Genomic DNA, 648,655 nt, shown 5'->3' with positions numbered 1-648,655 from the left:
GGAGTGGTGCCGTGTGGGCTGGAGTGCGGTAGGTGGCGGACTCAAGTGGTGCCGTGTGGGCTGGGAGTGCGGTAGGTGGCGGACTCAAGTGGTGCCGTGTGGGCTGGGAGTGCGGTAGGTGGCGTACTCGGGTAGTGCCGTGTGGGCTGGGAGTGCGGTAGGTGGCGTACTCGGGTAGTGCCGTGTGGGCTGGGAGTGCGGTAGGTGGCGTACTCGGGTAGTGCCGTGTGGGCTGGGAGTGCGGTAGGTGGCGTACTCGGGTAGTGCCGCGCGGGCTGGGAGTGCGGTAGGTGGCGTACTCGGGTAGTGCCGCGCGGGCTGGGACTGCGGTAGGTGGCGGATTCGGGTGGTGCCGTGTGGGCCGGGAATGCGGTTGGTTGCGGACTCGGTCTGTGCAGCTTGGGCTGGGGCGGTGTGTAGGAGCTTGTGTGGTGGGCGGGATTGTGGTGGGTGGCCGACTCGAGTGGTGCAGTGTGGCTCGGGATTGTGGGGGTGACCGGCTCGAATGGGGTCGGGTAGCGGACTGGGAATGTGGTTTCGGTGGGTTCGGGGTGGGGGGTTGGCGGTAGGTTGGGGGCAGGCTGACGTCTGGAGGTTGGTGTGCATCTGCGTGGTGTGGTTCTTCCCGGTGATCAGGAGCTCGACCTCTGGGTAGTCGACGGTGCGGTGACGTTCGAGCCGGTGGCGGGGGCCGAAACCCTCTGTCGCACTGGGTGGATCGTGCCAGGTCTGGTAGACGCCCACTGTCACGTCGGTATTCGCTACGGCGGTGGGGACGAGACGCGCGAGGGTGCGATCGAGCAGGCCGAGACCGAGCGTGACGCGGGTGCTCTGCTGCTGCGCGACGCCGGTTCACCGATCGACACCCGGTTCATCGACGAGCACGCCGAACTGCCGCGCATCATCCGCGCGGGGCGCCACATCGCGCGGCCCAAGCGCTACATCCGTGAACTCGGCATCGAACTCGACGACGAACGCGACCTGCCCGAGATCGTCGCCGAACAGGCGCGCTTCGGCGACGGGTGGGTCAAGATCGTCGGCGACTGGATCGACCGGTCGGTGGGGGACCTGCGCCCGCTGTGGAGCGACGACATCCTGAAACAAGCGATCGACGCCGCGCACGCCAACGGCGCCCGCGTCACCGCCCACGTGTTCGGTGAGGACGCCCTGCCCGGCCTCATCAACGCGGGCATCGACTGCCTCGAGCACGGCACCGGCCTCACCGACGACACCATCGAACTGATGCTGGCCAACGGCACCGCGCTGGTCCCCACCCTTATCAATATCGACACCTTCCCCGGCATCGCCGACTCGGCGACCAAATTCCCCGTCTACGCCGCCCACATGCGCGACCTGCACCGCCGCGTCCGCGACACCGTCGGCAAAGCCCACGAGGCGGGCGTCCCGATCTACGCGGGCACCGACGCGGGCGGCTCCATCCGCCACGGCCGCATCGCCGACGAGATCGCCGCCCTCACCGGCGCGGGCCTGTCCCCCCACGACGCCCTCGGCGCCGCCTCCTGGAACGCCCGCACCTGGCTCGGCCGCGAATCCATCACCGAAGGCGCCCCCGCCGACTTCGTCGTCTACGCCGACGACCCCCGCACCACCCCCGCCGCCCTCACCGACCCCCTCTGGGTCGTCCTCCGCGGCATGGTCGTCAATACCCCCAACCCGGTCACCGGCCACCGCTGAACCAACACGCACCAGGAAGGCCGGCACGGGTGACGAAGAGCGCCGAGGTTTCGCTGACCCACCCGCTGGGACCGATTGCTGTGGACGATTGGCTCGTCGGAGGCCAGCCGACCGATGGGACGCGACTCGAACTCATCTGGGGCTACCCGGTCGTCAGCCCGCCGCCAGGTGGTGCGCATCGGTGCGTCGCCGATAAGCTGCTTGTCGCGATGCGATCTGCCTTGCGAGCGGCCGACCGCGATGATCTGACGGTGCTCCGGGCCGTGCCGACCCGTATCAGCGCGCCGCTTCGCATCGCCGTCATCCCGGATGTCATCGTGACAAGCGGGTCCCCGCGCCATGTGAGCTGCGGAGCAGAGGATGTACTCCTCGCCGTGGATGTGTGGTCTCGGGACAATCCACGCGCAGAGCGCGACACCAGAATGGCCGCGTTTGCCGCGGCAAGGGTGCCCCACCTCTGGATCATCGATCTAACGGTCGGCGAGCGCGTCGGCTTCGAGGCTCTCGGACTGGGCGAATCGGGCTACCGCCGCAAGGTGTACGCCGCTGACGGTGAGACGGTTACCGCGCCCGGGCCCGTTCCGGTGCCCATCGACACCGGGCAGCTTGCACCGCGATAGCGCCCCGGCCGCAGCGGGCGATTTCAGGTGGGATCGGCCCGTCTGGCACAATGGACCACCGTCCTCCCTGGACAGTGTCAGCCCGTCTCCGGTTACGTACCGCGCGGCGGTCACGCACTTCATGCGCGAAACCGGACCCGCAGACCATGTGGGTCGCCGAATCGCGTGGTGACCAAACTACTGAAAGAGGCAGATCAGCATGGCTGTTCGCATCAAGCTCACCCGTCTGGGCAAGATCCGCAACCCGCAGTACCGCGTCGTCGTCGCCGACGCCCGCACCCGTCGTGACGGCCGGGCCATCGAGTCGGTCGGCAAGTACCACCCGAAGGAAGAGCCCTCGCTGATCGAGATCGATTCCGAGCGTGTGCAGTACTGGCTGTCCGTCGGCGCGCAGCCGACCGAGTCCGTGCAGCGTCTGCTGGAGATCACCGGTGACTGGCAGAAGTTCAAGGGCCTGCCGGGCACCGAGGGCACCCTCAAGGTGAAGGCCGCCAAGCCGTCCAAGCTCGACCTGTTCAACGCCGCGCTGGCCGCCGCCGACAACGAGCCCGTCGCCGAGGCCGTCACCCCGAAGAAGAAGGCCGCCAAGAAGGACGAGGCCGCCGCCGAGGAGACCCCGGCCACCGAGGCTGCCGAGTAATGACTGCCGTTGTTGCCGACGCCGTCGAACATCTGGTTCGTGGCATCGTCGCCAACCCGGACGACGTCCGCGTCGAGCTGCTCACCGGCCGTCGCGGACGCACCGTCGAGGTGCATGTCCATCCTGAAGACCTGGGCAAGGTGATCGGTCGCGGTGGTCGTACCGCGACCGCGCTGCGCACCCTGGTCGCCGGTATCGGTGGCCGGGGCATCCGGGTCGACGTGGTCGACACCGACGCCTAGATGGAACTCGTCGTAGGTCGGGTCGCCAAGTCGCACGGTGTGCGCGGCGAACTCGTCGTCGAGGTGCGCACCGACGAACCGGATGTCCGGTTCGCTCCCGGTGCCACCCTGCACGGCCGCATGCCGAAGTCGTCGGCGACCCGTGAGTTCACCGTGAAGTCGGCCCGAGAGCACTCGGGCCGGCTTCTGGTCTTCGTCGACGACGTCGACGACCGCACCGCCGCCGACGCACTGCGCGGCATGCTGTTCGTCGTCGACAGCGAGACCCTGCCGCCGTCCGACGACGAAGACGCCTTCTACGACCACGAGCTCGAAGGTCTGCGCGTCGAACTCGAAGACGGCACCGTCGTCGGCAAGGTCACCGAGGTATTGCATTCCGCCGCAGGCGAATTGCTGTCGGTGCGCGCCGCGGACGACGGCCGCGAAATTCTGATTCCCTTTGTCACCGCCATCGTGCCGACCGTGTCGGTCGCCGACGGTCTGGTGGTCATCACCCCGCCCGAGGGCCTGCTCGATCCGGAGTAATTCGTGCAACTCGATGTCGTCACGATCTTCCCGGAATATCTCGAGCCGCTGCGCACAGCGCTGCTCGGCAAGGCCGTCGACAAGGGCCTGATCTCGATCGATGTGCACGATCTGCGTCGCTGGACCCACGACGTGCACAAATCGGTCGACGATTCGCCCTACGGCGGCGGCCCCGGCATGGTCATGAAGCCCACCGTCTGGGGCGACGCGCTCGACGAGGTGTGCCCCGACGACGCGCTGCTCGTCGTCCCCACCCCGGCCGGGGTGCCCTTCACCCAGGCCACCGCCCAACGCTGGTCCACCGAAAAGCACCTGGTGTTCGCCTGCGGGCGCTACGAGGGCATCGACCAGCGCGTCTTCGACGACGCCGCCCGCCGCGTGCGCGTCGAAGAGGTGAGCATCGGTGACTACGTGCTCATCGGCGGCGAGGCCGCGGTACTGGTGATGACCGAGGCCGTGGTCCGGCTGATCCCCGGTGTACTCGGCAATCAGCAGTCACACCAAGAGGATTCGTTCTCCGACGGCCTCCTCGAGGGCCCCAGTTACACCCGCCCGGTGTCCTGGCGCGGTCTCGAGGTGCCGCCGATCCTGCTGTCGGGTGACCACGCGAAGATCGCCGCCTGGCGTCGCGAGCAGTCGCTGCAGCGAACCCGCGAGCGCAGGCCCGACCTGCTGCCCGACTAGTTCGCCATCACCCGCGTGGTGATGCAGAACGGATGCCCGGCCGGGTCCAGCAGTACCCGCCAGCGCGGATCCTGTTGTACCGGTGCGGGTGTGGCGCCCACCGCCAGCGCGTGCTGTTCACACAGATCCAGGTCGGCGTCGGCCGCGAGGTCCAGGTACACCGCGGGCGTGCCGGGCCATTGCGGCGGGTAGTAGCCCTCCACGTACTGTGCCGCGATCGTCAGACCCGACGGTATGCGGATACCGACGCTGTGCTCGTCGTTCCACAGGACGCGGCCGCCGAGCAGCCCCAGGTAGAAACGGGCGAGAGACTCGGGGTCGGCGCAGTCGAGGGAGAGGCCGGCCAGCTGAAAAGGCTCCGTCATCGGATCGACGGTACCGGTCGGAATCCGCGCCGAGATTGTTTTGCGCTAAAGACATTTGGGTATCACTTGGGGTTGTTCGTTGTGTGATCGTCCAGAACGAGGATTGCTGGTTCCGTCCGGAACCAGGTGCGTGACTCAGGGCAGCAGCCCGTACCGCCGCGCGGTCACCACAGCTTCCTGACGGGTGCCCGCGTCGAGTTTGCTCATCGCGTGCCGCAGATAGCTCTTCACCGTCTCCGCCCCGAGTGAGAGCCGAAGCGCCACTTCCTGATTCGTGCAGCCGAGGGCCACCTGGGCGAGCACGTCGATCTCCCGCCGCGACAGCCGAGGGGCTTCGTCGACGGGTGCGCCGGTCATCACGGCGGCCAGTCGTGCCGACACACCCGCCAGCCGATCACGCAGCGCGGCATCGTCGACGGCGGCCGACATGGCACGCAGTTCGGCGTGGATCTCGCGCAGTTCCTCGGTCGCCGGTGTCGCGGCGACCGGTTCCGCGAGCTCGAGCAACCGCACCCGTCGATCCACCTCGTCGCGCACGGCGATCTCGTTCGCCAGCCGTCTGCCCGCCGCCATGATCACGTCGGCGGTGCGATCACCGAGGGGGCTCGCGCCGCGGGTGGCCGCGTACAGCACCGCGCGCGGCCGGTCTCCGACGACTACCGGCACGGCGATCACCGAGCGGAGCCCCTCGCCCGAGACGGCCGCGTCGTAGTCGTGGGTGATGGTGGGCGCGCGGCGGTAATCGGCCACGGCCGCCGGTCTGCGGTATTCCATCGCCTGCCCGCCGAGGCCGGAGGTGCGCAGCACCGACAGCCCGCGCAAACCGGTGGTGACGGTGCCGACGAACTCCGTGAGCAGCAAGGTGTCCTCGTCGACGGGGCCGCCGAACACCACCGGGACGCTCGCCCGGCGCGACACCCAGCGGATCTCGGCGCGCAGGGCGTCGCCGTCGCGGGGACGCAACAGGGAGCTCATGGATCACCCCTTTTCGGGGGTAGTGGCGAACGTGAGGTGTGCCACATTCTATGCGAGACCGGCACGGTGTTGAGGAGAACTGCGATGAGTACCGACCTGGACGCGCGGGTACGCGACTTGCTCGACCGATACGACGGCCCCGACGCGTGCGCGGCCGAGCTGCTGTGTGACGCGCATCCGGCCGACGCGGTCGCGTTCACGATCGTCGAGCCAGACCTGAGTGCCGGTGACCTGACCTACGGTGAGCTGCGGGAGCGTTCGTCGCGGTTCGCGGCCGCACTGGCCGGGCTCGGGGTCGGCCCGGGCGACCGGGTGGCCACGCTGATGGCCAAGTCCGCCGACCTGGTGGTGGCGCTGCTGGGGATCTGGCGTCGTGGTGCGGTGCATGTTCCGCTGTTCACCGCCTTCGCCCCGCCCGCGATCGAGTTCCGGCTAGCGGCGAGCAACACCAAGGTTGTCGTCGCCGATGCCGACCAGGCACCGAAACTGCTTGCCTGCGAGGGATTTCCGTCCGGTGACCCGGCCACACCGCGTGGGCGGACCGGTGCGGATGCCGAGCCGCGGCTCGCCCCACGCGACTCGTCGGGATCGGCTGATGGGCCGACGAGCCCGCCCATCACGATCGTCGCCGGCGACGCCCTGCCCGGCACAGTGTCTTTCCATGACCTGCTCGATACGCACCGGGCCGACGACCCGCGGGCGGTTCCGGTCGCGGTCGGCGGTGACGGCCTGTTGGTCCAGCTGTTCACCAGCGGCACCACCGGCACCCCCAAGGGCGTACCGATTCCGGTGCGCGCGCTGGCCTCCTTCCACGCCTACCAGGAATTCGCCCTGGACGTTCGTGGCGACGACGTCTACTGGAACGCGGCCGACCCGGGTTGGGCCTACGGGCTGTACTACGCGATCCTGGCACCGCTGGCCACCGGCGTGCGCAGCCTGCTGCTGCATGCCGGCTTCTCCGCGCCCCTGACCTGGGAGGTGTTGCGCCGCTTCGGTGTCACCAATTTCGCCGCCGCGCCGACCGTGTACCGGGCGTTGCGCGCCGACGGGCAGGTGCCGGACGGGGTGGCGTTGCGCCGGGCATCATCGGCGGGGGAGCCGCTCACGCCCGAGGTCGTCGCCTGGTCCCGCGACGCGCTCGGTGTCGCGGTGCGTGACCACTACGGCCAGACCGAGCACGGCATGGTCATCTGCCATGCCTGGCACCCCGACCTCGACGCCGACGCCCCAGCCGGTTCGATGGGTAGGCAGTTGCCGGGCTGGGCGTGCGCGGTGCTCGCCGAGGACAGCGACACCGAGGCCGCGCCCGGCGAGGTGGGCCGGGTCGCCATCGACACCGATCACAGCCCGCTGCTGTGGTTCCTCGGCTACCTCGACGATCCCGAACGCACCTCGGCGCGGTTCACCGCCGACGGCCGCTGGTACCTGACCGGCGACGTCGGTGCCCGCGATGCCGACGGATTCTTCCGGTTCAGCGCCCGCGACGACGATGTGATCATCATGGCCGGGTACCGGATCGGCCCGTTCGAGGTGGAAAGCGTGCTGGTGATGCACGCTCAGGTCGCCGAGGCCGCCGTCGTCGGCATGCCCGACGACCTGCGTGGCGAGGTGCTCGAGGCATTCGTGGTGCCGCGCGAGGGCGTCGATGGCGACGACGAGCTGGTGGCCGAGCTGCAACAGCTGGTGAAGGACGAATTCGCGGCCCACGCCTATCCGCGACGGGTACATTTCGTCGCGAGTCTGCCCAAAACGCCCAGCGGGAAAGTGCAGCGATTCCTGCTGCGCGGCAAGGAGACCCGGTGATGTCCGAACTCAGTTACGCCTGCGGCCCCGCGAGCACTCCGCTGCTCGGCGACACCATCGGCGCGAATCTCGCCCGGACCATCGCGGCCTATCCCGATCAGGAAGCCCTCGTCGACCGGACGACGGGCCGGCGCTGGACCTATCGCGAAGTGGGGGCGGCCGTCGACGCCGTCGCGACCGGACTCGCGGCCCGCGGCATCGGGCGCGGTGACCGGGTGGGCATCTGGGCACCGAACTGCGCCGAGTGGTATCTCGTGCAGTACGCGACGGCCGAGCTCGGCGCGATCCTGGTGAACATCAACCCCGCCTACCGCAGCAGCGAACTCGAATACGTCCTCGGCCAGGCCGGGGTGCGGGCACTGATCGCGGCCGCGGAGTTCAAGTCCTCGAACTACGTGGCGATGATCGAGCAGGCACGTCCGAATTGCCCTGCGCTGGAGCAGGTCCTGATCCTCGGCACACCCCAGTGGCAGGAAGTGGCCGAGACGGCACCGGACCCGCAACGCTTGGCCACCATCGCGGCGACCCTGTCGGCCGACGACCCGATCAACATCCAATACACCTCGGGCACAACAGGGTTCCCCAAGGGTGCGACGCTGAGCCACCACAACATCCTCAACAACGGCTACTTCGTCGGCGAGCTGTGCGGTTACACCAGCGCCGACCGGATCTGTGTGCCGGTTCCCTACTATCACTGCTTCGGCATGGTCATGGGCAACCTCGCGGCCACCTCTCACGGTGCCGCGGTGGTGATTCCGGCGCCGTCGTTCGATCCGGCCGCCACGCTTGCCGCTGTCGCCGCCGAACGATGCACCTCGCTCTACGGTGTGCCGACCATGTTCATCGCCATGCTCGCCGAGCTCGACAACGGTGCGTCCCACGACCTTTCGAGCCTGCGCACCGGCATCATGGCCGGTTCACCGTGTCCGGTGGAGGTGATGAAGCGGGTGATCGACCGGATGGGGATGGCCGAGGTATCGATCTGTTACGGCATGACCGAGACCAGCCCCGTGTCCACCCAGACCCGCCGCGACGACAGCATCGAACGCCGCACCGCCACCGTCGGCCGCGTCGGACCGCACCTCGAGGTGAAGGTGGTCGACCCCGACACCGGCCGCACGGTGTCGCGCGGCGAACCCGGCGAGCTGTGCACCCGCGGTTACTCGGTGATGCTGGGCTACTGGGACCAGCCGGACAAGACCGCCGAGGCGATCGACGCCGCCCGCTGGATGCACACCGGCGACATCGGCGTGATGGACGACGACGGCTACCTCTCGGTCACCGGCCGGATCAAGGACATGGTGATCCGCGGCGGCGAGAACATCTACCCCCGCGAGATCGAGGAATTCCTCTACACCCACCCCGACATCGTCGACGCCCAGGTGATCGGCGTCCCCGACGAGAAATACGGCGAAGAACTGATGGTCTGGGTGCGCCTGCGCGAGGGCGCCGACCCACTCGACGCCGACACCCTGCGCGACTTCTGCACCGGCCGCCTCGCCCACTACAAGATCCCGCGCTACGTCCATGTGGTGGAGGAGTTCCCGATGACCGTCACCGGCAAGGTCCGCAAGGCCGAAATGCGCGAACTGTCCAAGGATCTCATCGGCTGACGCATCCCTCGCCGGAGTGGGCGAGCTCCTGCTCGACCGGCCCGGCACGCTCCCGGATCGGCCGATCACCGATTCCGAGCTCACGACGGTGCGCTGACCTGGGATCGAGCCGGGTGTCGGCGGGGAGCTGTAGTCTCTGCGGCTGTGACGACAGCGCCCGAGATCGCCCGTTCGACGTCGAACGGCACTCCGACCGACAGCACGACCATCCTGGCCAGCGTGGGCAGGCGGATCGCCGACGAATTGGGGGTGCGTGAGACGCAGGTCCGCGCCGCCGTCGAACTGCTCGACGGTGGTTCGACGGTCCCGTTCATCGCGCGCTACCGCAAGGAGGTCACCGGCGGCCTCGACGATGCCCAGTTGCGTCAGCTCGAAGAACGGCTCGGCTACCTGCGCGAGCTCGACGAGCGACGCGGCGCCATCATCGAATCCATCCGCGGCCAGGGCAAACTCGATCCGGCCCTGCACGAGCAGATCATGCTCGCCGAGACCAAGGCCCGCCTCGAAGACATCTACCTGCCCTACAAGCCCAAGCGCCGCACCAAGGCCCAGATCGCGCGCGAGGCCGGGCACGAACCCGTGGCCGACGCGCTCATCACCGATCCGACCACCGACCCCGCGAACTACACCGCCGAGCAGCTCGACGGCGCCCGCGCGATCCTGGTCGAACGTTTCGCCGAAGACGCCGACCTGGTCGGTGAGCTGCGCGAAATGATGTGGAACCGGGGCCAGGTCACCTCGACGGTTCGTGCGGGCAAGGAAGAGGCGGGCGCCAAGTTCGCCGACTATTTCGAGTTCAGTGAACCGTTCCACAAACTGCCCTCGCACCGGATCCTCGCGCTGCTGCGCGGAGAGAAGGAAGAGGTGCTCACCCTGCATCTGGAACCCGACACCGAGGAACCCGAACCCGGTGAACGCACCATCTACGAGGGCCGCATCGCCAAGGCCTTCGGCATCGCCGACCAGGGCCGCCCGGCCGACTCCTGGCTGCTCGACACCGTGCGCTGGGCCTGGCGAACCAAACTGCAGGTGAGCCTCGGTATCGATACCAGGATGCGGTTGCGTCAGGCCGCCGAGAAAGACGCCGTCGACGTCTTCGCCGCCAACCTGCGCGACCTGCTGCTCGCCGCGCCCGCGGGTACCCGCACCACGATGGGCCTGGACCCCGGCTACCGCACCGGCGTGAAGGTCGCCGTCGTCGACGCCACCGGTAAGGCCGTCGCGACCGAGGTCATCTACCCGCACAAGCCGCAGGGTCAGACCGAGAAGTCCCTTGCCGTGCTCGCCGCGCTGGTCGCCCGATTCAACGTCGAGCTCATCGCCATCGGTAACGGCACCGCCTCCCGTGAAACCGATGCTCTTGCCACCGAACTTATTTCGCGCATCCCCGAGAACAAGCCGACCAAGATCGTGGTGTCGGAAGCGGGCGCGTCGGTGTACTCCGCCTCGGCCTACGCCTCGGCGGAACTGCCCGACATGGACGTGTCACTGCGCGGTGCGGTGTCAATCGCGCGCCGCCTGCAGGACCCGCTGGCCGAGCTGGTGAAGATCGATCCCAAGTCGATCGGTGTAGGCCAGTACCAGCACGACGTGTCCGAAACACTGCTGGCGCGCTCGCTGGGCGCCGTCGTCGAAGACGCGGTGAACGCGGTCGGTGTCGACGTGAACACCGCCTCGGTGCCGCTGCTGGCCCGCGTCTCCGGTGTGTCCTCCTCGGTCGCGGAAAGCATTGTGGCCCACCGTGACCAGAACGGCCCGTTCCGCAGCCGCACCGCGCTGCTCGAGGTGCCACGACTGGGGCCCAAGGCTTTCGAGCAGTGCGCGGGCTTCCTGCGGATCCGCGGGGGTGAGGACCCGCTCGACACCTCCGCGGTGCACCCCGAGGCCTACCCGGTGGTCCGCCGGATCCTCGAGCGAACCGGTAAGCCGATCGCCGAGGTCATCGGCAACACCTCGGTGCTGCGTTCGCTGAAGCCGGTCGAGTTCACCGACGAGAAGTTCGGTGTGCCCACCGTCAGCGACATCATCGCCGAACTCGAGAAGCCCGGCCGCGACCCGCGCCCGGAGTTCAAGACCGCCGAATTCGCCGCCGGGATCGAGAAAGTCGCCGATCTGAAGCCGGGCATGGTGCTCGAGGGTGTGGTCACCAACGTGGCCGCGTTCGGTGCGTTCGTCGATGTCGGCGTGCACCAGGACGGCCTCGTGCACGTCTCGGCGCTGTCGCACACCTTCGTCAAGGATCCACGCGAAGTGGTCAAGTCCGGTGACGTGGTGAAGGTGAAGGTCCTCGAGGTAGATGTCGCGCGTCAGCGCATCGGGCTCACCCTTCGGCTCGATGACGAACCGGGCAAGCCCGCCACGGGGGACAATCGTGGAGGCGGTGCGCCGCGCGGCCAAGGTCGCCCCCAGGGTGGTCGTGGCCAGGGCGGCGCCCGCGCGCAGGGCCGGAGTCAGGCGCAACCGCGCGGCGGCAATCAGCGCAAGCCGGCTGCCGAACCGACCGGTTCGATGGCCGAGGCGCTGCGCCGGGCCGGTTTCGGCAAGTAGGTCGACGACAGGGCGGGCGGCATGCGACGGTGGCTCGAAGACGATGTGATCGCGCACGGCCGCCTGCCCCTGCTCTGTTTCCTGCTGGGGTTCATCCTCGGTTTCGTGGTGATCCGGGTCAGCGTGCGCTTGATCCGCGCGCAGGTGAAGTGGTGGCCGGGCAACCTCAAAGCCGGTGACACCCACATCCACCACATGGTGTTCGGCGTCATCACGGTGCTGCTGTCGGGCATCGGCCTGATCGCCACCGCCGAGGACTCCACCCAGGTCACCTCGAGCGTGCTCGCCGCCTTCTTCGGCATCGGCGCGGCGCTGGTGCTCGACGAGTTCGCGCTGATCTTCTACCTGCGCGATGTGTACTGGGAGGAGCAGGGCCGCACCTCGGTGGACGCGGTGTTCGTCGCGCTGGCCGTGACGGGGTTGCTGCTGCTCGGGGTGCAGCCGGCGACCTTCCTCGACTACGACGATTTCCGGGAGTCGGCCGGTGTGGGGGTGCGTGTCGGCATCGTCGTCACCGTGGCGATCAATCTCGTCCTGGCGGCCGTGGTGATCGCCAAGGGCAAGATCTGGACCGGGTTGTTCGGCATGTTCTTCACCCCGCTGCTGCTGGTGGGCGCGATTCGGCTGAGCCGCCCGGGAGCGCCGTGGGCGCGATGGCGCTACGGGCATCGACCCAAGACGATGTCGCGTGCGATCGCCCGGGAGCGGCGCTATCGTCGTCCGGTGATCCGGGCCAAGATCTTCATCCAGGATCTGATCGCCGGGAAGCCCGACGTCGAACACGCGCGCACCGCCGCCGAGGTCGAGTTGCGGCGCAAGGTCGTCGCGGCCCCGTCCGCGCCGCCACCGCACCCGCACCTGCTGCCGCGTCGACGGGCCGAAGCCGGTCCCGGCAAGCCCTCCGAGGAGTGACCGGCGCCGCCCGATTTCAGTCGTGACCACCCCGTCTGGCACAATGAACCGGTTGCCTTGGGCGAGTCATGTCCGGGAGCACCCCTGTACTGAGCACGAACCGGTCGAGCGCGAGCCGCCAGGTTCCTCTGTTCGCGCGAAGAATCCGAAAAGGTGGAAAATGAACACCCTTGATTTCGTCGACGAGAAGTCGCTGCGTAGCGATGTCCCCGACTTCCGTCCCGGTGACACCCTGAACGTGCACGTGAAGGTCATCGAAGGCTCGAAGGAGCGCATCCAGGTCTTCAAGGGCGTCGTGATCCGGCGTCAGGGCGGCGGCATCGGCGAGACCTTCACGGTCCGCAAGGTGTCCTTCGGTGTTGGTGTCGAGCGCACCTTCCCCGTGCACAGCCCCAACATCGACCACATCGATGTCGTGACCCGTGGTGACGTGCGTCGCGCCAAGCTGTACTACCTGCGCGACCTGCGCGGCAAGGCCGCCAAGATCAAGGAAAAGCGCTGATCTTCCGGTAGCTCTTTCCGGCACGGAATCTTTGACAGTAGCCCGGCACCCGACTCACGTCGGGGCGCCGGGCTACTCTGTTCGGCGTGGCAGACGAAAGTGGGTCGGTGTCGGTGTCCGATTCGGGCGACGAGGGCAAGCGGCGCAGGAAAAAGGCCGACGACAAGAAGCAACGGCCGTTCTGGCAGGAACTGCCGATACTGGTCGTGATCGCGGCGGTGATCGCCGCCCTGATGGTCACTTTCGTCGGGCGGCCCTACGTGATCCCGTCGCAGTCGATGGAGGACACACTCCAGATCGGCGACCGCATCTACGTGCAGAAGATCAGCTACTACGGTTCCGAGCCGGGCCCGGGCGATGTGGTGGTGTTCGTCGGCCCCGAATCGTGGAACGGGCACTACAAGTCCATCCGCTCCGACAACGCGGCCATCCGTGGTGTGCAGAACTTCCTGTCCTACTTCGGCCTGGTTCCGCCCGACGAGAACGATCTCGTCAAGCGCGTGATCGCCGTCGGCGGGCAGACCGTGCAGTGCTGTGACCCGCAGGGCCGGGTGATGGTCGACGGGAAACCGCTCGACGAGCCCTACATCAAGAAGGACTACCCCTGGTTCACCGACCGTCCGAACGCCGTGTACCCGGCCGGGCGGATGTTCGGGCCGGTGAAGGTGCCCGAGGGGCATCTGTGGGTGATGGGTGACAATCGCAACGAGTCGGCCGATTCACGCGCTCATGTGAGCGACGATCTGCAGGGCACCGTCCCGGTCGACAACGTGCGGGGCAAGACCGTGTTCAAGATCTGGCCGCCCGGCCGGATGGGCCCGGTGAGCTCGCAGAATCCGCAGGACAACTAGACACGGGGACAATCGAACTGTGGGGCAGGATCGGACCAGCTGGCCGCCGCGGGTGGTGATGCGCCGGGCGGGTGGCCTACGCACGCTCGAGGCGGCGCTCATCCGCAGTGGCCTCGGCCCGGTGGCCGGTGTCGACGAGGCCGGGCGCGGGCCCTGCGCGGGACCGCTGGTAATCGCCGCGTGCCTGCTCGCGCCCAAGGCCTACGACAAGCTGGCCGGGCTCGACGACTCCAAGAAACTCACCGAGGCGGCCCGTGAGGAACTGTTCCCGGTGGTCAAGCGCCTGGCGCTGGCCTGGAGCGTGGTGGTGGTCCCCGCCTGGGAGATCGACGCCATCGGCATCCACGTCGCCAATATCGAGGGGATGCGTCGTGCGGTCGCCCACCTCGGCCGTACCCCCGGCTACATCCTGACCGACGGATTCAAGGTTCCCGGCCTGCCCGCGCCCTCGCTGCCCGTGATCGGTGGCGACGCGTCCGCGGCGTGCATCGCGGCGGCCAGCATCCTGGCCAAGGTCACCAGGGACCGCATGATGGTCGAGCTCGACGCCGAGCTGCCCGGCTACGGTTTCGCCGCGCACAAGGGCTACAACACCCCCGAGCACACCGCGGCCCTGCGCGCGCTCGGTCCGAGCACCGAACACCGCCGATCTTGGCGGAATGTGCGCGAACTCGAGGTGCCGGACGGTAGCCGGGTGGCTACCCGCGCGGCTCATGCGCGATGATGTGATCAATGAACGCGGCGCTGCTAGCAGGAGGATGTCCCACCCGATGAGTGCTGAGGACCTCGAGAAGTACGAAACCGAGATGGAACTGTCGTTGTACCGCGAGTACAAGGACATCGTCGGCCAGTTCTCGTACGTGGTGGAGACAGAACGGCGCTTCTACCTGGCCAATTCCGTCGAGCTGCGGCCACAGAACGCCGACGGCGAGGTCTACTTCGAAGTGCGGATGAGCGATGCCTGGGTGTGGGACATGTACCGTCCCGCCCGCTTCGTCAAGCACGTTCGGGTGATCACGTTCAAGGACGTCAATATCGAGGAGCTGGAGAAGCCCGACCTCCGTTTGCCCGAATAAGGGGGAGTTGTCCCCAGGGGCGAGTTATCCACAGGTTTTGTGTTTCCGCAGGTCGTGGTCCCGGCGTAGATCCGCGCCGGGACCACGCTTGCATTCGTGACGGACAAACAGGCGCTCGGCGCATACGGGGAGAAGCTGGCCGCGCAGTATCTGTGCGAGGCCGGGATGCAGATCGTCGCCCGCAACTGGCGATGCCGGTACGGGGAGCTGGACCTGATCGTCCAGGACCCGTCGGTGACGGCGTTCGTGGAAGTGAAGACACGGTCCGGCCTCGGCTTCGGCAGCCCGGCCGAGTCGGTCACCTTCGGTAAACAGCAGCGGATCAGGCGATTGGCGTTGCTGTGGCTGGCCGAGCAGGACGGGCCGTGGCGGCGCATCCGGTTCGATGTGGTCTCGGTGCTCGTTCCGCGCGGCCGCAAACCGGTGATCGACCATCTGACGGGGGCCTTCTGATGGCCCTCGGACGTGCGCTGTCGGTCGCGGTGACCGGTGTCGACGGCCAGCTGGTGGAGATCGAGGCCGATATCGGCCAGGGCTTGCCGTCGGTGAATCTTGTCGGGCTGCCCGACACGGCCCTGCAGGAGTCACGCAACCGGGTGCGCTCCGCGGTGGCCAATACGGGGGAGAAGTGGCCCGACGGGCGAGTGATTCTGGCGCTGTCTCCCGCGACGCTGCCGAAGGTCGGCTCGGTCTACGATCTGGCGCTCGCCGTGTCGGTGCTGGACGCCTCCGGTGCGGTGCCGGGTGACAAGCTCGTGAAAACCGTGCTGCTGGGCGAGCTCGCCCTCGACGGGCGGGTACGCCGGGTTCGCGGTGTGCTGCCCGCGGTGATCGCGGCGCGCAATGCGGGCTGCCCGACCGTCGTGGTGCCCGCCGAGGCGGTGGCCGAAGCCGGACTGGTCGAGGGCGTCGAGGTGCTCGGTGCGACGAGTCTGCGCGCAGTCGTCGCCTGGTTGCGTGGTGAAGGGACGCTGCTGGAACCCGACGGTGTGGTGCCGGGCGTCCAGGTGCCGTGTGGGGACCTCAGCGATGTGGTCGGCCAGGACGAGGCGCGCTGGGCGCTGGAGGTGGCTGCGGCGGGTGGTCACCATCTGCTGCTCACGGGACCACCGGGGATCGGTAAAACCATGCTGGCGCAACGTCTTCCGGGGTTGCTGCCGCCGCTGTCGGAGGCCGAGTCGCTCGAGGTGACGGCAATTCATTCGATGGCGGGCTCGTTGACGGCCGAACAACCGTTGATGACGCTCGCGCCGTTCGTCGCGCCCCATCACTCGACATCGGTGACCGCCATGATCGGTGGTGGTTCCGGTATGGCCCGGCCCGGTGCGGTCAGCCGGGCGCATCGGGGAGTGCTGTTCCTCGACGAATGCGCCGAGATCGGCACCAAAGTGCTGGAGGCACTGCGAACTCCGCTGGAAGAGGGCGAGGTGCGGATCGCCCGGCGTGACGGTGTGGCTCGCTATCCGGCGCGGTTCCAGCTGGTGCTCGCGGCGAATCCGTGTCCGTGTGCGCCCGCCCGTGATGTCGACTGCATCTGCGCGCCCCTCGCTCGTCGCCGGTACCTCGGCAAGCTGTCGGGTCCGCTGCTCGATCGCATCGACATCTGGGTGCAGATGCGTGGTCAGGCGGGGGCCGCTTTCGGTGACCAGCAGACCGAGACCAGTGCTGTCGTCGCGGCACGGGTTGCCGAAGCTCGGGCACGTGCCGCGGAGCGGTGGAGCGCGGACGGTTGGGCGACCAATGCCGAAGTGCCGGGACACATTCTGCGTCAACGGTTCCGCTTGCCCGCCGACGCGATCGCGCCGATCGAGACCGCGCTGCGGTTGGGGCGGATGTCGGCGCGTGGTGCCGATCGGGCGGTTCGCGTGGCCTGGACGGTCTGCGATCTGCGCGGTGGGGAGCTGCCCAGCGTGCAGGATGTGTTGTCCTCGTTGAACTTCCGGCAGCGGGGTGGGCAATGACGGGGCAGAGCGCGATCGGCACCGTCGACCTCGACGTCGATGAACGCAGGCTGGCGTGGGTGTACCTGTCGCGGGTGGTGCAAGGTCCGTGCGCGCCTTTGTCGGCGCTGATCGCCTCGGTCGGGGTCTGTGAGGCGGCGCGAGCTGTGCGCGAGCACGAGTTGCCTGCCGCATTGCGCGGCCCCACCGCCGCGCGACGTGAAATGGACTCGGCTGCCAGAGATCTGGAGGCCGTACAGCGAATCGGTGGCCGGGTCATCACGCCTGATGACGACGAGTGGCCAGGCTGGCGAATGCTCGGTCTCGACCAGCTCGACACCGACCGTGATCGGGAAGCCGCCGTGCCGCTCGTGCTGTGGGCGCGCGGACCGCTGTCACTGCGTACCGCATCGGAACGTGCTGTGGCAGTGGTCGGTTCACGATGCAGCAGCGGGTACGGGATGCAGGTGGCCAGCGAGATCGCCTGTGATCTGGCCGGGCGCGGCTGGACCATCGTGTCCGGTGCGGCCTTCGGTATCGACGCGGCCGCCCACCGGGCCGCACTCGCCGTCGGCGGGCCGACCGTCGCCGTCCTGGCCTGCGGCGTCGACCGCCCCTACCCCGCCCAGCACGACCGGTTGCTCGCCGCCATCGCCGACAGCGGTCTGGTCGTCAGCGAATACCCACCCGGCGTCGCCGCCCAGAAGCATCAGTTCCTGGCCCGCAACCGGCTCATCGCCACCCTGGGAGACGGCGTACTCGTGGTGGAAGCCGGATTGCGCAGCGGCGCAAGGAACACCGTGAAATGGGCGCGCCGCCTCGGTCGCCCGGCCATGGCGGTTCCCGGACCGGTCGGGTCGGCGTCGTCGGTGGGATGCCATCGCATGATCCGCGAAGGCGAGGCGTTGCTGGTCACCCGCGCCGAAGACGTCATCGAGGAAGCGGGCCCCCTGCGCCTCCCCGTCGGCGAAGGCGCGCCCACCGACCCCGCCCACCACCTACGCGGCGCCGAAGCCGAGGTCTACGCCGCCCTCCCTGCCATCGGCTCCCGCCAACCCCGCGACCTGGCCGGCCAGTGCGGCCTCGACCTTGCCACCGTCCGTGCCGTCCTCCCCAGCCTGGAACTGGCCGACCTGGTCGGCTGCGATTCCGAGGGGTGGTTTCGCACCCGTCGCCCGGGATAACCGGCTTGTCGAGCTTCGCCCGTGACGAACAGCACTACCCGCCGGCCCAGCCGAGCGACCCTGATTTGCGAGGAATAGGGCTGTACGTCCGGAAGCGGACAGTTGGCGTTGGTGGGCCATTCGGGTATCCGGCGGACCGGGGCGGTGCGGCTGTTGAGCGGGAGGGCGCCAGTCCATGCCTGGATGGATGGGCGCTGGTACCAGTGCAGGGCATCGAGGGCGAGGGCGGTACTGCCGCCTCGTCGGCCAGGTGACCGCAGCGTCCTAGGCGCCGATCCCCTATCGGGATAGCGGCGGTGCCTGGTCGACGTGTGGGCGCGGGCGGAATGTGAAAGAGCGAGAGCGACGTGTCTGAGGAGGCGGTGCTTGTCCGCGGTGTGATTGCTCGGGTCAACGCCGCTGCCACTCGTCGACTCAGCGGTGTAGGTGGTGTGTGAGGGTGTGCGGCGTGGTGGGTTGCGTGAAGGAGGGGGAGGGGCGACGGTTGGGGGATGGACTCTTTGCCCGAGGATTTGACTGCTTTGCTCGGGGAGTTCGGGCGGCATCTGCGGCTGGGGCGGAATCGGTCGGCGCATACGGTGCGGGCTTATGTGGGGGATGTGCGGTCTCTGCTCGAGCATCTGTACGCGCGGTCGGCGGACGCGGCTTTGCGGGAACTCGATTTGGGAGTGTTGCGGTCGTGGCTGGCCGAGCTGGCGGCGGGTGGGGCCGCGCGGACGACACTGTCGCGAAGAGCCTCGGCGGCACGGACTTTCACCGCGTGGCTCACCGAGACGGGGCGGCTGGATATCGATCCGGGGCTGCGGTTGCAGGCCCCCAAGGCACACCGTGTGCTGCCTGCGGTGCTCGGTCGTGAGCAGGCCGCACAGGCAATGGGCGCGGCGGAATCCGGTGCGGCACAGCACGACCCGATGGCCTTGCGTGACCGGTTGATCGTGGAACTGCTGTATGCCACTGGCATCCGGGTGAGCGAACTGTGCGGCCTCGACCTCGACGACATCGACCGTGAACGCCAACTCGTCCGGGTACTCGGCAAAGGCAACAAGGAGCGCTCGGTGCCCTTTGGTGCTCCGGCCGAGGCAGCCCTCGTCGCCTGGCTGCGTGCCGGCCGCCCCGCCCTGGCCAACGAGCGTTCCGGTCGCGCACTGTTCCTAGGCCAGCGTGGCCGCCGCCTCGACCAACGCCAGGCGCGGACCGTCGTCCACGAGGTTGTCGCAGCCATCCCCGGTGCACCCGACATGGGCCCCCACGGCCTGCGCCACACCGCCGCCACCCACCTCCTCGAAGGCGGCGCCGACCTGCGCGTGGTCCAGGAACTCCTCGGCCACGCCAGCATGGCAACCACCCAGCTCTACACCCACGTCTCCGTCGAACGCCTCAAACGAGTCCACGACCAAGCCCATCCCCGCGCATGATCGCGACGGCGGCGCCGCATCCGCGCGATGCCACGCCGACGCGACAACCGCGGTGAACGACCTATTCGAGCCGATGCTTGGCCTGTCGGTTGCCGACTCTCAGCCGGATCGCCGTTGCCGCGAGCAGGTTGCGCATTGTGTGAGGACGATGAGTTCGTCGGCGGCGATCCAGCGCCGTTGCCGGGCACCGATCGGAAGCGCGTCGGTGAGCTCGACACCATCGATGGCGCACTGCACGGACTCGAGGACGTGAAGCTTGTCAGGCCACACTGATCGGCTTCGGGGGAGACCGAACTCGACCGATTGCACCGCGCAACCCGGGCACGCCACACCTCGACTCGATTGGTCAGCTCGTCGAATACGAGAGGCTGTCGAGGAGACAGCGTGGATCGTTGGCGAGTTGTGGGTCGACGCGTCGGTTGTACGAGGTTGATCGGGGATGGGCTGTCGGGGGCGCATGATGGGTGGCGGAGGTGATGGGATGACATTGCCCGAGGTCGGGGCCGAATCCGAGGACGGGGAGGGTGAGGTCGACTATCGGTTCACGCTCGCCAACGAGCGGACATTTCTGGCGTGGATCAGGACCGCACTCGGCCTGCTCGCCGGCGGCGTCGCGGTGCACACCCTTGTTCAGCCACCGCGCTTGGCCGGGTTCGCCGGTGTGATCACGCTGGCCTGCCTGGTGATGTCACTGGCCGTCGCGGTGGGCGCGTATCGGCACTGGCGTCGGGTGAATCGCGCGATGCTGGCCGGTGGGCCGTTGCCGGGCACGGTGCTGGTGCCGGTGCTGTCGGTCGGCGTCGCGGTGATCGCCGTACTCGTCTGTGTGGCGGTCGTACTGTCGTGACCGCGCCGACCCTTGCCATGGAACGCACCGCGCTCGCGTGGCGGCGCACCGCCCTCGGCGCTGCTGTCTGTGCGCTGCTCTTCGCGCACGAGGCGACCACCGAGGACGGCATGTGGATCGTTCTTCCCTGCGCCGCCGCCACCGCGGCCGTGCTGCTCGCCGGTCTGGGCTGGTATCGCGGTCGGTCGCTCGGCCGGGGCCGCTCGGTGGGCGGACACCGGCTGGTGTCGATCACCACCCTCGTGGTCACGCTGGTCGTCCTCATCGCCGTAGCCGAGGTCCTGCTCGGCGGCCGATACGCACCATGACGCCGATCGAACAACCGCCCCGTCGGCCACAGGAACTCGATCGACGGGTACCGAACAGGCAATTAGAGTCGACTCTCATGACCGCAGGATCACCGGACCAGCCCCTCACCGCGTTGCGGGATCGCCTGCGCACCGCACTGAAGCCCGCGATGAAAGCCAGGGATCGCAGCGCGATCTCGGCGCTGCGATCAGCCCTGGCCGCGATCGACAATGCCGAGGCGGTCGACGTCGGCGACGCGAAAGCCGGTGCGCTGGAAGACAGTGCCGTCGGCCTCGGCGCCGCCGAAGCCCGCCGCCGGGAACTCACCGAGGACGACATCGTCGAGATCGTCCGCCACGAGATCAACGAAAGACGCATCACCGCAGGGGAATACGACCGCCTCGGCGCGGTGGACCAGCGCGACCAGGTGACCGCGGAAGCCGACGTGCTGAGCGCCTTCCTCTGACGACCGGCCCGCGTGGGTCAGTTTCCGGTATTGCTCGGCAATGTCCGGAGGTAGCGGCGGGCGAACCAGTGTTGCAGCAGGCGCGCGGCCGGCCCGCCCAGGCGGGTGTACCACGCGGCGGGTGTCGAAAACGCGGTGACCAGCCCGTACACCGTGTCGTCGGCCGGGTCGTATTCGACCGCGAACAACTCCTCGCCCCGTTCGGGATGCCCGGGCAACGTGCCGTAGGCGAACCCGCGGCGGTTCGGTTCGGCGAGCACATAGACCACCCGGCACGGCGCATTGATGCCGAGCGGCCCGGCGCCGAGACGAACCGTCAATTCGGTCCCCGCCCTGGCGGTTTCGGAATCGGCGCGCTGAAAGATGCCGACTCCCTTCTGCATTCCGAAGGCGAGGATGTGAGTCCCCGCTCGATCGAACAGCTCGCGACCCATCCCTATCGGCCGCCGGAGCCGGAACCGGTGGTAACCGGCGGGCAGCGTGGTCGCGCGGGTGGCGCCGACGTCGGGATAGGTGAAGGGCGTTGATTCTGCGGGCACAGTATCGATTGTGGCCGGTATTCCCTGCGGCTCCGTGCCGGGTCGTCGAGGTCACAGTGCCGGTTTCAGCGGCTTCAGGCGTACCGGGACTTCGTGCAGCAGACCCAAGGGGTCGATGTATTCGCGGCGGCTGTGGATGCTGGATTCGCGGCGGACACCCCAGTGCAGACAGGCCGGTACCGGGCAGCCCTCGTGTCCGGCACCCAGGCTGCCGATCGGGGTGCCGCGACTTATCCGGGTTCCCACTTTGACCTGCGCCTGCACTGGTTCGTACGTGGTACGAAGGCCACCCTCGTGGTCGATCGACACCACAGGTTTCCCAGCGACCGTGCCCGCGAAGACGACGATTCCGTCGCCCGCCGCCAGAACCGGTTGACCCTCAGTGGCTGCCAGGTCGACCCCGCGATGGCCCGGCAACCAATTGCGCTCCGGTTTGTCGAACCGCCGTTCCACCGTCGGCCGCGGACGCAGCGGCCAGCCGAACGGTCCGGTTTCCACCGCCCCGACCGGCGCCGCCCCACCCGCGACCACCGTCAGCACGAGGGCAGCGCCCGAGATCCACGCGTACGGACGAACCCGGCTCGCCATCGTCGAGAGCCTCAGCGATGGGGCCGCGGCGCAGGCACGCGCTGCGGCACCAGCACGCGCACGAGTTCGCGCAACGCGGCAGGCAGGTCGGCCGCCGAACCGCTCCCGCCGCGCACCCGAATCTCGAGCTCCGGCGCGGAACCCCGATCCTTCTCCGGCCGAGCCCGCTGCTGGGCGGGCGCCGCCGATCCGAGATCGTGCACGGTCACCCGCACCGGAACCGGCGCCGGAACCAGCGACCCTTTCGGCATCTCCCCGGGCCGCAGTATCGGTGCCTTGCTACAGGAACCGGGTCGCCGCACCGGCAGCCGCTCACCGCCGTCGACCGGACCTTCGACACCGTCACACCCCGCCGGAATCCCGGCACCAACGCCTCCCTCGGCGCCCGCCGTGGCACACGGACCGCCGGCAGCGTCGACCCTGGTAGGCGGTGGCGTGATCGTCCCCGGCACCACGATCACAACGACGGGCCCAGGCGCGGCTCTCTCACCAGGCGGTGGCGGCGCGGCAGGCACCGAGCCCGGTGCCGCCGCCCGCGACCGTGGGGAAACGACCTCCCCGTCACCCGGTGGCTGCGCGAGGACCGCACACACCGGAGCTGGATGACCGGCCGCCGGCGCCGCTACACCCACCGCGCAGAGAAGAGGAAAGGTGGTGATCAGGACACGCGTCAATGTGTTCATGGCACAACTGTCGACCCCGCGATCCCGGAGCGGGACAACGATTTCCCGATTGTGGACAACTTCGGCACATGTGGATATCGCGCACTTCACCACGGAAATGCCCGGTCGGCGAGCAGGGCCGATTTCGGCCCTGGCCCGTCGCCGCGTAGACTGAACGAGCGGTTTGTGCTCAGCAGCAACACGTGTGCTCGGCACGGACCGACTTCGCGCGCCACCCGTGCTCGTCCATCCGGTCGTCGCTCGCAACGCAGACGGTCCGCGAGGGCATGTCAGCGCGAGTTCTCCAGCGGATGAACAGTGAAATCGCCGGCTGGTCCCGATCACGTCGATCGGGTCCGGTGGTTTCGGTGGCGCCAGGGCAGTCGATCGCCGATCGATTGCGTCAACCGGCAACGAAAGAGGGTACGGGAGCTATGGCTGTCGTAACTATGAAGCAGCTGCTCGACAGCGGCGCGCACTTCGGGCACCAGACTCGTCGGTGGAACCCGAAGATGAAGCGGTTCATCTTCACCGACCGCAACGGCATCTACATCATCGACCTGCAGCAGACGCTGACCTACATCGACAAGGCCTACGAGTTCGTCAAGGAGACCGTCGCCCACGGTGGCACCGTTCTCTTCGTCGGCACCAAGAAGCAGGCCCAGGAGTCGATCGCGGCCGAGGCGACTCGCGTCGGTATGCCCTACGTCAACCAGCGCTGGCTGGGTGGCATGCTCACCAACTTCTCGACCGTCCACAAGCGCCTGCAGCGCCTGAAGGAGCTCGAGGCCATGGAGCAGACCGGTGGCTTCGAGGGTCGCACCAAGAAGGAAATCCTCATGCTCACGCGTGAGATGACCAAGCTGGATCGCACCCTCGGTGGTATCCGCGACATGGCCAAGGTGCCCTCGGCCATCTGGGTCGTCGACACCAACAAGGAGCACATCGCCGTCGGTGAGGCTCGCAAGCTGAACATCCCGGTCATCGCGATCCTGGACACCAACTGCGATCCCGACCTGGTCGACTACCCGATCCCGGGTAACGACGACGCGATCCGTTCCGCCGCTCTGCTCACCAAGGTCGTCGCCTCCGCGGTGGCCGAGGGCGTGCAGGCCCGCGCGGGCCGCGCTTCCGGCGATTCCAAGCCCGAAGCCGGCGCAGGCGAGCCCCTCGCCGAGTGGGAGCAGGAGCTGCTGGCTCAGGCGACCCCGGCCGCTGAAGCCCCCGCCGCCGAGGCCCCGGCCGCCGAGACCCCGGCTGAAGCCGCTGCCGAGGTGAAGGCCGACCCGGCCCAGCACACCCCGGCCGACTTCTGAGCTGATCGGTAGCTCTACGTTCACCTTGCCGGCCCTTCTGAGTTCAGAAGCGGTCGGCAAGGTGGTGTTAACACCCAAGCACCCCACACACGAGGAGGCTCGCCCCCGATGGCGAACTACACCGCTGCTGATGTGAAGCGGCTCCGGGAGCTCACCGGCTCCGGCATGATGGACTGCAAGAACGCGCTGGCCGAGTCCGACGGCGACTTCGACAAGGCCGTCGAGGTCCTGCGCATCAAGGGCGCCAAGGATGTCGGCAAGCGTGCCGAGCGCGCCACCGCCGAGGGTCTGGTCATCGCCAAGGACGGCGTCATGATCGAGATCAACTCCGAGACCGACTTCGTCGCCAAGAACGCCGAGTTCCAGGAGCTGGCCGACGCGATCGTCACCGCGGCCGCCGCTGCCAAGCCGGCCGATCTGGACGCCCTCAAGGCGCTGAAGCTGGACAACAGCACCGTCGACGAGGCCGTGCAGGCGCTGGCCGCCAAGATCGGCGAGAAGCTGGAACTGCGTCGCGTCGTGTCCTTCGACGGCCCGGTCGCCACCTACCTGCACAAGCGTGCCTCGGACCTGCCGCCCGCCGTCGGCGTGCTGGTCGAGTACGAGGGTGAAGGCGACGCCGCCGCCGAGGCCGCTCGCGCCGCGGGCATGCAGGTCGCCGCGCTCAAGGCCAAGTACCTGACCCGCGACGAGGTGCCCGCCGAGACCGTCGAGAACGAGCGTCGCATCGCCGAGCAGACCGCGCGCGAAGAGGGCAAGCCCGACGCCGCACTGCCGAAGATCGTCGAAGGCCGCGTCAACGGCTTCTTCAAGGATGTCGTCCTGCTCGAGCAGGCCGCCGTCACCGACTCCAAGAAGACTGTCAAGGCCCTTTTGGAGGACGCAGGCGTGACCGTGAAGCGTTTTGCGCGCTTCGAGGTCGGCCAGGCCTGATCAGGCCATCCGACGCCCCCGATGCGCTCAGCATCGGGGGCGTTTTGCCGTGCGCCGCCGACGCGCGGACCTACCCGGCGCGGGCCGCGCGCGAGGGGGTCTTGTGTGGTGGCGGTAACCGGATAAGGCAGGATGGATGCCGCTCTGCCTTGCTGTGCGGCCTGCTCCGCGCGCCCGCAGTTCGAACCGATCTCACCTCGCCGAAGGAGACGAACACCCATGACCGACCCGGGTAACGACCGCCCTGGATATCGCCGGGTGCTGCTGAAGCTGGGTGGGGAGATGTTCGGTGGCGGTGGTGTCGGGCTCGATCCCGATGTCGTGCAGACCGTGGCCGAACAGATCGCCGAGATCGTCGAGACCGGCGTGCAGGTGGCCGTGGTGATCGGTGGCGGTAACTTCTTCCGCGGCGCCGAGCTCGAGGAGCGCGGCATGGAACGCGCCCGCTCCGACTACATGGGCATGCTCGGTACCGTGATGAACAGCCTTGCGCTACAAGACTTCCTGCAGCAGCAGGGGGTGGATACGCGCGTGCAGACCGCCATCACGATGGGCCAGGTCGCCGAGCCGTACCTCCCGCTGCGCGCCAAGCGGCACCTGGAGAAGGGTCGCGTGGTGATCTTCGGTGCGGGCATGGGCATGCCCTACTTCTCCACCGACACGACCGCGGCCCAGCGTGCGCTCGAGATCGGCGCCGACGTGGTGCTGATGGCCAAGGCCGTCGACGGTGTGTTCGACGCCGACCCACGGGTCGACGACAACGCCAGCATGTTCACCGAGATCACCCACAAGGAAGTGATCGAGAAAGGTCTGAAGGTGGCCGATGCCACCGCTTTCAGCCTTTGCATGGACAACCAGATGCCGATGCTGGTGTTCAATCTGTTGATCAAGGGCAATATTGCTCGTGCGGTCGCCGGTGAACCCATCGGCACCTTGGTTCGGTCCTGACCCCGCACTCGCGGACGATGACGATGACGACGCTGTGGAGGAACCGGTCGTGATTGATGAAGCGCTCTTCGATGCCGAGGAGAAAATGGAGAAGGCCGTCTCGGTAGCGAAGGACGATCTGGGCAGCATCCGCACCGGGCGCGCCAACCCGGGCATGTTCACCCGGGTCCTGGTCGACTACTACGGCACGCCGACGCCGATCACCCAGATGTCCAGCATCTCCGTGCCGGAGCCGCGCATGGTGGTGATCAAGCCCTACGAGCAGAGCCAGCTCGGTCCGATCGAGAACGCCATCCGCAACTCCGATCTCGGCGTGAACCCCACCAACAACGGTGACATCCTGCGCATCACGGTCCCGCAGCTCACCGAGGAGCGGCGCCGCGAGATGGTCAAGATGGCCAAGGGCAAGGGCGAGGACGCCAAGGTCTCGATCCGCAACGTCCGTCGCAAGGCGATGGAAGAACTCGGCCGGATCCAGAAAGATGGTGAAGCGGGCGAGGACGAGGTCGGGCGCGCCGAGAAGGAGCTCGACAAGACCACCGCCAAGTACGTGGGCCAGATCGACGAGCTGGTCAAGCACAAGGAAGCCGAACTGCTCGAGGTCTGAGCGCAGATCTCGCCAGTCCCGCTCGTGCGGGGGATGAACGGAACGACGAGTTGAGCGACGGGACAATCGTGGCCGAAGACGCCGCCGCCACAGGTGCGGCACCGGAACCGGAATCGCCGCCGGACACGGTCGAGCCGACCGGCGCGGCCGTGGCAGGGGACGAACCCGGCGCGGCCGTGCCGCAGGAACAGCCGAAGGCTCCGGCATCGCGGGCGGGTCGCAACCTGCCCGCGGCGCTGGCGGTCGGCTTGGGCCTCGGGTTGTCGCTGATCGCGATCCTGTTGTTCGTCCCGAAGGTGTTCATCGGCGTCGCCGGTGTCGGTGTCGGCGTGGCCATGTGGGAGGTCACCAAGCGGCTGCGCGAGGCCGACGTCCTGGTACCGCGCATCCCGTTGCTCGTCGGGGGGCAGGCGGTGTTCTGGCTCGGCTGGCCGTGGGGTGCGAGCGGGGTACTCGGCGCGTTCGCCGCGACCGCGCTGACCTGCATGGTCTGGCGACTGTTCGATCACGGCCTGAGTACCGCGCCACGGAACTTCCTGCGCGACACCGCGATCGCGATCTTCACGCTGTCCTGGATCCCGCTGCTCGCGGCGTTCTCGACGCTGCTGCTGCTCGAACCCGACGGCAACCTGCGGGTGCTCACGTTCATGATCCTCGTCGTCTGCTCCGATGTCGGCGGTTACGTCGCAGGCGTGCTGTTCGGCAGGCATCCGATGGTGCCCGCGATCAGCCCGAAGAAGTCGTGGGAAGGGTTCTGCGGTTCGCTGGTGTTCAGCGTGATCGGTGGTCTGCTCACCGTCACGCTGCTGCTCGAGGCCAACTCGATGATCGGCGTGGTGCTCGGCGTCGGCCTGGTGGTCGTGGCGACCCTGGGCGACCTGATCGAATCGCAGATCAAGCGCGAATTAGGCATCAAGGACATGGGCACGTTGCTGCCCGGGCACGGCGGGATCATGGACCGGCTCGACTCGATGCTGCCCTCGGCGTTCGTGTCGTGGCTGGTGCTCAGCGCGTTGATCTGAGGTTCTCAGGGTTGCCGGGCGGCGTGGCGCAACTGCAGGATGCGGATGCCGCCGACCAGCCCCATCACCAGTGCGCCGAGGATCACCGACAGCAGCACCATGATTCCCAGCGGTAGCGAGAAGCTCCAGAACAGCAGCGTCACCTGCACCTTGTCGAGGTTCTGCAGGATGAAGATCAGCAGAATGATCCCGAAGATCGCGGCAGCCAGCAGCGCCATCCACGTGTAGCCGGTGCGCGACCGCACCAGCGCGTCCGGCTTCGGTCGCTTGACGGGTGCGTGCTTGGCAGGCGCATGCTCGGGTTCTCGACCGGCGGTGGGCTCGGCCTCAGGCTCGCGCGCCGGTGGCGTGCCTGATTCTGCGTTCGTGGACATACCTCGATCATGGCCGACCGCTATCACCGCTGCATGCATCTTCTCGATAACGGCGCCCGGCGTGGCGGCCCGGTCGCGGCGTTTGGGACAATGGAGGAATTATGGCCACCTCCCTGCCCCTCGTGTTCGATGCCCCGCGTCGCGGTATGCCGCCGCGCCACCTCGCCGACCTCGACGCGGACGAGCGCAAGGCCGCAGTGCAGGAGCTGGGCCTGCCGAAGTTCCGTGCCGATCAGCTGGCGCGCCAATACTACGGCCGCCTGCAGTCCGACCCGGCGCAGATGACCGATCTGCCCGCCGACGTGCGCGAGAAGGTCGGCGAGACGCTGTTCCCACCCCTGCTCGACGTGGTGCGTCACCTGGCCTGCGACGAGGGCGACACCCGAAAGACGCTCTGGCGCGCACACGACGGCACACTGCTCGAGAGCGTGCTCATGCGCTACCCCGACCGCAATACGCTGTGCATCTCCAGCCAGGCGGGCTGCGGCATGGCCTGCCCGTTCTGTGCGACCGGGCAGGCGGGGCTCACCCGCAATCTGTCGACCGCCGAGATCGTCGACCAGGTGCGGGCCGCGGCCGCCGCCCTGCGCGACGGCGAGGTGCACGGCGGGCCGGGCCGGTTGTCGAACATCGTGTTCATGGGTATGGGTGAGCCACTGGCCAACTACAAGCGCGTGGTGAACGCGGTGCGCCGCATCACCTCGCCCGCACCCGACGGCCTCGGTATCTCGCAACGTTCGGTGACGGTCTCGACCGTCGGGCTTGCGCCCGCCATCCGCAAACTGGCCGACGAGGACATGTCGGTGCGGCTGGCCGTCTCCCTGCACACCCCCGACGACGAACTGCGCGACACCCTGGTCCCGGTGAACAACCGCTGGCCCATCTCCGAGGTCCTCGACGCCGCCCGCTACTACGCCGACAAGTCGGGCCGCCGCGTCTCCATCGAATACGCCCTGATCCGCGACGTGAACGACCAGCCGTGGCGCGCCGACATGCTCGGCAAGAAACTCCACAAGGCCCTCGGCCCCCTGGTCCACGTGAACCTGATCCCCCTCAACCCGACCCCCGGCAGCGAGTGGGACGCCAGCCCGAAGCCGGTCGAGAAGGAGTTCGTCCGCCGCGTGATCGCCCAGGGTGTGTCGTGCACGGTGCGCGATACCCGCGGTCAGGAGATCGCCGCGGCCTGCGGGCAGCTCGCCGCCGAGGGCTGATACTGAAACTGTTGCGGCCCAGGCGTTATCGTCGCGGGACCGCAATGATGCGCCGGTCCGAGATCGTTGACTATGGCGCGCGAAACAGCCTCTGTCACAGTCACTGTCGAGCTCGAGGCGGGTAATGCCTCGTTGATGACGCTCGGGAAGATGCTCGGGCCGACCGGTGTCCCACCGTTCGAGGTCAAACGGAAATACGATGCGGCGACGGCGGATCGGCGCGGGGAGATCATCCCTGCCGTCATCACCATCGATGCCCGCAAACGGTGGACCATGCGGCTCAAGACGCCGCCGACTGCCTCTCTCATCCGGGCCGCGCTCGGGCGGGCGGGTTCGCCGCAACCGGGGCACAAGGCGGTCGGTGCGCTCAGCCGCGATCAGTTGCGCCGTATCGCGATTCGCAAGTTGCCCGACCTCAACACCACCGATGTCGAGGCGGCGATGCGCATCGTGGCGGGTACGGCGCGGTCGATGGGTGTGCGGGTCGAAGAGTGACCCGGACCCCGATGGCGTGGTGTGGCCTGCACTAAGTTGGATCGGTAATCGATCGGTTCGACAACGGGGGATCATGCTTGCGACGGGGGACGTTTTCGCCGGGTACGCGATCGAACGACAGCTCGGTCGTGGCGGAATGGGTTCGGTGTACCTGGCCAGGCATCCTCGGCTGCCGCGCCAGACCGCGCTCAAACTGCTGAATCCGGAATTATTCTCGGACAACGAGATCCGGGCCAGGTTCGAGCGGGAGGCAGATCTGGCCGCGCAGCTCGAACACCCGAATATCGTCACCGTGTACGACCGGGGCGTCGACGACGGGCGGCTGTGGATCAGCATGCAGTTCGTCGACGGTGTCGACGCCGCCGCCATCGAGCATCCTGTTCCTGCTAGCCGAGCCCTGCACATCATCGAGGGCACCGCCGCCGCACTCGACCACGCGCACGGCAACGGCGTGCTGCATCGCGACGTGAAACCGGCCAATATCCTGCTGGCCGCCACGAACGGCCCGGAGCGCGTGCTGCTCACCGATTTCGGTATCGCCCGTCCCCGCGACGACGTTCACCACCTCACCCAGACCGGAACCTTTACCGCCACCCTCGCTTTCGCGTCTCCCGAACAGCTCACCGGCGCGCCGCTCGACCATCGCGCCGACCAGTACTCCCTCGCCTGCACGCTGTACTCGTTGCTCACGGGAGAAGCTCCGTACGAGGCGGCGAATCCGGTGCTCGTCATTCAAGGTCATCTGCAATCCCCATCGCCCTCGGTACGCAGGCACCGCCCTGACCTCCCTGCCGCGTTGGACGCGGTCCTGGCGCGGGCGCTGGCCAAGCGCCCCGCGGACCGCTTCGATTCGTGTGCGGAATTCGCAGCCGCCGCCCGCCGTGCTCTCACCGGGACGGGTGGACAACCGACGGTATTCGCATCCCCTGTCCACCAGCAGTATTCACGCCCGTCGATGCCCGCGCCGCCGCCCCCGCGACCGGCGCCGGTTCATTCCGCTCGCCCCGTTCCGGCCCGTCGCGGGCGTGGCGTCGTTCCGCTGATTCTGCTGACGGTGTTCGCCGCGATCGCAGGCGCGTCGTATTGGGTGTGGCAGGACGACAGCACCTGGGTGTCGCAGATTCTCAATCGTTCCCGTGCCCATCGCGACATCGCCGCGATGTCGGCGGCGTTCCCGCAGATGCTGCCGCCCGGTGAAGCCGATGGAACATCGCTGTCGAACCCCTACCTCACCGGAGTCGGTGCTGGCGGCCGCTCCTGCGAGGCCTATGTCAATACGACCACGCGCAACGAACTCCAGTGGGAACTGACATTTCAAGAGGCGCATGCCAAATGGTCCTGCAAACCCGCCGACATCAACGCGACCAGATTCGCCTTCTACGCATTCCCCTCCGAGGAGTCGGCGAAGGCGGCGGTCGCCCGATTCGAGCGCGAGACCAAAGATGTGGGCAGCGGATCGTCCGGCACACGCACCGACGACCACCGGGCGCTCTTCTTCAAGGACCATTACGGCAGAGACAGCTACGACATGACCGTGGTCGTCTCCACATTCAGTGACCCCGGCCGAGAACGCTGGGTATTCCTGTTCTCCCGGGATTCGGACGTGCTGGCCGAGGACCTGCCCGAACTACTGAAAGAACTGACCACCTTCCCGATGAGCTAGCGGATGCCCGCGACGGCACGAACACCGTTTTGGTAGGGTCCAGCGCGTCGGACGACGAGCGAGATTCGGGGGTCAGAGTGGTTTCTGACGGGACGGTATTCGCCGGATACACGATCGACCGGCAGCTGGGTCGCGGCGGGATGGGTTCGGTGTACCTGGCCAGGCATCCTCGGCTGCCGAGGTGGACCGCCCTGAAGCTGCTGAATCAGGAGTTGTTCTCCGACGCCGAGATCCGGGCCAGGTTCGAGCGGGAAGCCGATCTGGTCGCCCAGCTCGACCACCCCAATATCGTGACGGTGTTCGACCGCGGTGTGGAGAACGACCAGCTGTGGATCAGCATGCAATACGTCGACGGGATCGACGCGTCGATGCTCGATCCGGCGACGCTGCCACCGGATCGGGCGTTGCAGATCATCCGGGAGACCGCCGCCGCCCTTGACTTCGCGCACCGCGCGGGCGTGCTGCACCGCGATGTGAAACCGGCCAATATCCTGCTGGCCAGGTCCAACAGCCAGGAGCGGGTGTATCTCACCGACTTCGGCATCGCGCGTCTGCGCGACGATTCGGGTCACCTCACCGAGACCGGCTCGTTCACCGCGACGCTGGCCTACGCCGCACCCGAGCAGCTCACCGGTGTCCCGCTCGACCATCGCGCCGACCAGTACTCGCTGGCCTGCACGCTCTACACCCTGCTCACCGGCACCGCACCGTTCGAGGCGCCGAGCCCGGCCGCCGTCATCACCGGGCACCTGCAGTCGCCGCCACCGCCGGTGAGCCCGCGCCGGGCCGGGCTGCCGCCGAATCTGGACGCCGTGATGGCGCGGGCGCTGGCCAAGCGACCAGCCGACCGGTTCACCTCCTGCGAGGAGTTCGTCGAGGCCGCCCAGCGGGCCATGCGCACGGGGACCACCGGTGCCCGCCCGATCGCAAGACCGCCGTCCGGGGCACACGCTCAGCCGTTCCTGGGGATGCAGCCGATGCGGCCGGTGAACACCTCCGGTGCCGCGATCCCGGTCGCACCGGTTCCGCCGATGGCGCCGCGACCGGCGACCCCCGCAGCCTGGGCCCAGCCCGCGATGCGCGCGCCCATGCCGCCACCGCCGCCCGCGCGGGGCGGTTGGGGGTCGATGATCGGGGTGCTGCTGGTGGTGTTCGCCATCGTGATCGGCATCGCGGTGCTCATCGCCGTGCTGACGAACCTGTGATCGGCGCGCCGACCTGTTCGGCGCGTGCCATATTCTGATCCGAATGAGCGACTTCGACGTCACCGCCGCCGACTCCATCGACCTCGTCCGGCTGCGTCGGTTCGTCGCCGTGGCCGAGGAATTGCATTTCGCGCGCGCCGCGAAAGCGTTGCGGATTCCGCGTCAAGCATTGAGCGCCACCGTGATCGAGCTCGAGGGCGAACTCGGCACGCGGCTGTTCGTGCCCGGTGCGTCGCCGACCCAGCTGTCCGAGGACGGCGCGACCCTGCTCGAACACGCGCGGGAGCTGATCCGCGCCGACGAGCAGGCACAGCGCGAGCAGAAGCCGGACGGGCCCGCGAGCCTGCGCGTCGGTTTCGTGCCGGGGGTGACGGTGTCGAAGTGGGCGCGCGTGTGGGGCGAGCGGCTGCCCGACCACCCCCTCGAGGTGCTCGGCGTCGCGCAGAGCGAGCAGGAGAGCGCGCTGCGCGAGGGCCGGGTGGACCTGTGCTTCGTGCGGTTGCCGATGGACCGGTCCGGAATGAACGCGATCCCGCTGTGGGAGGAGACGCCGGTCGCGGTCGTACAGAAGGACGACGCGCTGTCGCTGCTCGATACCGTGAGCCCGGCCGATCTGGCCGACGAACAGCACCACGACAGCGGCGATCTGGATCAGGCCGCGGACGCCCTGGCGATGGTCGCCGCAGTCGGGGGAGTGACGATCGTGCCGCAGTCGATCGCCCGGCTGCACCATCGGCGCGACCTGGTGTACCGCCCGATCAGCGACACCGAGTTCACCCGGATCGCGCTGGCTTGGCCCGCCGACGGCGATTCGGAACTGGTCGAGGAATTCGTCGGCATCGTGCGCGGCCGCTCGGCCAACAGTTCACGCGGCGCGGAACCGGCCAGGCCCGCGCCCGAGCGTGCGCCGAAGAAGCAGGCGCCGAAGAAGCAGACCGCGCAGCGCAAACCTGCCAAGGCCGGACGCAAGCCCGGCGCGCGACGCGGCCGCTGACACGACAATGCCTGCGGCGCGATCGAATCGCGGCCGCAGGCATCGGTGCGGGTGTCTACCTCGGGATGCGCTTGGTGAGCGAATCGAGGACGAGGATCGCCGCGAGCAGACCGGCGAACCCGATGAGGAAGATGTCCTCGACGTGGCCCTGGTGGTTGCCGATGGTCATGCCGAGCAGCGCGATGACGACGAACCAGCCGGCGATGCGGAAGGTCTTGGGCGACTCGCCGCTCCAGCCCCACGCTGCCGAGGGCACCTCGGCGGGGTCGACGCTGGTGGCGACGGCGCGCTCGGTGCTGGCTTTTTCGAGGTCCGTGGCGGCCACGATCGCTCCTTAGGGCTCGAGTTCTGGTTGGGCGAGTGTGCATATCGTGGCATACGACCGTTCGTCGTAGCCAGCAGCCCTGCCACAATGGGCCCGTGTCCCACCACGCACCCCGTGCCGCGCACGGCAATACGACGTCGACCGACCGGGTGAAGGTGCTGCTCCTGGGCAGTACCGGTTCGATCGGCACCCAGGCGCTCGAGGTGATCGCCGCCAACCCGGACCGCTTCGAGGTGGTCGGGTTGGCCGCGCGCGGCGGCAATCCCGCGCTGCTCGCCGAGCAGATGGCCGCCACCGGCACCCGCAATGTCGCCGTGGCCGATCCCGCCGCCGCCCGGCAACTCGATCTCGAGCTCGGCGGGCCGGGCGCGGTGACCGAACTCGTGCGCCGCACCGATGCCGACGTGGTGCTCAACGCCCTGGTCGGTTCGCTCGGCCTGGAACCGACACTGGCCACCCTCGAGGCGGGGACCCGGTTGGCGCTGGCCAACAAGGAGTCCCTCGTCGCGGGCGGTTCGCTGGTCACCCGGGCGGCCGCACCCGGCCAGATCGTCCCCGTCGACTCCGAACACTCCGCCCTGGCCCAATGCTTGCGCGGCGGTCGCGCCGAGGAAGTCGACCGGTTGGTGCTCACGGCCTCCGGCGGCCCGTTCCGCGGCTGGACCACCGAGATGCTCGAATCGGTGAACCCCGACGAGGCGAAAACGCATCCGACCTGGTCGATGGGCCCGATGAACACGCTGAACTCGGCCTCGCTGGTGAACAAGGGCCTGGAACTGATCGAGACCCACCTGCTGTTCGGGGTGCCCTACGACCGTATCGATGTCACCGTGCACCCGCAGTCGATCGTGCATTCGCTCGTCACGTTCACCGACGGTTCCACCCTGGCCCAGGCGAGCCCACCGGATATGAAGCTGCCCATCGCCTTGGCCCTCGGCTGGCCCGACCGCCTTCCCGGCGCGGCCACGCCCTGCGATTTCGGTACGGCGTCGACCTGGACGTTCGAGCCCGTCGACGACGCGGTCTTCCCCGCTGTCCGTCTGGCAAGGCAAGCCGGTGAGGCGGGCGGCAGCGTCACCGCCGTCTACAACGCCGCCAACGAAGTCGCGGTCTCGGCCTTCCTGGACGGTGCGATCAGCTTCCCGGCCATCGTGCGCACCGTCACCCGCGCGGTCGAGGCCGCGGACCGCTGGCGTGCCGAACCCGATACCCTGGACGATGTCCTCGCGGCCGACCGCTGGGCCAGGGAGTTCGCCGCCGAGGTTATCGCCGAAGTACCGACGCCCTGACCTGACCGACTCAACAGGACCCCACCGCGGCGCCAGCCGCCGAGAACAGAGAAAGGGCCAGATGGTATTCGCGTTCGGGTTTGCCCTGTTCGCCGTCGGTATCACGATCTCGATCGCGTTGCACGAATGCGGGCACATGTGGGCCGCGCAGGCGACCGGCATGAAGGTACGCCGCTACTTCATCGGTTTCGGGCCCCGTATCTTCTCGTTCCGTCGTGGCGAGACCGAATACGGCCTCAAGGCGTTGCCGCTCGGCGGCTTCTGCGATATCGCGGGCATGACGGCCCTGGACGAGCTGGAGCCCGAAGAGGTGGACCGGGCGATGTACCGCCAGTCCACCTGGAAGCGGCTGGTGGTGATGTTCGGTGGCATCGCCATGAACTTCCTGCTCGGCTTCATTCTGCTGGTCGTGCTGGCGGTGGGCTGGGGTCTGCCGCAACTCGAGCAGCCGCCTGCCACCGCGCTCGGCACCATGAGCTGCGTCGCCCAGGAGACGCCGGACAAGAAGCTCGCACCGTGCACGGGTGACGGTCCGGCTCAGCGCGCCGGTTTACAGCGTGGCGACGTGGTGAAGGCGGTCAACGGCGTCGAGGTGACCACCTGGGCGCAGTTCCAGGCCGAAACCCAGAAGCAGACCGGCACCTTCACCTACACCATCGAACGCGACGGCGACACCCTCACCGTGCCCGTGACCCCCGAGCGGGTGATGCGTTCGCCCAAGGAGGGTCCGGCTCGCGAGGTGTCCGCGGTCGGTGTGGGACCCGATTACGCCGAACCACAGCAGTACGACGTGGTCGAGGCGATTCCGGCGACCATCGTGTTCACCGGCGACTTCTTCGTCGAGACGGTGAAGTCGCTGGCCAAGATGCCGCAGAAGGTGTCGGCGCTGTGGGAGGCCGTCACCGGCGGCGAGCGCGACCCGGAGACCCCGGTCAGCGTCTACGGCGCCAGCCGGATCGGTGGCGAGACCGCCGAGCGTGGTCTGTGGGGCATGTTCATCCTGGTACTGGCCAGCCTGAACTTCTTCCTCGGCGCGTTCAACCTGCTGCCGTTGCTTCCGCTCGACGGCGGGCACATCGCGGTGGTGCTCTACGAGAAGGTGCGCGATGTGGTGCGCTCGTGGCGCGGTAAGGCCCCCGCGGGCCCGGTCGACTATCTGAAACTGCTCCCCGTGACGTATGTGGCCGTCGTGATCGGCGGTGCGTTCATGCTGCTCACCCTCGCCGCCGACATCGTCAACCCGATCCGCCTACCCTGATCCGCAGACGCCCGCTGTCGCGCCCCTCACAGGGTGCGGCGGCGGCGTGCGCGACTAAGCTCGGAAGCAATCAGCCCAGGTCGATTCGAGATCCGTAGGAAAGAAGGCAGCCGACCGTGACCAGCACTATCGGATTGGGGATGCCCGCCGCTCCCGCTGCTGTTCTCGCACCACGGCGCAAGACCCGGCAGCTCATGGTCGGCAATGTCGGCGTGGGCAGTGACCATCCCATCTCGGTGCAGTCGATGACGACCACCAAGACCCACGACGTGAACGCCACCCTCCAGCAGATCGCCGAGCTCACCGCCTCGGGCTGCGACATCGTGCGCGTGGCGTGTCCGAGGCAGGAAGACGCCGACGCCCTGGCGACCATCGCCAAGAAGTCACAGATCCCGGTGATCGCCGACATCCACTTCCAGCCCCGCTACATCTTCGCCGCCATCGATGCGGGCTGCGCCGCGGTGCGGGTGAACCCGGGCAACATCAAGGAATTCGACGGTCGCGTCGGCGAGGTCGCCAAAGCCGCGGGCGCGGCGGGCATCCCGATCCGCATCGGCGTGAACGCCGGTTCGCTGGACAAGCGGATGATGGAGAAGTACGGCAAGGCCACCCCCGAGGCGCTGGTCGAGTCGGCGCTGTGGGAGGCGAGCCTGTTCGAGGACCACGGCTTCGGCGACATCAAGATCTCGGTCAAGCACAACGACCCGGTCGTGATGGTCGAGGCCTACCGTCAGCTCGCCGCGCAAAGCGACTACCCGCTGCACCTCGGCGTCACCGAGGCGGGACCGGCGTTCCAGGGCACCATCAAGTCGGCGGTCGCGTTCGGCGCCCTGCTCAGCGAGGGCATCGGTGACACGATCCGCGTCTCGCTGTCGGCGCCACCCGCCGAAGAGGTGAAGGTCGGCGGCCAGATCCTGCAGTCGCTGAACCTGCGGCCGCGCAAGCTCGAGATCGTGTCGTGCCCGTCGTGTGGACGCGCCCAGGTGGATGTGTACACGCTGGCCGACGCCGTCGCGGCCGGTCTCGACGGCCTCGAGGTGCCGCTGCGCGTGGCCGTGATGGGCTGCGTGGTGAACGGCCCCGGCGAGGCCCGCGAAGCCGATCTCGGGGTCGCCTCCGGCAACGGCAAGGGACAGATCTTCGTCAAGGGCGAGGTCATCAAGACCGTGCCGGAAGCGCAGATCGTGGAGACCCTGATCGAGGAGGCGATGCGGATCGCCGAGGAGATGGGCACCGAGCCGGGCGCGCAGCCGGTGGTCACCGCGGGCTGATCCCTCACGGTCCGGCGACGGATTCAGCTCGACCCGTACCACTGCGCCCGCTTTCGTGGCAGGCTGGTGCCGTGCGGAGTCTGCTGGAGCCGACGCGACGGTCCAAGGCCACCCCCGCGCGTCCGGTGACCGTGCGGGACCTGGCCGAGGTGCTACGGGTCCTCGACGCCGACCCGGTCGCCTCGTGCATGATCGCGGCCCGTGTCCAGGAATTCGGGCTCGACACCCGTTCCGGCGTGGGCGAGTTGTGGAGTCGCGGCGGCCCGGCCGACTCCCTGTGCTTCTCCGGTGCGAACCTGGTTCCGCTGCGCGGCGATCAACAGGCCCTTCGCGCGTTCGCCGATCGGGCGACCAGGTGGCCGCGCGTGTGTTCCTCCGTGGTCGGCAGGCAGGAGCTGGCGCTGCCGCTGTGGGAGATGCTGGCGCCGAGTTGGGGACCGGCGAGGGAGTTACGCGCCGACCAGCCGCTGCTCGCCCTGGCGCAACCGGCCCTCGCCCGCCCGGACAGCGCGGTGCGACGAGTGCGGCCCGACGAGATCGACCGCTACCTCACCGCCGCGATCTCCATGTTCATCGAGGAGGTCGGCGTCGACCCGCGCGCGGGCGACGGTGGTCGCGGTTACCGACGCCGCATCAAGAGCCTCATCGAATCCGGCCGCGCCTGGGCACGTTTCGACGACGGCGAAGTGGTGTACAAGGCCGAGATCGGGTCGTTGTCACGGCGCACCGGTCAGATCCAGGGCGTGTGGGTACATCCCGAGCATCGCGGTGCCGGGGTGGGGACGGCGGGAACGGCCGCCGTCGCGAATGCCGTTGTGTCGACGGGCCGTACGGCCAGCCTGTACGTGAACGACTACAACCAGATCGCCCGACGTGCTTACAGCCGTGTGGGTTTCCGTCAGATCGCCACCTTCGCGACCGTCCTCGTCGATTAGTTTTCCGCCGCTGACCCGGCGTTGTTGCGTCGTCGGCGCCCGGTTCGCCGTTACCATCTGTGCCGATGAGAACTCGGATGTTCACCACCTGTGCGGTGCTCGCGCTCGCGCTCTCCTCGGGCGCGTGTTCGACGGGTCCGCAGGGGCCGGTGCCCGCCGCCCAGGATTTCGCCGAGGCCCTGGCCGACCGCGATCTGGTCACCGCGGGTGGTCTCACGACCTCGCCCGAGAAGGCCACGGCCGCACTCACTTCCACCTGGGACGCGCTGCAGGCCGAGAAGCTCACCGTCCGCACCGGCGACGCGCGCGTGCAGGGCGACACCGCCACCGTCGACTACACCTACGAGTGGACACTGCCCAAGGGCCGCCGATGGACCTATTCGGGTGAACTGCAGATGGGCCGCAGCGACGGCCGCTGGCTGGTGCGCTGGACCGCCACCGACATCCACCCCAAACTCGGCGACACCCAAAGCCTGGAGTTACGAACCCAACCCGCGCCGCGCGCACGGGTCAACGAGTCGGCGGGCAGCGATGTGCTCGTGCCGGGCAAGGTGTCACGGGTGCGGTTCACGGTCGCCGACGCCCCGGACCCCGACCGGGTCGCGGGGGCCCTTGCCGCTGCGCTGAGCCGCATCGATCCGGTGGCCTACACCCCGCAGGCCATTCTGTCGGCCGCGCGCAAAGCCGATGGGGCGTACACGGTCGTCCTGCTCAGCGAGTACGAGGCCGAGACGCTCGGCGGCCACCTGATCGGTCTGCCCGGAGTGACGCTCACCCAGGAGTGGGACATGGTGCCCACCGATCGCAAGTTCGCCCCCGACCTGCTCACCCAGGTGCGCAAGACCGTGATCGCCGAGGTCGACGGCAAGGCGGGCTGGAGCGTGGTCACCCGCAACGCCAACGGCGCGGATCTCGATGTGCTGCACGAGGTCCCGGCCCAGCCTGCGCCGTCGTTCGCGCTCAGTATCGACCGCTTCGTGCAGAATTCGGCCCAGCACGCGGTCGACCTGCGCACCGAGCAGACGATGATGGTGGTGATCCGGCCCTCCACCGGCGCGATTCTCGCGGTGGCCCAGAACAAGGCCGCCGATCGTGACGGCCCCGTGGCAACGAGCGGCCAGTACCCGCCCGGCTCGATCTTCAAGACGGTCACGGCGTCGGCGGCGATGGCGGCGGGTATCGCGACGCCCGAGACGGTGCTGCCCTGCCCCAGCCGGACAACCATCGGGGAGCGCACGATTCCCAACTACAACCTCTTCACGGTCGGTGACGTGCCGATGGCCACCGCCTACGAACGCTCCTGCAACACCACCTTCGCGCGGCTGGCCAGCCGGCTCGAACCCGACGCGCTCACCGAGGCCGCCGCCCGCCTCGGCATCGGCCAGGACTACCGGGTGGCCGGGCTGCCGACGCTGTCGGGGTCGGTGCCGCCCGCCGACGGGCTGGTCCAGCGCGCCGAGGACGGCATCGGCCAGGGCCGGGTGGTGACGAGCCCGTTCGGGATGGCACTGATGGCCGCGGCGGTGGCGCACGGGTCGGCGCCGGTGCCGTATCTGATCGCGGGCAGGCCCACCGAGATCGTCGGTGAGCGGCCCGAACTCGCGCCCGAGGTGGTCGAGGGGTTGCGCGAGATGATGCGGATGGTCGTCACCGGCGGCACCGCCGAACGCATCCGCGATCAGGGCGAGGTGTACGGCAAGACCGGTGAGGCGGAGGTCGACGGCGGATCGCACTCGTGGTTCGTCGGCTACCGCGGCGACATGGCCTTCGCGACATTGCTGGTCAAGGGTGGCAGTTCCGACAACGCGGTCGCCGTCACCCGTGACATGTTCGCGGCGCTGCCGCCCGGTTACTGAGCGCGATACGGCGGGACGACGTAGGCGTCTTTGTCGGTGTGCTCCACCGCGTCGCGGTGGACCACTTCATAGCCGGGAGCCGGTTTGGGCGGCGCGGATTGGACTCGGGCGTCGAGCAGATCGATGGCCATGGCACCGCCGAGAATCATTCCGGCGGTGGTCAAAATCAGGGTGGAACGGCTCATATTCGTCTCCCTCGTCCAGGGTTTCGACGTGTTCCGAATGGGAGAACCGTAGAACGCGGAAGCGCTCGGCAACAGGCGGCGGCAGTAAGCGACACACAATTGTTGCCATATGTGCGGGCGTGTTCGAACGTAATCGCTATGCGACCGTGACGATCCGCCATCGCGGTCGAACACGCTGCTCAGCGGGTACGTGCAAATGAAATTGCATTGTCACGCACGTTGCAGGGTGGCGCTCAGATGATGTTGCAGGGATTCGCCGACGGCGGCCATCCGCAGCGTGTACTCGATGGTGTCGCCGGTCACATGGAAGGAACGGCCTACCGCCGTCACCGATTTCGCCGACCCGCTCAACCCGATATTCGTCGAATTCAATTCGAGCCGAATTCCGTCGACGGTTTCGGTGAGTGTTCCCTCGCAGATCTCGGTGATTCCGGTGGGGTGGGCGAGCACCAGTTCGACCTTGCTGGGTGCGGGGGCGCGCAGATAGCCCGTCTCCGCGTGCAGCGGGCGGCCGTCGTCGGCGGCTTTGGTCCGCTGCCGGTAGGTCAGGAACGGGCGGCCCAGATGACCGAAGGTGATCTCCTCGACGTAGTCGAAGGGATCGATGGTCGGGTACTCACCGTGACCTCGCCCGCGCCAGGTACCGAGCAGCGGTGCGAGGGCGGCGACGGCGGGATGCGGGGCGATGGGCGCGCTTGGTTCGACCACGCGCGACAGCCTAGACCTGCCACCACAGCCATGTTCACGGCACACCGTCACACGGGTCGGGATAAGGTCAGCGTCGCCTGAACGCCGTCCGGCGGAGGTCGAAAGGAATGAACGTTGAACGGACATGTGAGGGGCACCCGCCGGGTGCTGTCCGGGCCGGTGCGCGGTGCGGTTCTCGGCGCGGTGCTCCTGGTCGCTGCCGCGTGCTCGGGCACCGATCCGGCGGGCGACGGTGTCGCCGCCCTCGACGGCAACCGGTACAGCCAAACCGATCTGGCCGCCAGCTCCGACTCCTATCACGCCCAATTCACCATCGCCGAGATGGTCGACGCCTGGGGTCTGGCGACCCGGCCCAAGGGCGCGGGCGGACATTTCTGGGTGGGCGCGGGTGGAAAGTCGTTCCAGTTCCTCGGAGATGTCAGCGAGTCGACGGATCCGGCATTGCAGAAACTCACCAGGGACCAGTTCGAATCCGTCGCGATTCCCGGCACCGATGCCGATCCGTCCGACAAGTCGGCGGGCAAGACGACCGGTGTGGTGTTCAACCCGGCGCCGATCAATTCCGATCTATTCGCGGTGCGCGACCAGTGGGTCGATCTGAACGGAATGCCGGTCCCGCTCGGCGGTTCGGCCCGGTTCATCGTCGGCACCGATTCCGGCAGGATCAACGCCTGGACCGAGCAGGCGCCCGACGGAGCCGTCATCCGCCGCAACGGCGGCGCCAACCAGGTTTTCGACGGTTCGGCCCAGGGCATGTCGTTCCTCGGGCTCGCGCTCGCACCCTCCGGTGACAAACTGCTGGCCGCCGACTTCGGCGCCGACCCGCAGATCCGCACCTTCGACAAGTTCTGGCAGCCGGTGGCGACCACCGGCTTCGCCAACCCGTTCGCCACCGGCAAGCCCGTCGACCCCGCCAGTCCGGAGAAGGGCAACAAGGCCGTTCCCGGCGACCCGGCACCGTTCAACATCACCACGGTCGGCAGCCGGGTGTTCGTCTCCTACGCCGTGACCAAGGCCGACAAGAAGGACACCGAGGCCTTCGACAAGGGCGAGGAGGTCTCGCTCGACGCCAAGGCCGACGAAGCGGCAGGCGGCACCCCGGACAAGGGCAAGGTCGCCGAATTCGACGCCGCGGGCAAGCTGGTGCGCATCATCGACGACGGCGGGCGCCTCAACGCACCGTGGGCGGTGACGATCGCGCCGTCGAACTTCGGTGCGCTCTCGGGCAAGTTGCTGATCGGCAACTCCGGTGGCCTCGGCCGGGTCCTCGCCTTCGACGACACCACCGGAACCTTCGTCGACTACCTGCGCGACAGCGACGGCGAGCCGGTGCAGATCGAGGGGTTGTGGGCGTTGACGTTCGGCAACGGTGAGAGCGCGGGCGACGCCGACGCGCTGTACTTCACCGCGGGCCCACGCGAGGAGAAGGACGGCCTGTTCGGCAGTCTGCGCGCGCTGTAGCGCGGCGGGCACACGCCAGGCGAACAGGACAACCTGGATGTCCGCAGGCCTGTTCGCTTCCGTCTGGCATCGTGGTAGGGGACAGTGGTGGCGGAGTGTTTGCCGGGGTGGCCGAGCCGGAGGTGCCAGATGACGGTGATGCGCTGTGAGACGCGGTTTTCGGTCGACCGAACCAGGTTGCCCGGGCGTGAGCTGATGCTCGCCGCGTTCCGTGGGCTGGCCGAGGGCTACCACCCGGTGCTGCACGCGGCGGCCGAGCTCGCCGTGCTGCACCAGGTGCGCGACCGCACGCCGGCCTTCGAGGCGCCCGGCCTCGACCGTCGCCGGGCGCAGCTGATGCGCGCGATCGACCGCTGGGTGATCCTGGCCGCCCCGCTGCCCTCGGCCACCGCCGCCGAGCACTGCGAAACCCTCGGCATGCTCGTCGACCGGCTCGCCGCGCACAGCGCGCGGCTGTTCGTCAGCATGGCCGACGCCACCGACGCGCAGTTCTACGACGAGTGGGCCCGGCTCGACGACCTCGCCGAGAGCTACCAGCGCCTGATCGACGATCTGTGGGCCGGTTCCCGCTGTCTTCCCTCGGTCGTCCACTGACCGGTGCCCCCGGAATTGTTGGCTCGGTAGAACTTTCGTACGACGTACCATTTGTTGTGCGCACAGACGAGGAGCAGGCGCAGACCTGCGAGTGGTCCCGCGAGGTGTACGCCGAACCGCGACCCGCTGCCGCGGTGTCGACCGTGCTGCCGATCCGTCCACGCTCGGATTCGGTCGACGGCACACCGCTGTTCTGTCTCGCCGGTGAGGCGGGCCTGGCTTGGCCGTTCGCCTGCCTGCTCGCCCACCTCGAGCCGGAGGTACCCGTCTACGGGCTGCAGACGCTTGTCGACCGGCCGACGATCGGCGACTACGCGCAGCACTTCCTGCCCGAGATCCGCCGGATCGCTCCGCAGGGGCCGTATCGGTTGCTCGGATGGTCGGCGGGCGGCCTCGTCGCGCAGGAGATGGCAGTGCGGCTAGGGGAGGACAACCAGGTTGTCCGGGTTGTCCTCCTGGGCACGGATGCCGGTGCCGGACCGCTGTCGCCGACGGCGCCGGGCAGATTCGTCGAGCGGCTCATCGGCGTCGCGGACAACGAATCCCGTCCGCCCAACCATGAAACGGGCATTGACACGTCAGCGGCCGAATTGACCGACAGGCTGGCGGGCACGATCGCCATGACGGGCGACGAATTGCGGCACCTGATCGATCACTCCGACGCGCTCGCACGCGCAGCGTCGACCCACCCCCCACAAAGCCTCCCCGGCGAACTCGTCCTGGTCGTCCCCGAGCGCGATCGACCCGATGCGGCTGCCGCGGTGGAGGACTGGCGACGCCTGGTGACGGGCAACCTGACGGCCCATGCCGTCGACGCGACCCTCGACGATCTCCTCGCACCCGAGGTTCTCGGCCGGATCGCCGGCCTGCTCACCGCATAAGTCGTGGCTACCGCGCCCGATCCACCCCGGCCGCGATCTCGTCGCGTGCCCGCTGAATCAGCGCGGCGGAATCACGTGGGCTCAGTGCCATGGCCCGCAACTGGTCGAAGATCACGCCGAATCGGCGGATCTCCGAATGACCTTCGACCAGGTCGTGCACGGACATGCTCTCCACGTACACCAGTTCGGGGTCGACCGGATTGCGGAAGTCGAGCAGCGTGAACGACCCGGCCATGCCGGGATGCGCGCCCGCCTCGAACGGCAAAACCTGCAGGATCACGTTCTTGCGCTTGGTCTCCTCCAGCAGCCGGTCGAGCTGGCCGACCATGGTCACCGGACCGCCGACCACCCGGCGGATGGCGGCCTCGTCCATCACCACCCACAGCTCGAGCGGATCGTCCTTCGTCAGGTTCACCGCGCGGTCCATGCGCGCCTTGGCCCGGCTCTCCATCACGGAGGCATCGAGGCGCGGCATCGACGTATCGATCACCGCCGCGGCGTATTCGAAGGTCTGCAATAGGCCGGGCACAGTGGAGGTCTGGTACTGGCGTGCCGAAAGTGCTTCCGCCTCGAAGTTGATGTAGGTGGCGTAGACATCGGACAACGCGCCTTCGTACGCATGTGACATACCCGGTTTGAGCGCGTCGCTGAGCAGGCTCATGGCCTCCTCGCGCATTTTCTCGCTCACCTGGTACAGGTCGAGCATCGCGCTGAGCGTGCGCCGCTGCGGGCGCGCCTGCGCCATTTCGATGCGGTACAGCGTTGTCACGTTGATGCCGGTGCGCGCGCTCACGTCCTCTTTGCTGAGCCCGGCGGATTCACGCAGCTCACGGAGCATCGCTGCGAGCCTGCGAAGCCGGACGGTGAGTGTGGTTCGCTTGCCTGCCATGGGTGCCCCTTCGCCTGTGGCGCGTCACGTGAATCGCATTATTGCGCTGCTCGTCCATGCTGTCACGGGTTCGGGAAAGAATGCCGGTCGGCCTGTTCGTTGGTGGTCAAGTGACCCGCGGTTCTGTCAGGGCGGCTTTACTGCAGGAGTGACAACGCAATCTTGCGTTTCCCGTTGTGAGCGAGCATGATCCAGTTAGCCTGGTTGCGAGCAAGCCGAACAGAAGACCGGGATAACCGAATCGAGAGCCAATCATGTTGGTAGACAAATCTTGGGTGTCGGGTGAATTCGGGGCGTTGCGATGAGCGCGCCGGTGATGGGTGGGGTACTGCCGACGGCGCCACAATTGTTGTGCGCCTTCCAGGGGCGGCGTTTCCAGGATCGCGAATTGCTGCGATCGGCACACGCGCTCGCTGAGCTGCACGAACGGCGGGCACAGGTGCGTGACGCCGCATTGATCGCCGAAATAGATTGCCGTCGAGGAGAACTCGTCGACGACATCAACGACTGGATTGTCGCCGAGATTCCGGTGAATCGGACGGGTGCCTCGCTGCACACCGAAAGTCTCGGCGCCGTCGTCGACCGGATGGCGCGAAGCTGGGTGGATGCCAACCAGGCCATCGATCTGGACGGCGCGCGAAGCGACAGCACGCACAAACATTGGTATCACCTGGCCGAGCTGGTCGACGGCTACACCGACCTGGTCACCGATGTGATCGGTGGCAGGCGAAGGCTGCCCGAGCAGTAGGGGCTACGCGGGTTCCGGTGACAGCCTCGCCTCGAAGGCGACGCGGTCACCACGATAGAGCGAGCGCACCCGTTCGATGGGTGCGCCGTCCGCATCGACACTTCGCCTGTGCAGCAGCAACATCGGTAGTGCGGTCGTGCTTTCGAGCAGGCCCGCCTCCCGCGGCGAGGCGAGAACGGTCTCGATGCGTTCCCGCGCACCGGCAAAGCTCACGCCGGTGGCGCGGATCGCGGCGTAGAGCGACGTGGTCGGGTCGTAACTGCCACGAAGCCCGCCGAAGCGATGCAGTGGCAGATAGGTGCTTTCCAGGCCGATGCGTTCACCGTCGGCCAGCAGGACGCGTTCGAGGTGCATCACCGGCGTGCCGGGTTCCACCTCGAGATCGGTCGCGGTCTGCGCGTCGGCGGGAACGTCTTCCCAGGCGACGACTATGCGACCGGGTACGCGGCCGAGACTGATCGCGCCCTCGGTGTAGGAGCGCAGCGACAGCGGTTGGGTGAGTTTCGGCCGCGACACAACCGTTCCGCGTCCGCGTCGGCGAATCCTGCCCTCCACCAGCAGTTCCCGCAGCGCGTGGCGCACCGTCTCGCGCGCCACTCCGAAGCGGGTGGCGAGATCGCGTTCCGACGGCACCGGGTCGCCCTCGTCGAGTTCGGCGAGGATCGCGTCGATCTCGGTGCGGACGCGGAACACCTTCGGGACGCGCGTGGTGTGCGGTGAATCCATGCCGCTCAGCGTACCCGGATTGGTCTATACCAAAAGTTAACGCGGTGTTCGCCCTGGCCACACCTATCGGTCTAGACCATTTGCCACTATCGGTGCCATGCGATTGGTCATCATCGGTGGTGGGATTCTCGGCACGGCGCACGCCTGGGCCGCGATAGCCCGCGGCCACGAGGTCGTCCACCTGGAACGCGAACGCGAGGCGCGCGGCGCGACGGTCCGCAACTTCGGCCTGGTGTGGGTATCCGGGCGGTCGGCAGGCGAGCTGGAACTCACGCTGCGCTCGCGCGAGCTGTGGGAGGAGATCGGCGGCCGGGTCGCGGGCGTCGGTTTCCGGCCCGCCGGGTCCATCACCCTGGTCCGCACCCCGGCGGAGCTGGCCGTCGCCGAGGCCGCCGCGGCAGGGCCGACCGCGGCCGATCGCGGCTTCACCCTGCTCGAACCCGAGCAGGTGCTGGCGCACAACCCGGCGCTGCGCGGCAAATACCTGGCGGGCCTGCACTGTTCGACCGACGCGGCGGTGGAGTCGCGGCAGGCGTTGCCTGCGTTGCGCGCCCACATGGCCGCCAGCGGTCGCTACGCCTTCCACGAGTCGACCGAGGCCCGGTCGGTCACCGATACCGGCGCCGGTGCGGTGGTGCTCGACGATCAGGGCCGCCGTCACGAGGCCGACCTGGTGGTGCACTGCCCCGGCGCGGCGCATTCCGGGCTCACCCGGGAACTGGCCGGTGTGCTGCCGGTGCGCCGGGTGCGGTTGCAGATGATGCAGACCGAGCCGCTCGGCGAAGCGCTCACCACGGCGATCGCCGACGGCGACAGCTTCCGCTACTACCCGGGTTTCGCCGGCCCACAGGTGGATTCGCTCGCCCGCGAACAGTCGCAGACAGCCACCGCCGCCGAGCACAAGATGCAGCTGCTGTGTGTGCAGCGGTTGCACGGCGGGCTGACCATCGGCGATACCCACGAATACACCGAACCGTTCGCCTTCGACGTCGACGAATCGCCCTACGACCACCTCACCGAGGTGACCGAGGAGCTGCTCGGCCGCAAGCTGCCACGGGTGGTGCGCCGGTGGGCGGGTGTCTACAGCCAGAGCGTCGACCCGGACGCCATCGTCACCCGGGTGCGGGCCGACACCAACGTCTGGGTGGTGACCGGCCCCGGTGGTCGCGGAATGACGCTCGGCCCCGCCCTCGGCGAACAAACCGCCGACGAGATCGGACTGTGAGGATCACCATGCACCACAACAACATTCAGCTCGCCGTGCTCGACATGGCCGGTACAACCGTCGCCGACGGCGGATTGGTGCTTCGCGCCTTCGAGGAGGCGGCTACCGCGGTCGGGATCGAGTCCGACGGCCCACGTCGCGAGGCGGCCCGCCGATACGTGCTCGACACCATGGGGCAGTCCAAGATCGAGGTCTTCCGTGCGCTGCTCGGTGACGAGGACGCGGCCCAGGCAGGTAATCGCGCCTTCGAGGCGGCCTACGACGCGCTCGTCGGTGAGGCCGACATCGCGCCGATACCCGGTGCGGTAGAGGCGATCACCGCCCTGCGCGACGCGGGTGTCCGGGTGGCGCTCACCACCGGGTTCAGCCGAGGCACCCAGGACAAGCTGCTGTCCGCGCTCGGCTGGGCCGAGCTGGCCGATCTCACCCTCGCCCCGTCCGACGCCGGCCGTGGCCGTCCCTACCCGGACATGGTGCTCACCGCGGCTCTGCGCCTGCGGGTCGACGCGGTCGACCGGATCGCCGTCCTCGGCGACACCACCAGCGATATCGCGACCGGTCTGGCGGCCGGGGCGCGCATCGTCGCGGGCACCCTGACCGGCGCGCACAGCGCGGCACAGCTGCGAGAGGCGGGCGCGACCCACGTCGTCGACTCCGTCGCCGACTTCCCCGCCCTGCTCCTGGCCTGAACTTCCGTCGCGGCGACCGCCGCGGCGAATGCACCTCCGTGAAACGAAAGTTGTTGTCATCGTGCGTACTTCCCTCACCAGACGCCGCTTCGCGCGTACCGCGTTGCTGCTGGCAGGCGTCACCGCCGTCGCGTTCTCCTCGGCGTGTGGCGGCACCGGAACCGAGTCGGCCGACGGCCGCACCGTCACCGTGTACTCCGCCGACGGCGTCGGCGGCTGGTACAAGAACCGCTTCGACGAGTTCACGAAGCAGACCGGGATCGCGGTGAACCTGGTCGAGGCCGGGTCGGGCGAGGTGGTCAACCGGGTCGACAAGGAACAGTCCAATCCGCAGGCCGACATCGTGGTCACCCTGCCGCCGTTCATCCAGAAGGCCGAGCAGTCGGGCCTGCTGCAGCCCAGCGGTATCGACACCGCCGCGATCCCCGCCGCCGACAAGGATCCCGACGGCAACTACGTGACGATGGCCAACAACTTCCTGTGCTTCATCGCCAACCCGTCGGTCGATGCCGCCGCGCTCACCTGGGACGACCTGCTGAAGCCGGAGTTCAAGGGCAAGCTGCAGTACTCGACGCCCGGCCAGGCCGGTGACGGCACGGCGGTGCTCGTGCTGCTGCAGCAGTTGCGCGGCAAGCAGGGTGCGCTGGACTACCTGGCGGCGTTGCAGGCCAACAATGTCGGCCCGTCGTCGTCGACCGGCAAGCTGCAGGCCAAGGTCGACAAGGGTGAGTTGCTCATCGCCAACGGTGACGTGCAGATGAACCTGACAACGGTGAAGGAGAAGGGTTCCAAGTTCAACGTCTTCTTCCCCGCCGCCGACGGCAAGCGTTCCACCGTGGCGGTGCCGTACATGATGGGTCTGGCCAAGGGTGCGCCACACAAGGACGACGCCACCGAGCTGATGCGGTTCCTGATGGCGCCCGAGGCGCAGGCAGCGCTCGGACCCGAGGCGTTCGCGGTGTCGCCGCGGACCGATGTGCCCGCGCCCGCCGAGGGCGGTCCCGCCGCGGCGATGCGTGGTGTCGACGTGGTCCCGGTCGACTGGAACACGGTGCTCACCGAGCTGGATGCCGACCTCGCGGCATACCAGAAGGCAACCGGCAGCTGAAATCCCCTGTAAAAGGAGTCGACAATGTCCGATGGTGACGTGCGCACGGGGTCCGTCGTTTCGGCCGGTGCCACCACGACCGAACCGGCGATCGTGTTCGACCGGGTCGGTGTCAGCTACGGCCGGGGCCGCAAGGCCGCTGTCGCGCTGGCCGACTTCAGCCTGCGCGTCGCCGTTGGCGAGACGGTGGCACTGCTCGGCCCGAGTGGGTCGGGCAAGTCGACAGCGCTCAAGGCGCTGGCCGGATTCGTCCGTCCCACTTCAGGCTCGGTGCGGTTGGCCGGACGCGATGTCACCGCGTTGTCGCCCGCCAAGCGGGGGATCGGCGTGGTCGTGCAGTCGTATGCGCTGTTCCCGCACATGAGCGTGCACAGCAATGTGGCGTTCGGGTTGAAATCGCAGCGGGTGCCGCGCGCCGAGATCGGGCCGCGCGTCACCGAGGCCTTGGAGATGGTCGGCATGGGTGGCTATGCCGAGCGTCTGCCGCGGGAACTGTCGGGTGGTCAGCAGCAGCGGGTGGCGATTGCCCGTGCGCTGGCCATCCGGCCGAGGGTGCTGCTGCTCGACGAACCGCTCGCCGCCCTCGACGCGCAGTTGCGGCACTCGATGCTCGGCGAACTGCAGGAATTGCGGAAGGCGTTGCCCGACACGGCGATGCTGTACGTCACCCACGATCAGGCCGAGGCGCTCGCCCTGGCCGACCGGATCGCGGTGATGCGTGATTCCCGCCTCGTCGACATCGACACCGCCGAAAACCTCTGGCAGCGACCGCCTTCCGACTTCACCGCCGGGTTCCTGGGTGGGGCGAACCTGGTGCCGTGCACGGTGAAGCATGTCACCGGGACGGCGGCGCTGGTCACCGCGGGAACCTCGACACTGCGTGCCCAGGCGCCGGTGCCCGGTGTCGGGCAGGACGAGTGGAAGCCGGACGACGCCGCGCTGCTGTGCGTGCGCCCGCACACCATCACCCTCGGCAAGACCTCGGATCGAGATGCGTTGCGTGCCACGGTGCGCAGTGCGGTGTGGCGTGGGGCGTCGACCCGGGTCGAGTTGGATGTCGACGGGTTGCCGTCCGTGCTCGCCGCCGACGTGCCCGGACATTTCACCGCTGCGGTGGGTTCGGTCGTCGGGGTCGTCTTGCCCGATCCCGCCGGTGTCCTGATCGCGAACACGGTCGGGGCCGGTTCGCGCGGAGAGGAGGATGCGCCGTGAACTCGGTTGAACTCTGTGCGGCGGTGTGGAATTCCTGCTCGCGTACCCATAACTCCGTCGCAGCCGTCGGTCGCCCCGGCGTTCCGACTCCAGTCAGTGTGATGGTGTGGGGTCGGCACGGTATCAGGAGTCGGCGTCCGATGATTTCGTCATCCGCGACGGGCGGGAGTCGTTGCTCGGCACCGATATCGAGTCTCGAGGTCTCGGGAGCTCGGACTCGGCCGGTGGAGGTGGCGAGCGTGCTTCGTGAGTTCGGTCCGTCCTGCGATGGCGAGGTGCGACGATGAGTGCGCCAGTCCTCGATCCGCCTGCGGTTGTGAAGCCGAAATCCGCTGGTGCGCGGCGCTCGTGGGCGCCTGTCCTCTGGACGTTGCCGCCCGTACTCATTGTGCTCGGTGTCGCCGGTTATCCGATTCTGCGAGTTCTCACCGAGTCGACGCGCACGCCGACCGGACGCGGCACCGAGGTGTGGTCGACGGTCCTCGGCTCGGCGGCGTTCCGGGATGCGTTGTGGCGCACCATCTCCATCGCCGTGTGCTCGACGCTCGGCTGCCTGGTGCTCGGCACGTTCCTGGCGATCGTGCTCGCGTTCGTGCCGTTTGCCGGTTCGGGGGTGGTCGGCCGACTCATCGACACCATCCTCACGCTGCCGTCGTTCCTCATCACCCTGGCCTTCACCTTCCTCTACGGCACGGCGGGGGCGGTGAACGCGGTGATCACCGAATTGACCGGGGCGACAACACCGGTGATCGATTTCCTCACCACGCCACTGGGCGTGATCCTCGCCGAGATCACCTTCTTCACCCCGTTCGTGGTGCGACCCGTACTCGCCGCGTTCGCGCAACTGCCGCGCGAACAGCTCGATGTGGCGGCCAGTCTCGGCGCCTCGCCGTGGCGGGTGCTGCGCCAGGTGGTGCTGCCCGAAGCGTGGCCCGCGCTGGCGGCAGGCGGCAGCCTCGTGTTGCTGCTGACGCTCAACGAGTTCGGCATCGTGCTGTTCACCGGCGCCAAGGGTGTCATCACGCTGCCCGCGTTGATCTACACGCGCGGCATCGTCACCTTCGACCTGCCCGGCGCCGCCGTCCTCGCCACCGTGCAGGTGGTGCTGTCACTCACCCTGTACGTCACCTACCGGCTCGTGTTCGCCCGGTTCATCGCCCGTCCGAAGGAGGACTGATCGTGCTCGTCTGGACTTCGCGCGGGAAACTGTTGGTACTCACCATCTTCGGGCTCGTAGTGACGGTGGTCTTCGTCGCCCCGATCGCGACGGTCGTTCTCGCCGCGCTCGCGGGCACCTGGACCGGCCCGCTCCCGTCGGACCTCGGTTTCGCCAACCTCGGCAGCGCTGTGAGCGGTGAACAGGCCGCGAGCCTGTCGGTGAGCCTGCAGACCGCGCTGATCTCGGGCGCGATCGCCCTGATCGTCGGCACCTGGGCCGCCCTCGCGGCCCGCGAAGCGCCCACCTGGTTGCGTCGCCTCACCGACGCCGTCTTCCACCTGCCGGTCGCGGTGCCCTCGGTGGCCATCGGCCTCGGCGTCCTCATCGCCTTCAACGAACGTCCGCTGCTGCTGGGCGGCACCAAGTGGATCGTCATCCTGGCCCACACCGTCCTGGTCCTCGCCTACGCCTTCAGCGCCATCTCCGCCGCCCTCGACCGCCTCGACCCCGCCTACCGCCAAGCCGCCGAATCCCTCGGTGCAGGCCCGGTCCGCGTCCTGACCCAGATCACCCTCCCCCTCCTGCTCCCCGCCCTCGGCGCCGCAGCGGGCCTCTCGATCGCCCTGTCCATGGGTGAGCTCGGCGCCACGATCATGGTGTACCCCGCCACCTGGAAAACCCTGCCGGTCAGCATCTTCGCCCAAACCGACCGAGGAGAGGTCTTCGACGCCGCCGCCGCGACAACGATCCTCGTCACGGTGACCCTCGCGGTACTGGTCGTCCTCGGCCGGTTGCGCGGCCGCGCCGCCGTCCGCTGAGCGGTGCGGCCACGGCACGGCCTCGGTCGCTCCGAAGCTAGAGCAGTGCGGCGGCATCCACCGCTGTGAGGCCGCCGTCGATGCGCAGGTCGTGACCGTTGATGTAGGAGGCCTCGGCGGAGGCCAGGAAAGCGACGGCGGCGGCGATGTCGTCCACGGTGCCGACGCGGCCGGCGGGGGAGAGGGCCGCGACCCCCGCCTGTGCCGACTCGGAGAGTTCGGCGCGGAAGGCCGGTGTGTCGATGTAGCCCGGGCTCACCGAATTGACCCGAATACGGCGTGGCGCCAACTCCGCCGCGAGCGTGCGCGTCAGATTGTGCACCGCCGCCTTGCTCGCCGAATACAACGCCGCACCCGGCACACCCCGGTGCAGGCCGAACGACGCGTTGATGACGACGGAACCCTGGTCGACCAGCACCGGAAGCGCCTTCTGAATCGTGAAGAACGCCCCCTTGAAATTGCTGTCGATCACCTGCCCGAACAGCTGGTCGCTCACCTGATCGATCGACTGGAACGACCCGATCCCCGCATTGGCGAACACCACATCGAGCCGCCCGAACCGCTCGGAGATCGTCCCCATCACAGCATCGAGATCGCCGAGATCAGCCATATCCCCAGCGATCCCGACCGCCCGATCACCCAACACCTCGACCGCCGCATCCAGCCGCCCCTTGTCCCGGCCGGTCACCACAACCCGCCCACCCTCCGCGATCAACCGCCGCGCAGCAGCCAGCCCCATCCCACTGCCACCCCCGGTAACCAGAGCGATCTTCCCGTCGAACCGAAACCCGTTGTGCGTCATGCACTCACCTTGCGCCTCCGCCGAACAGACAAACAGTGCGCGTTTATCAGGGGTGTGCCACCACCACCCTGACAGCGCAGAACTTCGGATGCTCAGCCCCAGACCAGCGTCCACCCCGTTCTAGCGGGGAGCGCGGGCACAGACCCGCACAGTGGGCGGTGCGTACAGCCACCGCTGTTCGTCTTCCAATTCTCGCTGCGCCACCGCGATCGTCTCGCGTGAGACTCCGTGGACTACCAGAGCTTCGTGCGCCTGCGCCCAGGTGAGGCTCCACATGCGCGCCATCGGTGAACCACCGCGAAAGAACGGGATATCAGCGTCTGCCCGGATATCGACGAGCCCGAGCGCCGCCAACCGAGTGGGCAGGGTGCGCGCCCACGATTGGCTGGCACCCGCGGCTTCGGTGGACCGAGCGAAGGCCCGCCAGACTTCCCCGAATGCTCCCGGCATCTCACCGAGCACACCGAGCCCATCACCTTCCTCGAGCACGAGCACCCCGCCCGGTGCCAATGCCCGAGCCAATTTCTCCACTACGACTTGTCTTTCGGCGATGTGGAGCAGCACGAACCGGGTATGGACGAAATCGAAGGCGCCTGCGGGGAGAGGATCGGTGACGAGGTCCATCCGGACGGTTTCACCACCGAGGCCCGGCAAGTCGGTGAGATGACGCGGATCGGCGTCCACCGCCAGTACTCGGCCACCGGGCAGCGCGACGGTGCACAGCCAGCGTGCGAAAGACCCACCACCAGCTCCGGCCTCGAGGCAACGCCAGCCGGCAGACACGCCGAGCTGTTGCGCCAGCGCGATACTCCCTGGGTCGTACGCCGCGCCGAGCAAGCTCAGACGTTCCTCCGCAAGACTCCAGTGGTTGGGCAGCGTGTAGTCCATCCTCAGACGCTAGGACCGTCGACCTGAACGTCAAGGTGCTTCGGCGACCCCCGGCCACGTGAGTGGTCGATGCCACAGGCGACGTCACCGCTGGTCTGGCTCAGGCGGATTCGGTGAGGTGGAGGTGGGGGAGGGTGGACAGGCGGGCGTGGGTGGCTGTGCCTGGTCTCGGGTTGTAGAGGACCACGGACCAATTGGGGTTGTCGGCGACGGTGAGGGTTGTCGCGTCGAAGAACAGTTCGCCGGCTTCGGGGTGGAGTAGGGCGTTGACAGCTTGCGCTGGGACACCCACCTCGTGCCGGTCCCACAGTTGGGCGAATTCGGGTGACGATGCCACGAGTTCTTTTGCCACACGGTCGAATTCGTCGTCGTGCGGGGCGAGCGCCGCGTCGGCACGGTAGGCCGCGACAACACCCGGCGCCGCAGCGGCCCAGATCTCGGGCAGACCACGATAGCGGGGACTGGTGAAGAAGGTGACGAGGCAGTTGTGTGGTTCCCCGTCGTCGCAGCCGAAGATCCGACCGGCAAGAGTGTTGAACGCCAAGATGTTCCAGTAGCGGTCGCGCACCACGGCGGGCCCACGCTCCCACCCGTCGAGAAGCGCCCGGATTTCCGCGGTCACCTCCGTCCCCGATCCATTCGCGGGCGGCGGGTTGAGTCCGGCGAGCAAATACAGGTGCGCGCGTTCGGACTCGTTCATTCGCAGGACCCCCGCGACGGCATCCAGAACATCACCCGAGACCGAAATGTCACGTCCTTGCTCGAGCCACGTATACCAAGACACCCCGACCCCCGCCAGCATTGCGACCTCCTCGCGCCGCAACCCCGGCGTCCGCCGCCGCCCACCCTCGGGCAACCCCACCTCACCGGGAGATATCCGCTCCCGCCGAGCCCGCAGAAACTCGCGCAATTGCTCACGCCGCCGAACCGATCCCGCACCGATCATCACTCCAACGTAGTCACCTGCGCCCGTGTCGCGCTGACCGAGCAAAGGTTGGACCGCAGGCGTGCGCCTTCCCACCACGTCGGTGGTGCCGAGGTCGTGGTCGGTCCGAGCGCCACGCGGAATGGGCTCTTCGGGTGGCGCAGGCAGCGGCGGATTGGTCCCGTTCGTGATCGCGGTGCGCGCGTAGCATGGCCCGCACAGCCGGAACCATGCCGCAATGACGGCAGCGGATCGGCGGTTCGAGAAGGTGAAAAGCGTTTGAGGACAACGGGTCACGAGAAGCGCACCGACGGCATCGACGCCGAATCGCTGGACAACAGCTGGCGATTCACCGACGGTGTGCTGCACACCGGAACCACGCGAGCAGTTGTTCCCGACGTCGATTGGTTCGATAGGTGGACCTACGCCGAGTTCCTCGGTAACGACCAGCTCGTGCTTGCCCTGAATACCGGGCAGCCCTACGACGATTACGGTTCCCTCGGCAGCAGACAGGGATTTGTCATGGTGCTGCAACTGGATGCGCACCAGCGGTGGGAGCTTGTCGCCTTCGAGTGGGGGCTCAGCAGCCGTGACCACGATGAAGATTTCGTGCCCGACGCAATCGTATGGCACCGGCGTGGAGTACTGGCGTGGCTGTACAAGGGGAACCTCGAATGGCATGTCCGAAAGGCGGGGCGGGACGAGGCAATCCGCGTGGAACCGCTGTACCTCGGTGACCGCGACTTCGAGCTCGGTCTCACCGCGTATTCGGGTGAGCTGTACGACGTCGGGCATGAGATGTCGCTCGATGGGGCCGGGCGGATACTCACTGTTGGTGGTGGTGAGGGGAACCATCTGATCGATGTCGACGCGAAGATGCAGTCCACCGACGGACGCACCTGGACACCTATACCGGACGGCCTGACGTTCTCCCACTGATCGCCCGCGTAACCCGACTCCACCGCCGAATTGATGCCGCACCGGCCATGACACCAACGTTAGTTACCCGGGGCGCGGAGGTCGCGGAGTGCGCCGCATCGACCGTGACTTCGCGGGTCGATGCGGTGCGGCATGCTCGACAGGGGTCAATCGACGATTGCCGTTGCCTCGAGTTCCACCATCATGTCCGCTTCGAACAGGGCGTCCACGCCGATGAGTGAGGCGGGCGGCATCGGGTTCGGCAGGCCTATTTCCGCGGCCACCGATTCCACGCCGGACATGAAGGCGCCTGCCTGGTCGGGGGTCCAGCCCGTGACGTAGAAGGTCAGGCGGAGTACGTCGGCGAAGGTGGCGCCTGCTCCGGTCAGGCCGACGGCGGTATTGCGGAGGGCTTGGGCGACCTGTCCGGCGAGGTCGCCCGGTGCGACGGGCGTTCCGTCGGCGAGACGGGCGACCTGCCCGCTGACGTGCACGTGCCGCGATCCGGTGCCCACCGCCACGTGGTGGTAGGGCGCGGGCTGCAGCATTCCGGCGGGGGAGAAGTGCTCGACAGTCATGGTTCTTGCTCCGTTCGTTGTAAGTATCGCTAAGCTACCTAGTGCACAAAGGACACTTCAACGAAACCAGGTTTCAGCATGGATACCGCCGACGAGCTCCGCATCGACGCCGCGCACCGCGAGCTACTGGATCAGGTGCTCGACAAATGGTCGCTCAGCGTCCTCAACGAACTCTGTGAGCGACCGTCCCGGTTCAACGAACTGCGTCGCGCCATCCCCGCGGTGACGCAGAAGTCGCTCACCGCGACGCTGCGCAGACTGGAGCGCAACGGGGTGATCGAACGGCACGTGGTCGGCACCCGTCCGGTCGCGGTCGAGTACCGGATCACCCCGCTCGGCAAAACCCTGCGCCATCCGGTCGACGTCCTGCTCGCCTGGGCGGCCGAACAGATGCCCGCGATCCACCGCGCCCGCGATGCCTATGACGAGCGTGAGGAAGCAGAACTGGGTGCGAGGTGAATCCGGTGGGCCTTGGCTTATCGGGGAGGACGCGACCGCAACGTCGTCGCCTGCGGGTCTGTGTCGGTGCCCGGGCTTAGGCTGGCCACGTGTCGGTGCTGCCTCTGATCTTCACCGCTGGCTGGGCCAGTGGCATCAATGCGTACGCGGTGGTGTTCCTGCTCGGCCTGTTCGGGCGGATCGGCTGGACCGACGACGTGCCCGCGGGCTTGGAGCGCACCGATGTGCTCGTCGCGGCAGGCGTGTTGTTCCTCATCGAAGCTGTCGCCGACAAGATCCCGTACCTGGATTCCTTCTGGGATGCGGTGCACACGGTCGTGCGCCCGGCCTCCGGTGCGGTGGTGTCGGCTCTGATTGCCGGACAAGACGATTCGCTGCCGACGTTGTTCGCCGCCGCCGTGGGCGGCACGACCGCGCTGGCCAGTCACATCGTCAAAGCCGGTACCCGGATGGCCATCAACACCTCACCGGAACCGGTCACCAATATCGCGATGAGTACCGCCGAGGACTTGAGCGTCGGCGGCATCATCACGCTCGCGGTGTTCTTCCCCGTCCTGGCGGCCGTCATCGCCGCGATCCTGCTGGCGATCGGGTTGTGGGTCGTTTACCTGTGCGCCGGCCGGATCCGCCGCTACCTGCGCCGAAGAAGAGAACGGCGCGAGACGCGGGCGGTCGACGCACTCGAGTAGATCACCGCACCTGCGGCGCCACCTTGGATCCGAGCAGATCGATGGTGTGCAGCACCTTCTCCGGCGGCAGAGTGCCCACGCTGGTGTGCAGCATGAACCGATCCAGGCCGAGAGTGTCGCGGACGTCGGCGATCTTGGCGGCCACGTAGTCGGGGGTGCCGACGAACAACGACCCACTCTGGGAACGCAGGGCGTCGAACTGCTGGCGCGTCATCGGACCCCAACCACGCTCGCGTCCGATCACCGACATCGCCATCGCGTACGGCTCGTAGAAATCGGCGACCGCCTGCTCGTCGGTGTCGGCGATGTACCCGTGCGCGTGCACCGCGACCGGCTGCTTCTCGTGCCCACCTTCGGCCAGCGCCCGGTGATACAGCTCCACCAGCGGCTTGAACCGCGCGGGCTGCCCGCCGATGATGGCGATCGCCAGCGGCAGGCCGAGCAGTCCGGCGCGGATCACCGATTCGGGGCTGCCGCCGACCGCGATCCACACCGGCAGCGGCCGGTCGTCGGTGCGCGGGTAGACGGTGGCCTCGTGCAGCGGTGCGCGGAACCGGCCGGACCAGGTGACCGGCTCCTCCTCACGCAGCCGAAGCAGCAGGCCGAGTTTCTCCTCGAAGAGCGCGTCGTAGTCGCCCAGGTCGTAACCGAACAGCGGGAACGACTCGGTGAAAGACCCACGCCCGGCCATCAATTCGGCCCGCCCGTTCGACAGGCCGTCCAGGGTCGCGAAGTCCTGATACACGCGCACCGGATCGTCGGAGCTGAGCACGGTCACCGCGCTGGTCAGCTGGATCCGTTCGGTGCGGGCCGCGGCCGCGGCCAGGACGACGGCGGGTGCGGAGGCAGCGAAATCCTGGCGATGATGCTCGCCGACGCCGTACACATCAAGACCGGCGGCCTCGGTGGTCACGGCCTCGTCGACCACCTGACGCAGCCGCTCGGCCGCCGTCGGCGCGGGCCGATCGCCCGTGGGGTACCGCTCGGCGAAGGTGGTGAGCCCCAGTTCCATGTGAACCTCGTTTCCAGGTCGCGTTCTGTTCCCCAGTCTAAACGGACCGTGGTCCGATATCATTCCCGTTATGCTGGCCTCATGATCGAGGACCCCGCCGACGACCTGACGGTCACGCCACCGAAGCAGTGGGCGGTCGGTGTTCCCGCCGTGGTCAACGCGCTGAAGTACTCCCTGTCGCAGAGCACGCTGCCGCGCACCGCGCTCACCTTGCTGAACATCAATCAGACCGATGGTTTCGACTGTCCTGGTTGCGCGTGGCCGGAGCCGAAGCATCGGACCACCAACGAGTACTGCGAGAACGGCGCACGCCACATCGCCGACGAGTCGACCACGCGTCGCGTCACCGCCGATTTCTTCCGCGAGCATCCGGTCGCCGAACTCGACACGATGTCGGACTACTGGCTCAACCAGCAGGGCCGCCTCACCGAACCGATGGTCAAACGACCCGGCGCCACCCACTACGAACCCATCGGCTGGGACGACGCCCTCGACCTTGTCGCCACCACTCTGCGCGGCCTCGACTCGCCGGACGAAGCCGTGTTCTACACCTCGGGCAGACTCAGCAACGAGGCAGCGTTCCTGCTGCAACTGTTCGTGCGCGCCTACGGCACCAACAACCTGCCCGACTGCTCGAACATGTGCCACGAATCCAGCGGGTCGGCGCTCACCGAAACCCTCGGTATCGGCAAGGGCAGCGTGTCGCTGGACGACATCTACCAGGCCGACCTGATCTTCGTCGTCGGCCAGAACCCCGGCACCAACCATCCGCGCATGCTCTCGGCGCTGGAGCAGACCAAACGCAACGGCGGCACCATCATCGCGGTCAACCCGCTGCCCGAGGCCGGGCTCATCCGGTTCAAGAATCCGCAGAAGCCGCGGGGCGTGCTCGGTCGCGGCACCGCCATCGCCGACCAGTTCCTCAAGATCCGCCCCGGTGGCGACCTCGCCCTGTTCCGCATGCTGAACCGGCTGCTGCTCGACGCCGAGGACGCCGCTCCCGGCACCGTGCTCGACCACGACTTCATCGCCGAGAACACCAGTGGTTTCGACGAATTCGCTGAGCAGGCCCGCGCGATCAGCTGGGACACCGCGCTCGCCGCCACCGGGCTCACGCGCGAGGAGATCGAGCAGGTGCACCGGCGGGTGCTGGCGAGCAAGAAGATCATCGTGTGCTGGGCGATGGGTCTCACCCAGCACAAACACGGCGTGCCGACCATCCGCGAGATCGTCGATTTCCTGCTGCTGCGCGGCAATATCGGCCGCCCCGGTGCGGGAGTGTGCCCGGTGCGTGGGCACAGCAATGTGCAGGGCGACCGCACGATGGGCATCTGGGAGCGGCCGCCGCAGGCGTTCCTCGACGCGCTGGAAAAGGAGTTCGCGTTCACTCCGCCCGCCGCGCACGGCCTGGATTCGGTCGACGCCATCCGCGCCATGCGCGACGGCAAGGCGAAGGTATTCGTCGGTGTCGCAGGCAATTTCGTGCGCGCCACCCCCGACAGCGAGGTCACCGAGGCGGCATTGCGCCGCTGTGCGCTCACGGTGCAGATCTCCACCAAGCTCAACCGGTCGCACACGGTGTGCGGTGAAACCGCGCTGATCCTGCCGACACTCGGCCGCAGCGACCGCGACATCCAGGCAGGCGGCGAACAATTCGTCACCGTCGAGGACTCGATGAGTGAAGTGCACGCCTCGCGCGGGCGCCTCGACCCGGCCTCACCACACCTGCTCAGCGAGGTGGCCATCATCTCCCGGCTCGCGCGCCGCACGCTGGGAACCTCGTCGATTCCGTGGGAGGAGTTCGTCGCCGACTACGGGACCATCCGCGACCGCATCTCCCGGGTCGTGCCCGGTTTCGAGAACTTCAACGAGCGGGTGGCGCAGCCGGGTGGGCTGCGGTTGGTCAATCCGGTCAACGAGGGCGTCTTCCGAACCGCCACCGGCAAAGCGCGGTTCACCTGCAACGAGGTGACCGCGCTCGACGTGCCGCCGGGTTACCTTGTGTTGCAATCACTGCGGTCCCACGACCAGTGGAACACCATTCCCTACGGCAGCGACGACCGCTATCGCGGCATCCACCACGCGCGCCGGGTGGTGCTGGTCAACCCCGACGACCTCGCCGAACGGGGCCTGGCCGACGGAGACACCGTCGACATCGTCAGCGTGTGGCACGACGGCAGCGAACGCCGCGCCTTGAAGTTCGTCGTCGTCGCCTACCCCGCGAGTCGGGGCTCGGCGGCGGCCTACTACCCGGAGACCAACGTCCTGGTCCCCCTCGACAGCGTCGCCGACATCAGCAACACCCCGACCTCGAAGGGGATCGTCGTCCGCCTCGAACCCGTCACGACCGATGCCGACGTCGGCTAAGTACACTTCCGGTATGTCCGTGCGCACCCGTCAGCCACTCGTCCCCGGCACCCAGTCGCCGATCCGGGACGTCCCGCGTTCCATCGAGCGCCCCGAATACGTGTGGAAACCGACGGTCAACGAGGGCAAAGAGCCCTGGGTGCAGACGGCCGAGACCATCGAGAAGATGCGTATCGCGGGCAAGATCGCCGCCCAGGCACTCGAGGAGGCGGGCAAGGCGGTGGCGCCCGGCGTCACCACCGACGAACTCGACCGCATCGCCCACGAATACATGTGCGACCACGGCGCCTACCCCTCGACGCTGGGCTACAAGGGTTTCCCCAAGTCGTGCTGCACCTCGCTCAACGAGGTGATCTGCCACGGCATCCCCGACTCCACCGTGATCGAGGACGGTGACATCGTCAATATCGACGTCACCGCCTACATCCACGGCGTGCACGGCGACACCAACAAGACCTACCTCGCCGGCGATGTCGACGAGGAGGTGCGCCTGCTGGTCGAGCGCACCGAGGAGGCGACCAACCGGGCCATCAAGGCGGTCAAGCCGGGCCGTGCGCTCAATGTCATCGGCCGCGTCATCGAGGCCTACGCCAACCGCTTCGGCTACGGCGTTGTCCGCGACTTCACCGGTCACGGCGTCGGCCCCACCTTCCACAGCGGCCTGGTGATCCTGCATTACGACCAGCCCGACATCGACTCGGTCATCGAACCGGGCATGACCTTCACCATCGAGCCGATGATCAACCTCGGCGGCATCGACTACGACATCTGGGACGACGGCTGGACCGTGGTCACCAAGGACCGCAAGTGGACCGCGCAGTTCGAGCACACCTTGGTGGTCACCGAGACGGGCGCGGAAATCCTGACCCTGCCGTGAGCGGTGTGCTGCGCGGGGCACTGCTGATCGCCGGGACCACCTCCGACGCGGGCAAAAGCGTTGTGGTGGCGGGGATCTGCCGGATGCTGGCGCGGCGCGGCGTGCGGGTCGCGCCGTTCAAGGCGCAGAACATGTCGAACAATTCCGTCGTCACGCTCGACGGTGGGGAGATCGGGCGCGCCCAGGCTCTGCAGGCGCGTGCGTGTGGGCTCGAGCCGAGCGTGCGGTTCAACCCGGTGCTGTTGAAACCCGGCAGTGATCGCCGTTCCCAATTGGTGGTGCGAGGGAAGGCGATCGGAACCGTCGGTGCGCGAGACTATTTCACGCGTCGTCAGCAGTTGCGTGAAGTGGTTGCGGACGAACTCGCCTCGCTGCGTGCCGAATTCGATGTGGTGATCTGTGAGGGCGCCGGGTCGCCAGCCGAGATCAACCTGCGCGCCACCGATCTGGCGAACATGGGTCTGGCGCGTGCGGCGGACCTTCCGGTTCTCGTCGTCGGCGATATCGACCGGGGTGGAGTGCTCGCCCACCTGTTCGGCACCGTCGCCGTCCTGGAACCCGAAGACCAGCAACTCGTTGCGGGGTTCCTCGTCAACAAGTTCCGCGGCGATGTGACCCTGCTCCAGCCCGGCCTCGACCAGCTCACCGCCCTCACCGGCCGCCCCACCCTCGGCGTCCTGCCCTTCGCCGAGGACCTCTGGCTCGACGCCGAAGACTCCCTCGGCACCATCGCGGGCACCCCCGTGGGCCGCCCCGCCCCGCCCTACGGCACCGACTGGCTCACCGTCGCCGCCATCCGCCTGCCCCGCATCTCCAACTCCACCGACATCGAAGCCCTGGCCTGCGAACCCGGCGTCTCGGTCCACTGGGCCGACAGCCCCCACCAATTGACCAACGCCGACCTCGTGGTGGTCCCCGGTTCCAAATCCACCGTCTCCGACCTGGAGTGGTTGCGAGACAAGGGAATCGACGCGGCACTGCGCACACGTGCCGCCACCGGACGTCCCATCCTCGGAATCTGCGGCGGCTACCAAATGCTCGGCCGTCGCATCGTCGACGGGGTGGAATACGCGCGCGGAGAACGCCTCCCGTCGCTCACGGCTGCTGTTCCCGAGCGCAGCGCCGCCTCGACAGGCTTGCCCGGGCGTGACTCGGCTTCGGCGGGTGTGTCCGAGCGCGGTGTGGCTTCGGTGGGTGCGGCCGAGTTCGACGCCGCCCCGGGAGGTACGCCCGCAGGCGAGGGGATTCCGTCCGGGAGTCCATGGGTGGGCGACGGCCTCGGGCTGTTCGACTTGGACATCGAGTTCGCAGAGCCGAAGATCGCACAGCAGGTAGCCGGGACTGCCGTAGGCATCCCTGTCCACGGCTATGAAATCCACCACGGCCGGGTGCGGCGTACCGGCGATCCCGCTTGGCTCACCATCGGCGGTGCTCCGGAAGGCAGTGCACGAGAAGCTATCTGGGGCACACACGTGCACGGCGTGCTCGAGTCCGACGAGTTCCGCCGCGCCTGGTTGAGCGAAGTCGCCACTCGAGCGGGACGTACCGGCTTCACCGTCGCCCCCGATACGTCCGTCGCCGCCGTGCGGGAAGCCCAGCTCGACCTACTCGCCGACCTGATCGAGAAGCATGTCGACATCCCCGCCCTGGAAGAACTGATAGCGCGCGGCGCGAACGACCTCCCGATCATCCGAACGGGAATCCTCGACGTACCCGGTGAGTAGAAGCGTTCACGCCGTGGACTCGGCGGTGGTGCTGCCCGGTTTCGGTCGGCCACGGCTGAGCACGTACGCGGCGAAGCCGAACACGAGGGCCGGGGCGCCGAGTACGACGACGCCGAAGATCCAGATGTAGTCCTTGGCGGCGGTGGCGGGCGTGGTGTAGGCCTGGGTGTCTTTGCCGATGTCGATGAGAACCGTTCGGGCGTCGACTGTTTCGCCCGCGGTGACGTCGAAGAGGCGGACTGTGCGCCCGTCCTCGATGATCGTTCCGATGCCCGCGTGGCCGCTGCTCATCCCCGAGGTGGAGCTTTCCTCGATTCGGACGGTGACCTTTTCACCGAAGCCGGCGAGGTAGGCGGTGGCGTTGAAAAGATAGGCGACCCCCGTCAGCGCCCCTGCTCCGAAGACGACGGCGCCGACCGCGCACAGCACAGCCTGAATGATCCTTTTCACATGCCCCCCATGATGTCGCTAGAACTCGATGGCCATCCTATGGCGAGTGGCACGGCTGTGCCTCAGGTCGCGAGGCCGCGCGGGTGTGGGACCGCTCTCGTCCTCACCGGAAGGGCGCTCCTCTTGTGACAGGTTTGGCAATTCGGCGGTTCCCGGCAGTGAAAGCCCAGTACACGGGCATCGGACGGTCGGAGCGCCGGGGCCGAACGACAGGTGGTGTTCAGGGTGGGCGTGTACCGTAAACCGGCATGAAATCTCGGCAGATCACGGTCGGTGACCAGGCCTGGACAGTGCGGGTCGACGGGCCCTCCTCGCGGCACAATGTGCTGCTGCTTCCTGATGCGGACGACCCTGCTGACGTATTCGACAAGGTGTGCGCGCGGCTGCACGAATCCGATCTGCAGACCGTCGTCGTGGAATCCGTCGAAGGCCTCGAGCCGGCGGGGGTGCACGCCATTCTCGACGAACTCGAACTGCCCTATGTGAACGTGGCCGGACGCGGTGCGGGGGCGGCGCTCGCGTGGCGGGTGTGCGCGGGCCGCTTCGGCCGGTTCATGAGTCTCGTCGTCGCCGACCACGGCCACCCCGCCGTACCGGGAGCCGACGGCACGATCCCCGACCCGGCCTGTCCGCCCCTCGAACTCCCGGTGACGATGATGGTCACCAAGGGCCTCCCGCGCTCCACCGCCGACGCCTCCGGCCGCTTCGTCTACGGCGAATTCCGTGTCGTCCCTTTGGAAGTCGACAACATCGCCACCGAAGCAGGCCACGAACTCGCCACCGAGATCGTCCTGCGCACCAGCCTCTGGTGAACCGGGATCAGGACTTGCGATAGGCGGCGAGCCAGTCGAGCCAGCTGTCGGTCTCGGCGAAGGCGACGGCGCGGACGGCCTCCGAAGACAGGAACACGTCGTGGCGGGCGCCGTCGATGGGCACGATGGTGGTGCGTTCGCCCAGGCAGCCGGCCCAGCGCTGGATCTGCTTGACGTCGAGCACGGCATCGGCCACATCGACGGCGGCACTGTGCTGTCGCGCGAACTTGGTGACCCGCGAACGCAGGATCAGCGCGGGCACCCCGATGGTGAGCCCCTGCTGTAGCCGCGCCTGGCCCTGCCGGATCGCCCGCAACCAGCCCAGACGCACCGGTTCGCCGGTCAACGGCTTCCAGTCCAGGTTGTAGTCCCATTCACCCGAGCGGGTGTGGTGCAGGCTGTCGCCGTAGGCGGTGCTCACCCCCATGCCCGGGATCTGCGCGAACGCCCGGAACCGGCCGACGGCGTTGATGATGGGCGTGCCGACGGTGCGGTAGTACGACGGCCCCTGCAGGTCGAACCAGGGGCTGTTGAGCACCACACCGGCCACACCCGCCGCCGCGCTGCCACCGGAGGCTTCGAGCCGGTCGAGCCACAGCGGCACGATGAGGCCACCGGTCGAATGCGCCATGACCAGCACGTCGTTGCCGGTCTCCTCGCGGGCGATCCGCAGCGCCTCGCTGAGTTCCGCGTCGTAGAGCGCCAGGTCGCTGACGTAGTGCGCGCTCTGCCCTTCGCGCCGCGAGCGTCCGCATTTACGCAGGTCGAGCGCGTAGAAGCGGTGCCCGCGTGCGGCGAAATGCTCGGCCAGGTGCTCCTGGAAGAAGTAGTCGGTGAAGCCGTGCACGTAGAGCACTGTCGGCTCGTGTGCCGGGGCGGTGGCGTCGGGCAGGTAGCGAACCAGGGTGGCGACGATCTCGCCCTCGCCGTCAGGGTCGGTACCGAGCGGCAGGGTTCGCTGCTGGTACGCCGTGCCGAGGATGTCGGCCTGCCACTGCTCGTCGGTCCGGTCGGCGATCCCTTGCGTTTCGTTCGTCACACCCGCCAATCTATCGCGGGGTCACGACGACGTGCAGGGTTGGTTTACATCACATTCGGCAGGTCGGGTGCAGTGAGGCGATCTGCTGAGGTGCACAATTGAGTTCAGGTGAACGACGGGTAACCTACCCCCGGCGATTCACTGCGAGTCGCATCAACACTGCCAAGCGCCCGCGCCAAGCGAACTCACCCGCCGGTGGTTAGCTGAGAAGGACAAGGAAGTCGATCTACCCGTGCCGAACGCTGCGAAGATTGAAAAGACCGATGTAGTTCTCATCGGCGCAGGCATCATGAGTGCCACGCTGGGCGCGCTGCTGCGGCAGCTGCAGCCGGACTGGACGGTTTCGGTGTTCGAACGGCTCGACGCCGCCGCCGCCGAGAGCAGCGACCCGTGGAACAACGCGGGTACCGGTCACTCGGCGCTGTGCGAGCTGAACTACAGCCCGCAGAACGCCGACGGCTCGGTCGATGTCAGCAAGGCGATCGACATCAACGAACGCTTCCAGGTCTCGCGGCAGTTCTGGGCCTCCGCGGTCGACGCGGGCGTCCTCGGTGACCCGTCGCGCTTCATCAACCCCATCCCGCACGTCAGCTTCGTGCACGGTGCCGACAACGTCGAGTACCTGCGTAAGCGCTACGAGGCGCTGGCGCCGCACCCGCTGTTCCGCGGGATGGAGTTCATCGACAGCCCCGACGAGTTCGCCAAGCGCCTGCCGCTGATGGCCAAGGGCCGTGACTTCTCCGACCCCATCGCGCTGAACTGGACCGACGGCGGCACCGATATCGACTTCGGCGCGCTCACCAAGCAGCTGCTGGCCTACGTCGGCTACTCCGGCGGCGAGATCGCCTTCGGCACCGAGGTCCGCGACCTCGACAAGCAGTCCGACGGCTCCTGGAACGTCACCGTGCGCAACCTGCGCACCTACCGGTCGCGCACGATCAACGCGAAGTTCGTGTTCGTCGGCGCCGGTGGTGGCGCGCTGCCGCTGTTGCAGAAGTCGGGCATCAAGGAGGCCAAGGGCTTCGGCGGGTTCCCGATCAGCGGTCAGTTCCTGCGCTCGACCAACCCCGACCTGATCGCCGCGCACGAGGCCAAGGTGTACGGCAAGGCCGCCGTCGGCGCGCCGCCGATGTCGGTGCCGCACTTGGACACTCGCGTCATCAACGGCAAGAAGGGCCTGCTGTTCGGTCCCTACGCCGGCTGGACCCCCAAGTTCCTCAAGGACGGCTCCAACGCCGACCTGTTCAAGTCGATCAAGCCGAACAACATCGGTTCGCTCGTCGGCGTCGGCCTCACCGAGATGGGTCTCACCAAGTACCTGATCAGCGAGCTGCTGAAGTCGCAGAACGGCAAGGTCGGTGTGCTCGAGGAGTTCCTGCCGCGGGCCGACGGCCGCGACTGGGAGCTCATCACTGCCGGTCAGCGCGTGCAGGTGATCCGGCGCAAGGGTGCCGGTGGCGTGCTCGAGTTCGGCACCGCGGTCATCTCCGCCCAGGACGGCAGCATCGCCGGTCTGCTCGGTGCCTCGCCCGGCGCGTCGACCTGTGTCACCGCGATGCTCGATGTGATGCAGCGTTGCTTCCCGCGTGAATACGCCGACTGGACCCCGCAGCTGCAGCAGATGATCCCCTCGCTCGGCCAGAAGCTGTCGGAGAACCAGGCCCTGTTCCAGGAAGTGTGGGACTGGACCAACAAGACGCTCAAGCTCGACGAGGTCAGCGCCACCACCCAGGAAGACGCGCTCGGCTTCGCCCAGGTGCGATAGCCCGCCGTGCCGGTCGTGCTGAAACGGTCGTGGGCGGCGGACCTCGACTCCGCCACCCTGTACCGGCTGCTGACATTGCGCGTCGACGTATTCGTCGTGGAGCAGGAATGCGCCTACCCCGAACTGGACGGGCGCGACCTGCTTCCCGGCACGCGGCATCTGTGGATCGATGACGACGGCGAGATCGCCGCGACGCTGCGCCTGCTCGAGGAACCGGACGGGTTCCGCATCGGCCGCGTTTGCGTCGCGGCGGATGCTCGCAAGCGTGGCTACACGACCCGGCTGATGCAGGCCGCGCTGGCCGAAACCGGTTCGGCGACAGTGCGATTGGATGCCCAATCACATCTGGTCGACATGTACGCCAAGTTCGGCTTCACCGTCGACGGACCGGAATACGACGACGACGGCATCATGCACGTCCCGATGCGTCGCGGCTGATCCCTCGGGTATCCATCTCCGACCCCTGCGTCTGCCATGCCTTCCGGTCTGTCGAGGGACGCGCGCCACTATGGCGGGGCGCCGCTGGATGCGATCGCCGCGGGCCGCACACCGGGTGCCGCTCGTCGGGCAGTGATGCCCGGGGATCGGGGGCGAACGGGCCGCGCATACAGTGGGGGCGTGCCTGGTTTTGCTGATGTTGCCGCTGGTCCGCACACCGCTGCGCGGGGAGTGGGTGAGGCGGGGTTCCCGTTCTCCGCTGTGGTAGGGCAGGAGCGGTTGCAGCTGGCGTTGATCTTGTCGGCGGTGCACCCGGGAATCGGCGGGGTGCTGGTGCGTGGCGAGAAGGGCACCGCGAAGTCGACCGTGGTGCGCGCGCTGGCGCAGTTGCTGCCGCCGGTGGTCGACGAGACCGGTGCGCGACCGGCCCGGCTGGTCGAGTTGCCGGTCGGCGCCACCGAGGACCGGGTGGTCGGTTCGCTGGATCTCGAGCGGGTGCTGCGCGACGGGGAGCAGGCGTTCCGTCCCGGCCTGCTGGCCGCGGCCCACCACGGCGTGCTCTACGTCGACGAAGTGAACCTGCTGCACGACCACCTGGTCGACGTGCTGCTCGATGCCGCCGCCATGGGCCGCGTGCACGTGGAACGCGACGGGGTGTCGCATTCGCATCCGGCGCGGTTCGTGCTCGTCGGCACCATGAATCCCGAAGAGGGAGAACTTCGTCCGCAGTTGCTCGACCGGTTCGGCCTCACCGTCGACGTGGCGGCCTCGCGTGACGTGTCGACCCGGATGGCCGTCGTGCGCCGCCGCCTCGACTACGAAGCCGACCCCGCCGCCTTCGCCGCCCGCTACGCCGACGCGGATCAGATTGTCGCCGAACGCATTCTGACCGCACGTGACCGGTTGCCCGATGTCGTGCTCGACAATGCCGAGCTGCGCCGGATCGCGGCGTTGTGTGCGGCCTTCGATGTCGATGGGATGCGGGCGGATCTGGTCGTCGCCCGGACCGCGACCGCGCACGCGGCCTGGCGAGGCCGGGATCGGGTCACCGAGGACGATGTGCGGATCGCCGCCGAGCTGGCCCTGCCGCATCGGCGGCGACGCGATCCGTTCGACGAGCCGGGGATCAGTGAGGAACAGCTCGACGAGGCGATGCGGGCGGCGGCCGATGAGGTCGAACACGCTTCCGACGACGACGAATTCGACTGGTCGGCCGATGACCAGGCGCTCGACGGGGAGAACGCGGACGGCAGCAGCGGCGAGCAGGCCGACGATGGTCGTGCGAGTGGCGAGTCGGATGCCGATCCGGGCGGCCCCGTCGGCGACGGTTCCGAGGATCGGCTAGGGAGTGACAACGACCCGCGCGAGGGCGGTCCCGACGACAGCGACGGGCCGGATGACGACGGCCCGGACGGCGGGCCGAGCGGCCCGAACGACAGCGGTCCGGACGGTGGGCCCGGCGGTGGCCCGAATGGCAACCGCCCCAACGATGCCGGTTCGAACAGCAATGGCTCCGACGACAAAGGTTCTCGGCCGACCGCCGAAAGCCTTTCCGGCACACCCGGTTCCACTTCCAAGCCTGCCCCCCGCTGGGAAGTCCCCGGCATCGGTGAAGGCGCCCCCGGCCGCCGCTCCCGTGCCCAGACCCGCACCGGTCGCATGGTTCGCCCCCACACCGACACCTCCACCGGCCTGCACCTGCTCGGCACCGTCTTCGCCGCCGCACCGAAACAGGTCGAGCGCGGCCGGTTCGCCGGACCGCTCGCACTGGCAATCGAAGACCTGCGTGGCGCGTATCGCGAAGGGCGCGAAGGCAATCTGGTCGTCTTCGTCGTCGACACCTCCGGTTCGATGGCCGCCCGCGACCGGCTCACCGCCGTCACCGGCGCCGTCGTCACCCTGCTGCGCGACGCCTACCAGCGCCGCGACAAGGTGGCGGTGATCAGCGTGCGCGGCAGCGAGGCCGAGCTGGTCCTGCCGCCGACCTCCTCGGTCGACATCGCCGTGCGCCGCCTGGCCGGTCTGCGCACCGGCGGGAAGACACCGCTGGCGGCCGGTTTGCTGAAGGCCCGCGAGGTGATCGCCCGCGAACACGTCCGTGATCCTCGCCGCCGGCCGATGCTGGTGTTGCTCACCGACGGCCGCGCGACCGGCGGCACAGCACCCCTCCCGCGCGCCCGCACCGCCGCCCGCTTGATCGCAGGCGAAGGCCACACCGCGATGGTCATCGACTGCGAACGCGGCATGATCCGCCTGGGCTTGGCCGCCGAACTGGCCCGCGACCTGCAAGCCCGCTATCTGCGCCTGGACGAACTCACCGGCGAAACCGTCGCGGACGTCGTGCGCGGGTCGGCCCGCGCCGCCTAGCCCTGCCCGAGCCGTACCTGTGCGGGGCGGGCATGACGGCCCGTCCTGATAGAAATGATCCCGAGTCGGCGCTGTGCGGTCGGTCCGGTGGCCGTGCTGTTCGAGGCCGTGAATTGACCCGCGTGAGCGGGTCGAGAAGAGGAGTTGCTGTGCCCAAGGGTGTTCCCGAGGTCGTCCCCGCGGACGGGCTGACCACGCGGCAGCGGCGTAATCAACCCGTGCTCGCCGTGCACACCGGGCCGGGCAAGGGAAAGTCGACGGCGGCGTTCGGGATGGCGTTGCGGGCCTGGAATCAGGGGTTCGACGTTGCCGTGTTCCAGTTCGTGAAGAGCGCGAAGTGGAAGGTCGGCGAGGAAGCGGCGTTTCGGACCCTCGGCACCCTGCACGAGGAGACCGGCGCGGGCGGCGCGGTGGAGTGGCACAAGATGGGGGAGGGGTGGTCGTGGACCCGCAAGCACGGGACCGAGGAAGACCACGCCGCCGCCGCGCTCGCGGGCTGGCAGGAGATCGCACGGCGGCTCGCCGCCGAGCAGCACCGCTTCTACGTGCTCGACGAGTTCACCTACCCGTTGAAGTGGGGCTGGGTCGATATCGACGAGGTCGTCGAAACCCTCACCGAACGACCAGGTAACCAGCACGTCGTCATCACCGGACGCGACGCACCGCAGGCGCTCATCGATGCCGCCGACCTGGTCACCGAGATGACAAAGGTGAAGCACCCGATGGACGCGGGCCGCAAGGGTCAGCGCGGCATCGAATGGTGACTGGCTCCACAGCCGTGCGGAATCCAATGGTGACCGACCCGGCAGCGCTGGTGGATCGACTGGTCGCCGCGCCGCCAGCCGTGGCGGATCGAACAGCGGGCGGCATGGCGGCTGTGGTGGATCGAATGGTGGCTGGCTCGGTGGCTGTGGTGGATGGAATGGCAGCTGGCCCGGCGGCTGTGGGGGAACGAATGGCCGTTGGCTCGGCAGCCGTTGTGGAGCGAACGGGGAGTGGAACGACGGTCGTATGGGAGCGGCGACCGTGAGCGCGCCGGCGATCGTTATCGCGGCCCCGGCGTCGGGTAGCGGCAAGACGACGCTGGCCACCGGGCTCATCGGCGCGTTGCGGCGGGCCGGGCACCAGGTGGCGCCGTTCAAGGTCGGCCCGGACTACATCGACCCCGGGTATCACGGGCTCGCCGCCGGACGCCCCGGCCGGAACCTCGATCCTGTTCTGGTAGGCGAGGATCGGGTGGTCCCGCTGTACCGCCACGGCGCGCAGGGGTGCGATATCGCGGTGGTCGAGGGCGTGATGGGCCTGTTCGACGGGCGTATCGACGAGCACCGGACGGAAGCGGTGGCCGAGGGTTCCACCGCGCAGGTGGCGAGCCTGCTCGGCGCACCGGTCTTGCTGGTCGTCGACGCGCGCGGGCATTCGCAGAGTCTGGCCGCCCTGCTCCACGGATTCGCCACCTTCGACTCCTCGGTCCGTCTCGGTGGAGTGATCCTCAACCGCGTCGGCAGCGAACGCCACGAACAGGTCCTGCGCTCGGCGTGTGACCGCGTGCGCATCCCCGTCCTCGGCGTGCTACCCCGGATGACCGAATTGGAAGTCCCCTCACGCCATCTCGGCCTCATCCCCGCCGTCGAACACGGGACCGCCGCCACCCGCGCGGTCGACGCGATGACCACCCTGGTCGCCGCCCACGTCGACCTCTCGGCGATCGTCGCCCTGGCCGGTGGATCGGTGCAGGGCCCCGCCTGGGATCCGCTGGCCGAACTGGCCGCAGCCGACGATCGAGCCGTGCCCGATCGAGAGCAGTCGTCCGGCGAGCTCGGCGGGTCGCCCTCTACCGCGCGAACTCCACACGGTCCCGCCCCGGCGATGTTGTCCGAGCGATCCCCACTGCCGACCGACCCGAACGCGCAGGCCGCAACCACTCTGTCCGGCCGAGCTTTGCCATCGTCGACCGAACTCGGAGTTACAGCAGGGATGGCCCAGTCCGCGCACGCCGCGGATAGGCCGGTCGAACCTGCGCCGCCTGCTCGAACCGGGCGGACCACCACGATCACGGACGCGACCGCCGGCGACCGCCGCACCCGGATCGGGGGGCCGGTGATCGCGATGGCCGGCGGCGCTGCCTTCACCTTCGGCTACGCCGAGCACCGGGAGCTGCTCCTGGCAGCGGGCGCGCAGGTCGTGGTCTTCGATCCACTGACCGACGAATTGCCCGAGGACACAGCCGGTTTGGTGCTTCCAGGTGGGTTTCCCGAGGAGCATGCCGCGCAACTCTCGGCGAACGTACGCCTACGCAGCGCGATCGCCGACGGCGCCACCCACGGCCTCCCGATCCACGCGGAATGCGCCGGACTGCTCTACCTCACCCGCTCCCTCGACGGACATCCCATGGCAGGCGTGATCGACGCCGACGCCGAATTCGGCCCCCGCCTCACCCTCGGCTACCGCGACGCCGTCGCCCTGCACGACTCCGTGCTGTGGCAGGCGGGCGCCCGAGTACGCGGCCACGAATTCCACCGCACCCGCCTGACCAAGGCGGGCACGGCGAACGCCGCATGGGGTTGGCGCACAACACAGTCCGTCTCCGAAGGTGCGGTGGTGGGCCAGGTCCATGCCTCCTACCTGCACACCCACCCTGCCGGTAATCCTGACGCCATCCGCCGATTCGTCGACGCCGCAACGGCATTCGAATCCCGATGACGGGTCGCCGGTGACGGACGGTAGGGGGTCGCTGGACCGAGTCACGGTCGGCATCGGTCTGCGCCCCGGCACCACATCGGACCGCATCGTGCGAGCCGTCGAAGAGGTTGTCGGGGATTACCGCATCGCCTGCCTGGCGACGCTCGACACCCGAGCCGCCGAGCCGGAAGTGCGGGCGGCCGCCGCGATACTCGGAGTCGCGCTGCTCGGATTCACCGCCGAGGAATTGTCCGCGGTCGAGGTTGCGCACAGCTCACCACGCACCGAATCCGCGGTCGGTACCCCCAGTGTTGCGGAGGCCGCCGCACTACTCGCAGGGAATGGCGAATCAGCATGCGGTCGAACAATTGTCGACGGAATCGTCGTGGCGGTGGTGTACGCCGACCCGATTTAATTCACTGGGCAAGATCGGCCGTGCACAGTAACGTCTGTTCCAGCAGTCGTACGGCGGGCCGGCACTGATCGGTTACCTTTCATCCAAGCGGTCGCAGGTTCGAATCCTGTCCGCCACCGCGCGGTGGCGGTAGCTCAGCCTGGTAGAGCACTCGGCGCGTCCGGTCGGGACACACACGCCCGCCGTGCGATTGCGACGGAGTAGGGCGGGCTGGATTCGGTCGGTTATCTGGTGACCTCTCAAGTCAAGCGGGTTCGATCCCCGCGTCGGAAAGCAATTTCCGTCTCCGGCCGAAACACCACGCCTGCCCCACTCCGCATACATGCCCCGTCGGGTCCGGGGCCGAATATCGACGCCCACGGGCGTATCGGAGGGGAACAATGAATATTCTGTCGCGGTTCAACCGTCGCAGCACACCGCAGTCCGCACCGGCCGACAATCGTCAGGTCGTGAACAACGCCGGTGGCTACGTTTTCGACATCACGCCGCAGGCACGGGTGCGCCGCTTCCTCACGCTCGGCACCGAATCGGGAACCTACTACGTGAGCCCCGCGGCGCTGACCGCCGACAACGCCGAGTTCCTCGTCGAGTACGCGGCCGAGCACACCGCCGACCTGGTGCGCGAGATCGTGGAGATCTCCACCTCCGGTCGCGCACCACGACAGAATCCCGCGCTGTTCGCGCTCGCCGCCGCCGCATCGGTCGGTGATGTCGACGGCCGTCGGGCCGCCTTGGCCGCGCTGCCGCAGGTCGCGCGCACCGGCACGCACCTGTTCCTGTTCGCCGGCTACATCGAGCAGTTCCGCGGCTGGGGTCGCGGGCTGCGCCGGGCGGTGGCGAACTGGTACCTGGACAAGCCGGTCGACGCGCTCGCCTTCCAAGCGGTCAAGTACCGCCAGCGTGAAGGCTGGACGCATCGCGACCTGCTTCGCCTGTCGCACCCGGCGGCCACCGAGGACGAACGGCGCAGGTTGTTCGACTGGATCTGCGGTCGCGCAACGGAACTCGACGGCTTGGCCGTGGTCGAGGGCTTCCAGCGTGCGCAGAACGCCCCGGCCGATCAGGTGCCCGCGCTGGTTCGCGAGTACCGGCTCGGCTGGGAGATGCTGCCCGATGCCGCGCTGAACTCGCCCGCAGTATGGGAGGCGCTGCTGGACAACGGGATTCCGCAGACAGCACTGCTGCGTCAGCTCCCGCGTCTCACCCGGCTCGGCCTGCTGGACCCGCTCGGATCGCGGACGGCCGCGATCTGCGCCCAGCTCACCGACCCGGCGCGGCTGCGCACGGCCCGGGTGCACCCCGTCTCGGTGCTGATCGCTCTGCGTACCTACGCTTCCGGGCGTTCGGCACGCGGTTCGGGCAGCTGGACGCCGTCGGCTCCGGTGATCGACGCACTCGATGCCGCGTTCTACGCGGCGTTCGAGTTGGTGAACCCGACCGGTCTGCGGCACCTGCTCGCGCTCGACGTGTCCGGCTCGATGACCGCGCAGATCGGCGGTCTGCCGCTGTCGGCACGCGAGGCTTCGGCCGCGCTCGCCCTGGTCACCGCCCGCACCGAACCCCGGCACCAGATCGTCGGATTCACCAGTGGCGGAAAGGGTTGGTCGCAGTCGAACGCGCTGTCGGAGCTGGCGATCTCACCGCGTCAGCGCCTGGACGACGCCGTTCGCGCGGTGTCGGGACTGCCGTTCGGTGGAACCGACTGCGCGCTACCCATCCTGCACGCGCTGGACAAGGGCATCGAGGTCGACGTGTTCTCGGTTTACACCGACAACGAGACATGGGCGGGTTCGATGCACCCGCACCAGGCGCTGGCCCGGTACCGCCGCGAGGTGAACCCGCGAGCCAAGCTGGTGGTGGTCGGCATGACCGCGACGAACTTCAGCATCGCCGATCCCGACGACGCGGGCATGCTCGACGTCGCCGGTTTCGACGCCGCCGTGCCGTCGCTGCTGGCCGACTTCGCCACGGCCGCATAGAAGTTCACACAGCACAGAAAACGGAGCCGCCGCGACCTCGTTGTCGCGGCGGCACCTTTCCTCTCGCGCGGAAGTTCCTCACCCTCAGGGGGCGACCGAGGACCAATCGGCGAAACCGGTGGGGTCGTGGCGGCCCATGGAGGCGTGTTCGAACAGGCCCCAGCCCTCGGCGTCGCCGCAGCGGGCGTGGCCGATGTGGTCGATCACGCCGTAGGGGACACGGGCTCGGATGCCGGGGTCGGTGAGGTCGTAGGTGCTCGACAGCGACCAGTCCTCACCCATCCAGCGGCCGTGGGTCCAGTCGGGGTCGGCGCCGTATCCGCAGCCCACGTGCAGGGCGATGCCGGGGCGGGACTCGATCTCGACCTCGAGGGGCTTGCCGTCGGGGGTCGTCATGTCGAGGCGGACCGAGCGCGGGTGGCGGGTGCCCGGCTCGTAGACCCAGGTCATGCGCGGCCAGCCGAGTTGTTCCTTGCGGCCGTCGTTCCAGATGCGCACCGCGTTGTTGAGGGTGCGGGTGCCGTCGGGTTCCTCCTGCACGATCACCACGATGGCGAAATCGGGGAACCGCAGCGGCGCGTACAACCACCAGAAACCACCCATGCCCGTCGGCCTGCCCGCCGGGTCGGGTTCGCCGGAGGGACGGATGCCCCAGGAGCGGTCGCGGCTGCCGGTCCACACCGCCGGGTCGACGGAGTAGTCGCGCCCGTGCACCGCGAGAGTGCCCTCCCACGAACCCAATTGGGCGAAACGCGAGGCCTCGATGATGGGCCGCGTGCCGGACAGGATCAGGTGCGGTTGTTCCTGCACGGCCGGCTGCGCCCCGGTCCAGGTGAGGTCGAAACCGAGATCGTCGTGCTCGCACACCACGCGCAACTTCCGCAGCGGTTCGATCACCTCGATGCGGTAACCACCGACGCGGGTGTCGAGATCACGCGAGGTGAGCGCGTCGGAGAACCGCACACTGAGCTGGGTGTCGCCCTGGCGTGCGCACGCGAACGCATCGACCACACCCAGGTTCGGGTACACGCCGAACCCGGTGATGAGCATGGTGTCACCGGCGGGATCGAAGGCGTTGAAGTAGTAGCGGTCGTAGAAATTCCGGTCGCTGGTCGCCACCCGGGCCAGCGACAGCGGCGTCTGATGGACCGGGTATTCGTCCAGGGGGACGGGCATGATCGCGTTCATCGTCAGTCCCATTCGTAGGTGCCGTCGAGCAGCGCTTCGAGTCCGCGCCGGTGCATGATGTAGTCGTCGCGTTCGTCGGGCACGGTGTCCTCGCCGAAATGGATCATCCGCCGCTTGATCCGCGCCATCACGATGGCGTGGCGCAGCGCCGCGTACACGATGTAGAAGTCCAGGTCGGTGACGGTGTGGCCGGTGAGCTGCTCGTACTCGGCGACCACGTCGTCGCGGCGCAGGAAGTCGGCGAGGCCGGGCTGGTCGAACCGGGTGGCGATGTCCTGGAAGAACCGGTGGATGAAGATCAGCCAGCCCAGGTCGAGCTCGCGGGGGCCCAGGGTGGCCATCTCCCAGTCCAGCACGGCGGCCGGGGTGAAGCCGTCGAACAGGATGTTGCCGGGGCGCGCGTCACCCCAGTTGAGCACCTCGGCGCCGGTCTCGGCGGGCCAGTTGGCCTCCAGCCAGTCGAAGGCGCGCTCGATCAGCGGGATGTCGACGCCGTCGTCGGCCAGCGCCCACCGGTACCAGGCGCGCTGAGCCTCGAAATGCCTGCGCAGCGCGGACCCTTCGCCGTCGAGCGCCGGAAAGCGCTGTGCGGCACCGTCGATCGCGTGCACCTGGGCGATCACCTTGACGGTCTCGGCGGTGATGCCGGCGCGTTCGGCGGGGGTGGCGTCGAACACCCAGCCGAAGAACACGTACGGGGGATTGTCGGCGACCACCTGGCCATCGATCTTGTCCATGACGAAAAACGGGGTACCGAACAGTGATTCGTCGGTCTCGAGCCAACGCAGGGCGGGCACGGGCACCTCCGACGCCGCCGCGACACCCGACATCACCTGATACTGCAACGGCAGGTCATAGGACTGGAACACCGGAAACGACGAGTCCTCGGGCGCCATCCGCGCGACGAACGAACCGCTCTCGGCGACCCCGTTCACCGACCATTCGGCATCGAACAGAACCGTGGTGCTCGACATACCGCCGGTGGCCGGCTTGCTGAGGTTGCCGATCGTCGGCGGTGCGTCGGCGCCGACCTTGCCCGACAGCCACCCCGAGAGCCGCTCGCCGAATGCGTCGAGATCGAGCTCGGTGACGGTCAGCGACTGCTGCGCGGTGTGGTCCGTGTCGTCGGACATACGTGGGGTCCCCTGTCGGCGTGGTGAAACGTGTTCCGTACCGGCGTACCGGAAGACCGGCCGGAATGTAAGGCGGGCGTCGGTGAGCGGGATTCAGGGTTGACACCTCCAAGATCGGGGTTTCCCCCGATGCGCGCGCGAGTCGTCGTCGGTAAAGCTTGCCGGACAGCCGTTTTCGATAGGGAGGTACGTAGTGACCGCAGTCGCCGCGGAGCGCGCAGTCGAGGAGCCGGTGCGTGCGCCGGGGCCCAGGTGGCACCCGCTCACCCTGATCGCGTTCCGGTTCTGCGTCGCCTACTTCGGCCTGTTCTGCCTGTGGATGGCTCAGATCACCTTCGTCTTCCTCGGCGTGATCGCGCTGAAGATGCCCGAGGACGCCGTCGCCTGGCAGCTGCTCACGCTGGCCCCCGTGAGCAGCTGGATCGGCGAGCACGTATTCGGCGTGTACGCCGAGCTGGAGATGAACGGCAGCGGCGACCAGGCCGCCATCTGGATCCAGTGCGGGCTGGTGCTGATCGTCGCGATCCTGGTCACCGTGGTGTGGTCGATTCTCGACCGCCGCCGCCGCGCCTATCCCCGGGTGGCGAGCTGGTTCCTCACCGGCCTGCGCCTGGCTGTAGGCGGGCAGATGCTGTTCTACGGTTTCACGAAACTGGTCCCCACCCAGATGCCCGAACCGGCGCTGACCACCCTGCTCACCCGGGTAGGCGACCTGAGCCCGATGGCGATGCTGTGGACGCAGGTCGGTTCGGCACCGGCCTACGAGGTGGCGCTGGGTGCCGCCGAGGTGCTCGCGGGGCTGCTGCTGTTCTGGCCGCGCACCGCGACGCTCGGCGCCATGCTCAGCGTGATCAGCATGGCCCAGGTGTTCCTGCTGAACCTCACCTTCGACGTGCCGGTGAAGATGCTGTCCGGCCACCTGCTGCTGATGAGCCTGGTGCTGCTCGCCCCGCAGGCGCGGCGGCTACTGGATGTGCTTGTGCTGGAACGTACATCGGGTCCGATGGTGCAGCCCGCGCTGTTCCGGTCCGCGCGGGCGAACCGGTGGGCCACCGTGGCGCAGGTCGCGGCGGCGGTGTGGATCGTGGCCGGAATGATCGTGGTGACCACGGACTCGTGGCGCGAATACGGCGGGGGCGTACCGGAACCGGAGCTGTACGGCATCTGGGAGGTGTCGGAGTTCTCGATGGACCAGGTGCCGGTGGCACCGCTGACCACCGATCCCGTGCGCTGGCAGCGCCTCATCGTGGACAAGGGCTCGGCGGGCTATCAGCGCATGGACGACACGATCGTCCCGGTCATGGCCACCGTCGACCCCGCGGCCGCGAACCTCACGCTCGCAACCGCCCCGACCGCACCCGATCAGGCGCCGTCACCGTACGCGACCCTGGCCGTGGACCGCGCCGACGACCGGCTCACCCTGCGCGGCGAGATCGCGGGCAAGCAGGCCACCGTCGTCCTCACCCGCGTCGACCTCGACAGTTTCCCCTTGCGCGGCACCGGGTTCCGGTGGGTGCAGAACAATCCCTACCTGGGCTGAGCCGTGCACGGTGCGGCGGGGCGCGGGCGGAGCGGCGTCCATCGGGCCGACCGGCACGAGGCAGCGGGCCGACACCGCAACGGCCGGGTGGGTGCGGGGATCAGCACGTCACGAACTAGGCTCGGACATTGTGCCGAACACGTCTGACACCGCATCGACCCAGCCCGCCGGGGACCCGAACTACCTGGTCGGGCTCGATCTGCGTGGACGAAGAGTCGTTGTCGTCGGCGGCGGCACCGTCGCCCAGCGTCGGCTCGGGCTGCTCGTGGCCGCGGGTGCGCGGGTGCACGTGATCAGCCGGGCCGTGACCCCCGCCGTGGAGGGCATGGCAACAGCGGGGCAACTCACCGTGGAACTGCGCGACTACCGCGACGGTGACCTCGACGAGGCCTGGTACGCGATGGCCTGCACCGACGAACCCGAGACCAATGCCGCCGTGGTCGCCGAGGCCACCGCCAAACGGATCTTCTGCGTGCGCGCCGACATCGCCCGCGACGGCACCGCCGTCACCCCGGCGACCGCCCGCTACGACGGTCTCACCCTCGGCGTCCTCGCCGGCGGTGCGCACCGCCGCTCGGCCGCCGTCCGCAACGGTCTGCTCGAAGCACTGCAATCCGGTGTGGTGACCGATGATTCGGAACCCGTGACGCCCGGTGTCGCGCTCGTAGGTGGTGGGCCGGGCGACCCCGACCTCATCACCGTGCGCGGCCGCCGCCTGCTCGCCCGCGCCGACCTGGTTGTCGCCGACCGGCTCGCCCCGCCGGAACTGCTTGCCGAACTCGGCCCGCACGTCGAGGTCATCGACGCGGCGAAGATCCCCTACGGCCGGTCCATGGCGCAGGAGGCGATCAACCTCGCCCTCGTCGAGGGCGTGAAGGCGGGCAAGTTCGTCGTCCGGCTCAAGGGCGGCGACCCGTACGTCTTCGGGCGCGGGTACGAGGAGCTCGAGGCGTGCGCCGAGGCGGGCATCCCGGTGACGGTGGTACCCGGCATCACCAGCCCCATCTCGGTACCCGGTGCCGCGGGCATCCCGGTGACCCATCGTGGGGTGACCCACGAATTCGTGGTCGTGAGCGGACACGTCGCCCCGGATCACCCGGACTCGCTGGTCGACTGGTCGGCGCTGGCCAAGCTGCGCGGCACCCTCGTGCTGATGATGGCCGTGGAACGCATCGACAAGTTCGCCGCCGCCCTGCTCGACGGCGGCAAGCCCGCCGACACCCCGGCCACCGTCATCCAGGAGGGCACCCTGCGCACCCAGCGGGTGGTGCACGCCGACCTGGCCACCGTCGCCGAGCGGGTCAAGCAGGAGGGCATCCGGCCGCCCGCGATCATCGTCATCGGGCCGACGGCGGCCTTCGGCGCCGAGGCCGCCGATCCCGCCTGAGGTCACGATCACGGCGGGTGGCGCCGACGGTGTCGTTTACAGTGGTCGACTGTGCTCGAAAACCCCGCTGCCTCGAAGCAGTCCCCGGTGAAGCAGTCGGCCTTCGGGCTCGCGATCATCGTTCTCAGCGGCCTGCAGTTCATGGTCGTGCTCGACGGCACCGTCGTGATCTTCGCGCTGCCCCGCCTGCAGGACGAACTCGGCCTGTCCAGCTCGGGCGGCGCGTGGACCGTCACCGCCTACGGCCTCACCTTCGCGGGCATGATGCTGCTCGGCGGCCGCCTCGGTGACGTCTTCGGCCGCAAACGCATGCTCATCACCGGTGTCGGCCTGTTCACCGCCGCCTCGCTGGCCTGCGGCCTCGCCCAGGGCGAGCTGGCGCTGCTGATCGCACGCGCCTTCCAGGGTGCGGGCGCGGCGATCGCGGCACCGACCGCGTTCGCGCTTGTCGCCACCACTTTCGCGCCGGGTAAGGCACGCAACCAGGCGGTGGCCGTCGTCGGATCGATGGCCGGGATCGGGTCGGTGAGCGGCCTGGTGATCGGTGGTCTGCTCACCGAGATGTCGTGGCGGATGATCTTCCTCATCAATGTGCCGATCGGCGCGCTGATCGTGGTCGGCGCGATGTACACGCTCTCCGACACCGCCCACCACCGGGCGCCCCTCGACGTGAAGGGTGCGGTGCTGGGCACTCTCGCCTGCGCGCTGGTCGTGTTCGGCGCCACCGAGGGGCCGTCGTGGGGGTGGGGCAGCCCGGTCATCCTGACCTCGCTGATCGTCGGCGTCGTGCTGCTCGTGGCGTTCGTGCTCATCGAGCGCAACGAGGCCGACCCGCTGCTGCCGTGGTCGCTGTTCGACAGCCGCGACCGCAACTCGACCTTCCTGCTGATCTTCCTGGCGGGCGCGGTGCTCGGCGCGATGACCTTCTTCGTCGCCCAGATGCTGCAGAACTCGCTCGGCTACAGCCCGCTGCACGCCGGTATCGCCTGCATCCCGTTCACCATCGGTATCGGTGTCGGCGGCGCGCTGGCCTCCAAGGCGGCGTTGCTCGTGCCGCCGCGCTGGCTGCTGACCGGCGCCGCGCTCGTGCTGTCGGGGGCGCTGCTGTTCGGGTCGACACTGGATCGCCACATCGGCTACTTCACCACCCTGCTGCCGTTGCTCGTCGTCATCGGGTTCGGGGTGGGTGTGGCGATGGTGCTCGCACCGCTGTGCGTGCTGGTCGACGTGCCGCCGTCCGATATCGGCCCGCTCTCGGCGGTGGGGCAGATGTTCATGAACCTGGCGACGCCGATCGCGATCGGACTGCTCAGCCCGATCGCGGCCTCGCGCACCCTGTCGCTCGGCGGCAGCCCCGACACCAAGGTGTCGGCCATGACCGGACCGCAGCTCGACGCGCTCACCAGCGGCTACACCACGGTCCTGCTCGTCTGCTCGGGTCTGGCACTGCTGGCCGCCGTGGTGGCGCTGACCTTGCGCTTCACGCCTGCTCAGCTGGCCCAGGCACAGCACGCCCAGGAGGAAGCCCAAAAGGCCTGAGGTCAGAGGCGGCCGGTCACCTTGTACGGCGTGATCCGTACCGTCACCCGTTCGGCGTCGTCCGCCGAGGCCGGGTTGAACTCGGCGTAGGGCAGACCTGTGTATTTCAGGGACAACTCGTCGGGCAGCAAACGATCGGGATCCGGGACGAGGGTGGCGGTGCCGCGGATGGCGGCATAGACGAACGGGCGTTCGGGTGGATTGACCATCACGGTGACGCGGGGGTCGCGGGCCAGGTTCTTGGCCTGCTGGCGGGCGACGGTGGTGGAGAAGAGCAGGTCGTCGCCGTCACGTTTGATCCAGACGACAGTCAGGTGCGGATGCCCGTCGGGCCCGAGGGTGGCGACGGTGGCATACGCCTTCTCGTTGTCGATATAGGTGGACAACTCTTCGGACAGCGTGATGGTTCGGGTCATACCGGTACGAACGCGGCGGTCATGCCCGGCATTCCGGCCCGTTGTGGCAGAACGGTATTCGGGTTCTCGTGGCGGAAACGGGGTTGCCCGACAGTTGACGCGGCATGAGACTGGAGGGATGTCTGTGCTCGCGGAGAACCTGCTCGACCGGTGGATCGCCTTGGCCGGGACCGACTCCGAAGCCATCGGGATCGGCATCATCGGCCGCTACGCCGAACCACACCGCCGCTACCACACCCTCACCCACCTGTCGGTGATGCTCGCCGCCATCGACGAATTGGCCGATGCCGCAACCGATATCGACGCCGTGCGCTACGCGGCCTTCTTCCACGACGCGATCTACGCTGTCGACCGCGCCGACAACGAGGAACGCAGCGCCGATCTGGCTCGCGACGTGCTCGAATCACTCGGCGCCACACCCGAACTGGTGCACGAGGTGATGCGCCTGGTGATCCTCACCCGCGGTCACAACCCGGAAGCCGGCGATGCCAACGGCGCGGTGCTCTGCGACGCCGACCTGGTCGTGCTCGGTGGGACAGCGCAGGAGTACGCCGCCTACGCGGCCGCGATCCGCGAGGAATACCGCCACGTCCCCGACGACCTGTTCCGCGCGGGCCGTGCCTCGGTGCTGCGCAACCTCGCCGAGCAACCGCGCCTGTTCCGCACGCCGCGGGCCTATCAGCGGTACGAGGGGCTCGCTCGCGCCAACCTCGCAGCCGAACTCATCGGGTTGTCCGGCTAGTCCTTGCGCCCGGTCAGCGCGAGCGATGCGCCGAGGCCGATCATCACCAACCCGCCTGTCCCGCCGACCGCGGCCAGGCGTCGCGGTGACCGTGCGAACCAGGTCCTGGCCGAGCCGGCCGCCAGCGCCCACAGTGAATCGAACACGAGGCCGAACACGGGGATGCACAGGCCGAGGATCAACATCTGCTGCGATACGCCGCCGCGTGCGGGGTCGACGAACTGGGGGAGCAGCGCCGCGAAGAAGACGATGGTCTTCGGGTTCGCCAGGCCGACGATGAACCCGTCGCGCAATGCCGCGACCGCGTTGTCGTCGCGACCGTCGGGCCCGATCCGCATGGCATCGTGCAGTTGGGTGCGGTGCCGGAAGGCCTGAATGCCCAGGTACACAAGGTAACCCGCGCCGACGAGCTTGATCGCGGTGAACACCGTCGCCGACGCCATCACCACCGCCCCCACGCCACACGCGACGGCGACGACCTGGAGGTATACCCCGACGGAGTTGCCGACAACGTTCAGCAACGCGGTCCGCCGACCGGCGGTGAGCGCCCGTCCGATGGTGAACAACACGCTCGGACCCGGCACGAGCACGATCAGCAACGCCAGTCCGGCGAACGACGCCAGCGCACCCCAGGAGACCATGACCGCCACGGTATCCGGGCCGCGCTCAGCGCGCGAGCGCGTTGTTCGATTCGATCGCGGCGACGATGAGGTCGGCCACGCCGCGCTGTCCGGCCAGGGTCGGGTGATAGGGCAGCAGCGTGCGGTCGGCCAGGATCGGGTCGAACCAGCGCACCGACGGATCCGCGCACATCCCGAACTCGCGGGACGCGGCAACCGTGTCGACATAGATCGCACCGTGCGCGGCGGCTTCGCGCGCGACCACCGCGTTGAGCCGTTCGAACTTGGACTGGATGTGGGCGGCGTCGGCGTCGCGCAGTCCGGCCATGGCCGGGCAGCTGTGGTCGGTGAGGTAGGTCGGCCAGCCGTCGACGACGATGACGGCGTTCGGGGCGCGGCGGGTGATGTCGTCCAGCGCTGCCGCGTAACTCGGGGCGATCGCGTCGATCTTCTCGTCCCAGCCGTGGTCCGTCCCGCAACCGCCCAGGTGGCACCGGCCGAGGATGTACTGAGTCATGTCGGCGTCGTTGGCGCCGATGTGCAGTGTGACGAGCCGTGTCTCAGGCCCGAGTGCGTCCAGCTGCGGTGCTACACCCGGTCCCTGCTGCTGGGTCAGGTGCGGGATCCTCGCCGAACTGCAGGTGCGGTCGTCCAGGGTGAGTCCGAGCCGTTGCGCCACCAGCTTCGGCGCGTTCGCCGTCGAGCGAGCGCACTGCAGCGGAGCGGTGAGGTCGAGGTTCGCGGCGCCGGTGGTCGCGGCGCCGGAATCGCCGAGGGCCACATAGGCTGCCCCGCTCGCCGGTTCGGCGTGCGCTCCGGCCGAGAGTAGTGCGGACACCGAAACGGTCAGCGCCGCAACGAGAGCGCGCATGCGGTTGGTCATCGAACATCCTGGGGGTCGAGCGGTCGTCGGCGTCGGGTCGGTCGGCCGAGTTCAGGCTAGGCGGCGGCGCACCCCGTTGTCTTTGTGCTGCATCACGGTATCTGTTGGATTGACAGGCAAGTGGCCGCTTGCCTATGGTGGTTGCGGAAGAGACAAGGAGTGCTCGCCGTGAGCGATATCTTCACCGCCCTGGCGGACTCGACACGACGCGCGCTGCTCGACGAACTGGCCGATCGTGACGGTCAGACCCTGTTCGAACTGTGCGGCAGGCTCGTGACCAAGCACGGCATCAGCTCCTCGCGCCAGGCGATCACCCAGCATCTCGGGGTGCTCGAGGCGGCGGGTCTGGTTCGCACGAGCCGCGTCGGCCGCTACAAATTCCACTACCGCGACTTCACCCCGCTGCGCGAGCTGACGGCGCGGTGGCCCATTCCCCAGGAGGACACATGATCCGCATCGGCGTCACCAGCGTCTTCGTCGACGACCAGGACAAGGCCGAGAAGTTCTACACCGAGGTGCTCGGTTTCCAGGTGAAACACAAAGTGCCCCTTGGTGAGTACTCATGGCTGACCGTGGTCTCGCCCGCCGACCCCGACGGCATCGAACTGCTGCTCGAGCCCGACCAGCACCCTGCCGCGAAGGCCTACAAGACGGCCCTGAGCGCCGACGGTATTCCGATGATGATCTTCACCGTCGACGACATCGACGCCGAATACCGCCGCCTGACCGACCTGGGTGTCTTCTTCACCCAGCCGCCCCAGCCCATGGGCCAGGTGACCTCCGCCGTCTTCGACGACACCTGCGGCAATCTCATCTCTTTGAACTCGCCTGTCAGCGAATAGCGCACCGGGGCGCCGCGCAGTTTCCACGGGGAACAATCGTGGCGCCCCGTCGGTTGACCCGGCACATGACGACACTCGGATTGATCGGTAGCGGATTCATCGGTTCCACCCTGGCCCGGCTCGCGGTCGACGCGGGTCACGACGTGGTCCTCAGCAATTCGCGTGGCCCGGAAACCCTGGCGGACCTGGTGGCCGAACTCGGCCCTCGCGCCCGCGCGGCCACCCCCGCCGAAGCGGCCGAGGCCGGTGACTACGTGGTGGTCACCGTCCCGTTGAAGGCGTATCGCGACGTCCCCGTCGCCCCACTGGCGGGCAAGGTGGTGTTCGACACCAACAACTACTACCCCGAGCGTGACGGCGCGTTCCCCGAACTCGACGCCGACGAGACCACCACCAGCGAACTGCTGCAAGCGCACCTGCCCGAGTCGAAGGTGGTCAAGGCGTTCAACAACATCGCCTACGCCAACCTGGCCGAACTCGCCCGGCCCGCAGGCGCCGCCGACCGCTCCGCCCTGCCGATCTTCGGTGACGACGCCGACGCCAAGAAGCTGGCCACCGAGTTCATCGACAGCCTCGGTTACGACGTTGTCGACGGTGGTGGTCTCCCGGAAAGCCGCCGCTCCCAAAGGGATACGCCGGTCTACGTCCACCCCTACGCCGCCGACAGCAACTGGCCGCCCGCGTCGAAGCCCGCGAGTGCCGACGAGGTGCGCGCGGCCCTCGCGGCGGCGCAGATCTAACCCGTTCCCCACCTCCCCGCGGCCCGCAACCTGGCCAGCGCCGCCTGATCGGGGTGATGTTCGACCAGGAAGCGGGGCGGGAACAGGCCGGGCACGGCCCGCAAGCCGACTTCGCGATCCAGCACCTCCCACGGAACCTGGAACAGCGACGCGGTCGTCGGGTCGACCATGCTGACGACGTGTGCCCGCGGCAGCAGTGTGGGCACAGTATCGGTCCACGCGGCCACTGTTTCCTCGATTCCGTCGGCGGCCTGTACATGCAGCAGCTCGGCGGCGTGCTCGTCGAGTCGGCCTGCTTCGGCCTCGGCGCGCAGGCTCCGGTGCTGCGCGGCATGCACCGGGGCGGAGAGCGCGGCCTCAGCGGAACGGATCGCCGCCCACGCGGGGTGGTCGATCGGCACGGTGAAGGGCACCAGCCTGCCTCGCTCGTCGACCGTGTAAGGAGCCGGTGACACGGGTCGAACGGCATTGTCGAACATCTCCCGGGCGGCGGCGACCAGCTCGCAGACCCGCTCGGGAGAACTGGCCACGCCGGCGAGCACTCCGTAGCTGCCAGGCACGAAGAACAGCGGCTGCGCACCCGCCTTGTTGCCGAGCCCGGCCAGCCAGCCGTCGACCAGCGGGAGCGACCCCGCGTAGAGATCACCGTCGTCGTCCGGGAGGAACAGCACACCGTCCTCGGTGTCGAACAGCGACACGGTCTCCACCGCGAAGTCGATCATGTTGGCGCGGGCGGTGGCGAAGACGGTATCGGCATCCACACCCCACTCGACCAGATCGTCCGGCGACACTGTGCGCATCGAGGTCGGCAGATCGATTACCACGCGCTCGGTGAGGCAGGGCAGCAGCGGCCGCCACAGCATGTGGTCGCCGATCCGTTTCCCCTGGAACTCGAGGGTGAGGTCACCGGCCGGCCGCAGCACCGAGCGCAACGTCGGCGCCGCCGACAACCAGCCCGCTACGGGTTCGGTCATCACCGTTCGTGACGTCACCGCACGGCGCAGGTACTCGACGAGCAGCTGCACCGCTTCCTCACCGTCGAGGCCCTCGGCCAACCGGTACGGCGTCTGCAGGCCGTACTGCTGTATCGCGCCGTCGGCGTAGACGACATCGACGTGGAACTCGGACGCATCGAACTCCGCCGAAACCACCTCGGGAAACGCCCGCAGGATGTCGACCGCCCACTTGCCGAAAATCGCGTCCCTCGAAGCAGATTCGCGACGCCGGAACAAACCCCTACCGAAACCCATTGAGCACTCTCTCGATCACGCATGCCCGGCCGGACGCGACCGAACCGCGGAACGTTACCGGTAACCGGGCCGGCGCGCACCTCGAGCTCAGGTGATGATGAGAAGCTCTGTGGGCGAGGCGATTTCGGTGCGCAGACCGGCTTTGCTCGCGACCCGGGCCACGCCGCGGATATCGGTGGGGTCGGCGCGGGTGAGGACGAGGGCGCGGGCGAGCAGCCCCTTGTGGTGTTTGTTGAAGTGGCTCACCACCGTGCGGGAACCGTCGGGGTGTTCGGTGAGGACGTTGGCGGTGATCGCGTCGGGGACGCGGCCGAGCTGCTGGTAGGTGCCCGAACGCAGGTCGACGACGAGCTCGCCCGCGGCTTCGGCGTAGAGGGCGTCGGGGAGCACGTCACGCCACAGGGCCGAGAGGGTGGGCAGGCCGGGAAGTTTAGTGCCGCCGGAGAGACGGTAGGCGGGGATCGGGTCGCCCGCGCGGACCACACCGAACAGGGCGGAGCCGATGCCGAGCCGGGCGTAGGCCTTGGCCCGCTGCGCCTTGGTGAACGATTTCGCGTCCAGCGCGTCGTAGAGCACGCCGGTGTAGCGCTCGAGCGCGGGCCGGGTGGGGGAGGTGCGCAGGGTCGCGTTGCGGGCGATCTCGGCGTCGGCGCCCTTGCCGAGCCCGAGCACGGCAGCCGAGGTGGCTGGGTCGGCCGCCAACTGGACCACCTCGGTGATCAACTTGTCGCGCACCGCGCTCAGCTGCGGCATCGCCAGATCGTCGAGGTTCAGGGGCGCGCCCGAACCGCCGTCGGACTTGGTCTCGGAGGGAGGCAGCAGCACCAGCACGAGCGACAACGGTAATCGCCGCGTTGATCACCGCAGCGCCCCACCCCGCCGCTCCCGGCAAAGCCGCGTCTTCGTGCTCGCCGACTACGGCATCCGAAATCCCGGGGGTGCTCAGCGCACCGCTTCCAAGAACTTGCGCGTCCGCTCGTTGGTCGGCGCCTCGAAGATCTGTTCCGGCGGACCCTGCTCGACGATGCGCCCGGCATCGAACATCAGCACCCGGTCCGACACCTCGCGGGCGAAACGCATCTCGTGGGTGACGATCAGCATGGTGATGTCGGTGGTCTCGGCGATGGTGCGCAGCACGTCGAGCACGTCGCCGACCAGTTCCGGGTCGAGCGCGGAGGTCACCTCGTCGAGCAGCATCACCTTCGGGTCCATCGCGCAGCACCGCGCGATCGCCACCCGCTGCTGCTGACCACCCGAGAGCTGGGAGGGGTGCGCGTTCTCCTTGTCGGCCAGGCCGACCACGTCCAGCAGGCGCCGTGCCCGCTCGCGCGCTTCGTCTTTCGACTTGCCGAGCACGTGGATCGGCGCCTCGGTGATGTTCTCGAGCACCGTCATGTTCGGGAACAGATTGAACTGCTGGAACACCATGCCGATCTTGGTGCGCACCGTCCGCAGGTGTTTCTCCTTGGCGGGCACCAGTTTTCCGTTGCGTTCGGTGTGGGTGAGAGGTTCGCCGTCGACCCGGATGACGCCCTCGCTCACGTTTTCCAGCGTCATCAACAGGCGCAGGATCGTGGTCTTGCCCGACCCCGACGGGCCGATCAACGTGACCTTCTCCCCACGCCCGACCGTGAAATCGAGGTGGTCGAGCACGGTGAGGGCGCCGAAGCGTTTGACCACCTGATCGAATCGAATCATCTCGTCAGTAGTAGGCAAGTCGCTTCTCCAGTCTTCTGATCAGCACGGAGGTCGGGTAGCTGGCGACGAGGAAGAACACGCCCGCCAGGGTGATCGCCTCCAGGTAGGCGAAGTTGCGCGCCCCGAATTGCTGTGCCGAGGTGACCAGTTCGACCACCGAGATGGCGAACAGGAACGGGGTGTCCTTGAACATCGACACCGCGTTGGTGCCGAGTGCGGGCAGCGACGCACGGATCGCCTGTGGCAGCACCACCGCCCGCCAGGTGCGTGTCGGCGGTAGCGACAACGCGCGTGCCGCCTCCCACTGTCCCTTCGGTACCGCCTCGATCCCGGCCCGGTACACCTCGGCGAGATAGCTCGAGTAATGGATACCGAGCACGGTGATGCCGATCTGCAGCGCCGAGAACTGGGTGAGCAGGGTGTAGGCGAACAGCAACTGCACCACCAGCGGGGTGAGCCGCACGAACTCGCTCACCGCGTGGACGGGTGCGGCGATCCAACGCGGCATCGACTGGCGGATGATCGCGATCACCAGCCCCAGCACGGCGGCGAGCGCGAAACCGAGCGCGGTGGCGAGCAGGGTGATCTGGAAGCCGTCCCACAGCACCGGCAGGGCGTCGCGGGCGCGCTCCCAGCTCCATTGGGCGTTCATGCGGTCACCTTCGCGTCGTCAGGGGCGAGTCGCAGCACTTCCTTCAGCGACGCACCTCGGCCGAGCTTGGTCTTGGCGCGGGTCTCCAGGAGGTTCATGCCGAGGGTCAGCAGGTAGGCGAGAACGAAATAGATCACCAGGCCGACGCCGAAGGAGAACAGGGTGTCGCTGGTGGTCTTGCGCAGCTGCCCGATCTCGTAGGTCAGATCGTGCAGGGTGATGTACGACGCCAGCGCCGTGGCCTTGAGCAGGTGAACGAGCAGATTGGTCAGCGAGGGCAGCATGAGCGCCCACGCCTGCGGGAACAGCACCCGCCGCATCCGCTGCCACGGACTGAAATTCAGCGCCACCGCCGCCTCGAACTGGGCGCGCGGCACCGCGTTCAGCGCACCGCGCACCACCTCGGCACCGTAGGCGCCGTAGTTGAGGCCGAGCGCGAGGATGCCGCAGAACACCGGGTCGAGCTTGTAGCCGAGCAGCGGCAGCACATAGAACAGCCAGAAGATCTGCACCAACAGCGAAGTGCCACGGAAGAATTCGATCAGGACCCGGGCACCGCCACGCACCGCGAGCGAGCGGAAACGCGCGGCGGTACCGAGCGCCAGGGCGAGGACGAACGCGAGCAGCGCACCGCCGATGGTCAGTTCCAGCGTGACGACGATGCCGTCCCACAGCGCGGGGAGGGCATCGCGTACCGCGTCGAGCTTGCTCACCGGCCGATCAGATCTCGCCCTTGCAGAGTTTGGCCGTCGTGTACTTCGGGTCGGGCAGTTCGCGTTCGGTGAAGCCGAACTTGCCGACGATGGACAGATACTTGTCCTTGTCGCCGGTGATCTTGGCGAGCTCGGCGTTGTAGGCGGCGAGCAGGTCCGGATCGGTGGTGCGGAACACCGTGCCGCCGGCGCCGACCTGCGGCTTGCCGTCGATGACGGCCACGAACGACGGCGTCACATCTACCGGAGCGTCGGGGGTATGGCTCTTGAGCCAGTTCAGCGAGATCGCGGTGAGGGCGAATACGTCGGCGCGGCCCGAGGTGACCGCGTCCATGCCGTCCTGCGGGGTGGCCACCTGGGTGGCGTCGATGCCGAGCGATGCGGCGTAATCGGATTCGATGGCACCTGTCATCGCGGCCATCTTCGCTCCGCTGGATTTGATCGACTGCATATCGCTGAGGTTCATCGGATTTCCCTTTTTCACCATCAGCGCGGTGGTATACATGAATTCCGGTTCGCTGAATGCGGCCTGTTCGCAGCGTTTCGGCAAGATCGACATTCCGGCGCTCACCGCGTCGAATCGGTCGGCCTGCAAGCCGGGGATGAGGGCGCCGAACTCGGTCTGCACACCGTCGACGGTCTTGATGCCGAGGTTGGCGAAGATCTCCTTGTGCAGGGCCACGGTCGCGCCGGTGAGCTGACCGCCCTCCTCGAACGAATAGGGCGCTTCACCGGCGAAACCCACGGTGATCGTGCCCTTGTCCTTCAGCGACTGCAGGAGTTGGCCGCTCTCGGTGGTCTCGGTCTTCGTGCACCCGGCGAGCACCGCCGCCGCGAGCGCGGCACCGGCGAACACTGCTGTACAGCGCTTAGGCAGGGAAATCGTGTCCGGCATGGTCGGCCTCTCGCAGGGGTAGCGCCGCAGAATGTGCAGGTTACCGAAACTTCTTTTGTCGTCGGGAAATTCGCGTCTGTGAAAAACCTAATGCTTCGATATTTGCCGAACCCGGTTCCGTTATCGCTTTGTTATCTGCTGATTAGCGCGCGACTCCAATGGGTAACCTGATATGCGATTTCCGGCGTGGACCGGCGACGGGAACCTCCCGCGCGCTCAGGTGGTAATCGGCTGTCGGCCCCACCGGACCAGGGACTACCCTGTGCATCCGTGATCACCCGCCTCTCCCGCCTGTTCCTGCGCACCCTGCGAGACGATCCCGCCGACGCCGAGGTGCCGAGCCACAAACTGCTGGTGCGTGCCGGCTACGTCCGCCGCGTCGCCCCGGGCGTGTACTCGTGGTTGCCGCTGGGTCTGCGCACGCTGCGCAAGATCGAGGACGTCGTGCGCCAGGAGATGGACGCCACCGGCGCCCAGGAGATCTCCCTGCCCGCGCTGCTGCCGCGCGAGCCCTACGAGACCACCAACCGGTGGACCGAATACGGTGACGCGCTGTTCCGCCTCCAGGACCGCAAGGGCGGCGACTACCTGCTCGGCCCCACCCACGAAGAGCTGTTCGCGCTCACCGTGAAGGGTGAGTACAACTCCTACAAGGACCTGCCGGTCACGCTGTACCAGATCCAGGCCAAGTACCGCGACGAGGAACGCCCCCGCGCGGGCATCCTGCGCGGCCGCGAGTTCATCATGAAGGACTCCTACTCCTTCGACCTCGACGACGACGGTCTCGCCGCCAGCTACGCCACCCACCGCGCCGCCTACCAGCGCATCTTCGACCGGCTCGGCGTGAAGTACGTGATCGTGGCCGCCACTTCCGGTGCCATGGGCGGTAGCGCGTCGGAGGAATTCCTCGCCGAGAGCCCCGTGGGTGAGGACACCTATGTGCGCTGCGTGGAATCCGGGTACGCCGCCAACGTGGAAGCCGTGGTCACCCCCGCCCCCGCGCCGCTGCCCATCGACGGGCTGCCCGCCGCCGTCGAACACGACACCCCGAACACGCCGACCATCGCCACCCTGGTCGACTGGGCCAACGAGGCGAAGGTGCTCGATCGCGAAGTCACCGCGGCCGACACGTTGAAGAACGTGATGGTGAAGCTGCGTCACCCCGACGGCAAGTCCGAGATCGTCGGCATCGGCATCCCCGGTGACCGCGAGGTCGACGACAAGCGCCTCGAGGCCGCTGTCGAACCCGCGATGGTGGAACTGCTCACCGAGGCGGACTTCACCGCCAACCCGTTCCTGGCGAAGGGCTACATCGGCCCGAAGGGCTTGCAGGCCAACGGTGTTCGCTACCTGGTCGATCCCCGCGTCGTCGACGGCACCTCCTGGATCACCGGTGCCGACCAGCAGGGCAGGCACGTCGTCGGCCTGGTCGCCGGACGTGACTTCACCCCCGACGGCACCATCGAGGCCGCCGAGGTCCGCGACGGCGACCCCTCGCCCGACGGCGCCGGTCCGCTGGTGTCGGCGCGTGGCATCGAGATCGGCCACATCTTCCAGCTCGGCCGCAAATACACCGACGCCTTCGACGTGGACGTGCTCGGCGAGAACGGCAAGCCCGTGCGCCTCACCATGGGTTCCTACGGCATCGGCATCTCCCGCATGGTCGCGGTGATCGCCGAACAGCAGCACGACGAGAAGGGCCTGCGCTGGCCCGCCGAAGTCGCCCCCTTCGACGTGCACGTGGTGATCGCCAACAAGGACGCCGCCGCCCGCGACGGCGCCGAACACGTGGTCGCCGGGCTGAACGCCGAAGGCCTCGAGGTCCTCTTCGACGACCGCACCGCCTCTCCCGGCGTGAAGTTCAAGGACGCCGAACTGCTCGGCATGCCCTGGATCCTGGTCATCGGCCGTGGGTGGGCCGAAGGCAAGGTGGAACTCCGCAACCGGCTGACCGGCGAAGCCGAGGAGATCCCGGCCGAAGACGCCGTCAGCGCGGTCACCGCGCGCGTCCGCGGCTGATCTGTCCGCGACGATCGCGCTGTCTCGCCGGCCGGTGGGGCAGCGCGATCGGCGTATCCGCCGAACTTACGCCTACGTAGGGGAAACCTGCAGGTAGACGGCATAGTCGGGGGTGGGGCGCTGATAAGTTGACGGGTATGACGAGTTCGCCCAGCCTGTTGTTCAACCCCGCCACCTACGACCCGCAGCATTTCGATGCGGAGACGCGGCGGCTGCTGAAAGCCACCATCGAGTGGTTCGAGTCCAAGGGCAAGGCGCAGTTGCTGGCCGACGACCGGGACGCGCTGTGGGTGCAGGACTTCCTGGACTTCGTGGCGAAGGAGAAGCTGTTCGCCACCTTCCTGACCCCGGCCGCCTACGCCGACGGTGACCCGAACAAGCGCTGGGACGCCGCGCGCAATGCGGCGCTGTCGGAGATCTTCGGCTTCTACGGGCTGGCCTACTGGTACGCCGAGCAGGTGACGATCCTCGGCCTCGGCCCGATCTGGCAGAGCGACAACGAGATCGCCAAGCGCAAGGCCGCCGCCGATCTCGCCGACGGTCAGGTGATGGCCTTCGCGCTGTCGGAGCGTGACCACGGTGCCGACATCTACAACACCGACCTCGTCCTGACTCCGACCGAGCCGGGCAGCGCCGACGCCGAGGCGGGGATCCTGTTCCGCGCCAACGGCGAGAAGTACTACATCGGCAACGGCAATGTCGCCTCGATGGTGTCGGTGTTCTCCCGCCGCGCCGACATCGAGGGCGCCGACGGCTACGTCTGGTTCGCCGCCGACTCCCGCCACGACAACTACCACCTGGTCGACAGCGTCATCCACGGTCAGATGTATGTGAGCCACTTCCGGCTGGAGAACTACCCGGTGACCGCCGCCGACGTGCTGCATGAAGGCCCCGAAGGGTTCTCGGCCGCGCTCAACACCGTCAACGTCGGCAAGTTCAACCTGTGCCACGGCAGCATCGGCATGGTGGAGCACTCGTTCTTCGAGGCCATCACCCACTCCAACAACCGCATCCTCTACGGCAAGCCGGTCACCGACTTCGCCCACGTGCGTGGCAATTTCGTCGACGCCTACGCCCGTCTGATCGCGATGAAGCTGTTCAGCGACCGGGCCGTCGACTACTTCCGCAGCGCCTCCCTCGAGGATCGCCGCTACCTGCTGTTCAACCCGATGACCAAGTCCAAGGTCACCTCCGAGGGCGAGGTCGCCATGACCCTGCTGCTCGATGTGCTGGCGGCCAAGGGTTTCGAGAAGAACACCTACTTCCACGAGGCCTCGCGCTACATCAACCACCTGCCCCGGCTCGAGGGCACGGTGCACGTGAACGTGGGCCAGATCCTCAAGTTCATGCCGAACTACCTGCTCAACCCGGCCGAGTACCCGGCGGTCCCCACCCGGCTCGAGGCGGGCGACGAGGAGTTCTTCTGGAAGCAGGGCCCGGCGCGCGGCGCGGGCAAGGTGCGCTTCGCCGACTGGACACCGCCCTACGAGGCGGCCGCCGACGTGCCGAACGTGGGCCGCTTCTACGAGCAGGCCAAGGCGCTGCGTGAGCTGCTGCTCACCGCCGCACCGGACGAGGCGCAGCAGAAGGACCTGGACTTCATGCTCACCATCGGCCACCTGTTCTCCACGGTGGTCTACGGTCAGCTGATTCTCGAGCAGGCCGAACTCACCGGCCTCGACCGCGACGTGCTCGACCAGATCTTCGACTTCCAGATCCGCGACTTCAACACCCAGGCCACCGCGCTGCTCGGCAAGCCGTCGGTCACCGACGCGCAGCGGAACTGGGCGGTCGCCGCCCTGCGCACGCCGATCGCCGACGCCGAACGGTTCGACCGGGTGTGGCAGCAGGTGGAGTCCTACGACGGCGCCTACGCGATGCGTCCGTAGTGAACAGCGACGGTCCGGCCTGCTCCGCGGGCGGGACCGTCGCTGTGCCGTGTAGGGCGGCCATCGAGGCTCCCTCAGGTCGCGAAGTGCGCTCGAAGGCTGTCGCGCGTTCCCGTCGAGTGCCGCGACGGTTCGGCAAGAGGGCTCCCGCGACGGCTCGTCGCCCGCCGAACACGGCCGACGGACAGGTATGGCGCTGCCGGGCGACACGGGTTTGCGAGGCGGGCACCACCCTCACGGATGGACGCGGGTCGGCACGGCCGCGTCGGGCGGGCGGAATCGCTTCCATTCGCGAAGGGCTGATGCGAGGGGGCGGTATTCCAGTACGGAAGCCCGCGTGACCCGGTGGGCCTTCGGGCTATGTCCGTCCCGGGAAGCTGACGGTGACCGGGTTCGTGCCGAGGATCGCCTGCCACCGGGCGCGGCGCACCGCTGCTTCCGTGAGCGCTTCGACGGCGCCGGCCCGGACGGTCTCCTCGGTGGCCTGTTCGACCACGGCGTACCACGCTGCGGTGCAATCGGATTCGACCGCTACGGCGAGGTGTGCGGCCGGGATCGGGTCGTCGACCGGGAACGGTGGGTTGTAGGCGGCGTCGGGTGCCTCGGGTGCGGAGCCACCGGCTTCGAGCAGCTCGATCGTCGCGTCCCGGCGGGCGCGGTGCGCGGCACTGAACTCCGCGACCAGGCGCGACCGATCGCTGTTGGCGTAGGCGGCGATCAGGCCGTAGGAGTACACGGCCGCGTACTCGGTGTCGAGGGCGCGTTGCAGCGCTTCACGTTGACCGGTCATGACAGCAGAACTCCCGCCTCGGTGGCACAGGCCGCGCTGATCGAGGCCAGAAGCCCTGCGCGGTAACCGGATTCGGTGCGGGCCAAGGTCGCTGCGGCCTGCTGGGAATGCTGCAGGCGCGCACGCAACTGCTCGACGCTGATCGGCTGCTGCGCTGCGGAGACCAGATCGGCGGCGGGCACCGGCGCGCCATCGGAACCCGGCACGGTGACGACGCCGGTGCGGTGTACAGGAGTGGTTCCGTCGCCGTAGACGCCGATCACCCGGTCGATCTCGGCGCGCAAGGCGTCGGCGTGGGCGGTGCGTTCGGTGGCGACGGTCGTCAGCGCGGCCTGCGCCTGCGGTGCGAGCGCGATCGCGGCCGTCGCGGCGGCGGCATCTGCGCGAGCCAGAACCTCGTGTGCGGCAAGGGGATCCGGCGCATGCACGGTGTCGTCCTCGGCGCACGACGCCAGGACGGCGACCGCGGGCACCGCGACAGCGCCTGCTCCGACCAGCCTCAGCACCGTCCGCCGACGCCAGGTGCGCGCGGCACTTCCGGCGGCCGGTACGGGTGAGAACTCCGTCGACTTCGCGTGCCTGGCACCCGGCGCGGCAACACACTCCGTCGACGTCGAGTGCGGTATAGCGGTGTTGGCGGTCGGCGACTTCGGGTGCTGGATAGCGTGCTCTGTCGACTTCGCGTGTGGTACGGCGACGTTGGCAGTCGGCGTGGCAGCGTGCTGTGCCGACTTCGCGTGCGGCACGGCGGTGTCGGTGGTCGGCGACTGCGGGTGCTCGGCAGTCTGCGCGGCAGTGTGGGTGCTCGGCGCGACGGCGAGTTCGACAGTCGTCGCGACGGCCGAGGCGGTGGCCGACCGCACGACTTCACGCGCGAACCCGCTGGTCGGCGGGTGGGGATCGCGGTGGTCGGTGCGCATGCCGGAAGGTCGCCCGGCACTCGGCGGGACGGTATGGCGGTGATGCACGTGGACCATCGTGCCAGATCTCGCGGCGGCGGTTCGCCACGCGGCGATCGCGCCGGGCACGCCGACACGGACCGGTGCGCACCGCCCGGTGGCTGGTCCTTTACACTCTCGTGGCGCGTTACGCTAGACCTTCGGCGTAGAAATTTCCGATCGCGTCACAACTGAACCAGGAGCCGCCCATATGCCGATGCCCACCGAGGAAAGGGTGAGCCAGCTCGTCGCTGAGCTCGTCGCACGCCGGGGTTTCGACCTCGAGGGCGTCGCGATCGCGGCCGCGGGCAAGGACGAACTGGCTCCGGTTCGGGTGAAGGTCACCGTGGACAGCGACGGTCCCGCCGACCTCGACGCGATCGCCGACCTGAGCCGCGAGATGTCCGAGTCGCTCGACGCGGCGGGTGATTTCGGCGAATCCGCCTATCTGCTCGAAGTGACCACCCCCGGCGTCGACCGGCCGTTGACCACCGACCGGCACTGGCGCCGCGCCCAGGGCCGCAAGGTGAAGGTCGGCCTGGCCGACGGCGCCGAACCCGTCGAGGGCAAGAAGAAGTTCGAGGCGCGCGTCGGTCAGCTCGCCGACGACGGCACCATCGCGCTCGTGCTCGGCGGCAGGAACAAGCCGCACCGGGTGCACGTGCCCCTCGCCGACATCGCCACCGCGGTCGTCCAGGTCGAATTCAACGCACCCGGCGCCGCCGAACTCGAACTCGCCGGTGGAATCGCCGCGGGCCGCCCCGTCCCGGGCGACGAACCCGCCGACCTCGCCGCAGCAGGCCAACACAGTGACACTCCCACCGAAGGGGTTGCGGAATGAACATCGAAATCGAAGCCTTGCGCGCGATCGTCGCCGACAAGGGGATCCCGATCGAGACCGTGATCTCGGCGATCGAGTCGGCGCTGCTCACCGCCTACCGGCACACCGAGGGGCACCAGCCCAACGCCTACATCGACATCAACCAGAAGACCGGCGTGGTCCGGGTGATGGCGCGCGAACTCGACGCCGACGGCAACCTCGTCTCCGAATGGGACGACACCCCTGAGGGTTTCGGCCGCATCGCCGCGACCACCGCCCGCCAGGTGGTGCTGCAGCGGCTGCGTGACGCCGAGAACGAGAAGTCCTTCGGCGAGTTCTCCACCCACGAGGGCGACATCGTCGGCGGCGTCGTCCAGCGCGACGCGAGGGCCAACGCGCGCGGCATCGTCGTGGTGCGCATCGGCAGCGAGGCCAACGGCGCCGAGGGCCTGATCCCGCCCGCGGAGCAGGTGCCCGGTGAGACCTACGAGCACGGCGACCGGATCAAGTGCTACGTCTACGGTGTGTCGCGTGGTCCGCGTGGTCCGCAGATCCAGCTCTCGCGCACCCACCCCAACCTGGTGCGGCGGCTGTTCTCGCTGGAGGTGCCCGAGATCGCCGACGGTTCCGTCGAGATCGTCGCGGTGGCCCGCGAGTCGGGGCACCGCTCCAAGATCGCGGTCCGTTCGACTGTGCCCGGCGTGAACGCCAAAGGCGCCTGTATCGGCCCGATGGGGCAGCGCGTGCGCAACGTGATGAGCGAACTGGCGGGCGAGAAGATCGACATCATCGATTACGCCGAGGATCCGGCGACCTTCGTCGGTAATGCGCTCTCGCCGTCGAAAGTGGTTTCGGTCACTGTCGTCGACCCCGAGGCGCGCGCCGCGCGGGTGATCGTGCCCGATTTCCAGCTCTCCCTCGCCATCGGCAAGGAGGGGCAGAATGCCCGCCTGGCTGCCCGCCTGACGGGCTGGCGCATCGATATCCGCAGCGACGCCGCGCCGGAGACCGACGATTCGGCACGTCCGCAGGCGCACCGTAGTTGACGCGGACACGTCGGAATATCGGCCACCGGATGACAGGTTGATAACTTCGGAAGGGGAGGGGTTCGTCGTTATGACCGGGTCACCGGTAGAGTGGGTGAAGGACCGGCCCGCGCAATCCGTTCGAACCTGTATCGGATGCCGTCAGCGCGAGCCGTCTGCCGACCTGTTGCGGATCGTGACGCAGCCAAGGGAGGCGGGCAGTGCTACTGCCGCCGCCCCCGTGGTCATCGTTCCCGACCCGCGGCGCAGACTTCCCGGACGGGGTGCCTGGTTGCACCCCGTCTCAGCTTGTCTGCGTTCCGCAGAGCGGCGCCGAGCATTCGGCAGAGCCCTACGAGTGTCCGGAAATCTGGATATCTCAGCCCTGGAGCAGTACCTCGAGAACAGGCACGAGCACTCATGAGCACACCGTGAAGCACCAACGATGAACGTCCATCGGAGATAACCCGAGGTCGTGCGGGCCCGCCTTACCTAGGCGGCGTCACTGCTCGACCTCTCAGTGAGGAGAGCAGTGGCAGGCAAGGCCCGCGTGCACGAGTTGGCTAAGGAACTCGGTGTCACAAGCAAGGAACTACTCGCGAAGCTCAAGGAGCAAGGCGAGTTCGTGAAGTCGGCGTCCTCGACGGTGGAAGCACCCGTCGCACGTCGTCTGCGCGAATCACTCGCGTCGAAGTCCGCTCCGGCGGCCGACGCGAAGCCGGCGGCCCGTCCGGGTCCGTCGTCGGCGGCCCGTCCGGCCGCCAAGCCCACCCCCGGTGGTCCCCGTCCGGGCCCGCGTCCGGCTCCGGCGCCCGCCGCCGCCGCGACTCCCGCACCCGCTCCGGCTCCGGCGCCCGAGGTGAAGCCGGCTCCGGCCGCCAAGCCGACGCCCGCCGCCGCGCAGAGCGCACCGGCCAAGCCGGCCAACGCACCGGCTCCCGGCCCGCGTCCGACCCCCGGCGCCCCGCGTCCGGGTCAGGCCGGTCAGGCGCCGCAGCAGCCGCGTCCGGGTACCCCCGCACCGGGTGCTCAGGCCCCGCGTCCGGCCGGTCCCGGCCCGAAGCCCGGCCCGAAGACCCCCCGGGTCGGCAACAACCCGTTCAGCTCCGCTCCCGATCGTGAGCGTCCGGCGCCGCGTCCCGCCCCGCAGGGCGGTCCTCGCCCGACGCCGGGTCAGGGCGGTCCCCGTCCGGCTCCCGGTCAGGGTGGCCCGCGTCCGGCTCCCGGTCAGGGCGGTCCCCGCCCCGGTCAGGGTCAGGGTGGTCCGCGTCCGGCCGCCGCGCAGGGCGGTGCCCCGCGTCCCGGTGGTCCGCGCCCCAACCCGGGCTCGATGCCGCCGCGTCCGAACCCCGGCGCCATGCCCGCTCGTTCCGCACGTCCCGGCCCCGCGGCCGGTGGCCGTCCGGGTCGTCCCGGTGGCGCCCCCGGTGGCGGCGCAGGCCGTCCCGGTGGTGGCGGCGGTGGCGGCTACCGCGGTGGCGGTGGCGGTGCCCCCGGCGCTCCCGGTGCCGGTGCACCCGCGGCCGGTGGTTTCCGTGGTCGCCCCGGTGGCGGCGGCGGTCGTCCCGGTGGTCCCGGTGGCCGTGGTGGTGCCGCAGGCGCCTTCGGTCGTCCCGGTGGCGCGGTGCGCCGTGGCCGCAAGTCGAAGCGGGCGAAGCGCGCCGAGTACGAGAACATGCAGGCTCCCGCCGTCGGCGGCGTGCGTCTGCCCCGTGGCAACGGCGAGATCATCCGTCTCGCCCGTGGCGCCTCGCTGTCGGACTTCGCCGAGAAGATCGACGCGAACCCGGCCGCACTCGTGCAGGCCCTGTTCAACCTCGGCGAGATGGTCACCGCGACCCAGTCGGTGAACGACGAGACCCTCGAGCTGCTCGGCAGCGAGATGAACTACGTCGTCCACGTGGTCAGCCCCGAGGACGAGGACCGCGAGCTCCTCGAGTCGTTCGACCTCACCTACGGCGAGGACGCGGGCACCGAGGAAGACCTCGAGCAGCGTCCGCCGGTGGTGACCGTGATGGGTCACGTCGACCACGGTAAGACCCGACTGCTGGACACGATCCGTAAGGCCAACGTCCGTGAGGGCGAGGCCGGTGGCATCACCCAGCACATCGGTGCCTACCAGGTGCTGACGAACCTGAACGAGGAAGAGCGCCTCATCACCTTCATCGACACCCCGGGTCACGAGGCGTTCACCGCCATGCGTGCCCGTGGTGCGAAGGCCACCGACATCGCGATCCTCGTGGTCGCGGCCGACGACGGCGTCATGCCGCAGACGGTGGAAGCGATCAACCACGCCCAGGCGGCCGACGTGCCGATCGTGGTGGCGGTCAACAAGATCGACAAGGAAGGCGCGAACCCGGACAAGATCCGGCAGCAGCTGACCGAATACGGCCTGGTCACCGAGGAATACGGTGGCGACACCATGTTCGTCGACATCTCGGCCAAGCAGGGCACCAACATCGACGCGCTGCTCGAAGCGGTGCTGCTGACCGCGGATGCCTCGCTCGACCTGCGGGCCAACCCGGACATGGACGCCCAGGGTGTCGCCATCGAGGCGCACCTCGACCGCGGCCGTGGCCCGGTGGCCACCGTGCTCATCCAGCGCGGCACGCTCCGTGTCGGCGACTCGATCGTGGCGGGCGACGCCTACGGTCGCGTGCGCCGCATGGTCGACGAGCACGGCGAGGACGTCCACGCGGCGCTCCCGTCGCGCCCGGTGCAGGTCATCGGTTTCACCTCGGTGCCCGGCGCCGGTGACAACCTGATCGTGGTCGAGGAAGACCGCATCGCCCGCCAGATCGCCGACCGCCGCAACGCACGCAAGCGCAACGCGCTGGCCGCACGCAGCCGCAAGCGGATCAGCCTGGAAGATCTGGATGCCGCCCTGAAGGAGACTTCGGAGCTCAACCTGATCCTCAAGGGCGACAACTCCGGTACCGTCGAGGCCCTCGAAGAGGCCCTGCTCGGTATCGAGATCGACGACGAGGTGCGCCTGCGCGTCATCGACCGCGGTGTCGGTGGCGTCACCGAGACCAACGTCAACCTGGCGTCGGCCTCGAACGCGATCATCATCGGCTTCAACGTCCGTGCGGAGGGCAAGGCCACCGAGCTGGCCAACCGCGAGGGCGTCGACATCCGGTACTACTCGGTGATCTACCAGGCCATCGACGAGATCGAGAAGGCCCTCAAGGGCATGCTCAAGCCGATCTACGAAGAGGTCGAGCTGGGCCGGGCGGAGATCCGCGCGATCTTCCGTTCGTCGAAGGTCGGCAACATCGCCGGCTGCATGGTCACCAGCGGTTCGGTCAAGCGCAACGCCAAGGCGCGCCTGATCCGTGACGGCCGGGTGATCGCCGAGACGATGACCATCTCCTCGCTCAAGCGGGAGAAGGACGACGCCACCGAGGTGCGCGAAGGTTTCGAGTGCGGTATGACCGTGACCTACAGCGACATCAAGGACGGCGACATCATCGAGGCGTACGAGCTGCGCGAGAAGCCGCGCGACTGATATCGCACACCGTTCCACACGCCGCATCCGAGCTTTCGGGTGCGGCGTGTGGTCATGCGTGCAAACCATCTACCAGGAGGTGAGCACCGCTGTACATCGGTGCGCTCGAATTCGATCTACTGCTCGGTGACGTGCATTCGCTCAAGGAGAAGCGGTCGGTGATCCGGCCGATCCTCGCCGAGCTGCAGAAACGCTTCGCCGTGAATGCCGCCGAGGCCGGTGATCAGGACCTGCACCGCCGTGCGCTGCTCGGGGTGGCCATGGTCAGTGCGGAAACGGGACATCTCAACGAGGTGCTCGACAAATGTGAGCGGCACGTTGCCGCGCGTCCGGAGATAGAGTTGCTGGCAGTACGCCGCCGGATCTTCGGACCCGAAGACTGACAGGCGCGGCCCGGGTGTCACAGCCCGGTGCCTGCCTATGAGAGGAGTGTCCCCATGGTGGATCAAGCCAGGGCTCGCCGACTCGCCAAGCGGATTTCCGCGATCGTGGCCACCGCGATCGAGTACGAGATCAAGGATCCGCGGCTGCGGTTCGTCACCGTCACCGACGCCAAGGTGACCGGTGATCTGCGCGAGGCGACGATTTACTACACGGTGATGGGCGAGACGCTCGACGCCGAACCCGATTACGCGGCGGCCGCCGCAGGTCTCGACGCGGCCAAAGGGGTACTGCGGTCCAAGGTCGGCGCGGGGACGGGTGTGAAGTTCACCCCGATCCTGTCGTTCAGCCTGGACAAGGTGCCCGACGCGGCGCGCGAGATGGAAGAGCTGCTGGCCAGGGCTCGCGCCATCGATGATGAGGTGGCCAAGGTGGCCGCCAACGCCAAGCACGCCGGTGACGCCGACCCGTACAAGTCCGAACGCGACGACGAGGACGAGTAGGGCACCCGCGTGACCAGTGTCCGGGACGGGACCGAACTGGGTGCCGCCGTCGCGTTGCTGGCGGCCGCCCGTTCGGTGACCGTCCTGTGCCATGTGCAGCCCGATGCCGACACGGTCGGCAGCGGGCTGGCCTTGGCGCTGGCTCTCGACCGCCGCGGCGTGCCGGTGTGCGTGTCGTTCGCCGAACCGGCCGAGCTGCCCGCCTCGCTGCGTACCCTGCCCGGCGGGCAGCATCTCGTCGCGCCCGCGCAGGTTCCGCACGAGGTTGACCTGCTTGTAGTCGTCGACTGCGGCGCCCGCAGCAGACTCGGTGTGCTCGCCGACCGATTATCCGGTGCGGCAACGACTCTGGTGATCGACCATCACCGCGCCAACGACGGTTTCGGCACGGTGGATCTGATCGACGAGACGGCGGCCTCGACCACCGAGCTGGTCACCCGGCTGCTCGACGCGTGGGGCGTGCCGATCGACGCCGCCATCGCGCACTGCCTGTTCGCGGGTCTGGTCACCGACACCGGTTCGTTCCGCTGGGCCAGGCCGGGCAGCCACGCGTTGGCCGAGCGGCTGCTCGCCACCGGCATCGACGGTTCCGAAATCACCCGGTCCCTGCTCGATACCCACCCCTTCACATGGTTACCGATGCTGTCGAAGGTGCTGTCCTCGGCGGTGGTCGTGCCCGGTGCGGCGGGCGTCGGGCTGGTGTACGCACTGGTCCGGGCGGCCGACACGCACGAGGTGGGTCCCGAGGAAGTGGAGAGCGTCATCGACGTCATCCGCACGACCGCCGAAGCGGGGATCGCCGTGGTCTTCAAGGAGGCGCGCGGGCAGAACGACCGCTGGACGGTGTCGCTGCGTTCGCGCGACTCGGCCCCCGGTGTTTCCGACGGTGTCGACGTGGCGGCGATCGCGAGCCGGTTCGGCGGCGGGGGACATCGGTTCGCGGCCGGGTATACGACTTATGGGAGCGCCGAGTCCGTGGTGCGTGCGTTGGTGGACGAGCTTTCCTGACGCACCGGTGTTGTGGTCCACGGCGTCGAGGCTGTCGATTTCATGACGGGATCAGGCGGCCAGTGGCTGCGAGGGGCGGCCGGGGTGGCCACAGGCTCTCGGTGTCTCGCCGACTTGTCGGTGGTCTGTGCCAGTATCGGCGGATCGGATGCGGGTGGCGGGAGGTCGGTGTGGGGTCGATGGTGTCCAACGATGACGACGCGATGATCGAGAACGCCGGGCCCCGGCGGATTCTCGGCATCGCGGTGCCGACGCTCGGTGTGCTGGTCGCGGAACCCCTGTATCTGCTGTTCGATATCGCGGTGGTCGGGCGGCTCGGGGCGCTGGCGTTGGCCGGGCTCGCCGTCGGCGGGGTGATTCTGGGGACGGTGAGCACGCAGCTGACGTTCCTGTCCTACGGGACGACGGCGCGGGCGGCTCGGCGCAACGGTGCGGGCGACCGCGCGGGGGCGGTCGAAGAGGGTGTGCAGGCCAGTTGGGTCGGCCTCGGGATCGGCATCGTGATCCTCGCGGTGATCCAGCTGTTCGCGGGCCCACTGTGTTCGGTGCTCGCCGGCGGTGGGGAGATCGCCGACGAAGCCCTCACCTGGGTGCGGATCGCACTCTTCGGAGTGCCGTTGATCCTGCTGTCCATGGCGGGCAACGGGTGGATGCGTGGGGTGCAGGACGTTCGGCGTCCCCTGTTGTATGTCGTTGCCGGGCTGGCTCTTTCTGCGGTGCTGTGTCCGATTCTGGTGTACGGATTACTCGGCGCGCCACGGATGGAGCTGGCCGGATCGGCGGTGGCCAACCTCGTCGGCCAGTCGGTGTCGGGTGCACTGTTCGGTTACGCCTTGCTGCGGGAACGGGTTTCGTTGCGACCACGCCCGTCGGTGATGCGCGCCCAACTGGTCCTCGGCCGCGACCTCATCGTGCGCAGTCTGTCGTTCCAGGTGTGTTTCGTCTCGGCCGCCGCCGTCGCGGCCCGCTTCGGCGCCGCCTCGGTCGCCGCCCACCAACTGGTGCTGCAACTGTGGAATTTCCTCGCACTGACGCTGGATTCGCTGGCCATCGCCGCCCAGACCCTGGTCGGTGCGGCGCTCGGCGCGGGCAACGCACGGGGTGCGAAGGGCATCGCCCGGCGCGTCACCACCTGGTCGGGGATATTCGGGCTGGTCCTCGCCGGAATCTTCGCCGCCGGTGCCGGCGTGCTGCCGCTGCTGTTCACCGACGACGCGGCAGTACTCGACCGCACCCACGTGATCTGGTGGTTCTTCGTCGCCATGATCCCGGTCGCGGGCGTCGTCTTCGGTCTCGACGGTGTCCTCCTCGGTGCGGGCGACGCGGCCTTCCTGCGCACCGCCACCTTGGCGGCGGCCCTCGGCGGATTCCTGCCCCTGATCTGGTTGTCCCTGGTCTTCGACTGGGGCGTCGCGGGAATCTGGACCGGTTTGGTCGTCTTCATGCTCGCCCGGCTCCTCGCGGTCGTCGCCCGTGCCCGATCCGGACGCTGGGCCAAGGTCGGCGCCGAACTCCCACGCGAAGCCGCCTAGCCGTCCGATCAGTCGAGCCGGGTCGGGCGTTCCGAGCGGAATTCGGTTCGTCGGCGGAAATGTGGGTAGTGCCGGTTCGTCGCCGATGACCTACCGTCGGGTGGACGACCTGGACCAGACATGGAAGGCGAAACCGGAGTGCACGAGTGGATTTCGAAGACCGGGCGGGTGATCCTCGCGGTGGTCTTCGTACTGGTCGCGGTGGTCGTTGGGCTGCCCGCGACGGCACAGGCGGCACCCGAGACACCGGGTCGGCTGGTATCGCACACCGCTCAGCCCGCCGGGTGGGGCGAATGGTCGCGGGCCTCGATCGTCGAATACAGCACCGAGGCTGTCACCGGCGGCACCACGAATTCGGCAGGGCTGCTGTTGCTTCCGGACACACCCGCCCCGGATGGTGGATATCCGGTCGTCGCCTGGGACCACGGCACGAGTGGCCTCGCGCCGCACTGTGGGCTCACCACTTCCAAGGCGGCGCACGAGCATTCGCTGCTGCAGTCGTTCCTCGACCGTGGCTGGGCCGTGGTCGCTCCCGACTATCTGGGGCTTTCGGCCGGGGCGGACACCGTGCACCCCTACCTGCACACTCGCACCGAGGCGACCGCGACCATCGACCTGGTGCGCGCAGCCCAGGCAGCCGAGCCCGACCTGTCGCGCAGCTGGGCTGTGGTCGGTGGTTCCCAGGGCGGACACGCCGCGCTGGCCACCGGCAACCTCGCCGCCGATTACGCCCCCGAACTCGACTTCCGGGGGACCGTGGCCTTGGCACCGGAATCCCATTTCGAGGAGATCCTGTCCCGGCTGGGCCCCGGCGTCCCGAACCTTCCGGTCGTCGACCGGCTGGTCGGCCCGTTCGCGGGCATGCTCGCCGGGCTGCGCGCCGCCCGCCCGGACCTCGACCTGAACGGCGCGCTCACCGAGCGAGGCCGCCAGGTGGTCGACGCGATCTCGACCAGCTGTGTGCGCGAGTTCGATCGTGCGGCGGGCACCGCCTCGCTCGGGTCGCTGCTGGCCCGGCCGATCACCGAGGGCGGCATCGGCGCGGCCCTGCGCGACTACATGGTGGTGCCGACCGTCGGTTACCGGCAGCCGATCCTCATCGCGCACGGTGCCACCGACACGGTCGTCCCGCTGCCGATGACCCTCGCACTGCTGTCGCGCATGCGGGCGGCGGGTACCGACGTGGAGTTCGCCCAGTACCCAGGCGGCCACGAGGAGATCGTCGTGGAATCGCGTGATCGTGTGCTCGACTTCGTCGACGAATTACTGGCCTGACCGGCCCCGCCGGGTGAACCGGCGGGCCGCGAGAGCTAGTCGGGGTCTTTCATCAGTGAGCCCACGGCGATGGCGCCTCCGACCAGCGCGAGCGGGACCAAGCAGAGGAAGCCGAATATGTCGCCTCGCTCGTTGATGTCTTCCTGTTCGTCACGGTTGTGGCGGGCCGAGTTGTTGGTGACGCAGATGTCGTCGGCGTCCATGACCTCGGTGCCGCAGCGGACGCCGGAATCGTCCTCGCTCAGGCTCATGAAGGCGATACCGCCGAAGAACACCATGATCGCGATACCGATCACGAAACCCATCACCCGCATCGCCGGAGTCGATTTCTCGGCGGCGGCCGATGCACGAGCGGCCGGGACGGGCGGCATCGGGGGCATCGGCTCGGCCTGCGGTCTCGGCGGCATCGGCTCTGCCCGCGGCGCCGGCGTCAACGGATTCGCCTGCGGCGTCGGTGGTAGCTCGAGCCCGATGTCGCGCGCGAGCCCGGTGATCCCGTCGGCATAGCCGTCGCCGAGGTGACGAAGTTTCCACCGACCCTGATGACGGTAGAGCTCCACCGTCCTGATCAGCGTCTCGGCCGTGAAGCCGCTGCTCACGGCGACGAACTCCTCGCCGTCGCCGCTCACAACGCTGCGCACCTCGCTGCCCGCGAACCCTTGCCTGCCCGTGGCCGCGGCCACGACGACCCGCGCGATACCGGCGTCGACCAGGGCTGGATCGATTCGCACCGAACCCTCCGTGACTTCGACGGCACCGTCGGCAGACGGGTCCGCGCCGGGAACCACCAGGTCGCGGCCGTCGCGCAGGCGACCGTTGGCGTCGAGACCTACCGCGAGCACCCGCGGCGGCGGGCCGTCGACCACACCGACCCGGACCTCGACACGCCCGCCGGACAGCACACAGTTGCCCCCTTTTGCCAACAACACCAGATCCCCCGAAGCTCTTGTGGCACAACGCCATGTGCGAAAAGCCTAACCGTTGCACGCGGCGCCGGCAGGCTGTGTTCCGAAGAACCCGGACGCTCGTGACCGACGGGGATGGGCCGGTCGAAGGCCGATGTGTCACTGTGGACAGGTGAATCCGAAGTTGTGGGCGGTCAGCGATGTGCACGTGGGGCACCAGGGCAACAAGCCGATCGTCGAGCAGATCCGGCCCGACTCGCCCGAGGACTGGCTGATCGTCGCCGGTGACGTGGGGGAGAAGGCCGAGGAGGTGCGGTGGGCGCTGGAGCTGCTGCGCGCCCGCTTCGCCAAGGTGATCTGGGTGCCGGGCAACCACGAACTGTGGACCACGCCGAAGGACCCGGTGCAGATGCACGGCGCCGCCCGCTACGACTACCTGGTGGCGATGTGCCGTGATCTCGATGTCCTCACCCCGGAGGATCCGTTCCCGGTGTGGAACGGGCCGGGTGCGGAGAAGTTCGGCGGCAGCGTCACGCTCGCCCCGATGTTCCTGCTCTACGACTACTCGTGGCGGCCCGCCGGAACCAGCACCAAGGCCGAGGCGCTCGCGGTGGCACGGGAACGCAACGTGGTCGCCACCGACGAATTCCTGCTCCATCCGGACCCGTACCTCACCCGCGACGCCTGGTGCCACGCCCGCGTCCAGTACACCCAGCGCCGCCTCGACGCCCTGGCGCCGGACACCCCGCTGGTGATGATCAACCACTTCCCGCTGGTCCGCCAGCCCACCGACATCCTCTTCTACCCCGAGTTCTCCCTGTGGTGCGGCACCGACCTCACCGCCGACTGGCACACCAGCTACAACGTGGTCTGCTCGGTGTACGGCCACCTCCACATCCCGCGCACCACCCATTACGACGGTGTCCGCTTCGAAGAGGTCTCCCTCGGCTACCCGCGCGAATGGAAGCGCCGCGGCATGCCCGACCCCCTGCTGCGCCAGATCCTGCCCGAACCGGTCTACGCCGAAGGCGACCTCAACGCCTGGGGCGGCCACTTCACCGTCACCCCGGAGATGGAAGCGGCAGCCGAAGAGATGCGCGCGAAGGCCGACCGCCGTCGGGGCATCTGAACCGGGGAGTTCGGATTTGCTTAGAAGGTCCGCCACTGATTTGGTGATGCACATGGGTAACTCATCGGGTACGGGCGCACTCGCCGCCTCCGTCCCGCCAGCCGCCGAACATGCCGGTCCACCACCCCGGTCTGGCCGTGAGACTCGGGGAGGCGGGCGTGCTTGAGAAACTGTTGCCGTCGGGGGTTGCTACCTCGGAACTGCTGGCGTACCCGGAGGACCTGAAGGCGCATCCCGCCGAAGAGCACCTCATCGCGAAGTCGGTGGAGAAGCGCCGTCGCGATTTCATCGGTGCTCGGCACTGCGCACGAGTGGCGCTCGAGGAACTCGGTGAGCCGCCGGTCGCGATCGGCAAAGGTGAGCGCGGTATGCCGCTGTTCCCGCGCGGTGTCGTCGGCAGCCTCACCCATTGCGACGGGTACCGTGCCGCCGCGCTCGCGCATGCGCTGCGGTTCCGTTCGGTCGGTATCGACGCCGAGCCGCACGGTCCGCTGCCCGAGGGTGTGCTCGACTCGGTGAGCCTGCCCGCCGAACGCGAGTGGCTCGCGGGCACACCCGACGACGGGCTGCACCTGGACCGGCTGCTGTTCTGCGCCAAGGAGGCGACCTACAAGGCCTGGTTCCCGCTGACCCTGCGCTGGCTCGGTTTCGAGGACGCCCACATCACCTTCGAGATCGATTCCCGCACAGCCGATTCCGCCACCGGGACGTTCCACACCAAGCTGCTCGTCCCCGGTCTCACCACCGACGGCGGAATCCCGCTGACCACGTTCGACGGACGTTGGATGATCGCCGACGGGCTGATCCTGACCGCGATCGCGCACGGCTGATGGCGGCGCGTACTCCGGCCGTCGACCCGCTCGGCGGGTTGGTGATCGTGGACAAGGACGGCGGCTGGACCAGTCACGACGTGGTGGCGCGCAGCCGGAAACTGTTGCGCACCAAGAAGGTCGGCCATGCGGGCACCCTGGACCCGATGGCGACCGGGGTGCTGGTGCTCGGCGTCGAGCGGGCGACGAAACTGCTCGGCCAGCTGATCCTCACCTCCAAGGCGTACACCGCGACGATCCGCCTCGGTCAGTCGACGATCACCGACGACGCCGAAGGCGAGGTGGTGGCGACGACGCCCGCACTGCACGTCACCGACGCCGACATCGCCGCGGGGGTCGCCGCGCTCACCGGCGACATCCAGCAGGTGCCGGCGACCGTCAGCGCCATCAAGATCGACGGCGAACGCGCCTACGCCCGGGCACGGGCCGGCGAAGACGTACAACTGGCCGCCCGCCCGGTGACCGTCTCCCGCTTCGACGTCCTCGCCCGTCGCGAATCCGGCGACTTCGTCGACCTCGACGTGGAGGTCGACTGCTCTTCGGGCACCTACATCCGCGCCCTCGCCCGCGACCTCGGCGCCGCCCTCGGCGTAGGCGGCCACCTCACCGCGCTGCGCCGCACCAGGGTCGGCCCCTTCACCCTCGAACACGCCCGCACCCTGGACGAACTGGCCGCCGCGGCCGAGGCCGAGCAACCGCTGCTCAGCCTCGATATCGACACCGCCGTCCGCACCGCCTTCCCGCACCGCGACATCGACGAAGCCCAGGCGAACGACCTGCGCAACGGGCGCTGGCTCGACCCCGTCGGCATCAAGGGCGTCTACGCGGCCATCGACCCCACCGGCCGGGCCATCGCCCTCCTCGAGGAGAGCGGCAAACGCGCCGCCTCGGTCATGGTCGTCCGCCCCCAAGGCATCGGCGACTGACTCACGGCTGTCATGGCCTCTGGACGACGGCTAACGGGTCGACGACCTCGCTCGATAGCCTCGGTATATAGCCGACGGCGTCGTAGAGGTGGACCATGGGTGCGGTACGGAAAGCCTGGATCGGCGTTGTCGCCGGGGCGGTGGTCCTGCTTGCCGGATGTGCGTCCGACGAGCCTCGGGTGGTGAATTCTTCGCGCGTGCCGTCGACTCTGGCCCAGCCGCCGGTGGCGACGCCGCCCGATGCGGCGATCACCGTGGGGCCGATCGAGGCGACGACGGGGATGTCCGCCACGCGTACCACCGCTGCTCGGCCGAGTCCGCCGCCGACACCGGCGACGGGAACCATCGTGCTGCGCACCGAAACAGTGTCGGGTGTCGCGGTTCCTGATGTGCCGGTGCATCTTTCGCGTCAGGAACCGTGTGATCCGGCAGCCCACGACATCCCGGTGGGGGAGACGAGTGAGACCCAGCGGCTCGACGCCGTGACCGACAGCGACGGCCGCGCCGTCTTCACCGTGCCCGTCGGTTGCTACTACTTCGGCATGACCGCCCCCGTCGGGACGAATCCCGTTCCGGAGGGCATGCATTCGGCCTTCCTCACCACCGCCGGATCAACCGTCGACGGCCTGCTGCGCTTCCAGGACACCGCGGGCCCCTGCCACCCCGACGGCATCTCCGCCGACCTCGGCATGCTCGACAACGCCGCCGTCGTCGACTGCGACGGAACCTGGGCCGTCATCCGCTTCGCCACCCCCGGCGACAACCAGCGCATCATCCGCCGCGTCGACGGCACCTGGACCACCTACGTCCTGTTCCCCCACGAAACCTGCTGGGCCACCGCCGAATCCGACGGCGTTCCCGCCCGGCTCCGCCCCTACTTCACCTGCTGATCAGGCGGTCAGCCAGATGGCTTCGGCCGCAAGGGTTCCTAGTTCGGTGGGGGAGTCGGCGGTGGCGATGCGGACGGCGATGGTGCCGGCGAAGTCGCGGCGTTCGGCTACCTCGATGGGGGTGTCGAGGGCGATGCCGACGGAGTCGAAGTAGCGCAGCATCTCGGGGTCGGAGTCGGAGATGCGGGCGACGCGGCCGGATTCGCCCGCGGCGAAGTCGCTGAGGCGGCGGGCCGGGGGTGTGGGGACGGCGCCGTCGACCGAGGGGATGGGGTCGCCGTGCGGATCACGGTCGGGGTGGCCGAGTTTCGCGTCGATGCGTGACACCAGCAGCTCCGACACCGCGTGCTCGAGGACCTCGGCCTCGTCGTGCACCTCGTCCCAGCCGTAGCCGAGCTCGTTCACCAGGAAGGTCTCGATGAGGCGGTGACGGCGCACCATGGCCACGGCGGCGCGACGGCCGTGGTCGGTCAACGTGATCGCGCCGTAGCGGGCGTGCTCGACCAGGCCCTGGTCGGCGAGCTTGCGCACCGCCTCCGACACGGTCGAGGCCGACACGCCGATGCGCTCGGCGAGCAGCTTGGTGGACACCTTCTCCTGCGACCACTCCTGCGCGGTCCAGATGACCTTCAGATAGTCCTGTGCCACCGCCGACAGCTCGGGCGCGATCGTAGCGGTGACCTCGAGTCCGGCCTCTCGTTTACCTGGCACGTTGTCAATGTTAGGCATCCCTGGCCCGAATCACACATCGGCGAACCGGCCACGATCGCATCACACCGGAATTCTGTTCGCGCACCGCTTTGCGTAGGCTTCGCTCTGTGCAGAGATGGCGAAGTCTCGACGACGTGCCCGCGGACTGGGGACGTTGCGTCCTCACGATCGGCGTGTTCGACGGGGTACATCGTGGACACGCGCAGCTCATCAGCCGTGCGGTGGCCGCGGCGAAAAAGCGTGGCGTGCCCGCGGTCCTGATGACGTTCGACCCGCACCCGATGGAAGTGGTGCGCCCCGGTTCGCATCCGGCCCAGCTCACCACCCTCACCCGGCGGGCGGAACTGGCCGAGGAACTCGGCATCGACGTGTTCTGCGTGATGCCGTTCACCCAGGAATTCATGAAGCTCACCCCCGCCGGTTACGTGCACGACCTGCTCGTGGAGCGGTTGCACGTCACCGAGGTCGTGGTCGGCGACAACTTCACCTTCGGCAAGAAGGCCGCGGGCACCGTCGACACCATGCGTGAGCTCGGTGCGCGTTTCGGTTTCGAGGTCGACGGGGTGACCCTGCTCGGTGAGCACGCCGTCACCTTCTCCTCCACCTACATCCGCGCCTGCGTCGACGCGGGCGACATGGCCGCGGCCGCCGAGGCGCTCGGCCGCCCGCACCGCGTGGAGGGCGTGGTCGTGCACGGCGACGGTCGTGGACGTGGACTCGGTTTCCCGACCGCCAACGTCGCCCCGCCGATGCACGCCGCGATCCCCGCCGACGGCGTGTACGCGGGCTGGTTCACCGTGCTCGGCGCCGGTCCGACGATCGGCACGGTCGAGGCGGGCGAGCGGGCGATGGCGGCGATCTCGGTGGGCACCAACCCCACCTTCTCCGGGCGGTCGCGCACGGTCGAGGCCTATGTCCTCGACGGTGAGGCCGATCTGTACGGCCAGCACGTGGCGGTCGACTTCGTCGAACAATTGCGCGGGATGCGCAAGTTCGAGTCCGTCGACGAGCTGGTCGAGGCCATGGGCCGCGACGTCGAGGCCGCCCGCAAGGTGCTCACCGCCGCCGAGGTCTGAGGCGGATTCAACCGCTCACCAGCGGCGGTGTAAGGTGGCTCCTCGGGTTTGCTGCGGTCCGCGGTGGCGCCCATCCCGGGTGACCGGACATTCGAGCGCGGAACTGAAAAATAGGAGTCGAGCCACATGGCGCTGACCACTGAGCAGAAGTCGGCCATCCTGGCCGAGTACGGCCTGCACGAGAAGGACACCGGTTCGCCGGAGGCGCAGATCGCGCTGCTGTCGAAGCGGATCTCGGACCTGACCGAGCACCTCAAGCAGCACAAGCACGATCACCACACCCGCCACGGCCTGCTGGCCCTGATCGGTCGTCGTCGTCGCCTGTCGAAGTACCTGCAGGCCAAGGACATCAACCGCTACCGTTCGCTCATCGAGCGTCTCGGCCTGCGCCGCTGATCTGCTACGACACGCCTCCACGCTGAGGCGGTCGGCGAGTAGCCAACAGGAAGAAGTACACTTCTTTCTGTTGGCTATTCGTGTATTCGGAGACCATGGGGTTTCCGGGTGCACTACAACATGTGACAGCCGTGTGCATCCGTCCACGTGGCGTCGGTCTTCGGTAGTGGCCTTTCGGCAGGCGATGTTCTACCGCCGTCGGGCTTCGATCGATGACCGCCACCGCGTCGCCGCTTCCAAGGGGATACGGCCGGGTGCTGCGCGTGACAGCCAGGAGGGTTGTCGCGTGTCCGTGTCCGGTACGGCTGACGAAAAGCTGGTTCGCGCCCATCAGGCGAGTACGCCTGGCATCGGCCGCGCGAATCGGCGAGACGAGAGGTCGAGAGAGAAATATGACGCAGACAACTGAACGTGCATCGACTGCGGTCGAGGTAGAGCCCGGTGTTTTCGAATCGGTCGCGCTGATCGACAACGGTAGCTTCGGCACCCGCACCATCCGCTTCGAAACCGGCCGTCTGGCCAAGCAGGCCGCAGGCTCCGTCGTCGCCTACCTGGACGACGAGACCATGCTGCTGTCGGCGACCACCGCCGGTAAGCACCCCAAGGACCAGTTCGACTTCTTCCCGCTGACGGTCGACGTCGAAGAGCGCATGTACGCCGCGGGCCGCATCCCCGGCTCGTTCTTCCGTCGCGAGGGCCGTCCCTCCACCGACGCGATCCTGACCTGCCGCCTGATCGACCGTCCGCTGCGCCCGACCTTCATCGACGGTCTGCGCAACGAGATCCAGGTCGTGGTCACCGTGCTGAGCCTCGACCCCCAGGATCTCTACGACGTGCTGGCCATCAACGGCGCCTCGGCGTCCACCCAGCTGTCGGGCATCCCGTTCTCGGGTCCGATCGGTGGCGTACGCGTGGCCCTGATCAGCGGCCAGTGGGTGGCGTTCCCGACCGTCGAGCAGCTCGAGGGCGCCGTGTTCGACATGGTCGTCGCGGGCCGCGTCACCGACACCGGTGATGTCGCCATCATGATGGTCGAGGCCGAGGCCACCGACAAGGTGATCGACCTGATCGCCGACGGTGCCCAGGCGCCGACCGAGGCCGTGGTCGCCGAGGGTCTGGAAGCCGCCAAGCCGTTCATCGCGCGCCTGGTCCGCGCCCAGGCCGACCTGGCCGCGCTGGCCGCCAAGCCCACCCAGGAGTTCCCGCTCTTCCCGCCGTACGGCCCCGACGTGTTCGAGGCTGTCGAGGGCACCTCGAAGGTCGAGCTGAACCAGGCGCTGAGCATCGCCGACAAGCAGGCCCGCGAAGCCAAGATCGATGAGATCAAGGTCGAGGTGCTGTCGCGTCTCGGTGAGGACTTCGCCGGTCGCGAGAAGGAGCTGGGTGCCGCGTTCCGCTCGGTCACCAAGAAGCTGGTCCGCCAGCGCATCCTGACCGACGGCTTCCGCATCGACGGTCGCGGCCTGGCCGACATCCGTGAGCTGTCCGCCGAGGTCGACGTGATCCCGCGCGCCCACGGTTCGGCGCTGTTCGAGCGTGGCGAGACCCAGATCATGGGCGTCACCACCCTCGACATGGTGAAGATGGCTCAGCAGGTCGACTCGCTCGGCCCGGAGACCTCCAAGCGCTACATGCACCACTACAACTTCCCGCCGTTCTCCACCGGTGAGACCGGTCGCGTCGGTTCGCCGAAGCGTCGCGAGATCGGCCACGGCGCCCTGGCCGAGCGCGCGCTGATGCCGGTGCTGCCCTCGCAGGAGGAGTTCCCCTACGCCATCCGTCAGGTCTCGGAGGCGCTGGGCTCCAACGGCTCCACCTCGATGGGTTCGGTGTGTGCCTCGACCCTGTCGCTGCTCAACGCCGGTGTGCCGCTGAAGGCGCCGGTCGCGGGTATCGCCATGGGCCTGGTGTCGGACACCATCACCAACGACCAGGGTGTCGACGAGGTCCGCTACGTGGCCCTCACCGACATCCTCGGCGCCGAAGATGCCTTCGGCGACATGGACTTCAAGGTCGCCGGTACCCGTGACTTCGTCACCGCCCTGCAGCTCGACACCAAGCTCGACGGCATCCCCTCGCAGGTGCTTGCCGGTGCGCTGAACCAGGCGCACGACGCCCGTACCACCATCCTGGACGTGATGGCCGAGGCCATTGCCACCCCGGACGAGATGAGCCCGTACGCCCCGCGCGTCACCGCGATCAAGATCCCGGTCGACAAGATCGGTGAGGTCATCGGCCCCAAGGGCAAGATGATCAACCAGATCACCGAGGAAACCGGCGCCAACATCTCCATCGAGGATGACGGCACCGTGTTCGTCGGTGCGACCGACGGGCCGTCGGCCCAGGCCGCGATCGACATGATCAACGCCATCGCCAACCCGCAGCTGCCCAAGGTGGGCGAGCGCTTCCTGGGCACGGTCGTCAAGACCACCGCCTTCGGCGCGTTCGTCTCGCTGCTGCCGGGCCGCGACGGTCTGGTGCACATCTCCAAGCTGGGCAACGGCAAGCGTGTGGCCAAGGTCGAGGACGTGGTCAACGTCGGCGACAAGCTGCGCGTGGAGATCGCCGATATCGACAACCGCGGCAAGATCTCGCTGGTCCCGGTCGAGGACGAGGCCGCCGCGCCCGCCGAGCCGGCCGACTCCGAGGACTCCGCCGCCGAGTAACTCCACTCACCGCGTAAGCCCCCCGCCGCGCACGATGGCGGGGGGCTTCGTCGTGTTCGGGGTGCAGTGGCGTGAATCACTCGGATGCAACGGTGATGCAACGTTGGCTCACCTAGTGTGTCCTGACACAGTACGAACCTGTGGCGGCAGCAGTGACGTAGCCCGTGGGTACACCGGGCGGTCGGCTGCCGGTTCGGCGTGTGCGGCCGGGTTGCCCGGCGCCGCCGCATTCCGGTGAATTACTCCCGAGTACGAGATTTTGACGGAATCTGGTCCGGTTTATTATCGAAACGAATACGCTTCAGTCGTCTACGGGCGCGTGTGTCGGGTGTCGGGGTTGACGATGGAGGTCGGGAGATAACCGAGTCATTGCTGGTTGTGTGGCGACGAGCTGGAATGTCGCGATCGTGTCATAGCCGATCGCACTGAATTCCGGTGTGAGCGGGCGGATTTCGGGCAGGGTGCCCGGGGTTGGCCGTCCGCGCGCCGATCCCCGACCCGGTGCGAGCCGGGGGAGTTCCGAGAGTTTTTCGCGGCTGCGTGGCGTTACCCGCGGCCGGTAGATGGAAGGCAGTGTTGCGATGACCAACCCCACTCCGGCGTGCGCGCAGATCGATCAGCTGGCGGCGCTGGTGGCGACGGTCGCGGCGATGGAACCGGCACGGACCGCCGTCGGATTCGACGGCACCTCGGTGTCCTACGCGGAGCTGGATGCCCAGCTCACACTGATGGCGGAGCTCACCGGCGGGGCGCTCGATCCCGAGACGCTCGTCCAGGTCGTGCTCGCCGAGCTGTTCCCGGGGGTTGTCGACGCGGCCGAGGGTACCTTCGGTCGGTTGCTGAACACGTTGGCCGCCGATGCGATGACCGTGCTCGGGATCGAGACGCCCGTCGCCGGGGCGACGCTGGTCGACCGGTTCGCCGAGCAGGTGGCGCGCACTCCGGATCGGGTGGCGGTGCAGTTCGGTGACCAGAAGCTGACCTATGCCGAATTCGATGCCAGGGTCCGGGTGCTGGCAGGTCGGTTGGCTGGGCTCGGCGTCGGCCCGGAGTCGCTGGTCGGGTTGGCGATGCGGCGCAGTGTCGAGTTGATCGTCGCCGTGCACGCGATCGTGCGGGCGGGTGGGGCGTACGTGCCGCTGGACCCGGATCACCCGGTGGACCGGTTGCACTACGTACTCGAGGTGGCACGGCCCGTGGTGGTGGTGACGCGGGTGTGTGACGAACCGGACCTGGGTGGGGCGACGGTGTTGCGCACCGACGACATCGACTGGTCCGCGGTACCGGCCGAGCTCGGGGTGCATGCGCGGGCCGGAAACACGGCGTATGTCATCTTCACCTCCGGGTCGACCGGTCGGCCCAAGGGTGTCGCGGTGACCCACGGTGCGATCGTGGCGAACCTGGACTGGCGTCAGCGCAACTATGCGATGACCGAAGACGACGTGGTGTTGCAGAAGACCCCGTACACCTTCGACGTGTCGGTGTGGGAGCTGTTCTGGCCCTTGCAGATCGGTGCCCGGCTGGTGGTCGCCGAGCCGGGCAGGCACGGTGATCCCGCCTACCTGGCCGACCTGATCGCCCGGCACCGCGTGACGGTGACCCACTTCGTGCCGTCCATGCTGGCCGCCTTCGTCGGTGAGCTCGCCGAGGCCGTGACGGTCGCGGATCTGTCGTCGTTGCGGATGGTGTTCGCCTCCGGTGAGGCATTGCCCGCCGCGACCGCCGCGCGGCTGCGCAAACTGTCGGCGACGGCCCTGCACAACCTGTACGGGCCGACCGAGGCGGCGGTCGACGTCACCGCGCACGAGGTGACCGAGGCCGACGAGGTGTCGGTGCCGATCGGTGGACCCGCCGACGACACCGGGTTGCTCGTGCTCGACGAGAACCTCGACCAGGTGCCCGCCGGGGTGGTCGGCGAGCTGTATCTGTCCGGTGTGCAGCTGGCCCGTGGTTACGTGGCCCGGCCCGGCCTGACTGCCGACCGGTTCGTCGCCAATCCCTACGGCGAGCCCGGTGAACGCATGTATCGCACGGGTGACCTCGTGCGGCAGCTGCCCGGCGGTGCCGAGCTGGAATACCTGGGGCGCACCGACTTCCAGGTGAAGTTGCGTGGATTGCGGATCGAACTCGGTGAGATCGAGGCCGTGCTCGCGGCGCACCCGCGCGTCGGCAATGCCGCGGTGGTGCTGCACCGGCACGCGGCCGGTGAGGCGCTGGTCGGGTATGTGGTGAGTGTCGACGGGGAGCCGCTCGACGAGGCCGAGCTGGTGGCGCATGCGAAGGCGTCGATGCCGGAATACATGGTGCCATCGCTGCTGGTGTGGTTGCCCGCGATGCCGATCAATGCGAGCGGCAAGCTGGACCGGAAAGCATTGCCCGAGCCCGACTTCCGTGTGGCCGCGGCGGAGTTCCGTGCGCCTGTGACCGCGACCGAGCGGGCGGTGGCGGCGCTGTTCGCCGAACTGCTCGATGTGGAGACCGTCGGCCTTGACGACGACTTCTTCCGGCTCGGTGGCAACTCGCTGATCGCCACCCGTGCCATCGCGCGCCTGCACGCGAATTTCGGTGTGCGCGTTGATGTTCGAGACTTCTTCGACAGTCCCACTGTCGCGGTTCTCGCGTCGTTGATCGATGCGGGCTCTGTCGAGGAGAGTCCGGCTCTCGTCGCGGGACCGCGCCCCTCCGTTCTGCCCCTGTCGCCCGCGCAACAACGCATGTGGTTCCTGAACCGCTTCGACCCGGCCACCGGCGCCTACAACATCCCGATCGCGGTCCGCCTCTCCGGTGCGCTCGACCATGCGGCCTTGCGTGCGGCCGTCCACGACCTGATCGCCCGGCACGAAGTACTGCGGACCGTCTACCCCGAGGTGGACGGGGCCGGGACGCAGGTAGTGCTCGACCCCGCCGAGGCTTATGCGCTCCTGGTGGCCGAGTCGGCGCGCACGGCCGGTGCCGGGGCAACGGTCCCCGGCGCCGGTGGGCACGGTGCCCTGTACGTCGCTGGTCTTGCTGCGAGTGCGGAACCGGCGCTCGGCGCTGCGGATGCCGAGTCCGGTGCGGTCGGGGCAGTCGCCGATGCCAGGGCCAGGGGTGGTGCTGTCGGTGCCGCTGGTGTCGGTGGCGAAGGCGTTGGTGCGGCGCTGTTGGATCCGATCGTTGTTGCGGCGGACGAACTGCGGGAGGTGATCGCCGGGGAGATCCTGCGCGGTTTCGATGTGACGGTGGCGCCGCCGGTGCGGGTGCGGTTGTTCGAGGTCGACGGGGATCACGTGCTGGTGCTCGTGGTGCACCACATCGCGGCCGACGGATGGTCGGCGGGACCGCTCGTGCGGGACACGATGGCCGCGTATCAAGCGCGGACCGGCGGGGCGGCGCCTGCGTGGGAACCGTTGGCGGTGCAGTACGCCGATTACACGCTGTGGCAGCGGGCCGTGCTCGGTGAAGAGGACGACCCGGCTTCGCAGGCGGGGCGGGAGATCGCGTTCTGGCGGGCGGCGCTGGCCGGTCTGCCGGACGAGTCGGGGTTGCCGACGGATCGGCCGCGCCCGGCGACCGCCTCGATGCGTGGGCGGCGGGTCGAGTTCAGCCTGGACGCCGAGTTGGTCACGGCACTGAATTCTGTTGCCGCCGAACGTGGTGCGACGCTGTTCATGGTGCTGCATGCCGCGCTGTCGGTGCTCATCGCCCGCCTGTCGGGCAATGCGGATGTGGCGATCGGCAGCCCGGTCGCCGGGCGCGGTGCTGCCGAACTCGACGATGTGATCGGCATGTTCGTCAACACCGCGGTGCTGCGTACCCAGGTGCGCGCCGGGGAACCGTTCGCCGATCTGCTCGGCCGCGTCCGGGCCGACGACCTGGCCGCCTTCGAGTACACCACGCTGCCCTTCGAGCGGCTCGTCGAAGTGCTGGCGCCCGCTCGTTCGGCCGGTCGGCACCCCCTGTTCCAGGTCGCGTTGTCGCTGCAGAACCTACCGGTGACCACCTTCGAACTGCCCGGCCTGCGGGCAAGCGCGGTCGACCTGCCCTACGACATCGAGAAGTTCGACCTGTCGGTGACATTGCGCACCGCCGCAACCGATGGTCTCTCCGGCGAATTCTCCTACGCCACAGATCTGTTCGACGCGTCGACGGTCGCTGCGATGGTGCGCCGGTTCACCGGTCTGCTCGCTGCGATCGCCGCCGCACCGCATACCCCGGTAGCAGACCTGCCGCTGCTGATCGGTACCGAACTCGCCGAACTCACCACCCGCAGCGGCGGTGTCGCCGAGCCCGCACCCCTGTTGCCCGAAGTGCTGGCCCATGCCGCCGCCGACCCGGCCGCCGTCGCCATCCGCGACGGCGACCGCACTCTCACCTACGGCGAACTCGACGCCGCCTCCACCCGCATTGCCACCCGGCTGACCGGCAACGGTGTCGGACCGGGTGATGTTGTTGCCGTGAGCATTCCGCGTTCTGCTGCGTCGGTGACCGCCGTGTGGGCCGTCATCAAGTCGGGCGCCGGCTTCCTCCCGGTCGACCCGAACTACCCGGCCGACCGCATCACCCACATGCTCGCCGACTCCGGCGCCGCCGCCGGCATCACCACCGACGAGCTCCACGCCGACCTGCCCGCTGCCGTGGACTGGCTGGTTGTCGACCTCGCCGCCGTGCACACCGACGCACACGCCGGTCCCGATGTCGCCGCGCCGAGGCTTGCCGAGGGCGATGGTGGCCGGATCAGCCTCGGACACGGCCTGTCGTACCGTCCTCTGTCAGGTGCGAAACCAGATGCGGATGAAGGTGATTCGTCCGCAGTTGACCGAGCAGATGTCGCGGCTGCGACCTTCGCGCCAGATGTCCTGGGCAACAGCGATGCTACGGACCCGCATTCGGCCGAAGCCGGGAAAGCCGCCGATGGATTCGGCGCCGCTGACATTGCTATCGATGGGCTCGGAGCGTCGGGTGATGCTCGCAGACCGCATCCGCTCGACCCGGCCTATGTCATCTACACCTCCGGCACCACCGGTCTGCCCAAAGGCGTGGTGATTCCGCACGCCGCGGTCGCCGCGTATCTGCCCGTGCAGGCAGAGCGGTACCGGGCTGCGGCGGACGCGCGGGTCCTGCATGTGGCGTCGCCGTCGTTCGACATCTCGGTGGCCGAGCTGCTGCTGACTGTCAGTGCTGGAGCGACCATGGTCGTCGCGCCGAACGGGGTGTTCGGTGGGGCGGAGCTGGGTGAACTGTTGCGGGTCGAGCGGGTGACCCATGTGGTCATCACGCCGTCGGCGCTCGCGACGGTCGACCCGGCCGGGCTCGACGATCTGCGGGTCGTCGTGGTGGGTGGCGAGGCGTGTCCGGCGGAGCTGGTGGCACGGTGGACGGCGGCGATCCCCGGGCTGGTGTTCCGCAACGGGTACGGGCCGACCGAAACCACGATCGTCACCAATATCAGCGAACCACTCGGCGCCACCACGCCGATCACCCTCGGCGGGCCCGTGGAGGGGACCACCGAATTGGTCCTCGACGAGCGGTTGCGCCCGGTGCCTGCCGGTGTCGTCGGTGAGCTCTACATCGCGGGCGCGCAGTTGGCGCGCGGCTACCATCGTCGGCCCGCGTTGACCGCCAGCCGGTTCGTCACCAACCCGTACGGCGCGCCGGGGGAGCGGATGTACCGCACCGGTGACACCGTCCGCTGGGTGCGTCGCGGTGATTCCTACGATCTGGAATTCCTGGGGCGCAACGACTTCCAGGTGAAGGTGCGTGGGTTCCGGATCGAACTCGGTGAGATCGACGCGGTCCTCGCCAAGCATCCGGCGGTGCGTTTCGCCGTCACGATCGGGCACCGCACCGAGGCTGGTGCGACCCTGCTGGTGTCCTATGTGGTGCCGGTCCCCGAGGCCGCCGTCGACACCTCGGAATTGCTAGCGCATTCCGCCGCGCACCTGCCCGCGCACATGGTGCCAGCCACGATCATGACTCTGGACGAGGTGCCGCTGACTCCGGTCGGCAAACTGGATCGTTCGGCGCTGCCTGCTCCCGTGTTCGAGGCCGCCGTCTACCGCGCGCCCGTCACCCGTGCCGAACAGGTGGTCGCGGACGCGTTCGCCGAGGTTCTCGGCCTGGAACAGGTCGGTCGCGACGACGACTTCTTCGAACTCGGCGGCAACTCGCTGCTCGCCACCCGCGTGATGGCCCGCATCGGCACCGACCTCGATATCCGCATCCCGGTGCGGCAACTGTTCGACACCGCCTCGGTCCGCACCCTGGCCGACGCCGCCGACCGCCTGCGCGGCACCGGCGCCGGCCCGGCCCTCGTCGCGGGCGTGCGCCCCGACCCGCTGCCGCTGTCCCCGGCCCAGCAGCGCATGTGGTTCCTGAACCGCTTCGACCCCGCTTCCTCCGCCGACAACATCCCGATGGCCGTGCGTCTCACCGGCGACCTCGACGTGCCCGCCCTCCGCGCAGCCCTCGTCGACGTCCTCGACCGCCACGAGGTCCTGCGCACCCGCTACCCCGAACGCGACGGCCACGCGATCGCCGAAATCCTCCCCGTCCCCGGCCTTCTGCCCGACATCCACCCCGAGGTCCTCCCCACCGACGACCTTCCCGACGCGATCCGCACCTTCGCCACGACCGGCTTCGACCTCACCACCGACGCACCCCTCCGCATCGCCCTGTTCCGCGTGCGCGACACCGGGGAAGCGCCGAGTGACGGGCACGGTCCGATCGATACGTCAGCGCGCTCCGGCGAGGAACCGCTGCTTGTCGATCCCGCGAGTACCGTTGCGGCACTGCAAGATACGGGTGTATCGACGGGCGTGTTTACGATGCTCGACGGGGACGCGCCCACCGACGACGGCGTGAGGTCCGGTGCGGCGCAGGGCGGTACGGTGGAGTTCACCGCGCAGGCGCTGCTGACTGCGCAGGAGCAGTTCGGCGGAGACGCATCGGCCGGTGTCGGTCAGATCCCCGGAGAAGCACGGGAAGCTGCTGTGTCGGTTGACGGCGCAGCGGAGTATGTGCTGGCTATCGTGCTGCATCACATTGCGGCGGACGGATTTTCGTTCGGCCCGTTGATCCGCGATGTGCTCGCCGCGTACGGGGCGCGGGCTGTGGGGGAGGCTCCCGCGTGGGAGCCGCTGAGCGTGCAGTACGCCGATTACGCGGTGTGGCAGCATGCGGTGCTCGGCACCGCGGCCGACCCCGGATCGGTGGCTGCCCAGCAGCTTTCGTACTGGCGTAGGACGCTGGACGGGCTGCCGGAGCAGTTGGAGTTGCCTGCCGACCGGCCGCGGCCTGCGGTCGCCTCGCGCAGAGGAGCGGTGCACACAGTCGAGTTCGAGGCCGAAACGCACCGCGCGCTGGCCGAATTCGCACGAGCGCACGGGGTGACGGTGTTCATGGCCGTGCACGCGGTATTCGCCGTGTTGTTGGCGCGCTTGTCGGCGACCACCGATATCGCCATCGGTACACCGGTGTCGGGACGTGGGCACCGCGCACTCGATGACCTCGTCGGCATGTTCGTCAACACCCTGGTGCTGCGCACCGAGGTGACGCCCGCGACGCCGTTCGCCGAGCTGGTCGCGCGGGTCCGTGACACCGATCTGGCGGCGTTCGGGCACGCCGACGTGCCGTTCGAACGGCTCGTCGAAGCGCTCGACCCGGTGCGTTCCACGGCCCGCAATCCTCTTTTCCAGGTGATGCTGTCGCTGAACGAGGACACCGCGCGCGAACTCGTCCTGCCCGGTCTGACGGTCGGTGGCGTCGACCTGCCCACAACGGTCGCCAAGTTCGACCTGGAACTCACCCTCACCGAACGCCGCGACGAGAACGGCGCTCCCGCAGGACTTTCCGGTGCTTTCCTCTACGCCACCGATCTGTTCGACGCGGCAACCGTCGCCGGTTTCGCCACCCGCCTGCGTCGTGCTCTCACCAGCGCACTGACGGACCCCACGCGCCCGGTCGGCGACATCGACCTCCTCGACCACGCGGAACGCATGCAACTGCTCGCCACCGGGAACTGGGCTGCTGCGACCGGTTCGGCCCTGGTCACGCAGTCGACCGACCCGGCCGCGTCGGGCCCGGCCGCCCTGGCGGATTCCGATGCTGCTTCAGCCCTGGTAACGAATTTCGGCAACCACGCCGCCACCGGCCATGCCACCCCCGCGCCCGCCGCTACCGCCACCCTGGCATCGCTGTTCGCAGACCGGGTCGCCGCCTGTCCCGGCGCGACAGCTGTCATCGTCGATACCGAGCCAGTGGGAGTAGCACGTGGTGCGGATCATGCGGAGACAGCGGTGGCCCTCGATGAGCAGACCGTCGGGCCCCGCAGTGTGAATCGCACTGCGACACCGAATGTTTCCGATGCCGGGCCCAGCCGGGTGGGCGGTGTGGAGACTTCGGACTTCCGCCACGTCGAGCGAGGTGGGGCAGAGTATGGCAGTGCTGGAACCGACAACGCGGTAGCGGTGAGCGGTCCGGTGTCGGTGCGGCTCACGTACGCCGAGTTCGGTGCGAGGGTCGCTCGGCTGGCCCGGCACTTGATCGGGCTCGGTGCGGGGCCGGGTTCGCTGGTGGCCGTGGCGATGCGGCGTGGTGTCGACCAGTTGGTCGCGGTGCACGCCGTGCTCGCGGCCGGGGCGGCGTATGTGCCGGTGGACCCGGATCATCCAGCTGACCGAACCGCCTATGTGCTCGCTCAGACGGCACCGGTGTGTGTGCTCACCGTCGCCGGAAGTGGTTTCGGCGTGGGTGATTCGGTGGTCGAGGTGGACACTCTCGATCTGTCGGCACTGTCTGGCGATCCGATCGCCGACGAAGAGCGCTGTGCCCCACTGCGTCCCGAGAACCTCGCCTATGTGCTGTTCACCTCCGGCTCGACCGGTCGGCCCAAGGGGGTCGCGGTTCCGCACCGTGCGGTGGTCAACCAGCTGCGGTGGTTGCAGAGCGCCTATCCGCTCGGTGCCGACGACGTGGTGCTGCAGAAGACGCCGTTCACCTTCGACGCCTCGGTGTGGGAACTGTTGTGGCCCTTGCAAGTCGGTGCCCGACTGGTACTTGCCTCGCCCGACGGTCATCGCGATCCGGCGTATCTTGCCGCCGCAACGGCCCGGCACCGGGTGAGCGTGGTGCAGTACGTGCCGTCGGTGCTGACAGCTGTGATGGCGGAAACGGCCGGATCGGCAGGCGAACGGGCAGCCCGCTCGCGCTCGACGGTTTCCGGACCGGCCGATCCGGGCAGCCATGTCACCGAGGGGCAGCAGTCGCTGCGGCTGGTGTTCGCCGGTGGTGAGGCGCTGACCACCGAACTGGCGCGCACCGTCCGCGAACGCACCGGTGCCACTGTGGTGAACCTGTACGGGCCGACCGAAACCGCCATCCAGGTGACCACCCACCGGTTCGCCGACGATCAGGGTGCGACCGTGCCCATCGGTACCCCAGTTGCCGAAACCTCGGTGTACGTGCTCGATTCGCGCCTGCACCCGGTCCCGGCCGGTGTGCCCGGCGAACTGTACGTGGCCGGCGCCCAGCTCGCCGACGGCTACCACAGCCGCGCCGACCTCACCGCCGAGCGTTTCGTCGCGAACCCGTTCGGCACCGGCGAGCGCCTCTACCGCACCGGTGACCTGGTCACCTGGCGCACCACCGCCACCGGCCCCGCCCTGCACTACCTGGGCCGCACCGATTTCCAGGTGAAACTGCGTGGCCTGCGCATCGAACCCGCCGAGATCGAAGCAGCCCTCACCACGGTCCCCGGCGTTCGCCGCGCGGTGGTCGTCGTCCGCTCGGACGACGGTAAGCCCGACCAGCTCGTCGCCTACATCGTCCGCGACAACACCGAAGCCGAACCGGGCGCGAATGCACGATCAACCTCTGCCTCAGTCGGTGTCATCCCGGCGGGTGGTGCGCAATTGGCTTCGGCCGCAGGCGGTGTCGTACCGGCGGGTGGTGCGCAATCGGCTTCGGCCGCGGGCGGCGCCGTACCGGCGGGTGGTACGCAATCGGCTTCGGCCGCAGGCGGTGTCATCCCGTTGGGTGGTGCGCAATCGGCTTCGGCCGCAGGCGGTGTCGTACCGGCGGGTGGTGCGCAATCGGCTTCGGCCGCGGGCGGCGCCGTACCGACGGGCGGTGCGCAACCAGCCTCGACCGAGGCCGGTGTGGATGTAGGTGTCGGTGTCGGTGGCACAGTCTCGGGCGCACCCAACCGTGACACCTGCACTCCGGCGGATCTCGACGCCGCAGTCACCGCCACCTTGCCCGCCTACATGGTGCCAGGCACCTACGTGTTCCTCGACGAACTGCCGCTCACCGCCTCCGGCAAGCTGGACCGCCGCGCACTGCCCGCCCCACAGGCGCGCCGCACCGATTACCGGGAGCCCGCGACCACGACCGAACGCGTCGTCGCCGCCACCTTCGCCGGCGTGCTCGAACTGGACCGGGTCGGCGCCGACGACGACTTCTTCGCGCTCGGCGGCAACTCCCTGCTGGCCACGCAGGTGGCGGCACGCCTCGGAGCCGCGCTCGACGCGCGTGTCGCGGTCCGTGAACTGTTCGAGGCGAGCAGCGTCAGTGGCCTGGCGCAGCGTCTCGACACTCTGCGTGGCACCGGGACCAGGCGCGGACCGGTGGGTGGTACACGCCCGCAACGGATCCCGTTGTCGCCCGCGCAGCAGCGGATGTGGTTCCTGCACCGCTTCGACCCGCGGTCCGCCGCCTATCACATCCCCGTGGCCATCCGCCTCAGCGGCGAACTCGACGTCGCCGCCCTGCGCGGTGCCCTGGGCGACCTGGTCGCCCGGCACGAGACCCTGCGCACCACCTACCCCGAATTCGACGGACAGGCAACGCAATTCGTCGGCGAACCGTTCGTTCCCGAGCTCACGGTCACCGACGTTGCCCCCACCGACGTGTCCGGGGCCGTCGCGCAGGTGCTGTCGGGCGGTTTCGACATCACCACCGAGGTGCCGGTGCGTGTCGCACTCCTTCGGGTGACGCCGGCCGAGCACGTGCTGGTGCTCGTCGTGCACCACATCGCCGCCGACGGCTGGTCGATGGGCCCGCTCACCCGTGACCTGGTGGCCGCCTATGCCGCCCGCGCCACCGGCAGCGCACCGCAACTGCCGCCGCTCACCGTGCATTACGCCGATTACGCGCTGTGGCAGACCGAGGGGCTCGGCAGCGTCGACGACCCGGACGCACCGCTGGCCCGCCAGCTCGGCTACTGGCGGAACCGCCTGGCCGCGCTGCCCGATGTCCTCACCCTGCCGACGGACCGTCGCAGGCCGCTGATCGCCTCCAATCGCGGGGCCACCTTGGTCACCGCCTTCGACGCGCACTTGCACCGGGGGATCGAGGAATTGGCTCGGGCGCGCCGGGCGACCACGTTCATGGTGCTGCACGCTGGCCTCGCGGTGCTGTTGGCCAGGCTGTCGGCGGGGTCCGACATTGTGGTCGGCACCCCGGTGGCGGGGCGTGGTCATCGCGAACTCGACGACATCGTCGGCATGTTCGTCAACACGCTCGTCCTGCGCGCCGAGGTGCGCGGCGAAACCGGATTCGCCGACCTGCTCGACCAGGTCCGCGCCGGTGACCTCGATGCCTTCGACAACGCCGACGTCCCGTTCGAAACCCTCGTCGACGCGGTGAACCCCGCACGCTCACAGGGCTATTCGCCGCTGTATCAGGTGTCGCTCGCCCTGCAGAATCAGCGGCGCGCCGCGTTCGAACTGCCCGGGCTCACCCTCTCTGGTCTCGAGCTGCCGGACGCGCCGATCGAAGTCGACCTGGACTTCACCTTCGTCGACCGGTTCGGCGCCGACGGCGAGCCCGACGGCCTCGATCTCGAACTGCGCTATGCGACGGACCTTTTCGACGCCGAGACCGTCGCGGCGATGGCCACCATGCTCGAGCTCGTGCTCCGCGCGGCCGTGCAGGCTCCGGCGACACCTGTCGGAGATCTGGAACTACTCGCCGAACCCGCCCGCGCCGAGCTGGTGGCGGTACCGCACGGCGAGGTGGTTCGGCTCGACGAGGAGCTGACCGAGCTGGGCATCGGCGCACCGCTGGCCGCCCACCTGCTCGATGCGGCGGCCGTGCGCGATCCGCAGGCGGTCGCGGCCGTTTTCGAGGGCGCCGAGATCACCTACGGTGTGCTCGCGGCCAGAGCCAATCAACTGGCGCGCAGGCTGATCGGGTGCGGTGTCGGGCCGGAAACCCCGGTCGCCGTCGCTGTTCCGCGCGGGATCGAGCTGCTGGTCGTGCTGCACGGTGTGCTCGCCGCCGGTGGCGTGTACGTGCCGATCGACCCGGCCCAGCCCGCCGACCGCATCGGGCATGTACTTGCCACGGCAGCACCGCGATTGGTCGTCGCAGCTGAGGCGAGCGACCTCGATCACGTGGACGCGGGCATCCGGTCCGCCACCGCCTCGGTGCATTTCGCGGCCGCCTCGCGGTCCGGGTTCCCGGTGCTCACCGTCGCCCAGCTCGAGGATCCCGCGCAGGTCCCGGTGCCGGGCACCCCGGTCACCGATGCCGAACGCCTCGCACCGCTGCTGCCGGACCATCCGGCGTATGCCCTGTTCACCTCCGGTTCCACCGGCCTGCCCAAGGGCGTGCTCGTCACCCACCGGGCGGTAGTGAACGAATTGTGCTGGCTGCGAGGTGAATACGCCTTGACTGCCGAGGATCGCCTGCTGCAGCGCGCCACGCTGACCTTCGATGTGTCGCTGTGGGAGCTGCTGGCCCCGGCGTTGCTCGGCGCCACCCTGGTGCTGCTGCGCCCGGGCGGTCACCTCGACCTCGCCTATCAGGCTCGGGTACTGCGCGAACAGCGTGTCACCGTGGTCGAGCTGGTGCCGTCGGTGCTGTCGGCGATGCTCGCCGAAGGGCTGGGCGATGCCCTGCGCGGCCTGCGCATGCTGCATGTGGGTGGCGAGGAACTGCCCGCCCCGCTCGCGGCGACGGTGCTGGCCACGCTCCCCGTCGAGCTGCACAACACCTACGGGCCGACCGAGGTGGCGATCACGAGCACCTTCCAGCAGATCACGGCACCGGTCGAACAGACCGAAATGCCCATCGGCAGGCCCACCTGGAATGTGCGCGCCTACGTCCTCGACGAACGGCTGCACCCGGTGCCGACCGGTGTGACGGGTGAGCTGTACCTGGCGGGCGCCCAGCTGGCCCGTGGCTACCTGGGGCGGCCGGATCTGACCGCCGACCGTTTCGTCGCCGACCCGTTCGGCGCGAACGGTACCCGCATGTACCGCACCGGCGACCTGGTCCGCCGTGACCGCAACGGTGCCCTGATCTATCTGGGCCGCAACGACTTCCAGGTGAAGATCCGAGGCCTGCGGATCGAGCTGGGTGAGATCGAGGCCGCCCTCGGCGACGCACCCGGTGTCACCCACGCGACGGTTCTGCCCGCCACCGACGACGCGGGCCGACAGTGCCTGGTCGGTTATGTGGCCGGTGCGGTCGACGCCGCGAATGTGCGCGATCATGTGGCGAGCCGGGTGCCCGCCTACATGGTTCCCACGCATTTCGTCGTGCTGGACACGGTGCCGCTGAATTCGGCGGGCAAGCTCGACCGTGCCGCGCTGCCCGCTGCCGATCTGTCGGTCACCACCGCCTACGTGGCGCCACGTCCCGGCGCCCAGACCACGCTCGCCGAGGTGATCGCCGACCTGCTGGGCGTGGCCCGCATCGGTGCCGACGACGACTTCTTCGCCGTCGGCGGCAACTCGCTGCTGGCCATGCGGCTGGTCGCCCGCGCCAACGCGGCGCTCGGCAGCGCCCTCGACGTGCGCGACGTGTTCGAAGCACCGACTGTAGCCCGGCTGGCCGAACGCGCCTCTGCCGGCGAACAGCTGCCGCCGCTGGCTGCGGTACACCCGCGCCCCGACCGAATCCCGTTGTCGCTGGCCCAGACTCGCCTCTGGCTGCTGAACCGCATCGACCCCGACTCGGCCGTCTACACCCTGCCCATCGCCCTGCGCCTCACCGGTGACCTCGACATCGCCGCCCTGTGGGCCGCCCTCGCCGACGTCCTCGCCCGCCACGAGGCCCTGCGCACCGTCTTCCCCGAAGACGCGGACGGCCCCACCCAGGTGGTCCTTCCGGTCGACCAGGCCCTACCCGACGCGGTACTCGAAGAGATCCCCGAGTCGGCCTTGACCGCCGCGGTCCGCACCGTCGTCGGCGCAGGCTTCGACCTCACCACCCAGCCTCCCCTGCGCGCGGCCCTCCTGCGCCCGATCGCGGCGTCGCCGCTCTCGACTGACGGTTCCGCGCGGAACCGTGAGCATGTCTTCGTGCTGGCCGTGCACCACATCGCCGCTGACGGTGTGTCCATCACGCCGTTGGCGCGGGATCTCATCGCCGCGTATGCCGCGCGGACGGCGGGGGTCGCGCCGCGGTGGGAGCCGTTGCCGGTGCAGTACCCGGACTTCACGCTGTGGCAGCGTGAAGTCCTCGGTGAAGCCGAGGATCCGCAGTCGCGCCTGGCACGGCAGCTGGCGCACTGGCGTGACGAATTGACCGGACTGGCACCGGCTCTGGAGTTGGCGACGGATCGGCCGCGTCCCGCTGTGCGCGCCGGGGAGGGCGCCGCCGTCGGGTTCGATGTGCCAACCGAGGTCGTCGCCGGAATCGAGGCGCTGGCCCGCAGGCACGGAGTGTCCACGTTCATGGTGGTGCACGCGGCGTTCGCGGTGCTGCTGGCCAGGCACGGTGCGGGCGGCGATATCGCGATCGGCACTCCGGTCGCGGGACGAGCCGATGCGGCGCTCGACGACCTCGTCGGCATGTTCGTCAACACCCTGGTCCTGCGCACCCCGTTGGACGCGGGAGCGGCGTTCGCCGACCTGCTCGCCACCGTGCGTGCGGCCGATCTGCGCGCCTTCGCGCACGCGGACCTGCCGTTCGAACGGCTCGTCGACGAACTCAACCCGGTGCGCTCCACCTCGTACGCCCCGATCGTGCAGGTGATGCTCGCGTTCGAGCACCGCGACGACACCACCGTCGAACTGCCGGGCCTGCGGATCGATGAATTCGCGCTGCCCGCCGCGACCACGCAGTTCGACCTGTCGCTCGCCGTCAACGAAATCGCCGGTGCCAGTGGTGAACCGGGGATGCGCGGGTGGCTGCGGTACGCCACCGACCTGTTCGACGCCGAGACCGTCGCCGCCTTCGGCGCGCGGTTCGTCCGCGTGCTGCGTGCCGTGGTCGCGGACGACACGGTGACCGTCGGTGAGATCGACCTGCTCGACGACACCGACCGGGCCCAGCTCGCAGCCTGGAATTCGACCCACGCACCTCTGGACACCGACGCCACGCTCGTATCGCTGTTCGCCGAACAGGCCCTTCGCACCCCGGACGCCATCGCCCTCGAGTTCGAGGGGCAGCGAATCACCTACGGCGAGTTCGCTGTTCGTGTGGCTCGTCTCGCGCGCCGGCTGATCGCGGAGCGGGTGGGACCCGGCGCCATCGTAGGTGTCGGGCTGCGGCGCGGAATCGATCTGCTCGTCGCGCTCTACGCGGTGCAGGCGGCGGGTGCGGCGTACCTGCCGCTCGACCCCGACCACCCCGCCGACCGGATCGCCGATGTGCTCGCCACCGCGGCACCGGTCTGCGTCCTCGCCGCATCCGGCTTCCCCGAAACCGGCACGCGCACCATCGATCCCGGTGAACTCGACCTCGGCGGTTTCGACGCCCACCCGGTGACCGATGCCGAGCGTCTCCGGTCGTTGCGCGGTGCCGACCTGGCGTACGTGCTGTTCACGTCCGGATCGACCGGGAAGCCGAAGGGTGTGGCGGTGAGCCACACCGCCATCGTCAACCGTCTGGTCTGGATGCAGGACACCTACGGGCTCACACCGGTCGACACCGTGTTGCAGAAGACGCCGATCACCTTCGACGTGTCGGTGTGGGAACTGTTCTGGCCCTTGCAGATCGGCGCCACCCTGGTGATCGCCCGCCCCGACGGGCACCGTGACCCCGCCTACCTGGCCGAGGTCATCACCCGCACCGGAGTGGGTGTGGCGCACTTCGTTCCGTCGATGCTCGCCGCGTTCCTCGCCGAACCCCGCTCCGCCGACTGTGCGTCGCTGCGTCAGGTCTTCGCCTCCGGTGAGACACTGCCCGCCGCCGATGCGCAGCGCCTGCGCGCGCTGATTCCCGGTGTGGCCGTGCACAACCTGTACGGCCCGACCGAGGCCGCCGTCGACGTCACCTTCCACGAGGTCACCGACGCCGACACCGTGACCGTGCCGATCGGGGCGCCTGTCGCCAACACCACCCTGCACGTCCTCGACGGCCGCTTGCGCCCCGTGCCCGTCGGCACAGCCGGCGAGCTCTACCTCGCCGGTGTGCAGCTGGCCCGTGGTTACCTCGGCCGCCCGGACTTGTCGGCCGACCGCTTCGTCGCCAACCCCTACGGCGCACCCGGCGAACGCATGTACCGCACCGGCGACCTCGTCGTACGCACCCGCACCGGTGAACTGGAATACCTGGGCCGCACCGACTTCCAGGTGAAGCTGCGCGGCCTTCGCATCGAACTGGGTGAGATCGAGTCCGTGCTCGGCGGTATCGACACGGTCGACCGCGCCGTGGTGACCGTCCGCGACGACGGCACCGGCCCCTACCTCGCCGCCTACCTGGTCCCGTCGCGCGAACAGCACCCGACGGCCTCGGCTGCAGCGCGCGGCCAGGAGTCGCCCGGACGGACGCTACGCGCCGGCCTCGCCTACGCCGGTGCGGATATGTCGGGGGACGCGAGTGGTGAGAGCGCAGGGACCCGTGCCGGAACTTCGCCGGCAGGGGTGGGTGCGCAGGTTGGTTCGCGCCCTGCCGGTTCGTCCGGGAACGCGTCGGCCGGCGACGACATCGCTCCCGATATCGACCTCGCGGGCGTGAAAGCCCGGCTGCAGGAGTCGCTGCCGGCCTATATGGTGCCGAGCGCGTTCGTGATCCTCGAGTCACTGCCGGTGAACGCCTCGGGCAAGCTCGATCGACGGGCGCTGCCCGCCCCCGAGCTGACCGCGCGCGAGTTCCGTGCTCCCGCAACGGCGACGGAGGTTTTGGTGGCCGGGATCGTCGGGGAGGTACTCGGGATCGACGAGGTCGGTGCCGACGACGACTTCTTCGATCTCGGTGGCAACTCACTGATCGCCACCCGGGTCGCGGCGCGGCTCGGGGCAGCGCTGGACCGGCAGGTGCCGGTGGCCCGCATCTTCGAGGCGCCGGTCGTGGCCGCGCTGGCCACCGCGCTCGATACCGAGGCGGGCCCGGCCCGGCTCGCGCTGACGGCGGGGGAGCGGCCCGCCGTGGTTCCGCTCTCGCCTGCCCAGCAGCGCATGTGGTTCCTCAACCGGTTCGATCCGGATTCGGTGGGGTACAACGTGCCCATCGCCGTCCGTTTGCGCGGTGTGCTCGACACCGACGCGTTGGCTGCCGCCGTCGACGACCTGGTCGACCGGCACGAAGTACTGCGCACGTATTACCCGGAGACTGCCGATGGTCCCGTGCAGAAGATCCTGTCGGCTGCGGAAGCCGGTGTCGCACTGGAGATCCGCGACACCACCGCGGACCAGGTGCGCGGTGCGGTGACGAAGCTGGCGGCGACCACCTTCGACGTGACCGCCGGGGTGCCGTGGCGGGTCGTGCTGTACCGCCTCGACGCCGACGACGCGGTGCTGGCCCTGGTCGTGCACCACATCAGCGCCGACGGGTCGTCGGTGCCGCCGCTCGTGCGCGACCTGATGACCGCCTACCTCGCCCGCCGCGACGGTACCGCCCCCGCGTGGGCGCCGCTGCCGGTGCAGTACGCGGACTACGCGCTGTGGCAGCGGGCCGTGCTCGGCGACGAGACCGACCCCGCCTCGGTGGCCGCCCGCCAGCTCGACTTCTGGCGCACCGAACTCGCCGGTGTGCCGGACGAACTCGCGCTGCCCCTCGACCGGCCGCGCCCGGCCGTGCGAACGTTGGCCGGCGGCACCGTGCCGGTCACTCTCGACGCCGCCACCCACGCCGGGCTCACCGAGCTGGCTCGCGAGTGCGGTGCGACGCTGTTCATGGTGGTGCACACCGCCTTCGCCGCCCTGCTCGGACGGCTGTCGAACAGCACCGACGTGACCGTGGGTACCCCGGTCGCCGGACGCGGCGAGGCCGCGCTCGAAGATCTCGTCGGCATGTTCGTGAACACACTGGTGTTCCGCACCCGGCTACGGGCGGGAGAATCGTTCCGCCAGTTGCTGATCCGGCAGCGCGCCACCGACCTCGCGGTGTTCGCCAATGCCGATGTGCCGTTCGAACGGCTCGTGGAGGTGCTCGACCCGGCGCGTTCCACCGCCCGGCACCCCCTGTTCCAGGTGGGCTTCTCCTTCCAGAACTTCGAACGCGCCGAACTCGAACTGCCCGGCATCACCGTGTCGGGCCTGGACACCGACGGGGAGCTGTCGCAGTTCGATCTGCACCTGATCGTCAGCGACGACTACACGAACGACGGTGCCGCAGCCGGTGTTTCGGGCGTACTCACCTACGCCACCGACGTGTTCGATCCCGAAACCGCCGCCGCCGTCGTCACCCGCCTGGAACGGCTGCTCACCGCCGTCGCTGCGGCACCGCAGACTCCTGTGAACGCCATCGACGTGCTCGATGCCGAGGAGCGCACCCGCATCCTCGACCACTGGAACGACACCGACCACGAGATCGACCGCACGGTAACCCTTCTCGCGCCGTACCGTCACCAGGTAGCCGCGCGCCCCGACGCGACGGCCCTGATCTTCGAGGGCGAACACCTCACCTACGGCGAGCTGGACGCCCGGGTAAACCGCCTGGCCCGCCACCTCGTCGCCGACGGCGTCGGCCCCGACACCCTGGTCGCCCTGGCCATGCGCCGCTCGGTCGACCTGGTCGTCGCCATGTACGCGGTCCTCACCGCAGGCGCCGCCTACGTCCCGATCGACCCCGACCACCCCGCCGACCGCATCACCCAGATCCTCACCACCGCCCGCCCCCACATGGTCCTCACGACCAGCCGCGACCGCTTCGACATCGGCGCCATCGCCTCGGCGACGGAGCCGGCCTTGTCCGCGTCGCCCAGTTCGGGTGTCGTCGGTACCGAGGCGAATTCGTCCGCCTCGGTGCAGGCGGGCGCTGCGCCGGCGAGGTCGTCGGATTCAGCGACGGTCGCGCCCTCGGGCGCAAACGCAGCCGGGACCGCCGCGCTTCTGGACGTGGCTATGGCGAGGGTAGCGACGTCGTCGGCAGGTGCGGCGGGGATTCCCGTCGTTCGCATCGACCGGCTCAGCCTGGATCATTACCCGGCACACACCGTCGGTGACTCGGAACGGCGTGCGCCGCTGCGGGATTCGAACCTGGCGTATGTCCTGTTCACCTCCGGCTCGACCGGTCGGCCCAAGGGTGTGGCGATGAGTCATGCCGGCGTGCGCAATCAGGTGGCGTGGATGATCGAGCAGTACCGGCTCGGGGCAGGGGATGTGTACCTGCAGAAGTCGGCCGCGACCTTCGATCTGTCGGTGTGGGGGTACTTCGTGCCGCTCGCGGCGGGAGCAACGCTGGTGCTGGCCGCGCCCGACGGGCATCGTGACCCGCTGTATCTCGCGGAACTGGTCGCGCGCCAGGGCATCACGGTGGCGGACTTCGTGCCGTCGATGCTGAGTATGTTCGCCGCGCACGCGGAAGCCGAGCAGCTCAGCAGCTTGCGCCTGGTGCTCGCCATCGGTGAGGCGCTCACCCCGGATACGGTCGCCGCCTTCCGGGCGAAATCCGATGCGGCACTGCACAACCTGTACGGACCGACCGAAGCGGCCGTTTCGGTGACCGCCTGGCCCGCCGACGACACGACCGGGCCGACCGTGCCGATCGGGGTGCCCGAATGGAACACCCGCGTCTACGTGCTCGACGACCGGCTGCGCCCCGTCGCACCGGGTGTGGCTGGTGAGCTGTACCTCGCGGGCGACCAGCTGGCCCGCGGCTACCTCGACCGCCCGGACCTGACCGCCGACCGGTTCGTCGCCGACCCGTTCACCGCGCCCGGCGAACGCATGTACCGCACCGGCGACCTCGTGCGCTGGACCCGCGACGGTGTGCTCGTCTACCTCGACCGTCGCGACTTCCAGGTGAAGTTCCGCGGTCAGCGCATCGAACTCGGTGACATCGAAGCGGCGCTGCGGGCCGTGCCCGGCGTGCGTCAGGCCGCGGCTGTCGTGTCGCCGAGCCCGACGGGCGACCGCCTCGTCGGTTACGCGGTGCCGCAGCCGGGCGCCGAGCTGGACCCGGCGTCCCTGCGCACAGCCGTCGGGGGTGCGCTGCCGTCGTACATGGTTCCGTCGGTCGTCGTGGTGCTGGATGCCTTCCCGCTCAATACTTCCGGCAAGCTCGACCGGGCCGCCATGCCGACACCGGAGTTCGTGGCCCGCCCGTTCCGTGCTCCGATCACCCCGGCGCAGCGGGCCGTGGCCCAGGTGTTCGCCGAAGTGCTCGGCCGCGAGCAGGTGGGTCTCGACGACGACTTCTTCGAACTCGGCGGCAACTCGCTCATCGCCACCCGCGTCGCCGCCCGCCTCGGCGCGGCACTGTCCACCAGGGTGCCGGTGCGCACTCTGTTCGAGGCGACCACCGTCGCCGCACTGGCCGAGCTGCTCGCCGGCCACGCGGGCAGCGGCGCGGGCACCGCATTGGTGGCGGGCCCACGCCCGCCACGGATTCCGCTCTCGGCAGCACAGCAGCGCATGTGGCTGCTCAACCGCCTCGACCCGGAATCGGCCGCCTACAACATTCCGATCGCGGTGCGGCTCACCGGCAATGTCGACGCCGACGCCCTGGCCGCCGCCGTCACCGATGTGCTCGAGCGGCACGAGGTACTGCGCACCGCCTACCCGGCGGTCGACGGCATCGGCCACCAGGCGGTGTGGGAGTTCGTCCCCGCCCCGGTGGTCGAAACCGTCGATCCGATCGCGGTGCCCTCGATCGTGGCCGCCGAGATCGGCAGGGGATTCGACGTCACCGTCGCCCCGCCTGTGCGGGTGCGCGTATTGCGTTGCGCCGCCGACGAAGTGGTGCTGGTCGTGGTGATCCACCACATCAGCGCCGACGGCTTCTCCGCCGGACCGCTGCTGCGCGACACCACCGCCGCCTACCTGGCACGTCGCACGGGCACCGCACCGGAATGGGCGCCGCTGGCGATCCAATACGCCGACTACACCCTGTGGCAGCGTTCCGTGCTCGGCGACGAGCACGACCCCGAAGCCCTGGCCGCCCGTCAGGTGCGGTTCTGGCGCACCGAACTCGACGGGCTCGCACCGCTGCTCGAACTGCCCACCGACCGGCCCCGCCCCGCCGTCGCCTCTCAGCGCGGCGCCAGCGTGGAAATGGCTGTGCCGGACGAAGTCTGGCAGCGTGTCGCAACGGTGGCGCGGCGGGCGGACGCGAGTGAGTTCATGGTCGCGCACGCGGCACTGGCCGTACTGCTGGCCCGGCTCAGCGGGTCGGCCGACATCGCCATCGGCACCCCCGTCGCCGGACGCGGCGCCGCCGCGCTCGACGACCTGGTCGGCATGTTCGTCAACACCCTCGTCCTGCGCACCGGTGTCGACCCGGCCGCCTCCTTCACCGCGCTGCTGAAGGACGCCAGGCGCGTCGACCTCGACGCGTTCGACAATGCCGATGTGCCCTTCGAACGCCTGGTCGACGTACTCGACCCGGTTCGTTCGGCCGGACACAGCCCGCTGTTCCAGGTGATGCTCGCCTTCCAGAACCTGGGCGCCACACCTACCGAAGTAGTGCTGCCGGATCTCACCGTCACCACCCTCGACGCCGACGCCGCGGTCGCCAAGTTCGACCTCGACCTCGTCCTGTCGGGCACCGACGACGGCCACTGCTCGGTGCAACTCACCTACGCCACCGACCTGTTCGACGCCACCACCGCACACCGGATGGCCGAGGCGTACGTGCGGGTCCTCGACGCTGTCACCGCCGACCCGGACATCGCCGTCGGTGATGTCGACCTGCTCACCGACGCCGACCACCGGATGCTCGAAAGCTGGTGCGACACCGATCATCCGCTCGCACCGGAGACAGTGGTCGACGGCTTCTACCGGCAGGTCGCCGCGACCCCCGCGGCCATCGCGTTCGTCGACGACACGACCACCCTCACCTATGGCGAATTCGCGGCCCGGGTGAACCGGCTCGCCCGGTACCTGCTCACGCTCGGCGTCGGTCCCGACACCGCCGTGGCGGTGGCGGCGCGCCGCTCGACGGATCTGCTGGTCGGGCTGTACGCGGTGATCGTCGCCGGTGGCACCTATGTGCCGATCGATCCCGACCATCCGGCCGAACGCATCGCCCGCGTCCTCGACATCGCCCGTCCCGCCTGCCTTCTCACCACCTCGCGCGACCTGGCCGACCTGCCGACCTCGGTGGGCCGGGGAATCGACGTGGTCGTGCTCGACGAGATCGAGACGGCAGAACTCTCCGGGCTACCCGTGGACGACGCCGAACGCACCCACCCGCTGCACCCCGAACACACCGCGTACGTGATCTTCACCTCCGGATCCACCGGTCTGCCCAAGGGCGTCGGCGTGCCGCACCAGGCGATCGTCAACCAACTCGACTGGATGGCACAGGAATTCGGCTTCACCGCCGATGACACGGTGCTGCACAAGACGCCGACCACCTTCGACGCCTCGATCTGGGAACTGTTGCTCGGTCCCCGCGTCGGCGCCCGCACCGTCATCGCCCGCCCAGGCGGCCACGGCGACCCGGCCTACCTGGCCGCCCTCATCACCGAACACCGCGTCGACACAGCGCAATTCGCGCCGACCCTGTTGGCGGCCTACCTCGCACACATCGACGGCGGGGTAGAGGTGGTCTCGCTGCGGCGGATCTTCGCCGGTGGTGAAGCGCTGTCCGCGGCGCTCGCCCAGCAGGTGCGGGCGGTGACCGGGGCCGAGGTCGTGAACCTCTACGGACCAACCGAGACCGCCGTGCAGGTGAGTACCCACGTCGTCACCGACGACGACACCGTCACGGTGCCGATCGGCACACCGGTGTGGAACACCGGGCTGTACGTGCTCGATGCCCGGTTGCGTCCCGTGCCGCCCGGTGTGGTCGGCGAGCTGTACGTCGGCGGCGCCCAACTCGCCCATGGTTACGTGGGGGCAGGCGTGCTGACAGCCGAACGGTTCGTCCCCGATCCGTTCGCAGCGGCGGGCTCCCGCATGTACCGCACCGGTGACCTCGTCCGCTTGCGCGGCGAAAGGGCCGCGCTGGAATACGTCGGCCGCTCCGACCTACAGGTGAAGCTCAACGGTCAGCGCATCGAACTCGGCGAGGTCGAAGCCGTGTTGGCACGGCAACCGGGTGTCGCGCAGGCCGCGGCCGCCGTGGTGCCGGGTACAGGCGCCGACCGGCTCGTCGGGTACGTCGTTCCCGCACGGGGGCGAAGCTCCGCCGGCTCGTCCGAGGATGTCACCATCCCCGGAGCCGTTGTCGCTCAGAGCGTCTCGGTGCTCGACACAGCGGCGCTCCGATCGGCGCTGGCCGACGAACTGCCCGGTTATCTCGTGCCGTCGGTGATCATCGAACTCGACGAGTTCCCGGTGAACACCTCGGGCAAGCTCGATCGCGGCGCCCTCCCGGTCCCGAGCCTGCGCCAGGCCACCTATCGGGCACCCGTCACCGAGACCGAACAGCGGGTCGCCGCCGAATTCGCCAGGGTCCTCGACCTGGGCCGAATCGGCATGGACGACAACTTCTTCGACCTCGGCGGCAACTCCCTCACCGCGGTCCAGCTGGCCTCGCGACTGAGCGAAACCCTCGGCACCCCGGTGCCGGTGGCATGGTTCTTCACCGACCCGACCCCGGCCGTCGTCGTCGAACGCTTGCGTGGCGACGACGCGCAGGCCGACGCCTTCGCCGTCCTGCTGCCGCTGCGCACCGGCGGCACCGGGGCGCCGCTGTTCTGCATCCATCCCGTCGGCGGCCTGTCCTGGTCGTTCGCCGGCCTGACCCGCCACCTCGACCCGCAACGCCCCGTCTACGGTCTGCAATCACCCGCGCTGACCGCCGACGAACCGCTGCCCGACAGCATCGACGCCTGGGCGCGGCGCTACATCGACGCCATCCGGTCGGTGCAGCCCGAAGGGCCGTACCACCTGCTCGGCTGGTCGCTCGGCGGCTTGCTCGCGCACGCGGTCGCCACCGGTCTGCGGGCCGAGGGCGAACAGGTCGCACGACTGGCCATAATGGACAGCTGGCTCGGCGACGGACCCGAGCAGACCCCGGCACCGACGGTCGGCGACCTGCTCGGCGGCCTGGCGGGCGAGGAACTCGACTTCGGCATCGACGGACTCACCGCCGCCGCCGCGAACCTCGGCGGGCCGCTCGCCGGACTCGACCGCGCCCGCATCGCCCGCATCATCGACGCCGCACAGGCATCGATGAGCATGGTCGACGACTACCGCCCCCGCCGCTTCGACGGTGACCTCGTCTACTTCGCGGCCACCGTCGACGACCCGACCGGCACACACGGAGCCGCCACCTGGGCGCCGGTCGTCGACGGCGCCGTGATCTGTCACCGCATCGAGGCCACCCACTGGGCGATGGCGAACGAGCACGCGCTCGCCCGCATCGCGCAGGTCCTCGACGCACCCTGCCGTGGTGAACCGGCGCCGCGGCCACGGGCGACGACGAGGGTCGATGCACGGGCGGGGGCGGGCGGCGCATAGAATCGCTGAGCCGGCCGTCGTGCCTGCAGCCTGCTCCCGCGGCAGGCATCCGCGCACGTCGCCAGCCCCCGTTTTCGAGAGGTCGAGAAAAGCATGCCAGTACAGCCGTCCGGTGGGATCGGGTGACCGAGCGACAGTTGAGTGAATCCGGAACCGGCACCGCCCAGGACGTGACCACCGATGGTGGAGTGCGGCGCACCGTGCTGCCCGGTGGGCTGCGCGTGGTCACCGAACACGTGCCCGGCGTGCGCTCGGCCTCGGTCGGCGTGTGGGTCGGTGTCGGCTCGCGCGACGAAGGTCCGACCGTGGCCGGTGCGGCGCACTTCCTCGAACACCTGCTGTTCAAGGCGACCCCCACCCGCACCGCGCTCGACATCGCCCAGACCATGGACGCCGTCGGCGGCGAACTCAACGCCTTCACCGCCAAGGAACAGACCTGCTACTACGCCCACGTCATCGACGAGGACCTGCCGCTGGCGGTCGAACTCGTCTCCGATGTGGTGCTCAACGGGCTGTGCCGGGCCGTCGACGTCGATGTGGAGCGTCAGGTGGTGCTCGAGGAGATCGCCATGCGTGACGACGATCCCGAGGACCTCGTCGCCGACTGCTTCCTCACCGCCCTGTTCGGCGACCACCCCATCGGGCGTCCGGTGATCGGCACCGTCGAATCCATCGAAGGCATGCAGGCCGCCCAGTTGCGCGGCTTCCACCAGCGCCGTTACCGGCCCGAACGCATGGTCGTCGCGGTGGCGGGCAATGTCGAACACGAGCGGGTCGTCGAACTGGTCCGCCATGCCTTCGGCCCGCACCTCGACCCCGCCGCTGAACCGGCACCCCGTCGTGAGGGCAAGTTCCGCGCCCAGGGCGCACCGGGACTCGTGCGCATCAACCGTGACAGCGAACAGACCCACCTCACCTTCGGTGTGCGCGCGTTCGGCAGGCACGAGGGGCAGCAGCGCTGGCCGCTGTCGGTGCTCAACACCGTGATCGGTGGCGGACTGAGTTCGCGCCTGTTCCAGCGCATCCGGGAGGAACGCGGCCTGGCCTACTCGGTGTACTCGAGCGTCGACACCTTCGCCGACACCGGCGCGTTCTCCGTGTCACTCGGCTGCCAACCCGAAAACCTCGCCCAGGTGGCCACTTTGGCGCGCTCGGTGCTCGACGAAGTCGCTGCCGAAGGCATCACCGACGCCGAATGCGCCCGCGCCAAGGGCTCGTTGCGCGGTGGCCTGGTGCTCGGACTCGAGGACTCCGCATCGCGGATGAACCGCATCGGGCGCAGCGAACTCAGCTACGGCAACCACCGCAGTGTCTCGGCGACCCTGGCCCGCATCGACGCCGTCACCACCGACGAGGTCAATGCCATCGCCCGTACCCTGCTCGCCCGACCCTACGGCGCCGCCGTCGCGGGCCCCTACCAGCGGACTCGCGATCTTCCCGCTTCGGTTCGCAAACTCGTCGAGAACTGAATTCCCCTGGAGGCGATGCGGCCTGAGCTCCGGTCTACCGGCCGGGCAGGTCGAGCAGCCGGTCAGTCGAGAACCTGGTAATTGCTCCGGAACAACCCGTGCGGGTCACGAGCGCGTTTGATCTCGCGCAGGCGGTCGATGATGTCGTGGGAAAAGGCATCACGGGCGGTCTGTCCGGGGGTCAACATCGTGAAAGGTGTGCGCCCGATCAGCTCGGGCCCGAGAGCATCGAGGTACTTCTGGGACCGCGCCTGAATTGCCGCCGCATCATCCGGCTTTGTCTGGATCCCGAGAAACCCGATGTAATAGCGCTCGGAGATCGCCGAAGCCGGGGAGTCGGAGGGCTCGGCCAGCGCGCCGCCGAGGTGGCGGATCTGCACACTGAGCAGCGGCGCGACGGGTTCGGCAAGCAGTTTCCCGACCGCCGCATCATCGAGGTCGGCAAGGAAAGCGGCTCGGTGCCTGCTCGGTGTCGGTGTCGACGGTTCGGTGGTGATCGAGTCCAGGGCGGTGAACGCCATGGTGGACCGTGTGTCGGAGACCCGGCCGCCGATATCATCGAACTGTCGCAGCAGCCGTGAGCCTTCGGCCGCGTCCCCGAGGTAGGTGGCGTCGATTCCGACCATCGGCGGTGCTTTGGGGAATTGGAACAGACTGAACCACACGGTCAATTCGTTCGGCGCTTGCCCGGTGACGCTCCGGAACGCCGCCAGTACCTCTGGGGCCCGCTGGACAGGCCACAGCATTCGTCCGCCGTAGAGCGTGGGAGCGGGATGCAGCTCGAGCTCGATCGCGGTGACCAGGGCGAAGTCACCGCCGCCACCACGCAACGCCCAATACAGGTCTGCCTCGGTGTCGGCGGTCGCTCGCAACCGACGACCTTGCGCATCGATGACGTCGAACGCTTTCACGTTGTCAGCCGCCCAGCCGTACTTACGGCCGAACCAGCTCAACCCGCCGCCGAGCGTGTACCCGGCAACGCTGACAGCGCTGGAAGACCCCGGAGCACCTGTTAGGTTCGCGGCAGCCGAGGCGGCTTGAACCGCATTCCAGGAGACTCCGGCGCCGACCCGGGCCGATCGCGCACCGGCGTCGATGCGCAGCTGGTCGAGTTGGTCGGTGCGTACCAGGATTGTCCCTTCGGCAGCCCCTGAGGCCCCGTGACCGATGGGCTGCACCGCCAATGACATGCCGGCACTGTGTGCGTACCGGACCAGAGCGGCCGCATCGTCGGCATCGGCGATGTGGGCGACCGCTCGCACCGACTGATCGATGGTCGAGTTCCACGGCCGCGCGGCGAGGTCGAATCCTTCGTCGCCAGGCAGCAGTATCCGACCTCGAATTGCCGAGCGGAGGTCCTTGCCCGCAGCCGGTGTACCGCCCTCGGCGCCGGCCGAGCATGCAGCCAGCGTCGAGGCCACTGCGACGCCACCACCGAGGGCAAGAAAGTGTCTGCGACTGAGGTCGGAGGGGAGGTTTCGGCCTACTTTTCGTATGCTCATCTCGCGTACTCTTCCTTGACGTGTGGTTGGGACTGGCTGGCTGCCATGGTGATTCGCGGAATAGCGAGCGCGGCCGATGCTCCGGCCATCACGAGGCAGGCACCGACCCACAAGGCGGGTGCGAGACCCGCCACAAACCTCTGCCCGTCCGCGAAACTGCCCGCCGAGATGAATACCGACGACAGGACAGCGACCCCGATCACGCCACCGATCTCGCGGAAGGCATTGTTCGTACCCGAAGCAATTCCTTCGTTCTGTTTGGTGACGGCGCCGAGGACGAGATTGGCGACCGGGGCGAAGAACAGGCCCATTCCGACGCCGCTGATCACAAAAGGCGCGATCAGGGCGCGGTACGAGACAGCGGCGTCGATCACCAGTGCTATCCATGCCAGGCCGATGCCTTGCAGGCCGAGGCCTCCGGCCAGAATGCGCCCGCCGTGCAGTCGGTCGGAGGCGAAGCCTGCCAGTGGTGCTACGAGTGCAGGCATAGCCGTCCAAGGCAGTGTTGCCAGCCCGGCCTCCAGTGGGGAATATCCTTGCGCCGTCTGCAAGAACTGGACGAGCAAGAAGATCGATCCGAACATGCCGACAAACATCAGCAGCGAGGCCAGATTGGTCATCGCGAAGGCCCGATTTCGGAACATCTCGAGCGGCAGCATCGGTGTGTGCGCCCTCGACTCCCAGAAACAGAAGGCGGTAAGGACCACCACGCCGACAGCAAGTCCAGCGACGGCGGTCGGGCTCGTCCAGCCTGAATGCTGACTCGAGATGGTGGCGAATACGATGCTGAACAGGCCGACCGACGACAGTGCGACACCGGTCCAGTCCATACGCGTGAAAGCGCCACGACTCTCCGGGATGAATCGTGGCGTCAGCGCGATGACGGCAATTCCGATAGGGACGTTTATCCAGAAAATCCATTGCCAGGAAATTCCCTGGACAACCGCACCGCCGACAAGTGGCCCGATAGCGATCGCGATGCCTCCGACACCGCTCCAGGCACCGAGCAACAGGCCCCGCCGGCTGTCCGGTACGGCACCGGCCAGCAAAGTGAGCGAAAGCGGAACAACAGCCGCCGCTCCGACGCCCTGCAGTGCGCGCGCCGCGACCAGTACCTCGATCGTCGTCGCGGTTGCCGCAAGGACAGAGGCAGCCGTGAAGATCGTCATCCCGCCGAGAAAGACCTTTCGACGACCGACAGCGTCCCCGAGATTCGACGCCGCGAGCAGCAGAACCGCGAACGAGAGGATGTATGCGTTGACGGTCCATTCCAGGTCCGCCAGGTCGGCACCCAGAGATGTTCGGATCGACGGGAGAGCGGTGATGACAACGAGATTGTCGAGCGAAGTCATAAAGAGGGATACAGCCGTAAGGGCAAATATTCGCGCAACATTTGTACGCTGTAAAGTCATGGTTATGTCCTGTCGGTAACGGAACTCGGTAGCAGCGTTTCTCGGAAACTGACGGTCCGCAGGGAACGCCTCTACGGCTGATGCGTGGCATCCATCGACGCCATCATTTCTCCTGCGGTTCCGATCCCAGCTGTTCGGCGGTACCGTGCCAGAATTCTACGGCGAGTGCCTCGTAACGGAGCCCGAACTCGAGGGTTCGAAGTTCGAGTGGATCGCGTTCAGGGTCGTCGATCATCGAGTTGTACGCTTTGCGGTAACGATCCAGGCGCTCCTGATGCGCCGCCGTTTCCATCGCCGCTACTTCCGCCGAGTTGCTGACCGAGGTGAGGTTTCCGAAGTACAGCTTGAGCAGCCCGCTGTCACGGATTTCGTGGATCGATTCCCCATCGGTATGCCACCACTCGGCCAACCGGGCACGACCGCGCTCGGTGATCGTGTACAACCGGCGGCGCCGTCCGGTCGGTTCCTGGTATTCCGACAGCAGCCCCATATCGGTGAGTCGCGACGGCTCCGCGTACAGCTGGGAATGTGGGAACGACCAAAAGAACCCTATGCATCGTTCGACGCTCTTCTTCATGTCGAACGGCGTGCACGGTCCTATCCGGGCTACGATGCTGAGTACCAAATACGAGGTCGGGCTCAGTTTATCGGAGGTCAAATTCTCTGCATTCCCTTCAGTGCGCCGGTGGCATCACAGCGGCGAGATGCCACCGGCTGGTGTCAGCCGCGTTCTGCGGTAGTTTTCGTCGACTGGCTCGACTACACGGGCTGAGGCAGCGAGGGAACGTCGAGCTGGAATTCCTCGTGCATTTTCTCGACCTGCTTCTTGCCGACGATTGTCTTCATCATAAGATCACGGACTTTCGTCGCGGCAAACCCGTCCCAGGAGGAGATCAAGCCGATCTTCCACGACATCTGCTGCAATGCCTCGCTCTGGGGCCGTCGCGCTGCTTCATAGGCGGCGAATGCGCTGTCGATGCCGAGCTGATCACGGAGGCTGGTCTGGGAGAGCTGGCGTGCCAGCACAATCGAATCGAGGATCGCCTCGCCGGCACCTCGCCCCAGATTCGGTGTCGTGGCGTGCGCCGAGTCACCGAGGAAGACGATGCGACCACTGCTCCACGAGGGGAGTGGCTCGACATCGCGGACATAGTGATGGATGAGCGCGCTCGGGGGCGTTACCTCGATGACATTGCGGACAGCATCGGGGAACACGCTGAATCGCTGGAGCAGATCATCTTTGAGTCGCTCGTTCGGTTCATCGATGGCCAGCGTCGGATTCTTCAGTCCGACCAGCCAGTACAGGTAATTGTCGCCACAATCCCCGATGGCGATCCGGTTCCCGCGGCCGAAATACATCGTGAAGAGATTGGGGCCGTTGGGCGGTTCGCGTCGAGCCAGTGCCCGAACGTAGCGATAGCTCGCCGTGCGGGTGTGGACATCAGGGAAGACGGCGCGTCTGATGCGGGAATTGATGCCGTCTGCCGCGACGACGATATCCGCGCTTTCCTTGTGCCCGTTTTCGAAGGTGACGGTGACGCCCCGCGCATTCTGTTCGACGGCTACCGCCCGGTGATTGAACGAGACCGGCCCCAGATCATCGGAACCGCTCAGTGCGTCGATCAACTCAGGCCGCCTGATCATCACCGGCATCGGCGCGTTGTGCTGTCGGGCCAGGTCGGCCAACGGGGCGCGGTAGAGGGGCGTGCCCTCCGGGTTGAAGAATTGATGCTGATAGACCTCGGCGCCCCGACGGCGGATCTCATCCGCCAAGCCGAGTTCGCGGAAAGCCTTCATTCCCTTGACCCACACCTGGATTCCCGCGCCGACTTCGCCGAAGCTCGCAGATTGTTCGTAGAGATGGGCGTCGAGGCCGACGCGGCGGAACGCGATGCTCGCACACAGCCCGCCGATCCCCCCGCCCAGAATGATGATCTTTCCATTCGACTTGGTCATGTGCTGACTCCGATCACTAGAGTTGCTCAACAGTTCTAAATGTACCATTCCAAACGGACCTTGCCTAGGTTCAGGAAAGGTCTCGACGCCGAACCAGCCACAGAGTCGCCACGGCGAAGATCACGGCGTAGGCGCCGAGTGCTACCAGTGACTCGCTCCGCGACAAGATGTCGAGAACACCTGGCGTATCACCGGCTTCGACGCTGCGCATCGCACCGGCCAGCGAGCCCGCGGCGGTTCCGGGCAGGTGGTCGGTGAGCAATCGAATCGGATCGAAGATGGACGCGACGCCGCGCAAGAGGTTCTCGACCACCAGCACCCACACCAAGCCGAGCCCGACCGCAAGTGCCGGACCACGGGCCAGCGTGCCGATCAGCGCCCCCGCCAGTACCCACATCCCCAGGATGGCTACACCGGCGAGGATCCCGTGGGCGGTCTCGGCGGCACCAGGCATGGTTATCGGCTGTGACTCGACGGCGGCGATAGTCGAGGCCGCGACTAGGTCGACGGCGAACGCGACGCACACGAGGGACACGACTACGGTGGCCAGGGCGATGAGCGAACCACCGATGGTGCTCATGCGTGAAGGGCCCTGTGTGAGAACCGTTTTCCAGGTGCCCCAGCCGTACCCGCTGCCGAGTGTGAGGGCGCCGAGAATCAACACGAGAGCGCCGCCGAACAGTGCCATACCCTGCGTAAATGTCTCCGGAACCGCGCTCGGCGCCATCTGCTGGAGCAGGAGTTGCGGCGGGAGACCGTCCGACATGCGGCTGTCCGCGTCACCCGAGGTATAGGCGAGGTAGGTGAAGATATAGGCGAACGTGACGTTCATCAGAATCCAGCTCCCGAGGATGATCCAGAAGGCGGGCCATCTGCGCAGCCGTCCGAACTCGGCCATGGTGCTTGCGGCGAGGTCCGTCACCTCGTCACCTCTTCCTTCGTCATTTCGAAAAACACGTCTTCGAGCGATCGTTCGTCGGTTCGCAACTCGTGCAGATCGGCGCCGGCTTCGATGACCGCGCGAGCCAGTCGCGCGGATTCGGCCAAACCCTCGACCCGGATCCCCTCGGCAGTGAGCATCGCCGACTGATCCCCGGTCAGCCGCCGCACGGCTTGCAGTGCCACATCGGCAGGTTCCGCGCGGATGAGAAGCGTTGAGTTGCCCCGTAGTTCGGCCACTGTGGATTGAGCGAGCAAGCTGCCGTGGGAGATCACACCGACTCTGTCGCAGATGTCTTGCACTTCGCTGAGCATGTGGCTCGACAGCAGCACCGTGTGACCGTCTGCGGCCAGGGCGACGATCAACTCTCGCATCTCGGCCATGCCTGCCGGGTCGAGACCGTTGGTAGGTTCGTCGAGGATGAGGAGGTCCGGGCGGCCGAGTAGGGCTGCGCCTACACCGAGCCGCTGTTTCATGCCGAGCGAGTAAGTGCGGAACTTGTCGTCGGCGCGCGAGGCGAGCCCGACGCGTGCGAGCACATCCTCGATGTCGTCTTTGCCGAGACCGCGGTAGCGGCCCAGCACGCGCAGGTTGTCCCGGCCCGACAGGTACGGATAGAAGCCGGGGCCCTCGATCAGAACGCCGATGCGGCGCAACGCCTCCGGGTCGCCGGGTGGGTGGCCGAGCACCGACGCCGTGCCCGCGCTCGGACGGATGAGGCCGACAAGCATCCGCAGCGTGGTCGTCTTTCCGGCGCCGTTGGGTCCGAGGAAGCCGTAGATCTCTCCGGGTTCGACACGCATACTGACCGCGTCCACGGCGGTCGCGTTGCCATAGCGTTTGGTCAGCCGTTCGGTGACCACAATGGAATCTCTCATGGCACAAAGCCTCTGACACCAGCCACCGAGACACATCCGCCGAGCGGCGGCTCGTGATGTACGTATCTGGACGTACGACAGGAGCATTGGTCGCGATATATCGTGCGGTCGTGCGAGAACCTTTGTGGCGCCCGGGCGCTCGGACCTGGACGATCGTCTCAGCCCTCGCCGTCGCTGTCATCCAGATCGGTGGTGGACCGACCGCAAACGCGGAGAACGGAACCAGATCGCTCGATCTGGCCGGGTATGCCTTACTCGTCGCCGGGCCGATCGCTCTGCTGTTGCGCAGGCGCTACCGTGCATCGGTGTTTGTCGCCACGCTGGTGATCGCCGCAATTTTCGTGGGAGTCGGCTATGGCTACGGGCCGATCTTCCTCTCAGTGATCGTTGCGTTCCTCAGTGCGGCGACGGTTGTTCCGCGACGGCGTACGTATCCGGTGGTCTTGATCGGATATCTGCTGTTGGTGTGGCCTGCACCGGCGGCATACGGGTGGCCGGTCAATGGCTGGCGCGTGCTCGCGGTGAGCGCTTGGCTGTGCGTCTTCGTCCTGGTGGCCGAGGGAATTCGGCAGCAGAAGGCCATCGCGGAGGCCCGGCGCCAACGGCTCGAGGTAGCCCACCGCAATGAACTTGCTCAGCGTCAACGCGAAGAGGCGCTGCGCGAACAGCGCGCAACCGAGGAGCGATTGACCATCGCCCGGGAATTGCACGACGTCCTTGCGCACAGTTTGTCGATGATCAACGTGCAGTCCTCCGTCGCTCTCGAGTTGATCGAGCGCAAGCCCGAACAAGCCGCGAGTGCGCTGATCGCGATCAAGGCTGCGAGTCGCGACGCGCTGGGTGAGGTGCACTCGCTGCTGAACTCGATTCGGGGTGGCAGCGCGTCGGCACCGACAACTCCGACGACGGGAATCGCCGACATCGAATCGCTGGTCCAGGGTGCGCGCGCTGCCGGTTCCGATGTGCAGGTCGAGCTCGGCGGACCAGTGGAGCAACTGCCCGCGGTGGTGGCTGTCGCGGCTGCGCGGATCATTCAGGAGTCGGTGACCAATGTCGTCCGCCATGCTTTCGGCGCATCGATCACCGTGTCGGTGTTCTGCACCGCCGACCAGCTGTACGTCACAATCAACAATTCACGATCCACCGTGTCGACGCGGATAGTCACCCGGTCGGGTGGTCACGGGATGATCGGGATGGCCGAACGCGCGAAGGCACTCGGCGGTGAATTGGTTGCGGGGCATACCGCCGAGGGTGGTTTCCGGGTAGCCGCCCGGCTGCCGAGCAAGATCGGTTGACACCGTTGCCGGTCTAGTTAGCCCGCAGCGGAAGTGTCGCGGTGACACGGAATTTCGTGCCGTCGAAACCCGCGGTGAAGGAACCGCCGAGCATCGCTGTGCGTTCGCGCATGCCGAGTAGGCCGTGGCCGTGGCCTGCGTCCGCTGGCGCGGGCGGGCAGGGATTCGTGACCCGTATCTCGATCTCCTCCTCGGTGACCGCGACTTCCACAACGACTGGGTATCCCGGCGCGTGGCGGGTCGCGTTGCTGAGCGCTTCCTGCACGATGCGATAGGCGGAAAGACCGAGGGCGTCGGTGACTGTTGTCGTTTCTCCTGTGCATGTCAGGGTGATGTGGGTGCCGCTCGCGCGGACCGCGTCCACCAGCTCGGGGAGGTCGCGCAGGGTCGGCTGCGGCAGCAGTGCGGCATCTCCACGCAACACCCCAAGGATCTGGCGCATTTCGCCGAGCGCGAGGGCGGCGCCCGTGCGGATGGTGTCGAGCCGGGCAATGGTGGCGGGCCCTGGTGGCGGGTCGCTGTGTTTGGCGACCTCGGCCTGGATTGCGATCACCGTCATATGGTGAGCGACGACATCGTGCAGTTCGCGCGCGATGCGGGCGCGTTCCTCCCATCGAGTGGTGAGGAGACGTTGCCGCTCGGTTGCCTCGCGTTCGCGACGCAGGTTGCTGCTGGTGACGCCGAGTGTTCGCACCGCGATCACCGTAGAGAGCACCAGTCCCGCCACCGCAGTCGCACCGAGAATCCCCACCAGCCATTCGGCGGGGCGCAGCACTAGGGCCACGCCGGTGGCGACCGCGACCGTCGCCACCCAGCCCGCAGCGGTGGTCCGTGGGCCTGCCCGCGCCGCGCCACTGGCGAGCACGACGAAATAGCCGGTGAGCATCGGATCGACCCACAACTCCGGCTGGGGTCGGGCAAGCACGGAGGCGGCAGCCACGGCACTCAGCGCCAGTGCCCAGCCGGCCATCGGGACCCGCATGGCTAGTGTTTCGGCAATGCCGATGGCCAGTGCGAGCGCGACGACCGTCCCTACGGCCAGGTCCGTGTCGGCCAACGTGGTCGAAAGCACAGCGACGAACCCGGCCACGCCCGCCGCGACGCTCAGGCGCACCCATTGCCGCCGACCCAGCCGAGGAGGCCAGGAGTCCAGCATTCGGGCAGCGAGTGTTTCCATGCCCACGCGATTGGATCGACGGTTCCTGAAGTGGCCGACAGCCGGAGTGAACGCGAATTTCAGGGAAGCTCCGTTCGGGTGCGCTGGGTGGTGGCGACGAGACCGAGATCGAAATCGCCGGAACGGAATTCGGGTCGCGACAGGATGTCGGTGTGGAAGCTCGCGCTGGTGGTGAGGCCGTGGCCCTCCAGTACGAGCTCGTCGAGAGCGCGGATCATGCGGTCGATCGCGGCGGGTCGGTCCGCGGCCCAGACGATGACCTTCGCCAGTAGCGCGTCGTAGTACGGCGACACCGTCACGCCCGGCTCGAGGTGGCTGTCGACCCGCACCCAGGGCCCGGCAGGCGGGCGATAGCGGGTGACCTGCCCGGTCGTCGGTGCGAAATCGCGCGCCGGATCCTCGGCGTTGATCCGGCATTCGATCGCGTGCCCACGTACGACGACGTCGGATTGCCCGAAGCTCAGGGGTTGTCCCTGGGCTATCCGCAGTTGCTCGGCGACCAGGTCGATCCCGCACACAATTTCGGTGACCGGATGCTCCACCTGCAGGCGTGCGTTCATTTCCATGAACCAGAAGCCACCGTCACGGTCGAGCAGGAACTCCATCGTCCCGGCCCCTTCGTACCCGACCGAGCGGGCTCCCGCGACGGCCGCGGCACCGATCGCCGCGCGGGTGGCGTCGTCGAGCGCGGGCGACGGTGATTCCTCGAGCAGCTTCTGATGCCGGCGCTGCACCGAGCAGTCCCGTTCGCCGAGATGCACGATATTGCCGTGGCGGTCGCCGAGGATCTGCACCTCGATATGGCGGGCGCCCTCGAGGTAGCGCTCGATGTAGAGGCTGCCGTCACCGAAGGCGAGGGCGGCCTCGGTCTGGGTGCGGCGGTAGGCGTCCTCGATCTCGGCACGCTCGCGGACCACCCGCATACCGCGGCCACCGCCACCGGCCGCCGCCTTGAGGATCACCGGGTAGCCGATCTCCTCGGCGACCCGTTCGGCCTCTTCGGCACCGGTCAGCACCGACGTGGTCCCCGGCAGCAGTGGCAGACCGGCCGCGCTCATCAGCGCCCGGGTCACCGCCTTGTCGGCCAGCGCGGTCATCGTCTCCGGCGACGGCCCGACGAAGATCAGGTTCTCCTCGGCGCACACCGAGGCGAAATCCGCGTTTTCCGAGAGGAATCCGTAGCCGGGGTGGACCGCGTCGGCACCTGTGCGCAGAGCCGCGCCGATGACGTTGGGGATGTTGAGGTAGCTGCGACCGGGCTCCGGCGGGCCGATGCACACCGCGTCGTCGGCCAGTTGCATGGCGATCGAATCCGCGTCGGCGGTCGAATACACCACCACGCTGCGCAATCCGAGTTCCCGGCAGGCCCGCACCACGCGCAGCGCGATCTCACCCCGGTTGGCGACCAGAACCGTCTTGATCGGCCGTTCGGGATCGGTCACCGGGCTCATGACGCGATCTCCATCGGGGCCGACTCGTCGGGCTCGAGCAGGATCAGCTGCTGGCCGTACTCGACGACGTCACCGTCTTCGGGCAGGATCCGCACCACCCGTCCCGGACCGGGTGCGGTGATGCGGTTCATCAGCTTCATCGCCTCGACGATCGCGACCACCTGCCCCTCCTCCACGAAGTCGCCGGGGGAGACGAACGGGTCGGCTCCGGGCTCAGGGCTGCGGAAGAAGTGCCCGACCAGGGGCGACTCGATCGCGACGGCGCCGGATTCCGGCGCCGGGCTCACCGCTTCGACGGTGACGACCGGGACCGGCGCCGCGGTCACGCTCGCCGGACCGTCCGGCCATTCCATCTCCAGGTCGAATTCGCCCGCCCGCACGCGCAGCCGGCGTGGCCGGGGGTTCAGGTCGGCGACCAGGCCCCGTACCTCATCGATCATGTGGCTCAACGATTTGTCTGTGGTCATCGGTTTGTCTCCCAGGTGTGTCACGAGCCGAACTTCCGGAACTTGCGGTACCTGGCCTCGATCAGGTCGGGGCCGGGCACGGTGGACAGCGCGGTGAGCGCGTTCGACAGGGCCGCACGCAGATCGCCCGCCATCCGCACGATGTCGGGTCCGCCCTCGGCGTCCTCGGGGATGACCCCGTCGACCACGCCGAGCGACAGCAGATCCGCCGCCGTGAGTTTCAGCGCTTCGGCGGCCGTGTTCGCCGCCGCGCGGTCGCCCCAGAGGATCGCGGCGCACCCCTCCGGGCTGATGACGGAGTAGTAGGAGTTCTCGAACATCAGCACGGTGTCGGCGACGCCGAGCGCCAGCGCCCCACCGCTGCCGCCCTCGCCGGTCACCACGGTGACGATCGGCGCCGGGAGCCTGCTCGATTCCATGATGGCGCGCGCGATGGCGCCCGCCTGCCCGCGTTCCTCCGCACCCACACCGGGATAGGCGCCCGGCGTATCGATCAGGGTGACGATCGGCATCCCGAATTTCGCCGCGTGACGCATCAGCCGCAGCGCCTTGCGGTATCCCTCGGGTTCGGGCATGCCGAAGTTCCTGGCGATGGATTCCCTGGTGTCGCTGCCCTTTTCGTGGCCGATGAGCATGACCGCGCGGCCGCCGAGGGTGGCGAGCCCGCCGACGAGGGCCGAGCTGTCGGCGAACATGCGATCACCGCGCAATTCGACGAAGGTGTCGAAGGCGACCGCCGCGAAACTCAGCGTGGTCGGGCGGGCCTGATCCCGCGCGACCTTCACCACTGTCGCCGCCGGGCGCGGGGACACCTGCGCGGGGTCGGTGACGGTGACCGGTGGGAGCAGCGGGCCCAGCGGTGTGTCGGGTGCGTGTGCGGTGAGGACTTTCGCCAGATACGCGCGCAGCTGTGCGCGCGGGACCACCGCGTCGATCAGCCCGTGTGCCAGCAGGAATTCGGCCGTCTGGAAGCCGGGCGGCAGGTCCTCGCCGATGGTCTGGCTGATCACGCCCGGCCCGGCGAACCCGATCAGCGCGCCGGGCTCGGCGACGAGCACATCGCCGAGCATGGCGAACGAGGCGGTGACACCACCGAAGGTGGGGTCGGTGAGCAGGCACACCACGAGCAGCCCGGCCTCGTGCAGACGGCCGATCGCCTGGCTCGTCTTGGCCATCTGCATCAGCGACAGGCTGCCCTCCTGCATCCGCGCGCCACCCGATGCGCAGCACAGCAGTAGCGGAAGCCGTTGGGCGAGTGCGAGTTCGGCGGCGCGCGTGATGACCTCGCCGACGGCCGAACCCATCGAGCCGCCCATGAAGCCGAATTCCATCGCCGCGACGACCAGACGCCTGCCGTCGAGGGTGCCGATACCGAACACGGCGGCGTCGTATTCGCCGGTCTTGGCGCGGGCCTGCGCGAGCCGTTGCCGGTAGGACTTGTCGTCCCGGAAATCGAGCACGTCGCGCGTTTCGATGTCGTCGTAACTGCCCGGGGTCCAGGAGTTCTCGTCGAGCAGCAGGGCCAGCCGCCGGTGCGCGCCGATGCGCAGGTGGTGGCCGCAGCGGGTGCAGACCCGCAGGTTGCGTTCCAGCTGGGGTTTGTACTGGTATTCGGCGCAGGACGGGCATTTGGTCCAGGTGGTGTCCTGGTCGGTGCCCTGCCTGCCGATGGTGTCGATCACTTCGGTCATCGGAACTCTCCGTTCGGCTCTGACTTGTCGATCTGTTCGGCCAGGAACGCCCGCAGCGCGTCGGCGACGGGGCCGGGCGCTTCCGCGTGCACGGCATGGCCGGTACCGGGAACGAACACGTGCGAGCCGTCGGCAAGCAGCCCGAGCGCGCGCCGCACGTGTTCGTCGGTCATGAGCGCGCCGGTGCGCTCGTCGCCCTGGACGAGCAACACCGGACACCGCAGTCGCGACATCAGCTCGTCGGGGTCTTGTTCGCGCTGGTTGCGACCCTCCACCCAGCGTTGATTCAGTTCCGGATCGGCCATGCGCAGCGATACGGCGATCGAACGCATCGCCTGATTGGGGACCGCGTAGCCGAGCATCGCCGCGCGCTGGGAATCGTTGAGCCGGTACAGCGCCGAGTCGACGATCACCACCGCCCGCACCAGATCGGGGCGGGCGGCGGCGACCATGGCGGCGATCCAGCCGCCCATCGAATGCCCGAACAGCACCACCGGGGCGCCGATGCGCTCGGTGACGAACTGTTCGACATCGGCGGCGAAGTCGGCCAGCGCGTAATGGCCTGCCACCCAGTCGGATCGGCCGTGCCCGCGCAGATCCGGTGCGTAGACGTCCCAACCGGGGCCGAGCGATCGGACGAGCGGCCGGAAGGTCTGCCACCGTGCGCCCAGCCCGTGCAGCATGCACAGCGACGGCCTGATGTCACCACTGACGTGGGCGTATTCGAGCGTCGCCGCACTCGTGCGAAACCGGCCCGTCTCGATCGGGCCCACGGCAGGGCGCATCCCTCAGCCCGCCCAGACCAGGGTCATCCCGGCGTACTTCCACTTGCTCGTCTCGATGGCAAGCAGCAAGACGTTGTCGCCCGTCCTCAACCGGCCCGCGCGCGCTGCCTCGTCCAGGGCGAGGGGAACAGCGGCCGAACCGGTGGCGCCGACCCGTTCGATGTTCTCGTAGATCTTGTCGCGCAGGGCCAGCCACTCGTCGGTGAGCAGACCGGCCGCCTCCAGCTCACTGGTCATGTAGCCGGCGTTGCCCTCGGGGACGACCCACAGGGCGATGTCCTCGGCCTTCACTCCGCTGATCTCGAGCATCTCGCGCAGCGAGCGGGTGATCATGTGCGGGATGAACTTTCCCGACTCCACGACGTCGACCTTCAGCTCCATCAGGCGCTTGGCCAGCACCTGCTTGTGCAGTGGGGCGTGCGTCGACCCGCCGATCACCTGCATGCCCGGCTTCTTGGTGCCGCCCATCGTGACGATCGAGGAACCGAGTACCCCGGCCCGGGTCTGCGGGTCGGCCGGTTCGGCGCGCAGCACGAGCGCACCCGCACCGTCACCGAAGGTGTAGGCCACCAGCCGATCCCGCATGCGGATCCGCTCCGGGTCGATGCCGCGATACATCGGGACGAGCAGGGGCGAGATGGCCTCGCTGCCGATCACCAGGGCGGTCCGGTGCGTGCCGCGCTCGAGGTAGCCGCGCGCCACATCGGCGGCCTCCACGAAACCCGCACAGCCGGAACGGACTTCGATGGTGGTGCATTCGGCGATCCCGAGGTGTTCCTGCACGAACGTCACCGCGGGCGGCAGCAGGTATTCGGGGCTGGCCGTCGACATGACGATCAGATCCACCTCACCCGCCTCGATGCCCGCCCGCTCGAGCGCCGCGGTCGCGGCGCCCGCGGCCATCTGGGAGTTGGTCACCAGGTGTTCGCCGGTGTCGGGATCGATCATCCAGTGCCGCTCCTTGACCTGGATGCCGTCGAGAATGTCCTCGGGTACGGGACCGAGCAGTGCTTCGATCTGCTTGTTGTCGATCGGGTCGCCGTGCAGGTAACTGCCCGTGCCGACCACCTCGGCCGTGAATTCCGGTGTTGCCATAACGCTTGTAGTCCTTTGTGTTCGGATGCTCAGTCGGTCAGCGGCGCGAGCACGATGCTGATGTGGGTACCGCCCAGTGACGAGCTATTCACCAGGGCCACGCCCCGATCGGGCCGGTCACAGGTGGCCAGTGCGGCGGCGAGCAGCCCGCCCGCACCGAGTTGTTCGCCGAGCGCCCGTTTGGCGGCGATGCGCCGCGGGGCGTTGTCGCCGAAAAGCCGGTGCAGGGCCTGGTTCTCGGGCTCGTCGAAGGCGGGCAGGCCGACCTCGTTGGTCCACACCTCGGCGATATCGCCCGGTCTCAGACCCGCGGCGTCGAGTGCGGCGCGCATGGCGCGTTCCACAGCGGCGCCGGTCGGATCGGTGCGCCCCACACCGCGCGCGTCCGATGCGGTGGCATGTCCGAGTACCTCGGCGTACACGGTGGCGCCCCGGCGAACGGCGTTGTCGTACCGCTCGAGCATCACCGCGGCACCGCCCTCGGCGAGGGCGAACGTGTCGTGCGGGCCCATGGGCAGGCCGAGCCTGCGGTAGCCACGCACCACGAGCGGGGTGAGGGTGTCGGCGGCAGTGGCCAGGATCGCGGTCGCGCGGCCGAGCGAGACCATGTCGTAGCCGTAGCAGAGCGCGTTCGCGCCCGCCGCGTGTCCGGACGTCACCGTCGAGGTGGGCCCGAGCGCGCCGAGCAGCGTGGCGACACTGCCCGCCGCCGCGTTGTACACGGTGTTGGGGAACACGGCCGGGTTCGCCGCCGCCACCCCTTCCGCGCGCAGCGGGCGCACGAACTGCTCCATCGCCTCCATCGGACCGAGCCCGGTGCCGAAGACCACGCCGACCCGGTCGGGGTCGTCGGCGATCAGATCGGCACCCGCCTCGGCCAGCGCCCGGCTCGCCGCGAAGGTCGACAGCAGGCCGAGCCGGTCCATCCGCCTGGCCTCCCGCCTGGTCAGATGGTCGCTGGGATCGGTGTCGATCAGACCCAGCCGCACACCGTCGTCGACCTGGGTGCAGTCACGGCCTTCGGTGACCGCGCGCAAGGCCGCCCGCACATCGAGGCCGGCGGCACCGACGGCTCCCGTCCCCGTCACCACCACGCGCGAACGCTCGACGCGGGTCGGCTCGGCGGCGCGTTCGGAGAACACCACACTCGCGTTGGCACCCGCGAAAGCGAAGTTGTTCGAGATCGCATGGTCGATCTTGCCGACCCGCGGGGACACCGGGATGTGGTCGAGCACGCATTCCGGGTCGGCCCGAACGAGATTGGCGGTCGGCGGCAGCACGCCGTTGCGCAACGCGCCGACGGTGATGATCGCCTCGACCGCACCCGCCGCGCCGAGCAGGTGCCCGATCATCGACTTGGAACTGCTCACCGGCACGGTATCGGCGGCGTCGCCGAGCGCGAGCCGGGTGGCCTTGGCCTCGGCGCTGTCGTTGCGTGGTGTGCCGGTGCCGTGGCTATTGACGTAGCCGATGTCGCTGTCGTGCAACCCGGCCCATTCGATGGCCGAACGGATGGCCCGCGCGGCGCCGGTGCCGTCGGGGCGCGGTGCGGTCGGGTGGTAGCCGTCGGCGGACAGCCCGTAGCCGCGGATCACACACAGCGGCTCCACCTCGGCCGCGGCAGCCAGCTCGGCGCTGGTCAGGACGAGCATGCCGCTGCCCTCACCGAGCGAGAGCCCGGTTCGCTTGTCCTGGTACGGCGCCGCCGGTGTCGGCGACAGCGAACCGAGCGAGTTGAATCCCGCGTAGGCCACGTCGGACAGGGCGTCGGTGCCGCCGGCCAGCACCATGTCGGCCCGCCCGAGCGCGATCAGATCGGCGGCGTAGCCGATCGCGTTCGCCCCCGCGGCGCAGGCGGTGTTCACCGAGAACACCGGACCGGCGCACTGGAAATGCGCCGCCAGCGATTCGGCGATGGCCTGCGGCGGACCGAACATGGCGAGTTCGGGGGTGCCGGCGCCGACACCGTCGTCACCGAGCCACTCGAGGGTGCTGAGCAGGCCCGCGTTGCAGGTGCCGAGCACGATGGCCCGGTCGTGCGGCGCCACCTCGGCGACCAGGGCGCCCGCCGCCTCCATCGCCTCGGTGGCGGCGGCGAACGCGAAATCGAAAGCGCGGTCCCGGAATCCGCCTACTTCGTCGGCGATCGGTGAGGGTGCGACGGGGGAGCGGACCTCACCGCCGATCCGGGTGTTGTAGTCCGACATGGGCAGGTGCTCGACCGGGTCGATCGCGACATGACCGGCACGTACGCCGTCCCACAGCGCCTTGGCCGTATCGCCTTGCGAGGTGACGGCGCCGACAGCGACGACGACCACCGTTCGCAGGGACATGTGCTGGGTTTCTCTCGTCTTCACCGTGCACTCCTGTTCGTGGTTCCAGCGGGCTCTACAGGCGCCGCAGAGCCAGCGCCGCGGCCTGGCCCGACAGTCCCCGGCCCAGCGCGAGGCTGTAGTCCGCGCGCAGTTCGCGTGCCGTACCGGGCACCCAGTCCAGGTCGCACCGCGGCGCCGCGGTGGACAGATTCAAGGTCGGCGTCACGGTGGCCTCGCGCAGCGCCATCGCCGCCAGCGCCACATTCAAAGGGCCTGCGGCGGAGAGTAATTGGCCGAGTGCGGGCTGCACGCTGCTGGCCGCGACGGTGTCGGCCCCGGCGCCGAGCGCGGCCCGCAAAGCCCGCGCCTCGGCCAGATCGGCCCGGATCACCGCCGCGCCGTCGGTGGCCACATAGCCGATCTCGGTGCCCGCGACACCCGCCTCGCGCATGGCCGATGCCAGGGCGTTGCGCAGGCCGGTGCCGTCGCCCCAGATCTCGCCGGGCGTCACCGGATCCGAGCCACCGCCGAAACCGACGATCTCGGCGTACGGTTCGATCCCGCGGGCCACCGCGGTGTCGTAGTCCTCCAGCACGAGCATGCACGCGCCTTCGCCGAGGACGGTTCCGGTGGCGTCGCGGTCGTACGGGCGCACCGCACCCGCCTCGTTGCGGTCGGTGAGCAGGTCGAGCCGGTCCAGTTTCGACATGCACCACCAGGAGACGCCGTCGTCGAAACCACCCGCGACGGCGACCGTGGTCTCCCCGCGTGCGATGGCCCGGTAGGCATTGCCGATCGCGCTGATGCCCGCGTCGCCCGCCCCGGAGAGAAAAGCGCTCGGCCCGGCGAAGCCGAATTCCTCGGAGAGGAAGAACAATTCGGCCGAGGGCAGCCCTTCGACGAAGAACAGCGGGTACATCCGGGCCGCCTCGTGCCCCAACCGGGTCGGGTCGATCCGGCCGTCGGGCCCGCACGCCTCGACGGTCGCGTCGAGAATGTGCAGGGGATCGGAGATCTGGTTCTCGCTGGCGAGGAAGACACCGACCGAGTCGTTGCCCGAGGTGGCCGGGTCGATGCGCGCCTCCTCGGTGGCCAGCCGGACCGCGGCGTGCGCCAGCTGGTTGGCGCGCGTCATCAGCCGCAGTGACTTGCGGTTACGAACAAAGGGTTTCGCGTCGAAGTCGGTGATCTCGGCGCCGAATCGGGTGCGCAGCGAGGAGGGGTCGTAGGCGGTGATCGGGCGCACCGCGCTGCGCCCGGCCACCAGTTCCTTCCAGGTCTGGGTGAATCCGGTACCCAGGGGCGACACCACACCGATGCCGCTGATGACAACGCGATTCATGAGATTTCCCTCTCTGGACCCGCGTCACGGGTCATGGTGAGCTCCCGCGCGAGGACGACCACCGCGTCGGCCCGGGTGATGCGCCCGGTGAGGCGAGCCACCGTGCTGTCGAGTCGGCGGATGTCGACCGCCACGTGCAGCTGGTCGCCGGGGCGCACATAGTGGCGGAACTGCACCCGCCGCGCGCCGGTGAGCCGCCACCGGCCACCGTCCCGGCCGAGCAACACATCGGCCAGGTTCGCCATGCCGTGCAGCATGAGCACCCCGGGCAGTACCGGGAACCGCTGGAAATGGGTGTCGAACACGGGCAGGGTGTTGGGTACGTTCGCGAGGGCACTGGCACCCGCACCGGGCCGCAACTCGACGACGCGGTCCAGGCGCAGGCCGCCGGCCACGGCCAGGGCGTCGGGCGGCACCGGCGACCCGGCGCCGACATCCGTGCTCGGCACGGTCACCGCGGGCGTACTCATGGCGCCTGCACCACGAGTGAGGCGTTCGTGCCACCGAATGCGAACGAATTGACCAGCGCCACCGAGACATCGGCCTTTCTGGCCTGGTTCGGGACGTAATCCAGGTCGAGCTTGGGGTCCGGGTGCGTGTAGTTGATGGTCGGCGAGACCAGCCCCTCGGTGATCCCCCCGAGCGCGGCGAGCACATTGAGCGCACCCGCCCCGGCGGTGAGATGCCCGGTCATGGACTTCGGCGAGGTGACGAGCAATTCGTAGGCGTGCGCACCGAAAACGTGTTTGACGGCGGCGGTTTCGGAGACGTCGTTGCCCGGCGTGCTCGTCCCGTGCGCGTACACACAATCGACCTCGGTGCCCGCCACCCCCGCGTCGGCCAGCGCGTCGGCCATGGCGGTGATCGACCCGCCACCGTCGGGCGGGGAATCGGTGATCCGGTACGCGTTCATCGTCGAGGCGTAACCGGTGAGCCGCGCCAGAATCCGGGCGCCGCGTGCCTCGGCGATGCGCCGTTCCTCCAGCACGAGCAGCACCGAACCCTCACCGAGCACGAAACCGTCGCGCTCGGCGTCGAACGGTTTCGAGGCCTCGGTCGGATTGTCGTTGTAGCGGGTGGTGAGCGCACCGAGCAGCGAGAATCCGGCGACATCGAGCCAGGTGGTGAGCGAGTCCTGGCCGCCGGCGACCGCCATGGTGATCTCGCCCGCCTGGATCCGGCGCATCGCCTCACCCACGGCATGGGTCGCCGACGTGCACGCGGTGCTGATCCCGCTGATCGGACCACGGCATCGGCCCACCTCGGCGATGGCCATCAGGTCGACACCCTGATCGCAGCGCCACGTGCTGTCGGTGCTGCGGCGATGGATCACCGCACCGTCGCTGGTGCGCCGGGTGAGCCCGATCTCGGCGAACTCCTGCGGCTCGGGCCTGCCGACGTGGCCACCGACGAAAACGCCACGGGCGGCCTCGTCGTGCGAGCCGATATTGCCCGCCTGGGCCAGCGCCTGTGCCGCGGCGACGACACCGAAACCGCCGGACCGACTGAGCAGATCCCAGCGCTGGGTGGTCAAGAGCTCGGGCGCGGGGCTGAAGCCACGCACCATCCCGGCGATCTGGACTTCGAAGGTGCTCGGATCGAACGTCTCGATCCGGCCCACTCCGCTGCGCCCGGCGGCCAGCGCCGACCACGTGTCCGGTGCGGTGTTTCCCACGGGGGTGACGGCCCCGATACCGGTGATGACGACCTCGTTGTTCATGATCGGACCCCGCTTCGCAATAGTTCTTCGCGCATCCGCACCGACGCCGCGTCCTCGAGCATGTCGGCGTCGACCAGGCCGCACATGAGGTCGTCGACCTCGAAGACGACGCTCTCGCCCACGAGCAGCCGGCCCCCGGCCACGATGGTGTCGCCCCTGGACAGGATTTCGACGGAGGCGACGACGTCGTCGCCGGGCACGATGGCGGACCGGGTCGTCATGGCGCCGACCGACAGCAGCACCGCCCGCTGCCGCCGCTCGGTGCTGAGATAGATCAGCCAGGCCAGACTCTGGGCGAGCACCTCCAGCTGGATCGACAGCGGCATCAGCGAGCCGAAAGCCGTTGTCGACCAGTAACTCTCACTCGAACTCGTCCGCTTGACCGCCTCGACCCGCGCCCAGGGTTCGATGGTGTCGATGCGGTCGACGAGATGGAACCGCACGGGTCAACTCGCCGCGACGGTGTGTTTGGACACCATGTCCGCGAGATTGCGCACGGTGAACAGACCCATCACGTCCTCGGCGCCGAGCTTGCCGCTGAGTTCGGCCGGGTCGATCTGGGGCATCACCTTGTGCAACTGCTCGAGGCCGAGGTCGGAGACCATTCCGTCGTCGGTGCCGAATTGCTCGTCCGGGATACCGCCCTGGATTCGCTCGCTCAGCTGGGTGGTCGTGATCTTGACGCCCAGGCGGCGTTCGATTCGGAAAAGAATGTCGAGCAGATCGATCGACTCGGCGCCGACCTCACCGAACAGGGTGGCATCGGCTTCGACCTCGTCGATGTCCAAAGCGACTGCCTCGGCGACGATTTCGCGGACGGTATCGATAACGCTGATTTCGGACATGCTGGTTTCCTCCATCTGGAAGTGGTCGGATCGGGGTGGAGCGGGGGTGCCGGCTAGCGGCGCGCGGTCTTCTTGAGCGGTTTGCCGGTCAGTAGCGTCCCGGCGACCATGCCGTCGACCGGGACGAGCGCGCCGGACAGATGCCGGTTGCCGGGCGCGGCGAGGTAGGACACCAGGTCGGCCACCTCGTCGACGGTGGTCGCACCCGAAATGGGCACTTGCCCGATGACGGAGTCGCCACCGTCACCACTGAGAACGTCGGCGATCATCTCGGTCTCCACGAAGCCGGGCAGCACCGCGTTGACCCGGATGCCGAAACGGGCGAACTCGAGCGCCGATGCCCGGGTGAAGGAGTTGATCGCCGCCTTGGACGCCGCGTAGCTGGACGCACCGAACCAGGCGCGTTCGCCCATCACCGAGGAGATGTTGACGATGGCCGCGCCGTCGCTCTGGGCGAGCGCGCCGCAGGCTGCCCGCGTGCCGTTGAACACGCCGCCGAAGTTGACCCGCATGACCTCGAGCCAATCGCTCTCCGACATTTTCATGATCAATTCGTTGCGCGTGATACCCGAATTGTTTACGAGGATATCGAGTTTCCCGGCGTAGCTCAGTACGTGTTCGACAACAGATTCGGCGGTACTGTAGGTGGAAATATCACCCTGCACGGTGAACGCCATTCCGCCACTGTTTTCGATCTCGGTGACGACTTCCTTAGCGGCTTGTTCGTTACGAAAATAATTGACAGCCACAATGGCGCCGTCTGCAGCCAGGCGGCTGCAGACGGCTCGCCCTATTCCGCCTGATCCGCCGGTGACCAACGCAACTCGGCCTATATGAATTGCTGACATCAAGTACCTCCCCAGGGGGTCAGCAGGGAAGTGGTCAACAGTCCGACTCAGACCATCTCATACGCAACTTCCGAAACTGATCATCCGGCAGCTAAACGCCAGGTGCAAGCCGTGTAATCGTGTTTTACATCACAATAGCTAGCGGCTATTGACGGTCGAGGGGCTTCTTGTTACGGGGCTTGCAGATTGCTTTCAAGCGGACTTCGAACCGCAAGTTGCGAGTCTTTCGGTTGCAAATTGGCGAGACGGAATCATTGTTAACAGGAGATTAGGGTTGGATTGCCTCGGCTGGAGATGATACCGACTGGTCGGGCGTTGCAATGGGACTATTTCTCGGTATACCGATATTCGAGTTTGTTTGCGGGGTGACTGTGCATAGAATCGGGCCGTCGCGTTTTGGTGATCGTTCGACATTTCACCAATTCGTACAAGTAGCTGACACTGCAACGTTCGGTGGATCCCTGATCTGCCTTCAGGGGAGGAGCCGCATGATATCCACCGCTTTCTTATTTCCGGGCCAGGGCTCACAACGAGTCGGCATGGGCCACGACCTCGCCCAGGCCTACCCCGACCTGGTCGCACCGCTGTTCCGGACCGCCGACGAGGTGCTCGGCTTCGAGCTGTCCCAGCTGTGCTGGAACGGGCCGGAGGACCGGCTCGCACGCACCGACATCACCCAGCCCGCGATCTTCGTCGCCAGCCTGGCCGCCTACCACGTGCTGTCCAAACTCGTTCCCGTACCGGTGGTTGTCGCCGGCCACAGCCTCGGCGAGTACACCGCCCTGGTCGCGGCGGGCGTACTCGAGTGGACCGACGCGTTGCGCCTGGTCCGGCGGCGTGGCGAACTCATGGCGCGGGTCAACGAATCGAATCCCGGTGCGATGGCGGCCGCTCTCGGGCTGTCGAGTGACACGGTCGAGTGCCTCTGTGCCGAAGTGCGCGAGCAGACCGGCACTGTCGTCGAGGTCGCGAACTACAACGCCGAGGACCAGACCGTGGTGTCGGGCAGCGAGGCCGGTGTGACCGAGTTCACCACCAGGGCAACGCGACTCGGCGTCGAGGGGGCGAAGGTGAAGCGGCTCGCGGTCGGCGCGCCCTTCCACAGCTCGATGATGGCCCCGGTCGAGGCGGAGTTCGCGGCCGATCTCGCCGGGGTCCGGTTCGCCGATCCGGTGATCCCGCTCGTCGCGAATGTCACCGCGGCGCGGGTGCATTCGGGTGAGCAGGCGCGTGCGGGGCTACGGGCACAGCTCGCGGGATCGGTGCGCTGGAGTCAGAGTCTGCGCGCTGTGAGGGAATTCGGTGTCGAGGCGTTCGTCGAGGTGGGCCCGGGACGGGTGCTCACGGGATTGTGCAAACGCGCGTACCCCGAGGTGGCGAGCTATTCCGCGGGGGACCGGCGGCGCATCCGCGCGGTGGCCGACGAGGTGGGCGGTGTGTTCCCGGTCGAAGCCGTGGGCTGAACAGCCGCCCTGCGCTGTTCGATCTCACCCCAGAACTCGACGGACAGGGCTTCGTAGCGGATGCCGAACTCGAGCACGAGCAGCTCGTTGGAATCGCTGGCCGGATCACCGGAGAGCGAATCATGGGCGGCCAGATAGCGATCGAGCCGTTTCTGATGCGCCTGCTTCTCCCCGGCGGCGACCTCGACCACGTCGTCGGGGGAGGACAGGCTGCCGAAGTACAGCTTGAGCAATCCGCTGTCGCGCAGTTCGTGCGTGCGCTTGTCCTGCCCGGTGGTGAGCCAGTCCTCGAGTTCGGTGCGGCCCGCGTCGGTGATGGTGTAGATCCGGCGGCGGCGACCGGTGGTCTCCTGATAGCCGGACAGCAGCCCCTCTTCGACGAGGCGTTCCGGTTCGGCGTAGATCTGGGAATGGGGGAACGACCAGAAGAACCCGATCGAGCGATCGACCTGCTTCTTGATGTCGAACGGAGTGCAGGGTCCGGTGCGGGCGACCAAGCTGAGGACCAGATAGGACGTCGGGCTGAGCTTCCTGTCGGCCAAGCAGCTCACTCCTCTGGTAGCGGGTGACAACATCCTGGGTGAGAAACAGGAATGTTTCATTATTTGAGCCGGATATCGCGATCCGCACTATACGTTTCGGACTATGGGCTGTCAAAGGCTGCTCGCAGTCGTCCGCCGTGCGACGACAGCGTCACACGGCGGACGAAGGCTCAGGCGACCAGCGGTTTCAGTGCCTCGCCTGCCATCTCGAGAACGCCGGGATGGTGGCCGTTGGCGACCATATTGATGATGAGGCCGTCGACGCCGTGGACGAGGACGCGGTCGGAGATCTGCTCGGCGACCTGCTTCGGCGTTCCGACGAACAACTTGCCCGCCATCGAGGCACGCACCCGCTCGACCTTCGCCCGTTCGCCCACGCGTGCGGCGAACATGTCGTCGATGAGCTGTTCGGCGCGGTCGGCGTTCTCGTCCATCACGACGAAGGCGAGGTAGCTGACGTCGAGGGTCGACCGGTCGCGCCCGGCCTCGGCGCAGCGCTGGTCGAGAGCGGCCATCTTGCGCGGCAGCTCGTCGGTCTCGCAGCCGATGCTGAGATGGTCGGCGTGCCGCGCCGCCAGGGCGAAGGTCTTCTTCTCGCCCGCACCGCCGAGCATGATCGGCACGTCGTCGCGCATGCGTGGTTCGTTGATGACGTTCGCGACGCGATACCAGGTGCCCTCGAAGCTCGGGCGTTGTCCGCGGAACATCGGTGCGATGATCTGCAGTGCCTCGTCCAGCTTGGTGAACCGGTCGGTGAAGGTGCCGAATTCGTAACCGTAGGCGAGGTGTTCGAGCTCGAACCAGCCCGCGCCGATACCGAGCATCGCCCGGCCCCGGCTGATCACGTCGAGGGTGGTGACGATCTTGGCGAGCAGCGCCGGATTGCGGTAGGTGTTGCCGGTGACCATGGTGGAGAGCCGGATGTTCTCGGTGACGGCGGCGATCGCGCCCAGCGTGGTGTAGGCCTCGAGCGTCGGGCCGTTCGGCGGGCCGAAACGCTGATAGAAGTGGTCGGTCAGGAACAGAGTGTCGAATCCGGCCTTCTCCGCCGCCAGCGCCTGCGCGACGATGGCGGGGAACAGTTCGTCGACCGGTGCGCCGAAATTGAAGTCGGGCATCTGGAAACCGAGGCGGACAATGCCCCGGCCGGCGGGTACGGACATGTCAGACATCCCTTCGGAGCAGGGCGCGGCGGGCGAGGGCCGACACCCCGAGTGTCACGGTTATCACGATCGCCAGCCGGGGCCAGCCGCCGAGCGCGCCGATGAGTTCGGCTGAGGCATCGGCACTTTGGGAGAGCTTGCCGACCACGGCACTGGGTGCCTGCAGGGTCGCCAGCTTGTGCAGCTCGCCGAACGCCGTCGCCGACGCCGCCTCGGGCAGCACCACGTGCGCGGCCGCCGCGGCAACCGCCCCGGCCGAGCTGCGCATCAGGATGCCGAGCGCCGCCCCGAACAGGGCCACCGCCGGGAACACGCAGACGATGCCGAGCAAGCCCGGGAACGCGTCACCCGCGGCGTATTTCGAGCTGTCGATGGCGAAGATGCCGACCAGGTAGGTGAGCGTGGTGGCCGCGATGCCAAGGGTCGTGCTCACCGCGGTGGCGGTGAGCATCTTCGCCCCGAACACGACGTCGCGTTGCGGTGTCGCCGCCAGGACCGAGCGGATGGTTCCGGAGGTGTACTCGGTGGAGGTGACCAGCGCACCCCAGGCGCCGATGAGTGCGATGGGCAGGGTCATGGCGGTGAAGGCGCCGCCGATCACGGTGTCGGTGGTCTCGAGGCTGTCGGACAGGCCGACCAGTGCCGCCGACACCGGGCCGATCAGCAGTGCCAGGATGGGCAGCAGGAGCAGCGCCCTCGACGACCGGATCTTGATCAACTCCGAGATCACCTGGTACCGCATCACCTCCCAGGGCGGCGCCGAGCGGTTCGGGGTGGCGGTGGTGCTGGTCACGATGGTGGTACTCATGCCGACTCCTGCAGTGTTTCGCTGTCCTGGAAGGTGTGCCGACCGGAGACCAGCCGGGTGAAGACCTCTTCGACCGTCGCGGTGACCGGCGTCAGCTCGTCGAGGGCGATGTCGTGGGTGGCCGCGAGGCGCCAGATCTCGCGTGCGGTCACCCCGCGCACGGTGCCGGTGTCGCCCCGGATCTCGATGCGGTCGCCGAGCACGGCGGCCAGCCGGGTCAGCTCGTCCCCGCGCACCCGCACCCGTGGTTCGGCATTGGCGACGAAGTCGGCGGTCGGCTCGTCGGCGACGATCTTGCCCCGGCTGATCACCAGCAGGTGATCGGCGACCAGCTCGGTCTCGCTCATCATGTGGCTCGACAGCAGCACCGTGCGGCCCTCGTCGGCCATGGCCCGCAGGGTCTGGCGGATCCAGCGGATGCCCTCGGTGTCCAAACCGTTGACGGGTTCGTCGAGGATCAGTACGGCGGGGTCGCCGAGCAGGGCGGCGGCCACGCCGAGGCGCTGGCGCATGCCGAGCGAGAAGCCTTTCACCCGCATCCCGGCCACGTCGGCGAGCCCGACCCGCTCGAGCACCTCGTCGACCCGCGTGCGTGGGATGCCGTTGCTCGCCGCGAGGAAGGCCAGATGATAAGCGGCGGTGCGTGATCCGAGCACATCGCTCGCATCGAGCAGGGCACCGACGGTGTGCAGCGGGAATCGTAGGTCGCGATAGTCCTGGCCGAGCACCGTCGCCGTACCGGAGGTGGGCGTGTCGAGCCCGAGTATGCAGCGCATCGCGGTCGACTTGCCCGAACCGTTGGGGCCGAGGAACCCCGTGACCCGACCTGGTTCGACGGTGAAGCTCAGGTTGTCGATGGCGCGAGTCCTGCCGTAGAACTTGGTCAAGTTACGTGCTTGGATCATGCTTTCGAGCGTATTGAGCAGGCATTTCGGCCACATCCATCCCGGGAGCCAACTGCGCGGGTAGTCCTCGAGAGGGATGCGGCGCTGCCCGGTGCGTTCGCGCGGTGGCGATTACGCTGATGTCGCAGGGTGGTTCGGATCGGTTCGGCGCCTACCGCGCCGTCCGCACAGAGGGGCGAATTCCGTTGTCGGACAATCACTATCAGGCGCATGATGCGGCGAAGGCGAACATCCGGGTGCTGATCGCCGACGACCAGGAGCTGGTGCGCGAGGGCTTGAGCGTGCTGCTGGACTCCCAGCCGGATATCGACGTCGTCGGCCAGGTCGCCGACGGTGAGCAGGCGGTGCGCGAGACCGAGCGGCTGGCCCCCGATGTGGTGCTGATGGATGTGCGGATGCCGGTGTGCGACGGGATCGAGGCCACCCGGCGCATCACCGCCGCCGGGCCGGCCAAGGTGATCGTGCTGACCACCTTCGACCTCGACGCCTACGTGTACTCGGCGCTGCGCGCGGGCGCCTCGGGGTTCCTGCTGAAGGAGTCCTCGGCCCGTTCGCTCGGTGAGGCGGTGCGCGTGGTCGCCACCGGTGAGGCACTGCTCGCCCCCTCGGTCACCAGGCGCCTGTTGTCCGAGTTCGCCCGGCAGGGGCAGGCGGTGCGGTCGGCGGAGAAGGCGGCGGGGCTCACCGCGCGGGAGACCGAGGTGCTGGTACTCATCGCGCGGGGGTTGTCGAATGCCGAGATCGCCGGGGAGATGGTGATTTCCGAGCAGACGGTGAAAACCCATGTCGGTCGGATACTGGACAAACTGCAATTGCGCGACCGGACCCAGGCGGCGATCTACGCCTATGAGACCCGACTGGTGAGCCCGTTGTAACTCCGGTGGCGATGCGGGAGCGAACTGTCGTGGTCGCACCGTAACGTTGTGCGCGGTGGACGCCGGTCGCCGAGCGGTTCGCCTGCGACGTACCGATCACCGACAGCGGTACGACGTCGACGGGGAGGGAACGGTTGTGACGGTGGAGGGGGCGCTCGCACGCGCGCGTGCCGCCAGGCGGATCGGACGCGTCGAGGAGGCGCGCCGGGTGCTGGGGACGGCCCTGGCGCATGCGCACGACGACCCGGACGTGCTGGTCGAGTTGGCCGAAATCGCCTACGAGAGTACGGAGTTCGACAAGGCACTCGACTACGCGGGACAGGCGGCCGTCGGTGATCCCGAATCGGCGGGCGCGCACGAGATGATCGCCAAAGCGTCGGCGGCACGCGGTGACTGGGCCACCGCCTTCGCGCACGGCGACATCGTCGTGCGGCTTTTCCCCGACGACGCGTCCTCATGGCTGCTGGTGGCCTGGTTGCGCGCGTTCGGGTCGCCCCGTGATGCGGTCCGGGCGCGCGCCGCGCTGTCGGAAGCCATCGCGCTGTCGCCCGAGGACGTCGAGGTGCATCGGTCCGCTGCCGCGATCTACGCGCGCCTGCTCGACCACGACGCGGCGCGGCGACACCGCGCGGCGGGCCTCGAGATCGACCCGACACAGCCGGAACTGCTGTACCTGCAAGCTCGCTCGGAATTCACCGGGCTCAGCGGAAGAACGGCCGCCGTCGCCACGCTACGGAGCCTGCTGGCGCAGACGCCGACCTACGACTTCGCACGGCTGATGCTCGCCGAAATATGCTGGCGGGCCCTCATGCGATTGGCCGCATGGGTGTGGGTCTTCGCAGGATGTGTTGCGGCGATGGGTATCTGGGGAAGACCCTGGCTGCTGCGGTTGCTGACCGTCATATTCATCGCCGTCCTGGTCCGTGCGTGGACCGGGGTGTTCGGCGCGCTGCGTGACCAGCTTCCCCCGGACTATCTACGCGCCAGGACCAGCCGTCGTCCGGCGGTACTGCTCGCGCTGGTTCTGGCCGTCGCCGCCGGTGCGACCGTGGTCGTCGGAGCCGGGGCGATGTGGTCCGCCGACGCCGCCGTGGTCCGGTTCGGCTGCCGCCTGCTCGTGCTCGGCGCGCTCGGGGCCGCGCTCGCCCATCTCCTGATCTTCGCGGCCTGGTTCCGGCGCGGACAGGGCGACGTTCCCCCGGAAGGCGGGTCCGGGTTCGCGGGCAGGCAACTGGTCGTGTCCACGATGGTCCTGGTTCCGGTAGCGGTGATCGTGTGGTTCGTGCGGGGCTGGACACGTCAGCCCGCAGTAGCGGGGGCGTTGTCGGCTGTGCTCGGCGTCGCCTTGCTCACGTTCCTGATCGAATGGATTCGTGAGCTTCGGCCGCACGGGCCCGTACTGCGAAAGCCTCGGGTGTTCGTGCTGGTGCTGGTCCTCGTATCAGTGGCGGCCGCGACGACGGCGGCGGTGTGGTCGGGTGGTCGCGAAATCGACGACGGCGTACTGCGGAGCCGTGCGGTCGTGCGTGCACCTGCCCCGTCGCCGAGCACGGTCCCGGTGACACCCACACCGACCCTCGTCCGGCTGCCGACCGTGGCGCCTGTGCCACCGATGACGACCCCACGCGTGTTACCGATGCCGACACTGTATGTGCCGAGCTACTTCCGACTACCTGACGTCGGCCGGGCGCCGATTGTGACGCCTGATCGCTGATCACTCCGATGTTCTCGGCGTCCCGACCTGAGTCTTGATCGGCAGGTAGGGCGGCCTGAATACCTCGACGGCGGTAGTGTGCGCCGGAGGAATCCAGGGGAGGGGGCAGAGAGTCGTGCCGGTGCAGGCGGCGCTCGAGCGGGCGCGGGTGGCTTTGGAGATCGGGCGGGCCGAGGAGGCTCGGGGGATTCTGGGGGCTGTGTTGGCGCAGGCGCCGGACGACCCGGAATTGCTTGTGGCGCTGGGGAACACGGCCTTCGCGCTGGACGATCCACAAGAGGCGTTGCGGTGGGCGGGGCGCGCCGTCGGTGCCGACCCGGAACTGCCCGAAGCGCAGATGCTGGCCGCCATGTGCGCGGCGATGCTGGGGGAGTGGGGGCGGGCGCGCGAGCACAGCGATACCGTCCTGCGGTTGTTGCCCCACGAACCCGCGTCGCTGTTGCTCGCGGCGTGGATGACCGCGTTCGGACCGGCCGGCGACAGCGGCCGGGCCGCCGTGCTCGTCGGCGAGGCCGTCGAACTCGCGCCCGACGACGCCGGTGTGCACTGCTCCGCCGCCGAGATCTACCAGCGTCTCGGCGACTTCGACGGGATCCGGCGCCATGTCGGCGCGGGACTCCAGCTCGACCCGACCCACACAGACCTGCTCCGCATGCAGGCGCAGCTCGAGTTCGGCGGCGTCGAAGGCGGCAGGCAGTCGGCGGTGGCGACGCTGCGCGGTGTCCTCGCCCAGGCGCCGACGGACAGCAAAGCGAGACGGCTGCTCGCCGAAGTGCACTGGCGAGCGCTGATGCGACTCGCGGCGTGGGTGTGGTTCTTCGCGGGTTGCTATGCGGCCGTGGCGATGTGGGCGCCAGCGATGCTGCTCCGAATCGTGTCGCCGGTGCTGCTGGCAGCGATTCCGCTCGCCTGGTTCGGGGTGTTCCACAAGCTGCGCAAGCAGCTGCCCGACGGGTATCTGCGGGCTCGCGTGCTGCGCCCGCGCGTGGTGTTCGCGCTGCTCGTGGTGGTCGGCTCGGCGTTCGGTGTCGTACTCGGCGCGGTGGCGATGCGGTCGGAGTACGTGGCATTCATCCGGATCGGGAGCTGGCTGCTGGTGCTCGGCGCGCTCGGGGCCGCGCTCGCGCATCTGCTGCTGTACACGGCATGGTTGCGACCGGGCCGTGACGACCCTGATCCGGAAGACGGCTTCGACTTCGCGGCAATGCAGATCATGGTGCTCGGCATCTGCGTGGTGCCGCTGGTCGTCGTCGCCGGTCTCGCACGCGGATTCGCGCGTCAGCCTGCCGTATTCGGTGCGTTCCTCGCCGTGGTCGGTGCGGTGTTGTTCACCCTGGTCCTGGAAGCCGGAATCGGGATCTGGCGCGATCGAGCGGGATACCGCAGGCTGCCCGTGATCGCGGCGATCGTGTGCGCCCTGCTGGCCGGGGCGGGTGCGGCTGTGTGGTGGGGTGGCGGCGAAATCGTCGACGGTGAGGTGCGCGGGCGTGAGTTCGTGAAGGTGCCCGCACCACCGACGATCTCACCGCGCGAGTTCCCGACGATGCCGACCCTGCGGGTTCCGACTCTGGTCGTACCACCGACTGTCACGGGGGTACCAGCCGTGACCCCGACCCGGTGACAGCGGCAACCGGTCCGCGGGGCCGCGCGGCAGCAGGTGTCGGCTCCGGCGCTCCGTGACCGTTAGGCGCGTGGGCAGGACTGCCGCTCGTCAGCCGCGGCAGCGCTGTTGGCGGCGGCGACGACCGCGGGGAGCAATCCAGGGACCGCCGATTCGACATCTTCGGTGCGCAGGCGCTGATAGGTCTGGCCGTCGAGGGTGAGGCGCTCGATGAGACCCGCTTCGCGCAGGATCTTGAAGTGGTGTGTCGCGGTGGACTTGTTGATCGCGTCGTAGAGCGCCGAGCAGCGCAGCGGGCTGCCCGCGTTGCTCAGGCGGCGCACCATTTCCAGGCGCACGGGATCGTGCAGCGCGCCGAGTACGGCGGGCAGCTCCGCCACGGGCAGGGTGGGCGCCGCGGGGAGATCTTTAGCCTGCGTCATGATCTACCTCACTCCCGGGTTTGATAGTCATCATACCCGGCGTAGGGTCGGGTTCGTTCGATGGTTATCAAACTCACCTGATGGGGGCTGCGATGGCAGCGACAACGATGGTGCCGACCGAAACCGGTCAGCGGTGGGCCTACGGGCTGGTCCTCGCCGCCACCGGCGTGGCACTCGGTGTCTCCGGGGCGCCCGCCCCGCTGTACGGAATCTACGAAACCGAATGGCACCTGTCGCCGTTCACCACCACGATGGTCTTCGCCGTGTACGCCGTGGCCGCGCTCGGCGCGGTACTGGTGTCGGGTCGCGTGTCCGACGTGATCGGGCGCAAGCCGGTGATCGTCGGCGCGTTCGCCACCATGATCCTCGGGCTGCTGGCCTTCCTGCTCGCCGACTCGGTGCCGATGTTGCTGCTGGCGCGAGCCCTGCACGGCGCGGCGGTCGGGGCAACCGTGGTGGCAGGTGCCGCCGCGCTGCTGGATCTGCGACCCGAGCGGGGCGCGCGGTCCGGTCAGCTCAGCGGGGTGGCGTTCAATGTGGGCATCGCGATCGCGGTGCTCGGCACCGCTGTGCTCGCCCAGTACGCGCCGTCGCCGCTGCGCACGCCGTACGTGGTGATCGCGGTGATCTGCCTGGCCGCCGCGGCCGGGATCCTCGCGTTGCGCGAACCGCACGTCGCGCGCGTGAAGGGTCGCATCACGATCGCCAAACCCGCTGTCCCCCAGGAGATCAGGGCAGATTTCTGGTTCTCCGCGATCGGGGTGATGGCCGCCTGGTCGGTGCTCGGTGTGCTGCTGTCGCTGTATCCGTCGCTGGCTGCCGCGAAAACCGGCGTGCACAACCTGGTGTTCGGTGGGGCGGTGGTGGCTTCGACCGCCCTGGCCGGTGCGCTCGCGCAATTGTTCGCCACCCGCATTCCGGCGCGCAAGGCCGCGATCATCGGTGACCTCGGGATGGCCGCCGCGCTGCTTGCCACGATTCCGGCGCTGGCCACCAGGCAACCGGCGGCCGTGCTGATCGCGGGGCTGGTGCTAGGCGCGACGTTCGGGCTCGGCTTCGGTGGTTCGCTGCGCCATCTGTCGGAAGTGGTGCCGCCGCATCGGCGCGGAGAAACGATGTCGGCCTATTACCTGCTCGCGTATTCGGCAATGGCTTTGCCGACGCTCGCGGCGGGCTGGGCGGCGACCACCTGGGGAATCGCGACGGTATTCCCGTGGTTCATCGCGATCGTCGCCGTGGCCTGTGTGCTGGCCGCCCTGCTCGGGCTGCGCGGCAGCCGGGCGAAAGGCTGAGGAGCACCCCGTCCGGCCGGGGTTAAACGGCCGGACGGGGTCGGGCATTTATGTGGGCCAACCGCCGTAGGGCACGGTGATCAGTTCCAGGAAATGGCCGTTGGGGTCGAGGAAGTACACGCCTCGGCCCCCGTCGTTGTGATTGATCTCGTTGACGCCGTGCTGCTGCGGATCGGCCCAATGGTCCAGCTTGTAGCGCTGGATCTTGGCATAGGCCGCGTCGAACTCGGCTTCGGAGACCAGGAACGCGTAGTGCTGCGGCTGGATCTCGGAAACGAACGGCGGCACCTTCGCGAAATCGAACGTGACACCGTTGTCGAGCGGGATGGGAATGAACGGACCCCACTCTTTTCCTATGTCCAACCCGAGGATGTCCGCCCAGAATTCGGCGGTTTCCCTATTGTCCCGACATCCGACAATGGTGTGATTGAACTGTACTGACAGGGGATTTCTCCTTGGTTCGTGACGGCGCCGACCCTGGGCTCGGTACAAGGCGGCCGACAGGAGCACCGTCACCGGGAACGAGATTAACGCCGAATCCCGGGTCCGGCAATGCCGATGGCGCGGTAGGTTCGCGCCATGAGGATTCGTGGAGCCGTTCTCGAACGTGTCGCCGATCCGGCGCCGTTCGCGCAGTCGCGGCCGATCACCGTGTGCGAACTGGAGCTGGCCGAGCCGGGTGACGGCGAGTTGCTGGTGCGGATCGAGGCGGCCGGGTTGTGCCATTCGGACCTGTCGGTGGTCGACGGCAACCGGGTGCGTCCGGTGCCGATGCTGCTCGGCCACGAGGCGGCGGGCATCGTCGAAGCGATCGGCGCCGGTGTCGACGATGTGACGGTGGGGCAGCGTGTGGTGATGACGTTCCTGCCGCGCTGCGGTGACTGCGCGGGCTGTGCCAGCAACGGCCGCACACCCTGCGGGCCCGGCAGTGTGGCCAACAACGCGGGTGAGCTGCTCGGTGGTGGGCGGCGGCTGCGTCGCGACGGCGAGGATGTGCACCATCACCTGGGGGTTTCCGGGTTCGCCACGCACGCGGTGGTGGATCGGCGGTCGGTGGTCCCGGTCGACGACGACGTGCCGCCGGAGGTGGCCGCCGTCCTCGGCTGCGCGGTACTCACCGGCGGCGGCGCACTGCTCAACGCCGCGAAACCCGGTGCGGGAGACCGGATCATGGTGGTCGGTCTCGGTGGCGTCGGGATGGCGGCGGTGCTGGTCGCGGTGTCGCTCGGGCTCGGCGAGGTGATCGCCGTCGACACCGTTCCCGAAAAGCTGGCGCTGGCACGGGAATTCGGCGCTACCGCCGCCTTCACGCCCGCCGAGATCGTCGACAAGGGGGTGAACGCCGACGTGGTGATCGAGGCGGCGGGCAACGTTCGTGCCTTCGAAACCGCCGTGGCCGCGACGGCTCCCGGTGGTGTCACCGTGACGGTCGGGCTGCCCGCTCCCGATGCCACCGCCACGATTTCCCCGCTCGCGCTGGTCGCCCAGGGCCGAACCATCATCGGCAGCTACCTCGGCTCGGCCGTGCCCGCCCGCGACATCCCCGAGTACGTGCGGATGTGGCGCGCCGGGAAACTGCCGCTGGAACGGCTCGTATCGGCGCGCATCGGACTCGACGCGGTGAACGAGGCCATGGACGAACTCGCCGCGGGCGCCGCGCTGCGGCAGGTGATCGTTTTCGGCTGACCTCGGCGTCCCCGGCCGGTGCCTGCTCGATAGGCTTGCGGACAAGCGGAAACGACGACGAGGAGATGCGGTGACCATTCGGGTCGGAATGCTCGGAGCACGCGGCAAGGTCGGGCAGGCCATCTGCGCGGCGGCGGAGGCGGCGGCCGATCTGGAGCTGGTGGCCCAGGTCGACAAGGGTGACGCGTTGGAAGCGTTCACCGAGACCGGCACCCAGGTCGTCGTCGACTTCACCCACCCCGATGTGGTGATGGGCAACCTGAGGTTCCTGATCGAGAACGGCATCCACGCCGTGGTCGGCACCACCGGTTTCGACGAGGCACGGCTCACCGAGGTGCGCGGGTGGTTGGCGCAGCGTCCCGAGGTCGGTGTGCTGATCGCGCCGAACTTCGCCATCGGCGCGGTGCTGTCGATGCGGTTCGCCGAGCAGGCGGCGCGGTTCTTCGAGTCGGTCGAGGTCATCGAACTGCACCACCCGAACAAGGCCGACGCGCCCTCGGGCACGGCCTACCGCACCGCCGCGCTCATCGCCGCCGCCCGCGACGAAGCCGGGGTCGGGCGCAGTCCCGACGCGACGACGGCCGAACTCGAGGGTGCGCGCGGCGCCGATGTCGACGGGGTGCGCGTGCACTCGGTGCGCCTGGCCGGGCTCGTGGCCCACCAGGAGGTGCTCTTCGGCACCCAGGGCGAGACGCTGACCATCCGTCACGACTCCATCGACCGCAGCTCCTTCGCCCCCGGCGTGCTGCTCGGGGTTCGTGAGATCGCCGGACGGCCGGGCCTGACCGTCGGGCTCGACCCGTTCCTCGACTTGTGAGCGCCGATCCGGTGACCCAGGCCGAGCCGAACCGTCAGGTCGTGAAAACCGTTGCGCTCGTTGCCTTCCTGGTGCTGGCGCTGGTGTTCTACTTCGTCCGCCTCGGTGGGCTTGCCATCGCCTACATCGGCGACGGCAAGCCGGCGGGCATCGCCATCGGCATCGGCATGCTCTTGCTGCCGATCGTCGGCGTGTGGATCGTGTGGACGACCTTGCAGGCCGCCCTCGATCATCAGCGCCTGGCCCGGCGCATCCACGAGGAGGGCCGCGAGGTCGACACCTCGCACCTGGCGCGCCGCCCGTCCGGCCGCATCGAACGCGACGCGGCCGATGCCCTGTTCGCCGAGGTCAAGGCCGAATGGGAAGCAGACCCGGACAACTGGCGCAGCTCCTACCGCCTGGCTCGCGCCTACGACTATGCCGGTGACCGCACCCGCGCCCGCGAAACCATGCGCCGCGCGGTGGCACTGGAGAAACTGGAACGCGACGGAAAGTAGCTCATGGCCCGGTTGCTGATCGTCCACCACACCCCCTCGCCGCACACGCAGGCGATGTTCGAAGCGGTCCTGTCCGGTGCCACCGACCCGGAGATCGAGGGCGTGGAAGTGGTGCGCCGAGCCGCGTTGGCTGTCACCGCCGTCGACGTGCTGGAGGCCGACGGCTACCTGCTCGGCACCCCGGCCAACCTCGGCTACATGAGCGGCGCCCTCAAACACGCCTTCGACACCATCTACTACCCGTGCCTGGACTCCACCCGCGGTCGTCCCTACGGGCTGTACCTGCACGGCAACGAGGGCACCGAGGGTGCCGAGGCGAGTGTCGAGCGGATCACCACCGGGCTCGGGTGGACGCGCGCGGCCGCGCCGGTGGTGGTGTCGGGGCCGCCGGGCAAGGCCGAACTGGAGCGTTGCTGGGAGCTCGGAGCCACCATCGCCGCAGGTCTGATGGGGTAAGCGGGGTTCGCCCCGAATTCTGGTGGCTGACATCCGCGCCGGCGATACGGTAGAACTCGACCCGACGTGTTGCGGGCTGGCCGCGGATGGGTGTTCGAGATGGGGAGTGGTCGGTGACCGAGGTGCAGACGGTGCGACGGATCGGGTTGGTCGAGGACCACGAATCGGTGGCGATCGGGTTGGCCGCCATGCTCGGCCCCGAACCCGACCTGGAACTGGTCGCCACCGCCGAGACCGTCGCGGGCTTGCTCGCCGACGCCGACGACCTGGACCTGGTGGTGCTCGACCTGCGCCTGCCCGACGGATCGAGCCCCGAGGACAACGTCACCGCGCTGCGCGAGCGCGGCATCGAGGTGCTGGTGTTCACCGGCGCCGACAACGCCTTCCTCGTCCGCTCGGCCGCGAAGGCGGGCGTGCTCGGCGTGCTGCGCAAATCCGAGGGCGCGGCCACCGTGGTCGATGCCGTGCGCCGCGCCGCCTCCGGCGAACAGGTGGTCACCACCGACTGGGCCGCCGCCATCGATGGCGACCCGCAGCTGTCCGACGTGGGCCTGAGCCCGCGCCAGGAGGAAGTGCTCATGCTCTACGCCTCGGGCGAGAAGGCCTCGCGTGTGGCCCGCCTGACGGGGCTGTCGGAGCAGACCGTCAACGACTACCTCGGCCGCATCCGGCAGAAATACGCCGATGCGGGCAGGCCCGCGCCCACCAAGACCGACCTGTACAAACGGGCCGTCGAGGACGGGTGGCTGCCCGTGCCGGAGAGGCAGCAGCGCACGTGAGCACCGCGGTCGCCGCCGCGCCCGCACCTGTCGCCGAGATCGACCTGTCGCACGCGGCGACCGATCAGATCCTGCGCAGGCTCGGAGTGGTCATCGGGATCGGTGCGCTGATCGTGATGATGCTCGAATTGCCCGCGGTGCTGGTGCAACCGGTCTACCTCGCCCGCTGGCCCGAGATCCACCTCGTGTCCGCCTATGTGCTGTTCGCGGTGCTGGCGATCGTGTCGGCGCGCGGCCCGGTGCGCGCCATCCGGCGTGCGGCCGGGGCCGCCGCGGTGGTCTATCTCGCGGCGGCGGCGGTGACACCGCTGCTGTACTCGGTGACCTACATCGGCTCGTTCGCGTCCTGGCCCTACCGAGGACTGGCCGTCGGTGCGCTGGCGGCCGGTCTGGCATGGCCACGGCGGGTGGCTGCGGTCTTCGTCGCGCTGCTGGCGACGGTGGCCGCGGTGTCGAATGTGCTGGTGATCCCGGGCAGTTCGATGTGGACGCTGGTCGGTGACATCACCCGGGCGCTCGGTGTGGCCGCGCTGTTCCTGTGGTGCGTGGTGTACGCGCGGGCCGCCGCCGAACGCGTCGACCGGGAGGCCATCCGGCAGCGGGTGCGTGCCGCGACGGTCGCGGCGACCACCGCCCGCGAACGCGAAGGCGCCCGCTTCGCCGCACTCATCCACGACGCGGTGCTGTCGACCCTGCTGGAGGCCTCACGCAGTGCCGGGTCGACGCCGGTGCTGCGCCGCCAGGCCGCGCGCACCCTCGAACAGCTCGAACAGTCGCGCAACGCCCCCGAGATCGACCACTTCGACGCCGCCGCCACGGTCGAGTTCCTGCGCGACGCGGTGCGCGAAGTGGATCCCGAACTGCCCGTTCAGGTTTCCTCACGCGGTGCCGACCTGCGGCTGCCGGTGGAATCGGCGCGGGTACTCGGCGCGGCACTCATGGAGGCGGTGCGCAACAGCTTGCGCCATGCGGGTACACCCGGTCGCATCGTCCGGCGTGGCTTGTCGGTGACCATCGCGACCGGTGGCATCCGGGTGGTGCTCACCGACGACGGCGTCGGCTTCGACCCGGCCCGCGTCCCGGCCGACCGGATGGGCATCGCCGGCAGCATCCTCGGCCGCATGCGCACCCTCGCGGGCGGCGCGGCGTTCGTCGAGTCCTCGCCCGGCGCGGGCACCGTGGTCACCCTGGTGTGGGCCAGCGATGGCTGAGCGCGACCTGCCGTTCGGGATGCGTGACCTGTTCGGCCTCAGCGACGGAACCGCCTGGCTGTTCGTCGTCATCTTCGAAGCGACCATCGTGATGCACCTGCGGGTGAACTTCGGCATCGCCCCACTACTGCCCGCCACGGCCGCGCTGCTGCTGATGGCGGCGGCCGCGCTGGTGGTGCTGGTGTTCCCGATGGATCCGTTGCCCTGGCCGCCCACGGTGTTCGTCGCGGCCGCCGGACCGATGGCGATGGCGCTGACCGTGCCGTGGGTGCAGAACCCTTCGGGCTTCTCCAACCAGTTGTGGACGGCCTATCCCACTTCGTACCTGCTGGCCATGCTCGTCCTGCGCGGGCGGGTCGGTGCGGCCTGGCTCGGCGTGGCCGCGGCCGCCTCGGTGCTCATGACACTCGGGGTGTTCACCGACTGGCACGCGGAAACCGTGGTGCGCGCGCTGACCCCGATCGCGACCGTCGGCGCGGTGACGGTGTTCATGGCCATCGTGCGGCCCACCCAGCGCTCGCTGCGCGAGCTGGGATCGCAGGCGAATCTACGCGCCGCCACCGAGGCGGCCCTGCACGCGGCGACCGCCGAGCGGGACCGTCAGCTGGTCCGGCTCGACCAGGTGGCGGGCCCGATCCTGACCCGCATCGCCGAGGGCCGCGAACTCACCGACGACGAACGCGAACAGTGCAGGCTGCTCGAAGCCGAACTGCGCGACGGATTGCGCGCCCCCGAACTGGTCACCGAACGCCTCAGCGCCGCCGCACGGGGGGCGCGGGCGCGCGGCGTGGAGGTGACACTGCTCGACGACGGTGGCTTCCGTGGTGTCCCGGAATGGGTGCGGCGCAACGTGATCGAGGCCGCCGTCGAGGCACTGGACGCGGCCCGGGCGGGCACCGTCACCGTGCGGGTGCTGCCCATCGGTAGGCGCTGGGTGGCGACGGTGCTGGCCACCGGACCCGACGGTGACCGGCGCATCGAGATCGATACCGCCGGTGACGTGCGGGTTTCCACCTGACCGGAACCTGTCGTACCCCTGTGCCAGGGTGGTGGCATGCAGCGGATGAATGCGGCGGCGGCCCGGCGGATCGCGCTGGCCGCCCAGGGTTTCGGCAAACGCCGCCCGGCCAACCCCAAACGGCGGGCGATTCTCGATGTGGTGGCCAGAACCCGTCTGCTGCAACTGGATTCGGTCTCGGCGGTGGTACGCGCCCACTACGCGCCGGTGTTCAGCCGGATCGGCCCCTACGATCGCACCCTGCTCGACGGCGCCGCCTGGAGCGACAGCCCACGCGCCAGGCGCGGCCTCGTCGAGTACTGGGCACACGAGGCCGCGCTCATCCCGGTCGCCGACTGGCCGCTGATGCGGTGGCGCATGGCCGAATACGAACACGGCCGGTGGGCGGGCATGCGGAAGGCGGCCGAACGCAACCCGACGCTCGGCAAGGACATCCTCGACGTGGTCACCGAGGTCGGTGCGGCCAGCGCCCGCGAGATCGAACGGCATCTCGAACTCGACAAGCCGCGACCCAAGGGCACCTGGTGGAATCTCAGCGACACCAAACTGATCTGCGAACAGCTGTTCGCCGCGGGCGAGTTGTCCACCGCGCGCCGGGTCGGGTTCACCCGCCACTACGACCTCACCGAGCGCGTCGTCTCCGCCGACATCCGTGAGCGTGAGATCGCCGAAGCCGACGCGGTGCGGGAGCTGGTGCGCCGCGCGAGCCGGGCGCTCGGCATCGCCACCGAGCCCGACCTGCGCGACTACTACCGGCTGCACCGCCGCCAGAGTGCCCCGGCCATCGCCGAACTCGTCGACGCGGGCGAACTCGTCCCGGTCGATGTCGACGGCTGGGACGCACCGGCCTACCTGCACCCGGAGGCGAGTATCCCGCGCCGGATCACCGGTGCGGCCCTGCTGTGCCCGTTCGACCCGCTCATCTTCTTCCGGCCGCGCACGCAGCGGATCTTCGACTTCCACTACCGCATCGAGATCTACACACCCGAACCCCAACGGGTGCACGGGTATTACGTCTTCCCGTTCCTGCTCGACGGCAAGCTCGTCGGCCGGGTAGACCTGCGCGCCGAACGCGCGACCGGGCGGCTGCTCGCGCCCGCCGCGTTCGCCGAACCCGGCCACGCCACCGCCGAGACCGCCCACGCGCTGCGCGGCGCGCTGCGGGAGATGGCGGACTGGCTCGAACTCGACGAGGTGGTGATCGGCGAACGCGGCGACCTGGCCCCGCTGTTATGACCGGGTGCGCGTCACCACTTCTGCCCGCGCATCTGATCGCGCAACGCGCCGGTGACCGCACCCGAGAGCCACGAGTTCAGTGACTGCCCGTTCTGCTGGGCGGCTTCCTCGGCGCGGGACTTGAGCTGTTCGACCAGACGCAGGGTGACGCGGCTGATGTCACCGGTCATCTCCTCGAAGGTCGGGGGTTCGGCATCGTCGCCGGACGTGTTCTTGCGCACGTCGGCCACGACGTCGGTGCCGTCGAGACGCACGTGCACGGTGCGGTCACCGAGCTCGGTACTGATCTCGGCGGCCAGTTCCGACAGCGCCGACAGCAGCACCAGCCGGTGCGAACTCTCCACCGCTGCGGCCAGTGCGGCGGCGGTGGCCTGCGTTTTCTCGTCGCCGAGAGCCGCGGCGGCGAGCAGTTCCTCGCGCAGCCGCGCGGTGTGAGCGTTCAGATCCATGACATCAGCATGACGTCACATATGACATCACGCAAGGAAGGCGACCCCTACCGGCCGCGACTTCGGCCGCTAGGGTGTCGAGGCTCTCGAGCCGACCGGGTAGCCTTTCTGACCATGACGAACGGTGAATCGACGCCCACGGAGCTGCACGCATCCGGCACGGTAGGTGTCGCGATGGTGACCCCCTTCAGCGCTGCGGGCAAGCTCGACGTGGACGCCGGGGTGGCACTCGCCGCTCGCCTGGTCGATCGCGGCGTCGATCTGCTCGTCGTCTCGGGCACCACCGGCGAGTCGCCGACCACCACCGAATCGGAGAAGGTCGACCTGCTGCGTGCCGTCGTCGACGCCGTCGGCGACCGGGCCACCATCGTGGCCGGTGCCGGAACCTACGACACCGCGCACTCCATCGAGCTCTCGCGCGCCGCCGAGAACGCGGGCGCGCACGGCCTGCTCGTGGTGACCCCCTATTACTCCCGGCCGACGCAGGAGGGGCTGATCGCGCACTTCACCGCGGTCGCCGACGCCACGTCGCTGCCGGTGACGCTCTACGACATTCCACCGCGGTCGGTGGTGCCGATCGCCATCGACACGATCCGATATCTGTCCGAGCATCCGAACATCGTCGCCGTGAAGGACGCCAAGGGCGACCTCGTCTCCGGTGCCGATCTCATCTCGAGCACCGGACTGGCGTTCTACTCCGGTGACGACGGGCTCAATCTGCCCTGGCTCTCGGTGGGTGCTGTCGGATTCATCAGTGTGATCGGGCATCTGGTGCCCGAACGCCTGCGCGAGATCCACCAGGCCTACACGGCCGGTGAGGTGGCTCGGGCCAGGGAGCTCAACGCGACACTGCTGCCGCTGTACGCGGCCATGACCCGCCTGGGAGGTGTGGCGATGTGTAAGGGAGGACTTCAATTGCTCGGGATCGACGTGGGTGAACCACGGTTGCCCCAACTGATGCCGACGCCGGCTCAGCTCGACGAGCTGGCGCTGGATCTGCAAGCCGCGGGGGTGACCGCGTGACCGAACCCACTGGTCGTAAGCCCCGCCGCCGGGCCGCGTCGCGTCCCGCGGGCGCGCCGGAACCCACCCCGGCCGAAACCGTGCGCGAGACCCAGCCGGTCGCCGCGCCGCCCGCGGCCGAGCAGCCCGTTGCCGCACCCGCCGCGGTCGAGCCGGTCGCCGAGATCGTCGCCGAGGCGGAACTGACGGCCGAGGCCGAGTCGGTTCCCGAGGCGCTCGAGATCGCGCAGGACCGCGCCCCAGCGAAGAAGGCGGCGTCGCGTCGCGCCAAGGCCAAGCCCGCCGAGCAGGCCGCCGCCCAGCAGCCGAACCGTCGCGGTGGCGGCGGTGGCCGGGGCAGGCAGGGTGGCCGGGGTCGCGGTGACGCGCAGGCCGAGCCGCGCGAGAAGGCGGCTCAAGACAAACTGGGTCTGCCGCCCAAGCTGCCCAAGAACGGGCTGCGCGTGTTCGCGCTCGGCGGCATCGGCGAAATCGGCCGCAACATGACCGTTTTCGAATACAACGGCAAGTTGCTGATCGTCGACTGCGGTGTGCTGTTCCCCGAGGACCAGCAGCCCGGCGTCGACCTGATCCTGCCCGACTTCCGGCCCATCGAGGACCGGATGGACGACATCGAGGCGATCGTGCTCACGCACGGTCACGAGGACCACATCGGCGCGGTGCCGTTCCTGCTGCGGATGCGCCCCGACATCCCGGTGATCGGCGCCAAGTTCACCCTCGCCCTGGTCGCGGCCAAGGCGCGTGAGCACCGCCTGCAGCCGCGGCTGCGCGAGGTCGCCGAGGGCGAGACCACCGTGCACGGGCCGTTCGAGCTCGAGTACTTCGCGGTCAACCACTCCATCCCCGACGCGCTGGCCGTGGCCATCCGCACCCCGGCGGGCGTGGTGCTGCACACCGGCGACATCAAGCTCGACCAGCTGCCGCTCGACGGCCGCCTCACGGACCTGGCCGGTTTCTCCCGCCTCGGCGACGAGGGCGTCGACCTGTTCCTGGTCGACTCGACCAACGCCGAGGTCCCCGGCTTCGTCACCCCCGAACGCGAGATCGGCGGAGTGCTCGACAATGTGATCGGCAAGGCCCGCAACCGGGTGATCGTCGCGTCGTTCGCCAGCCACGTGCACCGCATCCAGCAGGTGGTCGACGTGGCCCAGAAGCACAACCGCAAGGTGTGTTTCGTCGGCCGCTCGATGGTCCGCAACATGCAGATCGCCCAGGATCTCGGTTACCTGTCGGTGCCCGACAATGTCGTGGTCGAAATGGATCAGGCGGCGAACCTGCCCGGCAACCGCCTGGTGCTGATCTCGACCGGTTCCCAGGGTGAACCCCTCTCGGCGCTGGCGCGGATGGCCCGCGGCGACCACCGCCAGATCAACATCCGCGCCGACGACCTGATCGTGCTCGCGTCCTCGCTGATCCCCGGCAACGAGAACTCGGTGTTCGCCGTGGTCAACGGACTGGCCCGGCTCGGCGCCACCGTCATCACCCAGCAGAGCGCCAAGGTGCACGTCTCCGGGCACGCCTCGGCCGGTGAGCTGCTGTACCTGTACAACGCGGTGCGGCCGACCAACGCCATGCCGGTGCACGGCGAATGGCGGCACCTGCGCGCCAACGCCGCGCTCGCGGTGGCCACCGGTGTGCCGGAGGAGCGGGTCGTGCTCGCCGAGGACGGCGTCGTGGTCGACCTGGTCGACGGCATCGCCTCCATCGTCGGCCGGGTCCCGGTCGGGCACGTCTACGTCGACGGACTCTCCGTCGGTGACGTCGGCGAGTCGACGCTGTCGGACCGCCTGGTCCTCGGCGAGGGTGGCTTCATCTCGATCGCGATCGTCATCGACGCCACCACCGGCAAGGCGGTGAGCACCCCCGAGATCAACGGGCGTGGCTTCTCCGACGACCCCACCGCCCTCGACGGCGCGAACGAGCTGGTCGAGGCGGAGCTGCTCCGCCTGGCGGGCGAGGGCATCACCGACACCCACCGCATCGCCCAGGGCGTGCGCCGGGTCGTCGGCCGCTGGGTCGCCGACACCTACCGTCGCCGCCCGATGATCGTGCCGACGGTCATCGGCGTCTGACCTCACGGAACACGAAAACCGCCGGGTGACGTTGTCGCCCGGCGGTTTCGTCGTTTCTCAGGCCTGGCAGGCCGCGGAGTCGAGCTTGGCCGACTTCACGATGTTGCAGGCGAAGGTGTGCGACACCTTCCAAGACTCGTCCTCGGCGACGAAGTCGATGAAGGCGTCCTGCACGGGCTGGCCGTCGATGGTGACATCGGCGTCGGCCTTGAGCTTGCCGTCGGCGGGCTCACCCACGTTGGTGATGGAGACCTTCACGTTGTTCTTCTTCGCGGCATCGACGAACTTGTCGACCAGCATCGGGTCCTGATCGGCGTCCTCGATGTAGGTCTTCTTCTCGTCGGCGGTGAGCTGGCCGCTCATCGCCTTGGTGAGCCGCGCGTTGAGTTCCTCGACGGTCGGCTTGGGCAGGTTCGGCGGGGTGGTCTCGGCGACGTCGCCGCCTTCCTCCTTGTCCTGCTTGGCCGTACCGGACTCGAAGGCGGCCGCGGTCGTGGTGGCGCCCGCGCTGCTCGACTCGGTGTCCGAAGAACCGCACGCGCTCAGCCCCAGCGACGCGACGAGCGCGACGAGGACGGCGGCGGTCTTGATCGGTCGGTTGTTCACTACAACTCCCATGATGGTGGTCGAAACGGTCGGGCTAGAGCTGGTAACCGCTGGTGCAGTTCCAGTGCTTGATCGAGGCATTGCCCGGATTGCGGTTCAGCGCTTCGCGTTTGGCGCCACCGATGGTCGAGGCCGAGCCGTAGCTCCACCAGCCACGCGAGATCGCGATGGCTCCGCAGCCGTTTCGATAGGAGACCTTCACGTCGCAACCGCCGCCGCCACCGCCGCGCCGGCAGGCGGCCATGGCGCCCGCTTCGGCGTCGGCGTAGCTGCCGTAGTCGGTCGCGTACCCGTACACCCCCGATTTGACCGACGCCGCGATGGCGCCGTAGTAGCCCGACTGCGCCTGGGCCGGTGCGATGTGCCCCGCGAACATGGTCGCGACGGTGGCACCCAGCACGGCCGCGCTGGTGAGCATTCTCTTCACTTGTTCCCCTTCATACGCATGGGTCGACGACCCGATAGAGCGCAGTCAAAGTACCGAGCGGTGCGCTGCCCGCGCCACCGCTGGCCGCCCAGATCGGCCGAAATGCTGGAAAACGGCAAGGATTCGGTAAGCGACGGGCCGCGAAACGCCCTCGATCCGGGATTTCCGCGCGTTGACCGGCGGGCCCGCGACCTGCGGGTCCGGCGCGTATCGGCGGTCACATCACCGGTGGGACCAGTGTTGCGGATGGTCTCGATGGTGTGCGAGCGGCTAGCCTGATCGTCATGGCAGGTAAGTCCCGCAGCACCACGACCTCTCGTGCGCGGGCGGGATCGAGCAGGGGGCAGACGCCGTCGGCGCGGTCTCGTTCGACGACACCGCGAGCGTCGTCGGCCGCGCGTGGGCGAACCACTCCCGCCCGTAGACCCGTCAAACGCGCCTCGAACACCGCACCGCTGGCCGTCATCGGCCGGGGCGTCACCAGCGGCTGGACGATGCTGGCGCGCGGCGTCGGCGCCACCACCCGCACGCTGAGCCGTGCGGGCGAACTCGAGCACGGGCATCGTCGCGACGGAATCGGCTTGGCGCTGATCGCGTTGAGCGTGATCATCGCCGCCGCGGTGTGGTTGTCGGCCGGTGGCCCGGTGGGGCGTTTCCTCGAGGACATCGTGCGCGCGATCGCCGGGTCGGCGGCCGCGGTGGCGCCGCTGCTGTTCGTGGCGATCGCGGTGGTGCTGATGCGCACCGAACCGCATCCGGAGATCCGGCCACGGCTGGTGCTCGGCGGACTGCTGGTGATCCTGCCCGCGCTCGGCATCTGGCATCTGGCGGCCGGGTCACCCACCGACGCGCACGGACGTTCGCGTGCCGCGGGCGCGCTCGGCTACGCCATCGGCGGCCCGCTCGGCCAAGGGCTCACCCCGTGGCTGGCGATGCCGATCCTGTTGCTGGCCATGGTATTCGGTGTGCTGTTGCTCACGGGGACCACGGTGCGCGAGGTGCCGTCGCGATTGCGCGAATACTTCGGCCTCGGCGAATACGCCGACGACAGCGACCCTTACGACCCGGCCAACTACGACGCCGACGGATTCCCGGTGCACCGCAACCGGTCCCGCCGCGGCGCCGCTTCGGCGGCCGACGATTTCGCCGGATCCGACGCGGTCACCGAGTCGCTGGGCGAGCCGCCGCTGCGCGATGCCAAACCCATCGTCGACGAGCCGCCCGCCCCAGCGCCGAAACCGGCCCGCAAGCGCCCGGCTCCCGCACCCGTCGACCAGACGCCGCCACCACCACCGGAACCGGAGTTCGTCACCGACCGCGTGGTCGACGGCGACTACTCGCTGCCGCCGCTGAGCCTGCTGCTCGACGGCGACCCGCCCAAGAAGCGTTCGGCCGCCAACGAATCGATGATCGAGGCGATCACCGAGGTCCTGGTGCAGTTCAAGATCGACGCCGCGGTCACCGGATTCGTGCGCGGGCCGACCGTCACCCGGTACGAGGTGGAGCTCGGCCCCGGCGTGAAGGTCGAGAAGATCACCGCCCTGGCCCGCAACCTCGCCTATGCCGTCGCGACGGAGAACGTGCGCCTGCTCGCACCCATCCCGGGCAAGTCGGCGGTGGGTATCGAGGTGCCCAATGCCGACCGCGAACTGGTCCGCCTGGCCGACGTGCTCAAATCGCCGCACACCCGCAACGACCACCATCCGCTGGTGATCGGCCTCGGCAAGAACATCGAGGGCGAGTTCGTCTCGGCGAACCTGGCCAAGATGCCGCACCTGCTGGTGGCGGGTTCCACCGGTTCGGGTAAGTCCAGCTTCGTCAACTCGATGCTGATCTCCTTGCTGCACCGGGCCACCCCCGAAGAGGTCAGGATGATCCTGATCGACCCGAAGATGGTGGAACTCACGCCCTACGAGGGCATTCCGCACCTGATCACGCCCATCATCACCCAGCCCAAGAAGGCCGCCGCCGCGCTGGCCTGGCTGGTGGAGGAGATGGAACAGCGCTACCAGGACATGCAGGCCAACAAGGTCCGCCACATCGACGACTTCAACAAGAACGTGCGTTCGGGCAAGATCACCGCTCCGCTCGGCAGCGAACGGGTCTACCGGCCCTACCCGTACATCCTCGCCATCGTCGACGAGCTTGCCGACCTGATGATGACCGCCCCGCGGGACGTCGAGGACGCGATCGTGCGGATCACCCAGAAGGCGCGTGCGGCGGGCATCCACCTGGTGCTGGCCACCCAGCGGCCCTCGGTCGACGTGGTGACCGGCCTGATCAAGACCAACGTGCCCTCACGGCTGGCGTTCGCGACCTCCTCGCTCACCGACTCGCGCGTCATCCTCGATCAGCCGGGCGCGGAGAAGCTGATCGGCATGGGCGACGGCCTGTTCCTGCCGATGGGCGCCGGTAAGCCGACGCGTCTGCAGGGCGCGTTCATCTCCGACGAGGAGATCCAGGCGGTCGTCGAGTACAGCAAGACCCAGGCCGAACCGGAGTACCAGGAGGGCGTCACCGCCGCCAAGGCGGGCGAGACCAAGGACGTCGACCCCGATATCGGCGACGACATGGACGTGTTGCTACAGGCGGTGGAACTGGTCGTCACCTCACAGTTCGGCTCCACCTCCATGCTGCAGCGCAAACTGCGTGTCGGGTTCGCGAAGGCGGGCAGGCTGATGGACCTCATGGAGACCCGAGGCGTCGTCGGTCCGAGCGAGGGCTCCAAGGCACGTGACGTGCTGGTGAAGCCCGACGAACTCGATGGTCTGCTGTGGTCGATCCGTGGCGGTGATCCGGCGGATTCCGGGGACGGCGAATAGCGCACTACTGGTTTGCTCTGACCGTGCCGTCAGCGAGCGGCGACGAACGAGGAGGGACCGGGGCGCGGGGTGCCGATCGCGGACAGCGGCCGGTGGCGGGTTCGGGTCAGCTGCCGATGTCGGCGCGTGACACGCGCTGCGGTCCTGCGGCATCCGCGGACAGCCGTGGCATCGCGGCGAAATGGTCGTACTCGGCGGTCACGGCTGACTCCTCTCGCGGTGCCGGTGGGTGGTCGATGTGTCGACGGTAGCAGCGGCCGTGACGAGGCGAAACGGGTTTTCGGCTCGGCTACCGGCGCGGACGGGTTCGCACGGCTGTGTGTGGAATCATGGCGGGCAATCGATCCGCAAAGTTGGCTGAAACGGACATATTGGACATGATGGACGGCATGAACCTCATCGATCGGACCACTTCATGGATGTGACCACGCTCGAATGGGTGATCACCGGCTTGGTGATCCTCGGACTGTTCGTCTTCGACTTCTTCGCCCACGTGCGCACGCCGCACGAACCGACCTTCAAGGAATCGGGCATCTGGTCGGCCGTCTACATCGGCCTCGCCCTGCTGTTCGGCGGGTACGTCGCCTGGAAATGGGGCGGCACCTTCGCCGGGGAGTACTACGCCGGTTTCGTCACCGAGAAGGCGCTCTCGGTGGACAACCTGTTCATCTTCCTGATCATCATGACCACCTTCGCGGTGCCGCGGATGTACCAGCAGAAGGTGCTGCTCATCGGCATCGTGCTCGCCCTGGTGATGCGCGGTGTGTTCATCGCCGTCGGCGCGGCCGCGATCAGCGCGTTCAGCTGGGTGTTCTACCTGTTCGGCGCGTTCCTGATCTACACCGCGATCAAGCTGCTGCGCGAGAGCGGGCACGAGGCCGAGCACGAGGAGCAACGCGACAGCCGCATCGTCGCGCTGGCCAAGCGGGTGCTGCCGACCACCGACCAGTACGACGGCGACAAGCTGATCACCAAGATCGACGGCAAACGAGTGGTCACCCCGCTGCTGCTGGCGCTGCTCGCCATCGGTTTCGCCGACCTGCTCTTCGCCCTCGACTCGATTCCGGCCATCTACGGCCTCACCGAGCAGCCGTACCTGGTGTTCACCGCCAACGCCTTCGCCCTGATGGGCCTGCGACAGCTGTACTTCCTCATCGGTGGGCTGCTGGACCGGCTGGTGTACCTGTCCTACGGTCTGGCCGCCATCCTGGCGTTCATCGGTGTGAAGCTGGTGCTGCACGCGCTGCACGAGAACACCCTCGGTTTCATCAACGGCGGCGAGCACGTGAGCGTGCCGGAGATCTCCACGCCGGTGTCGCTGAGCGTGATCCTCGGGATTCTCGTGATCGCGACGGTGGCGAGCCTGCTGAAGACCCGCCGCGCGTCTGTCTGATCGACGAGAAACAGCCCGGAACCCCTGGGGTTCCGGGCTGTTCGCGTGTGCGGGCTATTCGGAGAACGCGCCCATCACGGGCAGCCACTCCACCACGCGCACGTCCTCGATCAGGCCGAGCTTCGCGAACGGGTCCTCGGTGAGCAGTTGCTCGAGCGAGGACTTGTCCTCGGCCCGGAACAGCAGCAGGGCGCCCGAACCGTCCGCGTACGGGCCGCTGGTGAGCACGGTGCCCGCGTCGACCAGGGCGTTGAGCCAGCCCCGGTGCTCGGGCCGATTGGTGGTCCGCTCGGCCGCGGTGGCCTCGGTGTAGGTGTAGTGGACGGCGAAGATCGGCACGTCGATCAACTTTCTCGCGGTGGGTATCTACAGGGTGAGCAGCATGCGGGTGTTGCCGAGGGTGTTCGGCTTCACGAAACTCAGGTCGAGGAACTCGGCGACGCCGGTGTCGTAGGAACGGCACATCTCCGCGTACACCTCGGCGGTCACCGGCGTGCCGTCGATCTCGACGAAACCGTGCCTGCCGAAGAAGTCGACCTCGAAGGTGAGCACGAACACCCGCTGCAACTGCAGCTCCCGGGCTACCTCGACCAGCTGACGCACCACCGCGCCGCCCACCCCGCGACCCTTGACCACCGGATCGACCGCGACCGTGCGCACCTCGCCCAGATCGGCCCACAACACATGCAGCGCGCCGCACCCCACGACCCGGCCCTCGACCTCGGCAACCCAGAACTCCTGCACCGACTCGTACAGCGTGACCAGGTTCTTCTCCAGCAGGATCCGGCCGGCGTACTCGTCGACCAGACGTTTGATCTCGGGGACATCCGAGGTTCGCGCTCGTCGCACGGTGACGTCTCGAACTGGCGCCACGGTAGGCGCGGACGGGTGCGCGTCGCTGGTCGGACCACCTGCTGGTCCCCGTGAAGTCATGGGGTGCACAGTAGTCGGCCCGGTTACCGATAGTCTGAACATGTGCCGCACATCCTGTCGTTCCGCTCATCGCATCGCGCCGGGCCCGGCGACCGGGGAATACGGCACTGCACGCGTGAGCAAACATCGCGCGACACACCCGATATTCGGCGCAGTGCCGGTGAGTGCCGAGAGGGCGGGGGCATGAGAGGTCAGCGCCTGGCGGCGGAAGCGTGCGTGACCACGGAGGGCGCCCGACCATGCCGAGAAGACGCAGCATGAGCGTGCGACCCGAGGAGATCGAACGCGGGGCGGCTCGGCTACCGGGGGTGCCGGAACATCAGGTCCCGGTGGTCAATATCGCGAATGTGCTGACGGTGGCGCGCATCGTCCTGGTGCCGCTGTTCGTGCTCGCGCTGTTCGCTGACGGCGGGCACGACACCCGGTGGCGCGTGATCGCGGCGGCCGTCTTCGGCCTCGCCGCCATCACCGACCGCTTCGACGGGCAACTGGCCCGCAAATACGGTCTCGTCACCGATTTCGGCAAGCTCGCCGACCCCATCGCCGACAAGGCCCTGATCGGCGCCGCCCTGATCGGGCTCTCGATCCTCGGCGATCTGCCCTGGTGGATCACCCTGGTCATCTGCGGCCGCGAACTCGGCATCACCCTGCTGCGGCTGGTCGTGGTGCGGCGCGGGGTGATCCCGGCCGGGCGCGGCGGCAAACTCAAGACACTCGTGCAATCGGTGGCCATCGCCCTGCTGGTGCTGCCGCTGTCCGGTGCGTTCGCCGCCGCGGGCATGGTGCTGATGTACCTGGCCGTGGCGCTCACCGTGATCACCGGCCTCGACTACGTCGGCCAGGCCGCGCGGGTATGGGTGGCGGGTGGTCGCGCGCGCAACGAGTCGCGCGCGTGAGCGACCCCCTGGTCGCCGGTGCGCCGGCCGCCGAGCTGGTCGCGGCACTCACGGCCGCGGGTCAGACCGTCGCCACCGCCGAATCGCTCACCGCGGGGCTGCTCGCCGCGACTATCGCCGGGGTGCCCGGCGCGAGTGCGGTGCTGCGCGGCGGGCTCGTCGTCTACGCCACCGACCTCAAGCACCGGCTCGCGGGGGTGGACGAGGAGGTGCTGCGCGTCGAGGGCGCGGTCGCGGCGTCCACCGCCGAACAGCTCGCCGTGGGCGCGCGCGAACGCTGCGCGGCGGACTGGGGGATCGGTCTCACCGGGGTCGCTGGACCCGATTCCCAGGACGGGCATCCGGTCGGCACGGTATACCTCGGAGTAGCCGGACCCGATCACAGCGCGGTGAGCCGGTTGAAACTGCACGGTGACCGGTGGAACATCAGGATCGGTGCGGTGCACAACGCGATCGGGGAGTTATTGCGCTGTGTCGGTGGGTACGGCGATGTGACGACGGACTAGCCGCGTCCGGGAACCCCCGGCCGCTGCTCGACGTTGTGCCAGAAAGAGGTGAGCACCGCCCGAGGCGGTGACCCGAGGTGGAGGAGAACGAGATGACGCTGCTGCGGGAGGCAATCGGGGACAGTCTGCGGCGTGCGCGTCTGGCCCAGCATCGGACGCTGCGCGAGGTGTCGACCTCGGCGCGCGTGAGCCTCGGCTATCTGTCGGAAGTGGAGCGCGGCCGCAAGGAAGCCTCCAGTGAACTGCTCGCCGCCATCTGCGAGGCACTCGACGTGCCGTTGTCGCGGGTGCTGTGGGACGTGAGCACCATCATGGCCGGAGCCGACGGCTCCGCGCCCCGCGAACCCGCGCTCACCGAGCCCATGGCCGAACCCGTCGCCGAACCGGTGCCCGCCGAGCCGTCGGCCACCGCGAGCGCGCAGGCCGACGTGGACGCGCGCATCGGGATCGCCGAGGACACCCGCATCGTCATCCCGGCCCCGCGGGCCGAGATGCTGGTATTGGTGAAAGGGATGTGACGCGGCGAACCCGCGTGACGCTGCGCACTACTGGTGAGAGCGGATAGATTCTCATCAGGCGTCGAGTGGGCCGGTCATATCGGTCCGGGTGCCGCATGGTGAAGGATAAGCACATATCTGGTGCGTGACGGTCGCGCACCACCAGTCGCACGAGCGACGCACAGATGGAGGCGGGATCAATCGATGGCTAATCCGTTCGTGAAGGCCTGGAAGTACATGATGGCCCTTTTCGACTCCAAGATCGAAGAGCATGCGGATCCGAAGGTCCAGATCCAGCAGGCGATCGAGGAGGCGCAGCGTCAGCATCAGGCGCTGTCGCAGCAGGCGGCGTCGGTGATCGGCAACCAGCGTCAGCTGGAGATGAAGCTGAACCGCCAGCTCGACGAGGTCGAAAAGCTCAACGCCAACGCCCGGCAGGCCGTCACCCTCGCCGACCAGGCACAGGCCGCGGGCGACACCGAGAAGGCGATCCAGTACACCAACGCCGCCGAGGCGTTCGCCGCCCAGCTGGTCACCGCCGAGCAGTCGGTGGAAGACCTCAAGGTGCTGCACGATCAGTCCCTGCAGGCCGCCGCACAGGCCAAGAAGGCAGTCGAGCAGAACGCGATGATGCTGCAGCAGAAGGTCGCCGAGCGCACCAAGCTGCTCAGCCAGCTCGAGCAGGCCAAGATGCAGGAGCAGGTCTCGGCCTCGCTGCAGCAGATGGACTCCACCCTGTCCGCGCCCGGTTCCACCCCCAGCCTCGACGCCGTGCGCGACAAAATCGAACGCCGCTACGCCAACGCCCTCGGTTCGGCTGAGCTGGCCCAGAACTCGGTGCAGGGCCGGATGATGGAGGTGCAGCAGGCCAGCATCCAGATGGCCGGGCACAGCAAGCTCGAGCAGATCCGTGCCTCCATGCGCGGCGATGCCCTGCCCACCGGGAACAGTGCGGCCATCGACCCGGCCACGCAGCAGCCCGCGGCGCCGCAGATCAACAAGGGTGGCCAGGCGGCTCAGCAGTAGTCACGCCACCTCGGGCCGTCGGCCGACGCTCGATACTCGCGCCCGTCGCGGGCGTCGAACGCCGACCGGCGGCCCGGCCCTGTTCAGGGTGAGGTTGTCGTACCCGCGTGGCACTCTGGGGAGGTGGAAGGATCACGATGAGCGGGAGAACGCGGCGCGACCGGATCGAGGTCGCCGATCCGATGGCAGTTGTGCAGTCGACGATGAACGGCGGGGTTCCGGCGACACTGCGCGGAGTGGGCGAGCAGGCCCTCGTCGCGGTGCGGCGCTGGGCCGACCCCCGCGAGCGTGAGTTGCGGCGTCGCCGCCGGATGCGCAGGCGTAGTTTCCAGCTGGGTACGGCTTCGGGGATCACGACGGTCGGCGCGGTGGGGCTGGCCGTGGTGTCGGCGCCGGCGTGGGCGGTGGTCGTCATCGGCGGCGGCGCAGTGGCTTTCGTGACCGGCGCCGCGGTGAACGCGCGCCGCTATCTGCAGACCCGCCATCAGCCGTTGCCGCAGGCGACGTTCGTGCCGCGCAAGTCGCCGGGACTGCGCTCGGCGGCCCGCGCGCCGATTCAGCGATTGATCCGGGCTGAACGCGCGTTGCACGGGCTGGGCGCCCAGATCGCGCGCACCCGGCGGTTACCCGAGGACGAATTGCGCGACCTGCTCGCCACCGCGAGCTCCGGGGCGGCCGCGCTGCACGCCCTGGCCGCCGACATGGTCGCCATGGAACAGGCCGTCGACACGGTCGGCCGGGCGAACCCGGAGACGGTGTCGGCATTGAAGACCACGGTCACCGCCGTGCTCGCGCGCCTGGAAACCGGCGTCGTCGAATACGAACAGCTCGTCGCGGCGGCTGCTCGCATCCTGGCCGTCCCGGAGGACACCGTGGTGGCCTACCAGTTCAACGGCATCGTGGCCGATCTGCGTGAAGCCGCCGACCGCCTCGACGGCTGGGCCCATGCCCTCACCGAGATGGCCGACGGACCCGGCTTGTCGTCGCCCGATCTTCCCCGCTGAAGATCTCGCCCGCACGGATCCCCTACTCGCGCAGCGGGTATCCCGGGTCGGGCGGTCCGACTCGACAGACCTGCCGAGCAGTCCGGTTCTCAGGAGCGAATCGCCTGACGGAGGGCGGCTAGCTCCTCGGCGCGCGGATTGTCCACCGTGGACGACGCGGGGTGGTCGAAGATGCGGACGTTCTTCTCTGCCGGAGTGAACGCCGACCAGCCCGTGCTGCCATGTGTGGCGAAAGAGACCCAGGCTGCGTGGATTTCGTCGGCCAGCGGCTGCGGCGGGGTCGGCCCGGTGAGGGTGTGGGCGTTGTCCACGGCGTCGAAGACGAACGGGACTTCCAGCACATGGCAGGCGCCGAGGCCGGGCAGTGCTGTGGGCCAAGCGAACTCGTAGACGTAGGTCGCCGCGGTGGCGGCATTGGTTTCGGCGAGGTCCATGGTGCCCGAACGGAAACACCAGTCGGTGAGGATCGCGTTGAAGATCTCGGCCGGTGCGGCATCGGGGCGTTGCCGCGAATAGGTCTGTGCCACCGACGGATCGATGCCGTAGCGGGCCAGCACGAACGGCAAGCTGTCGGCATCGACGCCCGCGGTGATCCCGGTGGGCACCGTGAAGAAGCGGAATTCGTCGGCGGTGGTGCCCGCGACGAGCGGAACCCGGCGCTGCGGGTTGGCCGCGAGTACCTCGGTGGGGGTGCCCTCGACGACATCCCCGTCGACCACCGGGAACAGGCTCATGATGCCGAGGCCACGCTCGACCACCGAGGGGCCCCACCGCTGTGGGTCGGGGTCGGTCATCAGCGCGAGCGCGACGGCGTTCTGCGCCGAGCACAAGTCGGCCGGACCGAGTGCACCGAAATCCGCCGCGGTGGGGTTGATTCCGAGGTGTTCGGCCAGCGCGGCCGAAACCAGGCGCGCGTCGTCGGCCTCGGCGGCGACGGAGCCGTTGCCGCTCTGCACGATCGCCCGGCGGAACAGTCCCGCCGACTGCGGCGCCGCCATCAGCGCGGCCACGCTCATACCGCCCGCGGACTCCCCGAAGATCGTCACATTGTCCGGGTCGCCACCGAACGCGGCGATGTTGTCCCGCACCCAGCGCAGCGCGCAGAGCTGGTCGTGCAGACCACGATTCGACGGTACGCCGTCGAGCACCGCGAACCCGGAGATCCCCAGGCGGTAGTTGATCGACACCAGGACCACACCGTCGCGCGCGAACGCGGTGCCGTCGTAGATCCGGCGTGCGTTGGACCCGCGCACGAACGCGCCGCCATGAATCCACATCAGCACCGGCAGGCCCGCCCCGCCCACCTCGGGTGTCCAGACGTTCACATTGAGGTAGTCGTCGCCGGGGATGCCGTCGCTGCCGATCAGGGCGTGGATCGGCGCGGGATACGGCGACTGCGCGCACGTCGGGCCCATCCTCGTCGCCTCGCGCACCCCCTCCCAGCGCTGCACCGGTTCGGGCAACCGGAACCGTCGCGCGCCCACCGGCGCCGCCGCGTACGGCACACCGAGGAACCGGGTGACGCCGCCTTCGGTCGTGCCCCGAATCGCGCCGCCGGTGATCGTGACGATCGGTTCCATCGGTCCTCCTCGCAGTCGAACCCGATTATGGACGCTTGTCCGGTTCGGTGGGGTGCTTATGGAACCAAGGGCCCGGCCAGGACGCGCAGCCCGGCGGCGCGGTCACCGTCCCAGCGCAGACCTTGGTCCTCGGGCGGGATGCGGGCCCACAACGCGAGCAGCAGATCCGATGCCGTACCCGCCAGCTCGGCCACCGGTTCGCCGGGACCGTAGGTCCAGCGGCGATCGGTGTCGGTGGTGCGAACGCGCAGCGCCACCTCCGGTTCGGTCGCCAGGCCGCGGTGGATCATTCGGGGTGCGAACAGTTCGAAGACCTCATCGATGCCGTCCTCGGCGATCGCGCGGTCGAACGGCTCGGCCTTCCCGAGCGCGTGTTGGCCGTCCCACCGGTGCATCAGCGTCTCGTGGGCGCGGCGACGGCGCCAGAAGCCGACCGTGCGCGGCATGGCACGGGTGAAGGTCCACGCTTCCTGTTCGGGATCGGCCGACAAAGTCGCGGCGAGGGCGTCGGCGGACTCGTCGAACCATTTGCGCAGGGCCGCGGGATCTTTCGGCGCGGGCCGACCGTCGTCGTCGCCACGGAGCTCGGTGACGGCGGTGACCACCCACTGATTACCCCGGCCCAGGTGATCGACCAGATCGTAGAAGGTCCAGTCGCCGCAGGTGGTGACGGGTGCGGCGAGATCGACGTCGTCGGTGATCAGTTCGCCGAACGTGGTGAGTTCGGTACGCAGCAGAGCCAGGTAGTTCATGGATTGACGGTAGATGGCGACGGCGGCAGTCTCGGGGTGAACCCTGATCTCTACCCGGATATCCGTGCTGACCTGGTGATTTACCACGGTTGCGGTGGCAGCATCGAAGGTGTCGATCGCGGCTGTGCGGTCGCGGACACCGAGGAGTCACATCATGGTTTTCAAGGTCATCGGCATTGTCGTCGTCGCGGTCATCGCGTTCTGGATCATCGGGGCGATCCTCGAGGCGGTGCTGCCGATTCTGGTGCTCGCCGCGATCGGCACCGGGCTGTACCTGCTGTACAAGGCGGTGACGGGGTCGGGAGACAAGACGCCGGTCAGCAAGATCTAGCCCTAGCATGGGCGGGGTGGAACGGCTACCCGAGGATTGGCAGCGCGGACTCGTGATCGTCGCGCATCCGGACGACATCGAATACGGTGCGGCGGCGGCCGTCGCGCGATGGACGAAGCAGGGCAAGGACATTCGCTATCTGCTCGTCACCCGAGGGGAAGCCGGGATCGCGGGCGTTCCCCCCGCGCAGGCCGCGCCGTTGCGGGAGGCCGAGGAGATCGCGGGCGCACGCGAAGTGGGCGTGCACACCGTCGAATTCCTCGACTACCCCGACGGGCGCATCGAGGAGGGCCTGCCGCTGCGGCGCGACCTGGCCGCCGCGATCCGCAGGCACCGCCCCGAGATGGTCGTGCTGTTCAATTTCGGCGACACCTGGGCGCCCGGCTTCGTGAACAGCGCCGATCACCGGGCCGTCGGCCGCTCGGCGATGGACGCGGTCTCCGACGCGGGCAACGAATGGATCTTCCCCGAGATCGCCGATCTGGCACCGTGGTCCGCGCGCTGGGCCGCCGTCGTCGGCCCGGTCGCCACCCACGCGGTGGACGTGAGTGATCAGCTGGACAGGGCACGGGCCAGCCTGGCCGCGCATCGGCGCTATCTGCAGGTGCTGAGCACGGTCCCGGTGGAAGAACAGGTGGACGAGATCGTGGCGATGGCAACGGGCCCCAAGGATGGATTCCCCGCCGCGCACGCGGTCGGTTTCGAGCTGTTCACCTTCGCGGGCTGAGCGCGCGCCGGAATCGGTGACGCGGCCCGATTGTCTTGGGCGCGTGGGCGGGTCGGCCAGACATCGGCCGATGTGGGCCGTGTCGACGGGGTCGCGACCGTGCGTCCTGCGGATATGGCATGGTGAGGCGCATGCGAGTAGCTGTGGTAGCCGGGCCCGACCCAGGGCATGCGTTTCCCGCGATCGCGTTGTGTCTGCGGTTGCTGGACGCCGGAGACGAGCCGGTGTTGTTCACCGGTCCCCGGTGGCTCGACGCGGCACGGGCCGCGGGCATCGGCGTGCGCAAACTCAAAGGGCTCGCGCCGCGCTCGGTCGACGACGACACCGACGCCGGCGCCCGGATCCACGAACGCGCCGCCTACATCGCCACGGAGAACCTGCCCGAACTCGGTGCCATGCTGCCCGACCTGGTCGTCTCCGACGTGCTCACCGCCGGGGGCGGTCTCGCGGCCGAACGCCTCGGCGTGCCATGGGTGGAGCTCTCACCGCACCCGCTGTACCTGCCGTCGAAAGGTCTGCCGCCGATCGGAAGTGGGCTGGCACCGGGCGAGGGAGTGCGTGGCCGGTTGCGCGACACCGTGCTGCGCACCATGACCGACCGCGCGGTGCGGGCCGGTGAGCGGCAGCGTTCGGCGGCACGGGTGAGCATCGGGCTGGCCGCCGAGGACCCCGGCCCCGCCGCCCGCCTCATCGCCACCCTGCCCGCGCTCGAGCTTCCACGACCCGATTGGCCCGCCGACACCTACGTCGTCGGCCCGCTGCTCTGGGAACCCACCGATGCCGTGCTCGAACTGCCACCCGGCGACGAACCACTGGTGATGGTTGCCCCGTCCACCGCCCACACCGGGGTGGCCGGCATGGCCGAGACCGTGCTCGAGGGTCTGTCCGGACTCGGTGTGCGCGCGGCGGTTTCGATGCTCGACACCCCACCGGCAGACCTGCCCGCCTGGGCGACGGCGGGCCTGGGCCGCCAGGACGAACTGCTCACCCACGCCGCGGTGGTCGTCGGTGGGGGCGGGCACGGGTTGCTCGCGAAATCCCTCTCCGCCGGGGTGCCGGTGGTGACCGTGCCCGGCGGCGGCGACCAGTGGGAATTGGCCAATCGCGCGGTGCGCCAGGGCAGTTCGCTGCTGATCCGGCCGCTCACCCCGGACGCCGTCGCCGCGGCCGTGCGGCAGGTTCTCGACGACAAGGCGTTCGCCGCCGCCGCGCGCCGGGCCGCGGACGGCCTCGACGAGGTCGCCGACCCGGTCGAGATCTGTCATCGCGTCGGGGCCACGGTCTGAGGTAGCCGGTCGGGCTCGCAACAGCCGCATCTTCGGTTGGCCCTCGAACGCAGGCGGCACTGGACCGGCGTCCTGACGGGTGCACGACAGCGCGAGTATCTTGGGCAAGGTGCGGTTGACCGAATTCCAGGAGCTGATGCACACCGAGTTCGGCGTTGCGCGCGCCGACGCCATGCTGGCCGATCACGTCATTCCGGCCTTCGGGATGACCGGTGCGGCCGCGATCGAGGCGGGTATCGACCCGCGCGAGGTATGGCGGGCGCTGTGTGCCGACTTCGACGTCCCCAGAAACCGGTGGTGACCAGACCATGTCCGTGACAGCGCAGAACTCGTCGGCACGTCCCTACCGGTTCGACGAACGATTGCGGATGATCCCGGTCGACGCCGAATCCCTCGCCGCCCGTGTCGCCGCCGCCGATCCGCACGACTTCGGTGGTCTGCGCAGGCTCGGCATCGCGCTGATGCTGCTCGGGCGCCATGACGAGGCGCTCGACCGCCTGGACCAGGCCCTCGAACTGGCCGATACCGAGCGCCGCCGCATCACCGTGTGGATCAATCTGGCCGATGTGTACCGCTATCAGGGTGAACCCGGTCGCGCCGAGATCCTGTACCGCCGCGCGCTGGACGCCAGCCGCGCCCTCGACCCCGAACTCGTCTCCTTCGCCGCCCACCACCTGGGTAAATCGCTGGCCGAACAGCATCGGCCCGCCGAGGCGCGCGAGCTGCTGAACGAGGCGATGCGGTTGCGGGTGGCCGACGGTGACTCCGAGCTGATCGAGTCGACCAGGGCGGCGCTCGACCACCTCGACGAGCTGGCTCTGCCGTTGCCGCCAGAGGTGATCGCCTTGGTCGGACCGCTGGCCGACTGGTCCGATGAGCACGAGGGCCGCGGTGGCAATGTGCTGCGGGCGGGGGAGTACTGGATCAAACGCGGCCCGCGCGCCGTCGCCGAACACGAGCGCCTGATCTGGTTGCGCGACAAGGGCATCGCCGTTCCCGAGGTGGCGGCGTTCGCCGAGGACGTGCTGGTTCTCGCGGACGTGGGCGGTGGTTCGGTGTCGTCGCAGGCACCCGACCCGGCCGCTGCCGGTACGCTGCTCGGTTCGCGGCTGCGTGCCCTGCACGACCTGCCGGTGGCGGACTGCCCGTTCGACGCCGGGCTCGACGTCACCCTCGCACGGGCGCACCGCAATGTCGTCGAGGGGTTCGTCGACGCCGACGATTTCGACCCCGATCACCGCGATCGGACACCGGCCGAGCTGCTCGCGGAACTGGTCAGCCGTCGTCCGGCGAGCGAGGATCTCGTCGTCGCGCACGGCGATTTCACCCCGGGCAATGTGCTGGCCGGTGGCGTGCTGATCGACGTCGCCGAGCTCGGCCGCGCCGACCGCTACCGCGACCTCGCCCTGGCCGAACGCGACCTCGGGGAGGATTTCGGCGCCGAAGCGGTGACGGCGTTCCGTGCGGCCTACGGCCTGACCGAACCCGATGCGGACAAACTCGACTACTACCGCCTGCTCGACGAATTGTTCTGAACGCTCACCCGCTCTTGGCGTAGTGACGGGCGGCCTTGGCACGGTTGCCGCAGGTCGCCATGGAATGCCAGCGGCGGGTGCCGTTCTTGGACGTGTCGTAGAAGAAGAGCACGCAGTCGGGGTGGGCGCACTGGCGGATCCGATGCGGCGCTTCGGCGATCAGCCGCAGCAGGTTGTCGGCGGCGAGCCAGCCGGGTAGCCAGGCGGGGTCGGCCACCTCCGGGATGTCGCGTGGGCCGTCGTCGGTGAGTTCGCGGCGGATGCGTCCCTGGTCGAGCACCCGGTTGAGTGCGGTGTGGTCGGCGCGGGTGACCGTGTCGTATACGGCGTCACGTGCGGTGTGCAGCGCGGTGAGGGTGTGCTCGTCGGCGGGCACCCGGTCGGTCAGGTCGAGCAGCGCCAGCCAGGTCCGCAACCCGTCGAGATCGGCCAGCAGATCGCCGGGTTCGGCGCCTGCCCATCGGGTGTTGAGCAGGTCGAGAGCAGGTGGTTCGCCGGTGTGCGGACGGGGATCGCGCATGTCTGAGGCTATCAACTCGCGCTCCTAACCATCAAAAAGTATTTCAAGGGTTGACGGCAGTGCTTCATCGTCTTATGTTCTAACCATCAAAACGTTCATAGATAGTTTCCCATTCCTGGAGGACTCATGACCGCCGTCACCGCTCCCGTGCTCACCACCGGCCACATCGGGCTCAATGTCACCGACCTGGACCGCTCCGCGGAGTTCTATCGCCGTGGTCTCGGCTTCGAGGAACTCGGCAGCGGCGCCGACGGTGCGCGCCGCTGGGCCTTCTTCGGTATCGACGGCGTGCTGATGATCACGCTGTGGCAGCAGAGCACCGGCGAATTCGCCACCGGCGCACCGGGACTGCATCATCTCGCCTTCCAGGTCGCCGACCTCGACTCGGTGCGCGCCGTCGAGTCGGCGCTGCGGGAGCTGGCCACCGAGTTCTTCCACGAAGGTGTGGTCGCCCACGGCGAGGGCGCGTCCTCGGGCGGGATCTTCTTCGCCGATCCCGACGGCATCCGGCTCGAGGTGTACGCCCCGGCCGGCGCCGAATCCGCGCCCGCTCCCGCGGGTAGCGCGCCGACCTGTGGATTCTTCTGAGGAGTCGTCATGTTCCATCCGGGTGAGCTGGCCGTGCAGCAACGCCTCGGCCAGGCCGGGATCGCCGATCGCGTCGGGCGTTCGATCCGCACCGGGATCCCGGCCGTCGCCGCGGACTTCCTCGCCGAGCAGCCGATGGTCGTCCTCGCGGCGGCCGACGCGGCCGGGCGGCTGTGGGCGAGCCCGCTCACCGGACCCGCCGGATTCGTCCACGCGATCGACGACACCACCATCGACATCACCGCGCTACCCGGTGACGACGATCCCCTGTCCGACGCGTTGACCGGCGATATCGCGGTCGGGATGATTGCCGTGCAGGCGCAGCGGCGGCGCCGGATGCGCGTCAACGGGACCGCGCGGCCGCGGCCCGGTGGAGTGCGGATCACCACCGAACAGGTGTACGCGAACTGCCCGAAATACATCTCACGCCGAGAGATCCGTGCTGTGTCGGCCGGGCAGGCCGGTCCGGCGCGGCACGGCACGGAACTCACCGCCGAGCAGGGGACGATGATCGCCGCCGCCGACACCTTCTTCGTCGCCACCGCCGACGCCGACGGGCACGCCGATGCCTCCCATCGCGGCGGCAACCCCGGCTTCCTCGAGCTGCTGTCGTCGACCCGGCTGCGCTGGCCGGACTATCGCGGCAACTCGATGTTCATGACCCTCGGCAACCTCGCCGTGCATCCGCGGTGCGGATTGCTGATCGCCGCCTGGTCGACCGGTACGCTGCTGCAGCTCACCGGCCGGGCCGAAATCATCTGGGACACCGCCGATCTCACCACCGGTGCGCAATGCGCCGTCGACTACACCGTCGAGCGGGTGATCGAACGTCCCGGCGCGCTACCGCTGCGCTTCGGCGCACCCGAACTGTCACCGCACAACCCTTGAAAGGCGACACCGTGCGACCACCGCTGCCTCCCTTCGACCTCGACTCCGCCCGCGCCAAGGTGCGGGCCGCCGAAAACGCCTGGAACACCCGTGATCCCGAGCGGGTGGCCGCCGCGTACACCGAGGATTCGGTGTGGCGCAACCGCGACGAGTTCTTCACCGGCCACGCCGCGATCGTCGAGTTCCTCACCCGCAAATGGGCCACCGAGAACGGCTACGCACTGCGCAAGGATCTGTGGGCCTTCCACGACAACCGCATCGCCGTGCGCTTCCAGTACGAATGGCACGACGACACCGGTCAGTGGTGGCGCAGCTACGGCAACGAACAGTGGGAGTTCGCGCCCGACGGGCGGATGTCCCGGCGTGAGGCGAGCATCAACGATGTGCGCATCGAACAGTCGCAACGACGGATTCTGGGGCCGCGTGCCGAGGGCGACGAATCGGTGCTGCCGCAGCACTGACGACGGTCGTGGCGTGTTTGCGGGCGCGTCGCTTGACTCGAAAGAGTGTTCGACTAATCTTGGCGACAGAACTTGTCGGTGCCGCCCTCTACTGTGGGCGCCAACCAGAGAGACACTCACCTCGAGAAGGGGACCACATCATGGCACCGCAGGCCTACGATCGCGACAAAGCGCTGGAACTGGCGCTGGCTCAGGTGGAGAAGAGCTTCGGCAAGGGCGCGGTCATGCGCCTGGGCGAAGAGGCCCGCCAGCCCATCTCCGTCATCCCGACCGGCTCCATCGCCCTCGACGTCGCGCTCGGGATCGGCGGGTTGCCGCGCGGTCGCGTCGTCGAGATCTACGGCCCGGAATCCTCGGGTAAGACCACCGTCGCGCTGCACGCGGTGGCCAATGCCCAGGCCGCGGGCGGTGTCGCCGCCTTCATCGACGCCGAGCACGCGCTCGATCCCGACTACGCCCGCAAGCTGGGGGTCGATACCGACGCACTGCTCGTCTCCCAGCCCGACACCGGTGAGCAGGCCCTCGAGATCGCCGACATGCTCGTGCGCTCGGGTGCCATCGACATCATCGTCATCGACTCGGTCGCGGCCCTGGTGCCGCGCGCCGAGATCGAGGGCGAGATGGGCGACAGCCACGTCGGCCTGCAGGCCCGCCTGATGAGCCAGGCGCTGCGCAAGATGACCGGCGCGCTGAGCACCTCGGGCACCACCGCCATCTTCATCAACCAGCTGCGCGAGAAGATCGGCGTGATGTTCGGTTCGCCCGAGACCACCACCGGTGGTAAGGCGCTCAAGTTCTACGCCTCGGTGCGCCTGGACGTGCGCCGCATCGAAACCCTCAAGGACGGCAGCGACGCGGTCGGTAACCGCACCCGCGTGAAGGTCGTCAAGAACAAGGTGAGCCCGCCGTTCAAGCAGGCCGAGTTCGACATCCTCTACGGGCAGGGCATCTCCAAGGAGGGCTCGCTCATCGACATGGGTGTCGAGCACGGCTTCATCCGCAAGTCCGGCTCCTGGTACACCTACGAGGGCGACCAGCTGGGCCAGGGCAAGGAGAACGCCCGCAAGTTCCTGCTGGAGAACACCGATGTGCGCGACGAGATCGAGAAGAAGATCAAGGAAAAACTCGGCATCGGCGCGGATCTGACCGCCGAGGCCGACGCACCCGCCGACTTCTGAGCCGATGCGCACGCCGAACCCCGGCCGCGCGCGCCGCGACTCGGCCGATCCGGTCGAGGACATGCGACGTCAGCTGGCTCGCCTCGGTATCGAGGTGCAACCGCAGTCGCTGACGTCCGAGGTGACGCGCGAACCGGGGTCGGCAACCGAACTCGCCCCGGCGGCTCGTGCCGAACGAGCCGCCTCGGGCGCGAAGGGAATTCGGTCGGGTGCGGGCGATCCGCAGCGCGCGCACCCGACCGGATTCACCGACGAACACAATCGGACCGATTCCGCCCCGCGAACCGGTGTTGATCATGAAGAGTGGGGGAGCGGGGCGGCGACGCCTCGCCGCGCCCGGCGTTCTCGCCGATCCACGCGGCGCGACACAGACTCCCTGTCGACCGTCGTCGGTGGTGACGACGGGCGGCAGGTGGATCCGGTGGCGGCCGGATCCCCACCGGGAGAGCCCGAGAGGCGAGCCGGCACACGCCGGCTCGCCCCGGGTGACCGGCCCGACGCCACCGTGGAACAAGCCAAGGACGCCTGCCTGCGGTTGCTGGCCGTGCGGGCCCGCAGCCGCGCCGAACTGGAGAAACGGCTCGGCGAGAAGGGTTTCCGGCTCGAAGTCACCGCAGCGGCGCTCGAGCGGCTCGCCGAAGTGGGCCTCATCGACGACAGTTCCTTCGCCGAACAGTGGGTACACGCCCGCCACACCTACTCCGGCAAAGGGAAGAAAGCGCTCCAGCGCGAACTGCGCGACAAAGGAGTAGCCCCCGCCGAGGCCGAACAGGCTTTGTCGATGGTCTCCGACGACGCCGAACGCGACCGCGCCACCGACCTGGTTCGACGCAAGCTGCGCACCCTGCCCCGAGAACTCGACCGTGACAAGGCGGTTCGCCGCCTGGTCGGCATGCTGGCCCGTCGGGGCTACGACCAGTCCACCGCCTTCGCTGTCGTCACCACGGAACTCGATGCCGCAGGTTTCGCCCGAACCTCGGCCACCGGCGCCGATTACAGCGCGAACCACGACGGCGCCGAGCAGCCAAACACCGACGACGGCCGCGCCCGGCAGGCCCGGGCCGACACTGCCCGAGAACCCTCCCGCGGCACCGCCGCCCCCGCACGCCGCCCCCGTCCGGAGCCCGGCGACGACGAGGCAGCCGCCGACCTGGTGCGCCGCAAACTCCGCACCACACCCCCCGACCTCGACCGAACCAAACTCACCCGCCGCCTCGTCGACATGCTCGCCCGCCGCGGCTACAACCCCGCCACCGCCTACGCCGTGGTGAAAGCGGAACTGGCCGAAGCGGGGCGATGATTCGGTCGTCCTCGTGATCCGGGTCGGGGAACCGGAACGGCCACGGGTGTCGGGGTGGGGCGTTAGCATGAGGCGGAAGTGAAACGCGGGTCCGCGCAGGTGGATTCGGGTGCTCGGTGGGCCGAGGGTGTGGGACGGCTTGTTTCGCCCAGGTTGTGGGTGGGCATCTTGGGGCAGGGCCCGTTGGGCCGCCGGACGATGGGGAGGTGGGGAACCTGGACGCACTGTGGTCGTTCGTGGTGAACCGGCGTGAGCAGTTGCTGGTCGATTCGTATCTGCATGTGTCGGCGGTGGTGCAGTCCCTGCTGCTGGCGACGGTGATCGCGGTGCTCGTGGGCATCCTGGTCTACCGGAGTCCGCTCGGATCGGCGGCGGCGACCGCGACGGCGGGAGCGATCCTCACTGTGCCGTCGTTCGCGCTGCTCGGGCTGCTGATCCCGTTCCTCGGGCTCGGTGTGGCACCGACCATCGTCGCGCTGGTCCTCTACGCGCTGCTGCCGATTCTGCGCAACACCGTGCTCGGGTTGTCCACCGTCGACCCGGCCGCCGTCGATGCCGCACGTGGTGTCGGGATGGGCCGGTGGCAGTTGCTCACCAGGATCGAACTGCCGCTGGCGTGGCCGTCGATCCTCACCGGCATGCGGGTGAGCGCGCAGATGATCATGGGCATCCTCGCGCTCGCGGCCTACGCGAAAGGCCCGGGGCTCGGCAACCTGATCTTCTCCGGGCTCGCGCGCCTCGGCAGTCCCAACGCGGTGCCGCAGGCGCTCACCGGCACCATCCTCATCGTCGTGCTCGCACTCGCGCTCGACGGCGTCCTGGTTCTGCTCGGACGGTTCACCATCTCGAGGGGTATTCGTGACTGACACCAGCACCGCCGAAACCGGCGCCGCCACCGCCGTTTCCGGGGTGGAGATCGTCCTGGACCGGGTGACCAAACGGTATCCGGAGCAGCCGGACCCCGCGGTCGAAGAGGTGAGCATGACGATCCCCGCCGGGGAGATCGTCGTCCTCGTCGGCCCGTCCGGCTGTGGCAAGACCACAACCATGCGGATGATCAACCGCCTCATCGAACCGACCTCGGGCACCATCACCATCGGTGGTCGCGACGCGCTCGCCATCGACGCCGACGAATTGCGCCGTGGCATCGGCTATTCCATCCAACAGGCCGGACTGTTCCCGCACATGACGGTCGCCAAGAACATCGCGACGGTGCCGGGCCTGCTCGGCTGGGACCGGCGCCGCGTCGCCGCCCGCACCGACGAAATGCTCGAGCTCGTGGGCCTCGATCCCGACACCTATCGTGACCGCTACCCGCGCCAGCTCTCCGGCGGCCAGCAGCAACGCGTCGGCGTTGCCCGCGCGCTGGCGGCCGACCCGCCGGTGTTGCTGATGGACGAACCGTTCGGCGCCGTCGACCCCATCACCCGCGCCCTGCTGCAGGACGAATTGCTGCGCCTGCAGGGCGAACTCGGCAAGACCATCGTGTTCGTCACCCACGATTTCGGTGAGGCGGTGAAACTGGGTGACCGCATCGCGGTGCTCGGCGACCGCTCCCGCATCCTGCAGTACGACACCCCCGCCGCGATCCTGGCGGCCCCCGCCGACGACACGGTCGCCGGCTTCGTCGGCGCCACCGCGACCATCGACCGCCTCGGTCTCGCGGTCCTCGCCGACCTCGACCTGGACCAGGGCGTCGCCGTCACCGAGGACACCGACCCCACCACACTGACCGCCGCGCTCCGCCAGGCGGACCGCTCCTGGGCCGTCGTCCTCGACACCGACCGCCGCCCCCTGCGCCGGGTATCCAGAGACGAACTGGCCCATGCGGATTCCCTCACCACCGCAGGCACCCCCATCGGCGCGACCCTCCCCGCCGAGGCCACCCTCCAAGACGCCCTCGCCGCCCTCCTCACCGAACGCACCGCCTCGGCGATCGTCCTCGACCCGGCCGGCAACTACGCCGGTGTCGTCACCGTCGACACCCTGATAGACCACCTGGCCTCGTCGGCGAGCACGTCCGAAAAGGCGTCGTCATGACGACCAGGCGATGCGCAGTGCAAGCATCGGATCCGCCGGCAGCATCGCACTCGGTGGCCGCACGGCGTGACGGCGGCGCAACGAAGCACATCCGATCGGCCTCGCCCACATGGGTTCTCGTCGTGGAAAGGGCGGACTCATGGTGACCGCTACTCCCTCCACCCGCCCGGTCGTCGATCTCCCCGCCGCGGCGTCCGCACCGGCGACCCAGCGGCGCGCCGAATTCCTGCGGCTGCTGGCCCAACCGGTGATCGTGCTGATCCTGACCGTCGGCGTGCTGGTGTGGGCGTTCCGCCGTGAGCTCACCACCATTCAGCAGGCCAGCATCAGTGCGGGCAATATCGCCCAGGTCACCTGGCAGCACGTGCTCATCACAGTGGCGGTCGTGGCGATCGTCATCATGATCGCGGTGCCGCTGGGTACCCTGCTCACCCGGCACCGATTCCGCCGTCTCGCACCGTTTTTCGTCGGCATCGCCAATATCGGAGCCGCGGCGCCCGCCATCGGCCTGATCGTGCTGTGCTATCTGCTCACCCGGACCACCGGGTTCTGGGTGGGTGTCGCGCCGATCGCGTTCTGTTCGCTGCTGCCGGTGCTGCGCAATACCATTCTCGGCTATCAGCAGGTGGACCCGGCCGTTGTCGATGCCGGTCGCGGTCAGGGGATGTCGGCCGTGCAGGTGTTGCGGCGCATCGAGTTTCCGCTCGCAATCCCCTACATCCTCGCGGGGTTGCGCACGTCCCTGGTGCTCGCCGTCGGCACCGCGACGCTGTCGTTCATGGTGAGCGCCGGTGGGCTCGGCATTCTCATCGACACCGGCTACAAGCTGCGCGACACCGTCACCCTGACGGTCGGTGCGGTGCTCGCGGTGGCATTGGCCCTGTTCGTCGACTGGCTCGGCGCGCTGGCCGAACAGTTTCTCGGGCCGAGGGGGCTGCGGTGAACAAGAGCAGATGGTTGCGCGGGCTGATCCCGGTTCTCGCGGTGGTGTTCGCCGGGTGCGGTCTGCAATCGGGTGGCTCGGTGCCGCTGCCGGTGGGGCCCGGCAGTATCACCCCGGTCCCGGAACTCGACGGTGTCGCGGTGACGGTGGGGTCCAAGGACTTCACCGAGGCCAATATCCTCGGCTACCTCATCGAATTCGCCCTCACCGCCGCAGGCGCGAACGTGCGTGACCTGACCAATATCCAGGGCTCCAACAGCCTGCGCGACGCGCAACTCAACGGCCAGATCGATATCGCCTACGACTACACCGGCACCGGCTGGATCAACTACCTCGGTAACGAGACCCCCGAACCCGACGAACGCAAACAGTTCGACCTCGTCCGCGACGCCGACCGCGCACAGCACGACATGGTGTGGGCGGCCATGGCACCGATGAACAACACCTACGCCCTGGTCACCAGCAGGCGCACCGCCGAGGAGACCGGGGTGCGCACCCTGTCGGACTACGCGAAACTGCTCGCCGCCGACCCGGCCGCGGCCGCCACCTGCGTGGGCACCGAGTTCAACGTCCGCCCCGACGGCTACCCGGGCCTGGCCCAGAAATACGGCATCGACGCGGGCAGAGCGCAGAAACAGATCGTGCAGGACGCCCTGGTCTACCAGGCCACCGCCGACGCGAAACAGTGCCGCTTCGGCTCCGTCGCCGCCACCGACGGTCGCATCCCCGCCCTGGACCTGGTGCTGCTCGAAGACGACAAGGGCTTCTTCCCCAAGTACAACGCGGCCCTGGTGATGCACGGCCCATTCGCCGACGCCAACCCCCGTGTGGTCGACATCATGGCGCCGATCTCGGCCCGACTCACCAACGAGGTCATCACCGAACTCAACCGCCAGGTCGACATCGACGGTCGCGAACCCGCCGACGTCGCCCGAGACTGGATGATCGCCGAAGGCCTCGTCACAGCCAGCTGACCCGCCCCGGACCGCCTCCCCACGATGTCGACCAGCCGGGCCATGATGGACGGTGGCTACACACCGGCACACCGACATCGCTGGGAGGAACACGCATGACCATCGCATTCCGCAAGGTGACAGTTCTCGGAACCGGCGTCCTCGGTTCCCAGATAGCGTTCCAGACCGCGTACCACGGCTTCGACGTGACGTCCTACGACATCGACGACAAGGCGATCGCCGCCGCCCGCACCCGGTTCGACGAACTCGCGAAGACCTACCAGGCCGAAGTGAACGGAGCCGACACCGCCAAGACCGAGGCGACGGCCGCGGGCATCACGCTGACCACCGACCTGGCCGCCGCGGTCGCCGACGCAGACCTGGTCGTCGAGGCGGTGCCGGAGGTGCTGTCCATCAAACGCGACCTGTACACGAAGCTGGGCGGCCTCGCCCCGGAACGCACGGTCTTCGCGACGAACTCCTCGACGCTGCTGCCCAGCGACATGGCCGGTTTCACCGGGCGCGCCGACCGTTTCCTCGCCCTGCATTTCGCCAACCACGTGTGGAAGTTCAACACCGCCGAGGTGATGGGCACACCGGAGACCGACCCGGAGGTGTTCGCCTCGGTCGTGAAGTTCGCCTCCGACATCGGCATGGTGCCCATCGAATTGCACAAGGAGAAGGCGGGTTACGTGCTCAACTCGCTGCTCGTCCCGTTCCTCAACGCCGGCATGGGGCTGGTCGCGGGCGGCTATGCCGAACCGAAGGCCGTCGACGAGACCTGGCGCATCGGGACCGGCGCACCGATGGGACCGATGCAGATCCTCGACATCGTCGGGCTCACCACGCCCTACAACATCCTCACCAACGGCGGCCCGGAGGAACAGAAGCTCGCCGACTGGCTGAAACAGAACTACATCGACAAGGGCAAGCTCGGCCTGTCGACCGGTGAGGGCTTCTACCGCTACGACAGCTGACACGAACGGGGCCCGGTCCGACGTACGGACCGGGCCCCGACGGTCGGAACCTACTTCTTGGTGATGTCCACGCCGGGTGCGGCATCGGTGACGATCGAGTCGGCGGCCAGCACCGCACCGCCGCCCTTCTTGCGCCGCGACCGCAGCCGCTTCTCCAACCGGGTCGCCAGGAACGACAGCGCGATATTGAGCGAGATCATGATGACCGCGATCACCATCAGGGCCGGGATCGTGTTCTGCTCCGCCGCACCGACCTGCTGACCCGAGCGCACCAGCTCCACATAGGTGATCTGGTAGCCGAGCGCGGTGTCCTTGAGCACCACCACCATCTGCGAGACCAGCGCGGGCAGCATCGCGGTGATCGCCTGCGGCAACAGCACCAGCCGCATCAGCTGGGTCTTGCGCATGCCGAGCGCGACGGCGGCCTCGCTCTGGCCCTTGGGCAGCGACCGGATACCCGCCCGCACGATCTCGGCGATGACGGAGGCGTTGTAGACGATCAGGGCGATGACCACCGCGGCCAGCGCGAGCTGATCGGACGGGAACACCTTGTAGTCGCCGAACACGGCGAACAGGAAGATCATCAGGATCAGCACCGGGATGGCCCGGGCCAGCTCGACGATCGCGCCCGCCACCCAGCGCACCCAGGTGTGATCCGAGAGGCGCAGGATGCCGAAGATCATGCCGAAGATCAGCGCACCGATGATCGAGAGCACCGCGGCCGTGAGCGTGCCCTCGAGACCGGGCAGCAGATAGGTCTCCCAGACCTCGGCCTCGAGGAACGGCTTCCACTTCTCGGCGGTGAACTGGCCTTCGCGCTGGAAGGCCAGGAACATCCACACCGCGATCGCGACGAGCACCGCCGCTACCAGGACCGAGTAGATCCAGTGCCGCACCCGGGCCTTGGGGCCGGGAGCGTCGAACAGAACCGAAGCGCCTGAACTCACCGGACAACCTCGAATCGCTTGGCCAGCCAGCCGAAGAACAAGCCGGTCGGCAGGGTGAGCACGACGAAGCCGAGCGCGAAGATCGCACCGATGGCGAGCACCGCGGCCTCGTTCTCGTTCATCTCGCTCATCAGGAACGCGGCCTCACCGACGCCGATCACCGAGGCGATCGTCGAGTTCTTGGTCAGCGCGATCAGCACGCTGCCCAGCGGGGCGATGACGGCCCGGAAAGCCTGTGGCAGCACGATCAGGCGCAGATTCTGGGCGAACCCGAAGCCCAGCGAGCGGCCCGCCTCGGACTGCCCGATGTGGACGGTGTTGATGCCCGACCGCAGCGATTCGCACACGAAAGCCGCGGTGTAGACGCTCAATCCGATGATCGCCCACCAGTAGTTGTTGTCCTTGATCGAATCACCGGCCAGCTCCCACCGCAGCGTGCTGTAGAGGCCGAGCGAGCAGAACACGATGATCAGCGTCAGGGGGGTGTTGCGGAAGATCGACACGTAGGCGGTGCCGACCCAGCGCGCGACGGGGATGGGAGACACACGCATTCCGGCGACGATGGTGCCGAGAATCAGGGCGCCGATCGCCGAGAAGAACGTCAGCTTGATGGTCACCCAGAAGGCAGCGAGGATTCGGGAGTCATACTCCGAGATCAGGTCGAACACGGACGCGCGTCCTCCGATCGATGAGAAAGGCCAGCAGGACAAAGACCGTCGCGGTGGCACAGGGCCACCGCGACGGTGTTCGGGATCAGTAGCGGTCGACCTTCGGCGGCTCCGGGACCTTGAAACCGGTGCCGGGGAAGGACTTCTCCAGCGCGGCCTTCCACGAACCGTCGGCGATCATCGCCTCGATCGCGTCGTTGATCTTGGTGCGGGCCTCGGTGTCGTCCTTCTTCACACCGATGCCGTAGTTCTCGGTGGTGAAGGTCTTGCCCACCAGCTTGTAGGTGCCGGGCGCCTGCGCGGCGTAACCGGCCAGGATCACGTCGTCGGTGGTCATCGCGTCGATGGCACCGCCACGCAGGCCCTCGAGGCACAGCGAGTACGTGTCGTAGGTCTGCAGCTGGGCCTGCGGGTAGTTCTTCTCGATGTTCTGGGCCGGGGTGGAGCCCTTCACCGAGCAGACCTTCTTGCCCGCGAGCGAATCGGGGCCGGTGATGTCGGTGTTGTCGGCACGCACCAGCAGGTCCTGGCCCGCCACGTAGTACGGGCCGGCGAAATCGACCTTCTCCTTGCGCTTGTCGTTGATCGAGTAGGTGGCGACGATGAAGTCGACCTGACCGTTCTCGATCATCGTCTCGCGCTGCGCCGACGGGGTTTCCTTGAACGTGATGGCCTCGGGCTTCACCCCGAGCTTGTCGGCGACGTACTTGGCGACCTCGACATCGAAGCCGCTGTAGGTGCCGTCGGTGTTGCGCAGGCCGAGACCCGGCTGGTCGAACTTGATGCCGACGGTCAGCTTGCCTTCCTTGGCGTGGTCGAGCGCGCTGCCCTCGTCACCGCCGCCGCAGGCCGCCGTCACGGTGGCGGCCAGAGCCAGAGCCACAGCGCCGACGCCGACGCGCACCGCACGATTGATCCTCATCGAGTTTCCTTCTCCCTCTTGTGGTGTCGCTACAAGTCAGTGGCTGAGAATTTTGCCGAGGAAGTCCTTGGCGCGGTCGGATCGCGGTGCGGTGAAGAACGTTTCGGGCTCCGCGTCCTCGACGACCTCGCCGTCGGCCATGAACAGCACCCGGTCGCCGGCACGGCGGGCGAAGCCCATCTCATGGGTGACCACGAGCATCGTCATGCCCTCCTTGGCGAGGGAGACCATCACCTCGAGCACCTCGTTGACCATCTCCGGGTCGAGCGCGGAGGTGGGCTCGTCGAACAGCATCACCTTCGGGTCCATCGCCAGCGACCGCGCGATCGCCACGCGTTGCTGCTGGCCGCCCGACAGCTGGGCGGGGTACTTGTCGGCCTGGTTGGCGATGCCGACCCGGTCGAGCAGGGCGAGCGCGTGCTTGCGCGCTTCGTCCTTCTTGATGCCGCGCACCTTCATCGGCGCGAGCATCACGTTCTCGAGAATTGTCTTGTGCGCGAACAAATTGAACGATTGGAAGACCATGCCCACCTCGGCGCGCAGCGCGGCGAGGGCCTTGCCTTCGGCGGGCAGATCCACGCCGTCGATGGCGATGCGGCCCGAGTCGATCGGTTCGAGCCGGTTGATGGTGCGGCACAGGGTGGACTTCCCCGAGCCCGAGGGGCCGAGGACGATCACGACCTGCCCGCGGGGCACTTCCAGGTTGATATTGCGCAGAACATGGAGCTCACCGAAGTGTTTGTCCACGTTGTGCATCGAGATCATCGGCGGCGCGCCTGCAGTGGCAGCGGCGTCGGCTTTCCCGGTCGCGGGTGCGGCGTCGTCGGTCATGCTCAGAAACCTTAGGCGTTCTTCGGAGATTTGCCCTGCTTTCCGTGACTCGCCGTCTCGGCTCGCCGAGAAGACACCTGCCGGTAACCGGGCGGCAGTCTCCTCGTCGCGGTCGGCCTGCCCGACCGCGACGCAGGTCACCGGGGCGGTGGCCGTACCCTGGACGGGTGGATTCGAACGGACAGAATGCGACGCACGGCTCGGTCACCGAGGCGCGCACCTACGAGGTCCGCACCTTCGGTTGCCAGATGAACGTCCATGATTCCGAACGCTTGTCCGGCCTGCTCGAAGACGCGGGTTATGTGAAGGCCGCGCCGAGCGACACCCCGGACCTGGTGGTGTTCAACACCTGCGCGGTGCGGGAGAACGCCGACAACAAGCTCTACGGCACCCTCGGGCACCTCGCCCCGGTGAAGCAGGGCAGGCCGGGCATGCAGATCGCCGTCGGCGGCTGCCTGGCGCAGAAGGACCGCGACACCGTGGTGCGCAAGGCGCCGTGGGTGGACGTGGTGTTCGGCACGCACAACATCGGTTCGCTGCCGGTGCTGCTCGAACGGGCACGGCACAACGAGCAGGCCCAGGTGGAGATCCTCGAATCGCTCGAGGCCTTCCCGTCCACCCTGCCCGCCAAGCGTGAATCGGCCTACGCGGGCTGGGTGTCGATCTCGGTGGGGTGCAACAACACCTGCACCTTCTGCATCGTGCCCGCGCTGCGCGGCAAGGAGGTGGACCGTCGCCCCGGTGACGTGCTCGCCGAGGTGCAGGCGCTGGTCGACCAGGGTGTGCTCGAGGTGACCCTGCTCGGTCAGAACGTGAACTCCTACGGCGTGAACTTCGTCGACCCCGAACAGCCGCGCGACCGTGGCGCCTTCGCCCAGTTGCTGCGCGCGACCGGGCGGATCGAGGGACTCGAGCGGGTGCGGTTCACCTCGCCGCATCCGGCGGAATTCACCGACGACGTCATCGAGGCGATGGCGCAGACACCCAATGTCTGCCCGCAGCTGCACATGCCGTTGCAGTCGGGTTCGGACCGGGTGCTCAAGGCGATGCGCCGCTCCTACCGCAAGGAACGCTTCCTCGGCATCATCGACAAGGTGCGCGCCGCGATGCCGCACGCCTCGATCACCACCGACATCATCGTCGGCTTCCCCGGCGAGACCGAGGAGGACTTCCAGGAGACCCTGGACGTGGTGCGCCGGGCCCGCTTCACCAGCGCCTACACCTTCCAGTACTCCAAGCGTCCCGGCACCCCGGCCGCCGAACTGGCCGATCAGGTGCCCAAGGCCGTGGTCCAGGAACGCTACGACCGCCTCATCGCCCTGCAGGAGCAGGTGTCGCTCGAGGAGAACCAGGCGCTGATCGGCACCGAGGTGGAATTGCTCGTGGCCGAAGCGGGCAAGAAGAACGCGGCGACCGCGCGGATGAGCGGACGCGCCCGCGACGGCAGACTGGTGCACTTCCGGCCCGGCACCGATGCGGGGATCCGGCCCGGTGACCTCGTCGTCGTCGACATCACCGCCGCCGCACCGCACCACCTGATCGCCGACGGTGTCGTGAAATCGCATCGCCGCACGCGAGCGGGTGACGCGCACGAGCGAGGGGTCACGCCCAAGACCGCGCCGATCGGTGTCGGCCTCGGCTTGCCGCGCATCGGCACGCCCGCGGTCGAGCCGGTGGACAGCGGTTGTTCGACCGGGTGTCCGGCATGAACGCCGAGGACCCGGACTCTACTACCGGTCGTAGTGGGTCGGGTGCCGAGGACGGCGCGGGGGATGGCAGAGTGGAGCCCGGCGCACACGAGCCGAGTAACCCTGCGGACAGGAGCGACGTGAACCGGGTGGGCAACGATCAGGAATTCGAGCAGTTCCGCGGCGAGATCGACGCCGTCGAACGGCGGATCGCCGGTGAGATCGATCCCGGCGCACGGGCCATGGTGGTGGCGGGCGCGGTATTCGCCCTGCTCATCTCGCTGATCCTGCCGCACGCAGGCGCCGCACGCGGCTTCGATGTGCTGCTGAGCACCGATGCGGCCCGGCTCGAACACATCGGGCTGCCCTCCCGCGTCTTCGTGTGGCTGGTCATCGTGTTCGGTGTCGGCTTCTCGCTACTGGCCCTGACCACCCGGCGCTGGGTGCTGGCCTGGCTGGCCTGTGCGGGTTCGGCTGTGGCGAGTGTGTTCGGCGTGCTGTCGATCTGGCATCGCCAGACCCCCGGCCTCGGCAACTACGAGGGCGCCGGGCCCGGCATCGGCCTGATCCTCGGCACCCTGGCCGTCATGGTGCTCACCTTCCACTGGATCCGGGTGGTCTGGAGTCGCACCGCCGTGCAGCTGGCCGCGGAGGAACAGCGCCGCAATGCCGCCCGCGAAGCCGAGGAACGCGACCGCAAACGCCTGCTGGGCGAGGAATAGCCCCCGAAACGAAGAAAACCCCGACCGAAGGCGGTCGGGGTTTTCTCGTTCTCGTCAGAGATTGCTGACGGCGCCTTCGGCCGCTTCCGCCCATTCACGCCACTGCTTGGCCTGCTCGAGTGCCTTCTCCGCGTCCCGCTTCTTGCCCGCGGCCTCGGCCTTGGCGGCCTGCTCCTCGAACTGGGCGACGCGCTCGCGGAACTGCGCGGCCCGGGCCACGGCCTCCGGGTCGGTGCGGCGCCACTGCTGATCGGCCGCGTCGCGCACCCGCTTCTCGATCGCGCGCAGCCTGCCTTCCAGCTCCTGCATCCGCTCGCGCGGGACCTTGCCGATGGCATCCCACTTGTCCTGCAGTTCGCGCAGGGCGGCGCGGGCGGCCTCGAGGCCGTTGGCCGGGTCGATGTGCTCGTAGGCGTCGAGCAGTTCCTGCTTGGCGACGGCGTTGTGCTCGAACTCCGCGTCGCGTTCGGAGACCGCCGCGTTGCGGGCGGCGAAGAACACGTCCTGCGCGCTCTTGAACCGCCGCCACAGCGCCTCGTCCGCCTCGCGGGGCGCCCGGCCTGCCGCCTTCCATTCGGTGAGCAGGTCGCGGAACACCGCGGCGGTGCCGGTCCAGTCGGTGGAGCCGGACAGCTCCTCGGCGCGCACGCACAGCTCTTCCTTGCGCGTCTTGGCGGTGGCGCGTTCGCGATCGAGCTCGGCGAAATGGGCGCCGCGGCGACGGTTGAACGCCTCACGCGCCTTGGAGTAGCGCTTCCACAGCGCGTCGTCGACCTTGCGATCGACACCGCGGATCGACTTCCACTCGTCGAGGATCTCGCGCAACCGGTCGCCCGCGGCCTTCCACTGGGTGGATTCGGCGGCGATCTGCTCGGCCTCGGCGGCCAGGGCTTCCTTGCGCTCGGTGTGCTCGTGGCGGGCGCGTTCCTTCTCCTCCTTGGCGTGCGCGGCGGCTTCCTCGGAGTGCTCGGTGATGGCCTGCAGACGGGCGGCCAGGCCGTCGATGTCACCGATGACGGCGGCGGTCGGCAACGTCTCGGCCAATGCCAGCGCGGCGGCCTTGGTCTTGCGGGCATCGGCGCCTGCGGCCAAGCGCGCCTCGAGCAACGCCACCTCGGTGGCCAGGTCGTCGAAGCGGCGGCCGAAGTGGGCAAGGCCCTCGGCGGCGTCACCGGCCTGCCAGGAGCCGACGACGCGTTCACCGTCGGCGGTCTTCACCCAAGCGGTGCCGTCCTCGTCGACGCGACCCCATTTGCTCGGGTCGGTGGACGCGGGCACCACCACCGCGTGCGGGTGGGCCTGGTCGGGGCCGGGAGCGGGTTTCACGGCGTGCGGTTTGGGCGGACGCGCAGCCTTGCCGCCGGGCTTGGGGGTGCCGGAGGGTCGCGGGCCCGGACCGGGGGTGGGCTTCGCGGTTCCGTTGCTGTCGGTCATTGCTCTCCGTCCCTGCCGCGCGTCACGGCTGCCTGGTTACGCTCTAGCACATCCCATTGAACCCGCTTCGAGCCGAGGAAACCATCGATCCCGGGGATCGGATGCCGCGTTTCCTGGGATTTCGTCCCGGACGACGGGGGTGGTCGCATCAGAAAACACTAGCAATCTCGCGGGGCGTCACGGCGCCGGACACTCGCTGACCCCGGTGCGCTCCTCCTGCGCCGGATGCTGGTGCGCGCCACCGGTGCGGCTACGGTTACCTCGTGTTCTCGATAGCGGCCCTGGTCCCGTCGCCGCCGATGCTGGTGCCACAACTGTGCGGACACCAGGTGGCCTCCGGCGATGCTCCCGACGAGCCGGTGGTGGTGTTGCGCGCGGCCGCGCTCGAGGCCGCCGCCACCCTCGCCGACCGTGCCGATCGCTGGGTCGTCGTCGGCGCAGGCGCACGTGCCGAAACGTTCGAACCCGGTGTGCGGGGGACTTTCCGTGGCTTCGGCGCCGATGTCGTCGTCGGTCTCGGCCCGGGCGCGAACGCCGACGCACCGGCAGACCCCCAGCTTCCGCTGCCCGTCCTGATCGCCGGGTGGTTGCGGGAGCAGGCCGCGCCCGGCGTCTCCGTACGGGCGCGAGTGATCGCCGCCGACACAACACCGGGGGAGTGCGCCCGCTTCGGTGCCGACCTGCGCGCCGAACTCGATGCCGGTCCGGCGCCGTGGGCGGTGCTCGTCGTCGCCGACGGAGCCGCCACCCTCACCCTCAAATCCCCGGGCTACCTCGACGAGCGCGCCGCCCCGTTCCAATCGGATCTGGATGCGGCCCTGCGCGAGGGCTCCCGTGCCGGGCTCGCCGCACTCGACCCCGACCTGTGTGCGCAACTGCGGGTCGAGGGTCGCGCCGCTTACCAAGCGCTCGGCGGCCTGTTCGCCCCCGATCCGGCCGACCCGCGGGTCCGCACCCTCTACCAGGGCGCACCGTACGGCGTGGGCTACGACGTGAGCGTGTGGGAGGCCGGCCGATGACGAAGCGTCCCGTCGCGGTCGTCGGACCCACCGCGACCGGGAAGTCCGATCTTGCCCTCGACCTGGCCGAACGGCTCGACGGCGAGATCGTCAACATCGATGCGATGCAGCTGTACCGCGGCATGGACGTCGGTACCGCGAAACTGCCGCCCGCGCAGCGGCGCGGCATCCCGCACCACCTCCTCGACGTTCTCGATGTCACCGAGACCGCCACGGTCGCCGCCTACCAGAGCGCGGCCAGCGACATCGTCGAGGACATCATGGCGCGCGGGCGCATCCCGGTGGTCGTCGGCGGCTCGATGATGTACGTGCAGGCGTTGCTCGACCAGTGGGACTTCCCGGCCACCGACCCCGAGGTGCGGGCCCGCTGGGAAGCGGTGCTGGCCGACGGCGGTGTCGCGGCCGTGCACGCGGCGCTGCGGGCGGCCGACCCGGTCGCGGCCGACACCATCCTGCCCACCGACGGGCGACGGATGGTCCGCGCACTGGAAGTCGTCGAACTCACCGGCAAACCGTTCGCCGCCTCGGCCCCGACCATCGGCGCACCGCGCTGGGACACCGTCATCGTCGGCGTCGACCGGGAGACCGCCGCCCTCGACGCCCGCATCGAGGCCCGCACCGCGCACATGTTCGACTCGGGCCTGGTCGAGGAGGTCCGCGCCCTGCTCGACGCCGGACTGCGCGAAGGCCAGACCGCGCGCCGCGCGATCGGATACGCCCAGGTGCTGGCCTACCTCGACGGCGAATACGATCTCGCGCACGCCCGCGAACGCACCCTCATCGGCACCCGCCGCTATGTGCGACGGCAGCGCTCGTGGTTCCGCCGCGACCCGAGGGTGACCTGGGTCGACGGCGCGGACCCCGACCTCGCCGCCACCACGCTCACCCTGCTCGACGAACAGACAGGACGGACCGCGCAGTGACCCGACGAGTGAGTACCCGCAACGCCTCGGTGCAGGTGTGGCAGGCCTACCTCAACAACCGGACCAAGCGTCATCGCGACGGCCGCTTCCTCGTGCAGGGCGTCCGCCCGATCACCCAGGCCCTGGCCAACGACTGGCCGCTGGAAACGCTGCTCTACCGGCTCGGCACGCCCGATCTGTCGAGCTGGGCGCGGGAACTGCTCGACACCACCGACATTCCGCAGGTGGGTCTGGTTCCCGAACTGATGGCCGAGCTGGGGGAGAAGTCGGGCACGATTCCCGAGATCGTCGCGGTGGCCGAATCACGGCAGCCCGCTCTGGACCAGTACGAACCCGGTGAACCCGGCGAGGACTTCCCGGTCGTCGTCGTGTTCGACCGGCCCAACTCGCCGGGCAACCTCGGCACCCTCATCCGGTCTGCCGACGCTTTCGGCGCATCGGGCGTGATCGTCACCGGCCACGGCGCCGACCAGTTCGACCCGCAGGCCGTGCGCGCCTCCACCGGTTCGCTGTTCGCCGTGCCCGTCCTGCGCGCGTCGGGCCCCGCCCAGGTCGTGGAGTTCCGCGACCGGCAGGTGGCGCGCGGAATCCCCACCCGCATCGTCGGCACCGACGAACACGCGCCGTCGACCATCTACGACTACGACTTCACCGAGGCCACGATCCTGGTGGTCGGCAACGAAACCACCGGCATGAGTTCGGCCTGGTCGCAGGCCTGCGACGACCTCGTGACCATCCCGATGGGCGGCACCGCCAGCTCGCTCGGCGCCCCGTCGGCAGGCGCGATCGGCCTGTACGAGATCGCCCGGCAGCGCCGCACCTTCGCCCGATGACGGGCTCGGCGCCCGCACAGGGGACAATGGCGGACGTGTCCGACATCGAATTCAGCAAGGGCCACGGCACCCAGAACGACTTCGTGGTGCTGCCCGACCTCGAGGTGCGTCTCGACCTGAACGCCGACCGCGTCGCCGCCCTGTGCGACCGCCGTCGCGGCCTCGGCGCCGACGGTGTGCTGCGCGTGGCCAAGGCGGGCGCCCTGCGCGAAGCGGGCGTGCTCGACACCCTGCCCGACGGTGTCGCCGCCGACGACTGGTTCATGGACTACCGCAACGCCGACGGGTCGATCGCCGAGATGTGCGGCAACGGCACCCGCGTGTTCGCCCACTACCTCAACGCCACCGGCCTGGAAACCCGCACCGAGTACGTGGTCGGCAGCCGCGCGGGCGGACGACCCGTCGAGGTGCACACTGCGGGCCCCGTCGACGGCGAGATCACCGTCGACATGGGCGCCGTGCGTGAGCTCGGCAGCTCCACCGCGACCCTGGCCGGCTGGGCACTGTCCGGAATCGGCATCGATGTGGGCAATCCGCACCTGGCCTGCGTCGACGAGAGCCTGACCGCCGACGCGCTTGCCAAGCTCGACCTCAGCGTGTCGCCCGGCTTCGACCCCGACCTGTTCCCGCACGGCGTCAATGTCGAGATCCTCACCGCGCTGGGTCCCGACAACGCCGTCGACATGCGCGTCTACGAGCGCGGTGTCGGCGAGACCCGTTCCTGCGGAACCGGAACCGTCGCCGCCGCGGCCGCCGCGCTGACCGCCGCCGGAGTGCCGGTCGGGTCGGGTCGGGGCGAGGTCACCGTGCGCGTACCGGGTGGGCAGGTGCGCGTCACCATCGACAACGGGCGCGCCTGGATGCGCGGCCCCTCGGTCCTGCTCGCCGCGGGCACACTGTCGCGCGACTGGTGGAACGCGCAAGCCCAGGGATAACCGGATGCGCCGTGTCACTGTGACGTGGCAGCATGGAAGGCGTATGACGAAACCAGAAGTACCCTCAGACACCACATCGGACCGCGACACCACCGCGGCCGATGCCGACGTGGCCGCCGACCGCGGCGACGTCGACGACGCGCTGGCCCGCCACGCGGCGCGGATGCAGCGCCCGGGCTGGTCACCCGAACCGACCGTCGGTGAGATGCAGCTCGACGAACGCACCTCGCTGCGTCGCGTCGCGGGGCTGTCCACCGAGCTCACCGACATCACCGAGGTCGAATACCGCCAGCTGCGCCTGGAACGGGTCGTGCTCGTCGGTGTGTGGACCACCGGCAGCGCCGCGCAGGCCGAGGCGAGCATGGTCGAGCTGGCCGCACTGGCCGAGACCGCGGGTTCGGAGGTCCTCGAAGGCCTCATCCAGCGCCGCGACAAGCCCGACCCGGCCACCTACATCGGCTCCGGCAAGGCCGAGGAACTGCGCACCGTCGTCCTCGACACCGGCGCCGACACCGTGATCTGCGACGGTGAACTCACCCCCGCCCAGCTCACCGCGCTGGAGAAGGTCGTGAAGGTGAAGGTCATCGACCGCACCGCGCTGATCCTCGACATCTTCGCCCAGCACGCCACCTCCCGCGAGGGCAAGGCCCAGGTCGCACTCGCCCAGATGGAATACATGCTGCCGCGGCTGCGTGGTTGGGGTGAGTCGATGTCGCGGCAGGCCGGTGGTCGGGCCGGTTCCAACGGCGGTGTCGGTCTGCGTGGTCCCGGTGAGACCAAGATCGAAACCGACCGCCGCCGCATCCGTGAGCGAATGGCCAAGTTGCGCCGCGAGATTCGCGAGATGAAGACCGCACGCGACACCATGCGCGCGCGCCGCAGCGCCAGCGGGGTGCCGTCGGTGGCCATCGTCGGCTACACCAACGCGGGCAAGTCCAGCCTGATGAACTCCCTGACCGGTGCGGGCCTGCTGGTGCAGGACGCGCTGTTCGCCACCCTCGACCCGACCACCCGCCGGGCCGCGCTCGACGACGGTCGCGAGATGGTGTTCACCGACACCGTCGGCTTCGTCCGGCACCTGCCCACCCAGCTGGTCGAGGCGTTCCGGTCCACCCTGGAAGAGGTCACCGGCGCCGACCTGCTGCTGCACGTGGTCGACGGGTCCGACCCGTTGCCGCTCGAGCAGATCCGCGCGGTGCGCGAGGTCATCACCGACGTGATCAAGGAGCAGGGTACGGCGGCTCCGCCGGAACTGCTGGTGGTCAACAAGATCGACGCCGCCGACCCCGACGAGCTCACCCGCCTGCGCGGGCTGCTGCCGGGCGCCGCGTTCGTGTCGGCCCGCACCGGCGCGGGCATCGAGGAGCTGCGCGAACGCCTCTCCGAGGTACTCGGCGGGCTCGATGTCGACATCAGTGTGCTGCTGCCCTACAGCCGGGGCGACCTGCTCGCCCGCATCCACGCCGACGGCCGGATCATCTCCTCCGACCACGAGGAGGGCGGCACCCGCGTGCGCGCTCGGGTGCCACACGCGCTGGCGGCGGCCCTGTCGGAATTCGCCCATTCCGGGCCTGCGGAGTCGGCTGGTCGATAGCCGGGTTGCCGCGCGTTTGCGGCCGACACCGATGCGACACAGCCATATTCGCCGCGCTATGGTCGATTGTCGACAGCAGGAGGGTGTTATGTCGAACGACCAGAAGAACGAAGTCGAGCAGGGCGACCACGTTCTCAGTGATGGTGCGCCGTTGAATCCGGCGCCGAGCGAGTGGGAGATCCGGGCCTTCGAGGCGGTGTTCGCACCGGTGCGTGCCTGGGCCAGCCCACGCTTCTACGGTTTGGAGAACATTCCGGCCGAGGGCCCGGTGCTGATCGTGGCCAACCACAACCTGCTCGGCGGCATCGATGCGCCGCTGCTGATGCCCGCGGTCCTGCGGGAACGGGGGCGGCTGGTGCGTGGCCTGGCCGAGCATGTGCTGATGGTGCCGGGGGTGCGGGAGATCCTGCACCGTTTCGGTGCCGTACGCGGTACCAGGTCGAACTGCCTCGCGCTGCTCGAGCGCGGTGAGGCGGTGGTGGTGTTCCCCGGTGGCGGTCGTGAGGCGATCCGCCGCAAGGGGGAGAAGTATGTGCTCAAGTGGGAGGGCCGCACCGGGTTCGCGCGGATGGCGATCCAGGCCGGCGTTCCCATCGTGCCGTTGGCGATGATCGGTATCGACGATGCCTTCGACATCGTCTTCGACGGCCAGCATCCGGTGATGTCGCCGCTGCGGTGGACGTGCCAACTTCTCGGCATCAATCCCGAGCTGAACCCGCCGCTGGTGAAGGGCATCGGACCGACCCCGATTCCGCGCCCGGAACGGTTCTACTACTCGGCGGGCGCACCGATCGATCCCACCCCGTGGATCGGCACCGAAGACATCGACAGCGCAGCCGCCGACCTGCGAGACGTGGTGCAGAAAAGCCTGGAGGAGGAACTGCAGTTCCTGTTCTCCGAACGCGAGCGCGATACCGGCCGCGGCCTGATCGGCCGATTGCGGAGCGCGCTGCCCTTCTGACCCGGCCGAGCGGTGGGTGTTCGCGGAATACCCACCGCTCACCTCGCGTTACGCGCTATACGGACCAAGGTCCGCATAGTGAGAGGCGAGGTCGATGGTGGCACAGGTACAGGTGATTCCGGGCGCGGACCGCAGGTTCTGGCGCACCGAGTGGCTCGACTCGCGCCAGTCGTTCCCCGTGACCGGCAATTTCGTGCTCGAGGACTACGCGCACGGGCTGCTGCTGGTGCACAACGAGGACATCGTCGATCCGGGCGAGGGCTTCGACACGCATCAGCACCGTGAGACCGAGATCCTGACCTGGGTGCTGGAAGGCACAGTGGTGCACCAGGATTCGGCGGGCAACTCGGGGCTGATCCGGCCCGGTCTCGCACAACGGATGAGTGCGGGTAGCGGCATCCTGCACTCCGAACGCAACGGTGCAGGCTGGACGGAACGCGAACGGCTGCACGTGGTGCAGATGTGGATCCCACCGGACACCCTCGGTACTCCGCCGAGCTATCAGGAACTCGACGTCGACGGTGCGTTGCGCCGCAACTCGCTGGTGCCGGTGGCCTCCGGCATGCCGAGGTATCGAGGCGACGCCGCGATCGGAATCGGCAACCGCCACGCCACTTTCCATGTGGCGCGGCTGGACCCGGGCCACAGCATCATCGTTCCCGACGCGCCGTACGGTCACGTGTTCATCGCCCGGGGCAGCGTCGACTACGAGAACCACGGTGCACTCGGGCAGGGCGACGCCGTGCGGCTCACCGCGACGGGCGGCCACCGCGTGACTGCGACGACCGCCGCCGAGGTGCTGATCTGGGAGATGGACGCGGCGGCGAGCCGCTGACCTCACACCTTGCGGATGACGGTGACGACTTTCCCCAGAATTTGCGCGTCGTTTCCTGGGATCGGTTCGAAATGTGGGTTGTGTGGCATCAGCCACACGTCTTTGCCGGTGCGCTTGAAGGTCTTCACGGTCGCCTCGCCGTCGATCATGGCCGCGACGATGTCGCCGCCCTCGGCGACGTTCTGCTGACGCACGACCACCCAGTCGCCGTCGCAGATCGCGGCATCGACCATCGACTGGCCGACCACCTTGAGCAGGAACAGCGACCCGTCGCCGACGAGTTCGCGCGGCAGCGGGAACACTTCCTCCACCGCCTGCTCGGCCAGGATCGGCCCACCGGCGGCGATCCGGCCGAGGACCGGAACGAAGGTGGGAGTGGGGCGGCTCGGATCGGCCACGTCGTCCACGGGTTCGGCGGGCAGGGTGGTGACCGCGCGCACCGCTTCGTCGAGTCCGCGCACATTCACCGCGCGCGGCCGGTTCGGGTCGCGGCGCAGGTAGCCCTTGCGTTCCAGGGCGCGCAGCTGATGGGCCACCGAGGAGGTGGAGGTGAGCCCGACCGCGTCGCCGATCTCGCGGATGCTCGGCGGGTAGCCGCGTTCGGTCACCGAGGAGCGGATGACCTCGAGGACCGTGCGCTGACGCACGGTGAGATCCGCGCCGGATCCCGATGTGACGGTGCCGGTAGCGCTTTCGTCACCCGTGTCGTCTGTGTGGGTCACCTGTCCCGCCCTTCCGCTTGTCGAATTCGCCTCTCTCACGCTAGTCGGGCCACGCCGAAGTATCAAACATCTGTTCGAGCATGTCGGGCGTTTCGTGCTGACATGTGCGTCGCCGCGTGGTAGAAATCGAACATCAGTTCGTCGCACAGGTGTTCGAACAGGTTCGGTCATCGTCGCCTCACCTGCCCTTTCATCCAGCGGAGCACACCACCCCGGAGGTTCTTCCGATGAGCACAGCGATCAGCGCCCTGCGTTCCTACGATCCCGCCGAAGTCCCCGAACCGGTGCTGCGTCGCCGCCGAACCGCCCGCGCTCCACGTCCTTTCGCGCTCGTGCGCGGACAGGGCCGCAACAGTGCGGCGCGGCGGGAAGTCGCCGCCCGTTTCATCCCGCATCCGCCGCAAACCCCGGCCGTGCCGGTCCGGCGCTCGCGCGAGGCCGAGGTGGTTCGTGGTGCCGAGCTCCGGGCCAGGGGTGCGCGGACCTTCGACATCACCGAGGCCGAGGTGGATCTCGCGTTCGCGACCGTGCCCCGCTGGGAGTCGGCGCGATCGCGATCCGTCACCCGGGCGCTCGTCGGAGACCCGTCGCCGATCGAAGCGCCGACCCGGCGGGTGCGTGCGGGTGTTCGGGCGTCCGATCGTGGGCCGGAATTACGTGGGCCGCGCTCGGAGCAGGCGCTCTACGCGCGAGTGGTCGGTTCCGGTGCGCGCGGTGCCCATCCGATGGTGCGGGTGCGTCAGGCGCAGGCGGGCTTGGCGGCGCTGGCTCTCACGGCGCTGGTGACCGCATCGATCGTGGTGACGTTCTTGGGATTGGCCCATCTGCGGGCGGGTAGCTTCGGCGAGTGGACCGAGTCCTCGCCCGGAATCTCTCAGCCGGGTGACCACCCGCAGGTCGGCTTGTTCGAAACGCGACCCCAAAACTAGAACACGTTGCTACCGTGACGATTGTCCCTGCCGGGCGGGCCGGTCGGGGCACGGATGCGAGGTCACGTGCGCAGCTTTTGGATCGTTCTGCTCCTGGGTGTGCTGCCGGCCGTGGCGCCCGCGCCCCTCGTCCGAGCCGAACCCACCTACACCGCCTATCTGGACCTGCCCGCCGTCAACGACGACGGTGAATTCGCCGGCGGCATCCATCCTGCGCTGCCCCTGAGTGCCGAGCCCTTACGTACGGCGCTCGACCAGGCAAGAGCCGACGGGATCGCGCCGGGCCGGTATTCCACACTGCTGCATCAGTATTGGCTCGTCGTCGCCACCGACAACGCGGGCATCGACCTCGCCGGCTGGGCGCCGGAGCGTGGCGTGGCAGCCAACACGGACACCTTCACCCGCGTGTACGTGAACTACTTCCGCATCGCCGCGGCCCGCCCGGACTTCTACTGGGCCGGATTGGCGGGCATCGCGGGCGGCTCGTTCGCATCGGGATTCTTCGACGTGGGCGATATCGGCGCTCTGCTGTCGGTGCCCGGAATCCACGAACTCGGCACGGCCGTCGCCGACCTGCTGCGCGCCACCCCGCCGGAGCTTGTCGCCGCCGTACCGCCCGATATCGCCGCGCTCGCCCTGCTCGGCCCGCGCCTGACCGCCGATGATCTGGCGTGGTACCAGACCAGGCTGATCATCATGCAGCGCCACATCTTCACGGATCTGGTGCCGATGCACGAGGCCTACCTCGCCGACGGGATGGCGGCGATCGACGAGATGCACGCGGCGGGCCTGCTCGACGACGCCATGCGCGCGGCCTGGACCGGAATCGACGACGGCACCGGCCTCGCCGAGGCGCTGGTGACCATGGCCGACCGCGAACAGAACCACATCGTCCCCGAGCAGTGGAACGCCACCGCCGCCGGACGCGGCGGCTTGGGCCGGGTGCTCACTTACGTCACCACGGTCGCGGGCAAACCCGCCCTGGCGGGCGCCCGGGCACCCGGTGTGTACGCGCCCGCCACCGTGCGCTCGCCGATTCCCGGCAGCAAGCTCGGCCTGCGGATGCCGCTGCCCGCGTTCAACTGGGCCGACCGTGCCGATCGCTGGGCCTACCTCGCCGCCGACCTGGTGCCCCGCCACCTCGACCTGGCCACCGACCGCGCGCGGGCCGTGGCCGTGTACCGCGAGCCGTTTCCGGGCAAGCTCGACCGGGGCCGGTTGATCGCGCGGCTACCGGACGTGATCGCGGACCTGACCACGCAGTGGCAGGTGACCCATACCTGAGCGGTATCCTGTCAAGAGTCATGGAGTAGCGAAGTGAACTGCGCACCGACGAAGGAACCCCTCGGATGCATTGCCCGTATTGCCGTCACCCCGACTCGCGTGTCGTCGACTCGCGGGAAGTCGAGGAGGGCACGGCGATTCGCCGCCGACGTTCCTGCCCGTCGTGCGGGCGCCGGTTCACCACCGTCGAGACCGCGGTGCTGTCGGTGGTCAAGCGCAGCGGCGTCACCGAGCCGTTCAGCCGCGAGAAGGTGATCGTCGGCGTGCGACGTGCCTGCCAGGGCCGCGAGGTCGACGACGACGCCCTGAATCTGCTGGCACAGCAGGTCGAGGACGCGGTGCGCGCCAAGGGTTCTCCGGAAGTTCCCAGCCACGAGGTCGGCCTCGCCATCCTCGGGCCCCTGCGCGATCTCGACGAAGTGGCCTACCTGCGCTTCGCCTCGGTGTACCGATCCTTCACCAGCGCAGACGATTTCGAACGCGAGATCACCGAGATGCGCGCCGCCCGCGCCGCTACCGCAGCTACCGACTGAACCCGCGTCGCCGCGCCCGTGCTCGCTGCCGTCGTCTCCCGGGGCCGGCTCGCCCACTTCTCCGCGCCGAGCCGCACCCGTCAACGGCGGATGGAGGCGATCGCCTTCTCGATGCGTTTGGTCGACACCGGGTACGGGGTCCCCAACTTCTGGGCGAACAGGCTGACGCGCAATTCCTCGATCATCCACCAGATCTCGGTGACATCGCGGGCGTTGCGGCGGTTGTCGGGAAGGCTGCGGACGAGTTTGTCGTAGGCGGCGAGCATCCGGTCGACCTCCACCATTCCCTGACGGTCGCGCACCGCCGAACCGGGCAGCGATTCGAGGCGCTGGGCGGCGGCGAGTAGGTAGCGGGGGAGTTCGCGCAGGCGGGTGCGTCCCCATTCGGCGACGAAGCCGGGGAACAGCAGGTCGTCGAGTTGGTGGCGGACGTCGTCGGCTATGTCGGTCTCGGCGGTGTCGGCGAGTGCGGCGCGGGCCTGATGCGCGGCCGACAGCACCGGCGCGACGAGGCGGATCAGTTCGCTGACCGTGCCCGCCAGTTTCGGGCGAACGGCGGCGACGAGCTTGTCGAATTCCTCCGGTGTGCGCACCGGTCCACCGGCGCGCGCGATGAGCTCGTCGGCGGCGGCGACGCGGCAGTCCTCCACGAGCTTGTCCAGGGACCCGTCGGGGTTCTGGCTCAAAGCCAGCCGGTCGGCGGCCGACAGCCCGGCGGTGACGGCACGGGTGGATGTCGGGACGGCGGCGAGCAGCAGGGTACGCACCCCCGCGCGCATGGCGGCGGCCTGTTCGGCGGGTGAACTCAGCACGCGTACGGCGACGCCTTCGCCCTCGGGGACCAGGGCGGGGTAGCCGGTGACGGTCTGCCCGGCCACCTCGCGTCGCACCGTCGGCGCGACGGCACCGAGCGACTCGGAGGTCCACACGGTGGCGGGCGCGCGTTCGGCACCCGCGGTGGCACGCGCGACGGACGCCGAAACCTGTTCGGCCAGCTGGGTTTTCAGCTGCGCGAGGTTCTTGCTCTTGGCGAGCACCTGCCCGCTCTGATCGACGGCGGCGAAGGTCATCCGCAGGTGGTCCGGCAGGGCGGCGGGGGAGAGGTCGTCTGCGCTGATGGTCACCGAACCGAGCCGCGACAGCTCCCGCGCCAACCCGATCCGCAACGGTTCCGCGCGAGGCGTGAGCCCACGCAGGGCCGCCGACGCGAAGTCGGGCGCGGGAACCACCGCGCGGCGCAACGCCTTAGGCAGCGTCTTGATGTAGGCGGACGCGAGTTCCTCCCGCATGCCGGGAACCAGCCAATCGAAGCCCACCGCGCGCACGTGCGCGAGCTGCTCGACGGGGATGCGGACGGTGACACCGTCGTCGTCCTTGCCCGGCTCGAACTGATAGGTCAGCGGGAAGGAGAGTTCCCCCTGACGCCAGGCATCGGGGAAATCGGTGGGGTCGAGGGCGGCGGCACCGGCGTTGACCACGGTGTCGGTCGAGAAGTCCAGCAGCCCTGGGTCTTTGCGTTCGGCCTTGCGCCACCAGGAGTCGAAATGACGCACCGACACGATGTCGGCGGGAATGCGCTGGTCGTAGAACTCGAACAGCACCTCGTCGTCGACGAGGATGTCGCGCCGGCGCGCCCGATGCTCGAGGTCGGCGACATCGTCGACGAGCGCTCGGTTGCGGGCGAAGAACCCGTGCCGGGTCTGCCATTCACCCTGCACGAGGGCATGGCGGATGAACAGTTCACGCGACAGCTCCGGATCGATGCGCCCGTAGTCGACGGGGCGACCGGTCACCAGCGGCACACCGTAGAGCGTGGCCCGCTCGTAGGCGCGAGCCGCGCCACGCTTGGCCGACCAATGCGGTTCCGAATAGGTGCGTTTAACGAGGTCACCGGCGAGCCGCTCGGCCCACTCCGGTTCGATCCGCGCCGCGATGCGCCCCCACAGCCGCGAGGTCTCCACCAGTTCGGCCGCCATCACCCAGCGCGGCGGCTTCTTGGCCAGCGACGAGCCGGGGAAGATCATGAACTTGGCATTGCGCGCCCCGAGGAACTCCCGCGACTCCGCTTCCCGCACACCGAGATGCGAGAGCATGCCCGCCAGCAAGGATTGATGGATCTGCGCGCTCGGCCACGGCATGGCCGCCTCGGCCGCGTCGATCGCCGGATCAGTGGACCCCGCAGCGTCTTTCGCGCCGGAGCGACGACCATCGGCTGGTGGCTGCCCGGCCCCACGGCCACGCGACTTGCGGCCACCCCGCCCCGGCTCGTCCCTACCGGAACCCGCTCCGCTGCGGTTGCCCCCGGCTGTGGCGGCGCCCGTGCCTCGGACGCCGGATTCGGTCCGCGCGGAACCCGTTGTCCGGGCACGTGATTCGGCCGGTGAGGCCTCGGCGTCCGAGGCGCTGTTCCCGGCGGTCCCGGCTCCGAGGGAAGTCGTCAGAGCGCTACCGGCAGCCGTCGAATCCGCCTGGGCGCGTTGGGGTCTGCCCCGCCCGCGACGTCGGCCACCGTCCGGCACCTCCGCACCGTCGCCCGACGGCAGGTGGCCCGTGCTGTCCCACCCGAGACCACGGGTGATGGTGCGCAGCTGGCCGTGCAGGTCCTGCCACTCACGGATCCGCAGGTAGTGCAGGAACTCGTCGCGGCACATGCGGCGGAACTGGTTGGACGACAACGACTTGCGCTGCTCGGTCAAGTAGTCCCACAGGCGCAGGTAGGCCAGGAAGTCCGAACCGTCGACGGTGAAGCGGGCATGCTGGATGTCGGCGGCCTGCTGATGCTCCACGGGCCGTTCCCGCACGTCCTGGATCGACAGTGCCGCGACGATCACCAGCACCTCGTCGAGACAGCCGTTGCGGTTGGCCTCCACCAGCATGCGGGCCATGCGCGGGTCGACCGGCAACTGCGCCATCTCCCGGCCGACCGGGGTCAGCGTGAGATGCCCACCCGATTGTTCCTCGCTGCCGACAGCCTTGGAGCTGCCGTGGGCGAGTGCGCCGAGTTCCTCGAGCAGCGCGATGCCGTCGCGGATGGCGCGCCGGTCGGGGGCCTCCACGAACGGGAAGCTCTCGATATCGCCGAGGCCGAGCGCGGTCATCTGCAGGATGACCGCCGCCAGATTGGTGCGCAGGATCTCCGGTTCGGTGAACGCGGGCCGCGACTCGAAATCGTCCTCGGAGTACAGGCGGATGCAGATGCCGTCGGCGACACGACCACATCGACCCGAACGCTGCCGCGCCGAAGCCTGCGACACCGGTTCGATCGGCAGCCGCTGCACCTTGGTCCGCATCGAATAGCGCGAGATGCGCGCCGTACCCGGGTCGATGACGTACCGGATGCCCGGCACGGTCAGCGAAGTCTCGGCCACGTTGGTGGCGAGCACCACCCGGCGACCGGTGTGCGGGGCGAACACCTTGTGCTGTTCGGCTGCCGACAGACGCGCGTAGAGGGGGACGATCTCGGTCCGCGGCAGTCTGAGGTCGCGCAGCGAATCGGCGGTGTCGCGGATCTCGCGTTCACCGGACAGGAACACCAGCACATCGCCGTCGCCCTCGGCGAACAGTTCGGTGACCGCGTCGCCGATGGCATCGGTCGGGTCGCGGTCGACTACGCGGGTGTCGTCCTCGTCGTCGGTGCCCGGCAGCTCCAAAGACAGGGGGCGATAACGGAGTTCGACCGGATAGGACCGGCCCGACACCTCGACGATGGGGGCCGGGGTGCCGTCGGCGGCGGCGAAGTGGCGGGCGAACAGTTCGGGATCGATGGTCGCCGAGGTGATGATCACCTTGAGATCGGGCCGCTTCGGCAGCAACTGCTTCAGGTAGCCGAGCAGGAAGTCGATATTGAGGCTGCGCTCGTGTGCCTCGTCGATGATGATCGTGTCGTAGCGGCGCAGCAACCGGTCGCGCTGGATCTCGGCGAGCAGGATGCCGTCGGTCATCAGCTTGACCAGCGTGCGATCAGAGGCCTGATCGGTGAAGCGCACCGTGTACCCGACCACGTCGCCGAGTTCGGTGCCCAGCTCCTCGGCGATGCGTTCGGCGACCGTGCGCGCGGCCAGCCTGCGCGGCTGGGTGTGCCCGATGGTGCCGCGGATGCCGCGACCGAGTTCCAGGCAGATCTTGGGGATCTGGGTGGTCTTGCCCGAGCCGGTCTCACCGGCGACGATGACGACCTGGTTGGCGGCGATGGCGGCGGCGATGTCGTCGCGGCGCGCCGAGACCGGCAGCTGTTCGGGGTAGGTGATCGACGGGACCGCCGCGCGGCGATTCGCCACGCGGGTCTCGGCGGTGGCGATCTCGGCGTCCAGCGCGGGCAGGTCGTCGGGGCGCGCCCGGTCCAGTTTGCGCCGGAGCCGATGTTCGTCGCGCAGCGAGACCTCCGCCAGGCGGGTGCGCAGCGCGCGGGTTCCGGTGCTAGCTGTCCTGGTCATTGCGTCTACCAGCCTAGCGAAGCACGCCACCGGTTTTCCGGCGCGCCCGTCGACGGCGGCGTGCTGCACCCGGATCACCGACATCTCATGCGAAGATGCGGCATGACTAAGCACCGGTCTCGGCGCGTCCCCGCCTCTGGACTGACCGGAGGGTGCGACGAAGGAGTGCCCGGAGGGAGGAGGGGCTCGGTGCGCACGGCGTGGTGGATCAGGGCATACCGGATCGGTTTCGGAGTGCTCGGTCTCGTCGCCCTGCTGTGGATTCCCCTGCGCAACCTGGACTCGCCGACATTCTCGATCGCGAACTACTTCAGTTACTTCACCATCGAGTCCAACATCCTGGCCGTGCTCGTCCTGCTCGTGGGTGGCCTGCTCGCGCCGCAGGGACCCGGCTGGCAGGTGGTGCGCGGCGCGGTGACGCTGTACATGCTCATCACGATGGTGGTGTACGCGGTCCTGCTCGCCAATATCGACGTGATGCTCACCGACAAGTGGATCAACGACATCATGCACCGGTACCTGCCGCTCGTCCTTGTCGCGGACTGGCTGCTGGTGGCCATGGCGCGACGGCCGGCGGCGACACCGGAACTGGTGGGGAAGTGGCTGATCTTCCCGCTGCTCTACGGTGCCTACACGCTGATCCGCGGCCCGATCGTCGACTGGTACCCGTACCCGTTCATCGATCCGCGCCACCAGGGCTACCTGTCGATGACGCTCGGCCTGATCGTGCTGAGCATCGTGTTCGCGGTGCTCGCGGTTGCCATGGCGTCGCTGGGTGACATGCCCGCGTGGTGGAGGGCCCGACGAGCGCGCGAGGGCGAGCCGGTGTAAGTGTGGAGCCATGAATGCGCTCTGGCATGGATTCGCCGATATGGGTGCCGTCACTCGTGACGGTGCGTTCGTTGTCGCTCGAGGTGACGGTGCCTACGTCTACGACACCGAGGGCAACCGGTACCTCGACGCCACCGCGGGTCTGTGGTTCGCCAATGTGGGTCACGGTCGCGGGGAGATCGCCGACGCGGTCGCCGAGCAGTTGCGCACCATCGCCCACTACTCGAACTTCGGTGACCTCACCGAGCCCGCCACCCAGGAGCTCGCCGAGAAGCTGTCGGCCATCGCGCCCGTACCCGGTAGCAAGATCTTCTTCACCTCCGGTGGTTCGGACTCGGTGGAGACCGCCGCGAAACTGGCGCGGCGCTACTGGCACGAACAGGGCCGCGCCGACAAGAAGATCCTGGTCGGGCGACGCCTGGCCTACCACGGCATGCACTACGCGAGCACCTCGCTCGGCGGTCTGACCCCGAACAAGGAGGGCTACGGCGTCCTGGTCGAGGACACCCGCACCGTCGAATGGAACGACGCCAAGGCCTTGCTCGCGCTGATCGAGGACGTCGGCGCGGAACGGATCGCGGCGTTCTTCTGCGAGCCGATCATCGGTGCCGGTGGGGTGTACCTGCCGCCCGAGGGATACCTGGCCGAGGTGCGCCAGATCTGCCGCGACCACGACATCCTGTTCGTCGCCGACGAGGTGGTCACCGGCTTCGGGCGGATCGGCGGCTCCTGGTTCGCCTCCACCCGCTTCGACCTGCGCCCCGATCTGATGACCACCGCCAAGGGCCTCACCTCCGGCTATCTGCCGATGGGTGCGGTTTTCATCGCCCCGCACCTGGCCGAGCCTTTCTACGCAGGCGGTGTGTGGTTCCGGCACGGGTACACCTACGGCGGGCACGCCGGTGCGGCCGCGGCGGCGCTGGCCAACCTCGCCATCGTCGAACGTGAGGGTCTGCTCGAGGAAGCGGCCCGGCTCGAGACCACCCTGCACACCGCCCTGGCCCCGTTGGCCGATCACCCGCGCGTGGCGGAGGTCCGCAGCGGTCTCGGTGCGGTGGCGGCCGTCCAGCTGACCGACCCCTCCGAAGGCCCAGGCTTGGTGAAAGCCCTTCGTGCCCAGGGGATTTCGGGTCGTGCTGCCGGAGCGGGCGCCATGCAGATCTCCCCGTCCTTCGTGATGACCGACGCCCAGGTGGCCGAACTCGCCGAAGGGTTTTCGCGCGCCCTGGGCTGATGCGCCGCACCGGCCCGTCCGCGAAACTCGCTGGCGGGCCGGGCGATCCGCCCGATACTCTCCTGCTCCGACGAAGACAGGGGAGGGAACCACGTTGCAGGCATCCGTCACGGTGACACCGGACCAGCTACCGGAGCTACTGCTGCATGTCGCCGTGGTACGGCCCGTATTCCTCTGGGGCGCACCGGGAATCGGGAAGAGCTCGCTGGTGCGCACCTTCGCCGACTCGCTCGGCCTCGACTGTGTCACCCTGCTCGGCACCCAGCTCGCGCCCGAGGACCTCATCGGGGTGCCCCAGATCGTGGACGGCCGCAGCCGGTTCGCGCCGCCGGAACTGATCGCCCGCGCCCAGCCCTACTGCCTGTTCCTCGACGAACTCAACGCCGCCTCGCCCGAGGTGCAGAAGTCGTTCTACTCCCTGATCCTGGATCGGCGCATCGGCACCTACGAACTGCCCGAGGGGTCGGTGGTGATCGGGGCGGGCAACCGGGCCACCGACAACGCGCTGGCCCGCCCGATGGCCTCGGCGCTGGTCAACCGCATGGTGCACCTGCATCTGCGCGCCGACGTGGACGACTGGCTGAAATGGGCGGCGGTCAACGACATCCATCCGTGGGTGATCCGCTACCTCACCCAGCGCCCCGACCACCTGTGGTCGGCACCGCCCAAAACCGAGGCGCCCTTCTCCACCCCGCGTGGGTGGCACATGCTCTCCGACGCGCTGTACTCCTGCGGCGACGACATCGACGACACCACGCTGAATGTGCTGGCGACCGGCACTCTCACCCTCGGCCACGCCTCCGGCTTCCGCGCCTTCGTCAAGACGGTGCGCCACGCCTTCGACCTCGACGCCGTCTTCAAGGGCGATGCCGCCTGGCCGCGCGATCCGGCCGACCGCGACCTGCTGTACTTCCTGGCCGAGACGATGCGGGCCCGCCTCGTGAAGGAACTGCCCGGCGACCGCGAGCACACCTCCGCCTCGGTGCGCCGGTTCGTGTTGCGCGCCAAGTCGCTGCTGGTGGAGCTGGCTGAGATCTCGGTGGAATGCGCGCAGTTGGTGATCGCCGCCGATGCCGAGGGCGTGCCGGTGCTGCCGTCGTGGTTCCTCATCGAGGTGTCGCGTGACCTGCCGCGACTGGCCGCGCGGCGCTGAGCATGGGTGCGCGAAAGACTCGCCGGATCGACCCGTGGTACCAGGCTGTTCAGGACGGGTGGGCGATCGTGCGCGCCCACCCGGCGTTGCGCCCGCTGGCCGGTCAGCTCTACCAGTCGGACAAGCGCGCACCGCACGAGATGTGGGCACGGCTGGCGGGCGGCCGTCTCGAGTACCACCCGAATCGGCGTGCCACGGCGCAGGAATGGGCGTGGACCTTCGCGCATTGCCTGCTGCACGCCGGATTCGGGCACCTCGATCCGCGTAATACGGTGCCCACCAACATCATCGGGCTGCCCAGCGACGACCCGTGGTTCTCCTCGCGGGTGCGCGCACCGCATCCGGTGTACCGCGCCGCGTGCTGCGCCGCTGTCGACACCTATCTGGCGACGATGAAGATCGGCACCCCGCCCGACCCCGTGCCGCCCGCCTAGGCCGACGAGCACGCCGCCGCGGCGCGCTGGCACGATACCGCGGTGCCGGACGCGTTCGCGCGCACGGGACCTCCCGACTTCCTGCTCACCGACGCCGAGACGGCGGCCCGCGTCGACGCGCCTGCCCGGTTCGCGGCGGGGGTGTCCGACGCCGCCCGTGCCGCCCTGGCCACGGCCGGTGGCGACCACACACCCGACGGGAAGCGGCCGCGTACCCAGTGGGACGCGGCCCTCGGCTGGTTCGTCTCGTCGTTCCCGCTACTCGGTGCGCTCGCCGCCGGGATGACCGTGGTCGCCGATGTGGAAGTGGTTCGGGCCGCGGATATCTCGATCGCCGCGGTGAACGCCGACGCCGCCGAGATCTATGTGAATCCCTATGCCGGGCTGAGTGAGGAGGAATGGCGGTTCGTGCTCGCGCACGAGATGCTGCACGCGGCCCTGCGCCACGGCGAACGGGCGGACTGGCGCGACCACTACCTGTTCAATGTCGCCTGCGATTACGTCGTCAACGGCTGGCTGGTGGAGATGAATGTCGGGCAGATGCCCGAAGGACTGCTCTACGACCCGGAACTGAAAGGGTGTTCGGCCGAGGAGATCTACGACCGCATCGCCGGCGATCTGCGCCGGTTACGCAAGCTCGCCACCCTGCGCGGTCGCGGACGCGGCGATGTACTCGGCGAACCCCTGGCGCATCCCGGCAGCGCGGGCCGCTATGTCGACCTCGACGAGTACTACCGCAACGCGTTGGTCACCGGACTGGCCTACCACACGAACAGCGGTCGCGGACACGTCCCGGCCGCGTTGGAGCAGGCCATTCGCGCGCTCGATCAGCCACCGCTGCCCTGGGACGCGCGGCTGGCCCGATGGTTCGACGAGCACATACCAACCGTCGACAAACGCCGCAGCTACGCCCGCGCCTCCCGCAGACAGGCGGCCACCCCCGACATCCCGCGCCCGGCGTGGGTGCGACCGGAGGAGAACGTTCGCCTACCGACCTTCGGTGTGGTGCTCGATACCTCGCTGTCGATGAACGTCACCCTGCTCGGCAAGGGTCTGGGCGCCATCGCCTCGTACGCGCTGGCCAGGGACGTGCCACGCGCTCGTGTCGTCTACTGCGACGCGGCACCCTACGACGCGGGGTACGTCGCGGTGGAGGACATCGCCGCCGGAATGCGCGTGCGCGGCCGGGGCGGCACGGTGCTGCAACCTGCCGTCCGGCTCCTCGAACGCGCCGAGGACTTCCCGGCCGACGGCCCGATTCTCGTCATTACCGACGGCGACTGCGACCCGTTACGCATCCGCGGCGAACACGCCTTCCTGATCCCCGCGGGCACGTCCCTGCCCTTCACCCCGAAAGGCCCGGTGTTCAGGATCCGGTGACGGGCAGTTCGAGGGTGAAGAACTGGCTGTACGGGTCGAGGGTGTAGTCGGCGAACGGCTCGCATTCGACGAAGCCGTGCCGCAGATACAGGCGCCGGGCCGGGGCGAAGAACTCGCTCGTCCCGGTTTCCAAGCTCAGGCGCCGGTATCCGCGCCGCTCGGCCTCCGCGATCAGGTGGGCGAGCACCGCGGCGGCGACACCGCGACCGGTGAATCCGGCGGCGGTCCGCATGGACTTGATCTCGCCGTGCTCGGGATCCAGCTCCTTCAGGGCACCGCAGCCGACAAGCACCGGCCCCGACCACGCGCTCCACACGGTGACCGCCGGATCGCGCAAGCCGGTCAGGTCGAGGGCGTGCATGCTGCACGCGGGAGAGTTGCCCGCCATTTCGGTGTGGTGCTCGGTGAGCAGGGTGGTGATCTGCTCGCCGGTGAGGTCGTCGACGGCGAGGGTGAGCTGCTCCGCCCGGGTGGTGTCGTGCATCGGTCCATTGTGCCCGGGGCGGAAATGACGCGGGAAAACGGCACACGGCCGGGGTGGGCGATGCGACTATGAGGACGAGGGGCGAGCCGAAGGTGGTGGGGCGTGGCCGAATTCGTGGAGGACTATGCGGTTTTGCGGTGGGCCGTGGTGTCGGCGTTCGTGCTGGCGGCCGGGATCGTTGTCGTGCGGTTAAGCAGGCGCGCGGTCCGGGCGGACGCGGCGGCCGACGGTGCGCACCTGCTGATGTGCCTGGTGATGCTGGCCATGTTGGTGTTCCCGGCCGCCACCGACCCGCATGCGATACGCGGTTTGCTGACCGCGCTCACGGTGGCCTTCGCGTTGCTGCTCACCGAGCGGGTCGTGCAGTGGCGCAACGGGGCGGTGCCGACGGCCGACGGGGTGCTCGCGCTGGGATATCACACGGTGGCGGCGGCGGTGATGCTCTACGCCATGGCCGGGCACGGATCCGGTCACACCGGGATCCCGCCCGGGCCCGCGCTGGTGCTGGCGGCGCTGTTCGTGCTCGACGCGCTCGTCGCGCTCGGCACCGTCGGTCACCGGCCGCGCTGGCACCGCTTCGCCCATCCGGCAGGCACACACCCCCTGACCTCGGCCTTGGTACCTCATGTGGTGATGGATATCGGGACGGCATTCATGGTGATCGCCGCTGTCGGCGGGTGAATACCGATCCACAACCGTCCGGGCTGCGAATCGCCTTTGTGCGGACAGGAATTCGACTATGAGTGGACAACGCGTTTCAGGCATGTCACCCGGGCGTCGGGGATTCGGTACGCCCCCACCGGAAATCCGGCCGGCCGCCGCCGACCGCGAGGTGGTGCGTGCGCTCTACCGCGACGCGGGCCCTGCCGCCTACGGACTCGCCCTGCGGATCCTGCGCAGGAGGGGATCAGCGGAAGAGGTTGTCCGCGAAGGGTTCCAGCGCATCGCCGCGAGTCCGTGGATCACCGAGGGCAACGGCCATACCCCGGCCGGTGCTGCGCGCCATGACCTCGCCACGCCGTGGGGCCGTTCGGCATTCGTCGCGAACGAACCACGCACCGACCTCGGGGGCCACCCCGACCGCGCCGGCGGCGTCGACCACGTGGACCGCCCGGGTAACGCTGACCGCCGCGACGATGCCGGCCGGCGGGATCACTCGACCGGACGCGATCATGCGGGAGGCCTCGACTGTGCGGGCGGGTTCGGCAATTCGAACGGGTTCGACCGTTCGGATCTTCTCGGGCACTCGGATATGACGTCTCGTGCGGGCCGGCGCGACCACGAGGGCCGCGACGGCTGTTCAGGTCACCTCGGGGACATCGGCGGCCTCGGCCATGAGCCGAGATTCGAGGGGCCGCACGACCGGGTGGGTCGGCTCGACGACGAAGGCCGACTGGATCGAGCGGGCCGACGCGACCACGCAGGCGACCACTCGGAGGGATACGACCACAGGGGTCGCCTCGACGACTCCGGTCGCCTCGACTACGCGGCGCTGCACGACCCACGGCTCGGTTTCGCACGCCGAGACAGTGAGATGGACCCCCACAGCCGAGCGGGCCGAACGGCACACACGGGTCGCGGGGACCACGCGGGCGGACTGGATGACTCAGGTCAGTCGGGTGACGCGATCATGTTCGACGGCGTGGGTTCGATGGACGGTGCGGGTCCACTCGCCGGGTGTCTCGACTTCGCCGGTCACCCGGACGGTGCGCACTTCGATGTCACCGACCCCCTCGCCGACCCACCCCACTTCGAGACACCCGACGCGACCGGCATCCGGTACACGCCGACCCTGCACACCAGACTCCTGGCCCAGGTCCACCGCCTCGCCATCCAGCGCCTGCGCCTGGACCGCAACGACCGCATCGATATCCCCTGGCTGGCCGCCTCGGCCCGGCTCGGTTTCGACCCGCTCGACAGCCGCTGCGAAGTCTTCGTCCTCGCCTACTACGGTGGCCGCACCTACCGTTCGATCGCCCGGGAACTGGGCATGCGCGTCCCGGCCGTCACCCGTCTGCTGGCCGAGGGCATCGAACGCCTCGCCCACCAGCGTCTCGTCCGCGTCGCCGCGCGCCGCCCCTGGACCCCGCCCGGTTCGGTCCTCGCCCTCGCCGACGCCTACGCCCTCGACGCCGTCGCCGAACTCGAGCATCACCACATCGAGAACAAGCTGGCCACCACGACCACTACCGGCCTCGCCCAGTTCGACGCCAGAGTCGGCGGAGTGCACGAGCTGCTGGCCCAACTGGCCGCCGACGATCGACAGCCCCCGCCCCGCAATCTGGAACAGCGCATCCTGGCCGCGATCGACGGCCCGGGCAGACGCGGTGCCCGGACCGGCAGGCCGCCGTGGTTGCCCCGCTTCGGGAGTTAGCGGCGAACCGGAATCAGAGCACCACCACGTGGTCTTCGACGACCCGTCCGCCCAGGCGCACCCAGCCGTCGGAATCCCACTCGGTGTAGAGCTGGGACCCCTGCCCCTGGGTGATGACCAGCCCGCGCCGTAGCTTGGCGGTGAGGGCGACGGCGGCCGCGCCGGTCGCCTCGTCCTCGGCGATGCCCATGGCGGGCGCGAACATCCGGGAGCGAACGGCACCGCGCGATTCGTCGGTCCACGTCCACACGTAGTGCTGGCCCTCGGTGTAGTCCGAGGCGCGGAGCATGGCCAGTTCGTCGAGTGAACCGGCCTGGTGGAAGGTGAAATCCGGTGCCCATTCGGCGCGGGCGGTGATCCAGGTGAGCCCGTCGGTCTCCGTCACCCGAACCGGGCCCGCCGGCACGTTCAGCGTGTGCACGGGGGTGCCGCGCGCGGCCATCCACCATCCGGTGCCCACGGTGGGGTGCCCGGCGAAGGGCAGTTCGACGGCCGGGGTGTAGATCCGGACGTCGGCGACACCGTCGACAGGTTCCCCGACCACCGTGGTCTCGCTGAATCCCAGCCGCGCGGCGAGTTCCTGTTTGTCGAGCGCGACGACATCGCCCGCGCGAGCGATGCCGAGCGCATTGCCGAGCCTGCCCGTCGGATCGGTGAACACGCGGACGACCTCGACCTGGACGTCAGGGGCTTCCGGCACATCGTGTGCGTTCATGCTCGCGAGCCTACCGCGCAAGATCAACACCGCCGTCCGGGCGGTTCTCGCGCCGCGTCACGCGCGCGAACGCGAACGACCCCGACCCGGCACGCGGATCGGGGTCGTGCGACGAGCGGATCAGACGGCGGCCGCGGCCAGCGCCTCGGTGGAAGCGACTGCCTGGCCGACACCGGCCACGATCGCCGCCGCACGCAGCGACTCGAAGATCACCTCACGCGAGACACCGGCCTCACGCAGCGTCTTCTCGTGCGAATCGAGGCAGTGCGCGCAGCCGTTGATGGAGGAGACCGCGAACGACCACAGTTCGAAATCGGCCTTCTCCACGCCCGGGTTGCCGATGATGTTCATCCGCAGACCCGCGCGCAGATCGTCGTACTTGCCGTCCAGGAACGCCTTGCCCCGGTAGAACACATTGTTCATGCCCATGATCGATGCGGCACCCAGCGCGGCCTCGTAGGCTTCGGCGGACAGCACGTCGGCGGCTTCCTCGGCGATCTCGCGCAGCGTGGTGGCCGAACGGGTGGCGGCCGCGGCGGCGAGCAGAGTGCCCCACAGCTGCTGTTCGTTCAGCACGGTGGTGCGCGAAATCGAGGACAAGTTGAGCTTGAGGTCCTTGGCGTACTCGGGAAGAGAGTTCTTCAGGTTCTCGATGCTCATGGAAAAGGCGCTCCTGTCAGGGGGATCGGGTGGAGAAGGGTGGATCAGACGCTGGCGGAGAGCAACTCGCCCGCGTTGATGGTCGGGTCGCCCTTCTTCCAGTTGCAGGCGCACAGCTCGTCGGACTGCAGCGCGTCGAGCACGCGCAGCACCTCGTCGACGTTGCGGCCGACGGAACCGGCGGTCACCGAGACGAACTGGATCTCGTTGTTCGGGTCGACGATGAAGGTGGCGCGGTCGGCGACACCGTCGGCGTTGAGCACGCCGGTGGCGGTGGCCAGTTCACGCTTGAGGTCCGACAGCATCGGGAAGGGGAGGGTCTTGAGATCCTCGTGCTGCGCACGCCACTGGAAGTGCACGAACTCGTTGTCCACCGAGGCGCCGAGCACCTGGGTGTCGCGGTCGGCGAACTCGTCGTTCAGCTTGCCGAACGCCGCGATCTCGGTGGGGCAGACGAAGGTGAAGTCCTTGGGCCAGAAGAACACGACCCGCCACTTGCCCGCGTGGTCGTCGCTGGTGATCTGGGTGAAGTAATCGTCGGGCTGCTGCGCGTCGACCTTCGACAGGTCACCTCCGATGACGGCCTTGAGGTTGTATGCCGGGAACTGGTCGCCAATGGTCAGCAGAGCCATGCTCATCTCCTCGTTGATGGTGTGGTCGTGCTCGTCGTGTGAGCCCGCAAAGATCTTGCCCAAAGCCTACTGAAAGGTAAAGCCGATCGCTCGTTCTACACTGATAGGCGTGACTGATCAGACTTATCAGCCAACCCTCTCGCAGCTGCGTGCGTTCGTCGCCGTCGCCGAATACCGGCATTTCGGCACTGCCGCAGCGCGTTTGGCTGTGAGCCAACCCACGTTATCGCAGGCACTGGCATCACTGGAAAACGGCCTCGGCCTGCAGCTGATCGAGCGCAGCACGCGCCGGGTGCTGGTCACCGCCGCCGGGATGCGGCTGCTGCCGCAGGCGATGGCCACGCTCGAGGCGGCCGACCGTTTCGTCGCCTCGGCGACCGGCGACAGCCTCGGTGGCGTGCTGCGGTTGGGCATCATCCCGACCGTCGCCCCGTATGTGCTGCCGGGTCTGCTGCCCGAGCTGCGCCGCAAACTGCCCAACCTGGTGCCCCAGGTGGTGGAGGACCAGACCGCCCGCCTGCTCGACGGCCTGCGCACCGGTGTGCTCGACGTGGCGGTGCTCGCGTTGCCGAGCGAGGCGCCCGGTCTGGTCGAAATCCCGCTCTACTCCGAGGAATTCGTGCTCGTGACGCCGCGCGGGCACGAGCTGGCCGGGCGCACCGATCTGGCCGCGCCGGTCCTCGCCGACCTGCCCCTGTTGTTGCTCGACGAGGGGCATTGCCTGCGCGATCAGACACTCGAACTGTGCCGAACCGCCGAAGTGCATCCGGGTTCGGTCGGTGACACCCGGGCCGCCTCGCTGACCACCGTGGTGCAGTGCGTGGCGGGCGGGCTCGGAGTGACGCTCATCCCCGAGATGGCGGTACCGGCCGAAACCGCGCGCGGCACCCTCGAGACCGCACGGTTCGCCGATCCCGCGCCGGGCCGCACGATCGGCCTCGCCTACCGCGCGTCCTCGGCCCGGGCCGACGACTACGAGTACCTGGCGGCGGTGATCCGCTCGAAGCGGCCCTTCTGAGCCGCCCAGCTCGACTGCTATTTTGAACGTCGTTCAATTGCTTGTGCAAAGGAAGTCCGAACAGTGCCCGACCCTCAGCACGCCCCCACGCGCACCGGCCGCTTCGCCGCCCGCGACCTGGCGCAGATCGCGGTGTTCGCCGCGCTGATCGCCGCCCTCGGCTTGCCCGGCGCGATCACGGTCGGATTCAGCGGCGTCCCGATCACCCTGCAGACGCTCGGGGTGATCCTGACCGGTGCCGTCCTCGGCGCGCGCAAGGGGGTCACGGCGGTGGCGGTGTTCATCGCGCTCACCCTGATCGGTCTGCCGCTGCTCTCGGGCGGACGCACCGGCCTGACCGCGCTGGCCTCGCCGACCGCGGGCTACCTGATCGGGTGGATCCCGGCGACCCTGCTGATCGGCTGGCTTACCGCGCGAATCCTGCCGAGATACCCGCTCGTGCTCGGTCTGCTGATCAACGCACTCGGCGGCATCGTGGTCATCTACCTCTTCGGCACCGCGGGCCTGCTGGTCCGCACCGAACTGGGTCTGTGGGCCGCGATCTCGAGCAACTTCGCGTTCCTGCCCGGCGACCTGGCCAAGGTCGTCATCGCGACGGTGGTCGCCAAGGGTGTGCACCGGGCGTATCCGGGGCTGATCCGCGCGTGAGCCGATGAGTGAGATCGTCGTCGATTCGGTCGGCCACCGGTTCGGTGACCGGGTGGTGCTGCGCGATATCGACCTGACCATCACCGAACGCCGGGTCGGTTTCATCGGCGCCAACGGTTCCGGGAAGTCGACGCTGGCCCGCATGCTCAACGGCCTGTTGAAGCCGGCCACCGGCACCGTCACCGTCGACGGGATCGACGCCGCCCGCAAAGGCGCCCAGGTGCGGCGCAAGGTCGGGTTCGTTTTCACCGATCCCGACACCCAGATCGTGATGCCGACGGTCGGTGAGGATCTGGCCTTCTCGTTGCGGCGCAGCGGGCTGAGCAGAGCCGAGATCTCCGAACGGGTGCGGCGCATGCTCGACCGGTTCGGGCTCGCCGGGCACGCCGATCATCCCGCGCACCTGCTTTCCGGTGGGCAGAAGCAGTTGCTGGCGCTGGGCTCCGCGCTGATCCGCGAGCCTGAAGTGATCGTCGCCGACGAACCGACCACGCTGCTCGACCTGCGCAACGCCCGCCTTGTGTCCCAAGCCCTGAATTCCCTCGACCAGCAGGTGATCGTGGTGACCCACCAGCTCGCCCTGCTCGACGGTTTCGATCGAGTCGTGGTGCTGGACAACGGTGCTGTCGCCTTCGACGGTGCCCCGGCCGACGCCGTCGGCGCATATCGGCGCCTGGTCGAATGATCGGCCTGTACTGCCCCGGTGACTCGCTGGTGCACCGCCTGCCCGCGGGTCTCAAACTTCTCCTGCTGGTTCTCGCCATCGTCGCGATGACGATCTTCGCCCGCACGCCACTCGCCGTGGCGGTCGCCGCGGTGACGGTCGCCCTGTTGTTCGCCGTGGCGCGCATCTCCTGGCGAGTGGCCGTGGCCCAGATCCGCCCGGTGCTCTGGATGACGGTGATCATCGGCGTGTTCCAACTGTTCACCACCACCCCGGCCCGCGCGATCGCCGTCTGCGGCGTCCTGCTCGTCTCGGTGGCCCTCGCCGCTCTGGTCACTGTCACCACGCGCGTCACCGCCATGCTCGACGCCCTCACCCGCGCCCTCGCCCCGCTGCGTCGTCTCGGTGTCGATCCCGAACGAGTGGGTTTGCTGCTGGCCCTGGCGATCCGCTGCGTCCCACTCCTGGCGAGCATCGTCCACGACGTCGCCGAAGCCCGCCGCGCCCGCGGCGTCTCCTGGTCCGCCACCGCCCTCGTCACCCCGGTCGTGGTCCGTGCCTTGCGCACTGCCGACGCGATGGGTGATGCCCTCGCCGCTCGCGGGGTCGACGACTGAGATCGGTTGTGTCGGTGCGTAAGGCGAGCACCTGCGGATGAGGCGAACGCCGGGGTTGCGTTAGTAGACGACCGGTCGTATATTCGTCGCATGGCACGACCACGGCGTAGCGACGACACGCGAGCCCTCCTCATCGAAGAGGGCGCCGCCGATCTGCTGTCCCACGGCTACCACGGCACCGGCATCAAACAGGTGCTCGACAAGGTCGGGGTGCCCAAGGGGTCGTTCTACAACTACTTCGACAGCAAGGAAACGTTCGCCCGGGCGGTGATCGAACATCACTCGCTGTGCGTGCAGCGCAACCTGGCGACCGCGTTCGCGGGCGCGCCCGATGCCCTCTCCGGTCTACGCCGGTTCTTCGCCACCCTGATCGACGATTTCGTCGCCGCCGAGTACACCGGTGGCTGCCTCATCGGCAATCTCGGCGGCGAGCTGGAAGGCAGCGAGGTGCTGCGCACGGCACTGTCGGCCGCGTGGGGGTCCTGGCGGGACGGGGTGGCCGACGCATTGCGGACGGCGCAGGCCGAGGGCACGGTCCGGGCCGATATCGACGCCGTCGACCTCGCCGACCTCCTGCTGGAATCCTGGGAGGGTGCGGTGATCCGGATGAAGATCGACCGCACGATCGACCCGCTCGAGAAGTGCCTGCGGCGGCTGCTCGACGACTATTTCCGGCCGTGACCTCCTGAGTCGACCCCATCACCGCACGGCTTCTTCCGGTCGGCCATTTCAAGACGACCGGTCGTATATCGAAAGGATCAGTAGATGACAGCCAAGACGGTCATCGTCACCGGCGCATCCAGTGGAATCGGGCGCGATGTCGCCCGCGCCTTCGTCGATCGCGGGGACGCGGTCGTGCTCGGCGGACGCGACGCGGCCAAGCTCGCCGACGTCGCCGCCGCCCTGGCCGCCCCGGGCCGGGTGGCCACCGTGGTCGGCGATATCGGTTCACCCGCAACGGGTGCGGCATATGTACGGACCGCGCTGGACCGCTTCGGCCGCGTCGATACGCTGATCAACAGCGCGGGCGTCTTCGGGACGACACCGTTCGTCGACGTCACCGAGGCCGAGCTCGACCGCTATCTCGACGGCAACCTCAAAGGCACCTACCTCACCACGCAAGCCGTTGTGCGCCAACTGCTCGCCCAAGGCGAAGGCGGCAGCATCGTCAATATCGGCACGGTGCTCATCGACCACGCGATGACCGGACTACCGGCCTCGGCCGCACTGGTCAGCAAGGGTGGCGTGCACGCGCTGACCACCAGCCTGGCCGCCGAACTCGCGCCCGCGGGCATCCGGGTGAACGCGGTGGCTCCCGGCATCATCCGCACGCCGCTCTTCGGTGACGGCGACGAGCGGGCCGCGGCCTCGCTGGCGCTGCTCGACCGCATCGGTGAGGTCGCCGACACCACCGCGGCGGTGCTGTATCTGGCCGACGCCGAGTTCGTCACCGGTCATATCCTGCCGGTCGACGGCGGCTTCGTGGCCGGTCGGTCGGCCTGAATCTCACGGGATCGGCTCTCCGGCAACGGGTTCGCGCACGCAGCAGCACGCTCCCGGGCTCTTCCGCTGCACCCGTCAGGAAAGGAACACGCACATGCCGTATGTGAATATCAAGGTCACCGACGAAAACGTCACCCCGGAGCAGAAGTCACAGCTCATCAAGGGCGTCACCGATCTGCTCTTCGACGTGCTCGGCAAGGCGCCCGACAGTACCTATGTCGTGATCGACGAAGTGGCGCTGACGGATTGGGGTGTGGCCGGGGTGAACGTCGCCGAGTACCGTGCGCAACGCGCGGCGCGGGGCTGAGTGACACCGGGCGAGCCGAACGCGGATCCCGCGCCTCGGCTCCTCGGTCAGGCCGGACCGGCGAACGGCACCGAGGCGTCGAGTGCGAACCACCCCATCGGGATTCGCCGCGACCGAGTCGAGAAGTAGCTGGGGCCGAGCCACAGATCCGGTTCGATCTCGCGCAGTTCGTCGTAGATCCGCCGGGCAGGCCTGCGCGAACCCACGCGTGGGTCGTCGTAGTCGAACAGCACCGCCGACCGGCCGTCGAGCACGGAATCGCCGACCGTCGCCACGAAATTCAGGGCCCGCAACCCACCGAGCAATCGAAAGACATTGTGTCCCACGGCGACCCCATCACCGACGTGCCGCAACGACTTGCCCACCCAGAAGTACGACGGCCGGGCCATCAGCGGAGCGAGCACCCGCTCACCGGACCCGGGAAACGACCGCATCGACACATCACCGTCGAGCCGTGCGAAATCCGCGGCTGTCGGCTCCGGCGCCGCGGCGAACCGCGCGCCGAACGTCGCGAGCCCCGCCGCGGACAACCGGTCCAGCCGGGGCCGGTGGTCGGCGGGCCTGCCCACCGGCATCAGACCGTGGGCGGACAGTGGTGTCGGTGTCATGGGCGGACTCGCTTCTCCCTCGGCGCTTCGCTCTTCGCATAGTGCCGACAACGGGCGCCCACCCGCACCGGAATCGCGGTATTCGCCGCGGTGGACAACGACGAAGGCGGTGACCCGGACGAACCGGATCACCGCCTTCGGTGTCTCGAGCCCAGCTCAGCGACGCAAGGCGTACGGCTCGATCGCACCGCGCTCGAGAGCACGGGCATCGATGGTCTCGGCCTTGTAGGGGAGCAGGGCCAGGCGATCGGTCATGCCGCGCACCGGGTCCTCGATCTTCTCGTTCAGGCCGAACAGGAAGGTCCACTCGTGCTCGTCGCTGCCGTAGGGCACCACGGTGGCGAACTGCTCGTGGAACCGTCCCCACGACCGCTTGAGGGTCTCGTTGCGCCACATGGTCGCGCAGCCGGCCTGGGCCGACAGCACACCGCCGGGCGCGAGCAGTGCCTTACATCGCGACAGGAACTCCGACTCGTAGAGGCGGTTGTGCTGGGCGTCCTCGACGCGCTCGTCGGGCAGATCGATGACGATCACGTCGTAGCGGGTGCCCGCCTCCTGCGCCTTGGCCAGGAAGTCCCAGCCGTCGGCGTAGTGCACGTGCACCGGACCCTCGCCGCGCACGGCGGCGGCCAGTTCCTCCGGGGTGTACCCGTAAGGCAGGTGGCGGGCGCACAGCTCGACCTCACGCTGGTCGATGTCGACGTGGTCGACGTGGGTCGCCCCGGCCGCCACCGACATCTGCGAGGCCACACCCTCACCGGAACCGATGATGAGCACCCGGTCCAGCTTCTCCGCCAGCACGAACGCCGGGACCATCATGGCCTCGTGGTAGGTGACCTGGGAGAACTCGGTGGACTGGCGGTCGTCGTCGGAGAACAGGGAGATGCCCTGATCGGTCCGCGCGATCACCATGTGCTGGTACGGGGTGTTGGTGTCGACGATCACCTCGTGCAGATCCCAGATCCGGGTCAGGCCGTCGCCCACCGGTTCGTAGATCTTCTCGGCGCCGTGGCCGCGCTGGACGACCTTCATGCGAACTTCCTTGGGAGACAACTTGTCTCGCAGAAGTTCCACGGCCTTCGTCGCGCCCGCACCGATGCTGCCGCAGGTGAAGACGTCGACGAAGATCTCGCCGGACTCCGGATAGGTGTGAATCGAGGCGTGGGACTCCGACAACAGCGCGAGGACGGTCACCCCCTGCGGTTCGAACTTTTTGTGAACGACATCGCAGATGGTGACGCCCGCCGCGATCAGAGACTCACGCAACGCCGATTCGAGTCGTTCGAGATCGTCGCACAGGTCTGTGTCGACACCACCGAACTCGGCCAGCACATGCCAGCCGGTGAATTCCGCCGTCATGGGCAAACTCACTCTCGCTCAGCGCCCGAGACATGAACGGTCAAGGGCGGAAAACCATTGAAGGACACCGACGAATAACTCGCGGTATAGGCGCCGGTGTCGAGAATCTGGATCTGATCACCGGCTCGCAACGTGGTCGGCAGAAGGACCTTCGTGCGTTGATACAGTACATCGTCGCCGTCGCAGGTCGGACCCGCGACCACCGCCTCGCCCACCGGATCGCCGTCGCGATCGGTGACGAAACGGTAGGCGATGTACTCGTTCTCCGTCTCGGCCATACCGTTGTATCGGCCGATGTCGAGATACACCCAGCGCCGCCCGTCCGGCGCGAAACGCACGCCGACGACCTCGGCGTGGATGGTGCCCGCGTTACCGACCAGGGCACGCCCCGGTTCCACGATCAGCTCGACCGACGCGGGCAGGAATTCGGCCGCGGCCTGCGCCGCGGCGGCCGCGATCGCACCCGGTTCGGGCGCCGATTCGGCATAGGAGATGGGCAGGCCGCCGCCGATGTTCACCGCGGCGACATGAATGTCCTTGTCCGCCAAGGCCTTCACGATCTCACCGGCCTGCTCGATACCGATCCGCCAGGCGGCCGGATCGAGCTGCTGGGAGCCCACATGGAAGTACGGGCCACCGACCCGCAGACCCAGATCGCGCGCCCGTACGAGCAACCGCAGGGCCTCGCCGGGTGCGCACCCGAACTTGGTGCCGAACGGGGTGCGCGACTCCGGTGCCGAGGACAGGAACCGGCACTCCACCTCCGCGCCGGGCGCGTGCTCGGCGATGCGCTCGAGATCGTCCTCGGTGTCGAAGGCGAACCGGCGCACACCGGCGGCGTGGGCGTAGGCGATGTGGGCGGCCTTCTTGATCGGATTGCCGTAGCAGAGCTTGTCCGCCGCGATGCCGAGGCGCACGCACTGATCGATCTCACCGACACTGGCGACGTCGAACTCGGCGCCCTCGGCGTCGAGCAGGCTCAGCAACTCGTCGACGGGAGCCGCTTTCACCGCGTACCTGATCCGGGTGCCCTGCTCGCGCTGCGCCGAGACGGCGGCGGCGAGGGTTCGGTAATTGGCACGTACCCGCTCGGGGTAGATGACAAGGTACGGGGATTCGGGCATAGTTGAACTTTCGGTCGGCGGCCGGGAGAGACTATCAGCGGCGCCTACCCAACAACGAATCCGTCAAACATTCGTCATATTGGTCATATCGATCGGGTATGACTCAGCCCGGCGCTACCGTGACCTCGTCGAACACCACCTCGCCCGCGGCGTCGGACTCCTCGAGATCCACGATCGCCGTCAGCGCCCACCCATGGTCGCCCGCCGGGTCGTCGATCACCTGGCGCACGTGCCAGAAACCGGGCCGCTGCTCCACCCGGAACAGCTGCGGGCCGCGTGCGTCGGGGCCCGTGCCGATGGACTCGTACTCCTCGAAATAGGGCGCGAACTCCTCGGCCCAGTCGGGGCCCGTCCCGAGCTGATCCAGCTCGTACCAGCGCTGTCGCGAGGCCAGCTCCACCCGGCGGAACATGGCGTTACGCACCATGATCCGGAAGGCGCGTTCGTTGGCCGAGATCGGGCGCACCTGTTCGGCGCCGAAGGCGACCTGGTCGGTGTCGATCTCGGCGCCGGGGTTGGTGAGCTGTTCCCATTCGTCGAGCAGGCTCGAATCGACCTGGCGGATCAGTTCGCCGAGCCATTCGGTGAGGTCGTCGAGTTCCTCGGTGCGCGCCGCGTCGGGCACGGTGCGGCGCAGCGCACGGTAGGCGTCGGCCAGGTAGCGCAGCACCACACCTTCGGAGCGGGTCAGCTCGTAGAAGGAGATCAGTTCGGCGAAGGTCATCGCGCGCTCGATCATGTCGCGCACCACCGACTTCGGTGACGGCGCGAACTCCGACACCCATGGGTGCCCGGCGCGGTAGGTCTCGAACGCGGGCTCGATCAGCTCGGCGAGCGGCTTGGGCCAGGTCACTTCCTCGAGCAGCTCCATGCGCTCCTCGTATTCGATGCCCTCGGCCTTCATCTCGGCCACGGCGGCGCCGCGCGCCTTGTGCTGCTGGGCCATCAGCAGCTGCCGCGGATCCTCGAGCGTCGCCTCGATCAGGGACACGACATCGAGTGTGTAGGTGGGGCTTTCGCGGTCGAGGAGCTCGAACGCGGCGAGCGCGAACGGCGACAGCGGCTGATCGAGCGCGAAGTCGCGTTGCAGGTCGACGGTGAGCCGGGCCATCCGGCCCTTGGCGTCGGGCTCGGAGAGTTGTTGCACCACACCGGCATCGCGCAGCGAACGGTAGAGGCGGATGGCGCGCAGGATGTGTTTGCGCTGGGCCGGGCGCGGTTCGTGGTTGTCCTCGAGCAGGTGCCGCATGGCGTAGAAGCAGTTGCCCGGCCGGGCGATGACATTGAGCAGCATCGAGTTGGTGACCGCGAAACGTGACACCATCGGTTCGGGTTGTGCGGCGACCAACCGGTCGAAGGTCTCCTCGCTCCAGGACACGAACCCCTCGGGGGGCTTGCGGCGCTGCACCTTTCGCTGCTTCTTCGGGTCGTCGCCCGCCTTGGCGATCAGGCGGGCGTTCTCCACCTCGTGCTCGGGGGCCTGCACGACGACGGTGCCCATGGTGTCGAATCCGGCGCGGCCGGCGCGTCCGGCGATCTGATGGAACTCGCGGGCCTTGAGCCTGCGGGTGCGCACGCCGTCGTATTTGGTCAGTCCGGTCAGCAGCACGGTGCGGATCGGCACGTTGATCCCGACGCCGAGGGTGTCGGTGCCGCACACCACCTTCAGCAGGCCCTCCTGGGCGAGTTTCTCCACCAGCCTGCGGTATTTGGGCAGCATGCCCGCGTGGTGCACGCCGATACCGTGGCGGATCAGCCGCGAGAGGGTCTTGCCGAAACCGGAGGCGAACCGGAAGTCGCCGATCGCGGCGGCGATGGCGTCCTTCTCGGCGCGGGAGGCGAAGTTCACACTGGTCAGCGCCTGCGCGCGTTCCAGGGCGGCGGCCTGGGTGAAGTGGACGACGTACACCGGGGCCTGGTGGGTGGTGACCAGTTCCTCGAGGGTTTCGGTGATGGGGGTGCGCACGTACGAGAACGTCAGCGGCACCGGGCGTTCGGTGCCCGCCACCACGGCGGTCGGCCTGCCGGTGCGCTGCTCGAGGTCGGTGGCGAAGAAATCCACCTCACCCAACGTGGCCGACATCAAGAGGAATTGGGCGCGGGGCAGTTCGATGATCGGCACCTGCCAGGCCCAGCCACGGTCCGGATCGGCGTAGAAATGGAACTCGTCCATCACCACCTGACCCACGTCGGCGGCGGCGCCCTCGCGCAGCGCCAGATTCGCCAGGATCTCGGCGGTGGCGCAGATGATCGGCGCGTCGGCGTTCACGGCCGCGTCACCGGTGACCATGCCGACGTTCTCGGCGCCGAACACCTCGCACAGCGCGAAGAACTTCTCGCTCACCAGTGCCTTGATGGGTGCGGTGTAGTAGCTGCGCTGCCCGTTGGCCATGGCGAACAGGTGCGCGCCGACCGCGACCAAGGACTTACCGGAACCGGTCGGGGTCGCCAGAATGACATTGGACCCCGACGCCAGCTCCATCAGCGCCTCGTCTTGCGCCGGATACAGGGTGGTGCCCTGCTCGGCGGCCCACAGCGCGAACGACTCGTAGAGCGCGTCGGCGTCGGTACCGGGAATTTCGAGCAGGTCGGTCAGATCCACTCCGACCACCCTAGTGGTCGGGTGCGGTGCGACCGTGCGTCAGTCCCGTCCGGTGTCGTCGTAGCCGCCCTGCTCGGCCAGGAAACGCTCGAACTCGGCGCCGAGCTCCTCGCCGCTCGGCAGCTCGCCGTCGCCGGCCAGCAGGCTGGACTGGCGTTCCTGGGCGGTGACGAAGCTGTCGTACTGGCGTTCCAGCGCCGCGACGACCGTCTCGACCTCTTCGTTGCCCGCGATGTGCTCGGCGACCTGTTCGCGCACCCGCGCGGCCGCCTCGCCGAGTGCGGCGAGCGGCAGCTCGAGACCGGTGTTGTCGGCGACGCTCTCGAGCAGGGTCTGGGCGGCCTCGGGGTAGTCGGTCTGGGCCAGGTAGTGCGGCACGTGCACGGAGAACCCGAGCGATTCGTGGCCGTGCTGGGCCATCCGGAACTCGAGCAGCGACGACGCGCTGCCGGGCACCTGCAGCTCACCCGGCCAGCGCTGATGCTCTCCGAGCAGCGACCGGTCCGAGGAATGCGCGGTGACACCGAGCGGGCGGGTGTGCGGGATCGCCATCGGAATCGCCGACAGGCCGATCGTGCGGCGCACACCGAGCTGTTCGGCCAGCAGCCGCACGGCGGTGGTGAACTTCTCCCAGCGCAGATCCGGCTCGAGACCGGCCAGCAGCAGGAACGGGGTGCCCGCCGTGTCGCGCAACGCCCACAGGTTCAGTTCGGGCTCGGCGTAATCGGCGAAATGATCGGTCTTGAACGTCATCAGGGGACGGCGCGACCGGTAGTCGAGCAGCTCGTCCACGTCGAACGACGCGACCAGTTCCGATTCCAGGCTCTCGCGCAGGTGCGTCGTTGCCAGGCGCACCGCGTGGCCGGCGTCGGTGAAACCTTCCAGCCCGTGCACCAGCACGGGACCGGCGCCGTCGTCCGCGGACAACTGCGGTGCCGGAAACTCCAGTTCGTACATATGCGACTGGTCATCCATCGCGTTTCTCCTTCCTGCGCGGTCCACCAACGCTCGCGGCGGGGGAGGCTCGTCCATTGTCCCCCATGCGAGCACGACCGACGCACACGGCCGGAGGACGGCTCGTCCTGCTTCCAACAGCCGCACGCGCCCCGGCATTCCCTCCGGCGTGGCGCGCGGCGACCGCTCGGTCCGGTGGGGCACAGTGAAAGGTGTGAACGTGGCGCGCACCTCGCTCAGCAGGGCCGTTCCGACGACGGCTGGTCGTCGGCGAGTCATGGCCTGTGCCGTGCTGATGGCGGGGGCGCTGACCGGGTGTGCCGAGGCGGTGAGCGGCATCCCGGTCGCCGAGAGCGCCACCTCGATGCACCATGTCGAGGCCGCTCCCGCCGATCTGCTGCCCGGCCCACACGAGTTCCCGTCCGCCTATCCGGCGGTCGTGCTCACGCCGCAGGCCGCCTCGGCCGCGGCGGGGGATCTGGACGGCGTCGGGATGGGTGCGACCGTGAGCCCGGTCGAATGCACGCCGCCGGAGTCCGAGCCCGGTGCCGAACCGCCCGCGGTGGCGGTGGGGACCGACGAGGCGAGCCGGGCCAGTCTCACCGTCGAACTGTCGCGGACCACCGAACTGCTCGCGCGGGTGCGTGACCGGTTGCGGGCCTGCGAACAGATCCGGGTGAGCCGGGCGGGAGCGGGGTCGACCGTCACCACGGAGGTCTCCGCGCACGTACCGGCCGGCGCCGACGAGGCGATGACCTTGCGGCGCAGCGTGATTCCGGATGTCGGTGGGGCCGGTCTGACACAGACCATGTACACCTCGGTCGGGCGCGTCGGCGACATCCGGATCACCGTGACCTCGATGACCTTCGGCGCGGGCGAACCGGACAAAGCCGCCGTCGACGAGCTGTTCGCTACGGCCGTGCACTCCGTACGCACGCGCTGATCGGCCGTTACCACGCGGCACCGACATTTCCGGTGCGCCCCGACCCGCGCCCGCGGTGGTTGTGCACAGGTTCGCCGCTGTGCACAGGGCGGCGATAAGCCCAGGTCGCGCCAGCGATGCCCGGACGGCGGGCGAGGACGCTCGAGCCATGACATCTTCGACCAACCCGACCCGGCGGGCCAACCGCACCGGCCCCTTTCCCCGGGCGCTCACCTGTGCCGAGACAGGCCCCGGTTACCGGGATCTGCCCACCCCCGCCGTCCGCGTCGACGAGCCCGGCGATCTCATCGCCGCGCTCCCGGCGATGCTCGGTTTCGTACCCGAACGCTCCCTCGTCGTCGCCGTCCTGCACCCGCACCCCACGGCGGCCGCCGCGATCGACGCGGTGGTGCGCTTCGACCTCGACGCCGTCACCGATCCCGACCACTACGAGCATTTTCTCGGGTGTCTCGGGTCGATCTGCGTGCGTGAACAGGCGAGTGGGGTGTTCGCCGTCTTCATCGACGACCGGCAGCGATCCTTCTCGTCCACCGCCGCGCGCGGCCACGCGCTGCTCGCCGCGATCGGTGCGCAGGGGATCGAGGTGCGTGGGGCCTGGGCGGTGCGTGCCGTCGCCGCGGGCGCGCGATACCGCAGTCTGCTCGGGACCGGCGGCGGGTTGGTCGCCGACCCGGACTCCTCGATGGTCTCGCTGTCACATGTGCTCGACGGCAGGCAGATACGGCGCTCCCGGGGCGAACTCACGGCGCTGGTCGAACCCGACGAACAGTTGTGCGCGCGGGTTCGGCGCAAGCTCGCACCGGCCGTCGCCCGCTACCGTGGCGGGCTCGCGACGGCCGAACGGGTGGGGGAGGGTGCGGTGTTTCAGCGTCGTGCGCTGGAGTGGGTGCTGTGGCAGATCGCCGACGCCACCTCGGGGTTGCCACGCGCCGATCGCGAATTCGCCAGGCTGGCCGCCACTTTGCGTGATCGGGCGGTTCGGGACGCGCTCTACGGGCTGGCCGTCACCGACCATGCCGAAGCGGCGGAAGGGTTGTGGGCCCAGCTGGCCAGGGCAACCCCGGCGGGCGACCGCGCCGAGGCCGCCGCACTGCTCGGCTTCAGTGCCTACGTGCGCGGCGACGGACCGTTCGCGGGCATCGCGCTGGCCGCCGCCGTGGATGCCGACGGTGACCATCCGATGGCGGTACTGCTGGAAACGTCGCTGCAGTCGGGTCTTCGGCCCGAACGGTTGCGCACGCTGGCCGACTGCGGACGCCAGATCGCCGCCGATCTCGGGGTCGACCTGGGGCCGGTGCGGCCGTGAGCGGGCCGCACCGGTCGGCCGGGTCAGCGGGCGCTGTGCGCCTTGTCGCCGAGCGAACGCAGGAATTCCCAGGCGTCGGTGACGATCTCGTCGATGTCGTTGTGCTCGGGCGTCCAGCCCAGCTCGGCGATCGCCTTCTCGCTCGAGGCGATCAGGACGGCCGGGTCGCCCGCGCGGCGGGGCGCGTCGATGGCCTCGATGGGCAGACCGGTCACCCGCTCGCACGCCGAGATCACCTCGCGCACCGAGAAACCGGTGCCGGAACCGAGGTTGAGAACGCGGTGACTGCCCGGCTGCGAAGACGACAGCGCGAGCAGATGCGCCTGCGCCAGATCACGGATGTGGATGTAGTCGCGCACGCAGGTGCCGTCGGGTGTGGGCCAGTCGGTGCCGTACACCGAGATCGCCTTGCGGTGACCGAGCGCCACCTGCAGCACGAGGGGGATCAGATGGGTTTCCACCACACGGTTTTCGCCGAGCCCGGCGTAGGCGCCCGCCACATTGAAGTAACGCAGGCTCGTCGCGGCCAGCCCGTAGGCCACCGCGTAGGAGGTGATGGCGTGGTCGATCGCCAGTTTGCTCGCGCCGTAGGGGTTGGTCGGGCGGGTGGGCGAGTCCTCGGTGATCGGCACCTGTTCGGGCTCGCCGTAGACCGCCGCCGTCGAGGAGAACACCAGGCGCCCGGTGCCGGTCTCGCGCATCGCGTCGAGCAGGGTCAGCGTCTTGGCCACGTTGCCGTGCCAGTACTTGGCCGGCTGCTCCACCGACTCGCCCACCAACGACTGGGCGGCGAAATGCAGGACACCGTCGAAGGATTCGGCGCGCAGCAGGGCCGGGGCGGCCTCGGCGATATCGCCTTCGACGAATCGCGCGCCCGCCGGGACGCCGTCGGCGTTACCGGTCGACAGGTCGTCGACGACGACCACCTCGTTGCCCTGCTCGAGCAACACAGCGGCGCACACGCCGCCCACATAGCCGGCGCCGCCGGTGACCAGAAGTTTCACGAATCAGACCAGCCTCACCTGGACGGCGTGCGCCATCTCCTCGGACAATTCGAAACCGTGGTGCCCCGGAACCGTGATCAGCACCGCACCCGGCTTGGTCTCCACGGTGACGCGCGCGTCGGGAACGACACCGGCCTCGCGCAACCGGCCGATGACCTCGGGGTCGGTCTGGATGTGCTCGGCGAGCCTGCGCACGACCACCGCGTGCAGCGCGCCGTTGGGCAGATCCGAGAGGCGGATGAGCTTCTCCTCCACCGGCGGCGGGTCGGCGAGGCCGAGTTCGTCGAGGCCGGGGATGGGGTTGCCGTAGGGCGAAGTGGTCGGGTGGTTGAGCACCTCGATCAGGCGCCGCTCCACCTCCTCGCTCATCACGTGCTCCCAGCGACACGCCTCGGCGTGCACGTTCTGCCAGTCCAGCCCGATGATGTCGACCAGCAACCGCTCGGCGAGCCGGTGCTTGCGCATCACCGCGACCGCCATCGAGCGACCCTTGTCGGTCAGCTCGAGATGGCGGTCACCCGCGACGAGCAGCAGGCCGTCGCGTTCCATCCGCGCGACAGTCTGGCTCACCGTCGGACCACTCTGCTCGAGCCGCTCGGCGATTCGTGCCCGCAAGGGCACCACGCCCTCTTCCTCGAGGTCGTAGATGGTACGGAGGTACATCTCCGTGGTGTCGACCAGATCTTTCACCTGATAACCCCTTCGTCGGCACGATTCTACCCACGGGCGAACGCCGGTCCGTGCGCTGGACCGGCGGCCCTATTTCTACTGCATGTCAACGTCTCACGGGGCCCGCTGCTTCCGGCTAGCGTGGCGAGCATGGTCACTGTGCCACCGAGCCGAGAGCCGGGAACCCTCGTATGGACCGAGCGATTCCTCGGCTACACCTGGAGCCCCGAACATCCGATGAAACCGGCGCGCCTGCGGTTCACCATGTCGCTGGCCGAAAGTCTCGGCCTGCTCGACGGTATCGAACCACTCGCGCCTGCCGAGGCTACCCAGGGCGAGTTGATGCGGGTGCACAGCAATGCCTATATCCAGGCGGTTCGCCGAGCCGGTGCGGGACCTGCCACCCCGGAGGACACCCTCTACGGCCTGGGCACCGCCGACAACCCGGTCTTCCCGCACATGCACGAGGCGGCTTCGGTGATCGTCGGCGGCACGCTGGCCGCGGCGCGGGAGATCGCGGCCGGGCGTACCCGGCGCGCGGTGAGCATCGGCGGGGGCATGCACCACGCCATGCCGGATTCGGCGGCGGGGTTCTGCATCTACAACGACGCCGCGATCGCGATCTCCTGGTTGCTGGACAACGGATTCGACCGGATCGCGTATGTGGATGTCGATGTCCATCACGGCGACGGTGTGCAACGCGCCTTCTACGCCGATCCACGGGTGCTCACGGTCTCGCTGCACCAGCATCCGGCCACGCTGTGGCCCAATACGGGGTGGCCGGAGGAGACCGGGCTCGGCAGCGCCGAGGGCACCTCGATCAACCTGCCGTTGCTGCCCGGCACCCGGGACGCGCAGTGGCTGCGCGGTTTTCACGCGGTGGTGCCCGGTGCGATCGCCGCGTTCCGGCCGCAGATCATCGTGAGCCAGTGCGGGGTGGACACCCACCGCGAGGACCCGCTCGCCGATCTGGAACTGACCGTCGACGGTCAGCGCGCGGCGTTCCTCGCCATGCGTGAGCTGGCCGACCGCCACGCCGAGGGCAGATGGCTCGCGCTCGGTGGCGGTGGCTACGGGGTGGTGCGGGTGGTCCCACGGGCCTGGACGCACCTGCTCGCGGCCGCGCTGGATCGCCCCTTGGCGCCGGACACTCCGATTCCCGAGAGCTGGCGCGAGCAGGTAATCGCGTCGGCGCCGCGGATCACCCCGCCGACGACGATGAGCGACGGTGGCGACTCGACCTACCGCCCGTGGGACGGGCCGGGCGGCACCCCCGAGATCGGTGACGCCGACGAGGTCCGAGCCCAGCGCGCTGTCGACACCGCCATCTCGGCCACCCGACGGGCCAGTTTCTCGCTGCTCGGTCTCGACCCGGAGGATCCCCGTGACTGAACCACTGCTGCCCGACACTCCCGATACGCCCGCGAACCCGCCCGAGCCGCCGCCGCAGCTGTTCGGTGATGTGCTGGCGGCCGACGGCGGGGTGGTGCGGATCCGCCCGATCGTGCCCGCCGATGCCGACGCGCTCGCGGATTTCCACGCCCGGCTCTCGGATCGCACCCGCTACCTGCGCTATTTCGGTCCCTACCCGAGAATCTCGCCGAAGGACATGTACCGCACCACCCATGTCGACTATCACGACCGGGTGGGGTTGGTCGCGGTGCTCGGTACCGCGATCATCGCGGTGGCCCGCTACGAACTGCTCGACCGGCCGGGACCGCGCGCGGCCGAGGTGGCGTTCGTCGTCGCCGACGAACACCAGGGGCGCGGACTCGGGTCGATCCTGCTCGAGCACCTCGCTGGTGCCGCCGCCGAGAACGAGGTGGAGACCTTCACCGCCGAGGTGCTGGCCGAGAACGAGGCCATGATCACGGTGTTCCGTGACGCCGGCTACCAGTTGCAGCGCAGCCGCGACGGCTCCGAGGTGCACCTGGAGTTCGCGATCGACCCCACCGAGGCCCTGCGCACCGTCCGGGACGCCAGGGAGGCGGCGTCGGAGGCGCGCAGCGTGGGCAATCTGCTCGCACCCGGTTCGGTGGCGGTGATCGGCGCGTCGCCGGAGAGCACACGGGTCGGCGGTGCCGTACTGGCCAACCTGCTCGCCGGGGGATTCGCCGGCCCGGTGTTCCCGGTGAATCCGCACCGCCGGTCGGTGCGCGGGGTGCGCGCCTACGCCACCGTCCGCGAGATTCCCGACGAGGTCGACCTCGCCGTCGTCGCGGTGCCGCCCGCCGCGATCGGATCGGTGCTCGACGACTGCATGGCCAAGGGCGTCAAAGGCTTGATCGTGCTCACCGCCGGTTTCGGGGAGACCGGGCCCGCCGGGTTGGCTGCCGAACAGGACCTGGTCGCCGCCGCCCGGGGGCACGGGATGCGGGTCGTCGGACCGAGCGCGCTCGGCATCGCCAACACCGACCCGGCCGTAGGGCTCAATGCCACCCTCGCCCCGGTCCTGCCGCAGCGTGGGCGGATCGGGTTCTTCTGTCAGTCCGGCCCCCTCGGCGCCGCCATTCTCGCCGAGGCCGCCACCCGCAATCTCGGGGTGTCGACGTTCGTGTCGGCGGGCAACCGCGCCGATGTGTCGGGCAACGACCTGCTGCAGTACTGGGACACCGCCGCCGATACCGAGGTGATCCTGCTCTACCTGGAGAGTTTCGGTAATCCGCGCAAGTTCTCCCGGCTCGCGCGGCGGGTGGCGCGCGGCAAACCGATCGTGGCCGTGAGCAGCGGCAGGCTGGCCGCCGGCGCCGATATGGATCGCACAGTGGTACGTGACCTGTTCGCCCAGGCCGGGATTATCCAGGTGGACTCCATCTCCGAACTGTTCGACTGCGCCGCACTGCTGGCGTGTCAGCCGTTGCCGCGCGGACCACGGGTTGCGGTGGTCGGCAACAGCGCTGCCCTGAACTGGCTGGCCATCGACGCGGCCACCAGCGAGGGCCTGCGTATCCACCGCCCGCCCACAGCCGTCGACCGCGGCCCCGGAGCCCGGCCGACCGAACGCGGACCAGGCAGTCCAGATGGCGACGTCGGGGGTGTGACGGCTGACGGGCCGGTGGATCTCGGGCCCGAGGCGACCCCTGCCGACTACCGGGAGGCCGTGCTGGCGGCTCTGCGCAGTGAGGAAGTCGATGCGGTGATCGTGGTTGTCGCGCCGCCGGTGCCGGTGCATATGGGTGGGTTCGCGGATGCGTTGCGTGCGGCTGCGGCCGCCGCACCCGACCGGGACAAACCGGTGCTCACCACCTTCGTGGCGGAATCCGGAATTCCCGATCTGCTCGCCGTGCGGTCGACCGGAGGTGCGCCGGGACGAGGGTCCATCCCGTCGTATCCCGATCCGGAACGTGCCGCCCGTGCGCTCGCCAGAGTCGATCGCTACGCGCGCTGGCGGGATCGGCCCGTCTCACCGGTGGTTCGTCCTCCCGGCATCGATACCGCCGCGGCGACGGCGCTGGTGGAGCAGTGGTCGGCCGGGTCGTCGGGACGGTGGCTCACCGATGACGAGGCGGTGCGGTTGCTCGAGTGCTACGGCATCGACATCGTCGACTTCCGGGCGGTGCGTGACGCGGAGCAGGCGGTGGCCGCAGCCGAGGAACTGGGCTACCCGGTCGCCGCGAAGGCCACCGGTGAGCTGTGGCGGCGCAGGCCAGATCTGATCGGGGTGCGATTGGATCTGTGGGGGCCCGACGCGGTCCGTCAGGCGTACACCGATCTCGTCGCGATCTGCGGCGATCCCCTGCTGCACGTGCAGAAGATGGCCACCAAGGGCGTCGGATGCGTGCTGAGCGTCACCGACGACCCGTCGTTCGGCTCGGTCATCGAGTTCGGCCTGTCCGGCATGATCATGGACCTGCTCGGCGACCGCGCCTACCGCGCACTACCGCTGACCGCCGACGAGGCCGCCGCCCTGATCGACGCGCCTCGCGCCGCACCACTGCTCTCGCCCGGCCCAGCGGGACCGGGTGTCGACAAGGCGGCGCTCATCGAACTGGCCCAACGCATTTCGGCCCTCTTCGACGACATCCCCCAGATGCGCGAACTGTCCTGCGACCCCGTCCTGGCTTCCCCCGGCTCGGCCGAGATCATCTACGCCCGCGCCCGCATCGGCCCCCAACCCACCCGCTTCGACACCGGCCCCCGACGCCTGGCATGAACGACCACACGCCCGCGTCGGCGCACCTGGCGCCCGCTCAGTGGCGGTACATGCCACAGGCGGGGCGGTGGTGAACGGACAACGCCGACCGGTTCGCGACCCCGGAGGGGGATGGAGTCACGGACACCGGTCGGCGTTTCGGAAGACGACCCCTGAGGGCCGTCAGGTCTGGGTCAGCGCACGCAGGTGACCGTCGGCACGATGGCGGCGGATCAGCACGGCGCTGACAGGGGATCAGCTCGCGTAGGCACGCAGGCGGTCGGCGCGCTCACCCTTGCGCAGCTTCGACATGACCTCGCGCTCGATCTGACGCACCCGCTCGCGGGACAGGCCGAACAGCTTGCCGATCTGGTCGAGGGTGCGGGGCTGCCCGTCGTCGAGGCCGAAGCGCAGGCGGATGACCTGCTGTTCGCGTTCGTCGAGGGTGGCCAGGACGCTGCGGACGTCGTGGTGGAGCAGGCCCGCGATCACGGCGCTCTCGGCCGAGGTGGCCTCGGAGTCCTCGATGAAGTCGCCGAGGGGCGCTTCCTCGTCGTTACCGACGGGCATGTCGAGGCTCACCGGGTCGCGGCTGTGGTCGAGCAGGTCGGCGATCTTCTCCACCGGGATGCCCGACTCGTTGGCCAGTTCGGCATCGGTGGCCTCGCGACCGAGCTGCTGATGCAGTTCGCGCTTGATCCTGGCGAGCTTGTTCACCTGTTCGACCAGGTGCACGGGCAGCCGGATGGTGCGGCTCTGATCGGCCATACCCCTGGTGATGGCCTGGCGGATCCACCAGGTGGCGTAGGTGGAGAACTTGAAGCCCTTGGCGTAGTCGAACTTCTCCATCGCGCGGATGAGGCCGAGGTTGCCCTCCTGGATGAGATCGAGCAACGGCATGCCGCGGCCGGTGTAGCGCTTGGCCAGCGAAACCACCAGACGCAGGTTGGCCTCGAGCAGGTGCGAGCGGGCGGCTTGCCCCTCGCGGACCAGAACGGCCAGGTCACGCTTGCGGGCCGCCGATAACCGCTTGCCGGTCTCGAGCAGGTGCTGGGCATACAGGCCCGCCTCGATACGCTTGGCCAGCTCGACCTCGTCGGCCGCCGTGAGCAGCGCCGTGCGGCCGATTCCGTTCAGGTACACGCGTACCAGGTCGGCGGCGGGGCTCTGGGCGTCGATATCGGACTCGCTGGGGCGCACTCGAGTAGTGGCGGGGCTTGTCATGACTTGCCTCCTGTCGGTGGTGTCTCACTCCGATCAACGGACCCGACTTAGAGAAAGTTCCCGATCCCGTGCGCGATAAACCGCTCTGAGCTGCGGATTTATCCGTGCACGGCTGAGAAGTTCCTGAGAAGGACGCCGTCGTGGAACGCGTGCCCCGTCCGGCCCGGTCTACACCGGCCGTATCAATCCGTGGCGGACGAGACCGGCGACCACGCCGAGGGCCTGGGCCGCGAACTCGGGGGTCACCTGCTCGGCTCCGTCGGCGAGCGCGAGCAGTTCGATCAGTTCGTACAACGGCAGACCGTCGGCCCGCATTCCCGCGACGAGCGCGACGGTCGTCTCGTCGACCTCGTGCTGCCAGCGCGGACCGTCGCCGCGGTGCAACCGCGCCACCTGCTCGGCCCAGCCGTCCTCACCCGGCAGATACACCCGTTCCAGGGCAGTGGCCGGGCTCGGCGCGAAACGTGAACGCCACGCGAGGTTTTCGTCGGCGGCCACCGCTCGCAACCAGGCCGAACGGGCGAAATAGTCGCCCACTTCGGCCCCGAGCGGGTCGTCGAAGCCGTGGGTGAGGTCCTCGGCAAGCAGTTCGGTCGGCCCGTCGATGGCCCGCAGGTAGACGAAGCCGAAGCCGATACCCGCCACGTCGGCGGCCTCGAAGGCATCGAGCCAGCGTGCCGCGCGTTCCTGCGCCTCCGGGTCGCGCGGGTCAAGGCCCGCGTCGCGCAACCAGGTGCCCACATACAGTCCGGGATCGGCGACATCGCGCTGCACCACCCACGCGTCGACGCCGTGCTCCGGCAACCACGACGACACCCGCTGCCGCCAGTCCTGCCCCTCGACATGCACCCAGGCGGCGAGCATGGCCGCGGTACCGCCGGGTGCGAGCAGCCCGGCGGCCTGCCCGATCACCAGCTCGCTCGCCCCGTCGAGCGCGAGCCCGGAGTCCCGGTAGGTGTGTTCGATGCGTGCGGGCCCCACGACGAAGGGCGGATTGGCGACGATCTGATCGAACCGCCTGCCCGCCACCGGCTCGAACCACGACCCTTCGAGCAGCTCGATCTCGAGTTCGTTGAGCTCGGCGGTGGCCTGTGCGAGCCAGAGCGCGCGCGGGTTCACGTCGGTGGCGGTGATCTTGTCCGCGTAGGCGGCCGCGTGCACGGCCTGCACACCGCAGCCGGTGCCCAGGTCGAGCACGGTGCCCACCGGTTCGGTCGGGGTGGCCCGCAGCAGCGACAGCGAGGCGTGGCCGACGCCGAGAACGTGCTCCTCGGTGAGGGTTCGCCTGCGCATCGAGTCGTCGAGATCGGACAGGATCCAGCGGTTCCCGTGGCCGGCGTCGAGCGGGCGCAGGTCGAGTGCGGCGCTCACCTCGTCGCCGTCTCTGGTGAGCAGCCCGGCGGCCACGGCGTCGTCGACGCGCACCGGCGCCAGCGCCGCGGCCACGTCGGGTTCGGGCAGTGCGTCGCCGAGCAGCAGCAACCGGATCAGTGTGCCGAGCTCACCCGCGTCGCGCGCGGCACGACGCACCGGCACCGGCTCCGAACGGCCGAGTGCCGCATGCACATCCGGGCCGAGCGCGTCGACCAGCCCGTCGGCGGTGTAGTCCACCCTGGTCAGCGCCGCGCGCAGATCCGGGCACAGTGCGGTGAGCAGGGAACCGGTGGTGGTGGGGTTCGTAGGCACCCGACCACTCTGCCAGCCTCGGCGCACCGCGCCGCGGCCAGCTCAGGAAGGCTTGCGGGAGGTCACGCAGTAGGGGGTGCCACTGGGATCGGCGAGGACGATCCAGAACTCCTCGTCCACGAGACGGGTGGCGCCGAGGGATTCGTGCCAGGTGGCGACGGCGGACATGTCCGTGGCCGCGAAATCGATGTGGGCGCCGGGGTGTCGAGGCTCGTCGAGGCGTTGCAGCAGGAACTGCAGTGGTTGTGCGGGATCGCGCAGCCGTTCGAACTCGGGGCGCCGGGTCGATTCGGGGGACCACCCGGTGAGCGCCTGCCAGAACGAGGTGTCGGAGTCGAGGTCGGTCGGTGCGAGGTCGAGGCAGATCTGGTCGAGTGCCGCGACATTTCCATCGGGCGCCGTGACCCGTGCCATCGCACCGGTAGCGGGGGACGGGCCCGCGAGAGTGAAGCAGAAGGTCTGTCCCGCAGGTGATTCCATCACTGTGTAGTCGGGATCGACCAGGACGACCTGGGCTCCGAGTGCCGCCGCCTCGGCTACCGCGGCGGGGATGTCGTCGACATCCAGATCGAGGTGTGTCCCGCCTGCGCCGCCCACCCGCTGCATCTTCAGCCACGCGGGTCCGGTCGACGGCAGCAGCGTGACGAACTCACCGTGCGTTCCACGCGGCGGCGACACCGTCGACCCGGTCGCCTCTGCCCAGAACCGTACGCACTCGTCGAAAGTGGCTGCGGGCCGGTCGATGAACGCCCAGGTCCAACGAATCATTGTGTCTCCCTGGTAGATCGGAGGTTCGAGACACCGCCACGAAAGCAAGGCCCGACCGTCACGAACCCGGCAGAGGCCGTGCGGCACGGGCATCGGCGGCTCCTTTCGCACGGTATGCCGCGCGGGCCGCGCTGTCGACCGAAATGCTGGGCCCGGTGCGGGCCCCGGTCGCCGCGACCCGGCCGGCCGATCGAATTGGCCGGATATCGACGAAACGTGTCACTCCGGCCACTCGTTCGAAACGGCAACATGCTTCATGATCACCAGGGTGACCGACCTGCGCCCACTCACTCCGCCCGCCGGTGAAGTCCCGATCGAACCCGAGCCAGCGGTAGCGCGCCGGCTCGTCGACGAACCCCGCCGCGCCCTGCACCCCGCCTGGATCGTCGCGGGCGTCGGCTTCGTCGCGCTCCTCGGCGCGGCGGCGTTCCGTTCGGTCCCCAGCGTCCTGATCGAACCGTTGCACGACGAGTTCGGGTGGTCGCACGCGACGATCTCGGCCGCCGTCTCCCTGAACATGCTGCTCTACGGCCTGATCTCGCCGTTCGCCGCGGCGTTGATGGACCGGTTCGGTATCCGCCGGGTGGTGTGCGCGGCGCTGGTGCTGATCGCCGCGGGTGCCGGGCTGACGGTGTTCATGACCCAGTCCTGGCAGCTCCTGATGACGTGGGGTCTGCTGGTCGGTATCGGCGTCGGTTCGATGTCCATGCCGTTCGTCGCCACCATCACCGGTCGCTGGTTCGTCCGCAGCCGAGGCCTGGTGACGGGCATCCTGACGGCGGCGGGCGCGACGGGGCAACTGGTGTTCCTGCCGCTGGTCTCGATGCTCGCCCACGATCACGGGTGGCGCCTGCCGTCGGTGATCGTTGCGGCCGTTGCCCTGGCGGTTGTGCCGCTGGTGTGGTTGTTCGTGCGCGACTATCCGAGCGATGCGGGCGTGCGCGCCTACGGTGCCGAACCGGGTTCGGACGTCGGTGTGCGGCAGCCGGTCGCCGGGGGAGCGGGCCGGGCGCTTCGGGTGCTCGCCACAGCCGCCCGCAGGCCCGGATTCTGGTTGCTCGCAGGCGGTTTCGCGGTGTGTGGCGCGTCGACGAACGGCCTGGTCGGCACCCATTTCGTCACCGCTGCGCACGACCACGGCATGCCACCGACCACGGCGGCCGGGTTGCTGGCACTGGTCGGGGTCTTCGATGTGGTGGGCACCATCGCCTCGGGGTGGCTGTCGGACCGGGTGGACCCGCGCTATCTGCTGCTGGGCTACTACTCGCTGCGCGGACTGTCGCTGCTGATCCTGCCGTCGCTGCTCGGCCCGCACACCCAGCCGAGCATGTGGGTGTTCATCATCTTCTACGGCCTGGACTGGATCGCGACGGTCCCGCCGACGGTGCTGCTGTGCCGGGAACTGTTCGGCGCCGACGGTCCGATCGCGTTCGGCTGGGTGTTCGCCGCCCACCAGGTGGGTGCGGCGATAGCGGCCACCGGTGCGGGCTTCATCCGCGACCTCAACGGTTCCTACGATCTGGCCTGGTACCTGGCGGGCGGGTTGTGCGGCGCGGCGGCGCTGATGTCGATCCTGATCAGGCGGCCGCGGCGCTCACTCGAGGGCTTTGCGTGAGCGCGCCTCGAGAGCGATCTCCTCGCGGCGCCCGTCCCAGCGGCTCGGTTCGTCCTTGGTGCGAGGCGGCCGGTCGTTGGCGATCAGCACCGCGATCCACGGCAGCGGTACCGACGCGGCGATGATGAGGATGGAGATGAGCGGGTTCTCGAACACGCTGTAGGCGATGGCCGCGAGGATCAGGCACGGGATACGGAAACCCATGATGATCATGTAGCGGCGTACCCGGGCGCGGTGCTGCTCGTCGAGCGAGGTCGCGGCCTCGGTGATGAGCACGGGATGCTCACCGGAGTCGCGGAAGAACCCCCGCGAGGCACCTTTGCCCGGCAGGTGCACTTCGGGTTCCGGGGTCGGATCGCCGGCGCCGGGGGACTCGCCGTTGGACTGCATGCTCCCGAGTCTTCCACTTGCCGCCGCCGGGCGCACACGCGGCTGGTCAGCGAGCCACCGCCCGGATGCGGCATCATGGAAGGCATGAGTACGGACACTCTGGTACGCCCGGAAACCACGACCGACGAGACGACCGGTGACGACGTCCCCAAGTTCTTCCACTACGTGAAGAAGGACCGGATCGCCGAAAGTGCCGTGATGGGCACCATGGTCGTCGCGCTGTGCGGTGAGGTGTTCCCGGTGACCCGGTCGCCCAAGCCCGGCTCACCGGTCTGCCCGGACTGCAAGAAGGTCTACGAGCGCTTGCGCAAGGGCGGCGACTGAGCCGGTTCCGCCGTCGGTGACGACGCCGGCGCCTCCGTCGAGGCGTCGGCGCTTTCGTCGTGTTCGCTGTCGGTTTCGTCGTCACCGAGCACCTGACTGGTGATCCATTCCTTCACCTGCTCGATGCGGGTCGCGCGTGCGGGCCAGAACTCCTGCACCGCCGCGTTGAACTCCGCGCCGAGAATCACCGCGAAGCCGAGGAAATAGGTGAACAGCAGGAACGCGATCGGGGTGGCCAGCGCGCCGTAACTCACCCCGGTCTCGGTGATCCAGGACAGGTAGCGGCGCAGCAGGTCGCTGGCGGCCATGAAGAACACCCCCGCGACCAGTGCCCCGGCGAACAACCGGTGCCACGGCAGCGACTTGTGCAGCGCGAGCTTGTAGAGCGTGGTGAGTCCGACGATGAGCAACAACCCGACGATCGGGTAGTAGAACGTGTCGATCACCCGCAGCCCCGGTTCGCGCCAGGCATCGGGTAGTACCCGCCCGATCCGGGTGGGCCCCAGCGCGATCATCGGCAGCAACAACACCGCCGCCACCAGGAACTGCACATACAGCAGCAACGCGAAGATCCGTTGCCACACCGGGTGGCGGGCGTCCTGCTGACCGTGCGCCTCGACGATCGCGTCGACGAAGGTCGCCATGGCCGAGGACCCGGCCCACAGCGACAGCACGAAACCGAACGACACCACCGCGCCACGGCCACGGCCGAGCACATCGTCGACGGTGGGTTCGATCAGGTCCGACACCACCGACGGGCTGAAGAAGTCCCGGCTGAACGCGATGATCTTGGCTTCCACGATCTGCACGGTGTCGGGGCCGAACAGCCCACCCACGTAGCCGAGGCTGCCGAGCAGGCCGAGCAGCAGCGGTGCGAGCGACAGCGTCTGCCAGAACGCCGCCGCCGCCGACTTGGCGAAAATCGAGTTGTCCCAGCACTTGTGCGAGACCCGCACGATCAGCCGCCACGCCGTCCGCGACCAGGACAGCCACCGCGCGTGTTCGCGCGGATGTTGCCCGGCGGGCACGGGTACGGCCACCGCACCGCCGGGCCCAGGGGTGGGCGGCGGATACGCGGCGTCGGTCGCGTGGGCCTCGTTGTTGCTCATGTCGTTGTCCAGCATCCCGCACCGACGTCGACCATGGGGTGCGGGACGAGCATCGTGTCGGTGGGTAACAGGTAAATGGCCGGTGACCTCGGCCGGGATGTGACGCCCGTCGCGCGCGCCGCGTCGGTGTTGGCGACACGCCGTATCGGGCGGCTAGGGTCGTCTGCGTGACTGGGTCGGGTGGCGTCGCTGCGGCGAGAGAAGCGGGTACACCGGGCGATTCGACGGCGGGTGGTGCGTCGGGCGGTTCCCTGCGCGCCTGGCAGCGCCGCGCCCTGACGAAATACCTGGCCACCAAGCCACGCGACTTCCTCGCGGTCGCTACGCCCGGCGCCGGTAAGACCACCTTCGCGCTGCGGGTTGCCGCCGAGTTGCTGGCGGATCGGACGGTGGATCAGATCACCGTCGTCGCGCCGACCGAGCACCTCAAGCACCAGTGGGCCGCCTCCGCGGCGCGCTCGGGTATCCAGCTCGACTCCCGCTTCTCCAACTCCACCGGCGGCACCTCCGGCGACTATCACGGTGTGGTCGTCACCTACGCCCAGGTCGCCGCGCATCCCACCCGGCACCGGGTGCGCACCGAGAACCGCCGCACCCTGGTGATTCTCGACGAGATCCACCACGCGGGCGACGCGAAATCCTGGGGCGAGGCCACCGAGGAGGCCTTCGGCGACGCCACCCGCCGCCTCGCCCTCACCGGTACGCCGTTCCGCAGCGACGATTCCAAGATCCCGTTCGTCACCTACGAACCCGACGAGTCCGGTTTCCCGCGTTCGCGCGCCGACCACTCCTACGGGTACGCCGACGCCCTCGCCGACGGCGTCGTCCGACCCGTGGTGTTCCTCGCCTACTCCGGCGACGCGCACTGGCGCGACAGCGCGGGCGAGGAACACACCGCCCGCCTCGGCGAACCCCTCAGCGCCGAACAGACCGCCCGCGCCTGGCGCACCGCGCTCGACCCCGCGGGCGACTGGATCTCGGCGGTGCTGCGCGCGGCCGACACCCGGCTGCGGCAGTTGCGGTCCTCCGGCATCCCGGACGCCGGTGGCCTTGTCATCGCCACCGATCAGGAACGCGCCCGCGACTACGCCGAACTTCTGGAACACATCTCGGGGGAGCGGCCCGCGCTGGTGCTCTCCGACGACCCGCAGTCCTCGCAGCGCATCGGTGAATTCGCGAGCAGTACCCAGCCGTGGATGGTCGCGGTGCGCATGGTGTCCGAAGGTGTCGACGTGCCACGCCTCGCGGTCGGCGTGTACGCCACCAGCGCGTCGACACCGCTGTACTTCGCCCAGGCCATCGGGCGTTTCGTGCGTGCCCGCAAGCCGGGGGAGACCGCGAGCGTGTTCCTGCCGTCGGTGCCGGTGCTGCTGGATCTGGCCGCGCAGCTCGAGTTGCAACGCGACCACGTGATCGGCAAACCGCACCGCGAGAAGAACGCCCTCGACGACGAACTGCTCACCGAGGCGAACAAGACCAAGGACGAGCCGGGCGAGGAAGAGAAATCCTTCGTCGCCCTGGCCGCCGACGCCGAGCTCGACCAGGTGATCTACGACGGATCCTCCTTCGGCACCGCCACCTTCGCGGGCAGCGACGAGGAAGCCGACTATCTCGGCATCCCCGGTCTTCTCGACGCCGATCAGATGCGGGCGCTGCTGCGCGACCGACAGTCGCGTCAGCTGTCGGAACGCAGCGCCGCCGTCGCCGCCCCCCAGCCCGCCGCCGTAGCCGAACGGGTCGCGACCTCGGACAAGCTGGGCGAGCTGCGTCGCGAACTCAACAGTCTCGTCGCCATGCACCACCACCGCACCGGCAAACCACACGGCGTCATCCACGGCGAACTCCGCCGCGAATGCGGTGGTCCGCCAACCGCTTTGGCGACCGCCGATCAACTCACCGAAAGAATTGCGGCGCTGCGCCGGCGATAGCTCGTGCGGACATGAGCGGGTAGTTGTCGCGGCTGGGTCCGGGTTCGGTGGATCAAGCGGTTCGGGCGGCGGCGAGGATCTGCAGCGCGGAGTCGGCGGCGGCGGTGAGTTCGATGTGGCCCACGCCGTCTCGTGCCTGGACGGACAGCCCGTAGAGGACAGTGCTGAAGAAGGCGGCGAGCGCGGCGGTGTCGGTGCCCGGTTTCAGATCGCCCTCGATGACGCCACGTTCCAATCGGGCCTGGATGTCGGCCGTGGTGCGGCGGCGTGCCTCGGTGAGGAACTCGCGCACCGAGGCGTTGCGGGTGGTGTACGTGGCGCCCGCGAGGACCACCATGCAGCCCTGGGGCAGGCCTGGGTCGGTGTACATGGCGATGTTGTCGTGCAGCATGGCCGCGATCGCGGCGTAGGCGGTGGGTTGCTCGCTCAGCGCCCGCGCGGTGCGTGATCCTTCGGCGCGGCCGTAGAGCGTCACGGCTTCCCGGAACAGGGATTCCTTGTCGCCGAAGGCTGCGTACAGGCTGGGTGAGTTGATGCCCATGGCGGTGGTGAGGTCGCTCATCGACGCGCCCTCGTAGCCGCGTTCCCAGAACACCTCCATCGCCCGCCGCAGGGCGACATCCCGGTCGAAGGCGCGGGGGCGACCACGTTCTGCCATGGGAAACCTTTCTGTGCCGATCGGTAAATATACCGCGATCGCCGTAGCCCAAGATTTCTGTATCGGTTGATAAGAAAAACCTTGACGTGAGCCGGTCCGATGCGCTTCTCTCTTTATGTATCGACCACTACGGAATTGGAGCAGCCTTCATGTCGCACAGCACCACCGTCGCCCTGGTGACCGGCGCCAGCCGGGGAATCGGCGCCGCCATCGCCCGGAAACTGGCATCCACCGGCACCGATGTGGCGTTCACCTACCAGCGCGACGAGGTCGCCGCGAAGTCCGTCGCCGCCGACATCGAGGCGCTCGGCAGGCGCGCGCTGCCGATCCAGGCCGACAGCGCCGATGCCGCCGCCGTGGTCGCGGCCGTCGACCGGACCGCGCACGAACTCGGCGGCCTCCACGTGCTGGTGAACAACGCGGGCATCTTCCCGGCCAAGCCCTACGAGGAATTCACCCTCGCCGAGATCGATCGCGCCCTCGACATCCATGCCAGGGCACCGTTCGTCGCGGGCCAGGCCGCGCTGGCCCACCTCGGCGAAGGTGGGCGCATCATCTCCATCGGATCGAACCTCACCGACCGCGCCCTGTTCGGCGGCCTGGCCCTCTACAACCTGAGCAAGTCGGCCCTCAACGGCTACACCAAGGCGCTGGCCAGGGAACTCGGCCCGCGCGGCATCACCGTCAACCTCGTCCAGCCCGGCCCCACCGACACGGACATGAACCCGGCGGCGGGCGAGCACGCACCCACGCAACGAGAGTTCAACGCGCTCGGCCGTTTCGGCACCCCCGACGACATCGCCGACCTGGTCGCCTTCCTCGCGGGCCCCTCAGCCCGCACGATCACCGGCGCAGTCATCACCGTCGACGGCGGCACCAACGCCTGACCCAGCCGGCTCGAAATGCCGCCGACTATCAGGCGCCCATTCGGCACCCGCCACGCACAGCTGCCTGACGCCGCACGGCATCGCCGATGCCCTACGCCGCACTAGCTGTCGCCACGCCGCACCACAGACGCCACCGGCCAAAGCCCCGCCGCGGTGCCACGCGGTGTGGCTGTCACCACGGGGCACGGCTGGCGCCACGGGTATGACTGGTGCCATCCGGCGCGGCCGATGCCACGCGGCGCGGCCGACGTGGAGTCGACTCGGGCGGGTTCAGCCGGTGACGGAGAAGAAGCAGGCAGGGTCGAGGGTGTGGATGGGGGTCCAGGGTGACTCGGCGACGGGCGCTTCCGGGTCGTGAGTGGTGTCGAAGTAGCCCTGCAATTCCAATGCGAGACGGGGGTTTTCGTCTACCTGACGGGCGATCGTGTAGAGCACCGCGAGCACGTGGAGGCAGCGGGGTGTGCGGGCGGAGCAGGAGCAGTCCGTGCTCACCAGGGTCGGGGCGGGGGAGTGGCCCGCGTCGAGCAGGGCTCGGTGCATGTCGTCGGTGACGACGGTCGCGTCGGGAATCACCTGCTCGATCGCGGTCACCGCCGCGCGCGAGAGCGGCGCCACCTCCACGTGCGCGATCGAGGCCTGCCCGCCCCGGTGCAGGTGCGCGCGCACCGTGCGGCCCTCGATCTCGGTGCGCACCCCGTTGTTGCGGGCGACGCTGCGGGCGCGCGGCAGCAGCGGTTCGGGGCGGGTCTGGCGCAGCGGTTCGGCCAGCCGCACCCAGTCCTTACCCCACGGCGTGTACCCGAACTCGTTGTCTGCCATCAGTTCTCTCGCTTCCGTCGCAGGATGTCGACCAGGGCGTCGTCGTCGAGACGGGCCAGTTCGGCGATGCCCGCGGCATCGGACAGGTCGGTGAGGGCCGACTTGCGGGTGTGCATGCCGGCGATGTGTTCCTCCACCGTGGTGGCGCTGGTGAGCGTGGTGACGGTGACCGTGCGCGTCTGCCCGATGCGGTGCGCCCGGTCCGAGGCCTGGGCCTCCACCGCCGGATTCCACCATCGGTCGAAGTGGATCACGTCGGCGGCGCGGGTGAGGGTGAGACCGGTGCCCGCGGCGCGCAGGCTCAGGATGAGAACCGGTGGGCCGTCGGGGGATTGGAACTCGCGAACGATCGCCGCACGCTGATCGGCGTCGAGCCCGCCGTGGAAGAACGGCGCCCGCACCCCGAACTGTTCGGCCAGGTGGCGCACGAGCAACTCGCCGGTCTGCCGGTACTGGGTGAAGATCAGTGTGGGATCACCGGTGTCGAGATTGGTCGCCACGATGTCGGTACACAGCTCGAGTTTGCCCGAGCGCCCGGACAATTCGCCGAGGTCGCCGGTGACCAAGCCGGGGTGGTTGCACACCTGTTTGAGGTGCGTGAGCGCCGCGAGCACCCGGCCTTGTCGTTGCAGACCCGATCCGAAACCCTCGTCCAGGGCCGCGGCGAGCACCGTGTCGTAGGCCTTCTCCTGCTCCGGGGTGAGGTCGCACAGCAGATCGCTGTGGATCTTGGCCGGCAGCGACGCCGCCACCTGGATCTTCTTGCGGCCGAGCAGCACCGGTTCCACCGCGTCACGCAACCGGGCGGCCGCATCGGCCGAACCCTCCTCGATCGGCCGCACGAATCGGCGCCGGAACTGGGTGCGGTGCGCGAACAACCGGGGCACGGTGAGGTTCAGCAGGGCGAACAGCTCGTCGAGATGGTTCTCCACCGGGGTGCCGGTGAGCGCGACCTTGGCGTCGGCGGGCACCGCACGCGCGGCCCGCGACACCTGGGTGCGGGGATTCTTCAACGCCTGCGCTTCATCGAAGACGACGGTGGCCCAGTGCTTCTCGGTCAGCGCCGACCCGTGCAGACGCAGCGTCGGATATCCGGTGACCACAACTGTCCCCGGGTCTGCGGACACCGCACCGCCACGCCACGACACCACCGTCAGCCCGGGTGCGAACCGTGCGATCTCGTGCACCCAGTTCCCGACCAGCGAGGTCGGACACACCACCAGCTGCGGCCCAGCGGCCCGCCCCTGGAGGAACCCGATCGTCTGCACGGTCTTGCCGAGGCCCATCTCGTCGGCGAGCACCGCCCCGCCGTACGCGGCGACGGTCTCCCGCAACCACCCGACCCCACGCACCTGATACGGGCGAAGGGTCGCCTCGAGCGCCCCGGCGAGCTCCGCCGCCGCGGCTTCGGTCTCCCGCACCACCCGCACCGCCCGCTCGGCCGACACGACCGCCGTCCCCACAGCGTTGGGCACCGCATGCGCCGCGATCGGCAGCTCGAGCGCATTGGCGGCCGCCCCTGCATTCGGGGTGGGCCGTGCATTCGCGGCGGGCCGCTCGCCCGAGCCGAGGCCGGTCGAGGGCCGCCCGTCGTCCGCGTCCGCACGAGCTTCATCGGTGGTGGGCGCCTCCCGATGGTGATGGTCGACGTCCGCGCGGGCGTCGTCGAGGAGCATGCGCCAGGCCAGGGCCGAAGGGCCCAGCTCGGCGACGGACAACTCGAGCAACTCCGAACCGGTCACGACGGCGGCGGGTACCTCGACCGGCTCGAGCGCCCTGCGCTCACCGACCGGCAGCGCCAGCGTCAACGTCTCGGGGTCTCCGACGTCGCGTGGTGGGCGCCCGGCACCGAGTCCGCTCCAAGTCCACAGGGCGAACAGGTGACGATCGGGAAGATAGGTGGCCTGGATGGCGGGCAGAACATTCTCCTCTGATCGGGCAGCGCGAACAGGCTAATAACGTACACTGTACTGAATTTGTTCCCGACCGACCGGAAAAGGTTCCGCGCATGCCGACCGACGGCAGATCCACCGACCAGGCCGCCCAGCTCGTGCAGCTGCTGTGGCGTCATGCCCTGCCGGCCAAGCCCGGCGCGCGCGGCCCCAAACCCGGCCTCACGGTCGACGCGGTCGTGGCGGCGGGCATCGCCCTGGCCGATCGCGAGGGCATCGGCAAGCTGACCATCCGCGCGGTGGCCGCCGCCCTCGACGTGCGTGCCATGAGTCTCTACACCTATGTGCCGAGCAAGGAGGCGCTGCTGGTGCTGATGGTCGACGCCGTGGCCGCCGAGGACGAGCCGATCCCCGCCGAGCTGCCGCTGCGCGAGCGCATGATCGCCGTCGCGGACCGGGTCCGCTCCGAGCTCCTCGCCCACCCGTGGCTGCTCGAGGTGTCGCCGTGGCGCCAGGTTCTCGGCCCGGCGAGGATGCGCCGCTACGAGAACCAGCTGCGCGCCATCGACGGCGCGGGGCTGTCGGATCTGGCGATGGACCGCGCCATCGCGGTGCTCACCGATTTCGCCACCGGCAATGCCCGCCTCGCCGTCGCGGCGGCGGGCGCGGCCGACCAGCTCAGCGATGCCGATTGGTGGCGGGTACACGGCCCGCTGCTGGCCGAAGTGATGCCCGCCGACCAGTTCCCCCTCGCCACACGCGTGGGCACCACGGTGGGCGAGCACTATCAGGCCCCCGCCGATCCGGACGGTGCCTACGCCTATGGTGTCGCCACCCTGGTCGACGGCATCCTCGCCGACACCGCCTGACCCCGGACACCACAACAGCGGGCGCCGGAATCCGGTCGCCCGCTGTCGGGGGTTTTCTATTGTCGGATGTTGTTGTGTTCGGACGCGAGAGGAGTGGTCAGAGAGCTGGAGCCGATTCCGTGTCGATCACGGCTTCGAGCTCGCGCAAACGGTCCATGTGTTCATTCGCGTGGTGCTGGCAGAAGAGCAACTCGCCACCCGCGGGAAGAACGGCACGCACTCGGGCAGCCGCCCCGCAACGATCGCAACGATCGACCGCGGTCAGTGGGGTGCTGGTCAGGGTTCCTGGCATGACTCCTCCGTCCCGGCTCCCGGCGCTGCGTGGCCGTTCGCCTAGGTGTGGGCCCCGTGGTCACTCCACGTGGCTCGCGTCCGCTACTTCCCAGCAGTGGTACGACTACTCTGTCAGACGTTCGGGGTTCAGGCTTTGTTCCCGGAAGTGAATCTTTGTGTTTTCGATAACACGACCTGCGGTTTCGCTGAAAGCGAACATGCGCTGGTCGTCGGTCTCGAGCACCCGCCGATCACCCGTGGCGCCGTTTCCCACCTCCTGTTCGATCCTGACACTCATCGACTGTGTCGCTCGCTGTGGTGTTGCTCGTTACGCCACGAGCTCGATCACCACCGTGCGGCCCCACCGCCCACCGTGTGACAGGGTCTTCACCGTCCGAACCTGTTGTCTACCCGGAGATTACCCGTGATATCCGACACTCACACGCTTGTTCACCTGTGTTCTTTCCAAGAGTGGCAACAATTTGCGCACGACGGGCAACGCCGCCCGCCGTCGCTGGCCGAGAGCGGCTTCGTGCACCTGTCCACCCCCGAGCAGGTGCGGCTGCCCGCGAATCGCCTCTTCGCCGGTCGCACGGATCTGGTGCTGCTGTGGCTGGACCCGGCCCGGCTCGCGTCGCCGCTGAAGTGGGAACCGGGCGTGCCGGGCGACCCGGAGTCGATGCTGTTCCCGCACCTGTACGGGCCGCTGCCGGTCGCCGCGGTGCTCGACGTTTCGCCCTATCGACCGGGCTCGGACGGCGTGTTCCATACCCCACGCCGACCGGGAGTGGCGCCGGACACAACCGGGCTCTGACGGGTCTATCGTGGATATGTGAATGTCGATGTCACAGCGCTACCGGGGATCGGAGTGCGCAAGGATTTCGAGGTCAGGTCGGGGCGCCGCGTCGGGGTGGTCGCCCATCGCGACGGTGACATCGATCTGATCGTGTCCAAGCCCGACGACCCCGACGCCATAGCCGCGCAGGTGCCGCTGTCGGTGGACGAGGCCTCGGTACTCGCCAACCTCCTCGGCGCACCACAATTGGTGGCCAAGCTCAACGACGACCACCGCGATCTGCCCGGCATCACCACCCGGCAGCTCGTGCTGCTCGCCGAGTCACCGTACGCGGGACGCACACTCGGCGAGACCGGGATGCGGACCCGCACCAAGACCTCGATCGTGGCCGTGATGCGTGCCGGCCAGCTCCACCCCTCACCAGGTCCGGACTTCACCTTCACCGAGGGCGACCAGCTCGTGGTCGTCGGCACGCCGGAAGGCCTGGACGCAGCCGCGAAGATTCTCACGCACGGCTGACGGCCGTGACCGCGCAGGCCCTGGCGCTGCTCGAACTAGGCATGATCTTGTTCGCGCTGGGGATCTGCGGCCGGATCGCGGGCCGGTTCGGAATGTCACCGATCCCGCTGTACCTGCTGGGTGGGCTGGCGTTCGGGCGTGGCGGTTTCGTGGAACTGGAGGGCGCGACCGAATTCGGTCACGTCGCCAGCGAGATCGGCGTGGTACTGCTGCTGTTGCTGCTCGGGCTCGAATACACCGCACCCGAACTGATGACCGGGCTGCGCCGCTCCTGGACCGCCGGTGTGCTCGACCTGCTCGCCAACGCGCTGCCCGGCGCCGCCGTCGCCCTGATCCTGGGCTGGGGCGTTCTCGGCGCCGTGGTGCTCGGCGGCGTCACCTACATCTCGTCCTCGGGGATCGTGGCCAAACTCCTCGACGACCTCGGCCGCCTCGGTAACCGCGAAACCCCGGTGGTGCTCTCGATCCTCGTGTTCGAGGACCTCGCGATGGCGGTGTATCTGCCCATCCTCACCATGATGCTGGCGGGCCTGAGCCTGCTCAGCGGGCTGGTGTCGCTGGCCGTCGCGCTGGCGACGATCACCGTGGTGCTCGTGGTGGCGTTGCGGTTCGGGCGGGTGGTCTCGGCGGTGCTCGACAGCACCGATCGCGAGGTGTTCCTGCTGCAGCTGATCGGCGCGGCGCTGCTGGTCGCCGGTGCCGCCTCGGCGCTGAACGTATCGGCGGCGGTCGGCGCCTTCCTGCTCGGCATCGCGATCTCGGGATCGACCGCGCAGGAGGCGGCCAAGCTGCTCGAACCGCTGCGCGATCTGTTCGCGGCCATCTTCTTCGTGGCCTTCGGCCTGTCCATCGACCCGGCTGCCATTCCGCCGGTGCTCGCCTGGGCGGCGGGGCTCGCGGTGGTCACCACGGGCACCAAGATGGTCGTCGGCTGGTGGGCGGCGAGCAGGCAGGGCATCGCGCGGGCGGGCCGGGCGCGAGCGGGTGCGGCGCTCGTCGCCCGCGGCGAATTCTCCATCGTCATCGCCGGTTTGGCGGTGAGCTACGGCACCGCCGACCACCGCCTCGTCGCTCTCGCGTCGGCCTATGTGCTACTGATGGCGGTGCTCGGTCCGGTCATCGCGCGCGTGATCGAACCCGTCGTCACTCGCGGTGGGCGCCGGAGCCTTTCGGCGACGTGACTAGTCGATGACCCGGCGCGGCCAGGCACCCGCCACGTCGTAGGCCAGTTCCTCCGTGCGGTATTCGATCGGCTCCTGTATCCGCACCGGCGCGGGCATCGCCGGCGGCGGTACGGCACGCTGACGCGGCTGGTGCCGGGAGGTGAGCCACATGCGCGGCAGCGCCTCCTCGTTCTCGATCTCGGTGAGGCTCACACTGATCAGCACCAGCATGGTGACGATGCTGCTCACGCCGATCAGCGGTGCGAGCAGTTCCATCGCCCCCGCCCCCGAGGGCGGCCCGCCATGGTGGCCGGGGTGGGCCTTCATGGCCGCCATGCCGGTGTAGTGCATGCCGGTGACGGCTACGCCCATGATCAGCGAGGCACCGATGGTGGCCAGAAATCCCTTGACGCGCAACGTGAACCACAGCGCGACGATCGAGGCGACCACCGCGATCACCAGCGACAGCGTGACGATCAACGCGTCGTAGGACACCGTTGCCGTCGACTTCATCGCATACATGCCCGCGTAGTGCATGGTGCCCACCCCGAGTCCGGCGATGGTGCCACCGCCCACGAGCGAGCGCAGCGTCGGCTGCGGTTTGTTCACCATGAACAGCCCGATCCCGACGACGACCATCGCCGTGACCGCGCTGAGCAGCGTCAGGGGGACGTCGTAGCGGATCTCCGCGCCCCGGATGCTGAACCCGAGCATGGCGATGAAATGCATGACCCAGATGCCGGTTCCGCCGATCGCGATGGCGGCGCCGACGAGCCAGCTCACCCGTCCCTCGGTGGCGTTGCGTCCACGCGCGGCGCACTGCAGTCCGAGCAGGCAACCGGTGACGGACATGAAATAGGCGAGAACAGGGGTGATCCAGCCGTAGCTGAAGTGATAGATGTCGAGCACGCCGCGCAAACCCTCAATGCCGGTACCGCTGACCGGTCGGCGGTAGAACGAAAAGCTGGACGTGACGATACGGCGAAAACCCCGAATTCGGTGCCATCACAGCGCAATCGGGGAGTGTGGGTTTGATCACGAAACGATTACCGCGCGTGTTCTGTGGTAAACAGACCGTTCGGAATTCGGCGTGGGGCACAAGAAAAGGCCCGGACCCCTTGTCACAGGGTCCGGGCCTCGTCTCGCGAATGCCTAGTCGAGGTAGTCGCGCAGCACCTGCGAACGGCTCGGGTGACGCAGCTTGCTCATCGTCTTGGACTCGATCTGCCGGATGCGCTCACGCGTGACGCCGTAGACCTGACCGATCTCGTCGAGGGTGCGCGGCTGACCGTCGGTGAGGCCGAAGCGCAACCGCACCACGCCCGCCTCACGCTCGGACAGCGTCTCGAGCACCGACTGCAGCTGATCCTGCAGCAGGGTGAAGCTCACCGCGTCGACCGCGACGACCGCCTCGGAGTCCTCGATGAAATCGCCGAGCTGGCTGTCGCCTTCGTCGCCGATGGTCTGGTCGAGCGAGATGGGTTCACGCGCGTACTGCTGGATCTCGAGGACCTTCTCCGGCGTGATGTCCATTTCCTTGGCCAGCTCCTCCGGGGTGGGCTCACGGCCCAGGTCCTGGAGCAGCTCGCGCTGGATGCGCCCGAGCTTGTTGATGACCTCCACCATGTGCACCGGAATACGGATGGTGCGTGCCTGGTCGGCCATGGCACGGGTGATGGCCTGACGGATCCACCACGTGGCGTAGGTCGAGAACTTGTAACCCTTGGTGTAGTCGAACTTCTCGACCGCGCGGATCAGGCCCAGGTTGCCCTCCTGGATCAGGTCCAGGAACGCCATGCCGCGGCCGGTGTAGCGCTTGGCCAGCGACACCACCAGACGCAGGTTGGCCTCGAGCAGGTGGTTCTTGGCCCGGTTGCCGTCGCGCACGATCCAGTTGAAATCGCGGCGGGTGGTCACCGACAGCTTCTCGCCCGCCTCGGCGAACTCGCGCATCTTCTCCGCCGCGAACAGGCCGGCCTCGATCCGCTTGGCGAGTTCGACCTCCTCCTCGGCGTTGAGCAGCGCGACCTTGCCGATCTGCTTGAGGTAGGCGCGGACCGAGTCGGCGGAGGCGGTGAGTTCGGCATCCTTGCGCGCCTGACGCAGCGCCTCGGATTCCTCCTCGTCCCAGACGAAATCGCCGGAGGCCTTGTCCTTCTCGGTCGGCTCGGTGGTGTCGGCGGCATCGGCGGTGTCGTCGGCGACCTCCTCGACGATGACATCACCGTCGGTGAGTTCGTCCTCGGCGACCTCGAGATCACCGAGATCGTCGAGTTCGATCGACTCGTCGTCGAGTTGCTCCTCGCCCCCCTCGGCCGCGGTCGCCTTCTTGGCCGCGGTTTTCTTCGCCGGGGCCTTCTTGGCGGCAGCCTTCTTCGCCGGGGCCTTCTTGGCAGCGGCCTTCTTCGCCGGGGCCTTCTTGGCAGCGGCCTTCTTCGCCGGAGCCTTCTTGGCGGGAGTTACGGCGTCGTCGGCATCGGCGTCGGCCGAGTCGGCGGTCTGACGGGTATTCGTGGCTACCACGTACGCCCTTTCGTGACGGTCTCGTGCGGCGTCACGCCAGAGTGGTTTCCGGCGGAGCGGTCGGTCGGGTTGCACCGGCGGTGCGTCGGTCGGGTGCTCTCCGGTTCGTTCACCGGCTTGCTCGCGACCGGCTGAGGCCGGAAGGTTTCACCGGCTCACCGCCGGACGTGTTCCATTGTAACGATCCAACCAGGGTACTCAGTGCCACGATGCCCTCCAGGCGTTGCGGCGTCGTCCTCGTGCGCTACGGCGCGATGCCCCCGGCGATGGCCATCGCCGCGCCGACGATACCCGCGGTGTTCTTCAACACGGCCGGAATCACCGGAGTTCGGTTGGTGAGCAAGGGTATCCACTGCTCGTGATCGCGGCTGATGCCGCCGCCCGCCACGATCACCTTCGGCCAGAAGAGGTTCTCGATGTGGATCAGGGCCTTGCTCACCCGCTGCGCCCACTCCGGGTAGGTGAGGCCGTCGCGGTCCTTGATCGAGGCGGCGGCCATGTGCTCGGCCTCCACCCCCTCGACGACGAGGTGGCCGAGCTCGGAGTTGGGCACGAGGGTGCCGTTGTAGAGCAGCGCCGAGCCGATCCCGGTGCCGAAGGTGAGCAGCAGGGTGAGGCCGTTCAGGTCGCGGGCGGTGCCGTAGCTGTCCTCGGCGAGCCCCGCCGCGTCGGCATCGTTGAGCACCGTCACCGTCCGCCCGCCGAGCGCGGCCGAGAACAGGGCGCGCGCGTCGGTGCCGATCCAGGCGGGGTCGATATTGGCGGCCGTGCGGGCGTGTCCGTCGAGCACCACGCACGGCAGCGTGATCCCCACCGGTCCCTCCCAGCCGGCCAGCGCGACGAGTTCGGCCACCGCCGCCGCCACCGCCTCGGGCGTGGCGGGTCGCGGAGTGGCGATCTTGAGCCGCTCATGGGTGAGCAGACCGGTGTCGAGATCGACCACGGCCCCCTTCACACCACTTCCCCCGATATCGATGCCGAATGCGTGCCCCCGAGCGGACATGGATGAACCCCTTGCCTGACGCGGTCGATGTGCCGGACAAAGAGTAGCGGTAGTCACTGCTCGCTCGGGCTCCCGCATATGATCCGATGGCGTGGTGCCTCAACACAGTTCCGTTGCCCCCGCCACGACCGCCGCCGACGAACGACTGCGCGAGCTCGCCGTCGAGCTCGCCGAGACCGCCGCCGCGCATGTGCGTGCCCGCCGACCCGAGGTGTTCGCCGACGGGGGACCCGTCGACGGTGCCGTGGCGACCAAGGGCCACGTCACCGACCCGGTCACCGTGGTCGACACCGAATCCGAACAGCTGATCCGCGACCTGCTCGCCCAGCGCCGCCCCGACGACGCGATCCTGGGCGAGGAGGGCGGCGGCGATGTCGCTGCCACCGCGCCGGGCGCCGTCACCTGGGTGGTCGACCCGATCGACGGAACCGTCAACTTCCTCTACGGCCTGCCCGGATACGCGGTCTCGGTGGCAGCGGTGATCGACGGCGCCCCGGTGGCGGGCGCGGTGGCCGACGTGGCGACCGCGACCACCTACAGCGCCGTGCGCGGCGGCGGGGCGTTCGCCGTCACCGCCGACGGCACCCGCACGAAACTGTCCTGCACCCAAGAGGATTCGCTGTCGGTGGCACTGGTCGCCACCGGTTTCGCCTACGGCACCCAACGTCGCGCCGACCAGGCGAGGCTGCTCACCGAGATCCTGCCGCGGGTTCGCGACATCCGCCGCCTCGGCGCCGCCGCCATGGACCTGTGTCACGTCGCCTCGGGTCACCTCGACGCCTACTACGAGCACGGGCTCAACGCCTGGGACTGGGCGGCGGGCGCCCTCATCGCCGCCGAAGCGGGCGCGGTGGTGCACGTCCCGCCGGTCACCGTCGGCGGTGCCGCGGGCGAACTGACCTTCGTCGCCGCCCCCGGCATCGCCGAAGACTTCGCCACCCTCCTCACCGAGACCGGCGCGACAACACCCCTACCCGACTGAGAAGCCGGGGCCGGTTTCTCGGCCGCCTCGATCTGGACTGACCGGAGGGTGCGACGAAGGAGTGCCCGCAGGGAGGGAAGATCGAGGCCCCCCGGGCCGAGAAACCCGCGGCGCCAGCCGCCGATACCTCAGCACTTGACGGTGCGGGCGGCGTCGAGGAGGTCGGGGTCGATGGAGGACGAGCTGGCACCGGGGGCCAGGTTCTTCAGCGCGCGCAGGACCGCTTCGGCGTCGGCGCTCGGGCGCAGCGACTCGCCGAAGGCCAGGCCGAGCACCAGGTCGACCGAGTCGTCGGTGCGCGGGTCCTCGATCAGTTCGGCACAGGGCGCGACCAGCTGCACCGAGGCGGCGGCCGGCCTGCCGTTCACGCCGTAGCGGATCTGGCCGGTGCAGTTGAGGTCACCGCTGACATAGACCGGATCGTTACCGACCTGTGTCCCCGGTGCGCTCGCGAAGCCGAGGTCACCGAGCGCGGAGGCGATGTTGCCCGCCTGTCCGCTCTTGCCGTTGGCGTTGAACACCCGCACCTTGGACTCCGACAGCGCCGCCGGATCCACCTCGTCCAGGCGCGAGGGCCCGACTCGGGTGCCGAGCGGTGCGGGCTTGGGTGCGTTGGTCGCGGTCGGTGTGCTCGGCGCGTTGCACGCCATCGGCTCGTTGTTGTCCTCGCGGGTGCGGAACGCCGCCACCCACACGAACAGGGCCACAAGAGCCAGCACGAGGACCATCGCGAGCCACAGCTCGGGGCGCCGTCGCGGAAAGGGTTTGCCGTCGCGATCGGTCGCGCTGCCTTCGGTGATCAGTGAAACCACGCGCTCACTCTACGAGTCCGCCGCCGGTGCGCGAGTGCGGGAGGTCTCGGCGAGTTTCCCGGCAGGTGAAGATTCGTCGTCGGTTTCGTCGCGGCGGGGTTTTGATTGCGACATTTGTCGGTAGGTCCGCTATTGTCTGCCCGCCCAGATCGAATAATCACCCGTGAAACGGTGGTCGGTCGCGGGAACAACAAGGGCATGTCCTGCGTTAACCGAACGCTGTCGGAGTAGATCGAGCAACGATCCACCTGATAGTCGAGCGGTGTACGTGTGAGGTGCACCACCGGCGGGGCGGTCGAGCGCCGTCTCCCTGCGGGGACGTGGCAATCGAACTGATCCGGTATTTACGGAGTAAGGACTGAGGGGAAGACGACATGGCAACCGACTATGACGCACCGCGGCGCACCGAATCCGACGAAGTGTCGGAGGATTCGCTCGAGGAGCTGAAGGCCCGCCGCAACGAGGCGCAGTCCGCCGTCGTGGACATCGACGAGACCGACACAGCGGAATCGTTCGAGCTTCCCGGCGCGGACCTGTCCGACGAGGTGCTCAGCGTTCGGGTGGTCCCGAAGCAGGCAGACGAGTTCACCTGCTCGAGCTGTTTCCTCGTGCACCACCGAAGCAGGCTGGCCAGCGAGAAGGGTGGCGAGATGATCTGCATGGACTGCGCCCTCTGACGCGTTCCACGGCGAGGTAGACGGGTCAGCCCGCGCTCGGGAGTCCGAGCGCGGCCAAGACCCGGTCGGGCCTGCGCGTGCTGATCAACCAGTACGGCGTCGGGTCGTCCGGGTCGTCGAGGACGAGCAATGCCATCGGCCCGATCCAGGGCCGGTGCTGGACATAGGCGGCGGGGTCGAGCTGACGACCAAGCGCTGCGCTCTTGGCCGTCGGTGCGACGGCCGCGGCCCGCGCGACGAAGCTCACCGGCAGGTGGGCGCGGTCGACGCGCAATTCCGCCGTTCCCTCGGGGGTGACGGCCACTTCCAGCCGGTGACGGCTCATCCACAACAGAATCCACACGGGCACCGGTGCCATCAGCACGTACGGCAACCAGGCCCGCAGCCCGGGCGCGCCCATGTGGAACTCGGCGGCGATCAGCCCGGCGATCGCGAAGCCCACCGGCCACCACCACAGTGGCACCCACAGGCGCTCCCGGTAGGGCGACGCGGTGGGCGCGGCGGCCGCGCGGGCGTCGGTGTCTGCGGCGTCGGTGGTCGGAGAATGGGACTGGTCGGGCACGGTTCAAGACTAGGCGATCGTGGCAGGGTCGTGACGCGCTGGTCCGGCTCCGAGCGCGTAGTCTCGACCGATGTGAACGCACTTGCACCGATTCCGCTGCGGCGGCTCGATCCCGGCATCCCTGTGCCGAAGCGTGCCCATCCGGGTGACGCGGGCGTCGACCTCTGTACCACCGAGGATGTGATCATCGAACCGGGTGAGCGGGTGCTGGTCGGCACCGGGATCGCGCTCGCGCTGCCGGTCGGCACGGTCGGCCTGATCCACCCCCGCTCGGGCCTGGCCGCAAAGGCGGGGCTGTCGGTGGTGAACACACCGGGCACGATCGATGCGGGCTATCGGGGCGAGATCAAAGTGTGCCTGATCAATCACGACCCGCGCACCGCCATCGAGCTGCGCCGCGGCGACCGCATCGCCCAGCTGCTCGTGCAGCGGGTGGAGCTGGTCGAGTTCGCCGAGGTCGACGACCTGGACGAAACCGTGCGTGGCGCGGGTGGTTACGGGTCGAGCGGCGGGCACGCGAGCCTGACCGGCAAGGAGGCGTAATGGGTCTGTTCGGCAAGAAGAAGCGCGCACCGCGCGAGGACGACGCGGTCTACGACGACTACGGCGACGACTACGCCGCGGACGACTACGACGATTTCGCCGACACCGACGACTACGACACCGACGAGTTCCGCCGCCCCGACTTCGCCCACCTCGATTTCGACGACGCTCCCACCGACGAGCGCATCTACGGCAACTTCGACCATGCCCCCGACGCCGCCGCCGGCCCGTACGACATCACCGAAGTGACCGACGACATGATCGCGCGCAGGCTCGATCTGGGTTCGGTGGTCATCCCGGTGCCCGAGGGTGGGCAGCTGCAGGTGGAGATGAGCCCCGACGGCACCCCGCAGGCGGTGCACCTGGCCACCCAGCACGGCAGGCTCACCGTGGCCGCGTACGCCGCGCCGAAGTCGGCCGGGCAGTGGCGCCTCGTCGCGGCCGACCTGGCCGAGTCGCTGCGCGGTGACGGTGCGAGCGTCGCCATCGAGAAGGGCCCGTGGGGTCGTGAGGTGAAGGCGGTCACCGAGGGCGCCGATCTGCGCTTCATCGGTGTCGACGGACCGCGCTGGATGATCCGGCTGGTCGCGGCGGGACCCTCGGGCGCGGTCGACGATCGCAGCCCGCTCATCACCGCCGCGCGGGCCGTGCTGGCCGACGCGGTGGTGCGGCGCGGCTCCGAGCCGCTGCCGGTGCGTGACCCGCTGCCCGTGGTGCTGCCCCAGGAGCTGGCCGAACAGCTCGCCGCCGCCCATCAGCAGCAGGTGCTCGCCCAGCAGCAGGCCATGGCCGCGCAGGCCGCCGCCGCGCAGACACCGCCCTCGGCGGTGCCGCCGAAGCTGCCCGACGAACCGCGGCGCGGCGCCGACGGCTCGGCGATGCAGCAACTCGGCCTGAACTAGGTTACGGCCGAGATCTTTTCGGCCGACAGGCGGTCGAGCTCGGTGAACCCGGTGTGTCCGAGGACCGCCGGGTTCGCACCGAGTTCGGCGAGGGTGATCCGGCGCAATCCGGCCGTCGGCAGCGTCGCGGCCCATTCTTCGGCGACGGCGATCGGATGCACCGGGTCGTCGCCCGCGCCGATCACCGCGACCGGGACGGGGCAGGCGGCCAGTTCCTCGACGGTGGGCCAGGAGTAGGCGGCCGCCTCGTCCAACGCCTGCGGCAGGTCGGGCCACTGGCCGCGCCAGGACTGGGTGAGAGCCTCGGCCAGCCAGGCCGGGCTCGAGGCGCGCATGCGGGCGATCACGGCGTCCAGACCGTCGGCGCGAAGTTGCCCGGCGGTTGCCGAGGCGCTCAGAGCGGCGGGGCACGAGGTGGTTTCCGGGCCCGTCCAGGCGGGTAATGCTGTGATGACACCGACAACCGCGTCGCGATGTCCGGTGGCCCACCGTAAGGCGATCGCGGCACCCAGCGAGATCCCGGCCGCCAGGACCGGTCCGCGCGCGGCGGCGGTGTGCAAAGCCGCGGTACAGCTCGCGATCACGGCCTTCGGGTCGGGTTCGACGGCAAGGAATTCCAGGCCGTGAGCGGCCGCGGCCGGTCCGAATGCACGGGCTGCGAAATCGGCGTCGGAGCCGGTTCCGGGCAGGGCGACCACGGTGACCTGGGGTGGGGTGCGCAACACGGACCGAGCGTAGCGGCCCGGCGTTTGCCCATCTACAGTGGCGTTGAAGGCCAACTAGCGGGAGAAGCGTGCCATGTCGTCATCCACGGGCTCACACAAGTCGGGATCGGGCCCGGACTCGGGATATTTTCGTCGACTCGGACGCCGCCTGACGGCCGATATCGATCAGCTCGACGCCGAGGAACTGGCCGAGACCGCCGACGCCTCGGGCGCCCGGCGAGCCAAGGACTGTTGTCGCGGCGAGGAAGCCACCATCGTCGGCAGGCTGCGCAGTGTGGAGGCCTGTCCGAAGGCGGCCGGTGCCACGGTGCAGGCCGAGTTCTTCGACGGCACCGACGCCATCACCCTGGTGTGGATCGGGCGCAGGCGCATCCCCGGCATCGAACCGGGCAGGCGCATCCTGGTGCGCGGCCGCGTCGGCGACCGCGACGGCCGCAAAGTGATCTTCAACCCCTACTACGAATTGCGCGGGAACAGCTGACGTATGCCCTCCAGCGACGAGTACCGCCACACCGCGGACCCTGAAGCCACCGTTGCCCTGCCGGTGGTCACCGACCACCCCGTCGACCCCGACGTCGACAAGGAGACAGCCGAGGCCGAGCAGACCCTGCTCGAGCAGCTCGGCGGCATCAGCGGCCTGATCTACTCCACCCTGCCCGTGCTCGTGTTCGTTCCGGTGAACACCTTCGCCGGGCTCACCGCCGCCATCTGGGCCGCCCTCGGCGTGGCCGCGGGCGTGCTGATCTGGCGGCTCGTGCAACGCAGCCCCGTCCAGCCTGCCATCTCCGGTTTCCTCGGCGTCGGGCTGTGCGCGTTCATCGCCCACCGGGTGGGAGAGGCCAAGGGCTTCTTCCTGTTCGGCATCTACACCAGCCTCGTGTACGCGGGCGTGTTCGCGCTGTCGATCCTGTTCCGGTGGCCGCTGGTCGGGGTGATCTGGGGCGCGCTCAACGGCCACGGCACCGCATGGCGCAGCGATCCGCGGGTGCGCAAGCTCTACGACCTGGCCACCGTCGTGTGGGTCGTCGTCTTCGGCGCCCGCTACCTGGTGCAGTCCCAGCTCTACGACACCGACCACACCACCTGGCTCGCGATCGCCCGCATCGCGATGGGCTGGCCGCTGACCGCGGTCGCCCTGGTGGTCACCGTGTGGGCGGTGCGTCGCGCGGGCCACCTGCCCGTCGACAAGTCCGCTGTCGGAAGGGATTCCGCTTCCGCCTGAGGGTGGGCAGGGGTACCGCCGGAGGTGGGGAACTACCCACCCTGGGGTGCCTGGTTGCCGCCGCCTGTTCGTCGCACGATCAATGCATACCGAATTACGCAGTGATCGTGAGAGGACCGGCGACCATGATGGCAACCGAGCACCGTGCAAGCGCAGCTTCCAAGCCCGGCTCAGCCCAGTCGGAGAGCAGGCGCATCGGCGCCGAACTCGACGCCCTGATCGGTCCCGCCGCCCGCAACGACCGCGACGCGATCGCCGAGATCCTGCGTCTGGTCCACCCCCTCGTGCGCCGCTACTGCTCGGCGCGGATGGGTGCCACCGGCCACCTCACGGTCACCGCCGACGATGTCACCCAGGAAGTCCTGATCGCCACCGTCGCCGCCATCCCGCGCTACCGTGACCAGGGCAAGTCCTTCCTGGCCTTCGTGTACGGCATCGCCGCCAACAAGGTGTCCGACGCCTTCCGCCGGGGCAAGCACACCGCGTATCCGATGGCCGAGATGCCCGACACCGCCAGCGCCGAAGCGGGCCCGGAGGACTGGGCGCTCGCCTTCGAACGGCGTGCCGCGACCCGCGAACTGATGCAGGTGCTGGCCCCGAATCACCGTGAGGTGCTGATGATGCGGATCGTGCTCGGCTGGAGCGCCGCGCAGACCGCCGAGGCCATCGGTACCAGCCCCGGCGTGGTCCGGGTGATGCAGCATCGCGCGCTCAACAAGCTGCGCGCTCAGCTCGCCGCCGCCTGAGGGCGGCTCAGGGCCGGATGCCGTGCCCGGCCAGGGTGAGCCGCAGGTCCTCCTCGGCCTCCACCGAGGTGACGAACAGCAGCTCGTCGTCGCCTTCGAAGGGGTCGTCGGCCTGGGGCACGATCACCCGGCCGCCGCGCAGGATCGTCACCAGCGCGGTGTCGCGCGGCAGGACCAGGCTGCGCACCGGTTTACCGGCCAGCTGGGTGTCGGCGGGCAGGGTGATCTCGACCAGGTTGGCCTGGCCCTGGCGCAATGTCATGAGCCGAACCAGATCACCCACCGACACCGCCTCCTCGACGAGCGAGGCGAGCAGGCGCGGTGTCGACACCGCCACGTCCACACCCCACGACTCGTCGAAGAGCCATTCGTTGCGCGGATCGTTCACCCGCGCCACCACCCGGCGCACCCCGAACTCGGTCTTGGCGAGCAGGCTGTGGACCAGGTTGGTCTTGTCGTCGCCGGTGGCCGCGATCACCACCTCGTAGGTTTCCAGCCCGGCGTTCTCGAGCAGCGACAGCTCGCAGGCGTCGGCGTGCACCCACACCGCGTCGGGGATGGCGGGCGGGTCGATGTGGTCGAGCTGGCGTTCCAGCAGCATCACCCGATGCCCGCCGCGCAGCAGTTCCCTGGCGATCGAGCGCCCGACGGCACCCGCCCCGGCAATGGCCACCTTCATGTTCAGTCCTCGCTCACGGGGGCCTTGGCCGCCAGCGCGACCACCTCACCGACACTGCCGGAGGTCGCCGCGACGTACACCACGTCGTCGGCCTGGACCACCGTCTTGGATTCGGGCAGCAGGCCCCGGCCGAAGCGCAGGATGAACGCCACCCGAACGCCGAGGTCGCGTTCGAGGTCGCGCACGGTGCGACCGAACCAGTCCTCGTGCAGCGTGAGCTGGGTGACGGCCACCGCGCCGGTGGGTTCGCGCCAGGTGGTCGTGGAGTTGTCACCGATCAGCGTGCGCAGGAAACGGTCGGTCGTCCACGGCACGGTGGCGATGGTCGGGATGCCGAGCCGTTCGTAGACCTCGGCGCGTTTGGCATCGTAGATCCGGGCGACGACGCGTTCCACGCCGAACATCTCCCTGGCCACGCGCGCGGAGATGATGTTGGAGTTGTCGCCCGAGGACACGGCGGCGAAGGCGTCGGCACGTTCGATTCCCGCGCGGGTCAGCACATCACGGTCGAAGCCGACGCCGATCACTTCCTGCCCGGTGAAGCCCTCACCGAGGCGGCGGAAGGCGCTGGGATCACGGTCGATCACCGTGACCTCGTGACCCACCCGGGTCAAGGCGCGGGCCAGCGACGACCCGACGCGCCCACACCCCATGATCACTACGTACACCGTGCACCCTCGTTCCTTGCCGAACCCGTGGCGTCCGGCTTGGACCGTACCCGCCGGAGCTTCCCCCGCCCAGTTTCCCCCTGGCGAGGCGGTGCAAACAACCTCGACATCCCGGTCGGCGGCCGGGTCACGTGAGCGCGAACACATCGATGATCCCGTCTATGCTCAGCCCGGTGTCCAAGTTGACGACGGCGGCCAAACGCGTGCTGCTGGGCAGGCCCTTCCGCAGTGACTCGCTCGGCCATACCTTGTTGCCCAAACGGATCGCGCTTCCCGTGTTCGCCTCCGACGCGATGTCCTCGGTCGCCTACGCGCCGGAGGAGATCTTCCTGGTGCTGGCGGCGGCGGGCATCTCCGCGTACATGTACGCACCGTGGGTCGGTCTCGCCGTGGCGGTGGTGATGGCGGTGGTCGTCGCCAGTTACCGGCAGAACGTGCGCGCCTACCCTTCCGGCGGCGGCGACTACGAGGTCGCCACGGTGAATCTCGGCCCGACCGCCGGACTCACGGTCGGTAGCGCCCTGCTCGTCGACTACGTGCTCACGGTGGCGGTGTCGATCTCGTCGGCCGCCTCGAACATCGGCTCGGCCATACCGTTCGTCAACACGCACAAGGTGCTGTTCGCGGTGGTCGCGATCGCGGTGCTCACGGCCATGAACCTGCGCGGTGTGCGCGAATCGGGCACGGCCTTCGCGATTCCCACCTACGCCTTCATATTCGGCATGGTCGTGATGCTCGGGTGGGGCCTGTTCCGGACCTACGTGCTCGGTGACGACATCCAGGCCGTCTCCGCCGGTTTCGGGCTCCAGGCCGAGGACGAACACCTCTACGGCTTGGCCTTCGCCTTCCTGATCGCGCGCGCGTTCTCCTCCGGCTGCGCGGCGCTGACCGGTGTCGAGGCGATCAGCAACGGCGTGCCCGCCTTCCGTAAACCCAAGTCGCGCAATGCCGCGACGACCCTGCTGATGCTGGGAACCATCGCCGTCGCGCTGCTGATGGGCATCATCATCCTGGCGCAGAAGATCGGGGTCGTCTACGCGCACGACACCTCGAACCTGGTCGGCGCGCCCGCCGACTACCACCAGAAGACGCTGATCGCCCAGATCGCCGAAACCGTCTTCCACGGCTTCCCCATCGGCTTCTTCTTCATCACCATCGTCACCGCCCTGATCCTGGTGCTGGCCGCCAACACCGCGTTCAACGGTTTCCCGGTGCTCGGTTCGATCCTCGCCCAGGACCGCTACCTGCCGCGGCAGCTGCACACCCGGGGCGACCGGCTGGCGTTCTCCAACGGCATCCTGTTCCTCTCCGGTGCCGCCATCGCATTCGTGGTGCTGTTCGACGCCGAGGTCACCAAGCTGATCCAGCTCTACATCGTCGGTGTGTTCGTGTCCTTCGTGCTCAGCCAGACCGGCATGCTCCGGCACTGGACCCGCCTGCTGCGCAAGGAGACCGACCCGCAGGAGCGGTCGCGGATGAAGCGCTCACGCGTCATCAACGCCATCGGCCTCACCCTCACCGGCACCGTGCTGGTGATCGTGCTCATCACCAAGTTCTTCGCAGGCGCCTACATCGCCATCATCACGATGGTCGCGATCTTCATCGTGATGAAGCTGATCCACAAGCACTACGACTCGGTGGCCCGCGAACTCGACGAATCCGATTGGGACGGAGTGCTGCCCAGCCGCACCCACTCCATCGTGCTGGTGTCGAAACTGCATCTGCCCACGCGCCGGGCACTGGCCTACGCGCGGGCCACGCGCCCCGACACGCTCGAGGCGGTGACGGTGAACGTCGACGACGCCGACACCCGCAAGCTCGTGCGCGAATGGGAGAACAGCGAGATCAACGTGCCGCTCAAGGTGGTCGAGTCGCCGTATCGCGAGGTCACCAAGCCGGTGCTCGAGTATGTGAAGCGCGTCCGCAAGGACGCGCCGCGCGACGTGGTCACCGTGTTCATCCCCGAGTACGTGGTCGGTCACTGGTGGGAGCAGGTGCTGCACAACCAGTCGGCGTTGCGGTTGAAGGGCCGGTTGCTGTTCGAACCGGGCGTGATGGTGACCAGTGTGCCGTGGCAGTTGTCGTCTTCGACGCGGGCCAAACAGGCGGCCGAGGTGAACGCACCGGGCTCGGTGCGTCGCGGGTTCGACCGGCCGGAGCGGCGCGAGTGAGCGTGCCCGGCCGACAACGGAAGTGGGTGTGTGGCTGTGAGTGATTGGCGCGGACAGGAATTCGAGGTGCGCCTCGGTGCGCCCGGGCACGGCGGGTTCTGCGTGGGCCGTCACGAGGGCCGGGTGGTCTTCGTGCGGCACGGACTGCCCGGTGAGCTGGTGCGCGCCCGGGTCACCGAGGATCGTGGTGGTTCGTTCTGCCGTGCCGACGCGGTGGAGATCATCGAGGCCTCCGCAGATCGTGTCCCCGCGACCTGTCCGGTGTCGGGGCCGGGTGGGGCGGGGTGCTGCGATTTCTCCTTCGCGACCCCCGCCGCCCAGCGCGCGCTCAAGGCGACCGTGGTGGCCGAGCAACTGCGCAGGCTGGCCGGGATCGAGCGCGAGATCGAGGTCGAACCGATCGGCGAGGAGGTCGTCGGCGGCTGGCGCACCAGGGTGCGACTGGTGGTCGACGCGGCCGGTCGCGCGGGTGTGCACCGCTACCGCAGCACCGAGGTGATCCCGGATCTGCGCTGTCCGCAGCCGGTATCGGGCGCACTCGACGGGGTGGCCGAGCGATCCTGGACACCCGGCGCCGACCTGGTGATCGCCGTGGACGGTGACGGCGTCCGCCACATCGTCGAACTGGCTCCGGCCGCCGAGGCGGACCGCCCGGGCACCCGCCCCGCCACCCCGCGCGGCGGGTCCCGAGGACGTGGGCAACGTCCCGCACGGCACCGAGAATCCGGCCGCCCCGTCGCCGACGACCGTGGCGCGGTCCGTGACCGGGCCGCCGCCCGTAAGTCCGCGACCAACGCGCCGCGCGAGGAATGGGTGCTGGCGGGCAGCGGCCGGGCGGTGGAGTATGTCGCGGGCCGTCGCTGGGAACTGTCGGCCACAGGCTTCTGGCAGGCGCATCATGGTGCGGCGCAATGCTATTCGGATCTCGTTGCCGAATGGTCCGGGTTGGAACCGGGTGGCTCGGGCTGGGATCTCTACAGCGGTGTCGGTGTCTTCGCGGCGCGGCTGGGGGAGCAGACCGGGCAGACGGGTGCGGTGTCGGCGGTGGAATCGGCCCGCTCCGCGGTCGCCGACGGTACGGCCGCATTGCGGGACCTGCCGTGGGTGCAGTTGCGGGCGGGCCGGGTCGAACGCTGGGCTCGCGAGGCCACCTCCACCCCCGACGTGGTCGTCCTCGACCCCCCACGCGCGGGCGCGGGCAAGGAAGTCGTGGCCGCCGTCGCCGACGCCGACCCCCGCCGCATCGTCCACATCGGCTGCGACCCGGCCTCTTTCGCCCGCGACCTGGGGTTGTACCTCGACGCGGGTTACCACCTGGCCGAGTTGCGCGCGTTCGACGCCTTCCCGGCCACCCACCACGTGGAATGCGTCGCATTACTCGACCGCTGACAACCCGACGACCGCATCGGATCAACGCCTCCTGGGCTGCGGTGCACCCAGGTGCGGGTAGTTCCCGTCGGTTCGTCGGGGAAGGCGCGATGGCGGGCGTGCTATTCCAGCGCCCATGTCACCCGCACACTCGCGCCCACCTCGGTCTCGCCCGGCACGACCGGCACCGGAGAACTGCTGCGCGCGAACATGATCGGTGAATCCATCTCGGCGCTTACGTCGTAGGCGCGGGGTGTGGGTGAGGTGTCCTCGGTGATCTGCAGCACCGCGCCCAGGCGCACACCCGCGCGCGTCGCGTACTGCTCGGCCTTGGCGAGCGCGTCGTCGTAGGCGGCGTCGCGGGCCTGCACCAGCAGTGGCGCGGGGTCGGCGATGCCCCGGGTGAGCCCGCCCAGGCGCACGTCGTCGCCGCCCGCGTTCACCGCGGCGGCCACGGTCTCGGCGGGTTCGGCACCGCTGCCCTCGCGCAGCGCGATGCTGAGACCCGTGGAGGCGAGGTAGCCGACGATCTCGTTGCGGCCGTTGTCGGTGTAGACGGTCTCGGTGCGCACACTGAGCCCGCTGGTCGCCATGTCGCTGTCACGCACCCCGGCCGTGCGCAACGCCGCGACCACTGCGTTCACCCGCTGACCAGCCCGGTCGTAGGCGCCCGCGACCGTGGCGGCGCGCGATTCCACCGTCAGGGTGACGCGGATGAGATCGGGGATCGCGCGCACCGTGCCGCGTCCGAAGGTGGTGGTGCTCGGCTGAGAGGATCGTTCGCTCACCGCTGCTCCTGTCGGTCGGGGCCTGTTGTGCTGCCCAACGTCTCGCGGCGCCCTCGGGTTCCGCGCCCGGTCACTGCGTGCCGGAGATGGTGCGCACCGTGGCTTCCATCTGGGCGTACGCACCGGCCGCGAGCCGTTGCAGCAGTGCGAGTTTGAGCTTCGGATGCACCTCGGTGAGCGAGTCGAACACCGCCGGGCTCAGTACCGCCACCCGCACCTGGGTTTCGGCGATCACCGCGTTGACGAACGGTTTGCCGACCAGCATCGGTATCTCGCCGAACGACATCCCCGCCGACAAGGTCACCAGCCGGTGCGTCCGCCCGTCGGTGCCGGGGAAGGTGAGCCGCACCCGCCCGTCCAGGATCAGGTACAGCCCCGAGCGCTGATCACCGCGTTCGGCGATCGTCTCGCCCCTGGCGAAGGTTCGCTCGCCGAAATCGGCGGCCAGCCGGGCGCGGTCGTCGGGATCGAGCTCGGCCAGCAGCGGGTGCTCGTCGAGGGCGATCGAGGTGGTCGGGTGTGTTCCGGGTGGTCGGTGCCGGGCGAGCACGATGTCCTCACACCATTCGGTGGCGGTATCGCGATCGATGAACACCCGCCCGCGCGGGTCGTCGGGCCGCAGGCTCGACACGTCGTGGCCGAGCTTGGCGTCGGGATCGACCAGCGCCACCCGCACCCCGGCCGGGACGAGCTCGGCCTGCAACGCGTCGATCATCCCGCGTGCCACCACGCTCACCTCACCTACCCGGCGCAGGTCGATCGCCAGCGCGTCGAGCTCGCCCGAGGCGGCCTCTATGGCCCGGACCGCCCGTTCGGCGCCGGAGAACAGCAGGTCACCGTGCAGTTCGTAGACGCGGGCGCGGTCACCGTGCGCGGCGAGCACGGCGGCGTCGTCGGGGGAGCGGCGCATCCGGGAGGGCAGTTCCGACACCGAGTGCTCGGCGCGGATGGCGGTGCGCGCGGACCGGGTCACGTGACAGAAGTGCAGTTCGAGCCGCCGTGACAGTTCCCGGCATGCCGCCACTCCGCGCACACTGTTGCCCTGACCGTCCAGGCGTGGCGAGTACACCGAGATGCCGAGCTGCCCGGGCAGCACCGCGATGATCCCGCCGCCCACCCCGCTCTTGGCGGGTAGCCCCACCGTGGTCACCCAGTCGCCCGCCGCGTTGTACATGCCGCAGGTGGTCATCACACTCAGCACCCGTTCGGTCAGTGCCGTCGACAACGCCCGCTCGTGCGTCGCCGGGTTCACGCCGTTGTCGGCCAGCGTCGCCGCCATCACTGCCAGGTCGGCACAGGTCACTTCGATCGAGCACTGGCGGAAGTAGCGGTCGACGACGGCGTCGGGGTCCACGTCGATGATCCCCACCGAACGCAGCATGTAGCCGATCGCCCGGTTGCGGTATCCGGTGCGTGATTCCGACTGGTACACAGCGTCGTTCACGCGCAGCTCGCGTCCGGCGAAGCGCGAGTAGCAGTCCCGCACCCGTTCGAACTCGTCGGGCCCCTCGATCAGCGAGGCGGCGGTGATCGCCCCGGAGTTGATCATCGGGTTGCTCGGGCGCTGGGTGTCGGGTTCGAGCGCGATCTCGTTGAACGGTTCGCCCGAGGGTTCCACATCGATGTGGCGGGCGACTTCGTCGAGTCCCCGGTCGGCCAGGGCGAGCGCGTAGGTGAACGGCTTGGAGATCGACTGGATGGTGAACCCGACATCGGTGTCGCCGACCCGGTAGACCAGCCCGTCGGCGGTGGCGAGGCACAGCCCGAACGAGTCCGGTGCGACGGCGGCGAGTTCGGGGATGTAGTCGGCGGGCGCGCCGGAGGTGTCGTCTCGGCAGGCCGCGTACACCTCGTCGAGAATGCCCGCGACCACCCCGGGATCGATCCTGTTCGGTTCGGCCACAGCGTCACTGTAGGGGGCATTGACAACGGTTCCCGGGCGGACGCGCGGGGAGATTGTGCTCACACGTCGCGCCCGTCAGCCGGGGGTGCGCCCGCTGGTCGGCGGGCCGTCCCGGCTACCGTCGGACAGTGCGCGACACCGGTCGGGGGCTTTCGCCCGCGGCCCGGCCAAATACACTGGGCGGATCAATCGGAAGTCCGGAGGGAGCGAGTTCAGGTGGGAGTGCTGTCGCGGGTGGATTCACCCGAAGATCTGCGCCGGCTGAGCGTGCCGCAGCTGCGGGAACTGGCGGACGAGATCCGCGAGTTCCTGGTGGCGAAGGTCGCCGCCACCGGTGGTCATCTCGGTCCCAACCTCGGTGTGGTCGAGCTGACCATTGCCCTGCACCGGATCTTCGATTCCCCGGCCGACCCGTTGATCTTCGACACCGGCCACCAGGCCTATGTGCACAAGATCCTCACCGGCCGCAAGGACCGCTTCGACACGCTGCGCATGCGCGACGGCCTGTCCGGCTACCCGAGCCGTGCCGAGAGCGAACACGACTGGGTGGAGTCCTCGCACGCCTCGGCCGCCCTGTCCTACGCCGACGGCCTGGCCAAGGCGTTCTCGCTCACCGACCAGAACCGCACCGTGGTCGCCGTCGTCGGTGACGGCGCGCTCACCGGCGGCATGTGCTGGGAGGCGCTCAACAACATCGCCGGTGCCGACCGCCCGGTGGTGGTCGTCGTCAACGACAACGGCCGCTCCTACGCGCCGACCATCGGTGGCCTCGCCGACCGGCTCACCGCCCTGCGCACCCAGCCGGCCTACGAGCATGCCCTCGACACCGGGAAACGTCTGCTGAAAAGCATTCCGGCCGTGGGGGATTCGGCCTACTCGATGGTGCACGCGCTCAAGGCCGGGATCAAAGACGCCGTGAGCCCGCAGGAACTGTTCGGCGATCTGGGCATGAAGTACGTGGGCCCCGTCGACGGCCACGACCTGGTCGCGCTCGAGGCGGCCATGCGTCGCGCCAAGGACTTCGGCGGCCCCGTCGTGGTGCATGTGGTGACCCGCAAGGGCAACGGCTACGAGCACGCCGAAAACCACGTCGCCGACCAGATGCACGCCTGCGACCCCATCGACCCGCTCACCGGCCGCCCCCTGGCGGGTAAGAAGGCCAAGGGCTGGACGGCCGTGTTCTCCGAGGAACTCATCGAGCACGCCGCGCGCCGCGACGACATCGTCGCCATCACCGCCGCCATGCCCGGCCCCACCGGTCTTGCCGCGTTCGGTGAACGCTTCCCCGAGCGCATGTTCGACGTCGGCATCGCCGAACAGCACGCGATGACCTCCGCCGCCGGCCTGGCACTCGGCGGCATGCACCCCGTGGTCGCCATCTACGCCACGTTCCTCAACCGTGCCTTCGACCAGCTGCTGATGGATGTGGCGCTGCTGAAACAGCCCGTCACCGTCGTCCTCGACCGGGCGGGCATCACCGGCCCCGACGGCGCCAGTCACAACGGCATGTGGGACTTCTCGCTGCTCGGCATCATCCCCGGCATCCGCGTGGCCGCCCCCCGCGACGGCGCCACCCTGCGTGAGGAACTCGCCGAGGCGCTCTCCGTCACCGACGGCCCCACCGTGCTGCGTTTCCCGAAAGGCACTGTCGCCGAAGACATCACCGCCGTCGAACGCCTCGACGGCCTCGACATCCTCCGCCTGGCCGTGCCCGGCGCGGGCACGGTGCAGTCCCAGCACGGTGACGTCCTGCTCGTCGCCGTCGGCCCCTTCGCCGACACCGCCATGCACGTCGCCGAACACCTTGCCCCCCAGGGCATCTCGGTGACCGTGGTCGACCCCCGCTGGGTCCTGCCGATCTCCGACACCCTGGTCAAACTCGCCGAGAACTACCGCCTGGTCGTCACTCTCGAAGACGGCGGCCTGCACGGCGGCATCGGCTCCACCCTCTCCGCTCGCCTGCGCGCCGCCGGCCTCGACGTCCCCACCCGCGATCTCGGCGTCCCCCAGCAGTTCCTCGACCACGCCTCCCGCCCCGAAATCCTCGAGGACCTAGGCCTCACCCCCGAAGCCATCACCCAGCGCATCACCGCCTGGCTCGGCGCCCACTAACCTCTCCGCCTGGCGACGACCGCGAAGTTCAACGGAATTCGCGGCCGTCCGGGTGGCAATGTCCAACCCTGTTCGCAGGCAACGAGTTCCGGGAAGGCGGGCCAGTCCATATAGGGCAGCTCCCGCACCGCCTCGATCGTCAGTCCCGCGTCGAGCAGCGCTCCCACGACCTCACCGAGATCGTGTCGCCATTCGTGATTGGTGGTGTGGGTGATCTGCCCGGCGGAATCCTCGGTGTAAGTGCCCGAATCCGTGTACGTCCTCGTCCCGCCCCCACCGAGGTAGTCGTCGGAGATCTCCCACGGCTCGAACCCCATCGCGCCGAGGATCGGATGATCGTCCCGGATCGAGAACACTCCACCCGGCTCCAGCAGATCGTGGATCGACCGAGCCCAAGCCGAGAGCTCCGGCAACCACACAATGGTTCCCGCACTCGTCACCACGGTGTCGAACCGCCGCCCGACCAGCTCCGAAGCCCGCCGCGCATCCCCTTCGACCCAGGTGACGGCACACCCCGCCTCCCGCGCGATCCGCTCCGCGTGCCGCAACGAATTCGGCGACAGATCGAGCCCGTGCACATCCACCGCACCGAGCCGCACCCACGACAAAGTATCGATCCCGATATGACACTGCAGATGCAACAACGACCGCCCCACGATCCCGGACTCCGGCAAGTGCGGCGCCAGCACCCCCAGGTCGTTGCGCACCACCGACGAGATCCGCCCCGAATCCGCGACATACGCATCCACGTCATACATCCGCGACCGCACATGCACCTCGGCCCGCTCATCCCAATTCGCCCGATTGGTGGCGATCGCCTCTTCGTACACAACGATTCCTCTCGATAGTCGACACCCGACACTAACCACGATCAAGCGGCCTGTCGATCCATTTTTCGCACAGTGCTTTACGTCTTGTCGTGAAATGAACAGAGGACGTCTATTGAATATTTGGCGCCACTTCGTTCACAATGTCGGATGTCCGACGAGGATGCGTCATGAGCAGTAAGAATCTAGGGGACGAGGGACGTGGAAGAATTGGAATTTCCCGGAGTCGAGAATCGGCAACGGTTTGTGGAATTTGCGCTGAATCTGCGTACGCAGGTGATCGGCGACCCCGATGCTTTCGAGAATGCAACGATGCCGCGATTTCTGGAAGCTCTCGCGGCGTTCGTGGAAAACCGTCAAAGTATTCCTGTCGGAATCGATTGGAACTTCCTCGCGCTACTCTTGTATGCCGGACTGAACTATGAGTGAATCGCGGTCGAAAAATGAGATTCGGCGGATTGGACGCGAGTGCAGCTTGGTGGACTACCCCGTCACCCGCGGCTCTGGGCGCTTCACGGCTGCGTCTGACGAACTGAGCTACTCGACCTTCGGGGTGAGTGCCTTGGTCAGCGCCGGGACGGCGAGGGTTCGTTGCCATGGTCGTGCCCCACCTGCACGCAGGAACTCCTCGATCGCGGCGGAGAGCTCTTCGGGGGTGCCGACGTTCTTGTAGTCGGGGAGCCCGTCCCAGCACAGGCGACGCACCAGATCGGGGGAGAGGAGGTTCTCTACCGGGATGGAGTGTTCGGTGGAGAGATCGCCCATGGCGTTGCGGGCGGTGGTGAGGCGGGCAGCGGCGATGGGGTCGCGGCGTTCCCAGCGGTTGACGGGGGGTGGGCCGTCGAAGGGCAAAGTGAGGGGTGGGAGTTGTTTGTCGGGGAGGGCGCGGGCTCGGTCTACGGCGGCGAGCCAGTCGCGGGAGTAGCGGCGTTGGCGGGGGCCGCCGAAGACGGGGAGGGTGCGCAGTTGGGCGATGGTGCGTGGGTCGTTGGTCGCGGCGGCGACGATGGCGGAGTCGGGGAGGATGCGGGAGGGGGCGACGTCGCGTGCGCGGGCCAGTTCGTCGCGGGTGGTCCACAGTTCGCGGACGACGGCGAGTTGGCGGGGGCGGCGCAGGGTGTGGATGCCGGAGGTGCGGCGCCAGCGGTCGGCCTTGGGGGCGGGCGGGTCCATGGTGCGGACGTGTTCGAATTCCTCTGCGGCCCAGTCCATTTTGCCCTGGGCGGCGAGGTCTTCGGCGACGGTGTCGCGCAGTTCCAGGAGGAGTTCCACGTCGAGGGCGGCGTAGTTGAGCCACTCGTCGGGCAGCGGGCGGGTGGACCAGTCGGCGGCGCCGTGGCCTTTGCGCAGGGAACGGCCGAGCAGGTTCTCCACCATGGCGGCCAGGCCGACGCGCTCGTAGCCGGCGAGGCGGCCGCCGAGTTCGGTGTCGAAGAGGCGGGCGGGGCGCAGGCCGAGCTCGGCGAGGCCGGGGAGGTCCTGGTCGGCGGAGTGCAGTACCCATTCGAGGTCGTTGATCGCCTCGGCCAGTGGGGTGAGCGCGTCGGTGACGGGGATCGGGTCGATCAGGAAGGTGCCGGCGCCTTCGCGGCGCAGCTGGATCAGGTAGGCGCGCGCGGAGTAGCGGAAACCGGACGCGCGTTCGGCGTCGACGGCGAGCGGGCCGGTGCCCGCGGCGATGGATTTGGCGGCCGCGGCGACCTCGTCGGGGGAGGCCAGCACGGGTGGAACCCCCTCGGCGGGGGCGAGCAGGGGCTCTGCTGCGGTTGGTTCCTCGGCGACCGACATAAACGTGAACTCTACGTGGCGATCACGGTCTGTCGGTGTGGGTATAGGAGTCCGGCCGTAAATGCGTGATTCCGGCGGGGGGTAATCCGGCGGCGAAGGCGAGCACCTCGCAGAACGCCTCCACGTGACGGCGCATCTCGGTGTTCATCGCCGTCCACGACGCGCGTAGCTCCAGCTGGTGGGCGCGTGGTGGGCCGGCGATGTCGCCGTACCGCACCGAACTGGTGGCGGTGACGGTGCCGCCTAGGGCGGTGAACGGTTCGCCACGTGACTCCAGGGAGTCGACCAGCCAGCTCCACGCGACCTCCGGGAGCAGCGGGTCGGCGGCGAGGGCGGCGTCGATGTCGGCCTGGATGTAGGCGACCAGCCGGAACACGCCGTGCCAGGCCTCGTCCCCGTCGGGGTCGTGGAGCAGGATCAGCCTGCCGAAGGCGTCGCCCTCGGAGTCGGTCGGCACGACCGGGCTGTCGGGATGCACGACCTCCGCTCCGAGCGCATAGGAGAACGGCGCCAACCGCTGTGGGGGGCGGATAGGCGCCAGCTCGATTCGAGGGTGCACGGTTGCGGTGCCCATCGCATCGACCGCCGCCCGGAAAGAAGCAGGCTCGCGGGGCGTTCCCCCGGTCGGTGCGGCGCCGTCGCGGATGTCGAGCGGTGTCACGAGGGCAACCGTAGACGGTGGGTGTGCGGGGCGTGCGGAGGCGCGCCGCCTACGGCGGGCCGGTCAGGGGTGCGTTGCGGAGGGTGCATTCTCGAGCGCTTCGTGATGCGCGATGTGCGATGAGACGGGCGGTCGGTCGTATCGCGCTCGTTCGATCGAACGTTCCTCGTCGGAATGGCACCTCACCCCCCTCATCGGCGCGAGGCCGTCCGACACGTTGCCGCGTAGGAGCAGGTCGAAATCCGGTCGACGTGGTGGGGGAGCGTCGCCGGCTCGCAGCCGGGGACGGGTGAGCCAGAGGCCGCGCGACTCTACCCCCATGTGGGGGCGGAGTCGCCCACCTCGCCGCCTAGGATCATCGTGGTGAGCACCTACACCCGCCGCCGGTTGACCGATGCCCCTTTCCTGGCCGCCGCCACCGGCGCGACGCCGAGCAGGCGACCGGTCTGGTTCATGCGTCAGGCAGGCCGTTCGCTGCCCGAGTACCGGGAGCTGCGCAAGGGCATCGGCATGCTCGAGTCCTGCTTCGACCCGGAGCTGGTGTGTGAGATCACCATGCAGCCGATCCGCCGTCACGGGGTGGACGCGGCGATCCTGTTCTCCGACATCGTCGTTCCGCTCAAGGCGGCGGGCATCGACCTCGACATCGTGCCCGGTGTCGGCCCGGTGATCGCCTCGCCGGTGCGCACCGAGGCCGATGTGCGCGCCCTGCCGAGGTTGCGTCCGGAAGAGGTCGGCGCGGTCACCGCGGGCGTGCGGCTGCTCACCGACGCGCTCGGTGACACCCCGCTCATCGGTTTCGCCGGTGCGCCGTTCACGCTGGCCTCCTACCTGGTGGAGGGTGGGCCGAGCAAGCAGCACGAGCGCACCAAGGCGATGATGCACGCCGACCCGAAGACCTGGCACGCGCTGCTCGGCACCCTCACCGACATCACCATCGCCTTCCTGCAGGCCCAGCTCGCCGCCGGTGTCGACGCGGTGCAGCTGTTCGATTCCTGGGCGGGCGCGCTGTCGCTGGCCGACTACCGCGAGTTCGTGCTGCCGCACTCTGAGCGCGTGTTCGCCGAGATCGCCGATGCGGGCGTGCCGCGCATCCACTTCGGTGTGGGCACCGGTGAGCTGCTCGGCGCGATGGGTGAGGCCGGTGCCGACGTGGTCGGTGTCGACTGGCGGGTGCCGCTCACCGACGCCGTGCGCCGGGTCGGCGCCGGAAAGGGACTGCAGGGCAACCTCGACCCGGCCATCCTGTTCGCCGGATTCGACGCGGTCGAGGCGGAAGCGCGGCGCATCGTCGCGGAGGCCGACGAGGCGATCACGCTCGGCGCGACCGGTCACATCTTCAACCTGGGTCACGGGGTGCTGCCGGATACCGATCCCGGCGTGCTGACGGCGCTGGTCGAACTCGTGCATTCGCTCTGAGGCACCAGGCCGAGGCGGCCGTCTGGCAATCCTCCCTCGCCGCCGCGCTCGACGGTCGTCGATCGCGCGGGTGGGTGGCGGGCGTTCGCCGCCGGTCACGAGCCGCACTCCGGAGCTCGACGTGACACTGCTGACACAGCGTGGGTGCGTCTTATCGGTGCGTCGGCCGCACGGCTACGGTCGGAGGATGCGGATCGCGGTTGTCGGGGGCGGAATCAGCGGGCTCGTCGTGGCGTACCGGCTGCGTCAGCGCCTCGGTGAGAGCGCCGATATCGTCGTGCTCGAGCAGCGCGGGCGGGTCGGCGGGGTGCTGCACACCGGTGAATTGGCCGGGGAGCCATTGGATCTCGGTGCTGAGGCGTTCGTCGGGCGCAGGCCCGAGGTGATCGAGTTGATGGGCGAACTCGGCCTCGACGATCAGCTGGTCCGACCCGCCGGGAAACGCCCACTGGTGTGGGCAGGGGGGAGTGCGCACCCGCTGCCGGGGCGGACCTTGATGGGCATTCCCTCCGATGCCGAATCGCTGCGCGGGCTCGTCGACGACGAAACCCTGCACCGGGTGGCGACCGAGCCGGAGCGGCCGCTGCGCTGGGAACCCGGTTCGGACGTGGACGTGCAGTCGCTGGTCGCCGAACGGTTCGGTCGGCAGGTCGTCGAACGCAGTGTCGATCCGCTGCTCGGCGGGGTGTACGCGGGGATCAGCGCGTCGATCGGCATCCGTGCGGCCCTGCCGACGCTGGCCGCTGCCCTCGATCAAGGCGCACCGAGTCTCACCGACGCCGTTCGGAAAGCGATGCCCGCCCCCAGCTCCGCGCCGGTCTTCGGTGGACTCCGCGACGGATACGGTGCCCTGCTCGCCGCGCTGACCGAGGCGTCGCGGGCCCGCTTGGTGACCGATCTCCCCGCGACACGGCTGGCCCGGTCACCCCGGGGTTGGGTGGTCGACCCGCTGGGCGCTGTCGACGCGGTCGTCCTCGCGACACCCGCGCCGGTCACCGCCCGACTGTTGCACTACGTCGCGCCCGAGGCGGCTGCTCTAGCGGATGGAATCGAACTGTCGTCGTCGGCGCTCGTCGCGATGGCACTGCCGAAAGACACCGCCCTGCCGGACAATTCAGGCATCCTCGTCGCCACCGGAGAACCCTTGCGCGCCAAGGCTTTCACCCTGTCCAGCCGCAAATGGCCGCACCTGGCCGCCCGTGATGTCGCCCTCGTCCGCGCCTCGTTCGGCCGCTTTGGCGACGAGAAACCCCTCACCTGGACCGACGACGAACTCGTCGCCGCGGCCGTCGAGGACCTGAGCGCCGTCACCGGAGCCACGATCACCCCGCACGCCGCCGTCGTCCAGCGCTGGCCCGGCGGCCTGCCCCAATACGCACCCGGCCACATCGAACGGATCGACGCCTTCGAAGCCGCGATCGCCCCGCTCGAAGGACTCGCCGTCGCAGGCGCCTACCTGCGCGGAGTCGGAGTTCCGGCGTGCGTCGCCGCAGGCACCGCCGCCGCGGAACGGGTCGCACACAGCCTTCACCATTGACACGGCTGCGCATTTGCGGCGGCACGCGGCGGGCACCACGACCGCACCAGCTTCAGCGAATCAAGATCATCACGCTCTGGTGGCGTTCGCCTCTCGCGCGCTACTTACCTGAGAGCGTGGTGATCAATCGTCCAGGTTCACGACGCCCGCGGCTAGTGGTGTTGGGCGATGTTGATGACGTTCCCGTCAGGTGCGCGGACGAAGAATCGGGTGATTCCCCAGGGTTCGGTGGTGAGGGGGTGGACGATCTCGAAGCCGCGCCGCTGCGCCTCGGTCAGCGCGGCCTCGACATCGTCGACTTTGATCGTCACGACCGGATTCTCCGGAGCGCTCGCGTCCCGCGTGACGACCTGCAGGTGCGCACCCGTCTCGGGCGAGGTGAACCGTGCGACCCAGCCGAGGTTGAACTCCTCGTCGCTGAGACCGAGGTAGTCCGCGTAGAAGCTTCTGGCGGCGTCGATATCGCCCACGGCAAGATCGGCGACCACACTGATGACGCGCATGAGATCCTCCTGTGCAGAGTTGTCGGTGTCAGCGCGACCGTACGCGGCCCGAAGACTCCGGTCGACGCTGACCAGTCCCGCTGAACGACCGACCCTGATCCTCGACCCCGATCTCGGTCCCGTCGAACTACACGCGGGGGAGGCGACCACCGTGACGGCCGTCTTCCGCGCCGACGAATCCTCGCCGTGGCGTGCGGTCGAGCACCACCTGGACTGATCCCGGCCGCCGCGTGAAATCCGCGCAGTGGCACCATGGATTCATGGCGCGACTCGACTACCAGGCCCTCAATTCCACCATCCGGTACCTGATGTTCTCGGTGTTCCAGGTACAGCCGGGCGTGCTCGGCGACGACCGGGCGGCGGCGATCAAGGAGGCGCAGACCTTCTTCGACGGGCTGGCCGACAAGGGTGTGGTGTTGCGCGGCATCTACGACGTGGCCGGGTTGCGTGCCGACGCCGATTTCATGCTGTGGACCCACGCCGAACGGGTCGAGGACCTGCAGGCCGCCTACGCCGATTTCCGGCGCACCACCGAGCTGGGCAAGGCCAGCGCCCCGGTGTGGAGCAATGTGGCCGTGCACCGCCCGGCGGAGTTCAACAAGAGCCACATCCCGGCGTTCCTCGCCGGTGAGGACCCGGGCAACTACATCTGCGTGTACCCGTTCGTGCGGTCCTACGAGTGGTACCTGCTGTCCGACGACGAGCGTCGTAAGATGCTCGCCGACCACGGCAAGGAGGCGCGCGGCTACCCGGATGTGCGAGCGAACACGGTGAGCTCGATGGCGCTCGGCGACTACGAGTGGATCCTCGCCTTCGAGGCACCGGAGCTGCACCGCATCGTCGACCTCATGCGCGACCTGCGCGCTACTGAGGCCCGCCTGCACGTCCGCGAGGAGACCCCGTTCTTCACCGGCCCGCGCGTAGAGGTCGAGCAGCTGATCAACGCCTTGCCGTAGGCACTACGCTTTCGGCTCGAGCTTGAGCGCGATCGAGTTGATGCAGTAGCGCTGGTCGGTGGGGGTGGGGTACCCCTCGCCCTCGAAGACGTGGCCGAGGTGGCTGTGGCAGTTCGCGCACAGCACCTCGACCCGGCGCATGCCGAGCGAGTCGTCGGGGCGCAGGATCACCGCGTCGGAATCGGCGGGGTCGAAGAACGACGGCCACCCGCAGTGCGAGTCGAATTTCTCTGTGCTGCGGAACAATTCGGCACCGCAGGCACGGCAGGTGTAGACGCCCTCGGTCTTGGTGTCGGTGTATTCGCCGACGAAAGGTCGCTCGGTGGCGGCCTCACGCAGCACGGCGTATTCCTCGGGGTTCAGTTTGGCCCGCCACTCCTGCGGCGTCAGCTGGATGCGCGGCGCGGGCAACGAGGTATCGGAACTCATCACTCCACGCTAATGGTTTCGCGCCGCGCGCGCCGAAACGCTACTTCAGGGCGGGTTCGCGTTCCTCGACCGGTGCCACCGGATCGTCGCGGTCAGGTGCCGATGCGGGGGCGGGTTTCTCCTCGACGCCGTCGCGCGAGTCGGGCGCCTTCGCCATCCAGGCCGGGTCGATGCCGAACTCCAGCCTGCCTTCGCGGCGGGCGGCCAGGTAGCGGTCACCGAGCACGCAGAACACGACGATGAGCAGCAGACCCCAGCCGAAGGTCACCCGCAGGTATTCGAGCGCGCGGCCGGTGCTCTGCCAGCGGTCCGACAACCACTTGTCGTATGTCATGAACCCGAAGATTGCCAGCCAGGCCGGCCAGTTGCGCAGCACGGAATTGCGCAGCACCACCGTCATCAGGAACGGGAACAGCATCATCGAGTAGTACATCTGGCCCAGCGAGGGCAGCAGGAAGGAGGCCGTGAGCAGCACGCCGGAGAACGTGGTCACGAAGAACAGTTCGTCCTCGCGGTAGTAGCGCCACAGCAGCCACAGCGACACCGCGACGACACCGGCCATCACCACCTGCACCAGCAGGATCAGCCAGTGCGGCAAGCCGTAGTAGGCGCCGTTGCCGCCGACCGAGCTGTTGAAGTAGTCGCGCGTCTGTGCCAGGTAGGGCAGCACGTGGGTGAAGAACCGTTCGGGGTCCTTCGACAGCGGCCAGGCCGCCGCGGTGAGCGCGACGGGCACACCGATACCGGTGATGAACACCTTCCACTGCCCGCGCACCGCCGCGACGAGCAGCAACGGAGCCAATGTCGGTTTCACGGCGATACTCAGGCCGAGCGCGGCGCCCGCCCACAGATCACGCCGCCGCAGCAGCAGATGAATGAACGCCAGCTCGGCCAGCAGCAGACACCCGTTGACATTGGTGAACACCAACGTGTTGATGACGGTCTCGGAGGCGAACATCGCCAGCAGCAGCGCGGGCGCGGCCACCGAACCGATGCCGAACTTGAACAACCGCAGCAGCAGGTACCAGGCGAGCAGGATCGCCGCGGCGTTCAAGGCGATGAACAGCCACCGCGACAGCTCGTACTCGATGATCGCGACCGGCGCGATCACCAGGGTTCCACTGGGCGGGTACAGGTAATGGGGGTCGACCGAGTCGAAGTTGGCCGTGTACACGGGCCTGCCGTTCAAGAACTCGAACGAGGCGTTGTACACCGGGCGATAGTCGTCGGTGACGAAACCGTTGATCGCCTTGATGAAGACACGGTTCAGCACCGTCATGACCGCGAACGGCCACAATGCGAACTTCATCACCTCGGCGGCGGTGCGAGCGGTGCGGGGCTCGAGCTGTCGGAACAACACTGGGGCACGGTACACCGGATCGGGTTGCGATGGTGTCGCCGGACCCGTCCGACGCGCCGTGACGCGCCGGTCGGATGCCGATCAGGCGGGGCAGGCGCCGCCGTCGGCGGGCAGTTTCCCCTCCGCTAGATAGGCGTTCACGGCCTGCTGCGCGCATCCGGAATGCGCGACCACCGGATGCCCCCAGCCCTGCCAGGTCATGGTGGCGTGCCGGGCGCCCGCGGCACCGAGCGCGCCGGTGACCGAGGCCGCGGCACCGCCGACGACGGGGTCGGCGGCACCGGCGAACACCAGCACGGGCAGCGACAGTTCGTCGGGCAGCGGCGGGGCGGTGGAGACGGGCCAGGCCGAGCACACCATCAGCCCGATCGCGGCGGTGCGACCGAAAACCGGATATTTGCCCGCCCAGGTGTCGGCCAGTTCGCGGGCCCGATCGGGGGTGGGCGGTTGCTGGCTGTCGGTGCACCGGTTCACGAACTCGCCGTCGGACGAGATCGCCGCCGCCTCACGCCCGACCAGTGCGATCAGCGGCCCCCGATCGCCGCGGTCGGCCGCGGCGAGGATGTCGGCCAGCGCGGTGACCCGGGTGTTCTGATCACCGCGCGGGCTCGACAGGAAACCGGTGAGCGCGGTCGCCAGGTCGGCGGCCGTCACCTCGCCCAGTCCGCCGGTCGTCGCCTTGTTCATCAACCCGACGACCGTCGCGCGCGGATCGGGTCCGAGGGCACAATTGGCCGCCTTGCAGCGCTGGGCGAACGCGGTGAGCGCGGCTTCGGCGCCGGTGACGCGCGCCTCGGCCATGGTCGCGGCGTCGGCGCCGACCGGTTCCGGTGCGTCGAGGACGAGCCGGGCCAAGTGGTCGCCGTAGCGGCGCGCGTAGCTGAGCGCGACCTTGCCGCCGTTGCCCGCGCCGAGCAGGTTGATCTTCTCGACCTGCCACTGCTTACGCAGCTGTTCGATGTCGTCGGCGGCGTGCGGTGCGTCGAAGGTGCCCTCGTAGGGCTGCAGGAAGTCGCGGCAGGCGATGGTCGCGTCCTGGCTGAAACCGGCGACGGCACCGACCTGGTCGGCGTTGCCGACACCGGTCTGCCCCAGATCGGTCAGTACCGCGCGCAATTGGGCCGGGATGCAGTCGATCGGCTGGGAGGCGCCGATGCCGCGCCGATCGACCGCGACGACCGGCTGGGCGGTGAGCAGCGCGCGGTTGGGGCCGATGGCCAGACCGGCGAGGGTGGAGGCCGAGGACCGGTCGGCGCCGGAGGTCAGCACCAGCGGGGCTACATCGGTGGGGGTCTCGGGCAGCCGGGCACGCAGGGCGCCCGCGCGGAAGGTGCCGAGCACGGTGCCCGCGGTGTCGATGGGCGTCGAGAAATCGGCGCATTCGAGCACGAGCCCGGTGGGCACGTCACCGAAGGCCAGCGAGCTGATGGTCGACTCGGTGCAGTCGCGCCAGGTGAGATCGGATTTGGGGACCTCGGCCGTGCCGAGATCCTCGGTTGTCACCTCTTGCGTCGCCACTCCACCGGCGCCCGGACGTTCCACCGCGACGACGGGCCGATCCGACGGTCCCGCCCCGCAGCCCGCGAGCATGATCGACAGTGTCGCGGCCGTTACCGCGGCCCGAGTCAAGCGCATGGCTACACCCTGCCAGGTTCGGCGCCGGGTTTCATCGACGGGCCCAGCGGGCCAGCACGGTGCCGTCGTCGTCGAGCACCAACTGCTTGCGTGCCATCGAGGTACCGAATTGCTTCGCCGACAGCGAGATTCGCCCCCCCGCCCCGCCGACCAGCAGCGGCGCCGTGGTGAGGCACAGTTCGTCGACCAGGTCGGCCTCGGCCAGCTGACCGAACAGGTGCGGCCCGCCCTCGCACAGCACCCGCAGCAATCCGCGCTCGGTGAGCACCCGCAGCAGCGCCGCGGGCGTGATCGCGAACTCCGCCGCGACCACCACCTCGGCGCCCGCGTCCTCGAGCGCCGTGACGCGGTCCCTGTCGGCCTGGGCGGTGGTGAGGATCAGCGGCGGGGTCCGCGCGTCGGTGAACAGCCGCGCCGCCGGATCGAGATTCGCGCTGCCCGACACCACGGCGATCGGTGGTGGGCTGCCGTCCTCGCTGCCGCCGACCCCGTGCCGGAAATGCGCCCGCCGGTGTTCGTCGTCGGTGCGGGCGCCGCCGTAGTTCTCGGTGCGCACGGTGCCCGCGCCGACCAGGATCACGTCGGCGAGCTCGCGCAGCAGCTTGAACACCAGCTTGTCGGCCGGGGTGGCCAAGCCCTTCGTCACGCCGTCGACGGCGAGCGCGCCGTCGATGCTGCTGACGAAGTTGGCCCGCACCCACGGCCGCTCCAGGTGCCTCGGGTACGCATAGCTCCTGGCCAGTGCGTCGGCGTCGAGATCTGCGAGCTGGGTCACATTAGGGATACGCTGCATAGGTACCGATGCAACCACGTCCGTACGATTCGCACATGCAAGAACGCCTCGTCGATCGCCACCCGGAGGTCCCGGCCGACCAGCTCGTCGCCCAGATGGTGCCCCCGCCCATGTTCGACGAGGTCAGCTTCGCCTCCTACATTCCCGACCCCAAGGAACCCAGCCAGGCGGCCGCGGTTCGCAAGGCCGAGGAATTCGCCGGTCAGGTCGCCAAGATCCACAAGGCCGCGTCGAAGAAGAGCCTCTTCGGCAAGAAGAAGGCCGTCACCGGCGCGGGCCTGTACCTCGACGGTGGTTTCGGTGTGGGCAAGACCCACCTGCTCGCCTCGATCTTCCACAGCGCGCCCGCGCCGAAGTCGTTCGGCACCTTCGGCGAGCTGACCAACCTGGTCGGCGCTCTCGGTTTCGTCAACGCGGTGGAACGGCTCTCCGCCAACAGCCTGCTGTGCATCGACGAGTTCGAACTCGACGACCCGGGCGACACCACGATGGTCTCGCGCCTGCTCACCGAGCTGTCCGCCGCGGGCGTCTCGATCGCGGCCACGTCCAACACCCTGCCGAGCCAGCTCGGCGAGGGCCGTTTCGCCGCACAGGACTTCCTGCGCGAGATCAAGAAGCTCGGCGCCATCTTCGAGCCGGTGCGCGTCGACGGTCCCGACTACCGGCACCGCGACCTGCCGCCCGCTCCCGAGCCCACCTCGCCCGAGGTGCTGGCCGAACGGGCCGCCGCCACACCGGGTTCCACCCTCGACGACTACGACGCCCTGCTCTCGCACCTGAGCACCCTGCACCCGTCGAAGTACGGCGCGCTCATCAACGGTGTCACGTCGGTGTTCGTCGCCGGGGTGCACCCGGTGACCGACCAGGCCGTCGCGTTGCGCATCGTCGTGCTCGCCGACCGCCTCTACGACGCGAGCATCCCCGTCACCGTGTCCGGCGCCAAGCTCGACGAGATCTTCTCCCAGGAGATGCTCGACGGCGGGTACCGCAAGAAGTACCTGCGCGCCATCTCGCGTCTGCTCGCGCTGTCGCGGTTCGAGGCCGCTACCGCCTAGGGATCACAGCTTCCGTTCGAAGACGAAATCGTCGTGCACCTGGTTGCCGACGGTCATCGTCTTGGTGCCCACCCGCACGAACCCGTGCTTGCCGTAGAAGCGTTGCGCGCGTTCGTTGTCCTGGTTGACCCCGAGCCACACCGCGTCGGCACCCGACTCGCGCGCGGCGTCGACCGCGGCGTCCATGAGCGCACCGGACACCCCGGTGCCGTGGTGGCCGGGCAGCACGTACATCTTGCTGAGTTCGACCACCGACCCCGGGCTGACCTGTGCGTCGATGGCCGGATCGGTCGGCCTGCCCGCGATCAACATGGCGTAGCCGACGATCTCGTCACCGTCGACGGCCTTGAGGACCGTGCGATCCGGGTCGGACAGGTACTCGCCGAAACGGTCGCCCGACAGCATCTGGGTCAGGAAGATCTCGATGTCGGCCGGGTCGGCCTGCGGGGGACAGGCCAGCGGGAACGTCGCGGTCGCCACATCGCTGAGGGCTTCGGCGTCCCAGAGTCCGGCCCGGTCGACGACGACGGAGCTGTTGGTCATCGTTCCAGTACAGCACGGGCGTGGCGGTGGTAGACAGCACCGTGGGCATCGCGGCGGTGGCACCGTGACGGCGGTCCCGAGTACTCTCCTGCCCATGACTAGCGGTAGCCGCATCGGGATCGTCGGTGCGGGAGTTGCGGGATTGGCTTGCGCGAAGGTGTTGAGTCAGGCCGGGTTCCCGGTCGAAGTCTTCGATCGAGCCCCTGACGTGGGCGGTGTGTGGAGCGTCACCCGCCGCTACCCGGGCCTGCGTTCACAGAACAGCAAGCACACCAACCACTTCAGCGACCACCCGATGCCGGAGGACTACCCGCGCTGGCCGGACGGTCAGCAGATGCAGGCCTACCTCGCCGGGTACGCGCAGAAGTTCGGTCTCACCGGGAACCTGCGGCTCGGCACCGAGGTGGTCGCGGCCGACCCGGTCGACAGCGGCTGGTTGCTCGAGATCCGCGACGGGATGGGGGTGCACCGCAGCACCTGCGATCACCTGATCGTCGCCAACGGTGTGTACAGCGACCCGGTGCTGCCGGACCTGCCCGGTGCGGCCGCCTTCCGTGCCGCGGGCGGGCAGCTGTGTCATGTCTCCCAGTTCCACGACGCCGAACTGGCGCGCGACCGTTCGGTGGTCGTCGTCGGGTACGGCAAGTCGGCCTGCGATGTGGCCGAGGCGGTGAGTCATCTCGCCGACGAGACCAGCGTGGTCGCCCGCAGGCTCACCTGGAAGATGCCGCGCAAGTTCGGATTCGGCACCGACTACGAACGATTGCTGCTCACCCGCGCGGGTGAGGCGCATTTCCCGTCCCGATTCGGCCACCGCGCCGAACGCCTGCTCGACCGGCTCGCCCTGCGCGAGGCGAACCTCGACCTGCTGCAGGAACGGGTGACGCGCAAGCTGCGGCTGCGCGAGCTCGGCCTGGTCCCCGACGGTTCACTGGCCGAGATGGCGACCAGCAGCGCCGCGCTGGTCACCGAGGGGTTCTTCGATCAGGTCGAGGCGGGCCGCATCGCCGTGCATCGCGACGCCGAGATCGTCGAACTCATCGGCGGGCAGCACGGGCCGGCGGTCCGGTTGTCCGACGGGACGCTGAAACTGGCCGAGATCGTGGTGTGCGCCACCGGATATCGCCAGGAGGTACCGTTCCTCACCCCGTTCGTGCGCCGCGCGCTCACCGACGAGGCGGGCGACTTCCGGCTCTACCGCCACATCCTGCCCGTCGAGGTGCCCAACCTCAGTTTCGCCGGCTACAACAGCTCCAATGTGAGCGCCCTCAGCGCCGAAGTCGGCGCGCACTGGATCGCGGGGCTGCTCACCGGCGCCTTCGTGCCGCCGGTGGCCGAACTGATGAACAACGACATCGACGAACGCCTGGCCTGGTCGCGGGCCCGTAGCAACGGTGCGCACGCGCACGGTGCGTCGGTGATCCCGTTCTCGCTGGGCAATATCGACGAGATGCTCGACGACCTCGGCACCCCGCTGCCGCTGTCGGCCCGGCTCGGGCAATGGGTGCGCCCGGTGCGGCCCGCGACCTACCGCGGCGTGCTGCGCAACCGCAATGCCGCCCCGGCGCCGACGCCGGTCGCGGTGGTCGAGGGATAACCGACACGCGGTGCGGCCGCTTGGTGGCGAACCGGGCGTTGGTGATAATCCTCGCGTGGAAGCGCTGGATCTGAACCTGCTGCCCGCCTTGGACGCGCTGCTCGACACCAACAGCGTCACCGAGGCGGCCCGGCGACTGCACACCTCCACCTCGGCGATGAGCCGAACCCTCACTCGGTTGCGTGAGGTGTTCGGTGACCCGCTGCTCGTGCGTTCCGGCAGGCATCTGGTGCCCACCCCGCGCGCCCTGGAACTGCGCCAGGACGTGGCGGCGCTGGTCGAGGCGAGCCGGGTGCTGCTCACCTCGCACGAGGGCGGAGGTGTTCGCAGGCAGCGGGACTTCGTTGTCCGCGTGGGTGATGCGGTGGCGGCGCGGCTCGCGGGACCGCTGCTCGGCGCGGTCGGGACGCAACTGCCCGGCGTGACGGTTCGGCTGCTGGCCGCGGACCCCGCCGACAGCGCCGTTGCCCTGCGCGACGGGCAGGTCGACATCGAAGTGGGCGTGCTCGGCCGCACCGACCCCGAAACCGTTGTGCAGCGGTTGTTCAGCGACCGCTGGGTCGGTGTCGCGGCCGCCGGCCATCCCTTCGCCACCGACCGCCCCACCGTCGCCGCCTACGCCTCCGCGCGCCACCTCGAGGTGTCACCCACCGGCCGCACCCACAGTCCCATCGACGACCGCCTCGCCCTGCACGGCCGCACCCGCCGCGTCGTCGCGACCGTCGCCGACCTGGCGACCGCGTTGTTCACCGTGGCGACCACCGAGCTGATCTGCCCCGCCCCCGCGGCGTTGTCCCGCCCGGCCTGCCAGGCGCTCGGCCTGGCCACCTTCGAGATCCCACTGCCGTTGCCCGCCCCCGTCGTCGCGATGGCCTGGCATCCGCGCAATACCGCCGACGCGGGCCATCGCGCCGTGCGCGAACTCGTCGCGACGGTACTGCGCGACGCACCGGAGGCGCCTGATGTGCGCTCGGTGGGAGTCGCCGTCTAGCCGAGGTCCTGCGTCGGCGGACCGAAGACGTCGCGGCGGCCGGGTGGCAGGCCGGCGGAGCGCTTGAGCTCGTCGAGCATGGCCTGCAGTTTGTCCACGTGGGCGGCGGATTCGAGGTCGAAGGCGCGGTAGGTGCCGGTCACCGTGATGCCTGCCGGGTCGGTGGCCGTGGGGATGGGGGCAGGGCCGAGGTTGTCGTCGGCGCTCGACGAGGTGTGGGTGGCGGGCAGGTCGACCGCCGGGGCGGGTCGGCCGTGCCGGGTCCCGGTGTCGTTGTCGGAGTTGGTGAATCGCGCGGTGCTGTGAGCCGCCTGGGCCGCGAGCGGACCTGTGTTCGCGTCCTGTCCGAACGTCCGGCCGTTCTCCTCGGCGCTGTGACCGTGCGGTCGGCTGGATTGCTCGCCTCGGTCGTATCGGCCGTTCGCCGCTTCGTCGGACGGGCCGGGTTGAACACCCTGGGTGATGCGGTCCGCCTGCTGGTGCGTCCGGCCGGGATCGCCCGCCCCCTGGGCGGAGTGGCCCGCCTGATGCGGGTAGTCCGCCGGCAGCGCTGTTCCGCCGGACCGGTCGACGGATTCCGTCGCCGGGCTGGTTCGGTAGTCGGTTCCGCCGACCGACGGCTCGGACCGAGGTGCCTGGTCGAGGTGCTCCGACGGCGCGGTGGCTCGGCCCGGCACGTGCCCGGCGTCGACCTGGGCCGAATCGGCGGGTGGCGGGGCGACCAAACGCGCGGGGGCTGCCGGTTTGTCGGTGGTGGTCGAGTTGCGAGGCGTGAAGTCGGCGAAGACGGACTCGCCGCGGGAGTCCGTGGTGAAGCCGTTGCGGGCGTGACCGTTTCGCGGCGGGGTGGGAAGGGTCGTCTCCACGTCGTCGTCGAAGGACCACTGGATCCCGTTGGCACTGCCGTTCTTCGGCCCGGAACCCGGCCGATCGGCGAACCCGTTGAAGGTCGTCCCGTTCGTCACGATCCGGGCTTCGGCCGCGTGAGCATCTTCGGCCGGGATGATTCCGGCACGTTCTTGCTCACCCGGACCCGAGTGCCCACCCGTGCCGGCCATCGGTGCGCGCGCCGAGCTCGCCTGCTGGTCGTCGACGCGACCCGACGCGGAGGCGACGCGGTGCGCATCCCCCGCATCGCCGACCCGCTCACCCGCCGTGCCTGCGCCGGAGGAGCTGTGCCGCACGTCGTCCGGTCCGCTGGGATGATCGACGGAGGGGCGAAGGTCGGTCGCCCGGAGGGGGGCGGATCCGTTGCGCTGAGCCTGCGGATCGACTCCGTTGGGCGACCAGGTCACATTGCCGGAAGTGGTGTGGCGTTCGGTGCCACGGGTCTCGGTGGGGACCTTGCCGACCGGCCGGGCGCGTTCGACGCTCGCGGACCCGCCCGAAACGGCAGCGGCGTCTTCATCGTGGCGGCCGAGCTCATCGGTCGAATCCGGTAGCGGAACAGCACGATTCGCGGCGAGACCGACTCCTTGTGCCGCGATGTCGTCGGCCACCCCACGCGCCGGTGCCTCCCGCTCCGGCTGCGCGGGCAGTCGGCCGTTCACACGCTGCGCATTCGGGACGGCTTCCCGCACAGGCGCTTCCGGCACATGCGCACCGTTCACCTTCGGTCGCTGTGCGGAGTCACCGCGCGCACCGCGGGCCGCCTGGGGTTCAGGATCGCCGAGCCCCGACGACTCGACCGCGAACGCGGCGGTACGAGGCTCGCCCTCCTCGTGCGACGCGGCTCGACCACGTTCGCCCGCAACCACACCGCTCTGCGGTTCGGTCGTCGCGCGGGGGACCGGGGGAGCGGTGATGGGCCAGGTGGGATCCCCGAGGTGGTCGGGGACCGAGCGGCTCGACTGACGGCGCTCCAGCGGCGGCTTGCTGGCTTCCTCGTAGGCGGCGGCCCGCTCGGCGGCCTCGCGGACTTCTCGTCTGCTGCGCCCACGGGCGGGTGGTGGGGCCGGATCGTCGCCGCCGTCGAGCGCGTCGAGCCGGGCACTGAGCCGGGAAATGTCCTGTGACGCATGGAAAGCCCAGGCTTCGAGGCGGCGGATGCGGAGCTGGTCGGGCACGTCCTCGTCGTCACCGGGGAAGCCGGGGACCTCCTGGGCGACGCGCGCGGCGACGACATCGAGCTTCTCGCTGACCTCACGCAGCGCCGCGGCGATATTCGCCAGCATCGACCCGATGGTTTCGTCGTGCTCAGCGTGGTTCATGCACACCCTACTTCCGGTGGACGGCGAGCGTGCCCGCCTCGGCCGCCTGCGATCATATCCACCGGTGCCCGCCGACGCGTTGTAGTGATCCTCGGCCGGTGCGCCAGGCGACGCGCCGAACCTTTTCGTAATCGGGACGAAAAGGACCGGCAACCCGGGGGGTCTGTGTATCGAAATGATCAAGATCTTCGCCGGTCCGTGCGACGTTGGCACAATGAAAGGGCTTGATATACAAGCAATGTCGTCGTTGTGATCTCGATCACCACACGGCGACGCACCCGAGTGCGGGTCAAGGGGGCTGGCGGCGTGTCGGCGGCTGCGGGAACCTGAGTGCAGGTCGTGGGCGCGGGGCGTACGGCAGGCCCCTGGTGAGGGAGTGATGGTGTGAGGACGAAGCGGCGAAGCGACACCCAGGTGGTGTGCGGACGGCGGGCGCTGCTCGACGAACTCGGGATCTCCGAGGGCGGTCGTCGCGCGGCGCCCGAACGCACCGGTTACGGCTGTGGTTGCCCCGATTGCGTTGCGAAGCAATGGAATACCCAGCGGCTCGAACATTGGATCTGTGGCAGGCTGACGGCGGCGGGCGCCGACGAGGCGCAGGTGGACGCCCGGGTGGGCGATATCCCCGTAGACATCTACTGGCGCCGTGGCGAGCGGCGCGGCGTGGTCGAGGTGCGCAGCGGCCCCCTCGACATCACCGCCGCCCGCGCGCACCGCGAACACCTGCGCGAAGCGGGCATCGACGACGTGCTGTGGGTGGTCCCGCGCGGGTACTGGGTGCCGCTGGTGCCCGCGGTCGGTATCGCCGACTTCGCGCCCGCCGGTGCCGAATACCGCATCGATCAGGGCATGCTCACCGCCGGTGAGTCGGGTTTCGCCGCACCGGTGCGGGCGGGCTGGGCGCTGCGGGAGTTCCTCGAGGGCTGGGTGGCGGACGACATCGCCTGGGGTCATGTGGATGTGATGAACGGAGGGTGGGCCGAGATGGGCACCTGGGAAAAGCACACGGCGGCGCAGGCCGCGATGATCGAACGTCAGCGCAATCAATTGCGCGACCAGCGAGTGGAACTGGCGGTGTCGCGACAGGCCGTGCGCGACAAGCAGCGGTTGGTGACCAGGCTGCATCACCGCATCGAACGCGCGGCCGCGGCCGCCGACGCCCATGCCATCACCCTGGCCGGCTTGCGCAGCGAGCTGGTCGCCCAGCAGCGGACCGCGGCGGGCCTGCGCGCCACGATCACCCGGATGGATCGCACCCTCGATCAGTGGCAGTGGCTCACCTGCTGCGCGATGCTGCTGGTTGTCGCGGTGCTCGCCGGGGCGATGGTGATGCGCTGAGCCGCATCGGCAACCGGTCGAACTGCCAGTCGTTGCGCAGTACGAGGGCGGCCAGGTCGAGCAGGTCGAGGCCGGTCTCGGTGAGCACGGCGGCGAGGCCGACCCGGTCGTAGGGGCCGGTGGCCAGGTCGGTGGCGATGCGCTGTTCGGCGGCCGCGTCGACGGCACGGGTGCGCAGTTGTGCGGTGCCGATCTCGCTGCCGGTCCAGGTGAGCGCACCCCAGCCGCGTTCGTGAGCGTGGGCGCGCACCAGATCGGCCTGAAGCCTGTTGTGGTGGAACATGGTCCGGCCCAGCGGTACCACGTCGATCAGCACCGTTCGGCCGTCGCTGAGCCGGGCGGCGACCGAGGGGTAGTGCACGTGGTTCTCACCCGCGAACGTGTAGGTGAGGGCGGCGGGTTCCTCCTGGAATGCCGCGACGGCCGGGCTGGCGTCGAGCGTGCGCAGCAGGCGGGCGACCAGCGCCGAATCGTAGGCGACGTCGCGCCCGGCCTTGGCCAGGTAGAACCGGCCGCGCCCGTCGTCGTCGGCATCGGCCACCCGCGCCGAGACGGTGGGTAACGGGGCGGGGGAGCCGTCCGGCCAGTCGGTCCCCGCGAGTACGGCGTCCAGGTCGTCGATGTCGTCGTCCGGGGCGTGCAGTTTGGCCAGGATGCTCGCGGTCTTCTTCTGCCAGCCCAGGATTCGCTGCATGACGTAACCGGCGACCCGCCGGGCGTCGGTCTGGTCGTGTCCGGCCAGGCGCAGCTTCAGATACGACCACTCCATGGCGACCAGGTCGGTGTCGGTCGCGTAGGTCTCGGTGAGCAGGGTGCGCACCAGGCGCAGATCGCCCGCCTCACGCGGGTATCGGTGTGCGAACACCTCGGCGGAGCGGTGTCCGGATCGGGTGGCCTCGCGCAGGATGCGCCCGATCGCCTTGGTGTAGAGCTGACGGGCCCGGTCGCGGGCGAGGTCGTAGCGGGCGCCGACGCGGGTGAGGGTTTCCGGGCGCTGTCCGCCGATGCCCAGGCGCAGCCCGACCACCCGCGCCTCGCGTGCCGCGCGTTCGGCGTGGTCGACGAGCAGTTCGCCGACCAGTTCGTCGAGCTCCTCGAGCTCGAACGAGACGTCGGCGGCGATGTCGTGGCCCGGTTCTCTCATGATCGCGTCAGCGTAGCGGCGAACACCGACAATGTTGTGTCACAGCGACGTCAGGTACTCGCTGTAGAACAGGCACAGCCCCGTCGCCGAGGCGATGCCCGCCAGCACCCAGAACCGGATGATGACCGTGGTCTCCGGCCAGTTGTCGAGTTCGAAATGGTGGTGGAACGGCGCCATCCGGAACAGCCGGGTGTGGGTGGTGCGGAAGACGACGATCTGCAGCACCACCGACATGATCTCGGCGACGAACAGTCCGCCGAGCACCACCGCGAGCAGTTCGGTGTGGCTGGTGATCGACAGCCCGGCCAGCAGACCGCCGAGGCCGAGGGATCCGGTGTCGCCCATGAAGATCTTGGCGGGCGCGGCGTTCCACCACAGGAATCCGACACAGGCCGCCGCTCCGGCCGCGCTCACCATCGCCAGGTCGAGCGGGTCGCGGACGGTGTAGCAGGCGCGGCCGGGGGTGATCTCGCAGGAGTGGTCGTACTGCCACAGCGTGATCACCACGTAGGCGCCGAGGGTCAGGGTCATCGACCCGGCGGCCAGCCCGTCGAGCCCGTCGGTGATGTTCACCGCGTTCGACCAGGCGACCACCAGCAGCACTACGAACAGCACGAAGAACAGCGACGCGAAGGTGATGGTCGGGATGTCACGCACATACGACAGGTTGCGGCCCGCCGGAGTGAGTCCGGTGGCGCCGGGGAATCGCAGCACCAGCACCGCGAACACGACCGCCGCCGAGATCTGCCCCAGATATTTGCCCGCCGCGGTGAGCCCGAGATTGCGGTGTTTGCGCAGTTTGATCGAGTCGTCGAGGAAGCCGACCACGCCGAGCGCCGAGGCGAGCAGCAGCACCAGAACGCCCGACGCACTGGGACCCGGTGCGTCCCACAGTGTTCCGATCAGGTGCGAGCCCAGGTAGCCGCCCCACACGCCCGCACCGATGGCGAGACCACCCATCGTCGGTGTGCCGCGTTTGGTGTGGTGGCTGGCGGGCCCGTCGATCCGGATCTCCTGCCCGAAACCGCGCCGCGCGAACACCCGGATGAGCACCGGGGTGAGCGTGATGGTGATGAACAGGGCGATGCCCGCCGACAACAGGATCTGTCTCACATTGCCCCTCCGTCCCGCCTGTCCCGCCATCCGCTGCGGCCCCGGCGGCGCCGTGCCGATCCTAGGGGAGGCCACCGGGTTGCGGCGCGGGAGTGATCGGGGTTACAGGCTCTTGGGTCGCACGGTCATGGTCAGCACGTCCGGGATCGCATCGAAGGCGCGGCGTACTTCGGTGGCCAATCCTCCGGCGGTGCGGTCGTCGTGGGTGGTCCACGCGCCGAGCGCGCAGTGGAACGCGGCGACCAGGATGTCGACGGCGAGGCGCAGATGCAGGGTTCGGTCCTCGCCCACGTCCGGTTCGCGGTGCAGCAGGGTGACCGCCGCGCGGCTGGTCCGATCGCAGAATTGCAGGTTGTGTCCGGCCATCGACGGGGTGACGGCCACGAGGCGATGGCTCAGCGCGGCACGTCGTGGCCAGTCGCCGACGGCGACGCGGTCGACGGCGGCCAGTAGCGCGTCCCGGAGCACGCGCAGGAGCTCGGTTTCGCGTGGCTCGCCGCGTTCCAGCTCTTCCAGGAAGGCGAGCCAGATGTCCTGCAGTGGCGCCATCGCCACGTCTTCTTTGCCTGCGAAAGTGCGGAAGAACGTGCGCTTGGAAACCTCGACGGACTCGCACAGCTCGTCCAGGGTGACGGCATCGAACCCGCGCTCGGTGAACAGCCGGAGAGCGGAGTCGATCAACGCGTGCCGGGTTCGTAGCTTTTTCCGTTCGCGCAGCGGCAACTCGTCTATCGCTACGTCCATCGTCTCAGCCTAGCGATGACCGACAGCGAACGCCACTTGACAGCAATTGCCACTCAGTGGCACTTTTGCTGCGCGGCGGATCTGCCGCGTCGTCACAAGAGAAGGCCCTGGATATGCGAGCACTGCTGGTCGACCGTTCCGCCCCCGCTGGACTCCGCCTCGGATCGGTCCCGGACCCCGATCCGGCCCCGAATCAGGTGTTGGTGCGGGTTGCCGCGACTTCGTTGAACCACGGCGAGGTGACCCATCTCGTTCCCGGCGCCGACGCGGGCACGGTTCTGGGGTGGGATGCTTCGGGGGTGGTCGAGCGTGCGGCTGCCGACGGCTCCGGACCGGCTGTGGGCACGCCGGTGGTCACGCTCGGACCGGCCGGTGCCTGGGCCGAATTGCGTGCTGTGGATACCGAACTCGTGGGAGTCGCACCGGTAGGTGCCGACCTCGCAGCTCTCAGTACGGTGCCGGTGGCGGGCGCGTCGGCGTTGCGCGCATTGCACCGGCTCGGCCCGTTGCTGGGGCGCAGGGTTCTCGTCACCGGTGCGTCCGGTGCGGTCGGCCGTTACGCGGTGCAGCTGGCACGTCTCGGTGGTGCGGAGGTCGTCGCGATGACCTCGAACCCGGATGTGCATCGCGACAGCATGCGGGAGCTCGGTGCCGGACAGGTGATAGCGGACCCGACGGAACTCGATGGCCGCGTCGACGGTGTGCTCGACCTCGTCGGCGGATCGCAGATGGTTGCCGCCTTCGAGTCGCTCGCGGAGGGCGGGACGCTCGTCTCGGTCGGGCATGCCTCGGGTGCGCCGGAGCGGTTCCCGTTCGGCACCTTCTTCGGCGATGCGGGCAGGCACGACCGCTCGATCGTGACGTTCTTCCTGCTCGGCTGCCGTGATCTCGGCCGTGATCTCACCTGGCTCGCCGACCGGGTCGCCGCGGGCGTTCTCGACCCGCAGGTCGTCTGGCGAGGCGACTGGTCCGCCGCGGACGAGGCGATCACCGCGTTGCGCGACCGCCGACTGCACGGCAAGGCCGTCCTCGAGCTGGGCTGACCGGTCCGCGACGCAAACAAGTCAGGCCCCCTCGAAAGGGGGCCTGACTTGTGGTGCGCGATACTGGGATTGAACCAGTGACCTCTTCCGTGTCAGGGAAGCGCTCTCCCGCTGAGCTAATCGCGCGAGGTGGAGACGGGAATCGAACCCGTGTGCACGGCTTTGCAGGCCGTTGCCTCACCACTCGGCCACTCCACCGCGCAAAGGAGGATGGCATACTGCTAGTGCCTAACCTACCTCTCGAGCGGATGACGGGATTCGAACCCGCGACCCTCACCTTGGCAAGGTGATGCGCTACCACTGCGCTACATCCGCATTCACACTTCCAGAGGAGCTCGTCCCGGGGGCCTTGCTGCTCTCCGTGGTGCGATGAGAACATTAGCCGACGCGCGGCGAAGACTACAAATCGCCTGGTTAAACGGCATAAATGTGAATTACACGCGTGTGGTCCGTTGTCGCCCCGGTGGCCGTTGGCCGAACTTCGGGTGCTGTGCCACGCGCGTGCGTTCCGGTCCCTTCCGTCTACCGGGCCCGCCGCCCCGAACTTCCCGTTCACAAGGCGATTTGGTGTCTCCCGGGTACCCCGTGCTAATGTTTCGTCTCGTTCGAGAGGCCGCACAAACAGCCCCTCGCAACCATCCCGGTCCTATAGCTCAGCGGGAGAGCGTCCGCCTCACACGCGGAAGGTCGCTGGTTCGAAACCAGCTAGGACCACAGAAGAAGCAGGTCAGCACCGTTTCGGTGCGGGCCTGCTTTTTTCGTATCCCGAGGGTGGCCGCTTACGATCGCAGCGCTGTCGCGATACGGACGAGGTCGGCGACAGCCTTCGACCTGCTGTGCGGCGGCCAGCAGATGACCGTCGTCACGGGCGGGGCATCCGACACCGGCACGACCGCGAACGCGTCGCTCAGCTGAGCCCGAAGCGACTCGGGTACAACCGCGCAAGCCCGCCCGAGCGCGATCAGCTGCATCAGCTGGCTGTAATTGCGAACCTCAGGGCCGCGGCCGTCCGGGAAACTTCCATCGCGCCGAAGCCAGCGCGGTAGGGGCAGATCCGACAGGGCACCGATCTCAGCCATCCCGCTTCACCGCGCCGGTGCCTGTCGCCGAACGGATGCGGTCCGGCAACCCCCACGGCGCCGGACACGTCGCCGGCTTCGGCAACCCGCCAACGGAGTTCGCATTGGCTGCTGCCCGCCATCAGGCGGGGCGTGCTGTCGGGGTGGCCGCCCAACTGGCATCGGCCACCGCATCGGCTCGGTAGTGAACTCGCGGGTAGCCATATCGATGCTGTCTTCTGGGCCGTGAACGTGCGTTAGCCGGATTCGGCCGTTCCGCATTCTGGACCGCTATGTTTTCCGATGGGTGCGCGATGGGGGCCAGGTGACCGCGTGGACCGGCGGGGAGTCTGGCGCGGTGCGATCAATGCGGCCGGTGGGCGCCGGATCACCCGCCTCACCAGGCGTCGCGGCGGTCACACGGAGCCCATGTGAGTTCGGTACGGAATGCCCGAATTCGGCCGGGGCGTGATCGCGCCATGCCGAGGGATCCGAGATGCGTTTGCTGAAAGTGTGCTGTAGGTATCCTTTGCGCGTCCTGATAGCCAGGGCCGATCGGATATCCGTTCGGCCTCATGAGAATCGGAGGTCTGCGCGCACATGGTTCCGCAACGCTCGGTCCCGCGTCCGGCGGTACTCACGCCCGGCGCTGCGACATCGCAATTCCGTCCCGTGCTGCTCGACGCGTCGAGCCGGGAAGGACTGCGTGACCTGGAAGCGCTGGCGGCATCGGGTGCTGTCGGCGCGGTGCACGACACGATCGAAGATCAGCTCGAAGAACTGATTCGCAGCGAGGACCCTGCCGTCGCGCACTCGGCGGACTCGCTGGCGGCGGCGCGTCACCGGATCAGCGGCGGGATGCCGCTGTGGCAGTGGGGGACATGGGTGTTCTATCCGTGGAACGGCCGCCTGGTGCATGTGCTGCCACGCGAGCAATTCCAGCGGCTGCGCACCGATCGCAACCGCGACAAGATCGACCGGGCCCAGCAGCACGACCTGCGTGGACGGCGGATCGGTGTGGTCGGCCTGTCGGTGGGCAACAGCGCGGCCGTCACGCTGGCCATGGAAGGAGTCGGCGGATCCTTCCGGCTGGCCGACTTCGACAGCCTCGGGTTGTCGAACCTGAACCGGCTGCGGGCCGGGGTGAGTGATCTCGGTGTTTCCAAGGCCGTCCTGGCGGCACGCCAGATGTTCGAGATCGACCCCTACCTCGACATCGAGCTGTTCACCACCGGGCTGACCGAGGAATCGATCGGGCCGTTCTTCGACGGCGTCGACGGCACCGCTGCGCTGGATCTGCTGGTCGAGGAATGTGACACGGTGTGGGCGAAAGTCGCCGCTCGCGAATACGCGCGGCGCCGAGGGATTCCGGTCCTGATGGACGCCAACGATCGCGGACTGCTCGACGTGGAACGGTTCGATCTCGAACCCCACCGCCCGCTGTTCCACGGCCGGATCGGTGCGTCGACCTCGTCCGATGTCGCGCGGATGGACCGCGGCGAACTGCTGTCGTTCCTGCTCACGGTTGTCGACGAGCCTCGGCTGAGCCCGGCGATGCGCGACGCCATCGGTGAGATCGGCCGCAGCCTGTCCAGCTGGCCACAACTCGCCTCCGGGGTGATGCTCGGCGGCGCCCTGGTCGCGGACACGGCTCGACGCATCCTGCTCGGCGAGCTGATCCCGTCGGGACGAACCTATATCGACCTCGACGAACTCATACCCGCGCTGGGCCAGGGCATCTCGCCGGAATTCGTGCGGGCGATGGAGGAAGTCCGATGACCATCGACCTGCGCAACGTGGAACTGATCGGCGCGCGGCTGCGACTGCGCGATCTGCGTGCCGACGACCTCGACGTCTACCAGCGGATCTTCACCGACCCACAGCTGACCCGATACATGGGCACCGACAGCCTGAGCGTTCAGGCGGCCGCCGCGTCGTTCGACGCCGCCCTGCGCTCCCGGGGCGAAACGCCGCGACGCAAGTACACATTGGCGATCACCGCGCCGGACGACGACACCATGGTCGGCACCATCGGCCTGCTGGTGGAGGATTTCGGCAGCAACGCGATGATCGGCGGTCTGGTCGTCGTTCCGGAAGGCTCGCTGCGCGCGGGCGGTATCGAGGCGGGACGGCTCATGGCGGCATTCGCCTTCGGGCCGCTCGGCATCCACCGGGTCTGGGCGGGGCATCGGCACGATCATCCGGTGATGGACACGGTGATGGCGGGAGTGGGCTTGACACCGGAGGCGCGGCTACGGCAGCTGTATCGCACCCAGGGCCAGTGGCGCGACGTCTGCACCTATGCGGCGTTGCGACCTGAATGGGCTGCGACGGCGACCGCCGCCGAACGTCGAATCCTTGCATCGCGGCCCGCCGAGGCAAGGGAACACGCCGCCGCCGGGCGCTGAAATCCGTTGCGCGACCCTGCCGAATCGGGCTCCGGACTCGCCTCGGCGCGATAGCATCGCCGACTACAGGCCCCCGTGCAATCACCTTTGCCCGAATTGCCACCACCCGATGCGCGCAGCGGCCGGCGACGGGAGGGTCTCCACCGCCGGCGAGGATCCGAAGTGGAGATCACCGATGGCAGTGCTGATCGATTCCGACTACTTCACGCCGGCGGACCGGCGGGAGGCGGTCACCGCCATCCTGCAGGAAGCCGACATCGGAGCGAACCTGCGGATGTGGGATTCGCCCGCCGAAGTGGTCAGCAGGCACCAGGCCTGGATGCTCGGCCCGATCGCGCTCACCCGCTCGGAGGTATCCGGTCACCAGGTCTGGCGCACCAGGCGGCATGAGCGGACAACGCCGAGCGACACGTTGACGGTCACCGTCCAGCACGGGCAGGTCCGCAGGCACGAACAATTCGGCGCGCAAACGCTGATCGAACCCGGCGCGTGCGAAGTGATCGACCTGGCGACCACCTTCGCCTCCGGCTGGCACGGCCTCGGTGGAACGCTGTGCCTGCAGCTGTCGAGAGAACGCCTCGGCATCTCACCGGAAACGGTCGTCGCGGCGCACGGGCGGCTGGCGGCATCGCCGCTGTATCCCATGGTCACGGCACAGATCCAGCATCTCGTCCGGATCGCCGACCAGCTCGAAACCGATCCGGCCGCCGCCTCGGTGGGTGAGTCGTGCCTGGAAATGGTTCGGGCGCTGCTGATCTCGGCGGCCGGTCGCGGGCCGGGCGACGGTGCCGCCATCCCGGAGCAACTGCTGATCGAGCAGATCCTCGGGTATGTGCGGACACACCTGTCCGATTCGACCTTGAAGATCCCCGCGATCGCCGCCGCCAACAACATCTCCGTGCGGCACCTGTACAAGGTGTGCGCCCAGTCCGGGATCAGCCTCGAGCAGTGGATCATCGAGCAGCGCCTGGTCCGGGCCCGTGACATGCTGGTCGACAGGGGCTACGCGCACCGGTCCATCGGTGCGGTGGCCGGTGCCGTCGGCTTCCGCGACGCCGCGCATTTCGCCCGGCGATTCCGCGAAGCGTTCGGCATGACACCACGGGACTGGCGCCGCAGCGCCGCCGATCCGGACAACCCTCCGAAATAGCCGGAATCGGCGCCCGAATGCACGTACGTTTGTGCGTGCACAGTCAGTGGCCGTGCAGTCACAGCCTCCTTCCCGGACCGATTCCCCGATACCTTTCGAATGTGGCTGCGCGAGACCGCATTAGGAGTTCGAGTGTTCGCCGATGGACACCCGTGCCGATGCGGTCCGTGCCGAGGGCATCGAGAGAGAGGGGAGACCATGTCGGCGATCGGCAAAGCGATTCGGGCGGCAAGGATGGCCTCCGGATTCACCCAGGCGGAGTTGGCCGACTGGATCGGAATTGCGGACGGAAACCAGATCAGCCGCTGGGAACGCGGTGTGGTGACACCCAGTGCCGACAATGTCTGCGAGTTGTCGAGAGTGCTGGGTGTGCGTCTCGACAAGTCTGTCGGAGACGCGGTGTCGTGCTGATCTGAATGCCGTTGCGCCGGCTCGAGGCAGGTCGAGTCGGCGCAACGGTCGGTGTTCGCCCCAGGCTACGCAACGACCTGTGAGCTCAGGTAGCTCAGGAGGATGGGGACGTCGTCGTCGTAGTCGATGTGGGCGCGGGAGGCGTAGAAGTTGGCCATGTCGACACCTTGGCGAGCCAGTTGGACGAGTTCGTCGGTGGTGGCAGGGTCGGTGAGGCTCAGCAGGGTTCGGGTGGTCGCGTGCAGGTCCGCGCGGATGCCCGCGGCGACCGGGCCGAACACGGAGCCGGTGAGGTCGGCGCCGTTGGCGACCAAGGACGCCAGTTCGGCAGCGGCCCCGAGGTGGTCGTTGCGGTCGAGGGATTCGACAGCACGCCACAGTGTTTCTTGGGTTCGGCCCGCTCTGTCGGCGATGCCGAGCAGGTCGATGTGCGCGAGGGCGTCGGCGATGACACCGACCGCCGCCGTCCGTCCGGTGGGGTCGACGGCGGCAGCCGCGCGGACGACCTCGGCGACCAGCACACGATCCACACCCGCGGCGGCCTGGACCAAGGGTGACAGGGCGGAGTTCAGGGCATCCGCGGCCCGGCGTGCACTGCGGATATCGCCCGCCGCGATGAACTCCCGAAGGCGGGTCAGGTTGTCGGTGATGGTCGGCAGGTTCGCCGCGGTGGCAGTCCAGCCGGCCCCCATCGTGACCGCTTGCGCGATCAGATTGTTCGGATCGACCGTAGGGGGAACGAGGTTCGCGATCGGCCCGGGATCGCCACTGAGTACGCGGCCGACTACGGCGAGGAACGGGGAAGTGGCCGAATCGAGGGCGCAGTACAGATCGCCGTCGGCGCACAGAGTACGAACCCGGTCGGTCAACGCGCCGAAATCCCGGTCCCGCGCCCCGGCGATACCGTAGCCGGGCTGCGGATCACCCAGGGAGAGCGTGGTATCCGGATCGCGATGCGGATCGGCGAGCAGCCCGACACCGGCCACTCGATCGGCATCGATGGGACCGTCACCATGGCCGATCGCGGTCGCGAGATCACCGACACCGTCCGCGCCCTGGCTGTAACCGGCCAAGACCACCCTCGTCGAGTCGCACAGGCCGCGCAGCATACGGTCCAAACGGGATTCCAGGGTGCTCAGCGACTCCGCGTAGCTCAACCCCAGATCGAAAGCACTTGCGGCATAAGGAACGTAGAGCACCGTGATGTCGCGGCCGAACCGCTGGCGCAGGCCCTCACCGACCGGCCGCAGCATCCCGACGGGCACCTCGGGATCGGCGTCCGGCGTCGTCTCCCAGGTCCCCGGCGCCAGAATCGCCGTATACGGAGTACAGGGTTGCGTGCCAGGCGTTTCCGCCCGCGCGGCACCGACCGCCGCGGACCCGACTGCCACAACTGCGACGGCCGACACCACCACACTGAATCTCGACAACCTGTTCATCGACCAATTCCTCTGTTGCCGAAGGGTATTCGCGACGGTTTCGAACAGCGCCGACCGTCGTCACCAATTCTCGCCACCCGCCGCCGGTTACGTCGACACTTTCAGGCACAGTTTCATTTCAGATCGGAATTCCGGGAGCGCTGTCTGTCAGCGCCGAGCCAGCTCGAGCAGCGCCGCGCGCAGATCGGGGCGGGGGGCGGTGGCGTCGAGTTCCAGGAGGGCGGTTTCGGCGATCGCGGCGATGAGGAGGACGGCGACGGGGTGGGGGTCGGGCCAGCCGATCGCGGTCAGGTCCTCGGTGGCGATGTCGGCGGCCAGGGCGTTGCGGTGGGCGACTTCGCCGCCCAGGCCCGCATCGGTACGCGCCTGGACCAGCAGGGCTTTGGTGGCCGGGTCGGCCAGGCAACCGTCCAGGTAGACATCGATGCCGGTGCGCAGGCGTTCGGCGCCGGGTGGGAGGTCGGCGATAGCGCCCCGCACGCGGGCGAAGAGGGTGTCGTGGAACTCGCGGTGCAGGGCGAGGAGGTACTCCTCGCGGCTGGGCCAGTGCTGGTAGAAGCTGCCTTTGGCCATGCCCGCCCCGGCCGTGATGGCGTTGACCGACACCTTGCTCAGGTTCTCGCTGCCGAGCAGGGCGCGGCCCGCGTCCAGCAGGGCGCGACGCCCGGGCTCCGGAGATCTCATCGGTTCACCTCGCTGTGCGCACGCAGAAACGGTGTCACCGTATCGAGGAACAGCTGTGGCGCCTCGCAGAAGGGTTCGTGCCGGGTGGGAAGGACCGCGACCTCGGCGTGCGGCAGGGCTGCCGCGAGACCGCGCCGGTTGAGCACCCACGGATTGATCGGATCGTTGCGGCCCCACACCACCTGAACCGGGGTCTGGATCGGCAACGGGCCGTTCGCGGCCAGGTCGAGATCGGGGTCGGCGATGGTCGCCCAGAGCCTGCGGTACACCGTCAGCCGCTGCGGGTCGTCGCGCACCCGGCGTGCGCGTTCGAAGACCGGGCGTATGGCGCCGCGACCGGGCGGCCCGAGGTAGAGGCGCGCGGCGGGCCCTACCGTGCGCGCGGCGACAACGTGCGCCGACATGAACCGCGACATCGTCCGCACGACAAGGCCATGGGGCACGAACCCGGCCGGTTGCACGAGCACAGCGGCACGCACATGCTCGGGTTCGCGTTCGGCCAGCCGCGCGGCGGCATACCCGCCGACACTGTTACCGAGCACGACGACGGACCCGAAACCGTGCTCGGCCCGCAGTACTTCGAGAACGCGGCTCGCGATCATCGGCAGCACCGGCGTTCGCAGAGCCGCAGGGTCGGACACCGTCGAATCACCGAATCCGGGCCAATCGAGCGCGGCCACCGGCCACTGCTCACCCAACGCAGGCAAGACGGCGGCGAAATCACGATGGTCACCCGGATTGGCATGCAGGAGAAGCAATCCCGTCCGCCCACCCGGATCGCCCCCACTCAGATGCACGACCACTGTGCCGAACCTGGTCTCGACGGATACCCGCATGATCCCCTCCGATCGCTCGACACCAGCGTAGGAATGACCGACCGGTCGGTCAAGGGCTTCCGCGTCAGTCGTGCAGATACTTGTGGACGAGCATCACGGCCATGGAACCCTCGCCGACAGCGGCGGCTACCCGGTGGCCGGTGAAGGCGCGGACGTCGCCGGCGGCGAAGACGCCGGGGACGGTGGTTTCCAGGTGCAGGGGTGGGCGGGGGAGCGGCCAGGGGGAGGAATCGCCGACGACGGTGGCGATGTCAGGGCCGGTGAGGAGGTAGCCCTTGGCGTCGCGGGCGAAAGCGGGGCCGAGCCACGTGGTGGCGGGGTCGGCGCCGATGAAGGCGAACAGCCAAGTGGCGGGGACTTCTTCCAGTGCGCCGGTGCTGCGGGTGTGCAGGGTGAGGCGTTCGAGATGGGTGTTGCCCGCGGCGGCCGCGATCTCGGTGTCGAGGCGGACCTCGATGCGCGGGTTCGCCTCGATCTGCTCGATGAGATAGGCCGACATCTCGGCGGCCGGCGACGAGCCGCGGATCAGCATGATCACCCGGGCCGCACTCTCGGCGAAGTAGATCGCCGCCTGCCCGGCCGAGTTCGCGCCGCCGACGATGTACACCACGGACCCCGCGCACAGCGGTGCCTCGGTGAGCGCCGAGAAGTAGTACACGCAATCTGTGCTCGTCGTGCGAGGTAGAGGCCATTTTTCGAGGGTAGTCCCGGCCGCTGCGACGTCCGGGGAAGCACGACGTCGAGCATGTCGGCGTGGGTGGTGCCGCCCGGCCGATCACGGCGGTCGCCGAGAGATGAGATCGCCGCTGCCGCTTGTCGCCTGGCGGCCGATTGTGCATACTCGGCTGATGACGACAAGTGGAAAGGGCGTCCTCCGCCCGGGCCGTTGAGCCCCTCGCCGGTCCTGGAACCGGCTTCCTGTTCGCTCGATTCCCGCCTCGCCCTCTGGTCACGTGTGCGCGAGTTCGCCGTCCCACCGACGATGATCGATGCGGCCACCGCTCGGCGCGGTGTCGGTGATTGGGTGGGGGCTTGCGCTGCGGCACACGTCGACGCCGATATCGATCTGCGTGCGCTGGCCCGGAAACACGGCCGCGAACTCGCCGCTCGGGTGCGTACCGACCTGCGATATCTGGCCCCGGACCTGCTGCGCTGGCACCTGCCGAGAGTCGCACCCGACGGATTGCTCCGGCCGGGCCTGACGCTGGCATTGGCTCGATACGCGATTGAAACATCCAGTGGCCGAGACGGATTCGTGCATCTGGTGGTGCGGACAGCACCGGCGTGGGCCGACGCCGGTCAGCGCATCAGTCTCGCCATATGGGACGGCTCCGACACCGGGTCGAGCCTGCACCCGCACCCGCGACCGAACCGGCGCTACCGGCTCGACCTGCACCGCCACCTCTGGGACGCCCGCCGGGCCGGGGAACTGGGGATGCGGTGCGGGGCATCGCCGGGTGATCCGGGTGTCGCGGCAAGATTCGTCGCCGGCGCGACCTCGCCCGCCGATCGAGGGCTGATCGAAACCGTGCCGACGAATTGTGCGGTCGAGCAGTGGGCCGCCGAGGCAGTCCGGCTGCTTCGCGCCGAGCAGCGACCGATGGCGTCACATGCCGAGAACGCTTCGGCACAGCCGCTTTCCGCGGGCGCGGCACGAGCGGCGTCCCAGCGGGTACTGGTCCGATTCGGTGCTCGACGGCATGTGGTGCTGGAGGCGGAACCCGCACCGACAGCATCGGGAGAACCAGCGCCGGGGTGGGGTCCGGTCGTGCGAATCGTGACGGACCACCCGCGCGGCCGGCTGACCGCCTTGCCGATCCTGCCCGATGCCGCCACCTGGACGCTTCCCGACCTGGACCTCCTGCGCGCCGGTGCCATCACAGCCGACCGGCTCCACCCGCTGGTCGCCGAGGCCCTCGTCCCGATGGCGGATCGATCCCCTACCCGAACGCGAACCTCGCCCCCACGAACACACCTCGTCGAATGCCGAGGTGAGACGCATCGGATCGGCTTGGTGAACGGGACGCTCAGCGCGCTCGACCACGACCCGGCCGAGGTCGAGCGCGAGGAACTCCTGGTGGCTCTGACCGGTGTCGCCCTGCCGTGCCTGCGCGTGATCGATGCGGCGCATCGCCGACCCGACTGGATCGACGGTGTCCGTGAACGTCTCGACCACGGCGACACCGCCGGAGCCCTGACCGAGGTCGAGGACCTGCTCGGCCCGGGTGCCGTGCTGCGGGACGGACCGTTGCGCGACGCCCTCGACCGGGCGGCACGCCGCCGGATCACCTACGGCCTGTATCGGTCCGAGATCTTCGCGGGTCTCGGCAAGGACGCCCCGCGCACCCTCGCCGACCGCCTGCAACGGGCAGGGCTGCGCCACGGACGTGACCGCAAACTCCTCCAGCGCCTGGCCCGCCACGACAACCGCCACGTCCTTTCCTGACCCTGCCGCCGGGCTCACCGGCGCGCAGTGAACCCATCAGGCACCCGAACCCTCGCACCCCCAAGGTGATTCATGACTGTGCACTTTTCCGATCTGTCCACGCAGTACGTCGCCACCTTCCCGGCCCCGATGCCCGATCCGGCATCACCCGACCGCCGAGGTGAATCGACCGCACCCCGACCGCACACTGCCCAACTCGATGTCGCCGACGAACTCCTGAACCTGCTCGGCCGCACCACCACCGAACCACGCCGCAATCCGCAACTCGAGGCACTCACCCTGGCCGTCGCCGCCGATCTGCCGGTGCTGCTGTGGGGTGAACCAGGGATCGGCAAGACCGCCGCGCTCACCCAGCTCGCCGAATCCCTCGACCTGCCACTCACCACCGTCATCGCGAGCGTGCACGAGCCCTCGGACTTCTCGGGTCTGCCGATTCCCGGCGCCGACCCGGCCGTCGACGGTGTCCCCATGGCACCGCCGGACTGGGCGGTGCAGCTCGCCCAGGCCGGCCGCGGGCTGCTGTTCCTGGACGAATTGTCCACCGCCCCACCGGCCGTGCAGGCGGCGCTGCTGCGGCTGGTGCTCGAACGGCGGGTCGGTGCGTTGCGGCTACCTCCGGGGGTGCGCATCGTCGCGGCGGCGAACCCTAGGTCGTCCGCCGCCGACGGCTGGGAACTCAGCCCGCCACTGGCCAACCGTTTCGTACATCTGCACTGGACCCACGACCCGGAGGTGGTCGTACGTGGTCTGGGCGGCACCTGGCCGAAGGCGGAGCTGCCGCGGCTGGACTCCGAAAAGCTGCCGGAGGCAGTCGCTTTCGCGCGCAGATCGGTGTGTGCGCTCCTCACCGCACGCCCCGCCCTCGCACACCAGCTGCCCACGACCGAAACACGGCGGGGCGGGGCGTGGGCCTCACCGCGCAGCTGGGAGATGACGATGCGGCTGATCGCGTTCGCCACCGCAGCGGGCGCCGACCGCGAGGTCCTCGCACAGCTGATCCGCGGCACCGTCGGTGACGGACCCGGATTCGAACTGCTCACCAGCATGGACCGGATGGACCTGCCCGACCCGGAAATCCTGCTCGCCGACCCGGCGGCCGCCGACCTGCCCGAGCGAGGCGATCTGCGCCAGGTGGTCCTGGACGGCGTCGTCGCCGCCGTCCGCAACCACCCGAACCGGGCGCGATGGGACGCGGCTTGGGCACTGCTGGTGCGGGCCGTCCGGACCGGTGCCCCGGACCTGGTGGTCGTGCCCGCCACCACCCTGGCCACCCTGCGCCGCGACGACTGGGTGGTGCCCGCCGCGATCGAGGAACTCGCGGGCGTGGTGTCGATCTCGCAACGCGCGGACCGGGCGGCCGCCCGCGTCGCGGCGAAGGTGAGCCGATGAGCTTCGACATCGACAAGCTCTACGCCGCCCGCCTGCACGCGGTCCGGGCCCGGCCCTACCTGGCGACCGCGCTGTTCGCCCTGCACATCGTCGAATCGCGGCAGGTGCCGACGATGGGCGTCGACCGGTTCTGGCGGTGTTATGTCGCACCGGGTTTCGTCGACCGCACACCGGTCGAGGAATTGGCCTCGGTGTTGGTTCACGAGGTCTCGCACCTGTTGCGCGAACACCACGAGCGCGGCGAACGTTTCGCCCGAGCGCACAATCTGGACGGACCGGCCGAGCAACTGCGCCGCAATATCGCCGCCGACGCCGAGATCAACGACGACGCCTTCGGCGACGGCCTCGTCGTGCCCGAGGGCGCGGTCACGCCCGCACGGTTGGGGTTGGCCGAGGGTGAACTGATGGAGGAATATCTGCGGCAGTTCCGCCTCGGTCGCCTTACCGAGGGCATGGCCTGGCTCGACTGCGGCAGCGGCGCCGACGGGGCGGACCGCCCCTGGGATCTCGGCCCCGACGGCGCCGACGGGCTCGACACCCAGGAACGCGACGCGGTGCGCTTCCGCGTCGCCCAGGCCATCATCGGCCGACCAGGCGACGCACCCGCGGGCTGGCGGCGCTGGGCGAAGGAGGCGCTGCACCCACCGCAGCCGTGGCGTGATCTGCTCGGCGCGGCCCTGCGCTCGGCGGCGACCGCGGCGGGCGCGGGTGCCGACTACCGGTACGGGCGACCGGCCAGGCGTGCGGCGAGCCTGCCGGGGGTGGTGCTGCCGAGTCTGCGCCGGACACCGCCACGGGTCGGGGTCGTCATCGATACGTCGGGGTCGGTCAGTGACGACGAATTGGGCAGTGCCCTACTGGAAGTCGCCGCGATCACCCGCACCCTCGGTGGCCGCCACGACCTGCTCACCGTGTGGTCGTGCGACGCGGCCGCCCGCATCGCCGACCCGGTGTGCCGCGCCGAGGGAATCACCCTCATCGGAGGCGGCGGCACCGACCTGCGGACCGGATTCACCCGCGCCCTGCGCACCCGACCGGACGTCCTCGTCGCGCTGACCGACGGCCAGACACCGTGGCCGTCGGCGCGCCCGTCCTGTCGAACCGTCGTCGGCCTGTTCCGCCGCGAACATGCTGTGTCGGAGAACGATCCGTACTACGTGCCCGACCGACCGCCCGCGTGGGCCAGAGTGGTCCGGATCGGCTGAGGGCATCGCTCGGTGTCGCCGCCCGCCTGCCCGTGACGAGTCCTCGATCAGGCGGTGCGGCGTGCCCGGATCGGCGAGACCAGCATGAACAGCCCGGTGAACAACAGGGCCGCGAGCGGTATCAGCGGGAGGTAGGAGACCCACACGATCGGGTCGGGCAGTGACAGCGCCACGATCGTGGCGAGCACGGCGAGCGTGAACACCACCCCCGACCAGCGATGCACCTGCCGCGCCCGCCCGATGACCGGGCTTCGCCGACCGCGCACGTACATCCACGCACCGGAAACGAAGAGCCCGGCGAGCGGGGCCAGCGGCAGGTAAGACACCCACTGCGGACCGCGCAAGGCAAGCACGAGCACGGTGACGACCAGCGTGGCGAGAAAGATGACGGCGATCAGCCGGTGCGCCCGGCGAACCCTGGCGGTTGTGTTCATGGGGACGACATTTCCACGCCTGGATCACCGGAGCTTCTCGATTCCTGATCGCTTCGGCACCCAGCGTCGGCTGTGTCACACATCACAGTTGCGTAGCAATTCGGGTCAGAACCTTTTCGCGAGCTTGGGTAAGTCTTTACTATTGATCCCGGCCCGTTTCCGAGGGCTCTTCTCGCAGCTCAGTGTCTGTTGCCAGTGCATGTTCGACCGATGAACCGGACGCCTCACCGCTCCGGCGAAGGAGAATGATGGCTACCGTCAATGGTTCCGATGTTGTGAATTCTGCGCTGCCGCACACTGTTACGGCCATTCGGCGCGTCACGGCGGCGGGGCGGTGTGTCCCGGCTCACCGATAGCGAATTGCTGTGGGCCACAACACGATGGCGGCAAGATTATGGCCACTCCCACTGTTGTTGCGGCACACTGGTTTTGCCAAATCTTTACCAATAGATTGATCACCTATGCCATTCCTTCCCGGTTCGCCGTCGCACCGGGGTTCCCTGCGCGAAGGAGAGACATGTCCGTAGATCAAGATCTCGCTCCGCCCGAGCCCGAGGTCGCGCCGCTACCCGAAAACCCGTCCCGCCCACCGCGGTTGCAGAACATAGTGCGTCACGATCTGCCCGCCTCCATTGTCGTCTTCCTGGTCGCGTTGCCGTTGTCGCTCGGCATCGCGGTCGCCTCCGGCGCGCCGGTCGCCGCCGGACTCGTTGCCGCCGTGATCGGCGGTATCGTCGCCGGTTCGCTCGGCGGTTCGGTCCTGCAGGTCAGTGGTCCCGCCGCCGGACTCACCGTTGTCGTTGCCGAATCTATTACCCAGTTCGGCTGGCGGACAACCTGTTTCATCGTCGCCGCCGCCGGTGTGCTGCAGATCCTGTTCGGGCTGAGCCGGATCGCGCGCGCCGCCCTCGCCGTGGCACCCGTCGTGGTACACGCGATGCTCGCGGGTATCGGAATCACCATCGCGCTGCAGCAGATCCACGTGCTGCTCGGTGGTTCCTCGCACAGCAGCGCATGGCGCAATCTCGTCGAACTGCCCGGTCAGCTGCTGTCCGTGCACGGCGGCGGCGCCCTCGTCGGCGCCGTGGTGATCGCGGTGATGCTCGGCTGGAAGTACGTCCCACCGGCCCTGCGCGCGGTGCCCGGCCCGCTCGTCGCGGTGGTCGTCGGCACACTGATCTCGTTCCTGTTCACCGACATCGACCGCATCGTCCTCGACGGCTCGATCTTCGACGCCCTGCAACTGCCGCAGCTGCCCTCGGGTAACTGGGCGGGCGTGGCCATGATGGTGCTCACCATCGCGCTCATCGCCAGCGTGGAAAGCCTGCTCTCGGCGGTCGCCGTCGACAAGATGCACACCGGTCCGCGCACCGATTTCGACCGTGAACTCGTCGGCCAGGGCTCGGCGAACGTGCTCTCGGGCCTGGTCGGCGGCCTGCCGATCACCGGTGTGATCGTGCGCAGTTCGGCCAATGTGGCCGCGGGCGCGCGCTCGCGAGCCTCGGCGATCATGCACGGTGTCTGGGTGCTGGTGTTCTCCGTGGCACTGGTCGGGCTGGTCGAGCAGATCCCGATGGCCGCGCTGGCCGGTCTGCTCATCGTGATCGGCATCCAGCTGGTGAAGATCGCTCACATCCGGTCCGCCAAACGTACCGGTGACCTGCTGATCTACCTCGTCACGGTGCTCGGCGTCGTATTCCTGAACCTGCTGGAGGGCGTGCTGCTCGGGCTCGGGCTCGCCTTCGCGCTGCTGCTGTGGCGAGTGGTGCGGGTGCAGGTGAGCGCGGTGCCGGTGGGGGCGCGCTGGCTGGTCCGCATCGACGGATCGTGCACCTTCCTCGCACTGCCCAAGCTGTCCTCCGAACTGGCCAAGGTGCCCGCCGGTGCCGAGGTGACGGTGGAGATGACCGTCGACTTCCTCGACCACGCCGCCTTCGAGGCCATCGAGGACTGGCAGCGTCAGCTGGAAAGTTCCGGCGGCCGTGTCGATTTCGTGGAGATCGGCAGTGCGCGGATGGCCGGTGCCGACGCGGCGCCGCCCGCCCGCGGCTTCGGGCGGCAGGTGTGGGACGAGTTCCTCGGACCGTGGCGCCACCGCGCCTCCGGTGGCGACGCGCTGCGGGCCGGTGTGTCGGCCTTCCATCGCAGCCACGCCCACGTGGTGCGGCCGCACCTGGACGGGCTGCGTGACCGGCAGGACCCCGACTCGTTCTTCCTCACCTGCGCCGATTCACGGATCGTGCCCAACGTGATCACCTCCAGCGGTCCCGGCGACCTGTTCACCGTGCGCAACGTGGGCAATCTGGTGCCGATTACCGGCGACCACTCCGTCGAGGCGGCACTGGCGTTCGCGCTGGACGAACTCGCGGTGCGCTCGGTGGTGGTGTGCGGGCACTCCGCCTGCGGGGCGATGAAGGCGGTCTACACCGGCGCCGACGCCGAGGGCGGGCTCAGTTCCTGGCTCGCGCACGCCGAAGCCAGCCTGGAGCGGTTCCGCGCGGGTCATCCGGTGGTCCGGGCGGCCAGGGCGGCGGGCTTCGACGAGGTCGACCAGCTCAGCATGGTGAACGTGGCCGTACAGGTCGAAACGCTGCGTCGTCATCCCGCGGTGCGGCGTGCCGTCGAGGAGCGCGGGCTGGTCGTGTCGGGGCTGTTCTTCGACATCGCCGGTGCCCGGGTGCTCGAGGTGACCGCCGACGGCGTCCGGACCATCGACGGTGACCTCGGCGTCGGACTGTGACCGGCCGGCGGTCGGCTCGTTAGGCTGAGACAATGACCAGCGAGCCGACCGCCGACCGCGCCGAATCCGACACCGTGGCCACCGCCTCCGGCTCGCCCGGACGGTGGGACGCGATCAAGGATCGCGGGCGCGCCTTCCGGGAAGGCATTGCCGCCCGCCCTATCCTGAACGCCGGCTACCGCGTCGCCGTCGGCGTGATCGGTGGGTTGGTGCTGATCGTCGGGATCATCACGATCCCGTACCCGGGACCTGGCTGGGCGCTCGTGTTCGCGGGCTTCGGCATCCTGGCCACCGAGTTCATGTGGGCACACCACACCCTCACCTGGGTGCGTGGCAAGTACCGGATCGTCATGGACTGGTACACCTCACGCGGCTGGGTGATCAAGACACTCGGCGCGGTCGCCACCTTCGCCCTCGTCGTCGTGACGTTGTGGCTGCTCGGCACATATTCGATGGTCGGCGGGTGGATCGGAGTCGATTGGCCATGGTTGCGCAGTCCCCTGATGTCGTGAGCACGGCCCCCGGCCGCGCGCTCACCGATCCCGCCTGGATATCGGCCAGGATCACCGAGATGAGCCGCTCGTGGGGCACCGAGACCCGGCGCGTCGGCGGCGCCCTGTGGTGGTGCATGGTCGCCTCGGCGCTGGTCGAGCCCATCACCTCCGCCTACGCGAAGGGCTATCCGGCCCCGCTGGCCGACCTCGACGAACTCGAGTGCGAGATCCGCCCGGACGGAGGAGTCGAGCGAGTGCGGTTCCGCGCCTTCGCTCCCGCCGCGTCGGGTGCCGCCTGCGAAGCCGTGCGACGGCCGTCCCCCGGCGACACCGCTGTCGGTGCCGCTTTGCGCGAGACGCTGGCAGTCGTGATCCCGCAGGTAGCGGCGGTTTCCGGGGCGGCGGTGCCCGCCCTGTGGGCGATCGTCACCGACGCCATCGGCAACCGGGCCCTCGACGCGGGCGCCCGGGCAGTGGGCGAACAGCTCGCCGCCGAGGTCGGTTCCCGGCTACCCGCCCCACGCTTCGTCACCCTCGCCGACCGCACGTTCGTCAAGCGGATCTCGTGCTGCCTGGTCTACGAGGTCCCCACCTGCACCATGTGCACCAGTTGCCCCAAACGCCCACCCGCCGAGCGCACGGCCTTGCTGTCGCAAGCCTGATCCCCGGGATCCATCCCACCCCCAGTAGAGTTGGGCGCGGTGCGGGGATGGCCCGCACCGCTGTGGGGTCCGCCCCACAGAACGCGACGTCAAGGAGAGCATTCCCGTGACCACCTCTGCACCGATCAGCCCAGTCGCGCTCGTCACCGTGCCGGCCGGGACTACCGCGGGCGCGGCGGTGCGGGAAGCGGGTCTGCCGACCAAGGGCCCCGACACCGTCGTCGTCGTGCGCGATGCCGAGGGCGCCCTCAAGGACCTGTCCTGGGTTCCCGAGGAAGACGCCGAGGTCGAGCCCGTCGCCGCGAACACCGAGGACGGGCGCAGCGTGATCCGGCACTCGGCCGCGCATGTGCTCGCCCAGGCGGTGCAGCAGGAGTTCCCCGAGGCAAAACTGGGCATCGGTCCGCCGATCAAGGACGGCTTCTACTACGACTTCCGCGTCGAGCGGCCGTTCACCCCCGAGGATCTGGCCAAGCTGGAATCGCGGATGAAGAAGATCATCAAAGGCGCGCAACGCTTTTCGCGCCGTGTGGTCGAGGTGGAGGACGCGCGCGTCGAACTGGCCGGTGAGCCGTTCAAGCTCGAACTCATCAGCGACAAGTCCGGCATCGACGACCCGGAGATCATGGAGGTCGGCGGCAACGAGCTGACCATCTACGACAACCTCGACCCGCGCACCGGTGAGAAGCTGTGGGGTGACCTGTGCCGCGGCCCGCACATCCCCACCACCAAGTTCATCCCCGCCTTCAAGCTCACCCGTTCCTCGGCCGCGTACTGGCGTGGTGACCAGGACCGCGAAGACCTGCAGCGCATCTACGGCACCGCCTGGGAATCGACCGAGGCGATGGACGAATACCTGCACCTGCTGGCCGAGGCCGAGCGCCGCGACCACCGCAAGCTGGGCCTCGAACTCGACCTGTTCTCCTTCCCCGACGAGCTCGGCTCGGGCCTGCCGGTGTTCCACCCCAAGGGCGGCATCATCCGCAAGGAGATGGAGGAGTACTCGCGCCAGCGCCACATCGACGCGGGCTACGAGTTCGTCAACACCCCGCACATCACCAAGGGCGCGCTGTTCGAGACCTCCGGCCACCTGGACTGGTACCGCGACGGCATGTTCCCGGCCATGCACCTGGACGCCGAACTCGACGACGACGGCACCGTGCGCAAGCCCGGCCAGGACTACTACGTCAAGCCGATGAACTGCCCGATGCACAATCTGATCTTCCGGGCGCGTGGCCGTTCCTACCGTGAACTGCCGCTGCGCATGTTCGAGTTCGGGTCGGTGTACCGCTACGAGAAGTCCGGCGTGATCCACGGCCTGACCCGCGTGCGTGGCATGACCCAGGACGACGCCCACATCTACTGCACCAAAGAGCAGATGCACGGCGAACTGACCACCACCTTGAACTTCGTGCTGTCGCTGCTCAAGGACTACGGTCTCGACGACTTCTACCTGGAGCTGTCGACCAAGGACCCGAAGAAGTTCGTCGGCTCCGACGAGCTGTGGGAAGAGGCCACCGAAACCCTGTCGAAGGTGGCGTCGGCCTCGGGTCTCGAGCTGGTCCCCGATCCGGGCGGCGCCGCGTTCTACGGCCCGAAGATCTCGGTGCAGGCCAAGGACGCGCTTGGCCGTACCTGGCAGATGTCGACCATCCAGCTCGACTTCAACCTGCCCGAACGCTTCAACCTCGAATACACCGCCTCCGACGGCACCAAGCAGCGCCCGGTGATGATCCACCGTGCCCTCTTCGGTTCCATCGAGCGGTTCTTCGGTGTGCTCACCGAGCACTACGCCGGTGCGTTCCCCGCGTGGCTCTCCCCGGTGCAGGTCGTCGGCATCCCGGTGGCGGAAAACTTTGTGCCCCACTTGGATTCGGTGATCGAGCAGCTGGCCGACGCCGGTGTGCGCGCCCAGGTGGACCGCAGCGACGACCGCATGCAGAAGAAGATCTTCAACCAGACCGCGCAGAAGGTGCCGTTCATGCTGCTGGCCGGTGCCCGTGACGTGGAGTCCGGCGCGGTGAGCTTCCGGTTCCGCGACGGCACCCAGGTCAACGGCGTGCCCGTCGACGACGCGGTGGCCACCATCGTGGCCTGGGTCGGCAACCGGGAGAACGCCTCGCCGACCGCGGAGGGCTTCGAGATCGTCAAGGCGAGCTCATGAGCGAGCAGGCCGAGGCGTCGGCGGGCTCCATCGTCGACGCCGGGGCGGGCAGGCCCGACCGGTTGCAGCGGATCTGGACGCCCTACCGGATGTCCTACATCACCGGCGAGGTGAAGCCCAAGGACGCCACCGGGCACCCGTTCACCGACATCCCCAAGATGTCGGACGAGGACGGGCTCATCATCGCCCGCGGTGAGCAGGTGTACGCCGTGCTCAACTTGTACCCGTACAACCCAGGGCACATGATGGTGGTGCCGTACCGCCGGGTAGCCGACCTGGAAGATCTCACGCCCGCCGAGAGCGCGGAACTGATGTCGTTCACCCAGCAGGCCATCCGCGTGATGAAACGGGTCTCCCGGCCCGCCGGATTCAACGTGGGCCTCAACCTGGGCGGGGTGGCCGGTGGTTCGCTCGCCGACCACCTGCACCAGCACATCGTTCCGCGCTGGGGCGGGGATGCGAACTTCATCACCGTGGTCGGCGGGGTGAAGGTGATGCCTCAGTTGTTGCGTGAGACGCGGCAATTGCTGGCGGAGGCATGGGAGGCGTAGATGTGTGATCATCGCGGAGCCGCGCACATCGCAGCCGATCGGGTGCGGGTGCCCCGCATGGCGCAGGAGGAATAGGACACCGTGCTCAGCTTCTTCGGGCGGCAGACGTTTGCCAAAGCGACTGCGCCGCTGGGCAAAGCGCTCGTCAAGACCGGGCTCACCCCCGACACGATGACCCTCATCGGCACCGCCGCGACGATCGTCGCGGCGGTGACGCTGTTTCCCAGCGGTCACCTGTTCTGGGGGACGATGGTCATCTGGCTGTTCGTCATGTTCGACATGCTCGACGGTGCGATGGCGCGCGCCCGCGGCGGCGGCACGAAGTACGGCGCGGTCCTCGACGCCACCTGTGACCGGGTGGCCGACGGCGCGATCTTCGCCGGCCTGGCCTGGTGGGCGGTCTACCACGAGCACAGCAAGCAGCTGTTCGTCGCCACGCTGATCGTGCTCGTCACCTCGCAGGTGATCTCGTACGCCAAGGCGCGGGCCGAGGCCAGCGGTCTGTCGGCCGACGGCGGGATCATCGAACGGCCCGACCGGCTGGTGATCGTGCTCGTCGGCGCCGGGCTCACCGGAATCGGCGGGCACTGGGGCATCGGCTGGCTTACCTGGGCGGTGTACGTGGCCATGTGGGTGCTGGCGGTGCTCAGCACCGTCACCGTGTTCCAGCGGGTCCTTGCGGTGCGCAACTCGCCGGGCGCGCGCACGGTGATCCCGCCCGCGCCGCAACAACAGGCAGGGGAGACGGCGTCGTGACCATCAGCGAACGGCTCAGCGACTGGGGCTACGCGGCGGGGTGGCGGCTGGTCCGTTCGGCACCGGAATCGTTGGCGCGCAAGGCTTTCGACTTCGGCGCCGACCGTGCGACCAAGGACGGCGGACCGCGGCAGCTGCGCCGCAACCTGGCCCGGGTGCTCGGTGTAGCACCGGCCGAGGTTCCCGACGACCTGATGCGGGCGAGCATGCGTTCCTATGCCCGGTACTGGCGTGAGGCGTTCCGGCTGCCGAGCATGGACCACAGCACCATCGACTACTACGTCCACGGCCTGGAAAACGTCGACGCCGGCCTCGAAGCCGGGCGCGGCGTCATCTTCGTCCTGCCGCATTCCGGCAACTGGGACATGGCCGGGGTGTGGCTGGTCCAGCACTACGACACCTTCACCACCGTCGCCGAACGGCTGAAGCCCGAATCGCTGTTCGAACGGTTCGTGGCCTACCGCGAGAGCCTCGGCTTCGAGGTGTTCCCGCTGACCGGCGGAGAACAGCCACCGTTCGTGCCGCTGACTGAACGGTTGCGGCAGAACCGGATCGTGTGCCTGATGGGTGAACGTGACCTCACCGGCCGCGGTGTGCCGGTGAACTTCTTCGGTGAACGCACCTGGATGCCCGCGGGTGCGGCCAAACTCGCCATCGAGACCGGCGCCGCGCTGATGCCGGTGCACGCCTGGTTCACCACCGAGGCCGACGGCACCGAAGGCTGGGGCTTGAAAGCCGGTGCGCCGCTGGACGTCTCGGGTGGCGTGGCCGCCACGACCCAGCTGCTCGCCGACGAATTCGCGGCGAACATCGCCCGCCACCCGGCCGACTGGCACATGCTCCAGCCCCTGTGGGAAGCCGATCTGTCGCCGGAACGACTGGCCCGGATCGCCGCGGCCAAGGCAGGTGACGTGCGGTGAAGATCGGCATGGTCTGCCCGTACTCCTTCGACGTGCCCGGCGGCGTGCAGGCGCACGTGGTCGAGCTGGCGCGGGTGTTCATCGAGCGTGGGCACCGGGTGAGCGTGCTCGCGCCCGCGTCCGACGACACGCCGTTGCCCGACTTCGTCGTCTCGGCCGGTCGTGCCGTCGCCATTCCCTACAACGGGTCGGTGGCGCGACTGTCGTTCGGGCCGATGGCCTACACGCGCATCCGCCGCTGGATCGACAGCAACGACTTCGACGTGCTGCACATCCACGAACCCAACGCGCCGAGCCTGTCGATGCTGGCGCTCAAGATCGCCGAGGGCCCCATCGTGGCGACCTTCCACACCTCGACCACGAAGTCGTTGGTGCTCAGCACTTTTCAGGGTGTGCTCCGCCCGTACCACGAGAAGATCAGCGGGCGGATCGCGGTGTCGGAGCTGGCCAGGCGCTGGCAGGTGGAGGCGCTCGGGTCGGATGCGGTGGAGATCCCCAACGGGGTCGATGTGTCGGCGTTCGCGCGCGGCCCACTGCTCGACGGCTACCCGCGCGCGGGCAGGACGGTGCTGTTCCTCGGCCGCTACGACGAACCGCGCAAGGGTATGGACGTGCTGCTCGCCGCCTTGCCCGCGCTCGTCGAACGCCATCCCGACGTGGAGATCCTGATCGTCGGGCGCGGCGACGAGGACAGGTTGCGCCGCGAGGCGGGCCCCCACGCCGGGCACCTGCGTTTCCTCGGTCAGGTCTCCGACGCGGAGAAGGCCGCCGCGCTGCGCAGCGCCGACGTGTACGTGGCGCCGAACCTGGGCGGGGAGAGCTTCGGCATCATCCTCATCGAGGCCATGGCGGCGGGCACGCCGGTCGTGGCCAGCGAACTCGACGCCTTCCGCCGCGTACTGCGCGACGGCAGCGCCGGTCTGCTCACCCCCGTGGGTGACGCGGACGCGCTGGCCGAGGCCATCGACACCCTGCTCACCGACGACGACACCCGCGACCGGTTGGTGCGCACCGCCACCCAGGTGGTCGCCGCCTACGACTGGCCGGTGGTGGCCGAACAGATCCTGCGCGTGTACGAGACCGTCACCGTCGGCGACAACGGGGTGCGGGCCGCCGGATGATCACCTTCTCCGCGACCGCGATCCTCGTTCTCGGCCTGATCGCCCTGTTTGTGCTCGCGCTCGGTGTGTGGGCGGCGTCCACCGCCAACCGGCTCGACCGACTGCACGTGCGCTCGGACCGGTCCTGGCAGGCCCTCGACGCGGCACTGGCCCGGCGCGCGGTGGTCGCGCGCGCGGTCGCCATGGCCATCGCGGGCCCGGCGAGTACCGATCCGCTGCGATCCGAGCGGGCCGGACAGCTCGCCGCCCTGGCCGACTGGGCCGAACGCGCCGATCGGGGCGATCGCGAGACCATCGAGAACCAGCTCTCGGCCGCGCTGTCGACGGTCGACATCGGTCAGCTGCGACCCCAGCTCGTCGCCGAACTGGCCGACGCCGAGGCCAGGGTGCTCATCGCGCGCCGGTTCCACAACGACGCCGTGCGCGACACCCTCGCCCTGCGCACCCGTCGGCCGGTGCGCTGGTTGCACCTCGGCGGTACCGCGCCGCTGCCGACCTATTTCGAGATCACCGAGCGCGCGACACCGGCCGCGTCCACCGGGCTCGAGGTGCACACCACCCGTACCTCGGCGCGTGTGGTGCTGCTCGACGAACAGGACCGGGTGCTGCTGCTGCGCGGGCACGACCCGATGGTTCCCGAGGTGGCGTTCTGGTTCACCGTCGGCGGCGGCGTGGAACCGGGGGAGACCCTGCGCGAAACGGCGGTCCGCGAGGTGTACGAGGAGACCGGGCAGCGGATCGACCCGGCCGCGTTGCGTGGTCCGCTGTGGCGGCGGGTCGCGGTGTTCCCGTTCAACGGTGAACTCATCCGCTCCGAAGAGCTGTTCTTCGTCCTGCGGGCCCCCAATTTCGCCTGGCGGCCCGCCGACCTCACCGCGCTGGAACGGCGCACCATCACCGACCACCGGTGGTGCACGCCCGCCGACATCCGCGCCCTCGACGCCACCGGCGAGGCCGTGTACCCGTACCACCTCGACGAGTTGCTCGCCGAGGCGATCGGCGCCGCCGGCGACGACACCGAACCGGTGGTCCGGTCCATTCGCTGATCCGGGCCGTGTGTGTCGCCTCACGCCGCGCGGTCCGCAGCCGGTCCAGATGCGGCGGTCGGCGGTATCGGCCCAGGTCGCGACCAGTCCAGTGGGCTCCGACTGGCTATGAACCCTGATTCGGCGGCCACCTAGAATCGCAGGAGACCACACAGTCTGCCCGTTAGGTGCACATGACCCAGGAGAATGCCGTGACTACGCCCGAGACCACATCAACCGTCGGCACCGCCCGCGTGAAGCGCGGCATGGCCGAGATGCTCAAGGGCGGTGTGATCATGGACGTGGTCACCCCGGAGCAGGCCAAGATCGCCGAGGACGCGGGCGCCGTCGCGGTCATGGCGCTCGAGCGGGTGCCCGCCGACATCCGCGCCCAGGGTGGCGTGTCCCGGATGAGCGACCCGGACATGATCGACGGCATCATCTCCGCGGTCTCCATCCCCGTGATGGCCAAGGCCCGCATCGGCCACTTCGTCGAGGCGCAGATTCTGCAGAGCCTCGGCGTGGACTACATCGACGAGTCCGAGGTCCTCACCCCCGCCGACTACGCCAACCACATCGACAAGTGGAACTTCACCGTCCCCTTCGTCTGTGGCGCCACCAACCTCGGTGAGGCCCTGCGCCGCATCACCGAGGGCGCGGCCATGATCCGCTCCAAGGGCGAGGCGGGCACCGGTGACGTCTCCAACGCCACCACCCACATGCGCACCATCCGCGCCGAGATCCGCCGCCTCACGTCCCTGTCCGAAGACGAGCTCTTCGTCGCCGCCAAGGAACTCCAGGCCCCCTACGAGCTGGTCCGCGAGGTCGCCCAGACCGGCAAGCTGCCCGTCGTCATGTTCACCGCGGGCGGCATCGCCACCCCCGCCGACGCCGCCATGATGATGCAGCTCGGCGCCGAAGGCGTCTTCGTCGGCTCCGGTATCTTCAAGTCCGGCAACCCCGAACAGCGCGCCGCCGCCATCGTCAAGGCCACCACCTTCTACGACGACCCCGACGTCCTGGCCAAGGTCTCCCGCGGCCTCGGCGAAGCCATGGTCGGCATCAACGTCGAAGAAATCCCCCAGCCCCACCGCCTCGCCGAGCGCGGCTGGTAATCGGTTCGGGGACAGCACAATCCGGTGGGCGGCGCATCACGCGCCGCCTACCGTTTTCTTCGAGACCCATTCTCGAGTCGCTTCTGTCTGCCGGTGGCGTCAGCCCAGGACGTTCCCGAAATCCCCGGCATAGCCGAGTATGAGGAGACGCTGGGTTGGGAGCGACTCGGCCAGCTCCGACCAACACGCCGCCTCCGGTGAGCCGTAGAGATCGGTCAGATCCGCGATCAGCGCGGCGACTTCCGGCGGGGTCGGTGCCGTTGGGCGGTCGAACCCGAGCAGTCTGGCCCCGATGCCGATCAGGCGGTACCCGTGGTCGGCCATCCGCCGGATGACCGCGTGATTGGCGAAGATGTCCCAATCCTCGCCGAAATACCCGTTCGGGATGCCCGCGATCGCGAGGTCGTCGCGGTGCACCGGCGCCCGTTGAACCAGGACGATACGGTCGAGTGCCACGTCGGGCGTGCGGTTCATCGTGGCCAGCGCGGCGAGGTCCTGGCTCGAGGTCGCCAAGGTGCCCTGCACGGACGACCACTCGACCCGCCGGTCCGGGTCGTCGAGGAGTGCGGCGATTCGGCCCGTCGTCGAGTTGTCGTACCGGTGCACCCCGACGGGATCCTCTTCGTCCGGCTCCTCATCCCAGTCGTCGTCGCTGAGCTGGAGGGTGGCGTGCACGCTTGTGTAGGCACATTGATACGGGTCGTCGAGAGTGCAGACGATACGGTCGCCGGGATGCCGGGCACGCGCCGCGTCGAGAGCCTCGAGGACATCGGCGAATCCGGCGATATCGTCCAGTTGGGCAATGGTGTTCGAGTCGAGCCGATCCTGCCGCACGGGATCGTGGTGCCCGAAGAGTGTGGTCTTCACCAGGAAATCCTGGCACGCGCGAATCTCGTTCGCCTGCTCGGCAATCCGTCGGTCTCCGCATCCCGTCGCCGGACAGAATCAGAGCTGGGCTCGACATGGCCTGGGCCACAGCGATTCTGTCTCTGACGAATTCGGTCGGAAGGCGACCCGAAGCAACGAACGCCTGAATCCGGCGGACGGTCGCGCGCCCGCACCTCGAGGTCCTGCTCGCAGGCTCGGGCTGGAGGGGGCGCCCCTTGCCCCTGGGATGCTGCCGAATGGGCGTACCGTACAGTCGGTCTGTGACCGTGCTCGACTTCTTCTTGCTGGTCGTCGCGGGATTCTTCACCGGGTTGATCGGGTTCGTCACCGGGATGGCGTCGATCGTTTCCTATCCGGCGTTGCTGGCTGTGGGGTTGCCGCCGGTGACGGCGAATGTGACCAATACCGTGGCGATGGTGGCCGTGGGGGTGGGGGCCACCGCCAATTCGGGGCGCGAACTCACGGGGCGGGGGCGCACGCTCGTGTGGTGGGCGGGCTTGTCGGCGCTGGGTGGGTTGCTCGGTGCGCTGGCGTTGTTGGTGGCGCCCGAGGGGACCTTCGAGGTGGTGGTGCCGTTCCTGGTCGCGGCGGCGTCGATCGCGTTGCTGGTGCAGCCGGTGGTTCGCAAGCATGTGGGGGAGCTCAGCGCGCCGTGGATCGTGCCGTTGGGGATCCTGCTGATCTCGGTGTACGGCGGGTACTTCGGGGCCGGTGCGGGCGTGATCTATCTGTCGATGATGCTGCTGTGCACCTCCGAATCCGTGTGGAGCGCATCGGTGCTCAAGAGCTTCCTGCTCGGCATCGCCAATCTGGTCGCGGCTCTCGGCTTCGCGATGTTCGGGCCGGTGCACTGGTTCGCGGCGCTCGGGCTGGCGATGGGGGCGCTCGTCGGTGGGTGGTGCGGGCCGCCGGTGGTGAAGGTGATCCCGCCGAACCTGCTGCGGGTGACCGTCGGCGTGCTCGGACTCGGGCTAGCGGTGTACCTGGCGCGCTGATCCGGCCCCGGGCGTCACCGGACTCCGTAGCCTGAGAACGGTGCACCACTCCGATGTCGAAATCGCAATCCACGCAACAGAACTCGCGTCACAGGTGATCCGGTCGTCGTTCCACGCACCCGTCACCCGCTACGCCAAAGAGGGCGACGACTTCGCCACCCAGACCGACCTGGCCGCCGAACGCGCGATCCTCGAGGTCCTCACCGCGGCCCGTCCGCACGACCGGTTCGTCGCCGAGGAGTCCGGCACCACGGGATCGCCGGGCAGCGACCGCACCTGGTTCGTCGACCCGCTCTGCGGCACAAGGAATTTCGCGGTCGGCACACAGCTCGTCGCGGTGAACGTCGCCTTGCGCATCGGGGACACCGTTCGGGCCGCGGCCGTCGGCGCACCGTTCACCGGCGAGGTGTTCTGGACCTCGGGCGAGAACGCGTACCGCCGCCACGACGGCTCCGACACCGTCCTGCGCCCCGACGCGGGCAGCCGCCTGATCGACATCGACCTCGACAACCCGCTGCCCTGGTCCAGACCCACCCGCCTGCTCGACAGCGTCGCCGCCGACTTCCACCCGCGCGTGCTGTCCACCTCGCTCGCCCTGGTCTGGGTCGCCGCGGGCAGACGCGCCGCCTATGTCACCGGCGGCGATCTGCGCGACAACGTCCACTTCACCAGCGCGGTGGAAATCTGCCGCGCGGCGGGCTGCGTCGTCACCGGAATTGCAGGTCAACCACTACATTCCGCCCCACACGGGCTCATCGCCGCCGCCGATGCCGACACCCACGCCCGCCTCGTCGACGCGATGCTCGCCCTACGCTGAAAGGGGCCTTCACAAGCGCGGTACCGGCACGTCTCAGACTTTCCTCAAAAACGCTGGGTAGCGTCCTGGCCGAGGCACCGTGGCCCGCGTCGTGTGGCGCCGGTACCGTGCCGTTGGCGCCCACAGGGCGAAAACCGTTGACCCGACGCAAAGGACGAGTGGATGAAGCTTCGTAGGACCGGACGTGTGGCGATCGCAGGCCTGGCCGTGGTCGCCGCATTGGGAATGAGTGCGTGCAGTGACGACAAGGGCGACAAGCCCGCCGCCAAGTCCACGACCAGTGCTCCGGCCACGACCACGGCCGCTGCCGCGGACCTGCCCCCCGTGCCGACGGTGGAAGAGCTCAACGCCCAGCTCAACACCGCGCTGGACCCCTCGGTGCCCAACGAGCAGAAGCTGGACTTCGTGCAGGGTGGCGAGGCCGATCCCGAGCTGCCGAACCGCCTGGCCGTCGCCGCCCGCGACGCCGGTGCCCAGGTGCAGGTCACCGAGGTGACCTCCTTCGGTGACAGCGTGAACGCCAAGGCGAACTTCACGGTCAACGGCCAGACCAATGTGGTCGACGTGCCGTTCGTCGCCGAGGACGGCAAGTGGAAGGTCCAGAAGTCGTGGGCCTGCACCATGCTCACCAACCTGGGCCAGCAGTCGGTCGCCTGCGCCTGATAGCGCCGCGTGCAGCCCCGGTCGCGGTGCGGCCGGGGCTTTCGCCTGTTTTCAGCCCGTGCGCAGGGCGGCGCGGTCCGGATGATCCCAGCGCACCGTCCAGGTAGCGGTCTCGGGATGTTCGGCGTCGTGGTCGCGCAGCGCGGGCAGGGTCCACTGGTGCTCGGGTGGGGTGCGGCGCAGTGCCGCCTGCTCGCTGAGTTCGAGCCGTACGGACAGGTCGACGTCGAGTCCGCGGCCGAGCAGCATCGGGCCCGCCACGATCAGCACCAGATCGGCCGGAGCTGTCCGGATGCCCGCCCGCGCCGACCGGTCGCCCGCCTCGTCCCAGAGCGCGGGCAACCAGCGCCCTGCGGTCCGCAGCGGAACCAGAATCTCCCGGCGTATCGCGTCGTAGTCGAACCATGCTGTGCGATAGGACCATTCGTCGGTTCGGCCGTACTCCATCCGCAGCGATGCGGGCCGGACGAAGGCGTGCAGTGACACCACCTCAGCCGACCGGCCCTGCCCGTTCAGTGTGTCGGCGACCAACTGGGCGAAGGCGACCGGTTCGGCGGCATCGGCGGCGTCGACGGCAACCACCCGGCGACCGGGCAGCTCGGATACCCGCTCGGCGACCAGGCGGGCCAGGGTGGTGGGGGAGACGGGGGTGAACGACGGCACCACCCCATTTCAGCAAATTCCCGCCGCGCGCCGCCGAGCCGGACAAACCGTGCGGTCCGCCTAGCGATAATCTCGTCCGCATGGCGACAATCGAAGAGGCGCTCGAGGTCGAGCGGCTGGAACGCGACATCTTCCGTGGGGCGGCCACGGAATCCCAGCTGACGCGGACCTTCGGCGGTCAGGTCGCGGGCCGGGCGCTGGTCTCGGCGGTGCGCACCGTCGACTCCGCCTATCAGGTGCATTCGCTACACGGCTATTTCCTGCGCCCGGGCAACCCGGAAGCTCCCACCATCTACCAGGTGGAACGTATCCGCGACGGGCGCTCGTTCTGCACCCGCCGGGTCACCGGTGTGCAGGACGGCGAGGCGATCTTCACCATGGCCGCCTCCTTCCACCGCGGCGACGTCGGCCCGGAGCACCAGGACGTGATGCCGGTCATCGAGGGCCCGGAGAACCTGCCCGACGCCAAGACCACGCTGAGCCCGGAACGGTTGTGGGCCATGCGCGAATGGGAGCACTGGGACATCCGCACGGTCCCGCAGGACCAGGTCGCCCGCCGGGAAGGCACCGTCTCCCCGCAGCAGGTGTGGTTCCGCTACCGGCACCCTTTGCCCGACGACCCGATGTTCCACGTCTGCACCCTCGCCTACATGAGCGATATGACGCTGCTCGGCTCGTCGAAGGTGACCCACCCCGGCGTGCCGACCCAGGACGCGTCACTCGACCACGCCATGTGGTTCCTGCGCCCCTTCCGCGCCGACGAATGGCTGCTCTACGACCAGTCCTCGCCCTCGGCGGGCTTCGGCCGTGCCCTCACCGGCGGCCGGATCTGGGATCGCGAGGGCAACCTGGTCGCCGCCGTCGTGCAGGAAGGCCTCATCCGCACGCCGCGTGAGGCGTGAGCGCGCCCACACCGGCCGGGCTCGTAAGCTCAGCGGCTGTGAACGCAACATCCACGCCGACGATCGGTGTCCTCGCACTCCAGGGTGACGTGCGCGAACACGTTGCCGCGCTGCGCCACTGCGGCGCCGCACCGGTGCTGGTGCGCCGCGAGTCCGAGCTGGCCGCCGTCGACGGGCTGGTGCTGCCCGGCGGCGAGTCGACCGCCATCTCCAAGCTGCTGCAGGCCTTCGACCTGCTCGAACCGTTGCGTGCGCGGCTGCGCGACGGGCTGCCCGCGTTCGGGTCGTGCGCCGGCATGATCCTGCTCGCCTCCGAGGTGCTCGACACCCGGCCCGACGCCCAGCACCTGTCCGGCATCGATATGACGGTGCGCCGCAACGCTTTCGGCCGCCAGGTCGACTCGTTCGAGACCGACCTCGACTTCAGCGGCCTCGACACGCCCGTGCGCGCGGTGTTCATCCGCGCGCCGTGGGTGGAGCGAGTCGGTGACGGCGTCGAGGTGCTGGCGCGGGTGCCGCACGGTCCGGCACAGGGCCGGATCGTGGCCGCCAGACAGGGCAATGTCGTGGCGACCTCGTTCCATCCCGAGGTCACGGGTGATCTTCGGGTGCACGAGCTGTTCGTCGACCTCGTGCGCAAGGCAGGGTGAACCTCCGCGTCCACCGGCGTGGCGGGCACGAGTAGGCTGGTTCGAGCTTGTCCGCCCGGGCAGACGCGCAACCGACCTGAAGGAAGTAGGGCATGAGCGGCCACTCCAAATGGGCCACCACCAAGCACAAGAAGGCGGGAATCGACGCCAAGCGCGGCAAACTCTTCGCCAAGCTGATCAAGAACATCGAGGTGGCGGCTCGCACGGGTGGCAGTGACCCGGCGGGCAACCCGACGCTGTACGACGCCATCCAGAAGGCCAAGAAGTCGTCGGTTCCCAACGACAACATCGAGCGCGCCCGCAAGCGTGGCGGTGGCGAGGAAGCCGGCGGCGCCGACTGGCAGACCATCATGTACGAGGGCTACGGGCCCAACGGTGTCGCCGTGCTGATCGAGTGCCTCACCGACAACCGCAACCGCGCCGCCGGTGAGGTGCGCGTCGCGATGACCCGCAACGGTGGCAACATGGCCGACCCGGGTTCGGTGTCCTACCTGTTCGCCCGCAAGGGTGTGGTGACCCTCGAGAAGAACGGTCTCACCGAGGACGACGTCCTCGACGCGGTCCTCGATGCCGGCGCCGAAGAGGTCAACGACCACGGCGACGCCTTCGAGATCATCAGCGAGCCCGGCGATCTGATCGCTGTGCGAACCGCGCTGCAGGACAAGGGCATCGACTACGACTCGGCCGAGTCCGGTTTCCAGGCGTCGGTGTCGGTGGCGGTCGACGCCGAGGGTGCCCGCAAGGTGCTCAAGCTGATCGACGCCCTCGAAGACAGCGACGACGTGCAGAACGTGTACACCAACGTCGACATCTCCGACGAGGTCGCCGCCGAGCTCGACGACGAGTAGACCTTCCCCCGTGTACCGCCCCGGCCGTGAATTCGGCTGGGGCGGTTCGTGTCTCTACTCCCGGTAGTGGTCGGCCAGCGCCGGGTAGTAGTCGGCGAAGTCCGGTCGTTCGGTGTTGGTGCAGGCGGCGACGAACATGTCCGCGTAGTACTCCCAGCCCGGGCCGATCTGCGAGGTCTCCGCGAGCTGGTACTCCGAGGTGAGGTGGTGGACCAGCCGCACCTGGGTGGCGGTGCCGGTGTCGAGCAGGGTCACCTCCATGCGCCACAGCCCGATCTGGTCGGCCGAGGACACGGCCAGCCGCACCGGCGGGGTGCAGTCGTCGATGCGCATCTCGGTCCAGGGCTGCCCGTCCTCGAACCGCAACTGCACCTGGATCATGTTCCCGGCGCCGGGTTCCCCTTCCCAGGTGCCGTACCAGCCCGCGGTCAGGTCGGGATCGGTCAACCGTCCCCACACCTGTTCGATCGGTAAGGCCAGTGACCGGGTGATCACCAGGTCGCGCCCGTTTTCGGTCGGTACGATCTCGCCGGTCGGCATCGGCATGACGCGGTTCTCCCTCGCTCGAACGCCTCGGACAACAGGTCGACCTCGACGGTACGCCGCCCCCGATGAGGTAGCGGGGATATTCGCGTGACCAGCACAATGTCGGTATGACTCGGATCGAGGCGGTACGCGGAGACATCACCGAACAGCACGTGGACGCGGTCGTGAACGCCGCGAACTCCTCGCTGCTCGGCGGTGGGGGAGTCGACGGCGCGATCCACCGCAAGGGTGGGCCCGAAATCCTGTCAGCGTGCCGCGACCTGCGTGCCTCCCGGTACGGCAAGGGCCTGCCGACGGGGCAGGCGGTGGCCACGACAGCCGGACGGCTGCCCGCCCGCTGGGTGATCCACACCGTCGGCCCGGTGTGGTCGGCGACCGAGGACCGCTCGGCCCTGCTGGCTTCCTGCTACCGCGAATCCTTGCGGGTAGCAGACGAATTGGGCGCTCGCACGGTGGCGTTCCCGGCGATCTCCACCGGCATCTACGGCTGGCCGATGGACGACGGCGCCCGCATTGCCGTGGAAACAGTGCGCGCCGCCGACACGGCCGTCGACGAGGTGCGGTTCGTGCTGTTCGACGACCGCGCCCTCACCGAATTCACCGCGGCGCTGTCGACCAGTTGAGTGCGGGCAGTTGAGCGGCTGCTACGGATGGCATCCGTGGGTACCACCGGGCTGCACTGCGCTGCGTGTGAATGTCTCTGTGCCGCAGGCAGGCTGGGCCTACTGCGCGACTCGACGTGATTCGAGGCCGTCGAGGATCAGATCGAGGCCGTAGTCGAATTCGGCGGTGTGGTCGTAACCGGGCTGCAGGGCGTGGTCGGCGATCATCTCGGTGAGGTAGGGCAGTTCCGCGGTCGGCAACTGGTCGAGGATGCCGCCCGCCACCTCCTCCAGGTCGTCGGGGGTGGTGATCGGCAGGTTCGCCTCCTGCAGCACGTACCCGTTGACGTAGCTGTCGAGAAGCGAGATCGCGTGGGCCGCCATCGGGAGCGAGAAGCCCGCTCGCCGCAGGATGCCGAGGACGGCGTCGTGGTGCCGCAGGGTCGCCGGGCCCGGGTCGCGCCGCGAATCCATGAGTCCGAGTGCCCAGCTGTGCCGGGAAAGCACCGCGCGGGCGGAATGCGCGCGCGAACGGATCGCCGCTCGCCAATCCTCGAAGTCCCCGCTCGGTAGGTCGATCGCGGCGAAGACGGCGTCGACCACCCCGTCGAGAACCGCGTCCTTGTTCGGTAGGTGGTGATACAGCGACATCGCCTCCACCCCGAGTTCCTGTGCGATCCGGCGCATGGTGATCGCCTCGACGCCGCCGCGGTCGGCCACCCGGATCGCGCCTTCCAGTATCCGTTCGCGGCTCAGCGGTCGACGTGTGGAGGGAGTCGGCATATTGACAATCTTACAGCCGTAAGTCAGCCTTACATGTGTAAGAACGAGTGAAGGAGGCCGCTGATGCCGATGCCGAGATGGTGGGGTCGGGTGAACAAGCGGGTGTTCAACCCGCGAGCACTCGCGAGCGGCAAATGGCCGGTGCTCATCCACACCGGTCGCGTCTCCGGAGCCACCCACCGCACCCCGCTCGACGCCCATCCGATCGAGGGCGGATACCTGTTCGTCCTGGTCTACGGCTCCCGGTCGGACTGGGTCCGCAATGTCCTCGCCGCGGGCGGCGCTCGCCTGCGCGTCGACGGCACCGAAGTGGATCTCACCGCCCCGCGCGTGATCGGTCGCGAGGAAGCAGCCCGGATCCTGCCGACGGATGTCACCCGGCCGCCCGCTGTCCTGCGCATCACCGAATTCCTGCGGATGGACCGCGCGGGCTGACGAACGGAACGTGTCGGACCCCGCTGCCACACTGGCGCGCATGACGGAAAATGCTCTGCCGTTTCGGGTTCGGATCCCGGTGCGAGTCTCCGATCTGGATCTGCAACAACACGTGACGGGTGCGGCCTATCAGCAGTTCGCCGACCACGCACGGTTCGCGTGCGTAGGTGCGGCCGGTGTGTCGGTACCAGACATGCTGGCCGACGGCATCGGGCCGGTGAATCTCGAACTCGCCGTGCGCTACCTGCGCGAGCTGCGCGCCGGCGACACCGTCGAGGTCGACTGCCGCTGGGAGTGGGGGACCGGCAAGACCTACCGGGTCGAACACGAACTGCGCCGCGACGACGGCGAACTCGCCGCCACCGTGTCGTACCTGAGCGGCATGCTCGACCTGACCGGGCGCAAACTCCTGCACGAACCGAAGCGCATCTGGGCCGAACGGGCGAGCGAGCCCGCATTACTCGGCCTGCCCTGAACGCGGCGCCCGGCCCTCGTGTCGCTGGTCGGACGGTGTGCCGCAATGCTTTAGACTTTCGAACAACTGTTCGTGTCTTCGAAGGGGCTGCCGGTGCGGGTGATGGGCGTCGATCCCGGGCTCACCCGGTGCGGGCTCAGCATGGTGGACAGCGGTCCCGGCCGTAAGGTCGTCGCCCTCGATGTGGGTGTGGTGCGGACACCGCCGGAGGCCGAGCTGGCTCTGCGGTTGATGGCGGTGGCCGACGCCGCCGAGGAGTGGATGGACACCCATCGACCCGAGGCGGTGGCGATCGAGCGGGTGTTCGCACAGCACAACGTGCGCACCGCGATGGGAACCGCGCAGGCCGGTGGGGTGATCGCGCTGGCGGCGGCGCGACGGGGCATTCGGGTGGCGTTCCATACCCCCAGCGAGGTGAAAGCGGCTGTCACGGGCAATGGTTCGGCCGACAAGGCGCAGGTCACCGCCATGGTGACCAGAATCCTCGGCCTGCAGGTCGCACCGAAACCGGCCGATGCCGCCGATGCGCTCGCCCTGGCGATCTGTCATTGTTGGCGGGCGCCGCTGCTCGACCGGATGGCGGCCGCACAGGCGAAGGCCGACGAGGTGCGTCGCCGCTACGAACAACGGCTCGCCGAACAACGGAAGGTGGTACGCGGGTGATCGCGTCGGTACGCGGTGAGGTCCTCGAGATCGCGCTCGACCATGTGGTGATCGAAGCCGCGGGCGTCGGCTACCGCCTCAACGCCACCCCCGCCACCCTCGGCAGCCTCACCCGAGGCGAGGAAACCCGCCTGTACACGGCCATGATCGTGCGCGAGGACTCGATGACGCTGTTCGGGTTCGCCGACACCGAAGCCCGCGACCTGTTCGGCCTCCTGCAGACCGTGTCCGGTGTCGGCCCACGCCTGGCCATGGCGGTCCTGGCCGTCCTCGAACCCGAGGCGCTGCGAAAAGCCTTGGCGGAGAGCAACGTCGCCGCCCTCACCCGGGTGCCCGGCATCGGTAAGCGCGGCGCCGAACGCATGGTCGTGGAACTGCGCGACAAGGTGAACCTGGTGCCTGTCCCGGCCGGACCGCCCGGCGCCGAAACCCCGGTCACCCCGGTACGCGAGCAGGTCGTCGAAGCGCTCATCGGCCTCGGCTTCCCGGCCAAGCAGGCCGAACAGGCCGTCGACACCGTCCTGGCCGACCAGCCGGCCGCCACCACCTCCGTGGCCCTGCGCGCCGCCCTCGGTCTGCTCGGCAAGAACAGGTAACCCATGGACGACGAGTTCGACACCGACGAATCCGCCCTCGCCGCCCGGTATCTCAGCACCGACGGCGACACCGAGACCGGCCTGCGCCCCACCTCGCTCGACGACTTCATCGGCCAGCCACGCGTGCGCGAACAGCTCGCCCTCGTCCTGCGCGGTGCCAGGCAACGCGGCGCCACCCCGGACCACGTCCTGCTGTCCGGCCCGCCCGGGCTCGGCAAGACCAGCATGGCGATGATCATCGCCGGCGAACTCGGCACCGCCCTGCGCATCACCTCCGGGCCCGCCCTGGAACGCGCGGGCGACCTGGCGGCCATGCTGTCGAACCTGGTCGAAGGCGATGTGCTGTTCATCGACGAGATCCACCGCATGGCGCGGCCCGCCGAGGAAATGCTGTACCTGGCCATGGAGGACTTCCGGGTCGACGTGGTGGTCGGCAAAGGTCCCGGCGCCACCTCCATCCCGCTCGACATCGCACCGTTCACCCTGGTCGGGGCGACCACCCGGTCGGGCGCGCTCACCGGCCCGCTGCGCGACCGGTTCGGCTTCACCGGCCACATGGACTTCTACGACACCGACGAACTGCTGCAGATCCTGCTGCGCTCGGCCCGCATCCTCGGTGTCCACATCGAACACGACGCCGCCGCCGAGGTCGCGGGCCGCTCCCGAGGCACGCCGCGCATCGCCAACCGGCTGCTGCGCCGGGTGCGCGACTTCGCCGAGGTCCGCGCCGACGGCCTCATCACCCGCGAGATCGCCCAGTCCGCGCTCGAGGTCTACGACGTCGACGTACTCGGCCTCGACCGGCTCGACCGGGCCGTGCTCGGCGCGCTGGTCCGCGGTTTCGGCGGCGGACCGGTCGGCGTGTCGACGCTGGCGGTCGCCGTCGGCGAGGAAGCCGCCACGGTGGAAGAGGTGTGCGAACCGTTCCTGGTGCGCGCCGGACTCGTCGCCCGCACCCCGCGCGGACGGGTCGCCACGGCCGCCGCCTGGGAGCATCTGGGCCTGGTGCCACCACCGGATCTGGTGTTCGGCGCCATCGAAGTGCGTGGGCGCGAACCACAACCGAGCCTCGACCTGTTCGACCGGTAGCGGCGGCTACCGGACGGGCGCGTCGCCGATACGTCGTCTAATGTCGGCTGGGTGGCAGTCCATGCGGTGGTCCAACGCGTCCCCGAACCGTTACGCTCCCTGTTGCTCCAGCACCGGGAGCTGCTGAAGTTCGCCATGGTCGGCGCCGTCACCTGGTTCATCGACACCGGCGTGGTCTACGCGGTGAAACTCACCGTGCTCGGCGACAAGCCGCTCACCGCGCGTCTGCTCGGCGCGTTGATCGCGACCATCGCCTCCTACATCCTCAACCGCGAATGGTCCTTCCGCACCCGTGGCGGCAGGCAGCGCAGCCACGAGGCGGCCCTGTTCTTCACGGTCAGCGCCCTGGGCATCGTGGTCACCATGATCCCGCAGGCGCTGTCGCTGTACGTGTTGAATCTGCGTGTGCCGCACGTGGATCCGATGGTGCAGATGGTCGCGAACTTCATCTCCGGCCAGATCCTCGGCGTGCTGCTGGCCATGGCTTTCCGCTTCTGGGCCTTCCGCCGCTACGTCTTCCCCGACGATCTGCGCGAAGCGGAACTGCACAGTATCCAGGGCTAATGTGACCGTTCGAGGTTTTCCAGGGCGGCGATGACCAGGTCGACAAAGGCGTCGACCTCTTCGCGGGAGTAACCACGTGTGCCGAGACGGCTGTCGGTGAACCGGACACCGCGCACGTCGGCGGCGGTGAGGCTGCCGGGGCCGTTGTGGGCAAGGGTGGCCGCGACCAGGTCGAGGAAGGCGTCGACCTCCTCCTCGTGGTAGCCGCGGCGGCCGACCGCGGACTGGCTGAACCGCATGCGGTGCACGTCGTCGGGGGTGAGCATCGCGGCGATCTCCTCCCCGGGGCGGGGCGCGGGCACGGGGGAGGCGCCCTTCTGGCGATGTTCCAGCTCGGTCCTGACCCGGTCGAGAAAATCGTCGACCTGGTCGGCCTGGTAACCGCGACCACCGAAACGGGGCGCGCCGAAATGGACATGGCGGACGTCGTCGGCGGTGAGACCACCGTGTCCGTGCAGGGTCGCCGACACCTTCTCCAGGAAAGCGTCGACCTCGTCGGCATGGTAGCCACGATGGCCGAGGGTGGGCATGGCGAAGTGGGTGCGGCTCACATCGTCGGGCGTCACAGCGGTCATTGTGTCAGGATTGCCCTTCTATCCCAGAGGTTTTCGACGCCAGCGCATCGCGACTGTACACCGGCGAAGCGGCCGGTCGCGGTCCACAGAATTATGTGTCATGCTGTAACACATACATCGGTGTGTGGAGGTTCGACGTGGCGCCTCAGCGGGATGCGGTCATCATCGGGGCGGGTTTCGGCGGCATGGGTGCCGCCATCGAACTCGACCGGCTCGGGCTGCGCGATTTCGTGATTCTCGAACGCGAGGACGACCTCGGCGGCACCTGGCATGTGAACCGGTATCCGGGCCTCGCGGTGGACATCGCCTCGGTCACCTACTCCTATTCGTTCGAACCCAATCCGTACTGGAGCCGGTTGTTCGCGCCCGGCGCCGAGCTGAAGAAGTACGCCGAGCACGTCGCCGACAAATACGGGCTGCGCGGGCGGATGCGGTTCGGCACCGAGGTGCAGAGTGCGCGCTGGGACGACGACAACGAGCACTGGGTGGTGAACATCGCGGGCGGCGAACCCCTCACCGCGCGCTATCTGATCACCGCCACCGGCTTCCTGTCCCAGCCCTACACGCCACCGTTCCCGGGCATCGAGTCCTTCGCGGGCAAGATCATCCACTCCACCGACTGGGACGACGGCTACAACCTCACCGACCGCCGCGCCGCCGTGATCGGCACCGGTGCCACGGCGGTGCAGTTGGTCCCCGAGCTGGCCGCGAAGGTGGCGTCACTGACGGTTTTCCAGCGCACTCCCATCTGGGTGGTCCCCAAGATCGACGGCCCGATTCCCGCCGTGGTCCAGCGTGCGTTCGCGGCGGTCCCGCTCACCCAGAAGGCCGCGCGGCTGGCCAACACCGCCCTGCTCGAGGCGATCATGCTGGTGGGGGTGCTGCACTACAAGCAGGCCAAACCGCTCAACACCGCCGCCGCCCTGCTGGCCAAGGCACACCTGTTCGCCCAGGTACGCGACGCGGACACCCGGGCCAAGCTCACCCCGCACTACGACTTCGGCTGCAAGCGACCGACCTTCTCCAATGCGTACTTCGCGACCTTCAACCAGCCACACGTGCGCCTGGAAACGGAGTCGATCGACCATGTCGAACCCGACGGCATCGTCACCGCCGACGGGCACAAGACGGCTGTCGACACGCTGGTCCTGGCGACCGGCTTCAACCTGTGGGACGCGAACTTCCCCGCCATCGAGGTGATCGGGCGCGACGGGCGAAATCTCGGAAAGTTCTGGCGCGACAATCGCTTTCAGGCCTACGAGGGCATCACGGTGCCGAAGTTCCCGAACTTCCTTTCGCTGAACAGCCCCTATTCCTACAGCGGGCTGTCGTACTTCACCACCATCGAGACCCAGATGAAGCACATGGGCAGGCTGTTCACCGAGCTGTTCCGGCGCGGGGAACACACCTTCGAGGTCACCGAGGAGGCCAACGCCCGCTTCCTCGACCGGGTGAGCGCCGACCTCGATTCGTCGGTGTTCTACGGTGGCGACTGCTCCGGTGCGCGCAGCTACTACTTCAACCAGCACGGTGAGGCCGCGCTGCTGCGCCCCACCAGCACGCTGTCGGCGCACCGCGAGGCGGTCGGTTTCCCGCTCGACGACTACACCTACGGGCGCGGTGCGTGACCGGGGTTTCGCCGCGCGCGGCGGTGTCCGGTGTGTCGGCGCGGCGGGGAACTGGCAGACTGTCAGGCGTACCTGCACCGTCCACCACTGACTAGGGACTGACTTCGACGATGGACTTCCTGTTTCCGCTGCTGATCCTGGCCCTGCTCGTGCCGATGTTCTTCGGTATCCGTAAACAGAAGCGGGAGGCCGAGAAGGTCGCGAGCATGCAGGAGAGCCTGAAGGTCGGTGACCAGGTTGTCACCACGTCGGGCCTGTACGGCACAGTCGTCGATATCGACGATTCGACCGTCGACCTGGAGATCGCCGAGGACGTCGTCACCACCTGGCTGCGTCAGGCCATCCGCGAGGTGCGCGTCGAGGAGCCGGTGGCCGCCGAGACCGCCGACGCGACCGACGCCCCCGTCGAAGAGGCCGTCGATCAGACCGAGACCCGGCTGACCAAGGACTCCTGAGCAGTTCCCTTCCCCCGCCGGGCGACGTACGAGCGCGCCCGGCCGGGCACTGTTGTGCCCACCGATTCGGCCTCGACTTCCGCCTAGGAGATGACCTGCTGTGCCACCTTCCCAAGGATCGGCGCATCCGTTCCGGTTGCTCGGCGTCTACGCCGCGCTGCTGGCCGTGATCTACGCGCTGGTGTTCTTCACCGGTGACCATTCGCCCAAGCCCAAGCTCGGTATCGATCTGCAGGGCGGCACCCGCGTCACGCTGACCGCGCGTACCCCCGACGGCAACGAACCGAGCCGCGAGAGCCTGCAGAAGGCGCAGGAGATCATCGAGAACCGTGTGAACGGCCTCGGCGTCTCGGGCTCCGAGGTGGTCATCGACGGCACCAACCTCGTGATCACGGTGCCGGGTGAGGAAAGCCAGCAGGCGCGCGCCCTGGCCACCACCGCCAAGCTCTACATCCGTCCGGTGCTCGGCGCGACCCAGCCGCAGACCGGTGGCGCCGCACCGCAGCAACCGGTGCCCGGTGCGCCGTCCGCCGACCCGAACTCGCCCGGTCAGGCTCCCGCGACCGGCGACCCGAACGCGCCCGCGACCGGCGATCCCGCGACCCCCGCGCCCGAGGCGACCACCCCGGCGCCGCAGTCGCGCGTGTTCCCGGCTCAGGCCCCGCCGACGCCGACCCCGCCGCCCGCCGATCTCACGCCCGCCCAGCAGCAGGCCAAGGAGATCGCCGACGCCAAGGCGCTGCGGCAGAGCACCGACCAGAACATGCAGCAGGTCGCGGTCATGAGCATGGACTGCACCAAGCCCGACCCGCTGGCCGGTAACGACGACCCGGCCCTGCCGCTGGTCACCTGCTCGCAGGACGGCACCGAGGTGTTCCTGCTCGGCCCGAGCCGCATCGACGGCCAGGAGATCGCCGACGCCACCTCGGGCTTCAACGCCCAGCAGGCCCGCCACGAGGTGAACCTCGAGTTCCGTTCCACCGGAACGGACGCCTGGGCCGCGCTCACCGGCGAGTACGTCAACAAGCGGGTCGCGTTCGTGCTCGACTCGAAGGTCGTGAGCGCCCCGCAGGTGCAGCAGGGTCCGCAGCTCGGCGGCAGCACCTCCATCTCGGGCAGCTTCACCGCCGACAGCGCGAGCGAGCTGGCCAACACCCTCAAGTACGGCTCGCTGCCGCTGTCGTTCACCACCTCCGAGGCGGAGACGGTGTCGGCCACGCTCGGCCTGGCCGCGCTCAAGGCCGGTCTGCTCGCCGGTGCGGTCGGTCTGCTCGCGGTGCTGCTGTACTGCCTGTTCGTGTACCGGATGCTCGGCTTCCTCGCCGGGTTCTCGCTGATCGCCGCCGGTTTCGCCGTGTACGGCATCATCGTGCTGCTCGGGCGCTGGATCGGGTTCACCCTCGACCTGGCCGGTATCGCCGGTCTGATCATCGGTATCGGTCTGACCGCCGACTCGTTCGTCGTGTTCTTCGAACGCATCAAGGACGAGATGCGCGAGGGCCGCAGCTTCCGTTCGGCCGTGCCGCGCGGTTGGGCCCGCGCGCAGCGGACCAACCTCTCGGGTAAGACGGTCAGCCTGATCGCCTCGGTCGTGCTGTACCTGCTCGCCGCCGGTCAGGTGAAGGGCTTCGCGTTCACCCTCGGTGTCACCACCGTGCTCGACGTGATCGTGCTCTACCTGGTCACCGCCCCGTTGTTGATGCTCGCCTCGCGCTCGCCGTTCTGGGCGAAACCGTCGGTGAACGGCTTGGGTTCGGTGCAGCAGATCGCCAGGGAACGTGGCGCGGGCCAGGTCCGGCCGAAGGAGATGTCACGATGAGAAATGCCGATCCGACGACTGAATCGCTGAACCTGGACAAGGCCGAGCCCACCGCGTCCCCGCAGCACGGGTTCTTCGAACGGCTCTACACCGGTACCGGTGGCTTCCCGATCGTCAGCAGGCGCAAGTTCTTCTACACGATGTCGGCGGTGCTGCTGCTGATCTCGCTGCTGAGCATCGCGGTGCGCGGATTCACCCTCGGTATCGACTTCGAGGGCGGCTCGCGCATCCAGGTCCCGGCGCTCGCGAATGTCACCACCCAGGAGGTGGAGGACGTCTACGCCGAGACCCTCGGCCACGGCCCGGTGACGGTGCAGGAGGTCGGTTCCGGTTCCGCCGCGACCATCCAGGTGCGCTCGGAGACCCTCGACAAGGACCAGACCGACCAGCTGCAGGGCGCGTTGCGCGCGATGCTCGAGCAGGAGTCGGGCACCTCGGTCGGCCTGGAAGCCATCAGCATCGCCGAGATCAGCGAGACCTGGGGTGGCCAGATCACCCAGAAGGCGCTGATCGCGCTCGCGGTGTTCGTGGCGCTGACGATGATCTACATCGCCATCCGCTTCGAACGCGACATGTCGATCGCGGCGATCGTGTCGCTGTTCTTCAACCTCATCGTCACGGCGGGCATCTATTCGCTGGTCGGGTTCGAGGTGACCCCGGCCGCGGTGATCGGTCTGCTCACGATTCTCGGTTATGTGCTCTACGACAACGTGGTCGTCTTCGACAAGGTCGAGGAGAACACCCGCGGCGTCCTGCACCTGCACAAGCGGACCTACGCCGAACAGGCCAACCTGGCCGCCAACCAGACCCTGATGCGCTCGATCAGCACCACCGTCATCGGCATCCTGCCGATCATCGGCATGCTGGTGATCGCGGTGTGGATGCTCGGTGTCGGCACACTGAAGGACCTCGCGCTGGTACAGCTGGTCGGCATGATCGTCGGTGCCTACTCCTCGATCTTCCTCGCCGTTCCGGTGCTGGTGTCGATCAAGGAACGCTGGGGTCCGGTCGCCGCGCACACCAAGAAGGTGCTCGACAAGCGCGCCGGTGGTGGCACCACGCGTGTGCCGGTGACGGCGGGAGCCCGCGCGGCGCGCGGTCCCCGGCCTACAGACGCCGGTGCGCCCAGGCCCGGCGCGCGGCCGAGCGGAAAGCGGCACAAGGGCAGGCACTGACGGCACGAGCAGGGGTCTCATCATGCGACGCAGCACGATTCGGCTGATCACCGTCCTCGCCGCGGCAGGCGTCGGCGCCGGTCTGGTGACCGGGTGTTCGACCAAGAACCAGGTGCCCTCGATCGGTTACGCCGTCGACGCGGCGGTCGCCAGCTACAACGGCGGCAGCACCCTCGGCGCGAGCAGCGGCGCGGCGGCGGTGTTCGGCCGCGTGCTCACCGGGTTCTTCTACACCGGACCCGACGGTCAGCAGGTCGCCGACACCGACGCGGGCACCGCCAAGGAGGTGCCGGGCGAGACCCAGACCGTGCAGTACCGGCTCAATCCCGACGGGGTGTACTCCGACGGGGTCGCGACGTCCTGTGACGATCTGGTGCTCGCCTGGTCGGCCCGGTCGGGCCGGTTCACCCGGCCGGGTGACCGCGGCCAGGCACCGATGTTCGACGCCGCGAGCACCGACGGCTACGACGACATCGAGCGGGTGGACTGCCAGCCGGGGTCCAAGGACGCCACCGTGGTATTCCGTCCCGGCAGGCACTACCTGCCGTGGCGCACCCTGTTCACCGCCGCCGAGCTGATGCCGGCCCACGTGGTGGCCCAGGCGGTCGGTGTACCGAACGTGGTCGACGCGTTGCAGTCCGGTGACGGCGCGGTGATCGGCCGGATCGCCGACTTCTGGAACTCGGGCTGGACCATGGCGCCGGGCGAACTGGATCTCACCAGGTTCCCGTCGTCGGGTCCGTACCGCATCGAATCCTTCACCGCAGCCGACGGTTTGGTGCTCGTCGCCAACGAGAAGTGGTGGGGATCGGCACCCGAGACCAGCCGCATCGTGGTCTGGCCCAAGGGCACCGACTACGCGGCCAAGGCCAAGGAGAACGCGCTCGGCGTGGTCGACCTCGGCGCCGGCTCGGTGACCGACCTGGCCCTGGAGGGATTCGACGAGCAGACCGTCCCCGGCCGCGGCGCCGAACAGCTCGTGCTCGGCACGGGCGGGGTGTTCGCCCGGGTGGAGACGCGACGTGCCTTCGCCCAGTGCGTCCCGCGCCAGGCCCTGTTCGACACCCTCGGCAAGGCCGGTGAGGTGCCCCCACGCGGCCTCGGCTCGGGAACCTTGAATTCGCGGGTGGTGCAACAGGATTCGCTGTACTACGGCGCTGTCTCCGGGTCCGGTGACCGCTATCGCGGCACCGATATCCCAGGCGCCACAGCGACACTCGCCTCGGCGGGTACCGCCCAGCCGACCATCCGGATCGGCTACCTGACCCCCGATGCCCGCCGGGCGAAGACCGTGGCGATGATCGCGGAATCCTGCCGTGGGGCCGGCATCACCGTCGTCGACGCGGGCGCACCGGATTTCACGCCGGCCAAGCTCGGCGAGGGCGCGGTGGACGCGGTGCTCGGCAGCACGGCGGCGGTGCCGGGACCGGCCGGATCGGCGACCGGTGTCGCCGCGTTCGCCGCTTTGCGGGCGGGTAACGGGCTCGATGCGGGAGGTTTCGGGAACGCTCGCTACGATGCCATCACCGATCAGCTTGCGGGCGAGACCGATTCGACCGCGACGCTGAATCTGCTGACCGAGGCCGAGAACCTGCTGTGGGCGCAGCTGCCGAGCATCCCGTTGTTCGCCACTCCGCGCACCATCGCGTTCGGTAACGGCATGCAGAACGGGATCCCCGGGCCGACGCAGGCGGGCACCGGGTGGAATATGGATCGCTGGGTGTTGCAGCGGTGAGTCGTGGACGTGAGACAGAGGTGGCGATGAGTAAGCACGCGGTGGTCGAATCCGCCGATCAGGCCGGCGAACGGACCGACAAGGCCGCCGACGCGGTCGCCCGGCTCACCCGCTGGCACGACGACTTCCCCACCCCCGGCGTGCGTTTCGCCGATCTCACCCCCGTCTTCGCCGATGCCGAGGGCTTCCGCGCGGTCATCGACTGCTTCGCCGCCGTCGCCACCGACGTGGACCTGGTCGCCGGGGTGGACGCGCGCGGCTTCCTGCTCGGCGCCGGAGTGGCCGCCACCCTCGGCACCGGTGTGCTGGCCATCCGCAAGGGTGGCAAGCTGCCCCCGCCGGTCGTCTCGCGCGAGTATCAGCTCGAATACGGCAGCGCCGCACTGGAGATCCCCGCCGACGGGGTGGAGCTCGCGGGCAAGCGCATCCTGCTGCTCGACGACGTCCTCGCCACCGGCGGCACCCTCGCCGCGGCGGCGGGCCTGTTCACCGAGGTCGGTGCCGAGGTGGTCGCGGCGGCGGTCGTGCTGGAACTGGAGTTCCTGAAGGGCCGCGAGCACCAGGGTGACTACCCGCTGACCTCGATCGTCAAGCTCTAGGTTCGCGCCACATCGGCCACACCGACGGCCCGTCGGGCAGGTGCAGTTCGCCGGTGACGACGAAGCCGAAACGTTCGTAGTAGGCGATGTTGTCGGCGTTGCTCGATTCGAGGTAGGCGGCGGTGCCCTCGGCGTCGCAGCGGTCCAGGCGTGAGCGCAGCAGCGCCCCGCCGTAGCCGCCACCACGCACGTCGGGGGCGGTGCCGATCACCGACAGGTACCAGTGCGGTCGGCTCGGATGGTGCTTCTTCAGCAGGTCGCCGACCGTCTTGCCCGCCAGGATCCGGCGGCCGAACGCCCGCCACAGTCCGGGCATGGCCCGCAGGTCGGCGCCGAAGGAACCGTATGGTCCCGGCGGGGCCCACAGGGTCGCACCGCCGATGGTGCCGTCGGGTCGGGTCGCGAGTTCGCAGGCGCCGAGCGGAACGAAGTAGTGCCTGGCCATCGCACCGAAGAACCACGGCAGACCGGCGGCCCGGCGCTGCGGGTCCGGCAGGATCCAGCTCATCACCGGGTCGTGCTGGAACGCCGAGGCCAAGGTTTCGGCCAGCGCCCCCACGTCGGCCTGTTTCGCCGCGCGCACTGTGGTCAACACATCTGTCACCTTCCACTGACGGTGGGCGCTGCTCGCCCGCCGGTTGTCGATCGCCCGTCCGGTGTTCACCATGTCCAGCTGGTCCGCAGCGGCCCGAGCTGCCCACCGCGCAGCGTCGCACGGCAGACCTGTTCCTTCAGCAGAGCGGCCGTGCGGCCGGTGAGGACCGCGGGCAGCGGGCGGTCGGTGAGGTCGGAGAACTGGATGAGCGCGTCACGGCGCCCCAGGCTCACGGACTGGCCGATGTACTTGCGGCGCAAGGGTTTCGGCTCACGTCCTGCGAGGACTCGCAGGACGGTCTCGGCGGCGTGCACGCCGCAGGGCACCGCGGCCTGACAGCTCATCCGCAACGGGTTCGTACCGAGGGCGACCGCGTCACCGGCGCCGACGATGTTCGGACTCGTTGTGCTGACCAGGGTGTCGTCGACGAGCATGGCCCCGGCCGCATCCACTTCCAGCCCGCTCGACCGGGCCAGGTCCGAGGGCGCGAAGGCGGTGGTGGTGATCGCGAGGTCGGCGTCGAGGACCGTGCCGTCGGCGAGGGTGATCTTGTCCTGGGCGATCGCCGTGACGGCAACCTGGTCGACCACCGTCACCCCGAGTGCCGCCAAGGCGGTACGCGCGCGGACACGCCCTTGTGCGGACAGGCTGTGGCCCAGTTCGCCGGTCACCAATCGCACCCGCACAGCACCGGTTTCGGCGAGTTCGGCGGCGGTTTCGATGCCGGTGAGGCCGCCACCGATCACCGTCACCGTGGCGCAGGCGGGCAGGTCGGCCAGGCGCAGGCGGGCGCGGTCGGCTTCGGCGCGGGTGCCGAGCGAGACGGCATGCTCGGCCGCACCCGCGATACCGGTGTCGTCGGTGTGGCTGCCCGGGGCGTAGACGAGGTGGTCGTAGCCGATCTCGTCGCCGGAATCGGTCCGCACGTGGTGGTGCCGGGCGTCGATGACCTGTGCGGTGGCGGTGACGATGCGTACGGTGTCGGGCAGGACGCTGCGCAGCGGCCGATGGGCTCGGTGTGTGCCCGCGATGTACTGGTGTAACCGGATGCGTTCCACGAAGTCGGTGCCCGGATTCAGCAGCGTCACCCGGACGCCCGGGTGACGGGCCAGGCGCTTGGCGGCGCTGATCCCGGCGTACCCGCCGCCGAGGACGACCACGTCGGCCTTCATCCACGACCCCCTCTGTGCGCATTCGTCTTTCACGATAGTGACCTGTCGCGCAGCGAGGGTATGCAGGTGAGCGGGCTCACGCGCGGAAAAAATAAGGTGGCGTGGTCCGGGGGACCGGTGTTATCAATGAAGGGTCTTGTTCCCGGCGATCGGAGTCATGCGTTGATTTCTTGAGGTAGCGCTTTCGGGTGGTCCGCACTGTGCGCACCGCGTATCCGTCGCACCTCGAGGTGGTCCGCATGTCTACGCTGTCTTTTTCCGATCTCACTTTCCACTGGCCCGACGGCACCGTCGTCTTCGACGGCCTCGATGCCACCATGGGGCCCGGCCAGATCGGTCTGGTCGGTGCCAACGGCGCCGGGAAGTCCACGCTGCTGCGGCTGATCGCCGGTGAACTGCGACCGATCCGCGGATCGATCACCGTGCCGGGTGATCTCGGGTATCTGCGTCAGGATCTCGGCATGCGCACCGGTCAGCGCGTCGATGCCGTGCTCGGGATCGACGCGCTGCGGGCGGCACTGCACCGCATCGAGCACGGCACGGCCGATGCCGCCGACTTCGACACCGTCGGCAACCAGTGGCAGGTGGAGGACGAGGCGATCGCGCTGCTCGGCAAACTCGGCCTCGACTACGTGGCCGGATCCGTCGCCGACCTCGACCGCACCCTCGACACCCTCTCCGGCGGGGAGACGGTGCTGCTCGGACTGGTCGCCGAATTGCTGCGCGAACCGGATGTGCTGCTGCTCGACGAACCGACCAACAACCTCGACTCGGTCGCGCGGGCACGGCTCTATACGGTGATCCGCCAGTTCACAGGCACGGTGATCGTGGTCAGCCACGACCGCGAACTGCTCGACCGGATGGACGGTATCGCCGAACTGCGGGCGGGTGAAATCCGGTCGTTCGGCGGCAATTTCACCGACTACGAACGCGTCGTCGAGGCCGAACAGCAGGCCGCGCTCGCCGCCGTGCGCGACGCGCGCAGCGACGTCCGCAAACAGGCACGTGAACTGGAAGCGGCCAGGATCAAACTCGACCGCCGAAAGCGCTACGGGCAGAAGATGTCCGACACCAAGCGTGAGCCGAAGATCGTGATGGGCAACCGCAAGCGCAGTGCCGAGGTGTCGGCGGGCAAGCTGCGCAACTCCCACATCGACAAACTCGACACCGCTCGCGAAACCCTCGACCAGGCCGAGGAGTCGGTGCGCGCCGACCGGGAGATCCGGATCGAACTGCCCGGCACCCGGCTGTACCCGGGGCAGGACGTGATCGCCCTCGACCAGGTGCGCCTGGCCAACGGTCCCGTCGTCGATCTGCGGGTGAGCGGGCCGGAACGGATCGCGCTCACCGGACGCAACGGTGCGGGCAAGACCACCCTGCTGCGGCGGATCGTCGCGGAGGGCCCGAAGGTGGCGTGGCGGTTGCTGCCCCAGCGGCTCGACGTGTTCGACGACGCGCGAACGGTTTTCGAGAACGTGGCCGGTGCCGCACCGCACGCTTCGGCCGAGCAGATCCGGGGACAGCTGGCGCGCTTCCTGTTCCGCGGTGCCGACGCCGACATCCCGGCGTCGGCGCTGTCGGGCGGGGAACGACTGCGGGCCGCGCTGGCGACGCTGCTGCTCGCCGAACCCGCGCCCAAGCTGCTGATGCTCGACGAACCGACCAACAATCTGGACCTGCCGAGCCTGGCGCATCTTACCCAGGCCCTGGCAAGCTTCGAGGGTGCGCTGCTCGTGGTGAGCCACGATCAGCGGTTCCTGGACGGCATCGGCGTCACCCGGACCCTCGAACTCACCCCCGACGGGCTGGTCGAGTAGGCAGGGGCATGATCGGGGACGACCGATACCCGCGGCGTTCGCCCGGGGACGACGAGCAGATGGGGTGACGTGGAGCAGTCCGTTGTGTCGATCGACGTGGTGACGTTGCGATGCTGGGAGGGCGACACCGGCGTGCGCGTGGGCATCGCGGCCCGCGAATTCGAACCCTTCACCGGGCAGCTGGCCCTGCCGGGCGTCCTGCTGGGGCGGGGCGAGCGGCTGGTCGAGGCCGCCCGTCGCGCGGTCCTGGGCAAACTCGGCGTGCCCGACACCGCGATCGTCGCGGTCGGCCAGCTGCGCACCTTCGACGAACCGCACCGCGACCCCCGTGGCCCCACCCTCGCGATCGCCATGTGGGCGGTCGTCGCCGAACACGAGGGCCCCGCCGAGTGGGTCGGTTTCGACGAGGTGCCCCCGCTGGCCTTCGACCACAACCACATCATCGAGACCACCCGGCCCGCGCTGGCCGCCCTCCTCTGGAAAGACCCCACCTTCACCCGGGCCCTGGCAGGCGCCGAGTTCCCCGCCACCCGCGCGGTCGACCTCACCACCGCCCTGCACGGCACCCGCCCCGACCCCGCCAACCTCAACCGCACCCTCGCCACCATCCCCGGGCTGCACCGCACCGGCGAACGCCGCCGGGTCCGGGCCACCGGGCGCCCCGCCGTCGTCTGGGCCTTCGACGACTGATCCGCGCCACGGCGCCGAGCACGCGCGCATTCAGCCGGAAGATCGATTGCCGCCGGGCGCATACGTGCTTCAGCCTCGGAGGGCAATGACACCAGGTCACAGAGCGCATACTCGACGTTCGATCGGATACGACCGTCGCCGCCGACGCATGCGTGTGTTCAGCCGGAAGCGGCAGTGGTCGCCAAGTCGTAGAGCGCGTACGTGCGGCGCAGCACCGGATACGAAACGTTGTGCACCGCAATGTTTCCCGTGGTCCGGCCGTCTTCGGTGCCCGCGTGTGCGTGTCCGTGCAGGGCGAGCGTGGCGCCCGCGGCGTCGATCGCGTCGCCCAGCGCCTGACAGCCGAGACCGGGATAGATCGAGATCGGCTCGCCCGCCAGGGTGTCGACGGTCGGGGAGAAGTGGGTGAGGGCGATCCGCATCGGTGTGTCCAGCGCTTCGAGCGCTGCCCGGAGCCGCCGCGCGTCGACGGCCCCACGACGCATCAGCATCCGGTGCTCCTCGCTTCCGGAGTCCGGGTCGCCGGGGTACGCCGGGAAGCCGCCGGAGCCGCCCATCACCCCGGCGATGCCGAGCCGGTGCCCGCGCACAGTACAGACCGTCGCCTCGCCGTCGAGCACCCGCACTCCGATGTTCGTGAGCATGCCCGCGATCACGTCGCCCGCGCCTGCGTCGTGGTCGTGATTGCCCAGCACCGCGACGACCGGCATCGCCAGTCCCGCGAGTTCGGCGCAGAGCAGCTCGGCCTCGGCCACGGTGCCGCCGTCGGTGAGGTCACCGGCCAGCAACAGCAGATCGGTCTTGTTCCCCAGCTCGAGGAGGTCGGATCGGAACTTTCCCGCGACGGCCGGACGCATGTGCAGATCGGCGGTGGCGGCGATACGGACTGGTGTTCTGTTCCCCACCCACCGAGATGGCCACAGCGGATCGCCGGTGTCAACAGCGCGGTAGATCATCGCGAAAGGGCGCGTGGTGGGCGGTCGGATCGGTTCGTGTCGGAGCGTCGTACTACCGTCGCGTGTCTGTGACCCCGGGGAATCGAACACCAGGTCGGTGTGGGGACTAAAGTTGGTGGTCCGGGCGGTTGCAGCAGTCGGCTGACAAGGTCGAATGCGGCGTGAGAGGTGGTGGCATGACTCGACAACTCGGCGAGGCGAAGGTTGGGCAGGGGTCCACCGACGCCGCGCCAACCGGTGGTGCCCAGGGCAAGCCCGAACCCGCGAAGCAGTCGCCCACCGCCTCGGTGCCCAGTTCGGCATCACGGCGCGTGCGTGCCCGGCTGGCCAGGCGGATGACCGGTCAGCGCGGGATCGCGGCGGTCAAGCCCGTGCTCGAACCCCTCGCGACGGTGCACCGGGAGCTGTACCCGAAGGCCAACCTCGCGCTGTTGCAGCGCGCCTTCGACGTGGCCGACGAACGCCACGCCAAGCAGTTCCGCAAGTCGGGTGACCCGTACATCACCCATCCGCTCGCGGTCGCCAACATCCTCGCCGAACTCGGCATGGACACCACGACCCTGGTCGCGGCCCTGCTGCACGACACCGTCGAGGACACCGGCTACTCGCTGGACCAGCTCAAAGAGGAATTCGGCCAGGAAGTCGCCCACCTCGTCGACGGCGTGACCAAACTCGACAAGGTCAACCTCGGCGCGGCCGCCGAGGCCGAGACCATCCGCAAGATGATCATCGCGATGGCCCGCGACCCGCGCGTGCTGGTGATCAAGGTGGCCGACCGGCTGCACAACATGCGGACCATGCGGTTCCTGCCGCCGGAGAAGCAGGCCAAGAAGGCCAAGGAAACCCTCGAAGTCATCGCGCCGCTGGCGCATCGGCTCGGGATGGCCACGGTCAAGTGGGAGCTCGAGGACCTCGCGTTCGCGATCCTGCACCCCAAGAAGTACGACGAGATCGTGCGCCTGGTCGCCGACCGGGCCCCGTCGCGCGACACCTACCTGGCGAAGGTGCGCGCCGAGATCGTCAACACTCTCGCCGCGTCGCGGATCAACGCCGTCGTCGAGGGACGGCCCAAGCACTACTGGTCGATCTATCAGAAGATGATCGTCAAGGGCAAAGACTTCGACGACATCCACGACCTGGTCGGCATGCGCATCCTGTGCGAGGAGGTCCGCGACTGCTACGCCGCCGTCGGCGTGGTGCACTCGCTGTGGCAGCCGATGGCGGGCCGGTTCAAGGACTACATCGCCCAGCCGCGCTACGGCGTCTACCAGTCGCTGCACACCACCGTCGTCGGTCCCGACGGCAAACCTCTGGAAGTGCAGATCCGCACCCACGACATGCACCGGACCGCCGAGTTCGGCATCGCCGCGCACTGGCGCTACAAGGAGACCAAGGGCAAGCACTCCGGTGACGCCGCCGAGGTCGACGACATGGCGTGGATGCGTCAGTTGCTCGACTGGCAGCGTGAGGCCGCCGACCCGGCCGAGTTCCTCGAGTCGCTGCGCTTCGACCTGAAGTCGCCGGAGATCTTCGTGTTCACCCCCAAGGGTGACGTGATCACGCTCCCGCAGAAGTCGACGCCGGTCGACTTCGCCTACGCGGTGCACACCGAGGTGGGCCACAAGTGCATCGGCGCCCGCGTCAACGGCAGGCTCGTCGCGCTGGAACGTCAGCTCGAGAACGGCGAGGTCGTCGAGGTCTTCACCTCCAAGGCGCAGAACGCCGGACCCAGCCGCGACTGGCAGAACTTCGTGGTCTCGCCCCGCGCGAAGGCCAAGATTCGCCAGTGGTTTGCCAAGGAACGACGCGAGGAGGCACTCGAGAGCGGCAAGGAGCAGATCTCCAAGGAGGTCCGCCGCGTCGGGCTGCCGCTGCAACGGCTGATGAGCGTCGACGCGATGACCGCGGTGGCGCACGAACTGCACTACACCGACATCTCCACCCTCTACACCGCCGTCGGCGAACACCAGGTGTCGGCGCACCACGTGGTGCAGCGGCTCATGGCCCAGCTCGGTGGCATCGGCGATGTGGAGAACGAGCTGGCCGAACGGTCCACGCCGTCGACCACGCCGAGCAGGCAGCGGGTCACCGGCGACGCGGGCGTGCTCATCCCCGGCGCCCCCGGCACCGTCGCCAAGCTCGCGAAATGCTGTACGCCCGTACCAGGTGACGAGATCATGGGCTTCGTGACCCGTGGTGGTGCGGTGAGTGTGCACCGCACCGACTGCACCAACGCGGGCTCGCTGCAGTCGCAGTCCGAACGGATCATCGACGTGGAGTGGGCGCCGTCGCCGTCGTCGGTGTTCCTCGTGGCGATCCAGATCGAGGCGCTGGATCGCACCCGGCTGCTCTCCGACGTCACCAAGGTGCTCGCCGACGAGAAGGTCAACATCCTGTCGGCGTCGGTGGCCACCCACGGCGACCGGGTGGCGATCAGCAAATTCACCTTCGAGATGGGCGACCCGAAACACCTGGGTCACCTGCTCAACGTGGTGCGCAATGTCGAAGGTGTGTACGACGTCTACCGCGTAACCTCAGCAGCCTGACGCTGTCCCGCCTCCCCGCGACTTCTGGCCGGACTCAGGTGCGCCTGGCGTCGCGTCGGCGGCCAGACTCGGGTGCGTGAGGAATTGGCCCGTACCCGGTGAGTTACCCATGTGCTCGCGAGGTCACGGGTTACCGACATGGCCTGACCAGCTCATCGGCGGGGTCTCGCAGGCCGGATGGCTGAAGATTAGCTGGCGGGCGAGGGTTTGCTGGGGCAGCGGAAGGGCCTGTTTGGGCAGGGGTTCGGATACCCGGAATCTGTTACGGTTTACTGCGTTTCAACGTTCCACTGGTCAGCCGAAACGGACTGTGATGCGGATCGATATGGCTCGGTGCACGACACGACTCACGGTGACGATGATCGCGATCACCGTTGCCTCGGCGTCGGTGTCGGCGGGGGTGGCCGCCGCGGAAGAGGTCACCCCCGTCGCACCGTCGACACGCGTGGCCATCGATGCCTGTCCTGCGTTGTACGCCTTGGGAATTCAGGGCACGGGGGAGTCCTCGCCCGATGCCGCGCCGAGCACCGACACCGGCATGCTGAGCACCGTCTTCCGGCCGTTGTTCGCCGCGGCCGCCGAACCGGGACTCGTCGACCGCGCCTACGTCCCCTACGAGGCGGGCTTCGGCGGTGCCGTTCCCGGCGGAGCCGTGCCCTACACCGAATCGGTCGACGGCGGCCTCGAACGCTTGCGGTCGATGGCCACCCAGGTAGCTCAGCGGTGCCCGGACTCGCGGATCGCCGTGGTGGGGTATTCGCAAGGCGCCCATGTGGCTTCGCTGTTCGCGCAGGAGGTCGGTGCCGGCACCGGTGTGCTGCCCGCCGACAAGGTCGCCGCGGTCGCGCTGTTCGCCGATCCGACCCGGGGCGTGAACGCGCCGCTGTTCCCGGGCGCACCCGACCGCGCCACCCCGCTCGCCGCTCCCGGCACCGAGGGCACCGCGGTCGCCGAACTCGGCGAGGTTCGTCAGGCCCCGGCCCCCGGCGGCGGGCTCGGTTCCCGCTACGACCGGGCGGGCGACTACGGCAAACTGACGGGTCGCGTCGCAAGCTTCTGTGCCACAGGTGATCTCGCGTGCGACGCACCGCAGAACGCGCCACTCATGCGGGCGGTCACCAGTCTGGTGAGTCAGGTGAAGCTGTCCGGCGGCGACCCCATCGGTTCGCTGGTCTCGATCGCGCAGGCGCTGGCCTTCACCTCGATCAAGACCGCCTCGACCGTGGTGAACGAGGACATCGCGGGCAGCACGCTGGCCGATGTCTCGCTCTCGCCGAAGAAGTCGATCTCCCAGCGTCTCGCCGACGCCGCCGACCCGCGCACCACCCTCGACGTGAACGCCGCGTTCCAGGCGCTGCTGAAGGTGGGCATGATCGGCCTCAACTCCGTCGCGACCGTGGTGAAGACCGTGCTCACGCCGGCGAGCATCGCCGAACTGGCCACGGCGGCACTGTCGAACCCGCTGGCCGGGCTCACGCTGCTCGGGACGAAGCTCGTCGGCGCCGTCGCGCAACTGATCCCGCCGACCACCGGCGTACGCCTGGTGAACGAGGCCTTCACGGCGGTGGCGCAGAACATCACCGACAACCGGGAACTGCTGGACGTGACCACCTGGGTGCGCTACTGGGACTCCATGCAGCGTCACGTCGCCTACTCCCAGATCGGGGTCGGTGCCCAGGGCGCGACACCAACCCAGTACGTGGCCGACTGGTTCGCCGCGATCGCCCGCGACGCCGCGGCAACCTCCGGGCGCGGCGCGACACCGCTCGGTGGGCCCGACACGCCCGACCCCGGCCTGTTCACCAGCCGAACCGGCGAGCCTACGCCATCGAAACCCGGTCATGGGGGACAATTTCCGTTCGGGACAGGAGCCGATGGCGCCTCATCCGGCGGCGCGACGACTCCGCCTGCCGCGACACCCGAACCATCACCTACCAGACTGTTCTCAGTGAACTGAGTACCGAGAGGTATCGATGCGAATCCATGTGCCCGGCGTAGCGGAAAGGGGGGAATGTTGAAGTCGTACAACGAACTGTCGCGCTGGTACTCGGCGCTGGAGCCGGAAACCGACACGGCCGACCCTGCGCGCCAGGACACCACCGAGCAGGTGGCGGGCGACGACGAGGCCCCCGCCCGATATTCGCAGCGCCCCGAGCGCATCCCGACGGCCGACCACCCGGCCACGCCCGTCGAGCGCTCCGGACAACCCTGGACCAAGCCTGCCCCCGAAGTCGACGAAGCCTCCGCCGAGGACTTCGCCGACCGCGACTTCACCAAACCGGACCCGGGTGCCGACCCGGCACCGCGCTCGGCGGAGCAGGAAACGCCGGTGCGTGCCGAGGACCGCCGAGCCGGGTTCGACCCCACGCCCCGTACCGAGGACCGGCGGCAGGGGCAGGATCCCGCTGCGGATCGGCACGCTGAGCACCATCCCGCCCCGATCGCCGAATTCCGGACGCGCGAGCGCGACCCGTTCGTCGTCGCCGACCGGGACCAGGCGCGCTTCGCCGAGGACGATTCCGAATCGCTCGCGGACCACACGACTCCCCGCGATGAACCGGCCGTCGACTACTACGCGCAGGAGCGCGAGCCGGCGCCGATCATGGAAGCGCGGCCCTACGTGCCCGAACCCGTACCGCTGGCCGAACACGCCGCGCGGCGCAGCGAATTCACCGGCGGCTGGTCGGACTGGGTGGAACACGCGCCGGGTCCCGACGACGACTACGACGCCGAACTCGTCCAGTTCCCGTGGGCCGATGCCGCCGACGACTACGACGAAGCGCATGTGCTCGAACCCTCCGGCGCCCTGCGTGCACGGCGGGCCCGACAGCGCAACCGCTCGTGGGTCGTGCTCGCGATCGCCGTGCTGGTGCTGGTGGTCGCCGCGACCGGTGTGATGTTCCTGCTGTTCGGACGCGGCAGCACCCACGCCGCGCAACCGGCCACCCCGCTGCACTTCACGGCGGGCAACCTCACCGCCGACGCCGGCGGCGCCTGCCCGACCGAGCGCACCGAACTCGTGGTCCGCAGCGCCGAACCCGGCGGCACGGGTTCCGGCCCCGACGCGGTGCTCGCCTTCCAGCACGCCTACTACGTGACCCGATCGGGTGCCGAGGCGCGCGCGGTGGTCACCCCCGACGCCGAGGTGTCCTCGGCCGCGGTGATCCAGCGCGGCATCGATTCCATTCCGGTCGGCACGACGCACTGCGTGCGGATCACCACCGTCGCCCCCGAGCGGTACACCGTTGAGGTCACCGAATTCCGGCCCGCGGGGGCACCGGCCACCTACACCAAGCAGTTGGTGCGAACGACGCGCGTCGGCGATCGCACGCTCATCGCGGGCATCGCGGCAGGGTAAGGAGCAAGGCGATGACAGACGACTGGAGCCGATGGCTCGACGAGGCCCCCGAGGGGGACCCGTCGGACGACCTCGCGCGTGATCCGGCTCCGGTGGTGCGGTTGCGGCGCAGGGGCGGCGCCCGTTCCGGCGGGGCACGCAGGCCGATCCTCGTCGTCGGCGGCTGCGGCGGCGCGGGCACCACGACAACCACGCTCGGCCTGGCCGCCGCCTCGGCGATCGACGGTGCGGTGACCGTCGCCGTCGACGCCACCGCCGCGGGCAGCGACCTCGCCCTGCGCGGCGCCGACAAACACCTGCACCCGGTGAACCTGCAGTCGTGGGTCTACGGGCGCGGCGACGACGAGCCGGCCCCGATCGAGGACTGCCTGTCGCGGTCCACCTCCGGATTCGGGCTGCTCTGGCGCGACGCGACCCCGCTGCGGCGGCGCGCGACATATCTCACTGTCGCCAGGGCATTGGACGCCGGTGGATACACCGCCGTCTACGACGGCGGCAACCCGATTGCCGGACGGCAACTGCGCCCCCTGCTCGACGACGCCGATATCGCGCTCGTCCTGACGATTCCGGCCCGGGTCGACGCCGCCAATCGGCTGCGGGTGACCCTGGAATGGCTCGACGACCACTACGGCGACGACGGCGCGGGCGTCGTGGCCGACACCACCATTGTTGTCTCCCACCAGTATTCGCAGGACGATTCGCGCGTTGCGGAGCATTTGCGCGAACACCTGTCGGGGTGGGTGCGTGAGGTCATCGAGATCCCCTACGACCCGCATCTGGCGCGCGGCGAACTGGTTCGCCACAGCGAGCTCGCCGAGGCGACGCGTGCGGCATATGGGAGCTTGCTCGCGGGAGTGGCATCATGACGGCAGCTATGAATCTACGTCGTCGTCGTGAACCGGACGCGCCCGCCGGTGTCGTCGCGCCGCCTGAATCGTTGCGCGCCAAGATCTGGGAGCGCCCGGTCCCCGGGGTGGGACGGGCGCCGCTGGTCTGGTTGCTCGGCGTGCACGGCGGGGCAGGCGCCACCACGCTCGCGCATGTCCTCGCGCCCGCCGCGGACGCCCGTGGCCGCTGGCCGGGTGTCTTCGACCGGGAATCGCCCTACGTGGTGCTCGTCGCGCGCGAGACCATCTCGGGACTCACCCGTGCCCACGATCTGCTGCGCCAGCATCACGCGGGGCTGGCCGGACCGTCGCTGGTGCTCGGCCTGATCACCGTCGCCGCGCGGCCCGGGCGGATGCCCGCCGAGATCCGCCGCTACCGCGATGTGGTCGGTTCGCTGGCCGGGCACGTCTGGCAGGTGCCGTGGTTCGAGGAATGGACTCTCGTCGAATCCGAGGCACTGCCGGTGTGGTCCCCGGGCGACGAGGTGGTGGCCCGCAAGCGCAGGCCGGACCCGCTCGAAGAGGTCCCGATCGAGATCGGTGAGCTGGGAACCGATCTGGTCGCCGCCATCAGGACGAGCCTCGGTTCGCCGATCTCCTCGGCGGCGCAGCGGGGTCGATCATGACGGCCGGGCGCGTCGGCCGTCTGTGGTGTACAAACGTGTGTCGGCGTCGAAGTGTTTGTGGCACAACACCTTTACAGTGGGAGAAAGGCACCCGATGAGCATGCTCCTCCTCGCCGTGCAGGACACGTACGGCACCGTGCTTGCCCAGGTCGGTAACCCGACCCCGGAAGCTCCTCCCGGCTCGGAGAAAATCCTGCAGCTGGTGCGATACCTCACCTGGTTCGTGCTGCTGTCGGGTATCTGCGGCATCACCTACGCGGGCGGCAAGTTCGCGTGGGAGCGCTGGACCGGCGGCGGCCTCGAGTCGCCGAAGATGGTGGCAGGCGCGATGATCGGCGGTGTCGTCGCCACCAGCGCGGGCACGATCATGAATGCGGTCATCGGTTAGTGATCGCCGTGCTCGCCTACAAACAGATCCCGGCCGACGTGCTCGCGCCGCTGATGCAGTTGCTCAACTGGCTGCTGTGGTTCGTGCTGCTGTCGTGCCTGGCCTGGATGATCCTGTCGGCGGGTCGGCTGTGGATCGCCTTCCGCAGCGACCTCGCCGTCAACGATGCCTCACACGGTGTGCTCATGAGCCTGATCGGCGCCGCGGTCGCCAGCACCGCGTCGGCGATCGCGCTGGCATTCCTGCCGGCGTGAGGCAGCGGACGACGAAGGCACGACCATGAATTCCACAGTGACACGACCGGTGCTGGTCGGTATCGCCCTGCTCACCGCCGCAGCGGGTTGCGGTGAGCAGGACGCGGGCCCCGACCTGTCCTCGGCACCGACCGGCGTGCGCTGGCAGCACTACCAGGGCATAGCCCTGCCGCACGCCGATCAGGGGCCCGCCCAGCTACAGCAGGGCGCCGCAACCGGATTCGAGCACTCGCCGCGCGGGGCGGGGCTGGCCGCACTCACCCACACCATCCGGCTGTCGGTGGCACCCGACGACGACTGGGCCACCGTCGTCAACCGGGGCCTCGTCCCCGGGCCGGCACGCGACGAGTGGGCGATCAACCGGGTGCAGCTGTCGATCACCGGGCCCGCCGCGCCCGAGTACGCGCCGAAATTGTTGGGTTACAAAATCACCGAATACCGTGACGAGCAAGCCCGTGTGGACGTCTACACCGAGTACTCGGACAGTTCCCGCGCGGTGAACCACACCGCGGTGAGCTGGTACGGACAAGACTGGCGACTGCGCTTACCCGACCCGGAGTCCACCACCCGACCCGTCGACGCGATCGACGAATTACCACCCGACATCGTGACATTGGAGGCACCGCAGTGAGCGAGAAGGAGGCGTCGACGCGCGACCGCGCGTCGTTCGGCATGATCGCCTCCGGTGCCCTGCTCGCCCTCATCCTGGTCGTCGGCGCGGTCGTGTACTTCACCAGCAGCGGCGAAGGGGAGATCGACGCCGGTCCGCCACCACCGCAGGCGGCGGGCGGCACGGGCTTCGCCGAACCGGAGGTCGACCTGTTCGGCAGGCGCGTCGACGTCCCCAACAACCCGGCCGGGCAACCGCTGGCCCAGGACCCGAGCACGCGGCGCACACCCGACGACCCGGACTGGCTCACCGCCGCCCCGGCGGGCACCACGAAACCGCACGGATGGCAACGGGTCTACGGCGCGTCGGTGCCGTTCTCCACCTCCGACGGACCGTCACGGATCGAGGCCGGGCTGGCCGTCGGCTACGCGCACACCCCGCAGGGCGCCGCGCTGGCCGCCGCACAGATCACCTACCGGCTCAACGCCAGGCCCGCCGATCGCGACCTGTACGTGACGCAGCTGCGGGTGAGCTCCACCCAGCTGGCCGCCTACGACTCGGCGCTGGCCGCCGACAAACTGCCCGAGCAGCAGCCGGAGAAGGTGACGCGCTACTTCGTCGCCTCCGACGCCTTCCGCATCGATGACTACGCCGACGACATGGCGATCGTGCGACTTGCCTCGCGCGGTCCGGTGGTCGACGGTAAACAGCTGTACGCGGCCATGCGGCTGATCGTGGTGTGGGACGACGGTGATTGGCGGCTGAAACCGTCGACCACCACCAACAACCGGACCGAATACGTGGAATCGCTGGCGGGGTGGACGACATGGTGACCAACCATCGAGGGGTGCCGACAATGCTGAGGCGGATCGTCACAATATTCGCGGTGATCTTCACCGTGATGATCGCGACCCCGACCGTGGCCTACGGTCAGACCTACGGCTTCGACGAGGCGTGCAACGAACTGCACGACACACTCGACAGCGTCGCCATTCCCGGTGTCTCGCTGGGTGATGCCGCGTCGGCGGTCTGCAAGGCGGGCAATGCCGCCACGCATCCGGGTGATGCCGCGACGGCGGTCAAGGACAAGGCGTGGGACTCCACCTTCGGCAAGGTGGTCGACTCGCTGATGAAGGGTCTCGGTGAGGCGCTGATCCTGGCCCTGACCTTCTGGATGAAGGTGCCCAACGAGGCGGTGAGCGACTCGGGCGCGTTGTTCACCAAGATCAACGACTACACGTATCAGATCCAGATATTGCTGTTGATCGCCTCGGTCATCATCACCGGTGGCAGATTGGCCGAGGCCAGACGCGGGGCGGCCGTGAGCGAGGCCGCCGAGTCGTTCCGGCTGTTCGCCCGCGTGGTGTTCAGTTCGTGGATGCTCGGCGCGGTGATCGTGGCCGGTACGCGCGCCTCGGACAAGTTCTCCGAGTGGATCATCGCCGACGCCACCGGCGGCAACGCCAAGAACATGGCCGAGCTGATGGTGAAAACGTCGAAGCTGCAAGCATTTTCGCCGGGCCTTGTGTTGATCATCGCGATCGTCGGCCTGCTCGGCGCGCTCGCCCAGATCGTGCTCGCCATCGTGCGCCAAGGTCTGCTCGTGGTCGCGGCGGGGGTGTTGCCGCTGGCCGCGGCGGCGTCGGCGACCAGTACCGGCAAGCAGTCGTATCAGAAACTGGTCGGCTGGATCATCGCGTTCATGCTGTTCAAACCGGTGGCGGCGATCGTGTACATGATCGCGTTCACCACCGCGGGGCATACCGACGAGACCACCGCCTCGGGTGGGCTGCCCAGTGGTGAGGACGCCCAGCGGATGCTGGTCGCGTTGGTGCTGCTGTGCAGCGTGGCGTTCGTGCTGCCCGCGCTGATGCGTCTGGTCGCGCCCGCCGTGGCCACCGTCGGTACCGGCGGCTCGGGTCTGATCGCCACCGGCGGTGTGGCGCTCGGTGCGATGGCGCTCGGCGCGGTCGGCACCAAGGCCGTGGCCGCGCGACCCGTCGCGGCACCCGGCACGGCAGGCTATTTCGGCAACCAGGCAGGCGGGGCCGGTGGCGCGGCCGCCCAGCGCGGCGGCGCTCCACGACCCACGCCGCCGCCGCGCGGTGGCGGATCCGCGCCGCCACCGGCCAGTTCGGGTTCGGTGCCCTCGGGCGCGGCCCGCAACATGGCCGCCGCCCGGGCCGCGGCGGCCTCCACCGCCCGCGCCGACGAACGGGCCGGCGACGTGGCCGGTGACCGCTGGGCCAACCGTTCACCCGACCTCGGCAGGAGCACGATTCCGCGATGAGCACCTCCGCGACCGACACCTACGAGCGCCGCTCCTACGGCCTGTGGCAGAAACCCCGCAGCGCAGGCCTTTTCGGCCTGCGCTGGGAAGAGACCGTCATCGGTTTCGTCGTGGTGATCACGGCACTGGTCTGTGCGATGGTCGGCGGATTCAAATGGGGTTTCATCGTCGGCGGCCTCGGCGCGCTAGTGATGGTGCCGCTGGTGTGGCGGACGGGGGGCCGTTCGGGCTATGAGACGGGACTGATGATGTTCAACTGGATGCGCTCGCGCCGCAACGGCGAGCACGTGTACCGCGGTGGCCGGTTCTCCCGGATCCCCGGCGGCGTCACGAAATTGCCGGGGCTGCTCGCCCCGTCGAAGCTCTACGAGGGCATCGACGCGGGCGGCTACCACTTCGGGATGATCCACCTGCCCGCCTTCGCGCAGTACACGGTGGTGCTGCGCGCCTGGCCGCAGGGACACGAGGCGGTCGACCAGCCGGTGATCGACCGCTGGGTCGCCGCCTGGGGCACGTTCCTGGCGTCGGTGGGCCAGACCAGCGACATCGTCGCGGTGGTCCCGGTGATCGACACGGTGCCCGAGACCGGTAACCGCCTGCTCAACGAGGTCTCTACGATCACCCGTCCGGAAGCCCCCGACCTGGCCCAGCAGGTGATGTACGAGCTGGCCACCGAATTGCCGCAGGAGCGTGTGCAATTGCTGCCGCGCGTGGCGATCACGTTCAAGGCGACCACCGCCGAACGCCGCAAGAACCCGGCCGAGGAGGCCGTGGAGATCGGGCGGCGGCTGCCCGGTATCTGCGCGGCGCTGGCCGAGGCGGGTGTGCGGGCGCAGCCGATGTCGGCCGAGGAGGTCATCTCCTTCATCCGGCGCAGCTACGACCCGGCATCCCAGGCCGACCTCGAGGTGGCCGCCGCCGACCCCGGCGGGCACGGCCTCGGCTGGGACGACGCGGGCCCGGTGTCCTACGACGAGAAGTGGGACCACTTCATCCACGACGGCGGCCGCTCGGTGACCTGGGAGATGGACGCCGCACCGGAAGGCGCGGTCGACGAACGGGTGCTGCAGCGGTTGCTCGCGCCGAATCCCGAAGTGCCACGCAAACGCATCGCGATCGTCTACCGGCCGCATTCGGCCGCCGACGCCGCCGAGATCGTCGACGACGACTTCAAGAACGCGCTCGTCGCCCAGCAGAGCGAACGCGGTGTGGTGTCGGCGGCGGCCACGCTGCGCGTCGGCGCGACCCAGCAGGCGCGCGAGGAACAGGCGCGCGGCCACGGTGTCACCCGCTTCGGCGCGCTGGTGACCATCACCGAACCGCTGCGCGGTGACCTGCCGCGCATCGAGGCCATCACGCGTGACCTGTCGACGCAGGCTCGCCTCAAGATCCGCCGGTGCTACCGGTACCAGTCCGCGGCGTTCGCGGCCTCTCTCGGTTGCGGTGTGATCCTGCCCGAACACGCGACCATTCCGAAGGCATTGGCGGGGTGAGGCGATCATGGGACGCGACTACGAACCCCCGGTGCGCGACCGCGACGACATCGCGTTGCGCCCGGTCCACCGGCCACCACGCATCCGCGGCGAACGCGAGCCACGTCCCGCGGGGAGCACGTCGCGCGTGAGCGACGACGTGCTCGGCCTCGACGAGCGCACCGACCGCGACGACCCGTCGCGGGGATCCCGCGCGGGTGAGGAACGTTCGGCGGGAGAACGCAGGTCGCGGGAAGACCCGTCGCGTTCCGACCGGACCCGTGGCGCGGATCAGCGCCGGTCGCGCCCGGACGACATGCGCGGGCGGCGCGGTGACGACCCCCGTGGCCGCGGTGCGGATGTACACGGGCGCGGTGACGACTCGCGAGGACGGGGCGACGACCCCCGTGGGCGTGGTGACGGTGGGCGTGGCGCCGAGGACATGCGAGGCGGCCGGGAGCGTGGGCAGCGCCGTGACGCGGGGGAGCGGCGGGGGCGTGACCCGCGTCGTGACGTCGAACGGCGTCCGAGTGGTGGTCTGCGCGACGAGGATCACGGGCCGCGTCTGGATCACGCTCGTGCCCAGGGTGATTCGCAGCGAAACGCGAAGAAGCCACCGCGCCTGACCAAGAAGCAGCGTCCGGCCAAGGTCGCGCGCCCCACCAAGGCCGCGCGTCCGATCCGCCCCGACGACGCCGCCGACCGCGCCATGGGTGCGGGGCGTTCGGCACGGTCGAAGGCCAAACCCGAACGCCGCCAAGGCCCCCCGCTGCTCGACGACGCCACCCGCGCCCGCTACGAGATGATCGCGCGCGAACAGTCCGGTCTGCGCGCGGCCTGGGCCACCTTCCGCATCCACACCGACGACCTGCGCCGCAACAACGCCCAGGCTCGCACCGAGGCCGTCGTCAAGGACGGATTCGACCGTACAACCGCCGAATTGACTGACCGGGGCTACTCCGGTGCGGGCGGCGGCAAGATGAACGTGGTCGGCCGCCCCGTGGAGTACCGGGCGACCACCGCGCAGGTCGCGGGTCTGTGGCCGTGGTCCGTCGGCGCGGGCGCACCGCTGATCGGCACCCCGCTCGGTTCGCATCTGCACACCGGCGCCCCGGTGTGCTTCGATCCGATGAACTGGTTCATGCGCGGCAGTTTCATCACCGCGCCGAGCCTTTTCGTGTTGGGCCTCAACGGTTTCGGTAAGTCCTCGCTGGTGCGCCGGATCGTGCTCGGCGGCATCGCCCAGGGCATCACCCCGCTGATCCTGGCCGACGTGAAACCCGACTATCGCAAGATGGTCGAACTCGTCGGTGGTCAGGTCATCGACCTCGGTTACGGGCACGGCAAGCTCAATCCGCTCGCCGCCGGTGTGCTCGGCTCGGTGGTGCCACGGCTCGAGGGGTTCCCGGCGCTGCAACTGCAGGTGCTCCAGGATCTGCGGGCCCGGCAGGTCACCCTGATCGCGGGTCTCGTGGAACTGGTCCGCGGCGCCCGGGTGGCGGACTTCGAAGAAACGCTCATCGCCACCGCCCTGCGCATCCTGTACCAGCCGGGCAGCGGCTACGCCCCGGACAAACCGCCGATCATGGAGAACCTCCTCGAGGTGATCGTCGCGGGCGGACCGGAGCTCATGCTCGACGCGGGCGCCGACGACGAGGACGAATACGCCCACGCCATCAAACATCTGCGCCGCTCGCTGCGCGCGCTCACCCAGGGCCCGTTCGGCGCCATCTTCAACGGCCAGACCAGCGTGCCCATCGACACCGGCGCCGTCGCCGTGTGCATCGACGTGTCCCACATCCCCACCGGCGACAAGAAGCTCAAAGCCGCCGTGATGCTGGCCTGCTGGGCCGACGGCTTCGCCTCGGTGGAGGCGGCGCACGTGCTCGCCGACGCGAAACTCGGCCCGCAGCGCTACTTCCAGGTCGTGATGGACGAGTTGTGGCAGGTGCTCGGGCTCGGCGACTTCATGGTCGACCGCGTCGACGAGCTGACCCGTCTGCAACGTGGCCTGGCCACCGCGCTGATCATGATCAGCCACACCATCAAGGACCTGCAGGCGCTGGGTTCGGATGCCGCCATCGCCAAGGCCATCGGCTTCCTGGAACGCGCCCGCGCCAAGATCTTCGGCGCCCTGCCCGCCGAAGAGATCTCGCGACTGGATTCGACGGTGCCGTTCACGGCCGCCGAACAGGAGATGGTCACCGGATGGTCGGCGCCGCAGGCGCTCACCGGTGAGGCGCTCAAACCGGGCCAGCAGCGGCCGTCGCCGCCGGGTACCGGCAAGTTTCTGCTGAAGATCGGTGAGGATCGCCGTCCCGGCATCCCCTTCCACATGGAGTTCACGGTGTCGGAGAAAGAAAGCGGAATCCACGACACGAACCAGCGGTTCAGCGAGTTCGGCGACCACCCGAGAGGCCAGGCACCGGAGGAGGACCAGCCATGATGCCGCACCGGTCCTACCGCCGCGTCTCGCCCGAGGTGCGCAACGCCGCCGTCGAACAGGTCATCGCGCTCACCGACAAGCTGCGCAGCGAGTCCGAGGCGTGCCGGGTTGTCGCCGAACAGATCGGCGTGCACGCGAATTCGGTGCGCAACTGGGTGCGCGCGGCCGAGGGACCGAGCCTTGACCGGATGGACGCCACCGCGTTGCGCCGCAAAGTGGTGCTGCTGCAGCAACAGCTGGCCGCGGCCGCCGAGATGAACCGCACCCTCGCCGACACGCTCAACGAAACCCGGCGCCGCACGTGAACACCGCCGCGGCGGACGAGCCTGTCCTCGCCGCCCGGCATGCAATCCGGGGCGGTGGCCGATGAACGCCCGCTCGATGATCATCGGTGTCTTCGGCGCGGTCATCGGATTGGTGGCCATGGTGCTGGTGATCGTGTTGCCGTCCTCGGACGAGACCTGCGAGACCGGTGACGTGCTGGTCGGCTCCTCGGCGCCGACGCTGCCCGAACTCGGCGCCGACACCCGCGCGGGCGCCACCACCGCGGCGACGACCACGAACGCGACCGTTACCGGCACACCGTCGCTGGCGGCCGGGGTCGGGCCGCTGCGGCGCACGCTGCCGATGGAGGTCGGCACCTTCACCATCTCCGATGTGTTCGGTTCCCGCGGCGGCGGGCACAAGGGCATCGACATGGCCGCCGCCGACGGGACCACGATCTATTCGGTGTCCGACGGCCGGGTCGTCGCCGCCGGGCCCGCGTCGGGGTTCGGGAACTGGATCGTCGTCGACTCGGTCGACTACAACGGCCGCGCCTACTCCGCGGTCTACGGGCACATGTGGGATCACGGCGTGAAGGTGCGCACCGGTGACACCGTCACCGCCGGTCAGCCCATCGGCATGGTCGGTTCGGCGGGCGAATCGAGCGGTCCCCACCTGCATTTCGAGATCGTGCCGGGTGGTCGCTTCACCGGTGGTCGTCAGATCGACCCGATGCCGTGGCTCGACGGCGCGCCGACTCCCGATGTCGGTGGGGCACGCGCCTTTTCGAACGACCCGAGCTGTGTGCGTGGATTCGGCAGCGCGGGCGGCCTGCTCGCGGACGGGAAAGTGCCCGCCGAGCTGGAGATCTGGTACCGGCGCGCGGGCACCGTCTGTCCGGAGATCTCCTCCTCGCTGCTGGCCGCGCAGGCCAAGCAGGAGTCGGGTTTCCGGCGCGGGCTCACCTCACCGGCAGGTGCGCAGGGCCTGGCCCAGTTCCTGCCCGGCACGGCGGTGAGTATCAACCCCGACGACGGGCAGCCCTACATCATCGACGCCGACGGCAACGGCACCGCCAGCGTGTGGGACGACGGCGACGCCATCATCGGCCAGGCCCGCTACATGTGCGCCATCGCCCACAAGATCGCGGGCTGGATCGCGCAGGGCAAGGTCTCCGGCGACCTGGCCGCCCTCACCCTCGCCGGCTACAACGCCGGTGAGGGCGCGGTGCTGGCCTCGGGCGGCATGCCGAATCGGTATGCGGCGCACTACTCCGAGACCCGGCCGTACGTCACCAACATCCTGGCGATGGAACCGCAATACCGGGCACCGGGCGCGCAGGGCCGGTTCACCCGCGAACCCGGCGCCGAGGGACCGCAGATCGCCGAGGCCGCCCACGACTGGCTCGGAGTGCCGTACGTGTGGGGCGGTGGCGGTCCGCAGGGACCCAGCGGCGGCGGATTCGACGCCCCCGGTCTGACGGCCGCGGCGGTGTTCGCGGCGACGGCGGGCGAGGTGGACCTGCCGCGCACCGCCGAACAGCAGTGGGAGGCGGGCACGGAGGTGCCGCTCGGGCGGATCTCGGTGGGCGACCTGGTGTTCAGTGATTTCGGTCCGCAGGGACCGGCGCAGGTGGGGATCTACGCCGGCAACGGCCAGGTGATCCAGGCGGTCGCGCCGAGCGGACGCAGTGGCGGCGGCGTCGTCGAGGTGGCGATGCCCGGTGACGCGCGGGCGAGGAGGGTTGTGTGACCACACGGGCGGCCCGACCAGGGATAACCTGGTGGAAGACAACACGAATCCGCACGACCCCGGCGGTGATGCTCGTGGCGTTTCTGAGTACGGTGCTCGTCGCCTGCGGTGGCGACGCCGATCCCGCGCGCCCACAGGCGAGTTCGACCACCCGGCTGCTCGAGGCCGCGGCCACCGTCGACCCGACCACCCCCGACGGGGTAGCGGTGGTGGCGTTGCGCGAGGTGTACACCTGGCACCCGGTCACCGAGGAACCCGGTGATTCGCTGGCGCGTGCGCGAAAATGGCTGGGGCCGAGCATGTTACGTATGCTTGACGCACCTACGGGCACGGCGGCACCGAAACCGTCGCTGCAGTGGGCCGATTGGGCGAAGGCGAAAGCGGAGGTGACGGCCTTCACCTTCGCCTCGGGGGAGAAGGCACCGCCGAGCGCCGACCCGGCCGTGACGCAGTTCAAGATCGGCATCGAGCAGACCGTCGTCTACCCGGACGGGCGCACCGAAGACCTACCGCCGAGCACGGTCATCGCGACCGTGGTGCAGACGCCGCAAGGCTGGCGCCTCGACGGATTCCGCTGAGATCCATATCCGACAAGGTCCTCGAGGAGGCACACGTGGCGAAGAAAAAGGTGAAGGACCCGGCCGCGGTCGGGCCCGACACGACGCTCATCCTGATCGTGGTCGGCTTCGCGACGCTCGGCGTCCTCGCCGCCGCTCTGCACCTGGGCAACGCCCTGTCGGTGCAGCCGCAGAACGTGCCTGCCAACCCGATCGCGGTGGTTGCCGACCTCGCCCGGGGCAAACTGCACTGGCCGCGCGCGTCGACGGTGATCGTGCTGCTGGTGATCGCGGCGATCTTCGCGTACTTCTACATCCGCAAGCAGATGAAGAAGCGGGCGGGCGCGGGGCGGCTGGCGATCGACGACAAGGCCGACTACATGGGTAGTGGGAGTGCGATCGCCTCGATCACCGAGGAGGGGGTGCGGCAGAAGGCCAAGGACCTCGGGGTGCGGCTCGGCACCAACGACGCGCCCGGTGTGCCGATCGGTGTCGCCGTAGCCGACGGGACGCCGCTCTACGGTTCCTACGAAGACCTGCACCTCGACATCTGGGGTCCCCGCCAGGGCAAGTCGACGTCGCGCGTGATCCCGGCGATCCTGTCGGCCATCGGCCCCGTGCTCACCACATCCAACAAACGCGACGTCGTCGACGCCACCCGCAACGTCCGCGAGGCCAAAGGCAGCGCCACCTTTGTGTTCGACCCGCAGGGCGTGGCCGGGGAGCGGCCGACCTGGTTCTGGGATCCGCTGGCCTGGGTCGATTTCCGGCGCGAGGGGTGTGAGATGCGGGCCGCCCGGCTGGCCGGGCACTTCGCCGACGCCGAGTCCGGTGGCGCCGACAGCGGCGACAGCTTCTTCGATCCCGAGGCCGAAGACCTGCTGGCCGGGCTGTTCCTCGCGGCGGCGATCGCGGGCAAGCCGATCACCCAGGTCTGGGAATGGGTCACCGACTCGCAGAACAGCGAACCGATCCAGCACCTGCGCAGCGCGGGCCACGACTTCACCGCGGCGGGTCTCGCCATGCAGTACAACGCTGAACAGCGCACCAAGAGCGGCATTTTCGGCACCGCGAAGAAGATGATCCGCTGCCTGCAGCTGTCCAATGTGCACCCGTGGATCACCCGGGCCGGCAGCGACCGGATGCAGTTCGACGAGCTCGAGTTCATCGAACGCAACGGCACGCTGTACTGCCTCTCGCTCGAAGGTCGAGGATCGGCGGCGCCGCTGGTGAGCGCCCTCACCGAGGCCGTGATCGATGTGGCCATGCGCAAGGCGGCGATGTCGTCCGGCGGGCGGCTGCCGATCCCGTTGCTCGCCGTCCTCGACGAAGCCGCCAACGTGGTGCGTTGGAAGGACCTGCCCAAGCAGTACAGCCACTTCGGTTCGCGCGGCATCGTAGTGATGACGGTGCTGCAGTCCTGGGCGCAGGGTGCGCGCTGCTGGGGTGCGGATGGGATGAACGCGCTGTGGTCGGCCGCCAACATCAAGGTGCTCGGCAGCGGTGTCGACGACATGGCTTTCCTGCGTGACCGGTCCGAGGCGATCGGCGAGTACGACTCCATCTCGGCGTCGGTGTCGCAGTCGGGCAACAGCAAGAGCTACTCGCGCTCGCTCAGCTCGTCGGTCACCTTCACCGCCCAGGGGTTGGCCACCTTGCCACGTGGGCGGGCCGTGGTGTTCACCTCCGGTCAGCCCGCAGTGCTCGTGCGGACTGTGCCGTGGTGGGAATCGGAATACGCCGACGCGGTCCGCCGCTCGATCGACGACAACGACCCCACCCGCAAGACCCGCATCGACGATCTGGTGCTCAGCGCCCAGCCCCCGGCAACACTGTCGAAGAACAATCCGCCACCGGATGAGATCGGTGAAATCGAGGAGGTCAAGCCGCTGTGAACGACGACGTGACGACGGGGGCGGACAAGCGCGAGAAGGTCTACGCCGATGTGGCGGAGTTCGTGAAGGAGTATCTGAGCAAGATCTACCAGCGCCAGGTCACCGATATCAGCGACACCGTGTGGTGTCCGGAATGGTGGCGCCATCCCGAGGCGGCGGTCCGGTTGGACGCGTTGTGGCAGGCGTGGGAGCACTACCGGATGCAGGGTGGCCCAGGAATCAGCGTGTGGTTCCTCGATCACGCCGACCCGCACATGACCAAGCTGTTCGATCCGCGCGGCCCGTTCAAGTACTGCAGCGTGCGCAACGGGCACAAGAAGATGCTGTCGGAACTGCCGCTGGAAAATCCGGACGACAATCAGTGGACAGCACCGAAAGACGGTGTGTGGCAGAAGGAAACGCCCTACCAGTCGTGAACCGGTAGGGCGCCCCGGCGGTGGTATCGGCCGTCGCCGGGGTCAGCGCCCGCGTTCGATGCCGCGTGCTTCGATGCCGCGCTCACGGGTACCCACGTGGCGGGTCGCCGCGTCGCGCAGGCGGATCGCCTCGTCGGGCGAAATGCCCTGGCCCATCTCCACGAGCATCCGCACCTGGCTCAGCTCCGGAGCCACACCGGCTCGCTGCAGATGCGCGGCGATGGCGGCGCGGCGTTCGGCCGAGTCGTACCCGAGCTGCGGTGCTTCTACGGTCTTCGTCGCCGTGCTGGTGCTCGAACTCGCGGCGAACGGTGAGGACGGGTCCTTCTGCAACGACAGGCCTTTCGCCTGCGTCTTGGCCTGGCCCACCGACATCATCTGCACGAGTTCGATATTGCGCGGATCCTTGGCTTTCAGATCGCGCGCCTCGCGAATCTGCAGTTCGCGCGCTTCCTTCATCTTCGCCTCGATCGCCTTGGCGCGGGACTCGGCCTCTTTCTGACCGTGTTCGCGCGACTTGAGGGCGACCAGGGTGGCCATCTGCAGCATGGTGCGCATCATCGCCGCCGTTTCGCTGCCGATGTCGTCGAGTTCCGCCATGACTGCTCCCCGATGCCGCTGTGGAAGTGGACATCTGAGCCTACCCTGAAAACGACGAACGGGCCGGACACGCGAGGCGTCCGGCCCGTGTCGTGGTAGCTGGGGTGTCAGCCCACCTTGACGGTGTTGAACGAGATCGGCATCGCCGGGCCGCCGTCCTGGGCGCCACCCTCGACGCCCGCGCCCGCGACCTTGTCCAAGGTGGCCAGGCCCGCCTCGTCGATGGTGCCGAGAATGGTGTACTTCGGGGGCAGTTCGGTGTCGCCGAAGACGAGGAAGAACTGGCTGCCGTTGGTGCCCTTGCCCTCGGGGGAGATACCCGCGTTGGCCATGGCGATCACGCCGCGCTTGTAGTTCACCGGCTGACTCAGCGCCGGGTCACCGTTCGGGTACAGATCGGTGGGGTACTCGTTGTCGAAGCTGTAGCCGGGGCCGCCCGAGCCGGTGGCCGTCGGGTCACCGCACTGCAGGATGCCGAAACCGGGGCTGGCCACGATGCGGTGGCAGCTGGTCTTGTCGAAGTAGCCCTGCTGGGCCAGGCTCACGAGCGAGTTCACCGAGCACGGCGCCTGCGCGCTGTTCAGTGACAGGCCGATCGGGCCCTGGGTGGAGTCGATCGACAGTTTCACCTCGGGACCGTCGGTGGCCACCGAGGTCACCGCGGGCGCCGTCACCGGCTTGGCGGGCGGCTCGGCGTCGGCCGGGTACGAGCAGTCGACCGTCGCCGGCTTGGGGGCGGGCGGTGGCGGTGCGGGTAGGTCGAGCGGCGTGTTGACGAAGGTGGTCGTCGGCACCGCCGACGACGACTCGGCGTTCGCCGAGGGCGAGTCGTCGCCCTTGGTGAGGAAGTACACCCCGACGCCCGCGGCCGCGACCACGATCACGCCGAGCACCGACCCGGCGATCGTCAGGCGCTTACGCTTCTTCTCCTGCTCGGCCCGTCGTGCCAGCTGGCGCTCCAGCTTGCGCTTGGCCGCCGCCCGTCGCTGTTCGTTACTCGGCACTACCGCGTTCCTCCCGTGTCGTCAGGTTCGCCTAGAGGGTAACCGGTTGGACGCGGAGGGCGCCCGTGGGGAAAACTGGGTGATCGTGACCAAGACCAGCAGCTTCAGTGCCCCGAAGGGGGTTCCGGATTACGTGCCGCCCGGTTCGGCCGAGTTCGTCGCCGTGCGCGACGGGTTGGTTCATGCCGCCCGACTGGCCGGGTACGGGCACATCGAGCTGCCGATATTCGAGCTGACCGCCCTGTTCGCCAGGGGTGTCGGCGAGTCGACCGACGTGGTCAGCAAGGAGATGTGGACCTTCGCCGACCGCAAGGGCGAGAGCTTCACCCTGCGGCCCGAGGGCACCGCGGGCGTGATGCGGGCGGTGATCGAGCACGGGCTCGACAAGAGCGGTCAGCTGCCGATCAAGCTGTGCTACGCGGGACCGTTCTTCCGGTACGAGCGGCCGCAGGCCGGTCGGTACCGGCAGCTGCAGCAGGTGGGTATCGAGGCGATCGGGGTGGACGATCCGGCGCTCGACGCCGAGGTGATCGCCGTCGCCGACGCCGGTTTCCGGGCGCTCGGCCTGGACGGGTTCCGCCTGGAGATCACCTCCCTCGGCGACGAGACCTGCCGCCCGCAGTACCGAGAGTTGTTGCAGCAGTTCCTGTTCGACCTGCCGTTGGACGAGGAGACCCGCCGCCGCGCCGAGATCAACCCGCTGCGCGTGCTCGACGACAAGCGTCCGGAGGTCCGCGAACTCACCGCCGACGCGCCGCTGATGATCGACCACCTGTCGGAGTCGGCCAAGGCCCACTTCGAGCAGGTGCTCGCCCACCTCGACGCTCTCGGCGTGCCGTACGTGGTGAACCCGCGCATGGTCCGCGGCCTGGACTACTACACCAAGACCACCTTCGAGTTCGTGCACGACCAGCTCGGCGCCCAGTCGGGCATCGGTGGTGGCGGGCGCTACGACGGGCTGATGGCCGAGCTCGGCGGGCAGCCCCTGTCGGGTATCGGCTTCGGTATCGGTGTCGACCGGACCGTGCTCGCGCTGGCGGCCGAGGGCAAGTCAGCCGCCGATCCGGCGCGCTGCCAGGTCTACGGCGTAGCCCTCGGTGACGCGGCCAAGGCGCGGATGGTCACGCTGGCCGGTGAGCTGCGTGGCGCGGGCATCAGCGTCGACCTGGCCTACGGTGGGCGCGGCATGAAGGGCGCCATGAAGGGTGCTGACCGGTCCGGCGCGAAGTTCACGCTGGTCCTGGGCGACCGCGATCTCGAGACCAACGAGATCGGCGTCAAGGAGATGGCCACCGGCGACCAACGCCAGGTGCCGCTCGGCGAGGTCGTCGGAGTACTGCGAGCGGGTCTCGGCCGCTAGCAGACGGCGTGCACGGGGCGCGGTAATCTGACCGCGCCCCACGCCGGGCGGGCCGGCGGCGGTGAGAGGGACTGTGGTGAGCGGGGATTCCGGGCGACCGGCGACGGAACCGATCGGCATCGACCTGGTCGCACCCGAGGTTTTCGCCCCGATGCTGCGCAAGCTCTCGCTCGGCGCGTTCGCCGTCGGCGTCGTGGTGATGCTGGTGACCTCGATCTGGTTGAGCTGGGCCTACGCCGTCCTGCTCGGCCTGATCGTCGCGGTCCCCACGCTCGCGTACGCGATGGCGTTCCAGCGCAGGCGGATGTGGTTGGACGGCACCGTGATCCACGCTCATCGCCTCGTCGGTGCGCGTCGGATCGACCTCGCCGAAGCCTCCGGCGCGCAACTGCTGGTGTTCCCCGGCCGGCTCAGCCGCATTGTCCTGCGCGTGACGGCGGGCGAGGATACCCAACTGGTGCCGCTGGCCATGTACACCGATGCGGGCAGCGGCCGCGAGCTGCACCTGCTCGGCCTGCGCAAACTGGCCGACGCCCTGGCCTCGGCGCCGTTGGCCGCCGCCGTCGCGATCTCCGAGGTCCTGGTCGCCCAGCTGCGGGCAGAAGCCCGCGACGCCGGCCTCGACGAACGACCGCTGTACCGCGGTGTCCGCCTGGTACGCGCACAGGACGCTGTGTCGCCGGTGGTCCTCACGGATTCGCAAGTAGCCGAACTGGTTTGAGTCGGCGGTGGCGCCCGCGGATTCGCAAGCAGCCGAACTGGTTTGAGTCGGCGGTGGCGCCCGCGGATTCGCAAGCAGCCGACCTGATTCGGGTCCGTGGTGGTGCTGACTGATTCGCAAGTGCCGATCGGTTCGAGCCACCGAGGGTGCTGACGAATCAGCAAGTGGCCGAACCGATCTGAGGCATCAGGGCGCGAGGAGCGGGGCGACGCGCTCCCAGTAGGTGTGCATGTCCTGTTCCCAGTACCCCCAGGAGTGCGTGCCTGCCGGGCGGAAATCGAATTCGGCCGGGATGTCGAGGGCGGCGAGCCGATCGCGCAGCAGTTTGGTGCACACCACGGTGATTCCGTCGAGCACACCGCCGATCACCAGCTGATCGGCCAGCTTGATCGGACGCTGCTCGATGCCCGGCCCGTCGAGTGTGTCCAGCGGACCCGGCATGCCGTTGCCGGTGCTGACGTACACCCCGATGCCGCGCAGCCGTTCTGCGTGGAGCGCCACGTCGTTGGCGACCCAGGCCGGGTCGGTCGGCGGTCCCCACATGTTGAGCGGGTTGCCGCGTCGGGCGGTGACGATCGAGGCGACCATCGCTTGCCCGGCCGGATTGCTGGTCTGCACGCAGCCGCTGAAGGAGCCGACCATCCGGAACCGCTGCGGCGCCTCCTGTGCCATCCGGAACACCGCCGAACTGGCCATCGACAGCCCCGCGACGGCGTCGCGGCCGGTGCCGTGGAAGGCGGAGTCGATGATCGGCGGCAGTTCGGTGGTGAGGAAGGTGAGCCACCGGTTGCGGCCGGTGCCGGGGTCGTCGGACTGCCAGTCGGTGTAGAAGGTGCCCGCGCCGCCGATCGGCATCACGACGGTGGCCTGCTTGCCCACGAAGAAGTCCAGGGCATCGGTTTTGGTGAACCAGTTGCTGCCCTCGCGCCAGTCCGGGGTGTCGGTGCCGCCGTCGACACCGTTGATCAGATACAGCGCACCGGCGGGTGCTTCGGGATCGGCCGCCGGAATCACCGCGACGGTGACCGGGCGGTTCATGGCCGCCGAGTGCACTGTCAGGTCGATCACCCGGCCGGGCCCGTTCGCCGCGGCGGCCACCGCGAACGACCCGTTCGGGGCTGGGCGGGCCGCGTCCATGGCCCGGGCGGCTACCAGGTCCGGCGCCGCTTGCGCGGCCCCGGCGACGGGGAGGCCGGCGGCGGCCAGCACCACCGACAGGACGAGCCGTCGCAGCATCGAATGCAGCACTGTCATCGCTCCGTTCATCGCGCGTGTCTTGTCGTTCCGTCGACCAGGCGCAGCTCTTTGGCGTCTGGCCACAGCGCCGACCAGGCCCGGCTCGGTCCGGTGCACAGCCACACCGCCACAGCACGGTTCACGCCGGGGAAGCCCAGCGGTTCATCGAGTCGGGTGAGCGGGACGGTGCTCGCGAAACCGGTGCGCAGACCCGTCTCCGGGCCGTCCACCCCGACGTACAGCACCGTGGTCACGCTGTCCGGTGGTGCGCCGAAGTGGCCGTAGCCCCGATTGGGGCTGTACACCTCGGGCAGACCGGCCGCGGGTCCGTAGTGCTCGAGTGCCGCTGCCTGCCAATAGTTCTGGGTCACGATCACCAGACCGGCGCGCTGCTGCGGCGGCAGTTGCTCGTAGGTTCGCCGCACCGAGCCGACCAGGTCGTCCCAGCCGCTCGGCCCGAACAGCACACTGCGCGAATGGATCTGGGCGTAGTCCTCGGTGGCTGTCCGCAGCGCCGATTCCGGTCGGGGCAGGGCGAGCACGAGGGCGACACAGATCGTCGTGGACAGCCCGGCGATCGCACCGCCGAACACCAGTTCCCGGCGAGACAGCCCCCGGTCCGCCAGATACACCGCGCCGGCGGCGAACAGGCCGGGAAAGGCCCCGGCCATGAAGTAGGGCCGAAGGCCCGCGAGCACCACCCCGCTCAGCCCGATCACGATCATCGGGATCAGAAACCGATACGGCCGGAATCGTGGCGAGCGCAGCCCCGCCCACATCCCCGCGAGCAGCAGCAACCCACCCGCCCCGGTGACCTGGATCATCGTCCAGGGCGCGGCGAGCACCCCGGCCGTGGCGAGCTGTTCGTCGCGCACGACCGCGCCCATGGACAGCTGCGGCCAGCCGTTGCTGTGCTGCCACCACAGAATCGGCACCGCCGAGCCGACCAATAGCGCGGAGCCGACCCAGTACGCGGGCCGCCGCAGCATCTCGCGCGGACCGAACACCGCGACACCGAACGCGAGCACCGCCCAGATGATCGGAATCAGCCACTTCACCTGGAAGTCGAGCGCGGCCACGGCACCCGCGGCGATCAACAGCCCGTCCGCGCGCGTGCGCACCCATCGGATCAGCAGCCACGCGAGCACCGCCGTGAGCGTGATGTCGAGGGCGAAGGTACTCAGCATCGCCGACTGCATCACCGCCATCGGGGTGGTCGCGTAGGCCAGCGCGGCGACGGTCTGGGGGAGTCGGCCGCCACCGAACTCCCGCACCATCACCGCGCTGAGCACGACAGCCACCACCGTGAACAGCAACGCGGGCAAGCGCAATGCCACGACCGAACCCGGCGCCAGCTGATCCGACAGTGCGGCCAGCAACGGAACCAGCGGCCCCTGATCGGCATAACTCACCGACGGATGCCGCCCGGCCGCAAGGAAATACAGCTCGTCACCGCCGATGCGGTAGCGGTCGAGACGGATCAGGAACAGTGTCCCCGCCACGGCCGCGACCACCGACACCTCCCGCCAGGCGAAGGCAGGCAGTGCGCCGACGGTCGGCGCGGGTGCGTCGAGGCTGCGGAGGTTCATGTCAGTCCCGTTCGCGGACGACAACCGGCGCGGGAACGGAGGTGGCGGAATCGGATTCGGGCCGGGGTCGGTGCCGGACCAACCAGCCCGGCGCCCACCAGCAGGCGTCACCGAGCAACCGCATGGACGCGGGCACCAGCACCAACCGCAGCACGGTCGCGTCGATCAGCAGCGCCGTCACCATCCCGAAGGCGATGTACTGCATCATCAGCAGTTCCGACAGCGCGAACGCGCCGGTCACCACCAACAGGATCAGTGCGGCGGCGGTGATGATCCGCCCGGTTCCGGCGACCCCCGCCCGCACCGCCTCGGTGGTTGACGCGCCCGCCGCCCTGGCCTCGACGATGCGCGAGAGCAGGAACACCTCGTAATCGGTGGACAGGCCGTAGATCACCGACACGATGATCACCAGGACCAGCGCCATCACGGGTTGAGGCGTGAAACCGAACATCCCCGCACCGTGGCCCTCGATGAAGACCCAGGTGAGGACACCGAGGGTGGCACCGAGTCCGAGCAGGTTCAGCGCCGCGGCCTTCAACGGCAACACCACCGAGCCGAAAGTCAGCGCCAGCAGCAGCGTGCTGGCCAGGAAGACGAACGCGATCATCAGCGGCATCCGCGTCACCAGCGCGTCGATGCTGTCCTTCTCGACGGCGGGCTGACCACCCACCAGCAGCGTGGTGCCCGGCGGCAGCGGCATCGATCGCAGGTACTCGATCGTCGCCTCGGCGTCGGCGGCTTCGGCCAGCACGGTGCCGGTGGTAAGCACCTGGGGCTGGAACGGTGACCGCATCGGTTCGGCGAACGGCGCGGCCAGGCCGGGGGCCCGGTTCGCGTCGGCGCGCACGACATCGGCGGTTCCGGGATCGAAGGTGACGATGACCAGGTCGATCGGGTCGATCTGGCGCAGTGGGAACGATTCGTCGAAATGCTGCTGGGCCAGCCGGGTGGGGTGGGTCGGCGGCAGGAATTTCTCGTTGATGGATCCGAAGGCCAGGTGCTGGATCGGGAAGATCAGCACCAGCAGGCCGAGACAGACCGGAACCGCCACCGCGAGCGGGCGTCTCATCACCGCGGCGGCCAGCCTGCCCCAGGCGTTGCCGGGGTCGCGGGCGACCGGCTTGCGGAACCAGTCGACACCGAACCGGTCGACCCGCCTGCCGAGCACGGCGAGCATCGCGGGCAGCAGCGAGATGGAGGTGAGCGCGGCCAGCGTGATGGTGATCATCGCGCCGTAGGCGAACGAGCGGAGCAGACCCTGGGGGAACACCAGAATGCCCGCCGCCGCGACCACCACGATCAGCGCCGAGAACAGCACCGTGCGCCCCGCGGTGGACACACTGTTGCGCACCGCGTCCTCCACCGATCGGCCCTCGGCCAGTTCTTCCCGGAACCGGCTGAGCACGAACAGCCCGTAGTCGATGGCCAGTCCGAGCCCGATCATCGAGACCACTGGCGACACAAAGGAATTCACTTCGGTCACGGTGGTGAGCAGGCGCAGCAGGCCCCAGGCGCCGAGCATGGTCAGCCCGCCGACGATCAGCGGCAGCGCGGCGGCGACGACACCACCGAACACGAAGAACAGCAGCACCGCGACGACCGGGACGGCGAACAGCTCCACCCGCCGCTGGTCTTCGACCATCGTGTCGTTCAACGCGGCGGCGACCGGCTGCCCGCCCGCCACCTCCATCCGCACCCCGGGAATCGTGAGTTCATCGGCGATCTCCCGATAGTTGCGGCCCTGCTCGGTGGGGTTCAGGCCCTTGATCGCGATCGAGGCGAACGCCTTGTCGCGCGCCGGCGAGCCGAACACCTCGGGCAACGCCATCCCGATATCGGTCGGCCAGTACGCTCCGTTGATCCGGTCGATCCGGTCGGGGAACCGCTGCGGCAGGGCGTTGAGCCCCGCCACGACGGTGGCCGCGAAGGCGGGGTCGTCGATGGTCGTGCCGTCCGGTGCGCGGAACACCAGCAGCAGATCTGAGCTGTGATCGCGCCCGAAGGCGTTGTCGCGCACCTGCGCCGCGCGCACCCCCTCCGACGAAGGATCGTCGAACCCGCTCGAACTCAGGTCGGCGCCGAGGCCGAGACCATAGGCTCCCAGCGCCAGCAACCCCGCGACCACCGTCACGATGACGGCGTACCTGCGCCGCACGACGGTATCGCCCCACTGCCTCAATTCGGCGTACACATCCGGCTCCCAACGACATTTCGCGATGGGGTCGAACTTGTCATTGTCGAGCGACTTTTCGGTCGTGAAACATCGATATTGCGGTCGGTCACAATCGATCCCGGAATTTCGCTGTGAGCCGTGACCTCGCCTGCTGGGGCAGATCACAGGAGTACGCGCGAGTGTCAGTCAGAAATGTCAGACGTCGGTTATCGAACGATCGGCGCGGTGCCGGGCTTCTACGTTGACATCAAACGGTCAGTTGCCACAGACCGGTCGAAACCGGAGGAAATTGCGTGTCGGATATTGCCATTGTCGGAATCGGTTGCCGGTTCGCGGGCGGAATCGATTCGCCGGAATCGTTCTGGGACTTCGTCGTCGACAAGCGCGACGGTGTCGTCGAGGTGCCTGCCGATCGCTGGGACTGGCGCCGCTACTACGACCCCGAGCCACGCACGCCGGGTCGCAGCTACACCAAGCACGGCGCCTTCATGACCATCGATCCCTGGCAGTTCGACCCCGACTTCTTCGGGATCTCCCCGCGCGAGGCCACCGTGCTCGACCCGCAGCAGCGGTTGATGCTGGAGGTGACCTGGGAGGCCCTCGACGACGCGGGCATCGCCGGGCAGGTAGCGGGCGAGCGGGTCGGCGTGTACGTGGGCGGCTTCGTCGTCGACCAGTCGGTGATCGGTGTGGTCGGGCCGGCGCTGTTCCACACCGACATGCACACCCCGGCCAGCGCCTCCTACACGATGCTGTCCAACCGCATCGCCTACGCGCTGAACCTGGTGGGCCCGGCGATCACGGTCGACACCGCGTGCTCGTCGTCGCTGGTCGCGCTGCACCTGGCCTGCCAGGCGCTCGACAACGACGACTGCCGGGTCGCCGTGGCGGGCGGGGTCAACGTGATGTTGCAGCCCGAGACCTTCGTCCTGATGTGCAAGGGCGGCTTCCTGGCCGCCGACGGCCGGTGCAAGTCCTTCGACGCCACCGCCGACGGGTACGGCCGAGGTGAGGGCGCGGGCATGGTGGTGCTCAAGAAACTCGACGACGCCGTGCGCGACGGTGACCGCGTGTACGCGGTCATCAAGGCGACGGGCTCGAACCAGGACGGGCGGACCACCGCGATCACCGTGCCCAATGTCGACTCCCAGGAGGCGCTGGCGCGCACCGTGTGCGAGCGCTCGGGCATCGCCCCCGACCGGATCACCTATCTGGAGGCGCACGGCACCGGAACCCTCGTCGGCGACCCGGTCGAATTGCGTGCGCTCGGCAGAGTTTTCGGCGCGCCGTCGGGCCGCTCGGGCACCATCGGTGTCGGTTCGGTGAAGGCGACGATCGGCCACACCGAGGCCGCCGCGGGCGTGGCCAGCGTGATCAAAGCGGCGCTGGCCCTTCGCCATCGCACGCTGCCGCCGCAGGGCTGGCTCGAGAACCCCAACCCCGACATCCCCTTCGACGAACTCGGCTTGCACGTACAGACCGAGGCGCAGCCCCTGCCCGCCGACGGGGAACCGATGTCCGTGGCGGTCAACGGTTTCGGTTACGGCGGCACCAACGCGCACGCCATCCTGCAGGAGTTCCGCGTGCCGGCGCAGGCGCAGGCCGAACCGCCACGGCACCTCGGCATTCTGCCCATCTCGGCGCGCAGCACCGGCGCGGCGCGGGCCTTGGCCGGCCGGTTCGCCGACCTCATCACCTCGGGTGCCGACCCGCAGCGGCTGGCCGAGGCGGCCTGGACCCGCATGGCGCAGCACCCCTTCCGCACCGGTGTGCTGCTCGACGGCGACACCGGCGATGTGGTTCGCGAACTGCACGAATACGCCTCGGGCGGCGGCCGCGACGCGGCCCGCACGGTGTCCTCGGCCGCCGCCGAACCGGTGTTCGTGTTCTCCGGCATGGGACCACAGCACTGGAAGATGGCCCGCGAACTGCTCGCCGCCGGTGGCGTATTCGCCGAAACCGCCCGCGAGATCGACGCCGAGTTCCGTGCGCTGGCGGGCTGGTCGATCCTCGAGGAGTTGAACCGGCCCGAGGACGAGTCGCGCGTCACCCGCACGGAGGTCGCGCAGCCGGCCAACTTCCTCGTCCAGGTCGGTCTGGTGCGTGAGCTGGCCGAATACGGCATCGCCCCGGCCGCCATCGTCGGACACAGTGTGGGCGAGGTGTCAGCGGCCTACGTCAGCGGCATGCTCTCGCTGAAAGACGCGGTGCGCGTGGCCTATCACCGCGCCCGTCTGCAGGCCACCACGGCGGGCACCGGCGGCATGCTGGCGGTCGGGATGAGTACCGACCAGGTGACCGCGCTGATCGGCGACGACCCGAGTGTCGACATCGCCGCGATCAACAGCCCCACCTCGCTCACCCTGTCCGGCGATGTCGACCGGCTCGACGAGATCGCCGAGAAGCTCACCGAGGACGGCATCTTCGCCCGCAGACTGCGGGTGGAGGTGCCCTACCACAGCCGCCTGATGGAGCCGATCCACGACGAACTGTGCGAGGTGCTCGCCGACCTGGCCCCGCAGGCACCCACCGTGCCGCTGTACTCGTCGGTGACCGGCGAACTCGTCACCGAGGGCGCCTGGAACGCCGAGTACTGGTGGTCCAATGTCCGTGAGCCCGTGCGGTTCCACGCCGCGATCGGCACACTGCTCGCCGCGGGCAACCGGGTGTTCCTCGAGGTCGGCCCGCACCCGGTGCTGTCGGGCAATATCCGCGAGGCCATGGTCGACGCGGACGTCAACGGCACCACGGTGCCGACCCTCGACCGCGAACAGTCCGATTCGCACAGCCTCCGGCGCACCCTCATCGGCCTGCACGCGGCCGGTGTCCTCGACCGCGAACGGCTGTTCCCGGCTGTGCCCACCGCGCACGTGCCGCTGCCGCGCTACCCCTGGCAGCGCACCCGACTGCACTCGGCGCTGCCGCTGTTCGAACAGGCCCGCCTCGGCACGCCCGGCACGTACGCCATGCTCGGCGACCCCGACGTGGAGGGCCGCCCCGAATGGCTGCTCCAGGTCGGCACCCAGTTGCTGCCCTGGCTGGCCGACCACGTGGTCAACGGCGTCAAGATCATGCCGGGCGCGGCCTATCTCGATGCCGCGCTCAGTGCCACCGCGCAGCGGATCGGCAGCAAGCAGGTCGCGCTGGAAGGGGTCCGGTTCGTCGCGCCGCTCGTCATGGGCGCCCCCGATGTGCCGTTGGTCGCGATGAGTGTGGAGGAGGCCAGCGGCCGGTTCCTGATCCGCTCCCGCAGCGCCACCGGAACGGCGTGGACGGTGCACTCGACCGGGCGCACCCTGACCGGCGCGCTCGAACAGACCGAGGTCGAACTGCCCACGATCGACGTCGGCGTCGATGTGGACCCGGCCATGTTCTACGCGGGACTCGCCTCGGCGGGGCTGCAGTACGGTCCGTCCTTCCAGCGGGTGACCTCGGTGCGCGTCGGCCGCGATGTCGTGCTGGCCACCGTCGACGGCAGCATCGCCGCCGACTCCGGGCACCTGGCGCATCCGGCCGTGGTCGATGCCGCCATGCAGTGCGCGGCCATGCTGTTCACCGACGAACGGATCAACGAGGGCGTCATGGTGCCCGTCGGGGTGACGGCGGTACGCCTGCTCGCCGACCTGCCCGCGCGGATCACCGTCATCGCCCGCCGTGACCCGAAGGCCCGGCTGCGTGCCGATGTCGACCTGCTCGATCAGGACCGGAAGCTGGTGGCGCGCTTGACCGGACTGCAGATCGGCGCGCTCAAACCCGGCGACGACCCACTGCACCGGATGGCCGACTTCTACTACACCGAGACGCTCGAGGAACGTGAGCCGCTCGACCCCGCGGCGCTGGCCGAGGCCGGATCGGTGTCGACGGTGATCGTCGGTCTCGGCGAGAGCCCGCGCACCGCGCGACTCGCCGCGGCCTTCCCCGATTCGCGGGTGTATGTCGTCGACCCGGCGAGCGAGCAACTCGAAGCTGATCTGGTCGCGCTCCTGACCGCGGCCGAGGCCGAGGACAAGCAGCGCGTGCACGTCTGCGTCGTGGCCGGGGCGGGCACCGACGATGTCGCCGACCTGTGGACGCTCAAGCGCATCGCGGTCGCGATCTCGGAATACGTCACCCCCACCGTCGAAGGCGCCGCACCGCAGATCCACTTCGGCGACGGCACCGTCCACGCCACCCTGGTCACCGAATCCGCGTTCGCCACGCCCGACAGCGACGTCGCGCCCGACCCGAGACAGGCCGCGTTCGCCGGCGCGCGACGTGTGTTGCTCAACGAGCAGACCCCGCTGCGCTGGCGCCTGATCGACACCGAACCGGGCACGCCGATCGCCGATCTGGTCACCGAACTCGGTGTGCCGGGAGCGTTCTCGCTCGACAACAGTGACGAGGTACTGCTGCGTGGCGGAGTCCGTCTCGCACCGGTGGTGACCAAACCGCTGCCCGAGCGCATCGAGGAACTCGAGACAGCGCACCCGCTCACCGACCCGGAGGCCAACTTCGAACTGGACATGCCGCGGACCCGCCTGCTGTCACAGGTGGCCTGGCGGCAGTGCCCACGCGTGGCGCCGGGTACCGGGGAGATCGAGGTCGCGATGGCGGTGATCGGGTTGAACTACAAGGACCCGCTCAAGATCATCGGTCTGCTCGGTGAACGTGAGCTCGCCCCGACCTATTTCGGCACCGTGCCCGGTATGGAGGGCATGGGCACCGTCGTGCGCGTCGGTGCGGGCGTCACCGATGTGGCGGTGGGCGACAAGGTCGCGGTGGCCTCCAAGGGCATGATGCGCCGGTTCGCCACGGTCGACCGGGAACTGGCGGTGGTCGTTCCCCCCGACACCGACCCCGCCTACTGCACCAGCACCATCGCCTTCGGCACGGCCGAATACGCCCTGCACGACCTGGCCAGGCTGGAGCCCGGCGAGACGGTGCTCATCCACGGCGCGGCGGGCGGTGTCGGCACCGCGGCCATCCAGGTCGCCAAGGCGATCGGCGCACGCATCATCGGCACGGCGAGCTCGCCCGAGCGCCGTGAGCACGTGCTGGCGATGGGTGCCGACTTCGCGGTGAACTCGCGCTCGCTCAACTTCGTCGACGACGTGCTCGCCTTGACCGGCGGCGCGGGCGCCGACGTGATCATCAGCAGTGCTCCCGGCGAGATCCTGCGCCAGAACTTCAATGCCGCCGCCGAATTCGGCCGCATCGTCGAGGTCGGCAAGGCCGACATCTATACCGGTGGGCTGCTGGAACTGGCCAACTTCGACAAGAACCTCGCCTACTACTCGATGGACCTGGACCGCCTGGTCGCGGTGCGCCCGCAGCGCCTGTCGCGGCTGTTGCAGCGGGTGTTCGAGAAGGTCACCGAGGGCGTGTACACGCCGCTGCCGTATCAGCTGTTCGAGACACACGAAGTGAGCCAGGCCTTCGAGGAGACGCTGCGATCCTCGCGGGTGGGTCGCGTCGCGCTGCGCATGGACGACCCGCAACCACCCGTGCGTCCCTACCTGCCGCCCCTCGAAATCGACGGCGACGCGAGCTATCTCATCACCGGCGGGTTCGGTGGGTTCGGGATGGCGATCGGCCGGTGGCTGGCCATGCGCGGTGCGCGCCGCCTCGTGCTGGTCGGGCGCAGCGGGGCGAGCACCGACACGGCCGAGCGTCAACTCGAGGTGTGGCGCTCGATCGGTATCGAGGTGGTGGAGGAACTCGCCGACGTCACCGACGCGGCCGCCGTCGCGTCGATCATCGCCCGCACGCACAGCGATGAACACCCTTTGCGCGGGGTGTTCCACGCGGCGGGTGCGGTGGCCGACAACCGGCTGGCCAAGATGGAACTGGCCGAACTCGACCGCGTCTACCGGCCCAAAGTCCAAGGCGCGCAGGTGATCCACCAGGCGATCGCCGACGCGGGCATCACCCTGGACATGTTCGTGCTGTGCTCCTCCGGCGGTTCCATGTACGGGATCTACGGCCAGTACAACTACTGCGCCGCCAATGTGGCGGTGGAAACCCTGGCCCGGCGCTGGGCCGCGGCGGGGGAACGGGCCCTGTGCATCGGCTGGGGTCACCTGTCCGGTGCCTCGGGCGGCATGGCGTCGGACGAAACCGCCGAAAAGTACCTGGACCTGGTCGGTTTCGGCCCGATCGACATGGCCGACGCCACCGCCTACCTCGAACAGACCTTGCGTCTGGGCGCGACCAACGCCGCGATCATCCCCACCGACTGGGTGAAGCTCACCGGCACCTTCCCCCAGCTGATCCGCACCGGCCGCACCGCCGGACTCGCGAAGTCCTCCGCCAAGGACACCTCCGAATTGGCCAGGCTCCGAGCCGAACTGGCCGCGATGGAGGAGGCCAAGCGTGGGCCCGCGATCGCCAGGAAGATGGCCGAGGAACTCGCGGTCGTCATGGGCGTGCCCGTGGAGTCGATCGACATGACCGTGCCGGTGCCCGAACTCGGGCTGGATTCGCTGATGGCGGTCGAGCTGGGCGCACGCGTCACCAAGACGCTCGGCATCGACCTGATGTCGATGCAGATGGGCCGCTCGTTCAGCTTGGAACAGGCCGGACCGAAGGTCGCCGAGTTGATCCTGGCCTCGGAACCCGCTGCCACACCGCCGCTTCCGGAGGTCGTACCGGTACCGGGGGAGGACGCCGCACCGACCGAGGTGCCCGAGCAGTGGACCGTCGACCGCGCCTCCGAGATCTCGATGGCGGGATCGCACTGATGGTCGAGTTCGGTCTGATCGACGAGTGGCGGCCCGCGCCGGGACGGCTCGTGACCTGGTTCGCCTCGGCGGACTCGGTCGCGCGCGCGGCACGGGCACCGGTCCATCCGGCGCCGCCGTCGCTGCAACAGGAACAGTATCTGCGCCTGGCCGCCCGGCACGCGGGCGCGGACTTCCGCTTCTCGGGTCTGTGCCTGGTGACCGCGCGCATTCCCACCACCGAACTGGATCGGGACGCCATCACCCGGGCGATCCACAAGTTCCTGCTGCGCCACGACACGTTCCGCACCTGGTTCACCGTCGAACCGGGTGGCGCGGTGCGCCGTCACCTCGTTCCCGAGGCCGATGTGGAGTTCCTCCCGGTCGACTACGGCTACATCGACGACCCCGAGGCGATCTGCCGGCACGTCGAGAAGACCACACCCGGTCCGTTCCAATGGGATTGCTTCACCTTCGGTGCCATCGAGCACGAGGACTCGACCACCGTCTACCTGGCCGTGGACCACCTGCACACCGACGGCCTCGGCCAGTACCTCTCGGCCGCCGACTTCGCCCAGCTCTACGCCGCCGAACTGTGGCCCGACGCCGAACCGCTCGCCCCCGCGGCGAGCTACCTGGACTACTGCCGCAACGAACGGTTCCTCAGCGATCAGCAGACACTGGCCTCGGCCGGGGTGAAGAAGTGGCTGGCATTGTTGCGCGGCAACGACAACCGGCTGCCGAGCTTCCCGCTCGACCTCGGCGAGAAGACCGACGGATACCACCGCAGCGCCCACCGCAGCATCGTGCTGCTCGACGAGGAACAGGGTGAGCGCTTCGAGGAGGTCTGCCGGGCCAACAGCGCCGATTTCGCCGGCGGGGTGTTCGCCGCGGCCGCGCTGGCCGAACGCGAACTGGTCGGGTCGGACTACTACTTCGGCATGACCCCGGTGAGCACCAGAACCTCGGCGGCGGAGAACAATTCGGTCGGCTGGTATGTGACGCTGGTTCCGGTCGCGTTCCCGCTCCCGGAACGGCTGACGATCGGGCGCGCGATCAGGACCGCCCAGCGCGCCTACGACAGCGGACTCCTGCTGGCGCCCACGTCGTTTCATCGCGTCCTCGAACTGCTGCCCGCCGATTCGGAGATCAAGGCCGAACCCGGCTGGGTGACCCCGATGATCTCCTTCATCGACGCCAGGGACTTCCTCGGCAACGAGCTGTTCGACAGCCTGCACGCCGGGGTGTTCGCCAACCGCGCCGCGTCCGAGGAAGCGCTGATCTGGATCAACCGGTTGCCCGGACAGACCTCGCTGAGCGTCATCTTCCCCGACACCGCGATCGCCCAGGAGAACGTGGGCCGCTACCTCGACACCATGAAGTCCGTGTTCGGAGCCATCATCGACAGCGCCGCGGAGATCCCGTGATCCGAGAAGAATTCGTCCCCTCCATCTTCCGTGACCCGTTCATCCCCGACGGCGAGAAGTCGACCTATCACGTCGGCATCACCGGACAGCCCGGCGGGATGGAGGTGTCCCAGGTGGTCGTGCACAACCGGGGCGGCTACCACACGACGTTGGAGGTCGGCCCCGCTCAGCGGCATCGTGACGGGCGCGAGCCGGTCATGTCGATCGAACAGCGCATCGGCCGCATCGACGGGCGCCTGCACGCGGAAACCTATCGCGCGCAGACCTTCTCGGGATCGACGCTGGTGTCGCGGGAGGAGGCGAACTTCGTCGACACCGTGCACCTGCAACCCGGTGGCCTGCCCGAGCCCTACCCGGCGAACGTGATGCCGATCGCCGCCGGGCTCACCCTGCTGCGCGGCCTGGAATTCGCCGAGGGGCTGATGGAGACCGTCGATGTGTGGCTGGCGTTCTCGGTGCACTGGCCGCTGCTCGTGCGGGTGGAGAAACAGGTCGTGCTCACCGGGCCCGCCGGGGTGTTCTCCTGCTGGCAGGTCCGGTTGCGGCCGGGCTTCGAGCACGTGAACGGGATGCTCGACAAGATGGTCGGGTCCGTGGTGCCGCCGTTCCTCGCCCACTTCGAGGTGTCGGCGCCGCACCGGCTGGTGCAGCTGAGTTTCCCGACGCAGATGTCGATGTCGGCTCCGCGCGCGACGATGGAGTTGGTGTCGTGACCGTCACCGAACAATCGCGAACGCCCGAACTCGGGGCCTGGCTGGCGTTCGGTGCCTGCCTGATCGCGGTGTTCATGCAGATGATCGACGTGACGATCGTGAACACCGCCCTGCCGAACCTGACCGCCGACCTCGGTGCGTCACGCTCGGCGCAGCTGCTGGTGATCTCGGGGTACGCGCTTGCCTTCGCCTGCACCCTGCTCACCGCCGCCCGGATCGGGGCGATGGTCGGGCGGCGCACGATGTTCCTGGTGTCGGTCGCGGCCTTCACCGCGGCGTCGGTGTGGTGCGGGCTGGCCGACGGCGCAACGGAATTGGTGATCGCACGAGTGGTGCAGGGCGCGGCCGGGGCGGGGATGGCCGCGCAGACCATCGCGATTCTCACCGCCGGGTTCCCACGCGAACGCCACCCGCTGGTGTTCGCGCTGTACGGGGGCGTGGCGGGATTCGCCGGGATGCTCGGACCGATCGTCGGGGGAGTGTTACTCACCCTCGACATCGGTGGCTGGGGCTGGCGGTCGGTGTTCCTGATCAACCTGCCGATCGGAGTGTTCGCGTTCGCGCTGGCCTGGAAATTCCTGGACCGCAACAGACCCGAAGGACGCCACCGCCTCGACTTGGTCGGTGCCGGTTTGTCCGGGTTGGGGCTGTTCGCCCTGATCGCGGGCATGGCGCAGATCCAGCAGCACGGCTGGCGCCTCGACCTGGTCGCGGTCGTCGGTGCCGGCCTGGCCCTCACGGCCGTGTTCCTCGCCCAGCAACGTCGACGGACCGCACGCGGTGCGTCACCACTCGTGCACCTGGAACTGTTCGGCAACAACGGTTTCCGGGTCGGCTCGGTGCTGGTCGGTGCCTTCTTCGGGCTGTTCACGGGGTTCGTGTTCGCAGCATCGATCACGATGCAGGACGTGCTCGGTTACTCACCGCTGCTCACCGGCATGGTGATGACCCTGTTCGCCCTCGGTGCCGGTGCGGGTGCCATCGGTTCGCTGATCCTGGTGCCGCGCTTCGACATCTGGGCGCTCGCGGGTGGGATTGCGCTGTTCGGTGGGTGCATCGGCGCGGGCGGGGTGTATCTGTACCTGGTCGACGGCGTGGCCAGTGCGCTGCTGTGCGCGGGTCCGGTGTTCGCGGCCGGGTTCGGTGTCGGGGTGTTCGGCGTGCAGCTGCAACCGATGATGCTGTCGGGGTTGGACGCCGACCGGATGGCCGAGGCGTCCGGGGTACTGCCGACCATCGAACAGGTCGGCAATGCGGTCGGACTGGCGGTGTTGACCACGGTGTTCTTCAGCTCGCACAGCCTCGGCGGCGCCGTCATGATGATGGGTGCCATCTGCGGTGTCGCCTTGCTTCTCGCCGCGCTGACCCTGGCGATGCCGGGGCGAGAGCAGCGCGAGGCAGCCGCTGCCAGTGTTTCTCGCGAGGAGGTGCTCGACGGCGCCTGAACTCACGCCGCATCCTCAGCCGAACAAGGTGAGTTGCGGGTTCGTCGGCGCGGGCGCGGCGGTCGGCGGAGTCGTAGGGCCCTGCTCGCGGCGGAGACCGTGAGCGGTGAGCAGGGGGTTCACCCGGTCGCGCAACCAGTCGCGGTAGGTGGGGGTGACATTGGCGCCCCGGTTGTAGAGCTGGCGGTAGCGACGCATCAGGGCGGGGTGTTCGGTATCGAGCCAGGCCAGGAACCAATCGCGGGTGGGGCCACGCAGATGCATGGGGAAAGCCATGGCACTGGTGGCGCCCGCGTCGGCGATCGCGGCGAACAGGGCGTCGAGGTGGGCGCGGCTGTCGGTGAGGCACGGAATGATCGGGGCCGCCATCACATGCACGGAGAAGCCCGCGTCGGCCAGCGCACGCACCAGGTCCAGGCGGGCACGGGGCTCCGGGGTGCCCGGTTCGAGACTGTGATGCAGGTCGGGATCGAGAATCGCGATCGACACCGCCACACTCACCTCCACCCGCCGCGCCGCCTCGGTGAGCAGCGGCAGATCCCGGCGCAGCAGCGGACCCTTGGTGAGAATCGAAAACGGCGTCCCGGAATCGGTGAGCGCGCGAATGATCCCCGGCATCAACCGGTATCGCCCCTCGGCCCGCTGATACGGATCGGTATTGGTACCGAGCGCCACCGCCTCGCGCTGCCACGACCGGCGCCCCAATTCCCGCCGCAACACCGCCGCCACATTGGTTTTCACCACGATCTCGGAATCGAAATCACGCCCGGCGTCCAACCCGAGATATTCGTGACTGCCGCGCGCGAAACAGTACCGGCACGCATGCGAACACCCGCGCATCGGATTGATGGTCCACCGGAACGGCAACGCGCTGCTCTCGGGCATCTTGTTCAGCGCGCTCTTGCACAACACCTCGTGAAAGGTGATGCCGTCGAACTCGGGCGTGCGGACGGTGCGAACGAGCCCCGCCCGGCTCAAACCGGGCAGGGCACCGTCATCGGCATCGAGGGTCTGGGTCTGCCACCGCACCCTGTGAGTCGAACATGCGTTCGATCAGGTGTCAAGCGTGCTGCGGTGCGAGCGCGAAGTCGACGAGGTCGTGGATGCTCTGCTGGATCGGGCGCGGGTGGTAGCCCAGTTCGCGTTCGGCTTTGCCGTGGTCGACGACAGGGGCCGAGATGATCGCGCCGAGAGCGGCTTTGGAGAGCACGTCCGAACCGAGGCGCTTGCCGATCGGTTCGAGTACCGGCATGAGCGCGCCGATGAGACCCGCCGGGATGGCGAAACGCGGTCCGGTGGCACCCGCGTGCCGGGCGGCGATCCGGCACAACTCGAGCAGGGTGATCATGTGCCCGCCCAGCAGGTAGTTCTCGCCGGTGCGGCCCTTCTCGCCTGCCAGGATCAGGCCGTGCGCCACATCGCGGACATCGACCATGTCGAAGCCGCCACCGATCATCACGGGGACGCGACCGCGCGCGCAGTCCACCGTGGTGCGGTTGACGCGGGAGAGCTGGCGCAGGTTGTCGATCGGGCCGAAGACACCGGTCGGGTTGACGATCACCGCGTCGAGACCCCGTTCGATGGCGGGCCGCAGCGAGAGCTCGCCGGTCCATTTGGAACGGTCGTACACGGGCAGTTCGGGATTGTCGGAGCGTTGGGAGTTCTCGTCGATGTGCCCACCCGCGCGGTACTGGTCGAAGGCGTGGATGGAACTGGTGTGCACGAACCGGCGCGCGCCCACCTCGAGCGCGGCCTCGGCCGTGACCCGCACACCCTCGGTGTTCACCCGCCAGGCCAGATCGTTGTTCTTGGCCAGCGTGATGAGGGCGACCAGGTGGTACACCACCTCGGCGCCGTCCAGCGCCGTGCGCATCGACGCCGCGTCGAGCACGTCACCCTCGACCCAGGTGACGGCCGGGTCGGTGGTGGCGGGGGCGACGCGGTCGATGGCAACCACCTCGTGTCCGCGCTCCACGAGCTGAGGGATCAGGTTGGAACCGAGGTAGCCGGCTGCGCCGGTCACTGCGACCTTCATGGGGCCGAGGATATAGAACATGTTCTAGTTTTGCCATCGAATGCCGCAGATCGGGTCCGTCGCGAGTCGAAACCGCGCGGGGTATTCGGCTATATTTGGCGCACTGCGCAATCGGGCGGTCGCGTCGGGAGTTGCGCGGCTACCCGATCGTGGTCTCCAGACCGACTTTTCACGACGAGTGGGGGATTCGCATGACCGATCTCTCGGTGCAAACCGAAGGTGTCAACGCGTTCGCGACGACCAATGCCGGGGTGGCGGGGCAGATCGCGGCGGCGGGCAATTTCGACCTGGTCGCCAATGTCTCCGCGATGACACCCGTGTTCGGGCTCATCGGCGCCGACTACCTGGCGATGTTCGCGGCCGCGCAGGTGTTGCAGGCCAAGGACATCAATGAGCTGTCCGCCAAGTTCGGGTCGCTGTCGGACGCGGCGTTCCGCTCGTCGGTGACCTTCGACGCCACCGACATCGACAACGCGGCGCAGATCGCGCGCCAGGCCGCCGGGATCGGGGGCGCGGCATGAAGCCGCTGAGCGCGGACACCGGCGTGATCAGCCCGGAAGCGTCGCTGGCCACCGCCGAGACCGAGACACAGTCCGCCCTCGGCGCCGTGCCGCAGGAGCTGGCGGGTCAGGCCATTCTCGACGTGCCGCTGGTGCAGCTGCCGGAGGACGTCGAGGAACCGGTCTTCACCCTCGCCCAGAAGATCACCGAGGAAACCCAGCAGGTCGGCATGCCCACCGGGCTGCCCGGCCTCTCCGGGCTCGGCGCGGGCACAGACGCCCAGGACATCCTGACCGGTATCTCGGACGACGCGTCCTCGGCGCTCACCGACGTGCAGGGCGCGCTGAGCCAGGCCACGATCGATCCGTTCGGCACCGCCGAGACCCTGATGAACCAGGCCAAGAGCGCCGTCACCGGGGCGACGGGCGGCGCGGGTGGTGCGGGCGGTGCCTCGAACACCGGGGCCGGTGGCAACTCGGCCGCCGCGACCACCCTCACCGAAGACCCGGTCGCGGCCCTGATGAACGGCCTGTCGCTGCCCGCGCTGCCCGGCATCGAGACGCTGTTCCAGCCGTTCCTCGACCTGCTCAGCAGCTTCGGCACCGGCGTGTTCGGCTCGCTCGACCCCACCTCCATCCTGAGCAACTCCTCGGCCGTCATCGAACAGGCCATGACCCTGGCCCAGGGCGGCGTGAAGACCGTGCAGCAACTGTGGGAGGGTCAGGCCGCCGACGCAGCGACCACCGCCAGCCAGCAGGCGCAGGCCCAGGGGCAGGAGACCAGTCAGCGCGGCATCGACATCTCCGCGCTCACCCAGCAGGCGGCGGCGGTCGTGCAGACGGGCAACGCCCAGCTCACCTCCATCGCCACCACCTTCGCCGCGCAGGCGACGGCGCTCGCCCCGACCATCATGCTGCCGCCCACCCAGGCCACGCTCATCGGCCTGGCGACCACGCACCTGGGCGAGGCGGTCACGGTCGTCAACGCCACCCGCGGCCAATTGGCCGGGTACACCGGCGAACTCAGCGGTGTGGTCGGTCAGCTCGCGAGCCAGAGCGGACTGCCCTCGCCGGAAGAGGTGCTCTCGGCGGCGTCGGAGAACATCGGCGAACCGCTGCTCACCCAGGCCGAAGACGCGCTGAGCAGCGCCACCGAGACCAGTGCGGCCAGCACCGGCGGCACCGGTGGAACCACCACGTCCCCGGCGGGCACCAGCCCGGCGGGCACCGGTGGCACGGGCGGCGGCGGTGGCTCGAGTGCCGCGCTCGGCGCCCTCGGTACCGCGCGCGGTGGCGGCGGTGGCGGAGGCGGTGGCGGCAGCTCGAGCGGCACTCCGAGCGCCGGCTCGCCGAAGTCGACGGCACTGCCCGGCTCCGCGATGCCCGCCGCCGGTCGCGTGATGGCGACGGGCCTCGGCACCGGCATGGGTGGTGCGAGCACCACGCCCGCGAGCGCGGGTTCCGGATTCATGGGCGGCAGCCCGGGTGCGGCAGGCGCGGGCCAGCGCGCCAACGACGAGGAACACGGCCGCACGGTGCAGCCCTACCAGAGCCGCACCGGCAACGAAGACCTCACCGGTCTCCTCGGCGAAGCCACGCCCGAGGTCATCGGCGCCGTCCACGAGGACGAACGCACCGCCGACGAAGACCGGTTCTGATCGAGGTTCGCCCGCGGCCCGGTGCCGCGGGCGAACCCGGACTCACTTCTCGAAGGCGTCGACCAGCTTCTTGGTGAGGTCGGTGAAACGCTTGCGCGCGGCCTGCTGCTCAGGGTTGAGGCCGTCGGCCGCGTCGGGGGAGTAGACCACCAGGTGGGCGTCCTCGGCCGGATCCTCGGTGAGCAGGTCGACGATCTGGGTGCCCTTGCCCTCACCGGCGGGGATACCGAAGTCGACCTCCTGCAGCGCCTCGATCTCCTCGCGCGCGGCCGAGATCACGTCGGCGGCAACCTTTCCCCGCTCCTCCTTCGGCGCGGTCTCGGCCTTGCGGTCCTTGCTCACCGCGTCGGGCCGGTAGACGGCCGTGCCGTCGTCGAACACCTGCAGCACCGGTCGCAGATCGGTGCGTGTCGACCACCCGGCGGGGATGGTGGTGACGCTGATCAGGGGTAGCGGCGCCGGTTCGGCATGGGCGAGCGCGCCCGCACCGGGCAGTGCGAGCGCGCAGACGAGCAGACCGATGATGGGCAGGCGCATGGTTTCCCCTCGATGAAAAACGCTGTGTCGGATCGGGTTCGAGGGTCAGCGTAACCCGGGGGGATTGTTCAGGTCGGTGGCGGAATAGGTATCGCAGGACTGCACCGAACCGCTGCGGTAGCCGGCGAGGAACCACTTCTGCCGCTGATCCGATGACCCGTGCGTCCACGATTCCGGATTCACGCCACGGCCCGCCGCACGCTGGATGCGGTCGTCGCCGACGGCGTTGGCGGCCGACAGTGCGTCGCGGATGTCATTGTCCGACAACGGCTTCAGGAACGGCTGCGTGCTGCCCGGTGCGTTCTGCTTGTCGGCGAAATGCGCCCACATGCCCGCATAGCAGTCGGCCTGCAGTTCGGTGCGCACCGCACCGGATTCGGGTCCGCGCGGATCCTGCTGCGCGCGGCCGATATCGCCGAGCTGGTTCTGGATGTGATGGCCGACCTCGTGGGCGACCACGTACTCCTGCGCCAGCGGCCCGGCACTCGCGCCGAACCGGTCGACGAGTTCCTGGAAGAAGCTGGTGTCGAAGTAGGCAGTGCGATCGGCGGGGCAGTAGAACGGGCCGACATCGCTGGTCGCGTTACCGCACCCGGTGTTCACCGCCCCCGTGAACAGGACGAGTTCGGGCCGCACGTACCGCTGACCGGTCTGCTCGGGCAGTTCCGCACCCCACACCGCGTCCAGGCTCTGCGCGGTGAGCACCACCCGGCAGTCGACGTACTTGTTCGCATCGGCGCCGGTTTTGCAGTGTTCCGGTGTTCCGGCGGTCGCGTCCCCACCCTGGTACTGGCCCCCGGACACGCCCGTGCCGGTTCCGGTACCGGTCAGGTCGACGCCGAACAGCAGGCCGACCACCAGCAGGATCAGCCCACCCGCGCCACCACCGACGGCCAGCTTGCCGCCCATCCCCGGTCCGCCGCCCGAGGATGCCCGGCCCGGATCGATCTGCATACCCTCGTTGAAGGTCATCGCGGTACTCGCCTTCGCTCGGTTGTCCACTGCCCTGCAGCACCATTGGCCACCGCGCGCGCAGCCGTCGCGCAGGGCGCGCGACAAGCTTGACACGGCGCGGAAGATATCGGTTTTCCCTCGCCCATCGTGTCTCACTACGATGGTCGTGCGCCGGGTGTTCTCCACGGTGCGAAAAATCGTCGAAAGGAATACCGTGCTGCGCACCCACTTGGCTGGTTCGCTGCGAAGCGAGCACGCCGGTCAGACCGTCACCCTCACCGGCTGGGTGGCCCGGCGGCGTGACCACGGTGGCGTGATCTTCATCGATCTGCGTGACGCCTCGGGAGTCGCGCAGGCGGTGTTCCGCGAAGGCGAGGCGGCCGAGCAGGCCCACAAGCTGCGCGCGGAGTACTGCGTGCAGATCACCGGTGTGGTGGAGCAGCGTCCCGACGGCAACGAGAACCCCGAACTGCCGACCGGCCAGATCGAGGTCGACGTCCGCGAACTGGTCGTGCTCAACGAGAGCGCGCCGCTGCCGTTCCAGCTCGACGAGACCCCCGGCGACGAGGCCCGCCTCAAGTACCGCTACCTCGACCTGCGCCGCGAGGGCCCCGGCCACGCCATCCGCCTACGGTCCAAGGTCAACGCCGCCGCCCGCGAGGTGCTCGGCGCCCACGAGTTCATCGAGGTCGAGACTCCGACGCTCACCCGGTCCACCCCGGAAGGCGCCCGCGACTTCCTGGTCCCCGCCCGCCTGCAGCCGGGCAGCTTCTACGCGCTGCCGCAGAGCCCGCAGCTGTTCAAGCAGCTGCTGATGGTCGGCGGTATCGAGCGCTACTACCAGATCGCGCGCTGTTACCGCGACGAGGACTTCCGCGCCGACCGTCAGCCGGAGTTCACCCAGCTCGACATCGAGATGAGCTTCGTGCGCCAGGAGGACGTGATCCTGCTGGCCGAGGACATCCTCACCGCGCTGTGGAAGCTGGTCGGCCACGACATCGTCACCCCGATCCCGCACATGACCTACGCAGAGGCGATGCGCCGCTTCGGTTCCGACAAGCCCGACCTGCGCTTCGGTGTGGAGATCACCGAGCTCACCGACTACTTCAAGGACACCCCGTTCCGGGTGTTCCAGTCCGAGTACGTCGGTGCGGTCGTGATGCCCGGTGGCGCGAGCCAGCCGCGCCGTCAGCTCGATGCCTGGCAGGAGTGGGCCAAGCAGCGCGGAGCCAAGGGTCTCGCGTACATCCTGATCAACGAGGACGGCACCCTCGGCGGCCCGGTCGCCAAGAACCTGTCGGACGCCGAGCGCGAGGGGCTGGCCAAGCAGGTCGGGGCCGAGCCGGGTGACTGCGTGTTCTTCGCGGCGGGCGCGACCAAGTCCAGTCGTGCCCTGCTCGGTGCCGCGCGTGGCGAGATCGCCCGCAAGTGCGACCTCATCGACCCGAACGCCTGGGCTTTCGTCTGGATCGTCGACGCACCGATGTTCGAACCGGCGGCCGAGGCCACCGCGAGCGGCGACGTGGCCCTGGGCCATTCGTCCTGGACCGCAGTGCACCACGCCTTCACCTCGCCCAAGCCGGAGTCGATGGACACCTTCGACACCGACCCGGGTTCGGCGCTGGCCTACGCCTACGACATCGTATGCAATGGCAACGAGATCGGTGGCGGTTCCATCCGTATCCACCGCCGTGACGTGCAGGAACGGGTGTTCGCGGTGATGGGCATCGACAACGAGGAGGCCCAGGAGAAGTTCGGCTTCCTGCTCGACGCCTTCTCCTACGGCGCCCCGCCCATGGGTGGCATCGCCTTCGGCTGGGACCGCATCACCGCCCTGCTCGCCGGGGAGGACTCGATCCGCGAGGTGATCGCGTTCCCGAAGACCGGTGGCGGCGTCGACCCGCTCACCGACGCGCCCGCGCCGATCACCGCCCAGCAGCGCAAGGAAGCGGGCATCGACGCCAAGCCCGAGGTCAAGGGCGGCGACGCGCCGAAAGCTGTTGCGGCGCAGAAGTAGCGACCGGAAAGCGGCACCGGTAGCTTCTGGGATGGTCCCGTGGGGGACCGGTGACCAGGAGGCTATCGGTGCTGCATCTGCGCATAATCAGTCCACCCGAGCAGACCGCTGAGCTGGTCCGTCTCCTCGAAGCCGATGCGGGCGTCACCCATCTGACGGTGGCGCCCGGCATCGCGGTCGACCCCGGCGGCGACCTCGTCCAGGCCGACATCGCCCGCGAGGCGGCCAACAAGATCCTCGACGACGTGAAGTCGCTCGGACTGGTCCACACCGGTGGCATCACGCTGGGGCCGGTGGAAGCGGTGCTGTCCGACGCCGCCGACCGCGCGGTCCACGCGGCGCCCGGCGACCCGAGCGACGCCGTGGTCTGGGAGCAGCTGCTCGTGGAGACCCACGAGGAGTCCTCGCTCAACTCCACCTTCCTCGCGTTCTTGACGATCGCGTGCCTGCTCGCCTCGATCGGGGTGGCGACGAATTCGCCCGTCACCATCGTCGGCGCGATGGTGGTCGGCCCGGAGTTCGGGCCGCTGGCCGCGCTGTCGGTCGCGCTCGTCCGCCGCAATTGGCGGCTGGCCCGGCGGTCGATGATCGCGCTGGCCGTGGCGTTCCCCGTCGCGATGACGATCACGTTGTTCGCCACCATGCTGTGGGAGCGGATGGGCTGGATCACCGTCGAGGGCGTGATGGACGCGCACAATGTCGACTTCATCTACCAGGTCGGGCCGTTCTCCCTGGTCGTCGCCCTGCTGGCCGGGGCGGCAGGCATGCTGTCGCTGGTCACCGCGAAATCGGCGGCGCTGATCGGGGTGTTCATCTCGGTGACCACCGTGCCCGCGGCAGGCTATGCGGTAGTGGCCGCGACGCTCGGTCAGTGGCACCGGGCGTTCGAGTCGGCGGGTCAGCTCGCGGTGAACCTGATCGGCATCGTGGTTGCCGGTGTACTCGTGCTGGAACTGCGACCGCGCGCGGGCGACGAATCAGGCCCGATCGGCCGCTTCAAACGGGCGATCGGCATGCGCACCCCGCTCGAGCACTAGACGCGGGCGACCGGCCCGGCGGTGAGCATCCGGTAGGCGTAGGTGACCGCGATGGCACACACCGGCCCCGCGACGAACAGGCCGATCCCGCAGGCGAGTACACCGACGAAGGTGACGAGCATGATGGTGAGGAACAGCAACACCGAGGCCCACAGGTTGGCCAGCACCAGCATGCCGCTCGCCTTGATCGCCTCGACCGGTCCGTAGTCCTGGTCGATCACGAAGTGCAGCGAGAACATGCACAGGAACCCGACGATCACCCCCGGCGCCAGGCACAGCGCGGACGCGAGCAGGGTCGCGCTGAACGCCAGCAGTGCGGTGAGCAACACGTTGCCCGCGTTCACGAAACGGAAGAACGACCCGAAAGCCGGTGGGTATCCGTCTGTTTCGTACAGCGCGCCACGCACCATCGCCGCCTGCAGCAACCACAGCGCAACCAGCACGACCAGGAACAGGAACAGCACGCTCAACGGCGAGGTGGGGTTCACGATCTGGACGATCGCGAGCGCGCCGAGGTAGATGAGCACACCCACGCCGATGATGCCGAGCCACGGTCCGGGATTGGTGCGGAAGCGTTCCACGCCGTAGCTCAGGGACTGCCCGATATCGAGCGCCTGTGCTCCCGAATGGAGGTAACCCGACGGCTGCCCGGACTGCCCCGGCGACACGCCACCGGCGGGGGCCGTGGCGAAACCCGAGGTTTCCGGTTTCTCCTGTGGCACCGCATAACCCGGGCCGGTGCCCGGCTGACCGTAGTGCGGCGCGCCCATTCCCGATCCGGCAACCGACGGCGGGGGTTCGACCGGTTCGCTGCCGTACTGGGCGGCACCCGGTCCTTCGAACTGCGGATAGCCTGCGCCACCGGCCATTCCGTGCCTGCCCGTTCCGGAGCTCGGGGCGGCCGGGTGACCGGGTCCTTCGTGGCGTCCGGTGCCGTGGGCGAATTGCCCGCTACCGCCGGGCGCAGGCGACCCACCCGGTGAATCGCTCGATGCGGCGGACGGTGTGTCGGTCACTGTGGTAGACCTTTCGACTCAACCGGTTTGCGGTGTGGCGCACTGCAGTTGACGTCGAGAAAACCCGACGAGCGACAGATGTGTCAAGCGAACAGGCACACTCGCGCAACCGTGGTGCCAACACGCCGGGCGACGCGGAAAGGTTGCGTAACCGCTCGCTAGAAGTGACCAGGTACGAGTAGCTTGAGAGGCGATGACCGCACTATTGGCCGAACGCGCCGCCGACGTCGTGTCCGCAGCACAACAGTTGCTCACAAAGCGAATGGGTGCTGCGGTGAAGCTGAGTGATCCAGTGGAGCTCAGTGGTAGTGGCAGGACCACTGTCCTGCGGGTGCGTGTCGCGGAGAACGCTTTCTCGCTCCCGCGCACGCTGATCGTGAAGCAGGTGCGTGGCTCCGCGCAGGACCGCGTCACCGGTGGCATGGCACCGGGCGTCGCCAGCATCGACGCGGCATTCCTGCGCGAGGCGGTGTCCTACCAGTTCACCACCGCCCTGAGCCGCGAACATCGCCCCGGCGCCTACCTCATCGCGCACAGCGTGCCCGACCGCATCCTCGTGCTGTCCGACCTCGGCGACAACGCGCTGCTCACCTCGGTGCTCGCCGCGCGCGCCGAACCGGGCACCCGCAACGCGCTGATGGCGTTCGCGCAGGCCCTCGGTCGCATGCACGCCGCGACCGTCGGCCGCGAACCGGACTTCATCGCGCTGATGCGCCGGGTCGACTCGGCACACCGCGTGGACGGCATCGCCCAGCAGGCGCAGGCCGCGATCGCCGAGGTGCCGGGTCTGCTCGAGGCGGAGCTCGGCATCGAGGTGCCCGGTGAGATCGCCGAACGCATCGTGCACGGCAACCGGTTGTTCACCGCGGGCCGCTACCGTGCGTTCAGCCCCTCGGATCTGTGCCCGGACAACGTCATCATGAACGACGAGGGCGCCCGCTTCCTCGACTACGAGTGGGGCGGTTTCCGCGACGCGACCCTCGACATCGCGTACGCGCTGGTGTCGTTCCCCGGGTGCCTGTGTGACTTCGAATTGTCGCGCGGCCGGGCCAGGGAGATGGTCGAGGCGTGGCGTTCGGCCGTGGTCGGCGTGTGGCCCTCGCTGGCCGACGACAGGGTGCTCGCCGAACGAATCCTCGAGGCCCGCCTGATCTGGGTGTGGCTGTCGACCTACTGGTTCCTGCCCGCCGACCACACCCGCATCGCCACGGCCCGCGAGCACGGTCTGTCCGTGCCGCGATCGGAAGCGCTGATCAACCGCTGGTCGGCGCTGGCCGAGGACGCGCGGGTCACCGGCGACGACGCGGTCGGCGACTTCGCCGAACAGGTGTCGGCGATGCTCGAGGAACGCTGGTCGGAGTGAGAACGTAGCTCCCCACATGGTCCCCGACGCGGAGTAGCGTCGGCGGGGATCCGAGAGTTGGGAGCAGACGTGCCGCAGTCGATCACCGTCACCGTCGTCGGCAAGCAGTGGCTGACACCGCACCTGGTGCGCGTCGTCGGCACTGTCGCCGACGGTGCGTTCACCCCGAACGCCTTCACCGACGCCTACGTGAAATTGATCTTCCCCGTGCCCGGCGTCGACTACCCCGAGCCGTTCGATCTGGACACGGTGCGCGAGACGATGGATGCCGCCAGTCAGCCCGTACTGCGCACCTACACCGTGCGCGCCTACGACGCGTCACGTCGCGAGATCAGCATCGACTTCGTCGTCCACGGCGACGAGGGCATCGCGGGCCCCTGGGCGGCCGCGGTCGAACCGGGCGAAGAATTCCGCCTGTTCGGCCCCGGCGGTGCCTTCGCCCCCGACCCCGCCGCCGACTGGTACCTCCTGGTCGGCGACGAATCGGCGCTGCCCGCCATCGCCGCCGCCGTCGAGGCATTGCCCGCGGGCGCACCCGCCCAGGTGTTCGTCGAGGTCGGCGGCGCCGAGGACGAGATCTCGCTGGCCTCGGCCGCCGACGTCCAGGTGCACTGGGTACATCGCGGCGTGTCCTCGGACGCGGTGCCCGACGACCTCGCCGGCGCGAACGCGCCGCTGGTCGCCGCGGTGCGTGCGGCCGACTGGCTCCCCGGCCAGGTCCAGGCATTCGTGCACGGAGAAGCGGAAGCCGTCATGCGCAACCTCCGCCCCTACCTGCGCAAGGAACGCGACGTCGCACCGAAATGGCTGTCCGTCTCGGGCTACTGGCGCCGCGGCCGCACCGAGGAGGGCTTCCGCGAATGGAAGCGCGAGCTCGCCGCCGAGAACGCCTGAGCGCGACCGAGTCCGCCGCAACCGGGACGGCGCTCGTCGCCCTGACCGGCCGGTCCGTCACCCGGACAGGGTGGTCAGCTTGCCTCGAAGATGCGCTCGTTCCACCGCGTTGTCGGTGAACAGCAGCGCGTCCTCGTAGGCGGCGACCGCCTCCTCGACCCGACCGAGCTCGGCGAGGAAGGCCGCCCGGGCGGCGTGCAGATAGCCGTATGTGGCCAGAGCCGGTTCCGCGCCGAGCGGACGCAGCAATTCCAGCGCCCGTGCCGGATCACCCGCCAAACCGACCGCCACGGCGTGATTGAGCTGGGCGACCGGTGACGGCCAGATCCGCAGCAACAACCGGTACAGGCCGATGATCTCGGGCCAATCGGTGTCGGCCCAGCTGGGCGCCTCGTCGTGGACGGCGGCGATCGCCGCCTGCAGGGTGTACCGATCGGTGTGTGGCAGAGCCTGTTTCACCAGGCCGATGCCCTCGGTGATCGCCGCGTGATCCCAGCGGGTGCGGTCCTGGTGTTCGAGCGTGCACAGCTCGCCTGCCGCGTCCACGCGGGCGGCTCGCCGTGCGTCGGTGAGCACGATCAGTGCCAGCAGGCCGGTCACCGACGGATCATCGGGTACCAGCGCGTGCATCATCCTGGCGAGCTGGAGAGCGCGATCGACCAGATCCGCGCGGACGAGATCGTCACCGGCGGGCGCGGTGTGACCGGTGGTGAACAGCAGATGGATCACCGCGCAGATCGCGTCGAGCCGCTGCGGCAGCTCACGGATCGACGGAACCCGATACGGGATGCCCGCCACGGCGATCTTCTTCTTCGCCCGGGTGATGCGCGCCGCCATGGTCGACTCGCTCACCAGGAACGCTCGCGCCACCTCGGCGGTGGTGACTCCGCAGACCAACCGCAGGGTCAGGGCGACCTGTGCCTGCGGGGACAGCGCCGGATGGCAGCAGGTGCTGATCAGCCGGAGCCGGTCGTCCGGGATCACCGGATCGTCGCACTCGGCCAGGGCCAGGTCGGCGGTGTCGGGCACAGGTTCGTCGACGACCAACTCGGGCAGCGACCGGCGGAAGATGGTGTCGCGGCGCATCAGGTCGAGGCCGCGCCGCCTGGCGACGGTCGTCAGCCAGGCACCCGGCCGGGCCGGGACACCATCGGCCGCCCACGCGGTCAGCGCGGTCGCGTAGGCGTCCTGCACGCATTCTTCGGCCAGATCGAAATCCCGGACCAGCCGCACCGTCGCGGCGAGCACGAAGGCCCATTCGCGACGGTGCGCCTGCTCGACGGCCGCGGCCGCCGTCGTCACGGCTGCGGGAAGACCTTGATCGGGCGCACTTCCACCCCACCCGTGGGAGCAGGCACCTGCGCGGCGATCGCGATCGCGGCGTCGAGATCGGGCGCCTCGATCAGGTAGTAGCCGCCGAGCGCCTCCTTCGCCTCGGCGAACGGGCCGTCCGTCACCACTACCTCACCCGACGCGTCGTGGCGGATCGATGTGGCGGTCGCGGTGGGCTGCAACGCGTGACCGCCGAGGTTGGCCGCGCCGGTGAGCTGCTGGAAGGTGCGATGCGCGGTGAGCATGTCGTCGAGTTCGGCGGGGGACATGGCGGCATAGGTCGCCTCGTCGCCGTAGATCAGGACCAGGTACTGGCTCATGAGGGGGCTCCTTCGGATCGTGGTCGCCCGTTCGTCGGGTGGCCGTACTCATCCGACGAACGACCGCGGTGGTGATCGACAGCCGCTGGTGAGAATTCTGCGCCGATTCCCGAGAAGCCGCGCCCGATCAGTGCACCGGTGTGGTTCGTGGTTCGAGGCGGCCGCCGGAGCGCACCGCGAACGAGGTGCCGTGGCGGATTCCGGTGGCGGGGTCGGTGACGTCGAAGGCGTAGAACCAGTCCATCTGGGTTGCCTCGGGGGTCACGTCGAGGACGCCGAAACCGTGTGAGTCCAGTTCCACGTATCGCAGGTGGTGGTTGGCGGCCTTGATGGCTTCCTCGGCCGCGATCGAGGTGGTGCGCGGCGGAGTTTTCGTCATGTCGGTGACGCTGGCCGAGGTGACCGACGGGATGACGAACTCCGCGCCGACCGTCGGTCCGCCCGGGTAGTTCGCGGCGTTCAGTGGTAGGTCGGCGGCCCAGGAGGTGTGGATGTCACCGGTCAGGAACACGACATCGCCGATCTGATCGCCCGCGATGGTCTCGAACAGGGTGCGGCGGTCGGCGGTGTAGCCGTCCCACTGGTCGCCGTTGACGGTGATGCCGCCCTGCGGGATGCCGAGGGCGGCGGTGATGGCCTCGGTGGTCGCCGGTTCCAGCGGCGGGAACACCACCGGCGCGATCATCACCGAATTGCCGACCAGCTTCCACTGGGTCGGCGACGAGACCAATCCCGCTGTGAGCCAATCCATCTGGGCCCGGCCGGTGATGGTGCGCGCCGGGTCGTCGGCGTGCCGCCAGCCCGCGACCGGCCCCGCCTCCTCGTCGCGGTAGCTGCGCAGGTCGAGCATCGACAGCTCGGCGAGGGTGCCGAACCGCAGCCGCCGGTAGATCTGTACCGCCCCGTCGGACCGGGTGGCGCGCACCGGCATCCACTCGAGGTAGGCCCTGGCCGAGGCTGCCCGACGGTCGGCCCAGGCGCCCTGGGTGGCGGGGTCGTGGTCCTCGGAGCCCTCGCGCCAGGAATTGTCGGCCGACTCGTGGTCGTCCCAGGTGCAGATGAAGGGCAGCACGGCGTGCAACGCCATCAGGTCCGGATCGGTCTTGTACTGGCCGTGGCGGATCCGGTAGTCGGCGAGGGTGACGATCTCGTGCGCCGGATCGTGCGCGCGCACCGCTCCGGCGCGGCCGACGTACTCCCCGCGACCGTATTCGTAGATGTAGTCGCCGAGGTGGACGATGGCGTCGAGGTCGCCGCGCGCGGCCAGGTGCCGGTAGGCGCCGAACCAGCCCGCTTCCCAGTTCGAGCACGACACCAGGCCCAGGCGCAACCGGTCGACGGAGCTGTCGGCCGCGGGCGCGGTGCTGGTGCGCCCGATCGGGGAGGTCTGCCCGAGCGCGTGGAAGCGGTAGCAGTAGCCGGTGCCCGCCGACAGGCCTTTCGCGTCGATCTTGACGGTGTGGTCGGTGTCGGCGGTCGCTGTCACGGTGCCGGAGGCGGCCACCTGTGTGAAGGTCTCGTCGGTGGCGATCTCCCAGCGCACCGAGGTCGCGTCGCCGAGGCCCGAGCCGGGTGTCGAATCGTCGTCGACGCTCACGCGCGTCCACAGGATCACCGCGTCGGGCAGCGGATCGCCCGAGGCCACGCCGTGCCGGAACACCGCTCCGGTCGCGTGGGCCTGCGCCGAACCGATCAGCACCGCCGCCGCGGCCGCTGTGCTGCCTTTGAACAGGGTGCGGCGGGCGAACAGCCCCGCGGGCACGACCTCGGTGTTTTCGACCACGATCAGCGATCTCATCCCAGCGCGGCCCGGCGCGCAAGTCGGACACGCAGAATTTGGTCACCTGTTCAGATTCGCTGCCCGTGCCGGGCGATCGACCGGATGTGTCCGAGGGTCTCGGTACCCTGCACGACGTGAGTGATCAGCTGTTCGACGTGCCGGGCGAACCCGCCGAGCCCGAGCGTGGACTCGACGCGGTGGTGCGGCGCGATCCCGGGGCGCCGCTGGCGGTCCGGATGCGGCCGCGCTCGCTGGACGAAGTGATCGGTCAGCAGCATCTGCTCGGCCCCGGTTCGCCGCTGCGCAGGCTGGTCGAGGGGTCCGGCGCCGCATCGGTGCTGCTCTACGGCCCGCCCGGCACCGGCAAGACCACCCTCGCCTCGTTGTTGTCGCAGGCCACCGGGCGCCGGTTCGAGGCGTTGTCGGCATTGTCGGCGGGTGTCAAAGAGGTGCGCGCGGTCATCGACCTCGCGCGCAAACGGCTGGCCGTTGGCGAACAGACCGTGCTGTTCATCGACGAGGTGCACCGGTTCTCCAAGACCCAGCAGGACGCGCTGCTCGCGGCGGTGGAGAACCGGATCGTGCTGCTCGTCGGCGCGACCACCGAGAACCCGTCGTTCTCCGTGGTGTCGCCCTTGCTGTCGCGCTCGCTGGTGCTGCAGTTGCAGTCGCTCACCACCGACGACATCCGGACGGTGCTCGAACGCGCGATCGCCGACGAGCGGGGGCTGGCGGGGGAGTACACCGTCACCGAGGAGGCGCTCGACCACATTGTGCGGGTCGCAGGCGGGGATGCGCGCCGGGCACTCACCGCGCTCGAGGCCTCGGCGGAGTCGTCGCTCGACGGCACCGTCGACCTCGAACTGGTCGAGGCGAGCGTCGACAAGGCCGCCGTGCGCTACGACCGCGCGGGGGACCAGCACTACGACGTCATCAGCGCCTTCATCAAATCCATCCGCGGCTCCGATGTGGACGCGGCCCTGCACTATCTGGCCCGCATGCTCACCGCGGGCGAGGACCCGCGCTTCATCGCCCGGCGCCTGATGATCCACGCCAGCGAGGACGTCGGCATGGCCGATCCGATGGCGTTGCAGACCGCGACCGCGGCCGCCCAGGTCGTGCAGCTCGTCGGCCTGCCCGAAGCGAAACTGGCGCTGGCGCAGGCGACCATCCACCTGGCCACCGCGCCGAAATCCGGTGCGGTCACCTCGGCGCTGGCCGCGGCCATGTCCGACATCACCGCGGGCAAGGCGGGCGCGGTGCCACCGCACCTACGCGACGGGCACTACGCGGGCGCCAAGGCTCTGGGCAATGCCAAGGGCTACAAATTCCCGCACAACCACCGCGGCGGTGTGGTCGCCCAGCAGTACCCGCCCGACGAGATCGTCGGCACCGACTACTACGAACCCACCGATCACGGCTTCGAACGCGAGGTCGGTTCCCGCGTGAGCAAGCTGCGCCGCATCATCCGGGGCAGCTGAGCACGTCACGTCCGGATTGTCGTCGAGACCACCGACTCCGGCGGAAAAGCGGTGGATCGCAGACGGTAGGCTGGTCAGCTGTGCAGACCCACGAGATTAGACGGCGTTTCCTGGACCATTTCGTCCGTGCCGGACACACCGAGGTACCCAGTGCCTCGCTGATCCTGGCCGACCCCAACCTGCTGTTCGTCAATGCGGGCATGGTCCAGTTCAAGCCGTATTTCCTGGGTCAGGAAGCGGCGCCGTACGCGCGAGCTACCAGTGTGCAGAAGTGCGTGCGCACCGGTGACATCGACGAGGTCGGCGTCACCACCCGGCACAACACCTTCTTCCAGATGGCCGGCAACTTCTCCTTCGGCGACTACTTCAAGGAAGGCGCCATCACCCTGGCCTGGGAGCTGATCTCCAAGTCCCAGGAGGACGGCGGTTTCGGTTTCGACCCCGAACGCATCTGGGTCACCGCCTACGAGTCCGACCCGGAAGCGGCCGAGATCTGGGAGCGCGTCGCCGGAATTCCGAAGGAGCGCATCCAGTTCCGCGACGGCAAGGACAACTACTGGGACATGGGCGTGCCAGGTCCCGGCGGTCCCTGCTCGGAGATCTACTACGACCGCGGCCCCGCCTACGGCAAGGAAGGCGGCCCGGTCGCCGACGAGGACCGCTACCTCGAGATCTGGAACCTGGTGTTCATGCAGGACATCCGCGGTGAGGACAGCCCGAAGCTGGGCTTCCCGCCGGTCGGATCGTTGCCGCGCAAGAACATCGACACCGGCATGGGCGTCGAGCGCGTCGCCATGCTGCTCCAGGGCGTGGAGAACGTCTACGAGACCGACCTACTGCGCCCCATCATCGACAAGGCCGAGCAGCTCACCGGCCGCTCCTACGGTGTCGAGCACGCCGACGACGTGCGCTTCCGCGTGATCGCCGACCACGTGCGCAGCTCGGCCATGCTCATCGCCGACGGCGTGAACCCCGGCAACGACGGCCGCGGCTACGTGCTGCGCCGCCTGCTGCGCCGCATCGTGCGCTCCGCCCGCCTGCTGGGGGCCGAGAAGCCGGTGATGGCCGAGCTGATGAAGGTCGTCTCCGACCTGATGTCGCCGTCCTACCCGGAACTGGCCACCGACTTCTCCCGCATCGAGACCGTCGCGGTCGGCGAGGAAACGGCCTTCCTGAAAACCCTGAACACCGGCGAGACCCTCTTCGAGAACGCCGCGTCGGCGGTGAAGTCCAAGGGCGGCAAGCAGATCGCCGGTTCGGACGCCTTCGCCCTGCACGACACCTACGGTTTCCCGATCGACCTCACCCTCGAAATGGCCGCCGAGGCGGGCCTTTCCGTGGACGAGGCGGGGTTCCGTTCGCTGATGGCCGAGCAGCGTCAGCGCGCCAAGGACGACGCCCAGGCCCGCAAGCACGCCCACGCCGACCTGACCGTCTACAAGGAACTGGTCGACCGCGGCGCCACCGAGTTCACCGGTTTCGACGAACTCACCTCCGAGGCCAACGTGCTCGCCCTGATCTCCGGTGGTGTGCGGGTGCCCGCCGCCCAGGCCGGGGAGGACGTCGAGGTGATCCTCGATCGCAGCCCGATGTACGCCGAGTCGGGTGGTCAGATCGCCGACCGCGGCGCGATCACCGCGTCGGGGCTGAAGCTGCGCGTCAACGACGTGCAGAAGATCGCCAAGAAGCTGTGGGTGCACAAGGCCACCGTGGAGCAGGGCCAGATCACCGAGGGCGATGTGGTTCTCGCCCAGGCGGATCCGTCCTGGCGTCGTGGCGCCACCCAGGGCCACTCCGGCACGCACATGGTGCACGCCGCGCTGCGCCAGGTGCTCGGCCCCAACGCCGTGCAGGCCGGTTCGCTGAACAAGCCCGGCTACCTGCGCTTCGACTTCAACTGGCAGGGTGCGCTGTCCGAGCAGCAGAAGGCCGATATCGAGGCCGTGTCCAACGACGCGGTCGGCGCCGACTTCCCGGTGAACACCTTCGTCACCGATCTGCCCAAGGCCAAGGCCATGGGCGCGATGGCGCTGTTCGGCGAGAACTACGGCGACGAGGTGCGTGTCGTCGAGATCGGCGGCCCGTTCTCGATGGAGCTGTGCGGTGGCACCCATGTGGAGCACTCCTCGCAGATCGGCCCGATCACCGTCCTCGGTGAGTCGTCGGTCGGTTCGGGTGTGCGGCGCGTGGAGGCGTTCGTGGGTCTGGACTCCTACAAGTACCTGGCCAAGGAACGTGCCCTGCTCGCCGGTGTCGCGTCGTCGCTGAAGGTGCCGTCGGAAGAGGTGCCCGGTCGCGTCGAGCAGCTCGTGGAGCGGCTCAAGGTGGCCGAGAAGGAACTCGAGCGCACCAAGATCGCCGCCGTGCTCGCCTCGGCGGGCACATTCGCCGAGCAGGCCGAGCGCGTCGGTTCCGTGCGCCTGGTCGCCGCCGCCGCGCCCGAGGGCGCCTCGGCCGGTGACCTGCGCACCCTGGCCACCGATATCCGTGGTCGTCTCGGCAGCGATCCGGCGATCGTCGTGCTGCTCGGCAATGTCGACGGCAAGGCGCCGTTCGTGGTGACCGTCAACAAGGCCGCCCAGGACCTCGGCTTCAAGGCGGGCGATCTCGTCGCCAGCTTCGGGCCGAGCATCGCCGGACGCGGCGGCGGCAAGCCGGAGATGGCGCAGGGCTCCGGCTCGGACCCGTCGGGTATCCCGAACGGTTTGACCTCGGTCCGCGCCCGGGTGGCCGAACTCGCCGGCTGATGAGCACCCCCGCCTCGGACGAGGCCCCGGCCGATCGACCCGATCCGGCGACCGACCCCGGTCGCGGCCGCCGGATCGCGGTCGATGTCGGCAGTGTCCGCATCGGCGTGGCGTCCTGTGACCCCGACGGGGTCCTCGCCACGCCGGTGGAGACCGTCCCACGCGCCAAATCCAGCCGTCAGGGCGGTCCGCCGGCCGACATCGCAAGAATTGCCGAGATTGTGCGGGAGTACGAAGCCGTCGAGGTGATCGTCGGCCTGCCCCGGACGCTGCGCGGCGAAAACGGCACCGCCGCGGGCATCGCCCGCAAGTTTGCCAAGCAGTTGCGCCGGGTGATCGACCCGATTCCGGTGCGCCTTTCCGACGAACGTTTGACTACGGTGTCTGCTGCACGTGCGTTGCGCGAGAGTGGAGTTCGCGCACGTGGCCAGCGGCAGATGATCGACCAGGCGGCAGCAGTGTCGATTCTGCAAGGATGGTTGGACGAGCGGAGTTCGATGGTGAAGGACGCAGCAGACACAGCGGTCGGAGATGATGCATGACCGACCGATGGGCCAGGGCAGAGGAGCGGTACCGGGCGCGTGAGGCGGACCGGCGTTACCCGCGCCGCGACGACTGGGGTCTGGACCCCCGTGCGTCGCGCGAGGAGCCCGAGGTCCCCGAATGGGACGACTTCGACGACGACACGAACGTCATCCCGCGCTACGAGGACGAGTTCCCCGAGCCGGAGCCCGAACCGGAACCCGAACCGCCGCGCCGGGTGGGTCAGCGCCCACCGCGCGCCACACCCGCCGGACGCGGCCGCGCCAGATCCGGTGCGGGACGCGGTAAACGGTCGCGGATCGCCTCCCGCAAGGCGGCCGAACGCAAGCGCCGCCGCCGCAACATGTGGGTGGTGGCTGCCGTCTTCGCGCTGCTGTTCGTCTCGGCGGCGGGCTTCGCGGGCTACAAACTGATGGGAAGCCTCGCTCCCGCCGAGGATTTCGCGGGCCCGGCAGGCAAACCCGTTGTCGTCCAGGTGCATCCGGGCGACACCGCCACCGAGATCGCCGAAGCGATGCACGAGCGTGGCATCGTCGCCAGTTCCGAGGCCTTCTACGAGGCGGCCGTGCAGAACGCCGGGATGAACAGCGTGCAGCCCGGCTTCTACGCGATCGGTGAGCGCAGCCCCGCCGCCGACGCCGTCGCCGCGCTGGTCGGTGGTAAGTCCCGCGTGGGCAATGTGGTCGTGTCCGAGGGCAGGTTGCTGCACGACAAGCACGACGTGAGCACCGGTGGCCGCTACGACGGCATCTACCGCAAGATCGCCGACGCCAGTTGCGTGGGCCCCGAACGCAAGTGCGTGACCTACGAGCAGCTCGACGCGGCGGGTGCGAGCCTCGACCTGGCCGCCCTCGGCGTTCCGCAGTGGGCGATGCAGGCGGTCAAGGACTGCCCCGACCGGGCCAGGCAGCTCGAAGGACTCATCGCGGCAGGCACCTGGGACTTCGATCCCAGCGGCACACCGCAGCAGATCCTGAAGCAACTGATCACCGCGAGTGTGCAGGCCTACGAGGCCACCGGACTGCTGCAGTCGGGGGCTGACACGAAGCTGTCGCCCTACGAGATGTTGATCGCCGCGTCGCTGGTGGAACGCGAGGCCAAGCCGGAGGACATGGGCAAGGTGGCACGGGTGATCGTGAACCGGCTCGAGGTCGGCCAGATGCTGCAGTTCGACTCCACGGTGAACTACACCCTCGACACCACCGAGGTCGCCACGACCGACGCCGACCGCGCCGCCGTGACCGCCTGGAACACCTACGCGATGGAGGGCCTGCCCAAGACGCCGATCGCCGCACCCTCGGTGGCGGCGTTGCGGGCCGTCGAGAAGCCCGAGCCGGGACCGTGGCTGTACTTCGTGACCGTCGACAAGCAGGGCACGACGAAGTTCACCGACTCTTACCAGGAGCACCTGCGGCTGGTCACCCAGGCCCAGCGCAGCGGCATTCTCGACAGCTCGCGGACCGGTGGCTGAGCCGCGCAAGGCGGCGGTGCTCGGGCAGCCGATCGGGCACTCACGATCGCCGCAACTGCACACGGCCGCCTACCGTGCGCTCGGTCTGCCCTGGACCTACGAACGCATCGAATGCTCCGCCGAGCAGCTGCCCGGTCTGGTCGACGGACTCGGCCCCGAGTGGGTGGGACTGTCGGTGACGATGCCGGGCAAGGAAGCGGCGCTCGCGTACGCGGACCGGCGCACCGACCGGGCGGAACTGGTCGGCTCGGCCAACACCCTGCTCCGCACCGACGACGGCTGGCTGGCCGACTGCACCGATGTCGACGGCGTGTTCGGCGCGCTGCGCGATGGCGGTGTCGACCGGGTCGAGGAGGCGGTGGTGCTCGGCGCGGGCGGTACCGCGCGGCCCGCTCTGCTCGCGCTGTCGCAGCTCGGCGCTGGATCGGTGACGATCGTCGTTCGCGACGCGGGCCGGGCGCGTGGTGCGCTCGACCTGGCCGAGCGGCTCGGGATGTCGGCTGCCACCGCGTCGTTCGATGCCGAATCCCTGGCCACGATTTGTGCGCGTGCCGCCGCGGTGGTGAGCACGGTGCCCGCGGAGGCGGCGGCCGCGGTCGCGGGATCGGTGGCGACGGCGCCGGTGGTGCTCGACGCGATCTACAACCCGTGGCCGACACCGCTGGCGACAGCAGTCGGCGTGGCCGGGCACACGGTGGTCAGCGGGCTGCGGATGCTGCTGAACCAGGCCTACGGTCAGGTCGAGCTGTTCACCGGGCAGCCCGCGCCCCGCGCGGCGATGGCGGCGGCGCTCGACCTCTGATCGATCCGTTGCCGCGCTGATCCGCGAATTGGTACCGGTTCTAGTTTTGTCCGATTATGGTGATGCCCATGACCACTTGGCTGTTGCGTGCCATCGCACTCGGGGCGACAGTGGTCGCCCTGCGGGTTCTGCTCGGATTCGCCATGGCGGCCCTGCCGACCTACGGCATCCTCTGGCGGGCTGCCTGCCTGATCGTGATCGTCGGCGCCGCCATCGCCTGGGGCGCGCGCGACGCCCGCTCCGCCGACGGCACCGACCTCACCGTCCGCTGGCTGCTGGCAGGCATGGTCGCCGGGCTCGGCAGCGGCGCGGTGTGCTGGATCCTCGACCAGATCCCGTCGGTCGAGCTCGGCGACGCGGGCGCGCTGTTCGAACTCACCTCCGCGGCGTCGTTCATCATGCTGCTGGTGTTCCTGCCCGCGATGATCGGCGTGGGCTACGGCCGTGCCCGGGCGCGCAGATCAGCCGCGAAGCCCCAAGCCGCCCCGGAGCCGGTCCCCGCTTACGCGGGATAGGCGGACGGCGTACAGCTGGAGGTGTGGGTCCAGCGGTCGACGCCGCCTGTGCGCTGTGGGCGGCTGCGTCGACTCGCCGCGTGGCGTGCCGCCTGCCTACGCGGGGTAGGCAGGCGGCGTCTTCGAGCGCGTCGCTCGTCCACGCGTGGTGGAGGTGCGGCCCGTGCTCAGAGCAGGATCGCGCCGCTCGTCGGGGTCTCGCGGGCGATGGCCGAGTAGGCCGCCGCGAGCAGGCTCGGGTCCGGGCCTTCGAGGCGGCCGGGCTTGGCCAGGCCGTCGAGCACCACGAAGCGAAGCACACCGGAGCGGGTCTTCTTGTCGGTCTGCATCGCGTCCATCAACTGCGGCAGCGCGTCGGCGTCGTAGCTCACCGGCAGGCCGACGCTTTCCAGGATGGTGCGGTGACGGTCGGCGGTCGCGTCGTCCAGGCGGCCGGCGAGGCGGCCCAGTTCGGCGGCGAACACGAGGCCGACCGACACCGCCGCGCCGTGACGCCAGCGGTAGCGCTCGCGCCGCTCGACGGCGTGGCCGAGGGTGTGGCCGTAGTTGAGGATCTCGCGCAGGCTCGATTCCTTGAGGTCGGCGGCGACGACGTCGGCCTTCACTTGGATGGCGCGGCGGACCAGCTCGGGCAGCACCTCACCGGTGGGGTCGAGCGCGGCCTCCGGATCGGCCTCGATGAGGTCCAGGATCACCGGGTCGGCGATGAAACCGGCCTTGATGATCTCGGCCATGCCCGCGACGATCTCGTTGCGCGGCACCGTTTCCAGCGTCACCAGGTCGACGAGGACGGCGCTCGGCTCGTGGAAGCTGCCGACCAGGTTCTTGCCCGCCTCGGTGTTGATGCCGGTCTTGCCGCCGACCGCGGCGTCGACCATGGCCAACAGTGTGGTCGGCACGTGCACGATGCGCACTCCGCGCATCCAGGTGGCCGCCACGAAGCCCGCGAGGTCGGTGGCCGCGCCGCCGCCGAGGCTCACCACGGCGTCGTTGCGGGTGAGCCCGATGCGGCCGAGCACCTCCCAGCAGAACCCGGCCACGGCCAGGTCCTTGCCGTCCTCGGCGTCGGGGATCTCGATGCGGTGCGCGTCGATGCCGGTGTCGGCCAGCGCCTTTCGCACCGCCTCGGCGGTCTCGGCCAGCGGCGGCTGGTGGAAGATCGCCACGGTCCGCACCGCATTGCCCGCGGTCACCGCCTCGACGAGGTCGCCGAGCAACCCGCGACCGATGATCACCGGGTAGGGATCGGCGGTACGGACCTGGATGGTGGTCGGCTCTGTCACGTGCGCTGCTCCGATTCTCTCGGGTCGTTGGTCATACGTCTTGTCGCGCGCCGTCGCGGCCGCGCCCGCCAGGAACCCGGCGCCGGTTCCCCCGGCCCCCGATCAGCGGGTTGCTGAGCCACACGCTGGTCGGTCGGGCCTGCGGGTGTTTCGGCACCGGGATCGGTCGCCGAACTCCGGTGTCCACCCGCTGCTTGTTTCGCGCTGCCACGCCTGCCGCGGCTGCCACGTCGGCTGCGGTTGCCGGTCGATTCGGCGGCGCCGGATCGGCGACCGCCGGCGGTCGGGGAGTCGTCGGCGCTGTCGGCAGGGGAGCCTTGGGCGGTGCCGGAACGGGTGCTCGGCTGGGACTTGCGGCCGCGTCGGTTCGGGCGCGTGGTCCTGGCGTTCTCGGTGGGGCCGGCCGAAGTTTCGGCGCGTGCTTCGTCGGCAGGTGAGGCCGCGGCGGCGGTCGGCTCGCCGGTCCGGGTGGAGTCGGTCGCGCTGCCGGCACGGGACCGGCTGCCGCGGCGGCGCAAGCGGTTGCGGCGCGAGCGCCTGCCCTCACCGGGCGGTGTTTCACCGGAGGCGGATCGTCCCGGCGCGGGTCGTGCTGCGGCGGAAGTGGTTCCGTCGTTGTCGGCCTGGGCCGTGGGTGCGGGAAGGATCTCGCCGCGCCGGGCGGCTGCTGCCCTCGCACGGGACCGTCTGCGCGCTTTGGAACGGTTGCTGCCGGAGCCCGGCGTGGAAGGTGAAGGGGGAGTGGACTTGGTGGTGTCGGCGGTACGCACGATGTCGGTGCGCACCGATTCGAGTCCCAACCGTGCCAGGATCATCCGCACCACCCGGCCCGGACTGCGACCGTCGGTGCGCACGCGCACCGTGGCCACCTCTCGGTACAGAGGGCGGCGCTGCTTCATCAGCTCGCGGTACTTCGCGGCGGGGTCGGCACCGTTCAGCAGGGGACGGGCATTGCTCGACCCGGTGCGCCGAAGTCCCTCGCCCACACTGATTTCCAGGTACACCACGGTGGCGCCGCGCAGCACCTCGCGCGTGCGCGCCGACAGCACCGACCCGCCGCCGAGCGACACCACGCCCTCGTGCTCGAGCACGGCCCGCCGCACCACCTGCTCCTCGATACGGCGAAACTCCGGCTCACCGTCTTCGGCGAAGATCTCGGGAATGCTCCGCCCGGTCTCCGCCTCGATCCCCGCATCGGTATCGAACAGCTCGACACCCAGTTCCCTGGCCAGCTTGCGCCCGATCGTCGACTTCCCCGAACCGGGCGGCCCGACCAACACCACCCGAGCACGCGCGACGATCCGGGCCTCACCATCGGAATCGGCGCCCGGTTGCGTGGGCGCGTTGTCGCCACCTGTGTCCGCACCCGGTTGCGTGGGCGCGTTGTCGCCACCTGTGTCCGCACCCGGTTGCGTGGGCGCGTTGTCGCCACCTGTGTCCGCACCCGGTTGCGTGGGCGCGTTGTCGCCACCTGTGTCCGCACCCGGTTGCGTGGGCGCGTTGTCGCCACCCGTGTCCGCACCCGGTTGCGCGGGCACGTTGTCGTCAGCCATGTCCGCACCTGCTGCGGGCGCGTTCTCGCCACCGGAGTCTGCACTCGGAGCAGTGTGCGCAGTGTTCCCCCCGGCCTTCGCGCTGGGGGGAAGGGCCAAGGCGTCGTCCCCGGCCTCCGGATCGGCTGCCGTGGTCGAGTCGGCGTCCGCCGTCCCTGCACCGTGGCCGGGTGCCGTGGCCGGATTGTCGTCCACTGCCGCTGCGGCGAAAGCCGTGGCGTGGTCGGCCTCGGTGTCCGCAGTGGGAGGCGTGGTCAGGGTCGTTTTCCCTGCGTCTGCTGTGGTCGTGTCGTCCCCGCCTGCTGCGGGCGCGTTCTCGCCACCGGAGTCTGCACTCGGAGCAGTGTGCGCAGTGTTCCCCCCGACCTCCGCGCTGGGGGCCGTGGCCGAGGCGTCGTCCCCGGCCTCCGGACCGGGTGCCGTGGTCGAGTCGGCATCCCCCGTCCTTGCACTGTGGTCGGGTGCCGTGCTCGGGTTGTCGCCGCTGGTCGCTGTGCCGGGTGCGGTCGTCGATGAGGGGCCCGCGTCGGTGTGGCGCGCGGTCCCCTCCTGGCCCGGCGTGGTCACGACGTGCGGCTGTCCGCGGGCACGTGGGGACGGCTGCTGATCCGCTTGATGTAGCTGGTGATGTTGTCGACGGTCTCGGCCAGCGAATCGCCACCGAACTTCTCCAGCGCGGCCTGCGCCACGACCAGCGCCACCATCGATTCCGCGACGACGGCGGCGGCGGGCACCGCGCACACATCGGAGCGCTGGTGGATGGCGACAGCTTCCTCGCCGGTGGACATGTCGACGGTCGACAGCGCCCGCGGCACCGTCGAGATCGGCTTCATCGCCGCACGCACGCGCAGCGCCTCACCGTTGGTCATGCCGCCTTCCAGACCGCCCGCGCGGTTGGTCGAACGCAGCACACCGTCGGGACCGGGACGCATCTCGTCGTGGGCCTGGCTGCCGCGCCGGCGCGCGGTCTCGAAACCGTCGCCGACCTCGACACCCTTGATCGCCTGAATACCCATGAGCGCGGCGGCGAGTCGCGAGTCGAGCCGCTGCTCCCCACTGGTGAACGAGCCGAGTCCGATGGGCAGCCCGTCGATGATCACCTCGACGACCCCACCGAGGGTGTCGCCGTCCTTCTTGGCCGCCTCGATCTCGGCGATCATCGCCGCCTCGGCCTCGGCGTCGAACGCGCGCACCGGGCTGGCGTCGACGGCATCGAGATCCTGGGGGCCGGGCACGACGCCGGTGGTGTTCGCGGCGGCACCGATCGACACGACGTGCGAGATCACCTCGACGCCGAAGGCCTGGCGCAGGAAGTTACGGGCAACGGTGCCCGCCGCCACGCGAGCGGCGGTCTCCCGGGCGCTGGCCCGCTCGAGCACCGGGCGCGCGTCGTCGAAGCCGTACTTGAGCATGCCGGAGTAGTCGGCGTGTCCGGGGCGCGGACGGGTGAGGGGGGCGTTGCGCGCCATGCCTTCCAGCGCCGCCGCGTCGACGGGATCGGCCGACATCACCTCGGTCCACTTGGGCCACTCGGAATTGGCGACCTCGATCGCGACCGGACCGCCCATGGTCCGCCCGTGGCGCACGCCACCGACCAGGGTGACCTTGTCGGCCTCGAACTTCATCCGGGCGCCGCGCCCGTAACCGAGCCGGCGGCGCGCGAGCTGTGCGGAGACATCGTCCGATGTCACCTCGACTCCGGCGACCATCCCTTCCAGGAGGGCGACGAGAGCGGGACCATGGGATTCTCCGGCAGTTATCCAGCGCAACACGCCGACCATCTTCCCATGTCGGCGCCCGTGGTCGGGCACGTGGTCCGCAGTGACGAGCGGCACGTCGGTGGTGTGCCTGCTCGCACGCCCACCGGACCGTCGTGCCGGTGCCGTGCGGACGGCCTCGCGATTCGGCGCGTCGGTGTCGTTGTCATGCCAGTGCCATCGCCGTCACCGTGGCGAGACACATCGCCGGACCGTGAGGTACCACCCTGCGTGCAGTCACCTGCCGCGCGCTCTCGGCGGCGCGTCCCGATACCGACCGCAACCAGTGCCTACCCAGCACAACAGCCGCCGCCACTGCGGTGAGCAGTGGCGCCGCGACGGCCGCCCACGTCCACGCGGGTGGGCCTGCCAATGCGGCCGCGGCGCCCAGCGCGATCGCCAGCTTCACATCACCGGCGCCGAGCGCGGCGGGCGCGATCAGATGGGTCACCAGGTAGGGCATGGTCAGCAGGGCGGCACCGATCAGCGCCGTGGTCAATTGCCCGGTGTACCAGGCGAACCCGAAGACGCCGACCGCACCCGCGCCGGTGAGCGCGTTGGGCAGGCGGCGGGCATGGACATCGATCACGCCGAGGAGCAGACACCAGGCGATGAGCAGGCAGAACGCGGCAGTAGTCATGTGTCGATCGTGCTGGCCCGAGCGGCGGCGATCGACGTCTCTCCGCCGAATGTGGACAACTTTCGGGCATGTGGACAGCCCGATCTCCAGAACTGCTGTCGCACACGGACTCCGCCGAGGTCGGCGCAGGAAAAGCCGGTGCCACGCCCGGAACCGAACATGGCGCACTCGATGCCCACGTGTCCGTGGTTCGGCGGTAGCGTTGACTCATGTGTGCTGACTACACGGGTCCCGACCACGCGGCACGGCGCGGCGCCCTGCGGAGCCTGCTGGTGGAGAACGGCGTCGACGCGCTGCTCGTGACCGATCTGGTCAATATCCGCTATCTCACCGGCTTCACCGGCTCCAACGCCGTCCTGCTCGTGCACTCGTGGGACATGCGTGGCGCCGAGGACCGCACCGTCATCGGCACCGACGGCCGCTACGCCGCCCAGGTGGCCGAGCAGACCCCGGATCTCCGTGCCGAGATCTCGCGCGCCACCGCCCGGCGCATCCTCGAGCTGGCAGGCGAGTGGCAACTCGGCCGTGTCGGCTTCGAAAGCCACGTGGTGACCGTGGCCGAGCACGAGTCCTACGGGGAGCTGCGCACCGGGCTACAGCTCGTGCCGACCTCCGGCCTCGTCGAGCAGCTGCGCATGGTCAAGGACGACTACGAGGTCGAGCAGTTGCGGGCCGCGTGCGCCGCCGCCGACGCCGGGCTGGCGTCCCTGCTCGAGCGTGGCCTGCTGCGGCCCGGGCGCACCGAGCGCCAGGTGGCGCGCGATCTCGAATGGGCGATGTTCGAGCACGGCGCCGAGGCCGTCTCGTTCGAGACCATCGTGGCCGCGGGCGTCAATTCGGCCGTGCCGCACCACCGGCCCACGGGTGCGGTCCTGGCCACGGGTGACTTCGTGAAACTCGACTTCGGCGCGGTCGTCGACGGCTACCACTCCGACATGACGCGCACGCTCGTCCTCGGTGAACCGGCCGGTTGGCAGCGCGAGATCTACGAGCTGGTCGCCCGCTCCCAGCAGGCGGGACGGGAAGCGCTCAAACCCGGTGCCAAGACCGCCGAGGTCGATGCCGCCGCCCGCGTGGTCATCGAGGACGCGGGCTACGGCGCGCAGTTCGTACACGGCCTCGGACACGGCGTCGGGCTGCAGATCCACGAAGCGCCCGGAGTGGCCAAAACGAGTACCGGTACACTTCTGGCAGGCGTGGCGGTGACCGTCGAACCAGGTGTGTACCTTCCCGGCCGCGGCGGGGTCCGGATCGAGGACACGCTCGTGGTGCGCGAAGGGGGCCCGGAACTGCTCACCCTCACCAGCAAGAACCTGACCGTCGTCGAGTGACGACGGCGCCCCCAGAGACACGCAGTAACGAACGAGGAGATCCGAAGACAGTGGCGGACACCAGCGACTTCAAGAACGGCCTTGTGCTGAAGATCGACGGTCAGCTTCAGCAGATCGTCGAATTCCAGCACGTGAAGCCGGGTAAGGGCCCCGCCTTCGTGCGGACCAAGCTGAAGAACGTCGTGTCCGGCAAGGTCGTCGACAAGACCTTCAACGCGGGTGTCAAGGTCGAGACCGCCACGGTCGACCGTCGTGACATGACCTACCTGTACCACGACGGCTCCGACTACATCTTCATGGACGGCGAGACCTACGACCAGATCTCCATCCCGGAGGCCACCATCGGTCAGGGTGCGCGCTTCCTGCTGGAGAACATGGGCGTGCAGGTCGCCGTGCACGAGGACGCGCCGCTGTTCGTGGAGCTCCCGGTGACCATCGAGTTGCTGGTCCAGCACACCGACATCGGTCTGCAGGGCGACCGCTCCACCGGCGGCACCAAGCCCGCCACCCTGGAAACCGGCGCCGAGGTGCAGGTCCCGCTGTTCATCAACACCGGTGACAAGCTGAAAATCGACTCGCGCGACGGCAGCTACCTCGGCCGCGTCAACGCCTGATCGTGGCGGACTCCCCGGCAGACAAGAAGGGCTCGTACAAGAAGCTCGGTGCGCGCCACAAGGCGCGTCGCCGTGCTGTGGACATGCTGTTCGAGGCGGAGGCGCGTGACGTCGACGTCTCCGATCTGCTGGCCGAGCGGGCCGAGCTCGCGACCCGCGATCAGAGCGTGGCCCCTGTGCACCCATACACCAACACCCTCGTCGAGGGCGTCGCCGACGACCTCGACCGGGTGGACGGCACCATCGAGTCCTACCTGCAGGACTGGACCCTGACGCGGCTGCCCGCCGTGGACCGGGCCATCCTGCGGATCGCGGTGTGGGAGCTGTTCCACGCCACCGACGTGCCCCCGGTCGTCGCGGTCGACGAGGCCGTGGAGCTGGCCAAGGAGCTGTCCACCGACGATTCCCCGTCGTTCGTGAACGGTGTGCTCGGCCAGGTCGTGCAGGTGGCGCCGCAGGTGCGGGCCGCCGCGGCCGCGACACGGGCACCTCGGCAGGAACCGGAGGCCTGAGCGTGGCCAAGTACCTGGTGATGGCCCGGCGCACGCCCGGGTTCGACGCCTCGGTCATCGAGCCGCACCGCGAATTCCTGCGTGACCTGCTCGCGAAAGGTCAGCTGCAGGAGAGCGGTGGATTCAGCGACGGCACCGGCGGCGCCTATGTGGTGCTGGCCGAAAACCTGGACGCCGCAACAGCAATCGTGCACTCCGATCCACTGCACACCATGGGTGTTTCGGAACTGACCATTCACGAATGGACGATCACCGTCTCCGCGTGATCCCGTTCCGCCGACAGCCGCGCGCTCGAACGAGCGTGCGGCTGTTCGCTGTTCGGGCCGTGGTCCGACGGCCTCCGCCGGTGGGTGTACGAGGAAACCGGCGGAGGCGCGGCCGCGCCGGGTAGCGCGGTGTCGGGTGTGCGTGGGCACCCGATGATCCTGCAACCTCAAGTGGGCTCGAGGTCAAGAGGGTCAGCGGCGGGCGTGGACGAGGGGTGCGAGGAAGCTTTCGATCTGTGCGCCCGACGGTTGACCGAGACGCCTGCCCAGGTAGTCGGGTGCGTCGCCCGCCGCGCGGCAGCGGTCGGGGTCGGTGTTGGCCGGGTCGTTGGAGTAGCGCTCGCCGAGCATGGTCGCCTTGGCGACTTCGCGTCCGGTGCGCAGCTCGTAGACGGTCACCTCGTAGGTGGCGCGGAACAGGTTGACCGTGCGGCCCACCGGTGCGCTGGGCGAGGGCGCGTACTGGCAGGTCTGGACGAGGTCGCGCAGTTCCAGCTGCTTCATGCAGGCGATGAGCTGCACCGATGACGGGTCGGTCGGGCGCCACGCGCTCGAATCCTCCGGTCGGACCATGCTCGTGAGATGGCCGGAGAGATAGATCGGCGCCACATCGCCACGCTGATAGGGGGCGGCGTTCGGGAACGGTTTCTTGTCCGGCCCGCACATACGGTCGTAGTCTGACATCTCGAATCGGCTCGCCTGCACCGCCGTGATGGCGAAGAACCCGGCCCCGAACAAGAAGATGAACAGGATCAGGCCGAGCCCCGCACCGATCTTCGGCAGACTCCTGCCGCGCTCCGCACGCTCGCGGACAGGGCGGTTCTGCCAGCGCTCACGCAGTGATGGTCCGCTCGGCCCGGTCCGCTGGAGCGATCCGGTGCGCCGGAAGTCGCGCCAGCGCCGGCGCAGCGACGGACGCCGCGCGGGTTGCTCGTGGCCGACCCAATCGGTCCAGTTGCCCGAATTCGACGAGTGCGTCTCGGTGCTCGACGGGGTGCTCCAAGAAGCGGCGGCCGCACCGGACGACCAGCTTTCGCCGCGCGGCCTCCGGGAATCGGCCGTGCGGGAATCATCGTGTCGCTCATCGGGTTCCGCGGTCGTGCTCGAATCGTGCACCGGCTCGGGCGCGGGAGGAAGGCGCTCCGGTGCACCGCTGTCGCTCTTGCTCAGCGAGACGACGTGGCCGGAATCGCGAACGTCGACATCGTCATCCCACCGCCCGTCGGCCGGTTCTTCGGTGTCGCCGCGGAGTGGCGGTGCGCTGGAGCTCGCCGTGGTGTGGTCCGGGGACACCGGATCAGCCGATGCCTCAGCCGGATTCGGAACCTGAGTGCTCGTCACTACGTCATCGGGTGGCCCCGCACCAACCGGTGCCGATTCCTGTTCGGCAGGGGTGGTCCCGGTCGTAGCGGAGGTCGTTGTGGGCGCCGACCGATGCGGCCGGTTCGCCAGCCGGTCGATCGCCGCCAAGAACGCGGGCGTAGGCGACTGACCCGCCACCACCGGTTCGTGACGAGTCGCCTCGACCTTCTCGTCCTCGGAAGGCGTTGCCGCCGAACCGGACAGTGAACCGAGCTCCGCCGGTGACGCGGGCGCCGCGGGCCTGCTGGTGGCTGCCGCTTCGAGTTCGTCCGGGAACCCCTGCGCCGTCAGGTCGTCGGTCGAGGGCAGCAGGTGGCCGAGATTGAGGGCCGTGAACACCCGCGCGACGTCCTCGACGCTGAGCCGAACGGTTCGCCCGATCTCGGCTTCGAAATAGTCGTGCAACGCGGTGAAGTCGTCGCGGTCGACGATCACCGCGCGGTACCCGTCGGCGATGCGTGTCTCTTCGATGGTGATCTGGGCGCCCGGCTGGGGGACCAGTGCGATGACCGCGTTCACCCAGCCGAAGATCCCGGACTGCTGCAGCAGGCTTTTCGCCGCGAACACCTGCCTGCGCACCTGCACGAACGGGTTCGGCACGCGCGCGGCGTGATACAGCGCCGCGGGGGCGCCGTCGATGGTCCACGGCCCGTTCGGTGGGGTGGCGAGGGTGCCTTCCTGGCGGGTGGTGAAACCCTTGACCTCCAGGATGGTCACGGTCTGCGGGGTGCATACCAGCGCGTCGACCTCGACCGACCCGCCCCGGTTCTCCGGCACATGGCAACGGAAGACCGCGACGCCACCGGCCCGGAATGCCTCGTCGCGGATCGCCGCACCGACGATCTGTTCCGCGCCTTCGAGTTCGGTCTCGTCCGCGACAACGACGATCACCACGACCCCCTGAGCACCCGACTGCGGACCCCTACCAGAATACGGCCTCCCCGTGCCGTTCCGAATCTTGTTGCCGAGCAACGTGTTCGGTAAGAATGATTACCCATTTCACCACGGCGCGCTTCCGGGTGGCCGTGGGTCGTCGCCCGCCGGACGTGCCCAGGTGAGTGGGGGTGTGGCGACCTGGCCCGCGACGAGCACCAACCCGGTCGGCCGGTCGACGGCGAGGAATCCGAAAGGCCGATCGATGTTCACCGAGGTGACCGTCGCCCAGTTCAGTTGGGGAAGGCCGCCGAGGCTCACGGCGACCGCGGTCACCGCGGCCGCCTCGAAACCCGCGGCGTCGAACCGTGCGATCACATTCTGCGCCGCGGCTTCGACGGCGAGCGGGAACGAGCTGATGCCCGGAAAATGCCCTCGCGAAGAGTCACGGGCGGCAGAGAGGCCGAACAGCGCGGCGTGGTCGAGAAGATTGTGGTGTGCGGCGATGTCGAAGGGCGGGAGCGTCAGGACAACAGAGTCGCCGTCGACGGTCTCACGCCGCTCGACGGTCAGACAGGGGGCAGTCGTTCCCACCGGGAGGTCCGACGTCGCGGGCAGGGACCCGTCGAGTGCCGCGATACCCGCCTCCACGGCATGGCGAGGGTCGGTACCGATCAGGAGATGAACGTCCAGCTCGCCACGACCGGCGACGATCACCCTGGTGACGTCCGAACCGAGAACGGACACACTGCCGTCGGGATAGCTGCTCCGGTACAGCCCGGTGCCGCGATGCCCCTGCCAGGGACCGGTTTCGGGCGTCCACAGAATCTCGTCGAACGGTGTGATCCACTTGGTCCGCGCCAACAGGGCTGTGGCCAGCGCGAATACGGTCGAAGGCGAGATCGGCACCGGGAATTTCCCGATCAACCCGCCGGTCTGCTCCCGCGCCCAAGCATCCAGTGCCGCAGGATCACCCAGCTCGCCCACGGTTCCGGCCGGCATACTCGCGATCCACTCCGGGCGCACAGGCAGACCCGCCTTCGCCCATGCGCCGATCGCCGTCGACACCTCCCGGGAATCGTCGAGTGATTTCAGCATCGCCAGCCCGGCCGCATGCGCCTCGTCGGCCGGAATCCCCAGGGCAACGGCCAATTCGGTCCTGGCCGGTCCCTGCGCCGCACCCGCGAGTACGGCGAGCAACGGCCACAGCCCGGCCGCCGACACCGCCGTGTTCGCGCCCCCGAAGGTGGTGCACCACCGCGCCGTGAGCTCGTTGGCCGAGCGGACGTGTGGCATCAGCAAACTCCCCATGGGCGCCGATCTTACGACCAACCACCGACATCTCGCCGTCTTCCCACGGCGGCACAGCCGATCAGTCGCGCACGATCCCCAGCCAGACATAGTCCCTGGCCCGGGTCACCGCGACGAACTGCTGACGCATCAGCAGGTCGTAGCGTTCCTGCTCGGCATCGGTGCGCGGTGGTGGGGTGGGTTGGGTGAACGGGTGGATCACCGCACGGAAGTCCAGGCCCTTCGCCCGGTACACGGTGCCGACCTTGACGCCGCTGTCGGTATCGGCGCAGCGATAGTCGACGAGCTCCTGTGCCGCGATGCCCCATTCGCGCAGCGTGCGCAGGACAGCCTCGGCCTCGGCGTTGGTGATCGTGATGACGGCGGTGTCCGACAGCGAGATCCCCTCGGCGACAATACGATCGAGCTGGCGTCGAAGGTGGTCGGGCAGTTCGGCGCTGGTGCAGGTGATCTGTTCGGCGTATCCGTCGGGCAGGGCGGCATCGGTGAGGTCGAGGCTGTGCCGGTCCGGGGTGTCGATATCGTCGACCGGGCAGGCGCCGTCCAGGCTCGCGGCCAGTTTCAGGATCGCGTGCCGGTTGCGGTAGTTCTTGGTGAGCTTCTCGCTGCGACCGACGATGTTGATGTCGGCGTCGATGAAACGCCAACCGCCCGCGTAGATCTGCTGCTGGCGGTCGCCGACGAACAGCAGCGAATTCGGTTCGTCGCCGGTGAGCGCGTGCACCAGGCGCACTCCCTGCAGGGTCATGTCCTGCATTTCGTCGACAACGACCATCGCGTACGGTCGCGGCAGCGGGTTGGTGCGCAGTTCGTCGAGTGCGGCGGTGATGACGTCGTTGCCGTCGTAGCACTGGCGTTCGGTGCGGATCCGCTCGTATTCCACGTACAGATTCCACACGTGTACGCGCTGGCTGGTGCGCAACGCGACGCGCCTGCCCCGGCGGTCCAGCCCGTCGTAGGCGTCGAAGCCCGCCTCCGTGGGTGGCAGGCCACGGCCTTTGATCACTCGATCGATCTCCTCGCGCCAGTAGCGGGGATCGGGGGCGGCGTTCGTGAGCGGGCTCGAGCGGCCGACCTTGGCCCACGCGCGATTGAACGCGGTCTCGGTGCGGCGCAGTTCCATCTTGCGGTGGATACCGCGTTCGGCGAGGAAGTCCTGCGCCCAGGAGTGCAGGTTGGTGAATTCCGCGCGACCCACCGTCGGCAGCAGGCGGGCGAACGCGGATTCCTGGCACGGCGGCAGGTTCTTCACCAGTGTGGTGAACAGCAGCGGTCCCGTGCTGCGGCGCGCCCGGTGCGCCATCCGGTGCAGCGCCAGCACTGTCTTGCCCGATCCGGCCGGGCCGACGATGCGGGCAGGCCCGTTGTGGTTGCGGGTCACCAGGGCGAGCTGATCGGGATCGAGGAACGACAGCCAGGTCGGGAACGGTTTACGCAGCGCACCGGTCAGATGGTCGGTGCGCAGCGACTCCACGTCGAGCAGGCCGTCGGACTCGGCGGGTGCCTGCTCCGGTTCCACGCGGGGCACCGCCCGGTAGTCGGAGTTGCGTCGCGCGGTGTGTTCGGCGAGCGCACCGGCCAGCCGGGCGGGCATCACGGGCTTGCGACTCAGCAACGACCGAACCGTGGCATCGGTGCACACCACGAACCGTCCGTCCGCACCGGTGTACCTGCCCGGTGGCAGCACGAACACCAATTCGACGGTCTCGCGCACGAATTCGTTGCCGTTCGGCCCGATCTTCACACCGGTGAACATCTGCTCGGCTTGCGCGCGCAACCGCCGGAGCTGCGCCTCACCGGGCAACTCGTCCACCACGTTGACCGCGAAAACCCCACCGGGCCCGACGATCACCGCATCACAGCGCCCCGCGGGCGCGGGCTGCCGACGATGCAGCAGCAGCCGCCACCGCTGCCGTCCCGCCAGCAGTACCGACGTGTAGACGCCACGCGACCGTCCCGGCATTTCCTCGACGGTCTCGGCGAGCGTCTCCTCGGCCCGCACCCGCAGAACCTCATGATCATTACTGGAAACCATCACGCCACCCCACTGTTCCGCGCACTCCAACGCCCCTCCAGTATCGTCCGATACCCAAGCAACAGAACGCATTTCGGATCAACAGGTGACCGTGGACCCATACCCGACCGGTCGGATTGCCGACCGCTGATTCACGGCCGCAACAACACACTGCCCATCGCGACACGATCCTCGAGCATCCGATGCGCCTTCGCGGCGTCGGCCATCGGGAGTACCGCGTCCACCACCGGAACCAGCCGCCCCTGCGCCGTGGCGTCCAGCGCCGCCGCGCCGTGTGCGGCCACCGTGCCCAACCACGCCGGACCCGCGCACCCGGTGAGCGTGAGCCCACGCAGGATCAGCTCCGCGGCCATGACCTGCGCCGGGGCTCCGGCGAGCCACCCGTAGCTGAGGATTCGGCCGCGCAGCGGGGTGACGAAGTCGAGCACGGGTGACAGCGAGTCGCCGCCGATCGAATCGAAGACGACGCCAAGGGTGTCGTCGCCGAGCAGTGCCGGCAGTTGCCGCGCCCAGTCCGGTGCGTTGTGGTCGACGACCTCGTGCGCACCGTTGGCGCGGGCCAGTTCGGCCTTCGCCGGGCCGCCCGCGGTGGCGATCACCCGCAGTCCCGCCGCGGCGCACAATCGGGTGAGGCTCGCACCCACTCCGGTCGCCGCTGCCTCGACGAGCACGGTCTCCCCTGCGCTGGGCGCCGCGGTGTCGAACAGCGCGATCGCCACCGACCCGGCCATCAGGATCGCCGCGGCGGCGTCCAGTTCGAGACCGGCCGGGACGGCATCGACCGAACCGGCCGGCACCGCGACATATTCGGCATACGACCCGAATCCGGGTGTGGACACGACGACGCGTGAGCCGACGAGCCCTTGATCTACGTCGGCACCGACCTCGACCACGGTGCCCGCTGCCTGGAACCCGAACACCGCGGGAAGTCGCGCGGGAAACGGGAAGGCTCCCGACCGCATCAGGGTCTCCGGGTAGAGCACCGGGATGGCTTCGATCCGGACGAGTACCTCACCCGTTGCCGGTCGTGGGGTGTCGACTTCCTCGACGACCAGGACTTCGGGCGCGCCGGCGGTGGTCATTACGATTGCTTGCAACGGAACTCCATAAGTTGACTGACGGTCCAGTTCTCTCGGTGAGAGACGATATGGACCGTCGGTCAACTTTGTCAACGGATCGGCATGTGCCGAGGAAATGAGTGCGATGGGCGAGGGCCGTCGGGTCGAACGAGCCGATGCCGCGCGCAACCGGCGGGCAATTCTCGAGGCGACCATGGCGCTGCTCGACGAACACGGCGCCGCCGGGGTGACCATGGACCGGGTCGCGGCGGCGGCGGGGGTCGGGAAGGGCACCATCTTCCATCGTTTCGGAAGCCGCTCCGGCCTGCTCTACGAACTCATCGCGGAGGGCGCGACCGAGCTCATGACGCGAGTTCTCGACGGCCCGCCGCCGCTGGGGCCCGGCGCGCCCGCCGGTGACCGGTTGCTCGCGTTCTTCGATGCGATGACCTGCCTGGTGACCGATCATGTCGAGCTGATCGCCGCGTACCGCGCGATGCCGCCGCATCCGCGCACCGAGGAGTTCCACGCGTTCTGGGCCGAGCACATCAGCACGCTCCTCCGGGAGGTCAGGCCTGATCTCGATGTCGAAACCGTTGGTGCGCTGCTGCTCTCGTCGATCGGTGGCGACCTCGCCCAGCAGATGGCCAGGGCCGGGGAGGTCGCGCGGCTACGGGCGGCCGTTCAGGACATGGTCCGCTCGGTGCTGAACGCGCCCCGATGACGAGCCGTCGGCGGCGGTTCAGCGGACGCCGCGGGGGCGGAACTGGATGCTGATGCGTGGACCGACCGGACGTGCGGTCTTGGGAACGGCGTGTTCCCAGGTGCGCTGACACGCGCCGCCCATGACGAGCAGATCGCCGTGACCTGCGGTGAAGCGGACGCTGGCGCCGCCACCTCGGGGCCGTAGGAGCAGGGCGCGCGGGGCGCCGACGGAGACGATCGCCACCATGGTGTCGTGGGTGGCGCCACGGCCGATGGTGTCGCCGTGCCAGGCGACGCTGTCGCGACCGTCGCGGTAGAAGCACAGTCCTGCGGTCCGGAAGGGTTCGCCCAGTTCGGGCAGATAGTGCTCGGTAAGGGCGTCGCGCGCCTCGACCAGCACCCGATCCGGCAGAGGATCGTGCTCGCCGAAGAAGGAGATCAGGCGCGGCACGTCGACCACCCGGTCGTACATCGGCCTGCGTTCGGCGTGCCAGGGCACCCGCTCGGCGAGTCGATCGAACACCTCGCTCGCCCCGCTCAGCCATCCGGGCGCGACATCGACCCAGGCGGTGGCGTCGAGCTGGGTCCGCCGGAGAGCGTCCAGCGAACCCAGCGCAATCGCCTCACCGTCGAACAGTGAACCTTGCAGGGGCATCGACATGACCGCCATTCTAGCGTGCATTCGAACGTATGTTCGTATTCCTGTCCTATGTCCCGGCGAGCGCGGCGACCACCGGGGCCAACCGTTCGGCGACGTCGGCGCCGACGACGATGTAGGAGAACCCGGCTTCCTCGCGGCGGCGCTGGATTTCGCCGATGGCGGCGGCGGGGTCGTCGGGGAGGACGGTCAGGGCGTCGGCGGCGCGGAGTGCGGCGGGATCGGTCGCGGGGTGGGCCATGTGCGGTGCGACGGTGTCGCCGATGACCGGGACGGCCAGGGCCAGCTCGGGGCCGTTGGCGGTGCGGAATTCGCGGGTCAGCCGCTCGACCTGGTTCCGGGGTCGATCGTCGAGCGGGAAGGTTACCGTGTCGGCGATCTCGGCCGCCAGGGCCCGCGCCTTCGGGCCGTACACCGCCATCGCCACCGGGGTGCGCCGGTCCGGGCCGTCGAGTTCGCGCAGCCGGTCGACGGTTTCCCGGATGTGAACCAGCCGTTCGCCCGGCGGAACGATCGGCAGGCCCTTGTCCCGCAACTCGTCCTCGATACCGCCGCGTCCGGTGCCGATTCCCATCTCGAACCGCCCGTCCGTCAGGAGCGACAGCGAATGCGCTTCCCAGGCCGTCATCCACGGCGGGCGCAGGGGAGAGGCATACACCCAGGTCCCCACGCGCAGGTCCGTCAGTGCGGCAGCGGTGGCGAGCATGGGCGCCGGCGCCGGTTGCGTGAGCGGGAAATCAGGCACCAACAGGGTCGAATACCCGAGTCCAGCGATCCTCCGAACTCGCTCCCGCCAGACCTGCGCCTCACTCCTGAGCGGAGCGACGACCCCGAACCGAAACTTCCTGACCATCGGCGAACACCCTTCTGTCGACATCTGACGCATGTTCCGACGACGACCCCGCCCGAAATTCATCGCCGACTCGCTCGTGCGACTGCCCGACCGGGGACTTCGGTGCGCTCGACGCGGCAGACTTGACCCTCACGTAACGTCAGGCTCGACGATCGCTCGTATGAACTTTCCAGCTTTCGAGATGAGCCCGGTGCCCGTTCCCGGTCCCAATGCTGTTGCGCCGCAACCGTTCCGCGGTATCTACGGGATGCCGATGTTCGTGATCGTGCCGTGTGCCGATATCGCGAAGTCGGTGGAATTCTGGGTGGAGGGGCTCGGCTTCTTCGACTTCTTCACCGCGCCGGGCCAGGTGACGCACCTGCGGCGGTGGGCATTCCAGGATGTGCTTCTCGTGCCGGGGGCGCAGGCGGAAGGACCGGGTGGGCTCACGGTGAGTTTCTCCTGCGTGCTCGATGAGATCGACGGCATCGCCGAAGCGTGCGAGCGCGCGGTGCCGGGGTGCACGGTCGGCCCACGGGTGATGCCGTGGAATTCGATGGAACTCGAGGTGGTGACTCCGGAGCACACGCGTGTGGTGATGACCGCCGCCCGCCCGTACGATCCGGCCAGCCCGGCGGCCGAGCACCTGCGGTCGATGGGGATCGAGGGGCCCTGACGGCACAATGGTGGTCGTGACGACCTCGCCACGCACCGTCGGCGCCACGGCGCGGCTGCTCGGTGTCACCACCCGCACCCTGCATCACTGGGATGCGATCGGGTTGGTCTGCCCGTCGGAGCGCAGCCCCGGCGGGTACCGGCTCTACAGCGCGGCCGAGGTGGCGCGTGCCCACCGTGTGCTGGTCTACCGCGAACTCGGCGTACCCCTCGACGACATCGCGGGCCTGCTGGACGCACCGCACGCCGACGCTCTCACCACCCTGCGCGAGCAGCGCGCCGAACTCGAGGCCCGCATCCATCGGTTACGCGGGATGGCCGATGCGGTGGATCGGCTGATCGAGGCACGCGAGTCGGGCATCCTGCTCCCCGCCGAGGATCAGGTCGCGATCTTCGGCGAGGGATGGGAACCGGCGTGGGTCGAGCAGGCCCGCGAACGCTGGGGCGAGACCCCGCAGTGGGCGCAGTACGCCGAACGCGTCGCCGACCGTACGCCCGAGGGCTGGCGCAAGATCTCCGACGACCTGTCCGCCCTGCACACCGACCTCGCCGCGGCGCTGCGCCACGGTGTCACACCGGGCAGCCCGGAAGCCGACACCCTCGCCGAACGCCACCGCGCCTCCCTCGCGGTCTATTTCGACTGCACCCACGCCATGCACGTCTGCCTGGCCCGCACCTACCGCACCGATCCCGGCTACACCGACTTCTACGACTCCCTCGCACCTGGCCTGACCCGCTGGCTGTGCGCCGTCATCGACGCCAACGCCCGAGCCAATGGCATCGACCCCGCCACCGCGACCTGGAGTTGACTGCCGACTTCACAGGGGTGGGGCGTTCAATTCGCGAGGACGACCAGACCGGCGCCGACCAGCGCCACGAGTGCGATCACGTCGGCACGGGCCACTCGAAGGGTTCGCGCGTTGAGTTTGCGCGGCCCCATCACCGCGGTGAGCACGAGAAACGAAGCGGTGCTGACGATTCCGGCCGTGAGCGTGACAGTCCTGGCGGCAGGAACCACAGCGCCGATGATCAATCCGAACCCCACCGTCGCGAGCAACACCGCGCGATGACGCAGGAGAAGCTCCAGATCCTTATCTGTGACCTCGGTGCCATAGGCGGTGCTCGCCCGTCGAGGCGACAACGCGACCACACCCGGCACGATGTGCAGAATTCCGACACCGACCAGCAGCGTCGCGACGATGCCTGCTCCCACTTTGCGCTCCTCCGTTTGCTTAACTGAAGTCGTGCAAGCATGTCCGGTACTGGCGAACGACCACTTCCGTAAACGTGTCGTATTCCGGCGGACGGCTTCGGCCGTGGCGCGCAGTTTCGTCGAGAACGCGCGTCACGAGCCCTATGCGGTGGTCGCCCAGACCTGATAGCGACCGGAATCCCCCGGAGCCTCGGCCGCGCGCAGACCGGTCTCGACCAGGCGATAACCGAGCCTGCGAGGCACTGCCGCGCTGCGGACATTGGCCGCGTCGCAACGGATTTCGACGCGCTCGATGTGGGGGAGCGCGAGGGCGGCAGCGGTGAGCGCGCGCGCCGCCCGGGTGATCACGCCGCGACCGGTATGGGCCACGTGACACCAATACCCGATTTCCAGTGCTCCGGCCGCCACACGGTCGTGCAGCCCAGTCCCACCGGCGACTTCGCCTGCCGCAGTGAAGATTCCGTACAGGTACCCGCCGCCCGGAGTCGGCCACCGTGTACTCGAGATCTCGATGGAAAGCCGCTGATCCTCGCGCGTGGTTGGTTCTGCCGCCCACGCCATCCACCGGTGCAGGTGCTCGTGCGAATCGATGAGCGCGCCCAACCGGCTGTCCACGTCGTCCAGTCGCCACCGGCGCACGACCAGATCACCCAGGTCGATACGCTCCGGCGGCGTGGCCGCTATGCCGATTCCCATAGTCGATGGTCGCCGGACCCGGAGCGCCACGTCAAAGCGTTTTCGACGAGCGGTCAGGAGAGGCGGTGGAGGATTCCGAGGGCGATATCGGTGGCGGCAGCGGCCATCTGGTCGTCGGGCAGATCCAGATCACCCATCATCGATACACTCCAGCTGATCGCCAGGAGCGCCTGCCGGGCGTAGTAGACATCCAACGGTTCGCGATCGGGGTCCGTCATGAGGTCGGCGAGCACGCGGAATTGGTAGCGCAGGCCCGCGCCGAATCCGAGATCGCGGAACGCGGGCTGATTCTCGTGCCAAAACCGCACCATATCGCGGCCGAGACTGTGCAGCAGGGCGCTGTAGCGGCGCAGAATCTGCTCGGCCCGTTCCTGGCCGGCCGGGGCTTGTTCGGCCCAGGTCACGATGTCGTCGATGCCGCGTCGCAGGTCGTCGGAGAGGCTGACGACGATGTCTTCCTTGGTTCGGAAGTGGTAGTACAGCGCGGCTTTCGTGACACCGAGCCGCTCGGCGATCTCCCGCAGCGAGGTCTTCTCGTAGCCGCGCTCGGCGAACAACTCCATCGCCACAGCGCGGATGCGGTCCTTCGTGTCGCTACGACGTCCGTCCACGGCATTCCTTTGCTTGACGAGCGGCTAGGGGAAGCCTACCGTCGCCATATATCGACCATTGCTAGCCGGGCGGCAAGTTAGTTCGAGGGGTAGTGCGATGAGTGAAGTGAACGCACCTGTTGCCGGGGTGGCATTGAGTGCCCTCGGCGTAGCGCTGATCCGGGAAATGGAGTCGCGCCGACCGGACCGGCTCTACGACGACCCACTGACCTCGGCTTTCGTAGCGGCCGCACGTGGCGACTTCACCGGCACCGATGGGGGTGCCGCGCGCTGGTCGCGGGTCGAGGCGCTGGCGGAGCAGTTCTTCCCGGGCCGCTCGGTAGGCGTGCGTCTCGTCGACGATCAGGTCGCCGACGCGGTCGCCGCCGGATGCCGCCAGCTCGTCCTGCTCGGCGCCGGTCTGGATACCCGGGCCTATCGCCTGGGGCTGCCCGCCGATGTCACCGTGTACGAACTCGACCTTCCCGCGCTGTTCTCCTTCAAAGAAGCTGTACTGCGCGCGACGGGCGCTGTGCCGACGGCCCGCCGACGCATCCTCCCGATCGATCTGCGCGAAGAGTGGGCATCACGGTTGCGGGACACAGGCTTTCGGCCCGACCAGCCGACAGTGTGGATCGATGAGGGGGCGCTTCCCTATCTTCCCGCGGCCGATCATCGGCGAGCCGTCGCAACGCTCACGGACCTCTCGGCGCCGGGCAGCAGATTCGGTCTCAGCCGATTCACCGTCGACGACAACGCGCCGCACTACGTCGAACTGCGCAGACTCGTTTCCGGTGACGAGGACGCCGCGGCTCCGCTGTCCGACGGCGAGCGGCCCGGCCCGCAATGGCTCGTCGACCACGGGTGGCGAACCGAGTTCCGTGCCTGGGACGACATGATCGTTCCGCTCGGACGAGAGGTCGCGGTGCACGACCCACGCGTCGGCGTCGTCCACGCCGTGCGGGAGTAGCACTCCCGCGTGACACGGATAACGGCCCGACCTGCGCCCCGGTCACGCACCACGAAACGCCCTCGCTCGCAGGGCTTTCGGCGCCGCTGTGATCGTCGGCGCAGCAGTGCGGCGCGGTGGCCGGTCGTGGCCGTGCTCACAGGCGGCCCTACCTGGTCAAAGGGGGCGGCGGGCGCTGATAGGCTGACGGGCGAGTGAGACATCCTTTAACGGACCGTCCGGTGAGGCGGGGAAGGAGGTCGGCATGGCTGTGCCCGAACGGGCGGCCAAAACCGGCGCGGGCGAAACATCGCAGCGGCACACCCCGGAATGGGTGGCGGCTGGGCGGGAGCTGTTGTCGCCGTCGGATGTGCAACGCACCGTAGCGCGCATCGCGCACCAGATCATCGAGAAGACCGCCCTGGATTCCGGCGACGCCGACGCACCGCGGGTGGTTCTCATGGGAATCCCCACGCGCGGCACCACCCTGGCCAACCGGCTGGCGGACAAGATCGAGGAGTTCTCCGGCGTCCGGCCGGCGCTCGGCTCCCTCGACATCACCCTCTACCGCGACGACCTGCGCAGCCGTCCGCACCGTCCGCTGGAACGCACCTCGGTGCCCGACGGCGGCATCGAGAACGCCCTCGTCGTCCTCGTCGACGACGTGCTGTTCTCCGGGCGCACCGTCCGCAGCGCCCTCGACGGCCTGCGCGACCTCGGCCGCCCCCGCGCCGTGCAGCTGGCGGTCCTCATCGACCGAGGCCACCGCGAACTGCCGATCCGCGCCGACTACGTGGGCAAGAACGTGCCGACCTCGCGCGCCGAGGACATCTCGGTCCTGCTCACCGAACACGACGGCCACGACGGCGTCTACCTGCATCAGGAGGCGAAATGAAGCACCTGCTGACCGTCGCCGACCTGGATCGCGCCGCCGCCACCGAACTGCTCGACGAAGCCGAACGCTTCGAACAGGCCCTGCTCGGGCGCGAAGTGAAGAAGCTGCCGACCCTGCGCGGGCGCACCGTGATGACGGTGTTCTACGAGAACTCCACCCGCACCCGCGTCTCCTTCGAGGTCGCCGGTAAGTGGATGAGCGCCGACGTGATCAATGTGAGCGCGTCGAGTTCGTCGGTCTCCAAGGGTGAATCGCTGCGCGACACCGCGCTCACCCTGCACGCGGCGGGCGCCGACGCGCTGATCGTGCGCCACCCCGCCTCGGGCGCGGCGCACCAGATCGCGCGCTGGATGGAACAGTGGGCCCGCGAGGAGAACCGGCAGGCCCCGTCGATCATCAACGCGGGCGACGGCACCCACCAGCACCCCACCCAGGCGCTGCTCGACGCGCTGACCCTGCGTCAGCGCCTCGGCGACATCGAGGGCAAGCGGGTGGTGCTGGTCGGCGACATCCTGCACAGCCGGGTCGCCCGGTCCAACGTCGTACTGCTCGACACTCTCGGCGCCGAAGTGGTGCTGGTCGCGCCGCGCACGCTGCTGCCGGTCGGGGTCGACGCCTGGCCCTGCCGGGTCGCGACCTCCCTCGATGCCGAACTGCCCGGCGCCGACGCGGTGATGATGCTGCGCGTGCAGGCGGAGCGGATGAACGGCGGGTTCTTCCCGTCGGCCCGCGAATACTCGATCAACTACGGATTGTCCGAGCGCAGGCTCGCGCTGCTCGACGACGACGCGGTGGTGCTGCACCCCGGTCCGATGCTGCGCGGCATGGAAATCGCCTCGGCCGTCGCGGACTCACCGAAAGCCGCTGTGCTGCAGCAGGTCTCCAACGGTGTGCACATGCGGATGGCCGTGCTGTTCCGGCTGCTCGTCGGTCAGGAGGAAACGGTATGACTGAGCTGCTCATCAAGAACGTCAAGCTTTACGGTGAGGGCGAGCCGGTCGACGTGCTGGTGCGCGGCACCGTCATCGCCGAGATCGGTTCCGGTCTCACGGCCGCCGACGACGCCGAGATCATCGAGGGCAACGGCCAGATCCTGCTGCCCGGCTTCGTCGACCTGCACACCCACCTGCGCGAACCCGGCCGCGAAGACACCGAGACCATCGAAACCGGTTCCGCCGCGGCCGCTCTCGGCGGGTACACCGCCGTGTTCGCCATGGCCAACACCAGCCCGGTCGCCGATTCGCACGTCATCACCGATCACGTGTGGCGGCGCGGCCAGGAGGTCGGCCTGGTCGACGTGTTCCCCGTCGGCGCGGTGACGGTCGGCCTGGAAGGCAAGCAGCTCGCGGAGATGGGCACCATGGCCGCCGGTGTCGGCCAGGTCCGGATGTTCTCCGACGACGGGCACTGCGTCTACGACCCGCTCATCATGCGGCGCGCGCTCGAGTACGCGAATTCGCTCGGAGTCCTGATCGCCCAGCACGCCGAGGAACCGCGCCTGACCAAGGGCGCCGTCGCGCACGAGGGTCCGAACGCCGCCCGGCTCGGTCTGGCCGGCTGGCCGCGGGCCGCCGAGGAGTCGATCGTCGCGCGTGACGCCCTGCTCGCCCGCGACGCCGGTGCCCGCGTGCACATCTGCCACGCCTCCACCGCGGGCACCGTCGAGCTGGTGAAATGGGCCAAGTCCCAGGGGATTTCGATCACCGCCGAGGTCACCCCGCACCACCTGCTGCTCGACGACTCGCGCCTCGAGACCTACGACGCGGTCAACAAGGTGAACCCGCCGCTGCGCGAGGCCTCCGACGCCGCCGCGCTGCGGCAGGCCCTGGCCGACGGGATCATCGACTGTGTCGCCACCGACCACGCCCCGCACGCCGAACAGGACAAGTGCTGCGAGTTCGCGGTGGCGCGCCCCGGCATGCTCGGCCTCGAGACGGCCCTGTCGATCATCGTGCAGACGATGGTGCAGCCGGGTCTGCTCGACTGGCGCGGTGTCGCGAAGGTGATGAGCGAGAAGCCCGCCGCGATCGTCGGACTCGACGACCACGGCCGCCCGATCGCCGTCGGCGAACCCGCCAACCTCACACTCATCGACCCCGACGCCGAGTGGACGGTGCGCGGCGCCGAACTGGCGAGCATCTCGAACAACACGCCGTTCGAGGACATGACGTTCCCGGCCGAGGTCACAGCCACCGTGCTGCGCGGCCGGGTAACTGCCCGCGAGGGCAAGGCGGTCGGGATCTAGGGAGGCCAGGACGTGGAGAGAACGCTGTGGGTAGTCGGGCTGCTGGCGGTATTCGTACTGTGCCTGTGGCTGATGTACCGGGCCTGGCAGAAGAAAGCCGCGAGCCAGCAGTCGCGGATCGGTGACCTGCCGACCGTGCCCGCCGAACTGGGTGCGCAACTGCTGGAGCCGACCACCGGTCTGTACCTGGGCAGCACCTTCGCACCCAGCTGGCAGAACCGGATCGCGGTCGGTGACCTGGGGTTCCGCGCGACCGCCGAACTGACGCGGTTCGAACGCGGGATCCTGCTCGAACGTGACGGGGCGACGCCGATCTGGATTCCGCAGGAATCCGTGACGGCCGTGCGCACCGAGCGCGGACACGCGGGCAAAGTGATGACGGACAATGGTGTGCTGGTAATTCGCTGGACACTGCCGACCGGAACCGAGATCGATACCGGATTCCGGGGCGACGACAAGACGGTGTACCCGGCATGGACCGCGGATGCGACCAGGGTGACGACGGGAGACGAGACGAATGACGAAAGTTAAGGCAGCCCTTGTGCTGGAGGACGGCCGCGTATTTCGCGGTACGGCCTTCGGCGCCGAGGGGCAGACCCTGGGTGAAGCGGTGTTCTGCACCGCGATGACCGGGTACCAGGAGACCCTCACCGATCCCAGCTACGACCGCCAGATCGTGGTGGCCACCGCCCCGCAGATCGGCAACACGGGCTGGAACGACGAGGACGACGAGTCCGGCAAGATCTGGGTCGCCGGCTATGCCGTGCGCGACCCCTCGACGATCTCGTCGAACTGGCGCGCCACCGGCACGCTGCAGGATCAGCTCGACAAGCAGAACGTGGTCGGCATCGCCGGCATCGACACCCGCGCGGTCGTGCGCCACCTGCGCACCCGCGGGTCGATGAAGGCGGGCATCTTCTCCGGTGCCGCCCTCGCCGGTGACGAGGAACTGCTCGCCCGCGTGAACGGTCAGCCGTCCATGCTCGGCGCGGATCTGGCCGAAGAGGTCAGCACCGACGGCATGTACACCATCGAGCCGGTGGGCGACCACCGCTTCACCGTCGTCGCGGTCGACCTCGGCATCAAGACCAACACCCCGCGCATGTTCGCCGAACGCGGTGTGCGCACCCATGTGGTGCCGTCGAACACCTCCCTCGACGACATCCTGGCGCTGAACCCCAACGGTGTGTTCCTCTCCAACGGCCCCGGCGACCCGGCCACCCAGACCGGCGCGATCGCGCTCACCCAGGGAGTGCTCGAGCGCGGGATCCCGCTGTTCGGCATCTGCTTCGGCAACCAGATCCTGGGCCGGGCACTGGGCCGCGAGACCTACAAGATGAAGTTCGGCCACCGGGGCATCAACATCCCGGTCGTCGAAGCGGGCACCGGCCGCATCTCCATCACCGCGCAGAACCACGGCTTCGCCCTGGAGGGCGAGAAGGGCGAGCAGTTCGACACGCCCTTCGGCAAGGCCGAGGTCTCCCACGTCTGCGCCAACGACGGCACCGTCGAGGGTGTGCGACTGATCGACGGTCGCGCCTTCTCGGTGCAGTACCACCCCGAGGCCGCCGCAGGCCCGCACGACGCCGCATATCTGTTCGACCGTTTCGCCGGTCTCATGGAAGGAGCCTGATGCCTCGCCGCGAGGATCTGAAGCACATCCTGGTGATCGGCTCTGGCCCGATCGTGATCGGCCAGGCGTGCGAATTCGACTACTCCGGTACCCAGGCGTGCCGGGTGCTGCGGTCCGAGGGACTGCGCGTGTCGCTGGTGAACTCCAACCCGGCGACCATCATGACCGACCCCGAGTTCGCCGACTCCACCTACGTGGAGCCGATCACCCCGGAATTCGTCGAGAAGGTCATCGAGAAGGAACGCCCCGACGCGATCCTGGCCACCCTCGGCGGGCAGACCGCGCTCAACACCGCGGTCGCGCTGCACGAGAACGGGGTCCTGGCCAAGTACAACGTCGAGCTGATCGGCGCCGACTTCGACGCCATCCAGCGCGGCGAGGACCGGCAGAAGTTCAAGGACATCGTCGCCAAGGTCGGCGGTGAGAGTGCCCGCAGCGCCGTCTGTTACACGATGGACGAGGTGCGCGCCACCGTCGCCGAACTCGGCTACCCGGTGGTCGTTCGCCCCTCCTTCACCATGGGTGGCCTCGGCTCGGGCATGGCCTACAACGAGGAAGACCTCGACCGCATCGCCGGTGGCGGCCTGTCGGCCTCGCCCACCGCGAACGTCCTGATCGAGGAGTCCATCCTCGGCTGGAAGGAATTCGAGCTCGAGCTCATGCGCGACGGCCGCGACAACGTGGTCATCGTCTGCTCGATCGAGAACGTCGACCCGATGGGCGTGCACACCGGCGACTCGATGACCGTCGCCCCCGCGATGACGCTCACCGACCGCGAGTACCAGAAGATGCGCGATCTGGGCATCGCCATCCTGCGTGAGGTCGGCGTCGACACCGGCGGCTGCAACATCCAGTTCGCGGTCGACCCGAAGGACGGTCGCCTGATCGTCATCGAGATGAACCCGCGCGTCTCGCGCTCCTCGGCGCTGGCGTCGAAGGCCACCGGCTTCCCGATCGCCAAGATCGCCGCCAAGCTGGCCATCGGTTACACCCTCGACGAGATCGTCAACGACATCACCGGCGAGACCCCGGCCTGCTTCGAGCCGACCCTGGACTACGTCGTCGTGAAGGCGCCGCGGTTCGCGTTCGAGAAGTTCCCCGGCGCCGACGCCACGCTGACCACCACCATGAAGTCGGTGGGCGAGGCGATGTCGATGGGCCGCAACTTCTCCGAGGCGCTCGGCAAGGTGCTGCGCTCGCTCGAGACCAAGGCGGCCAGCTTCTGGACCGCCGAGGACGGGCAGTGGGCGCCCAAGGATCCCAGCGATCCGGCTTCGGTGCGTGAGGCCATCGACGCCATCCTCGCCGACCTGCGCGTGCCTACCGAAGGCCGCATCTACCAGGTGGAACGGGCCTTGCGCTACGGCGCCTCGATCGAGGAAGTCGCCGCCGCCTCCGGTGTGGACCCGTGGTTCATCGCCGAGGTCGCCGCCCTGGTCGAGCTGCGCCAGGAGGTGCTCGACGCGCCCGTTCTCGACGAGGACCTGCTGCGTCAGGCCAAGCACTACGGTCTGTCGGACCGCCAGCTCGCCGCCCTGCGGCCCGAGCTCGCCGGTGAGGCGGGCGTGCGCTCGCTGCGTCACCGCCTCGGTGTGCGTCCGGTGTACAAGACCGTCGACACCTGCGCCGCCGAGTTCGAGGCCAAGACCCCGTACCACTACAGCTCCTACGAGCTGGATCCCGGCGCGGAGTCCGAGGTCGCGCCCCAGCGTGAGCGCGACAAGGTCATCATCCTCGGCTCGGGCCCCAACCGCATCGGTCAGGGCATCGAGTTCGACTACTCCTGTGTCCATGCGGCGCAGACACTCTCGGCCGCCGGGTACGAGACGGTGATGGTCAACTGCAACCCCGAGACCGTCTCCACCGACTACGACACCGCCGACCGCCTCTACTTCGAGCCGCTGACCTTCGAAGACGTGCTCGAGGTGTACCACGCGGAGTCGGAGTCGGGCACCGTCGCCGGTGTCATCGTGCAGCTCGGCGGCCAGACCCCCCTCGGTCTGGCGCAGCGGCTCACCGACGCCGGTGTCCCGGTGGTCGGCACGTCCGCGGCCGCGATCGACCTGGCCGAGGACCGCGGCGAGTTCGGTGACGTGCTCGTCGCGGCCGGCCTGCCCGCCCCCAAGTACGGCACCGCCACCACGGTCGAGCAGGCCAAGAAGATCGCCGCCGAGATCGGCTACCCGGTGCTGGTCCGCCCGTCCTACGTGCTCGGCGGGCGCGGCATGGAGATCGTCTACGACGAGAAGTCGCTCGAGGGCTACATCTCCCGCGCCACCGAACTCAACCCGGACCACCCGGTGCTCGTCGACCGGTTCCTGGAAGACGCCATCGAGATCGACGTCGACGCCCTGTGCGACGGCGAGGAGGTCTACCTCGGCGGCGTGATGGAACACATCGAGGAAGCGGGCATCCACTCCGGTGACTCGGCCTGCGCGCTGCCCCCGATCACCTTGGGCCGCAGCGACATCGAGGCCGTGCGCCGCTCCACCATCGCGCTGGCCAAGGGCATCGGCGTGAAGGGCCTGCTCAATGTGCAGTACGCCCTCAAGGACGACGTGCTCTACGTCCTCGAGGCCAACCCGCGCGCCAGCCGGACGGTCCCGTTCGTGTCCAAGGCCACCGCGGTGCCGCTGGCCAAGGCGTGCGCCCGGGTGATGCTCGGCGCCACCATCGCCGAGCTGCGCAAGGAAGGCATGCTGCCGCCCGAGGGCGACGGTGGCCACGTGCCGCTCGACGCGCCGGTCGCGGTGAAGGAAGCCGTGCTGCCCTTCCACCGGTTCCGTCGCGCCGACGGCTCCGGCGTGGACTCGCTGCTCTCCCCGGAGATGAAGTCCACCGGCGAGGTGATGGGCATCGACGCCGACTTCGGCACCGCCTTCGCCAAGAGCCAGGCCGCCGCCTACGGCTCGCTGCCCACCGAGGGCACGGTGTTCGTGTCGGTCGCCAACCGCGACAAGCGCGCCATGGTGTTCCCGATCAAGCGCCTGCACGACTTCGGCTTCCGTATCCTCGCCACGGCGGGCACCGCGGAAACCCTGCGCCGCAACGGCATTCCGTGCGAACAGGTCCGCAAGCACTCCGACCCGGCGACCACCGATCCGGCTACCGGCATGCCGGAGGCCTCCATCGTGGAGCAGATCCGCGACGGCGAGATCGACATCGTGTTCAACACCCCCTACGGCAACTCGGGCCCCCGCGTGGACGGCTACGAGATCCGCACCGCCGCGGTGGGCGCGAACATCCCGTGCATCACCACCGTGCAGGGCGCGGCGGCCGCGGTGCAGGGCATCGAGGCGGGCATCAACGGTGGTCTCGGGGTGCGTTCGCTGCAGGAACTGCACTCGAAACTGCGTGGCTGACATGACATTCGGTCACCGGTTGCAGCACGCCATGCGGCAGTTCGGTCCGGTGTGCGTCGGCATCGACCCCCACCCCGCCCTGCTACGGGCGTGGGGGCTCACCGAAGACGTCGACGGGCTCGAGGCGTTCGCCGAGATCTGTGTCGAGGCCTTCGACGGTCGCGTCGCCCTGGTGAAGCCGCAGGTCGCGTTCTTCGAGACCTACGGCTCCGGCGGCATCGCGGTCCTGGAACGCACCATCTCGGTGCTGCGTGCCTCGGGCACCCTGGTGCTCGCCGACGCCAAGCGCGGCGACATCGGCTCCACCATGGACGCCTACGCGCACGCCTGGCTCGGTGACGGGCCGCTCGGTTCCGACGCCGTGACGGTCTCGCCGTACCTCGGTTTCGGATCACTCGACCCGGCACTGAGCCTGGCCGAGGCCAACAGTCGTGGCGTGTTCGTCCTGGCGGCGACCTCCAATCCCGAAGGGGCGCAGCTGCAGCGGATCACCGCGGCCGACGGGCGAACGATCGCGCAGACGATGGTCGACGAGGCCGCCGCACGCAACACGGGCGACGGATTCGGCTCCGTCGGGGTGGTCGTCGGCGCCACGCTCACCGAGGCGCCCGACCTGTCGAAGCTCAACGGGCCCATCCTCATGCCGGGAGTGGGCGCCCAGGGCGGGGGAGCGGACTCGATCCGCGCGCTCGTCCCCGAGGCGAACCTGTCGGCGGTGGTCCCGAATGTGTCGCGTGAGGTGCTCAACGCGGGCCCGTCGGTGACGGCGCTGTGCGACAAGACCGCTCAGCTGCAGGAGGAGTTCGCCTTCCTGCAGGCCTGATATCTGCTGTGACGGAGCCGGAGTGGCGTGCGAGCCGCTCCGGCTCCGTTGTCGTACCCCCGTAAGGGTGCCGAAATGGCCTCTGGCGCAATTGTTTTCGAGTTCCCGACGGTCCGGGTGGATCGACGCGTTCAGGCGGCGACGAGGGCGTTCCTGGCCCGCCACCAACCGAGCGCGCCGACCCCGACCGGGACGAGCAAGGTGACGAACCCCGACAGCGGTTGGTAGATCAGCCCGCACGCCGTCACCAGCGCCAGCGTGCCGAGCACCGGCGCGGGCACGAACCCACGCGCCCGTTCCAGGTCGATCATGGCCAAACCGAGGCCGACGCCGACCACGCCGAACAGGGTGAACCAGAACGACAGCTCCGTGTCCTGATCGCCCGCCGCCAGCAGTGCGATGCCCATGACCGTGTGCACGCTCGCGATGAAGATCAACGACGCCCCGGCGAGCGGAAAACGAGTTTTTGAATTCATATTCATAAACTGTGCCACTAGGCTGACGCGGTGGCAAGACCCCGTCTCTTCACCGACGATCAGGTGCTCGACGCCGCCCGTGACCTGCTCGCCGACCCGGCGGTCGCCCGGCCGTCGATCGCCGCCATCGGCAAGGCCGCGAGCGTGCACTCCGGCTCCATCTACGTGCGGTTCGCCTCACGTGACGAACTCCTCGCCCGGTTGTGGCTGCGTTCGATCCGGCGCTTCCACGAGGGTTTCGTCGCCGCGCTGCGCGGGCCGCAGCCGCTGCTGTCGGCGGCCGTCTTCCTGCCTCGCTACTGCCGTGAGCACCCCACCGAGGCCAGGGCGATGAAGATGTTCCATCGGGAAGAATTGCTCGATGTGGGGCCCGAGGAGCTGCGGACCGCGATCGCGGGCGTCAACGACGAGATGCAGGCCGCGCTGCTGGCCGCCGTGTCGACCGAATTCGGGGTGGTCGACGACGAGTCCCGGGCGATCGCCGAGGCGGCGGTGAAGGCGATTCCGTACGGATTGGTTCGCGATTACATCGCCCGAGCCGCCCCGATTCCGGGCTGGATCGACGACGTGACCGCGACCGCCGCGGGGGCCGTACTGGACCGGTTTCGCGCCCGCAAGTGACGACACGCGGTACGAACACGTGCGACACGCGCATAAATTCGGGAAAGTCGCTGGTCGCGCCGCACCGGGTTTGCCGGACCGGCCGACCGTGCTCACGTTACCCGGTGGCTAACATCGCCCAAAACGGTATAACCGCAGGTCCAGGCGTGTTTCCGAAATTCGGCGGTACGATCGGATGGCGGGAATCCGACCTCGCCGCATCATGCCCGCGCGCGCCATACGGCATCCGTAATCCGCCCCTGACCTGGGGGTCGGGTTCGCAATCGGCGGGCACCGTGGGTACGGTCGCACAGACCGTCCGGGTAACCGGCGGTAGATCTAGCAATGAACGATGAGACGGAGGAACCCGTGGCCCTTCCCCAGCTGACTGACGAGCAGCGCGCCGCTGCTCTGGAGAAGGCGGCTGCCGCTCGCCGCGCTCGGGCAGAGCTCAAGGAGCGCCTGAAGCGAGGCGGCACCAACCTGAAGCAGGTCCTCACCGACGCCGAATCCGACGAGATCCTCGGCAAGATGAAGGTGTCGGCGCTGCTCGAGGCTCTGCCGAAGGTGGGCAAGGTCAAGGCCGCCGAGATCATGACCGAGCTGGAGATCGCCCCCACCCGGCGTCTCCGTGGCCTGGGCGACCGTCAGCGCAAGGCGCTGCTGGCTCGCTTCGACTTCGACTCCTGATCCAGGTGGTCGAACAACACACGCGGAAGGGCCGACTGGTTGTACTGGTCGGCCCCTCGGCCGTCGGCAAGTCGACGGTCGTGCGGTGCGTGCGGGAACGTTTGCCCGAGCTGGTTTTCAGCGTCTCGGCCACCACCAGGGCCCCGCGCCCCGGCGAGGTCGACGGACGCGACTACCGCTTCGTTTCCCGAGCCGATTTCGACGCCATGATCGAGGCGGACGAACTGCTCGAATGGGCGGACATCCATGGGGGGTTGCAGCGATCGGGCACCCCCGCGGCGCCGGTGCGTGAGGCACTGGACGCCGGACGATCGGTACTGCTCGAAGTCGACCTGGCCGGTGCGCGGTCGGTCCGGCAGGCGATGCCGGAAGCGCTGCTGGTGTTTCTCGCCCCGCCGAGCTGGGAAGAACTGGTCTCGCGGCTGCGTTCACGCGGTACCGAGACCCCCGAGGTGATCGAGCGCAGGCTCGAGACCGCCCGGGTCGAATTGGCCGCACGTGACGAGTTCGACACGGTCATTGTGAACGCCGAGGTGACGACCGCCTGCGAGCAGTTGGTATCCTTGTTCGTTAGCACAAATTCGAGTTCTTGACCCACTAAACCGCAGGAGCCTCCCCTAGTGAGCACGGACATCACCGCTGCACCCGCGTACGACACTCCCATCGGCCTGACCAACCCGCCGATCGACGAGCTGCTCGAGCGCACCTCGTCCAAGTACGCCCTCGTGATCTACGCGGCCAAGCGCGCCCGGCAGATCAACGACTACTACAACCAGCTCGGTGACGGCATCCTCGAGTACGTCGGCCCGCTCGTCGAGCCGGGTCTGCAGGAGAAGCCGCTGTCGGTCGCCATGCGCGAAATCCACTCCGACCTGCTCGAACACACCGAGGGCGAGTGACAATCCCCAGCCGGGAGGCGTAAAGACCATGCGGATCGTCGTCGGGGTCGGCGGGGGCATCGCCGCTTACAAGGCGTGTGCCCTCGTTCGCCGTTTCACCGAGACCGGGCACCAGGTGCGGGTCATCCCCACCGAGGCCGCGCTGCAGTTCGTCGGCAAGGCGACCTTCGAGGCGCTGTCCGGTCAGCCGGTGCACACGGACGTGTTCACCGACGTGCCCGAGGTGCCGCATGTACGGATCGGCCAGGAGGCCGATCTCGTCGTCATCGCCCCCGCTACCGCGGATCTGATGGCCCGCGCCGCCCAGGGGCGCGCCGACGATCTGCTCACCGCCACCTTGCTGACGGCCCGATGTCCGGTGTTGTTCGCGCCCGCGATGCACACCGAGATGTGGGAGCATCCGGCGACGGTGGCCAATGTCGCGACGCTGCGCGCGCACGGCGCCACCGTCATGGAACCCGCGTCGGGCCGGCTCACCGGTACCGACACGGGGCCGGGACGGCTGCCGGAACCGGAGGAGATCTTCGGTCTGGCCTCGCTGCTGCTCGAGCGCGCCGACGCACTGCCCCGCGACCTGACCGGTCGCCGCGTGGTGATCACCGCAGGTGGGACGAGGGAACCTCTCGACCCGGTGCGTTTCCTCGGTAACCGCAGCTCCGGTAAGCAGGGTTACGCCCTGGCCAGGGTCGCCGCCCAGCGTGGCGCCCAGGTGACGCTGATCGCGGGCAACACCATCGAGCTCGCCCCGCCCGCCGCGGTCGAGCTGGTCCACATCACCACCGCCGAACAGCTCAAGACGGCCGTCGACAAGCACGCCGTCGGCGCCGATGCGGTCGTCATGGCCGCCGCGGTCGCCGATTTCCGTCCGACCCACGTGGCGGCAGCGAAGATCAAGAAGGGCGCCGACGAACCCGACGTGATCCCGTTGACCAAGAACGCCGACATCCTCGCCGGTCTGGTCGACGCCCGCACCGAGGGCAGGCTCGACGGCACCGCGATCGTCGGTTTCGCCGCCGAGACCGGGGACGACAACGGTGACGTGCTCACCCACGCCCGCGCGAAACTGGCCCGCAAGGGCTGCGACCTGCTCGTGGTCAACGCGGTGGGTGAGGGCAAGGCGTTCGAGGTCGACACCAACGACGGGTGGCTGCTCGGGGCCGACGGCACCGAGGTGGCACTCGATCACGGTTCCAAGGCGCTGCTGGCGAGCAGGGTGCTCGACGCGCTCGTCCCGCTGCTGCGCTGACCGGGTAAAACCGCCGTTTCGTGCGCGAAAACCGTTGCGCCGCAACGATCTCGCGCAGTGTACCGCGCACGGGTGTGTTCGTGGTGTGGCTTGTCCTAACCCGCCACCTTGTCGGTGGTTTGGAATAGTCTGAAGAGAAGTAACCCGTTGAGGGAGAGGGAATAACTGTGCGTACGACAGGTAGTCGGCTATTCACCAGTGAGTCTGTGACCGAGGGCCATCCGGACAAGATCTGTGACGCGATCAGCGATTCCATCCTCGACGCATTGCTCGCCGAGGATCCGGGCAGCCGCGTCGCGGTGGAAACCCTGGTCACCACCGGCCAGGTCCATGTCGCGGGCGAGGTGACCACGTCGGCCTACGCCGATATCCCGCGGATCGTGCGCGAGAAGGTCCTCGAGATCGGATACGACTCCTCCGCAAAGGGTTTCGACGGCAACTCCTGCGGTGTCAACATCGCGATCGGCGCCCAGTCGCCCGATATCGCCCAGGGTGTCGACACCTCGCACGAGGCGCGCGTCGGCGGGTCCGACGACGAGATCGAACGCCAGGGCGCGGGCGATCAGGGCCTGATGTTCGGCTACGCCACCACCGACACCCCCGAGCTGATGCCGCTGCCGATCGCGCTCGCGCACCGGCTCTCGCGCAAGCTCACCGAGGTCCGCAAGTCCGGCGTGCTGCCCTACCTGCGTCCCGACGGCAAGACCCAGGTCACCATCGAATACGACGGTGACCGCCCGGTCCGCCTCGACACGGTCGTCATCTCCACCCAGCACGCCGCCGATATCGACCTGGACAACCTGCTGGCCCCCGATATCCGCGAGAAGGTCGTCGAGGCGGTCATCGCCGATCTGGAGATCCCGTCGCTCGACACCTCCGACATCCGCCTGCTGGTCAACCCGACCGGCAAGTTCGTGCTCGGTGGCCCGATGGGTGACGCCGGTCTGACCGGTCGCAAGATCATCGTCGACACCTACGGCGGCATGGCCCGCCACGGTGGTGGCGCGTTCTCCGGCAAGGACCCGTCGAAGGTCGACCGTTCGGCCGCCTACGCCATGCGCTGGGTCGCCAAGAACGTGGTGGCCGCCGGTCTGGCCGAGCGGGTCGAGGTGCAGGTCGCCTACGCCATCGGCAAGGCGGCGCCGGTCGGTCTGTTCGTCGAGACCTTCGGCACCGAGAAGGTCGACCCGACCCGCATCTCCACCGCCATCTCCGAGGTGTTCGACCTGCGTCCGGGCGCGATCATCCGCGATCTCGACCTGCTGCGCCCGATCTACGCGCCGACCGCGGCCTACGGTCACTTCGGCCGCACCGATGTCGACCTGCCCTGGGAGCACACGGACCGCGCCGACAAGCTGCGCGCGGCCGTCGGCCTGTAGTACCCACGGCCCGCGTGACCGCGGACGAACCATCGACAGCAGCGGGACACCCGATCGCCCGGGTGCTCCCGCTGCTGTCGCCCGCGCACCTGGACCGCGACTTCGACTACCTCGTCCCGCCCGAACTGGACGAGATCGCCCAGCCCGGCGTCCGCGTGCGCGTCCGCTTCGCCGGCCGCCTCGTCGACGGCTATCTCCTGCAACGCCTTTCGTCCACCGAGCACACCGGCAAAATGGTGAAGCTCGAGCGAGTGGTCTCCCCGGAACGCGTCCTCACCCCCGAAATCCTGCGCCTCGCCACCACCGTCGCCGCCCGCTACGCGGGCACCCGCGCCGACGTCCTGCGCCTGGCCATCCCACCCCGCCACGCCCGCACCGAAGCGAGCGGTTCGGCCACCACCCCGAAGAAGCCCGCCGCCCGCGTGGAAGAGACGCGCACTGAGGACGCGGACTCTTCTACTGCTGACACAGAGGCTTCCGCCGACATCGAAGCTGGTTCTGTGGTGGCTGGGGGCCCCGCTGGTGGGACCGCTTTCACCGGCGTAGAGGCAGGTTTCGGCGGCGGGACGGCTGGAGCTACGGCCGACGTGGCCGAATCCGATTCAGCCACAGCGGAATCGGCAGTGGATGTCGATGTGTCGGCCTGGGAGCGGTATCTGCACGGTGGGGCGTTCGTGGCGGCGTTGCGGCAGGGGAAGGGGCCGCGGGCGGCGTGGCAGGCGATGCCGGGGGAGGACTGGGCGGCTCGGTTGGCCGAGTTGGCGGCGACGGTGGTCGCGGCTGGGCGCGGGGTGGTGTTGATGGTGCCGGATCAGCGGGATCTGGATCGGCTGCTCGCGGAATGTGTTCGGCTGGTGGGGGATTCGGCTGTCGGGTTGTCCGCGGGGTTGGGCCCTGCGGCGCGGTACCGGCGGTGGTTGTCGGTGTTGCGGGGGCAGGCGCGGATCGTGGTCGGCACGCGAGCGGCGGTGTTCGCGCCGGTGCGTGACCTCGGGTTGATCGCCATCTGGGACGACGGTGACGACACCTACGCCGAACCGCGCGCACCGTATCCGCACGCCCGTGAGGTCGCGATGCTGCGCGCCCACGAGACCGGCGCCGCCTTCGTGGCCGCCGGTTTCGCACGCACCGCCGAGATCCAGGCGGTTGTCGAAACCGGTTGGGCCCACGACCTTCTCGCCGAGCGCGCGCCCCTGCGCGCAGTGATGCCACGCATCAGCGCCCCCGGCGACAGCGATTTCGCGCTGGAACGTGACGCGCTGGCCCGGGCCGTGCGTATCCCCGGCGTGGCCTTCACCGCCGCCCGTGCCGCGATCAAGGAGAACGCGGCGGTACTGGTTCAGGTGCCCCGACGGGGATATGTGCCGTCGCTGGCGTGTGCCAAATGCCGAACCCCCGCCCGGTGCCGACACTGCAACGGCCCCTTGGCATTACCGCATTCGAGCAATGGTGAAGCAGCCAGTCCGCACTGCAAATGGTGCGGCATCACGGAGGCCGCGTTCCGCTGCCAGGCGTGCGGGGCGCGCGCGCTGCGGGCGATGGTGATCGGCGCGGCCCGCACCGCGGAGGAGCTGGGCCGGGCCTTCCCCGGTGTGCCGATCCGGACATCCGGGGGCGGCGACATGCTCGACACGGTGGGGCCGGGCGCCCAGGTGGTGGTCGCTACCGTCGGCGCCGAACCCCTGGTCCGCGGCGGCTACGGCGTCGCCCTGCTCCTCGACGGCTGGGCCCTGCTGGGTCGCGCCGACCTGCGTGCCGCCGAGGACACCCTGCGCCGCTGGATGGGCGCCGCCGCCATGGTCCGCCCCCGAGGCCAGGTGATCGTGATGGCCGAACCGTCCCTGCCCACCGTGCAGGCCCTGGTCCGCTGGGACCCGGTCAACCACGCCGCCGCCGAACTCGAGGCCCGCGCCGAGGTGGGCTTCCCCCCGGCCGTCCGCATGGCCGCCGTCGACGGAACCACCGAGTCGATCGCCGAATTGCTCGAGGCCGCCCAACTACCCGACCAGGTGGAGATCCTCGGCCCCGTCCCCCTCCCACCCACGGCCCGCAAACCGTTCTCCGGCGCCGACGAACCCGCCGAAGTGGAACGCATGCTCCTGCGCGCCCCCCGCTCCGCCGGAACTCCCCTGTCGCGCGCGCTCACCGCCGCCCAGGGCGTCCGCAGCTCCCACCGCTCCGACGCCCCCCTCCGAGTCCAGATCGACCCGGTCGACATCGGCTGACCTCGCCCGGACCGATTCGAGCGCCATCCGCGTCGGCCTGGTGGATGTCGACTGATGCGGGCGGGCCGATTCCGGGCCCTTCCACGTCGGACCCGAGGACATCAACTGAATCAGACCCGCAGTCACCCCGTGGGGATCGCCCGACAATGGTTGGCCCTGCACTCGACAGCGATCTGTGCCGAGAAGTCGGGTGCATCGCCGGACTGGCGGAAGCGCAATGAGTCGACGCGTCGCCCTTGGGCGCCACGGGCGCGTGCCATCGCGGCGAGGGCCGAGGCGCTGATCGGGCCCGAACCCCGCGCGTGCCCGGTTTGAGCCGCGGCGGGTTCAGCGGAACATCGCGCTGTGGCGCCGCGCCCACTGTGCGTACGACGTGGCCGGGCGCCCGAGTACCCGCTCGATATCATTGCTGACCTGCTGCTCCTCGGGAATCGGTGTGCCGAGGATGGTCAGGGTGTGGTCGGCGACCGGTTCCGGCATGAAGTGCAGCATGTTCTGCTTCGCCTGGGCGGGTGTGAGTTCGACGAAGGTGATCGGTTCTTCGATCGCCTCGGCGAGGGCGATTGCCTGTTCGCGCGGAGTCACCACGGCGGGGCCGGTGAGGGTGTAGGCGTTTCCGGCGTGGCCGTCCTCGCGCAGAGCCGCGGCCGCGACGGCGGCGATATCGGCGGGGTCGACCGAGGGCAGGCCGACATCGCCGAAGGGAGCCGCGACCGTGCGGGCGGTGCGGACGGATTCGAGCCAGGCGAAGGTGTTGGAGTTGAACGCGCCCGGTCGCAGCGCGGTCCATTCGAGGTCGGAGGCCGCGAGAGCCCGCTCGAAGGCGATCGTTCGCGCGTACCCGGCGGACTCCGGCCGGGTGACCGCGCCCTGGGAGGACACGAAGACCACCCGGCGCACACCGGCCGCCGACGCCGTTTTCAGCACCTGTTCCGGCTCGGGTCCGCCCATCAGCTGCGCGCCCGTGATGAGCAGGAACAGCGCATCCGCGCCGGCGAGGGCAGGGGAGAGGCTGTCGAGGTCGCCCAGATCGGCGACGACGTGCTCGACGCCCGTGGGCAGGTCGACGGGCGAGGTTCCGCGCGAGACCGCACGAACCGGCTCTCCCGCCTGCTGCAGTACCTCGACCAGTTGACGCCCGATATTGCCGGTCGCACCGGTGACAACGATCATGCTCACTCCTGAGTTAGTTGGCTGACTAAAAAGAACATAGCAGCTGGATCTCCATCCTGTCTATAGTTAGTTGCATGACTGACTCACAAACGCGGGCGGCGCCGCGAGCAGGGAAGCGGGAACGTCTCGTCGAGGCGGCCGCGCGGGTCTTCTACGAGCAGGGCATCGAGAAGACGACCATCGCCGACATCGCCACCGCGGCCGACGTCCCGGTCGGCAACGTCTACTACTACTTCAAGACCAAGGATCAGTTCGTCCACGCCGTCATCGAGACCCATGCGAGCACGCTGGCCGAGGTGGTCGCGAAGCTCGCGCCGTTGCCCGGACCGGCCGAGCGGTTGAAGGCGATGGTCGACTCGTGGGTGGACCAGCGTGACCTCGCCGCCCGTTTCGGTTGCCCGACCGGCTCGCTCGCCGCCGAACTCGACAAGCGGCCCGACGGTTTCGGGGGTGAACCGGCGCGGCTCATGAGCCTCCTGATCGACTGGGCGCGCGATCAATTCACCGAACTCGGCAGGCCCGACGCGGCGGAACTCGCGGTGGCCTTCGTCGCGGCCTATCAAGGAATCTCCTTGATCACCAACACATTTCGCGATCCTGACCTGATGGCTACCGAGGGTGAACGGCTCAAGCGGTGGATCGATGAGGTCGCCGGTCGGGGCTGATCAGACCCGGGCGCGGACCGCTCGTTTCTGTCCGGTTCGTGGCCACCGAGGTCGGGGGCGGCGACGGCGCTGTGGTATGACCGGATGACCCTGCCCGATGACGTGCGGCGGGCCTGCGGAGAGGACCGTGGTGGAGTTCTTCAGGATGTCCGACGGTGAGTTCGTGCCGACGGAAGTGGCGATCAGCCGTTGGTCGCCCAATCAGCTGCACGGCGTCGCGGTGTGCGGCCTGCTCGCCGTGGAGGCCGAGAAGCACAGTCCTGGCGAAGGTTTCGTGCCGGCCAGGTTCACTGTCGACCTGTTCCAGCAGGTGACGACCGACCCGATCTCGCTGCACAGCGAAGTGGTGCGCGACGGCAACCGCATCAAGGTCGCCGATGTCCGGCTCGTGCAGCAGGGGCAGACGCGCTCGCGCGCCACCGTCACCTTCCTCGCGGCCACCGACGACCCGCCCGGCACCGTCTGGCAGCCCGATCTGGAACTACCCGTCCCCGAGCAGCGCATCGACGAGGCGGGCGGCGCCGCACCGCTGTTCAAATCCGGTGCGGGCGACTGGCTCACCGATTTCCGCACCGCCCGCGACGCGGAACGCAAGGTCACCTGGAACAACCTGCCGACCCTCGTCGCGGGTCAGCCCTTCTCGCCCTTCCAGCGCGCTGCCGCCAGCGGTGACCTCACCAATCTCGTCTGCCACTGGGGTTCGCACGGTGTCGGCTACATCAACGCCGACATGACCCTCAGTCTCTCGCGCCTCCCCGAGGGGGTGGAGCTCGGTCTGCAAGCCCTCGATCACACCTCTCGGGCAGGCGTCGCGGTGAGCAGTGCCGTCCTCTACGACCGCCGGGGCAAACTCGGTACCGCCACGATCACCGCCATCAGCAACGACCGCCGACGCTCGCCCTCGACCACGGAGAGTAAGCCGGTCGCGGTGGCCGCCGAGTAGTTCGCTCACCTTTTCCGCAACCCCACCGCACTCGCGGGGAGGGGTGATCCGGTGCTGCCGTGAGGCGGCGCACAGCAAGAACACCCTTGCGCTAGATGCATTGCCGATATATCGTCGATAACGTCAACTTGAAAAGAACACGCCTAGGAGGCTGTTATGCACGACGATCGACAAAGAGAATTCGGACACTTCGAGCGAGGACGCGGGCAGGGGCACCCGGAATTCGGCCCCGACCGCAGGCACTTCCGGCGCGGTGGCCGCCACGGTCACGGCCCGGAATTCGGACCCGGCTTCGGCCCGGGATTCGGTCCCGGTTTCGGACCGGGCTTCGGCCGGGGACGCGGTCGCGGCGGCCGGGGCAGGCGCGGTGACGTCCGCGCCGCGGTCCTGTTGCTGCTCGCCGAACGACCCATGCACGGCTACGAACTGATCCAGCAGATCCGCGAGCGCAGCGACGACATCTGGCGTCCGAGCCCGGGTTCCATTTACCCGGCATTGGCCCAGCTCGAGGACGAGGGACTGGTCCTCATCGAGAAGGTGGCCGGGCGCAAGACCGCGCAACTCACCGAGGCGGGCAAGGCCTATGTCGAGACCGAGCGCGACGAGCTCGGCGATCCCTGGGCGGAGGTCCGGCAGGACGTCGGCGCTCAGGCGCTCGATCTGCGTGGCCTCGTCGGCCAGGTGATGGGTGCGGTCGGTCAGGTCGCCCAGGTCGGTACCCCGGAACAAGCCGCGCGAGCGGCCGAGGTGCTCACCGAGACCCGCCGGGCGCTGTACCGGATCCTCGCCGAGGACGATGTCCCCGCCACCGGTGACGCAACCCCCGATAAATGAGGGCGGCGTGAACCCCCCTTTCGAGGTGCGTTTGCCCAGGCAATGGAGTAAATCATTGGGGTATGGAACAACCGCGAGGTCTGTGGGGTTGGGGATCATCACAATGGGGAAGGGCGGCGTCGCGGACGGCGCTCGCCTGCGCGGCGGTGATCGGGGTGGCACTCGCCCCGGTCGCCACCGCTGAACCGCCGGGCTACCGCCCGGCAATCGTCCCGAGCCAGCCGGGTCCGGCACAGTCCGACCACCTGGCCGCTGCCCGCTACATCAGCGACCATCCCGACGCGGTTCCCCTGGGCGTCAACAACTTCGGCTGTGAGCCGAGTGCCGAGCACCCGCGCCCGGTCGTGCTCGTCCACGGTACCGATTCGAGTGCCTACTCCGACTGGTCGGGTATCGGCCCGCAACTCGTGGCGGCAGGCTTCTGCGTGTTCGCGCTGAACTACGGTGGTGCGCCCGGCGCCGACACCTACGGCACCGAGGACATGCGCGTGAGCTTCGCCCAGCTCGCCGCCTTCGTCGAGCAGGTGCGCGCCGCGACCGGGGCGGCCGAGGTCGATCTCGTCGGTTTCTCGCAGGGGGCCAATGTCAGCCGGTACTACGTCAACAAGCTCGGCGGCGCCGAGGTGGTGAACACCTGGGTGGGGCTCGCCTCCCCGAGCTACGGCGGCGTCATGTACGGCCTCGTTCCGGTCGGTCAGGCGGTGCCGGGCATGATGGACGTGTACGCGAAGGTGACCTCCACCGCCGCCGTCCAGCAGGCGCAGGGCGAGCCGATCATGGTGGAACTGAACGCAGGCGGCGACACCGTGCCCGGTGTCCGTTACGTCACTGTCGGCAGCCGAGTCGACGAGATGATCCAGCCGTTCGAGAACATCGCCCTACGCGGGCCGGGCGCGGAGAACCTCGTCCTCCAGGACCTGTGCCCCGACGACCTGACCGGGCATTTCAACCTCGTCTACGACCCGTTCGTGCAGCAACTGCTGCTGCGGGTGCTCGATCCGACCCGGCCCGCGCCGGTCTGCACGCCGGTGCCGCTGGGGACGGGTATCCCGCAGGTCATCATCGCAGGCAACTCCTGACGGCCGCGCCGGTCGGAACCACCCCGGCGGGTCTCTAGAATGGGACGACCGCACATCGTCCAGTCGGGAGCCGCCGTGACCATTCAGCCCGTTCGCCTGTTCGGCGATCCCATCCTGCGCTCGCGTGCCGACGAGGTCACCGAGTTCGGCGCCGAGCTCGCGCAGCTCGTCACCGATCTCACCGAGACCATGCACGACGACGGCGGCGTCGGGATGGCGGCGCCGCAGATCGGCGTGGGGCTGCGGGTGTTCGTCTACGACACCGGCGACGCCGCCGGGCACGTGGTGAACCCGGAGTGGACCGCGATCGGCGAGGAAGAGCAGGTCGGGCCGGAGGGCTGCCTGTCGATCCCCGGCGTGCGCTACGACGTGCGCCGGGCGCTGCGGGTGCGCGTCACCGGCGTCGACAAGACCGGTGCGCCGGTCGAATTCGATGCCGACGGGCTGCTCGCCCGGTGCGTGCAGCACGAGCACGACCACCTCGACGGTGTGCTGTTCGTGAACCGGCTCGAGCCGGCCGACCGCAAGGAAGCGATGCGGACCATCCGCGAATCCGACTGGTTCCGTGCCGGTGTCACCGTGCGTGAGTCCAGCGGTGTCGGCGGTGGCCGCTGATGCGTCTCGTCTTCGCGGGCACCCCCGAACCGGCCGTTCCCTCGCTGCGGCGGCTGCTCGACAGTGAACGCCACGAGGTGGTCGCGGTGGTCACCCGGCCCGACGCGGTCGCCGGTCGCGGGCGCAAGATCATGCGCTCACCGGTCGGTCGGCTGGCCGACGAACACGGCATCCCGGTGCTCACCCCGGGCAAGCCGTCGGAACCGGAGTTCGTCGAGGCGCTCACCGCGCTCGCCCCGGACTGCTGTCCGGTGGTGGCCTACGGTGCCCTGCTGCCCCAGCAGATCCTCGACATTCCCGCGCACGGCTGGATCAACCTGCACTTCTCGCTGCTGCCCGCGTGGCGCGGCGCGGCGCCCGTGCAGGCCGCCATCCTCGCCGGTGACGAGATCACCGGTGCCAGCACTTTCCAGATCGAGGCAGGCCTCGACACCGGGCCCGTCTACGGCGTGATGACCGAGAAGATCGGCCACACCGACACCTCGGGTGAGCTGCTCGCGCGGCTCGCCGAGGCAGGCGCGGTGCTGCTCGAGAAGACCATGGACGGTGTCGAAGACGGGACGCTGCAAGCGATTCCGCAATCCAACGACGGCGTGTCCTACGCCCCGAAGGTGACCGTCGAAGCGAGCCGCATCCGGTTCGACGAGCCCGCCCTGGCGATCCACCGCCACATCCGCGCCGTCACCCCGGCGCCCGGCGCGTGGACCGAGGTGAACGGGCTGCGCCTCAAACTCGGCCCGGTGGAGCTGGTGGAGGAAACCTTGCCCGAAAGCGAGATCGAGGTGCGCAAATCCGGCGTCTTCGTCGGCACGTCGACCACCGCGGTCCGCCTCGGCCAGGTCCAACCACCCGGCAAGAAGATGATGAACGCCCTCGACTGGGCGCGCGGCGCCCGTCTCGCACCGGGCACGGTGATCGGATGAGTGCCTCCGACCGCAGGCGTCGGCGCGAGGCCGACCAGCGCAGCGGCGCCGCACCCCGCGACGATCGCAAGATCACCGGCAAGAACGTCGACGGCGGCTGGGCCGCCCGCGCCGCCAAGGGCCGTGACAACAAGGCTGCCCGTGCCGAGGATGACCGTCGCCCGCGTCGTGGCGACAGCGACGCCCGAGGGTGGGACTACAACCGCCGCGGCCCTGAGCGCGGCGACGACACCCGCCGCCCGGCTGCCGGGCGCGGTCGGGACTCCGGCGCTGCCCGCGACGACCGTGGCTATGACGCGTCCCGCGCCTCGCGGGGCGAGCGTGGGCCGCATGATGCGGGTCCACGTGGTGTAGATGATCGCCCGCGGGGCCGCGACAAGGACTTCGGTCGCTCCGACGCCGCCGACCGATCCGGGCGGCGGGGAGACGGCGGTGCGGAACGGCGTGGTTCGGTCGCCGGAGCTGAGCGTTTCGGCGATGCGAGCCGTTCCGGTAGTGGGCGCGAAGGGGATTCGCGTGGAGCTCGGGGTGGGCAGGCAGCCGCGGGGGGCGGCGACGGCGGCCGTTTCAGCGATTCGCGCGTACCACAGGGTGGGAAGCGAAGCGACCGGACCGGTGGCGCACGGCAGGGTCAGGGTGGTGGCAAGACGGCCGGGCAGCGGAGTGAGCGGCAGCGGGCCGATCGGCCGGATCCGAGTGTGCCGAGTCCGCGCAAGCGGCGGGGTGAGCCGGTGGACGTGGCGCGGGAGGTGGCCCTCGACGTGTTGCGGGCGGTGCGCGAGCGTGACGCCTACGCCAACCTCGTACTGCCGAAGTTGTTGCGGGAGCGCAAGATCAGCGGACGTGATGCCGCGTTCGCGACCGAGCTCACCTATGGTGCGTGCCGGTCGCAGGGGCAGCTCGATGCCGTGATCGCGGCGTGCGCGGGTCGTCCGGTCGGTGAGATCGACGGGCCGATCCTCGACATCCTCCGCCTCGGCGTCTACCAGCTGCTGCGCACGCGGACCAGCGCGCATGCCGCCGTCGACACCTCCGTCGATCTGGCCCGTGCCGAATTCGGCCAGGGCCGTGCCGGTTTCGTGAACGCGGTGCTGCGCCGGGCGGGGGAGAAGACCGCCGAGCAGTGGGTTACCGAGCTGGCACCGGCCGATCCGGTCGGCAAGCTCGCCTTCGAATATGCACACCCCACCTGGATCGCCCAGTCCTTCGCCGACGCGCTCGGTGCGCAGGCGGGTGAACTGTCCGACCTGCTGGCCGCCGACGACGAACGTCCGGTGGTGCACCTGGTCGCGCGTCCCGGTGAGATCACGTCCGAGGAATTGGCGCTGGTCACCGGTGGCGAAGAAGGTCGCTGGTCGCCGTACGCGGTGTACCTCGACGGCGGTGATCCCGGTCAGCTCGAACCGGTGCGCGAGGGAATCGCCGCGGTGCAAGACGAAGGTTCTCAGCTCGTCGCGCTGGCCCTGAGCCGGGCACCGCTCGAGGGCCCCGACCAGGGTCGCTGGCTCGACCTGTGCGCTGGTCCCGGCGGTAAGGCGGCGCTGCTCGGCGCGCTCGCCGCGATCGACCTGTTCACCGTCGATGCGGTGGAGCCGTCGGAGCACCGCGCCGAACTGGTCCGCAAGTCCACCCGCGACCTGCCCGTCACGGTGCACGTGCAGGACGGCCGCGACACCGGTCTGGAACCCGGCTACGACCGCATCCTGGTCGACGCTCCCTGCACGGGCCTGGGCGCACTTCGCCGCCGCCCCGAGTCGCGCTGGCGTCGCACCCCCGCCGACGTCCCGGAACTGGTCACTCTGCAACGCGAACTCCTCACCGCCGCATGGGATCTCCTACGCCCCGGCGGCGTGGTCGTGTACTCCACCTGCTCCCCGCATCTGTCCGAAACCCTCGCGGTGGTCGCCGATTTCGTCCGCCGCACCGGCGCCGAACAACTCGACACCCGCGAGCTGCTGCCCGGCGTCACCGACCTCGGCGAAGGCCCCTCGGCCCAACTCTGGCCCCACCGCCACGGCACCGACGCGATGTTCCTGTCGGCCCTGCGCAAGAAGTAGGCCCGATCACGCGCTGAGGCGGTGCGATCCGAGTCCACCGCACCGCCACAGCATCGGCCGGGTGGCTCGCCCACGTGCTGGCGCCGCCGCTGTTCGAGTCCAGGTCGCACAACCTGGGCGTTGATGCTCGCTCGGGTGACGGCGCGAAGGAGTGGACGCGCCCACCGCGTTTCGCAACCTTACGTCTCAGATGTGTCGCCGAAGGAGATCGCGGCAGGCCGTGGCTGTGTGACGGGGGGCGTATGCCCGATTCGGACCCACCGCGTCTCGACAGCAAGCGGTGACATTCGTCCAAGGCGTGGCGTGTCTCGCGGGGGAGAATTCTCCTATGGCGATGACGTGGGAACAGGTGGTGGAGATCGCGACCGCGCTGCCGGGGGTGGCGGAGGGGACGTGGTGGCGCAGTCCGGGGCTGTCGGTCGGCGGGAAGAGTTTCGCGCGGCTGCGCTCGGAGGCCGAGGGCGGGCTGGTGCTCTTGTGTGAGCCGTCGGAGAAGGAGGCGCTACTCGCCTCGGGGGATCCGGCGTTCTATACGACGCCGCACTACGACGGGCACCCGTATGTGCTCATCGATCTGGAGGTGGTCGACCGGCAACAGCTCGCCGAGCTGATCGATAGCGCGTGGTGGTTGCGCGCGCCTGCGAAACTGCGGCGCGAACGCGCGTAGGGGGACACCGTTGTCCCCGTGGCGGATTCAGTCCCGCTCGGACAGATCACGCAGGCGCGCAAGGGTTTTCGCGAGGATGCGTGAGACGTGCATCTGTGAGATGCCGAGCTGATTCGCGATCTGGGTCTGGGTCATCGACTCGAAGAAGCGCATCGTGAGGATCCGCCGCTCCCGTTCGGGCAGACCCGCCAGCAGCGGGCGAACCGCGATGTACTCCTCGACCCGGTCGAACTGCGACTCCTCCTCGCCGAGGGTGTCGAGGAGCGAGGCGTCGCTGTCACGACCGACCGAGGCGGCATCGATCGAGGTGGGCTGGTAGGCGTTGCCCGCGATGACCGCCTGGGTCACCTCGTCGGGGTCGACATCGAGTTCGGCCGCGATCTCCTTGGCCGTCGGCGAACGACCCAACCGCTGTGAGAGCTGGTCCACGGCCGCACCGATACGCAGGTGGGTTTCCTTCACCCGGCGCGGCACCCGCATGGCCCAGGTGTTGTCGCGGAAGTACCGCCGCACCTCACCCATGATCGTCGGCACCGCGAAGGACAGGAAGTTCGAGCCACGGCTCAGATCGAACCGGTCGACCGCGTGCACCAGGCCGACCCGTGCCACCTGCGACAGATCGTCGAACGGCTCACCGCGGCCGCTGAACTTGCGGGCGATGTGGTCGGCCAGCGGGATGCAGCGGTTGATCAGCGCGTCCCGGGCCACGGCGTGCGCGGCACTGCCGGGTTCGGTCGCCGCGAGCCGTTCGAACAGCGCGCTCACATCGTCGTACCCGGAGGGCGCGGCGGGCGCGGGTTCGGTCAGCTGCTCCTCGACGACCTGCTCCTCGATGACCGGCTCGTCGAGCACGGCTTCGGCGGGCTGTTCGAGAATTTCCGGATCGGGCTTGTGCTCTTCGTTGGTTTCGCCGTGCACTACGCCTTCCCCCGGACCCGACGGATACGGACACTCGTCGGATACCCGGACCTGGCGGCGTCGAATCCTTGCTGGTCGGCGTTCACCTCGTCGCTCAGCGTGCGCAGGACATGCCAGCCGAAGCTGCGCTGGTCGGGCAGGCCCTCCGCGGCCGCGACACCCTCCACCCGCACGACGAGTTCGGTGTCACCGACGACGAACTCGCAGGTGAGCTGCGAGCCGGGCGCGGCGATCGCGATGAGTGTGGAGCACACCTCGTCGACCGCCAGGCGCACGTCGGCCACCTCGTCGAGGGTGAAATCGCTGAGCAGGACCAGTGTTTCGGCCAATCCTCGCAGGATCGGCAGCTGGGTCACCGACGCTGCCACGCGAATCTGCACCGGATCGCTGAACAGCTCTTGTTCCGCCGAAATGTTGGTCACGCTCTGTAGGCTACCCACAACCGGGCGCCGATCACCACGCGGTCGCTACACTTGCGCGCTGTGTCCACACCGACGTTCCACCGCCCGGCCGAGCCGATGATCGCCCCGTCCATCCTGTCCGCGGACTTCGCGAACCTGGCCGCCGAGGCCGCCGCTGTCGAAGGTTCCGACTGGCTGCATGTGGACGTGATGGACGCCCACTTCGTGCCGAACCTCACACTCGGCCTGCCGGTGGTGCAGAGCCTGCTCAAGGCCACCGACATCCCGTTCGACTGCCACCTGATGATCGAGGATCCGGGCCGCTGGGCGCCCGGCTACGCCGAGGCGGGCGCCTACAACGTCACCTTCCACGCCGAGGCCACCAACGACCCGATCGCCGTGGCTCGCGATATCCGCGCCGCGGGTGCCAAAGCTGGTCTGTCGGTGAAGCCGAACACGCCGATCGAGCCGTATCTCGAGATTCTGCGCGAATTCGACACCCTGCTCGTGATGAGCGTGGAACCAGGTTTCGGCGGTCAGTCGTTCATTCCCGAGGTGCTGGAGAAGGCGCGGATCGTGCGCAATCTCGTGGACGCGGGCGAATTGCAGCTGATCGTCGAAATCGACGGTGGCATCAATACCGACACCATCGAGCAGGCCGCCGCGGCCGGCATCGATTGTTTCGTGGCCGGGTCGGCGGTCTACAACACCGCCGATCCCGGGGCGGCCGTCCAGAATCTGCGCAGTCTGGCAACCGCCGCCTGGTTGCCGTGACCCGGTTCGGTCAGTGCGGGTGCAGGGCGTGGCTGCCCAGCGCCCGCGCTGTCTCGATCACGGCCTCGAGCGGTGGCCGGTTGTCGGCCGCCTCCGGTGCGCGCACCCAGGTGCGGTAGCCGGTGCGTTCGTCGTCCGGGGAGGGCAGCACGATGTGGCTGCCCGCGCACGCGACGCTCGCGTAGAGGCGGAACAGTTCGGCTTCGGCTGTCGGCGTGAGGGTGTCGAGGTGGCAGGGGCCGGTGAGGAAGGTCCAGCAATGGGCGCGCGGATGGTCGACGACCGGTCCGGCGATACCGTCGGCACGCAACTGCGCCTGGACCCGCTCGCCCAGGTCGCCCGGCATGGTCACCGCACCGTAGTGGGTGCCGATCTGCAGGAGGATGCGCCGGGAGTCGGGGTCGACCGTCGCGGGCAGGTGTAGCTCCCGCCGGTAATGGACGCAGCGACTTTCCAGCGTGGAATCGAGCAGTGGGTAGCTCACAGTGTTGTCTCCCGGTATCGCATCGTTGAACGTCGGGAATCGTTGACGTAACAATATTGCGTCAGTGGCGAGGGCGTGGCAAGTCCGTGGATCTCCGTGTTTCTTCTTTCGGGGCTCGGGGTACAAAGCGGCGTGGTCGTGGCCGGAAATTTTATTGCACCGGCACACGGAGAAAACCGAACGAAGGATTGCCGCCGCATTTTATTTCGGCGCGGATTCTTTATGTCCGGATTCTTTTCCCAGGATTTTCCGGCGCCGTGCGGGTTTTGCGGCCTCCCGCTCAGCGCGCGGTCGGATTCCACCCTCACCTGGGCCGCCACTAGGCTGTGCGTCGAGCGGGAATAGCGGTCGTCTACCCGCTGTTGGGCCCAACGGGTACGGATGACGCGACAAGGGAGTCAGACATGTTCACAGGGATCGTCGAGGAGCTCGGCGAGGTCGTGGCCACCGAGCAGCTGGCCGACGCCGCCCGGTTGACGATCCGCGGCAAGCTGGTGACTTCCGATGCCGGACACGGCGATTCGATCGCGGTGAACGGCGTGTGTCTCACCGTCGTCGATGTGCTCGACGGCGACAGCTTCACCGTCGACGTGATGGCCGAGACCCTCGACCGGTCGAGCATCGGCGCCCTCGTGCCCGGCTCCCGGGTGAACCTCGAACGCGCCGCCGCGATCAACAGCCGCCTCGGCGGACATCTGGTCCAGGGCCACGTCGACGGAACCGGCACCGTGCTGGCCCGCACCCCGTCCGAGAACTGGGAGGTGGTCCGCATCTCCCTGCCCGACGCCATCGCCCGCTACGTCGTCCAGAAGGGCTCGATCACCGTCGACGGCGTCTCGCTCACCGTGTCGAACCTCGGCATCGACGACGAACCCGCCGCCGACGGCAACCGCGACTGGTTCGAGGTCTCGCTGATCCCCACCACCCTCGCACTGACCGTGCTCGGCACCGCGCCGGTCGGCACCACCGTGAACCTCGAGGTCGACGTCATCGCGAAGTACGTGGAGCGCCTGGCACAGCGAGGCTGACACACCCGCGTCGGGCGCCTCGGAGAGACCCCCACGCACGCCGTACTGTAGTAGTGATTGCCATCCCGGAGCCGTTTCTCGGCCGCCTCGATCTGGACTGACCAGAGGGTGCGACGAAGGAGTGCCCGCCGGGAGGGAAGATCGAGGCCCCCAGGGCCGAGAAACCCGCGGCGCCAGCCGCCAATATTACGGAGCAAGCAGACGTGACCAGGTTGGACAGCATCGAGCGCGCGATCGCCGATATCGCGGCCGGCAAGGCTGTTGTCGTCATCGACGACGAGGACCGTGAGAACGAGGGCGATCTCATCTTCGCGGCCGAGAAGGCCACCCCGGAGCTGGTCGCGTTCATGATCCGCTACACCTCCGGCTACATCTGTGTGCCGTTGACCGCCGACGACTGCGACCGCCTCGGTCTGCCGCCCGCGTACGCGATGAATCAGGACAAGCACGGCACCGCCTACACCGTGTCGGTCGACGCGCGCGAGGGCATCACCACCGGTATCTCCGGCGCCGACCGGGCCGTCACCATGCGCCTGCTGGCCAGCGCCGAGGCCAAGGCCGACGATTTCACCCGTCCGGGTCATGTGGTGCCGTTGCGCGCCAAGGACGGCGGGGTGCTGCGCAGGCCCGGTCATACCGAGGCCGCGGTGGATCTGGCCCGGATGGCCGGGTTGCGGCCGGCGGGCGTGATCTGCGAGATCGTCAGCCAGAAGGACGACGGGCACATGGCCCGCACCGACGAGCTGCGGGTGTTCGCCGACGAGCACGACCTGGCGATGATCTCGATCGCCGACATGATCGCCTGGCGGCGCAAGCACGAGAAGCACGTCGTCCGGGTCGCCGAAGCGCGCATCCCGACCGCGCACGGCGATTTCAAGGCCGTCGGCTACCAGAGCATCTTCGACGAGGCCGAGCACGTGGCGCTGGTGCGCGGCGACATCGGCGACGGCGAGGACGTGCTGGTCCGCGTGCACTCGGAGTGCCTGACCGGTGACGTGTTCGGTTCGCTGCGCTGCGATTGCGGCCCGCAGCTCGACGCGGCACTGGAAATGGTCGACACAGAGGGTCGCGGCGTGGTGCTGTACATGCGTGGGCACGAGGGTCGTGGCATCGGCCTGATGCACAAGCTGCAGGCCTACCAATTGCAGGACACCGGGCGCGACACCGTCGACGCCAACCTCGACCTCGGCCTGCCCGCCGATGCCCGCGACTACGGCACGGGCGCGCAGATCCTGGTGGATCTGGGCATCCGGTCGATGCGGCTGCTCACGAACAACCCGGCCAAGCGGGTGGGTCTCGACGGGTACGGGCTGCGGATCACCGAGCGGGTGCCGATGCCGTTGCGCGCCAACGCCGAGAACCTGCACTATCTGCGGACCAAGCGCGATCGCATGGGCCACGACCTGGTCGGTCTCGACGACCTGGATCTCGGCGAAACCGCGCAGTAACTCTCCCGAAAGGCAGCATCAGACGATGAGCGGCACCGGCGTACCGGAATTCGCGCTGGCCAAGGCCACCGACCTCAAGCTCGCCATTGTGGCGTCGCGCTGGCACACCGAGATCTGCGACACCCTGGTCGCGAACGCGCAGCGCGTCGCGAAGGAGGCCGGGGTCGAGCACGTCACCGTCGTGCGCTGCGCCGGGGCGATGGAATTGCCCGTCGTCGCACAGGAATTGGCGCGCAGTCATGACGCTGTCGTCGCCCTCGGTGTCGTGATCCGTGGTGGCACACCGCATTTCGAGTACGTGTGTGATGCGGTGACCGCCGGTCTCACCCGGGTGTCGCTGGACGAGTCGACCCCGGTCACCAACGGCGTACTCACCACCAACACCGAGGAGCAGGCGCGCGACCGTGCCGGCCTGCCCGGTTCGGCCGAGGACAAGGGCGAGCAGGCCTGCGCCGCCGCGCTGGACGCCGCGCTCACCCTGCGCGCGCTGCGATCGGCGTGACCGTGCCGGTGGAACAGCACGCGGACTGGGAGCTCGAGGTCCGCCCTCGGCGCGCGACACGGACCGCCGTCGTGGCCGCGGTACTCGTGCTCGCGTTCTTCACCGCGGGCGGGTTGCTGCTGCGCACCGGATCCACCGGGGTGAACTTCCGGGTCGCCGACCAGGTCGCGATGATCCTGATCGGCGTTCTCGGCGCGGGAGCGGTGCTGCTGCTCACCCGGCCACGGGTGCGTGCCGGTGCGCGCGGGGTGGCCGTGCGCAATATCCTCGGCTACCGCGAATACCCGTGGGACGTCATCCGCGGCGCCGCCTTCCCCGACCGCAAGGCGTGGGCGCGGCTCGAACTCGTCGACGACGATTACGTGCCGATGCTGGCCATCCGGTCCAACGACAAGACCTACGCCGCCGACGCCATCGAGCGCCTGCGCGAACTCGGCGCCCGCTACACCGCCTGAGTTCGCACCGCCGGAGCTCACGGGGGCTGAGCTGGACACCGGATCACCACGCTGTGGCGGCGTTCGGCTCTCGCCCGATGCCGCCACCACAGCGCGGTCGCGCGGTCAGCGGGTGTCGCCGAGTACCGCACCTTCGCGGCGGGGGTCGGCCCCACCGATCCAGCCGTCCTTCCCGTCGCGCTGCAATGCGCTGAGGCCGCTGGACTGCGGTGCCACCGTCACCTGATGACCCATCTCGCGCAGCTTGCGCACGAGGGGGTCGTTGTCACCGTTGGCGGTGGCGTCGATCGCCGGATGCTCACCGCCGATACCCGTGCTCGGCGAATTGCCCGCCCCGAAGGACACCCCGGACACCGCCTGCTGCGGATCCAGGCCCCAATCGAGCGCTCCGACAAGGGTTTTCACCACGAACTGGATGATCACCGAGCCGCCGGGGGAGCCGGTGACCAGAGCGAGCTCGCCACGGTTGCCCTTGTCGTCGCGATCGAACACCAGGGTCGGGCTCATCGAACTGCGCGGCCGCTTACCCGGCTGCAGGCGGTTGGCGACGGGGGTGCCGTCGGGGTCGAGCGGGTCGGCGGCGAAGTCGGTGAGCTGGTTGTTCAGCAGGAACCCGTCGACGAAATGGAACGAACCGAAGGCCGATTCGACCGTGGTCGTCATCGCGGCCGCGTTGCCGTACTTGTCGACCACCGAGATGTGGCTGGTGCCGTGCTCGGGCGGCTGCGGGCCGTTGCCCAGCGGCACCGGGCCGAGATTGCCCGGCTGGGCAGTACCCATACTGCGGTCCGGATTGATGAGCGTGGAGCGTTCCTTCAGGTACTGCGGGTGGACCAGCGACAGCGCCGAATTGCCCGGCAGCGGAATGAAATCCGGGTCGGCGACGTACTTGTTGCGGTCGGCGTAGGCCAGGCGCTCGGCCTCCGAGATCAGGTGCACGGCGCGGGCATCGGGCTTGCCGCCGTTGCGGTTCACGTCCTGCGGGCCGAGGGCGGCCAGATCGAAATTGGCGAGGATGCCCATCGTTGCCGCCACGGTGCTGCCGCCCGAGGACGGCGCGGGCATGCCGCACAGTTCGTACTTGCGGTACCCGGTGCACAGCGCGGTGCGCTTCTTCGGTTCGTAGTTCGCCAGGTCGGTGGTGGTGAGCAGGCTCGGTGTGCGCCCGCCCGCCGTGCTGCCCGCCGCCTCGACGATGTCCTGGGCGATGGGGCCGCTGTAGAGTGCCTCGGCGCCGTCGGTGGCCAGGGCCGACAGGGTTTTCGAGTAGGCCGGGTTGGTGAGCACGGTGCCGGTGCGTTTCGGCGAGCCGTCCGGTTCCAGGAAGTAGGCGCGCGCGCCCTCGTCGGTCGCGAGATCCTTGGCCGATTCGGCGATCTGGCCCGCCAGCCGCGGGCTGATCTCGAAACCGCTGTCGGCCAGGTCGATCGCGGGATCGAACAGTTCCTTCCAGGCGGTCATGCCGTGCTCGCGGTGCGCGAGCTCCAGCATCCGCACCACACCGGGCACCCCGATCGATCGGCCACTGGCGCGGGTGTTCGGCGCCGGTTCGGTCCGGTCGGTGTCGCTCACCCAGCGCAGGTAGTTCTCGGTGGCGGCGGCGGGTGCGGTCTCGCGGCCGTCGTAGGCCTCCACCGTGCGGGACTTCGCGTCGTAGTGCACGAGGAACGCGCCGCCGCCGATGCCGGAGGCCTGCGGTTCCACCAGACCGAGCACCGCCTGGGCGGTGACCAGGGCATCGGTGGCGGTGCCGCCCGCACGCAGCACCCGGCAGGCGGCCTCGGTGGCGATGGGGTTCGCCGTCGACACCGCGTAGGTGCTGGTGCGGACCGGTGACATGTCGCTGCGGTAACCCGAGGCGATCTCGGGGTTGGTGCTCAGATTCTGGGTGGTCGGGCCCGTCGCGGTCGTGGGCGCCGCCGTGATCGGGGTGCCGTTGGGCGGGCTGGTGCACTCCGCCGCCTCGGTGTCGTCTGTCGAACAACCGGCCAGCAGCCCCACCGTGAGCACTGCGGCCGTCGTGGCCCCGATCCACGTCCGTCGCCTTGGCGTCATCGTGGCAGCGTAACCCCGAACCGTCGTCGCGCACAGGGATTTCCGGCCGGGCGCGGCAGCGTTACCCTGGCTGACATGGCGATCGATGCGGTGCTGTTCGATTTCTCCGGCACGGTGTTCCGGTTGGAGGACGACCCGAGCTGGGCCGATGTCCTCGTCGGCGACGACGGCACCCCGTTCGACGTGGCGGCCAAAGCCGAGGTCCTGCGGCGCATGACGGCACCGGTCGAACAATTCATGACCTTCGACCCGCCCGGCCAGCACGCCTGGGACAACCGCGACCTCGATCCCGCCCTGCACCGCCAGGCCTATCTCGAGGTGCTGCGCGGTTCAGGTGTACCCGAGGCGCAGGCCGCCGACCTGTACGGGCGGCTCATCGACCCGCTGGCCTGGACGCCGTACCCCGACACCGGAACCGTGCTGAAAGCCCTTGCCGCCCAGGGCATCCCCGTCGGTGTGGTGAGCAATATCGCCTTCGACATCCGGCCCGCGTTCGCCACCCGGGGCTGGGACACACTGGTCGGCGCGATGACCCTCTCCTACGAGGTCGGCGCCATCAAACCCGATGCACGGATATTCCAGGACGCGATCGACCGCCTCGGTGTCGACCCGAACCGTGTCCTGATGGTCGGTGACAGCGCCGAGGCAGACGGCGGGGCCACCGCCCTCGGCGCCCGGTTCGCCCTCGTCGACCCGCTTCCGACCGCAGATCGTCCACGCGCGCTCATCGACGCCCTGGCACTCCACGGGATCGCCACCCAGTAGAGGTTCGGTACGGTCGCGCTGCCGATCAGCGGCCTGCCTTCAGCGCTGGCGGGTGAACCAGGTCTTGGCCGACGGGCGCATCAGCAGGACGGCGACGGCGCCCGAGGCGACGATGCCCACCGCGCCCGGCGGAAGGCCGGTGAGGATGCCGGTGCAGGAGGTGAGTGCGCCGACGGCCGCCAGGGTCACCGCGGCGACGCGCACGCGGTCGCCCGCCCGGCCGAAGAGCACGACCAGCGGAACCAGGGCGAAGGTCGGGAGGTAGCCGACCACCACGCCGAGTGGGCTCTGCTTGCCCAGTGCGGCGCCGATCACGATCAGCACCACGCCGACCGCCGCGGAGACCAGGGCGATCAAGCGCGCGCCGCGCACCGTGGCGGGCATCAGCCACGACGGGGTCGCCTCGTCGTCCAGGTCGTCGTAGGGGTGCAGGGCGGGGGCGTCGGTCATCGGGGGTCCTTTCCGGCGGCAAGCCGAACATCAACGCTACACACCGGCCTCCCGCGCCGGACCCGACGGTTCGCCCGCGGCCGTCCCACCCAGCACGGGCGGCGGGATTGTCGGTAGCCCTCGCTACCCTGGATACGTGGCAGATCCCGCGACATACCGGCCGGCGCCGGGCACGATTCCCGTCGAACCCGGTGTGTACAAATTCCGGGACGCCTACGGGCGGGTGATCTATGTCGGTAAGGCCAAGAGCCTGCGCAGCCGGTTGAACTCCTACTTCGCCGACGTGGCGTCACTGCATCCGCGCACCAGGCAGATGGTGACAACGGCCGCGAGCGTGGAGTGGACCGTGGTGTCCACCGAGGTCGAGGCACTACAGCTCGAATACAACTGGATCAAGGAATTCGATCCGCGCTTCAATGTGCGCTACCGCGACGACAAGTCCTACCCGGTGCTCGCGGTGACCCTCAACGAGGAATATCCGCGGCTTTTCGTCTACCGGGGCGCCCGCAAGAAGGGCGTGCGCTACTTCGGCCCCTACGCCCACGCCTGGGCCATCCGCGAAACTCTCGACCTGCTGCTGCGGGTGTTTCCCGCGCGCACCTGTTCCAACGGAGTCTTCAAGCGGCACAACCAGATCGGGCGCCCCTGCCTGCTCGGCTACATCGACAAGTGCTCGGCGCCGTGCGTCGGCCGGGTCAGCGCCGACGAGCACCGCCACATCGTCGACGACTTCTGCGACTTCCTGTCCGGCAAGACCGACAAGATGGTCCGCGCCATCGAACGCCGCATGCACGAGGCCGCCGACGACCTCGACTTCGAGACCGCCGCCCGCCTGCGCGACGACGTGCAGGCCCTGCGCCGGGCACTCGAGAAGCAGGCGGTGGTGCTCGGCACCGGCACCGACGCCGATGTGATCGCCTTCGCCACCGACGAACTCGAGGCCGCCGTGCAGATCTTCCACGTGCGCGACGGGCGCGTGCGCGGTCAGCGCGGCTGGGTGGTCGACAAATCCGGCGACGCGCTCGACATCGCCGAATCCGGCACCGAACTGGCCGCCCTCGTCGAACAGTTCCTCACCCAGTTCTACGGCGAACAGGCCGCCATGGCCGACCAGAGTGTGGAACCCGAGGCGGCGAACGTCGTCCCGCGCGAGGTGCTCGTGCCCGTGCTGCCCGCCGACGCCCCCGAGATCCAGGCGTGGTTGAGCAAACTGCGCGGTTCGGCGGTGTCGCTGCGCATCCCGCAGCGCGGTGACAAGAAGGCGCTCGCCGAAACCGTGCAGCGCAACGCGGGTGAGGCGCTGGCCCAGCACAAGCTCAAGCGCGCGGGCGACCTCACGTCGAGATCGCAAGCACTGCAAGACATTCAGGACGCACTCGAACTCGACAGTGCCCCGCTGCGCATCGAATGCGTCGATATCAGCCATGTGCAGGGCACCGACGTGGTCGCCTCGCTTGTGGTGTTCGAGGACGGCCTGGCCCGTAAATCCGAGTACCGCCACTTCGCGATCAAGGAGGCCGCGGGCGGCGGCCGCTCCGACGACGTCGCCAGCATCGCCGAGGTCACCCGTCGCCGCTTCGCCCGGCTGGCGCGCGAACGCCAGCAGCCCGTCGACCTGCCGGCGGAACTCGCCGCCGACGACACCGACGAGCCCGGCTCACGCCCCGGCATCGATCCGACGACCGGCAAACCGCGCCGCTTCGCCTACCCACCCAACCTCTACGTGGTCGACGGCGGCGCACCGCAGGTCGCCGCCGCCGCGGAGGTGCTCGATGAACTCGGCATCACCGATGTGGCGGTGATCGGCCTGGCCAAACGCCTGGAAGAGGTGTGGGTTCCCGGCGAACCGGATCCCGTCATCATGCCGAGGACGAGCGAGGCGCTCTTCCTGCTGCAGCGTGTGCGCGACGAGGCGCACCGCTTCGCCATCAACTTCCACCGCAGCAAGCGCTCCCGCCGGATGACGGCATCGGCGCTCGACTCGGTGCGCGGGCTCGGCGAGACGCGACGCGCCGCGCTGGTCACCCATTTCGGTTCGGTCGCGCGGATCAAGGACGCGACGGTCGACGAGATCACCGCGGTGCCCGGTATCGGCGTTTCCACGGCCAAAGCGGTACTCGAGGCACTCAACAGCACGTAGCGATCAGCGAGACGCAACATTGCGAGTGCCGTACGTTGTGTCTGCGCCCGATACCCGAACCGGTGCGGGATGATCGAAAGGCACCCAGAAACGGATCCGGTAGGACATGACAAGCGTCGAATCGAACAACAAGGCGGGGGCGGCACCGGACAACGCCGGGACAGTCACCGACACACAGCAGCCAGTAGAAGTGGTCATCGTTACCGGTTTGTCCGGCGCGGGCCGCGGCACTGCCGCGCGCGTCCTGGAGGATCTCGGCTGGTACGTCACCGACAATCTGCCACCGGAACTGATCGGCCGCATGGTCGAACTCGGTGCCGCCGCCGACCCGCCGATCCGGCGGCTCGCGCTGGTCATGGACGTGCGTAGCCGGTTCTTCACCGGTGACCTCTCCGGTGTGACCGAACAGTTGCGCGCGGCGGGCATCCGCACGCGGGTGCTGTTCCTCGAGGCCTCCGACGACGTGCTGATCCGGCGTTTCGGCTTCGCCAGGCGCAGGCATCCGCTGCAGAGCGACAGCCCCGACGGCACCCTCTCGGCGGGCATCACCGCCGAACGGGTGCGCCTGTCGGCGGTGAAGGCCGCCGCCGATGTCGTCATCGACACCACCGAGCTGTCGATCCACCAGCTGCACCGCAAGCTGGAAGAGGTGTACGGCGCGGGCGTGCCCGCCGCGCTGCAGCTCACTGTGCAGTCCTTCGGTTTCAAGTACGGTGTTCCACTCGACGCCGACACGGTGTTGGATGTGCGTTTCCTGCCGAATCCGCATTGGATTCCCGAGTTGCGGGAACACACGGGCCAGGAGTCGGTGGTCAGCGACTATGTGTTGTCGCAGCCGGGCGCGCAGGACTACCTGCGCACCTGCCACCACCTGGTCGACCTGACCACGACCGGATACCGGCAAGAGGGGAAGCGATACATGACGGTGGCAGTGGGGTGCACCGGCGGGAAACACCGCAGCGTCGCGATCGCCGAGGCGCTCGGCGAACGCATCGGTGCCGACACCGGCCCCGCGGCGGTCGACGTCGTGCGCGTGGTGCATCGGGACCTGGGGCGCGAATGAGTGGATGGGAAGCCGACCCAGCCGTCGTCGCGCTGGGCGGTGGTCACGGCCTGTACGCGACACTCACCGCGGTGCGCAGGCTGACCAGACGGATCACCGCCGTGGTCACGGTCGCCGACGACGGCGGGTCATCCGGACGCCTGCGTGCCGAACTCGGCATGCTCCCGCCCGGTGACCTGCGGATGGCGCTCGCCGCGCTGGCCGAGGACGCCGACGGCATCTGGACGACCACCGTGCAGCACCGCTTCGGCGGATCCGGCGCGCTCGCCGGGCACTCGCTCGGCAACCTGCTGCTCGCCGGGCTCACCGACATCCTCGGCGACCCGGTCGCGGCGCTCGACGAGGTGGGCAGGCTGCTGCGCATCACGGGCCGGGTGCTGCCGATGTCGCCGATCCCGCTCGACATCGAGGCGGAAGTATCGGGGCTGGAAGCGGATCCGCGAGTCGGCCGGTGTGTACGCGGTCAGGTCGCGGTGGCGACCACACCGGGTAAGGTCCGCCGGGTGCGGCTGATTCCCTCGGATCCACCCGCCGGCCCGGCGGCCGTGTCGGCGATCGAACACGCGGATGTCGTTGTGCTCGGGCCGGGTTCGTGGTTCACCAGTGTGATCCCGCACGTGCTCGTCCCCGGTCTGCGCGACGCGCTGGTCCGCACCAGGGCGCGTAAGGTACTCGTGCTGAATCTGGCCGCGGAGCCGGGGGAGACGGCCGGCTTTTCCGCCGAGCGCCATCTCCATGTATTGTCCCAGCACGCACCGGGTTTCGCGGTCGACGACGTGCTCGTCGACTCGGCGTCGGTGCCCGAGGGGCGGCAGCGGGAACATGTGTCAAGAGCCGCCGAACAGTTGCGCGCACGGGTAACGTTCTGCGATGTGGCCGAGCCGGGAACGGATCGGCATCATCCCGGAAAACTAGCCGCCGCACTGGATCAGCTGATTCGGTCGCCGCGGTCGCAACTGGCTGGGCTTCGAGTCGAGAGACAGCACAGTGCCACGGATGTGCACAGTGTTGCAGATGAGCGTTCGGGGTCGGTGGGAAAGGAGCGCGTCTCGTGGCGATGACAGCCGAGGTGAAGGACGAGCTGAGCAGGCTCGTGGTGTCGCAGGTCAGCTCACGCAAGGCGGAATTGTCGGCATTGCTGCGATTCGCGGGCGGTCTGCACATCGTCGGGGGCCGGGTGATCGTGGAAGCCGAGGTGGACATGGGGTCCATCGCCCGCAGGCTGCGCCGCGAGATCTTCGAGTTGTACGGCTACGGCTCCGATGTGCACGTGCTCGGTGCGGGTGGCTTACGCAAGACCTCCCGCTACGTGGTCCGGGTGTCCAAGGAGGGCGAGGCGCTGGCCCGCCAGACCGGGCTGCTCGACGTGCGCGGCAGGCCGGTGCGCGGATTGCCCGCCCAGGTGGTCGGCGGCAGCATCGGTGACGCCGAAGCCGCGTGGCGCGGTGCTTTTCTCGCCCACGGCTCGCTCACCGAGCCGGGGCGCTCCTCCGCGCTCGAGGTGAGCTGCCCCGGCCCGGAGGCGGCGCTGGCGCTGGTCGGCGCGGCCCGTCGGCTCGGGATCACCGCCAAGGCCCGTGAGGTGCGCGGCACCGACCGGGTGGTGGTGCGCGACGGCGAGGCGATCGGCGCGTTGCTCACCCGCATGGGCGCCCAGGACACCAGGCTCACCTGGGAGGAGCGCCGCATGCGCCGCGAGGTGCGTGCGACGGCCAACCGGCTGGCCAACTTCGACGACGCCAACCTGCGCCGTTCGGCCCGCGCGGCCGTCGCGGCGGCGGCCCGGGTGGAGCGCGCGCTCGAGATCCTCGCCGACGACGTGCCCGACCACTTGGCCGCCGCGGGCAAGCTGCGCGTGCAGCACCGGCAGGCCTCGCTCGAGGAACTGGGTCAGCTCGCCGAGCCGCCGATGACGAAAGACGCTGTCGCGGGCCGTATCCGACGCCTGCTGTCGATGGCCGACCGGCGCGCCAAGGACCTCGGTATCCCCGATACCGAGTCGGCGGTGACGGCCGAACTTCTCGACGACGCCTGAGGATTCACGCCACCCGGTTGTGGCGTATCCGACGTTTAGGGCATAGCGGTCATGTGCGATCGCTATGCCCTTTACTCTGTGCATTCCGGGTGCTCAGGGGCGCGCGACTCACAAACCGCAGGTGGCTGTCGGTGGGGTTGGGTCGGCTACTACTGTGGTCATCGTCGGAATGAATCCGCTTGAAAGCTGAGGAGCGATAACGTGACTGTCCGGGTAGGTATCAACGGCTTCGGTCGTATCGGACGTAACTTCTTCCGTGCGGTGGAGGCGCTGAAGGCTGTCGGCAAGACCGATATCGAGATCGTCGCGGTCAACGACCTCACCGACATCAACACTCTTGCGACGCTCCTGAAGTACGACTCGATCCTGGGTCGCCTGCCGCAGGACGTGTCCGTCGACGGTGACACCATCGTCGTCGGCGAGCAGCGCATCAAGGCGCTGGCCATCAAGGAAGGTCCGTCGGCGCTGCCGTGGGGCGACCTGGGCGTCGACATCGTCGTCGAGTCGACCGGTATCTTCACCGACTCGGCCAAGGCCAAGGGTCACCTGGCCGCCGGTGCCAAGAAGGTCATCATCTCCGCGCCGGCCTCCGGCGAGGACATCACCATCGTGATGGGCGTCAACGACGACAAGTACGACGGCAGCCAGAACATCATCTCCAACGCCTCGTGCACCACGAACTGCCTCGGCCCCATCGCCAAGGTGCTCAACGACGAGTTCGGCATCGTCCAGGGCCTGATGACCACCATCCACGCGTACACCCAGGACCAGAACCTGCAGGACGCGCCGCACAAGGACCTGCGTCGCGCCCGCGCCGCGGCCCTGAACATCGTGCCCACCGGCACCGGTGCGGCCAAGGCCATCGGCCTGGTGCTGCCCGAGCTGCAGGGCAAGCTCGACGGTTACGCGCTGCGCGTTCCGGTCCCGACCGGCTCGGTCACCGACCTGACCGCCACGCTGGCCAAGTCCGCCACCATCGACGAGATCAACGCCGCGATGAAGGCCGCCGCCGAGGGCCCGCTGAAGGGCATCCTCAAGTACAACGTGGACCCGATCGTGTCGAGCGACATCGTCACCGACCCGCACTCCTCGATCTACGACGCCCCGCTGACCAAGGTCATCGGCAACGAGGTCAAGGTCGTGTCCTGGTACGACAACGAGTGGGGCTACTCCAACCGCCTCGCCGACCTCATCGGTCTCGTCGGCAAGTCGCTCTGAACGCGATGACGGTCAAGACACTCCAGGATCTCCTGGCCGAGGGTGTCGAGGGTCGGGGCGTGCTCGTGCGCTCCGACCTGAACGTCCCCCTCGACGACAACGGCCGGATCACCGACCCGGGTCGCATCATCGCCTCGGTGCCGACGATCCAGGCGCTGGTCGAAGCGGGCGCCAAGGTCGTCGTGATGGCGCACCTCGGCCGCCCGAAGGGTGAGCCGGACCCGAAGTTCTCGCTGGCCCCTGTGGCCGCGAAGCTGGCCGAACTGCTGGGCCGCAATGTCCAGCTGGCCGGTGACGTGGTCGGCTACGACGCGCTCTCGCGCTCGGAGGGCCTCACCGACGGCGACGTGCTGCTGCTCGAGAACGTGCGTTTCGACGCGCGCGAGACCAGCAAGGACGACGCCGAGCGGGCCAAGCTGGCTGCCGCGTACGTGGAACTGGTCGGCGACGACGGCGCGTTCGTGTCCGACGGTTTCGGTGTGGTGCACCGCAAGCAGGCCTCGGTCTACGACGTGGCCCACGTGCTCCCGCACTACGCGGGCACGCTGGTCGCCGCCGAGGTCGAGGTGCTGCAGAAGCTCACCCAGGACCCGGCCCGCCCGTACGCGGTGGTGCTCGGTGGTTCGAAGGTCTCCGACAAGCTCGCGGTGATCGAGGCGCTGGCCCCCAAGGTCGACACCCTGGTCATCGGCGGCGGCATGTGCTTCACCTTCCTTGCCGCACAGGGTATTTCGGTCGGCAGCTCGCTGCTGCAGGAAGAGATGATCGACACCTGCAAGAGCCTGCTCGAGCGCTTCGGCGACGTGCTGCACCTGCCGGTCGACATCGTGGCGGCCGACAAGTTCGCCGCCGACGCCGACAGCAAGACCGTCGCGTCGACCGAGATCCCCGACGGCTGGATGGGCCTGGACATCGGCCCGGAGTCGGTGTCGCGGTTCGCCGCGCTGCTCACCGAGGCAAAGACGGTGTTCTGGAACGGGCCGATGGGCGTGTTCGAGTTCGAGAAGTTCGCCGCGGGCACCCGTGGTGTGGCCGAGGCCATCGTGACCGCCACCGGCAAGGGTGCGTTCACGGTTGTCGGCGGCGGTGACTCGGCCGCGGCCGTGCGCACCCTCGGCCTGCCCGACGACGGCTTCTCGCACATCTCCACCGGTGGTGGCGCGTCCCTGGAATACCTGGAAGGCAAAGAGCTGCCCGGTATTTCGGTGCTGGAGGGCTGAGCGATGGCAGCACGTAAGCCGCTCATCGCGGGCAACTGGAAGATGAACCTCAACCACCTCGAGGCCATCGCACTGGTGCAGAAGGTGGCGTTCGCGCTGCCGGAGAAGTACTTCGCGAAGGTCGACGTGGCGGTCATCCCGCCGTTCACCGACATCCGCAGCGTGCAGTCGATCGTCGACGGCGACAAGCTGCTGCTCACCTATGGTGCGCAGGACGTGTCGGTGCACGATTCGGGTGCCTACACCGGTGAGATCAGCGGGTCCATGCTGGCCAAGCTGGGCTGCACCTTCGTGGTGGTCGGGCATTCGGAGCGGCGCCAGTACCACACCGAGGACGACGCCACGGTGCTGGCCAAGGCCAAGCAGGCGCTGAAGAACGACCTCACCCCGATCGTCTGCATCGGCGAGGGGCTCGGTGTTCGCGAGGCGGGCACGCACGTCGAGTTCAACCTCGAGCAGCTGCGTGGTTCGCTCAAAGGCCTGTCGGCCGAGGAGATCTCGAAGGTCGTCATCGCCTACGAACCGGTGTGGGCCATCGGCACCGGCAAGGTGGCCTCGGCGGCCGACGCGCAGGAAGTGTGCGGTGCGATCCGCGGCGAGCTGGAGAAGCTGGCCTCCCCGGAGGTCGCCGCCGGTGTCCGTGTGCTCTACGGCGGGTCGGTGAACGCCAAGAACATCGGCGAACTGATCGGTCAGCCGGATATCGACGGCGCGCTCGTCGGTGGTGCCTCGCTCAAGGGTGACGAGTTCGCCACCCTGTCCGCGATCGCCGCCGGTGGTCCGCTGCCCTGACCTGTTCCTGCTGTGCCGAAGGGCCGGAATCCGTGCAAACGGGTTCCGGCCCTTTCGGCTACTGCTGGGCGCGCAGTTCCAGGCCCGTGCCGTTGGCGTTGCGCAGGGTGAGAGTGTCGGCGTCGATGGTGGCCTCGGTGTGACCGTCGAGGACGCCGAGGACGTGCCGTTCGACCTCCATCACCTCCGGCGGGCACATCATCTTCGTGGTGGCGACCTCGAAGCTCACCTCGTCGCCGGGGCTGAGCTGTGCGGTGCCGGTCAGCCGATTGCATCCGGCGGTGCCGCTGACCTGGCCGTCGGCGGTGATCATGAGGGCGGGTCGGGCCTCGTCGAGCGCGGCCGAGCGGATCTTGGCGTCCGGGGTAAGCAGGGTGGTCGCGATCCAGGTGGTGCCGGTCAGCGGTTTGTCCGGGGTGACGATCTTCTTGTCGGTGAGGTGGACGGTGACGTCCTTGCCGGTGAGGGTCAGATCGTCGCCGTCGAGCCGCCAGGTGGGGCTCGCCTCGAGGAACGAGTTCTGCCAGGCGTCGGCCTGGCCGCGTTCGCCGGGACAGCCCATCAGGGTGCCGGCGAGCCGGGAGGTGCGCAGCACGTTGTCGCTCAAATCGACGGTGCCGCTGCTGGTATTGCACCCGGAGTTCGCGGTGATCCGCCCGTTGTCGAAGGTGAGCGTCATCGGACCGCCGCCGGGGATCGCCCCGCCCTCCACCCGCGTCGACAGGTAGGTGTGCCCCATCGGCGTCGGCTTCGGTGGCGCGTCACCCGAGTCACCGGACGAACAGGCGCCTGCCGCGACGGCGAGCACACACAGAGCGGCGAGGCGGAGCGGGAATCCCGGCATCGGCCCATCGTACGTCCGCCCGGTGACAGCAGATCAAGATCACCACGCGCTGGTGGCGATGGGCTCTCGGCCGATGCGGCCACAGCGTGGTGAGCGTGCGTCCAGCCGGGGGACCGGGGATATGCTCGGGAATGTGACGGGTGTGGCGGGTGAGCGGGTGTCGACCTGGGCTCCGCTGCGGTCGCCGGTGTTCCGGGCGTTGTGGATCGCGCAGCTCGTGTCGAATCTGGGCACCTGGATGCAGACCGTCGGCGCACAGTGGATTCTCGTCGATCAACCCAACGCCGCGGTGCTCGTGTCGTTCGTGCAGACCGCGATCACGCTGCCGGTGATGTTGCTGTCCATTCCGTCCGGGGTGCTGGCCGATCTGCTCGATCGGCGCCGGTTGCTGATCGGTGCGCAGGCAGGCATGGCGGTGGCCTCGCTGACGCTGACCGTCTTCACCGCGACCGGCCACACCACGCCCGCGGTGCTGCTCACGCTGTTGTTCCTGCTCGGCTGCGGTCAGGCGCTCACCGCGCCCGCGTGGCAGGCGATCCAGCCCGAACTCGTGCCACGCGACCAGATCACCTCGGTGGCGGCGCTGGGCAGTATGAGCGTGAACATCGGTCGCGCGGTCGGGCCCGCCGTGGCGGGTGTGCTGGTTTCGGTGGCCGGGCCGACGGTGGTGTTCGGGTTCAACACGCTCTCGTTCGTCGGCATCGTGGCGGTGTTGCTGGTGTCGAAATGGCCGGTTCGGGTTCGCTCGCTGCCGAGCGAACGCCCGCTGGCCGCATTGCAGGCGGGCACCCGGTTCATCCGGGCCGCGCCCGCCATCCGGCGGGTGTTGTTCCGCTCCATTCTGTTCATCGCGCCCGCCAGCGCGGTGTGGTCGCTGCTTCCGGTGATCGCGCACGACCGGCTCGGGCTGGCCTCCGACGGGTACGGCTTGCTGCTCGGTGCGCTCGGGCTCGGTGCGGTGTGCGGCGCGCTCGGGTTGTCGCGGTTGCGGGTGCTGTTCACGCCGACCCAGCGGTTGGCGCTGGCCGCGGTGCTGTTCGGGATCGGCGCGGTGGCGACCGCGCTGGTGCACAGTGTCGTGCTGGTGCTCGTGCTGCTCGTCGGCGCCGGGCTGGCCTGGTTGCTCGCCATGTCGACACTGAACTCGACCATGCAGCTGCTACTGCCCGCCTGGGTGCGGGCGCGCGGGCTGTCGGTGTACATGCTGGTGTTCATGGGCGGGCAGGCCATCGGCTCGCTGCTGTGGGGTCTGGTCGCCGGGGCCTACGGCGCCGTCACCGCATTGCTGATCGCGGCGGTGCTGCTCGGGGCGTGCGCGGTGAGCACGGTGTGGTGGCCGATCCGGCACAACGTCGAGGAGATCGACCTCTCGCCGGCCGCGTACTGGCCCGAACCGCAACTCGTCGTCGAACCCGACCCGGCCGACGGGCCCGTACTCGTGCTGCGCGGTTACGACGTGCCGCCGGAGGACGTAGCGGCCTTCACCGACGCGATGGCGCTGGTCGGACGGTCGCGGCAGCGCACGGGGGCGATGGAGTGGCGGCTGTATCGCGATGTCGGGACCGTCGACCGGTTCGTCGAGGCGTTCGTCGTGCGCTCGTGGGCCGAGCACATGCATCAGCATCAGGTGCGGCTCACCGCGCGTGATCGGGAGATCGAACAGGCCGTGGCGCACTACGCGGCGGGGCCCGAGACCGTGTCGCATCTGGTCGCGGTCGAGCCTGGTTAGACCGGGCGCCCGCCCAGCACCTAGGATGGTCGCCATGTCGCTGTTCCTCGATATCCTCCTTGTGATCACCAGCGTGCTGTTGGTGCTGCTGGTGCTGCTGCACCGCGCCAAGGGCGGCGGCCTGTCCAGCCTCTTCGGTGGCGGCGTGCAGTCGAGCCTGTCGGGTTCCACCGTCGTCGAGAAGAACCTCGACCGCGTCACCATCTTCGTCGGCATCGTCTGGCTGATCGCCATCCTCGGCATCGGCCTGGAGATCAAGTTCTCCTGATTCCGCAGGGGTGACCCGTCACGTACGGTGACGGACATGAACTCTGGGGGAGTCGTGCGGTCACGTCGGCCGGTGCCGACCTGGTGGACCGTTGTCATGTGCTGCATCGCGGTCGCGACCGCATTGAGCTGTGGTGCCCTGCTCTGGCAGAACACGGTCGATGGGCCGATCGAACGCCTGCTGGTCGCCTTCGTGGTACTCGGTGCGGTCGGTGTGCTGTGGTTAGCCTTCGGGATCGTCGGACTGGTGGCGTTCCGTGGGACCTGGCTCATCGTGGTCGCACCGTTGATCGTGGTGCTCACCGCGGTGCTGGGCGGGACAGGCGCCGCGCAGCGATTCGGTTGGTCGCTGTCCAAACCCGACTTCGAACGAGCCGCGCAGACATGTGAGCCGTCCACCGCCGACCAGCGCATCGGATTGTTCACCGTCACCGAGGTTCACCAGGAAGACGGCGGATGCCTCTTCCGAACACCGGGCGGCTTCATCGGCAGTGTCGGCTATGCCTATCTGCCCGGCGGGGCACCCGAGCCGACGGGGGAGTACGACGAGACCTACCGGCCGTATAACGGTGTGTGGTACCGGTTTTCGGGGTGGTGATCACCACGGTTCCTCGGCTGCGGTAGTCGCGAGCGCCGGTTCGGAAGGTTCTTCCACCCGGTCGAGGTGACGAGCGAGCAATGGACCGATGTAGGCGAAGACCGAGGTGTTGGTGAGCTGGGCGTGGGTGGCCTCGACCGGATGCTCGATCACCTCGCCGGTGACGAACGGTTGCCACATGTCGCCGTCGAACATCGCCGTGATGCCGCGCGTCGCCGAGAAATACAGCAGATCACCGTCGAAACGGGCGGGGCGGTAGGTGTGCGACAACCGCACGCCCGCGATGTAGCCCCGGTGCAGACGCTCGAGCTGACTGGCCGAAAGTCCGGTACCGAACGAGGTTTTCGTGCTCGCCAGGGTCGCGGCCGCCTCGGCGGCGGTGACATCCGGGGCAGCGTCGGCGTCTTCGGGTTCGTCACCGAGCAGGTGGGTCAGCAGGTCGCGCATGCGCGGTGTCGGTGGTTCCTCCGGGGTGAAGACGACGCTGTCGAGCATGGTCAGCACACCGACCCGGGCGCCGGTGTCGCGCAGGCGGACGGCGAGGGCGTGGGCGATCTGGCCGCCGAGCGACCAGCCGAGCAGGTGATACGGGCCACGGGGTTGTAGTTCGAGGACGGCCGCGAGGTAGTGCTCGACCAGGTCGTCGATTGTCGGCGTGCCCGTGAGTTCGGTGGCTTGCAGGCCGTAGACGGGGCGGTCGGGGAGATAACCGGTCAGGCCCGCGTAGCACCAGGCCAGCGGAACCGCCGAGTGCACGCAGAACAGGGGTGGGCGAGAACCCTTGCGGCGCAGGACGAGAACTGTGCCGAGTGCGTCGTCGTCGCCGCTGTGGCCGTCGAAGCCGGCGATGCGTTCGGCCAGCGCCGCCACCGTCGGTGTGGTGTAGAGCCAGCGCACGGTGACGGGGACGCCGGTCGCGGCGGCGATGTCGGACGAAACCAGCACGCCGAGAAGGGAATTGCCGCCGAGTTCGAAGAAGTCGTCGTCGAGGCCGACGGGGGTGCCGAGCGTCGCGGTGATGCGGTCGGCGATGAGGCGTTGGAGCTCGGTGGCCGGTGGGCGGGTGGGGTTCGCGGTGATCGTCGGTGCGGGGAGCGCGGAGCGGACGACTTTCCCGTTGCCGCCCAAGGGAAGTCGGTCGAGTTCGATCAGGGTGGCCGGGACGAGGGCTTGTGGCAGCGCGGCACGCAACCGGGCCAGAACGGCGGCGGTGTCGATGTGCCTTCCCGGTACGGGAGCCACGTAGCCGATCAGACGCGCGCCCGCTGTGCCCGCATCGGCCGCGGTGACCACGGCGTAGGCGATCTCGGGTTCGGTGAGCAGCGCCGCCTCGATCTCCGCGGGTTCGATACGCCTGCCGTGGACCTCGAGCTGGGCGTCGAGCCTGCCGAAGAATTCGAACTCCCCGTCGGGGCGGGCGCCGACCAGATCGCCGGTGCGGTACAGACGGGAGCCGTCGCCGAACGGGTCGGCGACGAAACGTGAGGCGGTGGCGGCGGGGTCGTTCAGATAGCCGTCGGCGACGCACGCGCCGCCCACGTAGAGCTCACCCCGTGCGGTGACCGGCGCCTGACGCAGGCGCGTATCGAGGACCCACGCGGACACGCCCGGCAGGGGATGGCCGACCGTCACCGCGTCGTCGGGGCGCATGGCATCCGTCTCGGTCACCATGATGGTGGTCTCGGTCGGCCCGTACCCGTTGAACAACCGCACCTGGGGTGCCCACTCGGCCATCAGCGCCGCCGGGCACGCCTCGCCGCCGATCGCGACGACCTCGACGGTCGGAAGCTGCTGGGGTGACAGTGTGGCGAGCACGGCGGGCGCGGTCTGGAAAACGGTGCAGCCGGTAGTGCGGATCAGCTCGGCCATCTCCGGACCGGCCACGACCGTCGGCGGGGCGACCACCACCCGGGCGCCCGCCGCGAAACCGGCGAGCAGTTCGAGCAGGTGCGCGTCGTAGGTCGCGCTGTGGGAGTGCAGAAGTACCGAATCACGCTGCAGTCCATACTGTTTCAATAGATGGCCGGTAAGGTCACCCAGTGCGTGGTGGGCGACGACGACACCTTTGGGCGTGCCGGTGGTTCCCGAGGTGTGGATCACGTACGCCGGATCGCCCGGCAGCAGCGGGCGAGGGCGATCGTGGTCGTCGACCGGAGTACCCGGGTAGCGGTTCGCCTCGGCCGGATCATCGATGGCGAGCCAGGTGATCGCATCGCAGCCGACGCTCACCCACGAAACCGTCACCCCGAGCGGCGCCCCACAGCGCGCGATGATGGTGGACAACCGGTTCGCGGGTTCATCCGGGTCGACGGGGACGAAACAGGCCCCCGTCTTCGCCACCGCCCACAACGCCACCACCGACTCCAGCGAACGCGGAATCGCGACGACGACGAATATCCCGGGCCCGGCGCCGCGTGCGAGGAGTGCCCGAGCCCACCGCGACGAGATCTCGTCCAGCTCCGAATAGGTGAGGGTACGGTCCCGATCTTGCAGTGCCACTGAGGAATACGTCGCCCCACGGGTTGCGTTGTCGCCCGCCGTGTCCTGCCGGGTCGGCTGAGTCGGTGGTGAAGCGACGGCCTGCGGTGCTGGTAGCAGTGTGTCGACACTAGGTGGTGGGGTGACCTGGGTCGTCAGTGGCGGGCAGTCGGGCTGGGGCGTCGACGGCTTGCTACCGATCAGGGGGTTTGGTGGGCTGAGTGGCAGGCAGTCGGGTGTCGAGAGGGCTGAGCGCAGGAGCTCGTACAGAGTTCGCGTAGGTGCGTCCGGGCGTATTGAGCTGGGGGACAACTGGTTCGACGGCCGCATGGAATCGGCGGCCGCGGCGTGCATGGTGATGGGGTCGTGGGGGTGGGCGGTGAGGAAGTGGGTGAAGTAGGTGAGGAACGTGCCGTGGTGGGTGAGGACGGCGTCGTGGGAGTAGCGGGCGGGGTTGGCCTGGAAGTCGATGGAGACCTCGTCCGGGCCGATCTGGTAGCCGTTGACATGTAGATCCGTGACCGGACCCAGGGCGAGCAAACGCACCTGACCCGACAGCGGGCCCATGTGTAGGGGCTCGGTGAAGGCGAGGGTGTTGACCACCGGACCGAACCCCTCCCGCAGGGTGGGGTGGTCGCCGCGGATGTCCTCGTGCCGGTGCCGTTGATGACGCAACGCCCCGATCACCGCCGCCCGCACCTGTGCGATCACAGCGCCGACGATGATGTCGTCCAACCCGGACAGCCGCAGCGGAACCACATTCGACATCGAACCCGCCGAACGACGCAGCACGGCGGTCGGTCGCGCGGTGACCGGAATGGTCAGGGTCACCTCCGCGCTCCCGGTCATCCGCGCCAGATAACACCCGAAAGCGGCGATGACCAGCTCCGGAAAGGTCGCGCCGTGCCGGGCTTTGGCGTCCGCGAGCTGCCGCACGGTTGCGGCATCGAGGGTGGTGCTCACCTGATGCGGGCGGGGCGCGGGGGCCGCCGCCCGCCGGGCCAAGCTCACCGGCTCACCGACCTGGGTCAACTGCTGCCGCCAGTAGGCGCGATCCGCTTCGGCGCGGGAGGATGCCCGGTAGGCGCGGTCCTCGTCCAGCAGTTGCGCGACTGACAACGGTCTCCGGTCGGACCCGGCCGCTCTGCTCGGCGATTCGACGACCGCGCTCGTCTCGCGGAGGGCGGTGCGGTAGAGGTCGCCCGTTCGCGTGAGGAGGGCGGTGCGGTAGAGGTCGCCCGTTCGCGTGAGGAGGGCGGCGGCGCCCATACCGTCGAGGACGATGTGGTGGCTGCGCAAGTAGAGAAGATGGCGGGTGGGGGAGATGGTGAAGATCGAGGCGACGGTCAAGTCGGGGGCGAGCGGGTCTAGAGGGGCGCTGTGATCGCGTTCCATGTGGTCGAGGGCCACCGCGACGGCGTCGGGGGCGGTCGTCAGGTCGACGATGTCAAAGGCCATCGGAGCCGCGGAGTCGACGAATTGGTGCGGGATGCCGTCCACGAGAATGAGCCGCACCTGGGGGGATTCGAATTCGGCGGCGGCCTGCCGGGTGCAGCGGGCGAGCAGATCGAGGTCGGCATCGCCCGCCAGATCCAGGTACATCGCCACGGTGGCGGGGACGTCGGGGTGCAATTGCTGGGCGAGCCACCAGCTCCATTGCGCTTGGGACAGTGGGCAGGTGACCCCGACATCCGACCGCACCGTGAACACGCCTCCATGGGTTGACACCGCACCGCTGAAATGTTCCCGGCAAACCTACGGCACATCGCGTGCCCGCGGCCCGTTTTCGGCGGCGGGTGTGTCCCCGGCGGAGAGCCGAGGCGGCGGACGCACGCCCCGGCGCGAGGGGTCGGCTCAGCTGATGTCGATCGTTCCGTTGAACATCAGCGGCGTCGGCCCGGGCAGACAGTCGGTGAACGAGCTGGTCGGCATCGGCACGCCGTAGCCGATCATGTTGGGCGCACCGTTCTCGCCCTTGGCCACCGTGATCTGGATGGCCATCGAATCCGGGGCGAACACCATCACCGGTTCGGCGGTGGTGATCGGATACACCAGCGACACCTTGTTGCCCTGAACCCGCAGGCAGGTGACCGGCCCGGTGACCTTCACCGGCAACGGCATGTTCCCGAACTGCCCGGTGGCGACGTAGGTACCCGTGGCGGGACCGTCGCCCTGCCCTTGCGCGTCGACGTGCAGGATGTTCAACCCGAGTACCTGCATACTGCCGTCGATCGACACCGTCGCCGGTGCCGCCGCGGCCTGCCCCGCACCTGCGGCGACCGCCGCTGCCGCCACCGTCGCGATGCCGAAACGTGTAAGCCCTGTCCTCATGACGAAATCCTCCGAGTAGACGAGTGTGTGCGGCGTGTACCCGGCGCGCGGTCACCAAACCGCGCCGATCGCGTACTTCTCGACAGGATTCGGCGAATTCCTCGCAAAGCGGACCGAAGTCAGGGCAGGAGGGCCAGTGCCGCCTTCTCGATGTCCGTTTCGCTCAGTAGCACGGTGTCCGCGGCCGGGCCGAGCGGCACGAAACTGTCGATGCTGGTGACGCGGGCGAGGGCGCCACGATATCCGGCGTCGAGGAGCGCGGCGAGGACCGATTCGGACACACCGCCGCTGTGGCGGGTCTCGTCGGCCACCAGCACCCGGCCGGTCGCGGCGGCCTGCTCGAGCAGGTCCGCGAGCGGCAACGGGTTGAGCCACCGTAGATCGAGGACGCGGGCACGCACGCCTCTGTCCGCGAGGCGATCAGCGACGCGCAGACTCATCGGAACACCGTTGCCGAACGTGACGATGGTGAGATCGGTGCCGTCGCCGTAGACGCGGGCGCTGCCGATCGGGACGTGTTCGGTGGTGGGCGACGCGAGCCATCCGTCGTCGCCGGGATGCAGGTCGCGAGTGTGATACAGGGCGATCGGTTCGACGAACACGCAGACCCGGCCGTCCACCCGCGCCGCCGAAACGCACGTGCGCAACAGGGCGGCGGCATCGTCGGCGCGGGCCGGGACGGCCACCACCACACCGGGGATGTCGCGCAGTGCCGCAAGGGAATTGTCGTTGTGGAAGTGCCCGCCGAAACCCTGCTGGTAGGCCAGGCCCGCGATGCGGACCACCATCGGGTTGCGGTACTGCCCGGTGGAGAAGAACTGCAGCGTCGCCGCTTCGCCCCGGATCTGATCGGCGGCATTGTGCACATACGCCAGGTACTGGATCTCCGGAATCGGCACGAACCCGGCCAATGCGGTGCCGAGCGCGGTGCCGAGCACGGCCTGCTCGTCGAGCAAGGTGTCGAACACCCGACGCGCCCCGAATCGCTTCCGCAGACCCTTCGTCACCCCGTACACCCCGCCCTTGCGGCCCACGTCCTCACCGAAGACCAGCACGTCGGGGTTGCGGGCGAGGAGTTCGTCGAGGGCGTGGTTGATCGCCTGGGCGAGGGTCATCCTTGGCCTGACAGACAGGTCCTTGCTCGGGGAGTCGGTGGTGGTCGCGGAGCGGAGAACGTCTGCGCGGACGGCCGACGGGTGGGCGGGGGCGAGGGGAGCGATGACGGCCGACGCGGAATCCAGCCTCGCCTCGCGCACCACCTCGTCGCTGACCTCGCGCACCCGGTCGGCGATGCGTTCGTAGCGGGCGAGCAGGTCGGACGTGTCGGTGACGCCGGTGGCGAGCAGGTGGCGGGCGGTGCCGAGGAGGGGGTCGCGGGCCAGGTCGGCGGCGATATCGGCCTGGCCACGGTAGCCCGATTCCACATCCGAACCCGCATGGCCGCCGAGGCGGACCGTGCGCATGTGCAGGAAGACCGGGACCCGCCAGGTGCGGGCCAGATACACCGCGTCCTCGGCGGCACCGAGGACATCGGGCAGGTCGCATCCGTCGGCGGCGAGATAGGTCAGGCCGGGACGTGGACCGTAGGCGCGCTCGATCCAGTCGGCCGGTGTCGGCACGCTGATTCCGATCCCGTTGTCCTCGCAGACGAACACGATGGGCATCGGCACACCCTGGTGGGAGGCGTGGACGGCGGCATTGATGGCACCGGCCGCGGTGGAGTGGTTGGCCGAGGCGTCACCGAAACTGCACACGACCACGGAATCTCGGGGCCACGGGCACGGAATGCCTTGGCGGGCAGCCCTTTCGATCGCGAACGCGAGGCCGACGGCGCGGGGTAGATGCGAGGCGATGGTCGAGGTCTGGGGAATGATCGACGCGGCAGTACTACCGAACACCTTGTGCCGTCCACCGGAGATCGGATCGCTCGCCGCCGCGACCACTCCGAGCAGCACGTCCCGGATCGGATCCAGGCCGGGCACCCGCTTGCACCGCTGTACGAAGAACGCCCCGGACCGATAGTGCAGCAGGGCCGGATCATCCACCCGTAGGGCCGCGGCCACCGCCGCATTCCCCTCGTGCCCCGACGATCCGATGCTGTAGAACCCCTGCCGTGCGGCCCCCAGCCGCCGGGCCGTCAGGTCGAGATGCCTACTCGCCACCTGCGATTCGAACAACTCCAACCCGAACGTCGCGTCGATCCCCGCCCTGCCATCGATCGACCCCGCCTCGAGACCCACCACAGCCGCCCGGAACGCCGCATCCAGATCAACCGACCCTCTGCCCACCTCGCCCATTGCCCACTCCTCGCCCGCAGCCGAGCCGACGCCGATCGCCATGCCGAGAGCCCCGATGCTAACGCCGCGACCACCGGTCCACGGCCGACTCGGCTACCGCTGAATCGCGACCGGGCCGAATGAAGTGCCTACGAGCGCGCTAATGTATGCGATTCGCATACAATTCTGGATATGGATTCGAGCCAGCGAGTAGCGATAGAGGAGTGGCACGCGAGCGTCGACTCCGGCGACCTCGAGCGGTCCGCGAGGGCCGTCGGAGATCCGGTCGTGGTCCTTGGTCCGAAGGGCGCCGGCTCGATCACACCAGCGCAGTTCGCGGAGTGGGTCCAGCGTTCGGGAATCACCCTGGTCCCTCGGTCCTGGCACGCGGTCGGCAAGCATCTGGCGGTGGTGGAGCAGGACGCGACGTGGCCGGAGAGCACGGAGCCCATGCGAGTGGCCACGGTCTTCCGCACCGCAGGCGGGAAGGTCACCGCCGCGTTGCGGATGCCGGACCTCGACGCCGCCCTCGAACTGGCGCACATCTGCCGCGAGATGGCGGCATCCGAGTGAGCGGACAGGGACCGGGGCAGGTTCTGTTCCACTTCGTCCGGCACTGGGCACGTCGGCCGGTTTCGGCGGACATCGAGGGTGATCAGGGGCGGATCGTGGTGGTGTGCGAGGCGGTCCATGCGCTCGGGCAGCGGGGAACCCGGGCGACGGTCACGGCGATCGGGGACGAGATAGGGATCGATCAGAGCGGCGCTTCTCGGTTGATCAAGAGCGCCGCATCAGCGGGCTACCTTGATATGACTACGTCCGCCGGCGATGGTCGACGACGCGAAGCATCGCTCACTCCTGCGGGCCGGTCCCTGCTGGAGCAGGCACATCGCTGGCAGGAAGCCGTCTTCGCTCAGCTGACGACAGGCTGGAGTGAGCAGAAGCGCCACGACTTCCAGCATGCGATGACCGACCTGATGGACAGCTCGTACGCGGTGGAGATCCGAGCCGTCGAACAAGGCTGACGGCGCCGATCATGTCGTCGGCACCGTCAGCCGCACGTCACTCTTCTTCGTCGTCGATATCGACCAGCAGGTCCGTCGCGGCGGCTTCGTCGATGACCCAGGTGGTGGATTCGATGCCGACCGCGCCCGCGGAGGGGACGTCGTCGGGGGAGGCGCCGTTGACGGCGGCGGCTACCGCGGCGGCCTTGCCTTCACCGCTGACCACCAGCATCACGTGGCGGGAGCGATGCACGGCGGGCAGGGTGAGGGAGACGCGGGTGGGTGGGGGCTTGGGGCAATCATGGACCGCCACAACGTAATCCGTCTGCTCGCGGACGGCGGGGGAGTGCGGGAAGATCGAGTCGATGTGTCCTTCGGGGCCCATGCCGAGCACCGTCAGGTCGATGTCACCGCGCTCGTCGAGTTCGGTGTGCAGCAGCTGGGCGTAGGCGGCCGCGGCTTCCTCGGGCGAACCGTACGGGCCGTCGGAGGCGGCGATCGGGAACACCTTCGCCGGATCGAGCGGGACGAAGTCGAGCAGCGCCTCGCGCGCCTGCAGCTCGTTGCGATCCGGGTCGCCCGACGGGACGAAACGCTCGTCGCCCCAGTACACGTACAGGTTCGACCAGTCGATGTCGCCGGGCGCCTGGCGCACCTTCTCGAGCAGGCGGATGCCGTCGCTGCCACCGGTGAGCGACACCGAGGCGTTGCCGCGTTCGGCCTGAGCCGCGACGATCACGGCGACGAAACGTTCGGCGGCGGCGTCGGCGAGCAGTTCCTTGTCGTCGTGCACCTCGACGGTGTTGGCGGGGAATTCCTCGCCGAGCTCGTCGTGCAGTTCGATACGGTCACTCATAGGTCACCTTTTCGATTCCGGCGAGCGCCTCGGCGTAGATCTCGTCGGCGTCGAGCCGGCGCAGTTCCTCGGCGAGACAATCGCGAGTTTCCCGGCGCGCCAGCGCGATTCGCTGGTCGGGGGCACCGGTGCGGGTCAGCGTTGCCGTCCTGCCCAATTGCGGTCGAGCGATGGCGATCGAATCGGTGGCCCGGCGGATCTCCACCCGCAGCTCACCGGTCCGGCGGACGACCGGGCAGTCCAGCCGCGCGGCCAACCACCCCGCCAGCGTATCCAGCGCGGGCTCACTGGCCAGCCCGGACACGCTCACCGACAACACCGGTTCGAACGGCGGCTCGTCCAGCGCGGCGGCGAGCAGCGCCCGCCAGTAGGTGATGCGGCTCCACGACAGGTCGGTGTCGCCGGGCGCGTAGGAGGCGCAGCGTTTGCCGAGCGCGGCCTGCGGGTCGGGCGCGAACGTGGCGTCGGTGATGCGCCGCTTGGCCAGCTTGCCCACCGAGTCCTGGGACGGAAAGTCCGGAGCCCCACGCGGCCACCACGCCACCACCGGGGTGTCGGGCAGCAGGAACGGCGTCACCACACTGCTCTCGTGGTTCACCAGCGGACCCTGCAACCGCAGCACGATCACCTCGGCCGCCCCGGCGTCACCGCCCACCCGGATCTGGGCGTCGAGCCGGGTCTCGGCGTCGCGGTCGCCACGGGCGAGGACGATCACGCGACAGGGGTGTTCGCGGCTGGCATCGTTGGCGGCGTCGATGGCGTCCTCGGCCTCGGACGAATCAAGGGTGCACACGACGAGGGTGAGCACCCGGCCCTGGGTGATGACACCGTTGGACTCGCGCAGCTGCACCATCCGCTTGGCGACCTCGACGGTGTTGGTGTCGGGCATGTCGACGATCACGGGCGCCGCCATTCGCGCCCGCTGCGCGCGAGCATCTCGTCGGCCGAGGCGGGACCCCAGGTGCCTGCCTCGTAGGGTTCGGGTTTGCCCTCGGCGGCCCAGTGCGCGATCACCGGATCGAGGATGCGCCAGGACAATTCGACCTCCGCATTGACGGGGAACAGGGACGGCACGCCGAGCAGCACGTCCAGGATCAGGCGTTCGTAGGCCTCGGGGGAGGACTCGGTGAACGCCTCGCCGTAGCTGAAGTCCATGTTCACATCGCGCACCTCCATTCCCGAGCCGGGCACCTTGGAACCGAAACGCAGGGTGATGCCCTCGTCCGGCTGCACCCGGATGACCAGGGCGTTCTGGCCGAGCTCCTCGGTCATGGTCTGGTCGAAGGGCAGGTGCGGCGCGCGTTTGAACACCACCGCGATCTCGGTCACCCTGCGGCCCAGGCGTTTTCCGGTGCGCAGGTAGAACGGCACCCCGGCCCAGCGCCGGTTCTCCACGTGCAGGGTGATCGCGGCGTAGGTCTCGGTGCGCGACTGCGGGTCGAACCCCTCCTCCTGATGCAGGCCGACCACGTGTTCGCTGCCCTGCCAGCCCTCGGTGTACTGACCGCGCGCGGTGGTCTCGTCCAGGGGTTCGACGAGTTTGGTCGCCGAGAGCGCCTTGATCTTCTCGGTGGTGAGCTGCATCGGTTCGAAGGAGGTCGGTTCCTCCATGGCGGTCAGCGCCAGCAGTTGCAGCAGGTGGTTCTGGATGACGTCGCGCGCGGCGCCGATGCCGTCGTAATACCCCGCTCGGCCACCCAATCCGATGTCCTCGGCCATGGTGATCTGCACGCTGTCGACGAAATTGGCGTTCCAGATCGGCTCGTAGAGTTCGTTGGCGAAGCGCAACGCCAGGATGTTCTGCACCGTCTCCTTACCGAGATAGTGGTCGATGCGGAACACATGCTCCTCCGGGAACACCCGGTTGACCAGGGCGTTCAGCTCCTGGGCGCTGGCCAGGTCGTGCCCGAAGGGCTTCTCGATCACCACCCGCCGCCACGGGGTGTAGCCCTCGGGGCGCGGGGCGGCCTTGGCCAGTTCGTGTTCGGAGAGCTGGTCGAGGACCACCGGGAACATATTCGGTGGAATCGACAGGTAGAAGGCGTAATTGCCGCCGGTGCCACGGGTGGCGTCGAGGTCTTTCAGGGTGGTGGCGAGAGTGGCGAAGGCGGTGTCGTCGTCGAAACTGCCCTGCACGAAACGCAACCCTTCGGCCAGGTGGTCCCAGACCTCCTGGCGGAACGGGGTGCGCGCGTGCTGTTTCACCGCGCTGAGCACCACCGCGGCGAAATCCTCGTCGGCGTAATTGCGCCGGGCGAAACCGACCAGGGCGAAACCAGGGGGCAACAGCCCCTGGTTCGCCAGGTCGTAGATGGCCGGCATCAGCTTCTTACGGGACAGATCTCCGGTGACACCGAAGATCACCATGCAGCAGGGCCCCGCGATGAAAGGCACCCGTTTGTCGCGTTCGTCGCGCAGCGGGTTGTGCCACAGCCCCGCCTTGTCCGTCGTTGCTGTGCCGGCCATCAGATCAGTTGCCCCCTGCCGCCGCGGTGCGCAGTTCCTCGGTGGTGGCGTCGATCAGCTCACCCCAGGAGGCCTCGAACTTGTCGACACCCTCGCGCTCGAGCACCTCGAAGACGTCGGCCAGGTCGATGCCCGCGGCCTCGAGATCGCTGAACACCTGCGCGGCTTCAACAGCCTTGCCGCTGAGCGTGTCGCCCCGCACCTCGCCGTGGTCGGCGAAGGCCTGCAGCGTCTTCTCCGGCAGCGTGTTGACCGTGTTCGGGCCGACCAGCTCGGTGACGTACAGGGTGTCGGGGTAGTCCGGGTTCTTCACACCGGTGGAGGCCCACAGCGGCCGCTGCCGGTTGGCGCCCTGGGAGGCCAGGTGGTTGTAGGTGGAGGTGTGCGCCCCACCGTCGAACACGTCCTGGTACTCGGCGTAGGCCAGCCGGGCGTTGGCCACGCCCGCCTTGCCGCGCAGCGCGAGCGCTTCGGGGGTGCCGATCGCCTCGAGCCGCTTGTCGATCTCGGTGTCCACGCGGGAGACGAAGAACGACGCGACCGAGTGGATCTTGGCCAGATCGTGGCCCGCGACCTTGGCCTGCCGCAGACCGTCGAGGTAGGCGCCCATCACCGCGCGGTAGCGCGGCACGGAGAAGATCAGCGTCACGTTCACGCTGATGCCCTCGGCGATCACCGAGGTGATGGCGGGCAGGCCCGCCTCGGTGGCCGGGATCTTGATGAACAGATTCTTGCGGTCGACGATCTTCCACAGCTCGATCGCCTGGGCGACCGTCTTGTCGGCGTCGAAGGCGAAGCGCGGGTCGACCTCGATCGAGACCCGGCCGTCGACACCGCCCGTCGACTCGAACACCGGGGCGAGCACGTCGCAGGCGGCGCGCACGTCGTCGGTGGTGATGGTGCGGATCGCCGCATCGGCGTCGGCGCCTTGGGCCGCAAGGTCTTTCACCTGCGCGTCGTAGGCGTGACCGACGCTCAGCGCGGCCTGGAAGATGGACGGGTTCGTGGTGACACCGACGACGCCCCTGGTCGCGATCAGGTCGGCGAGGTTGCCGGACTTGATGCGGTCACGGGACAGATCGTCGAGCCACACCGAGACCCCCGCTGCCGCGAGTGCGGCGAGATTCTCGTTCTGTGCCATGGTTTTACCCCTTCACCTTGTCGAGCGTGCGCTGCGCGGCGGCGACGACGGCATCGGCGGTGATACCGAATTCGCTGTAGAGCTTCTTGAAGTTCGCGGACGCGCCGAAGTGCTCGATCGACACGATCTCGCCCGCGTCACCGACGAGCCGGTACCACGGCATCGCGATGCCGGCCTCGACGACGACCCTGGCGCGGACCGCGGGCGGGAACACCTCGTCGCGGTAGGCCTGGTCCTGTGCGTCGAACCATTCCACACACGGCATCGAGACCACGCGGGTCGGAATGCCCTGTGCCTCCAGGGTAGTGCGTGCTTCGACGGCCAGCTGCAGCTCCGAACCGGTGCCGACGAGGATCAGCTCCGGAGTGCCGGTGGACGCCTCGGCCAGCACGTAGCCGCCCTTGCGCACGCCCTCGTAGCTGGTGCCCTCGAGGGTCGGCACGTCCTGGCGGGTGAGCGCCAGCGCGGACGGGCCGTCCTGGTGGGGAGCGTCGTAGGTGTGGAAGTGCGAGGCGTGCTCGTCGGAGTCGCGCTCGAGGATGGTCCGCCAGGCGTAGGCGGTCTCGTTGGCGTCGCCGGGGCGGACCACGTTGAGGCCGGGGATGGCGCGCAGCGCGGCCAGGTGCTCGATCGGCTGGTGCGTAGGGCCGTCCTCGCCGAGGCCGATGGAGTCGTGGGTCCACACGTAGATCGCGGGCACCCGCATCAGCGCGGCCAGGCGGACCGCCGGGCGCATGTAGTCGGAGAACACCAGGAAGGTGCCGCCGTAAGGACGAGTCGGACCGTGCAGGGCGATGCCGTTGAGGATCGAGCCCATGGCGTGCTCACGGATACCGAAGTGCAGGGTGCGGCCGTAGGGCTGCGCCTTCCACATGCCCGTGGAGATGGCTTCGGGACCGAAGCTGGGCTGACCGGGCATGGTGGTGTTGTTCGACTCGGCCAGGTCGGCCGAACCGCCCCACAGCTCGGGCAGCACGTCGGCCAGCGAGGCCAGCACCTTGCCGGAGGCCTTGCGGGTGGCCATGCCCTTCGGGTCGGGCTCGAAGGTGGGCAGATGCTCGGTCCAGCCCTTGGGCAGCGAGCGGGTGAGCAGGCGGTCGAACAGTTCTTTGTTCGACGGGTTCGCCGCGGCCCAGGTGTCGTAGTCGGCCTGCCAGGCCTGCTGGGCCGCCGCGCCGCGCTCGAGCGCCTTGCGGGTGTGCTCGATGACGGCCGGGTCGACGTCGAAGGACTTGTCCGGGTCGAAGCCGAGCGCCTTCTTCACCGCGGCGACTTCGTCGGGGCCGAGCGCCGCGCCGTGCACACCACCGGTGTTCATCTTGGAGGGAGCCGGGAAGCCGATGATGGTGCGCAAGATGATGATCGACGGCTTGTCGGTCACCGCCTTGGCCGCCTCGATGGCCGCCTCGATCGCCACCACGTCCTCGCCGCCCATGACGGTCTGCACGTGCCAGCCGTAGGCCTCGTAGCGCGCGGCCACGTCCTCGGTGAAGGCGATGTCGGTGTTGTCCTCGATGGAGATCTCGTTGTCGTCGTAGATCAGCACGAGGTTGCCCAGCTGCTGGGTACCCGCGATCGAGGACGCCTCGGCCGTGACACCTTCCTGCATGTCACCGTCGGAGGCGATGACGAAGATGTGGTGGTCGAACGGGCTGGCGCCTTCCGGGGCGTCGGGGTCGAACAGGCCGCGCTCGCGCCGGGCCGCCATCGCCATGCCGACCGCCGAGGCCAGACCCTGGCCGAGCGGGCCGGTGGTGATCTCGACACCGTCGGTGTGCCGGAACTCGGGGTGACCCGGGGTCAACGAATCCCACTGGCGCAGCTGCTCGAGGTCGGACAGCTCGAGGCCGAAACCGGCCAGGTACAGCTGGATGTAGAGGGTGAGGCTGGAATGCCCACACGAGAGCACGAAGCGGTCGCGGCCGGACCAGCTCGGGTCGGCCGGGTTGTGGCGCATGACGCGCTGGAAGAGGCTGTAGGCGACGGGGGCGAGGCTCATCGCGGTGCCCGGGTGACCGTTGCCCGCCTTCTGCACCGCGTCGGCGGCGAGAACACGGGCGGTATCGACGGCCTTGGTGTCCAGGTCCGTCCAGTCGCTGGGATAGTTCCGCTGAGTGAGGGCGCGAATGTCGTCTGTGACTGACACGACCGTGGTTCTCCTGACCTAGGTTTCGTCGACGGCGAGTAGATGGCAGCGGCGATGGTGTCGTACTGGACCGCACGCGGCCGGGGGTGCGTACCGATGTACAGGAATACCCTAGAGGTGCTGTTCCACCTGATCGGCGCGAACCCTGAGTGTGAGTCTAGTTGCCCATGCCGCGATCACGCCGGGGGTCGTCCCCGGGAATCGGCGCGGCGCGCGGCACGTCGTTCACCTGCGTGTCGGTACCGGTTCACCGCCGGACGGGCCGCGCGACCGGGTGACGGCGCCCACGGTGGCAGGGGCCTGGCGTGGAGCGGCACCGTCACCCGTCTACCATCGTCTGTAGTAGTGGCCGCGCCGCAGCCGCGCGCTGCTCGTTCCAATGCCGGATGCGAAGCACAGCGTGCGAGGAGAAACAGTGCGGATCGGTAACCAGCCGGGTAGTAGCGGTGCGCACGATTCCTCGACGGCTCTCGCCGATCGTCTGGCGGGCGACAGCGTGTTCGCCCGGGTCGTGCGTAAGCCGCTGGCCTACATCGCGCTCACCAAACCGCGAGTCATCGAGCTCCTGCTCGTCGCGACCATCCCGACCATGCTCCTGGCCGATCGTGGCAATGTCGATATCCGGCTGATCCTGGTCACCCTGTTCGGTGGCTGGATGGGCGCGGCCAGCGCCAATACCCTCAACTGTGTGGTCGACGCCGACATCGACAAGGTGATGAAGCGGACCGCGCGCCGTCCGCTGGCCCGCGACGCGGTGCCCACCTCGCACGCGCTGGTCTTCGGCCTGGCGCTCGGCGCGATCTCCTTCGCCTGGCTGTGGTGGCAGGCCAACTTGCTCAGCGGCGTGCTCGTGGTCGCGACCATTCTGTTCTACGTTTTCGTCTACACCAAGGGCCTCAAGCGCCGGACCTCGCAGAACGTGGTGTGGGGTGGAGCGGCCGGCTGTATGCCCGCCTTGGTCGGCTGGTCGGCGGTCACCGGGAACGTCGGCTGGCCCGCGATCGTGCTGTTCGCGGTCATCTTCTTCTGGACGCCGCCGCACACCTGGGCGCTGGCCATGCGCTACAAGGAGGACTACCGCGCGGCGGGTGTGCCGATGCTGCCGGTGGTCGCCACCGAGCAGGTCGTCACCAAGCAGATCGTCATCTACACCTGGCTGACCGTGCTGGCCACCCTCGCCCTCGTCCCCGCGACCGGTGTGATCTACGCGGCCGTCGCATTGGTCGCCGGTGCCTGGTTCCTGCTGATGGCGCACCAGCTGTACGCGGGTGTGCGACGGGGTGAATCGGTGAAGCCGCTGCGACTGTTCCTGCAGTCCAACAACTATCTGGCCGTAGTGTTCTGCGGTCTGGCCGTCGACTCGGTGCTCGGCTGGACCACGCTGGGCAGCATCGTCGGTCTGTAATTCTCGCGCACTCGAACCGGCGGCCGGGCAGTGATTGCCCGGCCGCCGGTTTCGCGTCTACGGCAGCAGGACGATCGAACCGGTGGTCTTGCGGGCGGCGAGGTCGCGGTGGGCGTCGGCGGCGTCGGCGAGCGGGTAGGTGGCGCCGATCCGGAGTTTCAGCGTGCCCGCCGCGATGGCGTCGAAGATATCGGTTGCGCGCCAGAGGAATTCGGCACGATCGCGGGTGTAGGCACCCAGCGACGGGCGCGTCAGCCACAGCGAACCGGCCGGATTGAGGCGCTGCGGATCGAACGGCGGTACGGGACCGCTGGCAGCGCCGAACAGGGCGAGGGTGCCGCGCACCCGGAGCGAGGCGAGGCTCGCTTCGAAGGTGCTCGCGCCGACGCCGTCGTAGACGGCCGCCACGCCCTGGCCGTCGGTGAGTTCGCGGACCCGGGCGGCGAGGTCGTCGTCGTAGCGCAGGACCTCGGCGGCGCCCGCTTCGCGGGAGAGCTTCTCCTTGGCATCCGTCGAGACCGTGGTGATGACGCGCGCGCCCTTGGCGGCGGCCAGCTGAGTGAGCAGCAGACCGACCCCGCCCGCGCCAGCGTGGACGAGGACCGGGTCGCCGGGTTCGGGGGTGAAGACCGATTCGACCAGGTAGTGCGCGGTCATGCCCTGCAGCAGCGCTGCCGCGGCGACGGCCGGTTCCACGCCCTCGGGCACCTTCACCGCCACCGCCTCGTCGACGGCCACCTTCTCGGCGTAACTGCCCGGTGCGGCCGCCCACGCCACCCGGTCGCCGACGGCGAACTCGGTGACCTCGGCGCCGACCTCGGCGACCACGCCGGTGCCCTCGGAGCCCGGGACATAGGGCGTGGCCTGCGGATACAACCCGGTGCGGAAGTAGATGTCGATGTAGTTGACACCCACACCCTGGGTGTCGACCAGCAGTTGTTTCGGGCCGATTCGCGGGTCGTCCACCTCCACCGACCGCAGAACCTCGGGACCGCCGTGCTCGGAAACCTGAATCGCGCGCATGAGTCTCCTTTGTACACCCCGTGTTCGGTGTCACTCGGGGGTGGACGCGAAACTACCGACCGGTAAACTCTCGCCCATGAGTACAACCGCCGCGCCCGAGGCCGTGAAGGTGCCTGCCGAGGTCGAGAAGTCCATCGCGAAGTTCGTCGCCGAGCACGGCGGTTCGGGCACGGCCGTGCTGCAGTACCTGGGCGAGCAGGGTGTGCGCATCACCCTCGTCGGCGAGGACGGCGTCCTCGGCGACCGTGTGGTGGCCGATCTGGCGACCGCCAAGGCCGTCGTCGAGCGCGTCGACGGGCTCACCGAGACCGAAGAGTGGGACCGCGAGCTGGTCTCCAAGGTCACCCCGGCCAAGGGGCACTGGGCGAAGATGGCGGGCTGGGTCGCTCGCTCGACCAAGTTCCCCAAGGCCCGCAACGCGAACGTCTTCCCCGGAGCCTGATCCCGGACCGCCGCGATCCAAGCTTTCAGCCGGTCGCCGCAGCACTCACGATGTGAGGCTGCGGCGACCGCGTGCTTTTCGTACCCGGAAGTCGGTGGTCAGTGCGTCGCCGCAGCGGACACAGCGGGGGCGTCGACGGTCTCTCTGGTGCGCAGGGATGCCCACAGGGCAGCGGTGGCAGCGGTGCAAGCCGCGGCGCCGCCGACGTGGATGGCGACCAGGGCGGCGGGGACGTCGGTGAAGTACTGGACGACACCGACCAGCGCCTGGGACAGGACGATCCCGAGCAGCACGAACAGCCGCTTGCGGATGGCGGGGGTGATGCCGACGGCGTAGAGGCCGAAGGCCAGGCCGATGAGCAGGGCGAGATAGCCGATGAGCAGCTGCGAGTGCAGGTGCACCAGGGTGACGATCTCGACCTCGAGGCGTGCCACCGGGCGGTCGATGCTCTTGTCACCGGCGTGCGGTCCGGCGGCGGTGACCAGCGTGCCCGCGATCAGCACACCAGCCAGCGCCACGCCGCTCAGCGCGGTGAGCCAGCGCAGGGGAGCGGGTACCTGCACGGTGTCGATACCGTCGTCGGGCTGACCGATCTTCGCGTACAGCACCACCGCCAGCCACACCATCACCATCGAGGCGAGCAGGTGCACGGCCACGGTCCACCACAGCAGGCCGGTGCGCACGGTGATGCCGCCGATGATCGCCTGCACGACGGTGCCGCCGGGCATCAGCCAGGCGTAGACGAGGACTTCCTTGCGACGGCGAGCCCGGACGACGGCCAGCACGATCAGCGCCGCGCACAGCGTCACCACGAAGGTGAGCAGCCGGTTGCCGAATTCGACGGTCTGGTGCAGCACCGGCACCTCCGACACCCCGACGGGGGTGAAGCTGCCGGGGAAGCACTGCGGCCAGGTTGGGCAGCCGAGACCGGACGCGGTGACGCGCACGATCGCGCCGGTCACCGAGATTCCGGCCTGGCTCAGAATCACCGCGAGGGCGATGAGCCGCTGGGTCCGCAGCGAGGGGAGTGGCAGCCGGTCGACGAGGCCGAGGAAGGCGCGATACAGCACGTCACGATGGTACTGGCAGCCGATTCCCGCTCGATACCCGGGCTACTACAGTGCGTCGTTGGTCACGTCAGCTGAAGCGGAACAGCCGGTTGGCCAGTGACCCGCACACCACGCCCCACGCCGCGAGTACCGCGACGCCGAACCAGTCGATCGAACCGGCCAGCGCCGCTTCCAGGGCGTAGGCCAGTGCGCCGGAGGGAACCAGGCGCGCGATCACCGTCAGCGCGGCGGGCACCGTGTCGACCAGGACGAGACTGGCGACACCGAGCATGACGAACCACAGGATATTGGCCAGGGCCAGCACGATCTCGGCCTTGAGCGTGCCGCCGAGCAGCAGACCCATCGCCGCGAAGGTCGCCGTGCCGAGCGCGATCACCAGCGCGCCGAGGGCCAGCCCGCCCGCACCGGGACGCCACCCGAGCGCCATCCCGATCGCCCCGAGCAGCACCGCCTGCAGCACCACCACGATCAGCACGGCGGCACACTTGCCCGCGATCACACCCCAGCGCGGCAGAGGGGTGGCGCCGAGCCGTTTGAGGGCGCCGTAGCGGCGGTCGAAGCCCACCGCGATGGCCTGACCGGTGAACGCGGTCGACATCACCGCCGTCATCATCACCATCGGCACGACCCGGTTCACGCGGTCGGCACCCAGATCGCCGAACGGCAGCAGGGTCAGCCCGATCAGCAGGGTGATCGGGATGAACATGGTGAGCAGCAGCTGTTCGCCGTTGCGCAGCAACAGTTTCAGCTCGAGCGTGGTCTGCGCGACGAGCATCGCGGCGCGCGAGGCGGGGCGCGGGTCGGGGGTGAAGGTGCCGGGCTGGAACCGGCTCACGGTCTCGGTCATCCGCGCAGGTCCCGTCCGGTGAGTTCGAGGAAGACGTCTTCGAGGCGTCGCTGATCGATGCGGATATCGGTGGCGAGCACGTCCATGCGCGCGCACCAGGCAGTGACCGTCGCCAGTACCTGCGGGGTGATCTCGCCTTCGACCAGATAGGTGCCCGGCGTGGTCTCGTGTGGCGAGAACCCTTCGGGCAGAGCCGATTTCAGCAGTTCGATATCAAGTTTCGGTGGGGCGCAGAACCGTAGCTGGCCGGCGGCGCCGTGCGCGGTGACCTCGGCGGGGGTGCCCTGGGCGACGATCTCACCGTGGTCGATGATGACGAGCTGGTCGGCGAGCTGTTCGGCCTCGTCCATCATGTGCGTGGTGAGCACGACGCTCACCCCGTCGCGGCGCAGGGCATCGATCAGTTCCCACACGATCAGCCTGGCCTGGGCGTCCAGACCGGCCGTCGGTTCGTCGAGGAACACGATCTCCGGCCTGCCGACCAGGGCGCAGGCCAGGGCGAGGCGCTGCTGCTGACCGCCCGAGAGGCGCCGGTAGGGGGTGCGGCGGTTGTCCTGCAGGCCGAGGGTGCGCAGCAGCCAGTCGGGGTCGATGGGGTCGGCGGAATAGGCGGCGACCAGGTCGAGCATCTCGCCCGCGCGGGCGCCGGGGTAGGCGCCGCCGCCCTGCAACATCACGCCGATGCGTGGCCGCAGCTGTTCGGAGTCGGCGATCGGGTCGAGACCGAGCACGCGGACCGTGCCCGCGTCGGGGCGCACGAAGCCCTCGCACATCTCGACGGTGGTGGTCTTACCGGCGCCGTTGGGGCCGAGCAGCGCGAAAACCTGTGCCTGCTCCACGTCGAAACGCAGGCCGTCGACCGCGGTGGTGTCGCCGTAGCGCTTGACCACGCCGTCGACGCTAACGGCGGGTCCCGGGCTTCTCGTCACGATGTGACACGGTAAGCCGTGGCCTCCTGTGACGGAGCCGACACCCCCGCCTGGGCCCGCCACGGCAGGGTGTGCCGGGTGAGGACGTAGAACAGCGCGAAGCACACCGCGGCCGCCAGGGCGGCGCCGATGATCTGGAAGACCTGGAATTCGGCACCACGCGGCATGACGAGCATCGACACCACCGCCGAGAACGCCACGGCGGGCACGCGGAACACCGGTTGCGTGGCCCAGGCGGCGAGCGGGACGATCGCCCACAGCAGGTACCAGGGCTGGACCACCGGGAACAGCAGCACGATCGCACCGAGCGACACACCGAGCGCGCCAACCGGATGCAGGCGGCCGGTGCCGGTCGCCACCAGCATCCGCACCGTCACATAGCCCGCGACGAGCCCCGCGATGGGCCGGGTGATCGACAGCAGTGCCGTGGTGTGGTCGCCGAGCCCGAGCAGCACCCCGCCGAAACCGGTGATGACACCGATCACCGTCGGCAGCGACATCCAGCTGCGCACCGCGTTGGCGACGCTGAGGGTGAACACCCACCCGAAGCCGAGCCCGCTGGCCCAGCTCACGAAAAGTGTTGTCGCTCCGGCGATCACCCCCAGCAGGGCGGCGGCCTTGACGACGGCGAGCAGGCTGCCGCCCCAGCGCCGGGCCAGCGCCATCCCGACGAAGCCGAGCGCGATGATGGAGGTGAACTTGATCGACGACGACAGCGTGATCACCACCGCGCCGCCGATCAGCAGGGCGTAGCCGCGGGCGTCCAGTGATGGCATGGCACCGTTGAGGCTGTCGCGCCGTCCGCCGTCGCCGTAGATGGCGCGCAGCGTGAGCTCCATGCCCGCCAGCATCAGACCGATCATCAGCGCGTCGTTGTGCACGCCGCCGACCAGGTGGAACAGCACGAGCGGGTTGGCCGCGCCGAGCCACAGCGCGCTCACCGGCGCCACCCCGCAGCGCACCGAGAGCCGGGGCAGCGCCCACACGATCAAGGCGACGCCCGCGAGCGCGAGCAACCGGTGCACCCACACGCCCGCGATGATGTTGTCGCCGGTCAGCTCGGCGATACCGCGCCCGATCCACAGGAAGAGCGGGCCGTAGGGCGCCGGTGTGTCACGCCAGATGGTCGGCACATTGTTGGTGAGAACGTTGTCGATCCCGAGCCCGGCGACGGGCCCTTCGGCGTACGGGTCGATGCCGCGCGCGGCGATCTCGCTCTGGGCCAGGTAGGAGTAGACGTCGTTGCTGAACATCGGCGGTGCCACCGACAGCGGGATGATCCACAGCAGCAGTGTCCGGTCGAGCTGGGACCGGGTGAGCCGGTGCAATGGCGATCCGGCCAGGCCGCCGATCGCGAAGCGGCCCAACAGCAACCAGGCCCCGATCACCAGCACGGTGCCGAACATGCACATCGCCAGCGACCCGGTGTGCGCGCGGGCGAAGATGCCGAGCACCCGTACACCGGAGACCGGATTCTGGTGCACGGGCTGCGCGCCGATACCGAGCGCGGCGATGGCCATCAGCACGGCACCGGTGGCGCCCATCAACCGGATGCGGTCCAGCTGGGCGCGTTCGCGTTTGTCGAGGCCGGGGACCTCGGTCTCGTCGCGGTGCAGGGCCGCGACGGTGTGATCGGGCGCGGGCACGTCGAAGCCGAGGGCTCGCCGCCCGAACGCCAGTGTCTTGCGCGCCGCGCCCTCCAGTACCGCCACGGGGTCGAAGCCTAGTGCGCCCGGCCGTGATCGTTGTGGCACCGGTCGGCGTCGCCGCCCCGACCTGCGCGAATCAGGCGGGACCGACGAACACCGGGTCGGTGCGTACCCAGAGCGCGGCCGCGACGATGACGACCAGACAGATCACCGCGACCAGGCCCATCGCCACCCAGCCGATGCGCTGCGCCGACCGCAGGTCCCGCGCCGACAGCCAGCCGGGAACGAACAGGATGCCCAGCGCGCTGAGCGTGCCCGCCGCCAGTCCACCGAGGTGACCCCACAGCGAGATCCCCGGCAGCGAGAAGCTGATGAGCACGTTGACGCCGATCACCACCAGCATCGGAGTCGGGCTCTGCCGCAAGCGGATCAGCGTCACCGTCACGGCGCCGAACAGGCCGTACACCGCGCCCGACGCGCCCGCGGTCATGGTGTACGGATCCGACAGCGCCATCACCGCCGCCGAACCGCCGAGCAGCGAGACCAGATACAGGCAGCCGTAGGTGACCCGGCCGAGCACCTGCTCGAGGTCGCGGCCGACGACGTAGAGCGCGAACATGTTGACCAGCAGATGGATCGCGCCGTAGTGCAGGAACCCCGAACCGAGCACCCGCCACCACTCACCGTCGGCGACCAGCAGCGGGACCAGCACGAACTCGCCGAACACCGACGAACCCCGATGGTTCTGCATCGGGTTGCCCGCCTGCGCGGCGGTCACCAGGTAGACCAGGACATTGATCGCGATCAGCCCGTAGGTCACCATCGGTACCGGCGACGCGCCTGCCCGGGCGCCCGCGACGGTGCGCACCTGCCGCACGTCGCGCTGACCCTGCCGCACGCAGTCCACGCAGTGCTGGCCGACGGCGGCCGAGCGGAGGCATTCGGGGCAGGCGGGGCGGCCGCAGCGCGTACACGCGAGGCCGGTCGGCCGGTCTGGGTGGCGGACGCACGTCTGTGCGGGCGGGTGTGACACATGGTCATCGTGCCATGAGTCACCGACACGAGCCGGGCTGTGAGAACGTCGTCGGTCGGCGGCTCGCCCACGGTTCCCGGCGACGGCAGACCATCTGCACCTCGGCGAGGCGCACGGGTCGGCATAGGGGTGCGGCGGTCCGGTGGGCGTGTCCGGTTTCGACCGGCCCGGCCGGGCTATGCGCTCCCCATGACGTCTCTGTGGTTGAACAACGCCGAAGTCCCCGCCCGGTTACGGCTGACCCCCGGTTCGCACTTCGACACCGTCGTCCTCGGCGCGGGCATCGTCGGGTTGACGACCGCGCTGCTGTTGGCCGAGCGCGGCCGCGAGGTGGCGGTGATCGAGGCGAAACGGGTCGGCGCGGGCACCACGGCCGCGTCGACGGCGAAAGTCTCGCTCCTGCAGGGCACCCGGGCCCAGACCATCGCCCGCAGGCACGGCATCGCGACCCTCTCGCGCTACGTCGCCGCCAATCTCGACGGCTTCGACTGGCTGCTGGATTTCTGCGCCGGACGCGACCTCGCCGTCGAGCGCGTGGCCGCCTACACCTATGCCCAGAACGAATCCGAGATGTCCGCCGTCCGAGCGGAATTCGAGGCGACGCGGTCGGCCGGACTGCCCACCGACCTGGTCGACGACGTCGACGTTCCGTTCCCGCTCCACGGTGCCGTGCGGCTGCGCGAACAGGCCCAGCTCAACCCGATGGCCTTCCTGGCCGCCCTCGCCGCCGAAGTCGAAACCCAGGGCGGGTCGATCTTCGAATCGACGCGCGCACAACGGCTTCGCCACCACGACGGCCGGGTGGTGATCGGTACCGAACACGGCGAGGTGGATGCGAACAACGTCGTCGTCGCGACCGGAACACCGATCTTCGACCGGGGCGGCTACTTCGCCCGCGTCACCGCCCAGCGCTCCTATCTGGCCGCGTTCAAGGTGCCAGGGCCGATGCCGGAGGAGATGTACATCAGTGCGGGACAACCGATCCGGTCGCTGCGCCGCTACCCGGCCGACGACGTGCTCCTGGTCGGTGGCAGCGGCCACGAGGTGGGCCGCGAGGATTCCGCGGAGGCCCACGTGCAAGACCTGCTCGACTGGACCGGCCGGTGGTTCCCGGGCGCGGAACTGCTGCACCGCTGGTCGGCGCAGGATTACCACCCCGTGGGCGAACTTCCCTACGTCGGCCCGCTCGTTCCCGGTCGCGAGGAAGTCCTCGTCGCCACTGGGTTCGCCAAGTGGGGTTTCACCAACGGCGCCGCCGCCGCACTCGCCCTCGCGGGCCGCATCACCGGCGACACGCCGAAATGGGCCGACACCCTCTCCGCCTGGCGGCTCGGCGAAGTCGCCTCCCTCCCGGCGGGCGCCCGCGTCAACGCGACCGTCGCCCGCTACCTGTCCACCGGCTGGCTGCACCTGCTCGGCGCCGACGAGCACAGCATTCCCCCGGAGGGCTGCGGCCGCGTCGAACGCCACGGGCTGCATCCCACCGCCGTCTCCACCGTCGACGGCGTCACCACCGAGATCTCCGCGATCTGCCCGCACCTGGGCGGCATCCTCCACTGGAACGACGCCGAACGCACCTGGGACTGCCCCCTGCACGGCTCCCGCTTCGAACCCGACGGCGCCGTCATCGAAGGCCCGGCCACCCACCCCCTCTCTCCCCGCTGAGCTGGACAACCGATCACCACGCTCTGGTGGCGACGTCTCGCGAGAGCCTCCCGCCACCAGAGCGTGGTGTTCGAGTGCCCAGGTCGGGTATGCGCTGGTCTCGGGATTGCTCGCCGGGGCGTGCGGAGATCTGCCGGGTGTGCGATGAGTCACCTCGCGGTCGGTGAACGGGTCCGCGGGTAGGGGCCGCACCTGGGGTTTTACGAAGGCCGTGCGGTGGTGTGACGTCTTCGCCGCAGGTCAGGGTGCCCTTGGCAAGGTGACCCTTATTAGATTTAGGGAAGTAATTCCGCCACACTGGTGTTGTGAAAACCGTGGGTTTGCGGACAGGCGTGGAAGGGACCGGTCGTAAGACGACCGGCACCCGGTCGTCTGCTGTGCCCGCGCACGAGGGGCAGACCCGGGCGGCCATCGTCCAGTTGCTGCTCGAGCAGGGTCCGATCACCGCCACCGCCATCAGTGCCGAACTCGGGCTCGCGCCCGCGGGAGTGCGCAGGCACCTCGACGCGCTGATCGACGCAGGTCAGGCGCGTGCGAGCCAGTCGGCGCCGTGGCAGCAGAAGGGGCGCGGCAGGCCAGCCAAGCAATACCAGCTCACCGCGGCCGGACGTGGCAACCTCGGCCACGCCTACGACGACCTGGCAGGCGCCGCGATTCGTCAGCTCGGTGAGATCGGTGGCGACGAGGCGATCAGCGAGTTCGCCCGCAAACGGGTGCGCACGATCGTCGACGGCATCGAGCCGGTCGCCGAGCACAGCGCCCCCGTGATCGAGGCCAAGGTCGAGGAGATCGCCGAGGCGTTCGCCGACGCCGGTTTCGCCGCGACCACCCGCCAGGTGGGTGCCGGTGTGCAGATCTGCCAGCATCATTGCCCGGTGGCCCACGTGGCCGAGGAGTTCCCGCAGCTGTGCGCCGCCGAACTGGACGCTTTCCGCGACCTGCTCGGCACCCACGTGCAGCGACTTGCGACGATCGCCAACGGCGATTGCGCCTGCACCACCCATGTGCCGCTGGTCGCGGTGCCGAAAATCCCATCCGCCGCACAGCCCGCGGCGGGACGAACGAACGACTCCGGAAGGAGTGCCGAATGACGACGACCACCGACCAGGTGCAACCGCTGACCCAGGACGAGACCATCGCCTCGCTGGGTAACTACGGTTACGGCTGGGCCGATTCGGATGTGGCCGGTGCCAGTGCGCAACGCGGCCTGTCGGAGGCTGTCGTTCGCGACATCTCGGCCAAGAAGAGCGAGCCGGAGTGGATGCTCGACATCCGTCTCAAGGCCCTGCGCATCTTCGATCGCAAGCCCATGCCGAACTGGGGTTCCAACCTCGACGGCATCGACTTCGACAACATCAAGTACTTCGTCCGCTCCTCGGAGAAGCAGGCCGAGAGCTGGGAAGACCTGCCCGAGGACATCAAGAACACTTACGACAAGCTGGGTATCCCCGAGGCCGAGAAGCAGCGTCTCGTGTCCGGTGTCGCCGCGCAGTACGAGTCCGAGGTCGTCTACCACTCCATCCGCGAGGACCTGGAGAAGCAGGGCGTCATCTTCCTCGACACCGACACCGCGCTCAAGGAGCACCCGGAGATCTTCCAGGAGTACTTCGGCTCGGTGATCCCCGCCGGTGACAACAAGTTCTCCGCGCTCAACACCGCCGTGTGGTCGGGTGGCTCGTTCATCTACGTGCCGCCGGGCGTGCACGTCGACATCCCGTTGCAGGCCTACTTCCGGATCAACACCGAGAACATGGGCCAGTTCGAGCGGACGCTGATCATCGTCGACGAGGACGCCTACGTCCACTACGTCGAGGGCTGCACCGCGCCGATCTACAAGTCCGACTCGCTGCACTCCGCGGTCGTCGAGATCATCGTGAAGAAGGGCGGCCGCTGCCGCTACACGACCATCCAGAACTGGTCCAACAACGTCTACAACCTGGTCACCAAGCGGGCCAAGGCCGAGGCGGGCGCCACCATGGAGTGGGTCGACGGCAACATCGGCTCCAAGGTCACCATGAAGTACCCGGCGGTCTGGATGACCGGTGAGCACGCGCACGGCGAGGTCCTCTCCGTTGCGTTCGCCGGCCCCGGCCAGCACCAGGACACCGGCGCCAAGATGCTGCACCTGGCCCCGCACACCTCCTCGACCATCGTGTCGAAGTCGGTGGCGCGTGGCGGCGGTCGCGCGTCGTACCGCGGTCTGGTCCAGGTCAACAAGGGTGCCAACGGCTCCAAGTCGACCGTGAAGTGTGACGCGCTGCTGGTCGACACGATCAGCCGCTCCGACACCTACCCCTACGTCGACATCCGCGAGGACGACGTGACCATGGGCCACGAGGCCACGGTCTCCAAGGTGTCCGAGGATCAGCTGTTCTACCTGATGAGCCGCGGTCTCACCGAGGACGAGGCGATGGCCATGGTGGTGCGCGGCTTCGTGGAGCCCATCGCCAAGGAACTGCCGATGGAATACGCACTGGAACTGAACCGGCTCATCGAGCTGCAGATGGAAGGGGCCGTGGGCTGATGTCGACGCTCGAGACGCCGACCCAGAATCCGGGCGCGGGCGCCGCGGTCAACAAGGGCGAGGTCTTCACCTCGTTCGACGTGGACGCATTCGAGATCCCGTCGGGTCGTGACGAGGCGTGGCGGTTCACCCCGCTGCGTCGGCTGCGCGGCCTGCACGACGGTACGGCCGTGCGTGACGGTCAGGCCACTGTCGAGGTGAGCGAAGTCGCCGGTGTCACCGTGGAAACGGTCGACCGCACCGACGCCCGGCTCGGTCAGGCCGGTACCCCGGCCGATCGCGTTGCCGCCCAGGCCTATTCGGGCTTCGAGACGGCCACGGTCATCACCGTGGGCAAGGAGACCGAGGTTTCCGACCCCGTCACCGTGACCGTCACCGGTCCGGGTGAGGGCAAGACCGCCTACGGTCACCTGCAGATCCGGCTGGACAACTTCGCCGTCGCCACGATCGTGCTCGATCAGCGCGGCAGCGGAACCTACGCCGAGAACGTCGAATTCGTGCTCGGTGACAGCGCCAAGCTCACCGTCGTCGCCGTCCAGGAATGGGCCGACGACGCCGTGCACGTCACCGCGCATCACCTGAAGCTGGGTCGCGACGCGAACCTGCGGCACGTGTCGGCGACCCTCGGCGGCGACCTGGTCCGCCTGTCGGGCACCGTGCGCTACGCCGGTCCCGGCGGCGAGGCCGAACTGTTCGGCCTGTACTTCGCCGACGCGGGCCAGCACTTCGAGCAGCGGCTGCTGGTCGATCACGCCGAGCCCAACTGCAAGTCCAACGTGCTGTACAAGGGTGCGCTGCAGGGTGACCCGTCCTCGCCGAAGGGCGACGCCCGCACGGTCTGGATCGGCGATGTGCTGATCCGTGCCGCGGCCGAGGGCACCGACACCTACGAGGCGAACCGCAACCTGGTGCTCACCGACGGCGCCCGCGCCGATTCGGTGCCGAACCTGGAGATCGAGACCGGCGAGATCGCCGGTGCCGGACACGCCAGTGCCACCGGCCGCTTCGACGACGAGCAGCTGTTCTACCTGCGCGCTCGTGGCATTCCCGAGGATGTGGCCCGCCGCCTGGTCGTGCGCGGTTTCTTCTTCGAGATCATCCAGAAGGTCACGGTCCCCGAGGTCCGGGAGCGGCTCGAGGCGGCCATCGAGGCCGAACTCGCCACTGTCGGTATCTGACACCCACTTACTGCAACGAAGGATTCGAATTCGATGACCACCTTGGAAATCAAGGACCTGCACGCCGAGATCACCACGCCGGAGGGTGAGTCCAAGCAGATCCTCAACGGCGTGAACCTGACCGTTAAGTCGGGCGAGACGCACGCCATCATGGGCCCCAACGGCTCGGGCAAGTCCACGCTGTCCTACGTGATCGCGGGTCACCCCAAGTACACCGTCACCCAGGGCACCATCACCCTCGACGGCGAGAACGTCCTCGACATGTCGGTCGACGAGCGCGCCCGCGCCGGCCTGTTCCTGGCCATGCAGTACCCGGTCGAGGTCCCCGGTGTCTCGATGTCGAACTTCCTGCGCACCGCCGCCACCGCCGTGCGCGGTGAGGCGCCGAAGCTGCGCACCTGGGTCAAGGAAGTCAAGGAGTCGATGAAGGAACTCGACATCGACTCGGCTTTCGCCGACCGCTCGGTGAACGAGGGCTTCTCCGGTGGCGAGAAGAAGCGCCACGAGGTCCTGCAGCTCGGTCTGCTCAAGCCGAAGATCGCGATCCTCGACGAGACCGACTCCGGCCTCGACGTCGACGCGCTGCGCATCGTCTCCGACGGCGTGAACCGCTACAAGGAGCGCGAGGACGGTGGCGTCCTGCTGATCACGCACTACACCCGCATCCTGCGCTACATCAAGCCCGACTTCGTGCACGTGTTCGTCAACGGCCGCATCGTGGCCGAGGGTGGCTCCGAGCTGGCCGAGGAACTCGACGCGAACGGGTACGTGCGCTTCACCTCCGCGACCACTGGAGCCTGACAACCATGACCGCTGTGTCCGTCTCGGGGTCGGCCCTCGACGTGGCCCGCATCCGGGCCGACTTCCCCATCCTGCACCGCACGGTGCGGGACGGGAAACCGTTGGTGTACCTGGATTCCGGTGCCACCTCGCAGCGCCCGCTGCAGGTGCTCGACGCCGAGCGCGACTTCCTGCTCACCCGCAACTCGGCGGTGCACCGCGGTGCGCACCAGCTCGCCGAGGAGGCCACCGACTCCTATGAGGACGCGCGGGAGGTCATCGCGCGCTTCGTCGGTGCCGACGCGGGCGAGATCGTGTTCACCAAGAACGCGACCGAGTCGCTGAACCTGGTGGCCAACGCCTTCGGTGACGACCGGTTTCCGCACAAGGTCGGACCCGGCGACGAGATCGTGATCACCGAGCTCGAACACCACGCGAATCTCGTTCCGTGGCAGGAACTCGCGCGTCGCACCGGTGCCACGCTCAAGTGGTACGGGGTCACCGACGACGGACGCATCGACCTGGACTCGCTCGAACTGTCGCCCGCGACGAAGGTTCTCGCGTTCACCCACCAGTCCAACGTCACCGGTGCGGTTGCTCCGGTTGCCGAATTGGTCCGGCGGGCAAAGGAAGTCGGCGCGCTGGTCGTGCTCGACGCCTGCCAGTCGGTGCCGCACCTCGGGGTCGACTTCCGTGAGCTCGGCGTCGATTTCGCCGCGTTCTCCGGTCACAAGATGTTCGGCCCGATGGGGGTGGGTGGCCTGTACGGCCGTCGGGCGCTGCTCGAGGAGACCCCGCCGTACATCACGGGCGGGTCGATGATCGAGACCGTCACCATGGAGAAGACCACCTACGCGCCGCCGCCGCAGCGCTTCGAGGCGGGCACCCCGATGACCTCGCAGGTCGTCGGTCTGGCCGCCGCGGTGCGGTATCTCGAGGATCTCGGCATGGACGCGATCGCCGCGCACGAACACGCGCTCACCGGTGCCGCGCTCGAGGGTCTGGGCGCCATCGAGGGTGTGCGCATCATCGGGCCCACCGAGAACGTGGATCGCGGTGGCGCGGTGTCGTTCGTCGTCGACGGGGTACACGCCCACGACGTGGGCCAGATCCTCGACGACCAGGGTGTCGCCATCCGGGTCGGGCACCACTGCGCGTGGCCGCTGCACCGACGCTTCGGTGTCGCCGCGACCGCGCGGGCGTCCTTCGCCGCCTACAACACGCTCGACGAGGTCGACGCACTGGTCACGGCCGTGCGGAAGGCTCAGACCTTCTTCGGAGTTGCATAGAACATGCGCATGGAGCAGATGTACCAGGAAGTGATCCTGGACCACTACAAGCACCCGCACCACCGCGGGCTGCGGGAACCGTTCGGTGCCCAGGTGCACCACGTGAACCCGACCTGCGGTGACGAGGTGACCCTGCGCGTGCACATCGACGACGCGGGCGAGGTCGCCGATGTCTCCTACGACGGTCAGGGCTGCTCGATCAGCCAGGCCGCCACCTCGATCCTCACCGATCAGGTGATCGGACTGCCGGTGCAGCAGGCGCTGAAGGTGGTCGACTCCTACAGCGAGATGATCTCGAGCCGCGGCACCGTCGAGGGCGACGAGGACATGATCGGCGACGGTATCGCGCTCGCCGGTGTCGCCAAGTACCCCGCGCGCGTGAAGTGCGCACTGCTGGGGTGGATGGCGTTCAAGGACGCCGTCGTGCAGATCGCCTCGGCCGAAGATGCCAAGCCTGCCATGGGAAATGGGGATGCGTGATGAGTGAGACCAAGGCTGACGAAGCCACGACCGAAACCGCCGCGCCCACTCCCGAAGCGGAGTTGACGCCCGAGCAGATCCAGCACATCGCCGATCTGGAAGAGGCCATGCGCGATGTGGTCGACCCCGAACTCGGGATCAATGTCGTCGACCTCGGCCTCGTGTACGGCATGTCCGTCGACGACGCCAACATCTGCACCCTCGACATGACGCTCACCTCGGCGGCCTGCCCGCTGACCGACGTCATCGAGGACCAGTCCCGCAACGCCCTGGTGCGCAGCGGCCTGGTCGAGGACCTGAAGATCAACTGGGTCTGGATGCCCCCGTGGGGTCCCGACAAGATCACCGACGACGGCCGCGAACAGCTGCGCGCCCTCGGATTCACGGTCTAGACAACACTTTTCGCCGCAGGCCCGGACCCCGCGTGGGTGCCGGGCCTGCGGCGTTTTCGCATCCGCGTTCAAACGTGAAGTGCGTCACTCCGATTGGCGGACGGTGGTCCGAAATGGTCCACTTGTCGGTTCCGCGATCGCGGAACTGTTTGTCAGAGGAGAACTTTCGAATGAGTTTCATGGGTAAGGCCGGCTTCGCCGTCGCGGCGCTCGGTCTTGCGGCCGGTTCGGTGTTCGGCGCCGGTACCGCGAACGCGCAGAGCATGTTCGGCGCGATCGCTTTCAGTACGACCGATTGGACCTACGGGTCGAGCAGCAGCTGGCCGAGCGAGCAAGAGGCGCGCGAGCAGGCGATCGCGAGCTGCGGCACCAACGGCGCCGCCGACTGCAAGGTCATGATCTCGTGGGCGAACGGCTGCGGCACACTGGTCGTCAGCGACGACGGCGTGGCGGCGGCCTCGGGGCGCACCGCGGCCGAGGCGACGCGCGCGGCGTTCGAGCGACTCTCCGAGCTCACCCCGACCGCCCAGCTCGCGAACTTCGGGTCCTCGGACCTGAGTGGTGCCAAGGTCGCCCGCGTGGTCTGCACCGCCAACGCGCGCTGATCGACGCAACGACGCGGGCCCGGATCCTCTCTCAGGATCCGGGCCCGTCGTTTCTCCGTCGGTGATACACCGAAGCCGGTGATGTGAGATTTCGCGTTTCGGTTGGCCTTTCGCGCGAATTGCATGATGATCTGGAAAGTTCCGGACTTCCGGAACTGCTTCCAGAGGAGAACATTCGAATGAGTTTCATGAGTAAGGCCGGCTTCGCCGTTGTGGCACTCGGCCTTGCGGCCGGGTCGGTGTTCGGTGCCGGTTCGGCGAGCGCGGCGGGTGACCAGTGGGGCGCCATGGCCGTGGACGCCGACTGGTCGAACTACGGCCGTTCGGTCGACTACCCCACCCGCGCCGAGGCCGAGGCCGCCGCACTGGATCAGTGCGGCGCGGACGGCTGCGCCATCGAGGTGTCCTGGGTGAACGGCTGCCTGGCCCTGGTGGAGAACGAGCAGTACATCGCCTGGGGCAAGGGCTCGAACCGCGCCGAGGCCGAGCGGGAGGCCTACCTCGCGCTCACCGAGGGCACCCCGCAGAACCTGCTCGTCAACCTCGGCTCGTCGCAGATGGCAGGCGGCACCGTGATCGAAACGGTGTGCACCACCAACGCGAGCTGAACGCGATAGCAATCGGACCCGGATCTCGAGCGGATCCGGGTTCTTTTGCGTCGGTACCTTTACCCCTGGAGTTGGCTATTACCGAACTTTCGATGATGATCTGGAAGGTTCCGGACTTCCGGAACAGTTTCCAGAGGAGAACATTCGAATGAGTTTCATGAGTAAGGCCGGCTTCGCCGTTGTGGCACTCGGCCTTGCGGCCGGGTCGGTGCTCGGTGCCGGTTCGGCGAGCGCGGCGGGTGACCAGTGGGCGTCGGTCGCGTTGAGCGACAACGAGGCCATCTACGGCATCAGCGTGAACGAGGGCAGCGCCGAGGCCGCCATCGCCGCGGCGATCGCCGACTGCCACCTGGCCGACTGCAACGAGGTCATGACCTGGGCCAACGGCTGCGGCGTTCTGGTCCAGAGCAACGACGGCCTCGCGTGGGCGTCCGGCCCGACCCGGGCCGATGCCGAGCGCACGGCCTACGAGAGCCTGACCGAGCTGACCCCGACCGCCATGCTGGCCAACACCGGTTCGGCCAACCTGAGCGGCGCCCACGTCGTCGACGCGATCTGCACCGCCAACGCGCGCTGATCGATACCGAACACCGGGCCCGGATCCTCTCGTGGGATCCGGGCCCGTCGCGTTATCGGGCCGGTTCGGCCTCGAGCGCCGAGGCGATCCAGGCGCCGATCATGTCGGCGGTCTGGTCGATCACCACATCGCGGTCCAGGCCCTCGTCTTCCATTTCCACCGACCGCAGCGCCGTGGCGAAACCGGCGTTGAGCACTACGAACGCCATCGTGTCGATATCGATGGTCTTGGTCGGGCCGAGCAGGTGGATCAGATACAGCTTGATGATCATGCGCAGCCGCGGCTCGAACTCGGGGATACCGCTGCCGTAGAAGTGCAGATCGGCGACGAGTGCCCGGACCAGGGGCCCGTTGGCGACGAGGATCTGCACGGCGGTGCGGATCACCTCGGCCACCGAATCGCGCGGTGTCTTGTCCGCGGCGACGGTGAGGAACTTGCTGTATCGGTCCTCCACCTGCAGAAACAGGCTGTCGGTCAGCTCTTTCACGATCTCGTCGCGGTCGTTGAAATACCGGTAGAGCGTGCCGATGCTGATGCCCGCCTCGCTGGCGATCCGGTTGGTCGAGGTATTGCCGATGCCCCGGGTGCCGAAAAGGTGAGCGGATACCTCCAGAATGCGTGCCCGCGTCTCCCGTGCCCGATCCTGTTTCGGACGTTTGCGCTGCTTATCGGCTTGTGGGGGCATCGGTGCACCTCGCGGGAAAGAGGAGTAGAAGGTGAGCGGTTACTCACCCTACAGTCATGTCACGAAGAAGACCTCGGTGTCGGCCATCACGTTGGGACAGGTACCGGGGAAGCAGCACCGAACGGTGTGAACGAGGAGGAGTCGACGATGACGATCCCAGTGGACAGGGGGCTGACATCCACGCTGGTCACCCATTTCGTGAACAACGTGGCGACCTGCCGGACGTTGCCCGGTGACGCGATCTCCGGCGAGGTGACCTCGGTGACGAGGATGTGCCTCGAGATCTGCGCCGGGTTGCTCGACGGGCGCGACGAGGAGGCCAAGCTGCACCGGCTAGCGGTCGCGGCGTCGGGGTGGGCGCGCGAGGGCGTGCCCATCGACACGATCCTGCACGCGCTGCACGAGGGTTTCCGGATCGGTTTCGACGCGGCCTGCGCCGGGATGAGCCTGCCCGACGAGTTCCGCCGGCTGATCGCCATCTCGGATGTCCTGTGCACCACCGTGACTCGCGCCTACATCCGCGAGCACCGCGAGATCGCCGGTGAGCACCACACCGCCGTGCACACGCTCACCTCCGCCCTGCTCGCCGGGCAGCCGACCATCACGATGGCCCGCGAGTGCGGGATCTCGGTAGCCGAATCGTATGCGGTGCTCGCCCTTTCGATCGGGGAGCATCCCGACGAGCACGATGCCCGGCTGAACTCCTCGGTGGTCGCGCGGCGCAAGTTGCGCCGGGTGCAGGCCGCGCTGGCGCACCGGTGCGGGGAACAGGCGCTGTCGCTGCTGTCGGTCGACGGTGGCACGCTGCTCATTCCGGCCGACCTGCTCGCCGACGATCAGCTCGACGGCCTCGTCGAGGCCCTGTCGCGGGCCGCCCGCGTGGATGTGACCGCGGCGCTGGTGACTTCGCCCGCGGCCGAGATCCCCGACGCGGCGCAGCGTGCCCACGAACTGCTCGACATGGTGGAGCGGCTCGATTGCGAACCCGGCCTGTACCGCTTCGGCGATCTGGCGCTGGAATACCAGCTCACCCGACCCGGTCCCGGCCGCGCCCGGCTCGGTGAACTGCTCGCTCCGCTGGACAAGCACCCCGAGCTGTACGAAACGCTGCGCGTGCACATCGCCAACAACATGAACCGGCAGCGTACGGCCCGCCTGCTGCACATCCACACCAACACCGTCGACTACCGGCTGCGGCGCGTCGCCCAGCTCACCGGGCTCGACCCGGCGCAGGCCTCGGGGCTGTGGCAGTTGCGGTCGGCGATGATCGCCCGCAGCTTCCACACCGGTCCGCGAGTGGCCGCCGAGCAGGTGGCCTCGACCGGCCTGGGTGGCCCGGTGGGTACCAGCGGCCCGCGCCGGGCCCGGGCGGACGTCGAGGTCTGTCCCGCACCGGGACTCGGCGGCGTGCGCTCGGCCTAGCTCCGGGGACCGGGTGATTCAGCGGCGCAACACCTTCCGGGCCGGCCAGTTGCCGAGGAACTGGACGGCCTGGACGCCGGCGATGATGATCAGGACGGCGACGAGGGTGACCCTCCATCGGAACTGCTGGTAGCCGTAGACGATGGCGAAGTCGCCCAGGCCGCCGCCGCCGACGGTGCCCGCCATGGCGGAGATGTCGACGATCGCGATCACCACGAAGGTGTAGCCGAGGATCAGTGGGCCGAGCGCCTCCGGGATCAGCAGCGTGAGGATGATGCGCAGCGGACCCGCACCCGCCGCGCGGGCCGCTTCGATCACCCCCGGGTCGACGGTGACCAGGTTCTGTTCCACGATGCGGGCGATGCCGAACGAAGCGGCCACGATCATCACGAACAGCGCCGCCTCGGAACCGGCCCTCGGCGAGCACCGCGACCCGGTCGGTGACCGCGAGGATCACATCAGCGTGGCGAGCCGCATGCCGTGAGGGTCAGGGCAGCGGTTGCCATGAGGACCGGGATCGCCAGTACCGACGGAATTTCACTTGCCCTCGGTTCGAATTCGCTGCGCAGCCTATATAGTTCATTTGACCAAAACGAGGGATGGGGTGGACTGTGCGATCGGTCGAAGAATTGTGTGCGGCTGTCGAGCGGGGAGTTGTGCCGAAATACCTGCTGTTCTGGGGACATCGGCCGCGTGGGGACGGGACGCTCGGCTCGGGCTGCCTGAGTCAATGGTGGCCTGCGCCCTTCTCGGTCGACGGGGAGCGGTTCGCCACCGCCGAGCACTACATGATGTGGCGCAAGGCGCTGCTGTTCGGCGATTTCGAGGCGGCCGAGCGGGTGCTCGAGGTCGCGCATCCCGCAGAGGCGAAGAAGATGGGCAGGCTCGTCCGCGGGTTCGACCAAAGTATCTGGGAGGAAGCGCGATTCGACATTGTCGTGGCGGGCAGTGTGGCCAAGTTCGGATCGGATGCGGAGTTGCGGTCGTATTTGGTGGGCACGGCGGGGCGGGTGCTCGTGGAGGCGAGTCCGATGGACCGGGTGTGGGGGATCGGGCTGTCGGCGAAGGACGAGCGGGCGGGTGATCCCACGCGATGGCGGGGGCTGAATCTGCTGGGGTTCGCGTTGATGCGGGCGCGCGAGGAACTCGCTGGGTAGAGCTATTCGGGAAAGGCATTTCTCGGTGGGGCTGTGGGCGTTCATGATTGGGGGTGGTCCCGGTCTGGGACCGAACTTTCGACGGGGAGAATTCTGATGTCTGTTGTGGGCAAGTACGCCCTCGGTGTGGCCGCCGTATCCGCGGTGGCCGCGTTCACGGTGGTCGCCGCGGGTCCGGCCGCCGCCGGTGCCAGCGGTGTGGCGATCGCCGAAGCGCCCGGTTACACCGCCGTGTCACGTGATGGCGGTTTCCAGGCCGCCGCCGGTGACCTCTACGGCGCGCTCGCGCTGTCGTCGGACGAGGCCGTGGTCGCGTCCGCGGTGAACTACGGCAGCTGGGCCGACGCCCAGCACGCCGCGCTCGCCGAATGCGGTGTGTGGGACTGCCAGGTGGTCGTCTCGTTCCGCAATGCCTGCGGTGCGGTGGCCCAGGGCGCCGACTACCGGTTCGGCTGGTCGTGGGACCACTCGCTGGCCGCCGCCGAGCGTTCGGCGGTGGATGTGCTCGGTCTGAGCGCCCCGCCGTTCCCCGACCTGGGCTCGGCGTCGCCGCGTCCGGCGCGGGTCATCCTGTCCGCCTGCACGGCGAACGTCTGACGCATTCCTCGACAAGGGGCGCGAACCGAAGGGTTCGCGCCCCTTCTCATCGTCGCGGGTGGTCGAGCGACAGACGGCCGCGCCGGACGAGGTCGTGTTTGGCGATCGGCGGCAGCGGGTCGTCGCCCGGCGTCTCGGGATTGGTGCGAACCAGCAGGGTGACCGTCGCCGCGGGCACGAAACCGCTGCGCCGCATCAGCGCCGCCGAGGCGCCGTTGCGCTCCTCCACGTCGGTGACGATGTGCTGGGCACCGCGCGCGAACAACGCCTCCGAGCAGACGTCGACCAACCGTCGGGCGATGCCGTGCCCCTGCATATCCGGCGCCACCGCGATCCACTCGAGGTAGGCCCAGTCGTCACGGTGCTCGAACTCCATCGAACCGAGCACGAACCCGACCACCCGATCGGAGTCCAGGGCCACCCAGCAGGCGTTGTCGGGGCTGTCCAGATGCTCGGCGACGGCCGTCAGCGACCAGGACGTGTACGGCTTGGTCGTCGTGTCGAAAACCTGATGCCCGAGGTCGAGGACTTGACGCAGGTGCCCCAGACCCATCGGTACGACGGCGATCGCTCGGTCCATGGGGCCAGTGTGCCCTAGGCCCCCTTGCGGGCCGTGGACTTGCTCGCCGTGGATTTGCTCGCCGCCTTGCGCGGGGCCGCTTTCTTGGCCGCGGCCTTCTTCGCCGGCTTCTTCTTCGGGGCGGCCGACTCGCCTTCTCGCCGCCCGCTCGCCTCGAGGCTGCGCTGCAAGGCGGCCACCAGATCGACCACCTCGGCATCGGGCTGCTCGGCCGGTTCGGCGGCGGTGGATTCGACCTTGCCGGTGCCGCTGGCGATCGCCTCGTCCAGCAATTTCTGCAATTCGATCTGGTATTCGTCGGTGTATTCGCCCGGATCGAAATCACCCGACATCGATTCGACCAGCGTTTCGGCCATCTTCAATTCCTGCGGGCGCGGAGTCGGCGCGTCCTCGAGCGAAGGGAAGTCGACCGCGCGTACCTCGTCGGGCCACAGCAATGTCTGCAGCACCAGTACGCCCTCACGCACGCGTAGCGCCGCCAACCGGGTCTTCTGCCGCAACGTGAAATGCACGAGTGCCGTTTTGTCGATCCGTTCGAGTGTCGCGGCAAGCAGCTGATACGCCTTCGGCGTCGCCGAATCGGGTTCCAGGTAATAACTCTTGTCGAACAGCACGGGGTCGATCTGATCCGACGGCACGAATTCGAGCACCGGGATCTCGTGTTTCTCCGCGGCGGGCAATTTGGCGAAGTCCTCGTCGGTGAGCACGACCTGCTCGCCGTCGGGTGACACATACGCCTTGTCGATATCGGAATACTGCACCGATTTGCCGCACACCTGGCAGACCCGGTCGTATTTGATCCGGCCCCCGTCCTTGGCGTGGACCTGATGAAACCGGATGTCATGGTCCTCGGTCGCGGTATAGACCTTGACCGGGACGTTGACCAGCCCGAAAGCGATCGAGCCCTTCCAGATCGACCTCATAGACCCCATCATGATCGATTCGTGCTCCCGGGGCGAGCGGGCGATGCACAACCGGTGCCCCGTCGTAATGCGCGAGCGCTTGATTCCATGACAGGTCTGGTCAAATTGTGGGCGTGCGCGCTGAGTTGATCGTTTGTGGGTTGGGGCCCGCGGGCAGGGCCGTGGCCCACCGGGCGGCCGTGCGGGGTTTGTCGGTGGTGGCGATCGATCCTCGTCCGGAGCGGACGTGGACGGCGACGTACGCGGCGTGGGCGGACGAGCTTCCGGAGTGGGTGGGGGACGAGGTTTTCGCCGGGGACGGAGCGGAACCGACGGTGTGGGCGATGGGGGAGCACCGGATCGAGCGGGAGTACCGGGTGTTCGATACGCCGCGGTTGCAGAACGCCCTGGCGGTGGACGGGGTCCGGGTGATCGCGGACCGGGTCACCCAGGTGGACGCGCGGGCGGGTTCGGTGCGGACGGCGGGTGGGCAAGTCTTCCACGGCCGGGTGATCGACGCGCGGGGAGTCGGGCGCGCACCGGAGCGGGCCGAACAGACCGCCTACGGGGTGGTCGTCGAAGCGGACGAGCCCTGCGTGTTCATGGACTGGCGGCTCGACAACGGCGCCGGACCCGACGAACCCCGGTCGTTTCTCTACACGGTGCCGGTGGCGAAGGGCCGGATGCTGTTCGAGGAGACATGCCTTGCCGGGCGCCCGGCACTGACACCCGAGTTGCTGCGCACGCGACTGGAACACCGGCTCCGGCAACGCGGCATCGAACTCGAGGGCACGGAACCGGTTGAGCGGGTGCGGTTCCCGGTGGAAGGCGGCAAGCCCGGCGGCGGCCGGTTCGGAGCCGCGGGCGGCCTGATCCACCCAGCCACCGGATACAGCGTCGCCGCCTCGCTCGCCGCCGCCGACACCGTCGTCGAGGGCAACCGGTTGTGGACCGCACGCGCACGCGCGGTGGCGGCCCTGCGCCGGGCCGGGCTACGGTCCCTGCTCGCCCTCCCGCCCCGCGACGTACCGGTCTTCTTCGAGGCGTTCTTCGATCTCCCCGCGGCCCAGCAGCGCTCGTACCTGTCCGGCCACGACGACCTGACCGGCACCCTCGCCGCGATGGCCACCCTGTTCGCAGGCCTTCCGCCTCGGGTCCGGCGCACCCTGGCGACCTCCTCGCTCGGACTCGGCTGAGCGACAGCGGTAACGGGGATATCGGAGCGACGGCGCGAACGTCGCGGGATTGCTAACATCGCCGGGCGAACGCGCCGACCCGCCAGCAGGATCGGGCCGACGAGGCGGGCCGACCGGGTGACACCGAATACCGCACGTCGAGATGCGTGCCGCAGTGTTGCTCGACGAGACAGGGGTATACCGGTGTTCGAATTCACCAAGCGGCGCGGCCGCTGGGTGCTCGGTGTTTTCGCGGTGCTCGCGCTGGTGCTCGGAGCACTCGGCGCGACGCTGTTCGACCGGGTGGAGGGCGGCGGTTACACCGACAGCGGCAGCGAGTCCAGCCGGGCACTCGACGTGCTGCGCGACGAATTCGGCCAGGGCCCACCGAATCTGGTGCTGCTGGTGGAAACCGAGGACTCGGTCGACGACCCCGAGTCCACCGCCGCCGCGACAGCGCTCGTCGCCAACCTGCAGGAACGCGCCGGTATCACCGACGTGTTGTCCTACTGGACGACCCACCAGCCCGCGCTGCGCAGCCTCGACAACAAACAGGGCCTGATCGTGGCCACGGTCCTCGGCAGCGAACGCGAGATCGACGAACGGGTCGCCGCCGTCGCCGCCGACCTCGCGGGCACCCAGGGCGAACTGCGGGTCCGCGTGGGCGGTTTCGCGATGCTCATGCACGAGACCGTCGAACAGAGCAAGACCGACATCGTCAAGGGCGAGGCCATCGCGTTCCCGCTCACGCTGCTGGCGCTGCTGTTCGTGTTCGGTGGGCTGGTCGCGGCGAGCCTGCCGCTGCTGGTCGCCGTGGTCACCGTGCTGATGACGATGGGCACGCTGTGGTTGCTCGCGGTGTTCACCCCGCTCGCGGTCACCGCCACCAATGTGGCGACCCTGCTCGGGCTCGGCCTGGCCATCGACTACAGCCTGCTGATCGTCAACCGCTACCGCGACGAACTCACCGAGGGCCGCGCCCCGGCCGACGCCGTGCGCGCCACCCTGCGCACGGCGGGCCGCACCGTCGCGTTCTCGGCGCTCACCGTCGCGGTGGCGCTGGCCGGTCTGGTGTTCTTCCCGCTGCTGGCCATCCGGTCGATGGGGTACGCGGGCGTGATCGTCGCGGGCCTGGCCGCCCTGGTCTCGCTGACCGTGCTGCCCGCGATCCTGCTGCTGCTCGGCACCAATATCGACCGTGGTCAGCTCGGCTGGTGGTTCCTGCGTGCGCCACGGCCCGCACCGGGCGAGGGCGCCTGGCACAAACTGGCCACCGCCGTCATGGGCAAACCGATCCCGATCGGGCTCGCCGTCGCCGCGGTGCTGTTGCTGCTGGGCACCCCGTTCCTCGGGGTGAAACTCGGCTTCCCGGACGAACGGGTGCTGCCCCCGTCGATGAATTCGCGGCAGGTCGCCGAGACCGTGCAGCGCGACTTCGGCGACAGCGACCAGGACACCCTGGTCGCTGTCCTGCCCGACAGCGCCTACAGCGCCGAGGGATTGGACGCCATCGCGCGCACGATGTCGGACCTGGACAATGTGCGCCGCGTCGACACCGCGACCGGCAGCTACGCCCAGGGCGGGCGGCTGGCCGAACCGACCGCGCTCAATGCCCGCTTCCGGGCCGAGCGGGCCGCCTACCTGTCGATCGTCCCGTCCACCGGGGACAGCCACGAACTCGGCACCTTGGTGGAACAGCTTCGCGCCCAGGAGGTTCCGAGCGAGATCCTGATCGGCGGGGTCGCGGCGGCCAATGTCGACTCGGTGAACGCCATCGAAGACGCCCTGCCGTGGGCGCTCGCCTTCGTGGTGATCCTGATGCTGATCGTGCTGTTCCTGCTCACCGGCAGTGTGGTGCTCCCGGTGCTCGCGGTGATCCTCAGCGCGCTCAGCCTCACCGCCACCTTCGGTGCGCTGGTCTGGATCTTCCAGGACGGGCATCTGTCGGGGGTGCTCGGCTTCACCGTCACCGGTGACCTCTCGGCCACCGTTCCGGTGATGCTGTTCGCCGCCGCGTTCGGTTTGGCGATGGACTACCAGGTGTTCCTGCTCTCGCGCATCCGCGAGGAGTACGACCGCACCGGCAAGAACGAGGCGGCCGTCGCGCTCGGCCTGGAACGGATCGGGCGCATCGTCACCGCGGCCGCCATCCTGATCTCGCTGGTCTTCCTCGGTTTCCTGGCCTCCGACATCACGTTCATGAAGGCGTTCGGCATCGGTTTGCCGCTGGCGGTGATCGTGGACGCCACCCTGGTCCGCGGGTTCCTGCTGCCCGCCGCGATGAAGGTGCTCGGCGAGGCCAACTGGTACGCACCGGATTTCCTGCGCAGGCTGCACGACCGGTGGGGTCTCGACGAGGGTGGCGCACGCGCGAATCTGCCGGTGCGTGATCCGCTGGGCGTCACCGGAAAGCCGACCGTCGAGGTGATCGACCCGCTCGCCCGGGCCGAGGCCGAACGCGCTGCCGCCAAAGTCGACGACCCGCTCGCCCGCGTCGAGGCCGAACGTGCCGCCGCGAAGGGGGAGGAGTCGTCGGCGCATACCGAGCAGAGCAGGCGCGTCGCGGCCAAGGGCGACGAGGCGCTGGCGGGCGCCCGCGAGGACTGAGCAGGGCGGGGCCCGTGCGCCCCGCCCTCGGTTCAGATGCCGCCGGTGGCCAGCAACCCGCCGTCGACGCGGACACAGTCGCCGGTGATCCAGGACGCCTCGTCCGACACCAGGAAGGTGATCAGGCGCGCCACGTCCTCGGGGGAGCCCAGGCGCTTCATCGGATACACGCTCGCCGCCCGTTCCTCGTCGGCGGAGAACAGTGCGTCGGCGAACTTGGTCTTCACGACACCGGGAGCGACCGCGTTCACCCGGATGTTCGGGCCGAGCTGCCACGCCAGCTCCTCGGTGAGCCGGATCAGCGCCGCCTTGGAGGCGCCGTAGGCCGAGATCACCCCCGAAGAGCGGATACCGGCCACGCTCGCCACGTTCACCACCGCACCGCCGTGCTCAGCCATCCACGCCTTGTAGGCCTGCTGGACATAGCCGAGCGCGGCCACGACGTTCACGTCGAAGATCTTGCTCACCGCACCGAGATCGGCGTCCATCAGCGCACCGAACACCGGGTTGATGCCGGTGTTGTTGATCAGGATGTCGAGCGAACCGAACTCGGTGACCGCCCGGGACACGGCCTCGGCTCGCGCGTCTGCGTCACCGGAGTTGCCCGCGACGGTGCTCACCTGACCCTTGTGCCCGAGGGCGCGCAACTCCTGCGCGGCGGCTTCCAGCGGTTCGGGTTTGCGGGCGGTGATCAGCACATTCGCGCCCGCGCGCAGCAGTTCGGCGGCCGTCGCCAAGCCGATGCCCCGGCTGGCGCCGGTGACGAGAGCGGTACGGCCAACTAGATCGGTAGTCATGCGACGAGAGTAACCACGCTCACATCCGTCGGCGCCAGGTTCGAGGCGCAGGCGGCGGGGCGGTAAAATAAGTGGTTCTTGCCGGAACCGTCGGTGCACCATGGAGACGGTTCGGCGACCATCTGCTTTCGACATCGAGGAGAAGCTCTGTGATCACGGCGACCGACCTGGAGGTCCGGGCCGGAGTCCGCACCCTGCTCTCGGCCCCCGGGCCGGCGCTGCGGGTGCAGTCCGGCGACCGGATCGGACTGGTCGGGCGCAACGGCGCGGGCAAGACCACCACCCTGCGCATCCTCGCGGGTGAGGGCGAACCCTACGCCGGGAAGATCACGCGCTCCAGCGAGATCGGTTACCTGCCGCAGGATCCCAAGGAGGGCGATCTCGACGTGATCGCCCGCGACCGCGTGCTGTCGGCCCGCGGTCTCGACGCGCTGATCCGCGACATGGAAAAGCAGCAGCTGCGCATGGCCGAGGTCGCCGACGACGCCGAACGCGAGAAGGCCATCCGCAAGTACGGGCGCCTGGAAGACCAGTTCTCCTCCCTCGGCGGCTACGTCGCCGAGAGCGAGGCCGCGCGCATCTGCAACAGCCTCGGCCTGCCCGACCGGATCCTCGACCAGCAGCTGCGCACCCTCTCCGGTGGTCAGCGCCGCCGCATCGAGCTGGCCCGCATCCTGTTCTCCGCCTCCGACGGCAGCGGCGGGCGCTCCGACCGCATCCTGCTGCTCGACGAGCCGACCAACCACCTCGACGCCGACTCCATCACCTGGCTGCGCGGGTTCCTGCAGAACCACGACGGCGGCCTGATCGTCATCAGCCACGACGTGGACCTGCTCGACGCCGTGGTGAACAAGGTGTGGTTCCTCGACGCCGTGCGCGGTGAGCCCGACGTGTACAACATGGGCTGGAAGAAGTACCTCGACGCCCGCGCCACCGACGAGCAGCGCCGCGTCCGCGAGCGCGCCAACGCGGAGAAGAAGGCGAGCGCGCTGCGTCAGCAGGCCGCCAAGCTCGGCGCCAAGGCCACCAAAGCCGCTGCGGCACACCAGATGGTGCGTCGCGCCGAACGGTTGATCTCCGAACTCGACGACGTGCGCGTGGCCGACAAGGTGGCCCGCATCCGGTTCCCCGAACCCGCGCCGTGCAGCAAGACTCCGCTCATGGTCAAGGACCTGACCAAGCTCTACGGTTCGCTCGAGATCTTCACCGGCGTGAACTTCGCCGTGGACAAGGGATCTCGCGTCGTGGTGCTGGGCCTCAACGGTGCCGGTAAGACGACCATGCTGAAACTGCTCGCCGGGGTGGAGACACCGACCGCCGGTGGTGTCGAACAGGGCCGTGGTCTCAAGGTCGGCTACTTCGCCCAGGAACACGACACCCTCGACGACCAGGCGACGGTGTGGGAGAACATCCGCCACGCCTCCCCGGACGCGGGCGAACAGGAACTGCGAAGTCTGCTCGGCGCCTTCATGTTCAGCGGCCCGCAGCTCGAGCAGCCGGCGGGCACCCTGTCCGGTGGTGAGAAGACCCGTCTCGCCCTGGCCGGCCTCGTCTCCTCGGCGGCCAATGTGCTGCTGCTCGACGAGCCGACCAACAACCTCGACCCGGTCTCGCGCGAACAGGTCCTCGACGCGCTGCGCACCTACGCGGGTGCGGTGGTGCTGGTGACCCACGACCCGGGCGCGGCCGAGGCGCTGAACCCGGAACGGGTGATCCTGCTGCCCGACGGCACCGAGGACCACTGGTCGGCCGAGTACGCCGAACTCATCGATCTCGCCTGAGCGGACCGGCCTTCGGCCAGGAGATCGGTGTGTCGCGAGGGAACTCGCGGGGTTTTCGTGAGGTTCGTCACTGTTTTCCGTTGATCACCGGGTGCGGAGTGTCTAGCCTGGAATGAGCTGCTCGGCGACTCGGAGGAAGCCATGAGCGACAGTGCGAGACAGGCCGCTCGATCGGCCAAGGCAACATCGACAGGCAAGACCGCGCTGGGGAAGGGCACCCGGGTCACGGGTAAGTCCCGTGACAGGTTGCAGTCCCAGCTGAAGAAGCAGTACGAGGCGGGTGCCAGCATCCGCTCCCTGGCCAGGGCGACCGGCCGCTCGTACGGCTTCATTCACAATGTGCTGGTCGAATCGCATGTCGAGCTGCGCGGGCGCGGCGGCGCCAACCGCCGCAAGAACCCGGCCGACTGATCACCAGCCGGGTACCGCCCCGTCACCCTGCACCAGCAGATTCGCCAGGCTGGTGAACAGGGGTAGCCCCGTCTTGATCTCCAGGTAGGCGAACTGGCCCTGCGGATTCACCTCGAGGAAGTAGTACTCGCCGTCGACGCCCAAGCGCAGGTCGACCACGCCGAAACTCAAGCCGAGCGCGCCCATCAGCGTGGCCAGCGACTTGCTCACCGAGGCGGGCAGCCGGTCCGGGGCGAACGCCACCGAGGTGTCGAGCCGCGAATCGACCCGGCCGACACCCGCCTGTGAATCGATGCGCACCGCCCATTCGACGCCGTCGACCCACACCACCCGCAGATCGCAGGTGGCGTCCACGTAATCCTGGAAGGTCGTCGGCGTCGAACGGATCGAGGTGAGCCGGCCCAGCTCGGGCCGGGTGATGATGCGCGTCTCGGAGAACTCACCACGGCCCGTACCGGTGCGTTTGTAAACCACGGGCACCGAACGGGATTCGACGAAACTGCGCGCCTCGTCCGGGTCGTTGGTGACGAGTGTTTCCGGGACGGCGAAACCGGCCCGGTGTGCCGTTTCGAGCTGCACGATCTTGCGGCTCGCGGTGCGTTCGGCGGCCGGGTCGTTCACCCAGTAGGCCGGGATCGACCACAGCATCCCCTGGAGGAAACCGTCGCATTCGGCCTGGCGGAATTCGTCGTCGGCGGCGCGCACGCCGTGCGGGACGCGGCACGGGTGCGGCCTGCGCCACCACACCGCGCGCACGTCGTCCAGGCCGTGCACATGCGACAACGCCCGATTCGATCCGGCCTTGTCGAGACGGAAACTGCCTGTCTCGGAAGGGAAGTCGCGCAGGTCGAGCCGGATGGGATCGAGGCGGTGGTGCTCGCGCAACGTGACGGCCAGTGCGTCGGCGTGCAGGTCGTCGGTTTCGGAGACGATGAGCACCGCGTCGGTCGCGCGTTCCATGACTGTGTCGGCCGCTTCAGTCGAGACTGTCGCAGTTGATGCCGTCGTGGAAGGTGAACGTCGCCCCTGAGGTGCCGCCACGCTCGGCGATCCGCAGTTTCGCCGCCCAGCTGCGGGTGGCTTCGGCGAGCTGTTCGTCGCCGAGGGCCTCCGACGGTGCGGGGGCCAGCGTGATGGGTCGTTCGACGAGTTCCACGCGCATCCGGCGGGTGAAATCCGCGGTGGCGCCGGGCCGGATGTCGACCTGCACCTGCCGTCCCTCCGCCGCGCGCTCCTCGGTGAGCCGCAGGATATCGCGGCGATCGAAGGTCCAGGTCCCGCCGTCGACGCGGACCGAGACATCGCGCTCGGACTCGGCCACCAGCTGTCCCCGCAAGGCGGGGCCCCGGCTTCGGGACGACGCGGTAGCGGGGAGGTGGATGGCGTCGGTCATGGGCACTCACTCCGATCTTCTCGTCTGCTCGCGATTTGCCAGAACCCCTCTAGGCGCTTCGGATCATAACGTGAGCGAACCTTTCACCGAGGGTGTTCGCGAGATTTACGGAGCGCCGGGCAAACCGCCGAGCGGCGCGTGATCGCCTAGCAGGACGAGAATTTCGGGCAACCGCAGTGCGCGCAGGTCCCCGACACGGGCAATCGATCAGCAAACGAAAACAGCAACGGCCCGACAGGCACCCCGGCGAAGTTGCCGACCGATACCTGCCGCGCCGCCTGCTATGTCCCGGTTCTCGGCCGCCTCGATCTGGACTGACCAGAGGGTGCGACGAAGGAGTGCCCGCCGGGAGGGAAGATCGAGGCCTCCCGGGCCGAGAACCCGCGGCGCCAGCCGCCGTGTTACAGCCCGAGGATTTCGGGGTTCTCGGCGAGGGAGCGGAAGTGGCCCGCGGGGTCGGCGACGAGTCGGCGGGTGGTCAGGTCCATCGCGCCCGCGGTGACGGTGATCTCGGCGGCGACGGTGCCGTCGAGTTTGATGATCTGGTGGTGGAAGCGGAACACCTTCTCGCCGTCGCGCCAGTCGAAGGCGCAGGTCACGGTGACCTCGTCGCCGCCGCGCAGTTCGCGCTTGTACTTGATCGTCGACTCGAGCACCACCGCGCCGATGCCGCTGGCGATGAACTTGTCCTGCGGGATGCCTGCCGCGCGCAGCAGTTCCCAGCGCGCGTGCTCGCCGTACTGGTGGTAGACGGCGTGGTTCAGGTGGCCTTGGGTGTCGAGCTCGTAGCCGCGGACGAGGACCGGTACCGAGAACGTCATACAGCGTACAACCGGCGCCTTCGCGCGGAATGTTCCCGATGCCGGTGCAACCTCGGCCACATTCGCGTCACCCGCGTATGGGTCAGCGGCGCTGGGCGTTTCGCTCGGCTGTCCACGTGGGCGCGTCGATGAAGTAGTTGTCGAATTCCGCTTGGGCGGCGAGGAATTCGGTGTGATCCGCCGTGCCCTTCGCGAGCCGGTCGAGCAGGCGGAAGTACTCGAATCGCTGCACGCCCGGCATCAGCGCGATGAGGATGCGGGCCCCGCTGTCGGGTGTGGCGCCGAAGGCGTGCGGCATCCGGCGGGGCACGACCAGCGATCCGCCCGCGCCGACGGTGAGGATGCGGTCGCCCGCCATCACCTGCAGTTCGCCGTCGGCGACGTAGAACAGCTCGTCGGAGCGGGTGTGATAGTGCGGCGCGGCCCCGTCGGCGCCCTGGTCGAGGGTCACTTCCACGGTGCTCACCGTGCCGTCGCTTGCCTCGGAATCGGTGAGCAGCCGCACGCGAACGCGGTCGGTGCTCAGCGTCTCGGCGTCCTCGGGCAGGCAGAGGGCGATGTCACGTGTGTCCATGACGGTTCCGTTCGTCGATTGATAATTCGCTACCGAACTATATCCCGTCGAATAGAATCCTGTCCATGGATGAATCGACCGCCGACGCCGTAGACGCGATCGCCGCACAGTGGCGCCGCGAACGCCCCGACCTCGACCTGGCGGCGATGGCGGTGTTCGGCAGGCTCGGCCGACTGCTGAACGTCGCCACGGCCCGTATCGAATCCGTGTTCACCGCGCACGGGTTGCAGCGCGGGGAGTTCGATGTGCTTGCCGCACTTCGCCGTTCGGGTGCGCCGTTCGAACTCAACCCCTCGGTGCTCGCGGACACCCTGATGCTGTCGCGCGCGGGCATGACCGGGCGGATCGACCGGCTGGAGGCGGCGGGGCTGGTGCGGCGCATCGCGGATCGGGTGGATCGGCGGGCCGTGCGGGTGGCGCTCACCGAGGAGGGCCGAGAACTGGTCGACCGGGTCGTCGTCGCGCACACCGAGAACGAGACGGCCATGCTGTCGGTGCTGGACCGCGACGATCAGGTAGCGCTCGACAGGATCGCGCGAAAGTTGTTGGGCGAGTGGGAGAGCGGACCCGATCCCGCTCCGGGGGATGGAGGTACGCGGTCTTCCCGCTGAGCGTTCGGGTGGCGCTCAGGACTCCTTGCGCCGCACGGACGCTTCGACGAGATCCAGTACAGCGGAAAGGTTTTCGTCGGTGTGGCCGGAGGCGATGCGCGCGATCAGGCCGTCGAGGACCAGGTCGAGATAGCCGAGCAGGACGTCGGTGGGGACGTCGTCGCGCAGGGCGCCCGCGGCCTTGCGACGCTCCAGGCGGGCGAGGGTGGCGGCGGTGAGTTCGGCCGAGCGCTGGGTCCAGCCCGCGCGGAAATCGGGATCGGTGCGCACGCGGCGGGCGATCTCGAGGCGGGTGCCCAGCCAGTTGAATTCTTCGGGGCGGGCGAGCATATCGCGCATCACCTGCACGATGCCCTGGTTGGCCGCGACCTCGGCCATGCGTTCGGCGTCGTCCTTGGCCAGGGCGAAGAACAGGGCGTCCTTGTCCCGGAAATGGTGGAAGATGGCGCCGCGGGACATGCCGATGGCCTCTTCCAGACGGCGCACCGTGGCGCCCTCGTAGCCGAATTCGGCGAAGCAGCGCCGGGCACCGTCGAGGATCTGGCTGCGGCGGGCGGCGAGGTGGTCGTCGCTGACCTTGGGCATGATTCCTCCAGTGACGCCATATGCGGACCCCCGCCCCGGAACACCGAGGCGGGGGACTCACAGCACGAAGAGCATCCGAGCGGATGCCCTTGTGGCGCGGCGTCGTTCGACACCGCGCCACCGATCGGGCAACTAGCCGCGGATCATGTTGCGCAGCACGTACTGCAGGATGCCGCCGTTGCGGTAGTAGTCGGCCTCACCGGGGGTGTCGATGCGGACGACCGCGTCGAAGGTGGTGACCTTGCCGTCTTCGGCGGTGGCGGTGACCTTGACGGTCTTCGGCGTGACACCCTCGTTGAGGGCGGTGATGCCCTCGATGTCGAAGGTCTCGGTGCCGGTCAGGCCGAGCGACTGAGCCGACTCGCCCTGCGGGAACTGCAGCGGCACAACGCCCATACCGATGAGGTTGGAGCGGTGGATGCGCTCGAACGACTCGGTGATGACGGCCTTCACGCCAAGCAGGCTGGTGCCCTTGGCGGCCCAGTCACGCGAGGAGCCCGAACCGTATTCCTTGCCACCGAGCACGACCAGCGGGATGCCCGCGGCCTGGTAGTTCTGCGAGGCGTCGTAGATGAACGCCTGCGGGCCACCTTCCTGGGTGAAGTCGCGGGTGTAACCACCCGAGACGTCGTCGAGCAGCTGGTTGCGCAGCCGGATGTTGGCGAAGGTGCCACGGATCATGACCTCGTGGTTACCGCGCCGCGAGCCCAGCGAGTTGTAGTCCTTGCGGGCCACACCGTGCGAGTCCAGGTACTGCGCGGCCGGGGTGCCCGGCTTGATCGGACCGGCCGGGGAGATGTGGTCGGTGGTGACCGAGTCGCCCAGCAGTGCCAGGACGCGGGCGCCCTTGATGTCGGTGACCGGGTCGGGATCCATCTTCATGCCGTCGAAGTACGGCGCCTTGCGGACGTAGGTCGAGTTCTCGTCCCACGCGAAGGTGTCGCCCTCCGGGGTGGCCAGGTTCTGCCAACGCTCGTCGCCGTCGAAGACGGTGGCGTAGGAGTTGCGGAACATGTCCTGGTTGATCGAGGACTTGATGGTGTCGTCGATCTCCTGGGCCGAGGGCCAGATGTCCTTCAGGAAGACGTCGTTGCCGTCGGAATCCTTGCCGAGGGAGTCGGTCTCGAAGTCGAAGTCCATGGTGCCCGCGAGCGCGTAGGCGATGACCAGCGGCGGGGAGGCCAGGTAGTTCATCTTCACGTCGGGGGAGATACGACCCTCGAAGTTGCGGTTACCCGACAGCACGGCGGTGACCGAGAGGTCGTTGTCGTTGATCGCGGCCGAGATCTCCTCGGGCAGCGGGCCGGTGTTACCGATGCAGGTGGTGCAGCCGTAGCCACCCACGTAGAAGCCGAGCTTCTCGAGGTAGGGCCACAGGCCGGCCTTCTCGTAGTAGTCGGAGACGACCTGCGAACCCGGCGCCATGTTGGTCTTCACCCACGGCTTGGTCGACAGGCCCTTCTCGACCGCGTTGCGGGCGAGCAGCGCGGCACCGAGCATGACCGACGGGTTGGAGGTGTTGGTGCAGGAGGTGATGCCCGCGACCACGACGGCGCCGTGGTCGAGCACGAAGTCGCCACGCTCGGCCGAGCGCACCGTCACCGGCTTGGACGGACGACCCTTGGCGCCGTTGGCGGCCGAGTGCGCGGGGGTGTAGGCGTCACCGGCGTGGTCGGCCGAGACCGAGACCGGATCGGAGGCCGGGAAGGTCTCGTCGACACCCTCGTCGAGCGCGGTGTAGTCGCCCACGTAGTCGACGATGTCGGAGCGGAACGCCGACTTCGACTCGCTGAGCAGGATGCGGTCCTGCGGACGCTTCGGACCGGCGATGGACGGCACGACGGTGCTCAGGTCCAGCTCCAGGTACTCCGAGTACGCCGGCTCCTTGTCGGCGTCGTGCCACATGCCCTGTTCCTTGGCGTAGGCCTCGACGAGCGCGAGCTGCTCGTCGGTGCGGCCGGTCAGGCGCAGGTAGTTGATGGTCTCCTCGTCGATCGGGAAGATCGCCGCGGTGGAACCGAACTCGGGGCTCATGTTGCCGAGGGTGGCGCGGTTGGCCAGCGGCACTTCGGACACGCCCGCACCGTAGAACTCGACGAACTTGCCGACCACACCGTGCTTGCGCAGCATGTCGGTGACGGTGAGCACCACGTCGGTGGCGGTGACGCCCGGCTTGATCTCACCGCTGAGCTTGAAGCCGACGACGCGCGGGATGAGCATGGAGACCGGCTGGCCGAGCATCGCGGCCTCGGCCTCGATGCCGCCGACGCCCCAGCCGAGCACACCCAGGCCGTTGACCATGGTGGTGTGCGAGTCGGTGCCCACACAGGTGTCGGGGTAGGCCTGGCCGTTGCGGACCATGACGGTGGGCGCCAGGTACTCGATGTTGACCTGGTGCACGATGCCCATGCCCGGGGGGACGACCTTGAAGTCGTCGAAGGCGCCCTGGCCCCAGCGCAGGAACTGGTAGCGCTCGCCGTTGCGCTCGTACTCGAGTTCCACGTTGCGCTCGAGGGCGTCGGCGCGGCCGAAGACGTCGAGGATCACCGAGTGGTCGATGACCATGTCGGCGGGGGAGAGCGGGTTGACCTTGCTCGGGTCGCCACCGAGGGTGGTGACGGCCTCACGCATGGTGGCCAGGTCGACGATGCAGGGCACGCCGGTGAAGTCCTGCATGATCACGCGCGCGGGGGTGAACTGGATCTCCACGCTCGGCTGCGCCGAGGGGTCCCAGTTCGCGATCGCGCGGATGTGATCGGCGGTGATGTTGGCGCCGTCTTCGGTGCGCAGCAGGTTCTCCGCCAGCACCTTCAGGGCGTAGGGCAGCTTCTCGGTGCCGGGAACAGCCGAGAGACGGAAGATCTCGTAGGAGTTGCTTCCGACCTCGAGCGTGCCTTTGGCGCCGAAGGTATCGATACTCTTCGTCACGTCAGCTCCACTCATTGGTGAGGGTGTGCCGCCGGCGGGGCTGTGCCGGCGGCTCGCGTCTTCGGAGGGGGATCCGGCGCCGTGAGATGCCGGTTTCCTCGCCGTACGAGCCTAACAGTACGCTTGTCCTATGAAATAATCGGGGCGCCGCGTCAGCACACGGCGTGCCGTGGCGACCGGTTCCCGCGCGCCGTCGCGTACTGTGCCTGTCGAGCGAGTCGGGGACAGACGCAGTGACGCTCACCTTGGCAGTGTTGGATGCCCGTCGCATCGCGACCGGGGCTCGACAGACCGGATGGAAAATGACCGTCTTGCACACCTTTGCGCCGATGGCCGTCGAACTGCCGCCGAACACGGATCTGGGCGGTCTCCGCGCCGACCTCGCCGACAACCACGTGGCCGCGCCCAAGGGCAAGGATCAGCAGGAACTGGCCGCGATCGTCGCCGAGGCGCGCGCGGACGGCATTCCGCTCAGTGTTGTCGTCGTTCCCGGTAATCCCGGCCACGATTCGAGCCTACGTGACCTGGCCACCGAGCTGGGCAAGAACACCGAGGGCACGGTCGCGGTGCTCAGTGACGACTGGATCGGCACCTACAGCGACGACATCAGCCGCGTCCGGCTCGAGTGGGCCGAGGACGTGGCCAAGTACCGGGGCAACCACCCCGAGGAGGCCGTGTCGGCGTTCGTCGGCCGCCTCGAGCAGCCCGAGGGCGTGTCGTGGGGCGCCATCACCGGCGTGATGCTCGCGCTGACCGTCCTGGTGATCGCGGGGCTCTACTTCGTGAAGGCCCGGCGTGGCCCGGAGGGCGACGCGGTCGTCGTCGCGGGCGACGATGCGGGTTCTCTCCGTTAACTGGTTTCTCTCCAGTCACATTTCCAGACCTTCGGTCTGTTTCTGCGCGCCGAAACATGGCGCACCTCAGGCTAATGCCGGGCAATCGCCGAATTGATGTCCCGTCACGCCGTGGCAGTTGTTTCCTTTTGTGAAATATGTGTCGTACGGTAGCGGTGATCGCGATCGGGAAAGCAGTGGTACAGGGGGCATTGGTCGACCCTTGGGGTCACTGAGTCGGCTGATGCGCCAGTGGCGTATGTCGAGTCGAGTCACTCGGAGGTGCCGTGCGCGGTGCGAGCGGGCAGGATCAACCAGGGCGGTTACGGGTAGCGATCGGATTGCTGGCGGTGCTCGCTGTCGTCGTGACCGCGGGTCCGACGGCGGCCGTGCCGCCGCCACCGCCGAACCCGTCCGACAGCGAGATCGCAGGCGCGGGCGCGGAGGTGGATGCGCGCGTCGGCGAGATCGGCGCCCTCATCAACCGGGTCGCCGCCGCCGATCAACAATTGCGTGCTCTCGACGACGCTCTCGCAGGGAAGCGCGAGGCCGTGAACCAGGCGCTCGTCGATCTGCAGACGGCCCGTGACGCCGCCGACTCGGCCGCTGCCGCCGTGGCCGACAGCCAGACCCAGCTCGCCGATGTCGGCGCGAAAGTTGTTGCCGCGCGAGGCGATTTCGATCAGCTCGCCACCCAGGCCTATGTGCGTCCGTCCTCCAGTTCCGTGGTCACCTATTTCGCGTCCTCCACGCCGGACGCGGCGATGGACCGCGCGCAGGTGCTGAGCATGGTGTCGAAGAATCAGCGCCAGGTGCTCGACGACCTGCGCCGCGCCCAGATCGCCCAGGCCAACCAGAACGCCGCCGCCCGCCAGGCCAAGGCCGACGCCGACGCCACCGCGAGCGCGGCCGAACAGAAGAAGCACGCCGCCCAGGCCGCCGTCGACGTCGCCAAGGCCGAGTTCGACAACCAGGCCGCCGCCCGCGACACCCTCCAGCGCGACCGCGCCGCCGCCCAGATCGCCCTCGACACCGCCCGCTCGACGGTGGCGGGCCTGCAGAGTCAGCGCGAGATCTTCCTCGACTGGAACGATCAGCAGAAGGCCCAGCTCTCCGCCCTGCTCGCCGCCGCCAACGCGGCCGCCGCCCGCGCCGCCGCCGACCAGGCCGCCCGCGACCGCGCCGCCCGCCTCGGCGAGGACCAGCGCGCGCACACCGACCTGGAATCGACACCGACCGCACCGCGAAAATCCAAACCCCGATCGACGACACCGCAGGTCACCGGCTCGGCCGCGATCGAGACCGTGATCGACCGCGCCATGTCCCAACTCGGCGTGAGCTACGCCTGGGGCGGTGGCGACGAGGAAGGACCGACCCTCGGCATCCGCGACGGCGGCGTCGGCGACTCGCACGGCGATTACAACAAGGTCGGCTTCGACTGCTCGGGCCTGATGCTCTACGCCTTCGCGGGCATCGGTGTCTCGCTGCCGCACTACAGCGGCTACCAGTACAACGCGGGCACCCGGGTCCCCGTCGCGGAACGCGAACGCGGCGACATGCTGTTCTGGGGCCCCGGCGGCAGCCAGCACGTCGCGCTCTACCTCGGCGACGGGACGATGATCGAAGCCCCCGAATCCGGTGACGTGGTGAAGATTTCGCCCGTGCGCGAAGGCGGCATCATGCCGTACGCGGTGCGCATCGTCACCGAGTGACCCCGGTGGTCACCGGTACGGCATGATCCGGCCGTTGTGGGTGTCGGTCCAGCCGATGTCGCCGTCGGGGTTGCGGAGGAGCCGGTAGGTGGTGGCCATTCCCGGTACCCCGTGGATCGTCGAGTTCTCCCATTCCAGCAGGTCCGCGAAGGACGTGTCCGGGTTGCCTTCGTACACGATCGGCGTGCCGTCGGCGTCGAGCCGCTGCGGCAGTCCGCCGTTGCGCAGCTGCTCCACCGCCTGCCGCACCGCTTCGGGCACCGGCCGTTGACCCTCGGCCGCCGAACACGGCGACCCCGCGGCGCCGCAGTCGGGCTCGCGCAGTCCTTCCTCGATCGCGTCGAGCAGACCCTGCACCTGCGCCCGACCGACGGCCTCGGCAATCGCCTCGGTGTCGGCCTCGAAGCGTGTCTCGTAGCTCACGTTCCGGCGTTCGGCCTGGGCCTGACGCTCCGCGGCGGCCTGCTTCTCGGCATTGACCGCGGCGAATACCGCACCGGCCTCGGGTGCCGAGCACGTCAGTTCGCCGTCGAATCCGGTGGTGTCGAAGGGAAACGAGCCACTCGCACTACAGCGGCCGCCATGGCGGCCCTCGACCGAGACCGTCGCGGTGAGGGTGACGGTGGCGGTTCCTGTGACCCGGGCCCGGTCCGAGCGGGTGATCCGGCCGGTGAACGGTTGCCGCACGGTGCATCCCGCGGTGCTGCAGGTCAACGCGCCCTGACCGGGACGGAAGGTGAAGTCGCTGTTCACCGCGCCCGCGAGCCGGCCGATGGCGTTGCGCAACGCGGCCCGCACCTGATCGAGCGAGTCCGCGACTTCGGTGAGGACCAATTCGGCAGCGTCGGACTCGAACGAATCGTTCGCCGGGGTGGAACGGCGCGCTGCTGCCCGCAGGCTCCGGCCACGCCAGCCACACCGCCGCGCCGACGACCAAGGCGAACACCGTTACCACCGAACCGACGACCAGCCCGATCACCCTCCCGCGCGGGCGTGGCTTCTCGAAATCGAAGACCGGCTGCGGCGGGTAATGGATCGGCGGGCCACCATACGGCTGCCCCCGATCGAACTGCCCCTGATCGAACTGCTGATTCCCCGGATACATCGCCAATCGTTCCCCCCGGCCCGAGAATTATTCGGGCGCAATGTGTTTCGCGAGGGAGGGTAACAAGCTGCCCGGGTTCGGGCGAGTCGTCGGCGAATCGTCCGGACGCCCAGGCTGTCCACGCCGTTGCCCGGCTGCGGTTCGAGCAGGCGTGCCGCCACTGTCCGCGCAGCGAGGAAGCACGCGCACACACTTGTCGTGCGGCAACTACGACATCGGTCGACGAATTCGGCGATGTCGGCGGACCCGTCGCGCAGCCGGCGGATTTCGGCAATGATGCAGGTAGTGTCCCCGCACTCCGCGCTCACGCCCGTTCGGGCTGTCGCACCGAGAGGGCCGAATTGCCGCCGAGTCATGGCCGGTTGCGGCGCACCGGGCGATTCAATGGAATAGTTGGGGCCGCACGCACAGGACCAAAGCGAAAGCGGGGATGTTGGTGACTTCGACGGAAGGTGTGAGCGGGCCGAAGCTGGCGAAGGACGCCGGTACGGCAACGCCGAGCACCCTGGAGCGTGACGTCCAGACTCTCGAGAAGGCGATCTACGAGGTCAAGCGGGTTATCGTCGGCCAGGATCGGCTCGTCGAGCGGTTGCTCGTCGGTGTGCTCGCCCGTGGCCACGTCCTGCTCGAGGGTGTGCCCGGCGTCGCGAAGACCCTTGCCGTGGAAACGTTCGCCAAGGTCGTCGGTGGTTCGTTCTCGCGGGTGCAGTTCACCCCCGACCTCGTGCCGACCGACCTCATCGGTACCCGCATCTACCGGCAGGGCCGCGAGGAGTTCGACACCGAGCTCGGCCCGGTGGTCGCCAACTTCGTGCTCGCCGACGAGATCAACCGCGCGCCCGCCAAGGTGCAGTCGGCCCTGCTCGAGGTGATGGCCGAGCGCAAGCTGTCGATCGGCGGCAAGACCTACCCGATGCCCGATCCGTTCCTGGTCATGGCGACCCAGAACCCGATCGAGAGCGAAGGCGTGTACCCGCTGCCCGAGGCGCAGCGCGACCGCTTCCTGTTCAAGGTCGTGGTGGACTACCCCTCCGTGGAGGAGGAGCGCGAGATCATCTACCGGATGGGTGTGAGCGCGCCGGAACCCAAGCAGATCCTCGAGCCCGAGGACATCATCCGCCTGCAGAAGGTGGCCGCCAACGTCTTCGTGCACCACGCGCTCGTCGACTACGTGGTCCGCGTCATCAGCGCCACCCGCACCCCGGCCGAGTTCGGTATGCCCGACGTGGCGAGCTGGATCTCCTACGGCGCCTCCCCGCGTGCCAGCCTCGGCATCATCGCCGCCGCCCGCTCGGTCGCGCTGATCCGTGGCCGCGACTACGTGGTGCCCCAGGACGTGGTCGAGGTGATCCCGGACGTGCTGCGCCACCGCCTGGTGCTGTCCTACGACGCTCTGGCCGACGAGGTTTCGCCCGAGGACGTCATCAAGCGGGTGCTGCAGACCGTGGGTCTGCCGCAGGTCGCGCCGCAGGCCGTCGGCGGCCCGCAGAACTCGCAGCCGCCGGTGCCCCAGCCGCCCGCTCCCCAGTCCCAGCCCGCGCCGCAGCCGGTGAACGGGCAGCAGTCCCAGCCCGCCGGCCACGTCGCGCCCCAGTGAGTGCGCCGGAACCCGTTGCCCGCGTGCCCGAGCCGTCTCACGTACCGCCGTCGTTCCGGGCGGGGGAGCTGACCGATCCGAAACTGTCGGCCGCGCTGAAAACGCTCGAGCTGACGGTGCGCCGCCGCCTCGACGGTGTGCTGCACGGCGACCACCAGGGCCTCATCCCCGGCCCGGGTTCGGAGCCGGGGGAGGCGCGGCTGTACCAGCCGGGCGACGATGTGCGCCAGATGGATTGGTCGGTCACCGCCCGTACCACCCATCCGCACGTGCGCCAGATGATCGCCGATCGCGAGCTCGAGACCTGGCTCGTGGTCGACCTGTCGTCGAGTCTGGACTTCGGCACCGGGCGCGTGCAGAAACGCGACCTGGCGATCGCTGCGGCCGCGGCCATCACCCACCTCACCTCCGGCGGCGGCAACCGCATCGGCGCCGTCGTCGCGACCGGTCAGGATCTGGTGCGGATTCCCGCGCGGGCCGGGCGCCTGCACGCCCAGACCATGCTGCGTGGCATCGCGACCACCCCGCACGCTCGCGACGGTGTGCGCGGTGACCTGAAGGCGGGCATCGAATCATTGCGCCGCCCGCAGCGCAAACGCGGTCTCGCCGTGGTGATCAGCGACTTCCTCGGCGACGTGGACTGGCAGCGTTCGCTGCGCGCCATCTCGGCCCGCCACGACCTGCTCGCGGTGGAGGTGCTCGACCCGCTCGACATCGTCCTGCCCGACGGCGGCGATGTCGTGCTGCACGACCCCGAGACCGGGCACACCCGCGAATTCAGCGTCACCCCTACGCTGCGCGCCGATTTCGCCGCCGCGGCCAACGCGCAGCGCGAACAGGTGCATCAGGCGCTGCGCAGTTGTGGTGCGCCGGTGCTGACCCTGCAGACCGATCGGGACTGGATCGCCGACGTGGTCCGGTTCGTGTCCACCCGGCGCCATAATCTCGGCGCCCCGAGCGGGCGGGTGCCTCGCCAGTGAGTATTTCGCATTTCACCGCCGCCGCCTGGCTCGGTTTCCTCCTCGTCGTCGCGCTGCTCGTCCTCGGTTACGTGCTCGTGCAGCGCGCCCGCCACAAGCGGATGCTGCAGTTCGGCAATATGACCGTGCTCGAGCGGGTCGCGCCGTCGCGGCCGAGCCCGATGCGGCACGTGCCGATCGCGCTGATCCTGGTCGGGCTGATCCTGCTCACCATCGCCGCCGCCGGGCCGACCGCCGTGCAGAAGGTGCCGCGCAACCGCGCGACGGTGGTGCTGGTGATGGACGTGTCGCTGTCGATGGAGGCCACCGATGTGCCGCCCAACCGGCTGCAGGTCGCGCAGGAAGCGGGCAAGGACTTCGTCGAGGGACTGACCCCGGGTATCAACCTCGGTTTCGTCACGTTCGCCGGTACCGCGTCGGTGATGGTGTCGCCCACGACCAATCGTGAGGCGGTCAAGCACTCGATCGACAACATCAAGCTGGCCGAGCGCACCGCCACCGGTGAGGGCATCCTGACGGCCCTGCAGTCCATCGACACCCTCGCCGCGGTGCTCGGTGGTGCGGAAACGCCGCCGCCCGCACGCGTGGTGCTCATGTCCGACGGCAAGCAGACGGTGCCCGACGACAAGGACATCGACAACCCGCGCCACGGTTTCACCGCCGCCCGCCTCGCCAAGAACAAGGGCATCCCGGTGTCGACCATCTCCTTCGGAACCGAGTGGGGCACCGTCGAGATCCCCGATTCCGACGGTGGCGGCTCGCAGCGGGTGAAGGTCCCCGTGGACAACGACTCGCTGCGCGAGATCGCCGAGCTGTCCGGCGGCGACTTCTACACCGCCTCCTCACTCGCCGAACTCACCGCCGTCTACGACACTCTCGAAGAGCAGATCGGCTACGAGACCACGCGGGGCGATGCCAGCAGGCCGTGGCTGCTCGGCGGCATGTTGTTCGTCGCGGCGGGCGTGCTCGTCAGCTTGCTCTATCGTCAACGCCTGCCCTAGCTTGCCGTACTCGGCGTTGTGAGCAGTCGCAACGGTGCGACCCTGACGCCGGGCCCACGAACCAGAACAGATAGGTTGGACCCTATGTCGAACGTCACATCCCGGTCGGTGCTGGTCACCGGCGGTAATCGCGGAATCGGTCTCGCGGTGGCCCAGCGCCTGCTCGCCGACGGGCACAAGGTCGCCGTCACCCATCGCGGGTCGGGCGTGCCCGAGGGACTGTTCGGGGTGAAATGCGATGTCACCGACAGCGAGTCGGTCGACCGGGCGTTCACCGAGGTCGAGGAGCACCAGGGTCCGGTGGAGGTGCTGGTCGCCAATGCGGGCATCACCGACGACACGCTGCTCATGCGCATGACCGAGGAGCAGTTCACCAAGGTCATCGACGCGAACCTCACCGGTGCGTTCCGCTGTGCCAAGCGCGCCAACCGTGCCATGCTGCGTGGCCGCTGGGGCCGGATGATCTTCCTCGGTTCGGTTGTGGGTATGAGCGGTCAGGCCGGTCAGATCAACTACGCGTCCTCGAAGGCCGGTGTCATCGGCCTCGCGCGTTCGGTGACCCGCGAGCTGGGTTCGCGTTCCATCACCGCCAATGTCGTCGCCCCCGGTTTCATCGAGACCGACATGACCGCGGATCTTCCCGAGGACATGAAGGAGATGGCGAAGAAGTTCATCCCGCTGCAGCGCCTCGGTCAGCCCGAAGACATCGCCGCTGTCGTCAGCTTCCTCGCTTCCGAGGACTCCCGCTACGTCTCCGGCGCCGTCATTCCGGTCGACGGCGGCATGGGCATGGGCCACTGACCCGCTGACCGACTCCCCGTGGCGGGCGATCAGCCCGCCGCATCCCCGAATCGCAGGAGAACCGAAAACCCATGGGCGGACTGCTCGAAGGCAAGACCATCCTGATCACCGGCATCATCACCGATTCCTCGATCGCGTTCAGCGCGGCCGCGGTCGCGCAGGAGCAGGGCGCGAAGGTGATCATCACCGGCATCCCCGAGCGGCTGCGTCTCATCGACCGCATCGCCAAGCGGCTCCCGCAGGAGGTGCCCCCGGCCATTCCGCTGGACGTCACCAACGAGGAGAACCTCGGCGCGCTGGCCGATGCCATCCGTGAACTGGCGCCCGAGGGCGTCGACGGTGTGCTGCATTCGATCGCGTTCGCGCCCAAGACCCTGATGGGTCCCGACGCGGTGCCGTTCCTCGAGGGCCCCGGCCCGGATGTGGCCAAGTCCTTCGAGATCTCCGCCTGGAGCTACGCCTCGCTGGCCCGCGCCGTGCTGCCGGTGATGAACGAAGGCGGCTCGATCGTCGGCATGGACTTCGATCCGCGCGTGGCGATGCCGTACTACAACTGGATGGGCGTGTCCAAGGCCGCGCTCGAGTCGGTGAACCGGTACGTGGCCCGGGAAGTGGGCTACGCCAAGAAGATTCGCTCCAACCTGATCGCCGCCGGTCCGGTGAAGACCCTGGCCGCCAAGGCCATCGCCGGTACCGCCACCGACGACGCCAAGCAGCTGCGCCAGCTCGACGAGTACTGGGACGGCGCGTCGCCGATCGGCTGGGACGGCGCCGACGCGCGCGCCGTGGGCAAGTCGATCGTGGCGCTCCTCTCGGATTGGCTGCCCGCCACCACGGGCTCGATCATCTACGTCGACGGCGGCGCGAGCCACAACATGTGGTTCCCGGAGAACTTCACCGCCAACTGATGGCCGACGCGCTGCTGCTGCTGTCGTTCGGCGGCCCCGAGGGTCCCGAGGACGTGCTCCCGTTCCTGGAGAACGTCACCCGGGGCCGCGGGGTGCCGCCGGAACGGCTGGCCGAGGTCGCCGAGCACTACCTGCATTTCGGCGGAGTCTCGCCGATCAACGCCCTCAACCGGCAGATCATCACCGCGCTGGAAGCCGATCTGGCCGACGCCGGACTCGACCTGCCGGTGTATTTCGGCAACCGGAACTGGCATCCGATGGTGGAGGACACCGTCGCCACGATGACGGCCGACGGTGTGCGCTCGGCCCTGGTGTTCCCCACCTCCGCGTGGGGTGGGTACTCGGGCTGCCGCCAGTACGACGAGGATATCGCCCGCGCCCGCGCCGCCGTGGGTGAGCGCGCCCCCGAGCTGGTGAAGCTGCGCCAGTATTTCGATCATCCACTGCTGATCGCCTCGTTCGCCGACGCGATCACCGCTGCGGTGCAACAGCTTTCGGCCGACCATCGTGAGGGCGCCCGTCTGGTGTTCACCGCGCACTCCATCCCCGTCGCCGCCGACAATGTCGCGGGACCGCCCGCCGACGGTGGCCGCCTCTACAGCAGGCAGGTGGCCGAAGCCGCTCGATTGTGTGCCGCCGCAGCCGGTTTCGCCGAGTACGACGTGGTGTGGCAGTCGCGGTCCGGCCCGCCGCAGGTGCCGTGGCTCGAACCCGACATCGTCGATCACCTGGATGTGCTGCACGGCAAGGGAATCGAGTCCGTGGTCGTGTGTCCGGTGGGATTCGTCTCCGATCATCTCGAGGTGATCTGGGATCTCGACAACGAGGCGGCCACCCGGGCCGGTGAACTCGGCATGGCCTTCGCGCGCGCCGCCACACCCGGTACCGATCCCCGATTCTCCCGGATGATCGTGGAATTGATTCAGGAGCGTCTCAGCGCGGGCGAGGTGCGTGAGTTGGGCGAAGTCCCCGGTTACGGCTGCACCGTCGACGGCGCGCTGTGCGCTCCCGGCTGCTGCGAACTGCCCCCGCGCCCCGCGCGTGCGGTGAGCACAACCGCATAACCATTCACCGCCCGTGCCTCGTACGCGGGTAGGCTGGGCGGTTGTTGTGATCGACAGATCGGAGGCATCCGATGCGCTCGACAAGACGCCGTCACGCGGCCACGCTGCTCCTGCTGCCCGTCGCCGGAACGTTCGCCCTGGCCGGCTGCGGCGGTGATTCCGGGTACGAGACCGGCCCCGAACCGACCGAGCCGACCATTTCCCAACCGACCGTCGACAGCCTGTGCAGCATCCTCGACTCCCAGCAGGGCACCTGGAAGGCGCTCGGCCCGGAGGTCGGCCGGGTGGCGTTCAACGGCGCCATGCGCCTGTGGGCGCTGCGCGACACCACCGCCAATGCCGCTGTCTCCTACGACCGCTACGTGGTCGACGAGGTCACCGACCGCAGCTGCCCCGAGGTCCGCGCCGACACCCTCACCGTCCTGGACTATCCGGACATGAAGACCGCGCTGAACGGATTCTGAAGCGGCGGTTCCCCGTTTATCGCTGACCGCTCGTCGGATCCGTTGTCGGGCAACCGTTTCCGGTGTCAGGCCGTCGGCCGCGCGGCCGCGTGGATGGCGACCAGCCGGGCCTGGCGAATCGTGTTCCACAGCGGACGCAGCAGTGATTCGTGGGCGCCGATGGCGGTGGCCGAGGTCGGTGACGATGCCGGTTCGTGTTCGGCGACAGTGAGAATCGCCGCGACGTGGTCGGCCGTGTCGAGAATGCGCTTGGCGCGCAACGGGATCGAGTCGGGGTACGCGTGCTTGGCGTAGGCGGCGAGCTGGGCTTCGATCTGCTCGCGCGGGTCGGCGTCGGACGGGCCGATCGAGGTGGTGTGCAGCTGCATGAGCGCGTCGGCGGCGTCGCGGACCGCTTCGCGCATCGTGTACTCGGCGGCGCCGAGGGTCATGTCCGGGTCGCCGAGGGGCGGGACGATCACGCTGTAGACGGTCCACTGGAGGGTGTCGTCGTCGTCCCAGTGCGGGATCAGGCCGGTGCCTTCCTGGCCGGGGACGCCGATCAGGATGCCTTCCTCCGCGTCGATCGCGTCCGCGGCGAAGGCGCTGCCCACCGGTAGGCCGCGCACGTCGCCGGGTGCGGGCAGGACCAGGCGCAGGTGTGCGCCCGCAGGGGCCATCGCCTCACGGATCACCTTGAGCAGCGGCATGGCGCCGGTGCCGGGAAGGTCGCCGCGGGAGGTCCACGGTAGGTCGGTGCGGCCACCGGTGGCCGGGTCGCCTGCGGCGATGGTGTGGCGTGGCGCCCAGGCGTGCAGCGACTCCAGCACGTCGTCGGGCGCGCTGGTACCGGCCAGCCAGGAGCCGGCCCAGACCGTCAGCGTGGCACTGGGAGAGCACATAATCATCGAGCATAAAGGTTCGCCCGGATCCGTGTGCCGGGTCTGACCTGCGGTCGAGCTACTCGGGCTCGGTGACGAAGTCGATGAGCCGTTCCACCGCGCCGATCAGCGGTGCCTCGAGATCGCGGAACGAGTCGACCGCGTTGTACACCCGGCGCCACCCCTCCTGCGGGGTGCCCCAGCCGAGCCTGCGGCAGATGCCGGTCTTCCAGTCCTCACCGCGCGGCACCGTCGGCCAGGCCTCGATCCCGACGGCGGCCGGGCGCACCGCCTGCCACACATCGATGAACGGGTGCCCGGTGACCAGGACGTGCGGGCCGAGCCCGGTGGTGAGCTGGGACTCCTTGGAACCGGTCACCAGGTGGTCGACGAGCACCCCCACTCGTGCGCCTGGACCGGGCCCGAACTCGGTGAGCCGGGCGCCGAGATTGTCGAGCCCCTCGAGATGTTCCACGACCACGCCCTCGACCCGCAGGTCGTGGCCCCACACCCGCTCGACGAGCGCGGCGTCGTGCACGCCCTCCACCCAGATGCGGCTGCCACGAGCCACCCGCGCGCGCAACCCCTCTACCCGCGTCGAGCCGGACGCGGAGCGGGTCGGCGGCTCGGGTGCGGTGGCCTTCGGGCGGACCAGCGTCACCGGTTTGCCGTCGATGAGGAACGCCGCCTCGCGCAGCGCGAACAGGCGCACCGCCCCACGCCCGTCCTCGAGTTTCACGAACTCGCCGTCGTAGCTGCGATCGAAACCGACTACGGCACCGCAGAATCCGCTCGCCGCGTCCTCGACCACCAGATCCCGTTCGGCCGCCACCTGCGGTACCGGGGTCTTCTTCGTCCGGTTGTGGCCTGCGTAGATATCGCCGCCGTACATGTCACGCGCACTCACCCGCCCGAGCTTAGAGCCGCCGGCACCGGGGCAGCGGGAGCGGCGCGCGAAAACCGTTGGACCACAAGATCGGCTTCGGGGGCGGCGACCCCGCCCGCGACGGCCCGATCGGGGCTAGGCTTGGGTGGTGGCCGCAATAGTCTGGCTGATCGCGGGCCTCGTGCTGGCGGCGGCCGAAATGCTCACCGGGGATCTCACGCTGCTCATGCTCGGAGTGGCGGCGTTGGCCACCGCGGGCGTCAGCGCCGCCGCGGGGCTGCCGCTGTGGGGTGACGCGCTCGTCTTCGGCGCGATGGCCGGGGTGTTGTTCCTCGGGGTTCGCCCGGCGCTGCGCCGCAGGTTCGGTACCCCACCGCCCACACCGACGAATGTCGATGCGCTGACCGGGAAGTCGGCGCTCGTTCTCGAAGACGTCGCCGAGTATTCGGGCCGGGTCAAACTCGGTGGCGAAGTGTGGACGGCGCGTCCGCTCGATCCGAGCGAAGTCTACGAAGCCGGTGTGACCGTCTATGTGATGAAGATCGACGGCGCCACTGCCGTCGTCTGGAAGGGTCCTTAGAGTCCATGGTTGCCTTGATCGTGGCCGCCGTCCTCGTCCTGCTGGTCGTGGTGGTGGTTTTCAAATCTATTGCGCTCGTTCCGCAGGCCGAGGCGGCGGTGATCGAACGGCTCGGCCGGTACTCGCGCACGGTGTCGGGTCAGCTCACGTTCCTCGTCCCGTTCGCCGACCGGGTGCGCGCCAAAGTCGACCTGCGTGAACGGGTCGTGTCGTTCCCGCCGCAGCCGGTGATCACCCAGGACAACCTCACCCTGCAGATCGACTCGGTGGTGTATTTCCAGGTCACCAGCCCGCAGGCCGCGGTGTACGAGATCAGCAACTACATCGCCGCCGTCGAGCAGCTCACCGTAACCACCTTGCGCAACGTGGTCGGTGGTATGACGCTCGAGGAGACGCTGACCTCGCGCGACCAGATCAACAACCAGCTGCGCGGTGTGCTCGACGAAGCCACCGGCCGCTGGGGTCTTCGGGTGGCCCGGGTGGAACTCAAGTCCATCGACCCGCCGCCGTCGATCCAGGAGTCGATGGAAAAGCAGATGAAGGCCGACCGCGAGAAGCGGGCCATGATCCTCACCGCCGAGGGCACCCGCGAGTCGCAGATCAAGACCGCCGAGGGTGCCAAGCAGGCCCAGATCCTGTCGGCCGAGGGCGCCAAGCAGTCGGCGATCCTGTCGGCCGAGGGTGAGCGGCAGAGCCGCATCCTGCGCGCCCAGGGTGAGCGGGCCGCGTCCTACCTGCAGGCGCAAGGTCAGGCCAAGGCCATCGAGAAGGTGTTCGCCGCCATCAAGAACGGCAAGCCGACACCGGAACTGCTCGCCTACCAGTACATGCAGACGCTGCCGATGGTCGCGAAGGGCGATGCCAACAAGGTGTGGCTGGTCCCCAGCGATTTCGGCAAGGCCCTCGAGGGGTTCGCGCAGAACTTCGCCACCAAGGGCGAGGACGGGGTGTTCCGGTACGAACCGAACACCGAGGACACACCGCCGGTGAAGATCGAGGACGACTCCGACGTGGCCGACTGGTTCGAGACCGCCTCGGACCCGAAAATCGAGCAAGCGGTCCGCGCCGCCGAGGCCACCGCCCGTCAGCCGGTCGAGGGTTTCGAACCGACGCTGCCGAAAAACCTTGCGCCCAAACCGGAACGCAACCTCCCCGAACCGCCGCCGGTTGGCCCGGCCCAGTCCCAGCCGGGTGACCCGTACGGCCGCCCCTGGCAGCCGCCGCAGCAGTCGTAACCAGCACTCTCCGTGCGGGTTTCATCGGGGGCCCGGACCGGTAGTCGGCATTCGACACCGGTCCGGGCCTTCGCGGTCAGCGGGGGAGAGGGAGCAGTTCGACGAGGGTGCCTCGGCCGGTGCCGGGCGGGAGGACTGCCAGGGCTTGGCAGCCGATGAGGCCGGCCAGGTGGGGGGTGTGGGCGGGGCCGGTGCTGCGCCAGACGCCGCCGGTCTGTTGCTGGACGGGGACGATGCGGGTGGCGTCGCCCGCCATCACGCCCGCGTCGGAGAGCCTGCCCCACATGGTCGGGCCGGGGGTGCGCAGGGTGAGCGCGTCGATGACAGCGGGGCCGACGGCCAGCAGGGCGGCGACGGCGGCGAGCGGGTTGCCGGGCAGGCCGAGCAGGACACGGCCGTCGGGGAGCTGGGCGACGAGGGTGGAGCCGCCGGGGCGGATCGCGACCCGGTCCACGACGATGCGGGCACCGAGGTCGGCGAGCAGGGTGCGCAGGTGGTCGGCGGCGCCCCGGCCGGTCGCCCCGACCATCACCACCAGGTCGGCGTGCGATTTCAGGGCGAGCCAGGAACGCAGCAGGTCGCGTTCGTCGGCCAGATGCCACAGCCCGGTGCTCTCGATATCGCAGCAGCGCAGGAACTCCGGCAGTACCGGGCCGAGCGAATCGCGGGTCTCGCCGGGACCGAGCGGGCCGACCGCACGGATCTCGTCACCGGTCATCACCACATCCGCGCGCAACGGCCCACGCACCGTGACGGTTTCGACCTCGGCACTGAGCGCGGCCGACACCAGCGCGGCCGACACGCGCGTGCCAGCGGGCGCCAATTGCGTTCCACTGGACCAGTTCTCACCTTGCCGCCGGGTGTCGTCGCGTACCGGGGCATCGGGCGCGCGCAATACCACCGGTTTGCCCGACACCACGGTGGTGACGATGTGTTCGTCGCGCAGAGTGGCCGTGGTGCCCAACGGGGTGGCGGCGCCGGTCGCGATCCGCACCGCCTCACCGGGTGCGAGCACCACCGAACAGGGACGCCCCGCGTACCCGACCTGCTCGTGCACCCGCCACCACGGACCCGGCCCCGCGACCGCGTAACCGTCCATGGCCGCCGTATCCACCCGCGGCAGCGGCGTGGCGGCACGCAACGCCACCGCCAGCGTTCCCCCGAGCGCCTCGGTCACCGGTAGCTCACGCACCCCCACCGGCTCCAGACCCGCCGCGATCCGCGCACGCACCTGTTCCAGCCCGCACCGCGTCACCGCGACGATCTCCGCCCGCGCGCTCACCACCACGTCCAACCTTCCGCCCGCCGATACTCCGCCCATCGTCCGCACCCCCCATTGCCTGCGATTTTCTCCCCAGTTGCCGCCCGATAACGTTGTCCTCACCCCCGCCGGTCACCGCCGGTGCGATGCGGTTCGGCGTGGTCTTGGTGCGCGGACCGGATTCGCGTGGCTGAATGGAGGGGTGGATACGGGACAGCGGAAGCGGGCACAGGCGTTTGTCGAGCTGCATCGGTCGGGGTGTTTTCTGTTGCCCAACGCGTGGGATGCGGGGAGTGCGCGGGTACTGGAAGCCGCCGGGTTTCCGGCGATCGCCACGACGAGTGCGGGGATCGCGTTCTCTTATGGCAGGCCCGACCACGACTTCCACGCCTCGGAAGAGGACGGGCGGGTCGACAAGGGCACGATGATGCGCCGGATCGGGGAGATCACCGGTGCGGTGGGGATACCCGTGAGCGCCGATCTCGAGGAAGGGTACGGGCCGGACGCGCAGGCCGTGGCCACCACCATCGCGGAGGCCATCGCAGCCGGGGCGGCGGGCGGCAATATCGAGGACTTCACCGGTGAGCGCGCGGCCCCGCTGTTCGAGGAGGTGCACGCCGTCGACCGGGTGCGTGCCGCCCGCGCGGCGGTCGCGGCCAGCGGTGCGCCGTTCGTCCTCGTCGGCCGCACCGACGTGCTGCTCGTCGGTGGCGGGCTGGACGAGGCGATCCGCCGGGGCAACGCCTATCTCGCGGCGGGCGCCGACTGCGTCTTCGTTCCCGGTGCCGCCGACACCGAAACCATCGCCACCCTCGTCCGCGAGCTCGACGGCCCTCTCAATGTCGTCATGGGACTCACCGCCAGCCTCACCATGGCCGAACTCGCCGATCTCGGTGTCCGACGGGTCACCGTCGGCGGCAGCATCGCCCGCATGCTCTACCGCCACCTGTTCGACGCCGCTCGCGAACTGGCCGACCACGGCACCTTCACCTACGCCGAGAACCAGCTCGGTCAGGACGCGCTGAACGACATGTTCACCCGGCGCGACCTCCGGAGCGAGTAGGTCAGGGCCGCGCACCGCGCAACTCGAGAAGCACACCGAGCGAGCCCATTTCGCGGCTCTGCGATTGCGCCATGGACCTGGCCGCCTGCTTGACCGGTCCGTCGGTGAGCAGGGCATCGGCGGCGCGCGCCATCGTGACTCCGCCCGCGTGGTGGTGGTACATCAGCCGAAGGAACATGATCTCGGCCTCGGCACCCCGTGCCGTGCTGAGGGCGTCGAGGTCGGCCTGTGTCGCCAGCCCCGGCATGGTCGCGGGACCGGTCGAATGGTGGTGCGCCGTCAGCCAGCTCATCGGTGTGGTCGCGGTCGGCGCGGCTCCGGCGAGCTGTGTCCAGCCGAGCAGGGTGCCGATCTCGACCCGCTGGGTGTCGGCGATCTGCTCGGCGAGCGCACGCACCCCCGCGTCGGCGGCGGGGTCGAGCCGTTGCACGAGGATGATGGCCTGCTGGTGATGAGCCGTCATGTCCTGCACGAAACCCAGCTCGGTCGTGTTCAGCACCGGTGCGGGCGTGGATCTTTCGGCCGCGAGCAACGGGCGCGACGCCGCACCGAGGACGAAGAAGAACACGGCCGCCGCCAGTGCGGCCGCCACCCCGAGAGCCCTCGGGCGAGCAGCGGGCATGCTCATGACCCGAGCGTCGAAACCTGGTCGGCGGGCGCCCGATACACCGACTCGTCCAGATTCAGCACCATGAACCCGTTGTCGGAACAGGTGACGTACAGCTGATTCCCCCGCCACTCGGGCGGTGACATGCACCAGTCCGCCGACAGATCACCGAACGCGACCCGCCCCGCCCGCGCCGACAACACCTGCGCCGGATCGAACAACCCGTCCGCCATGGCCCGCAGCGCGGCGGGCGCACTCATCGCGGGGATACCGATGATCGAGGCCAGCGCGTGCGGGGAGTTCCAAATCTCGAGGTTGCGTCCGGTGCGGGCGGGCGGGTTGAAGTACGCGATCTCACGGACCGCGGCGGGGTCGCGCACGTCGAACACCCGGATGCCCGAGGAGGTCCAGCCACAGGCGAGCGCGGTCGGGTTCGCCGGTCGATCCGCCGTGCAGTAGTGCGGATCGTAGGAGAACAGCGAATTGCCCATGGCCGAACCGATCTGGGCGTCGACGTGCTCGCCGAGATTGATCTCGAGTTTGATCTTGTTCACGATGCGCGGCGCGGTGTCGTCGGAGACATCGATGAGTTTCACCCCGCCGGAACCGCCTTCGTCGACGGTGAACAGGTGCGGCACACCGTCATAGGTCACCGGTACGCTGTGCTGGGTGGCCCAGCCGTCGGTCCAGAAGGTGCGCCCGAGGTGGGGGACCTGCGGATTCGGATCCCGACGTTGCACCGCGCTCACGTCGAGCACGGTGAACCCGCCGAGCGCGGAGATATAGAGCCGGTTCCCGTCGGGGCTCACTCCGAAGCCGTGCGCCTCGATCCCGGTGAGCCCCTGCCAGATCACGTGCGGATTCGCAGGATCGGTCAGGTCGATCGCGCTGAGCAGGCCGGGCGCGATACCCGAGGCCCAGTAGGTGCGGCCGTCGGGGGAGAAGCCGCCTTCGTGCGTCGTGATCGGCAGCGGCATCGCGGGATTCGTGCCCGGTCCCGGATTCAGCAGCCGGGGATGCGCGCAATCGGAGATGTCGTACACCGACAGGAAGCCCGCGCCGATGGCGAGCGGAACGCCGGTGCCGACGAGCAGTTTACGAGTCGTGTTGACCTTCAACGTCTCCCAGGTACCGGCCAGCATCGCGGGCTCGGCCAGCGTCGCGGTGTGCCGTGGATTCGCCGGATCGGACACGTCGAGCACTTGCACGCCCGGGTGTTCACCGAGCAGGGTGCCGGGAAAGAACGATCCGACATAGACGCAGTGTTCGAAGCTGGTGGAGGTGATTCCGGCTCCGCGCCCGGTGTATCCGCCTGCCATCGACATATTGCAGTGGTAGCCCTGTGCGCTGCGACCACTGTCCCGGTCGGCGGCGGGCACGTCGCCCTGCAGCCCCGTCTCCGGCGCGGACCCCGGCCCGCACTCCGCGCGTGGCACCGATGTCCGCCCGATGTCGAAGAATTCGTGCACCAGCTGATCGAAGGGCTGATCGGCGGCCGCGCCCGACGGCAGTCCGATCGTGATCAGCGCGGCCACCGCCGCCGGTGCCGTCGCGCGCACGACCCGAGTCCACAGGTGCATCGTTGCCTCCTCGATCCGCCCCCGACGACTACTGACTCAGACAGTCGTCTGTGCGAATCGTAAAGCAACCGAAAGATTGCCGGAGGTGGTTTCGGGGAACCAAGTCAAGGCTGGGTCGTGCCTTACCCGAGGTCCGCATCGATGCGCTGTACGGTTGCTGCAACCGGCCGGTTCGTCTGGGCGGGCCGGGGCGCGTGCGGCCGGAAAGGATTACGGACTTCATGTCTTACAACGCTGTCGACAAATCCGGTGACGCCGACGCGACACCGGGAGCGGTACCCCCGGGAGCATCGCGTAAACCGGGACTCGATCGATTCGTCTTCGCCGCCACCGCGATCGGTGCGCTGGCCTTCGTCGCCTGGGGTGCACTCGACGACGAAAGCCTCGCCGCCGCGGCGAGTTCCGCCCAGAAGTGGGTCATCACCAACACCGGCTGGCTGTTCGTGCTGGTCGCCACCGCGTTCGTGGTGTTCGTGATCTGGCTGGCGGCGAGCCGCTACGGTCGTATCCCGCTCGGCGCCGACGACGAGAAACCCGAGTTCCGCACGGTCTCCTGGATCGCCATGATGTTCAGCGCGGGCATGGGCATCGGGTTGATGTTCTGGGGCGTGGCCGAACCGTTGTCGCACTTCGTGAATCCGCCGCCGCACACCGCCGAGCCGGGCTCACCGGCCGCCGCCGAGGTCGCGATGGCGACCACGCTGTTCCACTGGACGTTGCACCCGTGGGCGATCTACGCCGTCGCCGGCCTCGCCATCGCCTACGGCACGTTCCGGAAAGGCCGCTCGCAGCTGATCTCCTCGGTGTTCCGGCCGCTGCTCGGCCGCCACGCCGACGGTCTCGGCGGCCGCGCGATCGACATGATGGCGATCTTCGCGACGCTGTTCGGCTCGGCCGCCTCCCTCGGCCTCGGTGCCCTGCAGATCGGTGCGGGCATGGAGTTCAACGGCTGGGTCGACGGTGTCGGCAAGATCGGTCTCGTCGCCGTCATCTCGGGCCTCACCGTGGCGTTCGTGTTCTCGGCCGTCTCGGGTATCGAACGCGGTATCCAGTGGCTGTCCAACATCAATATGGTGCTGGCCCTTGCCATCGCGGCGTTCGTGTTCATCGCCGGGCCGACGCTGTTCGTGCTGAACCTGCTGCCGATCGCCCTCGGCGACTACATCGAGATGCTGCCGACCATGGCCTCACGCACCGGCGCCGGTGACGAGGCGATGAAGGCCTGGCTGTCGAGCTGGACGATCTTCTACTGGGCGTGGTGGATCTCGTGGACCCCGTTCGTCGGCATGTTCATCGCCCGCATCAGCCGCGGCCGCACCATCCGCCAGTTCGTCACCGGTGTGTTGCTGGTGCCGAGCGTGGTGAGCCTGCTGTGGTTCGCCGTCTTCGGTGGCGCGGGCATCGCCGAGCAGACCAAGGACCGCGCGCTCACCGAAGCCGACGGTTCGGTGGACTCGAACTTCGCCCTGTTCCACCTGCTCGACCAGTACCCGCTCACCTCGATCACCACCGTGGTGGTGATGATTCTGGTGGCGATCTTCTTCGTCTCCGGTGCCGACGCCGCCTCCATCGTGATGGGCACGCTGTCCGAACGCGGCAGCATCGAACCGTCGCGGTGGATCGTCATCTTCTGGGGTGCGGCGACGGGTGCGGTCGCGGCGATCATGCTGGTCATCGCCGATTCCGACAATCTCGGTGGCGCGCTGACCGGCCTGCAGGCACTGACGACGGTCGTCTCGCTGCCGTTCCTCGTGGTGATGATCGCGATGTGTTTCTCGCTCTACAAGGACCTGCGCGACGACCCGCTGATCGTGCGGGCCGACCGGGGCGCGGAGCTCATCGAGATCGCCGTCGACAAGGGCACCGAGTTGCACGAGGGCGACTTCGCTCTGGTCACCGAGCCCGCCACCGACGAGATCGTCATCGATCTCAAAAAGAAGGACCCCAGCGACTGACCAGTTACTTTAGGTTAGGCTGCCTTTCGTGAAATTGTCTGTGGGTCGGATCGGTCTGGTTTGTGTCACCGCCGCGGTGGCGAGCGTGCTCGTCGCCTGCGGCGAATCCGAGCAGGTCGCGGGTCCCGGCGCGGCGGCAGGCGGCGAAGGCCGCACCAGCTATCCGCTCACGCTGGACAACTGCGGTACCAGCGTCACCCTCGACGCGCCGCCGCAGCGGGTGGTGTCGCTGGATCAGGGATCCACCGAGATCCTGCTGTCGCTCGGGCTCGGCGACCGGGTCGTCGGCACCGCGTCCTGGACCGATCCGGTGCGCGACAACCTGGCCGAGGCGAACAAGTCGGTGCCGCGCCTGGCCGACAACGCCCCCACCTACGAGGTCGTCCTCGACACCGATCCGGACTTCGTCACCGCGTCGTTCGGTCGGCACTTCAAGCAGGGCGGCGTCGCCGATCGCGCCCGGTTCGCCGAAACCGGCATCGACACCTACCTGTCGCCCACCGATTGCGACAACGGGGTGAGCATCAACGGCGGCGGCAAGCGAACCAACCCGCTGACCATGGACTCGCTATACCAGGAGATTCGTGAGCTGGCGACGGTCTTCGATGTCACCGACCGCGGCGACCGGCTCATCGCCGAGCTGCGCAGCCGGGCGGACGCGGCCGTCTCGGGGATCACGAAGACGAACGTGTCGATGGCGTTCTGGTTCGCCGACACCAAGAGCCCCTATGTCGCGGGCGGTCTCGGCTCGGCGAACCTGCTCGCCACCACGGTCGGCGCGACCAATGTGTTCGCCGACCTCACCGACGACTGGCCCGCCGTCGGCTGGGAGACCCTGGTCGACCGCAACCCCGACGTGCTCGTCCTCGGTGACCTGCTCCGCAACCGTTTCCCCGGTGACCGGCTGGCCGACAAGACCGCCTTCCTCGAATCCGATCCCGTCACCCGCGACCTCGAGGCCGTCCGCGCCGAGCGCTACATCACGCTGCACGGCGCCGAGATGAATCCCTCCATCCGCGCCGTCGACGGCCTGGAGAAGGTGGCCGCGGGCCTGCGCGAACTGAAGGTGCCCAACTGAGTACCGTGCGCGAGCAGGCACGCACCACCCTCGGTCCGGTTCGGGAGCGTCCCCTGGTGCTCTGGACGCTGATCGTTCTCGGTGGGTTCGCCGCGCTCGCGGTGTCGATCCTGATCGCCGTCACCCTCGGCCCGGCCGACATCTCGCCGGTGAACGTGCGCGACGTGCTGCTGAACCACCTCGGGCTCACCGATGTCCCCGTGCGGGTGTCGAAGAACGCGATCGTGTGGGAGGAACGCCTGCCGCGTGCCCTGGTCGCCGCCGCGTGCGGTGCCGGGCTCGGCATCTGCGGTGTGATCATGCAGTCGCTGCTGCGCAATCCGCTGGCGGACCCGTTCGTCCTCGGTATCTCCTCCGGTGCGTCGACCGGCGCGGTGATCGTCGGTGTGCTCGGGGTGGGCGGGGCGGCGCTCGGGTTGTCGGGTGGGGCGTTCCTCGGTTCGCTCGTCGCGTTCGGGCTGGTGCTGCTGCTGGCCCGCATGTCCGGCGGCAGCAACGACCGGGTGATCCTGGCGGGCGTCGCGAGCACCCAATTGTTCTCCGCGCTCACCTCTTTCGTCATCTTCGCGTTCGCCGACTCCGACGAGACACGCGGCGTGATGTTCTGGCTGCTCGGCTCGCTCGAAGGGGTGCGCTGGGACGACGTGACGCTGTGCGCGATCGTCGTGCTGGCGGGCGCGGCGGTGTGCCTGTACTTCGCCTACGTGCTCGACGCCTTCTCCTTCGGTGACGATGTGGCCGCCTCGCTCGGCATCGCCGTCGCCAAGGTACGCATGCTGTTGCTCGTCGTGACCGCGCTCATCACCGCGACCCTGGTCAGCGTCGCGGGCGCGATCGGGTTCGTCGGACTCGTCCTGCCGCATGCGGCGCGGTTCCTCGTCGGTCCCCGTCACAGCCGGCTGGTTCCGGCTACCGCGCTGCTCGGCGCGGTGTTCATGGTGTGGGTTGACGCGATCTCACGGGTGGCCTTCGCGCCGACCCCGCTGCCCGTCGGGGTGGGGACGGCCCTGATCGGTGTGCCCGCGTTCATCGTCATTCTGTCGCGGCGAAGGAGTGTGCGATGACGCTGCACGCGCAGAACGTCACCTGGGACCGGGGTGGATCGCTCGTCGTCGACGGGGTGAGTCTCACTCCGTCGCCGGGGGAGACCGTCGGCCTACTCGGGCCCAACGGGTCCGGGAAGTCCTCGTTGTTGCGGCTGCTCAACGGGGTGGTGCGGCCGACCTCGGGCGTGGTGACCCTCGACGGTGACGACCTCGCCACCGTCAAACGCAGGCAGATCGCGCGAGCGGTCGCCGTGGTGAGTCAGCACGCCGACACCGACGTCGACATCACCGTCGCCGACGTGGTTCGCCTCGGCCGCATCCCGCATCGCGGCGCGTTCGGCGGCAACACCGCCGCCGACGAAGCCGCGGTGGCCGCCGCGCTCGAGCACACCGGGCTCACGGCGAAGGCGGACCGCCTGTGGCACCGGCTCTCCGGTGGTGAGAAGCAGCGTGTGCAGATCGCGCGGGCGCTGGCGCAGGAACCGCGTGAGCTGCTGCTGGACGAGCCGACCAATCACCTCGACATCCACCATCAGCTCGAATTGCTCGCCCTGGTCACCCGGCTGCCGGTGACCAGCGTGATCGCCCTGCACGATCTGAACCTGGCCGCGATGTTCTGCGATGCGGTGGTCGTGTTGAAGGAAGGCCGGGTCGTGGCGGGTGGTCCGCCGGTCGACGTCCTGACCGCCGATCTGATCGCCGAGGTGTACAACGTGCGCGCCGAGGTGATCACCGACGCGGCGAAGGGCCGGCTGTCCATCCTGTTCGAACCGGGGCCGGTCCCGGTCCCCGCACCCTGATCCGCGGTGCCGGGTTCGGGTCGGCCACTGCTCGACCGGTGGTCGCTGTCGCGTGATCTGGTCGCCGCGACTCCGGCGGTGCGATTGCTCGTGCTCACCCAGCTGGCGTTCAACGTCGGCTTCTTCATGGTGCTGCCGTACCTGTCGGTGTACCTGACCGAGGATCTCGGGCTGCGCGCGGCGTTCGTCGGGGCGGTGCTCGGATTGCGCACGTTCTCGCAGCAGGGGATGTTCTTCGTCGGTGGTTCGCTGGCCGACCGGTGGGGTGTGCGACCCGTGGTCGTCGCCGGCTGCCTGTGCCGCATCACAGGGTTCGTCGGCCTGGCGGCGGTCACCTCGGTGCCGGGCATCGTGGTGGCGACCGTGCTGATCGGGTTCGCCGGCGCGTTGTTCTCGCCCGCCGTCGAAAGCGCGCTCGCCACCGCGGCCGGCAGCGCGGGGCGGGCACGCACCGAGGCGTTCGCGTTGTACTCGGCATTCGGTCAGGTGGGGGCGTTCACCGGCCCGCTGCTCGGCGCCCTGCTGCTCGCCGCCGACTTCGCGGTGGCGTGCCTGGTCGCGGCCGGAGTCTTCGTGGTGATCCTGCTCGCGCATCTGCGGTGGTTGCCCCGCACACCCGGTGCGCACAGCACCTGGCGCGAGGGCTGGCGGGAAGTGCTCGCCAACAAGCGGTTCCTCGTGTTCGCGGTGGCGATGAGCACGCAGCTGATCGCCTACAACCAGCTGTATCTGCTGCTGCCGCTCGAGGTGGAGCGGGCGTGGGGTTCGCAGGCGCCGCTCGGCTGGTTCTTCGCGCTCTCGTCGCTGTTCGTGGTGGTCGCGCAGTTACCGGTGACCCGGCGGGCGCGTTCAGCCGCCGCCCTGCCGGTCGGGCTGCTGGTGATGGCGACCGCGTTCCTGGTGATGGCGGTGTGCGCGCCCGCCCGGTGGCACGGCGTGGCGGGGCTGATTCCGGCGGCGGTGTTCGTGCTGCTGTTGGCGCTCGGGCAGATGATCGTGCTGCCGGTGTCGCGGGACATGGTGGGGCGCATCGCCGGTGAGCGGCGGCTCGGGTCGTACTACGGGTTGCTCGCGTCCATCGGCGGGGTGGGTGTGCTGATCGGCTCCGTGGTCACCGGTGTGCTGATCGATCTGGTGCCCGGGGGGAGTGCGCCGTGGGTCGCGGTGGCGGTCGCGCTGTGTGCGAGCGCTGTCGTGCTGCGGCGCGGCGGTTAGGCGGCGAGCTGCTCGAGGGTCGCCGACAATTCGGTGCAGGCGTCGCGTAATCGTGTGCGGAGCAAATCGGCGGATTCGGCGACGGCGGCTTGGGCGCGCACGTATTCCGCACGGCCGTTAGGGGTTTCGACGCGGACCGGTTCGTAGCCGAATTCGCGCAAATCGTATGGACTGGCGCGCATGTCGAGTTCCCGTGCGGTGCAGGCGAGTTCGAAACAATCCAGCAGCAGATCCGAGGGGATCAGCGGGGCCAGTTTGAAACCCCATTTGTACAAATCCATGTTCGCGTGCAGACAGCCCGGCTGCTCCCGCCGCACCTGATCGGCGCGGGTCAGCGGCTCGGCATTGCGCCCCACCGCGTCCGGGGTGAAGAACCGGAACGCGTCGAAGTGCGTGCACCGCAACGACATCGACTCCACCACCGCATCGGTCCCCGCATGCCCCAACCGCAACGGCACCTGCTGATGGCGCACCTCGTCGGTGCGATACACCATCGCCCACTCGTGCAACCCGAAGCACGACAGCTGCGCGGGACGCGTCGCGGTAGCGGTCAGCAACCGCCCGACGAACTCCACCGTTTCCCGCCGCTTCACCAGATACGCCGGGTCGGCCGTGAACACGTCGTCGCCCACCCGGTGATACCCGCGGGCCCCCGCGTACTCCCGCGCTCCCCGCAAACCGATCCCGAACCCCGGATGCCACCGCCGCAGCTGCGCGGGCTTGTTCCCGTAGTACGTGAACAAGAAATCGATGACCGGATGCGCGGTCCCCGCCGCCCGCCGCTCCAGATACGGACCGACCAGCCGATCGAGTCGCTCCCGGTGTGCGGACGCGGCGGCCTGCCACTCGACCTCGGGCAATACCCGCAGATCGAGCGCGTAGTCCAGCTCGACGTGCTCGCTCACCCGACCATTCTCTCGCACCGATTCCGCGCCCCGAATCCAGACTCCGGGCCGTCGGCCTCCGAGTGTCCGGTGGTGCGGGTGCCTTGTCGGGTACTTAGTTGCATAGTACAAACAAGGAAATATATAGTTGTGTTCTGCAAGTAACTATCCTCGTGCTGGGAGTGACTATGGCGGTGTCCCCGGATGCGGCGCAGGGCCTGATCAGGGAGCTGTTCTTGATGGGCCGGGCGATCCGCGCCGCGTTGTCGCACCCCGAGGAAGGGGACCTGCTTCCCGGCGGCGTGGGCGTGCTGGGTTCGCTCGATGCCAGGGGACCGTGCCGTCAGGTCGATCTGGCCGCGGACTTGTGCATCAGTCAATCGACGCTGAGCAGGCACGTCGCCGAGCTGGTGAACTCCGGCAATATCGCTCGCCGCGCCGACCCACTCGACGGTCGTGCCACGCTCATTCACATCACCGACAAGGGTCGCGATCTGCTGTGGCGCGTTCGGGAGTCACGGGCACGGGGGTTGCGTGACGCACTCGCCGATTGGACCGAAGGCGAGGCCGAGCAGGCCACCGCGGTTGTTCACAAGCTCAGGGATTCCTTGGCGTCCGCCGCGCACCACACCGGGGAAAGCCGAACGGTTTCGTCAGAAAGTCAGGAAGTGGATGTCTAATTCAGTCGGGGCCCAGACCGGGCCCGCGCCCGCCCCGATGACGCATCGTCAGGTCCTGGAAGCCATGACGGGCCTGCTGGCAGCGCTGTTCACGGCGCTGCTCAGCACCACGATCGTGTCGACCGCGCTGCCGACGATCATCGGGGACCTCGAGGGGTCGCAGACCGCGTACGCCTGGGTCATCACCACGGCGCTGCTGGCCAATGCCGCGTCGACCCCGATCTGGGGCAAGTTCGCCGATCTGTTCAACAAGAAGCTGCTGGTCCAGTCGGCCATCGTCATCTTCGTCATCGGTTCGGTGATCGCGGGCTTCGCGAGCAACGTGCCGATCCTGTTGGCGGCGCGCGTCGTGCAGGGCATCGGCATGGGCGGCTTGACCGCGCTCGTGGTCGCGATCATCGGCTCCATCGTCTCGCCGCGCGAACGCGGACGGTATTCCGGTTACATGGGCGCCGTGATGGCGGTGTCGATGTCCGGCGGCCCGATCCTCGGCGGCGTCATCGTCGACAGTCCGCTCGGCTGGCGCTGGTGCTTCTTCGTTTGCGTGCCCCTGGCGGTCATCGCGCTCGTTCTGTTGCAGCGGACGCTGCGGTTGCCGACCGAACGCAAGGAGGGCGTCTCGATCGACTGGTTGGGCGCCGCCCTGCTGACCGCGGGTGTGTCGGTGCTGCTCATCTGGGTGTCGTTCGCCGGAAAGGCGAACTACTACGAGTGGTTCTCCCGCGAATCCGCCTGGTATGTCGGTTCAGGTGTGCTGTTGCTGCTCGCGACCGTCCTGGTCGAATCGCGAGCGAAGTCGCCGATCATTCCGTTGTCGATCGTCACCGAGCGCACCACCGGTCTGGCCATCATCGCCTCGATAGCGGTCGGTGTCGGCATGTTCGGGTCGACCACCTTCCTCGGGCAGTACTTCCAGACCTCGCGCGGCTACTCGCCGACGATGGCAGGCGTCCTGACTATCCCCCTGGTCCTCGGCATGCTCGTCGCCTCGACCGGTTCGGGACAGCTGATCACCCGGTTCGGGAAATGGAAGTCGTTCGTCGTCATCGGCGGCGGGTTGCTGGTGGTCGGGTTCGGGCTGCTCTCGACGATCGATCACGCCACCGATCTGTGGCTGGTCGGCACCTACATCGCCATCGTCGGGCTCGGCGTCGGCATGATGATGCAGAACCTGGTGCTGGCCGTCCAGAACACGGTGAGCGTGCACAATATCGGCGCCGCGTCCAGCAGCGTCGCGTTCTTCCGCACGTTCGGCGGCGCGATCGGCGTCTCGGTGCTGGGTTCGGTGCTGGCCACCCGGGTGAGCGAGCTGTCGGCGAAGGGTTTCGCCGAGCTCGGCGTGCCTGCCGGTTCTTCCGGTGGTGGCAGCCTGAATCTTCACGGGCTGCCCGCCCCGATCGTCACTGTCGTGCGCGCCGCCTACGGTGACGCGACCGGGCGGATCTTCCTCATTGCCGCGGGTGCGGCGGTCGTCGCACTGCTGGCAGTCGCCGTACTGCCGAACCGTCCGCTGCGTACCACGATCGACCTCGATCCCGAGCCCGAGACGAAAGATTCCGCGTCGCAGGGTGATCCGACCGATCCGCTGGACGCCGAACTAGCGGCGTTCGCGGATGCGGGCTGGGACCGAGAGCAGATGGGGGAAGGCGCCGAACCGGTACTGTCCGAAGCGACAAGTGGCGGACTGGTGGACGGTAGCGTCCGCCGCGAGGACGGTCAGGAGTTGGCGGGTGCGGTGCTGACCTTGATCGATCGGGGTGGTCGTCAGGTCGCGCGGGCGAGCAGTGACGCCGACGGCGGTTATGCGATCAACGCACCGACGGCCGGTGGCTATGTGCTGATCGTGTCGGCGTCCGGGCATCAGCCGACAGCGGTCGAAGTGTCTGTCGGTCGGCGCCCTCAGCGCGTGGATCTGACCCTCGTCGGCTCCGGTGAGGTGTCGGGTGTCGTCCGGACCGCCGACCACGGTTCGCCTCTGCCGGGTGCGACCGTCACGGTGACCGACCTGCGTGGTGAGGTGATCGGGGCTGCCGTCACAGGCGGCGACGGTACCTACGCGTGCCACGGCGTCGTGTCGGGTGTCTATACCTTGGTCGCCGCTGCCGAACACATGCGTCCCAGCGCGATCACCCTGAGCGTGCCCGCCAGTGGCGTGCTCCGCCAGGACATCGAGCTGTCCGCGACGGCGGTACTCACCGGATCCGCGCATGCCGACGACGGCAACCCCGTGCCGAATGCGCTGGTCAGCGTGCTCGACGCCGCGGGTGCAGTCACCGCGACCGCGCGCACCGACGAGAACGGCCGCTATGTCGTGGCCGATCTCCACGAAGGGCAGTACACCGTGATCGCCCGCGGCTATCCGCCGGTGCGGGATCAGGTGACAGTCTCCGGGCCCGAGGTCGTCCATGACGTGCGGCTCGCCTACGAGCCCGCAGCGGAGACTGTCCGATCCCGTTCGTAGGGTCTCTCGGAGTAGGCGCCGGATCAGTGAGCTGATTCGAGGTGGTGGAGGCGGTCGGGGTCGGTGAGGATGATTCTCGGGTCGTCGAGAGTGATCAAACCGTCCCGGTCGAACTCCTTCAGGGTCTTGTTCAGAGCGGGAACCGACGTGCCGAGCATGGCGGCGAGGGTGCGGTGCGGGAGGTCGATGGTGTTGTCGACCGCCTCGTCCAGGAGGAGTTGGTCGAGTTGGGTGGGTAGCGGACGCCCCAACATGTTGATGAGGCGGCCCTGACCTGCGGCGAGGCGCTTCGACACGCTGGTGAGCCAGCGGCGGCAGATGGCGGGATCGCCCAGGAGCGCTTCCAATTCGGGCGCGGGCAGGAACAGGCAGTGGGCGTCCGTGCGGGCGCGCGCGGTGTAGGGCGGTGGGGTTTCGAGCAGGATCGCCAGGTCGCCGGCGAGGTCGCCGGGGCGGAGCACGTCGACCACGGTGTGCTCACGATCCGTGTCCACCGACAATTCGATCAGCCCCTCCCGGACGAACCACACACCCTTCGGCGGCGCACCGGTGGAGAACAGCAGCGACCCCGCGGTCACGGATTCTGCCTCGAAACGATCAGCGAGCCGTTCGAAATCCTGCGCGCGCAGCGGACCGGTGCGATCGCGGCCGACGCACCGCGCCACCCAGGCCGCCTGCCGCAACCGATCGTCGCCGAAACCTTCTTCGCCCACCGCATGAACAAGGTGGGAAAAAGCCCGATGACTGTGGATCATTGCTCGCTCCTGTGCTGGTGCCGCAACTGCCGTCCCATCCACGATTATCCTCGCGCACCGGTGCGAATTCCTACGCCCGCGACGTTGCATTCCGTGACATACCAGCCGGGCCGACCGCCCGCGGGCGCGCCGACGCGGGATTGCTCATCCTGCGGCGGTGCCGGAACGCATGCCAGACTAGCGGCGTGGGCGCGATGGGGAACGAGAACGCTACGGCGAAACCGGACGCACAGCAGGGCCGCGACCGAGGCGAGGTGATCGGTGGCGGACTGCTGTGGCTGGCCAAATGGGCACTGTGTGTCGTCGCGATCGCGGCGGGCGCGTGGGTGCTCGGCACGATCGCGGGACGACTGTGGGTGGTGCTGTTGCCGGTCGCGCTCGCGGTCGTGGTGACCACGATCCTGTGGCCCGCGACCCGATGGCTCACCGCCCACCGGATGCGGCCCGCGCTGGCCGCCACGATCACCCTGGTGGGTTTCCTCGCGCTGGTGGCAGGAGTGATCGCACTGATCGTGCCGTCGGTCGCCGACCAGGCGCCGCAACTGGCGGACAAGGCGACCGCCGGTGTGAACAAGGTGCGTGACTGGGTTCAAGGTCCGCCGCTGAACATTCGCGACGAGCAGCTCGATTCCGCCGTCGACGCGATCGTCTCGCGACTGCAGTCCAGCGGCACCCAGATCGCCAACGGTGTCTTCACCGGCGTATCCACCGCGACGTCGGTCCTGATCACGATCTTCCTTGTGCTGGTCCTGGTGTTCTTCTTCCTGAAGGACGGTCCGCGCCTGCTGCCCTGGATGCATGTCGTGTGCGGCAACCGCAGCGGCCGTCACCTCGAGGCGGTGCTCGAACGGGTTTGGGGGACCCTCGGCGGGTTCATCCGCACGCAGGCGATCGTCAGCTTCGTCGATGCCGTCCTCATCGGCGCGGCCCTGTTCATCCTCGACGTGCCGTTGGCGCTGGTGCTGTCGGTGATCACCTTCGTCGGCGGTTTCATCCCGATGGTCGGCGCGTTCGTGGCGGGCGCGCTCGCCGTCCTGGTCGCGTTGGTCGGCAACGGTTTCACCACCGCGCTGATCGTGCTCGGTGTCGTGATCGCGGTGCAGCAGTTGGAAGGCAATGTGCTGCAACCGGTCCTGCAGAGCCGCAGCATGGAGTTGCACCCCGTGATCGTGCTGCTCGCGGTGACCGCGGGCGGCTCCCTCTACGGCATCACCGGCGCCTTCCTCGCGGTCCCGGTGGTCGCGATGATCGCGGTGGTCCTGCGCTATCTCGGCGAACAGATCGACGCCACGACCACACCGGATTCGGCGGAATGCGACACCGCGGCGAAGGCCGCCGTCCCACCCCCGGGCAAACCACCCGGCGACCCCGCCTGACCAAGGGCGACCTCGCGGGCTCGCCGGCCCCGACCCGGGCAGACCTGGCGACAACCCGTCCAACCTGTCTGATTTGTCGGTTGTTGTGGTGGCGACAACGACAGGCGCGAAACGGTGTCGGCGCCTACAGCCCGCTACCCACCACCCCGCCCTAAACTTTGTGCGTCAGGTAATCCAGGGGATGCCGCGGCGGCGAAAAGGGCATGGACACAACAGAATATGCCCTTTCCGTCCCTGCGGTCAGGCGCAGAGGGGAACTCGATTTGTCATCGATTCTGGACCGGAGCTTTCGCCCCGAGCCGTTCGATATGCGCGGAGCGGCAAGACAATTCGTGATCGACCAGGTCGAATCGACCGGTGCGGCGACCAGGAACGATTTCGATATCGACCGCATTGTTTCCACCGCACACGATCAGATCGGTGACTGGGATATCCGCAGCATGTCCGGCACGGCGTTCTGGCGCATCGTTTCCTGCTGTATCCGGCCGTAGTCAATTCTTCGCCGGAGATCGGCACGCGGGTTCAGCGGTCACCGGAATTCGGACGCAGCAGTGCGGCGAAGCCGAGAACAGCCATGAGCACCAGCCATATCGCCGATCCGAGTCCCGCGAGGATCAGTGTGCCCCACAGGATGATGAACGGCCCGTATTCGGCGACGCGGCCCCAATAGTCGCAGGGGCCGACGTCGCCCGGGATGGCGGCGCATTCCGGGTGCGCGTCGGCGGCGAAAGCCAGGGCTGCGAGGACCGAAAGCAGCAGGGCCCCAGCGAAGATGAGCGTCAGATGAGTGAGAGGTCGGGCGGGTGGCATACCGCCCGACCTTAGCGACTCAGGCGTGCGCTCGTGGTTGTCGTTCGATCCGCGGGGCACGGATGCGGCATACCACACGCGGCGGATGTGCGCGGGGTGGTCGCGTCCACCCCGCGCATGCCCGGTCGGGGACCGCGCTCACTCAGGCTTGCGGTGAGTCCCGTCGCGCACGGTACCGACGAACTCCTCCACGAGATCCTCGAGCGCGACGACGCCGACGGTGTTTCCGCGGGCATCCACCACCCGGCCCAGATGACTGCTGGTGCGGCGCAACCGGGCCAGCGCCTCGTAGAGCGCGGTGGTCGTGGTGACCGTCGGCAGGGGGCGGATGTCGGTGCGGGGGATCTTGGTGTCGGGGCCCGCGTTGTCGTCGGCGACCTCGTCGAGCACGTCCTTGATGTGCAGGTAGCCGACGAGCGAACCGTCGGCCGCGCGGACCGGGTACCGGGAGAACCCGGTCTCGGCCACGGCGGCTTCCACGTCGCCGAGGGTGGTTCCATCGCCGCGCAACGGCACCGAACGCGCGTCGGCCAGCGGCACCATCACATCACCGACGATCCGCTCGGAGGTGCCGAGTGCCTGGGTGAGCCTGCGGTGTTCCTCCTCGTCGAGCAGACCCTCCGACCGCGACTCGCCGATCATCTCGGCCAGTTCCACCGTGGACACCGTCGCGTCGAGCTCGTCCTTGGGTTCGATGCGCAGCATCCGCAGGGTGAGGTTCGCGGCGTAGTTGTAGAGCGCGATGAGGGGGCGCGCGATCCGCAACCACATCAGGTGGATCGGTACCAGCAGCAGCGCCGAGCGTTCCGGACCGGCCAGCGCGATGTTCTTCGGGACCATCTCGCCGAGCAGGATGTGCAGGATCACCACCAGGGTCAGCGCCAGCGCGAACCCGACGGGGTGCAGCAGTTGCTCGGGCAACCCGAGCAGTTCGAACGGCCGCTCGATCAGGTGCGCGATGGCCGGTTCGCCGACCCGGCCGAGCAGGATCGAGCAGATGGTGATGCCGAGCTGGGCGGCGGCCAGCATCATCGACAGGTTCTCGCCTGCCTCGATCACCGTCGCGGCCTTCTTCTTCCCCTGTGCGACAAGGGCTTCCAGGCGATCGCGACGGGCCGAGATGAGTGCGAACTCGGCCGCGACGAAGAAGGCGTTGCCCGCGAGCAGCACCACGGTGAGGACGATTCCGAACAGATCACCCATGGTTGTGCTCCCGTGCCGCGAGGTTCGCGTCGTCGACGGGCACCAGGCGCACCCGGTCGATCCGTCGTCCGTCCATCCGTTCCACCCTGGCCACCCAGCCACCCGCACCGCCACGCGATTCGGGCAGGACGACCTCGTCGCCGCCCATCGGGATGCGGCCGAGCTGGGTGAGCACGAGACCGCCGAGGGTTTCGTATTCGCCCTCGGGCGCGTCGTAGCCGGTCGCGCGGGACACCTCGTCGATGCGCAGCAGACCCGAGCAGTCCCAGCCGTCGCTGACCCGGCGCACGTCGCGTTCCTCCTCGTCGTGCTCGTCGCGCACGTCGCCGAGGATCTCCTCGATCAGGTCTTCCATGGTGACCATGCCCGCGGTGCCGCCGTACTCGTCGACGACGAGCGCCACCTGCATGCCGTCGGCGCGGACCCGTTCGAGCACCTCGTCGCCGTCGAGACTGGCGGGCACGATCGGTACCGCGACGGCGAGTTTCCCGAGCGGGATCTGCTTGCGCAGGTGCGCCGGATGGGTGAAGGCGTGTTTGACGTGGACGACGCCGAGGGTGTTGTCCAGGTCGCCGTCGATCACCGGGAACCGGGAGTACCCGGTTCGCGCCGAGGCGGCGATGAGGTCGGCGATGGTGTCGTCGCGGTCGAGCGACTCCACCTTCACCCGGGGGGTCATCAGGTCCTCGGCGCTGCGTTCACCGAACTCCAGCGAGCGGTCCATCAACTGGGCGGTGCGCTGATCCATCGCGCCGCGCTGGGCCGAGGTGCGCACCAGCGACCCGAGTTCCTGCGGCGACCTGGCCGAACGCAGTTCCTCGGCCGGTTCGATACCGAGCCTGCGGACCAGCCAGTTGGCGGCGTTGTTCAGGAATCGGATCAGCCATTTGAAGAACACGGAGAACCCGATCATCGGGCCCGCGGTGAGCCGGGCCGTCGCCATCGGCTTGGCGATGGCGATGTTCTTGGGTACCAGCTCGCCGTAGATCATCGACAGCGAGGTCGCCAGGATCAGCGCCAGCGCGAGCGCGACACCGGTCGCGGCGGCCTCGCTCAGGCCGATGCCGTCGAGCAGCGGCGCCAGCAGCCGTGCCAGCACGGGCTCGGCGATGAAGCCGGTGATCAGGGTGGTGATGGTGATGCCGAGCTGGGCGCCCGAGAGCTGGAACGACAGGGTGTTGTGCGCCTGTTTGACCAGTCGTGACCGGGTGTCACCGGAGCGCGCGGCCGATTCGACGGCGCTGCGTTCCAGGGCGGTGAGGGAGAATTCGGCGGCCACGAACAGGGCGGTACCGAGGGTCAATGCGGCGAAACCGAGCAGGCTGAGCACTGTCAGCACGGTGGACATCCTCAGCACCACCCATGCGGTGCGGGGACGAGACCAGTGGATCGGACGGACGCTGCGGAAAGGAGGACGCCGGGTTTGTCACCCGGCTCCGTAGAGGAGCCCTCCTGTGTGGCGCCCTTGGACGCGGGTGACAACTGGATCCTTTCGAGGTGGGAAAACGAGCTGTGCCGAGATCGGCAACTCCATAGTAATCCGTCGCCTCGGTTGATGTGTCAGCGGCGCGGCCGACCGGCGCTCGTGGGCGTCCGGTCGGCCGGTCGGTCACCAGCCGCTCGGCAGCGGCCTGCCCTCGGCGAACCCGGCGGCGGACTGCACACCGAGCACCGCGCGTTCGTGGAATTCGGGCAGGGTGCGGGCGCCCGCGTAGGTACAGGAGCTGCGCACACCCGAGCAGATGTGGTCGATGAGGTCCTCCACGCCCGGCCGTTCGGGGTCCAGGCGCATCCGCGAACTGGAGATGCCCTCCTCGAACAGTGCCTTGCGGGCCCGGTCGAACCCGCTGTCGGCGGCGGTGCGGGCGGCGACGGCACGCTTGGACGCCATGCCGAAGCTTTCCTTGTAGGCGTTGCCGTCGCGGTCGACGCGCAGGTCGCCGGGGGATTCGTAGGTGCCGGCGAACCAGGAGCCGATCATCACGTTCGACGCGCCGGCGGCCAGCGCGAGAGCCACGTCGCGGGGGTGCCGGACACCGCCGTCGGCCCACACGTGCACGCCGAGTTCCTGTGCGGCGGCGGCACATTCGGCCACCGCGGAGAACTGGGGGCGGCCGACGCCGGTCATCATGCGGGTGGTGCACATCGCGCCGGGCCCGACACCGACCTTGATGATGGTCGCGCCGGCCTCGGCCAGGTCGCGGGTGCCCTCGGCGGAGACCACGTTGCCCGCGACCAGCGGCAGCCCGAGGCCGAGATCGGCGACGGTGCGCAGGGATTCGAGCATCTTGGTCTGGTGACCGTGGGCGGTGTCGAGGACGAGGACGTCGGCGCCCGCGTCGGTCAGTGCCTTCGCCTTGGCGGCCACGTCACCGTTGATGCCGACGGCGGCGGCGACGCGCAGTTTGCCCTCGGCGTCGACGGCCGGGGTGTAGATGCCCGCGCGGATGGCGCCGGTGCGGGTCATCACGCCCGCCAGGGTGCCGTCGGGGTGGGTGAGCACGGCGAGTTGGGTGTGTGAACCGGCGAGCCGGTCGAAGATGTCGCGGGGCGAGGCATCGACGGGGGCCTGCACGAAATCGGTCTGGGCGATCTCGCGCAACCGCGCGAACCGGTCGACGTCAGCGCAGGCGGCCTCGGTGACCACGCCGACGGGTTTGCCGTCCTCGACGACGACCACCGCGCCGTGCGCGCGCTTGTGCATCAGCGCCAGCGCGTCGGACACCGCCGCGTCGGGGTCGAGGGTGACCGGGGTGTCGGCGGTGAGCGAGCGGCTCTTGACGAACGCGATGGTGTCGGCGGCCGCCGGGATCGGGAGATCCTGGGGCAGGACGACCAGTCCGCCGCGCCGGGCGACGGTCTCGGCCATCCGCTTACCGGCCACCGCGGTCATGTTCGCGACGACGAGGGGGATGGTGGTACCCGAGCCGTCGACGCTGGCCAGGTCCACATCGAAGCGGGACGCGACATCCGTCCGGTTCGGGACGAGGAACAGATCGTCGTAGGTCAGGTCGTACGGCGGCGGTGGGCCAGGAAGAAATCGCACTGTGCCGATGATAGCCGTGTGAGCGGTCCGGCGGGCGGATGCGCGTGGCACGCTCGGAACGCGGGGCCGGAAACGGCGCGTGGCCGAACCGTAATCGGTTCGGCCACGCGGCGATTCAGGATTGATCAGTTTGCGGAACGGTTGCGGTTGCCCGCCGGAGCCGCCGGACGACCGGCGCGCCGCCGCGAATTCGTCGGCGTGTCGCCGCTCCGGGCGTGTCCGCCGGCGCCCGCGGGCTTGCGGGAACGGGACTCGCCGGTCGGACGGTCCCGGCGCGGCGCGCCCGAACCCCGGCTGTGCCCGCCCTCGGAAGCCGTTGCGCCACCGGGCCTTGCGCGGCGCGGACGACCCGAACCGTTCGAGGTCCGCGTCGGCTGTGCCGGTGCGGCGGGGGTGGCGAGCGCGATGCCGCTCGGCTTGCGGGCACCGGTGATGTCCACCAGCTTCCGGTCGCCGGGGCGGACCTCGATGCCGTCGGTCCGCACGCCCGCCTTGCGGGTCATCGCGGCCACGTCCTTGCGCTCCTCGTCGGTGACGAGGGTGACGACCACGCCGTCCTCCCCGGCGCGCGCGGTGCGGCCGGCGCGGTGCAGGTAGGCCTTGTGCTCGGCGGGCGGGTCGAAGTGCACGACCAGCGACACACCGTCGATGTGGATGCCGCGCGCGGCCACGTCGGTGGTGACCAGCACCGGCACCGACCCGTCGGCGAAGGCCGCCAGCGTGCGCACACGGTTGTTCTGTGCCTTGCCGCCGTGCAGCGAGCCTGCGTCGACACCGGCGCCGCGCAGCTGCTTGGCCAGGCGGTCGGCGCCGTGCTTGGTGCGCACGAACATGATGGTGAGGCCGTCGCGGGCAGCGATCTCGGTGGCGACGGTGCGCTTGATGTTCTTGTCGCGCACGAAGAACAGGTGGTGGGTCATGGTGCTCACCGACGCCTCGGCGGGCGCGGTGGAGTGGGTGACCGGGTTGCTCAGGTAGCGCTTCACGAGCTTGTCCACGTCACCGTCGAGGGTGGCCGAGAACAGCAGGCGCTGACCCTGCTTCGGGGTGCGGTCGAGCAGGCGGGTGACCTGGGGCAAAAAGCCCATGTCGGCCATGTGGTCGGCCTCGTCCAGGGCGGTGATCGCCACGTCGGACAGGTCGGCGTTGCGCTGCTTGATGAGGTCGTCGAGACGGCCGGGGGTGGCGATCAGCAGGTCGACACCGCGCGCGAGGCGGTCGGCCTGACGCTTGATCGGGGCACCACCGACGACGGAGGCGACGCGCAGGCCCAGCGAGCGAGCGGCCTCTTCGAGCGCCTTCTCGATCTGGGTGGCCAGCTCACGGGTCGGCACGAGCACCAGACCACGCGGGCGGCCCGGCTTGGACGGCGGGCCCTCGGCCAGACGGGTGAGGATCGGCAGGCCGAAGGCGAGGGTCTTGCCCGAGCCGGTGGGGCCGCGACCCAGCACGTCACGCCCGGCGAGCGCGTCACCGATGGTGGCGGCCTGGATGGGGAAGGGCTTGTCGATGCCGGAGTTGCGCAGTGCCTGAACCAGCGCCACGGGCAGGCCTAGTTCGGCGAAGGTTGGTTCGGTCGCGTCGGAGACAGCAGAGGTGGACAAAATGGCCTTTCGTTGGGCTGCGAATCGCGCTGGAAGATCACCGGCGCCGACTACCCGAAACACGCGAACGGCGTACGGGGTGCGGCCCAGCAGGAAGGACCGATCTCCCAGGATAGGCGTGATTGCGTTCGCGTGGGTAAACAACCTGGTCAGCGGTAACGGCGAGCGCCGGTCCGGCCAGGAGTGACCAGCAGGGTCCGGGGTGCGTGCGTCGCGCCCGGTTCGGGGTGGGTGATCGCCAGGTCAGCCGTGGAACAACCGGCTCAGTTCCTGCAGCCACGGCACCGCCACGGCGAGGGTGGGAACCACCAGAATCGCGGCGGATCCGAGGTAGGCGGCGGTGGCGATTCTCACGTCGCCGTTGGCGCCCGCGAGGCGCTGGATGCGGATGAGGGTGCTCGGACCGCCCGCGGCGAGCGCACCCTGCGGTGCGGTCGATTTCGCGCACGCCACCAGGGCGCGGGCGAGCGGTTTGGGGCCGGTGACCTTCACCGCGGAGTCGTCGGCGAGCAGTTCGATGAGCAGTTTCACCGAACCGAGCGCGGCCTTGCTGCGGACCACCCGGGGGAACGCCTCGTGGACGGCGGTGAACGCCTCGAGCACCAGGTCGTGGCGGGCTCGCAGATGCGAGCGCTCATGGCTCACGATCGCGGTGACCTCGGCGTCGTCGAGGCTGGTCAGGGTGCCTTCGCTGAGTACAACGCGCTGGCGGAGCCCGGGCAGGCAGTAGGCGATGGGTTCGGTCGCGGCGAGCACCCGGATGTCGGCGGCGCGGCGCACGGGCCCGCTCTGATCGAGCAGATCGACCAGCATGCGGTGCCGGGACCGGCGGCGCCGGGTGTGCACGCCGACGCGCACGATGGAGAACATCAGGCGCGCGCCGATCATCAGCGTCAGCGCGAACACGGTGACGTACACGAGCCACAGCGGCAGCCCGAGCGCGTCGATCTCCTTGGTGGGGGAGGTGGTGGGCCTACCGTCGGGGCCGGGAACGAGCAGCATGCTGGCGATGGCCAGCCCGGAACCGAAGGCGCTGAGCACAGCGGCCAGCGCGATGGCCTGCCACAACACGACCGCTGCCCGCGGACTGCGGTGCGGCCAGGTAGCACGGCTGAGCAACGCGGGAACCGGCCCTGCGAGTAGCAAGGCGAGACCTGCGAAGACTGCCGCGGTTGCGTTCATCGACTCTGCTCACTGCGTTGTGGGGCCAGGGGCGCTCACGTCGTTGTGAGAGCCGCCAGGGAGTCTAGCCGCTGTTTTCGTCGGATTCGAGCTTGGCCAGTGCCTCGCGCAGGGCGTCGGCCTCGTCCTTGCCGACCTGTTCCACGAAGTGCACCAGCGCCGCGGCGCGGCTGCCCGCCGCGTCGGCCTGCTGCAACGCGTCGACCATCAGGCTCGCGACCAGTTCGTCGCGGCTGTGAACCGGGGCGTACCGATGCGCGCGATCGTCGCGACGCTGCACAACCAAATCCTTTTTCGCCAGCCGCTGCAGCACGGTCATCACCGTGGTGTACGCGAGCTCGCGACGAGCCGCCAGTGCTTCGTGTACCTGCCGCACCGTGAGCGGTTCGTCGGCGGACCACAACTGGTCCATCACCGCTTTTTCGAGTTCGCCGAGACCTGCCATCCCTCCGATTTTACGGACTCAACGACAAAGATGCGTACTACAGATTGTCGTAACGGGGTGTTTGCTGGTGTGTCATTCGTCATACCCGGCCGCGCCGTGCACGTGACGCGTGCCGATCGGCACGACCATCGGCCGCCCCGAGACCGGATCGGTGAGCACCTTCGCGTCGAGTCCGAACACCTCGGCGAGCAGTTCCGCTGTGATGATGTCGGCCGGTTTTCCCTGCGCGACGATGCGGCCCGCCGCCATCACCACCAGGTCGTCGCTGTAGCGGATGGCGAGGTTGAGATCGTGCAGGACCATCACCACGGTGCGCCCGAATTCGGCGTGCAAGCGGTCGACCAGGTCGAGTACTTCCAGCGAGTGCGCGAGGTCGAGGTAGGTGGTCGGTTCGTCGAGCAGCAGGATGTCGGTGCCCTGGGCCAGCGCCATCGAGATCCAGGCGCGTTGCCGCTGTCCGCCGGACAGTTCGTCGAGCGTGCGGTCGGCCAGGTCGGCGATGCCGGTCTGGGCCAGGGCGGCGGCGACCTCTGTCTCGTCGTCGGCCGACCACTGGCGCAGCCAGGACTGATGCGGGTGACGGCCGCGCGCGACGAGATCGGCGACGGTGAGCCCTTCCGGCGCGACGGGGGTCTGCGGCAACATGCCGATCACCCGCGCGACGTCCTTGGTCTTCATCGTCGAGATCGCCTTGCCGTCGAGCACCACCTGACCTTCGCGCGGACGAAGCAACCGGCCGAGCGACTTGAGCAGCGTCGACTTGCCGCACCCGTTCGGCCCGATCACCGTGGTGACCACGCCGGGGGCGATGTCGAGACTGAGCCCGTCGACGATCACCCGCTCGCCGTAGCCGAGGGACACGGTGTCGGCGGCGAGGCGATGGGCGGGGCTGGTCATGAGAGCGTGGCCTTCCGGTTCATGCGGACGAGCAGGTAGAGCAGGAACGGCCCGCCGAGAGCGGCGGTGACGATACCGACCGGCAGGTCGACGGGCAGCAGTGCGCGCGAGATGATATCGGCCCCCGCCACCAGCGCGGCGCCGGTGAGCGCCGAGGCGATCAGCGGTTCGCCGGGCGTGCGCAACGCCATCCGGGCGATCTGCGGTGCCGCCAGCGCGACGAACCCGACGGGCCCGACCGCCGCGGTCGCCACCGAGGCGGCGACCACGGACGCACCGATCAGCAGCGCCTGCTGGGACTGGATCCGCACACCGAGCACCCGGGTCGACTCCTCGCCGAGGCGCAGCGCGGCCAGCGTGCGCGCCGAGACGAGCGCCACGACGGTGACCACGGTGAGCGCGATCGCGGCGGGCACGACACTTGACATGTCGGCCGCGTCGAGCGAGCCGTTGAGCCAGACCTGGGCGCGGGCGGCGTCGGTGAGGCTGGCGCGGGTGAGCAGCCAGCTGATCGCCGACATGAGTACCGCGTTCACGCCTATACCGATGAGCACGAGCCGGAAACCGGTGACACCGCGTTCGCCGCCACCACCGCGTCCCCACGCCAGCAGGTAGATGACGACGGCGGTGAGCAGACCGCCGGCCAGCGCCGCCAGCGGAGCACCGACCGTCGCGACGAGACCCGTTGTCGCCCCGCCACTTCCGACCAGCACGGCGACCGCGCCCACACTCGCACCGGTGGTGATACCGAGCACGTCCGGCCCCGCCAGCGGGTTGTGCAGGATCGACTGCATCAGCGCACCCGCAAGACCGAGGGCGGCACCGACCACCACGGCGGTGAGTGCCCGGGGGAGTCGCGATTCGAGCACGATGAACCGCTGCGATCGGGAGCCACCCCCGCCGAGGACATCGAGCACCCGGCTCAGCGGGACATAGGTGTCGCCGACGGCGATATCGACGCAGAACAGCACGAACACGGTCACGGCCAGCGCGACGACGAAACCGAACATCACCGGGCGCAGCACCAGCGACAGCGGGCCGACTCGCAAGGCCGGACGCACCTTGCGCAGATCGGTGGTCGTGTCGATGCCGGCGCTCACAGCGTCACCAGCTTCTTGCGGCGCACGAGGGCGATGAAGAACGGTGCGCCCAGCGCCGCCAGCATCACGCCGACCTGCAGTTCACCCGGCCGGGCGACGACCCGGCCGGTGATATCGGCCGCCAGCAGCAACAGTCCGCCCAGCAGGGCCGAGTAGGGGATCAGCCACCGGTTGTCGGGTCCGGTGACGATGCGAGCGATATGCGGGACCACCAGCCCGAGGAACGCGATCGGACCGACCGCCGCGGTGGCCGCACCGCTGAGCAGCACCACCGCGACCAGCCCGAACGCGCGCGCCCGGCCGATGTCGACACCGAGGCCGCGTGCCACGTCGTCGCCGAGACCGAGCAGGTTCAGGGCGGGGGCGGCGGCCAGGGCCATGCCGAGGCCGATCACGAGGAACGGCAGGACCTGCCAGAACACGTCGGCCTCGCGGCCGTTGACCGTGCCGACCACCCAGAACCGGTAGGTGTCGAGCGCCGCGTTGTCGAGCACGACGACGGCATTGGTCATCGCCTGCAGGAACGCGGTGACCGCCGCACCGGCGAGTACCAGGCTCAACGGGCTGGCCTTGCCGCCGCCGATCGAGGAGACGCCGAACACGATCAGTCCCGCGATCGCCGACCCGGCGAAGGCGAACCAGATGTACTGACTCGGCGCGGTGAAGCCGAACAGATAGATGCTGAGCGCCGCCAGGAAGCCGGCGCCCGCATTCAGTCCTAACAATCCGGCATCAGCTAGCGGATTCCGGGTATACCCCTGGATGAGCGCGCCCGCGACCCCCAGCGCCATTCCGGCGATGAGGGCCAACGCGGTGCGCGGGAGACGCAGCTCACGCACGATTTCCTCGGCGGTGGAGCGGGCCGGGCATCGGAACGGGCCGCCGTCGCAGCCGAGAGCGTGTGTGACGGCGTCGAACACCGTGGACGGTGCGAGCGAGCGGGTGCCGACGGCGATGCTGGCGACCACTGCCACGGTGAGCAGTACAGCGAGCAGGGCAAGCCCGGTCAGACGACGGCGTCTGACGGTGCCAGGGTGGATCACGGCGACGAACTTCTCCTGCCTCGAAACCGGACACGACTTGTGAAGTCTGGTAAGCCTAACCTATGTTCCGAGACATCATCGTCACGGGAACCAACCGTTCGAGGAGGTTCGATGCCCGAGCCCGTCACCACCACCACGACCCGCACCACCCTCGCGTTCGATCGCGCCTGTGCGCGGTTGCAAGCCCTGCAACCGGAGCATCCGCGGGTCTATGCCGTGGCGGCGATGGCCGGACAGGGGAAACGGCGATGGTGGCATGTCCCGAACGGGTTGTCCGAGGGCCGCGTCGAACTGATGTACCGCAGGCACGCCGCGGAGATGATCAACGACGAGATCGCCGCCGAGGTGGTGGCGACCGCGCTCATCCACGCCGTCGTCGGCCGGGTCACCGCGCTGTTCGTGATGTCGGCGCAGGCCTGGGATCCCGGGCGCGACAACCTCTGGATCCACCACGACAACGACGGCGGTATCGACTGGGCGGGCTTGTCCGACACCACTATTCGCGTCGTCGACGGTGACCCGGAGGCCGCCGAACCCGGCACCGTCGCACTGCCCTGCGAGGCGGCGATGGCGGTGTGGCTGGTGCAGCGCAGCGCGTCGTCGCTGATCCCATTGCAGTCGGTGCTCACCCGCTGCTCGGGTCTGCCCGCGCGCCGGTTCTGGCCGCTGGTCGGTGAATCCGTCGTCGGTGCGGCCACCTACGTGCCCGATCTGGCGCGCACCGATCCCGCCGCCGCGGCGCGTCGTGGCCAGCTGCTGCTCACCGCCTTCGAGGAGCGTGGTCTGCCCGTGCGGCGCAGCAGCGTGCTGCAACGCTGAGCGCGTCGCGCGCTTCACCGGCGCGGTCGCGGGTATAGGTTCCGCATGACCGTTGTCCTGAAGCGGGCTGTCACCACGCCGCTGCTGTACTTCTTCATCCTCGGCGACATTCTGGGCGCCGGCGTGTACGTGCTGGTCGGTTCGGTGGCCCGCGAGTCCGGTGGCGCCGTGTGGTTGCCGCTCGTCATCGCGCTGGTGCTGGCCACGCTCACCGCGGGTTCATATGCGGAACTCGCGACGAAGTTCCCGAGGGCGGGTGGGTCGGCGCACTATGTCACCCGGGCGTTCGGGCCCGCGGCCGGGTCGTTCGTCGGTTTCTGCATGCTCGCCGCCGGTGTGGTGTCGGTGGGTGCGCTGGCCAGGGCGTTCGCGGGGGACTATCTGCAGGCGCTGGTCTCGGTGCCGGTGGTCGTGGTGGTCGTGGTGTTTCTCGCGCTGCTCGCGGCACTCAACATTCGCGGCATCCGGGAGTCGTTGGGCGCCAACGTGGCCGCCACGCTGGTCGAGGTCGGCGGGTTGCTGCTCATCATCGGACTCGGCCTGTGGGTGATGCTGCGCGGTGACGCCGACCTGAGCCGCCTCACCCAGGTGGGCACCGCCGAACAGGGTGCGGTCGGGGCGGTGCTCGCGGGCTCGGTGCTGGCGTTCTATTCCTTCGTCGGCTTCGAGACCTCGGTGAATCTGGCCGAGGAGGTCAAGGATCCACGCCGGTCCTACCCAACGGCGCTGTTCGGCGCGCTGCTCACCGCCGGGGTGGTGTACGCGCTGATCGGTGTGGTCGCCAGTGCCGCAGTGCCCACCGAGAAGCTGGCGGAGTCGAGCGGACCACTGCTGGAGGTGGTGCGGGTGGCCGGGGAGGTGCCCGACTGGTTGTTCAGCGTGATCGCGCTGGTCGCGGTCGCCAACGGGGCCCTGCTCACCGGCATCATGTCCTCGCGGCTGGCGTACGGCATGGCCCGCGACGGCCTCCTGCCGTCCACGCTCGCCCGGATCCTGCCCGGCAGGCGCACACCCTGGGTGGCGATCCTGGCGACATCATCGGTGTCGTTGTTGCTGGCACTGACCGGCGAAGTCGATTCGCTGGCAGCGACATTGGTGCTGTTGCTGTTGTTCGTCTTCGGTTCCGTCGACGCGGCGGTGCTGGTGTTGCGCCGCGAACCGGGCGAACCGGGCCACTTCCGGATTCCGACCGTCGTGCCCCTGCTCGGCCTGGCGTCGTGCCTGTTCCTCTTCACCCGCATCGACGGTGAGGTGTGGGCGCGCGGGCTGATCCTCGTCGGTCTCGGCGCGGTGCTGGCCGTGGTGAACGCCGTTCGTGCCCGCGGTGGTGTGGATGCGGAAAAACGGGTAGAGCCAGCCGAGGACCCGCAGAGGAGGAAGCTCATGACCACACCACGCGACCGCGACGACGACACCGCCGAACCGAAAGGTGGACGACCTGGCCCCAGGGACGAGGGCAAGGACGGTGGCATGGCCACCCGCGAAGTCGCCCCCGATGTCGCCGAGACCGACGAGGGTGCGCAGGAACCGCCGGACTAGCCGACGGCACCCCGGGCGGTCACGGCGTCGGCGAGTCTGCGGAACGAGCTCAGTAACAGGTCGCCGTAGTGCTCGGGGTCCGGCATCATCACGGCGTTGGTTGTGACGGTGATGGCCAGTTCCGCGCCCTGCGAGGTGATGAGATGGCGCAGGCCGTCGCCGTCGTGGATCGGCAGCGCACCGAGCACGCGCACCAGTGGCCGTCCGGCGAACCGCAGGTCGTCGCGGACCGGTGGCACATTGCTGATCGTGGTGTTGCTCAACGGCACCGAGGTCGCCTCGTCGAACCGGCGCAGGGTGCGCGCCCAGCCCGCGGCTCGCAGCAGCAGTGCGGGCGCGGTCTCCACGCGCGACTCGGTGCGCAGGGTGGCCGGGTCGGCGGCGGTGGCCTTGGCCCGCTTCGCCGATTCCCCGATCGCGAGCAGTCGCCGCACCGGGTCGTCGATGTCGGTGTGCAGATCGACGAACATCTGGGTGAGCTGATTCACCGAATCCCACTGCGCCACACCGCGCATCGACATCGGGACCATGGCCGCGAGGGAGGCCTCGGGTGTCTCGTCGTACTCGGCCAGATACGCCGCGAGCGCACCCGACACGGTGGTCAGCATCAGGTCGTTGACGGTGACCCGGACCGGGCACGCGGCCTGTACGGCGCGGACCTCGGCCATCGGCAGGGTGACGACGTGCATGGTCAGCGGTGCGTGGATATCGCGGTTGAAGCGGGTCACGGGTTGCTGGGTCACCGCGCCGGCGTCGCCGGATGCCCGGGTCCGGGCCATGCCGAGGGCGAATCGTGCGGGAGCGGTGAGCGCAGTGGCGGCGGTCCGCACGGCCGCGCCGATCAGGTCGTCACCCCCGAGTTCGACCTCGGGGGCGGGCGCGTCGCCGAAGAGTTTCGCCTCGAGTTCGCGGGTCGCGACCCCGTCGCAGACGCTGTGGTGGAGTTTGAGCACCACCACCGTCGCCGTCCCGATCCCCGGCACCCCACGTACCCGGTCCAGGACATGGATCTCCCACGGCGGCTTGACGAGATCCATTCTCGCCGAGGCGAGTTCGGCGATTCGCGCCTGTGCGGCAGGCCAGCTACCCGGCGCGTCGAGGAAGACATGATCGGCCATATTCGCCACCGGAGCGGGCACCCAATACGGCAGATCGAGGTCGAAGGGGGTGCGGCGCAAGCGGCGGTGGAACAAGGGGGAGTGGCCGAGGCGAGCCCGCGCCCACTCGCGAACCTCGCTCGTGGTCAGGGGCGCGTTGCGGTCGTCGGCGAAGCAGTAGATCGCGACGATGTGGGAGAGGTGCCGGTCGGTCTCGTCGTAGACGAAGACCGCGTCGCGCGGTGCCAACCGCCCGGGGCGTACCCGCAGGATGTTCACAGGCCGAGCGCCGTCGCCATCATCGGCCAGGAAGCGTGCAGATCGTCTTCCCAATAACCCCACGAATGAGTTCCGGTCGCGCGCATATTGTAGGTGATATTCGTACGACCGAGTTCGCGTGTCCGCTGGGCCATTTGCGCGGTGCAATACATGGTCGCCGCTTCGATTCCGCCGCCGACGAGCATTTGATTCTGCAGAATGGACGCGGGGTTTTTTCCTTCGACATGTACCCGCGGATTCGCGAGGGTGTCGTGCACGCCCGGCAATCCACTTCCGGCGGCGATATAGATCGGGATATCGGGCAGCCGATGCGCTTGCACATACGGGTCGTGCTCGCGCCAGGCGGCATCGCCTGCGGGCCCCCACATATTCTCCACCTTGCCGCCGCCGAGGCGGACCACCAGCGAGACGAACTCACGGCCGACCGGGTCGCTCGTCATCGCGCAGCCGCTGTAGGAGGCGACGCTCCGGTAGAGCTGCGGGGCCTGGATGGCCAGGTCGAGCACCGAACTGCCCGCCATCGAGATGCCCGCGAGCGAGTTCACGCCCGTGGTGCCGAAGGCCGCGTCGATCACGGGCGGCAACTCCTGGGTGAGGAAGGTCGTCCACTTGTTGACGCCGTTGTTCTTCAGGTTCTTCGCCAGTCCTGGATCGGGCTGCTGCCAGTCGGTGTAGTAGCTGAACGCGCCTTCCATCGGCATCACGACATTGACGTGCTTGCCGGCGAAGAACTCGGCCGCATTCGTCTGACCTGCCCAGTTGGCCGAATCCTCGCCGCCGCCCGCACCGTTGAGCAGATACAGCGTCGGGGCGGGAGTCGCGGTGTCGGCGGGGCGGAGCACGCGCAGCGCGATGGTGCGATCCATCGACGGCGAATAGACGCTGATCTCGGCGGTCTGGCCGGTCTGACCGCGGCTCACCAGATGGGCGCCGGGCGCGGCGGTCGCCCCCGGGCCGTCGGCGAGCACGGGAGCGGTGGCCAGGGCGGCGGCACAGGCCGCGGCGAGGATGGTGCGGAATGCGGGTGTGTTCATCGGTGGTACGAGCCTGCTGACTTCTCGAAGAGCGACCGGGGGCCGGCCGGTGGGCCGGCCCCCGTGACAAAGCTGAGGGCTACTTGCCGGGCGTCGGCGTGCCGCCGCTCGCCGAGATGAGCGCCTGCACGAAGGGCAACGCCGCATTGCTGAGGCTGCCGGCGCCGGTCTCCAGCAGTTCGTAGAGGGATCCCATGTGTTTCTCCTGGTGGTGATGGGTGAATCAGGCTCGCGTCACGGGCGAGCCGGGTGACCGGACGGCCGGATTACGGGAAGAAGGCTTCCACCGAACCGAGGAAGACGGCCAGCAGACCGTCGCCTTCGGCAGCCGAACCGAGTCCCGCGATGGCCGCGGTCAGAAGCTCACTCAACGAGCCCATGTATCTCTCCTTGCGTTGTGGCCACACCAGGCTTCGATGTGACGCCGGTAACGTAACCCGCTACTGCAGGTGTGGCAACCCGATGTTTCACTCCGCTCGAACTGTTCATATTTTTCTTCCGTGCGGAATCAACTTGGGGATTGCCGACGGGGTGCGCCGGTACTAGGTGTGACCTGTGGTTACTGCGACTGTCTGGCACAGTTATCGGCCGTTTGGCAGTGAACACTGATGTACGCGGAAAGGGCGTCAAGGGGGCTTTTTCTGCTGTGAACTGCGGTGGTGTGCTGAGCTTCGGTGTGGCGCCTGTGAGCGTTGCCGAGCGGGGTGTGCGGTGCTGGATGCCGTGTCGGGCCGGGGTGAGATGCGGTGCGGGTGCGTCGAACGGGTGTTGCCAGGTGGACGCACAAGCCCCTGCTTTCAGGGTTATGCCTCGGCGCGATCGCTCCCGGCGGCGTTCTCCGGCCGTTGAGTCGTTATGTCTTTCAGCTATTGCAAGGTAACTCGCGCTGGTGTTGTGAACGGGCAGGAGGGGCTCGTCGGCCCGCTCCCGACCCGCTCGCCTGATCGCTACTTACCCGGTGACGGCGTGCCGCCACTGGCCGTGATCAGTGCCTGGACGAAGGGCAGCGCGCCTTCGCTGAGGCTGGCCGCGCCGGTCTGCAGCAGTTCATAGAGAGATCCCATGGTGTTCTCCTTTCAGGAATGGGTGATCGATTACGGGAAGAAGGCTTCGACGGAGCCGAGGAACACGGCGAGCAAACCGTCCCCTTCGGCGGCGGAACCCAGTCCCGCAATTCCTGCCATCATCAATTCGGTGAGTGAACCCATATCAGTTCTCCTTGCGGCATTTTCGGATCTGCATCAGCGGCGGTCGCCCGTCGTGATGCCGGTAACGTAGCCGCTGCCCATTTCCCGTCATCCGATTTTTAGCGGATCCGGACAATTCGTCCCGAATTCTTTCCGACGGAAAGTATCTCGCCGGATTGGCGAACGTCACTACCGCTGATGCCGTGACCTGTGGCGACGCACAAGGCTTGTCACGCGTCGCCCTTCCGTCGGTGAGCCACGTCAATCCCCCTGTCCGCCACCGGGGATGGGCAGCAGCACCCGTCCGCCGGTGGCCGGGCATTCGGCGCGGCCGGTGACGAGCATCAGCAACTCCACAGCAGTGCCCGTGACCACCGTCCCCGACCCCGCTGTCCACCCGGTGTCGGTCGCGCACAACTGGTATCCGGCGAGCCGCTCGGGCGCGTGGAACGGCGCACCCATCGCCCATACCCGCTCCAGCGACCACTGTGCGGGCTCCGTCGGCGCGACCCGCTCGATGCCGAGCGGCACGGCGATGTCCTGCCCGTGTACGAGCAGGTCCATCAACCGGTCGAGCGGCGTCGTGCCGATCGGCGTCGCGCGCGACCCGATCGTTTCCCGCAACTGCGCGAGCAGTCCCGCAGTGGTCGTGCGGTCGGCGTACCGAACGGCACTGTCGTGGATGAGCCGATCGATGTTTCCCCGCGCCCGAACCAGCTCCACCACAATCGTCCCGAGCGTGAACCGGGTCGCGAGCACCAGATGGGCAACCACGTCGCGAATGCGCCATCCCGCGCACAACGACGCTGCGTCCCAGTCGGATTCGTCGAGCCCGTCCAGCAGCTCGACCAGTGTGGTGCGCTCCTCGGCCACGCGCCGCCAGACGGTATCCGCGCTCGGTCGTTCGATTGTCATCATGTCTCCTTCGGTCGATGTCGTCGGTACCGTAGGAGCTCCACCGAGGTGGAGGTGCCAGCGACTGTGACCCACAACACACGTCTGACGATCGGTGAACTCGCCGCGAGAACCGGCGTCGCAGTGCGCACCATCCGCTACTACTGCGACGAAGGGTTGCTGGCTGCCGAGCGCACGTCGACCGGCCATCGGACATTCGGCCCGGACGCGGTCGACCGCCTGAGCCTGCTGCGCCGCCTGCGTGCGCTGGGAATCGGCTTAACCGCCATCGCCGACGTCCTCGCGGGTAGCCGCGCCCTGGCGGAGGTGATCGCCGCCGAGCGCGAAGCTGTTGCCGGTGAACTCGCCGCACTGCGGCGACGCGAGGCGTTGCTGACCGCGGTGACTGCCGGTGAGGTCGGGGTCGGGGTGAACCTGGTTGCGGCCGTTGCCGATCCGGCTGCCGCGCACGACGTGCTCGTCGGCTTCTGGCGGCACCAGCTCGCCCCGCTGCCCGCACCCGTGCTGCACGACTTCATCGATATGAACCTGCCGGGTCCGCCGGTCGATGCCGACCCGGAGTTCCTACTGACCTACGCCGAACTCGTGGCGGCGGTGCGTGATCCACGGCTCGACGCGGCGATGTTCGACATCGTCCGGCACAGCGCCGTTCCTGGAGTGCACGACGAAAAAGGCCTGCTGCTGTCCGTCGCGCAGGCGTGTCTCTCGGCGGCCCCGCTTGTCGCGATCGGCGAACAACCTCGGCCCGGTGCCGAACTCGATCATTACGTTCACGCCCATGCCACCGCTCGCGCCGAGCGAGACACCCCGGAATTCCGTAAGCGATTGGCCCTCGGCGCCGCCGACCAGCGCGTCCGCCGCTACTGGCATCTCACCACGGCCCTGACGGGTGAGCCGGTCACCTCCGGCGCCGCGCACCTGTGGCTCTTCGATGCGCTGACCGTCTCGGTCACGCAATCGGGAGGCTGAACCGCCAGGGACGAACGAGGGGAGGCCACCAGGGTGGCCTCCCCTCGGGGGACGATCAGGGAACCACTTCGACGATGTCGCCGGGCTCGAGCCATTCGTAGTGCGCCTTGGCGCCGTCGGGGGTCAGGCGGATGCAGCCGTGGGACTGCTCCTCGGTGGGTCCGATGTGGTAGGCGATGTCGCCGTTGAAGAAGATCGCGTATTCCATGGGGGCGTTGTGCAGGGTGCTCCAGTGGAACGGCTTCTTGAACGCCACCTTGAACGTGCCCGGCGGGGTCTCGTAGCCGGGGCGGCCGTGCGACATCGGGGTGGGACCGTAGGTCACCTTGCCGTTGTCCATCAGCCACGCGTTGTTGGTGGACAGCTGCAGGCACGCGCGGGCCTTCTCGCTGCACGGCGCCACCACCGGTTCCGGTTCGGGCGCGGGAACGATGGCGGGCACGCCGGGGATATCGGGCCCACCCGGCCACAGTGGTTCGGCCTGCACGGGTGCGGCGAGCGCGGTACCCACCACCGCCGCACACATCGCCGCGCTCGCGGCCCACCGGGGAATACGACTACTACTCACGAAATCTTGCCTCTCTCGCCGCGCCCACCCCTGGTCTTCGTACGCCCAGAACATGAGCTTTCACCATCGACACAAGCCTCGGAACATAGAGGTGTGAACGATCATGGAGTATTGCGATTGTGTTGAGCAAGCCCTGGATATCGCTACCGGCGCGTCGCATTCCGGCAGCCACTTGACCACTTAGGTAAGCCTGACCTATGCTCATCGTGGCGTATGGATGAGCCGGTGGTCCCGAGGGCTGCGGTCGACCCCCTCGTTCCTGCCGCGGCGGGCTCCGTTCTCGTAACGGGGTCCGCCGCTTCGTTTTCCCGGTGGCGACGCCGGATTTCTGATGGTGTAAACCGGACGGTATGAGCGAAAACCCCCTGTCGTGGGCTGATATCACGCCCGAGCTGATGACCAAGATGAGCGAAGGCACCTTCACCGACCTCATCGGCATGCGCTTCACCGAGGTCTCCGCCGACCGCGTGCGCGGCGAATGGGAAGTGCGTCCCCAGCTGCACCAGCCCGCGGGCATCCAGAACGGCGGCGTCTATTGCACGGTGATCGAAACCCTCGCCAGCGTCGGCGGCAGTGTCTGGTTCGGTGAGCGCGGTCAGGTGGTCGGCGTCAACAACAACACCGACTTCCTCCGCGCCGTGCGCGAGGGCACCCTCACCGCCGAGGCCACCCCGATCCACCGCGGCCGCAGCCAGCAGCTGTGGGTCGTGGTGATCACCGACGCCGAGGGTCGCATGGTCGCTCGCGGACAGGTCCGCCTGCAGAACCTGGCGGCTTGATCTCGTTCCCCTGTGATGATTCGCCCGCCGCCGGGGTCGAGCGCGTCGGCGGCGAGAGCGCCGATCTCGGCGCTTCGTTAACTTCTCGTTAATCGAGCCGGGCTCGTCCCAGGTCACGGCGTCGGTGGGCGACCCGTCGTGGCTCGCACGTGCCAGAATGTCGCTCACCGACCACGATCCGCCGAGGAGAACCCCGATGCGACTGTCGCCGCACGAGCAGGAACGGCTGCTGCTGAGTTACGCGGCCGAGCTGGCGCGGCGCAGGCAGGCCAGGGGGCTCAAACTCAACCATCCCGAGGCGGTCGCACTCATCACCGACCATGTGCTCGAGGGCGCGCGGGACGGGCGGACCGTCGCGGAACTGATGTCCTCGGGGCGCCAGGTACTCACCAGGGACGACGTGATGGTCGGCGTGCCGGAGATGATCCACGACGTTCAGGTCGAGGCGACCTTCCCGGACGGGACCAAACTCGTCACCGTGCACCACCCGATCGGATGAGACCATGATTCCCGGCGAATACCTGTGTGCCGAGGGCACGATCGAACTGAACGCGGGCGCGACGCGCGTGGAACTGGACGTGGTCAATACCGGTGACCGTCCCGTGCAGGTGGGCAGTCACGTCCACTTCCCGCAAGCCAACGCCGCGCTCGACTTCGACCGATCCGCCGCCCGCGGGCACCGCCTCGATATTCCGGCGGGCACGGCTGTTCGCTTCGAACCGGGCCTGCCGCAACGGGTTTCGCTCGTTCCGCTCGGTGGCACCCGCGAGGTCTACGGCATCAACGCCGACGCACCCGGCCGTCTCGATGGCTGAGCGCAACCGAACACCGCACGCCGTTTCGCCGCAGCTTCCGGGAGAGAGCCGATGACCGAACTCAGCCGCGCCCGCTACGCCGAACTGTTCGGCCCGACCACCGGCGACCGGATCCGCCTGGCCGACACCGATCTGATCGTCGAGATCACCGAAGACCGTTGCGGCGGACCGGGACTGGCGGGCGAGGAAGCGGTCTTCGGCGGCGGCAAGGTGCTGCGCGAGTCGATGGGGCAGTCGCGCGCCACCCGCGCCGACGGCGCACCCGACACCGTCATCACCGGGGTGGTGATCATCGACCACTGGGGCATCATCAAGGCCGACGTCGGTATCCGCGACGGCCGGATCTGCGGAATCGGCAAGGCGGGCAACCCCGACACCATGTCGGGCGTGCACCCCGACCTCGTCGTCGGCCCGGCGACGGAGATCATCGCGGGCAACGGCCGCATCCTCACCGCGGGCGCCATCGACTGCCATGTGCACTTCATCTGCCCGCAGCTGATGGAGGAGGCCCTCGGCGGCGGCATCACCACCCTCATCGGCGGCGGCACCGGCCCGGCCGAGGGTTCCAAGGCCACCACCGTCACCCCCGGTTCCTGGCACCTGGCCCGGATGCTGGAATCGCTCGACCACTGGCCGATGAACATCGTGCTGCTCGGCAAGGGCAACACGGTGAGCCAGGAATCCATGTGGGAGCAATTGCGTGGCGGCGCATCGGGTTTCAAGCTGCACGAGGACTGGGGTTCCACCCCGGCCGCCATCGACGCCTGCCTCACCGTCGCCGACGCGGCGGGCGTGCAGGTGGCGCTGCACTCCGACACCCTGAACGAGGCCGGCTTCGTCGAGGACACCCTCGCCGCCATCGCGGGCCGTGGCATCCACGCCTATCACACCGAAGGCGCGGGCGGCGGTCACGCACCCGACATCATCACGGTCGCTTCGCATCTCAACGTGCTGCCCAGTTCGACCAACCCCACCCGCCCGCACACCGTCAACACCCTCGACGAACACCTCGACATGCTGATGGTGTGCCACCACCTGAGCCCGTCGATCCCCGAGGACCTGGCCTTCGCCGAATCGCGCATCCGGCCCTCGACGATCGCCGCCGAAGACCTGCTGCACGACCTGGGCGCCATCTCCATGATCGGCTCGGATTCCCAGGCCATGGGCCGCATCGGTGAGGTGGTGCTACGCACCTGGCAGACGGCGCACGTGATGAAAGGCCGTCGCGGTGCGTTGCCGGGCGACGGCGCCGCCGACAACGCCCGCGTCCAGCGCTACATCGCGAAATACACCATCTGCCCGGCTGTTTCGCACGGACTCGACGACGAGATCGGTTCGGTGGAAGTCGGCAAACTGGCCGATCTGGTGCTGTGGGAACCGGCGTTCTTCGGCGTCCGACCGCACGCGGTCCTCAAGGGCGGCATGATCGCCTGGGCCGCGATGGGTGACGCCAACGCCTCCATCCCCACCCCCCAACCGGTCCTGCCGCGCCCGATGTTCGGTGCCGCCGCCCCCGCCGCGGCCGCCACCTCCCTGCACTTCGTCTCCGAGCAGGCCATCGACGACCGTCTCGCCGACCGCCTCGACGTCCGCCGAAAACTGGTGCCCGTCAAGAACGTCCGCCGCGTCACCAAGACCGACATGCCCCATAACGACGCCATGCCACGCATCGAAGTCGACCCCGACACCTTCACCGTCCGCGTCGACGGCGAGGTCTGGACCGAGGCCCCCGCCACCGAACTCCCCATGGCCCAGCGCTACTTCCTGTTCTGAGGGCCCGCCGCCGGGTGTCGGCGGCCTGGGGTAGTCTCGGCGCGATCCGAGCGGGGCGGGTATCGGTCGCCTCGTGCCACGTGCCGGGGCGAACCGGCGGGAGGGGGCTGTTGTCGTGGACGATCTGACCAATGCCGCCGACGATCTGGCGCGCTGGGCGCAGGATCTCGAGCGCAAGTCGCAGCGGTATCAGGAACTGCACACCAAGATGGCCGAAGTGAGTGTCACCGACACCTCGGCCGACGGGCGCATCGCCGTGACCGTCGATGCGAACGGGTGCACCACCGCCGTCACCCTGACGGCCGGCGTGCGTGGCATGGACCCCTCGGCCGTCGCCGCCGAACTGATGGCCTGCACACGGCGCGCCCAGGCCCGGCTGCGTGACCGCGTCTCCGGGCTGGTGCACGACGTGGTGGGCGCCGACGAGGCCGGGGCCGCGATCGTCGGCCAGTACACCGAACGGTTCCCCGATCCGCTCGATTCCGAGCAGGCGCCCGTCGCCGCCACGCCGCCTCCGCCGCCGGTCGTCGCGTGGCCGCCCGTCGAACCCGAGGTACCCGCCGCCCGCAAACCTGACCGCGACAGGGTCGTCGCGCCCGTGGAACCCGACGAGGAAGATCTCTTCTACCAGCGCAAATCCTGGCTGCAGTAGCGCGATCTCGGCTGCGGCGAATATTCGGGGGAACCGAACGGCGTGGTGCCGCGTCCAAACAGTTCGAGACAGGTGCGCGGACTCGATCGGGTTCGCCTTCAGGAGGGAGTCAGCGTGACCGGTGTGGTGAATGTCGACCCGAATGCGATCAGAACGCACGCCGGATCGGTGGACGGCGTCGCGAGCGGGGTGGCCTCCGCCCTGGAGGCGGCGAGCTACCTGGCCCACGCCGACGACGGCTACGGCCTGCTGGTGAAGCCGTACGCGGTGATCACCCTCAACACGCTGCACGACGAGATCGTCGACGGGCTCACCGAACTCGATGTCCTGGTGGCGGCGATGCCGGGCAAGTTGCGCACCGCCGCCGACACCTTCGAAACGTGTGACACCACCCGGGCCGGACAGCTGAAAGCCACCACCGCCGAGATCGAGGGGACCGTCTGAGCATGGCCGACCAACCGACCGCCCTCGGCACCTTCCTCAACGAGAACTCGGTGCTGCCGGGCACCGTCGACACCTTCGACGACGCGCCAGCACCCGACAACGACCTGTTGGCCGACGGAACCAACTACCGCGACACCTACTACCAGGAAACCAATTTCCTGTTCACCAACATGGGTGTGCCGGGGATCGAGGACAAGAGCGGCGGGCCGGAGGCCAACCCGGGCATCCTGAAGGGCACCCTGCAGGGCGACAGCTTCGAGGCCGGATACGGTCTCTACAACGCGTTCGCCAACGGCGGGTCCACCACCGACAAGATCGACGCCATCACCAAGGCCGGGTCGACCGCCGGTGACTGGTCCTCCGCCGCACAGACCATCGGCAAGGCCGTCAAGGGCACGTCCGCCCTGGCGAAGTTCGACCCGTTCAATTTCCTCGGTTCGCAACTGATGAGCTGGATGCTCGAACACGTGGAACCGATGCGCAAATCGCTCGACTCCATCACCGGCAATCCCGATATGGTCCAGGCGTATTCGGACTCGTGGAAGAAGATCGCCGACCACCTCACCACCACAGCCGGGCAGCTGGCCGCCGCCGTCGACACCGGCATCGGGGAGTGGACCGGTTGCGCCGCCGAGGCCTACCGCGCCAAGGCGACCGAGATGGCAAGCACGATCGCCGAGAAGGCCGCGGTGTCCCAGATTCTCGCCGACTGCAACAAGGCGATGAAGTCGATTGTCGAAACGGTGCGAAGCATTGTCGTGGAGATCCTCAGCAGCCTGGCGGGCATGCTGCTCGAGGCGACCGCGATCCTCATCGCTTCGGCGGGCACCGCGACTCCGGCGCTCATCGCCCGCGCACTGGCCGACATCTCGCTGGCCACCATGTCGGTGTCCCAGATGCTGATCGAACTCGCCCAGGCACTGGTGTCGACGAAGACCATGGCGCAGAGCGCGGTGCAGTTGGTGCGCGGCGTCGCCGGGGTGGAATCGGCGAAATAGCTGCCGATGTGCGACGGGAGTTGGTGGCAGACTGCGCATATGACAAGCACTGAGTGGGCCGATGTCGACAGTTATCTCGTCAGCACCCTCGTCGGGGAGGAAGGGGTGCCCGCACTCGAGGCGAACGCGAGCGCGGGCCTGCCCGCGATCGATGTGTCGCCGCCGCAGGGGAAGCTGCTGAACCTGGTGGCCCGGACCGCGCGGGCACGCCGGGTGCTCGAGATCGGCACCCTCGGTGGGTACAGCACCGAATGGCTCGCGCGGGCCGTCGGCGAGGGCGGCACCGTGGTGACCCTGGAATTCGAGCCGCGCCACGCCAAGGTGGCGCGCGAGAACCTGGACCGCGCCGGGGTGGGGGACCGGGTCGACATCCGGGTCGGCGCGGCGCTGGACACCCTGCCCGGGGTCGCCGAGGACAGCGGTGAACCGTTCGACCTGGTGTTCATCGACGCCGACAAGGTGAACAACTCGAACTACGTGCTGTGGGCGCTGCGGCTGACCCGACCCGGCTCGGTGATCATCGTCGACAATGTGGTGCGCGGCGGCGCCGTCGCCGACGAACACTCCGACGACCCGAACGTGCGCGCCAGCCGCGACCTGATCGACCTGCTCGCTGCCGAACCCAGCCTCGATGCCACGGTGATCCAGACCGTCGGCGCCAAAGGATGGGACGGTTTCGCCTACGCGGTGGTCAACGGCCCGGAGGCCTAGCGGTACCGCCTCGAGACGGCGCCGATCCGGAGGCAACTGTCCGCTGATACCGCGACGGTCGCGCAGGTCAGCGCGCGGGGGACAGCGCCCCGGACGTCAGCGGCTGCGCACCGGTCGCGATGTCGATGGCTTCGGCCAGGTCGAGCCGCAGTTCGTGGTCCGACGCGGGCGCGGGTCCGTCGTGGTGGGTGATGCCCTCGGCGGTGCGCACGTAGTGCAGCACGGTGTCGCCGATATGCACGGTGACCGTGCCCTCGCCCACCACCTCGGCGAGCGCACGACCCAGCGGCAGCGCCAGCCAATGCGCGCGCACCGCGTCGGTGGGGTTGCGCTCGCCGAGTAGCGGCGCACCCCACCCGGCCAGTGCGTCGAGCACCGGCCGCAACCCCCGGCCCAGCTCGGTGAGCTCATAGCTCGAGCGCATCCCGTTGCGGTGATGGGTGAGCACCCCGTCGCGTTCCAGCCCTTTGAGCCGGGTCGCGAGCATATCGGTGCTGATCCCGGGCAGGTCGGCGAACAGATCGCTGTAACGGCGTGGGCCGGAACACAATTCGCGGATCACGAGCAGACTCCACCGGTCCCCGACGAGGTCGAGTGCGCGGCTGACGGCGCAGTAATGGTCGTAGCTTCGGCGTGACACGGCTCCCACTCTAACCTGATACTTGGAAAATCCAAGTGAGATCTTGGAAAAACCAAGTAGTGTGTGCGGCAACCACATCGCGGAGGGAAGTCCATGCAGTTCAAGCAGTCGAGCAAGCTGTCGGGAGTGTCGTACGAGATTCGCGGTCCGGTGGCCGAGGAAGCCGCCCGGCTCGAGGCCGAGGGGCATCACGTCGTGAAGCTCAACACCGGCAATCCGCTGATCTTCGGGTTCGACGCGCCGCCGGACCTCTTGCAGGACATGGTGCGAACCCTGCCCGCCTCCACCGGCTACACCTCGTCGAAGGGCCTGCTCTCGGCCCGGCGCGCGGTGGTGCAGTACTACCAGACGCTCGGCGTGCCCGATGTCGACGTGGAACAGGTGTTCCTCGGCAACGGTGTCTCCGAGCTCATCATGATGGCGATGACGGCGCTGCTCGAGAACGGCGACGAGGTCCTCGTGCCCGCCCCCGACTTCCCGCTGTGGACGGCCGCGACCGCGCTCAACGGCGGCACCCCGGTGCACTATCTGTGCGACGAGGGCGCCGACTGGTACCCCGACCTGGCCGACATCACCGCCAAGATCACCGACCGCACCCGCGCCATCGTGCTCATCAACCCCAACAATCCGACCGGTGCGGTGTACCCGCCCGAGGTGCTGCGCGAGATCCTCGAGATCGCCCGCAGGCACAACCTCGTCGTGTTCGCCGACGAGATCTACGACAAGATCTACTACGACGACCTCGAGCACACCGCCGTCGCCTCGCTCGCTCCCGATCTGCTGTGCCTGACCTTCTCCGGCCTGTCGAAGAACTACCGCGCCGCCGGTCTGCGTTCCGGCTGGCTCGTAGTGTCGGGCCCCGTTCAGCACGCGGCGAGCTACCTCGAGGGTCTGACCATGCTGGCCGGTCTGCGCTTGTGCGCGAATGTCCCTGCGCAGCAAGCGATCCAGGCCGCGCTCGGTGGGTATCAGAGCATCAACGATCTGGTTCTGCCCGGTGGCAGGCTGCGCGAACAGCGCGACCGGGCGTGGGAAGCGCTCAACTCCATTCCCGGTGTCTCGTGCGTGAAACCCAAGGGCGCGCTTTACGCCTTCCCGCGCATCGACCTGGACATGTACCCCATCCACGACGACGAGAAGTTCGTGCTCGACCTGCTGCTGCAGGAGAAGCTGCACATCGTGCAGGGCACCGGCTTCAACTGGCCGCGTCCCGACCATTTCCGCATCGTCACCCTGCCGCACGCCGACGAACTCGAGGCCATCATCGAACGCATCGGCCGCTTCCTGGCTACTTACCGGCAGTAGGTCAGGTCGGGCAGCCCTGCCCGGAGTCGCCGGACGCCGAGGGCGGTAGCTGGATGAGGCAGAGGACGAGCCCGGCCATGGCGTCGGCCAGCTCGCCGGACCCCGTGTGGACCGTCGGGCGGTTCGGCCCGGGGATCTCGGCAGAGGCGGCCGGTGCGGCGAGTACCGGCAACGCCGCAGCACAGACGATCAGCGCCGCGGCGGCGAACTTCTTCGGCATGATCGGCCCCTGTCTCCCGGATGACGTCTCGGCCCCGATGCTACGCCCGGGGCGTGCCCGCGGACTTCGGCGCAGTGACGAGGGCTGAGCGCAGCCACGAGACAGAAGGACTCACCGCAGCCGGACCGGGAGGTCGAGTAGCCCGCGGATGAGCGTGCTCGTCTGCCAGTGCATGGTGGCGGCGGGGTCTGCCAGGCGCAGGTCGGGAAAGCGCCGGAGCAATGCGGTGAAGGCGATCTCGGCCTCGAGGCGGGCGAGCGGTGCGCCGACGCAGAAATGGATGCCGTGACCGAAGGCGAGGTGGCCCGCGGTCGGCCCGTCGACGGTGAGCGTATCGGGGTCGGTGAATCGGGCGGGGTCGCGGTTGGCGGCCGCCAGGGCGACGTTCACGATCTCACCCGCAGGAATCTCGACACCGCCGAGAGTGACGGGCTCGGCGGTGAACCGCAGCGTCGCCATGTCGACCGGCCCGTCGAAACGCAGGAACTCCTCGATGGCCTCGGGCACACCCACCGGGTCGGCGCACAGTGCCGCCCACTGGGTGGGCTCGCGCAGCAGGGCGTGCACACCGTTGCCGATCAGGTTCACGGTGGTCTCGTGCCCGGCGACCAGCAGCAGGAACGCCATCGACACCAGTTCGCGGTCGGTGAGCCGGTCGCCGCCCTCGTCGGCGAGCACCAGCTGCGACAGCAGATCCTCGGCGGGCCGGGACTGCTTGGCGCGCACCAGACTTGACAGGTAAGCCGCCATCGCGGCCGCGGCGGCAGGTCGTCCCTCCTCTTCGCCGACCACGCCGACCAGCGACCGGGTCCAGGCCTGGAAGTCGTCCCGGTCGTCGAAGGGAACACCGAGCAGTTCGCAGATCACCGTCACCGGAAGGGGATTGGCGAAGGCCTGCATGAGGTCGACCTCGTCGTGCCCGTCCATCGCTTCCAGGAGATTCTCGGTGATCTCCTCGATGCGGGGACGCAGAGCCGCCACCTGGCGGGTGGTGAACGCCTTGTTCACCAGTTTGCGCAGGCGGGTGTGCTCGGGCGGGTCGGTGCTCAGCATGTGTTGCAGTAGCACCATGGTGTTGGCGTCGGTGGGGGTGCCGTCGCGTTTGGCGCGCAGGATCTCGTCGGCACGCACCGTGTCCTTGCGCAGCCGAGGGTCGGCGAGTGCGGCGCGCGCCTCGGCATGACCGATGACGATCCAGCGGATCACATTGTCGGGGAACAGCACCCGATGCACCGGCCCGGTGGTGCGCCAGCGGCGGTAGTGGGCGTGCGGGTCGTCGAAGAAGTCGGCGCCGATGGTCTCGACAGGGGCGGCGGCGGTGGTGGTGTCGGCCATTTCGTCACGGTACCGGGGTGGCCGCGGCGACGCGCCGAAAGTGAGCACCGGAATTACCGAATTCCCTTGTGGCAGGTGATGTTCGGATGGGCGAAAACCGCGCCTGGGGAACGCGGTTTTCGCCGATCCGTGTCAGCGAGCCGAGCCGTGTACCGCGATCTTGCCGTTGCGTCCCGGCGTTTCCGAGGCGACGGCCGCGTCACCGGCCTTGTCGAGGGGGAACTCACCGTCGAGTTCCAGGCGCAGTGTGCCGTCGGCGGCCAGCCCGACCAGTTCGGTGATGAGCCGCACGTAATCGGCGCGGTCGATCTCGGCGCTGCGCTGCTGACCCCAGAAACCCTTCACCACAGCCTGTTTGAAGATCACCGCACCGGTGTCGATGACCATCGGCTTACCCGACAGCGCGCCGAAGGAGATGAGTTCACCGCGCGGGGCGAGCAGCGACATCAGCGTGGCCGCAGCCGGACCGCTGACCTGGTCGACGGCCCGCACGATCGGTTCGCCGCCGGTCACCTCGGTCACCCGGTCGGCCCACCCGTCGCTCTCGGTGTCGAGGACCGGGCCGTAGCCGAGGTCCTCGAGGGCCCGCACCGAACCGGGTCCGCGCACCAGGCTCAGCACCCGCACTCCGCGCTGCTTCGCGAACAGGTTGACCTGCCGGCCGACGGCGCCGTTGGCGGCGTTCACCACGATCCACTGACCCGGCTGCACGGCGAGGTCGTCGAGCAGCATCAGCGCGCTCAACGGCATGGCCAGCAACTGACAGGCGGTCTCGTCGGGCACCGTCGGCGGCATAGGAACCACCTGGTCGGCGCGCGCGACGAAGTAGTCGGCCCACGCGGCCCGCGCCCCGGCCACCGCGACCCGCTGCCCGACCTGCACCCGGTCGGCGCCCGGGCCCACCGCGTCGACGATGCCGACGGCCTCGGTGCCCGGAATCGCGGGCAGTGAGGGTTTGTAGCCGTATACCCCGCGCACGATGGCGAGGTCGTGGTTGTGGATGGGTGAGAGCGTCATCGACAGCCGCACCTCACCTGGTCCCGGTTCGGGCACGGGCACGGTCTGTGCCGCGAGTACGTCCTTCGGCTCCCCGAATCGTTCGATCACCACTGCCTGCATGTCCGCCTCCGAAGCTGGTTGCGAGTCGTGCACGATGCGCCCATTCTTCCACCGCGCCGCACTTCCCCGACTCCGCACGGCCCGGTCGCGCGTCTCGCGCACTCGGCGCAGAGGCCGACGGCAGCCCACCTCGGACCACCTCAGCGCAGGATGCGAGGCTGTGCCGATCGGCCCGTATGCGAAATTTTCGCCATCGCGTCCGCGCACAATTCGCCCGTGTCAATACGCCGCAAGGGTGACCGATGCACCCTGCGGTAGCCCCACCGAATCGGTCTTTCGGGGGACGACCGGCGAGACGCTCCGGCCTACTCTCGGTCCATGACAGCCGGAATCCCTTCCCCCGCGGCATCTTCCGGCCGCCGCATCGGCGAGGTCGACATCCTGCGCGGATTCGCCCTGTTCGGCATTCTGATCACCAATGTGATCATCGCGACCACCCTGTGGTCGGCCGTCGGCACCCGCGAGGACCCGCGTTCGCTGTTCGACGGCACCGCCGATCAGCTGGTCCGCGCGGGCGTCGACGCGCTGTTCACCGGGCGTTTCTACCTGCTGTTCGCGTTCCTGTTCGGATACTCGTTCACCCTGCAGATAGCGGCGGCCCAACGGGCCGGGGCACCACCGGTGCGGCGGCTGCTACGGCGGTGCGCGGCGCTGATGGGAATCGGCCTGCTGCACGTGTACTTCCTGTGGGTCGGCGACATCCTCACCCTGTACGCGGCGCTGTGCCTGCTGCTGATCGCCCTGCGCAAACTCTCGGCCCGTACCGCCGTCATCACCGCGATCGTGCTGTATTCGCTGTGGTCGGTCTTCGCCTTCCTACCCGGGAGCGGCACGGGCACGCTCGGCCTCGGCCTGTTCTTGGACCTGCCGAAGATGTCGGCGGACTTCACCGGCAGCTTCGCCGACACCTTCGCCGCCCAGACCTCCGTCGCCCCGGTGTTCGCGATCCTGATCTGGATAGGCCAGGGCGTGCCGAGCCTGGCGATGTTCCTGCTCGGCATGGTGGCGGGTAAACGCAATCTGTTCGAGGACGCCGCGACCATCGCGCGCTGGTCGCCCCGGGTGCTGTGGGTCGGGTTCGGACTCGGGCTCCCGATCTCGGCCATGACCTTCGCCCAGTTGATGGACTGGTGGCATCCGCCGGTTCTCGTCCACGGATTCCAGTACCTCATCGCGCCCGCCATGACCTTCGCGTATGTCGCGCTGGTTCTGCGGCTGGCGGGCTCGCCGCGCACCGGCCGGTATCTCGCCGTGCTCGCGCCCGCCGGGCGGATGGCGGCCACCAACTACATCGGTCAGTCGGTGGTGCTGATGGTGGTCTACACCGGATACGGTTTCGCCCTCGCCGATACCGTCGCGCCGCCGGTGGTCGTGCTTTTCGCGCTGGTCACCTTCGCCGCCCAGCTCGCGCTCAGTGCCTGGTGGTTGCGTCACCATCCCTACGGTCCGGTGGAATGGGTGTTGCGCGCCGCCACCTATCTGACAGTGCCCGCCTGGAGGAAACCGAAAGCGGCTGCGGCGCAGCCTGTTCGATGACCTAACCGGACCGGTCGGCGCGCGCGGCGAAACCGTCGCAGAGTGCGTCGAGGCCGAGGTAGAGCAGATCCTGCGAGGTCAGCTCGCTCACTCCCGCGCCCTCCAGGTCCGCCAAGGCGGGCGGCACCGGGAACTGTGGTGTGCCTTCCAGCAGATCGCGCAGACCGTTGGGGTCGTCGGTCGCGGTGCGCTTGTCGGCGAGCAGGGCGCCACCGACCACCGGCAGGCTCGCGCCCGAGATGTAGTTCCACACCGTGAACGCCATGGTCGTGGCCTCGCGCGCCGACACCTCCAACTCGCGCAGGCCCGCCACCAGCCACGCCAGGCTCGCCAGCCCCTGGGGGCCGAAGCTGTAGCGGGGGACCGCGAAGGTCAGCAGCACCCACGGATGCTGCTGGTAAAGCTGCCAGTCGATCTCCGCGGCGATGCGCACCCGGTCGCGCCAGGTCCAGTTCTGCCCGGTCGGGTCGGGATAGGGATGCCGGGCGGCGATCTCGTCGGTCATGGCCGCGATCAGTTCGTCCTTGCTGTCCACGTGCCGATACAGCGACATGGTCCCCACCGCGAGCCGATCGGCGATGCGCCGCATCGACACCGCGTCGAGGCCGTCGGCATCGGCGAGGGCGATCGCGGCGTCGACGATCGCCGCCCTGGTGAGCTTGGCCTCAGTCATCCCATGACTCACTTTCGTCATCCGGTCTTAATGCGTACACTGTACCGGTGCCTCGCGTACGCCGTACGCATACCCTGGGAAGGAACTCGGAATGACGAAGCTGGAACCGGCGGTGCCCACCGCAGTCGCCGGTGGACGCCGCGCATGGCTCGGATTGGGCGTGCTGCTGCTGCCGGTGCTGCTGGTGTCGATGGACATCTCGGTGCTGTTCCTCGCCATGCCGACCCTGACGAGCGACCTCGACCCCACCGCCTCCCAGCAGCTGTGGATTCTCGACATCTACGGGTTCATGCTGGCCGGCCTGCTCATCACGATGGGCAATCTCGGCGACCGGATCGGCAGGCGCAACATCCTGCTCGCCGGCGCGGCCGTGTTCGGTGTGGCATCGGTGCTCGCCGCGTTCGCCCCGAGCGCCCCGATCCTCATCGCCGCGCGCGTGCTGATGGGTATCGGTGGTGCGACCCTGCTGCCGTCGAGCCTGGCGCTGATCTCCACGCTCTTCCCCGACGCCCGTAGGCGCGCCACCGCCATCGGCATCTGGACGGCGTTCTTCGCGGGCGGTTCGGCCGTCGGCCCGATCATCGGCGGCCTCCTGCTGCACCACTTCTGGTGGGGTTCGGTGTTCCTCATCAATATCCCGGTGCTCGCGATCCTGCTGCTGTTCGGACCGTTCCTGCTGCCCGAGCACCGCTCGACGACCCTCGGCCCGATCGATCTGCCGAGCGTGGCGCTGTCGATCGGCGGCATCCTGCCGGTGGTCTACGGCATCAAGCACATCGCCGCCGACGGGTTCGATCTCGTCTCGCTGGTGATCGCGGCCATCGGTGCGGTGATGCTCGTGCTGTTCGTGCGCAGGCAGCGTCATCTCAGCGAACCGCTGCTCGACCTGTCGCTGTTCACCCGGCCGCTGTTCCGGGTCGCGATCGGCGCCAGCATGGCAGGCATGATGTCGCTGGCCGCGATGAGCTACCTGACCAGCGTGTATCTGCAGTCGGTCACCGGGCGCGACCCGTTGCAGGCCGCGCTGCTCGGCATTCCGATGGCGGTGGCCGTGTTCGTCTGCTCGATGAGCGGGGCGAATCTCGGGTTGCGGATCGGGGTCCGGGCCGCGTTCACCCTGGCGCTCGTCGCGTCGGCGGTGGGCAATCTGATGCTGCTCGGCGTCGGTGTCGACGGCGGGTTGGCCTGGTACGTGGCCGGTTCGGTGATCGCCGGTGTCGGATACGGCATCTCCTTCACCCTGGTGTCGGATGTGGCGGTGTCGGCGGTGCCTGCCGAGCGTGCGGGTTCGGCGGTCGGAATCTCGGAGACCAGCTTCGAACTCGGCAACGCGCTCGGGCTCGCGTTGCTCGGTTCGCTGGCGGCGCTGGTGTTCCGCTCCGGCGGCGACTTCGACGAAACGCTGGGGGAAACCCTCGCGCACTCCGATGGCAATGCGGGCCTGGCCAACGCCGCTCGTGAATCGTTCGTCAGCGGCATGCATGTCGCCACCACGTGTGGCGCGTTGCTGCTGCTGGCGATGGCCGCGCTCGCCTGGCGGTCGGCGCGATCGACTCGCTGACGGAATCCGCCGCGCTCGCTGTGAGGACTACCACCCGGCGCTCGGTCGGAGTCGGCTCGCCGCGCGTCCTGGAGACGGCTTTGCATAGGATCGTCGGATGCGAAACGAGGGTGCGACGGGCCTGGCGACATTGCTCGCCCTCGCCGATTCGCGCCTGCCCATCGGCGGGCATGTGCACTCCGGCGGCGTGGAAGAGGCTGTGGCCTCGGGACTGTTGCGCGACGCCGCGAGTGTCGAGGTCTACCTGCGCCGCCGCATCGCCACCACCGGACTGGTGACGGCGTCACTGGCCGCCGCGGTGTGCGCGGGCACGCTCGCCCCCGACCGTGCCGACCTCGAAACCGATGCTCGCACGCCATCTCCCGCCGCGCGCGCCGCGTCTCGCGCCCAGGGTCGCGGCCTTCTCAGACTCGCCAAACAGCTCTGGCCGAACCCGGTCGAAGCACGCTCGTCCGGCCGCACGGCGATGGTCGGCGACGACTCGCGGTCGGCGCACCACAGCGATCCGACCGATCTGCTCGATGCCGGCACGCTGGGGAGCGGAGACAGCTTCGGGGGGCGCCCCGGCGAGAGCGCCTATTCGAATTGGGCGGCGGTCGGCCCCCGCCCGCACCTGCCGACAGTGTTCGGCATGGTCGGGCTGGCCTGCGGTGCCGATCCCCGGGAACTGGCGGGCGTCGTCGTCTACACCACCCTCACCGGTGCCGCGACCGCCGCCCAGCGCCTGCTCGCCCTCGACCCCGCCGCCATCGCGGCGAGCACACTGCGCCTGGCACCCCTGTGCGACCGGGTCGCCGCCGAGGCCGCCACGGGGTTGGCCGCGCTGTCGGACCCGTTGCAGGACGCGCTCGCCGAACGTCACCTCCACCGCGACATGCCACTGTTCGCGTCCTGATCCCGAGATGAAGGAGTTCCCATGCCGCCGCACCTGATCGATGGTGAACCGCACGATCACAGCCACGACCGGCCCAAGCGCGATCGGGTTCCCGGTGAGGCGCTGCGCGTCGGCATCGGCGGCCCGGTCGGCTCGGGCAAGACCGCGCTGGTCGCGGCGCTGTGCAGGCAGCTGCGCGACGAGCTCTCGCTCGCGGTGCTGACCAACGACATCTACACCACCGAGGACGCCGACTTCCTGCGTCGCCACGCGGTGCTGCCCGACGAGCGGATCACCGCCGTGCAGACCGGCGGCTGCCCGCACACCGCCATCCGCGACGACATCACCGCCAACCTCGACGCCATCGACGACCTGGTCGCGGCCAACCCGCCGCTGGACCTGATCCTCGTCGAATCCGGCGGCGACAACCTCACCGCCACCTTCTCCTCCGGCCTGATCGACGTGCAGATCTTCGTGATCGACGTGGCGGGCGGCGACAAGGTGCCGCGCAAGGGCGGCCCCGGTGTCACCTTCTCCGACCTGCTCGTGGTGAACAAGACCGACCTCGCCCCGCTGGTCGGCGCCGACCTCGGGGTGATGGAGCGCGACGCCGCCAAGGTGCGCGAGGGCAGGCCGACCGCCCTGATCTCGCTCACCGAGGACCCCGCCGCCACCCCCGTGCTCGCCTGGGTGCGTGAACAATTGCGCGTGGTCGCCGAGCAGGACGCGGCCGCGGGCGTTGCACACTGAACTGAGCATCGTCGCCGCACCGGGCCGCCTGCCGCGCATCGAGGCGATCGGCGGCCTGGCCGGGCGCCACACCGGCACCGACACCGTGCACCTGATCGGCACCGCCGCCACCCCGCTCGGCGGAGACGAACTCGACATCCGCGTGGTGGTGCTTCCCGGTGCGCGACTAGTTGTCCGCTCGGTGGCGGCGACGATCGCCCTGCCGAGCACCACGACTCCGGTGTCCTCGGCGCGCTGGCACTTCGAGGTCGGTGCGGAGGCGGAGCTGGATTTCGACCCGGAGCCGACAATCGTCGCGGGCGGGGCACATCATCACGCGGTGACCACCGTCGTGCTCGGCGTCGGAGCGCGGTTGCGGTTGCGGGAACGGATCCAGCTGGGCCGCAGCGGTGAGGACGGCGGCGGCTGGCGCGGTGATCTGATCGCCGACGTGGGGGAGCTGCCGCTGCTGCGGCACCGGCTGGAACTCGGGGCGGGCACGTCTGCCGACGACCGGCTGAGCGCAGCGCGAGCGCTCGACAGCGAATTGCGCTATCCCGACGATCGACCCGCCTGGTCGGGCGGCCTGGACGCGGTCCGGCTGCCCCTGGCCGCGGGCGGCTCCCTGGCGACCCGCACGAGTGCGCGCCTGCACGCACCGGTTGCGGTCGGTTAACCGATAAGTGGTGGGAGCCGGACGTATCCGACTCCCACCACCCGGCACACCGACGATCAGGCGATGGCCGACTCGTTGTCCTCGGCCTCGACCGTCTCGAGCGCGTCCTCGCCGTCGACGGCATCGGGCGACATTCCGCGTGGCGGCGCGAGGAAACCGTTCGTCGCACCGACCACGGCGCCCACGCCGGCACCGACGATCGTGGCGGGCACCGACACCGCCATGTATCCGGCCACTCCGCCCAGGATCGGGCCCGCGACCAGGCCTACCGGGAAGAAGACGAGCCCGGTGACGAGCCCGGCCACCGCGCCGACCGTGCTGCCCATCATCGCGGCCGGAATCGCCACCGTCGACCCGACTGCGGCACCGCGCGCGGCGGTGCCGAGGGTCTCCTGGGCGATCCGGTCGGAGCGACTGCGCTCGAGCCCGATCGAGTCGAGGAACGTCGCGAGGTTCGCCTCGGTGTTGGCCGAGGCGTCGTTGATCTGGATCGACGTCTCCACCGGAACGAAATCGGGCACCGGAACCTGCTGGTCACCGAAGCGGAACTGGCCCGGCGGCGGCAGGATCGGCGGAACCGGCGCCACCGCGGTCGGCAGGTGCAGCGGGCCGACCGGAGACAGGTAATCGGTCTCCGGGCCCGTGCGTGCCCACGGCAGCGAGCTGCGCGTGTTCGCGGGTTTCGGCGCGGTCACGTAAGGGGCGGCATTGGGCGCGACCGCGTCGTACTCCGGTGCGATCGGCTGCTGTTCGGGCTGCGTCACCGCCGCCTGCGCGGGATCGGCATTCGCGGTGCCCGTGCCGATCAGGGCCATGACCAGGGGTACCGCTCCCGCCGCGACGACCGAACCGACCTTCTGTCGCTGCGGGCTCGGCGCCCTGTGTTTCCCCGTCGCCATAGATCACCTTTCATCCGGGGGATTTGGTCACACATATGACCTCCGACATTCGGACCGGTGCCGTGGGCGGATGGGTCCGAAACGTCGGCAGCCCGCAATATCGGTGTGCCGGAAGGTAACCGGAGACGACAAAAGCCGGATGGTTCGAAGGAACCATCCGGCTTTCGGGCAGGTGTGCTACCCGGACTTGCGCTCGTCGATCTGTTTGCGCCCCGACGGTGGGGCGCCGAGGTGGGCGGCGAGTTCGTCGGCTTCGGAGACGTCGGAGTTGACCTCCTCGATCGCCAGGCGCGCGAACACCCACTGCTCGGTCGCCGCCATCTGACCGCGGTTGCGGCCGAGGAAGGAGACGAACCAGCCGATCACGGTGACGATCCGGCTGCGGTAGCCGACCAGGTAGTACAGGTGCAGGGCCAGCCACGCGAGCCAGGCGAGGAACCCGCTGAACTCGAGCTTGCCGATCTGGCAGACCGCGTCGAAACGCGAGATCGTCGCCATCGAGCCCTTGTTGAAGTACTTGAACGGCTTGCGTTCGGCCGGGGTCTGCCCCTTCAGCCCGGCCTTGATGGCCTTGGCCGCATAGGTGGAACCCTGGATCGCGCCCTGGGCCTGGCCGGGTACACCCGGCACCGACATCAGGTCGCCGACCACGAAGACGTTCGGGTGACCCTTGACCGTGAGATCGGGCTCGACGATGACGCGACCGGCCCGGTCCACCTCGGTGCCGTCGGAACGCTCGGCGATCATTTTGCCCAGCGGGCTGGCCTGCACGCCCGCCGACCACACCTTGCACATCGCCTCGATGCGGCGGGTGCTGCCGTCCTTGTCCTTGACGACGACGCCGTGCGCGTCGACATCGGTCACCATGGCGTTGAGCTGGATCTCCACGCCCATCTTCTCGAGCCGCTTGGCGGCCTTGGCACCCAGCTTCGGACCCATCGGGCCCAGCACCGCGCCCGCGCCCTCGAGCAGGATGACGCGCGCGTCGCGCGGGTCGATGGTGCGGAAGGTGCCGTCGAGGGTGCGGTCGGCGAGTTCGGCGATCTGCCCGGCCAGCTCGACACCCGTGGGGCCCGCGCCGACGACGATGAAGGTGAGCAGCCGGTCGCGTTCCTCCTGGGTTTCGGCCAGCTCGGCCTGCTCGAAGGCGCCGAGGATGCGGGCACGCAGTTCGAGGGCATCGTCGATGGTCTTCATGCCGGGCGCGTAGGTGGCGAAGTGGTCGTTACCGAAGTAGGACTGCTGCGCGCCGGTGGCGACGATGAGGCTGTCGTAGGGAGTCACTGTGTCGCGGTTGAGCAGTCGCGAGGTGACCGTCTGGTTCTTCAGGTCGACGTCGATCACATCGCCCATCAGCACCTGCGCGTTCTTCTGCTTGCGCAGCACGAGCCTGGTGGCCGGGGCGATCTCGCCCGTGGACAGGATGCCGGTCGCCACCTGGTACAGCAGCGGCTGGAACAGGTGGGTCGACGTCTTGGAGATCAGCGTGACATCGACATCGGCCCTGCGCAGGTGCCGGGTGCCGAACAACCCGCCGAACCCGGATCCGATCACCACCACGCGGTGCCGCTGGTTCCCGACAGACTGAGTGCTCATCGTCCTGACTCCTCGGCTGACTGGGGTGATTACAGAACCGACCTTACGGGACGTGCCGCCTCAGCGACCCGCAAGGAGCAGCTGGGCGACCTTGGTGTCGGTCTCGGCGCCCTCGGTGTAGCCGCCGTCGGCGCCGAGCGCGTTCATGATGGCCAGGGTATAGCGCTCGCCCTCGCCCGCGACGCCGACCGAGTTGACCACCCAGCCGTCGGCCTCGGCCGACCAGCCGTTCTTCAGGCCGGGTCGCATCGCCGCACCGGCGCCCCACACACCCCAGTGCTGGTTGGAGTCGACCGAGCGCATCCGGTCGAGCAGGTAGGCCAGGTCGTCGGGGTGCATGGTGTCGAGGATGGTGTTCATCAGCCGGTCCAGGTCGGCGGCGGTGCACTTCTGGAACGACCAGTCCGGGAACAGCGCGGTGTTGGTCGGCTGCGGGATCAGGCTGACCATGCCGTACGCGCGGAAGGCGTTATTGTAGGCCATCCGGTCGAAGCCGATGTACTTGTGCCACAGCACATCCGTCGCCTGGTCGTTGGACGTGGCGAGCATCGCCTCGATATTGCCCCGGTCTTCCGGCGACAGCGCGATGGCGCCGACGCGGGCCCGGTTGAGCAGGTCGGCGGCGATGGCCAGCTTGATCGTCGAGGCGGTCCACACCTGGTTCTCGGCGTGTTCGTTGGCGTAGATGCCGCCGGTGACGCGGTCGCGCAGCACGTAGCCGACGACGCCGGGGCGGCCGGCCAGGTAGCTGTTCACGCGCGCGATCCGCGAACTCATGTCGCAGTCGAATCCGGACAGGCACGCCTGGGTCAGGACCGGCGCGGCCTGCGCGGTGGCGGTGAGTACGGGGACGCCCGGGGTGAGGGCGGCCGCGGCGGCGAGGAGACAAGCTGTTGCTGCGACCCGGGAAACGACGCGGGTGGCGGGGGAACGGTCACGCACGAGGCACCACACTGGCACATCGGCGGCCCGGGCGCACCCTTCGCTGCCGAATCGTCACAAATCGGCCTTGTGGCACAGCGGGATTGCGATCAGTGATGCGCGGCGTGCGGGGTGGCGATGGGGCAGCCGTTGAGCCGGTGGCAGTGCTCGAACGCCTCGCCGTGGCGATCGAGGGGCCAGGTGTGCAGCACCTGGTCGGGGCCGTATCGCCGGGAATTGATGAGTTCCCAGCAAGCGCCTGCGCGGCGGACGACGAATCCGGCGTCGGGAACCAGGGCAATCACCTGCGCGATCATGAACCGAACCCGCCTTTCGTACTGCGGCCGAACCGTCCCACCCGAGCCAGCAGAGTCCCACGCCCCGGTTTCGTCCCGGCGCAGGCGTGGCCGGTAACGCGTTGCAGTGTGGTCTATTTCACTAGCCCTTGCCGGGGGTGCGGGCGGGGTCGCATGATTGCGGGTCGGTCGCTGGGCGTATAAACGACGGATGCCGTTGCACCTCCATCGCGCCGAACGCGCCGACGCGCTGGCCGACGGTCTCGGGCAGGTGCTCGCGGTTGCGCCCGGTGATCCTTTCGCCACCGAGGTGGTCGCCGTTCCCGCGAAAGGTGTCGAGCGCTGGCTGGCGCAACGGTTGTCCGGTGTGCTCGGCGTGGGCGGCGCAGGCGACGGGGTAGCCGCCAATATCTCCTTCCCGTCACCTGCCGCGCTGGTCGCCGACGTGCTGGCCGCCGCGAACGGGATCACCGCCGAGGACGACCCATGGTCCGGGCAGCGGGTGGTGTGGTCGGTGCTGCGGGTGATCGACGAGGTGGCCGCCGAACCGTGGGCGGCGGTGCTGGCCCGCCATCTCGGGTTGCCCGGCGGCGATCACCGGCTCGGCAGGCGCTATTCGACCGCCGCCCACCTGGCCGCCCTGTTCGACTCCTACGCCGCCCAGCGCCCGCGCGTGCTGCTCGACTGGGTCGCGGGCGACGACGGCGACGGCGCGGGCGGCCCGGTGCCCGACGACCTGGCGTGGCAGCCGAAGCTGTGGCGCGCGCTGCGCACGGCCATCGGCTCCCCGAGCCCCGCCGAACGGCTCGCCGACGCCTGTGCCCGGCTGCGCGCCGACCCCGCGTCCGTCGACCTGCCCGAGCGCCTGTCGCTGTTCGGTCTCACCCGGTTGCCCGCCGACCAGCTCGCCGTCTTCACCGCCCTCGCCGCCCATCGCGATGTGCACCTGTGGCTGGCACATCCGAGTCCGGTGCTGTGGACGGCACTCGCCGATGCTGCCGGGTGCGGTGGCACCGGCGACGCATCGTCGCCGCGGTCCGGTACGGCTTCGCCGAGCACAGCTGCGGTTGCGCGGTTCGATCTCGAGTCTCCCGGTGGTCCACCGGTCGGGGACGGCTCGGATCCGGTCGCCGATCGGGATGGGCCGGCGCGGGCGAATCCAGCTGAGTTTCAGAACTTTTCGGCGTCGCCCCGGTCTGCCGATCGGACCGCGGATCACGTTTCGCACCCCTTGCTCGCCGGCCTCGGCCGTGATGTCCGGGAGCTGGAGCAGCGGCTGAAACCGTTGCTGGACAGCGATAGTCATCTCCCGGCGCGACTCGATTCGACGACCCTACTCGGCCGGGTGCAGTGCGCGATCCGCGATGACCGTGCCCCGGAGGCGGGGGCGGCGCCGGACGGCAGCATCGAGGTGCACGCCTGTCACGGTGCGGCCCGGCAGGTGGAGGTGCTGCGGGATCTGTTGCTGCGCACGTTCACCGCCGATCAGACGCTGGAACCGCGCGACGTGCTCATCATGTGCCCGGACGTGGAGGCCTATGCTCCGCTGGTGCGGGCAGCCTTCGGGCAGCGCGGGGCGGGCACCGGGGATCAGCCGGTCGCCGGTGAGCATCCGGCCCATCAGTTGCGGGTGCGGTTGGCGGACCGGGGCAGGGCGGTGACCAACCCGATGCTGGCGGTGGTGATCGATCTGCTCGAACTGGCCGACGGGCGCGTCACCGTGACGCAGGTCCTCGACCTGGCCGCCGCCGAAAGCGTGCGCCGCCGTTGCGGTTTCGACGACGACGACATCGAACGACTGCGTGGCTGGGCCGCCGAGTCCGGTGCGCGCTGGGGTATCGGGCAGCGCCAGCGAGAGGCGTTCGGCCTGGCCGACTTCGCCCAGAACACCCTCAACGCCGCCGTGGACCGCATCCTGCTCGGCGTCACCGCCGACGAGTCCGGTGACGACTGGCTCGACCTTGCCCTGCCCCTCGACGACGTGGACTCCAACGACGTCGACCTGGCGGGGCGCTTCGCCGAGTTCGTCGACCGGGTCGCGGTCTGCCTGCGCGACCTGCGCGGTCCCCGTCCCGCCGCCCAGTGGACGGCGGTGCTGCTGCGCGCGCTCGAGCTGCTCACCGATGTGCCGGACTCCTACGCCTGGATCCGGGCCGAAGCGCGCCGCGAGATCGTCGCCGCCACCGAGCACGCGGGTGACGCACCGCTGCGCCTGGCCGATGTCGCGGTGCTGCTGACCTCCCGGCTCGCGGGCGCACCCGGCCGCGCCAACTTCCGCACCGGTGAACTCACGGTGTGCTCGCTGGTCCCCATGCGATCAGTGCCGCACCGGGTGGTGGTGCTGCTCGGCCTCGACGACGACATCTTCCCGCGTACCGGCAGCGTCGACGGCGACGACCTGCTGGCCCGCGACCCGCTGATCGGTGAACGCGACGCCCGCAGCGAGGACCGGCAGCTGCTGCTCGACGCGATCATGGCCGCCACCGAACAGCTGCTGGTGCTGCACACCGGCGCCGACCCGGTCACCGGCGCGGCCCGCCCGCCCGCTGTCCCGGTGGCCGAACTGCTCGACGTGCTCGCCACCCACGTGGGCTCGGCCGCGATGTCCGACGTGCACATCCGCCATCCGCTCCAGGCCTTCGACCGGCGCAATTTCGCACCGGAGCGCCCACGCAGCTTCGACACCGTCGCCCTCGCGGGCGCCCGCGCTGCCGCACGTCCGTCCCGCCCGCGCCCACCGCTGCTCGCCGAACCACTCCCGCCCGCCCCGCCCGCGGACGTGGCACTGGCCGAACTGATCGCGTTCGCCGAACACCCGGTGCGCGCGTTCCTGTGGCAGCGGCTCGGGCTGCGGGTCCCCGAGGAATCCGAGGACATCGCCGACCAGTTGCCCATCGAACTCGACGGCCTGGCCAAATGGGACCTGGGGGAGCGGATGCTCACCGCCCGCCTCACCGGCGCCGACCCGGCGGGCCTGCGCGCGGCCGAATGGCGACGGGGGACGTTGCCGCCCTTCGGTTTCGGCACCCGCGTGCTCGACGAGGTGGAGGGCACGGTCGACACCATCGTGCGCACCGCGCTGCCCGACTACGAGGCGAGCCCGCGAGCGGTGGACATCGCCGTCGACCTGGGCAACGGTCGCACCCTCGCCGGTACCGTCCCCGAAGTTCGTGGCGAAACCCTCGTCCGCACCACGTATTCCCGCCTGGCCCCCAAACATCGTCTGGCAGCGTGGGTTTCGCTGCTCGCGCTGGCTGCCACCGAGGACCGGTCGTGGCGGGCGATCAGCACCGGTCGCGGCCAGTTCCGCAGCCGCCCCGTCGCCCGGTCGATCATCACCGCACCCGAACCACCTGCGGCACTGGCGATCCTGCGCGATCTGGTCCGTCTGCGTGACGAGGGCCTGTGCGAACCCCTGCCCGTCGGGCCCACCGCCACCGCCGCCTACGCCGAACGTCGCTTCCGTGGCGACAGCGTCGCCGACGCCCTGCTCGCCGCCGAACACGCCTTCGACGGCGGCCCCAACGGCCCCGACAAATTCGGTGACCACACCGACCGCTACCTGCGCTACATCTGGGGCCGCGCACCACGTTTCGAGCAGCTGATCGCCGAACCCGCCCGCCCCGGCGAGCCGGAGACCACCCGCTTCGGTGCCATCGCCCGCCGCTGGTGGGGCCCGTTGCTCGCCGCCGAAAATCAGGGGCAACCATGAAGACATCGCTGCCCGTGGGGGCGCTGTGGGCGACCGAGGCGGGCTGGGCGCGAGCCGGTTGGTACGAGGGGCCGAAGCGGTGACCGGGATGATGTCGGCCCCACCGACCGAGGCATTCGATGCGGCTGGTCCGTTGCCGCAGGGCACCACCGTGCTCGAAGCGAGCGCGGGCACCGGCAAAACCCATGCGATCGTCGGGCTGGCGGTGCGGTATGTGGCCGAGCAGGGGATCTCGATCACCGAACTGCTGCTGGTGACGTTCAGTCGCGCCGCCACCCAGGAACTGCGCGAACGCACCAGGGACCGGTTCGTCACCGTGGCCACCGCCCTCGCCGGACCTGCTGCCGCACAGGCGCATCCGGACGAACTCGTGCGCGCACTCGCCGCCGCCGATCCGGCGACGGTGCGGCTGCGCCGCCGCAGGCTGCTCTCCGCTCTCGCCGATTTCGACGCGGGCACCATCGCCACCACCCACTCGTTCTGCCAGCGCATGCTCGACGAACTGGGCCTGGCGGGCGAACACGAGCCCGGCGCGCGGTTGGTCGAATCGGTCGACGACCTCGTCGCCACCGTCACCGACGACCTGTACCTGGCCCGCTACGCCCGCGACCGCGCGCCCTTCACCCTGCGCGACGCGCACATCCTCGCGCTGGCCGCCGTCCACGACCGGCACGCCGAACTAGCGCCACGCACCGAGGGTGCCGCGGGCGAACGGGTGGCGTTCGCGACCGCGGTGCGCGCCGAAACCGACCGCCGCAAACGCCGTGCGGGACTGCGTGACTTCGACGATCGGCTCGTGCTGCTGCACGACGTGCTCGCCGACCCGGTGCACGGCCCCGCGGCCTGTGCCCGCATCCGCGAGCGCTACCGGGTCGCGCTCGTCGACGAATTCCAGGACACCGACCCGCTGCAGTGGGACATCCTGCGCCGAGCCTTCCACGAACACGCCACCATGGTGCTGGTCGGCGACCCGAAACAGGCCATCTACGCCTTCCGCGGCGCGGAGGTGCTCAGCTACCTCGACGCGGTGGCGCACGCCCGGCAGCGCAGCGAACTCACCCGCAACTGGCGCAGCGACGCCGGACTGCTGCGCGCGATCGATCACCTCTGTGGCGGCGCGGAACTCGGTCATCCGGAGATCAGCGTGTACCCGGTCGCCGCGACCCGCGCCGACACCCGGCTGCACGGCGACCCGGAAGTCGTCACCCCACTGCGACTGCGGGTACTGCCGCGTACCGGTGCCGGGCCGCGGAACAAGTCGGGATTCCCGTCGGTCGGCAGGCAGCGCGCGAAAGTCGCCGAGGATCTCGCCGCCGACATCGTCACGCTGCTCGAATCCGGCACAAGCATCGAGGCCAAACCCGAACGCGGCGCAGACTATTCGCTCACCGAGGTCGGCGACGGCCGGGTGCGCAGACCGATCGGGCCCGGCGACATCGCGGTCCTGGTGCGCACCCGCACCCAGATCGACGTGGTGCGCGCCGCCCTGGACCGGGTCGGTGTGGCCTCGGTACTCGCCGGTGGCACAAGTGTTTTCGCGACCCCGGCCGCCACCGACTGGCTGTGGGTGCTGCGCGCACTCGAGCAACCCCATCGCGGTGACCGGGTGCGGTTGGCGGCCTGCACGCCGATCCTCGGCGTCACGCTCGCCGAGATCGATGCCGGTGGTGCCGATCTCGTCGGCCGGATCTCCACACAGCTGCGTGAGGCGGCCCGGCTCTTCGCCCGCGCCGGATTCGCCGCCGTCTTCGACAAACTCGCGACCGAAACCGAACTCGCGCCCCGACTGCTCGCCGTCGACAACGGCGAGCGCGAACTCACCGACCTGCGCCACCTGGCCGGTCTCCTCGACGAAGTGGCCCACACCGAAGGGCTCGGTCTGACCGCCCTTACCCGCTGGCTGGCCGACCGGGTCCGCGACCCGGAGGCCGGTTCGGTGAGCGGGCGCAGCCGTCGCCTCGACCGCGACGCCGCCGCCGTGCAGATCGCCACGGTGCACGCCAGCAAGGGACTCGAATTCCCCATCGTGTACCTGCCTTTCGCGTGGGACAGTGCCAAGAACCCCTACCCGGCGACCTTGCTGTTCCACGACGACAACGGCACCCGGGTGCTCGACATCGGCGGCAAGGACGCCCCCGGTTACGGCGAACGCCAATTGCGCTGCGAGGCCGAGGAATCCGGCGAAGAGTTGCGGCTGCTGTACGTGGCGGCGACCAGGGCGATGTGCCAGGTGGTCACCTGGTGGGCGCCCGCCGTCACCACGGGTGCCGCGCCACTGCACCGGATGATCCTCGGTCGCCGTCCCGGCGCGTCGCAGGTACCTCGGCGTGCCGAGATTCCCGCCGACGCGGCTGCCCTGCAACGCCTTTCGGAGTGGGCCGCCCCGGCCGCCGACGTGATCTCGGTGACGGCGGTCGACCGCCCCGAGAACGTGGCCCCGCGACGGGTGCGCACCGAACTACCCACCGGTGAGCTGGCAGCCGCCGAATTCGACCGGCCCCTCGACCAGCTGTGGCGACGCACCTCCTACTCGGCCCTCACCGCGGGCGCGCACGACCTGGCCTCGGTCAACGACAGCGAACCCGAGGACGGGCCCGGTCCCGACGACGAACCGGACACCCCGCCGCTCGACGTGCCGACGGTGGTCGCGGCGGCGCCGTCGCTGATGAACGCCCTGCCCTACGGCGCCGAATTCGGCACCCTGGTGCACGGCGTGCTCGAAACGGTCGACACCTCCGTCGCCGACCTAGCCGCCGAGGTGCGCGCTCGGTGTGCCGAAGCGGTCGAGCACACCATGGCCGAACTCGATGTCGACCTGCTGTCGGAGGCGTTGTTCCAAGTCCTCTGCACGCCGACCGATTTCGGCTCGCTGGCCCGGATCCCGACCGGGGACCGGCTCAACGAGCTCGAATTCGAACTACCGCTCGGCGGCGGTGACGACCCGCGCGCCCGGGCCGCCACCCTGCGCGATATCGCCGCCCTGCTGCGCACCCACCTTCCCACGGACGACGACCTGGCAGGCTATGCCGATCACCTCGCCGCCCTGCCCGAGACGGTGCTGCGCGGTTACCTCACCGGCAGCATCGACGCCGTGCTCCGGGTTCCCGGCGACGGTGATCTCCGGTACGTGATCGTCGACTACAAAACCAACCGGCTCGGCACCGGCGACCTCACGGTCGAGCACTACCGTCGCGAACACATGCTCGCGGAAATGGTCCGCTCCCACTACCCGTTGCAGGCGCTGCTGTATGCCGTCGCACTGCACCGCTATCTGCGGTGGCGCCTGCCGAACTACGACCCGGCCCGCCACCTCGGCGGCGCCCGCTACCTGTTCGTCCGAGGCATGATCGGCGCCGACACTCCACCCGGTCACGGCGTTTTCGACTGGTACCCACCCGCCGAACTCGTTGTGGCACTGTCGGATCTACTCGCCGGGGAGGGCCGTCGATGACCCGTGCAACTGTTTCCGCTCGGTGCGTCCGGTCGACCGACGCCCGAGGATCCGCACCGACGGATCCGGGCGCGCATCGGGGAGTGCACCCGCACCTTCGACCCGACACGGTCGTGCGGCCGGCCCTCGGCATGCGGGGACATTCCAGGACAGCGATGTCGGCGGATGATCGCACCCGCGACGAAGACGAGCGTCGCGCCTATGGGCGGCGGATCGGTGGGAGGGCGGGAAGGTGACATCGATTCAGGTGGCGCAGCGGGGGACCGGGCTGCTGCGGGTCTTCAACGAGGCAGGTGTGCTGTCGGCCGCTGACGTGCATGTGGCCGTGCGGTTGGGCCGGCTCGGGCGTGAGGACAGTGAGGATGTGTTGTTCGCGGCGGCGCTTGCCGTGCGCGCGGTGCGGTCGGGATCGGTGTGTCTGGAACTGGCGCGGATGCGTGAGATCGGTGTCGACGCCGACGAAAGTCGCGATGCCGTAACCGGAATCGATCCCGCGACGCTACCGTGGCCGGAGACGGACCGGGTGCTCGCGGCGCTGCGGGCCAGTCCGCTCGTGCAGGGTGGCCGGGCCGGACCGTTGCGTCCGCTGCGGGTGGTCGAGGCCGATGCCGACGGTGGGGCGCTGCTCTACCTCGACCGCTACTACCAGCAGGAACAGACGCTGCGCCGGGCGCTCGTCGAACGCAGCGCCGACCACCCCGTCGTCGACACCGCGCTCGTGCGTGCCGAACTCGACCGCCTGTTCGCCGACCCTCTCGGCGGAGGCCCCGATCGGCAACGCCTCGCCGCCGCGCTGGCCGCCACCCACTGGACCACCGTCGTCGCGGGCGGTCCCGGCACCGGCAAGACCCACACGATCGCCCGTATCCTCGCCCTGCTCACGGCCCACCGTAGGGCCACCCCCAAACTGCCCGCCCTGCGCATCGCCCTCGCCGCCCCCACCGGGAAAGCGGCCGCCCGCCTGCAGGAAGCCGTGCGTGACCAAGCCGCCGAACTCGGCCTGCCCGAGCTCACCGCGTCCACCCTGCACCGCCTGCTCGGCTGGCAACGCGGCCGCACCACCCGCTTCCGTCACCACGCCCACAACCGCCTGCCCTACGACGTGGTGGTCGTCGACGAAACCTCCATGGTCTCGCTCACGATGATGAGCCACCTGTTCTCGGCCCTGCGCCCCGACACCCGCCTCATCCTCGTCGGCGACCCCGACCAGCTCGCCTCCGTCGACGCGGGGGCCGTCCTGGCCGACCTCGTCGCCGGTCCGGTCGTCGGCGTCCCGAACCCGGCCCTGCGCGAACTCCTGACGTCCGACACCGGGTCAGCATCCGCTGTCGCTCGCGCGGGGGAGGAGACCGCCTCCGCCGATGACTCTGCCGTTGTGACCGATGCGGTGGCAAGAACCCCTGCCGGTGATGGGGGAAGCGTTTCTGCGAATCCGGCTGTGCAGGATGTCGATTCGCTCAGTGCGCTGGAGATGCGGCGTCTGCAGGGTGGCATCGTCCGGCTGACCCGTGGGCGTCGCTTCGGTGGGCGGATCGCGGATCTGGCTGTCGCCGTCCGAGCGGGCGACGCCGATGCGGCGTTGGCGATTCTGCGCGCCGGGGGCGACGACGTATCACTGTGTGGCCCTGACGATATCCGTGCGGTGCGCGCCGATGTGACCACCGCCGCGCTCGCTGTCACCGAGGCGGCGGAAGCCGGTGACGCGGTCGGTGCGCTCGGCGCGCTGGAATCACATCGTCTGCTCTGCGCGCACCGGCAGGGCCCGTTCGGTGTGGAGCGGTGGGACCGGATGGCGGCCGAATGGGCGGCTGCCGGTGGCGCGGGACCCGAAGGGCCGCAAGCGGTGTGGTATCCGGGTCAACCGCTGCTCGTCACCGCCAACGACCACGAGGCGCGCATCTACAACGGCGACACCGGTGTCATCATCCGCCGACCCGACGGTTCCCTGCGGGCGGCCCTGCAACGCGGCAGCGAGCCCTATCTCGTGCATCCCACCCAATTCCCCTCGGTCGTCACGGTTTTCGCGATGACCATCCACCGCAGTCAGGGCAGCCAGTACGACACCGTCTCGGTGGTCCTGCCCGAACCCGAATCCACGCTCCTCACCAGGGAACTCCTCTACACCGCGATCACCCGCGCCCGCACCCACGTGCGCATCATCGGTACCGAGGACGCCATCCGCGCCGCCATCGCCCGCCGCGTCCTGCGCGCCAGCGGCCTCACCCGCACCACCCTCGCCACCTGAGCTCCGATCGAGATCACCACGCTCTGATGGCGGGATTTCGGGCCGAAACCCGCCGTCAGATCGTGGTGATCGAGTGTCCAGGTCAGCGGGCGGAGCTGCGGGACAGGTTCCAGGCCCACCAGGGGTCGTCGTCGAGGCCTCTGCGGATGTTCGGCTCGATCTGGGCGCGCAGGGGGTCGGGCAGACCCTCCAGTGCCGGGAGGATATCGGGGGACAGGGACGTCAGGTAGTCGGCGTCGAGCCGTCCGTTCTGTTCCCAGCGGGCGATATTCCGTTCGGCGACAAGATGTTCGGGGTTGATCGCCGCGAGCGCGACGAGCGTGGCCAGGGCGGTGCCGACGGCCGCGCGCGGCACCCAGCTCCAGTGCAGCCGCGCGATCGCGACCAGCATCAGCACGTACAGCAACCCGACCCACAGCTCGCACATCGACACCAGCAGACGCAGCACCGTGAACCCGTAGGCCTGCTGATAGGTCCACATGCGGCCGAGCGCGGAGACGACGATGATCAGTGTCAGCAGGCTCACCACGCCGAGCAGCACCCGCACCCACAGGCGGTCGGCGGCGTTGTCCTTGGCCGAGAAGTGCAGGACCGCGGCGATCACGGCCAGGGCGAGGATGCTCACCGCCGACAGCTGCCAAAACCCGCTGCGCGCGTATTCGGCGTAGGTGAGTCCCGCGGTGCGCTGCACGTAATCGTCGCCGCCGAAGAGGGCGACGAACTGGCCGCCGAGGAACACCCCGAACAACACCGCAAGCACCGCGACCGGCAACGCCCACTCACTGCGCGTCCACAACCGGCTCGGCCGTCCGGCATCGCCTGCGGCGGGAAGCGGCCCGGCCAGCAGATACAGCGCACCCAACGCGCCCATCCCCAGCACGGCGAACATGAACAGCCACTCCCACGCGGCGGCCGAGTCCACCTCGGGCACCAGCCCGCTCAACAGCGTCGCGAACGTCGCGTCGGCCCCACCGAGCAGCGGCACGAACACCACGAGCAGCGCCGCCGTCGCGGCCACCGAAGCCCCGTACCGCCGCACCCGCGACAACTCGCTCGTCCCGGCCCGCCGCACCCCCGAAAACGCCCACGGCACAGCGACGAACGACTCGACCGGCACCGCGATCATGTCGAACCACACACCCCGCGTACTCCGCCGCCCCAACACCGCGAACGACCCAGCCACACAGGCCCCGACCACACACCACGCGAACAACCACCCCGCCGCCCGAACAGCCCCGACCCCCAACAGAACCAGCGCCAACCCGACCCACCATCCACGTCCCCACCGCAACGCCACCCGCTGCACCACCCCCACAACCGAACTGCCATCAGCTGCCCGACTCGTAGCGGCTGCCGGTTGCGGTGTGCGCTTCACGCTCGGACTGACACTTTCGCGCGGACTCGCACCGGATTCCGCACTCGCAATTGGGCCGCCGTCACCCGGGCTCGTGCCCGCATTCGCACCGGCACCCGCAGGAATCTCGGTGCTCGCGCTCGCGGCGGTGTTGGTGTCGGCATCTGATTCCGCGGCCGCGCTCGTAGCGGTATCCGAGCGTGCGCCGGGCGTCGCTGCGGCCGGCATCGAGGGCGTGATGGCCTTCGTCTGCTCGGTCGGGGAATCGTGGGCGACTCGGGTGCCGGGCACACTCGGTGCCACCGTCGTGTCGGCGGCTGCCATCGGCTTTTCGCGAAGATTCGCTGAATCGCCCTCGGACGCAACAGGAATTCGCTCCGGCGTTTGCGTCGAACTTCTGCGCGCCCGCTGGTCGACGGCGCAGAGGGTGGCGGTGATGGCGGTGCCGGTGAGGAGCCAGCCGATGCCGGGGCGGTCGGTGGGGATCACGGTGGCGCCGATGACGCCGACGAGCGCTGCGGCCGGAAGGACGCCGGAGGGGCGGGCGACGCGGCGCCAGCGCGGTGGGGTCGGGGGACGTGGTGGCGCTGCGGTGTGCCGAATGGGTGACATCGGTTCCACGGCGGCTGCCTGCCAGCCGGAGGTCCAGGACGGGGGCGTGGAGCTGTGCGATATCGACCGGCCTGCGGGGGATGTCGTCGGCTCGACCACGGAGCCTTGTGATCCGTTGGGCGCGGCCCTATCGGGTGCGGGGGTCGAATCGGACTGGACAGGTTCGCGCGCCTCGGCGGTGGTGTCAGCGCCGGAATCGGCAGTTGCAGTGTCCGAATCACCGGACTGCGCGGTATCGGACGGCTGATTGCCCTTCTGGGAGAGCAGCGCCGTGGTGGCGGCGGCCTGCGCGATGATCGCGGGGCCAACAGAATTCGCGGTCGAATCGCCGGAATCGGCGCCGTGGTGCGTCGCTCCGAGCCCGCTCTGTTCCTTCGCGCCGGGTGGGGCGGCATCGGGTGTCGCCTCGGACCGGCCGGTGTCCGGCCCGGCGAGAGCGACGGGGCCGGCTTCTGGGCTCGGCTCGATTCGGCCCTCGGGTGCGGCGGGTGCGGGAGAGTCTCCGCGATCCGCATCTGCCCCAGCAGCGTCCGCCGGGTTCGGTGTGGCATCGGGCAGTTCGTTGTCCTCGCCGGACCGCTCCGTGGTCGATTTCGTCATGTTTCCCCTCGAGATAGGTGTGCTCGTCCACCCCCGGGACCAGTGGACGGGGGGTGGTGATGTGCGTGAGTCAGGAAGTGGGCAGGACTACCCGGATGCGCGAGCCGGGGTCGGCCACCGCGATCGTGCCGCCGTGCAGGTCGACGACCCAGCGGGCGATGGCGAGGCCGAGCCCGGTACCGCCGCCGTCGGTGCGCCCGCCCCGGGTGAAACGGTCGAAGACGGTGGCGCGGTCGGCTTCCGGGATGCCGGGGCCGTCGTCCTGGATCTCGAGTACCACCGTGTCGACACCTGCGCGGGCGGTCACGCGTACCTCACCGCCGGCGGGCCCGTGCCGGGCGGCGTTGTCGAGGAGGTTGAACAGCACCTGGTGCAGGCGGGCGCGGTCGCCGAGGACCACCGCGTCGGCCGGTTCGACCGTCGTGGTGAACCGCACCCCGCGACCGAGCGCGGCCGTCATCACCTCGGCCTCGGCAATGGCCTCGGTCAGAAGTGTTGTCAGCGGCAGGGTTTCACGATCCAGGGGACTGGCCCCCGCCTCGATGCTCGACAGGTCGAGGAGTTCGGCGACGAGCAACCCGAGCCGTTCGGTCTGTGCCAGCGCGGTGCGCAGGGTGGCCGGGTCGGGGTCGCTCACCCCGTCGACGATGTTCTCCAGGACGGCGTGCAGCGCGGTGACCGGTGTGCGCAATTCGTGCGACACGTTCGCGATGAGATCGCGGCGCTGCCGGTCGGCGGCGGCCAGATCGGCGGCCATCTGATTGAACGCGGTCGCCAGCTGGCCCACCTCGTCCCGCGACGACGCTCGCACCCGGAAACTGTAGTCGCCCTGCGCCATTCGCCGGGCCGCTGCCGTCATCTCACGCAGTGGCCGGGTGATGCCGTGCGCGAGGATCTGCGAGGTGACCAACGCGATGAACATGGCGGTGAGGGTGGTGAACGTCGGCAACCAGCCGATCCGGAACCAGAAGTAGGCGAACGCCACCGCACCCGAACACACCATCAGCACAGCGAGTTTCAGCTTGATCGAGCGCAGCGGGTCGAGCGGGCGGGGCAACCGGTCGGCAATCCGGTCCAGCGCGGTCGGCACACTCATCGTGCGTCCAGGGCGTAGCCGACACCGTGCACGGTGCGGATGAGGTCGGCACCGAGCTTGCGCCGCAACGCTTTCACGTGCGAATCCACCGCCCGGGTGCCCGCCGCGTCCGACCAGTCCCAGATGTCCTCCAGCAACCGCTCCCTGGCCAGCACCGCACGCGGCCGCTGCGCCAACCGGGTGAGCAGATCGAATTCCAGCGGGGTGAGCCGTGCTTCGGTCTCGCCCCGCCACACCCGGCGCTCGGCGAGGTCGATCCGCAGATCACCGACGACGATGCTGCTGTCACCCCGGTCCGCGGCCCGCTCCACCCGCCGCAGCAGCGCGTGCACCCGGGCGGCAAGCACCCGCATGGAGAACGGCTTGGTCAGATAGTCGTCGGCGCCGACGCCGAGCCCGATCAGCTGGTCGGTCTCGTCGGTGCGCGCGGTGAGCATCAGCACCGGAACCGAACGCTCGGCCTGGATCCGTCGGCACACCTCGAGACCGTCGAAGCCGGGCAGCATCACATCGAGCACCACCAGATCCGGTTCCCCCGCCGCCGCGGCGGCCACGGCCGCCGGACCGTCGTGCGCCAGATCCACGGTGAATCCCTCGGCGCGCAAACGCGCCGCCACCGACTCGGCGATCGTCACCTCGTCGTCGACGACGAGGACCCGCCGCGCCGTACCCCCACTGAGTTCCATGCTGCGACCCTAGCGACCGGGTGTGGAGGGTTCCGTCGCCAAATGTGGAGATTGTGTGTGGAGTACCCTCGGCCGGGTGAACCCGCGTTTCCGCTGCACCCCGCCGCCCACCTCCTGAGCGAGGTGCCCCCGCGCGCCGCGCGGGTCGGCAGGCCCCGCCGTCGGGTCGACGGCACAGCGGTTCCGCATGTCCGCACCTCGCTTCTCGCGACCACTCATTCCTTCTGTCGCAGGAGCTTTCATGTCTTCTCTTCTCGCCGGGCGAGCGTCCCGGCCCACCGCACTCCGCCGGGCAGGCATCACCGAACTCGTTCTCGCGGGCATCCTGTGGGGGACCGGCGGACTGCTCGGCACTGTGGTCCAGCGCGGGACGGGACTGTCACCGGTTGCGGTCGCCGCTGTGCGGCTGGCGGTCGGCGGCCTGCTGCTGCTCGGGCTGTGCGTGCTCACCCGGCGCGCGATACCGCGCGGTGGACCAGCCTGGCGTCGCATCGCCGCGATCGCCCTGCTCGCGCCGATTTTCCAGGGCTGCTATTTCGGTGCCGTGGCGCTGTCGTCGGTGAGCCTGGCGACGCTGCTCACCATCGGCATGTCCCCGGTGATCGTCGCCGGGCTCGAATACGTCACCGGCCGACAACGCCTCGATACAGGCCGCGCGGCAGGCATCGCCCTCGCACTCCTCGGCCTCGTCCTGCTGGTCGGAACTCCGGGTGCGGGCGGTTCCGGGGTGCTGATCGGTGCGGCGCTCGCCGTCGCCGCGGCATCGGCGTTCGCGCTGCTCACACTGGTCTCGGCGGCCGAGGTGCCGGGCCTGGACCCGGTGACTGCCACCGGAGTCGGATTCACCATCGGCGCGATCGCGCTCGCCGTCCCGGCCGTTCTCACCACCCGAGCCGTCGATCTCGCCCCCGGCTCGGTGGTGACGATTCTCGCGCTCGGACTGTTCCCCACCGCGATCGCATACACGCTGTACTTCCGCGGTCTCACCGGTGTCGGCGCGGGAACAGGCGCCCTGCTCGCCCTGCTCGAGCCACTCACCGGCACCCTGCTGGCGGTGCTGGTGCTCGCCGAACGCCTGTCGCCGATGGGCTGGCTCGGTGCGGCATTGCTGTCGGTCGCGCTCGTCGCGGCGAGCCGCCCGCAGCGTACTCAGGAATCCGGGAACAGACCGGGCAGTTCCATCGCGTAGGCGAGGTCGTCGCGGGTGCCGAGGGTGACCAGCAGGATGCGGATCATGGTCACCCTCGCCTCCGACACCAGGATCGGGTCAGGATCGCTGCCCGGCTCGGCATCGGCCGTGAGCCGGTACACCACGTACTCGCACACGTGCAGCGCCGCGTCCAGATCCAGCGGAGCGGGCACCGTACGGCCGAGCTCGCCGAACGTCTTGCGCACCAGATCCCGGATGTCGTCGAGCGCGCGTTCGCGATAGGCCGACACCGGCGAACCCGGATCGTGCAACTCGGCGAACAACGGCCGCAGCATCGCACCGTGCCCGCGCGCCCAGTCCACATAGGCGTCGATGAGCCGGATGCCCAACTGCACCGGCTCGTCGGTCCCGGCCAGCGCCGCGCTGATCCCACCGACCAGCCCGTCGTTGCTCGCGTCGAGCACCGCGCGCAACGGCTCGGCGGCATTGCTGAAGTACCGGTAGAAGGTCGGCCGCGCCAGACCCGCCTGCTCGATGATCTGGGCGACGCTCAACCCGCGCGAACCGTTGCGCGCGAACACCGCCGCGGTCGCCTCGACGATCCGGGCCCGCACTTCCTCGGCCTGCTCCTGGGTCTGCGGTGGCCTACCGCGACGCACCGACGTCGCCTCCTCGGTCATCGCACCTCCACTCCGTCGGCGAACTCGCTGCCGAAAGCTTGACACGAACCCGGGCCCACGCATTAATCTAACACTAGTGTTCAGCAAATAGCCGAATATCCGCGCCTGCACCGCGCGACCACCTGGTGAGGAGAAGGGCCGACAATGACGACCGCCCCTGAATTGACCGCCGAACCGACCGCGCTGCCGAAAACGCTGGTCAAGCCTCTGTTCGACCGGGCCGTCGCCGGTGGCGCACCGTCGGTCGAGGTCTTCGCTCCCGCCACCGGCCACAAGATCGGTGACCTGCCCCAGTCCTCGGTCGCCGATATCGACCGCGCGTTCGCCGTCGCCCGGCACGCGCAGCGCGATTGGGCCAAGGTGCCGGTCAAGCAGCGCGTCGAGATCATCCGCCGCTTCCACGACATCGTGCTCGCCGAGCAGGAGACCGTGCTCGACATCGTGCAGACCGAGACGGGCAAGTCGCGCCCGCACGCCTTCGACGAGGTCGCCGATGTCGCGCTGAACTCGCGCTACTACGCCGCCGTCGCCCCCAAACTGCTGGCCGACCGCAAGCCGCGCGGTGTGCTCCCGGTGCTCACCGCCGTCGATGTGCACAACCGCCCCAAGGGCGTCGTCGCGGTCATCTCGCCATGGAACTACCCCCTCGCCCTGTCGGCCTCCGATGCCCTGCCCGCCCTGATCGCGGGCAACGCCGTGATCGCGCGCCCCGACAACCAGACCGCGCTGTCGGCCCTGTGGGCCATCGACGCCGCCGAGCGCGCGGGTCTGCCGCGCGGGCTGTGGCAGGCGGTGCTCGGTCGCGGCCGCGAGATCGGCGGCGACGTGATCGCCCGCGCCGACTACGTCGACTACACCGGTTCCAGCGCCACCGGCCGCACCATCGCCCAGCAGGCGGGTGAACGCCTGATCGGCTACTCGCTCGAGCTCGGCGGCAAGAACCCGCTGCTCGTGCTCGCCGACGCCGACGTGTCCAAGGCCGCGAAAGTGGCTGTGCGCGCGTGCTTCTCCTCGGCCGGCCAGCTGTGTGAATCGATGGAACGCATCTACGTCGACGCCTCGGTCTACGACCAGTTCGTCGCCGAATTCGTCGGCAACGTCAAGAACATGTCGCTCGGCGGCGAGCTCGACTACAGCCGCGACATGGGTTCGCTGACCTTCCAGCGCCAGCTCGACACCGTCACCGCCCACGTGGACGACGCGGTCGCCAAGGGCGCCAAGGTACTCGCCGGTGGCCGTCCCCGCCCCGACCTCGGCCCCTACTTCTACGAGCCGACCGTGCTCGTCGACGTGGCTCCCGGCATGACGGTCTACCGCGAGGAGACCTTCGGCCCGGTCGTCTCGGTCTACAAGGTGGACTCCGACGAAGACGCCATCGAGGCGGCCAACGACACCGCCTACGGCCTCAACGCCAGCGTGTGGAGCCGCGACGTGGACCGGGCCCGCGAGGTCGCGGCACGGATCAACGCCGGATCGGTGAACGTCAACGACGGCTTCGCCGCCGCGTGGGGCAGCATCGACGCACCCTCGGGTGGTCTCGGGATCTCGGGTCAGGGCCGTCGCCACGGACCCGAGGGCCTGCTGAAGTACGTCGACACCCAGACCGTCGCGGTGCAGCGCGTGCTGCCGATCGGGCCGCTGCCCGGGATGTCCGAGCAGCTGTGGGCCAAGACGATGACGCTGGTTCTCGGTGCCATGAAGACGCTGCGCCAGAAGTAGCGCGCACGAACGAGCAGGGGTAGGTAGCACATGAAGATGGAATCGGTCGCGGGCAAGCGGGTGCTGGTCACCGGCGCCGCCATGGGTCTGGGCAAGCTGTTCGCCGAGCACGCGGTGCGTGAGGGCGCCGACGCGGTGGTGCTGTGGGACATCAACGAGATCGCCTTGCGCGAGACTGCCGCGCAGCTGTCCGCGCAGGGCGGCAAGGTGCATCAGTATGTGGTCGATGTGTCGTCGCAGGATTCCATCCGAGAGAACGCCGAGGCGGTGCGCAAGGAGATCGGCGGCATCGACATCCTGGTCAACAATGCCGGGATCGTGCGCGGCAACACCTACTTCTGGGAAACCGAGAACCGCGCCGACATCGACAAGACCATGGCGATCAACTCGCTGGCCCCGATGTACGTCACCCTCGAGTTCCTGCCCGGCATGGTGGCCGGTGCCGGTCAGGCGCGCATCCTCAACATCGCGTCCTCGGCCGGTCTGGTCGCCAACCCGCGCATGGCGGTGTACGCGGCGTCGAAGTGGGCGGCGCTGGGCTGGTCGGATTCGGTGCGGCTCGAGCTCGAGCAGGCCGGCCACCACCACGTGAAGGTGACCACGGTCTGTCCCACCTACATCAACACCGGCATGTTCGACGGCGCCAAGGGCATCCTGTTCACCCCCATGCTCGAGCAGAACGACGTCGTCGACACCTCCTGGCGGGAGATGAAGAACGGCGGCGCCCTGGTGGTGTTGCCGTGGACCTCGCGGATGAACCGCGCGCTCACCGGCCTGCTGCCGATCAAGATCCGCGATCTGTACCTCAACGCGGTCGGTGTGTACCACTCGATGGATCAGTTCACCGGACGTAAGTAGCGGTCGCGATGCCCTCGTCGGCCTGATGGTCGGCGGGGGCATCGTTGTGTCTGCTCAGTCCCGACGGGTGCCGATCACCACGGTGGCGTAGTACTCCTCGGAATGCTCGACCCGGGGTGCCAGTCCGTGTTCGCGAAGCACGGTCAGCGCCGAATCCACCTGCCCCGTCCCGGTTTCCACGTATACGGAGCCGCCAGGCGCCAGCCACTCCGCCGCCCCCTCGGCGACCCGGCGGAATACGGCGAGGCCGTCGTCGCCACCGTCGAGGGCGACGAGTGGTTCGTGCTCGCGCGCCTCGGGCGGCAGATCGGCGATGCGGGCGCTCGGCACATACGGGGTGTTCGCGAGGAGTACGTCGACGTGCCCGCGCAACTCGGTGGGGAGCGCGTCGAAGAGGTCACCCTCGTAGACGGGTGCGTCCAGCGCAGCCAGATTCTCGCGCGCACACGCCACCGCCACCGGATCGATATCCGCGGCAACCAACTCGACCGAACATCCACGCCCGGTCAGTTCCGTGGCGGCCGTGAGCCCGAGTGCCCCACAACCGCAACACAAATCGACGATACGAACCGACTCCGCCGTCACGTCCCGCAGCGCCTGCTCGACCAGAAACGCCGTCCGCTGACGCGGCACGAACACCCCCGCCCGCACCCCGACCCGCACCCCACGAAACTCCACCCAGCCCAACAGATATTCGAGCGGCACCCCCGAAACCCGCTGCGCCACAAGCTCATCGAGCCGCACTGAATCAGCACCCGCCGCCTCGATCAGCAACGCCCCCTCGTCTTCGGCGAACACACACCCCGCGCGCCGCAAAGCAGCAACCACATCGACAGACCCGGTAATACCCATCCGCCGATTGTGCCCGCCCCAACAACCAGCTGCGAATCTCCCCCCAATCCGCCATGTGAGCATTCCCGGTCACACGGCACTGCTCGAGTGCGCCACCTACCGCACTCCCAGGACACGGCGCCACTCGAGTCCGCCACCTACCGCGCACCCAGCTACACGGCACCACTCGAGTGCGCCACCTACCGCACTCCCAGGACACGGCGCCACTTAAGTCCGCCACCTACCGCACACCCAGCCACACGGCACCACTTAAGTCCGCCATGACCGC

596 protein-coding genes, 4 tRNA genes and 4 pseudogenes are annotated in these 648,655 nt (G+C 68.9%); 372 read left to right on the top strand and 232 right to left on the bottom strand.

All coding sequences use genetic code 11. The features are described from left to right. Nucleotides 1-600: 600 nt before the first annotated feature. The 6 genes from NCO8_RS04810 (at nucleotide 601) to trmD (ending at nucleotide 4,406) form a co-directional block, all read left to right on the top strand. Nucleotides 601-1,695, top strand: coding sequence for a metal-dependent hydrolase family protein (locus tag NCO8_RS04810; RefSeq protein ID WP_067636556.1), 1,095 nt, complete (start codon nucleotides 601-603; stop codon nucleotides 1,693-1,695). Between the two features lie 29 nt (nucleotides 1,696-1,724). Continuing rightward, entirely contained in the window at nucleotides 1,725-2,315 is a 591-nt protein-coding gene (locus NCO8_RS04805; RefSeq protein WP_167353243.1) for a Uma2 family endonuclease, read from the top strand. A gap of 199 nt (nucleotides 2,316-2,514) precedes the next feature. Continuing rightward, complete coding sequence (gene rpsP / locus NCO8_RS04800) at nucleotides 2,515-2,955, top strand: 30S ribosomal protein S16 (RefSeq protein WP_067496202.1); 441 nt, start codon at nucleotides 2,515-2,517, stop codon at nucleotides 2,953-2,955. Continuing rightward, entirely contained in the window at nucleotides 2,955-3,197 is a 243-nt protein-coding gene (locus tag NCO8_RS04795) for an RNA-binding protein (protein ID WP_056811833.1), read from the top strand. The genes rpsP and NCO8_RS04795 overlap by 1 nt, the downstream gene beginning before the upstream one ends. Further along, complete coding sequence (gene rimM, locus NCO8_RS04790) at nucleotides 3,198-3,722, top strand: ribosome maturation factor RimM (protein WP_067496205.1); 525 nt, start codon at nucleotides 3,198-3,200, stop codon at nucleotides 3,720-3,722. Nucleotides 3,723-3,725: 3 nt separating this feature from the next. After that, nucleotides 3,726-4,406, top strand: coding sequence for a tRNA (guanosine(37)-N1)-methyltransferase TrmD (gene trmD / locus NCO8_RS04785; protein ID WP_067636553.1), 681 nt, complete (start codon nucleotides 3,726-3,728; stop codon nucleotides 4,404-4,406). Here the strand turns inward: trmD and NCO8_RS04780 are convergent. Together NCO8_RS04780 and NCO8_RS04775 are read right to left on the bottom strand one after the other, a co-directional pair. Continuing rightward, nucleotides 4,403-4,771: a VOC family protein gene (locus tag NCO8_RS04780; RefSeq protein WP_067496209.1), complete on the bottom strand. Its 369-nt coding sequence runs from the start codon at nucleotides 4,769-4,771 to the stop codon at nucleotides 4,403-4,405. The genes trmD and NCO8_RS04780 overlap by 4 nt on opposite strands. A 135-nt stretch (nucleotides 4,772-4,906) precedes the next feature. After that, nucleotides 4,907-5,746, bottom strand: a complete 840-nt coding sequence (locus NCO8_RS04775; protein ID WP_067636551.1) for a helix-turn-helix transcriptional regulator — start codon at nucleotides 5,744-5,746, stop codon at nucleotides 4,907-4,909. Nucleotides 5,747-5,830: 84 nt separating this feature from the next. On the opposite strand from NCO8_RS04775, the gene NCO8_RS04770 reads away from it, so the two are divergent. From NCO8_RS04770 to NCO8_RS04700, 15 genes are all read left to right on the top strand, one after another. Beyond that, on the top strand, nucleotides 5,831-7,549 hold the full coding sequence (locus NCO8_RS04770; RefSeq protein WP_067636549.1) for an AMP-binding protein: 1,719 nt from the start codon (nucleotides 5,831-5,833) through the stop codon (nucleotides 7,547-7,549). Further along, nucleotides 7,549-9,162, top strand: a complete 1,614-nt coding sequence (locus tag NCO8_RS04765) for an AMP-binding protein (protein ID WP_067636547.1) — start codon at nucleotides 7,549-7,551, stop codon at nucleotides 9,160-9,162. The genes NCO8_RS04770 and NCO8_RS04765 overlap by 1 nt, the downstream gene beginning before the upstream one ends. Before the next feature lie 162 nt (nucleotides 9,163-9,324). Next, on the top strand, nucleotides 9,325-11,709 hold the full coding sequence (locus NCO8_RS04760; RefSeq protein ID WP_067636753.1) for a Tex family protein: 2,385 nt from the start codon (nucleotides 9,325-9,327) through the stop codon (nucleotides 11,707-11,709). A gap of 21 nt (nucleotides 11,710-11,730) precedes the next feature. After that, nucleotides 11,731-12,621, top strand: a complete 891-nt coding sequence (locus NCO8_RS04755; protein WP_067636546.1) for a hypothetical protein — start codon at nucleotides 11,731-11,733, stop codon at nucleotides 12,619-12,621. A 160-nt stretch (nucleotides 12,622-12,781) separates the two neighbouring features. Then, complete coding sequence (gene rplS / locus NCO8_RS04750; RefSeq protein ID WP_019048201.1) at nucleotides 12,782-13,123, top strand: 50S ribosomal protein L19; 342 nt, start codon at nucleotides 12,782-12,784, stop codon at nucleotides 13,121-13,123. 86 nt (nucleotides 13,124-13,209) lie between these two features. Continuing rightward, nucleotides 13,210-13,974, top strand: a complete 765-nt coding sequence (gene lepB / locus NCO8_RS04745; protein WP_370465683.1) for a signal peptidase I — start codon at nucleotides 13,210-13,212, stop codon at nucleotides 13,972-13,974. Nucleotides 13,975-13,993: 19 nt separating this feature from the next. Next, nucleotides 13,994-14,698 carry a ribonuclease HII gene (locus NCO8_RS04740; RefSeq protein ID WP_084456530.1) on the top strand — a complete coding sequence of 235 codons (705 nt, stop codon included), beginning with the start codon at nucleotides 13,994-13,996 and terminating at the stop codon, nucleotides 14,696-14,698. Between the two features lie 46 nt (nucleotides 14,699-14,744). Next, on the top strand, nucleotides 14,745-15,050 hold the full coding sequence (locus NCO8_RS04735; RefSeq protein WP_011210678.1) for a DUF2469 domain-containing protein: 306 nt from the start codon (nucleotides 14,745-14,747) through the stop codon (nucleotides 15,048-15,050). Nucleotides 15,051-15,146: 96 nt separating this feature from the next. Further along, nucleotides 15,147-15,503, top strand: a complete 357-nt coding sequence (locus tag NCO8_RS04730) for a YraN family protein (protein ID WP_067496228.1) — start codon at nucleotides 15,147-15,149, stop codon at nucleotides 15,501-15,503. Further along, on the top strand, nucleotides 15,503-17,011 hold the full coding sequence (locus NCO8_RS04725; protein ID WP_067636544.1) for a YifB family Mg chelatase-like AAA ATPase: 1,509 nt from the start codon (nucleotides 15,503-15,505) through the stop codon (nucleotides 17,009-17,011). Before NCO8_RS04730 ends, NCO8_RS04725 begins: the two co-directional genes overlap by 1 nt. Then, complete coding sequence (gene dprA / locus NCO8_RS04720) at nucleotides 17,008-18,174, top strand: DNA-processing protein DprA (protein ID WP_067636541.1); 1,167 nt, start codon at nucleotides 17,008-17,010, stop codon at nucleotides 18,172-18,174. Before NCO8_RS04725 ends, dprA begins: the two co-directional genes overlap by 4 nt. A 491-nt stretch (nucleotides 18,175-18,665) precedes the next feature. Then, complete coding sequence (locus NCO8_RS04715; protein WP_067636539.1) at nucleotides 18,666-19,589, top strand: tyrosine recombinase XerC; 924 nt, start codon at nucleotides 18,666-18,668, stop codon at nucleotides 19,587-19,589. A 481-nt stretch (nucleotides 19,590-20,070) separates the two neighbouring features. Further along, on the top strand, nucleotides 20,071-20,436 hold the full coding sequence (locus tag NCO8_RS04710) for a YidH family protein (RefSeq protein ID WP_067636537.1): 366 nt from the start codon (nucleotides 20,071-20,073) through the stop codon (nucleotides 20,434-20,436). After that, nucleotides 20,433-20,744 (top strand): DUF202 domain-containing protein, encoded by a 312-nt coding sequence (locus NCO8_RS04705; RefSeq protein WP_157104765.1) that lies wholly within the window; start codon nucleotides 20,433-20,435, stop codon nucleotides 20,742-20,744. Before NCO8_RS04710 ends, NCO8_RS04705 begins: the two co-directional genes overlap by 4 nt. Nucleotides 20,745-20,821: 77 nt before the next feature. Then, nucleotides 20,822-21,190 (top strand): GatB/YqeY domain-containing protein, encoded by a 369-nt coding sequence (locus NCO8_RS04700; protein WP_067636533.1) that lies wholly within the window; start codon nucleotides 20,822-20,824, stop codon nucleotides 21,188-21,190. 17 nt (nucleotides 21,191-21,207) lie between these two features. Here the strand turns inward: NCO8_RS04700 and NCO8_RS04695 are convergent, their stop codons facing one another. The 3 genes from NCO8_RS04695 to NCO8_RS04685 are packed head-to-tail and all read right to left on the bottom strand — an operon-like array spanning nucleotide 21,208 to nucleotide 22,568. Further along, on the bottom strand, nucleotides 21,208-21,729 hold the full coding sequence (locus tag NCO8_RS04695; RefSeq protein WP_067636531.1) for a DUF1990 domain-containing protein: 522 nt from the start codon (nucleotides 21,727-21,729) through the stop codon (nucleotides 21,208-21,210). A 51-nt stretch (nucleotides 21,730-21,780) separates the two neighbouring features. Beyond that, on the bottom strand, nucleotides 21,781-22,317 hold the full coding sequence (locus NCO8_RS04690; RefSeq protein ID WP_067636529.1) for a M23 family metallopeptidase: 537 nt from the start codon (nucleotides 22,315-22,317) through the stop codon (nucleotides 21,781-21,783). An 11-nt stretch (nucleotides 22,318-22,328) separates the two neighbouring features. After that, nucleotides 22,329-22,568: a hypothetical protein gene (locus NCO8_RS04685; RefSeq protein ID WP_067636527.1), complete on the bottom strand. Its 240-nt coding sequence runs from the start codon at nucleotides 22,566-22,568 to the stop codon at nucleotides 22,329-22,331. 845 nt (nucleotides 22,569-23,413) lie between these two features. On the opposite strand from NCO8_RS04685, the gene rpsB reads away from it, so the two are divergent. The 5 genes from rpsB to NCO8_RS04660 all read left to right on the top strand — a co-directional run bounded on the left by rpsB (nucleotide 23,414) and on the right by NCO8_RS04660 (nucleotide 27,805). Further along, nucleotides 23,414-24,295, top strand: a complete 882-nt coding sequence (gene rpsB, locus NCO8_RS04680; protein WP_067496258.1) for a 30S ribosomal protein S2 — start codon at nucleotides 23,414-23,416, stop codon at nucleotides 24,293-24,295. 108 nt (nucleotides 24,296-24,403) lie between these two features. Continuing rightward, a complete protein-coding gene (tsf, locus tag NCO8_RS04675; RefSeq protein ID WP_067496261.1) occupies nucleotides 24,404-25,228 on the top strand; it encodes a translation elongation factor Ts in 825 nt (274 codons plus the stop codon). 219 nt (nucleotides 25,229-25,447) lie between these two features. After that, on the top strand, nucleotides 25,448-26,176 hold the full coding sequence (gene pyrH, locus NCO8_RS04670; RefSeq protein ID WP_067636525.1) for a UMP kinase: 729 nt from the start codon (nucleotides 25,448-25,450) through the stop codon (nucleotides 26,174-26,176). Between the two features lie 49 nt (nucleotides 26,177-26,225). Next, nucleotides 26,226-26,783, top strand: a complete 558-nt coding sequence (frr, locus tag NCO8_RS04665) for a ribosome recycling factor (RefSeq protein ID WP_067496444.1) — start codon at nucleotides 26,226-26,228, stop codon at nucleotides 26,781-26,783. Between the two features lie 149 nt (nucleotides 26,784-26,932). Further along, nucleotides 26,933-27,805: a phosphatidate cytidylyltransferase gene (locus NCO8_RS04660; protein ID WP_067636749.1), complete on the top strand. Its 873-nt coding sequence runs from the start codon at nucleotides 26,933-26,935 to the stop codon at nucleotides 27,803-27,805. Nucleotides 27,806-27,810: 5 nt separating this feature from the next. Here the strand turns inward: NCO8_RS04660 and NCO8_RS04655 are convergent, their stop codons facing one another. After that, on the bottom strand, nucleotides 27,811-28,179 hold the full coding sequence (locus tag NCO8_RS04655) for a LapA family protein (RefSeq protein WP_067636523.1): 369 nt from the start codon (nucleotides 28,177-28,179) through the stop codon (nucleotides 27,811-27,813). 101 nt (nucleotides 28,180-28,280) lie between these two features. Here NCO8_RS04655 and rlmN point away from each other — a divergent pair, with 101 nt between their 5' ends. The 5 genes from rlmN (at nucleotide 28,281) to NCO8_RS04630 (ending at nucleotide 33,747) form a co-directional block, all read left to right on the top strand. Further along, entirely contained in the window at nucleotides 28,281-29,390 is a 1,110-nt protein-coding gene (gene rlmN, locus NCO8_RS04650; protein WP_067636521.1) for a dual-specificity RNA methyltransferase RlmN, read from the top strand. Nucleotides 29,391-29,462: 72 nt separating this feature from the next. Continuing rightward, on the top strand, nucleotides 29,463-29,885 hold the full coding sequence (locus NCO8_RS04645; protein ID WP_067636519.1) for an uL11 family ribosomal protein: 423 nt from the start codon (nucleotides 29,463-29,465) through the stop codon (nucleotides 29,883-29,885). Nucleotides 29,886-29,958: 73 nt separating this feature from the next. Beyond that, a complete protein-coding gene (locus tag NCO8_RS30415; protein ID WP_084456526.1) occupies nucleotides 29,959-31,548 on the top strand; it encodes a serine/threonine-protein kinase in 1,590 nt (529 codons plus the stop codon). 77 nt (nucleotides 31,549-31,625) lie between these two features. Then, nucleotides 31,626-32,753, top strand: coding sequence for a serine/threonine-protein kinase (locus NCO8_RS04635; RefSeq protein ID WP_084456523.1), 1,128 nt, complete (start codon nucleotides 31,626-31,628; stop codon nucleotides 32,751-32,753). Nucleotides 32,754-32,796: 43 nt separating this feature from the next. Then, nucleotides 32,797-33,747 (top strand): LysR family transcriptional regulator, encoded by a 951-nt coding sequence (locus tag NCO8_RS04630; RefSeq protein WP_067636517.1) that lies wholly within the window; start codon nucleotides 32,797-32,799, stop codon nucleotides 33,745-33,747. Between the two features lie 55 nt (nucleotides 33,748-33,802). Here NCO8_RS04630 and NCO8_RS04625 read toward each other — a convergent pair whose 3' ends face one another. Next, nucleotides 33,803-34,072: a DUF2631 domain-containing protein gene (locus tag NCO8_RS04625; protein WP_067636515.1), complete on the bottom strand. Its 270-nt coding sequence runs from the start codon at nucleotides 34,070-34,072 to the stop codon at nucleotides 33,803-33,805. A gap of 95 nt (nucleotides 34,073-34,167) precedes the next feature. On the opposite strand from NCO8_RS04625, the gene dxr reads away from it, so the two are divergent. From dxr to NCO8_RS04600, 5 genes are all read left to right on the top strand, one after another. Then, nucleotides 34,168-35,361: a 1-deoxy-D-xylulose-5-phosphate reductoisomerase gene (dxr, locus tag NCO8_RS04620; protein WP_245655232.1), complete on the top strand. Its 1,194-nt coding sequence runs from the start codon at nucleotides 34,168-34,170 to the stop codon at nucleotides 35,359-35,361. Between the two features lie 61 nt (nucleotides 35,362-35,422). Continuing rightward, nucleotides 35,423-36,619 carry a M50 family metallopeptidase gene (locus NCO8_RS04615; RefSeq protein ID WP_067496282.1) on the top strand — a complete coding sequence of 399 codons (1,197 nt, stop codon included), beginning with the start codon at nucleotides 35,423-35,425 and terminating at the stop codon, nucleotides 36,617-36,619. A gap of 116 nt (nucleotides 36,620-36,735) precedes the next feature. Further along, nucleotides 36,736-37,890 (top strand): flavodoxin-dependent (E)-4-hydroxy-3-methylbut-2-enyl-diphosphate synthase, encoded by a 1,155-nt coding sequence (gene ispG / locus NCO8_RS04610; protein ID WP_067636513.1) that lies wholly within the window; start codon nucleotides 36,736-36,738, stop codon nucleotides 37,888-37,890. An 80-nt stretch (nucleotides 37,891-37,970) separates the two neighbouring features. Then, nucleotides 37,971-38,825 carry a GNAT family N-acetyltransferase gene (locus NCO8_RS04605; RefSeq protein WP_247607075.1) on the top strand — a complete coding sequence of 285 codons (855 nt, stop codon included), beginning with the start codon at nucleotides 37,971-37,973 and terminating at the stop codon, nucleotides 38,823-38,825. 65 nt (nucleotides 38,826-38,890) lie between these two features. Next, a complete protein-coding gene (locus tag NCO8_RS04600) occupies nucleotides 38,891-40,681 on the top strand; it encodes a penicillin-binding transpeptidase domain-containing protein (protein ID WP_067636511.1) in 1,791 nt (596 codons plus the stop codon). Here NCO8_RS04600 and NCO8_RS04595 read toward each other — a convergent pair. Together NCO8_RS04595 and NCO8_RS04590 are read right to left on the bottom strand one after the other, a co-directional pair. Continuing rightward, nucleotides 40,675-40,866, bottom strand: a complete 192-nt coding sequence (locus tag NCO8_RS04595) for a hypothetical protein (RefSeq protein ID WP_067496292.1) — start codon at nucleotides 40,864-40,866, stop codon at nucleotides 40,675-40,677. The two genes, NCO8_RS04600 and NCO8_RS04595, sit on opposite strands and share 7 nt — an antisense overlap. Nucleotides 40,867-41,076: 210 nt before the next feature. Next, complete coding sequence (locus NCO8_RS04590) at nucleotides 41,077-41,574, bottom strand: peroxynitrite isomerase (protein WP_067636509.1); 498 nt, start codon at nucleotides 41,572-41,574, stop codon at nucleotides 41,077-41,079. A 114-nt stretch (nucleotides 41,575-41,688) separates the two neighbouring features. On the opposite strand from NCO8_RS04590, the gene NCO8_RS04585 reads away from it, so the two are divergent. From NCO8_RS04585 to NCO8_RS04575, 3 genes are all read left to right on the top strand, one after another. Next, on the top strand, nucleotides 41,689-43,035 hold the full coding sequence (locus NCO8_RS04585; RefSeq protein ID WP_245655231.1) for a TIGR03118 family protein: 1,347 nt from the start codon (nucleotides 41,689-41,691) through the stop codon (nucleotides 43,033-43,035). Nucleotides 43,036-43,164: 129 nt separating this feature from the next. After that, entirely contained in the window at nucleotides 43,165-43,629 is a 465-nt protein-coding gene (locus tag NCO8_RS04580; protein WP_084456514.1) for a DUF4254 domain-containing protein, read from the top strand. 56 nt (nucleotides 43,630-43,685) lie between these two features. Then, nucleotides 43,686-44,510 carry a thioesterase domain-containing protein gene (locus NCO8_RS04575; protein ID WP_067636505.1) on the top strand — a complete coding sequence of 275 codons (825 nt, stop codon included), beginning with the start codon at nucleotides 43,686-43,688 and terminating at the stop codon, nucleotides 44,508-44,510. Nucleotides 44,511-44,517: 7 nt separating this feature from the next. Here the strand turns inward: NCO8_RS04575 and NCO8_RS04570 are convergent, their stop codons facing one another. Next, nucleotides 44,518-45,399 carry a helix-turn-helix domain-containing protein gene (locus NCO8_RS04570; protein WP_067636503.1) on the bottom strand — a complete coding sequence of 294 codons (882 nt, stop codon included), beginning with the start codon at nucleotides 45,397-45,399 and terminating at the stop codon, nucleotides 44,518-44,520. Nucleotides 45,400-45,787: 388 nt separating this feature from the next. On the opposite strand from NCO8_RS04570, the gene NCO8_RS04565 reads away from it, so the two are divergent. After that, nucleotides 45,788-46,147, top strand: coding sequence for a DUF4254 domain-containing protein (locus NCO8_RS04565; RefSeq protein WP_067496462.1), 360 nt, complete (start codon nucleotides 45,788-45,790; stop codon nucleotides 46,145-46,147). A 3-nt stretch (nucleotides 46,148-46,150) separates the two neighbouring features. Here the strand turns inward: NCO8_RS04565 and NCO8_RS04560 are convergent, their stop codons facing one another. After that, nucleotides 46,151-46,873 carry a GntR family transcriptional regulator gene (locus NCO8_RS04560; RefSeq protein WP_067636502.1) on the bottom strand — a complete coding sequence of 241 codons (723 nt, stop codon included), beginning with the start codon at nucleotides 46,871-46,873 and terminating at the stop codon, nucleotides 46,151-46,153. 97 nt (nucleotides 46,874-46,970) lie between these two features. Between NCO8_RS04560 and NCO8_RS04555 the strand changes: the two genes are divergently transcribed. From NCO8_RS04555 to NCO8_RS04530, 6 genes are all read left to right on the top strand, one after another. Further along, entirely contained in the window at nucleotides 46,971-48,098 is a 1,128-nt protein-coding gene (locus NCO8_RS04555) for a TIGR03364 family FAD-dependent oxidoreductase (protein WP_067636500.1), read from the top strand. A gap of 8 nt (nucleotides 48,099-48,106) precedes the next feature. After that, entirely contained in the window at nucleotides 48,107-48,787 is a 681-nt protein-coding gene (locus NCO8_RS04550; RefSeq protein WP_067636744.1) for a phosphonatase-like hydrolase, read from the top strand. Nucleotides 48,788-48,848: 61 nt separating this feature from the next. Beyond that, nucleotides 48,849-49,895: a 2-aminoethylphosphonate ABC transporter substrate-binding protein gene (locus NCO8_RS04545; RefSeq protein ID WP_312032664.1), complete on the top strand. Its 1,047-nt coding sequence runs from the start codon at nucleotides 48,849-48,851 to the stop codon at nucleotides 49,893-49,895. Between the two features lie 24 nt (nucleotides 49,896-49,919). Beyond that, complete coding sequence (locus tag NCO8_RS04540) at nucleotides 49,920-51,107, top strand: ABC transporter ATP-binding protein (RefSeq protein WP_067636496.1); 1,188 nt, start codon at nucleotides 49,920-49,922, stop codon at nucleotides 51,105-51,107. Nucleotides 51,108-51,390: 283 nt separating this feature from the next. Next, nucleotides 51,391-52,284 carry a 2-aminoethylphosphonate ABC transporter permease subunit gene (locus NCO8_RS04535; protein ID WP_067636494.1) on the top strand — a complete coding sequence of 298 codons (894 nt, stop codon included), beginning with the start codon at nucleotides 51,391-51,393 and terminating at the stop codon, nucleotides 52,282-52,284. A gap of 2 nt (nucleotides 52,285-52,286) precedes the next feature. Next, on the top strand, nucleotides 52,287-53,084 hold the full coding sequence (locus NCO8_RS04530; RefSeq protein ID WP_067636492.1) for an ABC transporter permease: 798 nt from the start codon (nucleotides 52,287-52,289) through the stop codon (nucleotides 53,082-53,084). A gap of 37 nt (nucleotides 53,085-53,121) precedes the next feature. Here the strand turns inward: NCO8_RS04530 and NCO8_RS04525 are convergent, their stop codons facing one another. The 4 genes and pseudogenes from NCO8_RS04525 to NCO8_RS32975 form a co-directional block, all read right to left on the bottom strand. Next, the gene (locus NCO8_RS04525) at nucleotides 53,122-53,886 is read right to left on the bottom strand and encodes a glucose 1-dehydrogenase (protein ID WP_067636489.1); all 765 of its coding nucleotides are present in this window, start codon (nucleotides 53,884-53,886) and stop codon (nucleotides 53,122-53,124) included. A gap of 120 nt (nucleotides 53,887-54,006) precedes the next feature. Next, nucleotides 54,007-54,774: a class I SAM-dependent methyltransferase gene (locus tag NCO8_RS04520; protein ID WP_067636487.1), complete on the bottom strand. Its 768-nt coding sequence runs from the start codon at nucleotides 54,772-54,774 to the stop codon at nucleotides 54,007-54,009. Between the two features lie 100 nt (nucleotides 54,775-54,874). Next, nucleotides 54,875-55,474: an MmyB family transcriptional regulator gene (locus NCO8_RS04515; RefSeq protein WP_439951668.1), complete on the bottom strand. Its 600-nt coding sequence runs from the start codon at nucleotides 55,472-55,474 to the stop codon at nucleotides 54,875-54,877. Between the two features lie 33 nt (nucleotides 55,475-55,507). Continuing rightward, nucleotides 55,508-55,720: pseudogene (locus tag NCO8_RS32975) on the bottom strand (helix-turn-helix domain-containing protein); the annotation flags it as partial. On the opposite strand from NCO8_RS32975, the gene NCO8_RS04510 reads away from it, so the two are divergent. Further along, nucleotides 55,685-56,638, top strand: coding sequence for a hypothetical protein (locus NCO8_RS04510; protein WP_157104764.1), 954 nt, complete (start codon nucleotides 55,685-55,687; stop codon nucleotides 56,636-56,638). The pseudogene NCO8_RS32975 and the gene NCO8_RS04510 overlap by 36 nt on opposite strands. 146 nt (nucleotides 56,639-56,784) lie before the next feature. Here NCO8_RS04510 and NCO8_RS04505 read toward each other — a convergent pair whose 3' ends face one another. Beyond that, on the bottom strand, nucleotides 56,785-57,195 hold the full coding sequence (locus NCO8_RS04505) for a RidA family protein (protein WP_067636483.1): 411 nt from the start codon (nucleotides 57,193-57,195) through the stop codon (nucleotides 56,785-56,787). Between the two features lie 78 nt (nucleotides 57,196-57,273). Here NCO8_RS04505 and NCO8_RS04500 point away from each other — a divergent pair, with 78 nt between their 5' ends. Then, entirely contained in the window at nucleotides 57,274-57,654 is a 381-nt protein-coding gene (locus tag NCO8_RS04500; RefSeq protein ID WP_067636481.1) for a winged helix-turn-helix transcriptional regulator, read from the top strand. An 89-nt stretch (nucleotides 57,655-57,743) separates the two neighbouring features. Continuing rightward, nucleotides 57,744-58,343, top strand: a complete 600-nt coding sequence (locus NCO8_RS04495) for a DUF4126 domain-containing protein (RefSeq protein ID WP_067636479.1) — start codon at nucleotides 57,744-57,746, stop codon at nucleotides 58,341-58,343. A gap of 1 nt (nucleotide 58,344) precedes the next feature. On the opposite strand, the gene NCO8_RS04490 is transcribed toward NCO8_RS04495, so the two are convergent. Beyond that, on the bottom strand, nucleotides 58,345-59,355 hold the full coding sequence (locus NCO8_RS04490; RefSeq protein ID WP_067636477.1) for an LLM class flavin-dependent oxidoreductase: 1,011 nt from the start codon (nucleotides 59,353-59,355) through the stop codon (nucleotides 58,345-58,347). Nucleotides 59,356-59,436: 81 nt separating this feature from the next. On the opposite strand from NCO8_RS04490, the gene NCO8_RS04485 reads away from it, so the two are divergent. The 3 genes from NCO8_RS04485 to NCO8_RS32315 are packed head-to-tail and all read left to right on the top strand — an operon-like array spanning nucleotide 59,437 to nucleotide 64,323. After that, on the top strand, nucleotides 59,437-61,722 hold the full coding sequence (locus NCO8_RS04485; protein WP_067636476.1) for an FdhF/YdeP family oxidoreductase: 2,286 nt from the start codon (nucleotides 59,437-59,439) through the stop codon (nucleotides 61,720-61,722). Between the two features lie 13 nt (nucleotides 61,723-61,735). Beyond that, nucleotides 61,736-62,599: a type I methionyl aminopeptidase gene (gene map / locus NCO8_RS04480; RefSeq protein WP_067496356.1), complete on the top strand. Its 864-nt coding sequence runs from the start codon at nucleotides 61,736-61,738 to the stop codon at nucleotides 62,597-62,599. 8 nt (nucleotides 62,600-62,607) lie between these two features. Continuing rightward, nucleotides 62,608-64,323, top strand: coding sequence for a cobyric acid synthase (locus NCO8_RS32315; RefSeq protein WP_067636740.1), 1,716 nt, complete (start codon nucleotides 62,608-62,610; stop codon nucleotides 64,321-64,323). A 6-nt stretch (nucleotides 64,324-64,329) separates the two neighbouring features. On the opposite strand, the gene NCO8_RS04470 is transcribed toward NCO8_RS32315, so the two are convergent. After that, nucleotides 64,330-64,773: a hypothetical protein gene (locus NCO8_RS04470; RefSeq protein WP_067636474.1), complete on the bottom strand. Its 444-nt coding sequence runs from the start codon at nucleotides 64,771-64,773 to the stop codon at nucleotides 64,330-64,332. A 248-nt stretch (nucleotides 64,774-65,021) separates the two neighbouring features. Between NCO8_RS04470 and NCO8_RS04465 the strand changes: the two genes are divergently transcribed. Continuing rightward, nucleotides 65,022-65,585, top strand: coding sequence for a hypothetical protein (locus NCO8_RS04465; protein ID WP_067636472.1), 564 nt, complete (start codon nucleotides 65,022-65,024; stop codon nucleotides 65,583-65,585). Between the two features lie 7 nt (nucleotides 65,586-65,592). Here the strand turns inward: NCO8_RS04465 and NCO8_RS04460 are convergent, their stop codons facing one another. After that, nucleotides 65,593-66,624: an alpha/beta hydrolase gene (locus tag NCO8_RS04460; protein WP_084456508.1), complete on the bottom strand. Its 1,032-nt coding sequence runs from the start codon at nucleotides 66,622-66,624 to the stop codon at nucleotides 65,593-65,595. Between the two features lie 232 nt (nucleotides 66,625-66,856). Between NCO8_RS04460 and mqo the strand changes: the two genes are divergently transcribed. The 7 genes from mqo (at nucleotide 66,857) to NCO8_RS04425 (ending at nucleotide 76,270) form a co-directional block, all read left to right on the top strand. Continuing rightward, a complete protein-coding gene (mqo, locus tag NCO8_RS04455; protein ID WP_174550290.1) occupies nucleotides 66,857-68,389 on the top strand; it encodes a malate dehydrogenase (quinone) in 1,533 nt (510 codons plus the stop codon). 6 nt (nucleotides 68,390-68,395) lie between these two features. Continuing rightward, the gene (locus NCO8_RS04450; RefSeq protein WP_067636470.1) at nucleotides 68,396-68,827 is read left to right on the top strand and encodes a GNAT family N-acetyltransferase; all 432 of its coding nucleotides are present in this window, start codon (nucleotides 68,396-68,398) and stop codon (nucleotides 68,825-68,827) included. 231 nt (nucleotides 68,828-69,058) lie between these two features. Further along, entirely contained in the window at nucleotides 69,059-71,194 is a 2,136-nt protein-coding gene (locus NCO8_RS04445; RefSeq protein ID WP_067636468.1) for a magnesium chelatase subunit D family protein, read from the top strand. A gap of 149 nt (nucleotides 71,195-71,343) precedes the next feature. Continuing rightward, a complete protein-coding gene (gene cobO, locus NCO8_RS04440) occupies nucleotides 71,344-71,958 on the top strand; it encodes a cob(I)yrinic acid a,c-diamide adenosyltransferase (RefSeq protein WP_067636466.1) in 615 nt (204 codons plus the stop codon). 247 nt (nucleotides 71,959-72,205) lie between these two features. Beyond that, complete coding sequence (locus tag NCO8_RS04435) at nucleotides 72,206-73,897, top strand: cobyrinic acid a,c-diamide synthase CobB (protein WP_067636464.1); 1,692 nt, start codon at nucleotides 72,206-72,208, stop codon at nucleotides 73,895-73,897. Nucleotides 73,898-73,907: 10 nt separating this feature from the next. Then, on the top strand, nucleotides 73,908-74,291 hold the full coding sequence (locus NCO8_RS30410; protein WP_245655229.1) for a cobalamin biosynthesis protein: 384 nt from the start codon (nucleotides 73,908-73,910) through the stop codon (nucleotides 74,289-74,291). A gap of 380 nt (nucleotides 74,292-74,671) precedes the next feature. Then, on the top strand, nucleotides 74,672-76,270 hold the full coding sequence (locus tag NCO8_RS04425) for a TROVE domain-containing protein (RefSeq protein ID WP_067636462.1): 1,599 nt from the start codon (nucleotides 74,672-74,674) through the stop codon (nucleotides 76,268-76,270). 84 nt (nucleotides 76,271-76,354) lie between these two features. Here NCO8_RS04425 and NCO8_RS04420 read toward each other — a convergent pair whose 3' ends face one another. Further along, the gene (locus NCO8_RS04420; protein WP_067636732.1) at nucleotides 76,355-77,446 is read right to left on the bottom strand and encodes an Rv3169 family protein; all 1,092 of its coding nucleotides are present in this window, start codon (nucleotides 77,444-77,446) and stop codon (nucleotides 76,355-76,357) included. Between the two features lie 14 nt (nucleotides 77,447-77,460). Beyond that, nucleotides 77,461-78,591 carry a phosphotransferase family protein gene (locus NCO8_RS04415; protein WP_067636460.1) on the bottom strand — a complete coding sequence of 377 codons (1,131 nt, stop codon included), beginning with the start codon at nucleotides 78,589-78,591 and terminating at the stop codon, nucleotides 77,461-77,463. Between the two features lie 193 nt (nucleotides 78,592-78,784). Here NCO8_RS04415 and NCO8_RS04410 point away from each other — a divergent pair, with 193 nt between their 5' ends. The 3 genes from NCO8_RS04410 to NCO8_RS04400 all read left to right on the top strand — a co-directional run bounded on the left by NCO8_RS04410 (nucleotide 78,785) and on the right by NCO8_RS04400 (nucleotide 83,057). After that, nucleotides 78,785-80,131: a DoxX family protein gene (locus tag NCO8_RS04410; RefSeq protein ID WP_067636458.1), complete on the top strand. Its 1,347-nt coding sequence runs from the start codon at nucleotides 78,785-78,787 to the stop codon at nucleotides 80,129-80,131. A gap of 130 nt (nucleotides 80,132-80,261) precedes the next feature. Continuing rightward, nucleotides 80,262-81,518, top strand: coding sequence for a uroporphyrinogen-III C-methyltransferase (cobA, locus tag NCO8_RS04405; RefSeq protein WP_067636456.1), 1,257 nt, complete (start codon nucleotides 80,262-80,264; stop codon nucleotides 81,516-81,518). Nucleotides 81,519-81,605: 87 nt separating this feature from the next. Further along, nucleotides 81,606-83,057, top strand: coding sequence for an MFS transporter (locus tag NCO8_RS04400; protein WP_243749699.1), 1,452 nt, complete (start codon nucleotides 81,606-81,608; stop codon nucleotides 83,055-83,057). A 2-nt stretch (nucleotides 83,058-83,059) separates the two neighbouring features. On the opposite strand, the gene NCO8_RS04395 is transcribed toward NCO8_RS04400, so the two are convergent. Next, nucleotides 83,060-83,473 (bottom strand): PPOX class F420-dependent oxidoreductase, encoded by a 414-nt coding sequence (locus tag NCO8_RS04395; RefSeq protein WP_067636454.1) that lies wholly within the window; start codon nucleotides 83,471-83,473, stop codon nucleotides 83,060-83,062. A gap of 118 nt (nucleotides 83,474-83,591) precedes the next feature. Between NCO8_RS04395 and NCO8_RS04390 the strand changes: the two genes are divergently transcribed. Next, nucleotides 83,592-84,215, top strand: coding sequence for an HD domain-containing protein (locus tag NCO8_RS04390; RefSeq protein WP_067636452.1), 624 nt, complete (start codon nucleotides 83,592-83,594; stop codon nucleotides 84,213-84,215). Here NCO8_RS04390 and NCO8_RS04385 read toward each other — a convergent pair. Together NCO8_RS04385 and NCO8_RS04380 are read right to left on the bottom strand one after the other, a co-directional pair. Next, complete coding sequence (locus NCO8_RS04385; RefSeq protein WP_067636450.1) at nucleotides 84,212-84,856, bottom strand: LysE family translocator; 645 nt, start codon at nucleotides 84,854-84,856, stop codon at nucleotides 84,212-84,214. The two genes, NCO8_RS04390 and NCO8_RS04385, sit on opposite strands and share 4 nt — an antisense overlap. A 25-nt stretch (nucleotides 84,857-84,881) precedes the next feature. Then, a complete protein-coding gene (locus NCO8_RS04380; protein WP_245655228.1) occupies nucleotides 84,882-85,718 on the bottom strand; it encodes an SGNH/GDSL hydrolase family protein in 837 nt (278 codons plus the stop codon). A 168-nt stretch (nucleotides 85,719-85,886) separates the two neighbouring features. Between NCO8_RS04380 and NCO8_RS04375 the strand changes: the two genes are divergently transcribed. The 3 genes from NCO8_RS04375 to NCO8_RS04365 all read left to right on the top strand — a co-directional run bounded on the left by NCO8_RS04375 (nucleotide 85,887) and on the right by NCO8_RS04365 (nucleotide 87,300). After that, on the top strand, nucleotides 85,887-86,168 hold the full coding sequence (locus NCO8_RS04375) for an ArsR/SmtB family transcription factor (protein ID WP_067636728.1): 282 nt from the start codon (nucleotides 85,887-85,889) through the stop codon (nucleotides 86,166-86,168). Next, nucleotides 86,168-86,560, top strand: coding sequence for a VOC family protein (locus NCO8_RS04370; protein WP_067636726.1), 393 nt, complete (start codon nucleotides 86,168-86,170; stop codon nucleotides 86,558-86,560). Before NCO8_RS04375 ends, NCO8_RS04370 begins: the two co-directional genes overlap by 1 nt. Before the next feature lie 65 nt (nucleotides 86,561-86,625). Beyond that, complete coding sequence (locus NCO8_RS04365; protein WP_067636448.1) at nucleotides 86,626-87,300, top strand: NADPH-dependent F420 reductase; 675 nt, start codon at nucleotides 86,626-86,628, stop codon at nucleotides 87,298-87,300. Here NCO8_RS04365 and NCO8_RS04360 read toward each other — a convergent pair. From NCO8_RS04360 to ehuB, 6 genes are all read right to left on the bottom strand, one after another. After that, complete coding sequence (locus tag NCO8_RS04360; protein ID WP_067636446.1) at nucleotides 87,297-88,550, bottom strand: DUF1444 domain-containing protein; 1,254 nt, start codon at nucleotides 88,548-88,550, stop codon at nucleotides 87,297-87,299. The genes NCO8_RS04365 and NCO8_RS04360 overlap by 4 nt on opposite strands. Before the next feature lie 87 nt (nucleotides 88,551-88,637). Beyond that, nucleotides 88,638-89,381, bottom strand: a complete 744-nt coding sequence (yaaA, locus tag NCO8_RS04355) for a peroxide stress protein YaaA (protein WP_067636444.1) — start codon at nucleotides 89,379-89,381, stop codon at nucleotides 88,638-88,640. A 111-nt stretch (nucleotides 89,382-89,492) separates the two neighbouring features. Continuing rightward, nucleotides 89,493-90,248 carry an ectoine/hydroxyectoine ABC transporter ATP-binding protein EhuA gene (gene ehuA / locus NCO8_RS04350; RefSeq protein WP_067636442.1) on the bottom strand — a complete coding sequence of 252 codons (756 nt, stop codon included), beginning with the start codon at nucleotides 90,246-90,248 and terminating at the stop codon, nucleotides 89,493-89,495. Between the two features lie 4 nt (nucleotides 90,249-90,252). Beyond that, complete coding sequence (gene ehuD / locus NCO8_RS04345; protein ID WP_067636439.1) at nucleotides 90,253-90,900, bottom strand: ectoine/hydroxyectoine ABC transporter permease subunit EhuD; 648 nt, start codon at nucleotides 90,898-90,900, stop codon at nucleotides 90,253-90,255. Next, nucleotides 90,897-91,613: an ectoine/hydroxyectoine ABC transporter permease subunit EhuC gene (gene ehuC / locus NCO8_RS04340; protein ID WP_067636438.1), complete on the bottom strand. Its 717-nt coding sequence runs from the start codon at nucleotides 91,611-91,613 to the stop codon at nucleotides 90,897-90,899. Before ehuC ends, ehuD begins: the two co-directional genes overlap by 4 nt. A gap of 7 nt (nucleotides 91,614-91,620) precedes the next feature. Then, nucleotides 91,621-92,508: an ectoine/hydroxyectoine ABC transporter substrate-binding protein EhuB gene (gene ehuB, locus NCO8_RS04335; RefSeq protein WP_067496419.1), complete on the bottom strand. Its 888-nt coding sequence runs from the start codon at nucleotides 92,506-92,508 to the stop codon at nucleotides 91,621-91,623. A gap of 270 nt (nucleotides 92,509-92,778) precedes the next feature. Between ehuB and NCO8_RS04330 the strand changes: the two genes are divergently transcribed. After that, on the top strand, nucleotides 92,779-94,527 hold the full coding sequence (locus NCO8_RS04330) for a proline--tRNA ligase (protein WP_067636436.1): 1,749 nt from the start codon (nucleotides 92,779-92,781) through the stop codon (nucleotides 94,525-94,527). Nucleotides 94,528-94,664: 137 nt separating this feature from the next. Continuing rightward, nucleotides 94,665-96,416: an acyl-CoA dehydrogenase family protein gene (locus NCO8_RS04325; protein WP_067496425.1), complete on the top strand. Its 1,752-nt coding sequence runs from the start codon at nucleotides 94,665-94,667 to the stop codon at nucleotides 96,414-96,416. Nucleotides 96,417-96,774: 358 nt separating this feature from the next. Here NCO8_RS04325 and NCO8_RS04320 read toward each other — a convergent pair whose 3' ends face one another. Together NCO8_RS04320 and NCO8_RS32310 are read right to left on the bottom strand one after the other, a co-directional pair. Further along, entirely contained in the window at nucleotides 96,775-97,206 is a 432-nt protein-coding gene (locus NCO8_RS04320) for a ferritin-like domain-containing protein (RefSeq protein ID WP_067636434.1), read from the bottom strand. Next, nucleotides 97,203-98,174, bottom strand: coding sequence for a superantigen-like protein SSL4 (locus NCO8_RS32310; RefSeq protein ID WP_245655227.1), 972 nt, complete (start codon nucleotides 98,172-98,174; stop codon nucleotides 97,203-97,205). The genes NCO8_RS04320 and NCO8_RS32310 overlap by 4 nt, the downstream gene beginning before the upstream one ends. Nucleotides 98,175-98,355: 181 nt before the next feature. Here NCO8_RS32310 and rimP point away from each other — a divergent pair, with 181 nt between their 5' ends. The 9 genes from rimP to NCO8_RS04275 all read left to right on the top strand — a co-directional run bounded on the left by rimP (nucleotide 98,356) and on the right by NCO8_RS04275 (nucleotide 108,196). Next, nucleotides 98,356-98,985, top strand: a complete 630-nt coding sequence (gene rimP / locus NCO8_RS04310) for a ribosome maturation factor RimP (RefSeq protein WP_067496432.1) — start codon at nucleotides 98,356-98,358, stop codon at nucleotides 98,983-98,985. Continuing rightward, on the top strand, nucleotides 98,982-100,010 hold the full coding sequence (gene nusA, locus NCO8_RS04305; RefSeq protein WP_067636432.1) for a transcription termination factor NusA: 1,029 nt from the start codon (nucleotides 98,982-98,984) through the stop codon (nucleotides 100,008-100,010). The genes rimP and nusA overlap by 4 nt, the downstream gene beginning before the upstream one ends. 70 nt (nucleotides 100,011-100,080) lie before the next feature. After that, nucleotides 100,081-100,413, top strand: a complete 333-nt coding sequence (locus tag NCO8_RS30405; RefSeq protein ID WP_084456574.1) for a YlxR family protein — start codon at nucleotides 100,081-100,083, stop codon at nucleotides 100,411-100,413. Between the two features lie 108 nt (nucleotides 100,414-100,521). Then, entirely contained in the window at nucleotides 100,522-103,497 is a 2,976-nt protein-coding gene (infB, locus tag NCO8_RS04300) for a translation initiation factor IF-2 (RefSeq protein WP_067636430.1), read from the top strand. Nucleotides 103,498-103,586: 89 nt separating this feature from the next. Beyond that, complete coding sequence (locus NCO8_RS04295) at nucleotides 103,587-103,880, top strand: DUF503 domain-containing protein (protein ID WP_067492601.1); 294 nt, start codon at nucleotides 103,587-103,589, stop codon at nucleotides 103,878-103,880. Nucleotides 103,881-103,934: 54 nt separating this feature from the next. After that, nucleotides 103,935-104,381: a 30S ribosome-binding factor RbfA gene (rbfA, locus tag NCO8_RS04290; RefSeq protein WP_067492603.1), complete on the top strand. Its 447-nt coding sequence runs from the start codon at nucleotides 103,935-103,937 to the stop codon at nucleotides 104,379-104,381. A 9-nt stretch (nucleotides 104,382-104,390) separates the two neighbouring features. Continuing rightward, complete coding sequence (locus tag NCO8_RS04285) at nucleotides 104,391-105,389, top strand: DHH family phosphoesterase (protein WP_067636428.1); 999 nt, start codon at nucleotides 104,391-104,393, stop codon at nucleotides 105,387-105,389. 179 nt (nucleotides 105,390-105,568) lie between these two features. Then, the gene (locus NCO8_RS04280) at nucleotides 105,569-106,921 is read left to right on the top strand and encodes an MATE family efflux transporter (protein WP_174550289.1); all 1,353 of its coding nucleotides are present in this window, start codon (nucleotides 105,569-105,571) and stop codon (nucleotides 106,919-106,921) included. Between the two features lie 138 nt (nucleotides 106,922-107,059). Then, nucleotides 107,060-108,196, top strand: coding sequence for an alpha/beta hydrolase family protein (locus tag NCO8_RS04275; RefSeq protein ID WP_167353241.1), 1,137 nt, complete (start codon nucleotides 107,060-107,062; stop codon nucleotides 108,194-108,196). 35 nt (nucleotides 108,197-108,231) lie between these two features. Here the strand turns inward: NCO8_RS04275 and NCO8_RS04270 are convergent, their stop codons facing one another. After that, complete coding sequence (locus NCO8_RS04270; protein ID WP_167353240.1) at nucleotides 108,232-109,122, bottom strand: TerD family protein; 891 nt, start codon at nucleotides 109,120-109,122, stop codon at nucleotides 108,232-108,234. A gap of 151 nt (nucleotides 109,123-109,273) precedes the next feature. Here NCO8_RS04270 and NCO8_RS04265 point away from each other — a divergent pair, with 151 nt between their 5' ends. The 4 genes from NCO8_RS04265 to NCO8_RS04250 all read left to right on the top strand — a co-directional run bounded on the left by NCO8_RS04265 (nucleotide 109,274) and on the right by NCO8_RS04250 (nucleotide 112,876). Further along, the gene (locus NCO8_RS04265) at nucleotides 109,274-110,230 is read left to right on the top strand and encodes a metallophosphoesterase family protein (RefSeq protein WP_157104763.1); all 957 of its coding nucleotides are present in this window, start codon (nucleotides 109,274-109,276) and stop codon (nucleotides 110,228-110,230) included. Between the two features lie 158 nt (nucleotides 110,231-110,388). Further along, complete coding sequence (gene npt, locus NCO8_RS04260) at nucleotides 110,389-111,060, top strand: 4'-phosphopantetheinyl transferase Npt (RefSeq protein WP_067636722.1); 672 nt, start codon at nucleotides 110,389-110,391, stop codon at nucleotides 111,058-111,060. Next, on the top strand, nucleotides 111,060-111,986 hold the full coding sequence (gene truB, locus NCO8_RS04255) for a tRNA pseudouridine(55) synthase TruB (RefSeq protein ID WP_067636421.1): 927 nt from the start codon (nucleotides 111,060-111,062) through the stop codon (nucleotides 111,984-111,986). The genes npt and truB overlap by 1 nt, the downstream gene beginning before the upstream one ends. 95 nt (nucleotides 111,987-112,081) lie before the next feature. After that, complete coding sequence (locus NCO8_RS04250) at nucleotides 112,082-112,876, top strand: hypothetical protein (protein WP_067636419.1); 795 nt, start codon at nucleotides 112,082-112,084, stop codon at nucleotides 112,874-112,876. Here NCO8_RS04250 and NCO8_RS04245 read toward each other — a convergent pair whose 3' ends face one another. Then, nucleotides 112,877-113,605 carry a metal-dependent transcriptional regulator gene (locus NCO8_RS04245; protein ID WP_067636417.1) on the bottom strand — a complete coding sequence of 243 codons (729 nt, stop codon included), beginning with the start codon at nucleotides 113,603-113,605 and terminating at the stop codon, nucleotides 112,877-112,879. Nucleotides 113,606-113,694: 89 nt separating this feature from the next. Between NCO8_RS04245 and NCO8_RS04240 the strand changes: the two genes are divergently transcribed. The 5 genes from NCO8_RS04240 (at nucleotide 113,695) to NCO8_RS04220 (ending at nucleotide 143,919) form a co-directional block, all read left to right on the top strand. Next, nucleotides 113,695-114,663 carry a bifunctional riboflavin kinase/FAD synthetase gene (locus tag NCO8_RS04240; protein WP_067492625.1) on the top strand — a complete coding sequence of 323 codons (969 nt, stop codon included), beginning with the start codon at nucleotides 113,695-113,697 and terminating at the stop codon, nucleotides 114,661-114,663. Between the two features lie 126 nt (nucleotides 114,664-114,789). Beyond that, entirely contained in the window at nucleotides 114,790-115,059 is a 270-nt protein-coding gene (gene rpsO / locus NCO8_RS04235; RefSeq protein ID WP_067492627.1) for a 30S ribosomal protein S15, read from the top strand. Nucleotides 115,060-115,451: 392 nt separating this feature from the next. Beyond that, nucleotides 115,452-117,725: a polyribonucleotide nucleotidyltransferase gene (locus NCO8_RS04230; protein ID WP_067636415.1), complete on the top strand. Its 2,274-nt coding sequence runs from the start codon at nucleotides 115,452-115,454 to the stop codon at nucleotides 117,723-117,725. Between the two features lie 581 nt (nucleotides 117,726-118,306). Further along, nucleotides 118,307-142,450, top strand: a complete 24,144-nt coding sequence (locus NCO8_RS32305) for a non-ribosomal peptide synthetase (protein ID WP_067636413.1) — start codon at nucleotides 118,307-118,309, stop codon at nucleotides 142,448-142,450. A 122-nt stretch (nucleotides 142,451-142,572) separates the two neighbouring features. Beyond that, nucleotides 142,573-143,919 (top strand): M16 family metallopeptidase, encoded by a 1,347-nt coding sequence (locus NCO8_RS04220; RefSeq protein WP_067636411.1) that lies wholly within the window; start codon nucleotides 142,573-142,575, stop codon nucleotides 143,917-143,919. 62 nt (nucleotides 143,920-143,981) lie between these two features. Here the strand turns inward: NCO8_RS04220 and NCO8_RS04215 are convergent, their stop codons facing one another. The 6 genes from NCO8_RS04215 to NCO8_RS04190 all read right to left on the bottom strand — a co-directional run bounded on the left by NCO8_RS04215 (nucleotide 143,982) and on the right by NCO8_RS04190 (nucleotide 150,607). Next, on the bottom strand, nucleotides 143,982-145,244 hold the full coding sequence (locus NCO8_RS04215; protein WP_439951667.1) for an FAD-binding oxidoreductase: 1,263 nt from the start codon (nucleotides 145,242-145,244) through the stop codon (nucleotides 143,982-143,984). A 173-nt stretch (nucleotides 145,245-145,417) separates the two neighbouring features. Beyond that, nucleotides 145,418-146,833, bottom strand: a complete 1,416-nt coding sequence (locus NCO8_RS04210) for an MFS transporter (RefSeq protein WP_067636409.1) — start codon at nucleotides 146,831-146,833, stop codon at nucleotides 145,418-145,420. A 103-nt stretch (nucleotides 146,834-146,936) separates the two neighbouring features. Then, the gene (locus NCO8_RS04205) at nucleotides 146,937-147,458 is read right to left on the bottom strand and encodes a PadR family transcriptional regulator (protein ID WP_281201967.1); all 522 of its coding nucleotides are present in this window, start codon (nucleotides 147,456-147,458) and stop codon (nucleotides 146,937-146,939) included. A 134-nt stretch (nucleotides 147,459-147,592) separates the two neighbouring features. Further along, entirely contained in the window at nucleotides 147,593-148,789 is a 1,197-nt protein-coding gene (locus tag NCO8_RS04200) for an FAD-dependent monooxygenase (RefSeq protein ID WP_067636405.1), read from the bottom strand. A gap of 70 nt (nucleotides 148,790-148,859) precedes the next feature. Further along, a complete protein-coding gene (locus NCO8_RS04195) occupies nucleotides 148,860-149,711 on the bottom strand; it encodes an ABC transporter permease subunit (RefSeq protein ID WP_312032665.1) in 852 nt (283 codons plus the stop codon). Next, complete coding sequence (locus tag NCO8_RS04190) at nucleotides 149,708-150,607, bottom strand: ABC transporter ATP-binding protein (RefSeq protein ID WP_067636403.1); 900 nt, start codon at nucleotides 150,605-150,607, stop codon at nucleotides 149,708-149,710. The genes NCO8_RS04195 and NCO8_RS04190 overlap by 4 nt, the downstream gene beginning before the upstream one ends. Nucleotides 150,608-150,717: 110 nt before the next feature. On the opposite strand from NCO8_RS04190, the gene NCO8_RS04185 reads away from it, so the two are divergent. Further along, complete coding sequence (locus NCO8_RS04185) at nucleotides 150,718-151,902, top strand: sensor histidine kinase (RefSeq protein WP_067636401.1); 1,185 nt, start codon at nucleotides 150,718-150,720, stop codon at nucleotides 151,900-151,902. A 13-nt stretch (nucleotides 151,903-151,915) separates the two neighbouring features. Here the strand turns inward: NCO8_RS04185 and NCO8_RS04180 are convergent, their stop codons facing one another. The 13 genes from NCO8_RS04180 to NCO8_RS04120 are packed head-to-tail and all read right to left on the bottom strand — an operon-like array spanning nucleotide 151,916 to nucleotide 165,608. Continuing rightward, the gene (locus tag NCO8_RS04180) at nucleotides 151,916-153,079 is read right to left on the bottom strand and encodes a sensor histidine kinase (protein WP_067636399.1); all 1,164 of its coding nucleotides are present in this window, start codon (nucleotides 153,077-153,079) and stop codon (nucleotides 151,916-151,918) included. Nucleotides 153,080-153,138: 59 nt separating this feature from the next. Then, nucleotides 153,139-154,530: an acetyl-CoA carboxylase biotin carboxylase subunit gene (gene accC, locus NCO8_RS04175; RefSeq protein WP_067636397.1), complete on the bottom strand. Its 1,392-nt coding sequence runs from the start codon at nucleotides 154,528-154,530 to the stop codon at nucleotides 153,139-153,141. Beyond that, a complete protein-coding gene (locus tag NCO8_RS04170) occupies nucleotides 154,527-154,997 on the bottom strand; it encodes an acetyl-CoA carboxylase biotin carboxyl carrier protein (protein ID WP_157104762.1) in 471 nt (156 codons plus the stop codon). Before NCO8_RS04170 ends, accC begins: the two co-directional genes overlap by 4 nt. A 20-nt stretch (nucleotides 154,998-155,017) precedes the next feature. Continuing rightward, nucleotides 155,018-156,688 (bottom strand): acetyl-CoA carboxylase carboxyltransferase subunit alpha, encoded by a 1,671-nt coding sequence (locus NCO8_RS04165; protein ID WP_067636395.1) that lies wholly within the window; start codon nucleotides 156,686-156,688, stop codon nucleotides 155,018-155,020. Further along, nucleotides 156,685-157,461, bottom strand: a complete 777-nt coding sequence (locus NCO8_RS04160) for an alpha/beta fold hydrolase (protein WP_067636393.1) — start codon at nucleotides 157,459-157,461, stop codon at nucleotides 156,685-156,687. Before NCO8_RS04160 ends, NCO8_RS04165 begins: the two co-directional genes overlap by 4 nt. Nucleotides 157,462-157,476: 15 nt before the next feature. Beyond that, on the bottom strand, nucleotides 157,477-158,568 hold the full coding sequence (locus NCO8_RS04155) for a 3-oxoacyl-ACP synthase III family protein (RefSeq protein ID WP_067636391.1): 1,092 nt from the start codon (nucleotides 158,566-158,568) through the stop codon (nucleotides 157,477-157,479). Between the two features lie 29 nt (nucleotides 158,569-158,597). After that, entirely contained in the window at nucleotides 158,598-160,925 is a 2,328-nt protein-coding gene (locus tag NCO8_RS04150; protein WP_245655225.1) for a beta-ketoacyl-[acyl-carrier-protein] synthase family protein, read from the bottom strand. Nucleotides 160,926-160,956: 31 nt separating this feature from the next. Then, nucleotides 160,957-162,225 carry a beta-ketoacyl-[acyl-carrier-protein] synthase family protein gene (locus NCO8_RS04145; protein WP_067636388.1) on the bottom strand — a complete coding sequence of 423 codons (1,269 nt, stop codon included), beginning with the start codon at nucleotides 162,223-162,225 and terminating at the stop codon, nucleotides 160,957-160,959. Further along, nucleotides 162,222-162,695 (bottom strand): 3-hydroxyacyl-ACP dehydratase FabZ family protein, encoded by a 474-nt coding sequence (locus tag NCO8_RS04140; protein ID WP_084456488.1) that lies wholly within the window; start codon nucleotides 162,693-162,695, stop codon nucleotides 162,222-162,224. Before NCO8_RS04140 ends, NCO8_RS04145 begins: the two co-directional genes overlap by 4 nt. After that, nucleotides 162,692-163,945, bottom strand: a complete 1,254-nt coding sequence (locus tag NCO8_RS04135) for a beta-ketoacyl-[acyl-carrier-protein] synthase family protein (RefSeq protein ID WP_067636385.1) — start codon at nucleotides 163,943-163,945, stop codon at nucleotides 162,692-162,694. Before NCO8_RS04135 ends, NCO8_RS04140 begins: the two co-directional genes overlap by 4 nt. Next, complete coding sequence (locus NCO8_RS04130; RefSeq protein ID WP_067636383.1) at nucleotides 163,942-164,388, bottom strand: hotdog family protein; 447 nt, start codon at nucleotides 164,386-164,388, stop codon at nucleotides 163,942-163,944. The genes NCO8_RS04135 and NCO8_RS04130 overlap by 4 nt, the downstream gene beginning before the upstream one ends. A 3-nt stretch (nucleotides 164,389-164,391) precedes the next feature. Beyond that, nucleotides 164,392-164,790, bottom strand: a complete 399-nt coding sequence (locus NCO8_RS04125) for an acyl carrier protein (RefSeq protein ID WP_157104761.1) — start codon at nucleotides 164,788-164,790, stop codon at nucleotides 164,392-164,394. A 53-nt stretch (nucleotides 164,791-164,843) separates the two neighbouring features. Continuing rightward, on the bottom strand, nucleotides 164,844-165,608 hold the full coding sequence (locus NCO8_RS04120) for an SDR family NAD(P)-dependent oxidoreductase (protein ID WP_245655224.1): 765 nt from the start codon (nucleotides 165,606-165,608) through the stop codon (nucleotides 164,844-164,846). Nucleotides 165,609-165,958: 350 nt separating this feature from the next. On the opposite strand from NCO8_RS04120, the gene fabD reads away from it, so the two are divergent. Beyond that, nucleotides 165,959-167,101, top strand: coding sequence for an ACP S-malonyltransferase (gene fabD, locus NCO8_RS04115; RefSeq protein ID WP_369689843.1), 1,143 nt, complete (start codon nucleotides 165,959-165,961; stop codon nucleotides 167,099-167,101). On the opposite strand, the gene NCO8_RS04110 is transcribed toward fabD, so the two are convergent. The 4 genes from NCO8_RS04110 to NCO8_RS04095 form a co-directional block, all read right to left on the bottom strand. Beyond that, nucleotides 167,020-167,643, bottom strand: a complete 624-nt coding sequence (locus NCO8_RS04110; protein ID WP_167353238.1) for a PadR family transcriptional regulator — start codon at nucleotides 167,641-167,643, stop codon at nucleotides 167,020-167,022. The genes fabD and NCO8_RS04110 overlap by 82 nt on opposite strands. A 170-nt stretch (nucleotides 167,644-167,813) precedes the next feature. Continuing rightward, nucleotides 167,814-168,806 (bottom strand): LLM class F420-dependent oxidoreductase, encoded by a 993-nt coding sequence (locus NCO8_RS04105; protein ID WP_210740552.1) that lies wholly within the window; start codon nucleotides 168,804-168,806, stop codon nucleotides 167,814-167,816. A 1-nt stretch (nucleotide 168,807) separates the two neighbouring features. Beyond that, a complete protein-coding gene (locus NCO8_RS04100) occupies nucleotides 168,808-169,614 on the bottom strand; it encodes an ABC transporter permease (RefSeq protein WP_067636371.1) in 807 nt (268 codons plus the stop codon). Beyond that, on the bottom strand, nucleotides 169,611-170,519 hold the full coding sequence (locus NCO8_RS04095; protein ID WP_067636711.1) for an ATP-binding cassette domain-containing protein: 909 nt from the start codon (nucleotides 170,517-170,519) through the stop codon (nucleotides 169,611-169,613). Before NCO8_RS04095 ends, NCO8_RS04100 begins: the two co-directional genes overlap by 4 nt. A 104-nt stretch (nucleotides 170,520-170,623) precedes the next feature. Between NCO8_RS04095 and NCO8_RS04090 the strand changes: the two genes are divergently transcribed. From NCO8_RS04090 to NCO8_RS04080, 3 genes are all read left to right on the top strand, one after another. Further along, nucleotides 170,624-171,394, top strand: a complete 771-nt coding sequence (locus NCO8_RS04090) for a response regulator (RefSeq protein WP_245655222.1) — start codon at nucleotides 170,624-170,626, stop codon at nucleotides 171,392-171,394. Between the two features lie 136 nt (nucleotides 171,395-171,530). Further along, nucleotides 171,531-173,108: a tetratricopeptide repeat protein gene (locus NCO8_RS04085; RefSeq protein WP_067636369.1), complete on the top strand. Its 1,578-nt coding sequence runs from the start codon at nucleotides 171,531-171,533 to the stop codon at nucleotides 173,106-173,108. Nucleotides 173,109-173,223: 115 nt separating this feature from the next. Beyond that, nucleotides 173,224-174,729 (top strand): tetratricopeptide repeat protein, encoded by a 1,506-nt coding sequence (locus NCO8_RS04080; RefSeq protein ID WP_067636367.1) that lies wholly within the window; start codon nucleotides 173,224-173,226, stop codon nucleotides 174,727-174,729. Nucleotides 174,730-174,791: 62 nt separating this feature from the next. Here the strand turns inward: NCO8_RS04080 and NCO8_RS04075 are convergent, their stop codons facing one another. Next, nucleotides 174,792-175,151, bottom strand: a complete 360-nt coding sequence (locus tag NCO8_RS04075) for an ArsR/SmtB family transcription factor (protein ID WP_067636365.1) — start codon at nucleotides 175,149-175,151, stop codon at nucleotides 174,792-174,794. Nucleotides 175,152-175,243: 92 nt separating this feature from the next. Here NCO8_RS04075 and NCO8_RS04070 point away from each other — a divergent pair, with 92 nt between their 5' ends. Further along, entirely contained in the window at nucleotides 175,244-176,443 is a 1,200-nt protein-coding gene (locus NCO8_RS04070; protein WP_067636364.1) for an MFS transporter, read from the top strand. A gap of 48 nt (nucleotides 176,444-176,491) precedes the next feature. Here NCO8_RS04070 and NCO8_RS04065 read toward each other — a convergent pair whose 3' ends face one another. After that, nucleotides 176,492-176,887, bottom strand: coding sequence for a VOC family protein (locus NCO8_RS04065; RefSeq protein ID WP_067492972.1), 396 nt, complete (start codon nucleotides 176,885-176,887; stop codon nucleotides 176,492-176,494). 135 nt (nucleotides 176,888-177,022) lie between these two features. Here NCO8_RS04065 and NCO8_RS04060 point away from each other — a divergent pair, with 135 nt between their 5' ends. The 8 genes from NCO8_RS04060 to NCO8_RS04025 all read left to right on the top strand — a co-directional run bounded on the left by NCO8_RS04060 (nucleotide 177,023) and on the right by NCO8_RS04025 (nucleotide 184,143). Then, nucleotides 177,023-178,129 (top strand): zinc-binding dehydrogenase, encoded by a 1,107-nt coding sequence (locus NCO8_RS04060; RefSeq protein WP_067636362.1) that lies wholly within the window; start codon nucleotides 177,023-177,025, stop codon nucleotides 178,127-178,129. Between the two features lie 70 nt (nucleotides 178,130-178,199). Continuing rightward, on the top strand, nucleotides 178,200-178,946 hold the full coding sequence (gene dapB, locus NCO8_RS04055; RefSeq protein WP_084456483.1) for a 4-hydroxy-tetrahydrodipicolinate reductase: 747 nt from the start codon (nucleotides 178,200-178,202) through the stop codon (nucleotides 178,944-178,946). After that, nucleotides 178,943-179,443 (top strand): hypothetical protein, encoded by a 501-nt coding sequence (locus tag NCO8_RS04050; protein WP_245655221.1) that lies wholly within the window; start codon nucleotides 178,943-178,945, stop codon nucleotides 179,441-179,443. The genes dapB and NCO8_RS04050 overlap by 4 nt, the downstream gene beginning before the upstream one ends. A 3-nt stretch (nucleotides 179,444-179,446) precedes the next feature. Continuing rightward, nucleotides 179,447-179,899: a flavodoxin family protein gene (locus NCO8_RS04045; protein ID WP_067492689.1), complete on the top strand. Its 453-nt coding sequence runs from the start codon at nucleotides 179,447-179,449 to the stop codon at nucleotides 179,897-179,899. A gap of 86 nt (nucleotides 179,900-179,985) precedes the next feature. Further along, nucleotides 179,986-180,678: a response regulator transcription factor gene (locus NCO8_RS04040; RefSeq protein ID WP_067492691.1), complete on the top strand. Its 693-nt coding sequence runs from the start codon at nucleotides 179,986-179,988 to the stop codon at nucleotides 180,676-180,678. After that, nucleotides 180,675-181,889 (top strand): sensor histidine kinase, encoded by a 1,215-nt coding sequence (locus tag NCO8_RS04035; RefSeq protein WP_067636359.1) that lies wholly within the window; start codon nucleotides 180,675-180,677, stop codon nucleotides 181,887-181,889. The genes NCO8_RS04040 and NCO8_RS04035 overlap by 4 nt, the downstream gene beginning before the upstream one ends. Next, nucleotides 181,882-182,907: a DUF8320 family protein gene (locus tag NCO8_RS04030; RefSeq protein ID WP_067636357.1), complete on the top strand. Its 1,026-nt coding sequence runs from the start codon at nucleotides 181,882-181,884 to the stop codon at nucleotides 182,905-182,907. The genes NCO8_RS04035 and NCO8_RS04030 overlap by 8 nt, the downstream gene beginning before the upstream one ends. A gap of 36 nt (nucleotides 182,908-182,943) precedes the next feature. Further along, nucleotides 182,944-184,143, top strand: coding sequence for a winged helix-turn-helix domain-containing protein (locus NCO8_RS04025; RefSeq protein ID WP_067636355.1), 1,200 nt, complete (start codon nucleotides 182,944-182,946; stop codon nucleotides 184,141-184,143). Nucleotides 184,144-184,154: 11 nt separating this feature from the next. Here the strand turns inward: NCO8_RS04025 and NCO8_RS04020 are convergent, their stop codons facing one another. After that, a complete protein-coding gene (locus NCO8_RS04020) occupies nucleotides 184,155-184,592 on the bottom strand; it encodes a hypothetical protein (RefSeq protein WP_067492704.1) in 438 nt (145 codons plus the stop codon). A gap of 114 nt (nucleotides 184,593-184,706) precedes the next feature. Between NCO8_RS04020 and dapA the strand changes: the two genes are divergently transcribed. After that, the gene (gene dapA / locus NCO8_RS04015) at nucleotides 184,707-185,615 is read left to right on the top strand and encodes a 4-hydroxy-tetrahydrodipicolinate synthase (protein ID WP_067636353.1); all 909 of its coding nucleotides are present in this window, start codon (nucleotides 184,707-184,709) and stop codon (nucleotides 185,613-185,615) included. Beyond that, nucleotides 185,612-187,687, top strand: coding sequence for a ribonuclease J (locus tag NCO8_RS04010; RefSeq protein ID WP_067636352.1), 2,076 nt, complete (start codon nucleotides 185,612-185,614; stop codon nucleotides 187,685-187,687). Before dapA ends, NCO8_RS04010 begins: the two co-directional genes overlap by 4 nt. 57 nt (nucleotides 187,688-187,744) lie before the next feature. On the opposite strand, the gene NCO8_RS04005 is transcribed toward NCO8_RS04010, so the two are convergent. Together NCO8_RS04005 and NCO8_RS04000 are read right to left on the bottom strand one after the other, a co-directional pair. Further along, nucleotides 187,745-188,293 (bottom strand): WKL family lipoprotein, encoded by a 549-nt coding sequence (locus tag NCO8_RS04005; protein ID WP_067636350.1) that lies wholly within the window; start codon nucleotides 188,291-188,293, stop codon nucleotides 187,745-187,747. Between the two features lie 34 nt (nucleotides 188,294-188,327). Further along, entirely contained in the window at nucleotides 188,328-188,711 is a 384-nt protein-coding gene (locus tag NCO8_RS04000; protein ID WP_067492712.1) for a DUF4189 domain-containing protein, read from the bottom strand. Between the two features lie 293 nt (nucleotides 188,712-189,004). Between NCO8_RS04000 and NCO8_RS03995 the strand changes: the two genes are divergently transcribed. Further along, nucleotides 189,005-191,542 carry a DNA translocase FtsK gene (locus NCO8_RS03995; RefSeq protein WP_067636348.1) on the top strand — a complete coding sequence of 846 codons (2,538 nt, stop codon included), beginning with the start codon at nucleotides 189,005-189,007 and terminating at the stop codon, nucleotides 191,540-191,542. A 415-nt stretch (nucleotides 191,543-191,957) separates the two neighbouring features. Continuing rightward, a complete protein-coding gene (locus NCO8_RS03990; RefSeq protein WP_067636346.1) occupies nucleotides 191,958-192,935 on the top strand; it encodes a TerC family protein in 978 nt (325 codons plus the stop codon). Between the two features lie 54 nt (nucleotides 192,936-192,989). Here NCO8_RS03990 and NCO8_RS03985 read toward each other — a convergent pair whose 3' ends face one another. After that, nucleotides 192,990-193,274, bottom strand: coding sequence for a YciI family protein (locus NCO8_RS03985; protein ID WP_067492717.1), 285 nt, complete (start codon nucleotides 193,272-193,274; stop codon nucleotides 192,990-192,992). A gap of 27 nt (nucleotides 193,275-193,301) precedes the next feature. Further along, on the bottom strand, nucleotides 193,302-193,868 hold the full coding sequence (locus NCO8_RS03980) for an amino-acid N-acetyltransferase (RefSeq protein WP_084456481.1): 567 nt from the start codon (nucleotides 193,866-193,868) through the stop codon (nucleotides 193,302-193,304). 257 nt (nucleotides 193,869-194,125) lie between these two features. Between NCO8_RS03980 and pgsA (NCO8_RS03975) the strand changes: the two genes are divergently transcribed. From pgsA (NCO8_RS03975) to pspM, 5 genes are all read left to right on the top strand, one after another. Further along, entirely contained in the window at nucleotides 194,126-194,764 is a 639-nt protein-coding gene (pgsA, locus tag NCO8_RS03975) for a CDP-diacylglycerol--glycerol-3-phosphate 3-phosphatidyltransferase (RefSeq protein ID WP_084456479.1), read from the top strand. Continuing rightward, entirely contained in the window at nucleotides 194,761-195,270 is a 510-nt protein-coding gene (locus tag NCO8_RS03970) for a CinA family protein (RefSeq protein WP_067492976.1), read from the top strand. Before pgsA (NCO8_RS03975) ends, NCO8_RS03970 begins: the two co-directional genes overlap by 4 nt. Nucleotides 195,271-195,362: 92 nt before the next feature. Beyond that, a complete protein-coding gene (locus NCO8_RS03965) occupies nucleotides 195,363-195,788 on the top strand; it encodes a helix-turn-helix domain-containing protein (protein ID WP_067636703.1) in 426 nt (141 codons plus the stop codon). A 183-nt stretch (nucleotides 195,789-195,971) separates the two neighbouring features. Further along, nucleotides 195,972-196,793 carry a PspA/IM30 family protein gene (locus NCO8_RS03960; RefSeq protein WP_067636342.1) on the top strand — a complete coding sequence of 274 codons (822 nt, stop codon included), beginning with the start codon at nucleotides 195,972-195,974 and terminating at the stop codon, nucleotides 196,791-196,793. 137 nt (nucleotides 196,794-196,930) lie between these two features. Further along, complete coding sequence (gene pspM, locus NCO8_RS03955; RefSeq protein WP_067636340.1) at nucleotides 196,931-197,797, top strand: phage shock envelope stress response protein PspM; 867 nt, start codon at nucleotides 196,931-196,933, stop codon at nucleotides 197,795-197,797. Between the two features lie 89 nt (nucleotides 197,798-197,886). On the opposite strand, the gene NCO8_RS03950 is transcribed toward pspM, so the two are convergent. Together NCO8_RS03950 and NCO8_RS03945 are read right to left on the bottom strand one after the other, a co-directional pair. Then, nucleotides 197,887-199,377 (bottom strand): carboxylesterase/lipase family protein, encoded by a 1,491-nt coding sequence (locus NCO8_RS03950; protein WP_067636338.1) that lies wholly within the window; start codon nucleotides 199,375-199,377, stop codon nucleotides 197,887-197,889. Between the two features lie 56 nt (nucleotides 199,378-199,433). Further along, a complete protein-coding gene (locus NCO8_RS03945) occupies nucleotides 199,434-200,129 on the bottom strand; it encodes a maleylpyruvate isomerase family mycothiol-dependent enzyme (RefSeq protein ID WP_067636701.1) in 696 nt (231 codons plus the stop codon). Between the two features lie 154 nt (nucleotides 200,130-200,283). On the opposite strand from NCO8_RS03945, the gene NCO8_RS31755 reads away from it, so the two are divergent. The 5 genes from NCO8_RS31755 (at nucleotide 200,284) to NCO8_RS03920 (ending at nucleotide 204,008) form a co-directional block, all read left to right on the top strand. Beyond that, on the top strand, nucleotides 200,284-200,460 hold the full coding sequence (locus NCO8_RS31755; RefSeq protein WP_166655713.1) for a hypothetical protein: 177 nt from the start codon (nucleotides 200,284-200,286) through the stop codon (nucleotides 200,458-200,460). A 16-nt stretch (nucleotides 200,461-200,476) separates the two neighbouring features. Continuing rightward, the gene (locus tag NCO8_RS03935; protein WP_067636698.1) at nucleotides 200,477-201,187 is read left to right on the top strand and encodes a PIG-L deacetylase family protein; all 711 of its coding nucleotides are present in this window, start codon (nucleotides 200,477-200,479) and stop codon (nucleotides 201,185-201,187) included. Between the two features lie 131 nt (nucleotides 201,188-201,318). Continuing rightward, nucleotides 201,319-202,473 carry a glycosyltransferase gene (locus tag NCO8_RS03930; RefSeq protein WP_067636697.1) on the top strand — a complete coding sequence of 385 codons (1,155 nt, stop codon included), beginning with the start codon at nucleotides 201,319-201,321 and terminating at the stop codon, nucleotides 202,471-202,473. A 109-nt stretch (nucleotides 202,474-202,582) separates the two neighbouring features. Further along, nucleotides 202,583-202,774, top strand: coding sequence for a DUF3046 domain-containing protein (locus NCO8_RS03925; protein WP_067492988.1), 192 nt, complete (start codon nucleotides 202,583-202,585; stop codon nucleotides 202,772-202,774). Between the two features lie 7 nt (nucleotides 202,775-202,781). After that, on the top strand, nucleotides 202,782-204,008 hold the full coding sequence (locus NCO8_RS03920) for a tetratricopeptide repeat protein (RefSeq protein WP_067636336.1): 1,227 nt from the start codon (nucleotides 202,782-202,784) through the stop codon (nucleotides 204,006-204,008). 4 nt (nucleotides 204,009-204,012) lie between these two features. Here the strand turns inward: NCO8_RS03920 and NCO8_RS03915 are convergent, their stop codons facing one another. After that, entirely contained in the window at nucleotides 204,013-204,528 is a 516-nt protein-coding gene (locus NCO8_RS03915) for a CGNR zinc finger domain-containing protein (protein WP_067492733.1), read from the bottom strand. 126 nt (nucleotides 204,529-204,654) lie between these two features. On the opposite strand from NCO8_RS03915, the gene NCO8_RS03910 reads away from it, so the two are divergent. The 10 genes from NCO8_RS03910 (at nucleotide 204,655) to NCO8_RS03865 (ending at nucleotide 213,856) form a co-directional block, all read left to right on the top strand. After that, entirely contained in the window at nucleotides 204,655-205,116 is a 462-nt protein-coding gene (locus NCO8_RS03910) for a VOC family protein (RefSeq protein WP_067636334.1), read from the top strand. A gap of 9 nt (nucleotides 205,117-205,125) precedes the next feature. Then, complete coding sequence (locus tag NCO8_RS03905; protein ID WP_067636332.1) at nucleotides 205,126-206,004, top strand: pyridoxamine 5'-phosphate oxidase family protein; 879 nt, start codon at nucleotides 205,126-205,128, stop codon at nucleotides 206,002-206,004. 11 nt (nucleotides 206,005-206,015) lie between these two features. After that, nucleotides 206,016-206,465, top strand: coding sequence for a nuclear transport factor 2 family protein (locus NCO8_RS03900; RefSeq protein WP_067492990.1), 450 nt, complete (start codon nucleotides 206,016-206,018; stop codon nucleotides 206,463-206,465). A 140-nt stretch (nucleotides 206,466-206,605) separates the two neighbouring features. Beyond that, nucleotides 206,606-207,643, top strand: coding sequence for a recombinase RecA (gene recA / locus NCO8_RS03895; RefSeq protein ID WP_067492737.1), 1,038 nt, complete (start codon nucleotides 206,606-206,608; stop codon nucleotides 207,641-207,643). Between the two features lie 4 nt (nucleotides 207,644-207,647). Next, a complete protein-coding gene (locus tag NCO8_RS32970) occupies nucleotides 207,648-208,943 on the top strand; it encodes a regulatory protein RecX (RefSeq protein ID WP_376739949.1) in 1,296 nt (431 codons plus the stop codon). A 215-nt stretch (nucleotides 208,944-209,158) separates the two neighbouring features. Then, nucleotides 209,159-209,809 carry an ABC transporter permease gene (locus NCO8_RS03885; RefSeq protein WP_067636695.1) on the top strand — a complete coding sequence of 217 codons (651 nt, stop codon included), beginning with the start codon at nucleotides 209,159-209,161 and terminating at the stop codon, nucleotides 209,807-209,809. Then, entirely contained in the window at nucleotides 209,802-210,983 is a 1,182-nt protein-coding gene (locus NCO8_RS03880; protein ID WP_067636330.1) for an ABC transporter ATP-binding protein, read from the top strand. Before NCO8_RS03885 ends, NCO8_RS03880 begins: the two co-directional genes overlap by 8 nt. 139 nt (nucleotides 210,984-211,122) lie before the next feature. Then, nucleotides 211,123-211,926 (top strand): ABC transporter permease, encoded by an 804-nt coding sequence (locus tag NCO8_RS03875; protein WP_084456475.1) that lies wholly within the window; start codon nucleotides 211,123-211,125, stop codon nucleotides 211,924-211,926. After that, complete coding sequence (locus NCO8_RS03870; protein WP_084456473.1) at nucleotides 211,923-212,900, top strand: glycine betaine ABC transporter substrate-binding protein; 978 nt, start codon at nucleotides 211,923-211,925, stop codon at nucleotides 212,898-212,900. The genes NCO8_RS03875 and NCO8_RS03870 overlap by 4 nt, the downstream gene beginning before the upstream one ends. Before the next feature lie 95 nt (nucleotides 212,901-212,995). After that, a complete protein-coding gene (locus NCO8_RS03865; RefSeq protein ID WP_067636328.1) occupies nucleotides 212,996-213,856 on the top strand; it encodes a 3-hydroxyacyl-CoA dehydrogenase in 861 nt (286 codons plus the stop codon). Between the two features lie 50 nt (nucleotides 213,857-213,906). Here the strand turns inward: NCO8_RS03865 and NCO8_RS03860 are convergent, their stop codons facing one another. The 4 genes from NCO8_RS03860 to NCO8_RS03845 form a co-directional block, all read right to left on the bottom strand. Continuing rightward, nucleotides 213,907-214,803 (bottom strand): amino acid ABC transporter permease, encoded by an 897-nt coding sequence (locus tag NCO8_RS03860; RefSeq protein WP_067636327.1) that lies wholly within the window; start codon nucleotides 214,801-214,803, stop codon nucleotides 213,907-213,909. Further along, nucleotides 214,800-215,471, bottom strand: coding sequence for an amino acid ABC transporter permease (locus NCO8_RS03855; protein WP_067636325.1), 672 nt, complete (start codon nucleotides 215,469-215,471; stop codon nucleotides 214,800-214,802). Before NCO8_RS03855 ends, NCO8_RS03860 begins: the two co-directional genes overlap by 4 nt. Nucleotides 215,472-215,556: 85 nt before the next feature. Next, nucleotides 215,557-216,393, bottom strand: coding sequence for a glutamate ABC transporter substrate-binding protein (locus NCO8_RS03850; RefSeq protein ID WP_067492748.1), 837 nt, complete (start codon nucleotides 216,391-216,393; stop codon nucleotides 215,557-215,559). A gap of 36 nt (nucleotides 216,394-216,429) precedes the next feature. Continuing rightward, nucleotides 216,430-217,158, bottom strand: a complete 729-nt coding sequence (locus tag NCO8_RS03845) for an amino acid ABC transporter ATP-binding protein (protein WP_166655747.1) — start codon at nucleotides 217,156-217,158, stop codon at nucleotides 216,430-216,432. A gap of 233 nt (nucleotides 217,159-217,391) precedes the next feature. Here NCO8_RS03845 and miaB point away from each other — a divergent pair, with 233 nt between their 5' ends. Beyond that, a complete protein-coding gene (miaB, locus tag NCO8_RS03840) occupies nucleotides 217,392-218,933 on the top strand; it encodes a tRNA (N6-isopentenyl adenosine(37)-C2)-methylthiotransferase MiaB (protein ID WP_084456472.1) in 1,542 nt (513 codons plus the stop codon). Nucleotides 218,934-219,052: 119 nt separating this feature from the next. Then, nucleotides 219,053-219,634, top strand: coding sequence for an Rv2732c family membrane protein (locus NCO8_RS03835; RefSeq protein WP_067636323.1), 582 nt, complete (start codon nucleotides 219,053-219,055; stop codon nucleotides 219,632-219,634). Nucleotides 219,635-219,688: 54 nt separating this feature from the next. On the opposite strand, the gene NCO8_RS03830 is transcribed toward NCO8_RS03835, so the two are convergent. Continuing rightward, nucleotides 219,689-221,068 (bottom strand): DUF349 domain-containing protein, encoded by a 1,380-nt coding sequence (locus tag NCO8_RS03830; RefSeq protein WP_067492753.1) that lies wholly within the window; start codon nucleotides 221,066-221,068, stop codon nucleotides 219,689-219,691. Between the two features lie 263 nt (nucleotides 221,069-221,331). Between NCO8_RS03830 and NCO8_RS03825 the strand changes: the two genes are divergently transcribed. The 7 genes from NCO8_RS03825 (at nucleotide 221,332) to NCO8_RS03795 (ending at nucleotide 228,168) form a co-directional block, all read left to right on the top strand. Further along, entirely contained in the window at nucleotides 221,332-222,087 is a 756-nt protein-coding gene (locus NCO8_RS03825; RefSeq protein WP_167353237.1) for a class III extradiol ring-cleavage dioxygenase family protein, read from the top strand. After that, nucleotides 222,084-223,010 (top strand): tRNA (adenosine(37)-N6)-dimethylallyltransferase MiaA, encoded by a 927-nt coding sequence (gene miaA, locus NCO8_RS03820; RefSeq protein ID WP_067636319.1) that lies wholly within the window; start codon nucleotides 222,084-222,086, stop codon nucleotides 223,008-223,010. Before NCO8_RS03825 ends, miaA begins: the two co-directional genes overlap by 4 nt. Continuing rightward, complete coding sequence (locus NCO8_RS03815) at nucleotides 223,007-223,843, top strand: TrmH family RNA methyltransferase (protein WP_067636317.1); 837 nt, start codon at nucleotides 223,007-223,009, stop codon at nucleotides 223,841-223,843. Before miaA ends, NCO8_RS03815 begins: the two co-directional genes overlap by 4 nt. Nucleotides 223,844-223,887: 44 nt before the next feature. Beyond that, nucleotides 223,888-224,778 carry a diaminopimelate epimerase gene (gene dapF / locus NCO8_RS03810; protein ID WP_067636689.1) on the top strand — a complete coding sequence of 297 codons (891 nt, stop codon included), beginning with the start codon at nucleotides 223,888-223,890 and terminating at the stop codon, nucleotides 224,776-224,778. A gap of 163 nt (nucleotides 224,779-224,941) precedes the next feature. Beyond that, nucleotides 224,942-226,372 (top strand): GTPase HflX, encoded by a 1,431-nt coding sequence (gene hflX, locus NCO8_RS03805; protein WP_243749802.1) that lies wholly within the window; start codon nucleotides 224,942-224,944, stop codon nucleotides 226,370-226,372. An 88-nt stretch (nucleotides 226,373-226,460) separates the two neighbouring features. Further along, nucleotides 226,461-227,333 (top strand): lysophospholipid acyltransferase family protein, encoded by an 873-nt coding sequence (locus tag NCO8_RS03800; RefSeq protein ID WP_067636315.1) that lies wholly within the window; start codon nucleotides 226,461-226,463, stop codon nucleotides 227,331-227,333. A 94-nt stretch (nucleotides 227,334-227,427) separates the two neighbouring features. Next, nucleotides 227,428-228,168, top strand: coding sequence for a pirin family protein (locus tag NCO8_RS03795; RefSeq protein WP_084456470.1), 741 nt, complete (start codon nucleotides 227,428-227,430; stop codon nucleotides 228,166-228,168). A gap of 2 nt (nucleotides 228,169-228,170) precedes the next feature. On the opposite strand, the gene lexA is transcribed toward NCO8_RS03795, so the two are convergent. Beyond that, the gene (gene lexA / locus NCO8_RS03790; RefSeq protein WP_181696961.1) at nucleotides 228,171-228,890 is read right to left on the bottom strand and encodes a transcriptional repressor LexA; all 720 of its coding nucleotides are present in this window, start codon (nucleotides 228,888-228,890) and stop codon (nucleotides 228,171-228,173) included. Nucleotides 228,891-229,117: 227 nt separating this feature from the next. Between lexA and NCO8_RS03785 the strand changes: the two genes are divergently transcribed. The 3 genes from NCO8_RS03785 to nrdR all read left to right on the top strand — a co-directional run bounded on the left by NCO8_RS03785 (nucleotide 229,118) and on the right by nrdR (nucleotide 231,636). Then, a complete protein-coding gene (locus tag NCO8_RS03785; protein ID WP_157104759.1) occupies nucleotides 229,118-229,819 on the top strand; it encodes a hypothetical protein in 702 nt (233 codons plus the stop codon). A gap of 66 nt (nucleotides 229,820-229,885) precedes the next feature. After that, entirely contained in the window at nucleotides 229,886-231,103 is a 1,218-nt protein-coding gene (locus NCO8_RS03780; RefSeq protein WP_084456565.1) for a hypothetical protein, read from the top strand. Nucleotides 231,104-231,168: 65 nt separating this feature from the next. Continuing rightward, nucleotides 231,169-231,636: a transcriptional regulator NrdR gene (gene nrdR, locus NCO8_RS03775; protein WP_067492770.1), complete on the top strand. Its 468-nt coding sequence runs from the start codon at nucleotides 231,169-231,171 to the stop codon at nucleotides 231,634-231,636. A gap of 80 nt (nucleotides 231,637-231,716) precedes the next feature. On the opposite strand, the gene hrpA is transcribed toward nrdR, so the two are convergent. Beyond that, nucleotides 231,717-236,069 (bottom strand): ATP-dependent RNA helicase HrpA, encoded by a 4,353-nt coding sequence (hrpA, locus tag NCO8_RS03770; protein WP_067636685.1) that lies wholly within the window; start codon nucleotides 236,067-236,069, stop codon nucleotides 231,717-231,719. Nucleotides 236,070-236,258: 189 nt separating this feature from the next. On the opposite strand from hrpA, the gene NCO8_RS03765 reads away from it, so the two are divergent. The 5 genes from NCO8_RS03765 to NCO8_RS03750 all read left to right on the top strand — a co-directional run bounded on the left by NCO8_RS03765 (nucleotide 236,259) and on the right by NCO8_RS03750 (nucleotide 241,101). Beyond that, nucleotides 236,259-236,900 (top strand): Pr6Pr family membrane protein, encoded by a 642-nt coding sequence (locus NCO8_RS03765; RefSeq protein WP_067636309.1) that lies wholly within the window; start codon nucleotides 236,259-236,261, stop codon nucleotides 236,898-236,900. Nucleotides 236,901-236,910: 10 nt separating this feature from the next. Further along, nucleotides 236,911-238,134, top strand: coding sequence for an aminotransferase family protein (locus tag NCO8_RS03760; RefSeq protein ID WP_067636307.1), 1,224 nt, complete (start codon nucleotides 236,911-236,913; stop codon nucleotides 238,132-238,134). Between the two features lie 94 nt (nucleotides 238,135-238,228). Further along, nucleotides 238,229-239,287, top strand: coding sequence for an AAA family ATPase (locus NCO8_RS03755; RefSeq protein ID WP_067636305.1), 1,059 nt, complete (start codon nucleotides 238,229-238,231; stop codon nucleotides 239,285-239,287). A 2-nt stretch (nucleotides 239,288-239,289) separates the two neighbouring features. Further along, nucleotides 239,290-239,721, top strand: a complete 432-nt coding sequence (locus NCO8_RS32100; RefSeq protein ID WP_210740560.1) for a hypothetical protein — start codon at nucleotides 239,290-239,292, stop codon at nucleotides 239,719-239,721. A gap of 42 nt (nucleotides 239,722-239,763) precedes the next feature. Further along, nucleotides 239,764-241,101 carry a vWA domain-containing protein gene (locus NCO8_RS03750; protein WP_210740561.1) on the top strand — a complete coding sequence of 446 codons (1,338 nt, stop codon included), beginning with the start codon at nucleotides 239,764-239,766 and terminating at the stop codon, nucleotides 241,099-241,101. On the opposite strand, the gene NCO8_RS03745 is transcribed toward NCO8_RS03750, so the two are convergent. Further along, nucleotides 241,088-241,585 carry a GNAT family N-acetyltransferase gene (locus tag NCO8_RS03745; RefSeq protein ID WP_067636303.1) on the bottom strand — a complete coding sequence of 166 codons (498 nt, stop codon included), beginning with the start codon at nucleotides 241,583-241,585 and terminating at the stop codon, nucleotides 241,088-241,090. The genes NCO8_RS03750 and NCO8_RS03745 overlap by 14 nt on opposite strands. Before the next feature lie 102 nt (nucleotides 241,586-241,687). Between NCO8_RS03745 and NCO8_RS03740 the strand changes: the two genes are divergently transcribed. Then, entirely contained in the window at nucleotides 241,688-242,266 is a 579-nt protein-coding gene (locus tag NCO8_RS03740) for a DUF5134 domain-containing protein (protein ID WP_067636301.1), read from the top strand. Between the two features lie 226 nt (nucleotides 242,267-242,492). Here NCO8_RS03740 and NCO8_RS03735 read toward each other — a convergent pair whose 3' ends face one another. Next, the gene (locus NCO8_RS03735; RefSeq protein WP_157104758.1) at nucleotides 242,493-242,759 is read right to left on the bottom strand and encodes a hypothetical protein; all 267 of its coding nucleotides are present in this window, start codon (nucleotides 242,757-242,759) and stop codon (nucleotides 242,493-242,495) included. Between the two features lie 126 nt (nucleotides 242,760-242,885). Next, nucleotides 242,886-243,035 (bottom strand): hypothetical protein, encoded by a 150-nt coding sequence (locus NCO8_RS31030; protein WP_157104757.1) that lies wholly within the window; start codon nucleotides 243,033-243,035, stop codon nucleotides 242,886-242,888. Nucleotides 243,036-243,215: 180 nt separating this feature from the next. On the opposite strand from NCO8_RS31030, the gene NCO8_RS03725 reads away from it, so the two are divergent. Further along, a complete protein-coding gene (locus NCO8_RS03725; RefSeq protein ID WP_067636296.1) occupies nucleotides 243,216-243,959 on the top strand; it encodes an RskA family anti-sigma factor in 744 nt (247 codons plus the stop codon). A gap of 13 nt (nucleotides 243,960-243,972) precedes the next feature. Here NCO8_RS03725 and NCO8_RS03720 read toward each other — a convergent pair whose 3' ends face one another. From NCO8_RS03720 to NCO8_RS03710, 3 genes are all read right to left on the bottom strand, one after another. Beyond that, complete coding sequence (locus tag NCO8_RS03720) at nucleotides 243,973-244,674, bottom strand: PhzF family phenazine biosynthesis protein (protein ID WP_067636294.1); 702 nt, start codon at nucleotides 244,672-244,674, stop codon at nucleotides 243,973-243,975. A 120-nt stretch (nucleotides 244,675-244,794) separates the two neighbouring features. Next, the gene (gene ahpD / locus NCO8_RS03715; RefSeq protein WP_067636292.1) at nucleotides 244,795-245,334 is read right to left on the bottom strand and encodes an alkylhydroperoxidase, AhpD family; all 540 of its coding nucleotides are present in this window, start codon (nucleotides 245,332-245,334) and stop codon (nucleotides 244,795-244,797) included. Nucleotides 245,335-245,378: 44 nt separating this feature from the next. Beyond that, nucleotides 245,379-245,966 carry a peroxiredoxin gene (locus tag NCO8_RS03710; RefSeq protein WP_067493007.1) on the bottom strand — a complete coding sequence of 196 codons (588 nt, stop codon included), beginning with the start codon at nucleotides 245,964-245,966 and terminating at the stop codon, nucleotides 245,379-245,381. Between the two features lie 109 nt (nucleotides 245,967-246,075). Between NCO8_RS03710 and NCO8_RS03705 the strand changes: the two genes are divergently transcribed. The 7 genes from NCO8_RS03705 (at nucleotide 246,076) to NCO8_RS03675 (ending at nucleotide 250,723) form a co-directional block, all read left to right on the top strand. After that, nucleotides 246,076-246,984 (top strand): hydrogen peroxide-inducible genes activator, encoded by a 909-nt coding sequence (locus NCO8_RS03705; RefSeq protein WP_067636290.1) that lies wholly within the window; start codon nucleotides 246,076-246,078, stop codon nucleotides 246,982-246,984. A 63-nt stretch (nucleotides 246,985-247,047) separates the two neighbouring features. Further along, entirely contained in the window at nucleotides 247,048-247,632 is a 585-nt protein-coding gene (locus NCO8_RS03700; protein ID WP_174550288.1) for a biotin transporter BioY, read from the top strand. 4 nt (nucleotides 247,633-247,636) lie between these two features. Further along, nucleotides 247,637-248,317 carry an energy-coupling factor ABC transporter ATP-binding protein gene (locus NCO8_RS03695; RefSeq protein WP_067636288.1) on the top strand — a complete coding sequence of 227 codons (681 nt, stop codon included), beginning with the start codon at nucleotides 247,637-247,639 and terminating at the stop codon, nucleotides 248,315-248,317. Beyond that, on the top strand, nucleotides 248,314-248,913 hold the full coding sequence (locus NCO8_RS03690) for an energy-coupling factor transporter transmembrane component T family protein (protein ID WP_067636286.1): 600 nt from the start codon (nucleotides 248,314-248,316) through the stop codon (nucleotides 248,911-248,913). The genes NCO8_RS03695 and NCO8_RS03690 overlap by 4 nt, the downstream gene beginning before the upstream one ends. Nucleotides 248,914-249,003: 90 nt before the next feature. Then, nucleotides 249,004-249,594, top strand: coding sequence for a TetR/AcrR family transcriptional regulator (locus NCO8_RS03685; protein WP_067636284.1), 591 nt, complete (start codon nucleotides 249,004-249,006; stop codon nucleotides 249,592-249,594). Between the two features lie 84 nt (nucleotides 249,595-249,678). Further along, nucleotides 249,679-250,416: an SDR family NAD(P)-dependent oxidoreductase gene (locus NCO8_RS03680; RefSeq protein WP_067636282.1), complete on the top strand. Its 738-nt coding sequence runs from the start codon at nucleotides 249,679-249,681 to the stop codon at nucleotides 250,414-250,416. Nucleotides 250,417-250,510: 94 nt separating this feature from the next. Then, nucleotides 250,511-250,723 (top strand): tautomerase family protein, encoded by a 213-nt coding sequence (locus NCO8_RS03675; RefSeq protein ID WP_067636280.1) that lies wholly within the window; start codon nucleotides 250,511-250,513, stop codon nucleotides 250,721-250,723. 47 nt (nucleotides 250,724-250,770) lie between these two features. Here the strand turns inward: NCO8_RS03675 and NCO8_RS03670 are convergent, their stop codons facing one another. The 5 genes from NCO8_RS03670 to NCO8_RS03650 all read right to left on the bottom strand — a co-directional run bounded on the left by NCO8_RS03670 (nucleotide 250,771) and on the right by NCO8_RS03650 (nucleotide 257,391). Then, nucleotides 250,771-251,331, bottom strand: coding sequence for a hypothetical protein (locus NCO8_RS03670; RefSeq protein WP_157104756.1), 561 nt, complete (start codon nucleotides 251,329-251,331; stop codon nucleotides 250,771-250,773). Nucleotides 251,332-251,487: 156 nt separating this feature from the next. Continuing rightward, entirely contained in the window at nucleotides 251,488-252,690 is a 1,203-nt protein-coding gene (gene speD / locus NCO8_RS03665) for an adenosylmethionine decarboxylase (protein WP_067493011.1), read from the bottom strand. Nucleotides 252,691-252,698: 8 nt separating this feature from the next. Next, nucleotides 252,699-253,814 (bottom strand): type III PLP-dependent enzyme, encoded by a 1,116-nt coding sequence (locus NCO8_RS03660; protein WP_067492807.1) that lies wholly within the window; start codon nucleotides 253,812-253,814, stop codon nucleotides 252,699-252,701. A gap of 103 nt (nucleotides 253,815-253,917) precedes the next feature. Next, nucleotides 253,918-256,416 carry a DEAD/DEAH box helicase gene (locus NCO8_RS03655; RefSeq protein WP_067636276.1) on the bottom strand — a complete coding sequence of 833 codons (2,499 nt, stop codon included), beginning with the start codon at nucleotides 256,414-256,416 and terminating at the stop codon, nucleotides 253,918-253,920. 39 nt (nucleotides 256,417-256,455) lie between these two features. Continuing rightward, entirely contained in the window at nucleotides 256,456-257,391 is a 936-nt protein-coding gene (locus tag NCO8_RS03650) for a PAC2 family protein (protein ID WP_067492811.1), read from the bottom strand. A 199-nt stretch (nucleotides 257,392-257,590) separates the two neighbouring features. Here NCO8_RS03650 and NCO8_RS03645 point away from each other — a divergent pair, with 199 nt between their 5' ends. Then, nucleotides 257,591-258,313, top strand: a complete 723-nt coding sequence (locus NCO8_RS03645) for a sensor domain-containing protein (RefSeq protein ID WP_245655220.1) — start codon at nucleotides 257,591-257,593, stop codon at nucleotides 258,311-258,313. Nucleotides 258,314-258,461: 148 nt separating this feature from the next. Further along, the gene (locus NCO8_RS03640) at nucleotides 258,462-259,619 is read left to right on the top strand and encodes a DUF4192 domain-containing protein (protein ID WP_067636273.1); all 1,158 of its coding nucleotides are present in this window, start codon (nucleotides 258,462-258,464) and stop codon (nucleotides 259,617-259,619) included. A gap of 23 nt (nucleotides 259,620-259,642) precedes the next feature. On the opposite strand, the gene galE is transcribed toward NCO8_RS03640, so the two are convergent. Both galE and NCO8_RS03630 read right to left on the bottom strand, forming a co-directional pair. Next, nucleotides 259,643-260,623, bottom strand: coding sequence for a UDP-glucose 4-epimerase GalE (galE, locus tag NCO8_RS03635; RefSeq protein WP_067492813.1), 981 nt, complete (start codon nucleotides 260,621-260,623; stop codon nucleotides 259,643-259,645). 3 nt (nucleotides 260,624-260,626) lie between these two features. Beyond that, nucleotides 260,627-261,313, bottom strand: coding sequence for an iron-dependent transcriptional repressor DtxR (locus NCO8_RS03630; protein WP_067636271.1), 687 nt, complete (start codon nucleotides 261,311-261,313; stop codon nucleotides 260,627-260,629). A 129-nt stretch (nucleotides 261,314-261,442) separates the two neighbouring features. On the opposite strand from NCO8_RS03630, the gene NCO8_RS03625 reads away from it, so the two are divergent. Together NCO8_RS03625 and NCO8_RS03620 are read left to right on the top strand one after the other, a co-directional pair. Further along, nucleotides 261,443-262,684, top strand: a complete 1,242-nt coding sequence (locus NCO8_RS03625) for an acetoin utilization protein AcuC (RefSeq protein ID WP_067636269.1) — start codon at nucleotides 261,443-261,445, stop codon at nucleotides 262,682-262,684. Then, entirely contained in the window at nucleotides 262,677-265,445 is a 2,769-nt protein-coding gene (locus NCO8_RS03620) for a bifunctional acetate--CoA ligase family protein/GNAT family N-acetyltransferase (protein WP_067636268.1), read from the top strand. Before NCO8_RS03625 ends, NCO8_RS03620 begins: the two co-directional genes overlap by 8 nt. A 234-nt stretch (nucleotides 265,446-265,679) precedes the next feature. Here the strand turns inward: NCO8_RS03620 and NCO8_RS03615 are convergent, their stop codons facing one another. From NCO8_RS03615 to NCO8_RS03605, 3 genes are all read right to left on the bottom strand, one after another. Continuing rightward, nucleotides 265,680-266,648, bottom strand: coding sequence for a sigma-70 family RNA polymerase sigma factor (locus NCO8_RS03615; protein ID WP_067492821.1), 969 nt, complete (start codon nucleotides 266,646-266,648; stop codon nucleotides 265,680-265,682). Between the two features lie 168 nt (nucleotides 266,649-266,816). Then, nucleotides 266,817-268,334 (bottom strand): DUF7782 domain-containing protein, encoded by a 1,518-nt coding sequence (locus tag NCO8_RS03610; RefSeq protein WP_067636266.1) that lies wholly within the window; start codon nucleotides 268,332-268,334, stop codon nucleotides 266,817-266,819. A 42-nt stretch (nucleotides 268,335-268,376) separates the two neighbouring features. Continuing rightward, entirely contained in the window at nucleotides 268,377-269,102 is a 726-nt protein-coding gene (locus NCO8_RS03605) for a VOC family protein (RefSeq protein ID WP_067636264.1), read from the bottom strand. Nucleotides 269,103-269,358: 256 nt separating this feature from the next. Here NCO8_RS03605 and NCO8_RS03600 point away from each other — a divergent pair, with 256 nt between their 5' ends. Further along, a complete protein-coding gene (locus NCO8_RS03600; RefSeq protein ID WP_245655219.1) occupies nucleotides 269,359-270,717 on the top strand; it encodes an MFS transporter in 1,359 nt (452 codons plus the stop codon). Here the strand turns inward: NCO8_RS03600 and NCO8_RS03595 are convergent. Further along, complete coding sequence (locus NCO8_RS03595; RefSeq protein WP_084456468.1) at nucleotides 270,697-271,107, bottom strand: DUF3099 domain-containing protein; 411 nt, start codon at nucleotides 271,105-271,107, stop codon at nucleotides 270,697-270,699. The genes NCO8_RS03600 and NCO8_RS03595 overlap by 21 nt on opposite strands. 84 nt (nucleotides 271,108-271,191) lie before the next feature. On the opposite strand from NCO8_RS03595, the gene NCO8_RS03590 reads away from it, so the two are divergent. Further along, on the top strand, nucleotides 271,192-271,431 hold the full coding sequence (locus tag NCO8_RS03590; RefSeq protein WP_067493022.1) for a DUF3039 domain-containing protein: 240 nt from the start codon (nucleotides 271,192-271,194) through the stop codon (nucleotides 271,429-271,431). Here NCO8_RS03590 and NCO8_RS03585 read toward each other — a convergent pair. Continuing rightward, nucleotides 271,401-272,540, bottom strand: a complete 1,140-nt coding sequence (locus tag NCO8_RS03585) for a YihY/virulence factor BrkB family protein (RefSeq protein WP_084456561.1) — start codon at nucleotides 272,538-272,540, stop codon at nucleotides 271,401-271,403. The genes NCO8_RS03590 and NCO8_RS03585 overlap by 31 nt on opposite strands. A 251-nt stretch (nucleotides 272,541-272,791) precedes the next feature. On the opposite strand from NCO8_RS03585, the gene NCO8_RS03580 reads away from it, so the two are divergent. Beyond that, nucleotides 272,792-274,468, top strand: a complete 1,677-nt coding sequence (locus tag NCO8_RS03580) for a DEAD/DEAH box helicase (protein ID WP_067493026.1) — start codon at nucleotides 272,792-272,794, stop codon at nucleotides 274,466-274,468. Between the two features lie 52 nt (nucleotides 274,469-274,520). On the opposite strand, the gene NCO8_RS03575 is transcribed toward NCO8_RS03580, so the two are convergent. Further along, nucleotides 274,521-275,126, bottom strand: a complete 606-nt coding sequence (locus NCO8_RS03575) for a TetR/AcrR family transcriptional regulator (RefSeq protein WP_067636263.1) — start codon at nucleotides 275,124-275,126, stop codon at nucleotides 274,521-274,523. A gap of 149 nt (nucleotides 275,127-275,275) precedes the next feature. Between NCO8_RS03575 and NCO8_RS03570 the strand changes: the two genes are divergently transcribed. Continuing rightward, nucleotides 275,276-276,013 carry an SDR family NAD(P)-dependent oxidoreductase gene (locus NCO8_RS03570; protein WP_067636261.1) on the top strand — a complete coding sequence of 246 codons (738 nt, stop codon included), beginning with the start codon at nucleotides 275,276-275,278 and terminating at the stop codon, nucleotides 276,011-276,013. A 270-nt stretch (nucleotides 276,014-276,283) separates the two neighbouring features. On the opposite strand, the gene NCO8_RS03565 is transcribed toward NCO8_RS03570, so the two are convergent. Then, nucleotides 276,284-276,832: a hypothetical protein gene (locus NCO8_RS03565; protein WP_067636258.1), complete on the bottom strand. Its 549-nt coding sequence runs from the start codon at nucleotides 276,830-276,832 to the stop codon at nucleotides 276,284-276,286. Continuing rightward, nucleotides 276,832-278,712, bottom strand: coding sequence for a DEAD/DEAH box helicase (locus NCO8_RS03560; RefSeq protein WP_067636256.1), 1,881 nt, complete (start codon nucleotides 278,710-278,712; stop codon nucleotides 276,832-276,834). Before NCO8_RS03560 ends, NCO8_RS03565 begins: the two co-directional genes overlap by 1 nt. 128 nt (nucleotides 278,713-278,840) lie before the next feature. Here NCO8_RS03560 and NCO8_RS03555 point away from each other — a divergent pair, with 128 nt between their 5' ends. Continuing rightward, a complete protein-coding gene (locus NCO8_RS03555) occupies nucleotides 278,841-279,593 on the top strand; it encodes a TetR/AcrR family transcriptional regulator (RefSeq protein WP_067636254.1) in 753 nt (250 codons plus the stop codon). Between the two features lie 97 nt (nucleotides 279,594-279,690). Here the strand turns inward: NCO8_RS03555 and NCO8_RS32295 are convergent, their stop codons facing one another. After that, complete coding sequence (locus NCO8_RS32295) at nucleotides 279,691-279,885, bottom strand: DUF7455 domain-containing protein (RefSeq protein ID WP_029903635.1); 195 nt, start codon at nucleotides 279,883-279,885, stop codon at nucleotides 279,691-279,693. A gap of 105 nt (nucleotides 279,886-279,990) precedes the next feature. After that, on the bottom strand, nucleotides 279,991-280,164 hold the full coding sequence (locus NCO8_RS31025; RefSeq protein ID WP_157104669.1) for a hypothetical protein: 174 nt from the start codon (nucleotides 280,162-280,164) through the stop codon (nucleotides 279,991-279,993). Between the two features lie 126 nt (nucleotides 280,165-280,290). On the opposite strand from NCO8_RS31025, the gene NCO8_RS03545 reads away from it, so the two are divergent. The 3 genes from NCO8_RS03545 to NCO8_RS03535 are packed head-to-tail and all read left to right on the top strand — an operon-like array spanning nucleotide 280,291 to nucleotide 282,362. Next, complete coding sequence (locus tag NCO8_RS03545; protein WP_084456466.1) at nucleotides 280,291-280,680, top strand: DUF952 domain-containing protein; 390 nt, start codon at nucleotides 280,291-280,293, stop codon at nucleotides 280,678-280,680. Between the two features lie 18 nt (nucleotides 280,681-280,698). Continuing rightward, nucleotides 280,699-281,181 (top strand): cation:proton antiporter regulatory subunit, encoded by a 483-nt coding sequence (locus NCO8_RS03540; RefSeq protein ID WP_067492837.1) that lies wholly within the window; start codon nucleotides 280,699-280,701, stop codon nucleotides 281,179-281,181. 5 nt (nucleotides 281,182-281,186) lie between these two features. Further along, a complete protein-coding gene (locus tag NCO8_RS03535) occupies nucleotides 281,187-282,362 on the top strand; it encodes a cation:proton antiporter (RefSeq protein ID WP_067636253.1) in 1,176 nt (391 codons plus the stop codon). On the opposite strand, the gene NCO8_RS03530 is transcribed toward NCO8_RS03535, so the two are convergent. The 3 genes from NCO8_RS03530 to ppgK all read right to left on the bottom strand — a co-directional run bounded on the left by NCO8_RS03530 (nucleotide 282,363) and on the right by ppgK (nucleotide 285,870). Next, a complete protein-coding gene (locus NCO8_RS03530; protein WP_084456464.1) occupies nucleotides 282,363-283,253 on the bottom strand; it encodes an MHYT domain-containing protein in 891 nt (296 codons plus the stop codon). A 243-nt stretch (nucleotides 283,254-283,496) separates the two neighbouring features. After that, the gene (locus NCO8_RS03525) at nucleotides 283,497-284,867 is read right to left on the bottom strand and encodes an RNA polymerase sigma factor (protein ID WP_067492841.1); all 1,371 of its coding nucleotides are present in this window, start codon (nucleotides 284,865-284,867) and stop codon (nucleotides 283,497-283,499) included. 244 nt (nucleotides 284,868-285,111) lie between these two features. Beyond that, nucleotides 285,112-285,870, bottom strand: a complete 759-nt coding sequence (gene ppgK / locus NCO8_RS03520) for a polyphosphate--glucose phosphotransferase (protein WP_067636251.1) — start codon at nucleotides 285,868-285,870, stop codon at nucleotides 285,112-285,114. A 91-nt stretch (nucleotides 285,871-285,961) separates the two neighbouring features. Between ppgK and NCO8_RS03515 the strand changes: the two genes are divergently transcribed. Beyond that, nucleotides 285,962-286,852 (top strand): inositol monophosphatase family protein, encoded by an 891-nt coding sequence (locus NCO8_RS03515; RefSeq protein WP_281201932.1) that lies wholly within the window; start codon nucleotides 285,962-285,964, stop codon nucleotides 286,850-286,852. 128 nt (nucleotides 286,853-286,980) lie between these two features. On the opposite strand, the gene cei is transcribed toward NCO8_RS03515, so the two are convergent. Next, nucleotides 286,981-287,664, bottom strand: a complete 684-nt coding sequence (gene cei, locus NCO8_RS03510) for an envelope integrity protein Cei (RefSeq protein ID WP_067492845.1) — start codon at nucleotides 287,662-287,664, stop codon at nucleotides 286,981-286,983. 374 nt (nucleotides 287,665-288,038) lie between these two features. Between cei and NCO8_RS03505 the strand changes: the two genes are divergently transcribed. After that, nucleotides 288,039-288,341, top strand: a complete 303-nt coding sequence (locus NCO8_RS03505) for a DUF4193 domain-containing protein (RefSeq protein ID WP_067492847.1) — start codon at nucleotides 288,039-288,041, stop codon at nucleotides 288,339-288,341. 25 nt (nucleotides 288,342-288,366) lie between these two features. Here NCO8_RS03505 and NCO8_RS03500 read toward each other — a convergent pair whose 3' ends face one another. Then, nucleotides 288,367-288,903, bottom strand: coding sequence for a DUF3093 domain-containing protein (locus tag NCO8_RS03500; RefSeq protein WP_084456461.1), 537 nt, complete (start codon nucleotides 288,901-288,903; stop codon nucleotides 288,367-288,369). Between the two features lie 72 nt (nucleotides 288,904-288,975). Between NCO8_RS03500 and dut the strand changes: the two genes are divergently transcribed. Both dut and NCO8_RS03490 read left to right on the top strand, forming a co-directional pair. Then, entirely contained in the window at nucleotides 288,976-289,446 is a 471-nt protein-coding gene (gene dut / locus NCO8_RS03495) for a dUTP diphosphatase (RefSeq protein ID WP_067492849.1), read from the top strand. Between the two features lie 5 nt (nucleotides 289,447-289,451). Beyond that, nucleotides 289,452-290,348, top strand: coding sequence for a DUF3710 domain-containing protein (locus NCO8_RS03490; RefSeq protein WP_067636668.1), 897 nt, complete (start codon nucleotides 289,452-289,454; stop codon nucleotides 290,346-290,348). Here NCO8_RS03490 and NCO8_RS03485 read toward each other — a convergent pair. Then, nucleotides 290,345-291,073 (bottom strand): alpha/beta fold hydrolase, encoded by a 729-nt coding sequence (locus NCO8_RS03485; protein WP_067636249.1) that lies wholly within the window; start codon nucleotides 291,071-291,073, stop codon nucleotides 290,345-290,347. The genes NCO8_RS03490 and NCO8_RS03485 overlap by 4 nt on opposite strands. Before the next feature lie 73 nt (nucleotides 291,074-291,146). Here NCO8_RS03485 and NCO8_RS03480 point away from each other — a divergent pair, with 73 nt between their 5' ends. The 3 genes from NCO8_RS03480 (at nucleotide 291,147) to NCO8_RS03470 (ending at nucleotide 293,041) form a co-directional block, all read left to right on the top strand. Further along, complete coding sequence (locus tag NCO8_RS03480; RefSeq protein WP_067492853.1) at nucleotides 291,147-291,554, top strand: OB-fold nucleic acid binding domain-containing protein; 408 nt, start codon at nucleotides 291,147-291,149, stop codon at nucleotides 291,552-291,554. A gap of 3 nt (nucleotides 291,555-291,557) precedes the next feature. Further along, entirely contained in the window at nucleotides 291,558-292,295 is a 738-nt protein-coding gene (locus NCO8_RS03475; protein ID WP_067636247.1) for a DUF3159 domain-containing protein, read from the top strand. Between the two features lie 107 nt (nucleotides 292,296-292,402). Next, nucleotides 292,403-293,041: a sigma-70 family RNA polymerase sigma factor gene (locus tag NCO8_RS03470; RefSeq protein ID WP_376739950.1), complete on the top strand. Its 639-nt coding sequence runs from the start codon at nucleotides 292,403-292,405 to the stop codon at nucleotides 293,039-293,041. Between the two features lie 7 nt (nucleotides 293,042-293,048). Here NCO8_RS03470 and NCO8_RS03465 read toward each other — a convergent pair whose 3' ends face one another. Beyond that, nucleotides 293,049-293,720: a potassium channel family protein gene (locus NCO8_RS03465; protein WP_067492857.1), complete on the bottom strand. Its 672-nt coding sequence runs from the start codon at nucleotides 293,718-293,720 to the stop codon at nucleotides 293,049-293,051. 2 nt (nucleotides 293,721-293,722) lie between these two features. Then, nucleotides 293,723-294,388 (bottom strand): potassium channel family protein, encoded by a 666-nt coding sequence (locus NCO8_RS03460; protein WP_067492859.1) that lies wholly within the window; start codon nucleotides 294,386-294,388, stop codon nucleotides 293,723-293,725. A 173-nt stretch (nucleotides 294,389-294,561) separates the two neighbouring features. Between NCO8_RS03460 and NCO8_RS03455 the strand changes: the two genes are divergently transcribed. Together NCO8_RS03455 and NCO8_RS03450 are read left to right on the top strand one after the other, a co-directional pair. Next, nucleotides 294,562-296,559 (top strand): APC family permease, encoded by a 1,998-nt coding sequence (locus NCO8_RS03455; RefSeq protein ID WP_067636665.1) that lies wholly within the window; start codon nucleotides 294,562-294,564, stop codon nucleotides 296,557-296,559. 36 nt (nucleotides 296,560-296,595) lie between these two features. Next, nucleotides 296,596-297,948, top strand: coding sequence for a class I SAM-dependent RNA methyltransferase (locus tag NCO8_RS03450; protein ID WP_067636246.1), 1,353 nt, complete (start codon nucleotides 296,596-296,598; stop codon nucleotides 297,946-297,948). Between the two features lie 101 nt (nucleotides 297,949-298,049). Here the strand turns inward: NCO8_RS03450 and NCO8_RS03445 are convergent, their stop codons facing one another. Together NCO8_RS03445 and glsA are read right to left on the bottom strand one after the other, a co-directional pair. Further along, nucleotides 298,050-298,715, bottom strand: coding sequence for an SIMPL domain-containing protein (locus tag NCO8_RS03445; protein WP_067636244.1), 666 nt, complete (start codon nucleotides 298,713-298,715; stop codon nucleotides 298,050-298,052). Between the two features lie 70 nt (nucleotides 298,716-298,785). Next, nucleotides 298,786-300,618 carry a glutaminase A gene (gene glsA, locus NCO8_RS03440; RefSeq protein ID WP_084456457.1) on the bottom strand — a complete coding sequence of 611 codons (1,833 nt, stop codon included), beginning with the start codon at nucleotides 300,616-300,618 and terminating at the stop codon, nucleotides 298,786-298,788. A 216-nt stretch (nucleotides 300,619-300,834) separates the two neighbouring features. Here glsA and dxs point away from each other — a divergent pair, with 216 nt between their 5' ends. Then, a complete protein-coding gene (dxs, locus tag NCO8_RS03435; protein WP_067636242.1) occupies nucleotides 300,835-302,730 on the top strand; it encodes a 1-deoxy-D-xylulose-5-phosphate synthase in 1,896 nt (631 codons plus the stop codon). Here the strand turns inward: dxs and NCO8_RS03430 are convergent. Continuing rightward, nucleotides 302,727-303,560 (bottom strand): class I SAM-dependent methyltransferase, encoded by an 834-nt coding sequence (locus NCO8_RS03430; RefSeq protein WP_376739951.1) that lies wholly within the window; start codon nucleotides 303,558-303,560, stop codon nucleotides 302,727-302,729. The two genes, dxs and NCO8_RS03430, sit on opposite strands and share 4 nt — an antisense overlap. Before the next feature lie 198 nt (nucleotides 303,561-303,758). Between NCO8_RS03430 and NCO8_RS03425 the strand changes: the two genes are divergently transcribed. Beyond that, on the top strand, nucleotides 303,759-303,986 hold the full coding sequence (locus tag NCO8_RS03425) for a DUF7660 family protein (protein ID WP_157104754.1): 228 nt from the start codon (nucleotides 303,759-303,761) through the stop codon (nucleotides 303,984-303,986). A gap of 108 nt (nucleotides 303,987-304,094) precedes the next feature. On the opposite strand, the gene NCO8_RS03420 is transcribed toward NCO8_RS03425, so the two are convergent. Beyond that, on the bottom strand, nucleotides 304,095-305,345 hold the full coding sequence (locus NCO8_RS03420; RefSeq protein ID WP_067636238.1) for an HRDC domain-containing protein: 1,251 nt from the start codon (nucleotides 305,343-305,345) through the stop codon (nucleotides 304,095-304,097). 22 nt (nucleotides 305,346-305,367) lie between these two features. Beyond that, complete coding sequence (locus NCO8_RS03415; protein ID WP_067492868.1) at nucleotides 305,368-305,919, bottom strand: DUF3000 domain-containing protein; 552 nt, start codon at nucleotides 305,917-305,919, stop codon at nucleotides 305,368-305,370. A gap of 450 nt (nucleotides 305,920-306,369) precedes the next feature. On the opposite strand from NCO8_RS03415, the gene hemE reads away from it, so the two are divergent. Further along, a complete protein-coding gene (hemE, locus tag NCO8_RS03410) occupies nucleotides 306,370-307,425 on the top strand; it encodes a uroporphyrinogen decarboxylase (RefSeq protein WP_371851993.1) in 1,056 nt (351 codons plus the stop codon). Nucleotides 307,426-307,612: 187 nt separating this feature from the next. Continuing rightward, nucleotides 307,613-308,962 (top strand): protoporphyrinogen oxidase, encoded by a 1,350-nt coding sequence (locus tag NCO8_RS03405; protein WP_067636235.1) that lies wholly within the window; start codon nucleotides 307,613-307,615, stop codon nucleotides 308,960-308,962. A 152-nt stretch (nucleotides 308,963-309,114) separates the two neighbouring features. Here the strand turns inward: NCO8_RS03405 and NCO8_RS03400 are convergent, their stop codons facing one another. Next, complete coding sequence (locus NCO8_RS03400; protein WP_067636233.1) at nucleotides 309,115-309,465, bottom strand: VOC family protein; 351 nt, start codon at nucleotides 309,463-309,465, stop codon at nucleotides 309,115-309,117. 25 nt (nucleotides 309,466-309,490) lie between these two features. Here NCO8_RS03400 and NCO8_RS03395 point away from each other — a divergent pair, with 25 nt between their 5' ends. Continuing rightward, nucleotides 309,491-309,682 (top strand): hypothetical protein, encoded by a 192-nt coding sequence (locus tag NCO8_RS03395; RefSeq protein WP_157104753.1) that lies wholly within the window; start codon nucleotides 309,491-309,493, stop codon nucleotides 309,680-309,682. 43 nt (nucleotides 309,683-309,725) lie between these two features. After that, nucleotides 309,726-310,421: a hydrogen peroxide-dependent heme synthase gene (gene hemQ / locus NCO8_RS03390; RefSeq protein ID WP_067636657.1), complete on the top strand. Its 696-nt coding sequence runs from the start codon at nucleotides 309,726-309,728 to the stop codon at nucleotides 310,419-310,421. A gap of 3 nt (nucleotides 310,422-310,424) precedes the next feature. On the opposite strand, the gene msrB is transcribed toward hemQ, so the two are convergent. The 4 genes from msrB to NCO8_RS03370 form a co-directional block, all read right to left on the bottom strand. After that, a complete protein-coding gene (gene msrB / locus NCO8_RS03385; protein ID WP_067492871.1) occupies nucleotides 310,425-310,850 on the bottom strand; it encodes a peptide-methionine (R)-S-oxide reductase MsrB in 426 nt (141 codons plus the stop codon). Nucleotides 310,851-310,890: 40 nt separating this feature from the next. After that, a complete protein-coding gene (locus NCO8_RS03380; RefSeq protein WP_174550287.1) occupies nucleotides 310,891-312,210 on the bottom strand; it encodes a glycosyltransferase family 87 protein in 1,320 nt (439 codons plus the stop codon). Nucleotides 312,211-312,291: 81 nt separating this feature from the next. Further along, on the bottom strand, nucleotides 312,292-313,845 hold the full coding sequence (locus tag NCO8_RS03375; protein WP_067636230.1) for an alpha/beta hydrolase: 1,554 nt from the start codon (nucleotides 313,843-313,845) through the stop codon (nucleotides 312,292-312,294). Nucleotides 313,846-313,876: 31 nt separating this feature from the next. After that, nucleotides 313,877-314,638: a pyrimidine reductase family protein gene (locus NCO8_RS03370; RefSeq protein WP_067636228.1), complete on the bottom strand. Its 762-nt coding sequence runs from the start codon at nucleotides 314,636-314,638 to the stop codon at nucleotides 313,877-313,879. Nucleotides 314,639-314,673: 35 nt separating this feature from the next. On the opposite strand from NCO8_RS03370, the gene zapE reads away from it, so the two are divergent. Next, nucleotides 314,674-315,693, top strand: a complete 1,020-nt coding sequence (zapE, locus tag NCO8_RS03365) for a cell division protein ZapE (RefSeq protein WP_067636226.1) — start codon at nucleotides 314,674-314,676, stop codon at nucleotides 315,691-315,693. A 3-nt stretch (nucleotides 315,694-315,696) separates the two neighbouring features. On the opposite strand, the gene NCO8_RS03360 is transcribed toward zapE, so the two are convergent. Then, a complete protein-coding gene (locus NCO8_RS03360) occupies nucleotides 315,697-316,236 on the bottom strand; it encodes a GNAT family N-acetyltransferase (RefSeq protein ID WP_067492881.1) in 540 nt (179 codons plus the stop codon). 94 nt (nucleotides 316,237-316,330) lie between these two features. Here NCO8_RS03360 and NCO8_RS03355 point away from each other — a divergent pair, with 94 nt between their 5' ends. After that, nucleotides 316,331-317,833, top strand: a complete 1,503-nt coding sequence (locus tag NCO8_RS03355) for a flavin-containing monooxygenase (RefSeq protein WP_067636224.1) — start codon at nucleotides 316,331-316,333, stop codon at nucleotides 317,831-317,833. Between the two features lie 55 nt (nucleotides 317,834-317,888). After that, nucleotides 317,889-318,824 carry a LysR family transcriptional regulator gene (locus NCO8_RS03350; RefSeq protein ID WP_067636222.1) on the top strand — a complete coding sequence of 312 codons (936 nt, stop codon included), beginning with the start codon at nucleotides 317,889-317,891 and terminating at the stop codon, nucleotides 318,822-318,824. On the opposite strand, the gene NCO8_RS03345 is transcribed toward NCO8_RS03350, so the two are convergent. Further along, entirely contained in the window at nucleotides 318,821-321,034 is a 2,214-nt protein-coding gene (locus NCO8_RS03345) for a hypothetical protein (protein WP_067636220.1), read from the bottom strand. The genes NCO8_RS03350 and NCO8_RS03345 overlap by 4 nt on opposite strands. Nucleotides 321,035-321,418: 384 nt before the next feature. On the opposite strand from NCO8_RS03345, the gene NCO8_RS03340 reads away from it, so the two are divergent. Beyond that, complete coding sequence (locus tag NCO8_RS03340) at nucleotides 321,419-322,372, top strand: hypothetical protein (RefSeq protein WP_245655218.1); 954 nt, start codon at nucleotides 321,419-321,421, stop codon at nucleotides 322,370-322,372. Here NCO8_RS03340 and NCO8_RS03335 read toward each other — a convergent pair. The 3 genes from NCO8_RS03335 to NCO8_RS03325 form a co-directional block, all read right to left on the bottom strand. Further along, entirely contained in the window at nucleotides 322,311-323,516 is a 1,206-nt protein-coding gene (locus NCO8_RS03335) for a sigma-70 family RNA polymerase sigma factor (RefSeq protein ID WP_067636216.1), read from the bottom strand. The genes NCO8_RS03340 and NCO8_RS03335 overlap by 62 nt on opposite strands. A 39-nt stretch (nucleotides 323,517-323,555) precedes the next feature. Next, nucleotides 323,556-324,629 (bottom strand): phospho-N-acetylmuramoyl-pentapeptide-transferase, encoded by a 1,074-nt coding sequence (gene mraY / locus NCO8_RS03330; RefSeq protein WP_067493047.1) that lies wholly within the window; start codon nucleotides 324,627-324,629, stop codon nucleotides 323,556-323,558. Nucleotides 324,630-324,731: 102 nt separating this feature from the next. Further along, complete coding sequence (locus NCO8_RS03325) at nucleotides 324,732-325,373, bottom strand: TetR/AcrR family transcriptional regulator (RefSeq protein ID WP_067636214.1); 642 nt, start codon at nucleotides 325,371-325,373, stop codon at nucleotides 324,732-324,734. A 113-nt stretch (nucleotides 325,374-325,486) separates the two neighbouring features. Between NCO8_RS03325 and NCO8_RS03320 the strand changes: the two genes are divergently transcribed. Then, on the top strand, nucleotides 325,487-326,416 hold the full coding sequence (locus NCO8_RS03320) for a zinc-binding dehydrogenase (RefSeq protein WP_067636212.1): 930 nt from the start codon (nucleotides 325,487-325,489) through the stop codon (nucleotides 326,414-326,416). Between the two features lie 51 nt (nucleotides 326,417-326,467). On the opposite strand, the gene NCO8_RS03315 is transcribed toward NCO8_RS03320, so the two are convergent. The 3 genes from NCO8_RS03315 to NCO8_RS03305 all read right to left on the bottom strand — a co-directional run bounded on the left by NCO8_RS03315 (nucleotide 326,468) and on the right by NCO8_RS03305 (nucleotide 326,731). Further along, nucleotides 326,468-326,542, bottom strand: a tRNA-Val gene (locus NCO8_RS03315). 1 nt (nucleotide 326,543) lies between these two features. Beyond that, nucleotides 326,544-326,614, bottom strand: a tRNA-Cys gene (locus NCO8_RS03310). Nucleotides 326,615-326,659: 45 nt separating this feature from the next. After that, nucleotides 326,660-326,731, bottom strand: a tRNA-Gly gene (locus tag NCO8_RS03305). Between the two features lie 327 nt (nucleotides 326,732-327,058). Between NCO8_RS03305 and NCO8_RS03300 the strand changes: the two genes are divergently transcribed. Continuing rightward, a tRNA-Val gene (locus NCO8_RS03300) sits at nucleotides 327,059-327,130 on the top strand. Nucleotides 327,131-327,195: 65 nt separating this feature from the next. On the opposite strand, the gene NCO8_RS03295 is transcribed toward NCO8_RS03300, so the two are convergent. Next, complete coding sequence (locus NCO8_RS03295) at nucleotides 327,196-327,495, bottom strand: LysR substrate-binding domain-containing protein (protein ID WP_067636210.1); 300 nt, start codon at nucleotides 327,493-327,495, stop codon at nucleotides 327,196-327,198. 579 nt (nucleotides 327,496-328,074) lie between these two features. Here NCO8_RS03295 and NCO8_RS03290 point away from each other — a divergent pair. The 4 genes from NCO8_RS03290 to NCO8_RS03275 all read left to right on the top strand — a co-directional run bounded on the left by NCO8_RS03290 (nucleotide 328,075) and on the right by NCO8_RS03275 (nucleotide 331,443). Then, nucleotides 328,075-329,253, top strand: coding sequence for a ThiF family adenylyltransferase (locus tag NCO8_RS03290; protein ID WP_210740566.1), 1,179 nt, complete (start codon nucleotides 328,075-328,077; stop codon nucleotides 329,251-329,253). Then, the gene (locus NCO8_RS03285; protein ID WP_067636208.1) at nucleotides 329,250-329,882 is read left to right on the top strand and encodes a GNAT family N-acetyltransferase; all 633 of its coding nucleotides are present in this window, start codon (nucleotides 329,250-329,252) and stop codon (nucleotides 329,880-329,882) included. The genes NCO8_RS03290 and NCO8_RS03285 overlap by 4 nt, the downstream gene beginning before the upstream one ends. Before the next feature lie 175 nt (nucleotides 329,883-330,057). Beyond that, the gene (locus NCO8_RS03280; RefSeq protein WP_067636206.1) at nucleotides 330,058-331,032 is read left to right on the top strand and encodes a helix-turn-helix domain-containing protein; all 975 of its coding nucleotides are present in this window, start codon (nucleotides 330,058-330,060) and stop codon (nucleotides 331,030-331,032) included. A gap of 198 nt (nucleotides 331,033-331,230) precedes the next feature. After that, on the top strand, nucleotides 331,231-331,443 hold the full coding sequence (locus tag NCO8_RS03275; protein WP_067492902.1) for a helix-turn-helix domain-containing protein: 213 nt from the start codon (nucleotides 331,231-331,233) through the stop codon (nucleotides 331,441-331,443). A 65-nt stretch (nucleotides 331,444-331,508) separates the two neighbouring features. Here NCO8_RS03275 and NCO8_RS03270 read toward each other — a convergent pair whose 3' ends face one another. The 4 genes from NCO8_RS03270 to NCO8_RS03255 form a co-directional block, all read right to left on the bottom strand. Beyond that, nucleotides 331,509-332,882, bottom strand: a complete 1,374-nt coding sequence (locus tag NCO8_RS03270) for a cutinase family protein (RefSeq protein WP_084456445.1) — start codon at nucleotides 332,880-332,882, stop codon at nucleotides 331,509-331,511. Between the two features lie 147 nt (nucleotides 332,883-333,029). After that, a complete protein-coding gene (locus NCO8_RS03265; RefSeq protein WP_067636203.1) occupies nucleotides 333,030-333,566 on the bottom strand; it encodes a TetR/AcrR family transcriptional regulator in 537 nt (178 codons plus the stop codon). Next, nucleotides 333,563-334,402 carry an alpha/beta fold hydrolase gene (locus NCO8_RS03260; protein WP_067636201.1) on the bottom strand — a complete coding sequence of 280 codons (840 nt, stop codon included), beginning with the start codon at nucleotides 334,400-334,402 and terminating at the stop codon, nucleotides 333,563-333,565. The genes NCO8_RS03265 and NCO8_RS03260 overlap by 4 nt, the downstream gene beginning before the upstream one ends. A gap of 64 nt (nucleotides 334,403-334,466) precedes the next feature. Next, entirely contained in the window at nucleotides 334,467-335,060 is a 594-nt protein-coding gene (locus tag NCO8_RS03255; protein ID WP_067636199.1) for an NAD(P)/FAD-dependent oxidoreductase, read from the bottom strand. Between the two features lie 297 nt (nucleotides 335,061-335,357). On the opposite strand from NCO8_RS03255, the gene NCO8_RS31020 reads away from it, so the two are divergent. From NCO8_RS31020 to NCO8_RS03240, 3 genes are all read left to right on the top strand, one after another. Further along, nucleotides 335,358-336,848 (top strand): hypothetical protein, encoded by a 1,491-nt coding sequence (locus NCO8_RS31020; protein ID WP_174550286.1) that lies wholly within the window; start codon nucleotides 335,358-335,360, stop codon nucleotides 336,846-336,848. A 129-nt stretch (nucleotides 336,849-336,977) separates the two neighbouring features. Continuing rightward, nucleotides 336,978-338,237: an AAA family ATPase gene (locus tag NCO8_RS03245; RefSeq protein ID WP_067636653.1), complete on the top strand. Its 1,260-nt coding sequence runs from the start codon at nucleotides 336,978-336,980 to the stop codon at nucleotides 338,235-338,237. Further along, entirely contained in the window at nucleotides 338,234-339,442 is a 1,209-nt protein-coding gene (locus NCO8_RS03240; protein ID WP_067636197.1) for a vWA domain-containing protein, read from the top strand. Before NCO8_RS03245 ends, NCO8_RS03240 begins: the two co-directional genes overlap by 4 nt. Nucleotides 339,443-339,489: 47 nt before the next feature. Here the strand turns inward: NCO8_RS03240 and NCO8_RS32095 are convergent, their stop codons facing one another. Then, nucleotides 339,490-339,876, bottom strand: a complete 387-nt coding sequence (locus tag NCO8_RS32095; RefSeq protein WP_210740567.1) for a hypothetical protein — start codon at nucleotides 339,874-339,876, stop codon at nucleotides 339,490-339,492. A 517-nt stretch (nucleotides 339,877-340,393) separates the two neighbouring features. Here NCO8_RS32095 and NCO8_RS03230 point away from each other — a divergent pair. The 10 genes from NCO8_RS03230 (at nucleotide 340,394) to pdxS (ending at nucleotide 351,424) form a co-directional block, all read left to right on the top strand. Continuing rightward, nucleotides 340,394-342,616: a SulP family inorganic anion transporter gene (locus NCO8_RS03230; protein ID WP_067636195.1), complete on the top strand. Its 2,223-nt coding sequence runs from the start codon at nucleotides 340,394-340,396 to the stop codon at nucleotides 342,614-342,616. 32 nt (nucleotides 342,617-342,648) lie between these two features. Continuing rightward, a complete protein-coding gene (locus NCO8_RS03225) occupies nucleotides 342,649-343,128 on the top strand; it encodes a TIGR02611 family protein (protein ID WP_084456439.1) in 480 nt (159 codons plus the stop codon). Next, on the top strand, nucleotides 343,125-343,772 hold the full coding sequence (locus NCO8_RS03220; RefSeq protein WP_067636193.1) for a (2Fe-2S)-binding protein: 648 nt from the start codon (nucleotides 343,125-343,127) through the stop codon (nucleotides 343,770-343,772). Before NCO8_RS03225 ends, NCO8_RS03220 begins: the two co-directional genes overlap by 4 nt. Nucleotides 343,773-343,878: 106 nt before the next feature. Beyond that, nucleotides 343,879-345,936, top strand: a complete 2,058-nt coding sequence (thrS, locus tag NCO8_RS03215) for a threonine--tRNA ligase (RefSeq protein ID WP_067636191.1) — start codon at nucleotides 343,879-343,881, stop codon at nucleotides 345,934-345,936. Continuing rightward, nucleotides 345,933-346,487 (top strand): ATP adenylyltransferase, encoded by a 555-nt coding sequence (locus NCO8_RS03210; protein WP_067636189.1) that lies wholly within the window; start codon nucleotides 345,933-345,935, stop codon nucleotides 346,485-346,487. Before thrS ends, NCO8_RS03210 begins: the two co-directional genes overlap by 4 nt. An 81-nt stretch (nucleotides 346,488-346,568) precedes the next feature. After that, on the top strand, nucleotides 346,569-347,243 hold the full coding sequence (pgsA, locus tag NCO8_RS03205; RefSeq protein WP_067636187.1) for a phosphatidylinositol phosphate synthase: 675 nt from the start codon (nucleotides 346,569-346,571) through the stop codon (nucleotides 347,241-347,243). After that, nucleotides 347,240-348,163 (top strand): phosphatidylinositol mannoside acyltransferase, encoded by a 924-nt coding sequence (locus tag NCO8_RS03200; protein WP_067636185.1) that lies wholly within the window; start codon nucleotides 347,240-347,242, stop codon nucleotides 348,161-348,163. The genes pgsA (NCO8_RS03205) and NCO8_RS03200 overlap by 4 nt, the downstream gene beginning before the upstream one ends. Beyond that, nucleotides 348,160-349,284: a glycosyltransferase family 4 protein gene (locus NCO8_RS03195; RefSeq protein WP_067636183.1), complete on the top strand. Its 1,125-nt coding sequence runs from the start codon at nucleotides 348,160-348,162 to the stop codon at nucleotides 349,282-349,284. The genes NCO8_RS03200 and NCO8_RS03195 overlap by 4 nt, the downstream gene beginning before the upstream one ends. Then, nucleotides 349,284-350,330: an NUDIX hydrolase gene (locus NCO8_RS03190; RefSeq protein ID WP_067636647.1), complete on the top strand. Its 1,047-nt coding sequence runs from the start codon at nucleotides 349,284-349,286 to the stop codon at nucleotides 350,328-350,330. Before NCO8_RS03195 ends, NCO8_RS03190 begins: the two co-directional genes overlap by 1 nt. A 173-nt stretch (nucleotides 350,331-350,503) precedes the next feature. Beyond that, nucleotides 350,504-351,424: a pyridoxal 5'-phosphate synthase lyase subunit PdxS gene (pdxS, locus tag NCO8_RS03185; RefSeq protein ID WP_174550208.1), complete on the top strand. Its 921-nt coding sequence runs from the start codon at nucleotides 350,504-350,506 to the stop codon at nucleotides 351,422-351,424. Nucleotides 351,425-351,523: 99 nt separating this feature from the next. Here the strand turns inward: pdxS and NCO8_RS03180 are convergent, their stop codons facing one another. Then, nucleotides 351,524-352,291 carry a hypothetical protein gene (locus NCO8_RS03180; RefSeq protein WP_067636181.1) on the bottom strand — a complete coding sequence of 256 codons (768 nt, stop codon included), beginning with the start codon at nucleotides 352,289-352,291 and terminating at the stop codon, nucleotides 351,524-351,526. A 281-nt stretch (nucleotides 352,292-352,572) separates the two neighbouring features. On the opposite strand from NCO8_RS03180, the gene NCO8_RS03175 reads away from it, so the two are divergent. The 3 genes from NCO8_RS03175 (at nucleotide 352,573) to NCO8_RS03165 (ending at nucleotide 354,787) form a co-directional block, all read left to right on the top strand. Next, nucleotides 352,573-353,307: a sulfite exporter TauE/SafE family protein gene (locus tag NCO8_RS03175; protein WP_067492931.1), complete on the top strand. Its 735-nt coding sequence runs from the start codon at nucleotides 352,573-352,575 to the stop codon at nucleotides 353,305-353,307. Nucleotides 353,308-353,347: 40 nt separating this feature from the next. After that, the gene (locus NCO8_RS03170) at nucleotides 353,348-354,124 is read left to right on the top strand and encodes an inositol monophosphatase family protein (protein WP_067636179.1); all 777 of its coding nucleotides are present in this window, start codon (nucleotides 353,348-353,350) and stop codon (nucleotides 354,122-354,124) included. A gap of 162 nt (nucleotides 354,125-354,286) precedes the next feature. Next, nucleotides 354,287-354,787, top strand: a complete 501-nt coding sequence (locus NCO8_RS03165) for a WKL family lipoprotein (protein WP_067636177.1) — start codon at nucleotides 354,287-354,289, stop codon at nucleotides 354,785-354,787. Between the two features lie 51 nt (nucleotides 354,788-354,838). Here the strand turns inward: NCO8_RS03165 and NCO8_RS03160 are convergent, their stop codons facing one another. Continuing rightward, a complete protein-coding gene (locus NCO8_RS03160) occupies nucleotides 354,839-355,450 on the bottom strand; it encodes a nucleoside/nucleotide kinase family protein (RefSeq protein ID WP_067636644.1) in 612 nt (203 codons plus the stop codon). Nucleotides 355,451-355,530: 80 nt separating this feature from the next. Here NCO8_RS03160 and NCO8_RS03155 point away from each other — a divergent pair, with 80 nt between their 5' ends. From NCO8_RS03155 to NCO8_RS03145, 3 genes are all read left to right on the top strand, one after another. Then, nucleotides 355,531-356,352 carry an acyl-CoA thioesterase gene (locus NCO8_RS03155; protein ID WP_067636175.1) on the top strand — a complete coding sequence of 274 codons (822 nt, stop codon included), beginning with the start codon at nucleotides 355,531-355,533 and terminating at the stop codon, nucleotides 356,350-356,352. Nucleotides 356,353-356,390: 38 nt separating this feature from the next. Further along, a complete protein-coding gene (pdxT, locus tag NCO8_RS03150) occupies nucleotides 356,391-357,002 on the top strand; it encodes a pyridoxal 5'-phosphate synthase glutaminase subunit PdxT (RefSeq protein WP_067492939.1) in 612 nt (203 codons plus the stop codon). 92 nt (nucleotides 357,003-357,094) lie between these two features. Next, nucleotides 357,095-357,850, top strand: coding sequence for a YebC/PmpR family DNA-binding transcriptional regulator (locus NCO8_RS03145; RefSeq protein WP_067492941.1), 756 nt, complete (start codon nucleotides 357,095-357,097; stop codon nucleotides 357,848-357,850). A 54-nt stretch (nucleotides 357,851-357,904) separates the two neighbouring features. On the opposite strand, the gene NCO8_RS03140 is transcribed toward NCO8_RS03145, so the two are convergent. Beyond that, entirely contained in the window at nucleotides 357,905-358,396 is a 492-nt protein-coding gene (locus NCO8_RS03140; protein WP_067492943.1) for an SRPBCC domain-containing protein, read from the bottom strand. 107 nt (nucleotides 358,397-358,503) lie between these two features. On the opposite strand from NCO8_RS03140, the gene NCO8_RS03135 reads away from it, so the two are divergent. Further along, nucleotides 358,504-359,019 carry an O-acetyl-ADP-ribose deacetylase gene (locus NCO8_RS03135; RefSeq protein ID WP_067636173.1) on the top strand — a complete coding sequence of 172 codons (516 nt, stop codon included), beginning with the start codon at nucleotides 358,504-358,506 and terminating at the stop codon, nucleotides 359,017-359,019. Nucleotides 359,020-359,118: 99 nt separating this feature from the next. On the opposite strand, the gene NCO8_RS03130 is transcribed toward NCO8_RS03135, so the two are convergent. Then, nucleotides 359,119-359,781, bottom strand: a complete 663-nt coding sequence (locus NCO8_RS03130; protein WP_067636171.1) for a TetR/AcrR family transcriptional regulator — start codon at nucleotides 359,779-359,781, stop codon at nucleotides 359,119-359,121. A 63-nt stretch (nucleotides 359,782-359,844) separates the two neighbouring features. Here NCO8_RS03130 and NCO8_RS03125 point away from each other — a divergent pair, with 63 nt between their 5' ends. From NCO8_RS03125 to NCO8_RS03100, 6 genes are all read left to right on the top strand, one after another. Beyond that, nucleotides 359,845-360,216, top strand: coding sequence for a nitroreductase family deazaflavin-dependent oxidoreductase (locus NCO8_RS03125; RefSeq protein WP_067636169.1), 372 nt, complete (start codon nucleotides 359,845-359,847; stop codon nucleotides 360,214-360,216). A gap of 40 nt (nucleotides 360,217-360,256) precedes the next feature. Beyond that, the gene (locus NCO8_RS03120; RefSeq protein WP_067636167.1) at nucleotides 360,257-360,691 is read left to right on the top strand and encodes an acyl-CoA thioesterase; all 435 of its coding nucleotides are present in this window, start codon (nucleotides 360,257-360,259) and stop codon (nucleotides 360,689-360,691) included. Nucleotides 360,692-360,784: 93 nt separating this feature from the next. After that, nucleotides 360,785-361,354, top strand: coding sequence for a crossover junction endodeoxyribonuclease RuvC (gene ruvC, locus NCO8_RS03115; RefSeq protein ID WP_067636642.1), 570 nt, complete (start codon nucleotides 360,785-360,787; stop codon nucleotides 361,352-361,354). After that, nucleotides 361,351-361,950, top strand: a complete 600-nt coding sequence (gene ruvA / locus NCO8_RS03110; RefSeq protein WP_067636165.1) for a Holliday junction branch migration protein RuvA — start codon at nucleotides 361,351-361,353, stop codon at nucleotides 361,948-361,950. Before ruvC ends, ruvA begins: the two co-directional genes overlap by 4 nt. 3 nt (nucleotides 361,951-361,953) lie before the next feature. Further along, nucleotides 361,954-363,039, top strand: a complete 1,086-nt coding sequence (gene ruvB / locus NCO8_RS03105) for a Holliday junction branch migration DNA helicase RuvB (protein WP_067636163.1) — start codon at nucleotides 361,954-361,956, stop codon at nucleotides 363,037-363,039. Nucleotides 363,040-363,090: 51 nt separating this feature from the next. Further along, nucleotides 363,091-363,603 (top strand): GtrA family protein, encoded by a 513-nt coding sequence (locus tag NCO8_RS03100; protein ID WP_166655711.1) that lies wholly within the window; start codon nucleotides 363,091-363,093, stop codon nucleotides 363,601-363,603. On the opposite strand, the gene NCO8_RS32720 is transcribed toward NCO8_RS03100, so the two are convergent. Then, entirely contained in the window at nucleotides 363,600-364,178 is a 579-nt protein-coding gene (locus NCO8_RS32720; protein WP_067492959.1) for a DivIVA domain-containing protein, read from the bottom strand. The genes NCO8_RS03100 and NCO8_RS32720 overlap by 4 nt on opposite strands. 137 nt (nucleotides 364,179-364,315) lie before the next feature. Here NCO8_RS32720 and NCO8_RS03090 point away from each other — a divergent pair, with 137 nt between their 5' ends. The 6 genes from NCO8_RS03090 to NCO8_RS03065 all read left to right on the top strand — a co-directional run bounded on the left by NCO8_RS03090 (nucleotide 364,316) and on the right by NCO8_RS03065 (nucleotide 371,589). Continuing rightward, the gene (locus NCO8_RS03090) at nucleotides 364,316-365,806 is read left to right on the top strand and encodes a flavin-containing monooxygenase (RefSeq protein ID WP_067636640.1); all 1,491 of its coding nucleotides are present in this window, start codon (nucleotides 364,316-364,318) and stop codon (nucleotides 365,804-365,806) included. Nucleotides 365,807-365,916: 110 nt separating this feature from the next. Then, complete coding sequence (gene yajC / locus NCO8_RS03085; protein ID WP_067636161.1) at nucleotides 365,917-366,261, top strand: preprotein translocase subunit YajC; 345 nt, start codon at nucleotides 365,917-365,919, stop codon at nucleotides 366,259-366,261. A 100-nt stretch (nucleotides 366,262-366,361) separates the two neighbouring features. Next, the gene (gene secD, locus NCO8_RS03080) at nucleotides 366,362-368,080 is read left to right on the top strand and encodes a protein translocase subunit SecD (RefSeq protein WP_067636159.1); all 1,719 of its coding nucleotides are present in this window, start codon (nucleotides 366,362-366,364) and stop codon (nucleotides 368,078-368,080) included. Continuing rightward, on the top strand, nucleotides 368,077-369,255 hold the full coding sequence (gene secF / locus NCO8_RS03075; protein WP_067636157.1) for a protein translocase subunit SecF: 1,179 nt from the start codon (nucleotides 368,077-368,079) through the stop codon (nucleotides 369,253-369,255). Before secD ends, secF begins: the two co-directional genes overlap by 4 nt. 22 nt (nucleotides 369,256-369,277) lie before the next feature. Beyond that, the gene (locus tag NCO8_RS03070) at nucleotides 369,278-370,990 is read left to right on the top strand and encodes an ABC transporter substrate-binding protein (RefSeq protein ID WP_067636155.1); all 1,713 of its coding nucleotides are present in this window, start codon (nucleotides 369,278-369,280) and stop codon (nucleotides 370,988-370,990) included. Between the two features lie 26 nt (nucleotides 370,991-371,016). After that, nucleotides 371,017-371,589, top strand: coding sequence for an adenine phosphoribosyltransferase (locus NCO8_RS03065; protein ID WP_067636153.1), 573 nt, complete (start codon nucleotides 371,017-371,019; stop codon nucleotides 371,587-371,589). Here the strand turns inward: NCO8_RS03065 and NCO8_RS03060 are convergent. Together NCO8_RS03060 and NCO8_RS03055 are read right to left on the bottom strand one after the other, a co-directional pair. Then, nucleotides 371,579-372,184 (bottom strand): GNAT family N-acetyltransferase, encoded by a 606-nt coding sequence (locus tag NCO8_RS03060; RefSeq protein WP_245655217.1) that lies wholly within the window; start codon nucleotides 372,182-372,184, stop codon nucleotides 371,579-371,581. The two genes, NCO8_RS03065 and NCO8_RS03060, sit on opposite strands and share 11 nt — an antisense overlap. A 65-nt stretch (nucleotides 372,185-372,249) precedes the next feature. Beyond that, nucleotides 372,250-373,356, bottom strand: coding sequence for an NAD(P)/FAD-dependent oxidoreductase (locus NCO8_RS03055; RefSeq protein ID WP_067636151.1), 1,107 nt, complete (start codon nucleotides 373,354-373,356; stop codon nucleotides 372,250-372,252). A 239-nt stretch (nucleotides 373,357-373,595) separates the two neighbouring features. On the opposite strand from NCO8_RS03055, the gene NCO8_RS03050 reads away from it, so the two are divergent. Both NCO8_RS03050 and NCO8_RS03045 read left to right on the top strand, forming a co-directional pair. Beyond that, on the top strand, nucleotides 373,596-375,173 hold the full coding sequence (locus NCO8_RS03050; RefSeq protein WP_067636636.1) for an ABC-F family ATP-binding cassette domain-containing protein: 1,578 nt from the start codon (nucleotides 373,596-373,598) through the stop codon (nucleotides 375,171-375,173). Between the two features lie 69 nt (nucleotides 375,174-375,242). Further along, nucleotides 375,243-375,863, top strand: coding sequence for an NUDIX hydrolase (locus tag NCO8_RS03045; RefSeq protein ID WP_067636149.1), 621 nt, complete (start codon nucleotides 375,243-375,245; stop codon nucleotides 375,861-375,863). 158 nt (nucleotides 375,864-376,021) lie between these two features. Here the strand turns inward: NCO8_RS03045 and NCO8_RS03040 are convergent, their stop codons facing one another. After that, a complete protein-coding gene (locus tag NCO8_RS03040) occupies nucleotides 376,022-376,768 on the bottom strand; it encodes a metallophosphoesterase family protein (RefSeq protein ID WP_067636634.1) in 747 nt (248 codons plus the stop codon). A gap of 227 nt (nucleotides 376,769-376,995) precedes the next feature. Between NCO8_RS03040 and NCO8_RS03035 the strand changes: the two genes are divergently transcribed. From NCO8_RS03035 to NCO8_RS02955, 17 genes are all read left to right on the top strand, one after another. Next, nucleotides 376,996-379,365: a RelA/SpoT family protein gene (locus NCO8_RS03035; RefSeq protein ID WP_067636147.1), complete on the top strand. Its 2,370-nt coding sequence runs from the start codon at nucleotides 376,996-376,998 to the stop codon at nucleotides 379,363-379,365. Nucleotides 379,366-379,723: 358 nt separating this feature from the next. Beyond that, nucleotides 379,724-381,322 (top strand): cutinase family protein, encoded by a 1,599-nt coding sequence (locus NCO8_RS03030; RefSeq protein ID WP_067636144.1) that lies wholly within the window; start codon nucleotides 379,724-379,726, stop codon nucleotides 381,320-381,322. Between the two features lie 54 nt (nucleotides 381,323-381,376). Further along, on the top strand, nucleotides 381,377-382,723 hold the full coding sequence (locus NCO8_RS03025) for a DUF8176 domain-containing protein (protein ID WP_084456433.1): 1,347 nt from the start codon (nucleotides 381,377-381,379) through the stop codon (nucleotides 382,721-382,723). 11 nt (nucleotides 382,724-382,734) lie between these two features. Then, a complete protein-coding gene (locus NCO8_RS03020) occupies nucleotides 382,735-383,589 on the top strand; it encodes a MinD/ParA family ATP-binding protein (protein WP_067636142.1) in 855 nt (284 codons plus the stop codon). Continuing rightward, nucleotides 383,586-384,236, top strand: a complete 651-nt coding sequence (locus NCO8_RS03015; RefSeq protein ID WP_067493514.1) for a hypothetical protein — start codon at nucleotides 383,586-383,588, stop codon at nucleotides 384,234-384,236. The genes NCO8_RS03020 and NCO8_RS03015 overlap by 4 nt, the downstream gene beginning before the upstream one ends. Before the next feature lie 94 nt (nucleotides 384,237-384,330). Continuing rightward, the gene (locus tag NCO8_RS03010) at nucleotides 384,331-384,624 is read left to right on the top strand and encodes a hypothetical protein (RefSeq protein ID WP_067493819.1); all 294 of its coding nucleotides are present in this window, start codon (nucleotides 384,331-384,333) and stop codon (nucleotides 384,622-384,624) included. After that, nucleotides 384,624-384,878 (top strand): hypothetical protein, encoded by a 255-nt coding sequence (locus NCO8_RS03005; protein WP_067493516.1) that lies wholly within the window; start codon nucleotides 384,624-384,626, stop codon nucleotides 384,876-384,878. Before NCO8_RS03010 ends, NCO8_RS03005 begins: the two co-directional genes overlap by 1 nt. Before the next feature lie 25 nt (nucleotides 384,879-384,903). After that, a complete protein-coding gene (locus NCO8_RS03000; RefSeq protein ID WP_067636140.1) occupies nucleotides 384,904-385,509 on the top strand; it encodes a DUF8175 domain-containg protein in 606 nt (201 codons plus the stop codon). Beyond that, nucleotides 385,506-386,321 (top strand): DUF8175 domain-containg protein, encoded by an 816-nt coding sequence (locus NCO8_RS02995; protein ID WP_067493520.1) that lies wholly within the window; start codon nucleotides 385,506-385,508, stop codon nucleotides 386,319-386,321. Before NCO8_RS03000 ends, NCO8_RS02995 begins: the two co-directional genes overlap by 4 nt. 23 nt (nucleotides 386,322-386,344) lie before the next feature. After that, nucleotides 386,345-387,778 carry a hypothetical protein gene (locus NCO8_RS02990; protein ID WP_067493822.1) on the top strand — a complete coding sequence of 478 codons (1,434 nt, stop codon included), beginning with the start codon at nucleotides 386,345-386,347 and terminating at the stop codon, nucleotides 387,776-387,778. After that, nucleotides 387,775-389,271, top strand: a complete 1,497-nt coding sequence (locus tag NCO8_RS02985; RefSeq protein ID WP_067493522.1) for an SCO6880 family protein — start codon at nucleotides 387,775-387,777, stop codon at nucleotides 389,269-389,271. The genes NCO8_RS02990 and NCO8_RS02985 overlap by 4 nt, the downstream gene beginning before the upstream one ends. Nucleotides 389,272-389,278: 7 nt before the next feature. After that, nucleotides 389,279-391,696 (top strand): hypothetical protein, encoded by a 2,418-nt coding sequence (locus NCO8_RS02980; protein ID WP_084456431.1) that lies wholly within the window; start codon nucleotides 389,279-389,281, stop codon nucleotides 391,694-391,696. Continuing rightward, on the top strand, nucleotides 391,693-392,001 hold the full coding sequence (locus NCO8_RS02975; RefSeq protein ID WP_067493524.1) for a transposase: 309 nt from the start codon (nucleotides 391,693-391,695) through the stop codon (nucleotides 391,999-392,001). The genes NCO8_RS02980 and NCO8_RS02975 overlap by 4 nt, the downstream gene beginning before the upstream one ends. Before the next feature lie 61 nt (nucleotides 392,002-392,062). Further along, the gene (locus tag NCO8_RS02970; RefSeq protein WP_067636138.1) at nucleotides 392,063-393,712 is read left to right on the top strand and encodes a peptidoglycan DD-metalloendopeptidase family protein; all 1,650 of its coding nucleotides are present in this window, start codon (nucleotides 392,063-392,065) and stop codon (nucleotides 393,710-393,712) included. Next, complete coding sequence (locus NCO8_RS02965; RefSeq protein WP_245655216.1) at nucleotides 393,709-394,290, top strand: hypothetical protein; 582 nt, start codon at nucleotides 393,709-393,711, stop codon at nucleotides 394,288-394,290. Before NCO8_RS02970 ends, NCO8_RS02965 begins: the two co-directional genes overlap by 4 nt. 35 nt (nucleotides 394,291-394,325) lie before the next feature. Continuing rightward, complete coding sequence (locus NCO8_RS02960) at nucleotides 394,326-396,164, top strand: type IV secretory system conjugative DNA transfer family protein (RefSeq protein WP_067636134.1); 1,839 nt, start codon at nucleotides 394,326-394,328, stop codon at nucleotides 396,162-396,164. Next, nucleotides 396,161-396,580: a DUF4913 domain-containing protein gene (locus NCO8_RS02955; RefSeq protein WP_245655215.1), complete on the top strand. Its 420-nt coding sequence runs from the start codon at nucleotides 396,161-396,163 to the stop codon at nucleotides 396,578-396,580. The genes NCO8_RS02960 and NCO8_RS02955 overlap by 4 nt, the downstream gene beginning before the upstream one ends. Before the next feature lie 42 nt (nucleotides 396,581-396,622). Here the strand turns inward: NCO8_RS02955 and NCO8_RS02950 are convergent, their stop codons facing one another. Continuing rightward, nucleotides 396,623-397,180 carry a hypothetical protein gene (locus NCO8_RS02950; RefSeq protein WP_067636133.1) on the bottom strand — a complete coding sequence of 186 codons (558 nt, stop codon included), beginning with the start codon at nucleotides 397,178-397,180 and terminating at the stop codon, nucleotides 396,623-396,625. Between the two features lie 107 nt (nucleotides 397,181-397,287). After that, entirely contained in the window at nucleotides 397,288-398,184 is an 897-nt protein-coding gene (locus NCO8_RS02945; RefSeq protein ID WP_067636132.1) for a peptidylprolyl isomerase, read from the bottom strand. 85 nt (nucleotides 398,185-398,269) lie between these two features. Here NCO8_RS02945 and hisS point away from each other — a divergent pair, with 85 nt between their 5' ends. Further along, nucleotides 398,270-399,544 carry a histidine--tRNA ligase gene (gene hisS / locus NCO8_RS02940; protein ID WP_067636626.1) on the top strand — a complete coding sequence of 425 codons (1,275 nt, stop codon included), beginning with the start codon at nucleotides 398,270-398,272 and terminating at the stop codon, nucleotides 399,542-399,544. A 76-nt stretch (nucleotides 399,545-399,620) separates the two neighbouring features. Then, complete coding sequence (locus NCO8_RS02935) at nucleotides 399,621-400,265, top strand: hypothetical protein (RefSeq protein ID WP_067636624.1); 645 nt, start codon at nucleotides 399,621-399,623, stop codon at nucleotides 400,263-400,265. 186 nt (nucleotides 400,266-400,451) lie between these two features. Here the strand turns inward: NCO8_RS02935 and NCO8_RS02930 are convergent, their stop codons facing one another. From NCO8_RS02930 to NCO8_RS02920, 3 genes are read right to left on the bottom strand one after another with little or no spacing between them, the layout of a single operon-like run. Further along, complete coding sequence (locus NCO8_RS02930) at nucleotides 400,452-401,519, bottom strand: alpha/beta hydrolase (protein WP_084456552.1); 1,068 nt, start codon at nucleotides 401,517-401,519, stop codon at nucleotides 400,452-400,454. Between the two features lie 8 nt (nucleotides 401,520-401,527). Further along, nucleotides 401,528-403,090 (bottom strand): glycosyltransferase family 39 protein, encoded by a 1,563-nt coding sequence (locus NCO8_RS02925; protein ID WP_067636131.1) that lies wholly within the window; start codon nucleotides 403,088-403,090, stop codon nucleotides 401,528-401,530. A gap of 1 nt (nucleotide 403,091) precedes the next feature. Next, the gene (locus NCO8_RS02920; RefSeq protein ID WP_067636129.1) at nucleotides 403,092-405,281 is read right to left on the bottom strand and encodes an MMPL family transporter; all 2,190 of its coding nucleotides are present in this window, start codon (nucleotides 405,279-405,281) and stop codon (nucleotides 403,092-403,094) included. Between the two features lie 275 nt (nucleotides 405,282-405,556). On the opposite strand from NCO8_RS02920, the gene NCO8_RS02915 reads away from it, so the two are divergent. The 4 genes from NCO8_RS02915 to NCO8_RS02900 are packed head-to-tail and all read left to right on the top strand — an operon-like array spanning nucleotide 405,557 to nucleotide 415,546. After that, nucleotides 405,557-411,982: a type I polyketide synthase gene (locus NCO8_RS02915; RefSeq protein WP_084456427.1), complete on the top strand. Its 6,426-nt coding sequence runs from the start codon at nucleotides 405,557-405,559 to the stop codon at nucleotides 411,980-411,982. Next, nucleotides 411,982-413,388 carry a condensation domain-containing protein gene (locus NCO8_RS02910; RefSeq protein ID WP_067636620.1) on the top strand — a complete coding sequence of 469 codons (1,407 nt, stop codon included), beginning with the start codon at nucleotides 411,982-411,984 and terminating at the stop codon, nucleotides 413,386-413,388. The genes NCO8_RS02915 and NCO8_RS02910 overlap by 1 nt, the downstream gene beginning before the upstream one ends. Beyond that, nucleotides 413,385-414,101 carry a hypothetical protein gene (locus NCO8_RS02905; RefSeq protein ID WP_210740573.1) on the top strand — a complete coding sequence of 239 codons (717 nt, stop codon included), beginning with the start codon at nucleotides 413,385-413,387 and terminating at the stop codon, nucleotides 414,099-414,101. The genes NCO8_RS02910 and NCO8_RS02905 overlap by 4 nt, the downstream gene beginning before the upstream one ends. After that, a complete protein-coding gene (locus NCO8_RS02900) occupies nucleotides 414,098-415,546 on the top strand; it encodes an MFS transporter (RefSeq protein WP_067636127.1) in 1,449 nt (482 codons plus the stop codon). Before NCO8_RS02905 ends, NCO8_RS02900 begins: the two co-directional genes overlap by 4 nt. Before the next feature lie 15 nt (nucleotides 415,547-415,561). Here NCO8_RS02900 and NCO8_RS02895 read toward each other — a convergent pair whose 3' ends face one another. Both NCO8_RS02895 and NCO8_RS02890 read right to left on the bottom strand, forming a co-directional pair. Next, nucleotides 415,562-416,575 carry an Rv2578c family radical SAM protein gene (locus tag NCO8_RS02895; protein WP_067636125.1) on the bottom strand — a complete coding sequence of 338 codons (1,014 nt, stop codon included), beginning with the start codon at nucleotides 416,573-416,575 and terminating at the stop codon, nucleotides 415,562-415,564. A gap of 31 nt (nucleotides 416,576-416,606) precedes the next feature. After that, nucleotides 416,607-417,581, bottom strand: a complete 975-nt coding sequence (locus NCO8_RS02890; RefSeq protein ID WP_067636615.1) for an NAD-dependent epimerase/dehydratase family protein — start codon at nucleotides 417,579-417,581, stop codon at nucleotides 416,607-416,609. 191 nt (nucleotides 417,582-417,772) lie between these two features. Between NCO8_RS02890 and NCO8_RS02885 the strand changes: the two genes are divergently transcribed. Both NCO8_RS02885 and NCO8_RS02880 read left to right on the top strand, forming a co-directional pair. Then, the gene (locus tag NCO8_RS02885) at nucleotides 417,773-418,102 is read left to right on the top strand and encodes a type VII secretion target (protein ID WP_067493548.1); all 330 of its coding nucleotides are present in this window, start codon (nucleotides 417,773-417,775) and stop codon (nucleotides 418,100-418,102) included. Further along, on the top strand, nucleotides 418,099-419,739 hold the full coding sequence (locus tag NCO8_RS02880; protein WP_067636123.1) for a hypothetical protein: 1,641 nt from the start codon (nucleotides 418,099-418,101) through the stop codon (nucleotides 419,737-419,739). The genes NCO8_RS02885 and NCO8_RS02880 overlap by 4 nt, the downstream gene beginning before the upstream one ends. A gap of 42 nt (nucleotides 419,740-419,781) precedes the next feature. Here NCO8_RS02880 and NCO8_RS02875 read toward each other — a convergent pair whose 3' ends face one another. Continuing rightward, a complete protein-coding gene (locus tag NCO8_RS02875) occupies nucleotides 419,782-420,276 on the bottom strand; it encodes a hypothetical protein (protein WP_067636122.1) in 495 nt (164 codons plus the stop codon). A 45-nt stretch (nucleotides 420,277-420,321) separates the two neighbouring features. Further along, nucleotides 420,322-421,248 (bottom strand): KPN_02809 family neutral zinc metallopeptidase, encoded by a 927-nt coding sequence (ypfJ, locus tag NCO8_RS02870; RefSeq protein ID WP_067636120.1) that lies wholly within the window; start codon nucleotides 421,246-421,248, stop codon nucleotides 420,322-420,324. Nucleotides 421,249-421,444: 196 nt separating this feature from the next. Here ypfJ and aspS point away from each other — a divergent pair, with 196 nt between their 5' ends. Further along, entirely contained in the window at nucleotides 421,445-423,247 is a 1,803-nt protein-coding gene (gene aspS, locus NCO8_RS02865) for an aspartate--tRNA ligase (RefSeq protein WP_067636613.1), read from the top strand. A 68-nt stretch (nucleotides 423,248-423,315) separates the two neighbouring features. Then, the gene (locus NCO8_RS02860) at nucleotides 423,316-424,284 is read left to right on the top strand and encodes a DUF389 domain-containing protein (protein ID WP_067636118.1); all 969 of its coding nucleotides are present in this window, start codon (nucleotides 423,316-423,318) and stop codon (nucleotides 424,282-424,284) included. Here NCO8_RS02860 and NCO8_RS02855 read toward each other — a convergent pair. Then, nucleotides 424,281-425,300, bottom strand: a complete 1,020-nt coding sequence (locus NCO8_RS02855) for a DUF2189 domain-containing protein (RefSeq protein WP_067636116.1) — start codon at nucleotides 425,298-425,300, stop codon at nucleotides 424,281-424,283. The two genes, NCO8_RS02860 and NCO8_RS02855, sit on opposite strands and share 4 nt — an antisense overlap. Nucleotides 425,301-425,493: 193 nt before the next feature. On the opposite strand from NCO8_RS02855, the gene NCO8_RS02850 reads away from it, so the two are divergent. Both NCO8_RS02850 and NCO8_RS02845 read left to right on the top strand, forming a co-directional pair. Continuing rightward, nucleotides 425,494-426,663, top strand: coding sequence for a phosphotransferase family protein (locus tag NCO8_RS02850; protein WP_067636114.1), 1,170 nt, complete (start codon nucleotides 425,494-425,496; stop codon nucleotides 426,661-426,663). Between the two features lie 69 nt (nucleotides 426,664-426,732). Next, nucleotides 426,733-427,557, top strand: a complete 825-nt coding sequence (locus NCO8_RS02845; protein WP_067636112.1) for a siderophore-interacting protein — start codon at nucleotides 426,733-426,735, stop codon at nucleotides 427,555-427,557. Nucleotides 427,558-427,614: 57 nt separating this feature from the next. On the opposite strand, the gene NCO8_RS02840 is transcribed toward NCO8_RS02845, so the two are convergent. The 3 genes from NCO8_RS02840 to NCO8_RS02830 form a co-directional block, all read right to left on the bottom strand. Then, nucleotides 427,615-428,859 (bottom strand): RNA polymerase sigma factor, encoded by a 1,245-nt coding sequence (locus NCO8_RS02840; protein WP_067636106.1) that lies wholly within the window; start codon nucleotides 428,857-428,859, stop codon nucleotides 427,615-427,617. Further along, nucleotides 428,856-429,209: a YciI family protein gene (locus NCO8_RS02835; RefSeq protein WP_067493566.1), complete on the bottom strand. Its 354-nt coding sequence runs from the start codon at nucleotides 429,207-429,209 to the stop codon at nucleotides 428,856-428,858. The genes NCO8_RS02840 and NCO8_RS02835 overlap by 4 nt, the downstream gene beginning before the upstream one ends. Before the next feature lie 127 nt (nucleotides 429,210-429,336). Next, nucleotides 429,337-431,007 carry an alkaline phosphatase D family protein gene (locus NCO8_RS02830; protein ID WP_084456425.1) on the bottom strand — a complete coding sequence of 557 codons (1,671 nt, stop codon included), beginning with the start codon at nucleotides 431,005-431,007 and terminating at the stop codon, nucleotides 429,337-429,339. Nucleotides 431,008-431,123: 116 nt separating this feature from the next. On the opposite strand from NCO8_RS02830, the gene NCO8_RS02825 reads away from it, so the two are divergent. From NCO8_RS02825 to NCO8_RS02800, 6 genes are all read left to right on the top strand, one after another. Then, nucleotides 431,124-432,470 carry a replication-associated recombination protein A gene (locus tag NCO8_RS02825; protein ID WP_157104752.1) on the top strand — a complete coding sequence of 449 codons (1,347 nt, stop codon included), beginning with the start codon at nucleotides 431,124-431,126 and terminating at the stop codon, nucleotides 432,468-432,470. Between the two features lie 80 nt (nucleotides 432,471-432,550). Next, nucleotides 432,551-435,217, top strand: coding sequence for an alanine--tRNA ligase (gene alaS, locus NCO8_RS02820; protein ID WP_067636104.1), 2,667 nt, complete (start codon nucleotides 432,551-432,553; stop codon nucleotides 435,215-435,217). Then, complete coding sequence (ruvX, locus tag NCO8_RS02815; protein ID WP_067493570.1) at nucleotides 435,217-435,759, top strand: Holliday junction resolvase RuvX; 543 nt, start codon at nucleotides 435,217-435,219, stop codon at nucleotides 435,757-435,759. The genes alaS and ruvX overlap by 1 nt, the downstream gene beginning before the upstream one ends. Further along, on the top strand, nucleotides 435,756-437,231 hold the full coding sequence (gene mltG / locus NCO8_RS02810; protein ID WP_067636102.1) for an endolytic transglycosylase MltG: 1,476 nt from the start codon (nucleotides 435,756-435,758) through the stop codon (nucleotides 437,229-437,231). The genes ruvX and mltG overlap by 4 nt, the downstream gene beginning before the upstream one ends. Then, a complete protein-coding gene (locus NCO8_RS02805) occupies nucleotides 437,224-438,033 on the top strand; it encodes a shikimate dehydrogenase (protein WP_067636100.1) in 810 nt (269 codons plus the stop codon). Before mltG ends, NCO8_RS02805 begins: the two co-directional genes overlap by 8 nt. Before the next feature lie 68 nt (nucleotides 438,034-438,101). Next, complete coding sequence (locus NCO8_RS02800; RefSeq protein WP_245655214.1) at nucleotides 438,102-438,548, top strand: B-4DMT family transporter; 447 nt, start codon at nucleotides 438,102-438,104, stop codon at nucleotides 438,546-438,548. Between the two features lie 167 nt (nucleotides 438,549-438,715). Here the strand turns inward: NCO8_RS02800 and aroB are convergent, their stop codons facing one another. The 4 genes and pseudogenes from aroB to NCO8_RS02780 all read right to left on the bottom strand — a co-directional run bounded on the left by aroB (nucleotide 438,716) and on the right by NCO8_RS02780 (nucleotide 443,781). Next, nucleotides 438,716-439,831, bottom strand: coding sequence for a 3-dehydroquinate synthase (gene aroB, locus NCO8_RS02795; RefSeq protein WP_067493579.1), 1,116 nt, complete (start codon nucleotides 439,829-439,831; stop codon nucleotides 438,716-438,718). Between the two features lie 611 nt (nucleotides 439,832-440,442). Continuing rightward, nucleotides 440,443-441,132 (bottom strand): annotated as a pseudogene (locus NCO8_RS32275) (shikimate kinase); the annotation flags it as partial. 815 nt (nucleotides 441,133-441,947) lie between these two features. Beyond that, complete coding sequence (gene aroC, locus NCO8_RS02785) at nucleotides 441,948-443,156, bottom strand: chorismate synthase (RefSeq protein WP_067636606.1); 1,209 nt, start codon at nucleotides 443,154-443,156, stop codon at nucleotides 441,948-441,950. Between the two features lie 151 nt (nucleotides 443,157-443,307). Beyond that, nucleotides 443,308-443,781: a prepilin peptidase gene (locus NCO8_RS02780; RefSeq protein ID WP_067636096.1), complete on the bottom strand. Its 474-nt coding sequence runs from the start codon at nucleotides 443,779-443,781 to the stop codon at nucleotides 443,308-443,310. 209 nt (nucleotides 443,782-443,990) lie between these two features. Here NCO8_RS02780 and NCO8_RS02775 point away from each other — a divergent pair, with 209 nt between their 5' ends. From NCO8_RS02775 to NCO8_RS02760, 4 genes are read left to right on the top strand one after another with little or no spacing between them, the layout of a single operon-like run. Further along, complete coding sequence (locus NCO8_RS02775; RefSeq protein WP_067493583.1) at nucleotides 443,991-445,112, top strand: M24 family metallopeptidase; 1,122 nt, start codon at nucleotides 443,991-443,993, stop codon at nucleotides 445,110-445,112. A gap of 50 nt (nucleotides 445,113-445,162) precedes the next feature. Next, nucleotides 445,163-445,726, top strand: coding sequence for an elongation factor P (gene efp / locus NCO8_RS02770; protein ID WP_067493585.1), 564 nt, complete (start codon nucleotides 445,163-445,165; stop codon nucleotides 445,724-445,726). Between the two features lie 2 nt (nucleotides 445,727-445,728). After that, nucleotides 445,729-446,238, top strand: a complete 510-nt coding sequence (nusB, locus tag NCO8_RS02765; RefSeq protein ID WP_067636094.1) for a transcription antitermination factor NusB — start codon at nucleotides 445,729-445,731, stop codon at nucleotides 446,236-446,238. A gap of 2 nt (nucleotides 446,239-446,240) precedes the next feature. Continuing rightward, nucleotides 446,241-446,504: a YciI family protein gene (locus tag NCO8_RS02760; RefSeq protein WP_218022648.1), complete on the top strand. Its 264-nt coding sequence runs from the start codon at nucleotides 446,241-446,243 to the stop codon at nucleotides 446,502-446,504. Nucleotides 446,505-446,696: 192 nt separating this feature from the next. On the opposite strand, the gene NCO8_RS02755 is transcribed toward NCO8_RS02760, so the two are convergent. The 4 genes from NCO8_RS02755 to NCO8_RS02740 form a co-directional block, all read right to left on the bottom strand. Continuing rightward, complete coding sequence (locus tag NCO8_RS02755) at nucleotides 446,697-448,757, bottom strand: NERD domain-containing protein (protein ID WP_167353235.1); 2,061 nt, start codon at nucleotides 448,755-448,757, stop codon at nucleotides 446,697-446,699. A 108-nt stretch (nucleotides 448,758-448,865) separates the two neighbouring features. Continuing rightward, entirely contained in the window at nucleotides 448,866-450,050 is a 1,185-nt protein-coding gene (locus tag NCO8_RS02750) for a serpin family protein (protein WP_067636092.1), read from the bottom strand. A gap of 61 nt (nucleotides 450,051-450,111) precedes the next feature. Next, nucleotides 450,112-452,085 (bottom strand): UvrD-helicase domain-containing protein, encoded by a 1,974-nt coding sequence (locus NCO8_RS02745; protein WP_167353234.1) that lies wholly within the window; start codon nucleotides 452,083-452,085, stop codon nucleotides 450,112-450,114. 131 nt (nucleotides 452,086-452,216) lie between these two features. Next, complete coding sequence (locus NCO8_RS02740; RefSeq protein ID WP_067636090.1) at nucleotides 452,217-453,167, bottom strand: quinone oxidoreductase family protein; 951 nt, start codon at nucleotides 453,165-453,167, stop codon at nucleotides 452,217-452,219. 121 nt (nucleotides 453,168-453,288) lie between these two features. Here NCO8_RS02740 and NCO8_RS02735 point away from each other — a divergent pair, with 121 nt between their 5' ends. Then, nucleotides 453,289-453,867, top strand: a complete 579-nt coding sequence (locus NCO8_RS02735; protein ID WP_067636086.1) for a TetR/AcrR family transcriptional regulator — start codon at nucleotides 453,289-453,291, stop codon at nucleotides 453,865-453,867. An 18-nt stretch (nucleotides 453,868-453,885) separates the two neighbouring features. On the opposite strand, the gene NCO8_RS02730 is transcribed toward NCO8_RS02735, so the two are convergent. Together NCO8_RS02730 and NCO8_RS02725 are read right to left on the bottom strand one after the other, a co-directional pair. Then, nucleotides 453,886-454,509, bottom strand: coding sequence for an alpha-ketoglutarate-dependent dioxygenase AlkB (locus NCO8_RS02730; RefSeq protein WP_067636602.1), 624 nt, complete (start codon nucleotides 454,507-454,509; stop codon nucleotides 453,886-453,888). A gap of 46 nt (nucleotides 454,510-454,555) precedes the next feature. Continuing rightward, the gene (locus tag NCO8_RS02725) at nucleotides 454,556-455,359 is read right to left on the bottom strand and encodes an LLM class flavin-dependent oxidoreductase (RefSeq protein ID WP_067636084.1); all 804 of its coding nucleotides are present in this window, start codon (nucleotides 455,357-455,359) and stop codon (nucleotides 454,556-454,558) included. Between the two features lie 160 nt (nucleotides 455,360-455,519). On the opposite strand from NCO8_RS02725, the gene NCO8_RS02720 reads away from it, so the two are divergent. Then, nucleotides 455,520-456,014, top strand: coding sequence for a VOC family protein (locus NCO8_RS02720; protein WP_067636082.1), 495 nt, complete (start codon nucleotides 455,520-455,522; stop codon nucleotides 456,012-456,014). 7 nt (nucleotides 456,015-456,021) lie between these two features. Next, a complete protein-coding gene (locus NCO8_RS02715; protein ID WP_067636081.1) occupies nucleotides 456,022-456,822 on the top strand; it encodes a MerR family transcriptional regulator in 801 nt (266 codons plus the stop codon). A 26-nt stretch (nucleotides 456,823-456,848) separates the two neighbouring features. On the opposite strand, the gene NCO8_RS02710 is transcribed toward NCO8_RS02715, so the two are convergent. The 3 genes from NCO8_RS02710 to NCO8_RS02700 form a co-directional block, all read right to left on the bottom strand. After that, a complete protein-coding gene (locus NCO8_RS02710; protein WP_067636080.1) occupies nucleotides 456,849-457,226 on the bottom strand; it encodes a hypothetical protein in 378 nt (125 codons plus the stop codon). Nucleotides 457,227-457,367: 141 nt separating this feature from the next. Further along, complete coding sequence (locus NCO8_RS02705) at nucleotides 457,368-457,922, bottom strand: GNAT family N-acetyltransferase (RefSeq protein ID WP_067636077.1); 555 nt, start codon at nucleotides 457,920-457,922, stop codon at nucleotides 457,368-457,370. 53 nt (nucleotides 457,923-457,975) lie between these two features. Beyond that, the gene (locus NCO8_RS02700; RefSeq protein WP_245655212.1) at nucleotides 457,976-458,533 is read right to left on the bottom strand and encodes a TetR/AcrR family transcriptional regulator; all 558 of its coding nucleotides are present in this window, start codon (nucleotides 458,531-458,533) and stop codon (nucleotides 457,976-457,978) included. A 97-nt stretch (nucleotides 458,534-458,630) separates the two neighbouring features. Between NCO8_RS02700 and NCO8_RS02695 the strand changes: the two genes are divergently transcribed. From NCO8_RS02695 to pyrF, 8 genes are all read left to right on the top strand, one after another. Next, nucleotides 458,631-459,482: an SAM-dependent methyltransferase gene (locus NCO8_RS02695; protein ID WP_067636071.1), complete on the top strand. Its 852-nt coding sequence runs from the start codon at nucleotides 458,631-458,633 to the stop codon at nucleotides 459,480-459,482. A 244-nt stretch (nucleotides 459,483-459,726) separates the two neighbouring features. Beyond that, nucleotides 459,727-460,356, top strand: a complete 630-nt coding sequence (gene pyrR / locus NCO8_RS02690) for a bifunctional pyr operon transcriptional regulator/uracil phosphoribosyltransferase PyrR (protein ID WP_067636070.1) — start codon at nucleotides 459,727-459,729, stop codon at nucleotides 460,354-460,356. Further along, a complete protein-coding gene (locus NCO8_RS02685) occupies nucleotides 460,353-461,306 on the top strand; it encodes an aspartate carbamoyltransferase catalytic subunit (RefSeq protein ID WP_067636068.1) in 954 nt (317 codons plus the stop codon). Before pyrR ends, NCO8_RS02685 begins: the two co-directional genes overlap by 4 nt. After that, nucleotides 461,303-462,601: a dihydroorotase gene (locus tag NCO8_RS02680; protein ID WP_067636066.1), complete on the top strand. Its 1,299-nt coding sequence runs from the start codon at nucleotides 461,303-461,305 to the stop codon at nucleotides 462,599-462,601. The genes NCO8_RS02685 and NCO8_RS02680 overlap by 4 nt, the downstream gene beginning before the upstream one ends. Before the next feature lie 12 nt (nucleotides 462,602-462,613). Next, entirely contained in the window at nucleotides 462,614-463,132 is a 519-nt protein-coding gene (locus tag NCO8_RS02675) for a PH-like domain-containing protein (protein WP_067636064.1), read from the top strand. Continuing rightward, the gene (carA, locus tag NCO8_RS02670; RefSeq protein ID WP_067493613.1) at nucleotides 463,119-464,234 is read left to right on the top strand and encodes a glutamine-hydrolyzing carbamoyl-phosphate synthase small subunit; all 1,116 of its coding nucleotides are present in this window, start codon (nucleotides 463,119-463,121) and stop codon (nucleotides 464,232-464,234) included. The genes NCO8_RS02675 and carA overlap by 14 nt, the downstream gene beginning before the upstream one ends. Next, complete coding sequence (carB, locus tag NCO8_RS02665) at nucleotides 464,234-467,596, top strand: carbamoyl-phosphate synthase large subunit (RefSeq protein ID WP_067636062.1); 3,363 nt, start codon at nucleotides 464,234-464,236, stop codon at nucleotides 467,594-467,596. Before carA ends, carB begins: the two co-directional genes overlap by 1 nt. 1 nt (nucleotide 467,597) lies before the next feature. After that, nucleotides 467,598-468,419: an orotidine-5'-phosphate decarboxylase gene (gene pyrF, locus NCO8_RS02660; RefSeq protein WP_067636061.1), complete on the top strand. Its 822-nt coding sequence runs from the start codon at nucleotides 467,598-467,600 to the stop codon at nucleotides 468,417-468,419. A gap of 131 nt (nucleotides 468,420-468,550) precedes the next feature. On the opposite strand, the gene NCO8_RS02655 is transcribed toward pyrF, so the two are convergent. Further along, the gene (locus NCO8_RS02655; RefSeq protein ID WP_245655211.1) at nucleotides 468,551-468,895 is read right to left on the bottom strand and encodes a DUF6463 family protein; all 345 of its coding nucleotides are present in this window, start codon (nucleotides 468,893-468,895) and stop codon (nucleotides 468,551-468,553) included. A 30-nt stretch (nucleotides 468,896-468,925) separates the two neighbouring features. Between NCO8_RS02655 and NCO8_RS02650 the strand changes: the two genes are divergently transcribed. The 7 genes from NCO8_RS02650 to NCO8_RS02620 all read left to right on the top strand — a co-directional run bounded on the left by NCO8_RS02650 (nucleotide 468,926) and on the right by NCO8_RS02620 (nucleotide 475,934). After that, entirely contained in the window at nucleotides 468,926-469,516 is a 591-nt protein-coding gene (locus NCO8_RS02650; protein ID WP_067636059.1) for a TetR/AcrR family transcriptional regulator, read from the top strand. Nucleotides 469,517-469,864: 348 nt separating this feature from the next. After that, nucleotides 469,865-470,185, top strand: a complete 321-nt coding sequence (gene mihF / locus NCO8_RS02645; RefSeq protein ID WP_030203531.1) for an integration host factor, actinobacterial type — start codon at nucleotides 469,865-469,867, stop codon at nucleotides 470,183-470,185. A 5-nt stretch (nucleotides 470,186-470,190) separates the two neighbouring features. Further along, nucleotides 470,191-470,778, top strand: coding sequence for a guanylate kinase (gmk, locus tag NCO8_RS02640; protein WP_174550285.1), 588 nt, complete (start codon nucleotides 470,191-470,193; stop codon nucleotides 470,776-470,778). A 27-nt stretch (nucleotides 470,779-470,805) separates the two neighbouring features. Continuing rightward, nucleotides 470,806-471,084, top strand: a complete 279-nt coding sequence (gene rpoZ / locus NCO8_RS02635) for a DNA-directed RNA polymerase subunit omega (protein WP_067493623.1) — start codon at nucleotides 470,806-470,808, stop codon at nucleotides 471,082-471,084. Between the two features lie 28 nt (nucleotides 471,085-471,112). Continuing rightward, on the top strand, nucleotides 471,113-472,330 hold the full coding sequence (coaBC, locus tag NCO8_RS02630) for a bifunctional phosphopantothenoylcysteine decarboxylase/phosphopantothenate--cysteine ligase CoaBC (protein WP_067493625.1): 1,218 nt from the start codon (nucleotides 471,113-471,115) through the stop codon (nucleotides 472,328-472,330). Nucleotides 472,331-472,497: 167 nt separating this feature from the next. Continuing rightward, nucleotides 472,498-473,709, top strand: a complete 1,212-nt coding sequence (gene metK, locus NCO8_RS02625; RefSeq protein ID WP_084456412.1) for a methionine adenosyltransferase — start codon at nucleotides 472,498-472,500, stop codon at nucleotides 473,707-473,709. Nucleotides 473,710-473,723: 14 nt separating this feature from the next. Continuing rightward, nucleotides 473,724-475,934: a primosomal protein N' gene (locus NCO8_RS02620; protein WP_245655210.1), complete on the top strand. Its 2,211-nt coding sequence runs from the start codon at nucleotides 473,724-473,726 to the stop codon at nucleotides 475,932-475,934. Between the two features lie 327 nt (nucleotides 475,935-476,261). Here NCO8_RS02620 and NCO8_RS02615 read toward each other — a convergent pair whose 3' ends face one another. Next, on the bottom strand, nucleotides 476,262-477,107 hold the full coding sequence (locus tag NCO8_RS02615; protein ID WP_067636052.1) for an SDR family oxidoreductase: 846 nt from the start codon (nucleotides 477,105-477,107) through the stop codon (nucleotides 476,262-476,264). Nucleotides 477,108-477,181: 74 nt separating this feature from the next. Here NCO8_RS02615 and NCO8_RS02610 point away from each other — a divergent pair, with 74 nt between their 5' ends. The 8 genes from NCO8_RS02610 (at nucleotide 477,182) to NCO8_RS02575 (ending at nucleotide 484,890) form a co-directional block, all read left to right on the top strand. After that, nucleotides 477,182-477,772 carry a TetR/AcrR family transcriptional regulator gene (locus NCO8_RS02610; protein WP_067636050.1) on the top strand — a complete coding sequence of 197 codons (591 nt, stop codon included), beginning with the start codon at nucleotides 477,182-477,184 and terminating at the stop codon, nucleotides 477,770-477,772. A gap of 145 nt (nucleotides 477,773-477,917) precedes the next feature. Continuing rightward, entirely contained in the window at nucleotides 477,918-478,715 is a 798-nt protein-coding gene (locus NCO8_RS02605; protein ID WP_067636598.1) for a thioesterase family protein, read from the top strand. A 156-nt stretch (nucleotides 478,716-478,871) separates the two neighbouring features. Beyond that, the gene (locus NCO8_RS02600; RefSeq protein ID WP_067636049.1) at nucleotides 478,872-479,549 is read left to right on the top strand and encodes a PadR family transcriptional regulator; all 678 of its coding nucleotides are present in this window, start codon (nucleotides 478,872-478,874) and stop codon (nucleotides 479,547-479,549) included. Between the two features lie 62 nt (nucleotides 479,550-479,611). Further along, nucleotides 479,612-480,628 (top strand): esterase/lipase family protein, encoded by a 1,017-nt coding sequence (locus NCO8_RS02595; protein ID WP_084456410.1) that lies wholly within the window; start codon nucleotides 479,612-479,614, stop codon nucleotides 480,626-480,628. A gap of 75 nt (nucleotides 480,629-480,703) precedes the next feature. Beyond that, the gene (gene def / locus NCO8_RS02590) at nucleotides 480,704-481,243 is read left to right on the top strand and encodes a peptide deformylase (RefSeq protein ID WP_067636593.1); all 540 of its coding nucleotides are present in this window, start codon (nucleotides 480,704-480,706) and stop codon (nucleotides 481,241-481,243) included. Then, nucleotides 481,243-482,166 (top strand): methionyl-tRNA formyltransferase, encoded by a 924-nt coding sequence (gene fmt, locus NCO8_RS02585; protein WP_067636047.1) that lies wholly within the window; start codon nucleotides 481,243-481,245, stop codon nucleotides 482,164-482,166. The genes def and fmt overlap by 1 nt, the downstream gene beginning before the upstream one ends. A gap of 698 nt (nucleotides 482,167-482,864) precedes the next feature. Further along, the gene (locus tag NCO8_RS02580) at nucleotides 482,865-484,223 is read left to right on the top strand and encodes an RsmB/NOP family class I SAM-dependent RNA methyltransferase (RefSeq protein WP_084456544.1); all 1,359 of its coding nucleotides are present in this window, start codon (nucleotides 482,865-482,867) and stop codon (nucleotides 484,221-484,223) included. Nucleotides 484,224-484,551: 328 nt separating this feature from the next. Beyond that, the gene (locus NCO8_RS02575; protein WP_067636589.1) at nucleotides 484,552-484,890 is read left to right on the top strand and encodes an MmcQ/YjbR family DNA-binding protein; all 339 of its coding nucleotides are present in this window, start codon (nucleotides 484,552-484,554) and stop codon (nucleotides 484,888-484,890) included. Nucleotides 484,891-484,917: 27 nt separating this feature from the next. Here NCO8_RS02575 and NCO8_RS02570 read toward each other — a convergent pair whose 3' ends face one another. Further along, nucleotides 484,918-485,724 carry an RNA polymerase sigma factor SigF gene (locus NCO8_RS02570; RefSeq protein ID WP_371851998.1) on the bottom strand — a complete coding sequence of 269 codons (807 nt, stop codon included), beginning with the start codon at nucleotides 485,722-485,724 and terminating at the stop codon, nucleotides 484,918-484,920. A gap of 83 nt (nucleotides 485,725-485,807) precedes the next feature. Then, nucleotides 485,808-486,230, bottom strand: a complete 423-nt coding sequence (locus NCO8_RS02565) for an ATP-binding protein (RefSeq protein WP_067493638.1) — start codon at nucleotides 486,228-486,230, stop codon at nucleotides 485,808-485,810. 96 nt (nucleotides 486,231-486,326) lie between these two features. Between NCO8_RS02565 and rpe the strand changes: the two genes are divergently transcribed. Continuing rightward, a complete protein-coding gene (gene rpe, locus NCO8_RS02560) occupies nucleotides 486,327-486,983 on the top strand; it encodes a ribulose-phosphate 3-epimerase (RefSeq protein ID WP_067636587.1) in 657 nt (218 codons plus the stop codon). Nucleotides 486,984-486,993: 10 nt separating this feature from the next. Here the strand turns inward: rpe and NCO8_RS02555 are convergent, their stop codons facing one another. Further along, nucleotides 486,994-487,467, bottom strand: a complete 474-nt coding sequence (locus NCO8_RS02555) for a hypothetical protein (RefSeq protein ID WP_225280667.1) — start codon at nucleotides 487,465-487,467, stop codon at nucleotides 486,994-486,996. 404 nt (nucleotides 487,468-487,871) lie between these two features. On the opposite strand from NCO8_RS02555, the gene NCO8_RS02550 reads away from it, so the two are divergent. The 4 genes from NCO8_RS02550 to NCO8_RS02535 all read left to right on the top strand — a co-directional run bounded on the left by NCO8_RS02550 (nucleotide 487,872) and on the right by NCO8_RS02535 (nucleotide 490,900). Continuing rightward, nucleotides 487,872-488,495 (top strand): riboflavin synthase, encoded by a 624-nt coding sequence (locus NCO8_RS02550; protein ID WP_067493640.1) that lies wholly within the window; start codon nucleotides 487,872-487,874, stop codon nucleotides 488,493-488,495. 203 nt (nucleotides 488,496-488,698) lie between these two features. Next, entirely contained in the window at nucleotides 488,699-489,943 is a 1,245-nt protein-coding gene (locus NCO8_RS02545) for a bifunctional 3,4-dihydroxy-2-butanone-4-phosphate synthase/GTP cyclohydrolase II (protein WP_067493641.1), read from the top strand. A gap of 25 nt (nucleotides 489,944-489,968) precedes the next feature. Then, the gene (gene ribH, locus NCO8_RS02540) at nucleotides 489,969-490,445 is read left to right on the top strand and encodes a 6,7-dimethyl-8-ribityllumazine synthase (RefSeq protein WP_067493643.1); all 477 of its coding nucleotides are present in this window, start codon (nucleotides 489,969-489,971) and stop codon (nucleotides 490,443-490,445) included. Further along, on the top strand, nucleotides 490,442-490,900 hold the full coding sequence (locus NCO8_RS02535; protein WP_245655209.1) for a PH domain-containing protein: 459 nt from the start codon (nucleotides 490,442-490,444) through the stop codon (nucleotides 490,898-490,900). The genes ribH and NCO8_RS02535 overlap by 4 nt, the downstream gene beginning before the upstream one ends. Before the next feature lie 105 nt (nucleotides 490,901-491,005). Here NCO8_RS02535 and NCO8_RS02530 read toward each other — a convergent pair whose 3' ends face one another. After that, entirely contained in the window at nucleotides 491,006-492,955 is a 1,950-nt protein-coding gene (locus NCO8_RS02530) for a gamma-glutamyltransferase family protein (RefSeq protein ID WP_067636046.1), read from the bottom strand. 75 nt (nucleotides 492,956-493,030) lie between these two features. Here NCO8_RS02530 and NCO8_RS02525 point away from each other — a divergent pair, with 75 nt between their 5' ends. Then, nucleotides 493,031-493,720: an HAD family hydrolase gene (locus NCO8_RS02525; RefSeq protein WP_067636044.1), complete on the top strand. Its 690-nt coding sequence runs from the start codon at nucleotides 493,031-493,033 to the stop codon at nucleotides 493,718-493,720. Nucleotides 493,721-493,759: 39 nt separating this feature from the next. Here NCO8_RS02525 and NCO8_RS02520 read toward each other — a convergent pair whose 3' ends face one another. Next, nucleotides 493,760-494,170 carry a hypothetical protein gene (locus NCO8_RS02520; RefSeq protein ID WP_067636042.1) on the bottom strand — a complete coding sequence of 137 codons (411 nt, stop codon included), beginning with the start codon at nucleotides 494,168-494,170 and terminating at the stop codon, nucleotides 493,760-493,762. Between the two features lie 136 nt (nucleotides 494,171-494,306). Here NCO8_RS02520 and uvrC point away from each other — a divergent pair, with 136 nt between their 5' ends. The 7 genes from uvrC (at nucleotide 494,307) to tpiA (ending at nucleotide 502,638) form a co-directional block, all read left to right on the top strand. Then, nucleotides 494,307-496,310, top strand: a complete 2,004-nt coding sequence (gene uvrC / locus NCO8_RS02515; protein WP_067636040.1) for an excinuclease ABC subunit UvrC — start codon at nucleotides 494,307-494,309, stop codon at nucleotides 496,308-496,310. Nucleotides 496,311-496,416: 106 nt separating this feature from the next. Next, entirely contained in the window at nucleotides 496,417-497,373 is a 957-nt protein-coding gene (gene rapZ / locus NCO8_RS02510; protein WP_084456406.1) for an RNase adapter RapZ, read from the top strand. Continuing rightward, nucleotides 497,370-498,434, top strand: a complete 1,065-nt coding sequence (locus NCO8_RS02505) for a gluconeogenesis factor YvcK family protein (protein WP_067493653.1) — start codon at nucleotides 497,370-497,372, stop codon at nucleotides 498,432-498,434. The genes rapZ and NCO8_RS02505 overlap by 4 nt, the downstream gene beginning before the upstream one ends. Further along, nucleotides 498,425-499,408, top strand: coding sequence for a DNA-binding protein WhiA (gene whiA, locus NCO8_RS02500; protein WP_067493655.1), 984 nt, complete (start codon nucleotides 498,425-498,427; stop codon nucleotides 499,406-499,408). The genes NCO8_RS02505 and whiA overlap by 10 nt, the downstream gene beginning before the upstream one ends. Before the next feature lie 201 nt (nucleotides 499,409-499,609). Next, the gene (gene gap, locus NCO8_RS02495) at nucleotides 499,610-500,626 is read left to right on the top strand and encodes a type I glyceraldehyde-3-phosphate dehydrogenase (protein WP_067636038.1); all 1,017 of its coding nucleotides are present in this window, start codon (nucleotides 499,610-499,612) and stop codon (nucleotides 500,624-500,626) included. 5 nt (nucleotides 500,627-500,631) lie between these two features. Next, nucleotides 500,632-501,846: a phosphoglycerate kinase gene (locus NCO8_RS32270; protein ID WP_067636036.1), complete on the top strand. Its 1,215-nt coding sequence runs from the start codon at nucleotides 500,632-500,634 to the stop codon at nucleotides 501,844-501,846. 3 nt (nucleotides 501,847-501,849) lie between these two features. Next, complete coding sequence (tpiA, locus tag NCO8_RS32265) at nucleotides 501,850-502,638, top strand: triose-phosphate isomerase (RefSeq protein ID WP_067636034.1); 789 nt, start codon at nucleotides 501,850-501,852, stop codon at nucleotides 502,636-502,638. 58 nt (nucleotides 502,639-502,696) lie between these two features. Here the strand turns inward: tpiA and NCO8_RS02480 are convergent, their stop codons facing one another. Next, nucleotides 502,697-503,482 (bottom strand): META domain-containing protein, encoded by a 786-nt coding sequence (locus NCO8_RS02480; protein WP_084456404.1) that lies wholly within the window; start codon nucleotides 503,480-503,482, stop codon nucleotides 502,697-502,699. Nucleotides 503,483-503,603: 121 nt separating this feature from the next. Here NCO8_RS02480 and NCO8_RS02475 point away from each other — a divergent pair, with 121 nt between their 5' ends. The 3 genes from NCO8_RS02475 to NCO8_RS02465 are packed head-to-tail and all read left to right on the top strand — an operon-like array spanning nucleotide 503,604 to nucleotide 506,076. After that, on the top strand, nucleotides 503,604-505,211 hold the full coding sequence (locus NCO8_RS02475; RefSeq protein WP_067636032.1) for an MFS transporter: 1,608 nt from the start codon (nucleotides 503,604-503,606) through the stop codon (nucleotides 505,209-505,211). 34 nt (nucleotides 505,212-505,245) lie between these two features. Beyond that, nucleotides 505,246-505,479, top strand: coding sequence for a preprotein translocase subunit SecG (secG, locus tag NCO8_RS02470; RefSeq protein ID WP_067493884.1), 234 nt, complete (start codon nucleotides 505,246-505,248; stop codon nucleotides 505,477-505,479). 36 nt (nucleotides 505,480-505,515) lie between these two features. Next, nucleotides 505,516-506,076 (top strand): hypothetical protein, encoded by a 561-nt coding sequence (locus NCO8_RS02465; protein WP_157104751.1) that lies wholly within the window; start codon nucleotides 505,516-505,518, stop codon nucleotides 506,074-506,076. On the opposite strand, the gene NCO8_RS02460 is transcribed toward NCO8_RS02465, so the two are convergent. The 3 genes from NCO8_RS02460 to NCO8_RS02450 all read right to left on the bottom strand — a co-directional run bounded on the left by NCO8_RS02460 (nucleotide 506,077) and on the right by NCO8_RS02450 (nucleotide 513,182). Next, nucleotides 506,077-510,264, bottom strand: a complete 4,188-nt coding sequence (locus NCO8_RS02460; protein WP_067636028.1) for a non-ribosomal peptide synthetase — start codon at nucleotides 510,262-510,264, stop codon at nucleotides 506,077-506,079. Nucleotides 510,265-510,408: 144 nt separating this feature from the next. Next, nucleotides 510,409-510,885, bottom strand: a complete 477-nt coding sequence (locus tag NCO8_RS02455) for a hypothetical protein (protein WP_167353233.1) — start codon at nucleotides 510,883-510,885, stop codon at nucleotides 510,409-510,411. A gap of 119 nt (nucleotides 510,886-511,004) precedes the next feature. Next, on the bottom strand, nucleotides 511,005-513,182 hold the full coding sequence (locus NCO8_RS02450) for a thiamine pyrophosphate-dependent enzyme (RefSeq protein WP_067636580.1): 2,178 nt from the start codon (nucleotides 513,180-513,182) through the stop codon (nucleotides 511,005-511,007). A gap of 171 nt (nucleotides 513,183-513,353) precedes the next feature. Between NCO8_RS02450 and NCO8_RS02445 the strand changes: the two genes are divergently transcribed. Further along, nucleotides 513,354-513,734: a hypothetical protein gene (locus tag NCO8_RS02445; RefSeq protein WP_067636026.1), complete on the top strand. Its 381-nt coding sequence runs from the start codon at nucleotides 513,354-513,356 to the stop codon at nucleotides 513,732-513,734. After that, nucleotides 513,731-514,186 carry a MarR family winged helix-turn-helix transcriptional regulator gene (locus NCO8_RS02440; RefSeq protein WP_067636025.1) on the top strand — a complete coding sequence of 152 codons (456 nt, stop codon included), beginning with the start codon at nucleotides 513,731-513,733 and terminating at the stop codon, nucleotides 514,184-514,186. Before NCO8_RS02445 ends, NCO8_RS02440 begins: the two co-directional genes overlap by 4 nt. 37 nt (nucleotides 514,187-514,223) lie before the next feature. On the opposite strand, the gene pgl is transcribed toward NCO8_RS02440, so the two are convergent. The 5 genes from pgl to tkt are packed head-to-tail and all read right to left on the bottom strand — an operon-like array spanning nucleotide 514,224 to nucleotide 520,774. Beyond that, nucleotides 514,224-515,021, bottom strand: coding sequence for a 6-phosphogluconolactonase (gene pgl / locus NCO8_RS02435; protein WP_084456401.1), 798 nt, complete (start codon nucleotides 515,019-515,021; stop codon nucleotides 514,224-514,226). Continuing rightward, nucleotides 515,014-515,922, bottom strand: coding sequence for a glucose-6-phosphate dehydrogenase assembly protein OpcA (gene opcA / locus NCO8_RS02430; protein WP_067636576.1), 909 nt, complete (start codon nucleotides 515,920-515,922; stop codon nucleotides 515,014-515,016). The genes pgl and opcA overlap by 8 nt, the downstream gene beginning before the upstream one ends. After that, entirely contained in the window at nucleotides 515,919-517,487 is a 1,569-nt protein-coding gene (gene zwf / locus NCO8_RS02425) for a glucose-6-phosphate dehydrogenase (protein WP_067636023.1), read from the bottom strand. The genes opcA and zwf overlap by 4 nt, the downstream gene beginning before the upstream one ends. 4 nt (nucleotides 517,488-517,491) lie before the next feature. Then, a complete protein-coding gene (gene tal / locus NCO8_RS02420; protein ID WP_067493676.1) occupies nucleotides 517,492-518,628 on the bottom strand; it encodes a transaldolase in 1,137 nt (378 codons plus the stop codon). Nucleotides 518,629-518,632: 4 nt separating this feature from the next. Continuing rightward, nucleotides 518,633-520,774: a transketolase gene (gene tkt / locus NCO8_RS02415; protein ID WP_067636021.1), complete on the bottom strand. Its 2,142-nt coding sequence runs from the start codon at nucleotides 520,772-520,774 to the stop codon at nucleotides 518,633-518,635. 415 nt (nucleotides 520,775-521,189) lie between these two features. Between tkt and NCO8_RS02410 the strand changes: the two genes are divergently transcribed. Next, entirely contained in the window at nucleotides 521,190-522,179 is a 990-nt protein-coding gene (locus NCO8_RS02410) for a heme o synthase (protein ID WP_067636019.1), read from the top strand. A gap of 57 nt (nucleotides 522,180-522,236) precedes the next feature. Here NCO8_RS02410 and NCO8_RS02405 read toward each other — a convergent pair whose 3' ends face one another. Next, on the bottom strand, nucleotides 522,237-523,202 hold the full coding sequence (locus NCO8_RS02405) for a quinone oxidoreductase family protein (RefSeq protein ID WP_067636015.1): 966 nt from the start codon (nucleotides 523,200-523,202) through the stop codon (nucleotides 522,237-522,239). Nucleotides 523,203-523,278: 76 nt separating this feature from the next. Between NCO8_RS02405 and NCO8_RS02400 the strand changes: the two genes are divergently transcribed. Continuing rightward, complete coding sequence (locus NCO8_RS02400) at nucleotides 523,279-523,644, top strand: hypothetical protein (protein WP_067636574.1); 366 nt, start codon at nucleotides 523,279-523,281, stop codon at nucleotides 523,642-523,644. A 98-nt stretch (nucleotides 523,645-523,742) separates the two neighbouring features. Here NCO8_RS02400 and NCO8_RS02395 read toward each other — a convergent pair whose 3' ends face one another. The 5 genes from NCO8_RS02395 to NCO8_RS02375 form a co-directional block, all read right to left on the bottom strand. Then, entirely contained in the window at nucleotides 523,743-524,714 is a 972-nt protein-coding gene (locus tag NCO8_RS02395; RefSeq protein WP_067636014.1) for a COX15/CtaA family protein, read from the bottom strand. A gap of 67 nt (nucleotides 524,715-524,781) precedes the next feature. Beyond that, on the bottom strand, nucleotides 524,782-525,561 hold the full coding sequence (locus NCO8_RS02390; RefSeq protein WP_067636013.1) for an ABC transporter permease: 780 nt from the start codon (nucleotides 525,559-525,561) through the stop codon (nucleotides 524,782-524,784). After that, nucleotides 525,558-526,493 carry an ABC transporter ATP-binding protein gene (locus tag NCO8_RS02385; RefSeq protein ID WP_174550292.1) on the bottom strand — a complete coding sequence of 312 codons (936 nt, stop codon included), beginning with the start codon at nucleotides 526,491-526,493 and terminating at the stop codon, nucleotides 525,558-525,560. The genes NCO8_RS02390 and NCO8_RS02385 overlap by 4 nt, the downstream gene beginning before the upstream one ends. After that, nucleotides 526,487-528,202: a polyprenol phosphomannose-dependent alpha 1,6 mannosyltransferase MptB gene (mptB, locus tag NCO8_RS02380; protein WP_067636011.1), complete on the bottom strand. Its 1,716-nt coding sequence runs from the start codon at nucleotides 528,200-528,202 to the stop codon at nucleotides 526,487-526,489. The genes NCO8_RS02385 and mptB overlap by 7 nt, the downstream gene beginning before the upstream one ends. A gap of 73 nt (nucleotides 528,203-528,275) precedes the next feature. Beyond that, nucleotides 528,276-529,172: a rhomboid family intramembrane serine protease gene (locus NCO8_RS02375; protein WP_067636009.1), complete on the bottom strand. Its 897-nt coding sequence runs from the start codon at nucleotides 529,170-529,172 to the stop codon at nucleotides 528,276-528,278. Between the two features lie 189 nt (nucleotides 529,173-529,361). Here NCO8_RS02375 and NCO8_RS02370 point away from each other — a divergent pair, with 189 nt between their 5' ends. The 11 genes from NCO8_RS02370 (at nucleotide 529,362) to NCO8_RS02320 (ending at nucleotide 539,270) form a co-directional block, all read left to right on the top strand. Continuing rightward, nucleotides 529,362-530,837, top strand: a complete 1,476-nt coding sequence (locus NCO8_RS02370; RefSeq protein ID WP_067636007.1) for an FAD-dependent oxidoreductase — start codon at nucleotides 529,362-529,364, stop codon at nucleotides 530,835-530,837. 332 nt (nucleotides 530,838-531,169) lie between these two features. After that, nucleotides 531,170-531,928, top strand: coding sequence for a helix-turn-helix transcriptional regulator (locus NCO8_RS02365; protein ID WP_067636006.1), 759 nt, complete (start codon nucleotides 531,170-531,172; stop codon nucleotides 531,926-531,928). Beyond that, nucleotides 531,925-533,361, top strand: coding sequence for a Fe-S cluster assembly protein SufB (gene sufB, locus NCO8_RS02360; RefSeq protein WP_067493700.1), 1,437 nt, complete (start codon nucleotides 531,925-531,927; stop codon nucleotides 533,359-533,361). Before NCO8_RS02365 ends, sufB begins: the two co-directional genes overlap by 4 nt. Beyond that, a complete protein-coding gene (gene sufD, locus NCO8_RS02355) occupies nucleotides 533,361-534,539 on the top strand; it encodes a Fe-S cluster assembly protein SufD (RefSeq protein ID WP_067636004.1) in 1,179 nt (392 codons plus the stop codon). The genes sufB and sufD overlap by 1 nt, the downstream gene beginning before the upstream one ends. A 33-nt stretch (nucleotides 534,540-534,572) precedes the next feature. Next, entirely contained in the window at nucleotides 534,573-535,340 is a 768-nt protein-coding gene (sufC, locus tag NCO8_RS02350; RefSeq protein ID WP_067636002.1) for a Fe-S cluster assembly ATPase SufC, read from the top strand. 5 nt (nucleotides 535,341-535,345) lie between these two features. Further along, nucleotides 535,346-536,608: a cysteine desulfurase gene (locus NCO8_RS02345; RefSeq protein WP_157104750.1), complete on the top strand. Its 1,263-nt coding sequence runs from the start codon at nucleotides 535,346-535,348 to the stop codon at nucleotides 536,606-536,608. Between the two features lie 3 nt (nucleotides 536,609-536,611). After that, complete coding sequence (gene sufU / locus NCO8_RS02340; protein ID WP_067636000.1) at nucleotides 536,612-537,088, top strand: Fe-S cluster assembly sulfur transfer protein SufU; 477 nt, start codon at nucleotides 536,612-536,614, stop codon at nucleotides 537,086-537,088. Continuing rightward, nucleotides 537,088-537,480 (top strand): metal-sulfur cluster assembly factor, encoded by a 393-nt coding sequence (locus NCO8_RS02335; RefSeq protein WP_067493905.1) that lies wholly within the window; start codon nucleotides 537,088-537,090, stop codon nucleotides 537,478-537,480. Before sufU ends, NCO8_RS02335 begins: the two co-directional genes overlap by 1 nt. 170 nt (nucleotides 537,481-537,650) lie before the next feature. Beyond that, entirely contained in the window at nucleotides 537,651-538,085 is a 435-nt protein-coding gene (locus NCO8_RS02330) for a DUF4189 domain-containing protein (RefSeq protein WP_067635998.1), read from the top strand. Between the two features lie 179 nt (nucleotides 538,086-538,264). Next, a complete protein-coding gene (locus NCO8_RS02325) occupies nucleotides 538,265-538,693 on the top strand; it encodes a DUF4189 domain-containing protein (RefSeq protein WP_067493710.1) in 429 nt (142 codons plus the stop codon). Between the two features lie 148 nt (nucleotides 538,694-538,841). Then, complete coding sequence (locus NCO8_RS02320; protein ID WP_067635991.1) at nucleotides 538,842-539,270, top strand: DUF4189 domain-containing protein; 429 nt, start codon at nucleotides 538,842-538,844, stop codon at nucleotides 539,268-539,270. A 52-nt stretch (nucleotides 539,271-539,322) separates the two neighbouring features. Here the strand turns inward: NCO8_RS02320 and NCO8_RS02315 are convergent, their stop codons facing one another. Further along, on the bottom strand, nucleotides 539,323-539,955 hold the full coding sequence (locus NCO8_RS02315; RefSeq protein ID WP_067493714.1) for a TetR/AcrR family transcriptional regulator: 633 nt from the start codon (nucleotides 539,953-539,955) through the stop codon (nucleotides 539,323-539,325). Nucleotides 539,956-540,102: 147 nt separating this feature from the next. Between NCO8_RS02315 and NCO8_RS02310 the strand changes: the two genes are divergently transcribed. Continuing rightward, entirely contained in the window at nucleotides 540,103-541,377 is a 1,275-nt protein-coding gene (locus NCO8_RS02310) for a PucR family transcriptional regulator (protein WP_084456542.1), read from the top strand. 18 nt (nucleotides 541,378-541,395) lie between these two features. Here NCO8_RS02310 and NCO8_RS02305 read toward each other — a convergent pair. Next, nucleotides 541,396-541,788: pseudogene (locus tag NCO8_RS02305) on the bottom strand (ABC transporter permease subunit); the annotation flags it as partial. Between NCO8_RS02305 and NCO8_RS32715 the strand changes: the two are divergent. From NCO8_RS32715 to NCO8_RS02295, 3 genes are all read left to right on the top strand, one after another. Beyond that, on the top strand, nucleotides 541,739-541,861 hold the full coding sequence (locus NCO8_RS32715) for a hypothetical protein (RefSeq protein WP_281201877.1): 123 nt from the start codon (nucleotides 541,739-541,741) through the stop codon (nucleotides 541,859-541,861). The pseudogene NCO8_RS02305 and the gene NCO8_RS32715 overlap by 50 nt on opposite strands. Before the next feature lie 127 nt (nucleotides 541,862-541,988). After that, nucleotides 541,989-542,534: a riboflavin biosynthesis intermediates N-glycosidase gene (gene ybiA, locus NCO8_RS02300; protein WP_245655206.1), complete on the top strand. Its 546-nt coding sequence runs from the start codon at nucleotides 541,989-541,991 to the stop codon at nucleotides 542,532-542,534. Nucleotides 542,535-542,630: 96 nt separating this feature from the next. Beyond that, complete coding sequence (locus NCO8_RS02295) at nucleotides 542,631-543,131, top strand: DUF4189 domain-containing protein (RefSeq protein ID WP_084456394.1); 501 nt, start codon at nucleotides 542,631-542,633, stop codon at nucleotides 543,129-543,131. Between the two features lie 46 nt (nucleotides 543,132-543,177). Here the strand turns inward: NCO8_RS02295 and NCO8_RS02290 are convergent, their stop codons facing one another. Both NCO8_RS02290 and ku read right to left on the bottom strand, forming a co-directional pair. Further along, nucleotides 543,178-543,711, bottom strand: a complete 534-nt coding sequence (locus NCO8_RS02290; RefSeq protein WP_067493724.1) for a GNAT family N-acetyltransferase — start codon at nucleotides 543,709-543,711, stop codon at nucleotides 543,178-543,180. 14 nt (nucleotides 543,712-543,725) lie between these two features. After that, nucleotides 543,726-544,634, bottom strand: coding sequence for a non-homologous end joining protein Ku (gene ku, locus NCO8_RS02285; RefSeq protein ID WP_067635986.1), 909 nt, complete (start codon nucleotides 544,632-544,634; stop codon nucleotides 543,726-543,728). A gap of 104 nt (nucleotides 544,635-544,738) precedes the next feature. Between ku and NCO8_RS02280 the strand changes: the two genes are divergently transcribed. Together NCO8_RS02280 and NCO8_RS02275 are read left to right on the top strand one after the other, a co-directional pair. Further along, a complete protein-coding gene (locus NCO8_RS02280) occupies nucleotides 544,739-545,809 on the top strand; it encodes a lycopene cyclase family protein (RefSeq protein WP_067635984.1) in 1,071 nt (356 codons plus the stop codon). A gap of 183 nt (nucleotides 545,810-545,992) precedes the next feature. Beyond that, nucleotides 545,993-548,395: an MMPL family transporter gene (locus tag NCO8_RS02275; protein ID WP_084456392.1), complete on the top strand. Its 2,403-nt coding sequence runs from the start codon at nucleotides 545,993-545,995 to the stop codon at nucleotides 548,393-548,395. 32 nt (nucleotides 548,396-548,427) lie between these two features. On the opposite strand, the gene NCO8_RS02270 is transcribed toward NCO8_RS02275, so the two are convergent. After that, the gene (locus tag NCO8_RS02270; protein ID WP_067493730.1) at nucleotides 548,428-549,192 is read right to left on the bottom strand and encodes an SDR family oxidoreductase; all 765 of its coding nucleotides are present in this window, start codon (nucleotides 549,190-549,192) and stop codon (nucleotides 548,428-548,430) included. 149 nt (nucleotides 549,193-549,341) lie between these two features. Here NCO8_RS02270 and NCO8_RS02265 point away from each other — a divergent pair, with 149 nt between their 5' ends. Continuing rightward, nucleotides 549,342-550,973: an ABC-F family ATP-binding cassette domain-containing protein gene (locus NCO8_RS02265; protein ID WP_067493732.1), complete on the top strand. Its 1,632-nt coding sequence runs from the start codon at nucleotides 549,342-549,344 to the stop codon at nucleotides 550,971-550,973. A gap of 141 nt (nucleotides 550,974-551,114) precedes the next feature. Further along, nucleotides 551,115-551,384, top strand: a complete 270-nt coding sequence (locus NCO8_RS02260) for a helix-turn-helix domain-containing protein (protein ID WP_084456389.1) — start codon at nucleotides 551,115-551,117, stop codon at nucleotides 551,382-551,384. Here NCO8_RS02260 and NCO8_RS02255 read toward each other — a convergent pair whose 3' ends face one another. The 4 genes from NCO8_RS02255 to NCO8_RS02240 all read right to left on the bottom strand — a co-directional run bounded on the left by NCO8_RS02255 (nucleotide 551,385) and on the right by NCO8_RS02240 (nucleotide 554,172). Then, nucleotides 551,385-552,344, bottom strand: a complete 960-nt coding sequence (locus NCO8_RS02255; RefSeq protein WP_067635982.1) for an MvdC/MvdD family ATP grasp protein — start codon at nucleotides 552,342-552,344, stop codon at nucleotides 551,385-551,387. 16 nt (nucleotides 552,345-552,360) lie between these two features. Continuing rightward, nucleotides 552,361-552,777: a hypothetical protein gene (locus NCO8_RS02250; RefSeq protein ID WP_067635980.1), complete on the bottom strand. Its 417-nt coding sequence runs from the start codon at nucleotides 552,775-552,777 to the stop codon at nucleotides 552,361-552,363. A gap of 401 nt (nucleotides 552,778-553,178) precedes the next feature. Beyond that, nucleotides 553,179-553,598, bottom strand: a complete 420-nt coding sequence (locus NCO8_RS02245; RefSeq protein ID WP_067635978.1) for an acyl-CoA thioesterase — start codon at nucleotides 553,596-553,598, stop codon at nucleotides 553,179-553,181. Between the two features lie 82 nt (nucleotides 553,599-553,680). Continuing rightward, nucleotides 553,681-554,172, bottom strand: a complete 492-nt coding sequence (locus NCO8_RS02240; protein ID WP_067635976.1) for a cupin domain-containing protein — start codon at nucleotides 554,170-554,172, stop codon at nucleotides 553,681-553,683. Nucleotides 554,173-554,237: 65 nt separating this feature from the next. On the opposite strand from NCO8_RS02240, the gene NCO8_RS02235 reads away from it, so the two are divergent. After that, entirely contained in the window at nucleotides 554,238-554,783 is a 546-nt protein-coding gene (locus NCO8_RS02235; RefSeq protein ID WP_067635974.1) for a MarR family winged helix-turn-helix transcriptional regulator, read from the top strand. Between the two features lie 15 nt (nucleotides 554,784-554,798). On the opposite strand, the gene NCO8_RS02230 is transcribed toward NCO8_RS02235, so the two are convergent. Further along, the gene (locus NCO8_RS02230; protein WP_067493744.1) at nucleotides 554,799-555,368 is read right to left on the bottom strand and encodes a TetR/AcrR family transcriptional regulator; all 570 of its coding nucleotides are present in this window, start codon (nucleotides 555,366-555,368) and stop codon (nucleotides 554,799-554,801) included. A 132-nt stretch (nucleotides 555,369-555,500) separates the two neighbouring features. Beyond that, complete coding sequence (gene acnA / locus NCO8_RS02225; protein ID WP_157104749.1) at nucleotides 555,501-558,311, bottom strand: aconitate hydratase AcnA; 2,811 nt, start codon at nucleotides 558,309-558,311, stop codon at nucleotides 555,501-555,503. 287 nt (nucleotides 558,312-558,598) lie between these two features. Here acnA and NCO8_RS02220 point away from each other — a divergent pair, with 287 nt between their 5' ends. Next, on the top strand, nucleotides 558,599-559,150 hold the full coding sequence (locus tag NCO8_RS02220; RefSeq protein ID WP_067635970.1) for an Rv1476 family membrane protein: 552 nt from the start codon (nucleotides 558,599-558,601) through the stop codon (nucleotides 559,148-559,150). A gap of 266 nt (nucleotides 559,151-559,416) precedes the next feature. After that, a complete protein-coding gene (locus tag NCO8_RS02215; RefSeq protein WP_067635968.1) occupies nucleotides 559,417-560,841 on the top strand; it encodes an NlpC/P60 family protein in 1,425 nt (474 codons plus the stop codon). A 9-nt stretch (nucleotides 560,842-560,850) separates the two neighbouring features. Here NCO8_RS02215 and NCO8_RS02210 read toward each other — a convergent pair whose 3' ends face one another. Then, the gene (locus NCO8_RS02210) at nucleotides 560,851-561,675 is read right to left on the bottom strand and encodes a hypothetical protein (protein ID WP_067635966.1); all 825 of its coding nucleotides are present in this window, start codon (nucleotides 561,673-561,675) and stop codon (nucleotides 560,851-560,853) included. Between the two features lie 701 nt (nucleotides 561,676-562,376). On the opposite strand from NCO8_RS02210, the gene moxR1 reads away from it, so the two are divergent. The 7 genes from moxR1 (at nucleotide 562,377) to NCO8_RS02175 (ending at nucleotide 568,761) form a co-directional block, all read left to right on the top strand. Further along, nucleotides 562,377-563,543, top strand: coding sequence for a chaperone MoxR1 (gene moxR1, locus NCO8_RS02205; protein ID WP_067635964.1), 1,167 nt, complete (start codon nucleotides 562,377-562,379; stop codon nucleotides 563,541-563,543). A gap of 23 nt (nucleotides 563,544-563,566) precedes the next feature. Further along, the gene (locus NCO8_RS02200; RefSeq protein ID WP_067635962.1) at nucleotides 563,567-564,523 is read left to right on the top strand and encodes a DUF58 domain-containing protein; all 957 of its coding nucleotides are present in this window, start codon (nucleotides 563,567-563,569) and stop codon (nucleotides 564,521-564,523) included. Continuing rightward, complete coding sequence (locus tag NCO8_RS02195) at nucleotides 564,520-565,524, top strand: VWA domain-containing protein (RefSeq protein ID WP_067635960.1); 1,005 nt, start codon at nucleotides 564,520-564,522, stop codon at nucleotides 565,522-565,524. Before NCO8_RS02200 ends, NCO8_RS02195 begins: the two co-directional genes overlap by 4 nt. Nucleotides 565,525-565,608: 84 nt before the next feature. Next, nucleotides 565,609-566,325, top strand: coding sequence for a 3-oxoacyl-ACP reductase FabG1 (gene fabG1 / locus NCO8_RS02190; RefSeq protein WP_067493761.1), 717 nt, complete (start codon nucleotides 565,609-565,611; stop codon nucleotides 566,323-566,325). 71 nt (nucleotides 566,326-566,396) lie between these two features. Beyond that, nucleotides 566,397-567,233 (top strand): NADH-dependent enoyl-ACP reductase InhA, encoded by an 837-nt coding sequence (inhA, locus tag NCO8_RS02185; protein WP_067635958.1) that lies wholly within the window; start codon nucleotides 566,397-566,399, stop codon nucleotides 567,231-567,233. After that, nucleotides 567,233-568,297 (top strand): ferrochelatase, encoded by a 1,065-nt coding sequence (locus NCO8_RS02180; RefSeq protein ID WP_067635956.1) that lies wholly within the window; start codon nucleotides 567,233-567,235, stop codon nucleotides 568,295-568,297. The genes inhA and NCO8_RS02180 overlap by 1 nt, the downstream gene beginning before the upstream one ends. 71 nt (nucleotides 568,298-568,368) lie before the next feature. After that, a complete protein-coding gene (locus NCO8_RS02175; protein WP_067635954.1) occupies nucleotides 568,369-568,761 on the top strand; it encodes a hypothetical protein in 393 nt (130 codons plus the stop codon). 65 nt (nucleotides 568,762-568,826) lie between these two features. Here the strand turns inward: NCO8_RS02175 and NCO8_RS02170 are convergent, their stop codons facing one another. Together NCO8_RS02170 and NCO8_RS02165 are read right to left on the bottom strand one after the other, a co-directional pair. Next, on the bottom strand, nucleotides 568,827-569,642 hold the full coding sequence (locus NCO8_RS02170; protein WP_067635952.1) for an Rv1486c family protein: 816 nt from the start codon (nucleotides 569,640-569,642) through the stop codon (nucleotides 568,827-568,829). Nucleotides 569,643-569,700: 58 nt separating this feature from the next. Next, nucleotides 569,701-570,513 carry a DUF3097 domain-containing protein gene (locus NCO8_RS02165; protein WP_067635950.1) on the bottom strand — a complete coding sequence of 271 codons (813 nt, stop codon included), beginning with the start codon at nucleotides 570,511-570,513 and terminating at the stop codon, nucleotides 569,701-569,703. A 142-nt stretch (nucleotides 570,514-570,655) separates the two neighbouring features. Between NCO8_RS02165 and NCO8_RS02160 the strand changes: the two genes are divergently transcribed. Both NCO8_RS02160 and NCO8_RS02155 read left to right on the top strand, forming a co-directional pair. After that, nucleotides 570,656-571,087 (top strand): NfeD family protein, encoded by a 432-nt coding sequence (locus NCO8_RS02160; RefSeq protein ID WP_067636570.1) that lies wholly within the window; start codon nucleotides 570,656-570,658, stop codon nucleotides 571,085-571,087. A gap of 5 nt (nucleotides 571,088-571,092) precedes the next feature. Continuing rightward, on the top strand, nucleotides 571,093-572,322 hold the full coding sequence (locus NCO8_RS02155; protein WP_067635948.1) for an SPFH domain-containing protein: 1,230 nt from the start codon (nucleotides 571,093-571,095) through the stop codon (nucleotides 572,320-572,322). Between the two features lie 76 nt (nucleotides 572,323-572,398). On the opposite strand, the gene NCO8_RS02150 is transcribed toward NCO8_RS02155, so the two are convergent. Next, the gene (locus tag NCO8_RS02150; RefSeq protein ID WP_084456382.1) at nucleotides 572,399-573,643 is read right to left on the bottom strand and encodes a molybdopterin-binding protein; all 1,245 of its coding nucleotides are present in this window, start codon (nucleotides 573,641-573,643) and stop codon (nucleotides 572,399-572,401) included. Between the two features lie 142 nt (nucleotides 573,644-573,785). Between NCO8_RS02150 and NCO8_RS02145 the strand changes: the two genes are divergently transcribed. Continuing rightward, entirely contained in the window at nucleotides 573,786-574,646 is an 861-nt protein-coding gene (locus NCO8_RS02145) for an isocitrate lyase/PEP mutase family protein (RefSeq protein ID WP_067635943.1), read from the top strand. A gap of 1 nt (nucleotide 574,647) precedes the next feature. On the opposite strand, the gene NCO8_RS02140 is transcribed toward NCO8_RS02145, so the two are convergent. Further along, the gene (locus NCO8_RS02140; protein WP_067635941.1) at nucleotides 574,648-575,274 is read right to left on the bottom strand and encodes a DUF305 domain-containing protein; all 627 of its coding nucleotides are present in this window, start codon (nucleotides 575,272-575,274) and stop codon (nucleotides 574,648-574,650) included. Beyond that, nucleotides 575,271-576,833: an LVIVD repeat-containing protein gene (locus tag NCO8_RS02135; protein ID WP_067635939.1), complete on the bottom strand. Its 1,563-nt coding sequence runs from the start codon at nucleotides 576,831-576,833 to the stop codon at nucleotides 575,271-575,273. Before NCO8_RS02135 ends, NCO8_RS02140 begins: the two co-directional genes overlap by 4 nt. Nucleotides 576,834-577,054: 221 nt before the next feature. Here NCO8_RS02135 and NCO8_RS02130 point away from each other — a divergent pair, with 221 nt between their 5' ends. From NCO8_RS02130 to NCO8_RS02110, 5 genes are read left to right on the top strand one after another with little or no spacing between them, the layout of a single operon-like run. After that, nucleotides 577,055-578,788: a BCCT family transporter gene (locus tag NCO8_RS02130; RefSeq protein ID WP_067635937.1), complete on the top strand. Its 1,734-nt coding sequence runs from the start codon at nucleotides 577,055-577,057 to the stop codon at nucleotides 578,786-578,788. A 28-nt stretch (nucleotides 578,789-578,816) separates the two neighbouring features. Continuing rightward, a complete protein-coding gene (locus NCO8_RS02125; RefSeq protein ID WP_067635935.1) occupies nucleotides 578,817-579,866 on the top strand; it encodes an ABC transporter substrate-binding protein in 1,050 nt (349 codons plus the stop codon). Between the two features lie 5 nt (nucleotides 579,867-579,871). Continuing rightward, a complete protein-coding gene (locus tag NCO8_RS02120; RefSeq protein ID WP_084456379.1) occupies nucleotides 579,872-580,930 on the top strand; it encodes an iron chelate uptake ABC transporter family permease subunit in 1,059 nt (352 codons plus the stop codon). Further along, nucleotides 580,927-581,712 (top strand): ABC transporter ATP-binding protein, encoded by a 786-nt coding sequence (locus NCO8_RS02115; RefSeq protein ID WP_067635934.1) that lies wholly within the window; start codon nucleotides 580,927-580,929, stop codon nucleotides 581,710-581,712. The genes NCO8_RS02120 and NCO8_RS02115 overlap by 4 nt, the downstream gene beginning before the upstream one ends. A gap of 6 nt (nucleotides 581,713-581,718) precedes the next feature. Further along, complete coding sequence (locus NCO8_RS02110) at nucleotides 581,719-582,927, top strand: MFS transporter (RefSeq protein ID WP_067635932.1); 1,209 nt, start codon at nucleotides 581,719-581,721, stop codon at nucleotides 582,925-582,927. On the opposite strand, the gene NCO8_RS02105 is transcribed toward NCO8_RS02110, so the two are convergent. Next, nucleotides 582,924-583,796, bottom strand: coding sequence for a 3-methyladenine DNA glycosylase (locus NCO8_RS02105; protein ID WP_067636566.1), 873 nt, complete (start codon nucleotides 583,794-583,796; stop codon nucleotides 582,924-582,926). The genes NCO8_RS02110 and NCO8_RS02105 overlap by 4 nt on opposite strands. A gap of 203 nt (nucleotides 583,797-583,999) precedes the next feature. Here NCO8_RS02105 and NCO8_RS02100 point away from each other — a divergent pair, with 203 nt between their 5' ends. The 3 genes and pseudogenes from NCO8_RS02100 (at nucleotide 584,000) to NCO8_RS33040 (ending at nucleotide 586,952) form a co-directional block, all read left to right on the top strand. Then, a complete protein-coding gene (locus NCO8_RS02100) occupies nucleotides 584,000-584,491 on the top strand; it encodes a MarR family winged helix-turn-helix transcriptional regulator (protein WP_067635930.1) in 492 nt (163 codons plus the stop codon). A 37-nt stretch (nucleotides 584,492-584,528) separates the two neighbouring features. Beyond that, nucleotides 584,529-586,037: pseudogene (locus NCO8_RS33045) on the top strand (MDR family MFS transporter); the annotation flags it as partial. A 90-nt stretch (nucleotides 586,038-586,127) separates the two neighbouring features. Further along, nucleotides 586,128-586,952 carry an MSCRAMM family protein gene (locus NCO8_RS33040; protein ID WP_245655235.1) on the top strand — a complete coding sequence of 275 codons (825 nt, stop codon included), beginning with the start codon at nucleotides 586,128-586,130 and terminating at the stop codon, nucleotides 586,950-586,952. A gap of 23 nt (nucleotides 586,953-586,975) precedes the next feature. Here the strand turns inward: NCO8_RS33040 and NCO8_RS02090 are convergent, their stop codons facing one another. Beyond that, on the bottom strand, nucleotides 586,976-587,707 hold the full coding sequence (locus NCO8_RS02090) for a Crp/Fnr family transcriptional regulator (protein WP_067635928.1): 732 nt from the start codon (nucleotides 587,705-587,707) through the stop codon (nucleotides 586,976-586,978). Nucleotides 587,708-587,901: 194 nt separating this feature from the next. On the opposite strand from NCO8_RS02090, the gene NCO8_RS02085 reads away from it, so the two are divergent. Next, nucleotides 587,902-589,083 (top strand): AI-2E family transporter, encoded by a 1,182-nt coding sequence (locus NCO8_RS02085; protein WP_067635926.1) that lies wholly within the window; start codon nucleotides 587,902-587,904, stop codon nucleotides 589,081-589,083. A 203-nt stretch (nucleotides 589,084-589,286) separates the two neighbouring features. Further along, a complete protein-coding gene (locus NCO8_RS31015; RefSeq protein WP_157104747.1) occupies nucleotides 589,287-589,574 on the top strand; it encodes a hypothetical protein in 288 nt (95 codons plus the stop codon). Nucleotides 589,575-589,605: 31 nt separating this feature from the next. On the opposite strand, the gene NCO8_RS02075 is transcribed toward NCO8_RS31015, so the two are convergent. The 10 genes from NCO8_RS02075 to NCO8_RS02030 all read right to left on the bottom strand — a co-directional run bounded on the left by NCO8_RS02075 (nucleotide 589,606) and on the right by NCO8_RS02030 (nucleotide 600,413). Beyond that, nucleotides 589,606-589,893 carry a hypothetical protein gene (locus NCO8_RS02075; protein ID WP_067635922.1) on the bottom strand — a complete coding sequence of 96 codons (288 nt, stop codon included), beginning with the start codon at nucleotides 589,891-589,893 and terminating at the stop codon, nucleotides 589,606-589,608. Between the two features lie 138 nt (nucleotides 589,894-590,031). After that, nucleotides 590,032-591,096: a hemolysin family protein gene (locus NCO8_RS02070; RefSeq protein ID WP_067493807.1), complete on the bottom strand. Its 1,065-nt coding sequence runs from the start codon at nucleotides 591,094-591,096 to the stop codon at nucleotides 590,032-590,034. Continuing rightward, nucleotides 591,089-592,444, bottom strand: coding sequence for a hemolysin family protein (locus tag NCO8_RS02065; protein WP_067493915.1), 1,356 nt, complete (start codon nucleotides 592,442-592,444; stop codon nucleotides 591,089-591,091). The genes NCO8_RS02070 and NCO8_RS02065 overlap by 8 nt, the downstream gene beginning before the upstream one ends. Nucleotides 592,445-592,705: 261 nt before the next feature. Continuing rightward, complete coding sequence (locus NCO8_RS02060; protein ID WP_067635920.1) at nucleotides 592,706-594,142, bottom strand: GuaB1 family IMP dehydrogenase-related protein; 1,437 nt, start codon at nucleotides 594,140-594,142, stop codon at nucleotides 592,706-592,708. Between the two features lie 125 nt (nucleotides 594,143-594,267). After that, the gene (locus tag NCO8_RS02055; protein ID WP_210740579.1) at nucleotides 594,268-595,746 is read right to left on the bottom strand and encodes a DEAD/DEAH box helicase; all 1,479 of its coding nucleotides are present in this window, start codon (nucleotides 595,744-595,746) and stop codon (nucleotides 594,268-594,270) included. A 243-nt stretch (nucleotides 595,747-595,989) separates the two neighbouring features. Next, nucleotides 595,990-596,928: a M56 family metallopeptidase gene (locus NCO8_RS02050; protein WP_067491898.1), complete on the bottom strand. Its 939-nt coding sequence runs from the start codon at nucleotides 596,926-596,928 to the stop codon at nucleotides 595,990-595,992. A gap of 64 nt (nucleotides 596,929-596,992) precedes the next feature. Next, nucleotides 596,993-597,382 (bottom strand): BlaI/MecI/CopY family transcriptional regulator, encoded by a 390-nt coding sequence (locus NCO8_RS02045; RefSeq protein WP_279537543.1) that lies wholly within the window; start codon nucleotides 597,380-597,382, stop codon nucleotides 596,993-596,995. 63 nt (nucleotides 597,383-597,445) lie between these two features. Next, entirely contained in the window at nucleotides 597,446-598,270 is an 825-nt protein-coding gene (locus NCO8_RS02040; RefSeq protein WP_067635918.1) for an ABC transporter ATP-binding protein, read from the bottom strand. After that, nucleotides 598,267-599,280, bottom strand: coding sequence for a FecCD family ABC transporter permease (locus tag NCO8_RS02035; protein WP_245655234.1), 1,014 nt, complete (start codon nucleotides 599,278-599,280; stop codon nucleotides 598,267-598,269). The genes NCO8_RS02040 and NCO8_RS02035 overlap by 4 nt, the downstream gene beginning before the upstream one ends. 86 nt (nucleotides 599,281-599,366) lie before the next feature. Next, nucleotides 599,367-600,413 carry a FecCD family ABC transporter permease gene (locus NCO8_RS02030; RefSeq protein WP_067635914.1) on the bottom strand — a complete coding sequence of 349 codons (1,047 nt, stop codon included), beginning with the start codon at nucleotides 600,411-600,413 and terminating at the stop codon, nucleotides 599,367-599,369. Between the two features lie 111 nt (nucleotides 600,414-600,524). Between NCO8_RS02030 and NCO8_RS02025 the strand changes: the two genes are divergently transcribed. Together NCO8_RS02025 and NCO8_RS02020 are read left to right on the top strand one after the other, a co-directional pair. Beyond that, on the top strand, nucleotides 600,525-601,232 hold the full coding sequence (locus tag NCO8_RS02025) for a hypothetical protein (RefSeq protein ID WP_067635912.1): 708 nt from the start codon (nucleotides 600,525-600,527) through the stop codon (nucleotides 601,230-601,232). A gap of 45 nt (nucleotides 601,233-601,277) precedes the next feature. Then, on the top strand, nucleotides 601,278-602,771 hold the full coding sequence (locus tag NCO8_RS02020) for an APC family permease (RefSeq protein ID WP_084456375.1): 1,494 nt from the start codon (nucleotides 601,278-601,280) through the stop codon (nucleotides 602,769-602,771). Here the strand turns inward: NCO8_RS02020 and NCO8_RS02015 are convergent. The 3 genes from NCO8_RS02015 to NCO8_RS02005 form a co-directional block, all read right to left on the bottom strand. Then, complete coding sequence (locus NCO8_RS02015) at nucleotides 602,768-604,147, bottom strand: wax ester/triacylglycerol synthase family O-acyltransferase (RefSeq protein WP_067635910.1); 1,380 nt, start codon at nucleotides 604,145-604,147, stop codon at nucleotides 602,768-602,770. The two genes, NCO8_RS02020 and NCO8_RS02015, sit on opposite strands and share 4 nt — an antisense overlap. Further along, entirely contained in the window at nucleotides 604,144-605,181 is a 1,038-nt protein-coding gene (locus tag NCO8_RS02010; RefSeq protein ID WP_067635909.1) for an alpha/beta hydrolase, read from the bottom strand. The genes NCO8_RS02015 and NCO8_RS02010 overlap by 4 nt, the downstream gene beginning before the upstream one ends. Nucleotides 605,182-606,629: 1,448 nt before the next feature. Further along, nucleotides 606,630-607,283 (bottom strand): maleylpyruvate isomerase family mycothiol-dependent enzyme, encoded by a 654-nt coding sequence (locus tag NCO8_RS02005; protein ID WP_084456536.1) that lies wholly within the window; start codon nucleotides 607,281-607,283, stop codon nucleotides 606,630-606,632. A gap of 66 nt (nucleotides 607,284-607,349) precedes the next feature. On the opposite strand from NCO8_RS02005, the gene NCO8_RS02000 reads away from it, so the two are divergent. Continuing rightward, on the top strand, nucleotides 607,350-608,252 hold the full coding sequence (locus tag NCO8_RS02000; RefSeq protein WP_157104746.1) for a MerR family transcriptional regulator: 903 nt from the start codon (nucleotides 607,350-607,352) through the stop codon (nucleotides 608,250-608,252). 55 nt (nucleotides 608,253-608,307) lie between these two features. On the opposite strand, the gene NCO8_RS01995 is transcribed toward NCO8_RS02000, so the two are convergent. After that, entirely contained in the window at nucleotides 608,308-608,820 is a 513-nt protein-coding gene (locus NCO8_RS01995; RefSeq protein ID WP_245655205.1) for a L,D-transpeptidase, read from the bottom strand. A 395-nt stretch (nucleotides 608,821-609,215) separates the two neighbouring features. Here NCO8_RS01995 and NCO8_RS01990 point away from each other — a divergent pair, with 395 nt between their 5' ends. The 8 genes from NCO8_RS01990 (at nucleotide 609,216) to NCO8_RS01955 (ending at nucleotide 614,992) form a co-directional block, all read left to right on the top strand. Then, nucleotides 609,216-609,599: a PaaI family thioesterase gene (locus NCO8_RS01990; RefSeq protein ID WP_067636562.1), complete on the top strand. Its 384-nt coding sequence runs from the start codon at nucleotides 609,216-609,218 to the stop codon at nucleotides 609,597-609,599. 196 nt (nucleotides 609,600-609,795) lie between these two features. Beyond that, nucleotides 609,796-610,098 carry an urease subunit gamma gene (locus tag NCO8_RS01985; protein WP_067491980.1) on the top strand — a complete coding sequence of 101 codons (303 nt, stop codon included), beginning with the start codon at nucleotides 609,796-609,798 and terminating at the stop codon, nucleotides 610,096-610,098. A 4-nt stretch (nucleotides 610,099-610,102) separates the two neighbouring features. Then, the gene (locus NCO8_RS01980; RefSeq protein ID WP_067635907.1) at nucleotides 610,103-610,414 is read left to right on the top strand and encodes an urease subunit beta; all 312 of its coding nucleotides are present in this window, start codon (nucleotides 610,103-610,105) and stop codon (nucleotides 610,412-610,414) included. A 51-nt stretch (nucleotides 610,415-610,465) separates the two neighbouring features. Beyond that, entirely contained in the window at nucleotides 610,466-612,187 is a 1,722-nt protein-coding gene (locus NCO8_RS01975; RefSeq protein WP_067635905.1) for an urease subunit alpha, read from the top strand. Between the two features lie 115 nt (nucleotides 612,188-612,302). Next, a complete protein-coding gene (locus tag NCO8_RS01970; RefSeq protein ID WP_067635904.1) occupies nucleotides 612,303-612,839 on the top strand; it encodes a YbaB/EbfC family nucleoid-associated protein in 537 nt (178 codons plus the stop codon). 114 nt (nucleotides 612,840-612,953) lie between these two features. Next, nucleotides 612,954-613,283 (top strand): type VII secretion target, encoded by a 330-nt coding sequence (locus NCO8_RS01965; RefSeq protein WP_067635902.1) that lies wholly within the window; start codon nucleotides 612,954-612,956, stop codon nucleotides 613,281-613,283. A gap of 2 nt (nucleotides 613,284-613,285) precedes the next feature. Beyond that, entirely contained in the window at nucleotides 613,286-614,281 is a 996-nt protein-coding gene (locus NCO8_RS01960) for a WXG100 family type VII secretion target (protein WP_067635900.1), read from the top strand. 39 nt (nucleotides 614,282-614,320) lie between these two features. Continuing rightward, complete coding sequence (locus NCO8_RS01955; RefSeq protein ID WP_067635898.1) at nucleotides 614,321-614,992, top strand: O-methyltransferase; 672 nt, start codon at nucleotides 614,321-614,323, stop codon at nucleotides 614,990-614,992. 67 nt (nucleotides 614,993-615,059) lie between these two features. Here the strand turns inward: NCO8_RS01955 and NCO8_RS01950 are convergent, their stop codons facing one another. Beyond that, complete coding sequence (locus NCO8_RS01950; protein ID WP_067635897.1) at nucleotides 615,060-615,632, bottom strand: winged helix-turn-helix transcriptional regulator; 573 nt, start codon at nucleotides 615,630-615,632, stop codon at nucleotides 615,060-615,062. Between the two features lie 93 nt (nucleotides 615,633-615,725). Between NCO8_RS01950 and NCO8_RS01945 the strand changes: the two genes are divergently transcribed. Continuing rightward, nucleotides 615,726-616,937 carry a pyridoxal phosphate-dependent aminotransferase gene (locus NCO8_RS01945; RefSeq protein WP_067491930.1) on the top strand — a complete coding sequence of 404 codons (1,212 nt, stop codon included), beginning with the start codon at nucleotides 615,726-615,728 and terminating at the stop codon, nucleotides 616,935-616,937. Nucleotide 616,938: 1 nt separating this feature from the next. Here NCO8_RS01945 and NCO8_RS01940 read toward each other — a convergent pair whose 3' ends face one another. From NCO8_RS01940 to NCO8_RS01930, 3 genes are all read right to left on the bottom strand, one after another. Then, nucleotides 616,939-617,157, bottom strand: coding sequence for a hypothetical protein (locus NCO8_RS01940; protein WP_067635896.1), 219 nt, complete (start codon nucleotides 617,155-617,157; stop codon nucleotides 616,939-616,941). A gap of 111 nt (nucleotides 617,158-617,268) precedes the next feature. Beyond that, entirely contained in the window at nucleotides 617,269-618,492 is a 1,224-nt protein-coding gene (locus NCO8_RS01935; RefSeq protein WP_067635895.1) for a cytochrome P450 family protein, read from the bottom strand. 132 nt (nucleotides 618,493-618,624) lie between these two features. Continuing rightward, nucleotides 618,625-619,611, bottom strand: coding sequence for a zinc-binding dehydrogenase (locus NCO8_RS01930; protein ID WP_067635893.1), 987 nt, complete (start codon nucleotides 619,609-619,611; stop codon nucleotides 618,625-618,627). A 318-nt stretch (nucleotides 619,612-619,929) separates the two neighbouring features. On the opposite strand from NCO8_RS01930, the gene NCO8_RS01925 reads away from it, so the two are divergent. Further along, nucleotides 619,930-621,147, top strand: a complete 1,218-nt coding sequence (locus NCO8_RS01925) for a DUF418 domain-containing protein (RefSeq protein WP_067635891.1) — start codon at nucleotides 619,930-619,932, stop codon at nucleotides 621,145-621,147. Between the two features lies 1 nt (nucleotide 621,148). Here NCO8_RS01925 and NCO8_RS01920 read toward each other — a convergent pair whose 3' ends face one another. Further along, on the bottom strand, nucleotides 621,149-621,820 hold the full coding sequence (locus NCO8_RS01920) for a TetR/AcrR family transcriptional regulator (RefSeq protein ID WP_067491940.1): 672 nt from the start codon (nucleotides 621,818-621,820) through the stop codon (nucleotides 621,149-621,151). Nucleotides 621,821-621,911: 91 nt separating this feature from the next. Here NCO8_RS01920 and NCO8_RS01915 point away from each other — a divergent pair, with 91 nt between their 5' ends. The 4 genes from NCO8_RS01915 (at nucleotide 621,912) to NCO8_RS01900 (ending at nucleotide 625,660) form a co-directional block, all read left to right on the top strand. Continuing rightward, nucleotides 621,912-623,381: an MFS transporter gene (locus NCO8_RS01915; RefSeq protein ID WP_067635889.1), complete on the top strand. Its 1,470-nt coding sequence runs from the start codon at nucleotides 621,912-621,914 to the stop codon at nucleotides 623,379-623,381. Between the two features lie 97 nt (nucleotides 623,382-623,478). After that, entirely contained in the window at nucleotides 623,479-624,276 is a 798-nt protein-coding gene (locus NCO8_RS01910) for an urease accessory protein UreF (RefSeq protein ID WP_067635887.1), read from the top strand. Nucleotides 624,277-624,297: 21 nt separating this feature from the next. Beyond that, entirely contained in the window at nucleotides 624,298-625,005 is a 708-nt protein-coding gene (gene ureG, locus NCO8_RS01905; protein ID WP_067635885.1) for an urease accessory protein UreG, read from the top strand. Further along, complete coding sequence (locus tag NCO8_RS01900; RefSeq protein ID WP_067635883.1) at nucleotides 624,995-625,660, top strand: urease accessory protein UreD; 666 nt, start codon at nucleotides 624,995-624,997, stop codon at nucleotides 625,658-625,660. The genes ureG and NCO8_RS01900 overlap by 11 nt, the downstream gene beginning before the upstream one ends. Before the next feature lie 56 nt (nucleotides 625,661-625,716). Here the strand turns inward: NCO8_RS01900 and NCO8_RS01895 are convergent, their stop codons facing one another. The 4 genes from NCO8_RS01895 to NCO8_RS01880 form a co-directional block, all read right to left on the bottom strand. After that, complete coding sequence (locus tag NCO8_RS01895) at nucleotides 625,717-626,559, bottom strand: hypothetical protein (RefSeq protein WP_245655204.1); 843 nt, start codon at nucleotides 626,557-626,559, stop codon at nucleotides 625,717-625,719. Nucleotides 626,560-626,736: 177 nt separating this feature from the next. Beyond that, on the bottom strand, nucleotides 626,737-628,155 hold the full coding sequence (locus NCO8_RS01890; protein ID WP_067491953.1) for an NAD(P)/FAD-dependent oxidoreductase: 1,419 nt from the start codon (nucleotides 628,153-628,155) through the stop codon (nucleotides 626,737-626,739). 60 nt (nucleotides 628,156-628,215) lie between these two features. Then, nucleotides 628,216-629,109 (bottom strand): serine hydrolase, encoded by an 894-nt coding sequence (locus NCO8_RS01885; RefSeq protein ID WP_084456367.1) that lies wholly within the window; start codon nucleotides 629,107-629,109, stop codon nucleotides 628,216-628,218. A gap of 77 nt (nucleotides 629,110-629,186) precedes the next feature. Continuing rightward, the gene (locus NCO8_RS01880; protein ID WP_067635881.1) at nucleotides 629,187-629,393 is read right to left on the bottom strand and encodes a hypothetical protein; all 207 of its coding nucleotides are present in this window, start codon (nucleotides 629,391-629,393) and stop codon (nucleotides 629,187-629,189) included. A 190-nt stretch (nucleotides 629,394-629,583) separates the two neighbouring features. On the opposite strand from NCO8_RS01880, the gene recC reads away from it, so the two are divergent. The 3 genes from recC (at nucleotide 629,584) to recD (ending at nucleotide 638,780) form a co-directional block, all read left to right on the top strand. Beyond that, on the top strand, nucleotides 629,584-633,084 hold the full coding sequence (gene recC / locus NCO8_RS01875; protein WP_067635879.1) for an exodeoxyribonuclease V subunit gamma: 3,501 nt from the start codon (nucleotides 629,584-629,586) through the stop codon (nucleotides 633,082-633,084). 88 nt (nucleotides 633,085-633,172) lie between these two features. Beyond that, nucleotides 633,173-636,535, top strand: a complete 3,363-nt coding sequence (locus NCO8_RS01870; RefSeq protein WP_084456365.1) for a UvrD-helicase domain-containing protein — start codon at nucleotides 633,173-633,175, stop codon at nucleotides 636,533-636,535. Between the two features lie 232 nt (nucleotides 636,536-636,767). After that, nucleotides 636,768-638,780 carry an exodeoxyribonuclease V subunit alpha gene (gene recD / locus NCO8_RS01865; protein WP_067635877.1) on the top strand — a complete coding sequence of 671 codons (2,013 nt, stop codon included), beginning with the start codon at nucleotides 636,768-636,770 and terminating at the stop codon, nucleotides 638,778-638,780. Between the two features lie 82 nt (nucleotides 638,781-638,862). Here recD and NCO8_RS32250 read toward each other — a convergent pair whose 3' ends face one another. From NCO8_RS32250 to NCO8_RS01850, 3 genes are all read right to left on the bottom strand, one after another. Further along, nucleotides 638,863-641,346 carry a DUF4153 domain-containing protein gene (locus NCO8_RS32250; RefSeq protein WP_245655203.1) on the bottom strand — a complete coding sequence of 828 codons (2,484 nt, stop codon included), beginning with the start codon at nucleotides 641,344-641,346 and terminating at the stop codon, nucleotides 638,863-638,865. A gap of 70 nt (nucleotides 641,347-641,416) precedes the next feature. After that, complete coding sequence (locus NCO8_RS01855) at nucleotides 641,417-642,424, bottom strand: HAMP domain-containing sensor histidine kinase (RefSeq protein WP_210740679.1); 1,008 nt, start codon at nucleotides 642,422-642,424, stop codon at nucleotides 641,417-641,419. A gap of 14 nt (nucleotides 642,425-642,438) precedes the next feature. Then, the gene (locus NCO8_RS01850) at nucleotides 642,439-643,128 is read right to left on the bottom strand and encodes a response regulator (protein WP_067635873.1); all 690 of its coding nucleotides are present in this window, start codon (nucleotides 643,126-643,128) and stop codon (nucleotides 642,439-642,441) included. A gap of 241 nt (nucleotides 643,129-643,369) precedes the next feature. On the opposite strand from NCO8_RS01850, the gene NCO8_RS01845 reads away from it, so the two are divergent. Further along, nucleotides 643,370-644,317 carry a DMT family transporter gene (locus NCO8_RS01845; RefSeq protein WP_067635871.1) on the top strand — a complete coding sequence of 316 codons (948 nt, stop codon included), beginning with the start codon at nucleotides 643,370-643,372 and terminating at the stop codon, nucleotides 644,315-644,317. On the opposite strand, the gene NCO8_RS01840 is transcribed toward NCO8_RS01845, so the two are convergent. Next, nucleotides 644,278-644,958 (bottom strand): TetR/AcrR family transcriptional regulator, encoded by a 681-nt coding sequence (locus tag NCO8_RS01840; protein WP_067491967.1) that lies wholly within the window; start codon nucleotides 644,956-644,958, stop codon nucleotides 644,278-644,280. The two genes, NCO8_RS01845 and NCO8_RS01840, sit on opposite strands and share 40 nt — an antisense overlap. 144 nt (nucleotides 644,959-645,102) lie before the next feature. Between NCO8_RS01840 and NCO8_RS01835 the strand changes: the two genes are divergently transcribed. Both NCO8_RS01835 and NCO8_RS01830 read left to right on the top strand, forming a co-directional pair. After that, nucleotides 645,103-646,677 carry a succinic semialdehyde dehydrogenase gene (locus NCO8_RS01835; RefSeq protein WP_067635869.1) on the top strand — a complete coding sequence of 525 codons (1,575 nt, stop codon included), beginning with the start codon at nucleotides 645,103-645,105 and terminating at the stop codon, nucleotides 646,675-646,677. A gap of 30 nt (nucleotides 646,678-646,707) precedes the next feature. Then, nucleotides 646,708-647,535 carry an SDR family NAD(P)-dependent oxidoreductase gene (locus NCO8_RS01830; protein ID WP_067635867.1) on the top strand — a complete coding sequence of 276 codons (828 nt, stop codon included), beginning with the start codon at nucleotides 646,708-646,710 and terminating at the stop codon, nucleotides 647,533-647,535. 54 nt (nucleotides 647,536-647,589) lie between these two features. Here NCO8_RS01830 and NCO8_RS01825 read toward each other — a convergent pair whose 3' ends face one another. Next, nucleotides 647,590-648,387 carry a putative protein N(5)-glutamine methyltransferase gene (locus tag NCO8_RS01825; protein ID WP_067635865.1) on the bottom strand — a complete coding sequence of 266 codons (798 nt, stop codon included), beginning with the start codon at nucleotides 648,385-648,387 and terminating at the stop codon, nucleotides 647,590-647,592. Nucleotides 648,388-648,655 lie beyond the last annotated feature (268 nt).

Source organism: Nocardia coubleae NBRC 108252, assembly GCF_001612805.1.
Taxonomy (GTDB): domain Bacteria; phylum Actinomycetota; class Actinomycetes; order Mycobacteriales; family Mycobacteriaceae; genus Nocardia; species Nocardia coubleae.
Note: the sequence above shows the minus strand (reverse complement) of the source record. Positions and strands in the feature narration are given on the sequence as shown.

Coding starts and splice junctions, on each gene's coding strand:
- rpsP (WP_067496202.1), top strand. CDS start 2,515: ATGGCTGTTCGCATCAAGCTCACCCGTCTGGGCAAGATCCGCAACCCG.
- NCO8_RS04795 (WP_056811833.1), top strand. CDS start 2,955: ATGACTGCCGTTGTTGCCGACGCCGTCGAACATCTGGTTCGTGGCATC.
- rimM (WP_067496205.1), top strand. CDS start 3,198: ATGGAACTCGTCGTAGGTCGGGTCGCCAAGTCGCACGGTGTGCGCGGC.
- NCO8_RS04780 (WP_067496209.1), bottom strand. CDS start 4,771: ATGACGGAGCCTTTTCAGCTGGCCGGCCTCTCCCTCGACTGCGCCGAC.
- NCO8_RS04775 (WP_067636551.1), bottom strand. CDS start 5,746: ATGAGCTCCCTGTTGCGTCCCCGCGACGGCGACGCCCTGCGCGCCGAG.
- NCO8_RS04770 (WP_067636549.1), top strand. CDS start 5,831: ATGAGTACCGACCTGGACGCGCGGGTACGCGACTTGCTCGACCGATAC.
- NCO8_RS04765 (WP_067636547.1), top strand. CDS start 7,549: ATGTCCGAACTCAGTTACGCCTGCGGCCCCGCGAGCACTCCGCTGCTC.
- NCO8_RS04755 (WP_067636546.1), top strand. CDS start 11,731: ATGCGACGGTGGCTCGAAGACGATGTGATCGCGCACGGCCGCCTGCCC.
- rplS (WP_019048201.1), top strand. CDS start 12,782: ATGAACACCCTTGATTTCGTCGACGAGAAGTCGCTGCGTAGCGATGTC.
- NCO8_RS04735 (WP_011210678.1), top strand. CDS start 14,745: ATGAGTGCTGAGGACCTCGAGAAGTACGAAACCGAGATGGAACTGTCG.
- NCO8_RS04725 (WP_067636544.1), top strand. CDS start 15,503: ATGGCCCTCGGACGTGCGCTGTCGGTCGCGGTGACCGGTGTCGACGGC.
- dprA (WP_067636541.1), top strand. CDS start 17,008: ATGACGGGGCAGAGCGCGATCGGCACCGTCGACCTCGACGTCGATGAA.
- NCO8_RS04715 (WP_067636539.1), top strand. CDS start 18,666: ATGGACTCTTTGCCCGAGGATTTGACTGCTTTGCTCGGGGAGTTCGGG.
- NCO8_RS04710 (WP_067636537.1), top strand. CDS start 20,071: ATGACATTGCCCGAGGTCGGGGCCGAATCCGAGGACGGGGAGGGTGAG.
- NCO8_RS04700 (WP_067636533.1), top strand. CDS start 20,822: ATGACCGCAGGATCACCGGACCAGCCCCTCACCGCGTTGCGGGATCGC.
- NCO8_RS04690 (WP_067636529.1), bottom strand. CDS start 22,317: ATGGCGAGCCGGGTTCGTCCGTACGCGTGGATCTCGGGCGCTGCCCTC.
- NCO8_RS04685 (WP_067636527.1), bottom strand. CDS start 22,568: ATGCCGAAAGGGTCGCTGGTTCCGGCGCCGGTTCCGGTGCGGGTGACC.
- rpsB (WP_067496258.1), top strand. CDS start 23,414: ATGGCTGTCGTAACTATGAAGCAGCTGCTCGACAGCGGCGCGCACTTC.
- tsf (WP_067496261.1), top strand. CDS start 24,404: ATGGCGAACTACACCGCTGCTGATGTGAAGCGGCTCCGGGAGCTCACC.
- pyrH (WP_067636525.1), top strand. CDS start 25,448: ATGACCGACCCGGGTAACGACCGCCCTGGATATCGCCGGGTGCTGCTG.
- NCO8_RS04655 (WP_067636523.1), bottom strand. CDS start 28,179: ATGTCCACGAACGCAGAATCAGGCACGCCACCGGCGCGCGAGCCTGAG.
- rlmN (WP_067636521.1), top strand. CDS start 28,281: ATGGCCACCTCCCTGCCCCTCGTGTTCGATGCCCCGCGTCGCGGTATG.
- NCO8_RS04645 (WP_067636519.1), top strand. CDS start 29,463: ATGGCGCGCGAAACAGCCTCTGTCACAGTCACTGTCGAGCTCGAGGCG.
- NCO8_RS30415 (WP_084456526.1), top strand. CDS start 29,959: ATGCTTGCGACGGGGGACGTTTTCGCCGGGTACGCGATCGAACGACAG.
- NCO8_RS04630 (WP_067636517.1), top strand. CDS start 32,797: ATGAGCGACTTCGACGTCACCGCCGCCGACTCCATCGACCTCGTCCGG.
- NCO8_RS04615 (WP_067496282.1), top strand. CDS start 35,423: ATGGTATTCGCGTTCGGGTTTGCCCTGTTCGCCGTCGGTATCACGATC.
- NCO8_RS04600 (WP_067636511.1), top strand. CDS start 38,891: ATGAGAACTCGGATGTTCACCACCTGTGCGGTGCTCGCGCTCGCGCTC.
- NCO8_RS04595 (WP_067496292.1), bottom strand. CDS start 40,866: ATGAGCCGTTCCACCCTGATTTTGACCACCGCCGGAATGATTCTCGGC.
- NCO8_RS04580 (WP_084456514.1), top strand. CDS start 43,165: ATGACGGTGATGCGCTGTGAGACGCGGTTTTCGGTCGACCGAACCAGG.
- NCO8_RS04570 (WP_067636503.1), bottom strand. CDS start 45,399: ATGGCAGGCAAGCGAACCACACTCACCGTCCGGCTTCGCAGGCTCGCA.
- NCO8_RS04560 (WP_067636502.1), bottom strand. CDS start 46,873: ATGGATTCACCGCACACCACGCGCGTCCCGAAGGTGTTCCGCGTCCGC.
- NCO8_RS04555 (WP_067636500.1), top strand. CDS start 46,971: ATGCGATTGGTCATCATCGGTGGTGGGATTCTCGGCACGGCGCACGCC.
- NCO8_RS04550 (WP_067636744.1), top strand. CDS start 48,107: ATGCACCACAACAACATTCAGCTCGCCGTGCTCGACATGGCCGGTACA.
- NCO8_RS04540 (WP_067636496.1), top strand. CDS start 49,920: ATGTCCGATGGTGACGTGCGCACGGGGTCCGTCGTTTCGGCCGGTGCC.
- NCO8_RS04535 (WP_067636494.1), top strand. CDS start 51,391: ATGAGTGCGCCAGTCCTCGATCCGCCTGCGGTTGTGAAGCCGAAATCC.
- NCO8_RS04525 (WP_067636489.1), bottom strand. CDS start 53,886: ATGACGCACAACGGGTTTCGGTTCGACGGGAAGATCGCTCTGGTTACC.
- NCO8_RS04520 (WP_067636487.1), bottom strand. CDS start 54,774: ATGGACTACACGCTGCCCAACCACTGGAGTCTTGCGGAGGAACGTCTG.
- NCO8_RS04515 (WP_439951668.1), bottom strand. CDS start 55,474: ATGAACGAGTCCGAACGCGCGCACCTGTATTTGCTCGCCGGACTCAAC.
- NCO8_RS04505 (WP_067636483.1), bottom strand. CDS start 57,195: ATGACTGTCGAGCACTTCTCCCCCGCCGGAATGCTGCAGCCCGCGCCC.
- NCO8_RS04500 (WP_067636481.1), top strand. CDS start 57,274: ATGGATACCGCCGACGAGCTCCGCATCGACGCCGCGCACCGCGAGCTA.
- NCO8_RS04490 (WP_067636477.1), bottom strand. CDS start 59,355: ATGGAACTGGGGCTCACCACCTTCGCCGAGCGGTACCCCACGGGCGAT.
- NCO8_RS04485 (WP_067636476.1), top strand. CDS start 59,437: ATGATCGAGGACCCCGCCGACGACCTGACGGTCACGCCACCGAAGCAG.
- map (WP_067496356.1), top strand. CDS start 61,736: ATGTCCGTGCGCACCCGTCAGCCACTCGTCCCCGGCACCCAGTCGCCG.
- NCO8_RS04465 (WP_067636472.1), top strand. CDS start 65,022: ATGAAATCTCGGCAGATCACGGTCGGTGACCAGGCCTGGACAGTGCGG.
- NCO8_RS04435 (WP_067636464.1), top strand. CDS start 72,206: ATGGGAGCGGCGACCGTGAGCGCGCCGGCGATCGTTATCGCGGCCCCG.
- NCO8_RS04425 (WP_067636462.1), top strand. CDS start 74,672: ATGAATATTCTGTCGCGGTTCAACCGTCGCAGCACACCGCAGTCCGCA.
- NCO8_RS04420 (WP_067636732.1), bottom strand. CDS start 77,446: ATGCCCGTCCCCCTGGACGAATACCCGGTCCATCAGACGCCGCTGTCG.
- NCO8_RS04415 (WP_067636460.1), bottom strand. CDS start 78,591: ATGTCCGACGACACGGACCACACCGCGCAGCAGTCGCTGACCGTCACC.
- NCO8_RS04395 (WP_067636454.1), bottom strand. CDS start 83,473: ATGACCCGAACCATCACGCTGTCCGAAGAGTTGTCCACCTATATCGAC.
- NCO8_RS04390 (WP_067636452.1), top strand. CDS start 83,592: ATGTCTGTGCTCGCGGAGAACCTGCTCGACCGGTGGATCGCCTTGGCC.
- NCO8_RS04385 (WP_067636450.1), bottom strand. CDS start 84,856: ATGGTCTCCTGGGGTGCGCTGGCGTCGTTCGCCGGACTGGCGTTGCTG.
- NCO8_RS04380 (WP_245655228.1), bottom strand. CDS start 85,718: ATGACCAACCGCATGCGCGCTCTCGTTGCGGCGCTGACCGTTTCGGTG.
- NCO8_RS04365 (WP_067636448.1), top strand. CDS start 86,626: ATGACGACACTCGGATTGATCGGTAGCGGATTCATCGGTTCCACCCTG.
- NCO8_RS04360 (WP_067636446.1), bottom strand. CDS start 88,550: ATGGGTTTCGGTAGGGGTTTGTTCCGGCGTCGCGAATCTGCTTCGAGG.
- ehuA (WP_067636442.1), bottom strand. CDS start 90,248: ATGATTCGATTCGATCAGGTGGTCAAACGCTTCGGCGCCCTCACCGTG.
- ehuD (WP_067636439.1), bottom strand. CDS start 90,900: ATGAACGCCCAATGGAGCTGGGAGCGCGCCCGCGACGCCCTGCCGGTG.
- ehuB (WP_067496419.1), bottom strand. CDS start 92,508: ATGCCGGACACGATTTCCCTGCCTAAGCGCTGTACAGCAGTGTTCGCC.
- NCO8_RS04325 (WP_067496425.1), top strand. CDS start 94,665: ATGACGAGTTCGCCCAGCCTGTTGTTCAACCCCGCCACCTACGACCCG.
- NCO8_RS04320 (WP_067636434.1), bottom strand. CDS start 97,206: ATGACCGGTCAACGTGAAGCGCTGCAACGCGCCCTCGACACCGAGTAC.
- rimP (WP_067496432.1), top strand. CDS start 98,356: ATGCCGATGCCCACCGAGGAAAGGGTGAGCCAGCTCGTCGCTGAGCTC.
- nusA (WP_067636432.1), top strand. CDS start 98,982: ATGAACATCGAAATCGAAGCCTTGCGCGCGATCGTCGCCGACAAGGGG.
- NCO8_RS30405 (WP_084456574.1), top strand. CDS start 100,081: ATGACCGGGTCACCGGTAGAGTGGGTGAAGGACCGGCCCGCGCAATCC.
- rbfA (WP_067492603.1), top strand. CDS start 103,935: ATGGTGGATCAAGCCAGGGCTCGCCGACTCGCCAAGCGGATTTCCGCG.
- NCO8_RS04280 (WP_174550289.1), top strand. CDS start 105,569: ATGGTGTCCAACGATGACGACGCGATGATCGAGAACGCCGGGCCCCGG.
- truB (WP_067636421.1), top strand. CDS start 111,060: ATGGCGGCGCGTACTCCGGCCGTCGACCCGCTCGGCGGGTTGGTGATC.
- NCO8_RS04250 (WP_067636419.1), top strand. CDS start 112,082: ATGGGTGCGGTACGGAAAGCCTGGATCGGCGTTGTCGCCGGGGCGGTG.
- NCO8_RS04245 (WP_067636417.1), bottom strand. CDS start 113,605: ATGCCTAACATTGACAACGTGCCAGGTAAACGAGAGGCCGGACTCGAG.
- rpsO (WP_067492627.1), top strand. CDS start 114,790: ATGGCGCTGACCACTGAGCAGAAGTCGGCCATCCTGGCCGAGTACGGC.
- NCO8_RS04230 (WP_067636415.1), top strand. CDS start 115,452: ATGACGCAGACAACTGAACGTGCATCGACTGCGGTCGAGGTAGAGCCC.
- NCO8_RS32305 (WP_067636413.1), top strand. CDS start 118,307: ATGACCAACCCCACTCCGGCGTGCGCGCAGATCGATCAGCTGGCGGCG.
- NCO8_RS04210 (WP_067636409.1), bottom strand. CDS start 146,833: ATGACTTTACAGCGTACAAATGTTGCGCGAATATTTGCCCTTACGGCT.
- NCO8_RS04200 (WP_067636405.1), bottom strand. CDS start 148,789: ATGACCAAGTCGAATGGAAAGATCATCATTCTGGGCGGGGGGATCGGC.
- NCO8_RS04190 (WP_067636403.1), bottom strand. CDS start 150,607: ATGAGAGATTCCATTGTGGTCACCGAACGGCTGACCAAACGCTATGGC.
- NCO8_RS04180 (WP_067636399.1), bottom strand. CDS start 153,079: ATGGAAACACTCGCTGCCCGAATGCTGGACTCCTGGCCTCCTCGGCTG.
- accC (WP_067636397.1), bottom strand. CDS start 154,530: ATGAGCCCGGTGACCGATCCCGAACGGCCGATCAAGACGGTTCTGGTC.
- NCO8_RS04170 (WP_157104762.1), bottom strand. CDS start 154,997: ATGACCACAGACAAATCGTTGAGCCACATGATCGATGAGGTACGGGGC.
- NCO8_RS04165 (WP_067636395.1), bottom strand. CDS start 156,688: ATGACCGAAGTGATCGACACCATCGGCAGGCAGGGCACCGACCAGGAC.
- NCO8_RS04155 (WP_067636391.1), bottom strand. CDS start 158,568: ATGGCAACACCGGAATTCACGGCCGAGGTGGTCGGCACGGGCAGTTAC.
- NCO8_RS04145 (WP_067636388.1), bottom strand. CDS start 162,225: ATGAATCGCGTTGTCATCAGCGGCATCGGTGTGGTGTCGCCCCTGGGT.
- NCO8_RS04140 (WP_084456488.1), bottom strand. CDS start 162,695: ATGAGTACGCCCGCGGTGACCGTGCCGAGCACGGATGTCGGCGCCGGG.
- NCO8_RS04135 (WP_067636385.1), bottom strand. CDS start 163,945: ATGAACAACGAGGTCGTCATCACCGGTATCGGGGCCGTCACCCCCGTG.
- NCO8_RS04125 (WP_157104761.1), bottom strand. CDS start 164,790: ATGTCCGAAATCAGCGTTATCGATACCGTCCGCGAAATCGTCGCCGAG.
- fabD (WP_369689843.1), top strand. CDS start 165,959: ATGGGACTATTTCTCGGTATACCGATATTCGAGTTTGTTTGCGGGGTG.
- NCO8_RS04105 (WP_210740552.1), bottom strand. CDS start 168,806: ATGTCCGTACCCGCCGGCCGGGGCATTGTCCGCCTCGGTTTCCAGATG.
- NCO8_RS04100 (WP_067636371.1), bottom strand. CDS start 169,614: ATGAGTACCACCATCGTGACCAGCACCACCGCCACCCCGAACCGCTCG.
- NCO8_RS04095 (WP_067636711.1), bottom strand. CDS start 170,519: ATGATCCAAGCACGTAACTTGACCAAGTTCTACGGCAGGACTCGCGCC.
- NCO8_RS04075 (WP_067636365.1), bottom strand. CDS start 175,151: ATGACGCAGGCTAAAGATCTCCCCGCGGCGCCCACCCTGCCCGTGGCG.
- NCO8_RS04070 (WP_067636364.1), top strand. CDS start 175,244: ATGGCAGCGACAACGATGGTGCCGACCGAAACCGGTCAGCGGTGGGCC.
- NCO8_RS04060 (WP_067636362.1), top strand. CDS start 177,023: ATGAGGATTCGTGGAGCCGTTCTCGAACGTGTCGCCGATCCGGCGCCG.
- NCO8_RS04045 (WP_067492689.1), top strand. CDS start 179,447: ATGGCCCGGTTGCTGATCGTCCACCACACCCCCTCGCCGCACACGCAG.
- NCO8_RS04040 (WP_067492691.1), top strand. CDS start 179,986: ATGGGTGTTCGAGATGGGGAGTGGTCGGTGACCGAGGTGCAGACGGTG.
- NCO8_RS04030 (WP_067636357.1), top strand. CDS start 181,882: ATGGCTGAGCGCGACCTGCCGTTCGGGATGCGTGACCTGTTCGGCCTC.
- NCO8_RS04025 (WP_067636355.1), top strand. CDS start 182,944: ATGCAGCGGATGAATGCGGCGGCGGCCCGGCGGATCGCGCTGGCCGCC.
- NCO8_RS04020 (WP_067492704.1), bottom strand. CDS start 184,592: ATGGATCTGAACGCTCACACCGCGCGGCTGCGCGAGGAACTGCTCGCC.
- dapA (WP_067636353.1), top strand. CDS start 184,707: ATGACGAACGGTGAATCGACGCCCACGGAGCTGCACGCATCCGGCACG.
- NCO8_RS04000 (WP_067492712.1), bottom strand. CDS start 188,711: ATGCTCACCAGCGCGGCCGTGCTGGGTGCCACCGTCGCGACCATGTTC.
- NCO8_RS03995 (WP_067636348.1), top strand. CDS start 189,005: ATGGCAGGTAAGTCCCGCAGCACCACGACCTCTCGTGCGCGGGCGGGA.
- NCO8_RS03990 (WP_067636346.1), top strand. CDS start 191,958: ATGGATGTGACCACGCTCGAATGGGTGATCACCGGCTTGGTGATCCTC.
- NCO8_RS03980 (WP_084456481.1), bottom strand. CDS start 193,868: ATGACTTCACGGGGACCAGCAGGTGGTCCGACCAGCGACGCGCACCCG.
- pgsA (WP_084456479.1), top strand. CDS start 194,126: ATGAGCGTGCGACCCGAGGAGATCGAACGCGGGGCGGCTCGGCTACCG.
- NCO8_RS03965 (WP_067636703.1), top strand. CDS start 195,363: ATGACGCTGCTGCGGGAGGCAATCGGGGACAGTCTGCGGCGTGCGCGT.
- NCO8_RS03960 (WP_067636342.1), top strand. CDS start 195,972: ATGGCTAATCCGTTCGTGAAGGCCTGGAAGTACATGATGGCCCTTTTC.
- pspM (WP_067636340.1), top strand. CDS start 196,931: ATGAGCGGGAGAACGCGGCGCGACCGGATCGAGGTCGCCGATCCGATG.
- NCO8_RS03950 (WP_067636338.1), bottom strand. CDS start 199,377: ATGGAACCGATCGTCACGATCACCGGCGGCGCGATTCGGGGCACGACC.
- NCO8_RS03945 (WP_067636701.1), bottom strand. CDS start 200,129: ATGAACTACCTGGCTCTGCTGCGTACCGAACTCACCACGTTCGGCGAA.
- NCO8_RS31755 (WP_166655713.1), top strand. CDS start 200,284: ATGGTTTTCAAGGTCATCGGCATTGTCGTCGTCGCGGTCATCGCGTTC.
- NCO8_RS03930 (WP_067636697.1), top strand. CDS start 201,319: ATGCGAGTAGCTGTGGTAGCCGGGCCCGACCCAGGGCATGCGTTTCCC.
- NCO8_RS03920 (WP_067636336.1), top strand. CDS start 202,782: ATGTCCGTGACAGCGCAGAACTCGTCGGCACGTCCCTACCGGTTCGAC.
- NCO8_RS03915 (WP_067492733.1), bottom strand. CDS start 204,528: ATGCGCGATCCCCGTCCGCACACCGGCGAACCACCTGCTCTCGACCTG.
- NCO8_RS03910 (WP_067636334.1), top strand. CDS start 204,655: ATGACCGCCGTCACCGCTCCCGTGCTCACCACCGGCCACATCGGGCTC.
- NCO8_RS03905 (WP_067636332.1), top strand. CDS start 205,126: ATGTTCCATCCGGGTGAGCTGGCCGTGCAGCAACGCCTCGGCCAGGCC.
- recA (WP_067492737.1), top strand. CDS start 206,606: ATGGCACCGCAGGCCTACGATCGCGACAAAGCGCTGGAACTGGCGCTG.
- NCO8_RS32970 (WP_376739949.1), top strand. CDS start 207,648: ATGCGCACGCCGAACCCCGGCCGCGCGCGCCGCGACTCGGCCGATCCG.
- NCO8_RS03875 (WP_084456475.1), top strand. CDS start 211,123: ATGGTGACCGCTACTCCCTCCACCCGCCCGGTCGTCGATCTCCCCGCC.
- NCO8_RS03865 (WP_067636328.1), top strand. CDS start 212,996: ATGACCATCGCATTCCGCAAGGTGACAGTTCTCGGAACCGGCGTCCTC.
- NCO8_RS03850 (WP_067492748.1), bottom strand. CDS start 216,393: ATGAGGATCAATCGTGCGGTGCGCGTCGGCGTCGGCGCTGTGGCTCTG.
- NCO8_RS03845 (WP_166655747.1), bottom strand. CDS start 217,158: ATGATCTCGATGCACAACGTGGACAAACACTTCGGTGAGCTCCATGTT.
- NCO8_RS03830 (WP_067492753.1), bottom strand. CDS start 221,068: ATGACCGACAGCAACGGAACCGCGAAGCCCACCCCCGGTCCGGGCCCG.
- miaA (WP_067636319.1), top strand. CDS start 222,084: ATGACGAAGCGTCCCGTCGCGGTCGTCGGACCCACCGCGACCGGGAAG.
- hflX (WP_243749802.1), top strand. CDS start 224,942: ATGCAGCGCCCGGGCTGGTCACCCGAACCGACCGTCGGTGAGATGCAG.
- NCO8_RS03800 (WP_067636315.1), top strand. CDS start 226,461: ATGTCGAACGACCAGAAGAACGAAGTCGAGCAGGGCGACCACGTTCTC.
- NCO8_RS03795 (WP_084456470.1), top strand. CDS start 227,428: ATGGTGGCACAGGTACAGGTGATTCCGGGCGCGGACCGCAGGTTCTGG.
- NCO8_RS03785 (WP_157104759.1), top strand. CDS start 229,118: ATGAGCACAGCGATCAGCGCCCTGCGTTCCTACGATCCCGCCGAAGTC.
- nrdR (WP_067492770.1), top strand. CDS start 231,169: ATGCATTGCCCGTATTGCCGTCACCCCGACTCGCGTGTCGTCGACTCG.
- hrpA (WP_067636685.1), bottom strand. CDS start 236,069: ATGACCAGGACAGCTAGCACCGGAACCCGCGCGCTGCGCACCCGCCTG.
- NCO8_RS03760 (WP_067636307.1), top strand. CDS start 236,911: ATGAATGCGCTCTGGCATGGATTCGCCGATATGGGTGCCGTCACTCGT.
- NCO8_RS32100 (WP_210740560.1), top strand. CDS start 239,290: ATGGGTGCGCGAAAGACTCGCCGGATCGACCCGTGGTACCAGGCTGTT.
- NCO8_RS03745 (WP_067636303.1), bottom strand. CDS start 241,585: ATGCACGACACCACCCGGGCGGAGCAGCTCACCCTCGCCGTCGACGAC.
- NCO8_RS03735 (WP_157104758.1), bottom strand. CDS start 242,759: ATGATCGCGTCCGGTCGAGTGATCCCGCCGGCCGGCATCGTCGCGGCG.
- NCO8_RS03725 (WP_067636296.1), top strand. CDS start 243,216: ATGTTCGACGGCGTGGGTTCGATGGACGGTGCGGGTCCACTCGCCGGG.
- NCO8_RS03720 (WP_067636294.1), bottom strand. CDS start 244,674: ATGAACGCACACGATGTGCCGGAAGCCCCTGACGTCCAGGTCGAGGTC.
- ahpD (WP_067636292.1), bottom strand. CDS start 245,334: ATGAGCATCGAGAACCTGAAGAACTCTCTTCCCGAGTACGCCAAGGAC.
- NCO8_RS03710 (WP_067493007.1), bottom strand. CDS start 245,966: ATGGCTCTGCTGACCATTGGCGACCAGTTCCCGGCATACAACCTCAAG.
- NCO8_RS03695 (WP_067636288.1), top strand. CDS start 247,637: ATGAGTGAGATCGTCGTCGATTCGGTCGGCCACCGGTTCGGTGACCGG.
- NCO8_RS03690 (WP_067636286.1), top strand. CDS start 248,314: ATGATCGGCCTGTACTGCCCCGGTGACTCGCTGGTGCACCGCCTGCCC.
- NCO8_RS03685 (WP_067636284.1), top strand. CDS start 249,004: ATGGCACGACCACGGCGTAGCGACGACACGCGAGCCCTCCTCATCGAA.
- NCO8_RS03680 (WP_067636282.1), top strand. CDS start 249,679: ATGACAGCCAAGACGGTCATCGTCACCGGCGCATCCAGTGGAATCGGG.
- NCO8_RS03675 (WP_067636280.1), top strand. CDS start 250,511: ATGCCGTATGTGAATATCAAGGTCACCGACGAAAACGTCACCCCGGAG.
- NCO8_RS03670 (WP_157104756.1), bottom strand. CDS start 251,331: ATGACACCGACACCACTGTCCGCCCACGGTCTGATGCCGGTGGGCAGG.
- speD (WP_067493011.1), bottom strand. CDS start 252,690: ATGACGGCGGAATTCACCGGCTGGCATGTGCTGGCCGAGTTCGGTGGT.
- NCO8_RS03660 (WP_067492807.1), bottom strand. CDS start 253,814: ATGCCCGAATCCCCGTACCTTGTCATCTACCCCGAGCGGGTACGTGCC.
- NCO8_RS03650 (WP_067492811.1), bottom strand. CDS start 257,391: ATGGATGACCAGTCGCATATGTACGAACTGGAGTTTCCGGCACCGCAG.
- NCO8_RS03640 (WP_067636273.1), top strand. CDS start 258,462: ATGACATCTTCGACCAACCCGACCCGGCGGGCCAACCGCACCGGCCCC.
- NCO8_RS03625 (WP_067636269.1), top strand. CDS start 261,443: ATGGTCACTGTGCCACCGAGCCGAGAGCCGGGAACCCTCGTATGGACC.
- NCO8_RS03615 (WP_067492821.1), bottom strand. CDS start 266,648: ATGACAAGCCCCGCCACTACTCGAGTGCGCCCCAGCGAGTCCGATATC.
- NCO8_RS03605 (WP_067636264.1), bottom strand. CDS start 269,102: ATGATTCGTTGGACCTGGGCGTTCATCGACCGGCCCGCAGCCACTTTC.
- NCO8_RS03600 (WP_245655219.1), top strand. CDS start 269,359: ATGATCACCAGGGTGACCGACCTGCGCCCACTCACTCCGCCCGCCGGT.
- NCO8_RS03595 (WP_084456468.1), bottom strand. CDS start 271,107: ATGCAGTCCAACGGCGAGTCCCCCGGCGCCGGCGATCCGACCCCGGAA.
- NCO8_RS03590 (WP_067493022.1), top strand. CDS start 271,192: ATGAGTACGGACACTCTGGTACGCCCGGAAACCACGACCGACGAGACG.
- NCO8_RS03585 (WP_084456561.1), bottom strand. CDS start 272,540: ATGAGCAACAACGAGGCCCACGCGACCGACGCCGCGTATCCGCCGCCC.
- NCO8_RS03575 (WP_067636263.1), bottom strand. CDS start 275,126: ATGGCAGAACGTGGTCGCCCCCGCGCCTTCGACCGGGATGTCGCCCTG.
- NCO8_RS03570 (WP_067636261.1), top strand. CDS start 275,276: ATGTCGCACAGCACCACCGTCGCCCTGGTGACCGGCGCCAGCCGGGGA.
- NCO8_RS03565 (WP_067636258.1), bottom strand. CDS start 276,832: ATGGCAGACAACGAGTTCGGGTACACGCCGTGGGGTAAGGACTGGGTG.
- NCO8_RS03555 (WP_067636254.1), top strand. CDS start 278,841: ATGCCGACCGACGGCAGATCCACCGACCAGGCCGCCCAGCTCGTGCAG.
- NCO8_RS32295 (WP_029903635.1), bottom strand. CDS start 279,885: ATGCCAGGAACCCTGACCAGCACCCCACTGACCGCGGTCGATCGTTGC.
- NCO8_RS31025 (WP_157104669.1), bottom strand. CDS start 280,164: ATGAGTGTCAGGATCGAACAGGAGGTGGGAAACGGCGCCACGGGTGAT.
- ppgK (WP_067636251.1), bottom strand. CDS start 285,870: ATGTCCGCTCGGGGGCACGCATTCGGCATCGATATCGGGGGAAGTGGT.
- NCO8_RS03505 (WP_067492847.1), top strand. CDS start 288,039: ATGGCAACCGACTATGACGCACCGCGGCGCACCGAATCCGACGAAGTG.
- NCO8_RS03480 (WP_067492853.1), top strand. CDS start 291,147: ATGTCGTCATCCACGGGCTCACACAAGTCGGGATCGGGCCCGGACTCG.
- NCO8_RS03475 (WP_067636247.1), top strand. CDS start 291,558: ATGCCCTCCAGCGACGAGTACCGCCACACCGCGGACCCTGAAGCCACC.
- NCO8_RS03465 (WP_067492857.1), bottom strand. CDS start 293,720: ATGAAGGTGGCCATTGCCGGGGCGGGTGCCGTCGGGCGCTCGATCGCC.
- NCO8_RS03420 (WP_067636238.1), bottom strand. CDS start 305,345: ATGTCGGTCGCCGAGGAACCAACCGCAGCAGAGCCCCTGCTCGCCCCC.
- NCO8_RS03415 (WP_067492868.1), bottom strand. CDS start 305,919: ATGGGCACCGCAACCGTGCACCCTCGAATCGAGCTGGCGCCTATCCGC.
- NCO8_RS03405 (WP_067636235.1), top strand. CDS start 307,613: ATGCGGATCGCGGTTGTCGGGGGCGGAATCAGCGGGCTCGTCGTGGCG.
- NCO8_RS03400 (WP_067636233.1), bottom strand. CDS start 309,465: ATGCGCGTCATCAGTGTGGTCGCCGATCTTGCCGTGGGCGATATCGAC.
- hemQ (WP_067636657.1), top strand. CDS start 309,726: ATGGCGCGACTCGACTACCAGGCCCTCAATTCCACCATCCGGTACCTG.
- msrB (WP_067492871.1), bottom strand. CDS start 310,850: ATGAGTTCCGATACCTCGTTGCCCGCGCCGCGCATCCAGCTGACGCCG.
- NCO8_RS03375 (WP_067636230.1), bottom strand. CDS start 313,845: ATGCGCTTGACTCGGGCCGCGGTAACGGCCGCGACACTGTCGATCATG.
- NCO8_RS03370 (WP_067636228.1), bottom strand. CDS start 314,638: ATGCAGCGTATCCCTAATGTGACCCAGCTCGCAGATCTCGACGCCGAC.
- zapE (WP_067636226.1), top strand. CDS start 314,674: ATGCAAGAACGCCTCGTCGATCGCCACCCGGAGGTCCCGGCCGACCAG.
- NCO8_RS03360 (WP_067492881.1), bottom strand. CDS start 316,236: ATGACCAACAGCTCCGTCGTCGTCGACCGGGCCGGACTCTGGGACGCC.
- NCO8_RS03355 (WP_067636224.1), top strand. CDS start 316,331: ATGACTAGCGGTAGCCGCATCGGGATCGTCGGTGCGGGAGTTGCGGGA.
- NCO8_RS03345 (WP_067636220.1), bottom strand. CDS start 321,034: ATGAACCACGCTGAGCACGACGAAACCATCGGGTCGATGCTGGCGAAT.
- NCO8_RS03335 (WP_067636216.1), bottom strand. CDS start 323,516: ATGAGAGAACCGGGCCACGACATCGCCGCCGACGTCTCGTTCGAGCTC.
- NCO8_RS03325 (WP_067636214.1), bottom strand. CDS start 325,373: ATGGACGTAGCGATAGACGAGTTGCCGCTGCGCGAACGGAAAAAGCTA.
- NCO8_RS03320 (WP_067636212.1), top strand. CDS start 325,487: ATGCGAGCACTGCTGGTCGACCGTTCCGCCCCCGCTGGACTCCGCCTC.
- NCO8_RS03295 (WP_067636210.1), bottom strand. CDS start 327,495: ATGGCTGAGATCGGTGCCCTGTCGGATCTGCCCCTACCGCGCTGGCTT.
- NCO8_RS03290 (WP_210740566.1), top strand. CDS start 328,075: ATGGTTCCGCAACGCTCGGTCCCGCGTCCGGCGGTACTCACGCCCGGC.
- NCO8_RS03285 (WP_067636208.1), top strand. CDS start 329,250: ATGACCATCGACCTGCGCAACGTGGAACTGATCGGCGCGCGGCTGCGA.
- NCO8_RS03280 (WP_067636206.1), top strand. CDS start 330,058: ATGGCAGTGCTGATCGATTCCGACTACTTCACGCCGGCGGACCGGCGG.
- NCO8_RS03275 (WP_067492902.1), top strand. CDS start 331,231: ATGTCGGCGATCGGCAAAGCGATTCGGGCGGCAAGGATGGCCTCCGGA.
- NCO8_RS03270 (WP_084456445.1), bottom strand. CDS start 332,882: ATGAACAGGTTGTCGAGATTCAGTGTGGTGGTGTCGGCCGTCGCAGTT.
- NCO8_RS03265 (WP_067636203.1), bottom strand. CDS start 333,566: ATGAGATCTCCGGAGCCCGGGCGTCGCGCCCTGCTGGACGCGGGCCGC.
- NCO8_RS03260 (WP_067636201.1), bottom strand. CDS start 334,402: ATGCGGGTATCCGTCGAGACCAGGTTCGGCACAGTGGTCGTGCATCTG.
- NCO8_RS03245 (WP_067636653.1), top strand. CDS start 336,978: ATGCCCGATCCGGCATCACCCGACCGCCGAGGTGAATCGACCGCACCC.
- NCO8_RS03240 (WP_067636197.1), top strand. CDS start 338,234: ATGAGCTTCGACATCGACAAGCTCTACGCCGCCCGCCTGCACGCGGTC.
- NCO8_RS32095 (WP_210740567.1), bottom strand. CDS start 339,876: ATGAACACAACCGCCAGGGTTCGCCGGGCGCACCGGCTGATCGCCGTC.
- NCO8_RS03230 (WP_067636195.1), top strand. CDS start 340,394: ATGTCCGTAGATCAAGATCTCGCTCCGCCCGAGCCCGAGGTCGCGCCG.
- NCO8_RS03225 (WP_084456439.1), top strand. CDS start 342,649: ATGACCAGCGAGCCGACCGCCGACCGCGCCGAATCCGACACCGTGGCC.
- NCO8_RS03210 (WP_067636189.1), top strand. CDS start 345,933: ATGAGCGAGCAGGCCGAGGCGTCGGCGGGCTCCATCGTCGACGCCGGG.
- pdxS (WP_174550208.1), top strand. CDS start 350,504: ATGACCCAGGAGAATGCCGTGACTACGCCCGAGACCACATCAACCGTC.
- NCO8_RS03165 (WP_067636177.1), top strand. CDS start 354,287: ATGAAGCTTCGTAGGACCGGACGTGTGGCGATCGCAGGCCTGGCCGTG.
- NCO8_RS03155 (WP_067636175.1), top strand. CDS start 355,531: ATGGCGACAATCGAAGAGGCGCTCGAGGTCGAGCGGCTGGAACGCGAC.
- NCO8_RS03145 (WP_067492941.1), top strand. CDS start 357,095: ATGAGCGGCCACTCCAAATGGGCCACCACCAAGCACAAGAAGGCGGGA.
- NCO8_RS03140 (WP_067492943.1), bottom strand. CDS start 358,396: ATGCCGATGCCGACCGGCGAGATCGTACCGACCGAAAACGGGCGCGAC.
- NCO8_RS03135 (WP_067636173.1), top strand. CDS start 358,504: ATGACTCGGATCGAGGCGGTACGCGGAGACATCACCGAACAGCACGTG.
- NCO8_RS03130 (WP_067636171.1), bottom strand. CDS start 359,781: ATGCCGACTCCCTCCACACGTCGACCGCTGAGCCGCGAACGGATACTG.
- NCO8_RS03125 (WP_067636169.1), top strand. CDS start 359,845: ATGCCGATGCCGAGATGGTGGGGTCGGGTGAACAAGCGGGTGTTCAAC.
- NCO8_RS03120 (WP_067636167.1), top strand. CDS start 360,257: ATGACGGAAAATGCTCTGCCGTTTCGGGTTCGGATCCCGGTGCGAGTC.
- ruvB (WP_067636163.1), top strand. CDS start 361,954: ATGGACGACGAGTTCGACACCGACGAATCCGCCCTCGCCGCCCGGTAT.
- NCO8_RS32720 (WP_067492959.1), bottom strand. CDS start 364,178: ATGACCGCTGTGACGCCCGACGATGTGAGCCGCACCCACTTCGCCATG.
- yajC (WP_067636161.1), top strand. CDS start 365,917: ATGGACTTCCTGTTTCCGCTGCTGATCCTGGCCCTGCTCGTGCCGATG.
- secF (WP_067636157.1), top strand. CDS start 368,077: ATGAGAAATGCCGATCCGACGACTGAATCGCTGAACCTGGACAAGGCC.
- NCO8_RS03070 (WP_067636155.1), top strand. CDS start 369,278: ATGCGACGCAGCACGATTCGGCTGATCACCGTCCTCGCCGCGGCAGGC.
- NCO8_RS03065 (WP_067636153.1), top strand. CDS start 371,017: ATGAGTAAGCACGCGGTGGTCGAATCCGCCGATCAGGCCGGCGAACGG.
- NCO8_RS03055 (WP_067636151.1), bottom strand. CDS start 373,356: ATGAAGGCCGACGTGGTCGTCCTCGGCGGCGGGTACGCCGGGATCAGC.
- NCO8_RS03050 (WP_067636636.1), top strand. CDS start 373,596: ATGTCTACGCTGTCTTTTTCCGATCTCACTTTCCACTGGCCCGACGGC.
- NCO8_RS03035 (WP_067636147.1), top strand. CDS start 376,996: ATGACTCGACAACTCGGCGAGGCGAAGGTTGGGCAGGGGTCCACCGAC.
- NCO8_RS03030 (WP_067636144.1), top strand. CDS start 379,724: ATGATCGCGATCACCGTTGCCTCGGCGTCGGTGTCGGCGGGGGTGGCC.
- NCO8_RS03025 (WP_084456433.1), top strand. CDS start 381,377: ATGTTGAAGTCGTACAACGAACTGTCGCGCTGGTACTCGGCGCTGGAG.
- NCO8_RS03020 (WP_067636142.1), top strand. CDS start 382,735: ATGACAGACGACTGGAGCCGATGGCTCGACGAGGCCCCCGAGGGGGAC.
- NCO8_RS03015 (WP_067493514.1), top strand. CDS start 383,586: ATGACGGCAGCTATGAATCTACGTCGTCGTCGTGAACCGGACGCGCCC.
- NCO8_RS03010 (WP_067493819.1), top strand. CDS start 384,331: ATGAGCATGCTCCTCCTCGCCGTGCAGGACACGTACGGCACCGTGCTT.
- NCO8_RS03000 (WP_067636140.1), top strand. CDS start 384,904: ATGAATTCCACAGTGACACGACCGGTGCTGGTCGGTATCGCCCTGCTC.
- NCO8_RS02990 (WP_067493822.1), top strand. CDS start 386,345: ATGCTGAGGCGGATCGTCACAATATTCGCGGTGATCTTCACCGTGATG.
- NCO8_RS02985 (WP_067493522.1), top strand. CDS start 387,775: ATGAGCACCTCCGCGACCGACACCTACGAGCGCCGCTCCTACGGCCTG.
- NCO8_RS02980 (WP_084456431.1), top strand. CDS start 389,279: ATGGGACGCGACTACGAACCCCCGGTGCGCGACCGCGACGACATCGCG.
- NCO8_RS02975 (WP_067493524.1), top strand. CDS start 391,693: ATGATGCCGCACCGGTCCTACCGCCGCGTCTCGCCCGAGGTGCGCAAC.
- NCO8_RS02970 (WP_067636138.1), top strand. CDS start 392,063: ATGAACGCCCGCTCGATGATCATCGGTGTCTTCGGCGCGGTCATCGGA.
- NCO8_RS02950 (WP_067636133.1), bottom strand. CDS start 397,180: ATGGCGGAACTCGACGACATCGGCAGCGAAACGGCGGCGATGATGCGC.
- NCO8_RS02930 (WP_084456552.1), bottom strand. CDS start 401,519: ATGACAGTGCTGCATTCGATGCTGCGACGGCTCGTCCTGTCGGTGGTG.
- NCO8_RS02925 (WP_067636131.1), bottom strand. CDS start 403,090: ATGAACCTCCGCAGCCTCGACGCACCCGCGCCGACCGTCGGCGCACTG.
- NCO8_RS02910 (WP_067636620.1), top strand. CDS start 411,982: ATGGTCGAGTTCGGTCTGATCGACGAGTGGCGGCCCGCGCCGGGACGG.
- NCO8_RS02890 (WP_067636615.1), bottom strand. CDS start 417,581: ATGAAGGTCGCAGTGACCGGCGCAGCCGGCTACCTCGGTTCCAACCTG.
- NCO8_RS02885 (WP_067493548.1), top strand. CDS start 417,773: ATGACCGATCTCTCGGTGCAAACCGAAGGTGTCAACGCGTTCGCGACG.
- NCO8_RS02880 (WP_067636123.1), top strand. CDS start 418,099: ATGAAGCCGCTGAGCGCGGACACCGGCGTGATCAGCCCGGAAGCGTCG.
- NCO8_RS02875 (WP_067636122.1), bottom strand. CDS start 420,276: ATGCGCCTGCCCATCATCGGTCTGCTCGTCTGCGCGCTCGCACTGCCC.
- ypfJ (WP_067636120.1), bottom strand. CDS start 421,248: ATGACCTTCAACGAGGGTATGCAGATCGATCCGGGCCGGGCATCCTCG.
- NCO8_RS02850 (WP_067636114.1), top strand. CDS start 425,494: ATGACCGCACTATTGGCCGAACGCGCCGCCGACGTCGTGTCCGCAGCA.
- NCO8_RS02835 (WP_067493566.1), bottom strand. CDS start 429,209: ATGAGCCAGTACCTGGTCCTGATCTACGGCGACGAGGCGACCTATGCC.
- NCO8_RS02830 (WP_084456425.1), bottom strand. CDS start 431,007: ATGAGATCGCTGATCGTGGTCGAAAACACCGAGGTCGTGCCCGCGGGG.
- ruvX (WP_067493570.1), top strand. CDS start 435,217: ATGAGCACCCCCGCCTCGGACGAGGCCCCGGCCGATCGACCCGATCCG.
- mltG (WP_067636102.1), top strand. CDS start 435,756: ATGACCGACCGATGGGCCAGGGCAGAGGAGCGGTACCGGGCGCGTGAG.
- NCO8_RS02800 (WP_245655214.1), top strand. CDS start 438,102: ATGACCACTTGGCTGTTGCGTGCCATCGCACTCGGGGCGACAGTGGTC.
- NCO8_RS02780 (WP_067636096.1), bottom strand. CDS start 443,781: ATGACTACTGCCGCGTTCTGCCTGCTCATCGCCTGGTGTCTGCTCCTC.
- NCO8_RS02775 (WP_067493583.1), top strand. CDS start 443,991: ATGTGTGCTGACTACACGGGTCCCGACCACGCGGCACGGCGCGGCGCC.
- NCO8_RS02750 (WP_067636092.1), bottom strand. CDS start 450,050: ATGGGGAGTTTGCTGATGCCACACGTCCGCTCGGCCAACGAGCTCACG.
- NCO8_RS02745 (WP_167353234.1), bottom strand. CDS start 452,085: ATGGTTTCCAGTAATGATCATGAGGTTCTGCGGGTGCGGGCCGAGGAG.
- NCO8_RS02740 (WP_067636090.1), bottom strand. CDS start 453,167: ATGACCACCGCCGGCGCGCCCGAAGTCCTGGTCGTCGAGGAAGTCGAC.
- NCO8_RS02735 (WP_067636086.1), top strand. CDS start 453,289: ATGGGCGAGGGCCGTCGGGTCGAACGAGCCGATGCCGCGCGCAACCGG.
- NCO8_RS02730 (WP_067636602.1), bottom strand. CDS start 454,509: ATGTCGATGCCCCTGCAAGGTTCACTGTTCGACGGTGAGGCGATTGCG.
- NCO8_RS02725 (WP_067636084.1), bottom strand. CDS start 455,359: ATGGTCAGGAAGTTTCGGTTCGGGGTCGTCGCTCCGCTCAGGAGTGAG.
- NCO8_RS02720 (WP_067636082.1), top strand. CDS start 455,520: ATGAACTTTCCAGCTTTCGAGATGAGCCCGGTGCCCGTTCCCGGTCCC.
- NCO8_RS02715 (WP_067636081.1), top strand. CDS start 456,022: ATGGTGGTCGTGACGACCTCGCCACGCACCGTCGGCGCCACGGCGCGG.
- NCO8_RS02705 (WP_067636077.1), bottom strand. CDS start 457,922: ATGGGAATCGGCATAGCGGCCACGCCGCCGGAGCGTATCGACCTGGGT.
- NCO8_RS02695 (WP_067636071.1), top strand. CDS start 458,631: ATGAGTGAAGTGAACGCACCTGTTGCCGGGGTGGCATTGAGTGCCCTC.
- pyrR (WP_067636070.1), top strand. CDS start 459,727: ATGGCTGTGCCCGAACGGGCGGCCAAAACCGGCGCGGGCGAAACATCG.
- NCO8_RS02685 (WP_067636068.1), top strand. CDS start 460,353: ATGAAGCACCTGCTGACCGTCGCCGACCTGGATCGCGCCGCCGCCACC.
- NCO8_RS02680 (WP_067636066.1), top strand. CDS start 461,303: ATGACTGAGCTGCTCATCAAGAACGTCAAGCTTTACGGTGAGGGCGAG.
- carA (WP_067493613.1), top strand. CDS start 463,119: ATGACGAAAGTTAAGGCAGCCCTTGTGCTGGAGGACGGCCGCGTATTT.
- carB (WP_067636062.1), top strand. CDS start 464,234: ATGCCTCGCCGCGAGGATCTGAAGCACATCCTGGTGATCGGCTCTGGC.
- pyrF (WP_067636061.1), top strand. CDS start 467,598: ATGACATTCGGTCACCGGTTGCAGCACGCCATGCGGCAGTTCGGTCCG.
- NCO8_RS02655 (WP_245655211.1), bottom strand. CDS start 468,895: ATGAATTCAAAAACTCGTTTTCCGCTCGCCGGGGCGTCGTTGATCTTC.
- coaBC (WP_067493625.1), top strand. CDS start 471,113: ATGCGGATCGTCGTCGGGGTCGGCGGGGGCATCGCCGCTTACAAGGCG.
- NCO8_RS02615 (WP_067636052.1), bottom strand. CDS start 477,107: ATGATCGTTGTCACCGGTGCGACCGGCAATATCGGGCGTCAACTGGTC.
- NCO8_RS02610 (WP_067636050.1), top strand. CDS start 477,182: ATGACTGACTCACAAACGCGGGCGGCGCCGCGAGCAGGGAAGCGGGAA.
- NCO8_RS02605 (WP_067636598.1), top strand. CDS start 477,918: ATGTCCGACGGTGAGTTCGTGCCGACGGAAGTGGCGATCAGCCGTTGG.
- NCO8_RS02600 (WP_067636049.1), top strand. CDS start 478,872: ATGCACGACGATCGACAAAGAGAATTCGGACACTTCGAGCGAGGACGC.
- NCO8_RS02595 (WP_084456410.1), top strand. CDS start 479,612: ATGGAACAACCGCGAGGTCTGTGGGGTTGGGGATCATCACAATGGGGA.
- fmt (WP_067636047.1), top strand. CDS start 481,243: ATGCGTCTCGTCTTCGCGGGCACCCCCGAACCGGCCGTTCCCTCGCTG.
- NCO8_RS02575 (WP_067636589.1), top strand. CDS start 484,552: ATGGCGATGACGTGGGAACAGGTGGTGGAGATCGCGACCGCGCTGCCG.
- rpe (WP_067636587.1), top strand. CDS start 486,327: ATGATCGCCCCGTCCATCCTGTCCGCGGACTTCGCGAACCTGGCCGCC.
- NCO8_RS02550 (WP_067493640.1), top strand. CDS start 487,872: ATGTTCACAGGGATCGTCGAGGAGCTCGGCGAGGTCGTGGCCACCGAG.
- ribH (WP_067493643.1), top strand. CDS start 489,969: ATGAGCGGCACCGGCGTACCGGAATTCGCGCTGGCCAAGGCCACCGAC.
- NCO8_RS02530 (WP_067636046.1), bottom strand. CDS start 492,955: ATGACGCCAAGGCGACGGACGTGGATCGGGGCCACGACGGCCGCAGTG.
- NCO8_RS02525 (WP_067636044.1), top strand. CDS start 493,031: ATGGCGATCGATGCGGTGCTGTTCGATTTCTCCGGCACGGTGTTCCGG.
- NCO8_RS02520 (WP_067636042.1), bottom strand. CDS start 494,170: ATGACCGACGCCCCCGCCCTGCACCCCTACGACGACCTGGACGACGAG.
- rapZ (WP_084456406.1), top strand. CDS start 496,417: ATGACAAGCGTCGAATCGAACAACAAGGCGGGGGCGGCACCGGACAAC.
- NCO8_RS02505 (WP_067493653.1), top strand. CDS start 497,370: ATGAGTGGATGGGAAGCCGACCCAGCCGTCGTCGCGCTGGGCGGTGGT.
- NCO8_RS32270 (WP_067636036.1), top strand. CDS start 500,632: ATGACGGTCAAGACACTCCAGGATCTCCTGGCCGAGGGTGTCGAGGGT.
- tpiA (WP_067636034.1), top strand. CDS start 501,850: ATGGCAGCACGTAAGCCGCTCATCGCGGGCAACTGGAAGATGAACCTC.
- NCO8_RS02480 (WP_084456404.1), bottom strand. CDS start 503,482: ATGCCGGGATTCCCGCTCCGCCTCGCCGCTCTGTGTGTGCTCGCCGTC.
- NCO8_RS02475 (WP_067636032.1), top strand. CDS start 503,604: ATGCTCGGGAATGTGACGGGTGTGGCGGGTGAGCGGGTGTCGACCTGG.
- secG (WP_067493884.1), top strand. CDS start 505,246: ATGTCGCTGTTCCTCGATATCCTCCTTGTGATCACCAGCGTGCTGTTG.
- NCO8_RS02465 (WP_157104751.1), top strand. CDS start 505,516: ATGAACTCTGGGGGAGTCGTGCGGTCACGTCGGCCGGTGCCGACCTGG.
- NCO8_RS02455 (WP_167353233.1), bottom strand. CDS start 510,885: ATGAGGACAGGGCTTACACGTTTCGGCATCGCGACGGTGGCGGCAGCG.
- NCO8_RS02450 (WP_067636580.1), bottom strand. CDS start 513,182: ATGGGCGAGGTGGGCAGAGGGTCGGTTGATCTGGATGCGGCGTTCCGG.
- NCO8_RS02445 (WP_067636026.1), top strand. CDS start 513,354: ATGGATTCGAGCCAGCGAGTAGCGATAGAGGAGTGGCACGCGAGCGTC.
- pgl (WP_084456401.1), bottom strand. CDS start 515,021: ATGAGTGACCGTATCGAACTGCACGACGAGCTCGGCGAGGAATTCCCC.
- zwf (WP_067636023.1), bottom strand. CDS start 517,487: ATGGCCGGCACAGCAACGACGGACAAGGCGGGGCTGTGGCACAACCCG.
- tal (WP_067493676.1), bottom strand. CDS start 518,628: ATGGCACAGAACGAGAATCTCGCCGCACTCGCGGCAGCGGGGGTCTCG.
- NCO8_RS02405 (WP_067636015.1), bottom strand. CDS start 523,202: ATGCGCGCGATTCAGGTTTCCGAGCACGGCGGTCCCGAGGTTCTGCGG.
- NCO8_RS02400 (WP_067636574.1), top strand. CDS start 523,279: ATGAGTACAACCGCCGCGCCCGAGGCCGTGAAGGTGCCTGCCGAGGTC.
- NCO8_RS02390 (WP_067636013.1), bottom strand. CDS start 525,561: ATGACCGAGACCGTGAGCCGGTTCCAGCCCGGCACCTTCACCCCCGAC.
- NCO8_RS02370 (WP_067636007.1), top strand. CDS start 529,362: ATGACGTCTCTGTGGTTGAACAACGCCGAAGTCCCCGCCCGGTTACGG.
- sufB (WP_067493700.1), top strand. CDS start 531,925: ATGACGACGACCACCGACCAGGTGCAACCGCTGACCCAGGACGAGACC.
- sufD (WP_067636004.1), top strand. CDS start 533,361: ATGTCGACGCTCGAGACGCCGACCCAGAATCCGGGCGCGGGCGCCGCG.
- sufC (WP_067636002.1), top strand. CDS start 534,573: ATGACCACCTTGGAAATCAAGGACCTGCACGCCGAGATCACCACGCCG.
- NCO8_RS02345 (WP_157104750.1), top strand. CDS start 535,346: ATGACCGCTGTGTCCGTCTCGGGGTCGGCCCTCGACGTGGCCCGCATC.
- sufU (WP_067636000.1), top strand. CDS start 536,612: ATGCGCATGGAGCAGATGTACCAGGAAGTGATCCTGGACCACTACAAG.
- NCO8_RS02335 (WP_067493905.1), top strand. CDS start 537,088: ATGAGTGAGACCAAGGCTGACGAAGCCACGACCGAAACCGCCGCGCCC.
- NCO8_RS02330 (WP_067635998.1), top strand. CDS start 537,651: ATGAGTTTCATGGGTAAGGCCGGCTTCGCCGTCGCGGCGCTCGGTCTT.
- NCO8_RS02325 (WP_067493710.1), top strand. CDS start 538,265: ATGAGTTTCATGAGTAAGGCCGGCTTCGCCGTTGTGGCACTCGGCCTT.
- NCO8_RS02320 (WP_067635991.1), top strand. CDS start 538,842: ATGAGTTTCATGAGTAAGGCCGGCTTCGCCGTTGTGGCACTCGGCCTT.
- NCO8_RS02315 (WP_067493714.1), bottom strand. CDS start 539,955: ATGCCCCCACAAGCCGATAAGCAGCGCAAACGTCCGAAACAGGATCGG.
- NCO8_RS02310 (WP_084456542.1), top strand. CDS start 540,103: ATGACGATCCCAGTGGACAGGGGGCTGACATCCACGCTGGTCACCCAT.
- NCO8_RS32715 (WP_281201877.1), top strand. CDS start 541,739: ATGCCGAACGAAGCGGCCACGATCATCACGAACAGCGCCGCCTCGGAA.
- NCO8_RS02295 (WP_084456394.1), top strand. CDS start 542,631: ATGTCTGTTGTGGGCAAGTACGCCCTCGGTGTGGCCGCCGTATCCGCG.
- NCO8_RS02290 (WP_067493724.1), bottom strand. CDS start 543,711: ATGGACCGAGCGATCGCCGTCGTACCGATGGGTCTGGGGCACCTGCGT.
- ku (WP_067635986.1), bottom strand. CDS start 544,634: ATGAGGTCGATCTGGAAGGGCTCGATCGCTTTCGGGCTGGTCAACGTC.
- NCO8_RS02270 (WP_067493730.1), bottom strand. CDS start 549,192: ATGACTACCGATCTAGTTGGCCGTACCGCTCTCGTCACCGGCGCCAGC.
- NCO8_RS02260 (WP_084456389.1), top strand. CDS start 551,115: ATGAGCGACAGTGCGAGACAGGCCGCTCGATCGGCCAAGGCAACATCG.
- NCO8_RS02255 (WP_067635982.1), bottom strand. CDS start 552,344: ATGGAACGCGCGACCGACGCGGTGCTCATCGTCTCCGAAACCGACGAC.
- NCO8_RS02250 (WP_067635980.1), bottom strand. CDS start 552,777: ATGACCGACGCCATCCACCTCCCCGCTACCGCGTCGTCCCGAAGCCGG.
- NCO8_RS02245 (WP_067635978.1), bottom strand. CDS start 553,598: ATGACGTTCTCGGTACCGGTCCTCGTCCGCGGCTACGAGCTCGACACC.
- NCO8_RS02240 (WP_067635976.1), bottom strand. CDS start 554,172: ATGGACACACGTGACATCGCCCTCTGCCTGCCCGAGGACGCCGAGACG.
- NCO8_RS02235 (WP_067635974.1), top strand. CDS start 554,238: ATGGATGAATCGACCGCCGACGCCGTAGACGCGATCGCCGCACAGTGG.
- NCO8_RS02230 (WP_067493744.1), bottom strand. CDS start 555,368: ATGCCCAAGGTCAGCGACGACCACCTCGCCGCCCGCCGCAGCCAGATC.
- acnA (WP_157104749.1), bottom strand. CDS start 558,311: ATGAGTGGAGCTGACGTGACGAAGAGTATCGATACCTTCGGCGCCAAA.
- NCO8_RS02220 (WP_067635970.1), top strand. CDS start 558,599: ATGACCGTCTTGCACACCTTTGCGCCGATGGCCGTCGAACTGCCGCCG.
- moxR1 (WP_067635964.1), top strand. CDS start 562,377: ATGTTGGTGACTTCGACGGAAGGTGTGAGCGGGCCGAAGCTGGCGAAG.
- fabG1 (WP_067493761.1), top strand. CDS start 565,609: ATGTCGAACGTCACATCCCGGTCGGTGCTGGTCACCGGCGGTAATCGC.
- inhA (WP_067635958.1), top strand. CDS start 566,397: ATGGGCGGACTGCTCGAAGGCAAGACCATCCTGATCACCGGCATCATC.
- NCO8_RS02180 (WP_067635956.1), top strand. CDS start 567,233: ATGGCCGACGCGCTGCTGCTGCTGTCGTTCGGCGGCCCCGAGGGTCCC.
- NCO8_RS02175 (WP_067635954.1), top strand. CDS start 568,369: ATGCGCTCGACAAGACGCCGTCACGCGGCCACGCTGCTCCTGCTGCCC.
- NCO8_RS02170 (WP_067635952.1), bottom strand. CDS start 569,642: ATGTGCTCTCCCAGTGCCACGCTGACGGTCTGGGCCGGCTCCTGGCTG.
- NCO8_RS02165 (WP_067635950.1), bottom strand. CDS start 570,513: ATGTACGGCGGCGATATCTACGCAGGCCACAACCGGACGAAGAAGACC.
- NCO8_RS02155 (WP_067635948.1), top strand. CDS start 571,093: ATGGTTGCCTTGATCGTGGCCGCCGTCCTCGTCCTGCTGGTCGTGGTG.
- NCO8_RS02150 (WP_084456382.1), bottom strand. CDS start 573,643: ATGGGCGGAGTATCGGCGGGCGGAAGGTTGGACGTGGTGGTGAGCGCG.
- NCO8_RS02140 (WP_067635941.1), bottom strand. CDS start 575,274: ATGAGCATGCCCGCTGCTCGCCCGAGGGCTCTCGGGGTGGCGGCCGCA.
- NCO8_RS02135 (WP_067635939.1), bottom strand. CDS start 576,833: ATGCACCTGTGGACTCGGGTCGTGCGCGCGACGGCACCGGCGGCGGTG.
- NCO8_RS02130 (WP_067635937.1), top strand. CDS start 577,055: ATGTCTTACAACGCTGTCGACAAATCCGGTGACGCCGACGCGACACCG.
- NCO8_RS02115 (WP_067635934.1), top strand. CDS start 580,927: ATGACGCTGCACGCGCAGAACGTCACCTGGGACCGGGGTGGATCGCTC.
- NCO8_RS02100 (WP_067635930.1), top strand. CDS start 584,000: ATGGCGGTGTCCCCGGATGCGGCGCAGGGCCTGATCAGGGAGCTGTTC.
- NCO8_RS33040 (WP_245655235.1), top strand. CDS start 586,128: ATGGGGGAAGGCGCCGAACCGGTACTGTCCGAAGCGACAAGTGGCGGA.
- NCO8_RS02090 (WP_067635928.1), bottom strand. CDS start 587,707: ATGATCCACAGTCATCGGGCTTTTTCCCACCTTGTTCATGCGGTGGGC.
- NCO8_RS02085 (WP_067635926.1), top strand. CDS start 587,902: ATGGGGAACGAGAACGCTACGGCGAAACCGGACGCACAGCAGGGCCGC.
- NCO8_RS31015 (WP_157104747.1), top strand. CDS start 589,287: ATGGACACAACAGAATATGCCCTTTCCGTCCCTGCGGTCAGGCGCAGA.
- NCO8_RS02075 (WP_067635922.1), bottom strand. CDS start 589,893: ATGCCACCCGCCCGACCTCTCACTCATCTGACGCTCATCTTCGCTGGG.
- NCO8_RS02070 (WP_067493807.1), bottom strand. CDS start 591,096: ATGGGTGATCTGTTCGGAATCGTCCTCACCGTGGTGCTGCTCGCGGGC.
- NCO8_RS02065 (WP_067493915.1), bottom strand. CDS start 592,444: ATGTCCACCGTGCTGACAGTGCTCAGCCTGCTCGGTTTCGCCGCATTG.
- NCO8_RS02050 (WP_067491898.1), bottom strand. CDS start 596,928: ATGAACGCAACCGCGGCAGTCTTCGCAGGTCTCGCCTTGCTACTCGCA.
- NCO8_RS02040 (WP_067635918.1), bottom strand. CDS start 598,270: ATGACCAGCCCCGCCCATCGCCTCGCCGCCGACACCGTGTCCCTCGGC.
- NCO8_RS02035 (WP_245655234.1), bottom strand. CDS start 599,280: ATGTTCGGTTTCGTCGTCGCGCTGGCCGTGACCGTGTTCGTGCTGTTC.
- NCO8_RS02025 (WP_067635912.1), top strand. CDS start 600,525: ATGCCCGAGCCCGTCACCACCACCACGACCCGCACCACCCTCGCGTTC.
- NCO8_RS02020 (WP_084456375.1), top strand. CDS start 601,278: ATGACCGTTGTCCTGAAGCGGGCTGTCACCACGCCGCTGCTGTACTTC.
- NCO8_RS02010 (WP_067635909.1), bottom strand. CDS start 605,181: ATGAACACACCCGCATTCCGCACCATCCTCGCCGCGGCCTGTGCCGCC.
- NCO8_RS02005 (WP_084456536.1), bottom strand. CDS start 607,283: ATGACAATCGAACGACCGAGCGCGGATACCGTCTGGCGGCGCGTGGCC.
- NCO8_RS01990 (WP_067636562.1), top strand. CDS start 609,216: ATGACCAAGATGAGCGAAGGCACCTTCACCGACCTCATCGGCATGCGC.
- NCO8_RS01985 (WP_067491980.1), top strand. CDS start 609,796: ATGCGACTGTCGCCGCACGAGCAGGAACGGCTGCTGCTGAGTTACGCG.
- NCO8_RS01980 (WP_067635907.1), top strand. CDS start 610,103: ATGATTCCCGGCGAATACCTGTGTGCCGAGGGCACGATCGAACTGAAC.
- NCO8_RS01975 (WP_067635905.1), top strand. CDS start 610,466: ATGACCGAACTCAGCCGCGCCCGCTACGCCGAACTGTTCGGCCCGACC.
- NCO8_RS01960 (WP_067635900.1), top strand. CDS start 613,286: ATGGCCGACCAACCGACCGCCCTCGGCACCTTCCTCAACGAGAACTCG.
- NCO8_RS01955 (WP_067635898.1), top strand. CDS start 614,321: ATGACAAGCACTGAGTGGGCCGATGTCGACAGTTATCTCGTCAGCACC.
- NCO8_RS01945 (WP_067491930.1), top strand. CDS start 615,726: ATGCAGTTCAAGCAGTCGAGCAAGCTGTCGGGAGTGTCGTACGAGATT.
- NCO8_RS01940 (WP_067635896.1), bottom strand. CDS start 617,157: ATGCCGAAGAAGTTCGCCGCCGCGGCGCTGATCGTCTGTGCTGCGGCG.
- NCO8_RS01935 (WP_067635895.1), bottom strand. CDS start 618,492: ATGGCCGACACCACCACCGCCGCCGCCCCTGTCGAGACCATCGGCGCC.
- NCO8_RS01930 (WP_067635893.1), bottom strand. CDS start 619,611: ATGCAGGCAGTGGTGATCGAACGATTCGGGGAGCCGAAGGACGTACTC.
- NCO8_RS01925 (WP_067635891.1), top strand. CDS start 619,930: ATGACAGCCGGAATCCCTTCCCCCGCGGCATCTTCCGGCCGCCGCATC.
- NCO8_RS01920 (WP_067491940.1), bottom strand. CDS start 621,820: ATGACTGAGGCCAAGCTCACCAGGGCGGCGATCGTCGACGCCGCGATC.
- NCO8_RS01915 (WP_067635889.1), top strand. CDS start 621,912: ATGACGAAGCTGGAACCGGCGGTGCCCACCGCAGTCGCCGGTGGACGC.
- NCO8_RS01910 (WP_067635887.1), top strand. CDS start 623,479: ATGCGAAACGAGGGTGCGACGGGCCTGGCGACATTGCTCGCCCTCGCC.
- ureG (WP_067635885.1), top strand. CDS start 624,298: ATGCCGCCGCACCTGATCGATGGTGAACCGCACGATCACAGCCACGAC.
- NCO8_RS01895 (WP_245655204.1), bottom strand. CDS start 626,559: ATGGCGACGGGGAAACACAGGGCGCCGAGCCCGCAGCGACAGAAGGTC.
- NCO8_RS01890 (WP_067491953.1), bottom strand. CDS start 628,155: ATGAGCACTCAGTCTGTCGGGAACCAGCGGCACCGCGTGGTGGTGATC.
- NCO8_RS01880 (WP_067635881.1), bottom strand. CDS start 629,393: ATGATCGCGCAGGTGATTGCCCTGGTTCCCGACGCCGGATTCGTCGTC.
- recC (WP_067635879.1), top strand. CDS start 629,584: ATGCCGTTGCACCTCCATCGCGCCGAACGCGCCGACGCGCTGGCCGAC.
- NCO8_RS01870 (WP_084456365.1), top strand. CDS start 633,173: ATGATGTCGGCCCCACCGACCGAGGCATTCGATGCGGCTGGTCCGTTG.
- NCO8_RS32250 (WP_245655203.1), bottom strand. CDS start 641,346: ATGACGAAATCGACCACGGAGCGGTCCGGCGAGGACAACGAACTGCCC.
- NCO8_RS01850 (WP_067635873.1), bottom strand. CDS start 643,128: ATGGAACTCAGTGGGGGTACGGCGCGGCGGGTCCTCGTCGTCGACGAC.
- NCO8_RS01845 (WP_067635871.1), top strand. CDS start 643,370: ATGTCTTCTCTTCTCGCCGGGCGAGCGTCCCGGCCCACCGCACTCCGC.
- NCO8_RS01840 (WP_067491967.1), bottom strand. CDS start 644,958: ATGACCGAGGAGGCGACGTCGGTGCGTCGCGGTAGGCCACCGCAGACC.
- NCO8_RS01835 (WP_067635869.1), top strand. CDS start 645,103: ATGACGACCGCCCCTGAATTGACCGCCGAACCGACCGCGCTGCCGAAA.
- NCO8_RS01830 (WP_067635867.1), top strand. CDS start 646,708: ATGAAGATGGAATCGGTCGCGGGCAAGCGGGTGCTGGTCACCGGCGCC.
- NCO8_RS01825 (WP_067635865.1), bottom strand. CDS start 648,387: ATGGGTATTACCGGGTCTGTCGATGTGGTTGCTGCTTTGCGGCGCGCG.